Below are 912,058 nucleotides of genomic sequence, written 5' to 3' on the forward strand. Positions count from 1 at the left end.
CATATGACAAGATTCACTTGGCAAATACCTGCAAGACCTACGATGCTTCTGTCAATGCAAAACATACATCCAGTATTTCTATACAAATGATAGATACTGTAGTAAAAAAATAAACATTTGTGATACGAAAACAACATTGCAAAAATTGCGGTAAATGTATTGGTAGGGTAAATTATGAATGATAAAATGATGCAACCATATGAAGTTTAGATTAAATGAAAAAATGATTTTTGTACAAAAATCTGAAATAATGTAATTCTAGCCTTAAAATTTGACTCTGTGCTAATGTCATGGCATTAACAATCCCAAATTTGCGTCTATTTTTAACCCCAAAATGGTATATGAGTCTCGTGAAGTTGAACCCGATTGTGGTGTTATAGTTGTATGCCAGTAATTCTCATGATGGGAGTTGAATATTGATTCTCTTCTTTGAAGCATGCGTGGTACTCAATGACCTTACATTAGGTCGCGGGGGAGTATTAAACTAATTTGTGTGTGCCGGGGGCGAGTTTCGAACTCGCGACCTCCAGATTATGAGTATTGCCTTAGTTGGAGAACCGTTAGAGATTACCAAGCGAACTGGCACTCTAACCAGGCTGAGCTACCCCGGCATACTATATGCCTAAAAATTTGGGAAATTAAATGATTCTACAAGATCTTTGAGTTTGTCACATGACTCCCTCAAAAATATAATTTCTCCATGCGGTGCATTGCAATGCATTCCTACAGCTTATCTTGATTTTTGATGTTGCATTAATGATGAGAAAAAGTTTTCAAAACTTTTCTATTTTAACATTAATTATTGCATTATCCTTTATTGTAATGATCTCTCAAGAAGTATCAAATCCAGTCCATGCTGAAGAATATGATTTTGTAGCTGGAATACGCAATGAAGTAACTTTTCATTTCAGAGATGGCATTGAAACTGTGAATTTTCCTGTTTTTTCCACCACTTCGGATATTGTATCTAACGTTGGAACTAGTTTTGAAGTTGAAGGTGTTGTGGGAAATAACCCCTACTTGCACAAGGCATTAGATGAAGCATATCTCTATAGAATGTCTACTTTAACTGGAGGTAATAGTTTTGAATATAATTATAGATACTTTGATGTTGATGTTAACGTAGTTCAAAATGAAATTATTCTAAAATCATTCAAGTATAACAACTGTGAAATTTCTGGATATGGTCTATCTACTCTTACAGATGACTATGAATCCTATTTAGCACCTGATACTGGATTTGCAATTGTAAATAATATACAATTTAGATGTAGTGGGGTTGGAATTAATTTATCTTCTGATAAATCTGATTTGAATTCTATGTCGCGTAGTTTTGTTGATTATGGCTCGTTGCCTTTTACACTTGCAGAAGACGTTCGTACTTTTCTTACATTTGAATTCGATCATGGCTCTGAAAAAATAGAGTCTGTGATTTTTACCTTGACTTCGGGATTCAATGAGGCCAATGATAGTGGTCCTAGCTTTCAGATAATTACTGCTGTCCTACCTCATCCTTTGATAGATGATGCAATTGATAAATCTCGAAAGGTTTCCGGTATGGCATCTGTGTTTAATGAAGATTTTGATGTGTCTGTAGAATTTACAAATTCTCAAGAAATACTGCGAGGTCTTGATTTTAAAGATTGCATAGTAAGTGGATATGACATATTGACTCTGAGAGATAAGGAGGAAGGCTATACTGGAAAACGAGGATTTGCTACTGCTGAAATTCTTGATGTTGCTTGTTCTGGTTTGACTCCAGTTAATCCTGCTTTTGATAACTTGCATGATGCCAAAGAATCTCGGTATTCTCAGATGAGTAATACTCACACGACAAATTCCTATAACATGGGAAATGGTCCCCACATAATTGCCACTTTTGATTTTAACAGTGGCACTGAAGTTGTAGATTTTCCCGAGTTCTACCAAGGCAATCTGATTGCAAGGGCAAATCCAACATTTACACTTGTGGGGGTTCCTGGTGTCACTCCATTGCTATATGATGTAGTTGATCGTACTAGGGAGTCTGGATCAAAATCAACTGGTGTCTCTTCCCAAGTAGAATTGTTTGATGTAAATCTTGTTCTAGTATATGGCGATGATGTTGTTCGGGGCTTTGATTATACAAAATGTCGTATTGTCGATTATATGGTAAGAACAGAACACGATGGAGAGGAGAGCTTTTACAAAGGATTTGCTTTAACTGATGAATTCTATTTTGAATGCCATGGGTATGAACCATTTGATCCAAAATATGATGCGCTATTTGATGCTCCACATGCAAAGACAGAGTCTTCGTTAAATTGGAAAGAAAAACAAAGAGATACTTGGGGTTCTAACTTTAGATAAATTACCTTATGCTCTTCCAATCAACATTCTCGTTTTTGACCCAGAGGAATTTCTTTTGCAATGCAGATGTGTACAGTTTCTCCCATTCTGCACCTACCTCATCAGTCCATGCCTTGAAAACGCGAGGATCGATATAATTTCTCAAAGATGTTCCGATGTTGTAATCTTTAGTTTTCTCAGACAGATCAATTTGCAATTCTAATTTCTGCAATCTTTCTTTGTGTTTTGCCTTTTGTTTTTTGATTTGCTCGTTTAATGTCTTGACTCGCTTTTCTTTGGCCTTCTTTTGTACATCTGTCTTTGGGGCAGATGCCTCGACTTTTTTAAGAGTCTCTTGTGTCTTCTTCCAAGACTCTTCCTTTTCGACTTTTTTAAGAGTCTCTCTTTTCTTTTCTAATGATTGCTCAAATGTCTTTGGAATTGTTCTTTTGTGATTGCACATCATGGCAGCTTCAAGATTTGCCAATTTTGCATGGTATAGTTTCTCAGTTGCGGTCTTTCCCTTCATGTCATCATGTTTGACTAGGTAGTTTTTGACAACCGTTGTAGCAAGATATGTTCTGAACACCTTGGCAGTTAGACCCTTTACAATGCTTGAATAATATGCATTAACGTGCCTTGATGTAATGTCGTCAAAAATCTCGTCTTTTGGTTTTTTCTTTTCTACTAATTTCTTTAGGTTCTCTTGAAACTGCTTATCGTGTCCTTCTGCAACTACTGTCTCTTGCCATCTTACACTATCTTTTCCGAGAAAATCAAATTCTATGGTCTTATCAGTAATTTTGATGTGCTCTTTTCTTAGTGTGGTGGCACCTACGGTATCTGCCTCGTCAGGATCCTTTTCGTCTCCGACCCTCATCGCGGTTCTATAAATCAAATAACATGCAGTTGCAATTCTGCTAATTTTTGGATCCTTTATTTTCATGTCCTTTACAATTCTGTCTTTGATTTTGTCGATCTCCTTTGCAAGCTTTACTGCTTTTTCGTACTTTTCTTTATCACGATCTTGCTTTAGTCCTGCAGTATCTGCAAGCCACACGTATTTTCTTTTTTGCGTCAGAAAATCCATCCAGCTTGCAAGCCACATGGAGTCTTTATCGTGAATAATTTTTCCCCACTCGCCTTCGGGTACTTTGGCCTCTTTTCCAAGATTTAATGTGACGTCTTTTGCAGTGACTCTTGGTTTCCACCTGCCTCTTAGTGGGTGTTCTCCCCTGCCGATGAATATTCCTGGAGGTTCTGCCATATAGTTTCCAACTTCCACCTCCTTTCCATCCATGATGGCAATTCCGTATTTTGACTTTAATTTTTCACGCAGTTCTTTTCTTTTTGCTGCGAGAGCTTTTTTCTCTTCTTTTGTCATCATTTCTCTGGTGTCTTTTTCTTTGTCGACCACTTTGTATGCATTTGAAAAATCAATATCTTCATATGATATTTTTTTAAATTTGGAATCTAGAGTTTTAGCAAAATCTGCTGTAAAATTTTTCTGAAAAACCTTGTCTTGACCATATGGTGTGTCTTTCTTTTTTGCCCATTGATACACCATCTCTTCTTGATTTAGATCAAGAGGGACATTTTCGCCTTTGATCTTAATTGTGATACCTTGAGCCTCATATTCAGGAGGAAATAAGATTCCATTATGTTGTAGCGTTTTCCATTTCATTCTTTTCACTTTAAAATTGCGGACTTTGACAAAAACTCTATTCTATGCGTATATCAATTTAACGTACAAGAGATTTTAGCCTGGAAATAGCTCTTTACTCAAGTATTTCTCAAATTCCATGTCTGTTTTCATCTTTTTTGCTTCCATAAACATGGCAGCATCAGTTCCTACAATGTATCTTGGCAACATTTCATCATCATGAATTGCTTTCATTATCACTTTGGCAACCTCTGATGGTGACGTTCCCATTTGCACCATCATCTTCAATCCTGCTAGAATATGATCAGTTAGTTCTTTGTATTTTGGGTCTGTCTTTGAATCTGGAATCTTCATTGATTCGAAAAAGTTTGTTTTGATCACTCCTGGCTCAATTAAGGTGGTCTTTATTCCAAACTGCCCGAGTTCGTATCGTAAGCATTCTCCCAGTCCTTCCAGTGCAAACTTTGAACTGATATAAGCTGGAGACCCTGGAAGTCCCATTCTTCCTGCGACTGAACTGATGTTTATGATGTTTCCTGATTTTTGTTTTCTCATGATTGGAGCTACTTCTTGAATTATTCTTATGATGCTGAAAAAATTAGTTTCAAACTGTTTTCTAAAATCATCAATTGACACATCTTCTGTGCATCCAAATTGACCATACCCTGCATTGTTCACTAGTACATCTATTCTTCCACAATCAGCAATTATTTTTTTAATTGTAGAAACTATTGATTCTTCTCTGTCTACATCTAGTTCTATAATTTCAACTGAAAGGTTTTCTTTTTTTGCAGCTTGCTCTATCTCTCCTGCTTTTTTTGTATTTCTCATACTTGCAAAAGTTTTGTATCCGTCCCTTGAAAGTGCCAGTGCTGTTTCTAATCCAATTCCCGAAGAACTGCCTGTGACAAGAGCTACTTTTTCCATGCAATTGCTATAATTTTGGCATATTTATCCCATTTTGATTATCATACTAATGGCCTGTCTCCTTCAGTAGGATCTACCAATTCTGTTTTTTCACCCTTGTGTATTCTTTCAAGAATCTCCAATGCCGAATATTTGTGAAGGAATTCATTATTGTTTCCACATCTGTATGAGAATGTACATCGTGGACACCCTGACTCATTTTTGCATGGACATTCCTTTACAATGTACATGCTTCTCTCAAGGACTTTTTCAAATCTATCATACAATGCTTTACTGGCGCCACTTCCGCCAATTGCACCATCATAGATGAAAATCAGGCCTGACGTGCCTAACGATATGCCTCCCAAGTCTTGAGACACTCCGCCTGTAATCATGTTGCTTCCTTCAATTACGACATGCTCTGTTGCATGATATCCGCTGGCTTCTGTGTAATCCTCATCCTCTGCCTTTTCCATTATCTTTAGTGGTCTTGGTGCATGAAAGACAATCCCTTTTGTAACAAAATCATACTCTAGTGGTGCATCAAGCATCACTTTTTCCCCCTGAGTGATTTCTTGTCCTAGCTCTATGTTGACATATCCGTAGACTTTTTTCTGAATGTGTAATTTACAAAAAGCAACCTCTATTCCGTTTGCTCTTCTTCTCTCAAAAACCGTCTCAATGGTGGGCCATTCTTCTGTGAGTGATTTTGTATAGTATGGATAGTCTCTTGAAATTCTTTCTAGTTTTGCAATATTTTTTTTAGGATAGTCGAATTCTTTTACCTTGTATCTGATTCCTGCTAAAAAATAGATTGCGTCTTTGTGCAACTCCTCAAGCGCGATTGGCAGTACTCTGTCTCCAACTTTTCTGTCTGATAAAAAGATGTCAATAGATTTGCCGATTCCTCTTATGCTGTATTCGTTCAGCATGGAATTTATTTTGTCAAAATTTGGAACAATCCTGTTGTTGATTATTTTGAGATTTTCTCTGATGATGTGGTGTTCAATGATTTCTTCGTGCTCTTTTAATTCGTGTTTGGAAATCGGCCTGTCACATGCCATTGCCAACACTTGAAATTCCTCCACGAATGGATTCTTGGGGTCGATGTATGTTTTTTCAATATCTTCAAAATAATCATCCGGATGATTCTTGTAGTATTGAGAAATAGGATCGTTTCCCAAGGCCAGGAATGCATAACCTCTTTGTCCTTTTCGTGCAGCTCTTCCTATTCTTTGGATCAGTCTGTTTACCGGAATTGTAGATGAGATGACGCAATCCACGTTTCCTACATCTATGCCTAATTCAAGCGTAGGGGTGCATGAAATTGCTTGTAATTTGTCCTCTTTGAACTCTCTCTCTACTGCAGTTCTGTAATTTGCCATCAGCCCTGCACGATGAACTTTGATGTTGACTTTTTGCTTTTTTGCTTGTATTGCTAGAAGCTCGGAGTTTAGATGTGAATTGTTAAACACCATGGTCTTGTGCTTTTTTTCAGTTAATTTTTTTGTCAGTTCTACCATGAGTTTTCTTTGAGTTCTGAGTGATGGAAATAGCATCACAAAATCTGTCTGGCCTTTTTTTCCAGAACCGTGAATTATTTGCATTTTTTCTCCAAACAACTGCTCACAGAATTTTTTTGCGTCATCTAGAGTTGCTGATGCTGCAACAAATTGCAGTTTGTTGCTGCAAATTCTTTTGAGTCTCTTTATGATATAATGTACGTTTGAACCAAAAATTCCCGAATATACGTGGGCCTCATCTACAATCAGAATTCTTGTTGATGATAGTAATGACGAAAATTTTGTCTGATGCCACATGTGATAATGCAACACATCAAAATTTGTAACTAAGATCTGAGGTGGATTTTCAACAATATCTCTTCTTTCTGGAACTTTGGTGTCTCCATCAAAAACTTTGACATCCACTCCGATCTTTTCAGCAAATTTTTGGATTTTTGGGAATTGATCTCTTGCCAAAGCTTTTGTAGGGTATACGAAGATTGCAAAAACATTTCCTTGGTTTGCTTCCTTTTTTATTCTCTGGATGACTGGAATCAAAAATGCTTCCGTTTTTCCTGATGCCGTTGGTGCCTCGATCACAACATTTTCTCCAAACATGATTTCTTGGATTGTCTCTTCTTGAAACTTGTAAAATTCTTCTATCTGTAATTCTTTGAGGTGCTCTGTGATTGATTCCTCCAGGCCCATATCTTCTATTTTGCAGCCCATTTTGGGCTCAGGATTCTTCAAAACTTTGTATTGCGAAATATAGTCTTTTTTTGAAAATAGGATCTCCTCTGTAATTTTGTCTGGCTTGTTATCTGCTATCATCTCTTTGATTTCGTTTTCTGCCCTGATGATTCCCTCATCCTTTAAACCGTCTGATAATCCCTTCTCGGTAACTAGCCCCTTATCAAATCTTGAGAGAAATTCAAGGAATACCTCGTCAATGTTTTTTGAAAATTCTAGCAGATCCTCGATGCCACATTTTCCACAGGAGACATGCATCTTTTTGTTGAATGTTTTTTGTATCTCTATCTTTGATTTACATTTTGGACATGCGAATTTCAAGATCTACTTGATTGGCATTATTTGGTGATTTATTGTTTAATCATCATTATGGATCCATGACATTATTAAGCTAGGAATTGGTCTTGAATTTAAAAATGAAAAAAATTGAAATTAATAATATTTACAATCTAAATTGCATTGAAGGGATGAATTTAATTCCTAAAAATAAGATTGATCTTGTAATTACCGATCCTCCGTTTGCTATAAATTTCAAAGCAAACAAGGCAAATTATAACAGAACGTCATCTAGAGTATTGACCGGTTATAACGAAATCAAACCTGGAGATTACTATGATTTTACATTTGCATGGATGAGTGAAGTTTTTCGAATTCTAAAGGATTCCGGAAGCATGTATGTTTTTTCTGGATGGAATAATCTCAAAGACATTTTGCGTGCATTAGATGACGTCGGATTTACTACAGTTAATCATATTATTTGGAAATATCAATTTGGAGTAGTAACGAAAAAAAAATTTGTTACTTCCCACTATCATTGTCTTTATGTTTGCAAAGACAATAAGAAGCGAAAATTCTATCCTTTTTCCAGATTTCAAAAAAATGACAAAACAAAAGACGGCCGGAGCCTTCATTATAAAGACAAGGAGGACGTATGGGATATCAAAAGAGAGTATTGGACTGGGGATGAAAAAACTCCTACTAAACTTCCTTCTGAGATCATCAAGAAATTACTTGAATATTCAAGTGAAAAAAAAGATGTCGTGTTTGATCCTTTTCTTGGTTCAGGACAAGTTGCAGTTGTAAGTAAATCACTTAATCGACGTTATCTTGGATTTGAAATAGTTTCAGATTACTACAAATTTGCCAAAAAACGACTTGATAAAAACATGTACAGAATAAAGACATCAAAATAATCTACTTTTTACTTTCTGACTCGTCAATTCTCTTTTGGCCTATTTTCTCAGAGATGCTTTTTCTTAACTCGTCATCTGTTTTACCTTCTACTTTGACTCCTGCTGTTCTTGCAATCATCTCCAGCTTTTCTCTTTCTGTTTCAACTGGTCCTGAAATTTTTGGTGATTCTTCGGTAACTTCTTTCATGTGGTCTTGAATTTCGTTTTTTGCTTTGTTGTACTCATTTACTGCTTTTCCAAGTTTTCTTGCAGCACCTGGAAGTCTTCCAGTGCCTAAAATTAGTACCAGTGCTAAAAAAATTATGATTAGCCATTCGCTTCCACCTACGTTTAGTGAATGTTCTAACATATTCTGCTATAACCAAATTTGAAATTAAACGTAATGTTGGAGATTTATGCCTAGAGTGGCAGGAATATTTTCATTGAATATCATTCATGAGAAGTACTTATTGATTTAAATAAATTCAGAACGTTATACATTTATGAAAAAAATTGAAGCTATAATTCAATCTGGAGCAAAAGATGCAGTCGTTGCTGCAATTAAGAAGATTGGCGTTGGTGGAATAACTGTTCACCAAGTTCAAGGACAAGGCTCACAGGATCCTCCGCTAGTTGGACAATACTTTAGCAGGGATATGATAATTTGTGTGGTAGACGATCCTAAAGTGGATGAAATTTTAGATGCGATTGCAAATGTTGCATGCACTGGAACAAAGGGTGACGGTAAAGTTTTTGTCACTCCTGTTGATGACGCACTTGATATTTGCACCAAAAAACGCGGAACCACCTCTATCTAATTTAGAACTCTTTGTGGTTCTAGTTTCTTTCTAGATATGATTGCAAATATTACGACTCCGATTCCTATTATGCAAAATAGCGCATAGGGTGTTTCATTTCCAAATGATTGCGCAATTGGTCCACCAATAGTTGGTCCTATTGCCCAACCCATTCCAAAAATTGTTTCATATGCGCCAATTATTTTCCCTGATATTGCTTTTCTAGTTTTGCTCAAAACAATCTCTAGTGTAAGGGGGAAGAATATGCTGAACCCGAATCCCATCAAAACCAGCGCAATTCCAAAAGTTACTGTTGAATCTGCAAAAATTGACATTGCCAATCCTATTGATGCTGCACTTGTTCCGGCAATCAGAGTTCGACTTGTGTTTCTTGCCAACTTTCCAGCCAATGCAAGAGACACAACTCGTGATATTCCAAAAACAAAATAGAGTGACAAGATATCGGAATCTGTCATGCCTCTGTCATTTAGAAATGCGGGATAAATTGTGAGTATGATTCCGAATGACGATGTACAAAAAATCAGCAATATTATGGCTTCCGGAAATTTTTTCATCTCTTTAATTGATGAAAATGAAAATCCTTCATGATGATTTCTGACGCTTTTTCTTGAAGCTAAAAGAGAAGTGATTATTCCAGTAGCTAGGATGAATGCCGCGATTTGGAATAGAATTCTATATGTGACATCAAGGCTTTCTAGTACTGCTGTTCCAAGCAATGGGCCTACCATAAAACCAATTACAAAAAACATTGTGAACCAAGAAATATTTCTGACTCTGTTTTTCTCGGTGCTTTCATTAGATATTATGGATTCGCACGGTGGCCAAAAAAAGGCATGAGCTATTCCTGTCATAATTCTAAATCCCATTATTTCCGGAACTGATTGTGCAATTGATAAAAGGTAGATGGATGTAGAATTGACTGCAGCTCCTAATGCAAGCAAATAACCATTGTTGATTCTATCAAGAAGAATTCCAACAAATAATGGAATGAACATGTAGGGGATGAAATTTGTTAATCCGATTAATCCGAGCTCAGAATATGTCGCACCGATTACATTCTTTGCAAAAACTGGTAATATTGGACCGTGTAGTCCATATGAAATTCCTATGATTAGACCTGTGATGTTGACTAATATCAGAACTCTGTTCATTTGTATGCGGCAACCATTATTGCCCCGCCCATAAGATCTTTCTCAAATTCAACTCTGGAAAATTTTTCTAGTAATAACGCTTCCAGCTTTTTGTTTGCAGGCCATCTTTTGAATGTCCCATACAATGTTCCAAACTTTAATCCTAATCTTCCACCTGCAACAAACGCTAGAATGGGGAGGATGCATCGCAGATAAAACGAAACTCCTGCTCTGATGAATGCTTCGTCTGGTTTTCCCAAATCAACAATCACGAATCTTCCGTCATTTTTTAAAACTCTGTGAATTTCAGAAATTGCAATCCTCAAATTGATTGCATCCCTTAACGAATATCCGCACAAAACTGCGTCAAATTCCTCGTCTCTAAATGGAATGTGTTCAAAAACTCCATTTGCCATGTCTGGTGATTTATCAAAATGCTTGCCTGTATTTTTTAGCATGGGGACTAGAGGGTCATAAAGTGTAATTGAAATTTTCCCATCAGTTAATTTCATTGCAGTCTTTGACATGTTGCCAAAACCAGAACCTGCGTCAAGAATTTTATTCCCTGGAAGAACTCTTCCCGAAATTCCGCGATTTCTATGCTCTGCATCTTTGCCTAATGAAATTATGGAATTTACTTTGTCATAGACAGGAATGATTTCTCGAAGTACATCCATTACTTCGCCCCAGTAACTTCCTAAACCCATATTTATCGTCTCAGTATACTTGGTTGAATAGTTTTCAAATCTAAAACTTCTATTGAGTGTTAAACTTTGATGCGTTTTTAGAATAATTTTCCAAGTCTGATTCGGAAACTTTCTCAAAAACTTTTGTCTTGTCTGTTATCTTTGCCATCTTTACATTGCTTGCACCATCTTTCTGCTCTGCCTTTAGATTGATTGCTGCAATTGCAAGTCCTGCTGCATCCTCCAAACTCATATCTTTGCTGTAATATTTTTCTAAAAATTCATTGACATCCTCTGCACCTGCACCAATTGCCACTGCTGAATATTGCAAATAAGTTCCACTTGGATCTGTGACATAGATTGATCCTCCCTTTTGATCAATTCCTGCAATAATCATGGAAACTCCATTTGGACGGACTCCGCCATATTGTGTGAATTGGTGTGCTTGATCAGCTAAATGTTTGGCAACTGTTGAGACTTCTACTGATTCATCATAAGTCATTCTATTTCCTTGTGAAAAGAATCTTGCACTATCTACTTGAACACGTGCATCTGGGATGTATCCTGCTGCGGCTACGCCGATATGATAATCCACTTGAAAAATTTTCTGTGTAACGTTCTTAGTCTGTAATGGACGTGGTTTTTCCTCTACTGCTAAAATGACTCCTTCTTTGCTAAGAATCCCAATTGCAGTGGTTCCCCTCTTTACCGTCTCAATTGCGTATTCTACTTGGTAAATTCTGCCATCTGGAGAATACATGGTTGGTGTCATATCGTAACCACGTGATGCCATCATGTTATCACGAGTCCATTCTCAGTCAATTTAAGGGTAATTGTCCTTGCCTGAATATGGAAAAGATCTGGAAATAGGGTTTTAAGCAAAATTATACATGTTCTATTATATGTCAAATCAACTTCTGGAATTCAAAGAAATCATTCGATCAAAGCATGTCTCTAACACAAGAAAACCAGACAAGCAAACTCGGAAATTACTTCTCTACCTTTTCACAAGTACTAGGGGCGGATTCACTCGTTTAAGAATAATTGTGCATCTTCTTGAAAGACCATACAACACGCATCAGTTAGCGCAAACCCTTGATCTTGATTACAAGGCTGTTCAGCACCACATGAAAATTCTTGAAAAAAATAATATGGTCTCAAAAATTGGGGAAAAATACGGGGCAATTTTTCATCTCTCAAACTTCCTTGAATTAAACATACATACTTTGGAAGAGGCAATAGATAAGCTAGATAGAAAAATGAATCAGAAAAAAATATACCTGTGATTTTATATTTACCGATCTCAAATTTTGAATCAAACTTAATATAATATGCTCAATTTTGAAAATCATCTTGGTCAAGAATGATCCTTTTGCAAACGCTACAAAGCAAGTAAATGACGCTTGTGATCTTCTTGGAATTAAAGATCCTGGATTGCGCGAATATCTTGCAATGCCAAATAGAGTTTTGAGAGTAAAGATTCCGGTAAGGATGGATAATGGTAAAATTAGAGTTTTCACAGGTTTTCGAAGTCAGCACAATAACGATCGAGGTCCATACAAAGGAGGCATTCGTTACTTCAATCCAGAAGGTGGAGTTGAATACATGGAACGCGAAGTTATGGCACTTTCATCTTGGATGACTTGGAAATGTGCAATTGTTGATGTTCCGTTAGGCGGGGGAAAAGGTGGCATCTATGTTAATCCTAAAACTGAAAAAATCAGCGAAGCTGAACTAGAGCGATTGACAAGAGGTTTCGCATTTAAAATATTTGAAGTGATTGGTCCTGGAAAAGATATTCCAGCTCCTGATGTTTACACAACGGGAAAAGAAATGACGCAAATCATGGATACTTACAGTAAACTAACTGGAAACATTTACTCTCCTGGTGTGATCACTGGAAAACCAATCTCCATGGGTGGTTCTCTTGCAAGAAATGTTGCAACTGGTTTAGGTGCAGCATACTGTGTAAGGGAAGCTGCAAAAACAATGAAACTTAGTCTGAAAGGTGCCAAAGTTGTTTTGCAAGGATTTGGAAACGCTTCGACATTTGCAGGTGAATACTTGGAAAAAATGGGGGCAAAAATCATTGGTGTTAGTGACTCTAAAGGCTCAATATTGATTTCCAGTGGTGCCAAAGTTAGCAAAATTATTGAATATAAACAAAAACACGGCTCAGTTGTTGGATTTCCAGGGAGTAAAAAGGTTTCAACTGAAGAGCTACTTACTACAAAATGTGATGTTCTAGTTCCAGGTGCATTGGAGAATCAAATTGATGCAAAGATTGCAAAGAATCTGAAATGTAAAATTATTGCCGAAGCTGCAAATGGTCCAACATTGCCAGAAGCTGATCCAATAATTTTCCAAAAGAAAATACTGGTAATCCCCGATATCTTGGCAAACTCTGGCGGTGTATGCATTTCATACCTAGAATGGGTACAAAATAACATGGGCTACTATTGGACATTTGACGAGGTTGCAAACAAGATGGAGAAAAATATCACTAAAGGATTCAAAGATGCATATGAAATGTCAAAGAAACACAAAGTTGACATGAGAAAAGCTACAATGGCTTTAGCAGTTCAAAGAGTTGTTGAGGCATTTAACGAAAAAGGCATCTGGCCTTAGACTAGAAAGGATTCGTAACAAACTAATTGCTCAATAAACATTATCTTTCCTTTTGTAATTAATCTGAGTTTTCTTTTAAAAGACAGATCGATATTTGTTCTTCTTTGCAGCAGTTGAATTGTTTTCCAAGTTAGGTGTCTTCCTTTTCTGTCTCTGTCAAAAAGTATGATGAGGTTTTGATATTTTGCAACGCTGTCTGCAAAGTCTATCATTCCTCTGAACTTGTGAAATTCTAAAACTCTTCCAGAATATCCTAATTTTCTCAATGCATTAGTGTCTCTCTTTCCTTCTACAACAACCACGCTTTTTTCCTTTGAATTCAATTGAAAAACAAAATTTTTCAATTCCCTAATTTCTTGTTCGGAAACTAACACACTAACTAAACTTGTTTTAACATATTAAGCACTTTTGCTAATGGAAAATAATGTCCGACGTTCTACTTGTACAGAATACTAGAATTGAAGGCTCTGGGCATCTTGGTGAACTCCTTAAAGAAGATGGATTTGAAATCACATCTGTTAATGCCAAACACGAACCATTACCTGAAAAAAAATTCTCTCTAGCAGTAATTTTAGGTGCACCTGAAAGCGCAAATGATGACTTGGCATATCTTAAGGCTGAACAGAAACTGATCAAAGACTACGTTCAAGAAAACATTCCTGTCTTGGGAATATGTTTGGGTTCTCAATTAATTGCAAAAACTTTTGGTGCCAAAGTGTACCCTGGGCCTAAAAAAGAAATTGGATTTTACAATGACCTGAAAATATCTGATAATGCCTCCTTCTTTTCAAGCTTTACAAACCCATTCACTGTATTTCATTGGCATGGTGACACGTTTGATTTGCCTGAAGGCGCAATCAGATTAGCATCCTCCAAAAATTATCTCAATCAGGCATTTCAATACAAAAGCGCAATTGGATTACAATTTCATCTGGAAGTAAATGAGGAGATGGTAAATCTGTGGCTTGACAATGCTGAGGAAAAACTCCAAAAAATTCCCTATATTGATCCGCAAAAAATTCGATCAGACATTGTTGACAATATTTCAACTGTAAAATCAAACATGAATAATTTTTACAACAATTTCAAATCGTCATTTGCCCTTTGAACAAAATTTAACATAAAGTTATTATTTTTCACGCTTTGGTTTTGAATGAGCTTTAATCATATGTTTTTTGGTTCTTTCAGGATCGGTAAATTCCATATTACAAATTTTACATGTGTTTGAAAAAGTTGTTTCTCTTTTTAGTATGTTTTTCACCAAACTTTTGTTAAATGAAATCTTTGTTTTCATGATAAAATCTTGGATTTATGATTATAAGGCGTTGCTTAACATTGTTAATCCATCAAGATTGGTAACAATAGTTAAAGTCCCATAAAACATACAATCAACGTTGGCCGAATCCAAAAAATACAGAGATCGAATTTACATTGTCAAAGACATTATTCTTACCCTGTCTGAATACGGGGAGTTGAATCAGACTTCGCTGTTTAGTTTTTGCGGATTAAACATTACAAAACACAAAGAGATTTTAAACAATTTAGAAGAAAACGATATCATACAGAGAATAGAGACAGTAGAGGGGAAAAGGATCATTACAATTTTCAAAGTTACTCCTAAAGGCATGAATTTTTGCCACGAGATACTAGAGCCATATGAGCAATTGTTCCCAAGAAGCGGAAAATCTGACTCTTCAGTAAATCTAGGTTGCTTATTCTTCATCTAAATGAAATTTAGACGATATGTCCTTGTCCAAGTCATCTCGTTTCTTCATATAGTTAGTGTATCTTTGGTTCCAGTTGCTAAGAGAGCGAAATTGTTGTATGCCTGCAACCAGCCAAATTCCAGAAGTGACCAATACCGCAGTAAGCAAAACTGTCAATAATATTGCAAATTCGCCTTCATTTTCTATCAAATGAAGGAATTTTGGATGTGTCATCATGTATAACGATATTCCTATGGCAAGTGGTGCTAAAATTACTGCAGAAAATGAGACGCCCAACATCAATCCCCTGAGTTGCTGAATTTTTTCAATGAATAGATCCATTGAGCTTAGGATGTTGTTGTGGTTATCTGCCAAATTCTTCCTCATCAATATTTCGGGAAATTTGTTTTATGTGTTTTGAATTTTTCATGAATGGTAAAACAGTATATTTTTCAAGCAGTTTCATTTCTAATCTATGATCAATTTGAAGTATATAGGAAATACTTAACAATGTTAATTCAGTTTTATTAGAAATTATGCCAATTACTAGTATGAAGAAAAAAGTAAATGTGGAAGATGATGATTTGGATAAAAGAAATGAAGACTGGTGGAGGCTAGAAAAATCCCAGATAGGGAGGAGGCGATTTTGTTAGATATGACTTTTTGCTGTAAAGGAATCTGTGAAAACTTGGAGTTAACTCCAGTTCCGACTTCGTTGCGCTACCGATTAGGACATAAGAGATGTACTATGTGTTCTATTTTTGTTGAAACAGAAAAACTAAGCTGTCCATGTTGTGGTGTGCGTCTGAGAACTAAATCAAGAAACAAGAAACACTCCGAAGAAGAATTATCTGATTAACAATGTTAAGCATTATCTAAATACTAATTTCTAAATAATTAATTAATGCAGAAGCAACTACTCCAAATGGGAAATAATAGATGTATTGCTACCCTTGATACATGTCCTAGTTTTCGTTGTATGCCTCTAAACAAGAAGTAATATTTCCAACTGCTTCTGCATTATATTTTCTAAATTACTCTATAGTTAACAATGTTAACTGAACTATATTACTGACAAATTTCCAAAATTATTCAATGACGAAATTAAGATGTGGAGATTATGGGTTTGAGTGCGATTTTGTTTCAGAAGGAGAACTAGAGAAGGTATTATCTGAGTTTGGAAAGCATACTGAAGACGAACATGGAATAGATTATTCAAAAGAAGCACTAATGCAGTTAATCCTGAGAAAAACTCGTTGAATGAATTTGAAGTGACGGCTTCATGGTAGAGTGGTTAGATCATAATGCCATATTGTTATTCCTAAATTCTATTTTCTTGCAAGGGGATAATGGCGGAATTTTTGGGTTTCTCGGACAAAATAGAGGTGCACTAGGCAGCGATGATCCAATTGTAAAGGGTCTGGTTCCAACATTATTTGGCGTTACAGGATTTGGAATTGTGCTGAATTTTTTTAATTCCACTGTCAGGAAAAAATTAGTTGATCAGACAAAGCTGAATCGCATAATGAAGGAAACAAGGGCTTGGCAAAAAGAGAGAATGGATGCAATGAGGGCAAAAGATCAGGCCAAAATTACCCAACTTAACAAAAAATCATCTTACATGAACAAGATGTCCATGGAGATGATGCAGATGAACATGAAGCCAATGATGATTACGTTTGTGCCGTTAATCTTGATTTTCTATCTTGTACTGCCCCATCTATTTGCACACACAGTTGCATTGTCCCCAATTTCACTGAATGTTTTTCCAGGTAATTTCTTTCATCTCACATGCACTGCATTACAAGCAATGGAGGAAGGCAATGTGTGCTATGGTCATGAAAATGCATTGTATCTCTGGGCATGGTATTTCCTCTCATCCATTTCATTTAGCGGAATTATAATGAAGGTGACTAAAACCTCAATGGGATTATCTTAGTTTGGAAATTCAATCCTCGCTTCTAAAAGACCATTTTAGTTCGCCACCGCTTTTCACGAATTCTTCAGGCCTAACTTTGCTATGATTAGTTTTGATGTGGGACATGTATGTTTCAAGTGATACGTAGTTGTTTTTGCATAGTGGGCAAGTTTTACTAAATACCATAAGGACTATTGGTCGAATTCACTTTTAGCGCTTCCTTAACAATGTTAGTTATTGTATATATGCGCCAATATTTCCCATCATTGACTATCTTCTGATGTTTAGTGTCGTAATTATGAATATTTTTTATAAACTAAGTACAATCCACAATAGACTCTCAAGATTATCTAGAATCAATAATTTCAATACACTGGAGAAAATCAATCACAGTCCACAGAATGTTCTGCCTGATTAACAAATATCAAATCAGTCTCTTTCTTGATCTTAGTTTTTAGCAAAATTGATTATGGAAATAATGTGTCTAGTCTAGGTCATAGGTTGGCTCATGATCTGGGTCTTGTATGTTCAGATGATACAGGATTGCGTTTCTATTTGACATCATGCATGATTAGAGTTTTTAATATTTGAATAATGTCCCTATACTTTGGTATGCCTTACATACAATCAATGATGTCATGGGCTTACATTATATCCATAGACTGAATTATGATGAAATTTTGTTTGTTTTCGCTATTAATGATCGTTATCAAATGTAAATCTCGGCAACAAACAGAATCTATGATCTTCAACGACATTCCTGTAAAGTATGTAGGAAAAGATTTTCTTTTAATTTGGAATATAAGAAAATGAGGGTTTTCCCCACAAGTGGTAACCTCAGCCCTCCAACTATCCGGGGAGTCCCTCAAAAACGTTCAGAAGTTCATCAGGCTTCAAAGTGTGATGCTGCGCACTTTACTGTCTGCAAGTGGAAAGCACCTTGTGAAATCCACTTGGGCAGTATGGTGCTACAAGTTGGTGATACGCAGAGGATAGACGAGGTTTGTGGTGTTGAGATAAGGGAAAATACGAGTGGATTACGTTAACCTATACCACGGGCAAAGAAATTCCATAGATCATGTAACAATGTTACTTGATGTTTTTGTATAAGAAAAAACATTACAAATTAGACAAAATGGAAAAGATTTGCTGTGTATGTGGAAAAGAGTTTGAAAATCGTTCGACTGATTTTTGTTCACGAGAATGCGCTTGTGAAAATTCAGAAGAATTAGTTTTACATACTATGCCAAAAAATGATTAATTCTCATGCCTGCATTCTTCACAATGAAGTGGTTTGTCATAAGGAACCAATCCCATTTTCATCAGATATTCTACAGATGTTGCCAATTCATAATGTTCGTGACAATTAGAACATGGAATTTTCATTATTCTCATAACATCATAAAATTAACATAAGGGCTAGTCTATATTTTTTGAACAGACAACAATTTTTCATATCATAATGAAAAATGGTTATTTGGATATCTAAAATGCGTAAAGAAAAGAATAAGGTTAAGAGTAAATAATTCAGAGGGTATCATCATCGAAGTTTAAATATTAATTTAGTCTGTTTACTTTATTCAAACATGGTTTCATAATGTCATTATATCATACAATGTTATGCCTCCAACTGTTATTGTAATTGATGATAGTCATGCTTTGACACAGGTAGTTTCAGAGTTTCTCACACTCAATTCGATTGATGTTTTAGCTGTAGGACAAAATGGAAAGGAAGCAGTAGAATTGTACAAAAAACATTCTCCTGATTTTGTATTGATGGATTATTTAATGCCTGAATTTAATGGATTGTACGGACTTCAAAACATTAGAAAGACAAATCCTAATGCCAAAGTTATCATGTTTACTGGTAGTGCAGATCCGGGATTATTTGATCAATTTAGGGAATCAGGAGTTTTTGCCATTTTGGAGAAACCCTGTGAATTTGACAAGTTGGTTGAGACGATTAACAACACACCATCAAGCAATACGGTTCAGTTGACTAGTTAAGATTACAATTAATATGAATTTTTAAAAACCCTCGAGAGTAAACAAGAATAAGATCCAAGATCAGCCCTCACAGATTATACAGAACCACTTCGATCATCTTTTATGCCTGATTTTAATTGATTTGTTCGTTTTATTCAAACTCAATTACTTATTTTGATTATCTCTCATACAATCATGAATCCTACAGTAATCCTGATTGATGATTATGAGGATATTACAGAAGTGATTTCAGAATATCTTGGATTCCACTCTATCAATGTTTTAGCTACAGGACGAAATGGAAAACAGGGTGTGGAATTGTACAAAGAGTACCTACCAGATGTCGTGGTATCAGATTTTTTGATGCCAAAATATGATGGATTGTACGGACTTGAGCAGATCCGCAAGATTAATCCTAATGCCAAAGTAATCATGATGACTGGCAGCATAGATGATAATCTGCATGACGAACTAAGATCTGCGGGAGCTTCTGTGATTTTGCCAAAACCCACTCCCTTAAACATATTGATTGAAACGATAAAAAGAATAGCGTTCGATAATACAGTTCAATCCAGTAACCAGATTAGCAATTAAAACAGGTTTGCCACAATCATAAATTATGAATAAATTTTCCATCTACTTTGATTTCATCATTGTTTAGAAAAATGAATAGTAAACGCGCTTCCTTTTTTTGGTCTGTTTGATGCTTTGATCAAGCCTCCTTGACTTTCCATTATGCTTTTACAGCAAGACAATCCCAAACCTGTTCCGGTCTGCTTTGTTGTAATTAATGGTTCAAAGATTCTATCTAAAACTTTGGGATCAATTCCGACTCCATCATCTTCAATTTTAACTGTAATCCAATTTTTGTTTGAATCAAATGAAACCCATATGTTTCCATCATCTTCAAATGCCTGAATCGCATTGATAAAAATATTGACAAATACCACAATGGTTTTTTCATCATCGCACAATATTTTGCAGTCATCTGGAGGTAATCGGATCTTAATGTTTGCAGGAATGTTTACTCTCCTTAGACTCTCTTGCAAGAGATGTGCCAATGAACAATTCTTCTTCTCGGCAGTAGGTGATTTTACAAAATCCCAAATGTCGTCTATTTGATGGGTAATTCTAAAAATTGAGCGATTAATTTTTTCAAATTGCCTTTCTTGTTCTTTACTTAGTGGATACTGGATTTTGAAATTTTCCAAGGTCATTTGAATGACGGACAGCGGATTCCGCATATCGTGTGCAATTCTTGAGGATAACTCTCCAATGATTGCTAATTTTTCAGTTTTAATCTTTTTATTATTTTCATTTTTTAGCAGTTTTACAACACCCAATATCATGACAAGGCTAGACAGTGAATTGACTAGCAGAAAATTGACATCTGAAATCACAAATGACTCTTTGTAATCAGGTTTGAAATCAAATTTTTCATTTTGCGAAAAATCATCTGTCGGGGTTTGAGAAAATACCTGCGGTACGAATGCAATTGTGTCATGTGATTGATTTGATATACTCAAGAACTGAATCGTGAACATTATTGCCAAAATCTGGATTACCATCAATGACCCAATGATGACTTTGGATTTCATGATGTTTTTACATCTTTTATATTCCTAAAACATTGTATAATTAACTTGAACAAACTAATCATATTATACTAATATATGAGCATATCATTCTACAATTTCAATTATTCAAGGCTAATTCGGAGACAATACTTTGAGCCTGTGCTCTTCATAGGATCTTTTCCGTGTCAAAAGTAACAAGATGAGGTTTTAGGTATCTCATTACTCTGGATTCATCAAATATTGTTAGCAGCATTACGCAGAAAAAATCCGAAAAATCAATTCCCAGTAAACGAATTAGAGAAATTTATCATCTTTTATGGCTGACGCTAGTTTTGCCTTTCTGTGAACTGGGATTTGTTTTATGCCGTGTTTTGTGTCTGCATGTTCTATGATTTTTTTCATTAATTCTGATGTTGTATTTGCTTTTGCTGACCAGTTACAGTCTTTGCCCATATCCTCACAATAGAAACTTTTTACCATGTTTTATTATGGCTTTTAGAACTATTTTAGATGTGTATGCTTATTTTGAGCAGTTTATTTTGACATCTTTTGAGTACAAGTACACATATGATTTTTTTTAAATATTGTCCATAAAACAAATGAGACTTTGCAGTATTGATTTTACGTCGTAAGAGTTGATTCACATGGGTGCTTTGTGGTGTTTGAACTTTTTTGATGTTGATCATTTTTTGTTGTTCTATGTATGTTCATTTTTTACATACGAAAGAATATCACGCTGATCTTCCTTATTTTGTTGTGGTGAATACATATTGTCATTTGTGCCGTGGTGGTGGCAAAGATTGTATTGACGTCAACGAAAATCAAGATTATGCAATGAGGGATATTGATCCAAAATGTCACATTTGTGGCAAATCCCTGATTGATTGACGTTCAACCATGAATAACATTCAGATATCTTTAGATCAAATTCTGCAAATCACACCGCCATCTAACGCGACTAGAATTCTTTTGATTTGAGTTTTAACCATTTGAATATTGTCTGAATCTATACTAATCATGATTGAACTAAGAATATCAAAATTGACAATTATGACTTTGTTAATATGTCATATTATGTATGATAATTCATGTCTGAAAATAATGAAGAAACAGAGAAAAAATGGAAAAAGCTAGAACAAGACGAAATGAGGGAAGAGGATCATCAGATTGAACTTATGGAAGGTTATGAACAAGACGAAGAATATGAACAATCAAACGATTAGCATACTAATCTTAATTCCATTTTATACAACTTTCCATATAACAGCATTTAAAATTCTGTAATTTTTTGTACGAAAGTCTATGCTGAAAAAAATTGAAAAAAGTGAAATTGAAAAAAACTGAATCTCTAACGTAAAAGATTAATCTCTTTAAAATTACACTACATCATAACTCCTAGAAAATTTTTCATTTACAAAGCAGATGGAAGACGGGTTCAATTCAATGAACATAAGATACTTAGCACATGTATTAGGGCAGGGGCAAGTAAAAAAACTGCAAAACGGATTTTAAAAAAAGTCAAATCAGAAGTTTATAGAGATATGACTTCAAATGACATTTACAAAATAGTTCTTCGAGTTATTTCTGAAGAAAAAGATCTCCATGCATTACACCAAAGATACCAACTAAAGGATGCAATAATGAGAATGGGCCCTGCAGGATTTGCATTTGAAAATTATATTGCATCTATATTGGAATATTATGATTATCAGGTAATACGTATACGATCAAAAATCCGTGGAAAGTGTGCAACGCATGAAATTGATCTTATTGGAATGAAGAACAACCAAGAATTTTTGATTGAATGCAAATACCATTCACTTCGTGGAGTGTACACTGGATTAAAAGAATCATTGTATACTCATGCAAGATTTCTTGATATGCACCCAAAATTTGCAGGAGAAATCATTTTTTGTAACACCCAAGTCTCAAATCATGCAAAAAAATATGCCAAATGTATTGGGCAGAAAATCTTCTCTTGGAGATATCCTGCAGCAAACAGCTTGGAAAAAATTATTGAAAAACATAATCTCTACCCAATCACGATTCTTAATTTAACTGAAAACGAATTACGAATATTTTCAGATTGCAACATGATGGTTGCAAAAGATCTTTTAAGATATGATGAGGCAAAGATAGCAAAAATGACTGGAATTTCTAAGAAGAGAATAAACAACATGCAAAAATTAGTTAAACAAATATTCCATCCCACATAGACATATTCAAGAAAATAATGTTAATTCATAATCACACAAAATAGAATTTCAAATGTGATTTTCCACAATATGTTAAATATATAGAATTTCTAGAATTACTCATGGTCCTAATTGATGATTTACGGGTTTGCAAGAACTGTGGAAATGTTTTTTCCAAAAAGGCCGGAGTGACACATATCTCTGAATGTCCTCAGTGCAAGGGCGTCAGTTTTGATCATGTCGATGTTAACTATGAAGAACTGGATTAGGAGCGCAATATACAAACAGTAAAAATTCCTGATCGCATTAAGGACAGGTTTGTAATAATATGTGACCTGAAAAACCAATTATTGAAAAAATTTGAATTCAGTCTCTCAATAACTTTACATTAATATAGTTAATTCTAATTTTATCGATCGAACGATGACTGCGGTTAAGAAAATTTTTGAAGACACCATTATAACCGATCATAAAGTCATCACCGAAGAATCATCCAAATCTATTCTCAAAAGCTATGGCGTTAAAGTTCCTCCTTATGCGCTTGCTACTTCTGCAAGTGATGCAGTAAAGCAGGCAAAGAAGATTGGTTTTCCACTTGTAATGAAGGTTGTATCTCCACAAATTTTGCACAAGACTGATGTTGGTGGAGTTAAAGTCGGAATTGACAATGTTGCTGATGTAAAAAAGACGTTCAATGACATGTATGGTCGTCTTTCTAAAAAGAAAGGTGTCGAAGTTAAAGGAATTCTTTTGGAAAAAATGGTTCCAAAAGGTGTTGAACTAATTGTAGGTATTCAAAATGATCCACAGTTCGGCCCAATGATTATGGCTGGATTAGGAGGAGTCATGACTGAAGTCTTCAAAGATGTCGCATTCAGAATGCTGCCTATCTCAACTTCGGATGCTAAATCCATGTTAAATGAACTCAAAGGTTCCAAACTTCTCAAAGGTTTCAGAGGAAGCGAGCCTGTTGATCTCAACATGGTTGCAAAAATGTTAGTTCAGATTGGAAAATTAGGCGTAGAAAATGCAGATTACATTAACAGCATTGACTTTAATCCCGTGGTTGTTTATCCGAAATCACATTTTGTAGTTGATGCAAAAATTATTCTGAATAATGAATTAAGAAAGAATTCAATCTCTAAAGCAAAACCAAACATTACGTCAATGGAATCCTTCTTTACTCCAAAGTCTGTTGCACTAGTTGGCGCATCTGCTACTCCCGGAAAGATTGGTAATTCTGTTTTAGATGCCCTTGGAAAACAAGATTACAAAGGCAAAGTATTTCCAATTAATCCTAAACAAGAATCAATTCTTGGAATCAAATGCTATCCTTCACTAGATGCAATCACAGAACCAGTTGATCTGGTTGTTGTCTGTATTGATCTTGCAGAATGTGGACCTATAATGAAAATTTGTGCCAAGAAAGGAATTCACAATGTTGTCATAGTTTCTGGTGGCGGTAAAGAGCTTGGTGGTGACAGAGCAGCAATGGAAGCTGAAGTTAAAGAACTGTCTATTAAACATAAGATTCGTGTAATCGGTCCTAATTGTATTGGAATGTTCAATGCAGCAAATAGACTTGACTGTGCATTCCAAGGACAAGAGAGGATGGTCCGTTCAAAATTGGGACATGTTGCATTTTTCTCGCAAAGTGGAACTATGGGAATTAGTATGTTAGAAAGCGCTGATGTATTTGGTTTGTCAAAAATGATCAGTTTTGGTAATCGTTCTGATGTTGATGAAGCAGACATGATATGGTATGCTGCAAATGATCCTCAAACCAAAGTAATTGGGCTGTATGTTGAAGGATTTGGTGATGGCAGAAAGTTCATCAATACTGCAAAGCGTGTAATGAAAGAAAAGAAAAAGCCAATTGTTATTTGGAAGAGTGGAAGAACTGCTGCAGGTGCAAAACAAGCTGCATCGCATACTGGTTCTCTTGGTGGTTCAAATGCAATGATTATGGGTGCATTCAAACAAGCAGGAATTATTTCAGTTGATAGTTATCAAGAACTGGTTGGAGTCTTAAAGGCACTAGCATGGCAACCACCTGCGAAAGGTAATCGTGTTGCTATGACTAGCAATGGTGCTGGTCCAATGATTGGCGGAATTGATCAATTAGAAAGATTGGGCCTTACTATTGGAAAGTTGTCCCCAGCACTTCTCAAAAAAATGAAGGAACGTTTCCCACCAACTGTTCCAATTCATAATGGAAATCCTGCCGATGTGGGTGGCGGCGCAACTGCAGATGATTATAAATTTGTCATACAGCAATTCCTTGACGAAAAGAATATTGATATTGCAATGCCTTGGTTTGTTTTCCAAGATGACCCCCTTGAAGAAACAATAGTTGAACATCTATCTGAGTTATCCCAGAAAAAAATAAAACCCATTCTTGCTGGCGGCAATGGCGGTCCATATACTGAAAAAATGATTAACTTAATTGAGAAACACAATGTCCCAGTTTATCAGGATCTTCGAACTTGGGTTGCAGCTGCCTCTGCATTATCTCAATGGGGCAAGATGCTCGGAAAATAGAGAACATTTAAGTTTCACATCTCTTGGCAAATTAACATGTCACTAGTTACCACATCTACTTCTGATGGCATTTGTACTGTCAAAATTAACAGACCTGACAAACTTAATGCTATGAATATAGATGTTGCAAAGGAACTAATCAAAACTTTTGAAGAACTCAATCATGATGATGATGTCAAAGTTATCATCTTGACTGGTGAAGGCGAAAAGGCGTTTTCTGCTGGTGCAGATATTGAATACATGTCAAAAATATCTGCAGATGAATCCGTTGATTATGCAAAAACTGGTCAGCTTGTAACTTCAACTGTTGAACTAGTAAAACAACCCACTATTGCAGCCATTAATGGATTTGCTTTAGGTGGAGGTTGCGAACTTGCAATGTCTTGTGATATCAGAATAGCTGCAGATACTGCAAAGTTAGGTCAGCCAGAAGTAACAATTGGAATCCCTCCTGGTTGGGGTGGGACACAAAGATTGATGAGAATTGTGGGAATAGCAAAAGCAAAAGAACTTGTTTACACAGGAAAAATGATCAAAGCAGATGAGGCAAAAGAGATTGGCCTCGTAAATCATGTAGTTCCTCTTGCATCCTTGCAAGAAGAAGCTTTGAAAATGGCACAACAGATAGCTGGAAACTCTATCATGGGTGTTCAAATGTCAAAAGTTGCAATCAACAAAGGAAGAAATGCAGATCTTGATACTGGTCTTGCCGTTGAACTTCTTGCTTGGAGAAATTGCTTCACTCATCCTGATAGAGAAGAACGTATGACGGCATTTGTCAACAAGTCAAAGAAATAGTTATTTCCAATTTCCTTATTTTATTCAAAAACTAGAATTAGATTTTTTGTTAATCTAATTCACTGTAACTAATCCTACTCGCCATGGATGCCATGAGCAATGGTATTTGAAAATCCCATCTTCTTCAAACGTGTATGAGAATTTGTCTCCTGTGCTTAATGGTGGACTGTTGAACATGTCTATTACTTTTCCAGAATCATCCTGACTCTGAATGTTGTGTGGCACTGAATCGTTATTCACCCACGTTACTGTTGTGCCAACGGGAATTTCTAAATTAAGTGGCAAGTAAAATGATGTGCTTGACACATTAAAGTTGCCATTTGGTATGGTGATGGTTGAATCCTTTTTCGTAGATATCTCTTCTTGAGCTTCTATTGTGATGACGTCGTTATCAATCAAAAATTTTATCATGTTTAGAAACTCTTGTTCTGAAACAATTCCTTGCCCATACCATAAAGCTGTATTTTTCACCCATTCTGGAACCGATTCGGCATTTGCAGCATTTGCTGAAACTGAAATCAGCAAAATTGAACATACTATTATTGGAAGGGTTGTTTTTTTTGGAAAATGTTCCATACTATTACGTGGTTTTAGAGCATTTATTCAGGTTGTATACTATGTCTTGCAGTGCAATCGTATTCATTATATCGTATTTTGATTTCAACCAATCATGCAAGAATTAATTCAGTCTCAAAAAATAGTTGATGATGAAAGAAAGCAGGTAATTTTGGAAATACTTGCTGATAAATATTGCAAACAAATCCTACACAACACACTAGAAAAGCCAAAATCTGCAATGGAAATCTCACATGAAAAAAAGATTCCAATAAGTACGGTGTATAGAAGGTTACAAACTCTTTATGATGCAAAATTACTGGCAATCTCTGGTTCAATTAACCAGGATGGGAAAAAATATTTCTTATACAAGAGTAAGGTAAAGTCCATTTCTCTAAAGTGTGATCTAGAAGTAACCACTGTTGAATTTGTTCCAAACAAATCCCACAGTGACTAGTTGATTTTTGGAGTAAAAATGTTGGAAGAAAATCTATCAAAGAGACAACACATGATGCAAAAAGAACCTACACGAAGCATCACTTATCGACTTCCGGAAAAACTCGTTTTAGAATTAGAAAACGAGTCAACACAAAAAGGCATATCTCAAAATGTTTTGGTCCGACAAATTTTTGAAAAATATGTGCAATGGGATAGATTCTCCGGCAAAATTGGAATGATCCCTGTTCCCAAAGGCATCCTGGAATCTTTGGGAGTAGAGTTGGATGAAAAAGATATTGACGAAATTATCACTTTGATGTTTCCTGTGATTAAAGATACAGTTTTGTTTATCAAAGGAGATTATGATTTGAAAAGATGTATAGAAACACTTGAAGATTACATGCGATCATCTGGAATGAATTCTGATCATCGCATAGAAGGTGACATGCACATATTTTTGATTCAACATGAATTGGGAATAAAATGGTCTATGTTTACAGAAAAACTTCTGACTCATGTTTTTCGAAATTTCTTGCCTGATAAAGAACTAAAGTTTCAAACAACTGACACAACTGTTATTTTGTCAGTGTCTTTGGGTTCTGACTTTGATGAACATGATTATCATACGAAATACTAGAAATTATGGCAAAATGATGTTTATTTCTTGAATTACTAGTGTGTTGGGTGGGAAAAGCTTATTATAATTTGAAGCGGCTTTTTTACTTATAATGGCAACTGAGCAAACACAAAAGATGATCACAGTCACTGCAAAAGCAGCTGAGAAGATCAAAGAATTCATGAAGGAAGAAGCAGAATCACCTGAATATCTTCGAGTATATGTTCAAGGTGGCGGTTGTTCTGGTCTATCTTATGGTATGGGCTTTGAAAAAGCACCAGAGGAAGATGACATCGTCATGGAAGAAAATGGGGTAAAACTCGTAGTTGACAGTTATAGTGTTGACCATCTACAAGGTGCAAACGTGGACTATATTGAAAGTCTAATGGGCTCTGGATTTAAAATCAACAATCCAAACGTTACAAAATCCTGTTCATGTGGTCACTCATTTAGTACTGAATAAACAACTATCATTATTTTTCATTTTTAGAATTTCTTAGCGTTTGCTGAGCTGATTAATCCCTTGAAAAATTTTATATCTTCACAGAATTTTTTGCGATACCCTCATATATCGAAGGCAGAAACCAAAATTATGATAATAAAGGAGATGAACTTATGTCCGGTAAATCAGGAATTGTCAAATATCATGTTAAACTTTCCTATGAAGTTGATGGGCTCGTTGAAAGAGCAGATATAATCGGTGCCATCTTTGGCCAAACAGAAGGACTGTTAGGCCCAGAGATGAATCTGAATGAGCTGCAACGTGTTTCCAAAGTAGGACGTATTGAAGTCAATACAAAATCCACTTCTAACACTACATCTGGTGATGCTTTAATCCCAATGAGTACTGATATTGATACATGTGCATTAATTGCAGCAGGAATTGAAAGCATCGATAAGGTGGGACCCTTTGATTGCAAATTTAGACTAGAAGCAATTGATGATGTACGAGCTGCAAAGAAAGACGATATTGTAAGACGTGCAAAAGAAATCAAGCAAAAATGGGCTACCAAAACTGTTAGTGAAGGAGAAACAATGCTGAATGATGTTCATCAAGGTGATGCTGGAAAACTAGCAACTTATGGACCATCAAAATTAACATGCAGTTCTGGCGTCTTTGATTCTAATTGGGTAATTCTGGTAGAAGGAAGGGCAGATGTTATCAATCTCCTAAGGGCAGGATATGATAATGTCTTGGCAATTGAAGGTGCAAAAATTGATGAGTCCATCAAAGAACTATGCAATTCTAAAGAAACTGTAGTTGCCTTCCTTGATGGTGATAGATCAGGCGGATTCATTCTCAAAGAACTCAAGTCTGTTGTTACTTTAGATTATGAACTACAAGCAGATACAGGTGTTGAAGTTGAAGAACTGACTCCGCAAAGAATTGATGAAATTCTGAGACCAATTGCTGATGAAATTAAATCCGGTAAACCGGCACCTGCACTCAAAAGTGAAGATGATAAACCTCTTGCAGAAATTGCATCAAAGGTTTTTCCAAATCTAAATGAAACTCTTGAAGCAGTTGCATTGGACAGTGATCAGAATGAAGTTTTCAAAGTTCCAATCAGTGAAGTTGTAAGCAAACTATCATCACAATCTGGAATCAAATATCTTCTGCTCGATGGAATCATTACCCAGAGACTTTTAGAAGGCGCAAAAAATGCAGGTGTAGAATGTGTTGTTGGTCATAGAGTTGCCAAACTTTCAAACTCTGATGGAATGACACTAAAAACATTCGGTGATTTGGGCGTATCTTAGGAATTTAGATGACTGAACTGAAAATTCAGCACATCTTAACCCTCTCTTATCTATTATCCAAAGGTGCAAAACACAACTATGTTACCATAACGACTTCATCTCTTGGAAAAAACATTAAAAAATCTCAGCAAGCTGCATCAAAACATCTAGTTGAATTAGAACAAAATAACTTCATCGAGAGAATAATTAATGGAAGGAACATATCAGTAAAAATTACTCCTAAAGGATTCAGTGAAATGGTAAAACTTTCTACCATACTGAGAAAAAGTTTGGATTCTTCTCCATCTTATGTTGAATTAACGGGAACTTTGATTTCTGGAATGGGTGAAGGTGCATACTATATGGGATTAAAAGGATACACTACGCAATTCAAGTCAAAAATCGGATATGTGCCATTTCCTGGAACTCTAAATGTCAGATTAGATCAAAAAATCCACCAAGAGGCAATAAAACAGTTTGAAACTTTGAACGGTGTAAAAATTAAGAGTTTCTCTGACGGGAAACGAACCTATGGTTGGGTAAAATGCTTTCCAGCCAAATTAAACAATTCGATAAACTGTGAATTGATAATACTGGAACGAACTCATCATGATGATTCCGTAATTGAACTGATATCTAAATCCTGTTTGAGAAAAACTGCAAAACTAAAGGATGGCTCAAAAATTTCAATTAAAATTCAAATCAATTCCTAAATTCCGTGAATCGATTCCCCGTACTCTTTTTCTATTTTGTGACTGGAGCTTTCTGGAATTGGGGATTGCAGTCTTGCAACTTTTGCATCGAGATTTATTTTTTTACATCCCTCTATGATGAACTTTTCTTGATGCACCTGATCATAACCTAACGCGACAATTTCTGGCTTTACCATGTTGACTGTTTTAAAAATATCGTCTTCTTGTCCGATAAGGCATAGATCAACCATTGAGAGTGAATTTACCAATTCTTGTCTCTGTTCCTGACTGTGTATGGGGTTTCTTTTTTTCATTTTAACCGCGGTGTTGTCTGTTGCTACCACTACTACCAGTACATCTCCTAGTGCTCTTGCCGCATTTAGTGTATGAATATGGCCTGGATGAATTATGTCAAAAACACCGCCTGCCAGAACCACCCGTAATGAACTTCGACCTATTTCTGTGAGTGTGGTTCTGTCCTCGTTAACGAATTGGTTCTTTACTAGTTCGTCAATCTTTGATTTTATCATATCATCTGAAAGCATGCTTTTCTTCTTAATTTCCTCAGATACTGATCTTCCGTCAATTTGGCATACATACATGGCTGAAAGAATTAGCTTATCAATCGATTCCAATATTTTTTCTATTTTCAGACCCTCTCTTTAATTCATCGCTAAAAATTACATCTTAGGATCCATGCCTTTGGCCAATCTTAATGCATCAACAAGGCCGTCTGCGTACCCTATACTCAAAATCGCCACCTCATCTTGACCGTCTTCTAGAAATTTCTCTGCATCATTGATGTATAATTCCGCATTTTCCAATATCGCTTGATACTCCTTTTGATCTTTATAGTGTGGTTCCACTTCTTTCAGCGCTTCTCTTACCATTGGCACATATTTTTCCATCATTTGAACCGGAATCTTTTTTGTCTTCTCAGAATTGTCAAATGGTTCATCAATGCATTGACCTAGTATCTTCAGCGCGTCTGATTCTGTAAAGTGTAATCTTCCCGGAATAATTACTGTATGTGGCGGCTTTCCAAAATCTTTTTTCTTTAAACTGGAGATCTTACCAGAAATAATAGACTGATCCTTGAATCCAACTCTTGATGCTATTATTGCATAACTATCTGAACTAATTACATTCCTTTTTTGTCCTTTCTCAGTTTCCAGCAATCCATCTAATGCGTCCTTGGGATCTAAGAAAAAATCTTTGTCTTGATTGTATTCTAAAAGGAGTACCGTGTGATTGCCTTCTATGATATTTTTGTAAATTACATAGTATGGTGTTGTGAGTGATTTCATTTCGCTCATTATGGTTGCAATTCTTCCAACTTTGTAAAAATGCAAACCACATTCACCGATCATGGATGTAAGAGACGATGATGCATGAATGGAATGTGTCTTGATTTTTTCTTCGATTGCCCTGGTTCTTAACTCGATATGTGTAGTTGCAATGTATGGATCCCCGTATGACAGTAGCACCACTTTCTTTTTCTTTGAATTCTTTAAAATCTCATTTCCATCTTCAACTAACCATCTCTTTGCTGGCCTAAATTCGCCTTTTGTTGCATTTTTGATTTTAGTCAAGTCTGATTTTCCAATTGGACTAGTAAATTGTTCCATGTATACGATGTCTGCTTTTGATAAAACATCCAGTGCCTCAGCGGGAATTGATTTGAATCCCGAAATTCCTAATCCTACGAACCACAGCATTACTGCATCTTTCTATCATGAAGTCTTTTTAAGTGCTGTAGGGTTTTCTTGAGAATTTCTATTCCTTTGAGGTATTCTTCGATGGATACTTTCTCATCGATTGTGTGGGCCTCGTGGGGATCTCCTGGACCATAAGTTACTACAGGAATTGACCATTGATTTCCTAAAACATTCATGTCTCCGGTACCTGTTTTTCTAATTAGGGTTGGTCTGGATTTTGTCTCTTCAATAATTCCTAATGTCAATGCTCTAACTAATGGTGAATTATGTGGCGCCTCAAATGGCTCTGTTTCGTCAAGAATTGAATAAAATGCTTCCACCTCTCTTTTTTGAGAAATTTCTTTTACAAGCGTTGCAATTTTTTGTTCAATTGCTTTGCAGTTCATGTCTACCGGAATTCTGATGTCAAAAGTTGTCTCACATTCTTTTGGGGTTATGTTGTGACTTGTGCCGCCTCTAATTTCTGTCATAGATGAAGTCAACAGCATTCCTTTTGATCTGTTTTCTTGATTTTCTTCCAACCTGTCTTTGAGTTCTTTTGCAAAAATCATTGATTCATGAATTGCATTTTTTGAAAGCCATGGTGCACTTGCATGTGAACTATCATCTACACTAATTTTAAGACTGATTGCCAATCTTCCTTTATACGCAATTGTAACTTGATTGATTCCGCTTGGTTCTCCAAATATTGCATAATCAATTCCCATCTCTTTTTTGACGAGATTTTTAATTCCTGTTGCATTCCCTTCTTCATCAACTGCACCCACAAAAATTATAGTTCCGCTGTTGTTTTGAATCGATGCGGCTGCAAACAACATTGCCATTAAAGGTGCTTTTGCATCTGAAGCTCCTCTTCCATAAAGTGAATCTCCCTCTTTTCTTACTTTGACTTTTCCTGGAACAACATCCATGTGGCCACATAGCATGACTTTTGGAGATCCCGTTCCTTTCTTCGCAATGATATTTCCCACTTCGTCAATTTCAATATCTTCAAAACCCAAATCATCGCACTTGTCAGCTAAAAATTCTGCTAATTGTTTCTCACTAAGTGATGGTGTGTAAAGTCTGAGCGCTTTTTCAAGCATCTTTACTGCAAATCTTGATTCTGATAAGTGACTGGTCAATTCTTACTTTTTTACATTCAGGGCATAATTTAGCATTAGTGATGGGATGTCTACTTGACAAACTCTGACCGTATTCTTGTATTCTGTGGTGTTGTTGACCTCGTGAACAACCAGTCCTTTCTCCTCGCTTTCCATCAAATCCACACCTACAATGTCTCCTTGAACAGCCTTTTTCGCCTTGATGCACATCTCTTCCATTTCAGATGTAACCTTGCATGGTTCAGCTGTACCGCCAAGTGCCATGTTCGTTTTCCAATGTTCTGAAATTCTGTATATTGCTGCAACTATTTTGTCTCCTACCATGATTGCTCTGATGTCTCTTGGTGGTCTTTTTACAAATTCTTCCAAATAGTGTATCTGGTAAATTGGATACATGTTCTCTCTGCTTTCCATTATACCCTCAGCTGAATCTTTGTCGTTTAGTTTTGAAATTAACCTGCCCCAACTTCCAACAGTTGGCTTGATAACTTTTGGAAATCCTTGTGTTTCCAATGCTTCCAAAGCTGCTTCTTTTGAAAAGGCGACTGTTGCATCCGGTGTGGGAACTCCGAATTTTTTTAACAGCATGTGTGTGAATAACTTGTTTCCTGCAAAAATGCCTGTGTTAAGACAATTGATTACTTTGACTCCTAATCCTTCAAGAGCTGCAGTTGAATGCAAATTTCTGTAATAACTTACACATCTCTGAATCACTACTCCGTAATCTTCTGGTTTTTTTTCTAAATCTAATGCTACTTTCTTACAATCCACCATCTGTATGTTGATGTTGTTTTTTTTGCCTGCTTCTAGAAGAGCTTTTTCTTCCCAACGGATGGTATCGTAAAGAATAGTGACGTCAGGGCTCACTGTCCCCAATCCTCGCCAACCGTTTGGGCAGGCTTTAATTGGAAACCGTCTGAACCTTTTACTAATTCAAAACTTGCGCCACATTCTGGACATGTTACAATTTCTCCTTCAAGTGCATCACTTGGGACGGATATTTCTGCATCACATTCTTCACATTTTGACATGTCTTATCTTCATTAATCCTCTTTATTTATCATTAGTTATCTTTTTTTCAAGTCTATCTTCAAGTGGGATTTCAATAAGATCTCCCATTCTGAGGCCCTTTAATCCAGCGGCTACTGCCTTTGCATTTTCATCGTTTTTATCCAAGCCTAATAACGACATCAAATAGGCTGCACCTGTTTTTCCTGCAAGTTCTCCAAAGACGATTCTTCTTCTATTTCCAACCGCTCTTGGTGGTATGGGTTCGTATGCTGCTGGATTTCTGAGGATTGCTGCAAGATGTGTTCCAGCTTTGTGTTTGTATGCCGATGAACCAACAATTGGCTTTGAATCATACGGTTTGATTGTTGTATACTCTTCAATTAATCTTGAAAGATCTAACAACATGTCCAATCTGAAATCGTTTGGAGATTTGTACAGGTATGTCAGTGCAACTGCTACTTCTGCAAGTGGTGGGATTCCAGTTCTTTCTCCAATTCCATCAATGGTGGTGTGAATCTGATCAACTCCTGCATCACAAGCTGAAAAAGCATTTGCTACTGCAAACCCAATGTCATTGTGAACATGTGCGTCTAATGGAACATCTACTACATCTTTTACTTTTTTAACAAAATTGTACATTCCAATGGGACGCATTATCCCTACTGTATCTGGAAGACTGATTCTATCTACACCTGCTTCTTCAATCGCCTTGCAAACTTTGATTAAAAATTCCGGCTCTGCTCTACTTCCATCTTCCACGGTAAATCTAATTTTAAGGCCATGAGATTTTGCATATTCTACAGTTTCAACTGCTCTTCTAAGTGCTTCTTCTCTTGAAATGCGTAGCTTGTCTTTAAGATGAATGTCTGAAATTCCTAAATAAGCGGCACACCATTTTGCATCACAATCTAACGAAATATCTATGTCTTCTTTGAGTGCACGTCCGTGAGAAACAATGTCTGCCTTTAATCCTTGTTTGATAATTGTTTTAGTTGCTTCTTTATGATCACTTGAAACTACTGGTGATATCTCTATTTGATCTACTCCAAAATAATCTAGCATCCATGCAATCTGAATTCTCTGTTTGTTTGTGAATGACACTCCTGGATGCTGTTCTCCTTCCCTTAGAGTACTGTCTAAGACTCTGATCTTCTTTGGATTTTTGTCATATGCGTTATACAGGTTTGCATAGTGATTCGGATCTTTCATTACTGATATCGGTGATATGAATTGATGATATAAACATATTCGTACTATCTTCGTTGAAAAAAACTATTATTGATCCTAAATTAGTTATGAAACAAATATTGTTTGCGAAAGTCGTTTTTAGATTATTTTTCTCAAAATTATCACGGTGTTTGTATCTACCACACCTGGAATCTTTCTTAATGCATCAATTGTGTTGTTAATTTCAGCAATACTTGATGCGCTTATTATCGTTGTAATGTCGTATTGACCCGTTATTTCATAGACTGTTTTTACTCCTTCTAATTTTGCAAGTTTGAGGGAAACTTTGGATGTATCGGTAGCTGAATCTACTGAAACTAGGACAATTGCACTCGTTGCATTTTCCTCGCCAAGTTCCAGGGTGAATTTCTTGATTGTACCACTGTCTACTAAATTTTTTACACGCCTTCTGACTGCTGACTCAGAAAGTTTTAATTTTTTACCGATATCGACAAACGATTCTCTAGCGTCTTCTTTCAGGTATCCGATAATTTTCTCGTCTACTTTATCCTTGTACATCTCTTTTTTGCTCCTCTTCAGTAAGTACGGAATCTAGAGCATGTAAAACTTTTGTTATGTCATCTTCGGAAATCACTAGTGGAGGAAGCACTCTGAGTATGTTTCTTCCTGAATATAACATAAGGACGCCTTTGTCTATTAATCCCATCAAGATGTCTCTTACTTCAAATTTTAATTCTATTCCTATCATCAGTCCCTTTCCGCGAATTTCTCTAATTATGGTGTGCTTTTCTTTTAATTTCTCTAAACCTTCTCTGAATATCTTGCCCATTTTTTCAGAATTTTCTATTAACCCATCTTCTGTCAGTGCTTTAAGAGCTGCAGTCCCTGCAGCACATGATAGCGGGTTTCCGCCAAATGTCGAAGAATGTTCTCCTTTGCTCATTGCAGCAAGAATGTCTGGTCTAACAAGAGTTGCACCCATTGGAACGCCACCTGCGATTCCTTTTGCTAGACACAAAATATCTGGTGCAGTATTCCAATGCTCGCATGCCCATAATCGTCCTGTTCGTCCCAAACCAGCTTGTATTTCGTCAAAAATTAACAGAATTCCTTTTTCATCACATAGTTTTCGCACATCTTGCAAAAATCCCTCTGGTGCAACAATTATCCCGCTTTCGCCTTGAATTGGTTCCAAAATCACAAATGCAGTATCATCATCAATTGCTGCACGAACTGATTCAATGTCTCCAAAGGATGCAAATGAAACTTTTTCGACCAATGGTTCGAATGCCTTTTTGTATTTTGGATTAAATGTTAATGATAATGCTCCAAGTGATTTACCGTGATATGATCCCTTCATTGCAACCATTCCTTTTTTACCTGTGAACTTTCTTGCAAACTTTATTGCTGCTTCAATTGCTTCTGCACCGCTGTTGTTTAGATGAACTTGCGTGAGTCCTTTGGGTGCTAATCCGATTAATGTTTTCAAAAACTCTTCTCTTGTTTTGTTGTATAGGGAACTATGTACTGTAATTATTTTATCAACTTGTTCTTTTATTGCATTGTTGACTCTTTGATTTTGATGGCCTACTAGTGCAACTCCGTATCCTCCCATACAATCGATGTATTCTTTTCCATTACTATCCCATACATGAGATCCTACTCCTCTTTCAACTGTAACTGGAAATCTCTGATAGAGACTTCCCATAAATTGATCTTCACTCATGCTCAATCACCGTGCAACTATCCTCTGCAATTGCTGAAGATATGGGGTTTTCTTTTTGACCATTTGCAATTAGGGCTTTTTTTACTCCCATATCTAATGCTTCTGTTGATGCCAAAATCTTTTTTTCCATTCCAGGCCCAATTTTTGGTCTGATCTCTTTTGCTTCTGCTAAAGTTAATTTTGGAACAAGTTTGTCATCCATTAGCAATCCATCTACATTTGTAATGAATAGTACCTTGTCACACCCTACTTTACCTGCAATGTATGCTGCAGCTCTATCCCCATCAACATTGAGAAATTCTGATTCTTCGCTAATTGCTATGGGTGAGATAACTGGGGTTAATCCCTGTTCTAGGAGTAATTTGATGAAATTAGAGTTGATATCGGTAATTTTTCCTGTATATCCGCCATCAATTGCCTGTTTTCTGCCTTTTTCGTTAACAATGAGAAGTTTCTTTTTTCTGTCAGCTTGAATGATTTTGGCATCTACACCTGAAAGACCAATCGCATTAATTCCGTTTTTTTGAAGCATCTGAACAATTGTTTTGTTTATTCTGCCTGACATTACCATTGTAAAAATTTCTGCAGTTTCTTTGTCAGTATATCTGCTCTTTATTCCACTAGGAGATGTCACAAATTTTGGTTCTTTTCCAAGTTCTTCACAAACTTTTGTAACCTCTTTTCCTCCACCGTGAACTAAAATCAATCCTTCTGACTCTGCTACTTTTTTAATATCTGAAATTGTTGATGGATGTAAATTATCTACTACACTTCCACCAATCTTGATTGTGATCATTTCTATACTGGAGTCAATGGGGTGTTCCTTAGTCCGTCCATTTCATCAAAACCACACATTACATTCATGTTTTGAATGGCAGAACCTGCGGCACCTTTCATCAAGTTATCTGATGCAGACAATGCGATTAATCTATTATTGTCTTCATCTAAATCAAATCCGATGTCACAAAAGTTTGAACCAACTAAGAATTTTGGATCTGGGAATTTGTATAATCCTTTTTTATCTCGAATTAATCTGATGAATCTTTCTTCACCATAAGCTTGACGATATAATTTCCATAATTCTTTTTCTTCAATATCTTTTTTCAAGAATGTGTGATTTGTACACAAAATTCCACGAACCACATCCACTGCATGTGGGCTCATTGAAACACGAATTTTATGTCCTGCAATTTCACTAAGCTCCTGTTCTATTTCGCCAGTGTGTCTGTGTTTTGCAGGTTTGTATGGTCTGATGACTCCAGCTCTCATTGCATGTGCGGTCCCTGAACCAGAACCTGCGCCAGAAGAGCCGATTTTAGAATCTACTACAATATGTTCTGTATCGATTATGTCATTTCGAATTAATGGTGCAAGAGCTAACATTGATGTAACTGCCATGCATCCCGGACAGGAGACAAGCTGTGCTTTTTTGATTGCCTCTCTATGTAATTCAGGTACTCCGAAAACTGATTTTGCTAGGTAATCTGGGTGTGGATGTTCCCAACCATACCATTTGTCATATGCATCCTGATTGTGCAATCTATAATCTGCACTCAGATCTATCACTTTGATTCCTCTGTCATACAGTGCCTTTACAATTTCAGTTGCAGTTCCATGAGGAACGGCAGTGAAAACTAAATCGCATTGATCTGTTAATTTATCATAGTCTAATTCTGAAAACATTAGATCTGTAAATCCTTTCAAACTTGGTTGAACTCTGTGGAGATACTCTCCTACATGTTGCCTTGATGTAACCATGGCAATTTCAACATCTGGATGATTGACAAGTAGACGAAGCGTTTCTCCACCTACATATCCTGATGCTCCAACAACACCTACTTTCATGATAAGTCTCCTCGCAAAGGAGTATAATTTATTTCCTAACGTAGTTTAGGGCAAATTCTACTATTTCTTTTGGTATGTTTCGTTTAGAAACTCTTGCCAATCCTTTGAATTCTACTGTGTTGTTCACTTCGTGGACTATGAGTCCCTTTTGATCGTCTTCCATCATATCAATTCCCAAAATTCCTCCGCCCATGGCTTTGGATGCTTTTACGGCCATATCTTCCATCTCTTTTGAGATCTCACAAAGTTCAGGATCTGCACCAAGTGCAATGTTTGTTTTAAAACCTCCTGAAGATTTTCTGTACATGGCCGCAATGGGCTGATCCCCTACTGTGATTACTCTGATATCTCTTGGTGGTCTTTTGATTAACTCTTGCAAATAGTAAATTCTATCATGTGGACTATCCGTAATGTCTCTAATTTCAAAAACTGCCTCCATGGTGTCCTTGTCCTTTAATGGCATTACTCCTCTTCCCCAGCTTCCAATTACAGGTTTAATCACCAGGGGAAACCCAACTTTTTCTAGATTCTCAGCTGCGCTTTGACTGGAAAATGAAAAATATGTTCTTGGTGTTGGAACATTGTTTTTCTTTAGTAGCAATGTCATGAACATTTTATTTCCACAAATGTTTGCAACTTCGAATTTGTTTAAAACTGGAACATCTAAAAATTCTAAACTTGCTGTAAAATGCAGGCCTCTGAAATAGCTGACGCATCGTTCTAAAACAACGTCGCCAAAATCATAATCGTCTTTTTTACTATCTGTGTTTATTTGGGTGATTTTTGCATCAAGCATTACTGCATCATGTCCTAGATCTGATGCTTCTTTTTGGAGCATCTTCTCTTCCGCTCTTAGGCGGTCAAACACGATACAGACTTTTGACATTACTCTCCCCAGTCTTCGCCTACGCTTTCTGCTTGTTTAAGCTCAACATTTGATCCGTCTTTTTTAGATATTTCAAAGTCAGCGCCACAATCAGGACAGGAGACAATTTCTCCTACTGAGGCATCGTCCGGGATGTTTAGTGTTGCATCACATTCTGGGCAGTTCATGTTTTTGTTGACCTTTTCTTTTGTAATTTATTAGCTTCTGTTGACTGCATTCCCCACAATTCTACAAATCCTTTGGCTAATCTTTGATCAAATGTTGATTCTGTGCCATATGTGGCGATCTCATGACTGTATAATGAAAAATCTGATTTTCTTCCAACAACTCTGAGACTTCCTTTGTACATCTTGAGTTTCACGGTTCCGGAAACTGGTTTTTGTGATTCCTCGATAAATCCGTCAAGATCTCTTCTTAGCGGATCCTGCCAGAGACCTGAATACACCAAATATGCCCATTCGTCATCAATTAGCGATTTGAACTTGTTTTCATGCTTTGTATGGACCATTTTTTCTAAATCTGAATGAGCTTCAATTAGGCAGGTTGCAGCTGGTGTTTCATAAACCTCTCTGGATTTAATTCCAACAACTCTGTCTTCAATATGATCGACAATTCCTACCCCTGCATTGCCTGCTTTTTTGTTTATGTATTCAATAAGTTTCTGCGACTCTAATTTTTTTCCGTCAACTGCAACTGGAATTCCACTCTCAAATTTGATTTCCAAATATGATGCTTTTTCAGGCAAGTTTTTTGTCTTAACCCAAATGAATGCATCATCTGGTGGTTCATTGTATGGATCTTCTAGCACTCCGCCTTCAATTGCGCGTCCCCACAAATTTTGATCAATACTGAATCTTTTTGCCACTGCATCAATTTCAATTCCATGTTTCTTTGCAAATTTCAATTCAGTTTCTCTGTCCAAGTTCTTGTCTCTGATAGGAGCTATGATCGGAAGATCTGAACCCGAACGTAAAGTGATGTCAAAACGTACCTGATCATTTCCTTTGCCTGAACATCCATGTGCAAGTGATGTTACTTTTTCTTTTTTTGCAATCTCTAAAACTTTTTCAGCAATTAACGGTCTGGCAAGAGCTGTTGCAAGACAATATTTTTTTTGATAAAGTGCATTTGCTTTGATTGATCGAAAAATGTACTTGTTGACAAATTCCTTTCTGGCGTCTATGTTGTAGTGTTTTTTTACACCAAGTTTTTTTGCTTTGGCTGCAATTTTTTTAGCATCATCACCTTGACCCACATCTACAGTTACTGTAATGACATCCATGTCGTGTTCTTCCTGCAAATATTTCACAACTACCGAAGTATCCAAGCCTCCAGAAAATGCAAGAATACCTTTTTGAGTCATAAAACAACTTTCCCGTTGTATTTTGGAATTTATCTTTTGTGATAGCCTGAGTTCTAATTATTTTTGAAAAATTTCTGACTAGCTTGAGCTAAAATTCGATGATTATTTAACCGCCAAATATAACGCTGTTTTATGAAAACTCGATCAATTATCTCCGCAGGTATTGCCGGAATAATTTTGCTGACAATAATGGGAATTGCTCTTAATTCTAGCGTTGCCACACATGAAAATAAAATCCGTATTGCATATTTCCCAAATATTGGGCATTCAATTCCAATAGTTGGAATGGAAAAAGGCTTTTTTCAAAAAAGTGTTGGAGATGAAATAAAAATTGAACCGCGTATTTTTGATAGCGGTCCGCAAGCAATTGAATCCTTGTTTGCAAATTCTGTTGATCTTGCATATGTGGGACCTGGTCCTGCAATTAACGGATTTCTGAATTCTGAAAATCACAATGTAAAGATTCTTGCAGGAGCTGCAAGTGGAGGTTCAAGCTTTATAGTTCATCCTTTGTCTGAAATAAAGTCTGCATCTGACTTTGCAGGAAAAAAGATTGCTGCACCTCAAATTGGAAATACTCAGGATGTATCTCTTCGGAATTATCTCTCAGAAAATGGATTGAAACCTGCTGAAAAAGGCGGTTCTGTAATAGTTTACAACATTCCAAATCCTGACATTTACACATTATTTGTAAAGGGCGATATTGATGGCGCTTGGGTTGCAGAACCTTGGGCAACAATTTTGGAAACTGAACTTGGAGGAAAAAGATTGTTCCATGAGGAAGAATTGTGGCCAAATAATGAATTTGCATCTGTTCTTTTAATTGCAAATGTGGATTATGTTGAAAAAAATCACAAATCAGTTTCTGATCTGTTAGCTTCGCATCATGAAACTGCCGACTGGATAAATCAAAATCCAACTGAAACAAGAATTGTTTTTAATAATTTCCTGAAATCACATTTAGGAAAATCACTGTCTGATGAAGTTGTTGATGTAGCATTATCAAATGTTGTTATTACGTCAGATCCCCTGCTTGATTCTGTTTACTCTTTTGCAAAAAAATCAGACGCATTAGGATATTTGGGACGAAATGGATATGACTTATCTGGAATCTTTTACCCTGTTGATTCAAATTCTATCTTGGAGGAAAGCAAGTGATGGCTAAACTCGAGGCAAAAAATATTGTAAAATATTTCAGCCATGATTCACACAAACTGAAGGCACTTGGTGGAGTTAACCTCAAAGTTGAGGCAGGTGACTTTGTATGTTTAGTGGGACCATCCGGATGTGGTAAATCGACATTTTTACGCATAGTTGCTGGCCTGGAAACTCCTGACGATGGCCAAATTCTGTTTGATGGACACCCTGTTGCAGAAACAGGACCTGAAAGAATTATGGTCTTTCAGGAAGGAGCTCTGTTCCCATGGCTCAAGGTTCAAGATAATGTGGAATTTGGATTAAAGATGGCAGGTATTCCAAAAGAAGAACGTGCAAAGATATCTCATAGATATCTTGACATGATGCAACTCACCAAATTTGCAGATTCTTATACGTATCAACTTTCAACTGGAATGAAACAACGTGTAGCTATAGCTAGAGCACTTGTAATGGATCCTGACATTCTACTTATGGATGAACCATTTGCAGCACTTGATGCACAAACTCGTGATCTGTTGTTAGTTGAGATGCAGTTAATTTGGGAAAAGACAAAAAAGACAATTCTTTTTGTAACTCATAATGTTTCAGAAGCTGCAGTTCTTGGAACTAAGGTTGCAATTTTTAGTAACCGTCCATCAATTATCAAAAAAGAAGTTGATAATAATTTTCCACATCCAAGAGTAACTGAGGATGAGTCACTACTTAAATTTCAACAAGATATTTTGGCAGAATTAAGACCTGAGGTAAAGAAAAGTAAAGGGTGACAGGATGGCGAAAAACTTTACTCCTCACAGAATTGCTTTTTACATTGGAATAGTTGCAGTCTGGCAAATAGTTGCAATGACTGGAGTGTGGCCAGATAATGTTTTCCCATCTCCGTATGAGGTAGCTGAAGATTTGGCATATAGTGCATCTGACGGTAGTCTGTTTTATGGAATTGCAACAAGTATGTGGAGATTAATCCTTGGATTGGCAATTGCAATTGCTGGTGGTGTTGTACTGGGAATTTTTATGGCCAGAGTTGAAGTGATCAACAAAACAGTCGGCTCACTAGTTTTAGGATTGCAATCAATCCCTTCGATTGCTTGGGTTCCACTTGCAATACTCTGGTTTGGATTGACTGATGGAGGAATTATTTTCGTTACTGCGATTGGAGCTATTTTTGCAGTTACAATAAACACCTACACTGGAGTCAAAAACATAGATCCTCACTTTATTGAGGCTGCAAGAAATATGGGTGCAAAGGGCAGTCAGCTAATCACTGCTGTATTGATTCCGGCCGCATTTCCATATATGATTACTGGCTTCAAGCAAGGTTGGGCGTTTGCCTGGAGAGGTGTGATTGGTGCTGAAATCCTATTTTCATTTCTGGGTCTTGGATTTTTACTAAATGCCGGACGTTCTCTTACTGATGTCTCACAAGTAATTGCCATAATGATAATAATTATGGGAATCGGACTGGTAATTGACGGAGTCGTATTTACCCGATTAGAAAATAAGGTGATGTCTCGTTGGGGATTGAGATGATTTTTATTTTTTAATCTTCAGTGACACTACAAACGCACAAACAATTATGGCAATTGCAAAATACATGACTGCAGCATAGTCAAAAACAAATGCGATGCTTCCTGCAACCACTGGACCTACTACTGTTGCAATTGATAATGTTGAACTAAATATTCCAGTTGATGTCGAACGTGGATTATTTTCCATCAAATGGAAATTTCCGCCAATAAACAAAAACGCCCACGTTGCTCCAACAAGTGACATGAATGGCATTACCATCCACCAATCAGTAACTAACACCAGTCCAATAAACACAAATGTTGTAAATCCTATGCCGATTTTGAATTTAGTTACATTGGATAGGTGTATCTTACTTGCCATTACATTCATCAAGATAAATGCAGTCAGCGTGTTTGCAACATATACGATTGATACCTGATAAAGCTCTGCACCTAATCTTTCCATTAGCATAATTGGAAGTATAGTCCATACAGCAGCTGCACCAATGTGTCTTAACAGTAATGATGAGAATAGAAATTTGTTTTTTGCAATGACATTTTTTGTAGTTCCTGGTTTTAGCTCTTTTTCTTGTTGTGGATTTGGAAGCTTGATTGTAAATAACAATCCAATGACAAACGATGCTGCACTGATTAAGAAAATTAATTTTAGATCATTTGCAATCCCGGCAGCTGCAATTCCAGCTAGCCATCCTAATGCATGAAACGAGATTACCGTAGCTGCTCGTTTTTTGTCAATATTTGCTTCGTAAGTATACGCAATCATTGCAGGAATCATGATTCCACTTGCTACTCCTGCAGCAATTCTGACAATGAAAAACATGGTGAGATCAGCCGCAAAATAATGCAATCCAAAGGTAATTGCACATCCTATGAAGCCGATTCTGATGAATTTGAGCCTAGTTCCTTTTTTGTCTGAATGTCTTCCAAAATAAATCTCAGATAAAATCTGAGCAAAACTAAATGATGCCACTAAAAGTCCAATTTCAAAAATAGACTCTGTTACACCTTTTGCAATAATGGGCATGAAGACAAAGATAATTGAGATTCCAGCATGCTGAAAAAATGTTGCACTTCTAACTAGGTTGTTTACTTGAAGTTTTTGCATAAATGTACATAAAATCTCATTTCACCTAATTTCAACATACTCCCACAAATGCATGTGGATTTTTCTGAAAAGAGTTAAACTATCTAATCTCATTTTAAAATCAAGTTGCAAGAAAAAGAACCCTTTCTGACCGCATTGCAAAAAAGAATATTGCTTTTTGATGGCGCAATGGGAACTGAGATTCAAAAATATGATCCAAAACCAGAAGACTTTCCAAATAATCAAGATGGATTCAATGATGGTTTAGTAATTACACATCCTGAATGGATTAAGCAGATTCATCGAAATTATCTGGATGCAGGTTCTGATTGCATTGAAACAAACTCTTTTGGTTCAAATAAAATAAAATTAGACGAATACGGATTTGGTGATCAAACAGTTGAATTCAACAAAAAAATTGCAAAACTCGCATGTGAAGTTTGCGAAGAATATTCAGACAAACCACGATATGTAATTGGCTCTATGGGGCCATCAGGTTATCTTCCAAGTTCCAATGATCCTGATTTAGGTCAGAAACCCCTTGATGAAATCAGGGAAGCGTTTGCGTTACAATCTGAAGGATTGATTCTTGGCGGTGTTGATGCGCTACTCATTGAAACTAGTCAGGATATTCTTGAAGTGAAATTAGTTATTGAAGCATGTCACAGTGCCATTAAAAAGACTGGCAAGAAAGTTCCGATAATAGCTAATACTACTTTGGATCAATATGGCAAAATGCTACTTGGAACAGACATCCAAGCTGCATACACTACTGTCTCTGACATGGGAATTGACGTATTTGGATTGAATTGCTCCACTGGTCCAATCGAGATGAGTCCTAGTGTCAGGTGGCTTGATGAACAAAAAGATCATAACATCTTGGTAGTTCCAAATGCAGGTATGCCTGAAAATGAAGGCGGACAGGCAATTTACAAAATGTCTCCTGAAAAAATGGGTGAAGCATTAGGCGATTTTCTTAATCAATATCACAAAGTACGAATCATTGGTGGGTGTTGTGGCACAAATCCAGAACACATTAGAGCACTAAGAAAAGTAATTGACGAAAAAGCCAACTCTGTCGAGGGTTAAGTATTTAGAAAAACAATGGTGATTTTTCAACGTTGACAGTTCCTAGAGTGAGTTCTGCATTAAAGGCAGTTGAACTCAAGCAGATTCCTCCACCCCTAATTATCGGGGAGAGAATAAACACTCAAGGATCTCGTAAAGCAAAGCAGCTAGTTCTTACAGATGACCTTGATGGGTTGGTAGATCTGGGAAGAATGCAAGTTGAAGATGGCGCTCACTGTCTTGATGTCTGTGTGGCAACTACTGAGCGCTCCGACGAACGCTCCTTCATGCTAAATCTTGTAAAGCGACTGAGCTTAGAAATTGATGCTCCTCTTGTCATTGATTCTACAGATCCTGATGTAATTGAAGCTGCTGTAACACAAATTCCTGGAAGGCCCATAATCAACTCAATTAATCTTGAAGGTGATGGAAGCAGATTTGAAAAATTAGCTCCACTGATGGCAAAATACGGATTACCTGCAATTGCATTGTGTATAGGCCCAAAAGGAATGGCAAAAACACCTCAAGAAAAACTTGAAACTGCTGAGCTTCTCTATGAGACAGGAAAAAAATACGGACTAAAAATTGAACAGTTTATTTTTGATGTTCTTACTTTTACTTTGGCAACAGGGGAAGATGAATTTCTTGATGCAGGAAAAAACACTCTGGAAGGAATTCGCCTTGTTAAAGAAAGATTTCCAAACTCCTTTACTACATTGGGTCTTAGTAATATCAGCTTTGGATTAACCCCTTATGCAAGAAAAATTCTAAACTCTGTATTTTTGTATCATGCAGTTAAAGTTGGACTGGACACCGCAATTGTCAATGCAAAGGAAATCATTCCTTATGGCGAACTTGATGAGAAGGAAAAAAAACTAGCAGAAGATTTGATTTTTAACGCTCATCCCAACGCACTTTCTGATTTAATCTCTTATTTTGAAAAAGCTGGAACGCAAGAAACCAGCACTTCTAAAAAAGTGGACGTTGATCCATCTTGGGCACCTGGAAAACGAGCAAATTTCAGAATTGTCAATCGTCTCAAAGATGGCATTCAAAATGATGTGGTATGTGCAATTGCCGACAAACTAGGAAAAAACGAAATCATCAAAGACAATGATGGGATTCTGTCTTTAGATGCACCTCAAGAAATTACTCACAATGGTGCAATTAGAACCCTAAACGAGGATCTACTTCCTGCAATGAAGGAGGTTGGTGACAAATTTGGCGCAGGCGAACTCATTTTGCCATTTGTTCTCAAATCTGCTGAATGCATGAAAGCTGCAGTTGGAGAACTAGAAAAATATTTGGTAAAAGAAGAGGGAACAAGTAAAGGCAAACTTGTCCTGGGTACAGTTTATGGTGACGTGCATGATATTGGGAAAAATCTTGTAAAGACAATCTTTCAAAATAATGGCTATACGGTGTATGACTTGGGGAAGCAAGTGCCATTGCAAAAGTTTCTAGAAAAAATTGACGAAGTAAATCCTGATGCTATAGGTCTGTCTGCACTGCTTGTTTCGACATCAAAACAAATGAAGTTTTTTGTAGAACACGCAAGAAAAAACAAAATGAACATACCTATTCTTTGTGGTGGCGCGGCAATTAACAGCAACTACATCAATCGCATTGCAAAGGAAGACGGAATATATGATCCTGGAGTGTTTTACTGCAATACCATGTTTGAAGGTCTCAAAACAATGGACATTCTAATTTCAGATGAAAAACCAAAACTATTGTCAGAATGGAAACAAAATTTAGAAAATTGGAAAGATAAATCAACCGCATCAATCGATCCATCCACACTTCCCAAAAGTCAAATCAAGCCAGTTGAACCGCCAACACCTAAAGTTATTGGAGAACCCATTCGCCTAAAGTTAGACCAAATCAAAATGGATGAAGTTTGGTCAATGATTGATAAGAGATCTCTCTTCAAACTATCTTGGGGATTAAGGGGAAAAGCTGGCTCTGAATCAGAATCTGACCATGAACAATTACTTACAGAATGGAAAATTAGAATAATTCGAGAAAAACTCTTTGAGCCCGAGATTGTTTATGGGTATTTTAGATGCCATAACAAAGATGGTAAATTATTAGTTGAAAATCCCTCCGGTGAAAACGTGGAATTTGACTTTCCTCGCTCAACCAAACCTGAACATCTTTGTTTGACTGATTATTTTGGTGCCGATGATGTTGTGGCATTCCAATCTGTAACCGTGGGAAACAAAGTTGCGGAAATTATTGAACAATGGAATAATGAGGACAAGTATACTGATGCGTACTATCTACATGGATTAGCTGTTGAAGTTGCAGAGGCTTTGGCAGAATGGGTGAATCAGAAAATAAAATCCGAGCTGAATCTAGAAAAAGGCGGGTTACGATACAGTTGGGGTTTTCCTAGTTGTCCTGATGTCTTGCAACATCATCTAGTATGGAAACTTTTAGACCCTGAAAAATCTGGAATGACTCTGACTGAGTCTGGTCAAATTATTCCTGAACAATCAACTGCTGCAATTGTGGTTCATCATCCAAACGCGCAGTATTTTGTACTTTGATTTACTGTTGCGGCAAATGTGATCAAAGACTATTCTCCTCTCCTGCATTCTTGTGAATGTGGATTAGATTGGGAATGTCTGTGTCCTTACGTAGATTACCGTCTGAAAATGCATGGCAGTGCAATCTGACTGCATAAATATATTCTAGAATAAATTGCAGTATGTCAGAAGTAGAAATTCATTATAATGATTTTTTATCCTCACTTGGACAATTAATCACAAATGTTGATGTTAATCTGATGATGAAGGTTATGTATTTGGAGAGAAAATTGCCCGACGTAGACCCCAAAGTAGAATTGCACATAGATTACAAATCAGGAGTTGATCTAATGAAGAAACAAGAGCAAATGCGAGGAAAGTATGGATTTCCAACACAGACAGGTGATCATGCATTAACAGTAGTAGGACGTATGAACATTGATCTTATTGAAGAGATTTCTAAAGATCAGGACATAGAGCATGTTTCAGGCAATGCAACTCCAGCATCGTACTAGATGTCCCATGCTACTGCATTGCAGTGTATACCAACAAGTTATCTTCTCGCTTAACAATCAGATTTGACATGAAACCCGTAAAAGTGAAATTTAATTGGGAGCATCCAAGTATTGAAGAAAACCACGGTCATACACAAAGTGAATGGGGCAAACCTATCTTACATAACGAAAAAGAACCATCAGTCATCTATTCTTATAAAATGAAATGGGAGATCTGATTACCAACTATCATGAGCTGTAATGGAATTTGCCATAGATACAAGAACTTAGTACCTGTTGGAATTCAGAGATATCGAGAAGGAAGAAAACGATGTAACACTTGTGGAATTTTCATTGTATGGGATGGATTGTTTTGCCCCTGTTGCAACATGCAATTAAGAGTACATTCTCGTCACAGAAAATACAATGAAAAATTTCAAGAGTTCCAACGAATTTAAAATACTATGATCTCTTGACAAGTTAATCTTTAGAATGATTAGAAAATTTTTCTAAAAACTCATTCAATCCATTGAAATCACTAGGTGATGTAATCAATATGTCTCCCGTAACATCATGAACTCTTTTTACAAATTCTTCAAATCCGTGACTATATGATGTTAAATCCAAATTCAAAAATTTTGCAGATTTTTCGTTTTTTTCTGAAGGAAATAATATGATTGGAATTACTAAAAACTCCTTTAGGTTGTCTGCTAGGTTTTTGACTTGTTCTATGTTTTGTACAACCTGAGTCATGAAACCTTTGGGTTTTGATTCTAATTTCTTTCCAATTTTGGAAAAATCAGGCTTGTTTGAAATTGAAAGATACAAATCAATTTTTGAATCCAGTTTCATCTCTCTCAATTTTTTTACAATTCTGCTTGGAATTTGACCCGAATCTTGTTTTCCTGATTGCGATGGATCCCCCATTAGGACAAGAATTCCTGAAAAACCTACATCAATGCAACTTTCTACAAACTCTAAAATTTCATCTTCACTCTTGTCTCTGACCCTAAGACTTACTGTAATTGGTAAATCTGGAATTTGCTTTCTAATTATTTTGCCAACCTCAATTGGTGAAACACGTTGATACCCCAAAACGTTTTCCGTAAGATGAATTGCATCGCATTTTTTTGAAATAATTTTTATTTTTTCTATGAATTTTGAAATTGATTCATTTGTATCGACATCAGGTAATATTTTTGGCGGATTTGCTTCGTATCTGATTGTCATGTTCTCATTTCTTTTACACTTGGTTAAAACCTTTGAATACCAAAACCCCTATGAAATTGTAGGAAAGATTGAAATGAATTTAGATGAATTAAAATCCGTACTCTCCAAACCTGTAAATTTGAAAATCGATTATGATGAACGTTATAGTTTGGCATCCGTACTTGTAGTGATTCATGGAAAAGAACCGCAAATTGTGATGACTGAAAAACCCAAACATATGAAATTTCATGCTGGGGAGATTTCATTTCCGGGTGGAAAACTGGAAGATGCTGATTCTGATCTTCTGGATACTGCATTACGTGAAACTAGTGAGGAGATTGGATTGCATCTTTCTCGTGAACAGGTAATTGGTCAACTTGAACCGGTTGTTACATTGAATTCTGGATTTTTAATTTTGCCATTTATCTCAGTAATTAATGAGATTCCTCCTCTTTTAGCAAATCCTGAGGTTGAAAAAATTTTTCACATTCCCTTGAAATCCTTTTTGAAAACTATGTCTAAAGATCCAGATCCTTCCCATAACATCATACAAGAAATGTATACGTTTGAATATCAAAATCAAATTGTCTGGGGTGCATCTGCTAGAATCCTTAAACAGATTAGAAATCTTGTCGGATTCTGAGATTCATTTAAAAAGAGCTCTTCGTGCCTGAAAAACTATGGCTGCACGCAAGTCATCTCCAAGGAAAATACGTCTCTTAAAAAAGACAAGACAAGCATCACCTGTACCCGCTTGGATTATTCTTAAAACAAAGAGAAGTGTTAGAACAAACCCAAAACGTAGAGCTTGGAGATCAACTGATGTGGAGGTAGGATAGATGTCTCAAGAATTAGAACGCGTTTATACGATTAATCTAGGTAAAGCTTTACTTTCACAGTCTCAACACAGAGCTGTTAGAGCAATTAACATGATCAAAGAATTTGCTCGTCATCATATGAAAGTGGAGGATATCAAAATAGAAGAAGAACTGGCTCATCAGATTTGGGCAAGAGGAATTAGAAGTCCTCCAAGAAAAGTTAGAGTTCGAATGAGTAAGACTGATGAAGGATTTGTTCTTGTTTCACAATACACCGATGAAGTAGAATCCAAAGTCACTCCTGAAAAAGAAACCAAAAAAGTTTCAGACAAAGCAGAACCAACTAAAGAAGCTCCAAAGAAAGAACCATCCGATGTAGAATCCAAAGTCACTCCTGAAAAAGAAACCAAAAAAGTTTCAGACAAAGCAGAACCAACTAAAGAAGCACCAAAGAAAGAACCAACTAAAGAAGCACCAAAGAAAGAACCAACTAAAGAAGCACCAAAGAAAGAACCAACTAAAGAAGCACCAAAGAAAGAACCAACTAAAGAAGCACCAAAGAAAGAACCAACTAAAGAAGCTCCAAAGAAAGAACCAAAAGAATAACTTTCAAAAAATTATTATTTTAAAACATCGTAAAATGCACGATTGATTTATTCAAAATATTTACAAAGTTTCAAAACACCATTAGTTCTTCAAAAAATTGTCATCATTTTTAATAAAAGAAGTACAAATCAGGGGTTACACTAATCCAAATCTCTGCGAGAATATTTCTTTAAGGTTCAAATCTAAACGAGAGCATAAATGCTGAGGGGATATAGTTGGAGTCCCCGATTTTGCACTTATTGCTTATTATCAACAAAATCGGATTTGTCTCATTTTAACAGCATTCGTTTAATCTGAATAGATATCCTACATCTATTCACAATAACCAAACAAATCATAAGTATTACGAGTAAAAATAGTTGCAATATGCAAGATTTTGAAGTAGAGTTTAAAGTATTAGGAGAATTTCCTAAATATCTCAAACCTCAAGTTACAGATAAAATAAAAATTGTCAAAGAGAAATTGAATGCAGACGATGATTCTCTCTCGGAAACAATCTTATCTGTATCTATAAGTTCAGAATCTGAACTTACTGCAGAGTATTATGCCAGAAAAACACTATCTCGATTTTTGTCATTTTATTCCGTAACTACTTTGAATCACATACGAATACTTGATGATTACAATGAACCTATAACGATAAGAAGTATCAAAGACGGAAAAAAAGAATTGCACTACCCTATAGCATATTCACTTGAAGAATATGAGCAACAATTTTTTCTTGATCATGTTCTACCTTATTATGATATAATCTTGAAAAAAGGTAATGAATATCTCAAAATAGCCTCGGAGTATCTTTGGAGAGTAAGATTTGAAGAATCAGTTGAAGTGTGTATGATAAACTGTTTTATTGCATTAGAACAAGATCATCATTGGACTGCAGAAGGTTTAGACGGTATATTTCAACAAATTAATAGAATGAAAATGTACTTAGACAAAGATTTGCCACGCATTCTCAAAGAATCCTCTTAAGCATTACGACAGTGTCATAAAATCATGAATTAATCATGCGTCCAATGGTTATGATTCCTATCGCAGTTGGTACATTTACAGCAATTACAATCTGGCTCAAATGCTTTGCCAACTGCTTCCATCCCGCCAGCTAATTGTCCCTGTCTTTTCTTATTCAAACTAAGCAACAACATTACAACACCAGACACTATTCCAACCATTCCGACAATTAATGCAGGATTGTCATCAAACTTTCCTTCACTGTAAATTGCAGGAATGCCCACATAATGAACAAGCAATATTCCAATAGCCAATGAAATTGCACCAATAATTGCTAGTTTGGGACGAGCGTCTCCTTTGCGTCTGTTGGGTTTGTTGTATCGATTGTTTCTTCGCTTATACCCCATGATTTTTTGAGATTTGTACAAACTTAAGATTATCTGAATTTAGTGGAAGATAGTGCAAAATCGAGATATCTAACTACCTTGTTTTTGTACAACATTTAGTATCATTGAATTCACTTCTGGCACTGATACAACATTGCCTAAAACAGCAGTATAATCTCTAATCCCCTTAACGTCTCCCCAAAACTCTACAATGTCTCCTTCTAAAACTCTAGATCCTGCATAATTTACCCAAACAACATCATCATAAGCAAATGTATTCTTAGTAACTCCGATTCGCATAACATACGTATCACCAAAAGTATTCTGTACTTGTAACACCTTTCCCTGATAACTTACAATTTCACCAACGTAGTTTTCATTATTTCTTAACAAATCATCATATGGGATTTTCAATGCGTTTGTTTTAATTTCAACTTCGCTAAGTTTTGGCGTTTTTAATTTTTCTTCTTGCGCTTCATATCCGATAGATGCCAATATTGCAACTACAAAAAACACTAGTACGACAATACCTACCCCTATGCCGAATTTCTTGGCTTTACCCAACATATGAAATTCATAATAATAGTTAATGAAGTTATTGTTGAATATTCTGTTTGTATACATCCCTCCTCAAATTAAGAGAATTTGGGGAACGAAATCAGTGCAAAATCTGTGGTTCTAACTACATCCCCAGTAATATTATGCTCTCAATACAATTTGAACTCTAGGTAGGATATGACCATAAATTAGTTAATTTTAACTAACGAATTTTTGTTGAATTTGAACCGAAAAATTTGAACATTTGATACTTGAGTGAGATTTATAGAATCAGATCCACACTCTAAGTAAAAAAGATTTGAACCAATCATGCAATTCCCCTTCAGAGATTTATCTAAAATTATTTTACAATAAATAATTGCACATCATGATTGGATTTATGTACATTAGTTATCAGAATACATCTGTGAATGTTTTGATTCGTTGAATTTCAGAATTATTTTGAATCACAGTGAATCTTTGAATATTCAAAATTCTAGTCTTTTTTTGCATGCGTGAATATGCTTTGAATACTTACTTTATTCAGGCACAATTTTTGAATAAATGAGTTGTCACTAGTTGTCAAGCCTGAATCATCAAGTTGCCACAATTTCTATTCAGAAAAGTTGTCAGCAGTTGTCAAATGTCTCACATTGATTCACGCATGGCATTCAAAAGTATGTGTAATCTGGACTAAAATTTTCCTTATCGTGCATCTTATCGTACACTTTTTGTACGATTACAGGAATAAAACATTCAATAATTTAGATTTTAAAAAATTATTTTATTCCAATTGGTATAAATCAAGTTTGCAATCAATACTGCAATCTGGTGTAGACCAATCAAGTGTGTCTTCTTGTGGAATCATTCCAAGTGGATCATAATTATCAAATTTTGTCATTCCTTGAATTGATGATAACATTACAACTTTGGATTCTTCAGAAGTCGAACTCATATCTATCTGAGAGTTGGCATCATTTAGAATTCCGCCAGTTATGTTTGTAATTGAATTGAGTATTCCTACCGGAATGTTGCCTCCACCAACTACATACAACATTGAACGTTTAACTGCGTTTGGTGGCGCATTTCCATATAGCATTTTTAGTGAATCTCTTAAGGAATCTTCAATGTTTTGTCCAGCTTTACTTGTAGTTAGTATGTTAGTTTCATTAGATATTTCAGATGAGCCTATTGATTCAACAACGTGCATGATTGCTGAATTTGCAATGTCATAACATGTTTTTGGGCTCAAATCTGGGTTGCTCTCAAGTAATGAGTCATTATCTAAAACAACTGTGCATTTTGAATTTTCTCTGATTCTTTTCAGAGATATTCCTGAATTGAAAATTCTATCTTTTTCGTATTTGAAAGGCATTATTGCAAATGAAACTAGTCCTTTGTCTTTACACATTTCTGATACGACAGGGGCTATAGCTGAGCCTGCTTTACCTGCCAAATTACTCATCAGAATAATTGTGGAATACTCTTCTATCTTTGATTTAATTTCATCTGATACATTGTATGCTGAGCCTCTGATTAATTGGACTGATGGATTGACTACTCCTTTGGTAGATACATGGACTGATGGATTTCCTGAAGTGAAATCTTTTTCGTCATTGCTAATTAATAGACAATCTGAATTAAGAGAATCTTTAGCCTTGATTGCTAATTTTGAGCCTATGCCGCCCAAGCCTATTACTAAAATTGGTTCTTTTACTTGAAAACTCATTTCTGATCCTATTTTCTGATTTACATAAAAAACCTTCTTACGTTTTTTTAATCAAATCTTAGATCTAAAAAATTTAGCTTGCGATCTTTCCGACAAGTCTCTTTACAGAGGCATCTGTGATTTCAACTATGTGTGAATCCCCAATGTCTACTTTATCTGCAACTGCTACAGGCTTGTAAGCAAAGTTTCTGCCTTTAATTCCCTCGTCTGTATTTTCGTCAAACAGAACTCTGCCTTTCCAACCGATCCATTTTTTGTTGCTTTCCATCGATAGTTTACTGATCTGTTCAAAAATTATCTTGGTTCTACGTTTCACTTCTGCTGCGTCTAACTGCTTTAATTCTGCAGCGTCTGTACCTGGTCTTGCACTGAATCTGGATAGATTCACAACATCGGGTTTTGTCTCATCCAGCAAAGCAATTGTTTCCTGAAAATCTTCCTCGGTCTCTGTAGGGAATCCTACTATGATGTCTGTGGAAATTGTAAACTGTTCGAATCTCTCTCTTGCTTTTTTTACTATGTCTCTAAAGGTTCCAGATGTATGGCCTCTCTTCATATCATGTAGAACCTTATCACTTCCACTTTGTACCGGAATGTGCAGGAATTTGAAGACTTTGTTATTATCAAAAGATTTGATTAATTTGTCTTTGATTCTAGGCATGTACATTGGATTCATCATGCCAACTCTTACCATGAAATTATTTGGGATTTCTACAACTGCGTCAATCAATGATGGCAAATCCGTCCCTATGTCGAATCCATAACATCCATTGTCTGTTGAAGTCAACCATACTTCTTTACATCCCTCTTTGATCTCTGTTTGGATTTGTCTGACAATGTCCCCCAATCTATAACTTGAAAGATCTCCCTTGGATAGTTTTGTCTGACAAAATGTACATTCACTCAAACATCCACTTGCAATCTCTACAATTCCTACAGTTGGATTGAGTCTGACTTTTGGAAGTCCGACTTTGGATAAATCAGAATCTTCTAAAGCAATTTGCTTTCTCCCTTTCAGGGTTGAATTGATTATCTGAATTGTTTTGCCTAATGAATTGGGTCCTAAAAGACTGGCTTTTTCTGAAAATTTTTCAACAACGCTCTGTTCTGCTTTTGGTAAGCATCCTGCAACAATTAGTGGCTTTGTCTTTAACGATTTTATTCTGTGCATCATTTTGTTTGCAGTAGAATCTTTGACAGAGCATGTGACAACTATGTTGAGATCTGATTCTGAAGAACTTCCTACCAGAGTGTGCCCTCCGTTCTGAATCAGTCCTGAAATCATCTCCGAGTCTGCAAAGCTTGCGGAACATCCATAAGCTTCTACGTAAATTTTTGCCATGCTCTATCCGAAGAGAGAATCAATCTCTTTGTTGCTCATTAGCTTCTTTGAAACAACAAGTTCTCTGATAGTTTTCCCAGTTTTTAGAGATTCTTTGAAAAGTTCTGCCGATTTTAGATATCCTATTTTTGGAGTTAGCAATGTGACTATTACTGGACTGTTTTCAATGTCTGCACGAAGTTTTTCTTTGTTGGCAGTAAGTCCGTCAATTAGATTTGCAGAAAATATTGGCAAGAAATTTTTAAGCATGTCAGTTGATTCTAGCATGCATTTTAGCATTCCAGGCAACATCACATTAAGTTCAAACTGTCCACTCTGTGCAGCATAAGATACTGCCGTATCATTTCCAATTATGTTAAAGCAAATCATGTTCATGCATTCAGCTAAAGACGGGTTTACTTTTCCTGGCATGATTGATGACCCTGCATGAACTGCGGGAATTCCGAGTTCTGCCAATCCTGCAATTGGACCAGATGCCATTAGTCTGATATCATTTGCCAGTTTTCCAATCTCTAAAGCCAAATTTCTTAAAGCACTTGATGCATTTGCAACTGCGAATTTACTTTGCAAACCATGCTGCATGTCTCTTTCTGGTTTCAATGCAAGTTTTGAAATTTTTGAAAGTTCGGAAATTGCAATCTTTCTATAACCTTTGGGAGTGTTTGCCCCAGAACCTACAGCCGTACCACCCAGTGCCACGTTTTGTAGTTCCTTTTGGGATGAAACGATTTCATTTCTTGCTTTTGTGATTGATGTCACATATGCTCCAAATTCACTTCCCAATGTAACTGGCAATGCGTCCATTAGATGGGTTCTCCCAATTTTCTTAAATGATGAAAACTGTTTCGCCTTTTTTGATAGTGATTTTATTAAAACATCGATTGCAGGAATTGTGTCTTTTAGGTTCATCAAAATTGCAACATGCATTGCAGTTGGGTATGTGTCGTTACTTGATTGCGACATGTTAACATGGTCATTTGGATGAAGGAATTCGTATTGTCCTTTCTTTTTGTGCAATACTTCTAGCGCTACATTTGCAATCACCTCATTAGAATTCATGTTAAATGCAGTTCCTGCTCCGGAATTTATCATGTCCACTACAAACTGATCTATGTATTTTCCAGAGATTATTTTGTCACATGCCGAAACTATGGCTTTTCCTCGTTTTGCATCAATAGCTTTGGTCTTCATGTTTGCAACCGCTGCTGAGCGCTTGATCATTACAAATGATTTTATTAAATTCTCATGGCTTTTGTTTCCAGTAACGTGGTATTGTTTGATTGCTCTTCCAGTAAATGCTCCATAATATGCATCAGATGGAATTTTGATTTTTCCAAGTGAATCTTGATCCAGCCTGAATTTCATGTTGACTTTATTGAATTTCTACCCATTATTCATTCTTTTTCAGATGTTTTCATAATTTCACAACATTCCAATGGGAATTATTATATAGGATTTGCTAGTCATCGTGCTTAATGAATAAGCGTGTTAGTATGCTCTTTACAATTGCAGCAGTAGCTGTAATGGGGGCAACCTTATTCGGAAGCACATACACACAAACCCAAATCAGTGGACAATCACTTGATATCTCCAAAATGGATGTCAATGTAATTGAACAAATCCACCAGATGGGCGGTTTACAGCTTGTAATGCCTCAAGCATTCGCAGAAACTGATTGTGGTGCATTAGAAAGCTCTGGACGTACAGTAGTTGAGTTTAACTTGACTGGTGAAAGTGTTGAACTTCCAATCATGGGAGGAAAAACTTACAACGCCATGACCTTTAGTGGACAAGTCCCAGGACCAACACTAAGAGTTACACAAGGTGATGTTGTAAAAATGACACTTACAATTCCAGACGATGAAGTTACTGGACACGGTAACGACATGCACGCATCACAAATGTCAGCATCAAACTTTGAATCAGTTAATCCTGGTGAAACAAGTCAATACTGTTACATTGCTGAATCTGCAGGTGTTTTCAAATACCATTGTTCTGGTGTCAAACTAATTGGTATGGACCAACACGTTCTTTCCGGCATGTACGGAATTGCAATCGTTGATCCAGCTAATGGATACAAGAAATTAATGGTAGAGAAAACCAGCGGCAGCGGTGAATTAGACAGAAAATTCTACGATGCAGATGCATTAGAGTTCCAACTCCAATACAACCAATTGTACCTTACACCTGAAGGCAATTATGATGCAGGAGCAATGTTCATGCATCACAACACTGCAACAGTTGTTAATGGAATGCAATTCGGTTATGTACCAAACATGGCTCACAACTTACTCGTCAATGGCGATGTAAAGAAGAACATCTTTGTTGCACAACCATGGAATGGAATTGAACACAAGCAATACCAATCACAACTCTTGTTTGTTGAAAATGATCAACACGTGAGACTCTTTATCGAAAACCACGGTAACGAACCAGTCTTCTTCCACATTGTAGGAGAAATCTTGGACAGAGTTACTCAAGGTAACAGAGTACAATCCGGAGCAACTGAAACATGGTTACTCGGAGGTTCACAGAACATGATTGTTGACTTGGTCTTTGATGAACCAGGTGCATACGCAGCAGTAAACCATGATTATGCAGCAATTTACACTGGCGCAGCTACAGTCTTTGTAGCAGGTGATCCATTCGGCTTGAACCCAGTTCTAGTTGAGAAAGGAGTCATCCCAGCACCAGTTGCATCTTATGCATATGCTTTAGGCAATCCAAGTGATGCTGTCCCACCAATGGGAGCAAACAGTATTGCTCATCCTGCAATAAACATTCACGGTTTGTATACTGATGAAGTAGCTTCTGAAATGCAAGCAAGTGGCGATTATGTCGCATTATGGGAAGTAATTCCTGTAGTGGCAGAGATCCTTACTTCTTGATCTTTTAACATCTTTTTTTCTTTTTATTTTAATGAATTATATTCCGTAGCTCCTTTTCTGATGTTATGGGATTTGACGATTCAGTGTTGATCTGTGATGAAATAGATCCTATCTTGAATAAAATTTTAGAAGATAATGGACTGAAAATCTCTTATGAACCTGAGATAACTCCTGAACAAATAATAGAAAAAATTTCAAATTTCAATATCGTGATTGTCAGAAGCAGGACTACCATAACAAAAGAGATGATCGACAAGGCAGATAATTGTAAGATCATAGCACGTGTTGGAGTTGGACTTGATAATGTAGATCAAGTGGCTGCCAAAGCAAAAAACATTCGTGTAATTAATGCAGTAGAAGGTGCAATGAATGCAGTTGCGGAATTAGTTTTGGGCTTGATGCTTTCGCTTGCAAGACAAACTGCAAGAGGTGATAGGGCAATAAGAAACGGACAGTGGCTCAAAAAAGAACTAAAGGGAACTGAGCTCAGGGGAAAATATCTTGGAATAATTGGTTTGGGGAATATAGGAAAAAGATTGGGCAGATTAGCACGTGCATTAAACATGAATATCATCGGATATGATGTCATTCCAATTGATGAAGAATTCTCAAAAGAAGTAGGACTGATGAAAGCCGACTTGAATACTCTTTTGCAAAGTTCTGACTACGTCTCAATACATGTGCCTTTATTGGATTCCACACATCATCTTTTAGATGCACAGAAAATGTCCACGATGAAAAATACCGCAAAAATCATCAACACCTCTAGAGGCGGTGTCGTTGACGAGGATGCACTTTATGACGCTCTTAAAAATGGAAAATTAGGTGGAGCAGCTTTGGATGTTTTTGAAAAGGAACCTGCGATTGGAACCAAATTGGCAGAACTTGACAATGTGATCTTGACCCCTCATATCGGTGCTCAAACAAAGGAGGCGCAATCTTTGGCTGCAAACGTAATTGGTGAAAAGATTATTCAAATCCTTCGTGGCGTTATCTAGAAATCGCATTATTTCTGCCTGAACTTTAAAATAAGCAAAAAAGCTTGACTTTTACGTGATTTATTGTCGCCTCTTCATTTTTAACGTCCATCTGGAGGTTAAAATATCGTAATGAACAATGTAAATAAGTTGCAATCTGACAGATTGAAGCCTTTTCCTAATGTAAGTTCCCTATTGAAAATTTCGCTTGGACTCGTTTTGTTTACTATAATTTCCACTGCTCTTGTTTATGCTGAAACGATTTCTGTTGATGTTGGCGGTACTTCGTACAATGTTGACTATACTGCAACGGGAATGACTCTTGATGCTATTGAGGCTGACCTGGATTTTGTTTCATTGATTCTTGCAGTTAGTGTTCCTGATTCTGACGCAACTCTGGATATTACATTTGAGCGCTCTTTCTTTGATTCTACATTTGATGGACTGGATGATGATTTTATTATTCTAGTTGATGGTGACGAGCCAACTTTCACTGAAACTGAAACAACTACCCAAAGTAGGACTCTGAGTATTGATTTGCCTGCAGGAACTGAAGAAATAGAAATTATTGGTTCTTCTTTTGGTGAGTCTGCATCAGTTCCAGAAGAGACACCGGTTGAGGAACCTGTTGAAGAAACGCCTGTTGAGGAACCTGTCGAAGAGACACCAGTTGAGGAGCCGGTAGTTGAAGAGACACCAGTTGTAACTACACCCAAAGTTGAAGAAAAGCCGGTTGTAACCACGCCAAAAGTCCAGTGTGGACCCGGAACCATTCTCAAAGACGGAACATGTGTACTTGATGAAAGATGTGGACCCGGAACCGTTCTCAAAGATGGAGCATGTGTGCTTGATTCTCCTCCAGTTCTAGTTCCAGCTGAAACTTCTGTAAAGGGAATGGGTAAGGAAACTATAGTTGCATTTGTTGCTGCATTTGTAATTGCAGGAACTGTTGGTGTAATTTTGGCACTAATTTCTAAAGCAAGCAAGAGCTCAAACTAATCACAAGACAAATTTTCTGAGTTCATCATTTTATCAAAATCGAAGCCAGACATCTGAGTAGTGGTTGAATATGGAATTAGTCCGATAATTGGCGTATCAATCTGGACTAAAATTATGAATTTGTTAGGATCCAGTCTTATGTCTCCCCCGTCAAACTCAAAATCCAATGTCATGAAGATGTGCTGTGATGCTTGAATCTCCTCTGATGAAAAAATCCCTTCTTGCACATGTGATGATAAAGGATTAATTGCTGCCGGTTTTACCACAAAAGACCCTATGTTTTTTGAATCATAAAATGCGCCTATCTCAAATTTCTGAAAATTTGTCCAGAATGGCATTGTATTGCAAAATTCCATCTCGCCGTGATTGGACATTGTAAAGAACTTGAATTCTCCCGGGTTGTTCCATCTGTATTCTAATTGCTGTGCTCCAAGAATGTTTAATCCTGAAACTGCAAATGGAATAACAATCACGATTATTGCAATTCCTGTAATGATTGAATGTTTGTTCATATTTCATCTATTGTGTCTGCTGAAAACGAGATGATTTTTTTGTCAATCAAATAATTTACAGCATTTCCCAGATCTTCATCAGATATCATTCCTTCAATCCACCAATAGCCAATGTTTTTTGCCCACTGCGGTATTGAAACATCGTAGACATTCTTTTCATTAATCTCAACAGGGATGTTGATTAATTTTTTATCGATATATTTCTCAAATGCATCAATTAGAAATCCGTCTGAAATATTTCCAGAAAGCCAGTTTGCCATGATTGGTTTGATTAATTCCGGGATGCAAATTGCATCTGAATCCACCAAATTAAATTCAGCTGTTGCTTGTGATCCAGAATATTTTACATCTATGAAATATTTTCCCACTGGAAATATTTCCTTTTCAAATGCAATAAGTGATGGAACTGGAGTTTGTAAATCCGTTATTGGAACTGGAATTGCACTACTGCCCTTGCCTATTTCATCTCTTATGTGGATTATTGCAGGATCTCCTGTAATTTCTGAAACTTGAATTGTATAGAATAATTTTTCACAATAACTGTATGTTGTTTTCTCCATTGCTATTACAACAGAGGGCTCTGCATGGATGTCTGGTAGAAAGAATGTCCAGCTCAATGCCACTATTGACATGAATATTAATGACAATTGGGCATTTCTTGTTTTCATATTTTTTTCCAACTTCTGTCCAATAAAAATCTCATAATTTCTCAGGAATGCTTTTTAACAACTTGGATTTAGTTAAATTATCGAGTTTTCTGCGGAAGCAATTCTTTGAGTGAGTGGAATTCCTTCACTCAAAGCAATTTTTACTGCTTAGCGGTGCTTAGAATGAATAATCGATTTACAGTTATTAATGGGCATTTTTCTATGCCTGATATGCCTAGTCATCAAGATAAGACGTGGATCCGACTTTGGAATGAGAATGCTCCTGAATTACGTGAGCGTATTGTCGGATGGCGTAAACAAAATGCTATCACTAGAATTGACAAACCAAGTCGAATAGAGAGAGCTAGAAGATTAGGTTACAAAGCAAAACAAGGAATCATTGTTGTCAGAATGAGAGTCGGAACTGGCGGTATGAGAAAACAAAGACCTACTGGTGGTAGAAGGCCAAAACATCTGGGTGTCACAAGAATCAAGGCCGACGATGATATGAAGACTGTTGCAAATAGAAGAGTTCTTGAACGTTACCCAAACATGAAACTTTTAGGTTCATACTTTATCTACAAAGACGGAATGCATTACTGGTTTGAAGTCATTTTAGCAGATCCGCAGCATCCACGAATTGCCCAGGATAAAGAATTAAACAGACAGATTTCTCAAACTGCATAAGTTGAAAACATTATTTTTGCTTTCACTAGTTTTACTTTTTGCAATTTCACCTGCATACGGACAATCACTATCTGATGCAACAGGGTTGGTTACCAGATTGGATGTTAAAACGGGTGGACATACTTTTGAAGTTGAAACGGTTTCAAATTTTAATATTCCAGATTTTAATTTTGACAAAGACGAAAAGAAACTGTCTCTCTTCATAAATAGCGGATTGGAACGCAATTTGGGGGAGTTGCTCATCCCTCGAGCCCTTTTGGGAGGAAATTTTACATTCTATCTGAACGAGCAGCCATATTTCCCGAAAGTTCACTCCAATGAAAAAATTTCTTTTGTTACTTTGAATTTTACTGGTTCTGGTGAAAACAAATTGGAAATTTTCGGAACCACTTATCTTGACGGCTTGACTGCCAAAGATGAAATAACTCCAAAAGAATTACCGCCATTGCAAAAAGGAGAAACATTGCCTGATTCACTTGGATGGCTGGTGTTGGTCGGATTTCTAGCTGTTGTCTCTGCAATTGTCATTGTAAAAATTAAGAAACAAAAATCCTAGTTTCTATTACTTGAAATCTGATTCTAATACAAAAACTCTAATAATTTAAGATGTGCCATACAATCAATGAATTATGAAAAATTCTGCTCTGAAATTTTAGATGCAGATCCAAAAATTAGATTTGCAACAGTTTATGATGAATGGGCAGTCCGCGTTGCAGGCGGGATGAGAGAAGGGATTGAAAATTTACTTTCTGACCATGCTGAAAAAGAGTTGGTTAATCTCTCAATCATGGATTGGAAAGCGCGCAAGGATATGTCAAAGTGGCTTGGCATGACAAAATACACTCTGGGTGAATACGACAAAGTAAAACGTTTTTCATTTTATCTTGGAGATGATCATCTGCTGCTAGTCAGCGCTGAAAAAGATTCCGACACAAATGTTGTAGTTGATGAAGTGATCAAACTTTATTACAAAAATCAAAACTAGTCTTTTGTGGATAATGCAAAAATTGCCCTGGTTGGAGGGTTTGTCATAGTTGTTGCTTTATCAATATTGCTTGTCTTGATTCGCTGAATCAGTCTTCTGCAAGTAATTTTTGAATTAACGGCTCTATATGTCCGGTCTGTCCAAAAGACACATTTCTGAGAATTCCTTTTCTGTCTACTATGATTGTGGAAGGAGTTCCTTGCAATGCAAATTTTTCAAAGGTTTCAGCTGAATATTCTTTTGATTTCATATAGTCCTTGACTCTTTGGATGATCTGTTTTTTGTAATCCTCTGATTGAGAATCAAAATCAGGGATTTGCGGATATATGAATTGCATTATCTTTTCTTGACTGATTTCACCCGAAGTCTTTGTTAAATTGTCCATTCCTAACGGAAATGGAATCTTGTAAGACAGTTTTCCGTCTTTGAGTTGTCCATACATTGATAGTGCGTTCTTTGTCTCGCCAATTACCTCTCCAGTTTCTGCAAGCATCTTCAAATTATCAAGCGTATTCTTGTCAAAATCTTCAAACGCCGTGGCAAGACCCAAAACTCTTACTCCTTCATCTTTGTACTTGTTGTAGATTTCAATTGCCTCTGGAAGTGCATGCATAAAGCATCCTGGGCAATTGACTTGAAACACTTCCAAAATCACAATGTGGTCTTTTTCTTGGTCAAAGTTGGTTGGGGCTCCCTGAACCCATTCAGAAACCCCGAAATTTGGTACTTTTTCGCCTATCACTGCGCTCATGGTTGACTGTTGTATTTTTTCCATTAAATACTAATTGATCATTATTCGTAATTGAGATCTAAAAATCATCTAAAGTCTCATTGTACTTTTTTGGGTTTCTATCTTGTTACTTTTGGAAAAACAACCGTAAACTTTGTTGGATTGTTTGTAAAACTAATTTTTCCATTGTGCTGCTCTACGACATTCTTTACACTGGAGAGTCCCAAGCCAGTTCCGTCTTGTCTCAATGAAACTAGTGGCTCAAAAATTTTCTCACCTACTTCATCTGGCACACCAGATCCTGAATCTTGAACCGTGATTTTAATGGAATCTTCTGTTTCACCAAGTTCGATTGCTATTTGTCCTGATTCTGTTCCTATTGCCTGAACTGCATTTAACAAAAGATTTCCAAATATGATTTCCATTTTTATCGAGTCACAGTTGAATGTGATGTCATTTTTTGGAGTAAGGATTGTTATGTTTGGATTCCTTTGAATTAGTGACAGAGACTTTTGAAGAACTTGTTTTAATGAAACATCTTTTTTATCAAGTGGAATCTTTTGAACATAATTTAGAACTTGCTCTACTTGATGGTTCATTCTGCTGACAGACTCCTCCATCAATGCCAGTCTTTCCATGACGAAATTATCAATCTCAGTGCCCTTTCTAAGCTTTAGAACCCCTACAGACCCTTTAATGACAGTCAGCGGCGTACGTAACTCATGTGCAAGACGTCCTGATAATTCTCCTATTGCTGCCATTCGTTCAGAATTTACTAGCTGTTTAGTCTTCTCATGTAATTCGTCCTCCAACTGGTTCTTTCTTTTTATAAGTTCGACTTCTGCGCTTGCAATTTTTGATAAATTTGCATGGAGTTTTCTGTTGAGCTCTTGAGATATCTTTTTCTCTGATTCTAACTGCATGTAGATGATGTCATTTCTTTGTTTGTCAGCCGCATTCAACGCAGTTAATGAATCTTGAAAGATTCTTTTTGCTTCCGAATTAAGTAATGGTTGACCCTCTTCCAAATCCATCTTTTTAGTTTGAATCAATGAGGCGGTTGTTTCAATTTCCTCTTCGCTTTCTGAAGACGATTTTTGTGTGTTATGCTCATATGATTTCCTCTCTCTTTCATAAAACACTGTTCTGTTAGGCGCGTTCATAGGGTCTGTGTTGTTTTCATCAAAATTCTTCCTGACAAGATATTTGCGCATGGGTGATGTGTACAAAATCAACATATAGTTTTCTCTTTGTTTATTTCATACAAACATAACTTGTTCTTTTACTAAATGAGATATTCTCAACTGTGATAATCGATGTAGCTAATTATTTAGGGACTTACAAAATTATCTCGTAATAATTTCCCATATCCTTAATGTCTTGCATTTGTGATACGATTTTGTCTGCTTCATCATCCTTGTTTACGCTAAGTACAAACTCTCCGTCATTACTTATTCCGTTTACACTTCCATATGTTACACCGTTGTACATCAGTGGCTTTTTTGTAGAATTGTTTGCCGGTTTTGTTGTTTCCTTTTTCATAAGCAGTTGTTTTGAAACTGCCATAACAACCACTCCTGAATTAAATGGCTTGAAAATAAAGTCTTTTGCTCCGCCTGTCTTTATTGCGTCGTCAACCAGTTCTTTGTTGTCTTTGGTTGACGCAACTATTATTTTTGCATTAGGATCATATTTTCTAATTGCAGCTATTGCAGTCAGGCCATCTACATTGGGCATCAGTATGTCCATTATCACGACATGTGGTTTTTTAGAGATGTACTGCTCTACTGCTTCCTTCCCGTCTCTTGCTTCATAAAAATAATATCCTATTTGAGCATCTATGAGGATGCTCTTCACCTTCAATCTGAATGCCTCTGAATCATCTACGATGAGGATCTTGCTGAAGCGCAACGGGTTTGCCATGTTGAATTTGGCAATTTTATGTGATATTATGGATTGTTTGTAATGAAATTACAAACAACTCGTAATCTAGCATTTTGGGCTTATACTTGGTATGGGTATTAATCCTCGCGTTGTTGTAATAGATGACTCGAAATCCAATTTGGATGTTTTTTGCGAATTCCTGACTCTGAATAACGTGGACGTTGTGGGACAGGGAAAAAACGGCGTTGAGGCAGTCCAACTTTTTGAGCAACATGATCCGGATGTCATGTTGGTAGATTTGGCAATGCCTGTCTATGACGGGTATTTTGCGCTAAACAATATTTTGGCAGTGGATAAAAATGCCAAGGTTGTAATTATCACTGCCTTGGAAGGGAAAAAAGACACGCCAAAATTATTGAAACTTGGCGCAGTTGACGTTCTGCAAAAACCCATTGATCTGAATCGAGTTGTTGATGTGATAAATAACATATTCAAAGAAAAGAAGCTCCTGCAAGTTTAGCATTCTAAAATGATTGGACTTTATTTTCAAGTACCCTAATATATGACACACAAAGTTTCAAAACAAATTGCAAGCAGTGACTGACGAACGATTGGCTCTTTTTGCTGAAATGGAGTCAAAGTATGAACAAAAAGACACTGATTATTTTGTATCTCTTTTGGAGCATCCTGATTATGTAGTTAGAACAAGGGTGGCTTGCATCCTGGTTGACTTTGGTGGGGAAGATAAAGTTCAGTATATTGCCAAAGTTTTAAAAAATGATGACAATGAACTGGTTCGGCATGAAGCGGCATTTGCATTGGGACAGATGAGTTATTCCAGTGCAATACCACCATTGACTGATGCGACCCTTAATGACCCAAGCATGTTTGTAAGACATGAAGCGGCAATTGCCTTGGGTGTTGTGGGGAATAAAGACGCAAAAGAAGCTCTTCAAAAGGCATTAAACGATCCAGACCTGCCAGTCGTAGAATCTGCAGTTGTCGCACTATCTAATATTGAATTTATGGAAAAGTTAAGTAAGAATGAGCAATTTGCAAAGTTAACGGGTGGATGAGATTGGACTTTTCGGTTGGAGTTATTGTAATTGTTGGCGTTCTTGCGGCTGTTTCCATTGGATTCATTGCAATGAACCCTGATGAAATTATTCAACCAAGAATGGTCTCAGTGGATGAACCCACTGTCTGTACCCTTGAGTGGAATCCAATGTGTGGCGTTGACGGTGAAACCTATGGCAATCTGTGCATGTTGAATGCCGCTGATGTGAACCTAGATTATGCAGGTGAATGCATGGTTGCAGAACCAACACCAGAACCTGAACCAACACCAGAACCTGAACCAACACCAGAACCTGAACCAACACCAGAACCAACAATGACTATGCCTGTAGCAACAACTGGGGTTCACACTGTAAACATTGCTGAAGGCTCTTCAATTCCAGGATGTGAAGAGACAAACGAATGTTACTTGCCTTCTCTAATTACAATTTCTGTAGGTGATATCGTAACATGGAATAATCCTGACAGTGCAGCTCATACTGTAACTAGTGGAAATATTTCCGATGGACATGATGGTGTCTTTGACTCTGGCTTGTTTATGTCTGGTTCAACTTTTGAATTTACTTTTGATGAGTCGGGAACTTTTGATTACTTTTGCATGGTTCATCCTTGGATGATTGGTCAAGTTATTGTTAATGATGTTGAAGAGATGGTAGTAATTGAAGAGCCAACTTCTGAACCAATAATGGAATCCGAACCAACGATGGAGATGGAACCAGAAGTAATTGCAGAACCTGAAAAAACATCTATAGTTTCAATTCCACCTGGTGCTGCAATTCCCGGATGTGACGAGACAAACGAATGTTACTTGCCTTATGAAATTACAATTTCTGTAGGCCAATCAGTAACTTGGAGCAATGATGATTCGGCAGCTCATACTGTAACTAGTGGAACTGTTAATGCTGGAGTGACTGGAGTGTTTGACTCTGGCTTGTTCATGTCTGGTTCAACTTTTGAGCATACGTTTGAGAAAGCAGGAAAATATGATTACTTTTGTATGGTTCATCCTTGGATGACTGGCAAAGTAATTGTTAGTTAGATTCCATCTTAATTGGGCAAACCAGGGTTTGTCTGAAAATAGTGATTTTTGACCCTCAAAGCTGAATATTTTGTGTTTGATTTAGGCACAACAATATATCTATATGTGTTTCCAGTGAAAGTGCATGTCTGATCATGAATTAGACAATATAGTCAAAAAAGTAAGAAAAGAGAAAAAAGCGTTTTCAAACAAGGCTGCACTGGACACCTCAAATCCTCCACTAGAGATTGTAAGCAGAACAGACGAAATTAAGGAAATAGTTGATTATATCATGGACTACGAGCAAGGGCAAGTTGTTCCACTGGTGTCAATTTATGGAAGAAGTGGCACTGGAAAATCCACACTACTAAAACATGTTTGTAATCATCTTCCCAAAGTCAAACTATGTTTTGTAAATCTTCGAAAAGCCAAGACTGTTTTTGGAGGAGTAAATATTATCTTAAATGAGTTAGGTCAGCAAAGTCTTACCAGTGCACAGGGAATGAATGTTGCAATGGAAAAGATTCAAGAGACACTTTTGAATATGATGGATTTGCAAAAAAAGAAACTGTTCATACTTGCATTAGATGAGTTTGATGTACTATTTTATGACAAACGTGGAAACCCCTCTGATTTTGTTTACAAGCTGGTAGAACTGATTGCAGACCTCAAACAGAAAGGTTGTCTTGCAATGATATTTACAATATCCAATAATGTTTTGTCTGACTATGATCTTGATGAAAGGATACGATCAAGGATTGGAAATTCAGAGATATTCTTCAAGCCATATTCAAAAGACGAGATGCTAATGATATTGCAGCAAAGAGCCAAAGTCGCGTTTGATAAAAAAATAAATGATGAAATCTTGGAGGAATGTGCAAAAATTAGTTTTCTGGAACACGGTGATGCCAGACGTGCAGTAGATTTGCTAAGGGTATCTGCAGAAATTGCCGCCAAAGAAAAAAAAGAGCTTGCAGTAGGACACGTCAAGGTAGCACTGCAAAAAATACAAAAAGACCGGGTGGAAGAAGTGATAGAAAGCTTGTCTCAGCATAGCAAGCTGATTTGCCTGGTTATGGCTGCCAAGACATTTTTTCATGATAAAGACTGGCATACAACCATGTCTCTCTATGAAAAATACAAAGAATATTTGGATGCCGAACCTGTGAGTTACAGGCGGTTCTCCGAGTTGCTAAAGGATCTTGAAAATACAGGACTCTTGACATCTAAAACAAGCTCAAAGGGGCAGAGAGGATACAGCTCAGAGTTTCAACTTGTTATGGACCCGCAAATTGTAGGTGACATAATCGATAAAGACTGGTGGAATAAACACGTTGTAGAGCCGAAAATAGCCCTTGATAGACTAAATGATGCAGGAATCAAGAAAAACAGTTTGCTAACAGGTCTCACGGACTGGAATATGCCGTATCTCAGCTAAAAGAAAAAGAGTAAATCTGATTTCAAATCACACCCTTCAAATTTTTAAAGTTGGGATGAATGATGTTAAAAACATCATGTAGAGATTTTATGTAAGAATATGTCTTTCAGACATTTGACAATCCATATCTAGTTCTGTTGTCTTAGATCTTGATGTATTTTGATAAGGGTCTATATTTTTATCAAATTCTAAGATACTTGGATTGTATTTACATTTAGGCTGATGATCATATTGGATGATAAAACCCACAAGTAGAGCATCACAAATTCTTACACATTGGATGTGTATCTAGAAACTTGTTTGAAGGCGAACAGTTTCATCAAATACAAATTTCAATTTAATCCAATATCTCCAGTACATTTTTTCCTTCAGGAGTTATCTCTACCCATCTTGTTCTTCCAATTTTTTCCTCTCTGATAAAACCCCAATCATTTTTCAATGGTTGGATAATATTTTTATTCAGACTAGTAAACCTTGCCTGCTCAAAATTCTCTTCAGATCCTACGGTTATGATATTCTCCTTTTCTGCAGCAATTGCAAGATTTGTTTTGTCTATCCTATTCTTATTTTCTTTGATAATTCGTAATGTTTGAATAAATTTCTTGTCTGGAGTCTTGATATCATATTGTGGCATATCTATGATCCTGTCCAATCCTGTTGATATCTGTTCTCCGTCATATTCAAAATAATTCTCTGGCTGTGCATAATATGGTACCAGATCATTCTTTTTGTTGAACATCATACATGCCATTGTACATGCAACAGCTTGAATTTTAGAACCTGATGAAACATTGATGTAGTAGGTATTGTCCTCTCCCTCATCATCTACAATGTTTCTGATGGTCTTGATGTTGCTAAATAGATCTAATCGATCTAATTCTTTGGTAACACATTCAATTCTCTCTTTCTTTAGTCTCTTTTTGATATCATCAAGGTATGATTTTGCCTTGGTCTTCTTTGGGTTATTGTGAATTAGTATCCAAACCTTGTCAGCCTTCATCTCTATGGCAGGTAAGAATATTCTGTCAGATTCAAAGCCTAATGGGGCAATATGTATGCGTAATTGTGCATGTTTACTCATAATAGTATCTTCATTAAGTATACTATCCTAATAGTATTTAATACTTACTCTTCATCTATGTTATTTATGAGTGCCCAAATGTTTCCAAGAATCATCAGAGAATTTGATGATGAAAGAGATGAAGAACCAATGGTGTATGGTTAGTTCTAAAAACAATATCTAATTCATTCTTACAATCTTTGATATTCCATCGCTTTTTGAAATCTGAAAAATGTTATCTACATACCCTTCAAGTTCCTTTTCGTGGGAAACAAGCACTATCTGCTCTGATTTGAGCTCATCAAGTAACTCCCTTACCTTTCCCAACTGATTCTTGGAAAACCCGTCTGTGGGCTCGTCTAAAATCAACAAGTTGGACTTCATGGATTCCGTCTCTTTTCTCATAAGGGAATTCAGAGTCAGCCTGTATGCCAATGCAATGCTTGTCTTTTCCCCGCCGGACAAAAATCCCACTTCTTGATCATATCCGTCCTGATTTACAATTGGCGTAAAGTTCTCATCAATTCGTGATTCTTTTGTAGGATCTTCAACCAGAATGGAATACCATCTGGAATAAGTCTCGTTGAAATTTTGTAATATGGATAACAACACCTGCTTTTCAATCTGAGATATTGTTGGAATGAAAAATACCTCCAACCATTCTTGGAACTGGACAAATTTCTTGTATATTGTTTCCAATTTTCTGGATTCGTTAACCTTGAGTTTGTTTTGTTCGATTTTCTGAGATTCATTGTTTGATTTCTCTTGAGATGCCGCAATGGTACTTGAAATTCTTGAAATTTCATTTCGAAGCGAATCAAGCTCTTCTTCTTTGCCAGAGATTTCCTTGTCTAAATTTCCAAATGATTCCAGTTCCAGTTGAATTTCTTTTAGTTCTGACTCTGTTTGAGTAATTTGCGATTCAGTTAATTCTATTTCTCTTTGATAATTTGAAATTAGTTTCTCGACTTTCTGTTTTGCTTCCACTATCTGTTTCATTTGCTCCGTTGCATTCTCGTAGATAGTCAGACTGTCTTTGATTTCTGTCAGGTATTCTACTGGATTATTCCCTTCAAACTCTGAGAAATTCTCTTTTAATCTACTAATTTTAGCCTCAATTTGCGATATCAGTGCTGTTTTCCTGTAGTATTCTTCAATTCCCGGAAGGGTTCTCTGTATTTGCTGAATCTCTTGCTCATACGATTCTATCTTTGTCTGGATTTCTTTGGATTTTGAGTTTGATTCAAAAAAAGAATCAGTAATTGATTGCAGTTCCAGAGTTAATGCATCCACTTCTTTCTTCTTTTCATCAACCAAACCATGATGGTGTGATTCTGTAATCTCTTGCTTGCAAGTAGGACATGCATTTCCCAATGCTGAAAATTTGCCAATATCTGTCTCTAGTGAATTCTTGAGGGTTTCTTTTTGGACTCTGCTGTCTTTTTCTTTGTCTAGTTTTTCTTTAATATTTGTAGCAAACTTTTCCAATGATTCTTTCTCTTGAACTAGATCATCTAGTGTTTTTTCAATGGATTCTTTATCAGAGTTTATCTTGTCTCCCAAACTCTCTTTCAGTCTTGTAATGTCTGACGTAATGCTGTCTTTCTCAGATTCCAGTTTGATTAATTCGTTGTTTGTTTCCTGGAATTTTTTAATCTCTGATGTTAATTCAATAATGCTCTTTGCAGTATTTGGTTTTTTTATCTCAATTAATTTCTCCATCTTTTCATTATTATTTTTTAATTCAATCTCAAATGATTCAAAATCTTTCTCTATGTTATCAATTCGTTCTTTTCCAGATTCAATCTTTTCTTCCAGGCTTTCTTTTCTTGATTCCAGTTTTATCTTTGCGTTGTTTTTTGTTCTTAGTTTTCTCAGTTCATCGTTATTCTTTTCTTCTTGTGATTTGAGATTCTTTGACTCTGTTTGTTTTTTGGATATCGCTTCATTGATTTCAGAAATCATTTTCTTTGATTCGTTGATCTGGGATTCCAATTCAGAAATGTCGCTGAATTTTACCTGAAAAACTGCAGATTTTGTCTTTATCTCAGAAAGTAATTCACGTGCATTTGAATGCGCAATACTGTAATCTTCTATCCCGAATGCTTTGCGAATTGTCTCTAGTCTTTTTGCAGAGTCAAAAAGAACCTCCTTCATGGCTTCCTGAGGCGTAAATATGGCATATCTGAAGATCTTGCTCTCAGCCTTGGGGTCTGCAGGCTCGTTGAATTTTAAAATCTGCAGCACCCGCTGCTTTAGTTCAGATGGCGATAGCAGTTCTTTCTCATTTGCAATCTTTATCCAGGAATTTTTTGGATCCTGGTTAATAGCGGATTTCTTTCTCATCAGGGTTCTTTTGATTTCGTATCTTTCACCATCAACTGAAAAATCCAAAATAACTGATCCTGAATCATACTTTTTTGAAAGCAGCGCCTCTGCTTTCTGAGATCCCAATCCAAACAGTGCAAATTCAACTGCCATGAGTACTGTTGACTTTCCTGAACCAATATCCCCTTCAAACAGAGATATTCCGCGAGGAAACTCTACCTCTTCGTGTTCATAACTTCGAATGTTATCAATAATGATACTATTAAGAATCATCTTTATCTAATCCTAAAATTGCCAGGGCGTTGTTGCGAATCCTTGGGACGTACTCGTTTTTCTTTTCATTGACTAAAATTGGCTGTCCCAATTCCTGCAGTAAATTTTTTGCAAGTTTGATTCCCTCGTTTCCTAACAACTCTGCATGATCAAAACGTAATTGCCCGATGTTTTCTGAAAACACATTCATCTCAATCTCTTCTTTGTTATTCCCCTTTGCTTCTGTAATGGAATACTCTTTTGATGTTAGTCCGTTTTTGCTTACGTTAACTACCATTGCATTACGTTCATTCAAACTGTCCCTGATTGCAGAAATATCCACATCTGCAGTCTTGCCTGAAGTTAACTCTCCTCTGACTTTAATTATTACAACTTTGTCTGCAGGATCAATGTCTTTTGTTTTCTCTACCAGTTCTTGATTGATAGAGTCAGCTTTTCTGTTATCCGCATTAACTTCAATGATTTCATATGATGTGTTTGGAATCTCTACAAACTCGACAGACTTTACCACATCATCAAACTCTACTAGAGCAAATCCGCGTCTTTGTCCATTTGCATTATCTTCCAGATCTGCATGGTACCCTGCAAACGGAGTTCCAGGATATACGACATTAGGATATCCATCAAATGACTGATGATTATACTTGTGCATGTGTCCTCCCGCATAGTATGAGAATCCCTTGGGCAGCAAAGAGAGCGGCATATGGTCCCCATCCATGCCTGAATCAGCCTTCATTTCAGAGATTCCCCCGTGAAACAGGAATATCTTAAAGCCAGATTCTGCCTCCAAAGAATCCCTGTCTAGTTTCTCATACCATTCCCTGTCCTTTCCTACCTTGAGTCCGGACAGTCCTGCAATTTTGGCGCCAGTCTTCTCATCAATTAGAAAATCCAAAGATATGGTGTCATTCTCATTACTTGTGGCTTTTGTCACTTTGGTGATGTATCCTATTTCAGCTAGCAAGTCAATCACTGAATTGGACACTGGAGAAAAATCATGACTCCCATAAACCACGTATATTGGAATTCCCGCATCATACACTTCACGAAATTTCTTAAATGCAAATTTCTGAACTCTCATCTCTGGAATGTTCACATGGAATAAATCTCCTGGAATTAAAATAAAATCAACTTTTCTAGATATGCATTCGTCCATTATTTTTTCGAATACATGCTGCTCTATCTTTTGCAGTGATTCGTGTTTTTGAAAACCTAGGTGAACATCAGACAAATGCGCAAATAACAAAACTAGAACACCTTTGTTTTTCCAGTGTTAACTGTGCTTTTTCTATTCTTTACTATATCCTCAAACAAAGGAACTTTGATTGGCATTGCAAATGGCACAAATATACTAGTTATGATTGCCTCGCCTTTATCCAAGCTTGCAATGTTTTTGTCATCTTCAGACAAATCCTGAGATGCAGAAGCTATGATTGCCTCTCTTTCCTGCCTCATCTCGTTTCCTAAAATTATCTTTGTATTCATGTTAGCTAGAATTGTTTTTGGAATGACACTACTCAATTGTGTAATTGCAGTTAGTCCCACTTTGAACTTGCGTCCTTCTTTGGCTATGGTGGAATAGATGTTGTCATTTCTTGATGTCAGCACATCCACACCGATGACACGCGGCGCTTCTTCAATTACTATGGTAGCTACCGGCTTTCTATCCAGTTCTCCCGAAGCTTTGGCATCCTTGTATTTCTGCAATAGTTTGGATGCGATGATGTTCCCTACCAATAATTCTGCCTCATCCCCTAATCGCGATGTATCCAAAACTACTACCTTGCCTTGCTCTATATCCCGTACGATATCATCAACTGTGTTGAGCCCCTTTGTCGTACTGTCAAAGACCTCGTGTCTTGATACTATTACCTGCTCTTCATCCACTTCCAGGCTCAAAATCAGGCGCAATTTACGCTGAACCACCATCATCGTACCGACTGCAAACTCGCCCTGTCGTCTTGTATCCCCGCTGTTCTCAATTGATGCAACATTAGTAATCATCAATTCCCGGATCCAGTTTGCCCTGTGCTGTCTGTGTGCAGTTCTGATTGCCTGGAATTGAGGATCAGAAAAATCTACAATCCCCTCAAAGTGTTCTGGTCTGATTGATTGCAAATTGATTGTCAGTATGTTTGCGCCGACCGGTGGGTTTGACGGAGTGTAATACACCATGTTCTCTTTGGCCCTTGGATGGTCCTTGAGTCCTACTCCGTTTCTCCCAAAGTATTCGTCATGCGCATCTAGCACCAACGCGCCAACCTTGTTGGTATCTAGCACATGCCAGAGAATTGTTTTTACCAAGTTTGATTTTCCACGACCTGTGGTTGCAGGAATTAGTACGTGATGCGAAAACACATCTTCTGCTGGCAACCAAACTTCGGCTTCCTTAATTATTTTGCTTCCACTTCGGATATATCCTACAAAGATAGAGTCTTTCTCCTTTTGCAAGAATTTTAAATCGTCTTTGCTAATTAATCGCAATTTGTTAAAAAACGAAGGTAGTGATTTTGGAATCTTTACGTCATTATTTTCTTTGTACACTCGTGCTAATGGCTTGATTCTAGCTAGGACATAGTTTACAAATTCCGGCTCGTAGAAATTTGCATCGACTATTCCCTGCTCTAAATTAACACCTGACATCATCTGCTGCATCTTGTCTTGTATCTGACTACCATACTCTAACGCAAACACCTGCAAAATCAAAAACGAACCGTTCTCTTCAGAGACCATCAAATCTCCAATCTCTAGATTGGTCCCGGACTTTTGACGAATTACAATATCTCCAAAACTTCCTCCGACTACCTGACCCACTATGGAAATCTCATCCATCAACTGGTCACTCCGTTTAGTGTGTCATGTGCAGACAAGCTGGCCGAATACTTTTGCAGTCTCTTCCAAATAGGATCTCGAAGCTTCTCAGACAGAATAAACCCTTGATACATTCCCAGTTCATCGCGCCTGACTTGAGCAAATCTGTCTGCATCAATCGCCCCATAGGGATAGCCAATCATGGCTACGTCCTGGGAATTCTCAGCCAAACTGCCAAGAACTGAATTTAGATCATCAGGAGTCATTAAAGAAAACTGTTCTCGCAGTATCTCAAATCTAAACACGTATCTTGATTTTTCATGAAACTTTACTGCAAGCATGAATCCTCTATCGTCTCCCGATACTTCTTCTGCAACTTTTACATACCATCTTCCAAATGGAACATCTTCTGCAATCTCTGCAACTCGCGCTAATAATGGATGGCCTGACTCTGTGATTAATCGACTTGTCTTTGCCAAACCACACACAATCACTCCCTTGCTAATTGCCAAATCATACAGTCTGTTTGCATACTTTGTCTCATTTTTGAAACTTGTCTGCAAAGAGCCGTCCATAACTAACATGTCTCCTTTTTCTAGTTCTGATTCTACTACATGAATTGCTAATTGCCATTCAGCAAAGCGTCTGCCTAAAGAGTTGAGTCTTGCGCCCTGCAATACACTGGTGCTCTCAGTACTTGAGGTCAAGTCCGATTCATCAGGAAGATATTTCTTGTCCTCTGTGCTGTGTGGGAACAATCTTGTATTGTAACTGACCTCTTTCTTTCCCTTAACCGTTGTAATGTTTGATGTGACACTTGAGAAAAACTGGACTCGAGGATTCGCTTTTGGCTTTATTCTCTTTTTGCCCTGGAACAATGAAAAGTATACCCGATTGATTGTGATTAAAAAGTTTGGTGACTCTTCTAGTGGACCGTCCCCTCCATCTACAAACGCAATCTTGCGAGGTGAATCAATTGATTTTATTTCGACAAACTCTGAAGGTGCAATGAGAAATTGCTTTCCATTCCCATTATTCAGAACTATGTCTGAATGCTCTTTTTGTGAAAGATGAGCACCCAATTCTGCAATCATATTTTTTACTGGATCTTCACTCATGTCTAATTTCTCCCCTCTGTGTTGTATGATATTTTCCTAGAGTAATAATCTGACTGTTAGCTATCAGAGTTTCAACTTGATTCATGGATCAATCTAAGAGTATTAGGACACATGATTATCTATACAATCGATGCTCTGATAGGTTCAAAATATCCCTTTATGCACTGATGTTGTCTCTTTTTTTGGTCTCGGGTTTTGTCAGTTCAGTTCAACATCTTGATCTTTTATTTATAAAGGAAGTTGAACTTGTTTCAAATTTGCAACTTGTTTCTGGCCGCAAATATTTTATAAAAAATACCTCATGAATTTGATACAAAACATCAGAAGCACTTTTCAATAATAGAATAAGATTTCATATTGTATGAAGTATGCCTTTATTTTTCTGGTATTAACCGGACTTGTAACATCTCCCTATCTTGTTTCTGATGTTTCTGCGCTATGCGTGATAAATGAAGACTGGCCTGATCAACCGTGTTTTTCTGGAAGACGTGGGGTGGATCCTAGCCTGAATCAGATGAAACAAGGTTGGGCACCATACTATGAATTCAAGGGAGCAGAATTGATGGAATCCCAAAAACAGGAATTACTACAAACAATTCAAAATGGAAATCTACTTGAATGGAAAAAGGGAGATCCAAGTGGAGCACATCATAACGTCTACATGTATTATTTTTTGATGGGTGATATTCCAAACGAGGATGGGTTGTTTGCCGAAGAATATTACGGAGTTCGACTATTATCTCCGCTGCGGCAAAGTGATTCTGGGATTGCATTTGATGAGATACATTGTGGAATTGATTTGATTCTAGTCCAAAAGTATGACGACTCTCCTGCTTGTGTAACGGAATCAACAAAACAGAAATTAATTGAGAGGGGATGGATCACGACCAAAGATGATTCTGATGTCTTTGATTCGATTCCTGCATTTGATTACGAAATAAAAACCTCGACTGGCGTCACTCATGGAAGCCAATACTTTATTTCAGGTGCATTAGTTGATGAGATTTCTTATGATGAAGATAGAAATTCATTGACTGTCTTGATGACTAGTTCTCAAAGCGGAATCTTGCAGATAGTAATGCCGATTGGACTACTGCACTTACCCACACAGATTCCATCTTATGTTGTTATTGCAGATGGAGAAGAAATAGAATATGAAAAACTAACTCCAATCCTTCTGAAAATATCCTTTGACAGTGGAACTGAAGAGTTGGAAATTATAGGAACTTTGCCAAAATGAAAATCCGTTTCTTGATGATATTTGCATTTGTAATGATTGTGCCCATTACTGAATCCTTTGCCGAACCAATTGAAATAAAATTTGGTGAAACCGTTCAATATGAGGATCTGAATTTGTCTTTTTATGACATAGAGGATTCTAGATGCCCTCTGGATGTAACATGTATTTGGGAAGGAAAAGTTACTGCCATGGTTCACACTAGCAACCAAACCCACAAAATTGGCGCAGGTTTTGAAATTGGTTATCCTCTAACACACATCACACCCTATACAATTACTCTCCTTGATGTAAAACCACATCCAATCAGCACTGAAAAACCAGATTATGTTGCAATTCTTGACATATCAAAAATAGGGCCAGAATCTTATCCGGTTCCAGGTAACTTATGTCCCCCTGGAAAAGTCTTTGATTGGGATATTTGTGTAGATGAATGCCCCTTTGGACAAATTGAAAGAAATGGAATTTGTCATAGTTTTGAAAATGTTTATGATTCTAACGACAAACTACCTTGGTATTTCCTTATTGTTGCTTATTGGCCTGTAAGTATCATCATTGTAGGAATTATTGTTACAGTCATTATTGTAGTTTGGAGAAAAAGAAAATGAAAAATAAAATTATATTGCATGAAAAAATTCTCATTTTGATAATTTCTGTAATTATGGCATCTCATATTGTAGTACAGGTCATCGTACCTACAATAAATTCACAGGTTGCTGAAATAGAACCCATCCCAATGGTGACACTAACCAATGAAACTTTGCATAATGCTAAAAACCCCAATAACGGTCCTCAACCACAAATTAACTCTGTTGAGCGAACCATGGTTGTTCCTGAACGACCTACAGTGCTGATGATGCTTGGGGCAACACTGAATCATCTTGCATTTGCATTGTTTGTTGCATTTGCTGGAATTGGAATTGCGTTGCCTTGGATTGGAATTATAATGTTGCAGTTCCCTTCCGGACCTAATGCAATTCCTTTATTCTTTTTCTGGTTCTTGTCTATGGCGTCCATACCTTTAGTGTGGTGGTTTTCAAAATCAATCCATCTTTTACGTAGAATGTTGTATCTGTATATGATTCCTGTACTGGTTGCAGGAATTGGAATTACCTACTTTACCAATTTTGGAGCTTGAACATGAAAACTATCTTTTTGATGATTTTGCCATTGGTTTTATTTTTAATGCCTTTATCAGATGCACATGCATCGTGTGATGTGTTTTTTCCTATAATACACAATGTTAGGGCGTATGATGAAGCATCCGTAGTATTTTTTGGAACTGTGACTGATGCACATGTACAATCGCCTCCTGTATCAGATCCACATAATTCTGAAATTATACGACCCTCTCCTGAATACACTTCTTTTACAGTACACTATGTTTTGAAAGGAGAACTAGATGAAAATAGTGTAATGACACAGCCACATTCTTCTGTAGGGTACCGTGGGTTTGTAGAAGGTGAAACTTATTTTGTTTATGCCTATGGGCCGCAGAATGAAGTCAATATTTGCACTGCACCTACAATGTCTCTGCATGGATTGTTCACTTTTATTTTCCATGTGGTATTTTTCTTGATTCCATTGGGCATCGTAATCACTGTAATTATTTTTTGGAAAAAAAGAAAATGAACACTAGGTTTCAAAAACAATCAAGGGAGAAAAAAATAATTTTTTTTATCGTAGGTTTGTTTGTCCTGAATGCGTTTGGGATGGTACCTCTTGGAATAATTGGCGCATATACAACTCCGCCCATGACCATAACGACTACAGAGACATTAGAAGACGGTGCAATACAAGAAAAAACCAGCAAAAAATATTATCACGAAGGGTTGTATGAAACACTGCAAATTCACATCTACGAGTTTTTCAGATATTCGCTTCCATTGACCATGACGGGATATTTCCTTGTAGATTTGCCTGAATTTTCGTATGATTACGTCGGTGTGATAGTGTGGGTATTATCATTAGTCTCAATTCCTTCTGTGATAAAATTCACTGCGCAATTTCCCGTATGGCGAAGATTCATCTATGTTTACCTTATTGCAGTACAAATAGCTGGAATGTGGGCACTAGGTCGTGTTAATTTTGAATGCATCTCATTTATTGACTATCCAATACGACCTGGTCCTCCATGTGGTATTTAGTAAAATGTATGGTTCGAATTCGTTAGAATCTACGTATGCAAACCTGTCAGGATCTAAACATCGAATCTCCTAAGTGCAGTAATGTGGTTAATTAAAATATTCTGAATCTTAATTCAATTAAATGTCTAGTCAGATTCACATTAAAGCGGAAATTATAATTAAAAAAGAAAAAATTAATGAGTTCAAAAAACTGATTCGGAAAATGAGCAAACTAGTTAAGACCAATGAACCAAATACATTACAATACAGTTTCTATCTTAGTGATGACAACACAAGATGTATTGTTTATGAGAGATATGCAGATTCAAAGGCAACCATTGAACATAACAATGGTGTGGCATCTAAAACAATGCTACCACAAATTTTCCAAATATCAAAGTTAAACAGACTTGAAGTTTATGGAAAACCTAGTAAGGAATTACAAAAAATATTGACAAATTTCAATGCAAAAATCTATGACTTTGTTACAGGATTTGATCGTTGATTGAATTTTGAATCAAAGTAATCTTGTTAATCGAGTTAATTTTATAATTTTTGTAATATGGTTCATGCTTTAAAATTCAAATCTGTTGGGATTTGATACAAAACATCAGACTTTTCAATGACTGGGTGAAATTTCAATCAACAACCATCTGTGACTATTTGTTGTGCCAGTGTGGCATTTTGAGAAAATGAAATTCCTTGTGAGTTTGGACATGTCGCACTGACTTTGATTCCACCATGCAAATTACTCACCTTAACATACATCGATGGGCCTTTCTCCACATCAAAATGAATCACTCTCCATCCCAGAAACTCGTTGTGCTGATTGGTGGTATATTCAGGGTAGGATTCAATGTATTGCCTTACTGTTGGATTTTGTGATGCTTTTTTCACATATTCTTCATCAGAGGTAATTGCGGTTACAAAAGACGAAAACCAGCCACTTGCAGTCATCAGTGTAATTGGAACCCAAAGAAACCATGTTGCGCCAAGTAAGCATGCAATTCCAATGATTATGATTTTAGTTCTTTTTTCCATTTTTCTGTATTTGACAATTCCTTTGGACTAAAAATCTCATTAAAAGTATTTTTTGCATTATTCCATAATTGTTGAAAGATACCATGTTAGTAGTCCCAATCCAAACAAGCCTCCGATTAAAATCCCTCCAAATTTGATAATGTCGTTTAGTTGATCAGATGGAATATGAATTGGCCAAAAAGTCATGTTATATTGAAACTGAAATTAGAACTAAAACGTATCTAATCCTTGTCATGATGTGAGTAGAACATTTCACAGTGCGCAGAGATATGTGATCTCTTACTATGCAGAAAGCAGTTTGACTTTCTTTTTCTGTACTTCTGTAAGTGAGGTTTCCACAGCATCTATCTTTGATGACATTTCACTGAGCATTTTTCCCATTAGATCTTCAGTTCTGGGTTGTTCTCCAACATTCTTTGACTTTTTTTTTGTTGCTCTGCTGTGATCTCCATGTTTGTTTATGCCCTTCAAAACCGCACGAAAGCCGTGATTTCGTAAGCTCAAGCCGTAATTTCAATAATCTTGTTTTTTTCTTTCTTTGCTTTGTCTTGAATGTATTCTAAAACAAGTTTGATTGCATCTGCCATGTTTATCTTTAATTCTTTGAGGGTTTCGCCTTGGCTTATGGCTCCTGGCAGTTCCAGACATTTGCCACTATATCCGCCCTCTTTTTCCTTGTTTACCAGTATGGTGAACTTTCTTGATTTTTGAGAAACCTGCATATTTGTCATTACTGTATTATTGTAATTAAAGTATCTGTGCTCATGAAGGTACTTTAGTTTAGATTGTGTAGGTTTTGCACTTGAAAATAATATAAAATGTCAGAAGCACTTTTCAATGACTGAATAAGATTTCATACAGTATGAAACATTTTGTGGTTTTCCTTATCTTGATTGGTTGTATTACATTTGTCCCAGAAGTGTTAGGTGCTAAACAGAATCTTTTTGAAGGTAGTTCCAGCTTTGAAAGATTGCCTGACACAATAATTCCGGGTGCTCTATATGAGTTTGAACTAAAGTTCCAGATAACTGACTCCCCATATTGGTTACGCGGCATGTCTCCAATTGTGGATATTACTCCCAAAACAGATGCAAGTAGTGTACACATAAATTTTGAGAGAATACCAAATGGTTTTTTTGCCATATATCGAGTTCCAGTAACACTGTATGTAGATCAAAACATCTCTTCAGAAAAAATATTTCTAAACATATCCTTTGTGAGTAAAAATTCTAGTGGCGATGAACTGAGAAGTGCTTGGTCTGAATCAGCAGTTTTGAATATTTCTCAACTACCGTTGCCTGCCGAGTTACCTAGTAGTCAAGACTATGAATTTGCAACAATGAGTGGTGCAAGTTGCACGTATGATTCATCTGTATGTTTTGGCATGTTTCACAACGGAACCACAATTCCAATCCAATGCGACTATCGTCACAGCTGTGGGATAGTTTCATTTGACAAAGACGCCTACAAGTTGGAAGAAAAACCGCCACTAAAACAAATCAAACATGGAATTCCAATTGACGAAATACAATGCAAAGATGACTTTGTACAAGTTTTCAAAAAATCTAATAATTCTCCAGCATGCGTGAGTCTTGATACGAAAGCAAAACTGATGCAGAGGGGCTGGGCTGAACCATTAGGAGATATAATAAAACAAAAAACTGTACCTTCTGAACCTGAATTGACACCATTAGATATTGCAAGTATTGAAGACAGATTTGTGCACCTGAATCCTACTGACATGTGTGCAACAATCTCACTTCGCCTTCTTTCACATGATGATCTAAAACAAACAAAATCTGGCACAAAAGATGTCGTGTTCTTTGAGCTTGATGAAAAGTCCCTGAATGAATTTCCCATACTTGGTGAACTGATTAGGGCAACGCACTATATTGAGTCTCCATCAAATGAGCATTCCAAGACAGAGATTGGGCTAAGAGAGTTGGTAGATTATGAATTTTTTATTATGGAAAAGGCAATTGCAAAATACAATGACACGCAGGATGATTATTTTATGAAACTGGATGGTAATCTGGATGAAAAGCTTGCAGATCCCAAAAAACAAGGATTCTCAAATGAGTTTGTTGCCCCACAAATAGTATATCGTGACAAATCATACACGATGGGCTCCACCGTGTTTTGGATTGCAGATGAGCATGAGATGCAATCAATATCAATTCGTCTGCAAGATGATCTCAAAGACGAAAAATACATCACATTGACTGACAAGGACATGGATTCTGTCCCAAAAATAAAACAGACAATTGAAAAAATTGGAACCGAACTTGAAAGCATCGTGGCATTTAAGGGAGTGCCTGAAAATCCTGACTGGAACAACTATCGAGAATGGTTTGATCAAAAAAAGACGGCATACAACCTAGACGATGTGTATGTTAAAGGATTTGTACATGACGAGGAATACTATGATTTGGGATTTCTTATTTGCTAGAGGAAGGTATAATGAAAACTAAATTCTTAATACTGCTTATTGTAATTGTTTCAGCAAGCATTACTGTAATCCTTGCACCAACTGTACTGTATAGTTTAGACAATACTGATGATGAGAGAAAATTCCTTGAAGAAAATGACGTATCAAACTCAAATTCCATGTTTGATGGTTTGCTCCAAGATAGTCCGATTAATCTTTCTGATCATGCTTCATTAAACTCAAATGAGTTTGGTTTCAAATTTTACAAACACCTGTCTACCTCTGATGAAAACTTGTTTTTTTCACCTATTAGCATCGATATTGTTTTTGCCATAATCTATGAAGCTGCACAAGGCGAGACTAGAGAAAACATGCAGCAATTGTTTTCGTTTGAACAAGATTCAGAGAAAAGACGACTATCTTACAAAAACACAATTAAAAACCTAAACCAAGCAAACCCTGACTTTGAATTAAATGTCAAAAATGGAATATGGGTTTCAGACATGTATGAGCTAACTCCTGAATATGTAAAAATAGTAACAAATGACTATGCTGCATCCTCCCAAAATGTTGATTTTGTCTTCAATCATGGCGTTCAAACCATAAATCAGTGGATTAAAGAAAACACAAACGGTAAAATTGAAAAAATTTTTGAAGACAATAGCACTGGACCCCTAACTTTGATGGCAGCAACTAATACCGTTTACTTTAATGGATTGTGGGAAAAACAATTTCCTCCCGGCATGACATATGAAAGGAAATTTTTTGTCACTGCTGATAATGTACAAATGATAGATATGATGAAGATTAAAAATCATCATTTTAATTATTATGAAGATGATGCCGTAAAAATTGTTGAACTTCCTTACAAAGGTAACAGGGCATCCATGTATCTTTTACAATCCTTTGAGATGCATCAGCTAAAACAGTTAGAAGACAATCTTACTGCAAATTATTTTAATGAATTAAAATCCAAACTATCTGAAAAAATGGTATCAGTAATTATACCAAAATTTTCAATGGAGATGGATTATGATCTCAGGGAGATTCTAACAGAAATGGGGATGATACATCCGTTTTCTCGAGAATTGGCTGATCTAAGCGGAATGGCAGATTATCCAAACATCTTCATAGATGAGGCAGTTCACAAGACTGCAATTGATCTTCATGAGTTGGGAACAGAGGCTGCTGCTGCAACTGGAGCAATGGCTGAATTGCAATCAGGTTCTCCATACACGTTTTATGGAAATCATCCGTTTGTCTATATTATACAAGACCATGAAACTGACCAAATATTGTTCATGGGAAGATTTGTTAATCCATTGACTTGAAAATGAAAACTAGAAATCTAATAATTACTGGAATTCTGGGAGTTGTCTTGTCATTTTTTGTGATTACTGGTTTTTTGGTGTTTGTTGTAGCTCCACTTAACAATCAACAAATTACTGATTACCAGTCAAATGAACTAGTAAAACAATTCCATGAAACCTATCCACAATCTGGAATGACTACAATGTCTGGCACATTGTTTGAAGACCACATTAGTTTCACTTATTTTAAAAATGCAAGATATGTTTCGTTGACTTTTAGTGATGGTATGGATGGTCAAAAAATTACTTACAAATGTGAAAGAATTATCTCATCTCAGGAACCTGTTGAGATATTCTACTTTGAAGAGCCAACCATTCAAACCATCAAAGATAATGTATGTGGAGAATATGATTAGAAAATGAAACTAGAGCATGCAATAATAATATCTGTTGGAGTTTTGGTTGGTACATCTGGATTGTTGATTTCCATTGAACCAAACACAATCCCGCATTGGGAAGCACTGCTTGCCATCAAGCAATTCCATGACCTTGGATGTGATAAGGAATGCAAATTGAAATGGGAATCAGATGGATTTGCTTGTGTCAAAACTACAGAAAATGAACATGTTTGCAGACCCCCTAGAGAAATTTTTTATCCAGACCGAGAAGTGCAGGTGCGTACTGCATTTCCATCTGAATATGGCGAGTTTTTGTATTTTCCAGACGGTCTCACAACTGATGATGGGAGACTCTTTGATATTCACAAAGTTGATTTGATCAATCATGACACTAAGCAAATCAGAATAGAATTTGCAAATCACAACACAAGCCCACCAGAACTTCAGTTTGAATACTATGCAAATCTTGTTCAGGGACAAACATTTGTGTCGCATTGTACTGGAACTGATAGAAAAATGGGTCATGTGGTCGAATATCTTGATACATTTGAGATTGATGGACAAACATACATAGAGTTTTGGGGAAGTCATGTAAAGATGCCTGATGCACTGCTTCCATGTCAGATGCCTGAGCTAATTGAGCATTCAATTCCATATGATCTGAGTCTAGGAATACAATTTGAGGAATATAGTTGAAAACTAGATTTTTAACATTAATTGTAGGTCTTGTCATTGCATCATCAATTTCATTTGTGGTTCTTTGGAATGCGCTTGAAGAATGCGATGAGCAATGCGAGCTTGAAAAAAGACGAATTGAAGCTGGCAGACCAAACATTGGAGTGTTGGAATTGCCAAAAAAACAAGAACCTGTTGAAGACATCACCGTGATGAGACCAAACAGCATGGAGTTTTTCTACTATCCAAACCCAGAAGATACTGAAAATAGGGATGTCTTTCAGAAATTCATTTTGATTCGTCTTCCAGAAGCACTGGGAGGTACAGTGGATGACGTCTCTGCATTCAGAGCGTATAGTGCATTATCTGTAGGTGTTCATTGCCAGATAAAATACTGGCCAGATGATGGTCGTCAAAGAATGGAGGATCCTTGCTGGGGAAGTATGTATCGACCAACTGATGGCGCAATGATGTATCCGTATCCTGTGATGAATGATTCTCCTTTGGGTTTGCCATATCTTGATCTGTCCATTGATGAGAACGGCTCTCTGTATGTAGAGCCGCCTGTCTGGACCATGCAGGAAAATGGTGTCATTGGAGTTGGACGCATCATGTCTATGCAAGAAATTCGTCAGGGCTCTCAAATTCTAATTGACTCGTACAAGAAAACAAACCCCAATCATCCAATGATTCCCGTGGACTTTGCAGGGCTTGTCTTGGCAGAAATCCATCCTGATCATAACAATGTGAATGCAAGATATACTGATTTTGCATCATCATCCTACCAAAATATCTCCTTTGAGGTAAGAAACGTATCTGCACAAGATCAAAAGTCTTTTTTGAATGTTGCAAAACCAAATTCAGAGTTTTGGCAGATTAATGACACAATAATTAGAATTGGAGGCAGTGCAATGGATAAAAACAGCAGTCTACCCGAAAGCTTTCGCGATTATAACGTTGAATTTATTCTAGATGGATTTACGTTTGTCATTACAGGACCGGATCTGAATTCCATAAAAACATCCATAGTTTCAAACTATTTCCCAGAGAATAACTATGATGACTTGTTTTTGGTTTCAAGTACGGTGATGGAAAATGAAAACTAGATTCTTGATCATTATCAGTTTAGTCATTATGGGAACTATTCCGTTTGGTACATTTCCAAAATCCTTTTCCGCATGTATTTTTGATGAAGATGCTGGAAGATATTTAGAACCGTGTCGTGGTCTTCCCATGCCCCCACCTCTATCATTAAAACAACAAATTGCAGATAACGTATCAATGTTTGAAATTAAATGTCCAAATCCAGAACATGTTCTTACTCAAAGACCAAATAGCAGTTTAGCATGTGTTTTTCCAGAAACACAGGAAAAATTAAACTGGCAAATTGTCTATTATATCATAAAATGATTTGTGTAGTTGTTGGTGTCGTTTTAGTTTGGGAAAGAGGCATTGGTGCTTTTTGAATTTATCCGATTCTTCCCTTGAGAATAATCTTCTCATCTGTTCCAGAAGGTGTAGACCTGTCGATGTATCTGATTTCATAGCTGTCCCCAATGTGGATAACTTTGCCATCTAACTCTCTTGGAATCTTGATCTTCACCTCAAATGTGCTTGTATTGGGGCCTGTCTCAATCAAATAGCTGGAGTTTGCGTCAAATCTTGGATTTGCCAAAGTGGTTCTGATTCCTCCATCCCCTCTATATTCAAGAGAACTTAGTGGGATTTTGTCTTCATCTTTGGAATCCCTATTTGCATCAGGCTCGTAAATTCTTACGGTAAATTCATGGCCAATTCGCGAACCTCCTCCAGACGATTCTACTTTGGCAAACGTCTTTGTTAAAGGAACTGACTTGACCAAAATCCTTTGTTCTCCTGAATAGTCTGATTCATCCAAGTATTTTATCAAGACAATATCGTCTTGACTCAGCGGTCTTCCATTTATTGTGTCTGGCAGTTCCAATCTGATGTAGAACTCACCGGTGTTCGGTCCTGTCTCAATCATGTTTTTTGGACCCTCTATTGGAATTCCGTTAATGGTAAATTCAAACAATCCCTGAATGGGAACAACCTCTATTCCACTATGTGCCGTATTCAGGTCCTGATCAGTGATGTAGAAATTCACTATTGACATGCTTGATGCAGGGACTGTCTGCATCTCTTTTTCTGATGCCGTAACTGATTGGATGTCTTTTTGCAAATCTGAAAAATTTATCGGAATCAATAACATTCCTGCTTTTTTCATTCTCTCTGCAGTATCTGGTTTTACACAGGCGGCATCTCCGTTTGTTCTGATTACTCGTTCTAATCCTGCTTTACACATCACGTCTGCAGCTGAAACTCCTCGCTCCATCTGTTTTCTAGGAGATTCCACGTCTCCGTATGATGGTTGAATCATAAGAAACACACTGCAAATAATTGCTGCATAAACCAAATTCATTAATATTTTTTGAATTTCTTTACATAAATAATTTGATAACAAGTTGTACTCTTCCGAAAACCACATCTGAGAATTTGCCGTTTTGTTATATCTGGTAAAATCTATTGATCTTTGAATGATCCGTCTTGCATTCCTGCTTCTTTTGATTGTTCCTACCAACTATGCATTTGCAGAACACATCTTCAACCCTGAGGCATATGCCCAATATCTTGATATCTCTCAGTTGGAATCTGAAAAAATTACATTTGATTTTGATGGAAAATCCTATGACATTTACTATGGCTTTCACGGAAGTCTTGATGCCATGGGATCCGATGATCCCCTTCCAACATTGCATTCTATGAACATCAACGAGGAAAGAAAATCAATTGAAATTATCATGGAAGACGTCCCTGAAAAAACAGATTTTTGGATAAGAACGCCTCAAGACGTTCTTTACGCGGAAGGTGAAAAATTTACAGTTCTGGTTGATGGCGTCGATACTGGATATGACTTGATGAAATTTCCAAATGATTACGTGGTTGGATTTATCCTTTCAGAAAATACTACACATATTGAAGTCATTGGAACCAGAGTGATTCCTGAATTTGGAGGATTGGCAATCTTGATTCTTGCAATATCCGTAACGGGAATAATTTACGTTATACGAAAGAATCCCGTTCTTAATGGTTGGACTAGAATCAATTAAGTGATCATCGATTTCAAACTAATCTATATCCTTAAGTTAAAGATCCTTATGATGTGTATCCGTAGTTAATTGAAAAACAAGTTCTTTACAAAAAGAACGATTCTGTTATTATTGACAGGTGTCGGTCTTGTGTTATTTTGGAGAGGAATTTGGGAAGTTTCTGCGGAGTATTTTTCTGAATATGTTAGTCTGATTGTTGGTTTGATAATTTTAATAGGCATAGCAATCTATCAAAAAAGACAAATTTTTCAGTTTTTTGGCAGTGGGAAATAATACCTAAAATTTATTGATTAATTAAGTGACTCTTTCTAGTGTTATTAATTGAAAAGAATAGGTCTGTTGGGTTGTGGTGCAATTGGAACTCAGATTGCTCTTGCAATTGACACAGGTAAAATTCCAGGCGTTCTGACTCACATTTATGATAACTCAAAATATGCTGCCACTGAACTTGCATCAAAATTAAACAACAAGCCCTTGATTGTTGAAAATTCGCATCTCTTGTCTTCAAACCCAATTGACATTATTGTGGAAGCTGCATCCCAGGACGCAGTAAAAGATGTTGCATTAAGCGTATTGCAAAACAAGCGTGATTTGATGATCATGAGTGTTGGTGCGTTATTGGATGAATCAATTTATGATGTTTTATCAGATGCGTGCAATCATTTTAAAAAAACCATCTATCTTCCATCTGGCGCAATTGCAGGATTGGATGGCTTAAAATCAGTCAAAGATGAATTAGAGTCCGTATCCATCACAACAACCAAACATCCACGTTCCCTAAAAGGTGCAAAGTTTTTTGAAACTTCGGACATCAATTTAGACGCAATTGACTCATCAACAATAATTTTTGAAGGAACTGCCAAAGAAGCTGTGTCTATGTTTCCTGCAAACATCAATGTCGCTGCTCTTTTATCCTTGTGTGGAATAGGAAGTGAAAAAACAATTGTAAAAATAATTGCAGACCCTAATACTGACAAAAACACACATCACATTGAAGCTAAAGGAAAATTTGGAAAAATGACCTTTACAATTGAAAATTTCCCTGATCCTAATAATCCAAAAACCAGCAGGTTGGCAATTTTGTCTGCAATTGAAACTCTGAGAAAATACTGCTCTGATGATATTCAGATTGGCACCTAATGTGGCAATAATTGCCACATTAGCTATATTTTCAGAGAATTATGGTCTACTTCCCATTCTTTAAATTCTCACAAACTCAAATTTCGTGGTCTATGTTAGTCCAACAGTCATCCCAACTCAAAGATGAGATTTTGAGACTCAAGAAGGAAAAAAACGTGGTAATTTTGGCTCACAATTACCAAATTCCTGACGTACAGGATGTTGCAGACTTTGTTGGTGACTCTCTGGGCCTATCACGACAAGCAGCAAATGTGGATCAACAAACAATTCTGTTTTGTGGCGTAAATTTTATGGCCGAAACCGCGGCAATAATCAGTCCTGACAAAAAAGTACTGCTTCCTGATTTAGATGCTGGATGTTCCTTGTCTGATTCTATCACTGTTGATGAACTGCGTAACTGGAAAAACCAACATCCAAATGCTATTGCAGTAGGATATGTCAATACCACTGCAGAGATCAAAGCGGAGCTTGACTATTGCTGTACTTCTTCGAATGCCGTTAATGTGGTAAAGTCCATTCCTGAAGAAAAAGAGATTTTGTTTCTGCCTGACATGTTTCTTGGATCTTATGTAGCAAAAATGACCGGGAGAAAAAATATGCATATTTGGGCAGGCGAATGCCATGTACATGCAGGTATCAGGCCTGAAGATGTATCTGAAAAACTAGACTCTATGAAGGATGCCGAATTTATCATTCATCCAGAATGCAGTTGTACAACACCCATGATGTATGACGTTGCAGACGGAAGCTTTGATGACAAAAAAGTCTCAATTCTTTCAACCGAAGGGATGCTGAATCATGTAAACAAATCAAAATCAAAAAACTTTGTCGTTGCAACTGAAACTGGTATTTTGTATAGGATGAGACAGCAAAATCCTGGAAAAACATTCGTTCCTGCATCTGAGAAAGCTGAATGTCAATACATGAAGATGATTACTCTTGAAAAAGTACATGATGCACTAGTTAATGAAAAAAATATCGTCACTGTTCCAAAAGATATTGCAGATAAGGCTCGCTTAGCAATTAACAGAATGCTTGAAATCAGCTAAACTATGTGATAATTTTGGTTGGATTGTTCACCCCAAAAGATCCTCAAAAGAAAAAAAATATTGAAAAACTAAAAGAGATCAAAAAATTAGTTAAAGAAAAAAAATATGTCGCTGCATTAAAATCCGGCACAGAATATCTGCACAAAGTTCCACATCATCATGATCTTTTGTTTACTTTGGGTGGCATTTACTATTTGCAAAAAAAGTACAAGACTGCAATAACTTATTTTGAGCGAGCACTTGAAATCGGCTCTTATGATATTGAAGTTTTATTATTAAAAGCATATTCTCACCAAAAATTGGGCGAAAACAAAAGATCTATTCAATGCTGTGAAAAAATTCAAGAAATTAACCCTAAAAACAAAGCAGTTATTGCATTATTGGAAGAACTGAATCATTAAATTTCTAAACTCACATCAATTCCTTTAACCGAATTAGTGATGCTTCCAACAGATATGATGTCCACCCCTGTTTTTCCATACTTTGCAATGTTTTTGGAATTGATTCCGCCTGATGCCTCCAGCATTACTTTGTTTCGCAGTTTTTGATTTTTTAGCTCTTGAACTGTCTTCTTGATTTGTACTGGTGAGAAATTATCTAACATGATTATTGCTGCTCCCTCTTTTGCTGCAAGAATCGCATCAAAAGTATTTTCAACCTCGACCTCAAATTTCTTGTATTTTTTCTTTGTTTTTTTAATTAATGATTCCAATGATCCCTCAATTGCAATGTGATTGTCTTTTATCATCACCATCTCATCTAGTCTGAGTCTGTGTTTTTTGCCTCCTCCAATCTCTACTGCTTCTTTATCAAAATATCTAAGTCCTGGGGCTGTCTTTCTTGTTGCATACAATTTTACATTTTTTGGAATCTTCTTTACAAGATCATTTGTTTGAGTTGCAATTCCACTCATCCTTGTAATGAGATTTAACACCGTTCTTTCACACGCTAGAATTTTGCCCGCATCTCCTGAAATGATCATTATTGCTTGATTGGGCTTGATTTTTGAGCCGTCTTTTCTCAGAATTTTTGCATTACATCCCTTTAATCTGAAAATCTCTTTCGCATGCGATGCGCCCCCTATCACGGCATTCTCCCTTGAAATTATTTTGGCTGTGATCTTTTTCTTTGATAAAAGAGAGCTTGTGATGTCTCCTGTGCCAATGTCTTCTGCAAGAAACTGTGACAATTGTTTTTTAGAATTAAATGACAACATTACTGTTAAAACGCTAATGTGATTTTAAAGATTTAGAAATTTTTTATGTTACTTTGATTGCATACTTGCCCTTTTGGGTGATGCCTAGAGTTTTTGAAATCTCTGAATTAGTTGGATCAACTACCAGCACTATTCCACTCCAATCCGGAGTCAAATCTGATGATTTACAACCAGGACAGACTTTGCCTGTGGTAACAAACTTGCATTTTCTGCATGCCATCTCTCGTGCCATTTTAACTTGCCTCTACTTCAGCTTCTTTTGCTGGTTTGTCAGAACCGCCACCAGCTTTCTTTATCTCTTCTGCAATCCAATCATCTGCACCGAGGAATGGCTGTCTGCAAGTAATTCCAATCTTGCCCATTGCGGCAGCTTTGCCTAATGATACTGCAGTAATTCTTGCACGCAGTGTAGAGCCAACTTTTAGTGTTCTTCCACTTTGATTAGCTAAAATCATTCCAGATTTTACATCACTCTTTAGGTAATCATCCATAACTTGTGATAAATGAAGCAATGCATCAGTTGGACCGATTCTTACAAATGCTCCAAAGTCTGTAATGTCTACAATTTCTCCCTGAACAATCTCTTGTAATTTTGGATAAAACGTCAATGCCTCAAATTGAACTTTATGGAATGTTCCGCCGTCACCTGCAATCATTTTTCCCATTTCATCAACTTTGGCATCTAAAATCATGATGATGTACCCTAAATCTGCATTAATCATACTCTCGTACTTTTCTTTGAGTATGTTCACTGCTGCCTTTTTGAGTGTGGTTCCAAACAAGCTAGGTGGAATCCTAACAACATCAACTAGGGTGGATATAGAAAACAACTGTGTATTTTGCTTGAATTTCAATTTATGAATGTTTAGGTATTTTAGGCTTGAATTTCCAAAGATTTTGCTAATTTTTCAAATAAATGACAATTTTTTTGTAATCTAACTTATAGATGCAAGCTGTAGTTCACGTTTAAATAAAGTGAACTGACTTTTTGACACAATGGTGGGGATAGATCAAGTTCTTGAAAAACTTAGCACTGTCATTGATCCTGATTTGAAAAAAGACATTGTATCAATGGGAATGATTAAAGATCTGGAACTAAATGACGGTGATTTGAAATTTACTTTAGAATTAACAACTCCTGCATGTCCATTCAATGTCGAAATTGAGGATGATGTAAGAAAGGTAATTGGCGAAATAACTGATTTGAAAAATTTTGATTTGAAGGTAACGGCCAAAGTAATGGAAGGTCGTTCACTTGATGCTGATACTGGAATGGCAACTGTCAAAAATATCATTGGCGTTGCAAGTGGAAAGGGTGGAGTTGGAAAATCAACTGTTTCTCTGAATTTAGCATTAGCTTTATCCGAATCAGGAGCTAAAGTTGGATTGCTAGATGCTGATATCTATGGTCCTAGCATTCCGTTGATGTTGGGAATGAAGGATGGATTCATGGAAGTAGAAGACAACAAACTCCAACCTGCAGACTCTAATGGATTGAAAGTTGTTTCTTTTGGTTTCTTTGCGGACCAGTCCAACCAAGCAGCAATCTATCGTGGTCCAATCATTTCTGGAATCCTGAAACAATTTTTGGTTGATACTAATTGGTCTGATTTAGATTATCTTATTGTAGATCTCCCACCAGGCACTGGTGACATTCCCCTAACTCTTGCACAAACAATTCCTATTACTGGAATTCTTGTTGTTACTACTCCACAAGATGTTGCAAGCAACGTTGCAGTCAAAGCCGTATCCATGTTTGAAAAACTAAACGTTCCAATCATCGGCGTAGTTGAAAACATGAGTTACTTTGTCTGTCCAAATTGCAATGACAAACATTACATCTTTGGTGAAGGCGGTGCAAAGAAAATTAGCGAACAATTCAACATGCCTTTCCTTGGTGAGATTCCATTAAACTCTGGAATCATGGCAGGTTCTGATTTGGGAAAACCAATTATGATTACAAGTCCTGATTCTCCAAGTGCACTGGCTTTTAGAAAGAGCGCAAAAAATATTGCAGCACAATGCAGTATTCTTGCAGCAAAGTTACAAGATGAGATGGCCTCTGAAAGTTCCAGTGAAGAGTCATCTCCTGAGGCAAGTACTGTCTAGTCACGATTAATGTGAAATTACCTGAATCTCTAAGAGACCAATTGAAAGTTCCTTTAGGATTACTTTTACCTGAAAGCCAAGCTGACAAAACAAATATTCAAAAACATCTTACAGAGAATTCCTACATTATCACTGTTGGTGATAGAACAACTGAAAAAATGATTGAGTTTGGTCTGATTCCTTCTCTGCAAATAATTGACAATTTGGAAAAGAGAGCAAAACGAAAACCTCCAAAGTTGGAATCTGCAATTGAATTGACAGTTGATAATCCTCCTGCAGAAATCACATCAAACAGTATGGATGTAATTAAGAAAGCCTTTGCAATGAAACCTCCGATACGATTAACTGTAAACGGTGAAGAAGATCTTCTGGTCTTGCCAGTCTGTATTTATGCTCCTGAAAATGCAACTGTTCTGTATGGTCAACCAAACGAAGGACTAGTTATAGTCACGATTACCCCAGAAATTAGAAATAAAGCACAATCATTACTTGATTCAATGGAATAATTGGGGTATGATGAGACGGTGGCTGTATGATTGATGATTACTCTACTAAACCTTCTGACCCTATTAATTCATATTTTTAAAGAATCAAAATACACCAAACTTCTCACAACAATTGACATTTCAAGATAAACGCATATTGTTGTAGAAAAAATTATGAAACTTGATCCCGAACTACGATTACAAATATTAGAAAAAGTTGGAATCTATTCAAACCGTTTCTCTATTCCAGAACCTAGAATTCTATTATCCACAAAAGAAGTTCTTGATGCACCAAAGGAAATGACTGAGGGCAGACGTACATCTGCATACAAGTATTATGGGGTATCTTATCTTCAGCATAATTTGGTATTCATAAATGTGAGAAAAATTCCTGATGAGAAAACTCTTGAAAACACTCTTGTCCATGAATTAATCCATATGAGATTTCCATATCTTGCTCATGGCAAGAGATTCAACAAATTAGTAAGACAAGGACTTGGAGGCAAAACATTTTTGCCTTATAGAAAAAGAAACAAGATCTCTGCTATTTGATTTATATTTCCAGACTTTGGCAAGCTGAGTATAACATGGAAATATCGGGGATTCTGCCTTTTGCTGCCGGCATTGCATCATTTTTAGTCGCTGGAGGTTTGGTTGCATGGATTTCCAAACAACAAACAGGAACAAAAGAAATGATGGATATCTCCAATGCTGTCAAAGAAGGCGCAGCGGCATTTCTGAAAAGAGAGATGAAAATTATCGTTCCTGTTGCTATAGGATTATCAGTAATTATTGGTGCTTTTCTTCAACCTTCAAACGGATTGGCATTTGCAGTGGGTGCTACCTTGTCTGCAGTTGCCGGAGTTATTTCATTAAAAATCACAGTAAAAGCGGCAGTTAGAGCTGCCCATCTAAGTAGCAGTGGACTAGGAAAAACATTTGCCATGGCGTTTAGAGGCGGTGCTACAGTTGGTCTAGCAGTTCCTGCAATGGCTCTTTTAGCAATTACCGGTCTTTATGTAATATTTCCAGACCCAATCACAATTGCAGGTGTTGGTATTGGCGCAAGTCTCATAGCACTGTTCATTAGAATTGGCGGTGGTATTTTCACAAAAGCCGCAGATATGGGTGCCGACTTGGTTGGAAAAGTTGAAGCAAATATTCCTGAAGATGATCCACGAAATCCTGCAACAATTGCAGATAATGTAGGAGATAATGTGGGAGATGCCGCTGGAATGGGTTCTGATGTTTATGAATCTTATATTGTCACAATTCTTGCAGCGTTACTTATTGCAGCATTAATTGGTGCACCAAACTTTTTCCTTTATCCAATTTTGATTGGTTCTTCAGGAATGATTGCATCTATCATTGGTGTTGTAATTGTTGGCTCCAAGAATATTACTGATGTAATGAAACCGCTTAGCCGTTCATTTTATGTATCTGCAGCTATTGCTATTGCATTAAACTTTGTATTCATTACACAATTCATTGATGATTCCTCAACAGCCTATGCCCTGTTCGGCTCTACTGTAATTGGCGTAATTCTAGTTCCAATCATACAAAAAATCACTGATTTCTATACAAGTTACAAACAAAGTCCTGTAAAAGAAATTGCAGATTCTGCAAAATGGGGATATGCGTCATTAACATTGATGGGCATTATCAAAGGAATGCAATCTACAGGACCATTTATGATTGCACTAGTTGTAGCGATTATTCTATCTTATAGCATTGCTTCTGCAGCGGCTCCTGAAGGCGCAGACCCAGTATTGTATGGAATTTTTGGAACCTCTTTGACTGCAATGGCAATGCTGAGTCTTGCTGGAATTGTTCTAAGTATTGATGCATTTGGACCAATTGCAGATAATGCTGGTGGAATTGTAGAGATGACTGGAATGGGCGAGGAAAATCGTAAAGTCACTGATGAAATTGATGCAGTTGGAAATACCACAAAGGCAGTTACAAAGGGATTTGCCATTGCCAGTGCTGCATTAGCTGCATTAGCTATGATCCAAGCATTCCAATTTGAAGCATCTCACATCTTTGCCGGTATTTTGGTATTGGATTATAGTTTAACAAATCCGGCAATCATAGTTGGATTGTTAATTGGTGGTTTGATTCCATTTATAATTACAGGCCAACTCATTAACGGAGTATCAAGGGCTGCAGGAAAAATGGTTGATGAAGTAAGAAGACAATTCAAAGCTGATTCTGGAATTCTTGCTGGAACATCAAAACCTGATTATGCTAAATGTGTAGACATAGCAACTGTTGCATCAATTAAAGAACTCTGGAAACCCGCAATTGTCGCAATTCTTGCACCAATAATTTTGGGAATCTTGTTAGGTCCAACTGCCGTAGCAGGATTGTTGATGGGTGCTGTTGTAACTGGAATCCTCTTAGCATATCACTTGGCAAATACTGGTGGTGCATGGGATAATGCAAAGAAACTGGTAGAAATGAGAGGGGAAAAAGGTTCTGAAATCCATAAAGTTGCAGTAGTTGGAGACATCATTGGTGATCCTTACAAAGACACTGCGGGACCTGCACTAAACACTGTAATCAAATTACTTAACACAATTGCTATAGTCTTTGTGTCTGCATTTGTTGCAATTCTTGCAATCTAATCTTCCACAATCAATGTCATATCTAATTCGTCAATTTGAGCTTGAATTGCCTTTTGCAAAGTTATACTGTGCGTATCACAGAATTTGAAATAATTATCTGATGTTTGAAAACATCCACAAATCCATTTGGTTTTCTTGTCTCCTTCAACAGTCCACTTTGAATACTTGTGTTCAGACATGTTATTTCTAAAACGATTAATCTAAAAAAGTCTTGTAGAAAAAGGAAAAAATGTTTAAGGACAGCCTTCCATCTTTTGGATAAAGTAGCCTTTCTCCTTAATTGCCTGCTCTACAGGCTCTGGTGCACCTTGTGAATGGCAGAATTGACATTCGTTTGTAGTCATCTCTGCTTGTCCTTCACCTATTGATTCTAACCACTCTTTACCATATGTTATGGCTTTATCATGATCTTTTTCACCAGTGATTACATCAAAGTGCATGGTATGACCATCTGCTGCTTTGACATAAGTGTCGTATACGTGAATTTCCATATAATCAATTAAAAAAAGGGATATTTAATTCAAAATACCCCTACAGGCGAGATATATTTATCACTAATTCTATACTTGTATAACATGCAGAGAATGCACTAAAACTTGTATCACTATGAACACCTATAATTACGGTGTCAGATTGTTTTGCAAATAAAATTGCCTTATCTAATCCTCTACGAGGATTTTTTGATCATCCAAACAAACCATAATTTTCTTGTTTCCCATCAGAATAAAACACAAGTTTTCTATTTATTCTCAAAGTCGATTGTTAATTTTGAGAATAGACTGTTTATCAAAATTTAAAATTAAAAATCTCTCTCAATGAGATCCTCTGGCAGATGAAGATTTGATAAAAAATTGTAGAGTAAATAGAACCAAGACGGATAATTCTCACTCAGCTGCGATTATGAAGATACAGCTATTATTGATACCTCAACTAATGAACCACCACAACAAATCATACGTATGGAAACATGTCCAAAATGCTCAAACCAAATAATGGTTAGTGATACAAATATTTCAGTACATGCTGAACAACCCTGGAAAAAAGTACAGGCAAAAATCTGTTCTGATTGTAACTTTGTGGAGTTAATCCACAATTAATTTTTTGGTGATACAAATGTTGAAAAATAAAGTAAAAACAATATTGGATCAAAAGATACTGTGGAATATAGCCGACAAAAAGACGGAGTGTGTGTAAAAATGACTTGTGACATCACCAATGTAGATTTTCAAAATATTTGCAAATCTATTTCTGCTTTGGAACATGATATCTACTTTGTGGGATTGATTAATGATAATGGAAGATTAGTAGAGTATGTGAAAAAACAAAACATATTGATAGATGACTTGGAAAAAGATGGGTTAATCATGCTATGTATGCAAACCAGACTGTATGCCTCTATGCAAAGCGATCATAACAAGCACTTTGGAAGATTTGGTTATTCTATAATTGAACGAGAAAAAACCACTCTACTGACAATTCCAACTGTATATGGAACCGTACTTGTTATAACATCAAACCAGGTCGATTCAAAAACACTAGCCAAGCAAATATCGCAAGTTGCCTATCGTGACTGCTTTGCAAAGATTCTAAATTAGAATATCAAGAAGATTTAGATTCAACGCGTGTGCAAAAACCAATATGCGAAAGAGCTACACCAATGCTAGTAGTGATTTTTTGGACCTTGCAAGTGAGCAGAGGTTAGACATCCTCTTTCACTTGATGCAAGAAAAATCAAAGGTTTCTCCAATGGCCAAGAAACTTGATTCCACGGTTCAAGAGGTTCATAGGAATTTTGAGCGTCTTGCAAAATCAGGTTTTATCGAAAAAGATGTGGAAGGATATTACCATCTTACAGTGTATGGGAGTACAGTTTGCACACAGATTCCTACAATGATCTTTTTTTCAAATAACCGAAAATATTTTCAAGAGCATGATTTTGGAAACCTTCCTGCAAAATTCATAGAGCGAATCGGTGCATTATCTACTGGAGTATATGTTAAAGGATTTACCAAAGTAATGGAAAAATGGAAGTCGATATATAAAAATGCCAATGAATACATCTATGAATTACACTCAGAAGTATCAAATGATCTAATAGAACCATTGATAAAAAAAGCAAGAGATGACAAAGTAAAGATAAATTATATTCTTTCAGAATCTTGCATAGTTCCAAAAGGCAGAAAAAGAACATTGGAAAAATTTGGGTTTAATCAATTATTAGAAAATGGAATCATTGAAAGAAAAATGTCAAAGGATGTATTGGTGGTTGTAGCACTTAATGAAAAAGAAGCATGCATATCATTTCCTAACAGAAATGGCGATGCAAATATAGGATTTGCATTTTATGGAAACGATGTTAGATTTCATGAATGGTGTCTTGATTATTTCCGATATTGCTGGTACAACTCTGGATCATTTCGAGAAAGTAAATTAAAAGAAGAATAGTCTTAAATTCATTCCAGGGGAAACTCTGATCCGCAGTCTGGACATTTCCCTCTGATACCTTTGTATCCTTTATGATAATATTGGATAATTTTTCCATTACATACAAAACAGATTATTTGAGACAAAACAGAAAACCCTACAATAATGCAACCATCAAAATTATTGCAGTAATTGCAATTACATGAAACATGTAAAATGCTTTTTTATGTCTAGGTATTTTGTAAAAGCCTTGTTTTTTCTTTTGTTTAATTTCCTGAATCAAGTTATTCATACTGTATAATGTGTGAATCGCGATGATATGTTCAATTCAACAAATATTGTGATAATTAAGCTAGACTTGATACTTTTGTTAATAATTGATTGTTGCTTACTGTATGTATTATGAGCAGTTTCAAAAAATGCCTTCACTGCGGAAGAGAATTTATTAGTAGATTTGAAAATATATGTTCGACAAAATGTGCAAAAGAGATCTCGTAGACTGAACAATAATACGAATATCAATGAATTGAGCCGAAAATTCCTCATTTTATAATCTCAAAACGAACTAACTTTTAAGACTCAGAAATGAATTGAAAGTCTTGTAATATGTCACAAAAAACTTTTAGTATAAATCGTAAACTAGTGTTTTTTGTAATAATAGTTTCTGTGGTTGCAATTTTTGCTACCTCTTATCTGAGCTTTAATTCTGCTGAAAAAATCCTTAAAGAAAATACACAAAATTTACTTATTGGAGAAGCATCGTTGAGAGGTGAATCTGTGGAAAATATATTGGAAGAAAGAAAAAAAGACATACAGGTTTTAGCACAGAATCCTGAATTACATCAACTTCTTCAAACGTACGATGAAAATAATTCATCTCTTCTAAATGTTCAAAGACAATCATTTTTAAAAATAATCAATGAATATCAAATCACTATAGGTTATTCCATTAATTTAGAGGATATAAAAATTACAAACAAAGAAGGAACTCTACTTTTTTCATTAATAGATTTGAAATCATCAAATGTTTCTGATATTTTTGAATCAAGAAATTCTGATGCTGTAACAACCCCTAGTGTTGAATTTAAGATTCTAGACAATAATACGAGAAAATTAATTGTAATCCACCCAATTTTTGAACAAAACTCGAAAAATATTTTGGGTTTGTTAATTGCAACAATACGTACCACTGACATAGATGAAATATTACTAAACAGAAGTGGACTTGGAAATACAGGGGAAGTATATCTGGTAAACAAAAACCATACTCTTATTTCAGAATCACGATTTATGGAGAATATTGCATTTAATCAAATGGTAAATACTCTTCCTGTAACGCAATGTTTTGAAAATAATGCCGATGTACATGGTGATACCTATTTTGACTATAGAGGAGAATCTATTTTTGGTGCTTCATACTGTTCTCCAAATTCAGGCTTTGTTTTAATTGCAGAAATTGATGAATCTGAAACATTTGGGCCTGTTACCGCACTTCAAAAAGAAATTTTGATTGTAGGAATAATTGTCACATCAATAATAGGAATAATTGCATTTGTTCTGGGAAATTTGATCTCAAGACCACTAGTAAAATTGATCAATGCAGTTAACCAGGTGTCTGATGGTAACTTTGAAGTCCGTACAAATATTCGAACTAAAGATGAAATTGGGCTCTTATCTCTGGCATTTGACTCTATGACAAAAAAGATGCAAGAGGCGCTAATTTCAATAAAGCAAAGAGATGATGTCATAAAACAACAGGAAGAAGAGTTGTTGAAATTTTCAGATTCTGATAATAGTTATTGTGTGGGTTTTGTAGATATTGTAAATTCTACCAAAATAACATCATCATTATCAGACTCTGATACGGATACATTTTACAGCATATTTCTTAATTCAATTGCGTCTGTCATCACAAAATATGATGGATTGGTCGTAAAAAACATTGGAGATGCGTTATTGTTTTATTTTCCAAGAACAAACCAAACTGAAGATTTGAATGCCTTCAAAAAAGTTCTTGATTGCTGTATTGCGATTGTAGATGAGCATATACAAATTAATCAAAAAATGCTCAAAAACAAATTACCGAAAACAGACTATAGGATTAGCATCACATATGGATCAGTTAGAATTGCTAAAGTGTTTACATCATCAGTAGAAGATATTTTTGGAAGTACAGTAAACAAATGCTCTAAAATCAACAGATTGGCTACAACAAATGGTGTTGTCATAGGTAAAAGTTTGTATGATTTGGTTGCATCTTTTAGTAATGATTTTGATTTTAAAAAAATTGAATCAAAAGAAATGAAAGACAAATATGGATATGAAGCAGTATATTCTGTATCAAAACATTGATTGTGTGTATTTAACAGATTATAATTATTAATGACGTATGATGGAATTTCAAGGATACATCGTCCTACATTTTATTCGGAAATAAAAAAATTATTGCTATTCTAATATCCGTTCGCAACAAGATGTATGACTTCAAATGTTTTTCTAACTACATTTGTTTGCAACGTAAACTCCATATTTTTAAAATATTAAAAACAAATGCAACCATTATGCCAATTGATGAGAGTTTCCCAGAAGGTATGGAACCTATTGGAAAAATAATGCATTCAGATGGTGAAAATTTTCATTGGTTTTGGGGGCCTGGTAAGTTAAAAGAAGCCTCAACACATTCTAAGACTGTCAAGGATTTTGCAAAACGGGGCGAAAAAATTGAACCTTTAGGAGTCAGCTGCACTATGGTTGCAGTTTACTGGGATTCATGCTATGCTGATGGAGCATGCATCGAGGCGTGCCCTGTACAGGTATTCCAATGGTACAGAACAGAAAAAGATATTCCAGCTAAAAGTGTAATCGGTGAGACATTTGATGGGACAGGCGAGAATTCAGACAAAGAGGGAAGAAAAGACTACACAGACAAGTCTGATCCAATTAGAGAACATGACTGCATTTGGTGTATGATATGTGTGTCTGTTTGTCCCCCTCAGGCAATCAAGGTAGACCAATCAAACCATGAATTTCATGAAAAAGCTGCTGGTAGTTATCAGAAATTGGGTTCTGGTCAACCAAATCCACATGTCCATTAATAAGAAAAAAATCTGTCCACTACACAAGGATGTAATTCTCATACATACTGAAACACGCGAAGGACTAAAAGCAGATTATTGTTGGAAGTGTCAGAGAGTATTTGGAGAAAAGATATGATTACTCTTTTATTTTTCATTTTATTTACTATCGCAACAGGTTAAATTTTTGGTAATACTGGAATTTTTTGACATGCATTCAATATTTAATTAAAAAGAAAATTAAGATATGACATTTATTTGTAAATTATTACTATTGTTCGCCAATTGTACTGTGATTTTATAAAATAATTTAATGTATCAATTGTAGGTGGAGTTGTGTGAATTAAAACATTGAAATTATTAAAAATAAGAATATTTTTTACCTTTTTCATATTTTAACCCATATTAAAAGAAATTATTTTTTTATTTTACATGTATTAACAATGTTACACAACCTATAATATCTAAAAATGTTCTTAATATAATATATGATTTTTACAAATATTCTAATTGCATACGACATGTCATCGTTTTCTAATCGAGCATTTAAAATAGCGTTAGAAATTGCAAAAACAAATGGTTCCAAAATAACTTTATTGACAATCATTCCAGGAGAATATTCTGCAATAATGGGTTATTCTAAAATCAATCCACAGACGATTCAAAAACAAAAAAAATAGTGAGGCAACACACACATAAACTTGAAACCGTGGCTAAAAAATCAAATGTGCCAATATCTGTTAAAATTAAACAAGGCACCTCGATAGTAACGGAGATAATCAACATAGCAAAATCTTCGAGAACAGACCTTGTTGTATTGGGTTCTCATGGAAGAACAGGCGTAAAAAGAATGATTCTTGGGAGTGTTGCAAATGGCGTTGTACAAAAATCAAAATGCCCAGTGTTAATAGTGAAATAAATTGGCAAAAGTAATGATTAAAATTAAAAGAATTTATGAAGATTATTCAAAAACTGATGGGTATAGAATATTGGTGGATAGGCTGTGGCCTCGAGGAATTACAAAAGAGCGTGCCAAAATTGATTTATGGATAAAAGAAATCACTCCAAGCAACGATTTACGGAAATGGTATCACGATAACATAGAAAAAAGAGAGCAATTCCAGAAAAAATACCTTGTCGAAATTGAGAAAAATTCCGACTCGTTTAATGAAATTAAAAAAATAATTAATGATAAAAAAACCGTTACTCTTCTTTCTGCATCAAAAGATCCTAAACCTATTCATGCTATCGTTTTACAAAAAACATTAACATACAAATCGTAATTTCATCTTTACTGTGATTTTTATCCCTTATTTAGCATCTGAATCACAGTAATATGGAATTAAAAAAAACTATTAATTAAAAACCAGTTCAGTTCTTTTTTGAATTTATGATTTTTTGATCGATAAAATCTACAAACTCATCTCTGAATTTTTGAGAATTATCATAAAACCAAGACTTGTGAAGATCTCCTTCTATCTTGATTATGTTGTACCACGTACGTGGAATCTTTTTGTAACGATCATATACTGTTGCAACCATGTTAATTGACATAAATGCATACGATTCATATCCGTATAGTCTTGAACCATCAAAAGATTTTTTGTAGTTGTTTGTTTTATGCGGATCTCTGAAATCTGGATGGTCTACACCTACCTTCATTAATTGTGTGTATGTGTTGTCCAATGAACTGTAAAGGCGAACATCTTCTGATTTTTTTGCTGTATATATGGAAATAACAATAGCAGTTATAGAAATTATTAACGGAACAAGTATTACAACAATATCTGGCGTGTTTTCAAGAAGCATATTTTCCATCAATCAAAAATATCTATAATTATAATCCCATTTCAGATTTTAGTTGAGTACACCATAGTTTGACTCTTTCTTCAGTCTGATCTGATTCGCCGTCTTCATCAACAGGCAGCCCACAAAACTTTCCATCAATGATACTTTTTGAACCCGTGAAGGTGTATCCGTCTGTACTTACATATCCAACCATTTTTGCACCAGCTTTTTCAAAATACCTGTGCAACTCCTCCATTGCATCAACAAAATTATCTGCATAACCTGCAGCGTCACCCGTGCCACATATTGCGACGGGTTTACCCCTAAGGTCTAAATTCCCAATTTTTTCTAACAGTTCATCCCAAGCAGTACCTGATCTATTTTCCTCCTCACCAGTATTCCATGTAGGAATGGCACAGATGAGACCATCCATTTCTAGGAATTGACTTATGTCTCCTCTAACTTCAGAAACATCTTTGGGATCTGCAGATAAATCACCTAATTCATTTTTTATCTTGGCACATACCATTTCAGTCTTGCCAGTTTGTGAGCCAAAGTAAATTCCAATAGTCATGTAACTCATCCTCTTTCATGATATTTAATTCAGATGTTTTTCAAAGAGAGTAAACTAAAAGACTGATTTTACCACTCTCATTCAATGTCTATTTTTTCATTTTCAGTGCTGATAAGCATGATGCTCCTTTAATTCATATAAAAAATATTGTAAATCAATGAATAAAGATGAATTGGAATCAAAATGTAAGGGAAGTTCTCTAACTTCAGAAGACATACAACAAATATTTCAAAATCAAGAAGATGCTACAAAATATAGACAATTAAAAGAAAAAATGAAGCAAGTTGAAGATGAATCATATCTATTAGACCGATTAGATGCATGTGATACATCAGGAGCTGTTGAAGTTCTCAAAGAATTTTTATCTGACAAATAGTTTGGTGATACAAAATGAGTGCAACTAATCAACTACGTACAGATCATGATCAGGTGAAACGTTTGGAAAAAATAGTCTTCAAATGCTCTGAGGAATTAAAAAAAGGTACAGATATTCCATTTTTGGATTTATCTAAAATTATGATTGTAATTTCTGAGTTTATTGACACCATTCATCATTCTCGAGAAGAAGATTCCTATTTCCCATGTGTGTCAAATCATGACTCTCTAAAAGATGAGATTCATCGATTTCTAGTTGAGCATGAATTTGGAAGAAATGTCGCACGTTTAATATCCCGTCATCTAAAATTGTGGAAAGAAGGATCTGATGAAAGAGAACCTGTTTCAAGATATCTTAATGCATACGGTGTGTTTCTAAAAGATCATTTGCACAAAGAAAACAAATTTTTTGATACTGCTGAGGCTACTGTTCTGACAAAGGAAGAAGAGACTAACATGTACGAGGAATACAAATCAGTGTTTGCAATAGTAAAAAAAGTCGAAGATATGATTAAAGAAATTGACTATTTGGAATCTAGACCTTGGAATCTGTCAAAATAGTTCAAACAATCTGAAATCCTGATGTTCTAATGTACAAATCCATCTAAAATTATGTTGAATGTGCCTATTTGACTGTCCTATTTAATTCAAAATACTTTTTCAATCAGGATGAAGTAAAAGATGATCCAAGTCATACTGCTAAAATGATGACGAATAGGATCTATTTTTCTAATTCGAGACTATTTTTATTCCTGAAATGATCTGCAAATCTAATTTGTTATATCTGAACTTTCATTAGTTAAAACATATTTTGAGTGATTATTTCAAACGCTTGTAAATTTCTTTAAACTCTGCTGATAGATTGTATGAAATATTCAATATGTGAGTTAACTGATTCATCGATGTCATATTATTTCCAACCTGCCTTAGAATGGTCAGAGCTTTCTGTGGTGAAGTTGTAGATGGTTGCACTTTACCATTCCATGTTTTAAAAGAATTCTCTACATCTAAACAGAAATTCAAAATAAATTCCTTCCAGTTTGGCATTTCGCTTAATTTCTTTTTTCCAAGAAATACTTGTGACAATTCACGAAATTCATTTTTTCTATCCATGTATAGTAATTCTAACGATTCATGAATTTTTTCTTCAGTGTATTGAGATGTATTGAGCATATACATTCCTTGGATACTCATAACTCTACAACCTTTAAATCTTTGAGTAACTTGTTCTCTAAACTATACCTTTTCTTGTGATAAATTCTGTTTTTTGCCCTCACTCGTAATTTTGTGTTGCAACAAGAGCATCGAATTAGCTTTGTTTGAATAAATCTGGAACATGTAGTACACCATTTTAACCCATTTTGGTATTTCAAACCTCCTTCGAATCTTTTTGTTATAAAATTAATACAATATTCTTTACATCTTGGTGCCAATAGAAGAATAGATTATTTCTATTAGATAAGATCAGCGTATACTGTCGTTTGCAAATGACTGCAGAATAAACTTCTTAGTTAATATCATCATAGTAACATTTCTTTTGTGGACAGAACTATTGTAATGCTTGTAGGAGTTATCTCTCTTGGAGTAACTCTTGGAATTTTTTTCCTAGATGCAGAATTACCTTTACAGTCCTTTGCAGATAAAAACTCTGTCCACAATTCCCCCATAACACGTACCTATACTGTGATTGCTGAGGATACGACACTTGAGATTGCACCTGGAACTAGAGTTGAAGCTTGGACTTACAATGGAACCATTCCTGGTCCAACATTGAGGGCAACTGAGGGTGATCGAGTAATTATTAATTTCATCAATAATGGAAAACTTCCACATACGATGCATTTTCACGGAGATCATAATGAAAAAAACGATGGAGTTTTCCAAGAAGTTCTTCCAGGTGAATCCTATACATATGATTTCACTGCAGAACCTGCAGGATTATTCATGTATCATTGTCATGTAATGCCTGTATCTGAACATATTAGAAATGGATTGTATGGTGCTTTCATTGTAGATCCAAAAGAAGGATTAGAGCCTGCTAGAGAATACGTTCTTGTAAAGGGTGAATATGATTTGGAAGACCAAGAGACTTGGACTCCTGATTATGTTTTCTTTAACGGATATGCTGATCAATACTGGAATAACCCATTACCTGTAAAGACTGGAGAAAAAGTAAGATTGTATTATGTTGACATGGGTGCAATTGCTGCATTTGGATTTCACATTCATGGAACAATATTTGATACTATAATATCTGGAATTTGGGAAAATGAACCTATCAAAACACAAACTTGGGAAGTAAGTCCCGGAAATGCAGCTATCTTCGAGGCAACATGGAAAGAACCGGGAAGGTATCTTTTCCATTTGCATGGAGTTCCAGAAGAAAAGGGAACTATGGCTTACTTTGATGTAAGGGATGCTTCCTCTGATGCAGTCGACGGAGTAGATGTGGCAAGAACAAAATCTGTTGACATGTGGGAATGGCAAAAGCAGATTGCGATTAATTTACAACAACCAGATACGAATGGCAAAATTACAAAAACATCTGATTCATCACTTGATGATATTTTCGGAGAACCTGTGAATATCTGCTTTAAGATTAACCAGTATGCATTACCAAATACTGTAGTTATGGATGATTCTGTATATCGAAAAGCCAAAGATTTACAATTCAAATTTACAAAATTGGATCAAAGTTTGATCAAAGACTTGGAATATACTGTGTTTATTCTATCATGATCTCCTATTTTTCTCAAATAACCCTCGTTTCAACGGTCTTATTTATTTCAAAACACCTTTCATGCTAGTCTATCGCTCATTCTATAATCATATAACATGTAAAGAAGATTTCTTGTCTTTGAAATTCAATTAAAAGTGAAGAAACTGAAAAGATGCAAGTCTTATCTTGATATCTTCATCTAACAACTTAAACTAGTGTGCATCACAAGTATCTTGTTGGAAAACAATGCAAAAGATATTGCAAAAATAGGAATTAAGAATTTACTGTCGCCAAAAACGCCCAGTATAGTTGACATGTTACTGGGGCGCGGTACAGAAAAAGTTGTGGATTCTGAGACCTTGGTTGAAGAAATACAAGACAGGGTACACAAATCACTAAACCAGGAGTTTCTTTATTCTGCGGTAACCGAAGAATCAGAAATGTTTCTTAGAGAAAGAGTGTTGCAGAGTATGAATATGGCAGTTTTGTTTGTAGATTTGGTAGGGTCCACCTCCATGATCTTAAATTTACCGAAAGAAAAACTTGCTACTATTTTTACTACCTTTGCTCAAGAGATGGCCTATGTGATAAAACGCCATGATGGATTTGTATTGAAATTTGTTGGTGATGCTGTGATTGGATATTTTGTTGCAGAAGAACTGTCTACATCTGTTGCAAGCAGAGCGGTTTCTTGTGCAGAATCAATGTTGAAAATTATCAAAGTTGGAATAAATCCAATTTTAAAAAGTAACAATCTTCCGGAATTAAAGATAAAGATCGGCATAGATTATGGCGAAAACACAATTGTACGATATGGGGATGATTTGCAAGAGGCACACGTGGATATTTTGGGACCGTCTGTTAGCATGGCAGCTAAAATTCAAAATTTAGCCCAGTCTGATCAAATAATGGTTGGCGGTGACGTATATGCAAAACTTCATGGCTCTATTCAAGAATATTTTGTTAATTTAGATTTGGAAAAATCCAATTGGGATTACAAGTCTGCAAAAACCAAAAAAGTTTATCCAGTATATGCCTATGTTGGAAAATAAATGATATTCCCGCTATTGTTTAAGAAAGGACTAAGTTTTGTCACGTTTACATTAATTCTGATTTTTTTCTTTGGTTTAGTGAACATTGAGCATTCTGCTTTGGGAATTTCTAAACCCATGTTTGCAATTACTGAGCAAACAATAATGATATTTGATATTATTTTCTGGGCGATAGTGTGCCTACTTACTGTCGAATTAGTAGTGGCATATCTTGAGATACGAAATGCTAAACATTTCGTAAAAAAATACTGGCTTGAAATAATCATGCTTGTTCTGATGCCAATATTTGTAGGATTTAAAATACTAAAAATAACAATAAAAATCATAAAGCAAATCAAAATTATGAAGACAGGATTTAAACTCTTTAAAAAAATAAAAAAATCCTAGAAATAACAAAGTGATTAGTACAATAATCGAACCTAAGCACACGAAAAAGAAACAGTATCTAGAAAATACCTACGGGTTCATTTGGTAATTCTTTTAATTCAAAAACTTTTACCGCTGAAATTACAACATATGGCATACTCTATGAGAAATAATTTAAGTGATTTTTTCATTTACAATGTTTGTCCAACAAAAATTCTATCAACATCTTAATAGTTTATTTACCAAGTTGTTTAAAAACAGATAATGTACAAAACTATTCTCTTGCCTCATGCAGGAACTCCGGCAGGAGATGAGGCATTGAAGCATGCCATTTATGTGTCTGGAAAATCATCCCGGATTATTATTTTACATATTGTAGAAGCCGTACAGTATCCGCCCTCATTTGCGTTATCTTCATCCGAACGAAACAGTCTGCTAAAATCCATTGACGAGGTAAATGAAGAAATGAGACAAGACATGGAAAAAAAGATGGAAAAATACATTCAGCAATGCAAAGAGAATAACATCAAATCCAAAGTTCAAGTAGTTATTGGGGATGCATCTGAAATAATTTTGGATACTATTGAAAAAGAAAAAGTGGATCTAATTGTCATGTCAAAACGAAGAAAGCTCAAAGGGGTCAAAAAACTACTCTCATTAGGCAGTGTTTCAAGAAAGATTGTGGAAAATACATCTTGTCCTATTTTATTAATCGATGTTGAGAATAAATGAATGCTCTTTTTGAACATATTTTAGTTCCGTATAATGGAAACTTAGATAGCGAAAAAGCATTTAGAAAAGCAATGTCTCTGGCAATATCTATTGGTGCAAAGATTACAATCCTTACTTGTTTGGAAGAACGACATACATTTGGATTTAAGACAAAAACAAGCAAACAAGAGTTTGAAAAAGAAAGTAAACTGGTTGAATTACAACATCAAAAATTAAAAAAATTGGCCAAAGAACACGATGTTTCTTGTGATTCTAAAATTGTCAAAAATGGATTAGCGTCCATTAAAATCCTTGAATTTGCCGATAAGCACAATGTAGGTTTGATAGTGATGACAAAAACAAAACTTGCTTCTCATTATGAAAAACAACATTATCATAGTACAGTTGAAAATGTTTTTAGAAATACATCTTGTCCAATTTTGATTCTCTAGTTCTGTCAAAACACCCAAGGTGAATATGTGGAAAATTATTGATGATTAAAGAATATGTCTTCAAACAAACAACTGAATCAAATAAGTGACCCCCATTCCCATCAATGCACTACCTGGGATTGTAATTATCCATGAAAATACAATCTGCCTGCTGACTTTCCATCGTACCGCCCGTTTTCTACGTGCTGCTCCTGAACCCATAATTGTTCCAGTGATTGCATGTGTTGTACTGGCTGGAATTCCTAATACTGCAAAGATTGCCAGCATTAATCCTCCACTGGTCTCTGCTGCAAATCCTTGATATGGTTTGAGTTTTGTGATCTTCACACCTAAAGTTTTGATTACTTTGTATCCTCCAAAGAAAGTTCCAAGACCCATCGCTGTTGCAGCAGCCAAGATTACCCATAATGGCATCTCAAGTTCAGGAATCATTCCTGCAGAAAATAGGATTAGCACAATGATTCCCATTGTTTTTTGTCCGTCATTGGCCCCGTGAGTTAAAGCAAACCATGCTGAAGAAACAATTTGTAATTTGCCAAATGTTTTGTTTACTGGTCCGGGTTTGTAGCCTGCAAATACTGTGATAATCAATGTGGTAACTAAAAGACCGAAAATCATTCCACCAACAGGTGAAATGACAATTCCTGCAAAAATTTTAGTCAAACCGCCATAAACCAATTTTTCAAATCCTAATCCTGCAATACCTGCACCCATTATGCCTCCTACCAAAGAGTGGCTATTTGAAATTGGCAATCCGAAATAAGTGCAAAGAGTACTCCAACCAATTGCTCCTGCCAACCCTCCTATGATCATGTAAACTGTAATGTCATCAGGACTGACAATTCCTTTTGCAATGGTTGTTGCAACAGCCACTCCAAAAATAAAAGGTCCAATAAAATTCATTGCTGCCGACAATCCTACTGCATGAATTGGTTTTAGCACACGTGTTCCAATTACCGTGGCAACGGAATTTGCAGAATCGTTGAATCCATTAACAAAATCAAAGATTAATGCAACTATGATTGCACCAATTGCTATTTCTATCATTTGATCATCTCATGTGTATTTTAGGACAATATCTTCTATGACATCTGCAACATCTACACATCTGTCTGATGCAGTTTCCATTGTTTCGTAGATGTCCTTTAGTTTGATGATTTTGATTGCATCATTTGTTTCAAATAGCTCTTTGATGGCCTCTCTATACAAATCATCTACAGTATGCTCAATATCACTGGTGTTTCTACAATGTTCAATCATGTCTTTTGGATTTTTTATGCGCTGTAGCTTTGAAATCATATACTCTACTTCTTTTGTGGCCTTTACAAGCTCATGAGCCATCTCTGCGGTATATGGTGGAGGGGTAGTTATTTGATAACTGTAAACTCTAGCTGCAATTCCATCCATGAAATCAATCACATCATCTATTTTAGATGCAATTCTTTGCATGTCTTCACGATCCAATGGTGTGATGAATGTCTTGTTTAGTTCCGAAAAAATGTCTCTTGTCAAAACATCTGCCTCTGTTTCTAATTGATGAATTTTTTTTGCTTGCTCTTTGTTACTTAGATCGTTGAATAAAACAACCACTGCTTCAGAGGTTTCAACAGCTTTTTTTGCTAAATCATCCAGTATCTTTAGGAGTTCTTTTTCATTGGATTTTATCCATGATAACCATTGGCCCATAAATTATCCCCGGAATTACGTAATTAAAAACTAGCCTATGATATCTATATAGAATATTGATCATATTGGGAATGCTCGTTTCACAGATCTCATTTAATTCAAATCATCTTTTCATACTAAATCTAAATTCAATTTGACAATCGGTAATTGAGATTTTCACAAAAATATTACAATAGAATAATGCCAAACATTTGTACAAGAATTGCTATGATCGCAAATATGATGATTTTTACTCCTAATCCCATGAAATATCCCCCCTGATTTTATTATGTGAATTATTTTTAGTCAAATTCAAAATACCTCCACGTTAGTTTACCATCATGTGTCTATCGAGTATTTCGGTACGTTGTTCCTGTTCATTGATTATGTTTAATGTCATACTGGATTCAATGTCATGTAATGCACGTATGGCTTTAGTAATGACATTTTCAAGTGTTTTGTTATCTGATGCTTGAATCTTACAAATTACATCATATAATCCAAAAACCACATCAGCTTCTTTTACCTCTGGAATGTGGCAGATGTTTTTCAGGATGGTGTACTCTTCTCCGTTCTTACAGTGAATTACAACATATGCTTGAGCTATATTTTGTCCCAATATTGCTCCCAGTAATTTTTCAGAAGTTTGAAACAATCCTTCAGATTCGGAACGTGTTAAAGTCAAAGTGGAATGAATTTTGGGCATTTTCCGAATAATACCTGTAACGACCTCTCGAATTTTCTTTTCTGATCCTAGTTCAATTTTTGCAACAATATCATAAAGGCCAAGTGTGCCATGAGCTTCTTTTATGCCCTCGATATTTTTCAGTGAGGAAATGACATCTATTTCTGAGCCCAAATCACAATTCATTAAGATATATGCTTTAGCCATATTCAGTGATCTTTTGCACGTTTGGGTTTTGAATGAGCCTTTATCATGTGTTTTTTAGTCCTTTCTGGATCAGTGAACTCCATATCACAGATCTTACATTTGTTGGAAAATGTGGTTTCTCTTTTTAGTATGCTTTTTACCAAATTTTTGTTAAAGGATAATTTTGGTTTCATGCAAAAACTTGAAATTTGAGATTATAACGTGTTACTTAACATTGTTAATTCAATTCCTATGATGGATGTATTGATATTTCCCTGCTGAACTACCATCAATCCTTCTTAATGTTCTAATTGATCAGAACACTCTGTGGAGCAAACATCATCACACCAATGTTCAAATTCTTTTCCACACACAATACATGTTTTCAATAGGACAATCTCACATCATTGTTTCCCGATTCAAGTATTTACAGAATAATTAACAATGTTAAGTGAATGATAAATACGCAAATACTGTTAATCTATTTGTGTAGAAGTCCCTATCGTAAAATGATGTGATTCCAAGTTAAAACCCGTGCTGTACTGCTACTCAATTTCTGCTTGAGACATACTAAAACATCATTTTGACTTCTACATTTTAACCATTCATGTGAAATACATATTCAGTAATTTCTCTGATGTTTTATGTTGAAAACCATGAATTCTATGAAATGGAATTTTTAAATAATAACTAGTTTCTAAATGTCCATTTTGATTCGTCATGCTTTTTTGCGAATTCGTCGGATGATACCTTATTGTGACTATTTTTGATGTGAAACATGTATACTTCCACTGGCCCAAATCTGTGTTTGCATAGAAGGCAAATTTTTCTAAACGACATAAACTAATTCATTATTTCCTTTTAGTGGTTCCTTAACAATGTTAATTATTGTATTTATGCAAGAAAATTATTTCTAAACATTGAACAAGACAAAGAAAAAATTCTCCAAACTATCTAAAACAAACATAATTTCAGTTAGTGTCGTTGCGGGTGTTGTTATTTTGATAGGGGGAATTGCATTGAATTCGCTTAGTCCGGTCAATTACGATGGTTTTGTTTTTGCTCCTTCTACAAACGTATTCCTAAAGGCAGTAAAATCTCCTCAAGGCATCTACCATTACCAACTCACCAAAGGCGGTAAAGCACTCCAATCCTCCTCTGAGACGTCGCCTTCAATTATTATGTCCAAAGGAAATCTTGTTCAGATTCACTTGATTAATGAGGAAAAGAACCAGCTTGACAATCCTTCCAAACACAATCTCAATATCGATGAGTTTAATGTACATATCAAAGATCTTAGTTATTTTCAAAGTGAATCAGTCACATTTTTGGCAGATAAAACAGGTACTTTTGATTACTATTGCTCAATTCATCCTGGTATGAAAGGCACTATCACAATTACTGAATAAATTATTGAAAAATGAAGAATTCTAGAAAATATCTTCTGTTTGTCTTATTTGCAGTATTGTGCTCAGGATCAATTTCACAGTTCTTATTTAATTCAAATATTATCCAAGTTCATGAAATATGAAGTTGAAATCAAAATACCACCATCATCGAGTATACTTTTAGAACTGGATGATGTTAATTCCCCAAAAACAGTCAAAGATCTTATTGAAAAGTTGCCCTTCACAGTGGACCTGAATGTGTGGGGTGATGAAATCTATACCTCAAAATCTCCAATATCTCAACCTGAAGAAAATGCAAAGTCGCCTGTTGATCTTAATGATGTTGCATATTGGCCAACTGGAAAAGCAATATGTCTATTTTACGGCCCTACCCCAATTGGCAGTCCTGGGGAAATCACCCCGGCTTCACCCGTGAATATTCTTGGAAAAATTATCTCACCGGATAAATCTGTTCTAAATTCTGCAGATGGTGAACGCGTAACATTTCAATTGAAATGTTAGATTAATTCTATTCAATTGGAATTTCTATGATGTCTGATTCAAGAATAAATGCTCTGAAATTCTTGTTGATTCCAGAATAAATTATCCACACCACTGGATTGCTTTGCATAAATTTTTTGTCAGTGTTTGACGGAAAAGCATCCGAATCTGGGTGTGAATGAAATATTCCTACTACATCGAGATTTTTCTCTTCGGCCATTTTGTATCCTTCGATTAATTGTTCATTTGAGATTGTAAAATTTACAGGTGATTCTTCAATATTTTCTGTCAAAAACAAATCTGATACCGTATCATTTTTTCCAAATAATATGGCACAAGACTCGTTAGGTTTTTGATTTTCTGAATACTCTGATAGAATTTTTTTATCTGATTCTGATATGATGATTTTCTGCAAATCTATTCTACGTTGACTGTTCCTATCATCCATGGATGCAATATGCAATAATAATCGTAATTTCCTGCATCTGTGAATGTAAATTCAAAGGTGTCTCCTGCAGATAGAATGTCTGAATCAAATACTCCGTCTGCACCTGTATCTGGACTGCCTGAAGTTGCCGTATGCATTGTGTTGTCTGCATTGTCCCAAACTACTGTAGTTCCTACTGTGACATCAATTACTTTTGGATCATAGTAGTTTTTACCATCTTCTGGAATTGCTGCTCCCTCTGGAATTGTAACTTTTGTTGGTTCTTTTGCTGCTTCAATTACTAATGATGCAACCATCCACGGATGAACAATACACATGTATTCATATTCCCCAACTTCCAAATTATTAGTATCTAACGTAAAGACATCACCTGCATCCATCAAACTAGAGTCAAATGTTTCTCCAAAGTCTACTGCACTAGTAACAGTATGTGCTACCGAATCCGCATTTGTCCATTCTATAATATATCCTTGCGTAACTGTCGCAACATCTGGATCATAATCTGGACTGCCTTGTTGGGATGAACCTTCTAGAATTGAAATCGAAAAGATTGGTCCAGTTGGTAGAATTTCTTCAGATGGTTCTTCGACTCCTACCTCTTGTGGTATCATGTATGTGTCGGGGCTTACAAATCCAAAAGCTACCCACGCGATAATCCCTGTTGCAGCCGCCATTCCGACAATTGCACCAACAGGCTTTACAAAAGACGGATGCTTCATTGCAAGGTATGCTATTATGATTGCCGGGAAGGCAATTGCCATTAAGATGCCTGCGATTGTAACTGTGTAGTTTGATGTATTCATGGTAAATGCAAACATTCCAAATCCTAATGCTATTGACAAAATTACCAAAGTCGTTGCCTTGGCTCTGTTACTGGTGGAAATTCCTCCATCTAGGATGCCTGCTGATAAGAAAATCAAACCGACAAACATGGTAAGACCTGTTAACGCATGCATTCCATCTATGAATGTGTGCGCAATACCTGCATAGGACAATGTAAGACCAGCCAAGCCTATAGCTGTAAGTCCCATTCCAGGCATCATGAGGTCCCAATTACTCATTTAAGATAGCTGGTAGGGCTGAGATACTTATTCCTTTTGAAATACAATGGATCACGTAGACGAAGAAATTAAATGGCTTTGAGAGCGGATAGAGTCAATTGGGATTTAACGAAATACTGGAGATATCAAAACCCAGAATTGTTGTACTTTTAGTAATTACTGCAGTTACATCCATGTATGCTGCAAGTAAACTAGTTCCAGGAGCACCTGAACTTGATTATTGGTCCTATTTGCACATAATTATAGCAGGAGCATTGGCATCTGCAGGTTCTAGCGCTCTAAACCACTATTATGACAAAGACATTGATCCAAAGATGACAAGAACTAGCACTAGACCGATTCCTTCAGGACGAATGACTGCATCAAAAGTCTTGCTGTATGGTATTGCTGTCAGCTGTGTGTCTGTAATTTATGGATATTTTGCATTAAATGCAGTATCTGCGTTCTTTATTGCAGTTGGAATATTCTCATATGTGATCATCTATACAGTTTGGCTAAAACGAAGAAATACATCAAATATTGTAATTGGAGGAATTGCCGGTAGCGCGGCATCTTGGGCTGGATGGGCCGCAGCAACCGGTAGCATGGATTTGTTGGGGTTCCTGGTAGGATTTTTGGTATTTGTCTGGACTCCTTCCCACTTTTGGTGTCTTGCAATGAAAATTAAAGATGAGTATGCTCAAGCTGGGGTTCCTATGCTGCCTGTCGTGATTGGCATGCAAAAAACATCAAAATTCATTTTAGGAAATACTCTAATTTTAGTTCCTTATTCATTGATACTCTCACTAATTCCTGACGGTATGGGGATTGTTTACACAATCATCGCCATAGTTTCTGGCGGACTAATGCTTGTGTATCATTACAAATTAACAAAGAATCCTACTTCAGACTTTGCTTGGAAAGCATACAAAGTTACAGCACCGTATCTTACAATTATTTTTGTAGCAGTTGCATTGGATGCAGCATTTCACATTCCGTTGTTTTAGGAATTATTTTTCAAAACCTGGAAAACTTGCTTCGTAGTCTTTTTCCATCATTTCTTTATTTTGTTCTTCTATGCTATCTACTTCTTCCTCGACAACTTTTGCCTCTATTCTTCTCTCTTCTTTAGTGATCCATGCAACTGTGATAAGACCAAGAATCTCTAAATCTAAAAGTAGTTTGTTGAATTTGTCTTCTGGTATGATATGTCCGTCTTTAGTCAAGCTTTTGTAAAGCTCAATATCTGTTAAGGAATTTGCTTCCTTTATCTTGTCATATATCGTGTTTCGTAGTGGTATTGCCATTTTTATCCGTAGAATGATTTATCTCCTGTCTTTGGTACTACGTTAGATATACTTTCCTTAACTGTGTTGTACCATTGATCAACTTCTTTTGTAATTGACGGCCTGATTTGCTTCAAACTATTTGCAAAGTGCTGACTGGAAATTTTTGCTGAATCCTCTCGCATTGCTAGAACTGCTGCTTCTCTACAAAGTGCTGCCAAATCTGCACCTGTATAGTTTTGAGTGGCAACTGCAATCTCTTGCAATTTTACATCATTTGCCAAAGGCATTTTTTTTGTTAAAATCTTGATTATCTCTAACCTGCCTTTTTCATCTGGAGGTGCAACATAAAGAACTAGATCTAGCCTTCCAGTTCTCAATAATGAATTATCTATGACATCTGGTCTATTTGTAATTCCAATAACTACAACTCGTGATGAAATGCCCTCTTCAATCTCTGTTAGTAATTGACTTAGAATAGTTTCACCAGCTCCGCTTTCGCCGGATTTGGAGCGGGCCAAGGAATCTAATTCGTCAAATATTACGACACAAGGAGATGATGCTTTTGCCTTTCTAAAAATTTCTCTAACTGCTTTTTCGGATTCCCCCATCCATTTTGAAAGAATCTCCGGACCTCTGACTAGAATCATGTTTGCACCAGTTTCTGTTGCAAGTGCTCTTCCTAGCAATGTTTTTCCACATCCCGGAGGTCCATAAATTAAAGCACCCTTTGGCGGTCTGATTCCCATCTTGGTAAACTTGTTTGGTTCTTTCATTGCGACTATTAGGTTGTCAGTCAATGTTTTCTTGATCTCTTCCAATCCTCCTACATCTTGCCACCAAACTTTTGGTCTTTCAACATAAAATTCTCTCATGGCTGTAGGAACTACTTCGTGCATTGCATCGTAAAAATCAATTAATTTAATCTGCATTGATTGCAATACTTCCGAAGGGATCTTTTCAGTTTCAAGATCTATCTCTGGTAGATATCTTCTAATTGATTTTAGTGCAGCTTCTCTACAGAGCGATTTGATATCTGCACCTGTATAACCATGTAATTCTGATGATAGGTCTTTCAAATCAATGTCATCGCTAATTGGCATACCTCGTGTGTGGATCTCTAGAATCTCCAATCTTCCATCTTCGTTGGGAACTGATATTTCGAATTCTCTGTCGAATCTACCTGGTCTTCTTAATGCTGGGTCTACACTGTCTGGTCTATTTGTAGCACCAAGTACAATGACGTTTCCTCTATCAGTCAGTCCGTCCATCAATGCTAGCAATTGAGCTACAACTCTTTTTTCAACGTCCCCGTATGCTTCTTCTCTTTTTGGGGCAATTGCATCTATTTCATCAATGAAAATTATGCTTGGGGAATTATCTTTGGCCTCTTTGAAAATCTCTCTTAGTTTAGCTTCTGTCTCCCCATAATACTTGTTCATTATTTCAGGTCCATTAATTGAAAACATGTTTGCTTCTGATTCACTTGCCATGACTTTAGCTAACAATGTTTTTCCACATCCTGGAGGTCCGTAAAGTAAAATCCCACTGTGTGGCTCTATTCCAAGCCTTGTAAATAATTCTGGATGTTTTAGTGGTAGTTCCACAATCTCTCTCATAGCTTTGACTTCATGTCTTAATCCGCCTACTTCCTCGTATGTCACTCTGACTTTTCTGTCCACCGTAGATTCAGTTGAGATGTTAAGATTTGTAGAACGATCGATCTTTACTACTCCCTTTGGAGTGGTCTTTGTAATTTTAAAGTCCATCGAGTTTCCTAAAATCATTACAGATATTTCGTCTCCATGTGTGATTGGCAATCCTTTCAATCTGTTTTTGACAAAATCTGTAAACTCTTTGTCTACAGTTACTGAATCATTTACTGGGGTAAGTGAAACTGTTTTTGCAAATTTTGATGTAACTTTTCTAATCTTGACAAAATCATTCAGTGACCCTCCTACATTTTTTCTTGTTTGCCCGTCAATTCTTATGATGTCTGGAAATTTTTCATCCTCATCAACTGGCCAAACAACTGCACAGCTAGTTCTTGAACCCATCACTTCAATTATGTCTCCTGGTGTGACTTTAAGAAAGTCCATAGCTTCTGGACCAATTCTGGCACGTTTTTTACCTACGTCCCTTTGTTTTGCTTCCCCGATTCTCATTTGCAAAGGTTCTTCTTTGCGTGCCAAAATATCTCCTATTTCATGTCAACTGACATTCGACTCATGTTGAGCACTTCAAATTCACTTACGCCTTTTACGGATCTGATGGCATCTTCCAATGAATCCATTTGTCCTTCTTCGTCTTCTAGAATGAATTCTGCCTTGAGAAATTCTAAACCAAAAGCCAATGGCTCTTTTGCGTGCCTTTTCATTGAAATTCCTTCTTTTAATGCTCCTTTGATAGATTCTGCTAATTCGTCTAAATCTATCTCTGTTCCGTCAGGAAGAATTTTTGTGATTAGTAATAACTGAGTCATTTTCTAAGGTCCTGTTACATTACATGAAGTGCAAGTATAGTTTCTTGCTGCTTCCCTGCAACTCTGACATCTCCAAATTAAATCTCCGCCACAATCAGGACAATTGAATTTTACACATTTATCATTAGGCATTATGGGTCTGTGACAACAACTACATGTTGGCAAGGAAATTGTAGATGACATACACCAAATTTTCTGAAAACATCATTTATACCTTGCTTAGAATTTGAGCACGTTTTAACTCAATAATTTTTTGATTTCTCCGCCAACTAGAGCTTGGGCAGTTTTCAACGAGCCTTTGATTCCTAATAGTTTGATAATTGAACTGGTATGAAAATCAAAATCATCTTTTTCTGAAATCTCTCTTGTGATCTCTGGTGTGATTGATCCAAATAATTTGTTGATTGTATTGTTATCGATTCTCTCCAAAATTTTTCTAGCAAGTAACTGTTTTTCAAATTCTTTGCCAAATCTATCCATCCATTTTTTTTGATACTCCTCGAGATCTGACTTGTCATTAGTTTCTAAAAATTTTGAGATTGCTTGTCCGGCATAAACTCCACCCATTCCACTTGTAAAAATACCTCCTGCCGTTGTTGGTTTTGCTTGTCCTGCAGCATCCCCTATGATTATTGTTTTTCCCTCAACAAAATTTTTGATTGGACCTTTAATCCAAATGGGCGCAAATATTTTTCTAATAATTGAATAGTTTTTCTTCTCTTCCAGAATCTTATCTAATGTTTCAGCAACATTGATTCCTCTTCCTGCTACTCCGACCTTTCCTTTGGATTCTCCAGACGGAATAATCCATGCGAAAAATCCTGGATATTTTTCCTGATCAAAAATCACTTCGACTTTTCCTTTCTGTATCCAATCTGCATAGATTTCATACTGAGCTGATGATAGAATCCCAGTCCTGTCTTTATGAATAAGTGATGATACCCCTCTTGCATCAACAAATATTTTACAATCTATCTTTTCTTCATTTGTTCTAATTCCTGTATCTGTAATCTCTTGAAAACTGGTCCTGACTTTGATAACTGCACCGTTCTTCTGAGCTTGAAAAGCTATCTGTTTGTCTAGTTCTCTTCTGCTAATCTCTACAACTTTTTGTTTCTTTGAATTAATCGTAAAACTATTTCCGTTTGGCGATGTAATTTCTGCCAACTCTATCATATGATCAAAAGTTTTTCTAAATGGTATGATTCCAAGTTCTTCTAATCCTCCAATGCTGACCAGACCTCCGCAATGCTCTGGTGTGCCTATCTCGTAATCCTCTTCAATGACAAGTACTGAAAACCCCTTTGATGCAATTTCCCGTGCACACAACAGTCCTGCAACGCTTCCGCCTGCAATTACTACATCAAAGTACATGGATTTCGTTTTTTTGCCAATTATTTAATTTAAAGGTAGTATGAAAACTGGAGATATTTTATAAAAAATATTCTTGAATTAGATACAAAACATCAGAAGCACTTTTCAATGATGGATTAGAATTTCATACGGTATGAGGTATTTTTTGATTTTCTTTGTTTTTGTTGGGTTTATGGGATATGCATATGCTGATGACTTTAACCCTGACATTCTACCAATACATCTTGAGGCAGAAGATATTGTGTTAAGAACTGTGTTTGATTGGACATCAAGCAACATGATATTGTTTGGGGCCAAACTTGAAGATGGTGCAGAAACACTAGTTCTAATATCTTCTGATGGAAAAAAAATAAAACAATTAGACCTTGCATCTCTTGACAATTATTTTCCCATAATTCATGCACAAATTGATCCATCAGATGATAATATTGTTCATTTTCTGAAAAACAACAAGCTGTACAGATATCTTTTAGACAAAGATAACATCACGGAATTAAACACTGATGAAAACAAAGTAGAGTTTTTTGATTACTATACCTATTCCGAAGATAATCCTTCAAAACACATGATTGCATATTCTGTCAAAGACATAAACAATCCCAAACAACTACAATTATTTTCAATGCATGATTCTCATGATGAGGAATCTAAACCAATGGTTTCAGAACTAATGAGTAATCTTGAGTCAGATGAATTCCAATTAAGTCCTGACGGTACAAAAATACTGTTCCAAAAAACATTGGATGCAAGTTATGGATATGCCGACAGGCGTATAGCCTATCTAGAAGCACAGGACTATGGACCACACTTGGTATCTGATTTGAACATCAGATGTGGCAACTATCCCAAATGGTATCCTTCTGGAGAGTTGATTGTATACCATGTTAGCTATTGCGGAAGGGGTGCACCTGGAGGTGTTTTGGGAACAATCAGCTTGGATGGAAATAACTCCCAGATTTTACTTCCTGACAACAACGATAATCCCCAAAGTTTTGCAATAAATCAGAATGGTTCAACCATTGTAATACTCCCTTCTACCAATGGAAAGTCATATGGTGATATTGCTGACTTTTATCTGCTAAACCTGTTGGGTGTTTCTGAAAGAAAAACAATTTTTCCACGTCATGGAAACCCTCCAGATAGTTTTACTCCCCTACAGCATGAAAGAAATGGAACTCCGTTTGATCAGATGCAATGCAGGAATGATGACTTTGTGTTGGTTCAAAAATATGATGGTTCTCCTGCATGTGTAAAACCAAAATCAATTAACTCTTTAATTTTCAGGGGATGGGCTGATGAAAAATTCCGAACTCTGCCAATAATCGACTTTCAAAACCCAGACAGGATTTTTCGTGAGGTTGGGTATTTGGGATTGATGATGTTTCTTCCACACATTGAAGAAAACCAGACCATCGCAATATCACTTGAAGGCAAATCAAACATGGTCTTGCCAATCATTCAACGTTATGATGTAGAAATTTTATCTGAAAAAACCAATACCGACAAATCTTTTTCAAGCATTTTTGGAAAAATTACCAAACCAAATCTTCAAAAATTCTTTGAGGAAAACCCAATGAATATTTTTGTCAAACGTGGAGTGCTATTGACATCATTGGGTGGATATCAGGACAATACAGGAACCTATGGGCCATTCAACCAATTTCTTACCGATAACGAGTCTCAGATAGCTGGAGATATTTTGACTTATTATGAAAACAAGAGAACAAATGGAGAGGATGTACACTTTAGTGATTTTGTCAAATGGCCAACCGGCAAAATCAACGAGTCATTTCTTCAAAAATCAAAACTGCTGGATATTGCAGAAATAGAAGAAAATCGCATCGCGTTGAATCCGACAGACACCTGTGCACATATATCACTTAGACTACTTTCTGCAGATAAGCTAGCGCAATACCATACTAGAGATAAAGAAATTCAATTTTTTGAAATTACGGATACTGATTTGAAAGAGTTGCCTGTTTTGGATGAATTAATTCGTGCAACTCATCATCTAGAATTTACTACAAATGAAGACGCACATGCAGAAATTAGTTTAAGAGAACTTGTAGACTATGAGTTTTTCATTATGGAAAAAGCAATTGGCAAATACGATGATTCTCAAGATGACTATTTTGTCAAACTTGATGGTAATCTAGATGAGAAACTTGCAGATCCGAAACCACAAGGATTTTCAAATGAATTTTTGTCTCCTCAGCTAGTCTATGATGATAATGTGTATGTCCTAAGTCATACTGTTTTTTGGGTTGCAAATGAGCATGAAACACAATCAATATCAGTTCATTTACGAAATAGTATAGACAACGATAAAAAATTCATTACGCTTACTGAAAAAGACATGGAATCAATTCCAAAAATAAAACAAGCTATAGAAAAAATTGGCACAGAATTTGAAAGCATTGTTGCTTACAAGGGGTTGCCTGAAAACCCTGACTGGAATGAATATCGGGAATGGTTTGGGCAAAAAAAGACTGAACAATTTAATCTAGATGAAACCTATGTTCCTGGATTTGTATACAATGATGAGTATTATGATTTGGGATTTCCTATTTGTTAGGGATAGAAAATGAAAACTAGATACAAAATCATACTTGTTGCAGTTTGTGCATATTTTGGAGTCTTTTTTGGTCCTGTAATTACAAGCAATGTCTACTGTGATTTTGTTTCACAAGAGATGTGCACATCAAGAATTACTGGAGTTGTCTTGCCCCCACTTAATCTGATAATGCCAAGCTTGCCAAAAGATAACTGTGTTGTAGACAATGACGGAGTAATGGAGCCTTGCTATAATGATGCGGGACTTTTGGAGTGGCCGTTTCCTCCCCGTATGGAAGTTCATACTGAAAGAGAATGTAATAAGATATGCGCTGATGTTGAAAAACTTCCTCCTTGCACCAGTGACCGAACAGCATGTTTTAATCAAGATGCCCATCTATGTGATCCTTCTGGCTGGGAGTGTGGCGACAATGAAGGAATCTTTGAGGAAATTATAGAATATAACTCAGATGCAACTTCATATGATCTTCAAATGATGTTTGATGAAAAAGAGTCTGCAGTGGAATATTTTGTAGTAAATGGAAACACTGATCATGTAGAAATTGATATTCCTACTGATTTGATTGATGGCGTATTTATGATTCACGTTAATGGCGAAAATATAGATGATAAACGAGTATCTATTGATGGAAACAAAGTGATTGTAAATTATGGTCAAAACATTGAATCTGTAAAATTGTTTGGCTCTTATGATCTAGGTGGATAGAAAATGAAAACTAGATTTTTGTTCGGATCGCTGAAATAAATAATCTCACAATCCCTAACTATTTAATTCAAAGGTAGTATGAAAACTGGAGATATTTTATAAAAAATATTCTTGAATTGAATACAAAAAATCAGAACAGTTGAAAATCAATTGTTCTTCAATACTATCGTGGTTCTCAATCCAGTCTGTGCTGATTTTAACTGCTTCTCAACAAGATCTGCCTTTTGAGTCAAAGTGGCAACTCTTTCGTCGTCATTTAGTTTCTTGTATTGGTTAATCTTCTGATTAATTTCTGCCAGACCGTATATGTCAAATCTTGCTTATTAGACATTAAGAGATTGATTTCACTTTGAATCAAATCAACTCTCATTCTGTTTTTATCTTTCTTTTTTACTAGATACAAGTCAGATGATAAAAATGAACATTTATGATACAAAATCGATAATATGCAATAAATGCAATTCTTCCATCGGTGGGATTGAATTTGATGCAACAGTTACAATGCCCCTTTGTGGAAAATGTGTTAATCCGTTACCTGAAGTAAAAATGGTGATTCCTTCTGTTAACTGCCTTCACAATAATCCCTCACAGCAACTGTTGTTGAAAATAGCAAACGAGGTGAAATAGATAATGCGTTGTTCTAACTGTGGAAACCAAGCAAGCTGGAGAGATCCTGACTGTAACAAATGCGACAAGCCATTGCATCAAAAAAACTGCAAAGGAAAATCTACTGACTGCAAATGCCATCAAATTAATGAGCAATTATGGCAACAAAGAAAACTCGTAACAAATTCACAATAATCAACCGAGTACTAACATGCTTGTAGAAACAATTCAAACTGAAGACTTATCACAACTTGATAAACTGATCAACGAGATCATTGAACAAAGAACCGTGATGGACATTAAACTATCTGTCACTCCTTTTCGAGAAAAACTCGTGTATACTGCACTGATTATGCTAGATGAATAATTCTTTTTTTATTTTTAATCAAAAAGGCATACTATTTAATTCAAAAGTTTTTCATTAAGCCTGTATTTGATTAAAACATGGGAGACATAAAACAAGTAATTGTAGTTAGAACTGATCTAAAAATGGGGAAAGGAAAGATAGCTGCACAAGTAGGACATGCTTGTGTTCTTGGCGCAGAACATGTAAGAAAATCTCACCCTGAATGGTATGAAGAATGGTGGGGTGGACAAGAAAAAGTTGTACTCAAAGTGTCTGGAATTAAAGAATTGCAAGAAGTGAAAAGACATGCTATAGATTTGAATCTCCCCTGGTCTGAAGTTACTGATGCTGGCCATACGCAAATTGCACCCGGAACCACAACTTGCATCTCCATTGGACCTGCTCCTGAAAATTTGATTGACAAAATAACTTCCGATCTAAAACTCCTCTAGTTGGAATAAGATATAACAAGGCTAGATATTTTTTAAGACATGAAGAAAAAAGCCATCATCATAACAATATTTTTTGGTTTCATCTTGCTATCTTCAACTATTATGATTACACTTCCAAGTATAGTTCCAGAAGGGGACACACCCGAAATGACAATCACTGGCACACCTGCAGATAATTTCCCAGATGATCAACGTGCTCAATTTTGTGGTTCTGGTGATGCAAAGTCCACTGATTATGTTCAGGAATTCTCCATTCCAACTACATGCACAAATCCTTTAGCAATTGTGTCTGATTATGATGGAAATGTTTGGTTTGCTCAAACAAATACTGGTAATCTGGCAAAGTTTGATCCTGACACTGAAACATTCACTGAATATGATAACCCTTCTTGGCCCCAAGGAGGTCGTTCTATGATGTGGGGGATTGATTATGCTCCAGATGGGACTGTATGGTACACTGATGAGACATATGACTCTGTATGGAAGTTTTCAACCATTGATGAAAAATATGAGCGATTGTCCTATCCATCAGAAGGTAACTCATTGCCACAAAAACTCCAAGTTCACGGTTCACAAATTATTGTTAACGACTTTACTGGAAACAAAATCACATTCTTAGACCCAACCCAGTCTGATGACAATGTAAATTATCTTAGCATTCCTTCGCCGATTGATGACTCTGTAACTGCTGATTTTGCAGTTGACGAAAATAACAATGTCTGGTTTACAAATTGGTTATTCCAACAAGGGGGGGTTTTAGTTAAATTTGATCAAAATGGCTATTTTGATTCTGTTGCGAATTCTGATGAAGAACATCTCCCATTACTTGACTTTATTGAAATCTACCAATTGCCTCCTGAGTTACTTACTCCCAACGGTTCTGTAGTTGCTGATGACGGGACAATTTGGCTGGCGGATACGACAACATCGTACTTTTTTAATTTTGATCCTTTGACTAAAGTATTCACGCAATACGTTACATCTGATCCTTTGCCTAGCACATATGGAAACCAAACCGGAGTTGTAAAAACCCCTATTTCCAGACCATACTGGATAGAATCAGACGACCAGGGTAGGCTTGTTTTTAATGCGCAAACTGCAAACAACATCTCTGTCATGGATCCTAAATCTCAAAGCCTTGTAGAATATCACATTCCCTCAAAGAATCCCTATTGGGGAGACTGTGATCCTGGAACTGGATTGATGCTGGCTGATTGTGGCTTGGCACAAATCTTTGATTTTGCAATAGACGGTGAAAAAATTTGGTTTACCGAATGGGTTGAAAATAATATCGGTGTTGTTGACACTTCTGTCCCATTGCCTCTTGAAATTCAATTTGAATCTAATTCAATAACGCTTGCACCTGGAGAAACTAAGCACTTCAACTTTATTGTGTCGCCAAAATCACAAAAAGATCTGTTAGGCGTTTCATTAATTTTATCTCCAACTCATGATTTTCTAAATGTAGATCTTGTAAAAAATTCTCCAAAATCCTTCCAATTGGATTTTGATGCTCCACGTCCAATCCACACTTCTATACATGCTTCAGAAGATGCAATTTCTGGAACCTACAAAATTCTGCTTGGAGCACAATCCTCTGATGTTGCAATCAGTAAATTTGTTACAGTGACAATAGAGTGATACCTAATCTGGATTCCCAAATTGGAATCACCGTTTACAGCACTAATTTTTCTGGAATAGGAGGAAAAATTCGAGCCAAACCCGAAGATTTCCATGTGTCTGAAATTATTTCTGACAAAGTAAACAAATCCATAACTGATCAAGAAGGCTATGCCGTATACAAATTAAAAAAGAAAAAAATTGATACCAATCATGCCTTATCTGGTATTTTTAGAAAAAAAGGAATTCGCTTAAAGTCACTTGGACTAAAGGATGCATCAGCTATAACCGAACAATTTGTCTGCTCTGGAAATAAGGGCAAGGCCATTGAGGATTTCTCTACTGACAAATATTCTTTGGAAAAAATTGGCTATGTGAAAAAACCCCTGTCTAAAAAAGACATGATAGCAAATCATTTTAAAATTAAAATCTCTGACTGCTCAAACGATTTGTCTTCTTTCACTGAATATGACAAAGTCTTGAATTTTTACGGTTACCAGAGATTTGGTTCCAAAAGACCCGTAACTCATCTGATTGGCAAGGCCATTTTACAGCGAGATTTCAAAAAAGCTGTTGATTTGATTTTGTCTTTTACCTCTTCATATGATTCGAAGGAAAATACTGAGATTCGTGAAAAACTATCAGACAAGGCGAACTTTGAAAAATATTTTGATCAAGTTCCAAGTCAAATGGATGTTGAAAAAATTGTTCTAAAAGAAATGATTGAACATGACGATTATTTTGCCGCAATTAGAGCAATCCCATTATCTTTAAGACGATTCTACATCCAAGCGTATCAATCTTTTATTTTTAATCAGTCTCTAAGTATGGCATTTTTAGATGGTGAAAATCTTTTTGAGGCTCAACCAGGTGACGTGTGTTTTGATTTTAATGGAATAATTGGCAAGTATGTGAAAGGCCTGGATCAACGATTGGCATTGCCTTTTGTAGGTTATTCATATTACAAAAAAACAAGATTTGATCATCAAATATCTAAAATATTGAGTAACGAGGAAATTACACCAAAGGATTTTTTCCTCAAAGAGATGCAAGAAGTAAGCAATGAGGGTGGCTTTAGACAGGCTGCCTTGCATTGCTTTGATTATTCGTCTCAAGGAAATACTGTGGAATTCTCTCTCTCACGCGGTATGTTTGCAACAATCTTGTTAAGGGAAATTATGAAACCTGAGGATCCAATGACTGCCGGTTTTTGAGATCATCTTCATATTTTCTTAGATGTCTTTAAGTTGGTGTTTTTTTAAGACAATTTGATTTACATGGAAAAGGCGTACATGCTAATCAGTTGTGAAATTGGTGAGGAACAATTACTCTATTCTCAATTAAAAGAAATCCCTGAGGTAAAAAGTTGCTTGATTACTTATGGCAGCTACGATATTGTTGCAGAATTTACCACAGATACTCCTGCACAAATGAACGAAGTCATCACAACCAAAATAAGAAAACTACAAAAAATTCGAAGCACCATAACACTGCGTGTAATAAACTAGGCTTTTTTTAAAACTGTGATTGCAATCCCTATTCCAATCATGATCAATCCTGTGATTACAATCTGAATTCCATAAGTAATCCAATCGGGATTGGAATACATGAATGAAGATTCTGGTCCAACCACTGATTGCCCTTGAAGGTGAAAAATAATCCCAAACACACTGATAATTCCACCTATTATTACAATGAAGATACCCTTTCTCACAAAATCTCTACATTCATGAGACTAAAAAGGGTAAACAGAATTGATAATTTGACCAAATGATTTTTCGATTCTCTCTTTAATCATATTCCTTCGAGTCCATAAAATGTACGATTGGGATGCCACCTATCAGTCAAGCCGCCACAAATATCTGGGATTTATATTATTTTCATCTTCTGCATTACTTGCAATAATCCTCTTTCTAATCTTTCATCCGCAGATAGAATCCATCAATAAAGAATCCCCAATTTTGATCAATCTCATGTTCCTGCCTGCAATGGCAATCGGATTTCTTTATGGCGTCAGAATTACTGAAAGGGCAGTCAATCCCGGAGAAATCCGCAGCCCAATTAAAAGATCTATTGTAAAAATATTCTTGTTCTTTTTTGTAATGGGTGGAATGTTCAGCTCTGTGAACTTTGCAATTAATGGAGGTAGTGTGATGCCTGAAGTTTCAATTTTAGATGATGGACTTTTGCCTTGGCTAAATGAATTTGTCAGTGCAAACGGTGGTGCTACTTTCTTGATCATTACTAGTATCACGTTGATGGCATCTGCTACTAAACGAATTGTTGGAATGAACTCTGGATTTTTAAACAGGATGGTGACATTTGTTGGAACCTTTGTATTTATGACCATTCTTGTTTTGAGTTTCACAAAATCTGATCCTACATCGTCAGGAGTTTTCTTGTACACTTTTTATCATGCAGGAATTGTTGGCGGGGCATTTTACGCAATGAACAAGCTTACAAAGAATCAAAACATGATTGAAGATTTTACTAACGGTTACTGAACTATTTACCCAAGTCTACATAAATCCCAGAAATTTCATTGTTGATTCTATCCCAATATTTTTCACATCCTTCTGTTTTGAAATCATTTAATTTGCATTCATTGAAATGATGTGTATTTTCTCTTTGTATGTTATCTGCAAAAAGTACGTCTGAGCCAATCGCTAATGCTAGTAGGCCTACTGCAGCAAGACTAGCTGATACTACAATCATGCTATATCCAACTTTAGCATAATTATGAGGCTCTTTCATTTACAGAAAATCAAAAACCCTTGAATTTAATCTTTTCAAGTTTGGATTTTGCGATCAATTTGTAGATACTAGTATGCTTTTTGGGAAAAAAAGAAAAGACAGTAGTTGAAAAGTTCTGCATTGAGCATTCAAATTCTTCAGTATGAATTTCTTGGTCCTATCCCTCTTGATGAGTGGGGCCCTCCAATGGAAAAACTGGTGTATATTATCTTGTCAAAAGACCAAGATAAATTTAATATTCTTTATGTTGGTGATTGTGAAAAAACCGATGACAAGTCGTTTTTTGTCCAAAACCCTGATTTCAAATGCTGGGTTCAAAAATCAGGCTCAGAAAAATCATTATATCTTGCAATCCTACCGCTGTTTGAATCCAGTAAAGAACGCAGACAAAGTGTGCTAAATAAGATATTTTCACGCTATAAACCTCCTTGCAATTCCACTGAACCTCCAAAGGCAGAGCCTGATTATGTTGTAAGAAAATCTGAAATAAATTCAGAAGACCAAAAAATTTCTTGTCCGTGCTGTGGCTCTGAAATGAAAGCAGAACAAATACTTGAAAAATCTACTGTTTATCGTTGTACTAGCTGTGGATTAAGCGATACGAGACTCAACTCTTAACTTTGTTTTGAACATCAAACAACTGTAATGTCAACAAGTCTATTGCTTTTTTCAAATGCTGAAACTCATTAATTGAATGCATTTGACCCTCCACTAACGCTCTCATAATTTTGATTGAATTTTTTTGATAATCATCAGATGCTACAATCTCCATTGCGTTTATTTTTGATAGCAAGTTGTCCAATTCTTTAATCATTTCATCTGATGGCTTGTGTTTGTCCATGAATATCGTAGACTGATTTTGTATATGAATTGTTACAATAAATCTTCGTCAATCTCTTGAATTGGATCCAAGTATTGCTGACATGTACAAGTGGGGATTTGGCATTTTCCTACTTTGATGATTGAGTTGCTATTCTCATTTGGCGAATGCGCTTCATTTGTATGGTGGCATCGGTTACAGTTCATGATGGAACACCATCTTCCTTGATATTGAATTTGCAAGTCAAGGTATCAAGACTGCCCTGGCTTCAATTTCGGAATCTTTTAGCTTTTTGAGTACTTTGTTCGCATTTTCAAGTGGAAAGACTTGAGATATTACCTCGATGTTGTTTTCATCACATATCTTAATCACTTGTTCCATGTCTTTTGTAGACCCTATCAAAGTTCCCCTGATTGTTTTTTCTTCAAATGCCATAAAGGACGGATTTTTTCCTACTGTTGCAATCACAATGAGGCCTCCTTTCTTTACTGATTTAATTGCAGTATCTGTGGCAATATCCGATGGTGCAAAAACTATGGCCGCATCTAGCATTCCGTGTTTGTTTTTTAGTTTGTTCAAAAACTCTTCTTGATTCTCAGAAAATGTCATTGCATCAATTGCACCTAGCCTCTTTGCCACATCAAGATGCTTTTGAGTTCTTGAAAATGCAATTACGTCGCAATTTTCGACTTTGGCAAATTGCACTGCCATATGACCAACTCCTCCAATCCCAAAAATTCCAATTTTTTTGTGCGATTTTGGTTCTGCAGCTTTTACTGCTTTGTATGCCGTGATGCCGGCACAAAACAACGGTGCTGCATACTCTGGTTTCATATGTTGGGGAACTTTGATTGCAAAATCTTCTGTAACTGTAATGTATTCTGTATAGCCTCCTTTGAAAGATTCGCCTGTAATTATTGATGACTCGCAAAGATACTCTTTTCCTTCTTTGCAATATTGACATTCTTTACATGCCTCTAACAGTGGAGTGATCCCTGCCCTGTCTCCGACTTTGAATTTGGTTACGGCATCTCCGATTTGAATTACTTTTCCCACAAGTTCATGACCTGGGACTGTGGGAAGCATTGGCGGAATTCCGATATCTTTCCAGTCCCCCTCTATGCCATGAAGCTGTGAATGGCAAACTCCGCAAGCTTCTATTTTTAGTAATATCTCATTTGATCTTTGAATTTCATGTCTATCAATTTCTGTTAATTTCAACGGATTTGTCTCAATTTTGGCACATTCAAAAAGCACCATCGCACGCATTTTTTCCATGTTCTACTCATTCAAGCACGAAATTTTAACATTCGCTCATTAGAAAAATAAAGGACTAGTACCAAATTTTCTCATGAATGAAATTACCGATGAAGATCGTGAAAGGGTAAAATTATTGCAACAAATCACTTCCTCTAAAAATGAGTTCAAGAAATTATCTCTGGAACAATTACAGCGATTGCAAGAACTAATTGAAAAAAAAGATTACAGTCATGACAAAAAGGCACATAAATCAAAAGTGAAATTGCTGGGAAAAATCAATGTTAGAATTTATGAATTAACTGAAGGTCGTGGAATTTGGGGTTGATCGACCAATTAAGTACTAATATTCTAGCAACTATGATTATTTGTGGCAGAAAACAATCTAATTCATGAAACCAGTCCATATCTTCTTCAACATGCGCATAATCCTGTGGAATGGTATGGGTGGAATGAAACTGCATTAAAAAAAGCAAAAGATGAAAACAAGCCAATCTTTCTCAGTATAGGGTATAGCTCGTGTCATTGGTGTCATGTAATGGCTCATGAATCATTTGAAAACGAGGATGTTGCAAAATTCATGAATGAAAATTTTATTAACATAAAGGTCGATCGGGAAGAACGACCTGACATTGATGATATCTATCAAAAAGTATGTCAGATAGCAACAGGACAAGGCGGTTGGCCATTGAGTATTTTTCTTACACCTGATCAAAAACCATTCTATGTGGGCACTTATTTCCCTGTTTTGGATTCTTATGGACGTCCAGGTTTTGGAAGCATCTGCAGACAACTCTCACAAGCATGGAAAGAAAAACCAAAAGACATTGAAAAATCTGCTGAGAAATTTCTTGATGCTTTGCAAAAAACAGAGACTGTTGCGGTTTCGACAAAATTAGAACGTGTAATTCTTGATGAGGCTGCCATGAATTTATTTCAAATTGGCGATCCAACTTTTGGCGGGTTTGGTTCCGCACCTAAATTTCCCAATGCTGCTAACATTTCCTTTATGTTTCGTTATGCAAAACTGTCTGGCCTCTCAAAATTCAACGAATTTGCGCTCAAGACTCTCAGGAAAATGGCAAAGGGCGGGATTTTTGATCAGATAGGTGGCGGATTTTCCAGATATTCTACTGATGCAAAATGGCTGGTCCCTCATTTTGAAAAGATGCTGTATGATAATGCATTGATTCCTGTCAATTATGCTGAGGCATATCAAATTACAAAAGATCCCTTTTACCTTGATGTGCTGCAAAAGACGCTAGATTTTGTTTTACGTGATATGACTTCACCTGAAGGCGGATTTTATTCTGCATATGATGCCGATTCTGAAGGCATAGAAGGAAAATTTTATGTCTGGAAAAAAAGTGAGATTAAAGAAATTCTAGGTAATGATGCTGATCTGTTTTGTCTTTACTTTGATGTTACTGATGGGGGGAATTGGGAAGGAAACAATATTTTGTGTAACAATCTTAATCTCTCAACTGTGGCATTTAATTTCGGAGTTACGGAACAAAAGGCTCAAGAAATTATTAATTCTTGTTCTGAAAAATTACTCAAAGTTCGTTCTGCAAGGGTTCCTCCTGGTTTGGATGATAAAATCCTGGTCTCATGGAATTCTTTGATGATCACTGCATTTGCAAAAGGCTACCGTGTTACAAATGATGCGAGGTATTTGGATGCTGCAAAAAACTGTATTTCTTTTATTGAAAACAATCTTTTTGATGGTGATAAATTACTACGAACTTACAAAAACGGTTCTGCCAAAATTGACGGATATCTTGAAGACTATTCTTATTTTATCAATGCGTTACTAGATGTATTTGAGATTGAACCTGACAAGAAATATCTCGAACTGGCACTAAAATTAGGCAACCATTTGGTGGATCATTTTTGGGATTCAAGTACCAACAGCTTCTTTATGACCTCTGATAATCATGAAAAACTAATCATTCGACCAAAGAGTAATTATGATTTATCTTTGCCCTCGGGAAACTCTGTTTCTGCCTTTGCGATGCTAAGATTGTATCATTTCTCCCAAACGCAAAACTTCCTTGATGTTTCTACAAGAATTATGGAATCTCAGGCCCAGATGGCTGCAGAAAACCCTTTTGGATTTGGATATTTGCTCAATACCATTTTTTGTTATTTGCAAAAACCACTTGAAATTACTATTATCAATATGGAAAATTCGAATATATGCAACACCCTTTTTACCACTTTTTTGCCTAATTCCTTTATCGTGACAATTCACAATTCTTCTCAATTAGATGGTCTTTCCAAGTATCCTTTCTTTGCTGGAAAAACTTTCAAAGATAAAACTCTGGTCTTTGTATGCAAGGATTTTACTTGTTCTTTGCCATTACAGTCCATTGATGAAATAAATTCACATCTTTAGATTTTTTTCAAGTTCACATCAATCGTATTTCCAACTTGAGGTCTTCCCATATTGTCATATCTTGACTTTGGCATTGCTATTGTGATTTGTGTCTGCTGATATGATTTGATATTTACGGTTGGCTGTGCTTGTAAAATAGCTTCAAGTAATGGCATTACTTGTTCTTTTGTTTCCTCATCTAGTCTTTTTGAAACATTTTCTATGATCATCTGTTTTTGTGAGATTGGTTCAGTTGACACATCTTCAATCAATGTTAACTGCACCATTTGGCCATTATCTACTATTTGTGTAATTTTGAATTCGTTTGTTGCCGACAATATTCTATTTGATTTTTTTGATGATTTATCTTTAACGAATTGAAAAATACAATGCAATTACTGCAGTAGCTACAGCTGCACTTACTCCCAATCCAAATATGATCTTACTGCCATCAATTTTCATAACTCTGCTTCATTTTGTCAGGATTAAACTGTAATGGTCTCTTGTTTTTCTAAATCCGTCCACTGATGATTTCTACGTAAGTGTTTTAATAGAAAAATCCCATTTTTTGTTATCACAAGTTAAAAAAACTGTGTCCATACCATACGCGGAACAACCCTTTCTAAAAAGAGTGCCTATTGGGCACTCCCATTACAATCCTGAATTATCAGTTGTAATGTCTTGATTATCGTCTGTTTCTTTTTTACTATCTTCAAATTTACGTGGCTCCAAAATGGCTTTTTTGATCAGCGGGGCACGTTCTTTTATTATTTTATTAAACTCCTTCATGTCTTCTAAACTTGGAGTCTGTTGTTGATTTTGATATGCTTGCAAAAACCCTGAATACACACATCCTGTAATTATTCCAAATGCTGTGTCTGGAACTGATTCTATCTCTGGCACAAAATTATCTGCAATTTGTCTGTATGATTCTGATTCATTAATGTAATAATCAATCAAGCTATCTAGAAAATCTTTGGTTTCTTTAGAGATTGCCATGACTTTTTCTCTATTTTCCTAGTTTATTTAATTGTCTTTGATTAATCGTTTATTTATTCATAAATTATTTTTTAGATATTGTGGAAATTAGAAACTGACGATGGTTTTTTTCGAATATATGATTCAAAAAAAATGGTTGCAGGATATTTTGATCCGGACTATGGAGATATTTTTCCAAAAGAAAATTCTGAAGAAATTGTTGCATCCATGCTAAAAAACCATGATAAAATTTTAGGCGGTGTGGTGATGGTGCCCCTTGTCAAATTTGGTTTATTTGACACTGATTTGGATACTGATATCAATACAATAGAACAAAATATAACTAGAGTAAATGAACATTTACAGAAATGGAAAAATTTCTTGTCTGATACTGATCGTCAAACACATTCCATAAGGATATCCCATACAGATCAAGACATGTTGACAATCACATTTGAAGTGAAATTTTCAAAACCAACGCCTCTTGAAACAAAACACTTGCAGGAAGAACTTTTCACTACTTTGGATTTGTTACAGAAATCAGGTTTGTTATAATTCTGCCCGAATACCTTGTAATTCCAACATATACAGATAATGTTAACACAAGTACGACTAGTGTCCCAATAGGGAATTCTGGAACTGCTGCATATTCTTCTGATTCTGCAACCAACGTGTATTCTTTGATCTGATTGTTTTGTATTTTATCTGGGATTGTAACTAAAAAAAAGGCATTGTCATTTACTCCTAGATAATCTGGCTCTGGATGAACTTTTGACACTGCTGCAACTTTTCCTTCAATATCATATAATGTCGCAATAATCGCTACTGTGTTTGCTGTAATGTCTCCTTTGTTCATAACCGTTCCTGTTATCATCAAATTATTGTAATTATCCGTTGACAATTTTGATTCCGTAATGTCTATCACTTGGTTTTTTGGTGGGCTTAGCTCATAATCCAATTCTATTGAATACGATTCTGTGTTTTTTGCGTCATTCCTTGTTAATATCAATTCAAACGGACCTTTCATTCCTGGCATGATTGTATTGACCAATGAATCTGCCTCCCTGATGGCGATTGGATTTTTGTCTTCATCAAGAAGTGTGATTAGAACGCTGATTTGGCTTAATGGTACTTTTAGATTATTTGTAATTTCGCCTACCACATGTAGTGATTTGTCATCTCCGATGAACTGTTGATCGTTTTCAATAAACGCCTCGCCAAATGCAGCTGGAATTAATCCTACAAAAAGAAACACAACTATGAAAAATTTCTCCACATCTAACTTTGTTTGAATTCTTTAAAGAAGTTTATGTCTAGGCATATGTTTTTACAATGACAAAATTTGAAATTTTTCCAAAAATATGTATTTTAAAAATCTTATTAATGAGAATCCACTATACTAAACAGCAATTATGGCTAAAATAAAAGTTAGATCTGGGAGAGGTACAAGAATTGTTGAAGTTGATGACAGTGCCAACAAATGGACAGGTTCAGATTTCAAAAAATCCCAAGAAGCAAGAAAAGAAGCATCTAAAGACAAGTATGTTTCTGTAGGTCGTGGAACTGGTACAATCAAATTTGGAGATATTCCAACTACTACGACACAATCAACAAAGGGTATGTGGGTAAGTTCGGGACGAGGAACGGGTAAGAGGAAACTCTGATTATCCAAAAAGATCACACATACAATTCATTATTTTCAAACATGTCTCTGAAAAGAACCAACTAAAAAATAGAAAAAATTAAAGTTGTTATGATCATTTGAAAGAGCGAACCTTTCTAACAACTTTGTTGTGATCAAAAGCAGCAGTCGTAGTCACATACAAAATGTGATTCTTTCCAGCAGGAATTACTATTCTTTTGACTTTGTCATACTCTGCAACCACATATTTGCATGCACCTAAAGTTCTCAATAGTTTTTTTCTTTGATTCCAGTCATATGCTGCCGCTTTTAATGATGCCAAACTTTGTTTTTTTGACACCAAAATGCTTACTTTCTTTGAACGTGCTGAATAAACTAGTTTACCTTTTAGATCGCATATTGTTACGACTCTAACAGATGGACTTAGCTTCAATAGTTTTTCAACAGCTGCTTCAATTTCCATAATTGTACCAATACTTTCTAGATGATAAAATTTACTAAAATACTCGGAACAAATTTTTTTGATGTGATTTGAATCTTGGAATGTAAAATTTCGAGTAAACTCTTTTCTCCTTATGGGAGGTGGTCAACTTTCCATTTTTTAGCCTCGTTAATACAATTGAACCATTCTATCTCGATATCGTCTGAATCAAATTCACCAAGTTCGTTCTTGTATTCATCATCACAATTCTTCTTCATATTTTCCGAAACCTGGATAACCTTTTGTGTCAATCCTGTCTTAGGAGCTTCAAATTTTTCTGGCTCGTCATAATTTTTTACCCCTGTTTTTGCTGAATAAAATTCAACCAATCCTAGCATCTCGTATTCTAAGGATTCTTGAATTTGTGCATCTGAACGAATTTTTGCTGATTCGTCTCCAGTTTTTATCCACTCGATGAATTGTGAATCGCTTTCAAGCTGGGATTCCGACGATAATTTTAACAGCTCCACTGAACTTTTGAATATCTCTGGTGGTGATAATTTATCGTATTTGGAAATTATTTCATCAAAATCTCTCAAATGTTTTTCATAGAATTTCAATAACTCTTCTTTGGAAATGTCTCCCTCTTCCCATTTTATTTTTTCAGAATAGAATTTAATTTGTAATTCTTTAACCTCTTCTTGAATTTTTTCCAATTCTATTCCGAACTGCAGACCTTTCTGTTTGGTTTGTTCCACTGAAAAATTGTATGCGCCTATTGCGCCAATAATGATGACTGCTATTACTGCAATTATGATATTTTGAATTTTCTTTTTCTTCAAAGATAATCTATATAATTTCCATCTTCGTCTAACTTTAATTCTATCGTAAACTCTGTTCCGCTGATAAATGAATCATTTCGTGTAGTTCTAACTCTGCCTATGACTAGTTCATACGGCCAAATTTCCACAACAATGGCTCCGACTTTTGCAGTAGGGGTCTCTGTAATTATCATGTCTTCCCGTTTAACCCCGTGTCTTTCTAACATGTGAATAGCGTGATCTAAGAGCGGTTGCGGATTATTGTAATTTAGTACCCAGACTGTTCCTTCGTAATCAATTTTTTGCAATTTGAAACATCCTGATTTAACTCATATAACAATTATGCGCCCATGAATTTTGAATGAACACACGACTACATTCTTTTGTCATGATGTGGGCCTGACATGGAATATTTATTTTTGTGGCATATTTTTTCTTTGATCCACTTTTCAGAATTTGTTTTTTACAAGCGGAAAATTTTGTTGTTACTCCTAACCATTTGTCGGTAAAAATCTATTTTCATCAAACTCTTTAAGGTATGTTTTATTAGAATAACCATGAAACTTGTTTGGTTAGTGATTCCTTTGGTATTGTTTGGAATTATGGGAGTGCAGAGTTCCATGGCCGAAGAGGTTAGTGTGGAGTCAAATTCTACCATGTCTCAACAGAAGCTAAAAACAATGGTTGAGAATTGGATGAACAATCCAGATGAGGATGACACAAACCAACGTCTAGAAATCATGAAGGCATATTATACATTTGAGGAAGAAGGGAAGAAGTTATCCAATGATCAAGATGGACTGGTCTTGATGAACCAGATTAGAAAAATGGTTAGTCTAGACATGCCAAAAGCAGATCTTGATCAATTAAGGGAGCAAGTACGAATAGAACTGGGATTGGCAGCACCATATGAAACTAAAATTTTCTACATTGGTCCAAATCTGGTTGATTGTGTTGGAGTTGGTCCTCAAAAATGCATCCAAGTTCGTGAAGATGAAAATTCTAGTTGGGAGTATTTTTATGATTCCATCAAAGGATTTGATTTTGTTGAAGGAAAATCTTACAAAATTTCAGTTAAAGTAATTGATGTTGAAAATCCTCCTGCTGATGCACCCAATAAAAAATATGAACTAGTAGAGATTCTTGAAACAAAATCGTATTCCAGACATATTCCGTATAATGACATTTGTGCACCTGGATTCGTTTCTCTTGGAGAAATCTGCGTTCTAAATGATAGATGCGGTCCTGGAGCTTATCCAGGAAAAATATGTGTCATGGATGGAGTCAAGCAACCCTATCTTAGACCTACTCAGCAAGGAAATGCTGGAATTGCAGCTTATGATGTAATATGTGCAGAAGGACTGAACCTAGTTTTCAAATCTCATGATGGTTCACCTGCATGTGTGAGTATAGATTCTGCCAAGAGTCTTAAAGACCGTGGATGGCAAACAAAATATCCAAATTTTGCGTGCACTTTGGAATATGCTCCAGTATGTGGAGTTGATGGGCAAACTTATGGCAACAAATGTATGATTAGCTCAAACCATGTTGCTACAAAACATGTGGGTGAATGTACTGATATGATTGAAGAAACAAAAGGAATATTTGAAAATGCATTAGATTACACCACCAGTCCTCCTGTCATTGATGAGCAAAAAGGATATTTTGTCACAGAAATTGCAGATGGTGTCTATTGGTTGGTTGGAAGTGGTTACCAGACAATGTTTGTAATTACTGATGAAGGTGTTGTTGCAATTGATGCACCGCAACCTATTGGAGAAAAATACCTTGATGCAGTAAAAGACGTAACATCCAAACCAATTACCCATATGATTTACTCACACCATCATCAGGATCATACAGGTGCTGCAGGAACGATATTTCCTACTGACATCACTTACATTGCACATAAAGACGCCGCAGATGCCTTGATATCTGACAATGATCCTAACAGACCAATTCCAACCAAAATCCTTGAAGGAAAAACCAACACTTTGAAAATAGGCGGTAAGACTTTTGAGTTTCACAATATTGGCGATTTTCATTCTAAAGGTAACTTGCTGATAATTCTTCCAGAATACAAGATTGCAATGCTAGTTGATTTGCTTCGCCCTGCCGAATCACCATATCGTGCATTTGGAATGACGCCTGACATTGAATTATACTTGAATGCTCATGATGTTTTGCAAACCTTTGATTTTGATGTACTCATTTCAGGCCACACAAATCTTCTTGCCACAAAAGATCATGTCACAACAAACAAGCAGTTCACACAAAGTGTCATGGATAATGCACAAGCTGCATTAGATTCTGGAGACCCAGAACCATCTAAGATTTGTACAACTACTACTATACAACAGTGGGAAGGAACTCTGGGAAATCTTGATGCATTCATGACTGATCACTGTAATGCTATGATCGAGTATCTTGGATCTCAATGAGTGTTTAGAACAACTATTCGGGCTTTATTACATTTAGAGTCATGGTGCTGACAACTCTGGATAACTTTCTAATTGCTGCAATGACTCTTTCAAATTCATCTTGATTCTCTGTTTGCACTTCTGCAACCACGTCATATGCACCAAAAGTAAGGTATGCATTATTGACGTCTTGCATTTGTTTTAGTTCGTCCACTATGTATTCTTCGGCGCCAAGATCACAATTTAGTAAAATGAATCCTTTGTGCATTATTGTATCTAGTAATAATTCATGAAGTTCAAGTCTTTAAGTTTTGCAGTATTTACCATCTACTACGTCCGCCGTAGCTGTTTCTGTTATCTCTGTCGCCATATCGTTTTTTCCCGCCTCTGTCATCCCTGGGATTTCTACTTCTGTCCGATCTTCCATATCCTCCAGAACGTCCTCCTCTAGAATAATTAGATCTTGATTGACCACCATATCTTCTTGAAGGCGTTTGCCTTTTCAGAGGATCTGGAATGGATATCTGGATTCCCATTTCTTGGTTCAAGTCTCTAATGGGGACTTTGATTTGACGTTTGATTAGATTCCAATCTCCTACTGATGAATATGAAACAAATGTGATTGCTTTACCTAATGCACCTGCTCTTGCAGTTCTTCCAATTCTGTGAAAATAAGCCATCTCTTGATTTGGTACATCATAATTTACAACCAATTCTACTCTTGGAACGTCAATTCCTCTTGATGCTACGTCTGTTGCAACCAGAATGTCTGCTTTTCCACTTCTGAATTTGCCCATGGATTGCTCTCTTCTGTGTTGTGACATGTCTCCTTCAATTGCTACTGCATTGTATTTTTCTTGATGTAGAAACTTTGCCACATCCCTTGTTCTATATTTTGTTGAACAAAATACAATAGATTGGCCTTTTGTTTGTTTGATAAAGTCAATTAGATACTTGAATTTATCTCGGTCTTTAATCACCAAAAATGATTGATCAATTCCTTCTCCACTAAGGTCATCTGCATCCAACAAGAATTGTTTTGGGTTCTTTAGATATTCTTCAGACAGTCTTAAAATCTCAGTAGGCATTGTTGCTGAAAACAATGACATCACTCTATCTTCCGGGGCTAAATCCAAAATAAATGAAATATCGTCAACGAAACCCATATCGAGCATTGTGTCAGCCTCATCTAGGACAATATGGGTGACGTCTCGTAGTTCGATTGATCCTCTCTTGAGATGATCAATTAGCCTACCTGGAGTGGCTACGACAATTTCTACTCCTCTATGAAGAGCATCTAGCTGTATTCCCATTCCTTGACCTCCGTAGACTGTTGCTACTTTAATTCCAGTGAATTTTCCAAATTTTTTAATTTCATCACTAATTTGTATCGCAAGTTCTCTTGTAGGCGCCATAATCAATCCCTGAATGCCATTTTTTGGCTGAATCTCTTGTAGCATTGATAATGCAAACGCTGCAGTTTTTCCTGATCCTGTATGTGCTTGTCCTACAACATCTCTTCCTGAAAGAAGTACTGGAATAACTGCTTCTTGAATTGGAAATGCTTCCTCAAACCCAAGCTCTTTAATTCCTTTCAGTATCTCATCTTTTAATCCTAATTCTGTAAATTTTGTCATTTTATTTTCTTCTCTTAAGCAATGACGAAAAGCTCATTGCTTCGACGTCATTATTCCGATAGCTAACGTGGTCGCTCAAGGTCTAATAAACGCTTGTTATTTTCTATGCATCTAATTGGGCATCAATAATTTTTTTGAAACTATCAAATGGTTGTGCTCCTTTTAGTTCCACAAATCCAATTTTTTCATTTCCAACAAAAAATCCGGGCGTGCCTGACACTCCATAATCTCTTCCATCGTCAAGATCTTTTCTAATCTCTTCAATGTACTTTCCACTAGTAAGACATGAATCAAATATTTCTTGATTTAATTGAATCTCCATTGCATAATCACTGAACAAATCAAGCGCATCTACAGTTTCTTGTTTGTTCCATTGATTTTGATTATCGAATAATATGTCGTGCATTTCTCTGAATTTTCCTTGCTCATTTGCACATTCTGCAGCAACAGATGCAGGTAGTGCATTTGGATGAATGCTCTGTATGGGAAAATCTCTGAAAACCAGTTTGACTTTTCCTTGTTCAATATATTGCTCAAGAATTAATGGGAGTGTTTGGGTGTGGAATCTTGCACAAAATGGACATTGAAAATCTGAAAATTCAATTATAGTAATCGGCGCATCTGGATTTCCAATAATTGGATCATTATCTGCTGAAATTTTTACCTGTTGGGAAGGTTGTTTTGTTGGTAATTGATTTTGCAATACTTTTAATTCTAATTTTGCAATTGCCTCTTCAAGTTCTTCATCTGTAATCTGATTAGAGTTGGAAACATAAGATCCCGCAAAAAATGCTGCTATCCCTACTATGACAATTAACCCAATAATTAACAGATTAAATGTTGATTTTTTTACTGTAATGTTTTTGCTATTTTCGTTAAATTCTGAATTAGAACTCATTTTGATTAATTCCAAAATTCATCATACTTATTCGTATTGCCTCTGCAAATTATCTAATTCAAGGAAGTTTAAGAGCCAATGACGGGATCCGAACCCACGACCTGCTGATTACAAATCAGCTGCTCTAACCAGGCTGAGCTACATTGGCATAATGGAAAATGAAATTTTTCAGGTTTAAAATGTTACCGAGATTGACCGCTGGACTATCCCAAGTCGTAATCTGGTTGCTTTGACCGTCAGTTTATAATAATGTCGTATTTTGATACACGTTATGAGATACATCGAACCAACAAGAGTTAAGGTTCTGATGATGATGTTTTATGCAACAGGAATTGTAGGAATTGTTGTTGGATTAGCTGTTGCACCTCCTTCTATGACTGTGATGATTACTTTTATGGCTCTCATCAATGTAGGATTGGGGGCTTTCTTTACGTTCATCTTTTTGACTCAAGTCCAAAAAGCTCCTGATAAAAGAAAAAAGAAAAGAAAAAGCGATTAGGTACTGGGTTTACCGTCTCCGATATAATTTTAAAAATTCACTATTCCAATTAAAGTATAAATAATAACTATCTTCATGAATTCATAAATGCTTGATTTAGTTGCAAAGAAATTATTTCTCACAAAAGGAAAAGGAGTTCATGAAGACCGACTAACAAGTTTTGAATATGCACTCAGAGATGCAGGTATTGCAGGAACTAATCTGGTATTGATTTCTAGTATTTTTCCACCCAAAGCAAAATTAATCTCAAGAAAAGAGGGTCTTAAACAAATTAGTCCTGGACAGATATTGTTTACAATTTATTCCAAGAATCAGACTCGTGAGCCATATAGAATGTGCGCCGCTTCTGTAGGTATTGCATTGCCTAAGGATAACAGCAGATATGGTTATCTGTCTGAATACGAATCATTTGGTCAAAATGAGGCACAGGCAGGTGATTATGCAGAAGATATTGCAGCGCAAATGTTGGCCTCGTCTTTAGGTATTCCTTTTGATGTTGACAAAAACTGGGATGAAAAAAGGCAACAGTGGTCAATTTCAGGTAAAATCTATAACACAAAAAATATCACACAATCCACAAAAGGCGATAAAGATGGAAAATGGACTACTGTTTTTGCCGCAGCTGTTCTCTTGCTGTAACTACTTTCTATATCCTTTAAGATAAAATACTGAAGCTGCAATTGCAACTATCGTAATTATGATAACCACGATTACTGATTCGTCAACTTCTAGTTTTTCTGGTTTTTTAGATTTGAATTCTTCCCCACCCAGAGAAAATTCTAATTCTTTTTTAGTGATGGCTGTGTCCTTGCCAAAAATGTATTTTCCTTGGATTCTTTCCCCTTCTTGCGGATCAAAAACCCATCCTTTCTTTGTAATGTCTGTTGGGATTCTTTCATCTCCAATAACCTGCGTTGGTGTAATGTCTCCTTTGACATCCGAAACTTTGGTTTCTTCATCGGATAATATGACTACTTGAAATATTGAATTAAGAGGATAAAATCCTAATGAGAAATAATCTGATCTTTTCAATTCATCTGTCTTTAAAAATTCCAATGGGCTAATTTCATTAATTTCCGGTGCAGCATTTGGGTAATTCACTGATAATCTTAACTGAAGCAATGACTTGTTATCGGATGATATGATTGAGAACGTCATCTTTGAATTTTCTTGAGTTGAAAGATTTCTTGCAACATCGTAAAACCCTCCCGAGTCTCTAATTACTTTGGGAATCAAAATTGCAGATATTTTTTCATACATCGAATCTGTGTCTTCCATTGGCATCGTATACACTGCAGAAATAGTTCCTCTGCCTGAAATCACTCCTGACGTTTCAAGTGCCACGCTTGCATCATCACTACTGTGGATAAATGTGGAATGAAGTTTTGCCTTTGTATCAAACACCTCGTTAATTTCATCTATAAACTGTCCTGCAATTTGAAGAGTTGAATTTTGAATTTGTGCAAAATTTTTGTCATCTGGATTTCTCTTTACGTTAATCAAAATACATGATTCATTATTTACTCCTAACACACACTGGTTCTGGTTAGTCACTGTAACTACTGAAATCCTTCCATTTTCCCGTATTCTCTGTTCTAATTCAGCTGGTATCTTTATTTCTTGAATGCTTGTACTTTGCAATGTTATTGATGCAGTTACATTTTGAGATATGCTTTTGTCTATGATGACTTGTGCCGTTTCTTGAAATGTTGCAAGACTCATTTCTTGAGAATATGCATAGTTTGTTGCAACTCCAACAGAGGCGAATATGACAAATAAACAAAACCATTTTTGCATGGTGTTCCCAATAATAGGGAAATTATAAAATTTACTCATTAGTGGATTTTCTAATCCTAAAATTGGAATATTCTTTATTGAAAACGCTGTATATCTATTAGATAATATTCTCATTATTACGATATCTGACTGATAATGGCACTAATCCCTTTTCTTGTTGATATTTTCAAAGATCCTATAATCCAATTAATTGCCGTTTTGGGAGTTTTTGTAGTTGGTATAATTCAGGGAATTATTATTGGACGCTCTATTCTTGTGCGATTTCCGCGTCTTCAAAACCATGTCAAGACAGTATCTATTACGCTGTTTATCTTGTTTTTAGTCAATGCCGTTTTGAGTGTCCCGCGTTTTGCATCTCCTGAAAAGATTGATCTGTTCAATCTGCCTACCGCACATGCTGGAGATATTGCATCCTCTCTCTTTTTGATTTTTGGAATGAATACTGGGTTTCTTACCATCCTGGCAATTTCTGTAACTGTGATGACTTTTGTTCTTTTAAAATTTACAAATCTTAATGGGATGTTCAAAATATTTGTTTTATTTTCCAGTATTCTTTTACTGATACTCACTGGCTTGAGCAGACTCACGGATCTTACTCCTAGTACATTTGAAGTTCTCTTGTATTTTCTCTATCAATTAGGATTTACGATTGGCATTCTTGCTGGTACAATCAGAAAGATCAAACCAAAAAAATGGGTTTAAAATAACTTCAAACGTTTAAATCAGATTATTTGTTTTTGGATGATGACATCGAATTCAAACCGTTCGGGGAACAAAGCTGGCAGTCCATGCGTTGGACTGTCAGCCCCATTTATTCTTAAATTCAGTTTAATGATGAGAGTGTTTTAACCTGGTCTCTGACATAATCAAATCCCTCTTGCCAAAACTTTGGTGAACTGATATCAAAGCCATGCTCCAAGAGAAGTTTTTCTGGCTTTTTAGAACCGCCGGCAGCAAGAATTTCAATGTATGATGGAACAAAATCCATTCCTTCCTTTTTGTATCTTTGAAATAGAGACAATGCCAACAAATTACCAAAAGAGTATGCATAGCAGTAAAACGGTGTGTGGTAAAAGTGGGGAATGCAACTCCATTCTATTGCAAAGTCTTCTGAAAGATTTACCGAATTCCCAAATTGCTCTTTAAGGTTTTTCAGGTATGTATTTGAAATCTCATCGACTGTCGTGCCTTTACCAATTTGCTCATGAGCATCCACTTCAAAAATTGTAAAAAATGACTGTCTGAGGATTGTTGCGTACAGATCATCTATTTTTTCTGATAGCATGATCTTTTTCTCATCATTAGAAATTTTGTCTGATAAATTATCATATAACAGCAATTCAGAAAATGTGGATGCTGTCTCAGCTAAGGGCAACGGCGCGTCTTGAACAAGAATGGACCTGTCTTGTGCTGCTTGACTGTGAACTGCATGACCTAATTCATGAGCTAAAGTAAACACGTCTCTTGATTTTCCTGTAAAGTTCACTAGAACATACGGTGTAATTTTTGGAGTAAGAGTACTGCAAAATGCCCCATCTCTTTTTCCTTGTCTAACTGAGGAATCGATGTGATTCTCATTGAACACTTTTCTTGCAAACTCTTCTAGTGTCTCACTAAATCTTCCTAGAGATTCAAAAACAAGTTTTACAGAATTACTGTATGAATAATTTTTTTCTTTAATGTTGGAAGCTGCGGGCGCATACAAATCATATCTTCTCAATTTTTTCATCTTCAGCATCTTTGCTTTTTGAAGAAAGAATTTCTGAAATACTGGGGAGTTTTTTCTGCATACTGCAAGAAGCGATTCTATAGTTTTATCATCTACATCATTTCCAATATTTCGCATTGAGATTGGGGATTTGTATCCTCTAATCTCTATCCCTTCATCTCTCCAATTCAGAACAATATTTTGATATATTTCGCCGATTACTCCCTTGTTTTCTGTATATTTTGTCAGAATTGTTTTGTAAGCTGTTTCACGAATTTTTGAATTTGTACTTCGAACATAATTGGTAAGTTCTTCCCTTGTCATTTTTCTTGTTTTATTTCCTATCTTCATTTTGTATTCATAGGCATTTGTGATCTTGTCGTAGAGTTTTACCAGTGCTGATATTCCGGTGACGTCTAACGTGTTGATTATTCGCTCTTCAGGCTCACTCAATGCATATTTTGCAAATAGTCTTTTGTGTGATAGATACTCTGTTAACTCACCTGCATTTTTCATAAGTCGTTTTGCATTTTTTTCATCAACTTGAGTTTTCCACCATAAATCAAAAAATAAAATCTTGTTTGAAATCTCAGAACCTAACTTTGACATTCTTGTCATAAGTGATGTTGCCTCATCTGACTGCGTATCTGATGAATAGGACAAGGATGCATATCCTCCGATTTTACTCATTTTTTCAGAAATTTCTTCAACTTGATGTAAAATATTCATAAATTTTTCCGATGACATTTTGGGATCTAGTCTTGTTTTAATTTTTTCAAATTTTTCTGATTGTTTTTCCAATTCTTGAATCTGTTTTTGAAATTCCTGGCTTTTTGGATTTTTTGCCAATTCTGACAGATCCCATTTTTCAAGCTTATACTCTGCCATCACCAATGTACGTTTGTAACTATTAAAAAATCAATACATATGAAATTCTTAAATCTCAAATTTACGTATGTTATGTGTGGCAACAAGAGAAGATCTCAGAAATGACATTCTAAAGGCAACAGAAGAACAACAACGCTTAATGGAACTAAGAAAACCTCTCTTAGGCTCAAAAATAAACGAGGATCAAATGAATGCTTTTCGTATGACTACACAGATAATGAAATATGAGGACTTTATACGGGATACTGAGAGGCAGCTCAGAACAATGAACTGACAGTTCTAATCCTATCTTAGCAAATATTGGCCAATCACAATTGAATCAACCAATCTCTGTAGTATTGTTCTGTAGAATGTAATAAAAAATAGATGAAATAATCTAGATTGAATCTAGATTATCTCTTGGGGTATTTATCACCTTGAAGATTTTGACATTATAGTCGCCTTCAAAAAAACGGGTGATGTTGCCTTCGTCTATTGACAGCAGTCGGAACTTGTATTCAAAGGAATGGTCTCCTTTCAAATTTATCTGTGCAACATGAATAGGGACGTCTTCATCGGGTTTGAAGATTTGAATTATTACCGGATATCCTTGCGAAGGATCATTCACTTTGCCTTTGATTGTTCCCCACGGAAGTGTATTTGTTTCAGGAATATTCATGGAGAGTGTGGTCATTTCAAGACTCGTCTCATCATCAAGCTCTGTCACCGTAGTCTTAGTTGATTCTGCAAACACTGCATCATCAAACAAAGGTACAGACATGCTCAGCATCATTACAAAAATACATGCTGTTGACAAACTCTTTCTTGTTTTACCGTTTCTCTGAATGCTATATTTTGAAACTACATTCATACTGCTGCACCACATCTATTTTGTTGACCTCTTCTTGATTTTTGATTCACAAACAAATCCAAATCATTTAGCATTATCTCATTTTCATAATGAGTATCAATGCCATCTGATTTTTGGATTTGTTCGATGTGATTCCACAGCGAAGATGAAAATCTACCTTTGGGGAATTTCTTGACAGGTTTCATTTAATCATCTCCTCAACACAATCTTGGCGATGCAACATAACAAAATGGGTCGGCATTTTGTTACACACAATCCATACATTTGGAAAAAAACATTGTGTCTGCATTTAGTATCTCTCCTCAAACAGAGTCCATGTTAGCCCCATCAAATCCTCAGTGGAGAAAGTAGGTGTCTTGGCATGATGCAAGGATTTTGACACTGCTTTTACAGGACTGCTTGCTACCTGAATTTCAGTAGGCGAGTGTTGCCAATTATGTGTGATTTGCTGTTTCATGAAGTGATTGAGGCTGAGTTATATATAACAAGAGATACCGTATATCGGCATGCCTTTAGATGATCCTACGTTTGGAAATTTACAAAACTACAAACTGTATCTTCGTCCAAATGCTCATGCTCATTACGGCCATCCTGATCAAAAGAAGTCATCTCTAAGTAAGCACCAACAAAATGTTCAGAGGTTGTTAAAAGTAATGAGCGTAAATGAATCTTCGACCACTTGGGATTTAGCTAAAATCTCTATTCCTGATGACATTACAAAATTACGTGAAAGAGAAAAAATTTACAGACGATTGCTTGTAGGCAGAAAAGACAAAGGAAAACATTCCGATGGAATCTTAAATTTAGGTCTTGCAATAAAAGATGGGAAAAGTCTCAAAACCGGAATCGCTGACAAGTACAGATTGTCATTGTATGGAATTTTGTATTGCATTGATGTTTTAGATCTTAGTAACAACGAGATAGACAAAATTGCTAAAAAATATTCTAAAGTGTTGCCCAAAGTTTTTGGAAAGTGGGATTACCTAAAAACAAAAGTCGGCGAACGAGTATATGGAATTAAGTTGCTGGCGAATGGATTGCTTGCAGACAATCCTCAAATTCAAGTAAAAAGTGAAATTCCATTTTATGAACTGATGTCTTATGTGCACTTGAAGTATCAAAGAAATTTTGAAAATATTTCTGAAGAAAATCTGGCAGAACAAATTTCATACTGGTTTTATGTAAATTTGTTATATCGTCCAATGGGAAATAACAATGATACAGGAATAGAAAGTTTGAATCCTATTTTTCAGGATGATCCTGAATTGAAAAAATGGTTTCTGATTTTTTTCAGAGATTCCATTAAATATTACCATGAGAGATATGCTGTTTTAAAAAAATCCAAAATAAACTAGTTAGTTTTTGGATGAAATCAAATTTTTTAATTCACTCAAATCAAATGGTTTTGTTAGTAGACCGAACAATCCTGATTTCTGTGCATTTTCAAATTCTTCATTGTTTATTGCATATGCAGATGTAAATACAATCTTTGCATCTGGATGCTCTTTTTTTATTTTAAAAAACGCGTCATATCCATTCATTATTGGCATTTTGAGATCCATCAGCACTATGTATGGATGAGATTCATTGTATTTTCTGATGGCCTCTTCGCCGTTTTTTGCAGTTACCACATCATAATTTTCATACTTTAGCATATATTCAGTAGCCTCCAAAAACTGTGTATCGTCATCAACGAGAAGAATTTGTGTATTTGTCATTGTTTTATCCTCAATTGCTTGTTACAAGTCATTTTTCGATGAGTCATTTGGGCAACCTGATTGAAAATACCACTGGATTGTTGGCAGCCTTTATGTCTCCTTTGTGCTGTTCTACTATGTTTTTACAACTAGATAATCCCAACCCTGTACCCTCTAGTTTTGTTGTAAATAAGGTGTCAAAAATATGTTTTAGATCCTTTAATGGTATGTTGGGACCAGAATTCTCAAATTTGATTATGATGTCCGATTCGGTTTCCTGCGTGCTGATATTGATATGTCCTTTTTCATCTCCAATTGACTGAATTGCATTAAGAATGATATTTACAAACACTATGAGTATTTTTTCATGATCAAATTTTATGGTCATGTCGTTTTTTGGAGTATTGATCTCGATGTTTTTTGGAATAGTTAGTGTGTCGATTGCTTCGTAAAGCGTTTGATTGATTGAATGTGGTTTTAGAATTAACGGTGTCGTTCTTACATAGTTTAACACTTCTTCAATCTGGTGTGAAATGCGTCGTACTGATAGATTTATTCTGTTTATCTCCCTTGAAATAATTTCATTTTTGTCGTTATTTTCTTTGCTTATGATCACCCCTGCATTTTTTATTGTTCCTAATGGGTTTCGTATGTCATGAGCAATGTTTGATGAGAGCTGCCCTATTACTGTCAGCTTTTCTTTTTTAAAACTCTGTGATCTTTTTAGCAAAAATGCTAATAGTACAACCGTTATTGCTAACAACAAAAAAACAGTTTGAATTTTTGTGTAAAAAATAATCTCGTCAATCTCTTTGTTAATTGATTGGGTGGGAGTTACCACTGCAAACATGAATTCAATTTTATCGTTGATCACGACTGGAATTCCCGTAATTATTCTCTCCCCAATATCGTCATTTAAAGTAAAAATTGCCGTAGCTAGATTTCCCTGAAGCACATTTTTAATATGATTGTTGGAAAAAGAATTGTTGCCTATTTGTTGCTGAATTTCTTCATCGAAGAAATTTTTTCCAATGTTTTCAGTACTGGGGTCAATTAATAAAATATGATTTTCATCCATGACCATCAAAAACTGTGATTCAACATCGTAGATGTTTCCATGTCTCTTGAAAAATTCACTTGACGCAAATGTTACTAAAAGGAGTCCTTTGGGAATTTTTGTCTTCTCGTCTATTATTGGATATGTGATTGCTATTTCCGGCTCGTCAAAAAGAAGGGTGTCGATTGAAAGTATTGCGGGCTCTGACTGTGAGCTATTTTTCTCAGAATTTATTAATTCTGATAATCCTTTGACTGTTGCACCCACAAACGAGTTGTGCGTTTTACTCACTTGGGACTGAACTGTAAACTTCTCATCTAATGCTAGAATTTGTGCAGTAGGCGAAATAGAGTTTAGTCTACTAAATGTATGTGCAATTAGCTGACTTGATTCCACTGTTCCGATATCTTTTTGTAATTCCTCTGATTCTGCCAATTCCCCTAGTTCAAATACGATTAACTCAATCTCCGATGAAATGTTTTTGGATATTGATTTTGCAATGATTTCTTGAATTTTTACTTGATTTTCTGTTATTGACGTTTTGATGTTTTCTTCTTCTATACTGTATATCTCAATTGTGATAATTAGTATTGAAAGAATTATTGAAAAAATGAGTGCATACCATGCCCATTTTTTTTTATTCACGATCAATTGAAAATCATCATCTCTTAATTAACCCCCATGATTTTTGGTTATAATACATTTTGAGCAAATATTGATTTGGTGAATTAGTAGTATTCTTTATGAATATAACACCACTTCCAAATATCATTTGGGATTGCCTTCATAACTGGATGTCCTGTTTCCTCAAAGTGTTTAGTTGCGTGCTTTCCCATTGACGAATCACAGCATCCAACATGCCCGCATGTTAAACACATCCTAATCGCAACTACTGGCAAATGCTCTTTTTCGCATTCTTCACAACTAATAGTATTTGGAGAAACATCTTTTTCCTGCAAGAAATGTTCGCATTTTTTTGGCATGTTAGTATTTTTTCAAAGTATCCTTGTATCTTTTAATTGATTCAACAATGACAATCTTTGCTTCTTTGGCAGACTTCCAACCTAGTATCTCTACTTTTTTTCCCTCCAAATCTTTGTACACCTGGAAAAAATGGGCAATTTCTGAACGGTAGTGATCTTCAATATCTGAAATGTCTGTGGTGTGTAAATATCTAGGATCATTTGTGGCAACACAAATTATTTTGTCATCTAGTTTTCCGTCGTCTTTCATCTGCAGTAACCCAATAGGCCTTGCCTCAATTAGGATTCCTGGATATGTGGAGTTTGTTACCAGTACTAACGCATCAAGCGGATCTCCGTCATCAGATAAGCTTTGAGGTATTAGCCCGTAATCTCCTGGATAATGAAAAGGCGAGAAAAGAACTCTGTCTAATTTTATCATGTTGTGTTTTTTGTCATATTCGTATTTGTTCATAGAGCCTTTTGGAATCTCAACTATCACGTTAATTATTTCTGGAATATCATTTCCTGATTCAATATCGTGCCAAAAATTCTTGCTCATTTTCTAGCTCTTCCACTATTGATTCGATATATGAATTCTGTTAATTCCAGAATTGAACTTTGGCAAAAAATCCAATTCTTGTATACACACGACATATTTTTTGGATTCTGACAAAATCAAAATAATTTTTGATACGAGAATATCTTTTGATTTTATATCAAATCATTGGAGTTTGGAATCACTCTGAAGATTTTTACTGTATATTCCCCTTCAAAGATGTTTACAAATTCACCCGTACTTGAATCCATATTTCTGACTCGAAATTTGTATTCAAATGAACCATCTCCTTTTACATCTACTTGCGCAAAGTGAACTGGATCTTCGCCACTGTAAAACTGAATGATTACTGGATATCTTTCAACATATTCTGATGGTGCGCCTTTCACAAAACCCCATGGAAGCTTGTTATCCTCTGGTATGTTCATCGTAGCCACAGTTTTTTGCAAACTAATCTCCTCGTTAATCGGAGTAACTGTCACCCTGTTTTGGTTGGTTTCGGCAGAAATGTCTACTGGAATTGTCCCGATAGATAAAACTGCTATGATGGATGCCATCAAAAATACTTTGAATCTCAAATTCATTTAATTGTGATTTTTCAAAGTTATTTAAAAAATTTGTTACTGATTTGTTTACTTATGGCAGTTCTTCTTCTAAATCTGAGCATGCCTTGTGCACCCATTTGTCTTGGGAGTTTTTTGATATCTCTTTGCCCACTTTGATCGATTCCCCACATTCTACACATTTGCCGTTAAACTTGGCTTTCATGGAATTTGTGTGATCTTGGCTCATTTTAACTAGTCTTTTAATACAAATGGCGTTTTTGGGTATCTTTTGAATTTTAGGTATTTTATCTTGAGATTTCTAACATCATTCATTTTTTGATATTGCCATTTTTATGATCCTAATGTCCACAAAGCCGTATTGATTGCAGATATTTCAGCTACAAATTTGTCATTAGATGATGTAATGATGATGATGTCATTGTTCCTTGGATGCAGTGCCTCGATCAAATTCTCTTTTATTTCTGATTCGTCTGCAAAACATACCACCTCGTCTCCTACAAAAACAAATTCTCCGTTCTTGAATCTTAAAGTCAAAACGTCATCTGCCCCATACAAAATTGCATAGTCTCTTTGCTTCATTCCGTTTCCTATGTTTGAGACGTGCTCTTTTCTAAGAATTATTGCACAATTGTGATCTCCATTTGTAAGACAACATTTTTTCAAAAAACTCTGGTATGGAATTGCTTCTTGAAACTTTTTTGCAAAATTTTTACCCTTTATTGTAAGAAATGTTCCTGCTTTTATTGAATCTACAAATTCATATTCTCTGAGATATGAAATCAATGTTCTCACTGCTCCTTCTCCCATATGCAGTTCATCACACAAAGTTGCTCTGCTTGCATACTTTTGTCTTGACAATAGCAAAATCGACTTTAGAACGTGTGGTATACTAAATGTCAAAGCTTTACTTGTTCTTTTTCTGGATGTTATTTTCTGCAATGTTTTGATCTGTTGCTGCATAGATTCTGTTTTACACCTAGAATATATAAATTGGATGAACCATCCTATAGTTTAAGTATGTCACATTCCATGTCATTTTGTTGTCACTTCCTACTGAGATTATGGTTTCAAAATCCAAAGTTCCAGTATTTGCAATTATGCTTTTAGCCATGATCTTTGTAGTGGGATTGTTTGTTGTAGGTTATGATCAAGGTCATATCTTCAGTGTTGTGTTGGGGGAGCAGGCATATGAAGATCTTTACATTCATGAGCTGACACATGACATGCGTCATGCAGCAGGATTTCCTTGTCACTAGATGAATCATGAGAACTGTACTCTTTTTGGCAATTGTCTTGGTATCTGGTGCAATTGCAGGAACCTTTCATGGAATGGCAAACCTTGCAATAGTGGAACCATATCTTGATCAAGCAATTGGAATTGAAAACCAGAATCTGTTTGCATCAGGCGAAGAAGAAGACACCCCGCAATTCTGGGTTGAATACAATAGTTACCGCGATTGGCAGAAAGGTGGACAAGTTTTAGCTGGTGCAATACTAGGAACATCAATTGGTGCTCTATTTGGAATTGTTTATGCTTTGTCTAGAAATTCTTTGCCAGGAAAGACTGACTTGCAAAAATCATTTGTTCTTGCAGGAATCATGTGGATTTCAATATACTTGATTCCATTCTTGAAATACCCTGCAAATCCTCCAACTGTTGGGGATGCTGAAACTGTAGTGTTGCGAGCAATACTCTATCTATCATTTATTGCAATTTCTGGATTTGGAGTCATTGGGTTTTATCAAGTGTACAAGCGTCTAAAGAAAAATACCCAGGTTTTTGCATTTGTTGGATATATTGCATTCATTGGAATTGTTTTTGCATTAATGCCTGCAAATCCTGATGAAGTAACTGCCCCGATGGATTTGGTGAATGGATTCAGAGCAATGTCCGTTGTTGCAGTTAGCGTGTTTTGGGTATCTGTTGCAGCTATTATGGGCATGCTCTGGCACAAATTCCGACCTGATTCTGAGATTTCTGTGGAAAAAACTCCATAGTTTGTTGATTCAAACTTTGAATTTTTTGATTGATCACAATGTATCCAAGCCCAAATCTTATATCTAAAACAGAGCTTTAGCCAATGAATTCGCTTTGAACAATTATTCCAAAAAGGAACTTGATTTTCTCAAATAATTCCTCCTTCTTTAATCCCTCACAATCCGTATTCTCTCTAGACATCAAATGAAGGATGAATTGATAGGACTTTCAATTATTACTGTTCTAGGATTATTTGGATCTGTGACTAGTTCATTTGCTGAAGACTCACTATCTTGGAAATCCGAATATTTTGTAGGGATTCTGGATTCTAAAACTGATGAGCATATTCCAGTAATGGTAACTACATTTTCAAAAGATTCCTTGAAACTTGATTGGGCGAAACCAGAGATTACAACGAATCAAAAAATTATTAGTTATGATGTATTGCGAAAAGATCTAAATTCTGATTATTATAAAATTGCAGAGATTACAAACCTAAAACAATCATCCTATATTGACATGAATCTAAATGAAGGATATTACGGATACAAAATTATTCCTGTCTTAATGAAAACTGATTCTGACAAAATTACAATGCATGGAATAAACAGAGAACACAGCTTTTTTCCAACTTATGTTCAAGGACAACAACTAGTTGCACAAAATCTGTTAAAACAAAATTGTCTAAAATGTTTTGATGACTCTTTTGAGGAAATAGACAACATTTTTCAATATGAATTCTCTGAATATACCAAACGAACCAATAATGAATATCAACAAAACTTAGATTCTGAATCCCTGAGAACAGAAAATCTTTTTGCTTTCTTATTTAAAATACGAAATAATCACTAATTCCTTAGATGTGAAATTGGATCAAGTATGTGATTCATAGTTTTTTGTGCCATTTCAGATCCTAAGAGCAGTTTTTGTTTTACAACGGGCTTATCTAGTTTGTTCACTCTTTCCTGAAAATCATAAGCAAAAATGTTGTCTATCTCTACGTATGAATCATCAAGACATTCAGGACAAATCTGATTTAATTCGTGTTCTGCCAATAGATATTGACCATATTTGTACATGTTAAAGTAGGCATGCTCTCTTGCAATGCCTGCCATTGAGATTTCATCTATAATTTTTTTATTTGGAACATAATCCATAGTCCATTGATCAATCACTAAGGACCATGAATTTCCAAACTCATCAACTGCTGTAGTCTTGCCGGTTTCAGTCAAGTGGTATATCTGACCTTTGTTGATTCCATCATATTCTTTTGCAGGATTCATTGATGGACCTACAACTTCAATCCCGTGATTGTAATAGTTTTGCCATGCATTGCGTTTTGTATCCCAAACATTGGTTCCAAGTATGTTAAAATCAAGTGGTGCTCTAAATGTGTGAATTACTTTGACTAGTAGGCATTGTTGTGCTGATTCTTCAGAACAATTGCCTTCAGATGTTGAAACTTCAATATCTCCTAAGACATGCTCAGGATCATTAACTGAAAGCGTTTTTTCACCATCAAATGATTTGTCCCAGTTAATTACGGCTCTACTTTCGCTCATAATTTCTCCTTTTGCCAAGCCAAATGCTATCTCAAAGTGAGAAATGTTGTCTGGGCCTCCATTATCATAAATTTTGAATTCGGCAATGTTCTTCTCTCCAGTATTTACAGTTACAAGCGGATATGGCGTAAAGTATCTTTCAACATCTATTGGTTTTCCATTATATGTAAATCCATTATCAACTAATCTTTCACCCTTGCTATCAAGTCCAAGTGTTGGTTCTTCACAGTCCCCACTACATCCACTTCCATTACTTGCAGAAACTGCAACAAATAATCCAAAGTCACCTGAAAGAGTTGCAGTGACAGATGTGGCATCAAGTAATTCTGCATTAGTACCTTCTGCAGCTGAGGATATGTTTGTAGTACTTCTGCCTTCAATGGTTGTAGCACCAAGAGTGAGAATAGCATTAGTTACGTCAGTCAATGTTACTGTAAGAACAGTTGAATCTCCATTCCAAACTCCTGAATACGCATCTCCCCAATCAACACCGCCAGTACCATCTGTAAAGTTAGCAATGATTTCCGCTCTAGTCATGGCACCATTGTTTGTAGCATTGGTTGCTTCACTGAATGTAATGGTTAGAGTATCCCCATTTGACAAAATTGCATCTAAGTCATCTGGATCATCCGCAACAAAAGATGAGAATTCAGGTTCTGCTGCAAAAGCATAAGATGTTAGATATGGGACAAATCCTAATGTGAAAAGAATAACTGTTAATGCGGATAATTGAGTTCTTAATGTTCTCATTAATTACATCCTCATAAAATTCCACTTAACATCGTGTTTGTTATCATCAAACAGACAAAATCGATTCTAGATTGACTAATTGGCTGAAATTATAATTTTGGATATTTGCAATGAATATCTGTCATCTCTCCAATTTTGTTTGAGAAATCTTATTTCAAATTCAGGAATTTTATGCCTATTTTACCTATATTTCGTATTTTCAAATCTCTTACCTTAGATACGCTAGATTATCTAAAATCTAGAATTGTATCACATCTTCACAGATTTGAACCGTCAGAGCATTGAGTCGATAATGCAAATTCCTATGAGGTAATTGCAAATATGTGCTGGAAAATAATTTCAAAAAGATTGAGGCTTAGCAAACAACACAATTCAACAGTTCCAAACTGAATCGAAACCGAGAATTTCTTAGATGAGTTAAAATATCTGAAAAATAGTCTAGAGGCATCTTATATGGCAATATTTGTAATTGATAAAAAAATAAAATTTTTGTTTGTTTTGTTGATCATTAGTCTTGGTGTGTCATTTTTGGCATGGTCCGAGTATGCAATTTTTGCAGATTCGGATAATGACGGAACATCTGATTCTTTTGATAACTGCCCATTAAATCCAAATATGGATCAATCGGATTTTGATCTTGACAAGTCTGGCGATGTGTGTGACACGGATGATGATAATGACGGAGTTAAAGACAACCTTGACCAGTTTGATACGGATCCTTTAGAATGGGCAGACTTTGATTTTGACAATCTGGGCGCAAACCAAGATTCTGACGATGACAATGATGGATTAACAGACATGGAAGACTCTTTCCCAATTTTAGTTTCCCAAAAACTTGTTGAGGAAAACTTGTCAGAAATTGAATCTTGTGCAATACTGGAGACTGGCACGTCAAAACTATTGTGTTATTCTCAATTCTTTCAAAGTTTAGTTGTAAAAGAAGAAAACAATGTGGACACTCTAGAGTTGGCTTTATCATTAACCCAGCTTGGTGCAGTGGATGATTGCCACTTTATATCTCATGAAATAGGTCATGCTGCATATGCCGAGAATTCCAATATTTTTGAAAACTTGAGCGGTGTTGATGGTTCTGTTTGTAGGGGTGGATTTTACCATGGAGTAATGGCGGCATATTTTCATGAGTTACAAGAAAATAACAAAGACATGGGGGAATACAAAACAATCTGTAACGACTTTATCGGTAAACCAGAATATACAAAATGCGTACATGGCTTAGGACACGGAATTACTCATTATTTCATAAATGATTTGAATTCTGCCATTAATGCATGTGATCAAATGTCATTCTATCAAAGTTCGATCTGCGTTGGAGGTGTATTTATGCAATATACAGATGATGAATTGACTAGATCCACTTCTATAAAACAGGATATTCAAAACATCTGCCCAAAATCAGATCTTCGAATTTTTGATTATCAACAATGTCGTGATAATCTTGGATTAAGCATAGCGTTTCATACTGATCATGATTTGGAGGAGGGTTCAAAATTATGTGATATGATAATCGATGACATGGGAAAACAATACTGTCATCGAGGATTGGAGAGAGAAATTAATGATGCAAAAGAGTACAAAGTATACGACCCGACAAAAGGCGTTAGAGAATTAATGCAACCAGTATGGATTAAGGAAAATGATTCAAACAAATGGATTGTAGATTTTAGAAGTCCATCTAAAATTTCTAACGTTGTATATGATGAAACAACCAAAATGATGCAATTTTCCTTTGATGCACCGTATAGGATCATAATATACATGTCGACTGATTTGCTTCCTGAAAATCCTGTTGTTATGATTAATGGACAACAAAATGATTTTGAAATACAACATGGACTTTATGATAACCATTCTATGATTCAGATAATGCCAAAAAATTCAGGCGTTGTTCTGATTTCATAAAACCAACAATGTTTCTGGTTTTTGTAATTGATAATTAGTTTGTTACAATAAACTGGTGCTAACTAGTGGGAGTGGACCGGATGGTATCACAACCCACAGTGGGCGCGGATACCTTTTTGAGAATTTTTGAATGACGGCAGAAAGCGATTGGGACGCTTACAATATCTCTACTCTTTTTTCTTGAGCAAAAGATACGAAGTACTTATGAATGTCATAACTTTAGCTTGATTAATTGAAAACTAGACTTTTGACAATATTTACAATTGGAATACTTGGACTTGTGGGAACTGCATTTGCAATTCCTCCTTTTAGTTCACAGGAAGTGTTTGATTTTAGCGATACTATTGTTGTTGGCAAAGTGATTTTGATCAACTCCACATTCTCCCCTACTCATAACCTCTATCACATCCAAGTCGAAAAATTCCTCAAAAATCCTCATGATTCAGATGTCGTATTAGCTGCAGGACAAAATATAACTTCCTCCAGATCTGGAACTCAGATTTTCCATGTGGGAGATAGGGCATTGTTCTTCCTTACTGCAGTATTTGGATATGGTCAGTATCATAATATGCTGTCAATCCATCCTACAACAAAACTAGTGGAATCTGACTGGGACAAGTGTAATATTTTTGAAAATAATATTCCATCAGATCACTGGATGTTAGGAGGTACTGGGTCACTTCCAAAAATATCTCAGGATGAAACATTAGACATTAACGCATTCCAAGACAGAAATAACTTCAAGGTTGGCAAGACAGTTACGGTATCTTATGACATATCAAACATTTCAGACCGCCCAAAAGAGATTGATCTAGACGGCATATTATCAAGATCAAATGGTGCTGAATTTGAGGCAATGTCTACTATGAGTCAACATGTGGTCTTGGAGCCATGTACTGTATACAAAACAATAGAATGGAGGTTCACCCCCGGCATGACTGGCTCTTATCTTTTTGAGATAAATAATAATTCTGGAACATCATATGGGTTGGGGTTTGCTGTAAAAGAATCAGTTGAATCTCCTCTTGCACAATTGAAGCCCAGTGGAGTCATGGGACATGTGCAAACTTCTTCTACCTCATATGTTGTTGGTGATGAGGTATTTGTCAGAATAGACACAAAACCCAATTCTGATGTGGTAGTTGATGTGCTGAATCCTTCTGATAAAATAACTGAACATTTTGTTGCAATATCAGACGAATATGGACAAATCAACACTTCTTTTTTACTTCCTCATGATGCCATGCAAGGTACTTGGAAGGTAAAGGCAACATATGGTTCTGATTTTGAGACACTAGAATTTGATGTCAAAGAAAGACTTGTTCCTGAACCCGAGCAGAGCAGACAAGTCTCTGAAAACTGCGGACCCGGAACAACACTGCAAGACGGAATATGCGTGGTAGATGAAACAAAAGAAAATCATGTGGATTCTGATCGTTGGGGTGGTCTTGTACCTTGGATGATTGAATCTCCGCTAAAGCAAATCAAAAAAGGAATAGAACCTTGGGAAGTAAAATGCAATGATGGTTTAATTCGAATATTCAAATCATGGGACTTGCATACACCCGCATGTGTTTTTCCTGACTCAATACCGAAACTAAATGAAAGAGGATGGCAGACACTAGAGGATGAAAAATGAAAACTAGACTCTTGACAGTTATCATAGTCATGGTTGTTGGTTCTTCTGTCATGGTTTTTGCTGATGTTGTTCTACAACTGAAATACCAAATCAATAATGATCTTAATCCTGACAATTATGTCTGTTGGAATTCTGAACATCTCCTAGTAGAAAGACCAAACGGAAAATTTGCATGCATTACTCCGTACATGATGATAAAATTGAACTGGCAGCCCTATAAGCATGAATACTACATCTTTGATGTCCTCAAAGATAACTCAGTTTATGCAGTATTTGCACTTGACAGTAATGCAGTTGTCTCTGAAATAAGATATGATGTAGATTTACATTCATTGATAGTAGACATGCCAAGAAACAATTCTGGAAAACTGTTCATTGAAATCCCTCGAGACCTTTTGGACGCAAAGCTTGTAAGATGTGATGAAGTATCTGAAGATCCTTCTGATTGGGACTTTTTTGTACTAGTTGATGGAGAGGAGGTGGCATTTGAAGAAGTATTTACCACTGATGATTATAGAGCCTTAGAAATTCTATACAAAAAAAATTCAAAACAAATTGAAATTGTTGATGCTTGTTTAATTTGAGGTAAAAAAGAAAATGAATTACAAATTATTATTTTTACTTGTCGTTTTAGGCATGTCCATTCTTGTGTTTGTATGGGGCACTACAAACTATCTACGGTGCTATACTGACACACCAAGTGGTAATTACTATGAATCATGTCCTAGAACTCCAGATGTTCATGCAATACCTGCAGTAATTGCAACTTTTGTCATGATTGGCATTGTTCCAATTATAACTTGGATAAAAACAAAGTCGCATAAACTTCAAATTGTTTTCACTGTTCTGTCTGGAGTTGGAATCTTTTTTGTTTTTGTTGGAATACTGTATTTGATTCTCATGGTGAGAAACTAAAATGAAAATTATATTTTTGATACTTATTGTATTTTCATTTATTCCGTTCATCATTCCTAATGTTTTTGCAATATGTGCCGCAGAAACATTGGAATGGTGGGAGGTATGCAATGATACAGGACCAGAAAATGCACTTCCACTTCATCCTGTATTGCTATTTATGGTAATTCTAGTTATAACTATTGGAAGTATTATTGGAGGATTGGTTTTTGTGATTAGGGGAAATAGAAAATGAATCCTAATCTAAAAAACACTCTTTATGCAATTTTGTCAATAATGATAATTGTTCCTGCAATTCTACTTATCCATGACTACATTTACTTTCAAGAACCGTTGTCACGAGTTTCACTATACCCTGATGATCCCAAATGTGACAAAGACTGTATTGAAAAAGTATCTGATGGCTACAAATGTGTGGAAATTAAATCCGACGAGTTTGTATGCAGACTGGAAAGAGGAAGACACAATTTTTCAGATAGTGCAGTTTTCTATAGTTCTGCAGGACCAATTTCTTATGGTGAAATTGTATCTTTTCCGGAAGGCAAACCTGATGTTTATTGGTTCAATGTTGAAAACATGATGATACTGAATAAAAATTCAAAGACAATACAAGTTGATTTTTATGAATCTAAAGATAATACATCAATTTCTAATGTCATTTACACTGCAACATTAGCCCCTGGTGATGACTATGTTTCATGTGTAAGTCCGTGGAAACCTGGTCACCTTGTACGGTATATTGACTTGTTTGAATATGAAAACAAAACATATGCTGAATTTTGGGGTCTTCATCCATTTACTCCTCCAGAATTGTTTCCATGTGATGTGCAAAAGATATTGGAATATTCACTGAAAACAGATTATGATATATCATTGCCAGAATATGAAGAATTTGGATTTGATTAGAAAATGAAAACAAAATTTGTGTTAATTATCATCATAGTAGTTCTTGTTGCAATGTACTTTCTTATGCATGCACGAATTTGGCCAGAGCCTGAGCCCTGCGATGTAGGATTTGAGCATTATCATTTTGGGTTTTGCAGCACTAATTTGTTTTCAGTTTCTGGTGCATTTGCACAAACAGATGACAACTCTGTTGTTTCGTTTGCTTGGGAAGATGGGATTGATCACAAAAACACTCTTGGAAATATAGGAGAGATGTATTGGTTGCAAGCATCGTACTCTGGAAAAGAAAACTCTGTAGCCACACTACGTGTAATTGACCCTGATCTAGTGCAGTTTCCTGACTCTGTTGATTTTATCCGAATCCATGTCCACTCTGATACTGACCCTTTGGGAACTGACATTGTACTAACAAACACGCCTGAAAACCCTGGATTTTTTGAAGGTGATGTGATTTTTACTCATGATTTTTCTTCTTCAAGAGGTGTATTGCTTGTAAGTGATGGTGATACAATATCTGCAAAGTATGTTGACACAACACTTCCAGATGATGCAGATTCTGAGACCTATGAAGTTGTTGCCACTGCTATAATCTCAGGTCCTCGTGGACCAATAGAAATGGTGCTTGCCACATCATTGAGAATAGAAGACCTAAAACAAAATAGATTCTCAGACAATGTGATACCTCTAGGACATCAAGTCTTGTTTAGTGCAGACCTGAACGCACAGACACAAGACATTCACAACTTTGCATATCTAGTTCAAGTACAAGATGAAAAAGGACGCACAATGTCATTGTCTTGGCTGTCTGGAACTATTTTACCCAAACAAACAATCACAACAAGCCAGTCTTGGATTCCAGACTTGGCAGGAAAATATTTTGTTACGGTGTTTGTGTGGGAGTCTGTAGATAATCCAACTGCATTGTCTCCGCCATTAAGTGTAGAATTTGTTGTAGAGTGAATCTAAAAAATTTCAAACCTGAAATAGTTCACAAACCAAATCTGTTAGAATTTACTATGTCAAAATTTTGTCTTAATTGGAAAAAACGGTCCAGTCCCACAGTGCATCCAAGTCCCTGAGCCTTTTTTCTTTTTTCGTTTTGGAGATCCTTTTTGAAATTGGACAAAAACCCCATTACTTTAATTACTAAACAGATTCTAAAAAGAGTTCAGGAAGATCAAGAGGATTCAGCAGTTTTTGGCAGTGTAATTGTAAATGTGGTAGGATTATTACTAACATCGATTGTGCCTTTATGCATCTCCAAGTATTGCTTACAGGATGCCAATCCTAAACCAGTTCCATCATCTTTTGTTGTAAACATCGGCTCAAAAATTTGTTCAATGTTTTCTTTAGGGATTCCAGGTCCTGAATCACTAATTTTGATTGTAGCAAATTCACCATCTACTTCAAGAGATACACTAACTTTACCTTTAAGGCCAATTGCCTGAACGGCATTTTGTATAATATTTGTAACAATACCACGAATTTTTACCACATCACACTGAAGAACACAGGAATTAAGTGATGAGTGCAATTCAACATCCGGAGGAAATCTTACCTCGCCAATTGAACTTTTTACAATTTCTTTTAAATCACAAGTAATCAAGCGAATCTCAGGAGTTTTAATGAAATTCAACACGTCATTGATTTGATTTGTAATGTGGGATAGTGCATTCTCCATACTGAGTATTGAATTTGACAATACTGTATCTTCATGAATTTTTTGTTTTACCTTCATCAATTCAATTTGAGATTGTAAAATTGTTAGTGGATTTCTCATATCATGTGCCATTTTTGAAGACATTTTACCTATCATCTCCAATTTATTATTGTCCACAGCAGTAAATTTTGAGGATAATGCCTCATCAAGTTTTTTTTGGGTTTGGGTAAGTGTTGATTTTGTTTTTCTTAATGACGCAGATTTTGCAGTCAATTTTTGTTTTGTTAATTGATGAAATTTTTGTGCGGTCTCAATCTCTTTTTTCAGAGTAAGTAATTTTTTATCTGATTCATCTAGATTTTCATTTTCTTCTAAAGACTCGTGATTTAATTCTAAGTTTTTTTCAGGTGCTTTTTCTAAAAGAGAATCGATTTTTTTGGATTTTTCATTAGATTTAAAATCAATCTTTATTGTTTCAGCAGGTTTGGATTTTTTAAAAAAAACGGTCCGTTGAGGGGCATTCATAGGATCAAGTTCAGAATCTTCTTTGATTTCCCTATGCATGAATTTTCTCATATATTTACAATCAAAATTTCAAATATGACAAATAGGATGTTCAAATAGTACAAACACAGTATTATTTAAACAAATTAGGCGTCACAAGATCTTTTAATAGAATAATGCCGTATTATAACCAGATATTTCCATGTTAGAAAAACAATTCAATCCAGATTTGCTATACAACAGTATTGTTCATTTTTACATAGATAAGAAAGGATATTCAAAGGACAAGGCAAATGCCATAGCACAATCAGTAGTACAAAAAGAAGCCCAAAGAAGAATATGCAAAAATGAAAAATGTAAGCATTTTTCTCATGATCATATTAGAAATACGGAAACGTGTCTAGTTGAAAATTGTGATTGTAGTAAATTTTCATCTAAGTGAAATTATCTAAAGAATTTTCCAGTAAGGGCTGAGCACTGATGCCAATTTTTTTCAAGTGTTGTGCAAATTCATCCACAAATCCATGTATTGTATAGACTTGTTCGGCCTCAGATTTTATGACCATATCAACAAGCTCATTAAAATCACAGTGATCACTCATTGGAATTGAATAATCAGTTCGCCTTCCAAAAGAAAATCGTGAGGATTGTGCCCATCCACTAAATCCAATTGTTACAGCACCGTATTTCGATTTCATTTCTTGAACAAATTTATTTTTACTTGACATCATTGGTGCAACCATTACCCACGGTTTTTTTTCAAGTAATCCATTTTTTTCAGCTTCAGAATGCCCCATCCCATCCTTTAAAGAAATTCCAAATTTTTGATGAAGTAAATTCATATCTTTTACAGAATCATGAAGATAAAGCGGCCCCCAATGCCCAAATAATTGAGTAATTGTTTGTGCTTTTCCCAATTGATAACCCATTAAAATTACAGGTATTCCTTTTCCGTAAAGTTCAGAAATTAATTCGTTAACATGTTTTTGAATTTGTTCCATTTTTGGAAAAACAAATTCTGCCAATCCAAATGTACATTCAGTAATCAGAGTTTTACATTTAGGAATTTCTGCACCCTTGAGAAAACCTCTATCTCTAGTACAGATATCTCCAGTATAGAAAATATCATCAAAGAGCAAACCCTTGGCCCCAAGAATATGACCACTGTTAATGAGGGAGAAATTTTCTAGTGATTCTACATGATTTTTCATTTTGAATCCTCGAAGATTAGCTATCTCATTTGTTTCAATGGATGATAGGATCATTCCACCGTTTTTTGTTGGAAGGTGATCAGAATGAGCATGAGAGACAAAATTTATTCCAGAAACATCACTGTTTTTAGGATCTAAATAAACTCGTTTTTCATTTACCTCACACAGGATTCCATTTTTAGTCATCCTGACTTTTCTAGGCAACGAAGATGAAAATAATTGGATTTGATATAAATTGCAGGTTTGATCTAGTATTGACTAGTTGCTAAATCTAGGAATTCTCATCTCTGGTCGTGGAAGCAACATGGAGAACATTCTAAAGTCAATTAAAAGTAAAAAGATCCCAATAAATCCAGCAATAGTTATTTCAAATAAAGTAGACGCACCAGGTCTAAAAATTGCAGAAAAATTAGGGATTAAAACTGAGATTATTGAGAGCAGAGGGTTTGAAGGTAGTAGAGAAGCATATGATAAAAAAATCATCGGCAGCCTAACAAAATACGGGGTAACTCCTAAAAACGGGCTTGTTTGTCTTGCAGGGTTTATGAGGATAATCAGTCCGCAATTTGTAAAAAAATACAAGAATAGAATTATCAACATCCATCCTGCATTGTTACCATCTTTTCCAGGATTAAATGCGCAAAAACAAGCGTTAGAATATGGTGTAAAATATTCAGGATGCACAGTTCATTTTGTAGATTCAGAAATGGATACAGGTCCAGTGATTCTTCAATCAGTAGTTAAAATCAAAGAAAACGACACGGAGGAATCACTATCAAAAAGAATTCTAAAAGAAGAACACAAGATATACCCCGAAGTAGTGAATCTATTTGCTAGAAAAAAGATCAAAGTTTCGGGAAGAAGAACAATAATAGGCTAAGAGTCAGGGCCGCCAAAGAAATACAAAACCTTTAGCTCCTTTGTGTTCCCGTGAAAATAATGCTCGACTCCTTTTGCGACAAAAAACAGTTTGTCTTTGGATATTTTGTAATCATTGTTTTTAATTTTCAAAAAACCATCTCCTGAAATTACATAGTATACCTCATCACTATTATGGGGTTCCTGAGTATCTTCTTCATTGGGCTGTAAAACCAAAATTCCTGCCGCTAAGCTTTCACGATTGATAAAAGTATGAAAATAAGAATTGCTTTTTTTGATTTTTTCAATATATGAATTTAAATCATAATCGAGTTTCAACTTATTCAGCAATAATTGAGAATGTTTTCCGTTCGGGAGGAGCACTCATGTAAGAATGTCCTTCAGGATGTAGTTTATCGTGTTCGGGGCTATTGTGCATTTTGATGAAGGTGTCTTTGCTTTCATGTTCCACTATTATTCTATAGCTTCCGTCATTTGCTTTTAAAAATCGTCTTGAGACAAATCCTGGAAAGTTTGCCAGCACTTTGTTTGATTCTGAAAACCATTTTTTGAAATCTTCTTCAGCACCATCTTTTAGATTTACATCTGCCATCATTACAAACATGTTCTGACTAGAAATATAGGCATTAAATTTCTTTTCTAAGATTTTCATCCAAATTCCAAGAATTAAATATCTACAAACTAAAAACAGTGCATGGCAGGCGTTAAAATCGATGGCAAAGTTATTGCTCAATCAGTCAAAGACAGGGTCAAAAAGGCGATTCTTGAGCTTAAAACACAAGACATCAATCCCTGTTTAGCCACAATTTTGGTTGGAGAAAATCCAGCATCTGCCACATATGTCAAAAACAAACACATTGCATGTGAAGAAGTTGGAATTATAACAAAAGATCATAAACTTGCTTCAAATATCACTCAAATGGAATTAAATAAAATCATAGACAATCTAAACACGGACAATTCTGTTCATGGAATCCTAGTTCAGCTTCCATTACCCGAACAGTTAGATGAATTTGCCACCACGTCAAGAATTTCACCGCTAAAAGATGTAGATGGTTTAACTCCTCATAATGCGGGATTGTTAGCGATGAAAAAAGCAGCATTAGTTGCATGCACTCCTTCAGGAGTTATGGAGATGTTTGATTTTCATAAAATTGATTTGGAAGGTAAAAACGTAGTTCTAATAAATAGAAGTAATTTAGTAGGAAAACCACTTTATCACTTATTATTAGAAAAAAATGCAACTGTGATTACATGTCATTCTAAAACAAAGAACATTACGGAATTCTGCAAATCTGCAGACATCATTATAACAGCAGTGGGTGATAGAAACAAATTCACGTTGACATCAGAGATGATTAAAGACGGTGCAATCGTAATTGATGTTGCAATATCGCGATTTCAAGAAAAATTAGTCGGAGATTCAGACTATGATAAAATAATTCAAAAAGCGTCTTTTGCAACCCCAGTACCAGGCGGAGTTGGACCTATGACAGTTGCCATGTTATTAAAAAATACAATCACCGCAGCATCACTGAGCAGTCAAATTGGACGATAATAAAAAAAAGGCACTTAGGAATCTCCTTTTAGAAAAAAGAGATAACACTTCTTTTGATCTATTAAAGATTGCAAGTGAGAAGATGCAAAAGAAAATAAAAAAAATTTCTGCATTTAAAAATGCTCAGAAAATTGGAATGTATTATCCAATTCAAAGCGAGATCTTCACACAAGATATGATTCAAGAATTAATCAGTGACGGAAAAGAAGTTTTTTTGCCAAAAGTAATTGGAGATGAAATGGAATTTAGAAAAATAAAGGATTTTTCAAGCCTGGAAAAAGGAAGATTTGACATCATGGAGCCAAAAGATGACTGCAATGCAGACAATTCACTGGACGTGATAATCATCCCAGCCGTTGGGATGTCACCAAGTGGAGTAAGATTGGGGTATGGTCATGGATTTTACGATAAATTTCTAGCAGAAAATAAAACCACGACTATTGTGTTGACTTTGGAAAAGCAAATTGTAAAGAACATCCCAAAATCAGAACATGACGTAATTATTGATTGGATCGTAACAGAAGACAGAGTTTTTCAGACTCAGAAATAGGCCAGTCCTTTTTTACCAATATCTTTTCTGCAGTATTTGTGTGCCCAGGTTATTTTTTCAGTTGCGTCATATACATTGTTAATTGCAATTTCCAAACTTTCGCCCAGAGCTGTGACTCCTAAAACGCGCCCACCATCCGAAACAATTTTACCGTCTATTTTTTTTGTACCAGCGTGAAAAACATAAGCTTGATTTGATATAGAATCAAATCCTGAGATTTCTTCGCCTTTAACATATGATTCTGGATATCCATCTGATGCCAAAACAACGCATACAGCATATTGATTTTTCCACGAAGGTAAAGGCATGGAAGATAATTTGCCTTCAACACTTGCTACAAAATAATCATACAAATCAAAATCCATCCGCATCACAATAGGTTGGCATTCAGGATCACCCATCCTAACATTATATTCTAAAACATAAGGTTCATTATCTCTAATCATAATTCCGGCATACAAAAATCCCTTAAAGACAATTCCTTCATTTTTCATTGAGCGTATAGTTTTGTCAATAATTTTTTTTTGTATTTTTTCTGCCAATACATCATCAATTACAGGTGTGGGAGAATATGCCCCCATTCCACCAGTATTAGGACCATCATCATTATCAAAAATTCTCTTGTGATCTTGACTTGAAGCCATAGGAATAGCAATCTCGCCATCAGAGAGTGCAATGTATGAGGCCTCAATTCCATCCAGTCTCTCCTCAACAATTATTCGATTTCCAGCATCACCAAATGTTTTTTTAACCAGAATTGTTTGAATTGCAGATATTGCCTCATTATTGCTATTGCAAACAATCACACCCTTTCCAGCAGCAAGACCGTCAGCCTTTACAACCACATTGTACTCAAGAGAGTTAACATAATCTTCAGCTTTTTGTGCATCATCAAAAATTTCAAATCTAGCTGTTGGAATATCATTGCGTTTCATGAAATTTTTAGCCCAAATCTTGCTGGATTCAAGCTGAGCAGCCATTTGAGATGGACCAAAAATTTTGAGGTTTAGTTTGTTAAATTTATCAACAATTCCGGCAGCCAATGGAACCTCAGGGCCAACTACAGTAAAACAATTATTTTTTTGAGCAAAATCAGCCAATTCATCTAAATTAGTAACATCAATTGGCACATTGTTCTCAGTACCACCGTTTCCAGGAGATGTAAAAACAGTTTCAACCTTACTGCTTTGAGATAACTTCCAAGATAACGCATGTTCCCTACCTCCAGAACCTACCACCAGAATATTTGCCAACAAAAATCGTCTTTAACTCAATTATATAATCCAAGTCTCAAAAAATCAATTTAGCTTTATAATGCCACATACATATGAAAATCCAATGGAACTTTCTACAAAGTTTGATGCAAAATCAATTGAATCACAAGTTAAAGAGTACATCAAATCAATTGATTTAGAAAAACAGATTTTTGCATCAGACAAACGTGAAAAAATTAGATTCATCGAAGGACCTCCAACAATGAACGGGATTCCGCATGCAGGACATCTAAGGGGGAGAGTCATCAAAGATTTGTGGTACAGATTCAATACCCTACAAGGGAAAAAAATTGAATTCAATGGCGGATGGGATACACAGGGACTTCCAGTAGAATTGCAAGTAGAGAAAGAATTAGGAGTTTCAGGTGGGAAAACAGAAGCAATCAAACAGTTTGGAATTGAAAGAATTGTAACTGAGTGCAAAAAAATTGTAAAAAAATACAACAAATCATGGGTAGAAGTTGACGAACTTCTTGGCATGTCATTTAATCATGATAAAGCGTATTGGACTTTTAGGGATGAATTCATTGAAAGAGAATGGCAAGTGCTAAAAAAAGCGCATGAGAATGGAATTTTAGAAGAAGACTTTACAGTAATTGCATATTGCCCTAGTTGTCAAACATCACTTAGTCATGCAGAAGTAAATCAGGGATATGAAGAAGTTAAAGATCCGTCATTATATTATAAAGTAAAACTAGTTGATGAAGACGCATTTTTGATTGTTTGGACTACCATGCCATTCACTCTAGTTACTGATGCAATGGTAGGTTTTCAACCAGATGAAGATTATGCATATGTCAAAGTAGAAAATGAAACATGGGTTATTGGAAAAACAAGACTAGAAGAATTCATGACAGAAATGAAAATTGAAAAGTATGGTATTGAAAAAACTACTAAAGGTTCAGAATTCGAAGGCAGGAAATACATTCATCCGTTGCTTGATTTAATTCCAGAATTAAGTGAATGTTCCAAATTAAACAATTATCATGTTGCAGTTTCAGAGTCGTTTGTTGATGCAAGTACAGGAAGTGGTCTTGTTCATCTATCTCCCGCAAACGGAGAAGAAGATATCAAAATAGCAAACAAGCGAAATGTAAAAATTTTCAGCCCCATTGATGATGAAGTAAAATTCACCACTCAAGCAGGAAAATATCAAGGGATGTTTGTTAGAGACGCAGACAGAATAATTGTTGAAGATCTAAAAGATTGTAATGCGCTAGTAAAAATTGGAAAAATAAAACACAAGTATCCTCTTTGTTGGAGGTCACACCATCCAATAGTTTGGCTTGCGCGAAGAGGGTGGTTTTACAAATTAGATAGGCTAGGAAACAAAGCAATTGATGCGGCAGAAAGTGTAGAATACTTTTTTGAGCAGCCAAAAAACAGATTTTTAGGAATTATCAAAGAGAGGCACCCATGGTGTATTTCTCGAGAAAGGATATGGGGTTGTCCATTACCTGTCTGGAGTTGCGATGACTGTGGCGAGAAAAACTGGTTCTTTACAAGAAAAGATATTATAGATGCGGCAGAAAACTTGCCAGACGGTCCAGACTTTGAATTGCATAGACCATGGATTGACAACATTACAATAAAATGCAAAAAATGCAACAGTGTCAAAACAAAAAGAGAAGAATATGTTTTAGACACATGGCACAACAGTGGTTCTGCACCATACTCGTCTTTGACTGACGAAGAATACACAAACGAAATCCCTGCGCCATTTTTCACGGAAGGGATTGATCAAACCAGAGGATGGGCATACACTCTTCTTATCGAAAACGTAATCTTAAACAATGGTCCTGTACCTCCTTTCAAATCATTTTTGTTCCAAGGACACGTACTTGATGAAAAAGGAGGCAAGATGAGTAAGAGTAAAGGAAACGTTTTGGAAGGTGCAGAATTATTACAAAAATATCCTGCAGACCTAGTCAGATTTTATTTTATGTGGAAGGCAAGTCCAATTGAGCCTCTGAGCTTCAGCACTGATGAGTTAATGTCAAGGCCGTATCAGGTAATAAACACGCTATTCAACCTTCACCTATATTTTGAACAAAATAGCAAGTACGACGATTTTGATCAATCAAACACGATTGAATGGGCCAAGGAAAAAAATCTGCTAACATCACCGGATATTTGGATATTATCTAAACTTCAAAAAATAATACAGAAAATCACAGAGAAAAATCAGACATGTAAATTCCATGAAAGTGCAAAAGTAGTAGACGATTTTATCATAAACAATCTAAGTCAGATCTACATTCCAATTACAAGAGGAGAGTTATGGGATGAAGATGAAAACAAGAAAAATAGAAGATTGGCGATATATGCAGTACTCAGTGAAGTGCTCAAAACATTAGATATTTTGATTCATCCATTTTGTCCATTTACCAGCGAGTATCTTTATCAGACAGTTTTTCATGAAAAACAAAGCATCCTACTTGACAAGTGGCCCCAGTATGAAGAATCACTTGTAAACGAAGAGATTGAAGAATCATTTGACATTATGAAGGATGTCGTATCAGTGTCATCTGCAGCAAGGATGAAAGGAAAATTGAAAAGACGATGGCCGTTAAATGAAGCACAAATTTGCGTCAAGAAAGAACAAAAGAAAAAACTAGAATCATTATCAGATTTATTGCAATCCCAACTAAACGTAGAAAAATTCTCCGTTGTAGAAACTGAAAAAGAATCAGGGTTAGAACAAATTTTAGAATTAAAAGCATTAGGACTGCCAGTAAAACCAGTTATTGAACTTGAAAGAAAAAGAATAGGACCCAAAGCAAAACAACACATGGGAAAACTAGTTACAGCATTTACCGAAACAGATCCTGAAGAAATCATTTCGTCACTACAGAGGAATTCAAAGCATGACTTTAACATAGATGGGGAGATAATTTCATTAGACATAGAAGATTACGTTATAGATTTTGACGCAAGTGAAAATTTTGCCGTATCAAAAAGAGACAATTACATAGTGTTCATTTCAACACTGCGAAACAAGGAAATGATGGCAAAAGGATTGATAAAAGACGTTGCAAGAAGACTTCAAACTCTAAGAAAAGAAAGAGGATACAACCCCACAGATATTTTAGATGTTGCATCGATTCTCGATTTGGATGAAGAATCACTTGGAATGATTCAAGACAAGGCAGAGGATTTGGCATTTCTAGTCAGAGTAAAACAGGTAAATTTCACAAATTCTTGCAAAGAATACAAAGACGATGATATTGACGGTCAGAAAATAAGAATTTCAGTTGAGTAGATACTGAAATTCAATGCAATATTTTTATTACAATTAGAATTTGTAGAATCAAATGTCTGAATCAAACACACCAAATGTTGTTGGAATCAATGTTCTAAAACAAAATGGCCTTGATGTCGATGAATTGTTAAAGGAATTAATCAAGAATGCAGCAGTAGAGTTTACTGCATACTATTACTTTACCAATCTAAGAGCGCATTGTACAGGCCTAGAAGGAGAAGGACTCAAAGGAATTATCGAGGATGCAAGATTAGAGGATCTTAGCCACTTCGAATCATGCCTGGAAAGAATCTACCAATTAGGCGGGGCCCTTCCAAATGACGCAACAGAATTCATCAAAATGTCAGGTTGTGAATTCCTGCAGCTTCCAGCAAACCCAACTGATCACAAGGCAATTCTAGAGAAATGTCTCAAAGCTGAACAGGGTGCAATTGTCAACTGGAATAAAATTTGCCTGATGACAATAGGAAAAGATCCTGCAACATATGATATTGCAAAAGATATCTTAGCTGAAGAGATTGAACACGAGTCTTGGTTCTTAGAGTTAATCTATGGACGACCATCAGGACACATGAGAAGAAAATATTCTGGTGAAAGACCACATACTAGAAAACACTCTAGAGCACTTGATATGGCTTAAGGCCAAATCACTTTCTTTCTTTGAAATTACAAATTTGTGATTTTATTGACGACAAGTTGTGAAGATGCGTTGTTTTATCACGGTTAAATAGAAAAATCACCTATTTAGAACATGGTAAAACAGATTAGTTTGGATGCCTGGCAAATCCAGCAATTATCAGATCTGCTTGAAAAGGGTTCCAGTATTGTTGAAAAGACAAACAGACCAATTGTACTCTACAGACAAACTCTTGAAGAAGAAGAAGAATCCTATGAAGAAATTGTCTGTACTCTTACCAAAGGATATGTCATAGAACAAATGGTAACATCCGGCGGAGTTTTAGTTCCGAGCTTTCATCAACAGTTTGTATTTACAATTGAAGAATATCCTGAAGAATTATTGAGAAAAAGTAAAGATCGCTTTTTAGAAATGATTGATTTTCTTGAAGAGCAATTAAAATAGCATCATAGTTAATAAAGACCGTAAATTTCATGATTCTTGCATGCAGTTATTAGAATTTCAAGCCAAAGAGTTATTTCGAGAATATGGAATCAATTTGCTTCCCAGTATTTCATCTACAAATATAGAAGAAGGCAGAAAACATGCAAAAGAGTTAGGATATCCATTTGTAATTAAAATCCAAGTGCCAGTAGGCGGAAGAGGAAAGGCAGGAGGCATTCAAAAATGTCAAAACGACGATGAGTTTGAACTAAAATATCCTCAGGTAATGGATTTGACAATAAAGGGAGAAAAAGCAAGAGCGATTTTGCTTGAAAAAATGGCTGACATCAAAAAAGAGTTGTATTTATCATTATTTTTGAATCGTTCAAAGAGATGCTACACAATTATTGCATCATCTGAAGGAGGTGTGGAGATTGAGTCAGTAAAAAACCAAATTATTAAAGAAGTCGGGTTGGGCGATGTTTCAGACGAGATTGCAAGAGAAGTTGCAAAAGAGATAGGATTGCAAGGAAATACAGCAGAACAATTTGTAGATACACTAAAGAAATTATCAAAACTCACCATTGAAAAAGAAGCAGAGCTTGTAGAAATTAATCCTCTTGCAATCATGCAAGACGATTCAATCATGGCCCTTGATGGCAAATTTGTAACAGATGACAACAGTAACTTTAGACACCCAGAATTACAAAAATATCAAGAGAAGACGGAAATTGAAGAGCAAGCTGAAAAAAGTGGATTTTCTTTAGTAGAGTTAGAGGGGGACATTGCAGTTGTGGGAAACGGTGCAGGACTAGTGATGTCCACACTAGATATGCTATCAGACAATGGTGGCAAGCCAGCATGTTTCTTAGATGTTGGTGGTGGTGCGACTACAGAGTCAGTTTATGAAGCATTGACTTTGATCAGCAAATTAAGCAGGGTTAAAGGAATTCTAGTGAACCTCTATGGAGGAATTGTAAAAACAACAGTAGTGGCAGAGGCATTTCTAAAAGCTTATGAGGATAATTTAATCGACTTGCCAGTATTTGCAAGACTAAAGGGAACTGAATCAGATAAAGCAAAAGAGATGTTACAAGGTTCTAGAACCAACATATTTGATTCAGTTGAAGGTGCAATCAATGCTGCAGTGATGGGAATAAAGAAATGACAGACATTTTTGGATTGCTAAAGGGAAAACCTGGAGAACCAGACTATGAGAAAAAAGGGGTGATAGTTCAAGGGATTACAGGATCGTACGGTTCACTACATGCAGCAAATATGATAGCGTATGGAACAAATGTAGTAGCAGGAGTTACTCCGGGCAAAGGAGGCCAAGCATGGAATGATAGCGTACCAATTTACAACACAATGCAAGAGGCAGTTGATAAAACAAATGCAAAAATTTCAATTATTTTTGTTCCAGCTAAATTCTTTCTGGGAGCCGCCAAAGAAGCTCTGGAAGCAGGAATCAAATTACTAGTTGCAATTCCAGAACACGTTCCAATAAGAGACACAATGGAGACGCTAGAATTGGCAAATAAAAAAGGAGCAGTGGTAATAGGGCCAAATACTCCAGGGATAATGATTCCAGAATTAATCAAAATTGGAATTATGCCACCAATGCCGTTCAAAGCAGGAAAGATTGCAGTATTATCAAAAAGTGGGACCTTACTTTATGAAATTTCAGATGCATTAACCAATGCAGGGTTTGGTCAATCAATCACCATTGGAATTGGTGGAGACCCGATTAATGGAACAAGACTGATTGACGCTTTTGAAATGGTAAAAGATATTCCGGACTTGGAAGGAATGGTAGTGGTTGGGGAAATAGGCGGAGACTCGGAGGAAATTTTAGCTCAAAGAATCATTGATAGTGGATTTAACAAGCCCACCGTAGCATACATTGCAGGAAGAGCAGCCCCCAAAGAAAAGAGAATGGGGCACGCAGGAGCAATAGTGATGGGAACATATGGGTCAGCAGAGTCCAAGATTTCAATGTTTAACAAGGCAAACATCCCTGTAGCAAAAAGACCTGCCGAAGTACCAGTATTATTAGCAGGAAAAATGGAAAAATCCGATTAAAATAAAAGAGAGGGATTCAGGAGTCAATTAAATGCCCATTACAGACCCAGAAAAGAAACGAATTGCACAGCAAGCACGTCTAGTCATGAGAATTTGCTTCAAATGTGGATGCAGAAACGATATTGGCGCATCACGATGTAGAAAATGCAGAAACCCATACTTGAGACTAAAGAACAGAAATCTGGGCGTAAAGAAATAGGACTAAAAGTTCATCAATCTTTGTCGATAACTTACAATGGCAGACTTTAATTCGTTATTGTATTTCATGATAAATGATTTAGCAGATTCTGGATTGTCAAGTTCCTCCAGGTATAATTGAAGATCATCGGGCAATTGATCATTCATCTGATAAAGAACTTTGGCCGCCTCTACATACTGTCCTAGATTATCGGCATAGTCGTATGCCAATTTCATCCTGTTAATTAGCGCATCAAATTCTTGAAGGGACATGAGTGTTATTCTCAAAATCAGTAGAAAAAGTCAAGGTAATAACAGTATAATGGCAAAACCTAAAGACAAAAAAACTCGTCTTTTAGTAGATTCGTTGGACCGGTCGTCTAGTTTGGTTTGGATGACGCACTCACACTGCGTAAGGAATTTTTTCCCGCAAAGGTCGTGGGTTCAAATCCCATCCGGTCCATTTACCATCATGGGTGTTAAATACGACCCACATCATGGCATCATCTAATGGAAATTACCCTAGAAAAGATCAACACCAGAAGCGATCCCTACCAATTGTTTTTAGACTCAGTAAAAAATAAGGAAACTGTTAGACGATACAGAAACTTACTCTACACGTTTCTCAAACTAATTCCAAATCAGATTTACCATGATGTATTAGGAGAAGTACCTCCAGATAGAGAAAAAGAAACACTTGCAAAATATTTTGTAGATGTTGCAAGAAAAGATTCTGAGATTGCTGCAAATATTATTGCAGCATACATCAAAGAAGACAAAAAAAGAATAGAATCTGGTGAAATTAGTCCCCAAACCATCCCAAATCATATCAAGCCAATCAAGGTTTTACTTGATTCTAATCGCATTGCAATTCACTGGAAATCTCTTACAAAACTATACCCTAGAATCACAAGAGGATCAAATGACAGAGCATACACACGAGAAGAAATACAAAAAATGCTCGAGGTTTCAAAAGACATTACAGATAAAGTGATTATCCTGATGTACTCCTCAGGAGGATTCAGACTCGAAGCGTGGGATTACTTTACTTGGAAGGATTTGGTCTTTTTCAAAAATAATGATGGAAGTTACAAAGGTGCAGCATTGATTGTTTATAGAAATGATCCGGAACAATACTGGACATTTATCACGCCAGAGTCATGTAAAGCCCTGGAAATTTATCGTGAGAAATGGAAATCAGAGATTGGGCAATATCCAAAACCAGAGGAACCATTAATCAGGACAGTAAAATTCCCCATGATTCGCAGACTCAATCAAAAAGGAGTAAGAAAAAGAGTAGAAAAAGTAGTTAGAGAGATAGGCCTTAGACCACCATTGCCTCCAGGAAAAAGAAGACATGAGGTAAAACTTGATCATGGTTTTAGAAAATTCTTTAACACAAATCTACGACGTGCCAAAGTTGATTTTTTGGACAAAGAGGACATGATGGGTCACAAAATAGGTCTAGAAAGACATTATGAGAGATATCAGGAAGAAGATTTTGAACGATTCCCAGAATATGAAAAAGCCATTCCTTTTCTAACCATATCTGATGAGGAAAGAGCCAAACTAGAAAACATAAAGTTAAGACAAGAGAAATCTGAACTGGAAAAGAAGAATGCAGAGCTAGAAGCTATAAAGGTAAAATTAGACGAACTTTGGGCAGACAAGCAACGCATGGAAAATAACAATTAACTCACACTATTTGCATAGAGTAATTCCAAGATAGTCTAATCTATCTAGACTCTTTTTCTTAAATTTCTCTTTTTCCTGTTTAGACAACATGTCATTGGATTCTACACCTTTAATCATGTATTTTACTGCCTTTTCTTTTTGCCCTTTGTATAGAAAATAATGTGCTTGACTAAAGTAGTAATTTTGACGATGTAATCTTTCATAAGAATAAAACATCTTATCAAGAAAATCTTTGATATCCTCATCATCTATTGCTTTTACAAAATGTTGTATAGAATAGTAAGCACTTTCAATTTGTCTAGTGTAGAATCCAAGTGTTATGTCTCCATCAAATGTATTAAATGTAATACTATACTTGGTATTGCCAGATATTGAATCACTCAATAACATTTTGGAATCAGGTTTAATTATTGTTAGATCATACAAATTATACACATTTACTCTGGGATTATTTTTCAAGTAATCCCATTTCCCAAAAATTAGGGGTAATCTATGAGAGTAATTTTTTGCAACAATATCCATTATTGTAGTTGGAAATTCTTTTTGTTTACTATAGTCATACCATTTAACATTTGAATCCATTTCCAACATATTTTTATAATTTCCAGAATATACAATCTCAAGATCCATAAACAACTTGATTGCATATAAAATTCCATTGTGGGATAATTCATATTTTTTATGAAGTTTGTCTTCTGCCTTGCTTGGAGTAACAGCTCCTTTTTCTATCAATCCTGTAACATTTGTTTTTTTATCGCCCACTATAATTCGACGATATGTTATGTATCTACTATTTTTGGGTTTGAATTGTTGAGATAATCCATCAGATTCTACAATCTCATTAATTGTTGATGGTCCTCTTTCTGCAAGAATCTTGATTATAGTAAAAAAATTCCTATGCTCGGGTTTTGACCATTTTACCTTATCAAATTTTCTTTCTCTGAATGCAGTACTAGTGGGTTCTGGATATTGAATTCCAATTCTTTCGATGAATCTCTTATACTGATCAAAAAATATATTCAATAGTATACTATTAAATCAATTATATTAATATAGATTATGCCCAAATACAGGCATAAATTTACCAATTTCCTATATGAGGACTTTTAATAGTAGACTATTTTAGTAATATAACTTATTTAATAAAACTTCAAACCCATGCTCATGAAAAAAAGCAAGTTTGTCGGCATCACTATCCCAAAAGAGCTTTATGACAAAATAGAGAAAAAACGAGGAGATTTGCCAAGATCTTACATTTACAAAAAACTCGTAGAAACAGGATATGAACAAGGTGAATTAAAATGGTAGTTGAGCCAACCTATGTTTGTTCTAGTAATCATGAATTTGTATACTTGATCACTTTTAGTGTCGGAGATGAGAATAAAACCTATCGTGTTTGCAAAGAATGCAGTAAACTAGATTATTTTAAAAAATTCATCGTAAATAAAATCCCCTTAATTTCTACGGAGATGAGTTGATTGGTGGATTTACATGTTAATCCTGAACTGTTTGCACTAGTTCCTGAACCAACAAAAGAAGATTTTGCTGCACTGAAAAAATCAATAGAGGCTAACGGACAACACAATCCAATTATTGTTTGGAAAGATCCTGTTTCAAGTAAAGATTTCATAATTGATGGTCATTCACGCTATGAAACTTGTAAACAATTAAAGATAGAACCAATAATAGAATACAAACAATTTGATAACTGGCTTGTTGCTATGAAATTTGCAGTTCAAGTAAATAGCAACAGACGACATCTTAGTGCTATTCAAAAAGTGGAGCTTGCTTTACGAGAGATTGAAATTGAAGGAAAAATTGCTAAAGAACGTCAAAAATCCACTCTTCCCAAGAAAGGCGAGAAAGGATTTCAAAAATCTGTGCCAAATGGCATGCACACTGGAAATACCTGTGAGATAGTATCTAAAAAAACAGGTCTAAGTTCACGAACTGTTGCACGATTGAAGCGAATATTAGATGATGGGACAGATGAACTAAAACGTGATGTTGCTTCTGGTAAAAAGACTGCAGCATCTGCTGAACGCCTAATAAAATTAGAACAAATTCATACAAACCCCATATCTTTGCCTGAGGGTAAATTCAAAATAATATTGTGTGATGTGCCTTACAAATATGATTTTGAGGGAGAAGGAGCACCAAACTATCCTACTCTGTCAGAAGAAGAAATTATCAAACTCAAAGACCAACACGGCAGACCCATAACTGACTTGTTTGCAACTGATGCAATAATCTTCTTCTGGGCACCATTTCCTAAGCTAGAAGACGCATTACGCATAATTCATGCCTGGGGATTTTCTTACAAAACGGGCATAGTCTGGTCCAAAGAAAAAGAAGGCATTTCACAGCAAGGAACAGGCCATTATGTTGTTGCGACTTGTGAGACAATACTCATTGCAACCAAAGGAAAACCAGGTATACCTCTACCAAAAAACAGACCTCTCGGAATACTTAGGGCACCAAGAACTAACACCCATTCTCAAAAACCAGACATTACAAGACATTGGATTGAAAAGATGTACCCTAATGAAAAATATCTAGAGTTGTTTGCAAGAGAAACTGCAAAAGGATGGACTGCCTGGGGCAATCAACTGGATTTCCCAAAAATAACCAAACCAGTTATCAAAAAAGGAATTTTGGATTATCTTGAAAGATAAAACATGTGACACAAAACCAACGTTTCAACAAAACTTTCCATATCATAATGATCATGCCATTGAGCAAAGTGAACCGTATGCCAACAATTTTGATAATGATGATGAACTATACAATGACTGGGAACTTGATGATTATCACTTGTTGACAAATTGGGAAACAGCAGAGCATAATGGTTGGAGACTTCCAGCAACAAAAGAACCTCATTATTGGTGTGCACAATGGAACCACAAGGGATGTATACATTCAGAAGATCATCAAACACATGACGGTAAAATATTCATAAGACGCTATCAACTTTCATGTTTCCGACCAGCTTGTAAAACATGCTGGGAGAAATGGATAGGAAGACAATCAAATGTAGCCACTAGAAAGATTGAAAGATATTCAAAAAAAGAAAACATCTCACCAATACATATCGTCCTTTCGGTATCTAATTGGGACTACGAACTAGATTACAAACAAATGAAACAAAAAGCAAGAAAGATTCTAAATGAAATTAAGATTAGAGGAGGAAGTATAATTTTTCATCCATTTCGTTTCAACAAGAAAATACGATGTTGGTATTTTTCTCCTCATTTTCACGTAGTGGGTTTTGGTTTTATTCCTAAAGGTTCTCTAGTTGATGCCTATCATCAAAATGGTTGGTTTGTAAAATATTTGGGAGTTAGAAAATCTGTCTTTGCTACGTTCTACTATCTGTTATCACATTGTGGAATAAGACATAGAACTCGTGCAACAACCTGGTTTGGTGACTTGTCATATAGCAAACTGGAAAAAGAAATTTTACCTGATTTTAGTAAATGCCCACTTTGTGGAAGAAAACTAACAGAGATTTACTATAAGGGATGGGATCCGCCAATAGAATCTAATTCATTTTTCGAAGGATTCTTAGATTCTGAAGGGTGGTGTGTAGTAATAACTGAAAAACACATAGAACCTTGTAACTTTGAATACGCTCCAACTAGAGAATTAAATAATTTACTACAAAGTTTAGAACAGGCAAGATAAAACAGATTTGTTTTTAGACAATGATTATAATATGATACCCTATTTATGAAACACAAATAAATTTAAGATAAAACATGCAAGCAATTGTATTCAAATTAAGAATAATTTAATGAAAATATTTACTATGGCAATAGCATTAAGGTATGAAAATAAACAAATTTAACATATCTCTTTTGAAAAAATATTCTATTTCATTTATTTAAAAAACTTCTTTAATTCTTTATAAAGATCAGTTAATGTTTTCTTTGATTCAGGATTTTCAAATATTTTTTTTCTTTCAAATTTGTTTAATTTATTCATGCTTTTTGAAACACTTGGAATTTTTTTAATCCAAGGCAATTTGCTTAAATAATTTTTTTCAGTGAATTCTAGAAATGCATCATCCACAGTCATTCTTGCGTCGTTTAGAAATTTTTTCAAAATAGCATCATCTTCTACAATTTTTCCAAAAGTTCTTAATCCTCCTTTTAATGAAACACTTGGAATTCTTGTTATACCATTTTTATTTGGCGTAATTAACTCAAAATAATTTTTTCTTGAAACTGGAGATTTAAAAAATTTTTGTTTTATTGTTCCTGGTGCATCTTTGAAAAAAGAATATTTCTTAGGGTCTACTTCATAATCTCCTTTTTTCTTACCATATTCAATAAATTCTAGATAAAATTTGAAATTATCTATTTCGTTGTCTATATAACTTCGTGATTTTCCTAACATGCTTGCAATGTCCTCAATACTTATCTTATTTTTCCAGAATAAATTGTAGATATGAGCTGCTTCATTAAATGCACCCCATGGAGTTTTACCTGTTTGTAAAATTGCCTTTTGAACTTCAAGATCAACTTGACTTGTACTATTTGGAACAACATGAGCACGTACTGATTTGTAGTTTATTCCACCAGATGACGGAATTTTTTTCTTAATTAATTCACGTAAAACGGTTACTCTCATATTTCCTTCAATCACCTGATAGGATCCATTTGCTAAATCATAAACCCAAATAGGATCAATTACACCATATTCATGAATGGAATCGAAAAGTCTGTTAAAAACTGGAGAATCTTGAATCTCTTCCATCATGTTTTCCTGAGTCCAGTTTTTAATACCACGTTCAATTTTTGAAAATCTTAATCTTGGGTTCTCATCATCTAACTGAATAGCTTCTACAGGAATTTCTTTTAGAATTGATTTCATATTGTGATTCTATGAATCTCTTAATTAAGATTTGATGGGGATTCTTAAATAATCATAATTTTATGAATATTTATGGTAAAGAAAACATCTGAAGATTATTTTGAAAAAACTATTCCAATCAAAGACATTACATTGGATCTAGAAAACCCTAGGTATCATGAAAAATTAATTCAAACGGGAAAAAAGAAGTGGACAGATGAAATGCTTCAGGAAATTATTGAGGATGAAGATATTTCAGATATTTTGCCATCGATTAAAGCTTCAGGTGTACGTGAGCCAATATGGATATTTGAAAAAGGTAATGGCAAGTATGAAGTACTTGAGGGCAGTAGAAGATTAGTTGTGCTAAGAGGATTAGTAAGGGATAAAGTTGATCCGCCTAATAGCAATATCTCATATGACAAGGTCAAATGTCATATTTATCCAAAAAATACGGATCCTAGATTCATAGATGCTCAGAGAGTGATTCTACAAACAGGTAAGAAAAAATGGGGGCCATTTAATGAGGCCTCGGCAATTTACAAGCTTGTTCACACAGATCGTTATACAACTGAGGAAGTAGCAAAAATGATGCGAAGTTCAGTAGGTTCAGTAAATAAGGAATTGGAGAACTATAAACACTATGTCGATTTCACCAAATTTATCAAAAAAGATAAAGTGCAAGGAATAGAAGATCCTAGAAAATATTTGTATTTTCAAAGAGCTAGTGCATATGTTAGAGACAGATTCTTTGGAACTTTAAAAGAAAAAGAAAAATTCTTTAAATTAATTACGCCAAATAAACATGGTGAAACAAGAATTCGTTCTGTATCATTAAAAGGAGGTTTGTATGATTTTAATAAATTTGCACAAAATGAAATTATTCTACAAAAATTCTTAAAAAATGATCGAATGACAATTGAAGATGCACTAGATGAATATCATGGTACGTCCATTAATGATTTGATGCCTTGGATCAAAAAATTAAAAGATGTGGCTAAAGGAATTAACAATATAGATGACGATGATCTTGAAAAACTCAAAAAAGAAACCGCCATTATGAATCAAATTAAACGAGTCTACTTGGGTTCTAAATCCATTATTGAATCTACAAAATGAATTGGAACTCAAAACTTTTGTGTCAAAAATTCTTTCAGACGAAGATGTAGATCATAAATTACGTAAATACCAAAAAGTTTTACTTTCACTTGAGGATGTGAACAAAAAAGGAAAATCCATAATCGTATCAAAATATGAAGAATTTGTCACTCAGCTTCAAAAACAATTGCAAATCAAACCTCTTTTGATAAAAGCTGATTGGAAAAATGAAGAAAAAGAAGAGGTCATGTTTGCTATGAAATATCATAAATTTAGAGAAGAATTTGAGATAGTAGTTATGCCAACATGGTCTGAAATTGGCATAGTTTCAAAATTGTACAATGAGTATCTTAATGAACAAATTAATGATAAAATCAAAAACTTGACTCAGCCACAATCAGTGGTATTAATTGAAAATGTACTAAGTGATTCAAAAATAGAGTGGATCAAAGATTTTAGATTAAATCCAAAAGCCTCAGATGATGAAGGTACTGATTTTACAGCTGTGCTATACATAGATAGAGATGGTTCAATCTCTCATGATGAATTTGGAAAATGGGTTGAAATTGTTGGTCAGTTAAAGCATCTAAAGGGCGAAATGGGTCCAAGTGATATGCGTGATTTCATAGGAACCATAAAGACTTCCAAGAAAAAGCATGGTATGGTAATTAGCACTAACGGATTTACCAAAAGAACTATTGATGCAGTTGACTCTTCAAAATTCACAATTTTCTGTTATGATTCAAATTTCATTACAGATCTAATCATAAAACATAAAATTGGAATGAAAGAATATCGAATTAAAGCAGGTTTAATTCCTGATGATGAATGGTGGGATGAAATTAGAATCTTTTCTTAGGCCAGCCCCATATCAATTGGTTCCTTTAATGAAATTACTACATAACAACCTAAATGGAATTCTTATTAGTGATGGGGTGGGTGTTGGAAAAACAATTTCAGCTGGTTACATACTTTTATTTCTTATTTCTAAACTTAATCAATCAGGTATTGTTGTATGTCCTCCATCTTTACTGATAAAATGGAAAGAAGAACTTGAATCAAAATTTGATCTTAAGGGAATTGTTGTCACTAATATTGAAGAACTTGCCACAATGGAAAATGAACTTCAAACTATCAGAAGTAAAAAAAGACCCACAGTCTACATTATGCCTTCGTCCATTTTGAATAAAATTAAGTTTGGCGAGAAAACTCAAGTAAGCGTGATTGTTTTTGATGAGATACATAATTTTAGAAATGATGAAACACTTGGATATAGAAATGCCAGAAAGATTTCTTTACATGCAGAATATCGAGTTGGACTAAGTGCAACACCAATCAATAACTCGATTGATGATTTTATCTCCGAATTAAGCATTTTATTCCCATTTAATAGCAGAGAAGCAGTTTCAATTCTAATTGATGATCTCTGGGATCAAAATAAATCAATGATAACTAATTCATTAGTAACACGATTTACAAAAGAACATCTTGGTATTCACTTTGCAAAAAGAATTGTCAAAACAGCCGAAATAGAGTATCCACAAGAATATATCAGAAAAATCAAAAACATCATCTCAAAAATTCCGACAACAAGAGACTCTTTTTTTGAAAAAGTCACATATTATAGATTGGCCGCAAGTAGTTCTCAAGCATTTAGTAAATCTGTTGGAATTAAAGAAGAATTGATTGAACAAGATCCAAAAATTTCTGCTGCAAGTAAAATTATGGATGAAATAAAGAATGAAAAATGGGTGATTTTTTGCGAATTTTCTGAAACCGTTAATGCAATTGAAAAAGAGTTTGTTAATAGATGGACTACTTTTGTAATGACTGGAGAAACACCTCTCTTAGAAAGGCAAAAAATTATCAATAATTTTCGAGAATCAGAAAAATCGATTCTAATTATGACACCCGTGGGATCTGAGGGATTAGATGTTCAGTTTTGTAGTGCTGTAATGAATTATGATTTGCATTGGAATCCAATGCGGATGGAACAAAGAATTGGAAGAATTGATAGAGTTGGTCAAGAAAAAGACAAGATCTATATTGTAAATTTACTTGTAAATGGTAGTATAGATTTGAGAATTTTGCAAGTCATTGAGGAAAAATTATCTCTGATTTCAAACTCCATCTTTGAACTTTCTTCACTAATTAAACAAAAATCAGATAAAGTAATTGAAATTTTTGATAAAAGATCATTTGATAGTGAATTTGAAATAAGTAAAAAATTCTTGCAATCATTGAAATACTGGGAATCTTTTCCGTTAGAAGATTATTCAATCATCCCTAAAATCAATATTGAATTGTGTAATGCTGAAAAATTATTGAAAAGTTCCAAACAAGAACATGTGAACTGGTTTAAAAATAATAAAGAATATACTAAATGGAAAAATGATTTTATAAAAAAATCAAAACCAATTCAAGAAAGAATTAATCTATATTCATGATGGAAGATTAAGCTCATTAAACATATTGAAGAGAATTTTATGGATTTCGCTATGTTCGGATTGAGATAATCTATAATCAAACCAGAAATATTGTGTATAGCATAATGCAGTAAGATTGTGTATACTTTGAGATGATTTTAATCCATCCAAGAATTTTTTGTTATATGTATCTCTACCAATTTTTAATTTATTTGCAAATTCTTTGTATTTGTAATTACTAAAAATAGAATATTTTCTGGCAACATACAATGATAGTAGGATGTACAGGTATTGTGGACTAACATCTCTTCGAAAATCATTATTTTCATCAAAAATCATAGGCAATATTTTATGCCTAAATTTGGACTCTTTTTTAAAAAATATTAAATTATAACGTAAAATCTCTCTAAATCGTAAAAATTCCCCTAGTCTTTCTTTATCTTTACGATTTGTAGATTGAAAAATTTCTTTGATGTCTTCTTTAATTATTTTATCTTTGTGTGGTAAAAATAATGCAGATTCTGTAGTAAGATGTCCTTGTAAAAAATTGAATAATTCAGTCCACTTCGGATTTTGTGATCTATTTTCTGCTTGACGTTGATTAAGATACCTTTGAATTTCTTTTTTCCATGTAGAACCAGCAGTGTTAATTGCAGTTTGATTTCCTCGTTTTCCCAATAAATGAGGAATAAAATTTTTATCAAAAGAATAAAATATTTCGTCTTTAAACTCAAACTTGAATTTTTTTAAATGAAAAATTCCTAACATGCAATTTTTATTAAAAATAAGAGCATTTATGGTTTTAAATTTATCCAGATCGCTATTTTTTGAGAAATTGTAGAAATTACCATGCTCTAATATATTATGAATTTTAATTCAAAATTATATGACACAGGAGATAACCGAAAAACCAACGGGTTATTCTATTTACAAAAAAACTGTCAAAAAGCGTACCATACGTAGTCATTTACCAGAAGAAAAATTTTATCCAGCATTACCAAAAACCAAATTTGATATAATTTATGCAGACCCACCTTGGGATTATAATGGAAAATTACAATTTGATAAAAGCAGCAAAGATAAAGAAAATCTCGACACATCAAAAAATCTATTCATAAGTACTTCGGGATTCAAGTATCCAACTTTAAAAACAGAAAAAATGAAAGAGATCCCTATTCAAAAAATTGCAAAAGATGATTCTTTATTATTTATGTGGACTACAAATCCTCATTTAGCACAATCCATTGAATTAGGAAAAGCATGGGGTTTTGAGTATAGAACTGTTGCTTTTATTTGGGATAAAATGGTGCATAACCCTGGCAAATACACACTTTCTAATTGTGAGTTATGTCTTGTATTCAAACATGGCAGAATCCCAACACCTAGAGGTGCCAGAAACATTCGTCAACTAATCAGAGTGCCAAGAGGAAAACATAGTGAGAAACCCAAAGAAGTCATGGTAGCAATTGAGGCAATGTTTCCACATCACAAACGAATTGAATTATTTGCACGGGAAAAAGTAAAAGGATGGAGTAATTGGGGATTGCATTTGGATCATTGGGGATAATTTATGAAAAAATCTAAAAATCTAAAAATTGTTGGTGTGAGAATGAGTGATGCAAATGATTCTATTCACGGTATCGTTGTACGTATTTTGAAACAATCTGGTAAACCTATGAGGGTTAAAGACATAACAGAAAAAGTATTAAAAATTAAAAAAATTCATAGTAAAACTCCCATGAATTCTGTTGTCAATAAATTACAAACATCAAAACATGTTATTCGTATCGGACACGGATTATATTCATATAAAGAATAATTTTAACCGCATTTCTCTTTTTAAAAAATCATTTATTCTCCTTACATGTTCAAAATTGTTTAGATACATGTCTAATCCCAATACATGTTCATTTAAAATAAATTCCATTTACAGTGTAGTTATTTTGAAAAATTTCAATTAAGGTTTTTTTAATATTCAATAATGATCTGTCACTAAAGATTCACTTTGTGTTTCTAAATAGTGATTTTAGACTCATTTTGAAGTTTATTAATCTGTTTTTCATAACTAAATTTTTCTGAATTTTATAAAATTGAGTTGATCTTACGAACTATTTTACAAATATGCCTTCAAATTTGCATTATAATATTCCATTAAATATTGCAATTTTACGAACAAATTCTGTAAAAAATACATAGAAATCTTACAAGAAAATTTTGCCAATCAGAGATTTGTTCGTTGAAAATTAATTCTAACTTGATCAAATCTAAAAGAAATCCTGGAAGTGACAAAATGCTACTAACACAAATACCTACAATCACTAATACCAGCATCAAATTTGTGTTATCCATAAAAAAAATACGTGAAAAAATATATGAAGAATTTCACACTTAAGGTGTGAAATGATATTTGCAAGATTGTATAAATGGTACGGTCTAGAATTTTTCAAAGAAAAATATCAACCTTCAGCATTAGAATTAATCAAAATTAGGAAAAATTTTCAAAAATTTAATTGGAGAAATAGTCATCAAAAATACTTGTTAACAATTGTTAAGATTTTAGCAGAACACGGCCCATCTACAATTTCTGAAATTGTAGAAAAAGATGGATTTCCTCAAGAGAAAAAAAGAAAATTAACTAGACATAAAATTTACTCAAGAATTATTGAAGGTTCAAAAGATGGCAAAGTCAAAGGATTACTCCCTCACAATATTCTCCACGTTGCGGAAAAAGTATTGACTAGTAAGCCTTCTAAAAAATATGAATTATCTTACTATGGGATTTTTTTAGCAATTCGTGTTTTTGCACAAGATGATTTTTCATTAGTTAACAATATGGAAAAAATTGGCAGAGACAGATTTGACGAAGTGCAAAAACAATTTATCACCGATAATATGATTTTTCTTGAAAATCTTGCAAAAAATTATTCTATTTTTCTCCCGTTAATTTTTGGAAAATGGGAATTTATAAAAAACAAATTTCCTGACGGAGCAGATTATCTAATAAAATTTGCCAAAGAGGGATATTATGAACAAGATCAAATTGAATACGATGAACCTTTCATGAATTCGACTATTATTGAAGATCTATATCCTGAGAATTCAAGCTTCCACTTCTTTCCAGAGCATTTTGATTGGAAAGAAGGAAATTTCTTTCAAGAAGAAATTACCATGTGGTTCTATACTTTACTATTAAAAAGCCATCAGGAATATGATTTTCAACAAAATTTGAGAATAGATCAAGAGGTATTAACTTGGTTTACAAATCATACAAATCGTGTCATAGCAAGACAAAAAGAATTACTATCTAATGCAAAAAATATTAAAAGATGGTTACAAAAAAACAAATCTGAAAAAATTGAGGAGTTTTTACAAATTGCATTAGATGGGATGTCATCAAATTATTGGAAAAAGGATCACAAATTAAGTCAATTACAAAAAAATATTTTAAAAATTGAAAATGAAATTGATAAAATTACTATTACCGAGAATGGAATGGGAAGAATTCTCGACATGGAAAAATACAAAAAATTAATTGATGAAATTGAACCTTTAAGAATGAATTTACGTGATAAAACCCGAAAAAAAATTATTAAAATCATGGAAAACCGTAAATTCTCAAAAAAGTTGGTTATAGAATACCTATCTGAAATACATTATATCTTAGAATCAAAATATTCTGAAAGATTATTCACGATTTCATTAGGTGGAGGTAAAAAACCTGGTTGGGGAGACATACCTATTAGACAAGTGCCTCCAGAAGAATTAAGACGTTGGATTCGAAGAAATAATTGGGACGTTAGTTGACTCTTTGTTATAATTTTTTTCATAATGTTGAAAACACTATTTTTGTAAATCATGGTACTAGAACATATAATAGTCAAACTAAGTTATTACTTACTATCACTACAACACAATATTGACCAGAAAAGTTGTGATTGATGAAGATATTCACGGTTGGTCCGAAGAGAATCATGATATGTTAAGGCCATACAAATCCATTATCAAAGTAGGAGAGGATTCTGAATCTTTGAAGCGAGGAAGTTCTGACGAAATAGTTGCGGATTATTGTAATGCAAATGGTTGTGATTTATTCACATCAGATGTAGGATTCTATGCAAAATGTATCAAAGCAGGAATTAAAACAATTCAGATTACAAATTGTGGTTTTTGGGAGAAAGGGAAAAAACAGATCTTTCTTGTCAAAATCATTGAAAGTTTAGAGTAGCTAAATAGATCTGCTAAGCTTTGTAAGCATGATCAACCATTATAAAATAAAATGTTAACTGGAAATTGGCCTATTAATTATACATTTGAGGATAGATATGAGCTAACAGGCATTACAGATTTTGTTTTAGATTATGCAAATAATTCAAAGAAAAAATTAATCATTTTAGATGTTGGATGTTCAAGTGGAATTGCCATGAAATATGTTCAAGATTATCTGAAACAGAAAAATATTGAAACATTCACTATTGGAATAGACATATCAAAAAATGTAGTAAAAGACGCTTCGAAAAATCTAGATAAATTCATCAATGAAGATTTACTTAATGTCAATGATTTTGTGAAAAAAGCGGATGTTGTAATTTGCAGTAAAGCTGCAATATTTGTTACAGGTGAAATAAGATATAAAATAATTAGAAAATGTTCAGATTTTCTCAAAAATGATGGAATTCTGATTACAGACGTAGATTGTTTTGAAAAATCAAAATTATCTGATGATTTGAGAGATTTTCTATGTGAATTTCCCACTTGGTCTTGTTTTAAAAACGGCATAGGGAAATTTAGTAAAGAATTTCGAAGAAGACAAAACATTCCATACAAGAAAAAAATGAAAAAAATGTCCAAAGACGAGGGATCAAAATACGCAGATGAAATTCTTTCGGCTTGGAATAGTTTTTCTTTCTTTAAAAAATTAGATTGGAAAATATCTATCATTCATAGGCGTTTTGCAAGTTCTATTGTACATGGAAGGTGAATTTTTCCTCTATGAGTCAAATGGACTCCCAAAAACGGTCTCAACCCACAGATTCACACACATTTCATGTTGATGTTTGTCAAATACTATTTGAGAAGAAAAATTAAATGCAGTTACGATGTTAGTAATATTCTGAATATAGACGAACACATATCAAAAGTGGAAACTTTTCTCGACAACGCAACAAAAGGATTGGATAGTGATACCCTGTTATGGCTTAAACAACAATTCGAAGAAAATATGGGAAATTTTATCGAGAATTGTTCTGGAGGCTTGAAAGTCACTATGGTTTTAGATGCAAACATCGCCATCAGTACAATTCAAAGATATGATTCAAATAAAAATTCCATTCTACATCATCTTAAGGATAATCCTATGTTTACCATAATTGCACCTCCATTAATTGAGGAGGAAGTAATCAAATTCATTGATTCGCCCGAACAAGCAAAATCCCGAACCAAACTTCGAAAAGAATGGAAACGACTTAAAAAAACTATTCAAATTAAGGAAGTTACTGACAAACGGATTTTGGAGGCCGCATTAAAGATTACATCAAGACGTGATCCAAAAGATTCTCAATATGTTGCATTATACATAGAAACAAACTCTAACGCAATATTGACCAAAGATGATGATTTTAATGATTTTTCTGTTAGAAAATTTGATATTACAAATCTAGATAAAGTTGTGGGAACGTTTCATAGAGGCGTTTACTCTTTTTTCATTTTTCATGATGCTTTTCCATTGGTTTTTGAATTATCAGGTAAAATCATTGCTGCCATATTAAAAAATGCAATATCTTTTCTCGCTCTTATTCTCTCTCTTGTAACTAATGCTGTCACAAAATCATTTGAAAAACTAATTGATTTATTTTCAAAAATGTCAAAAGGCACACAACAAGCTATAGGTGCGTTATTGTTAATTGGCAGTATTGTATCTATCATAATACTTGTCTTGAGAGAAGATGTGAGGGAAAAAGCAAGTAAAAAACTATCCTCACTTACAAAAAAAGCAAAAGAGATTATTGAAAAAATCTTAGAATGGATTACTAGATCATTTGAAATATTACGTACTTATGCTGGCAAGGCTGCCCCTTACGGAATCACATCCTTAGAAATTATAGCAGAAATACAGGAACATATAGATGCAATATCTGACGAATTAAAGAATATTAGTACGGATCCTGCTTCTTACGCATAATAGTATTGATCTTAAGATGACTATGATGGTAAAATTCTGAATACTAAAAATAACTTGTAGTAAAATGTAGGCATCCAAAGAAAATGAAGAACAGACCCCTGATAGATATGGTGTGTATGAATTTAATTACAATCTGTAAGTTTTCATTTTTGAATAAAATGACCTAGTTAAACAACATCTTTTCAATCATTTATTTAAAATACGTTATAATGAATGAAGCATTATGGATGAATTCAAAATTTATACATCCGATATAAGCCGATATCTGTTCTATATTACACATATTGATAACATTCCTTCTATGCTCCAAAATGGAATTCTTTCTCATAATCTAATTGAACAAGAAAATCTTGATTATACTCCAATTTATGACAGAGAAATTGTTTCTAACAGAAAAGAAAAAATGGTTAATGGAAAAAGTCTCTGGCATTTTGCTAATTTGTATTTCCAGCCTAGAAATCCCATGTTATATCGTGTAACCATGGAAAAATCGCCTGACGTTATAGCTGTAGTTGCTGTAGACAAAAAAATCCTGGATACCTCCAATGCATTTATCACAGATGGAAATGCGGCTAGTGAACCTACAAAATTCTATCCAAACACTAATTTCAAAATTATCGAAAAACAAATTAGCAGGATAACTGATTTACAATGGTGGACAGAAAGTAATGCAACTAAAAGACAAATCATGGCAGAATGTTTAGTACCCGAAAGGATCCCTCCAGAATTTATTAGAGCGATTTATGTCAGTAATCATGAACTTGCAGATAAAATACGACAATCAGTGTCTTCTAGTGTTTCTGTAATTCCAGAACCTTCAATGTTTTTCCAACCTGTAAGAAAAATACCACTTACCAATAATCTTTCATTGGTGGAAGGGGATTTGTTTTTTTCAAAAATGCAAACGCTTACTGTAAGTGTAAATTGTATTGGAATTATGGGAAAAGGTCTGGCTTCTAGAGCCAAATATCAATTCCCTGATGTTTATGTTTACTATCAAGATCAATGTAAAAGAAAAACACTTCGAATGGGAAAACCTGTATTATATCAACGTGAAGGTCCATATCATCAACAAATTGCAGATGATCCAAGTTCTTTAGGGAATAGAACAGATACGTGGTTTTTACTTTTTGCAACAAAACAGCATTGGCGTGATAATAGTGACATTAATGGAATCGAGAAGGGATTACAATGGCTTCTAGACAATTATGAAAGAGTAGGAATTAAATCTCTTGCAATTCCTGCTTTGGGTTGTGGTTTAGGACGATTACGCTGGGAAGATGTGGGACCAATTCTTTGTAAATATTTGTCTAAAATGGACATACCAGTTTGGGTGTATTTGCCAGCAGAAAAACAACTTTCAAATGACTTACTCACAAAAGAATTCTTACTAGATGATTAGATTTCATATTTGAAATTCAATTATACTTTGAGATTTCTATACCCAACTTGCTCTACTGGTGCGGTCAATATGATTAATCAAAATTTAATAAATTAGTATGAAATTAACATTTTATGGCAACTTGGAAACTATATGTTGAAAATAATAACTCTCTTAACGAAAAATGGATTCAGAAAGCTAATGAAAGCATTTCAAACAAATCAACAAAACTAGACAATTTTGAAGTAGATGATTCTCAATTATCTGCATCTTTGAATTATTTAGAAAAATGTGGTTATAATGAAATTAAACTCTGTGTTGTTGAAAAACGGATTGTTTTACCACCTTCAAATTCTTCACCATGTCCCAATTGCAAAGGTTCAGGACACGTTAAATCAGGGAATTAAATGTTTGAAAATTCTACTATGATAATTATTGTACCCATAATCAGTGCATCAATAGCTGCAGCAGGACTGATCTTTACTGGTCTTTCCTATCAAAATAATACTAAAGCAAAATATCTCCAAGTATTACGAGAATTTGATAATGAGATTTCTGAATTAGAAATGTCTCAAACACGTGTTTCTAATTATGATCAATTTGTTGCTCGTTATCTGAATATTCATGAACGATTGGCATTTCTGGCTCAAAACAGAAAAATTCCCGGTGATTTGGCAAACTATTATGATTCCAGTTTTGCAGCTTCATTAGGAATACTTCAAATGCCCAAATATCAACATCATGCTACTGATCTAGATAATCTAACTTGTTGGTGTAAAATGAATGGTATTGAACCTGGAAATCCTCCTTGATTTTATTATTTTACATATTTGATTTTATCTTGTAATTTTTACATATGTCTGGGACTTTTTTAGAAACAACTTACTCTACTGGTCTGATCTATTTCGAATAACTGCGTCCATTTTATTGCCCATGTTAGTAGGCATATCCCATCCGGTCCATTGGTCCGCCCCCACTGTGGGTTCAAATCCTACGGGACTTGAATGCACTGTGAGGTGTGACCGTTTTTTAATTATAGAAAAAATTCTGTATCTCACAATCAATTTATCATATATTCAATGAAAAGTTTTAGAAAACATGTCAGACTCTCCCAAAAAATACAGTTGGAAGAATGTACGAAATCTTGGGTTTGTGAGTTTTTTTACTGACATGTCATCTGAGATGATTTTTGGGATACTGCCAATGTTTATCATTGATGAACTAGGTGCAGGAAAAGCAGTTTTAGGAATAGTAGAAGGAATGGGAGAATCAGTTGGATATGGTACAAGAACTATCTCAGGAACCATTTCAGACAAAATAGGAAAAAGAAAATCACTCATACTGCTAGGATATGGACTATCAACTTTAGCAAAACCGTTTTTTGCAATTTCTACAAGTGTAGCACACATAGTAGGAATTAGAGTAACAGATAGGATAGGAAAAGGCATACGTACATCTCCAAGAGATGCCTTACTTTCAGATTCCATAGAGCCCACCAATATTGGCAAAGCATTTGGATTACATCGTACTATGGATCAAGCAGGAGCAATAATTGGTCCACTAATTGCATTTGGTTTGCTTTATTATTTTGAGGTAAGAGACATCTTTTGGTTTTCACTTATTCCAGGAGGAATTGCTTTGTTCATACTTGCACGTCACGTTAGTGAAAGAAAAATAACTCCAAAGAATCAGAGTGTTTTTTCAAACTTCAGAGATGTTCTTCACGGTAAATTTTTGTTGTACTTGATAATCATAATGGTTTTCTCAATTGGAGCATTCAACTTTTCATTTGTTTTAGTAGAATCCTCAGAGTTAGGATTAGAGAAGAATTTTGTGCCACTTGTATACGTAGTGATTAATGTTGCACATACTCTAATTGGAATGCCATCGGGAATTTTATCTGACAAGATTGGAGCAGAGAAAGTATTACTGATAAGCATGGGATTGTTTTTGATAACATCTTCAATCGGGTATTTTGAGACGGAATTTGTTCTGGTTGGCTTTGCGATGGCTGCAATCTTTGGTTTGTATCATGGCATGACGATAACTGCTCAAAGAACGGTGGTATCAAGATATGTTTCAGAGCAGTTAAGAGGCACCGCCTTTGGTGTGTATTATCTTTTTGTGGGAGCATCATTTCTTGTTGCAAATATCACTTTTGGGTTTTTGTGGGATGTATTTGATTCTCAAGCCGCATTTGGATACAGTATTACTACCAGTATTATTGGAATGGTTTTACTTTTAATATTCATCTACAAGAATAAACAAAAAACTAGTGATGTTTAGTAATCAAAATCCAAACAAATGACCAACAACACCAATCTGATACATTATGTTAAATCCAATAACAAGACTGAACCCACCTGCAACATACCTAAAGCATTTTTGAACTAGTTTTATCTTGTTTGCAAATACCAGTGGGATTCCCATCAGACTTCCAACCAAGGCCATTCCGATCATCGAACCCACACCAAAAATTGCAATGAACCCCAAGACCATTCCAACGTTATCCAAAGTTGCAGCAGTCAAGACCACAAGACTTCCACTTCCTGCTAATCCGTGAACCAATCCAATGAAATAAGAGCGATGGGTGTGCTCATGATCGGAATCATCATGATTATGTTCATCAAAGTGGATAGACCCATCTTGATGTTGGTGAGGATGTTTGTGTTTGAGACGTAATTTTTTGTTCAGAATTGTCGTTAATCCTAGAAAGACAAGCATGATGCCAACTGTAAATTCTAATCCAGAAAAAACTTGTTCCTGTATTGTTATTGCAAGTGCATAGACTAGGAATCCAATTAGGATAAGAGTAGTTGTGTGTCCTGCACCCCATAATGCACCAAGGACCGAGGATTTGGTAAATGATTCTCTGAGTAATGATTTTGTTGATTTTTGCTTGTATTTTGATTTTGAAATTTGTGTACTAACTGCTGCCACATGATCTGGTTCAAATGCATGTTCAAGTCCAACTGCAAGGCCAAGCCCCATGACAAGAGCAGGGGTCAGCATTCCAATTTGTTCAATGATTTCTTCTACTATGAGGTATCAAAATTCTTGTCCAATAAGTGATTAATAAAAATTTCATGTTGGTTAACGTGGGAAGTAGAACATCACTGCAACACCAATCAATACAACTACCGAACCAATTAATTCAAATCTGTCTGGTATTTTCTTGTCAATCCAATATCCCCAAATTATTGATGAGACAACAAAGATTCCGCCATAAGTAGCATAAACTTTGCCAAAATCTGCTGGCTGTAAAGTCATTACAATTCCATAAGAAAACAAAATCAAACCTCCAGTTAATCCTAGAATCTTTCCTTTATGATCTCGTAACCATTTCCATACCAAATATCCACCACCAATTTCAAGTAGTGCTGCAAAAAAGAATACAACTATGGTCGAAGTTATTTCGAGCAAGATTTAGCCTCCTTTCTCGGATAATAGAAAATTATCAAAACACCAATCACTGCAATGACTGTGCCAATGATATCGTATCTGTCTGGAGTGATTCCATCAATTAACCAACCCCAGAATACAGACATTACAATGAATACTCCTCCATAAGATGCATAGACTCTATGAAAGTGGGTTTTTTGAAACGTTGGAACTATCCCATACAAAAACAACACAAAACCACTTATTGCACCTAATATCCAGCTGAAATCATCACGCAGCCAAAGCCATACAAGATACCCTCCACCGATTTCACAAAGACCAGCTAGAAAGAACAACAAAACTGAAGTGAGATAATTCTTTGATTTTTCACTCAATATGATACAAAAATTGAATGAAGATTCTATATTATAACTAATTTAGACAAAAAAGAAAATAGAGATATTGTAAGCGTCTCAATCGCTTTCTGCCGTCAATTTGTAAAATTATCAGAAAGGTATCCGCACCCACTGTGGGGCATGATACCATCCGGTCCATTGGTCTGCACCCACTGTGGGTTCAAATCCTGCCCAAATCAACGGGAAACATCTCAAAGAACTGTTAAAAAAATTCAAAGAAGAACGAGATAGAATAGAAGAAGAAACTGGAGTGCGGCCTCAAATTGATGACACGACACAAATGTTTATGCAAAAAATCCTAAATGTGTGGATTGATGAAGGAAAAGAAATCGATGAAGAAAAATTCTGGTTAGAAGTTGACTATAATCGACAATTCTCTCATCCTGTGGAGTATTATGAAAAATCACATTAAGATTATCTCTTTTACAATATGTTTATTTTGATATGAAAATCACACCTCTCAAGTGAAATAATTGGATAAAGAATGGCTGCGTGTAAAAAGCGGTAGAAGCAAAGGCTGCAAAAATTGCATTGTTCATAGATGTGTACCAACTAGTTGTAATTGCGATTGTCATAAATGAAATTTCACACATTTAATTTATCTTAAAATCATGCCTATGTCCATTAGATTTGTATGTGTAAAGTTTGTGATGATGTTTCCTTTCTGTTTTTGGAAGAATCTTCCTGAATCACTGTTTTTGAGAAATTCTTTCATCACATCCAAATCAACTTTGATGTTCTCTGTGATTGCTCCTGCAAAAATTGAATTTCCGTCTATTCCATCTGTTCCCATAGATGCTATGACGATTTTTTTTGCTTTTTGAGTATTTTTTAATAGTCTTAAAACTAATTCTTGATTTCTTCCGCCCATTCCCTTTCCCAGAACTTTTACAGTAGGTTCGCCTCCAAAAATCAAACAAGTATTTTGTTCATCTGAAATATTTTCAAGTATTTTTGGCACTACTTCTTTAATGTCTCCAAAAATCTGCATTATTGAAACTTTGTATCCTATCTCATCAGCTTTCTTTTGCATTGCTTGCAGGCAATCATTATTGTTTGCAATGATGTAATTTTCAATCTGTGCTTTTTTTGGAGTTTCACACCTTTTTTCATTTAATCTCTTTTCTAAAATCTGCAAGACCTCCGTTGGAATTTTCCATCTGATTTTATATTTATCAATAATTTCTAATGCATCTTCATAAGTTGTATCATCCATGTATGTTGTACCTGATGCAATCGACGAAAGATCATCACCTTCAACATCCGACATCACCAAGCTAATCCCGTGACATTTCATGTTTTCAATTAACTTCCCTCCTTTAATTTTTGAGAGATGTTTTCTAATACAATTGAACTCTTGAATTGTTACCCCTGCTTTCAACAGCAAATTTGTAACGTGAATTTTATCATCCAATGTAATTTCATCTGGCATTGCAAGAAGAGAAGAACCCCCTCCGGATACAAGAAAAATTATCAATTCGTCACTTCGTTTATTTTGGACGAATTTCATAACTTCTTTTGCTGCTTTTACGCTTGTTTTGTCAGGTTGTGGATGTCTGGAATTGAAAATTTGAAATTTTTTTCCTTTAATCTTGGCTTTGGAACCTTTGGGAATTACTATTATCCCGCTTTTAATGGGCATTATTGCATTCAATGCCCTTGTCATAGAATCTCCAGCTTTCCCAAATGCTACCGAATAGATGTTTGAATATTTCTCAATATTGATCACTTTGCCTTTGATCTTAATTTCATTGGGCGTAACATATTTTGTAATGATATTTTTAGGATCTGCTGCTCGAAGACCTGCCTCTAAAATTTCTAGGCAATCTTTTTTCTTCTCAGTGGTTGCCAATTCTCTGAAATTTTGTATAATCACACTAATTCTCAATAATGCAAGATATAATAATAATCAATGATGCCTTTGATTTATGCACACAGTACGCATTCCAAAAGTTATCAACTTTGGAGAAAACGCACTTGGTGAAACAGAGTATCCGAAAAATGCCCTGGTTGTGACAACCGTTCCGCCAGAACTTTCTGACAAATGGTTAGCAAAAATGGGAATTCAGGATTATATGTTGTATGATCAAGTGAAACCTGAACCATCAATTGAAGATGTCAATACTGTGATTTCACAATTCAAAGACAAAAATCCATCTGTCTTAATCGGTCTCGGTGGTGGAAGTTCAATGGATGTAGTAAAATATGCTGCACCTGAGATGAAAAAAGAAAAAATCTTAATTCCAACTACTTTTGGAACTGGAGCTGAAATGACAACTTATTGTGTTCTGAAATTTGATGGGAAAAAGAAACTGTTACGTGAAGATAGATTTTTAGCTGACATGGCTGTAGTCGATTCATATTTTATGGATGGTACTCCGGAACAGGTCATCAAAAATTCTGTCTGTGATGCATGTGCTCAAGCTACTGAAGGCTATGATAGCAAACTCGGTAATGACTTGACTAGAACTCTCTGTAACCAAGCATTTGAGATTCTTTATGATGCAATAATGAATGACAAACCTGAAAACTACCCATACGGCTCAATGTTGTCTGGGATGGGATTTGGTAATTGCTCTACGACACTTGGACATGCTTTGTCCTATGTATTCTCAAATGAAGGAGTGCCTCATGGTTATTCCTTATCTTCTTGTACTACAGTTGCTCACAAGCATAACAAGTCAATATTTTATGATCGATTCAAAGAAGCTATGGAAAAACTTGGTTTTGATAAATTAGAACTCAAAGCTGATGTTTCCGAAGCTGCAGATGTCGTAATGACTGATAGAGGACATTTAGATCCAAACCCAATTCCAATATCTAAAGAAGACGTCATGAAATGTCTTGAAGACATCAAATCAGGTAATTTGTAAAAAATTCAAAATTTTTTACCTTTTTTCTATTTTATTGATTAACTGCGAAATTGGCAGCTTGATGAAACTTTTTATGCTAATACTCTAAGGTAATTATACTTGGCTTCAAAGAAACTCAAATTTGGCATTCAAAACGGATTAAATGTAGCACGAGCCGGATATACTGAGGACCAAATTTTAACGGCTTGTATGCTGGCTGATAAAACTGGATATGATTCGATTTTCTACATGGATCATACAAATGTTCCACAATGGAAAAACGCTACAGTACTCGATCCATGGGTCATGCTTTCTGCGATAGCTGCAGTAACAAATAATGTAGAATTGGGAACTTGTGTTACAGATGCAATTAGAAGACACCCATCAAATATTGCATTAGCTGCAATTACTCTTGATAGAGTTTCAAAAGGCCGAGCGATACTTGGAATCGGCGCAGGTGAGGCACAAAATCTAAAAGAATTCTGCATTCCGTTTGAAAAACCAGTTTCAAAATGGGAAGAGCAAATTGAGGTTATTCATACATTATACAATTCCACTCCCGACAATATTGTTGATTACACTGGAAAATATTACCAACTAGAAGGTGCATGCTTACAAGCCCCGCCAATTAGAAAACCACGTCCTCCAACTTATATGGCATCAGGTGGCAAGAGAACTTTAGAATTAACAGGAAAACTCGGAGATGGGTGGCTTCCAATTGGTTATACTCCTGAACTCTTTGAGGATCACAAAAAACAAATCGAATCATCCATGGATAAGCACAATCGCACTCAAGAAGAAAAAGACAACTTCCAAATGGCTTTAGATATTGATGTGTACTTTTCTGAGGATGCAGAAGAATCTTGGGCTAAAATGAAAGAAGCTGTAAAAGTTAGTTTATTCAAACCCGAAGTATTGCGAGTGCATGGATTAAAAGAAATTGAAGGATTTGATTTTGTTAAATACTTTACAGAATATTCCATGTCTGATCAAAGTTGGATTGTAAAGATGAGGGAGGCAGCTACAAAAATTCCTGACAAAGTTGCACGTTCTTCCACTGCAGTTGGAACCCCTGAAGATATCATTCCCACATTTGAGCGATTTATGGAGGCAGGTGTTAATCACTTTGTTATAAGATTCTGGGGTAAGAACTACTTTGGTTCTATAGATAAATTTGCAAGTCATGTTATGCCTGCACTTAGAGAAAAAGCCAAACAATAAGACATCTGTTCTATAACATACAGAAAATCATTTACTCTACTTGTTTTTATGATGTATGATGGATGACGAACTACCTGAATCACTAAAAAAATATCTTGATGTTTTAGATGAAAATGTAGACATTTTGGCAAATCTTGAATTTGATTTGGGTGATGAACTGGAAGACGAATTGACCCCCCACATGGGACTCCACAATCTTTATGATATGACTGAAGATGTTGCCCAATCTGCACGACTCAAGCGTGCTGAATCTAATTTTTCACGAAGGCAAGCCGAAGATTCTCTATGATTTGTGTGGCCGTTTGTTTTTTGCTTTTGTAAATGCCTTTGCTCTCCGTTTGTTTTTCTGCTTTTCTAATCTTTTTCTAGTACGCTCAGTTGCATTTGTTGAGCCTTGAATGATTTTTGTCTTACTTCCGTCTCTTAACATGATCTCTTTCCCTTTGAATCTGAATTCAACATCTCTGCATTTGACATAATATTTTTTTAGACAAAAAAATATCCTATTGTTTGTCCCATGCATATCTTTGACCTCTTTTGATTTTTTTAATTCATTGAGTATATTTCGAAGTAGACCTTTGTCAATTTCTGTAATTCTGTGGATTTCTCGGAACCAAATGAATCTAGATTCGGATCCCCACTCCTCTAATAGTTCTAATACTTTCTGAGTGGCATTTTCTTGTTCCTCGTTGATTTCATTCACATCTTTTCTTTTAAACTCCTAAATTTAGCAATTTACCTTAATGAAAACTATTCATGATAAAGTCATTTATTGGATTTTTTCTTCGTTTGTTTTAATCTGGATTTTATTACCTTTACTGATTGTTTTTGATTCTTCTCCATTTTGTTAGCTATTGAATCAATCTGCTGAATGATTTTTGATTGCGATTCTATTGAATTTGTTTTCAATAATTTCTTTTTTAATTTTTTTAGTTGATTGGAATAATCTCTAAAGTCATTTTTTAGTTCATCAAGATATGGATCATCCATATTGACTTTTATTTTGCCTCATATTTTAGGCATTTTTCATGATCTGGATTTATAATATTATTTATTTTTATTAATTTGTGCAATTTGTTGGAATTCTTCAAATAAGATCATATGACAAGGTAAAAGAATTTCTAAATGAGGAGCATGTAGGACGTCTATCCAGCATAGATGAAAATGGGTTTCCTCAAATTATTCCAATGAATTTTGTTTTTCTTAATGACGCGATTTACATGCATTCACATGTAAAAGGAGAAAAATTGGAAAATATATCTAGGAATAACAAAGTTGGTTTTGAGGCAGACAGGGAGCTAGAGTTTCTGCCGTCTTATTTTGAGGATCCTCATAATGCATCTCTTGCAGACACTTTGTACATTAGTGTTGTAATTAAGGGAATGGGAGTTTTTGTTTCTGACAGAGAAGAAAAAACGCTTGCACTCAATGGACTGATGAAAAAATATCAGCCTGAAGGACAGTATGATCCAATTGAATCTGATATGAGGGTCTTAGATGCTGTAAGCATTATCAAAGTTGTCCCTCAAACAATTCATGGCAAATATAAGATTGGGCAACATTTGAATCCAAAAGATAGAATGGAACTTGCAAAAAATATTTTGAAAAAAAATTCTCCGACATCTAAAAAGACTCTAAAAATCATGGGTTTTGAAGAGACATCTGATGGTTTAAGAATGATTGATGAACCTGTTTGGTAAGATAATTCATTTCACATGTTTTTTCTCAGTTTGTTTACAATAAACATGCACAAAATATGATTTATGGTTATTTGAAAAACATGATATTTTCTCATGTTCTGGATTAGTAAATGATTGTGCTTAAAGTTTGATTTGTTTTTTACCTTTAGTTTTTAATTAACAAACGCTAGCTATAAGTTCAGTTTTCAAGAATTGTAGATATTGGAACAGACCTCTAGATTTGAATTAATCTCTGATTATTCCCCAACTGGAGATCAACCCCAAGCAATTGATGAATTAGTCAAAGGCGTAAAAAAGAAAACAATTCAAACTTTACTTGGAGTTACAGGAAGCGGTAAAACCTTCTCCATCGCTAATGTTATTGCTAGAACTGGCAAAAACACTTTGGTAATTTCTCACAACAAAACTCTGGCAGCTCAACTTTATGCAGAACTAAAGCAATTCTTTCCAAAAAACAATGTTGGTTATTTTGTGTCATACTATGACTACTATCAGCCAGAAAGCTATCTTCCTCAAACTGATACCTACATTGAAAAGGATACCCAGATAAATGAAAAGATTGAAAAATTAAGACTAGAGTCTACTGCAATGCTACTCTCAGGCGAACCCACGATTATCGTCTCTACTGTTTCTTGCATTTACTCTCTTGGAAATCCAAAAGATTGGGAAGATTTGGCAATTACGTTAAAACCTGGTGATGAAATAAGAAGAACTGATCTAATTAGAAAATTTGTTGATGCACGGTATGAAAGAAATGATGTTGAAGTTGCACCTGGAAATTTCAGAGTAAAAGGTGACACTATTGATGTCACGCCTGCATACTCTGAAGATATAGTGAGAATTTCCTTGTTTGGTGATGAAATAGAAAAAATCACTCTTCTTGATCATGTGTCATTAAAAGAAAAAAAACTCGTATCTCAAATGAAAATTTTTCCTGCAAAACATTACCTTATTGCCAAAGACGTTAGAGAAAAAGCTGTTAAATCAATTAAACAAGAATTACAAAAGCGTCTGCCTGAATTAAATGAACTAGAAAAACAAAGACTTGAAATGCGAACAAAATATGATTTGGAAATGATTGAAGAGTTGGGATATTGTTCTGGTATTGAAAATTACTCTAGGCATTTTGATGGTAGATCTGCTGGCGAAAAAGCTTTTTGCTTGATGGATTTTTTTGGAGATGACTATCTTTTAGTAATTGATGAATCCCATGTCACATTGCCACAACTTCATGGTATGTACAAGGGAGATCACTCTAGAAAAAAAGAACTCGTAACATATGGATTTAGATTGCCGAGTGCATATGATAACAGGCCATTAAAATTTGAAGAATTTGAGAAATACATTAAAAATACGATATTTGTATCTGCAACTCCATCAGAATATGAAAAAAAAATCTCCACAAAAATAGCAGAACAACTAGTGAGACCTACTGGTCTACTTGATCCTTTAGTTGAGATTAGGCCAACCCTAGGTCAAATGGATGATTTAATTAATGAAATCAATAAAAGAGCTGCTAAATCTGAGCGTGTTTTGGTTACTACTCTGACCAAAAGAATGGCTGAAGATTTAGCAGAATATCTGTCCAAAAAACAAGTCAGGGTACGATACATGCATTCCGAAATTGAAGGATTACAAAGAACTGAATTGATCAGACAATTACGTCTAGGCGAATTTGACGTTCTCGTTGGAATCAATTTACTACGAGAAGGATTGGACATACCCGAAGTCTCCCTAGTTGCAATTTTAGATGCTGATAAAGAAGGCTTTCTAAGAAATTTTACTAGCTTGATTCAAACATGCGGACGTGCAGCCAGAAATGAAAATGGAACCGTCATAATGTATGCGGATAACACTACGCAATCTATGAAAAATGCCATGAATGAAACTAAACGTCGTAGAGAAAAACAAATTAAATATAATCTACAACACAACATTACTCCTAAAACCATCATAAAATCAGTGCCCGAACAAGAAACCACATTGGATGAATCAAAATTAAAATCCACTCATGATTTAAACAATGACATTATTGATTTAGATGCTCAAATGAAAAAATATTCTGAAGAATTAGACTTTGAGCGAGCAATTGAATGTAGGGATAGGATAAAAAGACTAGAAAAGGAGATTAGATTTAAAGATGGTAGAAACTAAACTAAAAATTCGAGGAGCACGACATCATAATCTAAAAAATCTAGATATTGATATCCCAAAAAACAAACTAGTTGTAATTAGCGGATTATCCGGATCTGGAAAATCCACATTGGCTTTTGATACAATTTATGCTGAGGGTCAAAGACGGTATGTTGAATCTCTCTCAGCATACGCTCGTCAATTTTTAGAAATGATGGATAAACCCGATGTTGATTCCATTGAAGGATTATCTCCTGCAATTTCTATTCAACAAAAAACCACCAGCAAAAATCCTCGTTCTACTGTGGGTACAACTACTGAAATTTATGATTATATGCGATTACTTTATGCAAGAATTGGTATCCCGTATTGCACAAATTGTGGAAGAAAGGTGTCAACACAATCAGTCGAGCGAATATGTGATTCTGTCCTAAAAGACTTTTCTGGGAAAAAGATCTTGATTTTAGCCCCTATCATTCAAAGAAAAAAAGGAACATATGAAAAATTATTTGAACAAATCAAAAAAGACGGGTATTCTAGAGTACGCATAAATGGAGAAATTTTGAGCCTGGATGATGAAATTCCTCCACTTGACCGGCAAAAATGGCACAATATTGAAATTATTGTTGATAGAATAACTAGTGAAAAATCTGAACGCTCCCGACTCTTTGAGGCAATTCAAACTGCCATTAAAGCATCAAAAGGAGATGTGATGATTGCAACTGACAAGGATGAAAAAATCTTCTCGCAAAATAATGCATGTCCATATTGTGGATTAACAGTAGGCGAATTAGAACCACGCTCGTTTTCATTTAATTCCCCGTTTGGAATGTGTAAAACATGTAATGGATTGGGTGTAAAGATGGAGTTTGATGCTGATTTAGTAATTCCTGATAAAACAAAATCAATTTTGGATGGAGCAATCGTTCCTTGGAGTGGAAGATTCTCTTCCTTTAGAAGACAAGCATTAAGAGCGGTTGGAATGAAATTTGGTTTTGATTTGATGACTCCCTTGGAAAAAATTAAACCAAAACATTTTGATATTATTTTACATGGCACATCTGATTTAATTGATTTTAAATATCGCTCCAAATCTGGCGATTCTTCTTGGCAATATACCGATGCATTTGAAGGTGTACTTGTAAATCTTCAGCGGGTTTTTATGGAGACTGACTCTGAATCAAAAAGAGAGTGGTTAAAGCAATTCATGCGTGACACTCCATGCAATTCATGTGATGGTAAAAAATTAAAACCTGAATCACTTGCAGTCAAAATTAATGAAAAAGGAATAATGGATGTTTGCGATATGTCCATTGATCATTGTTATGATTTTTTTTCTACTCTAAAATTAACTGAAAACGAACAATACATTGCAAAAGATGTTCTCAAAGAGATCAAAGAACGTCTGGAATTTTTGATGAATGTGGGATTGAATTATTTATCATTAAACAGATTAAGCTCAACATTATCTGGGGGTGAATCTCAAAGAATTAGATTGGCAACACAGATAGGCTCTAACCTGACTGGTGTTTTGTATGTGCTTGACGAACCAACAATTGGACTACATCAACGTGATAATGCTAGACTAATTAAAACGCTAAACAAGCTACGAAATCTTGGAAATTCAGTCATAGTTGTGGAGCATGACGAAGAAGTAATACGAAATTCAGACTGGATTGTGGATTTGGGACCTGGCGCAGGAGTTCATGGCGGAAACGTGGTTTTTGAAGGAACAGTTGATAAAATTCTAAATGGCAGCAACTCTGTCACTGGTGCATATTTGAAGGATAATTCTCTGATTGCGTTGAAAAATAAAATTCGTAATCGCTCTGGTTCATTAATTATTAGAAAAGCATCAGAAAACAATCTCAAAGATATTGATGTTGAAATCCCTTTGGGGTTTTTTGTATCCGTTACTGGTGTTTCAGGTTCTGGAAAATCGACTTTGATTAATGACGTACTGCTTAAAACACTGGAGAGTCATTTTTACAAAACAAATGTCAGGCCTGGCAATCACAAAGAGATTGTTGGTTTAGAGAATATTGATAAAGTTATTGCAATTGATCAATCGCCAATTGGTAGAACGCCACGTTCAAATCCTGCAACATACATTGGTGCATTTACTCCTATTAGAGAACTATATGCAAATACTGAATTATCAAAAGAACGCGGCTATGCTCCTGGACAATTTTCATTTAATGTGGCCGATGGACGATGTTTTGCATGTGATGGAGATGGCGTTAAACAAATTGAAATGCAATTTTTGTCTGACGTTTATGTAAAATGCGATGAGTGTAAAGGAAAGAGATACAACACCGAAACATTATCTGTGCTGTACAAGGGTAAAAACATCTCCGATATTTTAGACATGACTGTCTATGAGGCATTAAATTTCTTTGAGAATATCCCATCAATTAAACGAAAACTACAAACAGTTTATGATGTTGGGCTAGGTTATGTCAAACTAGGCCAATCATCTACAACACTTTCTGGCGGAGAAGCTCAAAGGGTAAAACTTGCGTCTGAACTCTCAAAGAGAGGTACTGGGAAAACTCTCTATATTCTGGATGAACCAACAACCGGATTGCATTTTGCTGACGTTCAAAAACTACTTGATGTCCTTAATCGATTGGTAAATTTAGGAAATACTGTGGTTGTCATTGAGCATAATATGGATGTGATCAAAAATTCTGATTGGGTGATTGATCTTGGACCTGAAGGAGGTGATGAAGGAGGGAAAATTGTTGCTAGTGGTACCCCTCATGATTTGGCAAAGGCACCTGGAAGTTATACTGGAAAGTTTCTGAAAAAACTATTAAAAAATGACTTTTGACATTTCAAAAATCTCTATCCCCGTGGATCCTGGAATCTACTTGATGAAAGATTCGAATGGAAAAATACTCTATATTGGTAAAGCAAAGAACTTGAAAAATAGAGTCAAATCATATTTTTCAAAAAATCAAAACTACAAGACACAAAAACTAGTGGAAAAAATTTCTGAAATTGAATTTGTTCTAACAGATAACGAAAGTGAGGCCTTTTTACTAGAATCAAACATGATCAAAAAATATCGTCCAAGATTCAACATTGAATTGAAAGACCAACAAAGATATACTTATCTTAGAATATCTGATGAGAAATATCCTCGATTGCTTGTTGCACGAAGAACTAGAGATGGAAAATTTTTAGGCAAAGGAATGACTTTTGGACCCTTTACTCAAGGCAGTTCCAAATTGCTCACAATTGGAACTTTACGTAAAGCATTCCAAATTAGAATTTGTAAAACACTTCCAAAAAAAGTGTGTTTGGAATATCATTTAGGAAATTGCGAAGGTCCTTGTGAATTTAAAGATGCACAAGAAAGATATCCAAAACATATTTCTGCTTTGGAAGATGTCCTAAAGGGAAAAAACCAAACAAAAATTTTTACAAAAAAACTAGAAGAAGAGATGTACCAAGCTGCTCAACTACAGCAATTTGAGCGTGCAAAAGATATTCGCGATACTTTGGTTAGACTGGGCAGTCTTCAGACTAACCAAAAAATGGAATACATTGATAAATCCGATGAGGAGTATTTTGGAATTGGCATAATGGGACAGTCTGCGACTGTGATGAATTTTCGAATGATTAACGGTGTGATTCGAGATAGTGACAAATTCTTTTTTGACTTGGTTGCTGATAATTCTTTTTCAAATTTCCTTTTTCAATACTATTCCACACATAAAATTCCCAAATTCATTCTAGTAAGTGAGATTCCAGAAAAAAAAGAATTGTTGGAATCATTACTTTCAGAGCAAGCAGGATTTGCTGTACAAATTCTAGTTCCTTCTAAAGGAAAAAGAAAAGATGTCATAAATCTGATTTTAAAAAACATTCAATTAATTCACACAAAGGGCGGAGATCCCGGACTAGTTGAATTAAAAGAAATATTGCATTTGCCATCAATTCCTAAGATCATTGAATGCTTTGACATTTCTAATCATGGTGTGGATTTTGCAGTAGGTTCTATGTCTAGATTTGTAGATGGGATGCCCAATAAATCTGGATACAGAAAATTCAAAATTAAAACGGTACGTGGTAGAGATGATTTTGCAATGATTGCTGAGATTATTAAAAGAAGATACTATAGATTATTGGAAGAAAATTCTGAACTTCCAGATTTGATAGTCATTGATGGGGGGAAAGGACAACTTAACGCAGCTATAAAGTCCCTTGAATCATTGGGATTGAATATCCCGTGTATATCATTGGCAAAAGAAAATGAAGAAGTTTATGTTCCAAAAACAAAACATCCTATAACAATTTCCAAAGCAAAACCCTCTTTGAAAATATTGCAATATGCAAGAGATGAAACCCATCGATTTGGGGTAGCATACAATAGGACAATAAGAAAAAATAAGATAAAATAAGAAAAAAGGGTTTTTTGGTTAGTTCACTGATACACTGCCTACCATCCAAGGATGAACCATACAGAAGTAATCATAGTTGCCTGAATCATTAAACGTAAATGCAAATTCTGCACCTGCCATGATTAGACTGCTATCAAATACGCCAGACGGACCATCTGCTGGACTACCACCAGTTACTGTATGTGCTGCTGAATCTGTGTTGACCCAATTTACAGTATCACCTGCATTTATTGTGATATTTGCTGGTGTGAAACATGTGTTGGATTCTTCACATCCTGGAACTGACGTGCCCACTGGAATATTCACTGTATGTGTTGTTGGTCCTGCTGGTTTTTCCATTGTAGTTTCGTCTTTTGGAATTTCTTCCATCTCGACTTTTTCTTCCATTTCTACAGATTTTTCCATTGGTTTCTCCATCTTCTTTTCTTCAACTTTTGGAGCTTCTTGCTTCACCTTTTCAGCCAAATCTGCGAATGGATCTGCTTGTGTTTTGGGCTCAATTGTTTTAGTTGACATACTTGGAGCGGAGACTATGGGGACAGCATCTTGAGCTGCACCCAAAGAGAATGCAACTCCTACGCCTATAGCTACTATTGCAATTGAAAATGCAATTGCGGCTTTGTCTATACCTGCCATAATAATCCCTGGCATGCTACATGCTAAATAAATCTAATCTCTCTGTTTATTTCTCAAATCGTTCTGAATCTGACCTTTTGTGATGTTTAATTTCTCTCTAAACTATGTATTTTTGAAATTTTTCAAATATTTGCAATATTTTTAAAAATTCATTGAAAATTTCATATGATCGCTCTAATTGAACTCTGATTTTTGTTAATGTTGTTGAACAAATCATTCTTTTATGAAAATGAACTCTCATCATTTACATACAATTGAGATGTCACCAAGCAACTAACCGTTTTTGGTCTTAATCTCTTTTGTTTTGTGTTTTACATAAATCTCCAAAACAAACATGTTTTGTAGTTTTTTATACGTCTATGTAAACGGAGTAATTTTCACAACAAACCTAATTTAATTTGGGTCGTTGTAATGGCGACAAATTGTGTGTGTGAATTGAACATTAAGTAATCTATATCCAAGTTATTTTGTTACTAATTATGCAAAAATTTTTTGTAAGCAATAATTTTGATGTGAATTACAGTGATCTGCTTGTTTCATATAAAATAGATGTAACAAGATTAAGTTCTTCACGTGTAAAGAATGCTATTGAATCACAAACTGGTACTATCTTTCAAAATAATTTAACGCCGTTTAGAATTATTTTATCAAGAACCAAAAAATCCATTCTCTAGATATGACTACAATTTTAGAATGTCAAATAATTGATATTAAAAAGATAGTAAGAAAAAAAATCGATGTAAACATAGATCACTATGCCTCTAGTTTTTTAGAACGCAGGGTTCAAAATAGAATGAACATGATAGGAATAAAATCCTATGCAGAATACATTTCATTCCTAGATGAAGATTTTCTTGAATCTTTTGAACTTAATTCTACTTTGTCAATTAATGTAACGCAGTTTTTTAGGAATCAAACTGTGTGGGATGTATTCAAACAGAAAATTATCCCTGAAATCATTTCATTGTCTTCTTCTGATCATCCCATTTCAATATGGAGTGCTGGATGTGCAATTGGAAATGAGCCTTATAGCTTGGCAATGATGTTTTCTGATATGCTTCAAACAAATGAAAAAAAATTCAAGATTGTTGCAAATGACATAAATCCAACGTCTATAGGTATTGCAAAAACAGGCCAATATGAATTTGAGAAATTAAAGAATATCCCAAATTCATTTTTGTCTAAATTTTTAGAAAAAATCGATGATGACTTGTACAAATTTAGTGATGATTTAAAAAAAACTATTACTTTCCAAGTAGGCGATGTTGCATCCTTTAACATTAATCATGTTGATGTAATTCTATGTAGAAATATGCTAATTTATTACGCTGATGATGCTAAAGAACTTCTCTTTAAAAAATTTCACAAGACGCTAAATGACAGTGGATTTCTCGTATTGGGCATGGCTGAAGATGTGCCTCTTTCAATGAAGAAATTTTTCAAAACTGTTGATTTGGGTATGAAAATCTATCAAAAAGTTTCCCTTGATCCCTAACCACATATTTTTTTTGAATTTGTATCTGGTCTGGAACTGTATGTTATTCATTACAGACAAAATTCTAAATGCATTAAAAATATTTCATTACTATGAGAATTTACATTCCAGTTAGACCTTCAAGAAGACTTGATTCTGATGATGATTCTGATGTATTAGACGACTGGTGATTCAAAATTTTATAATTGCAAAATATCTTGATTTAATCTAATGTTATTACTGCACGTTCAATGTTTTATTTTCACCTTCAAAAAACCTGATGAATTTGAAATATTTGGTTGAATGTGAGATATTGTTTTTGATATACCTGACTTCCTGATGTGACTATTTGTTGAAATTGATCACACAAGATTATCTATTCCTTGAGAAAACTTCAATTTTCATTATAAATGAAAATCATGATAATCAATGATTCAAGGGCTATGCGATTATTTCTTGAAGATATTGTGAATTCCTACTTTGGCTGGCAATTAATTGGTTCGTATTCTGATGCAACTTACGCTTTGAGTGTTCTGGAAAATAAAAAACCCGATGTAATTCTTTTAGATCTTGAAATGCCTAAAATGGATGGCTTTACATTCCTTGAAAGATTGGGAAATGTTGGAATCTATCCCACAATAATAACTAGTAATTATGCAATAGATGGTTCTGAAATTGTTAGTGATGCTCTGGCTTTGGGGGCTGTTGATTATATTGTACCTCCGTCATCAAACAGCAAAGTAGATTTTGATAAATTCAAACTTCGACTTCGCCATAAAATTACCAAGGCTTCTCTTAAATCTAGCCGTTATTCTCTATTTTCTAATTCCGGTAAATCTAAATCTCGCATTACGTAAATTTCAGATTATTTTTACAATGTCCTGATTAAATTGATACTCTCTTCTTCAATAACTTGAAATTTCAATAACACTGTCTCTTTTTTGTATACTCAATTTAACAAAGTTGCTCCTTAACTTTGTTAATTGGTTAATAAACACCTGTTTTTTATCTTGTGTGACCTTGTTCTTATAATCTATAATCTTGGCATGATATTGGATAAAACATGAACAAATCTTTGATTTTGTTGCCTCTTATTGCAATTCCAATTATTTTTATTTTGATCAGTCCTCAAGATTCTAAAAAATATTCTGAACTTGATCTTACCGGTCAAGATGCAATATTGAAGGTTGGTGAGGATTTCATTAAACAGGCATCAGTTGAACCTCTTGATCAGGATCATATTTTAAATGAGTTAAGAGAAATCACTGAAGAGGAGATTCGTAAAGAAACGCAAATTCATGATCCTACAGAAAGTGAAAAGATCTTTACAAATGGAATGAAATTAAGCGACGATTACAATAGAATCAGTTTTGAATATTCTACTGAAAAACTTAATGTTACAGAATTTTTTTCAAAATTGCTAGATTTTAAAATTAAATATGAAAAATATATGACTGCAATAGATTCTTACATTGGAGATGAGGATATCTTAATTCTTAAGAATTCAATGGTCAAAGAATATGAAAAAATCAACGAGCAGATAACTTTGATAAAAAATTCAGGAACCATTGATGATGAATGGGAATCTAAAACTGAGTTTGATAAATACAAACAATATCTGCCATCTATGTTTGATTCTTGATTGTATTTATCATATTTTAGAAAATTGATAAAAATAGTGATTATTAACCACACTCTGAAATTACACAAAAATGATTTTTTTGTTTTTTAGTTGTGGCTGATTACTGTTTTTTGTGTCTGAAAACCTGAAAATTGATAAATGATCTTGCATGTTTTTTTTGAACTAGCTGGACTTCTAGATGTCTTTATGTTTTCATAATTTATGGCAGTATTTAAAAAAAATCCTCCGGATTATTTACTTCATCCTTTTCTTGAATTTTTAATTGTCACACTTTCTTTAGTTGCAATTTTAGTTCCACTTAGAATTCTCTCTAAAGTGATTTTTGATGATGAATGGATTGGTTCCATTGGTGTTATCACTGTGGTTTTTGGTGTGATTTTATTTTTATCTATGAAAGAAAAATTGGGGAATTTTGGTCAGATGTTTCTTCGTCAAATCACTAAAAATCACACCAGAAAACAAAAGTGGATTATTTTTTCTCAGACCGGGTTATTTCTGTCTCTGGGAATTTTGACTATTTTTAGCATACATGCTGGAAATACCGAATATCATCTCTTAAAAGAACAGGTGATAGCAGAATTTGGGAACAAAGGAATCATGATTGATTCCGACTTGAATTTTGACGCAATTAATCAAATATCTTCTCAGGTTTCCCCAGAACAGCAGGTAGGAGCCATTGCAGCATTGCCATTGCTTACTATACAAAATTTTGAAATTTTTTCAGTAGTATTGGCAGTTACTGATCAAATGATGGGTGGATGGGTGATGTATTTTTGGCAAATCATGGTAATTGAAACTATGGAGATTTCGATATTTTTGTTCATAACAAGAAAATTTACTTTAAAATATGCATGAACAAGACATGTGCTAAAAAATATTCTTCGTTTATTCTACCTTGCTTTCTGTTTTAATGCTTCTTTGTATTCTGCAAATGCGTCATCTTTGACAATCTTAGCCGCATCTAAAATCACTTTTTTTGCATCAATTACAGTTTGGTCTCCTGATCTTTTAGCTGATTTATAATCGTCTTTTGCAGTTTTCCATGATGCAAATGCTGTTTTGTATGCTAAAAACGCCTTCTTCCTTTCTTCAATGACCTCTTTTTTGTTTCCTTGTTTGTCATAATCCTTGGATTTTTCTTCAATCTCTTTCCTTGCATTCTCATTTCTGCTATCTGGATTATGATGTGCATCAACTATAGACACTGTCTGAGCTAAAAGCAATGTTGTCACTAAAACCATTGCAGAAATCACTTTGACATTCATGACCTTCATTATTTTTTAGAAATATTATCTAGTGTCTGTTTAATTAAATCACATAATAATTATAATTATTATAAAATATCACATTCGTGTTTTATTGTTAAGAAAATTTTCTCAATGCCAGTATGAATAAAAAACGACTGTTTGTTCATTTTGAATTACCAGTAAATTATGTTGATCTATGCATTTCTTTCCATAATGAGTGATTCTCAACAAGTTATAGAATTGCATGAAAACAAAAAGGATTTTTTCCAGCAGGTAGTCGAGCAAACTTCTGAAATTGGTCATGAAATCAATAGAGCGTTAAAATCTACCAAAGAAATCAATGGTAGGGCGCACATGCTTTCCACAACTGCCAAAATTGAAGCAAATCGTACTGGTGATATTGGAAGAAATTTTTTGGTCGTATCGAACTCAATTGATGAATTAAGTACAAAAACAGATGAAGTTCTAGACAAAATGAAAAAAGAAACTATACGCGAGATTGAAAATTTATCTAAATCAATTGAAAGTAAATCTGTCAGCATTCGTGGAAGCCGATTGGCAACTCTTGCTTTGACAAATATTCGACTAATTGACAGAAATCTTTTTGAAAGGGCTGCAGATGTTCGCTGGTGGGCCACAGACGATATCTTGGTCAAATCTCTTGTAGATAATAATATTGATGCATATCAAGAAGCAGAAAATCGTCTTAGAGTGATTTTACAATCGTATACTGTTTACTATGATCTTATTTTATGTGATGTAGAAGGCAACTGTAAAGCTTCTGGAGAAAGCAAATTTGGTTTTACTGGAAGAAATTTTTCTGATAAACCTTGGTTCAAAGGAGCTATGAATACTAATAGTGGCAAAGAACATGCATTTGAAACTGTCCATCATTCCCCATCTGTGAATGATGATTATACAGTAACTTATTCCTGTAAGATACATGAGGGAGGAAATCCTGATAACAAAGTTATTGGTATTCTGGGTGCTGTTTTCAAATGGACCGAATTTGCACAACGAATAGTAAACGAAACTTCTTTATCTTCTGAGGAAAAATCAAAAACACGTGTGTTACTTTGTGATGATGCGGGAAATGTTCTTGCTGATACAAAAGAAAGAATTCTTAAGCAGACGATTAGTTTCAAAGGTAAAAATGATTTGTTCCTAAAAGAAAAAGGATTCAGTGTCGTTGAAAAAGATGGAGTCAAAAAAATTATTTGCCATGCGTTGTCTCCTGGATTTGAAGGATATAGATCAAAAGAATGGCATTCGTTAATAATTCAAGATATTGATGCATCTTGTCAGGATCTGGATTTGACCGACAATAATGATGAGTCTCTTGATTCAATACTTGATTTGATATCAAATTTATCTGAAGAAACACAACAGGCAATTAAAGAAATTAACAATGTTAATGATGAAACACACGTGTTGTCTCTAAACGCTGCAATTGAAGCTGCCCGTGTGGGCGATGCTGGGCGTGGGTTTGGAGTTATAGCCGGATTTATGGGCGATCTTTCGCGAACCACTGCTGAAATAACATCGAAAATGGATTCGAACACCCAAAAAAAACTCATAGATCTTAATTCGTTGATATCTGTCAATTCTAGAGAAATTAAAGGTGACAGACTTGTGAACCTGTCTTTTACAAATATTGATTTGATAGACAGGGCATTGTATGAGCGAACAGCAGATGTTCGCTGGTGGGCTACTGAAGGAAGTGTAATTCAAGCATTAACTCAAAAAACAATTGAAAATAAAGATTTTCTAGCAATGCGTCTTCAAACAATTCTCAAGTATTATACAGTATATTCAGATTTGATCGTATGTGATACAAATGGAGTTGTCATTGCAAATGGTTCTTCAAGTAATGTGGATACTGCTAACATGAATGATGCTTCTTGGTTTCAAACTGCATTAAAGACTAAAAATGGTAGTGAATATGGATTTGACATAATTAAAACACAAAACGGGGATAGCACATCAACTGGTCTTGTATTTTCATGCAAGATACACAAAAATGGAAATATTTCTGATGATGTTATAGGAATTCTTGGAGTTGTATTTAATTGGAATCAATTCATTGATGTGATATTCAAAGAAACACCTCTTAATGGAAACGAAGTTGATTCTACTAGTTTAGTTATATTGGATTCTAATGGAAACAAACTATCTGAGAACACCAAACACCAAAATACGATTTCAGATCAAGATTTATTGTTATTACTTAATGAGCCAAAGAATTTTCAAACTATTACTTTAGATAATTCAAAACTATTGGCCGGTCATGCAAAATCAAGCGGGTATGAAGGATTTTCCACTGGTTGGCATTCAATAATAATTCAGTCATAACTTATGTTAACTGTTTTATTTCGGAATTTATCACAAAGTCCAAAAAATTATGGTTTTAATTTTATCAATTAATCTCTCTTTCTGGCAGGAACGTAAATTTATCTTGACTCTAATTTAGACAATACGTCTACTGACTATGGAAGTTTGATTGTAAATATTGGGTTGTTTTTAACCAAACTGTACTTACATGTAATACTTGTTGATTTTGTGCCTAATTCATGTCAATTCTTTTGTAGGAAAATAGATCCTGTTTGTATTTTTTGTATTAATAAAACACACAGGTTGTTTTTAAACTGAAATCGTCTATTTCTTTATGTCTAAAATTAATTGTAATTGCTGTGATCTTGTGTTTGATTCGGAATCAAAATACTATGCACATTATATTGGACTTCACAAAAGTATTTCTTCATCTACAAAAAAAATTTTAATTTTAGGTGGAGGTTTTGGTGGTATTACAGCGTTAAAGGAAATAGAAAAAAATTTTCAAAAAGAATCTGTAGAAATAACTATTGTTTCAGATAAGAACTCTTTTCTTTTTACTCCCATGTTGCCTCAAGTTGCTTCTGGATTACTACATGCAAGTAATATTACAATACCTATACGATATTTTTGTAAAAAAGCAAAATATTTACATGCTTCTATAGACTCTGTTGATTTAGATAATCAACTTGTTACCATTGAAAGATCATTTGATCACAAAGTTCGTACATTAGAATATGACTATCTGATATTGGCATTGGGTGCACAAACTAATTTCTTTCATAATGAAGATCTCAAAAAACATTCTTTTACAATAAAGAGTATTGAAGATGCAATTGCAATTAAAAACCATATAATTGTAATGCTGGAACATGCTGCACAAACAGGAAACTATGAGCTACAAAGAACATTGTTGACATTTGTTGTTGTTGGTGCAGGATTTGCTGGTGTGGAGACTATAAGTGAAATAAATCAATTTGTTAAAAAATCTGTCTCAAAATCATACCCTAGCATTAATCCAAAAAATATAAACATGATTTTAATCTCTTCTAAAGACCGTATTTTGCCTGAGATTAATGAAAAATTATCTGAAAAAGCTACTATTTTTCTTGAAAAATCTGGAGTAACGATTATGAAAAATACTAAAGCTGATGGTGCAGATGAGGAAAATGTCATGTTGAGTAATGGTGGAAAATTATCTTGTGCTACTTTGATATGGACTGGAGGTACAAAAATGGACAAAGTTATTTCAGATTTGAATTGTGAACATGATGCAAATAAAAGAATTATAGTTGATCAATCATTAAGGATGAAAAACAAAAAAAATGTTTTTGTGTTAGGTGATTGTGCTCTGATTAAAGATGAATCTGCGGATACTTTCTATCCGTCAACCGCACAACATGCAATTAGAGAAGGGAAATTAGTGGCCGAAAATTTGATGCTTGTATTTAATAATCGTAAAAATTTAAAAAAATTCACTTTTCATAGTTTAGGAATAATGGCCATTATCGGTAATAAAGTGGGCATTGCAACAATAGGGGGGAGAAATATTAGTGGATTTTCTGCGTGGTTACTTTGGAGGATGTATTATCTATCAAAAATTCCCTCATTTGGAAAAAAATTAAAAATTTCTGTAGATTGGTTTACTGATAGTATTTTGGCCCCTGATGTGACACACATTGGTTTAATTAAAAAGAAAGAAGTTAATTCAATACATGTCAATGAAAACATCCCTTCAATAAAAGAACAATTGTTATCAAATTCATAATCTATCTAAAAATCACACATAAAGAATTTTCATTTGAAATTGTGTGGATTGAATAATTTTTTAAATGAATTGTGAACATTTTTTCAAAAAACTTCTTCAAAAATTTGGTTCCATTAATTCCTGATTTATGAACAACTTTAAAATTACTTCTTCCAGCTCTTTGTATATATTCAAATGTTCCAAAATCAGAATCTTGAAAAAACTTTTTACATTTTTCTGCAATCTCTCTGATATTTTCTGATTCTGTTATGATTATCTTGGTATTGATTGTGTTGCTAACAACATCATTAATTGCGTTTTCAACTGACTGGTTAATCAATTCATTAATTGAAATTTTATTAAAATTTATTTTATCCTTATGACTGACTGGTTTTATAAATTCACCAAAAAGATTATCTATATTTTCTGATTTTGTTTCAAGATTCTTATACAAACAACTACTTGCCAACAAAATGGACTATTATCATATGTGTGTCGTTTTTACACAAACGTATTTTCTAATTCTGTTTAATTATTTTTTAATTTATTTTTAATAAAAATTTTATTTTACTAACAATACAGGAATTGGTGCATTTTGTGATATTTCAAGTGAAACACTTCCTAACATCAATTTTCTATCTGATCCATTTCCTCTGGTGCCCATTATTACTAGATCTGCTTTTGTTGAATAAACATAAGACATCACAGTTTGAGTAATTGAGGATGAAGTTGCTACAAATGTTCGACATGGAATTCCACACTCCTCTGAAATTTCTTTTAATTTTTTGTGTTTGATTTTTACTTCGTTAAGTTTTTTTTGTTCAATGATGGTTTGATGTGTATTATAATTCAAAAATGAACTTGAATATTGTTCACTATGAAAAACTGAAAGAATGATTATTTCTGATTTATGCTTAAAATTTAAGTTAATTGCATGCCAAAATGCTCTGTCTGACATTTTTGAATTATCAAAAGGTACTAAAATTTTTCGAAAAATTGCTTTTGAGAATTTCTCTTGTTGAGGTGTATTCACTTGCATGAATGATACTGATGTCTAAATTTTAAAGCAAGTTGTATGGTTAATTTAGACAGAATCCTAGAATCAATTATTTATTCTAATTTGTCGTGAAGTTTTCTCATGATGTCTAAATATGTGCTAATTTGAGCATGTGTAGGTTCTAGTTCTTTTAAACTTTTAATGTCTACATTTAATTTTTCTAATTCTTCGTATGTAGTTTTATCTTCAATCACATTCAGTAATTTTTGCAATCCAAATGGTTTTTGTAAAAGCTCCACTATTTGTTTCAAAGTTTTAATTGATTCTTTTAATGTGTCTTCAACATAAGCTGATGCAAACAAAATCCTTTGTTTTGGGCATTTTGCTAATATTTCTGATGCAACCTGCATCCCATTTTTGCCTGATAATTGATAATCTAAAATAACAACATCATATGGACTTGATTCTGAATTTGGATCAAAATTTGCAAAGTATGTTTTTAATCCTGATTCCCCATTCATTTCTAAAGTTACAGTGTGGTTATTTGATTCTAAAAAAATTTTATATTCTTCAAGTAGGTCAATTTCATCTTCAACAATTAATACATTCATAATTTTAGTTTTCTCTGTATTATTTATAATCTATGTAGAAATCACCGGTTTGGATTTATTTGATACTTTTTCAACGGCCTCCATGATTTGACTTATTTTAAATGGTTTAAAAATTACTGCATCAACATTACATTCTTTTAGTTTTCTGTCTGTTTCTTGAGTTAAATCTGCAGTAACCATGATGATTTTTGCCTCTTTAAATTTTTGCCTCAAATTTGTTAAAAGATAAAATCCATCGTATTCTGGCATCCAAAGATCTGAAAAAACTATATCTGGTTTTTTTTCTTCAAATAATTTTATTCCATCCAAACCATTGTATGCTTTTCCTAAGACATCGATATTCTGCAATGAAAGAAATTCTGAGAATACTTCTACTGTGTCAAAATCATCATCTATAATTACAGCAGTTGTCATGTTAATTTTCTTTTTTTCTGCATCAAAAGGAATTGTTTTAAATTTTTGAACAAACAAAAGTGTCTGTTTAATTTAGACAACCAGTAATTCAAGTTAATTCAAATTATAATGGAAAGTTGTTAGAGATTTCTAGTCACTCCCAATTTAGAATTGGAATATGTATATCAATGATAATTTTACTGTTAGGTGTAGTATCAATTTATACTATAAAAACAATGGATGATATTAATCAAAATTATAATTTTATTTTAGAATACAATCAAAACATTTCAAATTTTGATGATATTAAAATAAAATATGAGCGACAGATGACTATCTTTGAAAGCTTAAAATCTGAAGAGAATTTGGCAGGTGTTGGAACTTTTTGGATATATAATACAGAAATTAAAAACAAAATTTATGATTTTAATACTTTGATCATTAATAATCCTCAATTCGTTGAACTTTTAGAAGATAAGAAATCTCTTGAACTTGAAAATAATATTGATTCATATTATAATTTACATTTAAATTATGAAAATAGTGCATCAGATGCACTATCTTATTTCTATGATGGTGATTTTGGTTTATTTTTACTCGAATACGAAAATCTAAAACATCTGCAATTTGAATTATTTGAAAAACTTGAGGATATAGAACAAACTCTTGAAATAATACCCGTTTATTCCAAAATATCCGTTGAACATATCATTGCTGATTTTCAGATTCTACAATGGACTATGATAATCTTGGTAGGAGTTGTAACTACCATGCTTGTTTTTTTCCTTAATCAGACAAATTCTAATCTCAAATCTGAGATAAAAATGCAGACAAAAAATCTTCAGAAATTAAATGAACAATTAAAAACAGTAGACAAAAAAAGAGAGGAGTTCATCTCTATTGCATCTCATGAATTAAAAGGTCCAATTCAACCTATTTTTGGATTTGTGGAACTTGCTAAAACAGGAATTATCTCTAATCAGGAGGCCTTGGAAGGAATATCTAACATTGCGCTAAATCTGGAAAATATTGCAAATAATGTGCTAGATCTGACAAAAATTGAAAATGATGAACTAGAATTACACTTGGAGAAAAATAGCATAAATGAACTGATTTCTGAAGTATTGGATTCTGAGCATTTTAATCCTGACCGAAAGGTACCGATAATTACTAGACTTGATGTTGATGTGGTCATGAATCTTGACAGGACTAGAATCAAACAAGTTTTGAGAAATATTTTGGATAACTGTATCAAATTTACAGAAACAGGTACTATTACTATTCAAACTAATTTATTAAAAGACAAAAAAACTCTAAAACTTTTCATAACTGATTCGGGTCCTGAAATCCCACATGATGTTTTACCAAAAATTTTCAAAAAATTTGTGACAAAAGGTAATTACAAGGTTTCAGGATTTGGACTTGGACTGTATATCTCCAAAAATATTGTTGATGCCCACAAAGGAAAAATTTCTGCCTATAACAAAAATGGACATCCTGTTTTTGAGATATCATTGCCTATAATTTCATTTGATCTTACATGGAAGGATTCTGAGTCATCTAATTTGGAAAAAAATATTGAATATAACTAGCAATAACATATTTTAAATTATAAAATTTATACCAATTCTAGAATCTTTGATAACTGAAATGGTTTTTGAAGAAACAAAACTTTGTCTTTTAATTTTGAAAAGTTTCTCTCCGTTGATAATGCATATGCTGATGCTAGAATGATTTTTTGCTCTGGATTTAGGGATAAAATGTCTCCTGCTACCTCTGCTCCGTTTCTTTGAGGCATTGAATGATCTAAAATCAATACGTCAAATGTGCTCTTCTTTGAATCTGCATTAATGCTTTTTGCATATTTTTGAATACATTCTTCTCCATCTTTTACAATCTCGACTTGGTGATTTTCACTTTCAAGTATTTTTGCATATTGTGTAGCTGTGAATTTATTATCTTCTGCAACTAGAATTTTCTTTGCCATGATTTTTTCAATAAATTCTGGTTAATCATGTCTTGTCTGTTCAAATCAAACACTGAAATTTGATTTTTAATGCAAAACAGTTCGTTCGTTTAACACACATTATATAATATTATCCAAATACTTCTGACTGATTCTATGCGATTTACAAGTTCTGGTAACTATGATGAATTTGAGAATGATTCTAGAGAAGAAGCACAATTATTAGAAAAATTTAACGATTATGCAAATCTGGAAAAAAAGATTTCGAAGCGAGCATTTCTCGAAATATCTGATGAATCAAAACCTGGAAAATTTGGTAAAAAATTCATCATATCTGCAATGGTTCAAGGAGCGATTGTTACTGGGCTAACAATAGCTCTGTTTCTAAATCAACTTTTTGTGTTTAGTGGAAATACTCAAAACATGTTTGATTTTGCCTTTACTGATAATCTAGGAATTTTCTTTTTTGGATTTGTTTTGCAAATTGGTTTAACTGCAGGATTGGCAACAATTGGCATATTTTATAATCATATTGAAACAAATTTGCATAATGGGTTTACAAAATTCAATACTCTGTTGTCCTGGATTCATCTATTTGGAACAAATGTTTTTGGTAGTATGATTACAATATCTTTGATTTTTGCTGGTATTGCCACTAGTCCGCTATATCAAACAGAATTGAGTTATTTACTATCTTCAATCCCTGCCTTGGTTTACATTTCTGCCATTTGTCTTGCAGTTGTCATGGGTATTGGGATTCTTGGAACCTCTTTTTCATTCATCAAAAAAAATACTGATGATTAAGATAGAGCACAGATAGGAAGAATGTTCACCCAAATCTCATATGGGTTAACCTTGTCAATATCGTTAATGGGGAAGAAAAACTCTTCATCACAGTTGATTTCTTTTGGCTGAGGTTTATTCTCAAGATCATTGCTAAACATCATTGCTAGGTCCATCGTCCATGTGGGAATTACAGCTGTTTTTGGTTGAAGTTCTTTCTTTTTATTATAATCGTCAAGCAAAATGCGTGCAATTCCATTTCCATCAAACTCACCTGTGACTCCCAGATTTTTAAGCAATCCTGAAATCATGTCTGTATCAATATCTTCACGTTGTGGGATGTTGGAAATTCCCTCTATTACTTCCAAAATTAATTCATCATTTACTGAGTTGTTATTTGAGATGACTTCTTCAATAATGGGTGTAAGTGTATAGTGATCATAATCATATGATACAGCAGAGATTGAATTTGACAATGGATTTGCAACGTAGATGATATTTGCAGTTGGAGAAATAATCATTGATTGTGGTGAGTCAAATACAGAAATTGTTTGAATTTTTTTAGAATTTTCATCGAGTAAATACAATTCATTTGAATGTTCATTTGAAATTGTTGTGATTCCATTGTTTTGATTAGTATTCATTTGCCAAGCTCCTGATGTGATTGGAATTTCAAAGATTACTTGTTCATTTTGAAGATCTAGTACCGTTATTGCATTTGAATCCCAACTTGTTATATAAAGAACGTTGGTCTTTTCATTAATTGATAGCCCCCATGGTTTAACTCCTGGATTTATATCGTTTATTAATTCATCAGTATTTCCATCAATTATGTGGATTGCTTCAGATGTTCCACTTGCAACATACGTCTTGTCTGTGTTCTGATTAATTGTAATTGCCCAAGGACTTGAATTGATGAATATTGATTTGATGACTTCAAAATTTTCTGTATCTAAAATTATGATTTCATTTTTTATTAAATCTGAAATGTACAGTTTTTTATTATTTTCATTAAGTGCAATGTCCCATAATGATTCGCCAATTTTAATGGATTTTATCACTTTTCCATTAATTCCATCAATTACCGAAAGTATTCCTGAAATTTTGTCTGTTACATAAATCAAGTGTTGTTTGTAATCTATTGCAATTCTTGTGGGGTTGGAATTTCCTTCATTTATGATTACTGTGTCTTTGATTATCATGGTTGATGCATCAATAATCGATATTGTTCCAGATTCATAATTTGGCACATATAGATTATTCAATTTTGGATCAAAATCGATATCTCTGGGAAAATCTCCTACTTTTACTGTATCTTGAATTGCAAAAGCGTTTCCAGATAATGCGACCAATCCAAAGAATGCTGATGATATGATGAATAACCTATATGCATTCAATGACATGGCCTATTTAGCACAAATTAGACTATATCATATACGGAATTTTTCCTTGAAAATACCTTCCATTTTGGTAGATAAATTGATGATTGGTTTTTAAATTATGACTGTCTTTTTATGTCCATAATGCAGCGTTTGTGTCTATTTTGCTCTTAATGCTTTATTCAAAACTAATCCTACATTTCCCTTGTCAAATGGTTTTATTATGTAATCTCTTGCACCTGATTTCATCGCGTCTTGAACTATGTGTTTTTGTTCTACTGATGTGACCATTATCACTCGAGCATTTGGATTCACTTTCATGATTCCCTTTAAGGCTTGAATTCCATCTGCTTTGGGCATGTTGACATCCATAGTTACCAAGTCTGGTTTATGCTGTATGTATTGTCTTACAGCTTCTACCCCATCTGGCGCCTCTACAATTTCAGTTGCAAGTCCATTGGATTTTAAAATATCTTTTAGAACTGTTCTCATAAAAGATGCATCGTCTGCAATTAAAACCTTCACTCCGTCTCCCATTTTAAAAACTCCTTCTCATTGGATTTTCTTTGATTTCATTTTCAAAAAATATTTGCATGTTTTTTCTTATTTTTTTTGTTAATATCTATAAGTTTGTTTATGTTGTACAAACTAATATCATGATACATTTTTCATAGTTATTAAATTCAACAAAATATTTTTATTCTTCTCTTTTTTGATAAATTCTTTCTTTTGGGTACAGAGTTGAAAATAACTTATTTCCAATCGTACCAAACATAGATTCATTTTGTCCAAGAATAAGTATTCCATTCTCAGTTAATGAGTCTGCAAATTTTTTAAAAATTTCCATGTATCTCTGTTTATCATAGTAGATCAACACATTTCTGCAAAAAATCATATGGAATTTCTTTTCTGCAATTCTCATCATGTCTATATTTTCATATTTTATTTGATTACTTATGTTGGATTTGATTTGATATTGATCATATTCTAATTTTTGAAAATACTTTACCCTTCTTTCTGTATTGATATTTGCTAAATTTGCATCTCTGTAAATTCCTTTTTTTGCACGGCTAATTGCATCTAAATTAATATCATTTGCAAAAATTTCATATTTAACATCTCTTGATTTTAATGCTTCATTTAGTGTTATTGAAACACTGTATGGTTCTTCACCTGTTGCACATCCGCAACTCCATACATACACAGTATGAACTTTTGATTTATTTATTAAATTTGGAATTATTTCCTTCTCCAGTTTCTCCCAAACATGTGGATCTCTAAAAAACTGTGTTACATTAATTGAGAATGCTAAATAAAGATTATTTGCCTCCTCCAAATTTGTAGATAGCAGTTTTAAATATTCGTCAAAATTCACAATTCCATTAATTTCCATTCTGTAACGAATTCTTCTTTCTAAAAATGCAGCTTTGAAATCATCTATGTTTTTTCCTGTTTTTGTCCTTACTTCCATTCTTATTTTATCTAAAATCGTGTTAATTTCTGACTCCGTCAAATTATTCCACTTTTCATTTTTTCTTTTCTAATCGTATACTTGATTATCATGATGCAAAATTCCTATAAGTTTTTTAACAAATCGTCAATTGCGTCATTTTGACCACCTAGCAAATTTGTATTTGATTTGTCTGAATACTTGTTTTCTTCAATATCTTTTGAGTCATGGGAAATCAATTTTTTTGCATGTTCAGGATGTTGAATGATGATCATATGGATTTCCGTTTTACTATTTTTTCCTGTTAGTAACACATCTGCAATTACAATATCTTCACTGTTGCTATTGACATCGTTTGTAGGTTCTGATAATAATTCCTCTAATTCTCCTTCTTTGAATGTTGGTGTGGATAAATCTATTCTAAATCCTGTATCTTTAGATAATGCATTAAAAAATGACCCCGTTAAAATATTGGCAACTTCTTGCAATGCTGATTCGCCCATTTCATCAATCATATTAACTTCGGAACCTAGTAATTTTGATGCAATTTTCATTGCATCTTCAAGTCTTAAGGTATATAGTAACTCTATGTGGATATCTCCTTTACCGTTTAATCTAACTGAATGTAATTTTATTTGTTTGGATGTTAAACAGATGTTTCTTACATTTACGTTATTTTCTAGGATGGTTAATTTGTGTTGTATCGGTTCTTTCAATAATGTGGAAAAAACTTCACATGTTTTTTCTGTAATATAATCATTGAATGTTGAGGATAATTTTTTAATTTCAATTTTTTGCAAGTTCATGTTTTAACTCCTATTGAATTATTGTTGATGGATCTATTACTAGAGCGACTTTTCCATCTGGAAGTATGGTAGCATTTGAAAACAAATTCGTTGATTCATTTCTGTCTAATTTTTTAATTACAATTTCTTGATTTCTTTCAAATTTATCCACCACTAACCCATAATTTTTTCCATCATTTTCAATTATTACTACTGTCAGTGGTTTTGATTTATCTGATTCATTAATTTTCATATCAAATAATTCATTTAGTTTTATCAAAGGAATTATTTTATCTCTAAGTCTAATTACTTCAGTTCCATGCAATGAAGTTATTTCATTCTGTTTTATTTGGAGTGTAGTTGTAATACTTGAAAGTGGAATTGCAAATTTTTCCTCTGATATCACTACTAGTAATCCTCTAATTATTGAAAGACTCAAAGGTAAAGACAATTCAATAGTGGTTCCATTACCTCTCTCACTGTTGATTTTGACTGTTCCTCCAACTGACTCAATTTGTGAAATTACTACGTCCATTCCTACCCCTCTTCCTGAAATGTCTGTTACTTCTTTTGCGGTGGACAAACCTGGAGCTCCAATTAATTGAACTGCTTCTTGATGCGATATTTTCTCTGCTTCTTCTTGAGTGATGATTCCGCTTTCTATAGCTTTTTCTTTTACTCTGTCTACATCAATTCCTCTTCCGTCATCATTGATTATGATGAGAACATTTTCTCCTTTTCTTGAAACTGTGAGTGTGATATTGCCTGTTTCTGGTTTTCCACAAATTGTTCGTTCATCAGGTGATTCAATGCCATGATCTGCGCAATTTCTTAGAATGTGTAATAATGGATCTGTAATAGAATCTAAAACACTTCTATCCAATTCAATTCCAGAACCATCCATGCTCAAATTGATTTTCTTTGATAATTTTTGAGATGTGTCTCTTACTGTTCTATTGAATCTACCAAAAATCTGATCTATTGGGACAAGTCGAATTTGCATCGACTGATATTGTAAATCTGTGATTAATCTATCAATTTCTGTTACTATTTGTTTTAAATTTTCATGTTTTTCATTTTCAATTGTTTGCTGTAATTGCATTTTTGATGTCAATAATTCTCCAACTAAATTTACAACAGAGTCCAAATCCGACATTTTTACTCTTATTGTAGGTGATGTTGTTGCTTTGACGGATTCTTGTATGGGAATATTTTGAATTTCTTGTTCTGGTGATTCTAGTTTTTTTAAATAAGGTGCTAAATCCACTTTTAATTTGTCATCTGATATCATTTGTTGTAAAAGATCAATGCATACAAAAAGTGCACTGGTAAGATCATGTGTTAATTTTTCTGTTCCTTTTCTAATATTGTCAAATATGTTTTCAATATTTTTGCATAATTCTCTTGTATCGTCATAATTCATTGTAGATGCCATGCCTTTGATAGTATGAGCTGACCGAAAGATTTGATCTAAATATGATCTATTTTCTGGCTGTTCTTCCAATTGTAATAATGTCTTGTTCATTATTTCTATATGCTCTAATGCTTCGGAAACATACATCTCGCGATAATTATTCTCAGACAAGATTTTGCATTTCCTCATAAATTTTTATTGGTATTTCATTTATTCCTACTACGTGATCAGCGGCATCAAGATCAATTACAGCTTTTGGCATTCCAAAAATCACACATGTTTCTTTATTTTGAACAATGGTGTGACCTCCTCTTTTTTTTATTGTTTTCATACCAAATCCTCCATCATGACCCATCCCTGTAAGTACTACACCTATCACATTTGATCCGTATACTTCTGCTGCAGAAACCATTGTCATGTTAACTGATGGTCTAACTCCAAATCTCTTTTCACTTGAATCTAAGTGAATCCTTCTATTCGGAAGAACAATCATATGATAGTCTCCAGGTGCTACTAGGATTTCATGATCTCTGATTTCATCTCCTTCATTAGCTTCTCTTACTATGAATCCTGTTTTTTCTGATAATCTATTGGCAAACTGTTTTGTAAATTCTTTTGGCATATGTTGTACTACCAAAATTCCAGCGGCAATATTTGCAGGTAGTTTGCTTAACACTTTTTGAACCATTCCTGGTCCTCCAGTTGATGAGCCGATTACTATTAATCGTTCAGATGAATTTGATTTTGTAAAAATTTTTTTACTTGGCTTAAGTGAATAAATTTTTTCTGTAATCAATTGTATTGGATCTGATTTTGCAGAAATTTTTATTTTTGTTAATAATTCTTCTTGCAGCTTTTTGTCATCTATGTCTTTTAATGGTATGGTGACAAAATCTACTGCGCCGTTCTCTAATGCATCAAGAACTACTTTCGATCCGTCTTGTGAAAAACTGCTTACTATTATTGTTGGAATCATCATTTTCATTTTTTCCATATTTTCAATGAAAGTCATTCCATCCATTGTTGGCATTTCCAAATCTAACAAAATTACATCTGGTTTTCTCTTGGATATTTTTGCTAATGCATCTTCACCGTTTACTGCTGTCCATTTAATTTCAATTTCATCCACATTAATCAAATCTGATATGTATTTTCGCATAAGATTTGAGTCATTTACAATGCCTACGCTGATTGGTATTGTTTCTTCTTTTAACATGCATAACATCTCCTTGATAAAAATCTCATATCTTTTGATTCAAAATTAGCCATATTTTTTAAATTAAAAAATTCATAATAATGTGGTGTATGTCTGCGTCGAACAGACTAAAACATGATTTACTCTTAATTCTGATTTAACCCATTCTGAACTTCATGAGCCCGTATTAATGAGATTCGTAATTGATCATATAGCGATGGATTGTTTTCTTTTTTTGCTCTAATTTTTAATTCAATTAAATTTTCTACTATGTTTTTCATATATTCTTGTTTCCATCCGATGATGTCATTTTCTTTATTACTTGATTCAAGATCAATTTTATCCCACATAGTGTTTAAATTGATATAATTTGAGCACATTATCTTTTCATACCCTGTTTTAAAGATAAAAACAACGGCTAAAACCGTCTGATTTCAATTCCAAAATGGAAATAGTCTAATAATGAAATGACGCAGTTTTTATCTTTATGCGTCTTGATTAATTATAGCTTCTATTTCTGGAATAATTTCATCATTATTGTTCTCTACTATATCTTCTGATTCTATTTCCACAGATTTTGCATTCATTGATGTGTCATTTTTAATGTGTTCTTTGGTTTCATTCAAGAACTTGGACACATCTACTAGAATAATTAATTTTTCATTCATTTTAGCTATTCCTTTGATGTAATTCTCTTCAAATGCACCTTGTGGGGATTCCTCTACATCTTTTGTTGATATTCTTAATACTTCGTTCACCTCATCAACTAGGAGTCCTGTGAGAGTATCGTTTACATCTGCAACGAGTATTCTTTGTTTTTCAATTTCAGTTGTATTCGAATTTGATAATCCTATTTTTTTGTTCACATCAATAATTGGGATAATTTTTCCTCTTAAATTCATCACTCCTCTAACATATGGTTTTGATTTAGGTATTTTTGTAATTGCTTCAACAATTTTAATTTCTTTAACTTGATCAATTGGTACTGCATAATTACCCTTTTTTGAAGATTTTTCTGAAATGGTAAATGTAACAACTTGTATTGTCTCATTTAACACTGTTTGTGTTGACATGAAATGATTTTAAAATAATGCATGATAATTATTTGTTTGTTTAATGTGAACAATCTCATATTCTGTCTATCATATGTTATTCCAGTTTATTTTTGATTTTGACAGTTTTTTTATGCATACATGATTAACGTAAAATTCTCTTTAAATTATTTTTAAATTTAAAAAATAACTGTTGTCTGGAATTTTTAAAATAAATCTTTGACTCTTTTTTTATTTGATATTTCCTTTTTTTAGTTTTTCAACAATTTCCTTGATCTGTGGCTTGACTATTTTTCCTGCATCAATATCTCTACATGCTTCTTCCATGCCTGTCATTTCCATTATTTCTGTAATTGGCGTTCCAATTATCACATATCCTTTGACGTTGTTATTTTCATCAAATGTTGGACTGACTACTGTTTTTGTCCAGAATCTTTTGCCATCTTTTGTTTTATTTCTAAGATATGTCTGAAATATTTTTCCACTTGAAATTGTTTTCCACAGTAAATCGAATAATTTCTCATCATGCCAATCTGATTTGAAAATTCTATGCATCTCGCCTTTTAATTCCTCTTCGGGGAACTTTGAAATATCTAAGAAAAAGTGATTTACATAATCACTTATTCCATCAACATCTGTAGTTGATATGATTGTTGATGAATCTAACACATTTGTGATTTCTGATAATGTTCTTGCATCTTTATATGCATCTTTTAGACTCTTTGTTTCTTTGTCTTTTGCTTTAACAATATCTTCAAAACTCTCTAGATTTGTTTGTGCTACAGATAAAACTTCTTCACTTGCAGCAGTAGCCTCTTCTGTTCCACTTGAAACTTCTTCTGTTGCCACTGAAATTTCTTGCATTTGTGAAACGACTTCTGAAATTGATACTGAAATATTCTTAATTGATGTAAGTATATTTGTAATTACTTCATGAGCATCTTGAACAATACTGTTTCCTTTTTCAATACTGCCTGTTGTTTTGTCTGATGAATTTTTTAATGAACTCACAAGTTCTGAAATGTCTTCTGCCCCTTTTTTAGAATTTTCTGCGAGTCTTCTTACCTCATCAGCCACCACTGCAAACCCTCTTCCCACATCTCCTGCTCTTGCAGCTTCAATTGCTGCATTAAGTGCCAAAAGATTTGTTTGCTCTGCAATTTGAGTAATAAATCCTGTCATGTTGTCCACTTTTGATAATTCTACTGCTAATTTCTTTACGTCATTTGATGATTCTGATACAATTGATTTCATACTGTCCATTTTGTTCATTCCTTTTTCAGCATCCGCACTGATGGTTTTGCTGATTTCCTCGGATTGTCGCATCATCTCCATGGCTTTTGTCGCATTTTTAGCTACTCCTTGAATTGCTGATGCGATTGATTGTAATGATTGTGATACTTCTTCAACTCCGCTTGTCTGACTTCTTGAGGCTGATTCTAACTGTGTCACTGTTTCACTTAATTCTTCAGATGATGCTACTGCTTGATCAAATGATTTGAGAACCTTTGTTCCCATGCTATTACTATTTGTATTAATATTATCTGTTGATTCCGATTTTAAGATTGTGTTTTCATCGATGATTTTGGTTTTTTGTGTTGACATATTTCATCAATGATAATTTTCTAGTTAATACTTTGTTTGATCATTTAGAACAGATTCTTTCTCAAAAATCTATGTTTTTGAAACATATGCAATATCTGAATCAAACTCCTGGAAGTGGAGCTGTAAAGATGATGCTATCCAAAAAGTCTGCCATAAATTCATTTATTGCAAACATTGAGATTCCTCCTACGACAAGTAATAATCCAATATGAAAGAAGACTGTTTTGTATAGGCCTCCTTGAATAATTTTTATGGCAAATCCGCTAATTATTGATGTCATTATGAGTAAAACTGGCATCAGCATACTCATTAGGACTGGATCTATTGGACTTAATTCAAACGCAGCATTTGAAAGATCTCCTTCTGATAAATCGTTGAATAACTCCGTTAATTTATTCATTAATCCAAATATTGACAACGAGAGAACATGTAAAATAACTACAACTAGTTGAAATGTTGATGCGTTCTGTGCTCTTTTACCTCTTAACTCACTAATTTTTTTTGTAATGTCTGCAACTACATTTCCTACTAGATTCATATCGGCTCCTTTGTATATTGATGTTGAAACAATGTCATTTCCATTTGCAATGATGTGATGTCCTGCTTCAATTGAGAATAATTGGAAACAAATTTTCTGGTCAATTCTATTTTTGATTCTATTCTTTAATCCGTCAATGAATATCTGAATGGTTCCAAAATTACTTCGCATTACTGCCTGTAGTGCTTGCCCCATGGAACCTACTGTGGATAATAATTGTCCAAAATGGAGAATAAATGTAGGATACCATTCAGTGTATGTTGAAATTTTTGATTCTTGTTTTTTTGCAATTATTCCTGGATAAAGTAATGGTATTCCCCCTAACCCTACAGCAAGAATTGGTGATACCATGTTTGTAATTAAAAGTACTGATGAAATTCCAACTGTACCGAAAATTCCTATATACATCTTCATTCGAAATTGTTTTTCAATTGCATCATCTGTGTGTGCTAGTACGTCTCTTGGAAACATGAAAAACATCATTGCTACAAATACTGCCATCCCAATACCCGTGCCCATCATTGAGATAATTAGAATTGTTTCTGAATCCCCAAATCCCATTAACATGCTCATAATAGCGTTTGCAGAAATCATGAATGATGCAGTAGACATTAAAGTGTAAAACATCTCTGAAAATAATTTCTGCGTCTCAAGATTTGCTTCATATTTTATCGAATATGATGCCAATGAATTTTTTAATTCATCTCTAAAAAATGTCTTCAAGTCATCCCCTAATCTTACAACTTGAGATAGTTTTACAAGAAGTAGTTTTGTCGGATCGTCTTTTTGTTTTGAAACTTTTCTTCCCATCATTTCACATGCCGATGCCAATCCATATGACCATCCAACACCCAATCTGTATGTGTCTCTGAATGCATTAGAGTATTTTCCATACTTTGAGTCTTTTCCAGTTTTAAAAAGATCCACTGCTCCAATTTCACCTGTAGAAATACAGTACAACAAGGCAATGAAATAAACAAAATTTTCATCAACTTTACTTCCTGAGGTAAAAAGATTTTTCACATCTTTTACTTTGTTTACCATCATTGTTCCTCGAGCTCCTTTAGATATTCTTCCAACCCCACCTCATTACAATGTGAAATTGCATTGAACACATCATAATAATTGAATATTTTTTTTTCCATCATTTTCTCTAAAATTTTTGCACGTAACTCTAGTTCTTCGTATAATTTTCCCTCATCTTTCTTTTTCATCCCTCTTTTTTCTAATACTTTTGAAATGAATAGTGCACTGCTTCCTTTTCCTTTGAATCTTACTGTATCTGTTCCTGCATCCCAATCAAAAACTGGTATGAACATTACGTTACCCTCATTTGAAATTCCTAAAATTTCATTTATTGATAATACTCGACGAACTCTTTTTCCTTCTGGATTAAGGACCGCTCCTTGGAATAATGCCAAGTTTAAATTTTCCATGTATGTTTTTGGAATGTTAATTGGATCATTTGAGAGTCTTTGAATAAGTGGAACCATGCCTGCTGCGTGAAATGTTGCAATTACAGGGTGACCTGTTTGCATAGCTGCAAATGCTACGTTTCCTTCAGCACCCCTGATTTCTCCTACAAGAATGTAATTGGGTCTCTGTCTTAATGCTGCTTTGAGAAGATCATCCATTGTAACGCTGGAAGCTGCATTTCCCGTGTTTCTAGTGGCCTCTGTAATCCAGTTGTTATGTGGCAGTGTTAATTCAGGAGTATCTTCAATTGTTACTATTTTCCAATTTGCTGGAATGAATGCCGTTAATCCCATCAATGTTGTGGTTTTTCCTGATGCAGTCTCTCCATTTACAAAAAGACTCATTCCTGCTTCTAACATCATCCACAAATATGCAACTTCAGTAAAATTCATGACTCCTGATGTCAGAACTTGAATTATTGATAGTGGTGTACTGGCAAATTTACGTATAGTTGCATTTGTTCCTTTTCTACTAATGTCTTTTCCAAATACTATGTTAATTCTGGAACCATCAGGTAACGTTGCATCGACCACCGGTCTTGCATGCGATATTGTTTTTCCAAACTGTTCTGATAAACTGATAATTAATTCATCAATTGCATCAACACTGAGAAAAACTGGAACTTTTAATGTTCCAAATGCTTTGTGAATTATGTACATGTTTCCAGCTCCAATAATTGAAATATCTTCTAAATTTGGATCATTTAGAAATGGATCTAAAAGTCCAGTCCCTGCTCTTTTTTGCAGAAAATGGTATTTCAGATCAGTTATTTTGTTTGCCTCTACTGGTAGAGTCTTTATTGTAAATGGATCCCCCAATTTAGAATAATCTACCGGATTTGGGGATGATACCAAGGTTTTACTGAGATATTGATCTACCATGTTGAATCTCTCTGTAATTTCTATTGGTGGATCTAACCCTCCAGCTTTTGCAGCAAACACTTTGTCTGCAAATTCCATTAATTCCCTATCTGGTTCATCAGGCTCAATTATTACATATTCATTATATCCGTCATCTGAGGTAGTGTGTGGATTAATGTGGATGAATGTGTCTTCTCCAACTGCATAAATTAAATTTGGTTCTTTCAGTTTTTTGTGTTCAGCTTTTAATTCTTCGGAGAAAAGAGGAAGTGGATTCCCTTTTGCTTGATATGTCTCGAGATAGTTTTTCAGATATGGCTTTTCCTTTATTTTCTGGACAAATTCTGCATCGTTAATTTTTGATATGTCAAAAACCATTTTCTCACCTATGCATTAGCCATTGATATTGGAACAATCTTTATTCCGAAAATCAAATCTACCTCAAAAGCAAAACCTGCTTCTGGCGTATCTGCAGCACCTAATATCTTTATGATTTTTAGAGTCTTTACTTCTTTATCCCCCACTACAACTGTTCCTAATTTGATGTATACGTCTGTAGTTCCAATTATTGCTGTGTTTGTGGCTTGTGAAAAATCAGATGAATGACTCGTTATGATTATTGTTTTTCCCATTGCTACTATTTCTTTGCAAAATGATAGAAAGTCAAGTATTGATTCATTTTTTGAGTTATTTACCATTGGGGAAATTGAATCAATAATTACTCCGTCTACTTTATCTATTTTTTCTAAAATAAATTCTTTAATTGCAGGCAGAATCTTTTCTGTATTGTTATTAGTCCATTTTGCATCTTTGATATACATTGGAACAAAAATTAATTGACTACGAACAAAAGGTTTTGAAAAATTAAATGTGATTGATTTCATTTTTTGAATATGTTGTTTGACTGTATTCTCAATTACACAAAGTAAACTTTTTTTTGATGTAAGTAATCCATTCATTATTTGTGCTGAAATTGCACTTTTTCCAGTTCCATGTGCTCCTTCTATGAATACAAGAGATGGCGAAGGAATTCCTCCTCCAAATTGTCTGTCTATCTCTTCATTTCCTGTAGAAATAATATTAAGCATAAGTACACCTCAAATTGAACACTACGAAAACTATGAGAATTTTCTATTAAAGAAAATGTTTGACTTTTTTGAACAGAACTTAGGCAACAGATCTTGTTTTAGTAGCGACTACACCATTTTGTGTTGCAACTATGACGATTAAATTACTTCCACTTTGTATGCTATTGGATATTTCTACGTCTACCGTAATTGTTTCACCGTTATTGAGGATTTTTGGATCAATAATATCATTTGTCCAAGTACTGATACACCATTCTCCAATATTCGGTGCACATGTAGAATCATAAGTCAAAGTTTCAGTCTGTATTATACCTGCACTATTATATGTGATTATTATATCAAATTTCTCAAATTCCCACAATTTTTCAAGATTTGTGTTTGTAATATCAAAACTAAACGTGGAATCTGTTCCAGGATCATTTGGGATGCTAACATCGATTGATGTTTTGACTAATTTGCTCTCCCAATCAGATGTTTCTGATGATGCATCTGAAAATGAAGCAGCTTTATCTGTTAGTCCTCCAAATGTAAAAATCACAAATGTGATTCCAAACATGATAATTCCACCACTAATTGCATTACTTAATCCCATGATTCATTCCTCAAGGTACCGAGAAAATATAATCATCTGATTCCCCATTCGATATAGTTAATTGAACAAGATATGATGTGTTGCTTTGTAATGCTGTGCCGTCCTGTATTGTGATTTGGATTGTATCGCCTTGAGACCATACAGAATCCACATTTGTTCCATTGAAAATCCATTGTGGTGTGGTGCCTGTTGAATATTCAACAAAATCAACTGAAGTGATAGGTCCAAAATATAGATCCGATGAACCCAGTCCCTTAATTGGTGTCAATCCTGTATTTTTTATCCATGCATTCACTGATGTGTTGTTTAACTGACTAACATGAATTATCTCAAACTTGCTTAGCATTTTGTCTTTTTGAGCTTCTGTTGTTGCGGTATAGTATCCTTCAAACGTTCCAACCTTACTCACGACAATACCTGTAATTAATCCTGCAACTACGATTGATGCAATAATTAAAATCCCTTCACTGATCATTCCTGATGCCATTATTTCACCTCATTTGCAACTGTTTTTTTCAGTAACCCTTCTATCTCTGAATTACTCTCTTCGATTTTCGTTGTTCCATTAGAATTATTTTTTTTGTCAATAAATTTTTTTAATTGTTTTTCATCCACTGTAAGATTCAAAGTCTTACAATGAACTTTAGTTAGTTCAAATACTTCTTCTGAAACAAAATCTCTTGACAACTCATCAATCAGAGAAATAACATCTTCTGGTAATTTGGAATCTTCTTCCTCTATAGGTTCTTGTACCACAGGTTCTTGTACCACAGGTTCTTGTACCACAGGTTCTTGTACCACAGGTTCTTGTACCACAGGTTCTTGTACCACAGGTTCTTGTACCACAGGTTCTTGTACCACAGGTTCTTGTACCACAGGTTCTTGTACCACAGGTTCTTGTACCACAGGTTCTTGTACCACAGGTTCTTGTACCACAGGTTCTTGTACCACAGGTTCTTGTACCACAGGTTCTTGTACCACAGGTTCTTTTGGTTTATGATTTGATTTTGAAATTTCTGGAGGATTGGTTGGTTTTTGAATTAATTCATCTACATTAATTGTTTGAATATTATCTTTGAATGGAGCATCTTCTCTCATGAAATTTAATGGATTATTCATATCTGTAGTGAGTAATTTAATGTCAGTTAGAGTAGTTTCAAACGAATTTGAAAGAATTTCCACTTCTTCTTTTACTGTAGTCAGATCCAACTTGAATTGATCAAAATCTGTTTTAAGTGTCTGAATATCGTTTTCTATTGGTTCTAGTTTCTCCATGATGATTAATTCTGTGTCTGAATTGTCTAGAGAGGTATCTGAATAATTCCCATCACCCTCAGTTTCTACTCCTGCTAGTAAAGCTTCTATTTCTGAATTACCCCCTATACTGTCTTCTGAATTATTCTCAGTATTTGTTCCTGCTAACATGGCTTCTATCTCTGGATTTCTATTTTCTTCTCCCTCAGCATCTGTTTTTGTCAAAAGTGCTTCCATTTCTGACATTCCTGAACCATTCTCAGAATCTGTTCCTGCTAACAAAGCGTCAATCTCCGAATTTTCACTACTTGAAGTTTCTGTAATTGATGATTTTTTTGGTGTTTGTGTTTTAGGATTGTTTGACGATTTTCCTTTGACTGATATGTTTTTTAGTGATAAATTTTTTAAATTAATTTTTTTAAAATTAAGACCAATTATTATTACAACAAGTGGAACAAACAATGTAACCACAACATACTGCTCGTCAAAAAGATATTGAGGAAATATCTCATAAAGAACAAGAAAATACATTGCGAATCCTGAAAATATAATTAATTTTAAATTGCTTTCACTGATTTTTAGTTTAGAAAAAATAGTTGATGGGGGGAGCATAAAAAACCTCCTAGCCCAAATCTACTATGGTGTTTGTGATTGTTGGAACTTGTCTTTCTACCGTCAAGGCTGCACCGGTTGGTGTAATGATTTCAATTTTGACTTTGTCTAACGCTGAAGGTTTATCAGCTGCATTGTAAAGAATTGCCAAAACTGCGGTTTCACCTTGTGAAAGAATGTCATTTGGTGGTGATTCATTTGCTTGTGTAAAGTAAACAAATGCACGTGTGTTTGTTGGTGTTTCATTACTAAATGGATCGCCAACTATGTCGGCAAATGCTTCACCTGTTCCACTAGTTTCTGAATCATCTGCTTGTATGGATGCTGCTGATAGTTGTTTCCATTCTTGAGTAGATAATGTACCTACATAGATATTGTCGTAATTTTCTCCATTACTGACATATTTTACAGCCATAGTCTCTGCATCAAGATTTACATCTGAACCACCAGATGAGACCTTAAATGGAAATGCTGTAGCATTAAGTGATCCGCCATTTACGTATCCTTGACCAATAACTTTACCTGCAACTTGCATGCTGCTACTGGACTCACCCAAACTAGAGATGATCGAAGTCTTTGCTTTCTGTGAGGTAGTAAATCCCATGTTAAGTACAACAAATGCTAAGGCTGCAGCTACAATTACAAATGCAATCATGACTATTGCAGACTCTACACCGATGACTCCACGATGAGAATGTCGCGTTCCCTTTCGTTGTAATTTCATTGATAGAATTTAGTGGGATGGGAGTATATCATAGCGTGTGTTTGCTGTGATCAAACAAGACTAATTTCAAATTATTCAAAAAACAGTATAATTATCCTAAATCTATAACTTCATGGGTGATATTTGATATGTCTCTACTTATTGTCATGGTTGCACCACTTGAAATCATTATTTCTAAATTAATCCTGTCTTGTGATTGAGGTCTATCATTTTCAGCAAATGCCACTGCCAAAACTGCGTGCTCTCCCATATCTAAGACTTGATTTGAATTTAATCTCTTTGCCCAATACACGAATGCACTTGTTTCATTGGGGATGGTTCCGTTAACCGGATTTGCTCCATTAAAAGCATCAAATGAAGAATCTGTTTCAAGGTCGGCTTGTCTAAATGCAAGAACAGGTTGTCTAAAAATTTCGGATGTTATTGCTCCTGCATAGATATTATTGTATTGAATAGATTTAGTAATATAGCTAATTGAGACAACATCTGATGCAAAATTTATGGAATTTCCCGACTCTGAAATTTTTAAAGGTATTGTGGTAGCATTAATTTTTTGAACAACTCCGCATCCTGAATTCACATTAATACAACCTATTGCAGTAATTGACCCTGCTATCTTCATGGCACTTGTAGATTCTTCAAGACCTGCTAGAGTTACAGTCTTTGCTTTCTGTGAGGTAGTAAATCCCATGTTAAGTACAACAAATGCTAAGGCTGCAGCTACAATTACAAATGCAATCATGACTATTGCAGACTCTACACCGATTACTCCACGATGAGAATGTCGCGTTCCCTTTCGCTGTAATTTCATTGATATGTAATCTATTCAAAGCAGTATATCATAAAGTCTGTATAATATAAACAAACAAAAAAAAATTTTAAAAATAAGAAAAAGGAAAACCAGTGTTATTGGTTTAACCTAGGTCTACTACGGATGTAGTGATTGTTGGAACTTGACGTTCTACTGACAATGAGGCTCCAGTTGCTGGAATTATCTCCACTCTAACTGTATCAAGTGAAGTTGGTCTTTCCCCATCTTCAAATGCCACTGCCAAAACTGCATGTTCACCATCATCTAAGATTGAATTGATGGTTGATCCACTAACTGTCCAGTAGATGAATGCTGCAGTGTTGGTTACTATTGTTTCAGATACAGGATTCATATTTCCTGAGAAGTTTGTCAAACTATTAGCTACTGCACCCTCAAATGCTAAATCTAATGATCTGTATTCTGCATCAGTAACTGTACCAGAGTAAATATCGTCATATTCGATACTATTGCTGACATATTTGACTGCAGTTGTTGCTGCTGACAAATCTACTGCATCTCCACCAGAAGTAATCTTGATTGGGTATGCAGTTGCATTAAGATATGGTGTACTGCATCCATTACTAGATGATGTACAGCCTACGCCGATAACTTTACCGGCAACTTGCATGCTGCTACTAGACTCTCCTAATCCTGAGATGATTGTGGTCTTTGCTTTCTGTGAGGTAGTAAATCCCATGTTAAGTACAACAAATGCTAAGGCTGCAGCTACAATTACAAATGCAATCATGACTATTGCAGACTCTACACCGATGACTCCACGATGAGAATGTCGCGTTCCCTTTCGTTGTAATTTCATTGATAGAATTTAGTGGGATGGGAGTATATCATAGCGTGTGTTTGCTGTGATCAAACAGAAAAAAAATTTTAAAAATAAGAAAAAGGAAAACCAGTGTTATTGGTTTAACCTAGGTCTACTACGGATGTAGTGATTGTTGGAACTTGACGTTCTACTGACAATGAGGCTCCAGTTGCTGGAATTATCTCCACTCTAACTGTATCAAGTGAAGTTGGTCTTTCCCCATCTTCAAATGCCACTGCCAAAACTGCATGTTCACCATCATCTAAGATTGAATTGATGGTTGATCCACTAACTGTCCAGTAGATGAATGCTGCAGTGTTGGTTACTACGGTTTGATTTACAGGATTTATGACTCCTGAGAAGTTTGTCAAACTATTGTCTACTGCTCCTCTAAATGCATCAGCTAATGATCTGTATTCTGCATCAGTAACTGTACCAGAGTAAATATCGTCATATTCGATACTATTGCTGACATATTTGACTGCAGTTGTTGCTGCTGACAAATCTACTGCATCTCCACCAGAAGTAATCTTGATTGGGTATGCAGTTGCATTAAGATATGGTGTACTGCATCCATTACTAGATGATGTACAGCCTACGCCGATAACTTTACCGGCAACTTGCATGCTGCTACTAGACTCTCCTAATCCTGAGATGATTGTGGTCTTTGCTTTCTGTGAGGTAGTAAATCCCATGTTAAGTACAACAAATGCTAAGGCTGCAGCTACAATTACAAATGCAATCATGACTATTGCAGACTCTACACCGATTACTCCACGATGAGAATGTCGCGTTCCCTTTCGCTGTAATTTCATTATATATCAAAATCTAATATTTGGTATATTGTATCGTGTGTTTTTTGTGATCGAACAACATATTCCTAAAAATGAAAAATAAGAAAAAGGAAAACCAGTGTTATTGGTTTAACCTAGGTCTACTACGGATGTAGTGATTGTTGGAACTTGACGTTCTACTGACAATGAGGCTCCAGTTGCTGGAATTATCTCCACTCTAACTGTATCAAGTGAAGTTGGTCTTTCCCCATCTTCAAATGCAACTACTAATACTGCGTGCTCTCCTTGATCTAATACTGCATTAGCAGTTGTTTGGACTGACCAGTAGATGAATGCTGCCGTGTTAGCGACAACAGATCCTGTCATTGGTTGTGCATTGTTAAAATCATCAAAATCACTACTGCTTTCGGCATCTGCCTGATCTAATGCATCTGTTAAAGATCTGTATTCTGTTGCCGTGATTGGACCTGCATAAACATCATCATACTCAATAGCATTGCTAAGGTATCTTACTGCAGTTGTTGCTGCTGACAAATCTACTGCATCTCCACCAGAAGTAACCTTGATTGGGTATGCAGTTGCATTAAGATATGGGGTTGATGAACAACCTCCTGCCGATGTTGTACAGCCTACGCCGATAACTTTACCGGCAACTTGCATGCTGCTACTAGACTCTCCTAATCCTGAGATGATTGTGGTCTTTGCTTTCTGTGAGGTAGTAAATCCCATGTTAAGTACAACAAATGCTAAGGCTGCAGCTACAATTACAAATGCAATCATGACTATTGCAGACTCTACACCGATTACTCCACGATGAGAATGTCGCGTTCCCTTTCGCTGTAATTTCATTGATTAGAAAATGAATGATGTGGGTATATCATGGCGTGTGTTTATTGTGATCGTATATGTTTAAAATAATGACTTTAAAGAGAATTTTTAAAGAAATTTAATGAATTGACAAATTCTTTTTCTGTCGTTACATCATTGCCGTGCCAGCATAATGTTTTTTTGAACCAATTTGGAAGACGTATTTCTTCAAAAAGAAAACTATCTTCTAATTTAAAATCTTGACAAAATTCTAAATATTTTGATTTGTCATGTGTTGTGTTTTTTGAAATTTTTATCTGCATGCTGGTAGATTCACTTGGAACACCATACACTAACTTAAGTAGATAATTTTCATCTTTATTCCATAAAGAATCTGAAATATCTATAACTTCATTAAAAGATGCATCTGACTCGAATAATTTGATTTTTTGATAGATCAGATTGTTTTTACTGTCATAAATTAGCATCTCATATTCTGTATTTCCTAAATCTGATTCCACTAATCCTCCAATTGATAGAATGTTTTGATTTAGAATTTTATATGATATGTCTAGTGTGGAAAAAAGTATATTCGGTCTATCTTCAAAAAATATTTTACCTGTATACCATGGATGTATTTCACAAAAATAATAGTATCCTGCATAATCTATAAAATCTAATGAAACAGAATTACTGTTTTCTCCTCCTGAAATGACATCTGTGGAAAAGAACGTTCCCGAATAATCTGGATGCTGAGGTACCCCACTAACAATTCTGTGACTAGTTGAATCATTATTTTGCCATGTTATCCTATCTCCTGAAAATATTGGAAGTTCTTTGGGCTTGAATAATTCTTGTCCTTTTTGACTATCATACGGATTTATGGATATAATCCACGAATTTTCTGCATATGCTGACAAAACAATATGTGGTAAAATCATGAATAGCCCTAAAATAATAATTATTTTCACCGTCATCATATAATCATAAAAAATTTGTAATTTGTAGTGTTGTTTGATCAAAATAAACAAAATAAAAAAGTAAAAAACATGGCTAACTTGTAAAATTAACCAAGATCTACTATTGCTGATGATATGTTTGGAACTGTACGCTCTACTGACAATGGTGCTCCAGTTGGAAGAATTACTTCGGCTCTAATCACATCAAGTGATTGTGGTCTTTCAGATTCTGAAAATGCTATTGCTAACATTCCATGTTCACCTTGATCCAAGATAAAGTTGTCATTTCTATTCACATTGAAATAAAACACTGCTTTTGTTTCAGCTGGGCTAGTATCATTTACAGGATTTGATGATATGTATCCTGCAGTAACCGATGCTTGCATTGCTTCTGCCAATGTATCATATGTTCCTACAGATAATGCTCCTGCAAAGATATTGCCGTGCTCTACATCGTTACTAATATAACGAATGGCCGCATTCGAGGGATTAAGGTTAATTGCTGACCCTCCGGAGACAATCTTTAGTGGAACGGCTGTCGCATTAAGTTTTCCTGCAGTAATGTGACCTGAACCCACAACTTTACCTGCAATCTCTAATGCACTACTTGCTTCATCTGCACTTGAGACTATGGCATTTTTTGTTTTTTGCGTAGTTGAGAATCCCATGTTAAGTACAACAAATGCTAAGGCTGCAGCTACAATTACAAATGCAATCATGACTATTGCAGACTCTACACCGATTACTCCACGATGAGAATGTCGCGTTCCCTTTCGTTGTAATTTCATTGATTAGAAAATGAATAATGAGGGTATATCATGGCGTGTGTTTGCTGTGATCGTACAACTTCTCTGAATGTGGGTGTTCGTTTGCAAAAAACACACAGTATCTAATTATGTCAAAATTTGTTTAAAACTTAATGAAAAATCAACGACTTCTAAGTTATAAGATTCCTAGTGGTGGATCAGATATATACCAGAAAAACTCAGAGGAGAAAGTAATATGTTAAGTAAAGATGAAATCTATAATTCTCTAGTTCATTTCGGTTTAGAAGAAATAGATGCCAAAATCTATGTAGGTCTACTTCAAATGGGTTCTGTAACTGTAGGTACAATGGCACAAAAACTAAACGTCGATAGAGGAAAGGCATACAGATCTCTTAACAAGCTGAGAAACATGGGAGTTATTTCAACAACTTTTTCAAACCCTACTATTGTGAATGCTGTGGAGCCATCAGAAGCATTGACAAGTGTAATTCAAAAGAAAGAAGATGAAATAGTGATGTTGCAAAAGTTGGCAAGAACTGTAATTGAAAGTCTACATAATTATGAAAATAATGTAGCTGCTACTGATTTGTCATCATTCTCTATTGTTCAAGGAAGATCAAATATCTACACTAGAATTGGAAAACTAATTCAAGAATCTACAGATAAAATCTTCCTGGTTACAACTTCAGATGATTTGATGAGGATGTATCATACATCTATTCCAGATAAAATACATGCAAAAATTAGTGCAGGTGGTGAAGTGAGAATAATCACTAATGACTGTGATTCCAAAACAATGGAGATAATTGAGCAGTTAGGTACACCTGAAGTTAAAATTGGAAAACTACCATCTAAAAGTAGAATGATTGTAGAGTCCAAACATCAACTAATAATGTCTGGTGCAATGAAAGAATCTATGGATCTTAACGATGATGTAGATTCAATCATGTACACAAATTCTGAAGAGATGGTTGAAAACATGTTTAGTTTGTGTACTCATTTATGGAAAAAATCAAAACCAATGGAAATACTATCTTCCAATTAATTTTTTCTTTTTTATTTTATTAATTCTTTAAATTCAAACATATTTGATATGCTTTCAAAAATCACTTCATTTGACGCAATTTCTTTAAAAGTTTTATTTGTTTTAATCACTTTGGATAAAATTTCCATAGCTTGTTTTGTATTGCCTTGTATCATCTGAATCTTTGATTTTTGATATTGCGCATAATAATAACGGTCGTCATTCTCTGGAATTTGCTCTAGACAAAGAATTGCATCCTCATATTTTTGTTGAGAAAAAAATGCCATCGATTTTTTCAAAATTATGTTTGAATCTAGAGGATTCATACTCAGCGCTTTCTCAAAAGAGTCTATTGCCTTCTCAAAATTATTCAAAATTAGATGTGTTTTACCAAGTTCATAAAATGCATTTGGGTTGTTTTTGTTAGTTTGGATTATTTTCATGGCTATCTGGCCTGCTTCTTCATGACGCCCAAGAATGGACAATAGGTGTGATTTTCTCTCTAAAATTGATGTTGATGATGATTTTGATAATAGTTGATTAGTATAAGATAACCCGTTTTCATAATTTCCAACTTTTAATGATAATTCAGCTGCATTTTCCAGTGCTTCCATATTGTCTGGCTCTGATTTGAGGATGTTTTCTATACATAGAAGAGCTTCTTGAAATTCTTGTTTTTGAGCAAATATTCTTGCTTTGTAAATGAGTGCAATATTGTTTGTTTTTGTTTTACCTAAAACCCCGTTAAAAATAGTTAATGCATCAGCAGTTTTGTTGTTGTTGAATAACAATATTCCTTTCTTTAATAATTGCTCTCTGGGTTCTGATGTTGAATCTACTAAATGATCACAACACTCTATTGCTTCATCAAGTTTTCCGTTCTTTTCCAACAATTCGATTTTATAATTTAACGCTTCTTTATGGTTTGGTGAAATTTCTAAAATTTTGTCAAAATTAGACATTGCTTCATTAGTATTATTTATGTCCATGTGTGTTTTTCCTAAAAGTATGCGTGCCTCTATGTTGTTTGGTGTTTTGTTTAACACTTTTTCAAAATGTGCAATTGCATCATTGAAATTATTGATTTCAACATATGTTTTTCCTAAAAGTAAGTGAGCTTCTACATGGTTTGGTGAAATCTCTGCAAGTTTATTCAAATAGATCAAAGCCTTTTGAGATTCATTTTGTTTTGTGAATGTCTGTCCTAACAACAACAATGAGTCTCCATGATCATTATTTGCAATGATTGATTCTAATGTACTAACTCCATCTTGAATATTCCCGATTTTTATTTGTGATTTTCCTAAATAAAATTTGGCATCTAAATTTTCAGATTCTAACTCTAGTATATTTTGAAATTGTTTGATTGCTTCTGAAAAATTTTGTTTTGCAAACATGATCTTTCCTTTCATAAAAAATGCTTCTGGGATGTTCTTATACGTAGTTAAGGCTTCATCATAACATGTTAACGCCTCATCTAATTTCGATAATTTAAAAAGACATAATCCCTTGTTACATAAAGCTGAATATGATTGAGGGTTTTTCACTAAAGCGCTTTCATAATACCTTAATGATTCAGAAAATTTTCTACACGCAAGAAAATAATTTGCAAGATTTAGATCATCTGTAAAATCTTCAAAATCGTCATCTCCGTCTATTTCCCCTTTAATTCTCTCTCTTGAATCTAATAATTTCTCGATTTTTGATCTTACTTCTGTATCAATTTGGGGCAATTTAGGAAATAATGTTCTAAATGATACTCTGTTTTCCTCCAAAATGCTGCCTATTAGGCCATTTACCATCTTAAATTTAACCAATGCAGAATTTGCAGACATTAATTATGCAGATATTTTTGTTGTAATAGCATTCTGTACGTTCAATTTGTTTAAACTGAGCATTTTTGTTGGAAATATTTGTGCGTTCAATTTGGGTGAACTTATGATTATAATGTTCATTTAAGTTGTTTATATATTGAAATCAATATTGTTTGGGGTGTCTCTTTTGTTGACTTTCTCTTTGATGGGTTATGCTTTTGCAATAGAAAATGAGTATGATTTGGAATATAATCTTCTCCCTAACAAAATTCACAAAAATGATGTAGTTACTTTAGAAGTGTATAACATGCATGGTAGTCAAGTATCTTTGGATAAAATACGTGATCTAAAAGTAGAATCTCTTGATAAATCTATTATTGAAATAATTGATTTTGAAAAAATCCATTCTTATAAAACTTTGATCAAATTAAAAGCATATGCTGAAGGTGAAACGATTCTTTATGTTTTTACTGAGGGTTCTAAATTATTGGAGATTCCTGTAAAAGTTTATGGAAATAATCTCCCAAAAAATATCTCTCTTGATCTATTTCCTGATGTTTTTGAAATAGACCAAAACAATCAAGGAATATTGTCACTTTTACTTACTGATGAAAATGGTGTGGTAACAAGAGCAGATAAAGATTATTTAATAAAACTTGGCGCTTCCAAATCGGGAGTTATCACTTTTAGTGATTCTACTGCGATTATATCTAAAGGGGAGTTTGAAACCATGCAGACTTTTACCGTTAATAAAAAAGGTTTAGTCACTATTACTGCAAAGTCAGATGATCTTGAGTCATCTAAATTATTGACTGTTGATGAATCTGCCGATAGAGAAATTCAAATATTTATAATTCCTGAAGATATTAGTTCGTCTAATACTTCAAGTGGACATTTAATTGCACAGTTATTTTCAAATGGAAAGTTAACTAAAGCTACAAAAGACATCACTGTTTTCTATGAAATTGAAAGTTCAACTGATTCAGAAACTGTAAACACAAGTTCTGATGTTAATACTATAAACCCTAATGGATACTTTCAAATTCAAAAAGGACAAACTTATGGCCATGAATTATTTTCAATTCAAAAAGGTGAAACTGACTCATACACGCTTACTGCAACAACTCAAGATCCATTAATGATAGTTGAAGAAACATTTGAAACAATAGATGTTGAATTGTATGGCCATGAACAAATAAAATTTGAACCTCTGTCTGTTTTATCTGATGGCTCTAGGCAGTTAATAGGTGTGCTTTATCTTGAAGATGAAAATGGCCATCCTGTAACTGCTGATAGAGATATCGTTGTTCCATTTACTACCTCTGATAAAACAATCTCTATTGAGAATTCCATTATTAAAAAAGGATTTGAATCTGCTTTGGTATTTGGAAACATGGGGTATTTTGTACCTACAAATTCTGACATTGCCCCGAATATTCCCAACTCTGAAGTTGTTACACTAGATGTTGATGGATTTGATGACGATTCTGTATCCTTGAAGACTCATGTGTCTACAGATCATTTTCTAAAAGGTGAACTACATTGGATTGCCGTCTATATGGAATCTTCTGATGGGTTGTTTCAAATTCCAAATTACCTTAAAATCGATGTCTCTGATTCTGATATATTTGTAGTTGATAAAGAGCACATAATGAAATATCCTTATTTTACAATAATCCCTATAATGGCAGTTGATTCAGGTGATGAAGATTTAGTAATTAATGCAGGTGAATTTGAAACTAGTATTTCATTATCTAGTGTTTCATCAAAACCTGATTCATTATCGCTTGATCATTCTGATAGATTATTTAATGGAGTTAAAGATACCTTTGTTTTGCAAATATTAGATTCCTCAGGATTTCCTGTACAAATTAATGAAGACATTAATGTCAAAATATTTTCTTCTGATTCATCCATACTTGATTTTCCTAAAAGTGTAACAATTCCCAAAAAGTCTAGTTTTACATTGTTTGATCTAGAACCTACATCTTCTGGAACTCTTGATGTTTCTTTTGTTTCTGAGGGATTACCAATACTTACTGAAGAGATCGTAGTCGAGGAAATTACCCCTACAATACAAATCACTAGCGCTGATATTGTGGAAGAAGGAGATTCTTTTATTGTTTCGATTTTGGCAAAACAAAATGGGGTTCCTTTACAAAATGCTCCTGTTATTTGGGAATTAGAGGGTGGTATAACTACTATCAGTGATGAACAAACTGGTCCCACAGGTGAGGCGATTGCATCTATAATTTCTACTTCGGATGAATCTGTAAAGATTTTGGCTAGTATTGATGGTCCTATTCAATCAGCATTTGCATCAAAAATTATCAAAGTCAATTCAACATCTGTTGAAATGATTCAAGAATCTGATGATTCATTTAAGAAACCCGATGTTGCAGGATTTGATCCTATCTTGGTTATGGTTCCTGCTGCACTTGTGGGAATGATATTTTATATGAAAAGAAAATCAAAATAAATTATTTTTTATGAATTAATTTTTTAAAATTAAAATTCTGCAAGTCGTTTTAGTTCTTTTAATATTTTATCATTATTTTGTATTATGTCTTCTGGTGTGCAATTAAGCATGTGCCCATTCTCTATTTTATAAAATTCCCATTCCTCACAAATTGTATTATTTGAAATATTTGAATTATCATACTTCCAATCAAATCCGTTAACTGTATCTGGATCTGGAAATGATGGTCCTCTCTGAAGAATCATTGTTTCTTTATCATAATTTATTTTGACTTTGGAATTTAATGCGCCTGGGTACATAAAAATAACATTTGGATGAGAAGTTATTGCTAAAAATTCGTTTTCTGTAACAAATTCATTATGAAGCAATACTATTGAATTAAAATTATCTAAAATCTCAGGATTTTTGTCAATATCTATATCGTCTATTACACTATATCCTAAGAATTCTAAAATCCTAAAACTTTTTGCGCCTACAGAAAAAATAGGATCATAATATTCTTCAATTTTTATCTCTGAACATGTATCACATCTACCTAAATAGAAATCATGAATTCCTCCCCATGCATACGCTGTTTGTGTAAGGATGGGATATACCACTGCAGTTTTTTCGGGAGCGCTAAGTTCATCATATTGGTCAAAAAATCGAGTTTCTGGCATTTGAGATATTCTATACTCGTCAAAATCATTGGATGTGTTTAGTGCTTCTGAAGAACCTGTTTTCAAAATAATTATCACTGATAGCATAATCAAAATTGAACAAATCATAATTTTTCTACTTACTGGCAATATTTTTTATGCCTAAGAATAATACAAAAAGAACTATTTGTTCGAATTAAACAATATGAAAGGTTTGTTCATGGTGGACAGACTCTCATATATCGATGGATAGTTAATAAACAAATTCAAATGTTAGGCATATCTTATGTTCTTAAAAATAAGAAATTAATTCATTTCACTAAAAAAAATCTTACACATAAAACAAAAGTATCCAAAATTAAACATCAGAAATCAATTCTAGTTTTACAAATAGGAATATTGATATTTTTCGGAGGTTATTTTACTGGACTTCCATCTTCATCTGGTGAAAATGAAGAACTTCTAAATTATGTTGGCTTTTTTAATTCCGAACATACTGTCGAAAATTTGCGAGGTGATTCTATCAGTCTTTCTAAATACTGGCGACTTTCTCAAGGATCTTCATTAAGTGTAAATATTCTAAATCCTGTTTCAATTTCTAACGAATCCATTGAAACTATTAAGGAATCTATATTATCAAAAGAAAAAATTAATCTTGAAGATTCTTTATTGCACAAAGGACCTCAGAATTCTTTTTCAAATTATTACGTTGGTTGGGCTGGAGCCCTTGAAAATACTCCTGAAACAAAAATTCCAATCCCCAAAAATTTTGAAGTTCTAAACTCACAAAAATCAAATGGTGATATTGTTGTGATTTTATCAAACATTAAAGATCGTTCAGGTAATACTGGTTATACCAAAACAATTCTGGAAGGTGAAGAAATTGTCAAAGCCTTCATAACAATTTATGATGTCGATTCACTTTCAAATACTCAGCTTGGAACAATTATGAGACATGAATTTGGGCATGCATTGGGATTGGGACATTCAACTGCTCCTGAAGACCTCATGGCCCCAACTATTGATATGACTTATCCATATATCTCCGATTGTAACATAATTGCAGTAGCTGATTTGTATAATGAGAATTCTGATGGAACTACAATATGTGAAAAATGAGCTTAGATTCAACAAACAAGTCTTGATAACGACAAAATTGGTAAAATAGAAATGGTCAAAAAATTACTAATAGCAGAAGACAACAAATTTACTGCGATGCAATATAAAAAATTCTTTGAAGCGAATGGTTATGATGTTGATATCTTTAACAATGGTGCTATCTGTCTTCAAAAATATGAAAATGAATTAAGATACAGGAAAATTGTGTTAAAGGATAAAACACCTCCCTATGATTATGTTTTATTAGATCAGGATATGCCAAAAATGACGGGTACTGTAGTGTCTGAAAAAATCCATAAACAATGTCCTCGACAGAGAATTATTTTCTTGTCTGCATATGGTCAAAACATCATGCAGTCAAATGAAAGCACAAAAGATTCCTATCTTCAGATCATGCAAAAACCATTTTCTTTGGAATTTTTACTAAAGAAAATTACTCCCAGATCCTTTTCAAGCATAAAAAGATCTAATCAAGAAAATAATCTGTTAACCGCAACTCAAAGTCCAGAGACAATTCGATAATTTTGTTCAAAGAGAAGCGATTTTGATTAAAAATGAGGATCATCGAGATTATTGTCTATTCCTTTTTTTGGGATTATGATTGTAAATACTGTAGGTGGTGAAGTGACAAAAATTTTTCCTCCATGTCCGTTAATTATTGATTTAACGCTGGCTAATCCTAGGCCTGTTCCTTGCTGTTTTGTAGTAAATAAAGGTTCAAAAATTTCTTCTATAATGTCACTTGGAATTCCTTTTCCTGAATCTTTAATTTTGATGACTATGTTTTCTCCTTTATCTTCTAAAATAATTTCTATGGTGCCTTTTCCTTCAATTCCTTGAATTGCATTTAAAATTAAATTGGTAATTGCAACTGAAAGTCGTTTTTTATCACAATAAATTTCAAAATCATTTTTCGAAATTTCAAAATAAATTCTGTCTGGAAGATTAATTGAATCTAACGAGTCTGCAATGATTTCAGAAATTAGGGTTTTTTCAAATCGCATAGGTTCTTTTCTAATGAAACCTAATACATCGTCTATTTGATGAGATATTCTGTCTATTGCACGCTCAACCCTATCAAAATGCTTTGTTTCTAATTCATTTTTGCCGTATATGATCTTGAGATTTTCAAGTGATACTCTAATTATTGAAAGGGGATTTCGAATATCATGTGATAATCTTGCTGCTAATTCTCCAATAGTGACTAGCTTTTCTTGCTTAACCAATTTTTTTGATTGTTCTTCAATTATTTGATTGGATTTTTGTAATTTCATTAATGTCTCTTCCATTTTGTTTTCTTTTTCTTTTTGATTTGTAATATCAAAACGTATGGCGATATATTCTATAATTTCTCCATCTTGATTTTTAATAGGTATGATGGTTGCTTTGTTCCAAAAAAGCTCCCCATTTTTTCTTTGATTACAAATTTCTCCTGTCCATATTTCTCCTTTAGAGATTGTTGCCCATAATTCATCATAGTATTCTATGGGATGTACGCCACTTCTCAACATTAATAGATTTGTTCCAATTATTTCATTTTCAGCAAATCCTGAAATTTCACAAAACTTTTGATTTACATGTGTGACAATTCCATTTGTATTCATCACTGTTACGATTGATGAAGAATCAATTGCTCTTCGTAAATTATCTTCTAGAGAATTTTGTTTTTCCATTTTGGATATCTTCATTTTTTCTGCCATGCTCAGCCCAACAAAATAATATTGAATTGCTTTGATTTATGTGCATCTCACATAATGGTATGATGATGTTTGCATTTTCCAAAATAGATAATTTGATTATTTTTAATAAATTGAACACTATTTTCTCTCTTCTGATTTAATTTCCCACTTTTTAGTACCGAATCTTGAAGTTTCTAATTCCAAGTGCCCTATGACTTTATCTCCATTGAGAACTTTGGCATAATCTGATTTTTTTCTACGAATAATCCTTGCTTCTTCTTTATAGCCTCCTTCTATCATCTTTATTCCAAATCTTTTTCCAGCTTTGGAGATTAACTTCCTACTTTTAATTGAGTCATCTGATAATAACAATAAATCAAAGTCACCAAAATTCTGTGTTGATAAAACACTATTTTTTAATTTTACTTGTAATTTTAAATCTGAATCTTTTGCTTGTTCATTTAACCAACTTGCAACTTTTTCACCATTGCCTTTTTCAGCTCCATAAACCTGTTCTTTCATGGATTTACTCACAACAATCTATTAATATGATTTTTTAATAATTCTGTTTTTTTAGTTTGATGGTGGTTTTCTGCCAATTTGGAATTGGTTTTTTACCTTTTTTTCCATCTAATCTATAACTTTTCTTGTGATATTATGAATATGTACAAGATATCTGTTCATTTAGGTACCTGTATTGCAACCCAACAAAACAAACCAACCTCATATTGGACTGTGTTGAACCATTATGGGATCACTCATACTGATCTAAAAAAACTGAATTTATCATACGAGGAACTCTATGAGATATATAAGATAATTCAAAGACATGAAGAAATACGTGAATTCCTTAAAAATCTAAAGGAAAAAATTGCAATGACTGCAAAAAATAACAATGTATCGTAATTCAGATTAGAGATTTCACATTTTTTGAAATTTGAACAGGTTGCCTACTTTGTACATACAACACCCCATTAACTAATCTGTTGTAATTATATTGTCATCGATAACTCTCAATGGGATGTCGCGTCCTTTGCGACTCCCCCTTTTAGGGGGTTCGATTTTTTTATTTTCAAAATTGTATATTTTATTAAATGATTTTCTTTTTGTTGTATCTTTGACTAAAAATTTATTTGTTTTATGTGAACAAACCAAATGATTTATTTGTATTTTTAAAAGAATAACATGGTAAAAATATCATGTAACAATTATGGATTTGATTGTAGTTTTGAAATAAATGGCAATACAAATGAAGTGATTGAAAAATATCAAAAGCATTCTATTGATGAACATGGAATAGAATATAGCACTGAAGGGATTAATCAATTGCTTCTTAGAATGAAGAACTAATACGGTTTATTCTATTTATGAAATTCTATGAGTTAATTTTTTGATACTATGAGCAATTTATGAATATTAATTATTATTCATTAATCTCAATATCTTCTAAAACCTCTAAATGGTATAAGTATGACTCAAAAATCATTGGGACATTTTGCTGCAGCGATTTTTTAATATTTTTAGAAATTTCTGTGGTTTGGTTCATGTTTGTAGTGCTATTTTCCAGTATGAAAATATGTTGAACGAAATTTGGTTGACTAATACATGAATATGTTTTATTGAAAAATATCTCTTATTTTCTCTAATATGTTCTAGCATTCATGAGTATGTTTGAAATAAACAAACTGTACGTAATATGGTGCTTAGAATAATTTCTTGTGATGTTGGTAGATAATCCTATGGAACGGGATCCAGTTTTACGTGACTTAACTGAAATTTCAGTTAATGCACTAAAAGATTTAGAACTAGCTAGAAAGGAACTTAAAGAAAACGATCTACGAATGCAAGAAATGAATAAACTTGCAAATGAACGAGTAAATGAAATGTCTAGAGTTAATCAGCAACTTCAAGACAAAATCTCTTTTGTAGAAACTATGACCAAATCAATCCAAGAAAAAAATGAACACCTTGAAAAAGAACTAAAAATTACTGAAACAGAAAAAATCAATTATAGCAAACTCAATTCATTGTTAAAAGAAGATCTTACTAAAGTAATTAAAAAAGAAAAAGAATTATCCGTCAAACAAATTTTTCTTGAAAGAAAAGTAAAAGAGCAGGCCGAAAATTTATTGAAAGGCGAAAAAATGTCTATAATAGGAACATTTACGTCTAGATTGGCTCATGATATAAGAAATCCTTTATCGAAATTAAAAATGTCTCATGATATTTTATGTAATTCTCCAAACATGCCGGTACTTGAAAAAATAAAACATCAGCAACGAATTGAATCTGCTATTTCTAATATGACTCATATCATTGAAGATGTTTTGGAATTTGTTCGAATGTCTGAGCTTAACATGCACGAAACATCATTAAAAACAATAATAAAATCTAGTATTGAAGGAATTCATATTCCGCCATCAGTGAAATTAGAAATTAAAGGTGATGATCGAATGGCTTTATGTGATTCTCGAAAATTAGAAGCGGTGTTTATCAATCTTATTACAAATGCTATTGAATCTATACGTGGAAAAGGATTTGTAACTATATTCATTAAGGATAGCAAAGAAAATATTGAAATATGTTTTGAAGATTCAGGCTCTGGTGTAATTCCACGTTTGCAGGAGAAAATTTTTGAACCTATGTTTACAACAAAACAACATGGCACTGGATTGGGATTGGCTATTTGTAAAATGATAGTTGAACAACATGGTGGTAGATTAATTTACAAAAATACTCCCTCCACATTCTCGGTATTTGTGCCAAAAATTAATAATTCAAAAATGGTAACACAATAGTTCACGCAAACTTATCACGAATAATCAATTGTAACTTGGCTGAACAAATAATGAACTGTATGTATTGTTCATTGAATTGATATGTTTGTAAAATTCATGCACAAATTATAATTAAAACCATCTTTGAAAACACATAAAAAATTATGTCTGGATTAAAATTTTGTACCACGATTTATGGGAAGTGTGTTTGAAAAAATCACACTAGTCAATATGTATCACAATTGTCCTTTGTTTAGGTGTGGCTAGGAAATTTCCTGTAATATTACTTGTTGATGATTCTCAGGCATTTAGAGTATTTTGTAGGGATGCCATTAAAAGTTCTATAAAATTTATTCAAGTTTTAGAGGCTTCCGATGGAATTGAAGCCTTAAAACAATATCAATTACATAGACCTGATGTAATTTTATTAGATTTAAAAATGCCTAGATTGGAGGGTGATAAAGTTTTGGAAATGATCAAAAAAAATGATCAAAATACAAAAATCATTGCCACTTCAGCTTATGGGCGAGATCAAGAATCTATTAACAAATTACTAAAAATGGGTGCAATAAGCTTTGTACCAAAACCTCTGAATCGTATTGGTTTGATGAAAGAGATTACTGACGTTTTGGCAAAAGGGAAAATGCCTGGCACAAATTTTACCAAATCTATTCCTGCCAGTTAAGCTAAAAAATATTTTTGTTTTAGAATTATCAAATTTTTAGAATCATATGTGTTCTGTTGAATTTTACCCTTGTTGTTTCATAAATTTAGGCATAAACGTTAGATATTTTCAAAAATATATGAGGAGAAATGCCTAATACATGCTGTTTTTTTGATTAAAATAAACATCTGACACGTTGTTCAAAATAAGCTGTCAGAAATTCAGTTTGATCATCTTGATCATACCATTACGCATTACTCACCTGTAACTTAATTTATTGTGGAATAAATGAAGTGGAATTCAAAAATAATCTGTATTTCTATGATGTTATTTGCAATTTTGTATATTTCATCATTTGATCAAGTTTTAGGAAATCATAAAATTGGTGATGATGTAATTCATAAAGATCTTTATGAATTAAAAGTTAAGTCTTCACCACCAGGATTACATATTGATGGTTCAGGAATGTATGAAGAAAATTCTTGGGTTGTAATTGGAACTGCTAAAGAAAAATGGGGTGCATATGAATTTGTCAGTTGGACAGTAAATAATGAATTGGTAGATGGTAATCCCATCAATGTTTTAATGGATGAAGATGTTACTGCTGTTGCAACATATGCATTACATCCAGCTCAAAAACAAGATAGTGTGAACTTTTTACAAGATTCAAGTAGTGGTACAACATATGATTTGCGAATTATTTCTCCATATGGAAACACAGTTGGAAGTGGCAGTTATGATTCTGGAGAAATCGTAAATTTTAATGTATTAGAACCATATGTTTATGATGAAAATGATCCTGGAATACGTTATGCCTTTTCTGAATGGAGTGATGGCTTTACTCCAAATTTGAAAACTAATTTTATAAAAATGGATGAAGACAAAACAATTACTGCAAATTGGGATGTCCAATACCGATTACAAATATTGGATTCAACACAAAATATGAAAGTAATCAACACCAGTTGGCATAATGTTAATTCCACTGCTCCGCTAGTTATGAGTACAGTTGATTCTGAATCTGATGGAAAAATAAAACGAACAATAAATGAATGGGTAAGCAGCGGCTCTAATTTTGCCGATATCAAAGATTCTACAAAACCCATCACCAGTGTTAAAATGGAAAATCCCTATTCTATCTCCGTAGATTGGAAGGATCAATTCTATCTTGATGTTAAAAGTAAATATGGTCAAGTTGAGGGAAGTGGTTTTTATGATGAAAACGATGTGGTTGTTGCCTCGATTGATTCTACAACTCAAGATTCAGGCATTCCCGGAACAAGATTGATTTTTGATGGTTGGAGTGGTGATGTGAATTCTGATGGAAAAAATATTCAGGTGATCATGAATTCTCCAAAATCTATTGAGGGAATATGGAAAAAACAGTATTTACTTACTGTAAACTCTGGATATGGAACTGGTAGTGGAACATATTGGTATGATGAAGGAAGTATGGCTAAATTTGGAACAAGCATACCTAGAGATCCTGCAGGAATGTGGAAACAAACCACCTTTCAAGGTTGGGGTGGTGATTCACAAAGTACGTCTCTTAGCGGAAGCTTGTTGATGAACGGTCCAAAAACTGTCACTGCACAATGGAATGAAGATTACACTATAGCATATTTGAATATCGGGATAATATCTGCCGTTGCAATTGGGGGACTTGTTGTATATAATAAAATAAAACAAAATGACAAACAGAAAAACTACAGCACCAAAGAAATAGTTGAATCGATAAAAGAAAAAAGACAAAAACCATCAGGTTTAAATAAATTATTTGGTGGAAAAATCAATTTTGGTAAAAATGCATTTGCAATAGAAAATAAAGATTACGAGATAGTTTTAGAGAATGCTGCATCTGAAAAGAAAGTTTTGTTAGAGAAGACACAAGAATTAAGAGAAAATATTGAAGAGGAAAAAAGAAATGTATTTAAAAAATCAATGCAGTTAGATAAACGATTATCTGAAATAGAACTTGAACAAAAAGAATCAGAAATTGAATTTGAAAAAAAGAAATTAGAAGAAAAAACAAAATTACTTGAAAAAAACCTATCCGATGTAGAAGAAGAAAAACAAAATATTCTTAAAGAAAAAGAACTACTTGAAAAAAACCTCGCTGATTCAAAATTTGAAAAGAAAAAAATAATGATAAAACTTGAAAATGCTATTGAAGAAGTAAATCTTCAAAAGAATAATTTGGCAGAAAAAACTGCAAAACTTGAAGAATCACTATCCGAAGTTGAACGTGAAAAGAAAAGAATCATTCAAGAAAAAATTCAATTAGAAATAAAATTACAAGATGTGGAACAACAAAAGGATAGAATTCTTGACAAACTTGAACAAAAAACACATACCATTGAATTGGAAAGAAAAGAATTGGAAATTGATCTTAAAAAGAAATATGCTGAAGTAGATATTCAAAAAAAGAAATTATCTCAAAAAACTGAACAATTAGAAAAAAATCTTGCTGAAGTAGAATTCCAAAAACAGAGTTTAACTCAGAAAAAAGAGAATTTAGAAGATAGTATCACTGATATTATTCTACAAAAAAAGAAAATTTCTTCAGAATTTGAGAATAAGACTGAACTATTTGAATTTGAAAGACAGGCACGAATTAAAAGAATCACTCAATTAGAAAATCAACTCACTAAGACTGAATCTGAGAAAAAACAGGCTGAAATAGAACTTCAAAAGAATCTCTCTGCAATTGATCTTACTAAACAAAGAATTCAACAAAAAACTGAACAATTAGACAAAAATCTATCTGAAGTTGAATTACAAAAGAAAGCAGTCATTTTTGAAAAAGAAGAATTAGAGAAAAGCATAACTGCTGTGGAGCTTGAGCGAAAAATTCTATCCCAAAAAACTAACGAATTAGAAAAAAGTCTTTTAGAAATTGAGCAAAAGAAAAAGATTCATGCTGATGAAATTCAGAAGAATTTTGCGGCTATCGAATTGCAGAAGAAGGGTGCTTCTCAGAGAATATTAGATCTTGAAAAAAGAATCAAAGAAGTAGAAATAGAAAAGAAAAAAGTAGCAGAAAATCTTGAACAAAAAGAATCTGAAATTCAATTAATTAAAAAGAATTATGATGAAAAATCAAAACAACTTGAAATTGATCTACAGACAGTTAATTTTCAAAAAACGAATCTCTTTGAAAAGACAAAGAAACTAGAAGAATCTTTACTTCACGTAGAAAACGAAAAGAAAACCATGATTGATAAAAAAAGAAAGTTAGATGCAAGTTTATCTGCAATTGAATTTGAAAAAATGAAATGCTCAGTTGAACTAGAGAAAAATATTGGGAATGTTGAACTTGAAAAAAAGAAATCGATCATCAAGCTTGAAAATGAAATTGCCGAAGTTCGTCTTCAAAGACAAAGTTTAACTGAAAAAACTGAGCAATTCAATAAAAATCTTGAAGAAATTAATTTACAAAAGAAAGAATTAACTGAAAAAACAAAACAATTGAACAAAGCTATAGAAGATATAGAGTATGAGAAGAGAGAAATATCTAATAAATTAAAAAATAAAGAAGCAGAATTTGAATTAAAAAATCAAAGCAAAACAATTGAACTTCAACGAAAAGAAAATGACCTAAATTTTGTTAAACAAAATTTGGAGCATAAAGCAAAACAACTTGAAAGTAACTTAGCCGAAGTGGCCATTCAAAAGAAGAATCTATCTTCCCAAAGAATTGAACTTGAAGGTAAATTGTCAAAAATTGATATTGAAAAGAAAAAACTTTCCTCCGAACTTGAAAGAAAGGAATCTTTGATTGAGGTCGAAGAGAAAAGACTGGGGCAAAAAATATGGGATTTGGAAAAAAGAATTGCCAATTTCTCTCTTGAGAGAAAGATTGCCTCAATTGAGCTAGAAAAGAAGAAAATCAATGCTGAACTTGAAAGAAAACAAACTCTAATTGACCTTGAAAAGGAGCATCTTTCTCAAAGAAGGGAGGAACTAGATAAGAGCATTGCATCAATTGAAATTGAAAGGGACATCATTCCTACTGAAATTCAAATGCAAAATCATTCTAAATTATCCAAGAAGAACATTTCTTCAAAATCGAAGGATTTGGAAAATATCATTACAGAAATTGAACTTGCAAGAAAAATTTCTGCAGTTGAACTTGAAAGAAAAGAATCTGTAATTCAACTACAAAAACAACGTCTGGATGAACAAACTGCAATATTGGAAAAACGAATTTCAGGACTTGAAGTTGAGAGAAAAATTTCTGCAGTACAAATTGCACGAATAGAATCTGAAATAGAACTTGAAAAGAAGAATTTAGAACATCAAACACGCGAATTTGGAAAAAATAATTCAAAAAATAATGCTTTGACAAAGAAAGTTCTTGATTATTCTTATTCTGCAAACTTTGACAACAATTCATATGAAAAATTTAGAGAATGGTCGAATGTTCTGGAAGATGAATTATCTATACAACAATTATCTGATGATGAACACACTACATATTCTGGTGATAAATAATGGGTTTATTTTTGCTTGCTGTGTTACTGTTCTCTACCTTTGGGGTTGTATTGCTGAGCACTCAAGGTCTTGCAAACCCTTTAGATACGCCATCCAATGTAAGTAAAATGGGGTCTCTACAAGTTTTTGATTCTTCTGACAGTACTCTACTAGGATTGAATTTAGGAACTTCTGATGCTATATCTTCTGTAACTCTTACCTTTGATTCTAATATTCCGGAAGACACTACTGTAACTATTTCATTAAAAGATGCCAATGATGTTGAAATTGGAACTGGTTCTACAGTAACTGGTAGCCCAACTCAAACTGTAGTTATTAGTCTGAGTGATTCTATTACTGATCCAGAAAGACGTACTTTGCAATATGCCAGTATTACGATAGCCTGAAGGTGATATATTGGATCTCAAAATAATTTTCTTCGTAGGTGTATTAATTATCACTGTATCCACAATAGGATTGGGTTCAAATCTAAATAGTTCAATTACGTTTAATTCCATTGGAAGTGATGATAACATTTCATCTCGTGCATCTGAGGTAGATATTACAAATGTGGTGCATTCTACAAGTGGCAATAATATTGATTCTTCCACAATCACTATTCGAAATACTGATAGTGTTTCTCACTCATATCGTATCTGTGTAATTACAAAAGCTGGATCTTCCATCAGTGATACTGTTGGTACTGCTCCTGATTGTGCAACTACTTTAATTTCTTCTAATAATATAGATTCTGTTGTAGTTCCTTTTACAAACCCTCTGAATAAAACTACTGTGGATTTTGCTGATATTTCAATACAAGAAATCACTTAGAATACAATCTATAAAACTTTAAAACGGAAATAAATTATTTATTTTCAGAAAAATATCTATTTCATACATTTTATTTATCCAATTCTTGAATTGCTATGGATATGTCTACAAGTTCACTAACTTTAACTCCGTTAGAAAAATCAATAAATTGATTCTCTATTTTTCCATAAGGTTCAATTTTTTCTGTATTTGTACATGCAAGTGGACTATCTAACGATGGTGTGAATTTTTCTAATGGTCCTTGAACTATGGTGCAAATTTCAAAAGAATGCCCTATATCATCATCATTGATAACTGAAAATCCGATGCCACTAATTTCAATAACTCCATCTGGTGAAACTCTTTTTGTCCATGAAAAATCTTCAATATGCCCACGAGGAGTAACTGCTGAATTTTCTATAAATTCTGAATTTGAGAATGATTGTGTTAGAATTGATTCATCTGCAATAGCCATTGTGGTGGTTGCAATGATTAGAATTACTATGAAACTAGCATGAATAAAGAATTTTTGAAAACCATTTTTTCCATCAAATTTTATTTTATTTGTAACCTTTTTCAGGCTTTTTTCAAAATAACCATGATTCAATTTGATTCTTCTTAATTATGGGAATCATGCATATTATCAGATACGGAAAATATTCTAATTCTCGTATTCCATAATGGTATTTTATAGGAATTCTGTTCTGCTTTTTAAAAATCACTTTAAATAATTTTCATCTAAAAAATGGGGGGAATTAGCTGATTTTCGCTAATATTTGTAATTAGTATAGGAATGGTGTTAATTGCACTAATTATCTGAAGTACAAGAATCATTATTCCGCCTAACGCAAATATTAATTTCAAAGGCTTTATTTCGTCACTTTTATTATCTTGGATTTTTCGTGAAAAAAGATATAGCATGATGATTGCCATTGTTAGCATTCCAAATGATACTGAATTTGCAATAGTTGGCTCAAAAATATTTGAAAAAGGTATATTCATTGTTTTGGATAGTCTAATGTCAAATCCTAAAGTAACTTGAGTTAATACATAATTTATTACTACAGAAATCATTCCAATTTTAAAAATTATAAAACTTTCTGAGGATTTCTTGTTATTGGTTTTGGATTTATTTTTATTAAACATTATCAAAGCCCATATTCCAAAAATTGACATACCTATAGGGGTTTGTAAAAATAATGAAGTATATCCTACATATGGTATCACAAATATCGATCTTCCAACTACTTTGTCAACTGGAATTACTCCTGGATCATTTTTTTTATTGTTATCTCCTTTTGTTATGAATCCTTCATCTGTTTGTTCTACTATTCTGTGTACAACATTTTTGTTATCTTCATTAACAAATCCTATTATGTCTCCCAGAAAATATTGTTGTTCTTGTTTTAGTACAACAAACGTACCACTTTCTATAACTGGGTACATGCTATTGCCTACGAGCATAATGTATGTTGTATCCCCGTAAAGTTGAACCGGCCAAAAATATATCAAAATTGGAATAAATAAAAGTGTTACAAGAATTTTAATTTTTTTCTGAATCATATCTTTTCACATAAGATATTTAGAAAATAAAAAAATGATTGTTGATCATTCTTGGTCTAGTTCTTCTATTGAAAAACTAATGTCAACTATGCTGGTTACATTTACCGGTGTTACAAAATCAATTGTATGACCAGTTGAATTTGCATATGCTGCAACACTTCCTGTAGTAGTGCATGCTGGGGGTGAACCTGCTGCAGGAGAATATGTTCCAATTGGTCCTTCAATAACTGCACAGATCTGGAAATCATGTGCCTCTGTTCCATCTTCATTACCTACTGCAAAAGTAATCTCATCAGTTTCAATTACTCCTTCTGTTGAAACCTCTTCAGTCCAAACTAATGCTGTAATATTTCCTCTTGCTGTTGTCACTGCATTATTGTCGCTTGCTCCAATTAGGTTAAATGTTGGAGTGTTAGTAAGACTAGCTCCAAATCCTATGGTGGATGTTACTAGAATTGCTACTCCTATTAGTGCAATAATGGGTAAACTGTTCATATTAGAACAATCAAAATGTAATTATTATCATCTAGTTATTTCATAGTAAACAAGCTACATGCATTCAAATCATTTAATTTCTAAAATATATGAATAGATATTCTTGTTGATTTTCTCTGCCCAAACAAAACCTTCAAATCTATATTTCCAATAATTTAGAAAAAATGTTACTTTGATCTAATTATTCCAACTGACATGTGCCTTTTTTTATAATTATTTTATAAAATTTTTGTTAAATTATGCTGCATTTTTATCGTTTTACAAATTCTATAAAGAATTAGACTCATCAATTTCTTACAGACTTTGACATGAGTCCAATTCTTTTCTCAACTTAAGACCAACCACGGGATGGTATGTTGGTGACAGTTACAACACTACTAATTAATTAGTATGTATTTTTCTGTGTGTCCTAATTGATAAAACACTAGTAATTATTAGATGATTATTGATATTTTTACCGAGAGATATTGCTGCTCAAAAATTTTGATATCGATGCCTGCTTTCCTAATTATTAATGTAAAAGAAAAATAATTCTCACATAATTTTAACATAATATTAAAATTACACCACAATTATTTTGATCAAGATTTTTTTACAATATACTTGCTCATAAATTTAATTCGTTTTTTACCCATGTGATTATAATTTCTAAACGGATTTTTATCCTATTTGGAACAAGTGAATTTTAAAAATAATGTGACTCTTTTGTCTATATAATTTGAATCCTTCACTTATGATCGTAGATTTAAAGATGTACGTATGCTTGAATCTCACACTTTCTTCTCAAAGATGGTCGATGAACTAGTAGAATTCTCTGAACATGATCCTGAATTAGCTGACGGAATAAAATGGCTTGATGATCAGGCTCAAAAAAAAGGCATTACATTTTATGATATGGTTTTTGAAGTATTGTACAAACATGATGTGAACTCTAAAGCAAAAGAGTGGCTTAGTACAAGAAATTAATTATTTTCTCAAATCTAGAGTTTTGTATTCACAACCTTCTGGCCCACAATATTTTCCAACATATGTTGCCTTTGGTCTATACAGTGCTGGCTTTGGTGCTGCCTCTGCAAATTTTTCCTCAATTATATGTGCTGCCCATCCAACAACTCTTGAAATTGCAAAGATTGGGGTGTTCAAATCCATTGGGATTTTTAACATATAGTATAATGATGCACTGTACAAGTCAACGTTTGGATAGATGTCTTTGTTTTTCTGGGATTTCATTTCAGAAATAGTTACAGTTTCAATTTTTTCTGTAATTGCAAACCATGGTTCTTTAGTTTTTTCTGCTAACTTCCTTGATAACTGCTTTAATACTTGTGCTCTAGGATCATATGTTTTGTAAACTGCATGACCCATACCCATAATTCTTTCTCCTTTGCTCATTTTTTCTTTAATCCATTTTTCAACTTTTTCTATGTCTCCAATTTCTAACAACATCTTCATCACTTCTGTATTTGCACCTCCATGTAGTTCGCCACTAAGTGCTCCAATTGCTGCACTACATGCTGAATACATGTGTGCTCTAGTTGATGCAACCTGTCTTGCTGTAAATGTGGATGCATTGAAAGTATGGTCTGCATGAAGAATCAAGCACACATCAAAGATTTTTTCCACCTCTGAATCTGGTCTTTCCCCTGACATCATATATAGAAAATTTGCCGCATGGCTTAATGTTGGATCTGGATCTACAATATCTAATCCGTTTCTAATTCTATTCCAACTTGCAATAATAGTGGGTACTTTTGCAATTAGATTTATTGCCTTATCATAACTGGCCTCTTTATTTGCAAATTCTTCATCATAATATCCCGCAAGAGCTGCTACAAAAGCCTGAAGCATATCCATTGGGTCTGCATCTTTTCTCCAGTTTCCCATGTTTTTTTGCATCTGTTTTGGAATAAATCTTGCATCAATTAATTTAGAATTGAATTCCTCTAACTGGTTTCTGGTTGGCAGATCATCATAAAGCAGCAAATATGCTGTTTCCTCAAATGTTGAATTTTTGGTAAGTTCTAAAATGTCATATCCTCTGTAAATCAGCCTGCCTCTTTCACCATCAATGTTGGAAATTTTGGTATCTGCTACCTCGATTCCTCTGAGGCCTATGTTTTTAGTCTCCATGATGAGCCTATCAAAAATCTTTTATTATATTTTCTCCAAAATTATGTCTATAAAGTTTAGTAATTAGTCTAATCGACCAACTTTTGGTCATAAATGATAATTTTTAATTCAAAATTAATTGACTCCCAAAGAGCGTAAAGATTTGAAAAAACTAGATGATTTGGTGCTTAATGCATCTTCAGATGAATTAAAAAAAATCCAGGAAATCGATCATCAGACCCAACTGGAAGGACTATCATTCTTTGAAGTATATGTGGATTCGAGTTCTTTAATTCATAAAAATATTAAAAAATCATCAAGACGATCCTGATTTCATTCTTCATTTAAATGAGGGTAATTAATTTTTCATTCTGTATTGACAGTATCTAAAACTAAAAAACATACAACCAAAAAGATTGTTAAAAAAACCGTCACAAAAAAAGTCTCTAAAAAAATCAATAAAAAACCTACAAAAAAAATCACTGCTACAAGAACTGTTAAACCACAACGTACCAAAGTAATTTGCATTTCACATAAAGAAGATTGTGATGGAATTAGTTCTGCTGCATTGATTAGACAGGCATTTGGTGGTGATGCAATATTGGTTGATTATCCAGGCCAAATGGAAGCACTAAATCAAGTAGTTTTAGATGAAAAATTAAAATCATTATTTATTTGTGATTTAGGTCTTAGCAAAAAAACCCAAGATGAATTTATTGATATTATGACAACTTTAAGAAAAAATAAAGTGTCTGTGACTTACATTGACCACCATGACATTGATCCTAATGTTCTGAAGGCATTAAATAAGATCAAAGTAAAAATAATTCATGATACCAATGAATGCACTGCAGTTTTAGTTTACAATGCATTTAAATCAAAACTAAATGATCACGCATCATTTGTTGCAGCATGTGCTGCAATCACTGACTATATGGAAACTCGACCAATTGGTGCAAAGTTATTACAAATCTATGATAGACAATTTGCATTGATTAGCGCAACTGTTCTTACCTATAATATTGTAGGGCATCAAAAAGAACCTGACTATCTTTTGTATTTGGTTGAGGAGTTGGCCGATTCTAAATTCCCGCATGCGATACCAAATACTTTTGAGTTTGCACAAATTCAAGTTGAGAAACTATCTCAAATGATTGCCAAGGTCAAACAAGGTCTGAAGACTATGAAGAATCTTGGATATATGGAAATTCTTGATGCTGGTGCAAGCGGTGCTGTTAATTTTGTTATGGGGTTGTCTGGAAAAAATGTAGGTGTTGCATACAAAGAACGTGTTGATCATGGAATTTATGCAGTATCTGTTCGTGGTTCTAAAGACTGTAAAGTTCATCTAGGAAAAATTGTCAATATTTTGGCAACCAATCTTGGAGGATCAGGCGGAGGCCATGATAAGGCATGTGGTGCTGTAATACCAAAACCTAAAATTAAAAAATTCATCACTGAATTAAATAAACAAATAAAATAATTCTTTTAATCTATCTTGATTGAAAATGCACAAAGTTCTCCCTTGCTTTTACTCAAGAATTTTGCAATCTTTGCCATGAATCCGTATTTTTTATCTCTCATTTCTATTGTACTTTTTGTTTGATTACCATCTAAAATTTTCACAGTTCCTGAAATCCATTCTCCTGTGACTTTCCCTTTTATGGTACATAGAGCAAATTTTACTTTTGGATTATTTTGAAGGCGTTTTATTTTACCTGTATTGCTTCTCGTTACTACATACACAAAGTCATCATTAATTACAAACCATACTGGAGTTTTGACCGGTTCACCATTTTTTCTATATGTTTCAAGTACTATGTATTTTTCTGATTTTATTTTCTCTAAACTAATCATGTTGTTTTGATGTATTCTCAGATTAATATCTGAATGGTGTGGCAAGTTTTAATTTTGTTGAAACAATAATTATAGAAATAATTGACATTGCTAAAACCAATGATGTTGTAACTCCAAATTCTGGAACTACTACTCCGTCTTTAATTTCAACTTTGATTGATTCTTTATACTCTGATGAAGATCCGTGATTTGCAGTGATTGTGTACATACCGTCTTCCTTCCACATTGGACCGCCTATTTTAATTTCTGCTTGAAAATCCCCATACATTCCAGGTGTGACTTGATCAATTGTTATCATGTTCCCTATTGGTGATTTTACAATCAACGTGATATCTGTTCCTCTAAAATTGGTGTTTCCTTTGACCATAATAACATCTGAACCGTTTTCAGCTTCAGCTTGTATGGTGATTTCCTTTGAACTTTTTTGTTGTTCTTTTTCTACTATTACTTTTGATTCACTTGTCTGAATATCTGAATTTCTTGGAATCTCTTGTGAAATAACTGTGAATTGAGTTTGTGCAACTGATTTTGTGTCATCGTGGCTTGCAGTTACAATGTATTCTCCTGGCTTAAAACTTGGAATTGGCGGATTTAGTAATTTTCTAAATTCTCCATTATCATCAATCGTAACTTGTGGTGCAAATACTAATTTTCCGTCTGGACCGATGACTCTTAATTTTACTGGCTTGTATTGTGCAACATCTGTAATTTTACCTGTAACCCAAATTGATTCTAATGCTTTGATCTTTGTTTCTGACGTTTGTACTTCTATGGTTGTATTTGCAAAAGCTAAAGTTGAAACCAATGATATTGTACACAACATTAATAATGAAATCTTGAACACTTTTTCACTGAATTTTTAGAGTATATGAATTGTTTCTTAGAATCAATAGAAATCTTCTTATCTTTGAATTTATTTTTTGTATTTTTCCTTTTCTTAAATTTTTTTAATTGGTTTGTATCCTAGAAGATGCCTAATGATCCTGTTTGTGAAAATATGCAAGTCACTCCAGAAATTCTACAACGGCGTCAATTTCCGTCATTGAATTTAGAGGTAAGCAAGATACTCCGACAGCAATTCTTGAATGTTTGCCCTTTTCACCAAAGATCTCAAAAAATAAATCCGATGCAGGATTAATTACTTTTGGTTGTTGAGAAAATTCTGGAACTGAATTCACAAATCCTGAAAGTCTGACTATTTTTGAAACTTTGTTTAAATCTCCTAATTCTCTTTTTATCTGTGTTAAAATATTGATTGCGCACATTCTTGCCGATTTCTGTGCGGTCTCTAAATTCTCATCTGAAACTTTGCCTGTAAATATCACCTTTCCGTCTTCCATGGGAATTTGTCCTGAAATGAATAATAAATTTCCCGTTCTAATTGCAGGCACATATGATCCTGCTGGTATTGGCGGATTTGGAAGTTTTATTCCTAATTCATCTAATTTTTCTTCAATCATAAATTATTACAATAAATTGTTTGAATTTATTTTTACCTAAATTTCAAAATTTTCTTTTTATTTCTATAATTTCGCCAGTTCATTTTTAATCATAAAAGGATCTATTGGCTTTGTGATGTATCCTAGCTGAGGAATTTTTCCACTCTTGATTGCAATCATGTTTGACTTGATAGATGTGACAATTATCATCTTTACATTTTTATCAATTTCTCTAATCTTCATTGCTGTCTCAATTCCATTCATTCCTGGCATCTCATAATCTATGGTGACTAAAGATGGTCTGTATTTTTTAAATGCTCTAATTGCATCCATGCCGTTTTTTGCCTCTATCACAGAATTGATTTTCATGTATCTGAATACATCTTTGATATTTTGTCTCATAAATGGTGAATCATCCACAACCAATACATTTAATCCCATAAAATGGTATGAACATCATAATACATTAAACATTGTTTGTTTGAAAATAACACTTTTTTTGATATTGTTTTATCCTAAATCAAAAAATGTTAAAAATTCTGGTTTTTGTTCCTGATTTGTCATATTTGAAATTTTAACTTTTACTTATTTTGATGTGGACTTTTTCCCCTTTGTTTGCATTGTTTTGATAAATTGTTCTAGTCTTATATCCTTGTTTTTGAAGACATCCGTCTAGAATTGATACCCATGGCAATGAATGACCACTATTTAATTTTGATTCTACTGTGATATTTTTTGTATTTGCCTCAAAATTCACATGTCCTGAACATGTGATTTGCATTATTGCATCCATTATTTCAATCACATCATCCAGTGATTTTGATTTGAATGATATCCCATTGTTTTCTAATAGCTTGAACATGTCTGATTCAGGTTTTTTTGATACCATTGCAGAATTTAAAATGTATGTTAAACCAATTTCATTTACCGTTTTAATTATTTTGTATATTTCCTGGGCTTCAGTTTTAGACATGTCTGCAAGTGCTTTTGTCTTTATTGAATTTTTCCAGAGATTTGAAAATATTTTTTCTTGATTTGAACCAAGAATATCTGTTGATGAAAAAATTGCCCCTTTTCCGTTGTCATTGTTTATCAACAATAATTCTGTTTCATCAAATATGAAACAATTTTGAGTTATCTCTGATGCTCTGATATCTACTCTATCTGGGATTTTTCTATGTGATTCTGAACAGATTTGAGTTGTTGGAACAATGATTTTAATATCCAAATTTCGTCGTACAACTGAACTTAATTGATCTTTACACTCTGCCAACAATCCAAATCCCCACTGATCAGTCATAATTTTGATGGATGATTTTGATCCCTCAATCATTGTTTGAAGTTGTAATAAGACGTTATTTGCACTGATATGGAAATATCTTTTTTCTTCTGATCCTCTGGTTTTTCTACTTTCTTCACTTGCTTTTTTTAAATTAGATACCAATGAATTCATTGCATTTACCTTGTTGATTTGTTCATGAATAATTCCATCAAATGCATCTTCAGGCGCAATTGCTGTACACATAATTGGTTTGCTCTTTGAAATAATTGCTAGTTTCTTATTTTCTAATTTCAACAATGTTGGGTAAATTTTTGTCCGTGGGATCTCTGAATAATATGCTAGTTCACTAGCCGTAATGGTGCCTTTTGAAATGAGTGCAACATATGCTTGTGCTTCATACTTACTTAATCCAAATTCTTCTAAACTTACTGTTAATACATGTTCATCAACCATGATTTTTCTTGATTTGTTATTAGGTAAAATTGAGAGCTAAATTCCTTTACACAAATACTCAAAAAAAATCAAAATTGTATCCACAGGTAGATGTAACTGTGGTTACCAAAATTACTGTGACACCGTCCTCAAATACAAAATCTGGATGAAAATATTGGTATGATGGTAAAGACTAGTATCGAAACAATGGAATGTGAGAATATCTCTCATTCAGTAACATTGGTTCCTAGATTAGGATACTCTGCCCATTTATTGTCTGAGATAATTGATTTTATTACCAAAAAACTTGATGATTTGAAACAGTCAAACTGTGAATTAGTTTTATTTTTTGATGACACTGACAAAAATCATGTCTCTGCAATAGAATTGGAGCGTGTTTTGACTTTTTCATCAGATGTGCTCTTACACATAAAAAAGAGAATTGCCAGTGTTTCTGGTTTGAGTAGTATTCCTGATATACTTCCTTCTTCAATTCCTATGATTAGAACTGTTAGTGCTCAATTGTTTAGTGTTATTCCAAATTGTAGCCAACGATTATCTGAATTGTCTGTCCATTTGGGCAGTATTGTTTTAGATTCAGCCGCTCTTACAAAGGCTAGATTTGATTTCAGTCAATCAAATAATGATGCTTCGATATTTCTTGATGAAGTAAAATTGATGGTGGACTCTAAATTAAATAAGCAGTATCCTAATGTTGATTTTTTCAAATTATGTGATGCTTGATTACTATATCCCCAAAACGTGATTTTTCAAAAGATTTTCAGCGTATTAAAGAAATTTCAGCAAAAATTGATAAAAAACTCTCTGAAGTAAAACCTTCAGATGCTGACAAAATTGATAAATTAACTTTGGATGAATTACAGGATTTGGATAAGATTGTTAAAATTGCTGATTTTATGATGTGCAAATATTCTGATAAAAAAGAGATGAGTTCAATTCTGAGGCATTTTACCTCTGTTATATCTGAAACTGCAGTATCTCTTGAAGATTTGGATGATGAAATATCTGAATTGATTATTTCAGCTGAAGATTCTATCAACAAAGTAAAAGACATTCATGCCCATATTTCTAATAAATCTGATTTTAAAAAGAATTATCATGACGGTCCTGATTTTAACGAGGAAGAAACAAGTGGAATTAATTTAACCAATTTTGTGACAGAGATTAACACCGTAGAATACCAACAAAATTCTCAAAGACATACTGCGTAGGTAAATGAAATGAGTTTAGCCCCACAAGAATTAGAAAATACTGCAAGCAAATATGCTTCAGAAGCTATAAAATTTGATTCTCAAGGGGCCCGAGGGATGGCGATAACTCATTATCAGCATGCCATTGACTCTTTGGTAAAATTATTGCAATTATACCCTTCTAGTAAATTAAACCAAATTTACAAAGATCGATGCAACTCTTACCATAACAGAATTAATGCACTACAACAGGCTCACGGTGTTGAACCTGCAGTAGATCCAAAGGCTTCTGAAGAAGAACAGAAGAAATCTGTTCAAAGGCAAGAAGATGAAAATGATTTTGAAGATCTTTTGATGAAAGAAAAACCCAATGTAACTTGGGACCAAGTGATTGGATTAGATGATGCAAAAAGTGCTTTACGTGAATCTATTGTATATCCCACTAAAAGACCTGATCTGTTTCCATTAGGATGGCCAAAGGGCATGTTGCTTTATGGTCCTCCTGGTACCGGAAAAACCATGCTGGCTGCAGCAACTGCAAATGAGATGGACGGATATTTTATCAACGTTGACGCATCTTCAATGATGAGTAAATGGTTGGGTGAAGCAGAAAAAAATGTTTCAAAATTATTTGCTATGGCAAGACAATATGCTGAAAAAGAAGGGAAACCTGTTATTTTGTTTGTGGATGAGGTGGATTCATTGTTAGGTTCTAGAAACAGCGAAGTTGGTGGCGAAGTGCGAACTAAAAATCAATTTTTAACTGAAATGGACGGTGTAAATGGAAAAGGAAAAGATTTGATGCTTTATGTAATTGGTGCAACAAACAAACCTTGGAGTCTTGATTGGCCTTTCCTTAGAAGATTTCAAAAGAGAATTTATGTATCTTTACCAACTCAAGAAGCAAGAGAAAATCTATTTGCACAATATACTGCACCTCTTAGCAAAAATTATAAGGTAAATAATTCTGAATTGGCAAAACTATTTGATGGCTACAGTGCTAGTGATATCAAAGATGTATGCCAAGCAGCTCAGATTAAAACCGTACATGAAATCTTTAATGCTCCAGATTACCATGAACCCGTTGAAGGCGAAGAACCTGTACAACCAAGAGAATTGACCACCTCTGATTTTAAAGATATAATGGCTAGAAGAAAGCCCAGCGTTTCACTTGAAATGATTCGTGCATATCACAAATGGAGTGAAGAGTTCCAAGCACTTTAGATTGCTGACTAACTAAAGTTTCTAAAATTATTTTGCTCTATAATCTTGGTTTTGCGATCAATTTTTTTATTTTGTTTTTCTCATAAAACTTAAATTCGCTTTATAGCGGACTTATCGAGGGTCACAATTACTATAAAGAAATCAAACCACGCAAAAAAGTTTGGAAAACTGATTTTTGATGATGGCACTGTTCTTGATGGGGAAGGTTTTGGCTACTCTACTACTACTTTTGGTGAAATTGTCTTTAATACGGGCATGGTAGGTTACACTGAAGCACTTACAGATCCATCATATAGTGGTCAAATTCTTACTCTTACATATCCTTTAGTTGGGAATTATGGAGTTCCAGATTACTCGATTAAAGATAATGATGGGATCCCAAAATTCTTTGAATCTGAGAAAATTCAAGTTAGGGGTCTTGTGGTTCATGAATTATCTCTTACTGCAAGCCATTGGAATCTCGCTATGACTCTTGATGAATGGCTTTACAACGAAAAAATTCCTGGAATTTCTGGTATTGATACTCGTGAATTAACAAAAAAGATTAGAACTGGTGGAGTCATGATGGCAGCACTAGTTGTGTCTGATTCAGAAATTAATGCTGAGGATATCAAAAAACAACTTGCATCTGCACCACGTTATGACTCTGAACAATTTATGGATTATGTATCTACAAAACAAGAAAAAACGTATGGGGATGAAAATCGTTCTGTCGTGGTTGTTGATACTGGTGCAAAAAATGCCATTATACGAAATATTCGGGAGATTGGTTACAAAGTGATACGTCTTCCTTGGGACACTTCATATGAAAAGATCATGTCTTATCATCCAAAAGGAGTTGTACTTAGTAGTGGTCCAGGTGATCCACAAAAATGTCCTGACACAATAAACACAGCTAAAAAATTAATTGAACACAATGTTCCAACATTAGGCATTTGTTTAGGTGCGCAAATAATTGGCATTGCCGGAAATACTGAAACATACAAACTCAAGTATGGACACCGTGGTCAAAACAAATCTTGTGTCAATTTAGAAAACAATCAAGTTTATGTCACTAGTCAAAATCATGGATATGGAATCACTCCAGAATCCCTTCAAAAATCTGAATTTAATTTATGGTTTACTAATGCAGACGACAAGACAGTTGAAGGAATAAAACACAAAAAGCAAAAGTGTATTGCAGTACAGTTTCATCCAGAAGCTGCACCAGGTCCTTATGATTGCAAGTTCGTCTTTGAAGAGCTACAACACCTTATGGAGGAAGGAACATCTGCCAAAGAATGAAACGTTAAAGAAAATTCTTGTACTTGGTAGTGGGGCAATTAAAATCGGAGAAGCCGGCGAGAGTCGCTAAAACGACCGTCAATTTGACTACTCCGGAAGCCAATGCCTTAAAGCCATACGGGAAGATGGATTAAGCAGTGTTTTAATCAATCCAAACATTGCAACGATTCAGACTGACACTAGATTTGCAGATCAAGTGTATCTTCTTCCTGTAAACCGAGAGTATGTGGAATCAATTATCGAAAAAGAAAGACCAGATGGAATTATGCTGGCATATGGTGGACAAACTGCTCTAAATTGCGGGGTTGGACTAGAAGAATCTGGGATTCTGCAAAAATATAATGTCCAAGTTCTTGGTACCCAAATAAAAGGAATCCAGAGAACTGAGGATAGACAACTCTTCAAAGATTCTATGAACGAATGTAATGTGCCTGTGCTCAAAAGCAAGACTGTAACCAACTTTGATGATGCTAAAAAAATAGCTGAAGAGCTCGAATACCCTGTAATTGTAAGAGTCGCATATACATTGGGTGGTCGTGGAGGTGGGGTTGCCTATAACGAAATTGAATTACATGAAATTGTTGAACGTGGTTTCAAGGCGAGTCTTGTGGGTCAGGTTCTAATAGAAGAATACATTGGACATTGGAAACAAATTGAATATGAGGTTATGCAAGATTATGGTGGTAATAACGTAATTGTTTGTAATATGGAAAATGTTCTTTCTATGAAAGCTCACACTGGCGATAATATTGTAGTTGCACCATCGCAAACAATTGACAACCATGAATATCACATGTTGCGTTCTGCAGCATTGCGTGCAACAAAACATGTTGGAATTGTAGGTGAATGTAATATCCAATACGCACTGGAACCAAAATCAGACAGATATGTTGCAATTGAAATCAATCCTAGACTTTCTCGATCTTCTGCCCTTGCAAGTAAAGCAACTGGATATCCATTAGCATACATGTCTGCAAAAATTGGATTAGGTTACAATTTATCTGAACTAGTAAATCGAATTACAAAAAATACTACTGCATGTTTTGAACCTTCTCTTGATTATATCGTGTGCAAACATCCTAGATGGGATTTTGAAAAATTTGAACTCGTTAACAGAAGACTTGGACCTACAATGAAATCAGTTGGAGAAGTTATGGCTGTAGGGAGAACATTTGAGGAATCATTTCAAAAAGCAATACGAATGTTAGATATTGGAAATGATGGACTTGTCCTAAACCGTACAAACGGAAAAACATACTCCGAAGAAGAAATTGAAGATAAACTAACTCATCATGATGATCACATTTTGTACAATGTTGCCATTGCACTAAAAATGGGGATCTCCGTTGAGCGCATCTACAAACTTTCTACAATTGATCCTTGGTTTATTGAAAAAATCAAAAATATTGTTGATGTTGAATCAAAACTAAAAACTTCTGAACTTGATACATCTCTTCTTTGGGAAGCCAAAAAAATGGGATTTTCAGACAAGCAAATAGCAAGAGCTAAAGGATTCATTCCTGATGATATACGAAATTTACGTAAGAAATTAGGTGTATTGCCCTCTGTAAAACAAATTGACACACTTGCAGCAGAATGGCCTGCAGTAACCAATTACCTCTATCTTACCTATGGTGGACATGCTCATGATATTCAAATTCCATCTGATGAAAAAGGAATTGTAGTCCTTGGGGCTGGTCCTTACAGAATTGGCAGTAGTGTTGAATTTGATTGGGGTACAGTCAATATGGTTTGGGGATTACAGGAAAATGGTGAGAAAAGTGTTTCAGTTGTTAATTGTAATCCTGAAACAGTATCTACAGATTATGATATCTGCACCCGACTATACTTTGAAGAACTAACCCAAGAAAGGATTTTAGATATTGTAGAATTTGAACATCCAAGAGGTGTTATTACATGTGTAGGGGGGCAAACTGCAAATAATCTAACACCTGGTCTTGCACAACATGGTGTAAATATTTTGGGCACTAGCGCACACGATGTAGATAGAGCAGAAAACCGTTCAAAGTTTAGTGCAGAACTTGACAAACTTCACATTAAACAACCCCGTTGGCAAGCATTCTCAAATCTTACTGAAGCCAAAAACTTTGCACAAGAGGTTGAATTTCCAGTAATTGTAAGACCTTCTTACGTTCTTTCTGGTGCCGCAATGAAAGTTGTTTGGTCTCAAGATGAATTAAAAACATATGTTAAAGAAGCCACTGATGTTTCTCCAGATCATCCCGTTGTAATCTCAAAATTCATGTTAAATTCTCTTGAAGTGGATGTAGATGGTATAAGCAATGGAAAAGAAGTAGTCATCGGTGCAATCGTTGAACATATTGACAGTGCAGGTGTTCATTCTGGAGATGCAATGATGTGTATTCCGCCATGGAGATTAAGCAATAAAATTATTGAAACAATAAGTGAATATACCAAAAAAATAGCATTAACGTTTAATGTTAAAGGACCATTCAATCTACAATTTTTAGTTCATGATGATCGTGTCTATGTAATTGAATTAAACATTAGAGCTTCACGCTCTATGCCGTTTGTATCAAAATTAGTAAAAACAAATCTCATATCACTTGCAGCAAAGGCAATTCTAGACAAACCTCTTCCTAAAATACCTGAAAACAAATGGCAAAAGATTCACAACTATGGAATCAAGGTCCCCCAATTCTCATTTATGCAATTAGAAGGCGCCGATATTGCCTTAGGTGTTGAAATGCAATCCACCGGGGAAGCTGCATGTTTTGGAAACAGCTTCTATGATGCATTATCAAAAGGATTGACTTCTGTTGGGTATAATCTTCCAGATAAAGGAACTGCACTTGTTACAGTGGGTGGTGCTCAAAACAAAGAAAAACTTGTTTCCAGTATTGCAAAACTAAAACAGTTGGGATTTAAAATTTTGGCAACAGAACATACGGCCGAATACTTTGAAGAAAAAGTAGGCCAAGTTGAAATTGTTCACAAAATTTCTGAACCCGAAAGAAAACCAAACATTGCTGATCTTCTTTATGAACGAAAGATTGATTTTATCATAAACATTCCAAGTACGTCTACATTGGAAAAATACGTTGGAATGCTAGATGATGAATATCAAATCAGACGGAAATCTTTGGAACTGGGAATTCCCGTTCTTACTACTATTGAATTGGCAGATTCTTTTGTTAAAACTTTGGAGTGGCTTAAAACAAATCAAACTACCAAAGAACCAATTGAATCCTATGACAAGTATGATTGATGATATTTTAAATCACAAAACTTGTTTAATGATTGTTTCATCTCCTAATATCACTCCGTCTAACGAAACAATTTTTGCTGACAAAATTTCCAATCTTTCTATTATCGGTGAAATGGATTTTTTGTAATATTTTTTGTGTGTGGCATAAAAATACCTGTTAAATGATGGAACAATAATGATTTCCAATTCTCCTGATTTTGATGGGAATATTTTTTGTTTTTCTGTTTTTAGTGAAACCCACACTCTCTGTCCGTTCATTATCGAATCTTCTTGGAAAAATACTGGATGAATGTGTCCCATAATGATTTTATCAATATGAGAAAAGTTCTCTGATGGCATTGTATGCCCATGTGTTAGTAAAACATTCTCTTCAATCATTCCTGTTGAACTAATCATGGAAATCTTGTTTGGGATTAGTTTTTGAATATTTGCATCATGGTTTCCTGGAATCAATACGATGTCACATTTTTTCCCAATCTCTTCAAAAAATAATGGGACTTCCTCCCATTCATTTCTTGATATGTTCTTTATGCTTGATTTTATGTCTCCCAGTAGAATTACTGAATCAGGATTCTCTGAATCAATAATTTCTGATATCTCTTGAATTGTTTCATTAATTGTTGAATGTTTTCCAATGAATATTTCATTTGATTTTAGTGTATTTTCAAATCCCAAATGAATGTCAGTCACAATGAGATTCTTTTTCTCTCCTTCTAAAATCAATGCGGGTTTGGATGGAATAATTCTTGTTTGCAGCATCAAAGTTATACTGTACATATCTGATTAAATCCTTATGAACAAAGACTTTGATAGAGTTGAAGTTCTAGTTTCTGAAAAACGTGTAAAATTACATGTTTTTCAACCTAGTCAAAGAAAAATTTGGACTGTAGTTGGAAAAGGTGAGGAGCACTGGCTTGATCCAAATGGAAGTTATTGTTCTTGTCCTGGATTCTATTTTGGTCAACTAAATGGAAAGAATACTTGTTATCATCTTGACTCTGTAAAATTAGCTCAAAAAGAAAATAAAATTGAAAAAATCATTTTTTCTGATGATGAATTTGATGATTTTCTTTTTGGATTAATTTCCGATTTGTAACTATTTTTTATTCGAATGTATTAATAACTAGAAATTATATCATACACTATGAATGATGAACAACAGAATTCTGAAATTGAGAAAATTGCAAATTTAATGGTTCATGATGGGATTTCCCCTGATGAACAAGATGAAGCAAAATTAGAAAAATACAAAAATATGATTAAAGAAGATTGCACTCTTGATGATGAATCATCTATGAAATTAGTTTATGAAACATTACTTTACCGAAAATTAAAAAATTCTGATTCTGGTGATATTTTAGAAAAAGGCAATGATTTTGGTGCGGGATTCAGTTAGTTATTCTAACTGAATAGTGTCTATGTCTTCTTTCGAAACACCTTTCCAGAGTCCAATCATTCCTTCTGGTTTCACTTCCTCGATTTTGGTAATTTCTTGAATTTTTATATGATCTGGGTTTGGTGGCATCCATAGCATTGCCATATAATCTCCAACATTTCCAACTTTATTTGGTAATGCCATCACAACTTTATCACTAGAAAACCCTTTTGTAGTGAGTGCATTCATTGCTTTTTCTTTAAGATCCATTCTTCCGTGTAAGAATAGGTACACGTCCTTCTGAGTATCAATTTCTGTCATAAATTAACTGGTTTTCTAAACTAAATCAATCTTTCTTGATCTAATCACTGCCATAAAGGGTTAAATTAGAATGGGCAAAAATTTTAACTGTGAAAATCTTTACTGTTGGTAGCAAATCTTTTGTTACTAGTTTCCAATTAGCTGGAGTTCCAGGTATTATTTCTGAAACTCCTCAAAAGGCTTTGGATGAAATTAAGAGATTAACAGATGATTCTGATGTTGGACTAGTTTTGGTTAGTGATGATATAACTGAACCAATTAATGATGAATTAACAGCATTGAGGGCAGAGAAATCCACTTTAGTTTTTGCATTACCTGCAACTGGAAGTGAAAAAACTGAAGTCGATTACAGAGTAATGTTGAAAAAGATTCTAGGTGTATGATTGTTTAATCTACTTATATTCAATTTTTCAATGATTTATCATGAAAACTGCATCAGTTAAAGAACCATCTGTTATTACTGTCGATGAAACTGAAAGGCCATCATTAGGCAATGGTGATGTTTTGGTACAAATGAACGCGTGTGGGATATGTGGTTCTGATTTGGAAAAAGTCTTTGGCCAATATGGCCAACCTTCCATGCGATTAGGTCATGAGCCATCTGGTATTATTTTAGATGTGGGTTCTGATGTTGTTGAATTTAAAAAAGGCGATCGTGTTTTTACACATCATCATGTTCCTTGTTACGATTGTCATTTGTGTAATCATGGAAATGAAACGATGTGTCCAAAATACTATGAAACAAATCTCTTTCCGTGTGGTTTGTCTGAAGAATATGTTGTTCCTGAATGGAATGTTTCTCATGGCGGTATTTTGAAAATCTCTGATTCTATAAGTTTTGAAGAAGCAGCCATGATAGAACCTCTCGCTTGTTGTGTGCGAGCATGGAGTAAATTTCATTATCATGAACACGATTCGACTGCAATTTTTGGTGTAGGTCCTACTGGTATGATGCACGTAATGCTTGCACACGTAAAAAAATTCTCAAAAATTTTCTGCTTTGATGTAAATGGTTTTAGGTTAGATTTTGCAAAAAAATTTAACATTACCGATTCCATTAACTCTATGGATGAAAATAGAAAACAAAAAATTTTGGATGGTACTGGAGGAAGAGGAGTCGATGTGGCAATTGTTGCTACAAGTAGTCTCAAAGCACTTGAAGATGCTATAGATATGGTTCGAAAAGGGGGAACTGTCATGATGTTTGGTGTTCCTTCAAAGGATTCACAACTAAATTTGGACATGAGCAAAATTTATTCCAAAGAAATCACACTAGTGACTAGCTATGCCGCTTCAGACAAAGACACAAAAGAAGCCCTTGAGTTAATCGAATCTTCAAAAATTGATGTTAAACAATTAATCACTCATACTTATTCTATTGTTGATTCACAAAAGGCATTTGACCATGCGCATACTGGTGAAAACGCAATGAAGATAATCATCACCAAATAAGAAAGGCTTAAGAAAGGTATTTCGATTATTTCAAATTCGATGATATATGGATTGGGGATTAAAAAATAGAATTTCTGGTATTATTAAACCACAAAATAATCGTGCTTTGATGTTAGCTGTAGATCATGGCTATTTTCTTGGTCCAACTGAAAAATTAGAGGATCCAAAAAAGGTAATCGCGCCTCTCTTGAAGCACTGTGATTCATTGATGCTTACAAGGGGTGTTCAAAGAGCATGTGTTCCGGCAACAACTAACACGCCAATGGTGTTGAGAGTTTCTGGCGGATCTAGCATTATTGGTGAGGATTTATCTCAAGAAGATATCACAGTATCCATTGAGGATGCAATTAGACTAAATGCTAGTGCACTTGCAATGTCTATCTTTGTTGGCTCAAAATATGAATATCAAACTATTGCAAATCTTGGAAAATTAGTTAATGAAGCTGCAAAATATGGACTTCCAGTTTTAGCTGTAACTGCAGTAGGCAAAGAACTCGGAAAAGATGCTAGATATCTGTCACTTGCTTGTCGAGTTGCAGCTGAACAAGGTGCACATATTGTCAAAACTTACTATTGTGATAATTTCGAAAAAGTTGTTCAATCATGCCCTGTGCCAATAATTGTTGCAGGGGGCAAAAAAATCCCGGAACGTGATGCATTGCAATTAACATACAATGCAATCAAAGGTGGTGCAGTTGGTGTTGATATGGGGAGGAACATCTGGCAATCTGAACATCCAGTTTCAATGATTAAAGCAGTTAGAGCAATTGTACATGGAAATCAAAATGTGGATCAGGCATTCAAACTTTATAAAAAACTAGTAAGCGAAGAACCAAAACAAAAATCAAACACACAAAAGAAACCATTCAATCCTAATCAAAAGAAATCAAACACACAAAAGAAACCATTCAATCCTAATCAAAAGAAATCAAACACACAAAAGAAACCATTCAATCCTAATCAAAAGAAATCAAACACACAAAAGAAACCATTCAATCCTAATCAAAAGAAATCAAATCCTCCTAATCAAACTAAAAAATAATATCTCATCCAATTTTTGATAAATGAATGTGTACAATTTTCCACGTTGGTTGTTTTACTAATACAAATGTCGCACGTCCAGTAATTATCATATGTTCTCCTGTGTATGCCTTAGTATCAACTAGCATTCCTTTCTGAATCAATCCCATTGCTACAATTGCTGTGTCTCCAAAGATGCTGATTTTTGGACTCTTAATTTCATAACTGTAATCAGATATGCTTACAAATTTTAGTTCTTCAAGCTCAATTGTGTTTTGATAATCTTTTAGATCATAGGGTGGCAAATCACTGAAACTAGAAAATTTTGAATCATTCAGATGAATTTCTTTTAATATTGACAAATCTTTTGTAATTCCAGCTTGAAATAATGTTTCAATGACATTGATGATTTCTTCATTATCAGACAAAACAATCAATATCAGATATGAAAATTCTCAGTTTAAGTCTTCTGTGTAATTGAGCACAAAAAAACAATCATTTTCAGAGAATCTTTATTAATTATCAAATGGGTGATTTTATGATTTCAATGTGTGTGCAATTAACAGGAACCTTTGACAAAAAATTATCTGTTGTTTTTCTACTGTAAAACACACTCAAAATTTACTAGGTTAAAATTATGGCGAATGATTTAATGAATAAAATGGAAACTATGATGGGTGCAAAAGCCTTGATGATGGCTATGGAAAAAGAAGGCGTTAAACAAGTATTTGGTTTGCCTGGAGGGGCTAATCTTCCAATGTATGATGAATTTGCTAGATGTAATATTAGACATATTTTGGTTAGACATGAGCAATCAGCAGCTCATATGGCTGATGGCTTTGGTAGAGTTAGTAGAAAGGCCGGTGTTTGTTTTGCAACATCTGGACCTGGTGCTACCAATATCTTGACGGGAATTGCAACAGCTCAAGCTGATTCTGCACCGATGATTGCAGTAACTGGTCAAGTACCTGTTGCCATGATTGGAAGAGATGCATTTCAAGAAAGTGATATTATTGGCATGGCAAATCCTGTTGTAAAATATGCATTCCAACCTAGAACCGCTGCCGAAATTCCAGAAGTTGTGAAAAAAGGATTTTTCATTGCAGAAACTGGAAGACCTGGACCTGTATTAATTGACATCCCAAAAGATGTTCAAACAAATGAAGCAGAAATGGTATTTCCAGAAGAATTTAAAATTCAAGGATATCATCCATGGGCTGATCCTGATATTGTTAATGTTGAAAAAGCAATTGATATGTTACTTCATTCTGAAAAACCAATTATCTTAGCTGGTGGTGGAACAATCATCTCATCAGCTTTTGCTGAATTACAAGCTATTGCAGAAGCCTTGATGCTTCCTGTAGTAACCACGTTCAAAGGCAAGGGGGCATTTCCTGAAAATCATCCTTTATCATTAGGTCCAATTGGAATGCATGGTCATGCTGAGGCGAATAAAATGATGGCAGAAGCTGATTGTGTGTTGGCAATTGGAACAAGATTTTCTGATAGATCTGTCGGGACATTTGAAGCCTTTGAAAAGAGATTAAAAATTATTCATATGGACGTAGATCCAGCAGAAATTGGAAAGAATCAAACTGCACAAATAGCTGTAGTTGGAGATGTTAGAGCATCACTTAGAATAATGGTCAAGTTGCTTTTACAACGAGCAATTAAAAAAACAGAAGAAACTCCTTGGATTAAACATGTTAAAGAAACCAAAGCATACTGGAAGGAAAACTTGAAGCTTCATCCAGGTGAATTAGGTGCAGCAAAAATATTGCGTAAACTTCGTGAATTATTACCAAAAGAATCTATTGTAACTACGGAAGTTGGGCAACACCAAATGTGGGCATCTCTATTCTATGATGTAATTCAACCTGGAACTTTCTTTAGTTCTACTGGTCTTGGTACTATGGGCTGGGGATTTCCTGCAGCAATTGGTGCTAAAGTTGCAAAACCTGATGTTCCTGTAGTTGACATTGCAGGAGATGGAAGTTTTAGTATGACTGAAAATTCTCTTGCAACTGCTGTGTTGGAAGATATTCCTGTAATTGTATTTATTTTAAACAATTCCTCATTGGGAATGGTTGCGCAATGGCAGAGAACTTTCTATGATAGAAGAATGAATGGTGTTGACCAAGGTCATTGTCCTGATTATGTTAAATTAGCAGAATCTTATGGCGCACAAGGGATACGCGCACAATCAATGGATGAGCTTGACAAAGCAATCAAAACTGCATTGAGCAGTGATATTGCAACTGTAATTGATATTCCAATTGATCCTGAAGAGGACGTGTTGCCATTTGTAGCTCCAGGAACCTCGCTTTCGGATATGATTTTACCTTCATAGTGATTTACCATGTGGGCAATTCTTTCTATTTTAGTTGAAAACAAACCTGGGATCTTGTTTAAAGTCACACATCTTTTCAGATCCAGAAACTTCAATATTGATAGCATTTCCGTAGGCGTTACTGAAAATCCTGAATTCTCAAAAATGACTATTACCACATACGGTGATGAAAAACAAGTAGAACAAATTGTAAAACAACTTGATAAAATGATCGATACTGTAAAAGTTGAACATTTGGATGAGCATAAAACAGTATATCGCGAACTGAGTATTTTTAAGATAAAACTCAGTAATGCTAATGATAGTATGGAAATTAACAAATTGGCAAATGCATATGGAGGCAAAGTACACGATGTAAAAAGAGATTCAATCATGGTTGAATTAACTGCAACTCCTGATCAAATTCAAGCATTTGAAGAATTAGCAAAACCATTTGGAATTATAGATGTAGCCAGAACTGGTGTTGCTGCTTTGCAAAGGAGTGGAGCATGAAAGTTAGAATATTTGATACTACATTAAGAGATGGTGAACAAACTATTGGCGTCTCGTTATCTCCTGATCAAAAATTATCCATTGCAAAAAAACTTGATGAACTCGGTGTTGACGCAATCGAAGCTGGTTTTCCAGTAATTTCTGATGGTGAATTAAAAGCAGTCAAAATGATCACATCCGAAGGATTGTCATGTGAAATCGCAGGTTTGACAAGAACCATCAAGAACGATATTGATGCTGCAGTTGATGCGGGTCTAAATTATATTCACACATTCATTGCAACATCTGATATTCACTTAGAATACAAACTAAAAATGACTCGTGATCAAGCACTTGAAAAAGCCATTGAAGCAGTTGAATATGGAAAGTCACTTGGACTTCAAGTTGAGTTTTCAGCTGAAGATGCAACAAGAACTGATAGAGAGTTCTTGAAAAAAGTATTTGGTGAAGTAGCAAAAGCAGGAGCCGACCGTGTTAATATTCCTGACACTGTAGGATATTCAACTCCTGAATATATTGCAGAGATAACTCGAGATACAGTTGAAGCCACACATCTTCCAGTAAGTGTTCACTGTCACAATGACTTTGGACTTGCAGTAGCAAATTCTTTATCGGGCATTCATGCGGGAGCATCTTGTGCACATGTGACAATTAACGGAATTGGGGAACGTGCTGGAAATGCATCTTTGGAAGAATTTTCCATGGCGCTCAAATGTTTGCCCTATGAACAAAAATATGAAACCAATATCAAATCTGAATTAATTTATGATACATCACGATTTATTTCAAAAACTGTGGGTATTATGGTTCAGCCAAACAAGGCAATTGTTGGAGCAAATGCATTCGGTCATGAATCTGGCATTCATACACATGGTGTATTAAGTAATCCGCTTACATATGAGCCAATTAGTCCTGAATTAGTTGGAAGAAAAAGATGGCTTCAAGTTGGAAAACATGCAGGAGTCCATGGAATGAATGCAATGCTTGCAGAATATGGAGTAAAACCTACCGAGGAACAATCGAAACAAATCTTAGATAAAGTAAAAATATTAGGTGATGCTGGAAAGCAGATCACTGATGTTGAATTATTGTCAATTGCAAGTGATGTCTTGGGAGAAAAAGAACTCAAAAGAATCGTTCAATTAACTGGGTTTTCCGTTTCAACAGGAATTGGAACAATGCCTTACGCATTTGTAAAATTAAACATTGATGGTCAAGATCATATAGGTACTGATTATGGAGTTGGACCTGTAGATGCAGCATTGAATGCAATCCAAAAAATTACTGGAAAAATTTCTGAAATTAGAATTAAAGACTATGGATTAGCATCTATTTCTGGTGGCTCTAGTGCATTATGTGAAGTTACTGTAAAAGTAGAGGATGCATTAGGAAACAAGGTTTCAGCAAAATCCGTAGGTGAGGACATTGTAACTACATCTGTTAAAGCAGTGATTGATGCGATTAATAGAATAATGCTCAAAAAGATGCTACAAGAAAAGCAGGTTAACTAAATCCTAAAATTCTCTTTCTGTGATGTGTTATTATGTATAAAATCTCATTAATTACTGGCGACGGAATTGGTCCTGAATTATCTGACTCTGCAATTTCTGTATTTGACACCATAAACGACAAACTTGGATTAAAATTTGATGTTACAGAATTATCCGCTGGTGATAAAGCACTACAAGAAACTGGTAAAGCGCTACCTGATGATACAGTTAAGACAATAAAACAATCTGATGCTTGCATGAAGGCACCAGTTGGAGAATCAGCCGCTGATGTCATTGTAGTTTTAAGACGAATACTTGATCTTTATGCAAACATTAGGCCTGCAAAATCATATCCTCACATGCCTGCATTACGTGATGACATTGATATGGTAATTGTTAGAGAAAACACTGAGGATCTTTACACTGGAAAAGAGTTTAGTTTGGGAAATGCAGCAGTTGCTCTTAGAATAATTTCTGAGGATGCATCAAAACGAATTGCAAAATATGCATTTGAAACAGCTGTGCAGAGAAATTCTCTGAAAAAAGTAACATGCGTTCATAAATCAAACGTTATGAGGATCACTGATGGATTATTTGCAAAGGCTTGTACTGAAATTTCAAAAAATTATCCTGATGTCGCATTTGAGGAAATGTATGTTGATGCATGTGCAATGAATTTGATCCGTCAACCGGAAAAATTCGATGTAATAGTAACTACGAATTTGTTTGGTGATATTCTCTCTGATGAGTCATCTCAAGTTGTTGGTGGATTGGGAATGGCACCAGCTGCAAACATTGGGGATAATTTTGCATTGTTTGAACCTGTTCATGGGGCCGCATTTGATATTGCGGGAAAAAACATTGCAAATCCCTCATCGTTTCTGTTATCTATAAAGATGATGTTGGATTGGTTGGGTAACAAACACAAAGATTCAAAATGCATCGAAATCGGAACAAAGTTAGAATCTACAATTTTTGATTTGGTTAAATCTGGCGTTAAAACTAAAGATATTGGAGGAGATATGTCCACTATAGATTTTACTAGACACATCACAGATAACATGCAAAAATAGTTTCTTTAACGATGAATACTAAGTTTTTTATTTTAATAATTTTCATTGCAATAGTCGCCTCTTTTGTGGGGTTTCAATTTTTTCTAGATGAAAATTATATGTCTATTCAAACTCAAGATGAAATCCAGAAAACAAAACTGGATATTAAATCACTTTTCAACATTTATGGATATGAAGATAATTTTAGAATCAAAGATGGAAAGAAAATTTGGAATGATCCAAAATTTGAACTAAATCCTGAAAATAATGATCTTTATTTGGAACTCAACCATTCTTCTATAGAAAACGCTGTGGTGATTTATCCTATTTTTACTGCATCTGCATACAGCGAGCCTGGGTTTTACACCTTTTTTAGAGGCGAATGTGGACAAGAATGCCTTACCGATGAAATTGACTCTGAATATTCTTTAGATTTTGTTGCAAGTGGTAATGGATATCAGGTATTGAATCTGTTAGGTTACCCAATAATTACTGATATTGATGTAGATCAAAATCCTGCAATTCTTGAAAAATATGACAAAGTAATATTACTTCATAATGAATATGTGACAAAAAAAGAATTTGATGCTATTACTAATCATCCCAAAGTTCTTTATCTTTATCCCAATGCTCTTTATGCTGAAGTAGAGGCAGATTATGAGAAAAATACTATTTCTCTAATAAGAGGTCACAATTTTCCTGAACCCGAAATTGTTAATGGGTTTGATTGGGAATTTGATAATAGTAATTTAGAATATGATATGGATTGTAAGGATATGGGATTTGATAGAATTGCAAATGGGTGGATGTTGAATTGTTATCCTGAAAACCCAATTCATCAAAGTAAAGTTTTACTTCAAATGATCAAAGATTTTTAGAATGTCTCTACCTAAATCCAATTTTCTGAAGATGATGTTAATGGAGGAAATACAGTTCAAGGAAAGAAAATGGAAACTCATTCAACATTTTTCTTCAATTGGTGAACTTGACGGTAAATCTGTTGGGAATACACTGTTTTTTTGAACTTTCTGTAGGATGGTACATCTTATTCATCTATCAGGAGGATTTAGTGGTTGTGATATTCTTTACTGTTTGGAAGTTTTAGTTTCATTTAATCACTGTTCAGTCCTTTCTTTTCTTTACATCTGATTTTGGTGGATTCAATGACCAAAAGAATAATGCCAATCCAATAGGAATCATGATTAGTAAAGCAGCTACCAATGAAATTGTATAAAATGTTTGATCTAATCCCGGTATGAATGGACCTGGAAATACTGCATATAGCCACAAAATTGCAACAAATATTAGCACAACCTTGTTTTTCCTGATTAGTTTTTTCCATCCTAGATGGCGTTTTTTAATGTAACACTCCTTGCAACGGGTTCTGTCATCTACCATGCATGATGTACAACAGGTCTTTTCACAAAAATAACATATTCTGTCCCCAAATATGGATCCGCAGCAATCACACTTGTGCACTAATTAAGATTCATTTCTTTGAATTTATCTCTTTTTCAAAAATTACCAATTTTTATTAATCACATTTTTCTCAAAATGATATGGTTAAATGCTGTATTTGTAAAATAGTTGAAGGTACACTTAAAATTTCTGACGGTAATCCAAAATACAAAGGTAAACCAATCTGCAAAGAATGCCAAGGTTACAGAAAACTTCTAAAAGAAACCAAATAGATTATTCTGTTTTAGTTTTATTTTTCTCAGCCCATTTTTCATACATGGAAATCAATTCATCTACATCTTTTCCATCTTCTGAATATGTCACGATCACCCCAAACGTTCCTTTTTTGTCATGGCCTCTTGCAAAATATCCCCAAAAAGAATCAGGCAGTTTTGCAAAACTGTTTGAATCATGAGATACTCCTATCAAATTATTTCCTATTACTTCTACTACTTTTTTAGCATCTTGAGTTTCAATCATGAATTCTAATTATTACAATACAATAAAAATCTGAATCATGGGTTTAACCTATCTGGATCCCTGGGATACAAAACAACCTCTCGAACATTATCGATTCCGATTAGAGTCGTCATCAGCCTGTCTAATCCCATTCCCCAACCAGAATGCGGAGGCATTCCCCAATCAAATGTTTTCAAATGGTCTTGGAACTGTGCGGGATCCAAACCTTGTTCTTTCAATCGTGCCTTTAGCATGTCTGGATTGTGCAATCTAGTTCCACCCGAAGACAATTCTAGATAACCAAACTGTAAATCAAATGAGCGTGATAAAGTGGGATCTTCGTCTTTTTCTCTAATGTAAAATGGTTTTAACTTCATTGGCCAATCAGTTAGGAAGAAAAATCCTGGATGATTGTTCCCAATTATTCTAAGATGTGAATCAAGCAAATCATCCCCGAACTCTATTTTTTCTCCATCTTTTTGTAATTCTTCAACACATTGTGAATATGTAATTCTCTCAAATGGTGATTTTGGAACTTCAATTGTGTGACCAATAATCTCTTGTTCTTTTTTACAATTTTCTGAAGTGAATTTGTAAACTTCCAATACAAGTGATTCTAGTACATCCATAACGTCATTGTAATCCATAAATGCTGCTTCAATGTCGATACTTGTAAATTCTGTAAGGTGTCTTCCTGTATGGGAGTTTTCTGCACGATAAAAATTGGAAATTTCAAACACTCGCTCTAATCCAATAGTCATCTGTTCTTTGTATAATTGTGGACTCTGAGCCAAATATGCGGTCTTTCCAAAATAATCTAGAGAAAATAAATTTGCACCTCCTTCACTTGCACTACCAATTATTTTAGGAGTCGTAATTTCAATGAATTTTTTTCCAGACAATGTTTTTCGTAATGATTGCAAAACATGATGTCGAAGCTTGAAAATCGAAGCTGTTTTTTGATTTCTCATGTCTAGTGCTCGATGATTTAATCTTGTATCGATATTGCTCTCTACTCTGCCAATAGGATCAACTGGTAATGGATGAACTGCTTTGCCTAGCACTTCGATCTCTTCAGCTTTAATTTCAAATGCAAAATCTCGAGCTTTAGTCTCTTGTACAATTCCTTTTACAGAAATCACACTTTGACGATTAATCTCTCCTAAATTGTCATTTAATTCTCCTTTAACAATTATCTGGGATATTCCTGTAACATCACGTAATGTAATAAATGACATTTTGCCTAATTTTCTAAAATCTTCTACCCATCCACCGAGGATTACTTGATTTCCAATTAATTCAGAAGTTAATTCGTCAATATCGTGTGTTTTTACAAAACCCATGCCTATCTTTTATCCTCAAATTCTATCTCAATGTCAAGGTTTCGGGCATTTCTTACAATTTGTATTACTTTTTCGGTGTCTATGGGAAACTTTGGTGTCCATTTGCCTGACACTATTGCTTTAGTTTTTTGTACTCCTCCAGGTGCCCACACTGCATTGATTGATAATATTTTAGTAGGAAAGAATAGGTCTTCGATGAATCTTTTATCGTTTTCGTCTGCCTCAACCAACCAAATTTTTCCCTTAAATTGGTCTTGAAGAAGTCTGTACAATGTACGGCTTTGTCTGATGATCATGATGTCATTTTTAGCTAACGATAAAACAAAATTTCCGTCAAACTCCTTACATGAGTATAATGTGAAATTTTCAATTGCTTTATTCAATTTTGCAGTTTTTGCAAGAATGATTGATGCATCTATATCTGCTTGTGTAAGTTCTCCTGCCTCCACTTTGCCTTCACACTTTGGACAAAGAACTGAATTTTTTGCATCAAAACCACAAATTGGAAGAATCATTTCGATCGACTTTTTTTCATTTCAATAATGTTGTTTATATCCCTTAGTGCAAAATAAAAATTCTAGTTTGGATCAAATAGAGGTATGGTTTTCTTAGATATTCGTGGATTATCTGTGAAATATCCTTCATCATCTGGTCCAGTTTATGCCGTGGATGATGTAGATATTCAATTAGAAGATGGACAATCAATTGGAATTGCAGGTGAGAGTGCATGTGGAAAAAGTACACTGGGATTGTCAATAATTCGAATGCTTTCTAGCGGAACTATCCAAGGTAACATTTTCTTTGAAAATGATTCTATTTTGGATATGAGTGAATCTGATTTTAATGAAAATTATAGGTGGAAAAAAATATCCATGGTTTTTCAAGGTGCAATGAATGCGCTAGATCCTGTCTTCACTATAAATGAACAATTTCATGAAATTCTCAAACAACACCACTTTGAGGGAAATTCCAAACAATTGATTTTGGATGCGATTAATTCTGTTAGTCTTGACGAAAATGTTTTGAAAAAATACCCTCATGAACTAAGCGGTGGTATGAAGCAAAGAGTGGTAATTGCAATGGCATTGCTCTTAAAGCCAAAGTTTGTCATTGCTGATGAGCCTACAACAGCACTTGACATGCTAATTCAAGCACAAATTATCGCATTGCTAAAAACCCTGAAAAAAGAAGGAATGTCGTTTTTGCTAATCACACATGATTTGGCAGTATTATCTGAAATTGCAGATAAGATTGGAATAATGTATGGTGGGCAGATTGTTGAATTTGGAACTTCTGAAGAAATTTACAAAAATCCTCAACATCCATACACACAAGGTCTACTAGAATCCATTCCAACATTAAAGGGTGGCTCACCAAAATACATCAAAGGAAGTCCTCCGAGTTTACTTGATGCTCCAACTGCATGCCGGTTTTTAGAAAGATGTCCTTTAGCAATTGAAAAATGTAAAAAACTTCCGCCAAAACTTGCAACTAAAACAGGGTATGTGAGATGCTGGCTTTATGAAGACAAATGAAGTTTTTATTTTGAATTTAGATATTCTTTGTCAATTTTCTTTAGATAAATTTCTTGAATCTCTGTGATTTCTCGTTGTGTTGTATTTTTAGAAATCATTCTTAGATAATTTGCCAAATCTTGATTTTTTTGCATATTTTCAAACTCTTCAATTTTTTTCAATGATTCTTGCTCAAACCTCATAATGTCTTGCAATTCTTTACTGATATCTTCGATTTTCATCGTCTCATAATCTTTGCATTTTGCTTTTCTAAAACTGATTTCATCTATTATTTTTTCAATTTCGTCCATATTTGATATGTTTTTTATTTTATAATATTAATTTTAAATTCTCATTTTTGGTTTTCTTTTTTATGTTCTAAAATATGTTTTAACCCATTCGTCATGCTTAATGAATCTAAATCGATGCTACAGTAAGGACACTTCAAAGTGATTCATGTGTTTGAATATTTTTTCACAATTGGTAGACATGAATCTATAATTCGTAACACTTCTGATCTGATTACTTTTTTATCAATTGACATCCACACTCTGATTTTTTTTATGGCAAAAGAAATTGTCTGGACTTTTTTTCTTTCTTCCCACGAAAATTCAATTTCTCCTAAATTCTTGTCAAAAAATCCTTCAAGATCAGTTTTCATGGCAATATGTGAAAATTGATACTGTGTGTTTTTTTCGTCTAAAAGTGGAATTAAATCTGGTCTTCTTTTATAGGCCAATAACTCTCCACTCTCCCCAATCACGCCTACGAATCGTATGTATGGACTTATTGTGGCTATTGTGTTGCATATTGTTTCAAAGTCTTTTTTTGCCAATTTATTCCTCTTTGAAAAGATGATATTTTAATGATTGTTGTAAGCGACTCTCCTAGTTTTAATTAAATAAAGCCCAAAAATAGCTTGATTTGTGGATTTTGTTGATCTATTTCCATTTGCACCGGAAGTAGGTTATCTGAGCTTATCTCTAGTTAACTTCTTTGGTTCACTTATTCCGTTTATTCCGTTACCTGGATTCTTGCTTTTAGCTACTATGGCAGTAGGTGATCAATTTGATCTTCATGTTCTGGCACTCTTATCTGCAATTACTGCAACAGTTGCAAAGCAAATAATCTTCTATGTCAGTTATGGTGGGCGAAAAATCATCAATGAAAAAACTAGAAAAAGAATGCGTCCATTTGAAAGATTAGTTAAGAGATATGGTGCTGGTGCTGCATTTTTTGCTGCAGCTACTCCGATTCCTGATGACTTGGTGTATGTACCTTTAGGATTGGCAAAATATAATCCGAAACGATTTTTTATAGCAACTCTTACTGGAAAAGTAGTTCTTAGTTATTCCATTGTTTTCATTTCTCATTATCTGGGATTATCTTTAGTAGATCCTCTTATTGAAAACATTGATGATGCAACTCCTGTTTACATCGGAATTATTATTTTCGGTATTATGATGACTTCTGTTGTGATCTTACTGTTAAGATTAGATTGGGAAAAAATTCTTGGTAAATTTGCACCCTGGACTTTGGACGAGAACAATGAAGAATAGTTTTTTAAATATCTATTTTGAAATTCCATAACTTGTCTGTCGCATTTTTTATTCCGATTCTTGGCGATGCTATTATTTTTTTTGGTTTAATTCCTTCTGCAATGTGTAACCTTGAATCTTTGGTCAAATCTATTCCATAATGCTCTTTTGTAATTTCTAAGGCCTGAGTTAGTTTTGCTGGTCCATTTGTAAGATCTTTCGTATTTGCAATCTTTCTATTTTTCTGCATCTTTTCAATTCCCTTTTCAGGCTTAATTGCTCGAATGAGAACTGCGCCTGCTTTGATTTTCGGATGTCTTGCTACTACATTAAAGCAATAATGCATTCCATAGGTAAAATAGACATAAGCATGTCCAACATCCTCAAACATCACTTTGTTTCTATCTGTCTTTCTGCCAAATGCATGACTTGCAGGATCATCGGTATGTCTGTATGCTTCAGTTTCAGTGATTATTCCTGATAACTCTGTTCTTCCAATTTTTCTAATGATTCTTTTTCCAAGAATGTTTCTTGCAACTGTAATAGTGTCTTTGGAATAGAATTCTCTAGGAATCATACTCTATGTCTATTTTGATTTCTTTTCCGTTTTTCAATTCTCTTATGTTTTCAAATAATTTCACAATGTCGTTCTTTAGTACATCAATTAGCCCTTGATTGTATATCGTTGCTGCTGGATGAATGGTGAGAAAATATAGTTGATTGTCTCTTCTTACGATTTTTCCTCTAAATTTTGTTATTTCTGAACCTCCTAAAATTGAACTAAATGCCGTATTTCCCAAAACACAAATAATTTTTGGTTTTATTATTGAAATTTCCTGCTTTAGATATTCTTGACAAGTGTTTCTTTCGTCTGTATTTGGAACTCTGTTTTGTGGCGGTCTGCACTTTACAATATTTGTAATGTACACCGATTCTCTTGAAACTCCTGCCTCATCAAGTGCGATTGAGAGTTTCTGGCCTGCAATTCCTACAAATGGTTCTCCACTTTTATCCTCGTTTCTTCCAGGTGCTTCTCCTACAAACATTACTTCTGCTTGAGAATTTCCTTTCCCTGGAACTGAGTTTGTCCTAGTCTTACAAAGATCGCACTTTGTACAATTTATGACATTTTGTTTTATTGACTCTAATTCTTGCTCCATTTTTAATTAACACTCTTTACAGTTGCTATTCCACGAATTGTCGGTCCCCCGTTTCCCATAATCATTGATTGCATAGGATCACCTTTGCCACAATTAGTTATTGGTCTTACTGTAAAGTCATTCCCACAAGCATTAATTGATGCAAAAAATTCTGGTGCAGTGCCCATCACTATCACATCTCTTAGCAAGCCTGTGATTTCTCCGTTTTCTATTTTTTGAGCGTACTGGCATGAAATGCTCCAGTTGTATCGTTTCATATCTATTGAAGGTATTTTCATATTTGAAATAAGAATTCCCTTTTTTACTTCTTTTATTATTTCATCTGGATTTCTATCCCCGTTTCCAATACATGTACATGCCATACGAATTAAAGGCATGAATCTATAGTTGGTGGCTCTCATGTTTCCTGTTGGCTCTGTGTTAAAAATTTGGGCAGTTTCCCTGTTTTGCAGATGTTTTTTTAAAATTCCATTTTCGACAAGTGTGGTTTTTTGAGTTTTTATTCCTTCATCATCAAAAAAATACCATCCTAGACTCTCTTTGATGGTTGGATCATCAAAGACATTAAGATTCTCAGAGCCTATCTTTTCTCCAATTTTTCCTTTCCACCACGCACCCCCTGCCCATGCCATTTCTTTTCCTAAAACCCTGTCTGCTTCTGATGGATGACCTAGTATTTCATGTGTTAGTAATGAAACAAAATCTGGATTCATGACAACTGTTGTTTGTTCTTCTTTTGCAAATTTTGCAATAATTAATTCCGATGCTTTTTGGGATATCTCTTTGGCTTTTTGTTGAATTTTTTCTTTATCTGTAATTTGTTCTAATCCTCCTCTTCCACCTTCTGTAGTGTTAATTGATTGTGTAATTCCAGAATCATGAGCTACTGCATTCATGTCTATTATCATATCTGTGAAATTTTGTTCAATTTTAGAACCTTCACTATTTGTAAAATATTTTGAATTCTCTGTATACCATGGATTGATAACTGATCTGATAATTTTTGGTGTATCTAAAATAATTTGACTACAATCTAGACCTATTTCCATTAGTTTCTCTATTGATGGTTTTTTCAAAACTGGGAAATCTATCTTTACATTATTAACTGTGCTAGAGTATGTCTCTATTTTCTTTTTTCTGTGACGTGATGAATTTTTAACTGCGTGATCAATCTTATTTTTTATCTCTTCAAATGATTTGGGATCTGTAACTGAACAAAAACCCCATGCCCCATTTTTAATTAATCTAATTCCTAATCCTGCATCTGTAGACGTTTTGATGTTTTCTATGTCTTTATTTTCTATTAACACTGATTTTTTATCTTGCTTCTCAGCTCGTACATCACAGTAATGTACTCCCAATTCCATTGCGTACTTGATTCCTTTGTCTGCTAATTCGCATAGATCTGAATTCATAATTACTTGATTCCAAGGACTAGTAAATCTTCTACTATTCAGTGATTGGAAATTGCAGGCATAGTAAAATAGTACTCATCCTCAAATTCATAGTCTACTGTGCCTTTCTTACGTAAAAATTCAAAATATTTGGTACAATCTTCATAAAATTCATTATTTTTTTGCCCTTGTTCCATGACTGCTTTTTCAAAATCTGCATTTTTTTAGGAGAGTGAGTAATTTTAGCTCTGAAAGTTTGTTTTCTTTAAGTAGGATTAACTGCTGATTTTACGTGGCTAGCTAATTTCGGAAGTGTAAATGTGAATGCTGCTCCTTGATTGATCTCGCTTTGTACAGATATTTCTCCCATATGATTATCTATGATTCCTTTACAAATGGCTAATCCTAACCCACTCCCTCCTCTTTCTCTAGTTAATGTAGCATCCACTTGATAGAATTTCTTGAAGAGTTCCTTTAGATGGCTCTTTGGAATTCCTACCCCGTTATCTTTGATGACAATTTTGATTTCTTTTGGGAGTTCTTCCATGCTAACTTGAATCTTTCCTGTGTTTGGTTGCACTGCATTCAAACTGTTTTTAATTAAATTTGTAATTACTTGCATGATCCTATCTGGGTCGTGTTCTATTTCCAAATCTAACAAATTTGAACTTAATTCAATCTTATTTTTTTGGGCTTCTGGTAACAACGAATTGATTGCTTTGTTGATTGTCTCTTTGATGTTTTTGATTTCTTTTTTCATTCTTAACTGGCCTAAATCTAATTTTTGTGCATCTAACAAGTCTGAAATAATTCCTAACAATGTCTCAGAACTTGATTTGATAATTTCGATTCTCTCTTTTTGTTTGTCTGTTAATTTTCCCAAATGTTCTCCAAGTAAAATATCTGAATATCCTTGAATTGGAACTAGCGGTGTCTTTAATTCGTGAGTAATCATTGCTAAAAATTCATCTTTTGCAATGTCTGTTTTTTTAGCTTCTTCTTCTTTTTCTTTAATTGTATCAGACATTATATTGAAATTCGTTACAAGTTGTCCTACCTCATCCGTGCCTGAATATTCAATTTTTTCACCATATACTCCTTCTTTTACCTTTGATAGTGCTTTACTGATTATCTCCAGAGGCAAAAGTGATTTTCTAATTATCGTTAGAACTAAAATGAATGCAGCAATGTCTACAATTAATAAAATTTGAATAATTATTTGACCTTCAGAACCTTCTTTTGTGATTTCATTATTCCAAGAATTTATCAATCTGTCTGTGTCTTCAAATAAAATTAATTTCTGTTCATACATTTTATTTTTTGCAATGTTGAATTCTGGAGATAATAGTGCTCTGTCTTCAAGGATGGTTATTCTTAATTGAATTGCTTCCCAAAGAGGGTCTATTTTTCTTAGTGATTCAGAATTTTCCCTTGGAATTGCTTCCAACTCTTCATGTGTCATGCCTACACTTTCGACCTCCAAATCTTCAGTTGAAATTTGTAATAATTTTCTGATTCCAATTTCAAATTGCAGTTTTTTCTCTCCAAGTATTTCTTGAGTGTTTTCTCCCTCGCCTATTGAAATTAGCAAACTTTGTTGCCCAATAATTTTTGCGCATTCTGCTAAATCTTTTGCAATTTGTTTGTGAGCATTGTAATTTCTATCCAAAGTGTCCAAGTCTCTTACTAGATTATCTGTAAGCAGAACTAGATCCTGATTTTTTTGCAAAACATAGTTCATCGCATTTGTAGCTTCTGGATCAAATACTGATGTTATTTCTACATCTAATGCTCGTGACTTGTAATTTTCCCATGATGAGTAAACCTTGTTATAATCTAAAACAAGTGCTGGAGGAATAACGGATATTTCTTGCCCATTAATGTTTCCACCATTTTTAATTTTCAATAATGTTGATTGAACTTCATCAATTTCTTTTTGTAATTCATTTTTATCTTCTGCATTTCCATTTGCAACAGATGTTGCAAGTGCTGAAATTAATTCAGCTTTAACTTTCACATCTCCAATTCTAATTATGGATTGTGATTGTGATATTCCTGATTTATCATCTTGATATAGCAAAAACAGATTAAATACAGCTGCTGCGATTAAAATTATTATCAAAAGATATGCTTTACTTACTATCTTCACAACTATGATTTTCATACAAAGAGTATAAAAACATCCAGATACACTATTTTGCATAATGTCTGATGAATTCATCAAAATTGCTACCGCAGAAATCAATGAGGAGATTTCCGCAATTTCCTCAATTTTAAATTCATGTACGGCCAATGAGGATGTTTTTCAAAATTCTAAAGAATTACAAAGCCATACTCACAAAATCAAAGGGTTAGCGCCAATGATGGGTCAAGAAGAATTAGGTTCCATATGTTCTATGTTAGATGCGGTGTTAAAACAAATCAACGATGGCAAAAAAATTGAAGGCATTTATGATATTTTTACTGAATCACTACCTTTCATGAAAAATTCCATGAGTGAACCTGGATATGACATGACATCTATCATAGATAAAGTAACTAATTTTTCTTCTAATGTAAAATGATGAATATTTTTTATATTCATACTTTCACTGTTCTGTATGGCCAATATTTTAATTGCTGATGACTCTAATGCCATTCGTCTAGTTTTAAAAGATATTTTGTCAATTGGCGAACATGATGTTATTGCTGAAGCGTGTGATGGTTCTGAGGCAGTTGAATTTTATAAAAAATATAATCCTGACTTGATGTTGCTTGATCTTGCCATGCCAAAAAAAGACGGTTATGCTGTAACAAAAGAAATTATCTCATATGATCCTAACGCAAAAATAATTTTAATTACTGCAAGTGATGATCAAAAAACAATTCAGAAATGTTTGAATGAGGGTGCATTCTCCTATGTTTCAAAACCTTTTGATTTTAATGCAGTTTTGGATACCATAAAAGAAATTCTAAAAAGTAATTTAGGTACTATTGGGACTAATAAGTAATAACTTGTCAAAAATAGTCCCTGATACTAGCGTTATAATTAACGGTGAACTAATTTCTCAAATAGAAACAGGTTCAATTAGGAATGCCCAGATCATCATTCCACAAGCTGTATTTGATGAATTACGATCTCAAGCCTCAAATAAAAAAGAACAGGGGTTTATTGGTTTGGAAAAAATTAGAAATCTTAATGAATTGTCTGGAAGTTTTGGTTTAGAAATTGTGATGAAAGGTTCACATCCTTCTTCTGACGATATCAAGTTTGCTTCTAGTGGCAGGATTGATGCGCTTATCGTTGATGTGGCAAAACAAAATGATGCAATTCTTTACACTTCTGATAAAATTCAAAATCTAGTTGCGCAAGCTGAAGGAATAAAAACTGTATTTCTTAAAACTACGATCAAGCCTGAAAAATTAGAATTTTTAAAATTTTTTGATGTTGAAACAATGAGTATTCATCTTAAGGAAAATCAATTTCCTTTAGCTAAGAAAGGAAAACCCGGTGCCTTTATTTTAACTCAAATTAACGATGATATTCTCACAAAATCTTATTTGAAAATGATTGCATCACAAATCTTCGATGTTGCAAATGTGTCCGATTCCAGTACCATCGAAATTTCAAAGACTGGTGCATCTGTAATCCAACATGATGATTATAGAATAGCAATAACTTATCCACCCTTTTCTGAATCATATGAAATCACGATTGTCCATCCAATCATCAAATTATCATTGGAAGATTATGCAATATCTGATGCACTAATGGAAAGATTATCTGATAGAGCCGAAGGAATTGTCATTTCAGGTGCGCCTGGTTCTGGGAAAAGTACTCTTGCATCAGGGCTTGCAAATTTTTATCACAAAAAAGGAAAAATTGTTAAAACTTTTGAATCACCTCGAGATTTACAAGTTGATCCTGGCATAACACAATATGGTAAATTAGATGGAAGTTTTGATAACACTGCAGACATTTTACTTTTGGTTCGCCCTGATTATACTATTTTTGATGAAGTAAGAAGACGGGAAGATTTTAGAACTTTTGCTGATTTGCGACTAACTGGAGTTGGAATGGTTGGCGTTGTTCATGCAAACTCTCCATTAGATGCTATTCAGCGTTTTATTGGGAAAATTGAATTGGGGATCATACCAAATATTTTGGACACTGTTGTGTTTGTAAATGATGGGATGATAGAGAAAGTTTATGATCTTGAATTAAAAGTAAAAGTTCCTTCTGGCATGACTGAATCTGATCTTGCCAGACCTGTTATTGAAGTAAGGAATTTTCAAGATAATGTTTTGGAACATGAAATATACACATTTGGAGAAGAAAACGTCATTGTTCCTGTTGCAAAACGTGTCCAAAAAATAGGGATTGAAAAACTCGCTGAAGATAAAATAAGAGACTCCTTCAAGAGATACGATCCTAATGTTCAAGTTGAGATTTTATCTGATAATAGGGTCAAAGTTCTTGTAAATGAACAATACATTCCGTCAATAATTGGAAGAGGAGGATCCAACATTAATGAAATTGAAAAATCCCTTCAAGTGCATATTGATGTAGTAGCAAAAGACTCCAAAAATCTCTCCTTGACCTCAAATGATCTCCCTTTTTCATTTTCAGAATCAAAAACTGCATTACTTCTCACTGTGAGTAGAGAATACACTTCAATGCATGCTGATGTTTATGTAAATGATAAATTTTTGACCTCTGTTAGAATTGGCAAAAAAGGACAAATCAAAATTCCAAAACGTTCTGATGTTGCAAGAGATCTTATGAATTCCACTTCGCGCAATGAAATAAAACTATATCTTAAAGATTTTTAAAATTTTCAATGATTTTTGGGTTTGCTTTTAGAAAAGTAATAAATTTTCTTAACTGTCGAATTGTTTTTGGATTTAAGTGGTGCTCTATTCCTTCTGTGTCCTGATTTGCAGTATCATACCCTACACCTAAAATTTCAAAAAACTCTAACAAAATTCCGTGGTTTTGTCTTATTCCCTCAGCTATTTGTGAACCTTTTGCTGTAAGATTGATTCCGTGATATTTTTCATATTCTAAAAATCCTCCCTCGTCTAATCTTTGAAGCATTTTGGTTACACTTGGTGCACTCACATTCATGTATCTTGAAATGTCTAATGTTGTGGCATATCCCTTTAATTCTACAAGTTCTGAAATAATTTCTAAATAATCTTCCATTCTTGCACTGGAACGGGTTCTTTCTGTTTGATGGGCTGCTTTAATTGAATCTAATCTCTTGGAATTTTTAGATTTCATGCGTTCGTTGTAATTACGTTAAATCTAGTATAATTGAGTGTCTTTTCAATAAACTGTGGTTATTCTTTGTTGACTTGAGTGTGATGGTAGTTGATCTTAGAATGTTAACTATTTTTTTATAAATCATAATTGGTATGGTAGACCCTCTAAAGGAACGACTAGCTAATTTAAAAAAAATATCTGATTCAGCCAAACGTAGAGCCAATTTATATACTGACATTGCTAAAATTGATAGCAAACATACCAATTCTTCACTGGGTGCACTTCAGAAAGCTCCCGCTCCAGGCAAAAAACTCCAAAAAATTGGATTTTTGATGTTGTGGATTCCCGAACCCACTGGTGTCACTTGTGCTGTTGGTGGTCCGATGATTGTTGCAGGAAGATATCTTGACAAAAAATACAATGGTTCTACTATTCACGATATTGGTCATGAAACAAAAAATACCCTTTCATCAATTAGTGACTTTAAGAATTCGATAATGTGACAGTTTTTAAAAGATAAAAAGAGATTATGGCGGAACCATTGGTCTTACAAGATTCCCGATACCTGATTCTGTCAAAACATGGTACTCCCAAGTTCCCCATATTGACCATTCAGGATTATCTCTGTATCGAGGGTCGGTCTCATGTACTATCAGATAGTTGTAATGACCGTTGTCATCGTATCCGTGACAATTGATGTGATTTTGTATCCAGCCAGAATCCATGAAAGGATCATTCTCAAAGTTTCCTCTGAAATTTACTACATAATCACATACAGTCAAGGTGGAAGAATCCAACTCCTCTACTGAATCAACAGTTCCCTGGATGCGCCCATCTCCAAGATCCCAGTACCAGTCCCCAAGATTGTCGTACGCATAAACTGATGTATAGTGACCGTTTACTGTAACTCCTTTGTCTGGAATTCCGTTGTTATCTTTGTCTTTTTTGGATTGTTTTTCATGTCCTGGAACGATCGTTCCAGCATCAGCAGATACAATAAATCCTGTACTTGCTAGCATTATTGCAGCTAGTATAATTGCCATTGTTTTAATCATTAAAGTTATGAAATAAACAAAATAGTTAAAGATGATCTTAAAATTTGAAAATATCACAAATTTTAAGCAAGCCTATCTTCCTATCATAGATTGTCACAGTAGATATTAGACAAATTAACGTATTTTAAAAGGATTGAAATTAATTAACTCATGACAACTAGATCCCAAGTATTAATTCCTATTTTTATTGCAGCTGTAATCATTGGCATTGTTGGATTGATGTCGATTCCAAGTGAAAGTAAATTGGAATCTGTTGAATTTCCTAGAGGGACAATAAAAGTTGATGATGTTCCCTTGCAGGTACAGATTGCTGACACTGAACCCAGACGTGTTCGTGGTTTAATGTTTCAAGATGAACTTCCATATGATCAAGGTATGATTTTTGTATTTGAACAATCTGGATTATACTCTCTTTGGATGCTTAACATGCAATTTTCGCTTGACATGATTTGGTTTGATGAAGACGGCAAAGTGGTTCATATCGAAAAAAACATACCTCCGTGCAAAAGTCCGTTAGAAATCACTACATGTCAAAGTGTCATACCTGATAATGAGGCAATATATGTTCTTGAAGTAACATCTGGTTTTGTTGAACGAAATAATATTACAAAAGATTCTATGTTAACTATTATTTCTATTTGATTTTAAAAAAGCTTATCTGAGATGTACATAAAATGATTCTGATGAAGAAAATAGTCTTGATTTCGGCAATTGCAGGATTTGTGATTGTTGGTCTTGTTTCTTCTCTATTGCTTTCTCCAAATTCATTGGACGCTAAAACTTCAATGCCTGTCTATGAAATTGATTTTACTTTTTATGATGTCGAAAAAATTCAAAAATCTCTTAATGAGCATAATGTTTTCATGTCTACTCCAAGTGCAATCACTGATCATACAATAGATCAGTATTGTACTTTTTTTGATTCTACAAACACAAAAAGAACCGTAGAGTATTGTACTACTACAGCACTCTTAAACTCTGATGGAAAAACTATTGGAAATCTAAACATGGGTGGAACCACCTACAATCCTATCATGGCACTTGCTATTGTGGATGCATCACCATTTTTGAATTCAAAAGCAGACGAGGTTGACATTATTTTTCAAACTATGATTGAAACATTGGTCTGTACTTGCTGGGAAGACCGTCAGCCTGGGGGATTTGAATCTGTATCAGAATGGATTGATGTTGCCCAAGAGAAATATGCTGAATCATCTCAAACCACCATCAAATCTGAGATTAATGGTTTAGATAACAAGAGGCTGATTTTGGAGATTACATCCACAGGTAAATCATATCTATGGACATTAATTGTACTAAAGTAGTCTGATTATATACTGCGAAATTCTTTGATTGACGATTACAATGATTGATCAATTTTGGTTAATTCTTTTGGGATTCGCAGCAGGCATTCTAGGATCTATGATTGGTCTTGGTGGGGGAATTGTTATAGTTCCTGTATTGACATTTCTGGGATTTCCACCTACGACTGCAGCAAGTAACAGCCTTTTTGCTGCATTAAGCAATGCGGTTGCTTCTACAATTTCATATTCTAAACAAAAAAGAATAGAAATTTCTTTAGGGTTAAAATTTGGATTGCTCTCAATTCCTGGAACTGTTTTGGGTGCAATGATCTCAACTGATGTGGCACCGGATCTTTTTAAAATATTATTTGGATTTGTTTTGATAGCATCGGCAGCGTACATTTTTTTAAGAAAACAAATTGAACCTAAAGAAAAAGCACTATCAAAACAAATAATGATCTTTGCAGTGGGTGCAAGTTTTTTTGCAGGAATTATCTCTTCATTTTTTGGGATAGGTGGTGGTATAATCTTTGTACCATTAATGGTTGTTGGAATGGGGATGGCAATGAAAAGAGCGGCCCCTACATCTCAATTGATATTATTATTCGCTTCTTTTTCTGGAGTAATTTCTCACAGTATTTTAGGCCATCCTGATTTTATGCAGGCAGGATTTTTGGCAGCTGGTTCTTTTGTGGGTGGATTGGTTGGCGCACGCTTGTCTATTGATATACGTGAAAGATATTTGCAAATAATTGTCTCTGTTGTAGTGCTGATTGCTGCAGGAAAACTTTTTCTGGATTCACTTTCTGGTACTTTTGGATTTTAGCCTTGTTGTGCTTTTATACTTTTTTTGTAATTACAAAATGTTCTTCAGGTCTTTTGATCTTAGAGCTGGGGAGACTAGTCGGCTTCCCGGTTTTGTTTTATCTAGGTGGTTCTTTCTTTATTCTGTAAATGTTTCTTTTTGAAATAACAATGGTCTCTCCTTCTTGATTGGTTCCTTCATAATCAATTCCAATCTTTCCATATTCTTCATCAATGTCATCTTTTTGTGAGATTGTGAATTTTAATTTCAAAACTTGATCAGTGTACAATGTCTTTAGAAATCTTGTGTTTCTGTTTTCCCATCCTGGATCCCCATCTGTTCCAACAAAAATAATGTGATTCCCATAAATCTGACTCAATCTTGTAAATTCTCCTTCCATTCTGGATAGAATTGCCCTTCCAGAAACAATCTTTTCTTTTTCTTTTTGTCCATCTTCTAGGAATGCATTTCTAACTCTTGAAAAATTCAAATATTCTTCTAATTCTTTGTTTGAAATACTACACGTGGAATAAAACGAGTCTCCTACTTTGAATTCTGAAAATTTTTTCATTCTTATCTTGTTTCATCAACACAGAAAACAATTTCTGCTGATGATAAAGCATTATCAGTGACTAGAAAATTAAATGCATCTGCAATTCTTTGGTTGTTTGGCTCTGTACCTGTCACTGAACCTGGAAAAATTGTAAACATTCTGATTTTTGAATTTAGAACGTCACTAAGTTCTTGGTTAACTGTGGTTGTAAATGGTCTTAACGCTCCTCTGAAAACCTCTACTTGTGCTCTTTGTATTCCTGTTACTTTCTTTCCAACTGGCAAATCTGGCCCAATTATCATGATTGCTCCTTTGGCATCTTTGTAAAGACGAGGATCATTAGCTCCTCCTGGAACAAATTGTTCAAGTGCTCTTTGTGCAACTGTTGCTGGAGTTGAAATGAATTTTTCAGTTAAAGCCTCCCATTCTGCTCTGGATACTTCTGTTAATTTTGGTATGTCTGGTAGTTTTCCAGTTACGTGAATAACTCCTAAAATATCCCCGATGTTTGTTTTTGCTGTGTTTAACCACCTTGCGACTTCATCGGGATTTTTGATGTCCACTATATGGGAGTGGAATTTGCTGCTGATGTATTCTTGTAATTCTGAGGGTGTGTCTTGAGAAATAAAGCATGCTACTTTTCCACCATTTTTCTCTACATGTTGTGCTAAAAATTCAATTCTTTCGGCATCTGCTTTGTCTGTTGCATCAATTGTAAACACGACTGCTTTTCCGGTAAAGTCTGGTTGATGTACACCTGGTGCGGTAGTCCCTATGTGTGGTTTAACTGGATAAAATACTCTGTCTCCAGGAATTACTTTTCCATTGATTATTTTTGCAATTTCATCGTCGCATAGATTGAGAACTGTTTCAGCAACTTGTCCTTGTGAAAGAAATTCTCTGTTTGCAATCATGTGAGATGTGTTGTTTTGAACCTTTTCTGCAATGGTTTGAATTTTGTTTAGTAGATTGGTAAATGTTTCAGTTAATTTAGACACATCTTTGCCGTTTGCAAGTTTGGTTGCAGCATCAGTAATTCCTTTTTTAATTACACTTTCATCTTCTCCTAATAATGGGAGCAATTCTCTGTTTGCTTCATCAACTTGCACTGGGGATAAATCTTCAAATCCACTTACACGCATAAACTCTGCTGCGGCTTTTGGGTAAACTGTTTTGTAAATTCTATCTGAATGCACTGGACCTGGATTTGTAGCGATGGATATGATTCCTTTATCTGTCAATTCCCATGACATTAATTCTGCTAATCTATTTTTTGCTCCTTGGGATGCAGTATATGGACTTCTGAATCTATAAGGTCTCTGTTCTAGCGGTTTTTCTTCTGTAAAGAATGTGGATATTGTAATGATTTTTCCACCTTCTTTCATTACTTTTAGAGCCTGAACAGACCCCCAGAACGTACCTGTGAGATGAATTCCTATTGTACTTTTAAATTCATCAAGTGGGGCATTTGGAAAACACGTTACTGGTCCTGAGACTCCTGCATTGTTAATTATGTAATCTATAGTGACATTATTCTTTTTTAGTTCGTCAAACATGTTGTTCATTGCTGTCTCATCTGCAACATCAACTCCTGCAAAAATTCTAACTGATGCGTTTATTCCCTGAGGGATTCTTCCTTCAAGTTCCTTTGCTGCTTCTTCTAAGGGTTCTTTTCTTCTTCCAAGAATAATCACACTAGCTCCTTCTTCTATGAATTTTGTAGCTATAGCTTTGCCTATTCCTGTTCCGCTTCCTGTAACAAGGGCAATTTTATTTTGGAATTTTGGCATTAGCTAAAATCCCAAAACTTTTGTGATATTTAATTCGATTGATCTCTGACTTTTTTCTTGATATCTTTATTTGTGGGTATGATTCATGATTTTTAATGCATGATACAGAGCCAGATACATTTGTTTATCAAACATGGCCTGAGAAATTTAGTGGAATGTTAAAAGCGATTGGAATTGATTCAGAACCTAAAGAAATTGGTACTGATGATATTGAAAAAGGAGATTACTATAGCAGATATTTTGCTCATACAGCTAGAATGATAACTAATAGGGGATGTCTTGATGTCAAAAACTCAAACATTGACACAATACAAATAATTCAAAAGGGATAAAAAAATGCAAGATCCAGATCCACTTCCTTGGGGCGCATTAGATAGATTCCAAGCACATTTTATTGTAAAAAGAGACTCTGGGACTTCTGTTGGTAACTTTGTGGCAAAAACAAAACTAACCACAAAAGGTCATTTCGCTTCAAAGACTGTCGAAAAAGTTGAATGGGATGGGCCTGGAAGTTTGGCATCAAAACTCAATGCAGATGCTGAGCTAAATGAAATGATTGCAAAGCAATCTGTTAAAGACGCAACAATCTATGTTGAACCCACTGACGGTGCTATCAGAATTAGAAATAAGTGGAATAATCATTTATCTTTTGGAATCACGAAAGATCTTTTTGAAATTTACGACAGAATAGCTGGCCACATAAAATCTGTCTAAGCTTTCCACCAGTCTAACGCAAGAAAATCCACTTTGTTCTTTCCTTTTGGAATGGCTAAAATGAATTGCTTTCTAACGGTTGTAGCAAGTCGTCCTGCAAGAACAATTCCTGTTGCTGAAATTGATTCGTTTCTAGTGTACACTTGAATTAAAAAAGGCGCGTGATCAATTCCTGGACCTTTTTCATAAACTGCAAAGTCACAACCGAATTTTATTCCAGGATTGATGATGTATCCTTTGTCTCGAAAATTTTTGTAAACTAGATATTTTTTATCAAACTCATGAACTTCGTTTCTGCAAATGTCTGTCAATTGTTCTACGGTGATTTTTTGTTTTGATTTTCTAATGGTTATTTTTTTGTTTTCTAAAAGGTATAATCCTTCGATAAGATCCAAAATCAACGGTGCATCAATTTCATCAATTTTTGGTTTTGGTATCCCTATTGGTTTGCCATAATATCCTTGACTGAAAAGTTTGCGTGAATCTTTGATATTCCACACAATGATTCTGTTTTCAATTAACTCACTTTTCATTATTGTTCTGAAACGTTCTGTGTATATGAATTCTCTAGTTGTTTATGGAATTTTTAAAATATTAAAAATAAAGTAAAAATTTAGAGTGAATTGTTTATAGGCTCAATGCTAATAATATGAAAGAGTCAGATACTCTTTGACATTTGTCTGACATTTCTTCAATTCCTTCTATGACGTCTTTGATTAACATCAGTTCTTTTGTTGATGTAACCTCGTTTAGAAGTTTAATTGTTGCATCCCTATATTTTATGTCTATTTCTCTTTCTATTGTTTGTGTTTCTTGAGCCAATTCAATTGCATTTGCAGTGTTTGTGTTTAGGCTTCTAATGATTTCATTTAACTTGTAGACTTCATCGACAACAAGCTCGATTAATTTGGTGATGTCTTGATCAAGTTTTGAACTTTTTAGCGTAGCTGGCTTTACATTTGATAGTTTGAATGAAATTCCTGTGATGTAACCTGCGATCTCATCCATTGTATATGCTGTGTTTAGGAGATTTTCTCTATTCATGATTAATCCTCCTACATCTGCAACTTCTCTGGTGATCTTTCGTCTTAGGCTTTCTACTTCTTCTTCAATTGTAGAAATTTGCTCTAATGCGTTTTTAATTCCTGTCTTGTCTTTTTTCATCATAAGCTCAGGGAGTGTTGCTAGTTCTCTTGCAGCATTTAGAATTCTGTTTATTTCGTCTTGTAAAACTGCTATAGCCTTTCTTTTTGCTTGAACTTCAAGCTCTCCGCTATACATAACAGAATGTAAAAAATCTTCAGGTAATTTAAATCCTCTATGATTTTTGATGTTTTTTGAGCATGTTAAATCAAATTCTTATCATGTGCCACTTTTTTTTGCCCTCTGTACAGTGTGATGACTTCTTCATTAGTTGATGCGTCTTCTGCTGCTTTTTCTACTCTTATTTTTCCGGTAAATTTTGGAAATCTTAATGCAAGTCCTGCGCCTTTTCTAATTTTGTCTTCTGCTGCTTTGTGAATTGGACTAAGTGTAATTTCTGATGCCACTACTTCTACTACTAGCTCTGGTTCAAACCATACGTCTGCTTCCATCTCGCTAATGATGCGGGGATTTTTTTTGATTGTAACTTTTGGATGTAATATTTGATACAGCTGATCTAAGGATTCATCAGAAAATCCTGTTCCCACTTTACAAATACTTGGAAATGTATCATTGTCTTCATCATATGTTGCAAGCAACAACGTTCCATAACTTCCCGTTCTTCTTCCTTTTCCAAAAAACCCGCCTATTACAACTAGATCCAAACTGTCTCCTAATTCGTTTTGATACTCTCGTTTTAACTTCAACCAGTAATTTCCTCTGGAACCTGCTTGGTATGGTTTATCCATCATCTTTAGCATCAATCCTTCGCTACCTGCATTGATGCCATTTTCCATAAAGTCTTCAATTTCGTTTTTGTTTTTGATTGTGGTCATTGGTATGTATTTTACAAATTCATCTTCTTTTACGACTTTTTCTAATTTCTCTCTTCTGTCTTTGTATGGTAATTCTAAACAGCTTTTGCCATTGCAATATAGAACATCAAATAAATTCACTGAAATTGGGTATTGTGTTACAGCTTTTTCTATCTTGTATTTTCTTCTCCTGTGCATTAGCTCTTGAAACGGCAAAAATTCTCCGGTGTTTTCGTTCATTGCTACTGCTTCTGCTTCCAATATGATGTTGTCAGCTTGAACTGCTTTAGGAATTCTTTCTATGATGTCGGGATAATAACTTGATATGTTTTCTAAACTTCTTGAAAACAATACCACTTTTTCTCCTTCAATGTGAAGTTGTACTCTTTCTCCGTCTAGTTTGTATTCTGCGGCAAACTCAATTCCCATTTTCTCCATTGCTTCTTCTTCACTTTTTACTCTGTCTGCAAGCATGGGTCTAATTGGATTAAATAAAATAATTTCAAATTTTTCTACTCCTTCAATTCCTTTTGTTGCAATTATTTCTGCAACCTTTCCCAAGTCGCTTGAAACATTGTATGCGTGCTCTAAACTTTTTCTATTTTCTTTACTTCCAGAAAACGCTATTGCCAATGCATCCATCACTGTGTTTTCCGCAATTCCTAATCGTAGCGTTCCTAACAAAATTTTCAAAATGTAACTTGCTTCTAATGGGGTTGCATCATTTAGCAAACTTGAGATGTATTTCATTTTCATGTCTTGAGAACGAGAGCCTTCTAATTTTGCAATTTTGAATAGCGTTTCATAGACTCTTTCTATTGTGATGTCTTCGACAAGAAATGTTGTTTGTGTTTTTTGTTCCAGTATTATGGATGCTGCTTGCCCCAAGTCTCCTCCTTTTCTATATTCGTCCTCGATTTTTTTGATTGGTATTCCTGAGGATTTTGAGATTGCCCTTATTGCAAGTTTTTCTGCAACGCCTAACTCAATGCCTTCAAAATCAGGTCTTAGTTTTCCTTGTAACAGATACACAATTTTTGAAATTATGTCGTGTGGTGTGTTCTCAAATAATTCCACTAAGAATTGTGTTAACTCTAATCTTTTTCTGGTTGATTCCATTTTGTAAAATGATTCAGCTAAAATAGAAAACTCCACTCTAACTCTCTACCAATCCTGAATAAAAGTTTGAATCTAGATGTATCTGAAAATTGTCGGCTTGTCTGATTTTGGAAGTTCAGAAACTAGTGCAAAATTGTATAACGGATACGCTTCTTTGTATTGTTTCATAAAACTCCATGCAACATCGTGTGTTTTGAATTCTGTTCTAATTCCATCAATATGGCTTATCTTTCCAAACACATCAAATACTACAACAGAATATTGTTTTGGGCGATTGTGTGGCTTTGCTTTGAGCAACCATGCAAGGGCAAAAATAAAAACTGCCCCTAAAATCACATACTCTCCTGCTACTTTGAAAAATGCTAAAACTACTCCTGGTATGGTTTGTCCAAATAACACCGCCACAAAATTTGAAAATGATATCACTGCTAACGCTGTGAAAATATACGTTTTCCAATCAAAGAGCTTCTGAAAAGAATTCAAAGATACAAAGAATACACTTCATTTTGATTTAACTATTTCCCATGATTTGCAAGATTTGAAATCCCTAATCTGGATCTTCGTAGTTCTCTTTTTTCTCGCCACTGGAGGATGCCTCTTCCATTGGTTTCATCTTTGCTTCAAGAACATCCATTCTTGCTCTGTATCCTTCAGCATATTCTAGTTCTGATGGGACAAGTGTCGCTGGGTGGATAAATCCTTGGCTTCTAATCGCAATTGCTTTCTTTGTTGCAATTTCTCTAATGTAATCCCAATCTGGAGTAGAGAATCCATCAAATGGTCCCGTTAACTTTCCATTGTGCATGCTGAACACTAGTGCCTGTACAATTGGAATGCAAAAGTTGATTGTTGCAGCTGAATTTAGTTTTACAGGCATTAATGGCATATTGTGACTTCCTCTTGTGTTTCCTGCAACATAATGTGGATTGTTAAACACACTTCCTACTTCTTCTGTTGCTGGAAAATTTTTTTGTGTTCTTACTAGACAAATTGGATCGTCTTTTCCAACATACGTTCCTGCAATGTTGTGTAATCTGTCAGTTGATGCATCTAAAATTGGTTCCCCATCTTTTGTGTATACTGAATCTACAACATATCTGCCTGGATACATCAATGCAGCTTCAATTGTAGGCTTGTCTTGCCATAATTCAAGTTCTGCAATCTGTGCTTTTTCAACATCCATAATGTGCATCTTTACTCCTGCTGCAAGACTCTTGTTTACAATTAACCCTGTGTTACTTAGTGCATCTACAAACATTCTGTAAATTGGATAGTTGAATGCACCAGGTTCTGTTTTGTCTGCCGCAAACACAGTAAATGCTTCGTTTGGTCTTTCTTCGAATTCCATCTCTGCAACTCCAGGACCCATACCTTTTACATTGCCTGAAAAAGAATCTTTAAGCAAATCTTGTCCTGCGCCATACAGTCCCTCTTCTTTTGCAACTTGAGTTCCCGCCATGAATGCATCCCATGCTAATTTGTGAATTTTTTCATTATCCACACCATGAGTATGTGTCATGACAATGTGGGTATCATCTCCACAATAACCAATATAGTGATCAATTAGTAAATCCCCTGAATTCTTGACTGTGTTTCTAATTGCTTCAATTAGTCCATCACTGGGTTTTGTGTGGCCGCCTACTCCACCTACGTCTGCTTTGATAACGGAAACTGTAATTTTCATATTTTTTTATTTTTAATCCTTTGATTTATGTGCTTTTGACAAAGTTTCGTGATCTGAAATTAATTGAATTTTTTTAAATTTTTGTTCAAAAATTCATAACAGTAATAAATGCCCTCAGTTAGGCATTTCATATGGCAGATAAACCACACTTGAACCTGATTGTTACAGGACATATTGATAATGGAAAATCAACTACTATGGGTCATTTTTTGATGGATCTTGGGGTTGTAGATGAAAGAACTATTGCAGCTCACGGTGCAGAATCAGAAAAGACCGGAAAAGGTGATACTTTCAAGTATGCTTGGGTTATGGATAACATTAAAGATGAAAGAGAGAGAGGTATTACAATCGATCTAGCTTTCCAAAAATTTGAGTCACCAAAGTACTTCTTTACTTTGATTGACGCTCCTGGTCACAGGGACTTTATTAAAAACATGATTACTGGTGCTTCTGAAGCAGATGCAGCCATTTTAGTACTTTCAGCAAAAGAAGGCGAAACTGATACTGCAATTGCAGCTGGTGGACAAGCAAGAGAACACGCATTCTTGCTTAAGACACTTGGTGTAAGCCAACTAATTGTTGCAATCAACAAAATGGATGCAGTAGAATACAAAGAAGACGCTTTTAATGCAGCCAAAGAGAAAGGTGAAAAATTAGTAAGATCTGTAGGTTACAAACTAGAGAACGTACCATTCATTCCAGTTTCTGGATGGAAAGGTGACAATCTCGTTAAAAGATCCGAGAACATGGCTTGGTATAAAGGTAAAACTTTGCTTGAAGCATTTGATGACTTTACTATTGCTGAAAAGCCAGTAGGTAAACCATTACGTGTTCCAATACAGGACGTTTACACCATTACCGGTGTAGGTACAGTCCCAGTAGGTAGAGTTGAAACCGGTATTATGAAAGCAGGACAAAAAATTATTGTCATGCCATCTGGTGCTCAAGGTGAAATCAAATCTATTGAGACTCACCACACAGAAATGCCATCTGCAGAAGCAGGTGACAACATTGGTTTCAACCTTAGAGGTATTGAAAAGAAAGATATCAAGAGAGGCGATGTACTTGGAACTCCTGATGCACCACCAATGGTTGCAAAAGAATTCAAGGCACAAATTATCGTTATTCACCACCCAACAGCAATTGCTCCTGGTTATACGCCAGTAATGCATGCACACACAGCACAAGTAGCAGCAACAGTTACTGAGTTCCTCCAAAAGATCAACCCAGCATCTGGCGCAGTTGAAGAAGAAAATCCAAAATTCCTCAAAGTTGGTGACTCTGCAATTGTTAAAATCAGACCGGTGAGACCAACTTGTATTGAAACATTCCAAGAATTCCCTGAAATGGGTAGATTCGCACTTAGAGACATGGGTGCAACTATCGCAGCAGGAATTGTAAAGGAAATTACCGAAGAGTACAAACCATAGGCGGATCTTTTATGACTCAAACCGCCCGTGTTAAACTCACTTCAACCAGTCTGCCAAAATTAGATGGCGTCTGCGGTGAAATCATGGGTATTGGTAAAAAGACAGGCGTTAAGGTAAAAGGTCCAACACCACTTCCTGTAAAAAGATTGCATGTGGCAACTAGAAAATCTCCTTGCGGTAGCGGAACAGAAACTTATGAAAAATGGGAGATGAAAATGCATCGAAGAATTATCAATATCAACGCTGATGATAAAGCTATCCGACAACTAATGAGGCTAAAGATCCCTGACGATGTTTACATTGAATTGTCCTTGACATAATCTGGTAGCCTTAAATTATAGAAATTTTGATGATAAACATGGTTGAAAATTTTGATGATGATGAAATTGAGGAAACTCCTGTTGAAACATTTGATGTAAACTATTCTTGTCTGCGATGCGGAACCATAGTTTCAAACACTGAACTATCAAGATTGCCTGAAATCAAATGTATCTGTGGATTTCGAGTATTTACCAAAGTAAGACCACCAGTAGTTAAAACAGTTAAAGCAATTTAATTTATCTGTCTTTTTTGTAGCTGTGCTCTCTTTGTAAATGGGTTCTCATATCTTCCATGTTTGAGAAAAATTTGTTACACTCTTTACAATCATACTGCAAATCTTTGCCGTGAACAATCTGTTTGTGGTTCATTAACTCTTCTTCTTTTGAGAATTTTTTATCGCACAAATCACATTTTGTTTTTTTAAAAAATCCCACGTTTATCCCAACTCTGATTTCTTTTCATCCCAACATCTTCTGCATAACTGTCCTTCAATCTTCCAATGTCCCTTTGGATTGTATCTGATTAAACCCATCTTTCCGCCACATAATGAGCAAAAGTTTTTCTTTTTACCGTGACTTTCCTCTTTGTTGTCAAAACATTTCTTGCATAACAAACCCTCCATGTCCCATTGCCATCTTGGTTCCCACAAGTCTGTAATTTTCTGCGTCTCTCCGCATTCTACACATGGTTGTCTGACCTTGCCTTCATAGTATTCCTTTGATTTTTCAAAATGACAATCACCGCACAGCACCCCTTTGATGTTCCACTCTCTTTTCGGTTTGTGTTTGTGTGACAACTCTTTGTTGCAAATTGCACAGTATGATGGTTTTTTACTAAAAAATCCCATTTTGATCCTTCTGATATGACTTAATCTATAAATGTAAACAAAATAAAAATAACAAAAAAATTGTTTATTGGCTAAGGATTTTCTCAAGAGCTTGACTTGCATTAAGCATGCCGTTTCTCTTGGCAAATTCTTCGATCATTTTGTACTGTTTTTCTGTAAAACATACTGGCATTGAACGTCTTTCCATAAAGTGATGTTGAATTTTTTACTAATATCTTTTTCTCTCGGAAAGGTATTTCAAACCATTTTTTCTATTCTGGCTGTGGTCAAGAAAAGGCAGATCTTAGTAATAGGACACAATACAAGTGGGTGCACTCCGGAACATGAAAAAATTGCATATGATGTGGGAATGGAGGTTGCAAAATCCGGCTCTGTGTTGATTTGTGGAGGATTAGGCGGGGTGATGACTGCGGCAGCTCATGGCGCTAAGGATGGCAATGGTTTAACAGTTGGCATCATTCCTCAAAATGATCCTGCCATGGCCAATGAATTCTGTGATGTGGTCATTCCAACTGGAATGGGGCTTGCTCGTGATTTCCTAAATGCACTGTCTGCTGATGGCGTAATAATTATTGGAGGGGGTTCTGGAACTCTGTCTGAAACTACTGCTGCATATATGTACAAAAAACCAATGGTTGCAATTAGAAATTTGGGCGGTTCAGTTGAGAAGTTCATTGATGGTTTTATTGATCAAAGAGAGAATGTCAAGATAGTTGGCGTTGATACCCCCAAGGAAGCAGTAGAGAAAATTCTGGAGCTAATTGCTGCATAGGCATACAAAATTTGCTTGGAATGGAATCTGTTTCTAATTTAGAAATTAGGAAGTTTAGGTTTTACTTTAACAGAAGACAATAACTCGCAAATCATTCGTGATGCTAAATGCGATGTGTTGTCTTGAATATCAAATTTAGGACAAACTTCCATCATGTCCATTCCCAATATCCCATCCTGTGTGATACTTTTTAGAAGAATTGATGCAGTGATTGGATTTAATCCCATAGGTACGGGAACTGAAACACCTGGTGCAAAGGCAGGATCTATACAATCCATGTCAAAAGACACGTAGATGTTTTTTCCTATCTTTGAGAGAATATCCTCGATTACCTGTTTGAAACCATAGTATTGAATATCGGCAGGTGAAAATACCGTGATTCCATATTTTTGTATGTTTTCGATCTCTTCTAATTCAGGACTACGGATACCAATCATCACACTTGACTTGGGATCAATATACGGAAGACAGTCATACACAACTGAACCGTAAAAATTTCTGGTGGATGAAAGAAAATCTGGATGTGCATCAAAGTAGACAAGAGAAATAGGTCCGCGTTTATTTCCCAATCCCTGTATGATGGATGCCGTAAGAGAGTGGTCTCCTCCAATAGTTATTGGCACTTTTCCATCATAAGTTATTCTTTCATAGACTAGCGGGATATTTTCTCTAGATATATTTCCCAAGTCAAAGATTTTTGATTGAGCTTTTCCAGAATTTGTATATGCCAAAGATTCCTTGTTGTTTTCTACGTATACGTCCCTTGTTCTTGAGATTTTCCTTATTCTGTCAGGCGCTTCTGAAGTCCCTTTTCGTAATGAATGTGAATGAGATTCGTCGGAAATTCCAATAATCACATACTCTGACTCTTTGTAAGAATTGCAATTTGACCAGCATAATGTCTCCATTATTTTTTCACCAAAATCCTGGTGTCTTGCCAAGTGTTATGATTTAGACGCAACTGTATCACGAAATACTCAGTGTTAATTCGTGTAATTAAGGAATAAAGTAGTTGATTTCATTTAGCCCAAAGTCAATTGCAGATGATCATTCGTTTGAGAATCCAATGTATGGATTCACGATAACTCGACTAATTGCCTAGGGGGCAGATCCGCCTTTGTGCAATTTTTAGATTCATAAGAAATTACAATAACAATTTTTAACGAACATTTGGATTTCATGCTGATTTCACTATACATGTAGGAATCATTTTGAGAACATAAATAAAAAAGAAAAAAGATTACACTAGAAATAAATTATTTAGTTTTATCTTTTTCAGATTTCTTTGCTTCTTTTTTTGCTTTGTTTGAGGTTTTACTCATGACGTGCCATCTGGAAACAAGTAAATGAAGTAAAGCATAATTGACTTTATTCAGAACTAGGACAACCAAATTAATCTTGAATTTACAAATTCTTGTTTGCAGTTGGTTGCAGGTAATACAGATTGTGATAGTAAAACTTTGAGAACAAATCATTCATCTTGTTTAAATTCAAGAATTCCAACCCACATCTACTATGAGTTATCAATATGATGACGACAATGATGACGTAGATTACGACTCTGACTATGATGAGGATTAACCGTCCTCTCATTTTCTTTTTTTAGGATCTTAACTTTCTTGTAGTTTGGTTTTCTGATTCTCTATTCATGAGTGTGATCCTTGTTTTGCTAAAAGAGATATTCCTAGGTTTGGAGTCTTTACGGTTTCCCTAAAATCTTGGGTAACTTGCCCTGATGGTTATAGCATCTATCCTAGCAATTTACTAGATTATGGCACATTGCCTATAATTTGAGGAATAAATGTAAAAATCTCCATTTATTTTTCAAAAGCCAGGCATGAATTAAATGGAGATAAATGGAGATGAATTTTTTTAAAAAAATACGTGAAAATATGATTTTCGTACAAAATAGCATTTTCATACAGGACAAAATTTGGAAAAAGTGTGATATTGGGAATTTAGGGAATAAACCGATTGAACATCTTACACAACTGAGAAAAATGGACATCTGTATCAAGTCATGAAAGTGTTGAGGGTTAATCGGTTAAGGGCTGCCATCCTTTCTGATGCAATTGATCAGATTGGAAAATTCAAGACAGTTGAAAGGTTGGTGAATTTGAATGCGGATAGAAAGCGACTTTGGTTAGATCAGATTCAATCTGTTGAGTCTAAAACAAAAAATGATTCTATGCCTATCTTATTAAGTCATTTTTATAAAGAGACAATTTAGTAGATGTTCATAAAGTATGATCGAAATTCCTGATGATGTTGAGCAATGGACTTATGGAAAGATTGTTGATTTGGTTAATGAAGGGTATGATGAAAATGATATTTTAGAAATTAAGCAAGACGTAAATGAAGATAGTGATAGATTTGCAAGATCAGTTTGTGCTTTTGCAAATACAAATGGTGGCACAATAATTTTTGGTATAGATAATAACAGAAAAAAACCATTACATCTTAATGACAGAATTTGTGGATTAGATGATTCTGATCAATTAAAGCGAAACATAATAGATAAAATTAAACATATTCAACCCAGCATCCCGATAAAAAATTTGATTTTTCGAAAAACTAATATCAAATTACCAAACAAACGTGTAATTGTAATTTTAAAAGTAACTCCCTCCTCAAGAAAACCTCACGAATGGAATCATGTTTTTTTGAAGAGATTGTCTGATGGAAATGAGCCAATGGATGTTACGGAAGTTAAACAGACAATATTGGAATCTCAAAAGAATGAGAGATTACTAACTCTTCTTAGACAAGAAGCAGGTCTATTGCGTTATTTGTTCGAAAAATCAAAAAAACTTCTAGAAGAGGATAAAATTCGTTTAACAACAATGTTTCTTAATACGATTCCTGTCGATACTGTAAAATATTTCATGCTTAACCAGTCTTTTCTTTATCCGGTACAATCGACACAATCTCTGATGAGGATTCTTGAAGTTGTTGAAAAAATGGAAAGCATTTCAAAAAAACATAGTACAACAAATATACTAAATGGTGATTTAAAAAAATCACTGGAGAATCATATTGCTCTGGGATTACAAATTTTAATCCCTCAGGGACTGAAACATCTTTCGGAATTGGAAAACCATTTGGATGTAAAACTTATTCCTACTATTGAAACCGAGGAATATGATCCCTTGTTTGATAAATTAGAAAATCCAAATGATAATTTGAATGATCAAACATCCAACAAATCATAACTAACATCATTACCTAGTCATTACCAAAAACAGCACAACTCACGTACGAATTGGGGGGCATTCTATTTTTACTCTTTGTCGATAAACTCGTTAGCACTTTGAAAACAAATTAAAAATTTATTCATGATGGATTTTTCAGTGTTTTTTACAGTCACAGATTAGTCAGTCTGCATAGACACCAGTAATGGATCTGGCTTGTAAAACTCTCCATGCTCTGTTGCAAGTTTGTTTAATTCATCTACAATGTTTTTGATGCCGATCTCTTTTGCAGTTTCAAACAATGGTTTTTTCAGACCCAGTCCCAACTGTGCCGCTTTTTCGATCTCTTCAATATCACTTGCACCGTTAGTCACAAGCCATGCGGCATTGTTAATAATATTTGCAACAAGTTGAATGGGATTGCATTTTTGTGCAAGTTCTTCTGAAAGCGCAACTCTCTCATATTTGTCATCAGAATACTTGTAAAACCCCTCCCCTGATTTTTGTCCGAGTTTTTTCTCATCAAACATTTTTTCAACTAGATGGTGTGGATTGATCACTTTTTTGTCTCGTAGATGCATCTCGACTGTTGCTTTGTGAATTACGTCCATTCCCGTAAAATCTGCCAGCTCAAAAATCCCCATTGGAAATCTCAGTTTGAATTTAACAGCAGAATCTATCTCCTCAAGGGTTGCACCTGTTCTGTCTTTGACAAAACATGCTTCATGAACCATTGGGATGAACAATCTATTTATGATAAATCCTGGAACGTCTTTTCTACATAGTACGGCGATTTTGTTAACCGATTTGACATATTCTTGAGTTAAATCCGTGATTTTTTGCGATGTTTTTTCTCCCGGGATTATTTCTACCAGCTTCATTAACTGTGGTGGGTTGAAGAAATGGATTCCTATGAATTTGTCTGGGCGTGATGTTGTGTTTGCAATTTCGGTGATTGGCAACGTACTTGTGTTTGATGCAAAGATTACCTCTGGGGCTGCAACTTTGTCCAGTTCTGCATAAACTGTTTTCTTCAAGTCCATTATTTCGGGAACTACCTCAATTACTAGTTCTGCATCTTTTACTGCTTCTGCCAAATCCACAATTGGCTTTATTCTTGCAAAAATTGAATCTCCCTCATCCTTTGAAATTTTTTCTTTTGATACCAGTTTGTCCAAGCTCCATCTTATCTTCTCCATGGCTTTGTCCAAAAATTCCTGTTTGATGTCTCGTAAAACTACATTATATCCTGCTGTTGCAGAAACTTGGGCTATGCCGTGACCCATTACACCAGATCCTAAAACTGTGATATTTTTTATTGACACTGATTCTAAAAAATTGAGATCCTTTATAATGTATTTGACTATTGTTGTTCGATTTTGTAACTCAAAATTTTTTGAATCAAAATTGATCCTCAAAACGGTTTATGCCTCATAGTTTCAAATTTTAGATTATCTGTTAACATAATATGCTGTTCTTAGCTTGGTTGATTCAATAACACACATTGTTAGATGCTCTTTTTTTAAAAAAATCATGTGCCTCAAAAAATAAATTCATTTAATGATGCAAATAATTTAGATATTTATCGTGAATTATACGAAAATTCTCTTATACTTTTTAGAACCATTAATCTGAAAGGCGAGATTATAAACTGTAATAAGGCATATTCTCAAGCCATAGGATATTCTAAAAATGAGATTATTGGACAAAATATTTTTGCCCATACAGCTATAGAAAGTCTTGACGAAATGACTGAAATGTTTAACACATGGAAGTCTGGAAAATGCTATTCTAATAAAGAAGTATGGCTGAGAAAAAGAAATGGCGAAAAATTTCTAGGATTATTTAGCGCAAATAATCTTTATGATAATGGAGTGCTTGTTGGAAGCAACACTGCAATTCAAGACATTACTGAAATCACATTGTTAAAACAAGAATTCAAACACATTAAGAGAAAAAGACAGGAAATAATGGGAGAATTGTCTGTCAGAATTGCACATGACTTGAAAAACCCTTTAAGTGTGATTAAAAACTCCATTGAAATATTACAAACAAAAAATAAATCTTTGAATGAACAACATTTGAATTTGTTCCAAGCAATTAATCGTTCTATACTCCGAATGGATCATCAGATTAACCAGGTGTTTGATTTTGTAAATCCAAAACCTCTGGATCTAGAAGAGTGTTCAATTGGAAAAATCATTGAATCTGTAATTTCAGAAATAATTGATACTGCGAATGTAATAGTACAATTACCAGAAAATGACTGCATGATTAAATGTGATAAAACTAAAATGGAAAATGTCTTTGCCAATTTACTATTAAATGCAATTCAAGCAATGGAAGGAAATGGCACACTTGCTATAACTCTGAATGAAAGTGACTCTCATACAAAAATACGAATTAAAGATTCTGGGCCTGGAATTCCTGACGAATTAATCTCTAAAATTTTTGATCCTCTGTTCACAACTAGACAAATTGGAACTGGATTGGGATTGTCAAGTTGTAAAACCATTATTGAGCAACATGGCGGGAGTGTATCATTTGAAAGTAAAATAGGACAAGGTACTGTTTTTGAGATAGAATTGCCTAAATCTAAATTATCTCTCACAACAAATAACGCTAACTTTGTTTTAGAATCTGAAAAATTATATGAATAAAATTTTGCTTATCTGTGCCCTTTTTCTCCAAAATAAGGGTATTTTCATGAAGTTGATCGTTATATAAAATCTCGAGGATTATACAGGATGTCTTGTATCGTTTTTAATGTATTTCCTTCCTTTAGAATTTCAATAAATGCTGAATCAAAATTAACCTCATAAATGGTTCAATTTTTTATGAGTTCAAACCAATACTTGTAAATTGACTATTTGGTCTGTGAACTTTCCTAGTTTAACTGACATCGCATACATCAAATTAAATAGATTGAAATGATATGACTTTCAGTGTTTCACTTTGTTCTTTTTGGTCTTTTAACTCTTGGAGGCATAACATTTGATGATAATCTAATTTCTACGCTTACTGATCTTGAAAATATTACAAGTCAATTTGGAACTGATGTGCCAGTTACAGATTTGATTGGCTATTCTATTGGGATGGTGATTTATGGAATTTTCATCTGGAATTTCTATAGATTTCTTGCAAGACGTGAAATGATTCCTTTAAGATTAAAAAAATATCAAACAGATGGGAAAAAGATTACCTCGATCATAGCATATGTTTTCAAATACGTCATCATATTTCCATTAGTTATTTTAGTCTGGTTTGTTGTTTATTCCACCTTTTTGTTTTTCATGGCACCTGACTTACCTACAGAACATGTGTTTTTGATTGTCATCTCTTTGGTAGTTACAGTAAGAATATCTGCATATTACAAAGAAGATCTTGCAAAAGATTTTGCTAAATTAATTCCCTTTGCTTTATTGGGTATTTTTCTCACCAGTAACATTTTCTTTACTCCAAATGATATATTAGATAGGGCATATGGATTTGTTCCATTTTTAGGTAAAATCCTCGGCTTTGTAATTTATGCAATACTAGTTGAGTCTATTTTACGAATTTTATTTTTAACAAAACGAAAGATTTTGCCTGTTGCTGAAGAGAAATTAGCAGAACAAATTGAAGAACAAATTGACGAGAAGATAAAAGTCCATGTAGAAAAAATTGAAGAAAAACAGAAAAACTTAGAACAAAAGATAGAAAAAGAAACAGATGAAATTGAAAAGAAGATGGAAAAAGAATCTAATGAAATAAAGAAAAAACTTGATAAAGAAAACACTACTTCAAATAAGGATTCTATAGAAAAATAACCTTGGCATCTGGGTCTACTAGAGCAGTTTATGCTGCCCTTTTTGGAAATTTGGGAATTGCAGTTACAAAGTTTATTGCAGCTGCAATGACGGGCAGTGCTTCAATGTGGGCAGAATCTTATCACTCTACTTCAGATACTGTTAATCAAATTTTATTGTTATTGGGCATCAAAATAAGTAAAAAACCTGCTACTGATTTGCATCAATTCGGTTTTGGAAAATCCCAATTTTTCTGGTCATTTATTGTCGCTACTATGATTTTTGGAATATCTGGCATATTGTCACTTGAACAGGGATTCTCATCTTTGTTGGGAACGGGACATCATTTTGAAAATCCTGTAATAAATTACATTGTACTTGCAATTGCATTTGGTTTTGAGGCAAATGCATTAAGAATTGCGCTAATTCAATTTAAAAAACCAATTAAAGAGCGAGGTGAAAGTATACTACCTTCAACTTTGTATAATGAATTTAAAAATAGTAAAGATACTTCAATTCTAACTGTGGTGGTGGAGGATACTGCTGCATTGTTAGGAATTGGAATTGCAGCTGTGGGGATATTTCTTACAGACATAACTGAAAATACTGTATATGATTCTATAAGCTCAATTATTATTGGAATACTGCTAATGTCGTTTGCTTTTTTCTTGGCCAAAGAAAACAGAGGACTGTTAATCGGAGAATCCATCTCTCCAGAACAAAGAAAACAGATTGTGGATATTGTTACTGCAATACCTGAAGTTAACAAAGTTGTCACCATAAAAACAATGCATCTTAGTCCTACTGTCATCATAGTTGGAATTGAAGTAAATTTGATTGATGGGCTGGATACCGATAAAATTGAGATAATAACTGATGTGATTGAACACAAAATTATGAAGATCCTACCAAATTCCAACAAAGAGTATGTTTTTGTAGAAATTGAACGATAGTTATGTACAAAATCTATCTTTCATACATGACCAATATCTGGTAAGTATTTGTAATTTATGCTATGATTCTAAGAAGATTATAAATGATATTTCGTATCATTTTTAATGTATTTCAAAATTTTATTATTTTATGGGTTTGTTCAAACGTAAGAAAGACGATAAAAACAAGACAAAATGTGATGTCTGTGGAACTGATTTGTATGATCCTGAACGATTGAAAAAACACCTGAAAAAAGCACATGGAAACGTACCTGCAAAGAAATTGGATCCGAATGCGGGTGACGGTGGAACTTGGTAGCATGGAACTAAGTTCTGGTCGGAAAGCTAGCCTTGTTTTTGTTGGCGCATTTGTTGCCGCAGGAATTGTTCTATCCACTATGGTTTTTCCCTTTTGGAATCTAATTCGTGAGGATGTGTTTGAAGAAGTGGTGATTTTAACAAATGATAACGGAGTATGCTATGTTGAAACTTCTGATAACATTCCAAAAACCATTGAAAATTGCACCCTTGACTCTGGTGATAAAGCTACTATCAAGTTTGGTAACGGTCTTGCTTGGGCTACGATAGTTGCCCCGTAATCGATGATTTAATATTTTGAAAATATACTAAAAACACATGGACTGTATTTTCTGTAAAATCATCTCTGGTGATATCCCTGCAAAAATCATTAAAGAAACAAGTTATTCGATATCGTTTTTAGACGCATTTCCACTTGCAAAGGGCCATGTACTTGTAATTCCAAAAAATCATCATCAAAAAATTCAGGATATGAGCGAAAAAGAAAACTCTGATTTGTTTTCTCTTGTACATTCTATGATTTCAAAGGTTGACTCTATTACCGGTTCCACTTTACTTGCTATACATAACGGTAAAGATGCAGGACAGGAAGTACCACATGTTCATGTACATCTAGTTCCAAGAAGCAAAGATGATTCTGCAGGAGCAATTCATTCCATGTTTAGTCATTCACTGAAACTATCTGACTCTGAAATAGATGAGATATATGAAAAATTAAAAGTCTAATACGGGTACAATCTTTCATTTGAATCTATATTTTCAACGATGATTGCTTTTGTTGGGCATGTCTCAGCAGCATTCATAATTTTGTTTACTCCGGCACCCTTTTGATTAATCACTGAGGATTTTGGATTTGACCTGCTTTCTTTATTGATTTCAAACACGTCTGGAGCTATCATTTCACAACTACAACATCCAATACATCGACTTTTGTCTACATCTACGAAAAGATTTGGCTGTTTTTTGGGTTCTTGTGCTTTTTCATATTCCCCGTTTCTCCCGTCCGGACGAACCCGTGCATTATATTCCTCCCAAAATTTTCGCTCATACTCTTTCCAAAAATCAGGATCTCCTTCTTCGAACTCACGAGTGTATTTACTCCAATCCTGTTCTGGAATGCCTCCGTCATCTGGTGCTCCCCATTGTGGCTTTTTCTTGTATCGTGTTTTGGTGTTTGGTTTTTCAGCATGTTTTTTCTGTGATGAACTGTTTTGATGATTGTGATTTTTCTTCAAAAAATTATAGGCCTCTGTAATTTTTTTAAATTCCGTGTCACTTACTGCATTTTTATTTTTGTCAGGATGCCATTCTAGTGCCAGCTTTCTGTATGCTGCCTTGATCTCGTCTTGTGATGAATCCTGATTCACATTCAATACCTTGATTGCCTGATATGTGTTCACTGAAGATAGAGATTTGTCATATGATAAAAATAATTGCAATGATGTTGGCTTTTATTCCAGTATTTCCTCATTTTCTGCTTTCCATGCAGGTTCAACAATGCACAAAAATCTCAAATTCTCTGATCCCGTGTTTTTGATGCATTGCTTGGAATTTGGCGCAACATACGCTGAATCATCTTTTTCAAGCTCATATGCCTCCTCGTCCACATTCAGTCTTGCATTCCCGTCTAAAATGTAATAAATTTCAGATGATGCAAGTTTGTGGAGTTTGGAACTTTTTCCAGGCTTTAATGTGAACTGTGCCACACTGTAATTAATTCCACTTAGCGTGTTATGTGGATGAAAATACTGCTTGATTTTGGTTCCCTCATTTCCGTCAATAGGTTGAATCTCGGAATTTTTTCGTAATGACATTGTCTATATTATTTCTGAAACTTTGGATTTGAAATCTGATTCATACCATGTTGTTTTGTATGGTGCATTTTTTTTAGGCAATATGTTTATTGCAATGTGGGAGAATGTCTTTTTCTTGTCAACTGAGCCATGAGTATGGAGTACATTTGCAGGTATGTGCACTACATCTCCTTCATTAAGTGATATCTTCTCTGTTCGTTTAATCTTGAAATTGGTTTTAGACGTGCCGTATTTTTTAAAAATCTCGAGACTTCCATTCCCTTTAACTGCAATTAATACTTGATTTCCATCATGCTGATGGAGTTTGGTTCTGGAACCTTTTTCAAAATGAACATGATAAATGTCTTGATCCTTTGATTTGATTTTCTCAGATATTACTTTCATCCATGTTTTACCTGTAAACCAATCTGGATTTACCTTTCTTTGGTCCCCTGTTCCAAAAATATTCGTTTTTTTCATTTTAAATTCTACTCAAAATCTTCTTTTTCTTTTCTTGGAACTCTTTTTCAGTAAGGACTCCTGATTTTCTTAATTTTCCAAGTTTTTCAAGCAATCTCAAATCTTCTTCTGAACTTGATGTCATTTTTTTTGCAGACAAAATCCCTTCGTTTATTCTTTCAATACTCTTCTTTTGTAAAATCTCGCTTTCTTTTCGTGCTTTCTCGCTGAATTCTTTGCTTGCTTTAGAAGCTTGTTTTGCAGTTATTTCTCCTAATTCTACTGCTTCATCTAAAACATCGTCCGCCTTTTTGATTCCTTCTTGGATTGCCTTGTCTGCTCTTCTGAGAAATTTATCGATATATCCGCCTTTTTTTGATGTTTTTGATTTCTTTGAGGTTCCCATGAGTTTTTAATAATTTCAAATCTATTATTTCTTTCTTAGTCGAATTGGTTTAATAGCCTGGATTTGTTAGAAAGAGTGATTTTGACAAACGACTATGATGTAAAGACTGTTGTGATAAGAAAAAACCTTGAAGAGGAGGATGCGCTGAAACTAGTGGAGCAAAAGAAAACAGACCCTTTCAAATCATTATTGTCCAGACCAAAAAAAGAGGACATTCATATCGATTCTCTAAAGTTGTGCTACGAGTCTTCCTTGATAGTATCAGGCAAGTATACTGCAAATTATTTTAGAAAAGCCATCCATTCAATCGATGTTGACTCAAATGTACATGGCGTGGTTTTAGGAGATGCCATCTTTCCAGTTCGCTCAAAATCTGGCCTGGAAAAGGCATTTGTTGGAAAAAAAGGAAAAAACAAAGTTGACTTGAGTTTAGAGGAACATGTTTTTGTTGAAGAAGAAGATGAGTTGACATTTGATCATCATGGACTTGAAATAGAATTACCATTTAAAATTGATTCAAAAACTATAGAGAATTATCCTAAAAAAATTCTGGAAGGCGGCTCGTCTGTAATACGAAAGCCTGAATTCTCTTATGATTCTGTGATAGACAAACTACAGTTTCATCTAAAAAAACCAATGGAGGAAGATGTCCGTGATCTGAAAGATGAATTCGTCTTGCATGATATTACAGAGGTGTACATTCCAATTTTTGAGGCAAGACTATCTGATCTTAAAAAGAAAGTTGAGATTATTCGAATTGACGCAGTAAGAAAAAAAATTCTATAATAGAACTCTAGATTTACTTGATGAATTACAGTTTCACAATTTTTCTAAACTCGTCATTGGTGTGAAATTTCTCAAAAGCTTTTTCCTCTTTTGCCCATGAGCGAATAATTTTTGGATTCTTTGCAATTGCCTGTTTTAATAGTTTTAATGCTTCAGGATCCATCCCAAGTTCAGCTTTGCTTCTTGATTTTGCATAAATGATGTTGACGTTGTCTTTGTGTTTTGATAAAATTTTGTCAAATATTTCAATTGCATTTTCATGTTTGCCTAACTCTGCTAGCTCTATCCCTTTGTGGAAAAATGCATCCATGTGACTAGGATTGTTTTTGTAAACTTTGTCAAAACAATTTAGTGCCTCTTCATGTCTTTTTATTTTCCCTAGAATGATTCCCTTGTAGAATAATGCATTTGGTTTTCTTGGCTCAATTGTGATTGCTTTGTCTAACACTTGCAATGCCTCCTCATGTTCCTTTAGTTTGTCGAGTAGCACCCCTTTGTTGAAATAAGATGCAGCATGCTTTGGGTCTGCTTCTATTGCTTTGTCGTAACATTCTGCTGCATCTTGAATGTTGTCCATCTCGGCCATTGCTATTCCCTTGTTGTTGTATGCTTGAGCGTCTTTTGGATTGATCTCTAGTAATTTGTCAAAACACGTGATTGCATCACTATATTTTTTTATCTGGTTCAGTGCCAGTCCTTTGTTAAATATTGCTGAGGTGTTTTCTGGTTCTTGCTTTATCACTTTGTTAAACAACGAGATGGCTCCCTTTGGTTGGTTTTTCTCAATTAGGGACATTGCATTGTACATCAGATCCTCTGAATTCTCTTTTCCGCCAAACAATCCCATGATTTTTACAAAATGATACTGCTAATTACTTTTTTCAATAACCTTCTTCGCTTGAATCTGACTCCGCATCAATTTTCTCAAATGTCATGTCCTTTTTTTGACAGGATTCGCACTTCTCCATGATGCCAAATTCATTCCTGTATTGACCTTTCCCATCACATCTGAAACAGACCAACCTATTCTGTTGGGTTTAGATGCGAATTAAGGTTTACTGATAATGTGTGATTGATTCAGTTTCTATGCTGATTGGATCTAAATTAAGAGAAATAAAAAAAGACTCTACAGATGAGAACTTTTCATGTTAAGAAACACTTTCTGCTTGAGTTCTTTGAGTTGGTCATGGATAGTTTTCACTGCATCAGAATCTCCGTTATTGTATGCATCTCTAAGTTGTTGCATCAAATCTAGAAATTGTGCCCTTGCAGCATCAACATCTGCATCTCCAGTTGGTTCAGAGAATTTCTGTTGGAATTTCTCAAACTTCTTTACAGTTTTCTCACCTTTCATTTCTTTCATTTTTGAATGATCAAATGTTTTGGTGACTGTGGTGAAGTTTGTACTGTCACCTGCATCTACAACAAAGATATTTTTGGTCATTGTTTCAGACTCATCTTTGTTCATACTGGTAATGGTCCATACAAGATATTTGTTACCTTCACCATCTTTTGCAATTCCAATGCTTGCCTTCATTGCATCCGTAACACCATTACTTTCAGCAACGGATACTGCTTGACCTAGAGAAACTGTTACTTGATTTTTTAGCTCAGAGTGAGTCTCTTTTGTCATTTCTGCAGGAATTGCAATTGATCCTGTAAATCCTTCAACTTGGATAGCCTTATTTCCATGATGTCCTTTTTTGTGGTCTTTTTCCCCACTCCATTTTGCATAATCTCCCCCTTCTGCCATTACACTTGGTAATGCCACAGTGAACATCAGGGCAAAGACTGCTGCAAACGCAGGAATCATGTACTTTGTTTTACTATTCATGGATGATTTCATATAATTTTGCATAAAAGGCGTTGTTATCAAGTGATACGTAACAATGTTACCTGATCTTTATCTTACTTGCTTCGTCGTTGGTTTTGTTGGTACAGATTTGCAAGGGTATTTGTGAGCACAAAAAGGCATTTTCGATGCCAAATAATTTACGTTATAACTCAGGACAGAAGAGGTGTGGTTTATGTGATTGTTATTTCTATACCGAAGACATTTCTTGTCCATGTTGCACTACCCGACTTAGGACAAAACCGCGAAACAAAAGATTACGGAATAAATGATGATGTGTTATGGAATCCATTTTTAGAGGCGACTTTATCTGGCACGTGAATATAGAGATCGAATTTACATTAGGAAGGATATTCTCTTGAAACTTTACGAATATGGTGAAATGAATCAAAGTAGATTGATGAGTATATGTGGATTAAACAATGTAAAACACAAGGAAATTTTGGATAGCATGGTAAACAAACAGATGATTGAAAGAAAAGAAGAGCCGTGGGGGAACAAAACCATCTACAAATACAAAATTTCTGAAAAAGGAAAGACGTTACTTGAAGAAGTTTTGCAGAGATATGAGGACCTGTTCCCAAGAGATAACGGAGATGAATAAAAATGTCTAAAGATAATTCCAATAAAGACCGTGAAAATATTTTTGAAATATTGGATGGAATAATGTTTCAACTTAGCAGAACAAAAAAGATGTTTTTAATTATGATAATTACCACCTTAATAATTCCACCACTCTCCATAATTGCAATTACCAGTGTCTATGATTCTCCATATCAAGATAAATTCAGAGAAGATTTTGACACCCGTCTGCAATCAAAACTTGATAATGATGAAATAACCGAAGACGAATACAATCTAATGAAGGAGAAATTCTCCAAGAAAACAAAACTAAATCCATTGCTTCGCCCTCCTCAGCTTGTGATATTCGTAATCTCAGTTGTTTGGTTGGGAATAGGAATAAGACAATGGTTTGTTATCTCAAAATGGGACAAGCGATACCAACAATTCAAGGAAAAACAAAAAGAGATTGATAAGAAATTCGAAGATGACTCTGATGATGAAAAATAAATTGGTTGTAAATTTAAAATGAATAAACTCAATATTTTATTTTTTGCAGCGGCCGTTACTACTGCCATTGCAGGAATAATTCATGTTGTTTTGGGAATTCCTTCAAACAATCTCAATAGTCAGGTATTGTTTGTTGTGGGAGGCGCTACGCAGATCTTTTGGGCTGTCCCAATGATTAGAAAGTGGGGGACTGTCTGGTATGGGATAGGTCTTGGTGGAACATTGATGTTTATTGCAATATGGGTGATTACTAGAATTCCTGATAACTTCATTACTGGACGTGGGGGAAGAATTAGTGATAATGGAATTCTAGTTGAAGCATTTCAGATTGCTTTTGTTGGCATTGTAATTGCAATTCTTGTGTTGGACAGAAAATCATTTTCTAAAAAAGAAGGAAATGCGAATTAAAATATGAGTTCTATGTCCCAGACCGTTAAACAAGTGCATGGCATACTTGATGTTCAAAATGTTTCCAAAGTTTACCAAACTGCTGCAGGAAAAGTTGTAGCTCTAAAAAATGTCAGTTTCTCCATTCCAAAAAATCAGTTTGTATCCATTGTTGGTCCTTCAGGTAGCGGAAAATCCACTTTGCTGAATATGATTGGGGCTTTGGATAAGCCATCTAGAGGTACTGTGTTGATGGATGGGATTGATATATTCAAGCTACCTGACAATAAACTAGCAAAGATTCGAAATACCAAAATTGGATTTGTATTTCAATCGTTTAATTTGATTAACAGATCGACTGTTCAAAAAAATATTGAAATGCCTGGAATTATTTCTGGAATGGATAATGCAACTAGAACTAAACGTGCCCAAAGCATTCTAAAAAAACTCGGTATTTTAAAAAAAGCAAACCATAAACCAAATAATCTCAGTGGTGGGGAACAACAAAGAGTTGCAATAGGTAGAGCCTTGATAAACAACCCTGCAATTATTCTTGCAGATGAGCCAACTGGAAATCTGGATACTGCTACTGGTGAAGACATTTTCCAGCTTTTAACAGAGCTGACAAAAAAATATTCCAGAACAGTTGTGATGATTACACATAATGTCGATTTGGCAAAAAGGACAGATCGATCAATATACATGAAAGATGGAGAAATTGAAAAAGATGTCTGCAACTAAATCAAAAAATATATTTCTAAAGTTGTTGTCTGTTTCCTTGTTTGCAATACTGGTGATTTCTGTTTCGCCAACCTTTGCAAATGCTCAAACTTTTAGAAGCGATTGTTCTTCATCTACTACTACCCGGGTTGATGCAGATTACAACGGACCTGTTTTCCTTGATGCTTATTGGACTGACAGAAGTAGTTCTAGTACGAATTCACTTAATCCCAATGAATTAGAAGTAGGGCCTGGGGAGGGACCATCAACTCTTGCCGCTGTATTTGTAAATCGTTCACCACTTGAACTGTATGCTGTTACAGGATATTTGCGTCTACCAGACGGATTCAAGCCAGGTGGCACTAGTGCAGATCCTCAGGCAAAATCCTACTTTGCATCCACTTTCAGCAAAAGTATTGGAGACGTATCACAAGCGAGTTATTTTGCTAAACTAGTTGAAGGAGAAGTGTTTACCCTGTACTTTGATGTGGATATTACAGATGATGCCAAAGTTGGCTCGTATCTTAGTTCTGCAATCCTGGATTATTCTACTCCAGATCATGTGAGAAGCTGTAAATCTGCCTTGCTAAATGTGCCATTTATTTTACCTGGAAAAGTTGTTTTGGATCTAGGTACTGATAATAAACCACTGACCCCAAAGGTGCCAAATCCTATTGATTTTATAATTTCCAACACGGGAAGTTCTCCTGCAACTGGTGCAATTTTGACAATATTGAGTATTGGAGATGATAGCAATCGCTCATCAAGGGACAGTTCAAGCTCTACTGTTACCTTGCAATCATCTGAAACGGAATTGGTCAATCTTGGAGCTAATACGTTCAACATTGGAACTATTCCTGCAAATGGTTCTACGAGAATCTCAACAACAATATTTCCAGAAGCCACATCAGGCTCATCAGTTCAGAACATAAGTATCCAAATAACATATGGCAATGCCTATGGATACAAGCAGACTGAATTGTTAACTACCGGACTTGTAGTTTCGCCAAAACCATCCGAATCGCCAATCATCGTATCAGTTGATACACAACATGATGAACCAGTAGTGACTGCAGGAATTGTTGAAAACATTATGTTCCAAGTTACCAACAATGGTGACGATGAGATTACGGATCTGCTGCTTACTCTATCTGGGGAAACTACAGAAATGAAAATTATGGGAAAGTCAAAGTGGATGATAAGTTCTCTTCCTGTGGGTGAAACTTTTGAGTTTACCACTGATGTCTTTGCGTCAACTAACCTGATCAATACTCCTAGTTCCTTTAACATGAATCTGGATTACATCTCTGATGGAGAGTCTAGCTTGGATGCTGCAAATGTAGGAGTGTTTGTTTCTGGGAGCATAGAATTGACACTATATGATGTACAGGTTAGCAGTATTGGTGGTAAGTTGCATCTTGTTGGAAATGTGCTCAATCAGGGAAGCACTACTGGCAAATTTGCCAACATAGAACTGCTGTCCCTTGCGGATATCCCAGATGTTTCAGATATTTCTCCACAGTATATGGGAGATTTAACAGATGATTCATCAATTCCATTTAGTATTCCATTGCCAGTATCTTCGCTTTCACAAGGCAAACACCCTTTCTCAGTTAAGGTGACTTATGCTGATGATCTTAGAAATTTTCATGAAATTGTTTTTGATGACATAGTTAATGTTTCTCAAATCAAACAGCAATCATCAAATGAACGCGGTGAAAGTTCCACACTGATGTCTACTGAAGTTTTATTGGGAATTGCAGCAGCAGTAATTGTTGTTATAGTAATAGTAATTAAAATCAGAAAAAAGAAAAGCGAAATAGATTCCAGTGCTGATGATCTGGATTTCCTCTTGGATAACTCAAAGAGCTCAAAGAATTGAATCCTAAAGAAATTCTGTTACTGTCTTTTTCTGCATTAAACGAACGTAAGATCCGAACATTATTGACCGTATTGATGGTTGTTGTAGGAAGCAGTTTGATGATTGTTCTTAATGGACTCAGTGCCGGACAAACTCAATTCATTGAGGATCAACTAAATCAACTTGCGGACAATGTATTAACAGTGACACCTGGACAACGCTCTTTTCGAAGTGTGGATACAACTCCCTCAATTGTATTTAATTCTGCAGTTGTAAATAAAATAAATTCCCTGTCTTCTGTAGTTGATGTGATCCCGAGATATTCCGGTACAGTTGATCTTAATTCACAAGCAAGAGTGTTGCGTACCTCTGTCTTGGCAATGAATCCTGATGATGTTTATGTTAGCGTACCTGGTCTTGAAATGGAAGCGGGTTCTGTAATAAAGCGAAATGACCCTTCGGCAATACTTGTTGGACAAAGTGTAGCGTATCCTGATGGGGCATCATTTCCAATAGTTACATTGGGTCAATCACTGAAACTCACTTTTAGATATGTTGATACGGAAGGCGAGCAGCAAGAAGACTCTAGAACATTTGTGGTGTCTGGAATTTTAAAAGAATCAGGTGATCGTACTTTGGATCGTTCTGTAATAATTAACGAAAATGTTGGAAATACATTTTTAAAAAAATCAGGCAAATTTGATAGCCTCTTAGTTTCTTTACAATCATCTGAATTAATTTCACAAACCGAAGAGGATCTGAAAGAACTCTTTGGCACGTCTATAGGAATCTCTAGCCTTCAATCCCGATTGCAATTTAGACAACAGTTTACTGAAGGTAATAATGCATTTATTCAAAGCATCGGCGTAATTGCTTTGGTTGTTGGTGCCGTAGGTATTATCACTACATTGTACACATCAGTTACTGAAAGAATTAAAGAGATTGGTACGATGAAAGCTATAGGCGCTCAGAATAGATCCATACTTTTGCTTTTTTTAATGGAGGCATTACTTATTGGTCTGTTAGGTGGAACAGCTGGAATCTTGGTAGGTATGATGTCTGGACATGCTCTAAGTTCTATTCTATCTCCTCCTGGTTTTGGAAATACTTCAAACATTGTACCTATTTTTCATTTTGTAGATACACTATACGTATGGCTGTTATCTGTAATACTTAGCATATCTGCAGGAATACTTCCTGCATGGAAAGCTTCCACATTATCGCCCCTTGTTGCATTACGTAGAGAGTAAATTGAAATAATTTCATTCGTTGAACAGTGATGAGGAAAAGTATTGACACCAATGTGTCATGTTGTAGCAATTTTTTAAAAGAAGCAAGATGGACTTCAAGTGTGTCTGATTTTCAATTAAAATATCTTGCAGACAAGGTACACGTGCACAGATGGCCTAAAGATTCCCCTGATTGGGATGAATCAACCATTGTACAACTAGATAAAACAATTAACAAAAATCCTGAAAAAAAACAGATTGTGGTAGGCGAAAGTATAATTCAAATTCAAACAATCAAATTTTACTCAATTAAAAAAGTTGGAGTAACTGTGCCTCTCTTCAAGGATGAATGCACCATGATATTTGAAGCAAAATTTGGAGAATTATTTGCACACGTTCATGTTACTATCAAAAATGAAAATTACTTGGACATTTTTAACCAATTAATTTCTTGGCGAAAAAAGTACTTTCCCTCTAATGAAGATAATCACTAGTTGCCAAGACCATCTTTTTGATGTCTTGCTTTGTGTGAGTGTATGATATGGCGCCTAATTTTCCCGGTAAAAAGAATATTCCATCATGTGCTATCATCTTGAAATGGTAATCGTGAAGTGCTCTAGTATCGCATTTTGCTGCTTGAGCTGCATTGGTGATTTCCACAGTTCCGTTATTCACAAAATGGGTCATAAACAAAGAACCTTTTCCAGTTACTACTCCTTTACCATCAAATGCTTTGGTTAGTTCTTTTCTGGCATAATCTCCTATGGAATTAATTGTTGAATAGATGGACTTGTTGTTTTTCAAAATAGAAAGTGTTGCAAATCCTGCAGTCATCGATGTGGGGTTTGCAGAAAATGTTCCGCCCCCTACATAACTTCGCTCTGATTTTTTCTTTCCCGTGGTATCTGCATATTCCATAATTTCTTTTTTACCACACATTACCCCGATTGCCATTCCGCCCCCTGTGATTTTTCCCAAAGTTACAATGTCTGGATCTAGTTTCATTGTTGGATAGATGCATCCATATCTAAATCTAAATCCTGTGACTATCTCATCTAAAATAAATAATGAATTATTTTTCTTACAAAATTCTTGTATTCCTTTCAAGTAATCTGATTCAGCTGGAATGCATCCGCCACCTCCTAACACTGGTTCTATAATTACGCCAGCTAAATCATTAGAATGTTTTTTCAAAATGAAAAGTGATGCTTCCAAGTCATTGTAAGGAATTGAAACAATTTTTTCCTCATTAACAACACCTGAACTTTCTGATTCAGTAAATGGCCAATTCACTGATTTTAGCAAATCTGAAGTATAACCGTGCCATCCGCCATCAATCTTTGCAATTATTTTTTTTCCAGTAACAGAGCGAGCAAGTCTTACTGCATACATTGTAGCTTCAGTTCCTGACGTGACGTAACGAATTTTCTCAGCTACTGGAACAGCTTTTGAAATTAATTCTGACAGTAAAATTGTCTGCATGTTGACTGTTCCATACATCCAGCTTTTTTCAATCTGTTTTTTCAGAGCATCTTTGACATTTTTTTGTCTATGTCCTAAAATGAGACTCCAGTGACCCATCCAGTAATCTGTATATTTGTTGGAATCAACGTCGACAAGGTTTTTTCCTGTGGATGATTTTACAACAAATGGATATGGTTCATAAAATCTTATGTTGTGACTTACACCATTTACGTGAAGTTTAGCAGATTTTGCAAATAATTTTGCAGACTGCGGTGTTTTCTTTTTGTACTCTCTTGTATAATCCAAAACCAAATTCATCAATTATTACTGTCATTTTAACCCTCAAAAATAGCGTAAAACAGCTCAATTTTGCGTGTGATTCATACTGAAAAAATCTGTAAAAATAAAACATGTAATTTTTTCAATTTTTAGCCCCGATCAGGCACAATTTCACGTATAGTTTATATGGATTCCGTATACTTCACCTTCTGCATACGTAACGCAATAGGCGGCGCTTGTGATGAAGTTTGGCAATATGCCATTTTGTGATTCATGGGCCTCCAGTTACGCATACAAGAATGAGGATTTGATTGAAAGATCAATATCTGAGATGTGAAGATTATGTGCATCCGTCAATTCCAATTAAAGTACAAATGTACTTCAATAATCAAAATACAAAATATAATTCAGAATCCGGTTGATCCTGCCGGACCTGACTGCTATCGGATTGATACTAAGCCATGCGAGTCATTGTAGTAATACAAGGCAGACGGCTCAGTAACGCGTAGTCAACCTACCCTATGGACGAGAATAACCTCGGGAAACTGAGAATAATACTCGATAGAACATTATGCCTGGAATGGTTTATGTTTCAAATGATTTATCGCCGTAGGATGGGACTGCGGCCTATCAGTTTGTTGGTGAGGTAATGGCCCACCAAGACTATTACAGGTACGGGCTCTGAGAGGAGTAGCCCGGAGATGGGTACTGAGACACGGACCCAGGCCCTATGGGGCGCAGCAGGCGAGAAAACTTTGCAATGTGCGAAAGCACGACAAGGTTAATCCGAGTGGTTTCTGCTAAAGGAACCTTTTGTCAGTCCTAGAAACACTGATGAATAAGGGGTGGGCAAGTTCTGGTGTCAGCCGCCGCGGTAAAACCAGCACCTCAAGTGGTCAGGATGATTATTGGGCCTAAAGCATCCGTAGCCGGCTCTGTAAGTTTTCGGTTAAATCTGTACGCTCAACGTACAGGCTGCCGGGAATACTGCAGAGCTAGGGAGTGGGAGAGGTAGACGGTACTCGGTAGGAAGGGGTAAAATCCTTTGATCTATTGATGACCACCTGTGGCGAAGGCGGTCTACCAGAACACGTCCGACGGTGAGGGATGAAAGCTGGGGGAGCAAACCGGATTAGATACCCGGGTAGTCCCAGCTGTAAACTATGCAAACTCAGTGATGCATTGGCTTGTGGCCAATGCAGTGCTGCAGGGAAGCCGTTAAGTTTGCCGCCTGGGAAGTACGTACGCAAGTATGAAACTTAAAGGAATTGGCGGGGGAGCACCACAAGGGGTGAAGCCTGCGGTTCAATTGGAGTCAACGCCAGAAATCTTACCCGGAGAGACAGCAGAATGAAGGTCAAGCTGAAGACTTTACCAGACAAGCTGAGAGGTGGTGCATGGCCGTCGCCAGCTCGTGCCGTGAGATGTCCTGTTAAGTCAGGTAACGAGCGAGATCCCTGCCTCTAGTTGCCACCATTACTCTCAGGAGTAGTGGGGCGAATTAGCGGGACCGCCGCAGTTAATGCGGAGGAAGGAAGGGGCCACGGCAGGTCAGTATGCCCCGAAACTCTGGGGCCACACGCGGGCTGCAATGGTAATGACAATGGGTTCCAAATCCGAAAGGAGGAGGTAATCCCCAAACATTACCACAGTTATGACTGAGGGCTGCAACTCGCCCTCACGAATATGGAATCCCTAGTAACTGCGTGTCATTATCGCGCGGTGAATACGTCCCTGCTCCTTGCACACACCGCCCGTCGTTTCATTGAAGTGAGCTTTTAGCGAGGTGACGTCTGATTGGCGTTATCGAACTCGAGGTTCGTGACAAGGGAAAAGTCGTAACAAGGTGACCGTAGGGGAACCTGCGGTCGGATCACCTCCTTAGACAAGGAAAGTGTACGGATGCACTAATCTTCACATCAAATCATCGATGCAATGCATCACGAAAGTGATGTATGAAGGATGTAGCAGGTCTCTGCCAGGAGCTTGCAATGATCGTCGTGCATAGTCGTGTAATATGTGGCTGAATTTGCCGATGTAAAGACGGCAATAGGTGGATTGCTAGGCTTGAGGAGAGAAGAAGGACGTGGCAAGCTGCGATAAGCTCGGGGTAGGCGCACGCATCCTATGATCCCGAGATGTCCGAATGAGAATCTTACACATTTGTGTATTCCAGTACACTAGTATTGGAAGTCGAACCGTGGGAATTGAAGCATCTTAGTACCACGTGGAAAAGAAATCAATTGAGATTTCCCAAGTAGAGGCGATCGAAAAGGAAATAGCCCAAACTGAATCCTTCGGGAGATGTGGTGTTTTGGTATGATAATATGGAATCTTGGAGCACAGCTGAAATGATCTGAAAAGTTCTGGCATAGAGGGTGATACCCCCTTAAGCGAAGTGTGAATAGTCCTATTCATACCCGAGTAGTTGTCCTTGGTAGTGGGCAATGAATATGGGTGAAAGTAGCATCCGAGGCTAAATATCTCTCAAGACCGATAGTGGACTAGTACCGTGAGGGAAAGCTGAAAAGTACCCCGGAAGGGGGGCGAAAAGTGCATGAAACCTATTGCTTACAGACGTGCGTGGCATGAAAGGTGATTTTTTCAGATTGGAGATTCTAGCAATAGAGTTGAAGATTTGATGTTCAAATCATCAGTGTCACGCGTTCCGTCTCGAAACACGGGCCAAGGAGCTAACCGTTATGGCAAGCTTAAACCTGTAAAGGTGTATGCGAAGGGAAACCGAGTTCTCGCAGCTTCGCAAGAAGTCAGGAGAAGCGTGTGAAAGTGCGTAGAGTCATAGCGGCTAGGCTAGAAGCCAGTCGATCTATTCCTGAGCTAGATGAAGGCGGGCGAAAGCCCGCTGGAGGTCTTAAGACGTTCTGACGTGCAAATCGTTGTTGTGACTTGGGAATAGGGGTCAAAAACCAATCTAGACTGGCGCTCGCTAGTTCCAACCGAAGCGTCTCGCAGGGCGTGCTTTGTGGAGATAGTGTTTCCGGTAGAGCACTGATAGAGAGGCGCGGGGGAGAAATCCCTCACCTCTCATTCAAACTCCGAACGGATACACATCGTAGAAGCAAGGACACGGGTTCATGTGGCGTAAGGCTCATGACCGAAAGGGGTTTAACCCAGACTGAAGTTAAGGTCCCCAAATCTTTGCTAAGTGTCAAGCTAAAGAGCGTATTCTCGCCAAGACAGCAGGGAGGTAAGCTCAGAAGCAGCTATCCTTTAAAAAGTGTGTAACAACTTACCTGCCGAGGGGGGATGCCTCAAAAACGGACGGGGCTAAAGCAAAGTACCGATACTTTAGATAATCATCAGTGGATGATTCGTGGTAGGTTGGCGTAGTGATTGGGTCGAAGCAGGGCGGTGACGTCCTGTGGACCGGTTTCTATTGCAGATCTTGGCGGCAGTAACAGCATAGTATAGTGAGAATCTATACCACCGCAAGCGTAAGGGTTTCCAGGCAATGCGTTATCAGCCTGGAGGTAGTCGATCCTAAGGTTTGCCTCAAAAGAGTAAATCGAATGGGAAACTAGTTAATATTCTAGTACCTTACATGGAGCGTTTGAGCTATATGGTTAGCTTCCGGATAGGGGTTGTACAATCATCGTTGTATCTAACTATTCAAGGATTGGGGAGTGTCGTAATGACGAGAACTAGTCCGAGGTAGGAATGGCTTCGCGTTAGCGAAGTTTTCTCGAGTCCAGGAGACCATGAAAGACTGTGTAGTTAGCAAAATGTAAGTTCGTACCCAGAACCGACACAGGTGCGCTGGCTTAGAAAGCTAAGGTGCTACGGGTATACCGTATGGCGAGGGAATTCGGCAAATTAGTCCTGTAGCTTAGGTATAAGGGATGCCTGCAGTCTTCATGAGGAATGGGGACTGCAGGTTGCAATGACAAGGGGGTTTCGACTGTTTAATAAAAACACAGGCGACTGCTAGTCCGAAAGGATTTGTATAGTCGCTGAATCCTGGCCGGTGCCGGTACCTAAAACTTGGGTTCAACCGAGCTAAGGGCCGGTTAACGCCGGGAGTAACTCTGACTCTCTTAAGGTAGCCAAATGCCTTGTCGGGTAAGTTCCGACGCGCATGAATGGAACAACGAGAGCCCCACTGTCCCCGCCTACAACCCGGTGAAGCCACATAAGGTGGACGAACAGTCCATCAACTTCCATCGGGGAGAGAAGACCCCGTGGAGTTTTACTGCAGCTTGTGCTTGTGGTATAGTAAGAATTGCACAGGGTATCTGGGAGCCATGCTTAACATTCCCCGGGATGTTAAGAAGCAACGATGTAACACCAGACTCTTTTTGCAGTACCACTTATCCAGTGAAGACCGGAGACACGTGCAGGTGGGCAGTTCGGCTGGGGCGGCACCCCTTTGAAAAGATATCAAAGGGGCCCAAAGTTGAGTTCAAACGGGGCAGAAATCCGTTGAAGAGGGCAAAGCCAAAAACTCGACTGAATGGATTTCCAAACGCACGGAATTCATAGACGAAAGTCTGGCTTAGCGATCCTTCGTGTGCCCACTATTGGGGCCCGGAGGTGACAGAAAAATTACCCCAGGGATAACAGGCTCGTCGCGGGCGAGAGCTCCTATCGACCCCGCGGTTTGGTACCTCGATGTCGGCTTTTCCTATCCTGGTCCTGCAGCAGGGGCCAAGGGTGAGGCTGCTCGCCTATTAAAAGGGAACATGAGCTGGGTTTAGACCGTCGTGAGACAGGTCGGTCTCTGCCTGATGGAAGCGCGAATAACTGAGGGGAAGTTGCTCCGAGTACGAGAGGAACAGAGCAGCGTGGCCACTGGTTTACCGGTTGTCTGATAAGGCAGGCCGGGCAGCTAAGCCATTTAGGCTAAGTGCTGAAAGCATCTAAGCACGAATCCTATCCCGAGACAAGTTATTCTTTCGTAAGATGAAGGTCGGCAGCAGAATACTGCGTTGATAGGAAGGTGGTGTGGATCACAAGCTTCGGCGAGTGGTGAGCCAGCCTTTACTAATAGACCAACACATCGGTTCAGCCACTTACATAGAGACTATGCGCGATGAATCATTTCATTCATCAAGTGGAAAAATATACACGACTTGTACGATGATTTTATTTTTAATCATTCTTTAGCTAATGCTATAGATTTTTTTTATGATTCTAAATCTCCTAGTGGATACTATACACGACAAAAAATTATTTCCTGGCAACCTCAATTTTAATTCAGATTCTAAAATTCCTTATTTGTTATGGGTGATTACATTTTGAATAAATTTTATTCCTAAAAAATTGAAAATAAAATTTACAAATAATGCTTTGTTGGAAAGATACTGGGATTGATTGATTCTTCAGTTTCTATTATTTCAAATATTTTTTACAATTCCTTTCTGAGTTGATTTTTTCTCCTCCTTTCACACCATACAAGTATGTTAAAAATAACTCATCGATGTTAAATGGAATTTTTTCAATAACTGCATGTTACTTCTTTTTTGATATAATTTGTTTTTCTATAGTTTTAATGCAATCATGACAAATTACAAGTTTGTCTGATAAATTCCGTATAATGTCATTGTCTTGAAATTCCGAATCATATGTGGAATCAATGACTCTTTTGTTTGTTCATGCCTGATAACCTTCTTTCTTTTTACCACAAACAAAACAATTCACAAATCTTTTACAAAAAGAATAAACTTGAGGATTTGCTAAAGTTTTGGCAAATTTCCTGATTTATCTAAATTTGATTTACAAACTTTGCAATACAATCTAACTTCGGTTGATGGAAATTCAACTCCACAATTTTTACAAATGTAAAATTTTCGCTCACTCATAAATTTCTAACAAAATGAATGAACTTAAGCTTATGGATAGTTTCAAAAAATATCTCTTGATTGTAATTTTTATCTTCTCTAATACCTCGTTTGTAGAATAGTTTCCTAACCTGAGGTGCTTCATGCTAATTCAATGTCTGTTTTTGCTATAATGTTTTTAAAAAGAATTGGACATTGGGCATGCTTATAACTACTATTTACTCTGTTATCGAAAATAACACACAAGCGCTTGTATTATATCAAATGATAAATCTGAATAGATATGGGTCTTACATCATCATTAAAAAAATTAAATTTGAATTTGTCTGATTTGGAAGCCATTCTTGCAGATCATTCTATTACTACAGTTACTGACAATGAAGGAATTATTGTGTATGCAAATAAAAAATTCTGTGAAATATCAAAATATTCTGAAGAAGAATTGTTGGGGCAAAACCACCGGTTATTGAAATCTGGTGAACACTCCGACCAATTTTACAATAAATTGTGGACTACGATATCTGGTGGGAGAAACTGGGATGGTGAAATAAAGAATCGTGCGAAAGATGGCTCATTTTATTGGGTTAAAACTACAATTATCCCAGTTATGGATTCTCAAAAAAATATAAAATACTATGTTGCGATCAGAACCGATATTACTAGAGAAAAACAAATGCAAGAAAAACTCTTGCATGCTGAAAAACAACTAGATCAACAAAATCTTTCACTTGCAGCTAAAGTTGCAATGAAAAGTTCTGACATCGTAAAGAATGAGCGACTAGCAACAATAGGAACTATGGCAAGCAGGATTGCACACGACCTGAAAAACCCATTGACAATATTGCATACATATGCTGATATGTTAACACCTGAGATTCTCTCAAAGCTGGATTCTAAAGATAAAGAAAAATGGTTTAGATTACAAAACTCTATCTTTGATATGCACAGAATAATAGATGATGTTTTAGATTTTGCCAGAACCAGTGAAATAAACAAGAAAAAAGTTTCATTTTTGAGTATTCTTAGATTGTCTATGAATCATGTACGTTCCTCTTATGGTATCATAATCAAATTGCCTGAGAATGATGTGACTTTGAATTGCGATCGTAGAAAGATTGAAGGCGTAATGTCTAATTTGATCAATAATGCGGTTCATGCATTAGACGGCCAGGGCGAAATTGATATTTCATTATCTTTGGATTCTGAATTTGTTACTATCAAAGTAAAAGATTCGGGTCCTGGAATTCCTGATGAAAACATGGAAAAAATCTTTGAACCAATGTTTACAACAAAAAATACTGGCACTGGCCTAGGATTAGTAATTTGTAAAAGTATAGTTGAACAACATGGTGGAAACATATCTGTTAGTAATAATCCTACAACTTTCACCATAAAATTGCCTCTTTAGAGAATTACTCTTCTAATTCTATGTCGTTTTGAAGTTCTTTTGGCAATCCTGTCCACCATTCTTTATGATTATCAGACATCAAGCAAAATATTTCAAAACTTGCTAATAGATCTGTTGGTTAAATCTTCAAAGTAATTATTCAAGAAAATCTGACAAAATCTAATCTTTCAAATATTTGATATCTGAAACATCATCCACATCTTTGATTTTTACAACTAATGTATCCCCTAGTTTATTGAAAATTCTTTGACGTTTTTCATTGGTCAAAAACCATCCCAAAACTACGTCTATTGGAAGCAAAAATGATTTACCAAAACTACTGATCAATATGCCTTTCAAACTTGGCCTTTCTCCAATAATATTGACTGTTTTTAAATTCATGATTTTTTTCCCAACTGTTTGACCTATTTTGTATTCTAACACAGTCCAATACACAAAAAACAAGATACTGGTTGGGATGTATTGTATATTTTCCATCCAAAATGAATTTTCTTCAAACTCATAATCTAATGAACCAAATGAAACAAAAATTAAAACTGTTGAAATACTTGAAACAATGATAAAATCAATTAACCAAGCAAAAAATCTGTCTGTCCATTTTGCAATAATTATCTTTGATCCTTCTGCATTTGATTCATCCATACTTTCAATATTCAACTCAAATTAATAAAATGTGTTAATCATTAGCTAATATCTATTCCAACATAGATGATTTATTCTGTATTGTTAATGGATATCCATGAAAGCAAAATTTGCTACATCGTGTAGCTCCTGCGGAGATAAAATTCAACCGGGAAAAGAGATCTCAAAAAACAAAGACGACATTTGGGTTCATAAACACTGTGCTGAGGATTCAGAAGGATTACCCTAGAAATTAATACTCCTCAATTTTAAATAAATCTGAAATTATTTTTGATATCGATTAATCCTTTTCATGCATTACTCTGGACATTTCGAAGAAATGAAAAAGATGTTGTAAATCTTTACAATACTCTTTCACCAGTTATGCAGCTTGCAACAGGTGGTTCTATGCTTAATTTTGGTTATTGGTCATCATGTAATGTAGATCCTATCTCAGCTCAAAATAACCTGTGTTTGATTTTTGGAGATTTAGCTGAATTGTCTTCTGCAAAACATGTAGTAGATGTTGGAAGCGGTTTGTCTGCTCCATCAAAATTATGGGGAGATGTTTTTCCAAATTTGGAGTTGTATGATGTAAACATTAATTTCAACCAACTAATTTCTTCTGGAACACAAAAAAACATCGATCTCTTAAACGCTACTTCTACAAAATTGCCATTTGCTAATAACTCCATTGATCGTGTGCTGGCATTGGAATCTGCACAACACTTCCGTCCTTTATCTGATTTTATCTGTGAATCAAAAAGAATATTGCGCACATCTGGATTACTTGTAATTGCAATTCCTATCACAACTGGAAATTCATCATTTGGAAAATTGGGAGTTTTGAAATTTACTTGGTCCTCTGAACACTATAGTTTGGATTACTTGAAAAATCTACTTAGAGACGCTGGATTTTCGATTTCTGATGAAAAATACATTGGTTCCGATGTTTATCCTCCTTTGACGAATTATTATCTGGAAAATAGAGAACGATTGAAAAAATTGATTTTAGAAAATTACCCCAAATATGTGGAACAAATTCTTTTCAAATCTCTTTTAAAAATGAAACAAGCATCTGAAGATAAAATAATTGATTATGTTTTATTAAAATGTCATCTGTGATTATACTTTGATGATGTTTCGAGAAATTAGATTTTCAATAGCTCGTAAATACTCTTCTTCTGGAATCCTTTTATCTAGTAGCCACGCTGTTGTTTTTTTCAACCAATCTGGAATTTTTATCTGATGTTCCTCTACGTTATATTTGGAATCAAAAAAGTTAGTATCAGTGATTTTTGTTTTCTCCCCTACTGATAACACAGTTGTTTCATGATGTTCATACAGAAATACCAACCCCGTATTTTTGTCAATCACTTTGGTATTCTGACCAGTTGTATCAGTTGCATACCATGATTGTTTCATCTGATTTTCAAAAATATGGGTGGTCTCACTCACAATTTTTAAATTATTTGAAATCTTGTCTCCTAAACTAATCTGAGTTGGGATGACAAATTCATAATATTTGCAACATTCATCATTTTTGATAAGCCCATTTTTCTCTAATGTGATTTCTTCTTTTATTTTTCCTTCATCCGAAGTTTTTTCTACAGTTAGTGTGATTTCCTCATTGATAATTGATTTCACTGTGTGTTTAATTGTTGAGATGTTTCCAAACTTATCAAAATGGGAATACTTGATAAAATCTCCTTCTTTCATACATATCTCGTCACCGTCACAATTTTTTTCAATAAAATCTAATTTTAAAATTCCTGCTTCTAACATTGTTCTAACAACGTATGCAAAACCAACATCTTGATTTTCTCCATTGACCCATAACCTTGCCTCTCTTTTTGCCCAATCAGGAATTATGTCTGAAATAACTATGTGTCTATCTTTAATGTAACTTGAATCTCCAAGATATTTTTCAATTTCAGCAATTAATACAACATTTCTTGCCTCGTGAGTACTATTCCATGCCACATGATTGTATAAAATTGCACATGCTCTCAGATTTGGAAACTGTGGGTGCTGTAATGTTAAATCGTAAATGCCAAGTAATTGATATTCTTCATAAAAAAACTCACAAAATTTTAGGATATCCTTTGTGGTGGTTATCTCAAAATCAGGTGTGTGAGCAAAAGCACTTTGAGCATTAAAACTAAAAATTATACAAATTCCTAAAATTCCCCAAATTACTGTTTTCAATAACGAACTATCTCTTACTTTTGCTTATTAATTTCGTGTAACAAATTCTTAAACATGAAGACCAATTTGGAATTTTGCTGTGGTCTGGTTTATGTTTCTTGGAATTGACTAGGTTTTTATTTTTGATGTCATAACTAATATTACAATGTTAAAACCTGATGTTGCTTTGAAATTATATGGTGAAAAGTGTGATGAATTGCTTCGTGAAGAGGAGATTCGATTTGCAGGCATTGTTGATAAAGATGGTCAACTAATAGCTGGTGGATTTAAGGAAGGACTTGTTCCTCATGAAGGTGATGAGACAAGATTGCAGTCTTTTCTGGAGTTCGTTTCAAAAGCATCTATTCGTAAAGAATATGATGAAAGTTTGGGACCAATTAATTATCTTGCGGCAAGACGTGACAAGGCAGTTTTGGTAAGCTTTCCATTCCCGATCACACAAATTCTTTTGTTGATTTCAGCTGAACCCACTACTAATATTGAAACTTTGGCAAAAAAAGTCGTTGAAATATTCACCGACGTTACTTAAAACTACCATCTATATCTGTAGAATTGTTTAATTATATCTGATCGAATTATCATTCAAATATGAAATATCTTTTTATGTTATTTTCACTACTGTTGCTTGCACCACTAAGTTTGACTTCCGCCCATGCAACTGTGAATAATTTCACTACTGATAAAACACTGTATCATCTGGGCGACTCTATGAAAATCTCTGGAAATGTTGATGTTGATCCTGCAATTCCAACAATTATAGTCCAAATTATCACTCCCAGCGGAAATGGCTTGGCTCATATTGACAGTATCATCCCAAAAGCTGATGGCACATTCACAAAAACTATTCACACGGGTGGTCCGACTTGGAACGAAAATGGGAAATATGTCATAAAAATCTCCTATGGTGGAAATCTTGAAAAATCGATTGATTATGAAAACACCTCAAGCAGTTCTCAATCAACCGTGTCTCAATCGAATCCTTCTCTTCCTTCACCTGAACAAAAACTCGATATTCCCTCTGATGATGTATCTGATGTTTCCTTTACAGAAAACCCCAAAATGAGAATTTTTGGATTTCCTGCTTTTGATAAATCTCCGCAATACTATATTGACAGGTATAACACTGAACCTCAATATCGCTCTTGGTTTGATTCCCAATTTCCATTTTACGAAATTGATGCCGTTGTAGGTTACAGCCCTACTCATATTGAAAATTTTCCCTCCTATGATGCATCTCCGCAATACTATATTGACAGGTATAACACTGAACCTCAATATCGCTCTTGGTTTGATTCCCAATTTCCTGAAAAAACAATTTATGATGTCTTGGGATTTTCTACACATATCCCAGACTGGATTAAGACATATGCTAAAAATTGGGCTACTGGCGAAATATCTGATTCAGAATTCATGACTGGATTAGATTTTATGTTACAAAATAAAATAATTGTAATTCCAAACATCGATTATGCCCATTCTACATTTGACAATGTACCTTCGTGGTTTAGAAATATTTCTCATTGGTGGGCAAATGATTTAATCTCTCAACAAGAGTTTATCAATTCAATCAAATTCCTTATTCAAAATGATATCATCTTACTTGAATAGTTTAGAATGGTTTTAATCCTGTGATGATTAAAAAATAATATGAAAGCAACATTTGGTGCTGGATGTTTTTGGCATGTTGAAGATTTGTTTAATAAAACTAAAGGGATCAAATCTACACATGTGGGGTATATTGGTGGTCAACTACCTAATCCAACTTATGAGGAAGTATGTACTGATCAAACAGGACATGCAGAAGCTGTTGAAGTAGAATTTGACCCAGATGAAATATCTTATGAAGAACTTTTAGATGTGTTTTGGAATAATCATAATCCTACTACTTTGAATCGTCAGGGACCTGATGTTGGACATCAATATCGTTCAGCAATTTTTGTTCATAATGAAGAACAAAAAAAAATTGCAGAAAAATCAAAACAAGATCTTGAAAAGTCAGGTAGGTTTGAAAACCCTGTTGTAACTGAAATTGTTCCGGCTCCCACATTTTACAAAGCTGAAGAATACCATCAAAAATATTTCAAAAAACACGGATTTTCTTAAAACTATTTTACTATCACAACTGGAATCTTGGACGTATGAATCACATAGTTTGATGTACTTCCAAAAAACATTTCTTTAGTTGAACTTCTTCCACGTGATCCAATGACTATTATGTCAAATTTCTCTTTCCCGTGCGCCAATTTTATGATGTTGTATCCTGTTTCTCCTCTCATTATTTTTTCTTTGAATACAATTCCGTTTTGTGCTGCTAAAACTTTGGCATCTTCCATGATTTTTTTCACTTCCCTATTTAGAGCCTTTTCGACTGAGCCTATTCCTCTGAATTCCGAATGAGGTGGCGCATAAATAGAATAAACTCCAGTAATAATCGCACCACTTTGTCTGGCCAAAGTAATCGCCATCTCCAATCCTCTAATTGAGTTTTTTGAACCGTCTAACGGCACTAAAATTTTTGAAATTTTCTTTTGTATCACATAGAATCAAATATTTTTGAACTTAAAAAAGCTAATCCATATCGTTTATTTCAAATTTAAATCCTAAAAAGCGCATGATCGCAATTTTCATTAAATTTATCTAGTGATTTTGATGAGCAACGGCAGTGGAAGAAAAATTTCTTCAAATTGATGAAAATAAGATTCGGTATCTGGAATCTGGAGATTCTCAAAAAACTCTTGTTCTTGTTCATGGTTTGGGAGCATCTGCTGAACGATGGAATAAAGTAATCCCAATTTTTGCAAAAAACTATCGTGTATTGGTTCCTGATCTAATTGGATTTGGTTACAGTGATAAGCCTTTAGTAGATTATACTCCTGATTTCTTTTCAGATTTTTTAAAAAAATTTTTTAATGCAACGCACATTGATCGCGCAAGTGTGGTGGGTTCTTCATTAGGAGGACAAATATCTGCAGAATTTACAATATCCAATCCTCATAATGTTGAGAAGCTAGTCCTTACATCTCCATCGGGAGTCATGGAGCATTCTACCCCCGCACTTGATGCATACATAATGGCTGCATTATATCCAAATGAAATAAACGCAAAAAAAGCATTTGAACTAATGGAAGGATCTGGAGAAGAGGTTCCTGAAGATGTTGTTCATGATTTTGTAGAACGAATGAAATTACCTAATGCAAAACTAGCTTTCATGTCTACTATTTTGGGATTGAAAAATTCCAAATTACCTGCTTCGAAACTTGAATCTATAACTAACCCGACTTTACTTATTTGGGGAGTTGATGATCCAGTTATTCCAATTGAAAATTCTGATGCTTTTGTTTCTAAAATTCAAGGATGCCGTCTTTTTAAAATCGATAAATGCGGTCACACTCCATACGTGCAAAAACCTAATATTTTTTCTAGCAAAGTTTTAGAATTCCTTGATGATCCTTAGATCATTTAAATATAAGTTGTTTCCAATAATTACCTATGAATGGTAATCAAAACCTATACGATCCTAGTGAGATGTTCAAATCTTGGATCCAAAAAAGTGGACGTGCTCAAGCAGAATTCATAAAAAATTTTGGTGCATTGATGACAAATCAACCTGGTCAAACATTCAATCCATTGGAAACTCTAAAGGGAGTTTCTGAAAGTACTAGAAAAGCTCAATCTGACATTATGGAAAATGTGGCCTCAATGCAAAACAAAAGCATGGATACCATGTTTAACATTGGACAAATGCTTCCATCCTTTATGAATTGGGGTGCATACAAAACCACCCTTAGTAGTAATGGACGAATTTCAATTCCTGAAGCTGAACGCAATGCACTTGGATTGAGTGACGGTGACTTGGTTCAAGTTATCATCCTACCAATTGCAAAAAAATCAAAAAATAAGGAGGTGAAACAATGAGTAAAAACGAAACAACCGGAAATTCAAAAGATCTATTTTCTGCATATCAAGAAAATATAGATAAAATCTTCAATGGTATCAAACAATCAGTACCACAGTATCATCAATCAATTACTAACGTACAACAGGAATACCTACAAGCATATGAAAACATAGTAGATTCAACCATCACACTACAAAAAGAATATGTAAAGAAAGCAGGTATTGCAGCAAACATTCCTGAAACAACACTAAAAGTGATTCATGATACCACTGAAGAATTTGTAAAGGCAACTTCTATACAGAATCAAGTAGCACTTGCAACTATCGATGCAACACAACAAAACATCAAAACATTCAACGATAACGCAAAGTCTTTTGCTGATCTGAACAGAAATATTCTACAATCATGGATTTCTGTATTCACTACAAAGAATAACTAGAAAGAATTTTTTTTCTTCTTTTTCCTTTTTATGATCTTTCAGCTAACCATTGTCCAAGCTCTGGTAATACCTTCTTTTGTGACAATGAACTGGCAATCATTCCTACATGACCTGTTGGATACATTCTAAGTGTTTTATCTTCACTTCCAATAGCATAATGCAAAGGCATGCTGCATTCAGGTGATACTAGATGATCTCCTACTGCAACTTGTGTAAATACAGGCATATTGATTTTTTTTAAATCAATTCTTTGTCCCTGTATGTACATCTTGTTTTGAATCAACAGGTTGTCTTGATAGATGTCTTTAATCCACTGTTTGAATAATTCTCCTGGAATTGGCGGTGTATCTCCTAACCATTTTTCAACCCTTAGAAAATTGTCTACAAATTGCTTGTTATCTATATTTTTAAAAAATTTGACATATTTTTCTATTCCCTGTTCAAATGGTTTAAGAACTGAAAAACAATAATACATGAATTCTGGAGGCATGTTCCCAATAATTTCAACCATTTTATCTACATCCATATGCTTTGCAAGATTACTGATTACGGTGGTATCTCGCCATCCGTCAATTACCGGTGCAGTAGCAATGTAGTTTCTTACACTCTCTGGATGCAATGATGTGTATGCCGTAGCAATTGTTGCTCCAGTACAATATCCTTGCAATGAAATTTTTTCATTTGATGACTCATTTTTGATATATTCTACATAGGAATCCAAGTATCCGTTCACATAATCATCAAAATCAAGATACTTGTCCATACTAGTTGGTGTTCCCCAATCTAACATGTATACGTCAAATCCTTGCTGAAGTAAATTTCTCACCCAACTTTTTTCTGGTTGAATATCTAGTATGTGATATCTGTTAATCAATGCATATGAAATCAATAATGGTGTTTTATGTTGTACATCCGTAATTGATCTATAATGAATCAATCTTGTTTTGTCCATCTCTTGTACAATATCGTGAGGAGTGACTTCTAAAACAATCTCGTCTGGGGCCGATACTAATTTTGGTGCATTTATCACATTCTTACTGAATTTTAAAATCTCTTCAATAATTTTTGGATCAATCTTTGACTCACTTTGCATTTTTCTTCATCTCTCTTTTCTTTAATTCTAATTCTAATCTTCCAACTCTCTTTTTTAATGAATGAATTTCTTTGTATACCTCGTCTATTTCTTCCTTACTTGGCAGATTGACTGATTGTAAAATTACATTTGATATGTTATTCCAATGCTTGGTTAATTCAAGTTCTTTTGATACGAGTTTACCGTAATTCTCTCCAAACTTTGCAGAATCAAATAATTCTGTAAAATCATTATCAAATATATCAATCCATATTCTTTTGAATGCTTCTATTTGTTCAATATCTTGAGGAACTTCTGGGGCTTTTAGATTTACTTTTTTTTGAGCAACTCCCCAAGCTTCTGATAACTGCTTATAGTATTCTGTAAGATATTTGTTAAATTCCATTAAATCTTCATTGATTTCGATTAACTCCGTTGAAATTTTCTTAGAGTTTGAAGCGAATGCTCGCATTGGACCAATTGATGTTAGAGCTTGAGGTTTACTTGCCATTAAGTGCATTATGTCTGTCCAGAATAATGAAAGGTGCTTGAATTGATCTGACATTTCTTTACTTATTTCCGCTTTGTCCTTAGTTTGTTCTGGCTGCATAGATATCCATAATCACAGATCGCAATAAATAGATCGATTATAAATTTAGACTAATGGATAATGCAGAAGAACTTGAAAAAATCTGCCAAAAAATCCTGAAATTAGATCCTATGATGCGTTCAGCCAGAATCATTAACAGCCGGGGTCATCTTGTGGCTGGTGGAATGAAAAAAGGCATATTTTCACTTGAGGCTCAAAAGCAAGACGAAATGATGTTTATGGAACTTGCACTTCGCGTTAGAATGAGGCGAGAGTTTGATCACGAATTTGGTGAAGTTCATTTCTCAATGTCTTACAGAGAAAAAGTAATTGTAATGAGTTTTCCCCTAAATAATGATGATGTGTTACTGCTATCATGTGAAAAAAATACTGATTTTGGAAAACTTCCCTTTAAAGTTCTTAAAATAATTAAACCACTAAAAAAATCTCCGACAAAAACCTTCTAGGCATAAGTTCTTAATTTGTTATTTTCTAATTATTATCATGACTTTAAAACAAAATGTAGATTGGAATGAAATTGAATCATTGGTAAACATACTCTCAAAAAAAATTACGAAACTATCACGTACTTTTTCTACTATCACCACTATTGGTAGGGGTGGCTTAGTTCCTTCCCGATTATTGGCAGATCGTCTTGGGATTGAAAAGATTCTAGTTGATAAAAATAAAATTTCGTCTGATTCTCTCTTTGTTGACGATATCTTTGATACTGGCGATACTTTTACCAATATTATCCCAAAGGTAGATAATCCATCAAAACTTGTTTTTGCAACATTATTTGCAAGGCGTGGAAAAAAATACCCATCACAGTTAATCTATGCTAAAAAGACAGACAATTCTGCATATGTTGTTTTTCCTTGGGATAGATTTGAGTTTAAACGATCACAGAATTAATTCATACACTGAGGGATATTTCCCTCATGTCTTTTTTTGTAATCTGTAATCAATTCTTTTCTTATTTCTTCAAAATTCTCTTCTTCTCTAAATCTAACTCTGGTTGCTTTTGAAACACATTTTTGTTCTAATGCTTCTGATATTGATTTTTTCATGTTGTGTGAGCCTCCAATTAATAATATTTTCATGGCTGCATGCATCATATAGACTCCTGGTTTTTCCGGAATTTCTAAAAGAACTTGTTGATTACAATCTAGCCAATCAGACCATTCATTCTCTAACATTTCAATCATTGAGCATTTTTCTTAATCCTGCACATCTGTTTCTTATGGTGACTTCTGTTACTCCTGATGCTACAGAGATATCTTTCTGGGATTTTACTTCCCCTGTACTAATACAAGCTAGATAAAGCGCTGCTGCTGCAATTCCCATTGGATCTTTTCCTGCAACCATGCCTATTTTTTTTGCTTGATTTAAAATTTCAATTGCCTTTCGTTTGCTTTTCTCACTTAATTCTGCAATGCTTGCAATTCTGGACACTCCTTTAACAGGATCCACTACCGGCATTTTCAATTCCAATTCTCTGAAAATTAATCTATAGCATCTGGCAACATCTTTTCTTCTTATGTTGATTCCTTTTGCAATATCATCTAATGTTCTAGGCGTTTCTGTGTTTCTACATGATGCATAAAGACATGCTGCAACTAATCCTTGAATTGAACGGCCTCGAACTAGTTTTCTCTCCATTGCTTTTCTGTAAATATAAGCCGCCTTTTCAACTACTGCATCAGTTAATGCAAGTTTGTCTTTTAATTTATCCATTTCATTGAGGGCTTGTCTTAGATTTCTGTCTGCAGATGAATGTGCTTGTGTTCTACTATCCCAAGTTCTGAGTCTTTCAATTGAACTCTTTACACTGGCAGATAATGGCTTTCCTGTAGAATCTTTGTTAGCTGCGCCAATTACTGTGGATAATCCCATATCGTGCATTGTTAATGATGTTCCTGCTCCCACTCTGGTTCTATTTGTCTCATCATTTGAAAATGAACGCCATTCTGCACCTGTATCTGCAATTTTGTCAGTAACTACAATTCCACATTTACTACAAAACAATTCACCTGTATCTTGATCAGTGACCATTTTTTTATTTCCGCAAGATGGGCATTTTGGTCCTGAGATCATTGTATTTTTAAGCATAATGGATTGATTTGAACAATTACCTTATTATTCATTTTACCTAATTTCTACGGGTTAATTGTGTGTAGGTTAAGCTAATACTTGTTCTAATATTTTAGAACATAATTGTATTTTTTCAAAATTAACTCAACAAACAATATGCATATGATGGTGAATAAGATGGATACATTATGTTTCCTTGATCTGTTGTATGCTTCAGACCTATTGAATGTCCCAATTCATGTGTCATTATAGTTTCAACACTTTTCACATCATACAATTGAAAACTTCCATCACAATTGTAATCTCCTAATGTTACCTCTACAACTCCCTTTCCAAGATGTGCGTGCCCTAAAACACCTTGTCCTATGTCTCTGACTACCCATGTTACCCATACATTTGCATTTTGTTTTTGGTTTGTTATTTCAAATTTTATTTTTGCTTTTTCATTGTTTGTATTTAATTCCTGTTTCTCCCAAAATGCTAAAGAATTTTGTAATGTGTTAACATGATCTAATGGCAATCCTGTTGGCTGTTCATTGACGAACACCTTGTACAAAATTATGTATGTGTCATCAATTATCTCATATGTGGGATCTGGGAAATTACTTGAGGCCTTTTTAACTTCTGCCTCAAAATTCCATTTGATGTAGTCTCTTAGAAATTTCTTAATTACATCTTTACTTGGATTTGGAAATTCTATGTATCTTTTTTCTTTGGAAATATTATTTGATATGTCTCTTAGATATTTCTCGAACAAATAATATTCATGCTCTATTTGTTCCTGTGATTTTTTATTTTCATCTTGCATGTTTACTATGATTATTCCTTGTTTAATCATATATTGAATTCCCAAAACAAATGCCTCATCATCTATTTCTCCATCTGCCCACCATCCTGCATTATTTTTCACCCATTCTGGAATTTCATCTGATACATTTTGTGTTTCTACTGGTGGAATTTGTATTATTTTATTGTCTATGAGATATAGTAATGCAGAAACAAACTCTGCATCATCAATATTTTCTTCAGACCACCATTTTGCTATTGGCTTTACCCATTCTGGAATTGATGTTATGTATTCTTTCTCTAAACCTTTTGGCTTTTCTGTTGGTGCGTAAGGATATTTTGAAATCACTTTGTCAATGAATTCTTTATAATTTTTAATCACAACACTATTTGGTTTTTCATTATATGCTCTATTGATATATGAAATAGATTCTTGATACTCTCCTAGGTTGCCAAATCCAACCCCCATACCTGTTAATGCAAGGGCATCGTCTGGAGAATGTTGCAAAACTCTGAAAAATTGTTTTAATGAATTTGTGTGATCCTCAAGATTGCTTTGTGCTATACCTTTCATCTTTAAGGTGGAAATATTGTTGGGGGCAATTTCCAAAACCTCATCATAGATTGTTATGGCTTGCTTATAGTTTCCTTTGACAAAAAGATCTGTTGCTTGATTAAACATTGCCTCTGCCTCTTTTCCTGTTTGAGCAAAAGCGTCTTCTGTGAGAATTATTGAACTTAATAAAATTATGACTAGGAAATATCTTGTTGTCATTGTATTGTTTTTCATGTGTGTCGTTTTAGATATAATCTATTTCTATCTTATACCCTGTAATCCCTATTTTAATAGTTAATTTAAGAAAATCTTTAATTTATTCACCGTGCCGAATTTTATATTGGCAAAAGTTGGAGCTGGCGAAATAATCTATGATTTACGAAAAAAAATACAGGACATCAGATCTGATTTGAATCAATTAGGTGTATCTCCCTCTGAAATTCCTGAACTGATTATGTCTGCAAACTTGTTACGCTCAAATGAATTTTTATCTAAAACAAATGAAAAGCAATCTGAATTAATCTCTGCTTATGAGCAATATTCTGAATCTTTAGAAGAGATGCTTTCATCTGTTTTTGAGATACAAAAAGATCTTAAAGATATACTCAAAGAGCAGTCTTTGATGATTTCTCAAAAAAAGACTCCAGCCAAAAAGACCTCTAAAACAAAAAAGACTAAAAAATAATCTTATTTTGATAAATGAATAATATCCCCTGCAATTATTTTACTTATTTTGTTTTTCTCTGATACGATTAATGCTCCATCGTCATCAATTTTTATTGCATCTCCTTTAATTTTGCCTTCAACTGTATTTAGTTCTACTTTTTTACCGATTGTTGATGATCTTTTTGTCCATTCTGCAATGATATTTTTTGTTTGTTTTGAATTAAGTAATTCATAAATTTTTTCTAATTCTACCAAAAATGTCTGAATCAGTACTTTTGGCTTTACTTTCATTTTTTGCTCGTTTAATGACGCTACTCCGTAAAAATTGGATGTCCCTTTTAGAGTTTTTTCAATTTGTTTTGTATCTACGTCAAAATTTATCCCAACTCCTAAAACTAAGCTTTCGATTTTGTTTGATTCCAAAGACACATCAACTAGCATACCTGCAACTTTCTTCCCTTTAATTGTCAAATCATTAGGCCATTTTAATTCAGGTGAAATTTTGAATGTTTTTTCAATGGCATAAGATAATGCAAGTGATGATGCTATTGGAAATAATGTTGTGATAGAAATATCAAATTTTGGTTGTAATATTATTGAAAACCAAATACCTCCTTTTGGTGAAATCCACTTTCTACCTAATCTACCTTTTCCTCCTGTTTGTTTTGCTGCAATAATTATTGTGCCGTCATTTACAGACTCTTCTGACATTTTTAATGCTTGATTTTGAGTAGAGTCTATTGAATCAAAATAATATGCTTTCTTCCCTATCTTTTTTGTTTTTAATCCTGCAGTAATTTCCCATGGTAAAAGAGCGTCTGAATTTGATGTAAGCTTGTAGCCTAACTTTTGTTTTGATTCTACCGTATATCCTAACTCTTGAATTTTTTTGATGTGCTTCCATACTGCTACTCTGCTGATTCTTAGAACATCACTCAAATCTTGACCTGATAAATATTCTGTATTATGTGTCTGCAAAAATGTGAGTACCTTTACTAATCCTGGACTGTCAAACGAATTGTAAATCAATTAACGTCTTTTTTTAATATCGAGTATAAAATATGAACTAGAATCCAATATCGATGTCGAATCCACCATCATCGGCCCCTCCGTCCATACTTCCATCATCCATTCCTGTGTCAGCCCCTTCTGGCATACTTTCTGCTGGAACATAATCTGACATTGCCATTCCCATCATACTGAACATCATTGAAAACATCACCATGTCCATTACTCCAAAGAACATCATTGTTGGTAAAAACGACTTGTTTTCTTCCATACACTCCTTCATTTTTTCTTTGTCTCCTGTTTTGTAAATTTGAGACATTTGATTCCATTTTGTTTGTAATTCATGCACGCGCTCATCTACCTCTCTTGAACCTTTATCGGTGACATCTATCTCTATTTTTTTCCCTAACCACCCCTTTTTCTCAACTACTTTGATAAACCCTCTATTTTCTAATCGCTCTAAAATTTTATTGAGTTCTTCAGCTTCAATTTGGGTTGTTTTCTGGATTTTATCAAATTTCTTAATTCCATGTTTAATTGCTCCTAAAACTATGAGATCTTTTGGTTCTGTCTCCATCCATGCTTTTCCTTTCTTATGACTAAAAATACTTTGTTTTTCTTAAACTTTCAAAAATTATATTCTGCAACTTTGTGCTATTTTTATGGAACAAGATAAACACACTGATGAGCAAATCCATAATTTTCTCTCCATGAGAAGAGTTGCAGTAATTGGCATGTCTAAAGATTCTTCAAAAGCTGCACACTATGTCCCAAAATATCTCTTGGAAAATGGATATGATATAACACCTGTAAATCCCACTTCTGTTGAAATATTGGGTAAAAAATGCTATGATTCTGTTTCAAAAATCGATGGTGATATTGACATTGTAGATATATTCAGACCATCAGATCAGGTTTTGCCTGTGATTCAAGATGCGATAAAGAAAAAACCCAAAGTAATTTGGTTACAAGAAGGAATCCATAATTCTGAAGCGGAAAACATGGCAAGAAAAGAAGGAATAGATGTTGTATTCAATAGATGCATGTTGGCAGAACATCAGAGACTAATGAAATGACTTTTGAGAATTTCTATCATGATTTACTTGATTTGGCAAAAAAATATGAAAAACAAAACATTCCTTTAAAGATAGAACCAGATCTTGAAAATAACATCGTCAAAATATTTGGTGAAAAAATTACATCTCTAACAAGAGCACAAAACGGCCTACATGACGTAGCTGAGCTTGCATATGCAACAGCTGAACATCATCCCTACTGGAACATTCTTTACAATTCCTCTGAAATCGCAAACAGTGTATTGGACAAGTGGCAAAGCTCCCTATCTGAAGATGATTTATCTGATATTGATTGGGCGTTAAAAGAAATGGAGAAAACTTTAGAAAAAATCAAAAATCAAAAACACTCTCATTCCTAGGCAAAGATAAATATTCTCAACTGTGAATTATGTCATGCCTATTAAGCTTGGATTGATTGGAAAAACCAATACTGGAAAAACCACTTTCTTTAATTCTGCAACATTGTCCTCTGAAGAAATTTCATCATATCCTTTCACTACTAAATCACCTGTCTCGGGAATTGCACATGCCATTACGTTATGTGTTCATCCGGAATTTAAAATTCAGGATAATCCAAATAACTCAAAATGTCTTGATGGTTGGAGATACATTCCTATTGAATTGATTGATTTACCTGGATTAATCAAAGACGCGTGGAAAGGCAAGGGGCTTGGAAATCAGTTCTTATCAATTGCTGCTCAATCTGATGCTCTTCTTCATGTAGTTGATGCATCTGGAGGGATTGACTCTACAGGAAAAATCTCTGAAGTTGGTACTGGAGATCCAATCTCCGATTTTGCCGATATTGAAGAAGAATTAATCATGTGGTATCATAAAATTTTGGAAGGAAACAGAGAAAAAATATCAAAACTCATTAGAACTGGAACTGACATCTCTGATGCTATCACTGATTTGTACCGTGGAATTGGTGTAAACAAGAATCATGTTAAAGAAACATTTTTGGCAACAGGATTAGAAGAAAAAAACTTTGATAATTTTGATATGGTTGATAGCAAGAAATTTGTGTCTCATCTGAGAAAAATATCCAAACCCACTTTGATAGTTGCCAACAAAGTTGATGTTGAAGGTGCTGACAAAAACTTTGCAAGATTACGAGAACGTTACAATGATTCTATAGTTATTCCAGTAAGTGGGGATAGTGAGTTTAGTCTAAGAAGAGCAGAACAAAAAGGATTGATAAAATACTCTCCTGGTTCTGAACAATTTGAAATCATCAAATCTGAGGATCTTAATGAGAAACAAGTCAATGCACTTAATTTTATCAAAAAAGGAATAATGGGAGAATATATGAGAACTGGAGTTCAATTTGCAATTAATGTTGCAGTATTCAAACTACTGAAAATGAACTCCATTTATCCTGTAGCTGACGAAACGAATCTAACTGACAAAAAGGGTAGAATTCTACCTGATTTAATTTTACTAAAAGATGGGGCCACCATAGGTGATCTTGCAAAGGAAATCCATACTGATCTCACCAAGGGACTACTTTATGGGAAAGATTTGAGATACAATCTGAGATTACCTGTTGACTATCAACTAAGAGATAGGGATGTTGTATCCCTAGTAAGTGCAGCAAAAAACAACTAGTTTTTTACTTGGTTTTGCTCTCAATGCTACCTCAACAAATACATCTTGATTATTGGTTTGAATGAAAACCTATTTGATCTTTGATTTTAACTCTCATTTTTTATTCTAAAAAATGATTCATCAGATACTTTGAGATTTTTGAATTTTTTTGGCTGAATTACTTTGGCTAGAATTTCCAATCCTTCAATTGTTCTAATACTGGGTTTGCTAAAAAATGAATTTGCATCTACTGCAAATACTTTATTTTCCTTTACTGCTCTAAGTGAATTCCATTTTTGGTCTTTTTTCAGAATATTGTTGTATTCTAAAATTGTACGTTTTGTGTCAAAACCGCATGGCATCATGATGATGATGTCTGGATCTGCTTTAACTATCTCAGAAAACTCTAAACGATGTGAATGCTCTCCCATTTTGCTAATAGTGTTGACTCCTCCTGCAATCTCTATCATCTCTGGAATCCAATGACCTGCAGTAAAAAATGGTTCAATCCATTCTATTGCAAGAACTTTGGGTTTTTTATTTTTGGGACTATTTCTAATACCGTCTATTCTTTTTTCAAGGGATTCTGTAATTTCACGGGCTTTGGACTCTTTACCTAAAATTTTTCCTAATTCTATTACCGATTGAATAATCTCTTGCAAATTATGGGGATCCATTGAGTAAAGAATTGGTTTCGTTTGAAGAATTTGTAGTGCTTTGTTAACTTGATTAGTATGTGCTGCACAGACTTCACATGTCTCTTGAGCTATAATCAGATCTGGATCTGCTTCTCTAATTTTCTCTTCATCTACTGTGAAAATGTCTTTCCCATCATTTAGTAATCTACATGTCATTGTGTTGATTTGATCACTAGTCAATTCATCTGAATTGATAACGGAATTGATTATTCGTGGTTTTGTTGTTGCATCTTGAGGAAATTTACATTCATGTGTAACTCCAAAAAGATCATTTTGTACCCCAAATTCATATAGTAATTCTGTTGCACTAGGCAAAAATGAGACTATTCTTTTTGGCAATAATGATACATTATTTTACAAGTTCTTAAATCCAATCTAATCTTACACATATTATGAAACCCCAATCTTGTAGAAATTGCGGTAAGGAACTATGGCAAAATCAAACAATATGTCCTCACTGTGGATGTGAAAGAGAACATGAAGATCCAGAATAGTTGTCATAAACTAACCGTCAATTTTCATTATCAGGCAGATTAATAGACTCATTTCAGACACAAACTGCAATGTACTCAGATTCTCAGGAGATTAGACGATCAATTTTGGCAAAATGGCATGAAACGCTTTCAAAACACGGTAATCTGTTTTCATCTGATTCGATAAGTGGCACTAGTCCCCCTTCTGTTTTTGTTGGCTCCTATAATTATCCTAAAGTCTTTGTTGGACCAATGGTTCCTCCAGCACATGGCGATACCAGCATACTTGACAGTCCTGAAAGATGGAAAGGAAAATCTTTAGAAGATATCGTAAATTTCAGATTAAATCTAGTGCGCGGAATACAAAAGATCTCTGTTAATAAAACTGAAGGAAGATACATTGAAAATCTTCAAGAAGTTGTAATGTCTTCACAACCAATTGACTCTGATTTGATATTTGAAAAATCCACATCGTCTCATATTTCACTTGATGGAGAAAGTGCACCGTTTGGCCCAACTGGTATTATCCACTCAGCAAAATTTTCAGGAACAACATCTGAAAAATCAATAGAAAAAACATTCTATGATAAGGATATGAAAGCACAGGATGCAGTTTTGAATTTATATAATTCTGGAATTGAAATTTCAAAGATTCAAAAATGTTTTAGTATTGGAATGTTGGGTCAAAAAAGAAAACTAGTTCCAACTAAATGGAGTATCACTGCCACTGATGACATTATTTCTAAATCCCTGGTTGATGAAATTCTAGATTATTCGATAATTGATTCCTGCAAAATTTTTTCTTATGAACATCTGGGAAATGTTTTCGTCATTGTATTGTTTCCTCATAGGTGGATCTATGAAATGATTGAGGCATGGTATTCTAATGGGATATTGGGGTTTGGTTCTGATTACGAAGATGCACGTGGAATTGATCATCCTCCTGCAGTTGCTGGTGCCTATTTTGCAGCTAAATTAGGCGTTTTGGAGTATTTGGCCAAAAATAAAATTCAATCCGGAGTTGTTATTTTGAGAGAAATACGTCCTGAATACGCCATTCCTGTGGGTGTGTGGCAGGTTCGTGAAGGAGTCCGAGAGGCAATGAAACAAAAATCTGTGCTTGCAGATAATTTTGATGATGCAATATTATTAGCATCAAATAAAATGAGCATTAGTAAATCTGAATGGCTGGCCAATGGAAATATTTTGAAATTAATTCATCAGAAAACTTTATCTGACTTTTTTTAAATTTTTTAAATAAAATTTATTCCAAAATCACATAGGTTAAATCATGGATTTGGAATAAAACAAATGATCTTATGAGTCAAATACAACCCGAATCAGTTTTTTCCGATTACGGTATTTACAAAGTAATTGATAATCTTGAATTGTCTCTTCCTGATATAACTATTAAAATCGATAAAATTGGTGATCATGTTTTTTCATATGTTCGAAAAGACGCTGAAGACAATATTGTTAAAAAAATAATTCCTACAAAATCTGACGATCTAATCATTGAACTGTCTCCGATTAGACCCTTGAATTATCCTGCTAAAAGAACTAGCTATGTCTATTTGGATTTTGAAACTCCTCTTTTTCTGTCTGAAGGTTCTGCTGTTACTGTTTTTGTAAGATGTCCAATAGAGATAGGTGTATTTTTAGTTCATGATGAGCATAAGGATTCCTTAGACTGCTTTACATGTGATCCTAACAATTCAAGATTTTGTTTGTATGGTGATCCTGAATCTGGAAATCTTTGTAAATATGCTCTCTCTGAAATTGTGGAATCCTATGATGATTCCATACCTTTTCTAAACGGTGTTTTAAAAATTGATATTAAAAATGATTTAGATAAAGGATTGACACTTTCAAAAATTGTTTTTCCTATAACTGGAAACTCAATTTATTATAAAAACTCAAAGGCTATAATTGATTCTTTAAGTGCAATAATGAAGAAAAAACTTACTCTCGAAATAATTGATGTGACTTCAGATAAAATACAAACTGATTGGATAATGTCTCCAACATTTGAACAAATTGAAAGCATAAAACACATGGACATGGGTGTTGATTAATGGCATTTGAATTTCTACAAAGTTTAGCCGATGTTGAACTTGTTGGAGGTTTAACCCTTCTGTCATTGTTAGTTGGCGGGATAATTATGGGTGTGGGAGTGATAATTGCAAGAACTGTTAAATTATTATTTATGAAATACTATGCACCAAAACTTCCTCAAGATTCTGCAAAAAACTTTGCAAAGCTAATCTATTTTGGAATAATTCTGTTGTCCTTCTTAGTTTTTACATCTAACACGGGCTTAGATCTTTCTGGTTTGCTTGTTGCAGGTGGAATATTTGGAATAGTGATTGGTTTTGCTACTCAATCTGTAGTTTCCAATTTAATTTCAGGTGTTTTCTTGATGATCGAAAAGCCAGTAAAACAAGGTGATAACATTGAGATTCCGGGTTCAGATGTTTCTGGAACTTTGTTGGATATCAGTACTTTTTCGGTTCGTGTGAGAAAATTTGATGGCACTATAATTAGAGTCCCAAATGAATCATTCTTTACATCAAACATCCGCTCCCTTTCTTCTTCCCCTGTAAGAAGAACTGAGGCCGTAGTTGGAATTGCCTATAAAGAAGATATTGCTGGCGCTATATCCGTACTTGAGAAGCAAATTCGCAAATCTATGCCATTTGTTTTGATGCTTCCAAAACCTGAATTTCGAATTAAAGAATTGGCAGATTCAAGCGTGAATATCGAAATTCTAGTTTGGCATCCTCGTAATGATTGGAATGCAGTAGGGCCACATTTACTCAAATTTGCTAAATCTGCATTAGATGATGCTGGAATTGAAATACCATTCCCTCAGCGTGTAATATGGCAAGCAAAAGAATAGGAAATTTATCTCTCTATGATTTTTGGTTGATTTTTACTTGCTCTTCTTTTCTTAATTAAAGCAAACATGATCATTCCGACATTAATTATGGAAATTATTTCAATTAAATCTACTCCATACAAGAACCAATCAATCACTGGGTGTATTCTTGACACTAATCCAGCTTCAAGCATGATGTCTGCATTCCATACCATATGTGGAACTTGAATGAATTGAATTATTGCAATTATTATGATACTTCCTAATATTTTATCTTCATACCACTTCCAAAATTTATTCCACACATTCATGATTTTTTTTAATTTTTAATTCTAATAAATAATGTGAAAATTAGATAGAACTAATTAGACTGGACTAATGATTTCAGGCATATTTTTTCAGATTATCTGAATCATGTTTTAATTGTCATTCAGAATTAGTTCTTTTTTCATCCAAACTGTTTTTCCTTTATGATCAATTAATTCTATGTTCATATCATTTAGTTTATCGCGAATTTTATCTGCTTCTTCAAATTGTTTGTCTTTTCTGAATTTCTCTCTATTTGAAATCAAATTATTGATTTCTTGTTTTTCACTTTCGGTCATTTCTGGAATTGATAGCCCTAAAATTTTCATCATCCTTTCAAGTTCTTTTTTTATGATTTGTGCATCTTTGCTTCCTAGTTTTTCCTCGGCTGCTAGTCTATTGGTCTCTTTTACTAGTTGAAAAAATGCAGATAATGCAAGATGTGTATTCAAATCATCATTTAATGCATCGTCAAAATCTGTGGTTGTTTTATAGATAATCGAATCTATTTTTTCGTCACTTTCACCATGAGCATGAATTAATTCATAGTAGCTTGTCTCTACTTGTCTCCATTTTGTTACATTCTCTTTAAGCAGTTCTTCAGAATAATCGATAGGTTTTGAATAATGTCCTGACAGACAGAATAATCTGATGATATTTGAACCCCAGTTCTCTAAAACATGCTTGATTGATTTTATATTCCCTAATGATTTTGACATCTTTTCTCCATTGATGGTGACCATGCCTACATGCATCCAAATTTTTGCAAATGGTAAACCTGTACATGATTCAGATTGTGCAATCTCATTTTCATGATGCGGAAATATTAGATCACGTCCTCCACCGTGAATATCGAAATTTTCTCCTAGATACTTGATGCTCATAGCAGAACATTCGATATGCCAACCTGGTCTCCCTTTCCCCCATGGGCTATCCCATACGGGTTCTGTGCTTGAGAATTTCCATACTGCAAAATCTAAAGGATCGTTTTTTGCATCATCAACTTCTATTCTGGAACCTGATTGTAACTCATCAATTTTTTTCTTTGATAATTTTCCATACTCTGGAAATTTTGAGACTGAAAAATATACTCCGTTTTTTGTAGTATATGCAATTTTCTTTTCAATTAGTTTTTCAATAAATTTTATAATGTCGTCAATATGTTCTGTGGCTTTTGGATAGTTTGTTGCACGCTTTACATTTAATCCATCAAAATCTTTGAAATAGTTTTCAATGTATTTTGTGCTTATTGCCTCAGCAGTTGTGTTTTCTGAATTTGCACGATTAATTATTTTATCATCTACATCTGTAAAATTCTGGACAAATTCAATTTCTACATTTTTGCTCTCTAAGAATTTTCTTAGTACATCAAAAATTATGATCGTTCTAGCATGACCGATATGTGATTCATCATATACTGTCACTCCGCATAGGTAAATTTTTACTTTTTTTGAAATATCTAACTCCTGTTCCGAATTTAACAATGTATTGTGAATCTTCATTTTTAATCTCTGTCTGGCTTTGGTGCAGGCAATCTTTTATGTTCACTGTTTTTATTTTGTGAATATATTTTTTCAACTAAGGATTTATCAATTTGAGTCAATTCAGCAGTTTCTCCAATTGATTTCTTTTTATCAAATAAACAGTACAGGATAGAATCTATCTCCTCATATGATGCTCCTAATTCTTCTTCTGCTTCATGCTCTTTCCACAAATGAGGACTGCTTCTTTTTGCAATTACATTCTCAGGAACCCCTAGATATTTTGCAATTTCTCTTACCTGTAATTTGTATAATGAGATGATTGGTGTAATATCGGACGCACCGTCTCCGTATTTTGTAAAATATCCTAACAAGTACTCGCTTTTATCACTAGACCCTAAAACTAGATAGTTTTTGGAATTTGCATAGTAGTACAAAATATTCGCTCTGACTCTTGCGCGTAGATTTCCTTTTGCCAAGTTATTTGGCTCAACGTACATTGAATATTCATTTACAATTGGTTTTATGTCAATAAGCTTGTATTCTATACCTGTCAGTGCAATCATTTTGAGTGCATCCTCTGTTTCAGATTTTGGTGTGATTAATGTGTCTGGCATAATTAGTGCAATTGTTTTCTCTTTGAGTTGTCGTTTACAGAGATAAGCTAAAACTGCTGAATCGATTCCCCCGCTTAATCCTAAAATTAATCCATTGACATGATTTTTTTCTATTTGATCCGATAGAAATTTCTCTAATGTCTGTGTAATTAATGCATAATCTTTATTTTTGATTTCGTTAATTATCTCTTGATTCAATAATCAGTGTTGATTATTTCTGAGGATAAAAATTCTACTTAATTTGAGTGAAAATCAGTTCATTTTGCACACACATTATGCCTTATGCTGAATCATTATTTGTAAATTATAGGAAAATTCATGCAATCCATAATGCATACCTGACACAAAGGGAGAACTCTTCCCTCTTTATTCATTTACAGATTAAAAATGACCTGAAATTTTTTGGGATTTGATTTATTGATTTTCTAAAATCTCAAATAATGTTGATGCTATTTCTTCATCTTGATATTTCAAAATTAATTGATGAATACCTATTTGTGAATCACCTGTTATGTGAATTGGGGTATAAATATCTCCATTTCTTGCTGCGTATGTTGTAATTTCTATCTGTGATTTATCTGGTGCAATTATGACAAATGTGATCTGTGAACCTCTGCTGTAATCTTCGATGTATCCAAAAATCACCACTTGTTGATAACTGTGCCTTGATTGAGGCTGCTCAAATTTCTCTTCATTTACTGCAATGAATGTCGCACTCTCTAATTCTTCTGCAAATGAAAGTTGCGCAAATCCTATCACTATGATTCCAAACAATACTGGAAGAATTACATTGCCTGACAATACTCTTGTATAATTTATTGGCATTAAACACTGAGGGAATAATTTGAAGAAACGTTGTTCCGTTGTGGAATATTTGTTTGATTTTGAGTGAACAGACTGTGCCTGATTTTTAAAATTTATTGATTGAAAATTGGCATTTTAGATATCGACATAAATACCGTCATCTCTTGCTTCAACTTTGTATGTCTCTAGTTTGACATCTTTGAGATAGTCTGTTAGTTCTCCTGTTTTGATATTATAATGCCAAAAATGCAATGGACATTCTACAATGTCTCCCTCTAATTTACCTGGGGCAATTGAACCATCCTGATGAACGCAAAGATCATCTATTGCATGATACCCGTCTTGATTAAAAACTGCAATTTGTTTTCCTTCGATTTTGAATGCTTTACCTTTTCCTGCCCCAACTTCGCCTTTTTCAGCAATCTTTTTCCAAGTCAATGGTTTTCTGACATTTTTGTCATTTATTTAGATTCGCATGATAGAATTTTATAGTCCCATTCAAGGATTTTATTATTGAGCAAAGTAAAGTCCAATCCTAAATTGATCAAAGAAGGTAAGCTATCATACGAGTGGGCCAGATCACACATGCAAATTCTTGATAATACTATTAATCGATTCAAAAAATCAAAACCTCTGAAAGGTGTAACTCTTGGATTCTGCTTACATATTACAAAGGAGACTTCGGTTTTATTAATGGGCGCAAAAGAACTTGGTGCTACTGTGGCATGTTGTGGTGGGAATCCATTGACTACACAAGATGATATTGCCGCCTTTTTAGCATCACAGGGAATTCATGTTTATGCATGGCATGGTCAATCTGTCAAAGAATATGATTGGTGTATTGATCAAGTGTTAAAACACAAACCTACAATTTTGACTGATGATGGGGCTGATATGAACATCAAAGCTCACTTTGATAAGAGATTCAACACCATGAAGATTCTTGGTGCTACTGAAGAAACCACTGCAGGTGTTACTCGAATCAGAGCTGTAGAAAATCAGGGAAAGCTTCGTTATCCTGTAATTTTAGTAAATGAAGCTTATACAAAACACATGTTTGATAATAGGTATGGCACTGGACAAAGTACCATTGATGGTTATCTTAGGGCAATGAATTTACTTATGGCGTCAAAACGTGTTGTGGTAATTGGATATGGTTGGGTTGGACGCGGTGTCGCATCACGATTCCAAGGAATGGGTTCCAAGGTAATTGTAACTGAAATTGATCCTGTAAAAGCACTTGAGGCTCATATGGATGGCTTTGAAGTCATGCCGATGTCTCAGGCCGCAAAAATCGGTGACATGTTTGTCACATGTACTGGTATGACTAGTGTAATTAGAAAAGAGCATATCTTGCAAATGAAAAACGGTGCAATCATGGGTAATGTGGGCCACTTTGATGTGGAAATTGACAGTAAATTCTTGTTAAAGCAGTCAAAATCAGTTAAAGAAGTAAGGCCTAATCTTGATGAATGTACTTTGAAAAATGGTAAAGTTGTCTATCTGATTGGACAAGGTAGACTTGCAAATCTGGTTGCAGCAGAAGGACATCCGCCAGAGGTTATGGCACAATCATTTTCAAACCAAATTTTGTCTGTTTTGTATATTCTTAAGAATCACAACAAAATGGAAAATAAAATTATCAATGTTCCTGAAGAAATTGATAAACAAGTAGCAATTGATGCACTAGCTGCAATGAATGTTAAAATTGATAAACTCACCCCAGAGCAAGTAAAGTATGCAAATAGCTGGTAAAACTTCTTAACCTCAATACAGTTCTTGACAGTATCTGATGAATAACAAAGCCATAGTTACAAGTGCATTACCGTATGCCAATGGAGAAATTCATTTGGGTCATGTTGCATCCACTTATCTCCCAGCAGATGTCACAACTAGATTCCTAAAACTAAATGGGGTTGAGGCATATTATGTCTGCGCATCCGATGATTTTGGAACTCCTATTCTGATTCAATCTGAGAAAGAGGGTAAGACTCCTGCAGAATACGTTGCTTATTGGAATAAACGTGATTATGATGATTTTTCAGCGTTTAACATACAATTTGATTATTTCTACAAGACTAGTTCTACAGAAAATATTGCATTTGTTCAAGATGTTTTTAAAAAATTAAATGATGCAGGACATATCTATGAGCAAGAAATCATTCAATTCTATTGTAATAATGATCAAAAATTCTTGCCTGACAGATATGTAAAAGGCACATGTCCTTATTGTAAAGCAGAGGATCAATATTCTGATCTTTGTGAAAGTTGTGGTCGCGTGCCTGAGGAAATTACGGATCCTAAATGCTCTCTTTGTGGTCAATTGCCAACCAAAGAAAAAACAAAACACTATTTTTTCAAACTCAAAAATTTTGGAGATTCTCTAACTAAATGGCTTGAAGAAAATGAACATCTGCAAAAAGATGTTAAAAAATACGTCCAAAATTGGATTAAATCTGGATTGATTGACTGGGATATCACTCGTGATATTTCTTGGGGTGTTCCAGTTCCACTTGACGATGCAAAGGGCAAAGTCTTCTATGGTTGGTTTGATAATCATCTTGCATACATTTCTACTGCATTGAAATTCCTAAACGATAAAGGAATTAATGGAAAAGAGTTTTGGAATTCTGCAGACATTTATCATTTTATTGGAAAAGACATTGTGTATCATCATTATCTTTTCTTACCTGCCATGAGGTTGGGGATAGGCAGTGAATACAAATTGCCTGATTACATCCCTACACGAGGACATCTTACTCTTCAAGGAAAGAAAATTTCTAAAAGCAGAAACTGGTATATTGGTTTAAAACAATTTTTGGAATTTTATCCTGCAGATTATCTGAGATATTATCTTGTATCAATTAATCCGTATTCTCAGGACGATTTGAATTTTGATTGGGATGATTTTACAACACGAATTAATTCTGAACTAATTGGAAATCTTGGAAATTTTGTTAATCGTGCATTAGGATTCACCAAAAAAGCATTTGATGGAAAAGTTCCCGAAATCGACTCCTTTGATGAAAAAGATTTAGAGGCTGAAGACAAGATAAAAAATCTTGCAGCAGATGTTGGTGGTCTTTTGGAGCAGAATCATCTTGATAGGGCATTAAAGCGAATAATGGAATTCTCATCCTTCTTTAACACATATTTTCAGCACAAAGAACCTTGGAAAAAAGGACCAGGAACTGCAAACTGTGTATTTCTTTCAGTAAATGCTGCAAGAAGTATTGCTATTGCTCTTTTCCCATTTCTGCCTGAATCTTCCCAAAAAATCTGGGTACAGTTGGGACTAGATGGTAACGTTATTGATTTCTCCTGGAATGATCTCTCTAAATTTGCCGTTGCTCCTGGACATGTTCTAGGTGACGCATCTCCGTTGTTTGTAAAAGTTGAAGAATCTGATATTGAAAAGCACAAAAAGCAACTTGGATCCTTTGAGAAATAATGACTCCTATCCCACGAATATCTACTAGGGGATACTATGATCTTTCTAATGGCAAAACTCTCAAAACCAATCCATACTATTTGTATCCAAAAAAAGATTTTAAAAAATTAACAAATTCTAAAGAACTCACAATTATGATTCACGGGTTGAGAAATGACCGTGCAGGAGCTGTTGCCAAGGTATTGTTAGCAAAAAATAGATTACGAAAATTGGGATATTCTCACCCTGTAGTTGGTTTTAGTTATGATTCCAACACAACAGGGGCTCATCTGGTAAAACATGCAAAACATGCCCTTGCAGTAGGGCAAAGCATCGCAAAGAAAAATGGGCGTAATCTTGGGTTGTTTATTGAAGATTTCAAAAGTTCTAGTCCTGACACAAGAATTAGACTAATGGGCCACTCTTTAGGATCTCAGGTGATATTAAGTACGCTAGAGTATCTCTCAAAAAAGAAACAAAATATTGGGATAATCGAAGCTGTTTATTTTTTTGGCGCATCCATTACTGAAGACATACCATCCTCTAAAAAATTTGGAAAAATTCTTCAAAGCATTGTGAATAAAAAAATTATTAATCATTTTGCTCCTTCTGATGAGGTTTTAATTTGGGCTGATAATGAGAAATATGTTAAAGGATGTTTGGGTCTAAATGGTGCAATTGGAAACCCTGTAAGTAAATATCATCAAAAATTAGTAAAGCCCAAGAATCATAGATTTGCAAGTTATGCTGAAGTGCTTAAATCATTTCCGTAATTTTGTAAACATGTTGGTATAGGATGATTCGTACGTCACTCTTTTATACAAAAAATGAATTTCACAACATATTATGAAATCTCATGTATCTTGTTCTGAAAACAATAAATCTATTTTGTATCATTTGCATATTTTAGATGAATTTTGTGACGATTTTGATGATCTTTTAGAGTATCCTTGTTAAACAAGACGTTAATTGTAAACCATCAAGTTTTTCTCTTCGAGCAAACTGTGGATTTGATTGACAGATCGATGAATGTCTTTTTCAATTCTTGCACCCACACAAACTAATTTGCCTGACGCGAAAATCAAAATTACTGTTTTTGGATCAAGCATTCTATGAATCAGTCCTGGGAATTGCTCTGGTTCATACATGCTTCTTGGAAGGGTTCTAGCTGCTTGTTCCAAGTTTACTTTTCCTCCAAGGTTAATTGATGATACAATATTTTGAATTGTAACTATGGGTTCGTTTTTAATTTTGATTTTTCCTTTTCTTAAATTTTGAACAACAATATTTACTGCTTTTATTGCCATCTCTTCTGATTTGGCACCTGTGCAAACCATTTTCCCTGAACCAAAAAGCAATGTGGCAGTTCGAGGAGTTTTAAGTCTGAAAACTGCTCCAGGAAATTGCTCTGGATGATATTCCACATCTGGGAATTTTTTTGTTATGTCTACAAGATCTAATTTCTGTTCAATTGTTGCAGATGCTACAACGTTAACAATTGCTATTACTGGCTTGGTTTCTGTCATGTCTTTTTGATTATTTCTTGACTATATCTCCGTATCTTGGTCTAATCTGAGACCTTTGTATCTATTTCTAATGGTCACTTCTGTCACATTTGAGGCTTCTGCAATGTCTCTTTGAGTCCTGTCCTCACCATTTTTTACACATGAGAGGTACAACGCAGCTGCTGCTAATCCCATAGGGTCTTTCCCTGCAGATTCCTCATGATCCCGAGCAATCTGAAGAACTTTAGCTGCATAACGTTTAGTTTTCTCAGAAATATCCAGTTTGCTTGAAATTCTTGCAATGCATTGAACCGGGTTTACCACAGGCATTTTTAGCTCTAACTCTTGATGTAATATTCTGTAACACCGTGAAATATCTTTTTTCTTTATGTTTCCTGCATCTGCAACATCTTTCAGAGTTCTAGGGGTTTCAGTGTCTCTACAAGCTGCATAAAGTGCCGCTGCAATTAAAGCTGAAATTGAACGACCTCTAACTAGTCCTTTTTCTAATGCTTTTCTGTAAATGTAAGATGCTTTTTCAATTACTGAATCTGAAAGTGATAATTTGTCTTTTAATGTTGATAACTGACTTAGCGCTTGTCTGAGATTCTTATCTGCAGATGCATTTACCTTGCTTCTACTATCCCAAGTTCTCAGCCTTTCAATGGTGCTCTTCATGGATGTAGAAAGAGGTTTCCCAGATGCATCCTTGTTCATTGGACTAATAATTGTGGCGAGTCCTCTATCATGCATTGCAAGTGATGTCGGAGCCCCTGTTCTTGTTGGATCTGTTCCACCATCTTTTGAAAATGACCTCCATTCAGGTCCAGAATCTTGAAGTGTCTCTGAAATTACAAATCCACATTTGCCACAAAATCTTTCTCCTGTAACATCATCTGATAACATGGATTTCTTTCCACAACGTCTGCAGACACTATCTACATTGATAATCTCTAAAACCAAAAATATGACCAATATTGTTTACTTTGTTTCCTATAATAACCGACTTATTTTGCAATTTTTCTTAAAAATCTCTTTTTTGATTCTAAAATAGTATTGAAATTGGACTGATTTTTTATGAGTAATGCGCCTGGGGTTTGGATTATATCGCTATATTCTAATTATGATCATTTTCATCCCTAGTTTTATAATTTATAGAATTCATGTTGTGTATGTATTACAATAACCTACATTAACCCAAATTTTTTACTCAAAACTTATGGTATTATCTGTAAATTTTGTGGTGCTAGGCAAACAAGATATTGCAGCAGAATTTGGGAAAAAAGGAACTGTCACTGATCTGTCATTGTATGATAGAAAAGAATCCGATGTTATCAAAACTTGGGTAACTCCAAATGGATTTCCAGAAAAAATTCAGCCACTATTTCAGGCAATCAATTTGGCCGAATATGTAATCTTTCATGTGGATAAATTAGACAAATTCACTGGAGAGCAAATAATTGCATTAGATTCCTTGAAAAAAGAAAAAGGAATCTTATCTCATACGTTTGATGTTGATGAATCCAAATTGAATGCAATGATCAAAGGAACTGTTGTTGAAAATTATGCTAAAATTGATCCAGAAAAAATCAAAGAAGAAATGGACAAACTGGAACCTGTTTCAAATGACGATCCATCTGAAATGGTGATTGATCATTGTTTTGATGTCAAGGGTGTTGGAACTGTAATTTTAGGCAAAGTAACACATGGAAAAATAAAACAATATGCCAACTTGAAATTATATCCTGCTGGAATAAACGTACTGATAAAATCTATTCAAATGCACGATGACCCTGTAGAAGAATCTGTCTGTCCTGCTAGGGTAGGGCTTGCAGTAAAGGGCGTAAAACCTGATGAAGTTGGACGAGGAGACGTAATCACTAATGAAGGAGCAGTAGATGTAAAAACTGAGATTGAACTTAATTTCAAAAAAAATCCCTTTTACAAAAATGATATTTCAGAAAATCAAGGATGTTTAGTAAATGTTGGTTTGCAAATTAAAGCTGCAAAATTCATGTCTCTTTCCCCTCTAAAATTAACATTTGAAAAACCAATTGCCTGTAAAAAAGGCCAAATCGCAGTAATTCTAAAACCCGAATCTCCTACGATTAGAATTCTTGGAAGCGGAATTATCCAATAGACTGATTTAATTAAATCAAAAACAATTATTCGTTATGCGCGGATTGATGATGGGTAGGTTTCAACCTTTTCATTTGGGACATTTGGATTTAGCAACACGAATTCTTGATGAGTGTGATGAAGTAATTATTGCAATCACTAGTTCTCAGTTTAATTATTTGGAAAAAGATCCTTTTACTGCAGGTGAACGAATTGAGATGATTCATAATTCCCTAAAAGAGGCATCTTTGGATTTATCCAGATGTTTTGTTGTATCTATAGAAAACCAATTCAATGTGGCAACTTGGGCATCATATCTGAAATCTGCATTGCCACATTTTGATAAAGTGTTTAGTGGGAACAATTATGTTTCAATGATCCTTGCAGATTCTGGTATTGAGGTTATGGAACCTATGTTTTTAGATAGAACTCTGTACAATGCAACAAAAATTCGCTCAATGATTGTTTCTGGTGAAAATTGGAAAGATTCTGTCCCAAACGCTGTTTATGAATTACTTACAAAAATTAATGCTAAAAATAGACTGACAGTAATTTCTAAATCGGACACAAATCCTACTAAACATTAATGGAACCTATACGTGCCTGTCCTATTTGTCCTAAATGTGGTTCAAAGAGATTTGTCAGGTTGATTGCTGAAAAAGTCACTGTGAAGTGTCGCTCCTGTAACAAAATAATTGAAATCTAAATTTCATAGTTAATTAAATTGAGTTTGCTAATTTTAGACTACGATCAGATATTGACACTACAGAATCAAATTTTTATTAATTATGACCTCTACAACGAAAAATGTCATCTGTTTTTATTCTAATTCTTAATCGATTTTTTGAATATCATGAATTTTGGATGAACTTAAACACCTTCTAAAGAATCTAAAAATATCATAAAATCCCCATCTGTACTTTTTAAAAAATAAAAATAAAAATAAACGATTATTCTAGATTAGACTCAATCTCTTCTTTTTTCATGAATGTTGTCTGTTGATGATGAGTCATAAGAAATCCCTGTTTGCTCATATGAGAAATGGTTTCTCTGATTAGTTCTCTCTTCTAATATCTCAGAACTATTTGAATCATAGTAATCTGTGATTTGATTAGAAGTAACTGGACTGCCTGTAACAAAATGAATCTTTACTAGAGATTCTTTGTCTATGTATTCTGGATTTTCATGACCGTCTATCCCATAAGCAAAAGTGTTTTCCAGCATTATTGGGACGTTTAGCAGTAAAATGCTTAACAAAGAAAACATTCCAAAAAGAGCCACTTTCTTCATGGTGTAAAGTTTTGGTCTTTCTACTTCATACTCAATACCAACACATGTTTTTTGTTTTTTGGTTTTGTTCTGATTTTGGTAATTATACATTATTGAGACAACAAAAATAATTCACTTAAATTTCTGTTTGTTTTGTAATTACAAACAATAATCATAGATACAAAAATCATAATAATTTCAAATCCATTTGAAAAACATACAATATGCAACTGTAAATTATTATTTTTTAATTTTTTTATAATATCTTGTACTGATTATTGAAATTCATTCTTCAATAATTTCTCATGTTGCTTTGCACAGTATCTAATGTCTCATATAATGTGTGTAATTTTACTACACACAACTAGTTATACTCATACCTTAATAAAAAAGAATTATCATGCATAGTGAGAAAATTCTCGAACATTTAGGATTGGAAAACGACTCAGACCTTGATGAATTTGATTGTTAGTCGATTCTACTATGTCTCATTTTCTAATATATTCGATCCAAATTCATAAATCTTATAATTTTGGTATAATAATACTATGATTTGATTTAGTTAATATTTGCAGTATTCTTGAAAAAATCATGGCAAAAACATGGAAGGATAACGAAATCAGCCTTGATCCAATAAAAGATCAAACGATCGCTGTAATTGGTTATGGAATCCAAGGTGACGCACAAGCTAACAACATGAAAGACTCTGGTCTGAATGTAATTATTGGTCTTAAGGAAGGTGGTAACAGCTGGAAAAAGGCAGAAGCTGATGGTCATAAAGTAATGTCTGTTGCAGAAGCAACAAAACAAGGTGACATTATTCACATATTGATTCCAGATATGATTCAAGGTCAGGTATACAAGGATGAAATCGGTCCAAATCTTTCTGAAGGAAAAGCATTGTCATTTTCTCATGCAGCTGCAATCTATTGGAAATGGATTGAAGCACCAAATAATGTTGATCTAATTATGGTCGCTCCAAAAGGACCTGGTTCTAAAGTTAGAGAAACCTATCTTGATAATTTTGGAACTCCTGCAATTGTTGCAGTTGAACAAGATTTTACAGGAAAAGCTTGGGATAGAACATTAGGAATTGCAAAGGCAATAGGTAGTGCAAGAGCTGGATTAATCAAAACTGCTTTCAAAGAGGAAGTAGAAACTGATTGGTTTGGTGAACAAGCAGACCTTTGTGGTGGTGCAGCTTCTATGGTGACAAATGCATTTGAGACTCTTGTTGAAGCAGGATATCAACCTGAAATTGCATACTTTGAAGTTTTACATGAACTCAAACTCATTGTAGATATGATTCAGAGATATGGAATCAATGGCATGTGGAGACGTGTAAGTGAAACCGCTAGATATGGCGGTTTAACACGTGGACCAATGGTGATGGATTCTGCAAATAAATCCAACATGAAAAAAGTTCTTACCATGATTCAAGATGGAACATTCAACAACGAGTGGATTTCTGAGTACCAGAAAAATGGTAAAGATGCATTTGACAAATACATGAAACAATATGACGAACACCAAATTGAAAAAGTTGGTAAAGAAATGCGTAAAATGATGTGGCCTGATTCCACAGAATAATCTTTTTTCTTATATTTTTCTTAATTTAGACACGCCTGTTGTGATGTGATTGATAATTGTCGGTAATGGTGTACCTGGACCAAAAACGTGGTCGACTCCTGCTTTGATCAAATCTTTATGGTCTATGTCTGGTATGACTCCGCCACCTACTATGAGAACATCGTTAATTCCTTTCTTTTTTAATGCCTTGACAACTCTTGGAAAAAGAGTTCCATGTGCACCATTTAACAAACTCATTGCTACGGCATCCACATCTTCATCTTCTGCAATTTGTGCAATTCTTTCTGGTGTTGCAAAAAGCCCTGAATAGATAACTTCCATCCCTGCATCTCTGAATGCCCTACAAAGTACTAGCGCACCTCTATCGTGACCGTCAAGCCCTAATTTGGCAACTAATATCTTGATACTTCGTGTTGCAACTTTTTGCTTCATGATTATTGCTATATTTTGTGTGTTTTAAAGGGTTTATTTGATTTTCGTAAATCTATTTTTTTGCTATAGCGCTCTAATCTCTTCAAATATATTGATTCAAAACTTAGAATGTTCCAGTAATAATAGATATGACTGAAGACGTATGTGATTTTTGTAAGGGAATTGGCTCTTCTGGACCAAATGTTTGTGTCTATTGCAATGGGACTGGAGAATGGAATAATGCAGCACAAGCATATGTGAAAAATCATATTTGTCAATGCATTGTACTTGATAGAAAATTCTGCCCTGTATGTAACAAAGCATGTCATCATGATACCTCGTTGAATCCTAAACAAAAAATTGATCCTGGTTATGGCGGCATGTCAAGTCGTGAAATTACAGTAATTGCCTAATTGGTATCTTTTTTAGATAAATTCCTTTTTTGGAAAAATAGTCACGGTTCTTATAGTTGAGAAAATTCAGTATAATATGTCCGAAGATAGAAAGATGTACAAATGTACATGTTCTGACTGTGGCAAAGATTCTGAAGTTCCTTTTGAACCAAAAGCGGACAGACCAGTTTATTGCCGAGAATGTTTACCCAAACATCGCAATTGATGATTTTAGGCTAGTTTTGTTTAATTAATTTTGAACTAAATTATTTCCAAAATATACTCAAAATCTTTTTTCTTTTTTTGATGATTTCCTAGCATATACTCAGTTTAAATTATGCGTCAATACGATTGCAATATGTCAAACAACTCTAAAGATACAATTTTCATTGGGAAAAAACCCTTGATGACTTATGTTACATCAGCAATTATTCAATTAGCTACCATGCCTTTAATTACAATTAAAGCCAGAGGAATGACTATTGCACATGCAGTAGATGTTGCACAAATAGTGTTGAAAAAAACAAAGCCTGCTTTTGTAATCGGGAACATAAAAATTGGTTCAGAATCACTTGTTTCTCAAGATGGCAGACACCGTGATGTTTCTTCAATTGAGATTTCTCTAAAAAGGGCAGAAGCATCAAGGTAGTTTCAATGGTAACAGCAAATCAAAATTCTCTTTGTTTACGTTGTGGAAAGAAATCTATGTTATCAGATGATGTTACAGGAGAAAGATTTTGTGGCAAATGTGGATTTGTAATTTCAGAGACACTTCAAGATTCTGGACCTGAATGGAGGTCATTTTCAAAAGATGGCGGAACAGATCCAACAAGAACAGGGGCTCCGTCTTCACTGATGATTCATGATATGGGATTGTCCACAGTTATTAATCCGATAAACAAGGATGCATCTGGGAAACCTCTTTCTACATCCATGAAGAGCACCATTGAAAGGCTGAGAACTTGGGATAGTAGAAGTCAAGTTCACGAGCCTATTGATAGAAATTTGAGACAAGCTCTTAGTGATTTAAATAAATTAAAAGACAAGGTTGCCATTCCTGCAAATGTTCTTGAAAAAGCATCATATATTTACAGAAAGGCTTTGGAGAAGAAACTTGTCCGCGGAAGATCTATTGCCGCAATGATTGCAGCGGCACTTTATGCAGCTTGTAGAGACACTGAAACCCCTAGAACTCTGAAAGATATAGCAGATGCTGCAAATGTCAAACGTAAAGATATTGCGCGCTGCTATCGATTACTACATCATGAGTTAGAGCTAAAAATGCCCGTGGTGGATTCAATCCAGTGCATCGCAAGAATTTCAAGCAAACTGGATATTTCTGAGAAAACTAAACGTTATGCAGTTAAAGTGCTAAAGGATGCACAAGAACGCAAAGAATCTGCAGGGAAAGACCCTATGGGATTGGCTGCAACTGCATTATACCTATCCTGTGTACATAATGGGGTGTCTATCACTCAACGGGATCTTGCAGAAGCTGCTGGCGTCACAGAGGTTACAATAAGAAATCGATACAAGGGTCTAAAAGCAGACCAAACAACAAAATCTGAAATTTAATTATCTTATATTCCTATTTTCATAAATTTTGTCTTGCAGTGCACATAACTGTCTACTCACTGATTATATTCAAAAATCACCTATAGTATATATGCAAATCATAAATCAATTAAAAATCGAGGAACCAGAAAGAAAAGAAGTTTTTCTTGAAATACTTTCTGACAAATATTGTAGATTGATTCTGGATTCAATAATGAATATTTCAAAATCTGCTATTGAGATATCTCGTGAAAAAAAGATTCCGCTTAGTACTGTTTATAGAAGAATCCAACAACTTCATGATTCACATATGATTCGTACTTCTGGAATTATCACTGATGAAGGCAAACGACTCTTTTTGTATAAGAGTAAAATCAAAGAAGTCAATACACGATTCTCTGATGGAGAGATTGCCATGGATGTCGTTTTTAACAAAAACTAGAGTTTCTAATAATCATGTTCCATGAAATCTTCGCCTAGTTTGATAGTTGCAACAACAGTAGATTCGGTTGTTTGTGATTTCATTCTTGTGTCAGGTAAAAATTCATGAAATATTTCTCCCAATAACTGCTCTGTGAATCTTGACCAGTTACTACCTAGTTCATGTTGAATTACAAAATGATGTGATGCTCCCTCTATTCTGTGATCTGATTTCATTCCAGACGCACGCATATAGTCTTCTAATGTCTCAATACATCGTTTCAAATCATACCCTCCTTTGATAAATAAAACCGTGTCTTTAATTACAGGTTTTATTACATTGATAATTTCATTAATGTCCTTTGAACTCATTTCAGTTCCCAGAATGTCCAGAATTTTTTTCGGTACTGGTATAATGCCTATTTTTTCTGTAAATCTGTCCCATCGAATGTATTTCTCTAAAATTTGTCTTGCCATTACATTGTGTGATATATTGCGGTTCATTGCTTCTGCCTCTATCTCTTCAACTAATTTTACAGGTAAGCGATAAGTCACACTCCGTGTTTTTTCTTTCTTTGTTGGATGCTGCTGTGACTTTATTGTGTTTGAATCCAATTAACAAAAAACAAGTATTAAGATCATATAAGTTGGATCTATTGTGCTCAAAACATTTGTTCTCAGCACTGATAATTTAGAATTATCTTATAATCTAATTTGACTTTTGGATGCTGGGAGATAACACAAAAAAACTATTTGGTGATTTAAGACATGGGAAAATACTGTGAAAACTGTGGAAAATATATGAAAATTTCAGAACTTACTCATTGCTCCGATGAATGCCTACTTTCAGGAATTAAGGACAGTACTTCGCTTTCTGAAAATGGGTTTAATGCTATTTCATGGGATGAAAAATCCGATCCATGGACATAATACCTGAAAATTAAAAATGGAAAATCTACTTAAAGCGTAAATAAATTACCTCAGACGTGGACATCACTCCAATTAATTACGCCCTAACTTTTGAGCCTGATCTTAAAAAATTTACTTTTAATGGTGCTGAATCAATTACTGCAAATTGCACAAAAGCAACAAATTCAATTTCTATGAACTGTGCTGAACTGAAAATTACTTCGTGTACAGTAAAATCTGGAGAAAAAATAATCAAATCTACACCGATCACCAATGAGAAAAAAGAAGAATTACAAATCAAACTAGGGGAAAAAATCAAAGGCAAGGTGATCATTAATCTTGAATTTCAGGGGATTTTAAACGACAGGTTACTTGGGTTTTATCGAAGTCAATACCAACAAAATGGACAAACAAAATATCTTGCTACTACACAATTTGAGGCAGCAGACGCTAGAAGGGCATTTCCATGTTGGGATGAACCTGAAGCAAAAGCAACCTTTGAGATTTCAATAATTGCAGACAATAAATTCACTGCCATATCTAACATGCCAGTAAAATCAAAGAAAAAGATTGGAAATAAAACAATTTATAATTTTGAAAAAACTCCAATTGTTTCAACATATTTGATTTATCTTGGTGTCGGAGAATTTGAGTATCTTGTAGGGAAGATTGGTAAAATCCAGATTAGAGTTGTTACTACAAAGGGAAATAAATCAAAAGGAAAATTCTCCTTGGAACTAGGCAAAAAACTTCTAACATCCTATGAAAAATATTTTGGAATAAAATATCCTTTGCCCAAACTTGATCTTATTGCAGTGCCTGATTTTGCAGCAGGTGCCATGGAAAATTGGGGTGCAATAACATTTAGAGAAACAATCTTGCTTTATGATCCTAAAACATCTTCAACTAGAACAAAACAATACATTGCAGAAGTAATATCTCACGAGATTGCTCACCAATGGTTTGGAAACTTGGTTACTATGAAATGGTGGAATGATTTGTGGCTCAATGAAAGCTTTGCAACGTTTATGGCCACAAAATTTGTTGATAAGTTTTATCCTGAATGGGATTTATGGAATCAATTCGTTGAAGATGCAATGAACGTTGCAATGGGACTTGATTCCCTAAAAACAACACATCCAATCGATGTTAAAGTAAACTCTCCTGCTGAAATTAGAGAGATATTTGATGCTATTTCATATGATAAAGGTGGATGTGTATTGCGAATGCTTGAGCATTATGTTGGAGAACCAAACTTCCAAAAGGGTCTCAAAAAGTATCTGTCTGATTTCAAATACACAAACGCTGAAGGGCAAGACTTGTGGAACGCAATTGGAAAAGCATCTGGCATGCCTGTATCTTCTATGGTAAATACGTGGCTTAAACAGCCAGGATTCCCATTAATTGAAATTAATCAGGATGGAAATACTCTCAAACTCAAGCAAAAAAGATACTTACTTGAGCCTGATAAAAAATTCAGCAAAGGATTGTGGCACATACCATTATCTTTGGGATTGGAAGATGAGATCTCTAAAAAATTATTTACACAAAAATCAATGTCAGTAAAACTACCTCAGAACACTATAGGTTTTGTTGCAAACTATGGAAGAAAAGGATTCTACCGTGTAAAATATGATGAGGGAATTTTACTTGATCTAAAAATGTTAGTTGATGAAAAACGTGTTCCTGGAATTGACAGATGGGCAATTCAAAATGATTTGTTTTCACTTTGTGTTTCTGGAGATGAGCAGGTACGAAATTATTTGGATTTTTCAGATGCATACTTTGATGAGGACAGCTATCTGGCATCAGTAAATGTTGCTCATAATCTAGCTTCCCTATATTTCCGAGCATTTGATGAAGAATTTGCTGAAGAGATTAGAAGTTATGCCGTTAATTATTTTCGAAAGATTTTATTTAATTTGGGATGGGAGCCAAAAAAATCAGACAAGCATACTGACGCATTGCTCCGTTCGTTTGTGATTTCTGCACTGGGGAAAATGAATGATGATGAAGTCACAGAAGAGGCACTCAAGAGATACAAAAAATTCTTAATATCTCCTAACTCCATTTCTCCTGATTTAGTTGAACCTATTTGTTCTATTGCTGCATGGAATGGCAATTCAAAAACACATGTGGAATTAACCAAACTATACAAGAATGCAAAAACTATGGAAGAAAAACTTCGTTTCCTTGGTGCCATGTGTAGTTTCAAAGACAAAAAACTATTGCTAAAATCTCTGGACTTTTCTCAAACTCCGAATGTACGTTCCCAAAACATGCAATTACCAATTATGAAAGTAGCAGCAAACCCATATGGTGACAAAGTCCTGTGGCCATGGTTGAAGAAAAACTGGAAAAAACTAAACAAAAAAGTGGGGTATGGGAATCCACTGTTTAATAGAATTGTGGCCAGCATTTCATCTGTGGCAGATGACTCTATGGAAAAAGAAATCAAAAAATTCTTCAGAGATAATCCTACTCCTGGTACTGAGAGAACTCAAACTCAAACATTAGAAAGAATTAGAATAAACTCAAAACTACTTAGACGAATGAGACAAGAATTCAAAGATGGCTAGGAAATTAGGCCCTCCAATCTTTCTTGGAATCTTTACAATTTTAGCAATAGTTTTTCTTGTTGGTGGAGGTACTGATGACAAAGATGTTCTTCGTCAAACATTTCAGATAGATGCTGTTTACTATGATACTGGTCATGTTGAAATTTCATATCATGACAAGTCTGACAAGACAAATTCTGTTGTAATGGAAATTTTGGGAATGGATGAATCATTCCAAAAAACATTTTCTGATTCTGAATTTATTGAAATTGTACCATTCCCAAATATTCCAAAATATGGATGGAGTGTTCATCCAATAGTATTGGAAATTGATCATGAAGAATTGGGCCATGTTCAATTAAAAACTGAGATTCATTTGATTGATGAAACTGCTCCACCTGTAATTTATTCTAGACCCTAAACAATATACAAGATTTTATTGCACCTCTGAAACGTTATTGTATATTGGATATGCTTGCTGATTTAAAGAAAGGAAAACGCGGAGCAATTGCCAAGGCAATTACTATTGTAGAAAATGATCAAAAGGAAGCAAAAAAACTCATAAAGAAAATTTTCAAAGATACTGGTGATTCCATTATAATTGGTATTACTGGACCTGCAGGTGCCGGAAAAAGTTCTTTGATAAACAAAACAACTGTGGAGATGAAAAAATTAGGTACAAAACCAGCTGTTCTTGCAATAGATCCAACTAGTCATGTTACTGGCGGTGCAATTTTGGGAGATAGAGTTAGAATGAGTGAGTCCACTGATTCAGGAACTTATATCCGAAGCATAGCATCTAGAGGTGCAACTGGTGCTGTTTCTCGTTCTTTACGAAATAGTATTCGAATTTTAGAATATGCTGGATTTAATCCAATTATTATTGAAAGCGTTGGTGCTGGACAAACAGAAGTTGAAATTTCAAACATTGCAGATATTACAGTTGTAGTCTTTAATCCAAATACTGGGGATAGTATACAAACAATCAAAGCTGGATTGACTGAAATTGGAGATATCTACCTTATTAACAAAAGTGATCTTGCAGGAACCAATCAACTATTTGACGCCGTAAGGGATTTTATTGGTGATTCAGTGCGAAATCCTATAATTCTTAAAACATCTGTTAAGAAAAATTCTGGAATTACAGATTTTGCAAAAACTCTCAAAGAAATGATGTCGACTAAAAAGAAATTCAAGAAAGAAAAACAACAAGAACAATTAGAATCTGAGCTGACGGATATTGTTTTAAATAACATTAAAGAAAAGATTGATCATATGCTGGAATCAGATAAATCGTTCTCGAAATATCTTAAACAATTACAATCAAAAAGTATAGATCCGTTTGATGCCGGAGACAAAATTACAAAATCTTTGTTAAAGTGAATACTATGGCAACAAAAAAATCCACAAAATCAAAAAATCCTGAAAAGAAAATCTTCACTGATTCTTCATTTCCAGTAAAACGAATTTATCAAAAATCCTCTAAAAAGAGACCTATAGAAGATGCTGGGAAATATCCTTTCACTAGGGGCATTCATCCTGAAATGTTCCGTGAAAGATTCTGGACAATGAGACAATATTCTGGATTTGGAGATGCTAAACTCACTAATGAGCGATTCAAATTCATGTTGGAAAAGGGTCAAACAGGTCTAAGTATGGCTTTTGATCTGCCTACTCAAATCGGCTATGATTCTGATTCTCCTCAAGCAGAGGGTGAGGTGGGAAAAGTAGGTGTTTCAATTACTTCTATTAAAGATATGATGACTGCCTTTGATGGAATCCCTCTTGGCAAAGTTAGTTCTTCAATGACAATTAATTCAACTGCCTCCACATTACTAGCATATTACATTGCAGTTGGAGAAGCACAGGGATTCAAAAGTCATGAACTTCGTGGTACCACTCAAAATGATATTTTAAAAGAATACATTGCAAGAAACACCTACATCTATCCTCCTCAACCCTCAATGCGATTAATCGGTGATATGATTGGATATTGCGCAGAAAAAGTTCCATCTTGGTATCCTGTATCAATTTCAGGATATCATATGAGAGAAGCAGGATGTACTGCTACACAAGAAGTTGCGTTTACTCTGGCCAATGCAATTGCATATATTCAAACTTGTTTGGATAAAGGCTTGAAAATTGATGATTTTGCGCCTCGTCTTTCATTCTTCTTTTGTTGTACTATTGAATTCTTTGAGGAAGTTGCAAAGTTCAGGGTCGCAAGAAAAGTTTATGCCAAAATTCTCAAAGAAATGTTCCACGCAAAAAACCCACGTTCACTACAATTAAAATTCCATACTCAAACAAGTGGCGAATCATTAACTGCACAACAACCTGATAATAACATAATTCGTGTTGCAATTCAAACCATGGCAGCCGTTGCTGGTGGTACTCAGTCTCTTCACACAAATTCTAGAGATGAAGCACTAGCTCTTCCTACTCAAGAGTCTGCAAAAATTGCACTGAGGACACAACAAATTGTTGCGCATGAAAGTGGGATTACAAAGACTGCAGACCCATTGGCTGGCTCATACTACCTTGAAGAACTATGTGATCAAATTGAGGATGGCGTATGGAAATATCTCAAAAAAATCCAAAAAATGGGCGGTTCTGTTAAAGCAATCGAAAAGGGATTCTTTCAATCTGAAATCAGAGCAAATGCGTATCGGCTGAAAAAAGAAATTGATGATGGTGAGAGAATTATTGTTGGAATGAACAAATATTCTGAAGAAGAAAAACAACCTGATTTGCTTCGTGTTGGAGGTGATGTTGAAATTCAGCAGAAAAAATCACTCAAAAAATTACGTGAATCCCGAGACAAAAACAAATGGGAAAAAGCACTGTCTGCTATGAAGAGTGCTGCAGATACTGAGGAAAACCTCATGCCTTACATCATTACTGCTGCCAAAGCATTTGCTACTACGGGTGAAATCAGCAATACTTTCAGAGAAGTTTTTGGTGAATACCGACCTAAAGAGGTCTTTTAATTCGATTTTTTATGAATTTATTTTCAATACTTAACTTATACTGTATCTGCTTTGATTTACTTGAACATTTTTGACTTAGTTCAAATTCCACAAAAAATCACTGGCAAAATTAATTGTTTTTTCAAATTTTTTAATTTGCTTCTATTCTGTTTTGCATTCACATTTTTGTTGCTTTTCAAATCTGGGGTATTTTAGTTTATGACACACTTCACAGTATGGTTGATTTGACACATATTCTTATTGACGAATCAGTATATAGTGTATTGTATTATTCTCTTCAAATCCTTCTTTTATTATGATTCCAATCATTTTTCTAAGGTACTTATATTGCCCTTTATATCAAGTATGTTTCCACATGTGTTGCATTCCCATTCTTCATTACAACTCATTTGATTTTTTGTACTAGGTGTATTGCAAACTTTACAACGCAATGACATTGTTTTTACTCGATACTTTTTGATTCTTTTTATCTTTGTGGGTTTTTTCGTGAAGAAGTACTTTGTCAAAAGTATCTGAATTTCCCTCCCACTTGAAATTACAATATCTGCAATTGTATTTCATTTTGTTGAATCCTGTTTCTTTTCAGATTCTTTGAATGCATTTACATCCTCTGTAACTTTGGCTTTAGAAGAACCAAATTTCAGTTTTTCAATTATTTTTTTAAACATACTTTGTCTGGATTCTCTCTGGTATATACCGGCGTATTTGAGCAATTTTCATCTCTTCTCATCCTTGCCTCTTTTAATCTCCAAGTAATCATGCATTGTCTTTTAAGTGTCTATAATGATAATGACATCTCTTATTGCAAAACCAATCTAGTCCGCCTAAATATTCTACATGATCAGACTTGCCACAAAATTTGCATTTTATGAAATGCTTTCTGTTATTTTTGGTCATTTTCTATGGATTTTTTTAATTCCTCATAAGATTCCAAATACTGTTTTTTCTTTAGATTGTCTGGTGTCGTTTTATTGTTTTTGTTGATTTGTGTTTTATTCTTATTTTTGGATTTAGTCATACTGTTTATTGCTCCTGCTGTATTTGTTCTCTTCTTATTTATTCTGGCTCATAATGAATCAAAATAAGCTAATTCCATAAATGGGCGTGTTGATACTTGTGGATTTCTCTAGAAGAATAAGCCCTTGTCATACTAGCAAAAATAAACATATTTCATGTATAGTTGCAATGATGTCTTGAATTAATTTGGCAAGCCCTCTCTAGAACTTTTAAAATTTGATTATTTGTTATAATTTAAAATAAAATAAATCCATTAATACTGTAAGTTAACAAAATCATTTAGATGAAAATTGATCATATTGCAATTGCAGTAAACGATGTTGAGGAATCTGCCAAAGTGTATCAGCAGGCACTAGGTGTTGATAATGTAGAATTTGAAACAGTGGAAACTGAAGGTGTAAAGGTTGCAATTATTCATTTGGAAAATGGTCGTGTTGAATTAATGCAACCTACAAATGATTCAAGCCCAATCAAAAAATTTCTTGATAAAAAAGGTCCTGGATTACATCATATGGCATTGGAAACTGATAACATTGAAGGTGAGGTAGAACGAATGGAGGGATGTGGAATACAATTCTTGGGGCAAATAAGACCTGGCTCTGCAGGAACCAAAGTCACTTTCATTCATCCAAAATCTCTGCATGGGGTTCTTGCAGAATTATGTTCTCATCCTAAGCAATAATCATTCCATCATTTTCAAAGTATCCGAAGCTGAAATTATTCCAACAATTTTTGATTTCTTTGAAACCAGAATGCATTTTGAGTATCTGATTAACGGAATTAGAACATTTGCTGGTGTATCAAAATCTACTATTGGTGGAACGGGGTCCATGGTATCTGCAAGTTTTGCTTTTTTTAGTTCTGATTCCCCCACATCTGCTAGATGCTTTACAATACCATCTTCTGATACCACTCCCACTACTTCAGAATTGTTGAAAACTGGAATTTGACTGATAGATAATTGATGCATCTTTTTGATTGCATCATGTAATGTATTGGATGGTTTTAGTTTTACAATATCTTTACTACAAAAATCTCCTGCTGTATGTGATGATGATTCTCCTTCTAATTTTGCAAGACTGTCAAAAATTTTCTTTGCAGTATCGTAGCTTGGCTGGCTTCTGCCTGATTCGATTTGATTAATCATTGAGGTGCTGACCCCTGTCATTGTTGCAAGTTTCTTTTGGGTGATGCCTATTTTTTGTCTTATTTGTTTGATTGAATCAATACGTGGTAACAATCCAATTTGGATTATCATGTTCAGTTTTAAAATCTATAGTTTCAGGCATTTTTTTACTAGTACGCAGTTTTAGATTTCTTTAATTAGTGATTTTATCTTGGATATTGACTCTGTATTTAATTTAATTTCTTTGTGACTTTCTATCACATGTTGAGTCACTTTTTCCATTAGTTCTTTTTCTGTTGGTGCAGTTGCAGCCCATCCACAATCTTTTCCAGCATCAGAACAGCTAATGCTCTTTATCATGATGGACTGTTTGATTAAGAATTATTTATTTTTTCTTTGATTTTGTCTTTTTTGGCTGCTCAATTGCAGCTTGTGCAGCTGCTACAATTGCAATGGGAATTCTATGTGGAGAAGCACTTACATAACTTAATCCTGCACCGTGACAGAATTTGATGGAATTTGGGTCTCCTCCGTGCTCTCCACAAATTCCAATTTCCATGTTTGGTCTTATTCCACGTCCACCTGCAATGCCTATTTTGATTAGACTTCCAACACCATTGACATCAATTGATTGGAATGGATTTCTTTCTAAAATCTCCTTTTCAATATACTCTGGGAGGAATTTTCCTTCAACATCTTCCCTACTAAAACTGAATGTCCCTTGAGTTAAATCATTGGTACCAAAACTAAAGAATTCTGCAGTACTTGCAAGTTCATTGGCAGTAAGTGCTGCTCTTACCACTTCTATCATTGTTCCAAAATTAATTTTTAATTTCATTTTGTGTTTTGTCTCCATCTCTTTTTTGATGGAATCATAAATTTTCTTTATGTGATTTAATTCTGCAATACTGCTTATTTGTGGAATCATAATTTGAGGATGGGCTTTGACTTTTTTCTTTGTTAACTCAACTAATGCTTCAAATACTGCACGAATCTGCATTTCATAAATTTCTGGATATGTGATTCCAACTCTGACTCCTCTGTGACCCATCATTGGATTGACTTCTGCTAACTCTCTTGCTCTCTTTAGAACTGTTTTTGCTTTGTTGAGTTCTTCAGTTGCGTTTTGTAATTCCAACTTGCGAATTTTTTCCGCAAGTTCTTCAGGATTTGGTAAGAATTCATGTAGCGGAGGATCTAGTAATCTGATTGTAACTTCATATCCTTCCATTGCTTGAAGAATTTCAATAAAATCGCTCTTTTGCAATTGACCTAATTTTGTTAGAATTTTGTTTCTCTCTTCAATGTTTTCAGCCATTATCATCTCTACAAACAGATTGATTCTATCACTTCCATTGAACATTCTTTCTGTTCTGCATAGTCCGATACCCTGACCTCCAAATTCTCTTGCAAGTTTTGCCCCTTCAGGAGTGTCTGCATTTGCTCTGATTCCAATTTTTTTTGCTTTTTGAGCCCATTCTAGGACTTGTTTAAACTCTGACGTGACTTTGGGTTCGATTGTGGGGATGTCTCCAATGTATACACTTCCTGTACTCCCATCAATTGTAATTACCTCTCCTTCTCGAACTACTTTTCCGTCTACACTACATTGTTTGTTCTCAAGATCAATTTTCAAATCAGAACACCCTACGATACATGGTTTGCCCATGCCTCTGGCAACTACTGCAGCATGAGATGTTTTGCCACCCCTGCTAGTTAGAATTCCTACTGATTCAAAGAATGCAGGTACGTCTTCAGGTTTTGTTTCTTCCCTGATTAGAATAACTTTGGCCCCATTTTCTCCCATTGCAGTTGCTCTTTTAACATCAAGTACTGCAATTCCGCTGGCAGCTCCTGGTGATGCTGCAATCCCTTTTGCCAATTGGGTATGATTTTTAATTTCCTTTGGATCAATTCTTTTGTGTAGTAATTGTTCTAGCTGTTCAGCTTGAAGTCTGGTAATTGCTCTGTTTTTGTCAATTAATTTCTCTTTTACCATGTCTACTGAGGTCTTGATCATTCCTGATGCATTCATTTTTGCGTTTCTTGTTTGCAGCAAATAGAATTTTCCCTGCTCAATTGTAAACTCTATATCTTGAGGTTCTTTGTAATGTTTTTCTAACCTTTCACATGTTTTTGTTAATTGTTTGTATGATTCTGGAAGATCTTTTTTCATTTCATTAACTTGCTTTCCTGTTCTTACTCCAGCTACTACATCTTCCCCTTGTGCATTAATCAGATATTCTCCATAAATTTGACGTGAACCATCTCCTGGGTTTCTCGTAAATACAACACCCGTAGCACAGTCATTTCCCATGTTTCCAAATGCCATTGATACGATGTTTACTGCAGTTCCATCTGCAATGTCTTTTGTAATGTTGTTTTTCTCTCTGTACACAATTGCCCTTTCTCCCATCCAGCTTCCAAATACTGCTTTGATTGCAAGCTCTACTTGTTCAGTTGGGTCTGTTGGAAATTTCCTTCCTGTGTGTTTATCGCAAATTTGTTTATATTGCTCTACTACTTCTCTTAGTGATTCTTCATTCAAATCGCTATCCACTTGAACATTCTGTTTTTTCTTTGCTGCATTTAAGACATCATCAAATTTCTTATCGTCTACTCCAAACACTACTTTGCCAAATAATTGGATGAATCTCCTGTATGAATCCCATGCAAATCTTGGATTTTGACTTTTTTCTTCTAGTCCCAAAACTGTCTGATCATTTAATCCCAAATTCAGTATTGTATCCATCATTCCAGGCATGGAAATTGCTGCTCCTGATCTGACAGAAACTAGTAATGGGTTTGTTTTAGAATTCCATTTTTTGCCTGTTCTTTTTTCAATTTTTGCAATATTCTTTTTAACGTCTACCATGAGTGTTTTTGGTAATTTTTTATTATTTTCATAGTATTTTCTACAAACTTCAGTAGTAATTGTAAACCCTGGAGGAACTGGTAGTTTTAATTTGGTCATTTCACATAGGCCTGCTCCTTTGCCACCTAGTAGTTTCTTATTTTTGCCGTCTCCTTCATCATAAAAATAAACTTGTTTCATTTTTTACGATTAACCAATCCAAAAAAGGGGGTATTAAACCATTGACTTGGCAAATTCAGACATTATGCTGTCCCAATTTTTTGATTTCACTATTCCGCTTGCAACAAGAATTCCTTTGGAACCTAACTCAATTGCTTTTGAGACATCTTCTCCAGAAACTATTCCTGCCCCACAAAGCAGTTCGGTATTGTTTTTTGCATTTTTTACAGCTTCAGCAGCCTTTGAGATTAAACCTGGTTTTTCTTTTGATACTGCCTTTCCTGATCCGATTAACTCTGGTGGTTCTATTGCAATATAGTCTGGATTCAATTTAACATATTTTTTTACTTCTGCAATATCTTTTACACAAAGCACTGATGTCATTTTCAATTCTTTTAATTTTGAAATTAATTTTTCAATCTCTTTACTGGAGATTCTATGTTCGCTGTGATTAATCAGTGAACCTTTTACTTTGGACATTTTTAGCAACTCTGGAATAACAAATCCTGTTGTGCTTCCGATTTTTGAGTCGTCTATGTGCTGGGCAAAAATTGGAATTGTACTCTTTGCAACCAATCCGATTAAATGTTGTGGTGGTGCGATTGCAATTTTAATTTTGTATTTTTTAGAAATTTTTTCAGCGGTTTTTACAAATTTTATTATCTTATCTCCTGAAATCTCTTCATAGTTTTTACAATTAATAACAAACATCTTTCTGTGAATTTTTTTGTATTCTATTTAATCCTTGATTAGATTTGATTTGTTTTTGATAGTCTGTCGTAGTTTCTCTTCATTGCCAAAACTATCATCATTAGAACAATTGCTGTGATATTTGTGCCTATGATAAATACGTCTGACACAATAACTCCGTAAATTAACCACAAAATTGCTCCTGCGGAAATGAATATCATTAAAAATTTCGAGATGTCTTTTAGGCTTTTTGTCTTGTATCCTTTGTAAATCTGTTCTATCCATCCGGTAAGAATCAAAATTCCTGCGGATATTCCTAGGATGGTGAGAAGCATTCCGTCAATTTCCATTTTTTAACTCCAAAAAAATTCATCTAATCCTGTTTGTTTTGGTTTTCCCAAAATTGTATCAAAATCCAAGTTCATAGATGATGTTATCTGTTCTAACGTTGCTTCCATGAATTCCATGTATTTTTTTGAATCAATCTCTTCTTTTTTTGCCATCTCAACTGGTTTTACACCTGGCTTGTTTAGGATTTTAATATATGAAATTCTGTCGCCTTTTCTTATCTCTCTGATTGTCTCTAGTTGTTTGGCTGCTCTAATGTGTTGAGGAATAGTTTTTGTGTATTCTGATGGCGCTTTGCTAAGCATTACATTAAACGTCAAATCTTCTAGCGGGATTTCCTTTGCTTCTACTTTTTTTCCACATGTTGATATTTTTTCTGAAATCTGTTGTTTTGCTTTTACAAAATCTTCTACTGATTGAACTTTGGATAAAACATCTAATAATTCATAAAATAACTTTCTGATGAATGGCGGTGTGTGTGACTTTTTTCCTGTTAGTCCTTTGACATCTACATTTCCATCCTTTGTAACTCCTAGATAATTTTTCTTTCTATTGCTTAATACACAATATCGATATGTTTTGTCTATCTCTAGATCTACCCCATGATCTTTTTTTGCTTGCTCTATTACTGTTTGAATCTGCTCTTTAGTTGGTTTTTTGATAAACAGCGAATCTGTATCTCCGTAGAGTACTTCTATTCCTACGCCTTCACATTTTTTAATTGTCTCTAAAATGGTGTGTCTTCCTATTGCTGTTGTAGCTTCTGCTACTGGCAGAAAATATAGTGGAAAAATCTCTGCCCCCATTACCCCATAACTGGCGTTTAAAATTACCTTGAGTGCTTGACTGACTACTGTATATTGCTGTCTTTGCTCATCAGTTAAGGTCTCTTTTTTTGATAGGCTTTTGTAATAGTTTACTCTCAAATCCCTTAATGACCCGATGATCATTGATGTCAGCCCGTTTCTCTTAGAACACGTCCAATGATTTGTTTGCTCTATGATGTTTTTCTTACATTCTTCATGTGAGCATCTCACTGTCTCATATGACAGATTTCTTACTTTGATAATACTTGGATATAGACTGGCAAAATCCATCACCACCACATCAAAATGAATTCCTTCTTTTGGTTCTACTACTAGGCCTCCTCTGTATTTCTTATCTTTTATTACTGCATCAGATAGCACTCCTTCTGATCTTCTTTGCAACTCCTCTCTTTTTGGAATCAGACAATTTCTTCGTCTATGCTCATAGTATAACAAACTTCTAATCCATTGAGATACTCCCATTCTTGCAATGTCGTCGATTGGCATTCTACCAATTCTTGCAATGATTACAAGTAGATTCATCAGTAAATCGTTGTTGAAGCTTGTAAGTTCAAATGTTAACAGTGCATCATTGTAGCAATAATTTGCAGTCTGGTATAGTGATAATTGATCCAACTCTAATCCATAATCTATTTTCTCTTTTCCAAGTAGTGCCTTTGACACACTATTTAGTGAAAAATTAGTGTATTTTTGGCTAAATGCATAAATTTGAAATGAACGATTTGAGAGAGTCCTATACAAATCGAGATGAACTCCTTCTCTTAGTGTTGCAGAATCTCGCATCATGTAAAAAGGATTTTCAGAATTTTTTATGCCCAGTCTTTCTGCCCTGTTGTATAGATACGGTAAGTCAAATTCATCTCCATTATACGTTACTACAAATGGAAATTCTCTGATAATTTGAAAAGCATCCTGTATCATTTCTTTTTCTTTATCTGAATCATAAAATGTGATCTTGACGTTTTGGTCTAATTCGTTTTTTCCTTCCTCTGTGTCTTCTGTGCGGAGAACAAAAATCTGATCAAATCCATCTGAACCCTTCATTCCAATTGCAGTTACTTTTTTCTCTGCGATTTTTGGATCTGGGATTCTTCCAATCTCAGCTTCTACCTCTATGTCTAAACTGAGTCTTTTTATTTTTGGGATTGGTTGATTTAGTAAATCTGCCCATTCTGTAATGTATTTTTTGAATTCTTCTGAATCGGCCATACTTTCACTGTCTACTTTATCCCAAAGCAAACTTTTTAGAGCAATTTTTACTTCATCAGAAATTTCTAAATCATGTGGTTTTAGTTTTTTATCTACTACTTCATAATATTTGCCAACAATTAACTTTCTGTCATATAGGTAATTTTCATAATATTTGATGTCTGACTCCCATGTCTCAATAATGTTTCTGATACTTTTGTCTCCTGTAGTTCCACCAATTGCTAATGGATCTGCAACTGTAATTTTTGACATATTGATTTCTTTATCTGTTATTAGATCATGTCGCTGAACAGTCTTGATTTCAATAACGTCTTCTCTTTCTTGAAGAAAGTCTAACTCATCTGGAGCTAATCGTGAATAGCAGTATGGTTTATGCCCTGTCTCGTCCTTCCATAAAATTAATTTTTGCGACTCTGGATTGTAGAATTTTAAAATTGCTGATTTTGAATTATTGTCATATGTTGCAGATACTAACATAGATGGAGACATTGATTCAACCTCATCGGTCTTTGTAACATTTACTTGCATTTTCTTACACAGATTTCTCGTATTTGTTTACTAGTTGGCTTGCCCATTTTACAATTTTATTTTTTTCTAGTTGAATAACTTCCACTCCTGCTTCTTTTAGTAAATCATAATCTGTTTCAGGATAGGAGTCAAGACAAACAAATTTTCTAATTCCAATAGTAATTGCCATTTTTGTGCATTCTAAACATGGAACAAACGTTGTGTATAGAACTGCCCCTTCAATGCCTGCCTCTATTCCTAAAATTGCACAATGCATTATCGCATTTGCTTCTGCATGATTGCAAAGACATCTGTCGAGTGATGCGCCCGATTCAATTTTTCCCTCCATTCTCAGTGTGCATCTTTTACATCCTCCTTCAAAACAATTTTTGATTCCAGGAGGCGTACCGTTATATCCTGTTGCTATTTGTCTGTGGTTTCTTACAATAACCGCACCAACTTGTCGTGTCATACAATTTGAACGAAGTTTTGCCAATTCTGCTTGAAGCATAAAGTATTCATCCCATCCGGGTCTGTCAAAAGTATTATTCACACAAATTATGTTTAACTGCTCAATATATGGATCACGTTAACTGATGATTGATTTGCGATCAATTCTGAAATGATTCAATTCCAGCATCACAAACTTCTTTAGTCTTGTTTGGTATGTCGATTCAATGGCAAGCTATTCGTCTCAAGTAAATGTCATTCACAAAAAATTTCAAAATGCAGTCAAAAGAGCAAAGACAAAACAGGCTCTCAACAAAGCATACAGCGCACACAAAAAAGATCATGAACGCTTATTGAAAAAACATCTTCGTGAAGAGACGTTAATGATTATCAAAGCCAAGAAAAAACTGGAATGATCCAGTTTTTCCAATCTTCTTTTTTCCATATCGTCCAAAAACCCGACTTTTTTTCTTAGAAAATTATGGTGTTTTATGCCTCAAAAATGGCTGAAATTACGTATGAATTGTGCCTGTGGCTTGCTCTCAAATAAACAAGAAAGTATGCAATAGCTAATACTTTACTACACGAAAGCATAAAATCAATAAATTCTGATTCTTATTTTAGATTGAATCAATATCTTGAGAAAAAGTATGTGCAAAAAAATTCTATTGAAAAACGTGATTACCAAGTAAATCTTGCAAATCAAGCAATAGAGGAAAACTGTATTGTGGTTTTACCTACTGGCCTAGGAAAAACTGCGATTGCATTACAAGTTATTGCAGAATATTTGTCAAGAGGTTCTGGTGGAATCTTGTTTCTTGCACCAACACGAGTTTTGGTAAACCAGCATTTTGAATTCCTAAAAGATAATCTTACTCTGGATGATATTTCGTTAATTACTGGTGAAGATCCAATATCAAAAAGAACCAAACTCTGGAATAATAGCGTGATTTGCGCCACTCCTGAAATTGCACGCAATGATTTAGTTCGTGGAATCATCACTCCTGATCAATTCAGTCTGGTGATTTTTGATGAAGTACATAGAACTGCTGGTGATTATGCGTATTCTGGAATAGCCGAAAGTTTTGAAAATTCTACTGCAAGAATTCTTGGAATGACTGCAACTCTTCCTAGTGAGAAAGAAAAAGCAACAGAGATTCTAACTAAGCTTCGAATTTCTAGCGTAGCTGAACGAAGAGAGGATAGTCCTGATGTAAAACCATACACACAAGAAACTCATACAGAATGGATTAACGTAGAACTTCCGCCTGAATTAAAATCGATTCAGAAATTACTGAAATTGGCATTGGATGAAAGATATGAAACTTTGAGAAAAAATGGAATTCGGATGGCAGAACAGCAATCTCTTTCTGTGCTTCTTAGAATTAGACAATTTGTATTAAATCAGAACAGACGTTCTGCAAAACCCCTCTTTACAGGAATTAGAATTCATTATGCATTGAACATATTGGAGGCTCATGGGATCACTCCTTTCCTGAAATTTTGTGAGCGTGTACAGGCAAAAAAAGGTGTGGGAATCAAGGAACTCTTTGAGGTTGATCCTAATTTTACAAGGGCAATCCATCTTGCAAAAGAAGCGCAATCACGAGGAATTGAACATTCAAAAATTCCAAAACTCAAAGAAATTCTTGAATCTGTTCCAGGAAAGGCTCTAATTTTTACCAGTTATCGTGATTCCGTTGATTTGATTTTCAATAAATTGACTGAGATGGGAATCTCTGCAGGAATATTAATTGGAAAAGCAGGTGATGCTGGGTTGAAACAAAAAAAGCAGATTGAGACTGTACAAAAATTCCGAGATGGTATTTTTCAAGTATTGGTTGCAACTCGTGTTGGTGAGGAGGGATTGGATATTGCAGAAGTAAATCAAGTGATTTTTTATGACAATGTTCCAAGCTCTATTAGATTCATTCAAAGAAGGGGTAGAACCGGAAGAAAAGACATTGGAAAACTAGTGGTGTTAATTGCAAAAAACACTATTGATGAAACATACTATTGGATAGGAAAAAGAAAAATGACTGCAGCAAAATCTATGGGGGATAAAATGACCAAATTGTTAGAAAAAAATCATGAAATTGAATCCCAGAAAACAGGACTTGATGCATTTCTTTAGATTCTATATTGTTTAGAAATTTTTTCAAAAATCTTTTGCTTTCTTTGGATGATTCTATTCTTCATTCCTGATTCTAAATGATGTGTACTGCTATTTTTTGCGATAAGCAGATTTTCCAACCTTATTTCAAATTGGTTTTCTAGAAATTTTCTTGTATCTTGAAATTCACCTCCAGTCTCGAAATTCTCTAATGTTTGTTTTGTCAGATTCATAATTGATTTTTCTAAATATGTGATAATTTCTTCTATGTCTTTCTCAGATATGGTTACCATGAACATCTTTTCTATTTTGGTTCAAAAAATGTTGTGTATTTTATTTTAGTTTTTTAGACATGGAAATTAATACGCCACACTAATCTTTTTTTGGTAATCATATTGATATGTTCTAATAAACAAAAATCAAAAGAATTACCGAATTGATTCAAAAAGAGAAAAAATCACCTGCATAAATTAAAGCAAATTTTAAGAAAATTAGTCCGAAAATTGATTATGATGTGGTGATCAAATCAAAACCCATGCAATAAAATTCACTCTAATCTTTTGATGATGTGGTATCCAAACTCTGTTTTTATTGGCTCTGAAATCTCTCCGTTTTGAAGCTTGAATGCTGCCTCTTCAAATGGTTTTACCATCATTCCTTTAGTGAAGTAGCCTAAACTTCCGTCTTTCTTTGCACTCCCTGAATCGATTGACAATTCTTTTGCCAATTTTCCAAATTTTTCTCCTTTTTTGATCCTCTCTAAAATTGCAAGTGCCTCACTTTGTTTTGATACAAGAATATGTGAGCATTTTATCTTAATTGCCATGAAGTTTTCATATTTTTCTATTTCTTAATTGTTTCTTATTTTATGATGGATTTAACTTGGATTCCAAAAGTTGTTTTTATATTGTGACAGAACTCTTTTTATTATATTCATAAACTATGATTGTATGGATGATGAATCTCCCTCACTGCTGGTAAAGTTCATGTTTAAGGGTGATAAAAAGTCAGAAATTGCATTGCTTACATTTGAACAATATTCTAACATCAAAGATTTGCCAATTACTAAAGAATGCAGAATTGTCAAGAATGAAAAACCTACATTATCAAAAAATGACGTTGCGGCAATAAATAAAAAAATTGCAAAACTATCTAAAACTCATACTCAATCTCTTTCTGAATAAAATTTATGATTTTTATTACAATAATTTCTATGGATCATTTAAAATTATTATATTTCTAAGACCTGTCTTGAATTTAATATCCTTCAAATCATACTAAATAGTTTTTTTATGTTTGTATAATGCATAAATGATTATCCATGCTCCACCGTACCAAAAAAGATTTACTGGATCACTAAGATCATATTCGTCTATTAGTTCTAGGTAGTAATACCATATATCGCCAATAGTGATTGTCAAAATTCCAATTACTAGTATCATCCATGCTTTTCCTAATAATCCCTCTCTGAATATGGTGGCTCCCAAAATTGAAAATGCCAAAAGTGTTCCTGCAGATGAAACAAAAATTAATCCATAATAGAAATCAAATCCTGCTTCTCCGTATTCATTTAATGCATTGATTGAATAAATGGTCAAAATTATCGAAGGTAGTAAAATAACCCATGCTTTGTATTTGTTTGAAAATGATGAGAAAAACCTAATGTTCAAAATTACATATGTCAATGTTAGCGGATATTGCAAGAAAAAGAAAACATCTGCAATCGAAGGATAAGGATCAATATCTAAAAATAAATCATAAATGAGATAAGTTAATTCTCCCAGAAATACCATCAAATATGCAAAACCCAATGAAATGTTTGCTTTTCTGTATATGCCTGCATCGATATATTTGATAGCTACAATAAATGATGCTATTGATACAGCTAATGGATTCATAAATGAAAAAATTGAAATTATTGAATCTGAATCTTCAGGATTGGAAAAATAATTTACATAAACATGAAAAACTATTACTGCAAAAATAATTCCTGCAATAACTTTGTAATTTATGTTGGTACGCAATTTTGAAGGGACTGTGTTTGGTTCTGCCAAATTGAATAATCATCTCATGTTTGATTATTAATTAACCGTTTGGAACGATTTTTTGATTTCATCTTAAGTTACAGAATCGTGGATGGTGTATATTCTCCAGAATTTCGTAATCTTTCAAATCTTTTGAGAATGAATTCTGCAGTCTCTCTTACGTCTATGCTGGGATCATTGCGTAATAACTTGATCTTTTCTTCAACTTCAAAAGCTCTCATTAATCCTAATGATTCAATTGCCTCATGTTTTGACAATACACTCTTATCATTAAATGAGATTTCTACAAGTAGAGGAATTTTATCTCTCAAGTTTCTTGCAGCAATTTGAAAACTAGCTTCGTGCTTTACTACTCCATTTGTGTCATTTCTTAATACCCATTCCATGAGATCTGCAACTTTTTTGCGCATTCTATCATTATTGTTTGTGTTCTCGGCTAATTCTCCAGCTAGCCAAACTGCATCCCATCGTTTAGATTCGTCTTGTTCCTGTTTCAATACATTTTCGCAAAAATTGAATCTTTCTTCACTGGGCATATCTCTAATGTTTTCCTCATCAAAAATCTGAATGGCCATATCCCAAATCTGGGAATCACTATCTATTAAAAATTCCTGTTATTCCCATGAAAAAAAACTAATAAACTAGATAATGTATGAATATGTGATGTCTGGACTAGATCATTTGTTGGCAAAATCACTTAACGAAATCATTGAAAAAAATCTGGGTGCAAAAACTGTAAAAAAAATAGATGACCGTCTATTTGAAAAATTTGGACTTTCGATTACTCAGGCTATAGAAGAATTTGATAAACTAGATCTTGTGTTGAGGGAATTTTTTGGAAAAGGTGCTGATGGAATAGAGAAAAAAATATTTGAAAATATTTTTCACACAAAATCCAACAAATCAAAAGATCATTGGTATACTTTGTCCGATTCATACGTAAACTCTGTAATTTTACAGGCGTTTGGTGATTTGGAAAAGAAGAAAATAATCGAGTCAGTTTCAAGTTCTCCAAAAATAATTAATGATATTTTGAAGGACTGTCAACTACCGAGAACTTCTGGATATCGAAAAATAAACAGTCTCATTGATGACGGACTGATATATCAAACAGAACAAATCGTTGTTGACAATAAAAAAATCAACAAATATGCTTGCGCATTTAGTAACTTGAAAATTAACATTGAAAAAGACAAGTTGACTGTTGATGTTCAATTATCTGATTCTGATATTCTCAAAAGCTCGATCTTTCAAACAATCCAAATTTAATTTATTAAACAATAAGATCACACTATTAAAGCATGACATTGATCCCAGATATGGGATTAATTGAAAATTAAACTCTGCAGCAAAAAGTCACAATATGGATATTATTTTATCATACTTGCAGCTGTGCTTTCATCCCTTGTACATGTGTTGTCAAAACCCATGTTGGATATGGGGGTAAATACAATGGAAATTAATCCTATTTTTATGACCTTTTTAATTTACATGATTTGTACGGCTTTTTTTACGCCTATAGCACGTAAAACTGATGCAATTAGCAAATTCTCTCAAAAAGACATTTTGTTTATGGCTTTAATTGGATTGTCTGAGGTAGCTGCACTTTCAACATATTTTTTTGGTTTGCAAAACTCATCTGCAGTAAACGCATCTATTTTTAGTAATAGTGAAATCATTTTTTCATTAGTTCTTGCAATGGTCATTTTCAAAGAACGAATTAACATAAAAGAATGCATTCCTTTTTCTATGATCATTATTGGAATGATGATAATTCCAATCGGAAATAATATTTATCAAAATGGAATGAATTTTGAGCATCTAGCTACAGGTGATCTTTTGATTATTCTTTCTGGATTTCTTTATGCTGCGGATATCACAATTTGCAAGTATGTAGGCGATAAATATGATGCTAGAAGAGTGACACAGATTACTTCGTTTTTTTGTGCCATAATTGCACTGTCATTTTTATTCTTACTTCAAATTCCGATGGATTTCAAGTTAGAATACATCCCGAACATTATGCTTATTTCTATATTTGGTACAGGTATGTCTACACTGTTATTTTTGGCAGGACTAAAATTAATTGGTGCTGTGAGAACTGTTTTGTTATATTCTACAACTTCGGTATTTGGAATTATCTTTGCAGGCGTGTTTCTATCTGAACAAATTACTATCATTGATTTAATTTCTTTGGGAATTACTCTTATCGGTATATTCTTTTTGAGAAATAAACTGGCAGAATCTGAATCTGCAGATCCTGAGTTAGAAGGTAGTTCTGTTCCAAATAATGGTGATGAATTTGAGCATAAATTTAATGAAAACTTTACAAAAAACAATCCAAAAACTGTGATTTCTTTGTAGCCTCTGTATGAGGTCGTTTTGTTATATATAATAAAAGATTAACTTAATACTTAGTTATCAATACCAAATATGGGATTGATAACCAAAAAATGCGTAATTATAGATGACGATGTTCAAATCACTGAACTTTTCTCTGAATTATTGGCACTTCTTGGTTTGAAAATTTTGGCAATAGGCCATAACGGATTGGATGCAATAGACCTTTTTTCAAAACACCAGCCAGATATTTTATTTATGGATGTTGAAATGCCAAAATTAAACGGAATCGAAGCATTAAAAGAAATTAAAAAAATCAACCCGTCTGCAAAAGTGATAATTATTACTGGAAATACGTCTAGTGATTGTGAAAGAATTTTACAAGATAATGGGGTTACTGCAATTATTTACAAACCATTTGATATTCAAAAAATCAAACAATTAATTGAGCACTTTGATAATCCTGTCTCAATGTATACTTGATCCTATTTTAAAACATTTTATTTTAATCCCCAACTTACTTTGTTGCTTGGAATGATTTTCAGAAATGGTGCTTCATTCTCAGTCCATGGATCTCTTCGCACCCATTCAAATTTTTTATAAAACACATCATAATATTTTTTAAATTCAGGACCACTTTCAATAATTTGTGTTTTTCCTTGAATGCAAACAGCTTTGTGATTTCCTGATTTGTATATGTCTACAACTATTCCTGTGTTCGGATTTGATTTTATGTTCGAAAATGTTCGTGTATTGTAATCTGTTGCAACTAAAATGACGTTGTCTTTGAGTACATATGATACAGGTTTTACATGTGGTATGTCGTTATGAGATGTAGCAATTCTTGCCTCTTCTAGAGATTCTAGAAAAACTATTTCATTTTTACTAAATTCTATCAACTGAATATTCGTTCTCTTATGTCTGGAATATGTTTGTATACTATGTCTCTGATTTTCATCTGATCTTCTGTGGTGGGAATCTCTTTTTGTGAACTGAGTATTGCCCCACCCATCCCAAGTGCCATACCCATTACAATGCCATAAACAAATTCTTGGGGGTTTTCTACTTTGAGTATATCCTTGTTTTCTTTAATGTCTTGCAAATAAGCCGGAATAGTTGATACTGCGCCATTAATTACTTGAATAATGATTTCTTCTAAAGGATCTTCACTCATATGGCATTTTCGATATGAATTATTAATAAATTTGTGCCTAAGATTTTTAATCCCTCCTTCCTGAGAAAACATATGTTCTCTTTTTTTACTACAAATGAGGCTAATGTTGCTCTTCCAGATGTGATAAAAAAATTCGAGTATGCGTTATCGAAAAAGAATGAAGTATCAAAATTAGAACAACAACTGCAAATGTGCATTTCAACTACCAATTCTTTTGAAGAATTCATCACTCTGAAACAGAAATTAAATTCGGCAGTGACTAAATTCTATGAGGCAGTTGAGATTCTAGAAAATACTGGCGTATCTGTCAAAAGTATTGAGCAGGGTCTGCTTGATTTTCCTTCTAAGAGATTTGATGAAGAGGTTTGGCTGTGCTGGAAATATGGGGAAACAGAAATAAAATTTTGGCATGAGAAAGACTCTGGTTTTATGGGCCGAAAACCAATAGAAGTCAATGATGAATCTTTAGTGTGACTGGTCTTCACTTGTCTTTTTGATAAAATTTTTGACATCTATGGTTTTGAGTGGTTTTGATGAATCCCATAGAAATGAACATAATGTGAAAATGTTGTCAACCATTTCATTTGAATTTGTACATAATGAAAAGTCTGAATCTGAACCTGAATATTGAGAGGATGCGGCATGATCTGACATTATCATTTTTTTGTCTTTCTGCACTACTATTCTTCCCTTTGATGGCATCTTGCCAATTTTTGTTTCAGTAGCATTGAATCTTTTAACAAACGGCGCAAGTTTTGGATCATTCATGTCTACAAGCAATCTCACTTTGCCACCATTTTTTTCACAAATGCTGATTTTTTCTGGAATTGTGCTGTGATACATTCTGGAGACATCGTCAAGTGTTGTGGCAATGTATATTGTATCAACCGAATTTTCGATTAGCTGCGCAATATCCGCGTAGATGTTCTGACGTCCTTGAACCACTCTAAATGTTGGAACTGTGTTGATTTGGTTTGATGTGATCTCCTCATTGATTTTGTCAATGATTGCCTCACCTAATTTCTTGATTTTATTTACTTCGTCTTCTTTTTTACTCAGGGCAATTTTCAGTGCATCATGAGGGTCTGACGCAATACATAATTTGGGACTGGATAATGTTGTTGAGATAATATTTCTATTAACTAGCCTGTCTACTGTCCTGTACATTCTGGCTCTATCGATATCAAGCTCTTTTGCAAGCGCACTTGCAGTAATTGGACCTGCTCTGAGTAAATTTAGATACACTTTAGCTTCCAGGTCATCAAGATCTAAAATCTCTTCTAACTCTGTTGCTATTCTACTTACTTGATCTTGGTAAGACATTCTTTTTCTCTCATCCTTTTTAACCTAGACTCGTTTTGTTTAATGGCATTTAGTATTTTCGCAGAATTTACCAGTTTCACAAAACATAATTTTTCCATCATCGATGCAAAATTTAGATCAAAATAGAACTAAAGGTTCTGTTTGTACGATAGCACACACAAAAAACAAAATATGTTGTTTTTTAATCACAACAAAATGTTTTACTAAGATGAACAAAAATCCTCTCTACATTCTTTGATGTTTTCCTTTATTCACACTGATATTTTTTTAAAAAATGTCCAAATTGCGAACTAGACTATGTTAAATGCAATTACTGATATTATGATCATCACAACAACATGTTTTGTACCTGCAACATATGATCCTGACCCAATCTTTCCTGCAGCTAGTCCGCCAAAGACTGCCTCAATGATTGCCATGTTGAATAATCCTGATTCTAATTGGGCAATATCCATGTTGGCTAGCGAGCCAAACAATCCTTCGGTACCACTACCTGATTCAAGTAATCCGTCCTGAACTTTTTCAATTTCAGTGAAAAAGCTAGTTGTTAGCAAAACTGCTACTGCTAAAAACACCGCAAATGAAATGTATATTGTGTATGTATATGGTTGCAGTGCAGATTTTCTACTCTTTTCTATATTTTGCATGTCTGAAACGTGTTTTTGAATCATTTCGAGGTTTTCAGATACGTCTCCTCCAATTTTCATTGCCATCTCTAGCAGAACTGTAACCCTCCTTGCAACTCTAGTACCTGTCCTTTCTGCAAAGTTCTCAAAAGCATCTTCAATTGGTGTTCCCCAACTAATGTTGGCCCTAAGATTTCTCAATTCTGGTGTTAATGCTCCTAGATTTCTTTCACCTGCTTGCTCTATTGCTTTGATCAGGTTTGCACCACTCTGAACGGAACTTAGCAATGCAAGCAAAAAAACTGGGAGATTCCTGTCTATGCTGTCTCTTCTTTGTACTTCTTTTAGTTGGTGGATGGTTAATGGAATGACTCCTACAAGTATCCCAAAGATTAATCCTATGTCTCTGATTGTTGTAGATTCAGAAAATCCTGAAAAATAGAAACTCATTGAAATTACACTAGTAGCTGCAATGATAGAAAATGATGCTGTTTTTAGAATTTCATTTTTTAGTATTGATTTTCTAGGTTCAATTACTGCGATTCTTCTTCTTTTAATTTTTCTTTTTTGTTTGCTTTCCATTTTTTTACCTCTTTGGAACCATGGTGTCCATCATGACTAACATCAATACCCCACTAAGTGGAATTACTGCAAATGTTAGAATATTCATCAATGTGATCAAATCAAATCCTGCAAGGCTGGGACTCATTATGCCCATAATTGATAACATGATTACCGCTAATAACGGAAATACAATTAGCAGAATGGTGTAAATTTCTGCAACACTTCCCAGAGATTCTGTAGTTTTTTGCATCAACATCTTTTTTTCTTCGAGCTGAACTTTTGCTGTTGCATTGAAATATTCTTTGAGATCTCCTCCAGACTGAACTGTAACTACTGCACCTTCTAGCAATTCCGAATATGGTCCTGTTGGTGTCCTATGTATCAAATCCTTAATTGCACTAATCAAATCCATGCCTAAAATGTCGATATTTCTTACAATGTATCTGGCATCCTTTACGATGTCTTCCTCTGTTTCTTCTTTTGCTATTGCTTTGAAAATTCCTTCCAGTGTAAGGCCACTGGTTGCAAGAGTTGACATGTATCCTATGAAATGAGGGATTTCTTCTATGAGTTTTGAGGACCTATTTGTCACCCTAACTTTTGGAATTATTTGTAAAATCCCAAATGTTATTCCAAATAACACCAGTCCTCCTAATACTGGAAGTAAAATCTCTAAACTTGCTGGTTGAATATTGATAAATTGTGCTGTCACAAATCCTAAAACTGCGCCACATGCACCTGCAATCATACTAAAGAAAATCATACTTGAAACATAGACCTCAAATGGAATTGGCATCATTGCCTGTTTGATTGATTTATCCAATGATTTTAATTTTGGATGCAAAAATTTTACATGCTCATTTAGTAATTTGTAACTATACACATGAATTTGCCCAACTGATTCTTCTTCGCTCTTTTTTTGTTTCTTTTCAGTTACATTCATGATTATACCTCTAGTCTTTTTCTTTCGTAGAACCTTTCTGGATCAGCATAATACTCCATAACGTTTGAAGTAACTTCTTTATGATCACGGATGTCGTTTTTAACCATCCATTCCAGAGCTAATCTCCTTTTTGTTAATTCGTAATTGATTTTTTCTTCACTGTCTCCGTCTCTTTCTTTGAGTTTTCTAAAAATTACACTATTTCCCATATAGTCATGAGTGTCTGTTTTTGGGTTCCATTTGAAAATTTCATGCGTTCTGATTTCTCCAGTTGTTTCATGAATTCCATCAATCTCTGATACCTGAATGATTCTTCTAGCTGATTTGTTGCCTACTCTGATTTTTAGTTGAAGTGTGATTAAATCAAGGCTGTTTGCGATTAACGCTTTTGGCACGTCCATTGGAGATGATGTTAATCTGGTAAGTGTCGCCTCTACTGAATCTGCGTGTATGGATGAAAATCCTCCGTGACCCGTGGCCATTGCCTGAAACAAGGTGTATGCTTCTCTGCCTCTTGTTTCACCAACAATAATGATGTCTGGTCTTTGCCTGAGGGCAGCTCTTAGAAGATCAAATTGGTTAATTTCCCCAATTTGTGTATCTGTAAAGTTCTGTCGAGATACTGCAGGAATCCAATTCTCATGAGGCAGGTTTAGTTCCTGGGTATCCTCTATGCTTACTACTTTTTCACCTGGCTTGATAAATGAGGCTAGGGCATTTAGGGCTGTAGTTTTGCCACTTGCAGTTCCTCCTGCAATGAGCATTGTTGATTTTTTTTCAGCCAAATACCACATGAATGCTGCAATGTCTACTGAGATTGTTCCAAATTTTATCAAATCAATTATTGTTATTGGGTCTGCCCTGAATCTTCTAATTGTAAATGTACTGCCTCTTTTAGTAATTTCATGGCCCAATGTCAAATTGATTCTACTTCCATTTGGAAGCGACGCATCAATTATTGGGTCTGCCATTGAAACATGCTTTCCACAAACGTATGCCATTTTTCTTGAAAAATTATTTAATTCTGCATCTTTTTCAAAGATGATGTTTGTTGGCATGGATTCGTGTTCTCTATGCCAAATGTAGATTGGTATGTTTGTACCATCACAACTGATCTCTTCAATCATATGGTCTCTCATCAATGGCTCTATTTTTCCGAGATGAACGAAATCTCTAATTGCGTAATAATTTATTTTTGCTATGTTTTTTTTGGGAATGTTCAATCTGTATTTTTTAACCATAGATGCAATCTTCTTTTTTAGTCGTCTTTCAGCATCTTTCTTTGATTTGATATCTTGGAGTGATACTGTAAGTTCTGTCATGAGCAATTTTTTGATAATCTCAAAAGCTTTTTGATCTCTTTCTGATAGAACAGGTTCTATCACCTGATATCTCAGCCCTCCTTTTGCTGTTGGATCTTTTATTATTCCTGCATGAATTTCATTACTGTCCCATTCTAATTTTGACAATGTCATAAACTGAGGAATTTTTGTATTGTTTTCTGCATTATTTGAAACAGTTTCTGGTTGATTTTTGATTGATTTTGCAACCTCCTTAGTTTCCACACGTAATTTTTGCAGTTCTGATAACTTTTCTTTGAATATGTTTAGCCTCATTTTCAGGTTTAATACATCTCTGATGCGTTTTAACGCATGTTCGTCCATATGAACAGCATTTGCCTTTTACTGTTCTTTTTCCTAATAAAACAACTGCAATGATAGATATGTTCATACTTTATGAGGTGGAAAATATTGTTTAGAAAGAAAAATAATAATTCTAAATTTGAATCAAAACCTCCCCATAAAATAGGTGGCTTTGACAACCTGTCTTCTATTTTTAAGGGAAACTCAAATGAGCATAAAATTGACACTAATGATGAGGAATTATCTGTAAATAACCCTGTCTCAGTTGATGAATCTGACTCTCTAAAACCATCTACTAGTAAAGCGGTAAAATTAATCCAAGAAGTTCAAAATCTCAAAGATAGAACAATTATCCCATTCGTAGACTACAATGAAGGAAAATTATTCTATCCGATTCTTTCAAAAATAGGTGAGGTTCAAGATAACATTGCATGTCTTGATGATCTTGTCTCTGACGGTATTTTAGAGAAAAAAATTTATGAAAAATTAATTGTTTGTCCAATTCATCCTGACACTCATTCATCCAGCGTGCGCCTTTATTGCCCAAAATGCCATTCAATGAATGTTGAAAAATTAAATCTATTTGAACATAAGATGTGTGGCTATATCACCGAAAGTACGAATTTTGATTTTACAGACCCTGAAAATTCGCGCTGTCCTTCATGCAAGAAACAGATAAAAATTTTTGAAAAAGAAATACGTGTTCCAGCAATGTGGTATCAGTGTATTGACTGTGTTGAAAAATTTGATAATGCTGTAATCAAATTACATTGCAGAAAATATGAGCATGATTTTGATACAAACTCTGGACAATTCATTCCAACATATTGTTATAAATTAAAAAATTCTGAAACATCAATTAATTCTGATACCAATCAGATTAAAGATGATTTGCTAAAACTATTGCAGGGATTTAATTTTGATGCAAAACTCAATATTTCAATAAAAGGAAAAAGTAATAACGTACATGAAATTCCAATTTACGGAAAGAGCAACATTACTAATGAATCGATACTGATCTTTATAAAAAATCATCCCGATGGAATCAATCAATCAGATATGAATTATGTTTTAGTCCCGAAATTAGACATTGATCCTGAAAAGACCTTGCTTCTAACTATATCTGGAATTAATGAGGGCGTGGAAAATCTGGCAAATCATTATGGGATTCATTTAATCTCCGAATCTGATTTCTCGCAAATTATTGCACGTGTTGAAAAATTTGTTTCTGAATGGTATTCTGAGAATGGTGGAAAAAAGTGAAAAATGCCTTTTCTCACCCATTTCTAAAAAATCGCCGTGCTGTCAGCCAAGTAATGGGCAGTGTTGTAATTTTGGGAATTGTCAGCTCTGTTGGGTCTGTAATTTTATTTAACGGGATGAACAGTATTAGCGCATTTACATATGATTTGTCGTTTCATGAGGCATCCAAAAATCAAATTCATAGAGAAGATATTATATTTGAACACGTTCGATTTGAGCCTAATACAGACAATTTGATAATCGATTTGGCAAATATTGGCACTGTTGAATCCACTATTGTTAGTATCACCATATTGAATATTGATAATCAGGAAATCATTTCAAATTGGGTTGATCTGGATCAAACTATACAGCTAAAAGATAATCGCCAACTAGTGTTGGATTTACTAGATGATGCACAAATAATATTGGTTCAAGGGTCTGGAACTTGGAATGATCCTGCATATGTCAACTCTGAATATCGCATTTCATTAACCACTGCTAAGGGGAATTTCTTCACTACTGTAGCTAGTCCGTTTAACACATAATTGCAATGAAATCAAAAAATATTGTTGACACATATGAGATGAGAAAAAACTCTCGTTTAAAACACCGAAGAGGTGTCACGGACATAATCAGTACAATGATGCTGATGGCAGTAACTGTTACTGGTGCAAGCACTCTAACTTATTTTATGAATGATGCATTTCTTTCAGGAAATTTGGGAACGACTTCTACACTTGAAGCATCATCTCTGAACATTCTGCTTTTAGCGTATGATACACGAGATTCTTCTAGGTTGTTGACATTGAATGATGTTGATAACAAATATGATTCGGTTTTGTGTCGCTCTAGCTGTAGTGGTAATCCAAATGACCTTCCTCTAAATGGTGGCACAGAATTTATTGTATTTCAAATACAAAACAATAATCTAAATTCAATTTTCCTGGAAAGAATTTCCATTAACGGCATCTATTATTCTTGGGATGCTGCCACTTCTGGTGTAGTGTTGGATACTACTGTCCCATTAACTAACGGTAAATATCCTGCAGATGGGATGTTCTCAATTTTACCTATTAGTGCAGGTTCAATTATTCAAAATGAAGATACTCAAATTCAAAGTGGGCAAACAGTAAATATTCTGGTCAAGTTGGATTCTGTTGATCCTGACATTCAACTCAACAAAGGAATTCGGTTGCTGCTAAATTCTGGACAGATTCAACCTGCAGAGTTTTTGATTGAAAGCGGTGGTGCACAATAAAATTTCAATCAAAGAATTTTGCCCAAAACAGACGAGGCTTGTCCTCTGTTGTGGGAGCACTATTCTTCACTGTATTGATGGTTGCAGGTTTTTCTGTTTTGAGTCTGGCTCTTGATGCTCAAACTGATATTGTTACCACTCAAAGAATTATCTCTGATGTAGAACTAAAAAAACAACAAGAACGATTTGGAATTGCAGTTTCAACCGATTCTAGCAATAAACTGGATATTTCTGTGACTAATTTCGGTCAAAATCCAGTAGAAATTTCCAGTTTTTGGATTATTAACAAGACATTATCTTCTCAGCCTGCTACACGATATTCTGTAGATTATGATGATTCTTTTATCACTGGTGGTATTCCTTCTTCAATACTTGCATCTCAATCTCTTTACATGGTTCCTGATTCATATGACATCAAAGTAGTATCGTCATTGGGAACAATTGAAATTGCAGAATTAGTGGTAGGATCAGGTGGCTCTTCTATCAATAATCTGCGTTCAGTTCTTGTAACTGATCCTCCTGATGTGATTCTGGGACAAAACGTGACGATAGGGATGGTCGTTACAAACACTGGACAATTAAAAATCAACGATGTTGCTCCTTCTACCATTTCTGTAAATCCTCCTGGTGTTGTCGTTGGTTATTCTGGACCTAATCTGTCTTCAGTAGATTTGATTCCGGGTGAATCCATTTTGTTTTTGTGGGATTATACAATTGATGGAACTGCAGATACAAATGTTGATTTTTCAAATTTTGTAACTGGGTTGGATGCAAACAACAACTTGGTTCAAAGTAATGTTGCATCTGACCAAAGTATTTTACGTGATCCGGCAAATTCAACTTCAGGCTCTGACGAATTAATTGTTTTGACACAAGATCTTTTGGCAAAACCTGAACTGTTTATTGTGATGCCTGCTCCTTTTGGTGAATCTGGACAGCAAGGCATTTGGGGAATTAATGTTGTCAATCCTGTTGAAAAAGATCTCGAAGTAAGTAAGATTGTAATTACTGCAACATCTACAAGATATACTGGTGGTGACGAAATTTTTACTGATAATAATGGCAACGCCTGTCAAGCTCAACATGTTGATCCATCATTGGGTGGAACATGGAGTTGTCCAATGCCCAATCAACTGATGTGGAAGAATCTTAACAATCCTGTATCTGTTCCTGGTTTATCAAATGTATCTTTCTTGGCATTAGTGGAACCTGGATTCATAGGGAGTAGTGGAGATTTTCTTGAAACTGTTCCTGTTGATGTGAGTGTGTATACTACTCTGGGGCAATTTGGCAAATCTGGCTATGGTACGTCATATAACGAGGGCGCTACAACATTGCCAAATGTGTATCTGACGGATGTGCCTGGTTCTACATCTAATGCAAATATTCTTTCAAGCATTAATGGAATCTCTAGTGGAAATACAATCAAACTTAACGCAACTTTGACTGATTTTGATACTAATCTTAGTCACGTAATTCAGGCGACTGATTCTAGATTAATCATTAACATTCCTAAAGGATGGAGTAATCCTTCAATACTAAATGCCCCTGGATTCACCATGGATCCTATTGAGATTTTTGCTGATGGGTCTTCACAAATTGTAGGTGTTCTTAATTCTGATATTGCAAGTCCATTGGATACACAGACCATAGAATTTCAAGTCACTGCACCTACTGTTACATCAACTCAGCTTTATGTAATGTATATTCTAGCCGATGGAATTAGTAGCGGCGATGTAGCCATTGGCCCATTGGCTGAAATTATTTTACAAGTAGTACCTTAGATTAATTGCTCAAGTGATTTCAATTCATTAAATGTTTGGTATTAATTTTATAATTAAAAAAATAAAATTGGTGTTATGATCCCATGGTTGGGTCAATCATAACATAGTTTATTTTGTAGACTTTGCCCGAATCAATTCCTGAACATCCAAGAAACACCATAAGGTTATCTGTTGGATTCATTGGCAGGTTTCCGTCATTGTCTCTTAGGAAATCTGATGTACTGTCATGGGCAATTATTCTCTCAAGTCTACAATCTGCATTTGTTGCACCTTCATCTGGATCAATTGTTTTTTCAACTACGCTGAATAGAACAATTGTATTTGTCGAAGATAATTCAGAATCAACAATTCCTATGTTTCCACTGTCTCCGATTATCTGTATGCATGGATCTGTTTTGATTCCATTGACATAATGATCACAACTGTCTAGAGTATCTATGGCTGTCTCTTCAATGTTTATTTCCATTGAGTTATTTTGGAAAACAATTCCTCCTGGTCCTCCAGAACCGTCACCATTGTCGTCATTGTATATTGTACATGTGATGCTTTTGCCTTTTTTAATGGTAAATTCTTCTTCAACCATTGTTGGACATTGATTGTCTCCTGTGATTAGAACAGTAGTGTATGTGGCGGTGACTGTATCGGCAATTGATTCGGAAATCTTGTACGTGCCAACAGGGACTTTGTTTAGATTAACTAGTGGGTCTGATGATTCGTCCTGATCATGATTCAAGATGATCTCTTCATTTGTTTCCACGTTAGTTAACATAATTGTAAAGTCTGCTGGAGCGGCATCTCCGCCATTATCGTTTGTGATGGCTTTTCTTATTGTGATGCTGCCCATTTTAACAGGGTCGTCTTCACAAGTAAGAGGATCTGATTCTGAAATTGATGTTTCACTATTTTTCAAACCATCTGTGATTTCTACTGCATAACCGCTATTAATCACTGTCAATCCTTTGTAAAGTGGCTGCGAACATGATGTATGTATTTCCATTGAAGAAACTAACACGTCATCCTGGTTTTCTACAATTTTATAAATCGCAATAACCGTGTTTGAATTTAATTTATCTTTTCCAAAGTTAGATGATTCGATTTGATAATCTCCTAAATTTGTAACACCTACAATACTCATCAATTTTTTATCCTTATTACCTATGTCGTTTAGTTTTTTGTAAACTTCAATTTTGAATTCACTGTCTATTTCTCCACTTGGTGTAGAAAAGATGAACTTGAGCGTGTCTGGTTTTTCACAATCACATGGATCTTTTGGTTCATTATCACAGTCATCATGTCTATTCTTATCATGATGTCTATCATCACAATCATCATAGTGGTAATTATCATGATTATCATGGTTACCTCCATATGTTGAAAATGCATTTGGAGTTTCTGACACAAATCCGCCAATAATCAATATTGCCGCAATTGTTGAAATTGTCAAAGTCGTCTTTAATTTTGTCATTACATCATTGCATTTTCATGAGTAAAAATGAACTGTGTTGTAATGTTTGAACAACATTTGAAGTTGCTGTGTTGTTTGAACACAAATTACTTTAACATCTGTTTTGATTTTATTAACTCTAGAATGACAAAACTACAGTCAAAACAAAACAAGTTGACTTCGAGAAGAGCAGTTGCTCCAGTAATTGCAACACTTCTTTTGGTAGCAATAGCAGTAGTTGGTGGAAGTATTGTCTTTGTGTTCTCACAAGGATTCTTTAGTTCTGCCCAAATCAGCGGTTCACCAAACATTGAATCGTTGAAATTCACTGGTTATGATGCCACAGATGGTACTACTCTGTTAAATCATGATGGAACAACATTTGCTGCAGGAAACACTGCAGGTAACGGTCTAATCATAGGTGAATCTGTATCTGTATATATACAGAGTAACAGTGTAGGTAAGGTAACTCTTGGTGAGGTGAGATTTGGTGGAGCAGTATACAACTATACTACATCTTCGCCCGGATCTGGTGATTATCAGGTTCTTACAACCGGACCTGGAACCTTTTTGGCTACATCGTCTGCAGAACTTCAACCTGGCCAACAAGCAACAATAATAATGAATCTTGGTGAAAATATCAAATCTGGTAGAGACACCCAATTCAAGTTAACAACTGCTAATGGTGCCGTGTTTGTAGGAACAATAATTGCAGGTCAACAAAGTGGTTAACTCCACATTTTTTCATTTTTATGAAAAACGATGGAGCGAAAAAATGAAAAATGGAGAAAAACTATGATCAAAAAAATCCCCCTGGCATTCTTTTTAGCAATCACATTACTGTTTGGTGGAAATATTCAATTATCCTCTGCCCAAAATTTAGAAGCATTATCAGAATATTCAATAAAACTAGCAATTTCTCCTTCGCATCTAGAAAGCGGCGTGGCTGAACATCAAGTTGGCTATCTTTTTGTTCTTAGCAAGCATGGTGTACCTATTACATCATCATATGACGTTCCAGTTAGTTTGAGTTCTGATGATCCAACGATTGCATCTGTTCCTACAAAAACTGTCTTAAAGGCAAATGAAGAATTTGTATCATTTCCAATAATTACAGGTGACAAATCGGGAAAGACCACAATTACTGCATCGCTAAATGGGAAAACAACGTTCCAGAAAATAGAAGTCGGTACAGATGAAACTTATCTTCCAGATGATTTGACTTTGGAATTAAACATGCCTACAACTGAAATGCATGTGAATTCTCAGATGCCTTTCACTGTTTTCTTTAAGACCTTTGATGACACTATAGTTCGTGCGCCCAATGACATTGAAATTGTTCTTGAACACAATGATCTTTTGGCATCTCCAGATTCTGACACATTGATAATTAAAAAAGGCAGTTACTATGCATGGGGAGTTTTAACTTCTCATGAAAAAACAGGAAACACGTTTGTTCGTGCGATTCATGAAGAATCTGGGCTTGATGTTGCAAAAAGCATCAAAATTTCATCTACTTTGCCTGCGAGTTTAAAATTATCTGTACATCCAAAGTTAATTCCTGCCGAATTTGATAGAGCGTTGGATATTTTTGTCACTGTAGTTGATTCTGATGGCAATCCTACGAAAACACCTGAAGACATTCCTTTGGAATTTTTTTCTAATGAACAATTTCCAATAGGGGATGTTTTAGTTGGTATTTCAAAGTCAGAAAAACCAATGATAAAAAAAGGTGAATTTGGTTATTTGTTACAAGAAAAATTTAGCTTACAAAACTTGTTAAAAAATGATATTTTGATAGGGGTGAGTTCTAAGGGATATGGTACTGCAACTGATACATTTCGTACAGTTGGTGAATCCATTGAAGAAGGAAACAAGTTAAAACGAACCATGAAAAATGTATTTAATTTTGGTTTTGATGTCAAAGATTATGGAAACACCGTTAATGTATTTGGAATAGAAAATGTACCAAGTAACGCAACAGCGTTTTTTACTTATCAATTATCAATGATTGAAGATGATGAAGATGATGATGGGGTTAGGCCCAATGGCTCTCTAGTTGAAATTAATCCCGAATGTGCAGAGCAATCGGATGATGCAACTGATACTGATTCAAGTGATGTCACTCACAATACTGAATTGGATTCTGATAAAATCATTCTTTATTCAATTGATTGTCTAGGAGAAGGTGAACTCTATCCGATGCAATCTATTGAGAATCTTTACACTGATGGGTTTGTTCACAAAATCAATGTGATTTCCAGTGATGAAAAACTGGCCAAAATTGTGGATGGTGGAAAAATTCTCACTTCATACTCTTTTGGTACTGCAAAAGTATCAACAGGTCAAAAAACAGGACCTGTTACCATATCTACTTCGATAAATGGTGTGGGAACAGGCTCTTTTACTACAAACGTTGTTAATGCGTTAGAACAAAAAGAAGTCCGATTATTTTCTCCAACTGGGGAAGGCAGTTTAATTTTTGATCGTGATGGATATTTTGATATATTTTTAATTGCACTTGATGGACAGCAACGCCCCAAAGTTATGACTGAAACTGGGAAATACCTAGTTACACCAACCAATGGTTTAGTTGAAATAAACAAAGGTACTGCTTTTACTTTTACACAATTAAGAAGTGACTCTTTTGACATATCTGTGGCTGAGACTCAAATCCTTCTCACCGTAGAACCAATCGGTGAAAACGCAGATTTGAAGTTGGGTGGAAGCAAAGTTTTCACTACTCAGCCATCTTCTCAAATTCAGGTAACTTTACCACTTAGTAAAATCAACACAAACCATCAGGAAAATTTAGGAATAATCCAGTTAGTTGATTTGCAAGGCAATCCTGTGATTCCAAAATTCAATGTAAAATCAAAAATTGTATCATCTCAGAACTCGATTGTTCAAATAATCGACGATTCAGTAATTCCTGCAGGTTCGTCATACACAACATTCCCGATTAAAACCACCGGTTCTGTTGGAAATGCGATAATTTCTGCCAGTGCAAAGGGCGTTAATGGAACTTCTACAATGATTAGCACCGCTTCTTCTCAACTACAGTTACAAATTTCCACTGGTAATTTGGTAGATGTGATAAAAGTAGATGATCCTGTAGAATTTAGATTATTTGTAGATGATGAAAATTTGGATTCTGTACCGGGTGCTTCATTAAAAATAGTCACCAAAGGTGATGGAATTATTACCCCTGAAGTTGTACGAACAAGTTCTGATGGCAGCGCGATTGTAAGCCTAACTGCGTTTGAAGGTCCAAACTTATCTTTTGACATTATTGCCACTGCAGAAGGATACGCAGAAGGGAAGGACACATTTACAGTCAATGTGGATTCTCCAGAAAACACAATCGGCGCAATTGATTTGGAGTTACCTGAATGGATCGTCTATATTGTAATCGGAGGAATTTTGATGATAGGAATAGTCGTGTTCCTTTTCTTAAAGAAATCAAAAGCAGATTTGGAAGAAGATTGGGAAGATGAAGAAGAGATATGATTTTCTATTTTTTAGATCTATCTACATCTCTGCAAATTCCACATAGGTAATTTTGCTTAAACTCTTCTAATTCTGTTTTAAAGCCATCTGTTTGATAATATGATTCCCCAGTTTGCAATCCTCCTGGAACTAATTTACCACAAACATTGCAATGAATTTCAACGCTGAATTTCACTCTTTTCTCGCCATCTAATATTTTACCAATAATCATAATCTCAACTATTAATCTGATTTGTTATAAACAATATGTGCTCAATCTCATGAATATTATACCGAAAAATTACTGGTATTCTTATGCTTGCTGTTTGGTTTCGTGTGATAAGGATAAGGTTCCTTCTTGCATCTGTGATTGCCGTTTCTGTTGGACTGGCACTAAATGGATGGCAAAACTCATCAATTGATTTATTTGACACAGTACTGATCTTTGCAGGAGTATTGTCTCTTCATGCAAGTGTTGACTTGTTAAATGACTTTTGGGATTTTAAGCGAGGAATTGACACTAAAACAAAACGAACCAAGATGAGCGGTGGAACTGGAGTGTTGCCTGAAGGGCTACTCAAACCATCTGCAGTATACCGTGCAGGAATTGCATTTTTGATTATTGGTTCTTTGATTGGTGCATATTTTGTAATGACTGATGGAATAATCATTGCTATAATTTTGGGGTTTGCAATTTTATCTATCTATTTTTATTCCACAAAAATTGTTGATTCTGGTCTAGGTGAATTCTTTGTTGCAGTAAAAGGTTCTATGATTGTAATTGGCACTTTTTTTATCCAGTCAGGACAAATCAACATGGAATCAATTCTTGGCGGTATTGTTGTTGGTTCCTTATCATCATTAGTGCTTTTCATTGCATCCTTTCCAGATCATGATGCAGACAAATCAAAAGGCAGAAAAACTCTAGTAATTGCAGTTGGAAAAGAAAAAGCATCCAAATTGTTTTGGATCTTTCCAATAGTATCTTACAGTGCAATTGTTGCCGGCGTGTTTGCAGATTTCTTTCCGTTATTATCTTTGATTTGTCTACTGAGTGTACCCCTAATGATAAAATCTGGCTTGGGATTGCAGAAAAACTATGACTCTGTTGAGAATTTGGTACCTTCGATGTCCTCGACATTATTATTTAGCAGAATAACTGGTGCATTGTTTGTTGCTAGTTTTTTAATTGATCTATTGCTTTAGACATAAATTTAGTAAATACCCACAAATAACATGATTTCAGGTTTTGCAACTTCTGATGGAACCAAAAAATTTGCTCAATCTTCAGGTACAAATCAAGACAATTTCAAGAATTTTGCAAATCTGACTCTCTCAAATGTTGGAATTGGAACCTATCTTGGTAATCCAGATTCTCGAACTGACGAACTAGTAAAGAATGCTGTAAAACAATCCATTCTATCTGGAATCAATGTTGTTGACACTGCGATAAATTACAGGGCGCAAAAAGCAGAACGCTCTGTTGGAAAAGCCATCTCTGAATTGATTGACGAAGAAAAAATATCTCGTGATCAATTATTTCTAAGTACTAAAAATGGATATGTTACAAATGATGCAGATGTCAAATTAGGATTTTGGGAATATGTTAAAGAAGAATATTCTCAAAAAGGCGTGATCAAAGAAGGTGATGTGACATCTGGTTATCATTGTATGACTCCAACATACCTTTCTGATCAACTGGATCGTAGTTTAAAAAATCTAAACATGGATTGTATTGATTTGATGTATCTTCACAATGCAGTTGAGGGACAAATTAATGATGTTTCTAAAGAACAATTTTTAGAAAATTTAAAATCTGTTTTTGAATTATACGAACAAAAACGTGATGAAGGAAAAATTAAATTCTACGGGATGGCAACCTGGGAGTGTTTCAGAGTGCCACATGATAGTCCACAATATCTTTCACTTGAGGACACAGTTAATCTAGCTAAAAAAATTGGAGGTGAAGACAACGGTTTTCGATTTATACAATTACCTTTTAACATGCATTATGATCAGGCATTACTTGGGAAAAACCAATTATTGAAATCTAAACAAGTTTCAATTTTAGAGGCAGCTGCATCGATGGGGATAGGTGTTTTTACAAGCGTTCCTTTCATGCAAGGTAGATTGTTGACTCCTGGCGTGATGCCTGAATTTAATGAACTAAAACCATCTCTTCGTGCTTTACAATTCATTCGTTCATCTCCTGGGGTTTTGGCGCCATTGGTTGGGCAGAAATCTGTTGAACATGTATCTGAGAATCTTGAAATCATGAAAATTCCTCCTATTCCTGAAGATGATTTTTTGGCTCTCGTCAAAAAACTCACTTCGTAAATCCTTTTTTGACATATTTGAAATTTTGATGGAAAAATAATAAATGAGCCGTCTTTATGAAGTAAGTACTTGTCAGCAAAGATTTATGATTATGGAAAAATTTGCAAATCTGTCTTATCGATAGATCCTAAAATTCGATTTGCAGGGGTGATTAATGAAAGGGGACGATTAGTAGCTGGTGGGATGAGGGAAAATGTTGAACCACTAGAAAGTGAAAAAGACGATGAGATGATATTCATGGAATTGGCATTGCGTGTTAAAATGAGAAAAGAATTTGATAAACAACTAGGCCCTGTAAATTTTGCAATGGCATCAAGAGAGCGTGCTCTTGCCATAAGTGTACTGATCAACGAAGACATTCTTTATGTCGTATCTGAACCTGATTCAGATTATGGTGTTTTGCCTAAAAAAATTATTGAAATAATCCATTCTCAACATTAATTCTAATTCCATTTTTGGGAATTTGGGATCTTCTTAATTAGCAATTGACGCACAAATTTTTCATGGATGCAAAATTGGATTCTACTTATTTAGCAATAACAGAATTAACCTCCGAAATCAATTCCATTGTTAGAAAGTCTTTTGAAAAGGGTAATGAGGAATTACCGTCATCTGATGTAGAACACATTTTAAAAATTACTTCTGATGTTGCCTGTAAAATTAGGCCCCAACTCAAAGAATTAACTGTATGATTTACTGGATGTTATTTTCTGAAAAATTGCTCCTTTATTCATCATAACAATGATTTTCTAACTGTATCTATAAATAGAAATCAAAAGACAAAAATTTGTGCCAGTAGATCCTGTATGCGGAATAGAACTTGATGAAGAACTAGCATTACTTCATGAGCATGATGGAAAAAAATTTCATTTTTGCTGTAATGGATGCAGACGTATCTTTATCAAAAAACCTAGAAAATATAAAAATAATATCTAGATTGGAAAAGCCCCGCACATTCTACAGAATTTGGAATTCTTTACTTCGCATTTGCAGTACGGACATGCATTATCTGGGCTTTTTTGAGGAACGCCAAACAATCTCTTAAAAATTTCATAGTAATGCATTGACTCTCTGCTTCTAATTATTACCCCGTCTTCTTTCTCTGTGGTTAATTTTTTTTCAACATATTTTTCCTCATTGATTATTGATTCGAACAAATTAGTCAGCCCTGCAGTTCCTGATCCATCTTGCATTGGTGATTTCTCCCTCCATATGATCTGCTGCGGTAGATACTTTTCAAACGTCTTACGAAGTATCCATTTTCCATATCTTTGTTCTTTTTCATTTCTCACTTTCATGTCTGCCGGAATTTTTTTGGCCAATTCTATAACTGTGTCTTTTAGGAATGGTGCTTCTACCTCTATTCCTAATTCCTTTCCTATCTTTTGTGTTGGAAAATGCATTACTGAACAAACTCTGCTTATCTCTGCTTCTAATTCATTTTCAGGTTTATGAATTAGAAAACTATATCCTGCAAATAATTCGTCTGCACCATCCCCTGTTATGATGGATTTTTCCCCATTGTCCTTTGCCCATTTTATTGCAAGATACATTACAACATTGTTTCGAATCTCTATGTCGTTGAAATTTTTTAAAATTTTTACTGTATCCTCCACCGCTTCTAAAATCTCTGCAGTTTTAACATAGTAAATTGTAAGAGATAATCCTAATTCTTTTGCTACTCTTTGGCAATATGTTAGGTCTGTTGAAACAAAATCTTCCGCAATAACTGCAACGGTCCTTGGTTTTTTTTGTCTTAAGAAATATGCTATGATTGAACTATCTAGTCCGCCAGATAATGCTATCAAATTAGATTTGCATGAATTGCAGGATTCCTCTAAGACATCGTAGAGTTCCTTGGAAACATTATCCAACACAACTATGTTTGCTCTGAAATTAAAATATCTATGCCTGACTTTATCTGTGACTTTTCCTCACCATTATTGCAAACTTTAAATTTGTTATAGCATTCTTGAAGATTAATGCTTCTTCCGGCTGAAATTGAATCTAAAACTCTAATTCCAGCATTGCGTGCAATTCTTGCAAAGAAACTCGCAGAGGATCATAACATTAGAGAAGATGAAATTTCTAAAATGCTAGGTGTCACCCAAGCAGCAATTAGCAATTACATTCGAGGAACACGAGGTGATCCCTCTCTCATCGCAAAACTTTTAGCTGAAAAACAAGTTGCGATTATGATTGATGATCTAAGTGACAATCTTTCATCTGATCTGGCATATACTCCGTCTAGCCTTTCAAAGTTTATCGGTCTTTGTAATTATATTAAATCTAGTCTGCTTATTTGTGAGATACATCACAACTTGGAATCAAACATTGATGAACAGGTATGTAAAGAATGTGAAAATATGCTTCTAAAGGGCCCTGGAAGCGTCTACTAAATTTTATTTATTATTATCTCGATTGTTGATGTCATGCTCCCTATTCCTGGAGCTGCAACTGTGTCTAAATTGATTTTTTGAATTTTGGAATTACCCTTTAACATTTTTTCAGTGATTATGTTTGCAACAGCTACTGCATTTGGAATTGAATTTCCTCTTGATTTTAAGATGACTTTGTGTTTACTTCCCAATGTAGATAGCACATCAATAGCTGATTGCATTACAGGATCATTTCCAATGTTTATGATGGTATACTCAGACTTTTCGGTCTGCTCGTGACCATACTGTTCAGTCGTCTCTTCCATGAGCATTATTCAACAATCAGCAATTTTTTGTTCTTTTAAGTTTTATCGACCATTGATTCATTTTTCAAAGTAATCAATTGGGATATTTTGAAAATCTCCGTTTGGGAGTACTCTTCGAATTGTAATTGGAATCACTCTCTGTTCAAGTTCCTCCATTGCAATATCTAATGAAATTCTAGCTGTCTTTGGAATTGGGATGAATGGTGGTGCGCCTAGTGATAATTGCAAAGCTCTTGCACCCATAATTCTTGCTTTTTCAAATCTTGTAAGCGTTGGAGGGCCGATTGTAATTTTGCCTTTTTCGCATGGAATTTCTGTTGCTTCGTGTTCTTCTACTGTTTCTACAACTTCTCTGCTTTCTATTTCTTTGATTCTCTTTTCAAGATTCTCTTGTTCTTTTTCGCTTAGTGGTTCAAGGCCACCTTTTTTCTCAATTAATTTTCGATAAGTGTCAAGCGCTTTGTTTAATCCAGTATTTTCTTCTGGTGATACTTCAATTTCTTCAGATTCCGTTGATTCTAAAAATGGTTCTTCAGATTCAGGTGACTCTAACAGTGGTGCTTCTTCGACATCAGACAAGTAACAAAATTTTCTTAAAACGTTATATAATCTAATCATTTTAATGTACGAATTGAGTTCACCTTCAGTTTCAAAAAAACAACTTATTTTAGAAATTCGAGGCAAAGGAAAAATTTCATGTGATCTTAAACGTCACTTGTCCCCTAGAACTGTCGGAACCATAATGAGATCCTTACCGTTGGAGGGGAATGCTCATCTCATGGGACAAAGTATTTTGTATTTTGAAACTAGTGTGGATTCTGGAATTGAGAGAGCAAGATCTGAATTCAAAAAAGGCGATGTTGCATTTTTGCCATCCTCTGGAAGTGTCTGCTTTTTCATTAATGATGTATCTTCTGGAAAAACAATGACTCCTATTGGAAAATTAGGTGATGATGTTGATGTATTAAAGACTGCAAAATCTGGAGATGTGCTTTGTATCTATGAAGACACTGCTTGATACAAATGATGGCCTGAATAACCGCCAACCCTTTTTACAGTTCCTTTGATTGCTGAATTTTTTAGAAATGCATTAGCTGCAGATATTTTGACTCCTGTTTGTCTTGCAAGATCTTGAACTGTGACCACCTTGGAGCTTTGAATAATTTTCATTGCTTGTTGTTCATTAACCATAACAATAATTTCTGCTTTTTTTGGGCCACTTTCGCCTTTGTCTTTTTTACTTTTTTTAGTATCTTTGGTTGCTGTTGATTTGTCTTTGCTAGCAGCTGTTGGCTTTTTTGCTCCGCCCATAAAACTAGAAAAAAATATTCCTCTTATAAACGATGAAGAAAATTGTTCTCTTTTAGCTATTAGAAAAATCTTAAACTTTTTTCAAGTATAAATAACATCTTGATTATCATAATCTATGGGTATTGTATCGAAAGGTGCAAAATGCAATGTTGAAGGGTGTGACAAAGATGGTGCCCGTTCACTTAATACTACCAAAGTAGAAAATGCAGGTCTAAGAGTAAATTCCACAGGTAAAAAAACCGTCCTTTGTAAAGAACACTACAAAGAATGGAAAAAAGAATCTAAAGACGATCGTGATCTTGAAAGAGCACGATTTGATAAATTTTAATTTTCTTTGTTAGTTTGTAGGATTTTTTGAATAGTCGTCTTTGAGTTTCTCATACAATTTATTTAATTTCTTATAGAGTCTTTTTGGCTCTCTTGTTTTTTGGTTACTCAAAACATACAATGCAAGAATTGGAAACGCGATTGTTACATCTGCATATACTGTGACCATTCCATGATGTGCGTCTTGAACCTTTCCCCAACTCTTTCCTTCTTGAAGTGTTGCCCCTGATAATCCTCCTGTATCTGGTCGTGCATCTGTGATTTGAATTACGTAGTCTTGTCCTCCGTCATTTCTTCTGAGAATTTGATCTAAAAGTGGTCCTGTTTGCTGAGCTGTGTTTTTGGGAACACCTCCGCCCAATTCTAAAATTCCTGATTTCTTTGAATCATAAAGAATTGCAGCTTGCTCTATAATCTCTCTTACAAAATCTAGATTGTAAATTTTATCTCTGAGTCTGTGAACTGCTAAATTCAAGGCAAGTGAAGAATCCTTTATTGTAGATATGTATACTGGAACATCATAATCATATGCAGTTGTAATGAAACTTTTTTCAGGGTGTTTTGCTTTTTCTTTACTGATTTTTCCCATTAAATTGCAAAACTCTGCAGTTGTGAATGGTTTGTCTGGAAAATCATCTCCAAACATTTTTTGAATTAGTTCGTCTTCTGCCTCCAATGTTTCATGAAATTTAATATATACATCTCTGATTCTAACAATTTCATTCTCATACAATTTCATATCATCTACATCGAAACTTCCTTGTTTTACTGGTAGACCCCATGCAAAATGATCTTCATGGTATACATTTGCACCCGTTGTTATAATCCAGTCTACAAATCCTCGCTCAATTAGTGTTTTAATAATCCCGCCAAAACCTACTGGTGTCATAGCTCCTGATACTGTGAGACAAATCGTTGCATCTTCTTCAATCATTCTAGCATAAAGTTTGGCTGCATCTCCAAGTTGCCTTCCGTTATATCCTGAACTTGCAAAGACATCCACCAAATCTTCTATGGTCATATTTGGATCTAGTTTGATGTGAGGTATGTCCTTGCCATGAAATTTATGCGGGTCCACTTTAACAAACAATTTTTAATTCTAAATAATACTTGCGGAAGGATATTTTGAATAATTTTGATTTTAGATCAAAATATTACTTAATTAGGAATGAACCCAAATAAAGCCAAATGAAAATAATTGATTTACATGATCCTAAAAGAGTAAATAGACCTCCTGATGATGTTGAAATTTTACTATCTGCGGGTAATTTTGTGCATGATGAATTTCTCATCTCTAAAGTTGAATTACGACTTTACAACGAGCGATTAGATTCTAAATTGGGAGTTTTTTCTCTAATTACATCTTTTGTAGAAACTAACAAAGGTTCTGTTGAAATGATTTATGATGAAGGATTTAGAGGGGAGAATCCACTAAAACGAGCTACGGAATTTCTAATTTCTAATTTAGGAATATCTGGTTTAATCTTACGCTCAATTATTTCCCTACGAGAAAAAATTACCTGATTCTTAATTTCATTGCTTTTGATTTACTAGAATTCTTACTGATAAGTTCCTGCTTGTTCCTTAAGTAGAAATTTCTATTTTCTACTCATATGAAATAAAATACCAAAAAACATTCTTTGTTGTTAACACTATCTATGCTGACAGTGTTTGTTTTTGGAACTTTGGGAATCACTAGTGCTTTTGCAGAAGATACCAGCATTGGATTCTAATTATTTTGCACTAACCACTGAGGGGTGTCCTTCTTTTTATTTTTCAAATATGTTATGTGTTATTTTATACAGTGCTTGCAAGGGGTGAATTTTTCTTTTATTGCTTGCTCAAGTACGTCTGGAACAAAGTATGTCCTATCTTCTTTTTTGATATAGTATATTTCACAATCAGGAATCATGGCTGCTAAATGATGAACTTTCATGTCTGATTTATTTCCTAGATATCCTGCTATAGTTTGTTCACCCATCTGAAAAATTCATGATGTGTATTAACAACTCCAAAACAAATCATTCTATTGGAATTTGAACTCTTTGTCCTATAAACTAGATGCAGGTAACCAAGAATACCTATAATTGAATTTGTGTTGACTATGTGTCATCGTATAACAAAAGAGATCACTAATTTAGAATTATTTTCTATGATTAACAGAATCACAGATGAATGAAATGACACAAACTCAGATCAACTTGGGTGATTATAACAAGCCACAAGAACAAACCAAAGCTGTGGGGATTGGAAAGATTTTAGGAAAAATCATCAATATCAAGGATTTCCGAACCAATAGGGGCAAGCCTTCTCCTTACACACCAAGGGATGCAATTGGAGAAGATGGACTGACAGACTATAATGTTATAGATACTTTGGAAACCTTTGAGGTTGACAATCATCTGATTAGTTCCTTTTTTGTAACGCCTGCAATAGTAAAACAAATTCAAAGAGTTCCTAACTATCAATCAGAATTGGCTTCAGGGAAAGTATTTGGGCCCTGCAAGATTGGTCAGAAAAAATCCACAAAAACCAACGCAAACTATTGGTGTCTTCTTTTCCCAGGAGAAGAGGGTTACTGACATTTTTTAAAACTAAAAATTATTTTTATTAATCCCGTTTACATTTATGAATTAAAAAAATTCTAGCGTATGAACAATCAAGAAAATATGCAAACATGATAATGTTCATTAACTTTGGAGTTTAGCCGATTAATTGTTGTCAAAAAACTCTCTCTTGTTACATGAAAAACTAAAGGGAAAAATCCTCGTAGATAGTAAAATTTCAAATTTTAAATCAAAAGATTTGAAATTAATCTACACACCAGGTGTAGCTTCTGTATGTGATGAAATCATTAAGAATCCTAATTCCAAATTTACTCTTACATCAAAGGGAAACAATATTGCAATAGTTACTGATGGTACTAGATTATTGGGATTAGGTAATGTTGGTGCTGATGCTGCATTGCCTGTAATGGAAGGAAAATCTGTCATATACCGCGAGTATGGAAAAATTAGCGCATTTCCAATTTGTCTTAACACAACTGACAAAAAGAAGATAATTGATACTATACTGGCAATAGAACCTGTTTTTGGTGCAATAAACCTTGAAGATATTGAATCACCAAAAGTGTTGGAAATATACAAAGAATTAGAAAAACGATTAGCAATTCCAGTGTTTCATGACGATGGACAAGGAACAGCCATAGTTACATTGGCAGGATTGATCAACGCTGTTAAAGTAGTAAAAAAGAACTTTTCAGAAATCAAAATTGTCCTTGTTGGTGCAGGTTCTGCGGGATATTACATTGGAAAATTATTACACTTTGCAGGATGTAAAAATATCATTTTGTTAGATTCTGGTGGCGTGGTGTCTCAAAATAGAAAATCCAATATGACTAGATACAAAAAAGAAATTGCAAAATTGACAAACCCAAAAGAAAAAGGAAATTTGTCTGATGTGATTAAAAACGCAGATGTCTTTATTGGCGTGTCTGGAATTAAGGATTTGCTCAAACCAGAAATGATTAAAACTATGAATAAAAACCCAATAATCTTTGCTCTTACTAATCCTAATCCTGAAATAACTCCGTCTATCGCAAAAAATGCTGGAGCTAAAATTATTGCCACTGGTAGTTTTACATACAAAAACAAAATAAACAATGCAATAGTTTTTCCATATCTGATGCGAGCAATACTGGATTTGAAAATACAAAAAATAACTATGAATATTCTTTATCGTACTGCATTGGCTATTGCAAAAACTATTCCAGACAAGAAACTGTCTTCCATAAACATAATTCCAACAATAGAAAACAAAGCATTGCAGAAAAACATCATGAATTCTCTGAAAAATTTAAAATCCTAAATTCTTGTTATTTTTTCATAACTAATTATTTTTGTTAACATTGGAAAATTTTGTAAATTTGTTTATTTCAAATAATGTTTTTGAATATGAATCCATTAGAATTTTCATGTATTCTTCATAGGATTCGATTGCGGATATGTGCATTTGAACATAGGATTTTAGAAAATTAGTTGATATGTCTATTTGTGTATTGTAGTTTTCTGACATGGTTTTCCAGAAATTATTGATTGTTTTTAGTGTACTTTGATCCAGGCCTAATTTATCAAAAAACTGTTTTTCCGAAATATAGCACGTTCCAAACAGATTGTCAAACATTTCAAGATATTTTGTATATACATCCGAATAAAGTTGCATGTATGTGGGAACTTCGGTTTCCATTTTGTGAATCATCATAGATGTATTATTTTTCATGATGTCGCATACTGAAACTTTTGGAGTCTCATTGGTAGATTCTTGTTTTGTACTATTTTGGGTGATCATAACATCTGCCTTGCTCTTCTGTGATTTTCTTTCTTTGAACCATGGAATTATCTCCTTTCGTATATGTGATATTTAAGATACTGTGTACTTTTTTAACATCGACTGGATGTATGGGTTCTTTCTCACATGCTAAGGATTTTAAAGTGAACCTATCATCTCCCAACTATGCGTATATTGCAACTACATTGTGATAGCATTGAGTATACTCCAACGAAAAAGGAGATAAAATCAGCTGAAGACATTGAAAATCCTCAAACTCAAAGACTAGAAGAATTGGTAGTTGCTTTTGTTGCAATCGAAGATGGTGATGATTCTTCTGTTGCCCTAGATGCTATCTCTCAGATTAAAAATTCTATGGAAAAAATTGGATGCAAAAAATTACTGCTATACCCATATGCTCATTTGAGCTCCAATCTTGCAAAACCATCTGTTGCCATTTCATTATTGCAAGAAATGGAAGACACTGCATCTGATCTTGATGTATCTCATTCTCCTTTTGGATGGACAAAATCTTACAAGCTGCAGGTCAAGGGACACCCATTAGCTGAAAGTTCCAAAGTCATAACAAAAGATTCTTCATCAAAAACTGAAGAACTAACTTCAGATGCACTGAAAGGTGAATCAAAAATTCGTTCAATATGGAAGATAATGTCTCCTGATGGAACAATGTCTAACATAGGAGATTTTGACTTTTCAAATTATAAAAAACTAGAATCTCTTGCTAAATACGAATCTGCAAAGCAGCGTAATGTGGATGAACCTCCACCACATGTTGCATTGATGAAGAAAATGGGCATTGCAGATTATGAACCAGCGTCTGACTCTGGCAACATGAGATTTTATCCAAATGGCAGGTTGATAAAATCTTTGATTGAACGCTATGTTACTGACAGAGTTAAAGAATATGGAGGTTATGAAGTTGAAACGCCAATCATGTATGATTCTGAGCATCCAAGTATGGTTAGCTACTTTAATCGATTTCCTGCAAGACAATACAATATTGATTCTGAGGGCAAAAAATTATTTTTAAGATTCGCCGCTTGCTTCGGACAATTTCTTATGGCAAATCAATTTCAACTGTCTTACAAGAACCTACCTTACAGACTTTACGAGCTTACTAGATACAGCTTCAGAAGAGAGCAATCAGGAGAACTTGTAGGTCTTAGACGTCTTAGGGCATTTACTATGCCTGATTGCCACGCATTTTGTAAAGACATGGAACAAGCAGTTGATGAAATTAAGGCCCGATTTGATTTGTCACAAAGTGTTCTGTCTGAACTTGGAATTAATGAATCTGATTATGATATGGCAATTAGATTTACTGAAGACTTTTACAATGAAAATAAATCTTCCATCGAGGAATTAGTCAAGAAACATGGAAAACCAGTTCTAGTTGAAATGTGGAAAGAAAAGTTCTTTTATTTTGTTCTAAAGTGGGAGTTTAACTTTGTTGATGGACTTGGAAAGGCATCTGCTCTGTCTACAGATCAAATTGATGTGGAAAATGGTGAAAGATATGGCATTGAGTTTATTGATGAAAACAACACTGCGCAGCATCCTATTATTTTACATAATTCCCCTAGTGGTGCAATTGAGCGAATCATCTATTCATTACTGGAAAAGGCTGCAAAAGATTCCAAGGAAGGGAGAAAACCCCAATTTCCACTGTGGTTGGCCCCCACACAAGTAAGAATAATCCCATTAAATGCAGAATTTAATGACTATTGTAAATCACTAACAGAAAAAATATCAATTAATAATGTTCGAGTGGATATTGATGATAGAAATGAAAGTATTGGAAAAAGAATTCGTGAAGCAGAAAAAGAATGGATTAGATACATTTTGGTAATTGGTGAAAAAGAGACAAATTCTCAAAATCTAAGTATTCGTGATAGACAGACAGGCGCTGTTAGAGAATTGTCATTTGATGATTTCTTAAACGAAATAAATGAGCAAACTAGAGGAAAACCTTTTACAGGTTTGAATTTGCCAAAATACCTCTCAAAGAGACCGCAACTGATGGTGTAAAAAATGAGTTTTTTTGATTTATACATGAATAGGAATCCGTTGATTACGTCGTCTGATGATGACACTGAACCTGTAGCCACTGTCTTTGGCGTTCCGTTCGACTCGACTCACTCTTACAAACCTGGTTGTAGATTTGGACCTGATGCAATTCGTGATTCTTTTAACAACATTGAGATATTTCATCCTGATTTAGGAGTTAACTTAGAAACTGTAAACATTGAAGATCTTGGCAACACACGTCATACTGTTGTCGCCTCTGAAATGATCGACATGGTCAAGAAAATTACCACAGAACTTGTTGCAAAACAACGTCAACTCTTCATTCTGGGTGGTGAGCATTCTATCACTTATGGTACTTACACAAGTTTTCCAAAAGAGACAGGATATATTGTATTTGATGCTCATTATGATTTACGTGATGAGTTTGCTGATATCAAATTAAGCCATGCATCATATCTTAGACGAGTAGTTGAGGAGAGAGGCTCTGAAAACATTTTGCATGTTGGTGCTAGAGCTTTTGTAAAAGAAGAACTGGAGTTTCTTAAAGAAAATAACATCAAAACAATTTCTGACAGGGAAATTAGAGATGGAAAAGGCCCTCAACTACTAAAAGATCATGTGTCTACTTTTGATACTATATATTCTAGTTTTGATCTTGACGTACTTGATCCTGCATTTGCCCCAGGTGTAGGAAATCCTGAAGCCGTTGGCATTACATCTAGGGAGTTGTTTGATATGATTCATTCATTTTCAGAAACAAAGGTAATTGGTGTGGATGTTGTAGAACTAAATCCATATCATGATAATGGATCAACTGCATCACTTGCTGCAAAAATAATCTCTACATTAATTGCCATGAATCTTTCACCTAATTAACAAAATATTATTTTTCATGAATTCATTAAATTTGACTCTAGATTGCTTCATTTTTGGTGCTGTTGCCTTTATTAGCTAGTGGTGTTGGGATTATCACGTGCTAAATAATCTTCGTGAAACACTTCGACCAACACTTGAAAAAATCGGAAAAGGATTTGCATCTACAGGACTGTCTCCAAATTTTTGGACTGTTATTGGTCTTGCATTTGCATTGATCTCTGCTATAGTTTACGGTATTGGAATTGAATACGGATTAATTCTAGGTGGAGTGCTGCTACTTGTTTCAGGATTTTTTGATATGGTGGATGGCCAGGTAGCAAGGGTTACTGGCAAGACATCAAAAAAAGGATCTTATCTTGATTCTATGTTTGATAAAATATCTGAAGTTGCAATATTCTTGGGAATTTTAATTGGAGGATATGCAGAACCTTATCTCGTTTTACTTGCAATCACTCTGTCATTATTGGTAAGCTATGCTAGAGCAAAATCTGATGCTATAAACATAAAACTTCAAGGAATAGGGATTGGTGAAAGAGCTGAGCGGTTACTAGTAATTTCAATTGTAGGAATTATTGGTTTTATGGATATTGCAGTTGTGATTGTAGTGATTATTGCTGGTATAACTTTAATCCAGAGAATGATTGTTACTGCTAAAAACATCGATGAATGATACTAACGTAGTTTTCCACGTTTTCTTCTACTGTCTTCTGATCTAATTTTAAGAATTTTAAAATGAATTGCACATGAAATACAATACCATTTCAAGACTGTTGGAGATGCAATATAAGCTCCCTGTGCTCGTAATTCTTTAGCTAATGTATGTTCCACCAAATTTAATCTGGATGTGACTTTTTTTGCTTTGTCTTTTGGAACTGTTTGACCGCAGTTTGTACATTGTACTGTACCTGATGATCCTTTTCCTCCTTTGGTACGTCCTCTACTTGCACGCTTAAGTGGCATGAGAATAAACAATTTTGCCTACTTATAATCTTGTGGACAAAAGGTTCCGTTGGGTTGTCAAATTCAATCCGTATCTCTCTCACGAATACTGATTTTGTACCTGTTTCCTAGATTTCACATGGCAGAAATCCACGATTGATCATTTTGATCACCTTGATTGGTATTAATACAAAAATCATACTAGAATCAATGCAACAACAAGATTTAGATCCTAAAAATTTTAGAAAGAGTGAACTTGGAATAATTGAGCATGTAAATGATGTCAGTTTGGAATTTTCATCAATGTTGGGGTTGGAGTTTCAAGCAGGACAAATTTACATGACTTTGTTGAGGGTGGGACCCACTACGACTGGAGCATTGGCAAAAGAGATGAAAATTGACCGAAACAAAATCTATCGTGTCATCGAAGACCTTGTGAGTGCTGGTTTTGTTTCAATGACAATATCTAGCCCAAAATTATGTATTCCGACAGATCCTGAAAATGCGATTGAACTGGTCTTAAATAAAAAGAAAAAAGAGATAGACAAAATTAACAAATTCAAAAAAGAGATGATTCAAAAAATTGACGGTGTAATAACTGCGCCATTTGGTACTTCAATTCCTACATTTCGCGTGATTCAAGGATTAAACAATGTTTATTCTAGTATTGGTATTTCGATTGAAAATTCTAGTGATGTAGTCTACATTGTTACCTCTATCAAAGACATTATTCGAATGTATCATAGTGACATCCCCGAAAAAATCAAAATATGTACAAAAAATGGCGGCAAAGTTTTTGTAATTACAAACTCTGATGAGAAAAAAATGTTGCCATACATTAAACGTCTTAATGCAACTGAAGTAAAAATTGGCAAACTTCCATCAAATGGAAGAATATTGGCATTTGAAAATAAACAAATGTTTATGTCTGATTCTACTAATGTTAATGACTTTATGGATGAAAGCTCAGATATCTCATTATGCACTGATGCAACTGAAATGACTCATAATATTACGAAACTATGTCAATTTTTATGGGAAGTCTCAACACCAATAAATTTGAAATAATTCTTCATATGAAAGTAAGACTAACTTTAATTCGATGATTTTATGTTAGCTCTTCAACTGACACACTGATGTTAAGTAAATCTGAGATTGCAGTTGCATTTGTGGTGGAAATTAATTGATTTGTAATAATTCCGTTGGCTGGAATGGATGACGTAGTTGTACATGCTGGAGTGCCACCTGCAGATGGATTGAATATTCCTATCGGACCTTCAATTACTAGACATACTTCATACGAATGTGAATTAAGCGGGTCTTCATTTCCAACTGAAAAATTTATCGCATCTGTCTCTATCACTCCGTTTCCTGCAACTTCTTGAATGAAATCAATTGACGTAATATTTACACTAGGGGCGGGAACTTCTACATTATCACTAGCGCCAATTAGATTGAATGAAAGAGGTGTTGAAATAGTAGCTCCAAAAGCCAAAGTCGATGTTGTTAAAATGGCAATTCCTATAATTGCGGTTATTGCTGTGCTATTCATGATTTCTCCTAAAAATTTTTCTTGACTTGCCGTCTCTGTTATTTTTGATATTTTCAAATTTGTTCCAATAGGGAGTCTTGCAGCTAGCACATCGTAATGGTTTATCATCGAACCTGGACAACCATTCATGTTCACAAACATCGCATTTCCACACCGGTTTTGTACCGAGCCCCATTACTAATGGTGTACACTATTTGAAATTAAACCGTGTTCTGCTTAAATTGAGCATATCTTTTTTCTCCATTTGATGTTGGTCGTTAGTATTGAATCTAAATTGATTCCAAAATATGGGTTTTGTATAATGTGAATGGGGAAAAATGCGGAATTGCTAAATTTTACTATAATTCAACCAAAAAAGATCTTGTTTTAATTCTAGTTGATTACTTTAAAATGTAATAATGCGTGGGCTTTGTCATAGTTGCTTTCGGTCTGGTGTTGACCTTGTGATAGAAAAGGGCACCATTCTTTGTAAAGATTGCAATGACAAAAAAAATGCAAAAAACTAAATCTCTAGTCTCTAAAATAAAAAAAATGAAACTAGCCATATTTGCTCATTGTGCAATTGATACAATATCTATTGATGACTCCAAATACGAACAGATTGGAGGTTCATCATGTTACTGTGGAATCACTGCAAGGCAATTGAAATTTGATGTTGATCTTTTTACAAAATTTGGTCCTGACTTTCCTAAACAATATCTTGCTGAAAACAAAATAAATTTTATAAATTCTGAATCAGAAAAGAATACCACTAAATTTCTTATTTCCATTAATGGCTCCAATAGAACGCTGAAACTTGAAAATGAGTGTGATCCTGTAGATTATTCCAAAATAGATGCTGATGGGCATATTGTCAGTCCTATATTCCATGAAGTTTCTCAAGATGTTTTCAAGAAAATTAAAGACGACTCAAATTTTCTTTTTGTTGATCCTCAGGGATTTTTGAGACAAAAAGATGCTCAAAATAATATCTTCTTACAAAAAACTGAACTTGATTTGTCAAATGTGAATGCAATTAAAATTAATCCTGAGGAAGGTGAATGTCTTGTTAATGGGTCTCATGATGAAATGATGTTGTCTTTACAAAAAAAAGGAGTTCAATATGTTCTTCTTACAAATAAGACCGATGTGTCTCTTTTGGTAAAAGATAAAATTTATTCAATCACACTTCCAAACAAGAACATTCATGACACAACTGGAATCGGAGATATCTTTTGCTCTGCATTCACATGTACGATGTTAAAGGAAAAGGATTTTTTGTGGGCCCTCTCTTTTGCCGGTGGAGCAGCTCAGGCTGCACTTGATTCAAAAAATATAGGATTGCAGAAAATCCCTCAAAAGGGGACAATTCAAAATAACGCATCGTATTTTTACAATTTAATAAAATTCAGAGATTTATAGTTCTCCTAATTTTTTAAAAACTATTCTTTTTGTACAATTCCGTTTTTACGGATTTAGATTTTTAAAATCTAGGCATTTGGAATCATATTCGCCCAAGTATCGTGGTTTTTTAGTTAAACTGTCTTCAACCCAGATTTCACACGTTTCAACATCTATGAATTTTTTATCTGAATCATTGCTGACAAATTGTACTATTAAAATTCCTAAAAGTATGACAATCAAAATCATCGGTAATTTTTTTGAAGAAATATCCATAAATCTGATTTGAAAATTTTCAAACTTAAGCCTATTGTTTTGTCTTGTAGGAAATTATTTTTACAATGAAACTTAAAATCAACAAAGACAAATATTCAACAACCCTTTAATTTATTCAAAGCATGGATGGTCCATCAGAAATCAATTCTGTATACTGGGATGAACATACCAAGTCTTGGCAATACAAGATTGTCAAAGTTGAGGAATATCATGGATTTGTAGAATGCCAACATTGTAGAAAACCTATGTCTCATAATGTGAAATCTGATGGAGAATTCAAAGTAATCTATGTCAAATGTGGGTGCACTAGAAATGGCAGATAAACAGTAAATCTCAATTGACTGTTTCTAACATACAAAATTTTACGCACAAAATACCAAATATTCTTTTATTATACTGAATTGATTGTTTCTTCTGTGCAAATAGGAATATACGGTTCTGGGACTGCAGAAAATGCAGCAAAGATAATCAAAAAAATTTTAGACGAAAATGCCATTAAATCATTTCCTATAACAAAATCAAAAACAAAACCAGCGGACTGCGTTATTGTTTTGGGGGGAGACAAAGGTGTTAGAAATTATTTTCACAGGACATTTGATTCCACTTCGCCTGTGTTGGGTATTAGTGAAGGAGAAGCAAGCGGATTCTTGGCACAGATTGAACTTAGGGAATTTTCATCATTTGTTGGTATTTTAAAAAAACAAAATTATACAGTTGAGGAAGTTCCGCGGCTTGGAGTCAAAATTGATGGAAAAAGCGTATATCCGGTTCTAAATGATGTTGCTGTGTTTTCATCAAAGAGTGCCATGCTAATGGAGCATTCGTTGAGAGTGAATGGTGAAGAGGTGTGGCATGATAACAGTGATGGAATTATTGTATCAACGCCAATCGGTTCTTCTGCATATTCGATGTCTGCAGGTGGACCCGTTCTATTTCAAGATTCAGCAGTGTTTGAAATAATTTCTGTCAATTCACTTGACGTCACAAGAAGACCCATCATTGTATCTAATGAAAGCCTGATTGAAATTGACGATGTCTCTGCAAGAATACACTGTGAAGCTATACTTGATGGTCTAGATAGATTCAAGGTGAACAAAACTGTAGAATGTACTCAATTTTTCCCTCCGGCTAAAATTATTCGTCTAAAAAAAGATTCTACGGCAATCTCTGCGCTTGCTAAGAAAGTTCATTTGGCAGAAGAATTACTCAGCATGCCACCAAGCTCAAAATTACTGTTGAAAACATTGGAATATGAAGGCGCATTAACCCAAAAGGATCTTGTAAACAAGACCTTACTTCCTGATAGAACTGTTCGATTGGCATTAAGCCATCTGTTGAAAAAAGGATACGTGAAAAAGAAAGTCTCTATTCGAGATGCTAGACAGAAAATTTACCAAATATCCAAAATTGAATAATCTTTCAAGACTCTTCTCTGGAAATTTTTTTTGTATGTGAAGTGTCATTTTCTACTGCTTCATCAATTCGTTTCTGAATATTTTTCCTAAAACAGTCCTCAGAACAACAACCTTTCACACCTGTTTCGTATACTCTGCCACATTCCTTACATTCTGTCAAAACTTACAAAAACTTGATTTTTTAAGTATATAGTGAAAACTGTCATTTCCCATAATTGGGATTCAATTCCTTATTTCTCCGACGCTGCCTTTACAAACGCTGCAAAAACTTCTTCTGGAAATCCTGGCCTACTGTTGAATTCTGGATGGAATTGAACTCCAATATAGAATCTATGTGATGGGATTTCTAACATTTCCATTCTTTTTCCTCCGTCACTTTCTGCAGAAAATATCAGTCCGTTTTTCTCAAATTCTGGTATGTATTTTTTGTTTATTTCATATCTGTGTCTGTGTCTTTTATTTATGGAATCTGCGTTGTAAATTTTATGTGCCTTTGTGTTTTCTTTGATTATTATTTCATTTGCTCCTAATCTGAGTGATCCTCCCATATCTGAAACATCTTTTTGTTCTGGAAGCAAATCAACTATTGGATTTTTTGCATCCGTCTTTATCTCAGTAGAATTTGCATCATCTAATTTCAAAACATTTCTGCCAAATGCAACTGCTGCTAATTGAAATCCAAAACAAATACCGAGATATGGAATGTTTTTTTCTCGTGCAAAGTTTGCAGTATTAATTATTTCTTCAGAGCCTCTTGTACCAAACCCTCCTGGAACCAAAATCCCATCATATTTTGTTAGTATGTTATAGTCTGAAATTGACTCAGAATCTATCCAGTCTATATCTACTGATTTTCCAATTTTTGCACCTGCATGCTTTAATGCATGATTTACGCTAACATAACTATCTGTAAGCGTAACATATTTTCCCACCATTGCAATCTTTACTTTTTGGTCTTCGTGATTTACCATGTTCTGGGCAATCTCATTCCATTTATCCCAGTTGGCTGAAGCGTTAACCATTCCAACCTTGCCAAATTTGGTAAATATGGAATCCATAATTCCTTGATCATACAGCATTTGTGGAACTTCGAATATTGAATTTGCATCATGACATGATAAAACATCATTTGGTGTTACATTTGTAAACATTGCAATTTTCTTCTTTGTTTTTTCTTCTAACGGTAATGTGCATCTGACTGCTAAAAAATCCGGCTGAATACCAATTCTTCTGAGTTCTTGTACGCTGTGTTGCGTAGGTTTTGTTTTTTGTTCTCCTACAACATCTAATGATGGTGCTAATGTTACATGAACAAAGATTACTCCTTGTGGCCCTTCCTCCACTCTTAACTGTCTGAGTGCTTCCAAAAATGGTAGAGATTCAATATCTCCTACGGTTCCGCCACATTCTACAATCAAAAAATCAAGTTTTTCTTCTTCAGCAATCTTTCTGATTCTATTTTTTATCTCATCCGTTACATGAGGAATTATTTGTACGCATGCTCCTAGATATTCTCCCCTTCTTTCTGCCTCGATTACTGAAGAGTATACTTGCGCAGTAGTGATATTGTGACTTTTTGGAATATTCTGATTTAGGAATCTTTCATAATTTCCAATGTCCATATCGCATTCCCCTCCGTCTTCTGTTACAAAGACTTCTCCATGTGCAATTGGATTCATTGTCCCTGCATCATAGTTGAGATACGGATCTATCTTGATACATGATACTTTCTGGTCAGCTAATTGTAATAATTTTGCAATTGAGGAGGTAGTTACGCCCTTTCCCAGACCCGACATCACACCGCCTGTAACAAAAATGAACTTTGCCTGCACATTAATGAAACGAGCATCTGGTTTTTGTATGTTTTGTCGATCAAAACAGTTGAAATATGAGTTTGTATTTTGTTATTCTATGAGGATCACTCTTGTTTTACCGGTGTTGTTTGTACTGGTTCTTGGTTCCTCTACTCTTGCTTTTGCTGCATCTACATATGAAATCAAGATTCCTTCTGGTGCATCTGATCCTGGAGCTCCGTTCTTTTGGTCAGAAAAATCTACTGGTGTGACAACTGGTGTAATTACAATCTATCCTGGAGACTCTGTTACGTGGAAAAACGCTGATACTGCGTTTCATACAATTACCTCTGTAACTCAGTCGGGTGAAGAAAATGGTCTTTTTGATAGTGGCCTTTTTACTGCAGGTGATTCATACACTAAGGAATTTACAGATCTGGGTGATTTTTATTATTATTGCAGTCTTCATCCTTGGATGAATGGAGTAGTTCACGTAGTAAAGAATCCTGGTAGTGTACAATCTGTTTCTCGTGTGGCCTCTGGATACAGTGATGATGGATTGGGATTTGAAGTAAAATACATTTTAGACACTAATCTTGCAAATGCTGTACACGTTGATCCTAATGGGCGTTCTTTGACATTCACTATTGCAGGCGATACTGAAAATGAACAAATAACTATAATTTTGCCACCAACATTAATTGAAAATCCTGACACTGTTTGGGTGGATGGAGACTTGGCAGAAATTCAAATTGAAGAAACTGCAACAGGTTCTAAATTAATCATCCCGATAAAACCTCATTCAAAGGAAATCAAAGTTATGGGCTCTTATGTTATTCCGGAATTTGGAATTTTGACAATGGCTATTCTGAGTATTGGTGTTTTTTCAACTTTGTTTGTTGTTCGATCAAGATTGTCAATTGCTAGGTAATTACACAATCGTACAGAAATTATTCTTTTTTTAAACAAGTTTTAGAAATTCTTGTCGAACTTTTTTTATTTTTCTTTGTGTGTATGTTATTGAAGACATTCTAGTTTGGTGGTCATAACTGAAATCAAGTTCCCCCTCCATGCATGTAAAATACTTGACCACCATCTTTGACGGTTTGATAATTATTTGGGAATTGTTTGTTTTTTGAGCTTTTTTGTAAATGCTGCTATCTTTGATTCTAATTTGTTTTGAGGAGTATTTTCAATTAATTTCAAATATGCACTACCAACAATTACTGCGTCTGCACCTGCGTCGATGTATTTTCTCACATCATCTGGTGTTGAAACTCCAAATCCAACCCCTATGGGAATTTTACCGCCTGTTTGTTTTTTAACATCTTTAATTGCTTTTAGTGTATAATTTTTTATCCCTGTTTTGATACCCGTTGTACCATAAACTGCTACAAGATACAAAAATCCTGTAGATGCTTTTGAAATCTTTTCTATTCTTTTTTTTGTAGTGTTTGGAGAAATCAAAAATACTGTGTCTGCATTGTTTTTGGCAGCATGTGTGTATTCTTTTGATTCTTCAATTGACATGTCCGGAAGAATGAATCCGTCAATTCCTGCATTTTTTGCATCTTTGATAAATTTTGAATATCCTTTATGATACAAAATATTTGTATATGTCATTAGCACTAGTGGTATGTTTGTCTCTTTTCTTATTTTTTTAACAAGTGTAAAAAATTTATTTATTTTAGCTCCTTTTTGAAGCGATACAGTACTTGCATTCTGAATGACGGGCCCGTCAGCTAGAGGATCTGAAAACGGAAATCCTAACTCTATGATGTCTGCTCCACCTTTGACAAGGCCTCTTACTGTTGAAATTGTGGCCTTTTCATCAGGAAATCCTGCCATAATATATGACACCAAGGCTTTCTGATTTTTCTTCTCTAATTCCGCAAATTTTTCTTTAATCTTTGACATTTAACCTTGCTTGGTTTGATTATCTCATTTAATAAAAACTGTTTTGAACTATTCAATAATTTTGTTTTCAAATCTGATGAGATGCAGTTTAAAATTAAGAGAAATCTCATTTACGTGATTAGTGGCTGAAAATAAAATTATTAAAAATAAAAAACAAGGGTTCAAAAGATTATTTCTTTTTTGAAGCCTTTGTTGTTTTTTTTGCTGCTGGTTTTTTTGCTGTTGTTTTTTTAGTTGCTGCTTTTTTAGCTGCCATGTTTAGATGATTATTTGGATGAATTTCTACAGATGAAATTAAAAAAAATACACTAAATAGGTATTATTTGGTATGCGTTTTTTTATTTTTATTTAGATATTTTTGCACTTCTTCTACGTCTTTATCGCCTCTTCCAGAAAGTGTCACTACGATTGATTCTGATCTCTTTCCTTTTCTAGCTACTTTGATTGCCTCAGCTATGGCATGAGCTGATTCAAGAGCTGGGATTATCCCTTCTGTTCTTGTAAGCGTTAAGAATGCATCAATTACTTCGACATCTGTTGCTGAATGATATTTTATTCTCTTGGTATCTTTATAGTATGAATGCTCAGGTCCAACACCCGGATAATCTAGTCCTGCTGAAATACTGTGTGTCTCAGTAATCTGCCCCTCTTCATCTTGAAGTAGATATGTCATCATACCATGTAGTACTCCTTTCGAACCTGCTGATAGTGTTGCTGAATGCATTTTTGATTTTAGTCCATGACCTGCTGCCTCAACACCGATGATCTCTGCATTTGTATCTACAAGTGGATAAAAGGTTCCTATTGCATTGGAGCCTCCTCCAACACATGCAATTACACTGTCTGGTGTTTTGTTGCTGATTTTTTTCATTTGGGTTTTGATTTCTGTACCAATCACACTTTGAAAGTCTCTTACCATTACCGGATATGGGTGTGGGCCAACAGCTGAGCCAAGAAGATAATATGTTGTCTCTACGTTCGTAATCCAGTCGCGAATTGCCTCATTGATGGCATCTTTGAGTGTCTTTGATCCAGATTTTACAGGATGTACCTTTGCACCTAACAAATCCATTCTAAACACATTAAGCTTTTGACGTATGGTGTCCTTGTATCCCATGTACACTTCTGCATTCATTCCCAAAGCCGCACAAGCCATAGCTGTTGCGACACCGTGTTGTCCCGCCCCCGTTTCGGCAATGATTCTTTTTTTGTTCATTTTTTTTGCTAGTAGTGCTTGACCCAAAGTGTTATTGATCTTGTGGGCTCCTCCGTGCAACAAGTCTTCTCTTTTTAGATAGATTTTTGCACCTCCTAGTTTTTCTGATAAATTTTTTGCATAGTATAATGGCGTTGGACGTCCTGCATACACTTTTAGATAATAGTCTAATTCTTTTTTGAAATTTTTATCATTTTTGAATTTGAGATAGTTTTCTTCTAATTCCTCAATTGCTGGAACAAGTGTCTCTGGGATGTATTTCCCACCAAATTCTCCAAATTTGCCATTTTTAGGATATTTCAATATGCATTCACCAATTTTTTTACCTGTTCTTGAATGTTGTCGCTTTTCATTATGCTTGAACCGATTAGAAATGCATCTGCACCGCATTTTTTGAGATAATTGATATCTTCTGGTGTTTCAATTCCACTTTCAGATAGAATTATTCTTGATTTCTCGTATCCTTTTAGGACATATTCTGTAGTTTTGATATCGATCTCCAATGTGTCTAGATTTCTATTATTAATTCCAATGATGTCTGCATCTGTCTTTAGGGCATTTTCAAATTCATCCTTTGTGTGGACTTCGAGTAAAATTTCCAATCCTTGTTTGTGCCCATAACTGATGAACTCATCAATATCTTTGAGGAATTTCTGATCAAATAATGATTGAATCACTAGCATGTAGTCTGCACCTATCTTTTTTGCTGCGTCAATCTGAATTTTATCAATCATGATGTCTTTCATTAATAATGGCACATCAAATGCTTGTCTCACTTTCATGAAAAATTCAGGGGAGCCATTGAATAGGTGGGGTTGAGTTAAAATTGACAATGCTTTGGCGCCTCCTGCAATCATCTGGTTTGCAATGCTTACAGGATCTGATGTTGTTCTAATCTTTCCAAGTGACGGTGATGCAAATTTAATTTCAGTTAGGAGTGTAGCATGAGGATTTGTTTTAATTATGTGCACGAAATCTTTACTTGATTTTTGCAGTTTTGCATCAATATCGTATATTCCATCATCGATTGCCATCTGAGAATTATTTACTAATTTTCTAAGGATGTTTTCTGCCATTATACCAACTCATTTAATTTTGAAATGTCTCCTGTATCTGCAACAAATTTCTCTAGCAATGAAAATGCTTTGCCGTCTTTAATTGTATTTAATGCAATGTCTACTCCTTCCTCGAAATTATTGGCAATATCAGCAACGATTAACCCGCCAGCTGCATTTAATGCCGTAGTCTCAATCATAGCTTGGGTTGCTGTATTGTTGAGAACCCCCACAAATGATTTTATGGCTTCTTCCTTTGTCTTGATTTGTATGTCTTCAAGTCTTGATTTGTGCAGTCCCACCACCACTGGATCAATTACATTCATCAACACTTTGTTATTTCTCAAAATACATACTCTGTTGGCAGCACTTGTGGAAAATTCGTCCATTCCATCATCGGAACGTACTGTCATGATGTTTTGTGACCCCTTTCTTTTCAAAATTGCAGGTAGTCTGTCAAGATATTCTATTGATGATACTCCTATTAGTTGATTTTTAACTCCTGCAGGATTTGATAGCGGTCCTAGCAAATTAAATGCAGTTCTTCTTCCTAGTTGTTTTCTTACTTTGGACACATGCTTCATTGCAGGGTGAAATTTTTGTGCAAACATAAAACAAATGTTGTGCTTTAGCAAAATTTCTGAAATTTGTGCAGGTTCTAGGTTCAAATCATATCCAAAATATTCAAAAATGTCTGCACTTCCTGAAATTCCGGAGCTTGAACGATTTCCATGTTTTGCAACGATTCCGCCTGCAGCTGCTACAACAAACGATGCGGTAGTTGACACGTTAAACGTCCGAATCTTATCTCCTCCAGTGCCACACATGTCGATTATTGTTCCTCTGTTTTTTGTTTGGACCTTGAGTGAAAACTCTTGCATTTTATCGAGCATCCCTAATAACTCATCATCTGTCTCTCCTTTTTCTGCAAGACATGATAAAAATTCTGTATTTTGTTCATCATCTGTTTTTCCTGATAGAATATCTGTCATGACCGAATTCATCTCATCATAATTTAGATCAGTTTTTTGTTGAAGTTTTGCAATGATCTCTGAAATCATTCTCTCTCTCCTGATTCCGGCTTTCGTTTGATCTCATCAGTGACTGTATTTAGAAACCTTAGTGTGTGTTTGGGAATCTCTTCAAACTCTTTATCTGAAAAACTCTCATAAAATACCCAGTCATCAAATTTTTTTATATAGTTTTGAAAATCAAATGGAACGTTGCTCTCTTTTGATGCGTCCTCGATTCCTTTTCCTACTGAATATACAAAAATTAATGCCTCTCTTGCATTTTTTTTGAGATAATCTCCCACTGTGAATGGCTTTGGAATATCTGAAATTATTCTTTTATACAAAACTGATTTTTCAATATTTTGCATTGTAGATTCTATTGTAAATGTCAAAAAATTATCTAATCCTTCTATCTCTTTTTTCAGATCAACTGTTTCTAGGTTTGTGTTTTTTTTAACGCATTGCTCCACTAACATGTGAATAAAATCATCTGGAATATTTTCATCTGAATAGTATTTTGTGAATCCATAGACTGAAACAAGTTTTTCTCTATCAGTAAGCATTTCTGTCATGGAAACCATCTCCTGTTCTATTTTGAACGTGATTTTTTCTCCTTCACTTGACTTATAAAATTCTCTAGAATCTTTTTGCCATTCTCCGTCATAATTGATTCTGGATGAAATTGTACGCCTTGGATTAGGTATTTTTTATGTGTAATTGCCATTACTTCTCCATCATCGTCAGCTGTGGCAGTTACCTCTAGATCATCTGGAATTTTTGTTTTATCTCCAACCAAACTGTGGTATCGTGTTGCTCTAAATGGATTTTTTACATTTAGAAACAATCCTGAATTTGTATGCTTTACTGGACTTGTCTTGCCATGTCTAACACATCCTGCATTAGTTACTTTGCCACCAAATGCATGAATAATTCCCTGATGCCCTAAACAAACTCCCAGAATTGGTGTGGTTGGACCAATATTTTTAATGACATCTGAGCAAACACCAAAATATTTTTTATCTTCAGGTGTTCCTGGACCTGGAGAAATTATTATTCCATCATAATTATTTTGTTTAATCTGATCTAGTGTAATCTTGTCATTTCGTATGACTTCACAGTCAACTCCTAATTCTCCTAGATACTGTGCAATGTTATATACAAATGAATCATAGTTGTCAATGATTAGAAATTTCATTTTGATGCCTCTCTTAGTGCTTGAAGCATGGCTCCTGCTTTATGTTCTGTTTCTCTGAATTCGTTTTCAGCAATTGAATCTGAAACAATTCCTGCCCCTGATTGTATGAATCCTTCATTATCTTCAATGAAAATACTTCTAATTGCAATTGCAAAATCACAACAACCATTGTATGAGAAATATCCTACTGCACCAGCATATGGGCCTCTTGCTTCAGGTTCTAATTCATCAATAATTTCCATGGCTCTGACCTTTGGTGCTCCCGAAACTGTTCCTGCGGGAAAAACTGCTTGAAACGCATCAAACATATCGTTTTTAGGATCTAAATTGCCTATAACATGACTCACTATGTGCTGAACATGACTGAATCGTTTTATCTGCATCAATGATTCTGGATGGACTGTGCCATATTTGCAAACCCTTCCGATATCGTTTCTGCCCAAATCTACTAACATTGTATGTTCTGCCAGTTCTTTTTCATCATGAATTAATTCGTCTGCCAACTTTTTGTTTTCTTTCTCATCATTGGTAATCTTTCTAGTTCCTGCAATCGGGAATGTTTCTACTTTGTCTTTTGTGATTCTAACTAACATTTCTGGTGATGCGCCGATGATGGTTTTTCTACCTTGTTTTAAATGATACATGTATGGGGATGGATTTAGTTTTCGTAGTGTTTTGTACAATGTTAAATGGTCTCCATTGTTTTTGAATGCAAATTTTCTAGACAATACAACCTGAAAAATATCTCCATCATGAATGTATTTTTTTGCTTTATTCACAATTTCAGAAAACTTTTCTTTGTCCATGTTTGGAGTCACTTCACTTGAATGAAATTCTTCAAAAACATCTTCTCCCATTATTAATTTGTCAAATCTATTTTCATCATGATAGAAATAGAATAACTTTTTGTGTACGTTATCATAAAGTATTCCATCGTCATAAATTCCAAACTCCATTAGTGGTTGTTTTGAATCATGTGAATCCGCAATATTTTCTACTAGTCTGATTGCATCATAGTTCACAACTCCTACTGCCCCTCCCAAGTATCTGTAACTCTGATCATCTGATTTTCCTAATATTTTTTTTAGTTCTAAAAATGGGTCTGTGGTTTGAATCGTTTGTGTTTTTCCATCCGAAATTATTTCAACTTTGTCTGAATATCCTTTGAGAACTATTTTTGGATCAAACCCCATCACTGAGGTTTCTGCCAAAACCTCAGGACCTGTTAATGACTCAAACAGGAATGAATGTGAGTAATTTCTTGAGATTTTATTATAAATTTGAAATTGGTTTTCAGATAAATCTAGGGGTATTATTTTTGCTTGAGCATTTCCAAAGATGTCCACCCATGTACAAAATTTTGATGTATTATTATTTAAATTGATGAGTAGGGGCAGACGATGCCGTTTTTGTTTAAAATACTCGCTTTAGGCATGATAAAGTTACGGTATAGTACGGTACCTTTATATCGTATCTGAACGTATGGTAATTACCATGCAGGGGGTTAATCAAACGATTATGCACAAAATGCATAATCCTGAAAAATCACATTCTTCAGTTTCTAAGGTTGAATGCTATGTTTGTGGCAAAGGATTAGAAGACGGACGTTGTATTACAGCAAAAACATTGCCTAATGGAACTGTTTTGTTCTGTGATGTACACTATTCATTACAATGAACAACGTATTTTAAATTGTGGAAATTGTTATGTCGTCAAACAATTCTTCCGCCTTTTTTATGATTTGCTTATCGTCTGCATCCGGTTCTGCTGAAATGAGTATCAAATTATCTCCAATTGGGACACTTATGATCAATTGTTTTGTTCTTCTAGATGCAATATAGTCAATTGGTCCAAGAACATCGTCAAGCTCTTTTCTCATTTTAAAATCTAACTGCATTTGCATGTATGTCATGGATATTTTCTCATCTTTGATCAACGGTGACTTTCCTTTTTTGAATCCTCCTGCAATCAATCTCCCATGTTCGTTGATTATCCCTACGTGCCTTACTTTTTCATCTTTAGATAGTTCTAAACACGCATCATCTAATTTTTTAATTTCTTTAGCAGTAAGCAATGCCATTATGATCATGTGCTGCAGCCGTTATTTTTAATATACTTTTCAAAATCTTAGACCTGCTTTTATTCTCTGAAAATAGATTTGTTTTAAAATCTCTCCCATTATGCCTTTTACTGTCTATTTTAACGTGAGAATGTTGGTCATCTACTTGTCTTGGTACTCATAAATAGTCAAATGATCTTGAAAACATGTGGGACTTTCAAATCAAAATCTATTGGGGCTGAAATTGTTTTCCCCAAGTTCAATTAACGATAAATCTTTGGAATTTTTTGAATTTTTAAAATATGAAACAAAAATATTTCGTAACGATTCCACCATTTTAAAAAAGAATTTAATCAATGAAATACCTAAAAGTCTCAAAATCAAACAAACTTCAAGAAAACAGCAAACACTAAAAAAATTTGAAAAATTTCTACAAAATCTTGATAACATACTATTCATCAAAATCTCTGATGATGAAATATCTGAGATTAAATGGGATGACATTGATGATTTTTGTGGTTTATTGCGTTTAATTGAAAGAAGTGATGAAAGAAAGGTCAGGTGGGCACTATATCATTTATTTGCAAAGGGCCATCTTGAAATTTCTAAAACCCAATTAGCTGAATCATTAAAAGAGTTCAAAATTAAACACTTTGACAAGATTCTTGCCAAAATCATCAAGACGGAAACCCTTTCTGGCCTGGATGCTGAATTTAATGGAACTACATTCATAATTAATCATGATGCTGGGGACAAATTGGTATCTCATTATTTGGCTGATGCCATCGAAGAACAGTCAAGGCGATCTCCAGGTGAACTAGAAGAAGAGATTTTAAAATTAATTGATGAGGGTTCATATTCTAATCAAGAAATTTCCCGATCTCTTTTAATTGATGAAGGCCTTGTATCTAGAACAATTAGTAAATTACGTGATCAAGATAAAATCATCTTGTCTAGCTTTGGTCAACGTGGTGCCAGATACTTTACTACAAATTGTGATAACTGTCCTTTTGGAACAACAAAAACATCCTGTAGAAAAGAAGCATTGTCTTTCATCATTTCTTCATTTATGAAAGATTTTGAAGTGAATCTTTCTGCAAACGATTTTGATTCGGTTGAATCAAATCAGGCATTACTTAAAATTAAACGAATTATCATGATGGCACGAAAAGAAAAGAATACAAAACTTGAACGTAATCTAAGTAAGAACCTCGACGATATACTTTCAAAAGTAGTTGAGAAATTCATAAAAATTGAATTTCCAGATAAATCTTCTGGTGGTTCTAAAATAAATTTTGGTGTATCTTCGGCCATATCCAATCTTCCAATATTATATCAATTAGGGCTTAGAAAAGGAGCGCATGAAGGAATTCGACTCATGAATGAACTGCTACTAGAATCCAAAACCATACAAAAAGAAGACCGTGTGAAAATACAAAAACATGCTATGAAGGAAGCTAACAAATTTCTCAAAAATCTGGGCTTGGAATATAATAAATCTATTTGATTTTGTTAATTTCTTGTATTGCTTTATTATCCTATTTTTAACGGCGTCATTTGTAACATTTTGGTGTGTTGTCTAGCTCACCTCAAATCCAGTTATTTAAACTGCAAATGAATTGATTTCATTTTAAATGAACTCAATTATCTGATATTTTTTAAATGATACTCTTGTATTGCCAACAATTGCTAAATTATCGTGAACCTGCATTGGATACCAAATCATATGATCCATCTATTCATTGTAATTACTGTGGTGAAAAATTAGATAATAAGATGGAATATTGTTCTGATTTGTGTAAAGAAAAAGATTCAATTTGGCACAACTAGACGTGGTGTTACTTTAATGGATTATTCAAACCCAAATGCTGAGGAAGATGGAGTTGAAAGTAGGTTTGACAAATTATATCCTGAATACGACTACTCTTTAAAATCCTCTTCTAAAGAAAAAGATCAAAGAAAAAAGAAAAGAATGAAAACCATGTATTGAAATTGTATTTCTTAATTCGTTGATTATCTTTAGAATTATGATTTACATGTCTGTAATTATCTGGTTATTGTAATTTGTAGAAATTAGAGTAAAAAGCATTTTTCTTAACTACAAAACATGATAATCTAAAAAGTATCTTTTTAATCTACAACATAACAGAATCGAAAAAAGATGTATCAAAAGAATAAATTGTCCATCGTGTTTATATTGATGAATAATTTCGTAGAAATGCCGTCACAAGGTTTGTAGGCAAAACCTAATTGACTAAAATCATACGGAAAGAAAAACCTTCAATAAAAATTTTAGAAATTAATTACTTCTAAGATGCATAGTTTTCACTGCTTAATTTTAGAAAAATGGAAAACAATTCGCCATCTTGATGACGATTGTTAGTTTGTTGACGTTGTTATCGTCTTTTAGCTGCTGCCTTTCTTTTAGGAGCTGCTTTTTTAGCTGCTGCCTTTCTTTTAGGAGCTGCTTTTTTAGCTGCTGCCTTTCTTTTAGGAGCTGCTTTTTTAGCTGCTGCCTTTCTTTTAGGAGCTGCTTTGGATGCAGCATTTCTTTTTCTAGTTATAGCTGCTTTTTTAGCTGCTGCACTTCTTTGTGCTTTAGTTTGTACCATTTCTAAATTTTTAATAATTCACTATATCTTATACTACAGCAGTGAAATTTTTTTATCCAAAAATACCTTTTTTGTAATTTTTTATCTTTATCCAGATCAGTATTTGTAGTGGTATGTCTTTCAATTATTGATGCAAATAATATTCGTATTAAACAAAATTTCTTCTAAATCAAAGGGTATCACACAAAATTGAATCTTGAAAAGATAGAAAATTCTTTTAGATCCACTACCAACAAAAAATCATCTTTTGCAAAAAAAGGCATGGTATCTTCCGCCTTTCCTGATGCTACAAAAGCTGGAGTAGAAATGCTAAAAAAAGGCGGAAATGCCATTGATGCGGCATGTGCTACGGCACTTGCATTGGGAGTATGTGAACCCCAAGCTTCTGGACTTGGAGGTCAGTCCATGGGAATCGTCTATTTCAATGGAAAATCATATGCGATAGATGGTTCTAGCCGATCTCCTTCTCTGGCACATTCATCATTTTATGCTAAAAAGAAAAACCGTCGTTTAGGATACAAATCTACAACAATTCCGAGCACTTTGTCTATGATAGGATTTTTACATGAAAGATATGGTCGTTTAGAATGGCAAAAGATTGTTTCTCCTTCGATCCACATTGCCAAAAAAGGATATAAAATTACACAACTTCAACATAGTTTACAGCAAAGAGAGTTGGATAATTTTCATTCAATTAAATCAAAATCTGGCGCAAAATATTTTCTAAAAGACGGGCTTGTTCCATATGATGTAGGGGATAGATTCATTCAGGATGATCTTTCTGAAACATTATCGTCTATAGCCGAATATGGATATCGTATTTTTTATCACGGAAAAATTGCAAAAAAAATTGCAGCAGATATGAAAAAAAATCATGGTTTAATTCAAGAAGAAGATTTAGCGTATATTCCAGAACCATTAATTCGAAAACCCATTAGTAGAAAATATCGTCATGTTACAGTTGCAACTTTACCTCCACCTGCAGCAGGTAGAACTTTACTTCTTACATTGATGATGTTGAATCACCTTCCTTCAAAATTTCTTAGAAGTTCAAAACCTAGCTCATACCACTTTGTTGCTGAGACATTCAGAAAAGCATTCTTGCATCGATTACAACGGCCATTTAATCGTCATACATATGATCAAATTCAGGATAAATTACATTTACAAAGAACTTTTGCAAAACAAATGGCTGATTCCATTCATAATTCTATGGATGCTACTTTGCCTATGGAAGATCCTGATTTTGGAGGCGAAGATACTACGCATTTTTCGACTATGGATGATGAAGGCAATGCCGTTGGCATAACACAATCAATAGAACTTGCATATGGCTCAAAAACTGCAGCTGAAGGTTTGGGATTTCTATATAATAATTACATGTCAGCGTTTGAATTTAACAATCCTAATCATCCTTATTTCATTAGACCAAATGCAATACCTTGGACATCTGTGTCTCCTGCATTGATTTTTAACAATTCTAAACTGTGGATGGTTGTGGGAAGTCCTGGAAGTCAGAGAATATTTTCTACAATAACTCAATTTCTGTCTAGAATCATTGATGGTGATTTATCAATGGATCAGGCAATTGAGCGACCAAGATTTCATTGTTCTATTGGTGGCACTATTAGTATAGAGGATGGGGGATTTAGAACTGAAATTATCGATTATCTTAAAGAGATGGGCTATGACATTTCTGTTAAAGAACGATATTCATTTTATCATGGTGCAATTCATGCAACAATGAGGCTGCAGACACAAGATGGATTTCAAGGAGTGGCAGAAGTAAGACGTGATGGGATCGCCGAGGGATTAAATTAGAACAACTGCCTGTTTTGTTATCTATTCCACATGGTGGAAGAAAGAAACCTATAGAACTTGATGGGCATTTATGCATTACAAATAAAGATCTTTTTGATGATTCTGATCCTTTTGTTATTGAAATATTTGATTTGGGAGATAAAGTTCAACGTGTAATTAAGACAAATATTGCTAGAGCGTTCATTGATCTTAATCGTTCACAAGACGATTTACCACCAAAAAATCCTGATGGTTTAATTAAAAGTTCTACTTGCTACGCAAAACCGATTTATCTTGATAGAAAGGAACCTGATCCTTCTCTGAGAACTTTGCTAATTGAATTATACTATCTTCCATATCATAATTCCATACAGAAAAATCTCGATGAGTTGAAATTACAATTATGTTTAGATTGCCATTCAATGGCATCATTTGCACCCAGCATTTCTCCAGATGGCAAGAATAACAAAAGACCGAAATTTTGTCTGTCAAATAATGATGGGCAAACCGCATCTGAAGAAATGCTGGAGTTATTGGCTTCGTGTATTTCTAAGTCTTATGAAATTGATAGAAATGAAATCTCCTTAAATGATCCATTTCATGGTGGTTATATTACAAAAACATATGGAAATAATCCTGTTCCGTGGATTCAAATTGAGATGAATAGAGATTTGTATTTATCCGATCCTTGGTTTGATCAAGAAACACTTACTGTAGATTTGACACGTTTACAAAAACTAAATGAACAATTTGAAAATTCGTTAAATCTATTCTTTAAAGAATTTGATGGAGTGGATTCTTGAAAGTCACACAATTTCTTGCACTAATTGATTACTTTAACGGTGATATTGTAAACATAATTTCTACACTTAAAATTCCACTTCCAATGGGTCTGAATAATCCATTTCTGACTAATTCTCAAGGTTGATTTTCCCAAAAACACTGATATTACAATAATCCTTATGTATTATAATCTTAGATTCTGATATTCCATGGTGACTGAAAACAAAAAATCTGAAAGTTCTGATAAGATGATTAAGAAAAAACAAGAAAAGGTAATGGATACTATAGCAAAAAACTATGTCCAAACTTTAGAACATACAAAAAACTTGGGAAAAGAATCTTTGGGAAAAATATCTGAAGTAGGTTTAACAGGAACAGCATTTCTAAAATCAAAACCTTACTGGGAATCTCTGAAACACAACTCACAAAAAATTAAAGAAAAAACTTTGGAACATGGTGCAGAATTTAAAAAAAATAGCCCTAAATTTTACAAGAAAATTAGTAGTGGATTTTTTTATTTCTTCGAGTCAATAATAGGAAGAATCAAAATCGGTACCCAATATGGAACTCCTAGTCTTGAAATATTAGAAAGGCTGGCCAAACTCAAAGAACTTGGAATCCTTACAGAAGAAGAGTTTACAAATAAAAAGAAAAAAATCCTAGATAGAATCTGATAATGGCAAAAAATCTAATAATTTCTACGCTTGTTATCATCATTGCGGTATTAGTTGGTTTTATAATTATGACAAATCATGATTGGTTTTCTCAAGAATGGTTAATTGGGTTGAGTGTTATCGTTGGTGGTGTAATTGCTGAGGGAATTATGCTTTATTTGAAAATTAAAAAATGACTCATTCAGTATGCCTTATGTCAATTATCATTGATTTGAGTTGTGATTAGGAAAATTTTCTAGTTTAGTTTATGAATATAATTAAAACATACGGACATTGTGGAAATGATTTTTATGATCTGAATGGAGTTTGTTGCTCTGTAAAATGTGCTTGGGAGATTTTATAATATAAAGATGGCTGACGAGAATACGCACTTTTCAAAATATTTTTCCCTTCCACAATTTATTGGAAAATCTGTCTTTGATAGTAAAGGGCGTGATTGTGGAAAGATAAAATCTGTATTGGTTGATCCACAAAAATTTTCAATATCTGGAGTAATAGTGAAAAAAAGATTGTCAAAAGAATATTTTTTATCTCGAGACTATTTTGAAGAAATCAATGATTCTGGACTCAGTTTAAACACGGTTCCGATAAAACCTGGAGATAAAGTTGCAGACATTGATGGAAAAAATATCGGCAAGATAATTCAAATCAATCTTAATCCTGATACGAACAAACTGGAATCTCTGGAGATAAAATCTCGATTCAGATCAGAAATAATCTCTTCTGATAGAATTGTTGCAGTTGGTGAAAAAATCAAAATTAAATCCCTTTAAACAGTTTTTACGACAAAAACACTACCCCTTTCTTTACCTTTTTCAGGTCTCGATAACCAGACAGACCCTTTTTCATTATCTTTATTTACTTTAAACATGATGCAGAGTATGCAAGCATACGTTCTGATAAATTGTAATACTGGTAGTGAAACTACACTAATTTCTGAACTTAAAGAATTACCTGAAATAATTGAAATTAATGGGGTGTGGGGGAAGTATGATATTTTTATAAAAATATCTACTGCAGATCCTAATGGAGTAGAGCAGATTGTCAAAAGACTTCGAAATCATCCTGATATTGTAGATACCTATACCATGCATGTTTTATATGGACAAGGCGGTACAATCGACAATGAATAAAAATTCAACACAGTGAATAATTAATTTCGTTCCTTTTCTGTTTGATGATCAATTTACTGTTCTATACAATTTGTAATGAAAAAATCAAAAATTAAATTCTGTCGTGCGGATGAATTATTTTTAATTTTAAAGTATTACAAGATAAAAAATTAAACTTCTAAAATGGATTTTATCGATATTACACGGTCTGGTTCTGGGCAGGCATTTGTACAAAAAGCATTTTAGTCAATAAGTACTTGTAAGGGAATTGAACATAAGTTTTTAAAATTAATAGGAGATCTGTTTGAGAATTGGCTTTTGAATCTATTTTGTATATAGGGATCTTGCTCTTAGCTGCCAAACTGTTTGGTGAAATCATGCATCGAATAAATCAGCCAACAATCTTGGGAAACGTTCTTGCGGGAATTATTGTCGGTCCTGCACTTTTTGCCCTTGTTCAGCCAATTGACGAAATTGAACTGTTCATTTCCATTGGGGTATTTTTCCTATTCTTTTTGATAGGCCTTGAAGAAATTGATCTTGCAGGCTTATTCCGTGTAATGCGAGGAAGGATTTTTGCTGGTTCTGCAGTTGCATTTTTAATTCCTTTTGTTATTGCAGGTATTTTTGGACTTGCTTTAGATATGGATTTTGTAAAATCATTTGCAATTGCCAGTGTAATTGCGGCATCTAGCTTGGGTGTTACTGCCAAAGTTCTAAGTGATCTTGGAAAATTAAAATCCACAATAGGCCTTGAAATTTTTACTGTTGCAGCAATAGTAGAATTTATTGCAATTATTGTTACAAGCATAATGATTCAAATCAATACCAGTGAAACACCTGAATTTTCTGAATTTGTTTGGTTATTTGTTAAAATGATCATATTTTTTACTGTAGCTGGACTTGTTTCAGTCTTTATTTTGCCACGTTTTTTCCGTTTCATAAAAAAACATCTGCGTGTTACCCAAGTATATTTTGGAGTTGTAATTGGGGTAATCTTACTTGTTGCATATTTTGCCGAGATTAGTGGGGTTCATGGTGCTATTGGTGCCCTGCTTTTAGGAATTGCTGTTTCCAGAATGAGTAAAGAGGATTATAATGAAATTTCAAAAAATGTCCATGCAGTAGGATATGGTATTTTTATTCCAATATTTTTTGCGGGAATCGGACTTCATTTTAGCACTGCATTTCTTGATTTAGAATTATGGATTATTGCTGGATTTCTTGTAATAATGATTGGGGTAAAATTTTTGGGCTCGTACATTGCAGTACGTATAGCTCAAATGCGTCCTGCGACAACTGTAGCGTATGGTGTAATGTCAAAAGGTGCAGTTGATTTGGCATTAATGTTATCTTTACTACAAGTAAATATTTTGAACAATAGCTTGTTTTCCCTTTTGGTTCTCGGAACTTTAATGACCATGATAATTTCTAGCGTTGAACTTCAACGTAAATTAAAGAAAATCATCCACTTTAAAGTAGGTACGATTGAAATGGGCTTGGTCCCTGGTTATTTTAGAAGAGTTGTTTCGGATATGACTGCTGTGTCTGTAATTAACACAGCGTTTCTAAAAACAAAAAAGAATATCACGATTAAAGAATTTCTTAAAAATAATGATCTTGACAAAAGACCATTTTTGGTTTTTGATGAAAATGATGTTCTAGTGGGAATCATTTCAAAACGTGAAATCGAAAAATCACACAAGAAAACCCGTGATATTACTACTGTTGGAGATATAATGTATGAAAAATTCCTAACCGTATTGCCTGATGATTATCTGTATTCAGTAATTCAAAAGATGAATTCTTACCCATTTGATATGATCCCCGTAGTGAATCCTGAAGAAAATAAAAAAGTTATCGGGATTATTTCCAATCAAGATATTATGAATTTACTCGTGGAACCCAAGAAATCCTAATTTTATAGGTTATCATCATAATCGTTAAAATTTCAATTGCTTGTAATAATTGAAAATTCTATATGTGTGAATGCTTTCTTATAATTATGATCCAAAACAGAATTAAAAAAATTGTAATTCCCTTTGATGGTTCAATTCACTCTAAACATGCCTTTAACATGGCATTAAATCTTGCACAAAAATACAATTCAAAATTAATTCTAGTAACATGTGTTGAAAAGATTAATGGAAGTTGGTATGGTAAAGAATTTGCACCCTCCTACAATAAAGACGTAAAACGATACAAGGAAAAAATTCTTCGAGAAACATCAAAATTAGAAGAAATTTCAAAAAAGAAGAAGATTAAAACCATGACAAAAATTTTTGTTACTGATTCAATTGTAGAGCAAATTCTGTCATTTTCAAAATCAAATAATGCGGATGTGATTGTAATGGGCTCTCATGGAAGATCGGGAATTGATAAACTAATTCTAGGCAGTGTTGCTAATGGTGTTGTTCAAAGATCAAAAATCCCTGTTTTGGTAGTACGATAGAATACAAATCCCTAATTTTGATGACCTATTGTTTATTTCCAATTTTGAAATTCTAAATATCATTTTTCAAAAAACAATGATTGTTTAAATGGAATTTGTTGAACTTGAGATTATTATTGTGATGCTTGTTGGACTATGCTCTTTTTAACGGACTTGAAATTGCAATATTTTTTATCTAATTATTTAAATTCCTCAAAAAAACTAATCATATATGCCTGAAATACGTGAAAAACAACATGATGATTTTGAAGTATTTGACAAAATTAACCAAAGATATTTTTCTGAAATAGAACATTCTGTTCCTCATTTTCAGCAAACATTGTTTGATTTACAAAATGAGTGTTACAAGTTATGGAAAAACACTATCAATGCAAATGTACAATTGCAAAAAGAACTTTTAGGCAAATCTGGATTTAATTTTGTTTTGCCTAAAATTACTCAAAAAATAATTGACAATGTTGGTGCGGAAATTGTAAAGTATCGACTAGCCTGTATAAAAATAGCAATAACAACAATAGAATCGGGCACAAAAAATGTTAAAACCTGGAATGACAGTGCAAATACGTTTCTTGATTTGAATAGAAAAATAATACACAGTTGGTTTTTACCGTTTATGCCCAAACCAGACACTGAAAAATGAAAAAATCCACCATTGGCATTATCGCTATTGCAATCTCTGTTGCAGTATTTTATGGCATAATGAGTTTATTATGGCAACTTTAAAAATACAAGTATCTTTAACAAATGAAACATGTTTTTTACAAAATTAAATCTATTTTCACCAAAAATGATTTTTATTCTTCATCAGGCTCGCCCGCTTTATCTCTGACTTTTTTGAGAATACAAAATTTACTTAATTTTTTGAGAAATCCCATTAGTGTAGTTACAAACTAGATCTTTATGTGTGTTGAAATTTTTGCTTGATCTCTACTCTTCATCGATTTTTTTGTTATATTCGTCCACTTTGTAATTGTATTCTTCAATCTCTTTGTTCTCATTATTGATGTCCTCTTCAAATAGTTCGGGATTTTCTTCTTGGGCTCGTTTCATTAGTTTCTTGAATGTGTCAGGATCATCTTTTTGAAGTTCGAGTAGAATTTTTCCTATTGATTCATCTAGATTGCTCATCATTATTTATGATTCAAATCTCATATTTTTATCATTCCTAAAATCAAGACAAAGTCGCGTTTCTATTTTTTTCCATTTGTTGAATAGTCATATAGCATTCTTGCTTCTTTCCATTGATACCACACAAAATCCCATACTAGATCATCTATTGACTGACGTTCTTCTTCTTTGATTTGCCTATCTCTCAGATTGTAATTTATTTTACTTCTAATTGTCCCTAGTCGTAATCCTAGCATTACGCATTCTCTATTGTTACTGGGAAGTTCTTTTCCTCTAAAACTGTTTGATTTTGAATCAAAAATATCAAAATGTTCCTTGTGCCACCTGAATTTTGACTTGTCAAATATCTCAAGAATTAAAGTGATTATGTCATAATCTAGTTTTTTCTGATCAAGTTTTTCTTTGATTATCTGCTCTACTTTTTCTTTTCTTTGCTTGTCGAGTTTTCTCTCTAAATCTTTTAGTTCTTTTGATATTTTCGCTTGCATTAATTCAACACTGTGTAGAGTGGTAAATTGTCTCTTAATAACTATGAAATCAAGTTAAAAAATTATTAATCAAATCACACCCATTTCAATTATGCCGTTAGATAAAATGCCTGATGTTGAGCAATACGTGCCAACTCACAAATCTACAGTTCTACATGTAAAAGGTAAACCCGTAGCATGTATAATTGATGACATAAGTAATGAATTGCGATTTAAATCTGTATCAAAAAATAATTCATTAAAAGCTAGTTTGATTGGTTTTCTAAACAAACATGATGATTTAGGTCTTCTATTGGGATTCAAATTAAAGATTCAAACTGATTTGGAGAATTTTGAATATACCGTATATCCAAATGATGAATTCATTGAAACGGTAATCTTTGATGAATCCGTTTTTATTATTAACAAAAAATTGGAACCTCTTTTTTCTTTGAAAAAAATAGTAACTGATCAATTTGTTAAAACTAAAACAGAGTTTGACAAATTTCAGTCATTAATAAATAAAAAAACTTGAGTCAATTGCTTTCCAAATATTCAATAAATGCCTTTTTCTAAAATTTTTTAATGACGAATTTTTCTCACATGTTAAAGATCAGGGAGCCTGAACTACTAGATCGTGCAGATGGCCATTGGTATAAGACAAAATTTGATGCAATTTATCCCTCTATTAGCACGATTCTTTCAGCTACTTCCTCTGATGAAAAACAAAATATCTTGAATGCTTGGAGAGAAAATGAACCAGCACATGAATACATTACAGCACAAGCACAAGATATTGGTACACAATCTCACAAGATTATTGAAAATTATCTGAACAACTGTTTGTCTTTAGAAGAATTTGATTTGTTACCTGTTGCTCATTTTAATAACCTAAAACCCTACTTGGAACATATTTCTGATGTTACATCAATCGAACAAAGGATGTATTCTGATAAATTGAAGGTTGCAGGAACTAGTGATTTGATTGCCAGATACAATGGAGAATTATCAATCATTGATTACAAAACTAAAAGAAAACCTCAGAGGGATGAATACATGTATGAATATTATTTGCAAACTACTTGCTATGCTCAAATGTTTCATGAAGTAACTGGAAGGAGAATCAACCAAGTTGTAATTTTAGTCAGTAGTGAAAAAAATACTCGTCAAGAATTCATTAAATCATGTGATGACTATGTTGAACCTCTCAATGAAAGAATTGAAAAATACTATCTAAATAGTCTTAATTGACTATATCTGCCTGGGTAATAAAACAAAGGCTTCTATAGTGTCAAAATTGTCAGAATCAGATATGAAGTATTTGTGTAGAACCTGCAAGAAAAAATGTGATGATATTCCAAAACATATGATGTCTGTTCACAACTTTTCAAAAACAGTAGTTGAATCTCAACTAAAGGCTAACCCTAATTGCTATAACAATTCCTTTGAAATTATCGAATAAGGAAAAATAATTTTGTGTTTTAAAAATGACATAGGTTTAACTATGTGTTCCAAATAATGGTGGTTGAATTTCTTTGAAAGTTGCATTGATCTATAATGAAGATGTTATTGATCCTAATGATGTAATTAACGTCTTTGGGATGACAACAAAAGAACATTACAGTACAAAGGCTGTGGAGAGAGTTGCAAGAGCTTTAGAAAAAGGGGGACATACAGTAAAAGTTGTTGAAGGCGATATTCATCTTGCTGACGAATTACGTGAATTCATGCCAAAGGTAGTTGCTGGTGAAAACCCTGGAATGGTTTTCAACATGGCATATGGTATTCAAGGTCAGAATAGGTATACTCATGTTCCTGCTATGATGGAAATGCTCGGAATACCATACATTGGATCAGGCCCCGCAGGTCATGCAATTGTCCAAGATAAGGTTCTGACCAAGATTGTTTTACAAAAAAATAATATTCCGACACCTGGATTTTGGGTGTTTAGAACTCCTGAGGATACTTATGATGATTTAGTTTTCCCTGTAATTGTAAAACCAAAACTAGAATCTACCTCTATGGGGATGGAGGTGGTAAATAACTGGGACGATCTTCATGCCGCAGTAAAAGTGCAGATTGAAAAATTTGAGCAAGACATACTGGTGGAGCAATTTATTTCGGGTAGAGAGTTTGCAGTGGGGTTGTTAGGAAATACTCCTAACGTAGATGTTCTTCCAATTGTTGAAATCAATCTTGATCATCCTGATCAAATACAAACAATTTCAGATAAAAAACAAAAAGGCGGTGTTAATAAAACATGTCCTGCAAAACTATCCAAAGAAAAAATAGACGAGATAAAGCAATTATGCATAAAGGCATTTAGCTGTTTGGGATTAAATGATTACAGTCGAGTTGATTTCAGAATGGATAAAGATGAAAATCTTTACATTCTTGAATTAAATTCCATGGCAAGTCTTGGAATGAGTGGTTCCTTTTATTATGCTGGGCAGACTGCTGGGTATACATACGATTCATTAATCAATAAGATTTTAGATGTTGCAGTTATTCGATATTTCGGATCATCAATACAACCACAAGATGCCGATGTTGATCTTACTCAACCACTACGTGTTGTTGCTAGAACCTATCTTAGAGGTCACCTACAAAGTTTAAAGGAAACTCTGAGGGGATTTGTAAACCTAAATACCCATGTATATAATATTGAAAATGTAAATCAGTTAGGAGCGACAATTTCCAAGCGATTAAAGCATCTTGGGTTTAGGGAACATATTCACCGACAACACGAGGTTGGAAATTTCTATTATTTCAAAAATCATTCTGAATCTCAAAATGATGTTTTACTAGTATCTCATCTTGATACTCATTATGGACCAGATGATTTGATTAGTTATTACGAGGATAATGACAAAATTGTCGGTTCTGGCATAGCTGAAAGTAAAGGTGGGTTAGCAGTTATGCTGGGATCATTGCACGCATTAAGATTTGCAAAAAAACTCAAAAAAATAAGATGTGGCATATTGCTTACCACTGATGATAGTTTGGGAGGTCGCTATAGCAAGAGATTTGTTAAAGAATACTCTAAAAAATCTAGATATATTCTTGGGTTAAAATCTGCAAGCAAAGATGGTGGAATAATTACTACATGTTATGGAAGAAGTGACTACCAAATTAGATTTACCAGTACTGGCGACCAATTAACTTCTGACATTCATGGCATAATTCCAGTTTTAGCAAAAAAGTTATCTGCTATTGAGAAACTTTCAAAAGATGAAAAAGACTATCGGTTAAGAACCACTTCTATTGTTTCAAAGGGCTCTCATGGTCAGACTCCTAATTTTGCAACACTGACATTGATTTGCAGTTACAAAACAACAAAGTTGGGTGATCTACTTGATACAAAAATCCAGTCAATCATGAAAAAGAGAGAAACTGGTTCACAAAAGTTAGATGTATCAATAAATAAAATTCAAACGAGACCTCCCGTGGTAGAAGAGCCATCTGATACAAAATTCTATGAACTAGTAGATGATCTTGCTAAAAAACATGAAATAAAAATCAAAAAACACTCTCAACTCATATCTTCTGATATCTGTAATGTCCCAGTTAAACTTCCTGCATTAGATGGATTTGGTCCAATAGGCCATAATTATCGTTCGGCAAAAGAATACATTCTTCATGACAGTATTGTTGAGCGTGCAGCACTGTTGGCATCAGTTCTCTTCAAATGTGCTGAGAAATAATTTTTATTTTAATATTTTTTTCCTGTGTTGAATTAAACAAAATCTACCCGTTGACTATCAAACCTTACGAATGATTTCAGAATCATTGTTGACAAAATTTCCACATGTTTCACAAAGCCAAAATGTTACATTTTCTTCTTTTATCCATTTTGGTAATCTTCGATTATTACATATTTTACAAAATAATGACATGCTTTCTTGTATTTTTACCTCTATTTGTACTGGCGTTATTTTTCTAATTTGTAAAAATTATCTGCTATTCATTCCAAATAGGTTGAGTTTTTAGCCATGCAATCAAATCTTGATATAATTTACTTTTTTGCATGTTTAAAACTCCGATTTCTAAATTAGTTGATGATTTTACTGTTTTTGTATATTTTTCATAGACTGAAAAAATTATCTTGTCTAGAAACATCTCATTTTGCATTTCTTTTTTTGCCAATTCTTCAGATTCTGTCATGGCAAAACTTGCAAATAATACGCCATCCACCCAATATGCATTTGCTGCCTCCAAGGACGACATCATTCCAATCAAATCATCAAGATCTAGTTTAATCATATCTCTAACATAAATTTGATCATATGGTTTGTGTACAAATTCTGTCATGAAATTCATTTTTTGTAGAGTCTAATGAGTATTTGGAAATTTTATAACTAGTTTTTCTTAAATTAAATCATGACTGAAAATAATGATTTGTCTGAGCACGATCTATTTGTAACAGAGTTTCCAAAAAAAGATTTTGGAATTGTAGATTATCTTCAAGGACGGGTTCATTTTGCACTACTAGATCAGATGAAATTCATGAGTGCATCCGGCATGACTAAAACCCAAATCAAAGAAGTAATCCTTACCAATGTTACTGAAATCATTGATAAACTTGAGGAAAAAGAATCAGAAAGTTTTTGATTCCATTTTTCCTGATTCTACCATTATAATTTTATGGCATTGACAATAGCAATTCGTATGGGGCATGTCATGATCATTTCGGTATTTACACTCTTTTGTGTGCTCTATCATTGACATTTTTGACAAAACCTGCCAGCTTATTCTTTTGTTGGATCTCTACTTAGTATGTTTAAGACGTGTTGAACAATTTGCTGTTGACCTCCTGCATGCATGTCTGTTCGTACTGAATCAGAACCCATGCTGACAAAAATCAAATTTTCATTGCCTAGTGGGAAAGTCATTCTTGTAATTTTTTCAAATGCTGCTACTGCATATAACCCATCTCCAATTTTTGGAGATAATGCTTTTCTTCCTTTCCATGCGGTAGCTGCTCTTTTCAACGAAGCAGCTGTTTCTTCTGGAGATAGATAATTTGTAATTCCATCTCTGTGACTTGTAGCAAGAATATTTCCTTCAATATCAGTAATTATGCTGTGTCTGATGTTGATGTCTGAATCCATTATTCTCTGTAAGAGATTTTCAAAATTCATATCATAAATGGCCTGAAATATTACTTAAATTATTCTAAGACTCTTATTTTTGATTTTTGTATTCGAAATAGTCTAAAAATGCATCATTGAGATTTTTTAGCAATACTTTATCCTTGAACCCCGTATCTCTTAATTCATTCCATTTTCTTTCAATCTCTTCTTTTAAAACATAGAGTGTTCTTTTATCGTCACAGTGCATGTTGGATATATCATAATCTCAAATTTATGGATTTTTTTAAACTCTTGGTTATGTATTGTTAATTCTCTTTTTTCACTATATTGACTAACGCTTATCGCATTATATTTTCTGGTAGGTGTTTCTAGAAATTATGCTGTCTTTTATCCATAATTTCCGATTTTCACTTACCCGATAGTTAGAACTATGTATGAGATGATACCTTGACGTATTATTCGTCAGAAATAAGCCATGATATTCCTATTACTTCTTCCCATGATGATTGGTTATTGTTATCTTGCATGTTTTGTTGTAGAATATTTTGTATTTAACATCGATGAATGATTTATCAGTATCAACAGTATGTACAATTTAGTAGTGATTCTTTATATTCAGATTGAGTAATCTTTGATACCCGACCATAGATGGTGAGAAATTCAAATCTGTGTAGTTTTGAATCTCACCATTTTAATTTTGATTCTGTATACTTGCATTTTTTTCATAATAGTATTCTTGCTTCTTCAAGTCTTTTTCAGAGATTATCCTGCATTTTCTCATTGGAACTAATCTTGAAATTTGCTCATATGTGTTCATGTCTCTAACATCTGCTGCATATGCAATTTGCAATAATGGTGATTTTTCTTCAATCATTGGCTTTGCTTGTTCATATCCGCCACTTTGGCGCATTCCTGTTCGAAATAGCCCTACATGTGTAGCACTTTTTGAAATTTGTGGATCCTGATAACAACAGATTGCAAATTCATCATCATCTTTTTCAATTATTGTTAATCTGGTGAATTTATCGCTCCAATCTTCCACTTCTTTTGCTATAGAAATTGCCTCTTTTTTGTCTTCAAATACAGTTGAAACCACTAATCTATCTTTTTCGTACGCCCATGAAATACCATAGAAATTTTTGTGCCAATTAATCTCGTAAGACATATTTTTTATCAAAAAATTATCAAATTAATGCTTTCGAATTTCTTTTCCACAATTTTGTCTAGACTGTTCCTTATACACGATTAACCTGCAGTATTTAAAAAATCTGCTAGCATAATTTTTCGCATTCGCATTGTCTACTTGTAAAGATATTTTTGAACACTTCTGATCTTGACTGGATTATTGATGGTTTTGCTCTTCCGACAATTTTGAACAATTTGATTCCCGTCTCGGCACTTGTGCCTTTGAGAGCCCATGATCCATTCCTCATAAGATATGGCTGTGGGTTTTTCATTAGTACTTTTTTTCTTGCCTTGATATCATATGCCTTGATTCCTGACATGGTAAATACTGTCATGGAAACTATTACAGATTTGGAGTGAATTTTTTCACAGTTTTTAGTTTAAAATTAATTTTCAATCACGCATGTACTGATTCTAAACTCTGCAAAAATGAAATTATGATGCAAATGACAGAGATTTAATCTCACATTCACATCCATCACGCTTTCCACAATAAGGGCAATTGCAATCACAGTAGATCAATGCCTGATTACATGATGCGCATTTTGTGTACTCTGCAAAATCTTCCTTCAAAAAATCTTACCTCTCATGTGTATTGTACTGTTTTAAACTTGATAAATCACACGATTTGATTACTGTAAATTAGTTTTATTTTTTAATTTGAATCAAACAAACGTTTGAAAATTAATACAAATTTCTTTTATAACTTGAACTTGATGTTATTTTGACGCCTTCGTATAGTGGTCTAGGCATGCTATAAACGACCGCTATTCCAAGACGTCTTGATCTCGTTTTTTTAACAATGCCTCTTCAGGCGTTTTCTCTTTGTTTGATTCCCAATGCCAATTATGATGTTTCTTCCAATGTTTTTCTAACTCTTCAGCAGTTGGTTCTTTTCCAAGTGGAGTGCCACACAATTTACACTGCTTCATTGTTTATTTCCTTCTTTCTCTTTCGTGATTTTATTATGGAGTGGCACTGGGTAGGCAGATTTTCATCATAATCCATTAGTTTCATCCCTCATTCTTCAAAATTAAGAGTTTTGGATTTTATGGTTTTGTCGTTTTTATAATTTCAGATATTCTTTTGAATTTTTTTCTTTTTTAAAATTGGTTTATTATTTTTTGTTGTGTGAAATTTGGTTCTTTTTCTCTTTTTTTCTAAATCCATAATAGAATAAATTTTTCCAGTCTCGCAGAGTTTCATTTCTCCAGTAACTTCATCATGAAATGATTCTAATACTCCACTTGATAATAACCCTCCAATAATATTCCATGTGGCGTCCTCTGAAATTTCAAACTTATATGGGATGGTCGAAACTTTCGTAAAATACCCGTTTTTAGAATTTCTTATGATAAACTGTTCTATCTTTTGTTCTGTAGTCAATGAAGGTTCTCTTTTTCGAAATCTTCTAAATGGTTTTCTTTCAGACAATATTTTTTTTAATATTTTCTAGTATTTTAGTAATCATTTGGCGTTTATAGTATCAGGATCATTATTGCCTGGCAAATACTTGTCTCCTAATCGCTCTTTCATCTTTTCGTCAAATTCTTCTTGAAGTCGGGTAAGATAGATCTCAGCTTCTGTCTCGTCATCGGGAATGCCAGTATCTACATCGTAATTGAATCCTGTTGCTAGATGGTAAAATTCCTCAAAAAATTCTTTACAGTCAATTACATCTGCACTGGAATCAATTGACACCACTAAACAATTATTCTCAAATCGAAAATTCAGACAAATTTCCTCTTCTATCATTATGTCTGTCATTACAGCCATAAGATATGGTATGTATTGATCATCTAGTCTTCCTTGGTCTTTGTTTACAATCCATAACTCCTTTCCATCTATTAAATTATCAAAAGTTCTGACCGTTACATCTCTTATTTCCGAATCTGCAAATGCAAGTTTTGATTTCCAAGAATTTGTCTCATAACCTTTTGGCTCTGCAAAAACCACGTCAAATCTTAGGTTTTCGTTTAGTTGTTCAAATTCCCATACTTGCTTATTTGTCCACATGGGAGAATATTGACCAATTAATTTCCTCGTACTTTGATCCAATAAATAATTTTCATTATTCTGTTGTTTATTCTTATCTTAAACTAGTTAATTCCTGATTTGAGATACTCTAGTGTGCATTCAGCTAATTGTTTATCTGAATGTTTTTTAATATCATGTTTACAATTTGGGCATTTTCCTGCTTGTCCTTCATTGAATTCATCTCCCACTTGTTTCATACAGCATTCCATTAATTCTGTTGTTGAATGGGATTCCATTAAGAGTTTGCATGTTGGACATTGAGTCAATTATTGAATTTATTTTTAACCGATTCTTAATAAATTATATTTGAATTTTCCATGATTTTATTATGACTTTAGTTGATAAATTCCAAAATAAACTACGTTGTAGTTGTAATGATGTGGTTCTTTTTGATATAATTGATGATATTGAATGTGATTGGGGAAATCATGTGGTAATTCAGTGTCCTAATTGTGAGGAACTTTTTAGTATCGACAATCAATGCTCTGCCTTTCAAAATATCTCTAAATTAATTGATTGTAATATGGGATTATATTCTAAAGACGAACTTACAAATTATTTATCCAATTCACATCCAACTGAACTTTTTGGCCACAGATGATTTGACAATCAATGTCGTTTGGATTGTCAATATCCCAGCCTATCCGTGGCAATATTTTTGATTAAAGAATAATTCTAAAAATAAAAAAGTACGTAAAAATTGATTTATCCAATTAAAATTTTAAATCAAAAATTCTGTTGATTTCAGTCTTAATATGTAAAAAAATTCTTAGTTATTCAGAGTGATTTTTAGAATTTTTCTAATTGTGGACATAATTGGATTACTTTGCATTTTGACATTTTGCATTCGGAGAGATAAATTCATCTGTTAAATTTATTTCCGCGGTAAAGACTGTTCAACAAATATTTGATGTTTTTACTAGATGTGAAAATCCAATAATTTACTATTAATTTAAACATCCAAAACCCCAGATAATAAAATCCCAACAGCGTATTAAAAAAATCAACTGCTTAACGGGAATTTAATAACTCTGTTTTAAAATTTCATAGTTATCCAAACAACAAAATAAATCCCACAATCAATGCTGCAATTGAAATGCCCATGGTGATGTAAAATTTGGTGTTCATTGATAACGTTAATTTCTTCTAAAATTAATAGATTCTGTATTAGATCTAAATACTTTTTTCTAGCAAAAATAATTTGGAATGCCTAAAAGATTTAGAATCAAATATCTCCACTCCAGTGTGACAGAATAATCCGTGTTTTGCTAATTCAATATCTGTGACATTCCTCTGTACTGCAATATGTGTATGTTTTCAAGTATCTTCAACATTCTATTTTTTCTGTGTATTGCGAATAGACCCTCCATGGTGTACCAATCGAATCTATGCAAACTCATTTTCAAGTTTATTTGATTTATGGACATTGATAATCACAAAATCTTTTTTTGAGACATTAGTTATTTTGCAATGACTTTGTCTACTGCAAACCCTGTTGGAAATACTGCAGTTCATTTCTGTTCTAAGTTCTGATGTCATCTTGTTTTCGAAGAAATATTTTATTTACATTGATAATTTAGAAAATGAAAGCAAGCATGTTTGAAATCTTTTTGCATCGACTCTTTGGGAGTTACGGCCGATTTCAAACAAGCAATCACCTTGCTTTCAATACTTATGATTTCAATCCTCAAAAATTCTTAAAATAAAACATGTCTTGAAATTTAATCAAAATGGGTTGAAAAAATGATCCAATTCTTAATTTTACAAAAATTGACCTATTTTTGGAAAAAACACTGTTTCAGGCACAGTGTGTTCAATGTGTACACACAGTTTCTTTTAGTCCACACTATGTATAGTATATTGAGTCATCCGTTTGACGGTATTCCTACGTTTGCCTTAACCGACCATACCCCTAGAATTCGTTTGCCGTCAAACATTTTTCTTTAACAATATATTTTTCAGTCTTAAAATACATCTAAAATTGATTGATAATACAATGTAAAGGAGTACAAAAAAATCACAGATTCGAGAAATGCGAGTTTATTCATGCGGGTGATTGGGGCGATATTCCGTTAATTGAACATCAAAATTTCCATAAATCCTTAGAAAATACCAACTATTCTTGGTTAGGCTTTGATTCCTCCCAACCATTTGGAAAATTTAGTGGTCGTGATGGAAAGCGAATTTAATTCATTTTTAATGATTAATTTTATTTTGATATCCTATTATAAAGAAAAACATCCAATGTTATCGTCAGATAAGTGATATGTAATATGAATGAAAATGATGTTGTTGTTTGGTCAAAGGAGACGTTTCTCAAATGGGCAGATTTTCAAGCAGAATCAAACCCTGCAACATTTGAAGATTCTCATAGTGTAATAAAATATAAATTCACATGGACAATAAATTCTGAAAAAATCGATGAACAAATTTTATTCCTAATTGAAAACATTCGTATCTATGTAGAATTCTTTCCTCATCTTTCTTGGGTAAGAATTTCACAAGACACTGATCGTCTATTAAATCATGAACAAGGCCATTTTGATTTAGCAGAGATGATAAGACAAGAATACATTGAAAAATTACAAGCTGTATTTTATGGAAAACATTTTCCTACTAGAGGTCAGAACGAAGAGCAACAAAAACAGTTTGCAAAAGAAGATTCTGGAAGAATGATTGCTGAAGAAATTGAAAAACTAGAGCAGGTGTTAGTTAAACGACGTCAGGAATATGATGCTATGACGGAATTTGGCCATAATCTTGAAAAACAATTAGAATTTGATTTGAAATTTAATAAACTAAGATCTTAGCCGATTTGAAAAGTTACTATGACTGATTTCTAATTACTTTATTTTCAGGAATTAAATTTATGTAATTTACTAAACTTCTATAATATTTTAAATGAAATTCCAGATCTCTGATTTCAGTTTGTTTTAATTCTTCAAGTTCAGGACCAAAATCCCGTGTATCTGTTTGAATTTGATTTAATGTATTTTCATTCACTTCAATCATATGAAATAAACTGTGAAGCACTTCACTTTTCGTAAGTGTTTTTTCACATGATTTTTTCAGAATCATTTCTACCCAATCCATACTTAATGAAATTAAAATTATTATATCTGTCCCTGAATTGGATAAATTCTGACCTTTGCTCTATTTTTTTTACTTTAGCCTAAAACAATTATTTTTTCCCTAGTTTCTTTTTTCTTTCCATGATTTCTTTATTTCTTTCAATGTCTGAATGAACTTCAACATGCTCATACAACTGTTCTTTTGATTCAAATAATTGTTCACAATAGTAACATTGATGCATTCCAATATTACATTAATCTTAGATTAATTGTTTTCCCTAAAATAATGATTTTCTATTCATAAAATTTGGATATTTTATCATAATTCAAACATCTAGAATGTCTATTTTCTGACAATAAAATAAAAAAGAATTAAAATCTGAATTAATTATCTTCCATTCTGTTCTCTGATTTTTTGGGCCAAATCTCCAAATGGATCCTCATGCCATTTCTCTTTGTTTAAATCAGCTCCAAGTACTCCTGTCTTTGGAAGTAAACCTTGCTCTGCTGCGGGTGCCAATACTGCATCTTCTGAGATGTAGTTTTGTTGATTTGCAGTGCCATAAGCAATTGCTCCTGCCATTGCGACCACACCAATAGCAATTCCTACGTAAATCATTGCATTAGACATGATTGGATTTCTTTTTGTTAATATTAATTCAGTAGGATTTCAATGCAATGCAGTGCATTTTTAATGTGTTTCTAGTTGTATCTCTGAATTACATGAAGGCATTTTTCCTGTTTCATTTTTAAAATCTTCAATCAATTTTGTTTGTAATTCTTTGGGGTTTTCTAGAAACACTCTTTGATATGATTGTGTTTTTTGTTTGCATTCATTTCCCTCAAAATTTGTATCTACATATTTTGTAAATGTCTCTTCAAGATTATCTGTTTCTCCAATGTATATTGGTTCTTTATTTCTGTTGTAGAGAACATATACTCCAGATGCAGGTTTTACAAATTTAGCACTTTCAAGCCACACTCTCATTTTGTCTTCTAATAATTCCATAATTTGTAATGGTTTTACTAGATATTAAACAAGTTTCTCCTTTTGATATTAAATATCATAAATCCTTATATTGTTATCATAATGGCGATTCAAAAAACACGTTCATGACTCTGGGAATTATGCTCGCTTTCCAAAACTAGGACCTTGTATTCTACGCTGATCAATCTTTTGCAATTATCATAATATTCCATTATTAGATTATGCTTTTCTTTCATATTTGCGTAATACAATTTCAAATACTGTGATGCAAATTTCAAAATTTTAAACAATACGCTTAAGTTCATTGTTTTCAGATTATAGTCATGGTTGACTATGATCTAGGTGAATATGAAACAATAATGATTGAATCAAAAATAAGAGAGGGAGTTTTTCATAAAGTTGTCAAAGACTTGAAAAGTGGAAAAGCCGTTTCTTGTTCTTGTAAGTGCTGGAGTAAAGGAAACAAACCTTGTGTGGGTATGAGAACTGTGGGTTTTGATAATTAATGGCGTTTAAGAAAGGGATTCACAAATGTGTTGAATGTGAAAAGAAACAGAAAGAAGATCCACAAGACATGGGTTTATGTAGTAAATGCAGTGCAACTGAGACCAGACTAGAAAAAACCATATACAAAGAAATGATCAACGATGGAAGTTTTCCTTAGATTCTAAACCTTTTTGGACTGTACTATTCATCTAATTGTCCCCATTCTTGCTCAGGCTCCTCTAATTGATTCCATTTACTTTGAATTGCTTTGAAGAACTTTTTATTTTTCAACTGAACCATGACTTTGTAATACAAAATTTCTATTTAACCTCCACTCAGGAATCATACGTGAAAAATACCCTTAATCCTAAAACTCTTTTGATAACCCGCAATACGCTTAAGTTCGTACAATTCTCTGATAATCATTGAAAACTCTTTTCAAGGGCGTTATCATAGTTGCAGGAATTATCTTTGTTGTTCTTTTGACGTTAAGCAGTTTTGAATTCTAAACTCATCAAAAGAAACTATCCATTCTAACCAAATGGACAATGTGCCAAACATATTTCTATGATACCAATTTTCATATCCAATTCGTGCATCTTCAAATGAAGGTTATTCATTGTAATATGATCAAAGTATGTCCTATTTCTGAATAATCTTTTGAATTAAGGGATGGTAATTATTCTGAAATTAAATTCTTTTTGGAACTAAATGTTAAATTACTACAATGAATTTCTAAAGTACATGGCAACAAGTAAAACACGTAAAGTAGATGCTGCAGAGTTACAAAAATTACAAAAAGATGAAAAAATACGAAATGATGCTAGACGTACGGGGCAAAAAAAGGGTGTGAGTATATCTACTGATAAACCAAAATTAAAAACTGAAAAAGTTGATAGACCAGCACGTAAAACTATTAAAAAACGAGTTGCAGTTAGGTAAAATAGGATCCAAGTAAAGAAAAAAGAATCTAAGTATACACTAGATTGCTACTTTTTGATATCATTAGAACCTTCATGCTTTTAATATTGAGAAAAAATAGATTTGATCCTGTCTCTTATAGAAAAATTCCCTGCACATTTTACTCCACGTGAAATACAAAAAGAAATAATTTCAAAAATTGAAGAGAATTTAAAATCAGGATATAAAAAAATTATTTTATGTGCTCCTACTGGTGTTGGAAAATCCCTAGTAGGAGCTACTGTTTCCAACCATTTTGATAGTTCATTCACAGTTACTGCATCGAAACATCTTCAAGATCAATATATCAAAGATATTCCATTTCTGAAACCTGTTAAAGGTAAACAAAATTTTCCATGCTTGAAATTAATGGATTTGGAGAAAATTGACAATGATAGACGAGCTATGAGATGGGGCCTAACTTGTGATAAAGGAGTTTGTCAAGAGAGAATAAGTAAAAACGGAAAAGAGATAGTTGAGGTGTGCAAATTCAAACCCACAATAAAACAAGTTGAAGATCATACGCAGGATGAAAAATCCTGCCATTATTATTTACAAAAATACGATGCTCTTACGTCCAAACACTCTCTGTGGAATTATCATGCATTTTTTACAATTATGAAATTTAACAAAAAACTTTTTGAAGATTATCTCGCCAGGAAGGTGACTGTCTTTGATGAGGCACATAAAATTGAGGATCAAATAATTCAATTTGTAGGGTTTGATATTTTCAGTGGACAAATTGATGAATGTAATCTGAATTCAGAAAAGTATGATTTTACAGATTTGGATTCTGTGATTAAACTAACTGATGATATGGCATACTCATATGCAAAAAAAATCCAAGATATCAAAGAAAGTTCTGCATTTCAAAAAGATCCGGACTATGAATTGCTCAGCGGATTGGAAAGACGTCATGATAGAACGGCCCAGGCAAAAATTGACATCGTGTCTGATAAGAATAATTTTGTTGTAAATGATCCTGTGAAAGATTTTAACGGAAATTTTAGAACTATTTCAGTAAGACCTATCGATGTTTCAAAATTCACAAATGCATTTTTTGAGACTGAATATCAAATATTCATGTCTGCCACAATTGACAAATCAAGTTTTTGTGAAAATATGGGGTTGGAAAAAGATGATGTTGCCTTTGTGGATACTGAAAAATCTCCTTTCCCTATTGAGCACAGGAGCATCGAACTTCTAAATATTCGAAGATTAAGTTATGGCTCTAACGATGAGGATGAGCTTGAAGTAATCAAAACAATTGATCGAATTTTAGATGAGCATTCACATGAACGAGGCTTGATCCTTACATCTTCCATCCCGCGATGTCAAAAGATTCTTCGATGTCTTTCCTCTAAAAACTCTAAACGAATCAGAATCTGTCATAGTAAAAATAATGATGGAAAATCTCAAGATGATGTGATTTCAGAACATGCTTCTGATCCTACTGGTGTGTTGTTGTCCTCTTCTCTTTGGGAAGGTGTTGATCTAAAAGATGATTTATCTAGATTCCAAATCATTGCAAAGGTTCCTTATCCAAATTACACAGAAAAAAGAACTAAGGCAAAAATGAATAAATTTCCTTTATGGTATACCTCTCAAACTTTAACTAAGATATTACAAGGGTTTGGTCGTTCAATTAGAAGTAATGATGATTGGGCAAAAACTTACGTATTGGATACTGCTGTAAATAATGTCTTTTTCAAGGGACAGCAGATGATTCCAAAGGCATACTATGATGTACTGGGAATGGAAAATCAATAGGTGGATTTAGAAAATAACAAAATTAAAAAATTCTATCCCTTGCGATCCTCAAAGTCATAGTCTGGAAAGTCATCATAACCTTCTATTATGTCGAAATCATAATCGGTTAATTTCACGTTATTTTTAGCAAGTTTTTACTATTAGGTTTAGATTAAATGAATTATGAAAATTTTGTAATCTATATAGAATTTGAAATTTATCGTATTTTTGTTAATATCATGCCTCAATCAAAAAATTCCAGCTCGTAGGATTAATTTAGAGAACCTGTAGTAGACAACAGTAATTTCCTAGAATAGTGTTATTTTTTCCTGTTATCTCTATGAGCAATTTCTGATCTTGATCTATAAATCTTGTGGGCAATTTGTTCATCATAATTCTGAAAATCTACAAAATCCTTATTTCATGATTATTTCTTTGTTGTCCAATGAGCGTACCTCATTTTATTGCCAGCATAAAAGGTAAAAAAAGAATATCTTCGAAAATTCGACTATACCTAATTGATAAAGAAAAACATTATTTTTTAAATGACGGTGTATTGAAAAATGGATTTAATCCAAAACTGTCTATTTCAAAAAATCGAGACAGCGTGTTGTCTGCATTTTCAAAAATGGCTTTTTTGTTTGATGAAATAATTAGATTGAGAATAATTGGTTATTCCAATAACAGTGATAGTGCTGACTTGCTCTATCTGCTAAATCTTGTTCCAGTTAATCGAAAAATTAGAACTTTTCTTGATTGGAAAGTATTTGCACCAGAATTTACACGAAATATGTCTCGTTTATTTGAAGTTAGAAATGCTACTGTTCATTGTATATCTCTTAGTGAGGTGAACTATGCCCCAAAAAACAAACTCTCTTTATCTTCAACATCTGGTTTTAATAAATTTGTGAAAGATTTTCAAAAAGCTTGGGGTGTATTGTTGAAAATTTATGTTAAAGAACAAGAAAAATTAGACTGGAAAAAACTGTCTCAGTTATAAGATTGCACTAGTAATTGCACCTTGTGCTGCAGAACCTACTAGTGTTGCATATTTTGCCAAGGCACCTCTTGTGTAATTGGGTTTAGGAGGACTCCACGTCTTTCTTCTTTTTTCTAATTCTTCTGGTGATACATGTAAATCAATTATGTTGGTTTCTGTATCTATTGTAATTTCATCATCATTTCTGACAAGTGCTATTGGACCACCAACATATGCTTCTGGTGCAACATGGCCTACCATAAATCCACGTGTTCCTCCTGAAAATCTTCCGTCAGTTACCATTGCAACTTTCTTACCCAATCCTTGTCCTACAAGTGCAGCAGTAGTAGCTAGCATTTCTCGCATTCCTGGACCGCCCTTTGGTCCTTCATATCTTATCACTACTACATGCCCCTCATCTATCTCGCCTTTTGCAACAGCATCAAATGCATATTCTTCTCGGTCAAAAACACGGGCCTTCCCAGTAAATTTTGTCATTTCTACACCTGCTGTCTTGATTACTGCTCCTTCCGGTGCAAGGCTTCCTTTGAGAATTACTGCTGTTCCTACCTGGTGAATTGGATTCTCAACTGATCTTACAATATGTTGTTCCACATCTGGCATTTTCATAGATGTAAGATTTTCTTTGATGGTTTTTCCAGTAACTGTCATACAGTTTTCATTTAACAATCCTTTTTCAAGAAGTTTTTTTAGTACAAATGGTATTCCTCCAATTTTGTCCAATGAATTCATTACATAACTTCCTCCTGGTTTCATATCTGCTAAATGTGGTGTTTTCTTTCTTATTCTTTCAAAATCATCATAGGTCAAATCAATATTAACTTCATTTGCTAGTGCTAGCAAATGTAATATCCCATTAGTTGATCCACCAACAGAATTCAACATCGTAATTGCATTTTCAAACGCTTCAAAACTCAAAATTTCTTTTGGTCTGATATTCATCTCCAACAATCTAGCACATGCAACTCCTGTATCATACACCATTTTGTTTCGTCTATCGTCTTCTGCAGGTGGGCTGGCACTTCCTGGCAATGCAAGTCCAATAGCTTCAGAAATTGATGCCATTGTGTTTGCAGTAAACATTCCACCACAAGAACCTGAATTTGGGCAAGCAGTATTTTCAATATTTTTTAAGGATTCAAGTGATAATTGACCTGAATCATATGCTCCCACTGCTTCATACACATCAACTATTGTCAATTCTTGTCCGTCAAGCATTCCCGGCATGATTGTTCCTCCATACACAAAAACTGATGGTATGTTTAGTCGAGCCATCGCCATCATTGTTCCAGGTAAACTTTTATCACATCCTGCAATTCCTACTAGTGCATCATATTGGTGTGCTCTAACCATTAATTCAATTGAATCTGCAATTACTTCACGAGAAACTAAAGATGATTTCATCCCTTCGTGACCCATTGCAATACCATCACTTACTGCAATTGTTGAAAATTCTCTAGGTGTTGCACCTGCATCTGACACTCCTTGTTTTGCTTGGAGAGCTAATTTGGGAAGGTGAATGTTACACGGTGTTGCTTCATTTCCAGTATGACAAACACCGATAAATTGTTTAGATAAATCATCATCATTTAATCCCATAGCTTTGTACATTGCTCTTTGTGGAGCTCTGGATGTTCCTTCTACTACATTTTTACTTGAAATTTCCATGATGCCTAAATCTCAGTTTGCTATAATTTAGACTTTATTGATATTGAAAAACTCTCACTGAGTTTAAATTGTAAACATTTTGGAGAAAATTGTGGAGCAGAAAGCATTAGAATGTCCTGTTTGTAAAAGCAATAAAGCAACAATTGCTGGAGAAAATATAAAACTCAGTGGGCGATTTGAGGACAAGGAATTTCTTACAACGGAGTTAACGGTATTGCGTTGTACCAAATGCGGGTATTACATGTTCTTTGATAAGATGGCTCAATTTACAACAAAAGATGAATCAGACAAATCTATTTGATTAATTCTCTGCTTTCCAATTTTAACAACAGCGCATCAATTTCTTCTGGAGTCTCTGCACCATATGCAATTAGAATTTTATCATCTTCTTGAATTTCATAATCTCTGATATCTGGAACTTGTTCACCATTTATGTAAAACACCAGTTTGTAATCCTCATTAGTACAGAAACTTCTTCCGTCCTGGAATACAAAGCATTGATCATCTAGACCTAAAGAAAGTGTGTCAAAGAGATATCCTAGTGTGACTCCTGTTGCATGTTTGTGTACTGTAGAGCCATCTCTTCCTTCAAAATGAATCCAACTTGATTTAATCTGATAAGCCGGAGCTGAAAAATCAAATTCATCACCAAAAATAGATACCAATAATCCTGCATGTGAGTGTTCACTGCCCAATGCACCGGCATTTTCTGGCCCTCCAGGTACATTATCCGACATGTTGATGAATATCCACACCGCATATCCTACAATAACTGCAATTACTGCTAGAACTCCTATTGCAATTAGAGTCTGCTTTCTTTTTTCTGCTGAATGTCTGGTAGCGTAATTATCACGTTTTAGTTCACGCTCTCTTCTTTCTTTTCTACCCATAGGATGTACACAGTTTGAAAAGTGGCCTAATTAATCATTCGATAAAAACAATAAATAAAATCACAAAATGCTGATCCATATGAATTGCATTTTTTGTGAAATCTTAGATGGGAAAAGAGCTGGGCATCTGCTTTATGAAGATGATTCTCACATTGCATTTCTAGACAAATATCCAATTGATGTCGGACACAGTTTGATAATTCCTAGAACTCATCATGAAAGAATTACTGACATGGATTCAGAAGATGTTGGAAAAATATTTTCGTTGGTGCCAAAAATTGCAAGGGCGATATTAGATGCAACTGGTGCGGATGCATTTAGTTTGGGTCAAAATAATGGAAGAGCTGCAAAACAAATCATCCCACATGTTCACATACACATCATTCCTAGGTATAATAGCAAAGGAACAGTTTGGACAAAACGTCAAATTTCTAGTGACGCTGAACTTGTTGAACTTTCAAAAAATATTCGTAGTTTTATCACTTAACCGTGACCTGGATTATATCTTAAAATGGCACCAATCTTTCCCAGACTCGCAAGCATGTTTCCATGTTCTGAACTTCCTGAAATTACCTCTAATTGAGAACCTGTTTTTGCTGCTAATAATTCCAGATAATCTACAATGTCTTGTTCATTTACTTCTACTTCCATAGCATTACAGCCTGGACATGGACTATTTGCAAATTCTGTTTTTTTAGGAATGACTTGTGGTCTCTCTACAATTTCTTCTTGAAAATGTTTGCATCTTTTGCAAATCCCTTCAACCCTGTGCAAATTTGTATTATCTGTAATCAGGACGACTTTGACAACGTTGTTCTTTAGAAACTCTATCACTTCTTTCAATCCGTAAGATCCTTTTCCAGAGTTGGTGTTTATTTCTCGGAATAAATCTTCTATTAGTTTTTTCTCTTCAACCATTCTAAAGTCTCCTAAAATATCTGAAGATTTTCCAAAAGCTTCTCTAATTCCTTCTGCACCAGAGTACGAAGCGTCAATTGTATTGATGATCATATTTTGTAATCTGTATTCTAGATAATTTCCATTAATGAAATCTTCTTTTGTAGGGCCTGGTCCTGAAATCACCAAACCTTTAATCGGATAAATATCAATAAAATATTCTTTTGTTGTTTCTGCAACTCGATTAAAATAATATGTCAATTCCATCTCTCTGAGTTTTTGAAATCTTTTTGCAGATTGACCTCCTTGTCTGTGTTTTCCTGCTACACCGGAACCCGTTTGAGCTAAAACTTCAATTTTATCGCCATGTAACAATCCCCACCCTGCATCTTTTGCATCAATTGCCAAGAACCCAATTAGATTGTCATCTTTTAACATGTCCTTTAGAATGTCTACGTGAAAGTGATCATCACATCTGTACAAATATTGGTTCAAATCTTTTGGTGGCTCAATTTCCCAAACAGTTACAATTTCACTTCCAAGAGGACCTCCTCCTTCTGGAGGCAGTGCACCACAAAAAACCACCAATCCTTTTTCTGGAGTTTTTTTATACATTTTTAGTCTCTGCACAACTTTACCTAGTGAATCGACCACATGTGACCTAGTAAGATCTGATTTGATGTTATCTGCTGTTCCTTGCTCTTGTTGAAGAGAGCTAATAATTTCATGAAGTTGTTTTCCTTTGGGTATGTATACTGTAATTAACTCAGTTCCACGACCTGATTTTTTTGATAATTCTTCTAATATTTTTCGAATTTTATAGAGTTTAACTGAATCTTGCTTTTCTACATCTATTTTCTTCATTTATGATTACTCCAGATCATGCGAATATTAATTTTGATTGTATTTGTTCTTCTTTTTCAAATTATAATTCTGCAAATGTTTTTAGAAATACTTCTAGTGGTTGATTTCCTCTAATTTTGATTATTTTGTTATCATTAAAAACCAAAAATGAAGGTGTAGCATCAATTCCTACCTCTTTTCCAAATTCATGAAGTGTAATTACTTTATTTTGATATTTCTTTTCATTTAGACATTTGTTAAATTCATCTAAATCCAAATTTACTGTTTGTGCAAATTTATCCAAAGATTCCCTCGTAATCCATCCTGTTCTTTCCCCACCCCAATTATTGTATAATTCATCATGATATTCCCAATATTTTTCTTGATCATCTGCACAATATGCTGCCTCTGCTGCTAAAAATGAATCAGAACCATTAAGTGGAAAATCCTTGAAGACTAGTTTTACTTTACCTGTTTTGATATATTCTTCATAAATGATATCTAGTGTATTTTGATGAAATTTGTAGCAAAAAGTACATTGATAGTCCCCCCATTCTAAAATTGTTATTGGAGCATTTGGATCTCCCATTATTGGTGAACCGTTGTGAATCAGTTTTTGGACCGTAAGTAATTTTGAATCCTGATTTTCAGGAAAATACACCATTGACATTCCAGTTACAATTCCAATTATTACGGGGATTGTTAATAGGTAAATTTTTGTCATGTTTTAAGAAAAATCATTATAACTAAATATCTTCGTTAATTTGTCGCCAAGTCTACAATATTGAATTTTAGCAGAAATTTCTGTAACAATAGATCGTTTGATGATGAACTAACGATCACATCTACTCTACTGGCACTAGATTTTCCAAAATATGTTTTTTAGATTTTTTAGATCTTTCAACGAGAATCTTTTATAATTGGACAACTTATCCAAGTGCTTAAATAGATTCAGATATTGTTTTGATTTATGTCTGAAACGAGACAAATTAGTGTGTCCAAAACCGGTGTATCCAAACTAGCAATAGTTACACTGGCCATAATCTTTACAGCAGGACTATTTGTTGTAGGATTTGATCAAGGACATGTATTTAGTTTAGTTTATGGTGATCAAGCATTTGTAGATCTTTATCTCCATGAACTCACTCATGATATGAGACATGCTGCAGGTTTTCCCTGTCATTAAGAGTCTTTCATGAGGACATCTCTTTTTATTATCTAGTGTTATTTCTGGTGTGTTTGATGATTTCATGATACTTAGCTTTGTAATTGTAGAATCGTATCTTGATCAGGTAATTGTAATTGAAAATCAAAATCTTTGTGCATCTGGAGAAAAGGAAGATGTTCCTGAATTTCATTAATACTAAATTTGGTATTTGGATTATTTTGGAATCGATTTATATCTAAAAAATAATCCCATTTAATTATAATTGACTATTCTAATTCTTTAGAATGAGAATCAAAACATCTCCTTTAAATATATGAAGTATTTTTTTGATATTTACATGTCCAGAAAAATCACTTTACCTCAGTTAAAAAAATACGATATCACTCAAAAAGTTATAGAAGCATTAGCAGATTCTGAATCTAGAGCAATCCTATTTTCAATTATTAAAAAAGGTAATACTGCTGCAGAACTTTCAGATAAATTAAAAATCCCATTAAGCTCTGTTTACAAAAAATTAGGAGACCTTGAAGAATTGACATTGATTGAAGTTGAAAAATGGTTACTATCTGATAAAGGTAGAAAATACAAGGTTTACCGAAGTAGAATCAGTAAGGCAGATATCTCCATTAGAAAACCTGAACCCACATTGACATTGGTAGCCAATTAAGTGATGTTTATGTCAAAATCTAATATTATTCAACTATCTGAATTTGACATAACCCAAAAAATTATTGAATCGCTTACCAATGTTTGTACTAGAGCTGTTTTGTTTTCAGTTAAAAACAAATCAAAAGATGCAACACAGATAGCTGAAGAGTTGAAAATTTCTCTTTCTACGGTATACAAAACACTATCTGTACTTGAGGATCTTGCACTTGCCGAAGTTGATAAATATGTTATTTCCCCAGAGGGCAAAAAAATAAAACTTTATCGTAGTAGAATCGGAAAAGTTGAAATCACCTTAGATAATTTGGAGCCTAGTTTGAATTTATATCCAAACACCGAAAATCCTAAATCCAATACATGATTTGTGTTCTCATTCTATAGAGTTGGAATAGTAATCGGGAATGAGACCCTACATTAAATAACTTAGTTCATCCTAATATTTTTGTAAATCATGAAAAAACAAAAGATGTTGACATTGATTGCTGTAATTGCAGTAATTGGTGTTACAACTATGTCCTTGGCCCAAAATGTCCAAGCTGAAAGTTTGGTTCCTGAATGGATCAAATCAAATGCTGGATGGTGGGCCGATGGTACTGTAGATGATGAGACATTTCTTAATGGAATTAGATTCCTGATTGAAAATGACATCATCAACGTTTCATCTGAATCAAATACGGTTGATGTTGATACCTTGACAATTGGTTTTATTCCAGTTGAAAAAGCTGATGAATTGACTCCAAAGGCACAATCTCTAGAAAAATTCTTAGAATCCAAACTTGGCATTGATGTTGAAATAGTGGTACCAACAAATTATGAGACCATAATCGAGGGTATGAGATTTGGTCACATTGATGGAGCCTTTATGGATACTGGACCTGCCTGGATCACTCATCAAAGAACAGGTGCGGAAGCTGTTTTGGCAGAACTTGTTGCAGGCAAAGTAAACTATCAGGCAACAGTTTGGGCATTAGCTGATAATGATTCTATTCATTCAATAGAAGACACTGTTGGCAAAAGAGTGGCATTTACTAGTATTACTGGTTCATCAGGATTTGTTAGACCTATGGGTACACTTGTCACTGATGGACATGTTGTAATTGAGGATGGTGGCGATATTGTCGCATTAGAATCCGCGCTAGCAAAAAACTTTGAAAGCTATACTTTTGCTGGCGGATACAAGGCTGCATTAGAATTGCTGCTCAATGACAATGTAGATGTTGCATTTGGTTCAGATATTGCTCCACAACAATATCTTGAATTAGAAGATCAAGTCAAATTACGTCCAGTTACTACAATTGGACCTGTACCATCACATGTGTTTATGGTAAGTGCTGACATGTCAGACTCTACCAAAAATGCACTTGTTGATGCACTAATTGAGCTCAATTATGATGAGAGAAACTACATTTTGAAGGATCTCTATGGCGCTGAAGCATTAGTTCCAACAACCACAACTATGCATATCGGCGAATTTGGAACTTTCATTGATGCTCTGACAGGACTAGATCAAGTAATTCTAGACAGTTATAACAAGAGCAAATAAAAATCAGGCATCCTGAAATGAAACAAATTCAGATGACCAAAAACCCTTCTTTTTCCTCAATTTCCACAAATAAAATCATTCAGATGAATAATGTGTCAACATCATATGATTCTAAAAATTTTGCGCTTGAAGGAATCAATCTTTCAATTGATAGAGGAACAAATTATGCTATTGTAGGCCAATCAGGTTCAGGCAAATCCACGTTGCTCAAATTAATGAATGGCATGATGATTCCAAGTAAAGGCACTATCAAAATTGATTATACAACTCCAAACATGAATAATAAAAAATTCAAAAAAATGATGCATGAAATTGGATATATTCCTCAAAGTTTAGGATTGGTAAAAAATATCAGCGTCTTTGAAAACATTATGATTGGGGCGTTACCTAGATTAAGTAAAATTCAATCATTGCTCAAAAAATTCCCTGATGGTGAGATTCAAGAAGCAATGAAAATAATTGATCAAGTTGGATTGAGCGGAAAAGAAACCCGTAAAGCATACATGCTCAGTGGCGGAGAAAAAAGAAGAGTTGCCATTGCTCGTGCACTTATGCAAAAACCCACAATTTTACTTGCAGATGAAATCGTTTCAGAATTAGATCATGTTACTTCACGTGAAATTATGGATTTAATTGCTGAAGCTCAAAAAAGAATGAATTTGACTGCAATCATGGTGCATCATGATATTCAACTTGCATTAAAATACGCAAATAGAGTAGCAGTAATTAAAAAAGGTCAGAAAATTCTGGAAATTGGTGTTGAAGGGGACACAATAGTTGATTTTCAAACAGGGGATATGAATACTGAGGAAATTATGGAGATGTATGCAAATGACACCGAAAAATAACATCATCATAGGAATTATTGTTGCATTGCTTGTCGTCGCATCATACAATGTAGACGCAAACCCCATGGAGTTTGTTGATGGACTGCCAAATCTTGTAATAATTATAGATGAAATGCTTCAAGTAGAATCAAAATACATCCCTACTGCTTTTTTGGCAATGTTTGAAACAATTCAGATGGCATTTATAGGAACCGTTGTAGGAGTTGCAATTGCATTACCTCTTAGTTTGCTTGCTGCACGAAATCTGAACAGTAAATTTGTTTATGCTCCCACACGTGCATTACTAGCAGCAACTAGAACATTCCCTTCTATTCTATGGGCACTTTTGTTTGTAATCATGGTGGGATTGGGTCCTTTTGCAGGGGTATTGGCCATCATAATGTACACAGTAGGATTTATTGCCAAATTACAATACGAGGTAATTGAAACAATAGATTCTGATCCGATGGATGCAGTTAGTTCCATTGGCGTTTCAAAATTACAGCTTATTCGGTATGTAGTGATTCCTGAATCTGCCTCTCATCTATTAAGTCAAATTCTCTACATGTTTGATTACAATGTACGCCAAACAAGCATTTTGGGATTAGTTGGTGCGGGAGGTATAGGATTTTACATTATAAATTATATCAAATTCTTCGAGTATGGCAAAGCAGCAATTTTCATGATTGTAGTATTAGTTACAGTATTGATCATTGATTGGGTTAGTGTAAAGATTCGAGACAAATATATAATAAAATCGCAACATGGGATGGAAATTACTGTAAAATAATTTAATTGATTTTTTATGTTGTGATTTTATCTAATTGATTTGTCTCTGTAGCTATTTTTATCTCTCTTGCTATTCTTCTACCCATACTCATTGATTCATTAAACAAAAGAGAATAGTACGGTGAGCCATCCATATAGATATTAGTTCCTGCTACAATCCTTGCTGAAAATTCAAATGATGTAAATTTTGCATTTTCGTCATACACTCCTTCTATACAAAAAGGACCATTCATTCCCGGTGATACCATTTTTTTAGATGCATCGACAAAACTCTCCCCCATATTGTAGACTTCTTCTAACAGAGACTCTCTCAAAACCAGAGGACTATTACCAATTACGTTGAATGATGGAACTTTCTTTGATTTTAATTGTTGTTCAGATGGGATTCTAGATATTCCCTCAATATCTGATTCATGTCTTTGATCAACCCCGAAAAACTCCAGCTCTTCATTTAATGGTGAATAAAAGAATTGTAAATATGCTAAAACACCTGCAGCGTATTCTTGAATGTAGAGTGTTTCTTCTTTTGAAATTATTCCATCTGCAATCAATTGATTTTTTTTTATGTTGTAATCTTCTTCATTTGCTGCCATAAAGTATCCTTTGCCACCTGCAGCACCCTGTCTTTTGACAATTACTAATTTGTTAATATCTTTAGGATTTGAGACTGGTTTTGGAACTGGGAGTTTGGCTTCCACCATGAGTTTTTCTTTCATCTCTCGGTCTGATTCCCATCTTAGAATCCACTTGTTTCCAAAAACAGGCGTTTTGATTGATTCAATTTCTTCCGAATTCATTTGAGCAATTAATGTGCCATGAGGAACCAGTATTGCCTTGTTTTCTTCAAGAATCAATTGACATTTTTGATCTAAAACTTCTTTAAAAGAATCTACGATAATTAATTCGTCAATAAATGGAAATCTTCGATATAGTTTTTCACGCTTCTTTTCACATATCAAAATACTTTTGATTCCTTCATCTTTAGCACCTTTGAGCACTTGCAAAGCACAATGAGATCCTAATGTTGCTATGGCTACCATTATGATATTTTCAATTAAATTTTGTACCTTATGAACTATGTGTGGATGTGACGAATTGGAATACCTCGTCTATCAGTTCCACACTTAATTCGGATTTTATATTTTCAGGCACTATTTTTAGAATAAAATCATACATTGTGGTGTTTTTTGGAAGACTATCTCTTTCCTGTAAAAGCGAAAAAACTGCAATTCCATTTGAAATGATGGCAATCATTTTTTCTTTATCAGTAAGAACCACAAATTAATAGAAAAACTATGGTAATTTAATGTAAATCTAATTCAACAAAAATTAGATATGTGTTTTGATAATGATGGTATTTTGATCTATTTGCTCAATTCCAGAATTAACATTCAAAAGTTCAAATTCCACATTGTGGTCTTTTATTTCTTCTACTGGTTGCTGCATTGCATGATATCCTACATATACTGCAGTTATGATAAACATTGCCATTACTAGTCCCATTAGAATATTCATCTTATTTTGATGTGGAATTCCTGCCGGCTATAAGCATTATGAAAAATATGGATTTTTTCGTGTAAAAATTAATTACACCATCAAATATGCAATAAAGTAAATTATGATTGAAACTGAATTAGGAACATTACGTAGATCTCATTATTCTGATGAAATCCTCCCCTCTATGGATGGTTCTCAAGTAACAATAATGGGATGGGTCGTGACAATTCGAGGTCATGGAAATATTAGTTTTGCAACAATTCGTGACAAAAATGGCGATATTTCAGTTGTGGCCAAAAAAGGAGACTGTTCTGATGAAATACGTGCAACTATTTCATCATTAAAATCTCATTCATCCATTGCCGTTACCGGAAACGTCAAATCTTCAGAAAAAGCTCCTAGCGGGTTTGAAATAATTCCAACCGAATTAAGAGTTTTTTCCAATGTTGAAAAGATTCCTCCTTTTGAACCCACTGCAAAAACAGTGAAAAATATTGATACTAGATTGGAGGTACGACCCATTGATCTTAGACGAATTTCTTTACAACATATTTTCAAAACTAGAAGCTTAGTTTTAAAATCAATTCGAGATTATTTTAATGAACAAAAATTCATTGAAATCAATACTCCTAAAATGATTGCAACAGCTACTGAAGGCGGTGCAGCATTATTTCCCATATTTTATTACAACAAAGAAGCATTTCTAGCTCAAAGTCCGCAATTATACAAAGAACAATTAACGATGAGCTTTGAAAAAGTATTTGAAATTGCACCAATCTTTAGAGCAGAACCTTCTAGAACCAATCGTCATCTTGCCGAAGCAATATCTATTGATTTGGAAGAAGCATTTGTGGATTACAATGACGTGATGAATAGAATAGAAGAAATTATAAAAATTTCAATAATGTCTGTGAATAAATATGTAGATGAAAATGCAGGTGTTGAATTTACAATACCTTCTATGCCTGAAACCATACCGCGATATTCTTATGATGAATTAGTTGACAGAATGCAAAAAGCTGGAGCAAAAACTGAATGGGGAGATGACCTCTATCCTTCTAATCTAAAAAAGATTGGCCTGGATGGATTCTATTTTATAAAAGATTGGCCGTTGGCACCAAAACCGTTTTACGTAAAGGATAGTAAATCCAACCCTAAAGTTTCTGAATCTTTTGATTTAATGTTTGGTGATTTAGAATTATCCTCAGGCAGTACAAGAATTGAAAAAAGAGAAGAGTTAGCTGAGAGAATGAAGAACAAAGGAATGAATACAGATGCGTTTGAATATCATTTGGGGGCATTTGACTATGGAGTTCCTCCTCACGCAGGTTGTGGAATAGGTCTTGAACGGCTGATTATGGCACTTACAGGCACAGAAAACATTCGGGATGTAACGTTTTATCCCAGAGACGTTGACAGATTAACACCGTAGGTGTATTGAATGGGTATTGAAGAAGAAATAGAACATGTTTCAAAATTAATGAAAATCGATATAGATGATCATAAAGAACATGTTGAAAAAGTACGTATGATGATCAGCTATTTTGATATTTTAGATTCTGCAGGTGTTGAATCTGAAGAAATATCTGTGCATGAAATATCCCTTTCAAATCTAAGAGATGATGAATACATTCCATTTAATGAAAAATTAATTGAACAATTAAAACACTACAAGGGAACGTATGTTCGCGCACCCAAGATGTCTTCATGAACCTAAAAATATCTGCTCTTGAATATGTTCAAGAAGTAAAAAATGGAAATATTTCTGCAGAAGATTATGTTGCAAAAACTATAGAACACATACAAAATGTTGATGATAAACTCCATGCATTCTTATCTGTAAATAATGATGCTATTGATCAGGCAAGAGAAATTGACAAGAAAATAAAATCGGGTAAAAAGGTAGGCGATTGTTTTGGAATGCCTATTTCAATTAAAGATAATTTGTGTATTAAGGGAAGCAAAACCACATGTGCGTCAAAGATGCTTAAAGATTTTATCGCACCATACGATGCTACAGCAATTACAAAATTAAAAGAACAAGATGCAATATTTGTTGGAAAAGTCAACATGGATGAATTTGCAATGGGGCTTACAACAGAATTTAGCGCATATGGTCCTAGCAAAAATCCTTGGAATACAGAATATGTTCCAGGTGGTTCTTCTGGAGGTAGTGCAGTTTCAGTAAGTGCATTTGAATGTGTAGCTTCACTTGGTTCTGATACCGGAGGTTCTGTAAGAAATCCTGCAAGTTTTTGTTCAACTGTTGGTTACAAACCAACATATGGTTTGATTAGCAGATTCGGTCTAATTTCATATGCTAACAGTATTGAGCAAATAGGTCCTCTTACAAGAACGGTCAAAGACACCGCATTTATGCTAAATTTGATTTCTGGAATAGATCCTAATGACAATACTACTATCGATAATCACCAGGAGGATTATCTGTCAGGCATAGACTCTGGTATCGAAGGCAAGAAAATTGGCATCATTCAAGAAATGATGGGGGAAGGAATAGATCCATCTGTACTTCGTGCCACAAAAGAGGCAATATCTAAACTTGAAGGATTAGGAGCAATTTGTGAGAATGTATCCCTTGACATGGTAAAATACTCCGTAGCTGCATATTACACCATTACTGCAACTGAAGCCGGAAGCAATCTTGCAAGATATGATAACTTGAGATATGGTTATGACTTTCCAGTTGAAGGATACGAATTCAATTCTTACATTTCAAAAGCAAGAAAAAACTTTGGTCCTGAAGTAACAAGAAGAATGATTCTTGGCGGATTTGTGCCATCATCTGGACACGCTGGAAAATATTTTCTAAAGGCATTAAAAGTTAAAACTAAACTCACAAAAGAAATCAATGATGCGTTTGAAAAATTTGATCTGTTAATTGCCCCAACCGTACCAATACTTCCATTCAAATTTGGTGAAAAAATCGATAATCCTATCTCATTATTCTTAGTTGACATAAATACAATTACTGCAAATCTTACAGGTAAACCTGCAATTTCAGTTCCGTTTTCCCATTCAAATGGATTGCCAATTGGAATACAATTAATTGCAAATTCAAATCATGACAAACTATTGCTTCAAGCTGCTTATGCCTTAGAACAAACTGTTACTTTGCCGGTGGTACCACTATGATTGGATTAGAAATACATTGCCAATTAACAAATTTGCAAAGCAAATTGTTTTGTTCATGTAAAGCAAACTATCGTGAATTTGAAATAAATGAAAACATTTGCCCTATTTGTATTGGATTGCCAGGAAGTCTGCCTAGATTAAATAAAGAAGCCATAAAAAAAGCAACAACTATTGCAATGGCATTAAACTGTACCACTCCTGAAAAAATTGCTTTTTTTAGGAAAAATTATTTTTATCCTGATTTGCCTAAAAACTTCCAAATAACTCAACTCAACATTTATGGAGATACAAGCGTTGGAGGGCATGGTTCCGTCACGGTAGGAAATAAAAAAATCCGAATTACTCGAATACAGTTAGAAGAAGATCCGGGTAGGCTCGTTTATGAGGGAAGTTCATCAAAAAATATGATCACACTTGTTGATTACAATCGTGCTGGTACGCCATTAGTGGAAATTGTAACCGAACCTGATTTTGAAACTCCAAAAGAAGTAAGAGACTTTCTAAACATATTGTCTGATTTGCTTGAAAATCTTGAAGTTTCAGATCCTAGTTTAGAAGGAGCAATGAGAGCAGATGCAAATGTTTCAATTAAAGGTGGCAAAAAAGTGGAAATAAAAAATATCGGTTCATTTCATGATTTAGAAAAAGCCGTTCATTTTGAAATCACCCGACAAGAAAGTTTGAATTCCCGCGATATCCCCATCATTCAAGAAACACGCCACTGGGACGATAAGAGAAAAATTACTGTATCTGCGCGTTCTAAAGAAGAAGAACATGATTATCGCTATTTTCTAGAAGGAGACATTCCGTGGATTAAAATCGATACTGCGATCTTGGAAGAATTGAAATCAGAAATGCCTGAAAGCATAATCTCTAAAAAAGAAAGATATGTTTCAAAATACAACATACCTGCTCAGGTGGCAGATGTTTTATCATCGGATAAATTTTACTCAGATCTATTTGAAAAAGCACATACAGAAAAAAACGCTAAAGAAATTGCAAATATTATCACTACTGATTTGATGGGATTAGTCGATACAAGAGAGAAACGTGAAGCATCAAAACTCACTTCAACACATTTACGAGAACTAGCAGATTCAATACAATCAGGTAAAATTTCAAGAAATTCTTCTAAAAATGCATTACAAGAAATTGTGAAAAGTGGAAAAGATTTATCTGTAATTATTTCAGAATTAGATCTTGGAAATGTTTCTGATGCTTCAGAATTGATTGCCATTATTCAACAGGTAATTTCTGAAGAGCCTCAAGCAATAGAACAAACAAAAATAAATCCTCAAGCAATTAATTTTCTAGTGGGAAAAGTAATGCAAAAAACAAAAGGGAAAGCAGATCCAATTTTGACATTGGATTTGTTGAAAAAACAAATAGACAGTTCATGACCGAATTATCCTTGACAGATATTGAATTTATCAAAATTCTTGCAAATTCTGACGCATCCATCCTTCAAATTGGCATGAATGATGCCACTAGAAAGAGGTTAGATGAACAAATAGGCGTAATTTTGAGAGAATATTATCGGGAAAATACTATGAATCTAAAAACTGGATGGACTGAAAAATTTCTAAAAGCAGGAATCAACGAAGATGATGGAAAATCGGCCCTGGCATGCGCTAGACGACTTGGGTTGGACATATCATAAATCAAAAAATCTTTTTACATCCTTTTAGTTTTCATAAAATTGAATATTGTCCAATTTTGAATTTATCCCAACTGAAAAACAAATTCATGAATCGAATATTTTTCAATTCATGAAAAAACATAACATAGATTCCTTAGAGGATTTATCTCACAAGGCCAAAAATAATTTAGAGTGGTATTGGGAATCTGTTGATAAAGACATAGGAATTGTTTGGGATAAACCATACACAAAAACTCTTGATATGTCAAAGGGTATTGCATGGTCAAAATGGTTTGTGGATGGAAAAACAAACATTTACACATCATCTGTAGAAAAATTTGCAAAATCAAATCCAGAAAAGATAGCATATTATTTTGAATCAGAAGACGGGCGAACATCCAAAATTACTTATTCAGAATTGAATTCTAAAGTATCTAAACTTGCTAATGCTCTAAAATCATTTGGCATAAAAAAAGGAGATGTTATTGCAATTTATCTTCCAATGATCGAAGAGGCAATACTGGCAATTCTTGCTGCCTCTAAGATTGGTGCAGTTCAAACAACTATTTTTTCAGGATACAGCTCACAATCATTGCATGTACGTTTACAAGATTGCAGAGCAAAAATTCTATTCGTTTCAGACGGATTTCACCGAAAAGGAAAACCTATTTCTCAAAAACAAATAATGGAAAATGCAGTAAAAAATACCAGTATTGAAAAAATCATAGTTGTATCATACAAAGGAATTGACAAATATATTGAATCTGAAAATACTATTTCATTCAAAAAAATTGTGTCTGACGAGACGGACTTGTGTGATACTGAGGTAATGGATTCCGAGGATCCTTTGTTTATATTATATACTTCAGGCACTACAGGCAATCCTAAAGGTGTAATTCACAGTCATGGGGGTTTCTCAGTATTTGCAGGTCATCAATCTGCTTATTTGATTGATACGCATGAAAATGATATTCTATTTTGGCCTGCAGATATAGGTTGGATCACAGGTCTTGTATGGAATGTTTATGGGCTTTTGATCATGGGAGCAAGTGCTGTAATTTATGACGGCGCACTTGATTTTCCAACATCTGATAGAATTTGGAAAATGATGTCGGATTACAATGCAACTATCTTTGGAATATCTCCAACTGCCGTTAGATTGTTTAAAAAAAATGATGTAGAACCGTTGAAATCACATTCGTTAGATAAAATCAAAAATATTCCTACTACGGGTGAACCTCTTGATGAAGATTCATGGTGGTGGCTGTTTGAAAAAGTTGGTAATAAAAAAATTCCCATCATGAATTTATCTGGAGGAACTGAAATTGGGGGTGCAATGTTGTCAGTATTTCCAGGAATGAAATTAAAACCGTCTAGTGTGGGAATTCCAATTCCCGGAATGGATATTGATGCTTTTGATGATGACGGTAATTCTGTAAAGGGTGAAAACGGATATTTGGTTATCAAATCACCTTGGCCCGCAATGACTCGAGGTTTGCTAAATGACGATGTTAAATATATTGAAACATACTGGTCTAGATTTGAAAATATCTGGTTTCATGGAGATTATGTCTATGTAGATGAGGATAATTTATGGTATATGCGTGGAAGAACTGATGATGTGATTAATGTATCTGGGCATCGTATGAGCACAGTAGAAATTGAACACATAGTAATCTCACATGATGACATTTCGGATGCTGCTTCAATAGCAATTCCCGATGAACTTACTGGAGAAGCTATCGTCATATTTGTTGTTACAGATAAAACGCTCAACATAGATTTAGAATCTGAAATTTCTAATTATATCTCTGAAAAAATAGGGAAAGTTGCAAAACCGAAATATATTTTCAGGTTGACTGAATTGCCAAAAACCAGAACAGGTAAAATTATGCGGAGATTGTTGAAATCAAAATTACTTGGAAAGAAACTGGGAGATTTATCATCACTTGAAAATCCTCATGTTTTAGATGAAATTCGTAAATTAGGTTGATAAAATTAACACATTGATATTTTCTGATTAACGTTTTACATCTAAATTTGCATGTGAGAAAATTGATTATTGAAATTTGTAGTTGATCAGCAGGTTAAAGATATCGAGATGCCTGAAAATCTTAAATTAAACACGTTTTTGCAGGAATTTCATTCTGATTGCCCTCATCCTGAATGTAGTTTTGGATTCTATGGTTTTGCTTTTGGGCAATCTCCGTTCCCAGTACCTAAATTAATCCAAGATGCATTAGTAAAAAACGCATGTAAGGGTGCATATGCACCGATATCAGGAATTCCAGAATTACGTGATGCCATATCAAAGTATAACAAACACTATTTTGGAATGGATGTCTCAACTGAACGAATTCATGTTGGTCCTGGAACAAAAGAATTGATCTTTAATTTATTGGAAGTTTTACATGGGACTGTAATTTTGCCAACTCCTGCATGGTTAGGATATCTTCCACAAATTAGATATTTGAAGAAAAATTATCACATGTTGCCAACTAGATCAAATAAAAAAATATCTCCTACTTCTCTAAAAAAATTAGCTTTGAGATTACATGATCGACAAAAGATTCTGATTCTAAATAACCCGAATAACCCTACTGGATTACTTTATAATAAATTGGAATTAGAAGAAATTTCTGATGTGTGCAGAGAGCAAAATATCACAGTAATCTCTGACGAAATTTATGCACAAACAACATATGATTTTTCAAAATTTGTAAGCATGGGAAAAATTTACCCTGAAGGTACATTTGTAACAAACGGGTTATCAAAATCTCATGCTGCAGGCGGATATCGTTTAGGTTATGTGATTTTTCCTCAAGATACTGCAGATCTGAGTACCCAATTCAAAAAAATTCTCGCTACTGAATACACTGCAGTTTCAACCCCTATTCAACATGCGGCAGTTGCAGGATTTGAAATAAGTAAAGAAATGGAAGAATATTTTGAAGTTACTAGAAGCATTCATCAAATAATGGGAGAATACACATACGATGGATTATCTTCTATCAAGGGGGTAACAGCTACAAAACCCGATGCGACATTCTATCTTTTAGCGGATTTTAATTATTATGCAGCTGATTTAGAAAAATCAAAAATTCTCACATCTCAGAAATTATCTGAATCATTAATAGTACATCCCTATCATACAGCAATTGTGGGCGGAGATAGTCTAGTTTTGGAAAGAACTGATTTTAGCGCAAGAATTGCTTATGTTGATTATGATGGCTCCAAAGTGTATCAAAATTATCTCGATAATAAACCAAAATCTAATTCTGAAAAAACAGCCTTTGTAGAACACAATGCTCCAAAAGTTGTTGCAGGAATTGAAATGATTAAAACATTTTTTGACAATATTCAAACAACATTTGTGAGAGATTTACAATCTCAAAAAAATTCTATGATGACTCCCAACTAATCTAATTTTGATATTATCTGATCATATTCCTCTAAAGTGACTTTCTCTTTGACCAATCTAATTTGAAAGATATTTTTTGGATTTAAACCAATTATGGATTGGATAATTTTTTTATTGGATTTTTATTGATTGAGATTTGTTTTGAATTTTATTCCCATCTACTATTAATTGTTAAATGGTTTCTTCTTGTTTCGGATTCTATCTGGGCAATTTTATTTCTTATTTTATTAGATAGAATTTCCAATACCTCTTCTGTTCTAACAGCGTTAAATTTGGTCGGTTTACTAAAAGTGGAGAAAACAACTCCTTTTCGTTGCAATGCAGATAATAATCTGTATGTTTCTGTTCTTGGAATATTCAGGATTTTTGATATATTTGAAGCTGTTTCAACGCCATTTTTATTTAAAAACAAAAAAATTTTTGTTTCTTCAACTGTAAAATAATAATCTATGATCATTAGATTTAGTTTGTTGATGGTATTTTCAATTCCTAAAGAAGAATGTGTTTTATCGGCATTAATCCTACCCATTAAGAATGCATGAAGATTTTTTAGACATTAATGGAAGTATGTCATATTGTATTACATCATGTTTTATGCCTAAATATCACATTCCCAGAAATGTGCCTAGAAGCATGTCCCCAAAAAACAATTGAATTAGAAACCCTCCCGTGATTAATGGAAGATAAGGGACTCCTGGAGTAACCCATGTGTCAGGTTTAGTACAAAACTCGTGGTTTTCTGCATGATGTAATTTCAAATCTAATCTTTTTCTGCCTTTTTTGGTTTTTTCTATTGAAAATCCAAATTTTGGATTTTTTGCCCTATACCCAATTAATATGGCAACAATTTTTTTCCCAGTTGTTTCATCAAACCCTTCAAAAATATTTTCTCCCTTTAATTGTGCTATGGTATTTCTCAAAACATTAACGATAAACGGAATAACAAACAATAGGACTGCATTGGATAATGTTGTAAATGGAGTGATTGGGTTTTCACTTAATGTTGCCATTGGTGCAATTATTGCTAATGTTATAAGTGCAAAAGCATCAGCACCGCCAAAGAGACCTATTCTCCACATCAAAATTACTATTGGCGCAATAATTAATGCAAACCCTAAGGTAAATAAATCAGACATTAAATCAGGGCTGAAAAATATGAGTAAAAACCCTGCAATGCCAAATACGATCCAATAATAATCATGTATTTCTCGTTTCAAAACATCGATAATGGATGCAACAACCAACATTATCAAAGCTAGACCCATTCCTACAATATGATAGTCAGGGAGTAAGTCCATCCATTAGATTTGCATATGATTAACTATATTTGAAATGAAATGAAAAAGTCTTTTCTTTTTGTCATATTTTTTAATGATTTTTTTCGGCAAACTATGATTTGATTTCAAGAGTAATTTTAATCACGTATTGGGAGAGTGTATCGAATTATAGAGAATTTTTCTTGTGTCGTAATACAATATTACTAAAATTTGAGATAAAAGTTACAAAAGACAACTGGAGTTATTTACTATTTTATAAAATTCATGATGTTTTGTAGAATAGCATCATGCAGGAATACATTAGATGGATGAATTTTTTGCTAACAGATCAGCTGGAAACCCATATTTTTTACAAAAATTAAGTATATTTCTAAATTAAGTCCATATTCACGCCTAAATATGTTTTATTTTGAGTCTAAAATAGATAAAAACGATCAAGCCGATCTAACAAATTTAGCTTTACTACAATATAGTTTAGTGTTTTCTTAATGAAGATCCTGAAAAAAGATGGCAAAAGATACTCAAGAATCAGTGTTTGATTCAATTCCGGATTCAAAAATGTATGAATACAAATTATCTGTAGAAAAAGTTCAAACGGAATTACTTCAATATGGGTTGACTACTAATCAAAGTAAAGTTTTCATCTATCTTGGAAAATATGGTTCCAAAACTGCACCCGAAGTGTGTAAATCTCTAAAATTACCAAGAACAGAAACGTATCATTTACTTTCTGCATTACAAAATAAAGGGATTGTTTCTGCAACTTTTCAACATCCAATACAATTTACTGCATTACCATTAAACAAAGCAATATGGATATTGGTTAATGCAGAAAAAGAACGAGTAAAATCTCTTGAAAGAATGGAACAAGGATTATCGAAATTATGGGACAATATCCCTGTGTTTAATTCAATGGATTCGGATGTAGAAGAAAAATTCCAGATGTTGCAAGGGTCTAATCAAATACATTCAAAAATTACTGAAATGACAGATAGTCATAATGATGAATTTTTGATTTTAGGATCTGAAAAAGATTATCTTAAATTATATCACGGAGATTTTCTTGAATCATTTGTCAAATCAAAACAAAAATTTAGATTGTTAAGTGGATGTTCTGATAAAACTACATACATATTTGATGATTTAGAGAGAAAGAATATCAAAAAACTCCATAATGACATAAAAAATCACCTGTGTTTTATCGTAAAAGACGACTCTGAAATGCTGTTTTTTACTAAAAATGCAATGTCTCCAGAAGAACCGTTTGCTATGTGGACAAACTCTAATTCAATGGTATATGCAATGAAATTATTATTTGAATCATTGTGGTCAAATTCTAAAAATATTCATTTGTAAAAGCAACATTCTTGTTTTTTGTAAGACTTAAACTAGTACCCTTCTTTATATAGAAAATTTACGTTATTTTCTTTATTGATATGGATGCAACATACTCTAAAGTAAAGACAGGGATTCCGGGATTGGATTCTGTAATTTCCGGAGGAATGAAGTCAGGGCGCTCTGTGACAGTTTCTGGTCCTGCCGGAAGCGGAAAAACAACATTTGGCCTACAATTTCTCCATTCTGGCGCTAAAGATTTCGAGGAGCCAGGAGTTTATGTAACCATGGCTCAAAATATTCGGGAGATTAAAGATGATTGTAAATCATATGGTTGGGATTTTGACAACCTTATCTCCAATGATAAAATTTTAATGGTTGACGCCAGACCTTTTAAAATTCAAGAAGAACTAATTGGAAAAGATGATTCACTTTATAGAGGAGAGCAATTACCGTTTGAACATTTGACAAAATTAATTCTAAGTAGTATTAAACGCATTGAAGCAAAAAGAGTTGTAATTGATTCTGTCACTATTTTATCGATTCAATATTCAGATAAATTTAGTATGAGACAAGGATTGCAAGCAATGGTTCAGGCACTGGAGAATTTTGGCGTGACAAGTTTAATTTTATCCGAAAATTCAGATCATTCTGAAATTCCTTTGGAATGGTTTGTAACTTCAGGAATTATTCAACTACGTCATACACGGACAGGTGATACGATGGAGAGAACTATCCAAATTACAAAAATGAGAGGGATAAAACATAGTGAACAAATTCACCCAATTGAACTTGATTCTGACGGAATGCATTTATTGCATCCCAGATTATTACCTTAATTTTTTCTTTTTTCTAAGTTGATGTGCAACTAATGGTAGGAATGCCCCAACATCAGAAACAATTCCTAAAGCTTGCCATGTTCCTCTATCCATGAGTTTTGTTACTGTAGGTTGATTGATATCGACCACTATGACCTTGACATTCGCTGGAAGCATGTTGCCAGTTGCAATAGAGTGAAGCATTGTTGAAATCATGATGACCATGCTTGCATCTTTTACAATTTTTTTGTACTCTCTTTGAGCTTGAGCAACATCTGTAATGACATCGGGCAATGGTCCATCATCACGAATGGAACCTGCAAGTACAAATGGAACTTTATTTTTTACACACTCATACATTATTCCTTTTTTCAGCTTCTTAGTTTTCACCATATTTGCAATAGAACCTGCTTTGAATACGGCATTGATTGTATCCATATGGTTTCTATGCCCGTGATATGCCAAAGTAGCATTGTGTACATTCATTCCCAAAGACGTTCCTAATGTTGCATATTCAATATCATGAACTGCCAGAGCGTTTCCCGCTAGTACGCCGTCAATATAGCCTAATCTTATTAATTCAGATACTGAATCATCTGCACCAGTGTGTACTATTGCAGGACCACCTACTATGACAATTTTTCCACCGTTCTTTTTGGTGTCATAGATATCATCCGCAACTTGTTTTGCAATATGTTGTGTTGGCCTTTCACTAGAGCTTGAACTCCCCATGAATTCAAAAACATTGATTCCTTCTCTTGGACGTTCAGGGGGTGTAATTTTGATTCCTTCTTCTCCAACAATTATCTGATCCCCTTTTTTTACATCTCTAACTGGAACGCAAAACGCTCTATTTTGTTTAACTACGATGCATTTATCCATCATCATGTTTTCTACTTGAATCCATCTTTTTTTATAGAAAACTTGTGTGTGGTTGTTTGTTGTACTGTAAAAATCATCAGGCATTACATAATTCTTTGGAGATTTTTTTAATGTAATTTCTTTTTGTATTTTGGATACTGCACCTAATCGATAAACTGTCTCTAAAATTTCATCTAAATGTTTTTGATTTTTGCCTTTAACTAATAATCTTACATATGATTGATCTTTTTTTCTTTTACCAATGTTGATTTCTTCTACTTGGAATTCTCCATGCAAATCCATAATCTTATCAAAGATCTTAGTTAGAATTGATGAATCAATTAAATGACCACTAACTTCAATTTCTTGAGAAAATTTGCTCATTTTATATCACTCAGCATAATGATAACTAAAGGTTACGTTTTTCTTTATGGGCATGATCATACAGGTAGAATTACCTTTCCTTCAAATTTTGGTATATTAGCTGCCTTGAATACTTTCTCCAAATTTTCTTTTTGCTTAGGAGTTACTCCTTGAACAATTGTTTTAGAAGAACCTGTTTTGTCAACTAATGCTAGGATATAACCACTATTATCCGTTAAAACAAATCCTGCAGATTCATCTACAAACGCATATAGATTTTCTTCTCCAACAGGTTGCCAAATGTTTGAATCTGTACTTGCTAAGGCCAATGCAGGCATAGCACGTCCGTCTGTTAATGTATTGAGATATGCTCTTGCTTCTGCGACTCTTTTTTGTCCTAATTTTAATGCCTGAAAATACTGCATGTTCTCAAATTATCGAGTTATTATAAAAACAATTTCGCTACAAAAGATAGTTATAGAATCCTAGTTATTTTGCTAATATGCCATTAACAAATAATGTCATCATAAAATTAAATGAGATAACTACAATGATTGAAGACAAATCAAAATTATCCGAATCAGACATTTCAGTGATTAAATCTATTTTTCAAAATCTTGTTGAGAATAATGAGAGATATGATGTTGATGAAATTGAATTTTGGTTTACGAATGAAGGCAGTTGGACTAAAAAAGAATCAATAATACGGATTGCTAATCTTTCAAGTTATGTGCAAGACAAATACCAACAGACAGCCCATCTAAGAATTATCTCGGATGATGATTGTGGATGTGGAAATTAAATTTCTAATTGTTCTAGCAGTCTTCCAGCAATTTTGGCGTTTTCTGATCTTTCGTTCAAAATTTGCTGAAGACGCGTTTCATCTTTAATTTCTTCAGATATGATTTTAAAATATTCGTCATCAAGATCGTTGTTTGCTTGTAATCTCTTTATCACTTCAAACAGAATTCCAATAACTTGTTTTTGAGCATCAATCAATTCATCTTTGTTTTTTTCAGACATTTTCTAACTAATTCTCATCAACAATCTTTGTAAATAATTCTTTTAGAGATGGATCAACAATGTCTTTTTTTGCGTATTCAAAAAATGAGTTCAGTTTATCTATTGAATAACCCTCTTTTTGATATATTTTAGCTTGAAGTGTCATTTCTAATCGGTCTATCTGATGAACTAACATGGATTCTTTAGATGTGCCATCTTGGTATTCTTTCCAAATTTCTGAATAATTAGATTGGATGTTTTCAGGTAATTTTTCTATAATTTCATTGAATGCATTATTTTCTAATTCTTTTTTATTTTCTTTGCTTAGTTGATCTGGTGTATAGTCGCCAATTCTTGATTCAGCCAAGTCATGAAGTAAAACCATTCTGAGTATTTTTTCTGTATCGTAATTTTTCAAGTCAGACAACACCATGCCCATGATCGCCATTGAATACGTGTGATCTGCGACTGATTCTGAATCATCTATAGAAAGTTTGTCAATCCATCCCTGTCTTGAAATTTTTTTAAGATTTGCTGCAGTTTTTAAGAAATCTACCACCATGACAAAATGAAATAATTGTTTTCTCCTAATGAATTTTCATATTTTATTTTCGAATCACATAATAGGTCATTCTGAGATGAGAAACTATTGAAAATTTACACAAAGACGGGGGATGATGGAAATACAGGTCTTCAAGGAAATTTTCGAATATCAAAGTCCCATCCAAGAATAATTGCATATGGTGCTGTGGATGAAGTCAATGCCGCATTAGGAATAGTTTTGACAAACATCTTAGATGACGACATAGTAAAACTTTTGACAAAAATCCAAAATGATTTATTTCTGGTAGGTGCCGATCTTTCAAACCCAAATCTAAATGATGTTAAAAATAGAGTCACATTAGAAATGATTCAAAATTTAGAACACTCTATTGATAAATTTGAATCTGAACTTCCTCCTTTAACCAATTTTATTTTACCTGGAGGAAGTATTGCAGGTGCACAATTACATTATGTAAGAACAATTGTGCGAAGAGCTGAAACTCAAATAGTCCAATTGAGTGAAAAAGATGAAATTAATTCAAACTGCATCATATATCTTAATAGATTATCTGATTTATTGTTTGTAATGGGACGATTAATCAATAAACGAAAAGGCAAGGATGATATTCTTTGGAAGATCTAAAAAGACAAACTGTTGTAGACGTTTTCTAACAAAGATCAATCCTGTCATTCCAGAAAAATGGTAAAAACCACATTAAATAATATTCAGTAAACTGAAATCATCCGCAAAAAGATGTGAGTCTTTATATCACTAAATCTGAAATGCCTAACTTTAAAACAAATAATTCAGATTGTTTAAATCGGAGTTGCAGTTCATATTTGTCGTAACAAGAATTGTATGTAGATCTAATTAGAAAAATCCATATAAAATGAAAACCCTATAACCCAAGAATTTAATTAAAAAGCATAGATAAATGGAATGATGCAACTGAAATTGATAATGTATAGGGTTGAATTTAATGATTAAAAAATATTTATTTGTATTATTTTGTATTGGATTTTTTATTCCAATTGTATGTGCACAAACAGTTGATGAAGCAACATTATTAGAGAATACTAAAAAATTTCTTATGGATAAACAATATGATGATGCGATTATTGAATTAGATAAAATTTTAGCAGTACAACCAGAAAATGTCAACGCATTAATTGAAAAAGGACATGTTCGTCTAATTCAGGGAAAATATGTAAAAGCATTTCAAAATTTTGAAAAGGCCTTGCAATTTGAACCAAAAAACATCCTTGCACTAAGTGGCCAAGGAACTGCACAATATCATCTTAAACAATATGAAGATGCCTTGGATTCTTTTAATTCTGTTTTGAAAGTAGATAAAGACAATACGGTTGCACTTGTTGGAAGCGGAAACATACTACTCAAAGAACAACAATACGATAATGCCATTTTATTTTTTAATATAGTGTTAGAACGAGAACCCAATAACATTTCTGCAATGATTGCTAAAGCAAGTGCGTTAGCTGGCATTAACCAATATGATAAATCCCTTGAGTTACTTGATAATATACTTCAATTAGATTCAGATAACATCCTTGCATTAAATGAGAAAGGTCAAGTGTATTTAGAGATAGAAAAATATGCATTAGCACGAGATGTTTTTACTGATTTGATGGAAATCGACGAAAATGATATTTATGCACTACTTGGAATGGCAGAATTGAATTTCCTAGAAAATAAAAATATCAAAGCAGAGCAACTTTATGACAAAGTATTGTTATTGGATCCAGATAATGTGGAAGGCCTGTTAGGAAAAGCCAATGTTTTAGAAAGCCGAGGACAGTATGATGACGCATTAAGATATTTTGATGAAGCCTTGGAGGTAGATCCTGATAATTTGGAGGCATCAAACGGAAAAGGTTCTATTTTAGAACACGAGGTAAATGCTTCATTGGATTTGATCTTGATAATTACAATTATCGGTAGTGTCACATCAGTTTTTTCTTTCATTATAGTGATGATCAAAATTAAAGAAAATAAAAAATTACAAGAAAGAGTACTGATTGCAGATGAGCAGATTGAAGATATGGTTGATAAATTCATGAAAAGACAAAAAAAATAGAAAAAGATCATTAATTGATTTCATCCATAATTGTCAATCTTGATGTTCAATGATTAAGCAGTATTATTCCGTAAATGGAGATAAGAAATAAAGAGCATGAAAATGAGAATATTTTTTATAGTAACCTTAGAGCCATTTCTTTCGTTTAAACCACAATATCATCATACCAGAAACAATCGCCATTCCGGTCAACATGGAAAAATAGCTTCCTTCCCATTGTAATTCTGGAACATATACAAAATTGGTGCCATAGATACTAGCTATGAATGTAATAGGTATGAAAATAGATGCAATTATTGTAAGTGTCTTCATCACCTCATTCGTGCGATTACTAACACTGGACAAATATGTATCAAGCATGCCTCCAATCACATCTCGTAATCCTTCTATAGTATCGATTACCTGAATTACATGATTATAAACATCTCTCAAATACGTTCTAGTATTATCTGAAATTAATATTGTGGAATCTCGCCCTAGGAAATCAATAATTTCACGAACAGGCCAGATTGATTTTCTCAAAGATATCATTCGCCGTTTCAATGTTTGAATTGTCTGCATAGTTTCTGCAGTAGGATTTTGCATCAATTCTTCTTCTAGATCTTCGGTAATATCTCCAATTTTTTCTATAACTAGGAAATAACTATCAATAATCGCATCAATAATTGCATATGCGAGATAGTCACTTTTGAGATTCCTAATTGTACCTGTTTTACTTCTAAGTCTTTTTCTAATTTGATCAAAAAAATCAGCCTCAATTTCTTGAAATGTCACTACATGATCCTTTGCAAGAATTATTGAAATTTGCTCTAATTCTAGCTTTCCTGTTTCACTTGTATAATGAGGCATCTTTAACATGATCATAATGTAATTGTCAGAAATTTCAATTGAGGGTCTCAATTCAGTATTCATAATATTTGCCTGATGAAGAGGATGAATTTCAAAACTATTTCCAAACGCTTCAATTATTTTAGGATCATGTATGCCAATTACATTTATCCATGAAACATTTGGCTTATCTTTGGATTCTAAACATTCTTCAATTTTTACATCACTTTTTTCAGTAATTGTTTCAGGATCATATTCCACTATGTCTATTCTGACATTTTCTACTCTTTGCTGTCCAACATGAATAAGTGCACCAGGACTGTGTCCAATTGTATCTGCTAATGATGTTTTTTGAGTCTTTGTTTTGTTGAGAATTTTTGAAATTTTTGTAATATCTTGCAGTCCTATGTCTTTTGTCATTTCTTTAACTTTTGATGTTTTGCTAGCCACGCCCACAATAATGAATCCTGCAACTATTGAAAAGATAATACTGATTAGTAATGGGACAAAATCACCCACAATTGCTGCCTGATAAATTGCCTCTACATCAGTTGCAGTTCCAGATTTTATAATTAACCCAATTATGGAATCTAGTAAGAAGAATAAGAAAGAAATCAAAGCACCAATAATTATTGCTGTGACTATAGTGATTCTTGGTGGAACTTCAATGTTTTTTTCATCCTTGTAAGGAGATAGATATTTTTTATATCTAATTATCAATAGTGCCATAACTGTGATTATAATTGTGGAAATTATCCACCATGCTACAAGCCAAGGACCTTGTTGTGAATCTATTTGTTCAACTCCAGATATAAGATCTTGAATGTTGCCAGTCAATGGTAATGAAAGTAATGATGTGGCTATTCCAATAACAATTTGATACAAAAAAGCAAAAGTGAAACCATAGACCAACCTATTGATAATTACTCCTATTTTATTTCTCAAGTTTCGCCCACCATTTTTCTAATAGATGGAGAATAAAAAAATTATTCATGTTTAAGTCCTTGAAAATTATCTGTCTCGAATAACATCGGATTTGCAAAGTGAACCAGAATTTGTAAAATAATTTGCAGATTTTAGTTTTGAGGAGAATCCAGAATATTTTTCTGAAAATTCCCAATTACTCGATTAAAAACCACAAATGATAATGCGGCACCGATTCCTGCAAATACAAGCATTACAATGGTAAAATCAGAACCTGTGAAATTTAACAAGCTGGAATATGGATCAAAATAAGGGGTTCCAGAACCTGCACCGGGATTTGAGACTACGGAATCCACCTTTGTTTTTGCCATATATAGTGATTCATCAACAGAATTGACTAGTCCAGTTCCAGAAATCTTTACAGGCAAAATAAAATCAGAATACCAATTTTTTATAGGATTAAGAAGACTGCTTTCTGCTGTAACCATAACTAATGAAAGTGCAGTTATTGCCGAAACAATTCCCATTCCAAAGAATTTAGAAATAGAATTAAAAGATCGAATCAATAATTTGCTTTGTTTTGTTTTCTCAGTAATCTTTGATGGAGTTATTATTATTGCAAGATTGGATGTTTTGTAATAATTCATGTTTCGTGCTTTGCAGTTTTTTTCAGTCTTGGAAATTTGTATTAATTCAATCTGTTGCATTTTATCCAAATAATACTTTACAAGCTGCAAGGACATGTTTGTTTTTTGTGCAATTTCATTTGCGGTTAACTCATTGTAAAATAACAAATTCAAAATTTCTATGCTGGATTTATTAGAGATAACTTTGGCTAAAATTTTTAATTTTTCATCATCCAAAGAAAAAATATTTACAGAATTATCTGCATGTAAATTGTTATTGCTCATAGATATCATACTATATGACAACATAGTATGTAAGTATTAGTGAAATAATAATTTCATCAAACGCTTTATGTGAATTTCACGTAGTTGTGTCAATGAGTGAAAAGAAAACAATCATGGCAGCAGGAGTGATGTTGAGCCTTTTGATATTACCTTCTGTCAGCCTTGCATTTGCACAATACATTCCAAGTCAGGGACAAACTGGACTTGATGACCTAATGAAACTCTCAGAGGAACGAGTTAGAATAGCCAAAGAAAACCCACATACAGGTTCTGGAACCCCCATGTTTGCATTAGATGGAGTTTTAGGAGCACTACTTTTATCGACTGGGGTGTTTGGTGGAATTGCCACTGCATTTTTTGTCAAAGGTCGCAAGGGAAAATATGCCGCAATGGGAAGAGGATGAACATTCTCTTTTCTATTTTTTATGTAAGAATTCAATACTCAATCATTTTTGCACATACTCGATTTAATTAACTATTTTTTGCAGGTATGAACAGGAATCACGCCTTAATGAGGTGTTGTATTTTTGAGATCCCCCCCCTATCTTTGGGAAAAGTTATGAGAAATGTTTGTTCAAATGAATGTCCATTTTAGATGTTTATTCAAAAGGAAGTCATTTTGACAAATCAGATTAATTTCTAAAAAATAGTTTGTTAAAAAATATTTTTTTAATGATATTTGTTGACAGTCACTAGGATCAACAAATGAGCATCGTTTTTCAATGACGTAATAATGTTGGCAGAAAACCCAGAATCATTGAAAGTCACTCTCTTGGAGGTTCTTTAAGAAATTACTAATCATTGATCGAGGTAAGAAGACAAACTTTAATTCCTCAACTGATTGCATTTTTCTAAGTGCCAGGGTAGCTCAGCCTGGGAGAGCACTCGGCTGAAGACCGGGCTGTCGCGCGTTCAAATCCCGCCCCTGGCATCGTATTATGTTCTGTATGGATTTCAATGAATAACATTTTCAAATATTTGTATCAAAATTGAGTGATTTTCACATCGTCAAAATAATCGAAAAATTACTTTTGGTTTAATTTCTATAATTATGAATAATATACAATCATACAAAATCTTTAAAAATAAGGCAAACTCTTGTTTTTCGACATTCATGGCTGAAAAAAAGACTACCAAAAAAACTACCAAAAAAGATACTAAAAAAATACCTTCTAAAAAAACTAAATCTAAAACCACAAAAATAGTAAAAGCATCAAAACCCAAAACAAAAATCACAAAATCAAAGAGTAAAAAATCTAAAGAAGAACCAATTAGCGATATGGGCATTGTCATAGTCGATGATCATATTGAAATTGATCAAGAAAAAGTCAATGAAGAAAGACGGGCATACCTAGAAGAAGCAAGATCTCAAGAAGCCTTCGACTAGGAATCTTTATCCGATCCTATTGCATATACTAGATATGCGTGCATTGTGCCTTATTACAGTAAAACCAGGTAAAGCAGATACTGTTGTTGAAATTTTAAAGAAAAAAAGAAAGATTGTCAAACAAATCATGGTCGTTACAGGCAGAGCTGACATTAGTGTAATTTTACAGGGCAATATTGATGAAATTAACGGAATGGTGATTGATTTTAAAAAAATTAAAGATATTGTTACGACTGAGACATTAATTGAAGTGGAGGTTAATTTAGGATGGTAAGAGCAATAATTTTGGTAAAATCCCCAAAAAAGCTCATTGCGGCCAGACTTCGAAAAATATCCTCTGTTTCAGATTCGTTTCCTACAAGCGGTCAATTTGACGCAGTTGCCATAATTGATGTTAAACAACTCAGCCAGATTAAAGACGTAGCCACTCTTATTCAGAAAATTAGTGGGGTAGAAAGAACTGAAACCATGGTTGAAGTCCAATAAAAAGGATTTAAACAACTTTGAGGTAGCATATCTGTGAATATCAAAAAAGTTGGAAATGTCATATTGGCTGTAAAAGACATTGACAAATCCATACAATTCTATCATGAACTCATAGGATTGCCAATCAAAAATCAAAGAAGATCTTGGGTTGATTTAGGTACTTCCGGAGCCATGTTGAGTTTACATCCTGCATCTTTAACTGCACAGCATGTTGGAAGTTCTATTGATAATGGAATAACAATAGGATTTCTTGTTGGTGATGTTCAATCCGCAATTGATGAATTAAAAGAAAAAGGTGTAAGAATACATAGAGATATTGTAGAAAGGGATGCCGGCAAAAATGCAGTAATTTTAGATCCTGATGACTACCTAATTTCATTGTTTGAGCCAAACTTTGAAGACAAGGATCAACAAACAGGCGGATATCACGGATTTACACCATCTTAGATTATCTTTTTAATAAAAAGAATAATCTGAGTCTTTTATTTTTCATAAATTGTAATGTTGATTTATTTATATTGAAAAATTTACCTCCCTGGTCTTTTAAAACCTTGTTTGATGTTACAATTCGAGGCAGATGATTTTTGGAATTTTTTACTGGGGTTGTTCTTTTTATTTTTTAATTTTTCAGCGTCTGAAATTTCTTCTATTTTGAAAACTTTAGCCGTAGATTTTGATTTCGGATTAATACCATAAATGATATTTTTATGGGAATCTTTTTGGAATTTTTTATTGAAATTATTTTTAGTTATTTTTTCAATGTTTGTTGACTTTTTTTTCGTCCACACAATATTTTTAATATTATATGAAGATGATTTTTCAATATTATAATCACCTAACGATTTATTCATATTACTTTAATCCTTTAATCTTATTAAAATACAACTATTAGATGATTTTCTTAATAGACGAAATTATAGGTTCTATACCTTTTTCTTTTCTATCAATTGAAACATAGAATGTAACATCCTTTTTTTGCAAAATAACAATTGTAACGTTTTGATGTTGCAATATAACATGTTCTAATATTCCAACCGTACCAATTGTTTCTTTTCTTAATGACATTAAAGTAGAAATGATAAAAAATTCATTTTTGACTTGTTCAGATTTTAACAAGGGTTTTAGATCTGGTTTGATTATGCCAGTTAACGTTCTGCCATATGCATTAATTACTCCGGCATAACGAATACTGTCAGATAATTTCAGAATGTTTTGACACTGTTTTCTATATTTCACTATAGCATCTTTCCATTTATCAGCAGGCGTTTTTGCCATAAACGGGCTTGATTTATTAAACTAATAAGGATTCTTACTAAAAATACGTGAAAAAAATTATTTTTAATGTGTTTTTGAATTTGATTCTTTATCTAGTTTTTTCTTTAACTCTAAATTCTCTTTCAATAATTTGTCGTTTTCATTTTGAAGTGTTTCAACAGAATTATGTCTAGTATAAAGTGGATGTCCTGGAGGCATTACATCTGAGCTCATTGTAAGTAATCCTGCAGCATATTGTTGGTACATTTGTTGAAATCCTTGAAGTTTTTGATTTAGTGTTCCTGCATTCTTTAGAAATTGCTCTTTCATAGGATTTTCATAAATCTTGAACATTGGATTGGTTAGACCTGGAGGCAACCTTGGGAATTGGAATGCCATGTGCGGAATATTTGGATTGAGTCCATAAAGGTCTTGAAGATGTTTGATTACCAAATTATCCATACTGAGCACTCCTTATTTGCCATATTTCTGCATTGCTTTAGGCGTTTGATATACTATTTTGTAAAACCTCAGTCGTTTTTTATCAAATTGAGCTGATCGCTGATCCTTATAGATTCCATATTTAGATCGCTAGTACGCATAATGGAGTCAAAAAAGACATGTCTAAAATGTAAAAAAGACATTGAAGAAAGAGAACTGCACAAAATTGTAATTTACGTAGTTCAAGAAAAATTTACAGAACACCATTATGAGCATGTTGAATGTCCTGAAAAATTTACAGTTTGAAATTTATTTGAAATCATCCTTTAAATTCATAAATTTTGTAAATTTCTCCTGTTAGCCTAGATCTATATTTCCATTCGTTATTTTTCCAAACTATTTGCAAAAAATTTTTTTGAGATGTTGGATGTAATTTTTGGTATACATCATTTCCAATCAAAATTTGATTTGGTTTCGCGATATTTTGTATCTTAGCAGCAATGTTCATTGCAGGTCCCATCAAATCAACATGGGACTGCTCTGCATCAGAACCATATCTTACTACAATATTTTGCCCAAAATCTATTCCAATCTTCACCATTAGATCTGGATAATCATATTGATTTAGAATTGGATTAATTCCTTTTTGAATAACGGTTATCATTGATTTTGCACAGTTTACTGCATTATCTGCAGCCAATAATGAGTTACCTTCTGCAACAAAATATCCAATTACTGCGTCACCTACAAATTTTAACACATAACCATGATGCTGTCTAATAACTGCAGCCATCTCTTGTGAAAATGAACTGACGATAATTGCAATTTTTTCAGCAGGCATTTCCAATGTCATCGTAGTGGAACCTACCAAATCCACATACAATACAACCATATCCAATTTTAAAAACACGTTTTTTCTTAGAAATTTTTCAGATTCATCTGCCATTCCAGAATACTCATAACCTTTTTTGAGGGATCCCCAAACACGTTTTTGTGTTTCCAAGATCATAGTTTCAAAATCTACAGTCTGTTCTTTATTTTTACTTAGAAGCATATCTACCACATCAGTATTATCCATGGATGTTTTAGACAATTTTTCATCTTTGTTTTTATCTATATTTTCAGTCATCTCATTTCATCATTCTAGAGGGGAACCTATCTTATAGAATAGATATTTTTGTCTTATTTCTGTATACGCCTTATCATAATTATCAGTCATATTATCATCACAATGTACGCATAAATAATACCATTTTCATGCCTAAAATCTAAATTTTGTATATTTAGATATTCATGAAGGTTTAAGGAGAGCAACATTTTGTTATTTTTTGTGCGTTTAGGAACAAGATCCCCTAATGAATTCATTCAATTACTAAATCAAAGAAACGATACGATTCAAAAAAAATGCGTTAAAAAGATATCAGAATTAGCAGAAATGATCGATACAAAAGTTATGTTAGGAGATTCTACTATTACAGGGCAAAAAACATTTGATCCTAAATTGGTGACAGACTATTTTCAAAAAATCAATGATTCGCTTGAAGATTGGTCTGTACAAGATGTATCGATCTCCAACAATGAAGATCTACGAAGAGTTTTCACAAAATTTGAAATTATGGAAGGAAGTTACTTGATATCAGGACATATTTCTTTACAATACCATGTTTTACTATATTATAAACCGGATCAAAGGGTGATTGATTGTCAAAAAGAATTAGCAGACATTGTTGATATTACAAAAAATAAAGAAAAGGAACTTTCAGATAACAGTGATCAATTTGTGTTGAATAAGTTAAAGGAAATGGGTTACAAAGACTTTGATCATCAGAAATTATTTGAAGTATTTTACGAAAATGATGAGTTTCGTGAAAAAGTTTATGCAGAAATAGAAAAAGATGCAGGGATGGATTTTAAAGAATTATCAGAAAAGAAAAGAAAATTGTTTAATGAATTAGATTCTCTTTTAATTGAAACATATCAAACCAGTCCTGTGTTGATTGATGATGCCAGACTAGTTTCAGGTGAAGAGGGTTGTTTATGTACCATAGATTTGGAGTTTGTGAAAAATGAAATAAAGGAAGGGTTGTTTGATCCTAGAAAAATGTCGGATTCAGTAAAAGAGAAAATCATAAAACGATTGGATGAATTTGAGAAAATTTTAAGTTAAGATCAAGGAACCGGAAAATGAGAATTTTCTCAAAGGGGAGTTCCGATCCCTTGATATGATCTGAACGGTATTTTTGAACTATTTAGGCATATCTACAAATACAGGCATAAAAATTGACTAAAATTGTAATTTTTCTATAGAAGAAGTCAAATACGGCGTTTCGTTAGCAACATTTCCAATGAACCCATCATATGATGAAATATTAAAAGCAAATTCATTACGAGGTAATGAAATTAAAAAAACACCATTAATACATTCTAGTACGTTTAGTGAATTTACAAACTCTGACGTTTATCTAAAATTAGAATTTCGACAAAAAACAGGTTCATTTAAAATTCGCGGGGCATATTATAAAATTCAATCATTATCTGAGGAAGAAAAAAAATATGGTGTTGTAGCTGCATCAGCTGGTAATCATGCTCAAGGAGTTGCATTTGCATCAGCATTAGAAAAAATTCCATGTACTATTGTAATGCCTAAAAATGCTTCACCTGCAAAAGTAGCTGCTACAAAAGGATATGGTGCAAAGGTAATTTTAGAGGGAACAAATTATGATGAATCGTCTGCTAAAGCAAAAGAGATAGCAAAAATAACAAAAGCTACTATGATTCATGCATTTGATGATCCTCAAATAATTGCAGCGCAGGGGGTTATAGGATTAGAAATTCTTGAAGATTTACCTGATGTTGATGAAGTTTATGTTCCAATAGGGGGCGGAGGATTAGCTGCAGGTACTGCAATTGCAATAAAAGAAAAAAATCCCAAGATCAAAGTAATAGGTGTTCAATCAAGATCATTTCCTTCGATGTATGATTCATACAAAAAAGGCTCAATCACTGCAAGTGGCGGCGCAAGAACAATTGCAGACGGTATTTCTGTAAAAGTTCCAGGCAAATTGACTTTTGAAATTATCAAAGAACTCATAGATGATATTGTTCTAGTGGATGACACAGAAATTACAAAAGCAATGTTTCTACTAATGGAACGAATGAAATTTGTCGTAGAACCAGCAGGAGCTATAAGTTTAGCACATCTCATTTCAAAGAAGCCTTCACCAGGAAAGAAAGTTGTTGCGATTTTAGCAGGGGGAAATGTTGACATGTATCTTTTAGGTCAAATAGTAGACAAAGGACTTGCAGCAATGGGAAGATTGCTGAAATTATCTATTCTGCTACCGGATAGACCTGGTGCATTTAAAGAAATTGTAGATGAGATAACACTGGCTAACGCAAACATTGTTGAAGTTGTTCATGATAGGCTTAGTTCTAACATCAATGCAGGTTCAGCAGGAGTGACATTAAGTCTTGAAACACAAGGTCAAGAACAAGCCAATTTATTGATTGAAGCATTAAGACGGAAGAACATCCAATTTACTCTGATGACCTAAATTTATTTGAATTTATTTTTGGCAAATTTTGAAAGTCCTTCCTTCTTTAATTGTTCTGATTCTTTAATCACAGAGTCATGTTGATTGGATTTGTGCTGAATCAATTTCTTTTTTAATTCTGGAAATTCATTTGCAAGAATTTTCATGGCATAAATTGCTGCATTTCCTGCTTTGTTAATTCCGACTGCAACAACAGGAGAACCTGAGGGCATTTCAGTTATAGATAACAATGAATCCAATCCACCAAATGCAGAAAATTTTGAAGTGTTATTTTTTTGTGGATGTTTATCGTTATAGACTAGTATTGGAACACCAATGACTGGAATTACTGTGTGTGATGCAATCATTCCAGGTAAATGAGCAGCACCGCCAGCGCCAGCAATAATTACATGAAACCCCATTTTTTCAGCATGTTGTGCATATTCCGCTAATCTGGAAGGTGTACGATGTGCTGAAACAATTTGATCTTCGTGTTTAATTTTGAATTGATCTAATACTTTTGATGCATCTTGCATCACTCTACTGTCAGAGCTTGAACCCATAATAATTCCAACTAAGGGTTTCTTGGAAAATATCATAATTATAGAAAAGATTGAGAGTAATTATCTATAACTATTAGAAAAAACCCGACAAAATTGTTCAAATTAACATTAACTATTTTTAATCAATATCTGATGTCATTATAATGACAAAGGTTCTAGGGATTATTGGGGGAGGACAACTTGGAATGATGATCACAGAGGCTGCAAAAAAAATGCCTCAGCACATATCAAAAATTATTGTTTTAGATCCTACAAAGAATTGCCCTGCATCACAAGTAGGTGCTGAACAAATCATAGCAGATTTTAAAGATAAAAATGCCATAGTGGACTTGGCGAACAAATCAGATATTATTACTTATGAAATTGAATCAGGCGACAGCACCATACTAAAAAATGTTGAAAAAAATACCAAGATCAACCCATCCCCTGAAACATTAAGGATAATTCAGGATAAATTTTTACAAAAATCATTTTTAAAAGAAAACAACATTCCAGTACCCGAATTTATCAAAATTGAAAATATTGAAGAACTTAAAACAGGATTGAGAAATTTTGGATATCCAGCTTTGCTTAAAGCAAGAAGGGATGCATATGATGGACGAGGGAATTATAAAATTGATTCTGAAAAAGACATACAGAAAGCATTAGATTATTTTAAGGGTCAGAATTTGTTATTAGAAAAATTTGTTAAATTTAAAATGGAAGTTTCTGTAATCGCATCTAGAAATACTAAAGGTCAAATCAAAACATATCCATTAGTAGAAAACATTCATGAGCAAAATATTTTGCGTGAAACAATTGCGCCTGCAAGAGTGTCACATGAAATAACAAAAAAAGCAGAAGTGATTGCTGAAAAAACAATGCAGGTTCTTAAAGGTGCAGGAATTTTTGGAATCGAAATGTTCGTAACACAAGAAGACGACATTGTAATAAATGAGATTGCACCAAGAGTACATAATTCTGGACATCATACACTACAATCAACCAAAACATCCCAGTTTGAACAACACCTCAGAGCAATTTTAGGTCTTGAATTGGGAGATACAGAACTTTTACATCCCACCATAATGTACAATATTTTAGGTGATGTTTCATTTGAAGGAAAATATGCACCAATAAACATATCTGAAGAAAATGTTTTTTTGAAAATGTATGGAAAAGAAATTTCAAAACCATTACGTAAATTAGGTCATTTTAATTTAGTTGCAAAAGAAGGGGAGACAATGGAAGAATTACTTAAAAAGATTGAAAAGATAAAAGAAAAAGTTGTTGTCAAACAAGTATCATAATTTTCTAAATTTATCGTGCCCTGCTCCGTTATAGGTTTATTAATTAATAAAAAATTATGACAAGCATGGTGTCAATCCCTCATGTATTGTCAGGAATTTCTATTGTTCTTTTAGTTGTTTACGGTGTGGATGTAATGATAGGTGGTGGTGGAGCTGGTGAAGGGTTCTTACCATTTGACGCCATGACTAGAGGTATTGGATTTGGAATGCCGCCCATAATTTTTTCATTTATTGCATTCTTCATATCTAAAAAGCCCCCTTTCAAAGGATTGGGAATTATGTTAGTCATTACAGGAGTTTTGATCATTATTGGCGGCATAATATCTATGGCAAGTGCAGAAGAATCTGAAAATGCTGCAAGAATGGCAGGTGAAGGAGGAGGACTAATTGCAGTGGGAGTAATTATTGCCGCATTAGGCGGAATAAAGATAAAAAAATCACTGTCAACATAATGTCATATGGCTATTTGTACAAAATGTCAAAATGAAGTACCAAAAGTATATGACTGCGATCATACTGATTTTGAAGAATATTGTGTGGAATGTTATACAGAATTACATTACTATCTAACAGAAAAGGAATGAAATATGCCTACAGATAAAGAAATTGCAATTTATGCATTAGGAAAAACAGAAGGGGTGCATTCCATTGCAGAAACACTTGGAAAAGGACTGGATGATGAAAAATACATTGAATCCTGGAAGAAAACAATGAACATGCTAGGAATCGACATGTCTCTAAAAGATCTTGAAAAAATATATGATGATTTTGCAATGAAAATGGAAGAGATTGTAAAATCAAATGAATCAAAAAAATAAAATAGAAAATTTTCATATACTCTAAAAATAAGCCAATAATGTTGAAAGCAATAATTTTAGCAGGAGGTCGCGGAAAAAGATTAAGACCTATAACAGACTACATACCAAAACCCCTTGTTCCAATAAAAAATATTCCAATAATTGAATGGCAAATAAAATATTTAAAAAAATTTGGGATTGATGAAATAATTATTTGTACAGGATACAAACAAGACATTATAGAACATTACCTAAACATAAAAAATATTGGCATTAAGATAAAATTTTCAGTTGAAAAATCACCATTGGGTACTGGAGGTGCAATTAAAAAAGCGGCAAAGTTGATCAATGAAAAATCTTTTTTTGTCATTAATGGTGATACAATCACCAATATAGACTTGAAAGAACTTGCAAAAAAACAAAATTCCTTAGCATCAATTGAGTTGCGAACAAATTTTGGAATTTTAGAAACTAATAATGATAAAATAACAAAATTTAGAGAGAAAAAGGAAATTGTGGGCGTATGGATGAATGCAGGAATTTATCATTTAGACAAAGAAATACTCAGAGATTTACCAGATAAAGGCGATATCGAAAAAACAGTTTTTCCAAATTATGCTAAAAAAGGCAAACTAAGCACTGTAAAGTTTAAAAATGTGAGATGGTATTCTATTGATTCCTTTAAAGATATGGAAGAGTGTGCATTAGAAATTGAAAAAATAATAAAATGAAATTTTATGCCCCAGTTCTATGAAGTGTCACCATCATGTATGCTACTTCTTCAACAAATGCCTCGTCTTTACTAATTGATGCATATTTCGTAGCATCATTCCAAAATGTTGGTGACGGATTCATTTTCTCAACAAAATCTTGTTCAGTCATACTTTGAGTTCTAATTTGATCTGATAATACTCCACCTCAATGAAAATTAACTCAATACTAAAACAGAACACTAGAATATCCATTCAACACAGTATTTTCATGCGTATTGGGTTCAGCTTAGGTTCATTGCTTTCAGTAGATGAGGTTCTAAAATGCTCAGAGATTCTCTCAAAAACAAGTGTAGATACAATATGGATCCCCGAAACATGGGGCATGGAAAATTTTTCGATGCTCAGTGCAGTTTCAAATAGAACAAAATCTCAAAAAATTGGTTCATCAATCATCAACATCTATTCTAGAAGTCCCGCAACGATTGCAATGGGGGCAGCCACTGTAGATGTATTGTCTGATGGAAGATTGATTTTAGGTCTTGGAACAAGTAGTTTGCCAATAATTGAAGATTTTCATGGAATGGAATTCATAGATCCATTGAAACGTATGAAAGAATATGTAGAAATAATTAGGTTGATTTTATCTGGAAGAGTAGTTAATTATAATAGCAGTAATTTTAATTTGAAAAATTTTACATTGTTAATTAAAACGAAAAGAGAGTTTATTCCAATCTACTTAGCTGCAATTAATCAAAAAATGGTAGATTTAGCATGGAGTATAGGCGACGGAGTAATTTTTTATTTGAGACCAATTGAAGAAATGAAAAAAACGATTTCAAAAATGCAAACACGAAATAAAATTGATGTCACATGTCAGATAATTACTAGCGTATCTGAAGATTCAGATGATTCTATAATACGTGCTAAAAAAACACTGGCATTTTATATTTCGGTAGGAAAAATCTATAGAGATTTTTTGGCTAGTCATGGTTTTAAAAATGAAACTAGTGCGGTATATGACGAATTTAAAAAGTCAGGATTTAAATCAAATCATGAATTAATTTCAGATTCCATGTTGAGATCATTAGTGATTGCCGGAACATCTGAAGAATGTAGAAAACAAATGAAGAATTTCCGAAACACAGGAATAGATTTACCAATTATTCAATTCAATCCAATAGGAGATGTTGTAAAGTCTTTTAGATTATTTAAAAAAACATTTCTGGATGATTAGTATGAAAAAGGTTGGCATCATATCTTATGGGATTACTCCTTTTTCAAAAGAGGATCAAAAAATAGAATCAGTTTTACTCAAATCGGTAAAGAATCTTTTTGAAAATAATCCCAATATCAATCGAAATGATATCGATGCAGTTTTAGTATCTACAAATAACAATTCAAAATATTTATCCCCTATTTTGTCCGAAATGATTGAAATACATCCTAAAATTGCACACTCTATAGAGAGTTTGTGTAATTCAGGCACAAATTCAATAGTTTCGGCATATTCATACATTTCAGCTGGATTGGCAGATATGGTGCTTATTTCTGGTGCTGAAAGGTATGATAGTCCGGGACAGATTTTGGAGTGGGATAACTCAAGAGGAGAATACAAGCATCCAATTTTTTGGGCCTCAATTTTTACAAAATCATACAAACGTGAATTTTCTATTTCTGATGAAGAACTTGCGGTCGTACCAGTAAAGAATCACAAACAGGCTAAAGAAAACCCTAACGCAATGTCAAATAAGAATTTTTCAATCCAGGACGTGATAAATTCTAAAAAATTAACTGACGATATTAGATTGTTAGATTGTTCAAGACCATGCACTGGTAGTGCATCAGTAATTCTTGCATCCGAAGAGATAGTTAGGAAAAACACCGATGCTCCTGTATGGATTACAGGAATTGGTCAAAAAACAACATCTGCAAGTTTTACAAAAAATACCTCATTTAGTTTCATGGAATCAACTAAACTAGCCGTAGAATCCGCATTAAAAATGTCAAATAAGACCATTTCAGATATAGATGTTGCTGAAATTCATGATGCCTTTTCCGTTTGCGAACCCATGGCATTGGAATCGTTGGGTTTTGCAAATTTGGGCAAAGGAATCGATATGATAAAAGAGTTACATGAAACAAATAATTTTAAAATAAATCCTAGAGGAGGATTAATTGGGTCAGGTCATCCGCTTGGGGCAACAGGCATAGCACAGACAATTGAAATTATCCAACAAATACAATCAAACGCAATGAATAGGCAAGTCGATAACGCAAAGATTGGTTTGGTCCACAATATGTCAGCTGCAGCTACTTCGTCAACAGTATTGGTTTTAGAAAAATGAATTTTGAATCAGAGTTGCATAATGGAAATTTTTACATTCCTGAATGTATAAAATGCTTGAAAGTGGTCTGGCCACCGTCGGAATTCTGCAATCATTGTTTTGGGGAAATATCTCTAAAGAAAAAAGCGCATGAAGGAAAAATAATTGAATTCTCAAGACAAGATGACATGTATTTTTGTCTAGTTGAATTTGATGAAGAGATCAAGGTTATGGCAAAAATCCCTGACACGCCAAAGATTGGTCAAACTGTAAAAATTTTAAAATGTGGAATATCCAACGGGAATTATTTTTTTCAAGTTATTTGAATTTTGTATAGATATATGGTGTTTCAATTTCCTGATCAAATGTCCAAACAGTTGGAAGTGAAATAGTATCAATCACATCAAGATTATGTTTTTCAATTAATGTACTCCAACCACCATTTTCTAAATTTCCTGACAAGTGTCTTTTTGAATGGGTTCCAGCAAATACAATACAAGTGTTATTTTTAAGATCAGGCATTGAATTTATTTTATCGATGATGTTAGTGGCTAAAACATCACCTCCCATTTGAGGTAATCCGCCTATGAAAAATACTGGATGAATTAATTTAATTTTAGAGTAATCAAATTCCAATGCATCTTCACATTTTGGATGAAAATTTTGATGTGTGGATTGACAAAGAGTGTCTTGTAATTTTACTAAAACATCATCAATTTCAATACTATGAGAAATTAACTTTAAAAAAGTACCACAGAATGCAATTCGTCCATCACCAGAACCAATATCTACTAATTCTGAATAACCCAATTGTTTTGCAAAGAATGCCATAATATATGCAGACATTATCCAAGTAGGATAAAACGGCTGACAACTTGTACCGTGTTTAATACTATTAAGCCAGTGTTCATTAATGTCTCCTTCATATACAGTACATGATATGCCGGCAATTTGTTGTTCAAATGAATTAAAATAAATCGGATTTTGTTTAGCAAAGTAGTGAAGTAAATTCAAATGATCTTCTGCAATGGGAAATTCTTTAGATGGTTGGAAAGGAATTACTTCTTGAATATGTGCACTACCAGAATAATTTTTTACAAAATCTTGTTTTATTAAAATTAAATTTTTAACTATCTGGTTTAACACTATTTTTGTAAAACTAAAGGGATTGATATACTCATTGCGATCTAGAAAGTTTTTTCTGATAAAATTAATCTAATTTCGGATTCTATTTTTTTTAATTCCTTTATTGTAATAATTTTTAATTTTTCATTTTGAAGGATTTCATCAGGCGTAGGTTCCATTATTAATTGAAATTCCAGATGTTTTATAGTATTCAGATAGAAATCGCGCTGTTCAAATAATTTCTCAATAATTATTTCAGTCAACAATGAATCTAAAAAATACGCGTATTTATGGATTAGAAAATATTGGGTTAATGACTCATTGAATTAACAAGCCCTCAAAATTTATTTTTGAATTAGATGGATGTACCCACTATTTTTAAAAATGTTGGTATAAAAATGACCTTAATCTAACAATTTAGTGAGTTATTATGTAATTACCTTCTTTTCTATATCTATAATTAGAATAAAATGTCCATGAGAAAAAAAGTTGCGGCATTGACAATAATAAAGCAAAAAACAAAAAAAGAAAAGAGTAAAAATAATCAAAACGCTGCAAGAACAAGAAGACAAAGAGGTTATCAATGGGAAGATGCCATTGTAAAGAGATTCAATAATACTGAAAAGTGGAAAGCATTCAGACTTGGATCTCCAAGCATAGCATTACCAGATGTATTGGCTGTGAATACAGAAGCAAGTGCAATATTTACCATAGAAGCAAAATCAGGAACCAGTACATCACTTCCTGTTCCAGGAGATCAAATTGAGCGATGTTTATCTTGGATTAAGACTTTTGATATTTATGAAAAGAGAAATGTTTTGTTAGCATTCAAATTTTTGTCAAAAAAAAGAATCGATGTGGGAAAATATGAAAATAGAGAATTAAGAGAATTTTTTAAGATTTGGGATGAATCAATAGAAATAACAGATTGTGTTTGTACATACGAAGGGAAATTTTTTGCAAAAACAAATGGCAAAAGAAAAGAATTATTCCTAAAAGAATGTCCAATGCCCTTTAAAACAAAACAAAGAACTAATGCCTAAGTGAATGAATGTGCAAATCATTTTTTAAGGATAAGATACAACTGAAAATGTTGTCTGAAGAAAAAACAGATGTTGAATCAAGTGAGATTAGAACAGAAGCACTACTGGAAACGGTGTCTGATGCAGAAGTAAATTCACGCATAAGTTTTGAAGAATTTACTGATGAAAGAATACTCATAAGCCATGATGCTTTTGGAAACAAACAAATGAAAATCAAGGTATTAGAAGTATCAGATGAAACACCTCCTTCAAAATGGAAGTTTGGGGATCGTGTCAAAGTTACAAAAATTCTTGTTACAATCAAACATCTTACGACTCAACAAGTTGAAGAAGGTGAATTTGACATAGAAGCAATTGAAAGAGAGCTAGCAGAAAAAAGGCATTATTCATCTACAAACAGATGGATTCCTGCAAGCGATATAAAAAATGGTTATGTGATAGGTTCCAAGCACACCAGGTTAATCAGTGATGCATCAGCATTAGACTACATAGCATTTTGAATTTTTAATTATTAGTAATAATTTGATGCAAAATTCAAATGTGTCTTTTTTATTTTTAATGTAAGATGGATTCAGATGTTTTTCGAAAACGGAATCTCACAAAAATTAATTTTGATTATGAGGAATTAATAGGCAGAAACTTAGCTAATACAAATATGAGTGGGGTGAATCTTAAGAACCGAGACATACATGATGCAGACCTTAGTTGCACAGATCTTAGAGGAGCTAATCTCAGTTACTCCATTTTATTTTATGTAAAACTAAGAGGTGCAGATATGAGAAATGCTGATCTTTCTAATGCGAAATTATGGGACACAGAAATGTATGGAGTAGATCTTCGCGGTGCAGACATTAATGGGGCAGATTTGTTTTATGCAGATTTAAGAAATGCTGATCTAAGTGATGCAAATCTTAGTGGAATAAATTTAAGACATACAAATTTTGAAGGGGCGATTTTAACGTCAGCGGATTTTACTGGTGCAAATTATGATTTACATACATTAGATACTTTATCTAAAAATGCAAAAAACACATTAAAGAAAAAAGGTAAAAGATGGTAAAAATAAATTCGTAATCTAACCTATTAATGCCCTAGATATTTTGATTGTTTGGTACTTACAGTGAAAAAATCAAATCTGTGTTGATATAGTTTGGTGATTAGCATAACTTTTCAACCCTCGAGTCTAATGAACTTAAAATACAGAGAATAGCATGGATGGACCTGTATGTGATCATTATTGGACTCCCAACGGAACATATTTTTGCATACATTGTGGAAAAGACATCTATGAGAATTCATGATAAACTGAATCAGGATTTGTTAGAAAGGATGCAATAGCAAGCAAATTTCAATACTGAAATCAAATGATTGAGACACGAAAATAACTATTAGTGAAGGACAAAGTAGAACTAGCATTCTAGCAATATTGCCATACGAGAGAGTTTTCGATAATTACTAGCATAATTATATTTGACTGACCTACAAATGTTCACATTAAAACATCTGAAAAACATTATAAACAAAAGAATTTGAAAAACAGTATGAGTACAAAAGAATTTGATGTTAATGGAACTGATTACAAAATTGTGTTAACAGAACAAGTAATTGGTCACGTAAATAATCTCAAATCACTATATAATGCGGCTTATGAAGATCCTGAAAGTTTTGAAGATGTGAGTTCAGAAATTTCAAGTACAATTAATGAGATTGCTAGCACAGTAGAACCCCCAGCAGCAGACAGTGATCTTGATGGTTTAATTCAAGAGATTATTAAAGCTGTAGAAAGCAAAGCTGATGAAATTAAAAAAGAATTAGAAGCAAAAGAGAAACCTGCAAAAAAATCAAAATCTAAAAAATAGCCTCATTTGACTATAAACTCATAAAAATTTGGTGGATAAATTATATTCTAAATAAAATATACATTAGGATATGTCAAAAAGCTGTGAATGTGGAATATGTGGTCATCACAACGAATCAGAATGCATTGAAAAAGAATGTAAATGTTGTTTGAATTTTCATGAAAGATCTGGACCAAAAAGAAAATAATTATTTCTCATGTTTGTAACAGCTGCATTTTTTTACAATATGTCTCGAACAACCAAATAATTTGTGATCTTTACACCCACATATTATGCATTTTTTCTTATCAGTCATAATTTCTCAATTAATCCCTCAACATCATAAATCATTTTTTTGTCTTCCAAGGATTCTAAAATTTTTAGTCTCATGTTTTTTACTCTGTGTATATCATCAGAATACAAAGGGATCATTGTGTCAATCTCTTGTTCAAATGAATAATTTTCCAAGTATTGTTTGATTTTAGATTTTAATGGTTTAAAATCAGACAAATGGATATTCTCAAAATCAATTTTATTTGTAATCACTTTTAGAAATCCATTGATTTTTAGCATTTCTTTTTTAATATTTTTAAGATCTCCTGGCTTGTCTTTGATTTCTTTTAGATGATTGTAAGATTCAAGAATCTGAATGAGTATGTTTTTAAGATGATCGTTGTATGTTACCACAATAATTTTTGAGTTGCATCTAATCTAAAGTTTAGGAAAATAACTCCACTTGTCTAAAATACACACATTTGCTTTAAATTATCAGTAAATATCTGTAAAGATAATGCAAGGAGATGCGTATCTAAAGTGTATTAATCCAAAATGTGGTTTAGAGTATCCTGTTGAAAGTACAAACGTTCAATGCACTAATGGGCATCTATTAGATGTAAAATACAAGAAGATACCTCCTACAGATTTAAAAGAAGTATTTTACAAAAGACGTAATTCCGAAAACAGTATTTTTAATGAAAGTGGAGTTTGGAGATTTAGAGAATTGTTGAATTTCTGTCAAATAGATACAGAAAATTTTGAAGAATGTTCAAAATACTTAGTGTCTCTAGATGGTGCAGAAGGCAGGCAATCAAAGCCATATCAGATGTCAAAAGCTGCAGACTTTGTAGGAATTTCAACTAGAAATTTATGGTTACAGCCTGAAGGATACAATCCCAGTGGATCTTTCAAAGATAATGGGATGGCAACAGCTGTTACACATGCAAAGATGGTAGGAGCTAAGAAAATTGTTTGTGCATCTACTGGAAACACATCTGCATCTGCAGGGATGTTTGCGGCAAATGAAGGTATTGATTGCGATGTATACATCCCAGCGGGGCAAATTGCGCCAGGAAAACTTAGTCAAGCTTATCAATTTGGAGCTCAAATTTTAGAAGTTAATGGGAATTTTGATGATGCATTAAAGCAATCCTTGGAGGATGCACAAAATCATGAAGGATATACTGTAAACTCTGTTAATCCGTTTAGAATTGAAGGTCAAAAAACAATTCCATTCAGAGCACTAGAATATTTGAATTGGGAGGTACCTGATTGGATAGTTTATCCAGGAGGGGCATTAGGAAATACTTCTAGCTGTGGAAAAGCACTAATGGAATTATATGAGTGGGGATGGATTAAGAAAATTCCTAGGATTGCAGTGATTAATTCAGATGGTGCAAGTACATTATCGGATTTGTATAACGGAAAATTTGAAGATGAAGAAATCAGATGGAATAAAGGAAATCCAAATACAGAATTAATTTCTAGATATTATGATCATTTAGATAAACAAGGAATTAAACCTAAAACCAAAGCTACTGCCATTCAAATTGGAAGACCTGCAAATATTTTGAAAGGCTTACGTGCATTAGAATTTACAAATGGTGTGGTAACTACCGTATCTGATTCTGAAATGCTTGATGGGATGTCAGTGGTGGGATTAAATGGATTCGATTGCGAAATGGCATCAGGAGCTTCTGTAGTAGGCATTAAAAAGTTGATTGCACAGGAGATAATCAAAAAAGATGATGTCGTGGTTGGAATTTTGACAGGCAGACAAAAAGATGCGATGTTGCCAGTAGAATATCATCAAAATCCTAACAATATTTTTGCAAATCCTCCAAAAAATTAGGCACTTTTTTCTGTTAATTCAATTATGATTGATTTTTGTACATTAAGAGTTAAATCTAAGAGTTACAAAAAGAATTCAACCAAGCGATGGTGCATAATACATAAAATGAATGACCTTACCTGTTATTCGGACATAATTTTCTGGAGGAAATCATGGTAGAACTTTGGATGGAATTATCTGCGCTAGCTATTCTCATAGGACTGTCTGGTTTCTTTAGTGGTTTGGAAGTAGCTCTAGTTGGAACTAGACATTCAAAAGTGAATCAATTAAGAAAACAAAAAGTAAAAGGTTCCGAAGCCCTCTATAAATTAAAACATAATCCAGGATGGATGATGTCAAGTGTAAATCTTGGAAATAATCTAGTAAATGTAGGATCTTCTGCATTTGCAACTAGTGTTGCAATTAGAATTTTTGGGAACGATGGTTTGGCAATAGCAGTAGGAATCATGACCTTTTTGATTCTAGTGTTTGGAGAAATAACCCCAAAAACATATTGTAATGCCAATGCTACAAAGATTGCATTACGATTTGCACCTGTATTGCTAGCATTTAGTTATGCATTTTGGCCCGTAGTGAAACTATTTGAAATAATTACAAAAACAATGGTGAGAATAACTGGAAGTAGTTATCATGCACCGCCAATTACAGAAGAAGAAATCAAAGGAATCATAGAACAAGGCTTAGCAGATGATGCATTAGAAAAAGATGAAAGTGATCTTGTTCACAGTGCATTGGAATTTGATGATACTGTAATTCGAACAGTGATGACCCCACGAACTAAGATGACAGCACTACCTGCAAAAATGTTGTTGTTTGAGGCATTGCCTTTAATCAATCAAAACGCTCACTCAAGAATACCAATTTATGGAGAAACAAATGATGACATTATAGGATTTATTCATGTCAGAGATGTGTTAAAAGAAGTTGAATTAGATAACAAAATGAAAACATTAGAACAAATTGCAAGAGAACCAGTATTTGTATCTCAAGAAAAGATGGTAAGTTCTTTATTAAAAGAAATGAAAGGCAGGAAAACACACATGGCAATTGTAATTGATGAACATGGCGGGGTGGAAGGTTTGGTAACACTGGAAGATTTAATCGAGGAGATCATAGGAGATATTGAAGATGAAACAGATATTTCACCAGGAGTAGACCATCAATCAATTGACAAAGACACCATCATTACAAGTGGGGAAATAGAAATAGAAAGAGTAAATGATATTTTTAAATCAGATCTGCCAGAAGGAGATGATTATAGTACACTTAATGGTTTATTACATGAAAGATTACAAGATATACCTCAAGAAGGAGACAAGCTAGAACTTGAAAATCTCAGAATAATCGTAGAGAAAGTCAGTAAGAACATTCCAGTAAAGATAAGAATAGAACGTATGAAAAAATAATATTATTTTTTAGCAAAATATTCTTGTAGTTTTTCCTTTTTTTCCTTCATGTGAAATATTGATTCAGTATGAGCAAAAGCATCTTCGTATGATTTTTCAAATAGCATTGCTTGTAAAAGCATGTGATTTTCAGGAATTACAATACCTGTTTGGTCATCAGAATACATCATTTGAACGGTGTCGTCGATAGATGTAGTCATATTTGCATGAATGTGAATCATATTTGTATCTGTAAAATTAAAGCCCATCTTTTCTGCATAATCTCGTATATCTTTAGTTCCTTTAGCAGTCCAAATAGTTGCAACACCAAATTCATTTGTAAAAAGTTCATGAATTTCAGATGGTTTTGGAGCCACATCTTTGAATCTAATATCCATAATGTGTAAATGCATTTGCCGTGTTGGAACCTTGATTGCCCGAACATAGAGGGGTGCTTCTTTTCCAAAATACATTTTTACATCATCTCCATGATGAGGTTTTTCAGACATTTCTATTGTATCTACAACCTTTTTTTCTGTTTGCTCGATATCGGCCCATCTTCTTACTAAAGTCACATCAAAACGAATTAGTCTATCTCCAAATTTGACACGCAATGGTTCTAGAATTCTACCCATCCCAGTAACATTACAGCTTCCTTGCATTACATGTCGTTTTCCTAATGCTTGATCATAATTTACTCTTGAATTAAACAATAAATCCGAAACAGCTTCGTTTCCAACAACTGTTTCACCACCTTGATAAATTGCGGGGATATTTTTTGGTTCATAGAGATTTATTTTATTTTTATAGCCAGATCCTCCAGGAGCAGCATCAATTACTAAATCACAACTATCGAGAACAGATTCAATTGAACCGGCAATTTTATAATTTGAAAAAGACGGAATCTTGCTGGCCGGAACATATACATCAAGCCCTTTTGAAATTGCATCCTCTACTTTTTCATCAGGAGAATATTTTCCCACTCCAACAACTATAATTTCAGGATCATCCTTTAGAAAGGAAGTAATTCTACTACCAATAGATCCATATCCATTGACAAATACCTTCTTCATAATTCAGATATATTTGACCCTTTTATTTAGATTAGTTCAATGAAATTCTGAATTTATTTTCTAGGTCATCTATGTGGATTTTTTTCATAAAAAAAATTTCTATGTGTTCATTCAATTTTTCATTATCAGGCAAATGTGAGCTATGGAAATGTTTTTTTCATTTTTTGATAGAATTTCACTGTAAAACATAGAATTCGTCAATCAAAACATCGAGGAATTCGAAAGCCTCCTTGCCTAAATGCCTTTTTGATCTTTATCATTAATAATACAATTAGACAAAATATCAATTTTTGCTTTTTTTAACTGTAAATTCACTCAGAATTCGATATTCAAAAGAAATCATTGTGATGAAGGATGTGATCCACGGATGTATGCTCATTACGGTTGGAATTAAAAAGATAAGAGGCAGATACAGATTTCATGTATTATTAGACATAATTAGGCACGGTAAAAAAGTAGACAGATAGGAAAGTTTTGATGACTAAATCACATATAATCATAATTCAAAGATTAACTATAATTAACATTGGACAAAATTTTATTAATTAAAAAACTAGCAGATGCCATAAAATTATCAAAAGGAGACATTGGAAGAAACAGATATCTAATTGAAGTGATTAACAAAAATAAAGATATTTTAAATTCAGATAAAACATATCTTAAAAATTGTCTAGGAATAACTATTTCAGGAAAAATTGAAGAATCACAACCAGCTAAAAAAATACTTAAAAAAGATAAGACAATTTTTCTAAATACAAATTTAATTCAGTGTTCTGAATGTGGAAAAGAAATCAAATTAGATGAAAGATCATCAAGATTTCAAAATTTATGGTATCATGAAACATGTTACAAAAGAACTCACAAAAATAACCCAGAACAGAAAATTATAGAAATACAAAAAAATCAAAATATTTTTAAAAAAATCAAACATAACAATAAATCAAATATTGATGAAGATGAAATTCAATATGAAAAAATTAAACAAGACCCGATACTAGTTTTATTGGCCGGAATACTATTTGTTTTTCTTTTTTCTGGAGCGTATTTATTAATTGGCGGCTTCAGTTTTGTTGCAATGATCCTAGGAGGGTTATTAGTGTTATACCAGTTAATAGATTCAAAAAAATGGAGAACAAAAAAATTCAGAAGAGATAAAAAAGCACCGGCAGTTTTCCCAATGATTCTATTATTCTTACCGTTTATACTTGCAGGAATTCTTGCATATGAGGGATATACAGCATGGGAATCAAGTTACAGAGCCATCATATTATGGGGTTTAACACTAGTTTTCTGGAATACATTATTGATGATCCCATTAGCAATATACAGTAAGAATAAAGAAGACAATATTCCTACCACACCAAATACTCCTATGGTTAGTATTATCATTCCAGCTTATAATGAAGAAAAAGTTATTGGCAATACAATTGAAAGTACACTGGAAATCAATTATCCAAATAAAGACATCATAGTGGTTGATGATGGTAGTAAAGATAACACATTACAGATTGCAAAAAAATATGAAAGTCAAGGAATCAAAGTGATACACAAAGTTAATGGAGGAAAAGCATCTGCACTCAACATGGCATTGAATTTTACTAAAGGTGAAATTGTTGCAATTTTAGACGCAGATACATTAGCTTCCAGAAATTCACTAACGGAAATTGTCAAAGTTTTTGAAAGTGATACAAACATAGTAGCTGTTGCAGGAAACATAAAAGTGAGAAATAAAAAAAATTGGATTACATGGTGTCAGGCATTAGAATACGTTGCAGGAATACAGATTACCCGAAGAGCCATGGATATTTTTGGGGCAATAACTATTGTGCCAGGAGCACTAGGTTCATTTAAAAAATCAATGTTAAACGAAACCGGAGCGTATGACAAAGGAACGATAGTTGAAGACTTTGATACAACAGTAAAAATTCTTAAATCAGGATATATGATACGAGGAACAACAAAGTCTATAGCTTATACCGAAGCACCAAACACACTAAAGGATTTCTACAATCAACGTAAAAGATGGTATCGAGGAAATTTACAAGTAGTATCAAAACATCATGACGCTCTCACAAATCAACGTTTTGGGTTTTTACAAAAACTAGCATTTCCATACATGCTAATTGCAATGATTGTTTTACCTATTACTGGTTTTTTTGTATTAGGATCAGCTATACTAGCATCCATCCAAGGAGACATAATTTTTGTTTTAACATCATTTGGATTTTTTATTGTTCTGCAATATCTAATTAATACCATGGCAGTAAGAATTGATGGAGATGATCCAAGAATGACATTATATTCCATATTCTTCAATTTTGGATATAAGCAATTACTTGATGGCATTTTGTTAATCACGGTCATTACACATATTTTTAAAAGAAAAGCTACTTGGACTAGTGCAAGAAGAATAGGTATGGAGGAAAAATCATGAAATCCTATGAAACGAAGTACTTGACTGCAATAATATTTTCAGTCTTTTTTACAATAACAATACCAATTACATCATTTTCGCAAGAAGATGTAAAATCGATTACTGTTGAAATAAAATCGTTATTAGGAGATAGACTTGACACATATCAAACAGTTTTAAAAATATACCAAGATGACAATACAACTCCAATACAAATAATTGAATTTCCTCAAACAAATCCCATAAAAATTGACGGATTACCATCAGGTCATTCATATAAAATTGAAACATACGTCACAGGCATTTTGTCAGATATTACTAAAATTCATGATGAAACAGAAACAACAATACACATTCCATTACAAGGAGGCATGACATTTTCAATATTATATGAAGACGGACAAACGCCTATTAAAAATGCAAAAATATCCATCAAATCCCAGGATGGGAAAGTTTGGCAACAAGACATAGTAGGTACTGATGGCAAATCAAAAAAATTTTGGCTACAATCGAATAATCTAGTAGACGATCATTATATTGTAGAAGTAACACTAGATCAAAGTTTAACATTCACAAATCCTGAACAAATAACTATTTTTCCAAATATTCAAGGAGAAATTAAAATAAAAACACCATGGCCAGCCATAGTAGATGATCTCATAACAGTATCACTGTATAAAGATTCAACTCAGAAGATAGATTATTCAAATGGAAAATATATTGTTGAATTGTTTGACAATAAAAATAATAAAATTTCAGAATCAATAGTCAATCATAAAGGGGATGCATTTTTTTCAAATCTAAAAGTGGGGCAATATTATTTCAAAATTATTGAGCAATCAAAGAGTTCAATTATTGAACAAATTGAATTCCCGATAACAAACATAGTTATTACAGGAAAAGAATCATCATTCACAATTTTTGGGCAACCACCAATTCAAAAAGCAGAAAACACATGTAATTGTGTAGCTTTTAGACTAGACGATGTTCAAGATTATTTCCTCAACACATCCCAAATAGAAATAATGAAGACATTTCAAGAAAAAGGCGCACCGCTCACATTAGGGATTATAGGAGAGTATTGGGGAAAGGATCAAAAAATATTAAATTTTATAAAAGATGATTTGGATAATCAATCCCCCACCTTTGAAATTGCCAGTCACAGTTGGAACAATACACCACTATCTAACCTTAGTAAAGAAGAGCAGAAAGAACAACTTAAAAATACTAATGATGTAATTCAAGAAACATTAGGAGTAATTCCCAGCACATTAATTGCTGTTCAAAATAAGTTTAACGAAGACACGATAAGTGCGTTAGAAGAACTAGGATTTGCACAGTTTACAGCACACGTAGATGAGGTACACAGTCCACCATATCTAAAAGAAATGGTCGAGTTATATTATTTACCAGCAAATACCGAAACAGCTATTTTAAATCCACATACAAATAATTGGGATAAAATAAACTACCAATCAACGTTTACCAAAGCACAGGATTTCATTTACGAGCATGGATTTGCAATAGTGATGATGCACCCATATGAATTTACAAAAAAAGACTACAATGGCTATACAAACGAGGTGGATTTTGAACACATAGATAATTTAAAAAAATTGATTGACAAATTTAGAGAAAATGACATAGAAATAGTAAACATAGAACAAATCCCTAAAAAAACATCATTCAAATCAAAACCAATCGACCAAGAAACCAATAGTTGTAATTGCGTATATTTTAGATTCATTGCATTACAAGATTATTGGTTAAATGAAGTTCAAATAAAAGTGATCGATACATTTGTACAAAATGAAAGTAGTTTGACAGTAGGATTAATCGGAAATGTAATTGGTGATGATTATAAGTTTGTAAATTATTTAAAAAATACGATTAATAGAAACGAAAACATATCAATAGCAAATAATGGTTGGAATTATAAAGTCATAACAGATTTTTCAAGAGAAGAGCAAAAAGGGTTTTTAGAACAAAGTAACACAAAAATTGAAAAAATCTTTGGTGAAAAACCATCAATTTTCATTCCACCATACGACATATTCAACGAAGACACAATTTTAGCAATGCAGGAAAATGACATGATCAATTTAAGTTCAAACATCAAAAATGATCCACTGCCTTTTGATGAAAATTTAGGAGTAAATCATTTCCCAGGAAGTGCAGTAACAGGAATATACAATACAGAATTACAAATCTCAGAAGGCATTAGTCATGAAAAAACATTTGCGCAAATTCAGGATAGTCTAGCTAATAATGGATTTGCAGTAGTAACATTGTCGCCACCAGAATTTGCAAAAATTGACAATAGTAGTTATTTAAATGAAGTTAATGAATTACAAATTAAAGAATTAGAATTATTAATACAAAAAATTCAAGACGAAGGATTAACAATACTACCAATAATAGATAGAGAAATCAATCCAATAGAAGAACCAATTCCAATCAATGGGAAGATTGCAGATTGCGAGCAAATTTTTTCGCCATTTTTAGATTTAAGTGGATGTGATCTAACAAACAGCATAGTACAACAGACTGACTTGAGTCATTCAAATCTAATTAAAACAAATTTTTCAAATTTGAATATTAAAAATGTAAATTTTGCTAACGCAATAATGACCGAGGCAAATCTTGAAAACATAAGTATGACTGGCGGGAGTTTTGAAAATGCCACACTCCACAAAGTGAATCTGTCAAATGCAGATTTGTTAGAAACAAATCTCAGAGGAGCTGATTTGTCGGGAGCTGATTTGAAAAAATTGACATATGTCAATTCAGATGCCAGAGAAGCTGTGTTTGCAGATTCTGATTTAACGGAAGTAGTTTTCAAAGGAGTCGGTTTGACAAATACAGATTTTGTTAATGCAGTTATGATAAATGCAGATATGAGTGGAATAAATCTAGGAGGATCAAATCTTAATAAAGTGAGTTTTGAAAATGCTAATCTTACAGGAACGTCGTTTGTAAAAGCGCATTTGGTAGAAGTTAATCTCAACGGAGCTGATTTGACCAATGCTAATCTCAAAGAAGCGGATTTGTCGGGAGCTGATTTGAGTGGGGCAATACTGGAAAACATCATTTTATCCAATGCGATATTGTCAAGAGCTGATTTGAGTGGAGCTAATCTTACAGAAATTAGTCTTAAAGATGTGAATCTGTCAAATGCTAATCTCAAAGAAGCGGATTTGTCGGGAGCTGATTTGAGTGGAGCTAATCTCAACGGAGCTGATTTGACCAATGCTAATCTCAAAGAAGCGGATTTGTCGGGAGCTGATTTGAGTGGGGCAATACTGGAAAACATCATTTTATCCAATGCGATATTGTCAAGAGCTGATTTGAGTGGAGCTAATCTTACAGAAATTAGTCTTAAAGATGTGAATCTGTCAAATGCTAATCTCAAAGAAGCGGATTTGTCGGGAGCTGATTTGAGTGGAGCTAATCTCAACGGAGCTGATTTGACCAATGCTAATCTCAAAGAAGCGGATTTGTCGGGAGCTGATTTGAGTGGGGCAATACTGGAAAACATCATTTTATCCAATGCGATATTGTCAAGAGCTGATTTGAGTGGAGCTAATCTTACAGAAATTAGTCTTAAAGATGTGAATCTGTCAAATGCTAATCTCAAAGAAGCGGATTTGTCGGGAGCTGATTTGAGTGGAGCTAATCTCAACGGAGCTGATTTGACCAATGCTAATCTCAAAGAAGCGGATTTGTCGGGAGCTGATTTATCAAACACAGGTATAGAATTGAGAGATCTTCAAATGGCAAAAACAAATAGTGAAACGGTCGTATCAGAAACAGGTTTCTTTTTCTTTAGAGAACTCTTTTCATTTTTTAAATCTTTATTTCAAATAACTTAAAAATATTATTTTCAGGCACATAGTAAAACATTATTTAAAAATTATGAGCAAATATCATTTCCTGCACCAGTGATTCTAAAAGTCTCCAACTCAGCGGCTTTACCTTCGCCAGTATAAACATCAATATGTTTGCCTTTAATTGATGTACCAATATCTGAGGATTCAAAAACAATTTCATTCCAAGGGTAAGGTAATTTTGGAATGATCAAGTTTGTTTTTTGTTTAATGAGTTCAGAATCAACTGCAATTGATGGAACTAAAAGGATATTACCGTGAGAGTCAAGGGGAGAGTCACTCATATGAAAAGATTCATCATACCAACCCAAGTACATACCAGAATTGGTTTTACCCCAACCTTCTGTTTTAATTACCGATATAAAATCAGATTTAAAATATTGTATTTCATCATTTAATAAAATACCAATCAATTCACCAGCATAATCATCTTCAACAGGAGTAAAATAACCTGTAACATACCAATCAGAACTACAGTTTAAAAATTGACTCTGCGTTATCTTGTTTTCAATTGATGATGTTATTAAAAAATTTGTAACCGGATCATAATCATAATTCATCACTAATTGTACAATTCTATGTTCTTGTAAATATTGAATAACATTACCAAATTCTTCATAAGAGATCTTTTCATGAATTAAAAAATCATAGACAGTGAATATCCAAGTAGGAAAATAAAGATCTTCTGCAAATGCAGCATATCCTGATAAATGAACAATTCCCAACACAAATAACAAAATTATTAGATAATTTTTAACAACCACACTTGTCATGTTTATCATTATAATACGAACAAAATTATTAAAGAATCAGAAAAGATATCAGTAGTCATGCATTAACTTGTATTCCATGCTTTCTTTCCAATGACCACTGTCAATTTTAAACGAAGTGTTGCATTTTAAACAAAGAGATTCATTAGATATGTCTTGAAAAATTTCATTACACTTCTTACACAGGTATCTATTATGCAATACTCTGTAATCAACACCCAACGCCTTGATTTGTTTTTTACATTTAGGACATTTATCATTATCATATGTTGATTCAGGGGAAAAATTTCCACAATCAAAATGTTCAATTAATTTCACTTGATCAAAATTAGAATTTTTGCAATTTGGGCATTGATAAATCTGAGCAAGTTTCAAGCTTCCACAGGCATTACAACAGATCTCACGAATATTTTGCAGTGCTACAACTTTTCCTTCAGAAATAAGTTTTTGGAGATATGTTGTAACATCCTTTTCAGATAGATTACTCTGTTCAATTAATCGTGATAGCGTTACACGTTTGTAAGTATTAAAGTAACGATCAATGAGATGACAACCATCATTGTCTACAGATGAAGTATGTTCAAGAATGGATTCTTCTTCCTCTAAAATTTTCATTACATTTTTTATCGCTTCAAAATGAATTGGTTTTTGAATGTAATGATATGCTCCCAATCCAATTACTTCTTTAATTGGATCTTCATCTTTACCGCTTGCGGTTTCAATTATGATTTTTGTATTGGGTTGAATTATTAAAATTTGAGACATTACAGATTTTGCATTTGTATCAGGAAGATTATAATCTAAGAACACCAATGGAATAATTTTGTTATTTATTAATTCTTTAAAAAGAGCTAATCCAGATTCTCCAGTTGCAGTAGTTTTTATGTCAGCATAACCTAATTTTTTAAGAAATTCAGTTAGTAAAATCCCAATAGCCGTACTATCATCAATGATTAAGACTACATCTTTTGCACCCATAACAAACTCTCTAATTTATTCTAGAATAATAATTGTTTATAAAACAATAAACGCTTATTTTTGATGCATAGAATGAAATTTTTCACATTATTTGGGATGTTAGCCTTTTTGAGTTTTAGTATTTTTGGGAATGACCTTGCAGAAGCACAGGTTGATCCATTGAGCAATATTGTATTTTTACAAACAGGACAAATTAATACAGATGAAAATCAATTTCAAATTAGTAATGATATAACGGTAAGGGAGTTTTTTGGTGGAAAAATTATTCGTATTTCAGGTCAGACAATTGAAGGCTTTCCATACATAACATATTCCAAAGTATCTGAGGAAAAAACAGATTCAAGAGGCATAATTTTCATTAACGACCAATTTGTCAATTTGAGTTTTCAGGAAAAAATAACAGACAGTAAGACAATTACTGAAAAAAACGATGATCTAGCAATTTTAGTACAATATACTCAAAGAGTATATTCAGAAAAATATGCAAAGATAGATGTCAAAATTTTTGAAAAATCACAAAACAAATTAAATGATTTTTATCAAAATTATGGTTACAAACAAAACACAAACATTAGTGTGTCAATAATTAATGAGGATGATCAAACAGCTTTTTCATCCAATGGAATTACAGATAAAAATGGCCTATATCAAACAGAATTTTTCATTCCAGAAAATTTCAAAAGACAGACATTAACAGTGACAATTATTGCAGAAAATAATGATTCAAAATCATCAAGAGTTTTACAGATTTTTAGTCTAGGCCAACAATCTGATGATGGTAAATCATCAACACCATAATAGCACAAAAGACTAAATGGGTCAGAAAATTTAATTCTTCATTGATACATGGTCCATCACTTGGAATAGGTGCAGGTATTGCATCAATAGTCATAATTGTCATATTTTTAGGATTTCAAGGCAGTCAACCAGAATTAACAATAGAGCCAGCTCCTGAAATTCAAGAGTCAGGATCGTCAAAAATAACTATGAATACATTTTTGGCAAATGGGTCACCTATTCTTGGCAATCCAAACGCACCTGTCACACTTGTGGAGTTTGGAGATTACCAATGTCATTTTTGTAATGTATTTTTTCATTCAACTGAGGATCAAATATTAGAAAATTATGTAAAAACCGGAAAAGTACGAATGATTTTCAAAGACTACAATATTATTGGTCCTGATTCTGTTACTGCATCACATGGTGCACATTGTGCTGATGATCAGGAATTATTCTGGGAATATCATGATATTTTATATTCAAATTGGACTGGAGAAAATAATGGATGGGCATCATCAGAAAATCTTGTAAAATTTGCTCAAGAAGTAGGATTAGATTTGGATGAGTGGTCTGAATGTATGAATACACAAAAACACGCACAAATAATTCTTACAAGTAATGAGGATGCCAAGTCTCTTGAATTAACAGGAACACCAGCATTTTTTGTAATTGGTCCTGATGGAAAAACTACTCGTATTTTTGGGGCTCAACCATTTGAAGTGTTTGAAAACATTTTTGAGACAGAGCTTGGAAAAACAAAATAGCGATCAAATTATTTATAAACAATTTAAAAAAATTAGGAAAATTTCCTTCCTAGTTAGTTAGAATTCACACAATAACCTTATTAATGAAATATCGGAGCGAAGCTTATGGCAGCTGGTATTGATGATATTGCAATATACATTCCTAGATTGTATATTGATGCAGCTGATTTTGCAAAAGCAAGAGGGCTAGACCCAGTTAAATTACAAAAAGGCTTGGGAGTAGCGCAAATGGCAATCGTTGATGCAAATCAGGATCCAGCATGTCTTGCAGCAAACGCATGTTTAAAAATTATGCAAAAAAATAAACTATCTCCAGAAGATATTGGTAGATTGTATGTTTCAACAGAATCTGCATTTGATGAATCAAAAGCAATGAATTCATACGTTATTGGAATGTTAGAGCAGGTTTATGGTCAAGGTGCTTTTGAACACTGTGGAGGAGTTGAAACTAAATTTGCATGTGTTAGTGGTTCATATGCACTTTATGACAATACAAATTGGATTAGAGCAGGAGAAGCAGAAGGAAAACATGCACTAGTAGTAGTCTCAGATATTGCAAAATACGATATGGGTTCTAGTGGAGAGATGACTCAGGGTGCAGGAGCTGTTGTAATGTTATTAAATGATAAACCACGATTGTTGGCATTTGATCCTAAAGTAACAGCCACATCAATTAAAGACGAATATGATTTCTACAGACCATTTGGGAAAGAAACACCAATTGTACACGGACAGTATTCAAATTTACTTTATATGATTCAAGTTAGAAAAGCACTTGAATCATACAAGAAAAAAGTAATTTCATCAGGATTAATCAAAATAGAACCTGGAGAAACAATTTTAGATCATATGGATTACATCAATATGCATTTGCCCTATAGCAATATGGGAAAGAAAGCATTAGCATATCTAGTAAGACATGAATGGCGTCAACTGCCCAGATGGAAACGAATTTTGCAAGAAATAGGAATTGAAGAACCAAGACCAAAAGATCCTCGTGGAACAATTGAATCAGTATTGGCTGATGAAGAATTTATGGCAAAAGATCATGAATTTACAAAACTGTTTACCAAAACTCACGAATATCAAGAGGTGTATGAATCCAAACTTTCAAGTTCTTTAATTGCATCAAGTATGATTGGAAATTTGTATACTGCATCACTGTATTTGGGCTTTAGAAGTAGTTTGGAGTATGAATTTCAGAAAGGTGTGGATTTAGAAGGGAAAAGAATAGGATTTGGATCTTATGGAAGTGGAAGCAGTGCAATGGTGTTTAGCGGAGTAATTCAGCCAGAATTCAAAGAGATTGTCAGAGACATGAATTTAGAGGCAGAGATTGGAGACAGAAAGAAATTGACATGGGAAGAATATGAGGAATTGCACGAAAACAAACTTCTACCAGAAGAGTCCATGGTTCATTCAAAGAAAGAGTTTGTACTAGTAAATGTGAAAACAGATACTGAATCCAGAGGCGAAAGGCGTTACATCTTTAATGAATAGATTTTAAAATAATTTTAAACATTGAATGTCTTTTTCAAAATTTCTATAGATGTAAATATTATAAATCATAGAAATTTTGAAAAATTAAAAAAGAACCTATTTGATTAGGGTTTTTCATTACACCATTTTTGAGCAAATTCCTCCTAAGTGGAAATTCTAGATTTACATTTTACACATCAACACATTTTGGGATGTTTCGAAAATCACCAAACATGGACTTCATTTTTTTAATAACAGTTCATAACGAGTTAATTTTAAGGACATAAGGTGTTGTTACTTGAATAATTCTAATTCTTGTAATATTTTACTCATAGAATGTTTCCATCCTCTCATTGCAGTAATATCATGAGGGCGATTCTTTTCCAATTCCTCTTTTTGTTTTAATAATTCCTTATGCCTTTTATCCTCTATTCTAATCATCATTTGTAACCCAGTTTATCCTAAATTAAGCCTGTCTTTAATTGAATTTGATAGATTTTTAACGATTAAGGATTATTTTATCAAACACACACCACCTTATTATAATTAAAAAGAGAGTAAAGTTATGAATTCTAGAGCGTGGAAATGTTATAGATGTGATTTGACTTTTAGAGAAAAACCTACTGCCAAAATACACAATGAACTTTCAAAACATCCAATAGGAAAAATAGAATTAATTTCAGGATAAACCCAAATACAGGAAAATAATCTTAGCATAATAGAAAATTGGTTGAAGATGGTAATCCAATTAAGGAATACATATTTGAATATATTAACAATTCACAAATCATTCCCAAATTAATTTCTGAGAAAAAATTTGATCAAATAATTGAGGATGTGACAGAAAATTGTTATGATAAAATCGTTTCAATGGGAGAAAAAGAAGAGGCAGTTGGAATTTTAGCAACAGGATTACTGCATTATTTACTTACAAATGCTCTAATCACCAGTCAAAGAAAAATAAATTATAAAGGAATAGAGATAGACATTGTAATTCCAGACATTAAAACTTTAGAAAAAGACCAAAAAAAGACTTTACTAATTTGCATACTAAAATCTTCAGATGTTAACACAATTAATGAAAAAATATCTCTATTAGAAAAGATTCAACATGAAAAAGAAAACATTTGGCTAGTTTTATCAAAAAACATACCCATTAAAAAAAGATCATTCATATTATCTAAAAAAAATAATTCATTTTCAAAAATTATCTTTGAGATTGCACAGTTTAGTAATGTAGGTGGAATAAACAAATTTAAAATTTTACGAATTTGAATAATTATTTTAGAAAAATTCTCATATCTAGATTTTTTGTAAATATTCTATTCAATGAAGAATCACTCATATTTTTAATGAATGGAATTGAACCTAACACTTTAACACCGGTTAGGTTTTCTATATCTTGTTTTAATTCAGATATAGAATAACCCTTTTCAAAATTATTAATTATAATTCCTTTAATGGGGATTTTATAATTTTTGCACATAATACAAGTCATTAATGTATGATTTACGGTTCCAATTCTACTACTAGCAACAATAACTGTGGGAATATTCATGTCTTTAATCAAACTGGAAACATAGTAATTTTTCTTAATTGGAGTCAGGATCCCGCCCATTCCTTCAACTAGAATTAATTCATGAAGTTGAGATAATTTTTTGAAACTATTCAACACAGTTGCAATTTTCGGTTTAATTTTTAACATCCTTGAAGCAGTGTAGGGCGAAGCTGGAATAGGGAAAAATTGAGGGTTTACTAAATTTTCAGGATCGCTTATACCTGCAGCGTTTGATAAAATTTCAACATCTTCGGATTTGAATCCATTCTTTTGAACCACGCCGGCAGCAAAAGGTTTCATCACGCCAACGTCAATCCCCATCTTTCTTAGTGTCACTGCCAATCCTGCAGTCACATATGTTTTACCAACATCAGTATCAGTCCCAGTAATAAAGAAAGATTTCACTAGATATCATTTAGAATCATAATTGATTAATCTTATCGTTTGATTATTAAGAAGATCAGAAATAACAGGTTTGTTTGAAAAATACAAGTTTTGTTTGGCATCCAAATACACAGATGAAAGAATGGAGTTTGTTTGATGAAATTACTAGTGCAAAAGGAGTATGGTTAAGAGATTCAAAAGGTAACAAAACACTAGATGCGGTAGCATCAATGTGGTGTAATGTTTGGGGGCACTCAAATCAAGAATTAATAAATGCAATTACAAATCAAAGTAAAAAACTACAGCATTCCTCAATGTTTAATTTAACTAATGAACCTGCAGAAAAATTAGCTGAATATCTTGTGAAGATTTCTCCAAAAATGCACAAGGTGTTTTATTCAGATAATGGTTCTTCAGCAATGGAAATTGCCATCAAAATGGCATTACAATATTGGAAGAACATAGGAGAGAAAAATAAAACAAAAATCGCAACGTTGGAAAACGGATATCATGGAGATACATTTGGGGCAATGTCAGTAGGATATGTTCCAGAATTTTTTGGTAAGTTCAAAAAACAATTATTTACAACATTGCAATTTCCGGTACCTAACAAATATAGAGTTCCAAAAGGATTTACTTTTTTAGATTATCAAAATCATTGTTTAGAAAAAATAGAGAATGAATTTGCAAAAAGGAACAACATTGCGGCGTTTATCATGGAAAGTGGAGCACAAGTTGCAGGTGGAGTGATCATTTATCCAAAAGGGTTTCAAAATAAAATAAATAAATTGTGTAAGGAATATGATGTAATATTTGTATTAGATGAAATTGCTACAGGTTTTGGAAGATTAGGTTCAATGTTTCAATTTCAGGAACAAAAAAACACACCAGACATAGTAGCATATGGAAAAATGTTAACGGGGGGCTATCTCACAATGGCTGCAACATTAACAAGCAAAAAAGTATATGATTCGTTTTTAGGTGAATTCAATGATTGGAAACATCTCTTTCACGGACATACATATACTGGTAATCCGATTGCCGCAGCCGTTGCATTAGAAAATCTAAAGATGTATAAAAAATACAAATTGATTGAAAAAATTCAAAGCACATCTAAAATTTTTGAAAAATACTATCAAAAAATTTTGGAAATTGATATTGTGGGAGACATTAGACATAAAGGAATGCTAATGGGAATAGAATTAGTCACAGACAAAAAGAAAAAAACACCAATACATCCTAAAAAGTCAATAAACAAAATATTTTTTGAAGAAGGGAAAAGACATGGAATCTATCTTAGAACTCTTGGAAATATTGTAATGATAGTGCCTCCATTGGCCATTACTAAAAAAGAACTAGAATTACTCTTAGAGAAGACAATTTTAACCATAAAAGCTGCAAGAGCACAAGTAATTTGACCGTTAACCCCCAGGATAAAGAAAGGTTAACCTTTCCATTATTGTTATAAATGGAATATTTATTATTCCAATTATGAGTGCATATGAATTTATCAAAGAGTGTCAAGAAAAAGTATTTTCAGGAATCAGTATTTCTTCAGAAGACGCAAAAAAATTATTGAATATACAAGATGAAAAATTAAAAGAATTAGCAAAGTGTGCAAATGAAATAACTCGTGAATTCAACGGGAATAAAGTAGATGTTGAACAATTAAACAATATCAAAAAAAATGCATGCAGTGAAGACTGTACATTTTGTGGACAATCGGCATTTTTTGACACAGGTATAGATACATATCAATTACCTTCACCTGAAGATGTAGTAAGTAAAGCGCAAAAAGCTAAAGAGGATGGTGCGGAATCATATTGTCTTGTTGCAGCTTGGAGAGAACCAACAACTAGGGATTTTGAAAAAGTTTGTAAAATTATAAGTGAGATCAATGATAAAGTAGGGATCAATGTGGAGTGTAGTTTAGGATTTCTAACACCAGAACAAGCAAAAAAACTAAAAGAACTTAAAGTCAAAAGATACAATCATAATTTGGAAACTGCAAAATCAAAATTTCCCGAAATATGTACAACACATACGTATGAAGACAGATTGAAAACATTGAAAATTGCAAGAGACGCAGGATTAGAATTGTGTACTGGCGGGATTATCGGATTAGGAGAAACACGAGAACAGAGACTGGAATTGGCACTTGAATTAGGAAGACTATATCCAGAAGAAGTAACAATCAACATTCTAGTTCCAATGCCCGGAACTCCATTAGAATTACAAACAGATCTTCCAAATTCTGAAATAGTTAGAATTTTTTCAGTTATACGATTTTTACTACCTGAATCAGTAATCAAAATTTCTGGCGGTCGAGAATCAAAACTGGAAGATTCTGGAGAGGAACTTCTCCAAAGTGGTGCCAACGGAATAATCACTGAAGGGTATCTAACTATGGGAGGAAATGAGGCTAAAAAAGACCGAGAATTAATAGAGAAAATTGGCCTCCAATCATAAACTAAACTTTGTTGATTCTGAATTAGAAAATCTAAAACGACTGAATCTTTATAGAAAATTACGATATGGAAAATCCAAAGGGCCTCACATAATCATCAACAATAAAAAATTATTGAATTTATGCTCAAATGATTATTTAGGGATACATTCATCACAAATTCAAATAAATCAACTTCAATCAAGTTCAAGATTAGTATCAGGAAACGATGAATCATATAAAAAATTAGAAAGCATTCTTGCAAAACATAAATCACAACAAAACAGTCTGGTATACCCTACAGGATATATGGCAAATCTAGGTGCAATAAGTGCTATTGCCAAGAAAAAAGACATCATTCTAAGTGATGAGTTAAATCATGCAAGCATTATTGAATCATGCAAGCTTACTGATTCAAAAATTATTATTTACAAACATAATGATATGCAAGATTTAGAAAAAAAACTCAAATTAAAAGTAAATAACAAATTCGTAATTACTGAAGGAATATTCAGCATGGATGGAGATTTTTCGTCATTAAAACAAATATCAGAATTATCAGAAAAACAAAATGCAATAACAATAGTAGATGATGCACACGGTGATTTTGTTGTTGGAAAAGATGGAAGTGGAACTCCAAGTTATTTTAATGTAGAAAAGAAAATTGATTTATACATAAGCAGTCTAAGTAAAGGTCTAGGATCTTTTGGAGGGTATGTTGCATCAAAAAATAATGTAATTGATTTATGCATAAATAAATCAAAATCATTCATTTACACATCAGCGCTTCCTTCATTTTTAATTGAATATTCAATAAAGAGGTTCAAATCAAATAGAGAAGAACGAAAGAAAAAACTAGAAAGAAATACTAGAAAATTAATTAAAGGATTAAAGCAAATTGGATTTGAAATCAATTCCACCACTCATATAATTCCAATAATCATAGGAGATGAAAAAAAGGCTATAGAGTTTGGAGAATTCTTGATGAACAGAGGAGTTTTTGCCCAACCAATTAGATATCCAACAGTTCCCAAAAACAAGGCAAGATTAAGAATTTCGGTCACAGCATGGCTGTCAGATAAAGACATTGAAAGATCGCTTGAAATTTTCGAGAAAGCATTTAGAAAATTTTGCAACTAGCGCATAGAATCAAATCCACCAATAGCAGGAGAACCAATAATTACAGCTAGTGTGATTACTATGCCCAAGGCAATACCCACTAAGATAAATCGCTTATTCACACTAAAAGTTACAATGACCTAGATAAAAACGGATTGTAGGTTTATCGAGTAATTTGGAAGAATGCTTTAAAGGAAAAATAGTACATTTAATGCATGAGTGAGATCAATCTGGCAATAGCTGCACTTGCAGGATTAGGATCATTTGTAGCTCCATGCATCTTACCAATGATACCGGCATTTTTGGCATATATTTCAGGAACAACACTTACAGAATTAAATCAAGCAGGAAATGCCAAAGTATTCACTATAAACAGAACCAACATTGTTTTGAATTCAGTATTCTTTGTTCTAGGATTTTCAGTGGTGTTCTCAATATTAGGAGTAATTATTAACAGTGTACTAGGAACAGCAGCTGAAGAATTTGTAGGTGTGTTAAATCAAGTAGGAGGAATTATCATCATAGGATTTGGAATATTTTTACTTCTTTCAACAAAGATCAATAAATTAAATATAGAAAAAAAATTCTTTCCTAAAAGATCAAAAGCAAGTTATCCTATGTCGTTTGTTTTTGGATTAGCATTTGCTGCAGGTTGGACACCATGTGTTGGTCCAATATTAGGCACAATACTTACACTGGCTGCAACAACTCCATCTGTTGCATTTAATTTACTATTAGTTTACTCCTTAGGATTAGGAATTCCATTCATTTTGATCGGAGTATTTTATTCTAGGGCAACCAGAATTATTCGTTCTATGAGCAAACACCTGAAATATTACAATTTAGTATTAGGTGGGTTTATTATGATTTTAGGAATTTTGGTTTTCACAAATCAATTAGCATATATTGCAAATTTTCCACTTCTTAACGAATTATTATTTTTAGGGTGATCATTTGAAATCGGAAATTAAAACTGCGTTAATCTTAGGAATTGTGATAGCCATGGGACTTGTGATTATAAGTATTACTTTCTCAACTTTAGATGAAAAATCTGAAACAGCAAATATTCAGGAAGCAAAAACACTTGATAAAATTGACAAATCAAGATTCAAAATGGCTCCAGATTTAGTAGGCATATCACATTACTTGAACACCACTCCAGAAGAATTAAAAAAACAAATTGAAAATAAAGTGGTGCTTTATGATATTTGGACATACAGTTGTATCAATTGTGTAAGAACACTACCTTACATCACTGCATGGGACGATAAATATGAAGAACAGGGATTGTTAGTAATAGGAATTCATTCACCAGAATTTGAATTTGAAAAAAATCCTGAAAATGTCAAAATGGCAATTGAAAAATATGGTATAGAATACCCTGTCGTGATGGATAACGATATGGAAACATGGAAAGCTTTTGAGAACAGATATTGGCCAAGAAAGTACATTGCAGATCATGAAGGATACATAAGATATGATCACATTGGCGAAGGCGGATATCAGGAAACTGAAAAAATCATTCAACAGCTTTTAGAAGAACGCGATGCATCACTTGGAATTCAGATGGCATCATCTGGACCACTTGTAGAATTAGAAGAATTTGAACATACAATGTTCAGAACGCCTGAATTGTATTTTGGTTACAATTTTGCTCAGAATAGAAATCAGTTAGGAAGTGATGAAGGATTTCAACCAGAAAAAATTGTAAGTTATTCAGAACCGGATAAAATTGATTTACACAAGTTTTACCCAATAGGAAATTGGAAAAATCATGAAGATAGTATGGAATTGGCATCTGCAAATGGATCAATCAAATTACTTTACAACGCAAAAGAAGTAAATCTAGTTACTGCAAATAATGCAGAACTAGAGATATTTCTTGATGGGGAACCGCTGCCATCAAAGTATTCAGGTAAAGACATCATATTTGAAAATAAAATAACAGTTTCAGAACCAGGATTATACAACATAATTAGCAGTGAAATTAGTTCTTCACACACTATGGAAATTAAGGTTGTAGGAAAGGGATTTCAAATATTTACATTTACTTTTGGATAGTGTATCTGAAGCCTCTTGTCACTCCAGTTACAGTATCAGTGGTGACAAACCTCTTTAAAACAAAAATTTTCATCAATATTGAGGAAATTAAGGTTTGATAAGCAATTCATGGAATAAAGCAGAAAGAGAAAGCATATCTCAAAAAGTAATGGGAAGGGTAAAACCAGACGAGCCATTAAAGAACAAAATTGACTTTGCACAAAAAAAATTACAATTTCAAATTTCAAAATTAGAATCAATAAATGAAAAATTGCAGAAAAAACACGATATTATCTTTGAGAAGATAGTAAATGCACAAAGAAACAACAAACCCAGTTATGCACAAGCATATGCAGGAGAATTAACTCAAGTTAGAAAAATGAAAAACATGGTAAGCGGTGCCAAACTTTCAATGGAACAGGTCAAACTTAGACTAGACACAGTATCGGAATTGGGAGATGTAGTAGTAACACTTAGTCCATGTATGTCAATCATTAAAGGTCTTAGTCCGTCACTTAATGGAATAATGCCAGAGGCCAATGCTTCAATGCAAGATTTGTCACAAATACTTGGTGATGTGATGTCAGGCTCATCAGTAAACATGGGAGATGCTATGAATATGGGTACTGAAACAAATGCAGACACATTGGCAATTCTTGAAGAAGCACATAATGTAATTGCAGGTCAAACCAAATCATCAATCCCAGATGTTCCAGATAGTCTGAAAAAACAAATTGTTGAGAGAAAATCAGATATTTTCATCTAGAAATTATATAGATTTGAAATAAAAATCACTGGAAATTGGTTTGTGACCAAAAGTGCCAATAGAAATACTTCTTGATCGGGCAGAATGAAGACTTGTAAATTCCAATTTTCCAATGATTTTAGTCTTGGATGACTCGTAAGGTATGATAGACCAAACATACAAGACCAACATTATTGAAGTTATGAAATTATTATAGATGTCTGAAATTACATTTTCATATTATATGATAATAGATTCATGGTTTTTATGATTTCATTTCACAGACATATAACAAAAAACTGGATCAATCATCATGTTTAATACAAAAATTGCATTATAAAAAATATGAATCAAGAAACAAAGCCTTGGGTATTAGTAAGCAGCATACAAAAAGAAACAAAACCAGTTGATCTTGAAATGATAACCTCCCAAATATCAACTCTTGTGGATGAATGGCAATCACATGGAAAAATAATGTGGTCAGGTGCATTTGATAATCAAGTTTCATCTATGGCAGTTTTTGAGGCTACAGAACAAGAAGCAAAAGAATTTTTCAAAAAATATGAAAAGATTTGTTCAGGAATACTAACTTATGAAATGTACCAATGGGATGCAATGCCAATTCTATCAATCTTATCAAATTAATGATAAGATTTTTTCTTATTCTAAAAATAGAATAAATTGTAAAAACAAGAATGGAATTAAAATGTAAAGTGAAGAAGAAAAATCATAATGAATAAAGCAATCTGTTAAAACATATCTAAGATATTCGAAAAGAATTACTTTGACTTCTTTTTACTTTTTTGAATTAATATTTTCTTTATTCTAGAAATTGTAGGGTAGCTGTATCCACGTCGACGATAATTTGCTATCATCATCTTCCAATTTTTTAGTCTCCATTGAGCTTGCTCGGCAGTAACAGAATGAACTTCTTTTTGAATAATGCTTTTTCTTCCAACCTTAAGAGTTCCCGCATCTTTCGCAGACCATCGGTTTTTTGCGAATTTTAAACCTGTAAGAATTTCTTTTACAGGCATTTCTTTGAAATATTCTTTAATCTTTTTTAATTCTGCATCTGAAAGGTTATCAGAAATCGGTAACTCAATAGTGGTTTTTATCATAAATAACCTATTACCTAATACTTTAAGAGAATCATGCTAAACCAGAATTAACTAAAATAGAGAAAATTAGAAATTGTTTGATACTGATTGAAAAATTCAAACAATGAATGGAGTTTGGTTAACAAGGCAATGGAATGGTAGTAGTTTTACACAAGGTGTTATACATGCCAAATCCAAAAATTATGGTTGCAAAAACAATCAACGGAATCAAAACAAAAATTTTAGTTTTAAGACCCATGTTTAAAATAAAATGAGTCAATATAAAATTGTGACAGTTTCAATCAATATCAATAGTAAAAGTACCTTTTGTTTTTGGATTTTGTAATAAAGATACCATCGTCCTGGGCAACAAATCAGATGCCTTATCACATTTTATTGCCAAAGTTCTAGGACAAATAAAATCACTTTTTCGTATTACAATGTCTTTAGTATGAGCAAGGATCAATTCTGGATGCCCTCTTCCTTCTAAAATAAATTCATCATCACCTACACTAATAGTGAATTTTATCTTTGAATTAGAATTTTTTAATTTATTTTTTAACTCTAATGGTAAATCAGCACAACTGGATGTTGCATTTACACCCACAATGCAATCCCCTTGAGGAGTTAAATGAGATTCTTTTGTAATTTCAATAGTTTTTTGATGGTTGGATCTAATATTTTCATGTCCAAAAAATTCAATTTCAAATTTCACAATACTTGAATAAAAAAAACTCAAATTAAACGTTCATGAAAATTATTTTAAATCACATTTCATTGTTTCCATTTTTGTGCTTCTATAGTACATTTATCATAAAAATCAGCAGATACATAATTACAAACTCTATCTTGAAATTTTCGAAAGAATTTACTTAGACACTCATATTGATTTTCTTCTTCAAGATAGTCCAAACATATTTGTGGACTTCGTTTCATGTATGCAAAATTACCAATACATTCTTGAGGATTATCAAATTTCAGACACATTTTTGGTTCATCCATATTTAATGCAGAATTTACTTCTTTTACTAAAGATTTTTCAGAAGACACTGAAGTAAATGAGCCAATTATCGAAAATGCAATAACCATGATTACTGCTATCATCATCAAACCGCCAATTGTAAAACCAAACATAGGATTCATTTTCTAGGATCTAGAATTGTGTAAAATTTTTAATAAAATACTGGGTATTTTATTTTGATATACAAGATATTATATGTAAAATCAATTTTTTGCAAAATAACAAAAACGATCAGTGTTTTTTCGAGCCTAGTTAAAGTAGCGAAATATTTCTCAGAGTACGGTTTAAATTGTACATTCAAAGCATTGGAATCAAATGCTTCCTGCACAACAAGGTTACGATAGAGCAATTACTGTATTTTCGCCTGATGGCAGATTATATCAAGTAGAGTATGCAATAGAGACGGTACGAAGAGGGACAATTGCCGTAGGTGTTAAATGTAAAGATGGCATAATTATTGCAGTAGAAGAAAAACCAAGAAAATTACAAATCTCAAACACTGCTCAAAAGATTTTTCAAATTGATGATCATGTAGGAGTGGCCGCAGCAGGATACATCCCAGATGCAAGAAGTCAAGTAGATAATGCACGATTCTTTTCTCAAAGTAATAAAATGATTTATGATGAACCAGTTGAAGTTGAAACTATTGCAAAACACCTAGCGGATCAATGCCAACAATACACGCAATACGCAGGAGTAAGACCATATGGGGTTGCGCTGATTCTTGGGGGAGTTGTAAATAATACACCGCAATTGTATCTAACAGATCCTAGTGGAACTTACATATCATATGATGCAATTGCAATTGGTTCAGGTTCAGATCAAGTTACAGACTTTTTAGAAAAAACATACAAAGATGATCTTTCACTAGATGAAGCAGCAACGTTAGCCGCTGCTGGAATTTATCTGTCAAGTGAAGATAAAGAAGGGACAAGCCATATCAGAATGGCACATATTAAAACAGAAACTGAGTTGTACGAATTAGTTTCAGATGAGCAAATTGCAAATTATGCAAAAACTGCAAGAGAAAAATATCCACACGACCAAAAATAATTACATTGAGTGGTTTGGAGAGATCAAATTACGTTGAAACTATCTGTTGCAATCCCAGAATCAGCATTATCGGATGAATCGCTTAAGATAGATAAAACGAGGAAAATTTCTGTTCTTGCAAGAGCATGTGCCATTTTTAAAATTGATACGATATATGTCTATCAAGAAGGAAATAACAGAACAGATGGAAGTCTAATGGTGATGATTTTAAAATATTTAGAGACACCACAGTTTTTGAGAAGAAGGTTATTTCCAAAAATAAATGATTTAAAATTTGCAGGAGTTTTGCAACCACTAAAAATTCCAAGCCACATAACTCCAGTAAATTCCAAAAAAATCAATGTAGGAGATATACGAGAAGGAATTGTAATCAGTGTGAAAGGTAAAAGATTTGTTGATGTAGGAATAAATCAACTAATCCCATTTTTTGGCAAGACGTCAATTGGTAAAAGAGTTACAGTTCAATTTAAAGAAGGGTTTCCAAAATTATCTGTAAAAGAGATAGGCAAAAGCGAAGTTAAAACATATTGGGGATATTCTGTCAAAGAGAGAGCAAATTTATTTTCAGTATTGACAGAATGGAAAGGAAATGTAATCATCACATCCAGAAAAGGTAAAACTGCGACAAAAGAACAGATTTCCAAATATATAAAATCAGAACAACCCACACTCATAGTTTTTGGATCTCCCGAAAAAGGGATTCACGAAATTCTTGGCGGAAAAATGAAAAATGTTCAAAATGCAAAATCATTGAATTTTTTCCCCAATCAAGCCACCGAAACTATACGGTTAGAAGAAGCATTGTTAGGAACATTGGCAATAATTAATGCCCAAAGTACTTCATAAAATGGCAGAAAGAAAAAATTTCTTATTGTTGGCTATTGCATTAGGAGTTGTAGGAATTATAATTGGCGGAATTACTATTTGGAATAGTGCATCAGATTTGATAAAGCCATAACATTTTAGGCATATATGGTTAACCAGTATTTTTCTAGTGGTTAACGAAGTCTCACATGGTTTAATAGAGGGAAATCGAGACGCGTTTTATCCATGGGCGCTAGAAAGAACCATCAACCACGTAGAGGAAGTCTTGCATATTCACCTAGAATACGTGCTAAAAGTATGGAGGCACGAATTAGATCATGGCCAAAATTAAATTCAGAAGAACCAAAGATTTTAGCTCATTGTGGTTTCAAAGCAGGGTGTGTACAAATAGTAACTATCGATGATCGTGAAAAAGTTCCAAATGCAGGAAAACAACTTGTAAGCCTTGGAACAGTTCTAGTTACACCACCGGTATTAATTCTAGGTATTAGAGGATACTCAAAAGATCATGATGGAATGCATGCAGAATTTGATGTATATGCAGAAGATATTCCAAAATACATTTCAAAAGAAATTACAGTGAAAAACAAAGAAGGTGCATTAGACAATGCAGAAAAATCCCTTCGAAAAATTAAAGAGATTTTTGCAATTGTTGCCGTATCTCCACGTGCAGCAGGCTTAGAACAGAAAAAACCTTACATCTTTGAAGCTTCAGTTAGCGGAGGAGACATACAAAAACAATTTACTCATGTCAAAGAATTACTTGGAAAAGAGATCAAAATTGATCAGATTTTTGAAACAGGTGCAAGTGTAGATGTTGCAGCAATCACTAAAGGTAAAGGATGGCAAGGAGTTATTCAAAGATGGGGAGTAAAAAAGAAACAACACAAATCAAGAAAGACAGTTAGAGAGGTAGGTTCACTTGGCCCAATTTCCCCACAAAGTGTCATGTATACAGTACCAAGAGCAGGACAAATGGGATTTCATCAAAGAATAGAATATGATAAACGAATCATGATTATGGGTAATACAAATGACGAGCAGATTAAAATCAATCCAGACGGAGGCTACAAACACTTTGGATTAGTAAAAGGAGATTTTATTATTCTAAAAGGATCCGTTCCAGGAACATATAGAAGATTGATTAAACTCAGAAGTCAGATTAGAAATGTGCCAGTTAAAATTACCAAGCCAAACATTTTGGAGGTCGTAATTTAATGAAAACAGCATCTTATTCAATAGCAGGAGTAAAGGATGGCGAAATAGAGCTTCCACTAGTATTTTCAACTCCTTTTAGAAGAGAATTGATTCACAAAGCTTTTACCAATTTAACTTCACATAAATTCCAACCACAGGGAAGACATCCATCTGCAGGTCAAGATGTGGTTGCAGATTCTAATGATCCACCAACAGGTCAAGGTGTAGCACGTGTTGCAAGAAGTTCTGGTGGAGGTGGCGGAAGACAAGGACAAGGTGCAGAAGTTGCATCAACCAGAGGCGGGAGACAAGCACATCCGCCAATTGTAGGTAAAGTAATTTATAAAAAATTAAACAAAAAAGAAAACAAATTAGCATTATGCTCCGCAATAGCTGCAACAGGTTCAAAAGAACTTGTTAAATTACGAGGCCATAAAATTGACGGGATTGAATCATTCCCAATCATAGTGTCTGACGAAATAGAATCAATGTCAAAAACAAATGAAATCTTCAAAGTATTAGATGCATTAAAACTCACACAAGATGTAGAAAGATTAGAATCAAGAAGACCACGTTCAGGACAATCGAGACTTAGAGGACGTAGTAAAAAAATCGGAAAGAGTGTTTTGTTTGTTACAAAAGATGCTTCAAATATCAAAAAGGCAATAGGTGCGCTACCAGGAGTAGAAGCAAAAAGTGTCAAAGACTTAAGCATATTAGATTTAGCTCCAGGTTCAGATCCAATTAGATTAACAGTATATTCCAAATCGGCAATTGAAGAAATTGCAAAAATTAAATCAACACATTTAGAGGTCATGGTGAAAACACAATGAACGTAGATCAAGCAAACAAAATCATTCTCAAACCATACATTACAGAAAAAACATTTGCCATGGTAGAAAACGAAAGTAAAATTTGTTTTATTGTAGAACGATCTGCAAGTAAACCAGAAATTGCCGAAGCAGTAAAAGCACTATACAAAGAAAATGTCACTAACGTTAACACCGCAAGGACAATTTATGGTAAAAAAGCATTTGTTCAATTCGAAAATACAGAAAAAGCAAGAGATTTGGCGACAAAGATAGGAATGCTATAATATGGACCACAAAGCTCAATGTACATTAACAGAGGAGAAGAAGATTGGTTAAAGAATTTCTATACAGAGGCATTCCAAAAGAGGATCTTGACAGCATGTCCTTAGAAAAATTATTCCTATTATTCAATTCCAGACAGAGAAGATCCCTTACAAGAGGAATTACCGATGGAAAGAGAAAATTGATTGAAGAGATCAAAGCTGCAAAAGCAGGAAAAGTAAAAAATCCCATAAAGACACATGTTAGAGACTTGATTGTTTTACCATACATGGTGGGTGTTACAGTAAATGTATTTTCAGGAAAAGAATTTCGTCCAGTAAGTATTACCGCAGAAATGATTGGGCATTATTTAGGAGAATACGTAATAACAAACAAGAGAGTTTCACACGGCGCACCTGGTGTTGGTGCATCAAGATCCAGTCTCTACGTACCATTAAAGTGATTATCATGGGTAGATTCAATTACGCTTTCCAAAATTATGATGCAACAAAACACGTACGTTCATCATTACGAGAAAAAGATATTTCACACAAGCATGCACGTGAGGTGGCTGTTTCTATCAAAGGATTATCAATTGAAAAAGCAAGAGATTATCTAATTGCAGTAGTTAACAAAAAAAGAGCGGTTGCGTTTAGAAGATATAAGAATCAAGTAGGACATAAATCAGATCCAGGAATGATGTCAGGACGTTATCCACAAAAAACAGCAAAAGAGTTTATCAAAGTTTTAGATAATTTAGAATCAAATGCAGAATACAAAGGAATGGATTTAGATAGATTACGAATTATTAATGCCACTGTCCACAAAGGAGTAATTGTTAAGAGATTCATCCCAAGAGCTATGGGAAGGGCAACTCCCAAAAACAACGTACTGACACATGTAGAATTGGTGGCACAGGAGATTTAGAAATGTCAGCAGTCAAAAACGTAATCAAAGACAACTACAACATGATGCTTCTGAAAGACTATCTAAGAGAAGCAATTAAGGATGCAGGATTTTCTCATGCAGAGATTTCAAAAACTCCAGTAGGAACCAGAGTTGCATTACATGTAACTAGACCAGGCATAGTTATTGGAAGAAAAGGTTCTGGAATCAGAACATTAACAGACAAACTTGCATCAGACTTTGGATTAAAAAATCCACAAATTTCAGTAGTAGAAATTGAAAAACCAGAGTTATCTCCAAGCGTCATGTGTAATAGAATGGCAGCACATTTGGAGAGAGGAACTGCTTTTAGAAGGGCAACTATGTGGACACTAAAACAAATTATGGAAAATGGTGCCATGGGTGTTCAAATTACAATATCAGGTAAACTAAGAGGAGATCGTTCTGCATTTGAGAAACACACTGCAGGAATTTTACCAAGAGCAGGTCACCATGCAGAAGTAATAGTTGCAGAAGACATTGCACACGTAAAAACAGCCATGGGTTTAATTGGAATTAGAATAAGAATTGCTAGAAAAGATAAATTAATTCCCGAATTTGAAATGAAGACTCAAAAAGCAATGAAGATTAAACAAGTCAAAGATGAAGACACAGGAAAAATGAGAGATGAAACTATAGCAGAGACAAAAGCAAGAACAGAATCAGAACAAATTGCACTAGAAGAAGAAAGAATGAAAGAGCTTGAAACGCTAGAAGAAGAAGAGGCCAGATTCAAATGACCAGGATAAGCATGAAGACAATAAAGCAGTTAAATGAAAAAGATCTTAAAAGCAAGATTCAAGAGGCACGCAGTGAACTTGCAAAACTCAGAGTCGATGCTTCCAAAGGAACTCTAAGAAAAGAAAGTGGTAAACTAAAACCTCTTAGACATGATATTGCAAGGATGCTAACTAGAATAAACGAGATGAAGAAAGAGAAATGATCACAGCAGACAATATCACATCACATGAATTTATCGGATTACATACAGAGATTGTTAAATCCACAAATCCACAAGTTATAGGATTAAATGGAAGAATCATAAATGAAACAAAATCGATGTTTACAATAAATACAGAAAAAGGAATAAAATCAATTGCAAAATCAACAAACAATTGGAAATTTTCAATTGAGAATAAAGATGTGATTGTGGAAGGGTCTAGAATTACAAAAAGACCATTTGATAGAATAGGAGATAAGGCATGACACGGAATATTGGATTAAAAGTGAAAGAACCAAAGGGAGAATGTGCAGATAAACATTGTCCATTCCATGGAAATTTGTCAATTAGAGGAAAGCTCTTTGATGGCAAAGTGACAGGAAGTAAGGCAAGACAAACAATTACGTTACAAAAAGATGCACCAATTTATTTTAGCAAATTTAAGAGATATGCAAGAGGGACAAGTACGATTCATGCACATGTACCTGAATGTATTAATGTTGAAACAGGAAATCATGTTTTAACTGCAGAGTGCAGGCCGATATCAAAATCAGTGTCATATGTAGTTGTAGAGGTTAGATCATAATGGCAAAACAAGCAGGTAAGGGAGTAGAAGAATTCCGCCCATATGTCACACGTTCAATACCCGTAGGAGCAAATATTGTATGTGCAGACAACTCAGGTGCCAAAATTTTAGAGATCATCAATGTACCAAGACATAAAACAAGAGTGTCACGACTTCCTGCAGCAGCAGTAGGAGATTTCTGTAATGTTGTAGTAAAGAAAGGGCCAGCAGAGTTGAGAAAACAAGTGTATGGCGCAGTTATTGTTCGACAAAAATATGCAGTTCGTAGATTAAACGGGGTTAGAGTTTGTTTCGAAGACAATGCAGCAGTATTAATCACGCCCGAAGGAGAAACAAAAGGAACAGACATCAAAGGACCAGTAGCTGCAGAAGCTTCAGAAAAATGGCCAAGAGTAGCTAACTTGGCATCAATGGTGGTATAAGAAAATGAAGCCAACAAAAATGCGTAACAAGATGATGTATCAAGCAACATTCCAAACTAGAAGTAAGCAACTTGGAAGTGCATTATCAAAAGAACTTCGTAAAAAATATGGCAAGAGAAGTGTTCGGGCTATTGAAGGAGACAGCGTAACTATACTTAGAGGAGAATTCAAAGGAGTTGAAGGAAAAATATCCAAAGTATCTACAGAAAAGAGCAGTGTTGCAATTGAAGGAGTCAAAAAAGAAAAAACAAAAGGAGACAAATTTGATGTTTATATTCACACATCCAATCTGGTAGTAACATCACTTAGTACTGATGATAGGTGGAGAATTTCAAAACTAGAAGGTAAAGATCCAAGGAAACAACCCAAAGAAACACAGGTAAAAGATAAACCAGTTGAAGAAGAGACTAAAGAAACAAAAGTAGCAAATAAAGAAAAAAAGGAAGATGAGAATTAATGGTAAGTATTAGTGGAAGTAAAAAACTCAAACGTCAAATGGCCCCACAGTTTTGGGGAATTGCTAGAAAAGATAAAAGATTCGTAATCAATGTAAAACCAGGTCCACATAAAAGGAACCACGCAGTACCAACGGCAGTATTTCTAAGAGATATGTTAAAAATTGTAACTAGTCTTAGAGAAGCAAAAGCTTCAATTTATTCGGGCAAAGTAAAGGTTGATGGGATTGTAAGAAAATCATTACATCATGCAATAGGATTAATGGATGTAGTAGAATTAGAAAATGTTTCAGATATTTATCGTCTGGTTCCAACCGAAGAGAAATTACTAAAACCGATAAAGATTAACGAATCAGAGAAATCGAAAAAATTAGTTAGAGTCACGACCAAAACTACAATTGGCAAAGGCCAAACACAAATAGGATTTCATGACGGACGTTCAATCATTTCAGACAGTAAAGTAAATGTTGGTGACACATGCTTGATACAAATTCCAGATGTAAAAATACTTGAAATAATAAAATTAGAAGTAGGCAGTCACGGATTAGTTACACGTGGAAATAATACCGGGAGAATTGGCAGAATAGAAACAATCGAAGAAGGAACATTCATTCTTCCAAAAAGAGTTATCTTATCATTAGATGAAAGAAAAATCGAAATTCCAGCAGACATCATTATGTCAATAGGTAAAGGAGAGCCAGTTATTCAAATAAAGTGATCATATGTCTCAAACAACAGAACCAATAATGAAAAAAATATCTCTCGAGAAAATAGTTCTCAATATGGGAGTAGGTAAATCAGGAGATTCAATTAACATTGCAAAAAAAGCACTGGATCAAATATCAGGAAAAAAATCATCATCGAGAGCTGCCAAAGAAACACAAAGAGATTGGGGAGTTAGAAAAGGCGAACCAATAGGTGTAGCAGTAACAATTCGTGGAGATGACGCAAAAGAACTACTAAAAAGATTGTTAGAAGCAAAAGGAAATACAGTCAATGGCAAATCATTTGATAACTTTGGGAATTATTCATTTGGAATTAAAGAACACATAGACATTCCAGGGGTAAAATATGATCCGCAAATAGGAATTTTGGGTTTAGGAATCTCAATCACATTAACAAGACCAGGTTACGGAATTAGGAATAGAAGTAAACACAAAGCAAGTGTCGGAAAAAAACACATAATCAGCAATCAAGAAGCAAAGGATTATCTAGTAAAAGAATTCGGAGTGACAGTAGCATAATGGCAAAAGATAGATCATACGAGACTACTGGAAGAAAAAAGCATGATTTTGGCAGAGGTTCAAGATGGTGTAAAAGATGCGGAGATTATACAGCTGTAATTCAAAAATATGATTTAATGCTATGCAGACGATGCTTCAGAGAAGTCGCAACATCTTTAGGGTTTAGGAAAAATAAGTGATATAACATGCCAGCAACGAACATTTTAGCAAATCTATTTGTCACACTATACAATAATGAAACAAGAAGGAAAAGAGATTGTGTGATTCTTCCAACTTCAAAACTCGGAATCGAAGTTTTAAAGACACTTCAAAAGGATGGATATATTGGAGAGTTTGAACATATTGATGATAAAAGGGGAGGTAAATTCAAAATCAAATTATTGGCCAAAATTACAAAATGTGGAGCAATTTCTCCAAGATTCAAGGTAAAAAACGACGAATACAATAATTGGGAACAGCAATACTTACCAGCATACGACAGAGGAATGTTACTTGTTACAACTAATCAAGGAGTAATGTCCCATCATGACGCATTAGAAAAAGGAATTGGAGGATTTTTAATCGGATATGTCTACTAAACAAATGGAAAAATTTCAGGACGAAGTGATCATTCCAGAAGGCGTTAAAATCACATTAAACAAACACATGTTGTCGTTTGTAGGACCACTTGGCAAAACTTTCAAAAACTTTAGAACTATACCAGTAAATCTTGAGATTACTGAAAGTAAAGTTATCTTAAACACCATAGGCAGTAGAAATAAAGATTATGCAATTTTACATACAGCAAGATCTATCATTAGAAATATTTGCGAAGGCTTGGTAGAAGGGTATACAATTAAAATGAAAATTGTTTATGCACACTTTCCAATCACATTAAAAGTAGAAGGGAAAAAAATCCTAATTGAAAATTTCCAAGGAGAAAGAGCTCCAAGAATTACAAAAATTGTCGGAAACACCAAAGTGATTCCTAAAGGTGAAGATGTAATTCTAACAGGCGAAGTATGGACAGATATCACTCAAACTGCAGCAAATATCGAACAAAAAACCAAAGTAAAAAATAAAGACCACAGGGTTTTCTTAGATGGGATATATGCTTTTGAGAAAAAGAAAGGCTTAGAAAAGTAAAACCACCAGTTTTTCTAATGACCCTTGATCCTGAATTTTCAAAACAAACAACAGATTTGATTGAACAGACTCTAGAGTTATACAAATCTGCAGGAGCATCACCTAGAGTTGGAGAAACATGGGATTGTGCAAACATAGGAGATTTTTTGTGTGGTTTTTTTGTTGGAGAGATGGTGGGTTCAGCACTCAGTGCATTTCAAATTGTGCATCAAAGAGAACCAACAGCTGATGAACACCTAGAAATCATTGAATTAGTTGAAAGTCATGCAAAAGAGATCAAAGAATTTTTTGCAAAATTCAATTAAGTCTTGTATTTAATTACTCTATATGGCCTAGTCGGAAAGATTAAATCACTTTTGCCAAGGTACAATCTTGTGCCTCCCTAGCTCAGCGTGGTAGAGCATCCGGCTGTTAACCGGATGGTCAACAGTTCAAGTCTGTTGGGAGGCGCCTCATATTTTTAAACTTGAGATCTGAAATATTGTGTTTCATGTCTTTGATAACACCATAGAAAAACAACATATTTCTAAATTCGAATTTAGAAATATTGATCGGTTGATAGTAATTAGTTTAGACTATTAGACAACATAGATCTAATAGATGATCGCATATCAAGAATAATGCAGGAGGTTTACATTGGTCAGGATTAGAAGGGCCAACAGATATTGTGTAGATTGTGGGGCAAGGTTGGTGTATTATCCAAGATTATCAAATCCTAAAGCACCAAATGAACATAGAGTCTTAGTATATGCATGCCCTGATTGCACCGACGACTTTGAAAAGCCCAAAATGTTTTCCATAAGACGAAATCAGGTGGAAGATCCGCTAGAAACAGTAGAAATAGAGATTACACAGCTACAGAAAAAATCAATAGGTACAAAATAATTAGAAAAGTATGACATATTCTGAAAAGCCAAGAAGCAATGCATGGTTTTTGTTGCCAGTGTTTTTAGGAATAATTGGAGGGATAATCGCTTATTTTGTTTTACGTAATGATGATCCACGTAAAGCCAAGAATTGTTTGTATCTAGGTCTTGTTTTGATGGGGATAGGGATAATATTCAATATGTTGATAGCAGCATCAATTCCAGGCATAGAGTCAGGATTCAATGTTAATGTATAACCACAAAAAACATTGTTTTCCAGACAGTAATTTTGAATGTTTCTAAACTCGAAATTAGAAATATCATTAATTTACACTACAAACTATTGAATTTAGAATCATATAGAACTAGTTCAAGTTGTTTTAACATGAGTGCATCCAGGTTACGCGATAATGTCGAAAGATGGTTGATACATGAAGGACTGTCTTTTGAAGAAATAAAGAGTGCAGAAAATTCTTTCCAAATTTTAGCAAAGCACGCAGGTCAAGCAGACATTCCTGTTGAAATATTTGAACCAAAAGGCCAGCCAGGAATTCTGGTAATTGGAGCCAAAGTTGTAATGAAAAACAACCAGATTGCACGTTATTTGGGATTTAATGCACAAGAAAAAGAGAACTTTGAAAAAAAAGTGACAGATTTTTGCCATTCAATTCAGGCTATTAATAAAATCATTACAGAAGATGGCAAACAAAAAATCGGAGTTTATGTTGTTCTAGACGATAAAGAAAACATCAACCAACAGACAGTTTTTGATGCAATAGACAGTGTATCAGAAAAACATGAAAAGACGTCGAGATTTTTGTTGAAAACATTTTAAAAAAATAGATGATTTATCAGTTCTACGCGGGTCTTATATCTAAAATTCACCAATATACGATATGAAAACAACAATTTTTCCAGAAAAAAATACAAAAAGACAGAGTTCAAAAGGAAATTTTTTAGAAAACCAGATTTTGAAATTCAAGGCTTCAAAGAATAAAGTATTCATTTTGACAGCAATTGCAACAATAATGGTGGTTGTAAAATGAGTATTTTCAACATATTATTCAAACACACCGCAAAGAATTATGAGATCAATGTCAGCATCAACGTCAATAGACTCAGACTAGAAAATGCAACATCAAGATTGGAGGTTATTCAAAATTGAGCATATTAAAAATCATAGGAGAAATTCTAGAAGCATATGAAAAAACAGAAGGTCAGCCACCATGAGTAATTTTTTCAAAGTAATCGGGATTGCATTAGCCATACATTTCATTGTGAAAACAGTTCAAAAAGAATTGAAACAATTTGAAGTGTAGATGGACGCATCTCTTTTGGGGGATAAACCCCCCTATCACACATAAAATGTGTGTACAAAATGCATACACACCATAAAATCAAATTTTGAACAAGAATGAGAAAAATAGAATTACAGTTGATGAATCAGCAATTAATAACGCATTTGTATCCACAGATAATCTTTGATGAGTTTAGAGAATTATCATAATTCTTTTTTTCAAATATTTGATTGAGCAACACAGATTTCTAAAAATAGTCTAAAATAACAGAATTTATCAAAATCAAGCCTAGGCGTTAAACCCCCCTTGAAAAACGGTGCATTTAGTCACAAGATGATTTTTTCAAAATTACTAGTTTTAAGGGGGGGTTTAACACTCGTGCCTGGATATGAGATGCAATCATCAAACCACCAAGCTCTCCCATCTAATCATACCCCAAGTTTTATTGTCGTGCGTAAAAGCTAAACCCTCTAAATTTTGATCAAAAAAGCATCCAAATCAGGCAATCATGACCAAGAATTCAAGTAATTACACATTCAAAAACCATGAATATTCATTAAATCTCAAGACGATAAATGTGCGATTTTAACAAAAATTTGGCTGAAAAAGAGGGGGGATGCAGGATATGTTTTTGCCATTATTGATGCGTTTCAACTATATAACAAAATAATCAGAGTTATTTCATGGCAGGAATGGGCGTAATTATTGTGATCGGCGCCATCATAGCTTCAATGGTTGTTGCAAATTACATGTATATACAATATACAACAAATTACATCGAGGCAGTTGCAGGAAAGCCAATCATGGTAGGTCCGGTGGAATACGCCATAACATTTGAAGGAACTCATGAAGGAAGTAAAGAAATGATGCCAGAAAATACATTTGTAAAAATTGGAATTACAGCCAAAAACACCAGTGATGAAAAAACAATCCTTTCAGGAGGACAATTTTACATTGTTGATGAAAAAGATCAAAAACATGAGGCAGTATTCGGAGAGTTTTCTTCTAAAGACCTATTCCTAGAATCATTAGAGCCAAACAAATCGATTGAGAGAACAACGCAGTTTGATATTCCATTTGATGAAGAAAAAAAATACAAAATAATTATTCGGCCACAAAAAGATCAATCAACAGTTGATACAGCTGTTGTTTGCATAAGAAATTGTTGATCGTAAAACAAAAAATGTGTCAAATTTTTCTATAGTTTATGTTGTAATGTATGACTTTTACCATATAACACACATGATTTTCGCAAAAAGTTATGGCAATATCCAAAGCCAAAAGAGCAGAAGCAGCTAAAAAAGCAGCAAGAACTCGAAAGAGAAATGCAGCTAAAGCAGCCGCAGAAGCACTAAAAGCAGCCGCAGCTCGTAAGAGAAAGGCAGCAGCAACTCGAAGGAAGAACGCTGGCAAGGCAGCTCCAAAGAGAAAGGCAGCAGCAAAACGCAGAGCCGCTCCAAAGAGAAAGGCAGCGCCTAAGAGAAGAACTGCAGCTAAAAAAGCAGCTCCAAAGAGAAAGGCAGCAGCAAAACGCAGAGCCGCTCCAAAGAGACGTACTGCAGCTAAAAAAGCAGCTCCAAAGAGAAAGGCAGCAGCAAAACGCAGAGCCGCTCCAAAGAGAAAGGCAGCTAAACGTCGACGTTAAGCTGTCTATACTATCTTTTTTCTTATTTTACATATTGGATTTAGTATATTTCTAAACTCGAATTTAGAAACATTTGAAATCATTACTCGTTGATCTTTAGTTCAGGCAAGACAAAAACTTTGATTGGTTTTATTTTCAGTATGATTCTTTTTTCATTGTCACGTTTGAAGGGATAGTGTTCACGTTCCATGTATTGTTGTGTGAGTTTATCAGCATGTTTGTATTCATAATCGGGAATCAAATCCTCAACTGTTCCGCGAATTGTTGTCATGTCAAGAGGATTGTCTCTAGATACAACAGAAACCGCAACCCTAGGATCACGTAAAACATTTTTGTGTTTTATTCTTCCCTCTGCAGTGTTCACCAAAATATATCCATCTTCATAATTTGCCCAGACAGGAGATACCTGTGGGGAACCATCTTTCATAACAGTCGCAATGAAAACAAGATTTTTTTGTGAAAACAACTTTACTGCTTTTGCATCAATCATTTTTCACATACCAAAGAGGATCGATTGCCTTAGCAAACATTTTCAATTTTTTTGCTTTTTTTGTGGTTTTTTCTTGCAAATACATAGAAAAATCAGATGAGTAAATGATCGCATTTGACGATTTATTCACAACAATTTTCGAATGCATTTTATTTTTTGTTAGATTTTTCAAGAACATTAGTCATCGCCCTATTCATGATTTCCATCACCAAATATTGAGAATAGTCTTCAGATTTTTTTCCTTTTGATGCAGTTTTTGGGGTCAATCCTTTTAGAATTTTTTCAATTTTTGTAGAAGTGTTGTGTATTACCTTTGAATACGTAGAATCAAAATCCACAGGAGTTTGAAAATCTAACAATTTTGTCGATGTGCTATAATATTTTGTAATAGCACCACGAGATTCCTCAATTCGAACAATTTCAACTAGTCCCGATTCCTTTAGAATTTCTAAGTGATGACGCACTGTAGTCAATGCTTTTTTGTATCCAGTCTTTTTCAGAGCTGTTGAAATTTGATCTGCAGATAATGCCTGATGGTACAGAATTTCCATAATTTTTGCCCGTGCAGGGTCTTCAATTGCACGTGCATGTTCAATACTTGTCGTAACAATACGATTAACTTTGATTTGCTTTTCTAACAACGTAGACATACAAAAAACCCTTCAAATCTGATCTAAAAGATCCTTGTATCATATTTTTTTGTCTAATCGCATCAATTTTTGTTTACTTTAAAAAATATTGGACCGCTATCAAGTCAATCATTACCGTTACAAGAAATATTGTAATGTATTACAATATTTTGATACCACTACAATGAATAAGATATCAGTATGACAATTATTGTAACGGTCTAAAAATTTTCAAAAAATGTTGAAAAATGAGAAATCTAGGAAAATAAGTCAGAAAATGGCGATGATGACAGCATTTTGCAAATAATCAAAAACACAATTCGAGTTGAAAGAAAGGTACTATGCGTATACTAGGAATTTAATGATGAGATTATCTCTTGTTTAATATCTGCCAATCTATCATTGAACACTTCAGATATCAAATTCATCATTTCAAAAGTAGACTCTGCATTAGTTTCTTGTTTATTATCAGTTCGTTTGTTATTTAGATAGTCAGTAGACTTTGCAACAAAAGAATGATAAACCATTCCAAGAATACAATCATCTAAATTTACATCCCAATGTTCAGAATTTATCATGTTTGTGTAAGATGGGATTTGGTTAATCACAATGTTCATCAATGTTTCGATTTCTTTTTTGTCTTCAATTCCCATAATCCATCAATTCTTTGAAGGTTAAAGAGTATTTCCAGTTATCTTTTCATATGCAAGAACATATCTCTGAGTCATTTTTTGAATGATTTCATCTGGAATTTCAGGGGGAATAGGTTCTCGTCCAGCATCACGCTCATCATCAAATTTTTTCTGATAACCATTAGCGGTTAACCAATCCCGTAACAGTTGTTTGTCATATGCTTCTTGGATTTTTCCTACTTCATAGGAATCTTTTGGCCATAGTCTATACTCGTCTGGACCAATAGAATCACCCAAGGTAATTTTTCCGTCTAAAATTCCAAATTCTAGTTTCAAATCAGCCAAAATAAAACCGGCATTATTTGCAATTGCAGCCATTTTTTTGTAAATGGCAATCGAAGCTTGCTCTAACCACCCATATTGTTCCTCAGTTACCAAGTTCATATCCAGTGCTTTTGATTTGTTGATAGGAACATCATGTTCAGACTTTGTGGTAGGATCAAAAATTGGTTCAGGCAGCTTTGCAGCAAGTGTTGTGTCGGTTCCTTCTGGAACAGAAACCTCGCCTTGCTTCCATCTACTTACAAGACTGCCATAAAAATAACCTCTAACCACGCATTCTATAGGCAACATCTTCATTTTTTTTACAACAATTTCAGTATCTGATTCTCTTCGAACAAAATGGTTTGGTACGGACAATTCGTTAAACCAAAATTCTGCAAACTTGCACAAAACTTCCCCTTTACGAGGAATATCCTGTTTGAACTTGACATCAAACGCTGAAACTCTATCTGAGAACTTGAAAAGTAGAGTATTTTCATCGACGTCATATAGATCCTTTACTTTGCCGCGTGTAAGAAACTTCAAACAATAAGACATTATTTTTATTGAATTTAACTGCTAGGAAAATTAAGAACCCATCATTCCAACCATTTTAGGCATTTCACGATACACTTTGTTTACGAAAATATCATTATCTGCAGATATCATAACGAATTCCATCGGATTGTCTGATGGTGGTGAAACGATGATTTTTTCACCAACATTTATTGTTCCTAGTTCCAAAGTATCACCAGCTCCAAAATTCACATGAACGTTTGTAAGCGGCAAATATCCAGTATTTTGTATAGTTACGCGCCCCATTACAAACATGCTTTGTTTGTCTAAAATAGGATCAACAAAGATATCATAATCTTGGGTGGAGACAGACAATTTTAAAATATCCATACCAAAGATTAGCATCATTATTCCAATGCCGCCAATACCTACTGCAATAATCACAGTATACTGTTTCACGAATAATGGATTGTTTTTCTAATAATTAAGACTAACCAGAAATAGTGAATTAATCCAAACGATAACCATATGCTTTCAGTACAATTTAATTCTGAAATGGTATTTTTTAAACAAGCATCAGTTAGGAATTAACCACTTTAACACCATTCCAAAACGCCACCATTCCCTTGATCTTCATGGCAGCATCATTTGGTTGCTCATAATACCAGGCACAATCTTTGTTAGTTTTTCCATTTACGGTAACTGAGTAATAATTCGCCATACCTTTCCAACCACAGAATGTCGTAAGATCAGTCTTTTGGAAATATTCTTTTTTTATAGAGTCAAATGGAAAATAATGATTTCCTTCAACAACTACCGTATTATCACTTTCAGCAATTACTACATCATTCCATATTGCTTGCATGATATCAACTCAAAAATACAATATTTAAAGAAATTTCCAAGATTATTTTTTATTTTGCTCAGGTATTACAGATAACGTTGTAGTGGATATCACATGCGTGATTTTTCTAATTTGTTTTGTAATGATATCTGCAATTTCCAGTGAAGAGTTTGCCTCAATTTTTACAAAAATATCATAAAGGCCAAAAGTGCCCTTTGCCTCTTTGACTTGATCAATTTTTAAAAGTTGACGCATAACATCCATTTCATGACTAATTTCACTTTTTACTAAAACCAAAGCTGTTTCCAACTTATTCACCCTTCATTTCTTCTCTACTTCGGAATTCAGGAGTTATTCCAAGTGACTCGTAATTTCCAGATGAGCATGTAAAACACATAGAGTCTTTTGGAATGCCTACAGCTGCTGCAAGGTTTTCTGCATCATTGTACCCCAAAAAGTCAGCACCTATACTTTGTCTAACCATTTCAGTAATCTCAATCTCACTCATTTCTTTGCCATCAGAAAATGTTGCGAGTTCTTCTCGTGATGGAAAATCAATTCCGGCATAACACGGAAATTTAATTGGAGGGTATGTTATCACCATACTGATTTTTCTAGCACCTGCTCTACGTAATGCTTTGATGATTGCCTTGGAACTTGTACCTCTAACTAAACTGTCATCAATAACAACTACATGTTTGCCTTCAATAATTTCCTTAATTGGAATAATCCATCGGTTAATTTCTATTCGGTCTGATTGATGAGGTTCGATAAAACTGCGCAATGGGCCTTTCTTGCTATATCTGTCTTTTAGAAGGCCCTCATCAAAGGAAACACCAAGTTCTTGAGCATACCCTAATGCAGCAGGTCTTGCAGAATCAGGTACCGGAATTACTAAATCGGCATCATTTATTGGGAATTTTTTTGCCAAAAATCTGCCAATATTTTTTCTTGCAACATAGATGTTAGTTCCTTCCATATTGCTGGATGGATGTGCAAAGTAAGTAAATTCAAAAGAACAGTGTGCTCTTGTAAGATCATCAGAGAAGCGTTCAGTTTCCAAACCATTTTTGCTTAATTTTATTAATTCACCAGGATTTACATTTCGTTGAAGTTTTGCTCCAACTGCAGATACAGCGGAAGACTCTGATGCAACAATGTATGTATCATCAGATTCTTTGTATCCCAGAACCATTGGGCGGAAACCTTTTGGATCACGTGCGGCATAAACTGAATTATCATCAGAGATAAATGTAAAACAATAAGAACCAACCATCTCATTTTTAAGAATTGAAAGCGCTTTTCCCATTTGACCGTTCTCAGAGATTAATGTAACTAGTCTCTGGGCTGCAACAAGAGTGTCACTTGCGTTCTGAGGGGTAAATGAACATCCACCTACTAGATTTGATAACTCTTGTACATTTGCGATGGTTCCATTATGCGCAATACAAAGATCTTTTACTTTAAGAGGTTGGGCATTTTCCAACGAGCTTCGTCCCATTGTAGAATAGCGAACATGGCCTATCACTGCCGGAGAAGAATATTCTTCAGTTATTTTTTTGAATTCAGAGGAAGAGCCAGAAACCAATCCAAGTCGTTTAAGCGGAGGTTTGTTCGGAATTGCCAAGCCCCATGCTTCTTGTCCTCTGTGTTGAAGTGCCCTTAGTGCATCAATGACCATTGGGACAACATTAGTTCCACTAAGACTGAAAATTCCAACAACGCCACAATTTTCTTTAACCATGAAGCACCAAATCCCTTAACGAATTTAACCAAGTTTTTTGTGCTTTATCAACTCTTAGATCAATGATAGAATTTGTTCCACTTACAAACTGAATTTTGTCTCCTCCAAAGTACCCAATAATTCCGAAAGAGATTTTGTTCTTTTTTAATAGAATTTCTAGTTTTTTTAGATTTTTCTTTTCAAAAGTTAAGAGATATCTGGAATGGCTTTCAGAAAATAGAGTTCTGTCAACATCAAGTTTATCCCCTGGAATCTTTTCCAGAGATATTTTACAGCCAATCATGTTTTGCATACATAATTCTGACACAGCTACTGCAAGCCCCCCTTTGGAGCAGTCATGAGCAGACTTTAGGATTTGGGCACCTATTACATCCAATACTGCAGTCATGTTTTTCTTTGATTCTGAGAAATCCACCACAGGGCATTTTCCGCCAACAAATTTGTGGATGTATTCAAAATATTCAGAACCGCCCATTTCGTCTTTAGTGTCCCCAATTATTACAAGACAGTCATTTTCAGAAATTTTTTGAGGTGCCAGTGGTTTTTTGTCAATTAATCCTAAAACACCAATTACTGGAGTAGGCTTTATCGGTCCAGCAGGAGTTTCGTTGTAGAGGCTAACTTTTCCGCCAACGCAGGGAATTTCAAAATATTTAGCAAAATCAGTCAATCCTTTTAGAGATTCCAGAAAAGTCCAAAATATTTCAGGATCTTTTGGGTTTCCAAATTGAAGATGGTCAAGCATTCCAATTGGTTTTGCGCCAGTGCAAACAACATTTCTGCATGCCTCTTCAAAACAGCCTATTGCACCTTCTCTTGGGTTAATGTAACAATGTTTTGGATTTCCATCAATCTTTGCAGAAAGAAATTTTCCATTATCTAACCTTAAAACAGATGCGTCACTGCCCGGTTTTACAACAGTTCTTATTCCAACTTCATGATCATATTGTCCATAAACCCAAATCTTACTTGCAATGTTAGGGGATGCAAGCAATTGCATCAGAGTTTTAGAATAATCAGATATTGATTTGAATTTCTTTTCAGTCTCAATTGTTTTAAGATATTCTGGGTATTTTGATGGCAAATCCAATAATGTTGCATTTGCGACAACATCGGTGGGAAGATTTGCCAGTATCTTTGTACCTTTCTTCACACGCATTTGACTATCCGTTGTAACATGTCCAATTACGGAACATTCAATGTGAAATTTTTTGCAAATAGATTCTAGTTTTTTTAATTTAATTTTATCAGTAACAATTAGCATTCGTTCTTGAGATTCAGAAACCATGATTTCATCTGGATGCATGTCAGATTCCCGGAGGTGGACTTTTCCAACATCCATCTCAATTCCAATATCTAGCGCATCGGCAGTTTCTGAAACTGCACAAGATAACCCACCACCGCCAAGATCTTTCATGGCGTGAATTAATTTCTCATTTCTAGCCTCCAAAACTGCCTCAATGATCAACTTTTCAATGAAAGGATCTGGAATTTGTACTGCGGAACGATCTTCAGATTCTAATGAATCAGAAGCAAATTGAGAGCCGCCTATTCCGTCTCTACCGGTAGAACCGCCCAACAAGACTACAAGATCACCTTTTTTCGCATGATTTTTAATCAAATTCTCTTTTTTACCAAATCCAATCGCAGCAACATCAACTAGTGCATAATTTTGATAACATTCGTCAAATTCAACTTCACCGCCAATTGTTGGAATCCCCAAACAATTGCCATAAGCTGCAACACCACTAACGGCATTTTTGAAAAGCCATCTGGCCTGTTGATCTTTCTCAATATTTCCAAATCGCAATCCATCAAAAATTGCAATAGGTCTTGTTCCAGCAGACAAAATATCTCGTATTACTCCACCAACACCGGTTGCGGCTCCACCAAAAGGTTCAACAGCAGAAGGGTGATTATGACTTTCAATATGTGCAGTTACTACATAACCGCCGCCAACATCTAAAACACCGGAATCATATCCTTTTTCATTAATTACTAATGGTCCAGCCATGGGCAACATTTTGAGATGCTTTTTTGATGATTTGTAAGAACAGTGCTCAGACCATTCTGCAGACACAATCTGAAGTTCTGTAGATGTAGGATTCCTGCCAATTTTAGATTTTAATTCAGATAGTTCATGGGATTCTAAACTCAATTATTAACACCCATCTTTACCAATAATGATTCAAAAATTAATGAAGACGGTTTGTTATCAATTGGATTAATTTCTGGCTCAACAGCTCTTTCTGGATGAGGCATCATCCCAACAACATTTTCGTCTTCATTGCACACTCCTGCAATTCTATCTGTAGAGCCATTTACAACATCACTATATCTAAATACAATTTGATTTTTTTTCTTTAATTGTTTTAGTACATCGTCGTCTGCATAATACCGTCCTTCGCCATTTGCTATTGGAATTGGAATTTTTTGATGGAGTTTAAACTGATTCGTAAATGGAGTGGTATTGTTTTCTACGATAAGACTTGTCCATTCACACATAAAATTAAGAGATTTATTTTTCAGTAAAACTCCTGGCAACAATCCAGATTCCACTAAAATTTGAAATCCATTACAGACGCCTAATATCGGGATCCCTTTCTCAGCCAATTTTTTGACATCTTTTATAATTGGACTATGAGCAGCGATTACTCCTGCACGAAGTCGATCACCATAAGAAAATCCCCCTGGAAGAATTACTGCATCAATATTTTTGGGAAGGGGTTTTTCATGCCAAAAGTATTGAGCATCAAGATTAAAGACATCTGTTAGGACATGATACATATCACGATCACAGTTACTACCTGGAAAAACTACAACCCCAACTTTCACATTTGTTTTTAGATTCAGAGATATTTAATTTGAATCGAGTCTGAGAAAAGTTTTATGCGAATGAAATCCCTGATCGCTATCAGTCAAATCAAAGATAACATGCAAAAAATGCAATAATCACATAATTTTGAAAATATCAGGCTTCAAAGACATCTATTGTCACTTTACTCACCATAGGATTGTAAATTCGTAATTCATCACAAATTTCTTGTACTTTCGATTGGGCAGATTTCTTATCTTTTTCTTTAATGGTGAACTTTAACATTTTTGCAGTTTTGATTTTTGAAACTGATTTGTGAGTTCCTTTTAGCACCAGATCATTTAGAATGGTATCGCCTTCAGGATCACTCATGCCAGGTTTATTTTCAATGGTTACGTGAACATCAAAAATAGGCATTAATTTAAAAATCGAAAATGAGGTTAATCTATCTTCCGAAAAAATTTGTGTTTTTATACTTATTTTGTGATATTAGCCAGGTATCCGATTCTGAGGACTTGTATTGTTGCAGATATGACCAGCCCAGGATCGGTTACTTTAGATTTTTTAATGTACGTCCCATTCAAAAGAATCTCTGGAAAACAAGTCATTAATTACAATTAACCCTCTTTCCATCTTGTCTTTACTGGGATTACATCAAGTATCTTTTGCAAAAATTCCATTTTCATCCAAAATGATGCAGAGATAACCATGAAAGAAACAGGATTCTATTTGCCGTTGCATAAACACATACAAAAACTAAGATTATTGGATTTGCCCAAGAAAGGATTTTCCATAGTATGATTTCTTTTTAATGTTTGAAAATAGATCAAACATTCACAATTCAATTATTCAGATATGGTTCTGATCACTTATAAAAAAAGTCATTTTTTGCACACATTGCATATATTGGAATTTATAGATGATGATTTTAGAGAATCACATAATGGCAAAAGGAAGAATGAGATATTGGAAGATTACTCCTGAGGAATTAGGAGGATATGCTTATGATGAAAATAACTTGCTTAATTGGGAAATAAAATGCGTTAGAGAACCTGATGACGAGGCCAAATTCATAGGTGTTTTCATGTACAGACATGGTACTGCATATGATTACGAATCAGTAAGAGGGATTTGTTACTATCACAACAATATTGACAGAAAAGAGATTCCATCAATCACTAATTTCCTTCAAGGAAAATTTAACGGTAAAGAAATGGAAAAAGGAGACAGAATATTCCTCAAAGATTCAAAAGAAATCTTCTCGGCTAAAGACATTTCAGAATTGGCAAAGGAGATGGAATCGAAGTTTAATACAAAGGCAATAATTTCTTTAGAATTTGAAGGAATTACTGCTGAAAAACTAAAAGAAGCTGGCCTCCCAGAAGCAAAATTGTTACCAATCCCCACTTGATTGATATAGTTTAAAACACAAAGATATCCGATGTCGGAATTGGATGGAATTAATCAGCACTTAGAAGAGTTAAGAAAAAGACTTCTCAGGATTGTTCTAGTAATAGGAATCATTACTGCATTCATCTTAACTTTTCATGCAGAACCAATTCAGATATCTGGAATTACAATGTACTATCCTTCTCCAGATCCGCTAAACAACATTGCAGCACAAATCACCAACCATATGAAAACAAATCTCGTTCCAGAAGACGTTAGACTAATTCAAACTGCACCTGGACAGGCTTTCTTTGCTCAAGTGTACATTGCGGCACTAGCAGGAATAGTTGTAGGGATGCCAGTGATTGTGAAAGAGTTAGTAGGTTTTATCAAACCAGCATTAAAAGAAAATGAGATTCATGTAAGCAGAAACATCACCATTCCAGCATTAGGCCTATTCATTACAGGTTGTGTGTTTTCTTACAATTTGGTCATCCCATACATCTTAGATTTTTTATATCGATATGGAGAATCTGCAGGACTTGTAACTTTTCTTAATGTTATAGAATTCGTTACATTTGTTTTACAGTTTTTACTTGCGTTTGGATTTTCTTTTCAGTTACCACTAGTAATGTATGCAATTTCAGTATCAGGTATGGTAGATTCAGATTTTTGGAGAAAGAATATCAGATATGCAATTGTGATCATAACGATATTTGGTGCAGTCATCACTCCTGATGGAAGTGGGGTAACAATGTGGTTCATTGCAGGTCCAATGATTGCGCTTTATCTAATAGGCATGATAGTAATTGAGCGCAAAGAACGCAAAAAGTTGAACACTTAAATCCAAATTTGATCAAATAGCAATAACATGTTAGGAATGGGATTAGCCAATTTCATAGCTGGACAGGAATGGATCTTTATCATCATTATTGCAGTGGTATTCATTTTCGGTGCAAAGAAAATCCCAGAACTTGCAAAAACCTTCGGTAAAGCTAAAGGGGAGTTTGAGAAAGGGAAAATCGAAGGAGAAAAAGAACTCAAAGACTTTAAAGATAAAGAAACAAAATCAGACTAGGTTTCAGCAGTTCTTAGAAAATCGTCAATAATTTTAGAATAACTACTTTCGTATTTTTTGTTTCCAAAAAGTTGGCCAATCTTCATTTTGCCTTTTAATTTCAAATTTACATTGATGAATATTTTAGTTCCTTCCTCATGTTCAATAAATTGTTGTTTTATGTGACTGCCCTTAGCATCACCACCTATTACAAAAATCTCATGTAAGGCAGGTTCTTGAGAAACATGTTTTGACATTATCACCATTTCTTCTCCTCCAAGATTCAAATGCTCCTCAACTACTGCAACATTCCCACGAATTGAGCGAACCCTAATTGAAGGAAAATGTTGAGGCATTAATTTTTGATAATTTTCATAATTAGATAAAATCTCAAAGACAACTTCGCGTTTTGCATTGACAATTCTTTCTAAAGTAAACTCTGACAAATGTAATTTAAAAAGTTCCCCAACGAGGGTATAAATCGTGCTCTACATCAAATTGGTCCAGACATTTTCCCACGCCATGATTTACAATATCGTCAATGGATTTGGGTTTTGTATAAAATTCTGTTACGGGGGGCAATATTACAACTCCTATTCTAGAAAGCTTTAACATATTTTCCAAATGGATTGCAGACAATGGAGTCTCTCTCACCATTAAAATTAATTTTCGGGATTCTTTTATTGTCACACCAGCAGCTCGTGCAATTAATGTATCGTCATACCCATTTGCAATAGCTGCCAAAGTCTTCATACTACATGGTGCGACAATCATACCATCAATTCTATGTGTTCCACTTGAAACACTTGATGCCATATTTTTTTCATCCGAAATGCTTGTTGCCAACGATGTTACATATTCAAGTGAATAATCAGTTTCCATCGAAATGCATTTCTGAGCCCATTCAGACATAATCAGATGTGTTTCAATGTTTAATTTCTTGAGAGTTTCCAGCATTCGTATACCATAGATTACACCAGTACTGCCAGTGATTCCTATAACTAATTTCAACAAGATATCTATCAAAGTACAGTATTTTATGTATTAGATAGTAAAGTGTTCAGCACTAGAAATTTTGAGTGTTATCGGCTTCTGTAGAGTCTTGCAGTTCTTTGTTGAGTTTTCTTCGTTTAAGCCACAACGAAATTCCACCTACGGCCATTGCAGTAAGCAAAATCACCCCTGCCATTTGGAGTTCAAATTGGTATAGCATATCTAAAACAAACAATAAGTTTGGGAAAAATCTTGTGATCTCATTCGATCTTGAAAATTAGCTATATTACCTCCTCTCTTATAGGCATAGTGTGATTAAGAGTTCTGAAATAAAAAAGATAGTAAACGAATATTCAGACATCAAAATAGGAGTACTAGGAAGTCATTCAGCATTAGAAGTAATGGACGGGGCAAAAGACGAAAATTTCCAGACCACAGTTTTCTGCCAGAAAGGCAGGGAGGAACCCTATCAAAGATTTAGAAGAATTGCAGACGAGATAATTATTTTAGATAAATTCAAGGATATGGCTTCTGCGAAATATCAAAAAATGTTAAGGGATTCAAATACAATTATTGTTCCGCATAGATCACTTACCGTTTATCTTGGATACAAGACAATTGAAAATTCATTCAAAGTTCCAATTTTTGGAAATAGAAAATTATTCCAAGCAGAAGAGAGAACAGCAAAAAAGGGCCAATATTACTTGTTAGAAAAAGCCAGAATAAAATATCCCAAATTATTCAAAGATCCTAAAAAAATTAACAAACCATGTATCGTAAAAGTTCAGGAAAAAAATAGACCTCTAGAAAGAGCATTCTTTACAGTTTCATCATACAAAGATTTTGTTGAAAAATCAGAAGCAAAAATCAAGCAAGGGGTAATCTCAAGAAAAGATCTAGCAAAATCAAGTATTGAGGAATTAGCAATTGGCACATACATGAATTTCAATTTCTTTCACACACCAATATCAAATCAAGTTGATTTTATCGGAATTGAGCGAAGATTACAAACCAACATTCATGATTACAATGCCCTCCCTGCAAAACAACAATTAGATATCAATGTGGATTTGCAAAATATTGAAGTAGGACACACCCCTGCCAGCATTAGAGAATCATTACTAGAAAAAGTCATTAAAATGGGAGACAAATTTGTAGCAGCAGTCAAAAGAGAATATGCGCCAGGAATCATCGGTCCGTTTTCACTTCAAAGTGTAATTACAAAAGATTTAGAATTAATTGTGTACGATGTGTCTTTGCGAGTTCCTGGAAATCCAATAGTTGCAACTACTACCCCATATACAAAATACCAATATGGACAAACATTTGGGGTCGGTAGAAGAATTGCTATGGAAATAAAGCGAGCTCAAGAAGAGGGACGTCTTGACGAGATTGTCACATAAGTCCAATTCCGACATTTCCAGTTGAAAATATTTTTGATGTTCTGCAAAGATTTTTTGTGAAATTGAAGAGCGTGTCTGAATAAAAGAAAAATTAAAGGCGCAAACCCCTAACTGCAGAACTCTGAGAGATTCCCTCTCGTGGTCAAACGTCTAAACGTCTGATTGCCTTTTTTGTTCTGCGGGGCAGCGCAATCTAATCGCCAGATTTTATAACTAACGACATCAATTAGTATAAGACATATAACTATTTAACATTTAGTATGATTTTTTTGAATAAAATTAATGAAATATTGTAAATATTATCTAAGCATAAAAATCATAGTTTGCTGAATTTGCATGAGTAAATTTATTCACATACAAAAAAGAAGAAAGAGAATTCAAAAAAATCACATTATTTGATTGATTCAGGGCAACAGAGGATTTTTAAAAAATGCCTAAAAAATTACAAAAACATATTTTCAGTGAACACCATGCATTTTTGTTAATTGGTTAGATTGGAAATATGTTGAATACCATTCGTTCTAATTTTGAATGATTAAAGCGGTTTGACATTCAAAATTGAATTGCTGAGGCCAATTAACAATACAAACTCTTTTGTTTCCATTTATTGATTAAACAACAATGGGGAAAACAATTTTCATTAAAGAAATAATCCTAATTCTAAAAGAGCCAAGATTATGTCCAACTTGTGAAAAAGAAGACAAGTTGGAAAAAGATGTTGTGAGAGAAGAGAGAACCAATGGCAAAACCATCTTATGCTCCAGATGTGAGGCGCTAATAGTAATAACTAATCAGCATCCAAGAAAAGTAGAACTATCATCAACCAGGGACGACATCATAATGCTAAAAGAACCCCATTTAATTAGAAAAGTAAGCTACTAAGTTTTTGATTTTCCAAGCAATTCTTGGATTACATAATTTCGAACATTTGCGAATTCCCACTCTTTTAGATCAGCATTTCTGCATTCTTCCTTGATGATTAATCCTGCCAGACCATGACTCCAGATATGACGCTTGACATCATAAACTTGAATGATTTTTCCATGTTTAGTGATTTTGATTGCCCCATGGCATCTTTGAACCACTTGTAATGCTACTCTTTGATAGATTTTTTCAAAATTTACCATAACATTACATCATTGAATCACATCAAAAAGGTTATGATTTTTTAGATGGGATAATAATATACCATAGAAATTACAAGAAAGAATGCTGATGATTAACCAACAAACTAAGCTATAACTGATAGATGATGAGTTTGCCGAATTATGAAGCAATTTAAAAAAATATCAGGATTTCATAACCAGTATTAAGAGGAGATCCTTATCTTAGGCAATGGGCAAACTTCCAGAAAAATTTCCAGAATACTCCATAATGTATAAGACATTATCAAAGCAAATCAAAGCATTAGAAAATATCAAAGAAAAGGCCCAAGAAAAAGAGGCAAAGGAAATCAATTTAAAAATTCAAAATTATCAATCAGAATTATTGAAAATAAAGAAAATGTTTCCAGATGATTTTTTTGATGAAGAAAATTAATCATTAATGAGAATGATCATGATCGCAATCACATTGATGATGATCACCTTTTGCAGACATTAATTTCTGCACCATTTCATCACGAATTTTAAGTAAATCACCAACCTGATGTTTTAATGATTGAGAATCCCAATTTCCTTGATGAAGTTCCCTGACAACATCTATGATCTCAAGATCAACATTTAGCAAATTATCCATCAACTGCTCTTGTTCATTCATAAAATTCTATAATTCCGCTACGAGAAAAACCATTCTAATTTAAAAAAATACAGGATCTATGCTTCCATGCTTTCTTTTAGAAGATTTTTCCTAACGAGAATAGGAATTTTGTAAAATGCACCTAATGCCATTGCGTCGGACGCTCTATAATTTCGCAATACAAGATCTTTTTTTCCTGTAAAATACAAATTTGCACGTAAAACTTCTCCACTCTCATAGATTTTCACCTTAACTAGAATCAGCTCATTCTCCTCACAAATCTCCTCAATCATCTTGTAGATGGATGGTGCAGATTCACCTTCAGGATCGTTAAAACTGGAGATATGCCTAGCGACCTCACCAGAAAAAGCCCTCATATGGAATTCTTTTCCAGTATCAGATTTTAGAACAACCATGCCTTCAACAGCATAGGGATCAACAAACCCAACATAATCAATTTTCACAGATTCATAATCAGGCTCTTGTGCTTGATCAATTTCCATATTACGCATAAACTACTTGTTCAGAGCTTATAAAGATAGCAAATTTTTCGGATCAAAGATTACCATGTTATTTTGTGAATTATTTTTTGACGATCAAGGATTGAGCATGACCCCAAATTATTTAAAATCCCCAACAATGGTAGCTTTATGTCGGAAAATCCTGAACGTGCAATATCATATGTTCTAAGTAGGTACGTCAGAAAATACATGGATAGTGATGTGCTCATATTGAATAAGAACACTCCCACTAGAGAAGCAACTAGAATGTTGCACCATTATGAAACAGATGACATAGTTGTTACGGATGAAAACAATATTCCGGTAGGAATTGTAACAGATGAAGACATCCTAAGAAAAGTGAGCGATGTTACAGTGTACGCAGAATCTACTACATTAAAAGACATCATGACAACACCCCTAATCACAATTAATGAAAAAGCAACATTACAAGAAGCATTACATAAAATGAGAGATAACGGAATTAGAAAATTACCAGTTTTATCAAATAAAAATGAGATACTCGGCATGATCTTTCAGACAACTATTGCCAATGTGATTCGAGATGCTACAGCCACACCAGCTCGTCTGCTGAGTCCGCCTGTAAAAGCAATATTGGGAAATCTCGGGTTTGTGTTACAGTTTGCAGGAGTGTTGTTACTTGTACCTGCCATTCTTGCCACGGTTTTGGAAGATACGGTGATTGCTACAGGGATTTACCTAACCACAGTTCTTTTACTTGTAACGGGATTCTTTTTGAATTCATATGGGGAAAAAGCAAGTCTTAATCTTCAACAGGCATCAATATTGGTGTTTTCCAGTCTGTTTTTACTGACTTTGTTTGGCACAGTTCCATATCTGTATGTACTGCCCAGTGACGAGACCAGCATAGAAGCATTTTCAAATGCGTTCTTTTCAAGTGCTGCAGGATTTACAACCGGAGGAATATCTTTATTTCACGAACCAGAGAAATTGAATGAAAGTTTTACGTTTTTCCGAAGTTATACTCAACTTGTAGGAGGGATGAGTTTCATTTACCTAGTGATCACGGCATTTTATCCAGAGTCAAAACTGCAATCAATGCGTGGTTTTATTTCAGGTAGAACGCTACACATGAAAGAACTATTCCTTACAATCACAGTTATTTTTTCGATTTATATCGTAATTGTTGCAACATTGCTGTATCTCTTTGGCGAGGGAAACATTATAGATAATTTCTCATTGGCAATGAGCACACTTGCAACAGGAGGATTCTTACCCACATCCACAATTCTCGGTAATTTATTGTGGCAAGAGCAGATTATTCTCATGGGCGCAATGATACTAGGCGCATTACCATTTACATTCCACTATGCATTTGTCAGAAAAAAATTCTTGTCCCCAAAACTCGGAAAAGAGGTTCTAACATATTTTGCAATTTTGGGAAGTGCAATAATCTTATTCATTTCAATTAGTGGTTTAGACCCCATGGAAAGTGCATTCATTACTGTCTCAGCAAGCACCACAGCTGGACTTCAACAAGAAAGTCTTGCAGAACTTTGGAGTGGAGCTCAGACGATTTTGATAATTTTGATGTTCATCGGAGGATGTGGATTTTCAACAGCTGGTGGTTTTAAAATTTTCAGATTATTACAATTGAGGCATTTCCTAGATTTTATCAACAAAGTAAAAAGATCAAAATTAACAGCAGAGACAAAAAAAGAAATGATATCTACTTTGATCATCATAGCATTATTTCCAATAATTGCAGTCATTGCTGGAGCACATCTTGCAGAAATAGAACAAGTCTCATACGAAGATGCATTTTTTGAAGCAGTAGGGGTAATTACAACTGGAGGATTGTCAGCAGGAGTGATTGATCTCAACACAGATCCGGCTACAAAAATCGTGTTAGGCTTTTTAATGATATTTGGTAGATTGGAAATAATTGCGATAATTTACATATTCGTTCCAAAACTTATCTAAAAATATTTCAAATTCCATGGAATGGTTTTTGTTATTTCTTGTAAGGTCTTAGCAGCAAACTAGTGAAATTTCAAAATCAGAGAAATTAGTACAAATGATTCAAGATAAAAACAACCAGAGAGCAATTGCAGAGTATCTCAACAGGATACATGAAAGACGTGCAAAACTTGAGAAATCAAATGAGATAGGATTTAATTTCATTGAAATCGGAGATAAACATGAATGAGCGATTAGAGAGTGTCAGCAAAGGAAAAAAACTCATCATATTAGGATTCATAACAATTATTGCCCTATTCATATTGTATGGAAGATACCAGGATCCGGAACTTCTTACTCCCAGTGCAATTGATTCAATACAAAGAATTGCGTATGGATTTTACATTACGTTAGTTGCGGCATTTGGGGCCATTGCTTTTGGATTGTATCGTTATCACAAAGGAAAAGTGATGGCTAATCAAAAAAATCTCTCAACAATAATCGCTCTAACAACATGGAATTCAAAATCACGCAAAATTTTTGTTGTCACCTTTATTGGATACGGCATGTTTTTTTCATTGGCATCAGGAACTCTTGTTTATCAACCAGAAGTTAATTTTGCAATTCATTATGGTGCTACGATTCCATCAGGGTTTATTGCGCCATGTTGTGATGGTCCGGGATATATGCCAAAGATAATCGTGTACCTGACTGAACATGTGGGTTTGCAGATCATTCCGATAAATTTAGTGTTACAGGTAATTGTGTCTTATTTGGTCGGATTAAACGCTGCAATTGCTGTAAGTGCATATGGAATATCAAAGAAAGGCAGAGGGGCAAGTACGATAGGAGCTGCAACGGGATTGTTTATTGCGTGTCCAACTTGTGCAGGGACATTTTTGTCAATATTTATTGGAACAGCTAGCGGGATAGCATTATCCATTGCATTAACTCAAATGCAGACATTGTTTATTGCAATTTCAATTCCAGTATTGATTATAACTCCATTTGTAATGGCAAAAAAATTGCAAAATTCAGATGGAAGTTGCAAGATAGATCCTAAATGAATTTTTTGACTTCAGGGACCTTGTGATTACCAATATCATAACCGTCACGCCTTAGAAATTTCAGAGTAAGTTTGTAGAGAAGTTCATCATGATCCACTTTTTCTAAAATTTCAGTCCATAAAACACGACCATTTGTTTCAATGTATTTTTTAAAATCAGGATTCATAGATTCTGCAATTTCTTTACACTGATCAAATGTTTTTCCATTTTTATAAGCACGAATTCGTCTATCACAACTATCCATGTCTTGTATTGGTAAAAATTCTAAATAAACCTAGTTTATCAGGATTCAAACAAATACCAGAATAATCTTCAGAAAACATGGGAATAAAATCACCTTCAGAATATGTGGATTTTTTCATAAATCTCAACATGGGGGAAGATGTCAGTTTACTAAGTTTCATAAGCAATGAAAAAAACATTCTGAAAAAAAATTTAGAGTTGAAAAACATCAATAAAGAACCAATCAAAAAAGGAATAGAGATTTTGGAGTTATTAGTAAGAGAAATTAATGAGAATGGAGAAAAAACAGTACTAGGAAAATATCAAAAATAGTCCTGGTGGAAATTATGGAAAAAGATTCACAGATTATCAGAACGGAGATCATCAGAATTCTCAATGAGAATGGGAAAATTCGCGGTACAGAACTTGCTAAAAGGGTCATAGAAAAAATGGGCAATGAAAAGACAGTATACAGAGAAATCAGTGCATTAGTTGAAGCAGGAGAAATAGAGAAAAAAGTTCACAGTAGATCCCACATAGAATACGAATTGATAAATCTGTACGAATCAGTAAACAATCAATTAAAAAGTCTACATAAGGAGATTGAAACAGTTTTTGAAGAAATAAAAAATTTTACCATTATTAGCAAGGAGGAAAATTTTTCATTTCATGAGAGATTAAGATCAGTTATTCATTTGATACACATTGTACAGTCAACGGATGGAATTATGAAATTGCTATCACATTATCCCGCATTCAAGAAAGATAAAATGTTCTCACAGATAAATAGAAAGATAGATGATTGTTGGAAAATAATCATGGATGTTATTGCACATCAACCAGAAAAGGATTTCCTGAATGAGGTCCTGGCCAATTTAAGAATACCACAAATAGACACTAGCAATGTTAACTGAAATTTTTTAATTTTTCCACTATCACTTTAAGAATTTCTTCATCATCAAGAAGAATAAGTGGAAAATTATTTTCATCGCTTGCTTTACGAAATTCCGTATCTTTTGTTACAATGATCATGTCGTTTTCACGAGCGTAATTAATAATAGAATAGTCCGAACCTAGCTTCTTTCCTTCCCTCTGTAATTTTCTTACACTTTGAGCATCATACCCCAAATTTATCAATCGTTCATCCATTCCATCTAGGTTTTCATCTACAAGAATTTTCATAAAAATTACTAAGTTAAATTCAATATTAGTGTAAATAAATCATGAATGTCAAATACTTATTTTCAATGAAATTGTTTATTGCTCATGGATGAGAAAAAAGAGGATAAATCAGCAGAGTCAATGAAGAACCATATTGTGTATTATAGATCTTTAACTAAAGTAATTTCAAATATTAAAAAAGAAAAAGAGCAAGAAAACGAATCGGCAATCAAAGAACACCTAGAAAATAGAATCGAAGCCATGGAAAAAGACAGAAAACGAATAAGAGACATGTTTCCAGAAATCAAGGAAGAAGAATGGAATGGCAACGCCGACTGAAAAAAATCACAATAAACATCTAGACTTGCTACAGGATTATAAAATTCATTTAGTAAAATACATCGAAGAATTAGAAAAACTGGACAAACAGTCAGAATTTGCAAAAAAATGGAACGAGGCTACAATTAAGGAAAGAAAGTACGAAGTGCAGGTAGTAGACAAGATAATCAAAAACTTAATCAGATTTTAGACGATGTTTTTGGGTTAAATCATAAAGAGAGTTACAAAAATCATCAAGATGTTCTATCGATACCCCATCAAACCAAGCCAGTTCGTCATCTATACTGAAATTTGTAAAATCTGCAGACATGTTTAGGAATTTTATTTCTTTATCAAATAATTTTTTGATTTCCACTAATCCTTTATCGGTCAATTCGTAATTACACGTAATCAAATCAATTTGAACATAATAATTTCCATGACGAGGGTTAATTTTTGCCTTAATGAAAGGTTTGTTTAGCTGCCGGCATTCCTTGTAATGTTTATCATACTCAAACATCTTCGAATCGCCAATATACTTGTGAAATGTCATATTTTTTAAAATTCGGTATAGAGTCTAAATTTCAGAGGTAATTTTCTTAATGCGTGTAATTAATCGGATTTTTGTATCAATTGGCATTTCTGGCTCCATTGTAAAATATACAATATTTCTTTTTGTGTAAATAACCATTTGAGATACTTTTTCTCTTTCAACGTGAACGTAACGCACTTTACCAAGAGAACGATCAAACTCCTTTCGCATTGATCTTCGTTGTGCAACTTGTTTGCAGAAATGTTCTTCTTCTTTTTGGGTTTTAAGACTAGTTTTGCCTGTTTTCATGATTGCTTCTCGAATGTTACCTTTTGGATCAATAATAGCTGCAAATCTCATTTTTGGATCTAAATTTAGAATTTTCTGAACAATTTCCAAATAATCAAATTTTGTTGCGGTTGCCATATCTAGTGTGAAAAATATTTTGCTAAATATAAGCTATCAAAATATTTCAAAAACATGCAATATGAAAAAGCATAGTTAAATCCATTTGAAACCTTACAAAAGCATGAAAGAGTCAATTTTCAATACTCTTAATGAGTTGGAAGTACAATCCACCCTTGAAAAATCAAGAATGGTAGACACATTGCCTGAGAACAGAATGCTTGCAATTACTAAAGAAACTGGAGAATTACTAAACATGCTTTTACGCCTAAAAAATGCCAAAAACATGTTAGAAATAGGCACATCGGTAGGATATTCATCAATATGGTGTGCTGAGGCAATTTTAGAACAAGCAGGTAAGATAATCACAATAGAGCAAAATCCAAACAAGGTAAAGAGGGCAAAAGAAAACTTTCTAAAAGCAGAGATCCAAGATGCAGTTGAAATCAAAGAAGGTCATGCACTAGACATCCTAAGCAAAATGAGTTGCATTGATGAATACAAAGAATATTTTGATTTTGTTTTAATTGATGCGGATAAAGAAAACATAATCGAGTATTTTGATTTAATACTTCCAATGGTTTCTGTAGGAGGAATCATAGTCACAGACAATATGTTGTATCCCGAAAAATATCGTGAACACATGAAAAAATTTTCAGATTATTTGAAAGAAAATCCGGATCTCAACACCATAACATCAAACATTGGAAATGGTGAAGAAATTACAATCAAAGTAAGATAATCATTCTTTTGCTGTTTTCTTGCTAGAGGATTTTTTACTAGGTTTTAATTTTTTCTCTATAGATTTCAGCTTTTTGTTTTTGTCATCAATTTGTTTTTTGATTTTTTCCTGTTCAGATTTTAGTTTTTGATTTTTGATTTTTATTTGCTGTTCAATTTTGTCACGTTTCTTTTTTAGGGATTCAAATAATTTTTCTTCTTTTTTAAGTTGTGTGTTTAATTTAATTTGTGATTTTAATTTGTCTTTTTCTTCTTGAGTCTTTTTTAATATTAGTTCTTTTTCTTTGGATATTGTACTGATTAAGTTTAGCCGTTTTTCTTTGGCAGAAATCAATTCTTTTTCTTGTTTTTTAAGAATTTTTTCAAGTTTTTCAGATTCTGTAAATTGTGCCTTTTCTTGATTAACTTGTGAAACAATATCTTCGTAATCTTTCTTGGTTTGTTCGAATTCTGCTTGTCTTAATTTGATGTCGTGTGCGATTTTGGCCTGTTCTGCCAGGCGTGATTTTTGCTCCTCAGCCATTTGTGCTAGCAACATCTGTTCTTTTTGAACCTGTTTTTCAATTTCTTCTTGGTCAAGTTGTGCTTGAATCAGTTGTTTTTTTTGCTCATTTAGTTCTCTTGTGATTTTAGTTTTCTCAACATCAATTTTTTTAATTATTTGCTCTCTTTCCTTTTTTACGTTAGCTAATTCTTCCTTTTGAGAGATAATTTCTTGTGACAGTTTTGTTTGGGCTTCGATTCTTAGTCTTTCATCTTTAATTTGTGATTCAAGAGAGGATTTTTCATGAGTGATTTTTTGCTCATATTCTTTTCTATGAGATATTAACTGTGTTAATTTTGAACGCTGATGATTTATTTCGTCAGAAATCTTTTCTTGTTGTTCAATTTTTGCCTCTTCATTTTTTATATCGGCATTTATTTCTGTTAGTTCATTAGAATTATTTTTTGGACTCCATCCTTTTGGCATGCTACCCCTAATCTCTGTTTTTGGTTCAATAGTAGAAACAATTTCTTTTGGAGGTGGTGAAGAAACAATTTCTTTTGGAGGTGGTGAAGAAACAATTTCTTTTGGAGGTGGTGAAGAAACAATTTCTTTTGGAGGTGGTGAAGAAACAATTTCTTTTGGAGGTGGTGAAGAAACAATTTCTTTTGGAGGTGGTGAAGAAACAATTTCTTTTGGAGGTGGTGAAGAAACAATTTCTTTTGGAGGTGGTGAAAGTACTTTCTTTTCTTCTACAGATTTAATTTGAGGATCTGAGTTTAATTTTGACTCAAGGTAAGACACGTCGGAATGATAAAGGGATTTGTTACTTTCAAGCGTGTCATAGATATGTTGCAATCTCCCAGGATCTCCTTTTCCTGAATCAATCAGTTCTTGAATTTTTGGAAGAAGATCATTTTCTTTTTTAACTGAATCGTCATAAATTGAAAATGAAGAATCCAACTTACTTTCTAAATAGACCTGATCTGAGTGATACAGAGGACGGCTACTTTTCAAATATTCAAGTATATGATACAATCTGCCTGCATCACCATTACCAGTATCAATTAATGACTCTACTTTTTGAATTGTTTCTGTCAGGGTCAGTTGTTTCAAATCGTTGCCACTCTTTTGATTATTTTTTATATAATTTGGTAAAGATAACTGTTTAAAAAAAATTCACACGTACATGAATTTTAGGTGATTAAGATCCAAAATACAGCGCAGATGGGTTATCCACGATATCAATATTCCAAGTATTTGATGTCAAGATATTGTTGTTTATTAATCAGAAATAATCATCGCTAATATGAAATCAGGATTTGCGGTAATTATCATTGGAATAATCATGTTTGTTGCTGGACTTGTGATGTTTTATTCAATAGAACTGGGTCAAACAAATCCTGTTTTGAGATTAGTAAAAAATATTGGAACGTTCACAGGTCTTTTAGGAATGGGCGTAACGCTAGCTGGAATTTTATTAAACATAATTAACAAAAACCAACCACCCATCCAAGAAAATTCCGAAATCTGACAATACAGATATTTTGTCATCTGAATCATTGTTTGAGACAATAACTAAATTATAATATGTAAAAAGAAAACATTTTGAAATGTCTGAAAAAGTTTGGCTAGGCGCAATTTATTTGAAAGACGAGGGAGGATACGAGATAATCATAAAATCATTGAAACATTATAAAAACAGATTAAAAACGATGGGCAACAGCCCAGAACTAAAAAATGCCGCTGCAATGTTTGCATCTGTATTAAATCAGCAAGCAATGAAGACAATCCCGGTAATTGATGAAACAATTAAAAAAATTCAAGACAATTTATCAGATATTCAATCTATCTCCAAATTAAGTGAAGACATATCATTTTTAGAAAAAGCCCTATCTTGTTATGAGGCGGACATCAACAAAGCAGAAGATACAGGGCACGAGTATTTTGTCAATCTAGTAGGAAACATGATAGAAGCAAGGAATGATCGAAAATCAATCAAAGTTGCATTACGTAAAATAAAACAGTTTTCAGAATAATCTTACAAACCTTGCAAATACCAGTCCAAGTAAGGAGTTAACGCTTTGCACTGTTTTATTTTTTCAGATTCATCGTCAATTTGCGTTATCTTTTGAATTTTACCTTGAAGATACTCAGATGTCAGTTCACTTTTAAACTCAGGCATTATTTTGTTCAAGATTTCAAGAATTTCCTCAGAAGACGCACTCTCAAAATTTTTCATTATGCGAGTGATTTGTTCTTCCAGAGTCACAAAAGCTAGTCTCAAAATCCCTTTATTATTTTATACACCTAAAGAACATCATCGTCATTCCAAGTAAGACGAAATTTTCCAGTAACTCTAAACATGTTGAGTTTTCCGCCTTCCTTAAAGTTGAGTTTGTATGATTTGTGGGAGTCATCCTCAATGTCTATACTTACACCATCTTTGATAGTCTGAAAAACAATTGGATTGTTTGAAATTTGCTTCCATTCATTCTCGGCAAAATCAAGATAGAACTTGGTGTACAGCAACCCCATGATGATTAATGCATCTACCTGAATAAATAACTAGATGAGACTAGTCTATTTCAATGAATTTTTGGGTAGGATTGATCCCAAATAACTTGTAATTGCCGGGAAAAGGATTTCAGAATCACGATCATTCCTCATTATCTCAAACACACTGTGGATTAATTGCTGAATTGTCAGATGTTCGTCACGATACAGGGTTTTTTTAGGATTTTTTGCAGCATCCAAAATGGTAAACCCATTGTCAGTCTCCAACAAGTTTCTCAGCAGTGAATTCACTGTGTTTATTTTCTCATCAATATCCTTATGTGGAAAATCAGTGTTCAATCTCTTAATTTGTAACTTTAAATCATGAAAAGAATTTGTCGTATTTCTTTCAACTAAATGCTGAGATTTGGATTCGTAATTATTTGAAGGCAAGTAAAATTTCATATTTGCTTTTGTTTGAACTGTGATGATCTCTTTTTCAATCAACATGTCTCGTGTCTTTTCAAATGTGGTTTTGGCCATAAATTCAGGAACAATCAATTTAATCAAGGCATTGTGATGCAGATTGGGATTGTTGCGGATCATCTGGAAAACTATCCTTTCACGCTCATATGATTCCAGGTTAGGCTCATTATGACTCATTTTATCTAGGTCGACCTATATTACAAAGGTTGTCTATAAATCAATGTCGGTAAAAATTCAGTGCTATTAACATCAAACAGAAATTTTGAAATTCACCATTATAATGCGCATTACAAGCAAAACGACAGATAAATGGAAAAATGTCCATTTATTTTTCAAAAGCCAGGCACGAATTAAATGGAGATAAATGGAGATAAAAAAAATTTGAAAAAATGCCTGATGAGATTTGCCTGCAAAACGGAATCTATTGAAGATCGATAATCTTGCGACATATTTGGGAATGATGTAGTCTAAAAAATACAAATAATTTTTACATCATAATACTGGCCAGTACCAAGTTCCAGAAATGAATGAGATCTTTTAATGCTAAAGACACCATTTAACATTATTGCAAAACATGCACATGTTGTTCGGACTGACTGGAATTTTCTTTATTGGGCTGATTCCATATGGTATGTCCGACTCTGATGAACAATATTTGCAACTCAAAGAAATCTATGATGAGCAAAGATGGAATCTTGAAAAAGAATTTGAGGAGAAATTCCAAGAATCAAGGAAATATTTTGATGAGCAGAAACAGGCAATCCATGACAAAAATGAATCTGATTCCCCATTAACCCCTGAGCAAACTGATCAAATGCTCAAAGACATCTTTTTTGAATTCATAGAAAGGCAAGAGGAAATCAAAATTGAATACACATCCAGAGTAGACGCACTTAATGCAATGTTCAAAATAAAATTTGAACAATTCGGTAATGAAATGCCATTATGGGTTGAAAAAGTGATGGAACTATGGCAGAAAGGAAAAATATCTGATGTTGAGTTTGTAAATTTTTTATCATTTGTGATCAACAATGACATAATCAAACTAGAACAGTGGATATTTTCAGAGTATAATCATTAGGGCAAACATCTTGATAGTAGAATTAATGAAAAAGGCAAAAATTACACATTACAATCCAGACAAGCAGAACGACTTACATCAAAGGAGGGATTATTTATGACAGAGTTGACGATATAGGAAAAATTGAAATCTATGATAAAAAAATAAAGTTAAATTCGGATAGAAAGAGATGGTGGTTTTCTCAATTGGAATCACTAAATGATGAGAAATTCTGCGATTCCGTGCCTATTCCTATTGATATTGTGGGTTTTACTCCAAAAATGGTAAATTTGAGAAATCTCGAGGAATTGGACAGTTAGGAGACGAGACCATTATTCACAAGGATACCAAACTAGACTCAAAAGGAAGACTGGTGTATGAGTTTGAAAAGACTAGGGTGGGAACTATCAAGATGAATATCAAAAATCACACCCTTGATAAGATTGGATCATTTTCCACTGTAAAGAGAAACTTGAAACTTAACGGTGATAGGGGCCGGCATTGGTGGGGAAAACTAACGGATGTTAGATTGAATGAGAGGAATATCTCAACTCCTTTTTCGTTTCCTTTAGATGAACCTAAGAACATTTGATGTTCATAGGGGTTATTCTAGGAAATTTTTTTGTTATGAATTTTCAATTACTTTAAATGAACTGAATTTTGTTCAGTTACCAATATGTCTAAATGTCTTTATAAAAATTCCCAGTTTGAAACCATATGTACAAATGAAACAGATTTAGATTCCAAACTTTGTATATTTCATGATTTAAAATATTATCAAGAACATCCAGATGAAATCAGTGATGCTTTTCAAAAAAAATAGAAAAATCACTTGAAGACAATACCGCCCTAAATTGTCAAGGATATCATCTAGTTAACGCTATATGTTTTATGATTAATTTTAACAATGATGTTGATTTTTCACATGCGCATTTTCATGGAATTCAAACAAGTATCACCCATGTACAATTCAACGGTACAAAAACAAATTTCTCTCATGCAAAATTTGACACAGAATCAGTTTCTTTTTTGATGACTCACTTCAACGGCACAAATGTTGATTTCTCTTATACAAAATTCCATGGATCAGAAGCAAGTTTCAACAGTACAAAATTTCATGCACAGAAGATAAATTTTGCTCATTCAGTATTTTTATCAGATAAAATTCTTTTTTATGAAGCATCTTTTATGGGAGAAATTAATTTTGGGCATGTTCAGTTTAACAATTTCACATCATTTGGCGATGCGATAATTGATAAAAATGCCGAAATTGAATTTAATTCTGATTTATCTAAAGTTTCATTTTATAATGTAAAAATTGGAACTAACATGAAATTCGGACTATATACTAAATGGAACAAACAAAATAAAATTTATGATGAAATAAGACTTGAAGAAAATGATTCTAATGGACTGAGATTAATTGCAGGCATAATTTCTCAATATCAGGGCCTTAGAGATAATTACGAATATAATTTCAATTATGAAGACGCAGGAAAATTTTTCATAAGAGAGTCAGAAGTTTTGAGAAATTACGAAGACCCAAACCCTTTTGAAAATAAAACTACTTTTTCCAATAAACTCAAATCTGCATTTTCAAAATCTAAAAAAATAGAAGAAAAAAAATCCGAAGAAGAAATATTAAAAATTAAAAAGAAAAGTAGATTTCACAGATATGTTTCAATTCCTTTTGTATACAAGCATATTGCAGATTATGGGGAGTCATACAAAAAGCCGCTTGGTATTTTGATAATAATTTTTACGTATACTATGCTGAGTAGTGCTGTTTTGCAGCATGTTGAAAATAATCTGGACATCTTAGATGCTTTCGCGTATGGTACTTCTAGAGCCCTTGGTGCATTTGTACCGTATCTTGATGTAGCAGATACCACAGACAAGCCGTGGGATTATGCAGTTAAAGCAATCGCATTACCACTTACAGGTCTTTCATTCATTGCACTAAAGAGAAGATTTGAAAGAAAATACAGAAACACAGTGTTAGGTAATTAATTTCCAACAAATCATACCATCGTCCTACGTTAGTCAATCTGGAAAATTTATGCGTAAAGAGGGGGGACTGCTTTTTTACTCTTTGTCGATAAACTCGTTAACACCTGGTGGGTCTGGTGCCAGTCCCTTTCTCTTTCTAATTTCAGCAACGGCAGGTCCTAGCATTGATTTTGGAACTTCGGTCCACTCTTTAAACGAAGTATTCCAAGTTGCACGTCCTGCTGTTTGACCCCTCATCTCTTCAGATAAAGTGAAGGTTTCAGAAGCTGGAATCTCACCTGTGATAATGCTTGAAGCGCCTTTTTGAGACATGTCCAATACTTTGCCTCTCTTTCCAGAAAGGACAGTTGCCACGTTTCCAACCAAATCAGTAGGAACACGAACTTCGATAGCCAGAGTTGGTTCTAAAACTGCAGTTCCAGCAGTAAGTAAAGCACCCATGCATGCTCTTCTGGAAGCAGGACCCAATTGAGAAAGTCCTCTGTGTGCAGTGTCTTCGTGAGGTACAAAGTGGGTGAAGATAAACTTGCAATTCCTCATCTGTTCTTTACAGAGAGGTCCTTCCTTCATCACTTCTTCAAATCCGGAATTAATAGAATCGGTTGATTCCTGTACAAATTGCACACCTTTGGTTCCGTTAATCAAAACATTTCCACGTGAATCAAATTTCATCACTCTCTTGATTGTGTCAGTATCCCATCCAGCTTTCTTTAGAAGCTCTGCTACAACCTTTTTATCTTTCATATCACTGATTTCTCCAGTTCTTAGCATGTGTGCAATTTCAGGTTCTAGGGGTTCTACTTTCATGAAAATCTTGTTGTGTCTGTTTGGAGATTTTGCCATGATTGGTTCGCATGTTCCCTTTACTGTTTCTCTATAGTTAATCAAAGGTTCAGATGTGACAATTTCACATTTTGCGTCTTGAATTCTGTGTGTTGCCACATCAAGATGTAAAACTCCCATTCCCGCAACAATTGTCTCACCGCTTTCTTCATCAATTTTTACAATCAGGTTTGGATCCTCGATTGTTAGTTGTTTGAGAATTTCAACAAGTTTAGGTAAATCTTTAGGATGCTTTGGCTCTATTGCGATTTGAACAACAGGTTCTGAAACATAGTGAACGCCTTCAAACATAGGAATGTCTTTAATTGAAGATAGTGTGTTTCCGGCTCTAGCTTCAGTTAAGCCAAGTAATGCAGGGATGTTTCCAGCACCAAGTTCGCCTACTTGTTCTCTTTGGTTTCCCATAAAGAAGTTAACAGATTGAATACGTCCCTCTCTCTTTGAATCAATAATGTTAATTGTTTGTCCGTCTTTGATTTTGCCAGAAAACAATCTTCCTATTGCCACAGGTCCTGCAGCAGGATCTAAAACCATATTCACAATCATCATGATTGTGGGGCCATCATCACTGCATGCAAGCAATGCTTTGCCAACGTCGGATTCCAAATCACCTTTCCAAATTTGTGGAATTCTGTACTTTACTGCCTCATGTGGGGCAGGATGATGTTTTACAACCATTCCAAGAACTGCATCAGCCAGTGGTGCTTTTTCTACTAGTTCTTCCACTTTTTCGTTCTGATATGCATCGATTACATCCTTAAATGAAATTCCCTTTTCTTTCATCAAATCAAGATTGATTGCCCATCTATCCTTTGCAGAACCAAAGGTCACACTGGCGTCCTGGATTGATACTTTCCATTTTTCCTTGTATTCAGGTTCGGCATATGTGTCAATTAATTGGTTAAAGTTTGATACGACATCTGCCAATTGCTGTTGCATTTTTTCTGGTGTTAATCTTAGTTCTTTGATGAGTCTATCAACTTTATTGATAAACAAAACGGGTTTTACACGCTCTTCTAGGGCCATTCTAGTTACAGTTTCAGTTTGAGTCATGATACCTTCTACAGCATCACACACTACAACTGCACCGTCAATTGCTCTGAGGCTTCGAATCACCCTTCCACTAAAGTCGACGTGGCCGGGTGTATCAATCATGTTTATGACGTATTCTTTATTGTTTTTTGTAAAGTGTAAAGTAACGTTTGCCTGATAAATTGTAATTCCTCTTGCTTGTTCCTCTTTGTCAAAGTCCATTGCCAAAGCTTTTCCAGCAGCAGATGGAGCGATAATTCCAGAGTTTGCCAAAAGACTGTCACTCATGGTAGTCTTTCCGTGGTCAACGTGAGCGATAACACCAAAGTTTCGGATTTGATCCTTGTTCTTAATGATTTTAAGAACCTCTCCTGTTGACTTGAATTTTACCATATTCGCAGACCCTAATATTCAGCTATTAAACCTTAGCCTTAGATCAGTAGATCATTTGATTTGAAACATTACGAATATTTTCTGCCGTGACAAAATGACATTCTCTCTTCTTTTTCCTTTTGGCCTCATTAAGAGAAATGAATTGTGAAAAAAATATGCAGTAAACCATTTGAGAAATCTTTTCAGAGGGCATGTTTGGGTGAAGGACATTGATTCCAATCTTTTTGAGATTTTGCGCCAGTTGAGTGTTGTGAGAGTTTTTTGCCTCGAAAATTATTACGGTATCACCTTTTTTTGAAGAAAACAACTCCATGTGAGAGAACTGTTCTATTCTGCAATAGTGCGAATCATAGCCCAAAATTTCATAAAATTTTGCAGCGCAATACATGGCCAAAGGAAAGGTATGGAAATTTCCCAAGACAAAAAGCCTCTTTGAGATTTTTGCTTTTTTTGCGTCAGATTTTGCTTTAAGAAATAGCACGTTATTTTTTGGAATGGTTATTTTTCTTACAAGGGAAACGCATGTGAGGGCGCTTTCTAAAAAAGATATGCTGCCAGCAGTAAAGACGCCATGGTTTCCGGCAGTAAGCAGAATGGTGTCATCAGATATTTTTGCCAATTTGCTTTTAGGTTGAGAGGTTATCGCAGTTGTTTTTTTTGCAATTGTTGCAACTCTAATGTTGGTAATGGTATTTCCAGATATAGATACAAAATAGACATGTTTTGATTTTACTAATTCTCTATTTGAATACAAATCTAACGGGTCCATTGCTTTTACAAGACCATTTGAAAATGATTCTGCCAACATTGCAGATGCCAGAGAATCGCCACTGCCAGAAAACAGTGTGTTTTTTTGTAGATTTTCAGATATTGGATTTTGTTTTTGGAATGATTTTAAAAAATCTAATTGAAGTTCTATGTCTTTCTCATATGCTGCAATTGAATTCACAATATCAAGATATTTCAGACATATATTAGAAAAACGATTCAAGACAGATTTTAGTATTTATTACGAGAATTTGGGAAATAAATATGGAAATTTCTGTAGGACATACTCCTGATTCGGATGACGCATTCATGTTTTATGGAATGTTTACAGGCAAAGTTCCATCTCCAGATTTTAAAGTGAATCATGTGATTGAAGACATTGAGAAACTAAATCGCAAAGCTACAGATCCAGAACTTGATGTCACAGCAGTTTCAGTTCATGCATGTGCATACATACCAGGATATACGATTTTGAGAAGTGGCGGGAGTTTTGGAATAGGTTACGGGCCAATTGTGACAGCAAGAGAACAAAAATCAATTGACGAACTAAAGAAATGCAAAATTGCAATTCCGGGAAAAATGACGTCTGCGTTTTTACTACTCCAGCTAATGATTGGAAAATTTGATTTTGTGGAGATGAATTTCAGTGAGATTCCGGAAGCAGTGAGAACAGGAAAAGTCGATGCAGGGCTAGTAATTCATGAAACCCAATTATCATACGCACAAGAGGGAAATGTCAAGATTTTAGATGTTGGAGAATGGTGGGATAAGACGACAGATGGTCTGCCTGTGCCTCTTGGAATCAATGTCATGAGGACAGATTTGGGCATGGATACAATTGTAAAGTTTGACAAATATTTGCAATCATCGATTGAATTTGGTTTGAAGAATTTTGATGACGCGTTAGAATACGCGATGCAGTATGCCAGAGGAAAGAAACGAGACTTGATTGAAAAGTTTGTAAAAATGTATGTTAATCAGGTCACAGTCAATATGGGGGATCCAGGTGAAAAATCAATCAGAAAACTCTTTGAGATGGCAAAAGAGAAAAAACTGGTTCCAGATTTTCAGATCAGTATAGCCACCAAGTAATTATAGAACAAAAAAAATTTCAAAACATGGGAGACGGAATTGGTGGTGCCGTGATTGGAATTCTAACAAACAATGCATTTGAACTACTTGTAAGCCACACCAGAAAAGATAATCAGGAAGAATACGGTAAAACAGAAAAAATCATGATTGCAAAAGTGGATGATCCAGAACAACCGCAATACGGAGAAACGACCAAAGAAGATTTGGAGCGTGCATTGAAAGGGAAATTTGTATCATGCAATGTACAATACAGAGATTCAAAGACGGATGTTCTTGTGTGCAATGTTTTTGTTCAAAAACCACCTGAAGGATTTTAATTGCTAAATTTTGATCAAACTCTGTTTGATATCTCAGATGCTTTATTAGATTAAAAAGGCAAATTACAATATGAAAATATGTAAAAAATGTGACGTCTATATGGAAATTGTAAATACTCAAGAAAAGAGAAGAGGCAATGAACAAAAAAACATGCAGTCAGAATACTATTGTCCAAAATGCAACCATTTTTAGCATTAACGAATCTGATTTGAACAACACGCTTAAGTTAACAATTCTAGCATAAAAATAGTGATTTGAGTCTGATTTGTAAAAGATGCGATATCGAATTTCATGTGAGAACAGATAGAGAACTAATTTGTGAATCATGTAATGCGCAGTTGGATTTACTAGACAAAGAAAAAAAAAGTAAATGATGAAAGAATTAGGAAGCTTGAAGAGCACAAGAAATCAGAATTGGAAAATCCGACATCAGAAGAGACCATGAAAAGGATAGAGCGCAATTTGCAAATAGAGTATAAAAAACGTGAGGGAATAATTAAAACGATCAAATCCAAAGACAGGTTCTAAAATTATTTTTAGAATAACATAAGAAATTCAAATATAATAAAAAATTCTGAGATAGGAAAATGCCTAATATATGATGAAATATCATCTATTATCGATGATTCTTGTAGACAGGAAAATACTCGCAGGAGGTCTTGCGATGATAATTGTCGGAATCATACTCGTAGTAAACATCAGTGCAACAATGCCTGCAGGCCAAGCAGGAATGACAGAAGAAGAAGTAGTTGATTTGCTCATTGCCCAACAAGAAAATCAAGACTATAACACATTGGCAGGAATCTTAATCGGGGTAGGATTTTTGTTGGTATTGATTAGTTTTGGAGCTAGAAGAAAGAAAGACAGTGCAAAAAGAAAGGAGAAAAAACCCGCCGAATAATCAAAAAATTATTTTCAATGTAATTCAAATTTCTTTTTACAGTTACCGCAAAATCGTTGTTTAGTTTTTCTACTCTCAGTTCCCAACGGTGAACCACACCTATTACATTTTTCTTTAATCATTTTAGGTTCTTAAATCCCCGTAGGATGGTTTCATCTTTCCATTGGAAGTAAACAGTAGTATAAGTAATTAGTCATTTATCAAAATTTTATTATTAAAAAACACATACGTAAACTCATCAATTTGCCATAGAAGATATAATTATGTAAAAAATCATTGTAAAACAATCTTGATTCAGGCTGAAATTTCCATATATCCGATGGCCACAAAGACTACAAGTGCAAGTTTTTACATTGCAAAGGCAATTGAATCAATTCAGAATATTGAGAATTTAAGATACCAAGTGAATCCCATGGGAACAATTTTGGAATCAGACAACATCGATGTAATTAATGGTGCTGCAAAAACAATGATGGAAGTAGTTCACAATCTTGGAATTGCAAGAGTCGAGGTTGTGATAAAAATTGATTCAAGAAGAGACAAACAGGTTAGGATGGAAGAAAAATTAGAGTCTATAAAAAAGCAAATGACTTAGAATTCTCGCAATATTCCAAAATGGGTATTTCTCTGTGCAGGGGATCGTCCAATTTCTTTTACCATGGTTGCCAGTTCTTCAATGGATGACGCAGTAGGTTTTCCTGCAGCACGATAGATTTCCTCAGAAAATGCAGTTCCGACTAAATCGCTTCCTCCATTTGACAATGCAACTTGAGCAAGCTTCTTTCCATATGCAACCCAATAAACGGAGATATTGTTTAGAACATTTGCAAGCATTAATCTGGACAATGCTATTATCTTCAGATCATATAACGATGAACATTCATTATTGACTAGATGCTGTTGCTCTAGTTCAGTATTATCCAAACTAAACTTTAACGGAATTAATGTGATGAATCCTTTGGTCTTTTTTTGTAATTCGCGAATTTTAATTAAATGATCAATGATGTGTTCAGGTTTTTCTATATGTCCGTATAGCATTGTGACATTACTTTGAATTCCCATGTTATGTGCCTCTTCAATGACATCAAGCCACTGTTGCCCAGTACATTTTCCCCTGACAATCTTATCCCGGATATCAGGATGAAATAGTTCTGCTCCTCCACCAGGCATTGAATCAAGCCCTGCATCCTTGAGACGAGATAGAATTTCTTTGGTAGAATTTTTAGTTAACTTGGATAAAAAGAAAATCTCAGCTGCTGTAAGTGCTTTGATGTTTAGTTGAGGATGATTCTTTTTGATAACTTTCATCATGTCTTCATAATATTCCAGCGGAAGTGTCGGATGAAATCCACCTACAATATGAACTTCAGTTGCGCCCATCTGTTCTGCAATGCCGACGCGTTGTTCGATTTCTTGAGAAGTTAGGGTATATGCATCATCAGCGCCATCTTTCCTGTAAAAGGCGCACATCTGACAGCTTGCAGCACACACATTGGTATAGTTCATGTAGTAAGACGCCGCAAAAGTGACAGTATCCCCAACTAGTTTTTTTCGCGAATTGTCTGCAACAGCGGCAAGAATGTGTTGGTTGTCATAATTCATCAGTTCAAGGCCGTCTTTATAGGACAATTCCTCCCCGGCTATTGCACGATCTAATGCTTGAGAATCCCCAACCAGTTGCCCTAACATGTTATTTCATGTTCTCATCATGATATATTCCTTATAGTCTCAAAAGATAAGTAATCCAAACTAGTATTATCTGCATGGTACTTCCGTTAGTTGATGAGCACAAACCAAAATGTTACTTGTGTCATGAAGGATTTGAAAACATCGAAAAGCTAAGAGAGCATCAAAAATTAAAGCATAAAGAATTCTCAGAATCACACGAAAATAACATTAAGAGACAGCCAGCACCTGGCGATGTCACTGTGTTTTAGATTTCTTTTTTATTGATCTTAGCAAATCTTGAGCAAGTTCTTTTGAGATATTTGCCAAATCATAATCTTTGTCAATAGATAGTGCTTTTTTGAAATGCTTTATCGCATCTTGTAATTCTCCAATTTCCCCTAATGAGAGACCTTTGTATGCAAGCGCCATTGCACATTTTTTATCAATTTTCAGAGCTACATCATAACATCCTATTGCCTCAAGATATCTTTGATCTGAATGCAATGCAGTTCCTTTATTCAGTATTGCATCAAGAAAATTAGGGGAAATTGCAAGGGCTTTGTCATATGTTCGGATTGCTTGTTTTATTCGACCCATGTTTTGGAGGGTCACTCCCTTGTCTACTAGGGCATTAATATTGTCAGGTTCTTCCCTGAGTACTAAATCATATAATCTAAGTGCATCATCAAAATTCTCCTCATCGGCAAACTCAAAGGCTTGGGCTAGCATCTTATCTACTTTATCGCTCATAATCTTTGATAACATTTTGTTAATAATATAGATTGACAAAAAGTAAACTATGGATTCACTTAATCATGAAACTATGATTTTTGTGTCTTTATCCAATAAAACAACGTGGCTTCAATGTTAAGAATTGACTTCAAGTGAGATGAAATCAACTAGGGATTTGTTTATCCGTTTAGCAGATTTCACAATCTCATGAGTTACAACAATGGAATTCAAGACGATTATGACGGATTCGATGATGACATCGATTCAGAGTCAGAGTATGACTTTGAGGATTAATCATCATCCCTGTTTATTTTTTTAATGTTGGGAAAGAACATCGCAAGACGGTAGCGTAAAATCATGATGCATTTTTATCTCGTGGGTCAATTTCCAAGGATTTGTTAAAGCATTCCATGGATTCCTCGTATCTGCCCAAACTTCGAAGTGCAACGCCTTTGTAGTTCCAAAGATCAGGATCATTTTGATTCAAAAGAAGAGCCTGCTCAAAAAAACCCAAGGCTTCATCAAACTTTCCATCATCCATTAATGATTGCCCCTTTTCAACAAGATCTTGAATTTGACTCATAAATTACAATGAATTTCGATTGTATTAAATCTGAACCCAACCATAACAAGGAAAAATAAAAAACTGAACAAATTTACACGCATTGAGTGAAAATTTAAATAAATTTTTCACTATAATCAATCATGAATTTAGACAGTACAGATGAAAAAATTCTCAAAAATTTAATGATGGATGCAAGGCAATCGGCAAGACAGCTTGCATTGAAATTAGGCATGTCAACTGTCACAGTGCTATCCAGAATCAAAAAATTAGAAAAAGAGAAGATCATCAAAGGATATACTGCAACTATTGATCATGAAAAAATAGGATATTCACTAACTGCGATTATTGAGATTGTGGCAAAAAATGATAAAATTGTAGACATGGAAGAAGAGATATCAAAATTTGAAAACGTGTGTGGGGTATATGACATTACAGGTTCAACAGATACAATAATTATTGCAAAATTCAAAGAAAGAAATGAATTGAGCAAGTTTGTAAAGGGTCTTGCAACCATTCCAAATGTGGAAAATACAATCACTCATGTGGTTCTAAATACAGCAAAAGAAGATTTTCGACTAACGTAGGAAAAATGAACCGAATCAGTGTTTTTGCAATTTTATTGATTATTTTTGGAACATTACAAACAGCATATCCACAATCAAACAATCTAGATATGGAATTAGAAGTCACAGATGAAGAGAAAATTATTCTTTTTTCTGGTTTTGCAATTGCAGTGATTGCAATCTTTATGTTTTTGGCAAGAGACATCATACTTCGAAAAAAAACATCTTATGATAAAGAAGAACATGAATCAAAAAAGGAGAAAACTTATGAAAAATACCATTCTGACTGGGGAGATGATTATGAAGAGTTGGGAACAAGAAAAAACAGTAAAGAAGACAGAGAATTCAGGGATGCCGTATTGAATAATGAACTTCCAAACTATTACAAAATTTTAGGATTGTCAAAAGACGCCACACAAGAAGAGATAAAAAAGAATTTCAGGGAACTTGCAAAAAAAAATCATCCAGATAAAACAAAAGAAGATTCTGAGAAACAAATGATGGAATTGAACAAGGCATACGAAATACTTTCAGATAAAGAAAATAAAGAGAAATATGATAGATATCTTACAGACTAGACAGAATTTAGTTTGACTATAATCATACTAAGTTCAATTGAATTTGGGGTCTGAACACTGTTTGTGAGATTTGTAAATATTTCCAGATTTTGAGGTTTCCCTTCAGATTCAATTTCAGTCACAATTTGAAGTTCACCAAATTCTGTATTAGGCCCCAACATCTTTTTTGTCAATAGAGGAACTATAGAAAGATCTTCAACAACACCTTTCATCTTATAGGCAAATGTATCAGAAAAATAAACACCCCCGCGAGTAGTAGGCTCATTTACAGGTACTGGAGAATTGGCAATCGAGACATTAATCATAGGATACAAAACACCGTTTAGATTTAGACTGTATTTGGGAGTATTGTTCTTGATGAACAATATCAGAGATTCAAGCAAATCAGGGTTGACAGACATTAGAAAATACCTAATTCATAATTCTATTGAGTGTTTCGAGAAATTCTCAATTACAGACTTTTACAGTAATTGTTTAGAAAAAGGTCATTTTGATGCTGACCAGTAGATCATCTTTAAAAATAGGAATTACATTCTTGTGTTATTGCAACAATTTGCAAACACCCATTCAATGAGAAATGAAATTCTCAATCTGATGGTGGAAAAAGGCATAGAAGACGATTGCTATGTAGAGATGTTAGACTATACAATTGATTTGTTTGAAAGTCAAGGATTGGGAAGTGATTATTACGGATACCACAACATCATCCATGAATTAGAAGTCACGTATTTCGCACTTTTGGCATCAATTCAAGATAAAGTGAAAATTACAGATACTGACATAAAATACCTTTACGTGGCAGCATTATTTCATGATTTTGATCCTCAAAAAAATGTGGACAAACCTCACGAAGAAAGTGTTTTGAAATTCATTTCAATGGATAAAAAACTGCAACAATTAATTGATGAAGCAAAAATTGATTTAGAAATTATCAAAGTTTTGATTCTGAGAACAACATACCCATGGAGTGGAAAACTTAAACAAAATGCTGAAGAGCAAATCAAACAATGTTTTGAAAAGTCAGATTTGACGAGAAACAATCTACCATACCAAGAACACATTATGGAAATGGGATGGTATCTCTCAGTAGTCGATAGAATTGGCGGTTATGCATTAGGAGATTTTTCAAAAGCAATGGAGATGGCAAAAATGAATGCACATGCATTAGCGTGGAGACCTTCATTAATTGTCAGAAGCTCGGTGGCATATTTTGAAGAATTACTAAATAAAGAAACAGATATGGCAAAAACAATTCTAAAAATACTCCCAAAAGAAATGAGAAAGAATTTTTTCGGATCAGTTCTTGCATTCATGAAACTAAGACAACAAGAAATCACAATTCAGGCAGATTGTTCTTATGAAAATGTCAAGTTAATTCCAACCATAGAATGTATGAGTACAAGGAATGATCCAAAATTCATCAAATCACTTTACGACATCTTTGTGCAACTTCCAAAACCATTACAATTTCTAAAAGATGATTTTGAGAAATCAGTGAAAGATCCTGAAACAATTCTTAACACACTTAGATTAAATGATAAAAATGGAGAGATCATAGGATATTCAAAAGGAGGACCGCTTGAAAGATACCAACTACGAGAAGAAATCAGAGATGAGAATTACGGTTTAAGAAATACAGTATTTTTAGAACCATTGGCATTAAAGATGGGATATTGGGGACTCAAAGGAGGGAGTGAGATGAGACACATGTTTATCATGCAGTCTCATTCCATGAAATACAAGTTTTTGACAAGTTTTGCATTACGAGATGTCATCAGAGCAAGAGTGGATAAAGAGCAGGCAGAGTTTGTCACATTGTTTGATCCAGAACGATGGGATTACTATAGAATAGCAATCTAGATTCATCACATGAAAAAATCCATCTATGAATCATTGCAAACATCCATAGCAGGAGATGTGTATACGCAAAAGGAAATTAGGAATTTTTACTCGGTGGACTCTAGCTCATATCAAATAATTCCAAGCGTGGTAATAGTTCCAAAAGATGAAAAAGACATCATGAGAGCCATCAAGATTGCAAAAAAATTCAAATCATCAGTCACAGTGCGTGGGGCAGGAACTGGGCTTGTTGGGAGTGCACTAAACAACGGAATTATTTTAGATATGAAAAATTTCAATTCAATAAAAATTACCAAAAACTATGCAATAGTAGGTCCAGGAGTTATCAAAGGAGAATTAGATAAAAAATTAGAAATTCATGATAAATTTTTTCCTCCAAATCCTTCAATTGGTTCTTTTTGCACAGTTGGCGGAATGATTGGAAATAATTCTAGTGGAAGCAAGAGTCTAAAATATGGAAGTGTAATAGACAATGTCGCAGAGATTATTTTCGTTGATGGAAATGGAAAGAGAATATCACTTCCAAAAGACAAAAAAGTTTCAAAAAAAATACTTGAATTTTCAAAAAAAATAAAAATTGAAAAGTTTCCAAATGTGACTAAGAATTCTTCCGGATACAGGATTGACAAAATAAGATCAATCACAGATGCCCATAAACTAATCATAGGTTCTGAAGGAACATTAGGAATTGCATTATCAATAAAACTCAAAATAAGAGACAGGCAAGAAAAGAAAATTCTTTTTATCATTGAATTTAAATCAATCATAGACGCGTCTAGAAATTGTTTAGAAATTAACAAAACAATGCCATCAGCAATAGAATTTGTAGATAGAACAACTCTCAATCAAATTAATTTCAAATTTTCTCAAGATACTCAGTGTCTACTTTTAGTTGAATACGATGAAGATATAGACAGGAGTGAGAAAAAACTAAAATCAATAATCACAGGAAAAATTGTTAAAAAACTAAAAAAAGATTCAGAAATTAATGAGTGGTGGAGATACAGGGATTTATCATTGCATTATAGTTTGAAATCCATTAAAAAAGAAAAAAGAATACCACATGTTATTGAAGACGCAGCAGTTCCTTTAGAGAATTTGCCGGAAATTTTTAAAATTCTGAAAAAAATAAATAAAAAGTTTAAAACAAAGACTATTGTGTACGGTCATGCAGGTAATGGAAACATACATGTCAGATTAATTTCAGACAGAAGTGAATTTACGGCAATTAAGAAGATAGCAATATTGTATTTTGATGAGATAATCAAACTAGGCGGAACCATCACAGCAGAGCACGGAGATGGTCTTGCACGCTCAGAGTTTATAAAAAAACAGTACGGAAAAGACAACTATAAGATTTTCAAAGAAATTAAACAATTTTTTGATCCAAAAAATATTCTTAATCCAGGAAAAATAATCACATCAAAAAGCACCATAATTGACAATTTAGAAAAACTCTAAACCCTTCACAAATCATCCGATCAAAATAGTGTAGAAACGCTTTATTAACTAAAAAGGGAGCAAAAACGCGTGATAGTGAGAATATTAAGTGCACTAGTAATGATTATGTTTTTAGTCACATTCTCCTCTGCGTTTGCACTGAATGAATTGGAAAGAGCCACAATGAATGATCCAAGACTGGAAAATGCATTTGGACAGCCAGTAGATGATAATGTTAATGTGAATCAACAAATACAGATTTCTGCAGACATCACAAATAATCAAGAAAAATCTCAAAATTTTGTTTATCTTGTGCAGATAAAAAATGAAAACGATTTCGTGGTATCATTAGGTTGGATTAGTGGACAGCTAACACCAAATCAAAAACTCAATCCATCATTATCATGGACTCCAAACGATTCTGGTGAATTTGTAGCAGAAATTTTTGTTTGGGAAGGTTTGGTAAACCACAGCGCACTGGCAAATTATTCAGAAATAAACATATTCGTAAGTTAAAAAAACATTTTAAAAAATTACTTTATAAGAGATTTGAATAATTTGTTCCTAAATTCATCTAAATTTGCGTTACGAAAAAAATTGTTTTGGAACAGTAAAATTAAGATCTGAGGTTTGCCTCTTAGTAAAAAAAGTTCAACAAGTTCTTGCTAATAGAACCTCGAGCCTAGTTCAATCATGACAATAGGATATTGTGTAAAGTGCCGAGACAAACGAGATATCAATGGCGCAAAACCATACACCATGAAAAATGGGAAACCTGCAATAAAGGGCACCTGCCCAACTTGTAGTACAACCATTTTCAGAATAGGCAGAGGATAAATTTCTCAATAATGAAATTCAGTACTGCCATTCATCGGTAAGGCCATTCCAAAGCGATCGCATTGGGGATGGATCTTTTTCTATTTCTTCAACAATTCGGTTTTTTAATACAAAAAAGAAATTCTCCAAAGCGTCAAGTCCCCCATCGGCATATAGTTCATGTCCGATCTCAGTGATTCTCTTATGTTTTTCAGGAATCTCTGAAGACTTGGGATTTTGAAGGCAGAAGGTCATCAAATCAATTAATTCTTCTTCCAACATAAAGTCCATGCATAAATGTGGTTTTGGCAGCTCAATTTACAGTTTATGAATTAGTTCAAGTGGCAATTCCAAGAAAGAAACAATTTAGAATAGCATCCCAATAGATAATTCATGGATTCGTCAGACATTGTAGATGATGTTAATGCTCTATTGAAATTAGGTGTGGGTGACGCATATAGATTAGAACACATCAAACAGGGATACATCGAAAACAAGACTATCTGGGTAACTGATCAAAATTACCTCCAACGTATGAGGGAGAAATATCTCATAAAACAACAACCAGACAAGAATGCAGATGAGGGGGAATCCATTGATGCGGATCCCAAAAACAAGGAAACGATTCATTGTTGGAAATGCGGTAAAAAAACTCCATTGGAGGCAAATTTTTGCATGGTTTGTGGTTCATCATTATTTGAGGTAGGGTCAAATCATAATCAGAAAGAAAAAACAGCCGATTCCATGAATCAAACAAAAGGCAAAAGTTTGAAGTTGCCCATCATAATAGGAATTCCAGTTTTAATTTTAATTGTTCTTGGAGGGGCCTACAGCCAAGGATTTTTTGATAACGCATTTGAAAGATATGACACGGCAGATTCCAAAAAGGATGATTTGACTTCCAAAACTACCATTCCTAAAGAACCATTTGTGAATGCCGTAACGGATTCAAAATGTGGGGAGGGGACAGTTTTTGATGCTGAAACAAACTCATGTGTTTTGGATAATGGAATTTCGCCGGACAGAGTGAATTCAAAATGTGGGGAGGGGACAGTTTTTGATGCTGAAACAAACTCATGTGTTTTGGATAAATAAATCAACTAACACAGTCTATGCATAAATTTTTTTAATTCCGAATTATTTTTCTGAGGGGAATTGATCAGTTACAATTTTTTTAAGAGTATCCATGCTGTAAGGTTTTGAGAGGACAGGTACATGCATACTAGTCAATCTACCAAAAGTGTCAGTAGTAGTATCAGCAGTTACTGCAATAATTTTAGCAGTTTCAGAAATTTTTTGAATACCGTCTATTGCATAAAATCCATCATATTTTGGCATTCTCATATCTAAAAATACAATGTCCGGTTTTGAAGAATCAAAAAGATCAATTGCTTCTTTTCCATTTTCACCAATACCTATTACTTCTAAACCGCAGATTTCAGCCATTTGAGACAGCAATAATTGATGACTTTTCATATCGTCGATGATGATACAAGTGTGTTTCATCTCAGCATCCGACATAGAATTACTATTACTCACAAGTGATTTTAAGCTTGATTAGATTAAAAACAATTTATGCTCAATTTGAACAGAGTTTTTTGAATATCTTCTATATCTTGTTTGTTTGTGTGGAATTACAAACATTATCTTTTAGGGAGTTGATGGGAATAATTAACATGAGAAAAATCTATTTCTATGAATCAAATCCAGAGTCCAAAATATGGGAGAAAACAATTGAAAATGTAGAGGGCAAAATCATAGCTGAAACACCTTGGAGAATTTGCGAGACGCAAAACTGAGATACTCAAAGCACGTATGAGATAAACGAAATCAGAATTTTAGAAATGACGCAATAAAGATTTCATAATCATCAAATCTAAAACAGGTCCGTAATGACCAAGGCACCTCAATTTGGAAGCAGGAAGTCGAGATAAACTTGATTTATCCTGAAAAAAATACATCAGTCAACATGCGTTTAATGATAGTAATGTCAAATGGCTTATAGATCACTGCTGTAACTTTTAACGTATTCATAAGATAGGATTCACCAGCCATCAGATCACCTGTCACAACAACAATCTTAGCATCAGGATTATTTTTTAATATATTTTTGATGGCATAAAATCCATCAAACTCAGGCATGATCAAATTAACAAAAATCAAATCTGGCTTATGTTTTTCATACATAACAACTGCATCTTTGCCATTATTACCAGTAACAACAACATCAAGACCAATCATGTCCAGCACCTCACAGAAAACACTTATTGTTTCAGGATCATCGTCAATCACAATACAGCTGACCATTTTTTATTTTCATAACATCATACTATATAAGATAATGTCTTAATCAAATGAGAGATCATTCGCCTACAAATTCTCCCCACTGTCTTCCAAGTTTAGAAATTACACGAAAAGCCAATCTATCTATATTGACATTAGATTCTGCAACCAACATTATCACCTTGTCAAAGATTGGAAAACTCATTATTACCACATGTTCCCTACGTGATGCAGAATATTTTACATGGCCCAATTGATCATCAAATTTTTTTCTCTTTGATACCCTAGATGCCAATTCTTTACAAACGGATTGCAATTGTTCTTCAGACAATCTAATAGTCATACCAGGTTTTTCACCTCCTGCCAATATCATTCCAGATTCATCTAACAGTGCAGCATAACGTATTTCATCATCATCAAGAATATCTTGACATTTTAACTCATATTCAGAAATATCTAATTTTTTCTCAGGCACAATACTTGTAATGCAAGGATTACCATATTTTTCCAAACTGTTTTTACCCTTTGACATTAATTGTCAAATTATCTGAATCAAATTTTGACTTTTCATCCCTTAGTTTGTTGGCAATCAATACTGTCAATACCATGAAAATACTAAATCGTTGAGATATATCTTTACTAGTTTGTTCAAATCGTACCTACAAAATCAGGTTGATTTCAGGGTTAATTATAAAAAAACTATTTTAAAAATTTTAAAAACATTATTTTCAAAAAATATAATTTAAAAAAAAGAATTATTTTAAACGTTTGTATATTTCTTTGAATTCTAGAGACAAATTATACGAGATGTTTAGGAGATGAGCCAGTTGATTCATAGATGTTTTTTCATGTCCCAATTGTCTAAGAATTGTGAGTGCTTTTTGCGGAGATTTAACACTCAATGGGCTTCGACCAGACCATGTTTTAAAGGCAGATTCCACATCCAAAGAAAAATTCAAAACAAATTCTTTCCAATTGGGCATAGATTTCAGTGCTTTTTCACTCAGCAAGACGTGTGACAATTCACGAAATTCATTTTTCCTATCAACATATAACATGTCAAGAGCTTGCTGAATTTTTTCTTCTTTGTATTCCTCTGCATTCAACATATACATTCCTGAAATACTCATACCAGATTATACTCATAATCAAAGATAAATCCAATAGATGATTCTCTTAAAAATTGTTTAAAAAGTCAAAAAGAAATTAACAAATGTAAAGAATTCTAAAAAAGAAAAAAGAGATCTTATTGGAATGGATCAATGAATGGACAGTTAACAATATGATCACTATCCATTGGACGTGCAATACCAATATCGATCAATCCAGCTTCTTTGTATGCGTTTACATCATCAACGGTCTCTAATAGTTGTGCGTTAGCAGGATCAGACCATCCAATCACAAAGATTCTCCACATTGGAGAATAATTTGAATCGCCAGGTGCTCCTGTTGCAATTCCAGGTTGAAATCCTAATGGACCAGTACCTGCCAAACCATTTTTGAACTGGTACAAATCTACTGCTGCTGAATTTGCAATCAAGCTTGCAGATGTTGGTGAACTTACAACACCCATCATTTCGGCAGGATCACTTGGAGTTGCATCAGTTACAATGTAATAGATAGTTCTACCATCTGGACCCCATCCACGATGAGCAATGAAAGTTACAATCATCTCTTCTGTATCGATATCAAGAACTTGACCACCACCATATGGAGTTGTGTCAGTTAAAGTTTCGTCTTCCTTAACCATCATCTGACCATCTGGCCAAATAATTTGCGGCATGTTCAAAACCACATTAACGGGAGTCAATGTGATTTCATGGTTATCAGCTGCATCCATAATCATTGCATCGGAATCAAGTATTCTAGGTGTTGCACCATCATTCCATGTTACATGAACATGGGAAGTTAGTGCACTGTACACGTCTGCTTGTGCAGGAGTACTTGTAAAGACTTCACCTTGAAATCCATGCACACCATCTCCAATTATTCCGTTGGTAAACATGTATGTTTTAGAAAGTGCTTCTTCAGGTGCGTTCTTTAACAAAGGCGCAAGTTCTACTTTCCAACCTTGATTTTTTGTAATGATTTCTGCATGTGTAGGTTCGCTAGAATCAGTGATTATAAAATAAACATCCTCACCGTTATAGTAACCTTGATGCAATGGAATTGTTGCTGGAACGTTTGCTCTTGATAATCTAAGCACAGTGCCCAAATCAGATTCAGTTTCTTCCATCATGGAATCATCTTTCATAGAATCTTCCATGTCGGATTCTTCCATCATGGAATCATCTTTCATAGAATCTTCCATGTCGGATTCTTCAACTGGAGCTACAGGAATGACTTTTTCTTGTCCTGCTTCCCATGCGGCTTTACCACCTGGAATTTCAGAACATAATTGCAGACCACAAATTCCTGTGCTAGAACCGTATTTTGAAGTTCCAACACCTGCACCTTTTGCAGCGTCAGCATCTGAGAAATAATCTGTTGCCATACCTGTTGTAAACAAGGGCAAAATTGCAAGCAATGCAATATATCTTAGATTCTTGTTCATAGATGCAAAAATAGATTTTTTCTTTAAAAGAATTTGTCCAAATTAAAAAGATCATACAGGAAGTTCAGAGAATCGATTTCCAACATAATCCCAGTTTACGACATTCCACCAAGCTTGTACATAATCAGGTCTTTTGTTTTGATATTTCAGATAGTATGCATGTTCCCAAACATCTAAACCTAAAAGAGGTGTTTTTTGAACCGTCCATGGGCTATCTTGATTTTGAGTGGTTATGATTTCAATTTTATTATAAGTTTGATTAAAAACTAACCAGCACCATCCACTGCCTTGAATCGCAATGGCTTTTTCTGAGAAGATTTTCTTGAAATTTTCAAAACTATCAAAATACACATCAATTGCATCATCTAATTTTCCATTAGGTTTACCCTCACCATTAGGAGTCATAGTTTCCCAGAACAATCTATGATTTTCAAATCCTCCACCAAAGAAGTTGATTGTACTTCGTCCAGATTCAGGAATTGATGTAAGTTCAGAAAGAATTGACGAGATGTATTTGGGATGAGATGCACCTCCAATTTCTTCAAGAGATTTGTTTAATCCATCAACATAAGATTGGTGATGTTTTTGATGATGAATTTTCATAGTTTCTGTATCAATAAATGGTTCTAGTTCATCATAACCATAAGGCAATCTAGGAAGTTCATATCGGACCACGTTTCAATGTTCAATAATCCACATATATTCTTCAAGAACAAAAATTAATTGGAAAGAATGATTAATCTTGGAAAGGAGAGCATGATATGCGAAAATTAGGGACCATAGATTTAGAAATTCTAGATTTGGCAATGAAGGCAAATGGAACATTTAATGAAAATAATCTTGAGAAATCAGAATTAAAGAGATTAGGCATAGGAAAAATTCTTGACTCATTAGCATCTCTAAAAGATAGAAAATTCCTATCACTAAATAGCGACGGTTCATTTTCCATAACCAATCTTGCAAAAGAAATTCTTTGGAGCAATAACACACCAACATGGGCAAAAATTTTAAGACTACTTCAAATAAAATCATGCAGCATAAAACAGATTGTAGACATTCTTGCTATAAGAGAAGATGAGATTTTAGAAAATTTGGAAAAACTAAGAAAGAGTCAATTTGTGCTAATGTCTCCACAAAGACAGGAAGATAAAATTATTAAAATTTACGAAATAATGTATGAAGGAATTGAAGAGATTGATAAAACAGAAGAGCATGGTTTTGAAAACACAGTATTTTCCGGTCCAACTCATGAAATTGAAATCATAAGCATAATTGATGAGATTTCTAAAAACATCCAAGATTCCAAATTAGAGCAATCCGAGAAACAAAGTATTTTGGAAAAACTATCTAAATTAAAGAACAAACTAGAGATTTAATTATTTAGAACGAATCTTGTCTTGAATTTGTGCCAAAATAAGTTCTGCTTTATCTTTATTTTCATAGTTATCTATGGATTCATCCATAATTTCATCAATCTCATAGCTTTTATCTACTAAGATATTTGCAACATGATCATCCAGAGTTCCTGCACCAATCAAATAATATGCAAACACAGTATTTTTCTGACCAATTCTGTGGAGCCTGTCTTCTGCTTGCCTATGAATTGCAGGACTCCAATCAAGTTCTGCAAAAATTACATATTTTGCTCGAGTTAAATTAATACCCACATTTCCTGCGCGAATTCCAGCAATCATGAGTTTTGATTCACCTTTTTGGAATTTGTCGATTTGATCCTGCCTTAGTGCATCAGACTGTCCACCAATTATTGAAACAGGGGAAAATTCTTCCAGGCTCTCATTTAGCAATTTATGAATTACTTTGTGATGACAAAATACTACAACACTTTCTTCGATTTCCATAATATTTTTTACAAAATTAATCACGTGAGGCAGTTTAGCGAGTCCCGCAATCTGTCTTTCACTTTGAATAGCTCTATGATATGAGGCAGATTTTGAAAATTCAGTTTCTGCGACTTTTTGTTCATCTTCAAGCTTTTTCCAGATTTTATCAAGTTCTTCAAGATAATAGTCAGTATCAGCTGCTATTACTTCCTTGTAACGAACTTTGTCTTTTAGCTCTTTTAACACATCAGATTTCTTTCTTCTTAACATGACATGTTTTTGCAATTCATTTCTAAGTGATGCACGTTTGTTTTCTAATACGATGGCCTTGCCTTTTTCATTAACATAGCAAAAGTATTCACAAAATTCTTTAAAGCTTCCAAGTAGTCCAGGTTTTATTATATCAATAATGGGCCAAATTTCTGAACCTCTATTGTAAATAGGAGTGCCAGACAATCCAATCCGATACAATATGGTGGGAAGTGCAGCAAGTTTTTTTACGGCTTTGTATTTTTGAGTGGTTTTTGATCTTAAATTATGAACTTCATCACAAACTATGGTTCGGAGTCCAACTTTCATCAGATTCTCAGACCTCTTTAAGAGCAGTTCATAATTGATAATGTAAATATCAGTTTTTGGCAGTTCTTCAGATTTTCCAGTTCGAATAATTGTAACACTAGGAGATTCAGTCTCAATAATTCTTCCATTTCGACTTTTTTTCTTTAAGAATTTTTCAATCTCTCTTTCCCAATTGTTTAATGTAACTAATGGAGCCACAACGAGAACAGGGAAAGTTTGTTTTTCAGTGGACACATAGGATAATGTCTGAACTGTTTTTCCCAATCCCATTTCATCAGCTAACAATGCATTACCAGAAGATTTGAGTAAAAAGTCCAATCCCTCCTTTTGAAAATTTAAAAGTTTTCCACGAAACTGTTCACCAGACTTTGCTCGTTTTAATTTGTGTTTGATTGGAGGAAGTGTAGGTTTAGGAGCATACGTTTTTACAATTTTTCTTTGCCAAATAGATTTTGACAGAATTTCTAGCGGGTATCTATCCATTATGAGTTTTAATTGTTTTACACTTTCAGTGCTGTCAGGAATAATTACTTCGTTGATGTTTTCCCCATACCATGCTTCAGGAACAAGTCTTGAGATCATATTGACAGCACGATCACCAGTAATTTTCCAGCACCAGATTTTAGAATATTTGTCAAGAACGTATTCTAATGTTCCAATGTTTTCCATGGATGTTTCCATAATTTGTCGATAGAAAGTTTTTTTGCCTTATGAATCTTCATATTTTGGACGATCACGGAAGAAATCACCTCTGAACTAAAAGAGTTAAAATATGATATGGATCTAAATATATGGCAAAAATGGGATTTTGAAACACATAGGCTCAAAATTGCACGATTTTAGCAAAAAATCAAGGGGTTAAATTCAATTCATAAAAAATAAGATTAAGATTTATCGAGCTTTAAGATAAGTTCGATTTCAGAAAAACATGAATCGTCGAAAACTCAAAGATTGTTTCAAAAAGGAGAATGTTAAATGGCATTAATTATTTATAGAAATTTTATAGAAGATAGAAATTTAAAATACAAAAAATCACACATCCGCTCAAAAAATTACATGATCAGAAAATTTTGAAACATGAAATAGTATAACAATAGATTATTTCGTAACAATAAGATCTTTAAACATATAAAAATATCAAACAAGAAAAATAGTATTTGTAATTAGAACATAGATTTAAAATTCATTACATTTCACATATGCTGTGGATTTTATTCAAAATGAAGAACCAAGAATAGAAAAACCAATTATTATTGCAGCAATGCAAGATATGGGAAATGTAGGAAGCATCGTAGTAAATTTCATTAACGATTCATTGAGAACAAAAACATTCAGAACTGCAAAGACGACATATCCAACGTATGTAATTGATAACGGAGGATACATTGATCTTCCAGATGAAAGTTGGGAGTACAGATACACAAAAGATCTGATTGTTTTTGGAGGAGGAAAGGGACAGCCACAAAGCAGCAGTGAACTAAATGCTTTATGTCAAGATGTGATAGATGTTGCAAAAAAGTATTCTGCAAAATTCATTTACACACTTGGAGGATTTCATACTAATGTAGTGCTAGATAACAATCCAAAAACATTCATCACTACCACATCCAAGGAATTAACAAAACAGATGGAAACACTTGCAGTTAATACAACTCCCCAAAAATCAATCATCACAGGATTTAATGGATTAATTCTCGGATTTGCCAAAAAGAATCAAATTCAAGGAATTGGCATGTATGGGGAAATAAATGAGCCTGAAATTCCACAGTACAGGGCAGCAATCAGCATCATCAAAACCATTGAAAAATTAACGTATAGAAAATTGGGAGATACTAGTCAGTTAGAAGCAATAGCTCAAGAAATGGATAGAAAATTTAAAAACTGAGATCAGTGTGAACTGCCTACAGGATGAGGTTCCGTATTTTCGTCATGACAATCACAACTACACAAATGAGTTTTATGATTATTCATGCAATCAATGCATTCAAAATGCTTCCGGGTTTCACATGCAGCACAAATCATACTACAAATCATTAATAATAGATGAATTTGAGTTTTTTCTATTGTTTAAAAGCTAATATTCTATTTCACTTCGCCTAAGAAGATTTTCAGTCAATTCAACATATCCTTGTGGATCAACTTCCTTTGCAAAACCTTTGTCAATATTTATCAGATAAATTGAATGAAGACGAGCATTTAAGACATCATCATATTTGATAGGAGGATTTTTGTAATATCGATCACAGAGATCTTGAATTTTTCTTACGTCGTTTTCATTTCTTGCATTTGGCGGCAATAGGAAAACTTTTGAAATCGGCAAGTTGCCTACTGCAGGAGTAGCCAATGAAAATTTTGAGCAGTACTGACTGTATCGGGCAATCTTACTCATTATTCGAGCTGCAAAATAATCTATAGTATCCATTGCATGTTCTGGAGGGGTGAATCCCGTTTCAATTTCAATTATTGTGTCACCATCCCCCTTTTTTGCATAAATGTCACATACCAAAATATCTGAAATGTCTTTTTCAACTTTAACTGTATATCCTCGAGAAATCAGATTACTAGCACAAATTAATTCCAAAATTGAATGATTGATTTTTACCAAGTTTTTTTGATACATTTCTATTAATTGTTGACAGACGTTGTTTAGTTTGAATACATCTTTTTCCTTGAGTCCGCAAGATAATTTCTCAGTCATTTGATTAACATCATTTCGAAATTTTACCAAATCCATGTTCAAGATATGATAAATTTTGGGGTTTAAGAAGTAGCGGGGAACAATATTTTTAACAAAATTTCATGCTGTTTTGAGATAAAATTGCTCAAATAAAATTAAAAAATGGCTAATTTTTATTCATACTTTGGCTTAACAAGGAAAATCCTAAGAAAGCCATGTGTACGAAAATAGACTTCTAGGAATAGGATTAATTTCATTTTTGATGCTGTTTTCAATCATTTCAACATCATATGCAGAATTATGGGAATTAGTCATAGAGGTCAATGTTGAAAAAGGAGCAATTTATTCTGGAGATTCAGTAATTGTTACAGGTAAAGTAGTCGACCAGGCATACAAGCCAATTAGAGGGGCAGAGGTTTTCATCAAAGCGGGATCCTACACTACAAAAGCATTTACTGATCCTGAGGGGGTTTTTAAAGGAGAAATTAAAGATTTTGAAAGAATTCCAGGAACATACATTGTTAATGTTATTGGTTCATGGTATGGAATGACAGGATTATCAAGTACGGAATTTCAAGTGAAAGGTGACATATCACCAGTTTCTGAATTACAGGAAAAACTATCTACTGATGAGGCAATAAAATATCTGAGTTCAGATGAAAGCAATTTTGAAAAAAATCCCATAGGTCAGACTTTATTCAAATATTATCACAAACTACTAGAGGAATTAATCTTGGAACAAAAAATAGCCCAAAAACCTTCTGAAGATAAAATATTCATGGAACATCAGAGATTAATTGCAGAGAATCTGAGAAACCAAGCAATCGATGAATTTAAACCGGGAGCAGGCACATATGATGGTATTCAGTATAATGATTACATCAACAATCTCAATCCCAAGATCAAAGAACTTGTAATTAACCAACTCAACTTTACAAAGAATAATTTTGCAGAAGCCCAAAAAATCAGAGACGACATTCTTGCAAATGGAGGAACGTATGAAGATGCAAGGCAAGCATATCTAGACAGGATATCAATTCCAAAAGAAACACTTGAAGAATTCAATAAAGAAAAGATAGATCAAGAGTTAGAAGAAAGCTTAGAAAATAATACCACAGATGAAAATTCAGAAAATCAATGAACGATTGATAAATCATACGCGTGCCTTATATTCAAAATTTCATAGGAATATTTGATGAAAATAGATATTCCATTACCTTGCCCATCATGTGGCGGAAAAATGTATTCTGTAAGTTATGAATCATCATTTACCCTACTCAAAAAAAGAAGTTGGCAAGTATGCAAAGAATGTAATTTTGAAAGGAATTCGGAAGATTTTAAAAAATCCATTTGCTGTGCATGACAGCATTTCTTTTTTATAAACAGTTTTTAATCAAAAATAAATAGAAAAAAGGAATTGAAAATATTACACAAGTCTTCTTGTATTACGTGTAAAAGAGCAATTTCAGAGATCGAAAGAATGAAAATAGACATTGAGAAAAGAGATTTTTTTAAAGAACCACTATCAGAAGGAGAACTGAAAAAAATCATCAAAATGACGGGTAAAAAACCATCAGAACTTCTTAGAAAAAAAGACAAAATGTTCAAAGAATTGGATTTAGAGAATGGTAAAAAAACAGATTCTCAAATAATTAAATTAATGGCAAAGTATCCAGGATTGATATTACGGCCAATAGTCATTGCAGGAAACAAGGCATTTGTCGGGAAGATTGATTCAAAAAATTTCAAATAACCTAAGAGTCTTGCTTGAAAATTCGTATAGCCTCCAAATGTGAACAATTTGCCTTCAAGCCCTTCCCATGATGGAATTTATAGAAATTTTTGAATCCAGGACATTCACAAGTATCAGATGTAACAAAATATGATTTTTCAGGATCAGATGAAGATTTTATCTGAAACAAATCATCTTCTATTTGGACTACGCCGCCACTCTCGACCAATTTTTTTGCTTTTTTGATAGTGTTTGCACTCATAATATTTCAAAATATCTCATCATTTTTTATTCTTTAATTTTTTCATCACATTTCCCCACTCCACATTATCCTGAGACATTGCATTTTCATACAGAAGTTCAAAGATCCATGCAAATATCTCACTCCAAATTGCCTTAAGGGATTCATCATCAGTCCAAATAACGCTTGTTTTTACTGCACTCATTGCAAGAATATTATTTCTGTTTTTTACTGGATTCTTTTCCCATTTTTTCAATACCCTGTCACAAAATTCTAGAATCTCGTGTTTTGTTAAAACTAATTTATCAGGATCAAAAGATTTCTTTTTTACCATGAATTGAATAGTGATAACTAATTATAATATTTTAAAAATCAAATCATTCATACCTTCATAAAATGTTTATAACTGAGGTTGGCTTAACGGTGTTAGACGAGAGTTGCCTTTCTGCCTTGAAGGACACCTAGAATTCGTTTCGCTCTCGTCAGTTTTATTACAATATGATTTTTTGAACTCGGCCAATTTTTCCATCATTTAATTCAACTTTAATTCCATGGGGATGAGTAATACTTGAAGTAAGAATTTTCTTTACAGTTCCATCAGTCAGATTTCCTGTTTTTTGATCTTGTTTTAGAATAATCTGAACTATCATTCCAATAGATATTTCATCTCTGGACGGAATTGAAGCCAATAATAGATTCACAGGTATGAAGATTCTAAATCTTTTGATATAAAATAAAGGAGTTTTGAAAGTTACTCAAAACGATTTTTTAATTTTGTTTGTGATTTTGGAAACATTCTCTGCAATAAACAGGTCTGTCGTCTTTTGGTCTAAATGGTACCTGACAATCATTTCCACAGTCACCGCATTTTGCGTCAAACATTTCTCGTGGTCTATCATCTCTTCTACCAAATCTAGAGCCTCTGTCTCCACCATAGCCACCAGATCTTCCACCAAATCTTCCGCCAGGTCTTGGTGCGGGTTTGTGATTTTGGAAGCATTCTCTGCAATAAACAGGTCTGTCGTCTTTTGGCTTGAAGGGTACTTGACATTCATTTCCACAGTCACCGCATTTTGCGGTGAACATTTCTCTTTCTCTATCAAAGGACATGTCTTTCTGAATTTTTATAAAAATGTGCCGTAATTAAACTGTGGGAAAAAACATCTATTGTTATAAAGTAATTCTATTCCTTGAGAATAATGAGCATGAAAAGGTATGTGGCCACAAGAATTGCAACAATATTCGGAGTTTTAATAATCACATTATTGATTACTATTTCACTTGTAGGTTCCAATATGGATACTATTCTAAAGCAAGGAATAGTCTTTCAAGTAAGATCTGAAATTACAGAAAATCCAGCCATAGCAAAAAGCTTTTCGTCAGTAGATGAGTTTGAGTCATTTGTTCAAGCGCAAATAGAACAGAGGACAAAGATTTTAGGACTTGATGAACCGTGGTATTCGCCTCAAAGAATTGGAATTACAATGTACAAGATATTATTATTGGATTTTGGTCATGCGACATTCCTAACTAGTGATGAGGGTTCTTCAAATGTCAAAGACATACTTTTTGAGAAATTACCAAGAACGGTTTTGCTTTTTACGACTGCAACAATAATCATTTCCATAATCGGAATTTTTCTAGGTGCCTTTTCCAGCAGTAAGGTAGGTTCCGTAATTGACAGAATCACGTCCAGTTTTGCAATTATTAGCTCTAGTTTTCCTGTATGGTGGATAGGAATGTTGATGATATTTTTATTTGCATTTACGTATCAGATATTTCCTGCAAGAGCAACTCCAGACATCCCATCATCAGATCCGGGATATGTTGGTTCGCTATTATATCACATGGCATTACCATTGATTACTATTGTCATGATTGGTTTTGGTTCATGGGCATATTTGGTAAGAAATTTCATGGTAGGAATTATGCAGGAAGATTTCATCATGGCAAAAAAAACAATTGGGATTTCACAGAAAAAAATAATCTACAGACATGCACTAAAAAATGCAGCCCCGCCGATTGTAACAATTTTAGCTCTTAGTTTATCCGGATCACTTGGCGGTGCAATTATCACAGAAGCAGTATTTGATTGGCCAGGAATGGGCAGATTGTATTTTGAGGCAATAACAGTGATGGATCTTCCAGTAATTATCGGTGCAACATATTTACTTACAGTGTTCTTTTTGATCAGCATATTCATTGCAGATTTACTTTATGGTTATTTTGATCCTAGAGTGAGAACCGGGCAATGAGCGGAATAACACTCCAAGAAATTAAACAAGAATTTCTTAAAAGCAACATGGGCATTGCGGGAATTTCAATCCTCATAATATTAATTGGGATTTCGATCATTGCAATGATTGCAATTCCAATTGAAACTTTTCAAGAATGGAATAATCCAGGTAGTTGGATCCTATACCCAAAAGTTGCAATTCCAGTTTGGATGAATTTGTTTATGACTGAAAAAATTCCAGAGCATAAAATTCTAGAAAATCCAAGCGTCCAGAATATTTTGCAAGATGAGATAATTCTTACTTCACATCAGTTCGGTTTAAATTTCGATTATGATTATTTTCCGAATGATTTCATCTATGTGTTTTCATCAGAATATGTGGGATCACCATTATTAAAAATGTCTGTTGTCAGACCTGATGGAATTCAACTTGAATTATTATCAACAGCACTGCCACATGCTAATTCAAAAACAGTTCACAGTGAAAGAATTTTTTCAACAGATGATGCAATTAAGAAAAATCTATCATTGCAATCAGAAAAATTTCAATTTTCTCTTGATGGATTATCCTCAGAAGATATTGTTTTTTCAAAAATTGAAACAAATGAACCTCTAAAAGGAAAGTATGTTTTTTCCATGAATTTGTATGGTGTTAATTCTGAAAATCAAATTCACGAATCAAAATTAATCATAGGAGGAAAGGCCTTTGGTGTAATGGGCACGGATGAGTTGAGGCGAGATTTAGCAGTAGGGCTTCTATGGGGCACCCCACTTGCATTATTCATAGGTATTGTAGTTTCAATTGCATCAGTGGTAATGGGTTTGCTGTATGGAGTCTATGCAGGATTCAAGGGCAAAAAGACAGATGAAGCCATGATGAGATTTAATGATGTGATATATGCACTTCCAGCTCTTCCTTTTCTCATCATACTTTCAGTAACAATTAGCAACAGCATATTTCTGATGATTGGGTTTTTGATGATATTTGGTTGGGTGGGAATTGCCAAAGTAGCGAGAAGTATGTCACTTCAAATCAAAACTAGAGGGTATGTAGATGCCGCAAATATGATGGGACAAAAAGACTCGAAAATAATTTTCAAACATATTTTGCCACAACTGTTACCTTATGCTTTTGCAAGTATTGCAATTTCAGTACCGGCTGCAATAACTACAGAAGCAGGATTAAGTTTTCTAGGATTAGGAGATCCATCATTTCCCACATGGGGCCAGATTTTACATGATGCAAATACTTTTGGTGCAGCAGCAAGGGGATTATGGTGGTGGATTATGCCGCCAGGAGTCATGATTGCCATAACAGGTTTAGCATTTGTATTCATTGGAAACGCTCTTGATGCAATTGTTAATCCAAAACTCAAACGATAATTACATGTTGTAACTTCTAATTATGTCTAAAGCTGAATCATTGAGCTTAATTGTGTATGTCAATGAATTTGGATCTTCCTTTGTTTCAGCTAAAGTTTCAGTAAATTTAGTCTTTTCATCCTCAGTTGCGCCTGCTTCATGAGCACATAGATTAAACGCTTTGAGATTGAGATTGTTTTTTAGTAAATGTGCAATGAATTTTTTATAATTGTCAGGGTTTGTCCAAGGAACGTTTTTCTCTTTGCATGCTGCAATCCAAACATCAACTGAATTGTGAAATATTACTTTTTTACGAATTTCTTCTAGGGACATTGTATCTCTTTAAAAGTCTGCTCGTTGCATTTTTGATCCACATCGTGGACATGTGCCACCCTTGTGTTTGTTGTTACAAACAAGACAAACATACCTAACTCCACCAGAGCCACCTTGTGAACCCATTCCAAAAAATCCACCACCAGTTCCAGAATCACCACCATAACCGCGCATACGACTCATGTATCGTTTTCTTAAGAACAATGGAAATACAATAAAGATTGCCAGTGCTGCACCTAAACCATACGGAAATGGAAGCACCATTTGCAATCCAATGCTTATAGCCAACGACGCCCCTAGAAATAACAAATAAGTTTTGTAATTAAACAATCCAATAAAAGTACCTTGAAAAAGGTTATAAAGTTTTGTCAGTTGTTTTCTGTTTACACCACAGAGGATTTTCATGTTTTATATTATTGAATGAGGGATTTGATTGCCATCACGGTCCCAAGCAAAAATAGAATTCTCATCATAGGGCGATTGTACAATCATCGATACAAGTCCAAAAAAATTATGTAAATCAGTTACAGATGGTTCTGCAGAACCACTTGGATGAGAATGAACTATGCCAACATAACTCATATCAAATGGCAAAAAAGAATGCGGAAATCCAGCAAATGTTGGACCAGTTTCACTAAATGGAGGAATTACAAGTCCACTAATTGTGATTTCACCGTTCTTTGATTTTCCTTTGAGTATCAGAATTCCTTCGTTTGGATGTTTCATTTGGCAAAAAGATAGAATGCTATCAAGAACTTCTTTCTGGATCAAAACAGTTCGTTTAAATTCTTTCTTTTTGAAAATCATGACAATATTTCAACATAGTTCTAATTTAATTTAAGATGAATCAAGAACGTATTTTGTATTTGAGAATTTCCTTAATTTATCCTCAATTTCAGTGACAAACTGAGGAATCTTTAAGCGAATTTCATCTATTTCATTTTTAATTGTTTTAGATTTAATTTCATAATCTTCTTTAAAAGAGATATTTTTTTCCAGGTCGTCTTCCAATGATATGAGACTTTTAGGTTTTAGTGAATTCAAGTCATTTTCCAGCTGTTCATGTTTTTGAAAATATGCTAAAACCTGTTTTAGGAATCCATCAAGCGCCTCTTCAGTTTCAGTAATTTGTGCCAGTGTCTTATCTACGTCTTTTACCGATATTGATGAAGAGGATACAGCTTTACGGACGTTTTCTAAAATCACTATAATAGAATCTTTATTTTTTGGAGTAAGGACATCGAAAGGATCGGTATTCAGTTTTGCCAAAAGATTTTTTTGATCTTTATCTAATGATGACGCATACTCATATCGATTCAAAGGACGAGAGATTTTTGTGAATTGTGCATCAATGTCATTTTTTATTTTTATTTTTTGAGTCTCAAATTCATCCAAACTCTTTTTCAGTTCAACATATTTTTGATAATTATCAGAAGATTTTATTTCTTCTATGGATGATTGTATAGATGAAATTTTTTCGTCTATAGATGACAAATGACTAGTGATTTCCACAATCTTTTTTTCATTTTGCATACGAGTTTCTTGTAGATTTTTAATTTCAGAAAGAACGTTCATTATTTCATCAGAGATGATTTTCATGGAATCAAAATTTTTTAAAATATCATGAATCTCATAATGATTTTTGTTCATTACTTCAAGGTTATTTTTTAATTGTTCTGCATATTTTTTTGCAAAAATATGAATGACTCTGGTTTGCCTACCTAAAACATCGCCAACTTTTTTTAATATTTGATTTAATGTAGAGTCTAATTCTTGGGCATCATCAATAGATGAAATTTTTGGAATTCCAGTAACCCCTTTTTTTATTATATCAATTACTTGCTTTTTACCTCTAACAACAATAATTGCAAGATGTTTATCAATATCATCAACATTCAGATTGTCTTTTTCAAGCACTTTGCCAATATTTGTTAAATCATCAATTAATGGAACAGTGGCATCTCTTAGACGTTTAATGTCCGATAGGGCTTGAGACTGCCTTAATTGCCGAAGTTCAGTTACAATTTGTGGAACATCAGAAAGATTTATCGTCTTATCATTTGGTGCCTCTTTTGCTGCCTCTTGTTTTTTTTTACCCCATCCAAAGACCATTTGATAGTATTGTATTCGGGGGATTAAAAATGGTTGTACAACTAAAATTTAAAATTCAGCCAGATCTGATTAGGGAAACATGGTAAAAACTGTAAAAAAATCATTTCATACGGGCACTGTTAAAAAAATTATTACAATTAAAGCTTCAAAAGACAAAGTTTGGAGAAAAGTCAGCAACATAGTTGGATTACCAACTTGGGTAGTAGATGTAAAAAAGACAATTTATCTTTCTAAAAACAAAAAGGGCATAGGCGCAATTAGGCTAATCACTTTTGCAGATGAGAATAAGATAGAAGAGCACATAATAGCGTGGAAAGACAAGGAATACTTTACATATATTGCAACAGAAGGATTGCCACTTAGAGCATATGTTGCAACAATTTCAATTAAAGCCAAATCCACCAAACTCGTTGAATTAACTTGGCAATCTTATCTTAACAGTAAAAAAATGTCTGAAACCCAATTTCTAGAGTTTCTAGCTTTTATGGGATCGTTTTATGAAGCATCACTTGAAAATTTAAAAGCATTACTTGAAAAATAGCATCACATTATTTTCAGGTCAAAATGTAAATACGATAAATCAGGAAAAAAAGTATGAGCGACATGAGATTTATCATTATTGGAATAATACTGGTTTTTGCAGGATTTCTTGTACTAGGAATATTTGGGCATAATTTTCAAGCTGCAACTTTAGAATCAGACGAGTTTGGAACATGTTATGAATATTTTGATGACAAACCACCTGTCAAAATCAATTGTTCATTTAAGATATTTGAACAAACAATATTCTTTGGAGTCATTATTGGTCTAATTGGGGCAGGGATTATTTCACTGATAAAAGGTGTCAAAGGAGATTGGGATAACAATGTAAAACCAGAAGACATGGTAGGCCCAGGAGGAAGACAGACTGATGATTCTGATAAGGATTAATGAAACAAAATTATTCGGATTTTTTAGTTTTTAGTTTTAGAGATTCTTCAGGAGTGTCCTCTTCCATTCTTTGAAAATAAACTTCTTCGTATGGCATATCTTCTCAATACAGTATTACCAAATTTGCATTTAACCTTAAGGATGATTTGTAATTAATCATGAATGAATTTTTAAAATTCTTTAAACTAAAATTAATACGATTCAATGATATTTTTCATAGAAACCACCATATCGCCAATTTCAGATATTCTTTGATCAAATTGGGCATCAGTTAATTCATCAGGTTTGTTCAAAGTAATCACCACATCAGAAAAATCACCATTTGATACTACCCTCATCGGTACATTCCAAGTAGATTCTTCATCAATAAACTGATAATCCAAAATTCCAAGGGATTTGTTTTCATTAAATTTTAATTGAGATTTGCCATGAGGGCCTGTAAATAACCACCAACCGTCATTATTGATTGTTGCATCAGGCATCATTTTTGGAGGAGCTTGTAAAATGGCATCAAATGCATCGCCTGTTTTCTTTTTTACCGTAATAGTAATTGTTCTGGATCTAGACATGGTAAAAATATCACATTATGATTAAAAAGGATATAGTAGAAATTATAGGAACAATTCCTTCCAATCATTTGTTTAGAAAAGCACGAATTTTTTTTAAATTTGATACATTTGACTCATGAAACATCACAACAGATTCTGCTAATGAATCTGGAAGAATATTTTTTAGATTGCCAACTAGGTCGTCCCCACTGGAAATCATAGTATCAATGAGTTTTTCAATCTCATTTTTGTCATCAGTCATATTCATTCCATTGACAACAATCTTAATTAAATTTTCAAACAATATTAGCCATATTCAATTGTCTTTTTTTATCAGAGTTGCAGTAGAACGGACATTTTTCATCTTTTGTATGTTCCAAGAAACAATTTCACGTATCTTTTCGAAATTTTCAGCTTGGATCTTTACAAGCATGTCATGAGTTCCAATTGTTTCAAAGACATCAACAACTTGTTCAATTTGCCTCAATTCCTCCAGAATTTGCGATTCCGCGCCCAATTCACAATTTAACATAACATATGCGTCAGTCATGATTCTGACAACTAACTATGATTATTTAAAGATGAATAATTTCAGGCCAACTCTACCATACAACATGAACCAAATCTTTGAGATTTCTTCTAGGCTTGGGAAATTTTGTTTGCTCGGGATATCCAATACACAGAACAGATGAGGGAATAAGATCAGTGCCAATAACATCCATTACTTTTTTCTCATCAAACATTCCAATCCAAATAGAACTTAGTCCTAATGCCTGAGATGCAAGCTGGGAATATCCAGCAGCTAAAGTGGCATCTTGAATTGCAAATTTTGCAAGGACATATTCTGGAAAATCAAATTTTACTCTAGAAGGATTTTTGCAAAAAATTAAGACTACAGGAGCATCCACATAAGGTTGCTTGTTGCATGCTTCAACTAGAAGTTTTTTCTTTTCTGGACTTTTAATATAAAATATTTCAAATCCCTGATAATTTCCAGCAGTAGGAGCAGTGTCAGCTGCGGCAATAATTTTATCAATCTTTGTGGTTTCTACAGGTTTATCAGAAAATTTTCTCGTAGAACGTCTTTTTGCCATTACAGCAAACAAATCAGTGTCTACAACCTCAGTGGGTCCAGATTGTAGAATAAAATCAAGTAATTGGTTTCTTATGTTGGGGTTATCAGAAACGGGAATGTCTTGAGGATCATACCCTAAGGGAAAAATTCTCTCGTCTTTTTTCCCTGAATCCATGGTTAGATTATAAAAAATATCTTATTAAAGAATTAGAAAACATGTAAAAATACATTATTTGCTCATTCAGGATCAAACCCGTCACAGCCAGACGTACATGGTTTATTCATTACGCCTTCGCATGCTCCAAATTCATTATGCATTATTCTATGATGACCACATAATTTGCATTTTTCTCTGAAATGAGATATTAGTTCAGCAGTTGAAATTCCTGTCTCTTTAATTTTTGATTCAGTTTCACTAGTCATAATTGTTTGATTAATCAATTAACTTTAAACATTTTGAAAATCTAAAAAGTATTTTAAAATCTATCCGTGTCAATTGTTGAAAACTATGTATTATAATCTAGACAATTTAACTGATAAAAAAATTTCAGTGTAACCTTCTTTTCTGGAGGCATTCCATGAGAATCATCATCAAAATTCAGATTCAAGAAATGTTATTTTTTGTATAATAAATCCTGCGCCGGGAAAGGGCGTGGTCAAATTTTTCGACACCCAGACAAACATTAATGATTTGAATCCGACCTGGTGCTCTCGTACATGGTTTACTAAAACTTCAAAAAAAGTTTCTAGACATACATGGTAAGCGGGCCCGAAGGAGTCCGTTGACATTTGTTAGCGGACCCGGAATTCAGTAACGCAGGAAGATATAGGAGTAATTTCAAACTCCTATCAATTCTTTTTTTAGCATATGTTGCTGCTGTACTGTAATTCTACATCATGACATCAAAGAGAAAACAATTATCAAATGTCAGTTACATAATAAAAAAGGAAAAAGAGGTTGTTATTTATTGAGTCTTTTCAGCTATCATTTTAGCAATATTTCTAGCAGAATCCACATCAATAGGTGCTTTTTCAGTCATTTTGTCAAACTCACTTGTCATGGTAGTTTGTCCAGCTTTTAATGGATAGTAATGAGTGAAACCCATCATGTTAAGACCTCTATCATTGCTTATGATAAAAATACCCTTGTCTCCAACATGATAATCAACAGAATATCTTGAAATGAACTGAGTTGTATGTCCATCCACTTTGCCTAATCCAGTTACAGACTTGTCATAAAAGGTAACAAGATCATTGCCGTTGAGAATTCCATTGTCTTTTAAGACCTCAGTTACCTTGACAGTTACTTTGTACTGTGGTTTTACAGCGGTCTCTATGACATATTCCTCACATTCATCACAATCTGTACCTGTTACAGTTTCTTCAACCATTACGATTTCAGAATCAACAATTTCGCCTACTACAGCTAATGCATTGATCTCAACTCTTTGGTCAAATGTCCTGTCTGCAAATTGTGTATACCCTGTTCTTTCTATGACAGGAGAATTTTCACTTACACCATATACAATAGAAGCAAAAGCAGCGATGGCAATGACTGCCATTAAGCTAATCTTTTTGTTGATCATGGGTATTGATTCTCCAAGTTTGTTGCCTCAGCAGAGGTTATCTCATATCCGTTTGTGGCTCCAAATACATAAACATAATAGCTTAGGTTGGCTGTGTTGCCATTATCATGATCCATGCCCATTGCATGCCATAATTCATGACCTAGAGTTTTTCTAACATCAAATTCTTGAGGAGAGGCACCACTGTTTTCAGCAAGCATGAATTATACTTCACTTGCATTGTCGTTGACTTGTACATCCATCTTGATATAATGAGTGTCAAGGCCACCATAGCACCAAATGAACCAGGCAGTGCAATGACGCTCAAACGCAGTATATCCGTTTGCGCCAGCAGCTAGGTTGGATTGACGAATATGCTGTCTGCTGTTGTAACTCTGTCAATTGACATTTTCTTTCCTACACTGTCAAATTCTGTGACGACTGAGTCTACTTCTGAATTGATAGTAGATTGTGAATGAATTTGTACTCCACTGGTTGTCTTAAGTTTCAAATCACAATTGTCTCCAGAGCAATTAAGAAAACCCAAATGTCCATCACCTGCGCTTCTTGACCATATGTAGTCTTGAAAATCAGCAAAAGCAGGAGTTATTCCTATTGTTGTGGTTAATGCAACTGCTAAAATTGCAAAAACAACGGTTATTGTAGTCATTGTCATTTCCAATGTTGGAAGAATCTAATAAGCCGCGCTCCGTATATGGGTACTACTCGATCGCGTACTACCCATATAGGTAGTACCTATAGGATAAGTGTCAGTCCAGAATTGTTAGAATGCCGTTGTATTTTTTGTCAAACTCTGCATCAAGTTTCTTCTTGCACAATGAAATTCCATGAGGAGTTACGTCGTATACCTGATGAGAATAGCGATTACTCTTGGTTACAAATCCTAAAAATTCCAGCATGTCAAGATATGATACACATGTGTCATAGTGCAGTCTTGCATTAAGTGCCAGATTTGTCCTTTTTTCGTGTCCGGATTCATATACCGCAGCCAACAGACGCAGTAAAACCTTGAGATCAAATCGCTGTAGTTTCTTTTTTGCCATCATTCATCAGATATTATAGTATGATGTTACTATCTTTAGCCTATTTATGATTTACTACAATTAGGATTGAGCATATTTTATGATAAGTGGATTAAAACGACAATGCAATAACCAGTAATTATTATTCCGTCTTACATTCAATCCTAAATACCAAATGCGTTATTGGTTTGACGCCCTGAAATTATGCAATGGCTTTGAACCAATGTTGTGCTATTTTCAGGCAAATTTTGTTCCTAGAACATACTGAAAAGTAGGGGCTTTGAAATTTGCGTCAAAGCCATGGCGCCGGGAAAGGGATTCGAACCCCTGCACGCTTTCACGTAGCCGTTTTCGAGACGGCCGCCGTACCACTTGGCTATCCCGGCATCTATTCTGAAATTTTCTCCATAATAAAGCAAATCAGTGTTAATTTAGGATTTTTTGTCAATATCAAACAATTCATCTTTGAATTTCTTTTTGATTTGTTCTTTGGTATTATTCCACTCATCTTCAGTGATTTTATCTGTAAAAATGGAGTGAAACCCATCAAATGATTCATTTTGTAAAATAGACCTGATTTTTTGAGTCTCTGATTCAGATAGTGGGAAATAAGAAACAATCTTAGAAACAGTTTGATCAGCCCCAAATTTAATTTCAAAAATTTTGTCTTCCAAATTGGCAGGCAGTGTAAATATCGCCATTTAATTTTGAACTAGTCACAGGCATATTAAAATCGATTTCATAACAAAAATTGCGTCAAGAGAACGATTGTAAAAAACGATCACATCTAAAAGATAAACACAAAATAGAACAAATTTACAAGAAATCCCAATGGGTTTAAACCTAAAAGACTTGGTAGTAAGAGAGAAAACAACGCTTGAAGCATTTTCAACAAAGGTTATTGCTATTGATGCATACAATGCAATCTATCAATTTTTAGCAAGCATTAGAGGACCAGACGGATTACAGCTATCAGATTCTGAAGGCAGAATTACTAGTCATCTAAGTGGGTTGCTTTATAGGAATGTGAATTTTCTATCCCTGGGAATAAAGCCAGTTTATGTATTTGATGGAAAACCCCCATCTTTGAAAACAGCAGAGATTGAGCGCCGAAAACAAATCAAAAAGGATGCGACTGTAAAATATGAAAAAGCGATAGCTGCAGGAAATATGGAAGATGCAAGAAAATATGCACAGCAAACTACCAGCATGAAAGACGGGATGGTAAAAGAATCAAAAGAGATCCTAACATATTTTGGCATTCCATATATTGATGCGCCATCAGAAGGAGAGGCAACGGCTGCACATCTTACAAACACAGGGCAGGCATATGCTTCAGCAAGCCAAGACTTTGACTCTATTTTGTGTGGAGCAAAAAGATTGATAAGAAATTTCACCAACAGTGGAAGAAGAAAAATTCCAAATAGAAATACATACATCGACATAGTTCCAGAAATCATTGAAACAGAAAAAACACTTCAAACACTAGGATTGACAAGAGAAGAGTTGATTGATGTTGGCATATTAATTGGTACTGATTTTAATCCAAATGGATTTGAGAGAATAGGTCCAAAGACTGCACTAAAAATGATAAAACAACATTCAAGATTAGAGGACATTCCACAAATCCAAGAGCAATTACAAGAAATTGATTTTGAGCAAATCAGAAAGATATTTCTCAATCCAGAAGTGGCAGACGTTGAGGAGATTATTTTCAATGAAGTGGACTATGAAGGATTGACAAACTATTTGGTAAATGAGAGAAGTTTTTCAGAAGAGAGAATACAATCCACGCTAAACAGATTAAAAAAAGCATTGGAAAAAAAGAGTCAGAATTTAGATCAGTGGTTTTAGATAACAATTTCATCTTTTATACTTTCATAGTTTGACTAATTGTGATAAAACAATTCTACAAAATTTTAAAAAATTAAATTCGCTTATTTTCCAAGAACCAAGGTTTGTGAGGCTCTAATCAAATTTCAAAAATGGTTCAAGATTTCATGTTTTGGTTATTTGATAGTCAAGAATCTTGTTCTGGGACAACATGCAATGTGATACTCGAAATGATGTCAGGTATTTTTCGGATTGCCTTTGTAATGACATGATCCAATATCGTACTATTTGATGCCTCTACCTTACAAATCACATCATACAATCCAAAAACAACATCTGCCTCTTTGACTTCGGGAATATGACTGAGATTCTTCAAAACGGCATATTCTTCACCTTTGATGCAATGAATCACAATATAAGCCTGGATGATGTTTTGTCCAAGCATCGCACCAATTAATTTCTCAGATGCTTGAAACAATTCCCCTGACTCTGAACGAGTCAAAGTCATAGTGGAGTGAATTTTTGGCATCCTGCGAATGGTTTGCGTTACTGTTTGTTGAATTTTCTCTTCAGTATCTAACTCAATTTGTGCAATAACATCATAAAGGCCAAGCGTACCATGTGCCTCCCTCACACCGGCTACTTTTTTCAATGATGATATTACCTCTTTTTCAGAACCAAGATTACAATTCATTAAAACATAAGCTCTTGCCACTATTGAACACCCCATACAAACAGGATTATCTTCTGAAACACCATTACAAGTTAGTGTTTGTAAGATAAAAGATTTCAGTAATCGGAAATCAAAGATTATTTAATGTATTATACTGTACCACTTAGACATACAAAAACCAGACACATTAGAATAACTGTTGTAATCATTCTATTTTTTATTACAAAATACTAGGCATGGTTTAGAATCTTAAATCATAGAATCAGATTTGATTCAAGAAAAACCACATTATAGTTATGATATTACGAACTGCAGAAAAATGCAAGTTATCCACCACATTATCTTGACATCTCTTTTCTTTTTGAATAGTCAAACTCTGAAAAAAGTAATGGAAATTTTCTGATCCAACCAGCGGTTTCAGTTTAAGCAGTTTTTGACAATGTAATAGCAAATGCTGTTGAGTTATTTTTTACAATTATTGTTCTTACATGCATTTCAATAATTTGTCACATGTCTGAATTGAAGAAATTGTTTCTAGATTTTTTAGTTTAATTACTAGTTTTAATTATCTAAAAAAATGCCTCAGACAGAAGCAAGAAAGACTCTAAAAGACGCGCCAGTGATGTGGAGAAGAATAAATTCAATAGGGATCATTTTGGATTGCAACTCAACATATGCTGCAAATTTAGGATATGCCAAATCAGAGATTTTAGGTAGATCAATCTTTGAACACGTAGTGAAAGACTCATGGGAAGCAATGAATGAGTCACTGAAATCATGGTTTGAGACAGGAAAAGTCACAGATAGAAAAATTACTTTCAAAAGACAGGATGGAAGTACATTTCCAGGATTGCTTCAGGCAACAAGCATATATGATGAAAATAATAATCTGCTTGGCAGTAATACGGTAATTTTTGATCTTACCCAAATGAATAGTGAAAAGATAAAAGAGTATGAAGAATTTTTTAAAGATGCAAAAAACAGACTAGATGAAATTAAAGAGAAAGAGTATGATCAATTAGATGAGAATTCAAAGTCAGAGTATGATGGACTCAAAAAAATGTTTGAAATGTTATTAGAAGTGAATCTTGCAGAATTAAAATAAATTATTTAGGCTTGTTATTTATTGAATTCTGAATTTCATCAAATGCATTTTGTACCTCGGTAACTGCTGCGCCATCCTCCAAAGTACTTACATCACCAATTTTTTCATTCTTTGCAATTGCTTTTAGTAATCTACGCATTATTTTGCCACTGCGTGTTTTTGGAAGTTTTGAAACAAAATAGATTTGTTTTGGTGTAGCAATTGCCCCAATATCATTTCTTATTTTATCAGAGATTTCTTTTTCCAATATTTTTGAATCAACAATTCCTTGTTTCAAAACAACAAATGCGACTATTACTTCACCCTTCACATCATCAGGAATTCCACATACGGCAGACTCTGCAACATCATGATGAGATACAATGCAGCTCTCAAGCTCTGCAGTTCCGATTCTATGTCCTGCAATTTTTAAAACGTCATCTGCACGACCTAATAACCACATATATCCATCTTCATCTTTTAACGCATAATCTCCAGGATAGTAACAGTTTTCATATTTTGACCAATACACGGTTTTGTATTTTTCATCATCGCCCCATAGTGTTAAAAGCATTCCAGGCCATGGATTTTTGATAACAAGATAACCCTTAGTGTTAGTGGATACACTATTTCCATTTTCATCAACTACATCAATATCTACGCCAGGGATTGGGAGTGTACCGGAACCTGGTTTCAGAGGAATTGTCTCCAAGCCAGGTAAAGAAGAAATGAGCATGCCGCCAGTTTCAGTTTGCCACCAAGTATCAATGATAGGACATTTTTCTTTTCCTATGGTTTTGAAATACCACTTCCACACTTCAGGATTTATTGGTTCACCTACTGTTCCTAGTAATCGTAAAGATGAAAGATCAAAAGAGTTTGGAATTTCATCCCCAAATTTCATAAACATTCTCAGAGCTGTGGGTGTGGTGTAGAAAATGGTGGCACGATATTTTTGTAAGATATCCCACATTCTAGTTGCATCAGGAAAATCAGGTGCACCTTCATACATTATCTGAGTCGCACCATGTAGAAATGGTGCATATACAACATAGCTGTGACCTGTGACCCAACCAATGTCAGCAGTACAAAAGAAGACATCAGAATCTTTAATGTCAAATGCCCACTTGAAAGTAGAATACAAATGTGTGAGGTATCCTCCTGTTCCATGCAGTACTCCTTTAGGTTTTCCAGTTGTGCCAGAAGTATACAAAATGTAAAGAGGATGCGCACTATCTAATTTTTCTGCATCACATGACTCCAGAGCATCATTCATCAAATCACTCCAAAATTTGTCTTTTGATGAAACAGGAATTTTATTTTTTGTCCTTTCTAGAACCACAACGTGTTTGACAAAATCAAAATCTTTGATTGCCTCATCAACTACTTCCTTTAGTGGGACAACTTTTCCTCGTCTATATCCGCCATCTGCTGTAATAACCACTTTTGAATGTGAATCAGCAATTCTGTCTTTGATTGATTCTGCGCTAAATCCTGAGAAAATTACTGTGTGAATAGCACCAATTCTAGCACATGCAAACATCGCAATAGGCAATTCAGGAACCATTGGAAGATAGATAGTTACACGGTCTCCTTTTTTTACATCAAGAGATTTTAGAACGTTTGAAAATTTTTGAACTTGGGTGAACATTTCGCCATAAGTAATGACTCTAGATTCGTCATTTTCTCCCTCCCACAAAATAGCAGGTTTGTTGGATCTAGTTTTTTGATGAATGTCTAGGGCATTATATGAGGCATTAATTGTGCCTCCAACAAACCATTTTGCAAAAGGAGGATTCCATTCCAGAGTCTTGTTCCAAGGAGTAAACCATGTGAGATTTTTTGCTTGCTCATCCCAAAATGACAAAAAATCAGAACTGGCCTTTTTCCTTAAATCAGTGTCATGATTTCCAAGACCAATATCATATGTTTCATTCAACAAAAAGTGTATGAACTTAGATCTTTCTAAATGTTAAAAAATAATTAAAAAAATTATTGTGCTTCCATTCTAGCAAGCCAATCGTTATCATTGTCGTCTTTTGGAGTTTCTGGTGTCACCTGTTGAGGTGGTTCTGGAAATGCAAATGTTGTTTCAGAGTTAGTTGGTGGTTCTGGTATTGGTAGAACACCTGCTTCTATTGGTTCTGAATGACTTGCAAATTTTTCGGAATGTGTTACTATTGGTTCAGTTGGTGCTTCTGGAAGTATTGACTGAACTACTTGTTGTGGTTCAGATGTCTCCAGATATGAAACGGCAGATTCTTGGATGTCTGGTGTTGAAGGGGAAGTTATCTCCTGCACTTCTAATTCAAGGTCAGCAATTCTACTCTTTACATTTGCGATTTCAGCTGTTTCGTGAGATACATGTTCAATTATTTCAGTTGTGCATGCTTTCACTGTCTCAAATGTTGCATCAGAGATTTCATTACTCTTGAATTGTACTTTTGCATCAAAGGATAACATTTTTGCAGACTTCATTTGTTCATCTAACTCTGTCAATCTTGCCTCAAGTTTAGCTTTGATTTCATGTTCTGTTTCATCTAATGATGCAAGTTTTGACTTGTATTTTTCGTGAATAATTTCTGCATCCACTTTCATGTCATCATTTTCAGAAACAATGTCAATCAACGCCTTTAGACGACGTATTGTTAGTTGTTTTTCACGAATGAGTCTTTGAGAATCTAGTCTCCATTTTGGAATAAAAATAACAACATCGCCTTGCACTACAAGTTGCTCATATTGGATTTGCTGTAATCCCTGAGAACCGCAGTCAATGCCAACGGACTGAATACTTCCGTCAATGTCAGTTATTGTTCCAACGACTTTACCCATGAATGTACCGTACATGTCTTTGACTTTTTTACCGATAATTTCGATATCGTCGTGGGTCATGTGTGGTTGTCAAGAGATTTGTATAACCGACAAAGTGTAAGGAATGTTTTTGGTTTTGGTAAGATTAAATTCACAAAAGTTTGAATGAAAACCTTTTACACGATTACTAAATTTTCAAGGTAATTCATGCCTACCAAAATCTATCAAGTAATTGAAGAATTTGAACTGGGAAAGCACTGTCAACCAAAAATGACACCAGCAGTGATCAAGTGTTTGAAATTACTCAGAAAAGGAATGGAATTTCAACCAAAGCAATTCATTGAAGAAAACCAAGATTATCTGACAAAAAGAAGCAAAGACAGATTCAATGCATGTCAAAGTCTTGTTTCTACAAGTCTGAAATTTGGCAGAGAGATGGGAATTGTTCAAATCAAAGAAACCAAACCAATTTCATATCAAGATTTTTGTAATTTAGACACTATCCAATACATGTCAAGTCAACTAAGAGGTTCAAAGACAAAGAACTTGAAAACTAAAGTTGGACATGACAACTCTACCAAACGTCATTACACATTACAATTACACTATTTCAATAACTGGTTACATGGTAAATCATTTGACTTTAACATTACAAAACAAATTGATGTTGATACTTTCAAGAAAGAAAGAACCAGAGTTACTTTAGATGGTATTGAACATTTCTTACATCTGTATCAAGAATCAATGAACAGTGAATCAGATTTTGTGAGAGTTATTAAATTGTATTTGATGGATGAGATAAACAAAGATTGTTCTGCAAAATACATGTTAGGAAAATATTCTGCAATAGTTTCATACTTTGAAAAGAATGACAGTCCAATCAAATTCAAATACAATCCATTTAGTGTTCATGACGATTATAAAGAAGAAAATGCAGATGCGACACTATCGTTATCTGATTTACACAAGTTACTTGCAAATGCAAATCCATTAGAAAAAGCAGTTGTACTTTGCAAGTTTCATAGAGGACTAGATTCATCAACATTAGGTGACAGATTTAATTTCCAAGTTGCAGAACAACTAATCAAATGGTTTGATAATGCAGACTTTGATAATTGGGATTTGAAAAAATGTCCAGTGCCAATCAAACTTACTAGAATCAAAACAGACTATACGCATGTTGGTTATCTAGATGCTGATGCAATAGTTGCAATTCAAGAATATCTCAATTACAAATATTCTTCATTTGTTACAACATCAAGAAGAAATGGTATTGACCCTAATTACCTTAAAGACAAATCCCACTTTATTGAGCCTGAAAAACCACTATTTACAAATAGATTGAATGAACCAATCACAATTAATTGGATATCTAGAGTAGTACCAAGATTAGCAAAGAAAGCAGGTATTCAAAAATTCATCAAAGGAAATAGATTACAAAATAGAAGTGAAAAGAACGGACATGAACTTAGAGATTTACTAAAATCAACTTTGATTATTTCTGGGTGTGCTGATTATGTTTGTGAATTATCAATAGGGCACAAGGTTGGGGATTCCTATGAAAAACAAGACAAACTATACCCAGAGGTTTCAAGAAGTGAATATGCAAAAGCATCATCTAAAATCAATATTCTCTCTAAAGTATCTAATCTGCTAGACAATGATGGCGATACAGAACAATACAAGATGATGTATGACGAGTTGAAATCAAACATTTCAGAAGCAATCAGGTCAGAAATGCAAACTAGACTAGAAGAACTAAAGAAATCAGTTGATCTTCAAATAAAGAATACTGAAAAAAGAGAATCAGATGCATCAGCATTGGCAGAGGAATTAATCAGAAAATCTAAACAACATAAAATGAATCCAGAAAGAAAAGCAAAACTTAGAGAGATATACAATATTCCAAAGTACACTTAGAATATCCACATATCATTAAAATCAACATATTAAAACCAAACAGGATCTTTACCAAAGGGTTTGTCAATATCACCTACTTTTTCTTCAATTAATAATACAGAATCAATTGCAAATGCAACTACAAATTCGGCATCATTTAATGCAGGATCTTTCTTTTGATCAAAAAAATCTTTGGGCTTATCATTTCCCAGAGTAAATAGAGGTTGTCCTGTAATCGATTTGAATTTAAGATATTTAGAATAGTCCAACCCAAGAGAAACAAAACGTAGTGTTTCTTGTATTTTTTTAAATGACCTCGTAATTTCATCATTTCCTTTCATCCCATCAAAAGATGAAGTGGTTACAATTTGGTCAAATAGATATGTCAAAGAACCACCAACCAATGACCCACCAACAATGCTTAGGGTTTTTTCAAGCCCCATCACGGATTCATTTATTGCAGTCTGAATTTCTTTTCTTTCTAATGCTAAATCTGCATCTTTCAAAATATTTTTAATTTTTTCATTTTGAATTAAATCTGCTAAACTAATCTGTTCAAAATTTAATCCCCATACTTGTTCAACTATTTTTTTTAAAAAATCTCTTGTGTATGTCTGACAATCACTTACTTCACTATTATTTGGGTATCTTGCATCATGTTGAGCATCATTTCTAATACTGTGCACACGAAGAATATTTGCCCTATCTGGAATACCTCCCAAAGTTGCAGAAGTTAACATGGATTCAACTTGATTCAGAAGTGATGGAAACCCATCTGAAGGAGTTTTTGAAGAATCAATAGATGTAATAATTGCATTTAGAACTGTTTCAGTAGATAAATCAAACAGGATTACTGCCATTAATTTATCCACATTGGTTTCAGATTGAGAGTGAATTAAACCTCGTTGAAAAATTTGTTTAGATAATGCAAGTTTTTTTAAAATTACTGAATCAGTTGGAATAGAAATATTCATTCACCTCGGTTATTATCACTAATCATATCGTCATACTTTGTTTAATATATGGATCATGTTAACGACGCATCAAATTTTTGGAAAGAATTAATGCCAATGATCATCGGACCAAGACCACGGTGTTGAATTAAACTCGTCCAAATATTGTTGATAATGCATTTTTCGTTCAAATGGATAAAATCCTATACAAGCATCACATACACCAAGTTTAGGCTTTCCAACTCTTACAGATTCTGCAATTTCTTTAAACATGGTATGTACAGCAGGTTTGATGAATTTTTCATTTTCTTTCTTCATATCTAAAATGTTTAACATTTTTTTTGATGAATAAATGCATTGTTGATGCAACATTTTAACCAGTTTTTTTGCAATTTTTTTTGATTCAGATTTCGATACTATCTCACCATTGTATTTTATGTTAAAATATTTTTTAGTGTATGAGTTCTGGTCTTCTTCATAAGTAAAAGATCCCTTGTAAATTTCAGTTGGAGATTTTGGATGGATGTTATCAAGATTGACATTTTTAGTCAAATGAGTAACTTTTGGAATTCCAATCATTCCCAATAATTTTTCTGTATCAATTGTCCAAAATTCCTTTGATTTGAATTCTTTTATTGCAATGGTGTAAAAACGAGTACTCATATTACTAAGTTCTGACCATATATGTTCTAATTTTCCATCAGTTTCTCGTGCTTCAAAATATCGGGTATAGATAGGAGGTGAAATGAAAACACCTTTTTCAAAAGTATACAAATGTTGTAAAAGCATTTTTTTGTGTGTTTTTAGATTTTTTATTGCATCATAATATGAAATAGTGTTTGTGTTCTCCATTTCTGATTCAATTAATGATAAAAAATCCTTTTTCAAATGTCCTGAATATTCATCTAGATCTTTTCTTTTATCTGCACTAGTTTCGGTGATTATTTTTTCAATACGTCGTGTTTTAGATTCATCTTTTTCAAAATATTTTTCTGCTCTAGGTTTGAAACCATAAATTATCGAAGTGACTATCCCCCCTATTAAAAAATAAGATATCAACGACTCATTAGAATCAATTTTTTTAAAATCCCAATCCATCAAAATACCTACAACTATAGCAAGAAATAATGATAACCCAGTCATTAATACTTCTCGTCTTGCCATGATTCTAATCTAAACTAATTTTTGCTTTTACAGATTCATCAATAAGATAATTTACAAATGCCGAGCATGCCACTAGCATGAATTGGGCTTCTTCAAAATCCAATTTATCTTTAGGAATTTCTGACAAGCCATGACGAACTCCTGAATTAGAACTAGACCAACCATAAATTTTATCAAATGCTTGTTTTAATGGAGTGGGCAATTCTATTTTACTTTCTTTTTCAATTATCTTAAGAGCCTGTCCTAAAGTTGTATTGGATTCCCCTGTAATTTTTTTACATATTGACTCAACTGCATGTATTGAATTAGTTATGGAGCCATCAAAGTCAGGATTATCTTGAGTTAATAATTTATTTGCTTTTTTCATATACGTATTAACAATATCTATTGGAGTGTTGAATGATTTGTTAAGTGAAACAATCTCTTCTTCCCTAGTGATAATAGAAATTTCATCACCTACAATTCGATAACCAACATTTTTCTTTTTAAGAAAATTGTTTACATGATCAGATAAAGTATCTTTTTGATCTTCTAGCAGATGATCTTTTCTTAACTCATATTCAAAGATACTTAGTAGAAATTTATGTTCAGAATTAGTAAAGATTTCTTCCAATACATCTAGAACAGATTCATGGTTTACACTAATATCTGAAATAGATTTTTCTAAAAATACTATCCAAAAATTTTTCCATGCTATGAAACCATCATCTTTTTCAGACCACATACCACCGTATGTTTTATACTTAAAATGATATTTTTCTAACACATCTCTGACAAAAATATTGAACAAGCCAATTCTGGTTTTTGAATCTAAATCATTCTTTTGAAATTTTATTTTTTGATCTTTCTCAAAAAAATAAGGCTTTTTACTCATAATTACGAAAATATGATTTTTCTATTAAAGTTCATGCCTAATTTTTCTAGAAAAATCAATATTTGACAGCATTTGACCAAATAAACATGGTGTTTTCAGAATAATCTTCCCAAATTATGCCTAATTGTACTTTTAAGTTAAAAAATGACATTTTTAAAAAAATTCATAATTTAATAATTGAATCACATAGTTCAGCATATGACTAAATTTAGTGCAGTGATTGAAATAAACAAAACACATGAAAAAGAAACATTAGAAAAAATTTCTTCATTATATTCAAAATCTACGAACAAAAGGATTGACTCAAAAGATTCTAAAATTAGATATGTTCTCAAAGTTCCAACATCTGATTCAAAGGAAATTCTTGAAAATAATCTTCAAGGAATTAATAATCTTGAGATTAAAATGTTAGAATCAGAACCAAATGTGTTAGTTAGATTACCCAGAAAAATATCTACCTGGATCATGGTGGGTTTTTTTGTTGTTTGGATAGGAATTTCTTATGTTGCATTTTTTATTTCAGATAACATTTTGGATAACTTATCTAATTCTCAAATACTAGTTATTCAAGTTAGTATTGCATTAGTGATATCAATATGGTTATTTTTTTATGATAAAAGAACTCAAGAAGAGATTGTTGATGTACTTGCAAAATTAGATTTGAGAACAAGTGCGATGGATGAAAATATTAAAGATTTAGACAAAAAATGAATTTATAATTTTGAAGATACTTTATCATTAAATGATTTAGACATACCATATATTGGTGAAATCAATCCTGAATCTCCATTAAACTCCATATCATAATCTGCTTTGTTTCTCATTTCCAATAACGTGTTTAATTTATCACCCATTGTTTCGTTTGCTTCTTTCACTTTTTCAATAATCTCTTTATGCATCTCTTCGTTATTTGAGAAATTATTACCCTTACTCTCCAAATGGTTTTTTGCTTTAACTAGTGATGAAAAATAACATCTATTTAATGCGGTTCTAACACCTGCTTCTGTCTGTAATTCATTTTTTCTACGTATGGTTTTTACAAATGTCAAAAATTCATCAGGAGAAAACATTTCAAAATACCATATTGATATAGAAAGATTTTTTCAGAATATCCAATTCATCAGAATTCTTATCGATATCGATGGTTTTGATTTCGGTGTCAATTACATTTCTCAACATCTCCCATTTCGTCATTTTGTTTTCAAATGAATCGTGAAGAATTTCAACATCAAGAATCAGTTTTAACCATCTATTGTTTTCTAGATCAGTTTTCTCATATAGGTAAAAGTTCGCTTGACCAAGTTTTATGGTACTTTGAGTTCTAAGTGCAGTATCTATTGCCCCTACAAACTTTTGATAAGTTCTATTGTTGACTGTTTTCTTTTCCAAAGATTCATCCATTCTAAGTATGTGGGTTTGTTTTGCAGTAGTTGTGGAATTTGATGCCTGAATTAACTGAGATAGGGAATCTCCATTATCCAGATATCCATTATCATATGAAGAATAATCAGCATAATTTATCATATTTCCAACTTCTTGAATTTGATTTTGATCAATTCTCATATTCAATTCAAGTTTTGCCTCGTAAAGCATACGCCATAAATTGTAATCTAATTTCCATTCTCCTTTTTTATGCCCTTTTGGTCTACGTTTATCCAGATATTGTTCTTTGATGATTTTTGATTTTATTTCTAATGGGTCTGGTAAATTTACTTTTTTAACAACTTCTGTAATTATTCCTCTTAGAAAATTTTTTAGAACTTTTTTACGTTTTTGAGATGGCATTTGTTGTACTTCTGGAAGATTTTTTAGAATTATTTTTTGAATTGATCTGTATTGGCTCATTTTTTAACGAGTTCTCCTTCTATACCTTCAACAAACTCATCAATTATTTCTTCTTTTGCTTGTTCTTGAGGTGTAAACTGTAATGATGGCTGAGGATTTGGTCGAGGTTCTAAGAATCTAATAAAAGACTCTCTCCAGGTAGCGATCATTTTCCAAAGCAATTTACTTACAGAGTCTGGATCTGCTCCTTTCTCAAAAATTTTCAAAACTTCTTCAATTAATGGTAATATTTCTTCTCGGGTTCTTTTTTCAAAATCTACTTTATCTACAGCAGTAATTGCAATGTAATCATCTACTCTTTCAAGCATTATGATTAAACACCACAAATAGGTTTCATTGATTTTTGTTCCATAAGTTCTTGCAGTTCTGTTTAATTCATTTAAAATTCCTTTAAGAAGATTGTTTGTTACAAATGTAACATCTCCTTTTCGTCTGTTTAAAATTTCCAGAATTTTTGAAAATGTTGCATTTGTAAAATCAGGATTTGATGGATACACGTCTTTTTCTTCTGGTGGCAATAGGGATTTTCTGTATTTTTCTCTTTGAATATTGAATTTTGTCCAAAGTTCTGTCAAATTGAATTTTCCAGAAGATAATTGAGTTATAATAAAATCTGAAAAAGATGATGCCTCACTGGTTACTTGTTTAGCACCGTTAGTATTATTCACACGTGATGAGTTTAATGCATCTAGGGCAAATTGACGTAATTGGAAGCCAACAATACCATAATTCAGATTATCGAAAAACCAAGCATTTGTCATAATTCTATTTGCCAAAATGTTTGATGTTTTGAAATCACTTTTTTTCATAGATTTGACATAATATAGTAATTCAGATTTGAATAATTCATTGTCATATGTAGAACTTTTTGTCATATTGTATGAATTAGAAATTTTCCCCATATTTATTATCTTTAGCGTATCTATCTTTAAACATCAATACACGTATTGAGTTGATTTTATTATGGACTTGCGATTTCTGAATCCTCAAAATAATATCACATCTCATACACCAATAAACCTGAATTTCCATGCCTGGATTATGCCTATTTTTGGTCGAAATTACTGCATCATAGACCATCTTTTTGTTAGAACCACATTGAATGCAGTAAACATTAGGATATCTAGCCATGATGTATTAAACAATAATAGATAGATAACAGCACAGGAATAATTCTTGACACTTTTACTTCAAAACTTTCTTTACTTACAAAATAATTTCCATCTAGAAGAAATGTTTTACCAAAAGTGTCAAGACATGATAAAACTTGTGCCTAAAATTATCTTTCAGTTTTTCTTAAATTAAAAAAGGTTAACCCGTTTACTTTTTGTCATTAACATTAATACAAATATTCAATGATTATTTAACAAATTTTTTCATAAAAATAATGTTGTTAGGTACCGTTAACATTGATTTTTAGGAATATTTAACAAAGAAAATGTTATGCTTTTTTTGAGTTTATCATTTTGATTTTAGGTACCGTTTATAATTTTCAATACAAAAAAAACTAAACAAATGTTTAACAAAATCAATGAAAATTTTAGCAATTTGAGAAGTCTGAATTTTGATTATACTTTAAATAAAAATTGACGAGGAAAGGACGTAATGAGTCAGAGCATAAGAGCAGTTGTGTCCAAAAAAAATTATGATAAAATAATTAAACTAACAGAATTACCTTTTGATATAGGATTTGATAAAGCAATCACATTAATTCTTGATAAATATGAAAAATCCATTACAAAGGACGGTGCTAAAAATTGACTGTTCTAATTTCACTTACCACTGTAAGCCAATCAGTTGTAAGACCTTTTCAATTTGTGACAGTAGGGTATTTCATCACTCTACTGTCACTGGTCATTATTCAAAATAAAAAAATAGTTAGGGATGTTTCTTTAGAGAGGTCATCACTAACATCACAAAACTTTGGTAGAAGATTGGTGATTAATGATGTATAGCAGACCTGAAATATTAAAACCCACAAAAGTAAATTCAGAGAATCTTAGATTCCCTTGCATTATTTGTGATGATGAAAATGGTAACAGAAAACACAAAGTCTTTGATAACATTGATACTTTAGATAGGCATACTAAAGCACTTCATTCCAAACATCCATGTTACAAGGCAGTAAAGAACATCATTAGAAACCTACGAAAAGCAGTAGATTTAGGCATGGTGAGAACCTGATGAGTAAATGGATTCATGCCAAATTTAGCCTAGATGGCAGTAATCGTCTAATTAGTGCAGATAGAAAAACTTGGTTTATCAATATCAATCAGAAATATTTCAAAAATATGGTATCTGAACTGGTCATAAAATTCACAGATCTAGTTTGCAAAGTCTGCATGAAATCTCATCATACTCAATCAGGATTGATTAGTTGTTTGTGGTTTCACAGACATGACAGCATAGACTATTATCTTGATAACATAATGGATGACAAAAATGAATAGTGTTCCTTTAGTAAATTGTCAGAATTGCAGAGAAGATAATTGTGAAAAATGTCAATTTCCAGATAAATGTAGATGTGCACATTACAAACACAGTAATGATTTACGGATTGGTGTCAAAATTAATGATTTTAAAACAAATATCGATAATCTCATGGAAATCTTTGCAGTTGAAAACAATCTCAAATTTGAGGGGGAAGAAAAGATTGATCAGGTTGTAAAACTTTTAAGAAAATTTTACAATTTTGTAACATTACGAAAAACAGAAGAAATTCTACTATACAATGGAAAAATCTATGATAATATCCAAGCAGAAACAGTCATCAAAGAAAAAACTGAGAAATTAATTCCTAATTGCACCACTCATAACAGACATGAAGTTATCAATAAAATCAAAGCACAGACTTTTGTTGATTTAGAAAAATTTGATGCAGACCCAAATCTAATTACTGTTGAAAATGGGATTTTGAATCTTCAAACACTAAAACTAGAACCACATACACCAAATCATCTAAGTCGAGTATTATTACCAGTAGAATTTCATAAACCCAAATCTACAAACATTGAAAAGAATCTCAAAAACACCTTGTTTTGGAAATATCTAAAATCATCATTTACTGTCAAAAGAAGATTTAGAATAGAGGATTTTGAAACAGTCTTGGAAATTACAGCAAGTCCAATTATCAAAAGACATATTGATGAAAAAGCATTCATGTTTTTAGGCAATGGTGAGAATGGCAAGTCTGTTCTTCTATTTTACATAAAGTCATACCTAGGAGAAAACAATGTCAGTAGCATCTCACTTCATGATATTGCCGAAAATAAGTTCATGAGGGCTAATTTGGCAGGCATGTCAGCAAACATCTTTCCAGATTTGGAAGAAAATGAACTCAGAAATGCTGGAAAAATCAAGGCAATCATATCAAATGAGGGTATAGAGGTTGAGAAAAAATACCAGCAAGGCTTCACATTATACCCCTTTGCAAAACTCATGTTTTCATGTAATAGATTTCCCAAAGTCTTTGATCAATCACAAGGCTTCTTTCGACGATGGATAATTGTTAAATGGGAACGTGATTTTGAAAACGATCCTGAAAGAATAGAATATCTCAAAGAGAGTCTTGCAGAGAATCAAGAAGAGAAAAACAAAGTATTTTCAAATCTAGTATTAATTGCACATAAACTAAACAAAGTAGGTAAATTCACACATACAAAAAATTGGAAAACAATCCAAAGAGAGTGGAGTGAAAACGCAGACCCAATTGATGAATTTAACTCTAGTTACATTTTAGACAGTGAATCACACAAGACAAAAAAAGAGACATATCATTTCTACAAAGAAATAATGTTAGAAAAAGGTCAAACCCCTAAAGGAATGGGTCAGTTTAGCAAGGCGTTTTCTGAATGGCATGATGAAGATAGGATAGAAATTGATGGGAGAGTTCAAAGAGTTTGGTTGAATATTTCATTTAAAATGCCAAAACAAGAAACACTTGCAACAGTTGATACAACTTAGTGATGTCTTTCAAACAAGGGTAAAATAACAAACCAAGTTGTTAAACCATTAAGAGTTACAACAGCACCATATACCATTATCATAAGACCCAATGCTTGTGGACTTTCACTTGCATAGGAATTGATTTCATTAAAGAGGATAGAAAATACAATATCTATAATCGCAGTAGTAATGACTAGAATTATTTGCTCTGGTGGATCAATGGGATTTTGACTCATAGTGGTTCTTGACACTTTACTTGAAAACTTTCACGATATAGAATTTGATAACTAATTAAGGAAACTTTTTGACCAAAAGTGTCAAGAGGTTACTCCTTATACGCACACGTATGACACGCTACATAAATTGGTGATACCTATTCTTTGTTCCAGCTTAGTATGGAAATTGCAACAATTCCATCACGTTTTCATTCCTCAATTCCTTATGCCAACCCTATAGGGAAAATAGAGGAATTAAGGAAAAAGGAATGAATCTAGTCATGGATTTCCATCAAAAATTCCTCGAAAACGACTGATTTTCCTTTAAAATTACGCCTAGTTTCACCCAATTATGACAAATCGTCTTGATCAGACTGTTTTTTTTTCCAGTTGCCATACCAGTTTGATAGTGCTTTTGGCGTTTTTTGTTCAAATTCCATGTTAGGAATAACACCCTCATTTTGCAACTGGGTCAATTCATCTTTAATCTGTGTCCAATTCCAACCTTGTTTTCTATATCCATTAATTCTTTTGAAAATATCATCTTTGATTTTCTTCATATTTTTTGATGCGTCTTTTCTTTCCTTTTTTGATAATGCAGATTTTTCAATTGGTTTCTTTTCTTTGTTAATGGTCCATCTAATTCCAGTATACTGTAAGAAATCTTCTGTTGATTGTCGATGATGCCAGGATGGAAGATTGACGGTAATTAATTTGATTTCTTGATTTTGCCATGTAACGTATGCCTTGTTATCAGGTAGTTCATCAACATATGGTCGTCTATCATCCAGATATTTTTTTAATTTTGAATGTTTTCTTTCAATAACTCGCAACTGTTCAATTTTTTCAATGAATTGTTTTTTGTAAACACGTCTTGCCAATCCTAATCTATCATATTCAACCTTTGAGAACAACCATGAAAAATTTTCACCAAGAATATTTCTAGAGCCTCTTTTAACAATTGTTAGATTTCCTTGTTTCTTAATTCCAGAATACAAATCTTCTGGGTCTTGATAATCACACAACAACCATGTTTTAAAATGTCTAGCCTCTGGAACATATCCAAATACTGCCTTTTTTGATATCCCTGCATCTTTATCACCGTGCAAATTACTGGATGGTGCAACAGAGCGAACCTCGTTAATTACAATAGCAACCTTATGCCATGCCTTTTGTTTTCTTGTCCAATACTTTCTAGGCTTTTTTACATCATGTTGTGTTAAAGGCATAAAATGGCCCGAATTAGTCATTAGATTAGGCATCATTTTGAATATCTCAGCTAATGTATAGAATTTGTCCATTTCACCATCAAATAGGCTTGGATTCATTGAGACAATTCTGTGTTCTTTTCTAGAATCAAGAATTATTTTTGTAAATTCATCATGGAATTTTATTTTCCTATCAGCAGTTGTAGGGGTTGTAAAATACTGAACCTTGATTACTGGTTTTGGTCGGGCATATTCAGGAATTAGTAATTTTCCTTGTTTTAACAACTCTTTTTGAAAAGTTGTAATCTCACTGAAATATTCAGAATAATGCTTCAAATCGCTGAAATAGAACCCATTAAAGCGATCAAGGGATTCTTGGTCAAACTCTAGATAATCAGGAACCGCAACAGTTATCGGAATTGCCCTATGACAATTACAATGAAGCAATTCTCTTTTGGACAGTTGTAATCCAAATTCAGTAAGTTTTAGTTGCGTTTCATCATAATGCTCAATTAAATTCTCTTCAAGCGCAATATCCTTGTATTGTTCATATTCATCTCCATACAGACCTTTTGATGCACATCTTTCTCTATGATTTCCTTGATGTGTTTTGTCTGAAAATACATCAACAATTATTTTGAGTTTGTCATAATGATATTTGCAATTATTGTTGATTGCGTAGTATAGATTTTCTAGACTTCTTGCACCCCAAATATGTAAAATGGTGAAACCCTGATTGTATAATTTTTCAACAGTTTCATCAACCATCACAGATTTTCCCGAACCTCTCATACCCTGATAGAACAGAATTTGGGGTTCATCAAAATTCAACCAATCCTTGGATGCATTTTTGATAGGTTTTCCATCTTTGAATGCAGGTACAAAATCATATGTTTGAGACAATAATTATTTAAAATTAAAACAAGATATTAGATAGCACAGGCGACAAAAAATCAATATTACAATACAATAACCTCCCCTTTTAGCCTCAATACTGTATAGTTTAGGATCTCATGATTTGTAATATGCTAGGATGTAATTCAGAAGCATTTACCCAAGTAATGTTCTATTATTTTGAGGACAGTATGAAAAAACCATTCTGTAAAGAGATTATGAGATTTTGTATTAACCATGCTAAAATGATTTCAAAAGAGAATACATCAATTAGGATTCAAATTATGAATTGAGAAAAGTTGAGATAGATATTAGAGATAGAGATTATCTAGACTTTTTGTCAATCTGTATTGAAGAAGAATTATCAGTTGAAGATAAACTCAAGAACATCATCAAATATCATTTGATAATTTATAGGAACAAAACAAGAATAAAAAACAGAAAATTATTTGATTGCTAATGTTGCATAACGGTTAAGTTCTAAAAAACATTAATTACATTATGACCGATTATAGAGCAATATTTGTAGCGATTGCAATGTTAGTTGTGTTTTTTGTGTTTGTAGTACCGCTATTATTAGAATCTGTTTCGAATATGAATAATCAAGAAATGGTAGAAAATCTAGAAGATAAATTGATTGAATATTGTGGACTATCAAACAAAGTATCAAAAATCTATGAAGTCTTAGAATCATTGAATCTAGATACCCTGGATGAAAGAACCAAGCAAATCTACTGGGATTTAGGAAATGGTAATGAGGTGTCTAAATGTGATATGTTGTATTTCTACCAACAATTGAATGAAGATAACAAGAAAAAATTGAATTGGTTTGAATTTGCTTGTAATGTCAATGATTGTTTGAAGAAATAATGAAAAATACCTTATCAGCAATTAGGCGTGGAATTTTAGTAATAGTATGAATTGCTGTATTGTCAACTTTAAGTAACATTAAATTCACTAACTTTCGGAACCAATATCTTAGCAATTTTAAAATTTAGAGAGAAAGTACCAATCTCATGATTCAAAGAGAAGAACTTGAACAAATTTTGAATTTTGTAGCAAACAGATGGATTGAAACTACAAAAGATCCAAACAGTAAAGCTTTGGAAAATCTACCAAATGATTTTTGGATGAATTCAATTGGTGGAAAAACAGCAAAAAAAGGATTCTGGGTAACAACATTGATGTATACAGAAAATGAAGATGATGCCGCATCTTTCAAAGAAGTGTTGCTAAGATGGCAAGCAAAAGGCCAAGACAAAAATAGAGACAAAGGTCCCGATCTAATTCAAATTGGAAAAAAGAAATAGACTATTAATAATTGATTTTCCAGATATGTGTGTTGTCAGAATTTTCAACCAATGAAAAAAAGATTTTAGCAGATCACTTTTCAAATACAGAAGGAAATGTCTTTGCAATAATTACACCGCGACAAGTAGATCGTGGAGCTTTGATGTCAAGATACAGCAGAACTGACAAAAGTATGAGAAGAATATTTCTTGATGAGTTTTTAAAAAATAAAAATAGAGGAGAAGAATTTTACAATCGAGTTCTTTTAGAGTATGGCGATGATTCTGTTGCAGAATTAGGAGAAGCACAAATTGCAATTGAAGGATTGACAAATATCGCAGTAAAAAAAATAGAAGACAGAAGAATAGGATTATCATATTTAGAAAAATCATCAAGATATGTAGCATGGAACAAAAAAGAAAAAGGAAAATACAGATTTTATAGAGATCCTGAAATTACGAAATCAAAATTTGCAGATATGTATGAAGAAACATGTAATTTTTCTTTTGATGTTTATTCAAAAAATATAGAGCCAATGATAAATTATATCAGAGAAAAATACCCCATTGAAAAATATAGTTTCAAAGACTCAGCAGATGGAAAAGAAAAATTATTTCCCAAGTTGAAAAATGAATCAGACATAAGATCAGCACATATGATTTACAGAGGTTCAACCAAAGCTAAAGCATTAGATATTCTCAGAGGGTTACTACCGGCATCAACTTTGACTAATGTTGGAATCACAGGAAATGGACGAGCTTTCGAGTATCTTCTTACAGTTTTAGGCTCATCTGAATTAAAAGAAGAACAAGATCTGGCATCAAAAATCAAAAAAGAGTTGGATACAACGATAAAATCATTTGTTAGACGAGCAGATGACAAATACGGAAAAGCATTCCAAAAATATCTCAAAGACATCAAAAACAAATCCAAAGCAATTGCAAAAACAAAAATTAAATCAAATCCAACATTAGGAATAAGAACACAACTTGTAGATTATGAATCCGAGAAAAATGCAATAGATAAAATCATCACAGGCATAATTTATGAGCAATCTCCAAGTACTTCATATCAAAATATATCTCATCAGGTAAAGAAAATTTCTAAACAAAATAAAATCAAAATTATTGAGGAATTCACAAAACTTAGAAAAAATAGGAGACATAGGCCGTCACGAGCATTTGAAACAGTTTATTATACTTTTGATTTGTGTAACAATTTTGGAATGTTCAGGGATTTTCACAGACACAGAACACTGACTTTAGAGAGGCAGTTACTTACAACAGATCATGGTTACAGCATTCCAGATGAGATCAAAATTCTTGGAGTTGAAAAAGACTTTAGAGACTGTATGAAGAAAACGAAAGAGACCTTTGATAAAATCAGAACAAGATATCCAGAACAGGGACAATATGTTGTAAACTTTGCATATAATTATCCATATTTTATGAAATTCAATCTTAGAGAAGCATGTCACTTAATCGAACTAAGAACAGTTCCACAAGGACATATAGATTACAGACGCGTAGCACAACAAATGTTTCATGAGATCAATAAAGTACATCCAAGCTTAAGCAAAATTATGAAATTTGTAGATTTGAAAGAATATGATTTAGAAAGATTTGAATCAGAAAAAAGAACGGAAGAAAAACGAAAGCAAATTAAATAATAGAACAATATTCTAATATAGAAAAAAATAACATAATTCATGACAAAAAAAGTTACTGAAAATCCTGAAGAATGGAAAGAAAAATTAACACCGGAACAGTATGAAATTTGTATCAATCACGGCACAGAACCACCATTTTCTGGAAAATACAATAATTCCAAGATTGAAGGATATTTCAGATGTGTTTGTTGTGGAGAAGATCTTTTTTCCTCAGATGCAAAATTTGATTCAGGTTCAGGATGGCCTAGTTTTTGGAAACCAGTGGCAGAAGAGAAGATAGAGTATGTTTCAGATACAGATTACGGAATGATCAGGACTGAGGTAAATTGTAAAAATTGTGGTTCCCATCTTGGTCATGTTTTTGATGACGGTCCAAAGCCTACAAACCAAAGATATTGTATTAATTCAGTTTCATTAAAACACGAAAAAGACTGAGAATCAATAATGGATTCACCAACGATGATGTATTTTTTGAACAAACAATGTATTATGAGTATAGCACATTATGAAATATTATGAAAGATCTAAAATGTGAACATCATTGGACATCAAATGGATCATATTTCTGCATCCATTGTGGTGCAGACATTAGCAAAAGAACATAGATCAGTTAAACAAAATTCTGAAAACACTGATTATCGATACACATCATTTTAGCCATGAATTTGATTAAAAATAACAAGAAATGGACTAAGAATATTTATGAAAGCAACCAGTCAATCCACACTATGATACTAATTCATCATAACACGAAATATTTAGAATCAGATACAGCCATTGATAGTGATTCCAGCAATAACAAGAACTTCAAATATGTAACAAAAAGGAAGGAAAGGATTTGAGAATAATCTTATGTGGATTCGGTGTTGTTGGACAAAGTTTACTGAAATTATTTGAGTCAAGATCTGAAGACCTTTATGCGAAATATGGATTAAAACCAAGAGTTGTAGGAGTTTTTGACAGCAAAGGAAGCGCAGTTGATTCATCAGGATTAGAATTCAACAAACTGATGGACGTAAAGAAAAAATTTGGTACGGTGAAAAATTATTCTGATAAAAAAAATTCAATGTCAGGTATAGAAATGCTAAAAAATGTTGAGGCAGATGTTCTAATTGAGACTACCGCTAGTAATTATAAAGATGCCGAGCCTGGAATGACTCACATCATTACTGCTATGAAAAAAAGAATGCATGTAATTTCAGTCAACAAAGGACCGCTTGCATTAGCTTTTCCATCTTTGTTGGAACTTGCAGCATACAATCAAGTAATGTTCAAGTTTAGCGGGACAGTCGGAGGCGGAACGCCAATTTTGGATTACGCCAAAAAAAGCCTCAGAGGTGAAAGAATTACTTCTTTTGCAGGAATCTTAAACGGAACAACAAATTATATTTTGACAAATATGGCCACGGGCATGTCATTTGAGGAAGCACTAAAGGATGCAAAAAATAAAGGATATGTGGAAGCCGATGAATCTTTGGATTTGGATGGTTTGGATGCTGCAGCCAAATTAGTAATTCTTGCAAACTGGATAATGGGGATGAAAGTAACATTACCAGACATCAATTGCACAGGTATACGAAATGTCACAACTGAGGATATTAAAAAAGCAGAAAAAAATAACTGCTCTGTCAAACTCATCGCATCTTGCAACAAAGAACTTGTTGTAGGTCCTAAAGAGATATCGAAAGATGATCCGCTTTGTGTCAATGGAACACTAAATGCAATTGCGTTTACATCGGAACACTCAGGCACGCAGACAATTATTGGCAGAGGTGCAGGAGGCATGGAAACTGCCAGTTCCATTTTAAGAGATTTGTTAGACATCAGACAAGAGATTGCAAGAACTTGAAATCAAATCTAATTTCAAAAAGCGAGACTTCCACACTCCTTAAAACAGTCTCAGAAAAATGGGGAATTGAGTTTCCCAAAATAAAAAATCTCAAAGTACATCAAATTTTGGATGATGCACAAATAATCACAGGCGAGGGGATTAAAATATTGAAGATCAACGAAGATTATCTTCCATTTTTGTCAGAAACTAAAATGTTGGAAAAATTTCCAAATGTTACGGTAGATATGGGAGCGATAAAATTCATGTGTAAAGGAGCAAACGTAATGAGGCCAGGAATTAAAAAATATACAGAGTTTGAAAAAGATCAACTAGTTTGCATTGTAGAAGAATCTCAACACAAATTTTTAGCGGTTGGAAAGGCACTGGTGGCAAGTTCAGAGTTGGAGATTATGAAAAAAGGCGAAGTAATTAAAAACATCCATTATATTTCAGACAAGTTTTGGGAAACTGGAAAAATAATTTACGATTAAATTAAACATTTGAGTTTCTGAACAAACTCTTGTAATTTTTCAATGTGTGTTCCTTCCCAATAGATTTTATCACACACACCACATTTCCAAAATTTATCATGATAGTCTAAAATTCGTTTTGGAATTTTGTTTTGAATTTCAGATTTTTTAATTTGAAAAGTTTGAAAATTGCATTTGGTACATCTTGCTAAATCACCTGAAATTTTATTAATTTCCAAATTTGTTGTTTTTAAAATTTCTTTAAATTGTTCAATTTCGTCTTCTGTAGTGATACCGATAAATTGAATACCTTTCTTTTTTGCACGTCTGATTAGACATTCATCTTTGGATATTATTGTTCTGTTCTCATTTTTAGCTTTTTCTAATAGTTCATGATCATCAATGTCAGAAAAGTATTCAGTATCATATCCAAACAGTCTTAATTTTCTGGCAATATTGCCAAGCATTGCATCAACAAGAAATAACATATGTCAGTTTTATCAAAAATACAGAATTATTTGATTTGCTCTGTAAATTCTTCTGTACCATCTTTAGTGATTACAAGTATATCTATTCCATCACCACTTGCAGAATCTCTCAAAGCTGCTGAACGTACTGCCCTTTTTGCCAAATCTATTGCCTCATCCTTACTCAGGTTTGGTTTGAATTGTGGGTCTAGCACACCTAACGCCATTTCTGCCCCAGTTCCAACCGCAGCATACTCGTCAGGAAGAACGGAACCTAATGGATCAAGAGTATACATAATTGGTTTATCAACAACGCCGCCAACAATTACTTGAGTTAGTAATGGAAAGTATCTTCGCTCATACATCATATTTGACATCATTTTTGCAACAGTGTTAGGAGGGACATCCCTTTTGAGCTCCATTTTTCTGATTTTAGCAAGAGCTGATATTTGTAATGCTAAAATTTGCATATCAGCTACAAGACCAGCACATGCAGCACCTACTTTGTTAGTAATTGGAAATGTCTTTTTTGTGGATTTACTTACAAGAAAGTTACCAAAGGCTATTCTTTTCTCACTGGCAAAAACCACGCCGCCATCAAAAGTAATTCCAACAGCAGTTGCGCCGGGCATATACATTGACATAATCCAAATAATTTTGCCGCATAATAAAGGGCTTTCTACATTTTACGCGCAGATTACGGGTAAAATAATTATACGGAAAATCTGAGAGTAAAATATTGACTACAGCAGAAATTAGAGAGAAGATCCTAAACGATGTTGTCTTTATGGGCTTAAGATCTGCCGTAGGTGTGATCTTTATTCTTCATGGAATGTCAAAATTTAATCCAGGATTTGCCAATAATTTACCTAATATGGGACTTCCAATCGAAATGCAAATCCCATTGGCATTAGCTGAATTGGTTCCAGGTATTTTGATAATTGTTGGCGTGTTAAGTAGGTTGTCCGCATCACTACTTGCAGTCGTTATGTTAGGAGCAATTTTCATGATTAAAGGCGCAAAAAGTATTACTGGTCAAGGAGGGGTTGAATTAGATTTAATTTTACTAGCATCAGTATTAGTTGTTATGATAGTAGGTCCAGGAAGAATTTCGATTGCACAAGCAATCAAAAAATTACCTAGGTGTCTTCATTAACTTTTTCCAAAGTTTTGCATAATCAAACAAACACATTTTGTGGTTTTCTTTAACAAATCAATTCTAGCAAATTCATTTGGAGAATGAATTCTTGAAAACATGTATGTACTTCCAATGGAGATGCAGGGCACCTTTAAAATTTCGACAAAAGGATGCATTGGACCAGTTCCAGCATTCGAAACATTCAGGATAGATTTTCCAAATACTTTGTCAGCGGCATCTTTTACATGAGATACAAATGGATTTGAAGAATCAGTCCTAGCAGCTGCTTCACCATGAAAAATTTTGATTTTAACATCAGAGAATCCTTTAGATTTTAGATGATTTTTTAATCTCATTATTTGTTTTTTCGGGTCCATTTTAGGTACCAATCTAAAATCAATTTTGACTAATGCACTGCCAGGAAGAACGGTTTTGGCACCATCTCCAGTATATCCAGAGACAAATCCAGCAATATTGCAAGTGGCACCTGCCACTAAGGCTTTTTTGGCATCTAATCCTTTTTTGTCACCCAAAAAAGTTCGTATTCCAAATTCTTTTTTGAAGACGTCTTCATCAAACGGTTCGTCATCTATAATCTTCAAATCCTTTTTTGAAAGTGCTAAAACATCCTTGTACCAATCTTTAATGAGGATGTTTCCATTAGAATCACGCAATGTTTGTACTGCTTCAATCAATCTCCATGCAGGGTTTTTTATTAAAACCGCCAAGCTGGAATGAGCATCCCGTATAGATTCAGAAACGGACAGTTCAACGAACAACAATCCCTTCATACCAAGACCAATTATCGGCGTATTTTTTGCATCAATGTATCCAAATTCCCAAATAACACCATCACTAGAAAATTTCTTTCGATATTTTTTTAAATACTCTTCAATATGAGCGCTGCCGGTTTCCTCTTCTCCCTCTATCACAAATTTTATGTTGCATGGAACATCTCCTGTGGTTCTCAGATAAGCCTCAACTGCTTTTATTCTGGTAATTAATTCGCCCTTATCATCAGTGGCACCTCTCCCAAATATTTTGTTTCCTTTTCTTGTTCCACTGAATGGAGGATCATCCCACAAATCAAATGGTTCAGCTGGTTGTACATCATAATGGTTGTAAAACATCAAAGTTTTTTTTGGGTTTTGTATGGATTTTACCTCACCATAAACAATTGGGGCAACATTTTTTTTCAATCGTAATATTTCAGAAGATATTCCAGATTTTTTCAATATCCTTTGAACAAGTTTTGCACATTCTTCAATCCCTTCATTTTTTGCAGACACGCTAGGCTGTCGGATTAAAGTTTGAAGATCTGAAATCAGGTGGTCCATGTGAGAATCTATATGTTGAAGTGTTTTCATGTCAGTTACACGATTTTGTCAAATGGTTTCATTGCAGAAGGAATTGCATCTAACAAATCCATTGAAGTCATGTGTAATCCTATTTTCTTTTGAACTGCTTTTCCGGCTAATCCATTGATGAATGTAGCGGCTGCGGCAGATTCCAAAGAATTTCTATTCTTAGATAATAATCCTGCAACTAATCCTGAAAGCACATCACCCGTTCCCCCAACAGTCATTGCAGGAATTTTTTTCTCATATAGGTAAGTAGTAGAACCATTTGAAATGACATCAGTTGCACCCTTTAGTAAAACCGTAATTCCATATTCTTTAGCTTTTTTCTCTACAAGTTTGATTCTTTCATTTTTTGAATTAGATGGAGATTCCCCAAACAGTCTTTTAAATTCACCAGCATGAGGTGTCACTACAACATTTTTGTTTGCAAGTAAAGGCAAAATATCAGGAATTAGAGCACTGGCATCTAAGGATAAACGTACATCTCGATCTAAAAGAGATTTGACAAGATGTAACAGGGCATTCTTTTCTTGTATTGCAAGACCCATTCCAATTGTTGCAGAATCCAAATTTCTAGGTAAAGATCCTAAAAGCTTGTTTACTGCACCCCTAGTTAATTTTTGATCAACTAATGGAATGACAATAAGATTTGGTGAAATAGCACGTGTTGGAGTCACATTGATGTTCGGAACAGATGTATAAACCAAATCAGTTCCACATCTAAGAGCTGCAATTGAAGATAAGATAGGAGCACCATGATAGATGTAACTGCCACCGATTACAAGAACTACACCGTTATCACCTTTTCGAGATTTAGAGTTTCTTGCCGGAATGAATTTTTTAATAATTGTGACGTTTAGATTTTTTCTAACCATAACAACACATCATAAAAAATAGATGAATAAATCTTATTTCAAAGTTTTATGAGTTGATCCGAGTGATTTTTTGGTGGATTTCTTTGTACGTGTTGTTTTCTTGAGGGTTTTCTTTGGAGTTTTTGACGGGATTTTATCAATAGGAGGTTCCTCAGGAGATTTTCTCAATTGTCGGTCAAAAAATGCTTTTCTAGCAAAACACAGGTATGTAGTATGACCAATTCCTTGAAAGGAATGTCTGGTTTTCCCCTCTCTTGCTTCAATGGTTCGGATAATATGTTCAGTAGATTCTATATCAGTGAATTCATTTTCAACTAAAGCAGTGGTTAATTTTTCTAATTGATTCATCGTCGGACAAATTGCAAAGATACAACCGCTGCCTTTTAACATCTGCCTTACTTTAGGTATAACAATCCAAGGATCACCTAAATCAATTAACGCCACATCCATATCAGATAATGGTAAGGTTTTAGCAGTTTTCAAATCCAAATTTTGTTGTGTAACATATTTTGATACTCCAGCTTTTTTGATATTTTTTTCTGCAATTTTCATAAAATTTTCATCAACATCAAAAGTGTAAACATGTCCACGAGGCTTTACAATGTTTGCCACAAAAGAAGTGAGCGAGCCACTTCCAGTTCCAATCTCTAAAATCTTTTGGCCATCGCCAATCCCAGATCTTGCAACAATATAGCCAAGATCTTTTGGGTAGACAATCTGGGTACCGTGTTGAATTTTCATTACATAATCATACATTGTTGGTTCTAGAAGATAGACATACTTGTCTTTGTTTGTAGTTAACCTAGAGCCATATTCTTTGCCAATTGCATCAGAGTGTTTGATTACACCAATATGGGTGTGAAATGATTCTTTTTTTGAAATTTTTGCTAACCATTTTTTAGAATTATTATAAAAAAACAAAACAGGCGAATTTTGTTTTATTTTGGCCATGTTTTGTTCCTAAAAATTTTAGATAAGAATCTACTGATCTCATAAATTGGAAGTGAGTAAACGTTTAGAAAATTAACCTAAAAGTAATTTTTTTTGGTCCCGGGTTTTTAACAAAAACGTGGTTCTAACAGAGTCATTGAGTCAGAGACATCTTGCGGTGTTAGCTGGGGGCCCAGTGCTCACATAAACTAGTTAATACAATTACATAGTCTCCAAAGTAAGGGAGACTGTTTTTTTCTCTGGAACATGGAAAGATTGAAAAACAATCCAAGTTGCTACAAATAGTATTTTAATGCCAATATAGACATCAAAGTGAATTGACAGAGTTAAAGGTTCAAGGCTCAGGAGGATACATCATTGCAGATTTAACAGAAGAGCAAGCAAAAAAAGCAGATTTAGGCGTAGGGAAGTTGTTTTTGGCACCAATTGGAAAACTTGAGACCGAAAAAATGTTCAAACATTATTGTAATAATTGTGAAACAGAATTTGAAAATCCACCTACAATTCACCTTGAAGAGAACACCAATGAGGAAGTAGCAGACAACCTAATACTTGTTGAAAGAGGTCAATATACCTGCGAAAAATGCAGTTCAGTGATTGGCGAATACAGAGTATTCAAAAAGAATGATGAATCTGCAGATATCGGCAAAGCTAACCCGTCACAGTAATTCAAAAAACATAATGTACATCATACATAGTATTCAATAAATAAAGCGCTTTTTTACAAAGAGCATGTCAAACATGAAATGTGTATCATGTGGAATTAGTTTCTTTTCCCCAATGGGTTCGGACAAATGTTCCAGATGTGCAGGTAAAGAATCTCAAGGACATGAAGGTCATGATTCCTGTGGTTGTGGACACAGCCATTAATTCTTTTTTTTATAACATGGCATATTATACAAATGAGGGTTCAAACACATGGCAAAGACATCTGAAGAAATGAAAAGACAAGTGGAAGAATTTATCAAAATAACCAATATCAAATATGAAGATCAGACGGAAAAAGTCAGAGAAAAAAGCAAGATAGTAGAATGGCAATTCCATATTGGAGCAAACGTCATTGTTAGCAAAAATGCAAACAGGGATGACAGAATTCAAGTCAATGTCAACATGAGATTCCCTCCAGAAGATGCAAAACTACTAGTATTGAAAAATCCATCATTTTCAAAAGCAATTATGGAGATTAGTGAAATTTGCACAATTTGTGGAGTAGGACATCAATGGATGAAAGATAAAGAGGACATCATAGGATTGGCAATTTTTGCACATGTTGATGAACATGTATTAGACAGAGTTTCTTTTCATAATACATGGGATAATGTTGCCAGGGTATCAGGGCACATACAAAAGATATTACGCGCAAATTTTAGTGGATTTCCAACACCTAATAGTGCATCGGATGAAACAATAGACAAATCGATGTATGGATAAATTTGAAAAAAGATTAGATATTTTCACATTTTGGACATTTGAATCCATTAGTGACATCACCACAAGATTCACAGTTAAGGTTTATTTTGAAATAGGCATACTTTGAAGTCTTAAAATATTTTCCAATCAATACTGTAAACAGAATTATTCCAAATCCCATTCCAATCCAGGATAAATCCATCAGAATAGAATTGGTTTGAATTAAAATAAGTGTAGAGATTATCAAAATAGACAAACAGTGAATCAAAAAATGAAGCTTGGGCAAACTTTGATTTTACAAAAATGACAACGCAACTAAAAATCAGATTAATTAAAAAATTCATAAAATTAGAATTTCACATATTCGCCAACAATAAAATAGTTCAGAGGAAAAGAGAATCATGAAAGAAATATCCATATCATCGCTATTAAAAAATATGAATCAAGAGAATAATTACGAGGATGATTTGTGGAAAACATGTTTAGATGAAAAAGGAAGAAGATACAGAAGAAAAGATATCAGTAATTCATTAAAAAAATTAGCAGTGTTGGGATTTATTAAAAAAATTAGAATATCAGGAACAGATACATACTATAATAAAATATACTATTCAAATTCTGATGACTATGTCGGATTTGTCAACAACATCATGTTCAGCAATGAATCTAAAATTAAAGAATCATTAAAGAAATTAGAAAGCAAAAAAATATTTGTAGATATATCCAAAGACCTCAATTCTTACAAATTATCAGATCAGAGTAAAGTAAATTATGAAAAATTATTAGAAGCATTTTCAAACTTAACTGAACTTGCATCAGCAATACAACTAGTGAAAGATACAAGTACTGACGAGGATCTAAAAAAGAAATTGAATACATGTCATTTAGAAATTAAGGAAACATTGAAGGAAACTGGTGAAAAAATAATAAGAGATCGGAAATCAAATGAAATAATAGTATTACAAAGACGTTTTTCAGGTAGGATCCCAAATCCAGGATTTCTTAAACTTTGAGATTTTGCAAGGAGGTTTTTGGCTCATCAAGTCAAAAAATATCACTTCAGACAGATCAAAAACAAGAAAATACAAATTTTTATACTAGTTTTATTTTGCAGCATTATGAAATGTCAATGTACCAATGACTCATTGTGTATGTTCCACTATTCTGTAAAAAACCCAGATTCTATAAAACCAAAAAATTGAATGCTTAGATTTGACATACTGAGAATTCTCTTTTTATTACTTTAAACTAGAGACTGCCTTCTGGCAAGTTGGCACATTCCATATAGCCCAATATACCCATATGAATTGCAAAGCAAATTATTCAAAATTGTCATTTATTGTTATTGTTTGTCATAAACTACAAACAATTCATTATATCATAATTTTTTCTAAAATAATTCAATTAGCAATGGAACCATTACGTTATTGTAAAATTCTCATAGTTGATGATTCAGCTGCGTTTAGAGAGAAAATAAGATATGTTCTCACGGATGCGGAAATAGGCTATTACTACTATGAAGCAGTAGATGGAAGAGAGGCAGTTTCACAGTATATCACCAACAAACCGGATGTTGTAATCATGGATCTTATGATGCCAAATGTGGACGGATTATCAGCCATAAAAGCAATCAAAAAATATGATCCAGATGCAAAAATCATAGTTGCGTCAACAAGAGAGAACAAAGAATTAGTTCAAGACTCAATCAAAGGAGGAGTAAAAGACTACATCATAAAACCATTTCAGCCAGGAGCTGTAGTCATGGCAGTTTCAAAAGCATTAGTTGCAACTAAAGAATACAAAGAGAAAAAAGCAAAACCAGTAACATTTATCGACAAGCCTTTACTGTACAAAGGAGTTTATCATGGACATGTTGTCAATGTTAGCGAATATGGCGAATATGAGCTAAGTGCCAATCAAGATCCATTGACAAAAAAGCTTTTGCAAAAAGCACATGACATCAAAGACATGGGAAAGCATTACGAATTAGTATTATAACATAAAAATCCAATCTCAGATTCATTCAATGATTTCTCTGTGTCGATTAATTCAGACACTAAAGCAAAGTTTATTGAGATAAAACAATTCTCATAATAGTGATTGGTTTGCACGCCAACAAACCTAGAGTAGCAACATTGTTGTTGCTCTAGGACATTACATTCTGTCAGGTGCTGTTATCCCTAAAAGATCAAGAGATTTTTCCAGAGTAAGTTTAAACGAATTCACAAGACATAAACGAGAATTTTCTAATTTTTCATCGCCTAATTCCAAAACCTTACAATGCTCATAAAAAGAATTGAATGCTACAGCCAAATCATGGCAATATCTTGCAATAACTTTTGGAGATAAATTATTTGTAGCATCACGAACTTGTAAATTGAATAAACCTATATTTTTAATCAAGTCAATTTCGGATTTGTCTTTGAGTAAAGAAAAATCAACATCGATTGTAGGAGTTCTGTTGGATTTCTCCAAAATTCTCGATGCCCTGGCATGAGTGTATTGTATGTATGGGGCAGTGTCACCTTCTAAGCTAAGAGATTTTGTCAAATCAAATGTTATGATTTTATCCAAATCTTGTTTAATCATTTCATAACGTAAAGTGGCAACTGAAACACGATGAGCAATTTTTTCAATTTCAGATTTATCCATTTCAGGATGTCGCTTTTGAGTTTCCTCAGTTGTTTTATCTTTTAATAAGTCATAAACAGAATCTGCGTTTACATACAATCCTTTTCTACCAGACATCTGAGCTTGTTTTCCTTCAGTGTCCAAGCCAAGAGTCTTTGCAGTATCAGAACTCAGAGTCACGGATTCATACCCAAGGTGAACATATGCATCTGGTACTGACTTGAATTTTCCCATCAAAGAGGTAATAATTTTTTGCAGTCTTGCCTGACGAGAATCAATTACAGTTACTACTTTTTCACCTGAAAAATTTTGAGAGACGAGATTGCTTTTATTCAAAGTGGTTTGCCAAAGATCCCTAGAATTAGGCTGTAGTTTTTCATATTTTTCATAGTTAAACGGATCCTCTAGCAACCCCAATTTCCAAGCAGCATAAGGAATATCTTTGGCAATGTAGGTTGCAGTGCCATTACTTCTCACAATCACCTTATCATCTTCTTTGTCTTCTCCTCGAATTACCCAACAACCAGCATTCTTGCCATTATTTTCAAATTCGATCAAAGACATGGCCTTGAGTTTTTCAAAAATTTTACTCCACAACCCAGAACGGATTATCTGAGATTCAAAATTAAGGCAGTCGTAATAAACACCCAAATTCCAGCAAGTTTCCAGCTGATCTGCCAAAACTTTTCGAGTGATTTTATCTGCAAATTTTGCAGTTTCAGAATTTCCATCTTCTAGTTCTTTGAGAACATTTTTTCTTATTTCTTCAAGACTAGGATCTTCTTCATATTTTTCAGTTGTTTTAACATAAACATCATCACCACAATAATGATCAAATTTTTTTTCAGATGGTGGTTGTTCAGCAAAACCAAAGTATTTGAAACCAACTATGATGTCTGCAACTTGAAGACCAGAGTCATCAATATAATTTAGAACGTTGACTCTGTAATTTGCTTTTTTCAAAATTCGAGATACACAATCACCAATTATGATATTTCTTATATGTCCAATATGAAGAGCTTTGTTAGGATTAACACTAGTATGTTCTACTACAATGGCAGAATTCTTTCCAATATCCACATCACCGAATCCATCAAGATATGATTCAGATAAAATTAATTGATTTAATTTATTCCAATCTGCAAAGAAATTCAAATAACCAGAAGGATGCGCCTCTGATTTTAAAACCAAAGTATTGACACAATTTTTAAATTTTCCAGACAATAAATCAGCAATTTCTACAGGGCTTTTTTTGAGATGTTTAGCAAGCAAAAATGAAACATTTGAACTTACATCACCGAATCCTGATTTTGCAGGTTCTACTGTAAATTTTACATCAGATATTGAAAGTTCTGCAAGTATCTTCATGAGATTGTTTTCAATTTCATCAATGATTGATTTGAATGTCATATTATATCTCAGATAGTCTAGGTGCTAATTTATCTAATGCCTCAAGTACCCCATCGCCCGCATTAGCAGACACAGTCATCGTAGCCTCAGATTTAACAATTTCAGAAGCATTTCCAAGCGCAACACTTGTTTTTGCCAACCTAAACAAAGGAACATCTGTTGCACTATCGCCAATTGCGATCACATCATCTCTTAGAATTGAAAATTTCTCCATGATTTTGGAAAATCCTGTCCCCTTGTCAACACCAGAGGAATTGATGTGAAATGCGTACTGACTATCAGAAAGTTCTACATCAATATTGTTTTCAGAGAGTAACTTTCTAGCAAGGTCTAAATCAAATGTTCGTTCCAAAACAACTTCAGTCATTCTAGGAAAGACCAGTTTTTCTTTAACATTGTCAATACTGTTTTTCATCACGTTTAACGCAGTTTTACATTCTTCAATATTGCCTAACAAAATATGATCGTTTGAATCAAGGGTAATGCAACCGCCATTTTCCCCAACAGCAATTTTTGTTGTGCCTCCAAAGACGGATAGCAGATATCCCTCAACAGATGATCTTCCAGTTACAAAAATCACAGTATGCCCCATATTGGTTAATCGTCTTAATGCATCAAGTGCGTCCAAATGAATCCTACCCCCACCATTCTCAGTTATGGTACCATCAATATCTACTGCAAAGGTTCTTTTTTTCACAAAAATGGTTTTTCAAACCGAATAATATTTGCTACGTAAGAAGATATCAAAACTTGGATCAAAATCAAATACACCTTATTATTAAAATGAAAATGAAATGGTTAAGAAAGGAACAATAGAAGAAATTTTCAGTAAAGCATTGTTTGCAGATGAACCTAAAGAATACAGAATTTCTTATAGAGATTTTCAAAGGATAAAAGAAACATCATTACCAGAATTTTTAGTACGGTCAAATAATTTTCAGACTATTCCAATTAGTAGAATTAAGAGCATAAAGAAGAGTAATACGATTTTATTTGAAAAGAATTAATGAAAGGTGAACAGTATTGGGAATTCCTGAGAAAATTAAAGCCATTCAAGATGAAATGGCAAAAACGCAGATTAACAAAGCTACGGAACATCATATCGGTCTTCTAAAAGCCAAGATTGCAAAGCTGAAAAGAGAGCAAGAAGCAGACATTACCAAAAAATCAGGAATGAAACAGGACGGGTTTGACGTTAGAAGAAGCGGTGATGCAACAGTGGTATTCATCGGATTGCCAAGTGTTGGGAAATCAACACTTCTAAACAAAATGACTGGGGCAAAATCTGCAGTTGGTGCTTTTCAGTTTACAACATTAACAGTGGTTCCAGGTATGATGGAATACAGAGGTGCAAAAATCCAAGTACTAGACCTCCCGGGGATTATCAAGGGAGCATCTACAGGAAAAGGATTAGGAAAAAGAATTTTATCGGTTGCAAGAACAGCTGATTTGGTATTACTTGTATTAGATGTGTTTCAGCCATTTCATGAAGATGTGTTAATTAATGAATTGGGAAACATAGGAATTAGATTAAATCAACTACCTCCAAACATCACAATAGAAAAAGCAGCAATGGGAGGAATTGCAATTGCTCAACAAGTAAAATTAACAAAAATTACAGAAAAACATCTCAAAGATATTTTACATCTTTATGGGATTGTTAGTGCACGAGTTGTTGTAAGAGAAGATCTAACCTCAGAACAATTATCTGATCATATTGCCGGAAATATCAGTTATTCAAAAGCGCTTACAATTTTGAATAAAATTGATCTAGTAGACAAAGAGTTTCTAAAAGATTTGAAAACAAAAATAAAATCAGACGTTATTGAGGTATCAGCAAACTCAGACATCAATGTGGGTTTGCTAAAAGAAAAGATCTATGAGAAACTAAAATTCATCAGAATTTACATGAGGCCAAAAGGAGGAGAGACAGATTTCAAAGAGCCCCTTATTGCCAGAGAAGGAGATACTGTTGAAGATATTTGTAACAAGCTACATCGTAGATTAAAAAGAGAATTCAGATATGGTCTAGTATGGGGTAAAAGTGTCAAGTTTGGAGGACAGAGAGTAGGCTTGAATCATATTTTGTTGGACGAGGATATACTGACAATAATTAAAAGACGTTAGTGAAATTTTTAAAAAAAATAAAAATGGATCAGCATAAAAATTAAAAATCATTTGAACTTTTCATCAAAACAATTAGAAAACAATTTCTTTATCCAAAGTTGTAATATTCAAGCGTAAAATGAAGAATATTTCGAGTAAAACAAGAAAGAGAAGAAATGATACATGATTCAAAATATTGTTGTGAATTTAACGATCAACCAAATATTGAAGAAAAAATTACTTGACAAATTGTAATCAAATTGTGTAAATTTCTTTAGTTTAACCACTGAAAAACAATGAAAAACTCGATTCAACAATGGCTACAAAAAGAAAAGCTGCAACTAAACGTAGATCAACTAAAACATCTACAAAAGCAGCTCCTAAAAGAAAAGCAGCAGCAAAACGTAAAGCAGCTCCTAAGAGAAAAACTGCAGCAAAAAAAGCAGCTCCTAAAAGAAAAGCAGCAGCAAAACGTAAAGCAGCTCCTAAGAGAAAAACTGCAGCAAAAAAAGCAGCTCCTAAAAGAAAAGCAGCAGCAAAACGTAAAGCAGCTCCTAAGAGAAAAACTGCAGCAAAGAGACGATAAAATCGTCAATAAACTAACAATCGTCATCTAGACGACGAATTGTTTTCCTTTTTCTAAATTCATTAGTGAAAACTATTCGGTATCAGATTTTTCAAAACAATTTACAAAAAATGAAATCGTGTCAATCAAAAAATTTGAAAATTGTTTGAAACCAAAAAGGAGAAAAATTTCAAAATAATTTAAAATATGAAAAAAGGATCAATAAAGATAACTCATTAATTTTATTTGCTCTTCAGTTGTAATGACATTTTTGTTTGTCAAAATTTCTAGCAAATCTTTGAACAGTGCTTTTTGTTCAGATGACATTCCACCTGATGGACCTTTTTCTCCTGGCGGACCTGGCGGACCTCTTGGACCTGCAGGACCCACAGGACCTTGACCTCCCACAGGACCCTGTTCACCAATTGGACCAATTGGACCTGTTGGACCACGTTCACCTTGTGGACCCTGAATTCCTTGTGGACCTTGTGGACCTTTTTCTCCAGAAGGTCCTGTTGTACCTCTTTCACCTTGTGAACCTTGTGGACCTTGTGGACCTTTTTCTCCAGTAGGACCCATAGGACCCGTTGAACCTTTTTCTCCAATTGGTCCTACAGCACCTTTTTCTCCTTTTTCTCCTTGTGGACCTGGAACTCCTGTAAGCCCCTTAGCGCCAGCAGGACCTTGTGGACCTTGTGGACCTTTTTCTCCAATTGGTCCTTCAACACCCCTAGTGCCTTTTTCTCCAATTGGTCCAGGTGGACCAATAGGACCTTTGTCACCAAGAGGGCCTGTTGGACCTGTTAATCCTTTGTCGCCATGAGGACCAGGTGGACCCATAGGACCTTTGTCACCAAGAGGACCAGAAGGACCTTTTTCTCCAATTGGTCCAGATGGACCTTGAAGACCTTTTTCTCCTTGAACACCAGATAAACCAGTAGGACCTTTGTCACCGGGTGGACCTGTTGGACCTGTTAATCCTTTGTCGCCAGTTGGACCTTGCTGACCCTTGTCGCCTTTTTCTCCAGGAGGTCCTCTTAATCCAGATAGTCCTTTGTCACCGGATGGACCTGTTGGACCTGTTTCACCTTTGTCACCAATAGGGCCTTTTAATCCAGTAGGACCTTTGTCGCCAAGAGGGCCTGTTGAACCTTTTTCTCCTTTGTCGCCCGGAGGACCAACAATTCCTTTGTCACCCTTATCGCCTTTATCACCAGTAGAACCTTTGTCGCCAGTCATTCCTTTATCGCCAGAAAGGCCTTTGTCGCCTTGTGATCCTTTGTCGCCAGTAGAACCTTTGTCACCCGGAGGACCTTGTGGACCGTCTGGTCCTTTATTGCCAACAGGTCCGGGTGGACCAGGTGGACCCATAGGACCTTTGTCACCCGGAGGACCCGGCTGTCCTGTCGGACCTTTGTCACCAGATGAACTGGAAGATCTAGAAGATCGTACAGTTGTTTTTGGCGTTTCTATTTTTTGATTTTGAATATTTTCAGGTTTAATTTCAGAATGTGTTTGAGTTGTAGGTTTTTTCAATGGAACATCAAATACAGAATGTAATGAAGAAAATAGATCAGTCACAACTATCCAGATAGTATCAAGGGTTTCAATTGAGGAAGGTAATGGATTATCAGATGAGCCAATTTTCTCAGAAAACATACCATCTTTTACTCTAAGATGAAAATTTCCTCTCCACAAAGAAGAGAATTGTTTAGTTCGTATTGCGTCATCAGAAGGTTTGCTGTCAGTGATTGAAATTTGGACTTCATAGACACCTGATTGCTTAAATGGAGCCTGCCCTTGAATTTCTATTCGGGGTCGAGATGACACATTCGTTTGTGTATATTTCAAGTATTTCTGTATTTAGATGCCTGGATCCACACATACACAAAAACAGGATTAGGCTCAATTAAGGATGGTATTTATCTAGATAAAATGCCAATTTGAGCTAGTGAAGAAACCTTTCGGGCGAAAATCAAAGGAAATTGACGAATCCAATGTAAAAAAGGAGAAAGTGGAAGAGACAAGCCTAGTTGACTCAGACTATAATCGTAAGAAACTATTCAAAAAAGGAATTAATTTGATGGCAGATGAGAAATTAGAAGATGCCATAGTAGTATTTGAACAAGCATTACGAATTGAACCAAACAATATAGAAACTTTGATGAAATTGGGATATGCAAGATTCCATCTAGAAGACTATGGAGAAGCACTGAAAATATATGATAAAATCCTCGATGTGGATGTTACAAATCCAGAAGCTTGGAATCTAAAAGGATTGGTTCATTATGAACAGAAAAATTTTTCAAAAGCACTAGATTCAGTTGATAAAGCAATTGAGACGGATCCAACATATGCAATGGCTTGGTATAACAAAGCCTGTTTCTTATCATTGCTAAATCAAGTACCAGAGTCATTGGAAGCTTTGAAACGTTCAATTGAAATCGATGTAAAGAATGCAAGGAGATCAATTAGAGACAAAGATTTCTCCAATGTCAGAATCGAAGAAGGATTCAAAAGAATTCAAGAAGTCGTAGTTTTAGAATCGGTCAGACAAGGATACCACACATTAGGTTCAATTGTATGGACAACGTTTCTAGACAAAGCAGATGCAGAAACGGCATTAAGAAAATTATTAGAAAAAGGATTAATTGTAAAGAATGAAAAACGTGACGGTCTTAGTAGAATTCCAATTTATGATCTTGCACCAAACGTTGCAGAAAAATTGGGAAAAGAAAAGAAAGGATTGTTCGGGATTACAAGAAAAACATTACCAAAACCAGTAAAGAATTTGAAAGAATTAAGTCAAGCAATTCAATCAGTTAGAGAATCAATAGAAGAAGAAGATTTAGAGAAGACAATTGAAATTTTTGACACGTTCATAGATCCTGCAAAATCAGGCGAACAGATGATAGAGAATTTCTTTGACGAACATAGGGAAATCAGATTATGGAAGATCAGACTAAAGGATAGAGGCGAAGAATATCTAATTGAAAATAAAGAAAAGATGTTAGTATTATTTGGAAATATTGAAGCAACAATTACTAAGAAACTCAGAAACGAAATTAGCTATTCAGCAGACAAATCCCAATAACTTGCATCTTCTTGTTTTTCAGTGGGTTTCTGAAGACTTTTCCATTCCTTAAATGAGCGAACATATAGTTTTGCATTACCAAGTCCTGCAGATTTTAAGGCATAATACGCCAGTCCAGAAAGAGTACCTACACTTCCACAATAAGTGATGATTTCAGAATCACCAGTTATTCCACGATTATCCAGTAGCCTTTTCATGTCATCTTTTGAGCGTAAAATTTTATCATTGCTAGCAAGGGTTCTGTACGGAAGGCTAATAGCTCCAGGAATATGCTGTTCAAGAAAATTCAATCTCTCCCTATTATCAATTAGGATCACATCATCTCGTGTTTTTACACTTTCCAGATAATCAGAAGTTGCCAAAATTTCAGGTCGCAAATGCATAGAATGTTCCTTATTTTGAATTTCAGGAGTTTGTGAATCATTTTCCAAACCAAGTGATTTCCAATGACTATAGGTGGTTTCAAGTAAGGTAACATCAGAATGTCCAAGATATTCCAATGTCCATGCAACACGAGATGCTAATGCACCGAATGTGTCATCATACACTACAACTGGAGTTTCATCGTCAATGCCCATAGAGTTTACAAGTTTTAAAACACGTTCAGGACTATCATCGGACAAAAGATTGGACAGTGGCAAGTTAACAGCTGTTGGAATATGATCTTGTTTGTAATCACCTTCTCGTCTAACATCGATGACTCGAACACTTTTGTCTCTTATTTCAGAACGTAAAGAATCAATATCAGTAGTAATTTTACCTGATTCTGTCAAGCAGCACATTCACCCTTTCCAGTTTTTGTATGATAGCTAGTATCACTACCATAATCAAGATAGAAATCAGGATCATCGTCTTTCGTAGGAGGGATGATTAATGGTTCCAAAACTTTTTTGATGTCGTTTATTGATTTTATATCAGAATCCTCATTTCCATTTACAACTCTATGAATCCATGATTTTAAAGTGTCACCAGGTTTTTTCTTTTCTTTGAAGAGTTCAATTATTTTCAAAATGATAGGGATTACTCGTTTTGCAGGAATTCTGAGACATATTTCACCGAGCATAGTATCACCATCTGAACGACCGCCTAATGACATCTGGTAATTCGGATACATATCTTTGCCAACACGTGCTCCCCCTCCAAAGAAACCAATGGTTGCAATTCCATGCTGGCCACATGAATTTGGACAGCCACTTATCTTAATAGAAGAATCATTTAGATCATCATCTTCATCTAGCTTCAATTCTAGGAATTTTCTTTGGATTTCTTTTGCAAGTCTATGAGAGTTTGTTAATGCCAAATTACAGGAAGTGGTTCCAGAACAGCCTATAGGAGCAGTCATGGTCAATGCACCAGATTTTGCCAACCCCACTTCAAGTAGTTTAGAGTACAATCGTGGCAAATCATCCTCCAATACATAGCGTAATGCAACATTTTGCACAAATCCACAACGAGCCTTACCTTCAGACGAAAAGTCACGAATGAGATCACTTAATGCACGTAATTGATTTGCAGTGATATCACCAGCTTCAAGAGTGATAAACACAGAACGATAGTCAGACTGTTTTTGTTTTACAGTATTTGTTTTAAGCCATCGTGCATAACCATCAGGAGTTGTTCCACCACTTTCATCGGAAATTCTGATTGGTCTTTTTATTTCATCAGGAGTAATGTCAACATCAAGTTGCGTCACAATTGATTGTGTAGCCCTTACAATTGCTCTTTCTTTGAATACAAGGTTTTGGAATTTCTCCCAACCCATATCATTTACAAGATATCTCATTCTATTTCTTGCAAGATTTTTTCTATCACCTAATCTATCAAATATCCTCATTACTGCAATTGAAGTGTAAAGCAAATCCTCGTCGGAAGTAAATTCTTCTAATTGATGTCCAACATAAGATTTATTGCCCAATCCACCACCAAGGAAAATTTTGAAGCCTCTTTGAGAAGAACCATCAATCTCTCTAATTTGTGGAATAAGACCAACATCAACCATTCGTACCATTCCATGTTTCTCACAACATGTAAAATTGAATTTGAATTTACGTGGAAGGTTTTGGGCCATAGGATTTCTTAAGAAGAATCGTGCAGTTGCAAGTGCGTAAGGCGTTGAATCAAATTCTTCATCAGGACAAACACCAGATAACGGGCTACACATTACATTACGTACTGAATTTCCACATGCCTCTCTAGAAGTCAGGCCTACTTCAGCAAGACCTCTAAAGATTTCAGATACATCTTCAAGTATTACCCAATGTAATTGAATATTTTCTCTAGTAGAAAAATGCGCACTTCCAATGGAATATTGTTCACTGAGTTGAGATATTTTTTCAAATTGGTGCGGATAGATTTCTCCAGCAGGAAGTTTGATCCTAACCATTGCATAGTCACTGGTCATTCTGGTTCCATATGCACCATGTTGAAGCCTAAATCTTCTAAAACTATCTTCATCATATTTTCCTTGACGGAATAGTTTTACAGTTTTAGCAAAATTATCAGCTTCTTCGATTCTAGCCCAATTGATTTTAGGCTTTACAGAATCAGCGGGAGCTTGTTTAAGATCAGGTGTTGTCAATCAAAGAAATTCCTTTTAGTTTGGTTATAAATTTTTGACATAGGGATGTTTTAGGAGAGAAATTTTTAATGAGACACATAATTTTCCGGCTTTAAAGATATTCAAATTAATTTGATTAGTTTTACCTAATTTCTAAAAATGTGGGAAAGTATTAATTGTTAAGAAAACGAAACCACGATATGCAAGAGGCAACAGTTGCAGAGCAATCAAATAAAATTTTTACAGATGTACGTGAGGTTGAAATCACACGTGCAATAGCAAATGAATTTCATGACGTGTTAATTGACAGAGCAGATTCAGATGTGATAATTATTGGAGCTGGTCCAGCAGGGTTAACAGCAAGCAGGGAACTTTCAAACATGGGCTTCAAAGTTCTTGTAATTGAGCAAAATAACTATCTAGGAGGAGGTTATTGGTTAGGAGGCTATATGATGAATCCAGTAACAGTCAGAGAACCAGCACAAAAGTTTTGGGATGAATTAGGAATACCATACAAAAAAGTTGCAGATGGGCTATACTTAACCCCAGGACCACACGCAGTATCAAAATTAATTGCTGCAGCATGTGATGCAGGAGTAAAATTCCTTCAACTCACAAAGTTTGATGATTTAGTATTGAAAAATGGCAGAGTGACAGGAATTGTTGTGAATTGGATGCCAGTTTCAGCATTGCCACGAAATATTACTTGTGTAGATCCAGTTGCATTAGAAGCAAAAATAATCATCGATGCATCAGGACATGATTCAGTTGCAGTGAAAAGACTCGTAGATAGAGGACTAGCAAAATGGAAAGGAATGGAGCCAATGCATGTCAACGATGGAGAAGAGCACGTAGTTCACAAAACGGGGGAAGTTTATCCAGGATTAGTTGCAGCGGGAATGTCAGTTACAGAAACACATGGACTAGCAAGAATGGGACCAACGTTTGGTTCGATGCTATACTCTGGAAAGAAAGCAGCTGAAATTACAGCAGCAAAAATCAAAGAGCTAGAAAGATAACCCAGTAGTTTTCTAAAGGATTAGGCTCGTAATGTTAAGATCGTCGATCAATAATTATCAAAAGTCTAATTTTCATTTTCCTCTCCAAACCAAAAAACCAATCATACCCATCATAAAAATCCAAAAATTATCCCTTTTAAGAAGTACTCGTGAATTCTAAAGTGTTGTTTTTACTCAAATCATATAGTATGAATCATACGACATGCTTAAAAGGCAAAGCCAGAAAAATTGAAAAATGGTCGGAAAAAATACAACTGTGATTACCACTGTTGTGGGATTATTTGGAGTCAGCATAATTGCATTTTTGTTACTATCAACACCTTCTGATCAAAAAAGCATTCCAGTTGAAGACGATATCCGCATAGTGGCAGACACAAAATATAATCACTATACAAACGGTGAAACCATCAACATTTGGGGGAAAATAATGAACTCAAAGGGAATGCCACTGTCTGAATACAACCATGCCATTACTCTCCAGATACTTGATGATGGAGATATGCTAAAGGAAATTGCACAAGTTACTCCCAGCTCTGATGGTATGTTTGAACACATGATCAGTACTGATTCATCTATCTGGGAAAACGGAAAATACCAATTGAAGGCGTTTTATGATCAAAACCTTGCCACTGCATATTTTGAAATCGACGGACATAGACCAAATTACACTTATGAGTACGATAGTGATCCCCTTGGCAATTACAAGACATGGTGCAATGAAACAGGAGGCATATACTCAACAGGTGACAGGATTGGTTGTCAATTTGAGACAAAAGAGAAAGCATACAACGCAAGAGACTTGTTACACCAGATGGAAGAAAGAACAATCGAGGGATCACTTGCACAAAAACTTTGTCGAGCTTATGGCAAAATCTGTGATCAATTCACCCGCATCACAATGGAATATGACATGATAACAGGCGAACTGTACAAGCTAAAGGCGTTAGAAGGGAGAGAAACACCTTATACAGAATTCAGAATAATTGAAGGTGATGTTGTACAGTACAGGCCTGCAGTCAAACCAGCTGTCAACTGGATAACATTTGATGGTTAGAAGAATCCTTGGTCTTTGAGAACTGCAGCAATAAAGACATTCGCACTTAGATGTGATAAATAATACTGTATTCACAAGGAACAATGTGAAATACATGTGTTGATGTTGGGTAAACAAAAGCAGTAAGATTTTCCATCCAACCGGTTCTTGCAATTAGTTTTGTAGCAGATTCAGGTTTTACGCATGCAGGAGAACTGTCATGATATCTAAAAATCAATTCAAGAGAATCTTTGCATTTTACTTCAAATGAATGTAAACCGGATTTAATTTGTTTTAACGGAGCAGGATAAACGATATTAAACTGGTCTAGTCTATCTTTGTTTTTTTCAAGATGTTCCATAGTACATGGATCGTAGACTAGTTTCCACGGATGAATTCCACCTCTCCATTCAAGAACAGATAATTCTGACATGGTAAAGGTAGCAATTATTTCGGTTTTCCCACTATCATTCAGTACTGTATGGTCAATGTACTTTGCAAATACAGTGTCGCCTGTAAATGCTTGTACTCTGTGGCCCAAAACATCATCAGTTGTTCTAAAAAATACTGTTCCTTCAAATATTCCAGCATCATTGTTTGTTTCAATAACTGGAACGTTAATTACTCTGTTTTCAGAATCAGACCAAACCTCAATATCAAATCTATCTATTTTTCCTGGATTGGTATTCATATCGTCATCTGTAACCATTATGACATAAGAACTACTTCCAGTAAGATGACATCTATCTATCCATTCAAGATTTCCAATGTTATATTCATACTCTGGTAAACCATAGACGTTGTTAAAACCAAACAGAATCACAATTACTGCAATTATAAAAAATATTGTTTTCATTTTCTAATCCCAGCAATATTCTCTATGGCCAATTTGATTCGCTAGTAATGAAACCGGTTCCGGCATTAAAATCAAATCCTTCAGGAAATACAGGTTTGCAATTAATGGGTTTCTGTAACCAGTTAATATCGCATACTATCACTACCTCGTCTTGCAACGAATCAAAATCTCCCTCTTCATATACGGTAAAATTTGCTGCCAACAAAAGACCAACAACAATAACTAAAATAAATATGATTTTGATTCTAGTTTTCATTTTTCTTATCACCAGAAAATTCCAAAATATTGATGAATTGTATATGTTAACAAAGGGCCACATCCATTAACAGAACCAAACCAATTTTTTGAAATATCTCCACCTGTAAGAATACAAGTTGTCCCAAACATATTCACAATTATCACAGATACAAAAAATATTACAATACCAGATGTTATTTTGTATCTAGTTTTCATGTCTCGTGAAATATTCTGGATCCCAACTGGGTTTGCGGTCTTCTATTGCATTACCATGTGGTGCAAGTTTTGGGTAAACATAGTACCATTTCTCTTCATGCTCAAAGGCAAAATCTGCATTCATACATACGTCATTTGTGGCATAAGGTCTTTGCTCCCTGCATTTTTGCTCAAAAAACTGACGGTATTGTGTTATTTGATCATCATTTATTCTTAGTGACAATTCAGATAAAGGCTCCAAAGGAAAATCAGCAGTCATATTTACCAACATGCCAAGTCTGGGAAGAGAGTCCACATCTTGATGGTTTATTTTGTAATAATGTAATGTTCTCAAATCAAATTCTGTGAATTGTCCAAACTCACCTTGTGGGATTACAAACATGAACATCTCCATATAATCTCCATCGTCGTATTGTTTTGCCTTTTGTTCTTTTTCGGATATCACTGTAAACTCAATTTGTATAGGAGGCGATAACGCAGTAGGATTGTCTACACTTTCCCAGACAAACATCGTTGCCACATAGTGACCTTCTTTTTGAGGAATCCAAGAAGCAGAGGGGCTAAAAGAAGATTCAGGGTTCAAAATCCCATCAATCCATGCCAATGATACGGTAATACCAGTACCATCTTGGATCATTACAAGATATGTGAATTTTTGCTCTCTATCACTTTCGTTTGCAATATCAGATGTTATCTGAATTTGTTGCCCTACTGCAGGAGAATCAATAAAATTTCCAAAAGAATCCATAATTCTTGGATGAGATATAGGTGCCCTTTCAAGTGGGGGACCAGTGGATCCCAACCACGCAGTTGCAGCCATAAAAACTCCTTCAGAGTCAAAAGACTGTACAGGATCATACAGTGCAGTCAATGTATCGCCATATCTTCCATACAAGATGTTTGGGGCAGAACGCTTATCGCTAAATGCAAATGTACGCTCAAAAATCCCTGAATCTTTGTTTGTTTCATAAAGTTCAATGGTTATTCCTTCTATGGAACTATCAGAAAAAATTCTTGCTTTTACAGTATCGATACTATCTGCAAATTTATTTTGTTCAGGATCAGTTACAATAATTTTAGCAGAGCTTGTACCATTTTTTGTTTTGTAATTTCCCTGACTCCACTCTATTTTTTTGTCGTCTATTTGCTCAAGTGGAAATGGGGGTAGTTCTACTAGTACTGTCAAATCATCATCAATGCCATATGGTTTTGGAAGGGTATGGTCATCGTATTGCACATAAATCATATCACTAGGGAGTGCAAACAAACGATTTCCCTTCGAATCATGTTGTGATGAAACTGAAAAAATAGTTACAAAGGTTCCAGGATCATCAGACAACTCTCTTGCATCAATTACCAGTCCTGCTTTATCAGAATCAGAAAATACTTGTATGGAAATCTTGTCTCGGGATTCAGGATTAAGATTCATATCAACATCATGTACTTTGATGTAGATGCGTTCCCCAGAGTCATTAAACAATCTATCAAAATCAATAGTGGCTACATTCCAGTTGATTTTTGCAGTTTTTCTAATCTCACCTCCGTCTGCAAATTTTATGGAAAGCGTAAAGTCATCATCCCTGTCACTCTCAAGAAAGCCATTGTTAGGGCCGTTGCCAACTGTCTTAGGATTAGTGTCTGGTTCTCCATCCCCTGTAACATCATGAGAAAAACCAGTAAGGATTATCTCTCCAGTAAACAATCCATTTCCAGCCTTTGCCAGACTGTAGTTTAGTTCGTGGTTTGATGTGTATATCTTTACTTGAGTGCCTTCAGAATCCACCCCATGTTCTGTGACTCTTATGTTGATTTTATCAGTCCAAGTGTATACGTCTTTGTCAAAATAGATAGAGGCGTACACATCAGATGCAAAAAAACTTGAAGATGCAGAAATCCCAAGTACAATGATTATCAAAAAATTGGTGTTCATTGTTAATTTACACAATCAGTTGTTTTAAGAAAATGTGATACAGCAGATTCTCTTGCAGTGATCTCTGCACGATCCAAACTATTTCCTATTCGACAATATGCATCCTTGTCCATTTTTATGAAATCATCATTATCCCAACTTAGACGTAGTTCTAATACATTATTGGTAGTGGTGTTAAATGCAGTCAAACGCAAATGTCCTCCATCACGGTATAATTCCAGATCTTCAACATATTCTGGATTGCGTTGTACAAAAATAGCATAATCTTCTGTTTGAGAAAACTTTTCCATCAGAAACTCTGCGTTGACGGTTTGCAGTTCTGATGGGTTTTCTTCAAATCTCGATACATCATAATCTTGAATGAATCTGCCGACTTGGTCTGGTATAGACATTCCAAGCATGAATAACATCATAATACCTACTGCAATACCGACTCCTATGCCAACCTTACCTAGTTTTTCAATATGCATATGATGATTTCAATATAAGCACTTCATAAAGTATTCTAAGCTTTGTACAAATCCTACAAATTCAAACTTGGGATTTCATGTTCTAACATGCTCAAACTAGTCTGCATAGTTTATTTTGTCATGTTTTTATAATAACATTTTTTATTTTTCTCATGTATTTCATATTCTTTAATCCTGAAACCAGAGAAGCAATCGTGGATGATGTTCTAAGCAATGAACTAGTTCAAGGTAAAAAACCGTCAATATCTATGCCAGGAATAAATGTTCCATTAATGGATTATCAAAATGAGAAATTTGAAGAAGTTTTTGTAGTATGTTTCTTGGACGAAAACATGATGCTGCCGACTTTTGCTTTTTTAAACAAAGATAACGCAATTGCGCACATGGGAAAATCAGACACCACAGTATGGAATGCTTCGTATTCTAAAAACAAGGCAGAAACATCAATGCCTCAATCAAACCAAACAATCATACATGCAAAGATCAAATTTGCCAAAAGTTGACACTACCAGAAGCATTATGATAGGTTAATGGGTTTTTATAAATCACGACTAATTACCCACTGTTTTTTCATAAAATTAACAATATTTATTAAATTACAGTGGATATCAAAACAGTGGTTTCTGTCGTTTCAAGGAGGAAAAATGGAAAAAGATACTATTCCCTAAAGCACACCACTGGGAACAAGCAGAAAGAAAAGTATCTGGGATTGAGAATTCCAAAAAACATCGAGGAAATAAAAAAAGAGTTTCTGCTGAAATTTTATCATGAGCAATGGGATATGCAGATAAGTGCAATAGCAAAAAATTATCAAAAAGAAACAAAAAGCAAACCTCCGTCAATAAAACAAAAAGACTTTGAGAGTTTTGGAATATCGTTTACATACAACACACAGAGAATGGAGGGTTCAAGTCTAACTGAGGCAGACACTAGGGACTTGCTGGTACACGGAGTAACACCTACCAAAAAATCCCAGATTGACAGCATAGAGACAAAAAAACACTATGATCTGTTTATGAAGCTTGTAACATCAAAGAATACAAAAATTACAAAGAAGACTGTGATGGGTTGGCACAAAGAAATTTTTGATCAGACAAAAATCGGCGAGGCAGGGAGCATCAGAACATATCGTGTAGGCGTAATTACAAATGACAAGATAGAGTTTGCCCCAGCACACAAAATTCCAGAAAGACTGGATGCATTTTTCAAATGGCTAAACAAAAGTAAAACAACAAACTTTGTCGAACTTGCAGCACTTGCTCATTATTACTTTGTATCCATCCATCCATTTGGAGATGGAAATGGAAGAATCTCAAGATTGATTATGAACTACATCCTGTTTATCCACAGATGCCCGTTTATGCAGATTAAAAACAATGACAGACACACATACTTTAAGGCATTAGAGAAATCTCAGATTAAAAGAGATGAAATTCATTTTCTAAAGTGGTTTATGAGATATTACATTAAATCAAACAGAAACCATCTGGAATAATCCGCATTGTTTTGGGACGTATGTCAAGAAAGTCTAGAACTGTGAAAATCTTTGATTTTTTAAGAATGGATGGTTTGAGTCACAAAACAATGAAAAATATGCATTGAAATGGCAGAAAAATTTGATTTTAAATTCAAATTCGCTATGAGCTAGAATATTTTTTCTAAATCATATAGTCCAGACAAATTCAATGTGTTTGACTTTTGGATGATAGAAATTGCATAACAAAAATGAAAAATCTAGTTATTTTAGGGATTTTCTCAAATTCTCATTGACAATTTGAGAAAAACTAACGTGTCCAGAAAAATTCTTTATCGTCTTTGCCTGTAAAATTCTGAGTTTTTTTATTACATCCTCATCAAATGAGATTGTAACTTTTTTTGCCATCATAAGAATATCCTTAGTGCCAAAGCAGAGAAGGATGACTGAATACTATCTGTTGAGTGTGCATCATTGCTGCAGTATATTGAAATTTTGACAGACAAGATATTGTCATGGGCCACATTCTAATCATAGTTGGATGAAAAATTGCCAGGCGGTGTTTTAGGTATTTTTACTTTAAATATTGTAGGTGAGTTTGATACTGTGATTTCACCTCCGTGTGATTCAACAACAGACTTCACACTTACTAAACCAAAACCAGTACCAGTTTTTTTTGTGGTGAATAACGGCTTAAAAATATAGGGCAGATTCTCTTCAGAAATTCCATTGCCTGAGTCTTCAATTTCAAAAACAATCCAATTCCTTTCTTTTCCAACCCTGATATCGATACTGCCTTTTACCCCCACAGCCTGAATAGCATTGACAACAAGATTGTTAATGACAATTGATAATTGTTCTCTGTCGCAAACAACATCATAGTCATTTTTTGAGATATTAATTTTAACATTATTGGGAATGAGAATAGAATCCATAGAGTCTAAAATAATTCTAGATGTTTTTGTTTTAGATAAAACTGTAGGCTGATCTTTGACATAATTCAACACATTGTTAACTTGATTGACAATTCTATCTATAGAATGACATATTCTGTCATAGTGTTTTTGTTTTTGATTGTCAGTTCCATACAGCATAGCTAAATTTTCAACAGATACCATGATGACTGAAAGAGGATTTCTTAAATCATGAGACAACCTAGATGCAATTTCACCTATCTGCACCATTTTCTTCTGCTTGATCATTTCTTTAGCCTGTAAATCAATAATTTTTTTTAATTCCTTGATTGTGTTGATTTGATCTAGATTGAGGATATTTGTTAGAATTGTGGAGTTATCATGCATGTATTATAAAGGGTCTAGTATTATTTAATATATTGGTGTAACAATATTATTACAAGTGTATTCATTTATGGCATGATTAAATTAATTTTCGAGGATTATTTTACATGCAACAATACAGAGATAAATACATTATTAAATATGGTGTATAACTACATTTAATAGTGTGAATATATAGTTTTGTTGGTAATTATGCATCCAAATAGATTCATCAAGATTAACATCACAAATGAAAATATTGGAAACAATAATTATGGAGGGATTTTTCTTGTCAGATAAATCCCAAGAATCATACGCCGTAATTTTAGGGACTGTCATAGTCATTATTTTCACAGTATCATTAACTGAGAATTTACAGTTTGCAGATGCAATTTCTGTTTCTGCAGATAAATTAATCTATGATATTGAAGTGGGGGATACTTTATTGCTTTATTGGTCTGTAAGAAATACAGATCCATACCCAATAGATATAGAATTTTATGCAACTGGTCCTGGTTCTGAATTACTAGTTTTTGAACAATTCGGACATTTAGATGTTAAAGAAAGAAAGAGTTTTGAAATTTTAGCGAGCATTCCAGCAGATTATGAAGATAATGTAGAATATAGGCCAGTGCTACACGTTCTACAAAGATCGCAAGATCCAGATTCAGAAGAATCAGTCGATGGTGCTTCTGTTGCCAAAGTCAATGTTGTAATGAAAACTGTACCCATAATTAGAATTGGAGAAAATCCAGTTTACAATCCACCAGTAATTGAGAATTTAGAAAAGCCTGAATCTGACCCAGCATTGGAAAAAGCAAAGTCGCCAGAAGTAATTGAAAAAGCAGAAACTATTGAGGAAAAATTGGCCAGAATACAAGCATTTAACCAAGCCAATACACAAAAAGATACTTCACAAACAACGACAATAGAAAATCCAGTTGTTCAAGACGATAATTCTAGATATGAGCCAGAACCCAAAATGGATCCTGAACCAGTAATAGATACAATTGTGGATAAAAACGAAATGGTAAATGGTGGAGGTTGTCTTATAGCTACAGCGGCATATGGAACTGAGATGGCTCCACAAGTTCAATTCCTCAGAGAGATTAGAGACAACACTGTCATGAGTACATCATTTGGCGCAGCGTTCATGACTGGATTTAACACGCTATACTATTCATTCTCACCAACAATTGCTGATTTGGAGAGAGAAAACCCTGTTTTCCAAGAGGCAGTTAGAGCATTCATCACTCCGATGATTTCAACACTAACTATAATGATGTTAGCTGAAGATGGTTCTGAAATCGAAGTACTTGGACTTGGAATTTCAGTAATTACACTAAATTTGGGAATGTATATTGTAGCACCAGCAGTAGTAGGATTTACAATTAATAAACGCCTTAAGAAGTAGGCAATACGCAATAAATTTTTCAGCACTTTTCTATTTAGTTTTTTATTCAATGAGGAAATTTTTCATTTTTATGCTTTTGTTAATACAATTATACACTTGTATTTATGGTGTAACACTAGTAAATATGAAAGTTTATTTAAAAGTGAGTAGGACAAATCCTAATGACTCATAAAACAAAATCCATACTATTTGTATTTGCATTTGCTGCCATCATGTTGGCCTGGCCAATGACATCTCAAAATGCAGGCGCAGATGGGGATGCAACTATTACAGCAGAATGTGGATTCACAACTCCTTCAGATATTAATCTTGGGACAATCGCAATTGGGGTAGACAGTACAGAAGTTCTAACAACTATTCCAATGACTGGAACAGTCACAGGAACTCTTGAACTTCAGGCCACCGATTGGACTGGTGTTGGTACTTCAGCAACTGGATCAATCACTCTAGTTGGTGTTACAGACGGAGAAACAGTTGAAGTTAATTCAAATACCTATACTGCAGAAACAACACTTCCATTAGATGCAGGAGAATTTGATGTTACTGGAACAGATGCAGCAGCAGCTACATCTTTAGCTTCAGTAATTAATTCAGAAGATGCAGCAATTACAGCAACGGTTCCAACAAGCACTAACGTAATATTACTTAGTGTTGATGCTTTGGGAACTGCTGGAAATGCTGTAACATTAACAGAATCTGTATCTAATACTGGAACAACGGTATTCCCAACAGACGGATCTTTTGATGGTGCAGAAGCTAGTGGAGTAGTTCATATGCAAGCTGAAGCAATAAAATATGCAATTACAACTGACGGAACCACAAATGCTGGAACAGATTATACTACCGGAAAAGCAGCAACAGGAGTTGATAGCCAAGTGTTTGTTTTAACAACAAACACAGATCCTGAGGAATCTGTTAGGTTGTATTTACAAGCTTCTGGTGATGGAACCCTAGAAAATCTTCCATATTCCGGAGCACTAGAATCAACATTTGCATTTGGTTCAACCTGTAATTAGGTTTGACACCATTTTCTTTTTTTCTTATCACTTTACTTACCGCAACCGTTACTGTTTTACCTCCAGGAGATACAGCAATAGAAAATAATACAGCAGATCTTGAATCTGATGAAACCCTTGATGTTTCCCCTAATGTTAAGACTTTTGGAACAGAAACTAAAACAATAGGTGGCATTCAGGTAGAACTAACAAAGGAGGTAAAATTCAATAGTTCAGACGGAGGTCATCTTACGATTAAAAATAAATCTTTGACTTCAGCAACAGTCACAATTCCAGATCAGACCAAAGTGAAGGCCCCTAATTCATGGAATGGTAAGATCATTCCACCTAAACAAACATCTACATCTGGAACAACTCCAGCAGGATTTCAAACCCCAGTAACTTCAATTAGTGTTGGTTCGGTTGATGTCATTTTAGTATTTGATAAAGCAATCACTATTCTATTAGAGGGAGTTACTGGTCAGACAGCTTTCAAGACCCCTGGTTCTGATATTTGGAACTTGATCTCTACCTGTGTGGGCACATACGAAAATCCTGTTGATCCTCCAATAAATGGCGAGTGCTCGATTAGCAATGGAATTAATACAAAAATTGTCACTTTTCACTTTACAGAATTCACAGAACTTTCTACAATTCCAGCATCATCTTCTACACCTACTGCATCTACAAGCAGTTCTGGAAGTTCTGGTGGAAGCAGTGGAGGAGGAGGAAAAAGATCATCATCTGGTGCTCCTAGTTCTAGTCAAGGATATGCCGGAAGCTTACTTCCAGAAACAACACATTCGGAATTTAGCGTATTTCCAAATTGGTTTCAAACATCTCTGGTCACCTATTGGATTGAGAACTTGATAACGGATAACGAATTTAAAAATGCAATGAACTACATGCTAAACAAAAATATCATAAAAATTGATGTTGGAGAGAAAAAAGATATTCCGACATTGGACTTAGCACCCTCAATTAAACAGTTATTCAAATTATGGTCACTTGACAAACTTACAGATTCGACAATTATTGAAATTATAGTTTATTACAGAACGGTGGGAGCATGGTAGTTATCATATACAGGAATTCAAAACAGAGTCAGAATTTAGTTTAAAACTTAGTCAATTAATCAAAATTCATTTAATTGAAGTAAAAATTTTTCAATTTCTTGAGTGTGAGAAAATTCATCTAGTGTTTCGGTTATTTTGTCAATTATATTATGGGATGACTTTCCATACAGATCTATTAAAACATCATTGATGTATCGGGGGGTTTTGTAACTGTTTTCTAAATTACAATCATATTTTGAATGCAATTTTTCTGAAACCAACATCATCATTGGTTCACCACCAATGTCTACAAGTGTTTGCTCAACGGCATAATTTATGAATGATTTTTTTACTGATATCAAAATTGTTCACCTCTTGTAAAATTCAAAAGTACCACATTATCCGTTAAAGGAATTTTTGGCTTAAAAGGCGGTGTTAGATCAGACTGATCATAAATGATTGAATATTTTATTTTATATATGATAATACCATAAGTAACACTCATTTTATCATTAATCAATCATATGAGTATAACATCATAAGCATATAACACTTTTGTTTATGGTGTATAACATAAGATTTGGTGTGATTATTTTTCACATAGAAATTTAGACATTGTTTCTCCACCATACAAAGATTTTAGAGCAGAAACATCACATTCAGAAATAAATGGGTTTGTTGTTGTGATTTTATAATACATAAGGTCATCAGGATCTGTTGAATGCTGCAATCCTAATGCATGCCCCATCTCATGACGTGTGATGGCTGCTAACCTATTTCCGTCTAATTTGCTAGATTCGTAAATAGTGATTCTTGATTTTAATATCTGGTTCTTGTCCTCATCAATAATAGAACGTGTATATCCTGAATACCCCTCAGAATTTTTTTCATCTACTAAAAGGATCAGAATATCTCCATCATCACTAGTTGATTCATGAACATGTAACCTGATTGGTATGTTGTATCGTAATTCTAAAGAATCAAATTCATTTAATACACCTTGCCATCCCTTATAGAACTTGGATGAGTTTTTTGATGTTCCTTTATGAGTATCTAGATCATTTATTTCGATAATTTTCTCAGACATTATTGATTCTTTAATCAGATCAATGTTTTTTTGAGATGTTTTTGCATGATTAATTATGTGGACATGAAAAATTCTTTCTGAATCAGATAATTTCCAAGACAGCCAAGTATCTATAGAATCCCCAATTAATGACTGGGTTATGAAATGACCAGATTCTAAAGGTTGAATGTTCGAATGAGAGATGGAAAATATGATGACAAAAAATACGACAATTATTGAACAAAATAAGACAAAAAAACAAGATGTGTTACGATGCAAGACAGAGTCGAGTTTTTCGTATTTTTGATTTATTAATCCAATTTGATTGGAGATCTGATCTAGTTTTTCTCCCATAGCGGCAGAATCCCCATTTTGTTTGTCCAAATGAACATACACCATGATTAATAGTGTCACACTAGTATTAACTAGTATTGGTGGAAAATGAATGGAAAAGAACAAAGATCAAATCAAAACATATCATTAGTTTAAATAAAAATCAATTTAACCTAGATACTGGAGAAAAACGCTATGGATAACATGGATTTTATGATCTTTCTAAGGATGTTGTCAAAAAAAGGATTTTTGGAAACATTATGGCACATTACAGAGAAAAAACAGGTTCATTATAATGAACTCCAAAAATACCTCATGAAAAAAAATATCGTGTCTAGCCAAGCATCAGTAACAATAATTCTTAATGGTTTGACTAATCTGGGATTGCTTGACAGAATCGTCGTTGATGGAAAGCCTCCAAGAACAAGTTATTCGGTCAACAAATTAGGCAAATCTGTCCTAACCCAGTTAAATAATCTAAAAAATACACTGTAGAACACTCGATCCATATACAAAATAATTTACACTAAATTTATTAATCTTACACCAGAAATGGTGGTGTAAGATTATGTTTAAATCAGATGCCCAGAACAGAAGCAAGAAAAAACAAGAATTGCCCAAAAACCAGATGAAGAAAGCGCTTATTTCATTTGTAATAGAACAAAGTTTGATTGACGAGGGAGGGATAAAAGTTTTTGAAAAAACTATGGATCTTTTAAGAAAAAAATTTGGTTGCGATACATCTGAGTGTCTTAATCATCCGGATTATTTAATTCAAATTTTAAATGATTTGCCAAAAAAAGCACATGAAAAAATTATTTTAGCAATTGAGGAAAAATTAAAAGAATTTGAATATCAGGAAGAGATTAGGAAATTTACAAAAAATCTTTACAGAATAGATAAAGTACATTAAACTTAAATGATAAAAATAATATTTTAGAAAGCATCAACATTCCTCAAATATTCTTGAATAGAGTCAGATAAAAAATGAAAAAGATAGGAATACTGTAATCATCAAAAGCCCAATTTTCATTTTCTTACAGAATTATTTGACAAACAAATCAAGCTTAGTGGTGGAGATAGAACAGTAGGATTGTCAATGGATTCCCATATACAGGATTAAAAATAAAAATTAAACCTGTAAACACGATCAATCCTAACAGAATTTTAGAATTCATCCCAACCATACCCATCATAAAAAACCAAAAATTATCCCTTTTAAGAATTACTCATGAATTCTTTGTTTATGAATATATGAGAGTCCTAAAAATAAAACTGTGATGACATTATGCAAAAACAAGTGCAAGGAATTCGAGCAGATTCACAAAAAATTAGTTTATCAAAATGGTGGATGCTATTGCAGAAACTGCGATTATTATTTCAAAGACAAGATGGTAAAATGCCCATGCTGTAATACAAAGACCAGAGGTAACACAAGAACCAACAGAGGCAAAGAACTCGACATTATCAGAATTGAATGATTTATTTCGTTATGGTTGTGCAATCTAAAGATTAATTCACGCATTCATTGTTGCACGATAGGTGCCTTGCGTATCGTTCCAAACAATCTTGATTTCAGAATCATGCTCGTATTTGGACATCAAAGTATCCAGGTTTTCCCTCAGGGATTTATCCAGTATGTCCAGAGTCTGAAATTTCTCCTTGATCATGTTTTTCTCAACTGCCTTGTATTTTTCACGAATGTCTGTAATTTGGACACTAAAGTTTTCAGCATCTATTTCATCAGAGTTTAGTTTGTTTAGGACAAGTTTCTCTTCGTCTTTTTGTTCTTGCTCCATTTGTACAAACATATGGTCGTATTTTTTCTCCATGTTTTGGATTTGAATCTCGTGATTGTCATGAATTTTTTGGATTTTCAGATTGATGGCAGAGACTTTTTCTGCAATCCTGTCATGATTCAGTTTGATTTTAGTCAGTTCATCAGGAATTGATGATGTCTCCTTGTGTACTGGATTTCCCATGCCATGACGCTGCCACATTTCGGCTGTATATTCAGTTACGCAGACATAGTCATCAGCATGATTTCTGTATATCAGAATGTACTCGTCTCTGCATACAGTATCAGGATTGGTTTCACTCAAATCCTCCCATGATGTTGTATCTTTTGGATTTGCCAACAGATAGCCAGGGTTTGTTCGGTAATCAAGATAGTATTTACGCAACTGTTCACCAGATAAATCCAGATTAAATTGACCATCTGATTCAAACAGAATCTGTTGGTTATAGTATGCATTGCCGTTTAGAACATTAAACAGGGCATTGGCAGCCACCATCTCTACCCGAGTGATCTGGGCTGCATTTACAAATGCGTCTCGTGCCTCTTCAGGACCTCCACCGTTTTGAATTACTTGGGCCAAAGCAGCACGTCCTGCATTGATTTTTGATGCAGTAAATTTTAGAGGATGGTCATAAATGGTATCAGTATGTTTTGCAGGGCTATCTTCTAATGCGCGCTCTAGCATTTTATCAAACGTGTAATACTCCCACAAATCCTCCCATTCTTTCAAATCCGCGTTCAGATGTTCCAACACTTCTGCCCTTTTTTCTTCTAGTTCTCGTTGTCTTTCAGATACCTCAAAATTTCTTTCTTGCAGTTTTGCAATCCATTTCTTGCTTTTCTCAATTTTATCCAGAATATCCTGAGCTACGGGATTGTTCTGCAAATCTCCTGACAAGGTGACTTGTTCATTGGTGATTTGGGCGTATGCAGTATTGATAAAAACCAAAGCAACAAACGCTAACATCACAAACCCTATAACCGCCATACGAAAAAAATTAATTTTTTGTATATATCACACACTGATGAATCATTAGTGAATATTATAAACAAACTCCGCATAATTTCAGGATGCGATGAAAGGAGTCATTTCATCAGTGTGTATAACCGACCATAGCGCTTCTAGTCGGGTCAGATTTTGGCCCGACTAACAAAAATAAACATTTTGTGTCTGCAAATAATTCGAATTACTTATGAATATCATAATTTTAGATTACATTATTGAAGGTATTCTACACCAAACACTTTGATGATCCTACATGTGAAAAATTTACGGAATTTCGAGTCGACACTCATAGAACTTGGTGGTGCTGCAAGCAACTCAAAGAACATGACAAGCATTTCCAACTTTGGAATGTCAAATGGGCAAAATTCCATTTCAAGGATATCAGCACAGAAGGAAACATTGCGTTTTTCCAAATGAATTACTGTCCATACTGCGGTGAAAAAATAGAATATACTTGCATGGAATAGAAAATGAAGACTAGAATCAAAATTTTAGCCATTGGATTTTTACTCTTGGCATCGGGTATTTCTTTGCATTATTACAATAATAATTATGGATTTTTAATTTTGCCACTAGGTTGCTTTGTGGTATTGTTGGGATTTACTTATCAAAGATGGTGGAGATTTAAAAAATGAAGACCAATTTGTTATTAATCCTAGTTTTTAAATTTAAAGAAATCTAGGTAAAACATGAAGCCGCTTAAATGCATGCTAGGATTTCATGAGATGAGAAAAGGTGAATGTTTGCACTGCGATTTTACCGATTTTGGTCACTGGTCTAAATTTTGAGAACCGCCATGTGTACTTTTTAAAATATCCGAACACACCATGGCAAAAGTAATAAAACAATATTCCTTCAAAGCATTAATGCTGTTGGAGTATCTTTCAGTCATTTTGTACATCATGTCATTTACGCTGGTTCCGTTTATTGCAGTGTTGGGAATTTCCCTTAGAGTTATCAAGAAGAAAGAGCAGACTAGGACATATAGAAAACCCCAAACAGAACTAGAAGAGATCATGGGATTTTGAGATGGTTGGAAATTCAAACCATGAAGTTTTGATACAGAAAATAGTGTTTAAAATACAATATTTTGCAAACAAAACATGCTGAAAATTTTGGTAGGAGTATTGGTTGTTGTGTCACTATTTTTCATGCCAACTTCAATTTATGGGCATCCAGAAATCAACTATACGAAATCATTTGTAAAATTTTCTGACGATACCCACATGCATCTTAAACAACCAGAAATTAAACGACCAACACTAGGTGAAGAAGATTGTGACTGGCTAAACCAATGCATCATCATAACACTGATTGGGATAATCGGAGTCGCCATGATCACAGTGGTTGTGGTTGTGTATAAAAAATCAGCATAGTTTTATGTTCAGATCATCGTGGAGTTGTTCAATACGGTTTTCCAGTTATTCTTTCAATAAGACCCATAAGGCCCACCAATAAAATCGAATTAAAAAATGCCATAGATAAAGTTCCATACATGTATGGCATGGCATCAGAAATATTTTCTTGGATGTGACGTGTTCGTTCTTTAATGTCCATCATGCCTGTATGGTACGCCGAACTATCTCTAGGAACAGCAGAAATTTTATCCAGACTAACAACGATACGATCAACATCTGATTGAATTCTTGCAAAATTAGTCGACTCTGTGGGGTAAATCCATACAGGATTTTTGCTCTCAGGCAATTTATCCCAAATTTTGTCAACATGGTAATTCATTGCTGAGATGTGTTCTCGAATAGTTTTAGGATCAGATGACGCAGTGATTTCTTTCAAATGAGATATAGCAAGTTCTAAAGGATGAACTGATTCTTGATAAAAATTCACGGATAGTGAAAATCCTGCAATCACAAGAATAGAAAATATGATTGCACCCGCATTCCGTTTCTGCATATTCATTACAAGTACTCCGCGTATTTTTATTTAGATAATGTCATGCCAAATCTAGCAGGTTTGTTTTAGATAACTGTTAGTTGGAACTCTAGTTGTCATTGTCTGGAAACTGCTTCATATCCGGTATGACCCATGTTCAATCTGACCTCTACATATGGATCATCATCATAAAGAGAAACAAGCTCTTTCATGCGGTCTTTGAATTCTTTCTCAAGGTTCTTCAGGTCGTCAATTTTCTTCTCAAGAATAGATTCTTTTTCCGATTCAAGATTTTCCCTAATCTTGCCAATCTTTATGCTCAATTCCTCTTTGGACATGCCGGGGCGTTGATTATAGTCAACAGTTGCATTCTTTTCATCTATTTTTGATTGGGATATGGCATCATCATATTTTTTGTCGTATTCTTTTTTTAGCTCCATTTGTTTTTCCTCAAGCTCTTGTTTCATTTCTCGTATTTGCAAATTCACTTCCTCGACTCTTACAGATTTGTCTTTATTCTCAATGCTGGTTGCAACATAATCATCTACGTTATGAAATTCTGCCAGGCCTTGTTCCATCCATTCTTTTGCAGTGTCATCAGGTACGCAGGAATATTTCCGAGTTTCAAGATTAAATATTACGCTGAATCCGTCATTGCATTTTGTAAGTGGCGTGATTGGTTCTTGTGAAAACCTATTTTGTGTATTACCTGTAATCTCACCCATCCCATGTCGCACCCACATTTCTGCAGTAGAGATACTCACGCAGACATAATCTTCTGCATGAAATCGATACACCACAACATTACCCTCCCGGCATTCGGTATCAGGAGTGGTTTTGCCAAGATCCTCCCATGAAACAACATCATTTGGATTTGCCTGAAGATATGCAGGGTTTGTCCTGTAATCCTCATAGTATTTTCGTAGCTGCTCACCAGTAATAGGAGAATCAATGAACTGCCCTTCTTTATCAAAGAGAATTTGCTGTGAATAATATGCCAAGTTATGGTTCACATTAAACTGCGAATTTGTTTCAATAAGCTCAATTCGTTTGGTCTCAGCTGCTGCAAGATATGCCTGAAGTGCATCACGTCTGGAGCCGCCATCAGCAATTACTTGTTTGAAGGCATCTCTTCCTGCCTCGACTTTTTGTTCCTTGAATTCAAACTGATCCCAAAAAACATCTTGCACTTGAGAGTCAGGAATTTTGTCGATAAATCTGTCAAATGCGTTGTAAGATGAATAATAATCCCACAGTTTTTCCCAGTCTGCCAGATCCTGATTCAGTATTTGGAGAGATTGCGCTCTTTTTGCTTCCAGTTCCTTTTGCGCTTCTAGTTTTTCATAGTCTTTTTGTTCTAGGTCTCTAATCCATTTTTTTGTCTGCTCTATCTTTTTTAGAATGTCTTGTGCAACTGGATTGTTTGAGAGATCACCGGACAATGTGGTCTGGTTGCTTGTCTCAACTGGCTCTTGGGCATAAATTGGACTTGCGAGGAATGCAAAAACAACACAAATTCCAAGAATTGCCACACCGAACATGAAAAATCGACTGAGTTTTTCCATATAATAAACACTGATGAATTATTAGTAAAATTTTGGATTTTGCGCACAGATGAAAGGTTTTTTCAGAAAAATGCTAAGATAACTCCAACATTACCTGTTTTGCAGTAATCATGTCACTATCATCATGATATGCAATAACGTAGAGAATAGCAATGCCATTTCCAAGTGAGGTAATGTTAGACAAGACTATTTCATCATAAGTGGTGTTTTCTGAGAAATTAGGAATGCAGCTTACACATCCTATCTCATATAGGGATATGGAATCATCGTGATTCCATGTCAGGTGTACTGATGCTAGGGAATCATCATATTCAAGTACGGTTGCATTAATGTCATCTAGCGGCTGAGCATATGCAGTGCCAAACAGGCCTGAAACAGCCACACACATCACTATAAGCAGGGATTTCATGATATGGTAATTTTGAAATTTTGATATTGATAAACCCTTCTTATCTTTTGTATCTAGTTTTCATGCTAGATTTCACGAATCAAGACTAAACGGTATCAAATCTGTGGCCTAATGCCAATCCTATTTGGTTTTGAATTTTAATTTTTATCATGCAATCCATGAAGTAATAGAAAAATAATTTCCTTCATATACAACAACATTAGATTCAAAACTTTGTGTGAAATCTTGATACAAGTTTCTCGCTCCTGAATCAGACATGTGGTTTTTTATTTTTAGTTCTCCGCGAGAATCAAAAATTCGATAAGTGTCAAAATTTACAAAAAAACTTCGCGTTCCTTGAGGATTTTCCTTTTCTTCTAATAATAAATTGATCATGATAGAGATTTGTGGGAACTGCATCAATTCTTCTTGTGTAATAGTTTTTGGTTCAGAGACTGCAAAATGTTCTATCTGTTGTTCAGATAGCAATTGTACGTAAATTCCAGCATGGTGAATGGAAAACCCATTAATTGACATGTAATAAAAAAACCCAATAGGAACTACGATCAAAACAAGTGCAACAAGTATCAAAAGTCTAGTTTGCATTTTTTGCCCATCCTCTCTCAATTAGTTTGGTCTTAGTTTCAGGTTTTACGCATGCAGAAGAACCATCAGATGTTATAACTAAAATTAAATCATCAATACATTGTACATCATCAAATGATATGCCTGATTTTATCTGGTTGTGAGGTTTTGAGAGTTTCTTTATCTCACTAAGGGGTTTTGAGAGGCCAGCAGATTTTGGATACATGTTTTCAAACAACCCTTTTTTTGGTTCAGAACTTTGATCATCATATCCTATGACATAACCATACACTGGATAACATACATCATTTTGATCATATGTCAAGACAAGCACTCGTAAAAGAAACATGCCATGATGAAATTCAGAGTATGTACGAGGATTTCCAGGCTCATCAGGCGTCTTAAAGTGCTCAAATGTTGCAGAAGGATAACTTTGAAGGAATTGCTGTACCACAGGATCTCTGTCCAGCATCGCCCTCACTGCAATTGCATCATTGACGTCACATAATTTTGTCTTAAAAGAATCATGGTTGGATATTATGTCAAGATACACATTTCCTACTTGCTTGTACAGCATGGTCTTGTATACATCCAATGTAAAAAGCGGATTGTGTTTGTCATCAATTCCAACAGTAATCACGGAATTTTTTGGATTGATATGCAAAGACGATATTGGAATTCCAAAATCTTCATCGTTCATAATTTTGTTCAATATGTTGAATGTCTTGTCTGCTTCTCTGAATTGGTCTGACATTACATGAATTGTTCCAATAACATCATTTGTCCTGTGCTCTGCTAGAAACAATTGGTATTCCCCAGGCTGAGAGAACAAGAAGGATGATTTTCTATCAGGAATAATTATACTGTGAAATCGATTATTAGAGCTCCAACTAATTCCATCTTTATCTTCCATGTAAGTCCCAGTTGAAATGTAACGAACATCAGGAGTAATGTTGCTCAACTCCACAACAGTTCCAACATCTACATTCATCACGGAAGGATCTGTACATGCAACAAGACAATCATCAGACAAATCAGAATATATTCTGACTGTCTTTTTTGGATAGGTTTTGTTATCGTCTAATGCTGGAAATGTAATTATATCTGAAAATGGCTTCTCACCATAAAAAATTCCTGAAACATAGTTCCCTTCCAAGGGTGGAACAAACTGATATGAAACAGTTGTAGATGCACCATGTTTTAGAGGAATGGATTGTTTTTGATGATCTAATATTTTGTCATTTATAGTACGTGTAGTGAATGCTATTTCAAAATGGTCAGCATCTTCTTCATTGTTAGTTATGATGGTTTCAAAAATTATAGGCTGTCCAACAATTCCAGTCGATACAATAGTGTCATCTGTATTTTTTGCAATTAATGGTTCAAATTCTAATGCATATACAGGAAGAGTTGTAAACATTCCAAATAATGCAATTGATCCACCAATTATCAAAATTAGAATTTTTTCATACAATATAATTTTGGTTTTCATTTTCTAATCAATTTCCGAAAGTGACTTTGCAATACTCATCACCTCATAAAGAGGCAAATGTGCTGTGATTTTATAGCCGGCAGAATTTTTTTCATCAAAAACATGAACTCGTGTAGGCTCTATCCATTTTTCATCATAAATCCTATCATTATCTACCAACTGCTGTATCATACCATTAACGCCTATTATGTAAAATCTAGAATCCACAACAGATGTTTGAAAGCCAACATTGTTTTCCTTGTATTGTGTCTTGTATTGCTCCAAAAATGTTTCTCCATCTGACTCTAAAGGAGCATCAGGAGAAAAGGCAATCACAACCTCGATCTTTCCATCTTCTAACGTATGTGCATCCGTGCCACACGTATTTCCTCTAGCATAGTTTAACAGAATAATGCCAGGATGAATGTTATCTGTGCTTTTTAGCGAATACCCAACAGGAAGGTGTCTTGGAGCTAGAATGTCAATAGAAGATTCTGCCCGTATTTGTTCCAAGGAGGGTCCACAAAATACCGATATTGTGTTTTGTGTGGGTTTTGAAATCAAGTTTTTAACAGAAAACTCTTCTGTGATAATGGTATGTCCAAACTTAATCTCAAAGATGTAATTCCCAGTGGTTTCAATTATAGGATATTTTTTGTTTCTTGGCACATCAATTGTTGATTTGCTTAGTTTGGGAGGATCTAGGGTGACACAAGAGCCAGATGATCCATACCCCCATACATTGTCATGTGAAATAGTGTATATTTTTGCATCATAGTTATTGCATTTATTCCATCCCAACTTTTCAACTGCAATTTTAATCGGCTCGCCAACATATGCCGTGTCAAGCCCCACAACTTTGTATGATGGAGATACTGTCCAATGACGTTCAAGTAATTTCTGTTTAGAGTCAGGTGTCACACAAGCGGGAGTTTCATCATATTTTTCAATTAACATCAAACCTTCTTTGCATTGTATGTTATGAATTGGAATATCTGACTTGAATTGTTTTAGGGGAGAAACGATGAATGCCTCACATCCTTCTATTATTTCAGGATATTCAGGCCAAAAAGTAAACACGAGTTCTATTGTTTTAGGCGTCTTTGTTTCAATATTTATGTAGTAAAAACAATCATCGGAGGTGTATTCAGGTGCAATCTCTTCTCCGTTTTTTAGAATGAATGGTCCTGGTCCTACTTTGTATACTTTGGGAGATTTTATCTCCAAGACTGCATTGTAGCCAGTTTCAAAGACTACTGAAGATGAATCAAAATCAAATAAAACAGAATCCACATTTTTCTCATTATAGTAAACCTTCCTGAAGTCATCATCTACCTGAACCAGTATTGAATCTGTAAATGACGCATATGCAGGAGGAATTGCAAACATTCCAAATAATGCAATTAATCCACCAATGATCAAGAAAATTGCAAAATACTTCATATAGTATGAAATCCTATGCAGTCATTGAAAAGTTCTTCGCAGGTTTTGCATCACAACTAAATATTTTTCATAAAACATTGGTAATAGTGAGAACAACTTGTCAGGAATTATCGTTTCATATGAATTGGGCATTATTATCACGTTTAGGTGGTTTGACATGAATCAGCAATATTTTTAATATGATAAGAGGCCATATTACATAGTGGAAATATGGAAGTAAGTAAAGAAAAATTAATTAATTTTGAGGAAGATGATGAGATTATCAAAGCTGTCGATGAAATAATGAATGAAAGACCAGAGCTTTTCAAGAAATTATCCAGACTATAACCTATTGTTATTCTAATTTGTAATTCTAATTAAGAATTCTTCAACTGTAGAGAATGCAATATTGTATTGATCCTCGTTGAGAAACAAAGGACTAACAGATTCTAAAAGTTGGATTAATTCATCATCAGAAATATCGACTGAAAAAACAAATCCGTTAATCTTCAGATAGTGTTGTGTTACAATAAACGCAGTAGATTTATTTCCATTTTTGAATGGCTGTTCAAACACAATTCCTGCTAAAAGATGAGATGCCCTTTTAATCACTCGAATTTTTTTGTCCGGGATATGAAAATATTGGTTAACCCTTTCAAAAATTTTTGTGATGATGCTAGGATCATCAACTCCAAAGGATTCAGGTCTTTTTTCTACAACATGCTTATTGATTAAAGAAATATTTTTGATTGCGTCTGGTGAAAATATTTCATAATTGACCATTAAGATAGTTTATTCTTCTTTGCATTTTGTATTAATGTTATCCATTTATTATTCTGCTGGATTCATCAATCAATATCTACAGTTACTCTGGGACTGATATTGATTGGAACTGGATTCCCAAATTCATCAATAAGGTTAGATGGTGCATCAATAATTCCTGAACCCTCCAAACAACTGATTTTTTCAATAAATTGTGCAGCTAATGTTCCTCTGATGTGCAGATTGCGATTATCTATTTGGTTATTACATGTAATATCCTCTCTAACAGAATCTGTTCTTTTATCATATTCTAATTCTAGTCGTAATGTATTGTATGATTCAAAGTTCATTGCAGTGACTTCTAGACTTCCTCTACCATCTCCATATGATCTGAAATATTCTCCATTATCAGGATATTTTTTGTTAAATTCCTTGTAAGAGTCAGTCTCATAAAACATCTTTTTTAATTCTTCATCAGATTTGCCTGGAAGAACATCCTCCCAATTATTCTCTATTTGGCTTACAACATGAGGCATTATGCTAATTGTAAACATTACAAAAATCGAGCATGCAATTCCCATTCCCATGTAAATTGCAATTTTAGATAACGTTTCCATCAGATACATCTGTCCTGGCGATGATTATTCATGTGTACAATACTTGAAAATATTTTGTTTATAACGTTTGATAAAATCTGAATTTTACCTAACATTTAATTCATAAAACATGTTCTATATTTCAATACCGTACTAGATGTGAAAATTCATTTTTGATTTAATCATAGAAATTTATCGTATTGATTCACACACCACGGTCAAACCCCGACATGCATACACTTGTTTTCATTTTTCAACACAATTTCAATTGCTAAATTCGAAATAATTTTTGCAGTGTAATCATATACAGTCCATACACAAATTTTGTGCTCTTTAGCATGTATCGGATTACAAATCCCTTGTTCATCACCATGTTGTCTTTAGTCTTCTTGTATTCTAGTGATTTTATTAGATGCTCTGAATCAATTTTTGATTTGCCAAAAATAGACAGAATCTGGCATACCTCTTGCTTTGTAGTAGATAATGGTTTATCCAATGCAAATAACACATCGTCGCATGCCCAGAAATTGGCCTTTACAGCATGAGAGAATGCAGACTTTGGACTGAACGGAAATATTACAAAACTCATCATTAAAAGCAACATTGCGTTAAATGATGCTTTTACCTTCTCAATTGCAGGTACTGTGTTTGGAATATCTTTTCGAACATCTTTGCCATACAGAATGATTCCAGTGTGTTTTATTCTTTGAAGGAACAGCCCAAGCGAGGCTATGGTCCTAGTACCAATCTCAATTTTGATGTCTTGCCTTATCTTGAATCCTTTCAAGTCAAGCTGGTCTTGAGATACAACATAAAATGGCTGTCCAAACATCATCTTGTTTTCAGTTTTGAAGATTAGATCAAGTGTAGGATTCTCAGTCTTTTTGTAGGCAGTACACGTCTCAGATAACTTTAGATCATACTTTGCGTCAAGTACAAGTAATAGATCAGTTAGATATTTTTCAATATCTTTGCAGAGTTTTTTATTTTTGATAATTACGATGCAGTCAATGTCTGATTTTCCACGCACCCATTCCCCAGTTGTTGCAGAGCCAAACAAAACAAATGAAACTATTTCATCAGGGTATTTGGCAGTTAGTTGCTCAACTAATTCCTTCATGAATTGCTCTAATTTTTTATTTTTTATCGTCATTGTAAACTATGTTGAATTGTGCAATCACACTCATAAACTATTCCAGAAAGTAATCAACAACCACATTCTTTTGCCTATTTTTCATTTTGACTTTATTGTTTTTATCCACATCAATACAACACTTGTGCTAACAATTGCAGGTATTGTCAAAAGTCTAGTTTTCATTCAAACATCTAATCCGGTCATTGTAATCCATTCCAAAAAATCTAGATATCATTGCTCCCCAACAATCAAATACGCCTGTAATGTAAATTACAAAAATCATTGTACTAATTAGAAATACGATGTATCCAAGTTTCCAATTTTTGTGTGTCTTTTTTAGATTGATTGGCAAACAGATAATGTTTGCAAAATAAATTATCCACAAACCAATCATTGCATAATTTTGCGTGACCATTCTTACTATATCAGAAATATTTCTTTCAAACATGATTAGTGGACCCAGTGTAAAATAAGATGCGCCAATACTTAGAATTCCGACGATTACTGCATTAAGCATAAACAAAATATTTGTCTTGTATGATGGAATTTTGAATCTAGTTTTCATTTCATTCTTGAGGTGTATATGGTTGATATTCATCATCATCGACATTTTCAGGAACATAATTTTCAATAAACAGAATCAACTCTATTGATGATGAACCTTTAGGCACTTTGAAAACATAATCAGTGTGGTGTTGTGGATATGGCGCATCTGGTGCTCTAATGAATAGTTGTGTATTGTAATTTACTTCTACACCATTAACTAGTATTATTACGCCTGTCAAATTCCCGGCATTCCATTCGTTTGGCCCATAACTCATGTAGTAATTGCCCCCATTTTTTGGCACTCTGATTTTTACAAAAGTATCATCAGTGCTTGGCTCAAAATTCCAAATCGTGTTGCTATCCTCTGGCATAAACTCTATCAAATTTATCTTAAAAGGTGTGGAATACTCGAAGAGATTATAATGCATAGTTTCAGGATACATGTAATTTCTCTCCAAGAGTTTTTCTACAGAGTTTGGTTTTAAGAACACAGTTTCCATTCTGAGGTTTTTCCATGTTTGTAGTTCTGGAGGCACGTCGGATTTTTTATTGACTTTTATCGAGTGTGTTTTTGCGTTATCGCTTATTGCACATAAAGGTGATAATTTGTCATCTAGATGAAAATCTCCCAAAATGTTATTTCTCATAGAACCGCCAAAATATTTTAGACCATGCCTATCTTTTTGAAATTCACCACAAAAAGATAAAACATTCTCACCATAATCAAAATTAAATTTCCCAACAGTAAACTCTTGATCATTTAGATTTGGATTTCCTCTCAATTCGTGTTTTACTGCAGCAGACACAATGGCTTCCTGATCATCAGTCAAGTATGATTTTTCTTCAAGAAATATTGCAGCTACCTGTTGTTTTAGCGGACCAAAACACCATCCAAAGTTGGATTCTTCAATTTCAAGTCCATGAACTGATTTTGGAGTTGGGGTTTCAGTGAATATCTTGGTGTATTGTATGTCTGTACTGTTAATTGCAGATTCTAGCCAATATACCTGATTATCTGTGTAATCAATCACATATCCACAATTGTAACTATTTGGTGTATACATTGCAATTTGTGGACCACGTTCAAGTACAATATCTTGTGTAGAAATATACACATCATACTCTATTCTGAGCTTCTTTTGAAAAATTTCAGGCATTATTTTTGCAATTAGCAGATCATAGTCAATGTATCCATCAGAGGTAAATCGCACGTTATAATTTTGAGTGTAGGGGACATAATCTCTACCAGATGGAGAATAGTCATCAGATTGGGCATGTGCAAGTCCAACAAATCCAACAAAAATCAAGAAAATTACAAAATATTTCATACCATATGAAATCATTAATCAGTCATTGAAAAATGCTTCTGATGTTTTGTATCCATGAACATTTTTTATAAAATATTTGCAATCAAGAGAAAACATTGTAAATGATCATTTTTTGCGAAATTGTAAGTAGTTTATATATAAAATTCGCATAATCCTTTAAAAAATTCCAACGTTAGAAAGATAAGTCATAAAAACATAATTTTGTTATTGAGAATTTCCAAAATTATTCTATACGATGAACCAACAGTTTTAGAAATTCAATTAGAAAAATTAGAGAAATTTCTTAGAGATACATTTCCAATACAAATAGAAATCAGGGATAACTTTTTCAGAAATTTAAATGATGAAATATACAAAAAGATTGCCAGTACAAGAATTTTTGACATAAAAAAACCATTTCAAAAACACAATGCATCTATGGAAGACATCTTAATTGAAAAAGAAAACACAGACACGTCTGAAAAAGAAGAAATGGCATTATATGACGGGATCGAACTTCATAAAATCATTTCAGAACAAATTCCAAAAGAAGAAAATAACATAGATATTCTGAATATCGTTTTCACAAACAAACTAACATGCACATTTGATGAAAATGACTTTAGGTATCATGCCAGAGCATTGATTGGCTCTAACCCAACAATTATTTCAACTACAGGAATAATAGAAGCGCCTGCAAAGCCAAAGCAATATTATCTTGATTTAATGACAGATTTTTCAAAGGAAGGAATTGACACAATCAAGAAAAAATACGAGGGAGAGTTTTTAGAGTATCACGATTCTCGAATATCAGAAGCTATTGAAGGATATCTTCTACAAGCCATCATGTATTATGAAACGGGTGAAGCATTTTGTACAGATAAAGAGTGCAGGTTGTATAATGCGCATTGGCAAAAAGAATTAATTTCGACTCAATTAAAAAATAAAAAATTTTGTGACAAACATAAAGAAATTCTAAAGAAATTAACTTAAAACAGAATTTATTTGATTTTGAATCTTTTTAGAAGAGTTGGCCAGTTGTTCGGTTTCAGATTCATCGAGCTCGATTTGTTCTATTTCAAAAAGTCCATGGCCATTTATTCGTACAGGCACTCCCATTGCAACATTACTTTGCCCATATTCACCATCAAGAACAACAGAAGCGGGAAAAGATAATTCTTTTTTATTGACGATAGCCTCAATAACATCAAAAGTATTTTTTGCAATTCCAAATTGGGATCTGCTTTTGAACTTTCTTAGTTCTAGCCAATAATTTTTGACTTTATTAGAAATCACAGATTTTTCATCATCATCTAGCATTGAAGACAAAGATGTTCCGTTAACTCTAACTTTTGAGAATATCGGAACCATAGAATCCCCGTGTTCGCCTAGAACTAAAGCATCCAAAATTGAAGAGTTAGGAATGGACAATTTTTCTGAAATCAGGTATCGGAATCTACTAGAATCAAGACTGGATGCAATGCCTATTACTTTGAATCTAGAGAATCCGGATTCTTTTTGAAAAAAATATGTCAACACGTCAAGAGGGTTTGAAACCACCAGAACAACTGTAGACGGACAATATCTTTTAATTTTTTCCGCGATGTCTTTAATCATGTTTATTTGTGAAACCATGTTCTCTGATCTGTCTTTTGAATAAATCCCTGTGCTTGCAGCGATTACAACAATATCAGAATCAGTTAATTTAGAAAAATCATCGGTTCCATGAATAGAGAATTCAGAAGTTTGTGGGATAGCATTTGTAATATCCAAAGATTCTCCAATGGCTTTGTCTTTGTTGCGATTGATTAGTAAAACATCATCAAGCGCATTAGATGCACAAAGAAACGCAATAGATGAACCAACGCGACCGCTTCCAATAATTGAAATCAAGCCAAGTACAACCAGATTATTTTACAATCAAAACCGGGCAACGGGTTTTCTGAGACACGCCATTTGCAACACTTCCCAAGAGAACTTTATCAAAACCAGTTCTTCCATGAGAACCAATAACAATTAGATCATGTTTTCGCGTTTTGGCAAAAGTCACAATGTCATTAACCACGGATTTTGAAGTAATAATTACAGATTTAGCAACAACATTATTTTTTTCAGCAAGTGATTCTAGTTTTTCAACATATTTTTTGGCAACCTTACTTTGTTTTTTAATTAATTCATTATCTGCTCTTGAATCATAATATTTGTGATGCCAAGCATCCCCTTCAATGCAGGTTAACAAAGTTACTTTGGATTGATATTTTTTTGCTACATCCAATGCCATTTTAAAGGCCCTAGTTGATTGATCCGATAGATCAAATGGCACAAGAATATTTTGAAACATGTTAGAATTCTTCCCTTTTACGAATACTTTCTCTTTGTCGATTATCATTATGTTTTGGTAATTCGCCTTCCAATTTTCTGCTCAAATCGTCAGCAATTTTCAGAATATCCCATCCAGAAGCAGTGTAAATGAGAGTCTTGTCAGAAGTCTTTACAGATGCAGTAGCATCATAATGAGTTCTTGAGCCTTCAGGATTTTGATATTCTACAGTAATTTTTGCCTCAATAATATGAGACAGTACCTGCTGGGCTTTTTCCAGTGCGGCACCAAATTTAGATGAAAGGATTTCATTCGCAGGTTCATCTTTAGATAAACCAACAACATACAAAGGAACATGGTCAACCATATACGTATCTTGAAATATGGAAGTAAATATCTTTCTCAGTAATTACCAAATATGATATTCAATGATGATTGTATTAAGATTAATTAAGAAATAAAAAAACAGAGCCACATTGGATGTAAAAAATATAAAATTATCAGAGTTAATCACCAAACCAATCACAGTTAATCCCAACTCCACATTATTAAAAACCAGAGAGAGTCTATTAAAAAACAAAGTGAAAAGAGTAGTTATTGTAGATAAGAAAATACCTGTCGGAGTCATAACTGAGAAAGACATTGCAAAAAAAATTTATGAGTTGGGTTCAAAACCAATCAAATCTGTTAAAGCAAAAGATTTCATTCCCAAGAAATTATTTACATTGACAAGAGATAATTCGGTTCAGGAATGTGCAAAGTTGATGAAAAAACACAGAATCAGCCTTGTAATAATCACTAACAAAGACAACACATTAGGAGGAATTGTGACAGAGACAGATCTTGTAAAAGCATTCCTTACAAAAGAATCAACTTCATTCAAAGTTTCAAAAATAATGAAAAAAGAACTAATTACTGCAGCACCAAGTGACCCTATATTACATGTAGAAAGTCTGCTGTTAAAATATGGAATATCCAGAGTTATTATTAAAAGAAACCAAATTCCAGTAGGGATTATTACATTTAGAGACTTTGTGCCTGCAAAGATACCACAATGGATAGCAGAATCAGCTGATCCTAAAGAAGTTCAAGAATACAAATTCAAAAAAGGGTTGGAAGAAATTCATTCAAATCAAATGAGTTATCTTTTTCCATTTCATGCCACAGACATTATGACGGTAAAACCAATTACAATCGACATGGATGAGGATATTAAAACTGCAATCACCCTGATGGTCAAACACAATATTAGCGGATTGCCAGTAGTTAAAAAATCAAAACTGGTCGGAATAGTTACAAAATCAGACGTAGTTGCAGCATTAGCCGAATAATTTCACTTTACAATCAACACAGGCTTTTTAGATTTGTGTAAAACATAATTTGATACACTTCCTAGAAAAATCTCCTTGGCAGAACTTCTCCCACGAGCCCCAATCACAACTAAATCAATTCCGTTTTTCTTGTTATTTGCAAATTTTGCAATATCAAAGCCCGGATCACCTGCGATGGCCTTTCCAGTTAATTGTATTCCTTTTTTTGCAGCCCTTACTTTTGCTTCATCAAGTGTCTTTTTTATTTCTGACATTGAATTAAAATCCAAGAAACCAAGCGGATGGATAGCATAGATTCCAGGTACGGATTTTACTGACAATGCAGTGATGATTCCATGAGATTGTCTTGCAATATGAATAGCCATATCTAATCCACGAATGGAGTTTTTTGAACCATCAAGAGGAACTAGAATCTTTTTAGTTTTGACTGCCATATTCTATCACACATTACTTTGAATTTATAACTCTATAATGATTTTCTTGACTGATTTTCAATCATGATAATTTAGAATTTATATCATATAATTGAAAAATCACGTAAACATATGGGCAGTACATTTGTGAATCAATTTATGAATAAAAATGTGCTAACTGCAGACAAATCAACATCATTGCAAGAGGCAGCACAAAGCATGACCAAGTTGAATGTAGGATGTGTCATTGTCACTGAAAATGCCAAACCAATAGGGATAATCACTGAACGGGATTTTGTCACCAAAGTCGCTGCAGAAGGAAGACCGCTGTTTACAGAGATTTCAGAAGTGATGTCATCACCACTAATCACAATAGAGCCAGGAGAAACAGTTTGGGAAGCTTCGGAAATGATGAGAGAAGAATTAATTCATAAACTTCCAGTTAAAGAAAATGACAAAATAGTAGGAATAATCACAACAACAGACATTGTAAAAATTTCTAGTGTCGGATCAGACTCAGAGATGCGCAGAATTTGTGATCAGATTCTCTTAAGAATGAGAGATTGAGGATCAAAAAAGATATTCACTTAAATTATTGAAATAGTGTCATCAAACATCATGATGGCAGCAGATGCGAGTGCAACAGTTCTAGAAACAAATGACAGCGATCCAATGAAGCCAGACAAAACAAAAACAAAATTTGATGTAATCATTATAGGTGCAGGACCTTCTGGATACACAGCAGGGATTTATTGCTCCAGAGCAGGTTATGACACATTAATTTTATCAGGAATACTTCCCGGAGGTCAACTAGTAAACACGACAGAAGTTGAAAATTATCCAGGATTTGAAAATGGAATAATAGGGCCAGATTTGATGATAGAAATGAGAAAACAAACTCAAAGGATGGGCACCACAATTATTGATGATGAGGCAGTAGATGTTGATTTCAGAAGAAAACCATTCAAAGTTTTAACTGCGTCCGAAGAGTACGAGGGACGTGCAATAATTATTGCAACTGGTGCAAATCCAAGAAAAATGGGATTGGAAGGTGAACAAAAGTTTGCAGGTAAAGGGGTTTCGTATTGTGCCACATGTGATGGGCCATTCTTTAGAAATCAAGAAATAATCGTAGTGGGAGGAGGAGATTCTGCAATTGAAGAAGCCACATTTCTTACAAAATTTGGATCAACTATCCACATCGTACATAGACGAGGAGAGTTACGCGCAAGTAAAGTAATGCAAGAACGTGCAATGAATAATGAGAAAATAAAATTTCACTGGGATTCAGTTGTAACAGATATCAAAGGAGATCAAAAAATGCAGCAGGTGATTTTAAAAAATCTAAAAACAAATGAAGAAACAGCAATTGATGCTGGAGGTCTTTTTGTTGCAATTGGTCATGAACCCAATACAAAATTATTCAAAGACCAAATTGATTTAGACAAGGAAGGGTATGTTGTTTTAAAAAATAAAACCCATACAAATGTTGAAGGTGTTTTTGCAGCAGGAGATGTACATGATAGAAATTATAGGCAGGCAATAACGGCTGCAGGATTTGGATGCATGGCAGCAATTGATGTAGACAAATATCTCACAGAAAGTGCAGATAAGAAAGAATGAAAAATGCAGAATGTAAAAAGTGTTTAAATAAATTTCAACAAAAAGATATCTACACAATTCAACAATTTCAATATAGAAAAATTCCAACTTACAAGTGGTCACTAAATTTTTTCAAAAAATTAGAAATTAATGAATGGGATTCTTTTTGTGAAAAGTGCATAACAGAATATGCTGAAAAATCTAAAGAGGGGTGGGATAAATTAAAAGCATAAACTGTTTTGAGAAGTAAGGAGACAGTGTAATGAGTGAAAATTTAGAGAATATTAAAAAATCAATCAGAGAACATAGCGAAAAACTAGCAAAATTAGGAACAGAATTAGCAGAAATCAAGTTTAGTTACAAAGTTGAAGAAAAGCCATCCAAAGAATACTGGGAGAAAAGAATGAATGAATACAAAAAATATAATGAAAAATGCTTAGAATATTATAATCAAGTTCACTCGATGATAAATTTAATCAATAAAGAAAAATCACAGATGTTTCTATTACATATAAGCAAATTCAGGCAGCTAGGATTAGAATTATTAGAAATCATGCAGAAAATCAAAGACAATCCGTCAATTGCCGATCCTAAAGACAAACAGAAGAGTCAATGGAGCAAAGACATCAAAAACAAAGTCTCTGAACAGAGCAACAAGTGTCTCAATCATGAAAAAGAGATGAATGGGTCATTTAGAAATTTTTATCAAAATGAATTAAAGAAAATTTTGGAATAAAATCTAATAGGCCAAGACAGACATATGTTGTGCTTCATTCAGAGCATTTTCAAATTCTTCTTCAGACATGACATTTTGTGATGCGTAAACACTTTTGAATTTTCTTCCATCATCTGCAAAAATTCCCACCACGCATGCATTGTCCTCAACAGGATATTTTTTCATGCACGCATAGACTGCAGCAGAGGAAGGACTAATCAAGAGTCGATCTTTTTCGAGTACCTCTTTTACTACAGAAAATGCTTCTTTATTGTCAACAGATACCCAATCATCCACCACATTTTCTCTTTTTAAAAATAAATCAGGTTTAGCAGACTCTTCAAAATTCCTCCAACCTTGTATCAAATGATTTTGTTGTGGTTGACAACCAATAATTTTGACATTAGGGTTTTTTTCTTTAAGAAAAGTCCCAATGCCAGTAATGGTTCCTCCAGTACCTACACCTGTAAAAAAATGAGTTACTTTCCCAGCAGTTTGTTTCCAAATTTCAGGACCTGTGCCAACATAATGTCCTTTGAAATTTGCTTCATTAGCATATTGATTTGGAGAGTAGTAAGTGTCAGGCCTTGAGGAAGCAATAGATGTCGCTAGGGCAATGCTTTGATCGGTTCCGGCCCCAACTTTAGGGCATAAATCATCGCTTGTCTCAAACACTTTAGCACCAAGATTTCTAATGATATCTTTGGTTTCATTGCTGGCTTTTTCTGGAATCACAATCTCAACTTTGTACCCCAACACATTTGCAATACCAGTTAACGCAATTCCTGTGTTTCCGGAAGTGGGTTCTATGATGATGCTTTTTCCTTTTGTTAAAATCCCTCTCTCTTCACCATCTTTGATCATCCAGTAGGCCGCTCTATCCTTTACTGAACCGAATGGGTTATGGCCTTCCAATTTTGCAAAATATTCAGTATTGTTGTGTGAAAGAGAATTCAGTTTTACAAGAGGAGTGTTGCCCACACGACTTAGGACATCTGTATCAGTGACAGTAGTCATAATTCCGGTTATTTCACCTTTTTAATTTGAAAAGTAATTACATCACCATCTTTTGATAAATCTAATAATTCATGACCGTTTCGTGTAACCCACCTGGATATGTCGTCTTCTGCAGCAGGATCATCGGCAGATACGGTCAAGGTTTCACCAACTTGCATTCTTTCAATTTCAATTTTTGTTCTGAATACAGGTTCAGGACAAAACAAACCTGTCGCGTCTAATTTTTTAGCAGGAGATTCAGACATGATGTATAATTCATCAAAGACGTTTTGTCATATTAAAATCTATTTGAGTTTAGCTTATCCTACTTTGACTCATAATGCCATTTTGAACATGGTGGCCAGATTTCGGTCTTTCATAAAACCAGGATCATGGTTTTGAAAATTAATTTTTTGTGAGATTCGTCTCATCAGATAGATTGCAATGTTGTAAAATAAAGACCACATGTGACTGTTTTGGTTTGAATCATAGATTCTTAGCAATAATGTCAAGAGCCATTTTGAATTTGGGTAGTGTTCAGAAATGTAATCAATCAAGTAATCCTTAGAATTATTAATTTTGTATTTTAGATGGTCTAGTGTTTCAGATTGTAATGCATAGCCTGTTTGAGATATGCTGATTTTCCCTTTTTTCATCGCTTGTAAAATATCATCAAGGTTATTTTCCGAATCAATTACATTCACACATCTTCCAAGTGTGGATATTACATGGGAGTCACTTCCTGCAACTTGAATCATATCATTGTCTAATGCAAATTGAGTTGCTCTAGCATTGGATAGTATGTCAATATTGTTACTATTGAAAACTTCAACCATATCACATTTTTTTGCATTGTCACGTAATGCGTCAAGTAGACTGAAGGGATGAGGTGCAGATGAAACTCCTCCCTGATCCCGGACTTTATCAATTACGTCATCAAGAGAAAGGCCTACAGGAATTTCATCATAAAGCCCATAGGCCAAAACATGTGCCCCATTATCAATTGTGATCTCTTCTGCCGGAAAAACATCTATGTTTTTGAATTTTTCATGATCATTTTTGTATTCCAGTAATTGATGATACCCATCTAGAGTATTGTGGTTTGTTACAAAAATTGCATTTAATCCTAAATTATATGAACGCTCAAGTTGATCCCGTATTGATATATTACAATCATATGGAGGTTCTTTGTCACCAACATGAAAATTTGAAAATGAATTATGGCAGTGTAATTCAGCGTTAATGGGCAATTTCAAAAGAAATCTTCTTCTTTAGATTATAATTCTATTGAAAGAGAAGAGAATCATCTAAAAAGATCTTCGTGTTCTGGACGAATTAACTCATCAATAACATGTTCTTCAATTTTAAATGGGTAGCCACGTATTATTGCAATTGGAGATTTCAGTGATTTTCCCATCACCAATTCTGCTGCAGAAGAAAGCTCGTCAGCTACAGCAATTGCAGTGACACGTAAAATTTTTTGAAATGAATCAAGAGTTCCAGCATAATCAATTATAGGATTTAATCCAGAAATACCAATTGCACAATTAGTTTGACCCATACGAAAAGGACGGCCAAACGTATCAGAAATGATTACTGCTACATTTTTGTTAGTTTGTTTTAAAATATTGTAACGAATTGATTCTGCAGAGATATCAGAGTTAATCGGCAACATGGTAGCATGTCCTTCTTTTACGTTGCTTTCATCAATGCCTGCATTTGCACAAATGAAACCATTTTTTGTTTCAACTATAATTATCCCATTTTTCATTCTGACAATTCTTTTTGTTTCAGATAAAATTAATTCAATTAATCGTGGATCTTTTTGATATTGAGAGGCAATTCCTTGAGACAGTAAAGAAGGCACAATATCAGATAAACGGACAGTTCTTCCTTCTTGTTTTGAGATTATTTTTTGTGCAATTACAATAATATCTCCATTGTTCAGTTCAGAAGATTTTATGATTAACTCAGAGATATTGTCAGAGGGTTCAATTTCTTTTTCAATAAAGATTGGAATGATTTGCAAACAAGATAACTAAAAAGATGGACTAAAAAATTGTTTAGGCAGGAGAGACTGTTTCCAGTTGTATCTTGTAGTGTTTGTTAATAATATCTAGAACTTTAGAAAGATCTTTTTCTTCCAAAGTAGTAGTAGCTAAATCTTTGACTATATCCTGAGCCCTATAAGCAATTCCTAAACCGCAGATATCAAATAATTTTACATCATTTGCTCCATCTACAACACAAACTATGTCTTCCCTTTTTTCACCCCATTCTTCAATTTTTATTTTAGCAGATTTGGATTTATCAGAATCAACATTAATAATCACGCCATCAAGTTTTCCGTCTTTAAATAATAATTCATTAGAAAAGACATAATCAAGACCCAGTTCTTTTTGTAATCTATCCATCATCAAAGTGAATCCACCTGAAACTGCCATGAGTTTCCAACCAGCAGCTTTTAAGACTCTGCACAGTTCTTTTGCACCAGTCATTATTGGTAATGCATCAGCAACTTCCTGACACATTTTTTGATCAAGACCTTTAAGAGCGCCAACTCTTGTTCTCAAACCTTCTTCCCAGTTAATTTTGCCTTGAATTCCTTGTTTGGTAATTTCCCAAATCTCATCTTCTTTGTGGAGTTTTTCTGCGAGGAGTGGAAGGTATTCTTCATCATATAAAACACCTTCAACATCAAAAATTGCAAGCAACGGATTTCTGATTTGCAAAAAAATTGCTAATTATATTAAAGTTTAAACTTTTTTGAGATCCAAAAAACGCTAGTAATAAATCACCGTATGTTTTATGATTAAACATGGCAGAATTAGAACACAAATATGAAGTTGACATAAGTGAAAAAGAAGGAAGACAAAAACTGCCACAGGATGTAAAAGACGAGTTAAAAGCATCAGGCATGATGGATGAGAAAGGGAAATTGAAATTAAAAGGCGTCAGTCCAAAAATGCTCAAAAAAATGAAACAGGAATTTGTTGATTGCCCAGTATTGAAAGAAGAGATTCAATTTATTCAGTGTTTTGTGTGCCCAAATTTCCAAAGTAGGGTAATGGGCAAAGTTCTCTGTAAAGGGGATGCTCTTTAAAGAAAATAGAGATTTGCAAAATTCTCACGAAAGGCTCATTAGTTAAATTAATTCTTTGAGTTTTAGCTTGAGTAAAGAGGACATAGGGATCACAGTTACAAAAAAAGATGATTTTAGTGAGTGGTACACACAAGTAGTCCTTAAAGCAAAACTTGCAGATTATGCACCAGTGAAAGGATTGATTGTGCTTAGGCCGGATGGATATTCCATTTGGGAATCATTAAGAAGCACATTTGATAAAAAATTTGCAAAAAATGGAATCAGGAACGGATTTCTCCCAATTTTAATCCCAGAATCATTGTTAGGTAAAGAACAAAAACACTTTGCAGGATTTAATCCAGAAGTTTTTTGGGTAACTCATTCAGGAACAAATGAAATTGGAGACAAACTTGCACTGAGACCAACATCAGAAACTCTGGCATATACAATGTACGCCAAATGGATTCAAAGTTGGAGAGACTTGCCACTAAAAATTAATTTTTGGAATACAGCTTTGAGAGCAGAAATCAAAGCTACAAAACCATTTCTTAGAACATCAGAATTTTTATGGCAAGAAGGGCATACAGTCCACACATCACAGGAAGAAGCAGAAGAAGAAGTGATTAAAATTTTAGAGATTTACAAAAATTCAGTAGAAGAGGAATTGGCAATTCCTGTAACAGTGGGGAAGAAAAGTGAAAAAGAGAAGTTCGTCGGTGCTGTATATACAACCACTATGGAATCAATCATGCCAGATGGGAAAGCATTGCAGATGGGCACATCTCATTTTCTAGGACAGAATTTTTCAAAACCATTTGAAGTGAAATTTGCAGATAAGGACAATGTAGAACATTTTGCATGGCAAACTTCATGGGGAGTGTCATGGAGATTAATCGGAGCAATGATCATGGTACATGGAGATGATAAAGGACTAGTGTTGCCTCCAAAAGTAGCGCCAATACAAGTTGTAATTGTTCCAATTTATAAAAATGATGAGGGTAAAGAAAAAGTATTACCAAAAGTTGAAGAAATCAAAAATAAATTAGAACTAAAAGAAATCAGAGTTCATGTTGACAACAGAGAAGGGTTATCCCCAGGCTACAAATTTAATGATTGGGAACTAAAAGGAGTACCACTAAGAATAGAAATTGGACCTAAAGATATTGAAAAAGAAAGTGTAGTTATTGCAAAAAGATACAATTGTGAGAAAACAAATTTGAATTTTACAGATATCGAAAGAATTGTTATAATTTTAGAAGAAATTCAAAAAGAAATGCTAAAAAATGCACAAGAACAATCTAAAAAGAACAGCATAAACATATCAGACTACTCGGAATTCAAATCTAAAATTGAGGGAGGAGGTTTCCTAAATGCTCCGTGGTGTGGAAAATCAAAATGTGAAGAAAAAATCAAAGAAGAAACTGGTGCAGATATCAGAGTAATTCCATTTGGCAGTGAAAATTTAAATTTAAAATGCATATACTGCCAAGAGCAAAGTCAATCAATCCCAATTTTTGCCAGAGGTTACTAGAAGAAATTAGCCACAAACATAATAATAGAAAAAAGATCATTGTTCGTTAATGGCCTCCAGTCAAAAATTAGATCAAAAGGGAGTACTATTAGAACAGTTTAAAGAAACACGAAATAGAACACTAGAACTTGTAAAAACTTTAGAAAAAGATGACTTTGTTGTTCAAACTGCTGTTTTTATGAGTCCTCCAAAATGGCACATAGGCCATGTTAGTTGGATTTACGAGGCAATCATGAGCAAATTAGATAAAAGTTATGAATTTTACTCAAAAGAGTTTACAGAGTATCTAAATTCGTATTATCAACAATTTGGAGTTCCACATGACAAAGGATTGCGAGGAGTAATTTCCAGACCAACCGTTGATCAATTGTTTCAATACTTTAACACTATTAATCAAAGGGTGGAGAAATTTATCAAATCACAGGCATTAGATGAAAATGCAATTAAAGTTATTACAATGGGATTTCACCATGAATGCCAACATCAAGAACTTTTAGTGTATGATTTGCAACATCTTCTTGCTGAACAATATAGACCGGTAAAAAAAGAGATTGCAGACAAACCAAAAGAGAATGACAAAAAATCAATCTACATCAAAGGAGGAATTTATGAAATGGGTTACAATGGAAAAAACTTTTGTTACGACATAGAACTTCCTGAACACAAAGTTTACCTTAATGATTTCAAGATGGACATATTTCCAGTTTCTAATCAACAGTATTTAGAATTCATTGAAGATGGAGGATATGAGAATTACAAATATTGGCTGTCAGACGGATGGGAGAAAGTAAAAGAAAACAAATGGAGGTCTCCCATGTATTGGGAAAAAATTAATGGTGAGTGGAATGTCCGAGATTTTATAGGAATTAGAAAAATCAATCCAAATGAGCCAGTATGTCATGTCAGCTATTATGAAGCCGATGCATATTGTAAATGGGCAGGAAAAAGACTCCCTACAGAAGCAGAATGGGAAAAAGCAGCTTGTTGGAATGAAGAAAAACAAGAAAAATCAATTTATCCTTGGGGAAATGAAGAGCCAGAAAAAGACAAATGTAATTTATTAGAATCATATTATTGGAAATGTACAGAGCTAGGAACATTCCCAAATGGCACTAGCCCTTCAGGATGTCAACAAATGATTGGAGATGTTTGGGAATGGACGTCATCAGAATTTATCGGATATCCAGGATTCAAATCTGGATTTGATGAGTACAATGACAAATGGTTTACGAATCAAAAAGTTTTGAGAGGAGGATCATTTGCAACACCAAAAATGTCCATCAGGGGAAGTTATAGAAATTTTTTCAGATTAGATGAGCGTTGGTTATTTTCAGGGTTTAGATGTGCAGAAGATATCTAAATTTTGGATGCCAGTGTTAGTGAAAAATAATTTTTATCATCTAACCAAGTATGTTTGATGTCAAATCCCACATCATCAAGAAGTTTATGGATATCAGATAACTTGTACTTGTGAGAATATTCGGTATGAATCAGTTCGTCTTTTTCCAAATTTAATAAAAGATCAGATTTCGATATTACTACAGATTGATTTACTAGAGATTTCAGATACATCTCGATTCTCTGATCATGTTCATTGTATAGTGAATGATGTGAAAAATTATTTAAATTAAAATCTGCATCAAGTTCATCATTTATTCTAGAAAGAACATTTAGATTAAATTCCGCAGTTATGCCTTGAGAATCATCATAAGCAGATTCTAAAATCTGCCTATCCTTTACTAAGTCAAGTCCAATCAAAAAAAGATCACCTTTTTTCATGGTTGAATTTATTTTTTGTAGGAATTCATGCCCATCAACAGGAGAGAAATTTCCAAAACTAGAGCCTAAAAATAAAATTAAGTTTTTTTTCTCATCATAGTTTTTTAGAAATTCTAAACCACCTTCGTAGGTGTCAATTATTCCAGTTATGTGCAAATGGTCATAATCTTTCAATAAACTCTCTGAACTTTCTGCCAAAATCTCAGAGATGTCTATAGGGAAATATTCAACAACATCATAAATTTGTGAAAAAATATCAAGAATTATTCTTGTTTTTACAGATGCCCCACTGCCTAATTCAACGACTCTAAAATTTTTGTCCAAATAAGAAGGCAATTCATTTTGAAGTTTTTTTAAAATTGTAATTTCGGTTTTAGTAGGATAGTATTCAGGCAACATACAAATTTTTTCAAATAAATCTGAACCTTTTTTGTCATAAAAAAATTTAGGAGAGATGAATTTACAATGCCTGTTTAAACTAAAAGATATTTCTTCAGCAAATGTTTTTTCAATTCTACTGGCATGAGGTTTGAAATATTGAAGACGGTTATCAATGACATATTTTTTATAATTTAGATTTTTTTGTAAAGTATTACTCAAGTATTAATTCCGGGATTTTTCAACATAAATGCGTTATCCCAAATTTTACGCATAAATCGTATTTCTTGATATACTTCTTGTTTTAACAATAATCAATGAAAGAAATACTAAAAGTTGAGCATTTACAAAAATATTTTAATAAAAAAAGCATGTTTGGAGGAAAAATATCAACAGTCAGGGCAACTGACGATGTTTCATTTTCGCTTGAAATAGGCGAGGTGTTAGTATTAGCAGGAGAATCAGGTTCAGGAAAATCAACTATTGCAAAATTAATTCTTAGATCAATTCAGCCAGATTCGGGAAAAATCTTTTTCGAAGGACATGAAATTGATGATGAAAAAAAGAATTTGGAAAAAATTAGAATGAATTGTCAAATGATTCATCAAGATCCATACGACTCAATCAATCCAAGAATGAAAATTGGAGACATAGTATCAGAACCACTAGAAATTCACAACATAGGAAACAAACAACAGAGATTAAAGAGAGTAGTCGAAGTTTTGCAAGAAGTAAAACTAGAGCCAGCTAACGAGATCATAAAAAAATACCCCCACATGCTATCAGGAGGACAAAGGCAAAGGGTAGTATTGGCAAGGGCGTTGTCCATCAAACCAAAAATCATCATAGCAGATGAGCCTGTATCCATGCTAGACGTGTCAATAAGAGCAGAGATGCTCGAATTAATGCACGATTTACAGAAAAAATACAATATTTCATTTATCTATATCACGCATGATTTGGCAACTGCAAAATATTTTGGTCAAAGAATAGGAGTTTTGTATAAAGGAAAAATTGTGGAGATGGGTCCAATTGACCAAGTTTTATTGAAACCAAGACACCCTTATACCCAAGCATTAATTGACGCCATTTCAGAGCCAGATCCTGACAACCTAAAGAGAGAAAAGAAAATTAGAATTAAAGATGCAACAGACGAAGATGTTTTTCAGGGATGTAGATTCAGAGCAAGATGCCCATATGTGATTGAAAAATGTGCAGAAGAACCAGAGTTATTGGAGATTTCGGACAGACATTATTCTGCATGTCACGTAAAATTAGACTAGGAAGTTTGTACAGAAGGCATTCGTTTATCTTTGTAAGTCACAACATTGGAAACGCCATTCTTTGGGAAAACACCATAGATCAATTTTGCTTTTTGTATAACAGAATCTTTCAAAGAAACCATTATGAATTGACTCTCATGGGATCTTTCTTCCAAAATTTTTGCCAGTCTTTCAGAGTTGGGAGCATCAAGATGTGCATCTACTTCATCAAACAGGTAAAATGGAGAAGGCTTTAGCTTTTGCAATGCAAGTACAAATACAATTGCAGCTAAAGTTTTTTCACCACCACTAATTGAGGTTGATTCTCTTTTTGGCTTATTTGGGAATTGAATCAGATATGATATTCCAGAATTAAAGATATCATCTTCATTTTGTAATTCTAACCATGCATTACCTTCAGTCATTTTATTAAAAATCAAACGAATTTCTTTATCGACTTTGTCAAATGCATCCAAGAATGTCTGACGCTTATCTTTCTCTATATCTTCAATGAATTTAACAATGGAGTTTCTTTCTTCTTCAAGAGAATTCTTTCTTGTAGACATTGAACGATATCCATAGGATACTTCCAGATAGGTTTCAGGGGCTTTTGCATTTAATGCATTTAAAGAATTTAGTTCAGCAGTTAATCCCTGAACAATTGACTCAACATCGAATGTTTCCATATCTTTGTCAAACCCAAATGCGGAGAGAATTTGCTGAAGTTTCGTTTCGTTTTCAACTAAATCATGCAAATCCCTGTTCAAAGAATCAGTTTGACGCTCCAATGAATTGATTTGTTTTGTAATTTCTCGATCTTTTTCAGATAAAACTTTGAGTTTATCATCGTATTCTTTCAGATTTTCAATTGAAGAACCAGATGTGGATATAAGTTCCTGCTCTTTCTCTCTTAATTTAACAAGAATTTCACTTTTTGATTCTTTTTGTTTTTCTAATTCTTGTATTTTTGATTCTAGTTCTTGATGTTCCAAATTCAAAGAATGTTCTTCATTATAAAGACGATCAGATTGAGACTTTTCTCTGTTTTCTTGAGTTTGCAATGTTGTTTGTTGAGAAGATTTATCGCGATATTCATTCATTATTGTAGTGTATTGTTTTTCAATTTCAGACTTCCTGGAATTTATTCTAGACAATTCATTTGCAATTCGAGTCTGTTCACCACTTGCATAATTTTCCTCTACGATTGCGATACGTTGACGTAATGATTCGGCATGAGATTCAGTAGTGGAGATTTCAGACGCAATAGTAGAATTTCTAGAAGTCAATTCAGAAATTCTTTTTGTCAATTGATCTTTCATGGTAATTGCTGAAGTTATTCTGGATTTCAAATTTGCAAGATTCTCATTTGTAGAAGTAAGAGAATTTTCAGAAATGGAGAGTCTTTCTGCATAAGATTGAATGGAATCATCTAATTTTTTCAAAGAATGTTTTTTCTTTAACAGATATTTTTTTATTAATCCAATAGACTGGAATAATCCATCAATATCACTACTCATCGAAATTAGTTTTGTAAGTTTAGAAATTTTTGAATTAATGTCTATTACAACAGTTCCGCCTTTTGCTTCAAAGAATTCACCATCAATAGTCACAGCCTTGTAACCTTTTTGAGACAGATTATACGCAGATTCACGCGTTTCAGTAAGCACAATATTTCCAAACAAGAATGTTTTGAGTGCAGTGTATGCAGAATCACAAGTCACGTAATCTGCAAGAATTCCCATTATTCCTGATTCGGTAGGCAATTTTAGTTTGAATTGAGGAATTGCTTCAAGTGGGATAATTTTCAATTTTGGAAGATTTTTACTTTTAGCTACTTCAGCAATTCCAAGCAATGTTGCAAAATCTTTTACCACTATAGCTTTAATCCAATCTGAACTCACAGCCAATACTGAACGTTCGTATTTCTTATCCCATGAAATCATTTCATAAACTAGACCGTCAATTCCAAGTTTCTCAGCATCTTCTTTTAGTTTTGCAACAGTATAATCTTCATGCATGAATCCTTTTACTGTCTTAATTTTTGATTCGTATTGAGTTGCAGCTTTGTTAGATTTTTCTAAAATTAATCCCAATTCATCCATATCATTGTTAATCTTTGATTTTCGTTCATGCAATTTTGAAATTCTAGATTTTAATTCAGTTATAGATGCAGTGTGGTTATTCACCATCGATTCCAATTGAGATTCATATCCAGATAGTTTTACAATGTCATTTTCTATTTCATTAAATTTTGCAGTGTTTGTGTTAATTTTAATGAGAGATTCATCGTTTTCATTTTGTAGTTTGGACAATTTTAATTCAGACTGATTAAGTGCTCCAGTTAAAGACTTTATTTTATCATCAATTTCGGATTTTTTTGCTGCAGCTTGTGATTGTTCATCTAGAATTTTATTTCTTTGCGAATCAATTATTTCCAAATCAGCATTTATTTTGTTTTTCTTTAGATTTGTTTCTTCAATTGAATCTTTAATTTTATTTATTTGGGAATTGATATCATTTCTAGCTTGATCAATGGCTTCAATTTCTTTTTTAATTTCCGGAATTCTAATTTCAATTTGCTCCAGTCTTTTCTTTGATGCAGATATGGCACTATTATCAATTTCATATTGTTCCATAGCAGAACTTATTTCTATATCCAAAGATGCTTTTGATTGACTGTAATCATTAGCTTCGGCCATCAATTTAGATTTTTCAGTTTCAAGAGACTCAATTTCAGTTCGCAAAACATTTCTTTCTTCATCAAATTTTGTGATTTCAGATGTCAGAGTATGTAGTGTGGATTCTTTTGAGGATTTTTGGCCTAAAATAACTTTCAGTTTGTTTGCAGCCGCTATTGCCTTGTAGCGATTTAATTCACGCTCCAAAATATCGTGTCGTAATTTTTGATTTCTTTCTTCTTCAAGTTCGTCAATCCTTTTTTTTATTTCACCCATTTTTGCAAGTGCAATTTCCAGTCTTCTATCTGCCTCATCAAGTTGTTTTACAGACTCTGTCTTTTTTTCATCAAAATATGATAAACCAATTAAATCTTCAATGGTTTTCCTTTTTTCTTCTGATGTAAATTCAGAAATTCTGGTGACTGTTCCTTGTTGAACAGCATTTAGTTGACCCAATCCAGCATTTGCCATATCCAGTAAATCAAGAATGTGACTTCGGTTTGTTTTCTTTTTATTAAGATAGTAGGTATTTTCTCCACTTTCATCCATTTCTCGGGTGATCTCAACCTGATCTGAATCAACCGGAATTTTTCGGTCGGTGTTATCAAAATGCACACTAGATCTGGCCATTTTTGGTCCACGACGATTTCCCTCAATATCATGAATTAAAGATCGTAATTTATCAACCCTCATTACTTTGGGCTTGTTTTCACCCATTGCAAAAATTATGGCATCCAAAATGTTGCTTTTACCAGAACCGTTTGGGCCAGAGATAGACACAAGTCCAGGTTCAAATTGAACAGTAGTATTCTTAAATCCAAATGATTTGAAACCAAAGATCTCGACTTTTTTTACATGAACCAATGACAATAATCTTGTATTGCGTAGGATAATCGATGGTTAACAAGTTTAGTTGACATAATTGAGCAATTTTTCTTGTTTTGTTATCATATTTTTCGTAATGGTACAGATCCAGGGTATTCATAATTAAAATACAATGAAACTAGGAAAATGACAAATTGTTTTGAGCACATTACAAAGTCAAAAACCAAGATCAGGCACAAAAAGGATATGTTTTAAATTAAAAGTGGTTTCAGGCTTAATCGAGTTTCCCCTTGAACGCCTGAAGCACACAAACGATAGGACGGTGATAAATTATCTACAACAAAATGGGAGATAACATCTTGTATGTATAGTAAAAACAGACAGAACTGTTCAAAAGGAATTTTATCTTTACCGTATAGATTGTTTGAAACAAATCATATCAACGGAGTTGTGATAAATCCTACGACTGAGCCGACCATGAATAGGAAGAGATTTTTTGGAAACACCATGTTTCACCTGCCCTTAAATTGGAATAAAAAATATAGATTGTTTGAAACAAACAGATCATTTTTGTAAGGAATAAAGCATTATCAAAATTTTTCAAATTCAGTGACAAGTCACCTATAATTACCGATGGGAAGATTCAAAAATTAATGGTAAAATTAGGATTAATTCAGACTACATCGTACGAATCTAATCAGAAAGGAATAGCACAAGTTTCAAAGACTATTAAAAAATTAGGTCAAAAAGAGACAAAAATAGTATGCCTACCAGAACAATGGCTAAAGAACAACATTATCAAGGATTTCGATTCAGAGTTTTTAGAATTTAAGAAAATCGCAAGAGACTTTTCAATGACTATTATTCCAGGAGCGTTTTATGAGATTAGAAAAAACACCTCAATAATTGCTCCAGTTATTGGTCCCGAGGGCGAATTTATAGGAAGGCAAGAAAAAATTCATCCTTTTGATTATGAGCGCGATAGCGTGAAACCTGGGAATGAGGCTAAAATTTTTAAAACATCTTGTAAGTTCGGAATAATTATTTGCTATGACATGGTATTTCCCAACGTTGCAAATGTTCTTGCAAAAAAGGGAGCTCAAGTATTATTTTCTCCAAGCAGAATTGTTCGAAGAGGGATCGCACCTTGGGAAATGTATGTTCAGGTCAGAGCGCTAGAAAATAGAATCCCAATTTTAGCTGCAAATGTGGAGAATCAAAGGTTTGGAGGAAACAGCATCATTGTGGATTTAACAGAAGATAATAAAGTAGTCACAACAAAAATCATTAAATTAAAAGGAGCAAGTGAAAAAAGCAAAGAATTCATTCTTGAAAAATATGAGAAAAGTAGAAAAAGCAGATTTGCAGATTCAAATAAATTTCAATAATTAATTACCGGCAACAAACTTTTCACATTCAGCTTTTGCTTTTACATCAGAAGTTTGTTCTATTGGATGTTTCATCAGATAAGCACTAGCAGGTTTAATTGGACCGCCAACACCCCTATCAAGAGCAATCCTTGCCAATCGAATTGCATCAATTACAATCCCTGCAGAGTTTGCTTTGTCATCAACCTCTAAACGAACTTCCATGTTATAAGGAATGTTTGCCCATTGGCGACCTTCAATTCTCATAAACATCAATTTGGTATTTCCTAAGAAAGGAATAAAATCAGAAGGACCGACGTAGATTTGATCATCATCTAGTCTGTCTTTAAGCTGGCTTTGAACACTTTCTGTTTTAGAAATTCTCTTGGAAGCTAATCGATCTTGTTCTTTCATGTTTAGAAAATCAGTGTTACCGCCCACATTGATTTGGTAGGTTTTTTCGATTTTAGTTCCTCTATCACTACATAATTTTGCTAACGTTCTATGTACAATAGTTGCACCAACCTGTCCTTTGATATCATCACCAATGCAAGGAATGTTTTTTTCTTCAAACTTTTTGGCCCATTTCTCATCAGATGCGATAAATGATGGAATGCAATTAACAAAAGCAGTGCCAGTATCAAGACAGATTTGAGCCCAAAATTCAGTTACTTTGTCTGAGCCAACAGGCAGATAAGATACAATAATTTCAACACCAGTATCTTTTATTATTTTTTTTACTTCATCAGCAATTTGTTCAGGAGTTTTGTCACTTTGAATAGGTTTAATTCTATTTTCCACCCATAACCCTACACCATCCAAAATTGGGCTTTCATGAACTTTAGCGTCGGTTTTTGGCATTTCGTCTCTAGGAATCCAATCAACCATGTTCGGATATTCGTAAATTGCCTCATTGAGTAATTTGCCAACTTTGTTTTCCCCAACATCAAATCCGCAAACAAAGTCAATGTCATGTATCCCATATCCTGCTAATTTATCGTGAATGATTCCTGTAACTTCTTGAGAGGGGTTTCTACGGTAATATTCTATACCTTGAATTAATCCAGCAAAACAATTACCAATACCTACCAAACCAACTTTAATCCTATCAGCCATTTGAAGACTGGTGTTATTGGACTTGTTTAAAGTTTTCTTAGAGCATACAGAAAATGTTTCAGTTAAGGCAGAATTTTATACTCGCCATCGACGAATAAAATCATGATAGAACCTGGACGTCCGGTTAAAGACATTGAAATTGATTCAGACACATCAATAGAAAATATTTTTGAAGAGTTGTCTCAATCAGGAGGATTTGAATCAGTAAATCTTTCAGACGGATTAGAGATTTTAACTGAGATGATTTCAGATAAACAATGTCTAAGATTTGTTTCATTTGTAGGAGCTGTTGTTTCAACTGGATTAAGAGGAATAATCAAAAATATGATCAAGAACAAATGGTTCGATGTTGCAATTACCACTTGTGGTGCATTAGATCATGATATTGCAAGGCATTTTTCACACTACAAAGAAGGTTCATTTACAATGGACGATATGGAATTGTCAAACCAAAATATTCACAGATTAGGAAATGTACTTGTTCCAATGGACAGTTATGGTCCACTTATTGAAGAAAAGATGCAGGGATTTTTAGAAGAAGAATATCAAAAGGGAGTCAAAGAGATGACCACTGCAGAAATTTGTAAAATGATCGGAAAGCATCTTGGAGAAGATTCATTTCTTTATTGGGCACACAAAAACAATGTAAGCGTAGTAGTTCCTGGAATTATGGATGGAGCAGTAGGCAGCCAAATTTGGCTTTTTGCACAAAAACATAGTGATTTTAAACTAAACATGACAGGTGATGCAGATTTACTTTCAGGATTCATTTTCAAAGCTGAAAAATCAGGCGCATTTATGATTGGAGGAGGAATTTCTAAACATCATACATTGTGGTGGAATCAATATAGAGAAGGATTAGATTATGCATTTTACATTACAACTGCACAAGAATTTGATGGAAGTCTTAGTGGTGCACTAGTAAGAGAAGCAATCTCATGGGGAAAAGTCACACAAAAAGCTAGACAGTCAACGCTACATGCAGAAGTTACAACAATTCTGCCGTTTATTTATGCGGCACTAATTAAAAAATTACAAAAATAGATCACAAGTTAGACAAAAGATATTATCTGATTAGGACAAACAGAAACCATTGCTTCCTGAAATAAAAATTAGAGAGATCATACCAATAAATCTAGAAGGAGGATACCTTATTGATGGGTTCCCATCTGTCGGGTTTAGTAGTGCAATAGCTTCGGAATCAATGATAAACACATCAAATTTTGAATTAGCAGGCACAATAGATTCAGAAAGTTTTCCACCAATCAGCATAATAAAAAATAAAATTCCAAATTTTCCAACCAGAATTTTTGTAAATGAAAGTTTGAAAGTTGGGATATTTTTATCGTATTTCACTCTTGAGGAATCTCTGCACAGAGTTACTGCTAATGCAATGTTAGAGTGGGCAAAAAAACACAAAATTGAATTAATTGTAAGCAGTGTTGCAATAAAAAATCCAAAAGGGAATGAAGAGATGATTGGAATTGGGAGCACAGAATCGGCCAGAGAGAAAATCAAAGATGCAGGTTTGAAAGTATTAGAACACGGAACAGTTCCAGGGATTCCAGGAATCTTGTTAAATGAAGGAAGTATGAAAAAACAAGATGTCATTGTAATAATTTTTCACACTGATGGACAAGGCCCAGACTTTAAATCAAGTGCAAATCTTTGCTTGGCAATGTCAAAATTAATTCCCGGAGCTTCATGCAATATTCCATCATTGCAAAAAGAAGCAGAAAAAGCAGAGGAAATGATTAAAGAGGCACAAGAAGAATCGAAACATCTGAAAGATTACATGTACAGATAAAAATTCAATTATGTTTATTTTGTTATCCATATGATTGCAATTACAAGAGAATGGAACAGTTTTTTGAATTTGCACTATCAGTAATTGTCATTTCAGCATCAGGAGTAATGGCACCAGGTCCACTTTTTGCAGCCAATGTATCTTATGGATTAAGAGAAGGTGCAAGATCAGGAATCAAGATGGCAGTTGGTCACACAATTGTTGAATTTCCGCTAATTGTTTTATTGGGAGTTGGAGTATTCTCATTTGAGATTTTTCCAGAATTTAGAACAATAATCTCTATTTTAGGTGCCATCACGCTTTTTGTGTTTGCAATTATTCAGATTAAGACAGTTTTTACAAGAAAAGAAATTGCAAAAATAAAAACAAAACAAGGACCGTTAATCACAGGGATTTTACTTAGTGCATTAAATCCATTTTTTATTATTTGGTGGTTTACAATCGGTTTCAAATTAATATCAGATGCAATGTTGATATGGGCATTTGCAGGAATTCTCATTTTATTTGCATTGCATATTTGGATGGATTTTGCATGGCTTGGGGCGATTTCATTTTTTACATCAAAGAGTTCAAAAATTTTATCGAACCGAAATTACAAAATGCTAATGATTAGCCTAAGTGCAGCATTAATTTATTTTGGAATATCTTTTTTATCAGATATAGTATTTTAACCACAATCTAAAATTTCAATTTTAGGTTCACATGAATCATTAAAAAGATTAATCTTTTCAACAATCATTTCACATATTTCAGGATCTAGAGATTTTTCAAATGTGTTAATTTCATTTAAAATTTGCATGTGTTTAATACCACAGGAATTGCCAGATAAACTAAAAAGCACCATCATAAATAAAATTATGAACAAGATTAGAATGATCTTTTTTAAACTAATTTTTTGAAATATCAATTTCCATAGTGGAAACATTACGTTGTTTTCCATCTTGAGAAGTAAGTGAATCAGATGAAATTCGTACGTCACTAATCACATAGCCTACTGAATCCATTCTTTTTACAATCATTTGGGATACATCAACAGCTTGAGTTATTCTTTTTCCTCTAGCCTTAATTGTCACAGTAGGTCTTGTAGAAAGTTGAGTTAAAGTTGCTGAAACATATGTCATGATAGGTTTGGTGCCAACAAAAATTACATCTCGTTCTTCTGGCGGATGATGTGTTTCAGAAGTTTTGTGTTGTGGTTCAGGTTCTGGTGCAGATAGTTGTGGTTCAGGTTCTGGTGCAGATAGTTGTGGTTCAGGTTCTGGTGCAGATAGTTGTGGTTCAGGTTCTGGTGCAGATAGTTGTGGTTCAGGTTCTGGTGCAGATAGTTGTGGTTCAGGTTCTGGTGTTGGTTCAGGTTCTGGTGCAGATAGTTGTGGTTCAGGTTCTGGTGTTGGTTCAGGTTCTGGTGTTGGTTCAGGTTCTGGTGTTGGTTCAGGTTCTGGTGTTGGTTCAGGTTCTGGTGTTGGTTCAGGTTCTGGTGTTGGTTCAGGTTCTGGTGTTGGTTCAGGTTCTGGTGTTGGTTCAGATTTAGTTCTGGTGTCGAATTCAGATAAAATGTCTTCTGCATCTTTTGATTTTTTAGAGTTGCTCAATTTTGAATTCCTGTTATATGAAAACTTTCTCCGGCGTTTATTAATTTTTCAGGTTTTGCCCATCAAGATAGTCTTCAAGTATTTTTTCTAATTGATCTTCGTTACTAGCCTTTCTTATTTTTTCAACCAAATCCTCATGTTCAATTTCATAGCAGTTTAACACGTCTTGAGAATCTTTGAAAACCAGCATTGCCTTATTTTTAAAAATACAATGATATAGTTTTTCTTTTTCCATTTTTTCGGGTTTTAGATTAATGCCATTTTCATCAGCAGAGACGGGGTAATCCATAAAAATTATGAAACATAATCAGTATTTAGATGAATGCACAATATAGTAATAATCAGAACAATATCTAAAAGCATTGGAAACAAGAGTGGTTTTCCACATAGATTTTGATTATTTTTATGCTCAATGTGAAGAGACACGATCACCCGAATTAAAAACAAAACCAGTTTGTGTTTGTGTTTTTTCAGACAGAGGAGGAGACAGTGGTGCAATAGCTACAGCAAATTATGCTGCAAGAAAATATGGAGTTAAATCAGGAATGCCGATTTCGTTTGCAAAAAAAAGACTGGAAGGTAGAAATGATGCAGTATTTCTGCCGGTAGATTTTGATTTCTATTCAGAAATTTCTGAAAAAGCAATGAAGATTATGAAATTCAATGCAGATATCTTTGAATATGTTGGAAGAGATGAGGCCTACTTGGACGTAACAAAAAGAGTGGAAGGAGATTTTAAGAAAGCAAGTCATCTTGCGCAACAAATTAAAAATTCCATTCGAGAAAAAATTAAACTTAGTTGCTCAATAGGAATTTCATCCAACAAGTTGATTTCAAAAATTGCATCAGATTATCGAAAACCAGATGGTCTTACAGTTGTAACTCCAGACAACATGAATGAGTTTTTAAATCCTTTAAAAATCAGAGTAATTCCAGGAATAGGGAAAAAAACTGAAGAAAGATTCAGTGAAATGGGTTTGGAAACGATACAAGACTTGAAAAAACTAGATGTTTTTACATTGAATAAAGAATTTGGAAGAAAGAATGGTGCTTACATCTACAATGCAGTAAGAGGAACGTATAACGAACCAGTCAAAGAAAGAGAAGCAAGCATACAGTACAGTAAAATTTCAACATTAAAAAAAGACTCAAAAGATTATCAATTTCTATCTGAAAACATTATCGATTTATGCAAAGAGGTACACGGCATACTATTGAAAAATAATCGAATGTTCAAATCAGTAGGAATTCATCTAATTCAATCAGATTTATCAAGTAAATCAAGATCAAGAATGTTGAAAAATCCAACTTCAAGTCTTGAAGAATTGCAAAAAAATGCTGACCAATTACTAAGAGAAGCATTAGAAAACCAAACCATCACAATCAGAAGATTAGGTGTGAAAGTTACCGAGCTTTCAGAAGTCCAAGGACAAAGCAGCATTACAAATTATTTTTAAATAGAGATATTATTGTTCACGTTTCTTCATACGTCTGGATTCTATCAAAATTACTACAAGTATGAATGCAAACAGCCACGGTAAAAACATGATCTCACCTGCAATTTTGTGATATTCCTCCCAGGCCACAGGATCTGTTGTTACTTTAAGGGCATACCAAGATAAAGAAAAGATTCGAATCAGATTGACTGTGATTGTGCCTATAATACCTAAAACAAAATACATAGCTTTTCGATGTCTTGGAATGTTCAGTTTTAACATGAAGGCACCAATTACCAAGGAGAAAATAATAATACTGTGAACTCCGGCAGATGGCCAAAATACCTGAAGTGCCATTGAACCATGCTCCCCACGCAAAAACATCACATTATCTTTGGCAATGGCAGTTCCAAGATCAAGCATTGTAATAACCCACACATTAGTTTGAACAAAATATGGGACAACATATTGTAAAGGCCCCAAAGTATCATATGGAAAAAATGCATCAAGCGAAAGAATTAGCGCAGTACCAGTTAGGAAAATAGGTCCAGCAGGAGCGATTCTAATCCATCTCTTGCCAAAGAAAATAGTCAATGCTACAACAACAAAAATTGCCATAATTACAAAGTCCCACATCCATGTCCAAGAATAAATTAATTGTACATCAAACTGTTCTGCAGATTCAATAATGTAATCTCTTAAACCATACTCCAACGAAATCAGATATGCAATAGTCAGAAATGCCAAAGGAATTACTGAAAAAAGTCGTTTTTTAGAGATGACAATTTTCAGTCCAATTAATTCGGCCACTATGAAAACAAGTGCAAAGAAATAACCTCCTCTGCCTTCATTCCAACTCCAAGCGATAGAATCAGGGAAGGCAATCATTGAAAAAATGATAGGTCCAGATATTATGAAAATTCCAAAAATAATATTCCAGTTCTGCATTAGTTAAACCTAAAAAATGGTAAATAAATAGCTCAACTTTGAGGATTTTGAAAAATCACTCTTTAATTAAAATTCAAAAAAACACTAATCTTCGTAATCCTCTATTTCATCTGACTCAGGATCTCTTCTACTGGGCCTAATTGGGACATAAATGAACGTCATATAATCAATTGAGAGTCCTACAACATACATTTCAAGGTTGTAAAAATTTGCCTAATTGGTAATTTCTGATGCATCATTATCGAGTATTGAGAGCACATTCAATTTTAAGAGATTTTACAGTAGTAAAATAAGTGACAGTCAGAATAACAATTGCAATAATTCGAATTGGAACATCATAATTTGTTAGAAAGGCAGTTGCTGTTGCACCTACAGAACCAAAAGTCGAGATTATTGCAAAGCCTATCGGGCCACAACTACACGCACCAGCAATAGCGCCAACAATGGATCCAATAATACCCCCACCCATTTTTTGTTTTGAACTTTTTAGAATGTTTATTCTAAAAATATTCATCGGAATAACCAGTCCAGATAGTGCAGAAAGCATTAAAATCAATACAAATCCCAATTCAGTCCCAACAGGTAAATGACTTATGATGTAAGGTTCTAAGAAAATGTATTCAGACAGAATCAGTAAACCAATTACCATAAAAACGAAAATAACAGATGCCAATAAGACATATTTGAAATTTGAGAATACAAGTTTGGTAGTTTGGATCATTTAGATCATAGGATCCAGAATTTGTTTAAAGACAGAAAATGGTTGTGCACCACTGATTTGTTGTTGTCCGTCAGGACCTACAATAAAGAATCCAGGAGTTCCTTTAACACCATGATCTTTTGCTTGCTGTATATTATACTGAACACGTTTTGAATATTTTCCTGAATCAAGACAACTATCAAAGAGATCCATATCAAGACCCAAACTAAATGCAAATGCTTTTAGTCTTTCAGCATTTGCCCAACCACCATCAATTTTTGGTTCTTGTGAATTGTAAAGAAGATCATGATAATCCCAATACTTTCCTTGATCTTCAGCACAGTATGACGCTTGAGCTGCTTTTGGAGAATCACTTCCCAAAAAAGCTAAATCAACAAAAACCAAATTTACTTTTCCTGTTTCAATATAATCACGTGTTATTGCAGGTTTTGTGTTATGAAACCAATTATAACATTGGTGGCACTGGTAATCACCAAATTCAACAATTGTGATTGGAGCAGAAGGATCTCCTAAAATTGCAGAGCCCATAGCAGTAGAGATGGTACCATGCATTCTACCCACATCAAGATTCACAGTTTCTGCAGGTAATGAAGAGGCAGATACTGTTATACCAACAATAATCGCTGCAACTAATCCTAAAATTACAGCTTTTTTACGCATGTTTCAAAACATATGGAATTGGTTAAAAAAACTTATTCCAAATTACGTGATGATTTTCGTTTGAACAGATTTAGGAATTTTGCAATAATAGTATCAATGGGACAAATCTCACAGGAAACAAGTGATGAGTGACTATCAAGATGCTTTTCAAATTTTTCTCGAGATTTAAAAACAAGATTACATTTTTCGCAATAGACTTTATTCACATTGTTCTTCGATGGCGTATTCATAAATTTTTTTGTGGAACTGATGCTTATAAAGATCCTGTTGAGAATCAAATATGATTAAAATTCTTTGATGACGATTACAGGATTTTCGTAGTGACATTAGAAGTTTGATAGTTATAGTTTAAGATACTGTGTAAAACCCACCACACAATTATAATTTATCATATTTTTGGAAAAAAATTAAAGATGGAATAATGAGAACAGATTCAAAACATAAGTTGCACAAAGTCAGATTTCAGAATACCAAAAACGTTTTCCGCATTATAATGTCTCATTGCCTCAAGAGATACCAATGAAGAATTTGGGTTTCAGGATTTTTAACAAATTAGAGATAATGAATTCTCATATGAACATTTAGTTCAACTTGATATTTTGTCACAAATCCACAATGTGTACAAGAAAATAGTTCAGATTGATCGACAGGTTCTCGTTCTATCACCCTACCTGAAATAGAAGTGATGTTAATTTTTTCATTATTTGAAACTACTGCAAAGTTTTTTCCTTCATCTATTGAATCCAAGTATTCTTTAATAGCAGAAATAACTAAAGTGATGTCAAGAGTTTCGTCATCATTAAAAGTAGAGAGTGTAAATTGGTGTTGTTTGATAGTAGGAATGGCAGCTACCTTATCTGCAACATAAACAAGCAAATCGTTTTTTATAGATGAAACATCTTTGCAGTCAATAGTAAGCATGTATTTTAATGAATTTATCAATATTTTAGTTTAACAATAATTTGAAAATGATTATTATGGTTTGATATTGTGAATTTGAATAGATGAGAGATTCAGAAACATTTGGGGTTGAAAAAGGCCACGGGAAAGAGATTGTATCATGGTTAAACAACCAGGCAAAAATTCAAGGGGTAAAACTTGAAGCTAGATTGTACGGGTATGATATTTCGACTAAAAATTTTGGTGATTTTGAGTTGTTTTCATGGATTGGAGATGTCCAAATTGCAAGAAAAATGATCATAAAAGCAAGTAAACGATTCAAGGTAAAAGTAATCGAAGGAGGATACAAACCAAAAGAAAAATTACTCAGATTAAAAAAATTTGATTTTGCCAAAGTCAAAAAGGGAGACAAGACAATAGGATTATTAGAATTTGCATCATCAAGATTTGGAAATAACCAATGGGAGATTCAAAATGAAGAACGTCATTAAAATAATAATCAAGAGAGTCGAAAAAATATGAAAAAAATAGGGATCATAGGATTAGGAATGCTAGGAAATGCTGTTGCACTGCATTTGTTAGATGCAGGATTTGATGTCACAGTATACAATAGGACAAAAGAAAAAACAATTCAAGTTAAAGAAAAAGGAGGAAAAGTTGCATCATCACCAAAAGAAACTGCTGAAAATACAGAGCTTGTCATAATAGTAGTTAAAGATGCAAATGCAGTAAAGCAAGTATCATTTGGAAACAAGGGGATCATAGAATGCAAAAATGAAAAATTGATTGTTGCAGATATGAGTACAATTGAACCGTCAGAATCAAAAAATATCTCAAAAAAATTTCAAGAGCACAATATTCAGAAACTGGATATTCCAGTAATGGGGGGACCAAATGTAGCTATTACAGGAGAACTAGTCATGATGGCATCAGGAGATAAAACCGCTTTTGATAATTGTAAAGATGTTCTAGAAAAAATTGCAAACAAAGTATTTTTCTTAGGAGGAAGCGGGGTAGCACATTCAGTTAAACTTGCCATGAACCTACAAATAACTATGCTTGCGCTGGCACTATCTGAAGGAATCACTCTTATGAAGAGTGCAGATGTGGATCCAAAAATATTTCTTGAAATTTTAAACTCCACATATTTTAAAACTGGCATGAGTGAAAAAAAAGCATACAAAATGATAGACGGGGAATATACCGCAACATTTACTCTTTCAAACCTGAAAAAAGACATCAGCACTATTACAAAAATGGCCAAATCCTTAGGAATAAAACTCCCAATGATAGAAAAAGCAGAGGAAGTGTATGACGACGCCCTAAAAGAGGGATTGGGGGAGATAGACTATACAGGAATAATAGAGCACATCAAAAGAATTAATGATTCCAAACAAAAATAATTGTACGAATATAATTAAACAAAAATTCTATAAGTTATGAGTTCCTTGTGCTAGTATGAGATTAAGTGATAAAGTCGCCATAGTAACAGGTGCATCAAGTGACATAGGCAAAGGAATTGCTAAAAGATTTTCAGAAGAAGGAGCAAAAGTAGTCATGGTTGCAAGAAACCTAGAGGGGTTGGAAAATGCAAGAAAAGAGATAGGAAATGAAGAGTCAACAGCATCAGTCACGTGTGATTTGACAGATGAATCACAAGTATTACAAGCAGTAAATCAAATCATGGATACGTATGGGAAAATAGACATTTTAGTAAATAATGCAGGAGCAATCAATGATCCAGTACATTTTCACGAAATGAAAGATGCAGAAATTAAAAAACTCATAGATGTTAACTTGTTAGGAGTCTTTCACATGACAAAAGCGGTGCTTTCAAAAATGTCAGATGTAAAAAGCGGTGCAATTGTAAACATTGGCTCCATTTCAAGTGAAAGAGCAATTCCAAGAGTACATTTGGCAGTATATTCAGCAACTAAAGCAGCAATTTCCATGTTTACAAAATCAATCGCAGTTGAATATGCAAGAAGAAACATCAGATGTAATTGCGTCAATCCGGGAATTATCAATTCAGGAATGATTAAACCATATCTAGATGATCCTCAAGCAAGAAAAGTTCTTGAAGAAAGATTACCGCTTGCAAGAGTCGGTGAACCTGCAGATGTTGCAAATGCAGCACTGTATTTAGCATCAGATGAGGCAAATTGGGTGACTGGAACTATCTTAAATGTAGATGGCGGCAAGACAGCTTCAGAAGGATAATCCTTTTTCAAACAATGTTTTTGCCAGTAATTGCGATACACGAATAGGTTCTGGGATAGAACCATCCAATGTCAAATCATCAAGAAGATGTCGGACATCATTTAGTGAACAGCCCTCTCTCCGAACAAAAACATCATGACATGTATGCAAAGTAATCTTTTCTCTTTTACCCAATTTATCATATTCAGAAAGTTTAGATTCAAATGAATTTGGAAAATGTTGTTTAATGGCACTAGATATTCCCATAGAGTCATTATATGAAATTCCAATTATAGGAATTGTTAGAGAATCAAACAATTGTTTTATGTCTATAATATTATACATTGAGACTATCAAACCAGATATCAGAACATAGCTAACATCAGGTCTCGCAAGTTCACCATACATCTTCAAGATGGAATCTGTAGCATCATCACCACCTATTGTAGCACTCCCAAATACAAAATCATCAATAATGAAATCTCGCCTCATTACAATTCCAGACAAAATAGATTTTGAAGAATTTGGTCCAAAGCTTTCAGCAATAGCAAGGCCTCTTAATCCCTTTTTTTCAAGATGAAGAGATCTCATTTTTCTTTGCCCTCAAGTATGCTCTATAGCTTAATCCCGTAATGGTCATGATTATACCAGTAATTACAGACCACACAACGAAAGATGAGATTTGAGATTCGTCCATAAATCATTAGGAATTTGTAAACATCTAAAGTTTCGGTTAGGAACAAGAATGTCAAATTCAATTTTGCCTGAAACATCTAAATAGATTTAATGCAAGTGAAATTTATGCCTGAATTTATTTGCCCTGACTGCGGGAAACGACTATTTCATGAGAATGAAACAACGCTGAAAATCGAGGAAACAATTCATTCAAAATTCTGCAGGAAAACCGAAGGAGAAACACATAGTTTTATGCATCGAGATCCAGCACATATGCAAACTTTTGATTCAGAAAGAGAAAACGATACATCAGGCACGCCAGTATTAAAGAAATAATTTCAAAAAAATACCTCAAAATTATATCCTAGGCATTACTGACGGAGTCTAGTTGTCAGAGGAGTATCATTATGATTTAGTGGTAGTAGGAGGAGGCCCAGCAGGTTCATCAGCAGCATATGAAGCTGCAAGAAATGGAATTAGGGTAGCCATGCTAGAAAAAGAAAATTCAATAGCAGAAACAGTTAGAACAAGTGGTGTAACATGGATTCAAAACATCAAAGAATTTGGAATTCCAGATGATTGCTATAATCCAATAAAAAATTTCTCATTTTGTTCACCAAATAATGAAGTTACAATTAGTGATTCAGTTCCACGAGCTGCTGTGCTAGATGTGAGAAAAACATACAGATGGTTAGCTCAAGAAGCAAAACAGTCAGGCGCAGATATTTTTGTCAAAATCAATGTGAACAATGTAATTAAAGATGAAATGGGAGACATTATAGGAGTAAGCGGAGTTGGTCCAAATGGCAAGATCACGTTTCATTCCAAAGCAGTGATAGATGCAAGTGGATTTCCTTCAGTTGTTGTCAAAGCAATGGGATTTGCTACTCAATGGAAAAGATTTGGAGCAGGAGCTGAATACGAGGTAAAAGTGGAAAATATTGATTCAGATACATGGTGGCTAATGGTGGGTCAGCAGTATTCACCTGCAGGATATGCATGGATTTTTCCTCTAGGAAACAACATTGTAAGAATTGGAGTGGGTGTTGGAAAACCAGAATCAAATGTAGATCCAACTCAAAAACTAAAAGAATTAATGGATTCAAAGTTAGGACCCATTAAAAAACTGGGAAAAATATCACCAATTGAGTTTCATTACGGGTTGATTCCAAATGACGGATTATCAAGAAAGACAGTGTTTAATAATTTAATTTTAGTTGGAGACTCTGCAGGACAGGCAAATCCATTGGTTCTTGAGGGAATTAGATATGCCATAAAATTCGGCAGAGTTGCAGGAAAAGTGGCATCAGATGCCATTAAAGCAGGAAACACAGATGAAAATTCTTTAAAAGCCTATGAAGAAAATTGGAAAAAAGAAATCGAATCTAAGATCAATTCTGCAGGAAAAGTACAGGATAGATGGATTGGGTTATCCGATGAGGAATGGGATAAAGAGTTAGATATTATTAAAGAATTAAAACCTGAAGAGTTCATCGATTTTATAAAAGCAGAATTTGGATTATCAAACATGATAAAACTTGCAACACACCATCCAAAACTTGCAGTAAGACAGCTCTTTAATTTAGTTAAAGGGAAAAAATAATCATTTCACATTAAAAAAATCAGTTACTCGCGTATCATGATATTCTAATTGAATGACATGCAGACCAGAGTCAAATGGTTTTGATATTACTTCTGAAAATAATCCTGAAGAATTATCTTTAAGAGGAATCTCCTCTATCAAATTCCCCCTCTGATCAAAAATGTCAACAAAGATATCTTCTCTAAATGCAATTGTCTTCTGAACAGCACCAGATATTATCAGTTTGTCATTATCATAAGAAGCTTCAATCACTGCGGTACGGGAACGAATGGGAAGGTATCTTTCAATGATCATTTTTAATTCATCAATGTTTTCATCTACACTTTGAGCATTCTTATCAGTAAACCCAGACTTTATTTCATTAATTACAGAGGAGAATCTAGAATTACTAGCAAAATCGTCACCGCCAAATTTTTCTGCAAATGACTCTAGTTCTTCAAATTCACGTGCTAATTCAACCATATTCAAATCAGTTTCACTATATTCAAAATCAAATTCTTCTTCAACATGAACAATTTGAGTAGCCTTAGAATCCTGATATTGTAACATTACAACATACAGACCAGGATCGGTTGGGGCAACCCATTGAGTGAAAAAATCACCTTGCTTGGTATCAGTAAATTTCAAGCTACTATGAGTACTTCCATCCATATTGAAAACAGTAACGTAAAGATTTTCACGCCTATCAAAAATAGATTTTTCCGTAGCACCCTTTAGAATCCAAATATCTTTCTCTGCGTCAAATGAAATATCATATATTATTTTTGGGCTTTTGAGAACCAGATATTCGCTAAGATAATCACCAATTTCTGAAATTTTGGATTCTGCATCGACAAAGTTTGCAATATCAATTAATTCATTAGCATCAGTCATCATTTGATCATACTCATCAACGTATGCAGAAAATTCACTGTTGTAGAAGGTTGACACCATGTTTGAAAAAGTGTTGAGTTTTTTACGGAATTCAATACGCTTTATCTCATCTGCAGTGTATCCAACATCAGACCCCAGAGGATCATTTGCATAAGCTTGTGAAACATCGGTCCATTCACCAAATAATTCTCTCACTAACGTATCAGCTTGATCAAGATCATTTTTAATCACAAGATCCCTGACGTCGTCTATTTTCTCATTGAATTTTTCAGTGAATTGAATATAGTTTGGTAAAAAGCGATTCTTAGTTAAGCTGAGTTCAACCAAGTTTTCAAGAGATTTTGCACGTTGTAAAATATCACTAGCACGTACTTTGAATGCATCTTTATCATAAGAATCTAAATCGGATTTGATCTGAGGTGCTTTTTCACTTACCCAAGTTAGCAAAACTTCAATCCTATCAATTCTGGTTATTGAGGGATTTCCAGATTCCATTTGTTTAGCAGTATCTAAAATTTTAAGAGCATTATCAATCAAAAAGAGATTTTCATAATCAGCATGCAACTCAGCCTTTTCTTTCATGGCCTTGTATTGGAATTCTAAAACAATCAATGGGTTTCGTTTTTCTCGGAGTTCAGTCATCGATTGATCAAATTCAGAAACAATATCTAAAATCTCATCAGGCGATTTAGCAGTTTCCACTCGCTCTAAAAGTAATTTCCAATCAGAGACAAGACTAGAATCAATACCGCTTGATTGTGAAATCTCCACGCTCTTGTTAATTCTTGAAGAAATATCTATAATCTGAACCATCTGTTTTATGACATATTCAGAATCCAAGATACTTTGAACGGATGTAGCAAGTGCAAGATCTGTTTCCAAATCCTCCCAGTCAGGCATAATCAGATTAGCAAGTTCACTGTTTTCTTCAGAATCGCTTGAGATAAATCTCTCAACAGTATCTAATTCCCTCAATAGAATTGCGGCCTGATGTAATTCCGAAACACGTGTTTTAGAATCAAGTAGATCTTCAATAGACTCTTTTTCCATTAATGAAGGTTTTAGCAATTCCCAATCATTTTGAATTAATCTGTAAAGATCACTTTCTTTTCTAGATACAACATCAAGATACCTGGATTTTGAAAGAATGTCAATTAGTTCATTTAATTCTTCAGAATAAATTGGAGCGGTCCCCCTAGCAAAAATAAAGCCAACTTCATTTTTCACAGGCTTGCTCATCACAGTATCAGACTTTGTCATCAAATTAAGCAATGTCTCTTCTAATTCATCAAATGTAGGAGTTCTTTGATTAGTTGCCTTTTCAGGATTAACGTTTCTGATGTCAACAAAAGCATCAGTTAGTAAATCAATTGCCTTTGTTTTATCGCCAATATGATAATAAAATATTGCAGAATAAATTGTTCTGTCAATAGACTTTGTAAGTTCAAAAGATATTTTATCATCATCAAATAACTTTTGTACAGAATCAAGTGAAGAAGATATCGCAGACCTAATTAAAGGATCAACCTCAAGAATCAAATCATTCACAAAAAACTCACTCCATAAATCAACATACGTGGTTTCCAAGTCAGACAGATCATTTGATGTTTGATTTGATATAGGGGATGGAATATCAAACAGTGTTCCAATTAACAGACCTTGATCTTTTACCAAGTTTTGTGCAAGAGAAAGTTTTTCTTCATTGTTGGGTTCAGAAAAAACAGATGAAGATACAGTAAATGTCGTAGATTTTGAATAATCACCATAAAATAATTTTATTTCATATTCACCAGAAAGCCCACAAATTCTTCCTTTTAATGGAATAACATCTGTGATGAAAACTCCATTGGATAAGGGCATTAATTGTTGAATTTGACACAAGTCACCTTCAGGATTAAAAATTTGCATTATTAGGAAAGAATCATCAGTAATGCTTGCAATTTGTCCATAAATGAAAAGAGGTTCACCACGGCTATAACTTCCAAAATCATCAAGAATTGTAATCCTGTCAGGACTTTGAGCTGATGCATACACGGGCATCAATAAAATAACAATTAGGCTCAGAATTACCGGAATTTTCCCCATAGAATTAAAAACCTACGTTAATCATACTTAAAACTTAAGTAGCTATGATATGTGAAATTTTTTAATATTTGATTTTATCAAGCCATGGCAACTACCATTTGATAGTTGCCAGACTTGATTTTTGGCACAGCGTTGGCATGGTTGATAATTTGCGACATACAAATTGAATGAAATTGCACCTGTGTGCAAAAGGCACAATCTTTACAAATCATACTATTAGGCATCAAACATTGAGAGCATTTTGAATACTCGTATAATTTTCCACCACATTTTCTGCATGATTCATCGGGCAATTTCTTTCAAACTGATTTAATGCAAATAAAATATAAGCAACACGTAGAAGTTGTTCATATCAATTATCAGTGAAACGAAGATTATAATGGAAATAAAAAAACAAAAAAGTATGGACAAAGTTAGAAAGACATTTGACGAATGGGCTCAAAATGGACGAGCAGAATTAATGGAAATAGAACATGGAAAGAATGTTGTAAAATTTTTGCAAACAATATCATTTGATAAACCATTTACATTTCTAGATGTCGGTTGTGGAAACGGATGGGTGGTTAGAAAAATAGTAAAAGAAAAAAACTGTAAAAAGGCAGTAGGCATAGATAAAAGTAAAAAAATGATCATTCAAGCTACACGAAAAAAAGAAAACAACAAAGAAGAATACATTCACACAGATATTGAAACAATGAATAACAGAAGAAAATTTGATTTTATCTTTTCGATGGAGTCTCTTTATTATGCAAATTCAATGGAATTAGCACTGGAAAAAATATTCAAACTACTAAAACCAGGTGGGAAATTTTTTTGTGGAACTGACTTTTATTCAGACAACAAGGCCACTGCCAAATGGGCAAAAATTATGAAAATACAGATGCACCTACATTCAAAAAAAGAATGGAAAGAATTTTTTAAAAACACCGGCTTCATTGTAAAAACAAAGCAAATCAAAGATTTGAGAAATACAAAAAAATGGAAGCGAGAATTTGGCACATTATTCATCATAGGCACAAAGCCTAAAAGGCAATATTCAAATTCAATCAAGAAATAGAATTATCATGTGAGCTGGAGCACGACACGCTGCTACGGCAGAGGAAACTCCTCCCTCCATACAGGAAATGTGATCTGGAGATAGATAATCAGAGATGATTGGCAACGGAGCAGAAAAAAATCCAATATGGCGCACTATGATGGCAAAACCTGAGGTTTCCATAAAAGGAATGAAAAAAGCCGCCCCACATGGAGCAAGGCCAAACAGAACTTTAAGTTCCTGTACTAGGTTCAGGTAGGCTGCAAAGCGAAATATCGTGAAAACAGAAGGAGGGTTACTCCCAGCACACATAATTTTTTAATTTTAAAAATATTAACTCATTGAGCGAACTTGCTCTTTGCAAATCTCTGCATTACACTTGCATGATGCATCACACAAACATGAACCGTGCATCTCACAATCACACTCAGAACCCATCTCAGCAGATGCTGCACATCCACAGGCTGCCTCTTCAGTAGAAGATGCTTGTGGTGGTGGACTTTGTTGTTGTGCATTATCATAAACGCTTCGGGTTTTCTGGTAATCAGTTTCATCCTTCAACTGTGCTTCACCTCGATTTGTTTGATAACCACCAGAGGATGCACTAGTTTGATAACCAACTAATCTGGTTGGATCAATTCCTTGTTGTCCAACTTTTTCATTTTTAAGAGATCTGTTACTTACAATGAAAAATGCAATTCCTGCAATTGCTGCCATTCCTGCCATTCCGTAAACTATCATAATTGGAAAGTCACCAGTAGAAGTTGTTGCATATCCCTCTGGAGGTTTTGGTGTAACACCTGCAATTTCAAGACCATCCAATACATCCAAAGCTCCAAAACCTATTGTAGCCAAGTTTGCTTGGTCGGCAGATTGGACACTTCTAACTGAATACTTTTGATCAGCAACAACATCAGCTGTAAAGACTCTTTCAACCTGTCTTCCTTCCCTAATGCTGCTTTCTCCCATTGTCCAACTTGACACTACAAAACCAGCTATTTCTTCATCCAATCCAAATGTTCCAGCATCTACATTGATTCCAGTTGGATCAAACAAAAAGTGCCAATTTGTAAGTGGTTGCTCTAAAATAAAATCAGCGTTAATAATGGGTCTATGTAAAACTTGGTCAGCTTCAGTTCCAGCAAATACAGCATATACTTCAGGTTCTTTATCCCTTAACAGGTTAATTGGAATATTGATTTCTACTCCATCGATATTGACTTCGTCATTAACAGTCATTCCTCTCCAACCTAGGTCAACCAAAGTTCTTTGGGCATCTTTTGTGATTACATAATCAGACAGTGTACCTTCCAAGAGAACTTTATAATCAATTGATGTATTGATGGCTCTTCCTTTGAGTAAGAATTCATAGGATACATTCAAATCGGAAACTTTTGCGTGGCTTCCATCATTAGAAAGTTTTTGATTTAATTTTGCCATTAATTCCTGAACGCCAGGATTTGATGAGTCTGCAGAACCTGAAACCGTCCATTCTTTTCCTTGTAATTCATCAAAGAGATTTCCACCGTTTGGATATTCAATGAAGACGGTTTTGAGATAATGCATTGAAAATGGTGAAGAATCTGAATTAGGATTAATTCTAGCATCTAATTGTGCAGCCCAAGCAGTACTGCCAGTTCCAACAACAACAAGTATTGCAAGCAAAACTGTTAAGGGTACAGCTTTAGACACGAGTGAAATCCACAAAATAACAGTAATAAACTTATCTTAAGATTGTTGATCGGTATTTTTTTGAAAAAGTAATATGGAGTAATTTAGGTAAACCACATAATCTAGGGGAAAATGGTATGATCACAGTATTAGCAGGAGGAACAGGTTCGGTCAAGTTGGTAAGAGGATTAGTTGCTCAAGAATCCAAAGTCAACGTAATTAGTAATGTAGGTGACAATTATTGGCTTTATGGACTCTATGTTTGTCCAGATATTGATACAATTGTTTACGGCTTGGCAGATTTACTTGATCAAGAAAGAGGTTGGGGAATGAAAAAAGACACATTCAACTTTTTGCGTCAAATGGAAGTATTTGGAGAAGAAACATGGTTTAGAGTAGGAGACAGAGATGCCGCAACACATTTGATTAGAACTAACATGTTAAAGAACGGAAAAAATCTCAGTGATATCACTAAATGGATGTGTGAGAAATTTGCAGTGAGTGCAAATATCATTCCAGTAACAGATAACAGTATTGAAACCAGAATTACTACAGATAAAGGAGAACTACATTTACAGGAATATTGGGTTAAACATAGAGGTAAAGATCCTGTTTTAGGAATTCAATACATTGGCGCAGACAAAGCACGTCCAAATCCTGAAGCAGTTAATGCAATACATGATGCAGACATGGTAATTTTAGCACCAGGGAATCCTTTAACATCGATTGGCCCAATGCTTCAGATAAAAGGCATTAGAAAGGAACTCTCAAAAATTAAGAAAAAAGTTGTGGCAGTTAGTCCGTTAATTGGAGATGATGCGGTAAGCGGACCAGCAGCAAAATACATGCAAGCAGCTGGAATTGAATCAAATGCTTATGGATTAGCAAAGATGTATTCAGATGTGTGTTCTAACATTATCATAGACAGTAAAGATAGACTCCTAACAAAAAAAATTCAGAGTTTAGATATGAGAGTGTTTGAAACAAAAATCACCATGAAAAATAAATTAGCTGAAGACGCATTAGCGAATTTTATTTTAAAACAAGTACACGTTTAATTTGAAAATTGCAGCAATTATTCCTGTAAAGACTTTCACCAAAGCAAAGACACGTTTAGATTTATCACCAGAGAAAATAGATAATTTATGTAAAATAATGCTAGAAGAGATTTTACATACAATATCAATTTCACCTCAAATTGATAAAACAATCATAGTAACAAAAGAAGAAAAAGCAATAGAGATTGGAAAAAAATTTAATGCGGTGATATTAGTAGATGAAAAAGAAGAAAGTGTCAATAGCGCAGTTGCACTTGCAGACAAATATCTTTTAGAGAACAACTATGATGCATCTATCGTTTTCCCACAAGACATACCATACATCAAAACTCAAGATATTGATTTTATGTTAAATTACAAAGCACCGCCAAATTTTGCGATAATTATTCCATCAAGAAGATTTGATGGCACAAATGCCCTTATGAGAATGCCAATAGATCTCATGGAAACTCATTACGATGAAGACAGTTACAAAATCCACATGAATACGGCCAAAAAACACACTCTTAATGTTGCAATGGTTTTTGTAAAGAGAATCATGTGGGATGTAGACAATATTGAAGATCTGAAATTTCTACTAGAGCAAAACGAAAAGCCACAAATCGCAGAAAAAATTAAAAAAATTCTAGAGATCAATTAAATCAAAACCACAGATAGGATCAATGGAGGAAGAGAGAGAGATCATCAACAAACTTATAAACAATAAATTAGAAAATGTTAAATATCATCATAAAAAGTTTTGGGAGATATAAAAATGGTTAAAAAATTAAATCCAAAGGACAGATGTCCAAGATGTGGACAGGGTACAGTAGTCACAGACGCTAATACAGGAGAAAATTTTTGTGGAAAATGTGGATTTGTAATTACAGATAAAGTTGAAGAGTCTGGACCAGAATGGAGATCATTTTCAAATGAAGGTGAAAACAAAAGCAGGGCAGGAGTTCCAACATCACTTGCAATGCATGATATGGGATTAGCGACAGTAATCAACCCACAGAATAGAGATGCAACAGGAAAGCCACTCACAGCGTCAATGAAAAGTACAATCGAGAGACTAAGAACCTGGGATAGTAGAAGTCAAGTTCATGAACCAGTAGATAGAAATTTCAGACAGGCATTTAGTGAATTAGACAGATTAAAAGACAAACTTGCAGTAGGAGACGCAGTTATTGAAAAAGCAGCTTATATCTATAGAAAAGCATTAGAAAAAGGACTAGTACGTGGACGTTCCATTTCAGCTTTAATTGCATCAGCACTATATGCAGCATGTAGAGACACAGAAACTCCTAGAACGTTAAAAGACATAGGACAGGCAAGCAACATCAAGCGAAAAGACATTGCAAGATGCTATCGTCTTTTGCTAAGAGAATTAAATCTGAAAATGCCGGTAGTGGATCCTGTAAAATGCATTTCAAGAATTGCAAGTAAAGCAGGATTATCAGAAAAAACAAAAAGAAAAGCGACAAAAATTTTACAGACTGCAGAAGAAAATAAAATTTCGGCAGGTAAAGATCCGATGGGGTTGGCAGCTGCTGCACTTTATGTCGCATGTGTCACAAATGGAGAAAACAAGACTCAACGAGATGTTGCAGAAGCTGCAGGTGTAACAGAAGTCACAATTAGAAATAGATACAAAGGATTGAAAATAGCGTTAAATCTCTAGAGCAGATTCTTTTTTTGAATGAAATCTATTCACAAATAAAATTGATGTAGAAATTATTCCCGATATTAACAAAAGCATTTCCAATGAAGACATCAGTGAATGAGAAAATGCTTCTTCAACAGATATGAAATTTAATTGAGAAATGAAATTAGCATAGGAGAAAATAAAATAATTCATCGCCCAATGGATTAAGAGTGAAGCCACGAATCCATATCTCAAGTATACCCACCCTAAAATAATTCCACTAGCAGCAGCTTGGGCAAACTTTCCTTCACTCCAAGATTCTGCAAACGCAATATGTGCGAAACCAAAGAATACACCTACAAAGACAATCAGCAAAATTGCTTTTTTATTGTCGTGAAGATGTAATGAACTGGGAGTCCACAAACATTTGACGAAATATCGTAGTGAAGATTTATGAGAGTATAAGACAAACAATGGGATTCCTATCAAAATTAGACGAAATCCAAATTCTTCAACAAAAGGTGCAAGGCTAACATAAAAAAACTGAATCAGATCATTGTCGTCTAGTGGAGGTACAGTTACAATTCCAAATGCCTCTTGAATAAAATTAATCAATGCGGAGATTAAAATTAAAATTGAAAACCATTTTGTAATTCCAATCATGTAATTAGACGTAGTGTTGAATTTGCCAAAAGAGATGATTGATGAAATGGATTTCAGAAACCCATCTTTTGGACCAAAAATTGCGATGGCAAACAATATTGCATAAAAAGTCCATAAAACAGCAAATACATCCCCAATACTAACATCAAGAGGAAATTGATACAACTCTGTGCCTTCAAAAAGTGTCAAATGGGTAAGAGGGTATTCATGATTGATATCCCCACCAATATCACTTTCAAAAACAATGTAAATACCGATGGGAAACGATACAAGCAACAAGCCAAGAATGACTGATTGTAATGCCGTGAATGGAATTCCAAGGAATTGAAGAATTCTATTTGAATTTTGCAATGTATCTAATGTAATTCTATTGTATCTGCAGCAAATCCCAAATTAATCAAAGTGTCTTTGATAGTATCTCGATGATCACCTTGTAAGAAAATATATCCTTCTTTGGCAGTTCCACCACAAGCATATTTGTTTTTGAGTTCTTTGGCAACAGTTTCTAAATTATTTAATTTTGGATCTAACCCCTCAATCATCGTGCCTTTTTTCTTAAATCTTCTAGTTTCTAATCTAATTATAATTTTAGTGCTATCTTTGGCCAGTTCACCGCATGCACACAAATCTTCTGGTAGACCACAAGTATTACAAATTACTGCCATTCGTTCGAAATAAATTCAATTATACGCACTATTAAGCCTTGTTTGGTTAATTCTTACAAAATGAAAACAAGCGGATTTTTTAGACAGGGAATCAAAGATAAATTATGCCAGAAGATCTTACAAAAAAAGCTGCTGAAATGCTTCTAAACGGAGCAACATTACTTGGAGAGCCTTGTCCATATTGTTCAGGAGTCAGAGTTATGAAAGAAGGGCATGCATTATGCGTTAGTTGTGGACGTGAGCCAGAAAAAAAAGAGATCATGACAGAAGCTCCGCAACACCCAAAATCAAGATTAGAAGAAACTTTAGAAGAAAAGATAGAACTACTATCAAAAGAACTCGAAGAGGAAAAAAATCATGATAAACAACAAAGTATTCTAAAATCAATTAATTCAGTGCTAGAAACATTGGGAAAAATTAGAGAAAAACAATAAAGTATTTATGTAAAAATCCGTGACTCGAGGTATAATGAGTAGCAACAAGAAAAAATCAGCACCGCTTCCAGCATCAAGTGGTGGTCTCATGCGATTCTTCGAAGATGAGACAAAGGGATTCAAAATAGATCCAAAAATAGTAGTATCAGTTCCAATTGGCTTAATTGTAGTTTCATGGGCAATTGATCTTTTCCTAGCTTCGTGAAAAAACAATGGAACAAGATCCAGACGATGTTTCAAATATACACAGTAGATTCTCGCTTACTCTAGTTAATCCATCATCACATTATTTTTCATTAGTAGTATCACTAATAGTATCTTCAGTGATGGTTCTTGCAACATATTTTGGTTATTTGACCAATGTAAGTTTTGAACAAAATTGGTATAGACTACCACTTGTTTTAGGAGTTCTATTTATAACACAATTACTAGATACAAGATTTTCCAAGAAGAAAGAACTTTCAAAATCACTACATTCATCTCTTTTTGGAAATATGTTATGGACAGTTACAATTTTGATGGGAATACTATCAAGCATAGTATTATCAAAAGAAATAGAATTATTTTTCATAGTTTTCGGAGTGTTACTTTTTGCCAGTTTTAGAATAGGAATTTACACTACAACTCTTGGAGCAAGTCTCAAAAAAGCTTGGGCAATTTGTTTTATTCAACCATTAGCAATGTATTTGGTATTAATTCCGCAAGATATGTGGTTTTCAATACTTTCTGAACCTATAGGATTAGCATATGGAATATCATTTATGATAATAGCAAGCATATGGTCAGTTCTCACTGACAGAGCAGGAAGACCAGGAATGGAAAGTACACATAAAACAATTCAGGCATATCTTGCATCACAAGGAAACGATTTTGAGGATGCTGAAGAATTAATGGAACAGCGATCAAATGAAACTAAAGTTACTACATCACAGTTAAGACTATCATCGCCTAATGGAGAAACAGAATTTCGAATGGTATTGCCAGAAATTCATCCAGGACCATATCATCCAGTAGGTGGAAGCAATATTCCATACCTTATTTACAAAAATTTATCCTCATCAGCAATGGTGATGCACAGTATTTCAGATCACTCATTGAATCTACCATCAAGAAATGAAGTTGAAAATTATCTGAAAAAAATACAAGACAGTAAAATCAAAGAAGAGGGGCTACAGTGTACAGAACCAGTTACAGTACAAATAAACAAAGCCAGAGTAATAGGTTTACTTTTTGGAAATAATCCACTCTTGTTTTTGTCATTGTCGCCTCACGGTATGGAAGACATCCCTAGTTATATGAAAACAGAAATAGAACAATATGCAAAGAATCGAAATTATTCAAGAACAATGATTGTAGATTGTCATAATGCAATGGGGGAAGAGATTTCAAAAGAAGATGGTGAAGATATGTTAAAAGCTGCAAAATCTTGCCTGGACACTCTAATTACAAAAGAAAACTATCCAATAGAATTCGGTTATGCTAATTCAGATGATATGGATGTATGGACAGAGGATTTGGGAATGGGTGGCTTGGGAATTGTTTGCCTAGTAATAAACAACAAAAAATATTTTCTCGGGTGGGCAGATGCAAACAATATGGAAAATGGAGTAAGAGAGAAAATCATAGATAATTTTTCAAAATTAGATTATAATTTGTTAGAAATCTGCACGTCAGATACCCATTATGCTCCAGTAAAAGCTAGAAACAGAAATGGCTATTATCAATTGGGTTTGATTACAAGCGCAGATAAGCTTTCAAAGTGGTTTTTGGAAATTGCTAGAAATGCAGAATCAGATACAAAATCTGCAAAATTTGAAATTTTAGAAAATGAGGCAAGCGTGAAAGTCATGGGGCATGAAATATACGAAGATTATTCAAAAGCACTAGACAATTCGTTGAAAATCACGAAAGCATTTGTCATTGGCGGAGTGTTGTTTTTCATAACTAGTCTGTTTCTATAGTTTTCATTTGATCAATATTCCCATAAAATTCATCAATAAATGAAGTGAGTTGGAAGATTGGAACGATAGGAACATTTTCAATAAAATTAACCTTGTCTTGATATAATGTTACTATTACAGGCACTGCCATTCCACCAGGGGTTTTTTCAACATAGTGTTTTGTCCTCTCAATTTGTTTTTTAACTGCGGTTTTTAATGCAGATGAACTATATCGCTTCCAATGCTTGCAATCAATTAAAATTGCAATACCTAATCGAATACCAATTACATCAATTTCCATACGGGGTTTTGTAAGAATCATATTTTTAATCACTGCAAAATTTTTTGATGATAAAATTTCTCCAGTTAAACCCTCAAAATCTTTCCAATCAAGAGAAATTGAAATTTCATCAATAGGATAACCATTTTCAAGCAATGCAACTGCAATTTTTAATTTATCACCACCATCAAAATAATAATTATCATTTTGTTTTGTACCAATTCCATTTTTGACGAATTCTTCAAGAATTATTTCAGAATCAACAAAATTAATTTTTGTAACAGCAGAAAAATCCTCAACGGACACACCACCTTGAATAATTCCATTTAATCCAATTATCATCTTAGGATGAATTTTCAACTCCATTTTTTGGCTCATGGGTAGATATAGGTTTTAAGAATACTGTTAATTGTAAGTAATTATGATATAGATTTTATTACAAGCTTTGCAATGTAAGAATATGAAAAAATTGCTAGTAATTCTACTAGCTCTTTCAATTGCAACCTTGACGTACAATGAATCATTTGCAGAAAAAAATACGTTTTTTGATTCAGTTAAATTTATTCAATATATGGATGAAAACACAGCATTAGAGGAAGTAAGAAATGGAAATCTAGACATGTATTATTATAGAATTTCATCAGACAGATTAGAAAACCTTCAATCAAGAGAAGGGTTACAGGTTTTTGATTCTACAGGAGGATCATACAGTATTCTTGTAAACCCTGCAGAATCTGAAAAATTCAATCCTTTTTCAAATAGAGAAATCAGGTTTGCCCTAAATTATTTGGTAGACAGAAAATTAATCGTCAATGAATTGATGGGAGGGTATGGCTCACCCATCATTTCGTACTATAGCCCATCAGATCCAGAATATCTTACTATAATCAAACAACTAGAGTCATTTAATTTCAAATACAACCCCACATTAGCAGACGAGATAATCACTAGGGAATTAAACAAAAAAGGAGCAATTAAGATAGATGGAAAATGGGAATTTGCAAACACCCCAATAGAAACTACAATTTTCATCAGAAGTGATGATCCTGTAAGAAAATCTATTGGAGAGATATTATCAGGAGAACTAGAAAGAATGGGATTTACAGTCAAAAAAGATTTTGGAGATCTTAACAAAGCATTTGTTATAGTGTACGGTTCAAATCCTTCGGATTTGAAATGGAATTTATACACTGAGGGATGGGTGCGTTCTGCATTTGTAAAATATGATTCAGTAGGATTAGGTCAAATGTACTCTCCATGGTTTTCAAATATGCCGGGGTTTAATGACCCAACATATTGGAATTACAAGAACGAGAAATTAGATATGCTGACTCAGAAAATTTACACTGGAGATTTTGATTCATCAGAAAAAAGATCAGAGTTAATTCAAGAAGCTGTTGTTGAAGGAATTAATGAATCAGTTAGAGTTTTTTTGGCAAGTAAAATTGATCAATATGTTACAAATGAGAAAATTAACGGAGTAGTAAATGATTTTGGTGCAGGGATTCCAAGCAGATTCACACCAATTAATGCAAGAGGGGATGGTGAGGAGTTAGTTATTGGTGTCAAGCAAATCTATCAAGGGGCGTGGAATCCAATAATGGGATTAACTGATAGTTATAGTAGACAGATTTGGGGAATAATTTCAGATCCTGGAACATTCAAACACCCATTTACTGGCGAAACAATTCCAGTTAGAGCAGATTGGGAGATTGAAACCTCCGGGCCAGATGATAAAATAAAGATTCCTAATGAATCAATAATGTGGAATCCTGCATTGCAGAAATGGATGAACGTAGAACCAAACACGCTTGCAACAAGCAAAGTTACATTCGATTTTGAATTTAGTGACTGGCACAATGGACAAAAAATGGATATGAATGATATTTTGTACTCATTGTATTTTACAATAGAATGGGGAACACAGACGGATAAGAATGATAAAACTTTTGATACCGAATTTACACCAAGAGCTGCTCAAAGTATCCAGACAATCAAGGGGATAAATCCAATTGATGAAGACACAGTGGAAGTCTATGTAGATTATTGGCATTTTGATGAAGGAGAAATTGCAGAATGGTCATTGCTATGGAGTTCAATACCATGGGAAATTTCGGTTGCTATGGAAAAAGCAGTGATTGATGGTAAAGCATCATTTTCAAGATCTGGTGCAACTAGCAAAAATGTTAACTGGTTGTCATTAATTATTCCAAATGATGCAAACACCATTAAAAATTATTTACAAGAATTCAAAGATACAAACTATATCCCAGAATCTCTAAAAGAGAATAAAAGGAATTCAGAGTATTTTCAAAACAGATACGATGCATCAATTAAATGGATTGAAACTAATAATCATGCAGTAATTAGCAATGGACCATTTTATTTAAAATCATACTCTCCGGAATCAAGAACAATTACAGTTAAAGAATTCAAAGATGGTTCATATCCATTTAAAATTGGGAAATGGGAGCAGTTTGAAAAACCAAAATTTCCACAAATAAAGAAAATAGATATGAAAGATATTTTTCAAAGAGGAAACGAAATAAATTTCGTGGTTGAGACAGAAAATTCAGATGGAATACTTTACTTTTTAACAAACAGTGAAGGAGATATGATATCATCAAAGACATTCAAATTAGATAAAAACAGTATTTCTATTAACATACCTCCTGAAATTACAAATGAGTTGGGAATTGGATCAAACAACATCAAAATATTTGCAATTTCAAATTCGGTTTTAAAACCAGATTTTTATGAATCAAGTTTTATGATAACCAAAGATAAAGTAGAATTACCAAAAAGTGCAGATACAAATATTGATGTTTCAGAAAACAAGACAGATCTTTGGTATTGGATTATTCCATTAATATCAGTGATTGGAATCATAACCATCATAAAGAAAAGACATCATTCCAGACCATAATCTTTGAGAATCAATTGGATTTGTTGTTCATTTTCAAGTCGGGCGTATTCTTCAAAGAGGTTTTGGTTGAGTTCATAAAATGTATGCCCCCATTTGAATTTGTCAAGCAGTTCCAAACCTTGTTCCTTAAATCCGAGAATTATCAATGTTGCAGACAGAGCTTCAACGGTAGTGAGTTTATTTAGTTTTGAATAGTTAACGGGGTTTCCAGCAAGCAGAGGAGGGAGTTTTCTCTTTATACCGTTGAATTTTTTTGAGAAGGCATGTTCTGCAAGATTCCAAGAGCAATCAATGCCAACAATCGAATTAATCAAAAACTTATCTTTAGGAAGCAAAGTTTTTTCAGAAAAAGGATCCAGTACTAATCCTTTGGCCCCTATTTTTGTTATATTTTGAGCAAGTCCAAATTTCACCATTTTAGCAGCTGTGCATTTTTTAGGATCATCTTGATAAAACATCAAAACTTGTAACTTCATTTTGATTAATGGTAAAACGTAGAGTATTTTGAATTTACTCTAGTGTTTTGTATGTTATTTTGTAGTAGAATCGCGAAGCTTGATCATCTTTGATAATTTCCACATCCCAATTAGCGTCAGATAAGAATCCATCAGCAGATTCAGGCAAAATACTAAATTTTTCTAATCGTACATCAGGACCGCTATATCGTACATTTAGAACAGTTCCATCAACTTCCACCACATCATAGATTTGTCCAGGTTTTCGAGTAGATTCACTAACTAGACATTCAGTATCAGGACCAATTATACAAATTCCAGTACCAGTGGAAACTTTGATGTTAACACTTGATTCATCACCTCTAGTCGGAGTTATCAAAGAACCAGAAAAGACTCGAGGTGCAATAGTTACATCGTTAACAATTTTTTCGGAAGTAAAAACAGAAATCATATTTTCAGCAACTCTATTTTCTTTCTCAATTATTGTGTCTACTTTTGGAATTTTTGGTTTTTCAATTACATTGAATTTGATGGATTTTGCTTCAAAATCTGCATCAACCAATGCTTCGTATGAACCAATTGCAGAGGCATCTGAAGGGATTGTAAAGTGATAGGTAAAAGAGCCCGATGAACTAGGACGAATTGTAGTTACAGGTCCAGAATTTTTACCACAAATAAAAGATCCACATGTTATCTCGTTACCTGTTTTTTTAGCAACACTGACTTCAAACTTTTCTAGATAAATTAGCTTGTTTGGTTTTCCAGTAATAACTACAACATCTCCAGGATAATATTCAGATTTATCAGTAGATAGTAAAAGAGACAATGGAGCATCAATACCGAATGCAAAATCATTTACTACTGTAAATGTTGAACTGGCAATGGCATTTCCATAAAGGGCTTTTACTGTGTAACTTCCCTCGCGAAAAACGGTTGCGGGCAAGTCAAATAGGCTTGAAAAGTCACCGCCTTGTGTTGGGTAAACGGATGATTCATGGATTTGTTTATATGGAAAAGTGCCATCAAGAACTTTTATTAAGATTCGCTCAGGTACCACAAGGCCTTGATCACCCTGAACCCTTTTGATAATATTTCCAGTGACCTTTAGTTTTTCACCTGTTTTGTATAGGGATTTTTCAGTTGTTACAAAAACAGGAGTTTTTGACAGAGAGTCATTTTGAGGATCAGGTGAGACTTTGAAAAAGAGACTCTTACTTTCTGAAGATGTAGATATTTTGATTTTATATATTCCAAAATTGGATTTTGTTACATCTCTTTCTTTGACATCAGTTTTTAGATTTTGAGTTTTTTCAGCGATGGGAATTTTCCAGTCAAATGTGAATCGCTGTTCATGTACAGTTGCACCTAAATCAGTTCTAGTTCCATCAGGTCTGGTAATTGTTATAACTACAGAACGATCACCAGTTGGAGGAAGAATTCCTGTAAGATGTACTGTTTCACCTAATCCATATACTTCTTTATCAAGAGAAATGATAGCACCACTTTTCAAATCAAGGGAATTGGCAATTTCAAAACTATTAGTTGCCAATAGTCCCTCATATTGAGCTTTAACGACATATTTACCTTCAGAGAAAATCAGTTTGTTCAGATCAATAGTTACGGTAAAAATTCCTGATGATTCAGGAATGGCAGTAAAGTCATAATCAATTGAAACACCGCGGGTAGAAAGGTTCCCAGTATTGGCAGAACCAGTAATTTGTAACGGTTTTCCATCTTCTGTTAGAATTGTGACTTTAACAGGAGCAGTTTCGAAACTTGCTCTGGAAACGGTATTAGCTATCTGACCAGTGATAATGAGTTTTTTGTCGGCTCCAAAATCATATAGAGGTTTATCAGTAAAGACGGTAAGAGGAACGTTTGATTTAACATATGTTGAAGGATCTTTTACCACTTGGATGAATTTGGTTGCAGAACCAATATCTTTGTTGACATTTATAGAATAACCGCCTAATCGCGAATCACTTTGCGGAATTTTAAATGAATATTGGAATTTACTGTCTCCATCTAATCGTACTACATCAAGGATTTTTAATGTGGATCCACCACCGGTAGTACCTCCTAATGAAAGATTCTTTGTCTGAACAATTTCTAAATTAAATGAATCTACCCATTTATCATTTAACCTTCCAGTAATAGTAACAGTTTCTCCTAATCCATAAACTTCCTTGTCAGTCCAAAGAGAAATTAATTTATCTTCTTTTACATCTTTGATTACTTCAAAAGTCACTAATGCGGATTTGTCAAAATATTCAGCATATACCTCGTATGTACCATAGACTGGACTTACAGTTGTTAAGAATAAACTAGTTGAAAATTTATCCTTTGTCGGATACAAATTGCCACTTGAGACAACTTTGCCATGAGGATCTTTCACAGTTACTTTCATTCCTTCAAACGGAATGGTTTCTGAAGTAAGACCAGTTATTGAAACCAGTTGTCCTGGAATGTATTGAGATTTATCAGTAATTATACTAAGAGAAGAATCTCCTTTTGTTTTTTGTTCCGCCAATTCATAGCCAACTAAGAAATTAGTTTTTGCAGTTGAACCTGCATATGAAACTGATACTGTATATTCCCCTTCATTAATTCCCAGAACCTGATGTAAGTTTAGAGAAGTTTTGTAATTGAGATTTAAATCAGGATACAAAGTAAGAGATTGCGAATAATCAGGCCCAGAAATATTTACTTTGATTGGTTCCGATTGGAAAAAGGGTTTAACAATAAAAACTTCTTCAGATACGCTACCCTTTATTGTTGCAGTTTGACCAAACAGGTATGATGATTTATCAGTAGATAGAGTGACCGTAATTTCATCTGAATCTTGAGTCTCTACAAGCTTACCATTTGAAGAACCTGCAGTGGATGTTACAAATTTCCAATCATCAGAACTATCAGAGTCATAACCATCATAGATTCTCTGCCAAGATTTAAAATCATTTTGAATATCAGCAAGTAAGGGAGTTTTGTCAATCACAACCCCATTTTTATCTAGTAGTTCAACTGATTCATTTGAATCAGTAAACCAAACACTTTGATAAGAATAGGTCAAGAATTGTCCAGGTTGAATTATAGTTCCGCTAGGAATAGTCATAGTTTTTTTAAGAACAGTAGTTGATGCAACTTTCCAACCACTCAAGTCAACATTAGAATTAGTAGGATTGTAAAGTTCTACCCATTCAGATACAGATATCGCATCGTTTCCAGGAGGATTGATATCAACTTCATTTATCACCACATGCTCAGAATTTGTTTGAGCATATACGGGAACAACAAGTGCAACAAGTAAGAACAAAGATAATACTAAAAACAGATTGCTTTTCATGGTTTTCTCCTGATTTGATTGATTATAGCACTCTTTTTAGAATGAAATTGAGGAAAAGTTGAGCTTGTTGTTAAAGTCATATATCTTAAAAACACGAAAAATTTTACGATTTTTCTCTATTAAGGCATACGTAGGAATTATTCTTTAGAATAGTCACAATTCGGACATTTTTTATTAAAAATACGTGAACCGCATTCCAAACAAATGCCCTCCCCAACATCTTTTTGGATTGATTGCCTTTTTTTTCCCACATATACCTTGATTCCAAAATACATGACTATTACAATTAGAGCAGCATAAACTGGCGCCATAAATGGGATCAGGCCAATCATAAAAAGCAGGAATCCTGCAATTAGCAAAATGTCGCGTCTTTCAAATTTCAATAAAAATAACACCTAAAAGAATTCATAAAAATATGCCGGAGCTCAGAGCCATTAGTTTACTTCATATCAAAGTCAATTCTCTAACTCTTCCTCATTGCTCGGCAAGTAGATTAGTTATTAATTTGATAATAAGATAATGGTGGGATTGGAGTGATTTGAACACTCGATCTCTGCGTCCCAAACGCAGAATCATACCAAGCTAGACCACAATCCCAGTAAATCGTAAAAGTTGCCCAATTTAAGCTTGACAGATAAACGATTCGTAAGTAAAATTCCTCTATTAAATAAAATAGATATGAAGAATTTTTGAATAAAGAAAAATAAGAAAAAAGTTGGGTTTTATGTGAAAGTCAGTTCCAACTGAGGAATATTATCTTGTGTCTCTCGTGCCGCAATGTTGATTCTACCCGAAGAGTCTTCATCGCTTTTCATGATAATCCAGCCATAGTTTGGAGTACCATCAAGATATGCCAAGATATCTTCAGTAACATCAAACTCTATCCATTTGCCAGACATATCATTTGAGATAACTACTGTGTCAGCAACTGTGGCCTTAAAACTTCCACCATTCCAATTTTCACAGTTATCTTCAGAGGAGCAATTCCATGTAACACCTTTTTGGGTTCCAATGAAATTTCCAAATGGAGCATTAGAGCCAATTCCTTCTTGCCATGGTTCAGTTAAACTGCGAACAGTAACTGATTGTCCCTCTTGCCATTGGCCATCATTATCCACTACAAAGATTTTCAGTTTTGCAGAATCCAATGTTTTATCACCTAGTGCAGTTCCCAATTGTATTTCATCAAAACCAATGAGTGCACGATTGGTAGTAGGACCAGTGCCCATTATTCGTAGAACTTTATTGGAACCTTCATTTGATGTTTGTAATCCTTCTCTAACAAAACTATCTTTTGAAGAGAAAAGGATTGCAGAATTTTCGGTGAATTGAATGTCAGAAACAGAAGTTTTTACAGCTCTAAATGCCGAGAAGCTATCAGTATTTGTTCCAATCATTTGTGAATCAAATCCTTGGTTCTGTTGAATAAATAGACCAGTTGGAAATGATGCAGAGGATGGATCAAAGCATAATCCGGTATTGCAAAGCATTTCGTAGTTTTTATCAGAAAGTAGAGATGATGTAAATCCGTCACCTAACATAAAAAAAGTCATGCCAGAAAAGGCTACACCAGCAATTACCATCACACTTAGAAGTTTAATTCCAGAATGTTCAGTTGTCGTTAATGTTGTCATTACTATATCATATCAGATCGTGTTAGTATAGACTTGTTTGTAATCAGATTACACACATTTCAGAGGACATAAAACCATTCTAAAAATTACAAGTTATGAAATAATTATATTTCAATTAAAATTAATTGTGAAGTTCTAACTAGTTTATAATAAACGCTGCATCAATTGAGCCAAATCCATACTCATTGGGATTGTTTCCGTGTGAATTTGGAATTGCGTTTCGCTCGATGTTATGTAATAGTTGTTCAGGGGACAAGTCAGGATTTGCATCAATCATTAGTGCTGCAATGCCTGCAACATGAGGAGTAGTGGCTGATGTTCCATAAAACAAGTTACCACCATACGCAATTGTAGTTACACCGTTTGGTCCCACCACACTTGGAACTAATAGTCCATTATTTGTAGGCCCATGGGAACTAAATGATTCCAAGGTTCCATCAACATTATTTACTGCACCAACTACAATTACACCTTTGGCATCAGATGGAACCACAACACTTCCTGAAGATATAGGGTATTCAATGCTGTTATTCACTGAGAATAATTCCAAGGAAGAATGAGTTGGTACATCTGAAAGAGATTTAAATTCACCTACGGATGATATTCCTATGGCATATATTCCTGCCATTTTTGGCATAAAGAAGATACTTTCAATTTTTTGAGAGTCTTTGGTTTGGGTGTTTGCAGAATAGTCTACAATTTGTCCTAATGGATCAACTAGTACCAGATCAAAGTCAGATGAATCTCCAAGTCCATCATTCCAGTTTAGATAGAGCATGATTGGTACGTGGTCATTAAGTTGAGACTCAGATACTGTAATTGAGAGGCCCTCATCATCTTCTGCAAATTCGTGCCATGTATTAAGATCACCATCAGAGAATGTTCCTTCCCAGTGTTTTTCTGCAAAGTTACCAGATGGCACAATTACTGTAATTCCATGAGATATTGCTTCTTCGACTTTCTTAGTAATATGACTAGAACCGTCAGTTGGGAGATTAGGCCATCCTGCAGCCATTGCAATTACATCCACATTATTTGCAATAGCCTCATCAATTGCACGACCAAACTCTACATCAGTATTCATCTCATAGAGATGTAACTCAGCGTTTGGTGCAACATCAGAAATAATTTCGGCTACTGCGGTTCCGTGACTAGTAGTTTCTCCTTGGGCTATAGTTTGAGAAATCATAGAGTTCTCAAAGGAGTTTCTAAAGGATTTAAAATCTACTATTTTATCGGAAATTTTTGGATTATCGGTATCAAATATCATATCAAGTACTGCAACTTGGACATCTTTTCCAGTAATTCCTGAATTGTGTACAATGTCGGCATTAATAGTGAACACACCCTCTGAAATTGGATAAGTGTAATCGGATTTTGTAACGGAATCGGACGTATCGCTGCTTAATTGAACAAGGTTTGCATATTTTACATCACCTATTGTTTTGACAACAATATCAGAGTTGAGGAAGGGGGATTTTACTGTCTCAAATGAATCTCTAGTGAAATCAGATAGGTTGGTGGTTGCTCTAGTCTTTGTAACATCCATCATAGAGTTTATTCTTGGGATATTTTGTATATCAGTGGTAATTTGGACTAAATTGTCTCCTTGTATTTCAATATCAGATAGACTTTGAATTTTCTCAATAGTTTCAGGATCTGTATTTGATAATTCTAAAACAATTCTTGTTTTGCCGTTTTGTGAATCAATTCCAAATTTCCATGCATCTTCATCAGGATTTTCACTTTGGAGTAGTTTTCGTACTTGCTTGTCTGTTTTCTTTACCAACAATCCAGGAGTCTTTTCATTCTGTATTTCAGAAGATACTTCTTTGACTTTATCTTCGATGTTATCTGCCTCTATGGTCAATCCAGGATTTGCATCCAAAATCTTTTCAAAATATTCTAATTTTACTTTTTGAGTATCTTTGATTAGTTGTAATTCAATTTTTGCAAGTTCTGCGCGGTATTTGGCATCAGGGGATTTTCCTTTGTATTGCTTATCAAGATCCTTTGTAGCCATCATTGATATGACTTTATTTACTAGATGTCCTTTTTGAGATTCCTTTTGAGCATCACTGACTTTGTGTTCAGTTTTGTCTAATGAGGGATCTGATTGAAATGATTCTTCAATAATTTCATCTACTGCTTGAATGATTGCATCTTCAATTAATTTATCATTGCCAAATGTGTTTGCAGTGAGTTTTTCTGCCTTTTCAATTGCGTCATCTACTGCCTTTTGAGCTTGCTTTTCTGCCTTTTCAATTGCCTTTTGTGCTTTGTCAGCTGCCTTCTGTTCATTGGAATTATTGTTGCCGTTTCCACCGCCATTGCCGTTTCCACCGCCATTGCCGTTTCCACCGCCATTGCCGTTTCCACCGCCATTGCCGTTTCCACCGCCATTGCCGTTTCCACCGCCATTGCCGTTTCCACCGCCATTGCCGTTTCCACCGCCATTGCCGTTTCCACCGCCATTGCCGTTTCCACCGCCATTGCCGTTTCCAGGATCTGCAAATACAGGAGTCGAACCTGCAAAACTCCATGTTAAGAGTAGAATTGACAAAGATAAGAATAGAATTCTAGAACGTGTACTAGGTTGAGTCTTCAATGTAGATATTATAAGAATAGAATAGATAATGAACTTCTGTCTGTAATGCCATTACAAACATTTTCGGGAATTCCAGAATAAGCTAAGACATTACTTAGTTGCGATGTGCCCTTCCTTTAGTTTTGCATACTCTTTTTTTATTGGAATTTGATGATTTCGAGAATTTTTTGGTAATAAGATAGAGAATGTGGTAGGATTGTTCCTTACAGAGATTTTACCTTCATGTGCCTCCACAATACTCTGACAACTAGATAATCCCAGACCAGTACCAGTTTGTTTGGTAGTAAATAGTGGTTCGAATATTTTATCAATTTCACCCTCAGGAATTCCCTTTCCGGAATCTTCAATTTCAATCAACACATCATCATCATTTTCAACAATTCTAAATGCTATTTGGCCATCATTATTTATTGCATAACATGCGTTATTAATCAAATTAGTGAAAATAATTTCAAGTTTATACGGATCACATAAAATTACAGCATCATTTTCTGGAAGAATAATTTTTACGCCATAAGGAATTTTTATATTTTTTATTGTTGATTTGAGAATGCTCAAGAGGGATTGTTTTTCACGTTTTAATTCAGTGACATTAACAAAATCTAAAACATCATCTGTTTGATGAGTTATTCTTTCAACAGCTCTTCCTATTCTTTCGAAATTTTTAATCATGCCGTCATCAAGAGTATTTTTCGTTTTAATTTCAATAATTTCAAAACTATTTTTGATTACTGATAGCGGGTTTCGGATATCATGTGCAAAACGAGTTGCCAAACTGCCAATAGAGGACAATCGCTCTTTCTCAACTATTTTCTTATGTAATTCTGCAAGATCTTTTGACATTATGTTGACATCTTTACCTAGTTCCGAAATCTCATCATTTCCTTTTACAGGATACATGACGTAATCCCCTTTCGCAATAGAATGTGTAACTTGTCGAATTTTATTTAGAGGGTTAGATATGGATCTTAAAATTAAAAATCGAATTATTAATGCAGTCAAGACAAACATGTTTAATGCGACCACAATGCTCCAAGTTACTTCAGACACAAGAGAGTCAATGTATATTTGTCTTTGATCAATGTTTCCTGAAGTTAATGTAATAGCACGATCGATTTCGGCATTCATTGCATCAAATGAAGAATCAAAATCTTTGTTCAAATTTAGAATCGTAATTCCCGAAATACCGGATGTTTTTGTTTGAATCATTTTGTTTGAAACAAATAACATTTCATTCCATTTTTCTGCCAATTCTTCAGTATGATTAATTTCATCAGGATAATTTTTTGACATAATATTAGAATATTTTGAAAATGCATCATTAAACAGAGATTTTGCTTGCTCAATCCTATAGAAATTAATTTCAAGTATCTCTTCTAATTCACGATACTCATTCTCTTGTACATTTCTAGTCTCGTCTTCAATCAACACAATTTCCATAGTGATAGCAGACAATTGAGTTGATGCATAACGCATGTTCTTTAAAGTGTCCAATATAGGAAGGGTTTCACTATTAATGCTTGAAAATGTATCTTGTAGCTGTTTTGTATTCATTATAGAAACAAAGGAGATCATGCCAACAAGTGCAAACAAAACTATAATTTCTAGTACCAATTTGGTCCTAATCTTCATGAGATTAATGCCTGATTTTAAAAACTAAAGAGTAGCTTGTCAAAAGTAAGCTATCATCACAGAATAACTTCATCACAGATATCATATTTCTAGTCACCATTTTTTGGAAATGTACATAAATTGTTTGTAAATATTGTAAACACATCTAATGATATAGCAAAAAAGATGTAAAATTCATCATATGCAAGTTCAAGATATCTCCCTAGAAGAGGAACTTAATCAAAAAGAAGAGCGGGATGAAATATCAATTCTTCGCGATTTTGGATTAGAGGAAGATGAAGCACAGACATATGTGGGATTAGCTCAATTAGGCTCAGTCAAAGCAAGTGAGATTAGTGCATTTACAAAAATCGATAGGGTGAGAACCTATAAAATTTTAGAGAATTTAAAAAATTTAGGATTTGCAACGTCCACACTATCATCACCTATCAAATTTTCAGCTAATGATCCAGAAATGATTCTCAAGGATATTATTTTAAAACAAAAACAAAAAGTAGAACATTTGGAAAAAAACAGTTCGCAGTTCTTAAAAATTTTATCACGTCTGAAACTACATGAACCACAAATTGGATTACCAAAATTAACCATTGTTTCTAATAGAAACAACATATATGATCAGATGACAAAAATAATTGAAGAGACAAAAGACAGATTGTACATCGTAGTGACACTTTCAGATATAATTCGAATGTATTACACTTCAATTCCAGAGGCAATAAAAAAAGCAACTAAACAAAATACAAAAATCAAATTGATGACAGGTCCGGAATTATCAACAAAATTAGAATACATTCAAAGATTGGGAATAAATAAATTTAGAATTGTCACTCTTCCCTCACCAGGACGATTACTATGTAGTAAAGCCCAGGTATTAATGTCAGGAAATACATCATCGCAAGTAAATAAAAATACCAATGAAGAATCAGTAATGGTCACAAATTCAAATGATATAATCAAAAACATGCAAAGTTTGTGTGAATTTCTATGGGAATCAGGTGAGGATGTTTCTATAGAAGACAATAGCAAAAAAGAAAAGAAACATGAAAAAGAATCAACAATACTTGTAGTAGATGATGATCCAGATGCAGTAAATATTTTTGCAGATTATTTGGAAATTAAGGGAGTATCCACTGTAGAAACATGCACCGATGGAAAAAAAGCAATAGAGGCATTTAAGAAAATACGTCCAGACGCAGTATTTTTAGATATCATGATGCCTGATTTTGATGGATTTTATGTTCTAGAACAAATTCGCAAGATAGATCCCAAAGCCAAAATAATCATGGTTACAGCAGATAAATCCTCGGCCACAAATAAAAAACTACACAAAGTAAAACCAACAGATGTAATCTACAAACCATATGACATAGAACAAATAACAAGATGTTTGAAATGAAGAATCAAAAAATTCTTATCTCATCTTTAGTAGTCATGTTACTTTTTACGTTAGTTATTACTCCAATACATGGACAAACAACTGGTGAAGGTTTTTCTTGGCAGGTAATTTATCTTTCAGACAAAACAGGATGTAATGTGTCTGAAGATCGTAAAGTTAAAGATATTTCTGGAATTATTGACAAATATTTTTCAATGTATAAAATCAACAACCAGAGATTTGGAACTACATGTTTGTACTCGGGAGAATATTTTGAAAACTCATTTTCAGACAATGTTGATTTGAATATTCTAGTTTTTGATGAAAGAATCGGACAAAAATTATTTCAAAAATATGGATATAATGGATTATACGCACATTTTGGTTCAGACAGAATGAATAACCATGTAATCATGATCACCATTCCACCACAATTTAGTTCTGCGTACGATAATGTTGAATTTCCTTGGTCATTATCTGAAAAATTATCCCAATTCATTTTATCGTATTATGGATACAATTCAGAGTCAATAACAAGAATGTTGGATTTTAAATCAGATTATGATGCATGTGTTAAGAGAGTTGTAGCAGATGAATGTGATAAAATGATTTCAATAATTCGTTCAGATATTTCAGGAGAAGGTTATTCGGTGTTGTCTCCGGTAAAAGAAATAGTTAATCAGAAATCATTAAAATACTTACCAGATGATCTATATTCTTCACAAGTAGTAAAAGACATACTACGGAATATCACTAATTGGTGGATAAAAGGAGTAATCGATGATCAAATGTATTTAGAGTTAGTTCAACAAATTGTGGATGTGCCAATAAAAAACAACAATGAAATTAAAACTACTCAATTATTGATTTCAAATGGATTTGTAATTGTGAGTGAGGAAAAAAACAACTCAATTAAACAAAAGGATGACAAAATAAAAATTATTCAGGAAGATGATGAATTTTATACAGTTCTTAATTATGTGCCATTTGATGCAAATAAAATGGAATTGGAACCAGAAACTTCAGAAATTCCAATTTGGTTTAAAAATCGTGCATTAATTTGGCAAGATGGAAAACTTGTGGATAAAATATTTTTTGATGGATTAACAGCACTAATACAAAACGGCTTTATTGAAAATTAATTTTGAGATATACCAAACAATCAGAAAACAAATCTGTTCATTAAAATGGATCATTTTTTTAAAACCTTGTTCTCATGTTGGTTTCCATATAGATATGTGATCAAGATAATCATTTTAAAGGCAATCCAATGAGCAAAAATGTGCAACTAGAAGATTATCTCAAAGCAGGAAAAATTGCAGCAGAAGTAAGAGAGAAGGTCAGGATAAAAGACTGGATTGGAAAATCAGTGTATGAAATTTGTGAAGAAGTTGAAGGAGAGATCAAAAAAAGAGGAGCAAAATGTGCATTTCCAGTAAATGCCAGTATTAATGAAATTGCAGCTCATTACACAGCAGAACCAAATGATCCAATAACAATCAAAGATACAGATATGGTAAAAATTGATCTTGGTGCTCAAATTAACGGATACATTGCAGATACAGCAGTAACTGTTTGCTATGATGCACAGTTTGACGGGCTAGTGCAAGCTGCAGAGGAAGCATTAGGTAATGCGATGTCCATGATAAAAGCAGGAGTAAAAGCAAGTGATATTGGACGAACTATTGAGACTACAATAAAACAAAGAGGCTACAAGCCAATAGCTAATCTCAGTGGTCATTCTTTAGAGCAGTACACAATACATGCAGGAAAATCCATTCCAAATATTTGGTCAATTGGAGGATTTTCACTTTCAGAAAATTCGGCATATGCTTGTGAGCCATTTGTAACAACTGAACAAGGAGGAGGATTCGTCAGGAATGGACAAATAAAAAATATTTTTGCCATTAATTCACGAAAGAAAACGAAAGACGCAGAGGCAGATAGACTACTTGATTTTATCTGGAAGAATTTTAACATGCTACCATTTGCATTGAGATGGATAACGAAAGAATGGGAAGAAAAGCAAGCAAGAGAATTACTGAATGTTTTGATTAAAAAGAAAGCAGTTCAAGCATATCCAATTCTGATCGAAGTAAATGAGCAACGAGTTGCTCAAGCAGAACACACATTCATCCCATTAGAAGACGGCGTCACAGTAACAACAAGAGCTCTATGAACATATAAAAAATGAGTGAAGAAGTAAGACCATGTCCCAAATGTGGCAGATTTTTGTTTAAAGAACAAGGAGAGACAACAACGTGGTTTTGTCCGTCTTGTAATTTAAAATTCAGAACTGAATAACGGAATTATTGCTCCAGAGTTTCACCAAAAATTTTCTCAATTAAACACATTTCACCACACGAATCACATTTTGAACACTCAGCAAATAAGACATCACCATCAGAGAACTTCCTTTTTCTTTGCATTCCACAATTTGAGCATTTTTCAACAGTATAGTCCAAAGTGATTTTTTTCTTTGAGAACATCATTGCGGTACACCAACAGTATTTCCCACACCAATTATGACTATAGATTGTCCCTCCATAGTATTTTCTTGAATCATTTCATGAACTTGTGAGCACACATCATCTGCTTTGTATGCAATGTCTTTGGTCATAAGTGTAATTGCCTCTTTAACTGATTGCTTGACAACTATAGAAAATATAGGAATGTTTTTGGATGTAGCGATTGCTTCAATTTCAAATTTTTCGATTCCCATTCCACCAATTGCAGCCCCAAATCCTTGTGCCACGGATGCAGAATCTTCACCCTCCATTTTTAATGCAGCATCTATCATAATAATTGCATCAATTTTATTTTCAGAAATGATTTTTTCCAAACCGTCAGCAGGTCTTCCAACTGTAGAACCAGGACCTTCAGCCTTTAAGAGAAATAATTTCCTTCCATTAAATTCAGATTTTGCTAGAACAGTTTGAAATGCAACTGTCTCTTTTTGATGTTTTAACATCATCATTCCAACAACCATCGGACCAATTCCATCACCCACAGGTTGTCCTTTTTTAAATACGGGAATTGCTTCTTTCATGGCCTCAGATTGTTCCATTATAAAAGGAAGAATCATCTGCAAAGGCAAAATTAATGGATAGTTGTTTTGTTTTTTTGCAGTAAGATACATGTGATTAATAACTTTGTAAATCATTTGTAATGAAGATGCAATTTCAAGTAAAGTTTGAACTCGAGTCAATTCAATATCATTCATCTGAGGAGAAATCGACCTTACATGTTCCCTAGTGTAATCTTCTCTAGACCTTACAATATGTCGTACTTTGTCTACAATTCCATTAGGATCCATATCAACAGGCATAATTGTAAAATAATCAATGAAGCGGTCAATTTTTGTAGTTGGATCATCTACAGGCTTCAAGGTTATCTTTACATAATTAATTAATTCATCTCTAGATTCTTTTCTAAAACCATCAAGTTTAGCAATTCCTTTTTTGATTTCACCTGATGTGACATAGAGTTGAATGCGTTGGCCATAAAACACAAAAAAGAAAATAGGTAGAATCCAAATTAACATCATGAGAGGGTTTGTGTCATCACCCATTGCAAAAATCTGATCAAAATCAAAACTTGTAAAATTCACTAAACTCATCGATCTTCAAATCTAAATTAAATGATTCGTCCTATGACCAAAAGACATACCAAAATCAGAAAAAAATGGGTGTAGAGGCAAAAAAATTGGCGAGTGCTTTTATTATAGTTCAAATACAAAAAACCTGAATATGCCACAAACAAAACCAATTGTAAGCGTGGAAAACGTTGTAGCCTCAGCTTCTGTAGACCAGAAGATGGACTTGAATGAGATCACTAAAACATTTCCAGATGTAGAATATCACCCTGATCAATTTCCAGGACTAGTTTTTAGATTAAAGACACCAAAGACGGCTACATTGATTTTCACTTCAGGCAAAATGGTATGTACTGGTTCCAAATCTGAAGAGATGGCGAGAAAGGCAGTAAAGACAGTTGTGCAAAAACTTCGAAAAGGCGGAATTAAAGTAAAAAAAGATGCAACTGTACAAATTCAAAATATTGTAGCATCTATTAATCTAGGTGGAAAAATTCATTTGGAGCAAGCAGCAAGAACATTGCCTAGAAGCATGTACGAACCTGAGCAATTTCCAGGACTTATTCACAGAATGTTAGATCCAAAGACAGTGATTTTGTTATTTTCATCAGGAAAGCTTGTCTGCACAGGAGCTAAACAAGAACCAGACGTTTACAGATCAGTTAACAACTTGCACGCATTACTAGAAGAAAAAAACCTAATGATTTATGATTAATCATAAATCAAATCTATTTTCATTAATTTCTATAATTTACTTATAAGTATAATTGTCATCATACAAATTTTGAAACAAGAAGATATGATGCTGAAAAAGTGTCTTAAAGGGCATATTTTAAAAATACAGATGAAAGAAACGAAACAGACTAGATTTTAAAAAAATTATTTTATAGAACTGCCAAGAGGAACATCTTCATTTACTGTTAGCCAAAAGGGTTTATCATCAACATCAGCTGCCAATAACATTGCATTTGATTCAACACCTGCCATTTTTTTTGGTTCTAGATTTGCAATGACAATCACAGTTTTTCCAACAAGATCTTCAGGTTGATAATATTGTGCCCCACCAATTATCACATCCCGTTTATCATCATTTCCCAAATCAATTAAACCTTTGATAATTTTTGATTTACCTTCAATAGGTTCTGTTGCAAGAATTTTTGCAACTCTAATGTCTAGCTTTGCAAAGTCGTCATATGACACATTGGACATATCACTCACTTATTCTTCCTGTTAAAATAAATTCGCATTTACTGTAGATCTTTTTTATTGATTCCACTAGTTTCAATTTCATATCTTAATGCAGCAGGAAGATCCATGTACTTTTTGTTAACCATTTCAATTATTTGATCTTCGGGGACATTAACTTTTTTTAATAATTTTCCACGTTGATGAGCATAAGCATTTTTCCAAAAACCAGCACCGTCCAACGTTTCAATTTTTGGCATGTATTTTGTGGGTTTCATATTTTTTCAAATTTTAAGTGACTGTGACGGAAGAATGGCAAACGCCATTGGAACTGGAGTTACTGTTCCGGATTTTAGGCATGTTGCCCATCACAGTCTATTTGCAATGCAGTTGGAATCTAATATATTTAATGCGGAAGAATTGACTTTGCACATGGCTACAATTGAGGTAGAAGTTGAAATTAATTCCACAGTAGACAAAGTTTGGGAGATAGTATCAGATATTGACAATGAACCCAGATTTTGGAAGGGAACAAAAGGAGTCAAAAATCTATCAAAGGAAGGGAACATAATCAAAAGAGAGATTACCATTGCATTTAGAGATCAAAAATGCCTGCAAGAAGTAAAACTAGAACCTAAAAATAGAATTGAAGCCAAGTTCACTAAAGGAATCATTAATGGCGAAAAAATTGTACTCATCATTCCAAATGGAGAGAATACCATACTAAAAACAATCTGGGACATAAAATTAACTGGAATGATGGGGATGTTTACAGGTATGATTAAAAACCACATCAAAAGTGGAACCGAACAAGCCATGCGCAGTATCAAAGAAGAAATCGAGAGATAGTTTTATGGAGTTAATATTAGATATTTTCAATTACACTTTAACTGCAATTTTAATTGGGATTTGTGGAGCATGGGTTTTTCTAATTAAATCAATGGTAGATTCGTTTAGGTTTACACCATATCTAGATAAATTTGAAAATACATCAAAAACCAATCCCAAAGTATCAGTGATTCTTCCAGCAAGAAATGAAGAAGAATTTATCAGTAAATGTTTAGACTCGTTAATTGATCAAGATTATAAAAATTATGAAATCATAGTAATTGACGATTCATCAGAAGACAACACACAAAAAATTATTTACAAATATGCAGAAAAACATTCCAAAGTAATTCCAATAATTGCAAGACCCAAACCAGATGGTTGGATGGGGAAAAATTGGGCATGTATGGAGGGATATAAGAAAGCAAGTGGAGAACTATTATTATTTACCGATGCAGATACAAAACATTCCCAAAATGTAATATCGCTTGCTGTAGGACACTTAGTTTCATTTAATTTAGATGCGTTATCTGCAATTCCCAAAATGATGACATTTGATTTTTGGACAAAGGTCACATTGCCAATGATTTCAACATTTTTACACAGTAGATTTTCTGCATTAAATGTCAACAATCCTGCCAAAAAAACAGGCTATTTTTTTGGTAGTTTTTTTATTTTGAAAAAAAAGACATATGAAAATGTAGGAATGCACGAAGGAGTAAAACATGAGATTATTGAAGACGGGGCATTAGGAAAAAAAGTCAAAGAGGCAGGACATAAAATGAAAATGGTGAGAGGAGATCATCTAATTGACGCAGTTTGGGCAAGAGACAAAAGCACATTGTGGAATGCACTAAAAAGATTAATGATTCCACTATACCTTCAAAATGCAAAAATCGCTATAGGAATTTTTTTTGCGGTGGCATTTTTGTTATTTGTACCATTTCCAATATTTGCAGTATCATTGTCTATTCCTATAGAGGAGATATCTTCAAAAATACTTTGTATTTCAGCTGCGGCGGCATCATCACTGATCTATATAGGAGCAATTATTGAGACAAAAATGGGACTACATCTCAGATTAATTCATGCATTATTTGCACCACTCGGCAGTTTAGTGGTGGTTTTAGGATTTCTAAGTGGCTTACTGCAAGCAAAGAGAAACGAATCAGTGATGTGGAGAGGGAGGAGTTATTCCATGAAAGACCACACTCAAAATTCTATCAGCGTATAGTAATCCTTTTAGATAGAAAACAGAAAACCAAGAACCTATGGACAAATCAGGAATAATTGTAGGTGCTTCGGTGGGGGCAGCAATTGTTCTAGTATTATTTGCCGTGTTATTCATTTCATCACCAGAATCAATAAAGCCTGAAATCATAGTTAGTAATGGCCATTCATCAAGTACAGTGGGCGAAGTAACTTCTATTTATTCAAAAAAATTATCATTAATTGAAATTTTTGAAAAATCAGAACCAGGAGTTGTACGAGTTAACGTTCAAAGAAGTGAAACTGCTGATATTGCAAATGGCGTAGGATCAGGATTTGTTTTTGACAAAATAGGACACATAATTACAAATGCGCATGTTGTAAAGGATGCAAACAAAGTAACTATAACATTTCTTGATGGAAGATCATACAATGCAGAAATTATAGGATCAGACGAGTTTACAGATATTGCAGTAGTTAAAGTTAATGCAGATTTAGAACTTTTACATCCGTTGTCACTTGGAGATTCATCAAATCTCAAAGTAGGAGAACAAATAGCTGCAATTGGAAATCCATTTGGATTGTCAGGATCTATGACATCAGGAATTGTAAGTCAATTAGGACGATTACTTCCATCAGGTAACGGATATTCAATTCCAGATGTCATTCAGACAGACGCAGCAATTAACCCAGGAAATTCTGGTGGACCATTGATAAATATGCACGGAGGGATTGTCGGAATAAACACTGCCATCCAATCAGCCACAGGTGAATTTACAGGAGTAGGGTTTGCAATACCATCACAGACGGTCGCAAAAATTGTACCCATCCTAATAGAAAAAGGAGAATACAAGCATCCATGGATAGGGATTTCAGGCAGAGATATTGATCCAGATTTGGCCAAAGTTTTAGAATTAAAAGATGCAGTTGGATTTTTAGTTGTCACAGTAGTAGAAGATAGTCCTGCATCAAAAGCAGGATTGATTGGTTCGGATAAAACAATCGAGACAGATGGAATAAGTTATGCAGTTGGAGGAGATATAATTTTAGCAGTAGATGGAAAAGAAGTTAGAAAAATTGACGATATTTTGATTCATCTTCAGCGAGCAAAAACTATCGGAGATGAAATGGTTTTAGATATTTTGAGAGATGGAAGAACAACAAATGTCACAGTGATTCTAGAACAAAGACCCAATGGAAATTAAAATAACACAAGCATAAATACTTCTAATCAAGAATGGATTCTGTTGAACAAGCTTGTCTTAAACTCCGAGAGTTTAAACAAAGTTTTAGAGAACAAAACAATATCTCGTGAAGATATTTTTGAGATTTATCAAAATTCTCTAAAAGATCCTACTGAACTTTTTTCAGTATCTCAAAATCTAAGAGAAAAATTCAAAAAAAATACAGTTACATTTTCTAAAAAAGCATTTTTTAATATCATCAATTTATGTAAGGACACTTGCTCATATTGTACATACAAAGCAGAGCCAGGAGAAGAAAAATTATCTTTAATGTCAAAACAACAAATTCTGGAATTATTGCAACTTGCAAAAAAATACAGGTGTGTTGAAACACTTTTTGTTACAGGTGAGCAACCAGAACAAAGATACCAAGAAGCACGCGAGTGGTTAAAAGAGAACGGATTCAAATCAACTGTAGAATATCTCATTCATTCATCAGAATTAGCATTAGAGATAGGACTATTTCCACATACTAATGCAGGCAATCTAAATTATGAAGAAATGAAAGAATTGAAAAAAACAAATGTGTCAATGGGAGTTATGCTTGAAAATGTCAGTGAAAGACTAACAGAGAGAGGAATGCCACATTATTTGGCAGCAAGTAAAAAACCAAAAGCAAGATTACAGGTATTAGAAAATTCTGGAAAAATTGGAATTCCAATAACTACAGGAATTCTTGTAGGGATAGGAGAGACAATTGGCGAGGTAATTGATTCAATTTTAGCAATAAGAGAACTTCACAGCAAATATGGAAACATACAAGAAGTAATTTTACAAAATTTTCAACCAAAACCAGACACGGTTATGAAAAACAAACCATCAGCTGATGAGAGATATTTTAAAACAATTGTGGCACTATCAAGAATAATAATGCCTGAAATGAACATACAGATTCCTCCAAATTTATCACCCAAATCATATCAAAGTTTCTTGTCCGCTGGGATAAATGATTGGGGAGGCATATCTCCACTTACTCCTGATTTTGTAAATCCAGAATTTGCATGGCCAGAAATTAACAAAGTAAGCAAAGAGTCCAAAGATGCAGGATTTGATTTAAAATGCAGATTCCCAGTATATCCAGAATTTTTCTCTTTTATTAGCAAAGAGTTAAGAGATAAGATGGCAGTAATTGAAAATGAAGAAGGATTGGTAAAAGAGGAATATTGGAGATGACAATCAACATAGACGCATTATTAAAAAATGCAGATCCACTCATTTCTGAAATCTTAAACAATGCATTATCAGACAAAGAAATTTCTGCTCAAGATGGATTAGAGTTATACAAATCAACCGGAGTTGATTTTCATTTAGTGGGATTAGTTGCAGATGAAATTAGAAGAAGAAGAGTCGGGAATATTGTATCTTATGTAGTAAATAGAAATATCAATTTTACAAATGTGTGCATAAAACAATGTGGGTTTTGTGCGTTTAGCAGAGATTTTAGAGAAGAGGAGGGATATTTTCTACCAACAGAAGAGATTGTACGGAGGGCAATGGAGGCACGTCAATTAGGAGCAACTGAAGTATGCATTCAAGCAGGACTGCCCCCAGATATGAAAGGAGATCTTTATGAGAGTATTTGCAGGGAGATCAAAAAAGAGATTCCAGATATACATATTCATGGATTTTCACCTGAAGAGATCCTATACGGAGCATCAAGATCTGAGATTTCAATTGAGGAATTTCTAAAAAGAATGAAGGAAGCAGGAGTAGATACACTTCCAGGAACATCAGCAGAAATTCTTGATCAAAAACTACGAGACCAGATTTCTCCAGGAAGAATAAGCGTAGAGAATTGGGAAAAAGTAATCAAATATGCTCACAAAATTGGGATCAATACTACATCAACTATGATGTTTGGACATTTAGAAACACTAGAACAAAGAGTGGCACATATAGTAAAATTAAGAGACATACAAAAAGAGACAGGAGGATTTACTGAATTTGTACCTCTAAATTTTATTCATACTGAAGCCCCCATGTACAAACATCAATTACATGAAGGAATAAGACGAGGAGGAAGTGGAAATGATGTCTTACTAACACATGCTGTTGCAAGAATCATGTTAAACAATTCAATTAACAATATCCAAATGTCATGGGTTAAAGAAGGGCAAAAAATGTCACAGTTATTGCTAATGTGGGGAGCCAATGATTTTGGTGGAACTCTGATTAACGAAAGTATTTCAACATCAGCAGGCTCAGAACATGGACAATTACTAAAACCAAAAGAAATTAGAAGAAGGATTAAAGAGATTGGAAGAATACCTGCTGAGAGGAACACAAATTATAAGATTCTAAAAAAGTTTGATGCAGAAGAGGAGGTAGATGAAAAACTAGATAGAATTTTAGATACATCCCAATTTGGATCATATGTAGAATTGATAAAAATTAACAAATTCAAATACAAAAACCCTAGAGCGAAGTAAATGTCTGCCTTAGAAGAGGCATTAAATCATTCAAAGAATGTTGGAGTTGACGAATGTGAAATAGTTGTTTTGAAAAAAAAGATCACAACTGTGCGAATTACTGATTCAGAGATTGCCGAAACCAAACAAAGCTTTGAGGAAAGTTATGGCATTAGATTAATCCACAATAAGAGAATTGCTTCAATTCAAATTACAAATCAGCAAAAAATTAAAGATGTTATTAATGATTCGTTAAAGACTCTACACAGTGTAAAGCCACGAGAATTTTGGCGTGGACTACCATCCAAAATAAAGTCACAAAAACTAGACGGAACATATGACGAAAACCTAGCAAATATTTCAGGATCTCAAGCTATGGATATAGCAGAATCTATGATTAATGCAACTAATAGCTACAAAATAAACACAATTACAGGCTCACTGAATATCGTTTCAGATGATTTTGAGCTTGAAAATTCAAATGGGTTAAAACTCAGAGAAAAGTCTACATATATCTCAGGAATAATTAATGCAGAATCAGAATCAGGTACATTACCAGTATCAGGAATTGGACATGATAGTTGTAGGACATTATCAAATTTTTCAACAGAACAAATAGGAGATGATGCAAAAAATATGTGCCTAGAATCAATAAATCCACAAAAAATTGATTCAGATACATATTCCATAATTTTTGAGCCATATTCTGTTGGGGAATTGTTATCATTTGTGATTGCATCAAACTTTAATTTTAAAACATTCGCAGAAAAGAAAAGTTGTTTCTCAAATGATTTTGAAAAAGAAATTGCAGTAAAACAATTTAGTTTAATTGATGATCCACATATTTCAGAAGGCATAGGAACAAAATCGGTTGACGATGAAGGGGTTAAAACCCAAAAACAAAGTTTGATAGCAAATGGAATTTTCAAAAATACGTTTTCAAATCTTTACGATAGTTACAAAGAAGGAAAACAATCTTCAGGAAATGCATTACGTTTAGGATCTCCAATGGGTAGAAGCTCAGAACCAATTCCAATTTCAGCACCACATAATCTAAAAATTAATCCAGGAAAGAGCACACAAGAAAACATGATAAAAGACACAAAACACGGATTATTAATTGGAAGGCTATGGTACACATATGCAGTAAATCCAATCAAAGGAGATTTTTCATGTACTGCAAGAAGCGGAATAAAAATTATTGAGAATGGTGAAATCAAAGGTCCTGGAAAATCAGTCAGAATAATTCACAATCTTGTAAATATGTTAAAAAATATTTCAGAAATTGGAAATAATCAAAAAAACATAATTCAGTGGGCATCACTTCCATCAATTGCACCATCAATAAAAGCAGAAAAAATTTCGGTAAAATCAATCTAATTTAGGCCTAAATTAATTGAAAAATGTAAAAATCAAATATACCACATAGCCTAGTGCAAGGCAAGCACCCATAACACGATTAATAATTCCAGTTTTAAGTGCAATTAACAATGAAATACTAAAGATGATCATGATGGCATAATCAATGAAGACATCGGGTGCGACCATTACACCTCCAAGCGCCGCACCAACACCCATGATCATTAAGATGTTGTAGATATTACTTCCAATAATATTTCCAACACCAATATCGCCATGTCCTTTTCTAATTGCAATAATGGATGTAATTAATTCCGGAAGAGACGTTCCAATTGCAATCACAGTTAGTCCTATGATTTTTTCAGATAATCCAAACTCTTGGGCTAAAATTACGGCATTATCAACAGTAAGAATTGCGCCAAAATACAAAATAACAACACCTATCCCAATTAATCCAAAAGATTTCAGATATACATTATTTTTACTTTCTTCAACATTTTCCTTGCTTTCTTCTCGGTGTTTCATTGCATCTTTGAATGTATAATATCCATAAACACCCAATCCTACAAGTAATAAAATTCCATCATATATAGAAAGTTCACCATCAATTGAAATCAAAATCAAAAGAAAAGAAACACCTAGCATTATTGGAATTTCTTTACGTAAAACAGATTTACTTACGGCAAGTGGAACAAGAATTGCTGCAATTCCTATAACCATTCCAACATTTGCAATGTTACTTCCAACAATATTTCCCAAAATTATAGCACTGTGTTCTCCAGCTGCTGCAACACTTGCTGCAAGCTCCGGCGTAGAGGTACCATATGCTACAATAGTCATTCCAATTACAAGATTACTTATTCTAAATTTTCGGGCGATTGTAACACCGCCACTAACTAACCAATTACCACCAAAACACAGCATAGCTAATCCGACTATAGTCAGCACTGCATTGATTACTATTTCCACAACGAAGTTTCCAGATAGAGGGGTTTAAAGTGAATGATTTACTATAATTTCACAATTCAAACAATTCAAGCTAATTTTGCCAAGTCATTACAGGCACATAATAATCTAAAAGTTCTCTAAATCAGATACTAGACAGAATATTTCTCGGAACCAAGTGCTGAATGAATATAATCAATTATCTTCAGATAATCTGCCCTTGGTTCTGTACTAACCATAAATAATTCATTAGAGTTAATTGGAACACTGATCATTGTGACTTTTTCATATTCAGTAATTGAAGATGTTTCATGACCAATCTTGTATGCCAGATTCGTATATAGTTCTCTTTTTTGTAATGCATAATGAATTGACATTTTAACTTCATCATCACTTAACATTCCATCAATACTTTCTTTGTGGCCTCCAGCAACAAGCTCACCTTTACTATTTGCAATACCTGCAAACCTAATTTGTGAATCTAAAGCAAGTACTTTTTTCGATAATTCATCGTAATTAATTGCCAAAACATTACACCAAAAAATCTACTTTTTTCGGAATATTTCATCCTTTTCCTGTAATTCTTCAGTAAAGGTATCCATATCCAGCATGAATTCCTCCTCATCAGAATAGGCAGATTCTGCGTGTTCACTAATATCAAGTCCTACGTCTTCGACTTCAGGCGAAACCCTAATTCCAATCAGATGCTTCATCACTTGCAGAATTATCCAAGTTCCACCAAAGCCCATTGCGGCTGCAACGCCAACACCTACTGCTTGAATCCACAATTGATCAGGATTGCCAAATAACAATCCATCAACACCGCCAGGATTAATTACAGTACTGGCAAAGATTCCGATAGAAAGCGCACCTACAATTCCGGCAACACCGTGAACAGAACTTACATCAAGTGCATCATCAATCTTTAGTTTTTCTTTGAATAGTACAACTCCTGAATAGGAAATTACACCAATTGCAATACCAATAACAAAGGCATGTTCTGCACTTACAAAGCCAGATGCAGGAGTAATTCCAGCAAGACCTGCAATTGCACCGTTAATTGTTGCAACAACAGAAGGTTTCCCTGTTCTTACCCAAGAAAGCCCAGCCCAAATCAAAGCAGAAACTGAAGAAGCCATGTGAGTAACAATTACAGTATTTCCTGCAACTCCGCCAGAAGCTGACAATGCACTTCCTGCATTAAAGCCAAACCATCCAAGCCATAACAACGAAGAACCAAGAACTGCAAGTGGAATACTATGAGGAATCATTATAGCAGGACCATAATGTCTTCTTTTTCCAAGCACAATTGCTGCAGCAAGGGCTGCCATTCCAACACTTGTGTGAATTACTATACCACCTGCAAAATCAACTACACCTAATTGGGATAGCCAACCTCCTCCCCAAACCCAGTGAACCAGAGGATAGTAAATCAGCATAGACCATGCAGCGATAAATATGATAAATGAGCTGAACTTCATTCTTTCAGCAATTGTTCCTGTAAGTAATAACGGAGTAATTGCCGCAAACATCAATTGGAACTTTACAAACAAGACACCTGGAATGGTTGGAGCATACTGTTCTAATGGACCATCAGATGGAACACCTTTGAGAAATACCCAATCCATATTTCCAACTAGTCCCATTGTAGAGTCACCAAAAGATAAACTAAATCCAAATACGAACCACATGACACTCAATAATGCCAAACCAAAAAAGATCTGCATGAAAATTGATGCTGCGTTCTTTTTTCTTAAAAGTCCAGATTCAAAAAGACCCAATGCAGGGATCATCAAAAGTACAAGACTTCCAGCTACTAGCATCCACGCTGTATCCCCAGAATCAAGTACCATTAGTGAAAAAAATTAATTCAAAACTAATAACAATGTCTGAGATTGATTATCATATGTATATCATTTGACCATCAAAATCAGAAATTATATTTGTGTAATAGACAATAGAATAACCAAATGCTCAAAATCGAAGTCATACTTGGCGAAAATGACGTAATGGCAATAAGCGAAGGATTAAAGAAAATAGGAATTGGAGGCCTCACAGTATCCAAAGTTAGAGGAAGAGGAAAGAGGCCAGGACCTGAAATTCACGCATCAAAAGGCAGCGAGATCTTTACGCCTCAGTTCAATGACAAATATAGAATTGAAGCAATTATTGCAGATGCTAGGGAAGACGAAATTATAGGAATTATCAAAGAGAATGGAAGAGTTGGAAAAATATTTGTATCTCAGATCTTACGTGCAGTAGACATTGCCACAGGTGATGAAGGAGAATCGACAATTTAGAATCACCATGAATTTGCGCAAAAGTAAATTATTTCACAGAGAAAAGATGCAGCCATTCCAGCGTAAAGATTACCTTAAAGTTGCAGTTATGTGTGGAATTATCGTCGCACCATTGCTTGTTGGTTTATTTTTATGAAACTCTCAAAAATATCCATTGCAAAATTAATTCTTGCAGGGGTGGGTATGACGTTGGTAGGATTAGCTCTATTTGGACCTTATATCTAAAAATCACCAAAAGTATTTTCATAAATAACCGTAGGATTCTTTAATTGTTTTTCCATAATAGGAAGTGATTTTACAATGCAGTAATTTACGAAATCACTAAATGATTTTATTCGATAATCATCTCTGAGTTTTTCTTTGTTTACTTCATACACTATTTGCAATTTATGTAAAGTGAATTTCTGTAATGGAACAAATCTACTACGTTTAGGTATTGGTGCAGATTTTGTTTTTTCTTCTGCAAAAATTTCTAAATCTTGTTTTGCGTCAAGTGTTTCCATGTCCACGACTTCTTCCATTTCAGAGACAAAGATTTTCCCACCATGATCTGATGTAAGACCAGAATTTTTTGAAATCATTTCTACAACTTTTCTTGCCTCCTTGTCTGGCACTACAATCTCAATTTTTGCCAAAGGTATTGATTTTATTCCAGTAGAACCAATGCGAGAACCTTTTGCTTCATCATAAATATCACTGTCATCTAAATTTCGTTTGTCAATTACAAATGTTCCAAGAACATTCAGATTTGTCTTAATAGTAGTGAAAGTTTTTCGCTTGATTATAGCTTCTATCTTTTTCACAAATAATTTTCAAAAAAGGGGCTATTTATGAGAAATGGTCTTTATCAACATCAAAAAATGGATCGTGATAAATTAAAGAAGGAAACAGGCACGAATAAGGTGTAAAAAAACCAGCTAGAAAGACAAGCAAAGCTCAAGTTAAAGACTAATAAGGTAATGTACCGTACAATACGGTATGATGCGAGCAAGACTAACATATGTACCACTAGAAGTGGCAGACCAATTCGGGGATTTTATCATACAAAGAGACGAACAAGTTCTCGATGCAGTAAAAGCAAGAACACGAGATTTCAGTACACTGTCTTTGATAAAGTTGCTATATCAATTAAGAGGAAACCCTATGACATTTTCTGATTTGTATTCAAAGTCAAAAATCAGAATGAAAAAGTCATTTCTGAACTACCTACATCTGTGTGTAGATTACAACTTTATTAAAAAAGAAGCAGTTGGTTCAAACATGATCTATACAATTACAGACAAGGGGCGAACCATGTTGAATCTGTTTATGCAGAAAAGCAATTAAATTTAATTTTTGGATGAATTTAATCAAGCATCTGCATACATTGAAACTTCCCAAGCTGTAGGAGTTTGGGCAAACGCAGTGTATTCTTTGTATTTTATCTCAGAATATGCATCAAGAAAATCTTTTGTAAAAACATCTTCTAAGAAATTCGAATCACTGTTTAGAGAATCAAGTGCATCCTTCAATGAAACAGGCAAAGTTCCAATTTTGTATTCTCGTTTCTTTTCGGCAGAAAGTTTGTATACATTTTCTTCAATAGGATTTCCAGGATCAATTTTATTTTTTATTCCATCCAATCCAGCTAGTAGTAATGCGGCTTCTAACAGATAAATATTTGCAGTTGGATCAGGTACACGATATTCTAGTCTCTTGCTTTTTTCTTGATTTCTATTATACATTGGAACTCTAATTGCAGCAGATCTATTTCCTAACCCCCAGCAAACATTTACAGGTGCTTCAAAACCGGGAACAAGACGTTTGTAAGAATTTGTGGTAGGATTTGAAATTGCACACAAAGCTGAAGCATGGTTTAAAATCCCACCAATATAGTATCTTCCAGTTTGACTCATTTGTGCCTCTTCATCATCTTTATCATACATCACATTCGTTTTTCCATTCCACAGACTTTGATGAGTATGCATTGCTGAAGCATTATCACCAAAAATTGGCTTTGGCATAAAAGTTGCAACTTTATTTTTTCTTTTAGCTTTAACTTTCACCAAATTTTTAACTGCAATTACATTATCTGCCATTGCAATCATCTCATCATATACTAAATTGATTTCACATTGACCCGAAGTCGCAACTTCGTGATGTTCTGCTTCTATTTTTATTCCAAAGTAATTATACAGATCATCACAGATATCTTTTCGAAATCCCTCAAGTGTGTCCTTAGGTTGTGATGGATAGTATCCTTCTTTGAGATCTATGGCCGTACTGACATTGCCTTTAGCCCAAGGAGATTCTTTTGATTCAATAGAATATCCTGAACCACCATACGAATGCGTCGCAGCATAGGGGGAAGGATAAACATTGATAGTATCAAATACAAAAAACTCTATTTCAGGACCCCAATTGGTATGAGTTAAACCAAAATCAGACAGTTTTTCAGATGCTTTATTGGCAATTCCTCTAGAATCACGATTATATCTAGACTCTTTGTTCGAATTGCCATCATACAAATCACAGAATATTCGTGCATTTTTCCGATTACCAGGATCATAATCATTTGGGAGAATTTTAAATGACGATGGATCAGGTAATAAAATCATATCAGAATGATTTACAGATTTGAATCCAACAATTGAACTTGCATCGAGTTTTTCAAGACCATTTACAAAACTATCTTTATCAATTGCATAGCTTGGCATTCCCACATTATGAAGTTCACCAAAAATATCTACAAACCAAAAATCAATAAATGAAATTTTTTCATCTTGTATAGTTTGTAGAACTTGATCGGCATTCAATGTTTAAGGTTAATTTATCAAATTACTAATATTGTTTAGTAAGATAGATTTGTCAAGATAGTCAGGTTAATTCTCAATCAAATAATTTTCAAACAATATATAGACACATAATAAGTAAAAACAAAAAACAATTGGATTTAAAAAAATTTAGTGTTTAACAACTTTTTTTGTTAATAATATATTTCAAATAAGAAAATCACAAAATCATAGTGTGACTCAATCAGAATATGATCAAAAAGATCTAAATAATTACGAGAAATTACAAAATGAATATAAAAAATTGCTTACCGAATATGATGAACTAAAATCAGATAACCCCCAAAATACAGAATTGGATGAGAAGGTAAAAGAACTTACTGAAAAACATAAAGAAATTCAAGATTTGTCATCCAAATTATTTTAAGAATTGAACAGTAGTTACTATTAGTGCAAGTAGCAAATAACACATTCTTGGGTGTCAGACATATTCGTATTAAATTACAGTTAACAGGACTAATATTAATTCAGAAGGATATACTTATACCATTTAATTCATAATAGTCATTTTTGAATTTTAATGATTACAGATAGACACAAAATCATAATTTTTCGCATGTGCCACCGGCTTTTTTCCAGCTTTTTCCGCCTTCATTTCGACATTGTGTTTTAGTAACTTTTCTTAAGATTACTCCTTTGCAGTTTTCTTCAGCATAACATGTTCCACGAGGAATTTTAGAATTGGTTTTTTTATGAATAACCGATTTTTTGTTAGAAACTTTTGTTTTGACTCTGCCTATTGAGAGAGTAGGTAATTTTTTAACAATTTTCTTACGTTTTGAAATTAAAGGTTTCTTTATTTTTGGAGTCTTGGGTTTTTTAATTACAGGTTTACGTATTGACACTGAATCATTATGATCCCATAAGATATTAAATTTTAGAGAAAATTTTTGATCTTATAAAAACTGTCAAACAGATTCTATAAGAAACAAATATTGACAAAAGTAATTAGACAGAACAAATCGACGTAAACAGTGCAGAAAGAATTTCCAGAAGCCGAAATCTTTGAGATAAAGAAAATAGAATTAAACAGTCCAATAATTTTTGCAGGATTTGTAGGTGCAGGTCTAGTAGGACCTCTTGCAATAAACCACATCATTGAGAAACTGAAAATGCAACAAATAGCAGTAATGAGATCAAAATATCTTCCACCATCAACAGTTTTCATGAGAGGGAGACTACGGCATCCATTTAGATTTTATGCAAATCCAGAGGGAACAATATGTGCGATAATTTGTGAAATAACATTGAGAATGGAAGGGTTGTATTCACTAGTAGGAGAAATTTTAGATTGGGCAGAAGAGAAAGGCTCAAAAGAAATTGTAATTTTAGACGGGGTTGCAAGTATAGGACATGATGACAAAGCATATTGTGCAGCTGAAGAAGATTTGGTACGAACCATGGCAGAAAAAGACATCAGTATGATCCCACAGGGATTTATCACAGGAATTCCAGGAGGGATATTAAACGAATGCTTGGTAAGGGAAATCCAAGGACTAACATTATTAGCAAAAGCAAACAAAGTGGCGCCTGATTCAGGAGCAGCCGCCACCCTGATTGAAGCACTGAATAGATTCTATGATTTGAACATTGACACAAAACAACTAGAAGATGAGAAAGATAGATTCCACTCAGAATTTAGTGAGTTATCTCAGAAATATGTAGAGCATAGAGAAGAGATAGCTGGAATGTATATGTGATCGAAACAGCAGGCAAATTCTTTTATTCATAGCAAATACGCATCAAATTATGGTGTTAACCTACAAAAAAGCAGGAGTGGACATTTCTAAAATCAAACAAAGTCAACAAGCAATTGGTAAATTAATTGCATCAACTCATAAACTTCAGAAAAAAGCAAAGATAGCACATGGTTTTGGCCATTATGCAGGAATTGTTGAGATCCCCGGAGGAAAACTTTTGGCAACACACACAGATGGTGTTGGAACCAAAGTAATTATTGCAAACATGATGAAAAAATACAACACAATAGGAATTGATTGTGTCGCAATGAATGTTAATGATGTTATCTGCATTGGTGCAACACCTATCTCATTTGTAGACTATATCGCTGCAAACAAAAATGATGCAACAATATTCAAAAAAATTGTCGAGGGATTAGTGACGGGTGCAAAAAAATCTTCAATGCCGATTGTCGGAGGAGAGACTGCAATTATGCCAGATGTGATTGATGGGAAAGGATTTGCATTTGATTTAGCAGGGATGGTAGTAGGATTAGTAGATAAAAAAGATTTGGTGCTTGGAAATAAAATAAACGTAGGGGATGTGATTGTGGGTGCAAATAGTACAGGAATTCATTCAAACGGATATTCGCTTGCAAGAAAAGCAATTTTAGGAAAATATTCTATAAAAGATAAAGTAAAAGGAATAGGAACAATAGGTAATGCATTATTAGCGCCTACCGAAATATATACAAATCCAGTACTAGAAATAATTCAAAAATGTAAAGTCAATGGTTTGGCCCACATTACAGGAGGAGCATTTACCAAGCTATTACGCCTCAAGAAAATTGGATATGAGATTGAGTCCCTACCAAAAATTCCACCAATCATGGGATTAGTTGAAGAACAAGGGGTAAAGCTCGAAGAAATGTATAAGACGTTTAACATGGGAGTAGGATTCTGTGTTATTGCACCAAAAGAACAGGCAGTGCGAATTAAATCAATATTCAAGAAACACAAGATACAAAGTCAGGAAATAGGAAAGATTATTCCCAAGAAAGGTGTTTTTGTAAACTCGATAAAAATTGCTTAATTTAACATTCAAACGTCGTTTTTGTTGATTTAATTTCTTAGAGGAATTATTTTTGAGATGATTAATACGCCATACAAGTGTGAAATATAATTTTGCGTTACAAAGGCTTCTTACAGCTAAAGAATGTTGAGTAAAATCGATCAAATAATAAAAATCAAATTTAGATTTTTGATTTAGAATAAGCTCGAAATAAACGTGCCGTGTCTTGACCATCAATGACACCATAATAGATCATTTTATTTTCTTTATTGGACTTATTCTCAGCCAAACTTTTCATCATGTCAAGAATACTATGATCAATTTGAGCATCATACATAACAAAAAATGCCTGTGAAGGACTTTTGAACAATCTAGAGATTTGATCACCATGCTTGCCCATCTTTTTAATTGTTAAAGTGGGAGGAGTGCCAGCACCCTTTAAAGCAAAAGAAGTATTAATTCGCTTACCATTAATTTTAAGTCGCGTGGTATTGATATCATTTATCTCACCACCCCAATCAACAAATTTCCCATCTTCTTTAGTTATCGCCTTCAATAATTGTTTGATATCTTCTTCAGGAATTCTTTTTGTTTTAATTGAGCCAATTTTTTTAACTTTTGAAAAAGAATCTATATCATCAACAGTTAATTCTTTTGGAATATGTTTATTATTTTTTAAATTCACAGTTACAGTGATATTCCCATTACCAGATGACAATTCACTAGGAACATTAAATTGTTTTTTATGTACACGCTGAATGATAATAGTTTTATATTTTTTATAGAAGGGGATTTTCCCATAAGCAATTCTCTTATTTTTTTCAGTTTGTTCTATTACACCTCCAGAAACAAGAGAATTACCGACTTCAAGTACTCTTTTTAAACTTTTTAATCCAGTTTCATTTTGAATATGATCTTGAGTTTTCACAGGTGATTTATGGAAATAAATTGATTCGAAAACTTTCAAACGGTCTTGAGAACGACCAATTACATTCACAGCATGGGTGATCATTTTTTCTTTATTAGCTGCTTCATCAATCACGGATACAGGTAATTTAATCACCTCCTTTTGATTTATTTTTTCTTGTTGGAAATTTTTTTCTAATTCCACTAGAATCAACTCCTAAACAAGTAGCAATCTCACTTGATGTTGCCCCAGATTTAATCAATAAAAGAATCAACAGATTTTTTATAGATTCAAGTTCAGTTTGTTTATTTTTTTCATTACTCATTGTTCCTTAACCTCTTTTTGAGTAGATTTTTTTTTAATTCCATGAACCGCGACACGAACATTATTTGCTGTTTTTCCTAAACAATCAGCAATTTCAGATGGCTGCATACCCATTTCATGAAGAATTTTTACTTGTTCTTGAAATTGTCTACCTTTTACAACATCTAATGCAAGTAATTTAGAAATAATTTTCAAGCGATTATCAATAGATTCGAGGGCTTTATCGTTCATTTTTTACCTCTCTTTTTCAATAATGATAATTCCTTTGCCACGTTACTATTGCTAGTGTGAAGAATTCGAGCAATTTCATGAGTATCAAAATCAAAATCATTCAATAGAGATATCTTATCTTTGGCAGTTTTTTCCTGAACAACCGTCTGTTCCATCAATACTGATAGAATAGCATCTAACCTCATACTAATACCATTCAATTCTTCATTAGTCATTTTCTATCTATATATATAGATATAATTATAGTATATAAATATTATTTACTTTAACTAATGTTAAAAATTTCTGATTTTAGGAATTTTAAGTATAAAAATAATGATAAAATATCAATACCATTAGTATTGGTATAAAAAAGGTTAAATCCACGAACATAAGAGAATATTCATGGTCAAAAATTCAGAAGAACAGATGGTAAAAAAATTAAACGAAATAAAAGATCTATTAATGGCATTAAGAGATCTATCAATGTTACAAGCATCATATTCAGATATTCCCACAGATAAAATCTCAAAAGCTGCACACATGCAAAAAAGCAGAGTGTATGAAATAATTCCAAAACAAAAGAAAACATCAAACACGAAGAAGGTAAATAAAAATGCAAAATGAACAAGATAAACAAATTCTAAAAGTTCTCAAAGATATAGACAGTAAACTTTCAATTTTAATTTCATTGCAAAAAACATCATTCACACCTCCAAAATTAGGAGCTGAAGAAAAAGCAATATTGAAATTATGTAATGGAAAAAATACAATTAAAGAAATTATGGAAATTACATCTAAGAAAAAAAATAATGTAAAATCCACATTGAGCCATTTACGTAAAAAAGGAATAATAAAATCAACCACAATGAACAAAAAAATAGTATATGTGAAGATCTAAATGGCAAAAAAAGAAAAATCTGAAAAATTATTAGAAGAAATTAATAAAAAATTAGACATTATGATAGAAATTCAGATCCTTGAGAAATCTGAAGATGATCAATTAAAAATATTGAAAAGATTAGGATATTCCTCAAAAGAAGCAAGTGAATTTACAGGAATTAGTTATTCTTCTATTAGGCATAGAAAAGGATGGAAAGAATGACAAAGCAAAACGAGAGAAAGAACAAAACAGAGTTGGAACTTCTTAATGATATTAATTTGAAACTAGATAAATTGATCGGAGTATTAGCAATTCAAAGTATCAAAGACACAGATGATAAAATTCACTTGCTAAAAAATTTAGATTTTAAATCAGATGAGGTAGGACCGTTGGTGGGAATTAAAGGAACATCTGTGAGAGACAGAGAAGGTTGGAAGAGAAAATGAGTGAAGAGATTGTTGAGAAATTAAGTGAGATTCAAAAACAAAATCAAATAATAATAAGTCTTTTAGCAAAACTTGTTTTAAAAGAAGAAGAAGTTAAGGAGATTATTATCAATAGAAAAACTAATCCAAAAAAATACATTGAAGGTTATAATGCATGTGACGGAAAACATACGATTAATGAAATAATAAAAATTGTAGGAGTTAAACAACAAACTCTATCACCAATTCTTCAAGAATGGGAAAATAAAGGAATTTTGTATTCCTTTGAAAAAAAAGGTTTGAAATTTTATAATAATTATTTTAAAATCTAATAGTAAATGTAAACAGTGTTTATTCTAGGTGTTTATTCGAAAAATTATTTGTGCCTAAAAATATAGTTTATACCTGAAATTTGTGCCTAGAGTAGGCATAGACATTATCAATGCGTAAAATCGAATCTTAATAGATTAAAAACTATGAATTCTTTTCCAGTTGTTCTTTAAATTTTGGAATAGCCTGATCTTGATACCATGTAATCACTTTATGACAATCATTACACACCATCATAATTTCACCATTGCATTCTTTTACATGATGTTCAGTGAGATTATTTTTGAGAGTATTACATACAAGACATTCACTGATTTTTGTGATAACCATAGAATTTCTCAGACAGACTAAAAATTAAGGATTTTAGGCGTAATTTGTTTAAGGAAAATCAAACAAAAAGGCATCAAAAAATAACAAAAAACAACGAAGATATAACAAAAATTAAGCAAAAATAAGCAAAATTTAGGGTCAAAGTAGGGTCAAAATAACAAAAGAGAGGAAAGAACAAGCACAAAGAAAACAAAAATCAACAAAATTTATCAAAGCATCATCGAAAAACAACGAACGTGTAAGAATGATTCTAGCAAAAACACAAAAAAGTAAAGGGATCACATGCAAAAAAATACAAAATAAAAAAAGGTCTAAACCACTATACAGTGCTTTTGCACAATTCTAGTGTACAATCAATCAGGTCTTTTTTTGAATGATTCTCCAATGGTTCTTTACAGTTAGTACAAAAATGTGGTGGGCTCATTATTATATCATTAAATTTAATGCTTATAACAAACGGTTTTAAAATGAAAACCGATATGGACATTATTCTTGAAGATAGCATATTAGAAAATGCCTCAGAGTGGATTCACAAAACAGAACTGTGGAGAAAGACAAAATCAGACAAAAAAAGATGTTTTGACACTATTGATTATCTTGTAAAAGAAGGGTTTTTAGAAACAAAAAAGGAACAAAATAAGCACAAATTTAGACGTAAAAATGAAATCCTCACAGACAAAGAATTTAGCGAATCACAGATAAGACGTAGAGGATGGATGGTAGATACAGTAAATGCTATCAACAATATTGAAAAACCATTATTTACATACGTTAAAAGTAGAAAACAATCAGAACCAAGAACTAAATTAATCAAAGGAGGATTAGAATCCCTAGATTATTACATGAATGGTTCTACTGCACATATAGCGAGATTAAGACTTGCAAAAGCATATCATATCATCAACAAAAGAACGGCAGATAAAAGAATCGACGTGATAGAAAATACAATTAATTATATCGCAAATTATTTTCTTAGTACCAATCCAGATGAATCAGAACAGATTAAAGAATATAATCAAAGGATCAGTAGACGAACAACGTTCAAGATTTAAAATTAATTTAGGAATTATGGCGTTTCTGTAATTCCAACATGTTATTTTGTATTTGGAGAATGGTTTTTTGTAGATTCTCTATCTCAGTGTTTTTATCTTGTAGTAAATCAATCTCATCTTGCTGAGATTGAATCTGAGATTGTAATCGGTATTTATCATCGATGAATAATTTAGGTATTACCTTTTGATATTCATCAAAGAGTTGTTCAAGTAGGGGTTTAAAGTATGAATTATCTAATGGGATGGTAACGGAATGACCAGCTAGTTTTTCTGCAAGACTAATGTTTACAGAAGGGTTTGATTTTAAAATAGTGATGAACCGTTTTCTAAATCCATGACACGTCATTATTTCATATCTTCCATGTTTGGATTCTTCACGACCTAATGACCTTTTGACATGACGGCTCAATGTTGTGGTAGTTGATTCAGTTGATGATGGTTTAGTAGTATCACAAGGTGAACAAAATACCCATGAATCAGGGGTGATTGTCTCGCCTTTTCGAGTACGAAATTCCAGATATTCGTCAAGAGCCTCAACAGCTTCTTGATGAATGAAAGTATAGTATTCATCTTTAGTGTCTGCATAAACTAGAACGGACTTGCAACCATTTGGCATATCTTTGAGATGTTTCATTTTCAATTCTTCAAAACAACCCACACGAACCCCACTAGAAGCCATGAATTGCATTAATGCTCTATACCGTAGAGTTTTGGAACTCTTTACGAGTATTTCAATTTCTTGTGTTGTGTATGGTCTTTCTCCAGTTGATTTTGTCTTTTCAGGAATCATTTTTCTTAATTTATCCCAATTCAAAAGAACATCATTCATAACAAAGAATAATTTCAATGCCACAAGTTTGGCACGAATTGAACTCAACCCCTGTCCTTGATCTCGTGCATACATCACATAATCTTCGATCATTGTTTGAAGTTTTTTTGGTTCAATTTCTACTAATTTATCAAAACTTTTGATGGCAGAGTATTCCTTGAAACATTTTAACTGATAATCATATTGTCGTTGAGTCTTTTCAGATTTGATAGCCGAATGATATAAAAGTAAAGAACGCTGATTCAATGAATTATTCATGGTAAATTTACTATTAACTAACGGTTTTTTGGATAATACCGATTTTATCATGCAATAAATCATTCTAGGAAGCTAAAGGACATAATCATCTAAATAATTAACAACAACAAAATTATTTTCAACCTAATTTACCTTATATGACAGATTTTTACAATATTCAGTAAGAGAATATGGTAGAGGCACACTTAATTGAAACAATTATCGGTATAGGAATTCTTCTTTTTGCAGCTAAACTAATGGCAGAGTTATTCCTCAGATTAAAACTGCCAATTGTATTAGGTGAACTTTTGGCAGGAATGATTGTAGGACCATTTGCATTAGGGGCATTTTTTGTAGTAGATGGAAAACAGTTGCTGCAAATCAATGATGAGATACGAATACTAGGAGAGATGGGCGCAATTGTGATTTTGTTTATGGCAGGACTTGAAATGACACCTAAAGAATTCCTAAAGGGTGGAAAAGCATCATTTACTGTAGGTACGCTGGGAGTGGTGGTCCCATTCTTTGCAGGACTCGTGGTTTTTCAAATGTTCGGATTTGATGCATTACAATCAATGCTTATTGCAACAGCACTAACAGCTACAAGTATCGCAATTTCAATTCAAGTTCTAAGTGAATTTGGCAAAATAAAAACTCCCGAAGCTAGACTCATTATTGGCGCAGCAGTTGTAGATGACATTTTAGCAATTGCAGTATTATCAGTAGTGTCATCTATTGCAGGATCCGATGGAGGAATTGACAATATTGACATTTCTGAAATAGTAATAACAATTTTGCAGGTATTAGGATTCTTTGCAATAATGCTTATAGTAGCAGTAGTTGTCATCCCAAAAATAATCACACCACGGCTATGGAAAGCAAAGGGAAGTGTGGAAGGAATAGCAACGGCATCATTTTTTGGAGCAGCAGCTCTTGCAGGGTCAATAGGACTATCACCTATTGTAGGGGCATTTGCAGTAGGAATGGCATTATCAACTACAAAAGTATTTGAAAAAGTGGAAAATTACATTGGGAAAATTGGATTGATTTTTGCACCATTATTCTTTGCAATTATTGGTGCACAAGTTGATCTGAGAGCAGTTGATTTGAATATTTTGATATTAAGTGGCGTAGTTATTGTAGTAGCAATTGTCACAAAATTGTTTGGGTGTGGATTGCCTGCAATGATGTTTTTGAAAAGCAAACGGCAAGGAATGCGAGTAGGAATCGGAATGATCTCAAGAGGAGAAGTAGGGCTGATTGTTGCTGGAGTAGGAGTAACTGCAGGAATTTTAACATCTGAAGTTTATTCTACAATCATAATCATGGTAGCAGTGACAACTATTATCACACCAATATGGTTAAAGATGGAATACAGGAAAGAACAAAAAAGTGGTTCAGCACCTAGCGAACAAAATATCGAGCAGAAATAAGAACAAAGTCTTAGATTATATAGAAAATTCTTTAGGATAAAATATGATTTTAGAGAAGAAATTTGCAAGGGGAAATGACTATAGATTATAATGAATTAACAAAACAAGTTCTCAATTTGTATCCTCAAGTGAAATTTGCCGGAGTTGTAAATATGAAAGGAGAAATTGTTGCTGGAGGACATAAAGAAAATGTGGAGCAACTGTTAGTAGGGGATGAAATCAACATGTCAATTCATTATGCATTACAAAAAAGAGATCTCTATACAAATCTGGCATACAAGATTGGTCATGAAACATCTTCAATTACTGAATATGAAAAAGCTGCAATTATCAGCGTTCCAATTAATTCTAATGAATTATTTTTAGTTAGAACAGATAATGGGACAGATTATCTGAAAATAGTTGATCATATTCATTCAAAACTAGATCCTCAGAAATACATTCGAGATGAAATTAAAGCTATTGAAAATGAAATCAATGAATTAAAAAATCTCAAAGAAACAAAATCAAAGAGGAAACCAGCTAGAAAGAGCATAGTAAAGAAAAAGGTGGTAAAGAGAAAACCAGCTAGAAAGAGCATAGTAAAGAAAAAGGTGGTAAAGAGAAAACCAGCTAGAAAGACAAGTAAATCCAAAAGAAAGACAAGTAAATCCAAAAGAAAAACAATCAAGCGAAGATAATCTAAACTAGTGAAAATCACGAAGTAATTGTATCAACTAATTAGGCTCAAAAGAAGTATAGAATCCAATAATCATCATTTAATACAAATTTCTCTACAAGATATTCGGATTCAATGAAGGCTAAATTATTTAACGAATTTATGTCCAAATCAAGATGAACATACATGAGTAATTTAGACCCTGTTTTATCAAAAGCATGTAGTGAAATTACTCAAAATATTCTAACAATTAATGACCCGAGCAAAAAACAAGTCAAAGAAGAAATCATAAAAATTTGTACAAAATATGCATTGGATAGAATTCCTCGAAATTATGAAATCCTATCAATGGCAAAAGAATCAGATTTTAACAAATTACGAAAAGTATTACTAAGAAAACCCGCAAAGACTGCCTCAGGTGTTGCGGTAGTTGCATTAATGCCAAAACCATATGCATGCCCACATGGCAGATGCACTTATTGTCCAGGTGGAATAGAATACAACTCTCCAAATAGTTATACGGGTAAAGAACCATCATCACTTAATGCAATAGAAAATCAATTTGATCCAAAATTGCAAATTACGTCAAAAATTAAAAAACTAATTGCATTTGGACACGAACCTTCTAAAATGGAAGTAGTAATTGTAGGAGGAACATTTCTATTTATGCCAAAAGACTATCAGGAGAATTTTATTAAATCATGTTATGATGCATTAAATGGAATTGATTCGAAAAATTTACAGGAGGCCAAATCAAATAATGAACATGCTACAATAAGAAATGTAGGATTCACAATTGAAACAAAACCAGATTATTGTAAAAAAGAACATGTTGATTTAATGCTAAACTATGGAATCACTAGAATAGAGATAGGAGTACAATCATTACAAGAAAGAGTTTACAAAAGGGTTAACAGAGGACATAATTACAATGATGTTGTAACATCATTTCAAATTTCAAAAGACGCAGGTTATAAAATTGTGGCACATATGATGCCAGGATTACCCACAATGACTCCAGAAGGAGACATTGCAGATTTTAAAAAATTATTTGCAGATGCACATCTACGTCCTGACATGTTGAAAATTTATCCATCATTAGTTATTGAAAATACTCCACTGTATGAAGAATACAAGCAAGGAAAATACATCCCATATTCGGATGAAGATATGATCAAAGTGTTAACCGAAGTCAAAAAGAATGTTCCAAAATGGGTAAGAATTATGAGGATTCAAAGAGAAATTTCTCCAAATGAAATCATTGCAGGACCAAAATCAGGAAATCTCAGACAGATAGTTCATCAAAATTTAGCAAAACAAGGACTTGTATGCAAATGCATCAGGTGTAGAGAAGCAGGACTCTCCAATAAGAAATCAGACCCAAATGATGTAAAATTAAAAAGAATCAACTATGATTCATCTGGAGGAAAAGAAGTTTTCTTGTCATATGAGGATAAAAATGAATCAATTTATGGATTTTTGAGATTAAGAAAGCCCAGTAATGATGCCCACAGAGACGAAGTAGGAAAAGATAGTTGCATAGTAAGAGAAATTCACGTTTATGGAAAATCATTGAAGCTTGGAGAAAAAGGAGAAAACGAAATACAACATTCAGGATTAGGAAAAAATTTGATGAATGAAGCTGAAAAGATATCCAAAGAAGAATTTGATGCAAAAAAAATTCTAGTAATCAGTGCAGTTGGTACACGAGAGTATTATCAAAAGTTAGGGTATTCATTATATGGACCATACATGTCCAAGACATTAAACTAGTGAAAAAGATGTCTGAGCAAGAAATTATCGGTAAAGGAACGTGGATTGACAAGCTAGCTTGGGAACTTCTTGAACGTGAAAAAACTCTTGGAAGAAATTTAGATCTTATTAAAGTAGAAAGTGGTCTTGGAGCATCAGGTGTTCCACATATTGGAAGTTTAGGAGATGCAGTAAGAGCATACGGTGTAAAACTAGCATTAGAGAATTTGGGTTACAAGTCAGAATTGATTGCATATTCAGATGATCTAGATGGTTTACGAAAAATACCAGAGGGATTTCCTGACTCTCTTAAAGAGCATTTAGCAAAACCAGTTTCATTAATCCCTGATCCTTATGGATGTCATGATTCGTATGGAATGCATATGAGCAGTATTCTTTTAGACGGATTAGATCAAGTTGGAATAAAATATGAATTTAGAAGAGCAATAGACACATACAAGAAAGGATTGCTTCAAGAACAAATTCACACCATTCTACAAAACAGTGTAAAAATTGGAGAGAAAATTTCAGAACTTGTAGGACAAGAAAAATACCAGAAATACCTCCCATACTTTCCAGTTTGTGCAAATTGCAATCGCCTCTATACAGCTGAGGCCACAGAGTACATTACAGATGAAAAGAAAGTAAAGTATCATTGCCATGACGCAGAAATTGGCTCAAAGAGGATCAAAGGATGTGATCACCATGGAGAGGCAGACATCACAAAAGATCTTGGGAAATTAGCTTGGAAAGTAGAGTTTGCAGCAAGATGGGCAGCATTTGACATCAGATTTGAAGCATATGGAAAAGACATCATGGATTCAGTGAAGGTAAATGATTGGGTAGCTGATGAGATTCTAGAATTCCCACATCCACATCATGTAAAATATGAAATGTTCTTAGATAAGGGTGGAAAGAAAATTTCAAAATCACTTGGAAATGTAATTACTGCACAAAAATGGTTAGAGTTCGGGAGTCCAAAATCAATTCTGTTATTACTATACAAAAGAATTACAGGTGCACGTGAATTGGGATTTGAAGATATTCCATCTTTAATGGCAGAGTATAACGAATTAGAAGACATTTACTTTGGACGAATCAAAGTGGACAATGAAGCAAAACTAGTAAAATCAAAAGGACTCTATGAATACGTAAATTTACTCAATCCCCCCAAACAATCAAGCACTCATGTGAACTATAGATTATTAGTAGAACTAGCAAAAATATTCAAAGAAAATAGAGGTGAGCGAATAATGAAAAAACTACTAGATTACGGAGTAATTAAAAATCCAGAATCAGATGTAGAAGAACTAATCAAACTTGCAGGAAATTATTCAAATGAGTTTGATAAACAAGAAAAAACACAAGTTGATCTAGATGATTCTGCAAAAAAAGCACTAAAGATGTTAGTAGATAGACTCGGTAACGAAGATGAACCTGAAGACATTCAAAATACAATATACCAAATTGCAAAATCAAACGATGTGCAACCAAAAGATTTCTTTAAAATACTATATCAAATAATTCTCGGAACGTCTAGAGGACCAAAAATAGGACCGTTCATCTCAGATATTGGAAGAAAGCAAGTTGCAAAAACACTTTCAGAGTATGTATAATTATGGTACATGGGGAACATAACAAAACACGAAACAACGGTGGATTTGCTATGATAATTTTTGGGGCATTGCTGCTATTTCTTGCACCAAATATCTATCCAGAAATGCCTGAATTAGGCATAGTTTCCTTGTTTGGCGGAATGGGTATTGGGGGAATTGGATTTTACTTGAAATTTTTCAGAAATCGTACTAAAAGATAAAGAAACGTTCATCTTTTGGAAAAAATGACATAATAACAATGGGACTTTTTGGTAAGAAAAAAGAAGAAGCAGAGACAGTATCTCAAAATAGCGAAGAGTATGTGCTAAAAGAAGAACTTGAAGCAGAAGTTGAAAAACTGCAAGAAGAATTTAGAGCAAAACAAGGTCAACTAGACGAAATTACCCAGAAAATTAAATCAGTAAAAGAAGAGTACGACGCCACAGTTGGCAATTTAATGCTAGTCAAAAAAGAGCTCAATCAAAAAAAAATGGAGCATGACATTATTCAAAGGGAATGCAAAGAGATGGAAGCAAGAATCAAAAATGCGGAGAAAATTAAAGATTCAAAATCAATTGAAGAGTTCAAACAAACAGAAGAGAATTTAGCAAAGTTAAAGCGAGAACTAGAAGAATTTACAGAAAAACAAAAGGAGTTAAAAGAAGAAATTGAGCAGAGCAAATCAGATTTACATAACATTAGAAAACAGCAAATAGACACTCAAAAAGAGCTTGATGAAGCAAACTCAAGACTTTATAATGCAAAAGAAGAATTAAACAGAAAAGATCAGTTTCAAGACATAGACGTACTCACTCCTAAAGAAAAACAATTCATTACAGGTGAAAAATCAAATGAGAAAAGTTCTGCAGGAATTATCGAAGCTGCAAGCGCAGTGGTCGGGTCATTAAAATCAAAACTAAGTATGACTGAAAAAGAATTAGAAACAGTTCAACTGCTTTTGGAAAAGGAAAGAGAAGAACACCAAGTGACAAAAAAAGAGCTTGATGAAATCAAGACATTATCTAAAAAACTAGAAGAATCATAGACTCTCAAAATGTTTTTTCCATTTTGATTTAATTTCTTGCTCAGACATGCCCATATCATAAAGAGGAGATGTCACCTCAGAGACAGATGTAACATCAACTAGCACGATTGAATTAATTGGACTCTTGACACCATTTTTTCTATAATGATTGAAAATTTTCTCAAATTCAAGATTTTTTTGAAGGATTTTAGCCTTACCCCTAAACAAGTATCCCTTTCGTAAAAGAGGATCAATTACGTTAATCTCAATATTGGGATTGGATTGTAGATTTTTTATGGTGTCAGGCGAGCGAATGTTAGCAAATGCCAATGTATTCTCAGTCCATCCAATTATGGTGCCCTTTGGAGAAAGGTTAGGTGATCCATCAGAATTGACAGTTGCAACATATCCAAGCTTTTGCAGATCTAAAAATTCCTTGATTTTAGGAGTAATCATAAGAATAATTTAAGTAGATTGCTATAAGGTATTTTGCAATTACCTCATGACTTCTGCCATATACTGAGAAAAGAAGAAAAATGAAATTCCTCCTCCAATAATTGCAACCCAAGCAACTATCTGCTTAATTTTAGACACATTATAGAAATTTTTGAACTCACTATTGAATCTAATTGAATTTTATTGAGACAATTTAATTAAACTGCAAGCAAAATAACAACATTGACAAGCATCAAAGATGTTGGAAAATTTTTTCTATTCATTGTTGGAGGATTAGTAGCAATTATTGTGGGCTCTTTTATGATTAGAGGAACCATGCATATGTGGGATAATCCAGATAAGGAAAAATCAGAAAACAAGGAAAAGGACTAAAAAGCAAGCATTATCAAATTATTTTAGAATTGTTTCATGAATCATCAATTAGAAAATCATTAGATGAATATATTAAAAGAAGAATTTTGGAAATACCGACTGAAATCAAACAAACATTTCCAAATATCAAACAAATTTGGAAGTGTAGTGATGAATTTAGTTTTCTTTATGGATATTATATTGGAAAAATTGAGGAAGGGGCGTTACGTTATTTATTAAAGGCAACTCGGGCATCGGCTGGAGGTTATGTGGATACTTTTGAGATTAGAGGAATTATTGAAACACATAAAATGGAATTACATGATGCAATAAAATCTGCAATCAATTAGTGAAGTAGAAATAGGACATCGCTCACATAATAGCATGGTAGGACCGCAAGATGGAGGATTTGGATTTGACCAATCTAAAAAATACACAACAGTTGAAAATATTGAAGAGGTTTGTGTTCAGTGTCAAGCAGGACAGCACAAAAAATGTCTAAAAAAATCAAAAGAACAGGAAATTTGTGAATGTGAGCATTGCATGATTTATGGTTAGACAATACAAGGTAATCCATTAAAACATTAAAAATCAACATGAATTGCAATAACAAAAAATCAGGATGTTATCATGACAATGCCATACACGAAGATGGAAATGGCAAATGTCTAGTTAGAGGATGCAAGTGCGGAAAATTTCAAAATTAGAGATTTACTAATTTGTTTTCAAGTTCTTTGATTTCTTTTTGATGTGAATCAGAGATGTTTTGTGCAAACTCTTTGTGTGCGGAAATGATTGAGTTTAATGCATCATGATAATTTGGATGTCCTTTTTTGAGAACATCACAGGATTCTAGAGACGTTATATGACCTGTAACTGTTGCCATTGCGCCTTTTTGATTAAATTGCACTATTCCACCAAACGCCTCAATTAGCATGTACGCACATTCTGCTTTACATTTGTAAGTAACTCTGCCAGTTTCAGTATTGAATAGTTGTGTGATTCCACCTGGTTTTCTAGTAACTATAACTGTCATAGATTGATTTGAGATAAAGAGATATTAATTATTTTAGAAAATTTATGCTGTAGGATCAGTTTGTGGTTTTGCTGCTTGTGTTGCAAGATATTTATCAATTTCATTAATTCCTAACTTGTCTCTTCCTAAAAGATCAAACTTTTGCAGGATTGTTTCAAACTTTGTTTCTTCTTGAACTTGTTCATTTACAAACCATTCTAGAAATGCATATGTGGAATGGTCTTTTTCCTTTTGTGCAATCTCAACCATTTTGTGAATTGCGGCAGTAACTATTTGCTCATTTTTCAGTGCGCTTTTGATTAATCCTTCAAGGGATTTGTAGGAACTAACCGGAGCTTTGATTGCAGGGATTGTTGCAACAGCACCTAAAGCATTAAGAAAATGAACTAATTTGAGCATATGAGTTCTCTCCTCATCAGATTGTGCATAGAAATAATTTGCTGCACCCTGATATCCTGTTACTTCACACCAAGACGCCATGGCAAGATAACTGTTTGATGCGGAAGCCTCAAGGGTGACTTGATCATCAAGTGCTTTTTTCATTTTAGGAGAAAGTTTCATGATGTATAATTCTAGATTATTTGTTTGTGTTAAAAAACTTACTAAAACTAGAGGTTTAGGAGAGATAAATGTGAAAAATGTTCCTCCAGAGGCACTAATCTGTATTGTTTTTAACCCATTCTGGAATTGAATACCAAGTAGATAATGGAGAGATGACACACAAGATCATAGATATAGAAATTGTGAGAAGTTTTTTCATAATCATTGTAAGAATTTCATAAATACAAAAAACACTGCAAACCCACTCAGGAAAATAATCCCTGTAAAACTTAGAATTTTTAAAAAAATGGATGGTTGTTGTTCTTTCTCAAGATATTTTCCTGTAACTAATCTAAAATTAAAAATTGCAATTATCGGGGCAATTACAAAAGACAGTACGGTTGCAAAATCAACCAATTCTTTGAGATTATTTCCAAATTGAAATATCACTACAAGTGAACCAACAGATATCACGACTAAGAAAAGCACATAAAATGTACGAAATTTTGTACGTATTGTATTCTCTTTTTTTGTAAAAATTAATTCCACCGTTCTCTGCAACGACCTTGAATATCCATCAAACACTGCAATGATTGTACCAAACATTACAGTAAATGCAGAAGATGCAATTATGATATAACTCCAGTCACCAATAGTTTCAGTGTATAGTGTTACAACTTTGTTTGCAAAATCAGAATTGTTGTTTGGCAGTTCCTCACCGGATCCGTAGAAAATAAAAGTTCCAAGAACAATAAACATCACTGCAAGAATTCCAGTAATCAGATATGCTAATCGAAATTCAAGTAAAGTTTCTTTTAATTTTGGTTTATAGTTTGTTTGTTTCATTCTTTCTAATGTCCATAGACTATTCCAGCTTGAAAGATCTACTGCAGTAGGCATCCATCCCATCAATGCAAGTAAGAAGAAAATTCCAGCAACATCCCATAGTTCTTTTGGTTCAAATCCAGGTATTTGTTCTGTTGGACCATGATACAATGCAAAGAAGAATGCAGAAAGAGTAGATATGAGCAAAACAATTACAATCATTTTAATCAAACTATCAAGAACATGGTATTTTCCAACGGCCAATATTCCAACACATACTGCAAATAAAATTACTACAGTCCATTCTCCAATAAAATCAACATCAAACAGATTCTCAAAAAATCCAGCGGTTACAAATCCTACAGCACCAGTAACAAAAAACATTGATGATATAGTCAGTAGAAAGTATAACAGCAAAGCAGGTTTACCAAGTTTCTTGTAGCCATCAATTATACTAGTTTGAGTGGAATTTGCATAACGAGAACCATATTCAAAGAAAGGATACTTCATTAACATCACCAATACAACAAATCCCAACATCATTAGGCCAAAATCAGCGCCAGCCCTTGTAGATTGCACCAAATGAGACACACCAATTGCAGTACATGCAAACAAAATTCCAGGACCCGCAGTCTTTGAAAAAGATGAAAATTTTCCACCCAACATAATCAATGATTGTAAAAGATGAATATAATTGAGAATCTAAAAAATGAACAACAAAAAATCAGAGTTAAATATAAGAAAGAATTAGTCCAGTCATGTTGTTTGGAGTTTTCGCAGTTCACAGTCCTGAATCATGTCCCATGAATAACGAGTCAAGCAGAAAAATGTTCGTTCAAGTTCAGAAAAAAATAGAAGAAAACTCTGAGAAATTTAAAATATCAAAAATTATTGGGTTTTACATGTCAGTTTTGGAACATGAATGGATAATTATTTTGGATGCGGACAATTCACATGATATTGAAAAGTTATGTATTGAAGTTGGTATTTCATCAGTTAGTACTGTAAAGATAGTTCCAATAAATGCATATTCAGACGCAATTAAAAAAATGCAATAATAAAAATTAAATTTAGAAAATTATTTTTCAAATAAATAACAATCCATTGTATGATCATTAACCATTCCTACAGCCTGCATCAAAGCATAACAAATTGTCGGCCCAACAAACGTAAATCCATGCTTTTTCATATCCAAACTTATTTTCTTGGAAAGAGAAGTTGATGAGGGTAATTCGGATGATTTTTTAAAGCTATTTTTAATTGGCGTATGATTTACAAAACCCCACAGATAATTGTCAAAGGAGCCAAATTCTATCTGAATCTTGAGAAACTGTTTTGCATTATTAATGGCAGAATTAATTTTGAGTTTATTTCGTATTATGGACTCATCTCTGAGTAGTTTCTCGATGTGTTTTTTGTCATATCTTGAAACTTTGAGAGCATTAAAATCTGAAAACGCCTTTCTATAGCCATCCCTACGCTTGAGAATAGTAGTCCAAGATAGACCAGCTTGTGCTCCTTCCAATATCAGAAACTCAAATAATTTCTGATCATCATGTTGGGGTTTTCCCCATTCCTTATCATGATAAGTAATATTGGGTTCATCTTTTGCCCATTCACATCTATTCATAATTTGAGTAAGAGTTAACACAAAATATTAGTTATTACATAAAATTTTTGTGAAACTAAATCAGCAATTACTCCAAATTAACAGGAGTTTCATAATTTGTTTTGTTGTTTCTGCATCACTTTCAGCAGTTGTATCTCAGTTGTTATCAGATTATGACAATTATCTAAACACCACAATCACCATAGTCATAGGATATATCATATACTTTGGAATTTTTTCTAGTTTGTTTTACTGGAACAACATTGAAAGGTATAGAGGAATGGAATCAAATTTAATTAAAAAAGAATTATTTGCATTAATCACATCATTTGGACTAGGCGAGATAATATATCTTGGAATAAGATGGCCAACACTATACTATTTCCTCGAACTAGGGATTGAACCGTATATAGCATCTGTTATTTCGGAAATAATTGCAACTGCATGTTATATGACATCAATCACAGTATTTCTTAGAAAGACCAAGACGTTTTAATTATTTTGCCAGTTGTGTAACCAAATCAGTCGATGTAACTATACCAACTATTTTGCCGTTATCGGTAACTGCAAGTTTTCTAATTTTTTTACTCGTCATTCTTTCTGCAGCTGCAGACAAGGGTTCGTTATGATTAATTGTGATCAGTGGGGAAGACATTATTTTTTTAGCTGGAGTGTCAAGGGACAGACCATTTGCTGCAATTTTTGTTGCAAAATCTCTATCAGTTACAATTCCTACAGGATTGTCATTTTCTTTTACAAATATTGCACCAATTCCTCCTTGTTGCATCATTTTTGCAATTTGTTGTGCAGTGGTTGCAGAATTTACCGTAATCATTGTTCTAGTCATAATATCTTGAACCGTGATGGAATTAGAATTGAAATCTTGTCTGCTCATTACCGAATTACAACGTAATAATATTTAAGAAATTCATAAAGAGGACAGATTTATTTCAAATTTATTCAAAAGATACAATATTTTTACTCCAGACATCTTGATTCAGCAGGAGCATGCAATTCACCGAAGGATTTGCAAAGGCATCATAAGTGAGACTAAATGCATTTGAGTCTACATTAAATAAATTGGAAATTGAGAGTGAAAGTATCATTTATCCTGATATTGATCACCCCTTTGTCCAAGTCTGCAAAGATGTCAAGTATAGATCAATGAATTGAAGGAGTTCCTCAGTATAGGCAATAAGACTCTCATAGTATTACCAAAGCATACAACAGTTTCAGATGCGGTCATGAACATGAGATGTAAAAGATGTAATAGAATCTAAACTGTTTTCAGATATTGCATGATAAATGAAAGAGGATCCAAAATAGTTACACAAACAAGGCAGTCAATATCAAAACTTAGGGAAAAATAATTTACAAACTAATCATAATTCTAGATTTTAGAAAGTATTTTTTTCTTTTTTTCCAGAAATTCTTTTTTGGTGATGATACCTGCTTTTTGTAAATCTCCCAATTTTTCCAATAATTCCAGTTCATCAACAGAGGACGATTTTATATTCTTTCCCGCATTTATTCCGCTCTTGATTCCAGATGTTGTGCCTTTTTTTAATTTTGAACCTAAAATACCACCTTTGTAGGACAGTTTTTCACTAATTTCAAATCCTTTTTTCTTTGCCTGTTTGAAAATTTCTTCAGATTTTTGTTTAGTAACATCGTCTACAAATTTGTGTTTTTTTGCTATCTTACCAAATTCTCTGGTTTTTTTATGAGCAAAGCGTGCTTGTGTTTTTAGATCTTTGAGAATTTCATCTTTAGTTTTACGCTTGAAACGTCTTGTATATTCTTCAATGACCAATACAGGAAAAGGGCTATACTCTACATCTAGATAATATTTGATTATATCATCATCAGGTAGTGTCTTTAGAAATTCTTTAATGGATTTTTCTGATTTTATTTCCATGACATTATATCAACACATCATCATAAAAGGATTCAAGGTTATTTTTCAATTGCGTGCTGGTCTAAAACCCCAATACAGTCATTTAGAACAGCATTATCAGATATTGCTTCAGTCTCCGGTAGATGGAATTCCTGACTCAGTTGTTGATCATATTCTATGAGATCATTTCTGTATGTGTGACATGCAGAACGCAGTAATCGCCAAAAGTAGTAACCTTTATTCATTTCAACCCTCATTTGTTCTGATTCAAGTTTTAGAATTTGAGAAAGGTGTTCATAGTCTTCTTTGTAACTATCAAATTTTCCCTTAACAATTTTAGGAAGTTCATCATACCAATCTCTGCCTTCGTTTGTTCTTTGAACATTTTGAATTTTTTGTAATTGGTAGGAAACAGAATCATCCAACATATTTAGAACATCACTTGTTTCAAGTAGTTTCAGTAATTCTGGATTTATCATAGAATTTCTCCAATAGATACAAAATTAAGCGTTTGGGAGATACATTTTGATTGGAGAGAAATTATTCATCATAACAAAAAGGCCAAAGCCCTAACAATGTCTGTTTTGCTGATGATCCCAATAATATTTCTGTGTACAGATAGGACTGCCACACCATTGATATTTTTCTCTAAAATCAATTTTGCTGCTTTGGTCAAATCATCATCATAATTTACAGAAACAATATTTTTGGTCATAATTTCATTAATTTGTGTGCTGCCCCCAAATCCAGACTCAGAAATGAAACCTTTTCTGGGAAATATTACAGATATTAGAGGATCAGTATTATCAAGCACATCTTCTTTATCACCTAAAGTCAATGCCAAATTGAATAAATCTCTAAATGTCACAATTCCAACAGGAGTTTCTTCATGATCACGAAGGATCACTCTGGAGATTTTTTCATCAACCATTTTCAGTACTACTTTGTACAATGGAGTATCATAGTATTGCCATGCATAATAAGGAGACATGTACTCACCAACAATTTTTTGTGAATCTAATTTAGTAAAATACCTAACAAGATCAGTCTTTGTCAAAATTCCAACAACCTCATCATTACTAGTAACAACCAAAGAACCAATTTCATTTGTCATCATTAATTGAGCACACTTATCCATTCCTGTTTTTTCATCAACACTGATTATTTTTTTGATAATTTCTGATAAGGGGATCTCATCAAGTTTTCGTTCAGTAGTATCAGTTAAAAGAAAAATCCCCAAATCCTTTTCAGATATCAAACCAATGATTTTACCATTTTGAGTTACTAACAATCTACTTTTCTTTTCATCGATTATTTTTTTTAAAACATCTGCCAAATTAGATTCATACTTTATAGTTCTAGGAGTATTCATGAAATCTTTTGCGTATTTCAACGATTAGAAAAAATATTCGAGTTATAAATAACTCTAGTTAATTACCACATATGAAAATCAAACTCTAAAAGTTGGGGTTTCCTTTTGACGCTAGGATATTTACAATATCGGTTTTTGTAATTATACCAACCATCTTTTTACCACGAATTACTGGCAGACCACTAATTCCATGTCTTATCATGATAATAGCTGCAGTATACACCACATCATCTGCAGAAACAAAGAAAGGATTTTTGGTCATAATGTCTTTTGCAGAAAATGTTAGCAAGTAACTAAGTTTGTTTACGTTAAGTTCATTGAGATGGGCATTCCAGAATATTTCAGATCTTTCCTCAGGATCTGTAAACTCGTTGTGTAAATCAAAAGTCTTTGCAGGTATAAAATCGCGATATGTGATAATTCCTACAGGAATTTTGTTGTTTGTCACTATTACTCTATGAATTTGGTTGTTTAACAGAACGCTTTCAACTTCAAAAATGGAATCATTAGGGGATACGGTGATTACTTTTTTGGTCATGATTTTTGATATTGGTAGTGATGCAGTACTTTGAATTAAAAATGTAGATACAAGATCAGTTTTTGTTACCACTCCAACTAGTTTACCTTTAGAAGTTTTAATTATAATTGAACTTATTCCATGTTTTTGCATAAGTTTTGCGCAATCATAAATTGACGCTTCAGGTTGTAGGGTAATCAAATCTTTTGTCATTATATCACGAATTAGAATTTTTGAAACTGGTTTTTGATTGAAAACAGAAACACTTCTTGAAAGGTCTTTCTCAGTAATGATTCCAACGGGTTTTTGATTTAATTCAACCACAAGCCTTCCAATTTTATATCGAAGGAAAATATCTCGTGCATCAAGAATGCTAGTATTAGGAGAAATTGAAATTGGTTGTTTAATGATAGATGCCAAGTGTACAGGAATATTTACAAGAACTTTTGGTTGCCTCTTCATCAAAAATGAACATTTATTTTTGTTATATCAATTAGTAATAAAATATCAAAGATGAGAATGGGAATGCTATTTAATTATGAATTAGATTTGGTGAAAATATGAATTCAGAAGAGGATTTAGATCAACAAAGATGCCATAAAATATTAGAATTACCTGAAATAAGATTTGCAGGGTTCTTAGACTATATGGGAAATCTAATAGTAGGAGATTTCAAATCAGGAATAATTCCGCTCAAAAATGAAAATGAGCGAAAAAAAATGTTTATGGAGGCAGTTCTTAGAATTAGAACTAGACAAGAATTTGACGAGAATTTAGGTCAGGTAGAATATGCTGCAGCTAGAAGGAAGAATGTAGTTACAATGACTATCCCTCTTGAAAAAAAAATATTGTTCATTGCAGCAGAGTCTAATGCAGATATTGATAAGACTGCAAGGAAAATTATAGACATATTATAACAAAAAGAACTTTTAAAAATTTTAATTCACAATTTCTTTTATTCTCACATTTGAAAATTTAGGCGTGACTTTTAATCAGAAGATTTGTAAAAATCAATAACTTGAAAATTACAAAACCAGATACTAATGAAAACACATTGATTGTAGGATTTCCTAGTAATGGACTTGTAGGCACTTTTTCAATATCATATCTTATTCATTACCTAAAGATGAACCAAATTGAAGAGATCGAAGTACCAGAACTGCCATCAACATTATTTGTAGAAGGGGGAGAAATACTTGGTCCGATCAGAGCATATAGTAAGAAAAATATTTTTGTGATAATTTCGGATGTTCCATTTAATCAATATTTAGCAGAGAGATTTGCACTTGCAGTTCATGAATTTTGTAAGAAGTACGTAATTAAAAAAATCATAATGATTAGCGGTATGGAAACGATAAATCAACAAAACGACACATCCAAAATTTATGGCTTAGCATCACATCCATCATTAGAGAACATACTTTACAACAACAAAATTATGAAATTTTTAGATGGTTCAATCTTTGGAACAGATGCTGCGATAATCTCAGTGTTTAGAAAAACAAAGATTCCAGTACTTGTTTTGTATGCAGAGTGCCATCCGTTCTTTCCAGATCCCGAAGCATCAATTATTGCAATAGTTACACTTGCGAAAATTTTAGATATTCAAGTAGATACAAAAGATATTCAATCTAGAATAGACAAATTACGTATACAGCACAGAAATCTAATGGAACAGACAATTCGTGCATTGCAGGAACAGCAAGAAAAACAGACAAGGGCACCACAAATCTACAGGTAATAAAATGAAAAGAAATGATGATGAATTTAAAATAACACTTTCAACAGTGAATTCAATATTTGATGATGTTGAACATAAAATTCTCTCACCACTTTCATGTCTAAGAGAGTTTGACAATCATTGGATGCTAGAGTTTGATTTACCGCTTGTAAATAAAAAAGATATCAAAGTTACTTTTGATGGAAATTACATTAATGTAGAAGCTAAACTCAAGGAAAAATATTCTGAAGAAAAATTAGGCAGGATTACAAAGTTCGAATATTTTAAAAAATCAATTTTGTTACCGGGAAGAATTGATTCCAAGAAAACAATTGCAAAATTTCAAAAAGGCAGACTGGAAATAAAAATTTCAAAAAAGGTTGTAGGAAATACCATTAAAATCAACTAGAAGGTAATTTTCAAGATACAATAGTCATTTCACAGCCATATTTTCTACGTTTATCCCTAACTTTGGGTCGGAATTGGATTCAATGTGGCCAGATTTTTTCACATTACTGATGAAAGGTTGTTGAAACACCACATATGTGAAATAAGCTTCCAGGTATGAGATATTCTTTAAAAATAGAAAAATAATTATTTTGACAGGAATTTATCGTCATTGGCAGCATGTTTTTTTGTAACATGCTCCATAAATTCGGATTGAACTTCTGATTTAAAATCACACAAAGAACAACTGTAAGTTCTGGTAATGATTGATTTTGCTTTAGAAGCTGCACGAGCAATAAAGATTGTTAAAATAACTGCAATTACTGTAACGACCACAGCATATCCAATCATTGGACCTAGTTGATCAGTAGTTCCAAAGATTTCTTTGAAGAGTGCTTTGATGGCATCATTCCATGCAAGTGCTGCCACCAATCCAAAGGCAGCTGCAATAAGGGCAGCAATTTTATCTAAAATTTCAAATTTAATTGATTTTGGACCTTCGTCATCTGTCAAACTATCTGAAATTTTATTTTTAAACCAATATTAAAAGATGAATGTTGAACGGACCCGATCGGATTCGAACCGACGACCTATTGCTCCGCAAGCAATCGCACTATCCAAGCTATGCAACGAGTCCAAAGATTTTTGTGAGTTTACGCTTAATTTGGATTGCGATTATCTAGATACTGCAAAAATGTATGGAGTTTCATCGGGTTCATGAAAAGTCCAGACGGTTGGCAAAGAAATTGTTTGGACATACTTTAGATTATTTTTCTCAATCAGAGTACCCCAACCAGCCTTGTTTTTTGGATCTGGAGTATATTTTTTAGAATGGGTTCCAGCAAAAACCCAACCAGAATTTTTTCTCAAGTTAGGGATGGAATAAATTTTTTCTAAAACCCCAGAAGATAAAGTAATCCCACCCATCTGTGCAAGGCCACCAATGAAGAATATAGGATGTGTTAAATTCAAAGAAAGGTAATCAAAATGGACAGCATCAGCACAAAAAGGACGAAAATCAAGTATTGTAGTCAATTGTTTTTGTAATTCGACTAGCACGTCATCGATTTCTATGCTATATGATTCTAAACCCAAGACTTTAGCGCAGAATGCAATCCTTCCATCACCAGATCCAATATCAATCACTTCAGAGTACCCAAATTTCTTTGCAAATAATGCACCAATATAGCCAGACATTATCCAAGTAGGGGAAAATGGAGCTCGGCTTGAGGAATGCTGAATGCTATTTAGCCAATATTTGTTAATATCTCCTTCATACACAATACAATCAGTTTGACCAATTGTTTTCTCAAAGGAATCATAGTAGATAGGATTCTTTGTTGCAAACTCATGCAATAATTTTAAATCATGATCTTCAATTGGGAATAATTCTGATTTTGATTTAGGGATTATCTCTTGAATTTGACTTCCGCCATCATACATTTTTGAAAATTCTTTTTTTAATTCAACTAGGTTCTTTGCAAGGTGTTCAACCATTTAAAAGCCCTTGGTCATATTGTTCAACAAATTCTTTTGTGCTCATTTTTTGGCGTAATTCTTCAAATAATTTTGCTTCTGATTCTGTTTCTTCTTTTGATTTTTCTCTATTTCCTAATTGAAGACTTTGTGTATCTTGTTGAATACAAATTTTAAGATAGTCCATGATTTTTGGATGAATGTCAGAATTGAATTTTTCAGAGACCAGTTTTTCAGTTTCGTGAATTTTATCCAACAATGACGCATTTCCAGAATTAATTTTCTCTTTAAGCATTGTAATCATAGAGGAGACATTAATTATTTGGTAATATGTTTCAATTATTTCGTGTATAGGCAAATTGATTTTTGTTGCATTATTAATTAGATTATAGAGTTTTTCTGATTCTGTATCAAACATTTGAGTAATTTCATCATTAGAGGTCATAATAAAAAATAAATTTTAAATTTTTAAAAATGTTGGGATTATGCTTCTTTCTCAGCAGGTTTGACAAATACATAGTTCATGATTAAACCTGCAATGATTCCCCCCAAGATTGGAGCTGCCCAATACAACCAATGGAATTCCCAGAATCCGGAAATTAGTGCAGGACCAAATGTTCTTGCAGGATTTACGGATGCGCCAGTCAAAGGTACTGCAATTAGATGAATTAGGAAAACCATACCACCAATTGTAAATCCGTGCCATCCAGGAGATGCTTTCTTGTGAACCGCAACCATGAAAATTACTGTCACTAGGAAGAATGTCAGTATTGCTTCAATTAAAAATCCAGAACTAATGCTGTTATTGATTAAATCACTTGGACCTCCTTGGGTTGCAAAGTTTACTTTGGCACCAAGTTCGGGCAAGATTACCTTTAATGTTGCAGCAGCAGTTATGGCACCGATTAATTGTGAAATGATATATCCAACTCCATCTGCGATTCCAATTTTTCTTGTAATTATCATTGGAATTGTAACCGCAGGATTGATGTGAGCACCAGAAACATGACCAAAGGTGTAGACCATTAATGCTATTGCGCCACCGTGACCTAGAGAGATAAACAAGACAGAGATTGTTGTCAGTTCCTCACCAAAGGATGCAATAGCCAAAATTACTGAAAGAGGACCAAAGAACACTAAACCATAAGTTGCTATTGCCTCGGCAAGATACGCTCTTGGATTAACCATTAAGCAAAAGCCACTTGAGTAACCATATAAAACATTCGGACATGATTTTTGATCTAATTTTGTCAAAAAGTAATTAATTATGGATTAATCCAGTAGAATTATATGATTTCTGAAGGGGACACTGTTCCAAAATTTGAGATAAGCGATGCCAATGGCAAAAAAATCAAATCGTCAGATTTCAAAGGTAAAAAACACGTCATATACTTTTATCCAAAAGATTTCACTCCAGGATGCACTACAGAGGCTGATGAATTTTCAAGAGACTATAAAAAATTCCAAAAGGCAGGGATTGAGATAATAGGGATTAGTCCGGATGATGTAGAATCTCATAAAAAGTTCTGTGACAAAATGAGTATCAAATATCCGCTTTTAGCAGATGTAGACAAAGAAGTATCAAAAATGTTTGGCGTATGGGATAAGAAAAAATTTATGGGCAGAGAATACATGGGAGTTATACGAAGTACGTTTCTTGTTGATGAAAAAGGAAAAATTTTCAAAATTTATCCCAAAGTAAAACCAGCTGGACATTCAAAAGAAGTACTAGATGATTTTCTAAATTAAAAATAAAGTAAAAGAAAAGGTTTTAGAAAGATTAGAAACCTTTTGGAAGTGTACCTTTAGAAGCTTTTGGTGCTTCAGGTTCTGGTTGTGGTTCAAATCCTTTTGGTAATGCACCACGTTTTGTTTGAGAAGCGGATTTTGCCTTAGCTTCAGCCGCAACGGATTCAAGGTATGCTTGTTCTTGTTCAATTCTTTCTTGTTCTATTCTTTGCAAGTATTCGTTTTCATATTCTTCTAACAATTCTTTTCTGGATTTGCCTTCATTTCCACCATAATTGGTTTGTTGCTGAGGAGTTTGTTGTGGTTGCCCCATTCCTTTTGGCAAAGTACCTTTTGCTGGCTTTGGAGGTTCTGGTGGTGGAGATTGTACTTGTGCAGTAACACCTTCAACACTCATATTGACGCCACTAAATGATCCAAATCTTTTGTCAGCTGGATGATACGCCAATCTTTGTCTTGTTGCAAAGTATTGGTTTGATGGTGAGGTATAACCAGTAACGGTTGCTTTTTGATCATTCCAGTTTCTTGTTGGAACTTTTCCTACAGGAGCAGTTAGTCTAACAAAGTATCTGTTAGGTGCTGGAGAATAACCTGTTACTTTAGCTCTGTACTGATGAAAATCAGTCATTGGAGCAGTATAGTATGCATTCTCTAAAGCATCTTGTACTGTTGCAGGAGGTTGAGATGTTGTTTCAGCTGGTTTTGGAGCATCCTGTGGTTTAGGAGCTTCTGCTGGTTTTTCAAATCCTTTTGGTAGAGTACCTTTAGGCTTGGTTGTTGCAGCAGGTTTTTCAGCTGGTTTTGTTTCAGCTGGCTTAGCTTCAGCCGGTTTTGCTTCAGCAGGTTTAGTTTCAGCTGGTTTTGGTGCTGGTTTGGCTTCAAGTTGTGTAGATAATTTTGTTAATTTTGCTTCAAGTTCTGCTATTTTGTCCTCTAGATCTTTTTTCGTACTTGCTTTACGTTTTGCTGCCATTCCTTACACTAAATAGAACATTGTTTATTTACATTTTGATCAGTCTCATATTTTTGGTCAAATAAATTTGGAAAATCAAACAATAATTTGTAAAAATTTCAAATGTTTTGAAACATAGTTTTGTTATGATCGTTAGGCAAATTAATCAGGTTCCCAAAAATGCATGACATACATACAATTGTTACATCGCCACAGATGTACATGAATTCCATTTTTGGTATCAGCAACATATTTTCCGTCTTCCATCTTGGTAACCCTTGGCAAATAATTCAATTCTTCATTTTCAAGCCATTCATTTTGTTGACAGTTAGGACATACAATTTTTGGAGGCATATTCAATATAGAAAATAATCAAAAATGAACATTACTATTAAAAATAGAAAATAAAGGAATGATTGAATTAGAAACCTTTTGGAAGTGTACCCCTTTTAGGCTTTGGAGGTTCTGGTGGTGGAGATTGTACTTGTGCAGTAACACCTTCAACACTCATATTGACGCCACTAAATGATCCAAATCTTTTGTCAGCTGGATGATACGCCAATCTTTGTCTTGTTGCAAAGTATTGGTTTGATGGTGAGGTATAACCAGTAACGGTTGCTTTTTGATCATTCCAGTTTCTTGTTGGAACTTTTCCTACAGGAGCAGTTAGTCTAACAAAGTATCTGTTAGGTGCTGGAGAATAACCTGTTACTTTAGCTCTGTACTGATGAAAATCAGTCATTGGAGCAGTATAGTATGCATTCTCTAAAGCATCTTGTACTGTTGCAGGAGGTTGAGATGTTGTTTCAGCTGGTTTTGGAGCATCCTGTGGTTTAGGAGCTTCTGCTGGTTTTTCAAATCCTTTTGGTAGAGTACCTTTAGGCTTGGTTGTTGCAGCAGGTTTTTCAGCTGGTTTTGTTTCAGCTGGCTTAGCTTCAGCCGGTTTTGCTTCAGCAGGTTTAGTTTCAGCTGGTTTTGGTGCTGGTTTGGCTTCAAGTTGTGTAGAAAGTTGATTTAGTTTTGCTTCTAATTCGGCAATCTTGTTTTCAAGATCTTGCTTTGTTTGCTTCTTAGCAGATGCCATAGTTGGGATGAACTATCTGGGGTTTATGTACATTTGGGTTGATTACCTCAACAGAAGTTGATCAAGTTTTATATGCACTAAGAGAGTAATTGAGGTAATGGATGACTTTGAAAAAGAATTTCCGGAGTTTGATTGGAAAAATATTCCAGCATACAAGCATCCAGGAGGAAAAGATTGTCCATGTCCAAAGCATGAATATATTCGAGAGCAGATCAATTTTACAAAGCAAGTAAATGAGAAAGGCAAAGAACCATCCAAAGTGACACTAAAGTTCTGTCCAGATCATTATAGAGTATACATGAATGAGGTAATTCCTGCAATGCCACTAAAATACAAAATTTTGACAAAAATTGCTCTAAAACTCGGGGCAATTCAAGTGGAGCAATTAAAGTATATGGAGTCAGAATTATGCTTTTATTGTAAATTTGGATCTGGAGGCCATGATAGAAAGAATGAACTTCCACCAATGTAATCATTCAAGACTCGGAAGAATTTTTGGTTGTTTGGCGCGGATCATAATGGCATAGTTTCTCATATTTGTCAATGTATTTTCTGTCAATATGAATTCAAATACGTGTGTTAAAAGAATTTTAAGAAAATTCTGATTTGGATAAATCCAGTTAAGCTTATACTTGAACTAACTTCAAAGTTATTGTGGCAATAAAAGATATTCGGGAGTTTATTTCAGAACTAGAAAAACATGGAGAATTAAAAAGAGTTAAAGTTCAAGTTGACACGGATTTAGAAATTGCAGAAATTCTAAGAAGAGAAGTGTATTCCAATGGCTCTGCAATTCTTTTTGAAAATGTAAAAGGGTTTGATATACCAGTTTTAGGAAATGCATTTGGTTCAATGAAAAGATTAGAGATAGGATTGGAAATGACAGATTTTACTGAAATTGGTCAGCGTATTGCAGATATGACAAAGATGGACATACCATCAGGGATACTAGACAAAATTAAAAAACTTCCAGAACTCTCAAAGATGACAGCATCATTTCCTAAATTAGAAACAAATGGACCAGTGACAGAAATTACATCAAATAATGCATCTTTTGATGATTTACCAATTCTAAAATCATGGCCAAATGATGCTGGGAGATTTATCACTTTAGGATTGGTTGCAACCAAACATCCTGAAACAGGTGTGAGAAATCTTGGCGTATACAGAATGCAAATAATTGACAAAACACATGCATCCATGCATTGGCAAAAACATAAGAGAGGAGCCCATCATGGAGATATTTCAAAAGACAGAGGGGAGAAAATCCCAACCGCAATAATTATTGGCGGAGAGCCTGCAACAATATTTTCATCTATTGCTCCGGTTCCAGAGGGACTTGACAAATATTTGTTTGCAGGAATTACAAGGAAAGAAGGAATCAAAATGGTGAAATGCAAAACAATTGATTTAGATGTTCCAGCTAATGCAGAGATTGTTTTAGAAGGATACGTTGATCCTGCAGACATTAGAGATGAAGGACCATTTGGAGATCATACGGGATATTATACTCCAGTTGAACCATATCCAACATTTACATTGACTGGAATTATGAGAAGAAAAGATCCAATTTATGTAACAACAGTAGTTGGAAAACCAATTCTAGAGGATGCATATATTGGAAAAGTAATTGAAAGATCATTTTTGCCATTAATACAAATGTTCCATCCAGAAGTGATAGATTTTAGCATGCCAGCTGCAGGATGGTTCCAAGGATTTGCAATAATTTCAATAAAAAAGAGATATCCAGGTCAAGCAAAGAAAGTGATGATGGGATTATGGGGAATGGGACAGTTATCATTAACGAAAATGTTTGTAGTAGTAGATGAAGACATCAATGTTCATGACATTAATGATGTGATTTGGGCAATTACTACAAGGGCCGATGCTGCAAGAGATACTATGATTATCAATAATACACCAACTGATACTCTAGATCCTGCATCACCTCTAATCAATCTAGGTTCAAAGATGGGAATTGACGCAACTCAAAAAACAAGAGATGAGGGATATGAAAGAGAGATCCAACAACAAGTAAAAGTTGATGATAAAACAAAGAGTCTAGTAGATGCCAAATGGTCCGATTATGGATTATAAAGTAACAGGATTATAGAAATTATCTCGTTCTTCTACATCATACCCAATCTGATGAATTGCATCCATGATTATTTTATCAGTCAGTTCAGTTGAGCGTGCACCAGTACATGAGACTACTTCTTCACCAATTAGAGTTCCACCAAAATCATCAGCACCATACTGTAAAGCAAGTTGTGCCATGCCAACACCATTTGTAAGCCATGAAGATTGAATGTGCGAAATTAATCCATCAAAGACCAATCTAGAGATTGCAATCATCTTCAAAAGTTGAATTCCGCCAGTTCCATATTCTACCAAACCTTCTTCGTGCATCAAAGTATTATTTGGTTCAAAATTCCATGGAATAAATGCCATGAAGCCTTTGGTTTTTTCTTGGAGTTTTACAATTTTAAAAAAGTGTTCAACAATATCATTTTTGTTTTCTACATGACCATACATCATGGTTGCAGAAGATGGAATTCCAAGGGAATGCGCCTCATCCATTATTCGAATCCAATCATCACTAGAGATTTTCTTTGGACTGATAATATTCTTAACAGAATCAGTTAAAATTTCAGCACCTGCACCAGGGATAGACTGTAGTCCTGCATTCTTTAATCTAGATAAAATTTCTTTAGTGGATGATTTTTCCACTTTTGCAATCATATCAATTTCAGATGTAGATAATCCATGAACACCAACTTTCGGGAATTTTTCTCTAATCATTCTAAATGCATCTTCATAATATTCTATCTTTAAGCTTGGATTGTGTCCACCTTGTATCAAAACTTGACGAATCTTAAACATATCCCATGCAGTTTTTACTCTTGATTCTATTTGATCAAGGGTTAATGTGTAAGAATCCGCTGCTCCAGGAGATCTATAAAATGCACAAAATTTACAATCAGTGATGCACACATTAGTATAATTCAAGATAATATTATTTACGAATGAGGCTTTTTTGCCAAATTTCTTTTGAGTTAAATGGCCTGAAACAAGACCCATCAAATGAACATCATCAGATTCCAAGAGTCTCAAACAATCCTTAGATCCAGGTCTTTGACCGTTAAGAGAATTTTCCAAAATATCTTTAATATCACTTTTTTGTATTTGTTCAGTAGTCTGACTCAATCGTTGTACATCCTTTGCATTTTCTATTTAATCCTTGATAGAAATAACGAATATGCCCAGTGAGTGATTTGTGCTCGTTTTTTGAAAAATAGTAGAGTGATGGATCACGTTATTTTTAAGTAGGGCACAAAAAGCAGATCAACGCATGGTATCAGGTAATCAAATTAGACTAAATCGAATTCTTCGAAAAGGAAGAATGTTATGCATCCCAATGGATCATGGAATTTCAAATGGACCGATTGAGGGTCTTGAAGATCCAGCATCGACAATTTACAAATGTGAAGGACATGGACTTACTAGCGTAATTATCAATAAGGGAATTCTTAAAACACTACCAAAACCAACCAAAGTAGGGATTTTAGTACATTTTTCAAGTAGCACATCACTATCACTATCACCTAATCGAAAAATGTTAACGGGAACAGTAAAGGAAGCAGTAGCAATGGGTGCAGATGGAGTTTCACTGCACATCAACATTGGAGGCAAAGAAGAACCAGAGATGCTTGAACAATTAGGAATGACTGCTGATCAATGTCACAAATGGGGAATGCCACTTTTAGCTATGATGTATCCAAGAGGAGAAAACATCAAAGATCCGCATGATCCTGAAATTGTTGCACATGTTGCAAGAATTGGAGCAGAGTGTGGAGCAGATATTGTTAAGACATTATACACAGGAGATATTGAATCATTTGCAAAAATTGTAAAGAGTACACCAGTTCCAATAGTAATTGCAGGCGGTCCTAAAACAAAAACAGATTTAGATATTCTGCAAATGACTGAAGATGCAATGACAGCAGGAGCTAAAGGCATCACATATGGTAGAAATATCTTTGCACATAAAACACCTGAAAAAATGGTTGAAGCATTAGCAGATATAATTTTTAGAAAAGTAACTGCAAAGGAAGCAATGAAGAAAATTGAGCAAGAATAGAGAATTAATTATTTCACCTAAAGTTTCACAAACACAGCTAGCTAAATTTCTCCCACAGTTAGAATCAGAAGGCATTAAGATGTTATACATTGATCCTAAAAAAATAGGAAATAAAAAAACAAAAATTCAAACAGTCTATCCGTCACCCACATCAAACTATGTAGTCCTTGAAAAAGAAGAAGTTGTAAAACCAAAAGGAAAAAAAATCGGGATGAAATTTCAGGTATTATCTAATTCAGATATCGAGCACATCCTTACTGTTGCAAAAAAAGGATTAGACTTTGTGATTGTAGAGGTAAAGGATTGGAAGATAATCCCACTTGAAAACATCATTGCAAAACTCCATAAAATACACACAAAAATTTTTGCAATAGCAAAGACCCCTGAAGAAGTAAGAAAGATGTTCTCAATTTTAGAGGTAGGTGTAGATGGAGTAATTTTCAACACAGATTCAATTAATGAAGTAAGAGAGGCAATGCTATACCTAGGAACCAGAAGTTTTGAGATGAAGCCTGCAAAGATTATTGAGATTAAAGAAGTAGGTGATGGTGAACGTGTATGTGTAGATACAGCATCAATGCTCCATAAAGGAGAGGGTATGCTAATTGGAAGTAGATCAAACTTTTTGTTTCTTGTTCATAATGAATCTGTGGGTTCATCGTTTACATCGCCTAGACCATTCAGAGTTAATGCAGGTGCAGTTCACTGTTACACTTTATCACCTGACGGAACAACAAACTATCTCTCAGAAATTGAAACAGGTTCTGAAGTTTTGATCCTAAATTCAAAAGGGAATGCAAGGAGAGCAACTGTAGGAAGATCAAAAATAGAGAGAAGACCAATGTTAATGATCAAAGCTTCTATAGAAGGCGAGGTTGGAGGGATTATTGCACAAGATGCGGAAACGATTAGATTTGTAAAACCTAATGGGCAACTAGTGTCAGTTACGCATTTAAAAAAAGGAGATATGGTCATGGTGCATTCAAAGCCTGCAACAGGAAGACATTTCGGAATGGAAGTTTCAGATGAATATATTTTAGAAAAATAAAATGAAGTACAAAACTTGTGTATCAATTGCAGAAACAACACCAAACAAAGTCAAGCAAGTATTAAAAAATGCATTAAAAAAATCAGATTTTGTTGAAGTAAGATTTGATTTTTTAAAAATGGAGCAAATTCCACAAACACTAGAATTAATCAAAAAGGATCTAAACAAAATTGTATGCACATTAAGACCAAAAACTGAGGGCGGAAAATTTCCAGGTAATGAAAAAGAAAGAATGTCAATCATAAAATTGATTGCGGAATACAACCCATTTTTGTTAGATGTTGAATTCAACATGCTAAAAAAAAATCCACAGCTAACAGAATATCTAAAATCAACAAAAACAGAATTGCTTGTTTCATGGCATGACTTTAAGAAAACTCCCAAGGCCACAGAATTAAAAAAGAAGATTACTCAAATGAGCAAGTTTTCAAATAATATAAAAATTGTAAGCACTGCAAAAACAACAGATGATGCAACAAGGATGTTAGAATTGTATAGTAAGAAAGGAAAAAACAACTTGATATCATTTGCAATGGGGGACATGGGAAGAATTTCAAGGATTTTGTGCCTGTATTTGGGTAGTCCATACACATACGTTTCTTTAGGAAAAGCGGTTGCACCAGGACAATTTAGTGTAGATGAAGTAAAGAAGATTGCAAGTCTAAAATAATCATCTAGTCAATTGAGAGTTTAAATCAATCATTATACTGAGAAAAATAAGATGGCAAAATCATTTGCAGTAATTGGAGATCCAATTGATCATTCATTATCTCCAAACATACACAATGCAGCATTCAGAGAATTAAATTTAGATTGTTCATACATTGCGTATAGGATCCCAAAAGGAGAATTAGAAGATGGAATAGAAGGACTCAAAAAAATAAAGATTGATGGGTTCAATGTTACAATTCCACACAAAGTAGAGATGATGAAGTATTTGAACAAAATGGATGAATCTTGTAGTTTGATCGGTGCAGTAAATACTGTAACAAACAATGATGGGATTTTAAAAGGATACAATACAGATATGGATGGATTTTTAGAACCATTCAAAAAAAAGAAATTAAATATTGAAAACACCAAGGTACTCCTCCTTGGCGCAGGCGGTGCTGCAAGAGCAATAGTTGCAGCTTTTGCAAAAGAGAAAGCAAAGAGCATAACCATAGCAAACAGAACCTTAGAAAATGCAAGAAATCTCTCAGAATTCGCAAAAAAGATTGGGCTGGACGTAAATGTGATTAGGATTGAAGATGTAAAGGATTCTGCAAAAAATTATGACATTATTGTTAATGCCACATCAGTTGGACTAAAAAATGAGCCAACTATCATTTCGTTAGATAACATCAACGAAAAGACAATTGTTTATGATATTGTATACATGCCAATAAATACAGATTTTATAAAAAAGGCAAAAGAGAAAAATGCAGTCATAATTTTTGGTTATGAAATGCTATTAGGTCAAGCAACAAGAGCCTTTGAAATATGGCATGGTATGAAAGCACCTTATAATGCCATGAAAAAAGCATTGTTAGGAGGATTTTGATGGCAAAGGTAAAGGCTACAGTCCATGGCGCAGTTTCATTAGTTAATGCCATTGCAACTCAAAAGGGAGCAACGTTAGGAATTGAACTTAAAGTAGAAGCATTAGTAGAAACAAGTTCAGGAAAGGGAATTGTCATTGAATCAGACAACAAAATGCTTAGTTCCAGATTAATCAACAAAACTGTTGAAAAGATTGTATCAAACAAAGATTTGGAACAAAATAAAATATCAATTAGATTAGATTCTGAAATTCCTACAGGATATGGATTGAAAAGTTCAAGTGCCATTTCATCTGCAGTTGCACTTGCATGTGCAAAAATATTCAAACCAAAAATGACTGATCAACAAATTTTACTTGCAGGTGTTGACGCATCTATTGAATCCAAAGTCAGCATTACAGGTGCATATGATGACGCATGTTCATGTTACTATGGAGGATTTAATGTAACAGACAATGCAAAGAAGAGACGAATTCACTTTGAAAAAGGACCATCTAATTTGATAGCAGTGATTTTTATTCCAAAAAACAGAAAACGTGGAAATATTAAAAATCTAAAAGTATTGTCCGCCGTATTTGACAATGCTTGGAAATTAGCAAAAAAATCAAATTATTGGGAAGCGATGATAATTAATGGGCTAGCTACAGCATCTATTCTAAATTCAGATCCTAAAATTATTACTAATTTAATTGAAAAAGGTGCACTTGCAGCTTCAGTTTCTGGAAATGGTCCGTCAATAGCAGCAATAGTAAAAAAAGAAAATGAAGCAAACATCAAAAAGATATTTGCAACATTAGAAGGAAATGTGTTAGTTTCTAAAATTAATAACAAAAAGGCAGAAGTTTATGAAGTGTAAAGTTGAGAAATCAAGGATTTCAGGAAAAATAGTTTGTCCTCCAAACAAAAGTTATACTCATAGAGCAATTTTTCTTGCATCACTGGCAGGAAACAATAGCAAAGTTGAAAATATTTTGCATTCAGCTGATACGATTGCCACCATAGAGGCATGTAAAAAATTTGGAGCCGATTTGGAAATTCAGAATTCGGCAATTATTGTGAAAAAATCCATAAAATTTGATAAAAACGTGCCTGAAATCAATACAGAGAACTCTGGCACTACAATTAGAATAGCATCAGGTATTGCAAGTCTATTTTCTGAAGAAATTACACTAACGGGTGATGACAGTTTACAAAAAAGACCAATGCAGCCACTCCTTGATGCATTATCAAGCATGGGTGCACAGTGTAGTTCAACGGATGGAAAACCACCAATCAAAATTAAAGGAAAGATTTTGGGCGGAGATGTCAAAATTCCAGGAAATTTTTCTAGTCAGTTTATTTCAGCATTATTAATTAGCGCACCTCTTACAGAAAAGGGAATTAATCTTACAATAGAAGGGAATTTAGTATCAAAACCATATCTTGATGCAACAATTGCAACAATGAGAAAATTTGGAATAACAGTTCAAACATTAATTCCATATAAAAGATACAATATAGCACCACAGATATACAAAGAGACAACATTTATAGTTCCGATTGACTTTTCCAGTCTTGCATTACTTCTTTCAGCAACTGTACTTATTGGAGACGATATTACAATCAAGGGAAACATTGGAAATTTACCTCAAGGGGATGAAGCATTTATAGATATTTTAGAACAGTTAGGAGTTTCTGTATCCATTAGCGAGGAAGAAATTAAAATTAAATCACCTGAAAAACTAACAGGAGGTAAATTTGATTTAAGTAATTCTCCGGATCTTCTTCCTCCACTAGCTATTTTATCATTGAATTCATCAGCACCAATTGAAATTGTAAATGTAAAGCATGCAAGATTAAAAGAAACAGACAGAATTGCAATCATTTCAAGAGAATTAGTCAAAATTGGAATTAAAATTCAAGAAAAAGAAGACGGTTTAATTTTAGAAAAAACAGATAATTTGAATGGTGCTGATTTGAATTCTGAAAATGATCATAGATTATTCATGTCTTTTTGCATAGCTGGAATGTATGTAGGAAATTGTATTGTCACAGATCCAGAATCAGTAAATGTCTCATACCCTAATTTTATCGATGAGATGAATCGGTTAGGTGCAAAAATTCAACTAAACTAAAATTGCTTTTAAAAAAAATCAAGTGAGTAGAAAGGCGCGACCCTGTATAGAGTGAAAAGCATTCTCCTCACCCGCATCGCTCTCGCGAAGATAACATGTCTCTTTCGCAGGGCCGCGCAAATTATGGTTTATAATTTACACGTTTTTGCATATATCTTATACGTAATCATGATATTTAAAATTATATTATAAATATTTCATAAAATAATTCATTTTTTTATAATTTATAATCAGTCATGCAGGTTAACGAAAAGGATATTCCAAATAAACGAAAAATTTCAGGATGAGGAATTATAAGCATCATTTAACTTTGATAGGTTATTGCCAGGAAGTTCAATTGGTCAACGACTTGTTTTAACAAGTTTTGGTGAAAGTCATGGAAAAGTTATCGGTACAGTACTAGAGGGATGTCCTGCAGGTTTAGCAATTGAAGAAAAAGAAATTCAAAAAATGCTTGACCTAAGAAAGCCAGGTCAAAATGTTATCTCAACACAAAGAAAAGAAGGAGATGTTGTAGAAATTGTATCAGGAGTTTTTAGAGGATATACCACGGGAGCCCCAATTACAATGTTAATTTGGAATAGTGATCAAAAATCAAAAGATTATGAAAATTTAAAAACTAAACTTAGACCGGGTCATTCAGATTATCCTGCCATGGTAAAATATAATCATTATAATGATTATAGAGGAGGGGGCAGATTTTCAGGAAGACTTACTGCCACACATGTGATGGGAGGTGCAATTGCAAGAAAATTACTCAAAGTAGCATTAGGAATTGAAACCAATTCATTTACATCACAGATTGGAAAAATAAGAATGGAAAAAGAATTTAACGAAAAAATGATTTCATCAATTTATAAAAATGATGTAAGATGTCCTGAAAACAAAACTGCAAAAATAATGCGTGATAATATTTTGATTGCAAAAAAAAATGGAGATTCACTTGGAGGGATTATTGAATCAGTTACAACAAATGTTCCAGTAGGTTTAGGAGAACCAATTTTCAGTTCGTTAGAATCAGATTTGAGTAAGGCAATTTTTTCGATTCCATCAGTTAAGGGAGTTGAATTTGGTTCAGGATTTAGAGGTTCAGAGATGCATGGTTCTGAAAATAATGACTTGTACACAATAAAGAAAGGCAAAATAGTAACAAAGACAAATAATTCAGGAGGCATTCTTGGAGGAATTTCAAATGGAATGCCAATAACAATGAGAATTGCATTCAAACCTGCGTCATCGATTGCACAAAAACAAAGTACAGTAGATATTAAAACCAAAAAAGAAGCAATACTTCAAGTAAAAGGCAGACATGATCCATGTGTAGTTCCCAGAGCACCACCAGTAGTTGACTCACTTGTAGCCTTAACAATAGCAGATCATGCTCTTATTGCAGGAGCAATCAAGCCTGTTTTATAAGAAAATGTCAGACATCAATGATCTTCGAAACCATATGGACGAAGTAACTCTTGAAATGATAAAGTTATTAAAAATTAGAATAGATATTGCAAAAGAGATTGGAGAAGTTAAAAAACATATTGGGAAAGGTGTAACTGATGAAGTTCGAGAAGATAATTTACGTGGGAAAGTAATTTCACTATGTAAAGAAATAGGACTGGATGAAACCATAGCTACAAAATTTTTTAATTTCTTACTAAATGAATCAGTAAAAGTTCAGTCAACCAACAAGCAGACACATTTTTCAATTTTCCTCAAAGCAAAATCATTAGAGCAGCAAGGGAAAAAAATTATTCATATGGAAGTAGGAGAGCCAGACTTTTTACCACCAACAATTGTTAAGAAGGCATTAGAAGAAGTATACGAGAAAGGGTTTTTGAAATATGGTCAAGCAAGAGGAATGCCAATATTTAGAGATGCGCTTGCAAAATATGTTTCAAAGAAATTTAGTACAAACATTACAGAAAATAACATTCTTGTAAGTCCAGGTGCAAGATTTTCAATATTTACTGCAATCACAACATTACTCAATCCAGGCGATGAGATAATCGTGATTGAACCTGCATGGCCTGCATACAAAGATTGTGCGTTAAATGCAGGAATCAAAGTTAGAACTATCAATACAACTCTAGAAGACAAATGGGAACCATCATTAGAGCAAATTAAAAGTACAATTAATTCAAACACAAAGATGATTATTTTAAATTATCCAAATAACCCGACAGGAAAAATTCTTTCTGAAAAACTACAAGACGATATTATAGATATCGCAAGAAAAAATAATCTATACATTCTAAGTGATGAGATCTATTCACAATATGCAAAAACCAACTGGAAAAGCATTCTGTCTTACAATTATAAGAAAAGTATTGTCACTCAATCATTTTCAAAATCTCATGCCATGACAGGGTTTAGAATAGGATATGCTATAGCAGACAATGAAATTATTGAAAAAATGGCAAAATTAGAGGCCATGTGCCTAACAAACGTGTCTGAACCTATCCAATATGTTGCCATGAAAGCCCTCGAGGCAGACATATCCAACAATTCTAATACAGTGCAAAACAGACTAGATATGTTGACAGAAAAAGCATCTAAAATGGGGTTGGATTTTGTAGTCCCAGATGGTGCAATGTATATTTTTGCTAGAATTAATCAAGAGGGATTTGATGGGATCCAGTTTGCAAATAGTACTCTTGAGAAAGGACTTGCCATAGCTCCAGGAGAGGGATTTGGAAATTATAAGAATTTCATCAGAATTTCCGCATGTCAAGACGAAAAAACACTAATTGAGGGAATGAATATACTGAGTAACATTATGAGTGAAACACAATGAAAAAGATGACAGTTGTTGGTGCAGGTGGTCAAATGGGACAATGGTTTGCCAGATATTTTGCAGACAAAGGTTTTGAAGTGACAGGTTATGATTCAGAAAATAAAATCACAGGAAAAAACATCATAGCGTCAGATTCATTGGTTGGCTCAATCCTAAAAGCTGATTATGTAGTGTTATGTACTCCAACAAGAAGAACACCAGAAATTATCAGACTCATTGCAAAAGAAATGAAAAGAGGAACATATCTAATTGAGATATCATCAGAGAAATCAAAAGTGGTTTCATCATTGTCAAAAATGCCAGACAAGATCAATCCAATTTGCATTCATCCAATGTTTGGTCCCGGAACAAAAATAATAAAAGGTCAAAATATAATTTCAGTTCCAATTAAAGATGCTAAAAAAGAATTAACGGTTGCAAAATCATTATTTGATGGAGCGAACTTTGTAACAATTGATGCTGCAGAGCATGACAAAAAGATCGCGGTAATTTTAGGATTAACACATTTAATGAATTTGGTTTTTGCAAATATTATTTCAAAGGATGAAAAAATGAATCTCACAGAAAAAATGTCGGGAACAACTTTCAGAGTTCAAAAAACATTAGCTGAAAGCATAATGACAGAATCTCCAGAATTAATTGAAACAATTATCGCTAATCCAGAAATTAGAAGAGTTGCTGAAGAGCTATGGAAAGATATAGGCAGGTTACTTACTGCTGTCCAGGAATCAAAAACTGAAGAAGTAACCACATACATTAGAGAATGTCAAGAAAGACTTGCCAAACACACCGACATCAATGAGTCCTACAAAAAACTAACAAAAATGGTAAAATCCGTTGAAAAATAGCAGGCATGCGTTCAACAAAAATTGTAACATCATTCATTAGAAATAATGAAAAATTATTGATTCTCAAAAGAAGCGATAAAGTCAAATCAATGAAAGGGTTATGGGCAGGAATTAGTGGAATCATAGAAAATAATGAAGAACCATTGAAAAGGGCAAAGATCGAAATTTTTGAAGAAGTTGGAATTACAGAAGACAAAATCACACTTGTGAAATCAGCTGAAGGTATGCGAGTGAATTCGCCACAATATGAAAATCATGAATGGGAGATCTATCCATTTTTGTTTGAAGTAGAAAATACAGAGATAGAACTTAACTGGGAAAATTCGGAATTTGAGTGGATAGACATAAAAGAGTTAGAAAATTATGAGACAGTTCCGAGCCTTCAACAAGTTTTACTCAATTTGTTGTAAATTTTTATTTTCTTTTTCATATTTTTTTTGTTGTGGCAACATCATGTAAACACATGCACCACCACACATTGTACAAGGAACATTATTTCCAGGATGCTGTCCTGTCCTACTATGAATTTTAGCTGCTTCTTCAGGATCTATAGATAATGCAAGTTGTTTCTCCCAATCCAAAGTACGTCTAGCTTCAGTCATTTCCATATCCCATTTGATTACTTTATCACGAATTTTTACAAGGTCTCCTGCATGAGCTGCAATTCTATATGCAATTAGTCCAGCCTTTACTTCTTCAGCATTTGGCAATGCCAAATGTTCAGAAGGGGTAAGATAACACAAAAGATCTACGCCTTCACTTGCTGAAACAGCAGCTCCTATTGCACTTGCAATATGATCATGACCAGATGCAATGTCAGTTACCAAAGGACCAAGAACATAATATGGAACATCCCCAATCAGAGATTTTGCCAATCTAACATTTGCAGCAACCTCATTTAATGGAACGTGTCCCGGACCTTCAACCATTACTTGAATGTCTTGTTCATGTGCTCGTTTTGTTAATTGTGAAATGTTGATCATCTCTTGAACTTGTAATTCATCGTGAGAGTCCAAAATTGAGCCTGGTCTAAGTGCATCACCAAGGCTAAATGTCACATCGTATTTTTTAGCAACTTCAATCAAATAATCATAATGAGTCAAGTAAGGGTTTTCTTTATCATGTTTTAACATCCATGCAGCAGTAATTGTTCCACCTTTACTTACAACACCTCCATATCTCTGAACTTTTAGAATTCTTTTTGCAATATCTTTAGTAATCCCACAATGGATTGTTGTGTAATCCACTCCATCTTTGGCATTATTTTCAAATGCGTTTAGATAATCATCTTCTGTCAAGTTCAAAGGATTTTTGTGTATTTCAACACCAAAATTGTAAGCCTCGTAAATCGGAACAGTTCCAAATGTAATTGGTGCATGCTCCATTAGAGTTTGTCTTATTTTTTTAACATCTCCGCCATCACTTAGATCCATGATTGTATCTGCATGATATTTTATAGCAACTTTGGCTTTTTCGATTTCCTCATCCAGATTTACATTTAGGGTGGAGGTTCCAATATTAACATTAACTTTAGTTTTAAGACCTTTACCAATTCCAACATTGTGAATTTTTTGTGGTCTAGCATTATTACTTGGAATTATTATTGAGCCACTAGCAATCTTAGGAATCAACCAATCCAATGAAACACTTTCATCTTTTGCAACTTGTTTCATCTCATCAGTTGCTACTCCACGTCGAGCTGAAGTCATCTGAGTTGCCATAACACATTCTATGTTTTTGCCTGATTTAAACAATCGTGAGAATTAGCATAATTTCTGATCGGCACATAATTTCTTAGAGATATATTAAGAAAATAGATCGACCTTAAATGCGATAATGTCGTATAAGAGCATATGAGAACAATAAAGGAATGCATCCATTGTGGAAGGGAATTCAATAGTATGAAGGACGAATTTTGTTCTTTTGAGTGTGTCAAACAATCATCGGAATAATTTCGAAGTTAATCCAGAGATAATTCTTTTTGAAGAGCTAGTCTTTCAAATTTAATTATTCAGATTCTATTTAAAGTAGGCTTGATTAGACATTCAGAATCATCAAAATTGGAAGAATTTCTTTGATTTTACTTACACTTTAAATTAATTCAATTTCAAAGGAGATGAAATAAGTGTAATCTCTTAGTTTTGATTTTCAGAGTTTAGAGACCCAATTTCAGATATTTTATTCATCTGGGAGGACTCCAATTCTCTTCAACATCACCAGTGTTTACTGATACAAGATATTGCTTTCCACATTTGAAACATTGCCATAGAAATTGTCCATCTTTTTTTGTTTGATACTGCATTGGCAGTAAACAAGTGGTGCATCGTAATTCCTCTGGTAGTGGATCAGTAATTATTGGAATTTTAATCATCGATTGTTTGAAAGTTATTCTACTATAAAATAGATATTAGAAATTAAAAGATTTGAAAAAACACAAAGTAAAACAAATTAGTGCATAGAAGAATAGATCATCATGAATTTACTTTCAATTGGAGGCTCGGATCCTTCGTCAGGGGCCGGAATTCAAAGTGATATTAAAACATTTTATACACTTAATGTTCATGGGTTAACAATTATTACAGCTATTACAAGCCAGAACACTTCTAGTTTTGGTAACGTAGAACCAGTATCACAAAAAATTTTAAAAAATCAAATAGAGTCGATAATGACAGATTTTAAAATTGATGGGATAAAAATTGGGATGGTGTATAATTCACAGATTATTAAAATTCTAAGCAAACAATTACAGAAATTAAAAATTCCAATTGTAGTAGACCCCGTAATCAAATCAACAACAGGCGGAGCATTGATAGAAAAATCAGCAATGATAGATTTTCAAAAATATATCATTCCTCTTGCAACAGTAATTACACCAAACAGATTCGAAGCTGAAATTTTATCAAAAATAAAAATAAATTCAAAAAAGTCACTTAGATCGGCAGCAAAAAAAATTCAAAAAATGGGAGCAAAAAATGTGGTCATCACAGGAATAGAAACTGGAAGTAAAGGAATATCAGATTTTATTTTTGAGAAAAATAAAGAGTGTTTTATTTCAGGAGATAAGATTAATTTGTCAAATCACGGTAGCGGCTGTAATTATTCAGCAGCAGTTATTTTTGCTCTAGCAAAAAACAAGACAATTAAAGAATCATTAAGATTTGCACAACAATTTACTCAGAATTCAATTAAAAATGCAAGGAAAATAGGAAAAGGAATAGCCGTAACAGACGTTCAAGATTATATCAGCAAGGATTTATCAGATGCAATAGAAAAATTTGTTCATATTAAAAATATTTACAAAAATATTCCTGAATGTCAAATAAATTTTGTATATTCCAAACAAAAACCAAAATCGCCAGAAGACATACTAGGTATTTCAGGGAGAATAGTCAAATCAGGAAAAGAAGCAATTGTTGCAGGCGAATTGACTTATGGTGGTTCAAAGCATGTAGCAACAGCATTATTAACTATGAATAAAAAATATCCAAAAATTCGCTCTGCAATTAATCTAAAATATCAAGATAAAACAATTTTAAAAATAAAAAAATCAAAACTATGTATTTCAAGTTACGATAGAACAGAAGAACCAAAGAATGTGAAAAATAAGGGCTCTACAATTGAGTGGGGAATAAAAAAAGCAGTCAAAGATTCAACGAAAATGCCAGATGTAATTTATCATAAAGGGGATTTTGGAAAGGAACCAATGATCATAGTATTTGGAGAAACCCCAGAAAAGGTTTTAAAAAAAATTTTAAAAATAATTTGAGTACGGACAAAATTCATCCTTGAACATAAATAGTCAATTCTCAAATAGAATTTGTGAAAGCAGTGATTCTTGCAGGAGGATTAGGTACAAGACTCCAACCATATACAACATTCCTTCCAAAACCAATGCTGCCTTTAGGGGAAAAACCAATCTTAGAGCACCTGGTTGATTGGACAAGAAAAAATGGGGTGAAATCAGTTGTGCTATGTGTAAGCTATCTGAGAAAAACAATTGAAGATTATTTTGAAGATGGTAAAAGATTTGGGGTGAATATAGAATATGCCATTTCAGATAAACCACTTGCTACAGCAGGTCAATTGAAAACCGCAGAAGAATTCATTGATGATACATTTGTTTGCATATATGGAGATTCAATTTTTAATTTCAGTCTTAGAAATATGATAAAACAACACCAAAAGAAAAAATCATTTGTTACAATGAGTCTCAACGAATACAAAACTAACTTGCCATATGGAGTAATTGAGACTACAAAGAATGGAAAGGTACTAAGTTGGAATGAAAAACCTGAGATCAAGGCCAATGTAAATATGGGATGCTACGTCATGGAACCTGAAATTTTAAAATTCATACCAAAAAACAAGCCATTTGGAATGGATGATGTAATAAAAAAAGCCATGGATAGAAAAAAATTAGTAAACAGTTTTCTTACAAAGAACGGTTTTACAGATATTGGAAACAAAACATCATACAAAAAAGCATATCAAGAATATATTCAAAAACTAGGTAAGATCTGAAAATAAAAATGAGTCAACCAATCATCAGAGAATTACGAAAAGAGGACATTCTAAACGGATTTCTAACAACACTAGATGCCTTGAGAAAGGCAAGCGACATTAGAACAGATAAAGCAATGAAAATTTTTGAGAAGATAAATTCCAACCCAGATCACATTATTGCAGTTGCAGAATTAGATGGGAAAATCGTTGGAACCACAACACTCCTAATAGAACAAAAATTTATTCATGACGGGGGAGTTGTGGGGCATATTGAAGATGTTGTAGTGAATAAAGATTATCACGGACAAAAAATAGGAGAGAAAATTATGAAATACGTTCTAGAAATTGCAAAAAATAGAGGGTGTTACAAAACAATTTTGGACTGCACTGATGATGTAAAACCATTTTATGAAAAACTTGGATTCAAAGAGATTGCAAATGAATTAAGATTTGATCACGTTTAGAAATATTCTTTTTTTGGTCGTAATTTTTTATGCTTGATCAAGTATGCACCAACTATGATTACAGGTGCAGATAACACCATAAACAATAATGGAATTAGTTTTACAGCATCTGTAAGATATTTTTCATCAATTGAATTCAACATAGAATAAGATACAGTCATTCCGGCAAATAGAATTATTCCACCTGCAATGATCAATCCACCCACAGTTTTTGATCCATAATGCTTTGACATGATAAATGCAACTGCAGCCAAGACACCAGCTGGTGCAATACCAATTGAGACAAATTGAATGATTTTAGGATCAGGTTCAAATGTTATTGAAAATTCTATTTCTTCCGGAACATTAGTCATAAAATGGTAAACTGAAATCATTTCACCCGCAAACATTGCAAACAACGCAACACTAGTGATTGCCAACCATTTTTCCAACCCCATAGTTCTAGATCATTTTTCGTTAATAATAAACCATTCAGAAAATTATACAATACCAACTAAGTTAGCCAATTCTTTTCTGCAAGACGCTCCAAGTTTTTCAGCAGCTTGCTCTGGAGACACATCATTTAAGAATATTCCATATCCACGTTCTAATCCAGACCAAGATTTTGTGATTGGGTAAACTTCAATATGCCAATGAATTTGTCTGCTATTTTTCTTTTCAGGAGAAAGATGAAAAACAAGATTATACGAGACATTTTTTACAGTTTTTGACAATCCACCTAATGTTGCACGTAAAATCAAAGATAAATCATTAATTTCTTTTTGAGTGATTTTTGAAAAACTAGTAGTATGTTTTTTTGGTGAAATCCAAAATTCGTAAGGATATGAGGGAGACCAAGGACAAAATGCGATAAAGCCTTCTGTTTGAAGAACCTGTCTTGGACCGCTGATTTCTTCATTTACTGTCTGACATACTGGACATACGCCTTTTTCATTTAGAATTTTGTGTGATGCTTCAGCTTCACTCTCAATTACTGGAGGTATGGTAGAAAATGTAATAAGGTTAAGATGAGGATGGGGGTTTGTACTTCCAGCCAAGTCACCATGATCAGCATAAATTGAGACATAGGTCACACCTTTTTGAGTATAGAGCCATCGCAATCTATCCTGAACCACAACTAAGACATTTGACCATTGTTCAGGATCAATTGTTGCAAATGTGTCTTTTTCTTTTGGAGATGCCACAACAATATAGTGATATCCATAAGCAGGTTCGCTATAGAAAGGTCTGTCACTGTAAGAATTTTCAGTATCAATTGAAACAATTGGGTTTTTGCTTTCAAATACTCTAATAGCCCAACCCTCAACATATTCATCTTCATTATCTTGAAGACGCTGCAGCATTCCATCTTTTGCAACAAGTGACAATACCGAAGGGTTTGTCATAGATTCATTGCCTGGAGCAAAGGGAGATTTTTTTGGATCAACGATTTTGTCATCTTTTTTTGTTACAATCATGAAACGCTCAGAAACGTAATCTTTACGCATGTCCCCCATATTTGTAACTGAAAGTAAATGTCTGTTAAAACGTTTGCTAAGAGAAGACATTATCAAATTAAAAAGTCGCGTTGCATCATTTGGGATAGAAATTAAAAAATAATAAAAATATTAAATTGAAAAATCAAAAACGGAAAATAATTTTATTGTAAATTTTTGATCGCATTTTTTGTTGCAAGCTTTAAAGGAGAGCACCTGATGTTGCTAAAACAGGGAATATTATGGACAATTCAGATATTCACATGATTTACGTTTTATTAGATGGTGTTGGAGATCTTCCACACCCAGATTTACAAGGAAAAACACCATTGGAGGCTGCAAATACCCCAATCTTGGATAAAATTGCAAGAAACGGATGCATAGGAGAAGTGATTTCAGTTGGAAAAGGAATTGCACCAGAATCAGACATTGCCGTTTTCAATATGTTAGGATACAAATTCAATCATGCAGAGTATGCAGGTAGAGGAGTAATTGAAGCAATTGGAATTGGAATTGATTTCAAAAACGGGGATTTAGCATTAAGAGGAAATTATTCAACGCTAAATGACGAACAAGTAATCATAGATAGAAGGGCAGGAAGGAATATTGAAAAAGAGGATGCAGAAGGAATTGCAAAAGAGATTGAAGAAAAAATAAAATTTTCAAGTCCAGGCATATCCGTAGTAGTATCACCTACAATCGGTCATAGAGTCACAGTTAGAATCAGAGCAGACTCTCAAAAACTTTCTTCTAAAATTACCAATACAGACCCAGCGTATAGTAACATTGGAGGAATGGGTGTCGCAAAGGCCGTAGGAGATTTTCTAAAAATTGAAAAATGTTTACCATTAGAAGATGATGAAGATTCAAAATTCACAGCAAAGATTGTTAATGAATTTTCAGAACAATCAATTAGAATTATGAAAGAGAGTCAGATTAATAAAAAAAGGAAAGAATTAGGGAAAAAACAGCTTAGTTGTATTTTACTAAGAGATGCAGGAAACAAATATCCAGACGTTACTCCAATTAACGAAAAGTATTCTATGCAATTTTCATGTATTGTAGATATGCCAGTTGAGCTTGGAATATCAGATGTTTTAAAGATGAAAGCCTTTGAAGCTGGAGGATTAACAGATTATGAAGAGAAAGCTAGAGTTGCAGCAAAAGCCATGGAGACACAAAATTCAATTTATGTTCATCTTAAAGGACCAGACGAATTTGGCCATGACGGAGATGCAATAGGCAAGATGAGAAATATTGAAGAGATTGATCAGAGATTTTTCAAAACACTTGTTGAGAATATTGATTCAAACAAAGTTGCAATCATTATATCTGCTGATCATTCCACACCTTGTATTAACAAAGGCCACAGCGATGATCCTGTACCAGTTCTAGTTTCAGCAGACTTTATTCAAAATGATGGAACCACTAGAATGACTGAAGGCCAAGCAAAAAAAGGCAGCATAGGTCTGCTTCAAGGTGCAGAGGTAGTTACAAAATCTCTGGAATTAATTAAATCTCAAACCTAGTTAATTTTTTTGCTTGCTGCATTTCAACTGCTTTCTTTCTTATTCTATCAACATCAATGGAATGATACATCGAGGGCGAAGAACCTAGTTTTTCTAATGCTCTGCTTAACATGCCAATTCCAATACTTTCTTCATTTTCTTGCTCATGAGCAAATGCAACTGCAACCAAGATAATCCCTTGTACTAGTTCCTTTTCTCGTCCATAACATTGATTCCAAACTCCTTCAAATGCTTCATGGCATTCCCAAAATCTTTCATTATTAAAGAAAAATACCCCATCTTCAATGCCCTTCTCTTTTTCAATGTGTTCTTCAAAAACATGTCTTACATTATCAATCTCCCCAATTGGAGACAATTTATCAACCAGTGCATCCAGATCTTCTTTTTCAGCAGCTACATCAAATTCAATAAATTTAGTGGCAACTCGGGCTAGTCGCACTGAGACATTTTTCATGTCAGATGCAAGATCTCTTGCTTTGTGAGCAAGCTCTCTACAATTTTGAGGCAAGTATTTCTCATTTTTAAAATGAAGCAGATAACGTTCCACAATAGACTTTCGAAGGAATTTCTTAAATTTCTTCTGGAATTCCAATCAAGGTTTATATGAAATATCTGAAGGATTTTTGATACATGTCCATCATCGAGACAATCACAGATGTAGATAACACCTTCCTATCAAGAAGGGAGCTTACCTGTAATTTTGCAGGATTGGGTGGAAAACTCAAAAGTCTAGAAGCGGCAGATATGATTTCAAAAGAATTCAAGTTGGACGGCAAGGTTGTAATTCCAATGAGACTAAAAACTCATGTAGGAAAATCTCATGTTACAGGAACATTCTATGTTTATGATGATGAAGGGTTGGCAAAGAAGCATGTTAATCCAACAATTTTCTCAAGACTAGAAAAAATTAAAGCTAAATTGGCAGAGGCTCAAGCAGCCGAAACTCCTGCAGAAGAGGCTCCAACTGAAGAAGTAAAAGAGGAGAAAGAAGAGTAATGCCAGTAGAACAAAAAGGCAAGAAAGGTTCTAGTCCAAATGTTTACAAATATTTTAAAGTGGATGGAGACAAGGTAACAAGAGTCAGAAAAATCTGTTCAAGATGTGGAAAAGGTGTTTTCATGTCGGAACATAAAAACAGGCATACTTGTGGAAAGTGTGGGTTGACAGAATTCAATCAGTAAAAGGAATTATTTTTCCCAATTATTCAATTAGTATAATCGCTTTTTTGTGATTTTAGAACTTTTTTCTTCTAGTTGTTCAATTTTTGAAATAAATTCGGGTGCAAGTTTTATTCTAGAAAGTGATTCGGCAGATAATTTCACATTATTTGCATCCAACGAGATGTTAGATTTTGGAAGACTTTTGTCAGCCCAAAATTTCATCACTTTATCTTCCAATTTATAATCACGAAAACCTGATGGGAATTTTTTTGTAATATGATTTAATAGAGTACGATCTTTAAAGACAACTCTAGGTTCAAACAAACGAGTTTCATCACTGTAAATATTTTCAAATAAATTCCCAGATATTTCATCAGAGAGCAATTCCATCTTTGAAATTTTTCTCATCAAGTCTAAAAAATGTAAAAACTCATGGGCAAGAATAGCATGGATGGTACCTTTAAGCCCATAAGCAATTAGAGGAGCAGAAATCTGAATTACCACTTGGAATTTCTCATCAAACATTATAGGAATTGTCCTGGCAAACAATATTCCGAATTCATATGAATTAGGATTAGGAGAGGACAAGACAAGAGATGGTTCTACATACGCAACAGGATATTTTATTCCCGACGCCTTTTCTATTCTGTTTATACCTGAAACAACAATTGGAAAACGTTCGATTACAAGATCATATACATCATCTGGGATAATTCCTTTAGAATGTGCATCTTTGAAACGTATTAGTGGATCCAATATTACTCCTCGACAATTTTGAATGTAAAAGGGTTAATTTGTTTAGGATCTTGGCTTTCCAGATTTTGCTTTCTTCTTTTTACGGGTTTCAGCTCTTTGATCAGCATGTCTTTGATGTTTACCCTTTTTTCTTAATGGCATGATATTTTACAATATGGGAGCTAGTTAATTGTTATCATTGTACTTCAATATCAATAAAATCAAATTCATGACACTTACACGATGTATTTAGAATTTGAGATATTCCAGGAGATACATCATCACCATCGATAAATCTCCTAACGGGTAAACCGCCTTCAGTCTTCATAATAAGAGTAAAAGTATTTTTGGAATTTTTTTTATATTTTACAAAGAATATTTGTTTCTCTGAACGTTTTCCAGATTTATCATAAACTACCACAGGATGTTTCCTAAGATCCTTTAATTTTTGAAGATTTTTTGGATCAAGAAAAGATGCTGTAGAAATTTTTAGTTGTATTAGTGAATTAAATTTTAGAGGGTTTTTAGGAGACTCGTTTACAAGTTTGATTTTAGATATTTTCAATCCATCGGTACTGAATGATGTTAATCGTAGATTTCTTTTGACAGGATTTTTAAGTTTAACAAAAAATGGCCTTCCAGTTCCTAAAACTAAACTAGATTTGTCTTCACCACCAATCCAAGTAAATTTTGCAGTAGTACAACCAATTTTTTTAAAGAGAAGTTTGGAGATAAAACCCTCAACGCTTTGAAATTCAGAAATTCCATGAAAATCACACATTCTGCACCCTTTTCCAGAACAATTTTCACATGATCTTTGTTTCTGAGGAATGTTCCTCATAGTTTTTACATATCTTCCTGAAAAAGTAATGGGTTTAGAACGTAATTGGATAGAATTATCTTTTAGATTTACTGTAAAAATAATCTCAGGATTCTGGGTGTCAAAAGTTTTTTTTGTTTTTCTTGAAAAAGATTTTCCCAGTTCTCTTGTAATGTCAGTCTTTATACTATCAATTCCTTTTAGTTTGTATTGTGAACGAATTGAATCATCTCTATCCACAATCGAGGGTTTTAGCATGACCCCCACACCAAAAGTACGATAAGAATAATTTATTGATGCATCAAGCATCAATTTTAGAAAATAATTTAAATTTTCAAACAGATTTTTACAAATATAGCACTTTGAAAGATTTTGATTGCTTGCTAGTTTTTTACCAAGAAGTTTGTTAGAGGATAAACGTAATTGTTTTGAGAATAATCTTCCCAAGCAATTATCACATAAAGAGTATTTTTTTAAGATTTTATTTGCAATAGGAATAATTTTTTGATAGTCAGACATTCTAGAAAATTTATTTGAAAGATTATCCCAATCCCATTTTTCTAAGAGTACCCTGCATTTGGCGTCCTTTAGATGCTTTCATCATACTTTTAGAATTTTTGTAATTTTTTAGTAGTTCTTTAACTTCGCCTTCTGGCCATCCTGAGCCACGTGCAATTCTTTTGATTCGAGATGAATTAATTAAATCAGGATCTGCTTTTTCGTCTTTAGTCATACTTTGAATAATGTATCTCCATTTTGATACCCTATCTTCCATTTGATCTAATTGATCATTTTTCACCATCCCAGAAAAACCAGGCATGCTATCAAGTAGTCCTTTTAGTGAACCGACTTTTGTGACTTCTTCTAATTGATAAAAGAAATCCTCCATATTCATTTTTCCACTAGAGATTCTTTTCATCCTAACATCATCTCCCTCATTTTCTAATCGTTTAGCCAAATCCAAAACAGCTTGAATGTCACCCATTCCAAGTAGTCTACCAACAAATCTTGTTGGAGAAAATTTTTCTAAATCATCTATTCTTTCGCCAGTACCAATGTACATTATTTGTGCACCAGTAGCTGCAGATGCGGCAAGTGCGCCTCCACCTTTAGCAGAACTATCCAATTTTGTGATGATTACGCCACCTACCGGGACAGTTTTGTGAAATGCTTCTGCCTGGTTAAAGCATTGTTGTCCTATGGTACCATCAATCACAAGTAATGCCAAATCAGGTTCCGCAGCTTTGTTTATTCGTGCCATCTCTTCAAGTAAATCTTGCTCTTCTTTGTGACGGCCAGCAGTATCAATCAGAATCACATCTAATGGTTGTACCTCAAAATGTTTTAATCCATTTTTAACAATGCTTGGAGAATCTTTGTTGTTTTCTTCACCATAAACTTCCACATTAGATTTCTCACACATTGTTCTAAGTTGAACCAACGCGCCTGGTCTGTAGGTATCAGCACCTATTACACCTACTTTGTATCCTTGTCTTGTCAAAAATTTTGCTAGTTTTGATGCGACGGTAGTTTTTCCACTTCCTTGAATTCCAAGCAGAATTATCTTGTTTTGTCTACCTGCCTTAAAATCAAATTCAGATTCTTTACCAAGTAATTTTGAGAGTTCGTCGTAGAGAATTTTTATAATATGATCCTTTCGAGAAAGACCGGGAGGAGGAGTCTCATTTAGTGCCCTCTCTTCCAGATGCTTTGTAATTTCTAAAACTAATCGTACATTTACATCAGATTGTAATAATGCTCTTTGAACATCTTTTGAAAGTTCTTTGATTAATTCTTCATCAATTCCTGAAGATTTTACAATTTTTTTTATTGCATCACTTAAACTATTCTTGAGTCCATCAAGCATTGTAATTCAATCCTGCATCCACTATTTCAAACCTTCCTCTGTAACCATCCCATTCTTTTTTTGATTCATAAATAATGATCGGATTTGAAAAGAGAGGACAATTAACAACAAATGTTTCGGCTTCACCCCCTTCAAAGTTCAAGTTGAATCCAAATTTCTCAGATAGATTTCTCAAAGTATCAACATCAGATTTTGAAATAGATTTACCAAGCCATGCGTCATCTAATCCATCAGATGATACAGAAGTGATAATGAATTCAAAATTCGAATCAACTAAATCATTCATATAATTTTCGGGGTCTGTACCCCATAAAGGTGTAAATGGAATTAGATTTAATTTTGTGCAAAGAGTTTCAAATTTTTCTTTTTGAAAATTGCTTTTAATTCCACCGTGAACTAAACCTTCAATTTTGTATTCATCTATTGCTTTTTGCAATAGTTTTTCTAGCAAAAGTAATTCGTTATCAGTATCATCAGAATCAGATGCCATAGTTAATTGTGGAATTTTCATGGTTTCTGATTGTAATTTTGTCCATTGCAGAGTTGGATGATGTAACAAATGACTTTCATCAGATTTTGTAAAAATACTCAAAAGACATGAAACTATATGTCCCTGTTTTTGAGCAAGATGAATTGCAAAAGTACTGTCTTTCCCGCCTGAAAAAAGAGAAGCTAATTTCATAATCTAAAAAATAATTCATTCAACAAATTTTTGAGATTTGTTGAAAGGATGCTTCATTACTCATAATCCTCATCAACAATCAGACGGCTTTTCCGCTCATCATCAGCATCCACACTAAGACTTGATGCGCATGATTTTAGTTTTATCCATAACAACCCAATATTCAACATTTTGTCCATTTTCTAATTTGCCTTTGACTTCATCATCGATTAATGAAATATCAATGGTCTCGAATGTTTCAGAATCCATTACTTGAACTGTGTCGCCGTTAATTGAAATGATTTGTCCAACTTTTTTGTTAATCATGGGAACGTGAATTTGCATGCTGACTGGACCTACAAGAGGTCTTTTTTGTCCATCAAAAATTCCCTCACCTACAATTCGGGCTTTAGCTGCACCGTGTTTTCCTGGTTTTGATGTATCATATTCAACAATTCTACATGGTTCACCGCTTGGTTGATCAGTATGAGGTAATAGAATGTAAGATCCTATTTTCAATGAACCAAGATCTGATGGTTTACTCATGAAAAACAGTTTTTGGTCGAATATTTAACTTTTCTACTTCAATTGATCAAGAATAGATAAGCTCAACAAATTAGTCATTGTCATGCCTTTTCGGTTTACATCTCGTCTTGTCTGTTCACAGTATTTCTTAACGCTCTGATGGCTCTTTTCACTTGCAACTTCAATTACTACAACATGTTCAGAATATGGAAAAGTGAATTTTGATGGTGTTAAGCAAAACAGATTCATGTTTCCAAATCCTGCTTTCTCAATTTTCTCTCTTTTTAGTAGAAGGTTTGCAATTTCCTGAAAGTCTTCACCATCCTCCCCATATTCTAAATAGTAGATAGTTACAAAATTTGTTTCTCCTTGCACCTCTCTTTGGAACAAATCATCTTGTATATTGAATACAAATGAAGTCTTGTCTTGATTGTGTTGAAGAAGATCTTTTGAGATATGTGAACTATCTTTGAATTTAGCTAGAAGGTAATGATTGGTAGAATCTGAAAAATAGGGTTTACTTTCAGTAGAGAATGTACCTGTAACAAAAAACAATTTTTCAATATTTTTTGATTTTATCCATGTTTCTTTAAGTTCTACAGATTCATGAGTATGCAGATAAGGAGCACAGACATAACCGGAATAAGATAATGCTAGTTTAGACATTTAGTAATCAAGGATATTTCAGACTATTTATCCTTATAATCAACTAAACGATCATAAATGAAATGACCTACGATAGTTTTTTAATACGAGAGATCCTCGTTTTTCTTGTCCCAAGCTAGCTCAGCCTGGTAGAGCTTCCGGCTGTAGTTGTTGGCTTTAGATGGCTGACCGAATAACAGCATATCAGGCATACAGAAACCGGGTTGTCGAAGGTTCAATTCCTTCGCTTGGGACCACAAATTATTCTACAAAAATACGAAATTAAAAATAATAAAAAGATAGACTGATTTAAGAAAACATTGTTGAACTCTTAAATTGAAAAAGTTGTTGCCTATGCTGTTTTTTTAACTTTTTGGGCTGCTGGTCCTTTTTGACCTTCGCCTACTTCAAACTCGACTTTATCGCCTTCGTTGATGAATCCGTCAACATCTGATTTGTGAACAAACAGATCGTCTCCACCTTCTCTTTCGATAAAACCAAAGCCCTTAGTACGGTTAAACCACTTTACGGTGCCTTGTTCCATTTGATACTGAAGTAAAGTATTCGCTATATTAACTAAACAAACTAAAACAATATAACAAAATTAGAAATCTTTTGGAATGTGATTATTATCTTTTAACCATTCAACTTGTGGCAGGGTAAATCTCCAAACGATGTCACCACGCTCAGCATCGTTAAAATCCCAAGGTGCGATTATCACAATATCATTGTCACGAATCCAAACTCTTCTCTTTAATTTTCCTCTAATACGTCCTCTTCGAATCAAATTATCAGCACATTTTACCATGACGTTTTCACCCCCAAGCATTTTCATTACACGGCCAAATTGCTCACCTTCTTCAGGAAGGCGAATTTCTTTTAATGCACTTTCATTTTTTACTTGACGCTTACCCATGCCATACATTAACAATTTGAGCATATAACTGGTAGGGTTTTCGGTTACAATAACAGGGCAAAACACAAGAGATTTTATCTAATATGATGAAGAAAACATGTGGAATTCAAATGTGTCGAAGAATGCTCACAGTGTTGTATTGAGAGAGAATATTATCCAAGTAAAGAATTTGGAAAAATTGGAGTGTTAATACTTCCCGAAGAAAAAGAAAAGATTGAAAAAATATCAGCAATTAATAAAGTAGATATCAAAATTTTGCCAAGAATTGGAGTTTCAGAAGAAAGAGATTCTTTGCCAACAAAAATTTTAGCATATCAACTTATGGGAGTTGAAAAAAATGGGAACACCTGTCCATTCCTAGATACCGCAAGTGAAACCAAATCGCCGCATGGAGGATTCCCATGCAAAATTTATGAGAATAGGCCACTGGCTTGTAGGGCATATCCATTAATTGAATCAGAACCAATCACGCTTGATCAAAAATGCAAGTTTTGCAAAGAACATGGAAATGCAGATAAAAATCTAAATTCAGAAATGGAAGCACTTGTAAAAATTAAAGATAGCATGAATGCAGAACTCCCCACCATTTGGAGATTTGCAACAAAAGTTGGAGAAGATGAAGATCAAGAGATATTAAAAACAGGTTGGATTTTAGAAGGCTAAACTGTTCCTAAAAATAAGATGTGCGACAAAGAATCAACCAAAAATTCAAAAGGCATTAGAACTTTTGCTCGGTATGAGTGAGGATGCATGGTCAAATCTAGACAAAGTTGATCAAAAAATTATAGAGATTTTAAACAGCAATGCAAGAACGCCGTCAAAAGAAATTGCATCAGAATTAAAAAAGTCGGGCCATGACGTTTCAGATAGAACAATTCGAAAAAGAATAGAGAGACTCGAAAAAAGTGGAATCATTAAGGGATACAAGGCGGTTCTAACAGACGTATCAGGAATTAATGAATATCAAGTAGTTTTAATGAAAATCAAACCTTCAAAATCGCTTGAAGCAGTAAAGGACTCCATCAAAGACTTTATCACAAAATTAGATAACTATCTCCTTGTTGCAAATATGAATGGAGAATGGAATATGTTAGTCATCATGCAATTGAATTCAGAAAAATCAAATCCAGCACAAAAAATTGTTGAAAAGTTTTCAGACGAATTAATTGACTATAGAATTAATGAAGTAGATATCAAGGATGTAAATATCCTAAATATGTCATTGTTGTTATTGTAGAAGAGAGTATTCTGATTCTGTAATATCTATAGATTTTTTGAGTTCATCCAGAGTGAATGGTTTTTGAATAAATGCAGACACTCCTGAACTAATTGTCTTGTTTACTCGAGACGTATTTTTTTCATCTGCAGTAATGACTATAATTTGCAAATGTAGATTTTCCTTGAGTAATTTTGATGCAACAACATCACCTTCAAGATCAGGTAACCCCATATCAAGAAGTACTATAGGAGATTTATTTTCAGAATAAAGTTTTTTGCATCCTTTGATTGCATCTTTTCCATTTTCAAAAATATGAATTTCATTGTAACCTAATTTTTCAACATAGTTTTGCAATTTCATTGAAATTGCTTTACTATCATCTACGATAACAATAGGTCTCGTAACATGAATTTTTGGCGGAATCATAACTTTTGCTTTTTGATATGCATCCTTTGCTTTGTCAAATTCTCCCTGCAACAGAAAACATTTTGAAGCACAAAGTAACGCACCTCGCATATTTGGAGAATTTTCCAATTTTGAATATTTTACAAATAAATTTCCAGCTTCTCGGATTTCATTTTCAGATTCTTTCCCCTGCCTTTTTTTGCATTCAGCTGCCAACATAAACAATAAAGCAGATTTCAAATACTCAGATTTTTTTAAGGATTCTGCTTGATCAAGAAATAGATTATGTGCTGTTATGAACTGTTTATTCTTTAGATGAGTAAGGGCAATTTCACAATTTATTTTAGTATTCAATATCCATATCCAATTTTTTTATTTTATAAGATTTTGTAGTATTCTTTCAAACTATGGGTTAATTACAGCACGACCAACAATTTTCCTAGCCTTTAGATCCTCTAAAGCATTATTTGCTTCATCAAGTTTGTATCTTTTTGAAATCACAGGATTGATTATTCCCTTTCTTGCAAGATCAAGCAGTTCTACCATATCTGTATAATTTCCAGTGTAAGCTCCCTGAATAACAATGGATTTGAGAGGGATTGTGACAAGAGACACCTCAAGGGAACCTCCAAACAAGCCAACTAAAACAATATTTCCTCTTTTTCTAATAACACCTAAGGCGGTTCTAACAGTTTGTGGAGCATTAACAAAATCAATAACACTGTCAGCTCCCTTTCCATTACAAATTGAAATTATTTTATCAACTGGACTTCCGGTTCCGCTAGAAAGAGAACCTGATACGTTAGTATTAACAACAAAATCAGCTCCCATCTTTTTTGCAGTATCAAATTTTTTGTCATCACTGTCAATGCAGATAATTTTTGCTTTTGTTATGGCTTTTGCAATTTGTATTGCCATTAGTCCTAGACCACCAGCACCGATAATTAGTAGAAATTCAGGAGAATTGGCATTTGCTTTTTTCACAGCATTGTATGCAGTAAGTCCAGAACATGCAAGTGAAGTTGCAGAATCAGGATCAACACCGTCAAGCTTAGCTAAATATTTAAAATTTGGAATCAAAGCATAATCAGAATAACCGCCATCTTGAAAAACACCCATTGATCGTGGAGCATCACACAAGTTTTCATTTCCAACTTTACATGCGGGACATTCCCCACATCCAATCCATGGAAAAACTAGAACGGAATCTCCTTTTGAAATCCCAGATACATCGTCTCCTAGATCTTCAACAGTTCCAACAATTTCATGCCCAGGAGTTACAGGATATTTTACTCCTCTATCGGTAACTTTCATAAATTGTCCATCACCTAGATCATATCCACCTTCCCACAAGTGTAAATCACTGTGACATACACCAACAGATTTTACCTTTAGAAGAACTTGACTTCCCTGAGGCTTTGGAGTGTCAGATTCAGATACTGCAAGAGGCTCGTTGGGGCCTGTAATTCTAGCTGATTTCACAAATGGGTTTTTTTTCTGAACAATATAAGAGTTGACTGGAAGTGAGAAAAAAATAGAGCCCTAAGATATTATTGAATAAGTAAGAAAAGTACTATGTGAGCGAAGCGCAAATTCCAAACAGTATTTCTCAAGAACCTGTAAACATCTTATTTAGTCCATCATCTGTTGCAAAAAAAGATGTATGGGAAATTGATCTTATTCAAATTTTAAATTTATTAATAAAAATTCTTGAAAAAACAGGCAAAAAAGATCTAAAAGTAGCAGGAATGGCAGCATTATCATCATCATTAATTTACAGAATGAAAGTTGAAAGTATTTTTGCGTTACAAAAAGCAGCAATGGAGAAAAAACCAATGTATCAAAGAACAGATGTAGACATAGAATTAATCGATATTCCATATAGACATGAATCGACTTATCCAGTTTCATTAGATGACTTGTTAGGATTACTGCAAAATTTGATTGGGACAATTGCAAATCCTCAATCAAGAAGAAACAGGCAATTAGACATTGAGCCAATCGTAGCTCCTGATTTTCAAGAATATTTCATTTCACTTGAAAGCATAATAGGAAAATACGAAGATTTGGTTATGAAAAAAATTTCATTGACAGGATTTGGATTACTGCAAGACATTATTTCAGAGTTGGATCAAGTAGATTCAATCAGATGCTTCTTTGCAATATTGTTTCTGGCAAGAGACCAAAAAGTAGATCTTGAGCAAATTGGCGATGATATAAAAATCACCATAATAAAAGAAGAATTAACAAACTAATCAAAAATGGAGAAAAGATTTCTTTAACTATATTTTAGAGGAGATAATGAGCGATTGACCAAAATTGAAGATATGAATGAGGCAACTGCAAGAATAGAGGCCGCACTATATTCATCAGGAAGGCCACTAAGAGTAGAAGACATAATCAAAGCATCAGGCACGGAATCTAGGACAAAAACACTAGAATTGCTCGATACTATTATGAAAAAAACAAAGAACACATTCAAAGCACTTGAAGTGGTAATTCTTCCAGACGGATCATATGTAATGCAATTAAAACCAGAGTACAGTTCAACTGTTAAAAGATATGCATCAAAACCAGTACTTCCAAATGCAACACTGAAAACATTATCATATATTGCATATATGCAACCAATATCATCAAAACAACTTGTTGAAACAAGAGGTTCGGGTGTTTATTCACATCTAAAGGAACTACGACAGTTAGACTACATCAATCATCAAAATGTTGGGCGATTAAAAATTTACAGTACAACAGAGAAATTCCAAAAATATTTTGGCATTCAAGGAGATGTAGAGGATCTTAAACAACGACTGTTTTCCAAAGTTAGAAAAACTGCAAGTATGAGTCATGCAAATCCCACACCCCAAATAGTACAAAACTAATTTAAGAAAAAGTGATCACGGCTAGTTTTTTGCGTTTTGTATAAATTAGAGTAATTTAGTCAAGTTTTTGTGAGAAAATCCGTAGAGAATTTAGCAACAAGTAAAATTACTGGAGGAAGAAGACATCCACTAAGAATTAGAAGAAAATATGAAATTGACAGATATCCAAATGAGCCTATCAACGCGGCTCAAATATCGATTACAAGAAGAGTTCGTGGAAATAATAGAAAAACAGCATTGAAGTCAATTGATTTTGTCAATCTAGCAACAGGTGATGCTAAAGTAAAGAAAACAAAAATTATCAAAGTACTAGATAACACTACAAACAATGATTACAAAAGACGAGGCATTATTACAAAAGGTGCAATACTTGAAACACAAGAAGGAAAATGTAAAGTTGTTTCAAAACCAGGACAAACAGGAATAGTTAACGCAATTTTACTAAAGGAATAAAATGAAAGATTACGAACACATCGTAATCTGGTTGGATTATTTCAACAAGAATTTAAAAAAATCAAAAGGTAGACGGGTGGGATTGGAAAAATGTGTTTTTGATCCTTCACTAAAAGAATTGATGGATGCAACAAAAGATGCAGGATTTGAAATTACAGAATCTAATGACAAAGTGAGATTCCCTAAACGGCCATTTGTCAGATCAGGGTATGTTATTTTACCAAAAGAATCTTCTAAGACAAAAATTTTAAACAAAATTTCAGAAAAACTAGTGTCAAAAAGAAGCAAACAAACAAGATAAAATCAAATCTAGCTCTTAGCTAAAGTAAAGTTGACAGAAGTCTATGATAGGAATATGATAATTACTATTCTTAATTGCAGGAGGTAGGCGAAATAATGCACCTAGCCGGTAGTGGCAGGGTTATCATTCAACTATCTAAAGAATTAGTTGAAGGACAAATACTCTGTGACGAAAAAGGAACTAGAGTTGCAAAAGTAAACGAAATGATTGGTCCAGTAAGTAGGCCATATGCGTCAGCTACGCCATTAACGAATAGTATAAAAAAATACATCGGCAAAAGCGTTTACGCAATAGAGCAATCTCCTGTCAATAAACCAAAAAAATTTAGGAGAAGAAAATAATGAACATACTAGAAAAACAAAACTGTCCTGAATGTAAATCTACATTAGTAGACGACATGCAGAATGGTGAAATCATCTGTTCTGGTTGCGGCGTAGTAGTCGATGATCAGATATCAGATTACGGTCCAGAAACTATTAGCTCAAATTTCGAAGACAAAATGAAATTAGCAAGAGCTACGGGACAAACAACTTATTCCCAACACGATTTGGGAATAACAACTGAGATTTCAATCAGTGCAAAAGACTTTAGCGGAAAAACAATCAACCGTGAAGTTGCAAATCAAATGCACAATCTCAGAAAGTGGCAACAAAGAGTTAGAGTTTCCTCACCAAAAGAGAGAAGACTTGCAAATGTATTAACAAAGATGGGAGAAACATGCGATAGTCTTAATCTTTCAAAAAACGTGTTGGAAACCGCTTCTATGATATACAGAAACTTGGACGGACATGTTGATGTGAAGGGAAAATCAGTAGTCAGCATAACTGCAGCTACAATTTACATGGCATGCAAGCAATGTGATGTAGTAAGATCACTAGAAGAAATTTGTCGCGGAGTTTGTCCACCAAAAGACGTAAAATCCAAAACAAAACTTGCAGCAAGATACTATAGAACCATGGTAATGGAAATGGGACATTTAACAGCCCCAGTTGTAACCATGGACAAATACATCTCAAAGATAGCAAACATGACACAAACTGAGGTCAGAGTTGAAAGACTGGCCTTGGAAATTGCAGAAAAAACAAAAGATAGCAGCATTGCAGATGGAAAAGCTCCAAATGGAATTGCTGCAGCATATCTATATGTTGCATCGGTATTACTTGGACAAAATGTTCTACAAAGAGACGTTTCAAGTATTGCAGGAGTAACAGAAGTCACTATCAGAAATAGATGTAAAGAAATTCTAACATGCTACAAACTCAAAATTACTTTAAGACCATCTCTGGCCAAATATTAAACCCCCCCCCCTCTTTTCATTTTATTAAAAAATCCTATTAGGATCAGCTAAATTTCGTCGGTATTATATAGAGAATCAGAGGAATGTGCGTCATGGCAGTATTGGAAATCAAAGATCTTCATGTTTCACGAGAAGGAAAAGAAATTCTCAAAGGCGTAAATCTAAAGACAGGACCAGGAGAAGTACATGCCATTATGGGACCAAACGGTTCAGGTAAAAGCACTCTAGCTTACACATTACTTGCACATCCAAAATATGAAGTGACTAAAGGAGATATTTTGTTAGATGGGGAGAGCATTTTAGAATTATCAGCAGATGAAAGAGCAAAGAAAGGGTTATTCTTAGGATTCCAGTATCCAACCGAAGTTTCTGGTGTAGGGTTTTCTCATTTTCTAAGAACAGCATACAATTCTTTGAGCAAAGCACTAGAAGGTGACGACAGAGAAGTATTCATCACAGTTAGAGAATTTCAAAAATATCTAAAAGAGAACCTGGAAAAAGTTGGATTAAAAGAAGAATTCCTATCAAGATATCTCAATGAAGGATTCTCTGGCGGAGAGAAAAAACGTGCAGAGGTTTTACAAATGGCAGTACTAAAGCCAAAGATTTCAATTTTAGATGAACCGGATTCAGGATTAGATATTGATGCAGTTCAAGCAGTAGCACAAGCAATAAGCAAGGTTTCAGGAAAAGATGCAACAGTAATTGTAATTACTCACTACGCCAGAATATTGAAATTCTTAGATAAGCTAGATTTTGTTCATGTTTTTGCCAGAGGTCAAGTTCTAAAAACAGGTGATGCAACCCTTGCAGACAAACTAGAAGCAGAGGGATATGATTGGGTATTAGAACAACCTGCATGATCAAATTTAACCTAAAAATTTTATCAAAGACGTATTGATTTACAAAGTACATGTTACATTTTCTAAAGAATTTTTAGAAATAAATGAAAATCAAATCAAAATAGGAATAAAATCAAAACCACTCAAGGGTGAAGCAAACAAGGAGATAATCAAAAAAATTGCAAAACATTTTGGCATATCCACAAGTCTAGTTCAAATCAAATCAGGCCACAAATCACAAGAAAAAATTATCGAGATTCTACAATAGATAATCTAGTTTTTGTTTAAATAGGGTTTTAAAATTGTAAAAAACATGTCAGAAGAACATAGTCAATATTATTTTAATTTCTCATTTTTCAAAATTGATCCTAAATGGAGATGGATGGCCGATTTGGCAAAAGAGGAATCTGCAAAAGAAGTTGAAAATGTAATTAATAATTCAGGCATAATGTTTAGATCATATTCTAATTTAGGATTAAGAGATGATGCAGACTTTTTGTTTTGGTTTGCAGCAAAATCAGTTGAAGAAATCCAAACGGTAATTGAGAAAATTTACAAGACTGTTTTTGGAAAATACATTCTTCCATCTAGAACATATTTGTCATGCACAAGGCCATCAATTTATGTGCAAGAACAAAAAACACATGGATTTGTTACAGGAAATGAACCAAAAAAACATGTTATTGTTTATCCATTTACAAAGACCAGAGAATGGTATCTACTTCCAAAAGAGAAACGTCAGGAAATAATGAATGAACACATAGAAGTCAGCAAGAAATTCCCCCAGGTAATTCTCAATACGACATATTCGTTTGGAATACATGATGAAGATTTCATGTTAGCCTTTGAAGTAGACAACATTAGAGACTTTCAGGATCTCATTATGGATCTAAGAGAGACTCAGGTGTCCACATATGTTAAAAATGATATCCCCATGATAGTATGTGTCAAAAAAGACATCGTGTCATTAATTTCAAGTTTGGGTTAACCGTTTGAGGGAATTTTTCACAATACAAGTGTCCGGTTAAAAATCAAGATATCACTTCTGCAAATCTTGGATAAACATAAATGATGAAATTTCAAACGAGGAATAGTTTTGAAATATATAATATCAAACTCAAAACTAGAGTGGATAAAAATTGAATTACAATAAACTAGGAAAAACAGATATCAAAGTATCAGAGTTAGGATTTGGCGCATGGTCCATAGCGCTAGATTGGTGGGGTAAAAAGATTGAAGAGGACGAAGCAAAAAGAATGCTCAAAAAGGCATATGATTTAGGGATTAACTTCTTTGAAACGGGAGACATGTATGGTAAAGGAAAAAGTGAGAGATTAATCGGAGAAGTTTTCAAAGGCATGAGAGAAGAAATTGTAATTTCTACGAAATATGGATATGATTTTTCAGAAGTAGAACAAATCGGACATAGTGAACTTCCTCAGAGATTTGATGAAGATTTTACTCGAAAAGCATTAAGAGATAGTTTAGAAAGATTACAAACAGACTATCTCGACATGTATGGTCTACACAATCCAAAATTAAAACACATTAGAGATGATTCAATTTTTAATGTATTAGATAGTTTCATAGAAAATGAAACAATAAAGACATACCAAGTTGCACTAGGTCCTGCAATTGGATGGACACAAGAAGGTCTAGAAGCAATGGAGAGACCAAATGTAAGTGCAGTTCAAACAGTTTACAATATTTTAGAACAAACACCAGGAAATGAATTGATGCAAAAAGCAGAAGAAAAAAATGTAGGAATTCTTGTGAGAGTTCCAGAAGCATCAGGAATTCTTACAGGTAAAGTAAATGCAGACACTAAAATCAATGAGAAAGACCACAGATCAGTAAGAAAAGGAGAATGGATTAAAGCATCGCTAGAAAAAGTGGAGATCTTACGACCTATTGCAGAAAGAAATGGATTAACAATTACAGAACTATCTATGAAATTTATCATGTCAAAGAAAGGGTTTGCATCTGTCTTTCCAACAGTAGTTAGTGAAGAAGAGATAGTGAATTATGTAGAAATGACAAAAGGAGGCTACATTCCGGCATCAGACATGAAAGAGATTGAAGAGTTGTATAATTCGTGGCCATCTTATGAATTAAAGGCAACACCCCAAGCAAACTAATTAACACATGGACAATCCAATCGATTCAAAAAAAACTCTAGAAATAATAGAAAAAATGAGACTAGGTAAAATTGGGCAATATAAAAAATGGAAACCAATAATTAAAAAAATCAAAAACGAAGAGCCCTTAAATCCCGGAGAATTAGAATACTATTCAAATTTAACTAGAATCTATAAGAATTCCAGCATTTCTAGCAGAAGTAGAATTTACCATACAAAACTCTCAGAACTAGATGAAACTCCTCCCTGTAATTCATGCGGTGAAAATTCAGAATATTATTGCAACATGAATGATCAGTATTTTTGTACTATTCATATAGTCGGACACGATGAAAATGAGATTTAGGAAGCAGGTACTTGTTCTGCCAAACTAAATGAATTTTCGACAAAGTATTCTACACGTGTTTTTTTGAATTCACGCGAGCTAAAGAGAATTTTGTAATCATCAACATGAATTTGTTTCTGAATTGTTTTTGCCATTTCGTTTGCTTCATCATGGGTTTTACAATGAATCATTGAAAATACATTATAAGGCCAATCAGAATATGTTGGACGTTCATAGCAATGACTTACTTGGGGAAATGATCCCAAAGTTTCTCCAACTTTTGAAATTTTATCTTCAGGTACTTTCCAAACAATCATGCCATTTGCAGTAAATCCAACTTGCCTATGTCTTAAGATTGCTGCAAATCTTCTCATCACACCAATCTCTTCATAGTATTTCATTTTTTCAAATAATTCTGCTTCAGTGATTCCAAGATTCTTGGCAGATTTTACAAATGGTTCATCAATTATTTCCATATCTTTTTGCAATTCACGGATAAAATTTTTATCTTCTTCAGTAGGATTGAATTTGATATTTTTAATTTCTTTTTTTTCTTCTGTTGGTGCAACTTCATGTTTTTTATCATCAACCATGTCTAGCTTTACGCCAATCTTAAACAATTGTAATGTAGGAAGCATTCTTACTTTTTTGATTCCTTTAAGAACATTGAATTTGTCAAGTTCTTCTTTCAAGTCAGAACCAGGAGGCACTGCCAAAGTGAACCAAAGGTTAAACTCATGATCTCGTTCATAGTTATGACTTACACCAGGATGGCGATTAATTTGATTTGCAACATATTCTAATTTATCATCTTCAATTTCCATTGCAACCAAAGAACTGGTATATCCAAGTTTTCGAGTATCAAAAATTGCACTTAGTTGCCTCAGTACACCAATTTCCTTTAGATGGTTTAGACGGTCTTTGATGAGTTTCGGTGTGGTGTCAAATTTTTTAGCAATTGCATCAAAAGGTCTTGTAACAAGTGGAAAAGTCCACTGAATCTCATTTAAAAGCTCTTTATCGAATTCATCCATCGAGGTCATCAAGTCAATATTTTGCTCATTCAATTAAAAATGTAGCTAGAAGGAATTCAATAATTTTTAATACATAAATAGAAACTCAAGTCCCTTTGATCGATGATAGTTGATCTTAATATACAAAATAAAAGAATAATTGTCATAGGCGGAGGAAATGAGGCTGAAAAAAGAGTCAATTCATTATTAAAACAAAATTGCAACATACTAGTGATTAGCGATACTGTAAACTCAAAAATTAGGAAACTGGCAAAAGACAACAAAATAGAATTAAAAAAACAAAAAATTCAAGACACAAAATTTATTTCAACTCTTAATCCTCATATGATTATTACAACAACGAATGACAAAAAAGTAAATCAAAAAATAGTCAACGAAGCAAAAAAGAAAAAAATCATTGTATATAGTTCCGATAATCCAGATGAGAGTGATTTTTCAAATCCAGCAATTATTGATTTTGATAAGATGGTTCAGATTGCAATATTTACAGGAGGGCAGAGTCCTGCAATGTCAAAGAAAATCAAAGGCAAATTAGAAAAAGCACTAAAGAACATAATCACAAAAGAAGACATATCTCACATAAAAATTCAAAAGATCGTAAGAAAAATTGCAAAGGAATCAATTTCCGCCCCAACACAGAGAAAAGAGTGCCTACATAAAATCATGAGTGATAATGAGATTGATCAGTTAATAAAAGACGGGCAGGTAAAAAAAGCTGAAAAGCGAGCAATTACAATATTGAGAAATTGGAAATGAATCAAAACATAATCAATGCACGTGTTACTTTTCGTAATTCACCAATTCACATTCTTGAACGATTTACAATAAAAAATTTGGAAAGTGCATATGAACAATTCAAAAAACATTCAGGATTAGATGAATGTGTAATTATTCAAACATGTAATAGAATAGAGTTATTTGGTAAATCAAAAACATACGATATAGACAAAATCAAGAAAACATGGGCAACAATTACGGGGATTGAGGAAGAAGCATTTGATGAAAATATGGAATACGTTGAAAACAAGGAAGCTTTGCATCATTTGTTAAAATTAACATCAGGATTAGATTCAATGGTATTAGGTGAAGAGCAGATTCTAGGTCAAATAAAAAACTCCATTACTTCAGCTAGAGAAACAAAAGCATCAGGTCAGCATCTTAATACGCTATTTGACAAGGCAATAAGAATAGGCACAAGAATTAGAAACACAAGTGGGATTGGGGCAGGTGGAATATCTGTTGGGTCCATGGCAGTAAAACTTGCAGAAGAGAATATTGATGAATTAAAAACAAAAAAAGTTTTGTTGATTGGAACAGGCGAAGTATCTACACTTGTTGCAAAATCATTACAGAGAAGAGGATACACATTTGATGTGACCAGTAGAACACTTGGAAGATCAGAGGCATTTTGTGAAACGATGGGTGGAAACCCAATAAAGTTTGAAGAAGTTCTTTTAGGATTTTATAATTATGATGTGATTTTTGTTGCAACAACAGCACCATATTTTCTTGTAACAAATGAAAGAATAACTGAAGCAATGAAAAACAAGAAAGGAGGAATAATGATTTTAGATTTATCAAATCCAAGAACAGTTGATGAAAAAGTCGCAACAATTGGAGGTATTAAATTGATGAATTTAGATCAAATTGCAGAAATGGTTGAAAAAAATATGAACGCACGATTAAACAAAGTAAAAACAGTTGAAAATATAATTAATGAGGAAGTTTCCGTATTAGAAGCCTCAATGAAAAGATTAGATGCAGAACCATTAGTGAAAGATGTATTCAAGAACATAGAGAATCTACGAGAAAAAGAGTTCCAAAAAGCTCTTCAAATGCTTGATGAAAAGGATGAGAAAAAAATCAAGATTATTGAAGAACTAACAAAAGCAGTAGTAGAAAGCATTGTGGCAATACCCATGAATAACATTAGAAAAGCATCTGAGCAAGGAAAGCCAGATGTGTTAGAATTGGCAAGCAAGTTATTTGACTATAAAAAACAAAACCAGGCAGACTAGAATTATATTTTAGCCAAAAGAGATTTTCATCATGTCATTTCCTGCAAGACGTCTTCGCAGACTAAGAACATCTGAAAAAATGAGAGAATTGATTCAACAAACCACATTATCTCCAAAAGATTTCATTTGCCCAGTATTTGTTCAAGACGAACTAAAAACAAGAGTAAAAGTGGAATCAATGTCAGAAATTGAAAGGCTTCCATTAAAAGACGTAAACGATGAGGTAGGAACAATTAGCGATTTAGGAATTCCTGCAATCATGCTTTTTGGCATTCCAGCTCAAAAAGATGAGGCAGGCACTTCAGCATTTGATGATAATGGAATTGTTCAAAATGCAATATCTCAGATCAGGAAAAATTTTGGCAATAAAATAGTGATAATGGCAGATGTTTGTCTGTGCCAATTCACATCTACTGGACATTGTGGAATTATTCAAGGAGATAAAATTGATAACGACACCAGTTTAGATACACTGGCAAAAATAGCTGTTAGCCAAGCAAAAGCAGGTGTAGATACAGTATCACCATCAGCAATGATGGACGGTCAAGTTGCTGCGATTAGAAGAGCGCTTGATGATGAAGGATTTACAGATGTTTCAATAATGTCTCATTCAGCTAAACATCGTTCAAACTTTTATTCACCATTTAGAGATGCTGCAGAATGTGCACCAAAGTTTGGAGACAGAAAAACATACCAAGTCCCATATACAAATGCAAGAGAAGCAATGATGGAAGTCGAAACAGACATCAACGAAGGAGTAGACATTGTGATGATAAAACCAGCATTATCCTATTTAGATTTAATAGCAGAAACTAGAAAAAAATTCAACATCCCAGTTTCTGCATACAGTGTTTCTGGAGAATATGCTTTGGTAAAAGCTGCATCACAGTTAGGATATGTAAATGAAAAAGATATCACAGAGGAAATACTATATTCAATTAAAAGAGCAGGGGCAGACATGATAGTAACATATTTTGCGAAATCTGCTGCAAGATTTCTTCAAGAGTCATGAGAAACGACGAGCGTTTTGAGATTCAAAGAGCATTTGATTTATTGCCACATGTTATAGGCTCAAGTTGGGCAGTAATATGGTTCAGAATGAAAGGAATCAAAAAACCCACAAGAGACGAATACAGAGAAAAGACACTAGAATTTTTAAGAAAAATAGAACCAGTTTTTGAATCTTATCCAAAAGAAGAGGGATTTCTAGACATCATCAAATACATAGAATTTAGAAAAAATGAGGAATATGAGAAGATAAGATCAGGAAAAAACAAAGAAGTTGAAACCAGATATGACAGATATGTGGATTATGGCTAAATCTCATGTTTTAGTTGTTTTAAAAAATTCTTTAAGACAATAGTCCTCTTCTTTGCTTCTATTTTGCCTGATTTTGTATTCATTAAAGATTCCAGTTTGAGTAATTTTTTAAAGAAATGGTCTATGGTCCATATTGAATCATCAGGTGTTCTTTGTTTACAAAAAGGATCATTTGGATCATAAAATGGACGCTTTAAGGAACCACCAGTTGCAAAAACTCGAGCAAGTCCAATTGCACCCAACGCATCTAATCTATCTGCATCTTGAAGAATTTTTCCTTCAATGCTAGATGGAACTTTATTTTGTGAGAAGCTATGATCTCGTATTGCATTAGAAATTATTGCAATTTCTTCATTTGAGAAACCGTATTTTTTTAAAATATTTTTAGATTTTTTTGCACTCTCAATCGAAGACATTTTAGAACGCTTGTCAGATTTTGGATAAGATATCAAATCATGTAATAAGGCAGCGCTTAAAACAAGTTTTTCATTTGCTTTTTCTTTTTTGCATATTTTTTGAGCATTTTTGTAAACTCTCATAATGTGATCAAAATCATGTGCAGAATCATTTTCAATTCTTTTTTTGACTTCATCTTTTAATAAATCAAGTACGGACATCTAGATTCTCCAAATTTTTGGTTTTACAAATTTTATTTTTTTCTGAGTTATTAAAACAGTCCAATTAATAGACGCAAACAAAATTATGGCACCGATTCCTGCACCATCAATTAACAGAATTCCAGTTAGACGATCTTCAAAGATTTCAAAAAAGGGTCTCAAAACAGCATCACCAAAATAAATCATTATGACATAAGAAATTGTTCTACCAAACCAAAACCCTGCATAGATACTTATGCTCTTGGCACGCATTAACCCATAGGCGATAAATAGCATATTGCTTGGAAGAGGTGTGGCTCCAAATAGAAAAGATGCAATCACATAGCCGTATTTTTTCCGATTCAGGTAATCGCCAATTATGTCAAGATTAGTTTTCTGTTCTTCTCCAACAAAATTGCGGAATAATCCACTAATTTTTTTGAGAAAAAATCTACCAAGAGTGGCACCAGAAGCACCCACCATTGCAAGAAAAAGAACATTCAAGCTTGGATCTAGAAGATAAAACGAGGTTAAAACAATCCAACTTGGAGGCATCAGAATAGGAGCAGTATTTACTCCAATTAACACAAGAAAAATTCCAAAATACGAATATTCGCTAAAAATTTCAAAAATATCCAAGTTCTTTCAAAAATTCTATCTCTTTTTTGTTTCTAAACCCTTGGATCGGCACTTAGTCATAAAAAAATTTTATTATGATCTAAAAAATTAAAAGAATTACAAGTTTTTCAAAACAATGATCATGTTTTCTAATAATTTGGATCAATCATGCAATATCTTTATAAGCAATTTGTGCCTACACTGTGTATGTCCGAGATGGTTTGGAAATGTTTTAGATGCAATCTATCTTTCAAGGACGAAGAATTAGCTGAAATGCATAAAAAAATATCAAAACATTCTACAACCAAAGTTAAAGCACTAGTTGCATAATTTTTCCGACAATATTCATGAATTAATGAAATGCAGAGGGTGGGATTTGAACCCACGAACTCCTGAGAGAAGGGATTTCCTATTATGAAGATCTTGAGTCCCTCTCGGTTGACCGGGCTTCGATACCTCTGCACTGAGATTGGGTAAACACCGATATTTCTCGATTACTATTATAAAAAAACAGAATAGTGATCTGAATTTCCATTATTTTTTGAGAAAGCTTATAATCGTGCTAATTCGATTCAAAATTACATGACAGAATTCATACCAATTTCACAAGCAAAAAAAATGCGAAGTGGAGTTAATGTAAACGCCCAAGTAAAAAGCAAAGGAGATCCAAGAACTGTAAATCTCAAAAGTGGAGGAACAGTGGATGTCTGTGATGCAATAATTGCTAATGGTGAAACAGAAGATGATCAAATGAAGCTCACTTTATGGGGAGACGATATCAAGGCAGTTAATGTTGGAGATACCGTTGTTATCACAAACGGATACACAAATGAGTTCAAAGGTGAAGTATCTCTAACCAAAGGCAAATTTGGTCAAATGGAAATAAATCCTCAATAATTTCTTTTATTGTTCTGATTATTTTTCAGATCTGTTAACATCACTGTAATTCCGATAACCAAAATAATTATTCCCAGTAATACCCTGAAAGAAAAGAGCTAATGATATTCACAGTTGAAGAAGAGGAATTTAAAAAAGAACAAAGTTTCTCAGAACTGAAAACATTGCAATGAAATCAATATTGTTAATTCCAATATGTTTAGTTTCTAGATTTATTGTGTAATTGAGTAATTTCTAACATTGCAAAAAGAACAGACACTACAAGAAAAATAGGCATACCTCCAGGCATAATTTGAATTTCGTCTGAAATTTCATGAAACATTTCTTCAAACGATGAACAGATAATTACTTATTTTAGAAATAATATTTGGAATAATTAAGGATGGAATTGAAAGCGAGATTAATACAAAAACCAATCAATTACAGAAATAATGGATTCGAATCTCTTTAGAGAGACATGACAAAATCAAACAAATTTTTGTTTTAAAAAATTGTAATAAGTTATCGTTTAGATTTCTTTGCTGGTTTCTTTTTAGCTGCAGTCTTTTTTGCTGGTTTCTTTTTAGCTGCAGTCTTTTTTGCTGGTTTCTTTTTAGCTGCAGTCTTTTTTGCTGGTTTCTTTTTAGCTGCAGTCTTTTTTGCTGGTTTCTTTTTAGCTGCAGTCTTTTTTGCTGGTTTCTTTTTAGCTGCAGTCTTTTTTGCTGGTTTCTTTTTAGCTGCAGTCTTTTTTGCTGGTTTCTTTTTAGCTGCAGTCTTTTTTGCTGGTTTCTTTTTAGCTGCAGTCTTTTTTGCTGGTTTCTTTTTAGAAGAGAGGCGTTTTTTTGCCAAAAATTCACGTAATTTTGAGGATGTCTTTTCTAATGTACTTTTGACAGATTCTTCTGTTTTGATTCGTCTTTCCAATTCTTTTTCAAGTTTTTGGACAGCCTTACGACTTGCTGTCATGGTTTCACGCAATGTTGGCTTTGATTGGAATTGTTTTTTGATTTTAGAATCAATTTTTGATTTTACATCAGAATAATTGGCAACTTCATCAGAGATTTTTTTAGCTGTTTTTTGTCTATTTTTAATCTCAGTTTCTAATTCTTGAATATGATCATTTAATGAGCGCAATCTGGCCTCAGCATTCTGTTTTTCTTCAGGGTTTTCAGCAAATTCGATTTCTTGTTGAACCAGTTCAAGTGCCTCTTTTTCGCTAGACAGTTTTTCCTGTGCTGCAGTCACTAGTCTGTCAATACTCTCCAACTGAGAGGTTTTTTGGGTAAGCACTGTAGACACGTCAGAAACATCTTCTCGTTCAGATTCAATTTTTTTGTCAATTGTGTGCAGACCAGAAGAAGATCGTCTTTCAGCAGAACGATTTTCTTTTAATTGGTTTTCAGCTTGTTTTCTTAGCTTGGTTGCTTCTTGTTTCTTTTTTTGTAATTGAATTACTAATTTTTCTAACGATGCCAACGATAAAATCAAACAAAAAGAGTCGGTTAAGTTGTTAATATAATCAGGATTTGACTTACCAGTTAAGAAAATTAACTAACTTTGATCGCAAAAGCCATTTTTTAAAAAATATTAGTTAAAAGAATTAAGTAAAAGCATGGATTTTCATCCAAAAGACTTGCCGATATCAAAGACATATGATCTAAAAGACGAAAAAAATGCCATGGAGGCAGTTGAAGACATGATAAGAATTGGATTTAAAAAAAGGAAAGAAGGATTCAAAGTTCTCATGCCAAAAGAATCAAAAATTGCTAAAAGAATCGGATACACAGTAACTACGGGAGTAACACATGGACTCAGACAAAAAAATGAAATTCGAGACATCAGATATTGGACATATCATCACGACGATGAACATTATGCAATAGTTTTAATCAGTAATTCCGCATTGGCAGACCTAGGTTTTTGATTTATCAAAAATTTTGTAAAGTTTTGTTCTTTTTGCCATAACTCCAGCAAGCATTACTCCGATAACAATACCGCCAATCACATCCATTGGATAGTGTTGCAAAACATAGATTCTACTAATGGAAATCATAGCTGGATACAAGAACATCAGATATGCTCCACGTGGAAACCTATCTGAAAGTGCATACCCCAATATTATCGCGAAAATCATAGATCTTGCGGCATGTCCAGAGGGATATGATGCATCAAATCCACCCTCACAGAATAATGCAAAAGTATCTTTACTGATTGGTACTGGAAATGGGGCACCCTTGTACTCAAAATCAGGCCTATCTCTATCCACCCCACATTTGATATATCCTGTAAGAAGTGTGGAAATAACAATCAGGATCATCAGAGTAATCCCAATCCTACGAGTTTTTGGAATTAATAACATTAGAATTCCAAATCCCAACATCCAAAAAACCTCCCCACTTTCTGTAATGTATTGCATAATGATGTCGAGTGTTGAATCACCAACATGTTCGGAGAAAAATAAAACAACTTCTTGATCAAAGATTTCAGTAATTCCAGAATAAACTAAACCAGTAAGAATAAGAAACAATAATGTAAGCAGCACAAAGGAACGTGACCTAATATCAAAAATCCAATTTTGCAATTAACTAGACCTCAAGTATGTTGCTTTTAATTTTTATCGACGGAAAATCTTTAGAAGTGTAAATCACAGATTGTGAATAAATTCGCCAAAATAATTATGATCGGCTCAAAGAATTTAACCAAGTGCATAATAGAAAAGTCGTGAAGGTACTCACACTAGATGATTTTGACTTAAAAGGCAAGACTGTTTTTTTGAGAGTCGACATGAATTGCCCAATAGATCCAGATTCAATGGAAATTTCAGGTACCAAAAGAATTGAAGAAGCAATTGAAACTTTGCAATCACTCAAAGAAGCCAAAGTGGTTGTTGCATCACATCAAGGTAGAGTTGGAAATGATGATTATACAGGGATGGACAAACATGCAAAAGTTCTCGAGAAATTAATGGGTAAAAAAATAAAATATGTAGAAGACACGATTGGAGAAGCTGCACAAAACGCAATTAGAAATTTACATGATGGAGAAATCCTACTGTTAGATAATCTAAGATTATGTGCAGAAGAAAATTACGAATTTACACCAGAAAATGCTGCAAAGACAATTATGGTTACGCGTTTATCCAAATTGTTTGATCTTTGTGTTTTGGATTCATTTCCCAGTGCTCACAGATCACATCCATCAATTGTTGGATTTCCACAAGTTTTACCTGCATGTGCGGGAAGAATAGTAGAAAGAGAAGTAAGAAATCTAGATGAGATTATGACTGTAGCCAAGGCACCGCATGTTATAGTTCTTGGAGGCTCCAAAGTTCCAGATAGATTAGAGGCAATCAAGCTATTGATTCAGAATGGAAGAGCAGATCATGTTTTGCTAACAGGAGTAATTGCCAATGTATTCATGCGCGCTCAAGCCAGAATCAAGTCACCTCTAGGAATTAAAAGAGAAGACGAAGTTGTATCAAAAGCTCATGCGTTAATAGGGGAATATCCAGATGTATTTGCCACTCCGGTAGATATTGCAATTGACAAGGATGGTGCAAGGGTGGAGATGGATGTAAGAGAGATTGCTAAAACAGACAAAATTTACGATTTGGGCCCAAAAACAGTAGAGTATTATTCAAAATTAATTGCAGGGGCAGGAACTGTATTTATCAGTGGACCAGCAGGATTTTTTGAAAAAGAAAATTTCAGTTATGGAACAAAAGCATTACTTGATTCAGTTGCAAACTCAATGGCAACGACCATCGTGAGTGGAGGACATTTAACATCAGTTCTAAAAAAATTAGGATTAGCAGAAAAAATTGATCATATAAGTACCGCAGGTGGTGCATTAGTGCTTTATCTTACAGGAGAAAAATTACCAATGATTAAAGCTCTTGAAGATGCAGCAATGAAATACAGATCTAAATAGAAGATTTACAAGAAGTGTTGGGACAAATTCTTTCTTCAGATATTCCAAGATAAACATCATGATTACACGAATTACAATGAAATTTTTCTACAGGATCAAATAGCTTCATCCATATGGTGGTAAAATTCTGAGCAATATTTCTCACAAGACCTGAATCACAAAGTTCATTAAAAAAAGATTCAGTATCATCGATTACCCAAGAAGGATCAAGATCACCATTTTCTTTTATGATTTCAAAAATTTCATCATTTGTGAATTTGCCATCAGGATCGTTGAATTTTTCAAAAATTATTTTTCGAATTTGTAAGGAGATTGGGATGGTGGGAGTAAAATCACTCATGCTAGTACAGATTTGCTGCCTCTTCTTTTAGTTTATCTACATCAGAAGTGTCTTCCAGATGTTTTCCAATGTATGTGTAAAGGGCAGATTTTAACACCTTGAGAGAAAGCAAGGCACATTTTATACGAACAGCCTGGAGATGTTCAAGACCGAGTTCGCTCAAGACATCATTTTTCTCAATTGCTCTTGCTTCATCAAGAGTTTTACCTTTTGTAATTTCAGTCAATACAGAAGAACATGCCATGCAAATTGCACACCCTTTTCCGTGAAATTTGATATCGCTAATTTTGTTTTCATCAATTTTCATGTCAATGTCTATGCTATCACCACACAGTGGGTTTGAATCATGAAAAGTGACATCAGGATTTTCAATTTCTCCATAGTTAATCGGATTTCTAGAGTAATCCACAATCATTTCATGATAAATGTCTGCATTACCACTCATAATTTGAACACCTTCGCTACAATATTTAACGAGTTTACAAGAATGTCAACATCTTCTTTAGTATTGTAAATGTAAAAACTTGCCCTAGATGTAGCTGCAACGTTTAGTCGCTCCATTAACACTTGGGCACAATGATGTCCAGAACGAACTGCGATTCCCTCCTCATCAATAATTTGGGCCACATCATGGGGGTGAACGTCTGCAAAATTAAAGGAAATAACACCACCACGTTTTGACATATCTTTTGTACCATAGATATGAAGTCCTTTAACTGCAGATAATTTTTCTAAAGCATATTTTGTTAGATCAATTTCATGTTCTCGTATGTTATCCATTCCAATTTTTGTAAGATAGTCAATTGCAGCTCCAAACCCAACTACATCTGCAATGTTTGGGGTGCCCGCTTCAAATTTGTATGGCAAGTCATTCCAAGTAGTTTCATACTTGTGAACTTCTCTGATCATATCGCCACCTCCATGGAATGGAACCATTGTGTCCAAGACGGATTTTCTAACCCATAAAACACCGATTCCTGTTGGACCTAGCATCTTATGACCAGAAAACGCAAAAAAGTCACATCCTAATTTTTCAATATCAACTTTCATGTGAGGCACTGCCTGGGCACCATCAATTAAGGTAAGAACACCTGCAGCCTTGCATTTTTCAATTATCTTTTCATAGTCAGTGATAGTTCCAAGAACGTTTGACATCAAGCTAAATGTTACAAGTTTGACTTTGCCTGTTGCAAGATATTTATCAAGATCATCCAAGATCAATTCCCCATTATCATCCATACCAATGTATTCTAATTTGGCATGCTTTTCTTGGGTAAGAAGTTGCCATGGAACGATATTGCTATGATGCTCATATTCAGTAGTAACAATAATGTCACCTTCTTTGATATGAGGCCTTCCCCATGAATAAGCAACGAGATTAATTGCTTCAGTAGTACCTCTAACAAAAATAATTTCTTGACGATCCTTAATATTGATAAAATTTGCAATTTTGTCTCTAGTTGCCTCATATGCCTCAGTGGCTTCTTCAGCTAGTGCATAAACTGCTCTGTGAATATTTGCGTTATGATGTTGGTAATAATCAGTAATTGCATCAATTACCTGATTTGGTTTTTGTGTGGTTGAAGCATTGTCAAGATAAACAAGTTGTTTGTTATCTCTAACAGTCCTTTCAAGTATTGGGAAATCTTTCCTTATATTTTCAAATAAAGATTCAGTACTTTGCATATCTTAAAGCTCCACGTAAATTTCGTTGGCATCTATTTTAACATTGTATACTTTGAGAGGGATTTCAGCAGGAAGATTTTGCGGTTTTCCATTATCCAAATTAAAAACAGAGAGATGCAATGGACACCTGACACCTTCGTCACTAAGAAAACCTGTGGAAAGATCTGCGTCAGCATGAGTACAGATCAAATCAGTTGCATGAATTTTCCCGTTAAGATTAGCGAGTAGTAATTTTTTATCACCATGGACAAACCCGAAAAGTTGTCCTTCTTTCACCTGTTCCAAATTACAAGCTTTTACCCATTCTGACAAAATTATCACCGATACTTGTAGTGTTGCTCAATCTCTGCGTCTTCATTATAACGTGTCTCCTCTATTTCAACAAACTTGGCTAATTCGGCATCAGTGTTAATTGTGAGTTCACGGTTTTCCCACTTGGATTCAATTAGATATGCAATCCATGCTCTTACTTGGAACGACATCTTCCTGGAAAGTGGCTCTAAGAACCCTTCAACAATAGTTCTTTCTGCCTCTTCATGAGTAAGACACCTAGTTTTAAGATAAAATATTTGCTCTTCGTCAATTTGTGCTACAGAAGCAGAGTGTGTGGCTTTTACATCATTTGTAAAGATCTCCAATCCCGGAATTGCGTCGGATTTTGCATCTTTATCCAGGAGGATGGAACGCCCGGACAAAAATGAATTTGATTTTGCGGCATGTTCTTTAATTCTAATCATCCCTTTGAAAAGAGATTTTGATTTGTTTCTAAGAATTGATTTTTCAACGACTCTGGCTTCAGTAGATGGGCTTTCATGATTAACATTAGTTTGAATGTCAAATGATTGCTCATCATTTCCAAATATTACTTCAGAGTCATTGGCAGATGCGCCATTGCCATTAAGAAAATACTCAATCTTGTACCTTGATAAAATGGAACCAAATAGACCAGAGTACCAATTTACTTTAGCATCTTGTGCCAAATCAGTACGTCTTGTAGAAAAGTTAACGGCATGCTGATCCATTAGTTGCAAAGTGGTAACATCTAATTGTGCATTTGCAGCAACACTGGCATTTAGTAATTCAAGATATGCCGGTTGCTTGTCGGTTTTAGGAGAATAGATTTCTTGGACAATGGTAGCTTTGCTATTCTCATCTGCAAAGATAATATTTCGAGCAATAGTTGAATGGCCATCTTCAGACAAACATGCCAAAAAGTGAATTGGTTTCTCCAGGATGAGATTTGAAGGTATGTGGATAAAGACTCCGGAATTAAATGCGGCATTGTTCAGTGCGGTAAATTTATCATCATTTGAGTTTGAAGCCTCGAGTGCTTTTTTTACCAGTTCAAAATTGTTTTGAATTGCATCAGATATTGAAGAGATAACGAGTCCTTTTGATTTTAGATCATCTGAGATATTGATTTTGTGAACGTTTGTACCAATCTGAATAATACAGGTTTCATTTTCTAACTCGGTTAGTCTTTTGTTTAAGAAACTTGGAATGGTTTCAGTAGTGGATGTTGAAAGTAATACTTTCTCAGGATCCATTTTTTTTGCATCAGTGTATTTGTTGTAAAGTGGAGACATTTCAATTGGGAGACTGTCATAGATAGACAATGAACTCTTTCTGTAATCTTTGAGCCATTCGGGTTCATTCCTTGACGATGAAATTTCATCAATATGGCTAGTGTTGAGTTTTGAAAGTGATTCTTGAGACATTTTTAATCAAAGTAAAATTGGGAGTTTATCCCACAGAGTCATCCATCTCTAATTTGATCAGTCTATTTAGCTCCACTGCATATTCCATTGGAAGTTCTTTTGTAAATGGCTCCATGAAGCCATTAACAATTAATGAAAGTGCTTCTTCCTCTGTAAAGCCCCTAGTCATCAGATAGAAGATTTGCTCATCACCGATTTTTCCAACTGTTGCTTCGTGCGTAATCGTGGCATCTTCTTGATTGATTTCCATGTATGGATAAGTGTCAGTCTTGGATGTATCATCTAGGAGTAATGCATCACATCTTACAGTGGCTTTTACATTTGTAGCACCTTTCGCCACATTTAGTAATCCTCTGTAAGTTGAACGTCCATCTAGTCTGCTTACTGACTTTGATGTAATTTTAGAAGTGGTGTTTGGGGCAAGATGAACCATTTTAGCACCTGTATCTTGATGCTGTCCCTTTCCTGCAAATGCGATAGAAAGTGTTTCACCATATGCTCGCTCGCCCATAAGATAGATTCCAGGGTACTTCATTGTTAGTTTACTTCCAATGTTTCCGTCAATCCATTCAACTGTTGCACCCTCATATGCATAAGCACGTTTTGTAACTAGATTGTATACATCACTGCTCCAGTTTTGGATTGTGGTGTATCTTAGTTTAGCATCTTTGTGTGCTACCAATTCTACAACTGCAGAGTGTAGAGATTCGGAAGAATAAACAGGAGCAGTACATCCTTCAATGTAATGAACTTCTGAGCCTTCATCAGCAATGATCAACGTTCTTTCGAATTGACCAATGTTCTCAGCATTAATTCTAAAATATGCTTGTAGCGGCATGTCGACTTTGACGCCAGGTGGAATGTAGATAAATGAACCGCCACTCCAAACTGCACTGTTAAGTGCTGCAAATTTGTTATCCTCAGGAGGAATAATTTTACCAAAGTATTTCTTGAAAATTTCCGGATACTCTTTAAGAGCTGCATCAGTATCTAAGAATAAGACGCCTTGTTTTGCCAAGTCTTCTCTCAGACTGTGATACACAACTTCAGATTCATATTGTGCACCAACACCTGCTAAGAATTTCTTTTCAGCTTCTGGAATTCCAAGTTTATCGAATGTTTTTTTGACACTATCTGGAACATCATCCCAGTTCTTCTCTACTTTGTCGGACGCTTTTGCGTAGTAGTAGATGTTTTGGAAATCGATAACACTAAGATCTCCGCCCCAAGTAGGCATTGGTTTTTTCATGAAAATTTCATAAGATCGTAATCTAAAATCAAGCATCCATTCTGGTTCGCCTTTCATCTTGCTGATGCTAATCACAGTTTCCTTAGACAATCCTTTCTTGCTAAGATGAACATAAAGTTCTGTAGAGTCTTTAAAATCATATTTGGAATAATCCATATCGAGGTTTTCAGTTGCCATGCCCATCATAACCCCGTTATATTATAAATACATGAGGAAAAATAGGCATAGCTAAATAGCTTGAGCTAAAATCTAGATCTTAGCAAGAAATTGAGATCAATTAATGCCCAAAAATTATTTTTGTGCTTGTATCGATTAGAAAGAGATGATTTTAAAAAACACCACAGAATTTAATCAAATTCTAACAGTCTGAAAGAATTTGCTTCATAGTATCAAAAGAGCCCAAAACAGTGTGAACCTGAGACACAGTATTTTTCACATTGAATTTTTTGAGTTCATCAGCTGTAAAAGGACCAATAGCAATCACAGATAACTTTTGTAAATTTTCAAGCAGTTTTGATTCATCAAAATCTTTTTGCATTATCTCAAAAAAGCCACGAACGGAAGAGGCACTAGTAAAAACAATACCATCTACTTTATCTTGAAAAAATAATTCTCGAAACTCATTCCACTGAGTAGTATCTCTAAATGCACATACATCATAAAGATGAATTTCCAACACATCAATTCCAATTTTATTCAATAGTTCTTTTAAAAATGGAGTTGATGCGCCACTACGAGGAACAATGACCTTTTTCCCAACTGCGTTGATTTGGGTGAATTCCTCACCAACACCAACAGATGAAAAAGTTGTAGGTTGAAGGTTTACTTTAATTCCCTCAGATTCAAGAGCGGCGGTAGTTTTTGGACCAACAGACATTACTATGGTATTTGCGACAGCTAGTTGCAATTTGTCTAATTTACCAACATCTTTTGCAGTATCAAACAACAGTTTTACTGCTTTTGAGCTCATAAAAACAGAATAATCAGGACAGTATTTCTCAACAGATTCCAAAAATTCATCAACAATTTTCTCCCCCTTACTTACAAGCTCAATTGTAGGTAACGGAAGTGCCTTTGCATGGTTTTCTTCGGCAAGTGCAATGAATTCAGATGCATCATCTTTTGAACGAGTGATTGCGATAGTTTTTCCATCAAGCATTATTTCCACCCAATACTTTCTGACAAATTAACTACATTTCCAATAATAATATTTGTGGGAGGGGTGATTTTATTTTCTTTAACTTTTTTTGCAATGTTTGTAACTGTTCCTTTAATCATTTTTTGATTAGGAGTGGTGCCATTTTGAATTACAGCTACAGGGGTTTTCGTATTCATTCCTCCAGCAATAAGTTGCTTGCAAATAACATCAATTCTTGAAAGCCCCATCATAATTACTATAGTATCAACAGATTTTGCCAATCTTTTCCATTTGACAATCTCCTTTTTCTTTTCAGGATCCTCATGGCCAGTTACAAAAACTACCGATGATGCATATTTTCTGTGAGTAAGAGGAATTCCAGCATATGTCGCAGAGCCAATTCCAGAAGTAATTCCAGGAACAATTTCATATTTTACCTTGTTTTCTTTTAGAAATTCTGCTTCTTCACCACCACGGCCAAAGATTATGGGATCCCCGCCCTTTAGTCGGACTACATTCTTTTTTGATTTTGCGTATTTTACCATCAAGTCATTAGTAGTATTTTGATGAGTAGTGTCATCTCCTACTGCCCGACCAACGTAAACTTTTTTGGCAGATTTTGGAATCATTGAAATAATTTTTTTGCTTACCAACCTATCATACAAAACAACATCTGCTTTTTTGAGTAATTCAACCGCACGCAATGTAATTAATTTATGATCTCCAGGTCCTGCGCCAACAAGATACACTTTTCCAGTCATGTAGTATTCCATTCCTCCACTTTTTCTCTCCAATTTAATGCAAGATCATTTACTCCTTTTTTACGTAATTCTTCGCCCACATTTTTGCCAAGAGATGCAGGATCATTTTTACTACCAGTTTTGGTTACATGTAATGATTGTTTTCCATCAACAGAAAATGCAGTAACTGTAAGAGTCATTTCGGTTCCGCTGGATTTCGCATACGCGCCAAGTGGAAATCTACATCCAGAATCCACATAGTTGGATAACGCTCTCTCTGCTTCAATTTCCAATCTAGAGTCTGAATCTTCAATTTTTTTCAACATAGAAATTGTGTTTGTATCATCAGATCTGGCAACAATCGCTATTGCACCTTGCCCAGGAGATGGAGAAAAATCATTTATTGGTAATGGTGAGAATTTTACATCAACACCTAGTCTTGAAATTCCAGCTTGGGCAAGAACGATAGCGTCAAAATTTTCTCCAGATGTTTTTTTTATTCTTGTTTCAATATTTCCGCGTATTGGTTTTACTGTAACATCAGGTCTTTTTCTTGAAACTTGAACTGCGCGTCTAAGCGAGCTGGTTCCAATAACTGCACCTTTTTTGATATTTTCCAAAGATGAGCCATCAGAGGAAATAAAGACATCATTTACTGCTTCACGTTTTGGAATACATGCAATCACGAGACTTTCGTCTAGCTCTGATGGAACGTCTTTTAGACTATGAACTGCAAAGTCTACTTCTTTTTGCGATACTGCTCTATCCACTTCTTTTTCAAAGATTCCTTTTTGGTTTATTGTAAATAATGGCCTTGAATCAGTATCGCCTTTTGTAGTGATGGATTTAATTTCATATTCAGATCCAGGATTCACTTTTTTTAGTTCTGATATAACCCAATTTGTCTGAGCTAGTGATAATTGACTTCCTCTAGCACCAACTATGTACTTCAATTTTTCACCGATTTTAATGCTGCATCATATGCATCAAGTGTCTTGTTTAGATCATTTTCAGTGTGAGCATCAGATAGAAAAACTACTTCAAACTGCGATGGTGCAATGAAGATTCCCTTTTTCAATAATGTTCTAAACATTTTTTGGAATTTCTTAGAATCTGCTTTTTTGGAAGTTTCGTAATTAATCACGGGTTTGTTTGTAAAGAAAATCTGAAACATCGATGCGGTAAAGTTAATTTGATGTGCAATATGCATGTCAGTGGCCATATCATCCAATGCGGTGGTAAACAAAAGATTGAATCTCTCAAGTTTAGAGTAGAGTTTGTTTTTCAATTTGTTTATTGTCTTAATTGAGCTAATTGCTGCACTGACAGATATAGGATTTCCAGCAAAAGTACTTGCCTGGTAGACTTTGCCCCCAGGAGACAATAAATCAATTATTTCTTTTCTTCCGCCAACTGCGGCAATTGTAAAGCCGTTGCTGAGAGCTTTGGCCATAGTAGTGATATCGGATTTAATTCCAAAATGCTCTTGAGCCCCACCAGGAGATACCCTGAATCCTGTAACCACTTCATCAAAAATTAGCGGGATGTTGTTTTCTTTGGTAATTTTTCGCAAATCATAGAGAAAATTTTTTTCAGGCAGAATCAAACCCATGTTAGCTAGAATTGGTTCCACTATTACTCCTGCAATGTCTTTGTTTTGGTTAATTGTCTTTTGAAAGTCTTCAATGTTGTTATACTGCACAACCAAAGTATTTTTTGAAACTTCATCTAATCCACCTTCTGAAACCGAAATGCCATTATGTGCAGAGCCAGAACCTGCTTTTACCAATACAGAATCATGTGCACCATGATAACATCCTTCAAATTTGATTATCTTTTTCTTTTTTGTAAAACCACGTGCCAATCTAATTGCAGTCATTGTTGCCTCTCCTCCAGTGTTGACTAGCCGGACTTTGTCAATCGACGGAAAGTTTCCAATGATTAATTTCGATAATTCAGTTTCAGCTTCTGTCGGAGTACAATAGAGAGTTCCTTTAGAAAGTTGGTTGGAGACTGCATTGATAATCTCTTTTCTTCTATGCCCCAACAGTAAAGCACCATATCCATTGCAAAAATCAATATACTTTTTGTTCTCGACATCCCAAAGATATGCACCGTTTGATTTTTTTGTAAAGAATGGATATGGTTCAAAATACCTAACAGGGCTATTCACTCCTGATGGGATGACTTTTTTTGAATCTGAGAATAGTTTTGAATTAGTCATCAAAATAGACTAAACAAGGTCATTATTATTCGTAAAAGACATGATTTTAGAGTTTTTTAGGTATGGAACATCCAATTAAAGGATCATCAGATTTTTCTTGTTTGCACCAACAATTTGGACTACAATTTGTCGACTTTTTAGTCATCAAATTCTCCTTTAATGTTCTTCCCATCATTGCAATCAAGATGATTCACTTGCGTGGATTCACGTACAGCCTGTTTGATGATGTCCGCCACTTCTTTTGACAATAGGAGTTTTGAAAATGAGGAATTGTCATGCTCAAGGAAGGGAGTAGCGCACATTAATCATACATACGCAAAATTTGTTAAAACATGATTGTAATTATTTTCCATAACAAACTAAAAGTTTGTAATCTATATAGAAAAAAGTTATCCAAGCTTGTTACAAATATCGTCACAGTTTGGACAAAATAATATATCGTCTGCAAACTTTCCACGTCTTAAAATCTCGGTTTCGTTATTTCCACATTTTTCACATTGTGTTTTTTGCATTATACTAGGTATTTTATTTTAGATCTAAAAAAATAACCTAAATGATTTATGGTAAATATGTAAACAGAAACAATTTACATAGTTGACTAACTAAAACCATATTCTTGTTTACAATCGTGAAATTTCGGTAATGATTTTACATTACAATTATGACATACATCTTGAAACAAAAAATTACAATGCTGGCACTTTAGATGATTCTTTAGAAACCAACCACATGCTCTGCAACATTCATCAGGCATTATATATTTGAGAATTCTTTGACGCCCAATCGAAATCTCTCAGTACAAATAAAATTCTCTTTGCAAGATAATTAGGAACTACATCTAAATCACATACAACTAAAATTAATCCTTCAGTATAGGGGAAAATTAATTCTAAGAAAGTTTCTCTTTGTACAGTTATGAAATTGAGTGGTCCAACTATATCATCGAATTCTTTACTAAGCGATGTTTGAAGGGTTCTTTGCATAAAAAACATCTCGGTTTCAGATTTAGACAGTTTTGTAAGAACACTATCATTACGAGATCGGGATTCAAAGACTCGCCCATTGTAGTTAATTGAGGATACGAAAAATATCCGTTCATTGGACTCCAAGATATCGTCACATAGGCGTGAAATGGCTAAACTCTGCTTAAAATCAGATGATATCATGACTAGCATTAGCAGAACAAAGACTAAAGCAGCAAGTAATTAGATTCGATAAAACTCCGTAGTCTATGTAGTTGACAGTATGGCTATAATTCTTGTTTCCTTTGTATCTCAAATTTTTTTCTAAATAAGAAAGCCACAATAATTGTTCCAACATAGGGTGCGCTCCAATAGAGCCACAAATCATTCATCATTCCAGACAACAAAGCAGGTGCCAAGGATCTTGCAGGATTCATTGATGCTCCAGAAATAAATGCCAAAAAGAAAATATCCAATCCAACTATACCGCCAATGGCAATGCCACTAAACCCTTTCAATCCTTTTGTATATACAACAGTGAAAATCACTGCCATAAGCAATGCAGATGCTAATACTTCTACTGGAAAAATCAAAAATAAAGAATAATCATAATTAGGAACGTTAGATCCTAGATTTGCGTCTTTTCCAATAAACGTCATTACAAACAGAGAGCCCAAAACTGCACCAATAATTTCTGCTGCAAAATACCAAACGATTTGAATTTTTGAGATATGCCCAGTTATGTAATAACCTATAGTTACTGCAGGATTGAAATGTGCAAGAGAGATTTTACCAAACGAGTAAACGCCGATGATTAACGCAACAAATGGAGCAGCAGCTGCAAACCATATACCGTATGGACCACCAATTTGAACATCATATACAATTGAACCTGTTGCAAAAATTACAAGAATGAATGTGCCAATCAATTCTACAGTAAAGATTTGAATGTTAGAATAGACCATTATTGTTCCTCTATTTTTTTAATGAGATTCAACACCTCATTTTTTATTTGATCACGAATCTCTCGTATTTTTTCAATATCCTTATCTTTTGGATCAGAAATATTCCAATCAATCACATCATTTACAAATAACGCAGGACATGATTCTTTATCCATACACCCCATATTGACAGTGATGGACTGTGAAATCATTTCATTTGTCAGTTCTTTTGGTTTTTGCTCAGTTATGTCAATGCCAACCTCTTTCATCACGTCAATGACAGTTGGAATAAGTTGAGATCGTGGCTTGGTTCCCGCACTAATTACATCAAGATGAGGTGCAAATTTTCTGAGAAACCCTTCTGCCATCTGGCTTCGGCCAGCGTTTTCTACGCACACAAAAAGAACTTTTTCTGGCTTGGCCATAAAATCAAATAAATATTGGTTCATATAAATTTAGATTGATATGAACGGAATTAGTCTCTTAAAATGTATTTGTGATGAGACAAGGTTTGGAATCCTAGAGTTACTGCAGAAAAACAAGGAATTGTGCGTAAATGATTTTGTCGAGAAATTAAAAAAAGATCAACCGCTAGTGTCACACCATCTAAAGACATTGAAAAAATGCGGCATTGTCAAATCAAGAGATGAAGGAAAAAAGGCAATGTATTCAATTTCAAATAATCAATTATCAGTGTTAATATCAAATATTACAAATGCAAGTAAAAAAATTCCGGTTTTGTGTTCTGAGGATTCCTGTTGTTAAAACTTTTCAGTCCTAACAACACCAACATCACTAACATAAAGTACAATAGCAAAATTTGCAAACAGCGTTCTAGATATTTCTTCAACAACATCAGATAGTTTCTCTTCGTGCATAATTACTTCAACTTTAACATTTTTTTCATTTTTAAAACCCTGACCACGTAACCCACGTGCGCCATTTCCATCAACCTCATAAGTTGTATATCCTGTTATTTCATGATTTTTTAAAATTTCAAGAATATTTTTTTGAGCAAGAATTTCACATACGATCGTAAGCAATTTTACATTGTAGAGTTTCATATCCAGTCCTTTATGACATAATTGAATAAGTCTATCGATCCTTCTCCGGTGTGAACAAAAGATGAGATTGCAAACATTATTGGCAATAATACAATGATGTTGTAAGGAAATGTAATTCCCAGTGCAGAGGTAATGTAAAGACTAGGTTTTGCTTGAGGGATTGTATGACGCAATACTGCAGGCGCTGCAATAAATGAAGCGCTGGCCAACAACAAACCAAACATCACTGCACCACCAAGACTTAATCCCAGTACGGTTGCAACTAAAACTCCAACAATTCCATTAAAAGTAGGCATAATTACTGCAAATGCAGTCAAAAAAATACCCACTTTTTTCATATCATCTAATCTTTGACCTGCAATGATTCCCATTTCAATCATGAAGATCACTATAGCACCGGTAAACATTTCATCAAAAACAATTTTGATTGAACTAAATCCATTTTCCCCAATAATGTATCCTATGATGATGCTTCCAAGCAGAATGACGATAGCTTTGCCAGTGATTGATTCATGTAAAACTTGAGACAGTTTTGTTTTGCTACTCTGTATTCCAATTTCAATGTCAGAGGCATCATCTGCTGTAAAAGATTTTTTCTTTACTTTGATTTGTTTTGAAACTGCCATGTTAGTCAAAAATATTGCCAGGATAAATGCAAGGGGCTCCAGCACAGCTAGGATAGCTGCAAGATATCCTTCTGATGAAACACCTTGGTTTTTAAGAAAAGATAATCCAACTGAAAAAGTTACAGCACCTACTGCACCATATGTAGATGCTAAAGCATACGAATCAAAGATATTGAATTTTCCCAGTCTTCTCAGAATTTGGTAGTGGTTTAACGTAAACAAAAGCGAAAGTCCAATTGCGGCCAACATTGGAATCAGCATATTCTCAAATCCAGTATTCCTCATCTCAATTCCGCCATGAAGACCAATTGCGGCTAAAAGATAGATTGGTAGAAATTCAGAAATTGCTTCAGGTATTTTCAAATCAGATTTTATTCTAGCTGCAATGATTCCAAACAAAAAGAACAGAATAATTGGAGTAAGGAGATTAGATTGAATTAATTGTAAAATATCCATTGCAATATTTCAAAAAATTTTGGCCAGAATAAAAATTAATGTATGATTCAGTCTTGTTTTGTATGTGATGCTATTCGTTCTTCACTAGGTCGGTGCTTTCCAGTGACTATGTAATTTATTGCATCACTCATGAATACTGCATGATCACCGATGCGTTCCAAATATCTCAGCAATAGTGCCTCTGCCAAAGCACATTTTGTATTATTTGATTCAATTAGTTTCGGCAATCGTTCTTTGTATATCCTATCAATTACTTTTTCATCTTCTCTAATTTTGATTGCTTTGCGAACATCAAGTTCTGCAAAGGACAGCACCGCTTCTTTTATCATGTGCTTTACTTTTTTTGTAGATTCAACAAGTGACGCATTGGTACATTCTGAAACATCACCAAACAAATCTCTAACTTGGGTTATATCGTAAGCATATCTTCCAAATCTAGAAAAAGCATAAGATATTTCAGTGGAAGATCTTATGAACCTAAAATCATCTGCAACTGGCTGGTATTTTAAAAGCATATCAAAGGTCAAATCTTCAACTTCATAGTACTTTGAACGAATGGAATTAGACAATGAATGGACTTTATCTATTGTGTTTGTTCCATCAAGATAAGAGTCAATTGCAAGAGATATTGATTCTACTACCATATCACCCATCTCCCCCATGATAAAAGAGAGTTTTTGAAGAGAAGGATCAATTAAACGAGTCATTTATCCGAAATGCCCCTTCACATATTTTGCAGTCAAATCATTTTTTGGATCTGTAAAGAGTTTTTTTGTTTCTCTAAATTCAATTAGATCACCCAAATACATGAAACCAGTGTAATCAGACACCCTGACTGCCTGTTGCATGTTATGTGTTACAATGATTATGGTATACTCTTTTTTTAATTCAGTAATTGTTTCCTCAATTTTTTGAGTTGCAATAGGATCTAGTGCGGATGCCGGTTCGTCCATCAACAAAACTTCAGGCTGTATTGCCAAGGCTCGCGCAATACATAGACGTTGCTGTTGGCCTCCAGACAACTCAATAGCAGATTTGTTCAAGTCATTTTTTACTTCATCCCACAAATAAGCCATTTTTAGCGAATCTTCTACTATTTCATTTAGAATTTTTTTGTCTCGCACGCCGTTTAGTTTCAAACCTGCTGTAACATTATCATAAATTGACATTGTTGGGAATGGGTTTGGTTTTTGAAAAACCATTCCAACTTTTCTTCGGTGATAAATAGGATCTATGGATTTATCATAAAGATCAATGTTATCAATCATCACTTTTCCTTCAACTTTGGCATTTTTTGTCATGTCATGCATTCTGTTAAGACATCGCAGGAAGGTAGTTTTGCCACATCCGGACGGGCCAATAAGGGCCGTAACAGATTTTTCTTTAAACTTCATTGTAACATTTTTGACTGCAGGAATTCCATCATAACTAATTGTAACATTTTCTGCAATCATTTTGTATTTTTCAGAATCAACAACAGATGACGAAGATGATGGAATTTGTTCTTCGGTATTTGCAGATTTAATACTCAACGCGGTCAATTTTTAGCATGCACTCCTTTCTTAATTAATTGTCTGAAAATTCCTGGCTTTCCCTTTCTATTTGCAAAAAAGTATCTAACTGCCAGATTAATTCCCAGAATTATTATAATTAAAACTAGAGCGGAACCCCAACCCTGTAATTGTGCACTGTCATAAGGCAGCAAAGACAATCTCCAAATTCTCAAAGGCAGTGCGTCCATTGGAACATCCATGCTGCTAAAGAATTGGCTGCTTCCAAGAATAGTCATAATTAACGGAGCAGTCTCACCGCCAATTCTTGATACAGACAATAAAATTCCAGTGATCATTCCGCTTTTTGCAGCAGAAATTACAATTCTAAAAGTAATTACCCATTTTTTCAAACCCAGAGCAGTTCCAGCTTCACGATAAGTCACAGGAACCATTTTCAGAGATTCTTCAGTAGTTCTTGCAACAATGGGGAACATGATTAAAGATAATGCAAATGCACCTGCCCATACTGAGAAATGACCAAGAAGCAACACAATTACTAAAAATGCAAAGATGCCAAGAACAATAGATGGAAATTCCATGAACACATCGTTGAAGAATCTTATACTTCGTGCAAGTCTATTATCACCATATTCAGATAGATAAATTCCAGACATTACACCTATTGGGACACCAATTAAGCTTGAAAGTCCAATTATTATCATAGTACCCTGAATTGCAGGTCCAATGCCACCTTCACCAGAACCAATAGAACCAGGTACTTCGGTTAAAAATTCATAGCTTATTGCAGCAAATCCATTTTTGAATACTTCAACTAGAATGCTTCCAAGAGGAATAATTGCAATTATCACACATGCAAAAACTATGATTCGAACTATTTTATCAACAACAAGTCTTTTCTCTACATTATTTTTGAATAGGGTCCGATACTCTTGCCTTTTTTCATTAGTACTCAATTGTTAATTGCACCCTCCTTTACTTTCATCATTCTAGTTACCAGCAAGTGTGCAACTACATTGATTGCAATTGCAATGAGCAAAAGAATCAGTGCAACTCCAATTAAAGCAGGAAGATGCAATGATGCAGGGGATGCTTCAACAAATTCATTGGCAATGATACTAGACATTGTTTGACTTGGTTTGAATAGAGACGAAGTGATTGCAGATATGCCAGTTGCATTGCCAATCAACATCGTAACTGCCATTGTTTCACCAACAGCTCTTCCAAGTCCAAGAATCGATGCACCAATCAAACCAGTTTTAGAGTATGGGAATACGGCTAGCTTGAACATTTCCCATTTTGTTGCGCCTAACATGTATGCAGCTTCTCTTTGTTGTTGAGGTACTGCCTTCATCACTTCACGAGATACTGCTGAAACGGTTGGAATAATCATTATAGCTAAAATTATACTTGCAGTAATTATGTCAAGACCAAAAGGAGTTCCCGAGAATAAAAATATGGAATCACCAAATAAATTGTGCAGTGGTTCTTCTACCCAGTCCTTAAAGTAAATTCTAAAAACAAAAAGTCCCCATAATCCATAAATCACACTTGGAACTGCAGCTAAAAGCTCAACAATAAAACCCAGGGGGCCGCCTATTTTTGCAGGAGCATCAGAGATGAACATTGCAATTCCAATACTTAGTGGAACGCCAATCAACATTGCAAGTGAGGCAGTAACTAGGGTACCAAAGATGTAGGGCAATGCGCCAAAAGATTCCCTACCTTCAACTGCATTCCAATCAGTACTAGTGATAAATGACAATCCATCTTCCTCCCAAATCGGATATGACTCAGAGACCAATTGAAAAACCAACAATGCAATCATGACTAAAACATAAACGCCTGCCACAGTTGCGCCAATCTTGAAAATTTTATCTGAAATTTGGCGTTTACCATGCTTTTCAGGATTTAGATTAATCCGTTCCACATAATTCAGGCATGAAAATGGAGTTATCTAATATTTGATCATATTTTACGAGAACGTTATAGTTCTATATAGTTCCTCATCTAAATTGTAAATAAGTAAAATTTCTCAATAGATTTTAGTTGGAAACGTTAGAAAGTTCCAAGCAGACAAGACGAATGCAGCTTAGTGGAGGCTCTACATACATTATTTCTCTTCCAAAGAATTGGATTGAAGAGTTAAAGATCAAAGTCGGGGAAAATGTCACGATTATTAAAAATTCTAACAAATCATTAACGCTTATCCCTAAAGAGGGGGAAAATCAAACAAAAAAAAGTACAGCAGTCATACTATCTAATCAAAAAGATTCGGGGGAATCAATAAAGAGGAAAATTATTGCAGCATATCTTTCAGGTTACAAAACCATCAAAATTACAACAAAAGGGATGAGAATTCCAGCAGAACATTCTAGGAGTATCAGAGAGTTGGTCAGGTCGACTATGATTGGAACAGAGATTGTAGAATCAAGTTCTGAAAATATCATCATCCAAATCCTCACCAGACTTCCAGAATTATCATTTGAGACTGCATTGAAGAGAATGTATTTGATGGCAAATAACATGGTACTTGAAGCAATAGAGGCACTAGAAGAGGCAGATACGAGTCATGCAGATGAAGTTGCAAATATGGATGACGAAGTAGATAGATTTGGACTGTATATGAGGCGCAATTTAGTTCTAGCAGTAGGAAATGAAAATTTTCTACAAGACATGGGACTAAGAAAACCATCTGATTGTTTAGGACATAGGGCCATAGTTAGCAGAATTGAAAGAATTGCAGATCATGCGTCATTAATTGCAAAAAGAACAAAATTCATTGAAGGCAAAATAGATTCAAAAATTTTTGTAAAAATAAAAAAACTCTCAGAGAAATCACTTGAAGTATTTGAGAAATCAATTATGGCGGTTCAAGAGCATGATTTTGAAAAAGGAGAAAAGGTGGCAGAAAAAGTCTATCAAGTGATCGAGGAGGAAAAACAAATTATGAGCAAAATCAAAGAAACAGAGAAAAATTCCACAATAATCAGATTTGTATTAGAAGACTTGAGAAGGATTGCAGAGTATTCAAGCGATATTGCCGAAGTCGCAATAGATGAAAATATTCAAAATATCATTACAGAAGAAAGATAATTAAAAAAATAAAAGAAAAAGAAAAAAAGTCTACTCTACGTAGAATCCTTTAGCCCAGTCATCAGTCTTTCTCAAATCACTGGTGCTAGAAGTTTTTGCTTTTTTGATATTGAACATTGCATCGTATGCGGGATTGTTTGGACTGTATCCTTGACATTCAAAGTCAAAAATATTTTCTAGTGCGAATTTATTTTTAACATAACTCTCTTCAGAATTTGGGTTTGTAGAAACATCGTAATCTGTTGCCCTACAGCTTGAATAGTTAAAACCACGAATTTCTTTTTCGCCAGACACTATCTTGACATCAATGTCAACTAGATCACGGTTTTTAGTTCCGATTATTCCTTGAACTTTTAACCCGTCATCAACATGCTTGTAGAGCATCGGATAATCACCTACAATTCCTCTCAGCTCAACAGTTGGATATGCTGTCTTTCTTGTAAATTCTGTTCCAACGTCCTCTGTGGATGTAAGCACAGTACTTTGTTTGAACATGGAAAACTCTACAGTTTCCACGCCATAGTCAAAAGTAAATGTAACAAAAGCACTCAAATCCTTAGCGGTGTTTTGAAGTGGTTCCTCATACTCATTTACAATCGTAGTTGTTTGCCAAGCAGTGTCTCCCTGAAGAGAATCATAATTCATATTCAATGGTTTCAGACCTGAACATTCAAATCCTAATTGATATGCGGTTACAAATCCACTCTTTTTTGTAAATCCTTCTTCTTTATCTGTAAGAGTTGTAATTTTTGCACTCTCTACATGACAACTTCTGAAATCGAATCCTCGCAATGTTTTATCACCATTAGTAAATTCTACTAATGCATCAAAATCATCATTAGATTGTGCAGTTAGTCCGGATACTTTTCTAGCGTTATCAATTTTGCTTTGCAACATTGGATAATTATCCAAAACTCCTTCTACTGTGAATTCAGCCTTTGCATTTCGTCCAGTTTCACCATATCCTGAAACTAGATTAAATGATGGGAATTCAATCCTCTCCTTTCCTTCATTAAAGGAGAAGGTTACTGAAGTTTTCACATCGTTTGCATATTTGAATGGAGATTCACCATGATCTATAATGGTTCCAGAAACAATTTTTGCTGAATCATTATTGGAATTTAGTCCACTACATACAAAGTCAATTTTATCAACTATTGCAAACCCGACACCAGCAAAATAACTTTCATAGTCATTTGAGTCAAGTGTTTCGACTTGATAGTTGTCAACTCTACAATTGGTATAAACAAGAGAGACTACATTTTCACCGTTTTTTACAAAATTAGCATCAACATCAAAGTATTTGAACTGATGATCAAATGCTGCGTTTGAAGAACGGTAAATATACGCCTCATCCATTGCCTTGTGCAATAATGGGGAATCTGCCACAGTACCTTCTACTGAAAATGAAACGCCAGCATCATCAACCATATTTTCACCCATTGTAAAAACAGGGAATTCATATGTTTCAGTTCCATCTCGGAATTGAAATGTCAATACCGGCATTACATCGCCAATCATTTGGTATCCTTCACTTTCTTCTGCATACGCATTTGAAAGGTCAAAAGAAGTTACGGCAAATAATGCAACAATGCTAAAAATTGCAATGTTCTTTGCGTTTTTGTAAGTCATTGAGAAACAAAAAAGAAATACGACCTATAAGTTGGATCCTCACTTTATCCGAGTGGAACATATGTGTAGATAGTACCCGTAATACTATATAGAGAGTTTTTGATTCTAAAGGTTTGTTTCAAGAAAATAAAATTAAAGAACAACCATATTAAAAAAATAAAATTAAAAAGGAAAGAGTTTAGACTTTGAGAATTCCTTGTTTAATTAGGAATTGTAGTCCGTTGATGTAGTCTTGATCAGATATCAGTCCTTCTGACCACCATTTTGCATTGTCTCTGATCCATTTTGGAATCTCTAGCGATCCAGTGCTTGCTGCTTTGTAATCCCAAAGAATTTCTCCATCATATGTTACTTTGGACAATCCTTGTTTTCCCAGTTCTACAACCTTATCGGCAAGTGGAACATATAGTAAGCTTGATGAGAATTCTTGACCATCAGTTATCATCCAATGAATCATGTGAATTACAGCTTTTGCTTGATCTTTGTTTTTAGTTACTTGTTTCAGATCATCATATACAAGAAGATATGTGAAGCTTGCAATTGGATATGAATCAGGACCGGGGGCATTAACAATTGAGACGTGAGCCCAACTATCTTCAGATGCCGGTAAAGTATCTGCCACCCCACTAGATGCAGCAGAAATACTGTCTAATGTAGGCTCGATGAATGCAGTTTTGTCAGCATTTTGAATTGATGCATAGCTCATTCCTGTTTGGAATGCATATGCAAGTTCAATGTAGCCAATCGCATATTCAGTAGATTTCACAATTCCAGCAACACCTTCATTTCCTGCTGATGCAAGACCTGTAGGCCATGGAACCGATTTTCCTGCACCTATCTTCTCATCCCAAGTTGGGCTGACTGTAGTTAGGTAATCTGTAAAGACGAATGTTGTCCCAGAACCGTCAGATCTATGTGCGGTAACAATATCTTTGGCAGGAAGATTCAATCCAGGATTTTCTGCAGTGATTGCAGGGTCATTCCATTTTGTAATTTCTCCCAAGAATATTTTAGAGACAACATCTGCTGTTAGTTTTAGTCCTTTGTTTGGAACTTCAGGGATGTTGTAAGCAACTACTACTCCGCCGATTGATTCAGGGATGTGTAGTGTTCCCGGAGCTAACTCTCTTTCAGATTCCTTCATAGGGGCATCGGATGCTGCAAAGTTTACGGTTTTTTCAATGTGTTGTTTAATTCCACCGCCACTTCCAATCGATTGATAGTTGAGATTTACATTGTTGTATGCATTTTTGTACTCAACTCTCCACAAATCAATCAGAGGGAATGGAAACGTTGCACCTGCCCCTGTCAAATTAAATTCAACGTTTGGGTTAGGTGCATCTGGCATTGAAGAAGCGTTTGCGTTTAATGGTGGCAAGATAGCAACAAGTGTTGCGATCAAAAGTATCGATGTTATTTTTGCTCTCATTGAACTAACGTGTTTAGAAATTTATTTACAAATATCAATAATAGATTACGAAAAAACAAGATCACCCTGTTTACTATATAGATTATTTATGATTCGCAGTTTATCAGCAGATCGGTTTGAGAATCTGCTGGAGAGTAACATCCATCAGAGTCATCTCCGCCATCCATCACATCAGATCCAGAATGGGAATAAAGAATATCATATCCTGAATCACCTCTTAATACATCATTTCCAGAATTGCCCATCATAGTATCATTTCCATTATTTCCATAGATTACATCATCACCGTCACCTCCAAAAATACAATCATCCCCATCATTGCCGTTAATAATATCAACACCGCTTAGTCCAAAGATCAGATCATCGGCGGATGTACCTTGAATAAAGTCATCACCATCAGTTCCTATTATCATGTTATAATCAGAGTAAACATGTCCGCAGGCATTAATGGTGATGGTCTGGTATGTTTCTGCAGTATTGCCAGCATTATCAAATGCAATCCACGTAACCTTACTTACACCCAGAGAAAATTCTTCAGGAGCATTATTCAAAATTGCTTTCACTCCACTTTCAGTATCAGCAGCTAATGCCTGACCAATATCTACAAAAGTCAACAATCCAGTTGCGTCTAGAATCATGTTGCTTGGTGCCATGATTGTAGGGTCAATTTTATCAGAAGAATAATCCTCGCTGATTTCAGGTTCGATTATTTCAATTGTTTCAGAAACTTCTGGTTCAACATAGAACGGAGTTTCAAGAGAGTAAATTTTGTGTCCTGCAGAATCTACAACAAGTAACTCGCCATTAATGCCCAATGCAATATCAGTTGGAGAACTAAACATTTGAGGATAGGGTCCGTTTTTGTCAAAAATATTAAGAGTCAAACCAATATCTTGTTTAAGATGTAAAATTCTGCCAGTATCTGAATTTATAACATAGATTGTTCCGTTAGGATCAACTTCAATTCCTGAAGGTGAAAAAACATAATTCAATCCACGAAATTGAAATGACTTTATGAATGAACCGTCTGAATCAAATTTTTCGATTTTGCGATTTCCTTTATCAGTCACATATACGTCTCCTTGTTCATCAATATCAATTCCAATTGCAGTAAGAAATTGACCAGAACCCATTCCGCTTGTACCAAATGATAAGACAAATTCGCCGTCAGAAGTAAATTTTTGGATTCTTTGATTGCCGGTATCTACAACATAAACAAAGTTATCAGAATCAACTGCAATCCCATTTGGATATTTGAATTCCCCGTCATGTATTCCTTTACTGCCCCATTGATCAGCAAACGTTCCATTAAGATAGAATTTTTGAATTTTATGCAAGTCATGGTCTGCAACAAAAATAAAATCACTACTCACGGCAATTCCAGAAGGATAGTGAAATTCTCCAGGCAAGGTTCCACTTTGCCCCCAATGAGTAAGGTATTGGCCATCACTAGAGAATTTTTGAATTCGCTTATTGCCCAAATCACTTATGTATGAATTTCCATCTGCATCAACTGCAATAAATTCAGGATACGAAAAATATCCAGGTTTTGATATTCCAAACTGACCCCATTCAGATATCAGATCATAATCTCCTAGGGCAAATGAAGATGGAACTGCACTAAACGCTAAGAATATTGAAAAAAACATGATAGGTAGGACAAACTTTGACAACAGTTACTTTTGCTAAAATTTGGCAAAGATCATCAGAGTTAACAATTATTCCATTTTTTGTCAACTTTGTGTCAGAATGGCTTGTTTACTTCACGCGTGAACACATAGCTTGCAAGACCTACCATTACAAGAACAAACACGGAGATGACTCCAAGGCTCAAAGCTATTGAGATCCCACCTTCAGAGATGCCTGTCATCAGCTCCCTGACCAGCAATACAGTGTAGGTAACAGGATTGAGTTTTGCTATCATTGCAAGCCAGTTGGGCAGTAATTCTAGTGGAAATAATGCAGGGCTCAGCATGAATAAAGGCATGCCAAGAAAATTGATCACACCCCAAAAAGTTTCCTGAGATTTTGCAGTTGCGGCAACAATCACTGAGATTCCTGAAAAACCCAATGAAAACAAAATCACTATTGCCATGATAGGGGCAATCATTATTGGATTTGGAAAAGTAACACCTATTGCCAAAGCAATTCCCAGAATTAAACTAGCTTGCATTGCTGCAATCAATGAAATTGCAGACATTTTTCCAAGTGCAATTGCAGAACGAGAGATTGGAGAAGTAAGAGCCTTATTCATAAAACCATAACGTCTATCCCAAAGAGTATTAACACCACCAAAAATACTTGTAAAAATTGCAGTAAGAATAATGACGCCAGGTGCCATAAACTCAATGTATTCACCTTCAAAACCGACTGACTGAATGAGGGGCTGAGTTCCTGAAAAAGTATTTCCAATAACAATTATCCAAATTGCGGGTTGAATCAAACGAATCAAAACGCCGCTTCTAGATTTTTTGTATCTTTTTAGTTCTCGCCAAAAAATCGTATAGGTATCATACATCAAAGTATTCATGCACGTAACCCCTTCATCTTGGCATGCTCTCGTTTTCGATTAAACTTTGAATCATCATCCCTTATTTCATGACCAGTATAGGAGAGAAAAACATCATCAAGTGTTGGTTGAGTCAGAGCAATTGAAGTAATTTTTATTTTTAGTGTGGATGAAATTTGGAAAATTTTTGGAATGACCTCCGTTCCATTTGATGCAAACAAAGTAAGCTTGGTGCCATCAACATTAATCTTGTTTACAAACTCTAGCTTTCTAAGTTCAGACAAGAATGAATCCTGACTTGCTCCATCCTCTAAAAGGATAGAAATTACTTCGTTACCCATTGCATTTTTCATGTTTTTGGGAGAATCAATTACCTGAATCTTACCACCGTCAATAATCCCAACTCTGTCGCAAAGTTGATCAGCCTCTTCCATGTAGTGAGTGGTAAGAAAGATAGTCATCTCAAATTCATCATGAATTTTTTTCAGATATTTCCAAATTTTTCTCCGTGTTTGGATATCCAGACCAACTGTAGGCTCGTCAAGAAACAAGACTTTTGGCCTGTGCAAAAGACCGCCTGCAATATCAAGTCTTTTTCTCATTCCACCAGAGTAAGTAACTACAGAATCATGCTGTTTGTCAGAGAGCTCAATTAATTCTAGAACGGCATCAATTCTGACATTTATTTCATTTTTTGGAATATGGTTGAGTTTTGCCTGCAACAAAAGATTCTCTCGTCCTGTAAGGTATTCATCAACGGTTGTTTCTTGTTGAACGTATCCAATATTCTCACGGACTTTTTTTGGATTTGCTGATACATCGAATCCAGAAATCAGAGCTTTGCCAGAGGTAGGTTTTAGCAATGTAGTTAGAATCATCATGGTGGTACTTTTTCCTGCACCGTTTGGCCCCAAGAATCCAAATATTTCTCCACTTTCAACTGAGAAAGAGACATCATTTACAGCTATTACATCTCCAAAGGATTTTGTCAGAGATTTTGTTTCAATAGAATGCAATGCTTTGATCGCATCATGCAATTATAAATTGCTAAGTGTTGATTTGAGACCGCATAAAAAATTTAAAGAGTAGCCAGATGATTTGTTGTATGATAGGATTATGCCAAAAATGCCACTCATCAAACGTAGAGATAACAGTACAGGAAGGGATTCCTGTTTGTCAAGCATGTTCTAAAAAAGCGCACTAGAGTGGTTTTAAAAAAGAAAAAAGAAATTATTCAGTTTTTTTGAATTCTTCTTTACTCATTCTCAGAATGATTTTTTCTCCGATTCCCCAAATTTCAGATTTGGACAATATTTTAGAATGCATCAAACCATCAGTAACTTCAATTGATTCAAGTTCGCTGGTTTCAGGATTTCTGTGTAGCCGTTTGACTTTGCCAATTTTATGGCCATCAATGTCAACCACTGAAACTCCGGTTCTCACAGGAGGTCTGCTAAGAAGCAGAGTTTCCTCAGAAAATTTGTCAATGAAATCCTCGGAAAGAAAATAATCCTTGTTGAATCCCTGATGGATTGTCACTCCGGATACGGTAAGTGTATCAGGATGAATGTGGATGTGTTTGACTTTACCATATCGAATTCCCTCGCGGTCTATCACTTTTTTTCCAGTAAACGAATCGGCAGTTGCAATGTTTGTAGGCATTCCTTCTAGTTTTACGGACATAAAATGATATCAGCAGATTTGCTTATCATACCAGATATCAGAAATTTCTATCAATGAGGTTAAATTACTTGACAGAAAAAAACACGCATGGAAATTAAGGAAGAGTTATTCAAGCCAATCCTAATCACAAAGGGGAGAAATACAGGTAATCCACATTCAGTCATGCTTCTGGCAGTCAACTTTAATGGCAAAATTTACTTTTCCAGACATAGACCGGATGGAGATTGGTTCAAAAACGCCATAGCAAATCCGCAGGTCAAAATAAAATACAAGGACAGGGTTTTTTCTGGACATGCAAAGTTAATCACCGACGAAGAATTCAGTAAGAAAATTTCAGAATTAAAATACCCAGGCGAAAAAAGGGCAAAAGAGAAAAGAGTGACGATAGAAATCACATTGGATTCTGCATGAACTGTTTTGATTTTTTCAAGTATTTGTACAAATAGTATACGGTCAACCCGCCAAGAACTACGGTCATTATGACAAACGGTAAAAACAGATCATATGAAGAAACAACGCCAGAATCAATCACAGTTTCTGCAATGTCCAGATTTTCTTCGGCAAAATCCTGAGGCTCGACGCTTTTTGCAAATTCCATCACGGGTTCTGATTCTGCAGTCATGGGGGCAGGCGCTGAAACAGATTCGGAAGATTCATCCACTCTAAATGACGCAGTATTTTTAGCAGAAAATTCTGCAGTTTTTTTGCTTGAAATTTCATTCATAGGAATTTGTTTTGTCTGTAACTGGAACAATGAAAGCAACCCTGACAGTCCAGTTGCAATTCCAAATCCCACAACTTTGTAAATATGCCTAAAGGAGCGAACAAGCAATTTGCTTTCTTTGGTTTTTTCTGAAAGTGTAGGAGGGACAATAACAATGCTGAATTTTGTTGCAGAGTAAATTTTCATGTCTTGTGACTTTGAGTTTTTTTCAATCTTTGAAATTTTGACTACACCTAAATCCTGAAGTTTGTTTAGGTGATACTTTACTAGTTGAAGAGAAATCTGAGTTTTTTGGGCAATCTGGTTTGCAGTTAATTCGTCGTTGAAGAGCAGTTGGAGTATTTCACGGCTAGAATCGTTGGTAAATAACTCTCCGAATAACTTTATTTTTTTGTCATCTGTTGCAAGAATTTTGATTTTTTCTGTAAAGCCATCATCAGCAGTTTCATCGGAAGACATCAGAAGGAATACTGTAAATCCAGCATATGTAAGTTGTTTGGTAAAATTGAAATTTCACTAAACCTTTTATCCCAAACTACAAAATAATAGCAATCACTAAAAGGCAGTTCTCAAAAAAAGAGTCTGGAAAGAGTGAAGGAAAAATGAATTCAAAAATAACAATCCCAATAGCAATCGTCATTTCGGTCATAGTCACAGCAGGTATTACGTATTCAATAGATTTTGAACAGCCCCAAATATCCCAAGTCTCAGATCCTGAAATAGTCTATGTCGAGAAATCAGACTATTTTGAAGGATCACAAAATATCAAAAAGATTTCATCACAAGAAGATCTAAAAAAAATTCTTGAGGAATCTGCTGTTTTCGGAGGAGGATTTTTTGACAACAGAATATTTTCCACAAGAGCAATGGTAGACGATGCAGTAATGATGGAATCAGACGGGTTTACAGGTGCACCACCACCGGCACCATCAATGCCTACAGAAGCCGTAACAAAATCAGAATCTGGAGGCGCAGACTATTCCACTACAAATGTTCAAGTTGAAAATGTAGATGAGCCAGACTATCTAAAAAATGATTCAAAATATGTATACATTGTATCTCAAAACACTCTGACTATTATTGATGCATATCCAGCAGAATCTGCGAAGATAATTCTCAAAATCGCACTAGACATCGAGTCTCAATATATTCAAAACATGTTTCTAAATGGAGAAAGGCTAGTAATATTTTACAACGGGCAAAGCGATGACGAGATAATTCCACTTTATGACTTTGTGCCAAGACGTTCGTACAGTCAAGTTACACATGCATTAATTGTGGATGTTTCAGATAAAGAGAATCCAACTATTCTCAAAGACTATTCCATTGATGGGTATTTTACTGATGCAAGAATGATCGGAGACTATGCATACTTTGTAACAAATAGCAACATAGATCATCAATATCCAAGACTGCCCGTAATTTTGGAAAGATCTGTTCCAATTTTGACACCTGAGGCATTTTACTTTGATAACGTAGAACAGTTTTCAAACTTTAACACATTAACTGCAATAGACATATTTGGAGACACGATTAATTCAGAAACATTCCTTATGGGATATTCTGGTTCCATCTATGTTTCTGAGGAGAATTTTTACTTGACTTATCAGCAAAACATGCCATACGGATTTTATGAGGACTCGGCTAGAGACAGATTCTTTGATGTCATAGTACCGTTATTGCCAAACTACATTCAGGAAAAAATCAGACAAATCCAAGATGATTCCACAATTAGCGCATCAACTAAATGGCTAAAAATTTCAGAAGTGATGCAAAATTCATACAATGAAATGGATAAAAATGACAAAGAAAAGTTATTTGAGAAAATAAAAGAGGCCTTGATCAAATACGACAAAAAAATTCAAGAGGAAGCAAACAAGACAATAATTCACAAGATTTCAATTGACGAGGATAAAATAGAATATGTTGCAAAAGGCACAGTCCCTGGCAGATTACTAAACCAGTTTTCCATGGATGAAAGCGGAGACAGATTCAGAGTTGCAACCACATTAGAACACTATTCTCAATATCAAGGAACAGTTCGCTCAAATTCAGTCTATATCTTAGATGGTAATCTAAACATCGTTGGAGGACTAGACAATATTGCGCCTGACGAGAGTATTTTCTCAGCCAGATTTATGGGCGATAGATTATACCTGGTAACATTCCAACAAATCGATCCCTTCTTTGTGATTGATTTGTCATCAGACAAGCCAAAGATTTTAGGGGAATTGAAGATTCCAGGATTTTCAAACTATTTGCACCCATACGATAATGAACACATTATTGGAGTAGGTAGAGACACCAAAGAAATTGAAAATGGCAGAGTCCAGCAGTTAGGAATCAAAATTGCGTTATTCAACGTAGCAGATGTGAAGAACCCAAGGGTCGTAGATGACATAGTCATTGGGGACAGCTCCACATATTCTGAAGCATTAAACAATCACAAAGCATTCTTTTTTGATAAAAAAAGAGGCATCCTTTCACTTCCAATTACTAGTGATGTGAAAAGTTTAGACGAAGTTTCTAGTGCAAAGATGATAGCACCAGAATATAATCGCTGGAGTGGATTCTATGTATTTGATTTAGATAAAATAGACGGACTCAACATCATGGGAACAATAGCTCATTCATCAGAAGACTCGAGATATTACGGGATGGGAAACGCCAGAACATTCTACATTGATGACGTATTGTATACAGCATCAGAAGGATACCTAAAGATGAACAACTTTGAGGATCTAAAAGAAATCAATTCGATAAAATTTGAAAACACTGGAAAGTTCATAGAATACCTCAAAGAGGACTTGGTTCGATAAACTACACCAGATGAACTATAGTTGAAACACCGCGTCTGTCAAATTCAACATCGTTTTCAACCTCACTAATTGTCACAGTAAATGAAATAACATCACGCGGTTTTGCATTTTCTGCATGAAGTTTCAGATGTATATCCATCATTTCAAACTCTTGTGTTGGCAAATCATTCTCATCAATGTATGCATCACAGGTGGACTCTACTCTAAATCGATCATCTTTAAAATGAAAACCCAATTTCATTTTCCTTCCATCTCTTCCATGCCCCTTTACATTTACGTCAACAATACCAGGACGTGTTTCGGTGTAACCAGATTTATGATTAACAAAGACTCCTATTTCAAGAGGCTTGCCTGCGGTGGATTCTGCCATCTTTTGTATGCCATCATTCATCACCACATCGATTGCCTTGATTGATTGAGCAACCTTTGCTATCCATTCATTAGTCCTAGTAATGGTTGCACGAATACCGGCTCGCCTTCTCTTGTCTTCATCTTCGGGTAGTTTGTAATAGTCTACCCACGCTTCATAGTCATGGGATATATCCTCAATGAAATCAATGCATGTTCTTCTATATTCATCAACATTGTCGGTTCTCTCTGATGCGTCATCGCTACACATTCCATCAAAATCCATCGGCATGGCCATAAATAGAATTAATCCAAGTTCTAAAAAAACCAATCTTAAGATAAATTAATGATTATAATAGGAATTTTGTTTAAGAAAATAATGATATTTTCTGAAATAGTTACCGATCTTCAAAATCAATTAAAAAAAGACCTGGCACAAATTAGATTTCTGCTAAAGAAAAACCCCGCATTAGGATATGCAAGAATCGTGGAAATTGGAAAAGAGGTTGGGAAAAAATACAACATCAAGTTAATCGTGAATTTTCCAAAAAAAGGAATGATTGATGAATTTGATATGTATGGCAAAAGAGACTTGAGTCTAATTGTAGATTATGACCTAAAGAGATTTCCAATAGATAGAGAAATAATTAAACAAAAAGCAAAAGAGATTCTAGGGGATGTTCAAACAGAAGATGCATACATGTATGAAAATAAAGAAGGGGTAAGAGTATTCACAGATAATTGGAAGATAGACATCCTACCTCATTCAGTACACATCTGGACTGAATTTAATGAAAATGTTACAGCGTTTTGTAATTGGCTAATGGAGAACGCTTACAAGATGAAAAACAAGTAAAACTTTGCAAATCAGAGACTTTCTAGTTCTTCAAGCAAATCTTGTGCTTCAGAATTTTCTGGTTGTAATTTTAAAATACGCTTGCAACAATCAATTGCCTCATCTTTTTGCTCCAATGCCAAGTGGACGTTTGTTTTCAGAGTAAGATTTTCTACATCGGTATTGTCAAGTTCAAATGCTTTGTCAAAATAAGGTAACGCTTTTTTTGCATCATCTACAATTAGATAGACACTTCCCATAATGAACATAAAATCATGATCATCCGAAAATTCTGATTCCAAGCTTTTTCCAAGTTTTATTGCATCACTATATTCGCCATCTTTTAGTAATTTTTTTAGACGGCGTTTTGGATGTTTGAAAAGCCCTACCATGTCGATATGTTATTTTAGGATTTTCGTAATTTGAATGTAGGACATTAGATAGTGTTTAATCAAACAAGGATTCTGGTTGGTATCCACTTGGTTTTGATGTTGAAATAGATTGAGGAATCTTCATGATGCCTTCTTTTATTAAGAATTGAATTCCTTGTACAAAGGAATTGTCATCTATGGAACCGTCAGCCCACCAACCTGCATTGTTCTTTACCCATGATGGAATGTTATTTGCGCTTCCACCAGAGCCTTGAACTGTGGGAGGAATCTTCATGATGCCTTCTTTTATTAAGAATTGAATTCCTTGTACAAAGGAATTGTCATCTATGGAACCGTCAGCCCACCAACCTGCATTGTTCTTAATCCAATCAGGAATTTTTTGTACTGGAATTGTACCATCAGCTGCAAATATTGGAACTTCGATTTCTAAATAGTCAGCTGCACCAGAGGGAGCAATTCCTTCAGGAGATAATCCATAAATCCAAATAACATAACGAGCAACGCCAGGATCTTCTTTTACTTTCATGCTAATAGTGTGTTGGCCTGATGGAGAATAGAGAAACTTTCTGCCTTCTTCTTGTGCAATTGATCTTAGAGGTTTCAAATTTTCATCGACAGTTAGAAAGTCAAACTGAACTTGGTTCAAGTATTCAGTATCATCATATTTGTTAATGAAACTAATTAGCCAATCCATTTCACAACCCACTACTGGTTCTTCAGGACCATAGAAGATATGCACCTGATAATCAAAGTTCTTTGTAGGTTTTTTTATGCCAACTGTCTTTTCAAAATCAATTTCACATCCTGCTGCTTCAAGCTCATCCAAAGTTGATACAATGCCTTCAAAAGGACTAGTTTGCACATTTTCTTTATACTCTAACAATGAGAATTCGTATTCTGTAGGTGGAATTCCTTCAGACACATGTGTGTAAGTTTTAGCTTTTATTGGAAATGGAAAATCATCTACAATCCATACTTTGCTTCCAACTCCCCCGGTCTTCCAATACATTTGAACAGTTTCCCATGTGCCTGCTGGAACAGTAATTGTTTCAATTGCTTTTGGAAGTACTTGCTCGCCTCCAATGTTTCCAATCTTACCCCATGATGTTGCTTTGAATTCTTTTGGACCTTTTCCGCCAGAACTGGAATCAGATGTTGCAAATGCAGAAAGCCATACTACCGAAGACTTGAAAGCACCTCTGTAAACGCCTAATTCAGCACTGCCTCCTGTAGGTTCTGGCGCAATTTTTCCTAATTCCATTTCACCTACAATTCGTTTGTTGCCATCATAAACTACAACTTCAGCTAACCATTTGGTTTCGCTTCCGACTTGTTTGTCACCTTTTATCCACAGATCCATTTCAAATTTAGCACATTCTTTGTAGTCTACATGACACATCAAATATGAAAAAAAGTCTCCTTTCTTGAGACCTTCACCTGCATACCAGGATCCTTCTTTATCCACACCACCAGATTGGAATTGTGCAAATGCAGACGGAACAGATATTGAACCTAACAATAAAGCGGCAAATATAGGAATAATTAACAACAAGCCTTTCAAATCTAAAAAAAATTGCCAAAACGGATAGTTAAAGGTTATTCAAATAAGCAAATATAGAGGAAAATGCGCAGTAATTCCAGAAATGTGCGAATGTTCCAAAGTGCACTTGTTCGAAGTTGAATTCAAACTGGATGGCATGACAGTTGTTCCAACTCACAAGAATTGTGGATTTGGGTTAGATGAGAAACAAGCTGACAAGTTCCAAAAAGAATTAGTAAAGTCTTGGGGCTTTGAGGAAGATGAAGATTAAGTAAAAAGAAAAAATAGATTTTAAGATACTATCGAATTATAGTTGTCCGACAGCTTCTTTGCAAACGCTAGTTGAGCATTTGCAGTCATGACTGCAAATACAATGACCTTGCATTGCACAATCGCATTCATATTCTGGATCTCCGCTCTCAGCTTCGCATCCACATGCTTGATCTACCATGATAATTCTGTAATTATACTTATTTTAAAAGGTTAGTACAAAAGACGAGAAATTACTCCATTTTCAAAGAATCCCAAGGATATCATTGCATGATTTTTGTATGAGATTGGCTTGTTGTTCAACTAAATTCATATCTGCCTCCAGATCAAATGCAACTTTTAAGATATGAATATGATCTTGCTCCCTATTCAAGGCATTCTTGATTTTTAAGAAATTTTCTTTGTTAATCCACCCCAGATAAAAATAACAGTCAGAGAGCCTCGAGTTTTTTACAAAGAATTCATATTTTCGTTTAATAGTTTGGGAATGGTTATTTTTTTCAACCAAATCAGAGAACCCGATAGTTGATTTTAGCATTCTTTCTAGTAATGGAGGAGTAGCTCGCTCAATTCCCACAGTTTGAGAAACAATCGAGATATGCTCATTGATTTGATTTTTTTCCAGTCTTCTTAGAAGATCAAGCATGTGAGAAGGACTAACTCGCAGGTTGTTTAATGAAGTGATTGCATCTGCCAAATTAAAAGCAGCACATTTTTGCCAACAAGGGCCAAAAACATCAGAAGATTGAATCGATTCTTTTGTTTTTTGGCAGCAAAACAGTGATTCAATCAAAGAATTTTTGGCAGAATCAGTATAAAGTGAAGAATGTTTTTGATTAATCTTTGATAAAAGCATCCTTAGTTCCCAGGAGTCATCCTGAATGATCTGAAGTTTATCATATTGAAGAAGCTGTTTTGATTGCGTTTCAGAAAATGACGCATGATGAATCATAACAAACTCGTTTTCATACGGTACTACTTCTTGTCCGGATTTTCCATCAAAGACAAAGACATCATAGTCACATGAATCATCATTGATTTCGGATGTTCTGCATCCACCCAAACCAACTGGAAAACTAGTCAATTCGTGTTCAGAAATGAATTTTTTAACATCCATAAATTCAATGCCTTTGATTTTTCTATAAAGGAACCAACTCACAAAGTTTTACAAATTCATGCAAAGTCAAAACATTTCCTTTAAATTGAGATTTAATTTGTTTTTCATCAAGCTCCTATAGTGTAGTCCGGTTAAGCATTTTGGCTTCTCAAGCCAAAGACTCGGGTTCAAATCCCGATGGGAGCAGGCTTAATTCTATTCAAAACCAGAGACTTTAACCAAAGTAACAATTCTCCCTTCAGAGAATTAATTGTCAGTGCCATTATAGTGAACAAATCACGGAGTTGCTGAATGGTTATCTTGTCAATTCAAAAATGGTTCAAGCCTCAACGGATTCAGATCATAAATGATTGGAGAAAACTGAATTGTTTTTACAAACCCATTTTATTTTTATCTTATACACAAATCGCATAATGTTTCCCATATCATACTGTTTACAGGTTTGAATCGATTACCACAGTTTGTACATGTATTAATCAAAACCACTCTATTGATGAGGCGGTTATTTTGTATTTTAGTATCATCTTCACTCATGATTTTTTCCTTAATTTTGTTGATATCTTCACTTGATAGAGACATATCAAATTCTACATCTCTTGTAGTATTAGATTTGTTGCTGTTCTGCTTTTTTTCCAAAATATTTTTCCAATATCTGTGAAATCTTTTCTAGAGATTTATCCTGCATGCCATCATCCCATAGTGTTTTTAATTCATCTGTCATCTTCTGATCATCTAGAATCTGTTGTTTTAATTTTTCAAGATTATCTTTGGGATATGCAAGTCTTGGAATCATAAAATAATTGTAGTTCATTCCAACTAGAACAAAATCGTCCCCAGATAGTTTTATTTTATAATCCCTCTTCATCACATGATCTTCTGTAGGTGATATGGACATACTTTTCATGACTCAATATGATGTACAGTCCAATCTTTTATTGCCATATCTGTTCGATGTTCTTGGCATCTTACATGGGGACACGGAACCAATCTGCGACAATCTCCTTCCTCGCATTCACGATAATGGCCTGGAATGTTCGTGCCTTTGGGAGATCTTAACAAATCGTTTTTCTTTGTCTGTAAAACAGTTTTATTTTTCAACATAGTCATAATTTTTTAAATCCTAGTTAATTGTGGAAAAAAGACCTAGTTTTGCTTTAAACTCTTGAATTCTATTTCTTATTGAAACTGTACTTGTTCCTGCAGCTTCTGCTATTGCAGTTTGAGACATTGATTCGCCTGTAATAATGGATGCAGCATAGATCACAGTTGCTGCAATAATTTCAGGATTTTTACCAGCTGTAATTCTTGCATCTTGGGCTGCATCTAAGATTTGTACTGCTTTACGGATTGTTTTCTCTGATACATTCATCTTACTTGCTATCTTGGTGATGGATTTTATTGGATCAGCAATAGATACAACAAATCCTAATTCTCTAAACAATATGCGGTATGCTCTGGCAATCTCTTTTCTGTTAATCAAAAACTGATTTGCAATTTCTATTAATGTTCTATTGTGTCCTAAATCTCTGCATGATGCATACAAACATGCAGCAGCTATTGATTTTACAGTTCTACCACGAATAAGGTTTCTCTCAATTGCCTTTCTGTAAAAAAGCGATGCTCGCTCAATTACTGTATCAGAAAGGCCTAACTTTGATTGTACTTTGTCAAATTCTTGAAGTGCAAATCGAAGATTCCTGTCTGCAGAATTTTTTGTTTGTGATCTACTGTCCCATTTTCGTAGTCTGTCAAACATTTGAGTGGTTTTTGAGGAGAGGGGCTTTCCTACTGCATCTTTATTTTGAATTCCAATTACCGTGTTTAATCCTTGATCATGTCTTTTTAGTGTCAATCCAGGTCCTGTCCTAGCGGTGTCCCCTGTGTCTGAAATGAGTCTATGTTCTCTGCCTCGTTCCTCTGTATTTTCTAAAATAACATATCCGCAGTTAGAACATGCAATCTCACCGGTAACCTCGTCAGTCACTAATTTGGAAGCATGACAATAATTGCAAAATACATTTTCTTTTGTGATTTTTTGTAAAATTGGCAAAAATATTCACTAAGCTGAAACAGACATTTTTTTAACAATGCAATCAGAATGAATTTCTTTATCCGTATTTCGATTACATTTGTGGCAAACAAACTCAATGGGTTTTTTACAAACATGGCAATTTTGACATATTTCCATTCCACGTCCACATTTTCGACAAGAGTTCATCAATTAGACTATGGTGTTGTTTGTATTAAAGGCATGTAAAATTAGTGCACGCTAACCCTATTTTTAGAATTTAAAATTAGATAAGATGTGCAAAGATTATGATGTAATTACATGACCTTGTGCATTAATTAAATTCCCACACATTTTGCATTCCCATCCACCATTAGAATTTATCAATCCCTTTGTAATTTTCAACGTATTACAAACTTTGCAACGAACAGATATGTTTTCATTTTTTGGTAGATGGGTTTTTTCATGTACTCGAACATTATCAAAAGTATATGATGTTCCTTCCCACTGAAAACTACATTTGGTACATTGATATTTCATTTTGGTCTTTTTATTCCACATTCTCTTGTTTTTTCCACACATTACATGCAGGGCACCTGTTTGTTAACTTGTTTGCTATTTTTTTTAAGAACACGTTACCGCAATTCTCACAGGATCTCAAATCATCCATTACAATCATGGTCTTATGCCGTTTTTCCTACAACGTGTGTTGCCTTTTTTTTCAAATGAGTCTTTTCGTGAAGAAATAATTTTTGAAGATCATCTTCAGAGAAATCCCAAGTAAATTTGCAGTGTTTGCAATGATATGTCATTTATTTTTGTATATCCTCTGGTTTCGTTTTTTCAGATTCAGTGAATAGGTTTACGTCCTTTGACGTCTTTTCTTGTTTTCCTTTCAATCTTGCAAAAATATTTTTTAACATGATTAACTAGGTCATTACTAGCTTATAAACACAGAAAATTCCACCTGTTAGACAACAATACGTAGCTGAGTAGTCAATTCAGTCCTTCCTTGCAGATATGCAGACTCACACCACTACGATACTAACATTACGTCAATTTTGCTTATAGAGTTTCTTCAAGTACAGGTTAATTAGGATAAAAGGACAATTAACATTATGAATACAATGAAATCACACAGTCAAAAAACTTGTTCAGACTGCAAGAGAGTACATTGTCAGAGAGGATGTAACTGTGATTGTCATTGGGAGCCATAAAAAACAATTTTGACACACGGTATTTTTACTCAAGAAACATGTACTCATAATGCAAAAGTCAGAATGGCAGGACTCAAGGACATGTACGAATGCACAAATTGTCATAAGTTTATCCCCATGATTAAACCAAAAGAGATTGATCATGCAGCTCCTCAATATTTAGAGAATGGTTGGGAAGATGACTAAGATTATTCTAAAACATCAAACTAGAATAAAATGTGTTTTTTGTAGTCTGCATCAGGTTAAGCAACATGACAGAATGTTTTAGATGTCCTTCAGGTTGGAAAGTACTCTTTCAAGGTCTTGTTTTTCATATCTTAGGCTTTTGACTGTTGTATTGTCTTGTACTAAGGTAGATGAAAATTTCTGCAACATCAATTTGTTTTCATTAGAAAGTACAGAAGTCATAATTATATCATTTAGAGTCTTTGAATGGTGAAAAAGTAGTCTTGTATCTATTTTTGCATCGGCATTTTTTGCCAAAGAAATTTGGTTGATCAGTTCATTATTAATCTCATCTAATATTTTTATGAGTGTATTTGAAACAAGTGCCATGCAATACTAGAGTCATTCTAGTTAATTAAGCTGCAATAATCCATTATCACATATTCAATCAAATATTCTGATAAAACCCGCCAAAGGAATTAAAAATAGATTTTTCATACTTCAAGAAAATCTCAGCAGATATGCCTGAGATTGCTACTGCAATAATCAAAATAACTACTAAATTTGATTTTTTATTTGTCCACTAAACACTTGAGTTTCATACATTGTTAAAAAATTTGTTTAGTTCAAATCTTAACAGGGTTGAACGATTAAAACAGTATTTTACACGAAACAACAAGATATTGTAAAATGAAAAACACATCTAAGTGATTTTTATGATATTTTCTTTGATCAGAAACTGAATTCCCTGAATGAAGGAATCATCACCTATCTGTCCTGCTGCCCACCATCCTGCATTGTTTTTAATCCATGATGGGATTTCATTTGAGACTGAACTGGAGTCTTGCGTATCTGAAGGAATCTTCATGATATTTTCTTTGATCAGAAACTGAATTCCCTGAATGAAGGAATCATCACCTATCTGTCCTGCTGCCCACCATCCTGCATTGTTTTTAATCCATGATGGGATTTCAGGGTATGACATATCATTGTCTAATTCTCTGAGAAGGAGATTCTCTGCAATTTCAATCTCAACTATTACATATCCACCCAATTCTGGATTTGGTACTTCGTATTCGGAACCCGTCCCATGAACAAATATTGCATATTTAACAATCCCTGCTTTTTCTTCTACTGGTAAAAGAATGTGAACTTGTCCAAACCCGTTAAACAAGTCTGCACGTCCAATGTCCTGAGCATATGAACGGATCTTGTTTCCGGCATCATCGACCACCCAAATATCATAATGGACTTGATCAATGAATTCAACCTCATTGTACTTGTTCATGAAATTTATTTTCCAATCAATGCTACATCCTTCAATTGGGACTTCTGGAGAATAATTGTACTGGATTAACATGGAGAATGTGTTAGTAGACTCACGGCCACTGACATAATTATGGAACTCAGTAGGACACTCCAACAGTTTCTCTTTTGGGATTGTTGATTTTACATCCTTGAAAGGATCATCGGTGATGTTTTCTTTGTAATCTAGCAAAGTGTATTGGTACATTATAGGTGCAATACCTGTCGTAACCCATGCATATGTCAGTGCTTTAACAGGAAAAGGAAAATCATCTAGAATCCAGATCTCATTATTGTTTCCGCTATACCAGCCAACAACTACCGTGTCAGCAGTTCCGGCAGGAGTGTTTATTGTTTCTGTTCTTTTTGGAATTAACTGAGCACCACCTATTGCACCAATTTTTCCCCATGCTGCATCGCTGAATTTTTGCGGGCCATGTATTCTATCATCTTCATTTGCAGTTGCAAATGCAGACAGCCAAGCCAGTGAAGACTTGAATCCAATCGCATAGTCAAAAAGATCATCATCAAACAGTACTGGCTCAGGAGCAGTCTTACCAAGTCCCATAGATCCTTGAATTATTTTATTGCCATCAATTACTACAACTTTGGTATCCCACAAGGACTCGCTTTCATTTTGTATTTCACCTTTGATCCACATTTTCAGTTTAATAGGTGCGCAATCGTTGAGATCTATTTCGCACAAAGAATATTCAAAATAATCTCCTACTTTAAGACCTTCACCCAAATACCATGTACCCTCAACATCCACGCCACCTGCAGTTTGAACACCTTGCCCATAAGAAATATTTGAAAACCCAACTCCAAGTAAAATAGTTAGAAGACCAATTACTAGTATGTTCATTATAAATTTTCTATTTATTATGTATTAAGTATGATTTAACATTGTTAATCTAGGCTTATCTTTGAATATACTTTTGTTCTTTAATGGTCAATTGCTCAGAAAAATGTAAACTTTTCAAGGCAATAAAACCAAAACAAATTGGCAGGTATGCATCTGGACAAAAAAGATGCAATAATTGTGAAATTTTTATCCAATGGGATGGGCTAATGTGTCCTTGTTGTAATAAACAATTAAGATGTATGCCAAGAAGTAAAAAAGATAAAGAGACTTATTTATCTCAAATAACAAAATAAAGAAAATTTTTCTGAAATTGATTCTTGAGATGTTTTATCAAATTTAACGGAATCCATCAAATGATTTTAATTTACTTTATCAATTACCTTGTCATAAATTTTGACATTCTTTCCATCAAGATCATCCACATGATCAAGATCATCTAATTGTATTCCTGATGTAAATGCAGGGTTTCCATCACCGGTAAAGAGACTAAACAATGCGAAAGAAATAGCAACGGCAAAAACAAAACCAAAAATCAATCCGTACGGAAAAGGCATGACTGTTTGAATCAAAAAGAAAACTACTATTGCCAAATCACTCCAAGTAAGATAGATCTCATTTTCTTTTTCTCTGTATTTTTCTATAAATGAAGACAATCCCATAAATAAGACCAATCGTAATCAAAACAAAACCTATCGTATAAGGAATGTAAAATTCAAACAATTCTCCGTCTGTGATGTCTTGCGAGCCTTGTACAACTATTGTCTCGCCTGGTCCAATGTATCTAAAAGACGGAATGTCTGCATCAGGATCTGTATGAACGTGATATGTCCCGCCTTTTAATGGAGTTATTTCTATTGAATAGAAAATTATCTCATCTCCTTTCAGCAGATATGAATCAGGTGTAGGCTGTATATCCATGTACCAATGGTTTTGATTGGGAAAAACATGAATTGATTCTGCACATGTGTCTTTGGCAAGACACGAGAAGTTAGATTTTAAGAGATTCACAAGCCACGGGTCATTGTTTGTATAATCAAATCTAATGTTCATATTTCCTGTAAAATCCCTTTCAACTAGGGATACAATTGTGCCATTTAGAATGAAAGATTCTCCTACAGATACTGTTGTTTTTGAATACATATCATCCTCAACTCTATAGAATCCTGAGTTAAATCTAGGACCGACTCCGTGTCCATAAACTTCCATCACTGTAGATGTCACACATGTTATAGAAAGTATAGTAATTATCAAAAGTCTAGTTTTCATTTTCTAATCCTATCTCGTTGATATATCAACAACACTACAAATACAGGCAATATCATGTGCCAGAAGATAAAACCGCTATTGTCTTTCAGATTATCATATACGGTAGGATGGTAAATTTCTCCAGTTCCCGACCAAGAGCCAATTCCATTTCCAGTATCCCAGTCACTAGTTGTGATATGGATACTAGTATCCTGAAACCAGAACATGAAACAATTTGGTCCATCATCATACAGAAGCATACAAGGATGTGTTATTCCCCCGTGAAATAAAATGTAGATGATTGTACTTGTTGCAATAATTATAGAAACTTTGTATCTGGTTTTCATTTTTTACTCCACAGAAATGTATTCTATCTTCGCACCGCAAAAAGGACAATAATCAATTGGGGTAAGAATATCTTTTTCTACAATACAGAATTTCCCAATTTTGCTACTCCAAGATTTTACAACTGAAACGTATTTCTTTAATTTTTCACAGCAAAAATCCAATTCATCTTCATTTTTAAATTCAGTAAAAGAGACATATTCAAAAGCCTGAATCTCTTTTCTGACATATACTTGCATTATTCAAACTAAAATTAAGAGATTCATAAAGTATTCTAATCTTTTGTAAATAGATGGTGTGAGGTAAACGGTCTGGGAATAGCCTCCAACCTATCTATTGTGATTTGTATACTTCAAATTATAATAAAAGCAGCACGAATGAATCATTCATGCAAATTCTCAGCATCGCCTAAATACTATTTTACAAATCAAATTCATAGTATTCCCATTTGTAAGCATTCTGATTTCTTGTTCTACTTGGGTTGTTTTTAGCGCTGGTCAAAGTAGGATCACCATATACCCGTCCCACAACTAATTTTTTACCGTCAGTTCTAACATGAACAATCCCGTCAATTGCTCTTTCATAAAGAGAGTATTCTCTTTTTCTCTTTTTTACTTCCTCAATATCTTCAGAAGATACTGGATGGTATGTCCTGAGAATTTCTGTGGCAAAAATTATTGGACGTTTAATGGCCTGACTAGAATATTTACCTAAAATTCCCAATAATTCTGCTCTAGGATGAGCATGATCAGGCACATCTCCTGATGATACTATGGATATCCAAGGTCTTACACGTTCTAAGAATTCAGTTGTAACATCTTGACTGCCATGATGATTTGCTTTGAAGACATGGGATTCTAATGGATAGTCTTTATGAAATTTTATGAATTCTTTCTCGTATTTTGTATTCATATCTCCACACAAGAGAATTTTACATTTACCATACTTTGCCATAAGTGACACTGAATTCCCATTTCGCATTTTATCTGCAGTTCCAGATGCAAGGTATTCTACTCTGTCATTGTGACTAATGTTTATTGGTCCAAGTATCTCGATTTCTAGTGGATCATTTGGCAGTTTTTTAATTACAGATGTGTGATCTAAATGCTCTATTTTGATATCTCTGTTCTTTTTCTTTGCTTTTGTTAATGCTGTAAATAATTTCTGATAATCACCTGAAATCTTTGAGAAATCTAATTTTGTAATGTCATCAAAAATTTCTACTAACCGTCGGGGGTTTTTACCCATAATTTTCCCATCTGATGGTTTTCCACGAAAACGAGAAATTCCATTGTGATAAAATTTCTTTATTTTGATTTTTTGATCCCCTACAATTGGAACAAGACCCATGGCATGATCTCTATCTGCATGACTCATGATGACTGCATCAAAGTCAATCTGGTTTCCTTCCAAATTGAACTTCCATTTTAAGAACTCATGAGCTAATTCCCCTTCATCATGAGTTGGTCCGCCATCAATTAGGTATCTGTTGTCTTGTGGTGTTTGAATTAAAATGGCATCACCCTGACCTACATCCAAGAAATAGATCTCCAGAGTCCTTTCAGTTCCAATTGAATCTGTAGGTATCCAACCTACTCCACCCCTAAATGCAACATAACTTTGACCTTCAGCGGTAAGAGGAACTCCGTTTTTGTCAGATAGTGGCTTTACCCACTCTCCAAATAGGAGTCTGGCTACCACTGTTCTTTTTGCTGGAAGGCCAGATTTGTTTTGTTTATAGTACTTTTCAGTATAATTGTAGGCTACAGTCAATGACTGATTTGTGAACATCCAGTCTTTTTTACTCATATTATATGTCCATCATACTTGTTGATAAATTGTTTTTAATATCAGAAACCTTTTTCGCAACATTGTATTTTAGGATAATGTGACTCCAGATAAATCAACAAAATTGCAAAATACTTCATACTGCATGAATTTTGATTATCAATTATTGTAAAGGGCTTCCAACCTATTGCTAGTAAGATTTATGGCATTTCTTTTGATTCGGACATATTCACAGCATTACACCTTGGGAGGATAGTTAGGTGCTCTGAGTTTACCGCCAAAAGGATTGGCAGTTGGAGGTTTGAAGATCGGAGGTATTTTATTCCCATTCGTATATTCTGCGATATTTATTAAAAATGGTTTTAATACTTCAAGAAAATCTCAGCAGGTATGCCTTATGAAACCAAGAATACTGTAAACAACATTCTTGACAGAAAAGTTTCTAGGTTTGCAAACACAAACTTTTTGAGACTTTTAGATTCTACATCCATGGTAGATGCATGCAGCATCATGCAAAAAAATCACAAAGATGAGGTTATTGTAATTGACAAAACAAATTCAGTAGTCGGAATAGTTACGGATCAAGATATCCTAAAGAAAATCGGCGAAGCTCACGCAAATCCAAAAAAGACCACATTAGATGACATCATGACATTTCCTCTTGTCAGCATCAAACACAATGATACGTTACTTGATGCCCTGAAAATAATGAGGGACAAAAATTTACGAAAACTTGCAGTGACAGAAGATGATGGAACTGTAATTGGAATAATTTACCAGAATGCCATAACCAGCCTTATCCGCCAAAAGGTGGCATCCCCTTCCCCTACAAACTATTCAATCAAAGCAATACTGTGGAATCTTGGAACAGTAACTCAGTTTGCAGGAATACTGATGCTTATCCCGTCAATTGTTGCAACACTGCTCAACGAGTCATTGGTTGCAACAGGGGTGTTCCTGATGGCCACATTACTTTTGATTACGGGATTTTTCCTAAACACATACGGAGAAAAGCATCCGCTTACGTTGCGAGGCTCAGCAATAATGATACTTGCAAGCTTTTTCATTTTGGTGTTGCTTGGCACCATTCCATACCTGTATGTCTCCCCATATGGCCAAGAGGATTTTGCAGACCTGTTTGCAAGCAGTTTTTTCTCTAGTGCGTCAAGCTTTACTACTGCTGGAATAACGCTATTTGGAACACCCGAGGATTTGCCTGACAGTTTTACATTCTTCCGAAGTTTCAGTCAGTTTGTAGGGGGAATGAGCTTCATTTACCTGATAATGACTGCGTTTTATCCTGAAAAGAAACTCATTACAATGAGAGGTTTTATCTCCGGCAATATTCCAAAACTGCGTGAACTGTTTGCAACAATCGCAATAGTCTTTTCGATTTATGCTGTAATCATTGCACTGTTGATGTTTTATCTAGGAGAGCGAAACATACTGGATGACTTTTCTCTTGCAATGAGTGTGCTGTCTACCGGAGGATTCATGCCTGATTCGGCCATTTTAGAAACATTGACCATACCGGAATATTTTGTGTTGATGGCAGGCATGATACTCGGGGCTTTGCCATTTGGGCTTCATTATGCGTTTGTCAGAAAAAAATTCATGTCCTTCAAGCTTACAAAAGAAGTCGGAATTTATTTTGCAATACTTGGCGGTGCAATTTTGCTTTTTATTGTAACAACTGATGTTTCTGAGTTGGATTCAGCATTTACTGTAATTGCTGCAAGTACCACTGCAGGTATGCAGATTATCGATCTAACAGATATTGGCAATGTGCCTACGAGTATTTTGTTTGTCCTGATGCTAATTGGCGGCTGTGGATTCTCAACTGCAGGGGGAATCAAGATATTCCGCCTTGAGCAAATATTCCAGTTTAGAAAGTATTTCAAAAAATCAAAGTGGGAAAAAATTCCAATTCATGAGCGAAAAGAGATATGGATTGCAGTAATTTTGCTTATCTTGTTTCCAACTGCCCCTATCCCTGTAGCATACCACATAAGCAATCAGGGTTATGATTTGAACGATTCGTATTTTGAGTCAGTTGGCGCAATAACCACTGCGGGGTTAGGGACAGGAATAATAGACAATGATCTTGATGCGTTTTCAAAAATACTTGTGGGGTTGCTTATGATATTGGGCCGTCTGGAAATAATTTTGCTTGCATATATCTTTGTGCCTAAACTTGTTTCATGATCCTAAAAATCTAGTCAAAAGATTCCATTGATCATAAACACAAAGTAACATCAATCGTACAGACTATTCTTACAAAATTGACTCAGTAACATACAGCAAGTCTGAATCTGTAATTGTACCAATCTCTTTTTCAAATTCATCTTTATTTGTGACATTTCTAAGGCTCTGTCCACATTCCCAGCGCCATACTTTTTGTTTAAATAACAAAATCCAGACCAAGAATTATTGGGTTTAAGGGATATCAAATTAAAAGAAGAGTATCGTTCAGACAGAGATGATATTGTAACAGAGTTTTTCTTTCCTTGTCTAAGTCATTGTATAGAATATGATAGATGTGTAGATTTTTTATCAATTCATGCTCTAACCACGATTTCAATGGCATTTGAAAATTTTTCAGGCGGAAATGCAAAATTAAGAATGATAACAGGCCACAGGTTTAGAACGGCTGATCTGAATTTATTTACAAAGCTATTTTCAGAAAAATTCACAAGACCATTTGAAGGAAAATCAATTCAAAATTCTAAAATTCAGAAACTTCAAGATATTGTAAATAACGGTCAGATTGAGTTAAAAATTGTAATTCCAAATTCAGAGCAGATAGCAAATTCATTTTCAGAGAGAATAGGAATTTTCAGAGATGATGATGATCAAGCTGTTGCGTTTACGGGAACATCAAGAGAATCATTTTCAACTCAAACAAGAGATTTTGAATCAGTAGATGTTTTTACGTCATGGAATGATAAATCAAGAGTTGAAAGAAAGATGCAGGACTTTCAAGATCTCTGGAATAACAAGACAAAACATGTAGAAGTTTATGATTTTATGTTTGCAGAAGAGAACAATCTTTTAAAATATTCATCAGAATGGATTATGCAAGACTAGAGTTGAAAAGATTCTTCTAATCTAGCTTTATTTTCATAGAAATTCATTCTGTTGATTTTATAATAGATCACTTCACCACGACGATCAATAACTGCAATTATTGGTTCTTTGCCCATATGGGTGATATCTTCAATCTTTTTTTGTAGATTACCCATCTTCTCTTGCTGACCTTCGTTGAGTCCAAAGACAAGGTATTTTGCTCCTTTCTCACCAAAATGGCCTCTTTCATAAACTCTAAAGTCAGAACCAAACCCAAACCCATCTTTAACAACATATCCTCTATTTCGAAGATCACGATATATCAAAAATTTAGTAAGTATGTCAGAATCAGTTTTTTGGCAAATGTTCATAAAAGTATCAAAATCAATCTGTTTTTTGATTTTTTTTAAAATCAGTCGTTTAGTGTATAACAGATACAGAGTCTCAAATTGTTTCAAGAATAGTTTTTCATTTTCAATTTCTCCATATCCCTTTAGTTCAAGTTCATGAATCAAACTTTTATCAGAAATGCAAGCTTGATCAGAAATCATCTCACCATTAACTATAGGAGTATCATCCATGATAATGAGAAAATCAAAGGATTTCCATATAAGCATTGGAAAATACGAGCGTATTTTGTCTCACCGTTAAAATATGGGCGGTTTGGTTTGAGAACATAATGCATGGTGCAAATTACAGAACTGCAACTGGACAAATTTTTACCAGAAAGGAGTACATCAAGGGTAAACCACAGATCAAAATTGCAAAATTCCAGGGTGGCAAAAGAGGAGTTTACAAGTATTGTGTACAGTTATTGATTAACGAAAAGATCCAGATCCGACACATGGCAATTGAATCAGCCAGATTAGCAGCAAACAAAACACTAGAGAAGACAACAGGTGAAACAGGCTATTATTCAAGATTAAGAATTTATCCACATAATCTCTTAAGGGAGAACAAACAGATTGCAACTGCAGGGGCAGATAGAGTTTCAGAAGGAATGCGAAGATCTTGGGGCAAAGCAGTTAGTTTGGGTGCAAGAGTCAAACAAGGACAATGCATTATGGAAATGTATGTAAATAATGAAGCGCATTTAGAGGCAGCAAAAAAAGCACTTCATGGAGCATGTGTGAAATTACCAGGCACTCCAACAATTAATGTAATTGAATGGAATAAAGTATCACCATAAATTCTCTAAATCAGATTTATTGTTTTTGACAAATTTTAAAAATTCTTGAAATTCATCTTTTGTTGGTTCACGGTTTAGAATTCTTTTTGATTGATAGTAAAAAGCGTTGTAAATTCTTCCAACTACTACACCTAATGCAAATGATTTAGAATCATCAATATTAGATAGTAGTTGAATTATTTCTTTAATTTCGTCTTTATTGGAGATTGTTTCTCGAATTTTTTGTTCTATTTTACCAAGAAGTATTTCATCCATAACGTATCTTAATTGAAATAGTTAAAAACAGTTTAATATCCAAATTCAACCTTTAGGTTTGTTGCAGTTATAGTACAGTCTGGTTAGTACTCGTGCTTGCCAAGTACGTGACCCGGGTTCAAATCCCGGTAACTGCACCACTTATTTTTGATTTTTAGGAACAAGTGCATTTTTGATAATTTCTAATGCGTCTTGAGCTTTTTCTGGACGTGGTAATTGAATCATAAACACATTATCTTTTCCATAATTTGATTTTGGTGAGGATAATGCAAACATCGCAGTACTTGCAAGAGATTCAAAAAAGTCAAGATGTGTTTTTGCATTAATTAGAAATGTCTCAACGATGTTTCCTTTCGAAAATGTCAAAACAACTTCAACGAATACGTTTCCCAGTCCATCTTGTAAAATATTTAGATCAGTGTTTATGGATAGAGATTGACCCGCAATCTTAGATAGCATATCATCATATTTTTTCTCTTCGATAATTATGCACGGAGTTTCTTTCCCGTCAAAATCAAAAGTAGTGATTCCATCGTGGGCTCGTTCCATCAGTTTTTTTAATTCATCAGACATCTTGCTTTTCCTTTAGCGTGGGGATTATTTTATCACCTGCTTTTACTAAAAATGGAGAAATAAATGCAGTGATTATAGAAATTATACCCATCAATGGGAACAAGAAAGCACTGACTGCCCCTATATCCACCCCAACTTTTACAATTACAATTGAAAATTCACCTCTTGGAGCAGCTAGAGTAAATGCAGAACGTATTGCTTTGCTACGTTTTTGTCTAAAGACAAGATTTCCAATCAGATTCCCACCAAACTTCATTCCAATTGCTACAGCAATCAAGGCAATTGCCAGAAAGATATGATTTTCAAGTTGTGATATATCCATCAAGGCGCCAACTGAAATAAAGAAAATTGCTACAAACATGTCTTTTATTGGACTTGACAGTAGTTTTGCAACTTCGGATGATTTTGATTCTGCAATAAGAACCCCTGCTAAAAAGGCGCCAATTGCAACTGACAATCCAACTACATTAGCAAGTAATGCATATCCAAAGCAAACACCTAGAATACTCAGTAATAGAATTTCACGGTGCTCAGCTTCTGCAACTCTATCAATTAGTGGTGGAATGATTCGAGTTCCAATGGTAAATGTTCCAACAATAAGACCAACAGCAACTAGAACCACAACAATTACAGATTCAATAGATACTGTTCCAACTAAAGCAATGGACTGCAATGAAGAAATCAAAATAACTGCAATCACGTCTTCTACAATCAAAATTCCCAAAACAAGGATAGAAGATTCCTTTTTGATTCGTCCCATCTCCTCTAAAATTTTGACAATTATTGCAGTACTAGAAATAGACAATGCTGCTGCAATGAAGAGCGCGTCTAAAAATTCCATTCCAAGTGCGGTTGCGGTATAAAACACAACACCCAATGTTGAAAATAAACCCATAGTCCCAACCCCAACTGCTACACGTCCAATGCTTTTGATTTTTGCATATGGAAATTCTATCCCAATTACAAAAAGAAGTAAAATTACGCCAATTTCAGAAAAAAGATTCAACGCAGAAATATCAGAGAGAATCCCGACACCTCCAGATGAATCAGAAGATGGGCCACCTTCAGGCAAAACCCACGACCAAAAAGGAGATAACGGACCAATCAGCATTCCTGCAAAAAGATAACCAATGATTAGGGGTTGCCTGATTTTGAAAAAAGCAAGAGTGACTACTGCGCCAATTATCATAATAAATGCCAAATCAGTTACAAAAGTTGTGTGAGGAAGATCAGGAGTTATCTGTTCAATTAAACTGGTAACTGTTGTGTTAAGTGAGCTATGAATTTCACTTGTATCTATCTGAAGTGAAATGTTTTGCATATTTTCACTTGACAAATTTCTTTAAAAATGATTTCCAGTTAAAAATTTTGGAGTCAAATTTATGAAATTCCAGTAATTGAAAATAGGCTCAAAGCACAATCTTTAAGCTCTTATGATGATTCATCATAATCGTAACGCAGAGTGATGATTAGGCCATCTGAATAACATGTAGAAATATGACCTGGGGTATCTGACTGCATCTTTGGTTACGTCATAATCACCTGAGTATTAATAGTACGGTACCATACCGTACTATATGATTCAATGTGAATATTGTACAAGAGGGTTTATCGAGACGGCAAACGGGTTGGCCGAAAAGACCTTTCATGAGTTACTTCACGAACCAACTGTTGTAAACAAGTAACTCTTTACATTTTTTATTTTAGACCCAACTTTTTTATCATCATTTTTTAATTGATTGTATATGGCTACAAAGAAAAAGACATCTGCCCAACCAAAGAAAGTTGTGAAAAAAGTTTCAAAAGAACCAGCGCCATCAGCAGTACTAAAGAAAGTAGCATCAGTTTCAGATTCTAACAAAGCATTGCAAAAAGAGATCAAAGTAATGACAAAGATTTTTGGAGAAAATCAAAAAGTCCTTTTATCAATGAAAGGAATGATCGATACACTAACATCAACTTTGGAACATATCCAAAAACAATCAAAACAAATCAACATAATAGAAGAAGACACTCAAAAATTATACGCAGGACTAAATCAAGTAAGAACTCAATCCAATTTAGTAAATAAAATAAATGATCAGACTGCAAAACTGCAAGATGAGATAAATAAAATTTCTGAGATCCAAAAGACAACAAAACCTCAGGAATTATCTCAGCAAGTTCAAGACAGTATGAATTCAATTAAGAATAATTCTCAAATGATAATAAAAATTGCACAAAGAATTGACGAAGTCAGAGATGATCTCAGAAAAGTTTCTGGAAAAGCAGATTCATTTTTGGAGATCAGCTCGGAGATGAACAAACTAAAAAACAATCTAGATGAAATCTCAGATAAAACTGCAAAACTAGATACTGGAAATCAAATCATCCAGAGTCTCAAACAAGAATTTGAAAGAATTGCAGATAGTGCAATATCAACAACAGATCTTAATTCAGAACTTGAAGCAATCAAAGTCACAATTGATTCTATTTCATCAAAAGCATCAAAGATTGATTCTCTTGGAGGAATAATTGATGGACTCAAGCAACAGTTTGAAACAATTTCATCAAACGCCAAATCAGCAGAGAATCTAAGCTTGCAGACAATCAGGGATTTAGGAGGTAAAATAGATAGGATCGAGACAGAAGTTGGAGGATTATCAAAAAGAGCAGATTCCACAGCGTTTGTAGGAGAGGGACTCAAATCAGTTCAGGAAGATATTTCAAATTTCAAGCAGACAGTATTTGATAAAACAAACAGCATAGAGCAAAAAATATCCTCAGCGTCAGATATTCTAAAAAGACAAGACGCATCAACTGTAGAATTTCATAAAAAATCAGATAAACTATTTGAAGAAATACAGTCAATTAAAAGCGCCACAAACAAATCAACAAGCGATTCATCAAAGGAGATGATGGCATTGCTAAAACTCTCAGAATACCAATCAAATGTCAGAATGAATACAGAATCAAAGTACGGTGAATTAAAGGACATTGAGAAGATGGCAGCGCAAACTGCAGATATTGTGAATTTATTTGATAGAATCTCAATTGAGTCAGGTGAGAAAATTCCATTGCCGCAAGAAGTAAGACAGTGGGCAGTAAGTAAGATCTTAGATTGTGCTGACAAGTGGGAAGTTAGATTCAGCGATGTCTATTCAATTTTAACTAATTCAATAGGCAGAGACATGTTAAAAGAAACAATCAGAGTGCAACAAGTAAGAGACATTTATGGAATTAGAGCAGTAGATGAAATTAGAAAGGATCTAAATATTCCTTAGACACCTGTTTCATCGATTTCTTTGAATTGCTGTTTCTTTTTCTTTAGTGCAGCAAAGATTCCCAATATTGCTGCAATCCAAATTGTACTAAACATGATGTTTGCAACACTGACATACATGTACGGAGTTGCGTCCATAATGTTAGTTTTCAGAGATAGTGCTCTACCATTGAGGTCAATCATTCCTGTATGATATGCAGAACTGTCTTTTGGAACAGTCGAGATTTTTTCAATACTTTCAACCATTGTGTCTACATCGTTTTGTATTCTAAGCAAGTTTGTAGATTCTGTTGCAAATATCCAAACGGGGTTTTTAGAAATGACTTCACCATTAGCATCAGTTGTTTCAGGAACATTAGCCATTACAAGTTCCAAATCTTCTTGAATTGCTACCAAGTGATTTTTAATTATTACAGGATCAGAGGAGCCCACAATTCCATCAAGATGGCCTCGAATTCTATCCAGAGGGTAAATATCAGTATTATAACCATAAATTGCCATGAATCCTCCAAAAACAATAATTCCAACAATTCCAATCATGGAAAGTTTGTAAACAGTATTTGCCATTTTTTCTTTCTTAGTTTTTGGTCGTAATTTACTTGATTTATTTCTTTTAAATCGTGTATGAGACAAGCTCATGTAAGCAATATAGAAAAATCCTGTAGCCTGCAGCCCAATAATAGGAACAAAGATGGGATTATTCGAAAATACTGCAATGAAGATTCCCATTATGCCATATACACCAAAAAAGATCTCAAGCAGTGTAACTTGGGAGAATGGTAAATTGTATGCATTATCTTTCCAATCATCTTTTGTTTTTAGAACACCATATTTTGGAGTTCTAAGGAATTCATTCTTCTTTCCAATAACTGCATCAAATACTGCAACTGTGTTATTCACAGACATCCCAGCATTGTAAATTAGTAATGCGGGAAGTATCTTGGCTTTAGACTTCCAAGATTTTTGATACATACTTTGCATGATCATGATGTATGCACCTGGTCCCATTGCAAGGTATGTTGCAATGGTTATCGCAGGAAGAAAGCTGATCACATAGAGATTGACCTGACCTGCAAGTAAAATCGGTAATGCCAAAAACTGTATCAGCATTAATGGATAAACAACATGACGTGTAAGCTGGATGAATGCTTGAATTTTTGCTTCAACTGCAACTTTGCGTTTTAGTGCAATGTCAGTAAGTAGTTTTATTGCACATTGAATAGAGCCTTTTGCCCAACGGAATTGTTGTCTCTTTGCGGCATTCATCTGTATTGGAAGTTCGGCATTAACTACAATGTCAGGCAAGAACAAACATTTCCATCCTTTCATTTGCGCTCTATAGCTTAGATCAAGATCTTCAACCAGTGTTGCAGTATGCCAACCACCTGCATCCTCAATACAATCACGCCTCCAAATTCCTGCAGTGCCATTAAAATTCATAAACAGATGAGAATTGCTTTTTGCTTTTTGTTCAATTAGAAAATGAAAGTCAAGACTCAATGCTTGTGCTTGAGTGATTGCAGAATAGTTTTCATTAACATGGCCCCAGCGACATTGAACCAGACCAATTTTGGAGTTTGTAAAATGCGGGATTGCTCGTTTGAGAAACCATGTTGGCGGAATAAAGTCCGCATCAAAAATTGCAACAAGTTCGGTATCAGTGGATTTCATTGCATGTTTTAATGCACCTGCCTTGTATCCACTTCTCGTTCCTCGTCTGATATGCTCTATTAGAAAGCCTTGATTTTTGTAATCATCAACGGCATCGGATAGCAACTCAACTGTATCATCATCAGAATCATCCAACACCATAATCCTCATCTTATCTTTTGGATAATCCAAGTTACATACTGCATCTACCAATCTTTTTGCAACATACTTTTCATTGTATATTGGAAGTTGGATTGTAATCGAGGGAGTTCCCCAATCAGTAGTTGATAAAATCTCTTTTCTTTTTCTTGAAAGAAATGCAAGGTAGTAAAAATTGCAAGTGTATGCAGTAATAATTATGGCCGATAAAATGAACAGATCAAAAACAAATTGGGTGAAAGGGTTGATTGCCATATCCCTAATCTCACAAAATTACTAATCGCTATTTATACTTGCAATAATGGATTATTTTTGCTCAAAGATCTTGATTGCCTGTGGTGGACATACGCCTTCACATGCAAGACAAAAGATACAATCAGGTTCTTTTGACATTAATGGTTTCTTGTCAGATGCAGGATTTCCCGGAGTGTCAAACCATTCATAGACACCCACTGGACATGCTTCAATACAGCCACCGTCTGCAATACAAATATCATAATCTACTGAAACAAATTCTCCCCAAACACCCATGATTCCATTTGAGGTTCCCTTTCTCCCCCAAGTCTTGATTGTGTGCTCTGGTGCCTCATATACTGCAGATGGTTTCATTTTTGATTTGTAGTCCACATCAATTGGACCAGGTTTTGCGCCATCGGGGATTTCGATATTTTCATCATCTTCTTCAGCATCATCTTCTTTGGCTTCAACAGGTTTTGGTTTTGCACCAAGAACAATTTTTGCCAATGGAGTTAATTCTTCTAGTTTTTGAATTGCTGCAACTTCAGAGATCTTTTCAGTTTTTGCCAAGTATGATATCATCTTGTCTGCCAAAATGGT

The 912,058-nt window shown here is 34.1% G+C and carries 1106 protein-coding genes, 12 tRNA genes, 2 rRNA genes, 1 other RNA gene and 1 pseudogene (2 of these 1122 only partly in view); 584 read left to right on the forward strand and 538 right to left on the reverse strand.

Features of this window, described 5'->3' with window-relative positions:
* On the forward strand, positions 1-113 hold the final stretch of the coding sequence (locus OO712_RS02390; protein ID WP_109876812.1) for a hypothetical protein. It extends 250 nt beyond the left edge of the window; 113 of the gene's 363 nt are visible here — the last part of the coding sequence; the start codon falls outside the window, past its left edge; it ends in the stop codon at positions 111-113.
* A gap of 383 nt (positions 114-496) precedes the next feature.
* Here OO712_RS02390 and OO712_RS02395 read toward each other — a convergent pair.
* Positions 497-611, reverse strand: a tRNA-Met gene (locus OO712_RS02395).
* A 211-nt stretch (positions 612-822) separates the two neighbouring features.
* Here OO712_RS02395 and OO712_RS02400 point away from each other — a divergent pair.
* Entirely contained in the window at positions 823-2,349 is a 1,527-nt protein-coding gene (locus OO712_RS02400; RefSeq protein WP_264953837.1) for a hypothetical protein, read from the forward strand.
* 1 nt (position 2,350) lies between these two features.
* Here OO712_RS02400 and OO712_RS02405 read toward each other — a convergent pair whose 3' ends face one another.
* The 3 genes from OO712_RS02405 to OO712_RS02415 all read right to left on the reverse strand — a co-directional run bounded on the left by OO712_RS02405 (position 2,351) and on the right by OO712_RS02415 (position 7,470).
* Positions 2,351-4,012: a DNA topoisomerase I gene (locus tag OO712_RS02405; protein ID WP_109876811.1), complete on the reverse strand. Its 1,662-nt coding sequence runs from the start codon at positions 4,010-4,012 to the stop codon at positions 2,351-2,353.
* A 75-nt stretch (positions 4,013-4,087) separates the two neighbouring features.
* Positions 4,088-4,918, reverse strand: coding sequence for an SDR family oxidoreductase (locus OO712_RS02410; RefSeq protein ID WP_109876810.1), 831 nt, complete (start codon positions 4,916-4,918; stop codon positions 4,088-4,090).
* Between the two features lie 41 nt (positions 4,919-4,959).
* On the reverse strand, positions 4,960-7,470 hold the full coding sequence (locus tag OO712_RS02415) for a DEAD/DEAH box helicase (RefSeq protein ID WP_109876809.1): 2,511 nt from the start codon (positions 7,468-7,470) through the stop codon (positions 4,960-4,962).
* 95 nt (positions 7,471-7,565) lie between these two features.
* Between OO712_RS02415 and OO712_RS02420 the strand changes: the two genes are divergently transcribed.
* Entirely contained in the window at positions 7,566-8,342 is a 777-nt protein-coding gene (locus OO712_RS02420; protein ID WP_200829059.1) for a DNA-methyltransferase, read from the forward strand.
* A 1-nt stretch (position 8,343) separates the two neighbouring features.
* Here OO712_RS02420 and OO712_RS02425 read toward each other — a convergent pair whose 3' ends face one another.
* Positions 8,344-8,691, reverse strand: coding sequence for a Sec-independent protein translocase subunit TatA/TatB (locus tag OO712_RS02425; protein ID WP_109876807.1), 348 nt, complete (start codon positions 8,689-8,691; stop codon positions 8,344-8,346).
* Positions 8,692-8,824: 133 nt separating this feature from the next.
* On the opposite strand from OO712_RS02425, the gene OO712_RS02430 reads away from it, so the two are divergent.
* Positions 8,825-9,139, forward strand: coding sequence for a P-II family nitrogen regulator (locus OO712_RS02430; RefSeq protein ID WP_109876806.1), 315 nt, complete (start codon positions 8,825-8,827; stop codon positions 9,137-9,139).
* On the opposite strand, the gene OO712_RS02435 is transcribed toward OO712_RS02430, so the two are convergent.
* Genes OO712_RS02435 through OO712_RS02445 form a run of 3 tightly spaced genes read right to left on the reverse strand, consistent with a single transcriptional unit; the run spans position 9,136 to position 11,751 of the window.
* The gene (locus OO712_RS02435) at positions 9,136-10,290 is read right to left on the reverse strand and encodes an MFS transporter (RefSeq protein WP_109876805.1); all 1,155 of its coding nucleotides are present in this window, start codon (positions 10,288-10,290) and stop codon (positions 9,136-9,138) included. The two genes, OO712_RS02430 and OO712_RS02435, sit on opposite strands and share 4 nt — an antisense overlap.
* Positions 10,287-10,976: a class I SAM-dependent methyltransferase gene (locus OO712_RS02440; RefSeq protein WP_109876804.1), complete on the reverse strand. Its 690-nt coding sequence runs from the start codon at positions 10,974-10,976 to the stop codon at positions 10,287-10,289. Before OO712_RS02440 ends, OO712_RS02435 begins: the two co-directional genes overlap by 4 nt.
* Positions 10,977-11,025: 49 nt before the next feature.
* A complete protein-coding gene (locus OO712_RS02445) occupies positions 11,026-11,751 on the reverse strand; it encodes an archaeal proteasome endopeptidase complex subunit alpha (protein ID WP_109876803.1) in 726 nt (241 codons plus the stop codon).
* A 106-nt stretch (positions 11,752-11,857) separates the two neighbouring features.
* Between OO712_RS02445 and OO712_RS02450 the strand changes: the two genes are divergently transcribed.
* Together OO712_RS02450 and OO712_RS02455 are read left to right on the forward strand one after the other, a co-directional pair.
* Entirely contained in the window at positions 11,858-12,241 is a 384-nt protein-coding gene (locus OO712_RS02450) for an ArsR/SmtB family transcription factor (protein ID WP_109876802.1), read from the forward strand.
* Positions 12,242-12,308: 67 nt separating this feature from the next.
* Positions 12,309-13,583 carry a Glu/Leu/Phe/Val family dehydrogenase gene (locus tag OO712_RS02455; RefSeq protein WP_109876906.1) on the forward strand — a complete coding sequence of 425 codons (1,275 nt, stop codon included), beginning with the start codon at positions 12,309-12,311 and terminating at the stop codon, positions 13,581-13,583.
* On the opposite strand, the gene OO712_RS02460 is transcribed toward OO712_RS02455, so the two are convergent.
* Complete coding sequence (locus OO712_RS02460; RefSeq protein WP_109876801.1) at positions 13,580-13,957, reverse strand: toprim domain-containing protein; 378 nt, start codon at positions 13,955-13,957, stop codon at positions 13,580-13,582. The two genes, OO712_RS02455 and OO712_RS02460, sit on opposite strands and share 4 nt — an antisense overlap.
* A gap of 50 nt (positions 13,958-14,007) precedes the next feature.
* Between OO712_RS02460 and OO712_RS02465 the strand changes: the two genes are divergently transcribed.
* A complete protein-coding gene (locus OO712_RS02465) occupies positions 14,008-14,691 on the forward strand; it encodes a type 1 glutamine amidotransferase (RefSeq protein ID WP_109876800.1) in 684 nt (227 codons plus the stop codon).
* Between the two features lie 21 nt (positions 14,692-14,712).
* On the opposite strand, the gene OO712_RS02470 is transcribed toward OO712_RS02465, so the two are convergent.
* Positions 14,713-14,877, reverse strand: a complete 165-nt coding sequence (locus tag OO712_RS02470) for a hypothetical protein (protein ID WP_200829058.1) — start codon at positions 14,875-14,877, stop codon at positions 14,713-14,715.
* A gap of 100 nt (positions 14,878-14,977) precedes the next feature.
* Here OO712_RS02470 and OO712_RS02475 point away from each other — a divergent pair, with 100 nt between their 5' ends.
* Positions 14,978-15,310, forward strand: a complete 333-nt coding sequence (locus tag OO712_RS02475) for a hypothetical protein (RefSeq protein ID WP_109876799.1) — start codon at positions 14,978-14,980, stop codon at positions 15,308-15,310.
* On the opposite strand, the gene OO712_RS02480 is transcribed toward OO712_RS02475, so the two are convergent.
* Positions 15,296-15,631 carry a hypothetical protein gene (locus OO712_RS02480; protein WP_109876905.1) on the reverse strand — a complete coding sequence of 112 codons (336 nt, stop codon included), beginning with the start codon at positions 15,629-15,631 and terminating at the stop codon, positions 15,296-15,298. The genes OO712_RS02475 and OO712_RS02480 overlap by 15 nt on opposite strands.
* A 265-nt stretch (positions 15,632-15,896) precedes the next feature.
* On the opposite strand from OO712_RS02480, the gene OO712_RS02485 reads away from it, so the two are divergent.
* The 3 genes from OO712_RS02485 to OO712_RS02495 all read left to right on the forward strand — a co-directional run bounded on the left by OO712_RS02485 (position 15,897) and on the right by OO712_RS02495 (position 17,228).
* On the forward strand, positions 15,897-16,148 hold the full coding sequence (locus OO712_RS02485; protein WP_225866848.1) for a hypothetical protein: 252 nt from the start codon (positions 15,897-15,899) through the stop codon (positions 16,146-16,148).
* A 236-nt stretch (positions 16,149-16,384) separates the two neighbouring features.
* A complete protein-coding gene (locus OO712_RS02490) occupies positions 16,385-16,549 on the forward strand; it encodes a DUF1059 domain-containing protein (protein ID WP_109876797.1) in 165 nt (54 codons plus the stop codon).
* Positions 16,550-16,571: 22 nt separating this feature from the next.
* Positions 16,572-17,228: an EMC3/TMCO1 family protein gene (locus tag OO712_RS02495; protein WP_109876796.1), complete on the forward strand. Its 657-nt coding sequence runs from the start codon at positions 16,572-16,574 to the stop codon at positions 17,226-17,228.
* Between the two features lie 1,236 nt (positions 17,229-18,464).
* Here the strand turns inward: OO712_RS02495 and OO712_RS02500 are convergent.
* Entirely contained in the window at positions 18,465-18,593 is a 129-nt protein-coding gene (locus OO712_RS02500; RefSeq protein WP_263970068.1) for a hypothetical protein, read from the reverse strand.
* A gap of 234 nt (positions 18,594-18,827) precedes the next feature.
* Here OO712_RS02500 and OO712_RS02505 point away from each other — a divergent pair, with 234 nt between their 5' ends.
* Together OO712_RS02505 and OO712_RS02510 are read left to right on the forward strand one after the other, a co-directional pair.
* Positions 18,828-19,214: a response regulator gene (locus tag OO712_RS02505; protein ID WP_109876794.1), complete on the forward strand. Its 387-nt coding sequence runs from the start codon at positions 18,828-18,830 to the stop codon at positions 19,212-19,214.
* A gap of 174 nt (positions 19,215-19,388) precedes the next feature.
* The gene (locus OO712_RS02510; RefSeq protein WP_109876793.1) at positions 19,389-19,787 is read left to right on the forward strand and encodes a response regulator; all 399 of its coding nucleotides are present in this window, start codon (positions 19,389-19,391) and stop codon (positions 19,785-19,787) included.
* A gap of 56 nt (positions 19,788-19,843) precedes the next feature.
* Here the strand turns inward: OO712_RS02510 and OO712_RS02515 are convergent, their stop codons facing one another.
* Both OO712_RS02515 and OO712_RS02520 read right to left on the reverse strand, forming a co-directional pair.
* Positions 19,844-20,791 carry a sensor histidine kinase gene (locus tag OO712_RS02515; RefSeq protein ID WP_109876792.1) on the reverse strand — a complete coding sequence of 316 codons (948 nt, stop codon included), beginning with the start codon at positions 20,789-20,791 and terminating at the stop codon, positions 19,844-19,846.
* A gap of 273 nt (positions 20,792-21,064) precedes the next feature.
* Entirely contained in the window at positions 21,065-21,250 is a 186-nt protein-coding gene (locus tag OO712_RS02520; RefSeq protein ID WP_109876791.1) for a DUF1059 domain-containing protein, read from the reverse strand.
* Positions 21,251-21,858: 608 nt separating this feature from the next.
* Here OO712_RS02520 and OO712_RS02525 point away from each other — a divergent pair.
* The 5 genes from OO712_RS02525 (at position 21,859) to OO712_RS02545 (ending at position 26,304) form a co-directional block, all read left to right on the forward strand.
* The gene (locus OO712_RS02525; protein ID WP_263970066.1) at positions 21,859-21,993 is read left to right on the forward strand and encodes a hypothetical protein; all 135 of its coding nucleotides are present in this window, start codon (positions 21,859-21,861) and stop codon (positions 21,991-21,993) included.
* Between the two features lie 186 nt (positions 21,994-22,179).
* Entirely contained in the window at positions 22,180-22,986 is an 807-nt protein-coding gene (locus tag OO712_RS02530) for an ATP cone domain-containing protein (protein WP_109876790.1), read from the forward strand.
* A gap of 101 nt (positions 22,987-23,087) precedes the next feature.
* Positions 23,088-23,234, forward strand: coding sequence for a hypothetical protein (locus OO712_RS02535; protein ID WP_200829057.1), 147 nt, complete (start codon positions 23,088-23,090; stop codon positions 23,232-23,234).
* A gap of 154 nt (positions 23,235-23,388) precedes the next feature.
* A complete protein-coding gene (locus OO712_RS02540) occupies positions 23,389-25,506 on the forward strand; it encodes a 3-hydroxypropionate--CoA ligase (RefSeq protein WP_109876789.1) in 2,118 nt (705 codons plus the stop codon).
* A gap of 36 nt (positions 25,507-25,542) precedes the next feature.
* Positions 25,543-26,304, forward strand: coding sequence for an enoyl-CoA hydratase/isomerase family protein (locus tag OO712_RS02545; protein WP_109876788.1), 762 nt, complete (start codon positions 25,543-25,545; stop codon positions 26,302-26,304).
* A 54-nt stretch (positions 26,305-26,358) separates the two neighbouring features.
* Here the strand turns inward: OO712_RS02545 and OO712_RS02550 are convergent, their stop codons facing one another.
* Entirely contained in the window at positions 26,359-26,880 is a 522-nt protein-coding gene (locus tag OO712_RS02550) for a cupredoxin domain-containing protein (protein WP_109876787.1), read from the reverse strand.
* 94 nt (positions 26,881-26,974) lie between these two features.
* Between OO712_RS02550 and OO712_RS02555 the strand changes: the two genes are divergently transcribed.
* The 5 genes from OO712_RS02555 (at position 26,975) to OO712_RS02575 (ending at position 30,366) form a co-directional block, all read left to right on the forward strand.
* On the forward strand, positions 26,975-27,316 hold the full coding sequence (locus tag OO712_RS02555) for a helix-turn-helix domain-containing protein (RefSeq protein WP_109876786.1): 342 nt from the start codon (positions 26,975-26,977) through the stop codon (positions 27,314-27,316).
* Positions 27,317-27,334: 18 nt separating this feature from the next.
* Positions 27,335-27,934 carry a hypothetical protein gene (locus OO712_RS02560; protein ID WP_109876904.1) on the forward strand — a complete coding sequence of 200 codons (600 nt, stop codon included), beginning with the start codon at positions 27,335-27,337 and terminating at the stop codon, positions 27,932-27,934.
* Positions 27,935-28,025: 91 nt separating this feature from the next.
* Positions 28,026-28,376, forward strand: coding sequence for an iron-sulfur cluster insertion protein ErpA (gene erpA / locus OO712_RS02565; RefSeq protein WP_109876785.1), 351 nt, complete (start codon positions 28,026-28,028; stop codon positions 28,374-28,376).
* A gap of 152 nt (positions 28,377-28,528) precedes the next feature.
* On the forward strand, positions 28,529-29,674 hold the full coding sequence (gene dnaG / locus OO712_RS02570; RefSeq protein ID WP_109876784.1) for a DNA primase DnaG: 1,146 nt from the start codon (positions 28,529-28,531) through the stop codon (positions 29,672-29,674).
* 8 nt (positions 29,675-29,682) lie between these two features.
* Complete coding sequence (locus tag OO712_RS02575) at positions 29,683-30,366, forward strand: DUF120 domain-containing protein (protein ID WP_109876783.1); 684 nt, start codon at positions 29,683-29,685, stop codon at positions 30,364-30,366.
* On the opposite strand, the gene OO712_RS02580 is transcribed toward OO712_RS02575, so the two are convergent.
* The 13 genes from OO712_RS02580 to OO712_RS02640 all read right to left on the reverse strand — a co-directional run bounded on the left by OO712_RS02580 (position 30,363) and on the right by OO712_RS02640 (position 41,185).
* Positions 30,363-30,983, reverse strand: coding sequence for an FAD synthase family protein (locus OO712_RS02580; RefSeq protein ID WP_370684782.1), 621 nt, complete (start codon positions 30,981-30,983; stop codon positions 30,363-30,365). The genes OO712_RS02575 and OO712_RS02580 overlap by 4 nt on opposite strands.
* Before the next feature lie 42 nt (positions 30,984-31,025).
* A complete protein-coding gene (gene dph5, locus OO712_RS02585; protein WP_109876781.1) occupies positions 31,026-32,063 on the reverse strand; it encodes a diphthine synthase in 1,038 nt (345 codons plus the stop codon).
* Positions 32,063-33,148 (reverse strand): M20/M25/M40 family metallo-hydrolase, encoded by a 1,086-nt coding sequence (locus OO712_RS02590; RefSeq protein ID WP_200829067.1) that lies wholly within the window; start codon positions 33,146-33,148, stop codon positions 32,063-32,065. Before OO712_RS02590 ends, dph5 begins: the two co-directional genes overlap by 1 nt.
* A gap of 42 nt (positions 33,149-33,190) precedes the next feature.
* A complete protein-coding gene (lysX, locus tag OO712_RS02595; protein WP_109876779.1) occupies positions 33,191-34,033 on the reverse strand; it encodes a lysine biosynthesis protein LysX in 843 nt (280 codons plus the stop codon).
* A complete protein-coding gene (gene lysW/argW / locus OO712_RS02600; protein ID WP_109876778.1) occupies positions 34,030-34,197 on the reverse strand; it encodes an alpha-aminoadipate/glutamate carrier protein LysW in 168 nt (55 codons plus the stop codon). Before lysW/argW (OO712_RS02600) ends, lysX (OO712_RS02595) begins: the two co-directional genes overlap by 4 nt.
* Before the next feature lie 22 nt (positions 34,198-34,219).
* On the reverse strand, positions 34,220-35,386 hold the full coding sequence (locus tag OO712_RS02605) for a LeuA family protein (RefSeq protein ID WP_109876777.1): 1,167 nt from the start codon (positions 35,384-35,386) through the stop codon (positions 34,220-34,222).
* A 117-nt stretch (positions 35,387-35,503) separates the two neighbouring features.
* Positions 35,504-35,923: an HTH-type transcriptional regulator LysM gene (lysM, locus tag OO712_RS02610; RefSeq protein WP_109876776.1), complete on the reverse strand. Its 420-nt coding sequence runs from the start codon at positions 35,921-35,923 to the stop codon at positions 35,504-35,506.
* Positions 35,910-37,091, reverse strand: a complete 1,182-nt coding sequence (locus OO712_RS02615; protein WP_109876775.1) for an aspartate aminotransferase family protein — start codon at positions 37,089-37,091, stop codon at positions 35,910-35,912. Before OO712_RS02615 ends, lysM begins: the two co-directional genes overlap by 14 nt.
* Positions 37,084-37,887 (reverse strand): [LysW]-aminoadipate/[LysW]-glutamate kinase, encoded by an 804-nt coding sequence (locus tag OO712_RS02620; protein ID WP_109876774.1) that lies wholly within the window; start codon positions 37,885-37,887, stop codon positions 37,084-37,086. The genes OO712_RS02615 and OO712_RS02620 overlap by 8 nt, the downstream gene beginning before the upstream one ends.
* Positions 37,888-37,889: 2 nt before the next feature.
* Positions 37,890-38,936: an N-acetyl-gamma-glutamyl-phosphate reductase gene (gene argC, locus OO712_RS02625; RefSeq protein WP_109876773.1), complete on the reverse strand. Its 1,047-nt coding sequence runs from the start codon at positions 38,934-38,936 to the stop codon at positions 37,890-37,892.
* Positions 38,937-38,964: 28 nt separating this feature from the next.
* A complete protein-coding gene (gene lysX, locus OO712_RS02630; RefSeq protein WP_109876772.1) occupies positions 38,965-39,822 on the reverse strand; it encodes a lysine biosynthesis protein LysX in 858 nt (285 codons plus the stop codon).
* Entirely contained in the window at positions 39,822-39,989 is a 168-nt protein-coding gene (lysW/argW, locus tag OO712_RS02635) for an alpha-aminoadipate/glutamate carrier protein LysW (protein ID WP_109876771.1), read from the reverse strand. Before lysW/argW (OO712_RS02635) ends, lysX (OO712_RS02630) begins: the two co-directional genes overlap by 1 nt.
* On the reverse strand, positions 39,986-41,185 hold the full coding sequence (locus OO712_RS02640) for an argininosuccinate synthase (protein ID WP_109876770.1): 1,200 nt from the start codon (positions 41,183-41,185) through the stop codon (positions 39,986-39,988). The genes lysW/argW (OO712_RS02635) and OO712_RS02640 overlap by 4 nt, the downstream gene beginning before the upstream one ends.
* Before the next feature lie 132 nt (positions 41,186-41,317).
* Between OO712_RS02640 and OO712_RS02645 the strand changes: the two genes are divergently transcribed.
* The 3 genes from OO712_RS02645 to OO712_RS02655 are packed head-to-tail and all read left to right on the forward strand — an operon-like array spanning position 41,318 to position 43,870.
* A complete protein-coding gene (locus OO712_RS02645; protein WP_109876769.1) occupies positions 41,318-42,343 on the forward strand; it encodes an ABC transporter substrate-binding protein in 1,026 nt (341 codons plus the stop codon).
* The gene (locus OO712_RS02650; RefSeq protein WP_109876768.1) at positions 42,343-43,107 is read left to right on the forward strand and encodes an ABC transporter ATP-binding protein; all 765 of its coding nucleotides are present in this window, start codon (positions 42,343-42,345) and stop codon (positions 43,105-43,107) included. The genes OO712_RS02645 and OO712_RS02650 overlap by 1 nt, the downstream gene beginning before the upstream one ends.
* Before the next feature lie 4 nt (positions 43,108-43,111).
* A complete protein-coding gene (locus tag OO712_RS02655; RefSeq protein ID WP_109876767.1) occupies positions 43,112-43,870 on the forward strand; it encodes an ABC transporter permease in 759 nt (252 codons plus the stop codon).
* A gap of 3 nt (positions 43,871-43,873) precedes the next feature.
* Here the strand turns inward: OO712_RS02655 and OO712_RS02660 are convergent, their stop codons facing one another.
* Complete coding sequence (locus tag OO712_RS02660) at positions 43,874-44,974, reverse strand: MFS transporter (protein WP_109876766.1); 1,101 nt, start codon at positions 44,972-44,974, stop codon at positions 43,874-43,876.
* Positions 44,975-45,079: 105 nt separating this feature from the next.
* Between OO712_RS02660 and OO712_RS02665 the strand changes: the two genes are divergently transcribed.
* From OO712_RS02665 to OO712_RS02675, 3 genes are all read left to right on the forward strand, one after another.
* Positions 45,080-46,042 (forward strand): homocysteine S-methyltransferase family protein, encoded by a 963-nt coding sequence (locus OO712_RS02665; protein ID WP_109876765.1) that lies wholly within the window; start codon positions 45,080-45,082, stop codon positions 46,040-46,042.
* A 32-nt stretch (positions 46,043-46,074) separates the two neighbouring features.
* Positions 46,075-48,573: a methionine synthase gene (locus OO712_RS02670; protein ID WP_109876764.1), complete on the forward strand. Its 2,499-nt coding sequence runs from the start codon at positions 46,075-46,077 to the stop codon at positions 48,571-48,573.
* 161 nt (positions 48,574-48,734) lie between these two features.
* Complete coding sequence (locus OO712_RS02675) at positions 48,735-49,067, forward strand: hypothetical protein (protein WP_109876763.1); 333 nt, start codon at positions 48,735-48,737, stop codon at positions 49,065-49,067.
* A gap of 459 nt (positions 49,068-49,526) precedes the next feature.
* Here OO712_RS02675 and OO712_RS02680 read toward each other — a convergent pair whose 3' ends face one another.
* Positions 49,527-50,276, reverse strand: coding sequence for a 5,10-methenyltetrahydrofolate synthetase (locus OO712_RS02680; RefSeq protein WP_109876761.1), 750 nt, complete (start codon positions 50,274-50,276; stop codon positions 49,527-49,529).
* Positions 50,277-50,349: 73 nt separating this feature from the next.
* Between OO712_RS02680 and OO712_RS02685 the strand changes: the two genes are divergently transcribed.
* From OO712_RS02685 to OO712_RS02700, 4 genes are all read left to right on the forward strand, one after another.
* Entirely contained in the window at positions 50,350-50,898 is a 549-nt protein-coding gene (locus tag OO712_RS02685) for an NUDIX hydrolase (RefSeq protein ID WP_109876903.1), read from the forward strand.
* A gap of 37 nt (positions 50,899-50,935) precedes the next feature.
* Entirely contained in the window at positions 50,936-51,094 is a 159-nt protein-coding gene (locus OO712_RS02690) for a 50S ribosomal protein L39e (protein WP_048115676.1), read from the forward strand.
* Complete coding sequence (locus OO712_RS02695; RefSeq protein ID WP_264953850.1) at positions 51,095-51,679, forward strand: 50S ribosomal protein L31e; 585 nt, start codon at positions 51,095-51,097, stop codon at positions 51,677-51,679.
* A gap of 366 nt (positions 51,680-52,045) precedes the next feature.
* Positions 52,046-52,651, forward strand: a complete 606-nt coding sequence (locus tag OO712_RS02700) for an acetyl-CoA carboxylase biotin carboxylase subunit family protein (protein WP_109876759.1) — start codon at positions 52,046-52,048, stop codon at positions 52,649-52,651.
* 29 nt (positions 52,652-52,680) lie between these two features.
* Here OO712_RS02700 and OO712_RS02705 read toward each other — a convergent pair whose 3' ends face one another.
* The 5 genes from OO712_RS02705 to OO712_RS02725 all read right to left on the reverse strand — a co-directional run bounded on the left by OO712_RS02705 (position 52,681) and on the right by OO712_RS02725 (position 57,989).
* Positions 52,681-53,037 carry a hypothetical protein gene (locus OO712_RS02705; protein ID WP_109876758.1) on the reverse strand — a complete coding sequence of 119 codons (357 nt, stop codon included), beginning with the start codon at positions 53,035-53,037 and terminating at the stop codon, positions 52,681-52,683.
* Between the two features lie 69 nt (positions 53,038-53,106).
* Positions 53,107-53,583 (reverse strand): hypothetical protein, encoded by a 477-nt coding sequence (locus OO712_RS02710; protein ID WP_109876757.1) that lies wholly within the window; start codon positions 53,581-53,583, stop codon positions 53,107-53,109.
* A gap of 754 nt (positions 53,584-54,337) precedes the next feature.
* A complete protein-coding gene (locus tag OO712_RS02715) occupies positions 54,338-55,282 on the reverse strand; it encodes an FtsZ/tubulin family protein (RefSeq protein ID WP_109876756.1) in 945 nt (314 codons plus the stop codon).
* A 73-nt stretch (positions 55,283-55,355) separates the two neighbouring features.
* The gene (locus OO712_RS02720) at positions 55,356-56,624 is read right to left on the reverse strand and encodes a tRNA (N(6)-L-threonylcarbamoyladenosine(37)-C(2))-methylthiotransferase (protein ID WP_109876755.1); all 1,269 of its coding nucleotides are present in this window, start codon (positions 56,622-56,624) and stop codon (positions 55,356-55,358) included.
* Positions 56,625-56,627: 3 nt separating this feature from the next.
* Positions 56,628-57,989 (reverse strand): aspartate ammonia-lyase, encoded by a 1,362-nt coding sequence (locus OO712_RS02725; protein ID WP_109876754.1) that lies wholly within the window; start codon positions 57,987-57,989, stop codon positions 56,628-56,630.
* A gap of 128 nt (positions 57,990-58,117) precedes the next feature.
* On the opposite strand from OO712_RS02725, the gene OO712_RS02730 reads away from it, so the two are divergent.
* From OO712_RS02730 to OO712_RS02740, 3 genes are all read left to right on the forward strand, one after another.
* A complete protein-coding gene (locus OO712_RS02730; protein WP_109876753.1) occupies positions 58,118-59,512 on the forward strand; it encodes a multicopper oxidase domain-containing protein in 1,395 nt (464 codons plus the stop codon).
* Between the two features lie 65 nt (positions 59,513-59,577).
* Positions 59,578-60,510, forward strand: coding sequence for a D-2-hydroxyacid dehydrogenase (locus tag OO712_RS02735; protein ID WP_109876752.1), 933 nt, complete (start codon positions 59,578-59,580; stop codon positions 60,508-60,510).
* A gap of 111 nt (positions 60,511-60,621) precedes the next feature.
* Entirely contained in the window at positions 60,622-61,488 is an 867-nt protein-coding gene (locus OO712_RS02740) for a hypothetical protein (protein WP_109876751.1), read from the forward strand.
* Here the strand turns inward: OO712_RS02740 and OO712_RS02745 are convergent.
* Both OO712_RS02745 and OO712_RS02750 read right to left on the reverse strand, forming a co-directional pair.
* Positions 61,485-62,000, reverse strand: a complete 516-nt coding sequence (locus OO712_RS02745) for a thr operon leader peptide (protein ID WP_109876750.1) — start codon at positions 61,998-62,000, stop codon at positions 61,485-61,487. The two genes, OO712_RS02740 and OO712_RS02745, sit on opposite strands and share 4 nt — an antisense overlap.
* Positions 61,997-62,668, reverse strand: a complete 672-nt coding sequence (locus tag OO712_RS02750) for a hypothetical protein (protein WP_109876749.1) — start codon at positions 62,666-62,668, stop codon at positions 61,997-61,999. The genes OO712_RS02745 and OO712_RS02750 overlap by 4 nt, the downstream gene beginning before the upstream one ends.
* A gap of 210 nt (positions 62,669-62,878) precedes the next feature.
* On the opposite strand from OO712_RS02750, the gene OO712_RS02755 reads away from it, so the two are divergent.
* The 3 genes from OO712_RS02755 to OO712_RS02765 all read left to right on the forward strand — a co-directional run bounded on the left by OO712_RS02755 (position 62,879) and on the right by OO712_RS02765 (position 64,319).
* A complete protein-coding gene (locus tag OO712_RS02755) occupies positions 62,879-63,334 on the forward strand; it encodes a 50S ribosomal protein L15e (RefSeq protein WP_109876902.1) in 456 nt (151 codons plus the stop codon).
* A gap of 1 nt (position 63,335) precedes the next feature.
* Positions 63,336-63,890 carry a hypothetical protein gene (locus tag OO712_RS02760; protein ID WP_109876748.1) on the forward strand — a complete coding sequence of 185 codons (555 nt, stop codon included), beginning with the start codon at positions 63,336-63,338 and terminating at the stop codon, positions 63,888-63,890.
* A 66-nt stretch (positions 63,891-63,956) separates the two neighbouring features.
* Entirely contained in the window at positions 63,957-64,319 is a 363-nt protein-coding gene (locus OO712_RS02765) for a DUF6659 family protein (RefSeq protein WP_109876747.1), read from the forward strand.
* 88 nt (positions 64,320-64,407) lie between these two features.
* Here the strand turns inward: OO712_RS02765 and OO712_RS02770 are convergent, their stop codons facing one another.
* The 3 genes from OO712_RS02770 to OO712_RS02780 all read right to left on the reverse strand — a co-directional run bounded on the left by OO712_RS02770 (position 64,408) and on the right by OO712_RS02780 (position 66,972).
* On the reverse strand, positions 64,408-65,070 hold the full coding sequence (locus OO712_RS02770; RefSeq protein ID WP_109876746.1) for a TlpA family protein disulfide reductase: 663 nt from the start codon (positions 65,068-65,070) through the stop codon (positions 64,408-64,410).
* Positions 65,071-65,168: 98 nt separating this feature from the next.
* A complete protein-coding gene (locus OO712_RS02775; RefSeq protein ID WP_109876901.1) occupies positions 65,169-66,263 on the reverse strand; it encodes a sensor histidine kinase in 1,095 nt (364 codons plus the stop codon).
* Positions 66,264-66,387: 124 nt separating this feature from the next.
* Entirely contained in the window at positions 66,388-66,972 is a 585-nt protein-coding gene (locus OO712_RS02780; protein ID WP_109876745.1) for a response regulator, read from the reverse strand.
* A 91-nt stretch (positions 66,973-67,063) separates the two neighbouring features.
* On the opposite strand from OO712_RS02780, the gene OO712_RS02785 reads away from it, so the two are divergent.
* The 4 genes from OO712_RS02785 (at position 67,064) to OO712_RS02800 (ending at position 70,466) form a co-directional block, all read left to right on the forward strand.
* Positions 67,064-67,453 (forward strand): response regulator, encoded by a 390-nt coding sequence (locus OO712_RS02785; RefSeq protein ID WP_109876744.1) that lies wholly within the window; start codon positions 67,064-67,066, stop codon positions 67,451-67,453.
* 76 nt (positions 67,454-67,529) lie between these two features.
* The gene (locus OO712_RS02790; protein WP_225866867.1) at positions 67,530-68,009 is read left to right on the forward strand and encodes a HEAT repeat domain-containing protein; all 480 of its coding nucleotides are present in this window, start codon (positions 67,530-67,532) and stop codon (positions 68,007-68,009) included.
* Positions 68,006-69,049 (forward strand): plastocyanin/azurin family copper-binding protein, encoded by a 1,044-nt coding sequence (locus OO712_RS02795; protein ID WP_109876742.1) that lies wholly within the window; start codon positions 68,006-68,008, stop codon positions 69,047-69,049. Before OO712_RS02790 ends, OO712_RS02795 begins: the two co-directional genes overlap by 4 nt.
* 124 nt (positions 69,050-69,173) lie before the next feature.
* The gene (locus tag OO712_RS02800; RefSeq protein ID WP_109876741.1) at positions 69,174-70,466 is read left to right on the forward strand and encodes a Cdc6/Cdc18 family protein; all 1,293 of its coding nucleotides are present in this window, start codon (positions 69,174-69,176) and stop codon (positions 70,464-70,466) included.
* Positions 70,467-70,803: 337 nt separating this feature from the next.
* Here OO712_RS02800 and OO712_RS02805 read toward each other — a convergent pair whose 3' ends face one another.
* The 5 genes and pseudogenes from OO712_RS02805 to OO712_RS02825 form a co-directional block, all read right to left on the reverse strand.
* Entirely contained in the window at positions 70,804-71,547 is a 744-nt protein-coding gene (locus OO712_RS02805; protein WP_109876740.1) for an HFX_2341 family transcriptional regulator domain-containing protein, read from the reverse strand.
* A 1,911-nt stretch (positions 71,548-73,458) separates the two neighbouring features.
* Positions 73,459-74,127: pseudogene (locus OO712_RS10715) on the reverse strand (AAA family ATPase); the annotation flags it as partial.
* The gene (locus tag OO712_RS02815; RefSeq protein WP_109876738.1) at positions 74,117-75,373 is read right to left on the reverse strand and encodes a metallophosphoesterase family protein; all 1,257 of its coding nucleotides are present in this window, start codon (positions 75,371-75,373) and stop codon (positions 74,117-74,119) included. The pseudogene OO712_RS10715 and the gene OO712_RS02815, both read right to left, overlap by 11 nt.
* 2 nt (positions 75,374-75,375) lie before the next feature.
* Positions 75,376-76,959, reverse strand: coding sequence for an ATP-binding protein (locus OO712_RS02820; protein WP_109876737.1), 1,584 nt, complete (start codon positions 76,957-76,959; stop codon positions 75,376-75,378).
* A complete protein-coding gene (locus OO712_RS02825) occupies positions 76,959-78,056 on the reverse strand; it encodes a DNA double-strand break repair nuclease NurA (protein WP_109876736.1) in 1,098 nt (365 codons plus the stop codon). The genes OO712_RS02820 and OO712_RS02825 overlap by 1 nt, the downstream gene beginning before the upstream one ends.
* 361 nt (positions 78,057-78,417) lie before the next feature.
* Here OO712_RS02825 and OO712_RS02830 point away from each other — a divergent pair, with 361 nt between their 5' ends.
* The 6 genes from OO712_RS02830 to OO712_RS02855 all read left to right on the forward strand — a co-directional run bounded on the left by OO712_RS02830 (position 78,418) and on the right by OO712_RS02855 (position 81,924).
* Positions 78,418-79,296, forward strand: coding sequence for a WING-49 domain-containing protein (locus tag OO712_RS02830; RefSeq protein ID WP_109876735.1), 879 nt, complete (start codon positions 78,418-78,420; stop codon positions 79,294-79,296).
* Positions 79,293-79,901, forward strand: a complete 609-nt coding sequence (locus OO712_RS02835; RefSeq protein ID WP_146195989.1) for a hypothetical protein — start codon at positions 79,293-79,295, stop codon at positions 79,899-79,901. The genes OO712_RS02830 and OO712_RS02835 overlap by 4 nt, the downstream gene beginning before the upstream one ends.
* A complete protein-coding gene (locus OO712_RS02840; RefSeq protein ID WP_109876733.1) occupies positions 79,898-80,431 on the forward strand; it encodes a hypothetical protein in 534 nt (177 codons plus the stop codon). The genes OO712_RS02835 and OO712_RS02840 overlap by 4 nt, the downstream gene beginning before the upstream one ends.
* A 2-nt stretch (positions 80,432-80,433) precedes the next feature.
* Positions 80,434-80,925 carry a hypothetical protein gene (locus tag OO712_RS02845; protein ID WP_146195988.1) on the forward strand — a complete coding sequence of 164 codons (492 nt, stop codon included), beginning with the start codon at positions 80,434-80,436 and terminating at the stop codon, positions 80,923-80,925.
* Positions 80,922-81,440, forward strand: a complete 519-nt coding sequence (locus OO712_RS02850; RefSeq protein WP_109876731.1) for a hypothetical protein — start codon at positions 80,922-80,924, stop codon at positions 81,438-81,440. The genes OO712_RS02845 and OO712_RS02850 overlap by 4 nt, the downstream gene beginning before the upstream one ends.
* A 121-nt stretch (positions 81,441-81,561) precedes the next feature.
* Positions 81,562-81,924 (forward strand): putative quinol monooxygenase, encoded by a 363-nt coding sequence (locus tag OO712_RS02855; protein ID WP_109876730.1) that lies wholly within the window; start codon positions 81,562-81,564, stop codon positions 81,922-81,924.
* Positions 81,925-82,061: 137 nt separating this feature from the next.
* Here OO712_RS02855 and OO712_RS02860 read toward each other — a convergent pair whose 3' ends face one another.
* The 4 genes from OO712_RS02860 to OO712_RS02875 all read right to left on the reverse strand — a co-directional run bounded on the left by OO712_RS02860 (position 82,062) and on the right by OO712_RS02875 (position 83,182).
* Positions 82,062-82,460, reverse strand: a complete 399-nt coding sequence (locus OO712_RS02860; protein ID WP_109876729.1) for a hypothetical protein — start codon at positions 82,458-82,460, stop codon at positions 82,062-82,064.
* A 57-nt stretch (positions 82,461-82,517) separates the two neighbouring features.
* Entirely contained in the window at positions 82,518-82,646 is a 129-nt protein-coding gene (locus OO712_RS02865) for a hypothetical protein (RefSeq protein ID WP_263970065.1), read from the reverse strand.
* Between the two features lie 96 nt (positions 82,647-82,742).
* Entirely contained in the window at positions 82,743-82,964 is a 222-nt protein-coding gene (locus tag OO712_RS02870; RefSeq protein ID WP_109876728.1) for a hypothetical protein, read from the reverse strand.
* On the reverse strand, positions 82,961-83,182 hold the full coding sequence (locus OO712_RS02875; protein WP_109876727.1) for a type II toxin-antitoxin system HicB family antitoxin: 222 nt from the start codon (positions 83,180-83,182) through the stop codon (positions 82,961-82,963). The genes OO712_RS02870 and OO712_RS02875 overlap by 4 nt, the downstream gene beginning before the upstream one ends.
* Before the next feature lie 167 nt (positions 83,183-83,349).
* Here OO712_RS02875 and OO712_RS02880 point away from each other — a divergent pair, with 167 nt between their 5' ends.
* From OO712_RS02880 to OO712_RS02905, 6 genes are read left to right on the forward strand one after another with little or no spacing between them, the layout of a single operon-like run.
* Positions 83,350-84,909 carry a WING-49 domain-containing protein gene (locus tag OO712_RS02880; RefSeq protein ID WP_264953861.1) on the forward strand — a complete coding sequence of 520 codons (1,560 nt, stop codon included), beginning with the start codon at positions 83,350-83,352 and terminating at the stop codon, positions 84,907-84,909.
* Between the two features lie 11 nt (positions 84,910-84,920).
* Positions 84,921-86,219 (forward strand): serpin family protein, encoded by a 1,299-nt coding sequence (locus OO712_RS02885; RefSeq protein ID WP_146195987.1) that lies wholly within the window; start codon positions 84,921-84,923, stop codon positions 86,217-86,219.
* Positions 86,220-86,221: 2 nt separating this feature from the next.
* The gene (locus OO712_RS02890) at positions 86,222-86,614 is read left to right on the forward strand and encodes a hypothetical protein (RefSeq protein ID WP_146195986.1); all 393 of its coding nucleotides are present in this window, start codon (positions 86,222-86,224) and stop codon (positions 86,612-86,614) included.
* Between the two features lie 3 nt (positions 86,615-86,617).
* Positions 86,618-87,292 (forward strand): hypothetical protein, encoded by a 675-nt coding sequence (locus tag OO712_RS02895; protein WP_109876723.1) that lies wholly within the window; start codon positions 86,618-86,620, stop codon positions 87,290-87,292.
* Entirely contained in the window at positions 87,289-88,377 is a 1,089-nt protein-coding gene (locus tag OO712_RS02900) for a hypothetical protein (RefSeq protein WP_109876722.1), read from the forward strand. Before OO712_RS02895 ends, OO712_RS02900 begins: the two co-directional genes overlap by 4 nt.
* Positions 88,367-88,681 carry a WING-49 domain-containing protein gene (locus OO712_RS02905; protein ID WP_146195985.1) on the forward strand — a complete coding sequence of 105 codons (315 nt, stop codon included), beginning with the start codon at positions 88,367-88,369 and terminating at the stop codon, positions 88,679-88,681. The genes OO712_RS02900 and OO712_RS02905 overlap by 11 nt, the downstream gene beginning before the upstream one ends.
* Before the next feature lie 58 nt (positions 88,682-88,739).
* Here OO712_RS02905 and OO712_RS02910 read toward each other — a convergent pair whose 3' ends face one another.
* The gene (locus OO712_RS02910) at positions 88,740-89,711 is read right to left on the reverse strand and encodes a WING-49 domain-containing protein (RefSeq protein WP_109876720.1); all 972 of its coding nucleotides are present in this window, start codon (positions 89,709-89,711) and stop codon (positions 88,740-88,742) included.
* Between the two features lie 115 nt (positions 89,712-89,826).
* Here OO712_RS02910 and OO712_RS02915 point away from each other — a divergent pair, with 115 nt between their 5' ends.
* From OO712_RS02915 to OO712_RS02930, 4 genes are all read left to right on the forward strand, one after another.
* Positions 89,827-90,399, forward strand: coding sequence for a PEFG-CTERM sorting domain-containing protein (locus OO712_RS02915; RefSeq protein WP_109876719.1), 573 nt, complete (start codon positions 89,827-89,829; stop codon positions 90,397-90,399).
* Positions 90,400-90,720: 321 nt separating this feature from the next.
* Complete coding sequence (locus tag OO712_RS02920; protein ID WP_109876718.1) at positions 90,721-91,539, forward strand: aspartate dehydrogenase; 819 nt, start codon at positions 90,721-90,723, stop codon at positions 91,537-91,539.
* Positions 91,540-91,631: 92 nt separating this feature from the next.
* Positions 91,632-92,588, forward strand: coding sequence for a quinolinate synthase NadA (gene nadA, locus OO712_RS02925; protein ID WP_109876717.1), 957 nt, complete (start codon positions 91,632-91,634; stop codon positions 92,586-92,588).
* 5 nt (positions 92,589-92,593) lie between these two features.
* Complete coding sequence (locus OO712_RS02930; RefSeq protein WP_109876716.1) at positions 92,594-92,989, forward strand: tetratricopeptide repeat protein; 396 nt, start codon at positions 92,594-92,596, stop codon at positions 92,987-92,989.
* On the opposite strand, the gene nadC is transcribed toward OO712_RS02930, so the two are convergent.
* Genes nadC through OO712_RS02945 form a run of 3 tightly spaced genes read right to left on the reverse strand, consistent with a single transcriptional unit; the run spans position 92,986 to position 94,634 of the window.
* Positions 92,986-93,804, reverse strand: coding sequence for a carboxylating nicotinate-nucleotide diphosphorylase (gene nadC / locus OO712_RS02935; protein WP_109876715.1), 819 nt, complete (start codon positions 93,802-93,804; stop codon positions 92,986-92,988). The two genes, OO712_RS02930 and nadC, sit on opposite strands and share 4 nt — an antisense overlap.
* 43 nt (positions 93,805-93,847) lie before the next feature.
* Positions 93,848-94,036, reverse strand: a complete 189-nt coding sequence (gene spt4 / locus OO712_RS02940) for a transcription elongation factor subunit Spt4 (RefSeq protein WP_109876714.1) — start codon at positions 94,034-94,036, stop codon at positions 93,848-93,850.
* 1 nt (position 94,037) lies between these two features.
* Positions 94,038-94,634, reverse strand: a complete 597-nt coding sequence (locus OO712_RS02945) for a DNA-directed RNA polymerase (RefSeq protein ID WP_109876900.1) — start codon at positions 94,632-94,634, stop codon at positions 94,038-94,040.
* 166 nt (positions 94,635-94,800) lie between these two features.
* On the opposite strand from OO712_RS02945, the gene OO712_RS02950 reads away from it, so the two are divergent.
* The 4 genes from OO712_RS02950 to OO712_RS02965 all read left to right on the forward strand — a co-directional run bounded on the left by OO712_RS02950 (position 94,801) and on the right by OO712_RS02965 (position 99,025).
* Complete coding sequence (locus OO712_RS02950; protein ID WP_109876713.1) at positions 94,801-95,913, forward strand: Mrp/NBP35 family ATP-binding protein; 1,113 nt, start codon at positions 94,801-94,803, stop codon at positions 95,911-95,913.
* A 41-nt stretch (positions 95,914-95,954) separates the two neighbouring features.
* Positions 95,955-96,419, forward strand: a complete 465-nt coding sequence (locus OO712_RS02955; RefSeq protein ID WP_109876899.1) for a GTP-dependent dephospho-CoA kinase family protein — start codon at positions 95,955-95,957, stop codon at positions 96,417-96,419.
* Between the two features lie 153 nt (positions 96,420-96,572).
* The gene (locus tag OO712_RS02960) at positions 96,573-96,950 is read left to right on the forward strand and encodes a hypothetical protein (RefSeq protein ID WP_109876712.1); all 378 of its coding nucleotides are present in this window, start codon (positions 96,573-96,575) and stop codon (positions 96,948-96,950) included.
* Positions 96,951-96,985: 35 nt separating this feature from the next.
* Positions 96,986-99,025: a sodium-translocating pyrophosphatase gene (locus OO712_RS02965; RefSeq protein ID WP_109876898.1), complete on the forward strand. Its 2,040-nt coding sequence runs from the start codon at positions 96,986-96,988 to the stop codon at positions 99,023-99,025.
* Here the strand turns inward: OO712_RS02965 and OO712_RS02970 are convergent.
* Both OO712_RS02970 and OO712_RS02975 read right to left on the reverse strand, forming a co-directional pair.
* The gene (locus OO712_RS02970; RefSeq protein WP_109876711.1) at positions 99,022-99,204 is read right to left on the reverse strand and encodes a hypothetical protein; all 183 of its coding nucleotides are present in this window, start codon (positions 99,202-99,204) and stop codon (positions 99,022-99,024) included. The genes OO712_RS02965 and OO712_RS02970 overlap by 4 nt on opposite strands.
* A gap of 54 nt (positions 99,205-99,258) precedes the next feature.
* Positions 99,259-99,516, reverse strand: a complete 258-nt coding sequence (locus OO712_RS02975; RefSeq protein WP_109876710.1) for a DUF2024 family protein — start codon at positions 99,514-99,516, stop codon at positions 99,259-99,261.
* 666 nt (positions 99,517-100,182) lie between these two features.
* Here OO712_RS02975 and OO712_RS02980 point away from each other — a divergent pair.
* The gene (locus OO712_RS02980; RefSeq protein WP_109876709.1) at positions 100,183-100,620 is read left to right on the forward strand and encodes a hypothetical protein; all 438 of its coding nucleotides are present in this window, start codon (positions 100,183-100,185) and stop codon (positions 100,618-100,620) included.
* Between the two features lie 43 nt (positions 100,621-100,663).
* Positions 100,664-101,470, forward strand: coding sequence for a helix-turn-helix transcriptional regulator (locus OO712_RS02985; protein WP_109876708.1), 807 nt, complete (start codon positions 100,664-100,666; stop codon positions 101,468-101,470).
* A 136-nt stretch (positions 101,471-101,606) separates the two neighbouring features.
* Here the strand turns inward: OO712_RS02985 and OO712_RS02990 are convergent, their stop codons facing one another.
* Positions 101,607-101,741, reverse strand: a complete 135-nt coding sequence (locus tag OO712_RS02990) for a hypothetical protein (RefSeq protein ID WP_263970064.1) — start codon at positions 101,739-101,741, stop codon at positions 101,607-101,609.
* Positions 101,742-102,115: 374 nt separating this feature from the next.
* Between OO712_RS02990 and OO712_RS02995 the strand changes: the two genes are divergently transcribed.
* The 5 genes from OO712_RS02995 (at position 102,116) to OO712_RS03015 (ending at position 105,806) form a co-directional block, all read left to right on the forward strand.
* Positions 102,116-103,801 (forward strand): cache domain-containing protein, encoded by a 1,686-nt coding sequence (locus tag OO712_RS02995; protein ID WP_160049207.1) that lies wholly within the window; start codon positions 102,116-102,118, stop codon positions 103,799-103,801.
* 209 nt (positions 103,802-104,010) lie between these two features.
* Positions 104,011-104,544 (forward strand): 4Fe-4S dicluster domain-containing protein, encoded by a 534-nt coding sequence (locus OO712_RS03000; protein WP_109876897.1) that lies wholly within the window; start codon positions 104,011-104,013, stop codon positions 104,542-104,544.
* A gap of 467 nt (positions 104,545-105,011) precedes the next feature.
* Positions 105,012-105,203, forward strand: a complete 192-nt coding sequence (locus OO712_RS03005) for a universal stress protein (RefSeq protein WP_263970063.1) — start codon at positions 105,012-105,014, stop codon at positions 105,201-105,203.
* Between the two features lie 29 nt (positions 105,204-105,232).
* Positions 105,233-105,442, forward strand: coding sequence for a universal stress protein (locus OO712_RS03010; RefSeq protein ID WP_263970062.1), 210 nt, complete (start codon positions 105,233-105,235; stop codon positions 105,440-105,442).
* Position 105,443: 1 nt separating this feature from the next.
* Positions 105,444-105,806 carry a DUF488 domain-containing protein gene (locus tag OO712_RS03015; protein ID WP_200829056.1) on the forward strand — a complete coding sequence of 121 codons (363 nt, stop codon included), beginning with the start codon at positions 105,444-105,446 and terminating at the stop codon, positions 105,804-105,806.
* A gap of 88 nt (positions 105,807-105,894) precedes the next feature.
* Here the strand turns inward: OO712_RS03015 and OO712_RS03020 are convergent, their stop codons facing one another.
* Together OO712_RS03020 and fldA are read right to left on the reverse strand one after the other, a co-directional pair.
* Positions 105,895-106,332, reverse strand: coding sequence for a hypothetical protein (locus OO712_RS03020; protein WP_146195984.1), 438 nt, complete (start codon positions 106,330-106,332; stop codon positions 105,895-105,897).
* A gap of 28 nt (positions 106,333-106,360) precedes the next feature.
* Entirely contained in the window at positions 106,361-106,885 is a 525-nt protein-coding gene (fldA, locus tag OO712_RS03025; RefSeq protein WP_109876895.1) for a flavodoxin FldA, read from the reverse strand.
* Between the two features lie 157 nt (positions 106,886-107,042).
* Between fldA and OO712_RS03030 the strand changes: the two genes are divergently transcribed.
* Entirely contained in the window at positions 107,043-107,261 is a 219-nt protein-coding gene (locus OO712_RS03030; RefSeq protein ID WP_109876705.1) for a hypothetical protein, read from the forward strand.
* Positions 107,262-107,275: 14 nt separating this feature from the next.
* On the forward strand, positions 107,276-107,821 hold the full coding sequence (locus OO712_RS03035; RefSeq protein WP_109876704.1) for a hemerythrin domain-containing protein: 546 nt from the start codon (positions 107,276-107,278) through the stop codon (positions 107,819-107,821).
* A 258-nt stretch (positions 107,822-108,079) separates the two neighbouring features.
* Here the strand turns inward: OO712_RS03035 and OO712_RS03040 are convergent, their stop codons facing one another.
* Positions 108,080-108,454, reverse strand: coding sequence for a hypothetical protein (locus tag OO712_RS03040; protein ID WP_109876703.1), 375 nt, complete (start codon positions 108,452-108,454; stop codon positions 108,080-108,082).
* A 363-nt stretch (positions 108,455-108,817) separates the two neighbouring features.
* On the opposite strand from OO712_RS03040, the gene OO712_RS03045 reads away from it, so the two are divergent.
* From OO712_RS03045 to OO712_RS03065, 5 genes are all read left to right on the forward strand, one after another.
* Complete coding sequence (locus tag OO712_RS03045; protein WP_225866865.1) at positions 108,818-109,999, forward strand: multicopper oxidase domain-containing protein; 1,182 nt, start codon at positions 108,818-108,820, stop codon at positions 109,997-109,999.
* Between the two features lie 216 nt (positions 110,000-110,215).
* Complete coding sequence (locus tag OO712_RS03050) at positions 110,216-111,031, forward strand: adenylate/guanylate cyclase domain-containing protein (protein ID WP_109876702.1); 816 nt, start codon at positions 110,216-110,218, stop codon at positions 111,029-111,031.
* On the forward strand, positions 111,032-111,418 hold the full coding sequence (locus OO712_RS03055; protein WP_109876701.1) for a hypothetical protein: 387 nt from the start codon (positions 111,032-111,034) through the stop codon (positions 111,416-111,418).
* A gap of 243 nt (positions 111,419-111,661) precedes the next feature.
* Positions 111,662-112,129 (forward strand): universal stress protein, encoded by a 468-nt coding sequence (locus OO712_RS03060; protein WP_109876700.1) that lies wholly within the window; start codon positions 111,662-111,664, stop codon positions 112,127-112,129.
* Positions 112,126-112,560: a universal stress protein gene (locus OO712_RS03065; protein WP_109876699.1), complete on the forward strand. Its 435-nt coding sequence runs from the start codon at positions 112,126-112,128 to the stop codon at positions 112,558-112,560. Before OO712_RS03060 ends, OO712_RS03065 begins: the two co-directional genes overlap by 4 nt.
* Positions 112,561-112,620: 60 nt before the next feature.
* Here the strand turns inward: OO712_RS03065 and OO712_RS03070 are convergent, their stop codons facing one another.
* From OO712_RS03070 to OO712_RS03080, 3 genes are all read right to left on the reverse strand, one after another.
* Positions 112,621-113,607 carry an inorganic phosphate transporter gene (locus OO712_RS03070; protein ID WP_109876698.1) on the reverse strand — a complete coding sequence of 329 codons (987 nt, stop codon included), beginning with the start codon at positions 113,605-113,607 and terminating at the stop codon, positions 112,621-112,623.
* Positions 113,608-113,616: 9 nt separating this feature from the next.
* Positions 113,617-114,246, reverse strand: coding sequence for a DUF47 domain-containing protein (locus tag OO712_RS03075; RefSeq protein WP_109876697.1), 630 nt, complete (start codon positions 114,244-114,246; stop codon positions 113,617-113,619).
* A gap of 307 nt (positions 114,247-114,553) precedes the next feature.
* Complete coding sequence (locus tag OO712_RS03080; protein ID WP_109876696.1) at positions 114,554-115,117, reverse strand: Lrp/AsnC ligand binding domain-containing protein; 564 nt, start codon at positions 115,115-115,117, stop codon at positions 114,554-114,556.
* An 899-nt stretch (positions 115,118-116,016) separates the two neighbouring features.
* Here OO712_RS03080 and OO712_RS03085 point away from each other — a divergent pair.
* Both OO712_RS03085 and OO712_RS03090 read left to right on the forward strand, forming a co-directional pair.
* Positions 116,017-116,505, forward strand: coding sequence for a cupredoxin domain-containing protein (locus OO712_RS03085; RefSeq protein WP_109876695.1), 489 nt, complete (start codon positions 116,017-116,019; stop codon positions 116,503-116,505).
* A 111-nt stretch (positions 116,506-116,616) separates the two neighbouring features.
* Positions 116,617-117,006 carry a cyclophilin-like fold protein gene (locus OO712_RS03090; protein WP_109876694.1) on the forward strand — a complete coding sequence of 130 codons (390 nt, stop codon included), beginning with the start codon at positions 116,617-116,619 and terminating at the stop codon, positions 117,004-117,006.
* A 7-nt stretch (positions 117,007-117,013) separates the two neighbouring features.
* Here the strand turns inward: OO712_RS03090 and OO712_RS03095 are convergent, their stop codons facing one another.
* Both OO712_RS03095 and OO712_RS03100 read right to left on the reverse strand, forming a co-directional pair.
* Positions 117,014-117,400, reverse strand: a complete 387-nt coding sequence (locus OO712_RS03095; RefSeq protein WP_109876693.1) for a M67 family metallopeptidase — start codon at positions 117,398-117,400, stop codon at positions 117,014-117,016.
* Positions 117,401-117,402: 2 nt separating this feature from the next.
* Positions 117,403-118,494, reverse strand: coding sequence for a cupredoxin domain-containing protein (locus tag OO712_RS03100; protein ID WP_109876692.1), 1,092 nt, complete (start codon positions 118,492-118,494; stop codon positions 117,403-117,405).
* Between the two features lie 98 nt (positions 118,495-118,592).
* Here OO712_RS03100 and OO712_RS03105 point away from each other — a divergent pair, with 98 nt between their 5' ends.
* A complete protein-coding gene (locus tag OO712_RS03105) occupies positions 118,593-119,480 on the forward strand; it encodes a heme o synthase (protein WP_109876691.1) in 888 nt (295 codons plus the stop codon).
* Positions 119,481-119,483: 3 nt separating this feature from the next.
* On the opposite strand, the gene OO712_RS03110 is transcribed toward OO712_RS03105, so the two are convergent.
* Genes OO712_RS03110 through OO712_RS03130 form a run of 5 tightly spaced genes read right to left on the reverse strand, consistent with a single transcriptional unit; the run spans position 119,484 to position 123,615 of the window.
* Positions 119,484-119,780, reverse strand: a complete 297-nt coding sequence (locus tag OO712_RS03110; RefSeq protein ID WP_109876690.1) for a hypothetical protein — start codon at positions 119,778-119,780, stop codon at positions 119,484-119,486.
* A 2-nt stretch (positions 119,781-119,782) separates the two neighbouring features.
* Positions 119,783-121,951, reverse strand: coding sequence for a CDC48 family AAA ATPase (locus OO712_RS03115; RefSeq protein ID WP_109876689.1), 2,169 nt, complete (start codon positions 121,949-121,951; stop codon positions 119,783-119,785).
* Between the two features lie 8 nt (positions 121,952-121,959).
* Positions 121,960-122,241: an elongation factor 1-beta gene (locus OO712_RS03120; protein ID WP_109876688.1), complete on the reverse strand. Its 282-nt coding sequence runs from the start codon at positions 122,239-122,241 to the stop codon at positions 121,960-121,962.
* Between the two features lie 3 nt (positions 122,242-122,244).
* Positions 122,245-122,424: a zinc finger domain-containing protein gene (locus tag OO712_RS03125; protein WP_109876687.1), complete on the reverse strand. Its 180-nt coding sequence runs from the start codon at positions 122,422-122,424 to the stop codon at positions 122,245-122,247.
* Between the two features lie 54 nt (positions 122,425-122,478).
* Positions 122,479-123,615, reverse strand: a complete 1,137-nt coding sequence (locus OO712_RS03130) for an NAD(P)/FAD-dependent oxidoreductase (RefSeq protein WP_109876686.1) — start codon at positions 123,613-123,615, stop codon at positions 122,479-122,481.
* Between the two features lie 145 nt (positions 123,616-123,760).
* On the opposite strand from OO712_RS03130, the gene OO712_RS03135 reads away from it, so the two are divergent.
* The 8 genes from OO712_RS03135 (at position 123,761) to OO712_RS03170 (ending at position 131,427) form a co-directional block, all read left to right on the forward strand.
* The gene (locus tag OO712_RS03135) at positions 123,761-126,190 is read left to right on the forward strand and encodes a WING-49 domain-containing protein (protein WP_146195983.1); all 2,430 of its coding nucleotides are present in this window, start codon (positions 123,761-123,763) and stop codon (positions 126,188-126,190) included.
* 9 nt (positions 126,191-126,199) lie between these two features.
* On the forward strand, positions 126,200-126,895 hold the full coding sequence (locus OO712_RS03140; protein WP_109876684.1) for a hypothetical protein: 696 nt from the start codon (positions 126,200-126,202) through the stop codon (positions 126,893-126,895).
* Between the two features lie 630 nt (positions 126,896-127,525).
* Positions 127,526-127,696 carry a hypothetical protein gene (locus tag OO712_RS03145; protein WP_200829055.1) on the forward strand — a complete coding sequence of 57 codons (171 nt, stop codon included), beginning with the start codon at positions 127,526-127,528 and terminating at the stop codon, positions 127,694-127,696.
* A gap of 16 nt (positions 127,697-127,712) precedes the next feature.
* Positions 127,713-127,868 (forward strand): hypothetical protein, encoded by a 156-nt coding sequence (locus tag OO712_RS03150; RefSeq protein WP_160049206.1) that lies wholly within the window; start codon positions 127,713-127,715, stop codon positions 127,866-127,868.
* Positions 127,869-127,945: 77 nt separating this feature from the next.
* Positions 127,946-128,299, forward strand: coding sequence for a peptidyl-tRNA hydrolase Pth2 (gene pth2, locus OO712_RS03155; RefSeq protein ID WP_109876682.1), 354 nt, complete (start codon positions 127,946-127,948; stop codon positions 128,297-128,299).
* A 39-nt stretch (positions 128,300-128,338) separates the two neighbouring features.
* The gene (locus OO712_RS03160) at positions 128,339-129,940 is read left to right on the forward strand and encodes an NHL repeat-containing protein (protein WP_109876681.1); all 1,602 of its coding nucleotides are present in this window, start codon (positions 128,339-128,341) and stop codon (positions 129,938-129,940) included.
* A complete protein-coding gene (gene truD, locus OO712_RS03165; RefSeq protein WP_109876680.1) occupies positions 129,937-131,133 on the forward strand; it encodes a tRNA pseudouridine(13) synthase TruD in 1,197 nt (398 codons plus the stop codon). The genes OO712_RS03160 and truD overlap by 4 nt, the downstream gene beginning before the upstream one ends.
* Before the next feature lie 63 nt (positions 131,134-131,196).
* Positions 131,197-131,427, forward strand: a complete 231-nt coding sequence (locus OO712_RS03170) for an Lrp/AsnC ligand binding domain-containing protein (protein WP_109876679.1) — start codon at positions 131,197-131,199, stop codon at positions 131,425-131,427.
* On the opposite strand, the gene OO712_RS03175 is transcribed toward OO712_RS03170, so the two are convergent.
* A complete protein-coding gene (locus OO712_RS03175; protein WP_109876678.1) occupies positions 131,424-131,633 on the reverse strand; it encodes a hypothetical protein in 210 nt (69 codons plus the stop codon). The genes OO712_RS03170 and OO712_RS03175 overlap by 4 nt on opposite strands.
* 103 nt (positions 131,634-131,736) lie before the next feature.
* Here OO712_RS03175 and OO712_RS03180 point away from each other — a divergent pair, with 103 nt between their 5' ends.
* Positions 131,737-132,423: a hypothetical protein gene (locus tag OO712_RS03180; protein WP_109876677.1), complete on the forward strand. Its 687-nt coding sequence runs from the start codon at positions 131,737-131,739 to the stop codon at positions 132,421-132,423.
* A gap of 1 nt (position 132,424) precedes the next feature.
* On the opposite strand, the gene OO712_RS03185 is transcribed toward OO712_RS03180, so the two are convergent.
* Positions 132,425-132,673 carry a hypothetical protein gene (locus OO712_RS03185; protein WP_109876676.1) on the reverse strand — a complete coding sequence of 83 codons (249 nt, stop codon included), beginning with the start codon at positions 132,671-132,673 and terminating at the stop codon, positions 132,425-132,427.
* A gap of 120 nt (positions 132,674-132,793) precedes the next feature.
* On the opposite strand from OO712_RS03185, the gene OO712_RS03190 reads away from it, so the two are divergent.
* On the forward strand, positions 132,794-133,291 hold the full coding sequence (locus OO712_RS03190) for a hypothetical protein (protein ID WP_109876894.1): 498 nt from the start codon (positions 132,794-132,796) through the stop codon (positions 133,289-133,291).
* Here the strand turns inward: OO712_RS03190 and OO712_RS03195 are convergent.
* The gene (locus OO712_RS03195; protein ID WP_048115766.1) at positions 133,281-133,514 is read right to left on the reverse strand and encodes a hypothetical protein; all 234 of its coding nucleotides are present in this window, start codon (positions 133,512-133,514) and stop codon (positions 133,281-133,283) included. The two genes, OO712_RS03190 and OO712_RS03195, sit on opposite strands and share 11 nt — an antisense overlap.
* A gap of 222 nt (positions 133,515-133,736) precedes the next feature.
* Positions 133,737-134,771 carry an alcohol dehydrogenase catalytic domain-containing protein gene (locus OO712_RS03200; protein WP_109876674.1) on the reverse strand — a complete coding sequence of 345 codons (1,035 nt, stop codon included), beginning with the start codon at positions 134,769-134,771 and terminating at the stop codon, positions 133,737-133,739.
* 73 nt (positions 134,772-134,844) lie between these two features.
* Here OO712_RS03200 and OO712_RS03205 point away from each other — a divergent pair, with 73 nt between their 5' ends.
* The gene (locus tag OO712_RS03205) at positions 134,845-135,078 is read left to right on the forward strand and encodes a hypothetical protein (protein ID WP_109876673.1); all 234 of its coding nucleotides are present in this window, start codon (positions 134,845-134,847) and stop codon (positions 135,076-135,078) included.
* A gap of 42 nt (positions 135,079-135,120) precedes the next feature.
* Complete coding sequence (locus OO712_RS03210; RefSeq protein ID WP_109876672.1) at positions 135,121-137,148, forward strand: thioredoxin domain-containing protein; 2,028 nt, start codon at positions 135,121-135,123, stop codon at positions 137,146-137,148.
* On the opposite strand, the gene OO712_RS03215 is transcribed toward OO712_RS03210, so the two are convergent.
* Complete coding sequence (locus tag OO712_RS03215; protein WP_109876671.1) at positions 137,145-137,465, reverse strand: hypothetical protein; 321 nt, start codon at positions 137,463-137,465, stop codon at positions 137,145-137,147. The genes OO712_RS03210 and OO712_RS03215 overlap by 4 nt on opposite strands.
* Before the next feature lie 313 nt (positions 137,466-137,778).
* Positions 137,779-138,126, reverse strand: coding sequence for a hypothetical protein (locus OO712_RS03220; RefSeq protein WP_109876670.1), 348 nt, complete (start codon positions 138,124-138,126; stop codon positions 137,779-137,781).
* Between the two features lie 78 nt (positions 138,127-138,204).
* Here OO712_RS03220 and OO712_RS03225 point away from each other — a divergent pair, with 78 nt between their 5' ends.
* Positions 138,205-138,660, forward strand: a complete 456-nt coding sequence (locus tag OO712_RS03225) for a hypothetical protein (RefSeq protein ID WP_225866845.1) — start codon at positions 138,205-138,207, stop codon at positions 138,658-138,660.
* On the opposite strand, the gene OO712_RS03230 is transcribed toward OO712_RS03225, so the two are convergent.
* On the reverse strand, positions 138,623-139,381 hold the full coding sequence (locus OO712_RS03230; protein ID WP_109876669.1) for an FxLYD domain-containing protein: 759 nt from the start codon (positions 139,379-139,381) through the stop codon (positions 138,623-138,625). The two genes, OO712_RS03225 and OO712_RS03230, sit on opposite strands and share 38 nt — an antisense overlap.
* A 136-nt stretch (positions 139,382-139,517) precedes the next feature.
* On the opposite strand from OO712_RS03230, the gene OO712_RS03235 reads away from it, so the two are divergent.
* Positions 139,518-139,769, forward strand: coding sequence for a hypothetical protein (locus OO712_RS03235; protein ID WP_109876668.1), 252 nt, complete (start codon positions 139,518-139,520; stop codon positions 139,767-139,769).
* Positions 139,770-139,862: 93 nt separating this feature from the next.
* Here OO712_RS03235 and OO712_RS03240 read toward each other — a convergent pair whose 3' ends face one another.
* The 3 genes from OO712_RS03240 to OO712_RS03250 all read right to left on the reverse strand — a co-directional run bounded on the left by OO712_RS03240 (position 139,863) and on the right by OO712_RS03250 (position 141,216).
* Positions 139,863-140,210 (reverse strand): hypothetical protein, encoded by a 348-nt coding sequence (locus OO712_RS03240; RefSeq protein WP_109876667.1) that lies wholly within the window; start codon positions 140,208-140,210, stop codon positions 139,863-139,865.
* 110 nt (positions 140,211-140,320) lie between these two features.
* The gene (locus OO712_RS03245; RefSeq protein ID WP_109876666.1) at positions 140,321-141,010 is read right to left on the reverse strand and encodes a hypothetical protein; all 690 of its coding nucleotides are present in this window, start codon (positions 141,008-141,010) and stop codon (positions 140,321-140,323) included.
* Complete coding sequence (locus OO712_RS03250) at positions 141,007-141,216, reverse strand: hypothetical protein (protein WP_225866844.1); 210 nt, start codon at positions 141,214-141,216, stop codon at positions 141,007-141,009. The genes OO712_RS03245 and OO712_RS03250 overlap by 4 nt, the downstream gene beginning before the upstream one ends.
* A 330-nt stretch (positions 141,217-141,546) precedes the next feature.
* Between OO712_RS03250 and OO712_RS03255 the strand changes: the two genes are divergently transcribed.
* Entirely contained in the window at positions 141,547-143,430 is a 1,884-nt protein-coding gene (locus tag OO712_RS03255) for a DUF4377 domain-containing protein (protein ID WP_109876664.1), read from the forward strand.
* A gap of 13 nt (positions 143,431-143,443) precedes the next feature.
* Here OO712_RS03255 and OO712_RS03260 read toward each other — a convergent pair whose 3' ends face one another.
* The 4 genes from OO712_RS03260 to OO712_RS03275 all read right to left on the reverse strand — a co-directional run bounded on the left by OO712_RS03260 (position 143,444) and on the right by OO712_RS03275 (position 146,092).
* On the reverse strand, positions 143,444-143,677 hold the full coding sequence (locus OO712_RS03260) for an Lrp/AsnC ligand binding domain-containing protein (protein WP_109876663.1): 234 nt from the start codon (positions 143,675-143,677) through the stop codon (positions 143,444-143,446).
* Between the two features lie 52 nt (positions 143,678-143,729).
* On the reverse strand, positions 143,730-145,046 hold the full coding sequence (locus OO712_RS03265; RefSeq protein WP_109876662.1) for a DEAD/DEAH box helicase: 1,317 nt from the start codon (positions 145,044-145,046) through the stop codon (positions 143,730-143,732).
* A gap of 103 nt (positions 145,047-145,149) precedes the next feature.
* The gene (locus OO712_RS03270) at positions 145,150-145,944 is read right to left on the reverse strand and encodes a DsbA family protein (protein WP_109876892.1); all 795 of its coding nucleotides are present in this window, start codon (positions 145,942-145,944) and stop codon (positions 145,150-145,152) included.
* A gap of 73 nt (positions 145,945-146,017) precedes the next feature.
* A tRNA-Thr gene (locus OO712_RS03275) sits at positions 146,018-146,092 on the reverse strand.
* 123 nt (positions 146,093-146,215) lie between these two features.
* Here OO712_RS03275 and OO712_RS03280 point away from each other — a divergent pair.
* Together OO712_RS03280 and OO712_RS03285 are read left to right on the forward strand one after the other, a co-directional pair.
* Entirely contained in the window at positions 146,216-146,443 is a 228-nt protein-coding gene (locus OO712_RS03280) for a hypothetical protein (RefSeq protein ID WP_200829053.1), read from the forward strand.
* 87 nt (positions 146,444-146,530) lie between these two features.
* Positions 146,531-147,082, forward strand: a complete 552-nt coding sequence (locus OO712_RS03285) for a pyruvoyl-dependent arginine decarboxylase (RefSeq protein WP_109876661.1) — start codon at positions 146,531-146,533, stop codon at positions 147,080-147,082.
* Here OO712_RS03285 and OO712_RS03290 read toward each other — a convergent pair whose 3' ends face one another.
* A complete protein-coding gene (locus OO712_RS03290) occupies positions 147,083-148,240 on the reverse strand; it encodes a hypothetical protein (RefSeq protein WP_109876890.1) in 1,158 nt (385 codons plus the stop codon).
* A gap of 135 nt (positions 148,241-148,375) precedes the next feature.
* On the opposite strand from OO712_RS03290, the gene OO712_RS03295 reads away from it, so the two are divergent.
* Entirely contained in the window at positions 148,376-148,942 is a 567-nt protein-coding gene (locus OO712_RS03295) for a hypothetical protein (protein ID WP_109876660.1), read from the forward strand.
* A 121-nt stretch (positions 148,943-149,063) separates the two neighbouring features.
* Here OO712_RS03295 and OO712_RS03300 read toward each other — a convergent pair whose 3' ends face one another.
* Positions 149,064-150,836 (reverse strand): M3 family oligoendopeptidase, encoded by a 1,773-nt coding sequence (locus OO712_RS03300; RefSeq protein WP_109876889.1) that lies wholly within the window; start codon positions 150,834-150,836, stop codon positions 149,064-149,066.
* Positions 150,837-150,912: 76 nt separating this feature from the next.
* Between OO712_RS03300 and OO712_RS03305 the strand changes: the two genes are divergently transcribed.
* The gene (locus OO712_RS03305) at positions 150,913-151,110 is read left to right on the forward strand and encodes a hypothetical protein (protein ID WP_109876888.1); all 198 of its coding nucleotides are present in this window, start codon (positions 150,913-150,915) and stop codon (positions 151,108-151,110) included.
* Between the two features lie 102 nt (positions 151,111-151,212).
* On the opposite strand, the gene OO712_RS03310 is transcribed toward OO712_RS03305, so the two are convergent.
* The 3 genes from OO712_RS03310 to OO712_RS03320 all read right to left on the reverse strand — a co-directional run bounded on the left by OO712_RS03310 (position 151,213) and on the right by OO712_RS03320 (position 152,143).
* Positions 151,213-151,686: a hypothetical protein gene (locus OO712_RS03310; protein WP_225866843.1), complete on the reverse strand. Its 474-nt coding sequence runs from the start codon at positions 151,684-151,686 to the stop codon at positions 151,213-151,215.
* Positions 151,683-151,871: a hypothetical protein gene (locus OO712_RS03315; protein WP_109876659.1), complete on the reverse strand. Its 189-nt coding sequence runs from the start codon at positions 151,869-151,871 to the stop codon at positions 151,683-151,685. The genes OO712_RS03310 and OO712_RS03315 overlap by 4 nt, the downstream gene beginning before the upstream one ends.
* A 104-nt stretch (positions 151,872-151,975) precedes the next feature.
* Positions 151,976-152,143: a hypothetical protein gene (locus OO712_RS03320; RefSeq protein WP_160049205.1), complete on the reverse strand. Its 168-nt coding sequence runs from the start codon at positions 152,141-152,143 to the stop codon at positions 151,976-151,978.
* 49 nt (positions 152,144-152,192) lie between these two features.
* On the opposite strand from OO712_RS03320, the gene OO712_RS03325 reads away from it, so the two are divergent.
* Positions 152,193-153,041: a hypothetical protein gene (locus tag OO712_RS03325; RefSeq protein ID WP_109876658.1), complete on the forward strand. Its 849-nt coding sequence runs from the start codon at positions 152,193-152,195 to the stop codon at positions 153,039-153,041.
* Here OO712_RS03325 and OO712_RS03330 read toward each other — a convergent pair whose 3' ends face one another.
* The 7 genes from OO712_RS03330 to OO712_RS03360 all read right to left on the reverse strand — a co-directional run bounded on the left by OO712_RS03330 (position 153,042) and on the right by OO712_RS03360 (position 157,487).
* Positions 153,042-153,404, reverse strand: a complete 363-nt coding sequence (locus tag OO712_RS03330) for a response regulator (RefSeq protein WP_109876657.1) — start codon at positions 153,402-153,404, stop codon at positions 153,042-153,044. It lies immediately after the preceding gene.
* Positions 153,405-153,447: 43 nt separating this feature from the next.
* A complete protein-coding gene (locus OO712_RS03335) occupies positions 153,448-155,085 on the reverse strand; it encodes a sensor histidine kinase (RefSeq protein WP_109876656.1) in 1,638 nt (545 codons plus the stop codon).
* Between the two features lie 83 nt (positions 155,086-155,168).
* Positions 155,169-155,423: a UBP-type zinc finger domain-containing protein gene (locus tag OO712_RS03340; RefSeq protein ID WP_109876655.1), complete on the reverse strand. Its 255-nt coding sequence runs from the start codon at positions 155,421-155,423 to the stop codon at positions 155,169-155,171.
* 1 nt (position 155,424) lies between these two features.
* Positions 155,425-155,964 carry an inorganic diphosphatase gene (locus OO712_RS03345; RefSeq protein ID WP_109876654.1) on the reverse strand — a complete coding sequence of 180 codons (540 nt, stop codon included), beginning with the start codon at positions 155,962-155,964 and terminating at the stop codon, positions 155,425-155,427.
* A 152-nt stretch (positions 155,965-156,116) separates the two neighbouring features.
* Positions 156,117-156,545, reverse strand: a complete 429-nt coding sequence (locus tag OO712_RS03350; protein WP_109876653.1) for a hypothetical protein — start codon at positions 156,543-156,545, stop codon at positions 156,117-156,119.
* A gap of 52 nt (positions 156,546-156,597) precedes the next feature.
* On the reverse strand, positions 156,598-156,753 hold the full coding sequence (locus OO712_RS03355) for a hypothetical protein (protein WP_264953884.1): 156 nt from the start codon (positions 156,751-156,753) through the stop codon (positions 156,598-156,600).
* Positions 156,754-156,857: 104 nt separating this feature from the next.
* Positions 156,858-157,487 carry a DUF4443 domain-containing protein gene (locus tag OO712_RS03360; RefSeq protein WP_109876652.1) on the reverse strand — a complete coding sequence of 210 codons (630 nt, stop codon included), beginning with the start codon at positions 157,485-157,487 and terminating at the stop codon, positions 156,858-156,860.
* Positions 157,488-157,567: 80 nt separating this feature from the next.
* Between OO712_RS03360 and OO712_RS03365 the strand changes: the two genes are divergently transcribed.
* The 3 genes from OO712_RS03365 (at position 157,568) to OO712_RS03375 (ending at position 159,357) form a co-directional block, all read left to right on the forward strand.
* On the forward strand, positions 157,568-157,783 hold the full coding sequence (locus OO712_RS03365; protein WP_109876651.1) for a CbtB domain-containing protein: 216 nt from the start codon (positions 157,568-157,570) through the stop codon (positions 157,781-157,783).
* 7 nt (positions 157,784-157,790) lie between these two features.
* The gene (locus OO712_RS03370) at positions 157,791-158,525 is read left to right on the forward strand and encodes a CbtA family protein (RefSeq protein ID WP_109876650.1); all 735 of its coding nucleotides are present in this window, start codon (positions 157,791-157,793) and stop codon (positions 158,523-158,525) included.
* 184 nt (positions 158,526-158,709) lie between these two features.
* Positions 158,710-159,357 carry a fibronectin type III domain-containing protein gene (locus OO712_RS03375; RefSeq protein ID WP_109876649.1) on the forward strand — a complete coding sequence of 216 codons (648 nt, stop codon included), beginning with the start codon at positions 158,710-158,712 and terminating at the stop codon, positions 159,355-159,357.
* Here OO712_RS03375 and OO712_RS03380 read toward each other — a convergent pair.
* The gene (locus OO712_RS03380; protein WP_109876648.1) at positions 159,354-160,817 is read right to left on the reverse strand and encodes a hypothetical protein; all 1,464 of its coding nucleotides are present in this window, start codon (positions 160,815-160,817) and stop codon (positions 159,354-159,356) included. The genes OO712_RS03375 and OO712_RS03380 overlap by 4 nt on opposite strands.
* Before the next feature lie 453 nt (positions 160,818-161,270).
* Here OO712_RS03380 and OO712_RS03385 point away from each other — a divergent pair, with 453 nt between their 5' ends.
* The 7 genes from OO712_RS03385 to OO712_RS03415 all read left to right on the forward strand — a co-directional run bounded on the left by OO712_RS03385 (position 161,271) and on the right by OO712_RS03415 (position 167,157).
* Positions 161,271-162,737: a thrombospondin type 3 repeat-containing protein gene (locus OO712_RS03385; RefSeq protein ID WP_225866842.1), complete on the forward strand. Its 1,467-nt coding sequence runs from the start codon at positions 161,271-161,273 to the stop codon at positions 162,735-162,737.
* Between the two features lie 232 nt (positions 162,738-162,969).
* A complete protein-coding gene (locus tag OO712_RS03390; RefSeq protein ID WP_146195982.1) occupies positions 162,970-164,376 on the forward strand; it encodes a WING-49 domain-containing protein in 1,407 nt (468 codons plus the stop codon).
* On the forward strand, positions 164,373-164,960 hold the full coding sequence (locus OO712_RS03395; RefSeq protein WP_109876646.1) for a Rossmann-fold NAD(P)-binding domain-containing protein: 588 nt from the start codon (positions 164,373-164,375) through the stop codon (positions 164,958-164,960). Before OO712_RS03390 ends, OO712_RS03395 begins: the two co-directional genes overlap by 4 nt.
* A 13-nt stretch (positions 164,961-164,973) precedes the next feature.
* Positions 164,974-165,291, forward strand: coding sequence for a hypothetical protein (locus tag OO712_RS03400; RefSeq protein WP_146195981.1), 318 nt, complete (start codon positions 164,974-164,976; stop codon positions 165,289-165,291).
* Between the two features lies 1 nt (position 165,292).
* A complete protein-coding gene (locus tag OO712_RS03405; RefSeq protein WP_109876644.1) occupies positions 165,293-165,526 on the forward strand; it encodes a hypothetical protein in 234 nt (77 codons plus the stop codon).
* A complete protein-coding gene (locus OO712_RS03410; protein WP_109876643.1) occupies positions 165,523-166,197 on the forward strand; it encodes a hypothetical protein in 675 nt (224 codons plus the stop codon). Before OO712_RS03405 ends, OO712_RS03410 begins: the two co-directional genes overlap by 4 nt.
* Positions 166,198-166,200: 3 nt before the next feature.
* On the forward strand, positions 166,201-167,157 hold the full coding sequence (locus OO712_RS03415) for a hypothetical protein (RefSeq protein WP_109876642.1): 957 nt from the start codon (positions 166,201-166,203) through the stop codon (positions 167,155-167,157).
* A gap of 217 nt (positions 167,158-167,374) precedes the next feature.
* Here the strand turns inward: OO712_RS03415 and OO712_RS03420 are convergent, their stop codons facing one another.
* Positions 167,375-168,421 carry a sensor histidine kinase gene (locus OO712_RS03420; protein ID WP_225866841.1) on the reverse strand — a complete coding sequence of 349 codons (1,047 nt, stop codon included), beginning with the start codon at positions 168,419-168,421 and terminating at the stop codon, positions 167,375-167,377.
* Between the two features lie 374 nt (positions 168,422-168,795).
* A complete protein-coding gene (locus tag OO712_RS03425; protein ID WP_109876639.1) occupies positions 168,796-169,758 on the reverse strand; it encodes an MBL fold metallo-hydrolase in 963 nt (320 codons plus the stop codon).
* A gap of 76 nt (positions 169,759-169,834) precedes the next feature.
* On the opposite strand from OO712_RS03425, the gene purN reads away from it, so the two are divergent.
* The gene (gene purN / locus OO712_RS03430; RefSeq protein WP_109876638.1) at positions 169,835-170,452 is read left to right on the forward strand and encodes a phosphoribosylglycinamide formyltransferase; all 618 of its coding nucleotides are present in this window, start codon (positions 169,835-169,837) and stop codon (positions 170,450-170,452) included.
* Here purN and OO712_RS03435 read toward each other — a convergent pair.
* Both OO712_RS03435 and OO712_RS03440 read right to left on the reverse strand, forming a co-directional pair.
* Positions 170,449-170,769: a cupin domain-containing protein gene (locus OO712_RS03435; RefSeq protein ID WP_109876637.1), complete on the reverse strand. Its 321-nt coding sequence runs from the start codon at positions 170,767-170,769 to the stop codon at positions 170,449-170,451. The two genes, purN and OO712_RS03435, sit on opposite strands and share 4 nt — an antisense overlap.
* A 1-nt stretch (position 170,770) precedes the next feature.
* Positions 170,771-171,103 carry an antibiotic biosynthesis monooxygenase family protein gene (locus OO712_RS03440; protein WP_225866840.1) on the reverse strand — a complete coding sequence of 111 codons (333 nt, stop codon included), beginning with the start codon at positions 171,101-171,103 and terminating at the stop codon, positions 170,771-170,773.
* 42 nt (positions 171,104-171,145) lie between these two features.
* Between OO712_RS03440 and OO712_RS03445 the strand changes: the two genes are divergently transcribed.
* Positions 171,146-172,009, forward strand: coding sequence for a bifunctional 5,10-methylenetetrahydrofolate dehydrogenase/5,10-methenyltetrahydrofolate cyclohydrolase (locus OO712_RS03445; protein WP_109876635.1), 864 nt, complete (start codon positions 171,146-171,148; stop codon positions 172,007-172,009).
* Entirely contained in the window at positions 171,999-172,559 is a 561-nt protein-coding gene (locus tag OO712_RS03450) for a 5-formyltetrahydrofolate cyclo-ligase (RefSeq protein ID WP_109876634.1), read from the forward strand. The genes OO712_RS03445 and OO712_RS03450 overlap by 11 nt, the downstream gene beginning before the upstream one ends.
* On the opposite strand, the gene purD is transcribed toward OO712_RS03450, so the two are convergent.
* On the reverse strand, positions 172,550-173,812 hold the full coding sequence (purD, locus tag OO712_RS03455) for a phosphoribosylamine--glycine ligase (RefSeq protein ID WP_109876885.1): 1,263 nt from the start codon (positions 173,810-173,812) through the stop codon (positions 172,550-172,552). The two genes, OO712_RS03450 and purD, sit on opposite strands and share 10 nt — an antisense overlap.
* An 85-nt stretch (positions 173,813-173,897) precedes the next feature.
* Between purD and ileS the strand changes: the two genes are divergently transcribed.
* The 6 genes from ileS (at position 173,898) to OO712_RS03485 (ending at position 180,436) form a co-directional block, all read left to right on the forward strand.
* On the forward strand, positions 173,898-177,095 hold the full coding sequence (gene ileS, locus OO712_RS03460) for an isoleucine--tRNA ligase (protein WP_109876884.1): 3,198 nt from the start codon (positions 173,898-173,900) through the stop codon (positions 177,093-177,095).
* A gap of 52 nt (positions 177,096-177,147) precedes the next feature.
* Positions 177,148-177,735 (forward strand): DNA protection during starvation protein, encoded by a 588-nt coding sequence (gene dps, locus OO712_RS03465; RefSeq protein ID WP_109876633.1) that lies wholly within the window; start codon positions 177,148-177,150, stop codon positions 177,733-177,735.
* A 111-nt stretch (positions 177,736-177,846) separates the two neighbouring features.
* On the forward strand, positions 177,847-178,176 hold the full coding sequence (locus tag OO712_RS03470; protein WP_109876632.1) for a hypothetical protein: 330 nt from the start codon (positions 177,847-177,849) through the stop codon (positions 178,174-178,176).
* Between the two features lie 40 nt (positions 178,177-178,216).
* Positions 178,217-179,323, forward strand: coding sequence for a succinate--CoA ligase subunit beta (locus OO712_RS03475; protein ID WP_109876631.1), 1,107 nt, complete (start codon positions 178,217-178,219; stop codon positions 179,321-179,323).
* Positions 179,320-180,237 (forward strand): succinate--CoA ligase subunit alpha, encoded by a 918-nt coding sequence (locus tag OO712_RS03480; protein ID WP_109876630.1) that lies wholly within the window; start codon positions 179,320-179,322, stop codon positions 180,235-180,237. The genes OO712_RS03475 and OO712_RS03480 overlap by 4 nt, the downstream gene beginning before the upstream one ends.
* A 31-nt stretch (positions 180,238-180,268) precedes the next feature.
* The gene (locus OO712_RS03485) at positions 180,269-180,436 is read left to right on the forward strand and encodes a 50S ribosomal protein L40e (RefSeq protein ID WP_008299211.1); all 168 of its coding nucleotides are present in this window, start codon (positions 180,269-180,271) and stop codon (positions 180,434-180,436) included.
* 2 nt (positions 180,437-180,438) lie between these two features.
* Here the strand turns inward: OO712_RS03485 and OO712_RS03490 are convergent, their stop codons facing one another.
* Complete coding sequence (locus OO712_RS03490) at positions 180,439-180,687, reverse strand: hypothetical protein (protein WP_109876629.1); 249 nt, start codon at positions 180,685-180,687, stop codon at positions 180,439-180,441.
* Positions 180,688-180,783: 96 nt separating this feature from the next.
* Between OO712_RS03490 and OO712_RS03495 the strand changes: the two genes are divergently transcribed.
* Positions 180,784-180,877 (forward strand) — tRNA-Val (locus OO712_RS03495).
* Between the two features lie 47 nt (positions 180,878-180,924).
* Complete coding sequence (locus OO712_RS03500; protein ID WP_225866839.1) at positions 180,925-182,109, forward strand: site-specific integrase; 1,185 nt, start codon at positions 180,925-180,927, stop codon at positions 182,107-182,109.
* Between the two features lie 6 nt (positions 182,110-182,115).
* Here the strand turns inward: OO712_RS03500 and OO712_RS03505 are convergent, their stop codons facing one another.
* Positions 182,116-183,132, reverse strand: coding sequence for a hypothetical protein (locus tag OO712_RS03505; protein WP_109876628.1), 1,017 nt, complete (start codon positions 183,130-183,132; stop codon positions 182,116-182,118).
* 141 nt (positions 183,133-183,273) lie between these two features.
* Between OO712_RS03505 and OO712_RS03510 the strand changes: the two genes are divergently transcribed.
* The 3 genes from OO712_RS03510 to OO712_RS03520 all read left to right on the forward strand — a co-directional run bounded on the left by OO712_RS03510 (position 183,274) and on the right by OO712_RS03520 (position 185,793).
* Positions 183,274-183,417, forward strand: coding sequence for a hypothetical protein (locus tag OO712_RS03510; protein WP_160049204.1), 144 nt, complete (start codon positions 183,274-183,276; stop codon positions 183,415-183,417).
* A gap of 173 nt (positions 183,418-183,590) precedes the next feature.
* Positions 183,591-184,784 carry a Spo0J and IME4 domain-containing protein gene (locus tag OO712_RS03515; RefSeq protein WP_225866864.1) on the forward strand — a complete coding sequence of 398 codons (1,194 nt, stop codon included), beginning with the start codon at positions 183,591-183,593 and terminating at the stop codon, positions 184,782-184,784.
* Entirely contained in the window at positions 184,774-185,793 is a 1,020-nt protein-coding gene (locus OO712_RS03520) for a hypothetical protein (protein WP_109876626.1), read from the forward strand. Before OO712_RS03515 ends, OO712_RS03520 begins: the two co-directional genes overlap by 11 nt.
* Positions 185,794-185,988: 195 nt before the next feature.
* Here OO712_RS03520 and OO712_RS03525 read toward each other — a convergent pair whose 3' ends face one another.
* Positions 185,989-186,984 carry a ParB/RepB/Spo0J family partition protein gene (locus tag OO712_RS03525; protein WP_109876625.1) on the reverse strand — a complete coding sequence of 332 codons (996 nt, stop codon included), beginning with the start codon at positions 186,982-186,984 and terminating at the stop codon, positions 185,989-185,991.
* 72 nt (positions 186,985-187,056) lie between these two features.
* On the opposite strand from OO712_RS03525, the gene OO712_RS03530 reads away from it, so the two are divergent.
* The 3 genes from OO712_RS03530 to OO712_RS03540 are packed head-to-tail and all read left to right on the forward strand — an operon-like array spanning position 187,057 to position 190,508.
* Positions 187,057-188,082: a ParB/RepB/Spo0J family partition protein gene (locus tag OO712_RS03530; RefSeq protein ID WP_109876624.1), complete on the forward strand. Its 1,026-nt coding sequence runs from the start codon at positions 187,057-187,059 to the stop codon at positions 188,080-188,082.
* A 19-nt stretch (positions 188,083-188,101) separates the two neighbouring features.
* Positions 188,102-188,920, forward strand: coding sequence for a restriction endonuclease (locus OO712_RS03535; protein WP_146195980.1), 819 nt, complete (start codon positions 188,102-188,104; stop codon positions 188,918-188,920).
* Positions 188,921-188,948: 28 nt separating this feature from the next.
* On the forward strand, positions 188,949-190,508 hold the full coding sequence (locus OO712_RS03540; protein ID WP_160049202.1) for a DEAD/DEAH box helicase: 1,560 nt from the start codon (positions 188,949-188,951) through the stop codon (positions 190,506-190,508).
* Here the strand turns inward: OO712_RS03540 and OO712_RS03545 are convergent.
* The gene (locus tag OO712_RS03545) at positions 190,503-191,255 is read right to left on the reverse strand and encodes a hypothetical protein (protein WP_109876621.1); all 753 of its coding nucleotides are present in this window, start codon (positions 191,253-191,255) and stop codon (positions 190,503-190,505) included. The genes OO712_RS03540 and OO712_RS03545 overlap by 6 nt on opposite strands.
* A gap of 118 nt (positions 191,256-191,373) precedes the next feature.
* Between OO712_RS03545 and OO712_RS03550 the strand changes: the two genes are divergently transcribed.
* The 10 genes from OO712_RS03550 to OO712_RS03595 all read left to right on the forward strand — a co-directional run bounded on the left by OO712_RS03550 (position 191,374) and on the right by OO712_RS03595 (position 200,332).
* On the forward strand, positions 191,374-192,054 hold the full coding sequence (locus OO712_RS03550) for an MT-A70 family methyltransferase (RefSeq protein WP_109876620.1): 681 nt from the start codon (positions 191,374-191,376) through the stop codon (positions 192,052-192,054).
* Between the two features lie 3 nt (positions 192,055-192,057).
* The gene (locus OO712_RS03555; protein WP_109876619.1) at positions 192,058-192,306 is read left to right on the forward strand and encodes an HTH domain-containing protein; all 249 of its coding nucleotides are present in this window, start codon (positions 192,058-192,060) and stop codon (positions 192,304-192,306) included.
* A gap of 716 nt (positions 192,307-193,022) precedes the next feature.
* Positions 193,023-194,291, forward strand: coding sequence for a hypothetical protein (locus tag OO712_RS03560; RefSeq protein WP_146195979.1), 1,269 nt, complete (start codon positions 193,023-193,025; stop codon positions 194,289-194,291).
* 112 nt (positions 194,292-194,403) lie between these two features.
* The gene (locus tag OO712_RS03565; RefSeq protein ID WP_109876617.1) at positions 194,404-194,712 is read left to right on the forward strand and encodes a hypothetical protein; all 309 of its coding nucleotides are present in this window, start codon (positions 194,404-194,406) and stop codon (positions 194,710-194,712) included.
* Between the two features lie 51 nt (positions 194,713-194,763).
* Positions 194,764-195,465, forward strand: a complete 702-nt coding sequence (locus OO712_RS03570; protein ID WP_109876616.1) for a class I SAM-dependent methyltransferase — start codon at positions 194,764-194,766, stop codon at positions 195,463-195,465.
* Between the two features lie 90 nt (positions 195,466-195,555).
* Positions 195,556-196,665, forward strand: a complete 1,110-nt coding sequence (locus OO712_RS03575; RefSeq protein ID WP_264953890.1) for a PIN domain-containing protein — start codon at positions 195,556-195,558, stop codon at positions 196,663-196,665.
* A 223-nt stretch (positions 196,666-196,888) separates the two neighbouring features.
* Complete coding sequence (locus tag OO712_RS03580) at positions 196,889-198,067, forward strand: DarT ssDNA thymidine ADP-ribosyltransferase family protein (RefSeq protein WP_109876614.1); 1,179 nt, start codon at positions 196,889-196,891, stop codon at positions 198,065-198,067.
* A 113-nt stretch (positions 198,068-198,180) separates the two neighbouring features.
* On the forward strand, positions 198,181-198,453 hold the full coding sequence (locus tag OO712_RS03585) for a hypothetical protein (RefSeq protein WP_109876613.1): 273 nt from the start codon (positions 198,181-198,183) through the stop codon (positions 198,451-198,453).
* Positions 198,454-198,858 (forward strand): hypothetical protein, encoded by a 405-nt coding sequence (locus OO712_RS03590; protein ID WP_109876612.1) that lies wholly within the window; start codon positions 198,454-198,456, stop codon positions 198,856-198,858. It begins immediately after the preceding gene.
* A gap of 286 nt (positions 198,859-199,144) precedes the next feature.
* Complete coding sequence (locus OO712_RS03595; RefSeq protein WP_109876611.1) at positions 199,145-200,332, forward strand: MFS transporter; 1,188 nt, start codon at positions 199,145-199,147, stop codon at positions 200,330-200,332.
* Positions 200,333-200,335: 3 nt separating this feature from the next.
* Here OO712_RS03595 and OO712_RS03600 read toward each other — a convergent pair whose 3' ends face one another.
* The 3 genes from OO712_RS03600 to OO712_RS03610 form a co-directional block, all read right to left on the reverse strand.
* A complete protein-coding gene (locus tag OO712_RS03600) occupies positions 200,336-201,058 on the reverse strand; it encodes a high frequency lysogenization protein HflD (protein ID WP_225866838.1) in 723 nt (240 codons plus the stop codon).
* A gap of 81 nt (positions 201,059-201,139) precedes the next feature.
* Positions 201,140-201,469, reverse strand: a complete 330-nt coding sequence (locus OO712_RS03605; RefSeq protein ID WP_109876609.1) for a YnfA family protein — start codon at positions 201,467-201,469, stop codon at positions 201,140-201,142.
* A complete protein-coding gene (locus OO712_RS03610; protein ID WP_109876608.1) occupies positions 201,457-201,822 on the reverse strand; it encodes a YnfA family protein in 366 nt (121 codons plus the stop codon). Before OO712_RS03610 ends, OO712_RS03605 begins: the two co-directional genes overlap by 13 nt.
* A 175-nt stretch (positions 201,823-201,997) precedes the next feature.
* On the opposite strand from OO712_RS03610, the gene OO712_RS03615 reads away from it, so the two are divergent.
* Positions 201,998-202,255, forward strand: coding sequence for a hypothetical protein (locus OO712_RS03615; protein ID WP_109876607.1), 258 nt, complete (start codon positions 201,998-202,000; stop codon positions 202,253-202,255).
* 186 nt (positions 202,256-202,441) lie between these two features.
* Here the strand turns inward: OO712_RS03615 and OO712_RS03620 are convergent, their stop codons facing one another.
* Positions 202,442-203,719 (reverse strand): glycerate kinase type-2 family protein, encoded by a 1,278-nt coding sequence (locus tag OO712_RS03620; RefSeq protein WP_109876883.1) that lies wholly within the window; start codon positions 203,717-203,719, stop codon positions 202,442-202,444.
* 52 nt (positions 203,720-203,771) lie between these two features.
* Here OO712_RS03620 and OO712_RS03625 point away from each other — a divergent pair, with 52 nt between their 5' ends.
* The 3 genes from OO712_RS03625 (at position 203,772) to OO712_RS03635 (ending at position 206,205) form a co-directional block, all read left to right on the forward strand.
* Positions 203,772-204,716, forward strand: a complete 945-nt coding sequence (locus tag OO712_RS03625; protein WP_109876606.1) for an iron-containing alcohol dehydrogenase — start codon at positions 203,772-203,774, stop codon at positions 204,714-204,716.
* Between the two features lie 99 nt (positions 204,717-204,815).
* The gene (locus OO712_RS03630) at positions 204,816-205,916 is read left to right on the forward strand and encodes an LLM class flavin-dependent oxidoreductase (protein WP_109876605.1); all 1,101 of its coding nucleotides are present in this window, start codon (positions 204,816-204,818) and stop codon (positions 205,914-205,916) included.
* Positions 205,917-205,974: 58 nt separating this feature from the next.
* Positions 205,975-206,205 (forward strand): hypothetical protein, encoded by a 231-nt coding sequence (locus tag OO712_RS03635; protein ID WP_109876604.1) that lies wholly within the window; start codon positions 205,975-205,977, stop codon positions 206,203-206,205.
* Here OO712_RS03635 and OO712_RS03640 read toward each other — a convergent pair.
* Together OO712_RS03640 and OO712_RS03645 are read right to left on the reverse strand one after the other, a co-directional pair.
* Entirely contained in the window at positions 206,200-206,619 is a 420-nt protein-coding gene (locus OO712_RS03640; RefSeq protein ID WP_109876603.1) for a hypothetical protein, read from the reverse strand. The two genes, OO712_RS03635 and OO712_RS03640, sit on opposite strands and share 6 nt — an antisense overlap.
* A gap of 62 nt (positions 206,620-206,681) precedes the next feature.
* Complete coding sequence (locus tag OO712_RS03645) at positions 206,682-206,906, reverse strand: hypothetical protein (RefSeq protein WP_109876602.1); 225 nt, start codon at positions 206,904-206,906, stop codon at positions 206,682-206,684.
* Positions 206,907-206,983: 77 nt separating this feature from the next.
* Between OO712_RS03645 and OO712_RS03650 the strand changes: the two genes are divergently transcribed.
* The 4 genes from OO712_RS03650 to uvrC all read left to right on the forward strand — a co-directional run bounded on the left by OO712_RS03650 (position 206,984) and on the right by uvrC (position 214,158).
* Positions 206,984-207,616: a pyridoxamine 5'-phosphate oxidase family protein gene (locus tag OO712_RS03650; protein ID WP_109876601.1), complete on the forward strand. Its 633-nt coding sequence runs from the start codon at positions 206,984-206,986 to the stop codon at positions 207,614-207,616.
* 201 nt (positions 207,617-207,817) lie between these two features.
* Positions 207,818-209,770, forward strand: coding sequence for an excinuclease ABC subunit UvrB (gene uvrB / locus OO712_RS03655; protein ID WP_109876600.1), 1,953 nt, complete (start codon positions 207,818-207,820; stop codon positions 209,768-209,770).
* Positions 209,757-212,582, forward strand: a complete 2,826-nt coding sequence (uvrA, locus tag OO712_RS03660; protein WP_109876599.1) for an excinuclease ABC subunit UvrA — start codon at positions 209,757-209,759, stop codon at positions 212,580-212,582. Before uvrB ends, uvrA begins: the two co-directional genes overlap by 14 nt.
* Positions 212,572-214,158, forward strand: a complete 1,587-nt coding sequence (uvrC, locus tag OO712_RS03665; RefSeq protein ID WP_109876598.1) for an excinuclease ABC subunit UvrC — start codon at positions 212,572-212,574, stop codon at positions 214,156-214,158. The genes uvrA and uvrC overlap by 11 nt, the downstream gene beginning before the upstream one ends.
* Before the next feature lie 18 nt (positions 214,159-214,176).
* On the opposite strand, the gene OO712_RS03670 is transcribed toward uvrC, so the two are convergent.
* A complete protein-coding gene (locus tag OO712_RS03670; RefSeq protein WP_109876882.1) occupies positions 214,177-214,794 on the reverse strand; it encodes a cupredoxin domain-containing protein in 618 nt (205 codons plus the stop codon).
* 676 nt (positions 214,795-215,470) lie between these two features.
* On the opposite strand from OO712_RS03670, the gene OO712_RS03675 reads away from it, so the two are divergent.
* The 4 genes from OO712_RS03675 to OO712_RS03690 all read left to right on the forward strand — a co-directional run bounded on the left by OO712_RS03675 (position 215,471) and on the right by OO712_RS03690 (position 218,765).
* Positions 215,471-216,289 (forward strand): CheR family methyltransferase, encoded by an 819-nt coding sequence (locus tag OO712_RS03675; RefSeq protein ID WP_109876596.1) that lies wholly within the window; start codon positions 215,471-215,473, stop codon positions 216,287-216,289.
* A 398-nt stretch (positions 216,290-216,687) separates the two neighbouring features.
* The gene (locus OO712_RS03680; protein WP_160049200.1) at positions 216,688-217,125 is read left to right on the forward strand and encodes a response regulator; all 438 of its coding nucleotides are present in this window, start codon (positions 216,688-216,690) and stop codon (positions 217,123-217,125) included.
* Between the two features lie 206 nt (positions 217,126-217,331).
* Positions 217,332-217,910 carry a hypothetical protein gene (locus OO712_RS03685; RefSeq protein ID WP_109876594.1) on the forward strand — a complete coding sequence of 193 codons (579 nt, stop codon included), beginning with the start codon at positions 217,332-217,334 and terminating at the stop codon, positions 217,908-217,910.
* A gap of 201 nt (positions 217,911-218,111) precedes the next feature.
* Complete coding sequence (locus tag OO712_RS03690; protein ID WP_109876593.1) at positions 218,112-218,765, forward strand: hypothetical protein; 654 nt, start codon at positions 218,112-218,114, stop codon at positions 218,763-218,765.
* A gap of 35 nt (positions 218,766-218,800) precedes the next feature.
* Here OO712_RS03690 and OO712_RS03695 read toward each other — a convergent pair whose 3' ends face one another.
* Positions 218,801-219,175 (reverse strand): hypothetical protein, encoded by a 375-nt coding sequence (locus OO712_RS03695; protein ID WP_146195978.1) that lies wholly within the window; start codon positions 219,173-219,175, stop codon positions 218,801-218,803.
* A gap of 195 nt (positions 219,176-219,370) precedes the next feature.
* Here OO712_RS03695 and OO712_RS03700 point away from each other — a divergent pair, with 195 nt between their 5' ends.
* Both OO712_RS03700 and OO712_RS03705 read left to right on the forward strand, forming a co-directional pair.
* A complete protein-coding gene (locus OO712_RS03700) occupies positions 219,371-221,509 on the forward strand; it encodes a methyl-accepting chemotaxis protein (protein ID WP_160049199.1) in 2,139 nt (712 codons plus the stop codon).
* 313 nt (positions 221,510-221,822) lie between these two features.
* Positions 221,823-223,256, forward strand: coding sequence for an NAD(P)/FAD-dependent oxidoreductase (locus tag OO712_RS03705; RefSeq protein WP_109876590.1), 1,434 nt, complete (start codon positions 221,823-221,825; stop codon positions 223,254-223,256).
* Between the two features lies 1 nt (position 223,257).
* On the opposite strand, the gene OO712_RS03710 is transcribed toward OO712_RS03705, so the two are convergent.
* The 4 genes from OO712_RS03710 to OO712_RS03725 form a co-directional block, all read right to left on the reverse strand.
* The gene (locus OO712_RS03710; RefSeq protein ID WP_225866837.1) at positions 223,258-223,575 is read right to left on the reverse strand and encodes a hypothetical protein; all 318 of its coding nucleotides are present in this window, start codon (positions 223,573-223,575) and stop codon (positions 223,258-223,260) included.
* A 222-nt stretch (positions 223,576-223,797) separates the two neighbouring features.
* Entirely contained in the window at positions 223,798-224,274 is a 477-nt protein-coding gene (locus tag OO712_RS03715) for a universal stress protein (protein ID WP_109876589.1), read from the reverse strand.
* Positions 224,275-224,345: 71 nt separating this feature from the next.
* Positions 224,346-224,843 carry a response regulator gene (locus tag OO712_RS03720; protein ID WP_109876588.1) on the reverse strand — a complete coding sequence of 166 codons (498 nt, stop codon included), beginning with the start codon at positions 224,841-224,843 and terminating at the stop codon, positions 224,346-224,348.
* Between the two features lie 30 nt (positions 224,844-224,873).
* Positions 224,874-225,257, reverse strand: a complete 384-nt coding sequence (locus OO712_RS03725; RefSeq protein ID WP_109876880.1) for a response regulator — start codon at positions 225,255-225,257, stop codon at positions 224,874-224,876.
* A 167-nt stretch (positions 225,258-225,424) separates the two neighbouring features.
* Between OO712_RS03725 and OO712_RS03730 the strand changes: the two genes are divergently transcribed.
* Positions 225,425-226,828, forward strand: a complete 1,404-nt coding sequence (locus OO712_RS03730) for a sensor histidine kinase (protein ID WP_264953893.1) — start codon at positions 225,425-225,427, stop codon at positions 226,826-226,828.
* 26 nt (positions 226,829-226,854) lie between these two features.
* Here OO712_RS03730 and OO712_RS03735 read toward each other — a convergent pair whose 3' ends face one another.
* Positions 226,855-227,223: a response regulator gene (locus tag OO712_RS03735; RefSeq protein WP_109876587.1), complete on the reverse strand. Its 369-nt coding sequence runs from the start codon at positions 227,221-227,223 to the stop codon at positions 226,855-226,857.
* 135 nt (positions 227,224-227,358) lie between these two features.
* Between OO712_RS03735 and OO712_RS03740 the strand changes: the two genes are divergently transcribed.
* Positions 227,359-228,006 (forward strand): hypothetical protein, encoded by a 648-nt coding sequence (locus tag OO712_RS03740; RefSeq protein ID WP_109876586.1) that lies wholly within the window; start codon positions 227,359-227,361, stop codon positions 228,004-228,006.
* On the opposite strand, the gene OO712_RS03745 is transcribed toward OO712_RS03740, so the two are convergent.
* The 22 genes from OO712_RS03745 to OO712_RS03850 all read right to left on the reverse strand — a co-directional run bounded on the left by OO712_RS03745 (position 228,003) and on the right by OO712_RS03850 (position 248,988).
* Positions 228,003-229,382 (reverse strand): YncE family protein, encoded by a 1,380-nt coding sequence (locus tag OO712_RS03745; RefSeq protein WP_109876585.1) that lies wholly within the window; start codon positions 229,380-229,382, stop codon positions 228,003-228,005. The two genes, OO712_RS03740 and OO712_RS03745, sit on opposite strands and share 4 nt — an antisense overlap.
* 141 nt (positions 229,383-229,523) lie before the next feature.
* Entirely contained in the window at positions 229,524-229,901 is a 378-nt protein-coding gene (locus OO712_RS03750; RefSeq protein WP_109876584.1) for a response regulator, read from the reverse strand.
* A 160-nt stretch (positions 229,902-230,061) separates the two neighbouring features.
* The gene (locus OO712_RS03755; RefSeq protein ID WP_225866835.1) at positions 230,062-230,877 is read right to left on the reverse strand and encodes a CheR family methyltransferase; all 816 of its coding nucleotides are present in this window, start codon (positions 230,875-230,877) and stop codon (positions 230,062-230,064) included.
* A 62-nt stretch (positions 230,878-230,939) separates the two neighbouring features.
* Positions 230,940-231,620, reverse strand: a complete 681-nt coding sequence (locus OO712_RS03760; protein ID WP_109876583.1) for a chemotaxis protein CheC — start codon at positions 231,618-231,620, stop codon at positions 230,940-230,942.
* A gap of 10 nt (positions 231,621-231,630) precedes the next feature.
* The gene (locus tag OO712_RS03765; RefSeq protein ID WP_160049198.1) at positions 231,631-233,184 is read right to left on the reverse strand and encodes a chemotaxis protein CheA; all 1,554 of its coding nucleotides are present in this window, start codon (positions 233,182-233,184) and stop codon (positions 231,631-231,633) included.
* Positions 233,177-234,229, reverse strand: coding sequence for a chemotaxis-specific protein-glutamate methyltransferase CheB (gene cheB, locus OO712_RS03770; protein WP_109876581.1), 1,053 nt, complete (start codon positions 234,227-234,229; stop codon positions 233,177-233,179). The genes OO712_RS03765 and cheB overlap by 8 nt, the downstream gene beginning before the upstream one ends.
* Positions 234,230-234,354: 125 nt before the next feature.
* Positions 234,355-234,558: a hypothetical protein gene (locus OO712_RS03775; RefSeq protein ID WP_225866834.1), complete on the reverse strand. Its 204-nt coding sequence runs from the start codon at positions 234,556-234,558 to the stop codon at positions 234,355-234,357.
* A 135-nt stretch (positions 234,559-234,693) separates the two neighbouring features.
* Positions 234,694-235,281: a chemotaxis protein CheW gene (locus tag OO712_RS03780; protein WP_109876579.1), complete on the reverse strand. Its 588-nt coding sequence runs from the start codon at positions 235,279-235,281 to the stop codon at positions 234,694-234,696.
* Positions 235,282-235,491: 210 nt separating this feature from the next.
* Positions 235,492-236,865, reverse strand: coding sequence for a methyl-accepting chemotaxis protein (locus OO712_RS03785; protein WP_109876578.1), 1,374 nt, complete (start codon positions 236,863-236,865; stop codon positions 235,492-235,494).
* A 100-nt stretch (positions 236,866-236,965) separates the two neighbouring features.
* Positions 236,966-238,450 carry an archaellar assembly protein ArlJ/FlaJ gene (gene arlJ / locus OO712_RS03790; protein WP_225866833.1) on the reverse strand — a complete coding sequence of 495 codons (1,485 nt, stop codon included), beginning with the start codon at positions 238,448-238,450 and terminating at the stop codon, positions 236,966-236,968.
* Positions 238,447-240,117 carry an archaellum flagellar ATPase motor FlaI gene (gene flaI, locus OO712_RS03795; RefSeq protein WP_109876577.1) on the reverse strand — a complete coding sequence of 557 codons (1,671 nt, stop codon included), beginning with the start codon at positions 240,115-240,117 and terminating at the stop codon, positions 238,447-238,449. The genes arlJ and flaI overlap by 4 nt, the downstream gene beginning before the upstream one ends.
* Positions 240,118-240,125: 8 nt before the next feature.
* Positions 240,126-240,827, reverse strand: a complete 702-nt coding sequence (locus tag OO712_RS03800; RefSeq protein WP_109876576.1) for an ATPase domain-containing protein — start codon at positions 240,825-240,827, stop codon at positions 240,126-240,128.
* Positions 240,828-240,906: 79 nt separating this feature from the next.
* Complete coding sequence (locus OO712_RS03805; RefSeq protein ID WP_109876575.1) at positions 240,907-241,419, reverse strand: hypothetical protein; 513 nt, start codon at positions 241,417-241,419, stop codon at positions 240,907-240,909.
* A gap of 10 nt (positions 241,420-241,429) precedes the next feature.
* A complete protein-coding gene (locus OO712_RS03810) occupies positions 241,430-241,906 on the reverse strand; it encodes an archaellin family protein (RefSeq protein WP_109876574.1) in 477 nt (158 codons plus the stop codon).
* Positions 241,906-243,285: a hypothetical protein gene (locus tag OO712_RS03815; protein WP_264953894.1), complete on the reverse strand. Its 1,380-nt coding sequence runs from the start codon at positions 243,283-243,285 to the stop codon at positions 241,906-241,908. Before OO712_RS03815 ends, OO712_RS03810 begins: the two co-directional genes overlap by 1 nt.
* A gap of 10 nt (positions 243,286-243,295) precedes the next feature.
* On the reverse strand, positions 243,296-244,009 hold the full coding sequence (locus tag OO712_RS03820; protein ID WP_109876573.1) for a flagellin: 714 nt from the start codon (positions 244,007-244,009) through the stop codon (positions 243,296-243,298).
* A 91-nt stretch (positions 244,010-244,100) separates the two neighbouring features.
* A complete protein-coding gene (locus tag OO712_RS03825) occupies positions 244,101-244,820 on the reverse strand; it encodes a flagellin (RefSeq protein ID WP_264953895.1) in 720 nt (239 codons plus the stop codon).
* A gap of 103 nt (positions 244,821-244,923) precedes the next feature.
* Entirely contained in the window at positions 244,924-245,637 is a 714-nt protein-coding gene (locus OO712_RS03830) for a flagellin (protein WP_264953897.1), read from the reverse strand.
* Between the two features lie 104 nt (positions 245,638-245,741).
* Positions 245,742-246,455, reverse strand: coding sequence for a flagellin (locus OO712_RS03835; protein ID WP_264953898.1), 714 nt, complete (start codon positions 246,453-246,455; stop codon positions 245,742-245,744).
* Positions 246,456-246,563: 108 nt separating this feature from the next.
* Complete coding sequence (locus OO712_RS03840; RefSeq protein ID WP_264953900.1) at positions 246,564-247,283, reverse strand: flagellin; 720 nt, start codon at positions 247,281-247,283, stop codon at positions 246,564-246,566.
* Between the two features lie 74 nt (positions 247,284-247,357).
* The gene (locus OO712_RS03845; protein WP_160049224.1) at positions 247,358-248,212 is read right to left on the reverse strand and encodes a cupredoxin domain-containing protein; all 855 of its coding nucleotides are present in this window, start codon (positions 248,210-248,212) and stop codon (positions 247,358-247,360) included.
* A gap of 95 nt (positions 248,213-248,307) precedes the next feature.
* Positions 248,308-248,988 (reverse strand): flagellin, encoded by a 681-nt coding sequence (locus tag OO712_RS03850; protein WP_264953901.1) that lies wholly within the window; start codon positions 248,986-248,988, stop codon positions 248,308-248,310.
* A gap of 214 nt (positions 248,989-249,202) precedes the next feature.
* On the opposite strand from OO712_RS03850, the gene OO712_RS03855 reads away from it, so the two are divergent.
* Positions 249,203-250,012, forward strand: a complete 810-nt coding sequence (locus OO712_RS03855) for a TrmB family transcriptional regulator (protein WP_109877313.1) — start codon at positions 249,203-249,205, stop codon at positions 250,010-250,012.
* Between the two features lie 11 nt (positions 250,013-250,023).
* On the opposite strand, the gene OO712_RS03860 is transcribed toward OO712_RS03855, so the two are convergent.
* Entirely contained in the window at positions 250,024-251,826 is a 1,803-nt protein-coding gene (locus OO712_RS03860; protein WP_109877312.1) for a tetratricopeptide repeat protein, read from the reverse strand.
* A 157-nt stretch (positions 251,827-251,983) separates the two neighbouring features.
* Here OO712_RS03860 and OO712_RS03865 point away from each other — a divergent pair, with 157 nt between their 5' ends.
* The gene (locus tag OO712_RS03865) at positions 251,984-254,284 is read left to right on the forward strand and encodes an Ig-like domain-containing protein (protein WP_264953982.1); all 2,301 of its coding nucleotides are present in this window, start codon (positions 251,984-251,986) and stop codon (positions 254,282-254,284) included.
* Positions 254,285-254,313: 29 nt separating this feature from the next.
* On the opposite strand, the gene OO712_RS03870 is transcribed toward OO712_RS03865, so the two are convergent.
* Positions 254,314-255,051, reverse strand: a complete 738-nt coding sequence (locus OO712_RS03870) for a hypothetical protein (protein ID WP_225866909.1) — start codon at positions 255,049-255,051, stop codon at positions 254,314-254,316.
* Between the two features lie 141 nt (positions 255,052-255,192).
* Between OO712_RS03870 and OO712_RS03875 the strand changes: the two genes are divergently transcribed.
* Both OO712_RS03875 and OO712_RS03880 read left to right on the forward strand, forming a co-directional pair.
* Positions 255,193-256,041 carry a matrixin family metalloprotease gene (locus OO712_RS03875; protein ID WP_109877309.1) on the forward strand — a complete coding sequence of 283 codons (849 nt, stop codon included), beginning with the start codon at positions 255,193-255,195 and terminating at the stop codon, positions 256,039-256,041.
* A gap of 51 nt (positions 256,042-256,092) precedes the next feature.
* A complete protein-coding gene (locus OO712_RS03880) occupies positions 256,093-256,563 on the forward strand; it encodes a response regulator (protein WP_109877308.1) in 471 nt (156 codons plus the stop codon).
* Between the two features lie 26 nt (positions 256,564-256,589).
* Here the strand turns inward: OO712_RS03880 and OO712_RS03885 are convergent, their stop codons facing one another.
* Both OO712_RS03885 and OO712_RS03890 read right to left on the reverse strand, forming a co-directional pair.
* Positions 256,590-257,741, reverse strand: coding sequence for a two-component system sensor histidine kinase NtrB (locus OO712_RS03885; RefSeq protein ID WP_109877307.1), 1,152 nt, complete (start codon positions 257,739-257,741; stop codon positions 256,590-256,592).
* A 117-nt stretch (positions 257,742-257,858) separates the two neighbouring features.
* A complete protein-coding gene (locus OO712_RS03890) occupies positions 257,859-258,242 on the reverse strand; it encodes a hypothetical protein (protein ID WP_109877306.1) in 384 nt (127 codons plus the stop codon).
* A gap of 135 nt (positions 258,243-258,377) precedes the next feature.
* Here OO712_RS03890 and OO712_RS03895 point away from each other — a divergent pair, with 135 nt between their 5' ends.
* The 7 genes from OO712_RS03895 (at position 258,378) to OO712_RS03925 (ending at position 266,465) form a co-directional block, all read left to right on the forward strand.
* Entirely contained in the window at positions 258,378-258,626 is a 249-nt protein-coding gene (locus OO712_RS03895) for a hypothetical protein (RefSeq protein WP_225866908.1), read from the forward strand.
* 279 nt (positions 258,627-258,905) lie between these two features.
* A complete protein-coding gene (locus OO712_RS03900; RefSeq protein ID WP_109877304.1) occupies positions 258,906-259,070 on the forward strand; it encodes a DUF1059 domain-containing protein in 165 nt (54 codons plus the stop codon).
* Between the two features lie 389 nt (positions 259,071-259,459).
* Complete coding sequence (locus tag OO712_RS03905) at positions 259,460-260,518, forward strand: sensor histidine kinase (RefSeq protein WP_225866907.1); 1,059 nt, start codon at positions 259,460-259,462, stop codon at positions 260,516-260,518.
* 238 nt (positions 260,519-260,756) lie between these two features.
* Entirely contained in the window at positions 260,757-261,182 is a 426-nt protein-coding gene (locus OO712_RS03910; protein WP_109877302.1) for a response regulator transcription factor, read from the forward strand.
* Positions 261,183-261,449: 267 nt separating this feature from the next.
* Positions 261,450-265,655 carry an InlB B-repeat-containing protein gene (locus OO712_RS03915; RefSeq protein ID WP_146196005.1) on the forward strand — a complete coding sequence of 1,402 codons (4,206 nt, stop codon included), beginning with the start codon at positions 261,450-261,452 and terminating at the stop codon, positions 265,653-265,655.
* A complete protein-coding gene (locus OO712_RS03920) occupies positions 265,655-266,041 on the forward strand; it encodes a hypothetical protein (protein ID WP_109877300.1) in 387 nt (128 codons plus the stop codon). The genes OO712_RS03915 and OO712_RS03920 overlap by 1 nt, the downstream gene beginning before the upstream one ends.
* Before the next feature lie 10 nt (positions 266,042-266,051).
* The gene (locus OO712_RS03925; RefSeq protein ID WP_109877299.1) at positions 266,052-266,465 is read left to right on the forward strand and encodes a hypothetical protein; all 414 of its coding nucleotides are present in this window, start codon (positions 266,052-266,054) and stop codon (positions 266,463-266,465) included.
* A gap of 70 nt (positions 266,466-266,535) precedes the next feature.
* Here OO712_RS03925 and OO712_RS03930 read toward each other — a convergent pair whose 3' ends face one another.
* The 3 genes from OO712_RS03930 to OO712_RS03940 form a co-directional block, all read right to left on the reverse strand.
* Positions 266,536-267,051, reverse strand: a complete 516-nt coding sequence (locus tag OO712_RS03930) for a hypothetical protein (RefSeq protein WP_109877298.1) — start codon at positions 267,049-267,051, stop codon at positions 266,536-266,538.
* A 131-nt stretch (positions 267,052-267,182) separates the two neighbouring features.
* The gene (locus OO712_RS03935; protein ID WP_225866906.1) at positions 267,183-268,007 is read right to left on the reverse strand and encodes a signal peptidase I; all 825 of its coding nucleotides are present in this window, start codon (positions 268,005-268,007) and stop codon (positions 267,183-267,185) included.
* Positions 268,008-268,052: 45 nt separating this feature from the next.
* Entirely contained in the window at positions 268,053-268,502 is a 450-nt protein-coding gene (locus OO712_RS03940) for a hypothetical protein (RefSeq protein ID WP_109877297.1), read from the reverse strand.
* 759 nt (positions 268,503-269,261) lie between these two features.
* Between OO712_RS03940 and OO712_RS03945 the strand changes: the two genes are divergently transcribed.
* The gene (locus OO712_RS03945) at positions 269,262-269,468 is read left to right on the forward strand and encodes a hypothetical protein (RefSeq protein ID WP_109877296.1); all 207 of its coding nucleotides are present in this window, start codon (positions 269,262-269,264) and stop codon (positions 269,466-269,468) included.
* Here OO712_RS03945 and OO712_RS03950 read toward each other — a convergent pair whose 3' ends face one another.
* On the reverse strand, positions 269,469-270,632 hold the full coding sequence (locus OO712_RS03950) for a citrate synthase (RefSeq protein WP_109877295.1): 1,164 nt from the start codon (positions 270,630-270,632) through the stop codon (positions 269,469-269,471).
* Between the two features lie 355 nt (positions 270,633-270,987).
* Between OO712_RS03950 and OO712_RS03955 the strand changes: the two genes are divergently transcribed.
* A complete protein-coding gene (locus OO712_RS03955) occupies positions 270,988-272,094 on the forward strand; it encodes a DHHA1 domain-containing protein (protein ID WP_225866905.1) in 1,107 nt (368 codons plus the stop codon).
* 5 nt (positions 272,095-272,099) lie between these two features.
* Here OO712_RS03955 and OO712_RS03960 read toward each other — a convergent pair whose 3' ends face one another.
* The 5 genes from OO712_RS03960 to OO712_RS03980 all read right to left on the reverse strand — a co-directional run bounded on the left by OO712_RS03960 (position 272,100) and on the right by OO712_RS03980 (position 275,642).
* On the reverse strand, positions 272,100-272,468 hold the full coding sequence (locus OO712_RS03960; protein WP_109877293.1) for a PPOX class F420-dependent oxidoreductase: 369 nt from the start codon (positions 272,466-272,468) through the stop codon (positions 272,100-272,102).
* Positions 272,469-272,490: 22 nt separating this feature from the next.
* The gene (locus tag OO712_RS03965) at positions 272,491-273,273 is read right to left on the reverse strand and encodes a PEFG-CTERM sorting domain-containing protein (RefSeq protein WP_225866904.1); all 783 of its coding nucleotides are present in this window, start codon (positions 273,271-273,273) and stop codon (positions 272,491-272,493) included.
* A 199-nt stretch (positions 273,274-273,472) separates the two neighbouring features.
* A complete protein-coding gene (locus OO712_RS03970) occupies positions 273,473-273,928 on the reverse strand; it encodes a RidA family protein (RefSeq protein WP_109877291.1) in 456 nt (151 codons plus the stop codon).
* A gap of 63 nt (positions 273,929-273,991) precedes the next feature.
* A complete protein-coding gene (locus OO712_RS03975; RefSeq protein WP_109877290.1) occupies positions 273,992-274,348 on the reverse strand; it encodes a response regulator transcription factor in 357 nt (118 codons plus the stop codon).
* Between the two features lie 133 nt (positions 274,349-274,481).
* Positions 274,482-275,642 (reverse strand): TrmB family transcriptional regulator, encoded by a 1,161-nt coding sequence (locus tag OO712_RS03980; RefSeq protein WP_109877289.1) that lies wholly within the window; start codon positions 275,640-275,642, stop codon positions 274,482-274,484.
* Positions 275,643-275,801: 159 nt separating this feature from the next.
* Between OO712_RS03980 and OO712_RS03985 the strand changes: the two genes are divergently transcribed.
* The 5 genes from OO712_RS03985 (at position 275,802) to carB (ending at position 282,590) form a co-directional block, all read left to right on the forward strand.
* On the forward strand, positions 275,802-276,365 hold the full coding sequence (locus OO712_RS03985) for a hypothetical protein (protein WP_225866903.1): 564 nt from the start codon (positions 275,802-275,804) through the stop codon (positions 276,363-276,365).
* Positions 276,362-276,853: a hypothetical protein gene (locus tag OO712_RS03990; protein WP_109877288.1), complete on the forward strand. Its 492-nt coding sequence runs from the start codon at positions 276,362-276,364 to the stop codon at positions 276,851-276,853. Before OO712_RS03985 ends, OO712_RS03990 begins: the two co-directional genes overlap by 4 nt.
* A gap of 9 nt (positions 276,854-276,862) precedes the next feature.
* Positions 276,863-278,056, forward strand: a complete 1,194-nt coding sequence (locus OO712_RS03995; protein ID WP_109877287.1) for an AAA family ATPase — start codon at positions 276,863-276,865, stop codon at positions 278,054-278,056.
* 168 nt (positions 278,057-278,224) lie between these two features.
* A complete protein-coding gene (gene carA / locus OO712_RS04000; RefSeq protein WP_225866914.1) occupies positions 278,225-279,340 on the forward strand; it encodes a glutamine-hydrolyzing carbamoyl-phosphate synthase small subunit in 1,116 nt (371 codons plus the stop codon).
* Positions 279,341-279,455: 115 nt separating this feature from the next.
* Entirely contained in the window at positions 279,456-282,590 is a 3,135-nt protein-coding gene (gene carB, locus OO712_RS04005; protein WP_225866913.1) for a carbamoyl-phosphate synthase (glutamine-hydrolyzing) large subunit, read from the forward strand.
* 12 nt (positions 282,591-282,602) lie between these two features.
* On the opposite strand, the gene OO712_RS04010 is transcribed toward carB, so the two are convergent.
* Positions 282,603-283,349 (reverse strand): metallophosphoesterase, encoded by a 747-nt coding sequence (locus tag OO712_RS04010; protein ID WP_109877285.1) that lies wholly within the window; start codon positions 283,347-283,349, stop codon positions 282,603-282,605.
* A 34-nt stretch (positions 283,350-283,383) separates the two neighbouring features.
* Between OO712_RS04010 and OO712_RS04015 the strand changes: the two genes are divergently transcribed.
* Complete coding sequence (locus tag OO712_RS04015) at positions 283,384-283,686, forward strand: hypothetical protein (protein ID WP_109877284.1); 303 nt, start codon at positions 283,384-283,386, stop codon at positions 283,684-283,686.
* 48 nt (positions 283,687-283,734) lie between these two features.
* Positions 283,735-283,986 (forward strand): hypothetical protein, encoded by a 252-nt coding sequence (locus OO712_RS04020; RefSeq protein ID WP_109877283.1) that lies wholly within the window; start codon positions 283,735-283,737, stop codon positions 283,984-283,986.
* On the opposite strand, the gene OO712_RS04025 is transcribed toward OO712_RS04020, so the two are convergent.
* The gene (locus tag OO712_RS04025) at positions 283,987-284,286 is read right to left on the reverse strand and encodes a hypothetical protein (RefSeq protein ID WP_109877282.1); all 300 of its coding nucleotides are present in this window, start codon (positions 284,284-284,286) and stop codon (positions 283,987-283,989) included.
* Between the two features lie 89 nt (positions 284,287-284,375).
* On the opposite strand from OO712_RS04025, the gene OO712_RS04030 reads away from it, so the two are divergent.
* Genes OO712_RS04030 through lsrF form a run of 3 tightly spaced genes read left to right on the forward strand, consistent with a single transcriptional unit; the run spans position 284,376 to position 286,780 of the window.
* The gene (locus tag OO712_RS04030; RefSeq protein ID WP_109877281.1) at positions 284,376-284,669 is read left to right on the forward strand and encodes a V-type ATP synthase subunit F; all 294 of its coding nucleotides are present in this window, start codon (positions 284,376-284,378) and stop codon (positions 284,667-284,669) included.
* Positions 284,670-284,709: 40 nt separating this feature from the next.
* Positions 284,710-285,738 (forward strand): zinc-dependent dehydrogenase, encoded by a 1,029-nt coding sequence (locus OO712_RS04035; RefSeq protein ID WP_109877280.1) that lies wholly within the window; start codon positions 284,710-284,712, stop codon positions 285,736-285,738.
* A 46-nt stretch (positions 285,739-285,784) separates the two neighbouring features.
* On the forward strand, positions 285,785-286,780 hold the full coding sequence (gene lsrF, locus OO712_RS04040; protein ID WP_264953912.1) for a 3-hydroxy-5-phosphonooxypentane-2,4-dione thiolase: 996 nt from the start codon (positions 285,785-285,787) through the stop codon (positions 286,778-286,780).
* A 4-nt stretch (positions 286,781-286,784) separates the two neighbouring features.
* On the opposite strand, the gene OO712_RS04045 is transcribed toward lsrF, so the two are convergent.
* Entirely contained in the window at positions 286,785-287,186 is a 402-nt protein-coding gene (locus OO712_RS04045; protein ID WP_109877354.1) for a YybH family protein, read from the reverse strand.
* A gap of 224 nt (positions 287,187-287,410) precedes the next feature.
* Here OO712_RS04045 and ilvB point away from each other — a divergent pair, with 224 nt between their 5' ends.
* The 5 genes from ilvB to OO712_RS04070 all read left to right on the forward strand — a co-directional run bounded on the left by ilvB (position 287,411) and on the right by OO712_RS04070 (position 293,020).
* On the forward strand, positions 287,411-289,108 hold the full coding sequence (gene ilvB, locus OO712_RS04050; protein ID WP_225866902.1) for a biosynthetic-type acetolactate synthase large subunit: 1,698 nt from the start codon (positions 287,411-287,413) through the stop codon (positions 289,106-289,108).
* A gap of 9 nt (positions 289,109-289,117) precedes the next feature.
* Positions 289,118-289,600 carry an acetolactate synthase small subunit gene (gene ilvN / locus OO712_RS04055; RefSeq protein ID WP_109877277.1) on the forward strand — a complete coding sequence of 161 codons (483 nt, stop codon included), beginning with the start codon at positions 289,118-289,120 and terminating at the stop codon, positions 289,598-289,600.
* A complete protein-coding gene (locus OO712_RS04060) occupies positions 289,597-291,111 on the forward strand; it encodes a 2-isopropylmalate synthase (protein WP_109877276.1) in 1,515 nt (504 codons plus the stop codon). The genes ilvN and OO712_RS04060 overlap by 4 nt, the downstream gene beginning before the upstream one ends.
* Positions 291,112-291,143: 32 nt before the next feature.
* The gene (locus tag OO712_RS04065; RefSeq protein ID WP_109877275.1) at positions 291,144-292,163 is read left to right on the forward strand and encodes an isocitrate/isopropylmalate dehydrogenase family protein; all 1,020 of its coding nucleotides are present in this window, start codon (positions 291,144-291,146) and stop codon (positions 292,161-292,163) included.
* Positions 292,164-292,261: 98 nt separating this feature from the next.
* On the forward strand, positions 292,262-293,020 hold the full coding sequence (locus OO712_RS04070) for a hypothetical protein (RefSeq protein ID WP_146196004.1): 759 nt from the start codon (positions 292,262-292,264) through the stop codon (positions 293,018-293,020).
* 244 nt (positions 293,021-293,264) lie between these two features.
* Here the strand turns inward: OO712_RS04070 and OO712_RS04075 are convergent, their stop codons facing one another.
* The 4 genes from OO712_RS04075 to OO712_RS04090 form a co-directional block, all read right to left on the reverse strand.
* The gene (locus OO712_RS04075; protein ID WP_109877273.1) at positions 293,265-293,540 is read right to left on the reverse strand and encodes a hypothetical protein; all 276 of its coding nucleotides are present in this window, start codon (positions 293,538-293,540) and stop codon (positions 293,265-293,267) included.
* Between the two features lie 294 nt (positions 293,541-293,834).
* The gene (locus OO712_RS04080; protein WP_109877272.1) at positions 293,835-294,080 is read right to left on the reverse strand and encodes a hypothetical protein; all 246 of its coding nucleotides are present in this window, start codon (positions 294,078-294,080) and stop codon (positions 293,835-293,837) included.
* A 35-nt stretch (positions 294,081-294,115) separates the two neighbouring features.
* The gene (aspS, locus tag OO712_RS04085; RefSeq protein WP_109877271.1) at positions 294,116-295,402 is read right to left on the reverse strand and encodes an aspartate--tRNA(Asn) ligase; all 1,287 of its coding nucleotides are present in this window, start codon (positions 295,400-295,402) and stop codon (positions 294,116-294,118) included.
* A 2-nt stretch (positions 295,403-295,404) separates the two neighbouring features.
* Positions 295,405-295,917, reverse strand: a complete 513-nt coding sequence (locus OO712_RS04090; RefSeq protein WP_109877270.1) for a transcription elongation factor NusA — start codon at positions 295,915-295,917, stop codon at positions 295,405-295,407.
* 84 nt (positions 295,918-296,001) lie between these two features.
* Between OO712_RS04090 and OO712_RS04095 the strand changes: the two genes are divergently transcribed.
* The gene (locus OO712_RS04095) at positions 296,002-296,937 is read left to right on the forward strand and encodes an ABC transporter ATP-binding protein (protein WP_109877269.1); all 936 of its coding nucleotides are present in this window, start codon (positions 296,002-296,004) and stop codon (positions 296,935-296,937) included.
* 5 nt (positions 296,938-296,942) lie between these two features.
* Here OO712_RS04095 and OO712_RS04100 read toward each other — a convergent pair whose 3' ends face one another.
* Both OO712_RS04100 and OO712_RS04105 read right to left on the reverse strand, forming a co-directional pair.
* The gene (locus OO712_RS04100) at positions 296,943-297,227 is read right to left on the reverse strand and encodes a hypothetical protein (RefSeq protein ID WP_225866901.1); all 285 of its coding nucleotides are present in this window, start codon (positions 297,225-297,227) and stop codon (positions 296,943-296,945) included.
* Between the two features lie 143 nt (positions 297,228-297,370).
* Positions 297,371-297,751 carry a hypothetical protein gene (locus tag OO712_RS04105; RefSeq protein ID WP_109877267.1) on the reverse strand — a complete coding sequence of 127 codons (381 nt, stop codon included), beginning with the start codon at positions 297,749-297,751 and terminating at the stop codon, positions 297,371-297,373.
* A gap of 91 nt (positions 297,752-297,842) precedes the next feature.
* On the opposite strand from OO712_RS04105, the gene OO712_RS04110 reads away from it, so the two are divergent.
* Positions 297,843-298,475: a VTT domain-containing protein gene (locus tag OO712_RS04110; protein WP_109877266.1), complete on the forward strand. Its 633-nt coding sequence runs from the start codon at positions 297,843-297,845 to the stop codon at positions 298,473-298,475.
* Between the two features lie 4 nt (positions 298,476-298,479).
* Here OO712_RS04110 and OO712_RS04115 read toward each other — a convergent pair whose 3' ends face one another.
* From OO712_RS04115 to OO712_RS04135, 5 genes are all read right to left on the reverse strand, one after another.
* Positions 298,480-299,031, reverse strand: coding sequence for a DNA-3-methyladenine glycosylase (locus OO712_RS04115; protein WP_109877265.1), 552 nt, complete (start codon positions 299,029-299,031; stop codon positions 298,480-298,482).
* A complete protein-coding gene (locus OO712_RS04120) occupies positions 299,021-299,614 on the reverse strand; it encodes a uracil-DNA glycosylase (RefSeq protein ID WP_109877264.1) in 594 nt (197 codons plus the stop codon). Before OO712_RS04120 ends, OO712_RS04115 begins: the two co-directional genes overlap by 11 nt.
* A 2-nt stretch (positions 299,615-299,616) precedes the next feature.
* Positions 299,617-301,029 carry a TldD/PmbA family protein gene (locus OO712_RS04125; RefSeq protein ID WP_109877263.1) on the reverse strand — a complete coding sequence of 471 codons (1,413 nt, stop codon included), beginning with the start codon at positions 301,027-301,029 and terminating at the stop codon, positions 299,617-299,619.
* Between the two features lie 38 nt (positions 301,030-301,067).
* Positions 301,068-301,205, reverse strand: coding sequence for a hypothetical protein (locus tag OO712_RS04130; RefSeq protein WP_200829092.1), 138 nt, complete (start codon positions 301,203-301,205; stop codon positions 301,068-301,070).
* A gap of 68 nt (positions 301,206-301,273) precedes the next feature.
* Positions 301,274-303,172, reverse strand: a complete 1,899-nt coding sequence (locus OO712_RS04135) for a sensor histidine kinase (RefSeq protein ID WP_109877353.1) — start codon at positions 303,170-303,172, stop codon at positions 301,274-301,276.
* A gap of 40 nt (positions 303,173-303,212) precedes the next feature.
* Between OO712_RS04135 and OO712_RS04140 the strand changes: the two genes are divergently transcribed.
* The 3 genes from OO712_RS04140 to OO712_RS04150 are packed head-to-tail and all read left to right on the forward strand — an operon-like array spanning position 303,213 to position 305,820.
* Complete coding sequence (locus OO712_RS04140) at positions 303,213-303,572, forward strand: Hpt domain-containing protein (protein WP_109877262.1); 360 nt, start codon at positions 303,213-303,215, stop codon at positions 303,570-303,572.
* A gap of 36 nt (positions 303,573-303,608) precedes the next feature.
* The gene (locus tag OO712_RS04145; RefSeq protein WP_109877261.1) at positions 303,609-303,998 is read left to right on the forward strand and encodes a response regulator; all 390 of its coding nucleotides are present in this window, start codon (positions 303,609-303,611) and stop codon (positions 303,996-303,998) included.
* 4 nt (positions 303,999-304,002) lie between these two features.
* Positions 304,003-305,820 (forward strand): PINc/VapC family ATPase, encoded by a 1,818-nt coding sequence (locus tag OO712_RS04150; protein ID WP_109877352.1) that lies wholly within the window; start codon positions 304,003-304,005, stop codon positions 305,818-305,820.
* On the opposite strand, the gene OO712_RS04155 is transcribed toward OO712_RS04150, so the two are convergent.
* Positions 305,807-306,271, reverse strand: a complete 465-nt coding sequence (locus OO712_RS04155) for a metal-dependent transcriptional regulator (protein ID WP_109877260.1) — start codon at positions 306,269-306,271, stop codon at positions 305,807-305,809. The two genes, OO712_RS04150 and OO712_RS04155, sit on opposite strands and share 14 nt — an antisense overlap.
* 134 nt (positions 306,272-306,405) lie before the next feature.
* Between OO712_RS04155 and OO712_RS04160 the strand changes: the two genes are divergently transcribed.
* Positions 306,406-306,756 (forward strand): hypothetical protein, encoded by a 351-nt coding sequence (locus tag OO712_RS04160; protein WP_109877259.1) that lies wholly within the window; start codon positions 306,406-306,408, stop codon positions 306,754-306,756.
* 24 nt (positions 306,757-306,780) lie between these two features.
* On the opposite strand, the gene OO712_RS04165 is transcribed toward OO712_RS04160, so the two are convergent.
* Positions 306,781-307,296, reverse strand: coding sequence for a hypothetical protein (locus OO712_RS04165; RefSeq protein WP_146196003.1), 516 nt, complete (start codon positions 307,294-307,296; stop codon positions 306,781-306,783).
* Between the two features lie 162 nt (positions 307,297-307,458).
* Between OO712_RS04165 and OO712_RS04170 the strand changes: the two genes are divergently transcribed.
* From OO712_RS04170 to OO712_RS04180, 3 genes are read left to right on the forward strand one after another with little or no spacing between them, the layout of a single operon-like run.
* Positions 307,459-307,950 (forward strand): DUF192 domain-containing protein, encoded by a 492-nt coding sequence (locus OO712_RS04170; protein ID WP_109877257.1) that lies wholly within the window; start codon positions 307,459-307,461, stop codon positions 307,948-307,950.
* A 41-nt stretch (positions 307,951-307,991) separates the two neighbouring features.
* Positions 307,992-308,633, forward strand: a complete 642-nt coding sequence (locus tag OO712_RS04175) for a hypothetical protein (protein WP_109877351.1) — start codon at positions 307,992-307,994, stop codon at positions 308,631-308,633.
* Positions 308,634-308,673: 40 nt separating this feature from the next.
* Positions 308,674-309,438, forward strand: a complete 765-nt coding sequence (locus tag OO712_RS04180) for a sulfite exporter TauE/SafE family protein (protein WP_109877256.1) — start codon at positions 308,674-308,676, stop codon at positions 309,436-309,438.
* A gap of 97 nt (positions 309,439-309,535) precedes the next feature.
* Here OO712_RS04180 and OO712_RS04185 read toward each other — a convergent pair whose 3' ends face one another.
* Together OO712_RS04185 and OO712_RS04190 are read right to left on the reverse strand one after the other, a co-directional pair.
* Positions 309,536-309,988 (reverse strand): hypothetical protein, encoded by a 453-nt coding sequence (locus tag OO712_RS04185; protein ID WP_109877255.1) that lies wholly within the window; start codon positions 309,986-309,988, stop codon positions 309,536-309,538.
* Positions 309,989-309,990: 2 nt separating this feature from the next.
* Complete coding sequence (locus tag OO712_RS04190) at positions 309,991-311,760, reverse strand: SDR family NAD(P)-dependent oxidoreductase (RefSeq protein ID WP_109877254.1); 1,770 nt, start codon at positions 311,758-311,760, stop codon at positions 309,991-309,993.
* A 95-nt stretch (positions 311,761-311,855) separates the two neighbouring features.
* Here OO712_RS04190 and OO712_RS04195 point away from each other — a divergent pair, with 95 nt between their 5' ends.
* Complete coding sequence (locus OO712_RS04195; protein ID WP_109877253.1) at positions 311,856-312,092, forward strand: hypothetical protein; 237 nt, start codon at positions 311,856-311,858, stop codon at positions 312,090-312,092.
* A gap of 4 nt (positions 312,093-312,096) precedes the next feature.
* On the forward strand, positions 312,097-312,474 hold the full coding sequence (locus tag OO712_RS04200) for a hypothetical protein (RefSeq protein WP_109877252.1): 378 nt from the start codon (positions 312,097-312,099) through the stop codon (positions 312,472-312,474).
* On the opposite strand, the gene endA (OO712_RS04205) is transcribed toward OO712_RS04200, so the two are convergent.
* From endA (OO712_RS04205) to fbp, 5 genes are all read right to left on the reverse strand, one after another.
* Positions 312,471-313,007, reverse strand: a complete 537-nt coding sequence (gene endA / locus OO712_RS04205; protein ID WP_109877251.1) for a tRNA-intron lyase — start codon at positions 313,005-313,007, stop codon at positions 312,471-312,473. The two genes, OO712_RS04200 and endA (OO712_RS04205), sit on opposite strands and share 4 nt — an antisense overlap.
* A gap of 94 nt (positions 313,008-313,101) precedes the next feature.
* Positions 313,102-313,755, reverse strand: coding sequence for a DUF47 domain-containing protein (locus OO712_RS04210; protein ID WP_109877250.1), 654 nt, complete (start codon positions 313,753-313,755; stop codon positions 313,102-313,104).
* A gap of 65 nt (positions 313,756-313,820) precedes the next feature.
* The gene (locus tag OO712_RS04215) at positions 313,821-315,587 is read right to left on the reverse strand and encodes an ATP-dependent DNA ligase (protein ID WP_109877249.1); all 1,767 of its coding nucleotides are present in this window, start codon (positions 315,585-315,587) and stop codon (positions 313,821-313,823) included.
* Between the two features lie 36 nt (positions 315,588-315,623).
* Positions 315,624-316,034, reverse strand: a complete 411-nt coding sequence (locus tag OO712_RS04220; protein WP_109877248.1) for a membrane-associated sensor domain-containing protein — start codon at positions 316,032-316,034, stop codon at positions 315,624-315,626.
* Positions 316,035-316,098: 64 nt separating this feature from the next.
* Positions 316,099-317,235: a fructose-1,6-bisphosphate aldolase/phosphatase gene (gene fbp / locus OO712_RS04225; protein ID WP_109877247.1), complete on the reverse strand. Its 1,137-nt coding sequence runs from the start codon at positions 317,233-317,235 to the stop codon at positions 316,099-316,101.
* A gap of 131 nt (positions 317,236-317,366) precedes the next feature.
* Here fbp and tuf point away from each other — a divergent pair, with 131 nt between their 5' ends.
* Genes tuf through OO712_RS04240 form a run of 3 tightly spaced genes read left to right on the forward strand, consistent with a single transcriptional unit; the run spans position 317,367 to position 319,221 of the window.
* Complete coding sequence (gene tuf / locus OO712_RS04230) at positions 317,367-318,665, forward strand: translation elongation factor EF-1 subunit alpha (protein ID WP_109877246.1); 1,299 nt, start codon at positions 317,367-317,369, stop codon at positions 318,663-318,665.
* An 11-nt stretch (positions 318,666-318,676) separates the two neighbouring features.
* On the forward strand, positions 318,677-318,985 hold the full coding sequence (gene rpsJ, locus OO712_RS04235) for a 30S ribosomal protein S10 (protein WP_008299200.1): 309 nt from the start codon (positions 318,677-318,679) through the stop codon (positions 318,983-318,985).
* 29 nt (positions 318,986-319,014) lie between these two features.
* On the forward strand, positions 319,015-319,221 hold the full coding sequence (locus OO712_RS04240) for a TFIIB-type zinc ribbon-containing protein (protein WP_109877245.1): 207 nt from the start codon (positions 319,015-319,017) through the stop codon (positions 319,219-319,221).
* A gap of 1 nt (position 319,222) precedes the next feature.
* Here OO712_RS04240 and OO712_RS04245 read toward each other — a convergent pair whose 3' ends face one another.
* From OO712_RS04245 to OO712_RS04255, 3 genes are all read right to left on the reverse strand, one after another.
* Positions 319,223-319,420, reverse strand: coding sequence for a C2H2-type zinc finger protein (locus OO712_RS04245; RefSeq protein WP_109877244.1), 198 nt, complete (start codon positions 319,418-319,420; stop codon positions 319,223-319,225).
* A gap of 2 nt (positions 319,421-319,422) precedes the next feature.
* On the reverse strand, positions 319,423-319,833 hold the full coding sequence (locus tag OO712_RS04250; RefSeq protein ID WP_109877243.1) for a hypothetical protein: 411 nt from the start codon (positions 319,831-319,833) through the stop codon (positions 319,423-319,425).
* 64 nt (positions 319,834-319,897) lie between these two features.
* Complete coding sequence (locus OO712_RS04255; RefSeq protein WP_257719708.1) at positions 319,898-320,020, reverse strand: hypothetical protein; 123 nt, start codon at positions 320,018-320,020, stop codon at positions 319,898-319,900.
* Between the two features lie 75 nt (positions 320,021-320,095).
* Between OO712_RS04255 and OO712_RS04260 the strand changes: the two genes are divergently transcribed.
* Positions 320,096-320,605, forward strand: a complete 510-nt coding sequence (locus OO712_RS04260) for a TIGR00725 family protein (protein ID WP_109877242.1) — start codon at positions 320,096-320,098, stop codon at positions 320,603-320,605.
* Between the two features lie 38 nt (positions 320,606-320,643).
* Here OO712_RS04260 and OO712_RS04265 read toward each other — a convergent pair whose 3' ends face one another.
* Positions 320,644-321,513, reverse strand: coding sequence for an arginase family protein (locus OO712_RS04265; RefSeq protein WP_109877350.1), 870 nt, complete (start codon positions 321,511-321,513; stop codon positions 320,644-320,646).
* A 1,338-nt stretch (positions 321,514-322,851) separates the two neighbouring features.
* Between OO712_RS04265 and OO712_RS04270 the strand changes: the two genes are divergently transcribed.
* Positions 322,852-323,817 carry an AlbA family DNA-binding domain-containing protein gene (locus OO712_RS04270; RefSeq protein WP_109877240.1) on the forward strand — a complete coding sequence of 322 codons (966 nt, stop codon included), beginning with the start codon at positions 322,852-322,854 and terminating at the stop codon, positions 323,815-323,817.
* A 158-nt stretch (positions 323,818-323,975) separates the two neighbouring features.
* Here the strand turns inward: OO712_RS04270 and OO712_RS04275 are convergent, their stop codons facing one another.
* Entirely contained in the window at positions 323,976-325,121 is a 1,146-nt protein-coding gene (locus tag OO712_RS04275) for a 3-hydroxyacyl-CoA dehydrogenase (protein ID WP_109877349.1), read from the reverse strand.
* 210 nt (positions 325,122-325,331) lie between these two features.
* On the opposite strand from OO712_RS04275, the gene OO712_RS04280 reads away from it, so the two are divergent.
* From OO712_RS04280 to OO712_RS04305, 6 genes are all read left to right on the forward strand, one after another.
* Positions 325,332-326,456, forward strand: coding sequence for a two-component system sensor histidine kinase NtrB (locus OO712_RS04280; RefSeq protein ID WP_109877239.1), 1,125 nt, complete (start codon positions 325,332-325,334; stop codon positions 326,454-326,456).
* A gap of 285 nt (positions 326,457-326,741) precedes the next feature.
* Entirely contained in the window at positions 326,742-327,605 is an 864-nt protein-coding gene (locus OO712_RS04285) for a hypothetical protein (RefSeq protein ID WP_109877238.1), read from the forward strand.
* Between the two features lie 2 nt (positions 327,606-327,607).
* On the forward strand, positions 327,608-328,537 hold the full coding sequence (locus tag OO712_RS04290) for a cation diffusion facilitator family transporter (protein WP_109877237.1): 930 nt from the start codon (positions 327,608-327,610) through the stop codon (positions 328,535-328,537).
* Between the two features lie 130 nt (positions 328,538-328,667).
* Positions 328,668-328,835, forward strand: a complete 168-nt coding sequence (locus OO712_RS04295) for a hypothetical protein (protein WP_200829091.1) — start codon at positions 328,668-328,670, stop codon at positions 328,833-328,835.
* 1 nt (position 328,836) lies between these two features.
* A complete protein-coding gene (locus OO712_RS04300) occupies positions 328,837-329,115 on the forward strand; it encodes a hypothetical protein (protein ID WP_109877236.1) in 279 nt (92 codons plus the stop codon).
* A gap of 37 nt (positions 329,116-329,152) precedes the next feature.
* Positions 329,153-329,560 carry an HIT family protein gene (locus OO712_RS04305; RefSeq protein ID WP_109877235.1) on the forward strand — a complete coding sequence of 136 codons (408 nt, stop codon included), beginning with the start codon at positions 329,153-329,155 and terminating at the stop codon, positions 329,558-329,560.
* On the opposite strand, the gene OO712_RS04310 is transcribed toward OO712_RS04305, so the two are convergent.
* The 4 genes from OO712_RS04310 to OO712_RS04325 are packed head-to-tail and all read right to left on the reverse strand — an operon-like array spanning position 329,557 to position 331,492.
* Positions 329,557-330,234, reverse strand: a complete 678-nt coding sequence (locus OO712_RS04310; RefSeq protein ID WP_200829090.1) for a J domain-containing protein — start codon at positions 330,232-330,234, stop codon at positions 329,557-329,559. The two genes, OO712_RS04305 and OO712_RS04310, sit on opposite strands and share 4 nt — an antisense overlap.
* 51 nt (positions 330,235-330,285) lie before the next feature.
* Complete coding sequence (locus tag OO712_RS04315; protein WP_109877233.1) at positions 330,286-330,648, reverse strand: cupin domain-containing protein; 363 nt, start codon at positions 330,646-330,648, stop codon at positions 330,286-330,288.
* Positions 330,649-330,651: 3 nt separating this feature from the next.
* Positions 330,652-331,107 carry a cupin domain-containing protein gene (locus OO712_RS04320; protein WP_109877232.1) on the reverse strand — a complete coding sequence of 152 codons (456 nt, stop codon included), beginning with the start codon at positions 331,105-331,107 and terminating at the stop codon, positions 330,652-330,654.
* A 1-nt stretch (position 331,108) separates the two neighbouring features.
* A complete protein-coding gene (locus OO712_RS04325; RefSeq protein ID WP_109877231.1) occupies positions 331,109-331,492 on the reverse strand; it encodes an SHOCT domain-containing protein in 384 nt (127 codons plus the stop codon).
* 75 nt (positions 331,493-331,567) lie between these two features.
* Between OO712_RS04325 and OO712_RS04330 the strand changes: the two genes are divergently transcribed.
* A complete protein-coding gene (locus tag OO712_RS04330) occupies positions 331,568-332,278 on the forward strand; it encodes a hypothetical protein (RefSeq protein ID WP_225866912.1) in 711 nt (236 codons plus the stop codon).
* 25 nt (positions 332,279-332,303) lie between these two features.
* Here OO712_RS04330 and OO712_RS04335 read toward each other — a convergent pair whose 3' ends face one another.
* Together OO712_RS04335 and OO712_RS04340 are read right to left on the reverse strand one after the other, a co-directional pair.
* Positions 332,304-333,125 carry a tetratricopeptide repeat protein gene (locus OO712_RS04335; protein WP_109877229.1) on the reverse strand — a complete coding sequence of 274 codons (822 nt, stop codon included), beginning with the start codon at positions 333,123-333,125 and terminating at the stop codon, positions 332,304-332,306.
* 279 nt (positions 333,126-333,404) lie between these two features.
* Positions 333,405-334,112 carry a hypothetical protein gene (locus tag OO712_RS04340; RefSeq protein WP_146196002.1) on the reverse strand — a complete coding sequence of 236 codons (708 nt, stop codon included), beginning with the start codon at positions 334,110-334,112 and terminating at the stop codon, positions 333,405-333,407.
* Positions 334,113-334,488: 376 nt separating this feature from the next.
* Here OO712_RS04340 and OO712_RS04345 point away from each other — a divergent pair, with 376 nt between their 5' ends.
* From OO712_RS04345 to OO712_RS04375, 7 genes are all read left to right on the forward strand, one after another.
* Positions 334,489-334,734 carry a hypothetical protein gene (locus OO712_RS04345; protein WP_200829089.1) on the forward strand — a complete coding sequence of 82 codons (246 nt, stop codon included), beginning with the start codon at positions 334,489-334,491 and terminating at the stop codon, positions 334,732-334,734.
* 2 nt (positions 334,735-334,736) lie between these two features.
* Positions 334,737-335,201, forward strand: coding sequence for a hypothetical protein (locus OO712_RS04350; RefSeq protein WP_109877226.1), 465 nt, complete (start codon positions 334,737-334,739; stop codon positions 335,199-335,201).
* Positions 335,202-335,219: 18 nt separating this feature from the next.
* On the forward strand, positions 335,220-335,609 hold the full coding sequence (locus OO712_RS04355) for a hypothetical protein (protein WP_109877225.1): 390 nt from the start codon (positions 335,220-335,222) through the stop codon (positions 335,607-335,609).
* 3 nt (positions 335,610-335,612) lie between these two features.
* Positions 335,613-336,329 (forward strand): ABC transporter ATP-binding protein, encoded by a 717-nt coding sequence (locus OO712_RS04360; protein WP_109877224.1) that lies wholly within the window; start codon positions 335,613-335,615, stop codon positions 336,327-336,329.
* On the forward strand, positions 336,316-338,190 hold the full coding sequence (locus tag OO712_RS04365) for a COG1361 S-layer family protein (RefSeq protein WP_146196001.1): 1,875 nt from the start codon (positions 336,316-336,318) through the stop codon (positions 338,188-338,190). Before OO712_RS04360 ends, OO712_RS04365 begins: the two co-directional genes overlap by 14 nt.
* Positions 338,187-339,419: an ABC transporter permease gene (locus tag OO712_RS04370; RefSeq protein ID WP_109877222.1), complete on the forward strand. Its 1,233-nt coding sequence runs from the start codon at positions 338,187-338,189 to the stop codon at positions 339,417-339,419. The genes OO712_RS04365 and OO712_RS04370 overlap by 4 nt, the downstream gene beginning before the upstream one ends.
* Positions 339,420-339,520: 101 nt before the next feature.
* The gene (locus OO712_RS04375; protein WP_200829088.1) at positions 339,521-339,892 is read left to right on the forward strand and encodes a hypothetical protein; all 372 of its coding nucleotides are present in this window, start codon (positions 339,521-339,523) and stop codon (positions 339,890-339,892) included.
* On the opposite strand, the gene OO712_RS04380 is transcribed toward OO712_RS04375, so the two are convergent.
* Entirely contained in the window at positions 339,873-341,180 is a 1,308-nt protein-coding gene (locus OO712_RS04380; RefSeq protein WP_200829087.1) for an aspartate aminotransferase family protein, read from the reverse strand. The genes OO712_RS04375 and OO712_RS04380 overlap by 20 nt on opposite strands.
* Before the next feature lie 372 nt (positions 341,181-341,552).
* On the opposite strand from OO712_RS04380, the gene OO712_RS04385 reads away from it, so the two are divergent.
* Both OO712_RS04385 and OO712_RS04390 read left to right on the forward strand, forming a co-directional pair.
* Positions 341,553-343,023: ribosomal RNA gene (locus OO712_RS04385) — 16S ribosomal RNA — on the forward strand.
* Positions 343,024-343,169: 146 nt separating this feature from the next.
* Positions 343,170-346,166: ribosomal RNA gene (locus tag OO712_RS04390) — 23S ribosomal RNA — on the forward strand.
* Together the 16S and 23S rRNA genes form the textbook arrangement of a ribosomal RNA operon.
* Before the next feature lie 668 nt (positions 346,167-346,834).
* Here OO712_RS04390 and OO712_RS04395 read toward each other — a convergent pair.
* Positions 346,835-346,960: a hypothetical protein gene (locus OO712_RS04395; RefSeq protein WP_263970078.1), complete on the reverse strand. Its 126-nt coding sequence runs from the start codon at positions 346,958-346,960 to the stop codon at positions 346,835-346,837.
* 262 nt (positions 346,961-347,222) lie between these two features.
* On the opposite strand from OO712_RS04395, the gene OO712_RS04400 reads away from it, so the two are divergent.
* The gene (locus tag OO712_RS04400) at positions 347,223-348,347 is read left to right on the forward strand and encodes a two-component system sensor histidine kinase NtrB (protein ID WP_160049223.1); all 1,125 of its coding nucleotides are present in this window, start codon (positions 347,223-347,225) and stop codon (positions 348,345-348,347) included.
* A gap of 159 nt (positions 348,348-348,506) precedes the next feature.
* Here OO712_RS04400 and OO712_RS04405 read toward each other — a convergent pair whose 3' ends face one another.
* The gene (locus OO712_RS04405; protein ID WP_109877221.1) at positions 348,507-348,989 is read right to left on the reverse strand and encodes an RDD family protein; all 483 of its coding nucleotides are present in this window, start codon (positions 348,987-348,989) and stop codon (positions 348,507-348,509) included.
* 97 nt (positions 348,990-349,086) lie between these two features.
* On the opposite strand from OO712_RS04405, the gene OO712_RS04410 reads away from it, so the two are divergent.
* Together OO712_RS04410 and OO712_RS04415 are read left to right on the forward strand one after the other, a co-directional pair.
* Positions 349,087-349,218, forward strand: a complete 132-nt coding sequence (locus OO712_RS04410) for a hypothetical protein (RefSeq protein ID WP_263970077.1) — start codon at positions 349,087-349,089, stop codon at positions 349,216-349,218.
* A 41-nt stretch (positions 349,219-349,259) separates the two neighbouring features.
* Positions 349,260-350,093 carry a class I SAM-dependent methyltransferase gene (locus tag OO712_RS04415; RefSeq protein ID WP_225866899.1) on the forward strand — a complete coding sequence of 278 codons (834 nt, stop codon included), beginning with the start codon at positions 349,260-349,262 and terminating at the stop codon, positions 350,091-350,093.
* Here the strand turns inward: OO712_RS04415 and OO712_RS04420 are convergent, their stop codons facing one another.
* Positions 350,094-351,176 carry a hypothetical protein gene (locus tag OO712_RS04420; protein ID WP_200829086.1) on the reverse strand — a complete coding sequence of 361 codons (1,083 nt, stop codon included), beginning with the start codon at positions 351,174-351,176 and terminating at the stop codon, positions 350,094-350,096.
* A 145-nt stretch (positions 351,177-351,321) separates the two neighbouring features.
* Between OO712_RS04420 and OO712_RS04425 the strand changes: the two genes are divergently transcribed.
* The 3 genes from OO712_RS04425 to msrA all read left to right on the forward strand — a co-directional run bounded on the left by OO712_RS04425 (position 351,322) and on the right by msrA (position 353,279).
* Positions 351,322-351,705 carry a DUF6659 family protein gene (locus OO712_RS04425; protein WP_109877220.1) on the forward strand — a complete coding sequence of 128 codons (384 nt, stop codon included), beginning with the start codon at positions 351,322-351,324 and terminating at the stop codon, positions 351,703-351,705.
* A gap of 74 nt (positions 351,706-351,779) precedes the next feature.
* A complete protein-coding gene (locus OO712_RS04430; RefSeq protein WP_225866898.1) occupies positions 351,780-352,784 on the forward strand; it encodes a hypothetical protein in 1,005 nt (334 codons plus the stop codon).
* 39 nt (positions 352,785-352,823) lie between these two features.
* Positions 352,824-353,279, forward strand: a complete 456-nt coding sequence (msrA, locus tag OO712_RS04435) for a peptide-methionine (S)-S-oxide reductase MsrA (protein WP_109877218.1) — start codon at positions 352,824-352,826, stop codon at positions 353,277-353,279.
* Between the two features lie 2 nt (positions 353,280-353,281).
* Here msrA and OO712_RS04440 read toward each other — a convergent pair whose 3' ends face one another.
* Positions 353,282-353,713, reverse strand: a complete 432-nt coding sequence (locus OO712_RS04440; RefSeq protein ID WP_109877217.1) for a universal stress protein — start codon at positions 353,711-353,713, stop codon at positions 353,282-353,284.
* A gap of 125 nt (positions 353,714-353,838) precedes the next feature.
* On the opposite strand from OO712_RS04440, the gene OO712_RS04445 reads away from it, so the two are divergent.
* From OO712_RS04445 to OO712_RS04455, 3 genes are read left to right on the forward strand one after another with little or no spacing between them, the layout of a single operon-like run.
* Positions 353,839-354,630, forward strand: coding sequence for an alpha/beta fold hydrolase (locus OO712_RS04445; protein WP_109877216.1), 792 nt, complete (start codon positions 353,839-353,841; stop codon positions 354,628-354,630).
* Positions 354,631-354,665: 35 nt separating this feature from the next.
* Positions 354,666-355,091 carry an AbrB/MazE/SpoVT family DNA-binding domain-containing protein gene (locus tag OO712_RS04450; RefSeq protein ID WP_109877215.1) on the forward strand — a complete coding sequence of 142 codons (426 nt, stop codon included), beginning with the start codon at positions 354,666-354,668 and terminating at the stop codon, positions 355,089-355,091.
* Complete coding sequence (locus tag OO712_RS04455) at positions 355,088-355,513, forward strand: hypothetical protein (protein WP_109877214.1); 426 nt, start codon at positions 355,088-355,090, stop codon at positions 355,511-355,513. The genes OO712_RS04450 and OO712_RS04455 overlap by 4 nt, the downstream gene beginning before the upstream one ends.
* 28 nt (positions 355,514-355,541) lie before the next feature.
* Here OO712_RS04455 and phaC read toward each other — a convergent pair whose 3' ends face one another.
* Together phaC and OO712_RS04465 are read right to left on the reverse strand one after the other, a co-directional pair.
* Positions 355,542-356,606 (reverse strand): class III poly(R)-hydroxyalkanoic acid synthase subunit PhaC, encoded by a 1,065-nt coding sequence (gene phaC, locus OO712_RS04460; RefSeq protein WP_109877213.1) that lies wholly within the window; start codon positions 356,604-356,606, stop codon positions 355,542-355,544.
* Positions 356,596-357,096, reverse strand: a complete 501-nt coding sequence (locus OO712_RS04465) for a poly(R)-hydroxyalkanoic acid synthase subunit PhaE (protein ID WP_370684793.1) — start codon at positions 357,094-357,096, stop codon at positions 356,596-356,598. Before OO712_RS04465 ends, phaC begins: the two co-directional genes overlap by 11 nt.
* A gap of 152 nt (positions 357,097-357,248) precedes the next feature.
* On the opposite strand from OO712_RS04465, the gene OO712_RS04470 reads away from it, so the two are divergent.
* Together OO712_RS04470 and OO712_RS04475 are read left to right on the forward strand one after the other, a co-directional pair.
* Positions 357,249-357,641, forward strand: coding sequence for a DUF6659 family protein (locus tag OO712_RS04470; protein WP_109877211.1), 393 nt, complete (start codon positions 357,249-357,251; stop codon positions 357,639-357,641).
* A gap of 37 nt (positions 357,642-357,678) precedes the next feature.
* Positions 357,679-358,089 carry a phosphoribosyltransferase gene (locus OO712_RS04475; RefSeq protein ID WP_109877210.1) on the forward strand — a complete coding sequence of 137 codons (411 nt, stop codon included), beginning with the start codon at positions 357,679-357,681 and terminating at the stop codon, positions 358,087-358,089.
* Here OO712_RS04475 and OO712_RS04480 read toward each other — a convergent pair.
* The 3 genes from OO712_RS04480 to OO712_RS04490 form a co-directional block, all read right to left on the reverse strand.
* Positions 358,086-358,382 carry a GIY-YIG nuclease family protein gene (locus OO712_RS04480; protein WP_225866897.1) on the reverse strand — a complete coding sequence of 99 codons (297 nt, stop codon included), beginning with the start codon at positions 358,380-358,382 and terminating at the stop codon, positions 358,086-358,088. The two genes, OO712_RS04475 and OO712_RS04480, sit on opposite strands and share 4 nt — an antisense overlap.
* Positions 358,375-359,286 carry a transcription initiation factor IIB gene (locus tag OO712_RS04485; RefSeq protein WP_109877209.1) on the reverse strand — a complete coding sequence of 304 codons (912 nt, stop codon included), beginning with the start codon at positions 359,284-359,286 and terminating at the stop codon, positions 358,375-358,377. Before OO712_RS04485 ends, OO712_RS04480 begins: the two co-directional genes overlap by 8 nt.
* Positions 359,287-359,407: 121 nt before the next feature.
* Positions 359,408-360,829, reverse strand: coding sequence for a M57 family metalloprotease (locus OO712_RS04490; protein ID WP_109877208.1), 1,422 nt, complete (start codon positions 360,827-360,829; stop codon positions 359,408-359,410).
* A gap of 121 nt (positions 360,830-360,950) precedes the next feature.
* On the opposite strand from OO712_RS04490, the gene OO712_RS04495 reads away from it, so the two are divergent.
* A complete protein-coding gene (locus tag OO712_RS04495) occupies positions 360,951-361,295 on the forward strand; it encodes a hypothetical protein (RefSeq protein WP_109877207.1) in 345 nt (114 codons plus the stop codon).
* Between the two features lie 2 nt (positions 361,296-361,297).
* Here OO712_RS04495 and OO712_RS04500 read toward each other — a convergent pair whose 3' ends face one another.
* Positions 361,298-362,305: a biotin--[acetyl-CoA-carboxylase] ligase gene (locus OO712_RS04500; RefSeq protein ID WP_109877206.1), complete on the reverse strand. Its 1,008-nt coding sequence runs from the start codon at positions 362,303-362,305 to the stop codon at positions 361,298-361,300.
* A 37-nt stretch (positions 362,306-362,342) separates the two neighbouring features.
* A complete protein-coding gene (locus tag OO712_RS04505; RefSeq protein ID WP_109877205.1) occupies positions 362,343-362,861 on the reverse strand; it encodes a hypothetical protein in 519 nt (172 codons plus the stop codon).
* A gap of 85 nt (positions 362,862-362,946) precedes the next feature.
* Here OO712_RS04505 and OO712_RS04510 point away from each other — a divergent pair, with 85 nt between their 5' ends.
* The 3 genes from OO712_RS04510 to OO712_RS04520 are packed head-to-tail and all read left to right on the forward strand — an operon-like array spanning position 362,947 to position 364,968.
* Complete coding sequence (locus OO712_RS04510; protein ID WP_109877204.1) at positions 362,947-363,360, forward strand: CoA-binding protein; 414 nt, start codon at positions 362,947-362,949, stop codon at positions 363,358-363,360.
* Positions 363,357-363,719, forward strand: coding sequence for a hypothetical protein (locus tag OO712_RS04515; RefSeq protein ID WP_109877203.1), 363 nt, complete (start codon positions 363,357-363,359; stop codon positions 363,717-363,719). Before OO712_RS04510 ends, OO712_RS04515 begins: the two co-directional genes overlap by 4 nt.
* A 34-nt stretch (positions 363,720-363,753) precedes the next feature.
* The gene (locus OO712_RS04520) at positions 363,754-364,968 is read left to right on the forward strand and encodes a redox-regulated ATPase YchF (protein WP_109877202.1); all 1,215 of its coding nucleotides are present in this window, start codon (positions 363,754-363,756) and stop codon (positions 364,966-364,968) included.
* 86 nt (positions 364,969-365,054) lie between these two features.
* Here OO712_RS04520 and OO712_RS04525 read toward each other — a convergent pair whose 3' ends face one another.
* Positions 365,055-365,984 carry a BtuF-related (seleno)protein gene (locus OO712_RS04525; protein WP_109877201.1) on the reverse strand — a complete coding sequence of 310 codons (930 nt, stop codon included), beginning with the start codon at positions 365,982-365,984 and terminating at the stop codon, positions 365,055-365,057.
* A gap of 224 nt (positions 365,985-366,208) precedes the next feature.
* Here OO712_RS04525 and OO712_RS04530 point away from each other — a divergent pair, with 224 nt between their 5' ends.
* The 3 genes from OO712_RS04530 (at position 366,209) to OO712_RS04540 (ending at position 369,017) form a co-directional block, all read left to right on the forward strand.
* A complete protein-coding gene (locus tag OO712_RS04530) occupies positions 366,209-367,366 on the forward strand; it encodes an Nre family DNA repair protein (protein ID WP_109877200.1) in 1,158 nt (385 codons plus the stop codon).
* A 71-nt stretch (positions 367,367-367,437) separates the two neighbouring features.
* A complete protein-coding gene (locus OO712_RS04535) occupies positions 367,438-368,193 on the forward strand; it encodes a DUF432 domain-containing protein (RefSeq protein ID WP_109877199.1) in 756 nt (251 codons plus the stop codon).
* Positions 368,193-369,017, forward strand: coding sequence for a mechanosensitive ion channel family protein (locus tag OO712_RS04540; RefSeq protein ID WP_109877198.1), 825 nt, complete (start codon positions 368,193-368,195; stop codon positions 369,015-369,017). The genes OO712_RS04535 and OO712_RS04540 overlap by 1 nt, the downstream gene beginning before the upstream one ends.
* A gap of 5 nt (positions 369,018-369,022) precedes the next feature.
* Here the strand turns inward: OO712_RS04540 and OO712_RS04545 are convergent, their stop codons facing one another.
* The 5 genes from OO712_RS04545 to OO712_RS04565 all read right to left on the reverse strand — a co-directional run bounded on the left by OO712_RS04545 (position 369,023) and on the right by OO712_RS04565 (position 372,642).
* Positions 369,023-369,307 (reverse strand): hypothetical protein, encoded by a 285-nt coding sequence (locus OO712_RS04545; RefSeq protein ID WP_109877197.1) that lies wholly within the window; start codon positions 369,305-369,307, stop codon positions 369,023-369,025.
* A gap of 108 nt (positions 369,308-369,415) precedes the next feature.
* Positions 369,416-370,804, reverse strand: a complete 1,389-nt coding sequence (cysS, locus tag OO712_RS04550; protein ID WP_109877196.1) for a cysteine--tRNA ligase — start codon at positions 370,802-370,804, stop codon at positions 369,416-369,418.
* Between the two features lie 2 nt (positions 370,805-370,806).
* A complete protein-coding gene (locus OO712_RS04555; protein ID WP_109877195.1) occupies positions 370,807-371,598 on the reverse strand; it encodes an NAD+ synthase in 792 nt (263 codons plus the stop codon).
* Positions 371,599-371,814: 216 nt separating this feature from the next.
* Entirely contained in the window at positions 371,815-372,225 is a 411-nt protein-coding gene (locus OO712_RS04560) for a hypothetical protein (protein WP_264953952.1), read from the reverse strand.
* A gap of 114 nt (positions 372,226-372,339) precedes the next feature.
* Positions 372,340-372,642, reverse strand: coding sequence for a Rieske (2Fe-2S) protein (locus tag OO712_RS04565; protein WP_109877194.1), 303 nt, complete (start codon positions 372,640-372,642; stop codon positions 372,340-372,342).
* A 75-nt stretch (positions 372,643-372,717) separates the two neighbouring features.
* Here OO712_RS04565 and OO712_RS04570 point away from each other — a divergent pair, with 75 nt between their 5' ends.
* The 3 genes from OO712_RS04570 to OO712_RS04580 are packed head-to-tail and all read left to right on the forward strand — an operon-like array spanning position 372,718 to position 376,407.
* The gene (locus OO712_RS04570) at positions 372,718-373,959 is read left to right on the forward strand and encodes an adenosylhomocysteinase (RefSeq protein WP_109877193.1); all 1,242 of its coding nucleotides are present in this window, start codon (positions 372,718-372,720) and stop codon (positions 373,957-373,959) included.
* 37 nt (positions 373,960-373,996) lie between these two features.
* On the forward strand, positions 373,997-375,655 hold the full coding sequence (gene metG / locus OO712_RS04575) for a methionine--tRNA ligase (protein ID WP_109877192.1): 1,659 nt from the start codon (positions 373,997-373,999) through the stop codon (positions 375,653-375,655).
* Positions 375,655-376,407, forward strand: coding sequence for a DUF726 domain-containing protein (locus OO712_RS04580; RefSeq protein ID WP_109877191.1), 753 nt, complete (start codon positions 375,655-375,657; stop codon positions 376,405-376,407). The genes metG and OO712_RS04580 overlap by 1 nt, the downstream gene beginning before the upstream one ends.
* A 192-nt stretch (positions 376,408-376,599) precedes the next feature.
* Here OO712_RS04580 and OO712_RS04585 read toward each other — a convergent pair whose 3' ends face one another.
* Both OO712_RS04585 and OO712_RS04590 read right to left on the reverse strand, forming a co-directional pair.
* A complete protein-coding gene (locus OO712_RS04585; protein ID WP_109877190.1) occupies positions 376,600-377,160 on the reverse strand; it encodes a TATA-box-binding protein in 561 nt (186 codons plus the stop codon).
* Positions 377,161-377,181: 21 nt separating this feature from the next.
* Positions 377,182-378,045 carry a transcription initiation factor IIB gene (locus tag OO712_RS04590; protein WP_264953968.1) on the reverse strand — a complete coding sequence of 288 codons (864 nt, stop codon included), beginning with the start codon at positions 378,043-378,045 and terminating at the stop codon, positions 377,182-377,184.
* A gap of 313 nt (positions 378,046-378,358) precedes the next feature.
* Here OO712_RS04590 and OO712_RS04595 point away from each other — a divergent pair, with 313 nt between their 5' ends.
* A complete protein-coding gene (locus OO712_RS04595) occupies positions 378,359-379,279 on the forward strand; it encodes an EF-Tu/IF-2/RF-3 family GTPase (protein ID WP_109877188.1) in 921 nt (306 codons plus the stop codon).
* A 34-nt stretch (positions 379,280-379,313) separates the two neighbouring features.
* Entirely contained in the window at positions 379,314-379,844 is a 531-nt protein-coding gene (locus tag OO712_RS04600) for a nicotinamide-nucleotide adenylyltransferase (RefSeq protein WP_109877187.1), read from the forward strand.
* A gap of 379 nt (positions 379,845-380,223) precedes the next feature.
* Here OO712_RS04600 and OO712_RS04605 read toward each other — a convergent pair whose 3' ends face one another.
* Entirely contained in the window at positions 380,224-380,637 is a 414-nt protein-coding gene (locus tag OO712_RS04605; protein ID WP_109877186.1) for a hypothetical protein, read from the reverse strand.
* Positions 380,638-381,117: 480 nt separating this feature from the next.
* Between OO712_RS04605 and ilvC the strand changes: the two genes are divergently transcribed.
* A complete protein-coding gene (gene ilvC / locus OO712_RS04610) occupies positions 381,118-382,116 on the forward strand; it encodes a ketol-acid reductoisomerase (RefSeq protein ID WP_200829085.1) in 999 nt (332 codons plus the stop codon).
* 9 nt (positions 382,117-382,125) lie between these two features.
* On the opposite strand, the gene OO712_RS04615 is transcribed toward ilvC, so the two are convergent.
* Entirely contained in the window at positions 382,126-382,548 is a 423-nt protein-coding gene (locus OO712_RS04615) for a cobalamin B12-binding domain-containing protein (RefSeq protein ID WP_109877184.1), read from the reverse strand.
* A gap of 128 nt (positions 382,549-382,676) precedes the next feature.
* On the opposite strand from OO712_RS04615, the gene OO712_RS04620 reads away from it, so the two are divergent.
* The 5 genes from OO712_RS04620 to OO712_RS04640 all read left to right on the forward strand — a co-directional run bounded on the left by OO712_RS04620 (position 382,677) and on the right by OO712_RS04640 (position 384,915).
* Positions 382,677-382,940 carry a hypothetical protein gene (locus OO712_RS04620; protein ID WP_109877183.1) on the forward strand — a complete coding sequence of 88 codons (264 nt, stop codon included), beginning with the start codon at positions 382,677-382,679 and terminating at the stop codon, positions 382,938-382,940.
* A 94-nt stretch (positions 382,941-383,034) separates the two neighbouring features.
* Positions 383,035-383,145, forward strand: a complete 111-nt coding sequence (locus OO712_RS04625; RefSeq protein ID WP_263970080.1) for a CxxC-x17-CxxC domain-containing protein — start codon at positions 383,035-383,037, stop codon at positions 383,143-383,145.
* A 132-nt stretch (positions 383,146-383,277) separates the two neighbouring features.
* Positions 383,278-383,568, forward strand: a complete 291-nt coding sequence (locus tag OO712_RS04630; protein ID WP_109877181.1) for an AlbA family DNA/RNA-binding protein — start codon at positions 383,278-383,280, stop codon at positions 383,566-383,568.
* Between the two features lie 56 nt (positions 383,569-383,624).
* On the forward strand, positions 383,625-384,494 hold the full coding sequence (locus tag OO712_RS04635) for a transcription initiation factor IIB (RefSeq protein WP_425342918.1): 870 nt from the start codon (positions 383,625-383,627) through the stop codon (positions 384,492-384,494).
* Between the two features lie 91 nt (positions 384,495-384,585).
* Positions 384,586-384,915, forward strand: coding sequence for a transcriptional regulator (locus OO712_RS04640; protein ID WP_109877179.1), 330 nt, complete (start codon positions 384,586-384,588; stop codon positions 384,913-384,915).
* A gap of 5 nt (positions 384,916-384,920) precedes the next feature.
* Here the strand turns inward: OO712_RS04640 and OO712_RS04645 are convergent, their stop codons facing one another.
* A complete protein-coding gene (locus OO712_RS04645) occupies positions 384,921-385,493 on the reverse strand; it encodes a hypothetical protein (protein ID WP_200829095.1) in 573 nt (190 codons plus the stop codon).
* Positions 385,494-385,661: 168 nt separating this feature from the next.
* On the opposite strand from OO712_RS04645, the gene OO712_RS04650 reads away from it, so the two are divergent.
* The 5 genes from OO712_RS04650 to OO712_RS04670 are packed head-to-tail and all read left to right on the forward strand — an operon-like array spanning position 385,662 to position 391,350.
* Entirely contained in the window at positions 385,662-385,823 is a 162-nt protein-coding gene (locus tag OO712_RS04650) for a hypothetical protein (protein WP_160049222.1), read from the forward strand.
* 56 nt (positions 385,824-385,879) lie between these two features.
* Positions 385,880-388,381, forward strand: a complete 2,502-nt coding sequence (locus tag OO712_RS04655) for a M1 family metallopeptidase (protein WP_109877177.1) — start codon at positions 385,880-385,882, stop codon at positions 388,379-388,381.
* A complete protein-coding gene (locus OO712_RS04660; protein ID WP_109877176.1) occupies positions 388,374-388,781 on the forward strand; it encodes a hypothetical protein in 408 nt (135 codons plus the stop codon). Before OO712_RS04655 ends, OO712_RS04660 begins: the two co-directional genes overlap by 8 nt.
* Positions 388,782-388,822: 41 nt before the next feature.
* Positions 388,823-389,743, forward strand: coding sequence for a methylmalonyl Co-A mutase-associated GTPase MeaB (gene meaB / locus OO712_RS04665; RefSeq protein WP_225866910.1), 921 nt, complete (start codon positions 388,823-388,825; stop codon positions 389,741-389,743).
* Positions 389,744-389,748: 5 nt separating this feature from the next.
* Positions 389,749-391,350 carry an acyl-CoA mutase large subunit family protein gene (locus OO712_RS04670; protein WP_109877174.1) on the forward strand — a complete coding sequence of 534 codons (1,602 nt, stop codon included), beginning with the start codon at positions 389,749-389,751 and terminating at the stop codon, positions 391,348-391,350.
* 883 nt (positions 391,351-392,233) lie between these two features.
* Here the strand turns inward: OO712_RS04670 and OO712_RS04675 are convergent.
* Positions 392,234-392,368 (reverse strand): hypothetical protein, encoded by a 135-nt coding sequence (locus OO712_RS04675; RefSeq protein WP_263970075.1) that lies wholly within the window; start codon positions 392,366-392,368, stop codon positions 392,234-392,236.
* A gap of 282 nt (positions 392,369-392,650) precedes the next feature.
* On the opposite strand from OO712_RS04675, the gene mce reads away from it, so the two are divergent.
* A complete protein-coding gene (mce, locus tag OO712_RS04680; RefSeq protein WP_109877173.1) occupies positions 392,651-393,049 on the forward strand; it encodes a methylmalonyl-CoA epimerase in 399 nt (132 codons plus the stop codon).
* Here mce and OO712_RS04685 read toward each other — a convergent pair whose 3' ends face one another.
* The 7 genes from OO712_RS04685 to OO712_RS04715 are packed head-to-tail and all read right to left on the reverse strand — an operon-like array spanning position 393,050 to position 400,619.
* The gene (locus OO712_RS04685; RefSeq protein WP_225866896.1) at positions 393,050-393,625 is read right to left on the reverse strand and encodes a CBS domain-containing protein; all 576 of its coding nucleotides are present in this window, start codon (positions 393,623-393,625) and stop codon (positions 393,050-393,052) included.
* 51 nt (positions 393,626-393,676) lie between these two features.
* Positions 393,677-393,853, reverse strand: a complete 177-nt coding sequence (locus tag OO712_RS04690; protein WP_109877172.1) for a DUF1059 domain-containing protein — start codon at positions 393,851-393,853, stop codon at positions 393,677-393,679.
* A 25-nt stretch (positions 393,854-393,878) separates the two neighbouring features.
* Entirely contained in the window at positions 393,879-396,548 is a 2,670-nt protein-coding gene (ppdK, locus tag OO712_RS04695) for a pyruvate, phosphate dikinase (protein WP_109877171.1), read from the reverse strand.
* A gap of 33 nt (positions 396,549-396,581) precedes the next feature.
* Positions 396,582-397,238, reverse strand: coding sequence for a triose-phosphate isomerase (tpiA, locus tag OO712_RS04700; RefSeq protein ID WP_109877170.1), 657 nt, complete (start codon positions 397,236-397,238; stop codon positions 396,582-396,584).
* Positions 397,239-397,276: 38 nt separating this feature from the next.
* The gene (locus OO712_RS04705; protein WP_109877169.1) at positions 397,277-397,567 is read right to left on the reverse strand and encodes a SemiSWEET family sugar transporter; all 291 of its coding nucleotides are present in this window, start codon (positions 397,565-397,567) and stop codon (positions 397,277-397,279) included.
* A 3-nt stretch (positions 397,568-397,570) separates the two neighbouring features.
* Positions 397,571-400,129, reverse strand: coding sequence for a DNA-directed DNA polymerase I (locus OO712_RS04710; protein ID WP_109877168.1), 2,559 nt, complete (start codon positions 400,127-400,129; stop codon positions 397,571-397,573).
* Positions 400,130-400,133: 4 nt separating this feature from the next.
* Positions 400,134-400,619 carry a deoxycytidylate deaminase gene (locus tag OO712_RS04715; RefSeq protein WP_306307578.1) on the reverse strand — a complete coding sequence of 162 codons (486 nt, stop codon included), beginning with the start codon at positions 400,617-400,619 and terminating at the stop codon, positions 400,134-400,136.
* Positions 400,620-400,785: 166 nt separating this feature from the next.
* Between OO712_RS04715 and OO712_RS04720 the strand changes: the two genes are divergently transcribed.
* Together OO712_RS04720 and OO712_RS04725 are read left to right on the forward strand one after the other, a co-directional pair.
* The gene (locus tag OO712_RS04720; RefSeq protein ID WP_109877166.1) at positions 400,786-400,974 is read left to right on the forward strand and encodes a hypothetical protein; all 189 of its coding nucleotides are present in this window, start codon (positions 400,786-400,788) and stop codon (positions 400,972-400,974) included.
* Positions 400,975-401,210: 236 nt separating this feature from the next.
* Entirely contained in the window at positions 401,211-402,692 is a 1,482-nt protein-coding gene (locus OO712_RS04725) for a DEAD/DEAH box helicase (RefSeq protein ID WP_370684789.1), read from the forward strand.
* On the opposite strand, the gene OO712_RS04730 is transcribed toward OO712_RS04725, so the two are convergent.
* Positions 402,689-402,964, reverse strand: coding sequence for a hypothetical protein (locus tag OO712_RS04730; RefSeq protein WP_109877164.1), 276 nt, complete (start codon positions 402,962-402,964; stop codon positions 402,689-402,691). The genes OO712_RS04725 and OO712_RS04730 overlap by 4 nt on opposite strands.
* A gap of 254 nt (positions 402,965-403,218) precedes the next feature.
* The gene (locus tag OO712_RS04735; RefSeq protein WP_109877163.1) at positions 403,219-403,497 is read right to left on the reverse strand and encodes a peptidylprolyl isomerase; all 279 of its coding nucleotides are present in this window, start codon (positions 403,495-403,497) and stop codon (positions 403,219-403,221) included.
* Between the two features lie 124 nt (positions 403,498-403,621).
* On the opposite strand from OO712_RS04735, the gene OO712_RS04740 reads away from it, so the two are divergent.
* Entirely contained in the window at positions 403,622-403,855 is a 234-nt protein-coding gene (locus OO712_RS04740) for a hypothetical protein (RefSeq protein WP_109877162.1), read from the forward strand.
* A gap of 93 nt (positions 403,856-403,948) precedes the next feature.
* Here OO712_RS04740 and OO712_RS04745 read toward each other — a convergent pair whose 3' ends face one another.
* Positions 403,949-404,725 carry a histidine kinase gene (locus OO712_RS04745; RefSeq protein ID WP_109877161.1) on the reverse strand — a complete coding sequence of 259 codons (777 nt, stop codon included), beginning with the start codon at positions 404,723-404,725 and terminating at the stop codon, positions 403,949-403,951.
* A 68-nt stretch (positions 404,726-404,793) separates the two neighbouring features.
* Positions 404,794-405,291 carry a HEAT repeat domain-containing protein gene (locus tag OO712_RS04750; RefSeq protein ID WP_109877160.1) on the reverse strand — a complete coding sequence of 166 codons (498 nt, stop codon included), beginning with the start codon at positions 405,289-405,291 and terminating at the stop codon, positions 404,794-404,796.
* Between the two features lie 88 nt (positions 405,292-405,379).
* Between OO712_RS04750 and OO712_RS04755 the strand changes: the two genes are divergently transcribed.
* The 3 genes from OO712_RS04755 to OO712_RS04765 all read left to right on the forward strand — a co-directional run bounded on the left by OO712_RS04755 (position 405,380) and on the right by OO712_RS04765 (position 407,539).
* Positions 405,380-405,985, forward strand: a complete 606-nt coding sequence (locus tag OO712_RS04755) for a hypothetical protein (RefSeq protein WP_264953955.1) — start codon at positions 405,380-405,382, stop codon at positions 405,983-405,985.
* Positions 405,986-406,045: 60 nt separating this feature from the next.
* On the forward strand, positions 406,046-407,080 hold the full coding sequence (locus tag OO712_RS04760; protein WP_225866893.1) for a DMT family transporter: 1,035 nt from the start codon (positions 406,046-406,048) through the stop codon (positions 407,078-407,080).
* A 69-nt stretch (positions 407,081-407,149) separates the two neighbouring features.
* Positions 407,150-407,539, forward strand: a complete 390-nt coding sequence (locus tag OO712_RS04765) for a response regulator (protein WP_109877159.1) — start codon at positions 407,150-407,152, stop codon at positions 407,537-407,539.
* Between the two features lie 17 nt (positions 407,540-407,556).
* Here the strand turns inward: OO712_RS04765 and OO712_RS04770 are convergent, their stop codons facing one another.
* Positions 407,557-407,955 (reverse strand): pyridoxamine 5'-phosphate oxidase family protein, encoded by a 399-nt coding sequence (locus tag OO712_RS04770; protein WP_109877158.1) that lies wholly within the window; start codon positions 407,953-407,955, stop codon positions 407,557-407,559.
* On the reverse strand, positions 407,952-408,230 hold the full coding sequence (locus tag OO712_RS04775) for a hypothetical protein (protein ID WP_109877340.1): 279 nt from the start codon (positions 408,228-408,230) through the stop codon (positions 407,952-407,954). Before OO712_RS04775 ends, OO712_RS04770 begins: the two co-directional genes overlap by 4 nt.
* Positions 408,231-408,302: 72 nt before the next feature.
* Between OO712_RS04775 and OO712_RS04780 the strand changes: the two genes are divergently transcribed.
* Positions 408,303-408,704, forward strand: coding sequence for a DUF2203 domain-containing protein (locus OO712_RS04780; protein WP_109877157.1), 402 nt, complete (start codon positions 408,303-408,305; stop codon positions 408,702-408,704).
* Here OO712_RS04780 and OO712_RS04785 read toward each other — a convergent pair.
* The 4 genes from OO712_RS04785 to OO712_RS04800 all read right to left on the reverse strand — a co-directional run bounded on the left by OO712_RS04785 (position 408,696) and on the right by OO712_RS04800 (position 413,302).
* Positions 408,696-409,553 (reverse strand): TrmB family transcriptional regulator, encoded by an 858-nt coding sequence (locus OO712_RS04785; protein WP_109877156.1) that lies wholly within the window; start codon positions 409,551-409,553, stop codon positions 408,696-408,698. The genes OO712_RS04780 and OO712_RS04785 overlap by 9 nt on opposite strands.
* A gap of 290 nt (positions 409,554-409,843) precedes the next feature.
* A complete protein-coding gene (locus OO712_RS04790) occupies positions 409,844-410,761 on the reverse strand; it encodes a type II secretion system F family protein (protein ID WP_109877155.1) in 918 nt (305 codons plus the stop codon).
* Between the two features lie 4 nt (positions 410,762-410,765).
* Entirely contained in the window at positions 410,766-411,686 is a 921-nt protein-coding gene (locus OO712_RS04795; RefSeq protein WP_109877154.1) for a type II secretion system F family protein, read from the reverse strand.
* Positions 411,687-411,688: 2 nt separating this feature from the next.
* Complete coding sequence (locus OO712_RS04800) at positions 411,689-413,302, reverse strand: type II/IV secretion system ATPase subunit (protein WP_109877339.1); 1,614 nt, start codon at positions 413,300-413,302, stop codon at positions 411,689-411,691.
* 135 nt (positions 413,303-413,437) lie between these two features.
* Between OO712_RS04800 and OO712_RS04805 the strand changes: the two genes are divergently transcribed.
* From OO712_RS04805 to OO712_RS04820, 4 genes are read left to right on the forward strand one after another with little or no spacing between them, the layout of a single operon-like run.
* Positions 413,438-414,592, forward strand: a complete 1,155-nt coding sequence (locus OO712_RS04805) for a TackOD1 domain-containing metal-binding protein (protein WP_109877153.1) — start codon at positions 413,438-413,440, stop codon at positions 414,590-414,592.
* 53 nt (positions 414,593-414,645) lie between these two features.
* The gene (locus OO712_RS04810; protein WP_109877338.1) at positions 414,646-415,119 is read left to right on the forward strand and encodes a hypothetical protein; all 474 of its coding nucleotides are present in this window, start codon (positions 414,646-414,648) and stop codon (positions 415,117-415,119) included.
* Positions 415,120-415,124: 5 nt separating this feature from the next.
* Positions 415,125-415,832: a hypothetical protein gene (locus tag OO712_RS04815; protein WP_109877152.1), complete on the forward strand. Its 708-nt coding sequence runs from the start codon at positions 415,125-415,127 to the stop codon at positions 415,830-415,832.
* Between the two features lie 38 nt (positions 415,833-415,870).
* On the forward strand, positions 415,871-417,616 hold the full coding sequence (locus OO712_RS04820; RefSeq protein WP_225866890.1) for a hypothetical protein: 1,746 nt from the start codon (positions 415,871-415,873) through the stop codon (positions 417,614-417,616).
* A 73-nt stretch (positions 417,617-417,689) separates the two neighbouring features.
* On the opposite strand, the gene OO712_RS04825 is transcribed toward OO712_RS04820, so the two are convergent.
* Positions 417,690-419,081, reverse strand: coding sequence for a DUF7467 domain-containing protein (locus tag OO712_RS04825; protein ID WP_146196000.1), 1,392 nt, complete (start codon positions 419,079-419,081; stop codon positions 417,690-417,692).
* A 123-nt stretch (positions 419,082-419,204) separates the two neighbouring features.
* On the opposite strand from OO712_RS04825, the gene OO712_RS04830 reads away from it, so the two are divergent.
* Together OO712_RS04830 and OO712_RS04835 are read left to right on the forward strand one after the other, a co-directional pair.
* Positions 419,205-419,792: an archaellin/type IV pilin N-terminal domain-containing protein gene (locus OO712_RS04830; protein WP_109877150.1), complete on the forward strand. Its 588-nt coding sequence runs from the start codon at positions 419,205-419,207 to the stop codon at positions 419,790-419,792.
* 63 nt (positions 419,793-419,855) lie between these two features.
* The gene (locus OO712_RS04835; RefSeq protein ID WP_109877337.1) at positions 419,856-422,570 is read left to right on the forward strand and encodes a hypothetical protein; all 2,715 of its coding nucleotides are present in this window, start codon (positions 419,856-419,858) and stop codon (positions 422,568-422,570) included.
* A 4-nt stretch (positions 422,571-422,574) separates the two neighbouring features.
* On the opposite strand, the gene OO712_RS04840 is transcribed toward OO712_RS04835, so the two are convergent.
* Positions 422,575-422,781, reverse strand: a complete 207-nt coding sequence (locus tag OO712_RS04840) for a hypothetical protein (RefSeq protein ID WP_109877149.1) — start codon at positions 422,779-422,781, stop codon at positions 422,575-422,577.
* 83 nt (positions 422,782-422,864) lie between these two features.
* Here OO712_RS04840 and OO712_RS04845 point away from each other — a divergent pair, with 83 nt between their 5' ends.
* From OO712_RS04845 to OO712_RS04865, 5 genes are all read left to right on the forward strand, one after another.
* Positions 422,865-423,755 carry a prenyltransferase gene (locus tag OO712_RS04845; RefSeq protein ID WP_109877148.1) on the forward strand — a complete coding sequence of 297 codons (891 nt, stop codon included), beginning with the start codon at positions 422,865-422,867 and terminating at the stop codon, positions 423,753-423,755.
* A gap of 30 nt (positions 423,756-423,785) precedes the next feature.
* Positions 423,786-424,886, forward strand: coding sequence for an aldo/keto reductase (locus tag OO712_RS04850; RefSeq protein WP_109877147.1), 1,101 nt, complete (start codon positions 423,786-423,788; stop codon positions 424,884-424,886).
* A 69-nt stretch (positions 424,887-424,955) separates the two neighbouring features.
* A complete protein-coding gene (locus OO712_RS04855) occupies positions 424,956-425,327 on the forward strand; it encodes a DUF6659 family protein (protein ID WP_109877146.1) in 372 nt (123 codons plus the stop codon).
* Between the two features lie 62 nt (positions 425,328-425,389).
* Positions 425,390-425,578, forward strand: a complete 189-nt coding sequence (locus OO712_RS04860) for a hypothetical protein (RefSeq protein WP_109877145.1) — start codon at positions 425,390-425,392, stop codon at positions 425,576-425,578.
* Between the two features lie 97 nt (positions 425,579-425,675).
* The gene (locus OO712_RS04865) at positions 425,676-425,822 is read left to right on the forward strand and encodes a YHS domain-containing protein (protein WP_109877144.1); all 147 of its coding nucleotides are present in this window, start codon (positions 425,676-425,678) and stop codon (positions 425,820-425,822) included.
* Here OO712_RS04865 and OO712_RS04870 read toward each other — a convergent pair.
* Positions 425,819-426,760 (reverse strand): asparagine synthase C-terminal domain-containing protein, encoded by a 942-nt coding sequence (locus tag OO712_RS04870; protein WP_109877143.1) that lies wholly within the window; start codon positions 426,758-426,760, stop codon positions 425,819-425,821. The two genes, OO712_RS04865 and OO712_RS04870, sit on opposite strands and share 4 nt — an antisense overlap.
* Before the next feature lie 108 nt (positions 426,761-426,868).
* Here OO712_RS04870 and OO712_RS04875 point away from each other — a divergent pair, with 108 nt between their 5' ends.
* On the forward strand, positions 426,869-427,285 hold the full coding sequence (locus tag OO712_RS04875; protein ID WP_109877142.1) for a transcriptional regulator: 417 nt from the start codon (positions 426,869-426,871) through the stop codon (positions 427,283-427,285).
* Here OO712_RS04875 and OO712_RS04880 read toward each other — a convergent pair.
* The gene (locus tag OO712_RS04880) at positions 427,282-427,596 is read right to left on the reverse strand and encodes a DNA-binding protein (protein WP_109877141.1); all 315 of its coding nucleotides are present in this window, start codon (positions 427,594-427,596) and stop codon (positions 427,282-427,284) included. The two genes, OO712_RS04875 and OO712_RS04880, sit on opposite strands and share 4 nt — an antisense overlap.
* A 51-nt stretch (positions 427,597-427,647) precedes the next feature.
* A complete protein-coding gene (locus tag OO712_RS04885) occupies positions 427,648-428,208 on the reverse strand; it encodes a DNA-directed RNA polymerase subunit K (protein WP_370684787.1) in 561 nt (186 codons plus the stop codon).
* A gap of 4 nt (positions 428,209-428,212) precedes the next feature.
* Here OO712_RS04885 and OO712_RS04890 point away from each other — a divergent pair, with 4 nt between their 5' ends.
* Complete coding sequence (locus OO712_RS04890) at positions 428,213-428,608, forward strand: cyclophilin-like fold protein (RefSeq protein ID WP_109877139.1); 396 nt, start codon at positions 428,213-428,215, stop codon at positions 428,606-428,608.
* On the opposite strand, the gene OO712_RS04895 is transcribed toward OO712_RS04890, so the two are convergent.
* Complete coding sequence (locus OO712_RS04895; RefSeq protein WP_109877138.1) at positions 428,590-428,901, reverse strand: 30S ribosomal protein S25; 312 nt, start codon at positions 428,899-428,901, stop codon at positions 428,590-428,592. The two genes, OO712_RS04890 and OO712_RS04895, sit on opposite strands and share 19 nt — an antisense overlap.
* A gap of 115 nt (positions 428,902-429,016) precedes the next feature.
* On the opposite strand from OO712_RS04895, the gene OO712_RS04900 reads away from it, so the two are divergent.
* Positions 429,017-429,229, forward strand: coding sequence for a hypothetical protein (locus OO712_RS04900; protein ID WP_109877137.1), 213 nt, complete (start codon positions 429,017-429,019; stop codon positions 429,227-429,229).
* A 9-nt stretch (positions 429,230-429,238) separates the two neighbouring features.
* On the opposite strand, the gene OO712_RS04905 is transcribed toward OO712_RS04900, so the two are convergent.
* The gene (locus OO712_RS04905; RefSeq protein WP_109877336.1) at positions 429,239-430,306 is read right to left on the reverse strand and encodes a homospermidine biosynthesis protein; all 1,068 of its coding nucleotides are present in this window, start codon (positions 430,304-430,306) and stop codon (positions 429,239-429,241) included.
* Positions 430,307-430,416: 110 nt separating this feature from the next.
* On the opposite strand from OO712_RS04905, the gene OO712_RS04910 reads away from it, so the two are divergent.
* The gene (locus OO712_RS04910) at positions 430,417-430,752 is read left to right on the forward strand and encodes a hypothetical protein (RefSeq protein WP_109877136.1); all 336 of its coding nucleotides are present in this window, start codon (positions 430,417-430,419) and stop codon (positions 430,750-430,752) included.
* 268 nt (positions 430,753-431,020) lie between these two features.
* Here OO712_RS04910 and OO712_RS04915 read toward each other — a convergent pair whose 3' ends face one another.
* Positions 431,021-431,209 (reverse strand): hypothetical protein, encoded by a 189-nt coding sequence (locus tag OO712_RS04915; protein ID WP_109877135.1) that lies wholly within the window; start codon positions 431,207-431,209, stop codon positions 431,021-431,023.
* Positions 431,210-431,399: 190 nt separating this feature from the next.
* On the opposite strand from OO712_RS04915, the gene OO712_RS04920 reads away from it, so the two are divergent.
* Together OO712_RS04920 and OO712_RS04925 are read left to right on the forward strand one after the other, a co-directional pair.
* Positions 431,400-431,810, forward strand: coding sequence for a hypothetical protein (locus OO712_RS04920; protein ID WP_109877134.1), 411 nt, complete (start codon positions 431,400-431,402; stop codon positions 431,808-431,810).
* Between the two features lie 136 nt (positions 431,811-431,946).
* Positions 431,947-433,095 carry an NAD(P)-dependent malic enzyme gene (locus tag OO712_RS04925; protein ID WP_109877335.1) on the forward strand — a complete coding sequence of 383 codons (1,149 nt, stop codon included), beginning with the start codon at positions 431,947-431,949 and terminating at the stop codon, positions 433,093-433,095.
* Positions 433,096-433,116: 21 nt separating this feature from the next.
* Here OO712_RS04925 and OO712_RS04930 read toward each other — a convergent pair whose 3' ends face one another.
* On the reverse strand, positions 433,117-433,575 hold the full coding sequence (locus tag OO712_RS04930) for a hypothetical protein (protein ID WP_109877133.1): 459 nt from the start codon (positions 433,573-433,575) through the stop codon (positions 433,117-433,119).
* Positions 433,559-433,738 carry a hypothetical protein gene (locus OO712_RS04935; RefSeq protein ID WP_109877132.1) on the reverse strand — a complete coding sequence of 60 codons (180 nt, stop codon included), beginning with the start codon at positions 433,736-433,738 and terminating at the stop codon, positions 433,559-433,561. The genes OO712_RS04930 and OO712_RS04935 overlap by 17 nt, the downstream gene beginning before the upstream one ends.
* 2 nt (positions 433,739-433,740) lie before the next feature.
* Here OO712_RS04935 and OO712_RS04940 point away from each other — a divergent pair, with 2 nt between their 5' ends.
* From OO712_RS04940 to OO712_RS04950, 3 genes are all read left to right on the forward strand, one after another.
* Positions 433,741-435,603, forward strand: coding sequence for a threonine--tRNA ligase (locus OO712_RS04940; RefSeq protein WP_109877131.1), 1,863 nt, complete (start codon positions 433,741-433,743; stop codon positions 435,601-435,603).
* A 3-nt stretch (positions 435,604-435,606) separates the two neighbouring features.
* A complete protein-coding gene (gene speB / locus OO712_RS04945; protein WP_109877130.1) occupies positions 435,607-436,479 on the forward strand; it encodes an agmatinase in 873 nt (290 codons plus the stop codon).
* 97 nt (positions 436,480-436,576) lie between these two features.
* Complete coding sequence (locus tag OO712_RS04950) at positions 436,577-437,149, forward strand: CDP-alcohol phosphatidyltransferase family protein (RefSeq protein WP_109877129.1); 573 nt, start codon at positions 436,577-436,579, stop codon at positions 437,147-437,149.
* A 2-nt stretch (positions 437,150-437,151) separates the two neighbouring features.
* Here OO712_RS04950 and OO712_RS04955 read toward each other — a convergent pair whose 3' ends face one another.
* Complete coding sequence (locus OO712_RS04955; protein ID WP_109877128.1) at positions 437,152-437,439, reverse strand: 30S ribosomal protein S26e; 288 nt, start codon at positions 437,437-437,439, stop codon at positions 437,152-437,154.
* A 189-nt stretch (positions 437,440-437,628) separates the two neighbouring features.
* Here OO712_RS04955 and OO712_RS04960 point away from each other — a divergent pair, with 189 nt between their 5' ends.
* On the forward strand, positions 437,629-438,486 hold the full coding sequence (locus tag OO712_RS04960; protein ID WP_146195999.1) for a TrmB family transcriptional regulator: 858 nt from the start codon (positions 437,629-437,631) through the stop codon (positions 438,484-438,486).
* Between the two features lie 40 nt (positions 438,487-438,526).
* On the opposite strand, the gene OO712_RS04965 is transcribed toward OO712_RS04960, so the two are convergent.
* Positions 438,527-439,099: a hypothetical protein gene (locus OO712_RS04965; RefSeq protein WP_146195998.1), complete on the reverse strand. Its 573-nt coding sequence runs from the start codon at positions 439,097-439,099 to the stop codon at positions 438,527-438,529.
* 402 nt (positions 439,100-439,501) lie between these two features.
* Here OO712_RS04965 and OO712_RS04970 point away from each other — a divergent pair, with 402 nt between their 5' ends.
* A complete protein-coding gene (locus tag OO712_RS04970; RefSeq protein ID WP_109877334.1) occupies positions 439,502-440,371 on the forward strand; it encodes a PfkB family carbohydrate kinase in 870 nt (289 codons plus the stop codon).
* A 45-nt stretch (positions 440,372-440,416) separates the two neighbouring features.
* On the opposite strand, the gene OO712_RS04975 is transcribed toward OO712_RS04970, so the two are convergent.
* Positions 440,417-440,626 carry a hypothetical protein gene (locus OO712_RS04975; protein ID WP_109877125.1) on the reverse strand — a complete coding sequence of 70 codons (210 nt, stop codon included), beginning with the start codon at positions 440,624-440,626 and terminating at the stop codon, positions 440,417-440,419.
* Positions 440,627-440,748: 122 nt separating this feature from the next.
* Here OO712_RS04975 and OO712_RS04980 point away from each other — a divergent pair, with 122 nt between their 5' ends.
* Both OO712_RS04980 and OO712_RS04985 read left to right on the forward strand, forming a co-directional pair.
* Positions 440,749-440,949, forward strand: coding sequence for a hypothetical protein (locus OO712_RS04980; protein ID WP_109877124.1), 201 nt, complete (start codon positions 440,749-440,751; stop codon positions 440,947-440,949).
* A 93-nt stretch (positions 440,950-441,042) separates the two neighbouring features.
* A complete protein-coding gene (locus OO712_RS04985; RefSeq protein WP_109877333.1) occupies positions 441,043-442,041 on the forward strand; it encodes an NAD(+)/NADH kinase in 999 nt (332 codons plus the stop codon).
* Positions 442,042-442,045: 4 nt separating this feature from the next.
* Here OO712_RS04985 and OO712_RS04990 read toward each other — a convergent pair whose 3' ends face one another.
* Together OO712_RS04990 and pyrG are read right to left on the reverse strand one after the other, a co-directional pair.
* Complete coding sequence (locus tag OO712_RS04990) at positions 442,046-442,201, reverse strand: hypothetical protein (protein WP_160049221.1); 156 nt, start codon at positions 442,199-442,201, stop codon at positions 442,046-442,048.
* A gap of 70 nt (positions 442,202-442,271) precedes the next feature.
* Positions 442,272-443,873, reverse strand: a complete 1,602-nt coding sequence (gene pyrG / locus OO712_RS04995) for a glutamine hydrolyzing CTP synthase (RefSeq protein WP_109877123.1) — start codon at positions 443,871-443,873, stop codon at positions 442,272-442,274.
* 79 nt (positions 443,874-443,952) lie between these two features.
* On the opposite strand from pyrG, the gene OO712_RS05000 reads away from it, so the two are divergent.
* Entirely contained in the window at positions 443,953-444,765 is an 813-nt protein-coding gene (locus OO712_RS05000) for a cupredoxin domain-containing protein (protein WP_109877122.1), read from the forward strand.
* Positions 444,766-444,947: 182 nt separating this feature from the next.
* On the opposite strand, the gene trpA is transcribed toward OO712_RS05000, so the two are convergent.
* The 7 genes from trpA to OO712_RS05035 all read right to left on the reverse strand — a co-directional run bounded on the left by trpA (position 444,948) and on the right by OO712_RS05035 (position 451,576).
* Positions 444,948-445,751, reverse strand: coding sequence for a tryptophan synthase subunit alpha (gene trpA, locus OO712_RS05005; RefSeq protein WP_109877121.1), 804 nt, complete (start codon positions 445,749-445,751; stop codon positions 444,948-444,950).
* Between the two features lie 319 nt (positions 445,752-446,070).
* Complete coding sequence (gene trpB / locus OO712_RS05010) at positions 446,071-447,270, reverse strand: tryptophan synthase subunit beta (protein WP_109877120.1); 1,200 nt, start codon at positions 447,268-447,270, stop codon at positions 446,071-446,073.
* Positions 447,267-448,043: an indole-3-glycerol phosphate synthase TrpC gene (locus OO712_RS05015; RefSeq protein ID WP_109877119.1), complete on the reverse strand. Its 777-nt coding sequence runs from the start codon at positions 448,041-448,043 to the stop codon at positions 447,267-447,269. Before OO712_RS05015 ends, trpB begins: the two co-directional genes overlap by 4 nt.
* Positions 448,043-449,083, reverse strand: a complete 1,041-nt coding sequence (trpD, locus tag OO712_RS05020; RefSeq protein WP_109877118.1) for an anthranilate phosphoribosyltransferase — start codon at positions 449,081-449,083, stop codon at positions 448,043-448,045. Before trpD ends, OO712_RS05015 begins: the two co-directional genes overlap by 1 nt.
* On the reverse strand, positions 449,080-449,607 hold the full coding sequence (locus tag OO712_RS05025) for a hypothetical protein (protein ID WP_109877117.1): 528 nt from the start codon (positions 449,605-449,607) through the stop codon (positions 449,080-449,082). The genes trpD and OO712_RS05025 overlap by 4 nt, the downstream gene beginning before the upstream one ends.
* A 17-nt stretch (positions 449,608-449,624) precedes the next feature.
* Positions 449,625-450,230 carry an anthranilate synthase component II gene (locus tag OO712_RS05030; protein WP_109877116.1) on the reverse strand — a complete coding sequence of 202 codons (606 nt, stop codon included), beginning with the start codon at positions 450,228-450,230 and terminating at the stop codon, positions 449,625-449,627.
* Positions 450,227-451,576, reverse strand: a complete 1,350-nt coding sequence (locus OO712_RS05035; protein WP_109877115.1) for an anthranilate synthase component I family protein — start codon at positions 451,574-451,576, stop codon at positions 450,227-450,229. The genes OO712_RS05030 and OO712_RS05035 overlap by 4 nt, the downstream gene beginning before the upstream one ends.
* Before the next feature lie 148 nt (positions 451,577-451,724).
* Between OO712_RS05035 and OO712_RS05040 the strand changes: the two genes are divergently transcribed.
* On the forward strand, positions 451,725-451,907 hold the full coding sequence (locus tag OO712_RS05040) for a hypothetical protein (protein ID WP_200829084.1): 183 nt from the start codon (positions 451,725-451,727) through the stop codon (positions 451,905-451,907).
* A gap of 10 nt (positions 451,908-451,917) precedes the next feature.
* Here the strand turns inward: OO712_RS05040 and OO712_RS05045 are convergent, their stop codons facing one another.
* On the reverse strand, positions 451,918-452,310 hold the full coding sequence (locus OO712_RS05045) for a DUF6659 family protein (protein WP_109877331.1): 393 nt from the start codon (positions 452,308-452,310) through the stop codon (positions 451,918-451,920).
* A gap of 187 nt (positions 452,311-452,497) precedes the next feature.
* Here OO712_RS05045 and OO712_RS05050 point away from each other — a divergent pair, with 187 nt between their 5' ends.
* The gene (locus OO712_RS05050; protein WP_200829083.1) at positions 452,498-453,796 is read left to right on the forward strand and encodes a hypothetical protein; all 1,299 of its coding nucleotides are present in this window, start codon (positions 452,498-452,500) and stop codon (positions 453,794-453,796) included.
* Between the two features lie 339 nt (positions 453,797-454,135).
* Positions 454,136-454,279: a hypothetical protein gene (locus tag OO712_RS05055; RefSeq protein WP_200829082.1), complete on the forward strand. Its 144-nt coding sequence runs from the start codon at positions 454,136-454,138 to the stop codon at positions 454,277-454,279.
* A 406-nt stretch (positions 454,280-454,685) separates the two neighbouring features.
* Here OO712_RS05055 and OO712_RS05060 read toward each other — a convergent pair whose 3' ends face one another.
* Positions 454,686-454,901 (reverse strand): hypothetical protein, encoded by a 216-nt coding sequence (locus OO712_RS05060; RefSeq protein ID WP_264953960.1) that lies wholly within the window; start codon positions 454,899-454,901, stop codon positions 454,686-454,688.
* 189 nt (positions 454,902-455,090) lie between these two features.
* On the opposite strand from OO712_RS05060, the gene ggt reads away from it, so the two are divergent.
* The 10 genes from ggt (at position 455,091) to OO712_RS05110 (ending at position 462,362) form a co-directional block, all read left to right on the forward strand.
* On the forward strand, positions 455,091-456,722 hold the full coding sequence (ggt, locus tag OO712_RS05065) for a gamma-glutamyltransferase (protein WP_109877113.1): 1,632 nt from the start codon (positions 455,091-455,093) through the stop codon (positions 456,720-456,722).
* Between the two features lie 14 nt (positions 456,723-456,736).
* Positions 456,737-457,504, forward strand: coding sequence for an N-formylglutamate amidohydrolase (locus OO712_RS05070; protein ID WP_225866887.1), 768 nt, complete (start codon positions 456,737-456,739; stop codon positions 457,502-457,504).
* The gene (locus OO712_RS05075) at positions 457,501-457,629 is read left to right on the forward strand and encodes a hypothetical protein (RefSeq protein ID WP_263970074.1); all 129 of its coding nucleotides are present in this window, start codon (positions 457,501-457,503) and stop codon (positions 457,627-457,629) included. Before OO712_RS05070 ends, OO712_RS05075 begins: the two co-directional genes overlap by 4 nt.
* 64 nt (positions 457,630-457,693) lie before the next feature.
* Entirely contained in the window at positions 457,694-458,158 is a 465-nt protein-coding gene (locus OO712_RS05080; protein WP_109877111.1) for an SHOCT domain-containing protein, read from the forward strand.
* 2 nt (positions 458,159-458,160) lie between these two features.
* Complete coding sequence (locus OO712_RS05085) at positions 458,161-458,334, forward strand: hypothetical protein (protein WP_200829081.1); 174 nt, start codon at positions 458,161-458,163, stop codon at positions 458,332-458,334.
* 174 nt (positions 458,335-458,508) lie between these two features.
* Positions 458,509-458,931, forward strand: a complete 423-nt coding sequence (locus OO712_RS05090; RefSeq protein ID WP_109877110.1) for a PRC-barrel domain-containing protein — start codon at positions 458,509-458,511, stop codon at positions 458,929-458,931.
* A gap of 108 nt (positions 458,932-459,039) precedes the next feature.
* Positions 459,040-459,291 carry an Lrp/AsnC ligand binding domain-containing protein gene (locus OO712_RS05095; RefSeq protein ID WP_109877329.1) on the forward strand — a complete coding sequence of 84 codons (252 nt, stop codon included), beginning with the start codon at positions 459,040-459,042 and terminating at the stop codon, positions 459,289-459,291.
* Positions 459,292-459,581: 290 nt separating this feature from the next.
* Positions 459,582-461,189: a cation:proton antiporter domain-containing protein gene (locus OO712_RS05100; RefSeq protein WP_109877109.1), complete on the forward strand. Its 1,608-nt coding sequence runs from the start codon at positions 459,582-459,584 to the stop codon at positions 461,187-461,189.
* 86 nt (positions 461,190-461,275) lie between these two features.
* Entirely contained in the window at positions 461,276-461,722 is a 447-nt protein-coding gene (locus OO712_RS05105) for a universal stress protein (RefSeq protein WP_160049220.1), read from the forward strand.
* Between the two features lie 211 nt (positions 461,723-461,933).
* On the forward strand, positions 461,934-462,362 hold the full coding sequence (locus OO712_RS05110; protein WP_225866886.1) for a hypothetical protein: 429 nt from the start codon (positions 461,934-461,936) through the stop codon (positions 462,360-462,362).
* A 287-nt stretch (positions 462,363-462,649) separates the two neighbouring features.
* Here OO712_RS05110 and OO712_RS05115 read toward each other — a convergent pair whose 3' ends face one another.
* Both OO712_RS05115 and OO712_RS05120 read right to left on the reverse strand, forming a co-directional pair.
* The gene (locus OO712_RS05115; protein WP_225866885.1) at positions 462,650-462,853 is read right to left on the reverse strand and encodes a hypothetical protein; all 204 of its coding nucleotides are present in this window, start codon (positions 462,851-462,853) and stop codon (positions 462,650-462,652) included.
* Positions 462,854-462,912: 59 nt separating this feature from the next.
* Positions 462,913-463,338, reverse strand: a complete 426-nt coding sequence (locus tag OO712_RS05120) for a hypothetical protein (RefSeq protein ID WP_109877107.1) — start codon at positions 463,336-463,338, stop codon at positions 462,913-462,915.
* Positions 463,339-463,429: 91 nt separating this feature from the next.
* On the opposite strand from OO712_RS05120, the gene OO712_RS05125 reads away from it, so the two are divergent.
* The 4 genes from OO712_RS05125 (at position 463,430) to OO712_RS05140 (ending at position 467,021) form a co-directional block, all read left to right on the forward strand.
* The gene (locus OO712_RS05125; protein ID WP_109877106.1) at positions 463,430-463,852 is read left to right on the forward strand and encodes a hypothetical protein; all 423 of its coding nucleotides are present in this window, start codon (positions 463,430-463,432) and stop codon (positions 463,850-463,852) included.
* A 50-nt stretch (positions 463,853-463,902) separates the two neighbouring features.
* A complete protein-coding gene (locus tag OO712_RS05130; RefSeq protein ID WP_109877105.1) occupies positions 463,903-464,568 on the forward strand; it encodes a PD-(D/E)XK nuclease family protein in 666 nt (221 codons plus the stop codon).
* A gap of 46 nt (positions 464,569-464,614) precedes the next feature.
* Positions 464,615-464,779, forward strand: a complete 165-nt coding sequence (locus tag OO712_RS05135; RefSeq protein ID WP_264953963.1) for a hypothetical protein — start codon at positions 464,615-464,617, stop codon at positions 464,777-464,779.
* Positions 464,780-464,852: 73 nt separating this feature from the next.
* The gene (locus OO712_RS05140) at positions 464,853-467,021 is read left to right on the forward strand and encodes a M20/M25/M40 family metallo-hydrolase (protein ID WP_109877104.1); all 2,169 of its coding nucleotides are present in this window, start codon (positions 464,853-464,855) and stop codon (positions 467,019-467,021) included.
* A 256-nt stretch (positions 467,022-467,277) separates the two neighbouring features.
* On the opposite strand, the gene OO712_RS05145 is transcribed toward OO712_RS05140, so the two are convergent.
* The gene (locus OO712_RS05145) at positions 467,278-467,628 is read right to left on the reverse strand and encodes a hypothetical protein (RefSeq protein WP_109877326.1); all 351 of its coding nucleotides are present in this window, start codon (positions 467,626-467,628) and stop codon (positions 467,278-467,280) included.
* 69 nt (positions 467,629-467,697) lie between these two features.
* Here OO712_RS05145 and OO712_RS05150 point away from each other — a divergent pair, with 69 nt between their 5' ends.
* On the forward strand, positions 467,698-467,928 hold the full coding sequence (locus tag OO712_RS05150) for a hypothetical protein (protein WP_109877103.1): 231 nt from the start codon (positions 467,698-467,700) through the stop codon (positions 467,926-467,928).
* A gap of 137 nt (positions 467,929-468,065) precedes the next feature.
* Here the strand turns inward: OO712_RS05150 and OO712_RS05155 are convergent, their stop codons facing one another.
* From OO712_RS05155 to OO712_RS05190, 8 genes are all read right to left on the reverse strand, one after another.
* Positions 468,066-468,458 carry a hypothetical protein gene (locus tag OO712_RS05155; protein WP_225866884.1) on the reverse strand — a complete coding sequence of 131 codons (393 nt, stop codon included), beginning with the start codon at positions 468,456-468,458 and terminating at the stop codon, positions 468,066-468,068.
* Positions 468,459-468,501: 43 nt separating this feature from the next.
* Positions 468,502-468,657: a hypothetical protein gene (locus tag OO712_RS05160; protein WP_200829080.1), complete on the reverse strand. Its 156-nt coding sequence runs from the start codon at positions 468,655-468,657 to the stop codon at positions 468,502-468,504.
* Positions 468,658-469,101: 444 nt separating this feature from the next.
* Complete coding sequence (locus tag OO712_RS05165; RefSeq protein ID WP_109877101.1) at positions 469,102-469,575, reverse strand: hypothetical protein; 474 nt, start codon at positions 469,573-469,575, stop codon at positions 469,102-469,104.
* A gap of 106 nt (positions 469,576-469,681) precedes the next feature.
* Positions 469,682-469,915, reverse strand: a complete 234-nt coding sequence (locus OO712_RS05170; protein ID WP_109877325.1) for a hypothetical protein — start codon at positions 469,913-469,915, stop codon at positions 469,682-469,684.
* 447 nt (positions 469,916-470,362) lie between these two features.
* Complete coding sequence (locus OO712_RS05175; protein ID WP_200829079.1) at positions 470,363-470,527, reverse strand: hypothetical protein; 165 nt, start codon at positions 470,525-470,527, stop codon at positions 470,363-470,365.
* Between the two features lie 142 nt (positions 470,528-470,669).
* On the reverse strand, positions 470,670-471,029 hold the full coding sequence (locus OO712_RS05180) for a hypothetical protein (protein WP_109877100.1): 360 nt from the start codon (positions 471,027-471,029) through the stop codon (positions 470,670-470,672).
* A gap of 33 nt (positions 471,030-471,062) precedes the next feature.
* Positions 471,063-471,653, reverse strand: coding sequence for a hypothetical protein (locus tag OO712_RS05185; protein WP_109877099.1), 591 nt, complete (start codon positions 471,651-471,653; stop codon positions 471,063-471,065).
* Positions 471,654-471,694: 41 nt separating this feature from the next.
* On the reverse strand, positions 471,695-471,829 hold the full coding sequence (locus OO712_RS05190) for a hypothetical protein (protein ID WP_263970073.1): 135 nt from the start codon (positions 471,827-471,829) through the stop codon (positions 471,695-471,697).
* Positions 471,830-471,960: 131 nt separating this feature from the next.
* Between OO712_RS05190 and OO712_RS05195 the strand changes: the two genes are divergently transcribed.
* From OO712_RS05195 to OO712_RS05205, 3 genes are all read left to right on the forward strand, one after another.
* Complete coding sequence (locus OO712_RS05195; RefSeq protein WP_109877097.1) at positions 471,961-472,233, forward strand: hypothetical protein; 273 nt, start codon at positions 471,961-471,963, stop codon at positions 472,231-472,233.
* 1,384 nt (positions 472,234-473,617) lie between these two features.
* The gene (locus tag OO712_RS05200; RefSeq protein WP_225866883.1) at positions 473,618-473,821 is read left to right on the forward strand and encodes a hypothetical protein; all 204 of its coding nucleotides are present in this window, start codon (positions 473,618-473,620) and stop codon (positions 473,819-473,821) included.
* A gap of 84 nt (positions 473,822-473,905) precedes the next feature.
* Positions 473,906-474,442, forward strand: a complete 537-nt coding sequence (locus OO712_RS05205) for a hypothetical protein (protein WP_109877096.1) — start codon at positions 473,906-473,908, stop codon at positions 474,440-474,442.
* Between the two features lie 16 nt (positions 474,443-474,458).
* On the opposite strand, the gene OO712_RS05210 is transcribed toward OO712_RS05205, so the two are convergent.
* The 4 genes from OO712_RS05210 to OO712_RS05225 form a co-directional block, all read right to left on the reverse strand.
* Positions 474,459-474,725, reverse strand: coding sequence for a hypothetical protein (locus tag OO712_RS05210; RefSeq protein WP_109877095.1), 267 nt, complete (start codon positions 474,723-474,725; stop codon positions 474,459-474,461).
* A gap of 88 nt (positions 474,726-474,813) precedes the next feature.
* Positions 474,814-474,945, reverse strand: coding sequence for a hypothetical protein (locus OO712_RS05215; RefSeq protein ID WP_263970072.1), 132 nt, complete (start codon positions 474,943-474,945; stop codon positions 474,814-474,816).
* A gap of 146 nt (positions 474,946-475,091) precedes the next feature.
* Positions 475,092-475,334 carry a hypothetical protein gene (locus OO712_RS05220; RefSeq protein WP_109877094.1) on the reverse strand — a complete coding sequence of 81 codons (243 nt, stop codon included), beginning with the start codon at positions 475,332-475,334 and terminating at the stop codon, positions 475,092-475,094.
* A 60-nt stretch (positions 475,335-475,394) separates the two neighbouring features.
* A complete protein-coding gene (locus OO712_RS05225; protein WP_109877093.1) occupies positions 475,395-475,712 on the reverse strand; it encodes a GIY-YIG nuclease family protein in 318 nt (105 codons plus the stop codon).
* A gap of 302 nt (positions 475,713-476,014) precedes the next feature.
* Between OO712_RS05225 and OO712_RS05230 the strand changes: the two genes are divergently transcribed.
* The 5 genes from OO712_RS05230 (at position 476,015) to OO712_RS05250 (ending at position 479,886) form a co-directional block, all read left to right on the forward strand.
* The gene (locus tag OO712_RS05230; protein ID WP_109877091.1) at positions 476,015-476,197 is read left to right on the forward strand and encodes a hypothetical protein; all 183 of its coding nucleotides are present in this window, start codon (positions 476,015-476,017) and stop codon (positions 476,195-476,197) included.
* Complete coding sequence (locus OO712_RS05235; RefSeq protein WP_160049217.1) at positions 476,197-476,355, forward strand: hypothetical protein; 159 nt, start codon at positions 476,197-476,199, stop codon at positions 476,353-476,355. Before OO712_RS05230 ends, OO712_RS05235 begins: the two co-directional genes overlap by 1 nt.
* A gap of 566 nt (positions 476,356-476,921) precedes the next feature.
* Positions 476,922-477,119 carry a hypothetical protein gene (locus tag OO712_RS05240; RefSeq protein WP_109877324.1) on the forward strand — a complete coding sequence of 66 codons (198 nt, stop codon included), beginning with the start codon at positions 476,922-476,924 and terminating at the stop codon, positions 477,117-477,119.
* Positions 477,120-477,221: 102 nt separating this feature from the next.
* Entirely contained in the window at positions 477,222-478,907 is a 1,686-nt protein-coding gene (locus OO712_RS05245; RefSeq protein ID WP_225866882.1) for a helicase C-terminal domain-containing protein, read from the forward strand.
* A gap of 424 nt (positions 478,908-479,331) precedes the next feature.
* Complete coding sequence (locus tag OO712_RS05250) at positions 479,332-479,886, forward strand: hypothetical protein (protein WP_109877090.1); 555 nt, start codon at positions 479,332-479,334, stop codon at positions 479,884-479,886.
* On the opposite strand, the gene ilvD is transcribed toward OO712_RS05250, so the two are convergent.
* Positions 479,881-481,554, reverse strand: a complete 1,674-nt coding sequence (ilvD, locus tag OO712_RS05255; RefSeq protein ID WP_109877089.1) for a dihydroxy-acid dehydratase — start codon at positions 481,552-481,554, stop codon at positions 479,881-479,883. The genes OO712_RS05250 and ilvD overlap by 6 nt on opposite strands.
* Positions 481,555-481,645: 91 nt before the next feature.
* On the opposite strand from ilvD, the gene OO712_RS05260 reads away from it, so the two are divergent.
* The gene (locus OO712_RS05260) at positions 481,646-481,855 is read left to right on the forward strand and encodes a hypothetical protein (protein ID WP_109877322.1); all 210 of its coding nucleotides are present in this window, start codon (positions 481,646-481,648) and stop codon (positions 481,853-481,855) included.
* Here the strand turns inward: OO712_RS05260 and OO712_RS05265 are convergent.
* Positions 481,848-482,444: a protein-disulfide isomerase gene (locus tag OO712_RS05265; RefSeq protein WP_109877088.1), complete on the reverse strand. Its 597-nt coding sequence runs from the start codon at positions 482,442-482,444 to the stop codon at positions 481,848-481,850. The two genes, OO712_RS05260 and OO712_RS05265, sit on opposite strands and share 8 nt — an antisense overlap.
* Positions 482,445-482,523: 79 nt before the next feature.
* Between OO712_RS05265 and OO712_RS05270 the strand changes: the two genes are divergently transcribed.
* Entirely contained in the window at positions 482,524-482,931 is a 408-nt protein-coding gene (locus OO712_RS05270; RefSeq protein WP_109877087.1) for an HIT domain-containing protein, read from the forward strand.
* On the opposite strand, the gene prf1 is transcribed toward OO712_RS05270, so the two are convergent.
* Together prf1 and OO712_RS05280 are read right to left on the reverse strand one after the other, a co-directional pair.
* Entirely contained in the window at positions 482,928-484,205 is a 1,278-nt protein-coding gene (prf1, locus tag OO712_RS05275) for a peptide chain release factor aRF-1 (protein WP_109877086.1), read from the reverse strand. The two genes, OO712_RS05270 and prf1, sit on opposite strands and share 4 nt — an antisense overlap.
* Before the next feature lie 61 nt (positions 484,206-484,266).
* Positions 484,267-484,908 (reverse strand): DsbA family protein, encoded by a 642-nt coding sequence (locus tag OO712_RS05280; protein ID WP_109877085.1) that lies wholly within the window; start codon positions 484,906-484,908, stop codon positions 484,267-484,269.
* A gap of 246 nt (positions 484,909-485,154) precedes the next feature.
* On the opposite strand from OO712_RS05280, the gene OO712_RS05285 reads away from it, so the two are divergent.
* The 6 genes from OO712_RS05285 (at position 485,155) to phnE (ending at position 489,178) form a co-directional block, all read left to right on the forward strand.
* Positions 485,155-485,370, forward strand: coding sequence for a CbtB domain-containing protein (locus tag OO712_RS05285; protein WP_109877084.1), 216 nt, complete (start codon positions 485,155-485,157; stop codon positions 485,368-485,370).
* 319 nt (positions 485,371-485,689) lie between these two features.
* Positions 485,690-486,019, forward strand: a complete 330-nt coding sequence (locus OO712_RS05290) for an ArsR/SmtB family transcription factor (RefSeq protein ID WP_109877321.1) — start codon at positions 485,690-485,692, stop codon at positions 486,017-486,019.
* Positions 486,020-486,028: 9 nt separating this feature from the next.
* Entirely contained in the window at positions 486,029-486,379 is a 351-nt protein-coding gene (locus OO712_RS05295; protein WP_109877320.1) for a winged helix-turn-helix domain-containing protein, read from the forward strand.
* A gap of 90 nt (positions 486,380-486,469) precedes the next feature.
* Positions 486,470-487,561, forward strand: a complete 1,092-nt coding sequence (locus OO712_RS05300; RefSeq protein ID WP_225866881.1) for a phosphate/phosphite/phosphonate ABC transporter substrate-binding protein — start codon at positions 486,470-486,472, stop codon at positions 487,559-487,561.
* Positions 487,562-487,578: 17 nt separating this feature from the next.
* The gene (locus tag OO712_RS05305; protein ID WP_109877083.1) at positions 487,579-488,409 is read left to right on the forward strand and encodes a phosphonate ABC transporter ATP-binding protein; all 831 of its coding nucleotides are present in this window, start codon (positions 487,579-487,581) and stop codon (positions 488,407-488,409) included.
* Positions 488,393-489,178: a phosphonate ABC transporter, permease protein PhnE gene (gene phnE, locus OO712_RS05310; RefSeq protein WP_109877318.1), complete on the forward strand. Its 786-nt coding sequence runs from the start codon at positions 488,393-488,395 to the stop codon at positions 489,176-489,178. The genes OO712_RS05305 and phnE overlap by 17 nt, the downstream gene beginning before the upstream one ends.
* Before the next feature lie 13 nt (positions 489,179-489,191).
* Here phnE and OO712_RS05315 read toward each other — a convergent pair whose 3' ends face one another.
* The 3 genes from OO712_RS05315 to OO712_RS05325 are packed head-to-tail and all read right to left on the reverse strand — an operon-like array spanning position 489,192 to position 490,680.
* Positions 489,192-490,217, reverse strand: a complete 1,026-nt coding sequence (locus OO712_RS05315) for a formate--phosphoribosylaminoimidazolecarboxamide ligase (protein WP_109877082.1) — start codon at positions 490,215-490,217, stop codon at positions 489,192-489,194.
* A 28-nt stretch (positions 490,218-490,245) separates the two neighbouring features.
* Positions 490,246-490,455 carry a hypothetical protein gene (locus tag OO712_RS05320; RefSeq protein WP_109877081.1) on the reverse strand — a complete coding sequence of 70 codons (210 nt, stop codon included), beginning with the start codon at positions 490,453-490,455 and terminating at the stop codon, positions 490,246-490,248.
* Positions 490,456-490,506: 51 nt separating this feature from the next.
* Complete coding sequence (locus OO712_RS05325) at positions 490,507-490,680, reverse strand: hypothetical protein (RefSeq protein ID WP_225866880.1); 174 nt, start codon at positions 490,678-490,680, stop codon at positions 490,507-490,509.
* Positions 490,681-490,795: 115 nt separating this feature from the next.
* Between OO712_RS05325 and aspS (OO712_RS05330) the strand changes: the two genes are divergently transcribed.
* The 7 genes from aspS (OO712_RS05330) to OO712_RS05360 all read left to right on the forward strand — a co-directional run bounded on the left by aspS (OO712_RS05330) (position 490,796) and on the right by OO712_RS05360 (position 498,887).
* Positions 490,796-492,106, forward strand: coding sequence for an aspartate--tRNA(Asn) ligase (gene aspS / locus OO712_RS05330; RefSeq protein ID WP_109877079.1), 1,311 nt, complete (start codon positions 490,796-490,798; stop codon positions 492,104-492,106).
* Between the two features lie 9 nt (positions 492,107-492,115).
* Positions 492,116-492,385, forward strand: coding sequence for an Asp-tRNA(Asn)/Glu-tRNA(Gln) amidotransferase subunit GatC (locus OO712_RS05335; protein WP_109877078.1), 270 nt, complete (start codon positions 492,116-492,118; stop codon positions 492,383-492,385).
* Positions 492,382-493,827 (forward strand): Asp-tRNA(Asn)/Glu-tRNA(Gln) amidotransferase subunit GatA, encoded by a 1,446-nt coding sequence (gene gatA, locus OO712_RS05340; protein WP_109877077.1) that lies wholly within the window; start codon positions 492,382-492,384, stop codon positions 493,825-493,827. Before OO712_RS05335 ends, gatA begins: the two co-directional genes overlap by 4 nt.
* Positions 493,824-495,227, forward strand: a complete 1,404-nt coding sequence (gatB, locus tag OO712_RS05345; protein WP_109877076.1) for an Asp-tRNA(Asn)/Glu-tRNA(Gln) amidotransferase subunit GatB — start codon at positions 493,824-493,826, stop codon at positions 495,225-495,227. The genes gatA and gatB overlap by 4 nt, the downstream gene beginning before the upstream one ends.
* The gene (locus OO712_RS05350; RefSeq protein WP_109877075.1) at positions 495,224-495,487 is read left to right on the forward strand and encodes a hypothetical protein; all 264 of its coding nucleotides are present in this window, start codon (positions 495,224-495,226) and stop codon (positions 495,485-495,487) included. Before gatB ends, OO712_RS05350 begins: the two co-directional genes overlap by 4 nt.
* 109 nt (positions 495,488-495,596) lie before the next feature.
* Entirely contained in the window at positions 495,597-497,459 is a 1,863-nt protein-coding gene (locus OO712_RS05355) for an AMP-binding protein (protein ID WP_225866879.1), read from the forward strand.
* A gap of 69 nt (positions 497,460-497,528) precedes the next feature.
* Positions 497,529-498,887: a pyridoxal phosphate-dependent aminotransferase gene (locus OO712_RS05360; RefSeq protein ID WP_264953634.1), complete on the forward strand. Its 1,359-nt coding sequence runs from the start codon at positions 497,529-497,531 to the stop codon at positions 498,885-498,887.
* A gap of 148 nt (positions 498,888-499,035) precedes the next feature.
* On the opposite strand, the gene OO712_RS05365 is transcribed toward OO712_RS05360, so the two are convergent.
* Both OO712_RS05365 and OO712_RS05370 read right to left on the reverse strand, forming a co-directional pair.
* Positions 499,036-499,416, reverse strand: a complete 381-nt coding sequence (locus OO712_RS05365) for a helix-turn-helix domain-containing protein (RefSeq protein ID WP_109877072.1) — start codon at positions 499,414-499,416, stop codon at positions 499,036-499,038.
* Between the two features lie 76 nt (positions 499,417-499,492).
* Positions 499,493-500,185: an A24 family peptidase C-terminal domain-containing protein gene (locus OO712_RS05370; protein WP_109877071.1), complete on the reverse strand. Its 693-nt coding sequence runs from the start codon at positions 500,183-500,185 to the stop codon at positions 499,493-499,495.
* Positions 500,186-500,671: 486 nt separating this feature from the next.
* Between OO712_RS05370 and OO712_RS05375 the strand changes: the two genes are divergently transcribed.
* Together OO712_RS05375 and OO712_RS05380 are read left to right on the forward strand one after the other, a co-directional pair.
* A complete protein-coding gene (locus OO712_RS05375; protein WP_109877070.1) occupies positions 500,672-501,520 on the forward strand; it encodes a TrmB family transcriptional regulator in 849 nt (282 codons plus the stop codon).
* Between the two features lie 80 nt (positions 501,521-501,600).
* Positions 501,601-502,338 carry an RAD55 family ATPase gene (locus OO712_RS05380; protein WP_109877069.1) on the forward strand — a complete coding sequence of 246 codons (738 nt, stop codon included), beginning with the start codon at positions 501,601-501,603 and terminating at the stop codon, positions 502,336-502,338.
* Here the strand turns inward: OO712_RS05380 and OO712_RS05385 are convergent.
* Positions 502,330-503,562, reverse strand: coding sequence for an ornithine cyclodeaminase, nickel-pincer nucleotide-dependent (locus OO712_RS05385; protein ID WP_109877068.1), 1,233 nt, complete (start codon positions 503,560-503,562; stop codon positions 502,330-502,332). The two genes, OO712_RS05380 and OO712_RS05385, sit on opposite strands and share 9 nt — an antisense overlap.
* 56 nt (positions 503,563-503,618) lie before the next feature.
* Positions 503,619-503,966, reverse strand: coding sequence for a hypothetical protein (locus tag OO712_RS05390; RefSeq protein WP_109877067.1), 348 nt, complete (start codon positions 503,964-503,966; stop codon positions 503,619-503,621).
* Between the two features lie 125 nt (positions 503,967-504,091).
* Here OO712_RS05390 and OO712_RS05395 point away from each other — a divergent pair, with 125 nt between their 5' ends.
* Positions 504,092-504,343 (forward strand): hypothetical protein, encoded by a 252-nt coding sequence (locus OO712_RS05395; RefSeq protein WP_225866878.1) that lies wholly within the window; start codon positions 504,092-504,094, stop codon positions 504,341-504,343.
* Here the strand turns inward: OO712_RS05395 and OO712_RS05400 are convergent.
* Together OO712_RS05400 and OO712_RS05405 are read right to left on the reverse strand one after the other, a co-directional pair.
* Entirely contained in the window at positions 504,340-504,564 is a 225-nt protein-coding gene (locus tag OO712_RS05400) for a hydrolase (protein WP_109877065.1), read from the reverse strand. The genes OO712_RS05395 and OO712_RS05400 overlap by 4 nt on opposite strands.
* A 7-nt stretch (positions 504,565-504,571) precedes the next feature.
* On the reverse strand, positions 504,572-505,105 hold the full coding sequence (locus OO712_RS05405) for an HD domain-containing protein (RefSeq protein ID WP_109877064.1): 534 nt from the start codon (positions 505,103-505,105) through the stop codon (positions 504,572-504,574).
* A gap of 87 nt (positions 505,106-505,192) precedes the next feature.
* Here OO712_RS05405 and OO712_RS05410 point away from each other — a divergent pair, with 87 nt between their 5' ends.
* Positions 505,193-505,729: a cob(I)yrinic acid a,c-diamide adenosyltransferase gene (locus OO712_RS05410; protein ID WP_109877063.1), complete on the forward strand. Its 537-nt coding sequence runs from the start codon at positions 505,193-505,195 to the stop codon at positions 505,727-505,729.
* Between the two features lie 337 nt (positions 505,730-506,066).
* Positions 506,067-507,182 (forward strand): tetratricopeptide repeat protein, encoded by a 1,116-nt coding sequence (locus OO712_RS05415; protein ID WP_109877317.1) that lies wholly within the window; start codon positions 506,067-506,069, stop codon positions 507,180-507,182.
* A 126-nt stretch (positions 507,183-507,308) separates the two neighbouring features.
* Here OO712_RS05415 and corA read toward each other — a convergent pair whose 3' ends face one another.
* Both corA and OO712_RS05425 read right to left on the reverse strand, forming a co-directional pair.
* Positions 507,309-508,955 (reverse strand): magnesium/cobalt transporter CorA, encoded by a 1,647-nt coding sequence (gene corA / locus OO712_RS05420; protein ID WP_109877062.1) that lies wholly within the window; start codon positions 508,953-508,955, stop codon positions 507,309-507,311.
* A 131-nt stretch (positions 508,956-509,086) separates the two neighbouring features.
* The gene (locus OO712_RS05425; protein ID WP_109877061.1) at positions 509,087-509,845 is read right to left on the reverse strand and encodes an ArsR/SmtB family transcription factor; all 759 of its coding nucleotides are present in this window, start codon (positions 509,843-509,845) and stop codon (positions 509,087-509,089) included.
* Between the two features lie 92 nt (positions 509,846-509,937).
* Between OO712_RS05425 and OO712_RS05430 the strand changes: the two genes are divergently transcribed.
* From OO712_RS05430 to OO712_RS05455, 6 genes are all read left to right on the forward strand, one after another.
* Positions 509,938-510,249, forward strand: coding sequence for a hypothetical protein (locus OO712_RS05430; RefSeq protein ID WP_109877060.1), 312 nt, complete (start codon positions 509,938-509,940; stop codon positions 510,247-510,249).
* A 453-nt stretch (positions 510,250-510,702) separates the two neighbouring features.
* Positions 510,703-510,776, forward strand: a tRNA-Phe gene (locus OO712_RS05435).
* A 183-nt stretch (positions 510,777-510,959) separates the two neighbouring features.
* Positions 510,960-511,232 (forward strand): hypothetical protein, encoded by a 273-nt coding sequence (locus tag OO712_RS05440; protein ID WP_109877059.1) that lies wholly within the window; start codon positions 510,960-510,962, stop codon positions 511,230-511,232.
* 19 nt (positions 511,233-511,251) lie between these two features.
* Complete coding sequence (locus OO712_RS05445) at positions 511,252-511,506, forward strand: 6-carboxytetrahydropterin synthase (RefSeq protein WP_264953635.1); 255 nt, start codon at positions 511,252-511,254, stop codon at positions 511,504-511,506.
* Entirely contained in the window at positions 511,500-511,718 is a 219-nt protein-coding gene (locus OO712_RS05450; RefSeq protein ID WP_109877058.1) for an Lrp/AsnC ligand binding domain-containing protein, read from the forward strand. Before OO712_RS05445 ends, OO712_RS05450 begins: the two co-directional genes overlap by 7 nt.
* A 33-nt stretch (positions 511,719-511,751) precedes the next feature.
* Positions 511,752-512,165: a VOC family protein gene (locus OO712_RS05455; protein ID WP_109877057.1), complete on the forward strand. Its 414-nt coding sequence runs from the start codon at positions 511,752-511,754 to the stop codon at positions 512,163-512,165.
* A gap of 80 nt (positions 512,166-512,245) precedes the next feature.
* Here OO712_RS05455 and OO712_RS05460 read toward each other — a convergent pair whose 3' ends face one another.
* The 3 genes from OO712_RS05460 to OO712_RS05470 form a co-directional block, all read right to left on the reverse strand.
* Positions 512,246-512,569 (reverse strand): hypothetical protein, encoded by a 324-nt coding sequence (locus OO712_RS05460; RefSeq protein WP_109877056.1) that lies wholly within the window; start codon positions 512,567-512,569, stop codon positions 512,246-512,248.
* Positions 512,570-512,606: 37 nt separating this feature from the next.
* On the reverse strand, positions 512,607-512,993 hold the full coding sequence (locus OO712_RS05465; RefSeq protein WP_109877055.1) for a hypothetical protein: 387 nt from the start codon (positions 512,991-512,993) through the stop codon (positions 512,607-512,609).
* A 63-nt stretch (positions 512,994-513,056) separates the two neighbouring features.
* On the reverse strand, positions 513,057-513,434 hold the full coding sequence (locus OO712_RS05470) for a hypothetical protein (RefSeq protein ID WP_109877054.1): 378 nt from the start codon (positions 513,432-513,434) through the stop codon (positions 513,057-513,059).
* A gap of 141 nt (positions 513,435-513,575) precedes the next feature.
* Between OO712_RS05470 and OO712_RS05475 the strand changes: the two genes are divergently transcribed.
* Positions 513,576-513,719, forward strand: a complete 144-nt coding sequence (locus tag OO712_RS05475; protein ID WP_160049216.1) for a hypothetical protein — start codon at positions 513,576-513,578, stop codon at positions 513,717-513,719.
* 13 nt (positions 513,720-513,732) lie between these two features.
* Here the strand turns inward: OO712_RS05475 and OO712_RS05480 are convergent, their stop codons facing one another.
* Entirely contained in the window at positions 513,733-514,542 is an 810-nt protein-coding gene (locus OO712_RS05480) for an adenylate/guanylate cyclase domain-containing protein (protein WP_109877053.1), read from the reverse strand.
* A 201-nt stretch (positions 514,543-514,743) separates the two neighbouring features.
* Here OO712_RS05480 and OO712_RS05485 point away from each other — a divergent pair, with 201 nt between their 5' ends.
* Positions 514,744-515,580 carry a hypothetical protein gene (locus tag OO712_RS05485; RefSeq protein WP_109877052.1) on the forward strand — a complete coding sequence of 279 codons (837 nt, stop codon included), beginning with the start codon at positions 514,744-514,746 and terminating at the stop codon, positions 515,578-515,580.
* Between the two features lie 178 nt (positions 515,581-515,758).
* A complete protein-coding gene (gene ilvA / locus OO712_RS05490) occupies positions 515,759-516,967 on the forward strand; it encodes a threonine ammonia-lyase (RefSeq protein WP_109877051.1) in 1,209 nt (402 codons plus the stop codon).
* Between the two features lie 2 nt (positions 516,968-516,969).
* On the opposite strand, the gene purE is transcribed toward ilvA, so the two are convergent.
* Positions 516,970-517,545, reverse strand: coding sequence for a 5-(carboxyamino)imidazole ribonucleotide mutase (gene purE, locus OO712_RS05495; protein ID WP_109877050.1), 576 nt, complete (start codon positions 517,543-517,545; stop codon positions 516,970-516,972).
* Positions 517,546-517,652: 107 nt separating this feature from the next.
* Here purE and OO712_RS05500 point away from each other — a divergent pair, with 107 nt between their 5' ends.
* The 4 genes from OO712_RS05500 to OO712_RS05515 all read left to right on the forward strand — a co-directional run bounded on the left by OO712_RS05500 (position 517,653) and on the right by OO712_RS05515 (position 520,326).
* On the forward strand, positions 517,653-518,798 hold the full coding sequence (locus OO712_RS05500) for a 5-(carboxyamino)imidazole ribonucleotide synthase (RefSeq protein ID WP_109877049.1): 1,146 nt from the start codon (positions 517,653-517,655) through the stop codon (positions 518,796-518,798).
* A 65-nt stretch (positions 518,799-518,863) separates the two neighbouring features.
* Positions 518,864-519,250 (forward strand): hypothetical protein, encoded by a 387-nt coding sequence (locus OO712_RS05505; protein WP_109877048.1) that lies wholly within the window; start codon positions 518,864-518,866, stop codon positions 519,248-519,250.
* A gap of 135 nt (positions 519,251-519,385) precedes the next feature.
* On the forward strand, positions 519,386-519,616 hold the full coding sequence (locus tag OO712_RS05510; protein ID WP_109877047.1) for a hypothetical protein: 231 nt from the start codon (positions 519,386-519,388) through the stop codon (positions 519,614-519,616).
* Between the two features lie 41 nt (positions 519,617-519,657).
* Positions 519,658-520,326 carry a nucleotidyltransferase family protein gene (locus OO712_RS05515; RefSeq protein WP_109877315.1) on the forward strand — a complete coding sequence of 223 codons (669 nt, stop codon included), beginning with the start codon at positions 519,658-519,660 and terminating at the stop codon, positions 520,324-520,326.
* Positions 520,327-520,330: 4 nt separating this feature from the next.
* Here the strand turns inward: OO712_RS05515 and OO712_RS05520 are convergent, their stop codons facing one another.
* Positions 520,331-520,477 carry a hypothetical protein gene (locus OO712_RS05520; protein ID WP_200829078.1) on the reverse strand — a complete coding sequence of 49 codons (147 nt, stop codon included), beginning with the start codon at positions 520,475-520,477 and terminating at the stop codon, positions 520,331-520,333.
* Between the two features lie 99 nt (positions 520,478-520,576).
* Here OO712_RS05520 and OO712_RS05525 point away from each other — a divergent pair, with 99 nt between their 5' ends.
* From OO712_RS05525 to OO712_RS05535, 3 genes are all read left to right on the forward strand, one after another.
* On the forward strand, positions 520,577-521,542 hold the full coding sequence (locus OO712_RS05525) for an LLM class flavin-dependent oxidoreductase (protein ID WP_109877314.1): 966 nt from the start codon (positions 520,577-520,579) through the stop codon (positions 521,540-521,542).
* A 1-nt stretch (position 521,543) separates the two neighbouring features.
* The gene (locus OO712_RS05530) at positions 521,544-522,653 is read left to right on the forward strand and encodes a thiolase family protein (RefSeq protein ID WP_109877046.1); all 1,110 of its coding nucleotides are present in this window, start codon (positions 521,544-521,546) and stop codon (positions 522,651-522,653) included.
* A 62-nt stretch (positions 522,654-522,715) separates the two neighbouring features.
* Positions 522,716-522,958, forward strand: coding sequence for a PhlB family protein (locus OO712_RS05535; protein WP_306307577.1), 243 nt, complete (start codon positions 522,716-522,718; stop codon positions 522,956-522,958).
* Here the strand turns inward: OO712_RS05535 and OO712_RS05540 are convergent.
* Together OO712_RS05540 and OO712_RS05545 are read right to left on the reverse strand one after the other, a co-directional pair.
* A complete protein-coding gene (locus OO712_RS05540) occupies positions 522,951-523,778 on the reverse strand; it encodes a class I SAM-dependent methyltransferase (RefSeq protein ID WP_109877044.1) in 828 nt (275 codons plus the stop codon). The genes OO712_RS05535 and OO712_RS05540 overlap by 8 nt on opposite strands.
* A gap of 41 nt (positions 523,779-523,819) precedes the next feature.
* Positions 523,820-524,020 carry a hypothetical protein gene (locus tag OO712_RS05545; protein WP_109877043.1) on the reverse strand — a complete coding sequence of 67 codons (201 nt, stop codon included), beginning with the start codon at positions 524,018-524,020 and terminating at the stop codon, positions 523,820-523,822.
* A gap of 213 nt (positions 524,021-524,233) precedes the next feature.
* Between OO712_RS05545 and OO712_RS05550 the strand changes: the two genes are divergently transcribed.
* From OO712_RS05550 to OO712_RS05565, 4 genes are all read left to right on the forward strand, one after another.
* Entirely contained in the window at positions 524,234-524,800 is a 567-nt protein-coding gene (locus OO712_RS05550) for a resolvase (RefSeq protein WP_200829093.1), read from the forward strand.
* Positions 524,801-524,847: 47 nt separating this feature from the next.
* Positions 524,848-525,300: a hypothetical protein gene (locus OO712_RS05555; RefSeq protein ID WP_200829077.1), complete on the forward strand. Its 453-nt coding sequence runs from the start codon at positions 524,848-524,850 to the stop codon at positions 525,298-525,300.
* A gap of 65 nt (positions 525,301-525,365) precedes the next feature.
* A complete protein-coding gene (locus OO712_RS05560) occupies positions 525,366-525,860 on the forward strand; it encodes a pentapeptide repeat-containing protein (RefSeq protein WP_109877040.1) in 495 nt (164 codons plus the stop codon).
* A 481-nt stretch (positions 525,861-526,341) separates the two neighbouring features.
* A complete protein-coding gene (locus tag OO712_RS05565; protein ID WP_109877039.1) occupies positions 526,342-526,659 on the forward strand; it encodes a hypothetical protein in 318 nt (105 codons plus the stop codon).
* A 291-nt stretch (positions 526,660-526,950) separates the two neighbouring features.
* On the opposite strand, the gene OO712_RS05570 is transcribed toward OO712_RS05565, so the two are convergent.
* Positions 526,951-527,325: a hypothetical protein gene (locus OO712_RS05570; protein ID WP_109877038.1), complete on the reverse strand. Its 375-nt coding sequence runs from the start codon at positions 527,323-527,325 to the stop codon at positions 526,951-526,953.
* A gap of 103 nt (positions 527,326-527,428) precedes the next feature.
* Between OO712_RS05570 and thrC the strand changes: the two genes are divergently transcribed.
* Both thrC and OO712_RS05580 read left to right on the forward strand, forming a co-directional pair.
* A complete protein-coding gene (gene thrC / locus OO712_RS05575; protein WP_109877037.1) occupies positions 527,429-528,766 on the forward strand; it encodes a threonine synthase in 1,338 nt (445 codons plus the stop codon).
* 152 nt (positions 528,767-528,918) lie between these two features.
* Positions 528,919-530,172 (forward strand): hemolysin family protein, encoded by a 1,254-nt coding sequence (locus OO712_RS05580; protein ID WP_109877036.1) that lies wholly within the window; start codon positions 528,919-528,921, stop codon positions 530,170-530,172.
* Between the two features lie 2 nt (positions 530,173-530,174).
* On the opposite strand, the gene OO712_RS05585 is transcribed toward OO712_RS05580, so the two are convergent.
* On the reverse strand, positions 530,175-531,224 hold the full coding sequence (locus OO712_RS05585; protein ID WP_109877035.1) for a type II glyceraldehyde-3-phosphate dehydrogenase: 1,050 nt from the start codon (positions 531,222-531,224) through the stop codon (positions 530,175-530,177).
* A 526-nt stretch (positions 531,225-531,750) separates the two neighbouring features.
* Here OO712_RS05585 and OO712_RS05590 point away from each other — a divergent pair.
* Together OO712_RS05590 and OO712_RS05595 are read left to right on the forward strand one after the other, a co-directional pair.
* The gene (locus OO712_RS05590; RefSeq protein WP_109877034.1) at positions 531,751-533,658 is read left to right on the forward strand and encodes a glycosyltransferase family 2 protein; all 1,908 of its coding nucleotides are present in this window, start codon (positions 531,751-531,753) and stop codon (positions 533,656-533,658) included.
* Positions 533,655-537,509 (forward strand): pentapeptide repeat-containing protein, encoded by a 3,855-nt coding sequence (locus OO712_RS05595; protein ID WP_264953640.1) that lies wholly within the window; start codon positions 533,655-533,657, stop codon positions 537,507-537,509. The genes OO712_RS05590 and OO712_RS05595 overlap by 4 nt, the downstream gene beginning before the upstream one ends.
* Positions 537,510-537,550: 41 nt before the next feature.
* Here the strand turns inward: OO712_RS05595 and OO712_RS05600 are convergent, their stop codons facing one another.
* Both OO712_RS05600 and OO712_RS05605 read right to left on the reverse strand, forming a co-directional pair.
* Complete coding sequence (locus tag OO712_RS05600; protein WP_160049180.1) at positions 537,551-538,297, reverse strand: 3D domain-containing protein; 747 nt, start codon at positions 538,295-538,297, stop codon at positions 537,551-537,553.
* 48 nt (positions 538,298-538,345) lie between these two features.
* Positions 538,346-539,272, reverse strand: coding sequence for a TackOD1 domain-containing metal-binding protein (locus tag OO712_RS05605; protein ID WP_109875888.1), 927 nt, complete (start codon positions 539,270-539,272; stop codon positions 538,346-538,348).
* Between the two features lie 108 nt (positions 539,273-539,380).
* Here OO712_RS05605 and OO712_RS05610 point away from each other — a divergent pair, with 108 nt between their 5' ends.
* The 3 genes from OO712_RS05610 (at position 539,381) to OO712_RS05620 (ending at position 542,316) form a co-directional block, all read left to right on the forward strand.
* A complete protein-coding gene (locus tag OO712_RS05610) occupies positions 539,381-540,070 on the forward strand; it encodes a hypothetical protein (protein ID WP_225866791.1) in 690 nt (229 codons plus the stop codon).
* A 41-nt stretch (positions 540,071-540,111) separates the two neighbouring features.
* On the forward strand, positions 540,112-540,816 hold the full coding sequence (locus OO712_RS05615; protein ID WP_109875889.1) for a DsbA family protein: 705 nt from the start codon (positions 540,112-540,114) through the stop codon (positions 540,814-540,816).
* A 105-nt stretch (positions 540,817-540,921) separates the two neighbouring features.
* The gene (locus OO712_RS05620; RefSeq protein WP_109875890.1) at positions 540,922-542,316 is read left to right on the forward strand and encodes a hydroxymethylglutaryl-CoA synthase family protein; all 1,395 of its coding nucleotides are present in this window, start codon (positions 540,922-540,924) and stop codon (positions 542,314-542,316) included.
* 273 nt (positions 542,317-542,589) lie between these two features.
* Here the strand turns inward: OO712_RS05620 and OO712_RS05625 are convergent, their stop codons facing one another.
* A complete protein-coding gene (locus OO712_RS05625) occupies positions 542,590-542,739 on the reverse strand; it encodes a hypothetical protein (RefSeq protein ID WP_200829014.1) in 150 nt (49 codons plus the stop codon).
* A gap of 121 nt (positions 542,740-542,860) precedes the next feature.
* Here OO712_RS05625 and OO712_RS05630 point away from each other — a divergent pair, with 121 nt between their 5' ends.
* On the forward strand, positions 542,861-542,983 hold the full coding sequence (locus OO712_RS05630) for a hypothetical protein (RefSeq protein WP_263970041.1): 123 nt from the start codon (positions 542,861-542,863) through the stop codon (positions 542,981-542,983).
* 38 nt (positions 542,984-543,021) lie between these two features.
* The gene (locus tag OO712_RS05635) at positions 543,022-543,570 is read left to right on the forward strand and encodes a hypothetical protein (protein WP_109875891.1); all 549 of its coding nucleotides are present in this window, start codon (positions 543,022-543,024) and stop codon (positions 543,568-543,570) included.
* A 4-nt stretch (positions 543,571-543,574) separates the two neighbouring features.
* Here the strand turns inward: OO712_RS05635 and bioD are convergent, their stop codons facing one another.
* On the reverse strand, positions 543,575-544,258 hold the full coding sequence (bioD, locus tag OO712_RS05640) for a dethiobiotin synthase (RefSeq protein ID WP_109875892.1): 684 nt from the start codon (positions 544,256-544,258) through the stop codon (positions 543,575-543,577).
* A gap of 113 nt (positions 544,259-544,371) precedes the next feature.
* Here bioD and bioA point away from each other — a divergent pair, with 113 nt between their 5' ends.
* From bioA to OO712_RS05675, 7 genes are all read left to right on the forward strand, one after another.
* Entirely contained in the window at positions 544,372-545,655 is a 1,284-nt protein-coding gene (gene bioA / locus OO712_RS05645; protein ID WP_264953971.1) for an adenosylmethionine--8-amino-7-oxononanoate transaminase, read from the forward strand.
* Positions 545,656-545,728: 73 nt separating this feature from the next.
* Positions 545,729-546,706, forward strand: coding sequence for a biotin synthase BioB (gene bioB / locus OO712_RS05650; protein ID WP_109875894.1), 978 nt, complete (start codon positions 545,729-545,731; stop codon positions 546,704-546,706).
* Positions 546,690-547,823 carry an aminotransferase class I/II-fold pyridoxal phosphate-dependent enzyme gene (locus tag OO712_RS05655; RefSeq protein ID WP_109875895.1) on the forward strand — a complete coding sequence of 378 codons (1,134 nt, stop codon included), beginning with the start codon at positions 546,690-546,692 and terminating at the stop codon, positions 547,821-547,823. Before bioB ends, OO712_RS05655 begins: the two co-directional genes overlap by 17 nt.
* Positions 547,824-548,017: 194 nt before the next feature.
* On the forward strand, positions 548,018-548,752 hold the full coding sequence (locus OO712_RS05660; RefSeq protein WP_109875896.1) for a cytochrome c biogenesis CcdA family protein: 735 nt from the start codon (positions 548,018-548,020) through the stop codon (positions 548,750-548,752).
* Between the two features lie 4 nt (positions 548,753-548,756).
* Entirely contained in the window at positions 548,757-549,863 is a 1,107-nt protein-coding gene (locus tag OO712_RS05665) for a redoxin family protein (protein WP_109875897.1), read from the forward strand.
* A gap of 94 nt (positions 549,864-549,957) precedes the next feature.
* Entirely contained in the window at positions 549,958-550,608 is a 651-nt protein-coding gene (locus OO712_RS05670) for a Snf7 family protein (RefSeq protein ID WP_109875898.1), read from the forward strand.
* 324 nt (positions 550,609-550,932) lie between these two features.
* The gene (locus OO712_RS05675) at positions 550,933-551,232 is read left to right on the forward strand and encodes a hypothetical protein (protein ID WP_109875899.1); all 300 of its coding nucleotides are present in this window, start codon (positions 550,933-550,935) and stop codon (positions 551,230-551,232) included.
* 134 nt (positions 551,233-551,366) lie between these two features.
* Here the strand turns inward: OO712_RS05675 and OO712_RS05680 are convergent, their stop codons facing one another.
* The 3 genes from OO712_RS05680 to OO712_RS05690 form a co-directional block, all read right to left on the reverse strand.
* A complete protein-coding gene (locus OO712_RS05680) occupies positions 551,367-551,708 on the reverse strand; it encodes a hypothetical protein (RefSeq protein ID WP_109875900.1) in 342 nt (113 codons plus the stop codon).
* Positions 551,709-551,985: 277 nt separating this feature from the next.
* Positions 551,986-552,402 (reverse strand): DUF371 domain-containing protein, encoded by a 417-nt coding sequence (locus tag OO712_RS05685; RefSeq protein WP_109876242.1) that lies wholly within the window; start codon positions 552,400-552,402, stop codon positions 551,986-551,988.
* A gap of 59 nt (positions 552,403-552,461) precedes the next feature.
* Positions 552,462-552,830, reverse strand: a complete 369-nt coding sequence (locus OO712_RS05690; RefSeq protein ID WP_109875901.1) for a hypothetical protein — start codon at positions 552,828-552,830, stop codon at positions 552,462-552,464.
* 193 nt (positions 552,831-553,023) lie between these two features.
* Between OO712_RS05690 and psmA the strand changes: the two genes are divergently transcribed.
* From psmA to OO712_RS05825, 27 genes are all read left to right on the forward strand, one after another.
* The gene (gene psmA, locus OO712_RS05695) at positions 553,024-553,761 is read left to right on the forward strand and encodes an archaeal proteasome endopeptidase complex subunit alpha (RefSeq protein ID WP_109875902.1); all 738 of its coding nucleotides are present in this window, start codon (positions 553,024-553,026) and stop codon (positions 553,759-553,761) included.
* Positions 553,762-553,794: 33 nt separating this feature from the next.
* On the forward strand, positions 553,795-554,607 hold the full coding sequence (locus OO712_RS05700; RefSeq protein WP_109876243.1) for a putative RNA uridine N3 methyltransferase: 813 nt from the start codon (positions 553,795-553,797) through the stop codon (positions 554,605-554,607).
* 204 nt (positions 554,608-554,811) lie between these two features.
* Positions 554,812-555,804, forward strand: coding sequence for a 50S ribosomal protein L3 (locus OO712_RS05705; protein ID WP_109875903.1), 993 nt, complete (start codon positions 554,812-554,814; stop codon positions 555,802-555,804).
* Positions 555,804-556,616, forward strand: coding sequence for a 50S ribosomal protein L4 (gene rplD, locus OO712_RS05710; RefSeq protein ID WP_109875904.1), 813 nt, complete (start codon positions 555,804-555,806; stop codon positions 556,614-556,616). The genes OO712_RS05705 and rplD overlap by 1 nt, the downstream gene beginning before the upstream one ends.
* Positions 556,613-556,879 carry a 50S ribosomal protein L23 gene (locus tag OO712_RS05715; protein WP_109875905.1) on the forward strand — a complete coding sequence of 89 codons (267 nt, stop codon included), beginning with the start codon at positions 556,613-556,615 and terminating at the stop codon, positions 556,877-556,879. The genes rplD and OO712_RS05715 overlap by 4 nt, the downstream gene beginning before the upstream one ends.
* 44 nt (positions 556,880-556,923) lie before the next feature.
* The gene (locus OO712_RS05720) at positions 556,924-557,319 is read left to right on the forward strand and encodes a 30S ribosomal protein S19 (RefSeq protein ID WP_109875906.1); all 396 of its coding nucleotides are present in this window, start codon (positions 556,924-556,926) and stop codon (positions 557,317-557,319) included.
* Positions 557,320-557,324: 5 nt separating this feature from the next.
* A complete protein-coding gene (locus tag OO712_RS05725; RefSeq protein ID WP_109875907.1) occupies positions 557,325-557,783 on the forward strand; it encodes a 50S ribosomal protein L22 in 459 nt (152 codons plus the stop codon).
* Between the two features lie 2 nt (positions 557,784-557,785).
* The gene (locus OO712_RS05730) at positions 557,786-558,541 is read left to right on the forward strand and encodes a 30S ribosomal protein S3 (RefSeq protein ID WP_109875908.1); all 756 of its coding nucleotides are present in this window, start codon (positions 557,786-557,788) and stop codon (positions 558,539-558,541) included.
* The gene (gene rpmC, locus OO712_RS05735; RefSeq protein ID WP_109875909.1) at positions 558,538-558,744 is read left to right on the forward strand and encodes a 50S ribosomal protein L29; all 207 of its coding nucleotides are present in this window, start codon (positions 558,538-558,540) and stop codon (positions 558,742-558,744) included. Before OO712_RS05730 ends, rpmC begins: the two co-directional genes overlap by 4 nt.
* Positions 558,741-559,007 (forward strand): ribonuclease P protein component 1, encoded by a 267-nt coding sequence (locus tag OO712_RS05740; RefSeq protein ID WP_109875910.1) that lies wholly within the window; start codon positions 558,741-558,743, stop codon positions 559,005-559,007. Before rpmC ends, OO712_RS05740 begins: the two co-directional genes overlap by 4 nt.
* Positions 559,004-559,327 (forward strand): 30S ribosomal protein S17, encoded by a 324-nt coding sequence (locus tag OO712_RS05745; protein WP_109875911.1) that lies wholly within the window; start codon positions 559,004-559,006, stop codon positions 559,325-559,327. The genes OO712_RS05740 and OO712_RS05745 overlap by 4 nt, the downstream gene beginning before the upstream one ends.
* Complete coding sequence (locus tag OO712_RS05750) at positions 559,327-559,749, forward strand: 50S ribosomal protein L14 (protein ID WP_109875912.1); 423 nt, start codon at positions 559,327-559,329, stop codon at positions 559,747-559,749. The genes OO712_RS05745 and OO712_RS05750 overlap by 1 nt, the downstream gene beginning before the upstream one ends.
* A 4-nt stretch (positions 559,750-559,753) precedes the next feature.
* On the forward strand, positions 559,754-560,206 hold the full coding sequence (gene rplX / locus OO712_RS05755) for a 50S ribosomal protein L24 (RefSeq protein ID WP_109875913.1): 453 nt from the start codon (positions 559,754-559,756) through the stop codon (positions 560,204-560,206).
* A complete protein-coding gene (locus tag OO712_RS05760) occupies positions 560,206-560,922 on the forward strand; it encodes a 30S ribosomal protein S4e (protein ID WP_109875914.1) in 717 nt (238 codons plus the stop codon). Before rplX ends, OO712_RS05760 begins: the two co-directional genes overlap by 1 nt.
* A 4-nt stretch (positions 560,923-560,926) precedes the next feature.
* Positions 560,927-561,448, forward strand: coding sequence for a 50S ribosomal protein L5 (locus OO712_RS05765; RefSeq protein WP_109875915.1), 522 nt, complete (start codon positions 560,927-560,929; stop codon positions 561,446-561,448).
* Positions 561,448-561,627 carry a 30S ribosomal protein S14 gene (locus OO712_RS05770; protein ID WP_109875916.1) on the forward strand — a complete coding sequence of 60 codons (180 nt, stop codon included), beginning with the start codon at positions 561,448-561,450 and terminating at the stop codon, positions 561,625-561,627. Before OO712_RS05765 ends, OO712_RS05770 begins: the two co-directional genes overlap by 1 nt.
* 6 nt (positions 561,628-561,633) lie before the next feature.
* Complete coding sequence (locus OO712_RS05775) at positions 561,634-562,026, forward strand: 30S ribosomal protein S8 (protein ID WP_109875917.1); 393 nt, start codon at positions 561,634-561,636, stop codon at positions 562,024-562,026.
* Complete coding sequence (locus OO712_RS05780; protein WP_109875918.1) at positions 562,016-562,573, forward strand: 50S ribosomal protein L6; 558 nt, start codon at positions 562,016-562,018, stop codon at positions 562,571-562,573. Before OO712_RS05775 ends, OO712_RS05780 begins: the two co-directional genes overlap by 11 nt.
* Positions 562,574-562,590: 17 nt before the next feature.
* Entirely contained in the window at positions 562,591-562,878 is a 288-nt protein-coding gene (locus OO712_RS05785; RefSeq protein WP_109875919.1) for a hypothetical protein, read from the forward strand.
* 71 nt (positions 562,879-562,949) lie between these two features.
* A tRNA-Asn gene (locus OO712_RS05790) sits at positions 562,950-563,023 on the forward strand.
* 186 nt (positions 563,024-563,209) lie between these two features.
* A complete protein-coding gene (locus OO712_RS05795) occupies positions 563,210-563,458 on the forward strand; it encodes a hypothetical protein (RefSeq protein ID WP_109875920.1) in 249 nt (82 codons plus the stop codon).
* Between the two features lie 10 nt (positions 563,459-563,468).
* Positions 563,469-563,696, forward strand: coding sequence for a hypothetical protein (locus OO712_RS05800; RefSeq protein ID WP_109875921.1), 228 nt, complete (start codon positions 563,469-563,471; stop codon positions 563,694-563,696).
* A 128-nt stretch (positions 563,697-563,824) separates the two neighbouring features.
* On the forward strand, positions 563,825-564,274 hold the full coding sequence (locus OO712_RS05805; RefSeq protein ID WP_109875922.1) for a DUF2299 family protein: 450 nt from the start codon (positions 563,825-563,827) through the stop codon (positions 564,272-564,274).
* A 61-nt stretch (positions 564,275-564,335) separates the two neighbouring features.
* Positions 564,336-564,485: a hypothetical protein gene (locus tag OO712_RS05810; RefSeq protein ID WP_200829015.1), complete on the forward strand. Its 150-nt coding sequence runs from the start codon at positions 564,336-564,338 to the stop codon at positions 564,483-564,485.
* Positions 564,482-564,604: a hypothetical protein gene (locus tag OO712_RS05815; RefSeq protein ID WP_263970042.1), complete on the forward strand. Its 123-nt coding sequence runs from the start codon at positions 564,482-564,484 to the stop codon at positions 564,602-564,604. Before OO712_RS05810 ends, OO712_RS05815 begins: the two co-directional genes overlap by 4 nt.
* Positions 564,605-565,420: 816 nt before the next feature.
* The gene (locus OO712_RS05820; RefSeq protein ID WP_109875923.1) at positions 565,421-565,906 is read left to right on the forward strand and encodes a DUF4352 domain-containing protein; all 486 of its coding nucleotides are present in this window, start codon (positions 565,421-565,423) and stop codon (positions 565,904-565,906) included.
* A 92-nt stretch (positions 565,907-565,998) separates the two neighbouring features.
* Entirely contained in the window at positions 565,999-566,382 is a 384-nt protein-coding gene (locus OO712_RS05825) for a histone (protein WP_109875924.1), read from the forward strand.
* Positions 566,383-566,464: 82 nt separating this feature from the next.
* Here the strand turns inward: OO712_RS05825 and OO712_RS05830 are convergent, their stop codons facing one another.
* From OO712_RS05830 to purS, 11 genes are all read right to left on the reverse strand, one after another.
* Positions 566,465-566,869: a PPOX class F420-dependent oxidoreductase gene (locus OO712_RS05830; protein WP_109876244.1), complete on the reverse strand. Its 405-nt coding sequence runs from the start codon at positions 566,867-566,869 to the stop codon at positions 566,465-566,467.
* A 152-nt stretch (positions 566,870-567,021) separates the two neighbouring features.
* A complete protein-coding gene (locus OO712_RS05835; RefSeq protein ID WP_109875926.1) occupies positions 567,022-567,522 on the reverse strand; it encodes a winged helix-turn-helix domain-containing protein in 501 nt (166 codons plus the stop codon).
* 329 nt (positions 567,523-567,851) lie between these two features.
* Positions 567,852-568,154, reverse strand: a complete 303-nt coding sequence (locus tag OO712_RS05840) for a hypothetical protein (RefSeq protein ID WP_109875927.1) — start codon at positions 568,152-568,154, stop codon at positions 567,852-567,854.
* Positions 568,155-568,175: 21 nt separating this feature from the next.
* A complete protein-coding gene (gene purC, locus OO712_RS05845; RefSeq protein ID WP_109876245.1) occupies positions 568,176-569,000 on the reverse strand; it encodes a phosphoribosylaminoimidazolesuccinocarboxamide synthase in 825 nt (274 codons plus the stop codon).
* 42 nt (positions 569,001-569,042) lie between these two features.
* Complete coding sequence (locus OO712_RS05850; protein ID WP_200829016.1) at positions 569,043-569,429, reverse strand: hypothetical protein; 387 nt, start codon at positions 569,427-569,429, stop codon at positions 569,043-569,045.
* 121 nt (positions 569,430-569,550) lie between these two features.
* Complete coding sequence (locus OO712_RS05855; protein ID WP_109875928.1) at positions 569,551-569,835, reverse strand: DUF427 domain-containing protein; 285 nt, start codon at positions 569,833-569,835, stop codon at positions 569,551-569,553.
* A 42-nt stretch (positions 569,836-569,877) separates the two neighbouring features.
* Positions 569,878-570,123: an Lrp/AsnC ligand binding domain-containing protein gene (locus OO712_RS05860; RefSeq protein WP_109875929.1), complete on the reverse strand. Its 246-nt coding sequence runs from the start codon at positions 570,121-570,123 to the stop codon at positions 569,878-569,880.
* A gap of 1 nt (position 570,124) precedes the next feature.
* Positions 570,125-571,558, reverse strand: coding sequence for an amidophosphoribosyltransferase (locus OO712_RS05865; protein ID WP_109875930.1), 1,434 nt, complete (start codon positions 571,556-571,558; stop codon positions 570,125-570,127).
* A complete protein-coding gene (gene purL, locus OO712_RS05870; RefSeq protein WP_109875931.1) occupies positions 571,551-573,716 on the reverse strand; it encodes a phosphoribosylformylglycinamidine synthase subunit PurL in 2,166 nt (721 codons plus the stop codon). The genes OO712_RS05865 and purL overlap by 8 nt, the downstream gene beginning before the upstream one ends.
* On the reverse strand, positions 573,713-574,393 hold the full coding sequence (gene purQ / locus OO712_RS05875) for a phosphoribosylformylglycinamidine synthase subunit PurQ (RefSeq protein WP_109875932.1): 681 nt from the start codon (positions 574,391-574,393) through the stop codon (positions 573,713-573,715). Before purQ ends, purL begins: the two co-directional genes overlap by 4 nt.
* 136 nt (positions 574,394-574,529) lie before the next feature.
* Positions 574,530-574,790, reverse strand: a complete 261-nt coding sequence (purS, locus tag OO712_RS05880) for a phosphoribosylformylglycinamidine synthase subunit PurS (RefSeq protein WP_109875933.1) — start codon at positions 574,788-574,790, stop codon at positions 574,530-574,532.
* Between the two features lie 526 nt (positions 574,791-575,316).
* Here purS and OO712_RS05885 point away from each other — a divergent pair.
* The 3 genes from OO712_RS05885 to OO712_RS05895 are packed head-to-tail and all read left to right on the forward strand — an operon-like array spanning position 575,317 to position 576,840.
* Entirely contained in the window at positions 575,317-575,784 is a 468-nt protein-coding gene (locus OO712_RS05885; RefSeq protein WP_109875934.1) for a hypothetical protein, read from the forward strand.
* A 30-nt stretch (positions 575,785-575,814) separates the two neighbouring features.
* Positions 575,815-576,606, forward strand: coding sequence for a twin-arginine translocase subunit TatC (tatC, locus tag OO712_RS05890; protein WP_109875935.1), 792 nt, complete (start codon positions 575,815-575,817; stop codon positions 576,604-576,606).
* Between the two features lie 27 nt (positions 576,607-576,633).
* Positions 576,634-576,840, forward strand: a complete 207-nt coding sequence (locus OO712_RS05895) for a Sec-independent protein translocase subunit TatA/TatB (RefSeq protein ID WP_109875936.1) — start codon at positions 576,634-576,636, stop codon at positions 576,838-576,840.
* On the opposite strand, the gene OO712_RS05900 is transcribed toward OO712_RS05895, so the two are convergent.
* Genes OO712_RS05900 through OO712_RS05910 form a run of 3 tightly spaced genes read right to left on the reverse strand, consistent with a single transcriptional unit; the run spans position 576,837 to position 578,008 of the window.
* Positions 576,837-577,265 (reverse strand): SRPBCC family protein, encoded by a 429-nt coding sequence (locus OO712_RS05900; RefSeq protein ID WP_109875937.1) that lies wholly within the window; start codon positions 577,263-577,265, stop codon positions 576,837-576,839. The two genes, OO712_RS05895 and OO712_RS05900, sit on opposite strands and share 4 nt — an antisense overlap.
* A 7-nt stretch (positions 577,266-577,272) precedes the next feature.
* Positions 577,273-577,830, reverse strand: coding sequence for a UbiX family flavin prenyltransferase (locus tag OO712_RS05905; RefSeq protein ID WP_109876247.1), 558 nt, complete (start codon positions 577,828-577,830; stop codon positions 577,273-577,275).
* Positions 577,831-577,885: 55 nt separating this feature from the next.
* Entirely contained in the window at positions 577,886-578,008 is a 123-nt protein-coding gene (locus OO712_RS05910; protein WP_264953641.1) for a hypothetical protein, read from the reverse strand.
* Between the two features lie 115 nt (positions 578,009-578,123).
* Here OO712_RS05910 and OO712_RS05915 point away from each other — a divergent pair, with 115 nt between their 5' ends.
* Positions 578,124-579,215 (forward strand): formate--phosphoribosylaminoimidazolecarboxamide ligase family protein, encoded by a 1,092-nt coding sequence (locus OO712_RS05915; protein WP_109875938.1) that lies wholly within the window; start codon positions 578,124-578,126, stop codon positions 579,213-579,215.
* Between the two features lie 621 nt (positions 579,216-579,836).
* The gene (locus OO712_RS05920) at positions 579,837-580,097 is read left to right on the forward strand and encodes a hypothetical protein (protein ID WP_109875939.1); all 261 of its coding nucleotides are present in this window, start codon (positions 579,837-579,839) and stop codon (positions 580,095-580,097) included.
* Here the strand turns inward: OO712_RS05920 and OO712_RS05925 are convergent.
* The gene (locus OO712_RS05925; protein WP_109875940.1) at positions 580,094-580,342 is read right to left on the reverse strand and encodes a hypothetical protein; all 249 of its coding nucleotides are present in this window, start codon (positions 580,340-580,342) and stop codon (positions 580,094-580,096) included. The two genes, OO712_RS05920 and OO712_RS05925, sit on opposite strands and share 4 nt — an antisense overlap.
* Before the next feature lie 208 nt (positions 580,343-580,550).
* On the opposite strand from OO712_RS05925, the gene OO712_RS05930 reads away from it, so the two are divergent.
* Complete coding sequence (locus OO712_RS05930) at positions 580,551-580,754, forward strand: hypothetical protein (protein ID WP_109875941.1); 204 nt, start codon at positions 580,551-580,553, stop codon at positions 580,752-580,754.
* A 3-nt stretch (positions 580,755-580,757) separates the two neighbouring features.
* Here OO712_RS05930 and OO712_RS05935 read toward each other — a convergent pair whose 3' ends face one another.
* Entirely contained in the window at positions 580,758-580,973 is a 216-nt protein-coding gene (locus tag OO712_RS05935) for a hypothetical protein (protein WP_109875942.1), read from the reverse strand.
* Positions 580,974-581,029: 56 nt separating this feature from the next.
* Positions 581,030-581,455 carry a bifunctional nuclease family protein gene (locus OO712_RS05940; protein ID WP_109875943.1) on the reverse strand — a complete coding sequence of 142 codons (426 nt, stop codon included), beginning with the start codon at positions 581,453-581,455 and terminating at the stop codon, positions 581,030-581,032.
* 147 nt (positions 581,456-581,602) lie between these two features.
* On the opposite strand from OO712_RS05940, the gene OO712_RS05945 reads away from it, so the two are divergent.
* The 3 genes from OO712_RS05945 (at position 581,603) to OO712_RS05955 (ending at position 584,460) form a co-directional block, all read left to right on the forward strand.
* On the forward strand, positions 581,603-583,417 hold the full coding sequence (locus OO712_RS05945; protein WP_109875944.1) for a CBS domain-containing protein: 1,815 nt from the start codon (positions 581,603-581,605) through the stop codon (positions 583,415-583,417).
* 94 nt (positions 583,418-583,511) lie between these two features.
* The gene (locus OO712_RS05950; RefSeq protein WP_263970043.1) at positions 583,512-583,643 is read left to right on the forward strand and encodes a hypothetical protein; all 132 of its coding nucleotides are present in this window, start codon (positions 583,512-583,514) and stop codon (positions 583,641-583,643) included.
* Positions 583,636-584,460, forward strand: coding sequence for a hypothetical protein (locus OO712_RS05955; protein ID WP_109875945.1), 825 nt, complete (start codon positions 583,636-583,638; stop codon positions 584,458-584,460). The genes OO712_RS05950 and OO712_RS05955 overlap by 8 nt, the downstream gene beginning before the upstream one ends.
* Here the strand turns inward: OO712_RS05955 and OO712_RS05960 are convergent.
* A complete protein-coding gene (locus OO712_RS05960; RefSeq protein ID WP_109875946.1) occupies positions 584,453-584,704 on the reverse strand; it encodes a hypothetical protein in 252 nt (83 codons plus the stop codon). The genes OO712_RS05955 and OO712_RS05960 overlap by 8 nt on opposite strands.
* A 77-nt stretch (positions 584,705-584,781) precedes the next feature.
* Here OO712_RS05960 and OO712_RS05965 point away from each other — a divergent pair, with 77 nt between their 5' ends.
* Both OO712_RS05965 and OO712_RS05970 read left to right on the forward strand, forming a co-directional pair.
* Positions 584,782-585,015: a hypothetical protein gene (locus OO712_RS05965; protein WP_109875947.1), complete on the forward strand. Its 234-nt coding sequence runs from the start codon at positions 584,782-584,784 to the stop codon at positions 585,013-585,015.
* 14 nt (positions 585,016-585,029) lie between these two features.
* Positions 585,030-585,596: a hypothetical protein gene (locus OO712_RS05970; RefSeq protein ID WP_109875948.1), complete on the forward strand. Its 567-nt coding sequence runs from the start codon at positions 585,030-585,032 to the stop codon at positions 585,594-585,596.
* On the opposite strand, the gene OO712_RS05975 is transcribed toward OO712_RS05970, so the two are convergent.
* Positions 585,589-585,864, reverse strand: a complete 276-nt coding sequence (locus tag OO712_RS05975; protein ID WP_109875949.1) for a DUF5615 family PIN-like protein — start codon at positions 585,862-585,864, stop codon at positions 585,589-585,591. The genes OO712_RS05970 and OO712_RS05975 overlap by 8 nt on opposite strands.
* Positions 585,865-585,948: 84 nt before the next feature.
* Here OO712_RS05975 and OO712_RS05980 point away from each other — a divergent pair, with 84 nt between their 5' ends.
* The gene (locus OO712_RS05980; RefSeq protein WP_109875950.1) at positions 585,949-586,182 is read left to right on the forward strand and encodes a hypothetical protein; all 234 of its coding nucleotides are present in this window, start codon (positions 585,949-585,951) and stop codon (positions 586,180-586,182) included.
* Complete coding sequence (locus tag OO712_RS05985) at positions 586,166-586,372, forward strand: hypothetical protein (RefSeq protein ID WP_109875951.1); 207 nt, start codon at positions 586,166-586,168, stop codon at positions 586,370-586,372. The genes OO712_RS05980 and OO712_RS05985 overlap by 17 nt, the downstream gene beginning before the upstream one ends.
* Here OO712_RS05985 and OO712_RS05990 read toward each other — a convergent pair.
* A complete protein-coding gene (locus tag OO712_RS05990; protein WP_109875952.1) occupies positions 586,358-586,714 on the reverse strand; it encodes a hypothetical protein in 357 nt (118 codons plus the stop codon). The genes OO712_RS05985 and OO712_RS05990 overlap by 15 nt on opposite strands.
* 24 nt (positions 586,715-586,738) lie before the next feature.
* Entirely contained in the window at positions 586,739-587,119 is a 381-nt protein-coding gene (locus tag OO712_RS05995) for a DUF6659 family protein (RefSeq protein WP_109875953.1), read from the reverse strand.
* A gap of 103 nt (positions 587,120-587,222) precedes the next feature.
* On the opposite strand from OO712_RS05995, the gene OO712_RS06000 reads away from it, so the two are divergent.
* Positions 587,223-587,840, forward strand: coding sequence for an O-methyltransferase (locus OO712_RS06000; RefSeq protein ID WP_109875954.1), 618 nt, complete (start codon positions 587,223-587,225; stop codon positions 587,838-587,840).
* Here the strand turns inward: OO712_RS06000 and OO712_RS06005 are convergent, their stop codons facing one another.
* On the reverse strand, positions 587,841-589,439 hold the full coding sequence (locus OO712_RS06005) for a hypothetical protein (RefSeq protein WP_264953643.1): 1,599 nt from the start codon (positions 589,437-589,439) through the stop codon (positions 587,841-587,843). It lies immediately after the preceding gene.
* Positions 589,440-589,632: 193 nt separating this feature from the next.
* Here OO712_RS06005 and OO712_RS06010 point away from each other — a divergent pair, with 193 nt between their 5' ends.
* Positions 589,633-589,857 carry a hypothetical protein gene (locus OO712_RS06010; protein ID WP_109875956.1) on the forward strand — a complete coding sequence of 75 codons (225 nt, stop codon included), beginning with the start codon at positions 589,633-589,635 and terminating at the stop codon, positions 589,855-589,857.
* Positions 589,858-589,936: 79 nt separating this feature from the next.
* Positions 589,937-590,362 carry a hypothetical protein gene (locus tag OO712_RS06015; RefSeq protein ID WP_109875957.1) on the forward strand — a complete coding sequence of 142 codons (426 nt, stop codon included), beginning with the start codon at positions 589,937-589,939 and terminating at the stop codon, positions 590,360-590,362.
* Positions 590,363-590,364: 2 nt separating this feature from the next.
* Here OO712_RS06015 and OO712_RS06020 read toward each other — a convergent pair whose 3' ends face one another.
* The 3 genes from OO712_RS06020 to OO712_RS06030 are packed head-to-tail and all read right to left on the reverse strand — an operon-like array spanning position 590,365 to position 591,362.
* Positions 590,365-590,610 carry a hypothetical protein gene (locus OO712_RS06020; RefSeq protein ID WP_225866792.1) on the reverse strand — a complete coding sequence of 82 codons (246 nt, stop codon included), beginning with the start codon at positions 590,608-590,610 and terminating at the stop codon, positions 590,365-590,367.
* A 23-nt stretch (positions 590,611-590,633) separates the two neighbouring features.
* Positions 590,634-590,861 carry a hypothetical protein gene (locus tag OO712_RS06025; protein ID WP_109875959.1) on the reverse strand — a complete coding sequence of 76 codons (228 nt, stop codon included), beginning with the start codon at positions 590,859-590,861 and terminating at the stop codon, positions 590,634-590,636.
* 45 nt (positions 590,862-590,906) lie between these two features.
* Complete coding sequence (locus OO712_RS06030; protein WP_306307571.1) at positions 590,907-591,362, reverse strand: hypothetical protein; 456 nt, start codon at positions 591,360-591,362, stop codon at positions 590,907-590,909.
* Positions 591,363-591,870: 508 nt separating this feature from the next.
* Here OO712_RS06030 and OO712_RS06035 point away from each other — a divergent pair.
* From OO712_RS06035 to OO712_RS06045, 3 genes are all read left to right on the forward strand, one after another.
* Positions 591,871-592,386 carry a hypothetical protein gene (locus OO712_RS06035; protein ID WP_264953644.1) on the forward strand — a complete coding sequence of 172 codons (516 nt, stop codon included), beginning with the start codon at positions 591,871-591,873 and terminating at the stop codon, positions 592,384-592,386.
* 352 nt (positions 592,387-592,738) lie between these two features.
* Positions 592,739-592,957 carry a hypothetical protein gene (locus OO712_RS06040; RefSeq protein WP_109875962.1) on the forward strand — a complete coding sequence of 73 codons (219 nt, stop codon included), beginning with the start codon at positions 592,739-592,741 and terminating at the stop codon, positions 592,955-592,957.
* 299 nt (positions 592,958-593,256) lie between these two features.
* Positions 593,257-594,375 (forward strand): hypothetical protein, encoded by a 1,119-nt coding sequence (locus OO712_RS06045; RefSeq protein WP_109875963.1) that lies wholly within the window; start codon positions 593,257-593,259, stop codon positions 594,373-594,375.
* A gap of 75 nt (positions 594,376-594,450) precedes the next feature.
* Here OO712_RS06045 and OO712_RS06050 read toward each other — a convergent pair whose 3' ends face one another.
* Entirely contained in the window at positions 594,451-596,643 is a 2,193-nt protein-coding gene (locus tag OO712_RS06050; protein WP_109875964.1) for an elongation factor EF-2, read from the reverse strand.
* 43 nt (positions 596,644-596,686) lie between these two features.
* A complete protein-coding gene (locus tag OO712_RS06055) occupies positions 596,687-597,592 on the reverse strand; it encodes a sugar isomerase (RefSeq protein ID WP_109875965.1) in 906 nt (301 codons plus the stop codon).
* Positions 597,593-597,675: 83 nt separating this feature from the next.
* Here OO712_RS06055 and OO712_RS06060 point away from each other — a divergent pair, with 83 nt between their 5' ends.
* The 4 genes from OO712_RS06060 (at position 597,676) to OO712_RS06075 (ending at position 600,317) form a co-directional block, all read left to right on the forward strand.
* Positions 597,676-598,503 carry an MqnA/MqnD/SBP family protein gene (locus OO712_RS06060; RefSeq protein ID WP_109875966.1) on the forward strand — a complete coding sequence of 276 codons (828 nt, stop codon included), beginning with the start codon at positions 597,676-597,678 and terminating at the stop codon, positions 598,501-598,503.
* 26 nt (positions 598,504-598,529) lie between these two features.
* On the forward strand, positions 598,530-598,820 hold the full coding sequence (locus OO712_RS06065) for a hypothetical protein (RefSeq protein WP_109875967.1): 291 nt from the start codon (positions 598,530-598,532) through the stop codon (positions 598,818-598,820).
* Positions 598,821-599,443: 623 nt separating this feature from the next.
* Positions 599,444-599,722: a hypothetical protein gene (locus OO712_RS06070; RefSeq protein WP_109875968.1), complete on the forward strand. Its 279-nt coding sequence runs from the start codon at positions 599,444-599,446 to the stop codon at positions 599,720-599,722.
* 319 nt (positions 599,723-600,041) lie between these two features.
* Complete coding sequence (locus OO712_RS06075) at positions 600,042-600,317, forward strand: MTH1187 family thiamine-binding protein (RefSeq protein ID WP_264953645.1); 276 nt, start codon at positions 600,042-600,044, stop codon at positions 600,315-600,317.
* Here OO712_RS06075 and OO712_RS06080 read toward each other — a convergent pair.
* Positions 600,314-601,411 carry a radical SAM protein gene (locus OO712_RS06080; protein WP_109875970.1) on the reverse strand — a complete coding sequence of 366 codons (1,098 nt, stop codon included), beginning with the start codon at positions 601,409-601,411 and terminating at the stop codon, positions 600,314-600,316. The two genes, OO712_RS06075 and OO712_RS06080, sit on opposite strands and share 4 nt — an antisense overlap.
* Before the next feature lie 74 nt (positions 601,412-601,485).
* On the opposite strand from OO712_RS06080, the gene OO712_RS06085 reads away from it, so the two are divergent.
* Positions 601,486-601,659, forward strand: coding sequence for a hypothetical protein (locus tag OO712_RS06085; RefSeq protein WP_200829018.1), 174 nt, complete (start codon positions 601,486-601,488; stop codon positions 601,657-601,659).
* On the opposite strand, the gene OO712_RS06090 is transcribed toward OO712_RS06085, so the two are convergent.
* Together OO712_RS06090 and OO712_RS06095 are read right to left on the reverse strand one after the other, a co-directional pair.
* Positions 601,646-602,140, reverse strand: coding sequence for a tetratricopeptide repeat protein (locus tag OO712_RS06090; protein WP_109875971.1), 495 nt, complete (start codon positions 602,138-602,140; stop codon positions 601,646-601,648). The two genes, OO712_RS06085 and OO712_RS06090, sit on opposite strands and share 14 nt — an antisense overlap.
* A gap of 337 nt (positions 602,141-602,477) precedes the next feature.
* A complete protein-coding gene (locus OO712_RS06095; RefSeq protein WP_109875972.1) occupies positions 602,478-602,705 on the reverse strand; it encodes a tetratricopeptide repeat protein in 228 nt (75 codons plus the stop codon).
* A 122-nt stretch (positions 602,706-602,827) separates the two neighbouring features.
* On the opposite strand from OO712_RS06095, the gene OO712_RS06100 reads away from it, so the two are divergent.
* Positions 602,828-603,271 (forward strand): Lrp/AsnC family transcriptional regulator, encoded by a 444-nt coding sequence (locus OO712_RS06100; RefSeq protein ID WP_109875973.1) that lies wholly within the window; start codon positions 602,828-602,830, stop codon positions 603,269-603,271.
* A 5-nt stretch (positions 603,272-603,276) separates the two neighbouring features.
* Positions 603,277-603,828 carry a DnaJ domain-containing protein gene (locus OO712_RS06105; RefSeq protein WP_109875974.1) on the forward strand — a complete coding sequence of 184 codons (552 nt, stop codon included), beginning with the start codon at positions 603,277-603,279 and terminating at the stop codon, positions 603,826-603,828.
* Here OO712_RS06105 and OO712_RS06110 read toward each other — a convergent pair.
* Entirely contained in the window at positions 603,825-604,229 is a 405-nt protein-coding gene (locus OO712_RS06110; protein WP_109875975.1) for a hypothetical protein, read from the reverse strand. The two genes, OO712_RS06105 and OO712_RS06110, sit on opposite strands and share 4 nt — an antisense overlap.
* Before the next feature lie 142 nt (positions 604,230-604,371).
* Here OO712_RS06110 and OO712_RS06115 point away from each other — a divergent pair, with 142 nt between their 5' ends.
* The 4 genes from OO712_RS06115 to OO712_RS06130 all read left to right on the forward strand — a co-directional run bounded on the left by OO712_RS06115 (position 604,372) and on the right by OO712_RS06130 (position 607,965).
* Complete coding sequence (locus OO712_RS06115; RefSeq protein WP_225866793.1) at positions 604,372-605,688, forward strand: HD domain-containing protein; 1,317 nt, start codon at positions 604,372-604,374, stop codon at positions 605,686-605,688.
* Positions 605,689-605,697: 9 nt separating this feature from the next.
* Entirely contained in the window at positions 605,698-607,149 is a 1,452-nt protein-coding gene (locus OO712_RS06120; RefSeq protein WP_109875976.1) for an FAD-binding oxidoreductase, read from the forward strand.
* Positions 607,150-607,218: 69 nt separating this feature from the next.
* Positions 607,219-607,644, forward strand: coding sequence for a hypothetical protein (locus OO712_RS06125; protein ID WP_109875977.1), 426 nt, complete (start codon positions 607,219-607,221; stop codon positions 607,642-607,644).
* 177 nt (positions 607,645-607,821) lie between these two features.
* A complete protein-coding gene (locus tag OO712_RS06130) occupies positions 607,822-607,965 on the forward strand; it encodes a DUF5679 domain-containing protein (protein ID WP_200829019.1) in 144 nt (47 codons plus the stop codon).
* An 18-nt stretch (positions 607,966-607,983) separates the two neighbouring features.
* Here OO712_RS06130 and OO712_RS06135 read toward each other — a convergent pair whose 3' ends face one another.
* Entirely contained in the window at positions 607,984-608,235 is a 252-nt protein-coding gene (locus OO712_RS06135) for a hypothetical protein (protein WP_109875978.1), read from the reverse strand.
* Positions 608,236-608,337: 102 nt separating this feature from the next.
* Here OO712_RS06135 and OO712_RS06140 point away from each other — a divergent pair, with 102 nt between their 5' ends.
* Positions 608,338-609,039, forward strand: a complete 702-nt coding sequence (locus OO712_RS06140) for a zinc-ribbon domain-containing protein (RefSeq protein ID WP_109875979.1) — start codon at positions 608,338-608,340, stop codon at positions 609,037-609,039.
* 42 nt (positions 609,040-609,081) lie between these two features.
* On the opposite strand, the gene OO712_RS06145 is transcribed toward OO712_RS06140, so the two are convergent.
* The 6 genes from OO712_RS06145 to OO712_RS06170 all read right to left on the reverse strand — a co-directional run bounded on the left by OO712_RS06145 (position 609,082) and on the right by OO712_RS06170 (position 613,456).
* Complete coding sequence (locus OO712_RS06145; RefSeq protein ID WP_146195956.1) at positions 609,082-609,483, reverse strand: LytR/AlgR family response regulator transcription factor; 402 nt, start codon at positions 609,481-609,483, stop codon at positions 609,082-609,084.
* 402 nt (positions 609,484-609,885) lie between these two features.
* A complete protein-coding gene (locus OO712_RS06150; protein ID WP_160049181.1) occupies positions 609,886-610,236 on the reverse strand; it encodes a response regulator in 351 nt (116 codons plus the stop codon).
* Between the two features lie 70 nt (positions 610,237-610,306).
* On the reverse strand, positions 610,307-610,759 hold the full coding sequence (locus OO712_RS06155) for a DUF6659 family protein (protein ID WP_225866794.1): 453 nt from the start codon (positions 610,757-610,759) through the stop codon (positions 610,307-610,309).
* A gap of 223 nt (positions 610,760-610,982) precedes the next feature.
* Complete coding sequence (locus OO712_RS06160) at positions 610,983-611,357, reverse strand: hypothetical protein (RefSeq protein ID WP_109875983.1); 375 nt, start codon at positions 611,355-611,357, stop codon at positions 610,983-610,985.
* 116 nt (positions 611,358-611,473) lie between these two features.
* Complete coding sequence (locus OO712_RS06165; RefSeq protein ID WP_109875984.1) at positions 611,474-612,781, reverse strand: DUF7482 domain-containing protein; 1,308 nt, start codon at positions 612,779-612,781, stop codon at positions 611,474-611,476.
* Between the two features lie 51 nt (positions 612,782-612,832).
* Positions 612,833-613,456 (reverse strand): superoxide dismutase, encoded by a 624-nt coding sequence (locus OO712_RS06170; RefSeq protein WP_109875985.1) that lies wholly within the window; start codon positions 613,454-613,456, stop codon positions 612,833-612,835.
* 86 nt (positions 613,457-613,542) lie between these two features.
* Here OO712_RS06170 and OO712_RS06175 point away from each other — a divergent pair, with 86 nt between their 5' ends.
* Complete coding sequence (locus OO712_RS06175; protein ID WP_109875986.1) at positions 613,543-614,157, forward strand: hypothetical protein; 615 nt, start codon at positions 613,543-613,545, stop codon at positions 614,155-614,157.
* Here OO712_RS06175 and OO712_RS06180 read toward each other — a convergent pair whose 3' ends face one another.
* Entirely contained in the window at positions 614,158-615,882 is a 1,725-nt protein-coding gene (locus tag OO712_RS06180) for a DEAD/DEAH box helicase (RefSeq protein WP_109875987.1), read from the reverse strand.
* A gap of 523 nt (positions 615,883-616,405) precedes the next feature.
* Between OO712_RS06180 and OO712_RS06185 the strand changes: the two genes are divergently transcribed.
* Positions 616,406-617,086: a PAC2 family protein gene (locus OO712_RS06185; RefSeq protein WP_109875988.1), complete on the forward strand. Its 681-nt coding sequence runs from the start codon at positions 616,406-616,408 to the stop codon at positions 617,084-617,086.
* Between the two features lie 189 nt (positions 617,087-617,275).
* Here the strand turns inward: OO712_RS06185 and OO712_RS06190 are convergent, their stop codons facing one another.
* Entirely contained in the window at positions 617,276-617,935 is a 660-nt protein-coding gene (locus tag OO712_RS06190; protein WP_109875989.1) for a hypothetical protein, read from the reverse strand.
* Between the two features lie 160 nt (positions 617,936-618,095).
* On the opposite strand from OO712_RS06190, the gene OO712_RS06195 reads away from it, so the two are divergent.
* Both OO712_RS06195 and OO712_RS06200 read left to right on the forward strand, forming a co-directional pair.
* Positions 618,096-619,019: a peptidase associated/transthyretin-like domain-containing protein gene (locus tag OO712_RS06195; protein ID WP_109875990.1), complete on the forward strand. Its 924-nt coding sequence runs from the start codon at positions 618,096-618,098 to the stop codon at positions 619,017-619,019.
* Positions 619,020-619,295: 276 nt separating this feature from the next.
* Entirely contained in the window at positions 619,296-619,631 is a 336-nt protein-coding gene (locus OO712_RS06200; RefSeq protein WP_109875991.1) for an arsenate reductase family protein, read from the forward strand.
* Between the two features lies 1 nt (position 619,632).
* Here OO712_RS06200 and OO712_RS06205 read toward each other — a convergent pair whose 3' ends face one another.
* From OO712_RS06205 to OO712_RS06220, 4 genes are all read right to left on the reverse strand, one after another.
* A complete protein-coding gene (locus OO712_RS06205) occupies positions 619,633-619,872 on the reverse strand; it encodes a hypothetical protein (protein ID WP_109875992.1) in 240 nt (79 codons plus the stop codon).
* Between the two features lie 19 nt (positions 619,873-619,891).
* Positions 619,892-620,185, reverse strand: a complete 294-nt coding sequence (locus tag OO712_RS06210) for a hypothetical protein (RefSeq protein ID WP_109875993.1) — start codon at positions 620,183-620,185, stop codon at positions 619,892-619,894.
* Positions 620,186-620,342: 157 nt separating this feature from the next.
* On the reverse strand, positions 620,343-620,540 hold the full coding sequence (locus OO712_RS06215; protein ID WP_109875994.1) for a YwbE family protein: 198 nt from the start codon (positions 620,538-620,540) through the stop codon (positions 620,343-620,345).
* Between the two features lie 79 nt (positions 620,541-620,619).
* Positions 620,620-620,961, reverse strand: coding sequence for a CxxC-x17-CxxC domain-containing protein (locus OO712_RS06220; protein WP_109875995.1), 342 nt, complete (start codon positions 620,959-620,961; stop codon positions 620,620-620,622).
* Between the two features lie 95 nt (positions 620,962-621,056).
* Here OO712_RS06220 and OO712_RS06225 point away from each other — a divergent pair, with 95 nt between their 5' ends.
* Together OO712_RS06225 and OO712_RS06230 are read left to right on the forward strand one after the other, a co-directional pair.
* Positions 621,057-622,106 (forward strand): ABC transporter permease, encoded by a 1,050-nt coding sequence (locus tag OO712_RS06225; protein WP_109875996.1) that lies wholly within the window; start codon positions 621,057-621,059, stop codon positions 622,104-622,106.
* Entirely contained in the window at positions 622,103-623,470 is a 1,368-nt protein-coding gene (locus OO712_RS06230; protein ID WP_109875997.1) for an ABC transporter permease, read from the forward strand. The genes OO712_RS06225 and OO712_RS06230 overlap by 4 nt, the downstream gene beginning before the upstream one ends.
* Here the strand turns inward: OO712_RS06230 and OO712_RS06235 are convergent, their stop codons facing one another.
* The 4 genes from OO712_RS06235 to OO712_RS06250 form a co-directional block, all read right to left on the reverse strand.
* On the reverse strand, positions 623,471-623,782 hold the full coding sequence (locus OO712_RS06235; RefSeq protein ID WP_109875998.1) for a hypothetical protein: 312 nt from the start codon (positions 623,780-623,782) through the stop codon (positions 623,471-623,473).
* Between the two features lie 9 nt (positions 623,783-623,791).
* Positions 623,792-624,070 carry a hypothetical protein gene (locus OO712_RS06240; protein ID WP_225866795.1) on the reverse strand — a complete coding sequence of 93 codons (279 nt, stop codon included), beginning with the start codon at positions 624,068-624,070 and terminating at the stop codon, positions 623,792-623,794.
* A 120-nt stretch (positions 624,071-624,190) separates the two neighbouring features.
* Entirely contained in the window at positions 624,191-624,589 is a 399-nt protein-coding gene (locus OO712_RS06245; RefSeq protein ID WP_109875999.1) for a Mov34/MPN/PAD-1 family protein, read from the reverse strand.
* A 30-nt stretch (positions 624,590-624,619) separates the two neighbouring features.
* Complete coding sequence (locus tag OO712_RS06250; protein WP_109876000.1) at positions 624,620-625,894, reverse strand: coiled-coil domain-containing protein; 1,275 nt, start codon at positions 625,892-625,894, stop codon at positions 624,620-624,622.
* Positions 625,895-625,973: 79 nt separating this feature from the next.
* Between OO712_RS06250 and OO712_RS06255 the strand changes: the two genes are divergently transcribed.
* On the forward strand, positions 625,974-626,435 hold the full coding sequence (locus OO712_RS06255) for an SRPBCC family protein (RefSeq protein ID WP_200829020.1): 462 nt from the start codon (positions 625,974-625,976) through the stop codon (positions 626,433-626,435).
* A 62-nt stretch (positions 626,436-626,497) separates the two neighbouring features.
* Positions 626,498-626,824: a hypothetical protein gene (locus OO712_RS06260; RefSeq protein ID WP_109876251.1), complete on the forward strand. Its 327-nt coding sequence runs from the start codon at positions 626,498-626,500 to the stop codon at positions 626,822-626,824.
* Between the two features lie 191 nt (positions 626,825-627,015).
* Here the strand turns inward: OO712_RS06260 and OO712_RS06265 are convergent, their stop codons facing one another.
* The 11 genes from OO712_RS06265 to OO712_RS06315 form a co-directional block, all read right to left on the reverse strand.
* Positions 627,016-627,393, reverse strand: coding sequence for a hypothetical protein (locus OO712_RS06265; protein WP_109876001.1), 378 nt, complete (start codon positions 627,391-627,393; stop codon positions 627,016-627,018).
* A 64-nt stretch (positions 627,394-627,457) separates the two neighbouring features.
* Positions 627,458-627,634 carry a hypothetical protein gene (locus OO712_RS06270; protein WP_200829021.1) on the reverse strand — a complete coding sequence of 59 codons (177 nt, stop codon included), beginning with the start codon at positions 627,632-627,634 and terminating at the stop codon, positions 627,458-627,460.
* Positions 627,635-627,688: 54 nt separating this feature from the next.
* Positions 627,689-627,922, reverse strand: coding sequence for an Lrp/AsnC ligand binding domain-containing protein (locus tag OO712_RS06275; RefSeq protein ID WP_109876003.1), 234 nt, complete (start codon positions 627,920-627,922; stop codon positions 627,689-627,691).
* A 52-nt stretch (positions 627,923-627,974) separates the two neighbouring features.
* Positions 627,975-628,622 (reverse strand): nitroreductase family protein, encoded by a 648-nt coding sequence (locus tag OO712_RS06280; protein WP_109876004.1) that lies wholly within the window; start codon positions 628,620-628,622, stop codon positions 627,975-627,977.
* Between the two features lie 62 nt (positions 628,623-628,684).
* The gene (locus OO712_RS06285; RefSeq protein ID WP_109876005.1) at positions 628,685-628,870 is read right to left on the reverse strand and encodes a hypothetical protein; all 186 of its coding nucleotides are present in this window, start codon (positions 628,868-628,870) and stop codon (positions 628,685-628,687) included.
* A 542-nt stretch (positions 628,871-629,412) separates the two neighbouring features.
* Positions 629,413-630,033 (reverse strand): hypothetical protein, encoded by a 621-nt coding sequence (locus OO712_RS06290; RefSeq protein WP_109876006.1) that lies wholly within the window; start codon positions 630,031-630,033, stop codon positions 629,413-629,415.
* Positions 630,030-630,233 carry a M66 family metalloprotease gene (locus tag OO712_RS06295; RefSeq protein ID WP_109876007.1) on the reverse strand — a complete coding sequence of 68 codons (204 nt, stop codon included), beginning with the start codon at positions 630,231-630,233 and terminating at the stop codon, positions 630,030-630,032. Before OO712_RS06295 ends, OO712_RS06290 begins: the two co-directional genes overlap by 4 nt.
* Positions 630,234-630,367: 134 nt before the next feature.
* A complete protein-coding gene (locus OO712_RS06300; protein ID WP_109876008.1) occupies positions 630,368-630,682 on the reverse strand; it encodes a hypothetical protein in 315 nt (104 codons plus the stop codon).
* A 100-nt stretch (positions 630,683-630,782) separates the two neighbouring features.
* Complete coding sequence (locus OO712_RS06305) at positions 630,783-631,079, reverse strand: winged helix-turn-helix domain-containing protein (RefSeq protein WP_109876009.1); 297 nt, start codon at positions 631,077-631,079, stop codon at positions 630,783-630,785.
* Positions 631,080-631,356: 277 nt separating this feature from the next.
* Positions 631,357-631,441 (reverse strand) — tRNA-Ser (locus OO712_RS06310).
* Positions 631,442-631,486: 45 nt separating this feature from the next.
* Entirely contained in the window at positions 631,487-631,756 is a 270-nt protein-coding gene (locus tag OO712_RS06315; RefSeq protein ID WP_109876010.1) for a hypothetical protein, read from the reverse strand.
* Positions 631,757-631,886: 130 nt separating this feature from the next.
* Between OO712_RS06315 and fen the strand changes: the two genes are divergently transcribed.
* Positions 631,887-632,909, forward strand: coding sequence for a flap endonuclease-1 (gene fen / locus OO712_RS06320; protein WP_109876011.1), 1,023 nt, complete (start codon positions 631,887-631,889; stop codon positions 632,907-632,909).
* 166 nt (positions 632,910-633,075) lie between these two features.
* Here fen and OO712_RS06325 read toward each other — a convergent pair whose 3' ends face one another.
* On the reverse strand, positions 633,076-633,603 hold the full coding sequence (locus OO712_RS06325) for an Lrp/AsnC ligand binding domain-containing protein (RefSeq protein ID WP_109876252.1): 528 nt from the start codon (positions 633,601-633,603) through the stop codon (positions 633,076-633,078).
* A 535-nt stretch (positions 633,604-634,138) separates the two neighbouring features.
* Here OO712_RS06325 and OO712_RS06330 point away from each other — a divergent pair.
* Positions 634,139-634,666, forward strand: a complete 528-nt coding sequence (locus tag OO712_RS06330; protein ID WP_109876012.1) for a PAS domain S-box protein — start codon at positions 634,139-634,141, stop codon at positions 634,664-634,666.
* Position 634,667: 1 nt separating this feature from the next.
* Here the strand turns inward: OO712_RS06330 and acs are convergent, their stop codons facing one another.
* On the reverse strand, positions 634,668-636,584 hold the full coding sequence (acs, locus tag OO712_RS06335) for an acetate--CoA ligase (protein ID WP_109876253.1): 1,917 nt from the start codon (positions 636,582-636,584) through the stop codon (positions 634,668-634,670).
* A 53-nt stretch (positions 636,585-636,637) separates the two neighbouring features.
* A complete protein-coding gene (locus tag OO712_RS06340) occupies positions 636,638-637,537 on the reverse strand; it encodes a CdvA-like protein (protein ID WP_109876013.1) in 900 nt (299 codons plus the stop codon).
* A gap of 126 nt (positions 637,538-637,663) precedes the next feature.
* On the opposite strand from OO712_RS06340, the gene OO712_RS06345 reads away from it, so the two are divergent.
* Complete coding sequence (locus OO712_RS06345) at positions 637,664-639,376, forward strand: site-specific integrase (protein ID WP_109876014.1); 1,713 nt, start codon at positions 637,664-637,666, stop codon at positions 639,374-639,376.
* 29 nt (positions 639,377-639,405) lie between these two features.
* Here OO712_RS06345 and OO712_RS06350 read toward each other — a convergent pair whose 3' ends face one another.
* The 3 genes from OO712_RS06350 to OO712_RS06360 all read right to left on the reverse strand — a co-directional run bounded on the left by OO712_RS06350 (position 639,406) and on the right by OO712_RS06360 (position 642,346).
* Positions 639,406-640,329: a hypothetical protein gene (locus OO712_RS06350; protein ID WP_109876015.1), complete on the reverse strand. Its 924-nt coding sequence runs from the start codon at positions 640,327-640,329 to the stop codon at positions 639,406-639,408.
* Between the two features lie 87 nt (positions 640,330-640,416).
* Positions 640,417-641,472, reverse strand: coding sequence for a hypothetical protein (locus tag OO712_RS06355; protein WP_109876016.1), 1,056 nt, complete (start codon positions 641,470-641,472; stop codon positions 640,417-640,419).
* Positions 641,473-641,476: 4 nt separating this feature from the next.
* Positions 641,477-642,346 (reverse strand): AbiJ-NTD4 domain-containing protein, encoded by an 870-nt coding sequence (locus tag OO712_RS06360; RefSeq protein ID WP_109876017.1) that lies wholly within the window; start codon positions 642,344-642,346, stop codon positions 641,477-641,479.
* Between the two features lie 198 nt (positions 642,347-642,544).
* Between OO712_RS06360 and OO712_RS06365 the strand changes: the two genes are divergently transcribed.
* Positions 642,545-643,057, forward strand: a complete 513-nt coding sequence (locus tag OO712_RS06365) for a hypothetical protein (RefSeq protein ID WP_109876018.1) — start codon at positions 642,545-642,547, stop codon at positions 643,055-643,057.
* 2 nt (positions 643,058-643,059) lie between these two features.
* Here the strand turns inward: OO712_RS06365 and OO712_RS06370 are convergent, their stop codons facing one another.
* Genes OO712_RS06370 through OO712_RS06380 form a run of 3 tightly spaced genes read right to left on the reverse strand, consistent with a single transcriptional unit; the run spans position 643,060 to position 645,093 of the window.
* A complete protein-coding gene (locus OO712_RS06370; RefSeq protein WP_109876019.1) occupies positions 643,060-643,416 on the reverse strand; it encodes a hypothetical protein in 357 nt (118 codons plus the stop codon).
* A gap of 1 nt (position 643,417) precedes the next feature.
* A complete protein-coding gene (locus OO712_RS06375) occupies positions 643,418-644,191 on the reverse strand; it encodes a hypothetical protein (RefSeq protein ID WP_109876020.1) in 774 nt (257 codons plus the stop codon).
* Complete coding sequence (locus tag OO712_RS06380) at positions 644,188-645,093, reverse strand: hypothetical protein (protein ID WP_109876021.1); 906 nt, start codon at positions 645,091-645,093, stop codon at positions 644,188-644,190. The genes OO712_RS06375 and OO712_RS06380 overlap by 4 nt, the downstream gene beginning before the upstream one ends.
* Positions 645,094-645,796: 703 nt before the next feature.
* On the opposite strand from OO712_RS06380, the gene OO712_RS06385 reads away from it, so the two are divergent.
* From OO712_RS06385 to OO712_RS06405, 5 genes are read left to right on the forward strand one after another with little or no spacing between them, the layout of a single operon-like run.
* The gene (locus OO712_RS06385) at positions 645,797-645,952 is read left to right on the forward strand and encodes a hypothetical protein (RefSeq protein ID WP_160049182.1); all 156 of its coding nucleotides are present in this window, start codon (positions 645,797-645,799) and stop codon (positions 645,950-645,952) included.
* Positions 645,949-646,146: a hypothetical protein gene (locus OO712_RS06390; RefSeq protein WP_109876023.1), complete on the forward strand. Its 198-nt coding sequence runs from the start codon at positions 645,949-645,951 to the stop codon at positions 646,144-646,146. The genes OO712_RS06385 and OO712_RS06390 overlap by 4 nt, the downstream gene beginning before the upstream one ends.
* Positions 646,136-646,375 (forward strand): hypothetical protein, encoded by a 240-nt coding sequence (locus OO712_RS06395; protein WP_146195959.1) that lies wholly within the window; start codon positions 646,136-646,138, stop codon positions 646,373-646,375. Before OO712_RS06390 ends, OO712_RS06395 begins: the two co-directional genes overlap by 11 nt.
* Entirely contained in the window at positions 646,375-646,641 is a 267-nt protein-coding gene (locus tag OO712_RS06400) for a hypothetical protein (protein ID WP_109876025.1), read from the forward strand. Before OO712_RS06395 ends, OO712_RS06400 begins: the two co-directional genes overlap by 1 nt.
* Positions 646,634-648,154, forward strand: a complete 1,521-nt coding sequence (locus tag OO712_RS06405; RefSeq protein WP_160049183.1) for a DNA primase family protein — start codon at positions 646,634-646,636, stop codon at positions 648,152-648,154. Before OO712_RS06400 ends, OO712_RS06405 begins: the two co-directional genes overlap by 8 nt.
* Here the strand turns inward: OO712_RS06405 and OO712_RS06410 are convergent.
* Positions 648,151-648,372 carry a hypothetical protein gene (locus OO712_RS06410; RefSeq protein WP_109876027.1) on the reverse strand — a complete coding sequence of 74 codons (222 nt, stop codon included), beginning with the start codon at positions 648,370-648,372 and terminating at the stop codon, positions 648,151-648,153. The genes OO712_RS06405 and OO712_RS06410 overlap by 4 nt on opposite strands.
* Positions 648,373-648,701: 329 nt before the next feature.
* Positions 648,702-650,462 (reverse strand): hypothetical protein, encoded by a 1,761-nt coding sequence (locus OO712_RS06415; protein WP_109876028.1) that lies wholly within the window; start codon positions 650,460-650,462, stop codon positions 648,702-648,704.
* A gap of 492 nt (positions 650,463-650,954) precedes the next feature.
* Here OO712_RS06415 and OO712_RS06420 point away from each other — a divergent pair, with 492 nt between their 5' ends.
* The 6 genes from OO712_RS06420 (at position 650,955) to OO712_RS06445 (ending at position 655,734) form a co-directional block, all read left to right on the forward strand.
* Complete coding sequence (locus tag OO712_RS06420) at positions 650,955-651,323, forward strand: hypothetical protein (protein ID WP_109876029.1); 369 nt, start codon at positions 650,955-650,957, stop codon at positions 651,321-651,323.
* A 146-nt stretch (positions 651,324-651,469) separates the two neighbouring features.
* Positions 651,470-651,763: a hypothetical protein gene (locus OO712_RS06425; protein WP_109876030.1), complete on the forward strand. Its 294-nt coding sequence runs from the start codon at positions 651,470-651,472 to the stop codon at positions 651,761-651,763.
* 32 nt (positions 651,764-651,795) lie between these two features.
* Positions 651,796-653,412, forward strand: coding sequence for an FAD-dependent thymidylate synthase (locus OO712_RS06430; protein WP_109876254.1), 1,617 nt, complete (start codon positions 651,796-651,798; stop codon positions 653,410-653,412).
* 39 nt (positions 653,413-653,451) lie between these two features.
* On the forward strand, positions 653,452-653,847 hold the full coding sequence (gene msrB / locus OO712_RS06435; protein ID WP_109876031.1) for a peptide-methionine (R)-S-oxide reductase MsrB: 396 nt from the start codon (positions 653,452-653,454) through the stop codon (positions 653,845-653,847).
* Positions 653,848-654,223: 376 nt separating this feature from the next.
* Complete coding sequence (locus OO712_RS06440) at positions 654,224-655,261, forward strand: homoserine dehydrogenase (RefSeq protein WP_342453486.1); 1,038 nt, start codon at positions 654,224-654,226, stop codon at positions 655,259-655,261.
* A complete protein-coding gene (locus tag OO712_RS06445; RefSeq protein WP_109876034.1) occupies positions 655,258-655,734 on the forward strand; it encodes a PUA domain-containing protein in 477 nt (158 codons plus the stop codon). Before OO712_RS06440 ends, OO712_RS06445 begins: the two co-directional genes overlap by 4 nt.
* Here the strand turns inward: OO712_RS06445 and OO712_RS06450 are convergent.
* The gene (locus tag OO712_RS06450) at positions 655,731-656,201 is read right to left on the reverse strand and encodes a Mut7-C RNAse domain-containing protein (RefSeq protein ID WP_109876035.1); all 471 of its coding nucleotides are present in this window, start codon (positions 656,199-656,201) and stop codon (positions 655,731-655,733) included. The genes OO712_RS06445 and OO712_RS06450 overlap by 4 nt on opposite strands.
* Positions 656,202-656,227: 26 nt before the next feature.
* Positions 656,228-656,824: an Ntn hydrolase family protein gene (locus tag OO712_RS06455; RefSeq protein WP_225866796.1), complete on the reverse strand. Its 597-nt coding sequence runs from the start codon at positions 656,822-656,824 to the stop codon at positions 656,228-656,230.
* Positions 656,825-656,919: 95 nt separating this feature from the next.
* Here OO712_RS06455 and OO712_RS06460 point away from each other — a divergent pair, with 95 nt between their 5' ends.
* A complete protein-coding gene (locus tag OO712_RS06460) occupies positions 656,920-657,336 on the forward strand; it encodes a DoxX family protein (RefSeq protein WP_109876036.1) in 417 nt (138 codons plus the stop codon).
* On the opposite strand, the gene OO712_RS06465 is transcribed toward OO712_RS06460, so the two are convergent.
* The 3 genes from OO712_RS06465 to OO712_RS06475 are packed head-to-tail and all read right to left on the reverse strand — an operon-like array spanning position 657,333 to position 660,505.
* Positions 657,333-658,685: a M20/M25/M40 family metallo-hydrolase gene (locus tag OO712_RS06465; protein ID WP_109876037.1), complete on the reverse strand. Its 1,353-nt coding sequence runs from the start codon at positions 658,683-658,685 to the stop codon at positions 657,333-657,335. The genes OO712_RS06460 and OO712_RS06465 overlap by 4 nt on opposite strands.
* Before the next feature lie 5 nt (positions 658,686-658,690).
* Entirely contained in the window at positions 658,691-659,554 is an 864-nt protein-coding gene (locus OO712_RS06470) for an NAD(P)H-hydrate dehydratase (protein ID WP_109876038.1), read from the reverse strand.
* Positions 659,555-659,587: 33 nt separating this feature from the next.
* Complete coding sequence (locus OO712_RS06475; protein ID WP_109876039.1) at positions 659,588-660,505, reverse strand: tRNA (adenine-N1)-methyltransferase; 918 nt, start codon at positions 660,503-660,505, stop codon at positions 659,588-659,590.
* Positions 660,506-660,822: 317 nt separating this feature from the next.
* Here OO712_RS06475 and OO712_RS06480 point away from each other — a divergent pair, with 317 nt between their 5' ends.
* The 3 genes from OO712_RS06480 (at position 660,823) to OO712_RS06490 (ending at position 661,936) form a co-directional block, all read left to right on the forward strand.
* On the forward strand, positions 660,823-661,173 hold the full coding sequence (locus OO712_RS06480; RefSeq protein ID WP_109876040.1) for a hypothetical protein: 351 nt from the start codon (positions 660,823-660,825) through the stop codon (positions 661,171-661,173).
* 64 nt (positions 661,174-661,237) lie between these two features.
* Positions 661,238-661,375 carry a hypothetical protein gene (locus OO712_RS06485; RefSeq protein ID WP_179372614.1) on the forward strand — a complete coding sequence of 46 codons (138 nt, stop codon included), beginning with the start codon at positions 661,238-661,240 and terminating at the stop codon, positions 661,373-661,375.
* A 48-nt stretch (positions 661,376-661,423) separates the two neighbouring features.
* The gene (locus OO712_RS06490; protein ID WP_109876041.1) at positions 661,424-661,936 is read left to right on the forward strand and encodes a hypothetical protein; all 513 of its coding nucleotides are present in this window, start codon (positions 661,424-661,426) and stop codon (positions 661,934-661,936) included.
* 13 nt (positions 661,937-661,949) lie between these two features.
* On the opposite strand, the gene OO712_RS06495 is transcribed toward OO712_RS06490, so the two are convergent.
* Positions 661,950-662,117: a hypothetical protein gene (locus OO712_RS06495; protein ID WP_200829022.1), complete on the reverse strand. Its 168-nt coding sequence runs from the start codon at positions 662,115-662,117 to the stop codon at positions 661,950-661,952.
* Positions 662,118-662,316: 199 nt separating this feature from the next.
* On the opposite strand from OO712_RS06495, the gene OO712_RS06500 reads away from it, so the two are divergent.
* Both OO712_RS06500 and OO712_RS06505 read left to right on the forward strand, forming a co-directional pair.
* Positions 662,317-662,928, forward strand: a complete 612-nt coding sequence (locus tag OO712_RS06500) for a hypothetical protein (protein WP_109876043.1) — start codon at positions 662,317-662,319, stop codon at positions 662,926-662,928.
* A gap of 397 nt (positions 662,929-663,325) precedes the next feature.
* Positions 663,326-663,913 (forward strand): response regulator, encoded by a 588-nt coding sequence (locus OO712_RS06505; protein ID WP_109876256.1) that lies wholly within the window; start codon positions 663,326-663,328, stop codon positions 663,911-663,913.
* 156 nt (positions 663,914-664,069) lie between these two features.
* Here OO712_RS06505 and OO712_RS06510 read toward each other — a convergent pair whose 3' ends face one another.
* The gene (locus OO712_RS06510) at positions 664,070-665,956 is read right to left on the reverse strand and encodes an arginine--tRNA ligase (RefSeq protein WP_109876044.1); all 1,887 of its coding nucleotides are present in this window, start codon (positions 665,954-665,956) and stop codon (positions 664,070-664,072) included.
* Position 665,957: 1 nt separating this feature from the next.
* Positions 665,958-666,653, reverse strand: a complete 696-nt coding sequence (locus tag OO712_RS06515) for a phosphoglycolate phosphatase (protein ID WP_109876045.1) — start codon at positions 666,651-666,653, stop codon at positions 665,958-665,960.
* A gap of 326 nt (positions 666,654-666,979) precedes the next feature.
* On the opposite strand from OO712_RS06515, the gene OO712_RS06520 reads away from it, so the two are divergent.
* A complete protein-coding gene (locus OO712_RS06520) occupies positions 666,980-668,083 on the forward strand; it encodes an OBG GTPase family GTP-binding protein (protein ID WP_109876047.1) in 1,104 nt (367 codons plus the stop codon).
* 295 nt (positions 668,084-668,378) lie between these two features.
* Positions 668,379-668,648, forward strand: a complete 270-nt coding sequence (locus OO712_RS06525) for a hypothetical protein (protein WP_264953647.1) — start codon at positions 668,379-668,381, stop codon at positions 668,646-668,648.
* Between the two features lie 198 nt (positions 668,649-668,846).
* Here OO712_RS06525 and OO712_RS06530 read toward each other — a convergent pair whose 3' ends face one another.
* Positions 668,847-670,457 (reverse strand): collagen-like domain-containing protein, encoded by a 1,611-nt coding sequence (locus OO712_RS06530; RefSeq protein ID WP_109876049.1) that lies wholly within the window; start codon positions 670,455-670,457, stop codon positions 668,847-668,849.
* Positions 670,458-670,578: 121 nt separating this feature from the next.
* Between OO712_RS06530 and OO712_RS06535 the strand changes: the two genes are divergently transcribed.
* A complete protein-coding gene (locus tag OO712_RS06535) occupies positions 670,579-671,721 on the forward strand; it encodes a tetratricopeptide repeat protein (protein WP_109876050.1) in 1,143 nt (380 codons plus the stop codon).
* Here the strand turns inward: OO712_RS06535 and OO712_RS06540 are convergent.
* Both OO712_RS06540 and OO712_RS06545 read right to left on the reverse strand, forming a co-directional pair.
* Positions 671,697-672,494, reverse strand: coding sequence for a sulfurtransferase (locus tag OO712_RS06540; RefSeq protein WP_109876051.1), 798 nt, complete (start codon positions 672,492-672,494; stop codon positions 671,697-671,699). The genes OO712_RS06535 and OO712_RS06540 overlap by 25 nt on opposite strands.
* On the reverse strand, positions 672,491-674,299 hold the full coding sequence (locus OO712_RS06545; RefSeq protein WP_109876052.1) for a nitrite/sulfite reductase: 1,809 nt from the start codon (positions 674,297-674,299) through the stop codon (positions 672,491-672,493). The genes OO712_RS06540 and OO712_RS06545 overlap by 4 nt, the downstream gene beginning before the upstream one ends.
* A 179-nt stretch (positions 674,300-674,478) precedes the next feature.
* Between OO712_RS06545 and OO712_RS06550 the strand changes: the two genes are divergently transcribed.
* A complete protein-coding gene (locus OO712_RS06550; protein ID WP_109876053.1) occupies positions 674,479-675,297 on the forward strand; it encodes a sulfide-dependent adenosine diphosphate thiazole synthase in 819 nt (272 codons plus the stop codon).
* Positions 675,298-675,532: 235 nt separating this feature from the next.
* A complete protein-coding gene (locus tag OO712_RS06555; protein WP_109876054.1) occupies positions 675,533-676,351 on the forward strand; it encodes a hypothetical protein in 819 nt (272 codons plus the stop codon).
* A 46-nt stretch (positions 676,352-676,397) separates the two neighbouring features.
* Here OO712_RS06555 and OO712_RS06560 read toward each other — a convergent pair whose 3' ends face one another.
* Genes OO712_RS06560 through OO712_RS06580 form a run of 5 tightly spaced genes read right to left on the reverse strand, consistent with a single transcriptional unit; the run spans position 676,398 to position 680,039 of the window.
* Positions 676,398-677,186, reverse strand: coding sequence for a WING-49 domain-containing protein (locus OO712_RS06560; RefSeq protein WP_109876055.1), 789 nt, complete (start codon positions 677,184-677,186; stop codon positions 676,398-676,400).
* Positions 677,187-677,208: 22 nt separating this feature from the next.
* Positions 677,209-677,442 carry a hypothetical protein gene (locus OO712_RS06565; RefSeq protein WP_146195960.1) on the reverse strand — a complete coding sequence of 78 codons (234 nt, stop codon included), beginning with the start codon at positions 677,440-677,442 and terminating at the stop codon, positions 677,209-677,211.
* Between the two features lie 8 nt (positions 677,443-677,450).
* The gene (locus tag OO712_RS06570) at positions 677,451-677,639 is read right to left on the reverse strand and encodes a hypothetical protein (protein WP_109876057.1); all 189 of its coding nucleotides are present in this window, start codon (positions 677,637-677,639) and stop codon (positions 677,451-677,453) included.
* A complete protein-coding gene (locus tag OO712_RS06575; protein ID WP_146195961.1) occupies positions 677,629-679,569 on the reverse strand; it encodes a hypothetical protein in 1,941 nt (646 codons plus the stop codon). Before OO712_RS06575 ends, OO712_RS06570 begins: the two co-directional genes overlap by 11 nt.
* A 2-nt stretch (positions 679,570-679,571) precedes the next feature.
* Positions 679,572-680,039, reverse strand: coding sequence for a hypothetical protein (locus tag OO712_RS06580; RefSeq protein ID WP_109876059.1), 468 nt, complete (start codon positions 680,037-680,039; stop codon positions 679,572-679,574).
* Positions 680,040-680,191: 152 nt separating this feature from the next.
* Between OO712_RS06580 and OO712_RS06585 the strand changes: the two genes are divergently transcribed.
* Both OO712_RS06585 and OO712_RS06590 read left to right on the forward strand, forming a co-directional pair.
* The gene (locus OO712_RS06585; RefSeq protein ID WP_146195962.1) at positions 680,192-680,542 is read left to right on the forward strand and encodes a hypothetical protein; all 351 of its coding nucleotides are present in this window, start codon (positions 680,192-680,194) and stop codon (positions 680,540-680,542) included.
* A 113-nt stretch (positions 680,543-680,655) separates the two neighbouring features.
* Complete coding sequence (locus OO712_RS06590) at positions 680,656-681,534, forward strand: Fic family protein (protein WP_109876061.1); 879 nt, start codon at positions 680,656-680,658, stop codon at positions 681,532-681,534.
* Positions 681,535-681,777: 243 nt separating this feature from the next.
* Here OO712_RS06590 and OO712_RS06595 read toward each other — a convergent pair whose 3' ends face one another.
* Both OO712_RS06595 and OO712_RS06600 read right to left on the reverse strand, forming a co-directional pair.
* On the reverse strand, positions 681,778-681,924 hold the full coding sequence (locus OO712_RS06595; RefSeq protein WP_160049184.1) for a hypothetical protein: 147 nt from the start codon (positions 681,922-681,924) through the stop codon (positions 681,778-681,780).
* Between the two features lie 116 nt (positions 681,925-682,040).
* Positions 682,041-682,814 carry a sensor histidine kinase gene (locus OO712_RS06600; RefSeq protein WP_109876062.1) on the reverse strand — a complete coding sequence of 258 codons (774 nt, stop codon included), beginning with the start codon at positions 682,812-682,814 and terminating at the stop codon, positions 682,041-682,043.
* Positions 682,815-683,079: 265 nt separating this feature from the next.
* Between OO712_RS06600 and OO712_RS06605 the strand changes: the two genes are divergently transcribed.
* The 3 genes from OO712_RS06605 (at position 683,080) to OO712_RS06615 (ending at position 686,275) form a co-directional block, all read left to right on the forward strand.
* On the forward strand, positions 683,080-684,204 hold the full coding sequence (locus OO712_RS06605) for a CFI-box-CTERM domain-containing protein (protein ID WP_264953648.1): 1,125 nt from the start codon (positions 683,080-683,082) through the stop codon (positions 684,202-684,204).
* Between the two features lie 161 nt (positions 684,205-684,365).
* Positions 684,366-685,220 (forward strand): hypothetical protein, encoded by an 855-nt coding sequence (locus OO712_RS06610; RefSeq protein ID WP_109876063.1) that lies wholly within the window; start codon positions 684,366-684,368, stop codon positions 685,218-685,220.
* Between the two features lie 2 nt (positions 685,221-685,222).
* The gene (locus OO712_RS06615; RefSeq protein ID WP_109876064.1) at positions 685,223-686,275 is read left to right on the forward strand and encodes a hypothetical protein; all 1,053 of its coding nucleotides are present in this window, start codon (positions 685,223-685,225) and stop codon (positions 686,273-686,275) included.
* 59 nt (positions 686,276-686,334) lie between these two features.
* On the opposite strand, the gene OO712_RS06620 is transcribed toward OO712_RS06615, so the two are convergent.
* Positions 686,335-686,616: a hypothetical protein gene (locus OO712_RS06620; RefSeq protein WP_109876065.1), complete on the reverse strand. Its 282-nt coding sequence runs from the start codon at positions 686,614-686,616 to the stop codon at positions 686,335-686,337.
* A 227-nt stretch (positions 686,617-686,843) separates the two neighbouring features.
* Positions 686,844-687,704 (reverse strand): matrixin family metalloprotease, encoded by an 861-nt coding sequence (locus OO712_RS06625; protein ID WP_160049185.1) that lies wholly within the window; start codon positions 687,702-687,704, stop codon positions 686,844-686,846.
* Positions 687,705-687,848: 144 nt separating this feature from the next.
* Between OO712_RS06625 and OO712_RS06630 the strand changes: the two genes are divergently transcribed.
* The 3 genes from OO712_RS06630 to OO712_RS06640 all read left to right on the forward strand — a co-directional run bounded on the left by OO712_RS06630 (position 687,849) and on the right by OO712_RS06640 (position 689,067).
* Positions 687,849-688,148, forward strand: coding sequence for a winged helix-turn-helix transcriptional regulator (locus tag OO712_RS06630; RefSeq protein WP_109876067.1), 300 nt, complete (start codon positions 687,849-687,851; stop codon positions 688,146-688,148).
* Positions 688,149-688,221: 73 nt separating this feature from the next.
* A complete protein-coding gene (locus OO712_RS06635) occupies positions 688,222-688,566 on the forward strand; it encodes a hypothetical protein (RefSeq protein ID WP_109876068.1) in 345 nt (114 codons plus the stop codon).
* Positions 688,567-688,941: 375 nt separating this feature from the next.
* On the forward strand, positions 688,942-689,067 hold the full coding sequence (locus OO712_RS06640; protein WP_263970045.1) for a hypothetical protein: 126 nt from the start codon (positions 688,942-688,944) through the stop codon (positions 689,065-689,067).
* Positions 689,068-689,170: 103 nt separating this feature from the next.
* Here the strand turns inward: OO712_RS06640 and OO712_RS06645 are convergent, their stop codons facing one another.
* Positions 689,171-690,439: a WING-49 domain-containing protein gene (locus OO712_RS06645; RefSeq protein WP_109876069.1), complete on the reverse strand. Its 1,269-nt coding sequence runs from the start codon at positions 690,437-690,439 to the stop codon at positions 689,171-689,173.
* A 233-nt stretch (positions 690,440-690,672) separates the two neighbouring features.
* On the opposite strand from OO712_RS06645, the gene OO712_RS06650 reads away from it, so the two are divergent.
* From OO712_RS06650 to OO712_RS06660, 3 genes are all read left to right on the forward strand, one after another.
* Complete coding sequence (locus OO712_RS06650) at positions 690,673-690,924, forward strand: hypothetical protein (RefSeq protein WP_109876070.1); 252 nt, start codon at positions 690,673-690,675, stop codon at positions 690,922-690,924.
* Between the two features lie 360 nt (positions 690,925-691,284).
* On the forward strand, positions 691,285-691,485 hold the full coding sequence (locus OO712_RS06655; RefSeq protein ID WP_109876071.1) for a hypothetical protein: 201 nt from the start codon (positions 691,285-691,287) through the stop codon (positions 691,483-691,485).
* Positions 691,486-691,560: 75 nt separating this feature from the next.
* Positions 691,561-691,833 (forward strand): hypothetical protein, encoded by a 273-nt coding sequence (locus tag OO712_RS06660; protein WP_109876072.1) that lies wholly within the window; start codon positions 691,561-691,563, stop codon positions 691,831-691,833.
* Positions 691,834-691,861: 28 nt separating this feature from the next.
* On the opposite strand, the gene OO712_RS06665 is transcribed toward OO712_RS06660, so the two are convergent.
* The 11 genes from OO712_RS06665 to OO712_RS06715 form a co-directional block, all read right to left on the reverse strand.
* Positions 691,862-692,374, reverse strand: coding sequence for a hypothetical protein (locus OO712_RS06665; protein ID WP_146195964.1), 513 nt, complete (start codon positions 692,372-692,374; stop codon positions 691,862-691,864).
* 89 nt (positions 692,375-692,463) lie between these two features.
* Positions 692,464-693,912, reverse strand: coding sequence for a transcription initiation factor TFIID subunit 7 family protein (locus OO712_RS06670; RefSeq protein ID WP_225866798.1), 1,449 nt, complete (start codon positions 693,910-693,912; stop codon positions 692,464-692,466).
* Between the two features lie 73 nt (positions 693,913-693,985).
* Positions 693,986-694,321, reverse strand: coding sequence for a hypothetical protein (locus tag OO712_RS06675; protein WP_109876075.1), 336 nt, complete (start codon positions 694,319-694,321; stop codon positions 693,986-693,988).
* A gap of 147 nt (positions 694,322-694,468) precedes the next feature.
* Positions 694,469-694,906 (reverse strand): hypothetical protein, encoded by a 438-nt coding sequence (locus tag OO712_RS06680; RefSeq protein ID WP_109876076.1) that lies wholly within the window; start codon positions 694,904-694,906, stop codon positions 694,469-694,471.
* The gene (locus OO712_RS06685; protein ID WP_109876077.1) at positions 694,896-696,377 is read right to left on the reverse strand and encodes a WING-49 domain-containing protein; all 1,482 of its coding nucleotides are present in this window, start codon (positions 696,375-696,377) and stop codon (positions 694,896-694,898) included. The genes OO712_RS06680 and OO712_RS06685 overlap by 11 nt, the downstream gene beginning before the upstream one ends.
* A gap of 3 nt (positions 696,378-696,380) precedes the next feature.
* A complete protein-coding gene (locus OO712_RS06690; RefSeq protein WP_109876078.1) occupies positions 696,381-697,799 on the reverse strand; it encodes a WING-49 domain-containing protein in 1,419 nt (472 codons plus the stop codon).
* Positions 697,800-698,138: 339 nt separating this feature from the next.
* Positions 698,139-698,561 (reverse strand): Fic family protein, encoded by a 423-nt coding sequence (locus tag OO712_RS06695; protein ID WP_109876079.1) that lies wholly within the window; start codon positions 698,559-698,561, stop codon positions 698,139-698,141.
* A gap of 65 nt (positions 698,562-698,626) precedes the next feature.
* On the reverse strand, positions 698,627-699,157 hold the full coding sequence (locus tag OO712_RS06700; protein ID WP_146195965.1) for a hypothetical protein: 531 nt from the start codon (positions 699,155-699,157) through the stop codon (positions 698,627-698,629).
* 250 nt (positions 699,158-699,407) lie between these two features.
* A complete protein-coding gene (locus OO712_RS06705) occupies positions 699,408-700,256 on the reverse strand; it encodes a nucleotidyltransferase domain-containing protein (RefSeq protein ID WP_225866799.1) in 849 nt (282 codons plus the stop codon).
* A gap of 187 nt (positions 700,257-700,443) precedes the next feature.
* Entirely contained in the window at positions 700,444-700,836 is a 393-nt protein-coding gene (locus OO712_RS06710) for a hypothetical protein (protein WP_109876082.1), read from the reverse strand.
* A 1-nt stretch (position 700,837) separates the two neighbouring features.
* Positions 700,838-702,145 carry a hypothetical protein gene (locus tag OO712_RS06715; protein ID WP_109876257.1) on the reverse strand — a complete coding sequence of 436 codons (1,308 nt, stop codon included), beginning with the start codon at positions 702,143-702,145 and terminating at the stop codon, positions 700,838-700,840.
* Between the two features lie 207 nt (positions 702,146-702,352).
* Here OO712_RS06715 and OO712_RS06720 point away from each other — a divergent pair, with 207 nt between their 5' ends.
* On the forward strand, positions 702,353-703,117 hold the full coding sequence (locus tag OO712_RS06720; RefSeq protein WP_109876083.1) for a DUF6775 family putative metallopeptidase: 765 nt from the start codon (positions 702,353-702,355) through the stop codon (positions 703,115-703,117).
* Here the strand turns inward: OO712_RS06720 and OO712_RS06725 are convergent.
* From OO712_RS06725 to OO712_RS06735, 3 genes are all read right to left on the reverse strand, one after another.
* A complete protein-coding gene (locus OO712_RS06725; protein ID WP_109876084.1) occupies positions 703,109-704,017 on the reverse strand; it encodes a malate dehydrogenase in 909 nt (302 codons plus the stop codon). The genes OO712_RS06720 and OO712_RS06725 overlap by 9 nt on opposite strands.
* A gap of 16 nt (positions 704,018-704,033) precedes the next feature.
* Entirely contained in the window at positions 704,034-704,405 is a 372-nt protein-coding gene (locus OO712_RS06730; protein ID WP_264953649.1) for a universal stress protein, read from the reverse strand.
* Positions 704,406-704,466: 61 nt separating this feature from the next.
* Entirely contained in the window at positions 704,467-704,811 is a 345-nt protein-coding gene (locus OO712_RS06735) for a hypothetical protein (protein WP_109876086.1), read from the reverse strand.
* Positions 704,812-704,920: 109 nt separating this feature from the next.
* Between OO712_RS06735 and OO712_RS06740 the strand changes: the two genes are divergently transcribed.
* Complete coding sequence (locus OO712_RS06740; protein ID WP_109876087.1) at positions 704,921-705,775, forward strand: CBS domain-containing protein; 855 nt, start codon at positions 704,921-704,923, stop codon at positions 705,773-705,775.
* Positions 705,776-705,777: 2 nt separating this feature from the next.
* Here OO712_RS06740 and OO712_RS06745 read toward each other — a convergent pair whose 3' ends face one another.
* The gene (locus OO712_RS06745; protein ID WP_109876088.1) at positions 705,778-706,209 is read right to left on the reverse strand and encodes a universal stress protein; all 432 of its coding nucleotides are present in this window, start codon (positions 706,207-706,209) and stop codon (positions 705,778-705,780) included.
* A gap of 111 nt (positions 706,210-706,320) precedes the next feature.
* Here OO712_RS06745 and OO712_RS06750 point away from each other — a divergent pair, with 111 nt between their 5' ends.
* From OO712_RS06750 to OO712_RS06765, 4 genes are read left to right on the forward strand one after another with little or no spacing between them, the layout of a single operon-like run.
* The gene (locus tag OO712_RS06750; RefSeq protein ID WP_109876089.1) at positions 706,321-706,755 is read left to right on the forward strand and encodes a CBS domain-containing protein; all 435 of its coding nucleotides are present in this window, start codon (positions 706,321-706,323) and stop codon (positions 706,753-706,755) included.
* Positions 706,756-706,806: 51 nt separating this feature from the next.
* Positions 706,807-707,811, forward strand: a complete 1,005-nt coding sequence (gene trxB / locus OO712_RS06755) for a thioredoxin-disulfide reductase (protein ID WP_109876258.1) — start codon at positions 706,807-706,809, stop codon at positions 707,809-707,811.
* Positions 707,808-708,023 (forward strand): hypothetical protein, encoded by a 216-nt coding sequence (locus OO712_RS06760; RefSeq protein ID WP_109876090.1) that lies wholly within the window; start codon positions 707,808-707,810, stop codon positions 708,021-708,023. The genes trxB and OO712_RS06760 overlap by 4 nt, the downstream gene beginning before the upstream one ends.
* A gap of 29 nt (positions 708,024-708,052) precedes the next feature.
* Positions 708,053-708,526 (forward strand): hypothetical protein, encoded by a 474-nt coding sequence (locus OO712_RS06765; protein WP_109876091.1) that lies wholly within the window; start codon positions 708,053-708,055, stop codon positions 708,524-708,526.
* Positions 708,527-708,529: 3 nt separating this feature from the next.
* Here the strand turns inward: OO712_RS06765 and OO712_RS06770 are convergent, their stop codons facing one another.
* The 5 genes from OO712_RS06770 to serB form a co-directional block, all read right to left on the reverse strand.
* The gene (locus tag OO712_RS06770) at positions 708,530-709,522 is read right to left on the reverse strand and encodes a cysteine synthase family protein (RefSeq protein ID WP_109876092.1); all 993 of its coding nucleotides are present in this window, start codon (positions 709,520-709,522) and stop codon (positions 708,530-708,532) included.
* 8 nt (positions 709,523-709,530) lie between these two features.
* On the reverse strand, positions 709,531-709,767 hold the full coding sequence (locus tag OO712_RS06775; protein ID WP_109876093.1) for a sulfurtransferase TusA family protein: 237 nt from the start codon (positions 709,765-709,767) through the stop codon (positions 709,531-709,533).
* Between the two features lie 69 nt (positions 709,768-709,836).
* Positions 709,837-710,757, reverse strand: a complete 921-nt coding sequence (locus OO712_RS06780; protein WP_225866800.1) for a PHP-associated domain-containing protein — start codon at positions 710,755-710,757, stop codon at positions 709,837-709,839.
* A 47-nt stretch (positions 710,758-710,804) separates the two neighbouring features.
* Positions 710,805-711,530, reverse strand: coding sequence for a coenzyme F420-0:L-glutamate ligase (gene cofE, locus OO712_RS06785; protein WP_109876094.1), 726 nt, complete (start codon positions 711,528-711,530; stop codon positions 710,805-710,807).
* A 34-nt stretch (positions 711,531-711,564) separates the two neighbouring features.
* Positions 711,565-712,215 (reverse strand): phosphoserine phosphatase SerB, encoded by a 651-nt coding sequence (gene serB, locus OO712_RS06790; RefSeq protein ID WP_109876260.1) that lies wholly within the window; start codon positions 712,213-712,215, stop codon positions 711,565-711,567.
* Positions 712,216-712,319: 104 nt separating this feature from the next.
* Here serB and OO712_RS06795 point away from each other — a divergent pair, with 104 nt between their 5' ends.
* From OO712_RS06795 to egtB, 3 genes are all read left to right on the forward strand, one after another.
* Entirely contained in the window at positions 712,320-712,604 is a 285-nt protein-coding gene (locus OO712_RS06795; protein WP_109876095.1) for a hypothetical protein, read from the forward strand.
* Between the two features lie 67 nt (positions 712,605-712,671).
* The gene (gene proS, locus OO712_RS06800; protein WP_109876261.1) at positions 712,672-714,114 is read left to right on the forward strand and encodes a proline--tRNA ligase; all 1,443 of its coding nucleotides are present in this window, start codon (positions 712,672-712,674) and stop codon (positions 714,112-714,114) included.
* A gap of 49 nt (positions 714,115-714,163) precedes the next feature.
* On the forward strand, positions 714,164-715,474 hold the full coding sequence (egtB, locus tag OO712_RS06805) for an ergothioneine biosynthesis protein EgtB (RefSeq protein ID WP_109876096.1): 1,311 nt from the start codon (positions 714,164-714,166) through the stop codon (positions 715,472-715,474).
* Here the strand turns inward: egtB and egtD are convergent.
* Complete coding sequence (gene egtD, locus OO712_RS06810) at positions 715,471-716,493, reverse strand: L-histidine N(alpha)-methyltransferase (RefSeq protein WP_109876097.1); 1,023 nt, start codon at positions 716,491-716,493, stop codon at positions 715,471-715,473. The two genes, egtB and egtD, sit on opposite strands and share 4 nt — an antisense overlap.
* Positions 716,494-716,588: 95 nt before the next feature.
* Here egtD and OO712_RS06815 point away from each other — a divergent pair, with 95 nt between their 5' ends.
* Positions 716,589-717,554: an ABC transporter ATP-binding protein gene (locus OO712_RS06815; RefSeq protein WP_109876098.1), complete on the forward strand. Its 966-nt coding sequence runs from the start codon at positions 716,589-716,591 to the stop codon at positions 717,552-717,554.
* Here OO712_RS06815 and OO712_RS06820 read toward each other — a convergent pair.
* A complete protein-coding gene (locus OO712_RS06820) occupies positions 717,551-721,075 on the reverse strand; it encodes a chromosome segregation SMC family protein (protein WP_109876262.1) in 3,525 nt (1,174 codons plus the stop codon). The genes OO712_RS06815 and OO712_RS06820 overlap by 4 nt on opposite strands.
* 614 nt (positions 721,076-721,689) lie before the next feature.
* Between OO712_RS06820 and OO712_RS06825 the strand changes: the two genes are divergently transcribed.
* Entirely contained in the window at positions 721,690-722,424 is a 735-nt protein-coding gene (locus OO712_RS06825) for a carbon-nitrogen hydrolase family protein (RefSeq protein WP_109876099.1), read from the forward strand.
* On the opposite strand, the gene OO712_RS06830 is transcribed toward OO712_RS06825, so the two are convergent.
* Positions 722,425-723,519, reverse strand: coding sequence for an inositol-3-phosphate synthase (locus OO712_RS06830; protein ID WP_109876100.1), 1,095 nt, complete (start codon positions 723,517-723,519; stop codon positions 722,425-722,427).
* A 102-nt stretch (positions 723,520-723,621) separates the two neighbouring features.
* Between OO712_RS06830 and OO712_RS06835 the strand changes: the two genes are divergently transcribed.
* The 3 genes from OO712_RS06835 to OO712_RS06845 are packed head-to-tail and all read left to right on the forward strand — an operon-like array spanning position 723,622 to position 725,997.
* Positions 723,622-724,563, forward strand: a complete 942-nt coding sequence (locus OO712_RS06835) for a deoxyhypusine synthase (RefSeq protein WP_109876101.1) — start codon at positions 723,622-723,624, stop codon at positions 724,561-724,563.
* A gap of 49 nt (positions 724,564-724,612) precedes the next feature.
* On the forward strand, positions 724,613-725,326 hold the full coding sequence (locus OO712_RS06840; RefSeq protein ID WP_109876102.1) for a proteasome assembly chaperone family protein: 714 nt from the start codon (positions 724,613-724,615) through the stop codon (positions 725,324-725,326).
* 50 nt (positions 725,327-725,376) lie between these two features.
* Positions 725,377-725,997 carry a LysE family transporter gene (locus OO712_RS06845; protein WP_109876103.1) on the forward strand — a complete coding sequence of 207 codons (621 nt, stop codon included), beginning with the start codon at positions 725,377-725,379 and terminating at the stop codon, positions 725,995-725,997.
* Here the strand turns inward: OO712_RS06845 and OO712_RS06850 are convergent.
* The 3 genes from OO712_RS06850 to OO712_RS06860 form a co-directional block, all read right to left on the reverse strand.
* On the reverse strand, positions 725,994-726,125 hold the full coding sequence (locus tag OO712_RS06850; RefSeq protein WP_263970046.1) for a hypothetical protein: 132 nt from the start codon (positions 726,123-726,125) through the stop codon (positions 725,994-725,996). The genes OO712_RS06845 and OO712_RS06850 overlap by 4 nt on opposite strands.
* 88 nt (positions 726,126-726,213) lie before the next feature.
* Positions 726,214-726,918, reverse strand: coding sequence for a DNA-binding protein (locus tag OO712_RS10700; protein ID WP_264953650.1), 705 nt, complete (start codon positions 726,916-726,918; stop codon positions 726,214-726,216).
* Between the two features lie 40 nt (positions 726,919-726,958).
* Positions 726,959-727,207 carry a hypothetical protein gene (locus OO712_RS06860; protein WP_109876106.1) on the reverse strand — a complete coding sequence of 83 codons (249 nt, stop codon included), beginning with the start codon at positions 727,205-727,207 and terminating at the stop codon, positions 726,959-726,961.
* 73 nt (positions 727,208-727,280) lie between these two features.
* On the opposite strand from OO712_RS06860, the gene dinB reads away from it, so the two are divergent.
* Entirely contained in the window at positions 727,281-728,375 is a 1,095-nt protein-coding gene (dinB, locus tag OO712_RS06865) for a DNA polymerase IV (protein WP_109876107.1), read from the forward strand.
* A gap of 9 nt (positions 728,376-728,384) precedes the next feature.
* Here the strand turns inward: dinB and artG are convergent, their stop codons facing one another.
* From artG to OO712_RS06885, 4 genes are all read right to left on the reverse strand, one after another.
* The gene (gene artG / locus OO712_RS06870) at positions 728,385-729,302 is read right to left on the reverse strand and encodes a thaumarchaeosortase (RefSeq protein WP_109876108.1); all 918 of its coding nucleotides are present in this window, start codon (positions 729,300-729,302) and stop codon (positions 728,385-728,387) included.
* A 238-nt stretch (positions 729,303-729,540) separates the two neighbouring features.
* Positions 729,541-730,023 carry a hypothetical protein gene (locus OO712_RS06875; RefSeq protein ID WP_109876109.1) on the reverse strand — a complete coding sequence of 161 codons (483 nt, stop codon included), beginning with the start codon at positions 730,021-730,023 and terminating at the stop codon, positions 729,541-729,543.
* Positions 730,024-730,683: a DsbA family protein gene (locus tag OO712_RS06880; protein ID WP_109876110.1), complete on the reverse strand. Its 660-nt coding sequence runs from the start codon at positions 730,681-730,683 to the stop codon at positions 730,024-730,026.
* A gap of 552 nt (positions 730,684-731,235) precedes the next feature.
* On the reverse strand, positions 731,236-731,604 hold the full coding sequence (locus tag OO712_RS06885) for a C2H2-type zinc finger protein (RefSeq protein ID WP_109876112.1): 369 nt from the start codon (positions 731,602-731,604) through the stop codon (positions 731,236-731,238).
* Between the two features lie 83 nt (positions 731,605-731,687).
* Here OO712_RS06885 and OO712_RS06890 point away from each other — a divergent pair, with 83 nt between their 5' ends.
* From OO712_RS06890 to OO712_RS06900, 3 genes are read left to right on the forward strand one after another with little or no spacing between them, the layout of a single operon-like run.
* Positions 731,688-732,074 carry a hypothetical protein gene (locus OO712_RS06890; protein WP_109876113.1) on the forward strand — a complete coding sequence of 129 codons (387 nt, stop codon included), beginning with the start codon at positions 731,688-731,690 and terminating at the stop codon, positions 732,072-732,074.
* 27 nt (positions 732,075-732,101) lie between these two features.
* Positions 732,102-732,986: an NAD(P)-dependent oxidoreductase gene (locus OO712_RS06895; protein WP_109876114.1), complete on the forward strand. Its 885-nt coding sequence runs from the start codon at positions 732,102-732,104 to the stop codon at positions 732,984-732,986.
* Between the two features lie 55 nt (positions 732,987-733,041).
* Positions 733,042-733,803 (forward strand): SDR family NAD(P)-dependent oxidoreductase, encoded by a 762-nt coding sequence (locus tag OO712_RS06900; RefSeq protein ID WP_109876115.1) that lies wholly within the window; start codon positions 733,042-733,044, stop codon positions 733,801-733,803.
* Here the strand turns inward: OO712_RS06900 and OO712_RS06905 are convergent.
* Positions 733,792-734,373 (reverse strand): endonuclease dU, encoded by a 582-nt coding sequence (locus OO712_RS06905; RefSeq protein ID WP_109876116.1) that lies wholly within the window; start codon positions 734,371-734,373, stop codon positions 733,792-733,794. The two genes, OO712_RS06900 and OO712_RS06905, sit on opposite strands and share 12 nt — an antisense overlap.
* Before the next feature lie 210 nt (positions 734,374-734,583).
* On the opposite strand from OO712_RS06905, the gene OO712_RS06910 reads away from it, so the two are divergent.
* On the forward strand, positions 734,584-734,793 hold the full coding sequence (locus OO712_RS06910) for a hypothetical protein (RefSeq protein WP_109876263.1): 210 nt from the start codon (positions 734,584-734,586) through the stop codon (positions 734,791-734,793).
* 52 nt (positions 734,794-734,845) lie between these two features.
* On the forward strand, positions 734,846-736,060 hold the full coding sequence (locus OO712_RS06915; protein WP_109876117.1) for an NAD(P)/FAD-dependent oxidoreductase: 1,215 nt from the start codon (positions 734,846-734,848) through the stop codon (positions 736,058-736,060).
* Here the strand turns inward: OO712_RS06915 and OO712_RS06920 are convergent, their stop codons facing one another.
* Positions 736,061-739,018, reverse strand: a complete 2,958-nt coding sequence (locus OO712_RS06920) for a hypothetical protein (protein WP_225866802.1) — start codon at positions 739,016-739,018, stop codon at positions 736,061-736,063.
* A gap of 403 nt (positions 739,019-739,421) precedes the next feature.
* Between OO712_RS06920 and OO712_RS06925 the strand changes: the two genes are divergently transcribed.
* Positions 739,422-740,075, forward strand: coding sequence for a class I SAM-dependent methyltransferase (locus OO712_RS06925; protein WP_109876265.1), 654 nt, complete (start codon positions 739,422-739,424; stop codon positions 740,073-740,075).
* Positions 740,076-740,084: 9 nt separating this feature from the next.
* An RNA gene (gene rnpB / locus OO712_RS06930) (RNase P RNA component) lies at positions 740,085-740,364 on the forward strand.
* A 23-nt stretch (positions 740,365-740,387) separates the two neighbouring features.
* Here rnpB and OO712_RS06935 read toward each other — a convergent pair.
* Positions 740,388-741,746 (reverse strand): hypothetical protein, encoded by a 1,359-nt coding sequence (locus OO712_RS06935; protein WP_109876118.1) that lies wholly within the window; start codon positions 741,744-741,746, stop codon positions 740,388-740,390.
* A gap of 116 nt (positions 741,747-741,862) precedes the next feature.
* Between OO712_RS06935 and cofD the strand changes: the two genes are divergently transcribed.
* From cofD to OO712_RS06950, 3 genes are all read left to right on the forward strand, one after another.
* Positions 741,863-742,783, forward strand: coding sequence for a 2-phospho-L-lactate transferase (gene cofD / locus OO712_RS06940; RefSeq protein ID WP_109876119.1), 921 nt, complete (start codon positions 741,863-741,865; stop codon positions 742,781-742,783).
* Position 742,784: 1 nt separating this feature from the next.
* Positions 742,785-743,423: a 2-phospho-L-lactate guanylyltransferase gene (gene cofC / locus OO712_RS06945; RefSeq protein WP_109876120.1), complete on the forward strand. Its 639-nt coding sequence runs from the start codon at positions 742,785-742,787 to the stop codon at positions 743,421-743,423.
* 114 nt (positions 743,424-743,537) lie between these two features.
* Positions 743,538-744,446 carry a transcription initiation factor IIB gene (locus OO712_RS06950; RefSeq protein ID WP_109876266.1) on the forward strand — a complete coding sequence of 303 codons (909 nt, stop codon included), beginning with the start codon at positions 743,538-743,540 and terminating at the stop codon, positions 744,444-744,446.
* Here OO712_RS06950 and OO712_RS06955 read toward each other — a convergent pair.
* Entirely contained in the window at positions 744,435-745,424 is a 990-nt protein-coding gene (locus OO712_RS06955; RefSeq protein ID WP_109876121.1) for a CPBP family intramembrane glutamic endopeptidase, read from the reverse strand. The genes OO712_RS06950 and OO712_RS06955 overlap by 12 nt on opposite strands.
* 5 nt (positions 745,425-745,429) lie before the next feature.
* Positions 745,430-745,738: a stress response translation initiation inhibitor YciH gene (gene yciH, locus OO712_RS06960; protein ID WP_109876122.1), complete on the reverse strand. Its 309-nt coding sequence runs from the start codon at positions 745,736-745,738 to the stop codon at positions 745,430-745,432.
* Between the two features lie 104 nt (positions 745,739-745,842).
* Between yciH and OO712_RS06965 the strand changes: the two genes are divergently transcribed.
* The 3 genes from OO712_RS06965 to OO712_RS06975 are packed head-to-tail and all read left to right on the forward strand — an operon-like array spanning position 745,843 to position 748,133.
* The gene (locus OO712_RS06965) at positions 745,843-746,172 is read left to right on the forward strand and encodes an Sjogren's syndrome/scleroderma autoantigen 1 family protein (RefSeq protein ID WP_109876123.1); all 330 of its coding nucleotides are present in this window, start codon (positions 745,843-745,845) and stop codon (positions 746,170-746,172) included.
* Between the two features lie 34 nt (positions 746,173-746,206).
* Positions 746,207-746,377 carry a preprotein translocase subunit Sec61beta gene (locus OO712_RS06970; protein WP_109876267.1) on the forward strand — a complete coding sequence of 57 codons (171 nt, stop codon included), beginning with the start codon at positions 746,207-746,209 and terminating at the stop codon, positions 746,375-746,377.
* Positions 746,378-746,384: 7 nt separating this feature from the next.
* A complete protein-coding gene (locus OO712_RS06975) occupies positions 746,385-748,133 on the forward strand; it encodes a DUF2070 family protein (RefSeq protein ID WP_109876124.1) in 1,749 nt (582 codons plus the stop codon).
* Here the strand turns inward: OO712_RS06975 and OO712_RS06980 are convergent.
* On the reverse strand, positions 748,117-748,758 hold the full coding sequence (locus OO712_RS06980) for a hypothetical protein (protein ID WP_370684778.1): 642 nt from the start codon (positions 748,756-748,758) through the stop codon (positions 748,117-748,119). The two genes, OO712_RS06975 and OO712_RS06980, sit on opposite strands and share 17 nt — an antisense overlap.
* A 94-nt stretch (positions 748,759-748,852) precedes the next feature.
* Here OO712_RS06980 and OO712_RS06985 point away from each other — a divergent pair, with 94 nt between their 5' ends.
* Positions 748,853-751,318, forward strand: coding sequence for an ABC transporter substrate-binding protein (locus tag OO712_RS06985; protein WP_109876126.1), 2,466 nt, complete (start codon positions 748,853-748,855; stop codon positions 751,316-751,318).
* Here OO712_RS06985 and OO712_RS06990 read toward each other — a convergent pair.
* The 7 genes from OO712_RS06990 to OO712_RS07020 all read right to left on the reverse strand — a co-directional run bounded on the left by OO712_RS06990 (position 751,303) and on the right by OO712_RS07020 (position 760,972).
* Positions 751,303-751,794, reverse strand: coding sequence for a DUF367 family protein (locus OO712_RS06990; RefSeq protein ID WP_109876127.1), 492 nt, complete (start codon positions 751,792-751,794; stop codon positions 751,303-751,305). The genes OO712_RS06985 and OO712_RS06990 overlap by 16 nt on opposite strands.
* Positions 751,795-751,828: 34 nt before the next feature.
* Complete coding sequence (locus OO712_RS06995) at positions 751,829-755,116, reverse strand: lamin tail domain-containing protein (RefSeq protein ID WP_109876128.1); 3,288 nt, start codon at positions 755,114-755,116, stop codon at positions 751,829-751,831.
* 137 nt (positions 755,117-755,253) lie between these two features.
* The gene (locus OO712_RS07000) at positions 755,254-755,499 is read right to left on the reverse strand and encodes a hypothetical protein (RefSeq protein WP_160049186.1); all 246 of its coding nucleotides are present in this window, start codon (positions 755,497-755,499) and stop codon (positions 755,254-755,256) included.
* Between the two features lie 137 nt (positions 755,500-755,636).
* Positions 755,637-755,713: transfer RNA gene (locus OO712_RS07005), tRNA-Pro, on the reverse strand.
* 125 nt (positions 755,714-755,838) lie between these two features.
* Positions 755,839-756,750 (reverse strand): DNRLRE domain-containing protein, encoded by a 912-nt coding sequence (locus OO712_RS07010; RefSeq protein WP_109876129.1) that lies wholly within the window; start codon positions 756,748-756,750, stop codon positions 755,839-755,841.
* 139 nt (positions 756,751-756,889) lie between these two features.
* The gene (locus OO712_RS07015; protein WP_264953651.1) at positions 756,890-759,358 is read right to left on the reverse strand and encodes a S8 family peptidase; all 2,469 of its coding nucleotides are present in this window, start codon (positions 759,356-759,358) and stop codon (positions 756,890-756,892) included.
* Between the two features lie 90 nt (positions 759,359-759,448).
* A complete protein-coding gene (locus OO712_RS07020; protein WP_264953652.1) occupies positions 759,449-760,972 on the reverse strand; it encodes a sensor histidine kinase in 1,524 nt (507 codons plus the stop codon).
* Positions 760,973-761,171: 199 nt separating this feature from the next.
* Between OO712_RS07020 and OO712_RS07025 the strand changes: the two genes are divergently transcribed.
* The 3 genes from OO712_RS07025 (at position 761,172) to map (ending at position 764,544) form a co-directional block, all read left to right on the forward strand.
* Positions 761,172-762,386 (forward strand): response regulator, encoded by a 1,215-nt coding sequence (locus OO712_RS07025; protein WP_109876131.1) that lies wholly within the window; start codon positions 761,172-761,174, stop codon positions 762,384-762,386.
* A gap of 35 nt (positions 762,387-762,421) precedes the next feature.
* Positions 762,422-763,507, forward strand: a complete 1,086-nt coding sequence (locus tag OO712_RS07030; RefSeq protein ID WP_146195967.1) for a hypothetical protein — start codon at positions 762,422-762,424, stop codon at positions 763,505-763,507.
* Positions 763,508-763,647: 140 nt separating this feature from the next.
* Positions 763,648-764,544 carry a type II methionyl aminopeptidase gene (map, locus tag OO712_RS07035; protein ID WP_109876133.1) on the forward strand — a complete coding sequence of 299 codons (897 nt, stop codon included), beginning with the start codon at positions 763,648-763,650 and terminating at the stop codon, positions 764,542-764,544.
* A gap of 130 nt (positions 764,545-764,674) precedes the next feature.
* Here map and OO712_RS07040 read toward each other — a convergent pair whose 3' ends face one another.
* Together OO712_RS07040 and OO712_RS07045 are read right to left on the reverse strand one after the other, a co-directional pair.
* On the reverse strand, positions 764,675-764,854 hold the full coding sequence (locus tag OO712_RS07040; protein ID WP_109876269.1) for a hypothetical protein: 180 nt from the start codon (positions 764,852-764,854) through the stop codon (positions 764,675-764,677).
* A complete protein-coding gene (locus OO712_RS07045; RefSeq protein WP_109876134.1) occupies positions 764,854-765,984 on the reverse strand; it encodes a DUF1512 domain-containing protein in 1,131 nt (376 codons plus the stop codon). Before OO712_RS07045 ends, OO712_RS07040 begins: the two co-directional genes overlap by 1 nt.
* A gap of 130 nt (positions 765,985-766,114) precedes the next feature.
* On the opposite strand from OO712_RS07045, the gene OO712_RS07050 reads away from it, so the two are divergent.
* A complete protein-coding gene (locus tag OO712_RS07050; RefSeq protein ID WP_109876135.1) occupies positions 766,115-766,675 on the forward strand; it encodes a TATA-box-binding protein in 561 nt (186 codons plus the stop codon).
* 164 nt (positions 766,676-766,839) lie between these two features.
* Here OO712_RS07050 and OO712_RS07055 read toward each other — a convergent pair whose 3' ends face one another.
* Together OO712_RS07055 and OO712_RS07060 are read right to left on the reverse strand one after the other, a co-directional pair.
* On the reverse strand, positions 766,840-767,169 hold the full coding sequence (locus OO712_RS07055) for a tRNA-binding protein (RefSeq protein ID WP_109876136.1): 330 nt from the start codon (positions 767,167-767,169) through the stop codon (positions 766,840-766,842).
* A gap of 38 nt (positions 767,170-767,207) precedes the next feature.
* On the reverse strand, positions 767,208-767,405 hold the full coding sequence (locus OO712_RS07060; protein ID WP_225866804.1) for a hypothetical protein: 198 nt from the start codon (positions 767,403-767,405) through the stop codon (positions 767,208-767,210).
* 52 nt (positions 767,406-767,457) lie between these two features.
* On the opposite strand from OO712_RS07060, the gene OO712_RS07065 reads away from it, so the two are divergent.
* The 6 genes from OO712_RS07065 to OO712_RS07090 are packed head-to-tail and all read left to right on the forward strand — an operon-like array spanning position 767,458 to position 774,214.
* Positions 767,458-767,994, forward strand: a complete 537-nt coding sequence (locus OO712_RS07065) for a type II toxin-antitoxin system RatA family toxin (RefSeq protein ID WP_225866805.1) — start codon at positions 767,458-767,460, stop codon at positions 767,992-767,994.
* Between the two features lie 4 nt (positions 767,995-767,998).
* Positions 767,999-769,207, forward strand: a complete 1,209-nt coding sequence (locus OO712_RS07070) for a glycosyltransferase family 2 protein (RefSeq protein WP_109876138.1) — start codon at positions 767,999-768,001, stop codon at positions 769,205-769,207.
* 37 nt (positions 769,208-769,244) lie between these two features.
* Positions 769,245-770,387 (forward strand): S1C family serine protease, encoded by a 1,143-nt coding sequence (locus OO712_RS07075; RefSeq protein ID WP_109876139.1) that lies wholly within the window; start codon positions 769,245-769,247, stop codon positions 770,385-770,387.
* A 42-nt stretch (positions 770,388-770,429) separates the two neighbouring features.
* Entirely contained in the window at positions 770,430-771,599 is a 1,170-nt protein-coding gene (gene cofG / locus OO712_RS07080; RefSeq protein WP_109876140.1) for a 7,8-didemethyl-8-hydroxy-5-deazariboflavin synthase subunit CofG, read from the forward strand.
* Positions 771,596-772,855 (forward strand): 5-amino-6-(D-ribitylamino)uracil--L-tyrosine 4-hydroxyphenyl transferase CofH, encoded by a 1,260-nt coding sequence (cofH, locus tag OO712_RS07085; protein WP_109876141.1) that lies wholly within the window; start codon positions 771,596-771,598, stop codon positions 772,853-772,855. The genes cofG and cofH overlap by 4 nt, the downstream gene beginning before the upstream one ends.
* Entirely contained in the window at positions 772,856-774,214 is a 1,359-nt protein-coding gene (locus tag OO712_RS07090; RefSeq protein WP_109876142.1) for a TldD/PmbA family protein, read from the forward strand. It begins immediately after the preceding gene.
* 12 nt (positions 774,215-774,226) lie between these two features.
* Here the strand turns inward: OO712_RS07090 and OO712_RS07095 are convergent, their stop codons facing one another.
* The 3 genes from OO712_RS07095 to OO712_RS07105 all read right to left on the reverse strand — a co-directional run bounded on the left by OO712_RS07095 (position 774,227) and on the right by OO712_RS07105 (position 776,991).
* Positions 774,227-775,162: a calcium/sodium antiporter gene (locus tag OO712_RS07095; protein ID WP_109876143.1), complete on the reverse strand. Its 936-nt coding sequence runs from the start codon at positions 775,160-775,162 to the stop codon at positions 774,227-774,229.
* 128 nt (positions 775,163-775,290) lie between these two features.
* The gene (locus tag OO712_RS07100; protein ID WP_109876144.1) at positions 775,291-775,665 is read right to left on the reverse strand and encodes a DUF6659 family protein; all 375 of its coding nucleotides are present in this window, start codon (positions 775,663-775,665) and stop codon (positions 775,291-775,293) included.
* A gap of 18 nt (positions 775,666-775,683) precedes the next feature.
* Entirely contained in the window at positions 775,684-776,991 is a 1,308-nt protein-coding gene (locus OO712_RS07105; RefSeq protein ID WP_109876145.1) for an ammonium transporter, read from the reverse strand.
* A gap of 117 nt (positions 776,992-777,108) precedes the next feature.
* Here OO712_RS07105 and OO712_RS07110 point away from each other — a divergent pair, with 117 nt between their 5' ends.
* Positions 777,109-777,438, forward strand: a complete 330-nt coding sequence (locus OO712_RS07110; RefSeq protein WP_109876146.1) for a P-II family nitrogen regulator — start codon at positions 777,109-777,111, stop codon at positions 777,436-777,438.
* Positions 777,439-777,659: 221 nt separating this feature from the next.
* On the opposite strand, the gene OO712_RS07115 is transcribed toward OO712_RS07110, so the two are convergent.
* Entirely contained in the window at positions 777,660-778,241 is a 582-nt protein-coding gene (locus OO712_RS07115) for a P-II family nitrogen regulator (RefSeq protein WP_109876147.1), read from the reverse strand.
* Positions 778,242-778,416: 175 nt separating this feature from the next.
* Between OO712_RS07115 and OO712_RS07120 the strand changes: the two genes are divergently transcribed.
* Positions 778,417-778,764 (forward strand): helix-turn-helix domain-containing protein, encoded by a 348-nt coding sequence (locus OO712_RS07120; RefSeq protein ID WP_109876148.1) that lies wholly within the window; start codon positions 778,417-778,419, stop codon positions 778,762-778,764.
* Between the two features lie 23 nt (positions 778,765-778,787).
* Here OO712_RS07120 and glnA read toward each other — a convergent pair whose 3' ends face one another.
* On the reverse strand, positions 778,788-780,233 hold the full coding sequence (gene glnA / locus OO712_RS07125; protein ID WP_109876149.1) for a type I glutamate--ammonia ligase: 1,446 nt from the start codon (positions 780,231-780,233) through the stop codon (positions 778,788-778,790).
* 211 nt (positions 780,234-780,444) lie between these two features.
* Between glnA and OO712_RS07130 the strand changes: the two genes are divergently transcribed.
* Positions 780,445-780,636 (forward strand): hypothetical protein, encoded by a 192-nt coding sequence (locus tag OO712_RS07130; RefSeq protein ID WP_109876150.1) that lies wholly within the window; start codon positions 780,445-780,447, stop codon positions 780,634-780,636.
* Between the two features lie 175 nt (positions 780,637-780,811).
* Here the strand turns inward: OO712_RS07130 and OO712_RS07135 are convergent, their stop codons facing one another.
* Positions 780,812-781,114 (reverse strand): hypothetical protein, encoded by a 303-nt coding sequence (locus OO712_RS07135; protein WP_109876151.1) that lies wholly within the window; start codon positions 781,112-781,114, stop codon positions 780,812-780,814.
* A gap of 129 nt (positions 781,115-781,243) precedes the next feature.
* On the opposite strand from OO712_RS07135, the gene OO712_RS07140 reads away from it, so the two are divergent.
* Both OO712_RS07140 and purM read left to right on the forward strand, forming a co-directional pair.
* Positions 781,244-781,969 carry a proteasome assembly chaperone family protein gene (locus OO712_RS07140; RefSeq protein WP_109876152.1) on the forward strand — a complete coding sequence of 242 codons (726 nt, stop codon included), beginning with the start codon at positions 781,244-781,246 and terminating at the stop codon, positions 781,967-781,969.
* Positions 781,970-782,018: 49 nt separating this feature from the next.
* The gene (gene purM, locus OO712_RS07145) at positions 782,019-783,041 is read left to right on the forward strand and encodes a phosphoribosylformylglycinamidine cyclo-ligase (protein WP_109876153.1); all 1,023 of its coding nucleotides are present in this window, start codon (positions 782,019-782,021) and stop codon (positions 783,039-783,041) included.
* Between the two features lie 160 nt (positions 783,042-783,201).
* Here purM and OO712_RS07150 read toward each other — a convergent pair whose 3' ends face one another.
* The 4 genes from OO712_RS07150 to OO712_RS07165 are packed head-to-tail and all read right to left on the reverse strand — an operon-like array spanning position 783,202 to position 784,697.
* Positions 783,202-784,131: a hypothetical protein gene (locus OO712_RS07150; RefSeq protein ID WP_146195968.1), complete on the reverse strand. Its 930-nt coding sequence runs from the start codon at positions 784,129-784,131 to the stop codon at positions 783,202-783,204.
* Positions 784,076-784,252: a hypothetical protein gene (locus tag OO712_RS07155; protein WP_160049187.1), complete on the reverse strand. Its 177-nt coding sequence runs from the start codon at positions 784,250-784,252 to the stop codon at positions 784,076-784,078. Before OO712_RS07155 ends, OO712_RS07150 begins: the two co-directional genes overlap by 56 nt.
* Complete coding sequence (locus OO712_RS07160; protein WP_109876155.1) at positions 784,249-784,482, reverse strand: hypothetical protein; 234 nt, start codon at positions 784,480-784,482, stop codon at positions 784,249-784,251. Before OO712_RS07160 ends, OO712_RS07155 begins: the two co-directional genes overlap by 4 nt.
* Positions 784,479-784,697, reverse strand: a complete 219-nt coding sequence (locus OO712_RS07165) for a hypothetical protein (RefSeq protein ID WP_146195969.1) — start codon at positions 784,695-784,697, stop codon at positions 784,479-784,481. The genes OO712_RS07160 and OO712_RS07165 overlap by 4 nt, the downstream gene beginning before the upstream one ends.
* A 169-nt stretch (positions 784,698-784,866) precedes the next feature.
* Here OO712_RS07165 and OO712_RS07170 point away from each other — a divergent pair, with 169 nt between their 5' ends.
* Genes OO712_RS07170 through OO712_RS07190 form a run of 5 tightly spaced genes read left to right on the forward strand, consistent with a single transcriptional unit; the run spans position 784,867 to position 786,101 of the window.
* On the forward strand, positions 784,867-785,088 hold the full coding sequence (locus OO712_RS07170) for a hypothetical protein (RefSeq protein ID WP_109876157.1): 222 nt from the start codon (positions 784,867-784,869) through the stop codon (positions 785,086-785,088).
* Positions 785,078-785,362, forward strand: coding sequence for a hypothetical protein (locus OO712_RS07175; RefSeq protein WP_109876158.1), 285 nt, complete (start codon positions 785,078-785,080; stop codon positions 785,360-785,362). The genes OO712_RS07170 and OO712_RS07175 overlap by 11 nt, the downstream gene beginning before the upstream one ends.
* Entirely contained in the window at positions 785,363-785,566 is a 204-nt protein-coding gene (locus OO712_RS07180) for a hypothetical protein (RefSeq protein ID WP_109876159.1), read from the forward strand.
* Positions 785,563-785,790: a hypothetical protein gene (locus OO712_RS07185; protein ID WP_146195970.1), complete on the forward strand. Its 228-nt coding sequence runs from the start codon at positions 785,563-785,565 to the stop codon at positions 785,788-785,790. Before OO712_RS07180 ends, OO712_RS07185 begins: the two co-directional genes overlap by 4 nt.
* Positions 785,787-786,101, forward strand: coding sequence for a hypothetical protein (locus OO712_RS07190; protein ID WP_146195971.1), 315 nt, complete (start codon positions 785,787-785,789; stop codon positions 786,099-786,101). The genes OO712_RS07185 and OO712_RS07190 overlap by 4 nt, the downstream gene beginning before the upstream one ends.
* A gap of 142 nt (positions 786,102-786,243) precedes the next feature.
* Here the strand turns inward: OO712_RS07190 and OO712_RS07195 are convergent, their stop codons facing one another.
* The gene (locus tag OO712_RS07195; protein ID WP_109876162.1) at positions 786,244-786,429 is read right to left on the reverse strand and encodes a hypothetical protein; all 186 of its coding nucleotides are present in this window, start codon (positions 786,427-786,429) and stop codon (positions 786,244-786,246) included.
* Between the two features lie 467 nt (positions 786,430-786,896).
* On the opposite strand from OO712_RS07195, the gene OO712_RS07200 reads away from it, so the two are divergent.
* Positions 786,897-787,481 carry a hypothetical protein gene (locus tag OO712_RS07200; protein ID WP_146195972.1) on the forward strand — a complete coding sequence of 195 codons (585 nt, stop codon included), beginning with the start codon at positions 786,897-786,899 and terminating at the stop codon, positions 787,479-787,481.
* A gap of 7 nt (positions 787,482-787,488) precedes the next feature.
* Here the strand turns inward: OO712_RS07200 and OO712_RS07205 are convergent, their stop codons facing one another.
* Positions 787,489-788,556, reverse strand: a complete 1,068-nt coding sequence (locus OO712_RS07205; RefSeq protein ID WP_160049188.1) for a tyrosine-type recombinase/integrase — start codon at positions 788,554-788,556, stop codon at positions 787,489-787,491.
* Positions 788,557-788,738: 182 nt separating this feature from the next.
* Here OO712_RS07205 and OO712_RS07210 point away from each other — a divergent pair, with 182 nt between their 5' ends.
* From OO712_RS07210 to OO712_RS07235, 6 genes are all read left to right on the forward strand, one after another.
* Positions 788,739-789,980 (forward strand): cation:proton antiporter, encoded by a 1,242-nt coding sequence (locus OO712_RS07210; RefSeq protein WP_109876165.1) that lies wholly within the window; start codon positions 788,739-788,741, stop codon positions 789,978-789,980.
* A gap of 62 nt (positions 789,981-790,042) precedes the next feature.
* Entirely contained in the window at positions 790,043-790,660 is a 618-nt protein-coding gene (locus tag OO712_RS07215; RefSeq protein WP_264953653.1) for a hypothetical protein, read from the forward strand.
* A gap of 164 nt (positions 790,661-790,824) precedes the next feature.
* Positions 790,825-792,411, forward strand: a complete 1,587-nt coding sequence (locus OO712_RS07220) for an elongator complex protein 3 (protein ID WP_109876166.1) — start codon at positions 790,825-790,827, stop codon at positions 792,409-792,411.
* An 8-nt stretch (positions 792,412-792,419) separates the two neighbouring features.
* Positions 792,420-794,006, forward strand: a complete 1,587-nt coding sequence (lysS, locus tag OO712_RS07225; RefSeq protein WP_109876167.1) for a lysine--tRNA ligase — start codon at positions 792,420-792,422, stop codon at positions 794,004-794,006.
* 2 nt (positions 794,007-794,008) lie between these two features.
* Positions 794,009-794,206, forward strand: a complete 198-nt coding sequence (locus tag OO712_RS07230; protein ID WP_109876168.1) for a hypothetical protein — start codon at positions 794,009-794,011, stop codon at positions 794,204-794,206.
* A gap of 38 nt (positions 794,207-794,244) precedes the next feature.
* Positions 794,245-795,030, forward strand: coding sequence for a coiled-coil domain-containing protein (locus tag OO712_RS07235; RefSeq protein ID WP_109876169.1), 786 nt, complete (start codon positions 794,245-794,247; stop codon positions 795,028-795,030).
* On the opposite strand, the gene OO712_RS07240 is transcribed toward OO712_RS07235, so the two are convergent.
* On the reverse strand, positions 795,025-795,465 hold the full coding sequence (locus OO712_RS07240; RefSeq protein WP_109876170.1) for a pyridoxamine 5'-phosphate oxidase family protein: 441 nt from the start codon (positions 795,463-795,465) through the stop codon (positions 795,025-795,027). The two genes, OO712_RS07235 and OO712_RS07240, sit on opposite strands and share 6 nt — an antisense overlap.
* A gap of 222 nt (positions 795,466-795,687) precedes the next feature.
* Between OO712_RS07240 and OO712_RS07245 the strand changes: the two genes are divergently transcribed.
* The 3 genes from OO712_RS07245 to OO712_RS07255 are packed head-to-tail and all read left to right on the forward strand — an operon-like array spanning position 795,688 to position 796,374.
* The gene (locus tag OO712_RS07245; RefSeq protein ID WP_200829023.1) at positions 795,688-795,837 is read left to right on the forward strand and encodes a hypothetical protein; all 150 of its coding nucleotides are present in this window, start codon (positions 795,688-795,690) and stop codon (positions 795,835-795,837) included.
* 29 nt (positions 795,838-795,866) lie between these two features.
* Positions 795,867-796,166, forward strand: a complete 300-nt coding sequence (locus tag OO712_RS07250; RefSeq protein ID WP_109876171.1) for a hypothetical protein — start codon at positions 795,867-795,869, stop codon at positions 796,164-796,166.
* A 34-nt stretch (positions 796,167-796,200) separates the two neighbouring features.
* Positions 796,201-796,374 carry a hypothetical protein gene (locus OO712_RS07255; protein WP_200829024.1) on the forward strand — a complete coding sequence of 58 codons (174 nt, stop codon included), beginning with the start codon at positions 796,201-796,203 and terminating at the stop codon, positions 796,372-796,374.
* A gap of 145 nt (positions 796,375-796,519) precedes the next feature.
* On the opposite strand, the gene OO712_RS07260 is transcribed toward OO712_RS07255, so the two are convergent.
* Both OO712_RS07260 and OO712_RS07265 read right to left on the reverse strand, forming a co-directional pair.
* Positions 796,520-796,852, reverse strand: a complete 333-nt coding sequence (locus OO712_RS07260; RefSeq protein WP_109876172.1) for a hypothetical protein — start codon at positions 796,850-796,852, stop codon at positions 796,520-796,522.
* 42 nt (positions 796,853-796,894) lie between these two features.
* Positions 796,895-797,413: a ferritin gene (locus tag OO712_RS07265; protein WP_109876271.1), complete on the reverse strand. Its 519-nt coding sequence runs from the start codon at positions 797,411-797,413 to the stop codon at positions 796,895-796,897.
* Between OO712_RS07265 and OO712_RS07270 the strand changes: the two genes are divergently transcribed.
* Positions 797,412-797,543: a hypothetical protein gene (locus OO712_RS07270; RefSeq protein ID WP_263970049.1), complete on the forward strand. Its 132-nt coding sequence runs from the start codon at positions 797,412-797,414 to the stop codon at positions 797,541-797,543. The two genes, OO712_RS07265 and OO712_RS07270, sit on opposite strands and share 2 nt — an antisense overlap.
* Before the next feature lie 71 nt (positions 797,544-797,614).
* Here the strand turns inward: OO712_RS07270 and OO712_RS07275 are convergent, their stop codons facing one another.
* Entirely contained in the window at positions 797,615-798,883 is a 1,269-nt protein-coding gene (locus OO712_RS07275) for an NRAMP family divalent metal transporter (protein WP_200829025.1), read from the reverse strand.
* 92 nt (positions 798,884-798,975) lie between these two features.
* On the opposite strand from OO712_RS07275, the gene OO712_RS07280 reads away from it, so the two are divergent.
* Positions 798,976-799,275 (forward strand): hypothetical protein, encoded by a 300-nt coding sequence (locus tag OO712_RS07280; RefSeq protein WP_109876174.1) that lies wholly within the window; start codon positions 798,976-798,978, stop codon positions 799,273-799,275.
* Between the two features lie 20 nt (positions 799,276-799,295).
* Here the strand turns inward: OO712_RS07280 and OO712_RS07285 are convergent, their stop codons facing one another.
* Positions 799,296-799,847, reverse strand: a complete 552-nt coding sequence (locus OO712_RS07285) for a DNA-3-methyladenine glycosylase I (protein WP_109876175.1) — start codon at positions 799,845-799,847, stop codon at positions 799,296-799,298.
* 49 nt (positions 799,848-799,896) lie between these two features.
* Between OO712_RS07285 and OO712_RS07290 the strand changes: the two genes are divergently transcribed.
* Positions 799,897-800,322 (forward strand): hypothetical protein, encoded by a 426-nt coding sequence (locus OO712_RS07290; RefSeq protein ID WP_109876176.1) that lies wholly within the window; start codon positions 799,897-799,899, stop codon positions 800,320-800,322.
* Here OO712_RS07290 and OO712_RS07295 read toward each other — a convergent pair whose 3' ends face one another.
* From OO712_RS07295 to OO712_RS07315, 5 genes are all read right to left on the reverse strand, one after another.
* Positions 800,323-800,721 carry a CBS domain-containing protein gene (locus OO712_RS07295; protein ID WP_109876177.1) on the reverse strand — a complete coding sequence of 133 codons (399 nt, stop codon included), beginning with the start codon at positions 800,719-800,721 and terminating at the stop codon, positions 800,323-800,325. It abuts the gene before it with no gap.
* Between the two features lie 495 nt (positions 800,722-801,216).
* On the reverse strand, positions 801,217-801,744 hold the full coding sequence (locus OO712_RS07300; protein WP_109876178.1) for a hypothetical protein: 528 nt from the start codon (positions 801,742-801,744) through the stop codon (positions 801,217-801,219).
* Between the two features lie 38 nt (positions 801,745-801,782).
* A complete protein-coding gene (locus OO712_RS07305; protein WP_225866807.1) occupies positions 801,783-802,202 on the reverse strand; it encodes a hypothetical protein in 420 nt (139 codons plus the stop codon).
* 68 nt (positions 802,203-802,270) lie between these two features.
* On the reverse strand, positions 802,271-803,116 hold the full coding sequence (locus OO712_RS07310) for a CBS domain-containing protein (protein ID WP_109876179.1): 846 nt from the start codon (positions 803,114-803,116) through the stop codon (positions 802,271-802,273).
* Positions 803,117-803,180: 64 nt separating this feature from the next.
* Positions 803,181-804,074 carry a CBS domain-containing protein gene (locus OO712_RS07315; RefSeq protein ID WP_109876180.1) on the reverse strand — a complete coding sequence of 298 codons (894 nt, stop codon included), beginning with the start codon at positions 804,072-804,074 and terminating at the stop codon, positions 803,181-803,183.
* Positions 804,075-804,172: 98 nt separating this feature from the next.
* On the opposite strand from OO712_RS07315, the gene OO712_RS07320 reads away from it, so the two are divergent.
* The 3 genes from OO712_RS07320 (at position 804,173) to OO712_RS07330 (ending at position 805,741) form a co-directional block, all read left to right on the forward strand.
* Complete coding sequence (locus OO712_RS07320; RefSeq protein ID WP_109876181.1) at positions 804,173-804,529, forward strand: DUF6659 family protein; 357 nt, start codon at positions 804,173-804,175, stop codon at positions 804,527-804,529.
* 107 nt (positions 804,530-804,636) lie between these two features.
* Positions 804,637-805,353 (forward strand): proteasome assembly chaperone family protein, encoded by a 717-nt coding sequence (locus tag OO712_RS07325; RefSeq protein WP_109876273.1) that lies wholly within the window; start codon positions 804,637-804,639, stop codon positions 805,351-805,353.
* A 4-nt stretch (positions 805,354-805,357) separates the two neighbouring features.
* A complete protein-coding gene (locus OO712_RS07330; protein ID WP_109876182.1) occupies positions 805,358-805,741 on the forward strand; it encodes an Hsp20/alpha crystallin family protein in 384 nt (127 codons plus the stop codon).
* Positions 805,742-805,926: 185 nt separating this feature from the next.
* Here the strand turns inward: OO712_RS07330 and OO712_RS07335 are convergent, their stop codons facing one another.
* The 5 genes from OO712_RS07335 to OO712_RS07355 form a co-directional block, all read right to left on the reverse strand.
* A complete protein-coding gene (locus tag OO712_RS07335; protein ID WP_109876183.1) occupies positions 805,927-806,292 on the reverse strand; it encodes a DUF5654 family protein in 366 nt (121 codons plus the stop codon).
* Between the two features lie 49 nt (positions 806,293-806,341).
* Positions 806,342-806,416, reverse strand: a tRNA-Arg gene (locus tag OO712_RS07340).
* A 38-nt stretch (positions 806,417-806,454) separates the two neighbouring features.
* Positions 806,455-807,276: a class I SAM-dependent methyltransferase gene (locus tag OO712_RS07345; RefSeq protein ID WP_109876184.1), complete on the reverse strand. Its 822-nt coding sequence runs from the start codon at positions 807,274-807,276 to the stop codon at positions 806,455-806,457.
* A complete protein-coding gene (locus OO712_RS07350; protein ID WP_109876185.1) occupies positions 807,269-807,700 on the reverse strand; it encodes a hypothetical protein in 432 nt (143 codons plus the stop codon). Before OO712_RS07350 ends, OO712_RS07345 begins: the two co-directional genes overlap by 8 nt.
* 38 nt (positions 807,701-807,738) lie before the next feature.
* The gene (locus OO712_RS07355; protein WP_109876186.1) at positions 807,739-808,443 is read right to left on the reverse strand and encodes an MIP/aquaporin family protein; all 705 of its coding nucleotides are present in this window, start codon (positions 808,441-808,443) and stop codon (positions 807,739-807,741) included.
* Between the two features lie 102 nt (positions 808,444-808,545).
* Between OO712_RS07355 and bcp the strand changes: the two genes are divergently transcribed.
* The gene (gene bcp, locus OO712_RS07360) at positions 808,546-809,004 is read left to right on the forward strand and encodes a thioredoxin-dependent thiol peroxidase (RefSeq protein ID WP_109876187.1); all 459 of its coding nucleotides are present in this window, start codon (positions 808,546-808,548) and stop codon (positions 809,002-809,004) included.
* A gap of 31 nt (positions 809,005-809,035) precedes the next feature.
* On the opposite strand, the gene OO712_RS07365 is transcribed toward bcp, so the two are convergent.
* The 3 genes from OO712_RS07365 to OO712_RS07375 all read right to left on the reverse strand — a co-directional run bounded on the left by OO712_RS07365 (position 809,036) and on the right by OO712_RS07375 (position 811,040).
* Positions 809,036-809,977: a trans-sialidase gene (locus OO712_RS07365; protein WP_109876188.1), complete on the reverse strand. Its 942-nt coding sequence runs from the start codon at positions 809,975-809,977 to the stop codon at positions 809,036-809,038.
* A 141-nt stretch (positions 809,978-810,118) separates the two neighbouring features.
* Positions 810,119-810,310, reverse strand: a complete 192-nt coding sequence (locus OO712_RS07370; protein ID WP_109876189.1) for a hypothetical protein — start codon at positions 810,308-810,310, stop codon at positions 810,119-810,121.
* A 67-nt stretch (positions 810,311-810,377) separates the two neighbouring features.
* Positions 810,378-811,040: a trans-sialidase gene (locus OO712_RS07375; RefSeq protein ID WP_264953656.1), complete on the reverse strand. Its 663-nt coding sequence runs from the start codon at positions 811,038-811,040 to the stop codon at positions 810,378-810,380.
* Between the two features lie 97 nt (positions 811,041-811,137).
* Between OO712_RS07375 and OO712_RS07380 the strand changes: the two genes are divergently transcribed.
* Both OO712_RS07380 and OO712_RS07385 read left to right on the forward strand, forming a co-directional pair.
* A complete protein-coding gene (locus OO712_RS07380) occupies positions 811,138-811,512 on the forward strand; it encodes a hypothetical protein (RefSeq protein WP_109876190.1) in 375 nt (124 codons plus the stop codon).
* 182 nt (positions 811,513-811,694) lie between these two features.
* Positions 811,695-813,137 (forward strand): menaquinone biosynthesis decarboxylase, encoded by a 1,443-nt coding sequence (locus tag OO712_RS07385; protein WP_109876191.1) that lies wholly within the window; start codon positions 811,695-811,697, stop codon positions 813,135-813,137.
* Here the strand turns inward: OO712_RS07385 and mqnC are convergent.
* The gene (mqnC, locus tag OO712_RS07390) at positions 813,132-814,247 is read right to left on the reverse strand and encodes a cyclic dehypoxanthinyl futalosine synthase (RefSeq protein WP_109876192.1); all 1,116 of its coding nucleotides are present in this window, start codon (positions 814,245-814,247) and stop codon (positions 813,132-813,134) included. The genes OO712_RS07385 and mqnC overlap by 6 nt on opposite strands.
* A 145-nt stretch (positions 814,248-814,392) precedes the next feature.
* On the opposite strand from mqnC, the gene OO712_RS07395 reads away from it, so the two are divergent.
* The 10 genes from OO712_RS07395 (at position 814,393) to OO712_RS07440 (ending at position 823,933) form a co-directional block, all read left to right on the forward strand.
* Positions 814,393-815,181: a 2-amino-3,7-dideoxy-D-threo-hept-6-ulosonate synthase gene (locus OO712_RS07395; RefSeq protein WP_109876193.1), complete on the forward strand. Its 789-nt coding sequence runs from the start codon at positions 814,393-814,395 to the stop codon at positions 815,179-815,181.
* Positions 815,168-816,229, forward strand: coding sequence for a 3-dehydroquinate synthase II domain-containing protein (locus OO712_RS07400; RefSeq protein ID WP_109876194.1), 1,062 nt, complete (start codon positions 815,168-815,170; stop codon positions 816,227-816,229). Before OO712_RS07395 ends, OO712_RS07400 begins: the two co-directional genes overlap by 14 nt.
* A gap of 1 nt (position 816,230) precedes the next feature.
* Positions 816,231-816,899, forward strand: coding sequence for a type I 3-dehydroquinate dehydratase (aroD, locus tag OO712_RS07405; RefSeq protein WP_109876195.1), 669 nt, complete (start codon positions 816,231-816,233; stop codon positions 816,897-816,899).
* Positions 816,900-816,950: 51 nt separating this feature from the next.
* On the forward strand, positions 816,951-817,772 hold the full coding sequence (gene aroE / locus OO712_RS07410) for a shikimate dehydrogenase (protein ID WP_109876196.1): 822 nt from the start codon (positions 816,951-816,953) through the stop codon (positions 817,770-817,772).
* On the forward strand, positions 817,772-818,626 hold the full coding sequence (locus tag OO712_RS07415) for a shikimate kinase (RefSeq protein ID WP_109876197.1): 855 nt from the start codon (positions 817,772-817,774) through the stop codon (positions 818,624-818,626). Before aroE ends, OO712_RS07415 begins: the two co-directional genes overlap by 1 nt.
* Positions 818,616-819,884: a 3-phosphoshikimate 1-carboxyvinyltransferase gene (gene aroA, locus OO712_RS07420; RefSeq protein ID WP_109876198.1), complete on the forward strand. Its 1,269-nt coding sequence runs from the start codon at positions 818,616-818,618 to the stop codon at positions 819,882-819,884. The genes OO712_RS07415 and aroA overlap by 11 nt, the downstream gene beginning before the upstream one ends.
* A gap of 321 nt (positions 819,885-820,205) precedes the next feature.
* Entirely contained in the window at positions 820,206-821,300 is a 1,095-nt protein-coding gene (gene aroC, locus OO712_RS07425; RefSeq protein ID WP_109876199.1) for a chorismate synthase, read from the forward strand.
* Positions 821,301-821,304: 4 nt separating this feature from the next.
* Positions 821,305-822,675 (forward strand): aminotransferase class I/II-fold pyridoxal phosphate-dependent enzyme, encoded by a 1,371-nt coding sequence (locus tag OO712_RS07430; RefSeq protein WP_200829029.1) that lies wholly within the window; start codon positions 821,305-821,307, stop codon positions 822,673-822,675.
* The gene (locus OO712_RS07435) at positions 822,672-823,523 is read left to right on the forward strand and encodes a prephenate dehydrogenase/arogenate dehydrogenase family protein (protein ID WP_109876201.1); all 852 of its coding nucleotides are present in this window, start codon (positions 822,672-822,674) and stop codon (positions 823,521-823,523) included. Before OO712_RS07430 ends, OO712_RS07435 begins: the two co-directional genes overlap by 4 nt.
* A gap of 5 nt (positions 823,524-823,528) precedes the next feature.
* Positions 823,529-823,933 (forward strand): NUDIX domain-containing protein, encoded by a 405-nt coding sequence (locus OO712_RS07440; protein ID WP_109876202.1) that lies wholly within the window; start codon positions 823,529-823,531, stop codon positions 823,931-823,933.
* On the opposite strand, the gene thiC is transcribed toward OO712_RS07440, so the two are convergent.
* Together thiC and OO712_RS07450 are read right to left on the reverse strand one after the other, a co-directional pair.
* Positions 823,916-825,244, reverse strand: coding sequence for a phosphomethylpyrimidine synthase ThiC (gene thiC / locus OO712_RS07445; protein WP_109876274.1), 1,329 nt, complete (start codon positions 825,242-825,244; stop codon positions 823,916-823,918). The two genes, OO712_RS07440 and thiC, sit on opposite strands and share 18 nt — an antisense overlap.
* 461 nt (positions 825,245-825,705) lie before the next feature.
* Entirely contained in the window at positions 825,706-825,894 is a 189-nt protein-coding gene (locus tag OO712_RS07450; protein ID WP_109876203.1) for a hypothetical protein, read from the reverse strand.
* Positions 825,895-825,996: 102 nt separating this feature from the next.
* Here OO712_RS07450 and thiD point away from each other — a divergent pair, with 102 nt between their 5' ends.
* The 3 genes from thiD to OO712_RS07465 are packed head-to-tail and all read left to right on the forward strand — an operon-like array spanning position 825,997 to position 828,490.
* On the forward strand, positions 825,997-827,289 hold the full coding sequence (thiD, locus tag OO712_RS07455; RefSeq protein WP_109876204.1) for a bifunctional hydroxymethylpyrimidine kinase/phosphomethylpyrimidine kinase: 1,293 nt from the start codon (positions 825,997-825,999) through the stop codon (positions 827,287-827,289).
* 53 nt (positions 827,290-827,342) lie between these two features.
* Positions 827,343-828,044 carry a nucleotidyltransferase family protein gene (locus OO712_RS07460; RefSeq protein WP_109876205.1) on the forward strand — a complete coding sequence of 234 codons (702 nt, stop codon included), beginning with the start codon at positions 827,343-827,345 and terminating at the stop codon, positions 828,042-828,044.
* Between the two features lie 8 nt (positions 828,045-828,052).
* Entirely contained in the window at positions 828,053-828,490 is a 438-nt protein-coding gene (locus OO712_RS07465; RefSeq protein WP_109876206.1) for a GNAT family N-acetyltransferase, read from the forward strand.
* On the opposite strand, the gene OO712_RS07470 is transcribed toward OO712_RS07465, so the two are convergent.
* Positions 828,487-828,927, reverse strand: a complete 441-nt coding sequence (locus OO712_RS07470) for a hypothetical protein (protein ID WP_109876207.1) — start codon at positions 828,925-828,927, stop codon at positions 828,487-828,489. The two genes, OO712_RS07465 and OO712_RS07470, sit on opposite strands and share 4 nt — an antisense overlap.
* A gap of 42 nt (positions 828,928-828,969) precedes the next feature.
* The gene (locus tag OO712_RS07475) at positions 828,970-829,986 is read right to left on the reverse strand and encodes a galactose-1-phosphate uridylyltransferase (RefSeq protein WP_109876208.1); all 1,017 of its coding nucleotides are present in this window, start codon (positions 829,984-829,986) and stop codon (positions 828,970-828,972) included.
* 221 nt (positions 829,987-830,207) lie between these two features.
* Here OO712_RS07475 and OO712_RS07480 point away from each other — a divergent pair, with 221 nt between their 5' ends.
* Complete coding sequence (locus OO712_RS07480; protein ID WP_200829026.1) at positions 830,208-831,494, forward strand: BPG-independent phosphoglycerate mutase family protein; 1,287 nt, start codon at positions 830,208-830,210, stop codon at positions 831,492-831,494.
* Here the strand turns inward: OO712_RS07480 and OO712_RS07485 are convergent.
* Positions 831,478-832,041 carry a DUF309 domain-containing protein gene (locus tag OO712_RS07485; protein WP_109876276.1) on the reverse strand — a complete coding sequence of 188 codons (564 nt, stop codon included), beginning with the start codon at positions 832,039-832,041 and terminating at the stop codon, positions 831,478-831,480. The genes OO712_RS07480 and OO712_RS07485 overlap by 17 nt on opposite strands.
* Before the next feature lie 83 nt (positions 832,042-832,124).
* Between OO712_RS07485 and OO712_RS07490 the strand changes: the two genes are divergently transcribed.
* A complete protein-coding gene (locus OO712_RS07490; RefSeq protein WP_109876209.1) occupies positions 832,125-832,490 on the forward strand; it encodes a 30S ribosomal protein S24e in 366 nt (121 codons plus the stop codon).
* Complete coding sequence (locus OO712_RS07495) at positions 832,490-832,675, forward strand: 30S ribosomal protein S27ae (RefSeq protein ID WP_109876210.1); 186 nt, start codon at positions 832,490-832,492, stop codon at positions 832,673-832,675. Before OO712_RS07490 ends, OO712_RS07495 begins: the two co-directional genes overlap by 1 nt.
* A 27-nt stretch (positions 832,676-832,702) precedes the next feature.
* Here the strand turns inward: OO712_RS07495 and OO712_RS07500 are convergent, their stop codons facing one another.
* From OO712_RS07500 to OO712_RS07525, 6 genes are all read right to left on the reverse strand, one after another.
* Positions 832,703-833,410, reverse strand: coding sequence for a hypothetical protein (locus tag OO712_RS07500; protein ID WP_109876211.1), 708 nt, complete (start codon positions 833,408-833,410; stop codon positions 832,703-832,705).
* 175 nt (positions 833,411-833,585) lie between these two features.
* Entirely contained in the window at positions 833,586-834,656 is a 1,071-nt protein-coding gene (locus OO712_RS07505) for a tRNA pseudouridine(54/55) synthase Pus10 (RefSeq protein ID WP_264953657.1), read from the reverse strand.
* Positions 834,657-834,750: 94 nt separating this feature from the next.
* Positions 834,751-836,076: a signal recognition particle receptor subunit alpha gene (locus OO712_RS07510; protein WP_109876213.1), complete on the reverse strand. Its 1,326-nt coding sequence runs from the start codon at positions 836,074-836,076 to the stop codon at positions 834,751-834,753.
* Complete coding sequence (locus OO712_RS07515; RefSeq protein ID WP_109876214.1) at positions 836,069-836,758, reverse strand: diphthine--ammonia ligase; 690 nt, start codon at positions 836,756-836,758, stop codon at positions 836,069-836,071. The genes OO712_RS07510 and OO712_RS07515 overlap by 8 nt, the downstream gene beginning before the upstream one ends.
* A 114-nt stretch (positions 836,759-836,872) precedes the next feature.
* A complete protein-coding gene (locus OO712_RS07520; RefSeq protein ID WP_109876215.1) occupies positions 836,873-837,283 on the reverse strand; it encodes a translation initiation factor IF-5A in 411 nt (136 codons plus the stop codon).
* 33 nt (positions 837,284-837,316) lie between these two features.
* Positions 837,317-837,928, reverse strand: a complete 612-nt coding sequence (locus OO712_RS07525) for a hypothetical protein (protein WP_109876216.1) — start codon at positions 837,926-837,928, stop codon at positions 837,317-837,319.
* Positions 837,929-838,037: 109 nt separating this feature from the next.
* Here OO712_RS07525 and OO712_RS07530 point away from each other — a divergent pair.
* Positions 838,038-838,164: transfer RNA gene (locus OO712_RS07530), tRNA-Tyr, on the forward strand.
* A gap of 95 nt (positions 838,165-838,259) precedes the next feature.
* Here OO712_RS07530 and OO712_RS07535 read toward each other — a convergent pair.
* Together OO712_RS07535 and OO712_RS07540 are read right to left on the reverse strand one after the other, a co-directional pair.
* Positions 838,260-838,451, reverse strand: a complete 192-nt coding sequence (locus OO712_RS07535; RefSeq protein ID WP_109876217.1) for a cold-shock protein — start codon at positions 838,449-838,451, stop codon at positions 838,260-838,262.
* 60 nt (positions 838,452-838,511) lie between these two features.
* A complete protein-coding gene (locus OO712_RS07540; RefSeq protein ID WP_109876277.1) occupies positions 838,512-838,823 on the reverse strand; it encodes a translation initiation factor eIF-1A in 312 nt (103 codons plus the stop codon).
* A 99-nt stretch (positions 838,824-838,922) separates the two neighbouring features.
* On the opposite strand from OO712_RS07540, the gene OO712_RS07545 reads away from it, so the two are divergent.
* Both OO712_RS07545 and OO712_RS07550 read left to right on the forward strand, forming a co-directional pair.
* On the forward strand, positions 838,923-839,486 hold the full coding sequence (locus OO712_RS07545; RefSeq protein WP_109876218.1) for a YkgJ family cysteine cluster protein: 564 nt from the start codon (positions 838,923-838,925) through the stop codon (positions 839,484-839,486).
* Positions 839,487-839,559: 73 nt separating this feature from the next.
* A complete protein-coding gene (locus tag OO712_RS07550; protein WP_109876219.1) occupies positions 839,560-840,060 on the forward strand; it encodes an Lrp/AsnC family transcriptional regulator in 501 nt (166 codons plus the stop codon).
* On the opposite strand, the gene OO712_RS07555 is transcribed toward OO712_RS07550, so the two are convergent.
* Together OO712_RS07555 and OO712_RS07560 are read right to left on the reverse strand one after the other, a co-directional pair.
* On the reverse strand, positions 840,052-840,801 hold the full coding sequence (locus OO712_RS07555; RefSeq protein ID WP_109876220.1) for a response regulator: 750 nt from the start codon (positions 840,799-840,801) through the stop codon (positions 840,052-840,054). The two genes, OO712_RS07550 and OO712_RS07555, sit on opposite strands and share 9 nt — an antisense overlap.
* A gap of 51 nt (positions 840,802-840,852) precedes the next feature.
* Entirely contained in the window at positions 840,853-841,929 is a 1,077-nt protein-coding gene (locus tag OO712_RS07560; RefSeq protein WP_109876221.1) for an alcohol dehydrogenase, read from the reverse strand.
* A 95-nt stretch (positions 841,930-842,024) separates the two neighbouring features.
* Between OO712_RS07560 and OO712_RS07565 the strand changes: the two genes are divergently transcribed.
* From OO712_RS07565 to OO712_RS07615, 11 genes are all read left to right on the forward strand, one after another.
* Positions 842,025-842,702, forward strand: coding sequence for a chromosome segregation protein ScpA (locus OO712_RS07565; protein WP_109876222.1), 678 nt, complete (start codon positions 842,025-842,027; stop codon positions 842,700-842,702).
* 54 nt (positions 842,703-842,756) lie between these two features.
* Complete coding sequence (gene scpB, locus OO712_RS07570; protein ID WP_109876223.1) at positions 842,757-843,329, forward strand: SMC-Scp complex subunit ScpB; 573 nt, start codon at positions 842,757-842,759, stop codon at positions 843,327-843,329.
* Between the two features lie 69 nt (positions 843,330-843,398).
* On the forward strand, positions 843,399-843,782 hold the full coding sequence (locus OO712_RS07575; RefSeq protein WP_109876224.1) for a 30S ribosomal protein S8e: 384 nt from the start codon (positions 843,399-843,401) through the stop codon (positions 843,780-843,782).
* A 1-nt stretch (position 843,783) separates the two neighbouring features.
* The gene (locus tag OO712_RS07580) at positions 843,784-844,083 is read left to right on the forward strand and encodes a signal recognition particle subunit SRP19/SEC65 family protein (RefSeq protein ID WP_109876225.1); all 300 of its coding nucleotides are present in this window, start codon (positions 843,784-843,786) and stop codon (positions 844,081-844,083) included.
* 95 nt (positions 844,084-844,178) lie between these two features.
* Positions 844,179-844,424: an H/ACA ribonucleoprotein complex subunit GAR1 gene (locus tag OO712_RS07585; protein WP_264953658.1), complete on the forward strand. Its 246-nt coding sequence runs from the start codon at positions 844,179-844,181 to the stop codon at positions 844,422-844,424.
* Positions 844,424-845,380 (forward strand): transcription initiation factor IIB, encoded by a 957-nt coding sequence (locus tag OO712_RS07590; protein WP_109876227.1) that lies wholly within the window; start codon positions 844,424-844,426, stop codon positions 845,378-845,380. The genes OO712_RS07585 and OO712_RS07590 overlap by 1 nt, the downstream gene beginning before the upstream one ends.
* A gap of 92 nt (positions 845,381-845,472) precedes the next feature.
* Complete coding sequence (gene sufC / locus OO712_RS07595; protein WP_109876228.1) at positions 845,473-846,243, forward strand: Fe-S cluster assembly ATPase SufC; 771 nt, start codon at positions 845,473-845,475, stop codon at positions 846,241-846,243.
* A gap of 34 nt (positions 846,244-846,277) precedes the next feature.
* Positions 846,278-846,490 (forward strand): DUF167 domain-containing protein, encoded by a 213-nt coding sequence (locus OO712_RS07600; protein WP_109876229.1) that lies wholly within the window; start codon positions 846,278-846,280, stop codon positions 846,488-846,490.
* Positions 846,491-846,535: 45 nt separating this feature from the next.
* Positions 846,536-847,210, forward strand: a complete 675-nt coding sequence (locus tag OO712_RS07605; protein ID WP_109876230.1) for a chlorite dismutase family protein — start codon at positions 846,536-846,538, stop codon at positions 847,208-847,210.
* A gap of 151 nt (positions 847,211-847,361) precedes the next feature.
* Positions 847,362-848,360 carry an aldo/keto reductase gene (locus tag OO712_RS07610; RefSeq protein ID WP_109876231.1) on the forward strand — a complete coding sequence of 333 codons (999 nt, stop codon included), beginning with the start codon at positions 847,362-847,364 and terminating at the stop codon, positions 848,358-848,360.
* A gap of 7 nt (positions 848,361-848,367) precedes the next feature.
* Complete coding sequence (locus OO712_RS07615; protein WP_109876232.1) at positions 848,368-848,706, forward strand: hypothetical protein; 339 nt, start codon at positions 848,368-848,370, stop codon at positions 848,704-848,706.
* Here the strand turns inward: OO712_RS07615 and ahbA are convergent.
* The gene (gene ahbA / locus OO712_RS07620; protein ID WP_109876233.1) at positions 848,703-849,719 is read right to left on the reverse strand and encodes a siroheme decarboxylase subunit alpha; all 1,017 of its coding nucleotides are present in this window, start codon (positions 849,717-849,719) and stop codon (positions 848,703-848,705) included. The genes OO712_RS07615 and ahbA overlap by 4 nt on opposite strands.
* 102 nt (positions 849,720-849,821) lie before the next feature.
* On the opposite strand from ahbA, the gene OO712_RS07625 reads away from it, so the two are divergent.
* Genes OO712_RS07625 through OO712_RS07640 form a run of 4 tightly spaced genes read left to right on the forward strand, consistent with a single transcriptional unit; the run spans position 849,822 to position 853,057 of the window.
* Positions 849,822-850,475 carry a precorrin-2 dehydrogenase/sirohydrochlorin ferrochelatase family protein gene (locus OO712_RS07625; protein ID WP_109876234.1) on the forward strand — a complete coding sequence of 218 codons (654 nt, stop codon included), beginning with the start codon at positions 849,822-849,824 and terminating at the stop codon, positions 850,473-850,475.
* The gene (gene hemA / locus OO712_RS07630) at positions 850,472-851,737 is read left to right on the forward strand and encodes a glutamyl-tRNA reductase (protein ID WP_109876235.1); all 1,266 of its coding nucleotides are present in this window, start codon (positions 850,472-850,474) and stop codon (positions 851,735-851,737) included. Before OO712_RS07625 ends, hemA begins: the two co-directional genes overlap by 4 nt.
* Before the next feature lie 31 nt (positions 851,738-851,768).
* Entirely contained in the window at positions 851,769-852,749 is a 981-nt protein-coding gene (gene hemB / locus OO712_RS07635; RefSeq protein ID WP_109876236.1) for a porphobilinogen synthase, read from the forward strand.
* Positions 852,746-853,057: a hypothetical protein gene (locus OO712_RS07640; protein ID WP_109876237.1), complete on the forward strand. Its 312-nt coding sequence runs from the start codon at positions 852,746-852,748 to the stop codon at positions 853,055-853,057. Before hemB ends, OO712_RS07640 begins: the two co-directional genes overlap by 4 nt.
* On the opposite strand, the gene OO712_RS07645 is transcribed toward OO712_RS07640, so the two are convergent.
* Together OO712_RS07645 and OO712_RS07650 are read right to left on the reverse strand one after the other, a co-directional pair.
* Complete coding sequence (locus tag OO712_RS07645) at positions 853,054-853,674, reverse strand: HD domain-containing protein (protein ID WP_109876238.1); 621 nt, start codon at positions 853,672-853,674, stop codon at positions 853,054-853,056. The two genes, OO712_RS07640 and OO712_RS07645, sit on opposite strands and share 4 nt — an antisense overlap.
* A complete protein-coding gene (locus OO712_RS07650; protein WP_109876239.1) occupies positions 853,675-854,292 on the reverse strand; it encodes a hypothetical protein in 618 nt (205 codons plus the stop codon). It lies immediately after the preceding gene.
* Between the two features lie 186 nt (positions 854,293-854,478).
* On the opposite strand from OO712_RS07650, the gene OO712_RS07655 reads away from it, so the two are divergent.
* Positions 854,479-854,601: a hypothetical protein gene (locus tag OO712_RS07655; protein WP_263970050.1), complete on the forward strand. Its 123-nt coding sequence runs from the start codon at positions 854,479-854,481 to the stop codon at positions 854,599-854,601.
* 31 nt (positions 854,602-854,632) lie between these two features.
* Here the strand turns inward: OO712_RS07655 and OO712_RS07660 are convergent.
* Positions 854,633-854,733: transfer RNA gene (locus OO712_RS07660), tRNA-Leu, on the reverse strand.
* A gap of 120 nt (positions 854,734-854,853) precedes the next feature.
* Here OO712_RS07660 and OO712_RS07665 point away from each other — a divergent pair.
* Positions 854,854-855,168 carry a single stranded DNA-binding domain-containing protein gene (locus OO712_RS07665; RefSeq protein ID WP_109876240.1) on the forward strand — a complete coding sequence of 105 codons (315 nt, stop codon included), beginning with the start codon at positions 854,854-854,856 and terminating at the stop codon, positions 855,166-855,168.
* Between the two features lie 501 nt (positions 855,169-855,669).
* On the opposite strand, the gene OO712_RS10705 is transcribed toward OO712_RS07665, so the two are convergent.
* A complete protein-coding gene (locus OO712_RS10705) occupies positions 855,670-856,623 on the reverse strand; it encodes an ATPase V (protein WP_425342906.1) in 954 nt (317 codons plus the stop codon).
* 136 nt (positions 856,624-856,759) lie between these two features.
* Here OO712_RS10705 and OO712_RS07680 point away from each other — a divergent pair, with 136 nt between their 5' ends.
* Positions 856,760-857,071 carry a hypothetical protein gene (locus tag OO712_RS07680; protein WP_109876278.1) on the forward strand — a complete coding sequence of 104 codons (312 nt, stop codon included), beginning with the start codon at positions 856,760-856,762 and terminating at the stop codon, positions 857,069-857,071.
* Here OO712_RS07680 and OO712_RS07685 read toward each other — a convergent pair.
* Entirely contained in the window at positions 857,060-857,728 is a 669-nt protein-coding gene (locus OO712_RS07685; protein WP_109876279.1) for a phosphatase PAP2 family protein, read from the reverse strand. The two genes, OO712_RS07680 and OO712_RS07685, sit on opposite strands and share 12 nt — an antisense overlap.
* A gap of 122 nt (positions 857,729-857,850) precedes the next feature.
* Here OO712_RS07685 and OO712_RS07690 point away from each other — a divergent pair, with 122 nt between their 5' ends.
* Positions 857,851-859,077 carry a phosphoglycerate kinase gene (locus OO712_RS07690; protein WP_109876280.1) on the forward strand — a complete coding sequence of 409 codons (1,227 nt, stop codon included), beginning with the start codon at positions 857,851-857,853 and terminating at the stop codon, positions 859,075-859,077.
* On the opposite strand, the gene OO712_RS07695 is transcribed toward OO712_RS07690, so the two are convergent.
* The 14 genes from OO712_RS07695 to OO712_RS07760 all read right to left on the reverse strand — a co-directional run bounded on the left by OO712_RS07695 (position 859,070) and on the right by OO712_RS07760 (position 870,503).
* The gene (locus tag OO712_RS07695) at positions 859,070-859,417 is read right to left on the reverse strand and encodes a hypothetical protein (RefSeq protein ID WP_109876281.1); all 348 of its coding nucleotides are present in this window, start codon (positions 859,415-859,417) and stop codon (positions 859,070-859,072) included. The genes OO712_RS07690 and OO712_RS07695 overlap by 8 nt on opposite strands.
* 1 nt (position 859,418) lies before the next feature.
* Entirely contained in the window at positions 859,419-859,862 is a 444-nt protein-coding gene (locus OO712_RS07700; RefSeq protein WP_109876282.1) for an iron-sulfur cluster assembly scaffold protein, read from the reverse strand.
* Entirely contained in the window at positions 859,859-861,103 is a 1,245-nt protein-coding gene (locus OO712_RS07705; RefSeq protein WP_109876283.1) for a cysteine desulfurase, read from the reverse strand. Before OO712_RS07705 ends, OO712_RS07700 begins: the two co-directional genes overlap by 4 nt.
* A gap of 3 nt (positions 861,104-861,106) precedes the next feature.
* Positions 861,107-861,415, reverse strand: coding sequence for a Rieske (2Fe-2S) protein (locus OO712_RS07710; protein ID WP_109876539.1), 309 nt, complete (start codon positions 861,413-861,415; stop codon positions 861,107-861,109).
* A gap of 5 nt (positions 861,416-861,420) precedes the next feature.
* A complete protein-coding gene (sufD, locus tag OO712_RS07715) occupies positions 861,421-862,821 on the reverse strand; it encodes a Fe-S cluster assembly protein SufD (protein WP_109876284.1) in 1,401 nt (466 codons plus the stop codon).
* Between the two features lie 25 nt (positions 862,822-862,846).
* Positions 862,847-864,247, reverse strand: coding sequence for a Fe-S cluster assembly protein SufB (gene sufB / locus OO712_RS07720; RefSeq protein ID WP_109876540.1), 1,401 nt, complete (start codon positions 864,245-864,247; stop codon positions 862,847-862,849).
* A 181-nt stretch (positions 864,248-864,428) separates the two neighbouring features.
* Complete coding sequence (locus OO712_RS07725) at positions 864,429-865,229, reverse strand: uroporphyrinogen-III synthase (RefSeq protein ID WP_109876285.1); 801 nt, start codon at positions 865,227-865,229, stop codon at positions 864,429-864,431.
* Positions 865,229-865,969 (reverse strand): uroporphyrinogen-III C-methyltransferase, encoded by a 741-nt coding sequence (gene cobA / locus OO712_RS07730; RefSeq protein ID WP_109876541.1) that lies wholly within the window; start codon positions 865,967-865,969, stop codon positions 865,229-865,231. Before cobA ends, OO712_RS07725 begins: the two co-directional genes overlap by 1 nt.
* Positions 865,966-866,901, reverse strand: coding sequence for a hydroxymethylbilane synthase (hemC, locus tag OO712_RS07735; protein ID WP_109876286.1), 936 nt, complete (start codon positions 866,899-866,901; stop codon positions 865,966-865,968). The genes cobA and hemC overlap by 4 nt, the downstream gene beginning before the upstream one ends.
* Entirely contained in the window at positions 866,898-868,172 is a 1,275-nt protein-coding gene (hemL, locus tag OO712_RS07740) for a glutamate-1-semialdehyde 2,1-aminomutase (protein ID WP_225866814.1), read from the reverse strand. The genes hemC and hemL overlap by 4 nt, the downstream gene beginning before the upstream one ends.
* Before the next feature lie 389 nt (positions 868,173-868,561).
* Positions 868,562-868,684, reverse strand: coding sequence for a hypothetical protein (locus tag OO712_RS07745; RefSeq protein ID WP_263970052.1), 123 nt, complete (start codon positions 868,682-868,684; stop codon positions 868,562-868,564).
* 234 nt (positions 868,685-868,918) lie between these two features.
* On the reverse strand, positions 868,919-869,155 hold the full coding sequence (locus OO712_RS07750) for a hypothetical protein (protein ID WP_109876288.1): 237 nt from the start codon (positions 869,153-869,155) through the stop codon (positions 868,919-868,921).
* A 266-nt stretch (positions 869,156-869,421) separates the two neighbouring features.
* Positions 869,422-870,099: an MIP/aquaporin family protein gene (locus OO712_RS07755; protein ID WP_109876289.1), complete on the reverse strand. Its 678-nt coding sequence runs from the start codon at positions 870,097-870,099 to the stop codon at positions 869,422-869,424.
* Positions 870,099-870,503 (reverse strand): arsenate reductase ArsC, encoded by a 405-nt coding sequence (locus OO712_RS07760; RefSeq protein WP_109876542.1) that lies wholly within the window; start codon positions 870,501-870,503, stop codon positions 870,099-870,101. The genes OO712_RS07755 and OO712_RS07760 overlap by 1 nt, the downstream gene beginning before the upstream one ends.
* A gap of 40 nt (positions 870,504-870,543) precedes the next feature.
* Between OO712_RS07760 and OO712_RS07765 the strand changes: the two genes are divergently transcribed.
* On the forward strand, positions 870,544-870,843 hold the full coding sequence (locus OO712_RS07765; protein WP_109876290.1) for an ArsR/SmtB family transcription factor: 300 nt from the start codon (positions 870,544-870,546) through the stop codon (positions 870,841-870,843).
* Here OO712_RS07765 and OO712_RS07770 read toward each other — a convergent pair.
* Genes OO712_RS07770 through pstC form a run of 6 tightly spaced genes read right to left on the reverse strand, consistent with a single transcriptional unit; the run spans position 870,840 to position 875,665 of the window.
* A complete protein-coding gene (locus OO712_RS07770) occupies positions 870,840-871,142 on the reverse strand; it encodes a P-II family nitrogen regulator (RefSeq protein WP_109876291.1) in 303 nt (100 codons plus the stop codon). The two genes, OO712_RS07765 and OO712_RS07770, sit on opposite strands and share 4 nt — an antisense overlap.
* Positions 871,139-872,224: a sodium-dependent bicarbonate transport family permease gene (locus OO712_RS07775; protein ID WP_109876292.1), complete on the reverse strand. Its 1,086-nt coding sequence runs from the start codon at positions 872,222-872,224 to the stop codon at positions 871,139-871,141. Before OO712_RS07775 ends, OO712_RS07770 begins: the two co-directional genes overlap by 4 nt.
* Before the next feature lie 47 nt (positions 872,225-872,271).
* A complete protein-coding gene (locus OO712_RS07780) occupies positions 872,272-872,931 on the reverse strand; it encodes a phosphate signaling complex PhoU family protein (RefSeq protein WP_109876293.1) in 660 nt (219 codons plus the stop codon).
* Positions 872,932-873,756 (reverse strand): phosphate ABC transporter ATP-binding protein PstB, encoded by an 825-nt coding sequence (gene pstB / locus OO712_RS07785; RefSeq protein ID WP_225866815.1) that lies wholly within the window; start codon positions 873,754-873,756, stop codon positions 872,932-872,934. It lies immediately after the preceding gene.
* Between the two features lie 5 nt (positions 873,757-873,761).
* Entirely contained in the window at positions 873,762-874,691 is a 930-nt protein-coding gene (gene pstA, locus OO712_RS07790; protein WP_109876294.1) for a phosphate ABC transporter permease PstA, read from the reverse strand.
* Positions 874,688-875,665, reverse strand: coding sequence for a phosphate ABC transporter permease subunit PstC (pstC, locus tag OO712_RS07795; protein WP_109876295.1), 978 nt, complete (start codon positions 875,663-875,665; stop codon positions 874,688-874,690). The genes pstA and pstC overlap by 4 nt, the downstream gene beginning before the upstream one ends.
* 119 nt (positions 875,666-875,784) lie before the next feature.
* On the opposite strand from pstC, the gene OO712_RS07800 reads away from it, so the two are divergent.
* Positions 875,785-876,831, forward strand: coding sequence for a phosphate signaling complex PhoU family protein (locus OO712_RS07800; protein WP_109876296.1), 1,047 nt, complete (start codon positions 875,785-875,787; stop codon positions 876,829-876,831).
* A 30-nt stretch (positions 876,832-876,861) separates the two neighbouring features.
* Here OO712_RS07800 and OO712_RS07805 read toward each other — a convergent pair whose 3' ends face one another.
* The 6 genes from OO712_RS07805 to OO712_RS07830 all read right to left on the reverse strand — a co-directional run bounded on the left by OO712_RS07805 (position 876,862) and on the right by OO712_RS07830 (position 884,084).
* The gene (locus tag OO712_RS07805; protein WP_109876297.1) at positions 876,862-878,463 is read right to left on the reverse strand and encodes a hypothetical protein; all 1,602 of its coding nucleotides are present in this window, start codon (positions 878,461-878,463) and stop codon (positions 876,862-876,864) included.
* Positions 878,464-878,641: 178 nt separating this feature from the next.
* A complete protein-coding gene (gene pstS / locus OO712_RS07810; protein WP_109876298.1) occupies positions 878,642-879,892 on the reverse strand; it encodes a phosphate ABC transporter substrate-binding protein PstS in 1,251 nt (416 codons plus the stop codon).
* 86 nt (positions 879,893-879,978) lie between these two features.
* Positions 879,979-881,541: a 6-bladed beta-propeller gene (locus OO712_RS07815; RefSeq protein WP_109876299.1), complete on the reverse strand. Its 1,563-nt coding sequence runs from the start codon at positions 881,539-881,541 to the stop codon at positions 879,979-879,981.
* A 95-nt stretch (positions 881,542-881,636) separates the two neighbouring features.
* On the reverse strand, positions 881,637-882,422 hold the full coding sequence (locus tag OO712_RS07820) for an ABC transporter permease (RefSeq protein ID WP_109876300.1): 786 nt from the start codon (positions 882,420-882,422) through the stop codon (positions 881,637-881,639).
* Positions 882,419-883,417 carry an ATP-binding cassette domain-containing protein gene (locus OO712_RS07825; protein WP_109876544.1) on the reverse strand — a complete coding sequence of 333 codons (999 nt, stop codon included), beginning with the start codon at positions 883,415-883,417 and terminating at the stop codon, positions 882,419-882,421. Before OO712_RS07825 ends, OO712_RS07820 begins: the two co-directional genes overlap by 4 nt.
* A 214-nt stretch (positions 883,418-883,631) precedes the next feature.
* Entirely contained in the window at positions 883,632-884,084 is a 453-nt protein-coding gene (locus OO712_RS07830) for a PRC-barrel domain-containing protein (protein ID WP_109876301.1), read from the reverse strand.
* An 87-nt stretch (positions 884,085-884,171) separates the two neighbouring features.
* Between OO712_RS07830 and OO712_RS07835 the strand changes: the two genes are divergently transcribed.
* Positions 884,172-884,495, forward strand: a complete 324-nt coding sequence (locus OO712_RS07835; RefSeq protein ID WP_109876302.1) for a nitroreductase/quinone reductase family protein — start codon at positions 884,172-884,174, stop codon at positions 884,493-884,495.
* Here the strand turns inward: OO712_RS07835 and OO712_RS07840 are convergent.
* On the reverse strand, positions 884,476-885,267 hold the full coding sequence (locus OO712_RS07840; protein WP_109876303.1) for an ArsR/SmtB family transcription factor: 792 nt from the start codon (positions 885,265-885,267) through the stop codon (positions 884,476-884,478). The genes OO712_RS07835 and OO712_RS07840 overlap by 20 nt on opposite strands.
* A 143-nt stretch (positions 885,268-885,410) precedes the next feature.
* Between OO712_RS07840 and OO712_RS07845 the strand changes: the two genes are divergently transcribed.
* Complete coding sequence (locus tag OO712_RS07845; protein WP_109876304.1) at positions 885,411-887,627, forward strand: beta-propeller domain-containing protein; 2,217 nt, start codon at positions 885,411-885,413, stop codon at positions 887,625-887,627.
* Between the two features lies 1 nt (position 887,628).
* Here the strand turns inward: OO712_RS07845 and OO712_RS07850 are convergent, their stop codons facing one another.
* Entirely contained in the window at positions 887,629-888,273 is a 645-nt protein-coding gene (locus tag OO712_RS07850) for a hypothetical protein (protein ID WP_109876545.1), read from the reverse strand.
* 81 nt (positions 888,274-888,354) lie between these two features.
* On the opposite strand from OO712_RS07850, the gene OO712_RS07855 reads away from it, so the two are divergent.
* The gene (locus OO712_RS07855; RefSeq protein ID WP_109876305.1) at positions 888,355-888,831 is read left to right on the forward strand and encodes a hypothetical protein; all 477 of its coding nucleotides are present in this window, start codon (positions 888,355-888,357) and stop codon (positions 888,829-888,831) included.
* Between the two features lie 11 nt (positions 888,832-888,842).
* On the opposite strand, the gene OO712_RS07860 is transcribed toward OO712_RS07855, so the two are convergent.
* A complete protein-coding gene (locus tag OO712_RS07860; RefSeq protein WP_109876306.1) occupies positions 888,843-889,202 on the reverse strand; it encodes a tetratricopeptide repeat protein in 360 nt (119 codons plus the stop codon).
* A gap of 55 nt (positions 889,203-889,257) precedes the next feature.
* Positions 889,258-890,763 carry a peptidase gene (locus OO712_RS07865; protein WP_109876307.1) on the reverse strand — a complete coding sequence of 502 codons (1,506 nt, stop codon included), beginning with the start codon at positions 890,761-890,763 and terminating at the stop codon, positions 889,258-889,260.
* An 82-nt stretch (positions 890,764-890,845) separates the two neighbouring features.
* Here OO712_RS07865 and OO712_RS07870 point away from each other — a divergent pair, with 82 nt between their 5' ends.
* Positions 890,846-891,013, forward strand: coding sequence for a hypothetical protein (locus OO712_RS07870; protein ID WP_200829030.1), 168 nt, complete (start codon positions 890,846-890,848; stop codon positions 891,011-891,013).
* A gap of 36 nt (positions 891,014-891,049) precedes the next feature.
* Here the strand turns inward: OO712_RS07870 and OO712_RS07875 are convergent, their stop codons facing one another.
* Both OO712_RS07875 and OO712_RS07880 read right to left on the reverse strand, forming a co-directional pair.
* Positions 891,050-891,193: a hypothetical protein gene (locus OO712_RS07875; RefSeq protein WP_200829031.1), complete on the reverse strand. Its 144-nt coding sequence runs from the start codon at positions 891,191-891,193 to the stop codon at positions 891,050-891,052.
* A 63-nt stretch (positions 891,194-891,256) separates the two neighbouring features.
* The gene (locus OO712_RS07880) at positions 891,257-892,171 is read right to left on the reverse strand and encodes a hypothetical protein (RefSeq protein ID WP_306307573.1); all 915 of its coding nucleotides are present in this window, start codon (positions 892,169-892,171) and stop codon (positions 891,257-891,259) included.
* A gap of 69 nt (positions 892,172-892,240) precedes the next feature.
* On the opposite strand from OO712_RS07880, the gene OO712_RS07885 reads away from it, so the two are divergent.
* Positions 892,241-892,315, forward strand: a tRNA-Glu gene (locus OO712_RS07885).
* Positions 892,316-892,733: 418 nt separating this feature from the next.
* On the opposite strand, the gene OO712_RS07890 is transcribed toward OO712_RS07885, so the two are convergent.
* The 3 genes from OO712_RS07890 to OO712_RS07900 all read right to left on the reverse strand — a co-directional run bounded on the left by OO712_RS07890 (position 892,734) and on the right by OO712_RS07900 (position 894,677).
* Positions 892,734-893,033: a hypothetical protein gene (locus tag OO712_RS07890; protein WP_146195973.1), complete on the reverse strand. Its 300-nt coding sequence runs from the start codon at positions 893,031-893,033 to the stop codon at positions 892,734-892,736.
* 216 nt (positions 893,034-893,249) lie between these two features.
* Entirely contained in the window at positions 893,250-894,179 is a 930-nt protein-coding gene (locus OO712_RS07895; RefSeq protein ID WP_109876310.1) for a transcription initiation factor IIB, read from the reverse strand.
* 264 nt (positions 894,180-894,443) lie between these two features.
* Positions 894,444-894,677, reverse strand: a complete 234-nt coding sequence (locus OO712_RS07900) for a hypothetical protein (RefSeq protein ID WP_109876548.1) — start codon at positions 894,675-894,677, stop codon at positions 894,444-894,446.
* A 686-nt stretch (positions 894,678-895,363) separates the two neighbouring features.
* On the opposite strand from OO712_RS07900, the gene OO712_RS07905 reads away from it, so the two are divergent.
* The gene (locus OO712_RS07905) at positions 895,364-895,540 is read left to right on the forward strand and encodes a hypothetical protein (RefSeq protein WP_200829032.1); all 177 of its coding nucleotides are present in this window, start codon (positions 895,364-895,366) and stop codon (positions 895,538-895,540) included.
* A gap of 78 nt (positions 895,541-895,618) precedes the next feature.
* Here OO712_RS07905 and OO712_RS07910 read toward each other — a convergent pair whose 3' ends face one another.
* From OO712_RS07910 to OO712_RS07940, 7 genes are all read right to left on the reverse strand, one after another.
* A complete protein-coding gene (locus OO712_RS07910) occupies positions 895,619-895,909 on the reverse strand; it encodes a hypothetical protein (protein ID WP_109876311.1) in 291 nt (96 codons plus the stop codon).
* Between the two features lie 313 nt (positions 895,910-896,222).
* Positions 896,223-897,689, reverse strand: a complete 1,467-nt coding sequence (locus OO712_RS07915; RefSeq protein WP_264953665.1) for a peptidase — start codon at positions 897,687-897,689, stop codon at positions 896,223-896,225.
* A 359-nt stretch (positions 897,690-898,048) separates the two neighbouring features.
* Entirely contained in the window at positions 898,049-898,348 is a 300-nt protein-coding gene (locus OO712_RS07920; protein ID WP_200829051.1) for a hypothetical protein, read from the reverse strand.
* Positions 898,302-898,955 (reverse strand): hypothetical protein, encoded by a 654-nt coding sequence (locus OO712_RS07925; RefSeq protein WP_146195974.1) that lies wholly within the window; start codon positions 898,953-898,955, stop codon positions 898,302-898,304. Before OO712_RS07925 ends, OO712_RS07920 begins: the two co-directional genes overlap by 47 nt.
* Positions 898,952-899,281: a hypothetical protein gene (locus OO712_RS07930; RefSeq protein WP_109876314.1), complete on the reverse strand. Its 330-nt coding sequence runs from the start codon at positions 899,279-899,281 to the stop codon at positions 898,952-898,954. Before OO712_RS07930 ends, OO712_RS07925 begins: the two co-directional genes overlap by 4 nt.
* Positions 899,282-899,284: 3 nt before the next feature.
* Positions 899,285-899,518: a hypothetical protein gene (locus tag OO712_RS07935; RefSeq protein WP_109876315.1), complete on the reverse strand. Its 234-nt coding sequence runs from the start codon at positions 899,516-899,518 to the stop codon at positions 899,285-899,287.
* A 181-nt stretch (positions 899,519-899,699) separates the two neighbouring features.
* On the reverse strand, positions 899,700-901,088 hold the full coding sequence (locus OO712_RS07940; protein WP_109876316.1) for a ComEC/Rec2 family competence protein: 1,389 nt from the start codon (positions 901,086-901,088) through the stop codon (positions 899,700-899,702).
* Between the two features lie 369 nt (positions 901,089-901,457).
* Here OO712_RS07940 and OO712_RS07945 point away from each other — a divergent pair, with 369 nt between their 5' ends.
* Positions 901,458-903,272 carry a potassium transporter TrkG gene (locus tag OO712_RS07945; protein WP_109876317.1) on the forward strand — a complete coding sequence of 605 codons (1,815 nt, stop codon included), beginning with the start codon at positions 901,458-901,460 and terminating at the stop codon, positions 903,270-903,272.
* A 69-nt stretch (positions 903,273-903,341) separates the two neighbouring features.
* Here OO712_RS07945 and OO712_RS07950 read toward each other — a convergent pair whose 3' ends face one another.
* A complete protein-coding gene (locus tag OO712_RS07950; RefSeq protein ID WP_160049189.1) occupies positions 903,342-903,479 on the reverse strand; it encodes a hypothetical protein in 138 nt (45 codons plus the stop codon).
* Between the two features lie 18 nt (positions 903,480-903,497).
* Between OO712_RS07950 and OO712_RS07955 the strand changes: the two genes are divergently transcribed.
* Positions 903,498-904,154, forward strand: a complete 657-nt coding sequence (locus tag OO712_RS07955; protein ID WP_109876318.1) for a phospholipase D-like domain-containing protein — start codon at positions 903,498-903,500, stop codon at positions 904,152-904,154.
* Here the strand turns inward: OO712_RS07955 and endA (OO712_RS07960) are convergent.
* Positions 904,151-904,714, reverse strand: a complete 564-nt coding sequence (gene endA / locus OO712_RS07960; RefSeq protein WP_109876549.1) for a tRNA-intron lyase — start codon at positions 904,712-904,714, stop codon at positions 904,151-904,153. The genes OO712_RS07955 and endA (OO712_RS07960) overlap by 4 nt on opposite strands.
* 98 nt (positions 904,715-904,812) lie before the next feature.
* On the opposite strand from endA (OO712_RS07960), the gene OO712_RS07965 reads away from it, so the two are divergent.
* Positions 904,813-905,322 carry a 50S ribosomal protein L16 gene (locus tag OO712_RS07965; protein WP_109876319.1) on the forward strand — a complete coding sequence of 170 codons (510 nt, stop codon included), beginning with the start codon at positions 904,813-904,815 and terminating at the stop codon, positions 905,320-905,322.
* Here OO712_RS07965 and OO712_RS07970 read toward each other — a convergent pair.
* Complete coding sequence (locus OO712_RS07970; RefSeq protein ID WP_109876320.1) at positions 905,314-905,577, reverse strand: hypothetical protein; 264 nt, start codon at positions 905,575-905,577, stop codon at positions 905,314-905,316. The genes OO712_RS07965 and OO712_RS07970 overlap by 9 nt on opposite strands.
* 63 nt (positions 905,578-905,640) lie before the next feature.
* On the opposite strand from OO712_RS07970, the gene OO712_RS07975 reads away from it, so the two are divergent.
* Positions 905,641-905,717: transfer RNA gene (locus OO712_RS07975), tRNA-Gly, on the forward strand.
* 1 nt (position 905,718) lies between these two features.
* Here the strand turns inward: OO712_RS07975 and OO712_RS07980 are convergent.
* Entirely contained in the window at positions 905,719-906,150 is a 432-nt protein-coding gene (locus tag OO712_RS07980; RefSeq protein WP_109876321.1) for a hypothetical protein, read from the reverse strand.
* The gene (locus tag OO712_RS07985) at positions 906,143-907,471 is read right to left on the reverse strand and encodes a cation:proton antiporter domain-containing protein (protein WP_109876322.1); all 1,329 of its coding nucleotides are present in this window, start codon (positions 907,469-907,471) and stop codon (positions 906,143-906,145) included. Before OO712_RS07985 ends, OO712_RS07980 begins: the two co-directional genes overlap by 8 nt.
* 424 nt (positions 907,472-907,895) lie before the next feature.
* Between OO712_RS07985 and OO712_RS07990 the strand changes: the two genes are divergently transcribed.
* On the forward strand, positions 907,896-909,413 hold the full coding sequence (locus OO712_RS07990; protein ID WP_200829034.1) for a chemotaxis protein: 1,518 nt from the start codon (positions 907,896-907,898) through the stop codon (positions 909,411-909,413).
* On the opposite strand, the gene OO712_RS07995 is transcribed toward OO712_RS07990, so the two are convergent.
* Positions 909,410-911,476, reverse strand: coding sequence for a cellulose synthase family protein (locus OO712_RS07995; protein ID WP_109876324.1), 2,067 nt, complete (start codon positions 911,474-911,476; stop codon positions 909,410-909,412). The genes OO712_RS07990 and OO712_RS07995 overlap by 4 nt on opposite strands.
* Positions 911,477-911,527: 51 nt before the next feature.
* Positions 911,528-912,058, reverse strand: partial view of a 4Fe-4S dicluster domain-containing protein gene (locus tag OO712_RS08000; RefSeq protein ID WP_109876325.1) — the 3' portion only. 417 nt of this gene lie beyond the right edge of the window; 531 of the gene's 948 nt are visible here — the last part of the coding sequence; its start codon lies off the right edge, out of view; the stop codon is at positions 911,528-911,530.

The organism is Nitrosopumilus zosterae (assembly GCF_025998175.1).
Lineage (GTDB): Archaea > Thermoproteota > Nitrososphaeria > Nitrososphaerales > Nitrosopumilaceae > Nitrosopumilus > Nitrosopumilus zosterae.

Coding starts and splice junctions, on each gene's coding strand:
- OO712_RS02400 (WP_264953837.1), top strand. CDS start 823: ATGATCTCTCAAGAAGTATCAAATCCAGTCCATGCTGAAGAATATGAT.
- OO712_RS02405 (WP_109876811.1), bottom strand. CDS start 4,012: ATGAAATGGAAAACGCTACAACATAATGGAATCTTATTTCCTCCTGAA.
- OO712_RS02410 (WP_109876810.1), bottom strand. CDS start 4,918: ATGGAAAAAGTAGCTCTTGTCACAGGCAGTTCTTCGGGAATTGGATTA.
- OO712_RS02420 (WP_200829059.1), top strand. CDS start 7,566: ATGAAAAAAATTGAAATTAATAATATTTACAATCTAAATTGCATTGAA.
- OO712_RS02425 (WP_109876807.1), bottom strand. CDS start 8,691: ATGTTAGAACATTCACTAAACGTAGGTGGAAGCGAATGGCTAATCATA.
- OO712_RS02430 (WP_109876806.1), top strand. CDS start 8,825: ATGAAAAAAATTGAAGCTATAATTCAATCTGGAGCAAAAGATGCAGTC.
- OO712_RS02435 (WP_109876805.1), bottom strand. CDS start 10,290: ATGAACAGAGTTCTGATATTAGTCAACATCACAGGTCTAATCATAGGA.
- OO712_RS02440 (WP_109876804.1), bottom strand. CDS start 10,976: ATGGGTTTAGGAAGTTACTGGGGCGAAGTAATGGATGTACTTCGAGAA.
- OO712_RS02445 (WP_109876803.1), bottom strand. CDS start 11,751: ATGATGGCATCACGTGGTTACGATATGACACCAACCATGTATTCTCCA.
- OO712_RS02450 (WP_109876802.1), top strand. CDS start 11,858: ATGTCAAATCAACTTCTGGAATTCAAAGAAATCATTCGATCAAAGCAT.
- OO712_RS02465 (WP_109876800.1), top strand. CDS start 14,008: ATGTCCGACGTTCTACTTGTACAGAATACTAGAATTGAAGGCTCTGGG.
- OO712_RS02470 (WP_200829058.1), bottom strand. CDS start 14,877: ATGAAAACAAAGATTTCATTTAACAAAAGTTTGGTGAAAAACATACTA.
- OO712_RS02480 (WP_109876905.1), bottom strand. CDS start 15,631: ATGGATCTATTCATTGAAAAAATTCAGCAACTCAGGGGATTGATGTTG.
- OO712_RS02490 (WP_109876797.1), top strand. CDS start 16,385: ATGACGAAATTAAGATGTGGAGATTATGGGTTTGAGTGCGATTTTGTT.
- OO712_RS02495 (WP_109876796.1), top strand. CDS start 16,572: ATGGTAGAGTGGTTAGATCATAATGCCATATTGTTATTCCTAAATTCT.
- OO712_RS02500 (WP_263970068.1), bottom strand. CDS start 18,593: ATGAAAATTCCATGTTCTAATTGTCACGAACATTATGAATTGGCAACA.
- OO712_RS02505 (WP_109876794.1), top strand. CDS start 18,828: ATGCCTCCAACTGTTATTGTAATTGATGATAGTCATGCTTTGACACAG.
- OO712_RS02510 (WP_109876793.1), top strand. CDS start 19,389: ATGAATCCTACAGTAATCCTGATTGATGATTATGAGGATATTACAGAA.
- OO712_RS02515 (WP_109876792.1), bottom strand. CDS start 20,791: ATGAAATCCAAAGTCATCATTGGGTCATTGATGGTAATCCAGATTTTG.
- OO712_RS02520 (WP_109876791.1), bottom strand. CDS start 21,250: ATGGTAAAAAGTTTCTATTGTGAGGATATGGGCAAAGACTGTAACTGG.
- OO712_RS02525 (WP_263970066.1), top strand. CDS start 21,859: ATGTCTGAAAATAATGAAGAAACAGAGAAAAAATGGAAAAAGCTAGAA.
- OO712_RS02535 (WP_200829057.1), top strand. CDS start 23,088: ATGGTCCTAATTGATGATTTACGGGTTTGCAAGAACTGTGGAAATGTT.
- OO712_RS02540 (WP_109876789.1), top strand. CDS start 23,389: ATGACTGCGGTTAAGAAAATTTTTGAAGACACCATTATAACCGATCAT.
- OO712_RS02545 (WP_109876788.1), top strand. CDS start 25,543: ATGTCACTAGTTACCACATCTACTTCTGATGGCATTTGTACTGTCAAA.
- OO712_RS02550 (WP_109876787.1), bottom strand. CDS start 26,880: ATGGAACATTTTCCAAAAAAAACAACCCTTCCAATAATAGTATGTTCA.
- OO712_RS02555 (WP_109876786.1), top strand. CDS start 26,975: ATGCAAGAATTAATTCAGTCTCAAAAAATAGTTGATGATGAAAGAAAG.
- OO712_RS02560 (WP_109876904.1), top strand. CDS start 27,335: ATGTTGGAAGAAAATCTATCAAAGAGACAACACATGATGCAAAAAGAA.
- erpA (WP_109876785.1), top strand. CDS start 28,026: ATGGCAACTGAGCAAACACAAAAGATGATCACAGTCACTGCAAAAGCA.
- dnaG (WP_109876784.1), top strand. CDS start 28,529: ATGTCCGGTAAATCAGGAATTGTCAAATATCATGTTAAACTTTCCTAT.
- OO712_RS02575 (WP_109876783.1), top strand. CDS start 29,683: ATGACTGAACTGAAAATTCAGCACATCTTAACCCTCTCTTATCTATTA.
- dph5 (WP_109876781.1), bottom strand. CDS start 32,063: ATGCTGTGGTTCGTAGGATTAGGAATTTCGGGATTCAAATCAATTCCC.
- OO712_RS02590 (WP_200829067.1), bottom strand. CDS start 33,148: ATGCTTGAAAAAGCGCTCAGACTTTACACACCATCACTTAGTGAGAAA.
- lysW/argW (WP_109876778.1), bottom strand. CDS start 34,197: ATGTCAAAATGTGAAGAATGTGATGCAGAAATATCCGTCCCAAGTGAT.
- OO712_RS02605 (WP_109876777.1), bottom strand. CDS start 35,386: ATGAAAGATCCGAATCACTATGCAAACCTGTATAACGCATATGACAAA.
- lysM (WP_109876776.1), bottom strand. CDS start 35,923: ATGTACAAGGATAAAGTAGACGAGAAAATTATCGGATACCTGAAAGAA.
- OO712_RS02615 (WP_109876775.1), bottom strand. CDS start 37,091: ATGAGTGAAGATCAATTTATGGGAAGTCTCTATCAGAGATTTCCAGTT.
- OO712_RS02620 (WP_109876774.1), bottom strand. CDS start 37,887: ATGATCACAATCAAGATTGGTGGAAGTGTAGTAGATAATTTACATCCA.
- argC (WP_109876773.1), bottom strand. CDS start 38,936: ATGAAAGTAGGTGTTGTTGGAGCATCAGGATATGTAGGTGGAGAAACG.
- lysX (WP_109876772.1), bottom strand. CDS start 39,822: ATGTCAAAAGTCTGTATCGTGTTTGACCGCCTAAGAGCGGAAGAGAAG.
- lysW/argW (WP_109876771.1), bottom strand. CDS start 39,989: ATGAACTGCCCAGAATGTGATGCAACACTAAACATCCCGGACGATGCC.
- OO712_RS02640 (WP_109876770.1), bottom strand. CDS start 41,185: ATGACTCAAAAAGGTATTCTTGCATTTTCTGGAGGCTTGGATACTTCG.
- OO712_RS02645 (WP_109876769.1), top strand. CDS start 41,318: ATGAAAACTCGATCAATTATCTCCGCAGGTATTGCCGGAATAATTTTG.
- OO712_RS02650 (WP_109876768.1), top strand. CDS start 42,343: ATGGCTAAACTCGAGGCAAAAAATATTGTAAAATATTTCAGCCATGAT.
- OO712_RS02655 (WP_109876767.1), top strand. CDS start 43,112: ATGGCGAAAAACTTTACTCCTCACAGAATTGCTTTTTACATTGGAATA.
- OO712_RS02660 (WP_109876766.1), bottom strand. CDS start 44,974: ATGCAAAAACTTCAAGTAAACAACCTAGTTAGAAGTGCAACATTTTTT.
- OO712_RS02675 (WP_109876763.1), top strand. CDS start 48,735: ATGTCAGAAGTAGAAATTCATTATAATGATTTTTTATCCTCACTTGGA.
- OO712_RS02680 (WP_109876761.1), bottom strand. CDS start 50,276: ATGACAATCAGATACGAAGCAAATCCGCCAAAAATATTACCTGATGTC.
- OO712_RS02685 (WP_109876903.1), top strand. CDS start 50,350: ATGAATTTAGATGAATTAAAATCCGTACTCTCCAAACCTGTAAATTTG.
- OO712_RS02690 (WP_048115676.1), top strand. CDS start 50,936: ATGGCTGCACGCAAGTCATCTCCAAGGAAAATACGTCTCTTAAAAAAG.
- OO712_RS02695 (WP_264953850.1), top strand. CDS start 51,095: ATGTCTCAAGAATTAGAACGCGTTTATACGATTAATCTAGGTAAAGCT.
- OO712_RS02700 (WP_109876759.1), top strand. CDS start 52,046: ATGCAAGATTTTGAAGTAGAGTTTAAAGTATTAGGAGAATTTCCTAAA.
- OO712_RS02705 (WP_109876758.1), bottom strand. CDS start 53,037: ATGGGGTATAAGCGAAGAAACAATCGATACAACAAACCCAACAGACGC.
- OO712_RS02710 (WP_109876757.1), bottom strand. CDS start 53,583: ATGTTGGGTAAAGCCAAGAAATTCGGCATAGGGGTAGGTATTGTCGTA.
- OO712_RS02715 (WP_109876756.1), bottom strand. CDS start 55,282: ATGAGTTTTCAAGTAAAAGAACCAATTTTAGTAATAGGCTTGGGCGGC.
- OO712_RS02720 (WP_109876755.1), bottom strand. CDS start 56,624: ATGGCAAAAATTTACGTAGAAGCTTATGGATGTTCCGCAAGCTTTGCA.
- OO712_RS02725 (WP_109876754.1), bottom strand. CDS start 57,989: ATGAAATTCAGGCTGGATCAAGATTCACTTGGAAAAATCAAAATTCCA.
- OO712_RS02730 (WP_109876753.1), top strand. CDS start 58,118: ATGCTCTTTACAATTGCAGCAGTAGCTGTAATGGGGGCAACCTTATTC.
- OO712_RS02735 (WP_109876752.1), top strand. CDS start 59,578: ATGGGATTTGACGATTCAGTGTTGATCTGTGATGAAATAGATCCTATC.
- OO712_RS02740 (WP_109876751.1), top strand. CDS start 60,622: ATGAACAATGTAAATAAGTTGCAATCTGACAGATTGAAGCCTTTTCCT.
- OO712_RS02745 (WP_109876750.1), bottom strand. CDS start 62,000: ATGAACAAACATTCAATCATTACAGGAATTGCAATAATCGTGATTGTT.
- OO712_RS02750 (WP_109876749.1), bottom strand. CDS start 62,668: ATGAAAACAAGAAATGCCCAATTGTCATTAATATTCATGTCAATAGTG.
- OO712_RS02755 (WP_109876902.1), top strand. CDS start 62,879: ATGCCTAGTCATCAAGATAAGACGTGGATCCGACTTTGGAATGAGAAT.
- OO712_RS02765 (WP_109876747.1), top strand. CDS start 63,957: ATGAATTATGAAAAATTCTGCTCTGAAATTTTAGATGCAGATCCAAAA.
- OO712_RS02770 (WP_109876746.1), bottom strand. CDS start 65,070: ATGAGCGCAGTGATAGGCGAAAAAGTACCAAATTTCGGGGTTTCTGAA.
- OO712_RS02775 (WP_109876901.1), bottom strand. CDS start 66,263: ATGCGCAAATATCTTGTCAGGAAGAATTTTGATGAAAACAACACAGAC.
- OO712_RS02780 (WP_109876745.1), bottom strand. CDS start 66,972: ATGGCAAACCCGTTGCGCTTCAGCAAGATCCTCATCGTAGATGATTCA.
- OO712_RS02785 (WP_109876744.1), top strand. CDS start 67,064: ATGGGTATTAATCCTCGCGTTGTTGTAATAGATGACTCGAAATCCAAT.
- OO712_RS02795 (WP_109876742.1), top strand. CDS start 68,006: ATGAGATTGGACTTTTCGGTTGGAGTTATTGTAATTGTTGGCGTTCTT.
- OO712_RS02800 (WP_109876741.1), top strand. CDS start 69,174: ATGTCTGATCATGAATTAGACAATATAGTCAAAAAAGTAAGAAAAGAG.
- OO712_RS02805 (WP_109876740.1), bottom strand. CDS start 71,547: ATGAGTAAACATGCACAATTACGCATACATATTGCCCCATTAGGCTTT.
- OO712_RS02820 (WP_109876737.1), bottom strand. CDS start 76,959: ATGGATGAGATTTCCATAGTGGGTCAGGTAGTCGGAGGAAGTTTTGGA.
- OO712_RS02825 (WP_109876736.1), bottom strand. CDS start 78,056: ATGAGTGAAGATCCAGTAAAAAATATGATTGCAGAATTGGGTGCTCAT.
- OO712_RS02830 (WP_109876735.1), top strand. CDS start 78,418: ATGAAGTATGCCTTTATTTTTCTGGTATTAACCGGACTTGTAACATCT.
- OO712_RS02835 (WP_146195989.1), top strand. CDS start 79,293: ATGAAAATCCGTTTCTTGATGATATTTGCATTTGTAATGATTGTGCCC.
- OO712_RS02840 (WP_109876733.1), top strand. CDS start 79,898: ATGAAAAATAAAATTATATTGCATGAAAAAATTCTCATTTTGATAATT.
- OO712_RS02845 (WP_146195988.1), top strand. CDS start 80,434: ATGAAAACTATCTTTTTGATGATTTTGCCATTGGTTTTATTTTTAATG.
- OO712_RS02850 (WP_109876731.1), top strand. CDS start 80,922: ATGAACACTAGGTTTCAAAAACAATCAAGGGAGAAAAAAATAATTTTT.
- OO712_RS02855 (WP_109876730.1), top strand. CDS start 81,562: ATGTCTAGTCAGATTCACATTAAAGCGGAAATTATAATTAAAAAAGAA.
- OO712_RS02860 (WP_109876729.1), bottom strand. CDS start 82,460: ATGGAAAAAAGAACTAAAATCATAATCATTGGAATTGCATGCTTACTT.
- OO712_RS02865 (WP_263970065.1), bottom strand. CDS start 82,646: ATGACTTTTTGGCCAATTCATATTCCATCTGATCAACTAAACGACATT.
- OO712_RS02875 (WP_109876727.1), bottom strand. CDS start 83,182: ATGCAGGTTTCTCAAAAATCAAGAAAGTTCACCATACTGGTAAACAAG.
- OO712_RS02885 (WP_146195987.1), top strand. CDS start 84,921: ATGAAAACTAAATTCTTAATACTGCTTATTGTAATTGTTTCAGCAAGC.
- OO712_RS02890 (WP_146195986.1), top strand. CDS start 86,222: ATGAAAACTAGAAATCTAATAATTACTGGAATTCTGGGAGTTGTCTTG.
- OO712_RS02895 (WP_109876723.1), top strand. CDS start 86,618: ATGAAACTAGAGCATGCAATAATAATATCTGTTGGAGTTTTGGTTGGT.
- OO712_RS02905 (WP_146195985.1), top strand. CDS start 88,367: ATGAAAACTAGATTCTTGATCATTATCAGTTTAGTCATTATGGGAACT.
- OO712_RS02910 (WP_109876720.1), bottom strand. CDS start 89,711: ATGAATTTGGTTTATGCAGCAATTATTTGCAGTGTGTTTCTTATGATT.
- OO712_RS02915 (WP_109876719.1), top strand. CDS start 89,827: ATGATCCGTCTTGCATTCCTGCTTCTTTTGATTGTTCCTACCAACTAT.
- nadA (WP_109876717.1), top strand. CDS start 91,632: ATGTTAGTCCAACAGTCATCCCAACTCAAAGATGAGATTTTGAGACTC.
- nadC (WP_109876715.1), bottom strand. CDS start 93,804: ATGTTGTCATTTAATTCTAAAAAACAATTGTCACAGTTTCTTGCAGAA.
- spt4 (WP_109876714.1), bottom strand. CDS start 94,036: ATGGCACGAGAGATGGCATGCAGAAAATGCAAGTTTGTTACCACAGGC.
- OO712_RS02950 (WP_109876713.1), top strand. CDS start 94,801: ATGGTGGGGATAGATCAAGTTCTTGAAAAACTTAGCACTGTCATTGAT.
- OO712_RS02960 (WP_109876712.1), top strand. CDS start 96,573: ATGAAACTTGATCCCGAACTACGATTACAAATATTAGAAAAAGTTGGA.
- OO712_RS02965 (WP_109876898.1), top strand. CDS start 96,986: ATGGAAATATCGGGGATTCTGCCTTTTGCTGCCGGCATTGCATCATTT.
- OO712_RS02970 (WP_109876711.1), bottom strand. CDS start 99,204: ATGTCTGAACACAAGTATTCAAAGTGGACTGTTGAAGGAGACAAGAAA.
- OO712_RS02975 (WP_109876710.1), bottom strand. CDS start 99,516: ATGGAAATTCACGTATACGACACTTATGTCAAAGCAGCAGATGGTCAT.
- OO712_RS02985 (WP_109876708.1), top strand. CDS start 100,664: ATGCGAAAGAGCTACACCAATGCTAGTAGTGATTTTTTGGACCTTGCA.
- OO712_RS02990 (WP_263970064.1), bottom strand. CDS start 101,741: ATGAATAACTTGATTCAGGAAATTAAACAAAAGAAAAAACAAGGCTTT.
- OO712_RS03000 (WP_109876897.1), top strand. CDS start 104,011: ATGCCAATTGATGAGAGTTTCCCAGAAGGTATGGAACCTATTGGAAAA.
- OO712_RS03005 (WP_263970063.1), top strand. CDS start 105,012: ATGATTTTTACAAATATTCTAATTGCATACGACATGTCATCGTTTTCT.
- OO712_RS03020 (WP_146195984.1), bottom strand. CDS start 106,332: ATGCTTCTTGAAAACACGCCAGATATTGTTGTAATACTTGTTCCGTTA.
- fldA (WP_109876895.1), bottom strand. CDS start 106,885: ATGACTATTGGAATTTACTTTGGCTCACAAACTGGCAAGACTGAAATG.
- OO712_RS03030 (WP_109876705.1), top strand. CDS start 107,043: ATGAATAAAGATGAATTGGAATCAAAATGTAAGGGAAGTTCTCTAACT.
- OO712_RS03035 (WP_109876704.1), top strand. CDS start 107,276: ATGAGTGCAACTAATCAACTACGTACAGATCATGATCAGGTGAAACGT.
- OO712_RS03040 (WP_109876703.1), bottom strand. CDS start 108,454: ATGAGTATCCAAGGAATGTATATGCTCAATACATCTCAATACACTGAA.
- OO712_RS03045 (WP_225866865.1), top strand. CDS start 108,818: ATGCTTGTAGGAGTTATCTCTCTTGGAGTAACTCTTGGAATTTTTTTC.
- OO712_RS03055 (WP_109876701.1), top strand. CDS start 111,032: ATGATATTCCCGCTATTGTTTAAGAAAGGACTAAGTTTTGTCACGTTT.
- OO712_RS03060 (WP_109876700.1), top strand. CDS start 111,662: ATGTACAAAACTATTCTCTTGCCTCATGCAGGAACTCCGGCAGGAGAT.
- OO712_RS03065 (WP_109876699.1), top strand. CDS start 112,126: ATGAATGCTCTTTTTGAACATATTTTAGTTCCGTATAATGGAAACTTA.
- OO712_RS03070 (WP_109876698.1), bottom strand. CDS start 113,607: ATGATAGAAATAGCAATTGGTGCAATCATAGTTGCATTAATCTTTGAT.
- OO712_RS03075 (WP_109876697.1), bottom strand. CDS start 114,246: ATGGGCCAATGGTTATCATGGATAAAATCCAATGAAAAAGAACTCCTA.
- OO712_RS03080 (WP_109876696.1), bottom strand. CDS start 115,117: ATGGCTAAAGCATATATCTTAATGAATTGTGATTTGGGCTCAGAAATA.
- OO712_RS03090 (WP_109876694.1), top strand. CDS start 116,617: ATGAAATATGAAGTTGAAATCAAAATACCACCATCATCGAGTATACTT.
- OO712_RS03100 (WP_109876692.1), bottom strand. CDS start 118,494: ATGAGTAATTGGGACCTCATGATGCCTGGAATGGGACTTACAGCTATA.
- OO712_RS03110 (WP_109876690.1), bottom strand. CDS start 119,780: ATGGCAATACCACTACGAAACACGATATATGACAAGATAAAGGAAGCA.
- OO712_RS03120 (WP_109876688.1), bottom strand. CDS start 122,241: ATGACTCAGTTATTACTAATCACAAAAATTCTTCCTGACGGAACAGAG.
- OO712_RS03125 (WP_109876687.1), bottom strand. CDS start 122,424: ATGTCATCTACAATTTCCTTGCCAACATGTAGTTGTTGTCACAGACCC.
- OO712_RS03130 (WP_109876686.1), bottom strand. CDS start 123,615: ATGTACTTTGATGTAGTAATTGCAGGCGGAAGCGTTGCAGGACTGTTG.
- OO712_RS03140 (WP_109876684.1), top strand. CDS start 126,200: ATGAAAACTAGATACAAAATCATACTTGTTGCAGTTTGTGCATATTTT.
- OO712_RS03145 (WP_200829055.1), top strand. CDS start 127,526: ATGCGTTGTTCTAACTGTGGAAACCAAGCAAGCTGGAGAGATCCTGAC.
- OO712_RS03150 (WP_160049206.1), top strand. CDS start 127,713: ATGCTTGTAGAAACAATTCAAACTGAAGACTTATCACAACTTGATAAA.
- pth2 (WP_109876682.1), top strand. CDS start 127,946: ATGGGAGACATAAAACAAGTAATTGTAGTTAGAACTGATCTAAAAATG.
- OO712_RS03160 (WP_109876681.1), top strand. CDS start 128,339: ATGAAGAAAAAAGCCATCATCATAACAATATTTTTTGGTTTCATCTTG.
- OO712_RS03170 (WP_109876679.1), top strand. CDS start 131,197: ATGGAAAAGGCGTACATGCTAATCAGTTGTGAAATTGGTGAGGAACAA.
- OO712_RS03180 (WP_109876677.1), top strand. CDS start 131,737: ATGTACGATTGGGATGCCACCTATCAGTCAAGCCGCCACAAATATCTG.
- OO712_RS03185 (WP_109876676.1), bottom strand. CDS start 132,673: ATGAAAGAGCCTCATAATTATGCTAAAGTTGGATATAGCATGATTGTA.
- OO712_RS03195 (WP_048115766.1), bottom strand. CDS start 133,514: ATGGACAAACACAAGCCATCAGATGAAATGATTAAAGAATTGGACAAC.
- OO712_RS03200 (WP_109876674.1), bottom strand. CDS start 134,771: ATGGAAAAAATGCGTGCGATGGTGCTTTTTGAATGTGCCAAAATTGAG.
- OO712_RS03205 (WP_109876673.1), top strand. CDS start 134,845: ATGAATGAAATTACCGATGAAGATCGTGAAAGGGTAAAATTATTGCAA.
- OO712_RS03220 (WP_109876670.1), bottom strand. CDS start 138,126: ATGGCAATCTCTAAAGAAACCAAAGATTTTCTAGATAGCTTGATTGAT.
- OO712_RS03235 (WP_109876668.1), top strand. CDS start 139,518: ATGGCTAAAATAAAAGTTAGATCTGGGAGAGGTACAAGAATTGTTGAA.
- OO712_RS03240 (WP_109876667.1), bottom strand. CDS start 140,210: ATGGAAATTGAAGCAGCTGTTGAAAAACTATTGAAGCTAAGTCCATCT.
- OO712_RS03250 (WP_225866844.1), bottom strand. CDS start 141,216: ATGTTAGAAAGACACGGGGTTAAACGGGAAGACATGATAATTACAGAG.
- OO712_RS03255 (WP_109876664.1), top strand. CDS start 141,547: ATGAAACTTGTTTGGTTAGTGATTCCTTTGGTATTGTTTGGAATTATG.
- OO712_RS03260 (WP_109876663.1), bottom strand. CDS start 143,677: ATGCACAAAGGATTCATTTTACTAAATTGTGATCTTGGCGCCGAAGAA.
- OO712_RS03265 (WP_109876662.1), bottom strand. CDS start 145,046: ATGACAAAATTTACAGAATTAGGATTAAAAGATGAGATACTGAAAGGA.
- OO712_RS03270 (WP_109876892.1), bottom strand. CDS start 145,944: ATGAGTTCTAATTCAGAATTTAACGAAAATAGCAAAAACATTACAGTA.
- OO712_RS03280 (WP_200829053.1), top strand. CDS start 146,216: ATGAGATACATCGAACCAACAAGAGTTAAGGTTCTGATGATGATGTTT.
- OO712_RS03285 (WP_109876661.1), top strand. CDS start 146,531: ATGCTTGATTTAGTTGCAAAGAAATTATTTCTCACAAAAGGAAAAGGA.
- OO712_RS03290 (WP_109876890.1), bottom strand. CDS start 148,240: ATGCAAAAATGGTTTTGTTTATTTGTCATATTCGCCTCTGTTGGAGTT.
- OO712_RS03295 (WP_109876660.1), top strand. CDS start 148,376: ATGGCACTAATCCCTTTTCTTGTTGATATTTTCAAAGATCCTATAATC.
- OO712_RS03300 (WP_109876889.1), bottom strand. CDS start 150,836: ATGGCAGAGTATAAGCTTGAAAAATGGGATCTGTCAGAATTGGCAAAA.
- OO712_RS03310 (WP_225866843.1), bottom strand. CDS start 151,686: ATGAATGTAGTTTCAAAATATAGCATTCAGAGAAACGGTAAAACAAGA.
- OO712_RS03315 (WP_109876659.1), bottom strand. CDS start 151,871: ATGAAACCTGTCAAGAAATTCCCCAAAGGTAGATTTTCATCTTCGCTG.
- OO712_RS03320 (WP_160049205.1), bottom strand. CDS start 152,143: ATGAAACAGCAAATCACACATAATTGGCAACACTCGCCTACTGAAATT.
- OO712_RS03325 (WP_109876658.1), top strand. CDS start 152,193: ATGCCTTTAGATGATCCTACGTTTGGAAATTTACAAAACTACAAACTG.
- OO712_RS03330 (WP_109876657.1), bottom strand. CDS start 153,404: ATGACAAATACACAAATTCTTCTCGTTGATGACGATACACAGTTTTTG.
- OO712_RS03340 (WP_109876655.1), bottom strand. CDS start 155,423: ATGCCAAAAAAATGCGAACATTTCTTGCAGGAAAAAGATGTTTCTCCA.
- OO712_RS03345 (WP_109876654.1), bottom strand. CDS start 155,964: ATGAGCAAGAATTTTTGGCACGATATTGAATCAGGAAATGATATTCCA.
- OO712_RS03350 (WP_109876653.1), bottom strand. CDS start 156,545: ATGAATTTGAGATTCAAAGTATTTTTGATGGCATCCATCATAGCAGTT.
- OO712_RS03355 (WP_264953884.1), bottom strand. CDS start 156,753: ATGAGCCAAGATCACACAAATTCCATGAAAGCCAAGTTTAACGGCAAA.
- OO712_RS03360 (WP_109876652.1), bottom strand. CDS start 157,487: ATGCAGCAACAGATCAAAACATTGCAGAAAATAACATCCAGAAAAAGA.
- OO712_RS03370 (WP_109876650.1), top strand. CDS start 157,791: ATGAGAACTGTACTCTTTTTGGCAATTGTCTTGGTATCTGGTGCAATT.
- OO712_RS03375 (WP_109876649.1), top strand. CDS start 158,710: ATGAAGGATGAATTGATAGGACTTTCAATTATTACTGTTCTAGGATTA.
- OO712_RS03380 (WP_109876648.1), bottom strand. CDS start 160,817: ATGAGAACATTAAGAACTCAATTATCCGCATTAACAGTTATTCTTTTC.
- OO712_RS03385 (WP_225866842.1), top strand. CDS start 161,271: ATGGCAATATTTGTAATTGATAAAAAAATAAAATTTTTGTTTGTTTTG.
- OO712_RS03395 (WP_109876646.1), top strand. CDS start 164,373: ATGAAAACTAGACTCTTGACAGTTATCATAGTCATGGTTGTTGGTTCT.
- OO712_RS03400 (WP_146195981.1), top strand. CDS start 164,974: ATGAATTACAAATTATTATTTTTACTTGTCGTTTTAGGCATGTCCATT.
- OO712_RS03405 (WP_109876644.1), top strand. CDS start 165,293: ATGAAAATTATATTTTTGATACTTATTGTATTTTCATTTATTCCGTTC.
- OO712_RS03410 (WP_109876643.1), top strand. CDS start 165,523: ATGAATCCTAATCTAAAAAACACTCTTTATGCAATTTTGTCAATAATG.
- OO712_RS03415 (WP_109876642.1), top strand. CDS start 166,201: ATGAAAACAAAATTTGTGTTAATTATCATCATAGTAGTTCTTGTTGCA.
- OO712_RS03420 (WP_225866841.1), bottom strand. CDS start 168,421: ATGCATAGGGAAATCAAAGAAGATTCTGAACTTGATCCTATGAATGCC.
- OO712_RS03425 (WP_109876639.1), bottom strand. CDS start 169,758: ATGACTAAAAATGGAATCCTGTGTGAGGTAAATGAAAAACGAGTTTAT.
- OO712_RS03440 (WP_225866840.1), bottom strand. CDS start 171,103: ATGAAAATCTTAGAAAAGAAATTTAATGCCTATATTTCTAGTCAGAAC.
- OO712_RS03445 (WP_109876635.1), top strand. CDS start 171,146: ATGGCAGGCGTTAAAATCGATGGCAAAGTTATTGCTCAATCAGTCAAA.
- ileS (WP_109876884.1), top strand. CDS start 173,898: ATGGAACTTTCTACAAAGTTTGATGCAAAATCAATTGAATCACAAGTT.
- dps (WP_109876633.1), top strand. CDS start 177,148: ATGTCTGAATCAAACACACCAAATGTTGTTGGAATCAATGTTCTAAAA.
- OO712_RS03470 (WP_109876632.1), top strand. CDS start 177,847: ATGGTAAAACAGATTAGTTTGGATGCCTGGCAAATCCAGCAATTATCA.
- OO712_RS03475 (WP_109876631.1), top strand. CDS start 178,217: ATGCAGTTATTAGAATTTCAAGCCAAAGAGTTATTTCGAGAATATGGA.
- OO712_RS03480 (WP_109876630.1), top strand. CDS start 179,320: ATGACAGACATTTTTGGATTGCTAAAGGGAAAACCTGGAGAACCAGAC.
- OO712_RS03485 (WP_008299211.1), top strand. CDS start 180,269: ATGCCCATTACAGACCCAGAAAAGAAACGAATTGCACAGCAAGCACGT.
- OO712_RS03490 (WP_109876629.1), bottom strand. CDS start 180,687: ATGTCCCTTCAAGAATTTGATGCGCTAATTAACAGGATGAAATTGGCA.
- OO712_RS03500 (WP_225866839.1), top strand. CDS start 180,925: ATGGAAATTACCCTAGAAAAGATCAACACCAGAAGCGATCCCTACCAA.
- OO712_RS03510 (WP_160049204.1), top strand. CDS start 183,274: ATGAAAAAAAGCAAGTTTGTCGGCATCACTATCCCAAAAGAGCTTTAT.
- OO712_RS03525 (WP_109876625.1), bottom strand. CDS start 186,984: ATGAAATCAATTCTAAAAGAAATTCCTGTAGAAGCTATTCAGTTAGAT.
- OO712_RS03530 (WP_109876624.1), top strand. CDS start 187,057: ATGGTAAAGAAAACATCTGAAGATTATTTTGAAAAAACTATTCCAATC.
- OO712_RS03540 (WP_160049202.1), top strand. CDS start 188,949: ATGAAATTACTACATAACAACCTAAATGGAATTCTTATTAGTGATGGG.
- OO712_RS03545 (WP_109876621.1), bottom strand. CDS start 191,255: ATGTTAGGAATTTTTCATTTAAAAAAATTCAAGTTTGAGTTTAAAGAC.
- OO712_RS03550 (WP_109876620.1), top strand. CDS start 191,374: ATGACACAGGAGATAACCGAAAAACCAACGGGTTATTCTATTTACAAA.
- OO712_RS03555 (WP_109876619.1), top strand. CDS start 192,058: ATGAAAAAATCTAAAAATCTAAAAATTGTTGGTGTGAGAATGAGTGAT.
- OO712_RS03570 (WP_109876616.1), top strand. CDS start 194,764: ATGTTAACTGGAAATTGGCCTATTAATTATACATTTGAGGATAGATAT.
- OO712_RS03580 (WP_109876614.1), top strand. CDS start 196,889: ATGGATGAATTCAAAATTTATACATCCGATATAAGCCGATATCTGTTC.
- OO712_RS03585 (WP_109876613.1), top strand. CDS start 198,181: ATGGCAACTTGGAAACTATATGTTGAAAATAATAACTCTCTTAACGAA.
- OO712_RS03590 (WP_109876612.1), top strand. CDS start 198,454: ATGTTTGAAAATTCTACTATGATAATTATTGTACCCATAATCAGTGCA.
- OO712_RS03595 (WP_109876611.1), top strand. CDS start 199,145: ATGTCAGACTCTCCCAAAAAATACAGTTGGAAGAATGTACGAAATCTT.
- OO712_RS03600 (WP_225866838.1), bottom strand. CDS start 201,058: ATGCTGACCCCTGCTCTTGTCATGGGGCTTGGCCTTGCAGTTGGACTT.
- OO712_RS03625 (WP_109876606.1), top strand. CDS start 203,772: ATGCACACAGTACGCATTCCAAAAGTTATCAACTTTGGAGAAAACGCA.
- OO712_RS03635 (WP_109876604.1), top strand. CDS start 205,975: ATGGATGACGAACTACCTGAATCACTAAAAAAATATCTTGATGTTTTA.
- OO712_RS03645 (WP_109876602.1), bottom strand. CDS start 206,906: ATGGATGATCCATATCTTGATGAACTAAAAAATGACTTTAGAGATTAT.
- uvrA (WP_109876599.1), top strand. CDS start 209,757: ATGGTAGAAACTAAACTAAAAATTCGAGGAGCACGACATCATAATCTA.
- uvrC (WP_109876598.1), top strand. CDS start 212,572: ATGACTTTTGACATTTCAAAAATCTCTATCCCCGTGGATCCTGGAATC.
- OO712_RS03670 (WP_109876882.1), bottom strand. CDS start 214,794: ATGGCAGGTATAGACAAAGCCGCAATTGCATTTTCAATTGCAATAGTA.
- OO712_RS03675 (WP_109876596.1), top strand. CDS start 215,471: ATGACTACAATTTTAGAATGTCAAATAATTGATATTAAAAAGATAGTA.
- OO712_RS03680 (WP_160049200.1), top strand. CDS start 216,688: ATGATAATCAATGATTCAAGGGCTATGCGATTATTTCTTGAAGATATT.
- OO712_RS03685 (WP_109876594.1), top strand. CDS start 217,332: ATGAACAAATCTTTGATTTTGTTGCCTCTTATTGCAATTCCAATTATT.
- OO712_RS03690 (WP_109876593.1), top strand. CDS start 218,112: ATGGCAGTATTTAAAAAAAATCCTCCGGATTATTTACTTCATCCTTTT.
- OO712_RS03695 (WP_146195978.1), bottom strand. CDS start 219,175: ATGAATGTCAAAGTGATTTCTGCAATGGTTTTAGTGACAACATTGCTT.
- OO712_RS03700 (WP_160049199.1), top strand. CDS start 219,371: ATGAGTGATTCTCAACAAGTTATAGAATTGCATGAAAACAAAAAGGAT.
- OO712_RS03705 (WP_109876590.1), top strand. CDS start 221,823: ATGTCTAAAATTAATTGTAATTGCTGTGATCTTGTGTTTGATTCGGAA.
- OO712_RS03715 (WP_109876589.1), bottom strand. CDS start 224,274: ATGCAAGTGAATACACCTCAACAAGAGAAATTCTCAAAAGCAATTTTT.
- OO712_RS03720 (WP_109876588.1), bottom strand. CDS start 224,843: ATGAATGTATTAATTGTTGAAGATGAAATTGACCTACTTGAAGAATAT.
- OO712_RS03725 (WP_109876880.1), bottom strand. CDS start 225,257: ATGACAACTGCTGTAATTATAGATGATGATTTTGACACAGTAGAAGTA.
- OO712_RS03730 (WP_264953893.1), top strand. CDS start 225,425: ATGATAATTTTACTGTTAGGTGTAGTATCAATTTATACTATAAAAACA.
- OO712_RS03735 (WP_109876587.1), bottom strand. CDS start 227,223: ATGGCAAAGAAAATTCTAGTTGCAGAAGATAATAAATTCACAGCTACA.
- OO712_RS03740 (WP_109876586.1), top strand. CDS start 227,359: ATGCGATTTACAAGTTCTGGTAACTATGATGAATTTGAGAATGATTCT.
- OO712_RS03750 (WP_109876584.1), bottom strand. CDS start 229,901: ATGGGAGACGGAGTGAAGGTTTTAATTGCAGACGATGCATCTTTTATG.
- OO712_RS03760 (WP_109876583.1), bottom strand. CDS start 231,620: ATGAACTTGCAAAAAATTGAAATTAAAAAATTATCCTCAACATTCAAT.
- cheB (WP_109876581.1), bottom strand. CDS start 234,229: ATGTTAAAAGAAGAAACAATACCAATCAGCGTAGGCATTGTAAATGAC.
- OO712_RS03775 (WP_225866834.1), bottom strand. CDS start 234,558: ATGTGGGATAAAATTGATCTTGAATCAAGTAATAAAGAAAATGACATC.
- OO712_RS03780 (WP_109876579.1), bottom strand. CDS start 235,281: ATGTCAACACAAACAGTGTTAAATGAGACAATACAAGTTGTTACATTT.
- OO712_RS03785 (WP_109876578.1), bottom strand. CDS start 236,865: ATGTCAACACAAAAAACCAAAATCATCGATGAAAACACAATCTTAAAA.
- arlJ (WP_225866833.1), bottom strand. CDS start 238,450: ATGATGGTAAACAAAGTAAAAGATGTGAAAAATCTTTTTACCTCAGGA.
- flaI (WP_109876577.1), bottom strand. CDS start 240,117: ATGGTTTTTGACATATCAAAAATTAACGATGCAGAATTTGTCCAGAAA.
- OO712_RS03800 (WP_109876576.1), bottom strand. CDS start 240,827: ATGCTTAATATTATTTCTACAGGAAATGAAGAGATAGACAGACAATTT.
- OO712_RS03805 (WP_109876575.1), bottom strand. CDS start 241,419: ATGGGATTAAGTAATGCAATTAGTGGTGGAATTATCATGTTTGGAATC.
- OO712_RS03810 (WP_109876574.1), bottom strand. CDS start 241,906: ATGGCATCAGGAATGATCAGTGAAGGGATTTTAATTATTGCATCAATC.
- OO712_RS03815 (WP_264953894.1), bottom strand. CDS start 243,285: ATGCTCCCCCCATCAACTATTTTTTCTAAACTAAAAATCAGTGAAAGC.
- OO712_RS03820 (WP_109876573.1), bottom strand. CDS start 244,009: ATGAAATTACAACGAAAGGGAACGCGACATTCTCATCGTGGAGTCATC.
- OO712_RS03825 (WP_264953895.1), bottom strand. CDS start 244,820: ATGAAATTACAGCGAAAGGGAACGCGACATTCTCATCGTGGAGTAATC.
- OO712_RS03830 (WP_264953897.1), bottom strand. CDS start 245,637: ATGAAATTACAACGAAAGGGAACGCGACATTCTCATCGTGGAGTCATC.
- OO712_RS03835 (WP_264953898.1), bottom strand. CDS start 246,455: ATGAAATTACAGCGAAAGGGAACGCGACATTCTCATCGTGGAGTAATC.
- OO712_RS03840 (WP_264953900.1), bottom strand. CDS start 247,283: ATGAAATTACAGCGAAAGGGAACGCGACATTCTCATCGTGGAGTAATC.
- OO712_RS03850 (WP_264953901.1), bottom strand. CDS start 248,988: ATGAAATTACAACGAAAGGGAACGCGACATTCTCATCGTGGAGTAATC.
- OO712_RS03855 (WP_109877313.1), top strand. CDS start 249,203: ATGTTAAGTAAAGATGAAATCTATAATTCTCTAGTTCATTTCGGTTTA.
- OO712_RS03860 (WP_109877312.1), bottom strand. CDS start 251,826: ATGTCTGCAAATTCTGCATTGGTTAAATTTAAGATGGTAAATGGCCTA.
- OO712_RS03870 (WP_225866909.1), bottom strand. CDS start 255,051: ATGATTTGTTCAATTTTGATTATGCTATCAGTGATAATTATTTTGAAA.
- OO712_RS03875 (WP_109877309.1), top strand. CDS start 255,193: ATGTTAGGCATATCTTATGTTCTTAAAAATAAGAAATTAATTCATTTC.
- OO712_RS03880 (WP_109877308.1), top strand. CDS start 256,093: ATGGTCAAAAAATTACTAATAGCAGAAGACAACAAATTTACTGCGATG.
- OO712_RS03885 (WP_109877307.1), bottom strand. CDS start 257,741: ATGGCAGAAAAAATGAAGATATCCAAAATGGAAAAACAAAATTCTCTA.
- OO712_RS03890 (WP_109877306.1), bottom strand. CDS start 258,242: ATGAAAGAACAGGTTTATGGAGCTGAAAAAGGCAATGGTGAAAAAGTT.
- OO712_RS03895 (WP_225866908.1), top strand. CDS start 258,378: ATGAATATGTACAAGATATCTGTTCATTTAGGTACCTGTATTGCAACC.
- OO712_RS03900 (WP_109877304.1), top strand. CDS start 258,906: ATGGTAAAAATATCATGTAACAATTATGGATTTGATTGTAGTTTTGAA.
- OO712_RS03905 (WP_225866907.1), top strand. CDS start 259,460: ATGGAACGGGATCCAGTTTTACGTGACTTAACTGAAATTTCAGTTAAT.
- OO712_RS03915 (WP_146196005.1), top strand. CDS start 261,450: ATGAAGTGGAATTCAAAAATAATCTGTATTTCTATGATGTTATTTGCA.
- OO712_RS03920 (WP_109877300.1), top strand. CDS start 265,655: ATGGGTTTATTTTTGCTTGCTGTGTTACTGTTCTCTACCTTTGGGGTT.
- OO712_RS03935 (WP_225866906.1), bottom strand. CDS start 268,007: ATGATTCAGAAAAAAATTAAAATTCTTGTAACACTTTTATTTATTCCA.
- OO712_RS03940 (WP_109877297.1), bottom strand. CDS start 268,502: ATGAACAGTTTACCCATTATTGCACTAATAGGAGTAGCAATTCTAGTA.
- OO712_RS03945 (WP_109877296.1), top strand. CDS start 269,262: ATGCTTGAATCTCACACTTTCTTCTCAAAGATGGTCGATGAACTAGTA.
- OO712_RS03950 (WP_109877295.1), bottom strand. CDS start 270,632: ATGGAGACTAAAAACATAGGCCTCAGAGGAATCGAGGTAGCAGATACC.
- OO712_RS03960 (WP_109877293.1), bottom strand. CDS start 272,468: ATGATTAGTTTAGAGAAAATAAAATCAGAAAAATACATAGTACTTGAA.
- OO712_RS03970 (WP_109877291.1), bottom strand. CDS start 273,928: ATGATTGAAGAAAAATTAGATGAATTAGGAATAAAACTTCCAAATCCG.
- OO712_RS03975 (WP_109877290.1), bottom strand. CDS start 274,348: ATGGGATTAAATGTATTGGTTGTGGATGATTCACCATTTATGAGACAA.
- OO712_RS03980 (WP_109877289.1), bottom strand. CDS start 275,642: ATGGTTGATGAACATGTATTAACAGTAAGTTTAGAAGAATTTGGATTA.
- OO712_RS03985 (WP_225866903.1), top strand. CDS start 275,802: ATGATGGTAAAGACTAGTATCGAAACAATGGAATGTGAGAATATCTCT.
- OO712_RS03995 (WP_109877287.1), top strand. CDS start 276,863: ATGAGTTTAGCCCCACAAGAATTAGAAAATACTGCAAGCAAATATGCT.
- OO712_RS04010 (WP_109877285.1), bottom strand. CDS start 283,349: ATGCTGCAAACAAGAATTATTCCATCCAAACCCGCATTGATTTTAGAA.
- OO712_RS04015 (WP_109877284.1), top strand. CDS start 283,384: ATGAACAAAGACTTTGATAGAGTTGAAGTTCTAGTTTCTGAAAAACGT.
- OO712_RS04020 (WP_109877283.1), top strand. CDS start 283,735: ATGAATGATGAACAACAGAATTCTGAAATTGAGAAAATTGCAAATTTA.
- OO712_RS04025 (WP_109877282.1), bottom strand. CDS start 284,286: ATGACAGAAATTGATACTCAGAAGGACGTGTACCTATTCTTACACGGA.
- OO712_RS04035 (WP_109877280.1), top strand. CDS start 284,710: ATGAAAACTGCATCAGTTAAAGAACCATCTGTTATTACTGTCGATGAA.
- lsrF (WP_264953912.1), top strand. CDS start 285,785: ATGGATTGGGGATTAAAAAATAGAATTTCTGGTATTATTAAACCACAA.
- ilvB (WP_225866902.1), top strand. CDS start 287,411: ATGAATAAAATGGAAACTATGATGGGTGCAAAAGCCTTGATGATGGCT.
- ilvN (WP_109877277.1), top strand. CDS start 289,118: ATGTGGGCAATTCTTTCTATTTTAGTTGAAAACAAACCTGGGATCTTG.
- OO712_RS04060 (WP_109877276.1), top strand. CDS start 289,597: ATGAAAGTTAGAATATTTGATACTACATTAAGAGATGGTGAACAAACT.
- OO712_RS04065 (WP_109877275.1), top strand. CDS start 291,144: ATGTATAAAATCTCATTAATTACTGGCGACGGAATTGGTCCTGAATTA.
- OO712_RS04070 (WP_146196004.1), top strand. CDS start 292,262: ATGTCTATTCAAACTCAAGATGAAATCCAGAAAACAAAACTGGATATT.
- OO712_RS04075 (WP_109877273.1), bottom strand. CDS start 293,540: ATGGTAGATGACAGAACCCGTTGCAAGGAGTGTTACATTAAAAAACGC.
- OO712_RS04080 (WP_109877272.1), bottom strand. CDS start 294,080: ATGATTGAAACTCAAGATGCTAAAAAAGTAGTAGAAGTAATAGGAAAT.
- aspS (WP_109877271.1), bottom strand. CDS start 295,402: ATGGGTTTTGTAAAAACACACGATATTGACGAATTAACTTCTGAATTA.
- OO712_RS04090 (WP_109877270.1), bottom strand. CDS start 295,917: ATGATTCTTCCAATTTGTGGTTTTGATGCAAAAAATTCAGTTCTTTGT.
- OO712_RS04095 (WP_109877269.1), top strand. CDS start 296,002: ATGGTTTTCTTAGATATTCGTGGATTATCTGTGAAATATCCTTCATCA.
- OO712_RS04100 (WP_225866901.1), bottom strand. CDS start 297,227: ATGGACGAAATTGAAAAAATAATAGATGAAATCAGTTTTAGAAAAGCA.
- OO712_RS04115 (WP_109877265.1), bottom strand. CDS start 299,031: ATGATTCCTAGAGAATTCTATTCCAAAGACACTATTACAGTTGCAAGA.
- OO712_RS04120 (WP_109877264.1), bottom strand. CDS start 299,614: ATGGAGCAAGAATTAGAGTCAATAAAACAAAATGTCATAAATTGTACA.
- OO712_RS04125 (WP_109877263.1), bottom strand. CDS start 301,029: ATGAATTCAGATCTATGCGAATTAGCAGACAAAGGAATCAAGTACGCA.
- OO712_RS04130 (WP_200829092.1), bottom strand. CDS start 301,205: ATGGAACAAGGGCAAAAAAATAATGAATTTTATGAAGATTGTACCAAA.
- OO712_RS04135 (WP_109877353.1), bottom strand. CDS start 303,172: ATGAAAATCATAGTTGTGAAGATAGTAAGTAAAGCATATCTTTTGATA.
- OO712_RS04140 (WP_109877262.1), top strand. CDS start 303,213: ATGTCTGATGAATTCATCAAAATTGCTACCGCAGAAATCAATGAGGAG.
- OO712_RS04145 (WP_109877261.1), top strand. CDS start 303,609: ATGGCCAATATTTTAATTGCTGATGACTCTAATGCCATTCGTCTAGTT.
- OO712_RS04155 (WP_109877260.1), bottom strand. CDS start 306,271: ATGAAATCTAAAAATTCCAAGAGATTAGATTCAATTAAAGCAGCCCAT.
- OO712_RS04160 (WP_109877259.1), top strand. CDS start 306,406: ATGGTAGACCCTCTAAAGGAACGACTAGCTAATTTAAAAAAAATATCT.
- OO712_RS04165 (WP_146196003.1), bottom strand. CDS start 307,296: ATGGCAATTATACTAGCTGCAATAATGCTAGCAAGTACAGGATTTATT.
- OO712_RS04170 (WP_109877257.1), top strand. CDS start 307,459: ATGACAACTAGATCCCAAGTATTAATTCCTATTTTTATTGCAGCTGTA.
- OO712_RS04175 (WP_109877351.1), top strand. CDS start 307,992: ATGAAGAAAATAGTCTTGATTTCGGCAATTGCAGGATTTGTGATTGTT.
- OO712_RS04180 (WP_109877256.1), top strand. CDS start 308,674: ATGATTGATCAATTTTGGTTAATTCTTTTGGGATTCGCAGCAGGCATT.
- OO712_RS04185 (WP_109877255.1), bottom strand. CDS start 309,988: ATGAAAAAATTTTCAGAATTCAAAGTAGGAGACTCGTTTTATTCCACG.
- OO712_RS04190 (WP_109877254.1), bottom strand. CDS start 311,760: ATGCCAAAATTCCAAAATAAAATTGCCCTTGTTACAGGAAGCGGAACA.
- OO712_RS04195 (WP_109877253.1), top strand. CDS start 311,856: ATGCATGATACAGAGCCAGATACATTTGTTTATCAAACATGGCCTGAG.
- OO712_RS04200 (WP_109877252.1), top strand. CDS start 312,097: ATGCAAGATCCAGATCCACTTCCTTGGGGCGCATTAGATAGATTCCAA.
- endA (WP_109877251.1), bottom strand. CDS start 313,007: ATGAAAAGTGAGTTAATTGAAAACAGAATCATTGTGTGGAATATCAAA.
- OO712_RS04210 (WP_109877250.1), bottom strand. CDS start 313,755: ATGTATAGCGGAGAGCTTGAAGTTCAAGCAAAAAGAAAGGCTATAGCA.
- fbp (WP_109877247.1), bottom strand. CDS start 317,235: ATGAAAATTACAGTTTCCGTTATCAAAGCAGACGTAGGTGGAGTAGGC.
- tuf (WP_109877246.1), top strand. CDS start 317,367: ATGGCAGATAAACCACACTTGAACCTGATTGTTACAGGACATATTGAT.
- rpsJ (WP_008299200.1), top strand. CDS start 318,677: ATGACTCAAACCGCCCGTGTTAAACTCACTTCAACCAGTCTGCCAAAA.
- OO712_RS04240 (WP_109877245.1), top strand. CDS start 319,015: ATGATAAACATGGTTGAAAATTTTGATGATGATGAAATTGAGGAAACT.
- OO712_RS04250 (WP_109877243.1), bottom strand. CDS start 319,833: ATGGGATTTTTTAGTAAAAAACCATCATACTGTGCAATTTGCAACAAA.
- OO712_RS04255 (WP_257719708.1), bottom strand. CDS start 320,020: ATGGAAAGACGTTCAATGCCAGTATGTTTTACAGAAAAACAGTACAAA.
- OO712_RS04265 (WP_109877350.1), bottom strand. CDS start 321,513: ATGGAGACATTATGCTGGTCAAATTGCAATTCTTACAAAGAGTCAGAG.
- OO712_RS04270 (WP_109877240.1), top strand. CDS start 322,852: ATGATCGAAATTCCTGATGATGTTGAGCAATGGACTTATGGAAAGATT.
- OO712_RS04295 (WP_200829091.1), top strand. CDS start 328,668: ATGGGTTTGTTCAAACGTAAGAAAGACGATAAAAACAAGACAAAATGT.
- OO712_RS04300 (WP_109877236.1), top strand. CDS start 328,837: ATGGAACTAAGTTCTGGTCGGAAAGCTAGCCTTGTTTTTGTTGGCGCA.
- OO712_RS04305 (WP_109877235.1), top strand. CDS start 329,153: ATGGACTGTATTTTCTGTAAAATCATCTCTGGTGATATCCCTGCAAAA.
- OO712_RS04315 (WP_109877233.1), bottom strand. CDS start 330,648: ATGTCATTACGAAAAAATTCCGAGATTCAACCTATTGACGGAAATGAG.
- OO712_RS04320 (WP_109877232.1), bottom strand. CDS start 331,107: ATGAAAAAAACGAATATTTTTGGAACAGGGGACCAAAGAAAGGTAAAT.
- OO712_RS04325 (WP_109877231.1), bottom strand. CDS start 331,492: ATGGGAACCTCAAAGAAATCAAAAACATCAAAAAAAGGCGGATATATC.
- OO712_RS04335 (WP_109877229.1), bottom strand. CDS start 333,125: ATGGGATTGTTTGGCGGAAAAGAGAATTCAGAGGATCTGATGTACAAT.
- OO712_RS04340 (WP_146196002.1), bottom strand. CDS start 334,112: ATGAATAGTAAAACAAAGTACATGATTCCTGCGTTTGCAGCAGTCTTT.
- OO712_RS04350 (WP_109877226.1), top strand. CDS start 334,737: ATGTCTAAAGATAATTCCAATAAAGACCGTGAAAATATTTTTGAAATA.
- OO712_RS04355 (WP_109877225.1), top strand. CDS start 335,220: ATGAATAAACTCAATATTTTATTTTTTGCAGCGGCCGTTACTACTGCC.
- OO712_RS04360 (WP_109877224.1), top strand. CDS start 335,613: ATGAGTTCTATGTCCCAGACCGTTAAACAAGTGCATGGCATACTTGAT.
- OO712_RS04365 (WP_146196001.1), top strand. CDS start 336,316: ATGTCTGCAACTAAATCAAAAAATATATTTCTAAAGTTGTTGTCTGTT.
- OO712_RS04380 (WP_200829087.1), bottom strand. CDS start 341,180: ATGAATTTGGTTTTGGATTATACAAGAGAGTACAAAAAGAAAACACCG.
- OO712_RS04395 (WP_263970078.1), bottom strand. CDS start 346,960: ATGAGTGAGCGAAAATTTTACATTTGTAAAAATTGTGGAGTTGAATTT.
- OO712_RS04400 (WP_160049223.1), top strand. CDS start 347,223: ATGGGTCTTACATCATCATTAAAAAAATTAAATTTGAATTTGTCTGAT.
- OO712_RS04405 (WP_109877221.1), bottom strand. CDS start 348,989: ATGGATGAATCAAATGCAGAAGGATCAAAGATAATTATTGCAAAATGG.
- OO712_RS04410 (WP_263970077.1), top strand. CDS start 349,087: ATGAAAGCAAAATTTGCTACATCGTGTAGCTCCTGCGGAGATAAAATT.
- OO712_RS04425 (WP_109877220.1), top strand. CDS start 351,322: ATGTTAAAACCTGATGTTGCTTTGAAATTATATGGTGAAAAGTGTGAT.
- OO712_RS04430 (WP_225866898.1), top strand. CDS start 351,780: ATGTTATTTTCACTACTGTTGCTTGCACCACTAAGTTTGACTTCCGCC.
- msrA (WP_109877218.1), top strand. CDS start 352,824: ATGAAAGCAACATTTGGTGCTGGATGTTTTTGGCATGTTGAAGATTTG.
- OO712_RS04450 (WP_109877215.1), top strand. CDS start 354,666: ATGAATGGTAATCAAAACCTATACGATCCTAGTGAGATGTTCAAATCT.
- OO712_RS04455 (WP_109877214.1), top strand. CDS start 355,088: ATGAGTAAAAACGAAACAACCGGAAATTCAAAAGATCTATTTTCTGCA.
- phaC (WP_109877213.1), bottom strand. CDS start 356,606: ATGCAAAGTGAGTCAAAGATTGATCCAAAAATTATTGAAGAGATTTTA.
- OO712_RS04465 (WP_370684793.1), bottom strand. CDS start 357,096: ATGGCAAGTAAACCTCAAGCTCTAACATCAATTGGTCCAATGCGAGCA.
- OO712_RS04470 (WP_109877211.1), top strand. CDS start 357,249: ATGGATAATGCAGAAGAACTTGAAAAAATCTGCCAAAAAATCCTGAAA.
- OO712_RS04475 (WP_109877210.1), top strand. CDS start 357,679: ATGACTTTAAAACAAAATGTAGATTGGAATGAAATTGAATCATTGGTA.
- OO712_RS04480 (WP_225866897.1), bottom strand. CDS start 358,382: ATGATTGAAATGTTAGAGAATGAATGGTCTGATTGGCTAGATTGTAAT.
- OO712_RS04485 (WP_109877209.1), bottom strand. CDS start 359,286: ATGCTTAAAAATACAATGATCTCAGGACCAAAATGCCCATCTTGCGGA.
- OO712_RS04490 (WP_109877208.1), bottom strand. CDS start 360,829: ATGACAACAAGATATTTCCTAGTCATAATTTTATTAAGTTCAATAATT.
- OO712_RS04505 (WP_109877205.1), bottom strand. CDS start 362,861: ATGGAGACAGAACCAAAAGATCTCATAGTTTTAGGAGCAATTAAACAT.
- OO712_RS04510 (WP_109877204.1), top strand. CDS start 362,947: ATGGAACAAGATAAACACACTGATGAGCAAATCCATAATTTTCTCTCC.
- OO712_RS04515 (WP_109877203.1), top strand. CDS start 363,357: ATGACTTTTGAGAATTTCTATCATGATTTACTTGATTTGGCAAAAAAA.
- OO712_RS04520 (WP_109877202.1), top strand. CDS start 363,754: ATGCCTATTAAGCTTGGATTGATTGGAAAAACCAATACTGGAAAAACC.
- OO712_RS04530 (WP_109877200.1), top strand. CDS start 366,209: ATGTACTCAGATTCTCAGGAGATTAGACGATCAATTTTGGCAAAATGG.
- OO712_RS04535 (WP_109877199.1), top strand. CDS start 367,438: ATGAGTCAAATACAACCCGAATCAGTTTTTTCCGATTACGGTATTTAC.
- OO712_RS04540 (WP_109877198.1), top strand. CDS start 368,193: ATGGCATTTGAATTTCTACAAAGTTTAGCCGATGTTGAACTTGTTGGA.
- OO712_RS04545 (WP_109877197.1), bottom strand. CDS start 369,307: ATGAATGTGTGGAATAAATTTTGGAAGTGGTATGAAGATAAAATATTA.
- cysS (WP_109877196.1), bottom strand. CDS start 370,804: ATGAAGATTCACAATACATTGTTAAATTCGGAACAGGAGTTAGATATT.
- OO712_RS04560 (WP_264953952.1), bottom strand. CDS start 372,225: ATGCCAATAAATTATACAAGAGTATTGTCAGGCAATGTAATTCTTCCA.
- metG (WP_109877192.1), top strand. CDS start 373,997: ATGAATAACAAAGCCATAGTTACAAGTGCATTACCGTATGCCAATGGA.
- OO712_RS04580 (WP_109877191.1), top strand. CDS start 375,655: ATGACTCCTATCCCACGAATATCTACTAGGGGATACTATGATCTTTCT.
- OO712_RS04585 (WP_109877190.1), bottom strand. CDS start 377,160: ATGACAGAAACCAAGCCAGTAATAGCAATTGTTAACGTTGTAGCATCT.
- OO712_RS04590 (WP_264953968.1), bottom strand. CDS start 378,045: ATGTTATCAGATGATGTTACAGGAGAAAGATTTTGTGGCAAATGTGGA.
- OO712_RS04595 (WP_109877188.1), top strand. CDS start 378,359: ATGGTATTATCTGTAAATTTTGTGGTGCTAGGCAAACAAGATATTGCA.
- OO712_RS04600 (WP_109877187.1), top strand. CDS start 379,314: ATGCGCGGATTGATGATGGGTAGGTTTCAACCTTTTCATTTGGGACAT.
- OO712_RS04605 (WP_109877186.1), bottom strand. CDS start 380,637: ATGTATAATTACCAAAATCAGAACAAAACCAAAAAACAAAAAACATGT.
- ilvC (WP_200829085.1), top strand. CDS start 381,118: ATGGCAAAAACATGGAAGGATAACGAAATCAGCCTTGATCCAATAAAA.
- OO712_RS04615 (WP_109877184.1), bottom strand. CDS start 382,548: ATGAAGCAAAAAGTTGCAACACGAAGTATCAAGATATTAGTTGCCAAA.
- OO712_RS04620 (WP_109877183.1), top strand. CDS start 382,677: ATGACTGAAGACGTATGTGATTTTTGTAAGGGAATTGGCTCTTCTGGA.
- OO712_RS04625 (WP_263970080.1), top strand. CDS start 383,035: ATGTACAAATGTACATGTTCTGACTGTGGCAAAGATTCTGAAGTTCCT.
- OO712_RS04630 (WP_109877181.1), top strand. CDS start 383,278: ATGTCAAACAACTCTAAAGATACAATTTTCATTGGGAAAAAACCCTTG.
- OO712_RS04635 (WP_425342918.1), top strand. CDS start 383,625: ATGTTATCAGATGATGTTACAGGAGAAAGATTTTGTGGCAAATGTGGA.
- OO712_RS04640 (WP_109877179.1), top strand. CDS start 384,586: ATGCAAATCATAAATCAATTAAAAATCGAGGAACCAGAAAGAAAAGAA.
- OO712_RS04650 (WP_160049222.1), top strand. CDS start 385,662: ATGGGAAAATACTGTGAAAACTGTGGAAAATATATGAAAATTTCAGAA.
- OO712_RS04660 (WP_109877176.1), top strand. CDS start 388,374: ATGGCTAGGAAATTAGGCCCTCCAATCTTTCTTGGAATCTTTACAATT.
- OO712_RS04670 (WP_109877174.1), top strand. CDS start 389,749: ATGGCAACAAAAAAATCCACAAAATCAAAAAATCCTGAAAAGAAAATC.
- OO712_RS04675 (WP_263970075.1), bottom strand. CDS start 392,368: ATGACTAAATCCAAAAATAAGAATAAAACACAAATCAACAAAAACAAT.
- mce (WP_109877173.1), top strand. CDS start 392,651: ATGAAAATTGATCATATTGCAATTGCAGTAAACGATGTTGAGGAATCT.
- OO712_RS04685 (WP_225866896.1), bottom strand. CDS start 393,625: ATGATAATCCAAATTGGATTGTTACCACGTATTGATTCAATCAAACAA.
- OO712_RS04690 (WP_109877172.1), bottom strand. CDS start 393,853: ATGATAAAGAGCATTAGCTGTTCTGATGCTGGAAAAGATTGTGGATGG.
- ppdK (WP_109877171.1), bottom strand. CDS start 396,548: ATGAAACAAGTTTATTTTTATGATGAAGGAGACGGCAAAAATAAGAAA.
- tpiA (WP_109877170.1), bottom strand. CDS start 397,238: ATGTTTGTTATTAATTGTAAAAACTATGAAGAGATTTCAGGAGATAAG.
- OO712_RS04705 (WP_109877169.1), bottom strand. CDS start 397,567: ATGGAAATTGACGGAATGCTTCTCACCATCCTAGGAATATCCGCAGGA.
- OO712_RS04710 (WP_109877168.1), bottom strand. CDS start 400,129: ATGCAAGTAAATGTTACAAAGACCGATGAGGTTGAATCAATGTCTCCA.
- OO712_RS04715 (WP_306307578.1), bottom strand. CDS start 400,619: ATGCTTCAAGCAGAATTGGCAAAACTTCGTTCAAATTGTATGACACGA.
- OO712_RS04720 (WP_109877166.1), top strand. CDS start 400,786: ATGGCAAGCTATTCGTCTCAAGTAAATGTCATTCACAAAAAATTTCAA.
- OO712_RS04730 (WP_109877164.1), bottom strand. CDS start 402,964: ATGGTAACCATATCTGAGAAAGACATAGAAGAAATTATCACATATTTA.
- OO712_RS04735 (WP_109877163.1), bottom strand. CDS start 403,497: ATGGCAATTAAGATAAAATGCTCACATATTCTTGTATCAAAACAAAGT.
- OO712_RS04740 (WP_109877162.1), top strand. CDS start 403,622: ATGGATGATGAATCTCCCTCACTGCTGGTAAAGTTCATGTTTAAGGGT.
- OO712_RS04750 (WP_109877160.1), bottom strand. CDS start 405,291: ATGGCCATTCAGATTTTTGATGAGGAAAACATTAGAGATATGCCCAGT.
- OO712_RS04755 (WP_264953955.1), top strand. CDS start 405,380: ATGTCTGGACTAGATCATTTGTTGGCAAAATCACTTAACGAAATCATT.
- OO712_RS04765 (WP_109877159.1), top strand. CDS start 407,150: ATGGGATTGATAACCAAAAAATGCGTAATTATAGATGACGATGTTCAA.
- OO712_RS04775 (WP_109877340.1), bottom strand. CDS start 408,230: ATGAGTGAAGATCCTTTAGAAGAAATCATTATTCAAGTAATTAATGGC.
- OO712_RS04780 (WP_109877157.1), top strand. CDS start 408,303: ATGTTCTCTTTTTTTACTACAAATGAGGCTAATGTTGCTCTTCCAGAT.
- OO712_RS04785 (WP_109877156.1), bottom strand. CDS start 409,553: ATGTCTTACCAAGATCAAGTAAGTAGAATAGCAACAGAGTTAGAAGAG.
- OO712_RS04790 (WP_109877155.1), bottom strand. CDS start 410,761: ATGGAAAGCAAACAAAAAAGAAAAATTAAAAGAAGAAGAATCGCAGTA.
- OO712_RS04795 (WP_109877154.1), bottom strand. CDS start 411,686: ATGAATGTAACTGAAAAGAAACAAAAAAAGAGCGAAGAAGAATCAGTT.
- OO712_RS04800 (WP_109877339.1), bottom strand. CDS start 413,302: ATGAGGCTAAACATATTCAAAGAAAAGTTATCAGAACTGCAAAAATTA.
- OO712_RS04810 (WP_109877338.1), top strand. CDS start 414,646: ATGGGCAGTGTTGTAATTTTGGGAATTGTCAGCTCTGTTGGGTCTGTA.
- OO712_RS04815 (WP_109877152.1), top strand. CDS start 415,125: ATGAAATCAAAAAATATTGTTGACACATATGAGATGAGAAAAAACTCT.
- OO712_RS04825 (WP_146196000.1), bottom strand. CDS start 419,081: ATGACAAAATTAAAGACGACTTTGACAATTTCAACAATTGCGGCAATA.
- OO712_RS04830 (WP_109877150.1), top strand. CDS start 419,205: ATGACAAAACTACAGTCAAAACAAAACAAGTTGACTTCGAGAAGAGCA.
- OO712_RS04835 (WP_109877337.1), top strand. CDS start 419,856: ATGATCAAAAAAATCCCCCTGGCATTCTTTTTAGCAATCACATTACTG.
- OO712_RS04840 (WP_109877149.1), bottom strand. CDS start 422,781: ATGATTATTGGTAAAATATTAGATGGCGAGAAAAGAGTGAAATTCAGC.
- OO712_RS04845 (WP_109877148.1), top strand. CDS start 422,865: ATGCTTGCTGTTTGGTTTCGTGTGATAAGGATAAGGTTCCTTCTTGCA.
- OO712_RS04850 (WP_109877147.1), top strand. CDS start 423,786: ATGATTTCAGGTTTTGCAACTTCTGATGGAACCAAAAAATTTGCTCAA.
- OO712_RS04860 (WP_109877145.1), top strand. CDS start 425,390: ATGGATGCAAAATTGGATTCTACTTATTTAGCAATAACAGAATTAACC.
- OO712_RS04875 (WP_109877142.1), top strand. CDS start 426,869: ATGCTTCTTCCGGCTGAAATTGAATCTAAAACTCTAATTCCAGCATTG.
- OO712_RS04880 (WP_109877141.1), bottom strand. CDS start 427,596: ATGCTCATGGAAGAGACGACTGAACAGTATGGTCACGAGCAGACCGAA.
- OO712_RS04885 (WP_370684787.1), bottom strand. CDS start 428,208: ATGATTAGATTATATAACGTTTTAAGAAAATTTTGTTACTTGTCTGAT.
- OO712_RS04890 (WP_109877139.1), top strand. CDS start 428,213: ATGTACGAATTGAGTTCACCTTCAGTTTCAAAAAAACAACTTATTTTA.
- OO712_RS04895 (WP_109877138.1), bottom strand. CDS start 428,901: ATGGGCGGAGCAAAAAAGCCAACAGCTGCTAGCAAAGACAAATCAACA.
- OO712_RS04900 (WP_109877137.1), top strand. CDS start 429,017: ATGGGTATTGTATCGAAAGGTGCAAAATGCAATGTTGAAGGGTGTGAC.
- OO712_RS04910 (WP_109877136.1), top strand. CDS start 430,417: ATGAAAATAATTGATTTACATGATCCTAAAAGAGTAAATAGACCTCCT.
- OO712_RS04915 (WP_109877135.1), bottom strand. CDS start 431,209: ATGGGTGAACAAACTATAGCAGGATATCTAGGAAATAAATCAGACATG.
- OO712_RS04920 (WP_109877134.1), top strand. CDS start 431,400: ATGAATGAAATGACACAAACTCAGATCAACTTGGGTGATTATAACAAG.
- OO712_RS04930 (WP_109877133.1), bottom strand. CDS start 433,575: ATGATCACCCAAAATAGTACAAAACAAGAATCTACCAATGAGACTCCA.
- OO712_RS04940 (WP_109877131.1), top strand. CDS start 433,741: ATGCGTATATTGCAACTACATTGTGATAGCATTGAGTATACTCCAACG.
- speB (WP_109877130.1), top strand. CDS start 435,607: ATGAGTTTTTTTGATTTATACATGAATAGGAATCCGTTGATTACGTCG.
- OO712_RS04955 (WP_109877128.1), bottom strand. CDS start 437,439: ATGCCACTTAAGCGTGCAAGTAGAGGACGTACCAAAGGAGGAAAAGGA.
- OO712_RS04960 (WP_146195999.1), top strand. CDS start 437,629: ATGCAACAACAAGATTTAGATCCTAAAAATTTTAGAAAGAGTGAACTT.
- OO712_RS04965 (WP_146195998.1), bottom strand. CDS start 439,099: ATGAATGGTTGTCCAGGTTCGATGATAAACCATTACGATGTGCTAGCT.
- OO712_RS04970 (WP_109877334.1), top strand. CDS start 439,502: ATGAAACTAGCCATATTTGCTCATTGTGCAATTGATACAATATCTATT.
- OO712_RS04975 (WP_109877125.1), bottom strand. CDS start 440,626: ATGGATATTTCTTCAAAAAAATTACCGATGATTTTGATTGTCATACTT.
- OO712_RS04980 (WP_109877124.1), top strand. CDS start 440,749: ATGGATGGTCCATCAGAAATCAATTCTGTATACTGGGATGAACATACC.
- OO712_RS05000 (WP_109877122.1), top strand. CDS start 443,953: ATGAGGATCACTCTTGTTTTACCGGTGTTGTTTGTACTGGTTCTTGGT.
- trpA (WP_109877121.1), bottom strand. CDS start 445,751: ATGTCAAAGATTAAAGAAAAATTTGCGGAATTAGAGAAGAAAAATCAG.
- OO712_RS05015 (WP_109877119.1), bottom strand. CDS start 448,043: ATGGCAGAAAACATCCTTAGAAAATTAGTAAATAATTCTCAGATGGCA.
- trpD (WP_109877118.1), bottom strand. CDS start 449,083: ATGATTTCAGAGATCATTGCAAAACTTCAACAAAAAACTGATCTAAAT.
- OO712_RS05025 (WP_109877117.1), bottom strand. CDS start 449,607: ATGACAGAAATGCTTACTGATAGAGAAAAACTTGTTTCAGTCTATGGA.
- OO712_RS05030 (WP_109877116.1), bottom strand. CDS start 450,230: ATGAAATTTCTAATCATTGACAACTATGATTCATTTGTATATAACATT.
- OO712_RS05040 (WP_200829084.1), top strand. CDS start 451,725: ATGCAGGGGGTTAATCAAACGATTATGCACAAAATGCATAATCCTGAA.
- OO712_RS05045 (WP_109877331.1), bottom strand. CDS start 452,310: ATGGCATTGCTTACTGCTAAAGAAATTAAAAAATTAGATGATGCGTGT.
- OO712_RS05055 (WP_200829082.1), top strand. CDS start 454,136: ATGGATTATTCAAACCCAAATGCTGAGGAAGATGGAGTTGAAAGTAGG.
- OO712_RS05060 (WP_264953960.1), bottom strand. CDS start 454,901: ATGGTACAAACTAAAGCACAAAGAAGTGCAGCAGCTAAAAAAGCAGCT.
- OO712_RS05080 (WP_109877111.1), top strand. CDS start 457,694: ATGGTGACTGAAAACAAAAAATCTGAAAGTTCTGATAAGATGATTAAG.
- OO712_RS05085 (WP_200829081.1), top strand. CDS start 458,161: ATGGCAAAAAATCTAATAATTTCTACGCTTGTTATCATCATTGCGGTA.
- OO712_RS05090 (WP_109877110.1), top strand. CDS start 458,509: ATGGCTGACGAGAATACGCACTTTTCAAAATATTTTTCCCTTCCACAA.
- OO712_RS05095 (WP_109877329.1), top strand. CDS start 459,040: ATGCAAGCATACGTTCTGATAAATTGTAATACTGGTAGTGAAACTACA.
- OO712_RS05105 (WP_160049220.1), top strand. CDS start 461,276: ATGATCCAAAACAGAATTAAAAAAATTGTAATTCCCTTTGATGGTTCA.
- OO712_RS05110 (WP_225866886.1), top strand. CDS start 461,934: ATGCCTGAAATACGTGAAAAACAACATGATGATTTTGAAGTATTTGAC.
- OO712_RS05115 (WP_225866885.1), bottom strand. CDS start 462,853: ATGATGAGCAATCTAGATGAATCAATAGGAAAAATTCTACTCGAACTT.
- OO712_RS05120 (WP_109877107.1), bottom strand. CDS start 463,338: ATGCAAGCGAAAATATCAAAAGAACTAAAAGATTTAGAGAGAAAACTC.
- OO712_RS05125 (WP_109877106.1), top strand. CDS start 463,430: ATGCCGTTAGATAAAATGCCTGATGTTGAGCAATACGTGCCAACTCAC.
- OO712_RS05130 (WP_109877105.1), top strand. CDS start 463,903: ATGACGAATTTTTCTCACATGTTAAAGATCAGGGAGCCTGAACTACTA.
- OO712_RS05145 (WP_109877326.1), bottom strand. CDS start 467,628: ATGACAGAATTTGTACACAAACCATATGATCAAATTTATGTTAGAGAT.
- OO712_RS05150 (WP_109877103.1), top strand. CDS start 467,698: ATGACTGAAAATAATGATTTGTCTGAGCACGATCTATTTGTAACAGAG.
- OO712_RS05155 (WP_225866884.1), bottom strand. CDS start 468,458: ATGAATTTTGAAAATCTCTTACAGAGAATAATGGATTCAGACATCAAC.
- OO712_RS05160 (WP_200829080.1), bottom strand. CDS start 468,657: ATGCACTGTGACGATAAAAGAACACTCTATGTTTTAAAAGAAGAGATT.
- OO712_RS05165 (WP_109877101.1), bottom strand. CDS start 469,575: ATGTCTTACGAGATTAATTGGCACAAAAATTTCTATGGTATTTCATGG.
- OO712_RS05170 (WP_109877325.1), bottom strand. CDS start 469,915: ATGTCAGGAATCAAGGCATATGATATCAAGGCAAGAAAAAAAGTACTA.
- OO712_RS05175 (WP_200829079.1), bottom strand. CDS start 470,527: ATGAAGCAGTGTAAATTGTGTGGCACTCCACTTGGAAAAGAACCAACT.
- OO712_RS05190 (WP_263970073.1), bottom strand. CDS start 471,829: ATGAAACAAGTGGGAGATGAATTCAATGAAGGACAAGCAGGAAAATGC.
- OO712_RS05195 (WP_109877097.1), top strand. CDS start 471,961: ATGACTTTAGTTGATAAATTCCAAAATAAACTACGTTGTAGTTGTAAT.
- OO712_RS05205 (WP_109877096.1), top strand. CDS start 473,906: ATGAATGAAAATGATGTTGTTGTTTGGTCAAAGGAGACGTTTCTCAAA.
- OO712_RS05210 (WP_109877095.1), bottom strand. CDS start 474,725: ATGGATTGGGTAGAAATGATTCTGAAAAAATCATGTGAAAAAACACTT.
- OO712_RS05215 (WP_263970072.1), bottom strand. CDS start 474,945: ATGCATCAATGTTACTATTGTGAACAATTATTTGAATCAAAAGAACAG.
- OO712_RS05220 (WP_109877094.1), bottom strand. CDS start 475,334: ATGTCTAATGCAATGATTTACGTAGGAATTGCTATTGGTGTGGTCGCA.
- OO712_RS05225 (WP_109877093.1), bottom strand. CDS start 475,712: ATGGAATTATTAGAAGACAAAATGAGAGTGTGGCTTGAAAGTGCTAAA.
- OO712_RS05230 (WP_109877091.1), top strand. CDS start 476,015: ATGGTTGACTATGATCTAGGTGAATATGAAACAATAATGATTGAATCA.
- OO712_RS05235 (WP_160049217.1), top strand. CDS start 476,197: ATGGCGTTTAAGAAAGGGATTCACAAATGTGTTGAATGTGAAAAGAAA.
- OO712_RS05240 (WP_109877324.1), top strand. CDS start 476,922: ATGGCAACAAGTAAAACACGTAAAGTAGATGCTGCAGAGTTACAAAAA.
- OO712_RS05250 (WP_109877090.1), top strand. CDS start 479,332: ATGAGCGTACCTCATTTTATTGCCAGCATAAAAGGTAAAAAAAGAATA.
- ilvD (WP_109877089.1), bottom strand. CDS start 481,554: ATGGAAATTTCAAGTAAAAATGTAGTAGAAGGAACATCCAGAGCTCCA.
- OO712_RS05265 (WP_109877088.1), bottom strand. CDS start 482,444: ATGGGTAGAAAAGAAAGAAGAGAGCGTGAACTAAAACGTGATAATTAC.
- OO712_RS05270 (WP_109877087.1), top strand. CDS start 482,524: ATGAATTGCATTTTTTGTGAAATCTTAGATGGGAAAAGAGCTGGGCAT.
- prf1 (WP_109877086.1), bottom strand. CDS start 484,205: ATGAAGAAAATAGATGTAGAAAAGCAAGATTCAGTTAAACTCTATAAA.
- OO712_RS05280 (WP_109877085.1), bottom strand. CDS start 484,908: ATGACAAAAATTTACCTATTAACAATCCCCGTAATAATTGGAATTGTA.
- OO712_RS05285 (WP_109877084.1), top strand. CDS start 485,155: ATGTCTGAAACGAGACAAATTAGTGTGTCCAAAACCGGTGTATCCAAA.
- OO712_RS05290 (WP_109877321.1), top strand. CDS start 485,690: ATGTCCAGAAAAATCACTTTACCTCAGTTAAAAAAATACGATATCACT.
- OO712_RS05295 (WP_109877320.1), top strand. CDS start 486,029: ATGTCAAAATCTAATATTATTCAACTATCTGAATTTGACATAACCCAA.
- OO712_RS05300 (WP_225866881.1), top strand. CDS start 486,470: ATGAAAAAACAAAAGATGTTGACATTGATTGCTGTAATTGCAGTAATT.
- OO712_RS05305 (WP_109877083.1), top strand. CDS start 487,579: ATGAAACAAATTCAGATGACCAAAAACCCTTCTTTTTCCTCAATTTCC.
- phnE (WP_109877318.1), top strand. CDS start 488,393: ATGACACCGAAAAATAACATCATCATAGGAATTATTGTTGCATTGCTT.
- OO712_RS05315 (WP_109877082.1), bottom strand. CDS start 490,217: ATGGTAGCCATAGCAACATTAGGATCTCATTGTGCTTTGCAAGTGCTC.
- OO712_RS05325 (WP_225866880.1), bottom strand. CDS start 490,680: ATGGGACTAGTAATGGCAATGTTTATCATAACTGCAGTATATGTAGGA.
- aspS (WP_109877079.1), top strand. CDS start 490,796: ATGATTGAAACTGAATTAGGAACATTACGTAGATCTCATTATTCTGAT.
- OO712_RS05335 (WP_109877078.1), top strand. CDS start 492,116: ATGGGTATTGAAGAAGAAATAGAACATGTTTCAAAATTAATGAAAATC.
- gatA (WP_109877077.1), top strand. CDS start 492,382: ATGAACCTAAAAATATCTGCTCTTGAATATGTTCAAGAAGTAAAAAAT.
- gatB (WP_109877076.1), top strand. CDS start 493,824: ATGATTGGATTAGAAATACATTGCCAATTAACAAATTTGCAAAGCAAA.
- OO712_RS05350 (WP_109877075.1), top strand. CDS start 495,224: ATGACCGAATTATCCTTGACAGATATTGAATTTATCAAAATTCTTGCA.
- OO712_RS05355 (WP_225866879.1), top strand. CDS start 495,597: ATGAAAAAACATAACATAGATTCCTTAGAGGATTTATCTCACAAGGCC.
- OO712_RS05365 (WP_109877072.1), bottom strand. CDS start 499,416: ATGGGTAGGATTAATGCCGATAAAACACATTCTTCTTTAGGAATTGAA.
- OO712_RS05370 (WP_109877071.1), bottom strand. CDS start 500,185: ATGGACTTACTCCCTGACTATCATATTGTAGGAATGGGTCTAGCTTTG.
- OO712_RS05375 (WP_109877070.1), top strand. CDS start 500,672: ATGGCAAAAGATACTCAAGAATCAGTGTTTGATTCAATTCCGGATTCA.
- OO712_RS05380 (WP_109877069.1), top strand. CDS start 501,601: ATGGATGCAACATACTCTAAAGTAAAGACAGGGATTCCGGGATTGGAT.
- OO712_RS05385 (WP_109877068.1), bottom strand. CDS start 503,562: ATGAGCAAATTTTCTCAAGAAATTGAAGTTAGTGGTCATTTAATTGAT.
- OO712_RS05390 (WP_109877067.1), bottom strand. CDS start 503,966: ATGCAGTATTTTCAGGCATTAAAATTAGGACAAAAAAGAGTCGCAGAA.
- OO712_RS05395 (WP_225866878.1), top strand. CDS start 504,092: ATGATTGAAGACAAATCAAAATTATCCGAATCAGACATTTCAGTGATT.
- OO712_RS05400 (WP_109877065.1), bottom strand. CDS start 504,564: ATGTCTGAAAAAAACAAAGATGAATTGATTGATGCTCAAAAACAAGTT.
- OO712_RS05405 (WP_109877064.1), bottom strand. CDS start 505,105: ATGGTGGTAGATTTCTTAAAAACTGCAGCAAATCTTAAAAAAATTTCA.
- OO712_RS05415 (WP_109877317.1), top strand. CDS start 506,067: ATGATTAAAAAATATTTATTTGTATTATTTTGTATTGGATTTTTTATT.
- OO712_RS05425 (WP_109877061.1), bottom strand. CDS start 509,845: ATGAGCAATAACAATTTACATGCAGATAATTCTGTAAATATTTTTTCT.
- OO712_RS05430 (WP_109877060.1), top strand. CDS start 509,938: ATGAGTGAAAAGAAAACAATCATGGCAGCAGGAGTGATGTTGAGCCTT.
- OO712_RS05440 (WP_109877059.1), top strand. CDS start 510,960: ATGGCTGAAAAAAAGACTACCAAAAAAACTACCAAAAAAGATACTAAA.
- OO712_RS05450 (WP_109877058.1), top strand. CDS start 511,500: ATGGTAAGAGCAATAATTTTGGTAAAATCCCCAAAAAAGCTCATTGCG.
- OO712_RS05460 (WP_109877056.1), bottom strand. CDS start 512,569: ATGAATAAATCGTTAGGTGATTATAATATTGAAAAATCATCTTCATAT.
- OO712_RS05465 (WP_109877055.1), bottom strand. CDS start 512,993: ATGGCAAAAACGCCTGCTGATAAATGGAAAGATGCTATAGTGAAATAT.
- OO712_RS05470 (WP_109877054.1), bottom strand. CDS start 513,434: ATGGATAATTTGGTAATCAAACATCTTCAAGACCTTTATGGACTCAAT.
- OO712_RS05475 (WP_160049216.1), top strand. CDS start 513,576: ATGGAGTCAAAAAAGACATGTCTAAAATGTAAAAAAGACATTGAAGAA.
- OO712_RS05480 (WP_109877053.1), bottom strand. CDS start 514,542: ATGACTGAAAATATAGATAAAAACAAAGATGAAAAATTGTCTAAAACA.
- ilvA (WP_109877051.1), top strand. CDS start 515,759: ATGAACCCATCATATGATGAAATATTAAAAGCAAATTCATTACGAGGT.
- purE (WP_109877050.1), bottom strand. CDS start 517,545: ATGATATTTTCCAAGAAACCCTTAGTTGGAATTATTATGGGTTCAAGC.
- OO712_RS05500 (WP_109877049.1), top strand. CDS start 517,653: ATGACAAAGGTTCTAGGGATTATTGGGGGAGGACAACTTGGAATGATG.
- OO712_RS05505 (WP_109877048.1), top strand. CDS start 518,864: ATGGTGTCAATCCCTCATGTATTGTCAGGAATTTCTATTGTTCTTTTA.
- OO712_RS05510 (WP_109877047.1), top strand. CDS start 519,386: ATGCCTACAGATAAAGAAATTGCAATTTATGCATTAGGAAAAACAGAA.
- OO712_RS05520 (WP_200829078.1), bottom strand. CDS start 520,477: ATGACTGAACAAGATTTTGTTGAGAAAATGAATCCGTCACCAACATTT.
- OO712_RS05525 (WP_109877314.1), top strand. CDS start 520,577: ATGCGTATTGGGTTCAGCTTAGGTTCATTGCTTTCAGTAGATGAGGTT.
- OO712_RS05530 (WP_109877046.1), top strand. CDS start 521,544: ATGAAAAAGGTTGGCATCATATCTTATGGGATTACTCCTTTTTCAAAA.
- OO712_RS05550 (WP_200829093.1), top strand. CDS start 524,234: ATGAGAAAAAAAGTTGCGGCATTGACAATAATAAAGCAAAAAACAAAA.
- OO712_RS05555 (WP_200829077.1), top strand. CDS start 524,848: ATGTTGTCTGAAGAAAAAACAGATGTTGAATCAAGTGAGATTAGAACA.
- OO712_RS05560 (WP_109877040.1), top strand. CDS start 525,366: ATGGATTCAGATGTTTTTCGAAAACGGAATCTCACAAAAATTAATTTT.
- OO712_RS05565 (WP_109877039.1), top strand. CDS start 526,342: ATGAGTACAAAAGAATTTGATGTTAATGGAACTGATTACAAAATTGTG.
- thrC (WP_109877037.1), top strand. CDS start 527,429: ATGCAAGGAGATGCGTATCTAAAGTGTATTAATCCAAAATGTGGTTTA.
- OO712_RS05580 (WP_109877036.1), top strand. CDS start 528,919: ATGGTAGAACTTTGGATGGAATTATCTGCGCTAGCTATTCTCATAGGA.
- OO712_RS05585 (WP_109877035.1), bottom strand. CDS start 531,224: ATGAAGAAGGTATTTGTCAATGGATATGGATCTATTGGTAGTAGAATT.
- OO712_RS05595 (WP_264953640.1), top strand. CDS start 533,655: ATGAAATCCTATGAAACGAAGTACTTGACTGCAATAATATTTTCAGTC.
- OO712_RS05600 (WP_160049180.1), bottom strand. CDS start 538,297: ATGACAAGTGTGGTTGTTAAAAATTATCTAATAATTTTGTTATTTGTG.
- OO712_RS05605 (WP_109875888.1), bottom strand. CDS start 539,272: ATGGGTGCAAAAGATGTAGTCTTAATCATTGATGATAGTACGGCTATT.
- OO712_RS05620 (WP_109875890.1), top strand. CDS start 540,922: ATGGCAGCTGGTATTGATGATATTGCAATATACATTCCTAGATTGTAT.
- OO712_RS05625 (WP_200829014.1), bottom strand. CDS start 542,739: ATGATGATTAGAATAGAGGATAAAAGGCATAAGGAATTATTAAAACAA.
- OO712_RS05630 (WP_263970041.1), top strand. CDS start 542,861: ATGAATTCTAGAGCGTGGAAATGTTATAGATGTGATTTGACTTTTAGA.
- bioA (WP_264953971.1), top strand. CDS start 544,372: ATGAAAGAATGGAGTTTGTTTGATGAAATTACTAGTGCAAAAGGAGTA.
- bioB (WP_109875894.1), top strand. CDS start 545,729: ATGAGTGCATATGAATTTATCAAAGAGTGTCAAGAAAAAGTATTTTCA.
- OO712_RS05660 (WP_109875896.1), top strand. CDS start 548,018: ATGAGTGAGATCAATCTGGCAATAGCTGCACTTGCAGGATTAGGATCA.
- OO712_RS05675 (WP_109875899.1), top strand. CDS start 550,933: ATGAATCAAGAAACAAAGCCTTGGGTATTAGTAAGCAGCATACAAAAA.
- OO712_RS05680 (WP_109875900.1), bottom strand. CDS start 551,708: ATGATAAAAACCACTATTGAGTTACCGATTTCTGATAACCTTTCAGAT.
- OO712_RS05690 (WP_109875901.1), bottom strand. CDS start 552,830: ATGAATCCTATGTTTGGTTTTACAATTGGCGGTTTGATGATGATAGCA.
- psmA (WP_109875902.1), top strand. CDS start 553,024: ATGCTTCCTGCACAACAAGGTTACGATAGAGCAATTACTGTATTTTCG.
- OO712_RS05705 (WP_109875903.1), top strand. CDS start 554,812: ATGGGCGCTAGAAAGAACCATCAACCACGTAGAGGAAGTCTTGCATAT.
- rplD (WP_109875904.1), top strand. CDS start 555,804: ATGAAAACAGCATCTTATTCAATAGCAGGAGTAAAGGATGGCGAAATA.
- OO712_RS05715 (WP_109875905.1), top strand. CDS start 556,613: ATGAACGTAGATCAAGCAAACAAAATCATTCTCAAACCATACATTACA.
- OO712_RS05725 (WP_109875907.1), top strand. CDS start 557,325: ATGGGTAGATTCAATTACGCTTTCCAAAATTATGATGCAACAAAACAC.
- OO712_RS05730 (WP_109875908.1), top strand. CDS start 557,786: ATGTCAGCAGTCAAAAACGTAATCAAAGACAACTACAACATGATGCTT.
- rpmC (WP_109875909.1), top strand. CDS start 558,538: ATGACCAGGATAAGCATGAAGACAATAAAGCAGTTAAATGAAAAAGAT.
- OO712_RS05740 (WP_109875910.1), top strand. CDS start 558,741: ATGATCACAGCAGACAATATCACATCACATGAATTTATCGGATTACAT.
- OO712_RS05745 (WP_109875911.1), top strand. CDS start 559,004: ATGACACGGAATATTGGATTAAAAGTGAAAGAACCAAAGGGAGAATGT.
- OO712_RS05750 (WP_109875912.1), top strand. CDS start 559,327: ATGGCAAAACAAGCAGGTAAGGGAGTAGAAGAATTCCGCCCATATGTC.
- rplX (WP_109875913.1), top strand. CDS start 559,754: ATGAAGCCAACAAAAATGCGTAACAAGATGATGTATCAAGCAACATTC.
- OO712_RS05760 (WP_109875914.1), top strand. CDS start 560,206: ATGGTAAGTATTAGTGGAAGTAAAAAACTCAAACGTCAAATGGCCCCA.
- OO712_RS05765 (WP_109875915.1), top strand. CDS start 560,927: ATGTCTCAAACAACAGAACCAATAATGAAAAAAATATCTCTCGAGAAA.
- OO712_RS05770 (WP_109875916.1), top strand. CDS start 561,448: ATGGCAAAAGATAGATCATACGAGACTACTGGAAGAAAAAAGCATGAT.
- OO712_RS05775 (WP_109875917.1), top strand. CDS start 561,634: ATGCCAGCAACGAACATTTTAGCAAATCTATTTGTCACACTATACAAT.
- OO712_RS05780 (WP_109875918.1), top strand. CDS start 562,016: ATGTCTACTAAACAAATGGAAAAATTTCAGGACGAAGTGATCATTCCA.
- OO712_RS05785 (WP_109875919.1), top strand. CDS start 562,591: ATGACCCTTGATCCTGAATTTTCAAAACAAACAACAGATTTGATTGAA.
- OO712_RS05800 (WP_109875921.1), top strand. CDS start 563,469: ATGACATATTCTGAAAAGCCAAGAAGCAATGCATGGTTTTTGTTGCCA.
- OO712_RS05805 (WP_109875922.1), top strand. CDS start 563,825: ATGAGTGCATCCAGGTTACGCGATAATGTCGAAAGATGGTTGATACAT.
- OO712_RS05810 (WP_200829015.1), top strand. CDS start 564,336: ATGAAAACAACAATTTTTCCAGAAAAAAATACAAAAAGACAGAGTTCA.
- OO712_RS05815 (WP_263970042.1), top strand. CDS start 564,482: ATGAGTATTTTCAACATATTATTCAAACACACCGCAAAGAATTATGAG.
- OO712_RS05820 (WP_109875923.1), top strand. CDS start 565,421: ATGGCAGGAATGGGCGTAATTATTGTGATCGGCGCCATCATAGCTTCA.
- OO712_RS05825 (WP_109875924.1), top strand. CDS start 565,999: ATGGCAATATCCAAAGCCAAAAGAGCAGAAGCAGCTAAAAAAGCAGCA.
- OO712_RS05835 (WP_109875926.1), bottom strand. CDS start 567,522: ATGTCTACGTTGTTAGAAAAGCAAATCAAAGTTAATCGTATTGTTACG.
- OO712_RS05840 (WP_109875927.1), bottom strand. CDS start 568,154: ATGGGAATTGAAGACAAAAAAGAAATCGAAACATTGATGAACATTGTG.
- OO712_RS05855 (WP_109875928.1), bottom strand. CDS start 569,835: ATGCAAGCAATATGGAATGATGTAGTAATTGCTGAAAGTGATAATACG.
- OO712_RS05865 (WP_109875930.1), bottom strand. CDS start 571,558: ATGGTTAAAGAAAATTGTGGCGTTGTTGGAATTTTCAGTCTTAGTGGA.
- purS (WP_109875933.1), bottom strand. CDS start 574,790: ATGCCTATTTTTGATGTTCACGTAACCATTGAAAATAAACCTGGCATG.
- OO712_RS05885 (WP_109875934.1), top strand. CDS start 575,317: ATGGCAAAAGGAAGAATGAGATATTGGAAGATTACTCCTGAGGAATTA.
- tatC (WP_109875935.1), top strand. CDS start 575,815: ATGTCGGAATTGGATGGAATTAATCAGCACTTAGAAGAGTTAAGAAAA.
- OO712_RS05895 (WP_109875936.1), top strand. CDS start 576,634: ATGTTAGGAATGGGATTAGCCAATTTCATAGCTGGACAGGAATGGATC.
- OO712_RS05910 (WP_264953641.1), bottom strand. CDS start 578,008: ATGGCAGGGGTGATTTTGCTTACTGCAATGGCCGTAGGTGGAATTTCG.
- OO712_RS05920 (WP_109875939.1), top strand. CDS start 579,837: ATGGGGAAAACAATTTTCATTAAAGAAATAATCCTAATTCTAAAAGAG.
- OO712_RS05925 (WP_109875940.1), bottom strand. CDS start 580,342: ATGGTAAATTTTGAAAAAATCTATCAAAGAGTAGCATTACAAGTGGTT.
- OO712_RS05930 (WP_109875941.1), top strand. CDS start 580,551: ATGGGCAAACTTCCAGAAAAATTTCCAGAATACTCCATAATGTATAAG.
- OO712_RS05935 (WP_109875942.1), bottom strand. CDS start 580,973: ATGAATGAACAAGAGCAGTTGATGGATAATTTGCTAAATGTTGATCTT.
- OO712_RS05940 (WP_109875943.1), bottom strand. CDS start 581,455: ATGGAAATTGATCAAGCACAAGAGCCTGATTATGAATCTGTGAAAATT.
- OO712_RS05945 (WP_109875944.1), top strand. CDS start 581,603: ATGTCGGAAAATCCTGAACGTGCAATATCATATGTTCTAAGTAGGTAC.
- OO712_RS05950 (WP_263970043.1), top strand. CDS start 583,512: ATGATTCAAGATAAAAACAACCAGAGAGCAATTGCAGAGTATCTCAAC.
- OO712_RS05955 (WP_109875945.1), top strand. CDS start 583,636: ATGAATGAGCGATTAGAGAGTGTCAGCAAAGGAAAAAAACTCATCATA.
- OO712_RS05960 (WP_109875946.1), bottom strand. CDS start 584,704: ATGGATAGTTGTGATAGACGAATTCGTGCTTATAAAAATGGAAAAACA.
- OO712_RS05965 (WP_109875947.1), top strand. CDS start 584,782: ATGGGAATAAAATCACCTTCAGAATATGTGGATTTTTTCATAAATCTC.
- OO712_RS05970 (WP_109875948.1), top strand. CDS start 585,030: ATGGAAAAAGATTCACAGATTATCAGAACGGAGATCATCAGAATTCTC.
- OO712_RS05975 (WP_109875949.1), bottom strand. CDS start 585,864: ATGAAAATTCTTGTAGATGAAAACCTAGATGGAATGGATGAACGATTG.
- OO712_RS05980 (WP_109875950.1), top strand. CDS start 585,949: ATGGATGAGAAAAAAGAGGATAAATCAGCAGAGTCAATGAAGAACCAT.
- OO712_RS05985 (WP_109875951.1), top strand. CDS start 586,166: ATGGCAACGCCGACTGAAAAAAATCACAATAAACATCTAGACTTGCTA.
- OO712_RS05990 (WP_109875952.1), bottom strand. CDS start 586,714: ATGACATTTCACAAGTATATTGGCGATTCGAAGATGTTTGAGTATGAT.
- OO712_RS05995 (WP_109875953.1), bottom strand. CDS start 587,119: ATGGCAACCGCAACAAAATTTGATTATTTGGAAATTGTTCAGAAAATT.
- OO712_RS06000 (WP_109875954.1), top strand. CDS start 587,223: ATGAAAGAGTCAATTTTCAATACTCTTAATGAGTTGGAAGTACAATCC.
- OO712_RS06010 (WP_109875956.1), top strand. CDS start 589,633: ATGAAATCAGGATTTGCGGTAATTATCATTGGAATAATCATGTTTGTT.
- OO712_RS06015 (WP_109875957.1), top strand. CDS start 589,937: ATGTCTGAAAAAGTTTGGCTAGGCGCAATTTATTTGAAAGACGAGGGA.
- OO712_RS06025 (WP_109875959.1), bottom strand. CDS start 590,861: ATGGGGTTGCTGTACACCAAGTTCTATCTTGATTTTGCCGAGAATGAA.
- OO712_RS06030 (WP_306307571.1), bottom strand. CDS start 591,362: ATGGCCAAAACCACATTTGAAAAGACACGAGACATGTTGATTGAAAAA.
- OO712_RS06045 (WP_109875963.1), top strand. CDS start 593,257: ATGATTAATTTTAACAATGATGTTGATTTTTCACATGCGCATTTTCAT.
- OO712_RS06050 (WP_109875964.1), bottom strand. CDS start 596,643: ATGGTAAAATTCAAGTCAACAGGAGAGGTTCTTAAAATCATTAAGAAC.
- OO712_RS06060 (WP_109875966.1), top strand. CDS start 597,676: ATGGAAATTTCTGTAGGACATACTCCTGATTCGGATGACGCATTCATG.
- OO712_RS06065 (WP_109875967.1), top strand. CDS start 598,530: ATGGGAGACGGAATTGGTGGTGCCGTGATTGGAATTCTAACAAACAAT.
- OO712_RS06070 (WP_109875968.1), top strand. CDS start 599,444: ATGATTCTTGTAGACAGGAAAATACTCGCAGGAGGTCTTGCGATGATA.
- OO712_RS06075 (WP_264953645.1), top strand. CDS start 600,042: ATGGCCACAAAGACTACAAGTGCAAGTTTTTACATTGCAAAGGCAATT.
- OO712_RS06080 (WP_109875970.1), bottom strand. CDS start 601,411: ATGTTAGGGCAACTGGTTGGGGATTCTCAAGCATTAGATCGTGCAATA.
- OO712_RS06085 (WP_200829018.1), top strand. CDS start 601,486: ATGGTACTTCCGTTAGTTGATGAGCACAAACCAAAATGTTACTTGTGT.
- OO712_RS06090 (WP_109875971.1), bottom strand. CDS start 602,140: ATGAGCGATAAAGTAGATAAGATGCTAGCCCAAGCCTTTGAGTTTGCC.
- OO712_RS06095 (WP_109875972.1), bottom strand. CDS start 602,705: ATGAGTCAAATTCAAGATCTTGTTGAAAAGGGGCAATCATTAATGGAT.
- OO712_RS06100 (WP_109875973.1), top strand. CDS start 602,828: ATGAATTTAGACAGTACAGATGAAAAAATTCTCAAAAATTTAATGATG.
- OO712_RS06105 (WP_109875974.1), top strand. CDS start 603,277: ATGAACCGAATCAGTGTTTTTGCAATTTTATTGATTATTTTTGGAACA.
- OO712_RS06110 (WP_109875975.1), bottom strand. CDS start 604,229: ATGTCTGTCAACCCTGATTTGCTTGAATCTCTGATATTGTTCATCAAG.
- OO712_RS06120 (WP_109875976.1), top strand. CDS start 605,698: ATGAAAAAATCCATCTATGAATCATTGCAAACATCCATAGCAGGAGAT.
- OO712_RS06130 (WP_200829019.1), top strand. CDS start 607,822: ATGACAATAGGATATTGTGTAAAGTGCCGAGACAAACGAGATATCAAT.
- OO712_RS06135 (WP_109875978.1), bottom strand. CDS start 608,235: ATGGACTTTATGTTGGAAGAAGAATTAATTGATTTGATGACCTTCTGC.
- OO712_RS06140 (WP_109875979.1), top strand. CDS start 608,338: ATGGATTCGTCAGACATTGTAGATGATGTTAATGCTCTATTGAAATTA.
- OO712_RS06155 (WP_225866794.1), bottom strand. CDS start 610,759: ATGTCAAAGGGTAAAAACAGTTTGGAAAAATATGGTAATCCTTGCATT.
- OO712_RS06160 (WP_109875983.1), bottom strand. CDS start 611,357: ATGAGTATTTCAGGAATGTATATGTTGAATGCAGAGGAATACAAAGAA.
- OO712_RS06165 (WP_109875984.1), bottom strand. CDS start 612,781: ATGAACAAGAATCTAAGATATATTGCATTGCTTGCAATTTTGCCCTTG.
- OO712_RS06175 (WP_109875986.1), top strand. CDS start 613,543: ATGCGAAAATTAGGGACCATAGATTTAGAAATTCTAGATTTGGCAATG.
- OO712_RS06180 (WP_109875987.1), bottom strand. CDS start 615,882: ATGGAAACATCCATGGAAAACATTGGAACATTAGAATACGTTCTTGAC.
- OO712_RS06190 (WP_109875989.1), bottom strand. CDS start 617,935: ATGGATTTGGTAAAATTTCGAAATGATGTTAATCAAATGACTGAGAAA.
- OO712_RS06205 (WP_109875992.1), bottom strand. CDS start 619,872: ATGAGTGCAAACACTATCAAAAAAGCAAAAAAATTGGTCGAGAGTGGC.
- OO712_RS06210 (WP_109875993.1), bottom strand. CDS start 620,185: ATGGTAAAAAAGAAATCTTTTGATCCTGATAAATTAGTTTTAACAAAA.
- OO712_RS06220 (WP_109875995.1), bottom strand. CDS start 620,961: ATGTCCTTTGATAGAGAAAGAGAAATGTTCACCGCAAAATGCGGTGAC.
- OO712_RS06225 (WP_109875996.1), top strand. CDS start 621,057: ATGAAAAGGTATGTGGCCACAAGAATTGCAACAATATTCGGAGTTTTA.
- OO712_RS06230 (WP_109875997.1), top strand. CDS start 622,103: ATGAGCGGAATAACACTCCAAGAAATTAAACAAGAATTTCTTAAAAGC.
- OO712_RS06235 (WP_109875998.1), bottom strand. CDS start 623,782: ATGTCCCTAGAAGAAATTCGTAAAAAAGTAATATTTCACAATTCAGTT.
- OO712_RS06245 (WP_109875999.1), bottom strand. CDS start 624,589: ATGATTTTCAAAAAGAAAGAATTTAAACGAACTGTTTTGATCCAGAAA.
- OO712_RS06250 (WP_109876000.1), bottom strand. CDS start 625,894: ATGGTCTTTGGATGGGGTAAAAAAAAACAAGAGGCAGCAAAAGAGGCA.
- OO712_RS06255 (WP_200829020.1), top strand. CDS start 625,974: ATGGTAAAAACTGTAAAAAAATCATTTCATACGGGCACTGTTAAAAAA.
- OO712_RS06260 (WP_109876251.1), top strand. CDS start 626,498: ATGAGATTTATCATTATTGGAATAATACTGGTTTTTGCAGGATTTCTT.
- OO712_RS06265 (WP_109876001.1), bottom strand. CDS start 627,393: ATGTCTAGATCCAGAACAATTACTATTACGGTAAAAAAGAAAACAGGC.
- OO712_RS06270 (WP_200829021.1), bottom strand. CDS start 627,634: ATGACTGATGACAAAAATGAGATTGAAAAACTCATTGATACTATGATT.
- OO712_RS06275 (WP_109876003.1), bottom strand. CDS start 627,922: ATGACTGACGCATATGTTATGTTAAATTGTGAATTGGGCGCGGAATCG.
- OO712_RS06280 (WP_109876004.1), bottom strand. CDS start 628,622: ATGGATTCAGGGAAAAAAGACGAGAGAATTTTTCCCTTAGGGTATGAT.
- OO712_RS06285 (WP_109876005.1), bottom strand. CDS start 628,870: ATGACTAGTGAAACTGAATCAAAAATTAAAGAGACAGGAATTTCAACT.
- OO712_RS06290 (WP_109876006.1), bottom strand. CDS start 630,033: ATGATCAACAAAAAGATTAGCTTAATGGCAGTCATTGCCATCGCTGCT.
- OO712_RS06295 (WP_109876007.1), bottom strand. CDS start 630,233: ATGCTTGCTGAAAACAGTGGTGCCTCTCCTCAAGAATTTGATGTTAGA.
- OO712_RS06300 (WP_109876008.1), bottom strand. CDS start 630,682: ATGACTACAATAACCGTTGTTTTTGCAATTTTAGCAGTTGCATTAACC.
- OO712_RS06305 (WP_109876009.1), bottom strand. CDS start 631,079: ATGATGGCAAAAAAGAAACTACAGCGATTTGATCTCAAGGTTTTACTG.
- OO712_RS06315 (WP_109876010.1), bottom strand. CDS start 631,756: ATGGCGATATTTACACTGCCTGCCAATTTGGAAGACAAAATTTTTGAA.
- fen (WP_109876011.1), top strand. CDS start 631,887: ATGGGTTTAAACCTAAAAGACTTGGTAGTAAGAGAGAAAACAACGCTT.
- OO712_RS06330 (WP_109876012.1), top strand. CDS start 634,139: ATGCCTCAGACAGAAGCAAGAAAGACTCTAAAAGACGCGCCAGTGATG.
- OO712_RS06340 (WP_109876013.1), bottom strand. CDS start 637,537: ATGACCCACGACGATATCGAAATTATCGGTAAAAAAGTCAAAGACATG.
- OO712_RS06345 (WP_109876014.1), top strand. CDS start 637,664: ATGCCTACCAAAATCTATCAAGTAATTGAAGAATTTGAACTGGGAAAG.
- OO712_RS06350 (WP_109876015.1), bottom strand. CDS start 640,329: ATGAATATTTCTATTCCAACTGATTCAGTAATTTTAAAAAAACTTGCA.
- OO712_RS06355 (WP_109876016.1), bottom strand. CDS start 641,472: ATGGCAAGACGAGAAGTATTAATGACTGGGTTATCATTATTTCTTGCT.
- OO712_RS06360 (WP_109876017.1), bottom strand. CDS start 642,346: ATGAGTAAAAAGCCTTATTTTTTTGAGAAAGATCAAAAAATAAAATTT.
- OO712_RS06365 (WP_109876018.1), top strand. CDS start 642,545: ATGACTAAATTTAGTGCAGTGATTGAAATAAACAAAACACATGAAAAA.
- OO712_RS06370 (WP_109876019.1), bottom strand. CDS start 643,416: ATGTTTTCTCCTGATGAATTTTTGACATTTGTAAAAACCATACGTAGA.
- OO712_RS06375 (WP_109876020.1), bottom strand. CDS start 644,191: ATGAGCCAATACAGATCAATTCAAAAAATAATTCTAAAAAATCTTCCA.
- OO712_RS06380 (WP_109876021.1), bottom strand. CDS start 645,093: ATGGGGAAAATTTCTAATTCATACAATATGACAAAAAGTTCTACATAT.
- OO712_RS06385 (WP_160049182.1), top strand. CDS start 645,797: ATGAGTCAGAGCATAAGAGCAGTTGTGTCCAAAAAAAATTATGATAAA.
- OO712_RS06395 (WP_146195959.1), top strand. CDS start 646,136: ATGATGTATAGCAGACCTGAAATATTAAAACCCACAAAAGTAAATTCA.
- OO712_RS06400 (WP_109876025.1), top strand. CDS start 646,375: ATGAGTAAATGGATTCATGCCAAATTTAGCCTAGATGGCAGTAATCGT.
- OO712_RS06405 (WP_160049183.1), top strand. CDS start 646,634: ATGAATAGTGTTCCTTTAGTAAATTGTCAGAATTGCAGAGAAGATAAT.
- OO712_RS06410 (WP_109876027.1), bottom strand. CDS start 648,372: ATGAGTCAAAATCCCATTGATCCACCAGAGCAAATAATTCTAGTCATT.
- OO712_RS06420 (WP_109876029.1), top strand. CDS start 650,955: ATGACCGATTATAGAGCAATATTTGTAGCGATTGCAATGTTAGTTGTG.
- OO712_RS06425 (WP_109876030.1), top strand. CDS start 651,470: ATGATTCAAAGAGAAGAACTTGAACAAATTTTGAATTTTGTAGCAAAC.
- msrB (WP_109876031.1), top strand. CDS start 653,452: ATGACAAAAAAAGTTACTGAAAATCCTGAAGAATGGAAAGAAAAATTA.
- OO712_RS06450 (WP_109876035.1), bottom strand. CDS start 656,201: ATGTTATTTCTTGTTGATGCAATGCTTGGCAATATTGCCAGAAAATTA.
- OO712_RS06455 (WP_225866796.1), bottom strand. CDS start 656,824: ATGTCAATGTATATGCCCGGCGCAACTGCTGTTGGAATTACTTTTGAT.
- OO712_RS06465 (WP_109876037.1), bottom strand. CDS start 658,685: ATGAAAACACTTCAACATATAGATTCTCACATGGACCACCTGATTTCA.
- OO712_RS06470 (WP_109876038.1), bottom strand. CDS start 659,554: ATGGTTAGAAAAAATCTAAACGTCACAATTATTAAAAAATTCATTCCG.
- OO712_RS06475 (WP_109876039.1), bottom strand. CDS start 660,505: ATGGCCAAAATAAAACAAAATTCGCCTGTTTTGTTTTTTTATAATAAT.
- OO712_RS06485 (WP_179372614.1), top strand. CDS start 661,238: ATGTCAAACATGAAATGTGTATCATGTGGAATTAGTTTCTTTTCCCCA.
- OO712_RS06490 (WP_109876041.1), top strand. CDS start 661,424: ATGGCAAAGACATCTGAAGAAATGAAAAGACAAGTGGAAGAATTTATC.
- OO712_RS06495 (WP_200829022.1), bottom strand. CDS start 662,117: ATGGATTTATCCTGGATTGGAATGGGATTTGGAATAATTCTGTTTACA.
- OO712_RS06500 (WP_109876043.1), top strand. CDS start 662,317: ATGAAAGAAATATCCATATCATCGCTATTAAAAAATATGAATCAAGAG.
- OO712_RS06505 (WP_109876256.1), top strand. CDS start 663,326: ATGGAACCATTACGTTATTGTAAAATTCTCATAGTTGATGATTCAGCT.
- OO712_RS06510 (WP_109876044.1), bottom strand. CDS start 665,956: ATGACATTCAAATCAATCATTGATGAAATTGAAAACAATCTCATGAAG.
- OO712_RS06525 (WP_264953647.1), top strand. CDS start 668,379: ATGGCTACAAAAAGAAAAGCTGCAACTAAACGTAGATCAACTAAAACA.
- OO712_RS06550 (WP_109876053.1), top strand. CDS start 674,479: ATGCAAGAGGCAACAGTTGCAGAGCAATCAAATAAAATTTTTACAGAT.
- OO712_RS06555 (WP_109876054.1), top strand. CDS start 675,533: ATGGTCGGAAAAAATACAACTGTGATTACCACTGTTGTGGGATTATTT.
- OO712_RS06560 (WP_109876055.1), bottom strand. CDS start 677,186: ATGAAAACAATATTTTTTATAATTGCAGTAATTGTGATTCTGTTTGGT.
- OO712_RS06565 (WP_146195960.1), bottom strand. CDS start 677,442: ATGAAAACTAGAATCAAAATCATATTTATTTTAGTTATTGTTGTTGGT.
- OO712_RS06570 (WP_109876057.1), bottom strand. CDS start 677,639: ATGAAAACTAGATACAAAATAACATCTGGTATTGTAATATTTTTTGTA.
- OO712_RS06575 (WP_146195961.1), bottom strand. CDS start 679,569: ATGAACACCAATTTTTTGATAATCATTGTACTTGGGATTTCTGCATCT.
- OO712_RS06580 (WP_109876059.1), bottom strand. CDS start 680,039: ATGCATATTGAAAAACTAGGTAAGGTTGGCATAGGAGTCGGTATTGCA.
- OO712_RS06585 (WP_146195962.1), top strand. CDS start 680,192: ATGTATTTCATATTCTTTAATCCTGAAACCAGAGAAGCAATCGTGGAT.
- OO712_RS06595 (WP_160049184.1), bottom strand. CDS start 681,924: ATGATGGCAAAAAAAGTTACAATCTCATTTGATGAGGATGTAATAAAA.
- OO712_RS06600 (WP_109876062.1), bottom strand. CDS start 682,814: ATGCATGATAACTCCACAATTCTAACAAATATCCTCAATCTAGATCAA.
- OO712_RS06610 (WP_109876063.1), top strand. CDS start 684,366: ATGACTCATAAAACAAAATCCATACTATTTGTATTTGCATTTGCTGCC.
- OO712_RS06630 (WP_109876067.1), top strand. CDS start 687,849: ATGGATAACATGGATTTTATGATCTTTCTAAGGATGTTGTCAAAAAAA.
- OO712_RS06635 (WP_109876068.1), top strand. CDS start 688,222: ATGTTTAAATCAGATGCCCAGAACAGAAGCAAGAAAAAACAAGAATTG.
- OO712_RS06640 (WP_263970045.1), top strand. CDS start 688,942: ATGCAAAAACAAGTGCAAGGAATTCGAGCAGATTCACAAAAAATTAGT.
- OO712_RS06645 (WP_109876069.1), bottom strand. CDS start 690,439: ATGGCGGTTATAGGGTTTGTGATGTTAGCGTTTGTTGCTTTGGTTTTT.
- OO712_RS06655 (WP_109876071.1), top strand. CDS start 691,285: ATGGCAAAAGTAATAAAACAATATTCCTTCAAAGCATTAATGCTGTTG.
- OO712_RS06660 (WP_109876072.1), top strand. CDS start 691,561: ATGCTGAAAATTTTGGTAGGAGTATTGGTTGTTGTGTCACTATTTTTC.
- OO712_RS06665 (WP_146195964.1), bottom strand. CDS start 692,374: ATGAATATGCAGAAACGGAATGCGGGTGCAATCATATTTTCTATTCTT.
- OO712_RS06670 (WP_225866798.1), bottom strand. CDS start 693,912: ATGGAAAAACTCAGTCGATTTTTCATGTTCGGTGTGGCAATTCTTGGA.
- OO712_RS06675 (WP_109876075.1), bottom strand. CDS start 694,321: ATGAAATCCCTGCTTATAGTGATGTGTGTGGCTGTTTCAGGCCTGTTT.
- OO712_RS06680 (WP_109876076.1), bottom strand. CDS start 694,906: ATGCAAACTAGACTTTTGATACTTGTTGCACTTGTTTTGATCGTAGTT.
- OO712_RS06685 (WP_109876077.1), bottom strand. CDS start 696,377: ATGAAAACCAAAATTATATTGTATGAAAAAATTCTAATTTTGATAATT.
- OO712_RS06690 (WP_109876078.1), bottom strand. CDS start 697,799: ATGAAGTATTTTGCAATTTTCTTGATCATTGGTGGATTAATTGCATTA.
- OO712_RS06695 (WP_109876079.1), bottom strand. CDS start 698,561: ATGGTCAATTATGAAATATTTTCACCAGACGCAATCAAAAATATTTCT.
- OO712_RS06700 (WP_146195965.1), bottom strand. CDS start 699,157: ATGGAAACGTTATCTAAAATTGCAATTTACATGGGAATGGGAATTGCA.
- OO712_RS06705 (WP_225866799.1), bottom strand. CDS start 700,256: ATGAAGGAATTAGTTGAGCAACTAACTGCCAAATACCCTGATGAAATA.
- OO712_RS06710 (WP_109876082.1), bottom strand. CDS start 700,836: ATGAAAACTAGATTCAAAATTCCATCATACAAGACAAATATTTTGTTT.
- OO712_RS06715 (WP_109876257.1), bottom strand. CDS start 702,145: ATGAAATATTTTGTAATTTTCTTGATTTTTGTTGGATTTGTTGGACTT.
- OO712_RS06730 (WP_264953649.1), bottom strand. CDS start 704,405: ATGGCATTGGATGTAGCAAAAAAATATCAATCCAAAGTAACTTTGTTA.
- OO712_RS06735 (WP_109876086.1), bottom strand. CDS start 704,811: ATGGTTGACCATGTTCCTTTGTATGTTGTTGGTTTATCTAAAGATGAA.
- OO712_RS06745 (WP_109876088.1), bottom strand. CDS start 706,209: ATGGCAGTCAAAACTAAAAAGATTCTAGTTCCTCTTGATGGTTCAAAA.
- OO712_RS06750 (WP_109876089.1), top strand. CDS start 706,321: ATGGGCAGTACATTTGTGAATCAATTTATGAATAAAAATGTGCTAACT.
- trxB (WP_109876258.1), top strand. CDS start 706,807: ATGATGGCAGCAGATGCGAGTGCAACAGTTCTAGAAACAAATGACAGC.
- OO712_RS06760 (WP_109876090.1), top strand. CDS start 707,808: ATGAAAAATGCAGAATGTAAAAAGTGTTTAAATAAATTTCAACAAAAA.
- OO712_RS06765 (WP_109876091.1), top strand. CDS start 708,053: ATGAGTGAAAATTTAGAGAATATTAAAAAATCAATCAGAGAACATAGC.
- OO712_RS06770 (WP_109876092.1), bottom strand. CDS start 709,522: ATGACTACTGTCACTGATACAGATGTCCTAAGTCGTGTGGGCAACACT.
- OO712_RS06775 (WP_109876093.1), bottom strand. CDS start 709,767: ATGTCTGAATCTCCTGCTAAAAAATTAGACGCGACAGGTTTGTTTTGT.
- OO712_RS06795 (WP_109876095.1), top strand. CDS start 712,320: ATGGCAGAATTAGAACACAAATATGAAGTTGACATAAGTGAAAAAGAA.
- egtB (WP_109876096.1), top strand. CDS start 714,164: ATGGCCTCCAGTCAAAAATTAGATCAAAAGGGAGTACTATTAGAACAG.
- OO712_RS06815 (WP_109876098.1), top strand. CDS start 716,589: ATGAAAGAAATACTAAAAGTTGAGCATTTACAAAAATATTTTAATAAA.
- OO712_RS06825 (WP_109876099.1), top strand. CDS start 721,690: ATGGTAAAATTAGGATTAATTCAGACTACATCGTACGAATCTAATCAG.
- OO712_RS06830 (WP_109876100.1), bottom strand. CDS start 723,519: ATGGCTGATAGGATTAAAGTTGGTTTGGTAGGTATTGGTAATTGTTTT.
- OO712_RS06835 (WP_109876101.1), top strand. CDS start 723,622: ATGATAGAACCTGGACGTCCGGTTAAAGACATTGAAATTGATTCAGAC.
- OO712_RS06845 (WP_109876103.1), top strand. CDS start 725,377: ATGGAACAGTTTTTTGAATTTGCACTATCAGTAATTGTCATTTCAGCA.
- OO712_RS06850 (WP_263970046.1), bottom strand. CDS start 726,125: ATGCAAATTTTAAATGAAATTAACACATTTGAAAAATCTCTAGATCCT.
- OO712_RS06860 (WP_109876106.1), bottom strand. CDS start 727,207: ATGGATTACCCCGTCTCTGCTGATGAAAATGGCATTAATCTAAAACCC.
- artG (WP_109876108.1), bottom strand. CDS start 729,302: ATGCAGAACTGGAATATTATTTTTGGAATTTTCATAATATCTGGACCT.
- OO712_RS06875 (WP_109876109.1), bottom strand. CDS start 730,023: ATGATCCAAACTACCAAACTTGTATTCTCAAATTTCAAATATGTCTTA.
- OO712_RS06880 (WP_109876110.1), bottom strand. CDS start 730,683: ATGCGTAAAAAAGCTGTAATTTTAGGATTAGTTGCAGCGATTATTGTT.
- OO712_RS06885 (WP_109876112.1), bottom strand. CDS start 731,604: ATGCTTACTATTGACTGCAAAGATGTTTCATCTATAAAAAACGATTTG.
- OO712_RS06890 (WP_109876113.1), top strand. CDS start 731,688: ATGAGAGATTCAGAAACATTTGGGGTTGAAAAAGGCCACGGGAAAGAG.
- OO712_RS06895 (WP_109876114.1), top strand. CDS start 732,102: ATGAAAAAAATAGGGATCATAGGATTAGGAATGCTAGGAAATGCTGTT.
- OO712_RS06900 (WP_109876115.1), top strand. CDS start 733,042: ATGAGATTAAGTGATAAAGTCGCCATAGTAACAGGTGCATCAAGTGAC.
- OO712_RS06905 (WP_109876116.1), bottom strand. CDS start 734,373: ATGAGATCTCTTCATCTTGAAAAAAAGGGATTAAGAGGCCTTGCTATT.
- OO712_RS06910 (WP_109876263.1), top strand. CDS start 734,584: ATGCCTGAATTTATTTGCCCTGACTGCGGGAAACGACTATTTCATGAG.
- OO712_RS06920 (WP_225866802.1), bottom strand. CDS start 739,018: ATGGGGAAAATTCCGGTAATTCTGAGCCTAATTGTTATTTTATTGATG.
- OO712_RS06925 (WP_109876265.1), top strand. CDS start 739,422: ATGGACAAAGTTAGAAAGACATTTGACGAATGGGCTCAAAATGGACGA.
- cofD (WP_109876119.1), top strand. CDS start 741,863: ATGATCACAGTATTAGCAGGAGGAACAGGTTCGGTCAAGTTGGTAAGA.
- OO712_RS06950 (WP_109876266.1), top strand. CDS start 743,538: ATGGTTAAAAAATTAAATCCAAAGGACAGATGTCCAAGATGTGGACAG.
- yciH (WP_109876122.1), bottom strand. CDS start 745,738: ATGGCAGTAATTTGTAATACTTGTGGTCTACCAGAAGATTTGTGTGCA.
- OO712_RS06965 (WP_109876123.1), top strand. CDS start 745,843: ATGCCAGAAGATCTTACAAAAAAAGCTGCTGAAATGCTTCTAAACGGA.
- OO712_RS06970 (WP_109876267.1), top strand. CDS start 746,207: ATGAGTAGCAACAAGAAAAAATCAGCACCGCTTCCAGCATCAAGTGGT.
- OO712_RS06975 (WP_109876124.1), top strand. CDS start 746,385: ATGGAACAAGATCCAGACGATGTTTCAAATATACACAGTAGATTCTCG.
- OO712_RS06980 (WP_370684778.1), bottom strand. CDS start 748,758: ATGGAGTTGAAAATTCATCCTAAGATGATAATTGGATTAAATGGAATT.
- OO712_RS06985 (WP_109876126.1), top strand. CDS start 748,853: ATGAAAAAATTGCTAGTAATTCTACTAGCTCTTTCAATTGCAACCTTG.
- OO712_RS06990 (WP_109876127.1), bottom strand. CDS start 751,794: ATGAAGTTACAAGTTTTGATGTTTTATCAAGATGATCCTAAAAAATGC.
- OO712_RS06995 (WP_109876128.1), bottom strand. CDS start 755,116: ATGAAAAGCAATCTGTTTTTAGTATTATCTTTGTTCTTACTTGTTGCA.
- OO712_RS07010 (WP_109876129.1), bottom strand. CDS start 756,750: ATGACAACATTAACGACAACTGAACATTCTGGAATTAAACTTCTAAGT.
- OO712_RS07025 (WP_109876131.1), top strand. CDS start 761,172: ATGCAAGTTCAAGATATCTCCCTAGAAGAGGAACTTAATCAAAAAGAA.
- OO712_RS07030 (WP_146195967.1), top strand. CDS start 762,422: ATGTTACTTTTTACGTTAGTTATTACTCCAATACATGGACAAACAACT.
- OO712_RS07040 (WP_109876269.1), bottom strand. CDS start 764,854: ATGTTCTCAAAGAAAAAAATCACTTTGGACTATACTGTTGAAAAATGC.
- OO712_RS07045 (WP_109876134.1), bottom strand. CDS start 765,984: ATGAGTTTAGTGAATTTTACAAGTTTTGATTTTGATCAGATTTTTGCA.
- OO712_RS07050 (WP_109876135.1), top strand. CDS start 766,115: ATGCCACAAACAAAACCAATTGTAAGCGTGGAAAACGTTGTAGCCTCA.
- OO712_RS07055 (WP_109876136.1), bottom strand. CDS start 767,169: ATGTCCAATGTGTCATATGACGACTTTGCAAAGCTAGACATTAGAGTT.
- OO712_RS07060 (WP_225866804.1), bottom strand. CDS start 767,405: ATGCCAAAAATTGAAACGTTGGACGGTGCTGGTTTTTGGAAAAATGCT.
- OO712_RS07065 (WP_225866805.1), top strand. CDS start 767,458: ATGGCAAACGCCATTGGAACTGGAGTTACTGTTCCGGATTTTAGGCAT.
- OO712_RS07070 (WP_109876138.1), top strand. CDS start 767,999: ATGGAGTTAATATTAGATATTTTCAATTACACTTTAACTGCAATTTTA.
- OO712_RS07075 (WP_109876139.1), top strand. CDS start 769,245: ATGGACAAATCAGGAATAATTGTAGGTGCTTCGGTGGGGGCAGCAATT.
- cofH (WP_109876141.1), top strand. CDS start 771,596: ATGACAATCAACATAGACGCATTATTAAAAAATGCAGATCCACTCATT.
- OO712_RS07090 (WP_109876142.1), top strand. CDS start 772,856: ATGTCTGCCTTAGAAGAGGCATTAAATCATTCAAAGAATGTTGGAGTT.
- OO712_RS07105 (WP_109876145.1), bottom strand. CDS start 776,991: ATGGTACTTGATTCTGGGGATACAGCGTGGATGCTAGTAGCTGGAAGT.
- OO712_RS07110 (WP_109876146.1), top strand. CDS start 777,109: ATGCTCAAAATCGAAGTCATACTTGGCGAAAATGACGTAATGGCAATA.
- OO712_RS07120 (WP_109876148.1), top strand. CDS start 778,417: ATGATGCGAGCAAGACTAACATATGTACCACTAGAAGTGGCAGACCAA.
- purM (WP_109876153.1), top strand. CDS start 782,019: ATGGTGTTAACCTACAAAAAAGCAGGAGTGGACATTTCTAAAATCAAA.
- OO712_RS07155 (WP_160049187.1), bottom strand. CDS start 784,252: ATGAGTAATGAAAAAAATAAACAAACTGAACTTGAATCTATAAAAAAT.
- OO712_RS07160 (WP_109876155.1), bottom strand. CDS start 784,482: ATGAACGATAAAGCCCTCGAATCTATTGATAATCGCTTGAAAATTATT.
- OO712_RS07165 (WP_146195969.1), bottom strand. CDS start 784,697: ATGACTAATGAAGAATTGAATGGTATTAGTATGAGGTTAGATGCTATT.
- OO712_RS07170 (WP_109876157.1), top strand. CDS start 784,867: ATGGTCAAAAATTCAGAAGAACAGATGGTAAAAAAATTAAACGAAATA.
- OO712_RS07175 (WP_109876158.1), top strand. CDS start 785,078: ATGCAAAATGAACAAGATAAACAAATTCTAAAAGTTCTCAAAGATATA.
- OO712_RS07180 (WP_109876159.1), top strand. CDS start 785,363: ATGGCAAAAAAAGAAAAATCTGAAAAATTATTAGAAGAAATTAATAAA.
- OO712_RS07185 (WP_146195970.1), top strand. CDS start 785,563: ATGACAAAGCAAAACGAGAGAAAGAACAAAACAGAGTTGGAACTTCTT.
- OO712_RS07190 (WP_146195971.1), top strand. CDS start 785,787: ATGAGTGAAGAGATTGTTGAGAAATTAAGTGAGATTCAAAAACAAAAT.
- OO712_RS07195 (WP_109876162.1), bottom strand. CDS start 786,429: ATGGTTATCACAAAAATCAGTGAATGTCTTGTATGTAATACTCTCAAA.
- OO712_RS07200 (WP_146195972.1), top strand. CDS start 786,897: ATGAAAACCGATATGGACATTATTCTTGAAGATAGCATATTAGAAAAT.
- OO712_RS07210 (WP_109876165.1), top strand. CDS start 788,739: ATGGTAGAGGCACACTTAATTGAAACAATTATCGGTATAGGAATTCTT.
- OO712_RS07220 (WP_109876166.1), top strand. CDS start 790,825: ATGAGTAATTTAGACCCTGTTTTATCAAAAGCATGTAGTGAAATTACT.
- lysS (WP_109876167.1), top strand. CDS start 792,420: ATGTCTGAGCAAGAAATTATCGGTAAAGGAACGTGGATTGACAAGCTA.
- OO712_RS07230 (WP_109876168.1), top strand. CDS start 794,009: ATGGTACATGGGGAACATAACAAAACACGAAACAACGGTGGATTTGCT.
- OO712_RS07235 (WP_109876169.1), top strand. CDS start 794,245: ATGGGACTTTTTGGTAAGAAAAAAGAAGAAGCAGAGACAGTATCTCAA.
- OO712_RS07240 (WP_109876170.1), bottom strand. CDS start 795,465: ATGATTACTCCTAAAATCAAGGAATTTTTAGATCTGCAAAAGCTTGGA.
- OO712_RS07255 (WP_200829024.1), top strand. CDS start 796,201: ATGGTAGGACCGCAAGATGGAGGATTTGGATTTGACCAATCTAAAAAA.
- OO712_RS07260 (WP_109876172.1), bottom strand. CDS start 796,852: ATGACAGTTATAGTTACTAGAAAACCAGGTGGAATCACACAACTATTC.
- OO712_RS07270 (WP_263970049.1), top strand. CDS start 797,412: ATGATGTATAATTCTAGATTATTTGTTTGTGTTAAAAAACTTACTAAA.
- OO712_RS07265 (WP_109876271.1), bottom strand. CDS start 797,413: ATGAAACTTTCTCCTAAAATGAAAAAAGCACTTGATGATCAAGTCACC.
- OO712_RS07275 (WP_200829025.1), bottom strand. CDS start 798,883: ATGTTGGGTGGAAAATTTTCATCTTTTTCAAAGACTGCGGGTCCTGGA.
- OO712_RS07280 (WP_109876174.1), top strand. CDS start 798,976: ATGTTGTTTGGAGTTTTCGCAGTTCACAGTCCTGAATCATGTCCCATG.
- OO712_RS07285 (WP_109876175.1), bottom strand. CDS start 799,847: ATGAATAGATGTGAATGGGCAAAAGATGAACCCAATATTACTTATCAT.
- OO712_RS07295 (WP_109876177.1), bottom strand. CDS start 800,721: ATGAGCAGACAAGATTTCAATTCTAATTCCATCACGGTTCAAGATATT.
- OO712_RS07300 (WP_109876178.1), bottom strand. CDS start 801,744: ATGGAAATAAAATCAGAAAAATCCATTAAAGAATTTCTAAAGACACTA.
- OO712_RS07305 (WP_225866807.1), bottom strand. CDS start 802,202: ATGATAAATCCAGAATTACTGAAACTACTTGAAACAAGTGATGTTCTA.
- OO712_RS07315 (WP_109876180.1), bottom strand. CDS start 804,074: ATGAAGAGGCAACCAAAAGTTCTTGTAAATATTCCTGTACACTTGGCA.
- OO712_RS07320 (WP_109876181.1), top strand. CDS start 804,173: ATGAATTCAGAAGAGGATTTAGATCAACAAAGATGCCATAAAATATTA.
- OO712_RS07330 (WP_109876182.1), top strand. CDS start 805,358: ATGAAAAGAAATGATGATGAATTTAAAATAACACTTTCAACAGTGAAT.
- OO712_RS07345 (WP_109876184.1), bottom strand. CDS start 807,276: ATGGTTGAACACCTTGCAAAGAACCTAGTTGAATTAAAAAAAGAATTT.
- OO712_RS07350 (WP_109876185.1), bottom strand. CDS start 807,700: ATGACCTCTAATGATGAAATTACTCAAATGTTTGATACAGAATCAGAA.
- OO712_RS07355 (WP_109876186.1), bottom strand. CDS start 808,443: ATGGTTAATCCAAGAGCGTATCTTGCCGAGGCAATAGCAACTTATGGT.
- bcp (WP_109876187.1), top strand. CDS start 808,546: ATGATTTCTGAAGGGGACACTGTTCCAAAATTTGAGATAAGCGATGCC.
- OO712_RS07365 (WP_109876188.1), bottom strand. CDS start 809,977: ATGGCAGCAAAACGTAAAGCAAGTACGAAAAAAGATCTAGAGGACAAA.
- OO712_RS07370 (WP_109876189.1), bottom strand. CDS start 810,310: ATGCCTCCAAAAATTGTATGTCCTAACTGTCAACAAAATGAATGGCTT.
- OO712_RS07375 (WP_264953656.1), bottom strand. CDS start 811,040: ATGGCATCTGCTAAGAAGCAAACAAAGCAAGATCTTGAAAACAAGATT.
- OO712_RS07380 (WP_109876190.1), top strand. CDS start 811,138: ATGGATGACTTTGAAAAAGAATTTCCGGAGTTTGATTGGAAAAATATT.
- OO712_RS07395 (WP_109876193.1), top strand. CDS start 814,393: ATGGTATCAGGTAATCAAATTAGACTAAATCGAATTCTTCGAAAAGGA.
- aroD (WP_109876195.1), top strand. CDS start 816,231: ATGAAGTACAAAACTTGTGTATCAATTGCAGAAACAACACCAAACAAA.
- aroE (WP_109876196.1), top strand. CDS start 816,951: ATGGCAAAATCATTTGCAGTAATTGGAGATCCAATTGATCATTCATTA.
- OO712_RS07415 (WP_109876197.1), top strand. CDS start 817,772: ATGGCAAAGGTAAAGGCTACAGTCCATGGCGCAGTTTCATTAGTTAAT.
- aroA (WP_109876198.1), top strand. CDS start 818,616: ATGAAGTGTAAAGTTGAGAAATCAAGGATTTCAGGAAAAATAGTTTGT.
- OO712_RS07430 (WP_200829029.1), top strand. CDS start 821,305: ATGTCAGACATCAATGATCTTCGAAACCATATGGACGAAGTAACTCTT.
- OO712_RS07435 (WP_109876201.1), top strand. CDS start 822,672: ATGAAAAAGATGACAGTTGTTGGTGCAGGTGGTCAAATGGGACAATGG.
- OO712_RS07440 (WP_109876202.1), top strand. CDS start 823,529: ATGCGTTCAACAAAAATTGTAACATCATTCATTAGAAATAATGAAAAA.
- thiC (WP_109876274.1), bottom strand. CDS start 825,244: ATGGCAACTCAGATGACTTCAGCTCGACGTGGAGTAGCAACTGATGAG.
- OO712_RS07450 (WP_109876203.1), bottom strand. CDS start 825,894: ATGATTAAAATTCCAATAATTACTGATCCACTACCAGAGGAATTACGA.
- thiD (WP_109876204.1), top strand. CDS start 825,997: ATGAATTTACTTTCAATTGGAGGCTCGGATCCTTCGTCAGGGGCCGGA.
- OO712_RS07465 (WP_109876206.1), top strand. CDS start 828,053: ATGAGTCAACCAATCATCAGAGAATTACGAAAAGAGGACATTCTAAAC.
- OO712_RS07470 (WP_109876207.1), bottom strand. CDS start 828,927: ATGGGGTTGGAAAAATGGTTGGCAATCACTAGTGTTGCGTTGTTTGCA.
- OO712_RS07475 (WP_109876208.1), bottom strand. CDS start 829,986: ATGGGGGACATGCGTAAAGATTACGTTTCTGAGCGTTTCATGATTGTA.
- OO712_RS07480 (WP_200829026.1), top strand. CDS start 830,208: ATGGACAATTCAGATATTCACATGATTTACGTTTTATTAGATGGTGTT.
- OO712_RS07490 (WP_109876209.1), top strand. CDS start 832,125: ATGTCCATCATCGAGACAATCACAGATGTAGATAACACCTTCCTATCA.
- OO712_RS07495 (WP_109876210.1), top strand. CDS start 832,490: ATGCCAGTAGAACAAAAAGGCAAGAAAGGTTCTAGTCCAAATGTTTAC.
- OO712_RS07510 (WP_109876213.1), bottom strand. CDS start 836,076: ATGCTTGATGGACTCAAGAATAGTTTAAGTGATGCAATAAAAAAAATT.
- OO712_RS07515 (WP_109876214.1), bottom strand. CDS start 836,758: ATGAAATTAGCTTCTCTTTTTTCAGGCGGGAAAGACAGTACTTTTGCA.
- OO712_RS07520 (WP_109876215.1), bottom strand. CDS start 837,283: ATGAGTAAACCATCAGATCTTGGTTCATTGAAAATAGGATCTTACATT.
- OO712_RS07525 (WP_109876216.1), bottom strand. CDS start 837,928: ATGTCTAAACTAGCATTATCTTATTCCGGTTATGTCTGTGCTCCTTAT.
- OO712_RS07535 (WP_109876217.1), bottom strand. CDS start 838,451: ATGGAACAAGGCACCGTAAAGTGGTTTAACCGTACTAAGGGCTTTGGT.
- OO712_RS07540 (WP_109876277.1), bottom strand. CDS start 838,823: ATGGGTAAGCGTCAAGTAAAAAATGAAAGTGCATTAAAAGAAATTCGC.
- OO712_RS07550 (WP_109876219.1), top strand. CDS start 839,560: ATGAGTGAGGATGCATGGTCAAATCTAGACAAAGTTGATCAAAAAATT.
- OO712_RS07580 (WP_109876225.1), top strand. CDS start 843,784: ATGAAAGATTACGAACACATCGTAATCTGGTTGGATTATTTCAACAAG.
- OO712_RS07585 (WP_264953658.1), top strand. CDS start 844,179: ATGCACCTAGCCGGTAGTGGCAGGGTTATCATTCAACTATCTAAAGAA.
- OO712_RS07590 (WP_109876227.1), top strand. CDS start 844,424: ATGAACATACTAGAAAAACAAAACTGTCCTGAATGTAAATCTACATTA.
- sufC (WP_109876228.1), top strand. CDS start 845,473: ATGGCAGTATTGGAAATCAAAGATCTTCATGTTTCACGAGAAGGAAAA.
- OO712_RS07605 (WP_109876230.1), top strand. CDS start 846,536: ATGTCAGAAGAACATAGTCAATATTATTTTAATTTCTCATTTTTCAAA.
- OO712_RS07615 (WP_109876232.1), top strand. CDS start 848,368: ATGGACAATCCAATCGATTCAAAAAAAACTCTAGAAATAATAGAAAAA.
- ahbA (WP_109876233.1), bottom strand. CDS start 849,719: ATGGATGAATTCGATAAAGAGCTTTTAAATGAGATTCAGTGGACTTTT.
- OO712_RS07625 (WP_109876234.1), top strand. CDS start 849,822: ATGATAGTTGATCTTAATATACAAAATAAAAGAATAATTGTCATAGGC.
- hemA (WP_109876235.1), top strand. CDS start 850,472: ATGAATCAAAACATAATCAATGCACGTGTTACTTTTCGTAATTCACCA.
- hemB (WP_109876236.1), top strand. CDS start 851,769: ATGTCATTTCCTGCAAGACGTCTTCGCAGACTAAGAACATCTGAAAAA.
- OO712_RS07640 (WP_109876237.1), top strand. CDS start 852,746: ATGAGAAACGACGAGCGTTTTGAGATTCAAAGAGCATTTGATTTATTG.
- OO712_RS07645 (WP_109876238.1), bottom strand. CDS start 853,674: ATGTCCGTACTTGATTTATTAAAAGATGAAGTCAAAAAAAGAATTGAA.
- OO712_RS07655 (WP_263970050.1), top strand. CDS start 854,479: ATGTCCGAGATGGTTTGGAAATGTTTTAGATGCAATCTATCTTTCAAG.
- OO712_RS07665 (WP_109876240.1), top strand. CDS start 854,854: ATGACAGAATTCATACCAATTTCACAAGCAAAAAAAATGCGAAGTGGA.
- OO712_RS07680 (WP_109876278.1), top strand. CDS start 856,760: ATGGATTTTCATCCAAAAGACTTGCCGATATCAAAGACATATGATCTA.
- OO712_RS07695 (WP_109876281.1), bottom strand. CDS start 859,417: ATGAGTGATTTTACTCCCACCATCCCAATCTCCTTACAAATTCGAAAA.
- OO712_RS07700 (WP_109876282.1), bottom strand. CDS start 859,862: ATGAGTGGTAATGCAGACATTTATCATGAAATGATTGTGGATTACTCT.
- OO712_RS07705 (WP_109876283.1), bottom strand. CDS start 861,103: ATGCAAAGTACTGAATCTTTATTTGAAAATATAAGGAAAGATTTCCCA.
- sufD (WP_109876284.1), bottom strand. CDS start 862,821: ATGTCTCAAGAATCACTTTCAAAACTCAACACTAGCCATATTGATGAA.
- sufB (WP_109876540.1), bottom strand. CDS start 864,247: ATGGCAACTGAAAACCTCGATATGGATTATTCCAAATATGATTTTAAA.
- OO712_RS07725 (WP_109876285.1), bottom strand. CDS start 865,229: ATGCTTGATGGAAAAACTATCGCAATCACTCGTTCAAAAGATGATGCA.
- cobA (WP_109876541.1), bottom strand. CDS start 865,969: ATGACTGGAAAAGTGTATCTTGTTGGCGCAGGACCTGGAGATCATAAA.
- hemL (WP_225866814.1), bottom strand. CDS start 868,172: ATGACTAATTCAAAACTATTCTCAGATTCAAAAAAAGTCATCCCATCA.
- OO712_RS07745 (WP_263970052.1), bottom strand. CDS start 868,684: ATGCAAAAAACACAATGTGAAAAATGTGGAAATAACGAAACCGAGATT.
- OO712_RS07750 (WP_109876288.1), bottom strand. CDS start 869,155: ATGCAAAGAACCCTTCAAACATCGCTTAGTAAAGAATTCGATGATATA.
- OO712_RS07755 (WP_109876289.1), bottom strand. CDS start 870,099: ATGGTCTATTCTAACATTCAAATCTTTACTGTAGAATTGATTGGCACA.
- OO712_RS07760 (WP_109876542.1), bottom strand. CDS start 870,503: ATGGCCAAGCCAGAAAAAGTTCTTTTTGTGTGCGTAGAAAACGCTGGC.
- OO712_RS07765 (WP_109876290.1), top strand. CDS start 870,544: ATGAACGGAATTAGTCTCTTAAAATGTATTTGTGATGAGACAAGGTTT.
- OO712_RS07770 (WP_109876291.1), bottom strand. CDS start 871,142: ATGAAACTCTACAATGTAAAATTGCTTACGATCGTATGTGAAATTCTT.
- OO712_RS07775 (WP_109876292.1), bottom strand. CDS start 872,224: ATGGATATTTTACAATTAATTCAATCTAATCTCCTTACTCCAATTATT.
- OO712_RS07780 (WP_109876293.1), bottom strand. CDS start 872,931: ATGACTCGTTTAATTGATCCTTCTCTTCAAAAACTCTCTTTTATCATG.
- OO712_RS07805 (WP_109876297.1), bottom strand. CDS start 878,463: ATGACTTACAAAAACGCAAAGAACATTGCAATTTTTAGCATTGTTGCA.
- pstS (WP_109876298.1), bottom strand. CDS start 879,892: ATGAGAGCAAAAATAACATCGATACTTTTGATCGCAACACTTGTTGCT.
- OO712_RS07815 (WP_109876299.1), bottom strand. CDS start 881,541: ATGTTTTTTTCAATATTCTTAGCGTTTAGTGCAGTTCCATCTTCATTT.
- OO712_RS07820 (WP_109876300.1), bottom strand. CDS start 882,422: ATGAATACTTTGATGTATGATACCTATACGATTTTTTGGCGAGAACTA.
- OO712_RS07830 (WP_109876301.1), bottom strand. CDS start 884,084: ATGTCCGTAAAACTAGAAGGAATGCCTACAAACATTGCAACTGCCGAT.
- OO712_RS07835 (WP_109876302.1), top strand. CDS start 884,172: ATGGAAATTAAGGAAGAGTTATTCAAGCCAATCCTAATCACAAAGGGG.
- OO712_RS07840 (WP_109876303.1), bottom strand. CDS start 885,267: ATGTCTTCCGATGAAACTGCTGATGATGGCTTTACAGAAAAAATCAAA.
- OO712_RS07845 (WP_109876304.1), top strand. CDS start 885,411: ATGAATTCAAAAATAACAATCCCAATAGCAATCGTCATTTCGGTCATA.
- OO712_RS07850 (WP_109876545.1), bottom strand. CDS start 888,273: ATGGCCATGCCGATGGATTTTGATGGAATGTGTAGCGATGACGCATCA.
- OO712_RS07855 (WP_109876305.1), top strand. CDS start 888,355: ATGATATTTTCTGAAATAGTTACCGATCTTCAAAATCAATTAAAAAAA.
- OO712_RS07860 (WP_109876306.1), bottom strand. CDS start 889,202: ATGGTAGGGCTTTTCAAACATCCAAAACGCCGTCTAAAAAAATTACTA.
- OO712_RS07870 (WP_200829030.1), top strand. CDS start 890,846: ATGTGCGAATGTTCCAAAGTGCACTTGTTCGAAGTTGAATTCAAACTG.
- OO712_RS07875 (WP_200829031.1), bottom strand. CDS start 891,193: ATGGTAGATCAAGCATGTGGATGCGAAGCTGAGAGCGGAGATCCAGAA.
- OO712_RS07890 (WP_146195973.1), bottom strand. CDS start 893,033: ATGAAAAGTATGTCCATATCACCTACAGAAGATCATGTGATGAAGAGG.
- OO712_RS07900 (WP_109876548.1), bottom strand. CDS start 894,677: ATGAAATATCAATGTACCAAATGTAGTTTTCAGTGGGAAGGAACATCA.
- OO712_RS07910 (WP_109876311.1), bottom strand. CDS start 895,909: ATGGCACTTGTTTCAAATACACTCATAAAAATATTAGATGAGATTAAT.
- OO712_RS07915 (WP_264953665.1), bottom strand. CDS start 897,689: ATGAACATACTAGTAATTGGTCTTCTAACTATTTTACTTGGAGTTGGG.
- OO712_RS07920 (WP_200829051.1), bottom strand. CDS start 898,348: ATGGGATTGTCTTCATTTATAGAAAAATACAGAGAAAAAGAAAATGAG.
- OO712_RS07925 (WP_146195974.1), bottom strand. CDS start 898,955: ATGAAAACTAGACTTTTGATAATTACTATACTTTCTATAACATGTGTG.
- OO712_RS07930 (WP_109876314.1), bottom strand. CDS start 899,281: ATGAAAACCAGATACAAAGTTTCTATAATTATTGCAACAAGTACAATC.
- OO712_RS07935 (WP_109876315.1), bottom strand. CDS start 899,518: ATGCAAGTATATGTCAGAAAAGAGATTCAGGCTTTTGAATATGTCTCT.
- OO712_RS07940 (WP_109876316.1), bottom strand. CDS start 901,088: ATGAGTAAAAAAGACTGGATGTTCACAAATCAGTCATTGACTGTAGCC.
- OO712_RS07945 (WP_109876317.1), top strand. CDS start 901,458: ATGCCTTATGAAACCAAGAATACTGTAAACAACATTCTTGACAGAAAA.
- endA (WP_109876549.1), bottom strand. CDS start 904,714: ATGGATGATACTCCTATAGTTAATGGTGAGATGATTTCTGATCAAGCT.
- OO712_RS07965 (WP_109876319.1), top strand. CDS start 904,813: ATGCATGGTGCAAATTACAGAACTGCAACTGGACAAATTTTTACCAGA.
- OO712_RS07970 (WP_109876320.1), bottom strand. CDS start 905,577: ATGGATGAAATACTTCTTGGTAAAATAGAACAAAAAATTCGAGAAACA.
- OO712_RS07980 (WP_109876321.1), bottom strand. CDS start 906,150: ATGTCTGATGAATTAAAAAAACTGATGGAACGAGCCCACGATGGAATC.
- OO712_RS07985 (WP_109876322.1), bottom strand. CDS start 907,471: ATGCAAAACATTTCACTTCAGATAGATACAAGTGAAATTCATAGCTCA.
- OO712_RS07990 (WP_200829034.1), top strand. CDS start 907,896: ATGGCTACAAAGAAAAAGACATCTGCCCAACCAAAGAAAGTTGTGAAA.
- OO712_RS07995 (WP_109876324.1), bottom strand. CDS start 911,476: ATGGCAATCAACCCTTTCACCCAATTTGTTTTTGATCTGTTCATTTTA.